The sequence below is a fragment of the Streptomyces flavusporus genome, assembly GCF_046267975.1.
Taxonomy (GTDB): Bacteria; Actinomycetota; Actinomycetes; order Streptomycetales; family Streptomycetaceae; genus Streptomyces; species Streptomyces flavusporus.
In genome coordinates this window covers 6,185,001-7,096,848 of record NZ_CP176503.1, presented here as the reverse complement: position 1 = coordinate 7,096,848, position 911,848 = coordinate 6,185,001, and the positions used below count along the sequence as shown (strand labels likewise).

820 protein-coding genes, 14 tRNA genes, 1 other RNA gene, 30 pseudogenes and 1 riboswitch (2 of these 866 only partly in view) are annotated in these 911,848 nt (G+C 70.3%); of the genes and pseudogenes, 420 read left to right on the top strand and 445 right to left on the bottom strand.

Features of this window, described 5'->3' with window-relative positions:
* Positions 1–119, top strand: the final stretch of a protein-coding gene (locus tag ACKTSN_RS33545) for a MarP family serine protease (RefSeq protein WP_409472546.1). It extends 1,066 nt beyond the left edge of the window; the window shows 119 of its 1,185 coding nt (coding positions 1,067–1,185); its start codon lies off the left edge, out of view; the stop codon is at positions 117–119.
* A 12-nt stretch (positions 120–131) separates the two neighbouring features.
* Here the strand turns inward: ACKTSN_RS33545 and ACKTSN_RS33540 are convergent, their stop codons facing one another.
* The gene (locus tag ACKTSN_RS33540; RefSeq protein WP_409474985.1) at positions 132–644 is read right to left on the bottom strand and encodes a GNAT family N-acetyltransferase; all 513 of its coding nucleotides are present in this window, start codon (positions 642–644) and stop codon (positions 132–134) included.
* Between the two features lie 62 nt (positions 645–706).
* Here ACKTSN_RS33540 and ACKTSN_RS33535 point away from each other — a divergent pair, with 62 nt between their 5' ends.
* Positions 707–1,609, top strand: coding sequence for a TIGR01777 family oxidoreductase (locus ACKTSN_RS33535; RefSeq protein WP_409472545.1), 903 nt, complete (start codon positions 707–709; stop codon positions 1,607–1,609).
* A 172-nt stretch (positions 1,610–1,781) separates the two neighbouring features.
* Complete coding sequence (locus tag ACKTSN_RS33530) at positions 1,782–3,212, top strand: NAD(P)/FAD-dependent oxidoreductase (protein WP_409472544.1); 1,431 nt, start codon at positions 1,782–1,784, stop codon at positions 3,210–3,212.
* A gap of 36 nt (positions 3,213–3,248) precedes the next feature.
* On the opposite strand, the gene ACKTSN_RS33525 is transcribed toward ACKTSN_RS33530, so the two are convergent.
* Positions 3,249–4,685 (bottom strand): regulator, encoded by a 1,437-nt coding sequence (locus ACKTSN_RS33525; protein WP_409472543.1) that lies wholly within the window; start codon positions 4,683–4,685, stop codon positions 3,249–3,251.
* Positions 4,686–4,929: 244 nt separating this feature from the next.
* Between ACKTSN_RS33525 and lipB the strand changes: the two genes are divergently transcribed.
* From lipB to ACKTSN_RS33505, 4 genes are all read left to right on the top strand, one after another.
* The gene (gene lipB / locus ACKTSN_RS33520) at positions 4,930–5,727 is read left to right on the top strand and encodes a lipoyl(octanoyl) transferase LipB (RefSeq protein WP_409472542.1); all 798 of its coding nucleotides are present in this window, start codon (positions 4,930–4,932) and stop codon (positions 5,725–5,727) included.
* A 182-nt stretch (positions 5,728–5,909) separates the two neighbouring features.
* On the top strand, positions 5,910–6,875 hold the full coding sequence (gene lipA, locus ACKTSN_RS33515) for a lipoyl synthase (RefSeq protein ID WP_385780355.1): 966 nt from the start codon (positions 5,910–5,912) through the stop codon (positions 6,873–6,875).
* A gap of 274 nt (positions 6,876–7,149) precedes the next feature.
* On the top strand, positions 7,150–7,350 hold the full coding sequence (locus ACKTSN_RS33510; protein WP_224733085.1) for an SCO2195 family GlnR-regulated protein: 201 nt from the start codon (positions 7,150–7,152) through the stop codon (positions 7,348–7,350).
* Between the two features lie 57 nt (positions 7,351–7,407).
* The gene (locus ACKTSN_RS33505) at positions 7,408–8,112 is read left to right on the top strand and encodes a DUF4191 domain-containing protein (protein ID WP_409472541.1); all 705 of its coding nucleotides are present in this window, start codon (positions 7,408–7,410) and stop codon (positions 8,110–8,112) included.
* A gap of 96 nt (positions 8,113–8,208) precedes the next feature.
* On the opposite strand, the gene ACKTSN_RS33500 is transcribed toward ACKTSN_RS33505, so the two are convergent.
* On the bottom strand, positions 8,209–8,676 hold the full coding sequence (locus ACKTSN_RS33500) for an RDD family protein (protein WP_224733087.1): 468 nt from the start codon (positions 8,674–8,676) through the stop codon (positions 8,209–8,211).
* 208 nt (positions 8,677–8,884) lie between these two features.
* On the opposite strand from ACKTSN_RS33500, the gene glnA (ACKTSN_RS33495) reads away from it, so the two are divergent.
* On the top strand, positions 8,885–10,294 hold the full coding sequence (gene glnA / locus ACKTSN_RS33495; RefSeq protein WP_385511800.1) for a type I glutamate--ammonia ligase: 1,410 nt from the start codon (positions 8,885–8,887) through the stop codon (positions 10,292–10,294).
* Positions 10,295–10,402: 108 nt separating this feature from the next.
* On the opposite strand, the gene ACKTSN_RS33490 is transcribed toward glnA (ACKTSN_RS33495), so the two are convergent.
* Positions 10,403–10,690, bottom strand: coding sequence for a hypothetical protein (locus ACKTSN_RS33490; RefSeq protein ID WP_409472540.1), 288 nt, complete (start codon positions 10,688–10,690; stop codon positions 10,403–10,405).
* 263 nt (positions 10,691–10,953) lie between these two features.
* Between ACKTSN_RS33490 and ACKTSN_RS33485 the strand changes: the two genes are divergently transcribed.
* Positions 10,954–11,211 carry a hypothetical protein gene (locus ACKTSN_RS33485; RefSeq protein ID WP_129800720.1) on the top strand — a complete coding sequence of 86 codons (258 nt, stop codon included), beginning with the start codon at positions 10,954–10,956 and terminating at the stop codon, positions 11,209–11,211.
* Positions 11,212–11,280: 69 nt separating this feature from the next.
* Here the strand turns inward: ACKTSN_RS33485 and ACKTSN_RS33480 are convergent, their stop codons facing one another.
* From ACKTSN_RS33480 to ACKTSN_RS33470, 3 genes are all read right to left on the bottom strand, one after another.
* Positions 11,281–12,174 (bottom strand): recombinase family protein, encoded by an 894-nt coding sequence (locus tag ACKTSN_RS33480; RefSeq protein WP_409472539.1) that lies wholly within the window; start codon positions 12,172–12,174, stop codon positions 11,281–11,283.
* 321 nt (positions 12,175–12,495) lie between these two features.
* The gene (locus ACKTSN_RS33475) at positions 12,496–13,608 is read right to left on the bottom strand and encodes a sensor histidine kinase (protein ID WP_409472538.1); all 1,113 of its coding nucleotides are present in this window, start codon (positions 13,606–13,608) and stop codon (positions 12,496–12,498) included.
* Positions 13,601–14,296, bottom strand: a complete 696-nt coding sequence (locus ACKTSN_RS33470; protein ID WP_409472537.1) for a response regulator transcription factor — start codon at positions 14,294–14,296, stop codon at positions 13,601–13,603. Before ACKTSN_RS33470 ends, ACKTSN_RS33475 begins: the two co-directional genes overlap by 8 nt.
* Before the next feature lie 378 nt (positions 14,297–14,674).
* Here ACKTSN_RS33470 and ACKTSN_RS33465 point away from each other — a divergent pair, with 378 nt between their 5' ends.
* The 5 genes from ACKTSN_RS33465 to pspAB all read left to right on the top strand — a co-directional run bounded on the left by ACKTSN_RS33465 (position 14,675) and on the right by pspAB (position 18,234).
* Positions 14,675–14,953 carry a D-alanyl-D-alanine carboxypeptidase family protein gene (locus tag ACKTSN_RS33465; protein ID WP_409472536.1) on the top strand — a complete coding sequence of 93 codons (279 nt, stop codon included), beginning with the start codon at positions 14,675–14,677 and terminating at the stop codon, positions 14,951–14,953.
* A gap of 167 nt (positions 14,954–15,120) precedes the next feature.
* Positions 15,121–16,200 (top strand): endonuclease/exonuclease/phosphatase family protein, encoded by a 1,080-nt coding sequence (locus ACKTSN_RS33460; protein ID WP_409472535.1) that lies wholly within the window; start codon positions 15,121–15,123, stop codon positions 16,198–16,200.
* Positions 16,201–16,469: 269 nt separating this feature from the next.
* Complete coding sequence (locus ACKTSN_RS33455) at positions 16,470–16,712, top strand: hypothetical protein (RefSeq protein ID WP_409472534.1); 243 nt, start codon at positions 16,470–16,472, stop codon at positions 16,710–16,712.
* Positions 16,713–16,729: 17 nt separating this feature from the next.
* Entirely contained in the window at positions 16,730–17,647 is a 918-nt protein-coding gene (gene htpX, locus ACKTSN_RS33450; protein WP_129800721.1) for a zinc metalloprotease HtpX, read from the top strand.
* A gap of 2 nt (positions 17,648–17,649) precedes the next feature.
* Positions 17,650–18,234, top strand: a complete 585-nt coding sequence (gene pspAB, locus ACKTSN_RS33445) for a PspA-associated protein PspAB (protein WP_409472533.1) — start codon at positions 17,650–17,652, stop codon at positions 18,232–18,234.
* Positions 18,235–18,265: 31 nt separating this feature from the next.
* Here the strand turns inward: pspAB and ACKTSN_RS33440 are convergent, their stop codons facing one another.
* Positions 18,266–18,547 (bottom strand): hypothetical protein, encoded by a 282-nt coding sequence (locus ACKTSN_RS33440; protein WP_409472532.1) that lies wholly within the window; start codon positions 18,545–18,547, stop codon positions 18,266–18,268.
* 148 nt (positions 18,548–18,695) lie between these two features.
* On the opposite strand from ACKTSN_RS33440, the gene ACKTSN_RS33435 reads away from it, so the two are divergent.
* Both ACKTSN_RS33435 and ACKTSN_RS33430 read left to right on the top strand, forming a co-directional pair.
* Positions 18,696–19,217 (top strand): DUF1269 domain-containing protein, encoded by a 522-nt coding sequence (locus ACKTSN_RS33435; RefSeq protein WP_409472531.1) that lies wholly within the window; start codon positions 18,696–18,698, stop codon positions 19,215–19,217.
* 22 nt (positions 19,218–19,239) lie between these two features.
* Positions 19,240–20,529 carry a winged helix DNA-binding domain-containing protein gene (locus ACKTSN_RS33430; protein WP_409472530.1) on the top strand — a complete coding sequence of 430 codons (1,290 nt, stop codon included), beginning with the start codon at positions 19,240–19,242 and terminating at the stop codon, positions 20,527–20,529.
* Between the two features lie 87 nt (positions 20,530–20,616).
* Here ACKTSN_RS33430 and ACKTSN_RS33425 read toward each other — a convergent pair whose 3' ends face one another.
* Positions 20,617–20,925: a hypothetical protein gene (locus ACKTSN_RS33425; RefSeq protein ID WP_409472529.1), complete on the bottom strand. Its 309-nt coding sequence runs from the start codon at positions 20,923–20,925 to the stop codon at positions 20,617–20,619.
* Positions 20,926–21,187: 262 nt separating this feature from the next.
* Between ACKTSN_RS33425 and ACKTSN_RS33420 the strand changes: the two genes are divergently transcribed.
* From ACKTSN_RS33420 to ACKTSN_RS33395, 6 genes are all read left to right on the top strand, one after another.
* Entirely contained in the window at positions 21,188–21,547 is a 360-nt protein-coding gene (locus ACKTSN_RS33420) for an arsenate reductase family protein (RefSeq protein ID WP_409472528.1), read from the top strand.
* Positions 21,548–21,681: 134 nt separating this feature from the next.
* Positions 21,682–22,380 carry a hypothetical protein gene (locus ACKTSN_RS33415; protein ID WP_409472527.1) on the top strand — a complete coding sequence of 233 codons (699 nt, stop codon included), beginning with the start codon at positions 21,682–21,684 and terminating at the stop codon, positions 22,378–22,380.
* 422 nt (positions 22,381–22,802) lie between these two features.
* The gene (gene glnII / locus ACKTSN_RS33410) at positions 22,803–23,831 is read left to right on the top strand and encodes a glutamine synthetase (protein WP_409472526.1); all 1,029 of its coding nucleotides are present in this window, start codon (positions 22,803–22,805) and stop codon (positions 23,829–23,831) included.
* 328 nt (positions 23,832–24,159) lie between these two features.
* Entirely contained in the window at positions 24,160–24,753 is a 594-nt protein-coding gene (locus tag ACKTSN_RS33405; protein WP_409472525.1) for a winged helix-turn-helix domain-containing protein, read from the top strand.
* Positions 24,754–24,868: 115 nt separating this feature from the next.
* Positions 24,869–25,882, top strand: a complete 1,014-nt coding sequence (locus ACKTSN_RS33400) for an SDR family oxidoreductase (RefSeq protein ID WP_409472524.1) — start codon at positions 24,869–24,871, stop codon at positions 25,880–25,882.
* Between the two features lie 215 nt (positions 25,883–26,097).
* Positions 26,098–27,636 (top strand): DUF1996 domain-containing protein, encoded by a 1,539-nt coding sequence (locus tag ACKTSN_RS33395; protein WP_409472523.1) that lies wholly within the window; start codon positions 26,098–26,100, stop codon positions 27,634–27,636.
* Positions 27,637–27,707: 71 nt separating this feature from the next.
* On the opposite strand, the gene ACKTSN_RS33390 is transcribed toward ACKTSN_RS33395, so the two are convergent.
* Positions 27,708–28,151, bottom strand: coding sequence for a hypothetical protein (locus ACKTSN_RS33390; RefSeq protein ID WP_224738722.1), 444 nt, complete (start codon positions 28,149–28,151; stop codon positions 27,708–27,710).
* A 117-nt stretch (positions 28,152–28,268) separates the two neighbouring features.
* Here ACKTSN_RS33390 and ACKTSN_RS33385 point away from each other — a divergent pair, with 117 nt between their 5' ends.
* The 3 genes from ACKTSN_RS33385 (at position 28,269) to ACKTSN_RS33375 (ending at position 31,515) form a co-directional block, all read left to right on the top strand.
* The gene (locus ACKTSN_RS33385) at positions 28,269–28,769 is read left to right on the top strand and encodes a tetratricopeptide repeat protein (RefSeq protein WP_409472522.1); all 501 of its coding nucleotides are present in this window, start codon (positions 28,269–28,271) and stop codon (positions 28,767–28,769) included.
* Between the two features lie 48 nt (positions 28,770–28,817).
* Positions 28,818–30,752, top strand: coding sequence for a hypothetical protein (locus ACKTSN_RS33380; protein WP_409472521.1), 1,935 nt, complete (start codon positions 28,818–28,820; stop codon positions 30,750–30,752).
* A 70-nt stretch (positions 30,753–30,822) separates the two neighbouring features.
* Positions 30,823–31,515 carry a TetR/AcrR family transcriptional regulator gene (locus tag ACKTSN_RS33375; RefSeq protein ID WP_409472520.1) on the top strand — a complete coding sequence of 231 codons (693 nt, stop codon included), beginning with the start codon at positions 30,823–30,825 and terminating at the stop codon, positions 31,513–31,515.
* Here the strand turns inward: ACKTSN_RS33375 and ACKTSN_RS33370 are convergent.
* From ACKTSN_RS33370 to ACKTSN_RS33335, 8 genes are all read right to left on the bottom strand, one after another.
* Positions 31,512–31,868, bottom strand: coding sequence for a 5-carboxymethyl-2-hydroxymuconate Delta-isomerase (locus ACKTSN_RS33370; protein ID WP_409472519.1), 357 nt, complete (start codon positions 31,866–31,868; stop codon positions 31,512–31,514). The genes ACKTSN_RS33375 and ACKTSN_RS33370 overlap by 4 nt on opposite strands.
* A gap of 48 nt (positions 31,869–31,916) precedes the next feature.
* Positions 31,917–37,316, bottom strand: a complete 5,400-nt coding sequence (gene pulA / locus ACKTSN_RS33365; protein WP_409472518.1) for a pullulanase-type alpha-1,6-glucosidase — start codon at positions 37,314–37,316, stop codon at positions 31,917–31,919.
* 223 nt (positions 37,317–37,539) lie between these two features.
* The gene (locus ACKTSN_RS33360) at positions 37,540–38,835 is read right to left on the bottom strand and encodes an RNA-guided endonuclease InsQ/TnpB family protein (RefSeq protein WP_409472517.1); all 1,296 of its coding nucleotides are present in this window, start codon (positions 38,833–38,835) and stop codon (positions 37,540–37,542) included.
* A gap of 257 nt (positions 38,836–39,092) precedes the next feature.
* Entirely contained in the window at positions 39,093–40,475 is a 1,383-nt protein-coding gene (locus ACKTSN_RS33355; protein ID WP_409472516.1) for an alpha-amylase, read from the bottom strand.
* Between the two features lie 160 nt (positions 40,476–40,635).
* On the bottom strand, positions 40,636–42,300 hold the full coding sequence (locus ACKTSN_RS33350; RefSeq protein WP_409472515.1) for a glycoside hydrolase family 13 protein: 1,665 nt from the start codon (positions 42,298–42,300) through the stop codon (positions 40,636–40,638).
* Positions 42,301–42,440: 140 nt separating this feature from the next.
* Positions 42,441–43,349, bottom strand: a complete 909-nt coding sequence (locus ACKTSN_RS33345; RefSeq protein WP_409472514.1) for a sugar ABC transporter permease — start codon at positions 43,347–43,349, stop codon at positions 42,441–42,443.
* 13 nt (positions 43,350–43,362) lie between these two features.
* Complete coding sequence (locus ACKTSN_RS33340) at positions 43,363–44,367, bottom strand: carbohydrate ABC transporter permease (RefSeq protein WP_409472513.1); 1,005 nt, start codon at positions 44,365–44,367, stop codon at positions 43,363–43,365.
* A 112-nt stretch (positions 44,368–44,479) separates the two neighbouring features.
* Entirely contained in the window at positions 44,480–45,748 is a 1,269-nt protein-coding gene (locus tag ACKTSN_RS33335) for an extracellular solute-binding protein (protein WP_409472512.1), read from the bottom strand.
* Between the two features lie 410 nt (positions 45,749–46,158).
* Between ACKTSN_RS33335 and ACKTSN_RS33330 the strand changes: the two genes are divergently transcribed.
* On the top strand, positions 46,159–47,193 hold the full coding sequence (locus ACKTSN_RS33330) for a LacI family DNA-binding transcriptional regulator (protein ID WP_409472511.1): 1,035 nt from the start codon (positions 46,159–46,161) through the stop codon (positions 47,191–47,193).
* 131 nt (positions 47,194–47,324) lie between these two features.
* The gene (locus tag ACKTSN_RS33325; RefSeq protein WP_409472510.1) at positions 47,325–48,248 is read left to right on the top strand and encodes a phosphatase PAP2 family protein; all 924 of its coding nucleotides are present in this window, start codon (positions 47,325–47,327) and stop codon (positions 48,246–48,248) included.
* Here the strand turns inward: ACKTSN_RS33325 and ACKTSN_RS33320 are convergent.
* Positions 48,236–51,229, bottom strand: a complete 2,994-nt coding sequence (locus ACKTSN_RS33320) for a bifunctional [glutamine synthetase] adenylyltransferase/[glutamine synthetase]-adenylyl-L-tyrosine phosphorylase (protein WP_409472509.1) — start codon at positions 51,227–51,229, stop codon at positions 48,236–48,238. The genes ACKTSN_RS33325 and ACKTSN_RS33320 overlap by 13 nt on opposite strands.
* A gap of 124 nt (positions 51,230–51,353) precedes the next feature.
* Between ACKTSN_RS33320 and ACKTSN_RS33315 the strand changes: the two genes are divergently transcribed.
* The 3 genes from ACKTSN_RS33315 (at position 51,354) to ACKTSN_RS33305 (ending at position 54,679) form a co-directional block, all read left to right on the top strand.
* Entirely contained in the window at positions 51,354–51,875 is a 522-nt protein-coding gene (locus ACKTSN_RS33315) for a pyridoxamine 5'-phosphate oxidase family protein (protein WP_409472508.1), read from the top strand.
* Positions 51,876–51,881: 6 nt separating this feature from the next.
* Positions 51,882–52,325 (top strand): VOC family protein, encoded by a 444-nt coding sequence (locus tag ACKTSN_RS33310; protein ID WP_409472507.1) that lies wholly within the window; start codon positions 51,882–51,884, stop codon positions 52,323–52,325.
* A 218-nt stretch (positions 52,326–52,543) separates the two neighbouring features.
* Positions 52,544–54,679, top strand: a complete 2,136-nt coding sequence (locus ACKTSN_RS33305; protein ID WP_409472506.1) for a SpoIIE family protein phosphatase — start codon at positions 52,544–52,546, stop codon at positions 54,677–54,679.
* Positions 54,680–54,779: 100 nt separating this feature from the next.
* Here ACKTSN_RS33305 and glnA (ACKTSN_RS33300) read toward each other — a convergent pair whose 3' ends face one another.
* Entirely contained in the window at positions 54,780–56,141 is a 1,362-nt protein-coding gene (gene glnA / locus ACKTSN_RS33300; RefSeq protein WP_409472505.1) for a type I glutamate--ammonia ligase, read from the bottom strand.
* 333 nt (positions 56,142–56,474) lie between these two features.
* Here glnA (ACKTSN_RS33300) and ACKTSN_RS33295 point away from each other — a divergent pair, with 333 nt between their 5' ends.
* The 3 genes from ACKTSN_RS33295 to ACKTSN_RS33285 are packed head-to-tail and all read left to right on the top strand — an operon-like array spanning position 56,475 to position 59,577.
* Entirely contained in the window at positions 56,475–57,140 is a 666-nt protein-coding gene (locus ACKTSN_RS33295) for a DUF3105 domain-containing protein (protein WP_409472504.1), read from the top strand.
* The gene (locus tag ACKTSN_RS33290; protein WP_409472503.1) at positions 57,137–57,763 is read left to right on the top strand and encodes a DUF305 domain-containing protein; all 627 of its coding nucleotides are present in this window, start codon (positions 57,137–57,139) and stop codon (positions 57,761–57,763) included. The genes ACKTSN_RS33295 and ACKTSN_RS33290 overlap by 4 nt, the downstream gene beginning before the upstream one ends.
* Before the next feature lie 59 nt (positions 57,764–57,822).
* The gene (locus tag ACKTSN_RS33285) at positions 57,823–59,577 is read left to right on the top strand and encodes an NAD+ synthase (protein ID WP_409472502.1); all 1,755 of its coding nucleotides are present in this window, start codon (positions 57,823–57,825) and stop codon (positions 59,575–59,577) included.
* A 147-nt stretch (positions 59,578–59,724) separates the two neighbouring features.
* Here the strand turns inward: ACKTSN_RS33285 and ACKTSN_RS33280 are convergent, their stop codons facing one another.
* From ACKTSN_RS33280 to ACKTSN_RS33265, 4 genes are all read right to left on the bottom strand, one after another.
* A complete protein-coding gene (locus tag ACKTSN_RS33280) occupies positions 59,725–60,945 on the bottom strand; it encodes an MFS transporter (RefSeq protein ID WP_409472501.1) in 1,221 nt (406 codons plus the stop codon).
* A gap of 88 nt (positions 60,946–61,033) precedes the next feature.
* Complete coding sequence (locus ACKTSN_RS33275) at positions 61,034–62,086, bottom strand: endonuclease/exonuclease/phosphatase family protein (protein ID WP_409472500.1); 1,053 nt, start codon at positions 62,084–62,086, stop codon at positions 61,034–61,036.
* 186 nt (positions 62,087–62,272) lie between these two features.
* A complete protein-coding gene (locus tag ACKTSN_RS33270; protein WP_409472499.1) occupies positions 62,273–62,902 on the bottom strand; it encodes a TetR/AcrR family transcriptional regulator in 630 nt (209 codons plus the stop codon).
* Positions 62,899–64,545, bottom strand: a complete 1,647-nt coding sequence (locus tag ACKTSN_RS33265; RefSeq protein WP_409472498.1) for an MFS transporter — start codon at positions 64,543–64,545, stop codon at positions 62,899–62,901. The genes ACKTSN_RS33270 and ACKTSN_RS33265 overlap by 4 nt, the downstream gene beginning before the upstream one ends.
* A gap of 168 nt (positions 64,546–64,713) precedes the next feature.
* Here ACKTSN_RS33265 and panB point away from each other — a divergent pair, with 168 nt between their 5' ends.
* The 3 genes from panB (at position 64,714) to ACKTSN_RS33250 (ending at position 67,625) form a co-directional block, all read left to right on the top strand.
* A complete protein-coding gene (gene panB / locus ACKTSN_RS33260; protein WP_409472497.1) occupies positions 64,714–65,589 on the top strand; it encodes a 3-methyl-2-oxobutanoate hydroxymethyltransferase in 876 nt (291 codons plus the stop codon).
* A 204-nt stretch (positions 65,590–65,793) separates the two neighbouring features.
* On the top strand, positions 65,794–66,819 hold the full coding sequence (locus ACKTSN_RS33255; protein ID WP_409472496.1) for an ATP-binding cassette domain-containing protein: 1,026 nt from the start codon (positions 65,794–65,796) through the stop codon (positions 66,817–66,819).
* On the top strand, positions 66,816–67,625 hold the full coding sequence (locus ACKTSN_RS33250) for an ABC transporter permease (RefSeq protein WP_409472495.1): 810 nt from the start codon (positions 66,816–66,818) through the stop codon (positions 67,623–67,625). The genes ACKTSN_RS33255 and ACKTSN_RS33250 overlap by 4 nt, the downstream gene beginning before the upstream one ends.
* Before the next feature lie 5 nt (positions 67,626–67,630).
* Here ACKTSN_RS33250 and ACKTSN_RS33245 read toward each other — a convergent pair whose 3' ends face one another.
* Complete coding sequence (locus ACKTSN_RS33245) at positions 67,631–70,879, bottom strand: BTAD domain-containing putative transcriptional regulator (RefSeq protein WP_409474984.1); 3,249 nt, start codon at positions 70,877–70,879, stop codon at positions 67,631–67,633.
* A 134-nt stretch (positions 70,880–71,013) separates the two neighbouring features.
* Here ACKTSN_RS33245 and ACKTSN_RS33240 point away from each other — a divergent pair, with 134 nt between their 5' ends.
* Entirely contained in the window at positions 71,014–71,814 is an 801-nt protein-coding gene (locus ACKTSN_RS33240) for a site-2 protease family protein (RefSeq protein WP_409472494.1), read from the top strand.
* Here the strand turns inward: ACKTSN_RS33240 and ACKTSN_RS33235 are convergent.
* From ACKTSN_RS33235 to ACKTSN_RS33225, 3 genes are read right to left on the bottom strand one after another with little or no spacing between them, the layout of a single operon-like run.
* Entirely contained in the window at positions 71,804–72,061 is a 258-nt protein-coding gene (locus tag ACKTSN_RS33235) for a hypothetical protein (protein WP_409472493.1), read from the bottom strand. The genes ACKTSN_RS33240 and ACKTSN_RS33235 overlap by 11 nt on opposite strands.
* Positions 72,058–72,774 carry an NADPH-dependent F420 reductase gene (npdG, locus tag ACKTSN_RS33230; RefSeq protein WP_409472492.1) on the bottom strand — a complete coding sequence of 239 codons (717 nt, stop codon included), beginning with the start codon at positions 72,772–72,774 and terminating at the stop codon, positions 72,058–72,060. The genes ACKTSN_RS33235 and npdG overlap by 4 nt, the downstream gene beginning before the upstream one ends.
* Positions 72,775–72,811: 37 nt before the next feature.
* Entirely contained in the window at positions 72,812–73,882 is a 1,071-nt protein-coding gene (locus tag ACKTSN_RS33225) for a sialidase family protein (protein WP_409472491.1), read from the bottom strand.
* Positions 73,883–73,993: 111 nt separating this feature from the next.
* Here ACKTSN_RS33225 and ACKTSN_RS33220 point away from each other — a divergent pair, with 111 nt between their 5' ends.
* Positions 73,994–74,593 (top strand): hypothetical protein, encoded by a 600-nt coding sequence (locus tag ACKTSN_RS33220; RefSeq protein ID WP_409472490.1) that lies wholly within the window; start codon positions 73,994–73,996, stop codon positions 74,591–74,593.
* 313 nt (positions 74,594–74,906) lie between these two features.
* Positions 74,907–75,943: pseudogene (locus tag ACKTSN_RS33215) on the top strand (MFS transporter); the annotation flags it as partial.
* On the opposite strand, the gene ACKTSN_RS33210 reads toward ACKTSN_RS33215, so the two are convergent.
* Positions 75,944–76,174, bottom strand: a complete 231-nt coding sequence (locus ACKTSN_RS33210) for a hypothetical protein (RefSeq protein WP_224735137.1) — start codon at positions 76,172–76,174, stop codon at positions 75,944–75,946.
* Between the two features lie 58 nt (positions 76,175–76,232).
* Here ACKTSN_RS33210 and map point away from each other — a divergent pair, with 58 nt between their 5' ends.
* Both map and ACKTSN_RS33200 read left to right on the top strand, forming a co-directional pair.
* On the top strand, positions 76,233–77,090 hold the full coding sequence (map, locus tag ACKTSN_RS33205) for a type I methionyl aminopeptidase (protein WP_409472489.1): 858 nt from the start codon (positions 76,233–76,235) through the stop codon (positions 77,088–77,090).
* Positions 77,091–77,230: 140 nt separating this feature from the next.
* Positions 77,231–77,878 carry a heme oxygenase (biliverdin-producing) gene (locus ACKTSN_RS33200; RefSeq protein ID WP_409472488.1) on the top strand — a complete coding sequence of 216 codons (648 nt, stop codon included), beginning with the start codon at positions 77,231–77,233 and terminating at the stop codon, positions 77,876–77,878.
* Here ACKTSN_RS33200 and ACKTSN_RS33195 read toward each other — a convergent pair.
* Positions 77,875–78,519, bottom strand: coding sequence for a PhzF family phenazine biosynthesis protein (locus ACKTSN_RS33195; protein WP_409472487.1), 645 nt, complete (start codon positions 78,517–78,519; stop codon positions 77,875–77,877). The two genes, ACKTSN_RS33200 and ACKTSN_RS33195, sit on opposite strands and share 4 nt — an antisense overlap.
* A gap of 50 nt (positions 78,520–78,569) precedes the next feature.
* On the opposite strand from ACKTSN_RS33195, the gene ACKTSN_RS33190 reads away from it, so the two are divergent.
* The 4 genes and pseudogenes from ACKTSN_RS33190 (at position 78,570) to ACKTSN_RS33175 (ending at position 81,144) form a co-directional block, all read left to right on the top strand.
* Entirely contained in the window at positions 78,570–79,664 is a 1,095-nt protein-coding gene (locus ACKTSN_RS33190) for a FecCD family ABC transporter permease (protein WP_409472486.1), read from the top strand.
* Between the two features lie 53 nt (positions 79,665–79,717).
* Positions 79,718–80,041: pseudogene (locus tag ACKTSN_RS33185) on the top strand (hemin ABC transporter ATP-binding protein); the annotation flags it as partial.
* Between the two features lie 4 nt (positions 80,042–80,045).
* Positions 80,046–80,180 (top strand): annotated as a pseudogene (locus tag ACKTSN_RS33180) (iron transporter); the annotation flags it as partial.
* Entirely contained in the window at positions 80,143–81,144 is a 1,002-nt protein-coding gene (locus ACKTSN_RS33175) for a hypothetical protein (protein WP_409472485.1), read from the top strand. The pseudogene ACKTSN_RS33180 and the gene ACKTSN_RS33175, both read left to right, overlap by 38 nt.
* A 13-nt stretch (positions 81,145–81,157) precedes the next feature.
* On the opposite strand, the gene ACKTSN_RS33170 is transcribed toward ACKTSN_RS33175, so the two are convergent.
* The 6 genes from ACKTSN_RS33170 to ACKTSN_RS33145 form a co-directional block, all read right to left on the bottom strand.
* Positions 81,158–81,895 (bottom strand): bifunctional DNA primase/polymerase, encoded by a 738-nt coding sequence (locus tag ACKTSN_RS33170; RefSeq protein WP_385262921.1) that lies wholly within the window; start codon positions 81,893–81,895, stop codon positions 81,158–81,160.
* A 189-nt stretch (positions 81,896–82,084) separates the two neighbouring features.
* Positions 82,085–82,702, bottom strand: a complete 618-nt coding sequence (locus ACKTSN_RS33165; protein WP_409472484.1) for a TetR/AcrR family transcriptional regulator — start codon at positions 82,700–82,702, stop codon at positions 82,085–82,087.
* Positions 82,703–82,777: 75 nt separating this feature from the next.
* Positions 82,778–83,251: a carboxymuconolactone decarboxylase family protein gene (locus tag ACKTSN_RS33160; protein ID WP_409472483.1), complete on the bottom strand. Its 474-nt coding sequence runs from the start codon at positions 83,249–83,251 to the stop codon at positions 82,778–82,780.
* A gap of 112 nt (positions 83,252–83,363) precedes the next feature.
* Complete coding sequence (locus ACKTSN_RS33155; RefSeq protein WP_409472482.1) at positions 83,364–84,356, bottom strand: small ribosomal subunit Rsm22 family protein; 993 nt, start codon at positions 84,354–84,356, stop codon at positions 83,364–83,366.
* A gap of 226 nt (positions 84,357–84,582) precedes the next feature.
* Positions 84,583–85,758, bottom strand: coding sequence for a serine hydrolase domain-containing protein (locus tag ACKTSN_RS33150; protein ID WP_409472481.1), 1,176 nt, complete (start codon positions 85,756–85,758; stop codon positions 84,583–84,585).
* Entirely contained in the window at positions 85,710–87,005 is a 1,296-nt protein-coding gene (locus ACKTSN_RS33145) for a multidrug effflux MFS transporter (protein ID WP_409472480.1), read from the bottom strand. Before ACKTSN_RS33145 ends, ACKTSN_RS33150 begins: the two co-directional genes overlap by 49 nt.
* 115 nt (positions 87,006–87,120) lie before the next feature.
* Between ACKTSN_RS33145 and ACKTSN_RS33140 the strand changes: the two genes are divergently transcribed.
* The gene (locus tag ACKTSN_RS33140; RefSeq protein ID WP_409472479.1) at positions 87,121–88,155 is read left to right on the top strand and encodes a Gfo/Idh/MocA family protein; all 1,035 of its coding nucleotides are present in this window, start codon (positions 87,121–87,123) and stop codon (positions 88,153–88,155) included.
* Here the strand turns inward: ACKTSN_RS33140 and ACKTSN_RS33135 are convergent.
* Positions 88,142–89,782 carry an alkaline phosphatase D family protein gene (locus tag ACKTSN_RS33135; protein WP_409472478.1) on the bottom strand — a complete coding sequence of 547 codons (1,641 nt, stop codon included), beginning with the start codon at positions 89,780–89,782 and terminating at the stop codon, positions 88,142–88,144. The genes ACKTSN_RS33140 and ACKTSN_RS33135 overlap by 14 nt on opposite strands.
* Positions 89,783–89,925: 143 nt before the next feature.
* Between ACKTSN_RS33135 and ACKTSN_RS33130 the strand changes: the two genes are divergently transcribed.
* Positions 89,926–90,696, top strand: coding sequence for an SDR family oxidoreductase (locus tag ACKTSN_RS33130; protein ID WP_409472477.1), 771 nt, complete (start codon positions 89,926–89,928; stop codon positions 90,694–90,696).
* Positions 90,697–90,961: 265 nt separating this feature from the next.
* Here ACKTSN_RS33130 and ACKTSN_RS33125 read toward each other — a convergent pair whose 3' ends face one another.
* Together ACKTSN_RS33125 and ACKTSN_RS33120 are read right to left on the bottom strand one after the other, a co-directional pair.
* Positions 90,962–91,948, bottom strand: a complete 987-nt coding sequence (locus ACKTSN_RS33125; protein ID WP_409472476.1) for an aldo/keto reductase — start codon at positions 91,946–91,948, stop codon at positions 90,962–90,964.
* A gap of 78 nt (positions 91,949–92,026) precedes the next feature.
* A complete protein-coding gene (locus ACKTSN_RS33120; protein ID WP_409472475.1) occupies positions 92,027–92,353 on the bottom strand; it encodes a nuclear transport factor 2 family protein in 327 nt (108 codons plus the stop codon).
* Positions 92,354–92,511: 158 nt separating this feature from the next.
* On the opposite strand from ACKTSN_RS33120, the gene ACKTSN_RS33115 reads away from it, so the two are divergent.
* Both ACKTSN_RS33115 and ACKTSN_RS33110 read left to right on the top strand, forming a co-directional pair.
* Positions 92,512–93,078: a DoxX family protein gene (locus tag ACKTSN_RS33115; protein ID WP_409472474.1), complete on the top strand. Its 567-nt coding sequence runs from the start codon at positions 92,512–92,514 to the stop codon at positions 93,076–93,078.
* A gap of 80 nt (positions 93,079–93,158) precedes the next feature.
* Positions 93,159–93,515 (top strand): MazG-like family protein, encoded by a 357-nt coding sequence (locus ACKTSN_RS33110; protein ID WP_409472473.1) that lies wholly within the window; start codon positions 93,159–93,161, stop codon positions 93,513–93,515.
* A 43-nt stretch (positions 93,516–93,558) separates the two neighbouring features.
* Here ACKTSN_RS33110 and ACKTSN_RS33105 read toward each other — a convergent pair whose 3' ends face one another.
* The 5 genes from ACKTSN_RS33105 to ACKTSN_RS33085 form a co-directional block, all read right to left on the bottom strand.
* Positions 93,559–94,716: an LLM class flavin-dependent oxidoreductase gene (locus ACKTSN_RS33105; RefSeq protein ID WP_409472472.1), complete on the bottom strand. Its 1,158-nt coding sequence runs from the start codon at positions 94,714–94,716 to the stop codon at positions 93,559–93,561.
* 168 nt (positions 94,717–94,884) lie between these two features.
* Entirely contained in the window at positions 94,885–95,442 is a 558-nt protein-coding gene (gene ssuE / locus ACKTSN_RS33100; RefSeq protein WP_409472471.1) for an NADPH-dependent FMN reductase, read from the bottom strand.
* A 276-nt stretch (positions 95,443–95,718) separates the two neighbouring features.
* Positions 95,719–95,799 (bottom strand): putative leader peptide, encoded by an 81-nt coding sequence (locus tag ACKTSN_RS33095; protein ID WP_409474983.1) that lies wholly within the window; start codon positions 95,797–95,799, stop codon positions 95,719–95,721.
* Between the two features lie 178 nt (positions 95,800–95,977).
* Positions 95,978–96,172: a DUF397 domain-containing protein gene (locus tag ACKTSN_RS33090; RefSeq protein WP_409472470.1), complete on the bottom strand. Its 195-nt coding sequence runs from the start codon at positions 96,170–96,172 to the stop codon at positions 95,978–95,980.
* On the bottom strand, positions 96,169–96,768 hold the full coding sequence (locus tag ACKTSN_RS33085; protein ID WP_409472469.1) for a DUF5753 domain-containing protein: 600 nt from the start codon (positions 96,766–96,768) through the stop codon (positions 96,169–96,171). Before ACKTSN_RS33085 ends, ACKTSN_RS33090 begins: the two co-directional genes overlap by 4 nt.
* A 499-nt stretch (positions 96,769–97,267) precedes the next feature.
* Here ACKTSN_RS33085 and ACKTSN_RS33080 point away from each other — a divergent pair, with 499 nt between their 5' ends.
* Both ACKTSN_RS33080 and ACKTSN_RS33075 read left to right on the top strand, forming a co-directional pair.
* Positions 97,268–97,723 (top strand): ATP-binding protein, encoded by a 456-nt coding sequence (locus ACKTSN_RS33080; protein ID WP_409472468.1) that lies wholly within the window; start codon positions 97,268–97,270, stop codon positions 97,721–97,723.
* A 147-nt stretch (positions 97,724–97,870) separates the two neighbouring features.
* Positions 97,871–99,094, top strand: coding sequence for an IS110 family transposase (locus ACKTSN_RS33075; protein ID WP_409467819.1), 1,224 nt, complete (start codon positions 97,871–97,873; stop codon positions 99,092–99,094).
* A 645-nt stretch (positions 99,095–99,739) separates the two neighbouring features.
* Here ACKTSN_RS33075 and ACKTSN_RS33070 read toward each other — a convergent pair.
* The 3 genes from ACKTSN_RS33070 to ACKTSN_RS33060 form a co-directional block, all read right to left on the bottom strand.
* Positions 99,740–100,966, bottom strand: coding sequence for an McrC family protein (locus ACKTSN_RS33070; protein ID WP_409472467.1), 1,227 nt, complete (start codon positions 100,964–100,966; stop codon positions 99,740–99,742).
* On the bottom strand, positions 100,963–102,792 hold the full coding sequence (locus ACKTSN_RS33065) for a DUF4357 domain-containing protein (protein ID WP_409472466.1): 1,830 nt from the start codon (positions 102,790–102,792) through the stop codon (positions 100,963–100,965). Before ACKTSN_RS33065 ends, ACKTSN_RS33070 begins: the two co-directional genes overlap by 4 nt.
* A 70-nt stretch (positions 102,793–102,862) precedes the next feature.
* Positions 102,863–103,822 carry a GIY-YIG nuclease family protein gene (locus tag ACKTSN_RS33060; RefSeq protein WP_409472465.1) on the bottom strand — a complete coding sequence of 320 codons (960 nt, stop codon included), beginning with the start codon at positions 103,820–103,822 and terminating at the stop codon, positions 102,863–102,865.
* Between the two features lie 96 nt (positions 103,823–103,918).
* On the opposite strand from ACKTSN_RS33060, the gene ACKTSN_RS33055 reads away from it, so the two are divergent.
* Entirely contained in the window at positions 103,919–104,608 is a 690-nt protein-coding gene (locus ACKTSN_RS33055) for a hypothetical protein (protein ID WP_409472464.1), read from the top strand.
* Between the two features lie 118 nt (positions 104,609–104,726).
* On the opposite strand, the gene ACKTSN_RS33050 is transcribed toward ACKTSN_RS33055, so the two are convergent.
* Genes ACKTSN_RS33050 through ACKTSN_RS33035 form a run of 4 tightly spaced genes read right to left on the bottom strand, consistent with a single transcriptional unit; the run spans position 104,727 to position 114,875 of the window.
* Positions 104,727–106,859, bottom strand: coding sequence for a DEAD/DEAH box helicase (locus ACKTSN_RS33050; RefSeq protein WP_409472463.1), 2,133 nt, complete (start codon positions 106,857–106,859; stop codon positions 104,727–104,729).
* Complete coding sequence (gene brxD / locus ACKTSN_RS33045) at positions 106,856–108,187, bottom strand: BREX system ATP-binding protein BrxD (RefSeq protein ID WP_409472462.1); 1,332 nt, start codon at positions 108,185–108,187, stop codon at positions 106,856–106,858. The genes ACKTSN_RS33050 and brxD overlap by 4 nt, the downstream gene beginning before the upstream one ends.
* Entirely contained in the window at positions 108,184–110,949 is a 2,766-nt protein-coding gene (pglZ, locus tag ACKTSN_RS33040) for a BREX-2 system phosphatase PglZ (protein WP_409472461.1), read from the bottom strand. The genes brxD and pglZ overlap by 4 nt, the downstream gene beginning before the upstream one ends.
* On the bottom strand, positions 110,949–114,875 hold the full coding sequence (locus ACKTSN_RS33035) for a PglY protein (protein WP_409472460.1): 3,927 nt from the start codon (positions 114,873–114,875) through the stop codon (positions 110,949–110,951). The genes pglZ and ACKTSN_RS33035 overlap by 1 nt, the downstream gene beginning before the upstream one ends.
* 335 nt (positions 114,876–115,210) lie before the next feature.
* Between ACKTSN_RS33035 and ACKTSN_RS33030 the strand changes: the two genes are divergently transcribed.
* Positions 115,211–116,317 (top strand): hypothetical protein, encoded by a 1,107-nt coding sequence (locus tag ACKTSN_RS33030; protein WP_409472459.1) that lies wholly within the window; start codon positions 115,211–115,213, stop codon positions 116,315–116,317.
* Between the two features lie 20 nt (positions 116,318–116,337).
* Here the strand turns inward: ACKTSN_RS33030 and ACKTSN_RS33025 are convergent, their stop codons facing one another.
* Positions 116,338–116,733 (bottom strand): ATP-binding protein, encoded by a 396-nt coding sequence (locus ACKTSN_RS33025; RefSeq protein WP_409474982.1) that lies wholly within the window; start codon positions 116,731–116,733, stop codon positions 116,338–116,340.
* 165 nt (positions 116,734–116,898) lie between these two features.
* Here ACKTSN_RS33025 and ACKTSN_RS33020 point away from each other — a divergent pair, with 165 nt between their 5' ends.
* Together ACKTSN_RS33020 and ACKTSN_RS33015 are read left to right on the top strand one after the other, a co-directional pair.
* The gene (locus ACKTSN_RS33020) at positions 116,899–117,756 is read left to right on the top strand and encodes a helix-turn-helix domain-containing protein (RefSeq protein ID WP_409472458.1); all 858 of its coding nucleotides are present in this window, start codon (positions 116,899–116,901) and stop codon (positions 117,754–117,756) included.
* Entirely contained in the window at positions 117,753–117,944 is a 192-nt protein-coding gene (locus ACKTSN_RS33015; protein ID WP_409472457.1) for a DUF397 domain-containing protein, read from the top strand. The genes ACKTSN_RS33020 and ACKTSN_RS33015 overlap by 4 nt, the downstream gene beginning before the upstream one ends.
* 65 nt (positions 117,945–118,009) lie before the next feature.
* Here the strand turns inward: ACKTSN_RS33015 and pglX are convergent, their stop codons facing one another.
* Positions 118,010–121,771, bottom strand: coding sequence for a BREX-2 system adenine-specific DNA-methyltransferase PglX (gene pglX, locus ACKTSN_RS33010; RefSeq protein WP_409472456.1), 3,762 nt, complete (start codon positions 121,769–121,771; stop codon positions 118,010–118,012).
* 322 nt (positions 121,772–122,093) lie between these two features.
* Positions 122,094–122,996, bottom strand: coding sequence for a transposase family protein (locus tag ACKTSN_RS33005; RefSeq protein WP_409472455.1), 903 nt, complete (start codon positions 122,994–122,996; stop codon positions 122,094–122,096).
* A gap of 153 nt (positions 122,997–123,149) precedes the next feature.
* On the opposite strand from ACKTSN_RS33005, the gene ACKTSN_RS33000 reads away from it, so the two are divergent.
* The 3 genes from ACKTSN_RS33000 to ACKTSN_RS32990 all read left to right on the top strand — a co-directional run bounded on the left by ACKTSN_RS33000 (position 123,150) and on the right by ACKTSN_RS32990 (position 126,504).
* Positions 123,150–123,608, top strand: a complete 459-nt coding sequence (locus ACKTSN_RS33000; RefSeq protein WP_409472454.1) for a hypothetical protein — start codon at positions 123,150–123,152, stop codon at positions 123,606–123,608.
* 74 nt (positions 123,609–123,682) lie between these two features.
* A complete protein-coding gene (locus ACKTSN_RS32995; protein ID WP_409472453.1) occupies positions 123,683–125,035 on the top strand; it encodes a ParA family protein in 1,353 nt (450 codons plus the stop codon).
* Entirely contained in the window at positions 125,032–126,504 is a 1,473-nt protein-coding gene (locus ACKTSN_RS32990) for a hypothetical protein (RefSeq protein ID WP_409472452.1), read from the top strand. Before ACKTSN_RS32995 ends, ACKTSN_RS32990 begins: the two co-directional genes overlap by 4 nt.
* A gap of 184 nt (positions 126,505–126,688) precedes the next feature.
* Here ACKTSN_RS32990 and pglW read toward each other — a convergent pair whose 3' ends face one another.
* On the bottom strand, positions 126,689–131,074 hold the full coding sequence (pglW, locus tag ACKTSN_RS32985; RefSeq protein ID WP_409472451.1) for a BREX system serine/threonine kinase PglW: 4,386 nt from the start codon (positions 131,072–131,074) through the stop codon (positions 126,689–126,691).
* 261 nt (positions 131,075–131,335) lie between these two features.
* On the opposite strand from pglW, the gene ACKTSN_RS32980 reads away from it, so the two are divergent.
* The gene (locus tag ACKTSN_RS32980) at positions 131,336–131,599 is read left to right on the top strand and encodes a DUF6408 family protein (RefSeq protein ID WP_409472450.1); all 264 of its coding nucleotides are present in this window, start codon (positions 131,336–131,338) and stop codon (positions 131,597–131,599) included.
* 33 nt (positions 131,600–131,632) lie between these two features.
* On the opposite strand, the gene rnpB is transcribed toward ACKTSN_RS32980, so the two are convergent.
* The 4 genes and pseudogenes from rnpB to ACKTSN_RS32960 all read right to left on the bottom strand — a co-directional run bounded on the left by rnpB (position 131,633) and on the right by ACKTSN_RS32960 (position 134,407).
* Positions 131,633–132,036: RNase P RNA component class A (gene rnpB / locus ACKTSN_RS32975), an RNA gene on the bottom strand.
* Positions 132,037–132,157: 121 nt separating this feature from the next.
* Positions 132,158–132,904, bottom strand: a pseudogene (locus ACKTSN_RS32970) (DMT family transporter); the annotation flags it as partial.
* A 52-nt stretch (positions 132,905–132,956) separates the two neighbouring features.
* Positions 132,957–133,784 (bottom strand): AraC family transcriptional regulator, encoded by an 828-nt coding sequence (locus tag ACKTSN_RS32965; RefSeq protein ID WP_409472449.1) that lies wholly within the window; start codon positions 133,782–133,784, stop codon positions 132,957–132,959.
* A 44-nt stretch (positions 133,785–133,828) separates the two neighbouring features.
* Positions 133,829–134,407, bottom strand: coding sequence for a Uma2 family endonuclease (locus ACKTSN_RS32960; protein WP_409472448.1), 579 nt, complete (start codon positions 134,405–134,407; stop codon positions 133,829–133,831).
* Positions 134,408–134,567: 160 nt separating this feature from the next.
* Here ACKTSN_RS32960 and ACKTSN_RS32955 point away from each other — a divergent pair.
* Both ACKTSN_RS32955 and ACKTSN_RS32950 read left to right on the top strand, forming a co-directional pair.
* A pseudogene (locus tag ACKTSN_RS32955) lies at positions 134,568–135,313 on the top strand (MerR family transcriptional regulator).
* Positions 135,310–135,864 (top strand): hypothetical protein, encoded by a 555-nt coding sequence (locus ACKTSN_RS32950; RefSeq protein WP_409472447.1) that lies wholly within the window; start codon positions 135,310–135,312, stop codon positions 135,862–135,864. Before ACKTSN_RS32955 ends, ACKTSN_RS32950 begins: the two are co-directional and overlap by 4 nt.
* A gap of 6 nt (positions 135,865–135,870) precedes the next feature.
* Here the strand turns inward: ACKTSN_RS32950 and ACKTSN_RS32945 are convergent.
* Positions 135,871–135,990: pseudogene (locus ACKTSN_RS32945) on the bottom strand (hypothetical protein); the annotation flags it as partial.
* A gap of 133 nt (positions 135,991–136,123) precedes the next feature.
* On the opposite strand from ACKTSN_RS32945, the gene yaaA reads away from it, so the two are divergent.
* Both yaaA and eda read left to right on the top strand, forming a co-directional pair.
* Positions 136,124–136,906, top strand: a complete 783-nt coding sequence (yaaA, locus tag ACKTSN_RS32940) for a peroxide stress protein YaaA (protein ID WP_409472446.1) — start codon at positions 136,124–136,126, stop codon at positions 136,904–136,906.
* 71 nt (positions 136,907–136,977) lie between these two features.
* The gene (eda, locus tag ACKTSN_RS32935) at positions 136,978–137,613 is read left to right on the top strand and encodes a bifunctional 4-hydroxy-2-oxoglutarate aldolase/2-dehydro-3-deoxy-phosphogluconate aldolase (RefSeq protein ID WP_240797693.1); all 636 of its coding nucleotides are present in this window, start codon (positions 136,978–136,980) and stop codon (positions 137,611–137,613) included.
* Here eda and ACKTSN_RS32930 read toward each other — a convergent pair.
* From ACKTSN_RS32930 to ACKTSN_RS32920, 3 genes are read right to left on the bottom strand one after another with little or no spacing between them, the layout of a single operon-like run.
* A complete protein-coding gene (locus ACKTSN_RS32930; protein WP_409472445.1) occupies positions 137,588–138,886 on the bottom strand; it encodes a bifunctional RNase H/acid phosphatase in 1,299 nt (432 codons plus the stop codon). The genes eda and ACKTSN_RS32930 overlap by 26 nt on opposite strands.
* 12 nt (positions 138,887–138,898) lie before the next feature.
* Positions 138,899–139,642, bottom strand: coding sequence for a zinc ribbon domain-containing protein (locus ACKTSN_RS32925; RefSeq protein WP_409474981.1), 744 nt, complete (start codon positions 139,640–139,642; stop codon positions 138,899–138,901).
* Positions 139,639–140,490: a Nif3-like dinuclear metal center hexameric protein gene (locus tag ACKTSN_RS32920; protein WP_409472444.1), complete on the bottom strand. Its 852-nt coding sequence runs from the start codon at positions 140,488–140,490 to the stop codon at positions 139,639–139,641. Before ACKTSN_RS32920 ends, ACKTSN_RS32925 begins: the two co-directional genes overlap by 4 nt.
* A 184-nt stretch (positions 140,491–140,674) precedes the next feature.
* Between ACKTSN_RS32920 and ACKTSN_RS32915 the strand changes: the two genes are divergently transcribed.
* Both ACKTSN_RS32915 and ACKTSN_RS32910 read left to right on the top strand, forming a co-directional pair.
* Positions 140,675–141,874 carry a hypothetical protein gene (locus ACKTSN_RS32915; protein WP_409472443.1) on the top strand — a complete coding sequence of 400 codons (1,200 nt, stop codon included), beginning with the start codon at positions 140,675–140,677 and terminating at the stop codon, positions 141,872–141,874.
* Between the two features lie 104 nt (positions 141,875–141,978).
* The gene (locus ACKTSN_RS32910; RefSeq protein ID WP_409472442.1) at positions 141,979–142,137 is read left to right on the top strand and encodes a hypothetical protein; all 159 of its coding nucleotides are present in this window, start codon (positions 141,979–141,981) and stop codon (positions 142,135–142,137) included.
* 56 nt (positions 142,138–142,193) lie between these two features.
* Here ACKTSN_RS32910 and ACKTSN_RS32905 read toward each other — a convergent pair whose 3' ends face one another.
* The 4 genes from ACKTSN_RS32905 to ACKTSN_RS32890 form a co-directional block, all read right to left on the bottom strand.
* Positions 142,194–143,144 carry a 3-oxoacyl-ACP reductase gene (locus tag ACKTSN_RS32905; protein ID WP_409472441.1) on the bottom strand — a complete coding sequence of 317 codons (951 nt, stop codon included), beginning with the start codon at positions 143,142–143,144 and terminating at the stop codon, positions 142,194–142,196.
* A gap of 58 nt (positions 143,145–143,202) precedes the next feature.
* The gene (locus tag ACKTSN_RS32900; RefSeq protein ID WP_409472440.1) at positions 143,203–144,279 is read right to left on the bottom strand and encodes a Zn-dependent alcohol dehydrogenase; all 1,077 of its coding nucleotides are present in this window, start codon (positions 144,277–144,279) and stop codon (positions 143,203–143,205) included.
* Positions 144,280–144,486: 207 nt separating this feature from the next.
* Positions 144,487–145,344 carry a MaoC/PaaZ C-terminal domain-containing protein gene (locus ACKTSN_RS32895; protein WP_409472439.1) on the bottom strand — a complete coding sequence of 286 codons (858 nt, stop codon included), beginning with the start codon at positions 145,342–145,344 and terminating at the stop codon, positions 144,487–144,489.
* Between the two features lie 148 nt (positions 145,345–145,492).
* Positions 145,493–146,926, bottom strand: coding sequence for an MFS transporter (locus tag ACKTSN_RS32890; protein WP_409472438.1), 1,434 nt, complete (start codon positions 146,924–146,926; stop codon positions 145,493–145,495).
* A 153-nt stretch (positions 146,927–147,079) separates the two neighbouring features.
* Here ACKTSN_RS32890 and ACKTSN_RS32885 point away from each other — a divergent pair, with 153 nt between their 5' ends.
* The 5 genes from ACKTSN_RS32885 to ACKTSN_RS32865 all read left to right on the top strand — a co-directional run bounded on the left by ACKTSN_RS32885 (position 147,080) and on the right by ACKTSN_RS32865 (position 152,707).
* On the top strand, positions 147,080–148,819 hold the full coding sequence (locus ACKTSN_RS32885; protein ID WP_409472437.1) for an MFS transporter: 1,740 nt from the start codon (positions 147,080–147,082) through the stop codon (positions 148,817–148,819).
* 90 nt (positions 148,820–148,909) lie between these two features.
* Positions 148,910–149,560 carry a class I SAM-dependent methyltransferase gene (locus ACKTSN_RS32880; RefSeq protein WP_409472436.1) on the top strand — a complete coding sequence of 217 codons (651 nt, stop codon included), beginning with the start codon at positions 148,910–148,912 and terminating at the stop codon, positions 149,558–149,560.
* 101 nt (positions 149,561–149,661) lie between these two features.
* Positions 149,662–150,606 carry an N-acetylmuramoyl-L-alanine amidase gene (locus ACKTSN_RS32875; protein WP_409472435.1) on the top strand — a complete coding sequence of 315 codons (945 nt, stop codon included), beginning with the start codon at positions 149,662–149,664 and terminating at the stop codon, positions 150,604–150,606.
* Positions 150,607–150,767: 161 nt separating this feature from the next.
* A complete protein-coding gene (locus tag ACKTSN_RS32870; RefSeq protein WP_409472434.1) occupies positions 150,768–151,598 on the top strand; it encodes a hypothetical protein in 831 nt (276 codons plus the stop codon).
* Between the two features lie 98 nt (positions 151,599–151,696).
* Positions 151,697–152,707, top strand: a complete 1,011-nt coding sequence (locus tag ACKTSN_RS32865; protein WP_409472433.1) for an LLM class F420-dependent oxidoreductase — start codon at positions 151,697–151,699, stop codon at positions 152,705–152,707.
* A 4-nt stretch (positions 152,708–152,711) separates the two neighbouring features.
* On the opposite strand, the gene ACKTSN_RS32860 is transcribed toward ACKTSN_RS32865, so the two are convergent.
* Positions 152,712–153,119, bottom strand: coding sequence for a hypothetical protein (locus ACKTSN_RS32860; RefSeq protein ID WP_409472432.1), 408 nt, complete (start codon positions 153,117–153,119; stop codon positions 152,712–152,714).
* A gap of 1,100 nt (positions 153,120–154,219) precedes the next feature.
* Between ACKTSN_RS32860 and ACKTSN_RS32855 the strand changes: the two genes are divergently transcribed.
* A complete protein-coding gene (locus ACKTSN_RS32855; protein ID WP_409472431.1) occupies positions 154,220–154,513 on the top strand; it encodes a hypothetical protein in 294 nt (97 codons plus the stop codon).
* 51 nt (positions 154,514–154,564) lie between these two features.
* Here the strand turns inward: ACKTSN_RS32855 and ACKTSN_RS32850 are convergent, their stop codons facing one another.
* From ACKTSN_RS32850 to ACKTSN_RS32840, 3 genes are read right to left on the bottom strand one after another with little or no spacing between them, the layout of a single operon-like run.
* Positions 154,565–155,635 carry a prenyltransferase/squalene oxidase repeat-containing protein gene (locus ACKTSN_RS32850; RefSeq protein ID WP_409472430.1) on the bottom strand — a complete coding sequence of 357 codons (1,071 nt, stop codon included), beginning with the start codon at positions 155,633–155,635 and terminating at the stop codon, positions 154,565–154,567.
* Positions 155,632–156,366 (bottom strand): class I SAM-dependent methyltransferase, encoded by a 735-nt coding sequence (locus ACKTSN_RS32845; protein WP_126391870.1) that lies wholly within the window; start codon positions 156,364–156,366, stop codon positions 155,632–155,634. The genes ACKTSN_RS32850 and ACKTSN_RS32845 overlap by 4 nt, the downstream gene beginning before the upstream one ends.
* Entirely contained in the window at positions 156,360–157,787 is a 1,428-nt protein-coding gene (locus ACKTSN_RS32840) for a glycosyltransferase family 4 protein (RefSeq protein ID WP_409472429.1), read from the bottom strand. Before ACKTSN_RS32840 ends, ACKTSN_RS32845 begins: the two co-directional genes overlap by 7 nt.
* A 221-nt stretch (positions 157,788–158,008) precedes the next feature.
* Here ACKTSN_RS32840 and ACKTSN_RS32835 point away from each other — a divergent pair, with 221 nt between their 5' ends.
* Entirely contained in the window at positions 158,009–158,650 is a 642-nt protein-coding gene (locus tag ACKTSN_RS32835) for a TetR family transcriptional regulator (protein ID WP_409472428.1), read from the top strand.
* 262 nt (positions 158,651–158,912) lie between these two features.
* Here the strand turns inward: ACKTSN_RS32835 and ACKTSN_RS32830 are convergent, their stop codons facing one another.
* Positions 158,913–159,146 carry a ferredoxin gene (locus tag ACKTSN_RS32830; RefSeq protein ID WP_129800813.1) on the bottom strand — a complete coding sequence of 78 codons (234 nt, stop codon included), beginning with the start codon at positions 159,144–159,146 and terminating at the stop codon, positions 158,913–158,915.
* Positions 159,147–159,149: 3 nt separating this feature from the next.
* Positions 159,150–160,607 (bottom strand): aldehyde dehydrogenase, encoded by a 1,458-nt coding sequence (locus tag ACKTSN_RS32825; protein WP_409472427.1) that lies wholly within the window; start codon positions 160,605–160,607, stop codon positions 159,150–159,152.
* 189 nt (positions 160,608–160,796) lie between these two features.
* On the opposite strand from ACKTSN_RS32825, the gene ACKTSN_RS32820 reads away from it, so the two are divergent.
* The 9 genes and pseudogenes from ACKTSN_RS32820 to ACKTSN_RS32780 all read left to right on the top strand — a co-directional run bounded on the left by ACKTSN_RS32820 (position 160,797) and on the right by ACKTSN_RS32780 (position 169,286).
* Entirely contained in the window at positions 160,797–161,858 is a 1,062-nt protein-coding gene (locus ACKTSN_RS32820) for an MBL fold metallo-hydrolase (protein WP_409472426.1), read from the top strand.
* A 326-nt stretch (positions 161,859–162,184) separates the two neighbouring features.
* Positions 162,185–163,435 (top strand): prenyltransferase/squalene oxidase repeat-containing protein, encoded by a 1,251-nt coding sequence (locus tag ACKTSN_RS32815; RefSeq protein WP_409472425.1) that lies wholly within the window; start codon positions 162,185–162,187, stop codon positions 163,433–163,435.
* The gene (locus ACKTSN_RS32810) at positions 163,432–164,079 is read left to right on the top strand and encodes an SCO2322 family protein (protein ID WP_409472424.1); all 648 of its coding nucleotides are present in this window, start codon (positions 163,432–163,434) and stop codon (positions 164,077–164,079) included. Before ACKTSN_RS32815 ends, ACKTSN_RS32810 begins: the two co-directional genes overlap by 4 nt.
* 145 nt (positions 164,080–164,224) lie before the next feature.
* Positions 164,225–165,304: a CbiQ family ECF transporter T component gene (locus tag ACKTSN_RS32805; RefSeq protein ID WP_409472423.1), complete on the top strand. Its 1,080-nt coding sequence runs from the start codon at positions 164,225–164,227 to the stop codon at positions 165,302–165,304.
* A complete protein-coding gene (locus ACKTSN_RS32800) occupies positions 165,301–167,028 on the top strand; it encodes an ABC transporter ATP-binding protein (protein ID WP_409472422.1) in 1,728 nt (575 codons plus the stop codon). Before ACKTSN_RS32805 ends, ACKTSN_RS32800 begins: the two co-directional genes overlap by 4 nt.
* Positions 167,025–167,864, top strand: a complete 840-nt coding sequence (locus ACKTSN_RS32795) for an ECF transporter S component (RefSeq protein WP_409472421.1) — start codon at positions 167,025–167,027, stop codon at positions 167,862–167,864. The genes ACKTSN_RS32800 and ACKTSN_RS32795 overlap by 4 nt, the downstream gene beginning before the upstream one ends.
* Positions 167,865–168,201: 337 nt before the next feature.
* Positions 168,202–168,615, top strand: coding sequence for a transglycosylase SLT domain-containing protein (locus ACKTSN_RS32790; protein ID WP_409472420.1), 414 nt, complete (start codon positions 168,202–168,204; stop codon positions 168,613–168,615).
* Positions 168,591–168,966: pseudogene (locus tag ACKTSN_RS32785) on the top strand (type II toxin-antitoxin system RelE/ParE family toxin). The gene ACKTSN_RS32790 and the pseudogene ACKTSN_RS32785 overlap by 25 nt, the downstream one beginning before the upstream one ends.
* Positions 168,967–169,058: 92 nt before the next feature.
* Positions 169,059–169,286: a helix-turn-helix domain-containing protein gene (locus tag ACKTSN_RS32780; protein WP_409472419.1), complete on the top strand. Its 228-nt coding sequence runs from the start codon at positions 169,059–169,061 to the stop codon at positions 169,284–169,286.
* Positions 169,287–169,480: 194 nt separating this feature from the next.
* On the opposite strand, the gene ACKTSN_RS32775 is transcribed toward ACKTSN_RS32780, so the two are convergent.
* Positions 169,481–170,716, bottom strand: a complete 1,236-nt coding sequence (locus ACKTSN_RS32775) for a cytochrome P450 (RefSeq protein ID WP_409472418.1) — start codon at positions 170,714–170,716, stop codon at positions 169,481–169,483.
* A gap of 247 nt (positions 170,717–170,963) precedes the next feature.
* Here ACKTSN_RS32775 and ACKTSN_RS32770 point away from each other — a divergent pair, with 247 nt between their 5' ends.
* A complete protein-coding gene (locus ACKTSN_RS32770) occupies positions 170,964–172,133 on the top strand; it encodes a steroid 3-ketoacyl-CoA thiolase (protein ID WP_409472417.1) in 1,170 nt (389 codons plus the stop codon).
* On the opposite strand, the gene ACKTSN_RS32765 is transcribed toward ACKTSN_RS32770, so the two are convergent.
* Together ACKTSN_RS32765 and ACKTSN_RS32760 are read right to left on the bottom strand one after the other, a co-directional pair.
* Complete coding sequence (locus tag ACKTSN_RS32765) at positions 172,117–172,398, bottom strand: DUF397 domain-containing protein (protein ID WP_409472416.1); 282 nt, start codon at positions 172,396–172,398, stop codon at positions 172,117–172,119. The two genes, ACKTSN_RS32770 and ACKTSN_RS32765, sit on opposite strands and share 17 nt — an antisense overlap.
* Positions 172,358–173,206 carry a helix-turn-helix domain-containing protein gene (locus ACKTSN_RS32760; protein ID WP_409472415.1) on the bottom strand — a complete coding sequence of 283 codons (849 nt, stop codon included), beginning with the start codon at positions 173,204–173,206 and terminating at the stop codon, positions 172,358–172,360. Before ACKTSN_RS32760 ends, ACKTSN_RS32765 begins: the two co-directional genes overlap by 41 nt.
* 92 nt (positions 173,207–173,298) lie before the next feature.
* Between ACKTSN_RS32760 and ACKTSN_RS32755 the strand changes: the two genes are divergently transcribed.
* The 3 genes from ACKTSN_RS32755 (at position 173,299) to ACKTSN_RS32745 (ending at position 178,708) form a co-directional block, all read left to right on the top strand.
* Positions 173,299–173,715, top strand: coding sequence for an ATP-binding protein (locus ACKTSN_RS32755; RefSeq protein WP_409472414.1), 417 nt, complete (start codon positions 173,299–173,301; stop codon positions 173,713–173,715).
* Positions 173,716–173,801: 86 nt separating this feature from the next.
* Positions 173,802–174,167 (top strand): effector-associated constant component EACC1, encoded by a 366-nt coding sequence (locus ACKTSN_RS32750; protein ID WP_129800824.1) that lies wholly within the window; start codon positions 173,802–173,804, stop codon positions 174,165–174,167.
* Positions 174,164–178,708 carry a caspase, EACC1-associated type gene (locus ACKTSN_RS32745; protein ID WP_409472413.1) on the top strand — a complete coding sequence of 1,515 codons (4,545 nt, stop codon included), beginning with the start codon at positions 174,164–174,166 and terminating at the stop codon, positions 178,706–178,708. The genes ACKTSN_RS32750 and ACKTSN_RS32745 overlap by 4 nt, the downstream gene beginning before the upstream one ends.
* Before the next feature lie 5 nt (positions 178,709–178,713).
* Here ACKTSN_RS32745 and ACKTSN_RS32740 read toward each other — a convergent pair whose 3' ends face one another.
* Positions 178,714–180,762, bottom strand: a complete 2,049-nt coding sequence (locus ACKTSN_RS32740) for a bifunctional glycosyltransferase 87/phosphatase PAP2 family protein (RefSeq protein ID WP_409472412.1) — start codon at positions 180,760–180,762, stop codon at positions 178,714–178,716.
* A 386-nt stretch (positions 180,763–181,148) separates the two neighbouring features.
* On the opposite strand from ACKTSN_RS32740, the gene proP reads away from it, so the two are divergent.
* Together proP and ACKTSN_RS32730 are read left to right on the top strand one after the other, a co-directional pair.
* Complete coding sequence (gene proP / locus ACKTSN_RS32735) at positions 181,149–182,534, top strand: glycine betaine/L-proline transporter ProP (protein ID WP_409472411.1); 1,386 nt, start codon at positions 181,149–181,151, stop codon at positions 182,532–182,534.
* 301 nt (positions 182,535–182,835) lie between these two features.
* Positions 182,836–183,507: an O-methyltransferase gene (locus ACKTSN_RS32730; RefSeq protein WP_409472410.1), complete on the top strand. Its 672-nt coding sequence runs from the start codon at positions 182,836–182,838 to the stop codon at positions 183,505–183,507.
* A 21-nt stretch (positions 183,508–183,528) separates the two neighbouring features.
* Here ACKTSN_RS32730 and ACKTSN_RS32725 read toward each other — a convergent pair whose 3' ends face one another.
* The gene (locus ACKTSN_RS32725; RefSeq protein WP_409472409.1) at positions 183,529–183,921 is read right to left on the bottom strand and encodes a hypothetical protein; all 393 of its coding nucleotides are present in this window, start codon (positions 183,919–183,921) and stop codon (positions 183,529–183,531) included.
* A 119-nt stretch (positions 183,922–184,040) separates the two neighbouring features.
* Here ACKTSN_RS32725 and ACKTSN_RS32720 point away from each other — a divergent pair, with 119 nt between their 5' ends.
* Positions 184,041–184,451, top strand: a complete 411-nt coding sequence (locus ACKTSN_RS32720; RefSeq protein ID WP_409472408.1) for a DUF1992 domain-containing protein — start codon at positions 184,041–184,043, stop codon at positions 184,449–184,451.
* 25 nt (positions 184,452–184,476) lie between these two features.
* On the opposite strand, the gene ACKTSN_RS32715 is transcribed toward ACKTSN_RS32720, so the two are convergent.
* Both ACKTSN_RS32715 and ACKTSN_RS32710 read right to left on the bottom strand, forming a co-directional pair.
* Complete coding sequence (locus ACKTSN_RS32715) at positions 184,477–184,965, bottom strand: hypothetical protein (RefSeq protein ID WP_409472407.1); 489 nt, start codon at positions 184,963–184,965, stop codon at positions 184,477–184,479.
* 3 nt (positions 184,966–184,968) lie between these two features.
* Positions 184,969–185,658: a hypothetical protein gene (locus ACKTSN_RS32710; protein WP_409472406.1), complete on the bottom strand. Its 690-nt coding sequence runs from the start codon at positions 185,656–185,658 to the stop codon at positions 184,969–184,971.
* Positions 185,659–185,821: 163 nt separating this feature from the next.
* Between ACKTSN_RS32710 and ACKTSN_RS32705 the strand changes: the two genes are divergently transcribed.
* Positions 185,822–186,325, top strand: a complete 504-nt coding sequence (locus ACKTSN_RS32705; RefSeq protein ID WP_409472405.1) for a GNAT family N-acetyltransferase — start codon at positions 185,822–185,824, stop codon at positions 186,323–186,325.
* Here ACKTSN_RS32705 and ACKTSN_RS32700 read toward each other — a convergent pair.
* Positions 186,309–188,360 (bottom strand): MDR family MFS transporter, encoded by a 2,052-nt coding sequence (locus tag ACKTSN_RS32700; protein ID WP_409472404.1) that lies wholly within the window; start codon positions 188,358–188,360, stop codon positions 186,309–186,311. The genes ACKTSN_RS32705 and ACKTSN_RS32700 overlap by 17 nt on opposite strands.
* Positions 188,361–188,545: 185 nt before the next feature.
* Here ACKTSN_RS32700 and ACKTSN_RS32695 point away from each other — a divergent pair, with 185 nt between their 5' ends.
* Complete coding sequence (locus ACKTSN_RS32695; RefSeq protein WP_409472403.1) at positions 188,546–189,487, top strand: peptidoglycan-binding domain-containing protein; 942 nt, start codon at positions 188,546–188,548, stop codon at positions 189,485–189,487.
* A gap of 243 nt (positions 189,488–189,730) precedes the next feature.
* Here the strand turns inward: ACKTSN_RS32695 and ACKTSN_RS32690 are convergent, their stop codons facing one another.
* Together ACKTSN_RS32690 and ACKTSN_RS32685 are read right to left on the bottom strand one after the other, a co-directional pair.
* The gene (locus ACKTSN_RS32690; protein WP_409472402.1) at positions 189,731–190,390 is read right to left on the bottom strand and encodes an HAD-IA family hydrolase; all 660 of its coding nucleotides are present in this window, start codon (positions 190,388–190,390) and stop codon (positions 189,731–189,733) included.
* Between the two features lie 183 nt (positions 190,391–190,573).
* Positions 190,574–191,155 carry a TMEM165/GDT1 family protein gene (locus ACKTSN_RS32685; protein ID WP_409472401.1) on the bottom strand — a complete coding sequence of 194 codons (582 nt, stop codon included), beginning with the start codon at positions 191,153–191,155 and terminating at the stop codon, positions 190,574–190,576.
* 388 nt (positions 191,156–191,543) lie between these two features.
* On the opposite strand from ACKTSN_RS32685, the gene ACKTSN_RS32680 reads away from it, so the two are divergent.
* The 5 genes from ACKTSN_RS32680 to ACKTSN_RS32660 all read left to right on the top strand — a co-directional run bounded on the left by ACKTSN_RS32680 (position 191,544) and on the right by ACKTSN_RS32660 (position 197,312).
* The gene (locus ACKTSN_RS32680) at positions 191,544–192,188 is read left to right on the top strand and encodes an HNH endonuclease family protein (protein ID WP_409472400.1); all 645 of its coding nucleotides are present in this window, start codon (positions 191,544–191,546) and stop codon (positions 192,186–192,188) included.
* A 78-nt stretch (positions 192,189–192,266) separates the two neighbouring features.
* Positions 192,267–193,961: an alkaline phosphatase D family protein gene (locus ACKTSN_RS32675; protein WP_409472399.1), complete on the top strand. Its 1,695-nt coding sequence runs from the start codon at positions 192,267–192,269 to the stop codon at positions 193,959–193,961.
* A 164-nt stretch (positions 193,962–194,125) separates the two neighbouring features.
* Entirely contained in the window at positions 194,126–196,009 is a 1,884-nt protein-coding gene (locus tag ACKTSN_RS32670) for an FAD/NAD(P)-binding protein (protein WP_409474980.1), read from the top strand.
* A gap of 78 nt (positions 196,010–196,087) precedes the next feature.
* A complete protein-coding gene (locus ACKTSN_RS32665; RefSeq protein ID WP_409472398.1) occupies positions 196,088–196,540 on the top strand; it encodes a DoxX family protein in 453 nt (150 codons plus the stop codon).
* 151 nt (positions 196,541–196,691) lie between these two features.
* A complete protein-coding gene (locus ACKTSN_RS32660; protein ID WP_409472397.1) occupies positions 196,692–197,312 on the top strand; it encodes a DedA family protein in 621 nt (206 codons plus the stop codon).
* Positions 197,313–197,335: 23 nt separating this feature from the next.
* Here the strand turns inward: ACKTSN_RS32660 and ACKTSN_RS32655 are convergent, their stop codons facing one another.
* Complete coding sequence (locus ACKTSN_RS32655) at positions 197,336–197,566, bottom strand: DUF2277 domain-containing protein (RefSeq protein ID WP_409472396.1); 231 nt, start codon at positions 197,564–197,566, stop codon at positions 197,336–197,338.
* 228 nt (positions 197,567–197,794) lie between these two features.
* On the opposite strand from ACKTSN_RS32655, the gene ACKTSN_RS32650 reads away from it, so the two are divergent.
* On the top strand, positions 197,795–198,697 hold the full coding sequence (locus ACKTSN_RS32650) for a ketopantoate reductase family protein (protein WP_409472395.1): 903 nt from the start codon (positions 197,795–197,797) through the stop codon (positions 198,695–198,697).
* 21 nt (positions 198,698–198,718) lie between these two features.
* Here ACKTSN_RS32650 and ACKTSN_RS32645 read toward each other — a convergent pair whose 3' ends face one another.
* The gene (locus ACKTSN_RS32645; protein ID WP_409472394.1) at positions 198,719–199,816 is read right to left on the bottom strand and encodes a PP2C family protein-serine/threonine phosphatase; all 1,098 of its coding nucleotides are present in this window, start codon (positions 199,814–199,816) and stop codon (positions 198,719–198,721) included.
* A 633-nt stretch (positions 199,817–200,449) separates the two neighbouring features.
* Here ACKTSN_RS32645 and ACKTSN_RS32635 point away from each other — a divergent pair.
* Positions 200,450–201,133 carry a DUF899 family protein gene (locus ACKTSN_RS32635; RefSeq protein ID WP_409472393.1) on the top strand — a complete coding sequence of 228 codons (684 nt, stop codon included), beginning with the start codon at positions 200,450–200,452 and terminating at the stop codon, positions 201,131–201,133.
* 205 nt (positions 201,134–201,338) lie between these two features.
* Here the strand turns inward: ACKTSN_RS32635 and ACKTSN_RS32630 are convergent, their stop codons facing one another.
* Positions 201,339–201,542 (bottom strand): hypothetical protein, encoded by a 204-nt coding sequence (locus ACKTSN_RS32630; protein WP_409472392.1) that lies wholly within the window; start codon positions 201,540–201,542, stop codon positions 201,339–201,341.
* Between the two features lie 127 nt (positions 201,543–201,669).
* Positions 201,670–202,206: a hypothetical protein gene (locus tag ACKTSN_RS32625; protein WP_409472391.1), complete on the bottom strand. Its 537-nt coding sequence runs from the start codon at positions 202,204–202,206 to the stop codon at positions 201,670–201,672.
* 236 nt (positions 202,207–202,442) lie between these two features.
* On the opposite strand from ACKTSN_RS32625, the gene ACKTSN_RS32620 reads away from it, so the two are divergent.
* The gene (locus ACKTSN_RS32620; protein ID WP_409472390.1) at positions 202,443–202,796 is read left to right on the top strand and encodes a hypothetical protein; all 354 of its coding nucleotides are present in this window, start codon (positions 202,443–202,445) and stop codon (positions 202,794–202,796) included.
* Between the two features lie 66 nt (positions 202,797–202,862).
* Here ACKTSN_RS32620 and ACKTSN_RS32615 read toward each other — a convergent pair.
* Positions 202,863–202,937, bottom strand: a tRNA-Val gene (locus ACKTSN_RS32615).
* A complete protein-coding gene (locus tag ACKTSN_RS32610; RefSeq protein WP_409472389.1) occupies positions 202,917–204,662 on the bottom strand; it encodes a hypothetical protein in 1,746 nt (581 codons plus the stop codon). Before ACKTSN_RS32610 ends, ACKTSN_RS32615 begins: the two co-directional genes overlap by 21 nt.
* A 366-nt stretch (positions 204,663–205,028) precedes the next feature.
* Here ACKTSN_RS32610 and ACKTSN_RS32605 point away from each other — a divergent pair, with 366 nt between their 5' ends.
* The 4 genes from ACKTSN_RS32605 to ACKTSN_RS32590 all read left to right on the top strand — a co-directional run bounded on the left by ACKTSN_RS32605 (position 205,029) and on the right by ACKTSN_RS32590 (position 208,281).
* Positions 205,029–205,859 carry a DUF4097 family beta strand repeat-containing protein gene (locus tag ACKTSN_RS32605; RefSeq protein WP_409472388.1) on the top strand — a complete coding sequence of 277 codons (831 nt, stop codon included), beginning with the start codon at positions 205,029–205,031 and terminating at the stop codon, positions 205,857–205,859.
* Between the two features lie 74 nt (positions 205,860–205,933).
* Positions 205,934–207,328, top strand: coding sequence for a hypothetical protein (locus tag ACKTSN_RS32600; RefSeq protein WP_409472387.1), 1,395 nt, complete (start codon positions 205,934–205,936; stop codon positions 207,326–207,328).
* 140 nt (positions 207,329–207,468) lie between these two features.
* The gene (locus tag ACKTSN_RS32595) at positions 207,469–208,053 is read left to right on the top strand and encodes a DUF4383 domain-containing protein (RefSeq protein ID WP_409472386.1); all 585 of its coding nucleotides are present in this window, start codon (positions 207,469–207,471) and stop codon (positions 208,051–208,053) included.
* Between the two features lie 9 nt (positions 208,054–208,062).
* Positions 208,063–208,281, top strand: coding sequence for an FmdB family zinc ribbon protein (locus ACKTSN_RS32590; protein WP_129800854.1), 219 nt, complete (start codon positions 208,063–208,065; stop codon positions 208,279–208,281).
* A 30-nt stretch (positions 208,282–208,311) separates the two neighbouring features.
* On the opposite strand, the gene ACKTSN_RS32585 is transcribed toward ACKTSN_RS32590, so the two are convergent.
* From ACKTSN_RS32585 to ACKTSN_RS32575, 3 genes are all read right to left on the bottom strand, one after another.
* A complete protein-coding gene (locus tag ACKTSN_RS32585) occupies positions 208,312–209,124 on the bottom strand; it encodes an HAD family hydrolase (RefSeq protein WP_409472385.1) in 813 nt (270 codons plus the stop codon).
* Positions 209,124–211,688, bottom strand: coding sequence for a phosphoribosyltransferase (locus ACKTSN_RS32580; protein WP_409472384.1), 2,565 nt, complete (start codon positions 211,686–211,688; stop codon positions 209,124–209,126). Before ACKTSN_RS32580 ends, ACKTSN_RS32585 begins: the two co-directional genes overlap by 1 nt.
* A 92-nt stretch (positions 211,689–211,780) precedes the next feature.
* Complete coding sequence (locus ACKTSN_RS32575) at positions 211,781–212,950, bottom strand: HpcH/HpaI aldolase/citrate lyase family protein (RefSeq protein ID WP_409472383.1); 1,170 nt, start codon at positions 212,948–212,950, stop codon at positions 211,781–211,783.
* 206 nt (positions 212,951–213,156) lie between these two features.
* Between ACKTSN_RS32575 and ACKTSN_RS32570 the strand changes: the two genes are divergently transcribed.
* Positions 213,157–214,050, top strand: a complete 894-nt coding sequence (locus tag ACKTSN_RS32570; protein ID WP_409472382.1) for a TerD family protein — start codon at positions 213,157–213,159, stop codon at positions 214,048–214,050.
* A 163-nt stretch (positions 214,051–214,213) separates the two neighbouring features.
* Here ACKTSN_RS32570 and ACKTSN_RS32565 read toward each other — a convergent pair whose 3' ends face one another.
* From ACKTSN_RS32565 to ACKTSN_RS32540, 6 genes are all read right to left on the bottom strand, one after another.
* Entirely contained in the window at positions 214,214–214,951 is a 738-nt protein-coding gene (locus ACKTSN_RS32565; protein WP_409472381.1) for a TerD family protein, read from the bottom strand.
* A gap of 121 nt (positions 214,952–215,072) precedes the next feature.
* Complete coding sequence (locus ACKTSN_RS32560) at positions 215,073–216,215, bottom strand: DUF475 domain-containing protein (protein WP_409472380.1); 1,143 nt, start codon at positions 216,213–216,215, stop codon at positions 215,073–215,075.
* A 57-nt stretch (positions 216,216–216,272) separates the two neighbouring features.
* Entirely contained in the window at positions 216,273–216,848 is a 576-nt protein-coding gene (locus ACKTSN_RS32555) for a TerD family protein (protein WP_409472379.1), read from the bottom strand.
* Positions 216,849–216,955: 107 nt separating this feature from the next.
* Positions 216,956–217,531 carry a calcium homeostasis/redox stress adaptation protein gene (locus ACKTSN_RS32550; RefSeq protein ID WP_409472378.1) on the bottom strand — a complete coding sequence of 192 codons (576 nt, stop codon included), beginning with the start codon at positions 217,529–217,531 and terminating at the stop codon, positions 216,956–216,958.
* A 114-nt stretch (positions 217,532–217,645) separates the two neighbouring features.
* On the bottom strand, positions 217,646–218,104 hold the full coding sequence (locus ACKTSN_RS32545) for a peroxiredoxin (RefSeq protein ID WP_224733500.1): 459 nt from the start codon (positions 218,102–218,104) through the stop codon (positions 217,646–217,648).
* Between the two features lie 141 nt (positions 218,105–218,245).
* Positions 218,246–218,683 carry a DUF3052 domain-containing protein gene (locus ACKTSN_RS32540; protein ID WP_165396382.1) on the bottom strand — a complete coding sequence of 146 codons (438 nt, stop codon included), beginning with the start codon at positions 218,681–218,683 and terminating at the stop codon, positions 218,246–218,248.
* A 390-nt stretch (positions 218,684–219,073) separates the two neighbouring features.
* Here ACKTSN_RS32540 and aceE point away from each other — a divergent pair, with 390 nt between their 5' ends.
* Positions 219,074–221,821, top strand: coding sequence for a pyruvate dehydrogenase (acetyl-transferring), homodimeric type (gene aceE / locus ACKTSN_RS32535; RefSeq protein WP_409472377.1), 2,748 nt, complete (start codon positions 219,074–219,076; stop codon positions 221,819–221,821).
* Positions 221,822–221,919: 98 nt separating this feature from the next.
* Positions 221,920–222,681 carry a potassium channel family protein gene (locus ACKTSN_RS32530; protein ID WP_409472376.1) on the top strand — a complete coding sequence of 254 codons (762 nt, stop codon included), beginning with the start codon at positions 221,920–221,922 and terminating at the stop codon, positions 222,679–222,681.
* Positions 222,682–222,825: 144 nt separating this feature from the next.
* Here ACKTSN_RS32530 and ACKTSN_RS32525 read toward each other — a convergent pair whose 3' ends face one another.
* Both ACKTSN_RS32525 and ACKTSN_RS32520 read right to left on the bottom strand, forming a co-directional pair.
* Positions 222,826–223,134 carry a small hydrophobic protein gene (locus tag ACKTSN_RS32525; protein WP_409472375.1) on the bottom strand — a complete coding sequence of 103 codons (309 nt, stop codon included), beginning with the start codon at positions 223,132–223,134 and terminating at the stop codon, positions 222,826–222,828.
* A gap of 279 nt (positions 223,135–223,413) precedes the next feature.
* Positions 223,414–225,033 carry an MFS transporter gene (locus tag ACKTSN_RS32520; RefSeq protein ID WP_409472374.1) on the bottom strand — a complete coding sequence of 540 codons (1,620 nt, stop codon included), beginning with the start codon at positions 225,031–225,033 and terminating at the stop codon, positions 223,414–223,416.
* 122 nt (positions 225,034–225,155) lie between these two features.
* Between ACKTSN_RS32520 and ACKTSN_RS32515 the strand changes: the two genes are divergently transcribed.
* The 3 genes from ACKTSN_RS32515 to ACKTSN_RS32505 all read left to right on the top strand — a co-directional run bounded on the left by ACKTSN_RS32515 (position 225,156) and on the right by ACKTSN_RS32505 (position 228,022).
* A complete protein-coding gene (locus ACKTSN_RS32515; protein ID WP_409474979.1) occupies positions 225,156–225,821 on the top strand; it encodes a TetR family transcriptional regulator in 666 nt (221 codons plus the stop codon).
* Positions 225,822–225,891: 70 nt separating this feature from the next.
* Entirely contained in the window at positions 225,892–227,109 is a 1,218-nt protein-coding gene (locus ACKTSN_RS32510; protein WP_409472373.1) for an alpha/beta hydrolase, read from the top strand.
* 67 nt (positions 227,110–227,176) lie between these two features.
* On the top strand, positions 227,177–228,022 hold the full coding sequence (locus ACKTSN_RS32505; protein WP_409472372.1) for a DUF4429 domain-containing protein: 846 nt from the start codon (positions 227,177–227,179) through the stop codon (positions 228,020–228,022).
* Between the two features lie 16 nt (positions 228,023–228,038).
* On the opposite strand, the gene ACKTSN_RS32500 is transcribed toward ACKTSN_RS32505, so the two are convergent.
* A complete protein-coding gene (locus tag ACKTSN_RS32500) occupies positions 228,039–229,055 on the bottom strand; it encodes an aldo/keto reductase (RefSeq protein WP_409472371.1) in 1,017 nt (338 codons plus the stop codon).
* A complete protein-coding gene (locus tag ACKTSN_RS32495; protein WP_409472370.1) occupies positions 229,052–229,549 on the bottom strand; it encodes a MerR family transcriptional regulator in 498 nt (165 codons plus the stop codon). The genes ACKTSN_RS32500 and ACKTSN_RS32495 overlap by 4 nt, the downstream gene beginning before the upstream one ends.
* Positions 229,550–229,646: 97 nt before the next feature.
* Between ACKTSN_RS32495 and ACKTSN_RS32490 the strand changes: the two genes are divergently transcribed.
* Both ACKTSN_RS32490 and ACKTSN_RS32485 read left to right on the top strand, forming a co-directional pair.
* Positions 229,647–230,117 carry a GNAT family N-acetyltransferase gene (locus tag ACKTSN_RS32490; RefSeq protein WP_409472369.1) on the top strand — a complete coding sequence of 157 codons (471 nt, stop codon included), beginning with the start codon at positions 229,647–229,649 and terminating at the stop codon, positions 230,115–230,117.
* A 203-nt stretch (positions 230,118–230,320) separates the two neighbouring features.
* The gene (locus tag ACKTSN_RS32485; RefSeq protein ID WP_409472368.1) at positions 230,321–231,142 is read left to right on the top strand and encodes a serine hydrolase domain-containing protein; all 822 of its coding nucleotides are present in this window, start codon (positions 230,321–230,323) and stop codon (positions 231,140–231,142) included.
* Between the two features lie 24 nt (positions 231,143–231,166).
* On the opposite strand, the gene ACKTSN_RS32480 is transcribed toward ACKTSN_RS32485, so the two are convergent.
* A complete protein-coding gene (locus ACKTSN_RS32480; RefSeq protein ID WP_409472367.1) occupies positions 231,167–231,598 on the bottom strand; it encodes an ATP-binding protein in 432 nt (143 codons plus the stop codon).
* An 83-nt stretch (positions 231,599–231,681) separates the two neighbouring features.
* Between ACKTSN_RS32480 and ACKTSN_RS32475 the strand changes: the two genes are divergently transcribed.
* Both ACKTSN_RS32475 and ACKTSN_RS32470 read left to right on the top strand, forming a co-directional pair.
* Positions 231,682–232,530: a helix-turn-helix domain-containing protein gene (locus ACKTSN_RS32475; RefSeq protein WP_409472366.1), complete on the top strand. Its 849-nt coding sequence runs from the start codon at positions 231,682–231,684 to the stop codon at positions 232,528–232,530.
* Complete coding sequence (locus ACKTSN_RS32470; RefSeq protein ID WP_409472365.1) at positions 232,490–232,759, top strand: DUF397 domain-containing protein; 270 nt, start codon at positions 232,490–232,492, stop codon at positions 232,757–232,759. The genes ACKTSN_RS32475 and ACKTSN_RS32470 overlap by 41 nt, the downstream gene beginning before the upstream one ends.
* A gap of 100 nt (positions 232,760–232,859) precedes the next feature.
* On the opposite strand, the gene ACKTSN_RS32465 is transcribed toward ACKTSN_RS32470, so the two are convergent.
* Positions 232,860–233,549, bottom strand: coding sequence for an SMI1/KNR4 family protein (locus ACKTSN_RS32465; protein WP_409472364.1), 690 nt, complete (start codon positions 233,547–233,549; stop codon positions 232,860–232,862).
* Between the two features lie 350 nt (positions 233,550–233,899).
* Positions 233,900–234,556: a pirin family protein gene (locus ACKTSN_RS32460; RefSeq protein ID WP_409474978.1), complete on the bottom strand. Its 657-nt coding sequence runs from the start codon at positions 234,554–234,556 to the stop codon at positions 233,900–233,902.
* Between the two features lie 74 nt (positions 234,557–234,630).
* Between ACKTSN_RS32460 and fasR the strand changes: the two genes are divergently transcribed.
* The 5 genes from fasR (at position 234,631) to ACKTSN_RS32435 (ending at position 239,594) form a co-directional block, all read left to right on the top strand.
* The gene (fasR, locus tag ACKTSN_RS32455) at positions 234,631–235,836 is read left to right on the top strand and encodes a fatty acid biosynthesis transcriptional regulator FasR (RefSeq protein ID WP_409472363.1); all 1,206 of its coding nucleotides are present in this window, start codon (positions 234,631–234,633) and stop codon (positions 235,834–235,836) included.
* An 89-nt stretch (positions 235,837–235,925) separates the two neighbouring features.
* Positions 235,926–236,858 (top strand): ACP S-malonyltransferase, encoded by a 933-nt coding sequence (locus tag ACKTSN_RS32450; protein WP_409472362.1) that lies wholly within the window; start codon positions 235,926–235,928, stop codon positions 236,856–236,858.
* Between the two features lie 23 nt (positions 236,859–236,881).
* Entirely contained in the window at positions 236,882–237,883 is a 1,002-nt protein-coding gene (locus tag ACKTSN_RS32445; protein ID WP_409472361.1) for a ketoacyl-ACP synthase III, read from the top strand.
* Positions 237,884–237,988: 105 nt separating this feature from the next.
* Entirely contained in the window at positions 237,989–238,237 is a 249-nt protein-coding gene (locus ACKTSN_RS32440; protein ID WP_409472360.1) for an acyl carrier protein, read from the top strand.
* An 85-nt stretch (positions 238,238–238,322) separates the two neighbouring features.
* Complete coding sequence (locus ACKTSN_RS32435) at positions 238,323–239,594, top strand: beta-ketoacyl-[acyl-carrier-protein] synthase family protein (protein ID WP_409472359.1); 1,272 nt, start codon at positions 238,323–238,325, stop codon at positions 239,592–239,594.
* 70 nt (positions 239,595–239,664) lie between these two features.
* On the opposite strand, the gene ACKTSN_RS32430 is transcribed toward ACKTSN_RS32435, so the two are convergent.
* Positions 239,665–240,159, bottom strand: a complete 495-nt coding sequence (locus ACKTSN_RS32430; protein ID WP_361476472.1) for a DUF3145 domain-containing protein — start codon at positions 240,157–240,159, stop codon at positions 239,665–239,667.
* Positions 240,160–240,445: 286 nt separating this feature from the next.
* On the opposite strand from ACKTSN_RS32430, the gene ACKTSN_RS32425 reads away from it, so the two are divergent.
* Together ACKTSN_RS32425 and ACKTSN_RS32420 are read left to right on the top strand one after the other, a co-directional pair.
* Positions 240,446–241,339 carry an SGNH/GDSL hydrolase family protein gene (locus tag ACKTSN_RS32425; protein ID WP_409472358.1) on the top strand — a complete coding sequence of 298 codons (894 nt, stop codon included), beginning with the start codon at positions 240,446–240,448 and terminating at the stop codon, positions 241,337–241,339.
* A gap of 25 nt (positions 241,340–241,364) precedes the next feature.
* Entirely contained in the window at positions 241,365–242,333 is a 969-nt protein-coding gene (locus ACKTSN_RS32420; RefSeq protein WP_409472357.1) for an aldose epimerase family protein, read from the top strand.
* Between the two features lie 69 nt (positions 242,334–242,402).
* Here the strand turns inward: ACKTSN_RS32420 and ACKTSN_RS32415 are convergent.
* Positions 242,403–242,759, bottom strand: a pseudogene (locus tag ACKTSN_RS32415) (fibronectin type III-like domain-contianing protein); the annotation flags it as partial.
* A gap of 192 nt (positions 242,760–242,951) precedes the next feature.
* Between ACKTSN_RS32415 and ACKTSN_RS32410 the strand changes: the two are divergent.
* Positions 242,952–243,410, top strand: a complete 459-nt coding sequence (locus tag ACKTSN_RS32410) for a hypothetical protein (protein ID WP_409472356.1) — start codon at positions 242,952–242,954, stop codon at positions 243,408–243,410.
* Between the two features lie 102 nt (positions 243,411–243,512).
* The gene (locus tag ACKTSN_RS32405) at positions 243,513–244,805 is read left to right on the top strand and encodes a pyroglutamyl peptidase (RefSeq protein ID WP_409472355.1); all 1,293 of its coding nucleotides are present in this window, start codon (positions 243,513–243,515) and stop codon (positions 244,803–244,805) included.
* A 16-nt stretch (positions 244,806–244,821) separates the two neighbouring features.
* Here ACKTSN_RS32405 and ACKTSN_RS32400 read toward each other — a convergent pair whose 3' ends face one another.
* Both ACKTSN_RS32400 and ACKTSN_RS32395 read right to left on the bottom strand, forming a co-directional pair.
* A complete protein-coding gene (locus ACKTSN_RS32400; protein ID WP_409472354.1) occupies positions 244,822–245,619 on the bottom strand; it encodes an EI24 domain-containing protein in 798 nt (265 codons plus the stop codon).
* A gap of 51 nt (positions 245,620–245,670) precedes the next feature.
* Positions 245,671–246,297 (bottom strand): hypothetical protein, encoded by a 627-nt coding sequence (locus ACKTSN_RS32395; protein WP_409472353.1) that lies wholly within the window; start codon positions 246,295–246,297, stop codon positions 245,671–245,673.
* 183 nt (positions 246,298–246,480) lie between these two features.
* Between ACKTSN_RS32395 and ACKTSN_RS32390 the strand changes: the two genes are divergently transcribed.
* Both ACKTSN_RS32390 and ACKTSN_RS32385 read left to right on the top strand, forming a co-directional pair.
* Positions 246,481–249,030, top strand: coding sequence for a M14 family zinc carboxypeptidase (locus ACKTSN_RS32390; RefSeq protein ID WP_409472352.1), 2,550 nt, complete (start codon positions 246,481–246,483; stop codon positions 249,028–249,030).
* A gap of 50 nt (positions 249,031–249,080) precedes the next feature.
* Positions 249,081–250,229 carry a serine hydrolase domain-containing protein gene (locus tag ACKTSN_RS32385; RefSeq protein ID WP_409472351.1) on the top strand — a complete coding sequence of 383 codons (1,149 nt, stop codon included), beginning with the start codon at positions 249,081–249,083 and terminating at the stop codon, positions 250,227–250,229.
* 108 nt (positions 250,230–250,337) lie between these two features.
* Here ACKTSN_RS32385 and ACKTSN_RS32380 read toward each other — a convergent pair whose 3' ends face one another.
* The gene (locus tag ACKTSN_RS32380; protein WP_409472350.1) at positions 250,338–251,360 is read right to left on the bottom strand and encodes an NADP-dependent oxidoreductase; all 1,023 of its coding nucleotides are present in this window, start codon (positions 251,358–251,360) and stop codon (positions 250,338–250,340) included.
* A gap of 129 nt (positions 251,361–251,489) precedes the next feature.
* On the opposite strand from ACKTSN_RS32380, the gene ACKTSN_RS32375 reads away from it, so the two are divergent.
* The gene (locus tag ACKTSN_RS32375) at positions 251,490–251,939 is read left to right on the top strand and encodes a MarR family winged helix-turn-helix transcriptional regulator (protein ID WP_409472349.1); all 450 of its coding nucleotides are present in this window, start codon (positions 251,490–251,492) and stop codon (positions 251,937–251,939) included.
* Between the two features lie 4 nt (positions 251,940–251,943).
* Here ACKTSN_RS32375 and ACKTSN_RS32370 read toward each other — a convergent pair whose 3' ends face one another.
* Both ACKTSN_RS32370 and ACKTSN_RS32365 read right to left on the bottom strand, forming a co-directional pair.
* Entirely contained in the window at positions 251,944–252,324 is a 381-nt protein-coding gene (locus tag ACKTSN_RS32370) for a winged helix-turn-helix transcriptional regulator (RefSeq protein ID WP_409472348.1), read from the bottom strand.
* Positions 252,325–252,412: 88 nt separating this feature from the next.
* On the bottom strand, positions 252,413–253,198 hold the full coding sequence (locus ACKTSN_RS32365) for an SCO2400 family protein (protein ID WP_431197154.1): 786 nt from the start codon (positions 253,196–253,198) through the stop codon (positions 252,413–252,415).
* A gap of 256 nt (positions 253,199–253,454) precedes the next feature.
* Between ACKTSN_RS32365 and ACKTSN_RS32360 the strand changes: the two genes are divergently transcribed.
* From ACKTSN_RS32360 to ACKTSN_RS32325, 8 genes are all read left to right on the top strand, one after another.
* A complete protein-coding gene (locus ACKTSN_RS32360) occupies positions 253,455–254,612 on the top strand; it encodes a mandelate racemase/muconate lactonizing enzyme family protein (protein ID WP_409472346.1) in 1,158 nt (385 codons plus the stop codon).
* Positions 254,603–255,616, top strand: a complete 1,014-nt coding sequence (locus ACKTSN_RS32355) for a zinc-dependent alcohol dehydrogenase (protein WP_409474977.1) — start codon at positions 254,603–254,605, stop codon at positions 255,614–255,616. The genes ACKTSN_RS32360 and ACKTSN_RS32355 overlap by 10 nt, the downstream gene beginning before the upstream one ends.
* A gap of 112 nt (positions 255,617–255,728) precedes the next feature.
* Positions 255,729–256,697, top strand: coding sequence for a hypothetical protein (locus tag ACKTSN_RS32350; RefSeq protein WP_409472345.1), 969 nt, complete (start codon positions 255,729–255,731; stop codon positions 256,695–256,697).
* A gap of 139 nt (positions 256,698–256,836) precedes the next feature.
* Positions 256,837–257,946, top strand: a complete 1,110-nt coding sequence (gene chvE / locus ACKTSN_RS32345) for a multiple monosaccharide ABC transporter substrate-binding protein (protein ID WP_409472344.1) — start codon at positions 256,837–256,839, stop codon at positions 257,944–257,946.
* 36 nt (positions 257,947–257,982) lie between these two features.
* The gene (gene mmsA, locus ACKTSN_RS32340; protein WP_409472343.1) at positions 257,983–259,533 is read left to right on the top strand and encodes a multiple monosaccharide ABC transporter ATP-binding protein; all 1,551 of its coding nucleotides are present in this window, start codon (positions 257,983–257,985) and stop codon (positions 259,531–259,533) included.
* Positions 259,530–260,774 carry a multiple monosaccharide ABC transporter permease gene (mmsB, locus tag ACKTSN_RS32335; RefSeq protein ID WP_409472342.1) on the top strand — a complete coding sequence of 415 codons (1,245 nt, stop codon included), beginning with the start codon at positions 259,530–259,532 and terminating at the stop codon, positions 260,772–260,774. The genes mmsA (ACKTSN_RS32340) and mmsB overlap by 4 nt, the downstream gene beginning before the upstream one ends.
* Before the next feature lie 54 nt (positions 260,775–260,828).
* Positions 260,829–261,977 (top strand): aldose epimerase family protein, encoded by a 1,149-nt coding sequence (locus tag ACKTSN_RS32330; RefSeq protein ID WP_409472341.1) that lies wholly within the window; start codon positions 260,829–260,831, stop codon positions 261,975–261,977.
* 306 nt (positions 261,978–262,283) lie between these two features.
* Entirely contained in the window at positions 262,284–263,987 is a 1,704-nt protein-coding gene (locus ACKTSN_RS32325) for a pyridoxal phosphate-dependent aminotransferase (protein ID WP_409472340.1), read from the top strand.
* A 13-nt stretch (positions 263,988–264,000) separates the two neighbouring features.
* On the opposite strand, the pseudogene ACKTSN_RS32320 reads toward ACKTSN_RS32325, so the two are convergent.
* Both ACKTSN_RS32320 and ACKTSN_RS32315 read right to left on the bottom strand, forming a co-directional pair.
* Positions 264,001–264,113: pseudogene (locus ACKTSN_RS32320) on the bottom strand (RICIN domain-containing protein); the annotation flags it as partial.
* Positions 264,113–264,316 (bottom strand): annotated as a pseudogene (locus ACKTSN_RS32315) (arabinan endo-1,5-alpha-L-arabinosidase); the annotation flags it as partial. The pseudogenes ACKTSN_RS32315 and ACKTSN_RS32320, both read right to left, overlap by 1 nt.
* Before the next feature lie 193 nt (positions 264,317–264,509).
* Between ACKTSN_RS32315 and ACKTSN_RS32310 the strand changes: the two are divergent.
* Entirely contained in the window at positions 264,510–265,775 is a 1,266-nt protein-coding gene (locus ACKTSN_RS32310) for a glycosyltransferase family 4 protein (RefSeq protein ID WP_409472339.1), read from the top strand.
* A gap of 8 nt (positions 265,776–265,783) precedes the next feature.
* A complete protein-coding gene (locus tag ACKTSN_RS32305; RefSeq protein WP_409472338.1) occupies positions 265,784–266,602 on the top strand; it encodes a transferase in 819 nt (272 codons plus the stop codon).
* Here the strand turns inward: ACKTSN_RS32305 and ACKTSN_RS32300 are convergent.
* Together ACKTSN_RS32300 and ACKTSN_RS32295 are read right to left on the bottom strand one after the other, a co-directional pair.
* A complete protein-coding gene (locus ACKTSN_RS32300; RefSeq protein ID WP_409474976.1) occupies positions 266,554–266,991 on the bottom strand; it encodes an ATP-binding protein in 438 nt (145 codons plus the stop codon). The two genes, ACKTSN_RS32305 and ACKTSN_RS32300, sit on opposite strands and share 49 nt — an antisense overlap.
* Complete coding sequence (locus ACKTSN_RS32295) at positions 266,982–267,122, bottom strand: hypothetical protein (RefSeq protein WP_409475134.1); 141 nt, start codon at positions 267,120–267,122, stop codon at positions 266,982–266,984. Before ACKTSN_RS32295 ends, ACKTSN_RS32300 begins: the two co-directional genes overlap by 10 nt.
* On the opposite strand from ACKTSN_RS32295, the gene ACKTSN_RS32290 reads away from it, so the two are divergent.
* Positions 267,100–267,390 (top strand): hypothetical protein, encoded by a 291-nt coding sequence (locus ACKTSN_RS32290; RefSeq protein WP_409472337.1) that lies wholly within the window; start codon positions 267,100–267,102, stop codon positions 267,388–267,390. The genes ACKTSN_RS32295 and ACKTSN_RS32290 overlap by 23 nt on opposite strands.
* Here ACKTSN_RS32290 and ACKTSN_RS32285 read toward each other — a convergent pair.
* On the bottom strand, positions 267,341–268,000 hold the full coding sequence (locus ACKTSN_RS32285) for a hypothetical protein (RefSeq protein ID WP_409472336.1): 660 nt from the start codon (positions 267,998–268,000) through the stop codon (positions 267,341–267,343). The two genes, ACKTSN_RS32290 and ACKTSN_RS32285, sit on opposite strands and share 50 nt — an antisense overlap.
* Positions 268,001–268,203: 203 nt before the next feature.
* On the bottom strand, positions 268,204–268,632 hold the full coding sequence (locus ACKTSN_RS32280) for a hypothetical protein (protein WP_409472335.1): 429 nt from the start codon (positions 268,630–268,632) through the stop codon (positions 268,204–268,206).
* Positions 268,633–268,947: 315 nt separating this feature from the next.
* Here ACKTSN_RS32280 and ACKTSN_RS32275 point away from each other — a divergent pair, with 315 nt between their 5' ends.
* Entirely contained in the window at positions 268,948–269,469 is a 522-nt protein-coding gene (locus ACKTSN_RS32275; protein WP_409472334.1) for a DUF2690 domain-containing protein, read from the top strand.
* A gap of 124 nt (positions 269,470–269,593) precedes the next feature.
* On the opposite strand, the gene ACKTSN_RS32270 is transcribed toward ACKTSN_RS32275, so the two are convergent.
* The gene (locus tag ACKTSN_RS32270) at positions 269,594–269,920 is read right to left on the bottom strand and encodes a hypothetical protein (protein ID WP_409472333.1); all 327 of its coding nucleotides are present in this window, start codon (positions 269,918–269,920) and stop codon (positions 269,594–269,596) included.
* A gap of 156 nt (positions 269,921–270,076) precedes the next feature.
* Here ACKTSN_RS32270 and ACKTSN_RS32265 point away from each other — a divergent pair, with 156 nt between their 5' ends.
* Entirely contained in the window at positions 270,077–271,201 is a 1,125-nt protein-coding gene (locus ACKTSN_RS32265; RefSeq protein ID WP_409472332.1) for a hypothetical protein, read from the top strand.
* A gap of 563 nt (positions 271,202–271,764) precedes the next feature.
* On the opposite strand, the gene ACKTSN_RS32260 is transcribed toward ACKTSN_RS32265, so the two are convergent.
* A complete protein-coding gene (locus ACKTSN_RS32260; RefSeq protein WP_409472331.1) occupies positions 271,765–272,310 on the bottom strand; it encodes a 2'-5' RNA ligase family protein in 546 nt (181 codons plus the stop codon).
* Positions 272,311–272,716: 406 nt separating this feature from the next.
* A complete protein-coding gene (locus ACKTSN_RS32255; protein ID WP_409472330.1) occupies positions 272,717–273,205 on the bottom strand; it encodes an ATP-binding protein in 489 nt (162 codons plus the stop codon).
* Between the two features lie 130 nt (positions 273,206–273,335).
* Between ACKTSN_RS32255 and ACKTSN_RS32250 the strand changes: the two genes are divergently transcribed.
* Genes ACKTSN_RS32250 through ACKTSN_RS32240 form a run of 3 tightly spaced genes read left to right on the top strand, consistent with a single transcriptional unit; the run spans position 273,336 to position 274,652 of the window.
* Complete coding sequence (locus tag ACKTSN_RS32250) at positions 273,336–274,169, top strand: helix-turn-helix domain-containing protein (protein WP_409472329.1); 834 nt, start codon at positions 273,336–273,338, stop codon at positions 274,167–274,169.
* Positions 274,166–274,354, top strand: a complete 189-nt coding sequence (locus tag ACKTSN_RS32245) for a DUF397 domain-containing protein (RefSeq protein WP_409472328.1) — start codon at positions 274,166–274,168, stop codon at positions 274,352–274,354. The genes ACKTSN_RS32250 and ACKTSN_RS32245 overlap by 4 nt, the downstream gene beginning before the upstream one ends.
* A 52-nt stretch (positions 274,355–274,406) precedes the next feature.
* Positions 274,407–274,652 (top strand): hypothetical protein, encoded by a 246-nt coding sequence (locus ACKTSN_RS32240; RefSeq protein ID WP_409472327.1) that lies wholly within the window; start codon positions 274,407–274,409, stop codon positions 274,650–274,652.
* On the opposite strand, the gene ACKTSN_RS32235 is transcribed toward ACKTSN_RS32240, so the two are convergent.
* From ACKTSN_RS32235 to ACKTSN_RS32220, 4 genes and pseudogenes are all read right to left on the bottom strand, one after another.
* Positions 274,639–275,535 (bottom strand): RNA polymerase sigma-70 factor, encoded by an 897-nt coding sequence (locus ACKTSN_RS32235; protein WP_409472326.1) that lies wholly within the window; start codon positions 275,533–275,535, stop codon positions 274,639–274,641. The genes ACKTSN_RS32240 and ACKTSN_RS32235 overlap by 14 nt on opposite strands.
* Before the next feature lie 267 nt (positions 275,536–275,802).
* On the bottom strand, positions 275,803–276,507 hold the full coding sequence (locus ACKTSN_RS32230; RefSeq protein ID WP_409472325.1) for an FAD-dependent oxidoreductase: 705 nt from the start codon (positions 276,505–276,507) through the stop codon (positions 275,803–275,805).
* A gap of 995 nt (positions 276,508–277,502) precedes the next feature.
* A complete protein-coding gene (locus ACKTSN_RS32225; protein ID WP_409472324.1) occupies positions 277,503–279,020 on the bottom strand; it encodes an alpha-N-arabinofuranosidase in 1,518 nt (505 codons plus the stop codon).
* An 80-nt stretch (positions 279,021–279,100) separates the two neighbouring features.
* A pseudogene (locus tag ACKTSN_RS32220) lies at positions 279,101–279,718 on the bottom strand (arabinan endo-1,5-alpha-L-arabinosidase); the annotation flags it as partial.
* Positions 279,719–280,011: 293 nt separating this feature from the next.
* On the opposite strand from ACKTSN_RS32220, the gene ACKTSN_RS32215 reads away from it, so the two are divergent.
* Genes ACKTSN_RS32215 through ACKTSN_RS32205 form a run of 3 tightly spaced genes read left to right on the top strand, consistent with a single transcriptional unit; the run spans position 280,012 to position 283,236 of the window.
* Positions 280,012–280,596: a toxin-antitoxin system, toxin component family protein gene (locus tag ACKTSN_RS32215; RefSeq protein ID WP_409472323.1), complete on the top strand. Its 585-nt coding sequence runs from the start codon at positions 280,012–280,014 to the stop codon at positions 280,594–280,596.
* Positions 280,593–281,840, top strand: coding sequence for an MAB_1171c family putative transporter (locus ACKTSN_RS32210; protein ID WP_409472322.1), 1,248 nt, complete (start codon positions 280,593–280,595; stop codon positions 281,838–281,840). Before ACKTSN_RS32215 ends, ACKTSN_RS32210 begins: the two co-directional genes overlap by 4 nt.
* Before the next feature lie 52 nt (positions 281,841–281,892).
* Positions 281,893–283,236, top strand: coding sequence for a pyridine nucleotide-disulfide oxidoreductase (locus ACKTSN_RS32205; RefSeq protein ID WP_409472321.1), 1,344 nt, complete (start codon positions 281,893–281,895; stop codon positions 283,234–283,236).
* On the opposite strand, the gene ACKTSN_RS32200 is transcribed toward ACKTSN_RS32205, so the two are convergent.
* From ACKTSN_RS32200 to ACKTSN_RS32190, 3 genes are all read right to left on the bottom strand, one after another.
* Positions 283,237–284,079 (bottom strand): SMP-30/gluconolactonase/LRE family protein, encoded by an 843-nt coding sequence (locus ACKTSN_RS32200; RefSeq protein WP_409472320.1) that lies wholly within the window; start codon positions 284,077–284,079, stop codon positions 283,237–283,239.
* On the bottom strand, positions 284,076–284,849 hold the full coding sequence (locus ACKTSN_RS32195) for an IclR family transcriptional regulator (protein WP_409472319.1): 774 nt from the start codon (positions 284,847–284,849) through the stop codon (positions 284,076–284,078). Before ACKTSN_RS32195 ends, ACKTSN_RS32200 begins: the two co-directional genes overlap by 4 nt.
* A 149-nt stretch (positions 284,850–284,998) precedes the next feature.
* On the bottom strand, positions 284,999–285,619 hold the full coding sequence (locus tag ACKTSN_RS32190; RefSeq protein WP_409472318.1) for a TetR/AcrR family transcriptional regulator: 621 nt from the start codon (positions 285,617–285,619) through the stop codon (positions 284,999–285,001).
* Positions 285,620–285,693: 74 nt separating this feature from the next.
* Between ACKTSN_RS32190 and ACKTSN_RS32185 the strand changes: the two genes are divergently transcribed.
* The 12 genes from ACKTSN_RS32185 (at position 285,694) to ACKTSN_RS32130 (ending at position 298,625) form a co-directional block, all read left to right on the top strand.
* Positions 285,694–286,419: an LmeA family phospholipid-binding protein gene (locus tag ACKTSN_RS32185; RefSeq protein ID WP_409472317.1), complete on the top strand. Its 726-nt coding sequence runs from the start codon at positions 285,694–285,696 to the stop codon at positions 286,417–286,419.
* Positions 286,420–286,510: 91 nt separating this feature from the next.
* Positions 286,511–288,808 carry an MMPL family transporter gene (locus ACKTSN_RS32180; RefSeq protein WP_409472316.1) on the top strand — a complete coding sequence of 766 codons (2,298 nt, stop codon included), beginning with the start codon at positions 286,511–286,513 and terminating at the stop codon, positions 288,806–288,808.
* A gap of 378 nt (positions 288,809–289,186) precedes the next feature.
* Positions 289,187–290,272, top strand: a complete 1,086-nt coding sequence (locus ACKTSN_RS32175; protein ID WP_409472315.1) for a type III polyketide synthase — start codon at positions 289,187–289,189, stop codon at positions 290,270–290,272.
* 110 nt (positions 290,273–290,382) lie between these two features.
* Positions 290,383–291,504, top strand: coding sequence for a sulfotransferase (locus ACKTSN_RS32170; RefSeq protein WP_409472314.1), 1,122 nt, complete (start codon positions 290,383–290,385; stop codon positions 291,502–291,504).
* Positions 291,501–292,049 (top strand): adenylyl-sulfate kinase, encoded by a 549-nt coding sequence (gene cysC / locus ACKTSN_RS32165; protein ID WP_129800935.1) that lies wholly within the window; start codon positions 291,501–291,503, stop codon positions 292,047–292,049. The genes ACKTSN_RS32170 and cysC overlap by 4 nt, the downstream gene beginning before the upstream one ends.
* Positions 292,046–292,954 carry a sulfate adenylyltransferase subunit CysD gene (gene cysD / locus ACKTSN_RS32160; protein WP_409472313.1) on the top strand — a complete coding sequence of 303 codons (909 nt, stop codon included), beginning with the start codon at positions 292,046–292,048 and terminating at the stop codon, positions 292,952–292,954. The genes cysC and cysD overlap by 4 nt, the downstream gene beginning before the upstream one ends.
* A 1-nt stretch (position 292,955) precedes the next feature.
* Positions 292,956–294,341, top strand: a complete 1,386-nt coding sequence (locus tag ACKTSN_RS32155) for a sulfate adenylyltransferase subunit 1 (protein WP_409472312.1) — start codon at positions 292,956–292,958, stop codon at positions 294,339–294,341.
* Entirely contained in the window at positions 294,328–295,494 is a 1,167-nt protein-coding gene (locus ACKTSN_RS32150; RefSeq protein ID WP_409472311.1) for an ABC transporter substrate-binding protein, read from the top strand. Before ACKTSN_RS32155 ends, ACKTSN_RS32150 begins: the two co-directional genes overlap by 14 nt.
* A 73-nt stretch (positions 295,495–295,567) precedes the next feature.
* The gene (locus ACKTSN_RS32145; protein WP_409474975.1) at positions 295,568–296,341 is read left to right on the top strand and encodes an ABC transporter ATP-binding protein; all 774 of its coding nucleotides are present in this window, start codon (positions 295,568–295,570) and stop codon (positions 296,339–296,341) included.
* Complete coding sequence (locus ACKTSN_RS32140; protein WP_409472310.1) at positions 296,328–297,239, top strand: ABC transporter permease; 912 nt, start codon at positions 296,328–296,330, stop codon at positions 297,237–297,239. The genes ACKTSN_RS32145 and ACKTSN_RS32140 overlap by 14 nt, the downstream gene beginning before the upstream one ends.
* Before the next feature lie 277 nt (positions 297,240–297,516).
* Positions 297,517–298,191, top strand: coding sequence for a DUF6000 family protein (locus tag ACKTSN_RS32135; RefSeq protein ID WP_409474974.1), 675 nt, complete (start codon positions 297,517–297,519; stop codon positions 298,189–298,191).
* Positions 298,188–298,625: an ankyrin repeat domain-containing protein gene (locus ACKTSN_RS32130; RefSeq protein ID WP_409472309.1), complete on the top strand. Its 438-nt coding sequence runs from the start codon at positions 298,188–298,190 to the stop codon at positions 298,623–298,625. Before ACKTSN_RS32135 ends, ACKTSN_RS32130 begins: the two co-directional genes overlap by 4 nt.
* 10 nt (positions 298,626–298,635) lie before the next feature.
* Here the strand turns inward: ACKTSN_RS32130 and ACKTSN_RS32125 are convergent, their stop codons facing one another.
* Positions 298,636–300,612 carry a zinc ribbon domain-containing protein gene (locus ACKTSN_RS32125; RefSeq protein ID WP_409472308.1) on the bottom strand — a complete coding sequence of 659 codons (1,977 nt, stop codon included), beginning with the start codon at positions 300,610–300,612 and terminating at the stop codon, positions 298,636–298,638.
* A 131-nt stretch (positions 300,613–300,743) separates the two neighbouring features.
* Between ACKTSN_RS32125 and ACKTSN_RS32120 the strand changes: the two genes are divergently transcribed.
* Together ACKTSN_RS32120 and ACKTSN_RS32115 are read left to right on the top strand one after the other, a co-directional pair.
* Positions 300,744–302,033 (top strand): PucR family transcriptional regulator, encoded by a 1,290-nt coding sequence (locus ACKTSN_RS32120; RefSeq protein WP_409472307.1) that lies wholly within the window; start codon positions 300,744–300,746, stop codon positions 302,031–302,033.
* A 174-nt stretch (positions 302,034–302,207) separates the two neighbouring features.
* Complete coding sequence (locus tag ACKTSN_RS32115; RefSeq protein WP_409472306.1) at positions 302,208–303,323, top strand: MBL fold metallo-hydrolase; 1,116 nt, start codon at positions 302,208–302,210, stop codon at positions 303,321–303,323.
* Here the strand turns inward: ACKTSN_RS32115 and ACKTSN_RS32110 are convergent.
* Complete coding sequence (locus tag ACKTSN_RS32110) at positions 303,257–304,564, bottom strand: PucR family transcriptional regulator (RefSeq protein WP_409472305.1); 1,308 nt, start codon at positions 304,562–304,564, stop codon at positions 303,257–303,259. The two genes, ACKTSN_RS32115 and ACKTSN_RS32110, sit on opposite strands and share 67 nt — an antisense overlap.
* A gap of 2 nt (positions 304,565–304,566) precedes the next feature.
* Positions 304,567–304,719 (bottom strand): hypothetical protein, encoded by a 153-nt coding sequence (locus ACKTSN_RS32105; RefSeq protein ID WP_385513101.1) that lies wholly within the window; start codon positions 304,717–304,719, stop codon positions 304,567–304,569.
* A 317-nt stretch (positions 304,720–305,036) separates the two neighbouring features.
* On the opposite strand from ACKTSN_RS32105, the gene ACKTSN_RS32100 reads away from it, so the two are divergent.
* From ACKTSN_RS32100 to ACKTSN_RS32045, 12 genes and pseudogenes are all read left to right on the top strand, one after another.
* Complete coding sequence (locus tag ACKTSN_RS32100) at positions 305,037–306,188, top strand: glycosyltransferase family 4 protein (RefSeq protein ID WP_409472304.1); 1,152 nt, start codon at positions 305,037–305,039, stop codon at positions 306,186–306,188.
* The gene (locus ACKTSN_RS32095; RefSeq protein WP_409472303.1) at positions 306,185–306,919 is read left to right on the top strand and encodes a class I SAM-dependent methyltransferase; all 735 of its coding nucleotides are present in this window, start codon (positions 306,185–306,187) and stop codon (positions 306,917–306,919) included. The genes ACKTSN_RS32100 and ACKTSN_RS32095 overlap by 4 nt, the downstream gene beginning before the upstream one ends.
* Positions 306,916–311,193 carry an alpha-(1->3)-arabinofuranosyltransferase gene (locus ACKTSN_RS32090; RefSeq protein ID WP_409472302.1) on the top strand — a complete coding sequence of 1,426 codons (4,278 nt, stop codon included), beginning with the start codon at positions 306,916–306,918 and terminating at the stop codon, positions 311,191–311,193. The genes ACKTSN_RS32095 and ACKTSN_RS32090 overlap by 4 nt, the downstream gene beginning before the upstream one ends.
* Complete coding sequence (locus tag ACKTSN_RS32085) at positions 311,190–312,656, top strand: condensation protein (protein ID WP_409472301.1); 1,467 nt, start codon at positions 311,190–311,192, stop codon at positions 312,654–312,656. The genes ACKTSN_RS32090 and ACKTSN_RS32085 overlap by 4 nt, the downstream gene beginning before the upstream one ends.
* The gene (locus ACKTSN_RS32080; RefSeq protein ID WP_409472300.1) at positions 312,653–313,372 is read left to right on the top strand and encodes a class I SAM-dependent methyltransferase; all 720 of its coding nucleotides are present in this window, start codon (positions 312,653–312,655) and stop codon (positions 313,370–313,372) included. The genes ACKTSN_RS32085 and ACKTSN_RS32080 overlap by 4 nt, the downstream gene beginning before the upstream one ends.
* Positions 313,373–313,387: 15 nt before the next feature.
* Positions 313,388–314,293 (top strand): hypothetical protein, encoded by a 906-nt coding sequence (locus ACKTSN_RS32075; protein ID WP_409474973.1) that lies wholly within the window; start codon positions 313,388–313,390, stop codon positions 314,291–314,293.
* Positions 314,290–314,499, top strand: coding sequence for a Trm112 family protein (locus tag ACKTSN_RS32070; protein WP_409472299.1), 210 nt, complete (start codon positions 314,290–314,292; stop codon positions 314,497–314,499). Before ACKTSN_RS32075 ends, ACKTSN_RS32070 begins: the two co-directional genes overlap by 4 nt.
* Complete coding sequence (locus ACKTSN_RS32065) at positions 314,496–315,323, top strand: FkbM family methyltransferase (protein ID WP_409472298.1); 828 nt, start codon at positions 314,496–314,498, stop codon at positions 315,321–315,323. Before ACKTSN_RS32070 ends, ACKTSN_RS32065 begins: the two co-directional genes overlap by 4 nt.
* Entirely contained in the window at positions 315,283–315,906 is a 624-nt protein-coding gene (locus ACKTSN_RS32060) for a hypothetical protein (RefSeq protein ID WP_409472297.1), read from the top strand. Before ACKTSN_RS32065 ends, ACKTSN_RS32060 begins: the two co-directional genes overlap by 41 nt.
* Positions 315,907–316,203: 297 nt before the next feature.
* Entirely contained in the window at positions 316,204–317,181 is a 978-nt protein-coding gene (locus tag ACKTSN_RS32055; RefSeq protein WP_409472296.1) for a hypothetical protein, read from the top strand.
* A gap of 219 nt (positions 317,182–317,400) precedes the next feature.
* Positions 317,401–318,456 carry a hypothetical protein gene (locus ACKTSN_RS32050; protein WP_409472295.1) on the top strand — a complete coding sequence of 352 codons (1,056 nt, stop codon included), beginning with the start codon at positions 317,401–317,403 and terminating at the stop codon, positions 318,454–318,456.
* Positions 318,457–318,677: 221 nt separating this feature from the next.
* Positions 318,678–319,318, top strand: a pseudogene (locus tag ACKTSN_RS32045) (HAD family hydrolase).
* A gap of 72 nt (positions 319,319–319,390) precedes the next feature.
* Here ACKTSN_RS32045 and ACKTSN_RS32040 read toward each other — a convergent pair.
* The gene (locus tag ACKTSN_RS32040) at positions 319,391–319,903 is read right to left on the bottom strand and encodes a hypothetical protein (protein WP_409472294.1); all 513 of its coding nucleotides are present in this window, start codon (positions 319,901–319,903) and stop codon (positions 319,391–319,393) included.
* 130 nt (positions 319,904–320,033) lie between these two features.
* On the opposite strand from ACKTSN_RS32040, the gene ACKTSN_RS32035 reads away from it, so the two are divergent.
* The 3 genes from ACKTSN_RS32035 to ACKTSN_RS32025 are packed head-to-tail and all read left to right on the top strand — an operon-like array spanning position 320,034 to position 321,651.
* A complete protein-coding gene (locus tag ACKTSN_RS32035; RefSeq protein ID WP_409472293.1) occupies positions 320,034–320,615 on the top strand; it encodes an RNA polymerase sigma factor in 582 nt (193 codons plus the stop codon).
* The gene (locus ACKTSN_RS32030) at positions 320,612–320,842 is read left to right on the top strand and encodes an anti-sigma factor family protein (protein WP_409472292.1); all 231 of its coding nucleotides are present in this window, start codon (positions 320,612–320,614) and stop codon (positions 320,840–320,842) included. Before ACKTSN_RS32035 ends, ACKTSN_RS32030 begins: the two co-directional genes overlap by 4 nt.
* Positions 320,839–321,651: a methyltransferase domain-containing protein gene (locus ACKTSN_RS32025; RefSeq protein WP_409472291.1), complete on the top strand. Its 813-nt coding sequence runs from the start codon at positions 320,839–320,841 to the stop codon at positions 321,649–321,651. The genes ACKTSN_RS32030 and ACKTSN_RS32025 overlap by 4 nt, the downstream gene beginning before the upstream one ends.
* 105 nt (positions 321,652–321,756) lie before the next feature.
* Here ACKTSN_RS32025 and ACKTSN_RS32020 read toward each other — a convergent pair whose 3' ends face one another.
* From ACKTSN_RS32020 to ACKTSN_RS31990, 7 genes are all read right to left on the bottom strand, one after another.
* Positions 321,757–321,897: a hypothetical protein gene (locus ACKTSN_RS32020; RefSeq protein WP_409472290.1), complete on the bottom strand. Its 141-nt coding sequence runs from the start codon at positions 321,895–321,897 to the stop codon at positions 321,757–321,759.
* A 134-nt stretch (positions 321,898–322,031) separates the two neighbouring features.
* Positions 322,032–322,514: an NUDIX hydrolase gene (locus ACKTSN_RS32015; RefSeq protein ID WP_409472289.1), complete on the bottom strand. Its 483-nt coding sequence runs from the start codon at positions 322,512–322,514 to the stop codon at positions 322,032–322,034.
* A 21-nt stretch (positions 322,515–322,535) separates the two neighbouring features.
* Positions 322,536–323,327, bottom strand: a complete 792-nt coding sequence (locus ACKTSN_RS32010) for an STM4013/SEN3800 family hydrolase (RefSeq protein WP_409472288.1) — start codon at positions 323,325–323,327, stop codon at positions 322,536–322,538.
* Entirely contained in the window at positions 323,324–323,830 is a 507-nt protein-coding gene (locus tag ACKTSN_RS32005) for a hypothetical protein (protein ID WP_409472287.1), read from the bottom strand. The genes ACKTSN_RS32010 and ACKTSN_RS32005 overlap by 4 nt, the downstream gene beginning before the upstream one ends.
* On the bottom strand, positions 323,808–324,461 hold the full coding sequence (locus ACKTSN_RS32000; protein ID WP_409472286.1) for a dTMP kinase: 654 nt from the start codon (positions 324,459–324,461) through the stop codon (positions 323,808–323,810). Before ACKTSN_RS32000 ends, ACKTSN_RS32005 begins: the two co-directional genes overlap by 23 nt.
* 64 nt (positions 324,462–324,525) lie before the next feature.
* Complete coding sequence (locus ACKTSN_RS31995) at positions 324,526–325,371, bottom strand: radical SAM protein (RefSeq protein WP_409474972.1); 846 nt, start codon at positions 325,369–325,371, stop codon at positions 324,526–324,528.
* A gap of 166 nt (positions 325,372–325,537) precedes the next feature.
* Positions 325,538–325,753, bottom strand: coding sequence for an ATP-binding protein (locus ACKTSN_RS31990; RefSeq protein WP_409472285.1), 216 nt, complete (start codon positions 325,751–325,753; stop codon positions 325,538–325,540).
* A 15-nt stretch (positions 325,754–325,768) separates the two neighbouring features.
* Between ACKTSN_RS31990 and ACKTSN_RS31985 the strand changes: the two genes are divergently transcribed.
* A complete protein-coding gene (locus ACKTSN_RS31985) occupies positions 325,769–326,068 on the top strand; it encodes a hypothetical protein (RefSeq protein ID WP_409472284.1) in 300 nt (99 codons plus the stop codon).
* A gap of 48 nt (positions 326,069–326,116) precedes the next feature.
* On the opposite strand, the gene ACKTSN_RS31980 is transcribed toward ACKTSN_RS31985, so the two are convergent.
* Together ACKTSN_RS31980 and ACKTSN_RS31975 are read right to left on the bottom strand one after the other, a co-directional pair.
* A complete protein-coding gene (locus tag ACKTSN_RS31980; protein ID WP_409472283.1) occupies positions 326,117–327,208 on the bottom strand; it encodes a S1 RNA-binding domain-containing protein in 1,092 nt (363 codons plus the stop codon).
* Positions 327,209–327,247: 39 nt separating this feature from the next.
* Positions 327,248–328,012 (bottom strand): hypothetical protein, encoded by a 765-nt coding sequence (locus ACKTSN_RS31975; RefSeq protein WP_409472282.1) that lies wholly within the window; start codon positions 328,010–328,012, stop codon positions 327,248–327,250.
* 164 nt (positions 328,013–328,176) lie between these two features.
* Here ACKTSN_RS31975 and ACKTSN_RS31970 point away from each other — a divergent pair, with 164 nt between their 5' ends.
* Positions 328,177–328,794, top strand: coding sequence for a GNAT family N-acetyltransferase (locus ACKTSN_RS31970; RefSeq protein WP_409472281.1), 618 nt, complete (start codon positions 328,177–328,179; stop codon positions 328,792–328,794).
* A gap of 10 nt (positions 328,795–328,804) precedes the next feature.
* On the opposite strand, the pseudogene ACKTSN_RS31965 reads toward ACKTSN_RS31970, so the two are convergent.
* Positions 328,805–329,694 (bottom strand): annotated as a pseudogene (locus tag ACKTSN_RS31965) (ATP-grasp domain-containing protein).
* 255 nt (positions 329,695–329,949) lie between these two features.
* Between ACKTSN_RS31965 and ACKTSN_RS31960 the strand changes: the two are divergent.
* Both ACKTSN_RS31960 and ACKTSN_RS31955 read left to right on the top strand, forming a co-directional pair.
* A complete protein-coding gene (locus ACKTSN_RS31960; protein WP_409472280.1) occupies positions 329,950–331,383 on the top strand; it encodes a transposase in 1,434 nt (477 codons plus the stop codon).
* Positions 331,384–331,992: 609 nt separating this feature from the next.
* Positions 331,993–332,864 (top strand): annotated as a pseudogene (locus tag ACKTSN_RS31955) (MerR family transcriptional regulator).
* A 14-nt stretch (positions 332,865–332,878) separates the two neighbouring features.
* On the opposite strand, the gene ACKTSN_RS31950 reads toward ACKTSN_RS31955, so the two are convergent.
* Positions 332,879–333,586: a FadR/GntR family transcriptional regulator gene (locus ACKTSN_RS31950; protein WP_409472279.1), complete on the bottom strand. Its 708-nt coding sequence runs from the start codon at positions 333,584–333,586 to the stop codon at positions 332,879–332,881.
* Between the two features lie 214 nt (positions 333,587–333,800).
* Here ACKTSN_RS31950 and ACKTSN_RS31945 point away from each other — a divergent pair, with 214 nt between their 5' ends.
* From ACKTSN_RS31945 to ACKTSN_RS31935, 3 genes are read left to right on the top strand one after another with little or no spacing between them, the layout of a single operon-like run.
* Positions 333,801–335,081: an SLC13 family permease gene (locus ACKTSN_RS31945; RefSeq protein ID WP_409472278.1), complete on the top strand. Its 1,281-nt coding sequence runs from the start codon at positions 333,801–333,803 to the stop codon at positions 335,079–335,081.
* A 50-nt stretch (positions 335,082–335,131) separates the two neighbouring features.
* Positions 335,132–336,580, top strand: coding sequence for an acyl-CoA synthetase (locus tag ACKTSN_RS31940; protein WP_409472277.1), 1,449 nt, complete (start codon positions 335,132–335,134; stop codon positions 336,578–336,580).
* Positions 336,573–337,895: a carboxyl transferase domain-containing protein gene (locus tag ACKTSN_RS31935; RefSeq protein ID WP_409472276.1), complete on the top strand. Its 1,323-nt coding sequence runs from the start codon at positions 336,573–336,575 to the stop codon at positions 337,893–337,895. The genes ACKTSN_RS31940 and ACKTSN_RS31935 overlap by 8 nt, the downstream gene beginning before the upstream one ends.
* Positions 337,896–337,956: 61 nt before the next feature.
* On the opposite strand, the pseudogene ACKTSN_RS31930 reads toward ACKTSN_RS31935, so the two are convergent.
* Positions 337,957–338,157 (bottom strand): annotated as a pseudogene (locus ACKTSN_RS31930) (hypothetical protein); the annotation flags it as partial.
* Here ACKTSN_RS31930 and ACKTSN_RS31925 point away from each other — a divergent pair.
* From ACKTSN_RS31925 to ACKTSN_RS31915, 3 genes are all read left to right on the top strand, one after another.
* Positions 338,127–338,444, top strand: coding sequence for a hypothetical protein (locus ACKTSN_RS31925; protein ID WP_409475133.1), 318 nt, complete (start codon positions 338,127–338,129; stop codon positions 338,442–338,444). The pseudogene ACKTSN_RS31930 and the gene ACKTSN_RS31925 overlap by 31 nt on opposite strands.
* A gap of 167 nt (positions 338,445–338,611) precedes the next feature.
* The gene (locus tag ACKTSN_RS31920; RefSeq protein ID WP_409472275.1) at positions 338,612–339,649 is read left to right on the top strand and encodes a rod shape-determining protein; all 1,038 of its coding nucleotides are present in this window, start codon (positions 338,612–338,614) and stop codon (positions 339,647–339,649) included.
* Positions 339,650–339,806: 157 nt separating this feature from the next.
* Positions 339,807–340,499, top strand: coding sequence for an ANTAR domain-containing protein (locus ACKTSN_RS31915; protein WP_409472274.1), 693 nt, complete (start codon positions 339,807–339,809; stop codon positions 340,497–340,499).
* A 16-nt stretch (positions 340,500–340,515) separates the two neighbouring features.
* On the opposite strand, the gene ACKTSN_RS31910 is transcribed toward ACKTSN_RS31915, so the two are convergent.
* Positions 340,516–341,880, bottom strand: a complete 1,365-nt coding sequence (locus ACKTSN_RS31910; protein WP_409472273.1) for an NAD(P)-binding domain-containing protein — start codon at positions 341,878–341,880, stop codon at positions 340,516–340,518.
* 123 nt (positions 341,881–342,003) lie between these two features.
* On the opposite strand from ACKTSN_RS31910, the gene ACKTSN_RS31905 reads away from it, so the two are divergent.
* Positions 342,004–342,381, top strand: coding sequence for an ArsR/SmtB family transcription factor (locus ACKTSN_RS31905; protein WP_409472272.1), 378 nt, complete (start codon positions 342,004–342,006; stop codon positions 342,379–342,381).
* A 27-nt stretch (positions 342,382–342,408) separates the two neighbouring features.
* Here the strand turns inward: ACKTSN_RS31905 and ACKTSN_RS31900 are convergent.
* The 8 genes and pseudogenes from ACKTSN_RS31900 to ACKTSN_RS31865 all read right to left on the bottom strand — a co-directional run.
* A pseudogene (locus ACKTSN_RS31900) lies at positions 342,409–342,879 on the bottom strand (aquaporin family protein); the annotation flags it as partial.
* 74 nt (positions 342,880–342,953) lie between these two features.
* On the bottom strand, positions 342,954–343,802 hold the full coding sequence (gene pstB, locus ACKTSN_RS31895; RefSeq protein ID WP_409472271.1) for a phosphate ABC transporter ATP-binding protein PstB: 849 nt from the start codon (positions 343,800–343,802) through the stop codon (positions 342,954–342,956).
* Between the two features lie 45 nt (positions 343,803–343,847).
* Positions 343,848–344,759 (bottom strand): phosphate ABC transporter permease PstA, encoded by a 912-nt coding sequence (gene pstA / locus ACKTSN_RS31890; RefSeq protein ID WP_409472270.1) that lies wholly within the window; start codon positions 344,757–344,759, stop codon positions 343,848–343,850.
* Positions 344,759–345,679, bottom strand: a complete 921-nt coding sequence (gene pstC, locus ACKTSN_RS31885) for a phosphate ABC transporter permease subunit PstC (RefSeq protein ID WP_409472269.1) — start codon at positions 345,677–345,679, stop codon at positions 344,759–344,761. Before pstC ends, pstA begins: the two co-directional genes overlap by 1 nt.
* Positions 345,676–346,647 (bottom strand): PstS family phosphate ABC transporter substrate-binding protein, encoded by a 972-nt coding sequence (locus tag ACKTSN_RS31880; protein WP_409472268.1) that lies wholly within the window; start codon positions 346,645–346,647, stop codon positions 345,676–345,678. The genes pstC and ACKTSN_RS31880 overlap by 4 nt, the downstream gene beginning before the upstream one ends.
* A gap of 371 nt (positions 346,648–347,018) precedes the next feature.
* A tRNA-Ile gene (locus tag ACKTSN_RS31875) sits at positions 347,019–347,092 on the bottom strand.
* 168 nt (positions 347,093–347,260) lie between these two features.
* A tRNA-Asn gene (locus ACKTSN_RS31870) sits at positions 347,261–347,333 on the bottom strand.
* Between the two features lie 5 nt (positions 347,334–347,338).
* Positions 347,339–347,411: transfer RNA gene (locus tag ACKTSN_RS31865), tRNA-Asn, on the bottom strand.
* A gap of 157 nt (positions 347,412–347,568) precedes the next feature.
* On the opposite strand from ACKTSN_RS31865, the gene ACKTSN_RS31860 reads away from it, so the two are divergent.
* From ACKTSN_RS31860 to ACKTSN_RS31845, 4 genes are all read left to right on the top strand, one after another.
* Entirely contained in the window at positions 347,569–347,874 is a 306-nt protein-coding gene (locus ACKTSN_RS31860; protein WP_409472267.1) for a YtxH domain-containing protein, read from the top strand.
* A 177-nt stretch (positions 347,875–348,051) separates the two neighbouring features.
* Entirely contained in the window at positions 348,052–349,506 is a 1,455-nt protein-coding gene (locus ACKTSN_RS31855) for an FGGY family carbohydrate kinase (RefSeq protein WP_409472266.1), read from the top strand.
* 105 nt (positions 349,507–349,611) lie between these two features.
* Entirely contained in the window at positions 349,612–351,345 is a 1,734-nt protein-coding gene (locus tag ACKTSN_RS31850) for an ABC transporter ATP-binding protein (RefSeq protein ID WP_409472265.1), read from the top strand.
* Positions 351,345–353,273 (top strand): ABC transporter ATP-binding protein, encoded by a 1,929-nt coding sequence (locus tag ACKTSN_RS31845; protein ID WP_409472264.1) that lies wholly within the window; start codon positions 351,345–351,347, stop codon positions 353,271–353,273. The genes ACKTSN_RS31850 and ACKTSN_RS31845 overlap by 1 nt, the downstream gene beginning before the upstream one ends.
* A gap of 54 nt (positions 353,274–353,327) precedes the next feature.
* On the opposite strand, the gene ACKTSN_RS31840 is transcribed toward ACKTSN_RS31845, so the two are convergent.
* The 5 genes from ACKTSN_RS31840 to ACKTSN_RS31820 all read right to left on the bottom strand — a co-directional run bounded on the left by ACKTSN_RS31840 (position 353,328) and on the right by ACKTSN_RS31820 (position 360,519).
* Positions 353,328–354,638 carry an RNA polymerase sigma factor gene (locus tag ACKTSN_RS31840; protein ID WP_409472263.1) on the bottom strand — a complete coding sequence of 437 codons (1,311 nt, stop codon included), beginning with the start codon at positions 354,636–354,638 and terminating at the stop codon, positions 353,328–353,330.
* Positions 354,639–354,743: 105 nt separating this feature from the next.
* Positions 354,744–356,642 (bottom strand): DNA primase, encoded by a 1,899-nt coding sequence (gene dnaG / locus ACKTSN_RS31835; RefSeq protein ID WP_409472262.1) that lies wholly within the window; start codon positions 356,640–356,642, stop codon positions 354,744–354,746.
* A gap of 138 nt (positions 356,643–356,780) precedes the next feature.
* Positions 356,781–358,046 (bottom strand): NAD(P)/FAD-dependent oxidoreductase, encoded by a 1,266-nt coding sequence (locus tag ACKTSN_RS31830; protein ID WP_409472261.1) that lies wholly within the window; start codon positions 358,044–358,046, stop codon positions 356,781–356,783.
* Positions 358,047–358,180: 134 nt separating this feature from the next.
* Positions 358,181–359,479, bottom strand: coding sequence for a deoxyguanosinetriphosphate triphosphohydrolase (locus ACKTSN_RS31825; RefSeq protein ID WP_409472260.1), 1,299 nt, complete (start codon positions 359,477–359,479; stop codon positions 358,181–358,183).
* A gap of 143 nt (positions 359,480–359,622) precedes the next feature.
* Positions 359,623–360,519: a sirohydrochlorin chelatase gene (locus ACKTSN_RS31820; protein WP_409472259.1), complete on the bottom strand. Its 897-nt coding sequence runs from the start codon at positions 360,517–360,519 to the stop codon at positions 359,623–359,625.
* Positions 360,520–360,720: 201 nt separating this feature from the next.
* Between ACKTSN_RS31820 and ACKTSN_RS31815 the strand changes: the two genes are divergently transcribed.
* The gene (locus ACKTSN_RS31815) at positions 360,721–361,398 is read left to right on the top strand and encodes a SanA/YdcF family protein (protein ID WP_409472258.1); all 678 of its coding nucleotides are present in this window, start codon (positions 360,721–360,723) and stop codon (positions 361,396–361,398) included.
* 103 nt (positions 361,399–361,501) lie between these two features.
* A complete protein-coding gene (locus ACKTSN_RS31810; protein ID WP_409472257.1) occupies positions 361,502–363,754 on the top strand; it encodes a molybdopterin oxidoreductase family protein in 2,253 nt (750 codons plus the stop codon).
* A 98-nt stretch (positions 363,755–363,852) separates the two neighbouring features.
* Here ACKTSN_RS31810 and ACKTSN_RS31805 read toward each other — a convergent pair whose 3' ends face one another.
* Positions 363,853–364,269, bottom strand: coding sequence for a gamma-glutamylcyclotransferase family protein (locus tag ACKTSN_RS31805; RefSeq protein WP_409472256.1), 417 nt, complete (start codon positions 364,267–364,269; stop codon positions 363,853–363,855).
* A gap of 160 nt (positions 364,270–364,429) precedes the next feature.
* Here ACKTSN_RS31805 and ACKTSN_RS31800 point away from each other — a divergent pair, with 160 nt between their 5' ends.
* The gene (locus ACKTSN_RS31800) at positions 364,430–366,076 is read left to right on the top strand and encodes a M4 family metallopeptidase (RefSeq protein WP_409472255.1); all 1,647 of its coding nucleotides are present in this window, start codon (positions 364,430–364,432) and stop codon (positions 366,074–366,076) included.
* A gap of 68 nt (positions 366,077–366,144) precedes the next feature.
* Here ACKTSN_RS31800 and ACKTSN_RS31795 read toward each other — a convergent pair whose 3' ends face one another.
* From ACKTSN_RS31795 to ACKTSN_RS31785, 3 genes and pseudogenes are all read right to left on the bottom strand, one after another.
* Complete coding sequence (locus ACKTSN_RS31795) at positions 366,145–366,387, bottom strand: hypothetical protein (protein ID WP_409472254.1); 243 nt, start codon at positions 366,385–366,387, stop codon at positions 366,145–366,147.
* Positions 366,384–366,632: a hypothetical protein gene (locus ACKTSN_RS31790; protein ID WP_409474971.1), complete on the bottom strand. Its 249-nt coding sequence runs from the start codon at positions 366,630–366,632 to the stop codon at positions 366,384–366,386. The genes ACKTSN_RS31795 and ACKTSN_RS31790 overlap by 4 nt, the downstream gene beginning before the upstream one ends.
* Before the next feature lie 117 nt (positions 366,633–366,749).
* A pseudogene (locus ACKTSN_RS31785) lies at positions 366,750–367,112 on the bottom strand (ATP-binding protein); the annotation flags it as partial.
* A gap of 195 nt (positions 367,113–367,307) precedes the next feature.
* Between ACKTSN_RS31785 and ACKTSN_RS31780 the strand changes: the two are divergent.
* Positions 367,308–368,201: a helix-turn-helix domain-containing protein gene (locus ACKTSN_RS31780; RefSeq protein WP_409472253.1), complete on the top strand. Its 894-nt coding sequence runs from the start codon at positions 367,308–367,310 to the stop codon at positions 368,199–368,201.
* A gap of 3 nt (positions 368,202–368,204) precedes the next feature.
* Entirely contained in the window at positions 368,205–368,399 is a 195-nt protein-coding gene (locus ACKTSN_RS31775; protein ID WP_409472252.1) for a DUF397 domain-containing protein, read from the top strand.
* Here the strand turns inward: ACKTSN_RS31775 and ACKTSN_RS31770 are convergent.
* The 8 genes and pseudogenes from ACKTSN_RS31770 to ACKTSN_RS31735 form a co-directional block, all read right to left on the bottom strand.
* Positions 368,386–368,724: a hypothetical protein gene (locus ACKTSN_RS31770; protein WP_409472251.1), complete on the bottom strand. Its 339-nt coding sequence runs from the start codon at positions 368,722–368,724 to the stop codon at positions 368,386–368,388. The genes ACKTSN_RS31775 and ACKTSN_RS31770 overlap by 14 nt on opposite strands.
* Positions 368,725–368,829: 105 nt before the next feature.
* Positions 368,830–369,561 (bottom strand): ATP-binding cassette domain-containing protein, encoded by a 732-nt coding sequence (locus tag ACKTSN_RS31765; RefSeq protein ID WP_409472250.1) that lies wholly within the window; start codon positions 369,559–369,561, stop codon positions 368,830–368,832.
* Positions 369,558–370,154 (bottom strand): hypothetical protein, encoded by a 597-nt coding sequence (locus ACKTSN_RS31760; RefSeq protein ID WP_409472249.1) that lies wholly within the window; start codon positions 370,152–370,154, stop codon positions 369,558–369,560. Before ACKTSN_RS31760 ends, ACKTSN_RS31765 begins: the two co-directional genes overlap by 4 nt.
* Positions 370,154–371,437, bottom strand: a complete 1,284-nt coding sequence (locus tag ACKTSN_RS31755; protein ID WP_409472248.1) for a hypothetical protein — start codon at positions 371,435–371,437, stop codon at positions 370,154–370,156. Before ACKTSN_RS31755 ends, ACKTSN_RS31760 begins: the two co-directional genes overlap by 1 nt.
* A 78-nt stretch (positions 371,438–371,515) precedes the next feature.
* Entirely contained in the window at positions 371,516–371,923 is a 408-nt protein-coding gene (locus ACKTSN_RS31750; RefSeq protein ID WP_409472247.1) for a hypothetical protein, read from the bottom strand.
* Positions 371,924–372,271: 348 nt separating this feature from the next.
* A pseudogene (locus tag ACKTSN_RS31745) lies at positions 372,272–372,523 on the bottom strand (transposase family protein); the annotation flags it as partial.
* Between the two features lie 55 nt (positions 372,524–372,578).
* Positions 372,579–372,791: a hypothetical protein gene (locus ACKTSN_RS31740; RefSeq protein ID WP_409472246.1), complete on the bottom strand. Its 213-nt coding sequence runs from the start codon at positions 372,789–372,791 to the stop codon at positions 372,579–372,581.
* A gap of 425 nt (positions 372,792–373,216) precedes the next feature.
* Positions 373,217–373,741 (bottom strand): hypothetical protein, encoded by a 525-nt coding sequence (locus ACKTSN_RS31735; RefSeq protein WP_409472245.1) that lies wholly within the window; start codon positions 373,739–373,741, stop codon positions 373,217–373,219.
* Between the two features lie 423 nt (positions 373,742–374,164).
* Between ACKTSN_RS31735 and ACKTSN_RS31730 the strand changes: the two genes are divergently transcribed.
* Positions 374,165–376,165, top strand: coding sequence for a glycosyltransferase family 2 protein (locus ACKTSN_RS31730; RefSeq protein ID WP_409472244.1), 2,001 nt, complete (start codon positions 374,165–374,167; stop codon positions 376,163–376,165).
* Between the two features lie 81 nt (positions 376,166–376,246).
* On the opposite strand, the gene ACKTSN_RS31725 is transcribed toward ACKTSN_RS31730, so the two are convergent.
* Positions 376,247–376,651 (bottom strand): PIN domain nuclease, encoded by a 405-nt coding sequence (locus tag ACKTSN_RS31725; RefSeq protein ID WP_409472243.1) that lies wholly within the window; start codon positions 376,649–376,651, stop codon positions 376,247–376,249.
* A 128-nt stretch (positions 376,652–376,779) separates the two neighbouring features.
* Positions 376,780–376,968 (bottom strand): annotated as a pseudogene (locus tag ACKTSN_RS31720) (type II toxin-antitoxin system VapB family antitoxin); the annotation flags it as partial.
* Positions 376,969–377,302: 334 nt separating this feature from the next.
* On the opposite strand from ACKTSN_RS31720, the gene ACKTSN_RS31715 reads away from it, so the two are divergent.
* Together ACKTSN_RS31715 and ACKTSN_RS31710 are read left to right on the top strand one after the other, a co-directional pair.
* A complete protein-coding gene (locus ACKTSN_RS31715) occupies positions 377,303–377,827 on the top strand; it encodes a hypothetical protein (RefSeq protein WP_409472242.1) in 525 nt (174 codons plus the stop codon).
* Positions 377,828–377,934: 107 nt separating this feature from the next.
* The gene (locus ACKTSN_RS31710; protein ID WP_409472241.1) at positions 377,935–378,564 is read left to right on the top strand and encodes a class F sortase; all 630 of its coding nucleotides are present in this window, start codon (positions 377,935–377,937) and stop codon (positions 378,562–378,564) included.
* Between the two features lie 6 nt (positions 378,565–378,570).
* Here ACKTSN_RS31710 and ACKTSN_RS31705 read toward each other — a convergent pair whose 3' ends face one another.
* Entirely contained in the window at positions 378,571–378,903 is a 333-nt protein-coding gene (locus tag ACKTSN_RS31705) for a winged helix-turn-helix transcriptional regulator (protein ID WP_409474970.1), read from the bottom strand.
* A 158-nt stretch (positions 378,904–379,061) separates the two neighbouring features.
* On the opposite strand from ACKTSN_RS31705, the gene ACKTSN_RS31700 reads away from it, so the two are divergent.
* Complete coding sequence (locus ACKTSN_RS31700; RefSeq protein ID WP_409472240.1) at positions 379,062–379,943, top strand: NAD(P)-dependent oxidoreductase; 882 nt, start codon at positions 379,062–379,064, stop codon at positions 379,941–379,943.
* 61 nt (positions 379,944–380,004) lie between these two features.
* On the opposite strand, the gene ACKTSN_RS31695 is transcribed toward ACKTSN_RS31700, so the two are convergent.
* A complete protein-coding gene (locus ACKTSN_RS31695) occupies positions 380,005–380,787 on the bottom strand; it encodes a sulfite exporter TauE/SafE family protein (protein ID WP_409472239.1) in 783 nt (260 codons plus the stop codon).
* A 165-nt stretch (positions 380,788–380,952) separates the two neighbouring features.
* On the opposite strand from ACKTSN_RS31695, the gene ACKTSN_RS31690 reads away from it, so the two are divergent.
* The 3 genes from ACKTSN_RS31690 to nirD are packed head-to-tail and all read left to right on the top strand — an operon-like array spanning position 380,953 to position 385,120.
* A complete protein-coding gene (locus tag ACKTSN_RS31690; RefSeq protein ID WP_224738482.1) occupies positions 380,953–382,167 on the top strand; it encodes an NAD(P)/FAD-dependent oxidoreductase in 1,215 nt (404 codons plus the stop codon).
* Entirely contained in the window at positions 382,167–384,773 is a 2,607-nt protein-coding gene (gene nirB / locus ACKTSN_RS31685) for a nitrite reductase large subunit NirB (RefSeq protein ID WP_409472238.1), read from the top strand. Before ACKTSN_RS31690 ends, nirB begins: the two co-directional genes overlap by 1 nt.
* Positions 384,770–385,120, top strand: coding sequence for a nitrite reductase small subunit NirD (nirD, locus tag ACKTSN_RS31680; RefSeq protein WP_409472237.1), 351 nt, complete (start codon positions 384,770–384,772; stop codon positions 385,118–385,120). Before nirB ends, nirD begins: the two co-directional genes overlap by 4 nt.
* A 269-nt stretch (positions 385,121–385,389) precedes the next feature.
* On the opposite strand, the gene ACKTSN_RS31675 is transcribed toward nirD, so the two are convergent.
* Together ACKTSN_RS31675 and ACKTSN_RS31670 are read right to left on the bottom strand one after the other, a co-directional pair.
* Positions 385,390–387,282 (bottom strand): SulP family inorganic anion transporter, encoded by a 1,893-nt coding sequence (locus tag ACKTSN_RS31675; protein WP_409472236.1) that lies wholly within the window; start codon positions 387,280–387,282, stop codon positions 385,390–385,392.
* Positions 387,279–387,896, bottom strand: coding sequence for a carbonic anhydrase (locus ACKTSN_RS31670; protein WP_409472235.1), 618 nt, complete (start codon positions 387,894–387,896; stop codon positions 387,279–387,281). Before ACKTSN_RS31670 ends, ACKTSN_RS31675 begins: the two co-directional genes overlap by 4 nt.
* 224 nt (positions 387,897–388,120) lie before the next feature.
* Between ACKTSN_RS31670 and ACKTSN_RS31665 the strand changes: the two genes are divergently transcribed.
* From ACKTSN_RS31665 to ACKTSN_RS31645, 5 genes are all read left to right on the top strand, one after another.
* Complete coding sequence (locus tag ACKTSN_RS31665; protein WP_409474969.1) at positions 388,121–388,900, top strand: response regulator transcription factor; 780 nt, start codon at positions 388,121–388,123, stop codon at positions 388,898–388,900.
* Positions 388,897–390,420 (top strand): ATP-binding protein, encoded by a 1,524-nt coding sequence (locus ACKTSN_RS31660; protein WP_409472234.1) that lies wholly within the window; start codon positions 388,897–388,899, stop codon positions 390,418–390,420. The genes ACKTSN_RS31665 and ACKTSN_RS31660 overlap by 4 nt, the downstream gene beginning before the upstream one ends.
* A gap of 183 nt (positions 390,421–390,603) precedes the next feature.
* On the top strand, positions 390,604–391,548 hold the full coding sequence (locus ACKTSN_RS31655; protein WP_409472233.1) for an SMP-30/gluconolactonase/LRE family protein: 945 nt from the start codon (positions 390,604–390,606) through the stop codon (positions 391,546–391,548).
* 120 nt (positions 391,549–391,668) lie between these two features.
* Positions 391,669–392,103: a TIGR03668 family PPOX class F420-dependent oxidoreductase gene (locus tag ACKTSN_RS31650; protein ID WP_409472232.1), complete on the top strand. Its 435-nt coding sequence runs from the start codon at positions 391,669–391,671 to the stop codon at positions 392,101–392,103.
* A gap of 162 nt (positions 392,104–392,265) precedes the next feature.
* Entirely contained in the window at positions 392,266–392,679 is a 414-nt protein-coding gene (locus ACKTSN_RS31645; RefSeq protein ID WP_409472231.1) for an excalibur calcium-binding domain-containing protein, read from the top strand.
* 127 nt (positions 392,680–392,806) lie between these two features.
* On the opposite strand, the gene ppdK is transcribed toward ACKTSN_RS31645, so the two are convergent.
* Entirely contained in the window at positions 392,807–395,557 is a 2,751-nt protein-coding gene (gene ppdK / locus ACKTSN_RS31640; RefSeq protein WP_409472230.1) for a pyruvate, phosphate dikinase, read from the bottom strand.
* A 414-nt stretch (positions 395,558–395,971) separates the two neighbouring features.
* Positions 395,972–397,180, bottom strand: coding sequence for an ROK family protein (locus ACKTSN_RS31635; RefSeq protein WP_409472229.1), 1,209 nt, complete (start codon positions 397,178–397,180; stop codon positions 395,972–395,974).
* Positions 397,181–397,304: 124 nt separating this feature from the next.
* Here ACKTSN_RS31635 and ACKTSN_RS31630 point away from each other — a divergent pair, with 124 nt between their 5' ends.
* The 3 genes from ACKTSN_RS31630 to ACKTSN_RS31620 all read left to right on the top strand — a co-directional run bounded on the left by ACKTSN_RS31630 (position 397,305) and on the right by ACKTSN_RS31620 (position 402,544).
* A complete protein-coding gene (locus tag ACKTSN_RS31630) occupies positions 397,305–398,756 on the top strand; it encodes an MGH1-like glycoside hydrolase domain-containing protein (protein WP_409472228.1) in 1,452 nt (483 codons plus the stop codon).
* Entirely contained in the window at positions 398,753–400,690 is a 1,938-nt protein-coding gene (locus ACKTSN_RS31625; protein WP_409472227.1) for an amylo-alpha-1,6-glucosidase, read from the top strand. The genes ACKTSN_RS31630 and ACKTSN_RS31625 overlap by 4 nt, the downstream gene beginning before the upstream one ends.
* Positions 400,691–400,813: 123 nt before the next feature.
* Positions 400,814–402,544, top strand: coding sequence for a CDP-alcohol phosphatidyltransferase (locus ACKTSN_RS31620; RefSeq protein WP_409472226.1), 1,731 nt, complete (start codon positions 400,814–400,816; stop codon positions 402,542–402,544).
* Here the strand turns inward: ACKTSN_RS31620 and dusB are convergent, their stop codons facing one another.
* Complete coding sequence (dusB, locus tag ACKTSN_RS31615; protein ID WP_409472225.1) at positions 402,545–403,675, bottom strand: tRNA dihydrouridine synthase DusB; 1,131 nt, start codon at positions 403,673–403,675, stop codon at positions 402,545–402,547.
* A 77-nt stretch (positions 403,676–403,752) separates the two neighbouring features.
* Between dusB and ACKTSN_RS31610 the strand changes: the two genes are divergently transcribed.
* Positions 403,753–405,207, top strand: a complete 1,455-nt coding sequence (locus ACKTSN_RS31610; protein WP_409472224.1) for an MFS transporter — start codon at positions 403,753–403,755, stop codon at positions 405,205–405,207.
* Positions 405,208–405,381: 174 nt separating this feature from the next.
* The gene (locus ACKTSN_RS31605; protein ID WP_409472223.1) at positions 405,382–405,588 is read left to right on the top strand and encodes a hypothetical protein; all 207 of its coding nucleotides are present in this window, start codon (positions 405,382–405,384) and stop codon (positions 405,586–405,588) included.
* Here the strand turns inward: ACKTSN_RS31605 and ACKTSN_RS31600 are convergent.
* From ACKTSN_RS31600 to ACKTSN_RS31590, 3 genes are all read right to left on the bottom strand, one after another.
* On the bottom strand, positions 405,577–406,164 hold the full coding sequence (locus ACKTSN_RS31600; protein ID WP_409472222.1) for a TetR family transcriptional regulator: 588 nt from the start codon (positions 406,162–406,164) through the stop codon (positions 405,577–405,579). The two genes, ACKTSN_RS31605 and ACKTSN_RS31600, sit on opposite strands and share 12 nt — an antisense overlap.
* Before the next feature lie 26 nt (positions 406,165–406,190).
* The gene (locus ACKTSN_RS31595; RefSeq protein WP_409472221.1) at positions 406,191–407,207 is read right to left on the bottom strand and encodes an aldo/keto reductase; all 1,017 of its coding nucleotides are present in this window, start codon (positions 407,205–407,207) and stop codon (positions 406,191–406,193) included.
* 169 nt (positions 407,208–407,376) lie between these two features.
* Positions 407,377–408,759: a glycine--tRNA ligase gene (locus tag ACKTSN_RS31590; RefSeq protein WP_409472220.1), complete on the bottom strand. Its 1,383-nt coding sequence runs from the start codon at positions 408,757–408,759 to the stop codon at positions 407,377–407,379.
* A gap of 194 nt (positions 408,760–408,953) precedes the next feature.
* Here ACKTSN_RS31590 and ACKTSN_RS31585 point away from each other — a divergent pair, with 194 nt between their 5' ends.
* The 4 genes from ACKTSN_RS31585 to ACKTSN_RS31570 are packed head-to-tail and all read left to right on the top strand — an operon-like array spanning position 408,954 to position 412,105.
* A complete protein-coding gene (locus ACKTSN_RS31585) occupies positions 408,954–409,931 on the top strand; it encodes a zinc ABC transporter substrate-binding protein (protein WP_409472219.1) in 978 nt (325 codons plus the stop codon).
* A gap of 17 nt (positions 409,932–409,948) precedes the next feature.
* Complete coding sequence (locus ACKTSN_RS31580) at positions 409,949–410,725, top strand: metal ABC transporter ATP-binding protein (protein ID WP_409472218.1); 777 nt, start codon at positions 409,949–409,951, stop codon at positions 410,723–410,725.
* Complete coding sequence (locus tag ACKTSN_RS31575) at positions 410,725–411,627, top strand: metal ABC transporter permease (RefSeq protein ID WP_409472217.1); 903 nt, start codon at positions 410,725–410,727, stop codon at positions 411,625–411,627. The genes ACKTSN_RS31580 and ACKTSN_RS31575 overlap by 1 nt, the downstream gene beginning before the upstream one ends.
* Positions 411,628–411,685: 58 nt before the next feature.
* Positions 411,686–412,105, top strand: a complete 420-nt coding sequence (locus ACKTSN_RS31570) for a Fur family transcriptional regulator (RefSeq protein ID WP_409472216.1) — start codon at positions 411,686–411,688, stop codon at positions 412,103–412,105.
* 19 nt (positions 412,106–412,124) lie between these two features.
* On the opposite strand, the gene ACKTSN_RS31565 is transcribed toward ACKTSN_RS31570, so the two are convergent.
* The 6 genes from ACKTSN_RS31565 to ACKTSN_RS31540 are packed head-to-tail and all read right to left on the bottom strand — an operon-like array spanning position 412,125 to position 415,115.
* Positions 412,125–412,487: a hypothetical protein gene (locus tag ACKTSN_RS31565; RefSeq protein WP_409472215.1), complete on the bottom strand. Its 363-nt coding sequence runs from the start codon at positions 412,485–412,487 to the stop codon at positions 412,125–412,127.
* Entirely contained in the window at positions 412,484–413,014 is a 531-nt protein-coding gene (locus tag ACKTSN_RS31560) for a YcxB family protein (protein WP_409472214.1), read from the bottom strand. Before ACKTSN_RS31560 ends, ACKTSN_RS31565 begins: the two co-directional genes overlap by 4 nt.
* A gap of 30 nt (positions 413,015–413,044) precedes the next feature.
* Positions 413,045–413,884, bottom strand: a complete 840-nt coding sequence (locus tag ACKTSN_RS31555) for an isoprenyl transferase (RefSeq protein ID WP_409472213.1) — start codon at positions 413,882–413,884, stop codon at positions 413,045–413,047.
* A 22-nt stretch (positions 413,885–413,906) separates the two neighbouring features.
* Positions 413,907–414,653 carry a DNA repair protein RecO gene (gene recO / locus ACKTSN_RS31550; RefSeq protein ID WP_409472212.1) on the bottom strand — a complete coding sequence of 249 codons (747 nt, stop codon included), beginning with the start codon at positions 414,651–414,653 and terminating at the stop codon, positions 413,907–413,909.
* Positions 414,654–414,696: 43 nt separating this feature from the next.
* Entirely contained in the window at positions 414,697–414,912 is a 216-nt protein-coding gene (locus ACKTSN_RS31545; RefSeq protein WP_409472211.1) for a hypothetical protein, read from the bottom strand.
* The gene (locus ACKTSN_RS31540) at positions 414,909–415,115 is read right to left on the bottom strand and encodes a hypothetical protein (protein ID WP_129801952.1); all 207 of its coding nucleotides are present in this window, start codon (positions 415,113–415,115) and stop codon (positions 414,909–414,911) included. The genes ACKTSN_RS31545 and ACKTSN_RS31540 overlap by 4 nt, the downstream gene beginning before the upstream one ends.
* A gap of 115 nt (positions 415,116–415,230) precedes the next feature.
* On the opposite strand from ACKTSN_RS31540, the gene ACKTSN_RS31535 reads away from it, so the two are divergent.
* The 4 genes from ACKTSN_RS31535 to ACKTSN_RS31520 all read left to right on the top strand — a co-directional run bounded on the left by ACKTSN_RS31535 (position 415,231) and on the right by ACKTSN_RS31520 (position 418,129).
* Complete coding sequence (locus ACKTSN_RS31535; RefSeq protein ID WP_409472210.1) at positions 415,231–416,064, top strand: helix-turn-helix domain-containing protein; 834 nt, start codon at positions 415,231–415,233, stop codon at positions 416,062–416,064.
* Positions 416,046–416,345 (top strand): DUF397 domain-containing protein, encoded by a 300-nt coding sequence (locus ACKTSN_RS31530; protein ID WP_409472209.1) that lies wholly within the window; start codon positions 416,046–416,048, stop codon positions 416,343–416,345. The genes ACKTSN_RS31535 and ACKTSN_RS31530 overlap by 19 nt, the downstream gene beginning before the upstream one ends.
* A gap of 632 nt (positions 416,346–416,977) precedes the next feature.
* Positions 416,978–417,970, top strand: a complete 993-nt coding sequence (locus tag ACKTSN_RS31525) for an ABC transporter substrate-binding protein (protein WP_409472208.1) — start codon at positions 416,978–416,980, stop codon at positions 417,968–417,970.
* Between the two features lie 36 nt (positions 417,971–418,006).
* On the top strand, positions 418,007–418,129 hold the full coding sequence (locus tag ACKTSN_RS31520) for a hypothetical protein (RefSeq protein ID WP_409472207.1): 123 nt from the start codon (positions 418,007–418,009) through the stop codon (positions 418,127–418,129).
* Here the strand turns inward: ACKTSN_RS31520 and ACKTSN_RS31515 are convergent.
* Positions 418,119–418,563: pseudogene (locus tag ACKTSN_RS31515) on the bottom strand (protein phosphatase). The gene ACKTSN_RS31520 and the pseudogene ACKTSN_RS31515 sit on opposite strands and share 11 nt — an antisense overlap.
* Positions 418,564–418,819: 256 nt before the next feature.
* On the opposite strand from ACKTSN_RS31515, the gene ACKTSN_RS31510 reads away from it, so the two are divergent.
* The 6 genes from ACKTSN_RS31510 (at position 418,820) to ACKTSN_RS31485 (ending at position 426,968) form a co-directional block, all read left to right on the top strand.
* On the top strand, positions 418,820–420,451 hold the full coding sequence (locus tag ACKTSN_RS31510) for an ABC transporter substrate-binding protein (RefSeq protein WP_409472206.1): 1,632 nt from the start codon (positions 418,820–418,822) through the stop codon (positions 420,449–420,451).
* An 18-nt stretch (positions 420,452–420,469) separates the two neighbouring features.
* The gene (locus ACKTSN_RS31505) at positions 420,470–421,429 is read left to right on the top strand and encodes an ABC transporter permease (RefSeq protein WP_129801852.1); all 960 of its coding nucleotides are present in this window, start codon (positions 420,470–420,472) and stop codon (positions 421,427–421,429) included.
* Positions 421,429–423,411, top strand: coding sequence for a dipeptide/oligopeptide/nickel ABC transporter permease/ATP-binding protein (locus tag ACKTSN_RS31500; RefSeq protein WP_409472205.1), 1,983 nt, complete (start codon positions 421,429–421,431; stop codon positions 423,409–423,411). The genes ACKTSN_RS31505 and ACKTSN_RS31500 overlap by 1 nt, the downstream gene beginning before the upstream one ends.
* The gene (locus ACKTSN_RS31495) at positions 423,408–424,430 is read left to right on the top strand and encodes an oligopeptide/dipeptide ABC transporter ATP-binding protein (RefSeq protein ID WP_409472204.1); all 1,023 of its coding nucleotides are present in this window, start codon (positions 423,408–423,410) and stop codon (positions 424,428–424,430) included. Before ACKTSN_RS31500 ends, ACKTSN_RS31495 begins: the two co-directional genes overlap by 4 nt.
* Complete coding sequence (locus ACKTSN_RS31490; RefSeq protein WP_409472203.1) at positions 424,427–425,362, top strand: dihydrodipicolinate synthase family protein; 936 nt, start codon at positions 424,427–424,429, stop codon at positions 425,360–425,362. The genes ACKTSN_RS31495 and ACKTSN_RS31490 overlap by 4 nt, the downstream gene beginning before the upstream one ends.
* A 115-nt stretch (positions 425,363–425,477) precedes the next feature.
* Positions 425,478–426,968 carry an FG-GAP and VCBS repeat-containing protein gene (locus ACKTSN_RS31485; protein WP_409472202.1) on the top strand — a complete coding sequence of 497 codons (1,491 nt, stop codon included), beginning with the start codon at positions 425,478–425,480 and terminating at the stop codon, positions 426,966–426,968.
* Positions 426,969–427,002: 34 nt separating this feature from the next.
* On the opposite strand, the gene ACKTSN_RS31480 is transcribed toward ACKTSN_RS31485, so the two are convergent.
* The 3 genes from ACKTSN_RS31480 to leuA form a co-directional block, all read right to left on the bottom strand.
* Positions 427,003–428,199, bottom strand: coding sequence for a sialidase family protein (locus ACKTSN_RS31480; RefSeq protein ID WP_409472201.1), 1,197 nt, complete (start codon positions 428,197–428,199; stop codon positions 427,003–427,005).
* 112 nt (positions 428,200–428,311) lie between these two features.
* A complete protein-coding gene (locus ACKTSN_RS31475; protein ID WP_409472200.1) occupies positions 428,312–429,007 on the bottom strand; it encodes a TerB family tellurite resistance protein in 696 nt (231 codons plus the stop codon).
* 173 nt (positions 429,008–429,180) lie between these two features.
* On the bottom strand, positions 429,181–430,902 hold the full coding sequence (gene leuA / locus ACKTSN_RS31470; RefSeq protein ID WP_409472199.1) for a 2-isopropylmalate synthase: 1,722 nt from the start codon (positions 430,900–430,902) through the stop codon (positions 429,181–429,183).
* A gap of 319 nt (positions 430,903–431,221) precedes the next feature.
* Here leuA and ACKTSN_RS31465 point away from each other — a divergent pair, with 319 nt between their 5' ends.
* The 3 genes and pseudogenes from ACKTSN_RS31465 to ACKTSN_RS31455 all read left to right on the top strand — a co-directional run bounded on the left by ACKTSN_RS31465 (position 431,222) and on the right by ACKTSN_RS31455 (position 434,008).
* On the top strand, positions 431,222–432,298 hold the full coding sequence (locus ACKTSN_RS31465) for a M4 family metallopeptidase (protein WP_409472198.1): 1,077 nt from the start codon (positions 431,222–431,224) through the stop codon (positions 432,296–432,298).
* Between the two features lie 20 nt (positions 432,299–432,318).
* The gene (locus tag ACKTSN_RS31460; RefSeq protein ID WP_224738732.1) at positions 432,319–432,585 is read left to right on the top strand and encodes a protealysin inhibitor emfourin; all 267 of its coding nucleotides are present in this window, start codon (positions 432,319–432,321) and stop codon (positions 432,583–432,585) included.
* Positions 432,586–432,660: 75 nt separating this feature from the next.
* Positions 432,661–434,008: pseudogene (locus ACKTSN_RS31455) on the top strand (GH1 family beta-glucosidase).
* Between the two features lie 3 nt (positions 434,009–434,011).
* On the opposite strand, the gene era reads toward ACKTSN_RS31455, so the two are convergent.
* From era to ACKTSN_RS31410, 9 genes are all read right to left on the bottom strand, one after another.
* A complete protein-coding gene (gene era / locus ACKTSN_RS31450; protein WP_409472197.1) occupies positions 434,012–434,965 on the bottom strand; it encodes a GTPase Era in 954 nt (317 codons plus the stop codon).
* 142 nt (positions 434,966–435,107) lie between these two features.
* Complete coding sequence (locus tag ACKTSN_RS31445) at positions 435,108–435,584, bottom strand: hypothetical protein (protein WP_409472196.1); 477 nt, start codon at positions 435,582–435,584, stop codon at positions 435,108–435,110.
* A 224-nt stretch (positions 435,585–435,808) separates the two neighbouring features.
* On the bottom strand, positions 435,809–436,162 hold the full coding sequence (locus ACKTSN_RS31440; protein WP_409472195.1) for a cytidine deaminase: 354 nt from the start codon (positions 436,160–436,162) through the stop codon (positions 435,809–435,811).
* Between the two features lie 45 nt (positions 436,163–436,207).
* Entirely contained in the window at positions 436,208–436,567 is a 360-nt protein-coding gene (locus tag ACKTSN_RS31435) for an MmcQ/YjbR family DNA-binding protein (RefSeq protein ID WP_409472194.1), read from the bottom strand.
* Complete coding sequence (locus tag ACKTSN_RS31430) at positions 436,564–437,871, bottom strand: hemolysin family protein (protein WP_409472193.1); 1,308 nt, start codon at positions 437,869–437,871, stop codon at positions 436,564–436,566. The genes ACKTSN_RS31435 and ACKTSN_RS31430 overlap by 4 nt, the downstream gene beginning before the upstream one ends.
* Complete coding sequence (gene ybeY / locus ACKTSN_RS31425) at positions 437,868–438,365, bottom strand: rRNA maturation RNase YbeY (RefSeq protein ID WP_224738738.1); 498 nt, start codon at positions 438,363–438,365, stop codon at positions 437,868–437,870. The genes ACKTSN_RS31430 and ybeY overlap by 4 nt, the downstream gene beginning before the upstream one ends.
* A gap of 12 nt (positions 438,366–438,377) precedes the next feature.
* Entirely contained in the window at positions 438,378–439,451 is a 1,074-nt protein-coding gene (locus tag ACKTSN_RS31420; RefSeq protein WP_409472192.1) for a PhoH family protein, read from the bottom strand.
* 149 nt (positions 439,452–439,600) lie between these two features.
* Positions 439,601–440,782, bottom strand: a complete 1,182-nt coding sequence (locus tag ACKTSN_RS31415; protein WP_409472191.1) for a carbohydrate kinase family protein — start codon at positions 440,780–440,782, stop codon at positions 439,601–439,603.
* A gap of 102 nt (positions 440,783–440,884) precedes the next feature.
* On the bottom strand, positions 440,885–442,252 hold the full coding sequence (locus ACKTSN_RS31410) for a glucarate dehydratase family protein (protein ID WP_409472190.1): 1,368 nt from the start codon (positions 442,250–442,252) through the stop codon (positions 440,885–440,887).
* Positions 442,253–442,515: 263 nt separating this feature from the next.
* Here ACKTSN_RS31410 and ACKTSN_RS31405 point away from each other — a divergent pair, with 263 nt between their 5' ends.
* The gene (locus ACKTSN_RS31405; protein ID WP_409472189.1) at positions 442,516–443,772 is read left to right on the top strand and encodes an MFS transporter; all 1,257 of its coding nucleotides are present in this window, start codon (positions 442,516–442,518) and stop codon (positions 443,770–443,772) included.
* 3 nt (positions 443,773–443,775) lie between these two features.
* Here ACKTSN_RS31405 and ACKTSN_RS31400 read toward each other — a convergent pair whose 3' ends face one another.
* The 10 genes from ACKTSN_RS31400 to hrcA all read right to left on the bottom strand — a co-directional run bounded on the left by ACKTSN_RS31400 (position 443,776) and on the right by hrcA (position 454,575).
* Positions 443,776–444,768 (bottom strand): adenosine deaminase, encoded by a 993-nt coding sequence (locus ACKTSN_RS31400; protein WP_409472188.1) that lies wholly within the window; start codon positions 444,766–444,768, stop codon positions 443,776–443,778.
* 20 nt (positions 444,769–444,788) lie between these two features.
* The gene (locus tag ACKTSN_RS31395) at positions 444,789–445,694 is read right to left on the bottom strand and encodes a ribonuclease Z (protein ID WP_409472187.1); all 906 of its coding nucleotides are present in this window, start codon (positions 445,692–445,694) and stop codon (positions 444,789–444,791) included.
* 5 nt (positions 445,695–445,699) lie between these two features.
* Positions 445,700–446,053 (bottom strand): histidine triad nucleotide-binding protein, encoded by a 354-nt coding sequence (locus tag ACKTSN_RS31390; RefSeq protein WP_409472186.1) that lies wholly within the window; start codon positions 446,051–446,053, stop codon positions 445,700–445,702.
* A gap of 153 nt (positions 446,054–446,206) precedes the next feature.
* Positions 446,207–449,350, bottom strand: coding sequence for a S41 family peptidase (locus tag ACKTSN_RS31385; protein WP_409474968.1), 3,144 nt, complete (start codon positions 449,348–449,350; stop codon positions 446,207–446,209).
* A gap of 322 nt (positions 449,351–449,672) precedes the next feature.
* Entirely contained in the window at positions 449,673–450,086 is a 414-nt protein-coding gene (locus tag ACKTSN_RS31380; RefSeq protein WP_409472185.1) for a hypothetical protein, read from the bottom strand.
* Positions 450,065–450,457, bottom strand: a complete 393-nt coding sequence (locus ACKTSN_RS31375) for a VOC family protein (protein ID WP_409472184.1) — start codon at positions 450,455–450,457, stop codon at positions 450,065–450,067. The genes ACKTSN_RS31380 and ACKTSN_RS31375 overlap by 22 nt, the downstream gene beginning before the upstream one ends.
* Positions 450,458–450,477: 20 nt before the next feature.
* Complete coding sequence (locus ACKTSN_RS31370; protein ID WP_385513775.1) at positions 450,478–451,215, bottom strand: 16S rRNA (uracil(1498)-N(3))-methyltransferase; 738 nt, start codon at positions 451,213–451,215, stop codon at positions 450,478–450,480.
* Complete coding sequence (locus ACKTSN_RS31365; protein ID WP_409472183.1) at positions 451,212–452,333, bottom strand: nitronate monooxygenase; 1,122 nt, start codon at positions 452,331–452,333, stop codon at positions 451,212–451,214. Before ACKTSN_RS31365 ends, ACKTSN_RS31370 begins: the two co-directional genes overlap by 4 nt.
* Before the next feature lie 88 nt (positions 452,334–452,421).
* Positions 452,422–453,558, bottom strand: coding sequence for a molecular chaperone DnaJ (gene dnaJ / locus ACKTSN_RS31360; protein WP_365758892.1), 1,137 nt, complete (start codon positions 453,556–453,558; stop codon positions 452,422–452,424).
* Positions 453,559–454,575 (bottom strand): heat-inducible transcriptional repressor HrcA, encoded by a 1,017-nt coding sequence (hrcA, locus tag ACKTSN_RS31355; protein ID WP_409472182.1) that lies wholly within the window; start codon positions 454,573–454,575, stop codon positions 453,559–453,561.
* Positions 454,576–454,737: 162 nt separating this feature from the next.
* Between hrcA and ACKTSN_RS31350 the strand changes: the two genes are divergently transcribed.
* A complete protein-coding gene (locus tag ACKTSN_RS31350) occupies positions 454,738–455,466 on the top strand; it encodes an MBL fold metallo-hydrolase (RefSeq protein WP_409472181.1) in 729 nt (242 codons plus the stop codon).
* 34 nt (positions 455,467–455,500) lie between these two features.
* Positions 455,501–456,319 carry a DUF3097 domain-containing protein gene (locus tag ACKTSN_RS31345; protein ID WP_409472180.1) on the top strand — a complete coding sequence of 273 codons (819 nt, stop codon included), beginning with the start codon at positions 455,501–455,503 and terminating at the stop codon, positions 456,317–456,319.
* Here ACKTSN_RS31345 and ACKTSN_RS31340 read toward each other — a convergent pair.
* The 5 genes from ACKTSN_RS31340 to lepA all read right to left on the bottom strand — a co-directional run bounded on the left by ACKTSN_RS31340 (position 456,288) and on the right by lepA (position 464,595).
* Entirely contained in the window at positions 456,288–456,866 is a 579-nt protein-coding gene (locus ACKTSN_RS31340) for a Uma2 family endonuclease (protein WP_409472179.1), read from the bottom strand. The two genes, ACKTSN_RS31345 and ACKTSN_RS31340, sit on opposite strands and share 32 nt — an antisense overlap.
* Positions 456,867–456,966: 100 nt before the next feature.
* Complete coding sequence (hemW, locus tag ACKTSN_RS31335; RefSeq protein WP_409472178.1) at positions 456,967–458,199, bottom strand: radical SAM family heme chaperone HemW; 1,233 nt, start codon at positions 458,197–458,199, stop codon at positions 456,967–456,969.
* 31 nt (positions 458,200–458,230) lie between these two features.
* On the bottom strand, positions 458,231–460,333 hold the full coding sequence (locus ACKTSN_RS31330; RefSeq protein WP_409472177.1) for a SpoIIE family protein phosphatase: 2,103 nt from the start codon (positions 460,331–460,333) through the stop codon (positions 458,231–458,233).
* Positions 460,334–460,585: 252 nt separating this feature from the next.
* Complete coding sequence (locus ACKTSN_RS31325; protein WP_409472176.1) at positions 460,586–462,460, bottom strand: AMP-dependent synthetase/ligase; 1,875 nt, start codon at positions 462,458–462,460, stop codon at positions 460,586–460,588.
* A gap of 266 nt (positions 462,461–462,726) precedes the next feature.
* A complete protein-coding gene (gene lepA / locus ACKTSN_RS31320; RefSeq protein WP_409472175.1) occupies positions 462,727–464,595 on the bottom strand; it encodes a translation elongation factor 4 in 1,869 nt (622 codons plus the stop codon).
* A 228-nt stretch (positions 464,596–464,823) separates the two neighbouring features.
* Between lepA and rpsT the strand changes: the two genes are divergently transcribed.
* Positions 464,824–465,090: a 30S ribosomal protein S20 gene (gene rpsT / locus ACKTSN_RS31315; RefSeq protein WP_009188551.1), complete on the top strand. Its 267-nt coding sequence runs from the start codon at positions 464,824–464,826 to the stop codon at positions 465,088–465,090.
* 198 nt (positions 465,091–465,288) lie between these two features.
* Here the strand turns inward: rpsT and ACKTSN_RS31310 are convergent, their stop codons facing one another.
* The 9 genes from ACKTSN_RS31310 to leuS all read right to left on the bottom strand — a co-directional run bounded on the left by ACKTSN_RS31310 (position 465,289) and on the right by leuS (position 476,464).
* Entirely contained in the window at positions 465,289–465,684 is a 396-nt protein-coding gene (locus ACKTSN_RS31310) for a nuclear transport factor 2 family protein (RefSeq protein WP_385513782.1), read from the bottom strand.
* 129 nt (positions 465,685–465,813) lie between these two features.
* Positions 465,814–466,803 (bottom strand): DNA polymerase III subunit delta, encoded by a 990-nt coding sequence (gene holA, locus ACKTSN_RS31305; protein ID WP_409472174.1) that lies wholly within the window; start codon positions 466,801–466,803, stop codon positions 465,814–465,816.
* 88 nt (positions 466,804–466,891) lie between these two features.
* Complete coding sequence (locus ACKTSN_RS31300; RefSeq protein ID WP_224740161.1) at positions 466,892–467,137, bottom strand: hypothetical protein; 246 nt, start codon at positions 467,135–467,137, stop codon at positions 466,892–466,894.
* Positions 467,138–467,180: 43 nt separating this feature from the next.
* Complete coding sequence (locus ACKTSN_RS31295; protein ID WP_409472173.1) at positions 467,181–468,029, bottom strand: arylamine N-acetyltransferase family protein; 849 nt, start codon at positions 468,027–468,029, stop codon at positions 467,181–467,183.
* Positions 468,030–468,033: 4 nt separating this feature from the next.
* Complete coding sequence (locus tag ACKTSN_RS31290) at positions 468,034–470,574, bottom strand: ComEC/Rec2 family competence protein (RefSeq protein ID WP_409472172.1); 2,541 nt, start codon at positions 470,572–470,574, stop codon at positions 468,034–468,036.
* Positions 470,571–471,608: a helix-hairpin-helix domain-containing protein gene (locus ACKTSN_RS31285; RefSeq protein WP_409472171.1), complete on the bottom strand. Its 1,038-nt coding sequence runs from the start codon at positions 471,606–471,608 to the stop codon at positions 470,571–470,573. Before ACKTSN_RS31285 ends, ACKTSN_RS31290 begins: the two co-directional genes overlap by 4 nt.
* A 119-nt stretch (positions 471,609–471,727) precedes the next feature.
* Positions 471,728–472,573: a DegV family protein gene (locus ACKTSN_RS31280; RefSeq protein WP_409472170.1), complete on the bottom strand. Its 846-nt coding sequence runs from the start codon at positions 472,571–472,573 to the stop codon at positions 471,728–471,730.
* A gap of 103 nt (positions 472,574–472,676) precedes the next feature.
* A complete protein-coding gene (locus tag ACKTSN_RS31275) occupies positions 472,677–473,411 on the bottom strand; it encodes a hypothetical protein (protein ID WP_409472169.1) in 735 nt (244 codons plus the stop codon).
* Positions 473,412–473,584: 173 nt separating this feature from the next.
* Positions 473,585–476,464, bottom strand: a complete 2,880-nt coding sequence (gene leuS / locus ACKTSN_RS31270) for a leucine--tRNA ligase (RefSeq protein ID WP_409472168.1) — start codon at positions 476,462–476,464, stop codon at positions 473,585–473,587.
* 529 nt (positions 476,465–476,993) lie between these two features.
* On the opposite strand from leuS, the gene ACKTSN_RS31265 reads away from it, so the two are divergent.
* Both ACKTSN_RS31265 and ACKTSN_RS31260 read left to right on the top strand, forming a co-directional pair.
* A complete protein-coding gene (locus tag ACKTSN_RS31265; protein WP_409472167.1) occupies positions 476,994–478,217 on the top strand; it encodes a cytochrome b/b6 domain-containing protein in 1,224 nt (407 codons plus the stop codon).
* A complete protein-coding gene (locus ACKTSN_RS31260; RefSeq protein ID WP_409472166.1) occupies positions 478,214–479,827 on the top strand; it encodes an NADH-ubiquinone oxidoreductase-F iron-sulfur binding region domain-containing protein in 1,614 nt (537 codons plus the stop codon). The genes ACKTSN_RS31265 and ACKTSN_RS31260 overlap by 4 nt, the downstream gene beginning before the upstream one ends.
* A 141-nt stretch (positions 479,828–479,968) precedes the next feature.
* Here the strand turns inward: ACKTSN_RS31260 and ACKTSN_RS31255 are convergent.
* A tRNA-Ala gene (locus ACKTSN_RS31255) sits at positions 479,969–480,041 on the bottom strand.
* 113 nt (positions 480,042–480,154) lie between these two features.
* Between ACKTSN_RS31255 and ACKTSN_RS31250 the strand changes: the two genes are divergently transcribed.
* Positions 480,155–481,354 carry a glycosyltransferase 87 family protein gene (locus ACKTSN_RS31250; RefSeq protein WP_409472165.1) on the top strand — a complete coding sequence of 400 codons (1,200 nt, stop codon included), beginning with the start codon at positions 480,155–480,157 and terminating at the stop codon, positions 481,352–481,354.
* On the opposite strand, the gene ACKTSN_RS31245 is transcribed toward ACKTSN_RS31250, so the two are convergent.
* The 9 genes from ACKTSN_RS31245 to ACKTSN_RS31205 all read right to left on the bottom strand — a co-directional run bounded on the left by ACKTSN_RS31245 (position 481,333) and on the right by ACKTSN_RS31205 (position 486,161).
* The gene (locus tag ACKTSN_RS31245) at positions 481,333–481,566 is read right to left on the bottom strand and encodes a hypothetical protein (RefSeq protein ID WP_003976229.1); all 234 of its coding nucleotides are present in this window, start codon (positions 481,564–481,566) and stop codon (positions 481,333–481,335) included. The genes ACKTSN_RS31250 and ACKTSN_RS31245 overlap by 22 nt on opposite strands.
* A gap of 3 nt (positions 481,567–481,569) precedes the next feature.
* The gene (locus tag ACKTSN_RS31240) at positions 481,570–481,746 is read right to left on the bottom strand and encodes a hypothetical protein (protein WP_129802364.1); all 177 of its coding nucleotides are present in this window, start codon (positions 481,744–481,746) and stop codon (positions 481,570–481,572) included.
* Between the two features lie 206 nt (positions 481,747–481,952).
* Positions 481,953–482,025, bottom strand: a tRNA-Ala gene (locus ACKTSN_RS31235).
* Positions 482,026–482,142: 117 nt separating this feature from the next.
* A complete protein-coding gene (locus ACKTSN_RS31230; protein WP_409472164.1) occupies positions 482,143–482,820 on the bottom strand; it encodes a histidine phosphatase family protein in 678 nt (225 codons plus the stop codon).
* Complete coding sequence (gene rsfS / locus ACKTSN_RS31225) at positions 482,811–483,257, bottom strand: ribosome silencing factor (RefSeq protein ID WP_409472163.1); 447 nt, start codon at positions 483,255–483,257, stop codon at positions 482,811–482,813. Before rsfS ends, ACKTSN_RS31230 begins: the two co-directional genes overlap by 10 nt.
* 69 nt (positions 483,258–483,326) lie before the next feature.
* Positions 483,327–485,042 (bottom strand): LCP family protein, encoded by a 1,716-nt coding sequence (locus tag ACKTSN_RS31220; protein WP_409472162.1) that lies wholly within the window; start codon positions 485,040–485,042, stop codon positions 483,327–483,329.
* 16 nt (positions 485,043–485,058) lie between these two features.
* On the bottom strand, positions 485,059–485,694 hold the full coding sequence (nadD, locus tag ACKTSN_RS31215; RefSeq protein ID WP_409472161.1) for a nicotinate-nucleotide adenylyltransferase: 636 nt from the start codon (positions 485,692–485,694) through the stop codon (positions 485,059–485,061).
* A 32-nt stretch (positions 485,695–485,726) separates the two neighbouring features.
* Entirely contained in the window at positions 485,727–485,891 is a 165-nt protein-coding gene (locus ACKTSN_RS31210; protein WP_409472160.1) for a hypothetical protein, read from the bottom strand.
* A gap of 108 nt (positions 485,892–485,999) precedes the next feature.
* Positions 486,000–486,161 (bottom strand): hypothetical protein, encoded by a 162-nt coding sequence (locus tag ACKTSN_RS31205; protein ID WP_409472159.1) that lies wholly within the window; start codon positions 486,159–486,161, stop codon positions 486,000–486,002.
* Between the two features lie 140 nt (positions 486,162–486,301).
* On the opposite strand from ACKTSN_RS31205, the pseudogene ACKTSN_RS31200 reads away from it, so the two are divergent.
* Positions 486,302–487,396, top strand: a pseudogene (locus ACKTSN_RS31200) (M48 family metallopeptidase); the annotation flags it as partial.
* Here ACKTSN_RS31200 and ACKTSN_RS31195 read toward each other — a convergent pair.
* From ACKTSN_RS31195 to proB, 5 genes are all read right to left on the bottom strand, one after another.
* On the bottom strand, positions 487,396–488,481 hold the full coding sequence (locus tag ACKTSN_RS31195; RefSeq protein ID WP_409472158.1) for a hypothetical protein: 1,086 nt from the start codon (positions 488,479–488,481) through the stop codon (positions 487,396–487,398). The pseudogene ACKTSN_RS31200 and the gene ACKTSN_RS31195 overlap by 1 nt on opposite strands.
* Positions 488,482–488,581: 100 nt before the next feature.
* Entirely contained in the window at positions 488,582–489,181 is a 600-nt protein-coding gene (locus tag ACKTSN_RS31190; RefSeq protein WP_409472157.1) for a hypothetical protein, read from the bottom strand.
* Between the two features lie 106 nt (positions 489,182–489,287).
* Positions 489,288–490,574 (bottom strand): glutamate-5-semialdehyde dehydrogenase, encoded by a 1,287-nt coding sequence (locus ACKTSN_RS31185; protein ID WP_224736810.1) that lies wholly within the window; start codon positions 490,572–490,574, stop codon positions 489,288–489,290.
* Between the two features lie 71 nt (positions 490,575–490,645).
* A complete protein-coding gene (locus tag ACKTSN_RS31180; RefSeq protein WP_409472156.1) occupies positions 490,646–491,128 on the bottom strand; it encodes a hypothetical protein in 483 nt (160 codons plus the stop codon).
* A gap of 206 nt (positions 491,129–491,334) precedes the next feature.
* On the bottom strand, positions 491,335–492,462 hold the full coding sequence (gene proB, locus ACKTSN_RS31175) for a glutamate 5-kinase (protein ID WP_409472155.1): 1,128 nt from the start codon (positions 492,460–492,462) through the stop codon (positions 491,335–491,337).
* 211 nt (positions 492,463–492,673) lie between these two features.
* Between proB and ACKTSN_RS31170 the strand changes: the two genes are divergently transcribed.
* The gene (locus ACKTSN_RS31170; protein WP_409472154.1) at positions 492,674–494,074 is read left to right on the top strand and encodes a polysaccharide pyruvyl transferase family protein; all 1,401 of its coding nucleotides are present in this window, start codon (positions 492,674–492,676) and stop codon (positions 494,072–494,074) included.
* A gap of 58 nt (positions 494,075–494,132) precedes the next feature.
* On the opposite strand, the gene ACKTSN_RS31165 is transcribed toward ACKTSN_RS31170, so the two are convergent.
* The 14 genes and pseudogenes from ACKTSN_RS31165 to ACKTSN_RS31100 form a co-directional block, all read right to left on the bottom strand.
* Positions 494,133–495,356, bottom strand: a complete 1,224-nt coding sequence (locus ACKTSN_RS31165) for a glycosyltransferase family 2 protein (protein ID WP_409472153.1) — start codon at positions 495,354–495,356, stop codon at positions 494,133–494,135.
* A 194-nt stretch (positions 495,357–495,550) separates the two neighbouring features.
* Entirely contained in the window at positions 495,551–497,647 is a 2,097-nt protein-coding gene (locus tag ACKTSN_RS31160) for a hypothetical protein (protein ID WP_409472152.1), read from the bottom strand.
* 123 nt (positions 497,648–497,770) lie between these two features.
* Positions 497,771–499,267: a D-ribitol-5-phosphate cytidylyltransferase gene (locus tag ACKTSN_RS31155; RefSeq protein ID WP_409472151.1), complete on the bottom strand. Its 1,497-nt coding sequence runs from the start codon at positions 499,265–499,267 to the stop codon at positions 497,771–497,773.
* Positions 499,268–499,448: 181 nt separating this feature from the next.
* Entirely contained in the window at positions 499,449–500,642 is a 1,194-nt protein-coding gene (locus ACKTSN_RS31150; RefSeq protein ID WP_409472150.1) for a hypothetical protein, read from the bottom strand.
* A 93-nt stretch (positions 500,643–500,735) separates the two neighbouring features.
* Complete coding sequence (locus tag ACKTSN_RS31145; RefSeq protein ID WP_409472149.1) at positions 500,736–502,295, bottom strand: alkaline phosphatase D family protein; 1,560 nt, start codon at positions 502,293–502,295, stop codon at positions 500,736–500,738.
* Between the two features lie 189 nt (positions 502,296–502,484).
* Positions 502,485–503,969 (bottom strand): FG-GAP-like repeat-containing protein, encoded by a 1,485-nt coding sequence (locus ACKTSN_RS31140; RefSeq protein WP_409472148.1) that lies wholly within the window; start codon positions 503,967–503,969, stop codon positions 502,485–502,487.
* A gap of 68 nt (positions 503,970–504,037) precedes the next feature.
* A complete protein-coding gene (locus tag ACKTSN_RS31135) occupies positions 504,038–505,555 on the bottom strand; it encodes an FG-GAP-like repeat-containing protein (RefSeq protein ID WP_409472147.1) in 1,518 nt (505 codons plus the stop codon).
* 74 nt (positions 505,556–505,629) lie between these two features.
* Positions 505,630–507,045, bottom strand: coding sequence for a VCBS repeat-containing protein (locus ACKTSN_RS31130; protein WP_409472146.1), 1,416 nt, complete (start codon positions 507,043–507,045; stop codon positions 505,630–505,632).
* Positions 507,046–507,292: 247 nt separating this feature from the next.
* The gene (gene obgE, locus ACKTSN_RS31125; RefSeq protein ID WP_409472145.1) at positions 507,293–508,738 is read right to left on the bottom strand and encodes a GTPase ObgE; all 1,446 of its coding nucleotides are present in this window, start codon (positions 508,736–508,738) and stop codon (positions 507,293–507,295) included.
* Between the two features lie 131 nt (positions 508,739–508,869).
* Positions 508,870–509,124, bottom strand: a complete 255-nt coding sequence (rpmA, locus tag ACKTSN_RS31120) for a 50S ribosomal protein L27 (RefSeq protein WP_004988181.1) — start codon at positions 509,122–509,124, stop codon at positions 508,870–508,872.
* A 14-nt stretch (positions 509,125–509,138) separates the two neighbouring features.
* Positions 509,139–509,459: a 50S ribosomal protein L21 gene (rplU, locus tag ACKTSN_RS31115; protein ID WP_004931419.1), complete on the bottom strand. Its 321-nt coding sequence runs from the start codon at positions 509,457–509,459 to the stop codon at positions 509,139–509,141.
* Between the two features lie 231 nt (positions 509,460–509,690).
* Entirely contained in the window at positions 509,691–513,836 is a 4,146-nt protein-coding gene (locus ACKTSN_RS31110; protein WP_409472144.1) for an Rne/Rng family ribonuclease, read from the bottom strand.
* A gap of 265 nt (positions 513,837–514,101) precedes the next feature.
* Positions 514,102–514,896, bottom strand: coding sequence for a TIGR03936 family radical SAM-associated protein (locus ACKTSN_RS31105; protein ID WP_409472143.1), 795 nt, complete (start codon positions 514,894–514,896; stop codon positions 514,102–514,104).
* A 48-nt stretch (positions 514,897–514,944) separates the two neighbouring features.
* Positions 514,945–515,212, bottom strand: a pseudogene (locus tag ACKTSN_RS31100) (hypothetical protein); the annotation flags it as partial.
* Between the two features lie 204 nt (positions 515,213–515,416).
* On the opposite strand from ACKTSN_RS31100, the gene ACKTSN_RS31095 reads away from it, so the two are divergent.
* From ACKTSN_RS31095 to ACKTSN_RS31035, 13 genes are all read left to right on the top strand, one after another.
* Positions 515,417–515,704, top strand: a complete 288-nt coding sequence (locus tag ACKTSN_RS31095; protein ID WP_224736800.1) for a gas vesicle protein — start codon at positions 515,417–515,419, stop codon at positions 515,702–515,704.
* 5 nt (positions 515,705–515,709) lie between these two features.
* Positions 515,710–516,174 carry a gas vesicle structural protein GvpA gene (locus tag ACKTSN_RS31090; RefSeq protein WP_224736821.1) on the top strand — a complete coding sequence of 155 codons (465 nt, stop codon included), beginning with the start codon at positions 515,710–515,712 and terminating at the stop codon, positions 516,172–516,174.
* Positions 516,175–516,177: 3 nt separating this feature from the next.
* The gene (locus ACKTSN_RS31085; protein ID WP_409472142.1) at positions 516,178–516,888 is read left to right on the top strand and encodes a GvpL/GvpF family gas vesicle protein; all 711 of its coding nucleotides are present in this window, start codon (positions 516,178–516,180) and stop codon (positions 516,886–516,888) included.
* Between the two features lie 44 nt (positions 516,889–516,932).
* On the top strand, positions 516,933–517,187 hold the full coding sequence (locus ACKTSN_RS31080) for a gas vesicle protein GvpG (RefSeq protein WP_409472141.1): 255 nt from the start codon (positions 516,933–516,935) through the stop codon (positions 517,185–517,187).
* Positions 517,184–517,714, top strand: coding sequence for an ABC transporter substrate-binding protein (locus ACKTSN_RS31075; RefSeq protein WP_409472140.1), 531 nt, complete (start codon positions 517,184–517,186; stop codon positions 517,712–517,714). Before ACKTSN_RS31080 ends, ACKTSN_RS31075 begins: the two co-directional genes overlap by 4 nt.
* Positions 517,707–518,822, top strand: coding sequence for an SRPBCC family protein (locus tag ACKTSN_RS31070; protein ID WP_409472139.1), 1,116 nt, complete (start codon positions 517,707–517,709; stop codon positions 518,820–518,822). The genes ACKTSN_RS31075 and ACKTSN_RS31070 overlap by 8 nt, the downstream gene beginning before the upstream one ends.
* Before the next feature lie 43 nt (positions 518,823–518,865).
* Positions 518,866–519,342: a gas vesicle protein gene (gene gvpJ, locus ACKTSN_RS31065; protein ID WP_409472138.1), complete on the top strand. Its 477-nt coding sequence runs from the start codon at positions 518,866–518,868 to the stop codon at positions 519,340–519,342.
* Positions 519,343–519,346: 4 nt separating this feature from the next.
* The gene (locus ACKTSN_RS31060; RefSeq protein WP_409472137.1) at positions 519,347–520,165 is read left to right on the top strand and encodes a GvpL/GvpF family gas vesicle protein; all 819 of its coding nucleotides are present in this window, start codon (positions 519,347–519,349) and stop codon (positions 520,163–520,165) included.
* Positions 520,162–520,419 carry a gas vesicle protein gene (locus ACKTSN_RS31055; protein ID WP_409472136.1) on the top strand — a complete coding sequence of 86 codons (258 nt, stop codon included), beginning with the start codon at positions 520,162–520,164 and terminating at the stop codon, positions 520,417–520,419. The genes ACKTSN_RS31060 and ACKTSN_RS31055 overlap by 4 nt, the downstream gene beginning before the upstream one ends.
* Positions 520,403–520,810, top strand: a complete 408-nt coding sequence (locus ACKTSN_RS31050; protein ID WP_409472135.1) for a gas vesicle protein K — start codon at positions 520,403–520,405, stop codon at positions 520,808–520,810. The genes ACKTSN_RS31055 and ACKTSN_RS31050 overlap by 17 nt, the downstream gene beginning before the upstream one ends.
* Positions 520,811–520,950: 140 nt before the next feature.
* Positions 520,951–522,510 (top strand): recombinase family protein, encoded by a 1,560-nt coding sequence (locus ACKTSN_RS31045; RefSeq protein WP_409474967.1) that lies wholly within the window; start codon positions 520,951–520,953, stop codon positions 522,508–522,510.
* Between the two features lie 604 nt (positions 522,511–523,114).
* Positions 523,115–523,408, top strand: a complete 294-nt coding sequence (locus ACKTSN_RS31040; RefSeq protein ID WP_409472134.1) for a hypothetical protein — start codon at positions 523,115–523,117, stop codon at positions 523,406–523,408.
* A 526-nt stretch (positions 523,409–523,934) separates the two neighbouring features.
* A complete protein-coding gene (locus ACKTSN_RS31035) occupies positions 523,935–524,348 on the top strand; it encodes a hypothetical protein (protein WP_409472133.1) in 414 nt (137 codons plus the stop codon).
* 678 nt (positions 524,349–525,026) lie between these two features.
* Here ACKTSN_RS31035 and ACKTSN_RS31030 read toward each other — a convergent pair.
* The gene (locus tag ACKTSN_RS31030; protein ID WP_409467819.1) at positions 525,027–526,250 is read right to left on the bottom strand and encodes an IS110 family transposase; all 1,224 of its coding nucleotides are present in this window, start codon (positions 526,248–526,250) and stop codon (positions 525,027–525,029) included.
* Between the two features lie 402 nt (positions 526,251–526,652).
* Here ACKTSN_RS31030 and ACKTSN_RS31025 point away from each other — a divergent pair, with 402 nt between their 5' ends.
* A complete protein-coding gene (locus ACKTSN_RS31025) occupies positions 526,653–527,486 on the top strand; it encodes a recombinase family protein (protein WP_409472132.1) in 834 nt (277 codons plus the stop codon).
* 35 nt (positions 527,487–527,521) lie between these two features.
* Here the strand turns inward: ACKTSN_RS31025 and ACKTSN_RS31020 are convergent, their stop codons facing one another.
* The 17 genes from ACKTSN_RS31020 to ACKTSN_RS30940 all read right to left on the bottom strand — a co-directional run bounded on the left by ACKTSN_RS31020 (position 527,522) and on the right by ACKTSN_RS30940 (position 546,218).
* The gene (locus tag ACKTSN_RS31020) at positions 527,522–528,022 is read right to left on the bottom strand and encodes an NUDIX domain-containing protein (protein WP_409472131.1); all 501 of its coding nucleotides are present in this window, start codon (positions 528,020–528,022) and stop codon (positions 527,522–527,524) included.
* Between the two features lie 274 nt (positions 528,023–528,296).
* A complete protein-coding gene (locus ACKTSN_RS31015) occupies positions 528,297–528,521 on the bottom strand; it encodes a hypothetical protein (RefSeq protein ID WP_409472130.1) in 225 nt (74 codons plus the stop codon).
* Positions 528,514–528,657: a hypothetical protein gene (locus ACKTSN_RS31010; RefSeq protein WP_409472129.1), complete on the bottom strand. Its 144-nt coding sequence runs from the start codon at positions 528,655–528,657 to the stop codon at positions 528,514–528,516. The genes ACKTSN_RS31015 and ACKTSN_RS31010 overlap by 8 nt, the downstream gene beginning before the upstream one ends.
* Positions 528,658–528,805: 148 nt before the next feature.
* The gene (locus ACKTSN_RS31005; protein WP_409472128.1) at positions 528,806–529,639 is read right to left on the bottom strand and encodes a helix-turn-helix domain-containing protein; all 834 of its coding nucleotides are present in this window, start codon (positions 529,637–529,639) and stop codon (positions 528,806–528,808) included.
* Positions 529,629–530,150, bottom strand: a complete 522-nt coding sequence (locus ACKTSN_RS31000) for a DUF6879 family protein (protein WP_409472127.1) — start codon at positions 530,148–530,150, stop codon at positions 529,629–529,631. Before ACKTSN_RS31000 ends, ACKTSN_RS31005 begins: the two co-directional genes overlap by 11 nt.
* Positions 530,134–530,340, bottom strand: coding sequence for a hypothetical protein (locus ACKTSN_RS30995; protein WP_409472126.1), 207 nt, complete (start codon positions 530,338–530,340; stop codon positions 530,134–530,136). The genes ACKTSN_RS31000 and ACKTSN_RS30995 overlap by 17 nt, the downstream gene beginning before the upstream one ends.
* A gap of 410 nt (positions 530,341–530,750) precedes the next feature.
* On the bottom strand, positions 530,751–532,682 hold the full coding sequence (locus tag ACKTSN_RS30990; protein WP_409472125.1) for a TIGR03960 family B12-binding radical SAM protein: 1,932 nt from the start codon (positions 532,680–532,682) through the stop codon (positions 530,751–530,753).
* A gap of 69 nt (positions 532,683–532,751) precedes the next feature.
* Complete coding sequence (locus ACKTSN_RS30985; RefSeq protein ID WP_409472124.1) at positions 532,752–534,254, bottom strand: CHAD domain-containing protein; 1,503 nt, start codon at positions 534,252–534,254, stop codon at positions 532,752–532,754.
* Positions 534,255–534,321: 67 nt separating this feature from the next.
* A complete protein-coding gene (gene rodA / locus ACKTSN_RS30980) occupies positions 534,322–535,521 on the bottom strand; it encodes a rod shape-determining protein RodA (RefSeq protein WP_409472123.1) in 1,200 nt (399 codons plus the stop codon).
* Positions 535,518–537,773, bottom strand: a complete 2,256-nt coding sequence (gene mrdA, locus ACKTSN_RS30975; RefSeq protein WP_409472122.1) for a penicillin-binding protein 2 — start codon at positions 537,771–537,773, stop codon at positions 535,518–535,520. The genes rodA and mrdA overlap by 4 nt, the downstream gene beginning before the upstream one ends.
* A gap of 82 nt (positions 537,774–537,855) precedes the next feature.
* Positions 537,856–538,533 (bottom strand): rod shape-determining protein MreD, encoded by a 678-nt coding sequence (gene mreD / locus ACKTSN_RS30970; RefSeq protein ID WP_409472121.1) that lies wholly within the window; start codon positions 538,531–538,533, stop codon positions 537,856–537,858.
* A gap of 14 nt (positions 538,534–538,547) precedes the next feature.
* Entirely contained in the window at positions 538,548–539,525 is a 978-nt protein-coding gene (mreC, locus tag ACKTSN_RS30965; protein WP_409472120.1) for a rod shape-determining protein MreC, read from the bottom strand.
* A gap of 164 nt (positions 539,526–539,689) precedes the next feature.
* Entirely contained in the window at positions 539,690–540,709 is a 1,020-nt protein-coding gene (locus tag ACKTSN_RS30960) for a rod shape-determining protein (protein ID WP_046734341.1), read from the bottom strand.
* 324 nt (positions 540,710–541,033) lie between these two features.
* Entirely contained in the window at positions 541,034–541,447 is a 414-nt protein-coding gene (ndk, locus tag ACKTSN_RS30955) for a nucleoside-diphosphate kinase (protein WP_409472119.1), read from the bottom strand.
* A gap of 68 nt (positions 541,448–541,515) precedes the next feature.
* Complete coding sequence (locus ACKTSN_RS30950; RefSeq protein ID WP_409472118.1) at positions 541,516–541,869, bottom strand: DUF4233 domain-containing protein; 354 nt, start codon at positions 541,867–541,869, stop codon at positions 541,516–541,518.
* 5 nt (positions 541,870–541,874) lie between these two features.
* Complete coding sequence (folC, locus tag ACKTSN_RS30945) at positions 541,875–543,395, bottom strand: bifunctional tetrahydrofolate synthase/dihydrofolate synthase (RefSeq protein ID WP_409472117.1); 1,521 nt, start codon at positions 543,393–543,395, stop codon at positions 541,875–541,877.
* A gap of 198 nt (positions 543,396–543,593) precedes the next feature.
* On the bottom strand, positions 543,594–546,218 hold the full coding sequence (locus ACKTSN_RS30940) for a valine--tRNA ligase (protein ID WP_409472116.1): 2,625 nt from the start codon (positions 546,216–546,218) through the stop codon (positions 543,594–543,596).
* Positions 546,219–546,354: 136 nt separating this feature from the next.
* Here ACKTSN_RS30940 and ACKTSN_RS30935 point away from each other — a divergent pair, with 136 nt between their 5' ends.
* Entirely contained in the window at positions 546,355–547,320 is a 966-nt protein-coding gene (locus ACKTSN_RS30935; RefSeq protein ID WP_409472115.1) for a hypothetical protein, read from the top strand.
* 527 nt (positions 547,321–547,847) lie between these two features.
* Here the strand turns inward: ACKTSN_RS30935 and ACKTSN_RS30930 are convergent.
* The 7 genes from ACKTSN_RS30930 to ACKTSN_RS30900 form a co-directional block, all read right to left on the bottom strand.
* A complete protein-coding gene (locus ACKTSN_RS30930; RefSeq protein WP_409472114.1) occupies positions 547,848–548,159 on the bottom strand; it encodes a helix-turn-helix domain-containing protein in 312 nt (103 codons plus the stop codon).
* Positions 548,156–548,542, bottom strand: a complete 387-nt coding sequence (locus tag ACKTSN_RS30925) for a type II toxin-antitoxin system RelE/ParE family toxin (protein ID WP_409472113.1) — start codon at positions 548,540–548,542, stop codon at positions 548,156–548,158. Before ACKTSN_RS30925 ends, ACKTSN_RS30930 begins: the two co-directional genes overlap by 4 nt.
* An 89-nt stretch (positions 548,543–548,631) precedes the next feature.
* Complete coding sequence (clpX, locus tag ACKTSN_RS30920) at positions 548,632–549,918, bottom strand: ATP-dependent Clp protease ATP-binding subunit ClpX (RefSeq protein WP_385510373.1); 1,287 nt, start codon at positions 549,916–549,918, stop codon at positions 548,632–548,634.
* 192 nt (positions 549,919–550,110) lie between these two features.
* Complete coding sequence (locus ACKTSN_RS30915) at positions 550,111–550,791, bottom strand: ATP-dependent Clp protease proteolytic subunit (RefSeq protein ID WP_129802326.1); 681 nt, start codon at positions 550,789–550,791, stop codon at positions 550,111–550,113.
* A gap of 77 nt (positions 550,792–550,868) precedes the next feature.
* Positions 550,869–551,480 (bottom strand): ATP-dependent Clp protease proteolytic subunit, encoded by a 612-nt coding sequence (locus ACKTSN_RS30910; RefSeq protein ID WP_165396475.1) that lies wholly within the window; start codon positions 551,478–551,480, stop codon positions 550,869–550,871.
* 331 nt (positions 551,481–551,811) lie between these two features.
* Positions 551,812–553,206 (bottom strand): trigger factor, encoded by a 1,395-nt coding sequence (tig, locus tag ACKTSN_RS30905; protein WP_409472112.1) that lies wholly within the window; start codon positions 553,204–553,206, stop codon positions 551,812–551,814.
* Positions 553,207–553,376: 170 nt separating this feature from the next.
* A tRNA-Pro gene (locus tag ACKTSN_RS30900) sits at positions 553,377–553,453 on the bottom strand.
* Between the two features lie 164 nt (positions 553,454–553,617).
* Here ACKTSN_RS30900 and ACKTSN_RS30895 point away from each other — a divergent pair.
* Positions 553,618–553,688, top strand: a tRNA-Gly gene (locus tag ACKTSN_RS30895).
* A 93-nt stretch (positions 553,689–553,781) separates the two neighbouring features.
* Here the strand turns inward: ACKTSN_RS30895 and ACKTSN_RS30890 are convergent.
* Positions 553,782–553,976, bottom strand: a complete 195-nt coding sequence (locus ACKTSN_RS30890) for a hypothetical protein (RefSeq protein ID WP_129802323.1) — start codon at positions 553,974–553,976, stop codon at positions 553,782–553,784.
* Between the two features lie 390 nt (positions 553,977–554,366).
* On the opposite strand from ACKTSN_RS30890, the gene ACKTSN_RS30885 reads away from it, so the two are divergent.
* Complete coding sequence (locus ACKTSN_RS30885; RefSeq protein ID WP_409472111.1) at positions 554,367–555,482, top strand: acyltransferase family protein; 1,116 nt, start codon at positions 554,367–554,369, stop codon at positions 555,480–555,482.
* Here the strand turns inward: ACKTSN_RS30885 and ACKTSN_RS30880 are convergent.
* Both ACKTSN_RS30880 and ACKTSN_RS30875 read right to left on the bottom strand, forming a co-directional pair.
* Complete coding sequence (locus ACKTSN_RS30880; protein WP_409472110.1) at positions 555,479–555,949, bottom strand: HD domain-containing protein; 471 nt, start codon at positions 555,947–555,949, stop codon at positions 555,479–555,481. The two genes, ACKTSN_RS30885 and ACKTSN_RS30880, sit on opposite strands and share 4 nt — an antisense overlap.
* A gap of 12 nt (positions 555,950–555,961) precedes the next feature.
* Complete coding sequence (locus ACKTSN_RS30875) at positions 555,962–557,146, bottom strand: PP2C family protein-serine/threonine phosphatase (RefSeq protein ID WP_409472109.1); 1,185 nt, start codon at positions 557,144–557,146, stop codon at positions 555,962–555,964.
* Between the two features lie 162 nt (positions 557,147–557,308).
* Between ACKTSN_RS30875 and ACKTSN_RS30870 the strand changes: the two genes are divergently transcribed.
* Positions 557,309–558,562 carry a GNAT family N-acetyltransferase gene (locus ACKTSN_RS30870; RefSeq protein ID WP_409472108.1) on the top strand — a complete coding sequence of 418 codons (1,254 nt, stop codon included), beginning with the start codon at positions 557,309–557,311 and terminating at the stop codon, positions 558,560–558,562.
* Between the two features lie 16 nt (positions 558,563–558,578).
* Here ACKTSN_RS30870 and ACKTSN_RS30865 read toward each other — a convergent pair whose 3' ends face one another.
* Positions 558,579–559,403 carry an Fpg/Nei family DNA glycosylase gene (locus ACKTSN_RS30865; protein WP_409472107.1) on the bottom strand — a complete coding sequence of 275 codons (825 nt, stop codon included), beginning with the start codon at positions 559,401–559,403 and terminating at the stop codon, positions 558,579–558,581.
* 259 nt (positions 559,404–559,662) lie between these two features.
* Entirely contained in the window at positions 559,663–560,148 is a 486-nt protein-coding gene (locus tag ACKTSN_RS30860) for a ribose-5-phosphate isomerase (RefSeq protein ID WP_409472106.1), read from the bottom strand.
* A gap of 229 nt (positions 560,149–560,377) precedes the next feature.
* On the opposite strand from ACKTSN_RS30860, the gene ACKTSN_RS30855 reads away from it, so the two are divergent.
* From ACKTSN_RS30855 to ACKTSN_RS30845, 3 genes and pseudogenes are all read left to right on the top strand, one after another.
* Positions 560,378–561,832 (top strand): amino acid permease, encoded by a 1,455-nt coding sequence (locus tag ACKTSN_RS30855; protein ID WP_409472105.1) that lies wholly within the window; start codon positions 560,378–560,380, stop codon positions 561,830–561,832.
* Positions 561,833–562,186: 354 nt separating this feature from the next.
* On the top strand, positions 562,187–563,407 hold the full coding sequence (locus tag ACKTSN_RS30850) for an RNA-guided endonuclease InsQ/TnpB family protein (RefSeq protein ID WP_409472104.1): 1,221 nt from the start codon (positions 562,187–562,189) through the stop codon (positions 563,405–563,407).
* Positions 563,408–563,526: 119 nt separating this feature from the next.
* A pseudogene (locus tag ACKTSN_RS30845) lies at positions 563,527–564,134 on the top strand (hypothetical protein); the annotation flags it as partial.
* A 64-nt stretch (positions 564,135–564,198) separates the two neighbouring features.
* Here ACKTSN_RS30845 and ACKTSN_RS30840 read toward each other — a convergent pair.
* Positions 564,199–564,783 carry a biotin transporter BioY gene (locus ACKTSN_RS30840; RefSeq protein ID WP_409472103.1) on the bottom strand — a complete coding sequence of 195 codons (585 nt, stop codon included), beginning with the start codon at positions 564,781–564,783 and terminating at the stop codon, positions 564,199–564,201.
* A gap of 385 nt (positions 564,784–565,168) precedes the next feature.
* Between ACKTSN_RS30840 and ACKTSN_RS30835 the strand changes: the two genes are divergently transcribed.
* Together ACKTSN_RS30835 and ACKTSN_RS30830 are read left to right on the top strand one after the other, a co-directional pair.
* A complete protein-coding gene (locus ACKTSN_RS30835; protein ID WP_409472102.1) occupies positions 565,169–566,554 on the top strand; it encodes an amino acid permease in 1,386 nt (461 codons plus the stop codon).
* Positions 566,555–566,662: 108 nt separating this feature from the next.
* Positions 566,663–567,304 carry a superoxide dismutase gene (locus ACKTSN_RS30830; RefSeq protein ID WP_409472101.1) on the top strand — a complete coding sequence of 214 codons (642 nt, stop codon included), beginning with the start codon at positions 566,663–566,665 and terminating at the stop codon, positions 567,302–567,304.
* Positions 567,305–567,418: 114 nt separating this feature from the next.
* Here the strand turns inward: ACKTSN_RS30830 and ACKTSN_RS30825 are convergent.
* Positions 567,419–568,083, bottom strand: a pseudogene (locus ACKTSN_RS30825) (DsbA family protein).
* Between the two features lie 139 nt (positions 568,084–568,222).
* Here ACKTSN_RS30825 and pepN (ACKTSN_RS30820) point away from each other — a divergent pair.
* Positions 568,223–570,802 carry an aminopeptidase N gene (pepN, locus tag ACKTSN_RS30820; RefSeq protein WP_409472100.1) on the top strand — a complete coding sequence of 860 codons (2,580 nt, stop codon included), beginning with the start codon at positions 568,223–568,225 and terminating at the stop codon, positions 570,800–570,802.
* A gap of 299 nt (positions 570,803–571,101) precedes the next feature.
* On the top strand, positions 571,102–572,151 hold the full coding sequence (locus tag ACKTSN_RS30815; RefSeq protein ID WP_409472099.1) for a hypothetical protein: 1,050 nt from the start codon (positions 571,102–571,104) through the stop codon (positions 572,149–572,151).
* Between the two features lie 99 nt (positions 572,152–572,250).
* Here the strand turns inward: ACKTSN_RS30815 and ACKTSN_RS30810 are convergent, their stop codons facing one another.
* From ACKTSN_RS30810 to ACKTSN_RS30795, 4 genes are all read right to left on the bottom strand, one after another.
* A complete protein-coding gene (locus ACKTSN_RS30810; RefSeq protein WP_409472098.1) occupies positions 572,251–574,020 on the bottom strand; it encodes a TIGR03767 family metallophosphoesterase in 1,770 nt (589 codons plus the stop codon).
* A gap of 237 nt (positions 574,021–574,257) precedes the next feature.
* Positions 574,258–574,713 carry an NUDIX hydrolase gene (locus ACKTSN_RS30805; protein WP_409472097.1) on the bottom strand — a complete coding sequence of 152 codons (456 nt, stop codon included), beginning with the start codon at positions 574,711–574,713 and terminating at the stop codon, positions 574,258–574,260.
* 9 nt (positions 574,714–574,722) lie between these two features.
* Positions 574,723–575,610 (bottom strand): pyridoxamine 5'-phosphate oxidase family protein, encoded by an 888-nt coding sequence (locus tag ACKTSN_RS30800; RefSeq protein WP_409472096.1) that lies wholly within the window; start codon positions 575,608–575,610, stop codon positions 574,723–574,725.
* 2 nt (positions 575,611–575,612) lie between these two features.
* A complete protein-coding gene (locus ACKTSN_RS30795) occupies positions 575,613–576,056 on the bottom strand; it encodes a VOC family protein (RefSeq protein ID WP_409472095.1) in 444 nt (147 codons plus the stop codon).
* A gap of 127 nt (positions 576,057–576,183) precedes the next feature.
* Between ACKTSN_RS30795 and ACKTSN_RS30790 the strand changes: the two genes are divergently transcribed.
* A complete protein-coding gene (locus ACKTSN_RS30790; RefSeq protein WP_409472094.1) occupies positions 576,184–576,726 on the top strand; it encodes a CGNR zinc finger domain-containing protein in 543 nt (180 codons plus the stop codon).
* 75 nt (positions 576,727–576,801) lie between these two features.
* On the opposite strand, the gene ACKTSN_RS30785 is transcribed toward ACKTSN_RS30790, so the two are convergent.
* From ACKTSN_RS30785 to ACKTSN_RS30775, 3 genes are read right to left on the bottom strand one after another with little or no spacing between them, the layout of a single operon-like run.
* Positions 576,802–577,185 (bottom strand): hypothetical protein, encoded by a 384-nt coding sequence (locus ACKTSN_RS30785; protein WP_409472093.1) that lies wholly within the window; start codon positions 577,183–577,185, stop codon positions 576,802–576,804.
* Entirely contained in the window at positions 577,185–577,700 is a 516-nt protein-coding gene (locus ACKTSN_RS30780; protein ID WP_224739468.1) for a hypothetical protein, read from the bottom strand. Before ACKTSN_RS30780 ends, ACKTSN_RS30785 begins: the two co-directional genes overlap by 1 nt.
* A gap of 26 nt (positions 577,701–577,726) precedes the next feature.
* On the bottom strand, positions 577,727–578,521 hold the full coding sequence (locus ACKTSN_RS30775; protein ID WP_409472092.1) for a hypothetical protein: 795 nt from the start codon (positions 578,519–578,521) through the stop codon (positions 577,727–577,729).
* Between the two features lie 378 nt (positions 578,522–578,899).
* Between ACKTSN_RS30775 and ACKTSN_RS30770 the strand changes: the two genes are divergently transcribed.
* Positions 578,900–582,190 (top strand): S8 family serine peptidase, encoded by a 3,291-nt coding sequence (locus tag ACKTSN_RS30770; protein ID WP_409472091.1) that lies wholly within the window; start codon positions 578,900–578,902, stop codon positions 582,188–582,190.
* Between the two features lie 84 nt (positions 582,191–582,274).
* Here the strand turns inward: ACKTSN_RS30770 and ACKTSN_RS30765 are convergent, their stop codons facing one another.
* From ACKTSN_RS30765 to ACKTSN_RS30750, 4 genes are read right to left on the bottom strand one after another with little or no spacing between them, the layout of a single operon-like run.
* Positions 582,275–582,979 carry a hypothetical protein gene (locus tag ACKTSN_RS30765; protein ID WP_409472090.1) on the bottom strand — a complete coding sequence of 235 codons (705 nt, stop codon included), beginning with the start codon at positions 582,977–582,979 and terminating at the stop codon, positions 582,275–582,277.
* On the bottom strand, positions 582,976–583,503 hold the full coding sequence (locus ACKTSN_RS30760) for an RNA polymerase sigma factor (RefSeq protein WP_409472089.1): 528 nt from the start codon (positions 583,501–583,503) through the stop codon (positions 582,976–582,978). Before ACKTSN_RS30760 ends, ACKTSN_RS30765 begins: the two co-directional genes overlap by 4 nt.
* A 58-nt stretch (positions 583,504–583,561) precedes the next feature.
* Positions 583,562–584,281, bottom strand: a complete 720-nt coding sequence (locus ACKTSN_RS30755) for a hypothetical protein (protein WP_409472088.1) — start codon at positions 584,279–584,281, stop codon at positions 583,562–583,564.
* 1 nt (position 584,282) lies between these two features.
* Positions 584,283–584,819 carry an RNA polymerase sigma factor gene (locus tag ACKTSN_RS30750; protein ID WP_409472087.1) on the bottom strand — a complete coding sequence of 179 codons (537 nt, stop codon included), beginning with the start codon at positions 584,817–584,819 and terminating at the stop codon, positions 584,283–584,285.
* 249 nt (positions 584,820–585,068) lie between these two features.
* On the opposite strand from ACKTSN_RS30750, the gene ACKTSN_RS30745 reads away from it, so the two are divergent.
* Complete coding sequence (locus ACKTSN_RS30745; RefSeq protein WP_409472086.1) at positions 585,069–586,085, top strand: aspartate-semialdehyde dehydrogenase; 1,017 nt, start codon at positions 585,069–585,071, stop codon at positions 586,083–586,085.
* A 148-nt stretch (positions 586,086–586,233) separates the two neighbouring features.
* The gene (gene pepN / locus ACKTSN_RS30740) at positions 586,234–588,816 is read left to right on the top strand and encodes an aminopeptidase N (RefSeq protein WP_409472085.1); all 2,583 of its coding nucleotides are present in this window, start codon (positions 586,234–586,236) and stop codon (positions 588,814–588,816) included.
* Between the two features lie 59 nt (positions 588,817–588,875).
* Here the strand turns inward: pepN (ACKTSN_RS30740) and ACKTSN_RS30735 are convergent, their stop codons facing one another.
* Complete coding sequence (locus ACKTSN_RS30735) at positions 588,876–590,330, bottom strand: FAD-dependent monooxygenase (RefSeq protein ID WP_409472084.1); 1,455 nt, start codon at positions 590,328–590,330, stop codon at positions 588,876–588,878.
* Between the two features lie 129 nt (positions 590,331–590,459).
* Here ACKTSN_RS30735 and ACKTSN_RS30730 point away from each other — a divergent pair, with 129 nt between their 5' ends.
* Positions 590,460–591,038, top strand: coding sequence for a TetR family transcriptional regulator (locus tag ACKTSN_RS30730; protein ID WP_409472083.1), 579 nt, complete (start codon positions 590,460–590,462; stop codon positions 591,036–591,038).
* A 121-nt stretch (positions 591,039–591,159) separates the two neighbouring features.
* Here the strand turns inward: ACKTSN_RS30730 and ACKTSN_RS30725 are convergent, their stop codons facing one another.
* The 3 genes from ACKTSN_RS30725 to ACKTSN_RS30715 form a co-directional block, all read right to left on the bottom strand.
* The gene (locus ACKTSN_RS30725; RefSeq protein ID WP_409472082.1) at positions 591,160–591,423 is read right to left on the bottom strand and encodes a hypothetical protein; all 264 of its coding nucleotides are present in this window, start codon (positions 591,421–591,423) and stop codon (positions 591,160–591,162) included.
* 84 nt (positions 591,424–591,507) lie between these two features.
* Positions 591,508–593,592 carry a 4-alpha-glucanotransferase gene (malQ, locus tag ACKTSN_RS30720; protein WP_409472081.1) on the bottom strand — a complete coding sequence of 695 codons (2,085 nt, stop codon included), beginning with the start codon at positions 593,590–593,592 and terminating at the stop codon, positions 591,508–591,510.
* Positions 593,593–593,814 (bottom strand): hypothetical protein, encoded by a 222-nt coding sequence (locus ACKTSN_RS30715; protein WP_385510340.1) that lies wholly within the window; start codon positions 593,812–593,814, stop codon positions 593,593–593,595.
* A 199-nt stretch (positions 593,815–594,013) separates the two neighbouring features.
* Here ACKTSN_RS30715 and ACKTSN_RS30710 point away from each other — a divergent pair, with 199 nt between their 5' ends.
* The 3 genes from ACKTSN_RS30710 to ACKTSN_RS30700 are packed head-to-tail and all read left to right on the top strand — an operon-like array spanning position 594,014 to position 596,573.
* Positions 594,014–594,547, top strand: a complete 534-nt coding sequence (locus ACKTSN_RS30710; RefSeq protein ID WP_409472080.1) for a PadR family transcriptional regulator — start codon at positions 594,014–594,016, stop codon at positions 594,545–594,547.
* A complete protein-coding gene (locus tag ACKTSN_RS30705) occupies positions 594,544–595,230 on the top strand; it encodes an ABC transporter ATP-binding protein (protein ID WP_409472079.1) in 687 nt (228 codons plus the stop codon). The genes ACKTSN_RS30710 and ACKTSN_RS30705 overlap by 4 nt, the downstream gene beginning before the upstream one ends.
* A complete protein-coding gene (locus ACKTSN_RS30700) occupies positions 595,227–596,573 on the top strand; it encodes an FtsX-like permease family protein (RefSeq protein WP_409472078.1) in 1,347 nt (448 codons plus the stop codon). The genes ACKTSN_RS30705 and ACKTSN_RS30700 overlap by 4 nt, the downstream gene beginning before the upstream one ends.
* Before the next feature lie 90 nt (positions 596,574–596,663).
* On the opposite strand, the gene ACKTSN_RS30695 is transcribed toward ACKTSN_RS30700, so the two are convergent.
* On the bottom strand, positions 596,664–597,200 hold the full coding sequence (locus tag ACKTSN_RS30695; RefSeq protein WP_224738406.1) for an HNH endonuclease: 537 nt from the start codon (positions 597,198–597,200) through the stop codon (positions 596,664–596,666).
* 367 nt (positions 597,201–597,567) lie between these two features.
* On the opposite strand from ACKTSN_RS30695, the gene ACKTSN_RS30690 reads away from it, so the two are divergent.
* The 7 genes from ACKTSN_RS30690 to ACKTSN_RS30660 all read left to right on the top strand — a co-directional run bounded on the left by ACKTSN_RS30690 (position 597,568) and on the right by ACKTSN_RS30660 (position 605,882).
* Positions 597,568–598,674, top strand: a complete 1,107-nt coding sequence (locus ACKTSN_RS30690; protein WP_409474966.1) for a mechanosensitive ion channel family protein — start codon at positions 597,568–597,570, stop codon at positions 598,672–598,674.
* Between the two features lie 135 nt (positions 598,675–598,809).
* On the top strand, positions 598,810–599,433 hold the full coding sequence (locus ACKTSN_RS30685; protein ID WP_409472077.1) for a Uma2 family endonuclease: 624 nt from the start codon (positions 598,810–598,812) through the stop codon (positions 599,431–599,433).
* A 100-nt stretch (positions 599,434–599,533) separates the two neighbouring features.
* Positions 599,534–600,793, top strand: coding sequence for a 6-phospho-beta-glucosidase (locus tag ACKTSN_RS30680; RefSeq protein WP_409472076.1), 1,260 nt, complete (start codon positions 599,534–599,536; stop codon positions 600,791–600,793).
* Positions 600,784–601,755 carry an N-acetylglucosamine kinase gene (locus ACKTSN_RS30675; protein ID WP_409472075.1) on the top strand — a complete coding sequence of 324 codons (972 nt, stop codon included), beginning with the start codon at positions 600,784–600,786 and terminating at the stop codon, positions 601,753–601,755. The genes ACKTSN_RS30680 and ACKTSN_RS30675 overlap by 10 nt, the downstream gene beginning before the upstream one ends.
* 191 nt (positions 601,756–601,946) lie before the next feature.
* Positions 601,947–603,413 (top strand): hypothetical protein, encoded by a 1,467-nt coding sequence (locus ACKTSN_RS30670; RefSeq protein WP_409472074.1) that lies wholly within the window; start codon positions 601,947–601,949, stop codon positions 603,411–603,413.
* A gap of 14 nt (positions 603,414–603,427) precedes the next feature.
* Complete coding sequence (locus ACKTSN_RS30665; protein ID WP_409472073.1) at positions 603,428–604,444, top strand: glutamate ABC transporter substrate-binding protein; 1,017 nt, start codon at positions 603,428–603,430, stop codon at positions 604,442–604,444.
* 79 nt (positions 604,445–604,523) lie between these two features.
* On the top strand, positions 604,524–605,882 hold the full coding sequence (locus ACKTSN_RS30660; RefSeq protein WP_409472072.1) for a hypothetical protein: 1,359 nt from the start codon (positions 604,524–604,526) through the stop codon (positions 605,880–605,882).
* Positions 605,883–605,952: 70 nt separating this feature from the next.
* Here ACKTSN_RS30660 and ACKTSN_RS47565 read toward each other — a convergent pair whose 3' ends face one another.
* Positions 605,953–606,210, bottom strand: a complete 258-nt coding sequence (locus tag ACKTSN_RS47565) for a hypothetical protein (protein ID WP_431197153.1) — start codon at positions 606,208–606,210, stop codon at positions 605,953–605,955.
* Here ACKTSN_RS47565 and ACKTSN_RS30655 point away from each other — a divergent pair.
* The 4 genes from ACKTSN_RS30655 to ACKTSN_RS30640 all read left to right on the top strand — a co-directional run bounded on the left by ACKTSN_RS30655 (position 606,182) and on the right by ACKTSN_RS30640 (position 612,548).
* Entirely contained in the window at positions 606,182–608,422 is a 2,241-nt protein-coding gene (locus ACKTSN_RS30655) for a tetratricopeptide repeat protein (protein ID WP_431197152.1), read from the top strand. The genes ACKTSN_RS47565 and ACKTSN_RS30655 overlap by 29 nt on opposite strands.
* Positions 608,423–609,754 carry a PP2C family serine/threonine-protein phosphatase gene (locus ACKTSN_RS30650; RefSeq protein ID WP_409472070.1) on the top strand — a complete coding sequence of 444 codons (1,332 nt, stop codon included), beginning with the start codon at positions 608,423–608,425 and terminating at the stop codon, positions 609,752–609,754. It begins immediately after the preceding gene.
* Positions 609,755–609,852: 98 nt separating this feature from the next.
* Positions 609,853–611,235 carry a vWA domain-containing protein gene (locus ACKTSN_RS30645; protein WP_409472069.1) on the top strand — a complete coding sequence of 461 codons (1,383 nt, stop codon included), beginning with the start codon at positions 609,853–609,855 and terminating at the stop codon, positions 611,233–611,235.
* Between the two features lie 92 nt (positions 611,236–611,327).
* Positions 611,328–612,548 carry an FHA domain-containing protein gene (locus ACKTSN_RS30640; protein ID WP_409472068.1) on the top strand — a complete coding sequence of 407 codons (1,221 nt, stop codon included), beginning with the start codon at positions 611,328–611,330 and terminating at the stop codon, positions 612,546–612,548.
* A 9-nt stretch (positions 612,549–612,557) separates the two neighbouring features.
* Here the strand turns inward: ACKTSN_RS30640 and ACKTSN_RS30635 are convergent, their stop codons facing one another.
* Positions 612,558–613,541, bottom strand: coding sequence for a methyltransferase domain-containing protein (locus ACKTSN_RS30635; RefSeq protein ID WP_409472067.1), 984 nt, complete (start codon positions 613,539–613,541; stop codon positions 612,558–612,560).
* Between the two features lie 101 nt (positions 613,542–613,642).
* Between ACKTSN_RS30635 and ACKTSN_RS30630 the strand changes: the two genes are divergently transcribed.
* The 4 genes from ACKTSN_RS30630 (at position 613,643) to ACKTSN_RS30615 (ending at position 621,563) form a co-directional block, all read left to right on the top strand.
* Positions 613,643–614,056 carry a globin gene (locus tag ACKTSN_RS30630; RefSeq protein WP_409472066.1) on the top strand — a complete coding sequence of 138 codons (414 nt, stop codon included), beginning with the start codon at positions 613,643–613,645 and terminating at the stop codon, positions 614,054–614,056.
* A gap of 142 nt (positions 614,057–614,198) precedes the next feature.
* On the top strand, positions 614,199–617,639 hold the full coding sequence (locus tag ACKTSN_RS30625) for an ABC transporter permease (RefSeq protein WP_409472065.1): 3,441 nt from the start codon (positions 614,199–614,201) through the stop codon (positions 617,637–617,639).
* A 1-nt stretch (position 617,640) separates the two neighbouring features.
* Positions 617,641–620,367 (top strand): FtsX-like permease family protein, encoded by a 2,727-nt coding sequence (locus ACKTSN_RS30620; protein WP_409472064.1) that lies wholly within the window; start codon positions 617,641–617,643, stop codon positions 620,365–620,367.
* Positions 620,368–620,603: 236 nt separating this feature from the next.
* Positions 620,604–621,563 carry an ABC transporter ATP-binding protein gene (locus ACKTSN_RS30615; RefSeq protein WP_409472063.1) on the top strand — a complete coding sequence of 320 codons (960 nt, stop codon included), beginning with the start codon at positions 620,604–620,606 and terminating at the stop codon, positions 621,561–621,563.
* A 304-nt stretch (positions 621,564–621,867) separates the two neighbouring features.
* Here ACKTSN_RS30615 and ACKTSN_RS30610 read toward each other — a convergent pair whose 3' ends face one another.
* Genes ACKTSN_RS30610 through ettA form a run of 3 tightly spaced genes read right to left on the bottom strand, consistent with a single transcriptional unit; the run spans position 621,868 to position 624,637 of the window.
* Positions 621,868–622,545, bottom strand: coding sequence for a hypothetical protein (locus tag ACKTSN_RS30610; RefSeq protein WP_409472062.1), 678 nt, complete (start codon positions 622,543–622,545; stop codon positions 621,868–621,870).
* Positions 622,542–622,970: an acyl-CoA thioesterase gene (locus ACKTSN_RS30605; protein ID WP_409472061.1), complete on the bottom strand. Its 429-nt coding sequence runs from the start codon at positions 622,968–622,970 to the stop codon at positions 622,542–622,544. Before ACKTSN_RS30605 ends, ACKTSN_RS30610 begins: the two co-directional genes overlap by 4 nt.
* A 2-nt stretch (positions 622,971–622,972) precedes the next feature.
* On the bottom strand, positions 622,973–624,637 hold the full coding sequence (gene ettA, locus ACKTSN_RS30600; RefSeq protein WP_409472060.1) for an energy-dependent translational throttle protein EttA: 1,665 nt from the start codon (positions 624,635–624,637) through the stop codon (positions 622,973–622,975).
* A 227-nt stretch (positions 624,638–624,864) separates the two neighbouring features.
* Between ettA and ACKTSN_RS30595 the strand changes: the two genes are divergently transcribed.
* The gene (locus tag ACKTSN_RS30595) at positions 624,865–625,005 is read left to right on the top strand and encodes a hypothetical protein (protein ID WP_409472059.1); all 141 of its coding nucleotides are present in this window, start codon (positions 624,865–624,867) and stop codon (positions 625,003–625,005) included.
* 178 nt (positions 625,006–625,183) lie between these two features.
* Entirely contained in the window at positions 625,184–626,746 is a 1,563-nt protein-coding gene (locus ACKTSN_RS30590) for an alpha/beta hydrolase (RefSeq protein WP_409472058.1), read from the top strand.
* 187 nt (positions 626,747–626,933) lie between these two features.
* Here the strand turns inward: ACKTSN_RS30590 and ACKTSN_RS30585 are convergent, their stop codons facing one another.
* From ACKTSN_RS30585 to ACKTSN_RS30570, 4 genes are all read right to left on the bottom strand, one after another.
* The gene (locus ACKTSN_RS30585) at positions 626,934–628,343 is read right to left on the bottom strand and encodes a TQXA domain-containing protein (protein WP_409472057.1); all 1,410 of its coding nucleotides are present in this window, start codon (positions 628,341–628,343) and stop codon (positions 626,934–626,936) included.
* Positions 628,344–628,624: 281 nt separating this feature from the next.
* A complete protein-coding gene (locus ACKTSN_RS30580) occupies positions 628,625–629,101 on the bottom strand; it encodes a single-stranded DNA-binding protein (protein ID WP_409472056.1) in 477 nt (158 codons plus the stop codon).
* Positions 629,102–629,377: 276 nt separating this feature from the next.
* The gene (locus ACKTSN_RS30575) at positions 629,378–631,045 is read right to left on the bottom strand and encodes a GTPase (RefSeq protein ID WP_409472055.1); all 1,668 of its coding nucleotides are present in this window, start codon (positions 631,043–631,045) and stop codon (positions 629,378–629,380) included.
* 618 nt (positions 631,046–631,663) lie between these two features.
* Positions 631,664–633,271 carry a dynamin family protein gene (locus ACKTSN_RS30570; protein WP_409472054.1) on the bottom strand — a complete coding sequence of 536 codons (1,608 nt, stop codon included), beginning with the start codon at positions 633,269–633,271 and terminating at the stop codon, positions 631,664–631,666.
* A gap of 321 nt (positions 633,272–633,592) precedes the next feature.
* Between ACKTSN_RS30570 and ACKTSN_RS30565 the strand changes: the two genes are divergently transcribed.
* The 4 genes from ACKTSN_RS30565 to ACKTSN_RS30550 all read left to right on the top strand — a co-directional run bounded on the left by ACKTSN_RS30565 (position 633,593) and on the right by ACKTSN_RS30550 (position 635,109).
* Positions 633,593–633,665 (top strand) — tRNA-Arg (locus tag ACKTSN_RS30565).
* 143 nt (positions 633,666–633,808) lie between these two features.
* A complete protein-coding gene (locus tag ACKTSN_RS30560) occupies positions 633,809–634,078 on the top strand; it encodes a type II toxin-antitoxin system Phd/YefM family antitoxin (protein ID WP_062145112.1) in 270 nt (89 codons plus the stop codon).
* Positions 634,068–634,523, top strand: a complete 456-nt coding sequence (locus ACKTSN_RS30555; RefSeq protein ID WP_409472053.1) for a type II toxin-antitoxin system VapC family toxin — start codon at positions 634,068–634,070, stop codon at positions 634,521–634,523. Before ACKTSN_RS30560 ends, ACKTSN_RS30555 begins: the two co-directional genes overlap by 11 nt.
* A 157-nt stretch (positions 634,524–634,680) precedes the next feature.
* A complete protein-coding gene (locus tag ACKTSN_RS30550; RefSeq protein WP_402608995.1) occupies positions 634,681–635,109 on the top strand; it encodes a VOC family protein in 429 nt (142 codons plus the stop codon).
* A gap of 364 nt (positions 635,110–635,473) precedes the next feature.
* Here the strand turns inward: ACKTSN_RS30550 and ACKTSN_RS30545 are convergent, their stop codons facing one another.
* Positions 635,474–636,193, bottom strand: coding sequence for an IS6 family transposase (locus ACKTSN_RS30545; RefSeq protein WP_409472052.1), 720 nt, complete (start codon positions 636,191–636,193; stop codon positions 635,474–635,476).
* A 302-nt stretch (positions 636,194–636,495) separates the two neighbouring features.
* Here ACKTSN_RS30545 and ACKTSN_RS30540 point away from each other — a divergent pair, with 302 nt between their 5' ends.
* From ACKTSN_RS30540 to ACKTSN_RS30530, 3 genes are all read left to right on the top strand, one after another.
* Entirely contained in the window at positions 636,496–636,777 is a 282-nt protein-coding gene (locus ACKTSN_RS30540; RefSeq protein ID WP_409472051.1) for a hypothetical protein, read from the top strand.
* 111 nt (positions 636,778–636,888) lie between these two features.
* The gene (locus tag ACKTSN_RS30535) at positions 636,889–637,083 is read left to right on the top strand and encodes a hypothetical protein (RefSeq protein WP_409472050.1); all 195 of its coding nucleotides are present in this window, start codon (positions 636,889–636,891) and stop codon (positions 637,081–637,083) included.
* Between the two features lie 120 nt (positions 637,084–637,203).
* A complete protein-coding gene (locus ACKTSN_RS30530; RefSeq protein ID WP_409472049.1) occupies positions 637,204–637,923 on the top strand; it encodes an IS6 family transposase in 720 nt (239 codons plus the stop codon).
* A gap of 78 nt (positions 637,924–638,001) precedes the next feature.
* Here the strand turns inward: ACKTSN_RS30530 and ACKTSN_RS30525 are convergent.
* From ACKTSN_RS30525 to ACKTSN_RS30515, 3 genes and pseudogenes are all read right to left on the bottom strand, one after another.
* Positions 638,002–639,152: pseudogene (locus tag ACKTSN_RS30525) on the bottom strand (transposase); the annotation flags it as partial.
* Between the two features lie 631 nt (positions 639,153–639,783).
* Positions 639,784–640,827 (bottom strand): DUF6745 domain-containing protein, encoded by a 1,044-nt coding sequence (locus ACKTSN_RS30520; protein ID WP_409472048.1) that lies wholly within the window; start codon positions 640,825–640,827, stop codon positions 639,784–639,786.
* A gap of 20 nt (positions 640,828–640,847) precedes the next feature.
* Positions 640,848–641,174 (bottom strand): hypothetical protein, encoded by a 327-nt coding sequence (locus ACKTSN_RS30515; RefSeq protein ID WP_409472047.1) that lies wholly within the window; start codon positions 641,172–641,174, stop codon positions 640,848–640,850.
* 173 nt (positions 641,175–641,347) lie between these two features.
* Between ACKTSN_RS30515 and ACKTSN_RS30510 the strand changes: the two genes are divergently transcribed.
* From ACKTSN_RS30510 to ACKTSN_RS30485, 6 genes are read left to right on the top strand one after another with little or no spacing between them, the layout of a single operon-like run.
* Positions 641,348–642,304: an STM4015 family protein gene (locus ACKTSN_RS30510; RefSeq protein ID WP_409472046.1), complete on the top strand. Its 957-nt coding sequence runs from the start codon at positions 641,348–641,350 to the stop codon at positions 642,302–642,304.
* A gap of 7 nt (positions 642,305–642,311) precedes the next feature.
* Complete coding sequence (locus ACKTSN_RS30505; RefSeq protein WP_409472045.1) at positions 642,312–643,274, top strand: STM4015 family protein; 963 nt, start codon at positions 642,312–642,314, stop codon at positions 643,272–643,274.
* Positions 643,255–644,427, top strand: a complete 1,173-nt coding sequence (locus tag ACKTSN_RS30500; RefSeq protein ID WP_409472044.1) for an STM4014 family protein — start codon at positions 643,255–643,257, stop codon at positions 644,425–644,427. Before ACKTSN_RS30505 ends, ACKTSN_RS30500 begins: the two co-directional genes overlap by 20 nt.
* Position 644,428: 1 nt before the next feature.
* Positions 644,429–645,247 carry an STM4013/SEN3800 family hydrolase gene (locus ACKTSN_RS30495; protein WP_409474965.1) on the top strand — a complete coding sequence of 273 codons (819 nt, stop codon included), beginning with the start codon at positions 644,429–644,431 and terminating at the stop codon, positions 645,245–645,247.
* Entirely contained in the window at positions 645,244–646,602 is a 1,359-nt protein-coding gene (locus ACKTSN_RS30490; RefSeq protein ID WP_409472043.1) for an STM4012 family radical SAM protein, read from the top strand. The genes ACKTSN_RS30495 and ACKTSN_RS30490 overlap by 4 nt, the downstream gene beginning before the upstream one ends.
* Before the next feature lie 9 nt (positions 646,603–646,611).
* Positions 646,612–647,514 carry an STM4011 family radical SAM protein gene (locus ACKTSN_RS30485; protein ID WP_409472042.1) on the top strand — a complete coding sequence of 301 codons (903 nt, stop codon included), beginning with the start codon at positions 646,612–646,614 and terminating at the stop codon, positions 647,512–647,514.
* Between the two features lie 391 nt (positions 647,515–647,905).
* Here ACKTSN_RS30485 and ACKTSN_RS30480 read toward each other — a convergent pair whose 3' ends face one another.
* The 5 genes from ACKTSN_RS30480 to ACKTSN_RS30460 all read right to left on the bottom strand — a co-directional run bounded on the left by ACKTSN_RS30480 (position 647,906) and on the right by ACKTSN_RS30460 (position 649,959).
* On the bottom strand, positions 647,906–648,184 hold the full coding sequence (locus ACKTSN_RS30480) for a hypothetical protein (RefSeq protein ID WP_409472041.1): 279 nt from the start codon (positions 648,182–648,184) through the stop codon (positions 647,906–647,908).
* Between the two features lie 149 nt (positions 648,185–648,333).
* Positions 648,334–648,612 carry a hypothetical protein gene (locus ACKTSN_RS30475; RefSeq protein WP_409472040.1) on the bottom strand — a complete coding sequence of 93 codons (279 nt, stop codon included), beginning with the start codon at positions 648,610–648,612 and terminating at the stop codon, positions 648,334–648,336.
* Between the two features lie 153 nt (positions 648,613–648,765).
* Entirely contained in the window at positions 648,766–649,035 is a 270-nt protein-coding gene (locus ACKTSN_RS30470; RefSeq protein ID WP_409472039.1) for a hypothetical protein, read from the bottom strand.
* Between the two features lie 149 nt (positions 649,036–649,184).
* On the bottom strand, positions 649,185–649,466 hold the full coding sequence (locus ACKTSN_RS30465) for a hypothetical protein (protein ID WP_409472038.1): 282 nt from the start codon (positions 649,464–649,466) through the stop codon (positions 649,185–649,187).
* 223 nt (positions 649,467–649,689) lie between these two features.
* Complete coding sequence (locus ACKTSN_RS30460; RefSeq protein ID WP_409472037.1) at positions 649,690–649,959, bottom strand: hypothetical protein; 270 nt, start codon at positions 649,957–649,959, stop codon at positions 649,690–649,692.
* Between the two features lie 406 nt (positions 649,960–650,365).
* Between ACKTSN_RS30460 and ACKTSN_RS30455 the strand changes: the two genes are divergently transcribed.
* Positions 650,366–650,623, top strand: coding sequence for a chaplin (locus ACKTSN_RS30455; protein WP_409472036.1), 258 nt, complete (start codon positions 650,366–650,368; stop codon positions 650,621–650,623).
* 132 nt (positions 650,624–650,755) lie between these two features.
* Here ACKTSN_RS30455 and ACKTSN_RS30450 read toward each other — a convergent pair whose 3' ends face one another.
* From ACKTSN_RS30450 to ACKTSN_RS30435, 4 genes are all read right to left on the bottom strand, one after another.
* Complete coding sequence (locus ACKTSN_RS30450) at positions 650,756–651,622, bottom strand: tyrosinase family protein (protein WP_409472035.1); 867 nt, start codon at positions 651,620–651,622, stop codon at positions 650,756–650,758.
* Positions 651,606–652,115 (bottom strand): tyrosinase family oxidase copper chaperone, encoded by a 510-nt coding sequence (locus ACKTSN_RS30445; RefSeq protein ID WP_409472034.1) that lies wholly within the window; start codon positions 652,113–652,115, stop codon positions 651,606–651,608. The genes ACKTSN_RS30450 and ACKTSN_RS30445 overlap by 17 nt, the downstream gene beginning before the upstream one ends.
* A 181-nt stretch (positions 652,116–652,296) precedes the next feature.
* A complete protein-coding gene (locus tag ACKTSN_RS30440; RefSeq protein WP_409472033.1) occupies positions 652,297–652,887 on the bottom strand; it encodes a hypothetical protein in 591 nt (196 codons plus the stop codon).
* A gap of 147 nt (positions 652,888–653,034) precedes the next feature.
* Entirely contained in the window at positions 653,035–653,679 is a 645-nt protein-coding gene (locus ACKTSN_RS30435) for a hypothetical protein (protein ID WP_409472032.1), read from the bottom strand.
* 353 nt (positions 653,680–654,032) lie between these two features.
* Between ACKTSN_RS30435 and ACKTSN_RS30430 the strand changes: the two genes are divergently transcribed.
* The 8 genes from ACKTSN_RS30430 to ACKTSN_RS30395 are packed head-to-tail and all read left to right on the top strand — an operon-like array spanning position 654,033 to position 663,455.
* On the top strand, positions 654,033–655,109 hold the full coding sequence (locus tag ACKTSN_RS30430) for a DUF3344 domain-containing protein (RefSeq protein ID WP_409472031.1): 1,077 nt from the start codon (positions 654,033–654,035) through the stop codon (positions 655,107–655,109).
* A 50-nt stretch (positions 655,110–655,159) separates the two neighbouring features.
* Complete coding sequence (locus ACKTSN_RS30425) at positions 655,160–656,449, top strand: glycosyltransferase family 4 protein (protein WP_409472030.1); 1,290 nt, start codon at positions 655,160–655,162, stop codon at positions 656,447–656,449.
* Complete coding sequence (locus tag ACKTSN_RS30420; RefSeq protein WP_409472029.1) at positions 656,446–657,873, top strand: exopolysaccharide biosynthesis polyprenyl glycosylphosphotransferase; 1,428 nt, start codon at positions 656,446–656,448, stop codon at positions 657,871–657,873. The genes ACKTSN_RS30425 and ACKTSN_RS30420 overlap by 4 nt, the downstream gene beginning before the upstream one ends.
* Positions 657,874–657,878: 5 nt before the next feature.
* Positions 657,879–659,222: an O-antigen ligase family protein gene (locus ACKTSN_RS30415; protein ID WP_409472028.1), complete on the top strand. Its 1,344-nt coding sequence runs from the start codon at positions 657,879–657,881 to the stop codon at positions 659,220–659,222.
* On the top strand, positions 659,219–660,901 hold the full coding sequence (locus ACKTSN_RS30410; protein WP_409472027.1) for a lipid II flippase MurJ: 1,683 nt from the start codon (positions 659,219–659,221) through the stop codon (positions 660,899–660,901). The genes ACKTSN_RS30415 and ACKTSN_RS30410 overlap by 4 nt, the downstream gene beginning before the upstream one ends.
* On the top strand, positions 660,885–661,649 hold the full coding sequence (locus ACKTSN_RS30405; RefSeq protein WP_409472026.1) for a polysaccharide deacetylase family protein: 765 nt from the start codon (positions 660,885–660,887) through the stop codon (positions 661,647–661,649). Before ACKTSN_RS30410 ends, ACKTSN_RS30405 begins: the two co-directional genes overlap by 17 nt.
* Before the next feature lies 1 nt (position 661,650).
* A complete protein-coding gene (locus tag ACKTSN_RS30400; protein WP_409472025.1) occupies positions 661,651–662,805 on the top strand; it encodes a glycosyltransferase in 1,155 nt (384 codons plus the stop codon).
* Entirely contained in the window at positions 662,802–663,455 is a 654-nt protein-coding gene (locus tag ACKTSN_RS30395; protein WP_409472024.1) for a lipopolysaccharide biosynthesis protein, read from the top strand. The genes ACKTSN_RS30400 and ACKTSN_RS30395 overlap by 4 nt, the downstream gene beginning before the upstream one ends.
* Positions 663,456–663,490: 35 nt before the next feature.
* Here the strand turns inward: ACKTSN_RS30395 and ACKTSN_RS30390 are convergent, their stop codons facing one another.
* Positions 663,491–664,699: a glycoside hydrolase family 26 protein gene (locus ACKTSN_RS30390; RefSeq protein WP_409472023.1), complete on the bottom strand. Its 1,209-nt coding sequence runs from the start codon at positions 664,697–664,699 to the stop codon at positions 663,491–663,493.
* Between the two features lie 167 nt (positions 664,700–664,866).
* On the opposite strand from ACKTSN_RS30390, the gene ACKTSN_RS30385 reads away from it, so the two are divergent.
* A complete protein-coding gene (locus tag ACKTSN_RS30385; protein WP_409472022.1) occupies positions 664,867–666,120 on the top strand; it encodes an ATP-grasp domain-containing protein in 1,254 nt (417 codons plus the stop codon).
* 2 nt (positions 666,121–666,122) lie between these two features.
* Positions 666,123–667,388, top strand: coding sequence for an NAD(P)-binding domain-containing protein (locus tag ACKTSN_RS30380; protein WP_409474964.1), 1,266 nt, complete (start codon positions 666,123–666,125; stop codon positions 667,386–667,388).
* Between the two features lie 169 nt (positions 667,389–667,557).
* On the opposite strand, the gene ACKTSN_RS30375 is transcribed toward ACKTSN_RS30380, so the two are convergent.
* The 3 genes from ACKTSN_RS30375 to ACKTSN_RS30365 form a co-directional block, all read right to left on the bottom strand.
* On the bottom strand, positions 667,558–668,295 hold the full coding sequence (locus ACKTSN_RS30375; RefSeq protein WP_409472021.1) for a chaplin: 738 nt from the start codon (positions 668,293–668,295) through the stop codon (positions 667,558–667,560).
* Positions 668,296–668,608: 313 nt separating this feature from the next.
* On the bottom strand, positions 668,609–669,472 hold the full coding sequence (locus ACKTSN_RS30370; RefSeq protein WP_409472020.1) for an ABC transporter permease: 864 nt from the start codon (positions 669,470–669,472) through the stop codon (positions 668,609–668,611).
* Positions 669,469–672,117, bottom strand: a complete 2,649-nt coding sequence (locus tag ACKTSN_RS30365) for a CocE/NonD family hydrolase (RefSeq protein ID WP_409472019.1) — start codon at positions 672,115–672,117, stop codon at positions 669,469–669,471. The genes ACKTSN_RS30370 and ACKTSN_RS30365 overlap by 4 nt, the downstream gene beginning before the upstream one ends.
* 250 nt (positions 672,118–672,367) lie before the next feature.
* Between ACKTSN_RS30365 and ACKTSN_RS30360 the strand changes: the two genes are divergently transcribed.
* Positions 672,368–673,801 carry a condensation domain-containing protein gene (locus ACKTSN_RS30360; protein ID WP_409472018.1) on the top strand — a complete coding sequence of 478 codons (1,434 nt, stop codon included), beginning with the start codon at positions 672,368–672,370 and terminating at the stop codon, positions 673,799–673,801.
* Between the two features lie 70 nt (positions 673,802–673,871).
* Here the strand turns inward: ACKTSN_RS30360 and mmsA (ACKTSN_RS30355) are convergent, their stop codons facing one another.
* From mmsA (ACKTSN_RS30355) to iolC, 5 genes are read right to left on the bottom strand one after another with little or no spacing between them, the layout of a single operon-like run.
* On the bottom strand, positions 673,872–675,374 hold the full coding sequence (gene mmsA, locus ACKTSN_RS30355) for a CoA-acylating methylmalonate-semialdehyde dehydrogenase (RefSeq protein ID WP_409472017.1): 1,503 nt from the start codon (positions 675,372–675,374) through the stop codon (positions 673,872–673,874).
* A gap of 14 nt (positions 675,375–675,388) precedes the next feature.
* Entirely contained in the window at positions 675,389–677,266 is a 1,878-nt protein-coding gene (iolD, locus tag ACKTSN_RS30350) for a 3D-(3,5/4)-trihydroxycyclohexane-1,2-dione acylhydrolase (decyclizing) (protein WP_409472016.1), read from the bottom strand.
* On the bottom strand, positions 677,263–678,084 hold the full coding sequence (gene iolB, locus ACKTSN_RS30345; RefSeq protein ID WP_409472015.1) for a 5-deoxy-glucuronate isomerase: 822 nt from the start codon (positions 678,082–678,084) through the stop codon (positions 677,263–677,265). The genes iolD and iolB overlap by 4 nt, the downstream gene beginning before the upstream one ends.
* Before the next feature lie 7 nt (positions 678,085–678,091).
* Complete coding sequence (locus ACKTSN_RS30340) at positions 678,092–678,973, bottom strand: Cgl0159 family (beta/alpha)8-fold protein (protein ID WP_409472014.1); 882 nt, start codon at positions 678,971–678,973, stop codon at positions 678,092–678,094.
* Positions 678,970–679,938, bottom strand: a complete 969-nt coding sequence (gene iolC / locus ACKTSN_RS30335) for a 5-dehydro-2-deoxygluconokinase (RefSeq protein ID WP_409472013.1) — start codon at positions 679,936–679,938, stop codon at positions 678,970–678,972. Before iolC ends, ACKTSN_RS30340 begins: the two co-directional genes overlap by 4 nt.
* Before the next feature lie 331 nt (positions 679,939–680,269).
* Between iolC and ACKTSN_RS30330 the strand changes: the two genes are divergently transcribed.
* Positions 680,270–680,470 carry a helix-turn-helix transcriptional regulator gene (locus ACKTSN_RS30330; RefSeq protein ID WP_053763086.1) on the top strand — a complete coding sequence of 67 codons (201 nt, stop codon included), beginning with the start codon at positions 680,270–680,272 and terminating at the stop codon, positions 680,468–680,470.
* A 19-nt stretch (positions 680,471–680,489) separates the two neighbouring features.
* Here ACKTSN_RS30330 and ACKTSN_RS30325 read toward each other — a convergent pair whose 3' ends face one another.
* Positions 680,490–681,434, bottom strand: coding sequence for a zinc-binding dehydrogenase (locus ACKTSN_RS30325; RefSeq protein ID WP_409474963.1), 945 nt, complete (start codon positions 681,432–681,434; stop codon positions 680,490–680,492).
* Positions 681,435–681,691: 257 nt separating this feature from the next.
* Here ACKTSN_RS30325 and ACKTSN_RS30320 point away from each other — a divergent pair, with 257 nt between their 5' ends.
* Both ACKTSN_RS30320 and ACKTSN_RS30315 read left to right on the top strand, forming a co-directional pair.
* Positions 681,692–681,931 carry a heavy-metal-associated domain-containing protein gene (locus ACKTSN_RS30320; RefSeq protein ID WP_409472012.1) on the top strand — a complete coding sequence of 80 codons (240 nt, stop codon included), beginning with the start codon at positions 681,692–681,694 and terminating at the stop codon, positions 681,929–681,931.
* Between the two features lie 107 nt (positions 681,932–682,038).
* Positions 682,039–684,339: a heavy metal translocating P-type ATPase gene (locus ACKTSN_RS30315; RefSeq protein WP_409472011.1), complete on the top strand. Its 2,301-nt coding sequence runs from the start codon at positions 682,039–682,041 to the stop codon at positions 684,337–684,339.
* 618 nt (positions 684,340–684,957) lie between these two features.
* Here ACKTSN_RS30315 and ACKTSN_RS30310 read toward each other — a convergent pair.
* Positions 684,958–686,247 carry a citrate synthase gene (locus ACKTSN_RS30310; protein WP_224736656.1) on the bottom strand — a complete coding sequence of 430 codons (1,290 nt, stop codon included), beginning with the start codon at positions 686,245–686,247 and terminating at the stop codon, positions 684,958–684,960.
* 197 nt (positions 686,248–686,444) lie between these two features.
* Entirely contained in the window at positions 686,445–688,703 is a 2,259-nt protein-coding gene (gene recD2 / locus ACKTSN_RS30305; protein WP_409472010.1) for an SF1B family DNA helicase RecD2, read from the bottom strand.
* A 322-nt stretch (positions 688,704–689,025) separates the two neighbouring features.
* Here recD2 and ACKTSN_RS30300 point away from each other — a divergent pair, with 322 nt between their 5' ends.
* The 6 genes from ACKTSN_RS30300 (at position 689,026) to ACKTSN_RS30275 (ending at position 695,942) form a co-directional block, all read left to right on the top strand.
* Positions 689,026–690,060 (top strand): LacI family DNA-binding transcriptional regulator, encoded by a 1,035-nt coding sequence (locus ACKTSN_RS30300; protein ID WP_409472009.1) that lies wholly within the window; start codon positions 689,026–689,028, stop codon positions 690,058–690,060.
* Positions 690,057–691,577, top strand: a complete 1,521-nt coding sequence (locus tag ACKTSN_RS30295) for a sugar ABC transporter ATP-binding protein (RefSeq protein WP_409472008.1) — start codon at positions 690,057–690,059, stop codon at positions 691,575–691,577. Before ACKTSN_RS30300 ends, ACKTSN_RS30295 begins: the two co-directional genes overlap by 4 nt.
* A complete protein-coding gene (locus tag ACKTSN_RS30290) occupies positions 691,567–693,516 on the top strand; it encodes an ABC transporter permease/substrate-binding protein (protein WP_409472007.1) in 1,950 nt (649 codons plus the stop codon). Before ACKTSN_RS30295 ends, ACKTSN_RS30290 begins: the two co-directional genes overlap by 11 nt.
* 69 nt (positions 693,517–693,585) lie before the next feature.
* Positions 693,586–694,488, top strand: a complete 903-nt coding sequence (locus ACKTSN_RS30285) for a ribokinase (RefSeq protein WP_409472006.1) — start codon at positions 693,586–693,588, stop codon at positions 694,486–694,488.
* Positions 694,485–694,874 (top strand): D-ribose pyranase, encoded by a 390-nt coding sequence (gene rbsD, locus ACKTSN_RS30280; RefSeq protein ID WP_224738040.1) that lies wholly within the window; start codon positions 694,485–694,487, stop codon positions 694,872–694,874. The genes ACKTSN_RS30285 and rbsD overlap by 4 nt, the downstream gene beginning before the upstream one ends.
* A 90-nt stretch (positions 694,875–694,964) precedes the next feature.
* On the top strand, positions 694,965–695,942 hold the full coding sequence (locus ACKTSN_RS30275) for a helix-turn-helix domain-containing protein (RefSeq protein WP_409472005.1): 978 nt from the start codon (positions 694,965–694,967) through the stop codon (positions 695,940–695,942).
* Between the two features lie 197 nt (positions 695,943–696,139).
* Here ACKTSN_RS30275 and ACKTSN_RS30270 read toward each other — a convergent pair whose 3' ends face one another.
* Complete coding sequence (locus ACKTSN_RS30270; protein ID WP_409472004.1) at positions 696,140–696,580, bottom strand: GNAT family N-acetyltransferase; 441 nt, start codon at positions 696,578–696,580, stop codon at positions 696,140–696,142.
* 65 nt (positions 696,581–696,645) lie between these two features.
* Here ACKTSN_RS30270 and ACKTSN_RS30265 point away from each other — a divergent pair, with 65 nt between their 5' ends.
* Positions 696,646–697,239 carry a DinB family protein gene (locus ACKTSN_RS30265; RefSeq protein WP_409472003.1) on the top strand — a complete coding sequence of 198 codons (594 nt, stop codon included), beginning with the start codon at positions 696,646–696,648 and terminating at the stop codon, positions 697,237–697,239.
* 60 nt (positions 697,240–697,299) lie between these two features.
* On the opposite strand, the gene ACKTSN_RS30260 is transcribed toward ACKTSN_RS30265, so the two are convergent.
* Genes ACKTSN_RS30260 through ACKTSN_RS30250 form a run of 3 tightly spaced genes read right to left on the bottom strand, consistent with a single transcriptional unit; the run spans position 697,300 to position 700,432 of the window.
* Positions 697,300–698,097 carry a sugar phosphate isomerase/epimerase family protein gene (locus tag ACKTSN_RS30260; protein ID WP_409474962.1) on the bottom strand — a complete coding sequence of 266 codons (798 nt, stop codon included), beginning with the start codon at positions 698,095–698,097 and terminating at the stop codon, positions 697,300–697,302.
* 32 nt (positions 698,098–698,129) lie between these two features.
* A complete protein-coding gene (locus tag ACKTSN_RS30255; protein WP_409472002.1) occupies positions 698,130–699,284 on the bottom strand; it encodes a dihydrodipicolinate synthase family protein in 1,155 nt (384 codons plus the stop codon).
* Positions 699,281–700,432, bottom strand: coding sequence for a Gfo/Idh/MocA family protein (locus ACKTSN_RS30250; protein ID WP_409472001.1), 1,152 nt, complete (start codon positions 700,430–700,432; stop codon positions 699,281–699,283). Before ACKTSN_RS30250 ends, ACKTSN_RS30255 begins: the two co-directional genes overlap by 4 nt.
* A gap of 307 nt (positions 700,433–700,739) precedes the next feature.
* Here ACKTSN_RS30250 and ACKTSN_RS30245 point away from each other — a divergent pair, with 307 nt between their 5' ends.
* Positions 700,740–701,786 carry a LacI family DNA-binding transcriptional regulator gene (locus ACKTSN_RS30245; protein ID WP_409474961.1) on the top strand — a complete coding sequence of 349 codons (1,047 nt, stop codon included), beginning with the start codon at positions 700,740–700,742 and terminating at the stop codon, positions 701,784–701,786.
* A 161-nt stretch (positions 701,787–701,947) separates the two neighbouring features.
* On the opposite strand, the pseudogene ACKTSN_RS30240 reads toward ACKTSN_RS30245, so the two are convergent.
* A pseudogene (locus tag ACKTSN_RS30240) lies at positions 701,948–702,570 on the bottom strand (SDR family oxidoreductase); the annotation flags it as partial.
* Positions 702,571–702,702: 132 nt separating this feature from the next.
* Between ACKTSN_RS30240 and ACKTSN_RS30235 the strand changes: the two are divergent.
* Positions 702,703–703,107 (top strand): winged helix-turn-helix transcriptional regulator, encoded by a 405-nt coding sequence (locus ACKTSN_RS30235; protein WP_409472000.1) that lies wholly within the window; start codon positions 702,703–702,705, stop codon positions 703,105–703,107.
* Between the two features lie 42 nt (positions 703,108–703,149).
* On the opposite strand, the gene ACKTSN_RS30230 is transcribed toward ACKTSN_RS30235, so the two are convergent.
* Positions 703,150–704,814, bottom strand: a complete 1,665-nt coding sequence (locus ACKTSN_RS30230; protein ID WP_409471999.1) for an IS200/IS605 family accessory protein TnpB-related protein — start codon at positions 704,812–704,814, stop codon at positions 703,150–703,152.
* A gap of 215 nt (positions 704,815–705,029) precedes the next feature.
* On the opposite strand from ACKTSN_RS30230, the gene ACKTSN_RS30225 reads away from it, so the two are divergent.
* The 3 genes from ACKTSN_RS30225 to ACKTSN_RS30215 all read left to right on the top strand — a co-directional run bounded on the left by ACKTSN_RS30225 (position 705,030) and on the right by ACKTSN_RS30215 (position 707,252).
* Positions 705,030–705,476 (top strand): nuclear transport factor 2 family protein, encoded by a 447-nt coding sequence (locus ACKTSN_RS30225; RefSeq protein ID WP_409471998.1) that lies wholly within the window; start codon positions 705,030–705,032, stop codon positions 705,474–705,476.
* A gap of 158 nt (positions 705,477–705,634) precedes the next feature.
* Positions 705,635–706,234, top strand: a complete 600-nt coding sequence (locus ACKTSN_RS30220) for a dihydrofolate reductase family protein (protein ID WP_409471997.1) — start codon at positions 705,635–705,637, stop codon at positions 706,232–706,234.
* Positions 706,235–706,310: 76 nt separating this feature from the next.
* A complete protein-coding gene (locus tag ACKTSN_RS30215; protein ID WP_409471996.1) occupies positions 706,311–707,252 on the top strand; it encodes a bifunctional helix-turn-helix transcriptional regulator/GNAT family N-acetyltransferase in 942 nt (313 codons plus the stop codon).
* A 33-nt stretch (positions 707,253–707,285) separates the two neighbouring features.
* Here the strand turns inward: ACKTSN_RS30215 and ACKTSN_RS30210 are convergent, their stop codons facing one another.
* Complete coding sequence (locus tag ACKTSN_RS30210; protein WP_409471995.1) at positions 707,286–708,359, bottom strand: RNA-guided endonuclease InsQ/TnpB family protein; 1,074 nt, start codon at positions 708,357–708,359, stop codon at positions 707,286–707,288.
* A 212-nt stretch (positions 708,360–708,571) separates the two neighbouring features.
* On the opposite strand from ACKTSN_RS30210, the gene ACKTSN_RS30205 reads away from it, so the two are divergent.
* The 3 genes from ACKTSN_RS30205 to ACKTSN_RS30195 all read left to right on the top strand — a co-directional run bounded on the left by ACKTSN_RS30205 (position 708,572) and on the right by ACKTSN_RS30195 (position 712,309).
* Complete coding sequence (locus ACKTSN_RS30205; protein ID WP_409471994.1) at positions 708,572–709,372, top strand: sugar phosphate isomerase/epimerase family protein; 801 nt, start codon at positions 708,572–708,574, stop codon at positions 709,370–709,372.
* A 337-nt stretch (positions 709,373–709,709) separates the two neighbouring features.
* Positions 709,710–711,542: a glycoside hydrolase family 3 protein gene (locus tag ACKTSN_RS30200; RefSeq protein ID WP_409471993.1), complete on the top strand. Its 1,833-nt coding sequence runs from the start codon at positions 709,710–709,712 to the stop codon at positions 711,540–711,542.
* 131 nt (positions 711,543–711,673) lie between these two features.
* Positions 711,674–712,309 (top strand): hypothetical protein, encoded by a 636-nt coding sequence (locus ACKTSN_RS30195; protein WP_409471992.1) that lies wholly within the window; start codon positions 711,674–711,676, stop codon positions 712,307–712,309.
* Between the two features lie 26 nt (positions 712,310–712,335).
* Here the strand turns inward: ACKTSN_RS30195 and ACKTSN_RS30190 are convergent, their stop codons facing one another.
* The 7 genes from ACKTSN_RS30190 to ACKTSN_RS30160 all read right to left on the bottom strand — a co-directional run bounded on the left by ACKTSN_RS30190 (position 712,336) and on the right by ACKTSN_RS30160 (position 724,573).
* Entirely contained in the window at positions 712,336–713,763 is a 1,428-nt protein-coding gene (locus ACKTSN_RS30190; RefSeq protein ID WP_409471991.1) for a S28 family serine protease, read from the bottom strand.
* A 95-nt stretch (positions 713,764–713,858) separates the two neighbouring features.
* Positions 713,859–714,206, bottom strand: a complete 348-nt coding sequence (locus ACKTSN_RS30185) for a hypothetical protein (protein ID WP_263494093.1) — start codon at positions 714,204–714,206, stop codon at positions 713,859–713,861.
* A gap of 125 nt (positions 714,207–714,331) precedes the next feature.
* Positions 714,332–718,060: an ABC transporter ATP-binding protein gene (locus ACKTSN_RS30180; RefSeq protein ID WP_409471990.1), complete on the bottom strand. Its 3,729-nt coding sequence runs from the start codon at positions 718,058–718,060 to the stop codon at positions 714,332–714,334.
* Positions 718,061–718,138: 78 nt separating this feature from the next.
* A complete protein-coding gene (locus ACKTSN_RS30175) occupies positions 718,139–719,191 on the bottom strand; it encodes an esterase-like activity of phytase family protein (protein ID WP_409471989.1) in 1,053 nt (350 codons plus the stop codon).
* A gap of 102 nt (positions 719,192–719,293) precedes the next feature.
* A complete protein-coding gene (locus tag ACKTSN_RS30170) occupies positions 719,294–722,629 on the bottom strand; it encodes an N-6 DNA methylase (protein WP_409471988.1) in 3,336 nt (1,111 codons plus the stop codon).
* 28 nt (positions 722,630–722,657) lie between these two features.
* Positions 722,658–723,320 carry an RloB family protein gene (locus tag ACKTSN_RS30165; protein WP_409471987.1) on the bottom strand — a complete coding sequence of 221 codons (663 nt, stop codon included), beginning with the start codon at positions 723,318–723,320 and terminating at the stop codon, positions 722,658–722,660.
* Positions 723,320–724,573 carry an AAA family ATPase gene (locus ACKTSN_RS30160; RefSeq protein ID WP_409471986.1) on the bottom strand — a complete coding sequence of 418 codons (1,254 nt, stop codon included), beginning with the start codon at positions 724,571–724,573 and terminating at the stop codon, positions 723,320–723,322. Before ACKTSN_RS30160 ends, ACKTSN_RS30165 begins: the two co-directional genes overlap by 1 nt.
* A 247-nt stretch (positions 724,574–724,820) precedes the next feature.
* Here ACKTSN_RS30160 and ACKTSN_RS30155 point away from each other — a divergent pair.
* Both ACKTSN_RS30155 and ACKTSN_RS30150 read left to right on the top strand, forming a co-directional pair.
* Positions 724,821–727,015: pseudogene (locus ACKTSN_RS30155) on the top strand (ArnT family glycosyltransferase).
* Positions 727,016–727,204: 189 nt separating this feature from the next.
* The gene (locus ACKTSN_RS30150) at positions 727,205–728,008 is read left to right on the top strand and encodes an endonuclease I family protein (RefSeq protein ID WP_409471985.1); all 804 of its coding nucleotides are present in this window, start codon (positions 727,205–727,207) and stop codon (positions 728,006–728,008) included.
* Positions 728,009–728,266: 258 nt separating this feature from the next.
* Here the strand turns inward: ACKTSN_RS30150 and ACKTSN_RS30145 are convergent, their stop codons facing one another.
* The 4 genes from ACKTSN_RS30145 to ACKTSN_RS30130 form a co-directional block, all read right to left on the bottom strand.
* The gene (locus ACKTSN_RS30145) at positions 728,267–728,731 is read right to left on the bottom strand and encodes a hypothetical protein (RefSeq protein WP_409471984.1); all 465 of its coding nucleotides are present in this window, start codon (positions 728,729–728,731) and stop codon (positions 728,267–728,269) included.
* A gap of 87 nt (positions 728,732–728,818) precedes the next feature.
* A complete protein-coding gene (locus tag ACKTSN_RS30140; protein ID WP_409471983.1) occupies positions 728,819–729,676 on the bottom strand; it encodes a helix-turn-helix domain-containing protein in 858 nt (285 codons plus the stop codon).
* Positions 729,673–730,413, bottom strand: coding sequence for a DUF6879 family protein (locus ACKTSN_RS30135; RefSeq protein ID WP_409471982.1), 741 nt, complete (start codon positions 730,411–730,413; stop codon positions 729,673–729,675). The genes ACKTSN_RS30140 and ACKTSN_RS30135 overlap by 4 nt, the downstream gene beginning before the upstream one ends.
* A gap of 130 nt (positions 730,414–730,543) precedes the next feature.
* A complete protein-coding gene (locus tag ACKTSN_RS30130; protein WP_409471981.1) occupies positions 730,544–731,302 on the bottom strand; it encodes a GntR family transcriptional regulator in 759 nt (252 codons plus the stop codon).
* A 183-nt stretch (positions 731,303–731,485) separates the two neighbouring features.
* Between ACKTSN_RS30130 and ACKTSN_RS30125 the strand changes: the two genes are divergently transcribed.
* Together ACKTSN_RS30125 and ACKTSN_RS30120 are read left to right on the top strand one after the other, a co-directional pair.
* Complete coding sequence (locus tag ACKTSN_RS30125; RefSeq protein WP_409471980.1) at positions 731,486–731,923, top strand: ATP-binding protein; 438 nt, start codon at positions 731,486–731,488, stop codon at positions 731,921–731,923.
* A gap of 312 nt (positions 731,924–732,235) precedes the next feature.
* Positions 732,236–732,595, top strand: coding sequence for a peptidase inhibitor family I36 protein (locus ACKTSN_RS30120; protein ID WP_409471979.1), 360 nt, complete (start codon positions 732,236–732,238; stop codon positions 732,593–732,595).
* 1 nt (position 732,596) lies between these two features.
* Here the strand turns inward: ACKTSN_RS30120 and ACKTSN_RS30115 are convergent, their stop codons facing one another.
* From ACKTSN_RS30115 to ACKTSN_RS30105, 3 genes are read right to left on the bottom strand one after another with little or no spacing between them, the layout of a single operon-like run.
* The gene (locus ACKTSN_RS30115; RefSeq protein WP_409471978.1) at positions 732,597–734,282 is read right to left on the bottom strand and encodes a thiamine pyrophosphate-binding protein; all 1,686 of its coding nucleotides are present in this window, start codon (positions 734,280–734,282) and stop codon (positions 732,597–732,599) included.
* Positions 734,279–735,247, bottom strand: a complete 969-nt coding sequence (speB, locus tag ACKTSN_RS30110) for an agmatinase (RefSeq protein ID WP_409471977.1) — start codon at positions 735,245–735,247, stop codon at positions 734,279–734,281. The genes ACKTSN_RS30115 and speB overlap by 4 nt, the downstream gene beginning before the upstream one ends.
* 56 nt (positions 735,248–735,303) lie before the next feature.
* Positions 735,304–736,761 carry a sodium:solute symporter gene (locus tag ACKTSN_RS30105; protein ID WP_409471976.1) on the bottom strand — a complete coding sequence of 486 codons (1,458 nt, stop codon included), beginning with the start codon at positions 736,759–736,761 and terminating at the stop codon, positions 735,304–735,306.
* 182 nt (positions 736,762–736,943) lie between these two features.
* Here ACKTSN_RS30105 and ACKTSN_RS30100 point away from each other — a divergent pair, with 182 nt between their 5' ends.
* Together ACKTSN_RS30100 and ACKTSN_RS30095 are read left to right on the top strand one after the other, a co-directional pair.
* On the top strand, positions 736,944–738,602 hold the full coding sequence (locus ACKTSN_RS30100; RefSeq protein ID WP_409471975.1) for a PucR family transcriptional regulator: 1,659 nt from the start codon (positions 736,944–736,946) through the stop codon (positions 738,600–738,602).
* A gap of 76 nt (positions 738,603–738,678) precedes the next feature.
* Entirely contained in the window at positions 738,679–739,467 is a 789-nt protein-coding gene (locus tag ACKTSN_RS30095; RefSeq protein WP_409471974.1) for a phosphatase, read from the top strand.
* On the opposite strand, the gene ACKTSN_RS30090 is transcribed toward ACKTSN_RS30095, so the two are convergent.
* The 3 genes from ACKTSN_RS30090 to ACKTSN_RS30080 form a co-directional block, all read right to left on the bottom strand.
* Complete coding sequence (locus ACKTSN_RS30090) at positions 739,460–740,332, bottom strand: acyl-CoA thioesterase (protein ID WP_409471973.1); 873 nt, start codon at positions 740,330–740,332, stop codon at positions 739,460–739,462. The genes ACKTSN_RS30095 and ACKTSN_RS30090 overlap by 8 nt on opposite strands.
* Positions 740,333–740,367: 35 nt before the next feature.
* Positions 740,368–741,525 (bottom strand): acyl-CoA dehydrogenase family protein, encoded by a 1,158-nt coding sequence (locus ACKTSN_RS30085; protein ID WP_385510193.1) that lies wholly within the window; start codon positions 741,523–741,525, stop codon positions 740,368–740,370.
* A gap of 110 nt (positions 741,526–741,635) precedes the next feature.
* A complete protein-coding gene (locus tag ACKTSN_RS30080; protein WP_409471972.1) occupies positions 741,636–742,226 on the bottom strand; it encodes an SACE_7040 family transcriptional regulator in 591 nt (196 codons plus the stop codon).
* 86 nt (positions 742,227–742,312) lie between these two features.
* Here ACKTSN_RS30080 and ACKTSN_RS30075 point away from each other — a divergent pair, with 86 nt between their 5' ends.
* The 13 genes from ACKTSN_RS30075 (at position 742,313) to glmS (ending at position 758,681) form a co-directional block, all read left to right on the top strand.
* On the top strand, positions 742,313–743,929 hold the full coding sequence (locus ACKTSN_RS30075) for a carboxyl transferase domain-containing protein (protein WP_409471971.1): 1,617 nt from the start codon (positions 742,313–742,315) through the stop codon (positions 743,927–743,929).
* 8 nt (positions 743,930–743,937) lie between these two features.
* Positions 743,938–745,938: an acetyl/propionyl/methylcrotonyl-CoA carboxylase subunit alpha gene (locus ACKTSN_RS30070; protein ID WP_409471970.1), complete on the top strand. Its 2,001-nt coding sequence runs from the start codon at positions 743,938–743,940 to the stop codon at positions 745,936–745,938.
* Positions 745,935–746,882: a hydroxymethylglutaryl-CoA lyase gene (locus ACKTSN_RS30065; RefSeq protein WP_409471969.1), complete on the top strand. Its 948-nt coding sequence runs from the start codon at positions 745,935–745,937 to the stop codon at positions 746,880–746,882. Before ACKTSN_RS30070 ends, ACKTSN_RS30065 begins: the two co-directional genes overlap by 4 nt.
* 6 nt (positions 746,883–746,888) lie before the next feature.
* Positions 746,889–748,049 (top strand): acyl-CoA dehydrogenase family protein, encoded by a 1,161-nt coding sequence (locus ACKTSN_RS30060; protein ID WP_409471968.1) that lies wholly within the window; start codon positions 746,889–746,891, stop codon positions 748,047–748,049.
* A gap of 192 nt (positions 748,050–748,241) precedes the next feature.
* On the top strand, positions 748,242–749,288 hold the full coding sequence (locus ACKTSN_RS30055; RefSeq protein ID WP_409471967.1) for an ABC transporter substrate-binding protein: 1,047 nt from the start codon (positions 748,242–748,244) through the stop codon (positions 749,286–749,288).
* A gap of 185 nt (positions 749,289–749,473) precedes the next feature.
* On the top strand, positions 749,474–750,331 hold the full coding sequence (locus tag ACKTSN_RS30050; RefSeq protein WP_409471966.1) for a siderophore-interacting protein: 858 nt from the start codon (positions 749,474–749,476) through the stop codon (positions 750,329–750,331).
* Positions 750,332–750,485: 154 nt separating this feature from the next.
* Complete coding sequence (gene desA / locus ACKTSN_RS30045) at positions 750,486–751,952, top strand: lysine decarboxylase DesA (protein WP_409471965.1); 1,467 nt, start codon at positions 750,486–750,488, stop codon at positions 751,950–751,952.
* Positions 751,936–753,213: a lysine N(6)-hydroxylase/L-ornithine N(5)-oxygenase family protein gene (locus ACKTSN_RS30040; RefSeq protein WP_409471964.1), complete on the top strand. Its 1,278-nt coding sequence runs from the start codon at positions 751,936–751,938 to the stop codon at positions 753,211–753,213. Before desA ends, ACKTSN_RS30040 begins: the two co-directional genes overlap by 17 nt.
* Entirely contained in the window at positions 753,210–753,755 is a 546-nt protein-coding gene (locus ACKTSN_RS30035; RefSeq protein ID WP_409471963.1) for a GNAT family N-acetyltransferase, read from the top strand. The genes ACKTSN_RS30040 and ACKTSN_RS30035 overlap by 4 nt, the downstream gene beginning before the upstream one ends.
* Positions 753,752–755,521 (top strand): IucA/IucC family protein, encoded by a 1,770-nt coding sequence (locus ACKTSN_RS30030; protein WP_409471962.1) that lies wholly within the window; start codon positions 753,752–753,754, stop codon positions 755,519–755,521. Before ACKTSN_RS30035 ends, ACKTSN_RS30030 begins: the two co-directional genes overlap by 4 nt.
* Positions 755,522–755,637: 116 nt before the next feature.
* Positions 755,638–756,519, top strand: coding sequence for a DUF4429 domain-containing protein (locus ACKTSN_RS30025; RefSeq protein ID WP_409471961.1), 882 nt, complete (start codon positions 755,638–755,640; stop codon positions 756,517–756,519).
* Positions 756,520–756,594: 75 nt separating this feature from the next.
* On the top strand, positions 756,595–756,852 hold the full coding sequence (locus ACKTSN_RS30020) for a hypothetical protein (protein ID WP_224737308.1): 258 nt from the start codon (positions 756,595–756,597) through the stop codon (positions 756,850–756,852).
* A gap of 11 nt (positions 756,853–756,863) precedes the next feature.
* Positions 756,864–758,681, top strand: coding sequence for a glutamine--fructose-6-phosphate transaminase (isomerizing) (glmS, locus tag ACKTSN_RS30015; RefSeq protein WP_409471960.1), 1,818 nt, complete (start codon positions 756,864–756,866; stop codon positions 758,679–758,681).
* Positions 758,682–758,829: 148 nt separating this feature from the next.
* On the opposite strand, the gene ACKTSN_RS30010 is transcribed toward glmS, so the two are convergent.
* Both ACKTSN_RS30010 and ACKTSN_RS30005 read right to left on the bottom strand, forming a co-directional pair.
* On the bottom strand, positions 758,830–759,396 hold the full coding sequence (locus ACKTSN_RS30010; RefSeq protein ID WP_409471959.1) for a GPR1/FUN34/YaaH family transporter: 567 nt from the start codon (positions 759,394–759,396) through the stop codon (positions 758,830–758,832).
* 150 nt (positions 759,397–759,546) lie between these two features.
* Positions 759,547–760,074, bottom strand: coding sequence for a universal stress protein (locus ACKTSN_RS30005; RefSeq protein WP_409471958.1), 528 nt, complete (start codon positions 760,072–760,074; stop codon positions 759,547–759,549).
* A 339-nt stretch (positions 760,075–760,413) separates the two neighbouring features.
* On the opposite strand from ACKTSN_RS30005, the gene ACKTSN_RS30000 reads away from it, so the two are divergent.
* The 4 genes from ACKTSN_RS30000 to ACKTSN_RS29985 all read left to right on the top strand — a co-directional run bounded on the left by ACKTSN_RS30000 (position 760,414) and on the right by ACKTSN_RS29985 (position 763,365).
* Positions 760,414–760,743 carry a hypothetical protein gene (locus ACKTSN_RS30000; RefSeq protein ID WP_409471957.1) on the top strand — a complete coding sequence of 110 codons (330 nt, stop codon included), beginning with the start codon at positions 760,414–760,416 and terminating at the stop codon, positions 760,741–760,743.
* 377 nt (positions 760,744–761,120) lie between these two features.
* Positions 761,121–762,371 carry a helix-turn-helix domain-containing protein gene (locus ACKTSN_RS29995; RefSeq protein WP_409471956.1) on the top strand — a complete coding sequence of 417 codons (1,251 nt, stop codon included), beginning with the start codon at positions 761,121–761,123 and terminating at the stop codon, positions 762,369–762,371.
* A gap of 202 nt (positions 762,372–762,573) precedes the next feature.
* On the top strand, positions 762,574–763,176 hold the full coding sequence (gene orn / locus ACKTSN_RS29990; protein ID WP_409471955.1) for an oligoribonuclease: 603 nt from the start codon (positions 762,574–762,576) through the stop codon (positions 763,174–763,176).
* A 116-nt stretch (positions 763,177–763,292) separates the two neighbouring features.
* Positions 763,293–763,365, top strand: a tRNA-His gene (locus ACKTSN_RS29985).
* Positions 763,366–763,398: 33 nt separating this feature from the next.
* Here ACKTSN_RS29985 and ACKTSN_RS29980 read toward each other — a convergent pair.
* A complete protein-coding gene (locus ACKTSN_RS29980) occupies positions 763,399–763,695 on the bottom strand; it encodes a hypothetical protein (RefSeq protein ID WP_409471954.1) in 297 nt (98 codons plus the stop codon).
* Positions 763,696–763,785: 90 nt separating this feature from the next.
* Positions 763,786–764,829 carry a LacI family DNA-binding transcriptional regulator gene (locus ACKTSN_RS29975; protein ID WP_409471953.1) on the bottom strand — a complete coding sequence of 348 codons (1,044 nt, stop codon included), beginning with the start codon at positions 764,827–764,829 and terminating at the stop codon, positions 763,786–763,788.
* A 406-nt stretch (positions 764,830–765,235) separates the two neighbouring features.
* Between ACKTSN_RS29975 and ACKTSN_RS29970 the strand changes: the two genes are divergently transcribed.
* The 4 genes from ACKTSN_RS29970 to ACKTSN_RS29955 all read left to right on the top strand — a co-directional run bounded on the left by ACKTSN_RS29970 (position 765,236) and on the right by ACKTSN_RS29955 (position 770,035).
* Positions 765,236–766,549, top strand: a complete 1,314-nt coding sequence (locus tag ACKTSN_RS29970) for an extracellular solute-binding protein (protein WP_409471952.1) — start codon at positions 765,236–765,238, stop codon at positions 766,547–766,549.
* Between the two features lie 5 nt (positions 766,550–766,554).
* Positions 766,555–767,574 carry a carbohydrate ABC transporter permease gene (locus tag ACKTSN_RS29965; RefSeq protein ID WP_409471951.1) on the top strand — a complete coding sequence of 340 codons (1,020 nt, stop codon included), beginning with the start codon at positions 766,555–766,557 and terminating at the stop codon, positions 767,572–767,574.
* A gap of 10 nt (positions 767,575–767,584) precedes the next feature.
* Complete coding sequence (locus tag ACKTSN_RS29960) at positions 767,585–768,490, top strand: carbohydrate ABC transporter permease (RefSeq protein ID WP_409471950.1); 906 nt, start codon at positions 767,585–767,587, stop codon at positions 768,488–768,490.
* A gap of 105 nt (positions 768,491–768,595) precedes the next feature.
* Positions 768,596–770,035: a GH1 family beta-glucosidase gene (locus ACKTSN_RS29955; protein ID WP_409471949.1), complete on the top strand. Its 1,440-nt coding sequence runs from the start codon at positions 768,596–768,598 to the stop codon at positions 770,033–770,035.
* Positions 770,036–770,110: 75 nt separating this feature from the next.
* Here ACKTSN_RS29955 and ACKTSN_RS29950 read toward each other — a convergent pair whose 3' ends face one another.
* Both ACKTSN_RS29950 and ACKTSN_RS29945 read right to left on the bottom strand, forming a co-directional pair.
* Positions 770,111–770,977, bottom strand: coding sequence for a hypothetical protein (locus tag ACKTSN_RS29950; protein ID WP_409471948.1), 867 nt, complete (start codon positions 770,975–770,977; stop codon positions 770,111–770,113).
* Between the two features lie 80 nt (positions 770,978–771,057).
* Complete coding sequence (locus ACKTSN_RS29945) at positions 771,058–771,492, bottom strand: ATP-binding protein (RefSeq protein ID WP_409471947.1); 435 nt, start codon at positions 771,490–771,492, stop codon at positions 771,058–771,060.
* Between the two features lie 241 nt (positions 771,493–771,733).
* Between ACKTSN_RS29945 and ACKTSN_RS29940 the strand changes: the two genes are divergently transcribed.
* Positions 771,734–772,615: a helix-turn-helix domain-containing protein gene (locus tag ACKTSN_RS29940; protein ID WP_409471946.1), complete on the top strand. Its 882-nt coding sequence runs from the start codon at positions 771,734–771,736 to the stop codon at positions 772,613–772,615.
* Positions 772,616–772,627: 12 nt separating this feature from the next.
* Positions 772,628–772,822 (top strand): DUF397 domain-containing protein, encoded by a 195-nt coding sequence (locus ACKTSN_RS29935; RefSeq protein WP_409471945.1) that lies wholly within the window; start codon positions 772,628–772,630, stop codon positions 772,820–772,822.
* An 815-nt stretch (positions 772,823–773,637) separates the two neighbouring features.
* On the opposite strand, the pseudogene ACKTSN_RS29930 reads toward ACKTSN_RS29935, so the two are convergent.
* Positions 773,638–774,078 (bottom strand): annotated as a pseudogene (locus tag ACKTSN_RS29930) (two-component sensor histidine kinase); the annotation flags it as partial.
* Positions 774,075–774,779 (bottom strand): response regulator transcription factor, encoded by a 705-nt coding sequence (locus ACKTSN_RS29925; protein ID WP_409471944.1) that lies wholly within the window; start codon positions 774,777–774,779, stop codon positions 774,075–774,077. The gene ACKTSN_RS29925 and the pseudogene ACKTSN_RS29930, both read right to left, overlap by 4 nt.
* Before the next feature lie 128 nt (positions 774,780–774,907).
* Here ACKTSN_RS29925 and ACKTSN_RS29920 point away from each other — a divergent pair, with 128 nt between their 5' ends.
* Positions 774,908–775,432 carry a hypothetical protein gene (locus ACKTSN_RS29920; protein WP_409471943.1) on the top strand — a complete coding sequence of 175 codons (525 nt, stop codon included), beginning with the start codon at positions 774,908–774,910 and terminating at the stop codon, positions 775,430–775,432.
* Positions 775,433–775,442: 10 nt separating this feature from the next.
* Here ACKTSN_RS29920 and ACKTSN_RS29915 read toward each other — a convergent pair whose 3' ends face one another.
* Positions 775,443–776,312, bottom strand: coding sequence for a spermidine synthase (locus tag ACKTSN_RS29915; RefSeq protein WP_409471942.1), 870 nt, complete (start codon positions 776,310–776,312; stop codon positions 775,443–775,445).
* Positions 776,313–776,367: 55 nt separating this feature from the next.
* Positions 776,368–776,766 (bottom strand): hypothetical protein, encoded by a 399-nt coding sequence (locus ACKTSN_RS29910; protein WP_409471941.1) that lies wholly within the window; start codon positions 776,764–776,766, stop codon positions 776,368–776,370.
* Between the two features lie 298 nt (positions 776,767–777,064).
* On the opposite strand from ACKTSN_RS29910, the gene ACKTSN_RS29905 reads away from it, so the two are divergent.
* Positions 777,065–778,507 (top strand): hypothetical protein, encoded by a 1,443-nt coding sequence (locus ACKTSN_RS29905; protein WP_409471940.1) that lies wholly within the window; start codon positions 777,065–777,067, stop codon positions 778,505–778,507.
* Between the two features lie 171 nt (positions 778,508–778,678).
* On the opposite strand, the gene ACKTSN_RS29900 is transcribed toward ACKTSN_RS29905, so the two are convergent.
* Positions 778,679–779,272 carry a histidine phosphatase family protein gene (locus tag ACKTSN_RS29900; protein ID WP_409471939.1) on the bottom strand — a complete coding sequence of 198 codons (594 nt, stop codon included), beginning with the start codon at positions 779,270–779,272 and terminating at the stop codon, positions 778,679–778,681.
* A gap of 211 nt (positions 779,273–779,483) precedes the next feature.
* Here ACKTSN_RS29900 and ACKTSN_RS29895 point away from each other — a divergent pair, with 211 nt between their 5' ends.
* From ACKTSN_RS29895 to ACKTSN_RS29865, 7 genes are all read left to right on the top strand, one after another.
* Positions 779,484–780,473, top strand: a complete 990-nt coding sequence (locus ACKTSN_RS29895; RefSeq protein ID WP_409471938.1) for a phosphatase PAP2 family protein — start codon at positions 779,484–779,486, stop codon at positions 780,471–780,473.
* Positions 780,424–781,629 (top strand): hypothetical protein, encoded by a 1,206-nt coding sequence (locus tag ACKTSN_RS29890; protein ID WP_409474960.1) that lies wholly within the window; start codon positions 780,424–780,426, stop codon positions 781,627–781,629. Before ACKTSN_RS29895 ends, ACKTSN_RS29890 begins: the two co-directional genes overlap by 50 nt.
* Positions 781,620–783,215, top strand: a complete 1,596-nt coding sequence (locus ACKTSN_RS29885) for a hypothetical protein (protein ID WP_409471937.1) — start codon at positions 781,620–781,622, stop codon at positions 783,213–783,215. Before ACKTSN_RS29890 ends, ACKTSN_RS29885 begins: the two co-directional genes overlap by 10 nt.
* Entirely contained in the window at positions 783,212–784,552 is a 1,341-nt protein-coding gene (locus tag ACKTSN_RS29880) for an AAA domain-containing protein (RefSeq protein ID WP_409471936.1), read from the top strand. Before ACKTSN_RS29885 ends, ACKTSN_RS29880 begins: the two co-directional genes overlap by 4 nt.
* Positions 784,553–784,994: 442 nt before the next feature.
* On the top strand, positions 784,995–785,357 hold the full coding sequence (locus ACKTSN_RS29875; protein ID WP_385510146.1) for a hypothetical protein: 363 nt from the start codon (positions 784,995–784,997) through the stop codon (positions 785,355–785,357).
* A gap of 108 nt (positions 785,358–785,465) precedes the next feature.
* Positions 785,466–786,143, top strand: a complete 678-nt coding sequence (locus ACKTSN_RS29870) for a bifunctional DNA primase/polymerase (RefSeq protein ID WP_409471935.1) — start codon at positions 785,466–785,468, stop codon at positions 786,141–786,143.
* Positions 786,134–786,207 (top strand) — tRNA-Lys (locus ACKTSN_RS29865). Before ACKTSN_RS29870 ends, ACKTSN_RS29865 begins: the two co-directional genes overlap by 10 nt.
* Before the next feature lie 141 nt (positions 786,208–786,348).
* On the opposite strand, the gene ACKTSN_RS29860 is transcribed toward ACKTSN_RS29865, so the two are convergent.
* Complete coding sequence (locus tag ACKTSN_RS29860) at positions 786,349–787,611, bottom strand: M6 family metalloprotease domain-containing protein (protein ID WP_409471934.1); 1,263 nt, start codon at positions 787,609–787,611, stop codon at positions 786,349–786,351.
* Between the two features lie 352 nt (positions 787,612–787,963).
* Between ACKTSN_RS29860 and ACKTSN_RS29855 the strand changes: the two genes are divergently transcribed.
* Positions 787,964–789,817 (top strand): putative bifunctional diguanylate cyclase/phosphodiesterase, encoded by a 1,854-nt coding sequence (locus ACKTSN_RS29855; RefSeq protein ID WP_409471933.1) that lies wholly within the window; start codon positions 787,964–787,966, stop codon positions 789,815–789,817.
* Here ACKTSN_RS29855 and ACKTSN_RS29850 read toward each other — a convergent pair.
* The 3 genes from ACKTSN_RS29850 to ACKTSN_RS29840 all read right to left on the bottom strand — a co-directional run bounded on the left by ACKTSN_RS29850 (position 789,796) and on the right by ACKTSN_RS29840 (position 792,546).
* Entirely contained in the window at positions 789,796–790,884 is a 1,089-nt protein-coding gene (locus ACKTSN_RS29850) for an LLM class flavin-dependent oxidoreductase (RefSeq protein WP_409471932.1), read from the bottom strand. The two genes, ACKTSN_RS29855 and ACKTSN_RS29850, sit on opposite strands and share 22 nt — an antisense overlap.
* Positions 790,885–790,969: 85 nt before the next feature.
* Positions 790,970–791,701 (bottom strand): maleate cis-trans isomerase family protein, encoded by a 732-nt coding sequence (locus ACKTSN_RS29845; protein ID WP_409471931.1) that lies wholly within the window; start codon positions 791,699–791,701, stop codon positions 790,970–790,972.
* Positions 791,698–792,546, bottom strand: coding sequence for a maleate cis-trans isomerase family protein (locus tag ACKTSN_RS29840; protein ID WP_409471930.1), 849 nt, complete (start codon positions 792,544–792,546; stop codon positions 791,698–791,700). Before ACKTSN_RS29840 ends, ACKTSN_RS29845 begins: the two co-directional genes overlap by 4 nt.
* Positions 792,547–792,699: 153 nt before the next feature.
* On the opposite strand from ACKTSN_RS29840, the gene ACKTSN_RS29835 reads away from it, so the two are divergent.
* From ACKTSN_RS29835 to ACKTSN_RS29825, 3 genes are all read left to right on the top strand, one after another.
* A complete protein-coding gene (locus tag ACKTSN_RS29835; protein ID WP_409471929.1) occupies positions 792,700–793,668 on the top strand; it encodes a D-2-hydroxyacid dehydrogenase in 969 nt (322 codons plus the stop codon).
* A gap of 17 nt (positions 793,669–793,685) precedes the next feature.
* Positions 793,686–795,137, top strand: coding sequence for an amidase (locus tag ACKTSN_RS29830; protein ID WP_409471928.1), 1,452 nt, complete (start codon positions 793,686–793,688; stop codon positions 795,135–795,137).
* A 140-nt stretch (positions 795,138–795,277) separates the two neighbouring features.
* On the top strand, positions 795,278–796,285 hold the full coding sequence (locus tag ACKTSN_RS29825; protein WP_409467772.1) for an IS110 family transposase: 1,008 nt from the start codon (positions 795,278–795,280) through the stop codon (positions 796,283–796,285).
* Between the two features lie 654 nt (positions 796,286–796,939).
* Here ACKTSN_RS29825 and ACKTSN_RS29820 read toward each other — a convergent pair.
* The 8 genes from ACKTSN_RS29820 to ACKTSN_RS29785 form a co-directional block, all read right to left on the bottom strand.
* A complete protein-coding gene (locus tag ACKTSN_RS29820) occupies positions 796,940–797,545 on the bottom strand; it encodes a hypothetical protein (protein ID WP_409471927.1) in 606 nt (201 codons plus the stop codon).
* A 47-nt stretch (positions 797,546–797,592) separates the two neighbouring features.
* On the bottom strand, positions 797,593–798,033 hold the full coding sequence (locus tag ACKTSN_RS29815) for a hypothetical protein (protein WP_409471926.1): 441 nt from the start codon (positions 798,031–798,033) through the stop codon (positions 797,593–797,595).
* Positions 798,034–798,050: 17 nt separating this feature from the next.
* A complete protein-coding gene (locus ACKTSN_RS29810; RefSeq protein ID WP_409474959.1) occupies positions 798,051–798,851 on the bottom strand; it encodes an aminoglycoside phosphotransferase in 801 nt (266 codons plus the stop codon).
* A gap of 87 nt (positions 798,852–798,938) precedes the next feature.
* Positions 798,939–799,070 carry a hypothetical protein gene (locus ACKTSN_RS29805; protein ID WP_409471925.1) on the bottom strand — a complete coding sequence of 44 codons (132 nt, stop codon included), beginning with the start codon at positions 799,068–799,070 and terminating at the stop codon, positions 798,939–798,941.
* A gap of 8 nt (positions 799,071–799,078) precedes the next feature.
* On the bottom strand, positions 799,079–800,200 hold the full coding sequence (locus ACKTSN_RS29800; protein ID WP_409471924.1) for a radical SAM protein: 1,122 nt from the start codon (positions 800,198–800,200) through the stop codon (positions 799,079–799,081).
* Positions 800,188–800,421 carry a hypothetical protein gene (locus ACKTSN_RS29795; RefSeq protein ID WP_409471923.1) on the bottom strand — a complete coding sequence of 78 codons (234 nt, stop codon included), beginning with the start codon at positions 800,419–800,421 and terminating at the stop codon, positions 800,188–800,190. Before ACKTSN_RS29795 ends, ACKTSN_RS29800 begins: the two co-directional genes overlap by 13 nt.
* Positions 800,422–800,655: 234 nt before the next feature.
* Positions 800,656–801,180 carry a hypothetical protein gene (locus ACKTSN_RS29790; protein WP_409471922.1) on the bottom strand — a complete coding sequence of 175 codons (525 nt, stop codon included), beginning with the start codon at positions 801,178–801,180 and terminating at the stop codon, positions 800,656–800,658.
* A complete protein-coding gene (locus ACKTSN_RS29785) occupies positions 801,174–801,584 on the bottom strand; it encodes an ATP-binding protein (RefSeq protein WP_409471921.1) in 411 nt (136 codons plus the stop codon). The genes ACKTSN_RS29790 and ACKTSN_RS29785 overlap by 7 nt, the downstream gene beginning before the upstream one ends.
* A 146-nt stretch (positions 801,585–801,730) precedes the next feature.
* Here ACKTSN_RS29785 and ACKTSN_RS29780 point away from each other — a divergent pair, with 146 nt between their 5' ends.
* Entirely contained in the window at positions 801,731–803,083 is a 1,353-nt protein-coding gene (locus ACKTSN_RS29780; protein WP_409471920.1) for a transcriptional regulator, read from the top strand.
* 78 nt (positions 803,084–803,161) lie between these two features.
* Here ACKTSN_RS29780 and ACKTSN_RS29775 read toward each other — a convergent pair whose 3' ends face one another.
* Complete coding sequence (locus ACKTSN_RS29775) at positions 803,162–803,401, bottom strand: hypothetical protein (RefSeq protein ID WP_409471919.1); 240 nt, start codon at positions 803,399–803,401, stop codon at positions 803,162–803,164.
* A 139-nt stretch (positions 803,402–803,540) separates the two neighbouring features.
* The gene (gene tnpA / locus ACKTSN_RS29770; protein ID WP_409471918.1) at positions 803,541–804,014 is read right to left on the bottom strand and encodes an IS200/IS605 family transposase; all 474 of its coding nucleotides are present in this window, start codon (positions 804,012–804,014) and stop codon (positions 803,541–803,543) included.
* Positions 804,015–804,040: 26 nt separating this feature from the next.
* Here tnpA and ACKTSN_RS29765 point away from each other — a divergent pair, with 26 nt between their 5' ends.
* On the top strand, positions 804,041–805,261 hold the full coding sequence (locus tag ACKTSN_RS29765) for an RNA-guided endonuclease InsQ/TnpB family protein (RefSeq protein WP_409471917.1): 1,221 nt from the start codon (positions 804,041–804,043) through the stop codon (positions 805,259–805,261).
* Positions 805,262–805,454: 193 nt separating this feature from the next.
* Here the strand turns inward: ACKTSN_RS29765 and sbnA are convergent, their stop codons facing one another.
* From sbnA to ACKTSN_RS29735, 6 genes are all read right to left on the bottom strand, one after another.
* Entirely contained in the window at positions 805,455–806,540 is a 1,086-nt protein-coding gene (gene sbnA / locus ACKTSN_RS29760; protein WP_409471916.1) for a 2,3-diaminopropionate biosynthesis protein SbnA, read from the bottom strand.
* A 79-nt stretch (positions 806,541–806,619) separates the two neighbouring features.
* Positions 806,620–807,690: a 2,3-diaminopropionate biosynthesis protein SbnB gene (gene sbnB / locus ACKTSN_RS29755; protein ID WP_409471915.1), complete on the bottom strand. Its 1,071-nt coding sequence runs from the start codon at positions 807,688–807,690 to the stop codon at positions 806,620–806,622.
* Positions 807,687–808,694: a TauD/TfdA family dioxygenase gene (locus ACKTSN_RS29750; protein ID WP_409471914.1), complete on the bottom strand. Its 1,008-nt coding sequence runs from the start codon at positions 808,692–808,694 to the stop codon at positions 807,687–807,689. Before ACKTSN_RS29750 ends, sbnB begins: the two co-directional genes overlap by 4 nt.
* 36 nt (positions 808,695–808,730) lie before the next feature.
* Positions 808,731–812,018, bottom strand: coding sequence for a non-ribosomal peptide synthetase (locus tag ACKTSN_RS29745; protein ID WP_409471913.1), 3,288 nt, complete (start codon positions 812,016–812,018; stop codon positions 808,731–808,733).
* 138 nt (positions 812,019–812,156) lie between these two features.
* Positions 812,157–814,730: a Pls/PosA family non-ribosomal peptide synthetase gene (locus tag ACKTSN_RS29740; protein WP_409471912.1), complete on the bottom strand. Its 2,574-nt coding sequence runs from the start codon at positions 814,728–814,730 to the stop codon at positions 812,157–812,159.
* 929 nt (positions 814,731–815,659) lie between these two features.
* Positions 815,660–816,154 (bottom strand): DUF3830 family protein, encoded by a 495-nt coding sequence (locus tag ACKTSN_RS29735; protein ID WP_409471911.1) that lies wholly within the window; start codon positions 816,152–816,154, stop codon positions 815,660–815,662.
* A 181-nt stretch (positions 816,155–816,335) separates the two neighbouring features.
* On the opposite strand from ACKTSN_RS29735, the gene ehuB reads away from it, so the two are divergent.
* From ehuB to ACKTSN_RS29705, 6 genes are all read left to right on the top strand, one after another.
* Positions 816,336–817,238, top strand: coding sequence for an ectoine/hydroxyectoine ABC transporter substrate-binding protein EhuB (ehuB, locus tag ACKTSN_RS29730; RefSeq protein ID WP_409471910.1), 903 nt, complete (start codon positions 816,336–816,338; stop codon positions 817,236–817,238).
* Between the two features lie 16 nt (positions 817,239–817,254).
* Positions 817,255–818,001, top strand: a complete 747-nt coding sequence (gene ehuC / locus ACKTSN_RS29725; protein ID WP_409471909.1) for an ectoine/hydroxyectoine ABC transporter permease subunit EhuC — start codon at positions 817,255–817,257, stop codon at positions 817,999–818,001.
* Positions 817,998–818,642 carry an ectoine/hydroxyectoine ABC transporter permease subunit EhuD gene (gene ehuD / locus ACKTSN_RS29720; RefSeq protein ID WP_224735626.1) on the top strand — a complete coding sequence of 215 codons (645 nt, stop codon included), beginning with the start codon at positions 817,998–818,000 and terminating at the stop codon, positions 818,640–818,642. Before ehuC ends, ehuD begins: the two co-directional genes overlap by 4 nt.
* Complete coding sequence (ehuA, locus tag ACKTSN_RS29715) at positions 818,632–819,459, top strand: ectoine/hydroxyectoine ABC transporter ATP-binding protein EhuA (protein WP_409471908.1); 828 nt, start codon at positions 818,632–818,634, stop codon at positions 819,457–819,459. Before ehuD ends, ehuA begins: the two co-directional genes overlap by 11 nt.
* Before the next feature lie 156 nt (positions 819,460–819,615).
* Positions 819,616–820,374 carry an IclR family transcriptional regulator gene (locus ACKTSN_RS29710; RefSeq protein ID WP_409471907.1) on the top strand — a complete coding sequence of 253 codons (759 nt, stop codon included), beginning with the start codon at positions 819,616–819,618 and terminating at the stop codon, positions 820,372–820,374.
* Between the two features lie 88 nt (positions 820,375–820,462).
* Positions 820,463–820,536 (top strand) — tRNA-Lys (locus ACKTSN_RS29705).
* Positions 820,537–820,590: 54 nt separating this feature from the next.
* Here the strand turns inward: ACKTSN_RS29705 and ACKTSN_RS29700 are convergent.
* The 3 genes from ACKTSN_RS29700 to ACKTSN_RS29690 form a co-directional block, all read right to left on the bottom strand.
* Positions 820,591–821,196 carry a lytic polysaccharide monooxygenase auxiliary activity family 9 protein gene (locus ACKTSN_RS29700; protein WP_385261317.1) on the bottom strand — a complete coding sequence of 202 codons (606 nt, stop codon included), beginning with the start codon at positions 821,194–821,196 and terminating at the stop codon, positions 820,591–820,593.
* Between the two features lie 113 nt (positions 821,197–821,309).
* Entirely contained in the window at positions 821,310–822,401 is a 1,092-nt protein-coding gene (locus ACKTSN_RS29695; protein WP_409471906.1) for an SPFH domain-containing protein, read from the bottom strand.
* A 63-nt stretch (positions 822,402–822,464) separates the two neighbouring features.
* Positions 822,465–823,556, bottom strand: a complete 1,092-nt coding sequence (locus ACKTSN_RS29690) for a peptidoglycan-binding protein (RefSeq protein WP_409471905.1) — start codon at positions 823,554–823,556, stop codon at positions 822,465–822,467.
* Between the two features lie 186 nt (positions 823,557–823,742).
* On the opposite strand from ACKTSN_RS29690, the gene ACKTSN_RS29685 reads away from it, so the two are divergent.
* The 4 genes from ACKTSN_RS29685 (at position 823,743) to ACKTSN_RS29670 (ending at position 828,872) form a co-directional block, all read left to right on the top strand.
* A tRNA-Lys gene (locus ACKTSN_RS29685) sits at positions 823,743–823,816 on the top strand.
* Positions 823,817–823,904: 88 nt separating this feature from the next.
* Positions 823,905–824,618, top strand: a complete 714-nt coding sequence (locus ACKTSN_RS29680; protein WP_409471904.1) for a FadR/GntR family transcriptional regulator — start codon at positions 823,905–823,907, stop codon at positions 824,616–824,618.
* A gap of 313 nt (positions 824,619–824,931) precedes the next feature.
* The gene (locus ACKTSN_RS29675; protein ID WP_409471903.1) at positions 824,932–826,938 is read left to right on the top strand and encodes a glycosyltransferase family 2 protein; all 2,007 of its coding nucleotides are present in this window, start codon (positions 824,932–824,934) and stop codon (positions 826,936–826,938) included.
* Complete coding sequence (locus tag ACKTSN_RS29670) at positions 826,935–828,872, top strand: galactose oxidase-like domain-containing protein (protein WP_409471902.1); 1,938 nt, start codon at positions 826,935–826,937, stop codon at positions 828,870–828,872. Before ACKTSN_RS29675 ends, ACKTSN_RS29670 begins: the two co-directional genes overlap by 4 nt.
* 63 nt (positions 828,873–828,935) lie before the next feature.
* On the opposite strand, the gene ACKTSN_RS29665 is transcribed toward ACKTSN_RS29670, so the two are convergent.
* From ACKTSN_RS29665 to ACKTSN_RS29640, 6 genes are all read right to left on the bottom strand, one after another.
* Positions 828,936–829,964 (bottom strand): glycoside hydrolase family 6 protein, encoded by a 1,029-nt coding sequence (locus ACKTSN_RS29665; protein WP_409471901.1) that lies wholly within the window; start codon positions 829,962–829,964, stop codon positions 828,936–828,938.
* Positions 829,965–830,104: 140 nt separating this feature from the next.
* Positions 830,105–830,770 (bottom strand): class F sortase, encoded by a 666-nt coding sequence (locus ACKTSN_RS29660; protein ID WP_409471900.1) that lies wholly within the window; start codon positions 830,768–830,770, stop codon positions 830,105–830,107.
* A 6-nt stretch (positions 830,771–830,776) separates the two neighbouring features.
* Complete coding sequence (locus ACKTSN_RS29655) at positions 830,777–831,313, bottom strand: hypothetical protein (protein WP_409471899.1); 537 nt, start codon at positions 831,311–831,313, stop codon at positions 830,777–830,779.
* A gap of 105 nt (positions 831,314–831,418) precedes the next feature.
* Positions 831,419–832,198 carry an HAD-IIA family hydrolase gene (locus ACKTSN_RS29650; protein WP_409471898.1) on the bottom strand — a complete coding sequence of 260 codons (780 nt, stop codon included), beginning with the start codon at positions 832,196–832,198 and terminating at the stop codon, positions 831,419–831,421.
* A gap of 139 nt (positions 832,199–832,337) precedes the next feature.
* Positions 832,338–833,123, bottom strand: a complete 786-nt coding sequence (locus ACKTSN_RS29645; protein WP_409471897.1) for a hypothetical protein — start codon at positions 833,121–833,123, stop codon at positions 832,338–832,340.
* Between the two features lie 267 nt (positions 833,124–833,390).
* Positions 833,391–834,509 carry an ROK family transcriptional regulator gene (locus ACKTSN_RS29640; RefSeq protein WP_409471896.1) on the bottom strand — a complete coding sequence of 373 codons (1,119 nt, stop codon included), beginning with the start codon at positions 834,507–834,509 and terminating at the stop codon, positions 833,391–833,393.
* Between the two features lie 47 nt (positions 834,510–834,556).
* On the opposite strand from ACKTSN_RS29640, the gene ACKTSN_RS29635 reads away from it, so the two are divergent.
* From ACKTSN_RS29635 to ACKTSN_RS29625, 3 genes are all read left to right on the top strand, one after another.
* Positions 834,557–835,645, top strand: coding sequence for a Gfo/Idh/MocA family protein (locus ACKTSN_RS29635; protein ID WP_409471895.1), 1,089 nt, complete (start codon positions 834,557–834,559; stop codon positions 835,643–835,645).
* Between the two features lie 20 nt (positions 835,646–835,665).
* The gene (locus ACKTSN_RS29630) at positions 835,666–836,157 is read left to right on the top strand and encodes a heme-degrading domain-containing protein (protein WP_224735702.1); all 492 of its coding nucleotides are present in this window, start codon (positions 835,666–835,668) and stop codon (positions 836,155–836,157) included.
* An 89-nt stretch (positions 836,158–836,246) separates the two neighbouring features.
* Positions 836,247–837,122 carry an LLM class F420-dependent oxidoreductase gene (locus ACKTSN_RS29625; protein WP_409471894.1) on the top strand — a complete coding sequence of 292 codons (876 nt, stop codon included), beginning with the start codon at positions 836,247–836,249 and terminating at the stop codon, positions 837,120–837,122.
* Positions 837,123–837,214: 92 nt separating this feature from the next.
* On the opposite strand, the gene ACKTSN_RS29620 is transcribed toward ACKTSN_RS29625, so the two are convergent.
* Positions 837,215–837,781 carry a hypothetical protein gene (locus ACKTSN_RS29620; protein ID WP_409471893.1) on the bottom strand — a complete coding sequence of 189 codons (567 nt, stop codon included), beginning with the start codon at positions 837,779–837,781 and terminating at the stop codon, positions 837,215–837,217.
* 220 nt (positions 837,782–838,001) lie between these two features.
* Positions 838,002–838,133, bottom strand: a pseudogene (locus tag ACKTSN_RS29615) (DUF5925 domain-containing protein); the annotation flags it as partial.
* 591 nt (positions 838,134–838,724) lie between these two features.
* Between ACKTSN_RS29615 and ACKTSN_RS29610 the strand changes: the two are divergent.
* Positions 838,725–839,132, top strand: coding sequence for a hypothetical protein (locus ACKTSN_RS29610; protein WP_409471892.1), 408 nt, complete (start codon positions 838,725–838,727; stop codon positions 839,130–839,132).
* Between the two features lie 189 nt (positions 839,133–839,321).
* On the opposite strand, the gene ACKTSN_RS29605 is transcribed toward ACKTSN_RS29610, so the two are convergent.
* Both ACKTSN_RS29605 and ACKTSN_RS29600 read right to left on the bottom strand, forming a co-directional pair.
* A complete protein-coding gene (locus ACKTSN_RS29605; RefSeq protein ID WP_409471891.1) occupies positions 839,322–840,179 on the bottom strand; it encodes a fumarylacetoacetate hydrolase family protein in 858 nt (285 codons plus the stop codon).
* Between the two features lie 151 nt (positions 840,180–840,330).
* Positions 840,331–841,116 (bottom strand): class E sortase, encoded by a 786-nt coding sequence (locus tag ACKTSN_RS29600; RefSeq protein ID WP_409474958.1) that lies wholly within the window; start codon positions 841,114–841,116, stop codon positions 840,331–840,333.
* Positions 841,117–841,378: 262 nt separating this feature from the next.
* Here ACKTSN_RS29600 and ACKTSN_RS29595 point away from each other — a divergent pair, with 262 nt between their 5' ends.
* Positions 841,379–842,851, top strand: a complete 1,473-nt coding sequence (locus tag ACKTSN_RS29595) for a glycoside hydrolase (protein WP_409471890.1) — start codon at positions 841,379–841,381, stop codon at positions 842,849–842,851.
* A 776-nt stretch (positions 842,852–843,627) separates the two neighbouring features.
* Here the strand turns inward: ACKTSN_RS29595 and ACKTSN_RS29590 are convergent.
* Entirely contained in the window at positions 843,628–845,643 is a 2,016-nt protein-coding gene (locus tag ACKTSN_RS29590; protein ID WP_409471889.1) for an NACHT domain-containing protein, read from the bottom strand.
* 286 nt (positions 845,644–845,929) lie between these two features.
* Here ACKTSN_RS29590 and ACKTSN_RS29585 point away from each other — a divergent pair, with 286 nt between their 5' ends.
* Positions 845,930–846,943 carry an SEC-C domain-containing protein gene (locus ACKTSN_RS29585; RefSeq protein WP_409471888.1) on the top strand — a complete coding sequence of 338 codons (1,014 nt, stop codon included), beginning with the start codon at positions 845,930–845,932 and terminating at the stop codon, positions 846,941–846,943.
* Between the two features lie 136 nt (positions 846,944–847,079).
* Positions 847,080–850,226, top strand: coding sequence for a DUF3427 domain-containing protein (locus tag ACKTSN_RS29580; protein WP_409471887.1), 3,147 nt, complete (start codon positions 847,080–847,082; stop codon positions 850,224–850,226).
* A 76-nt stretch (positions 850,227–850,302) separates the two neighbouring features.
* On the opposite strand, the gene ACKTSN_RS29575 is transcribed toward ACKTSN_RS29580, so the two are convergent.
* Positions 850,303–850,938, bottom strand: a complete 636-nt coding sequence (locus ACKTSN_RS29575; protein ID WP_409471886.1) for an ATP-binding protein — start codon at positions 850,936–850,938, stop codon at positions 850,303–850,305.
* 219 nt (positions 850,939–851,157) lie between these two features.
* Here ACKTSN_RS29575 and ACKTSN_RS29570 point away from each other — a divergent pair, with 219 nt between their 5' ends.
* The 3 genes from ACKTSN_RS29570 to ACKTSN_RS29560 all read left to right on the top strand — a co-directional run bounded on the left by ACKTSN_RS29570 (position 851,158) and on the right by ACKTSN_RS29560 (position 853,175).
* Positions 851,158–852,003: a helix-turn-helix domain-containing protein gene (locus ACKTSN_RS29570; RefSeq protein ID WP_409471885.1), complete on the top strand. Its 846-nt coding sequence runs from the start codon at positions 851,158–851,160 to the stop codon at positions 852,001–852,003.
* Positions 852,003–852,221, top strand: a complete 219-nt coding sequence (locus ACKTSN_RS29565; protein ID WP_409471884.1) for a DUF397 domain-containing protein — start codon at positions 852,003–852,005, stop codon at positions 852,219–852,221. Before ACKTSN_RS29570 ends, ACKTSN_RS29565 begins: the two co-directional genes overlap by 1 nt.
* 291 nt (positions 852,222–852,512) lie before the next feature.
* Positions 852,513–853,175: an HAD family hydrolase gene (locus tag ACKTSN_RS29560; protein WP_409471883.1), complete on the top strand. Its 663-nt coding sequence runs from the start codon at positions 852,513–852,515 to the stop codon at positions 853,173–853,175.
* Positions 853,176–853,531: 356 nt separating this feature from the next.
* On the opposite strand, the gene ACKTSN_RS29555 is transcribed toward ACKTSN_RS29560, so the two are convergent.
* The 4 genes from ACKTSN_RS29555 to ACKTSN_RS29540 all read right to left on the bottom strand — a co-directional run bounded on the left by ACKTSN_RS29555 (position 853,532) and on the right by ACKTSN_RS29540 (position 855,821).
* On the bottom strand, positions 853,532–854,044 hold the full coding sequence (locus tag ACKTSN_RS29555) for a hypothetical protein (protein WP_409471882.1): 513 nt from the start codon (positions 854,042–854,044) through the stop codon (positions 853,532–853,534).
* 64 nt (positions 854,045–854,108) lie between these two features.
* A complete protein-coding gene (locus tag ACKTSN_RS29550; RefSeq protein WP_409471881.1) occupies positions 854,109–854,645 on the bottom strand; it encodes a hypothetical protein in 537 nt (178 codons plus the stop codon).
* Positions 854,646–854,787: 142 nt separating this feature from the next.
* The gene (locus ACKTSN_RS29545) at positions 854,788–855,324 is read right to left on the bottom strand and encodes a hypothetical protein (protein ID WP_409471880.1); all 537 of its coding nucleotides are present in this window, start codon (positions 855,322–855,324) and stop codon (positions 854,788–854,790) included.
* 206 nt (positions 855,325–855,530) lie between these two features.
* Positions 855,531–855,821: a hypothetical protein gene (locus ACKTSN_RS29540; protein WP_431197151.1), complete on the bottom strand. Its 291-nt coding sequence runs from the start codon at positions 855,819–855,821 to the stop codon at positions 855,531–855,533.
* A gap of 95 nt (positions 855,822–855,916) precedes the next feature.
* Here ACKTSN_RS29540 and ACKTSN_RS29535 point away from each other — a divergent pair, with 95 nt between their 5' ends.
* Positions 855,917–856,609: a NucA/NucB deoxyribonuclease domain-containing protein gene (locus tag ACKTSN_RS29535; RefSeq protein ID WP_409471879.1), complete on the top strand. Its 693-nt coding sequence runs from the start codon at positions 855,917–855,919 to the stop codon at positions 856,607–856,609.
* Between the two features lie 66 nt (positions 856,610–856,675).
* Here ACKTSN_RS29535 and ACKTSN_RS29530 read toward each other — a convergent pair whose 3' ends face one another.
* Complete coding sequence (locus tag ACKTSN_RS29530; protein ID WP_409471878.1) at positions 856,676–857,185, bottom strand: hypothetical protein; 510 nt, start codon at positions 857,183–857,185, stop codon at positions 856,676–856,678.
* Positions 857,186–857,338: 153 nt separating this feature from the next.
* Here ACKTSN_RS29530 and ACKTSN_RS29525 point away from each other — a divergent pair, with 153 nt between their 5' ends.
* The gene (locus ACKTSN_RS29525) at positions 857,339–857,551 is read left to right on the top strand and encodes a hypothetical protein (protein ID WP_409471877.1); all 213 of its coding nucleotides are present in this window, start codon (positions 857,339–857,341) and stop codon (positions 857,549–857,551) included.
* A gap of 62 nt (positions 857,552–857,613) precedes the next feature.
* The gene (locus ACKTSN_RS29520) at positions 857,614–858,024 is read left to right on the top strand and encodes a cupin domain-containing protein (protein ID WP_409471876.1); all 411 of its coding nucleotides are present in this window, start codon (positions 857,614–857,616) and stop codon (positions 858,022–858,024) included.
* On the opposite strand, the gene ACKTSN_RS29515 is transcribed toward ACKTSN_RS29520, so the two are convergent.
* Together ACKTSN_RS29515 and ACKTSN_RS29510 are read right to left on the bottom strand one after the other, a co-directional pair.
* Complete coding sequence (locus ACKTSN_RS29515; RefSeq protein WP_409471875.1) at positions 858,004–858,297, bottom strand: hypothetical protein; 294 nt, start codon at positions 858,295–858,297, stop codon at positions 858,004–858,006. The genes ACKTSN_RS29520 and ACKTSN_RS29515 overlap by 21 nt on opposite strands.
* A gap of 276 nt (positions 858,298–858,573) precedes the next feature.
* Entirely contained in the window at positions 858,574–859,131 is a 558-nt protein-coding gene (locus tag ACKTSN_RS29510) for a CGNR zinc finger domain-containing protein (protein WP_409471874.1), read from the bottom strand.
* A gap of 83 nt (positions 859,132–859,214) precedes the next feature.
* Here ACKTSN_RS29510 and ACKTSN_RS29505 point away from each other — a divergent pair, with 83 nt between their 5' ends.
* The gene (locus ACKTSN_RS29505; RefSeq protein ID WP_409471873.1) at positions 859,215–860,087 is read left to right on the top strand and encodes an alpha/beta fold hydrolase; all 873 of its coding nucleotides are present in this window, start codon (positions 859,215–859,217) and stop codon (positions 860,085–860,087) included.
* A 41-nt stretch (positions 860,088–860,128) separates the two neighbouring features.
* Here the strand turns inward: ACKTSN_RS29505 and ACKTSN_RS29500 are convergent, their stop codons facing one another.
* Positions 860,129–860,830, bottom strand: coding sequence for a CPBP family intramembrane glutamic endopeptidase (locus ACKTSN_RS29500; RefSeq protein ID WP_409471872.1), 702 nt, complete (start codon positions 860,828–860,830; stop codon positions 860,129–860,131).
* Between the two features lie 40 nt (positions 860,831–860,870).
* The gene (locus ACKTSN_RS29495) at positions 860,871–861,842 is read right to left on the bottom strand and encodes a zinc-binding dehydrogenase (protein WP_409471871.1); all 972 of its coding nucleotides are present in this window, start codon (positions 861,840–861,842) and stop codon (positions 860,871–860,873) included.
* A gap of 133 nt (positions 861,843–861,975) precedes the next feature.
* On the opposite strand from ACKTSN_RS29495, the gene ACKTSN_RS29490 reads away from it, so the two are divergent.
* Positions 861,976–862,557, top strand: coding sequence for a class I SAM-dependent methyltransferase (locus ACKTSN_RS29490; protein WP_409471870.1), 582 nt, complete (start codon positions 861,976–861,978; stop codon positions 862,555–862,557).
* 145 nt (positions 862,558–862,702) lie between these two features.
* Entirely contained in the window at positions 862,703–863,488 is a 786-nt protein-coding gene (locus ACKTSN_RS29485; RefSeq protein WP_409471869.1) for an SDR family NAD(P)-dependent oxidoreductase, read from the top strand.
* A gap of 105 nt (positions 863,489–863,593) precedes the next feature.
* Here ACKTSN_RS29485 and ACKTSN_RS29480 read toward each other — a convergent pair whose 3' ends face one another.
* Together ACKTSN_RS29480 and ACKTSN_RS29475 are read right to left on the bottom strand one after the other, a co-directional pair.
* Complete coding sequence (locus ACKTSN_RS29480) at positions 863,594–864,085, bottom strand: DUF2267 domain-containing protein (protein WP_409471868.1); 492 nt, start codon at positions 864,083–864,085, stop codon at positions 863,594–863,596.
* A gap of 151 nt (positions 864,086–864,236) precedes the next feature.
* Complete coding sequence (locus tag ACKTSN_RS29475) at positions 864,237–864,656, bottom strand: Hsp20/alpha crystallin family protein (protein ID WP_409471867.1); 420 nt, start codon at positions 864,654–864,656, stop codon at positions 864,237–864,239.
* A gap of 158 nt (positions 864,657–864,814) precedes the next feature.
* Between ACKTSN_RS29475 and ACKTSN_RS29470 the strand changes: the two genes are divergently transcribed.
* Positions 864,815–865,117, top strand: a complete 303-nt coding sequence (locus ACKTSN_RS29470; protein WP_409471866.1) for a hypothetical protein — start codon at positions 864,815–864,817, stop codon at positions 865,115–865,117.
* A 135-nt stretch (positions 865,118–865,252) separates the two neighbouring features.
* Positions 865,253–866,713 (top strand): alginate lyase family protein, encoded by a 1,461-nt coding sequence (locus tag ACKTSN_RS29465; RefSeq protein ID WP_409474957.1) that lies wholly within the window; start codon positions 865,253–865,255, stop codon positions 866,711–866,713.
* A 141-nt stretch (positions 866,714–866,854) separates the two neighbouring features.
* On the opposite strand, the gene ACKTSN_RS29460 is transcribed toward ACKTSN_RS29465, so the two are convergent.
* Positions 866,855–868,336 carry an MFS transporter gene (locus tag ACKTSN_RS29460; RefSeq protein ID WP_409471865.1) on the bottom strand — a complete coding sequence of 494 codons (1,482 nt, stop codon included), beginning with the start codon at positions 868,334–868,336 and terminating at the stop codon, positions 866,855–866,857.
* Positions 868,337–868,421: 85 nt separating this feature from the next.
* Positions 868,422–869,813, bottom strand: coding sequence for a DUF445 domain-containing protein (locus tag ACKTSN_RS29455; RefSeq protein ID WP_409474956.1), 1,392 nt, complete (start codon positions 869,811–869,813; stop codon positions 868,422–868,424).
* A 223-nt stretch (positions 869,814–870,036) separates the two neighbouring features.
* Here ACKTSN_RS29455 and ACKTSN_RS29450 point away from each other — a divergent pair, with 223 nt between their 5' ends.
* Entirely contained in the window at positions 870,037–871,368 is a 1,332-nt protein-coding gene (locus ACKTSN_RS29450) for an SGNH/GDSL hydrolase family protein (RefSeq protein ID WP_409471864.1), read from the top strand.
* A gap of 167 nt (positions 871,369–871,535) precedes the next feature.
* Here ACKTSN_RS29450 and ACKTSN_RS29445 read toward each other — a convergent pair whose 3' ends face one another.
* The 4 genes from ACKTSN_RS29445 to ACKTSN_RS29430 form a co-directional block, all read right to left on the bottom strand.
* A complete protein-coding gene (locus ACKTSN_RS29445; RefSeq protein ID WP_409471863.1) occupies positions 871,536–872,345 on the bottom strand; it encodes a DUF1707 SHOCT-like domain-containing protein in 810 nt (269 codons plus the stop codon).
* Positions 872,346–872,416: 71 nt separating this feature from the next.
* Positions 872,417–873,337, bottom strand: a complete 921-nt coding sequence (locus ACKTSN_RS29440; RefSeq protein ID WP_409474955.1) for an ABC transporter ATP-binding protein — start codon at positions 873,335–873,337, stop codon at positions 872,417–872,419.
* Between the two features lie 52 nt (positions 873,338–873,389).
* Positions 873,390–874,154, bottom strand: a complete 765-nt coding sequence (locus ACKTSN_RS29435; protein WP_409474954.1) for an ABC transporter permease — start codon at positions 874,152–874,154, stop codon at positions 873,390–873,392.
* Positions 874,155–874,203: 49 nt separating this feature from the next.
* Positions 874,204–875,016, bottom strand: a complete 813-nt coding sequence (locus ACKTSN_RS29430; protein ID WP_409474953.1) for an ABC transporter permease — start codon at positions 875,014–875,016, stop codon at positions 874,204–874,206.
* Between the two features lie 228 nt (positions 875,017–875,244).
* Between ACKTSN_RS29430 and ACKTSN_RS29425 the strand changes: the two genes are divergently transcribed.
* The gene (locus ACKTSN_RS29425) at positions 875,245–877,635 is read left to right on the top strand and encodes a transglycosylase domain-containing protein (protein WP_409471862.1); all 2,391 of its coding nucleotides are present in this window, start codon (positions 875,245–875,247) and stop codon (positions 877,633–877,635) included.
* Positions 877,636–877,645: 10 nt separating this feature from the next.
* Here the strand turns inward: ACKTSN_RS29425 and ACKTSN_RS29420 are convergent, their stop codons facing one another.
* The 3 genes from ACKTSN_RS29420 to ACKTSN_RS29410 form a co-directional block, all read right to left on the bottom strand.
* Positions 877,646–877,966 (bottom strand): DMT family transporter, encoded by a 321-nt coding sequence (locus tag ACKTSN_RS29420; RefSeq protein ID WP_129799717.1) that lies wholly within the window; start codon positions 877,964–877,966, stop codon positions 877,646–877,648.
* A 36-nt stretch (positions 877,967–878,002) separates the two neighbouring features.
* Positions 878,003–878,069, bottom strand: a riboswitch (guanidine-III (ykkC-III) riboswitch).
* Between the two features lie 72 nt (positions 878,070–878,141).
* Positions 878,142–878,498 carry a GroES family chaperonin gene (locus tag ACKTSN_RS29415; protein WP_129799718.1) on the bottom strand — a complete coding sequence of 119 codons (357 nt, stop codon included), beginning with the start codon at positions 878,496–878,498 and terminating at the stop codon, positions 878,142–878,144.
* Positions 878,499–878,542: 44 nt separating this feature from the next.
* The gene (locus ACKTSN_RS29410) at positions 878,543–878,872 is read right to left on the bottom strand and encodes a DUF3618 domain-containing protein (protein WP_409471861.1); all 330 of its coding nucleotides are present in this window, start codon (positions 878,870–878,872) and stop codon (positions 878,543–878,545) included.
* 94 nt (positions 878,873–878,966) lie between these two features.
* Between ACKTSN_RS29410 and bcp the strand changes: the two genes are divergently transcribed.
* The 4 genes from bcp to ACKTSN_RS29390 all read left to right on the top strand — a co-directional run bounded on the left by bcp (position 878,967) and on the right by ACKTSN_RS29390 (position 880,997).
* Positions 878,967–879,434, top strand: coding sequence for a thioredoxin-dependent thiol peroxidase (bcp, locus tag ACKTSN_RS29405; protein WP_409471860.1), 468 nt, complete (start codon positions 878,967–878,969; stop codon positions 879,432–879,434).
* Between the two features lie 140 nt (positions 879,435–879,574).
* Positions 879,575–880,228, top strand: coding sequence for an HNH endonuclease (locus ACKTSN_RS29400; RefSeq protein ID WP_409471859.1), 654 nt, complete (start codon positions 879,575–879,577; stop codon positions 880,226–880,228).
* Positions 880,225–880,899, top strand: a complete 675-nt coding sequence (locus ACKTSN_RS29395; RefSeq protein ID WP_409471858.1) for an HNH endonuclease — start codon at positions 880,225–880,227, stop codon at positions 880,897–880,899. The genes ACKTSN_RS29400 and ACKTSN_RS29395 overlap by 4 nt, the downstream gene beginning before the upstream one ends.
* 12 nt (positions 880,900–880,911) lie before the next feature.
* Positions 880,912–880,997, top strand: a tRNA-Leu gene (locus tag ACKTSN_RS29390).
* A 45-nt stretch (positions 880,998–881,042) separates the two neighbouring features.
* Here ACKTSN_RS29390 and rdgB read toward each other — a convergent pair.
* The 4 genes from rdgB to ACKTSN_RS29370 all read right to left on the bottom strand — a co-directional run bounded on the left by rdgB (position 881,043) and on the right by ACKTSN_RS29370 (position 883,266).
* A complete protein-coding gene (gene rdgB / locus ACKTSN_RS29385; protein WP_409471857.1) occupies positions 881,043–881,645 on the bottom strand; it encodes an RdgB/HAM1 family non-canonical purine NTP pyrophosphatase in 603 nt (200 codons plus the stop codon).
* Positions 881,646–881,679: 34 nt separating this feature from the next.
* Positions 881,680–882,078, bottom strand: coding sequence for a hypothetical protein (locus ACKTSN_RS29380; protein ID WP_409471856.1), 399 nt, complete (start codon positions 882,076–882,078; stop codon positions 881,680–881,682).
* 142 nt (positions 882,079–882,220) lie between these two features.
* The gene (gene rph, locus ACKTSN_RS29375; protein WP_409471855.1) at positions 882,221–882,958 is read right to left on the bottom strand and encodes a ribonuclease PH; all 738 of its coding nucleotides are present in this window, start codon (positions 882,956–882,958) and stop codon (positions 882,221–882,223) included.
* Positions 882,959–883,032: 74 nt separating this feature from the next.
* Entirely contained in the window at positions 883,033–883,266 is a 234-nt protein-coding gene (locus ACKTSN_RS29370; protein WP_129799725.1) for a glucose PTS transporter subunit EIIB, read from the bottom strand.
* 184 nt (positions 883,267–883,450) lie between these two features.
* On the opposite strand from ACKTSN_RS29370, the gene ACKTSN_RS29365 reads away from it, so the two are divergent.
* Both ACKTSN_RS29365 and ACKTSN_RS29360 read left to right on the top strand, forming a co-directional pair.
* Positions 883,451–884,737, top strand: coding sequence for a PTS transporter subunit EIIC (locus tag ACKTSN_RS29365; RefSeq protein WP_409471854.1), 1,287 nt, complete (start codon positions 883,451–883,453; stop codon positions 884,735–884,737).
* A 172-nt stretch (positions 884,738–884,909) separates the two neighbouring features.
* A complete protein-coding gene (locus ACKTSN_RS29360) occupies positions 884,910–886,175 on the top strand; it encodes a PTS transporter subunit EIIC (RefSeq protein WP_409471853.1) in 1,266 nt (421 codons plus the stop codon).
* A gap of 109 nt (positions 886,176–886,284) precedes the next feature.
* On the opposite strand, the gene ACKTSN_RS29355 is transcribed toward ACKTSN_RS29360, so the two are convergent.
* Complete coding sequence (locus ACKTSN_RS29355) at positions 886,285–887,037, bottom strand: MBL fold metallo-hydrolase (RefSeq protein WP_409471852.1); 753 nt, start codon at positions 887,035–887,037, stop codon at positions 886,285–886,287.
* A gap of 205 nt (positions 887,038–887,242) precedes the next feature.
* On the opposite strand from ACKTSN_RS29355, the gene ACKTSN_RS29350 reads away from it, so the two are divergent.
* The gene (locus ACKTSN_RS29350; protein WP_409471851.1) at positions 887,243–887,695 is read left to right on the top strand and encodes a type II toxin-antitoxin system PemK/MazF family toxin; all 453 of its coding nucleotides are present in this window, start codon (positions 887,243–887,245) and stop codon (positions 887,693–887,695) included.
* A 4-nt stretch (positions 887,696–887,699) separates the two neighbouring features.
* On the opposite strand, the gene ACKTSN_RS29345 is transcribed toward ACKTSN_RS29350, so the two are convergent.
* The 5 genes from ACKTSN_RS29345 to ACKTSN_RS29325 all read right to left on the bottom strand — a co-directional run bounded on the left by ACKTSN_RS29345 (position 887,700) and on the right by ACKTSN_RS29325 (position 891,257).
* Positions 887,700–888,650, bottom strand: coding sequence for a PLP-dependent cysteine synthase family protein (locus ACKTSN_RS29345; protein WP_409471850.1), 951 nt, complete (start codon positions 888,648–888,650; stop codon positions 887,700–887,702).
* A 15-nt stretch (positions 888,651–888,665) separates the two neighbouring features.
* Complete coding sequence (locus tag ACKTSN_RS29340; RefSeq protein ID WP_224737453.1) at positions 888,666–888,944, bottom strand: MoaD/ThiS family protein; 279 nt, start codon at positions 888,942–888,944, stop codon at positions 888,666–888,668.
* A 150-nt stretch (positions 888,945–889,094) separates the two neighbouring features.
* A complete protein-coding gene (locus ACKTSN_RS29335) occupies positions 889,095–889,202 on the bottom strand; it encodes a putative leader peptide (RefSeq protein ID WP_409471849.1) in 108 nt (35 codons plus the stop codon).
* Between the two features lie 79 nt (positions 889,203–889,281).
* The gene (locus ACKTSN_RS29330; protein WP_129799732.1) at positions 889,282–889,704 is read right to left on the bottom strand and encodes a Mov34/MPN/PAD-1 family protein; all 423 of its coding nucleotides are present in this window, start codon (positions 889,702–889,704) and stop codon (positions 889,282–889,284) included.
* A 134-nt stretch (positions 889,705–889,838) separates the two neighbouring features.
* A complete protein-coding gene (locus ACKTSN_RS29325; RefSeq protein WP_409471848.1) occupies positions 889,839–891,257 on the bottom strand; it encodes an amino acid permease in 1,419 nt (472 codons plus the stop codon).
* 75 nt (positions 891,258–891,332) lie between these two features.
* On the opposite strand from ACKTSN_RS29325, the gene ACKTSN_RS29320 reads away from it, so the two are divergent.
* Entirely contained in the window at positions 891,333–891,611 is a 279-nt protein-coding gene (locus ACKTSN_RS29320) for a hypothetical protein (protein ID WP_409471847.1), read from the top strand.
* Here the strand turns inward: ACKTSN_RS29320 and ACKTSN_RS29315 are convergent.
* Together ACKTSN_RS29315 and clpS are read right to left on the bottom strand one after the other, a co-directional pair.
* The gene (locus tag ACKTSN_RS29315; protein ID WP_409471846.1) at positions 891,601–892,203 is read right to left on the bottom strand and encodes a DUF2017 domain-containing protein; all 603 of its coding nucleotides are present in this window, start codon (positions 892,201–892,203) and stop codon (positions 891,601–891,603) included. The two genes, ACKTSN_RS29320 and ACKTSN_RS29315, sit on opposite strands and share 11 nt — an antisense overlap.
* 11 nt (positions 892,204–892,214) lie before the next feature.
* Entirely contained in the window at positions 892,215–892,532 is a 318-nt protein-coding gene (gene clpS, locus ACKTSN_RS29310) for an ATP-dependent Clp protease adapter ClpS (protein ID WP_409471845.1), read from the bottom strand.
* 57 nt (positions 892,533–892,589) lie between these two features.
* Between clpS and ACKTSN_RS29305 the strand changes: the two genes are divergently transcribed.
* Positions 892,590–893,936 carry a nicotinate phosphoribosyltransferase gene (locus tag ACKTSN_RS29305; RefSeq protein ID WP_409471844.1) on the top strand — a complete coding sequence of 449 codons (1,347 nt, stop codon included), beginning with the start codon at positions 892,590–892,592 and terminating at the stop codon, positions 893,934–893,936.
* A gap of 158 nt (positions 893,937–894,094) precedes the next feature.
* On the top strand, positions 894,095–894,682 hold the full coding sequence (locus ACKTSN_RS29300; RefSeq protein ID WP_385512784.1) for an isochorismatase family protein: 588 nt from the start codon (positions 894,095–894,097) through the stop codon (positions 894,680–894,682).
* A gap of 34 nt (positions 894,683–894,716) precedes the next feature.
* Here ACKTSN_RS29300 and ACKTSN_RS29295 read toward each other — a convergent pair whose 3' ends face one another.
* Entirely contained in the window at positions 894,717–895,046 is a 330-nt protein-coding gene (locus ACKTSN_RS29295; RefSeq protein WP_409471843.1) for a hypothetical protein, read from the bottom strand.
* Positions 895,047–895,167: 121 nt separating this feature from the next.
* Entirely contained in the window at positions 895,168–897,513 is a 2,346-nt protein-coding gene (locus ACKTSN_RS29290; protein WP_409471842.1) for an immune inhibitor A domain-containing protein, read from the bottom strand.
* Positions 897,514–898,089: 576 nt separating this feature from the next.
* Between ACKTSN_RS29290 and ACKTSN_RS29285 the strand changes: the two genes are divergently transcribed.
* On the top strand, positions 898,090–898,371 hold the full coding sequence (locus tag ACKTSN_RS29285; protein WP_409471841.1) for a hypothetical protein: 282 nt from the start codon (positions 898,090–898,092) through the stop codon (positions 898,369–898,371).
* Here the strand turns inward: ACKTSN_RS29285 and ACKTSN_RS29280 are convergent.
* Positions 898,358–899,032 (bottom strand): RDD family protein, encoded by a 675-nt coding sequence (locus ACKTSN_RS29280; RefSeq protein WP_409471840.1) that lies wholly within the window; start codon positions 899,030–899,032, stop codon positions 898,358–898,360. The genes ACKTSN_RS29285 and ACKTSN_RS29280 overlap by 14 nt on opposite strands.
* A 262-nt stretch (positions 899,033–899,294) precedes the next feature.
* On the opposite strand from ACKTSN_RS29280, the gene ACKTSN_RS29275 reads away from it, so the two are divergent.
* On the top strand, positions 899,295–900,959 hold the full coding sequence (locus tag ACKTSN_RS29275) for an IS200/IS605 family accessory protein TnpB-related protein (protein WP_409471839.1): 1,665 nt from the start codon (positions 899,295–899,297) through the stop codon (positions 900,957–900,959).
* Positions 900,960–901,079: 120 nt separating this feature from the next.
* Here ACKTSN_RS29275 and ACKTSN_RS29270 read toward each other — a convergent pair whose 3' ends face one another.
* Together ACKTSN_RS29270 and ACKTSN_RS29265 are read right to left on the bottom strand one after the other, a co-directional pair.
* On the bottom strand, positions 901,080–902,342 hold the full coding sequence (locus tag ACKTSN_RS29270) for an IS701 family transposase (RefSeq protein ID WP_409467247.1): 1,263 nt from the start codon (positions 902,340–902,342) through the stop codon (positions 901,080–901,082).
* 99 nt (positions 902,343–902,441) lie between these two features.
* Positions 902,442–904,190 (bottom strand): RDD family protein, encoded by a 1,749-nt coding sequence (locus ACKTSN_RS29265; RefSeq protein ID WP_409471838.1) that lies wholly within the window; start codon positions 904,188–904,190, stop codon positions 902,442–902,444.
* A gap of 211 nt (positions 904,191–904,401) precedes the next feature.
* Between ACKTSN_RS29265 and ACKTSN_RS29260 the strand changes: the two genes are divergently transcribed.
* Positions 904,402–904,812 carry an SsgA family sporulation/cell division regulator gene (locus tag ACKTSN_RS29260; RefSeq protein ID WP_409471837.1) on the top strand — a complete coding sequence of 137 codons (411 nt, stop codon included), beginning with the start codon at positions 904,402–904,404 and terminating at the stop codon, positions 904,810–904,812.
* Between the two features lie 10 nt (positions 904,813–904,822).
* Here the strand turns inward: ACKTSN_RS29260 and ACKTSN_RS29255 are convergent, their stop codons facing one another.
* On the bottom strand, positions 904,823–906,229 hold the full coding sequence (locus tag ACKTSN_RS29255) for an FAD-binding oxidoreductase (RefSeq protein WP_409471836.1): 1,407 nt from the start codon (positions 906,227–906,229) through the stop codon (positions 904,823–904,825).
* Between the two features lie 92 nt (positions 906,230–906,321).
* On the opposite strand from ACKTSN_RS29255, the gene ACKTSN_RS29250 reads away from it, so the two are divergent.
* Positions 906,322–907,773 carry a tetratricopeptide repeat protein gene (locus ACKTSN_RS29250; RefSeq protein WP_409471835.1) on the top strand — a complete coding sequence of 484 codons (1,452 nt, stop codon included), beginning with the start codon at positions 906,322–906,324 and terminating at the stop codon, positions 907,771–907,773.
* A gap of 60 nt (positions 907,774–907,833) precedes the next feature.
* Here the strand turns inward: ACKTSN_RS29250 and hppD are convergent, their stop codons facing one another.
* Entirely contained in the window at positions 907,834–909,006 is a 1,173-nt protein-coding gene (gene hppD, locus ACKTSN_RS29245) for a 4-hydroxyphenylpyruvate dioxygenase (RefSeq protein ID WP_409471834.1), read from the bottom strand.
* Positions 909,007–909,130: 124 nt separating this feature from the next.
* Here hppD and ACKTSN_RS29240 point away from each other — a divergent pair, with 124 nt between their 5' ends.
* The 4 genes in view from ACKTSN_RS29240 to ACKTSN_RS29225 are tightly spaced (at most 46 nt apart) and all read left to right on the top strand, a layout consistent with a single transcriptional unit that may run on beyond the window.
* Entirely contained in the window at positions 909,131–909,601 is a 471-nt protein-coding gene (locus tag ACKTSN_RS29240) for an Lrp/AsnC family transcriptional regulator (protein WP_224733542.1), read from the top strand.
* 46 nt (positions 909,602–909,647) lie between these two features.
* Positions 909,648–910,295: an ABC transporter permease gene (locus ACKTSN_RS29235; protein ID WP_409471833.1), complete on the top strand. Its 648-nt coding sequence runs from the start codon at positions 909,648–909,650 to the stop codon at positions 910,293–910,295.
* Complete coding sequence (locus ACKTSN_RS29230) at positions 910,288–911,526, top strand: betaine/proline/choline family ABC transporter ATP-binding protein (RefSeq protein WP_409471832.1); 1,239 nt, start codon at positions 910,288–910,290, stop codon at positions 911,524–911,526. Before ACKTSN_RS29235 ends, ACKTSN_RS29230 begins: the two co-directional genes overlap by 8 nt.
* Positions 911,523–911,848: the 5' end (the start) of an ABC transporter permease gene (locus tag ACKTSN_RS29225; RefSeq protein WP_409471831.1), read on the top strand. Its footprint extends 535 nt past the window's final position; only the first 326 of its 861 coding nucleotides appear in the window; the start codon lies at positions 911,523–911,525; the stop codon falls past the right edge of the window. Before ACKTSN_RS29230 ends, ACKTSN_RS29225 begins: the two co-directional genes overlap by 4 nt.

Sequence of the window (911,848 nt, the reverse complement as noted above, 5' to 3'; positions counted from 1 at the left end):
GCTCCACCTCCGACGCGGAAACCGGCTACGTCCTGACGGCCGACGAGGTCGCCGGCGACGCCGCGCGGGCGGCGGACGCGACGACACCGGTGGGCACGGGCGAGCTGGTCACGTCGTAGGCGCTGCCCGTACTAGAGCGAACGCCCCATCAGGACGTCGTCGACGTACGCGCCGTCGATGAAGAACTCCTCGGGCAGGACCCCCTCCACCACGAACCCCTCGGACTCGTACAGCTTGCGGGCCGGGGTGTTGTGCCCGAGGACGCGCAGGGTGATGCGGCGGGCGCCCTGGCGTCGTGCCTCGTCCTGCGCGGCACGCAGCAGCGCACGGGCGACGCCGGCGCCGCGCGCCTCCTCGGCGACGGCCAGGCCCTGGATCTGGCGGACGTGGGCGTTGCACTCCAGCGATGTGGGAAAGCCCAGCCGGGCGTAGCCGACCACCGCGTCGCCGCGTCCGGCGAGCTCGGCGACGAGATGGTCCAGCGGCCCGAACCGGTCGTTGAAGAAGGGCTCGTACGGCGGCCGGGGGCGGGGCTGGACGGCGTGCAGCGGAGACCAGGTGGTGCGGTCGAGCCGGGCCAGCGCCTCCTCGTCCTCGTACAGGGCATGACGTATGTGTATCTGCGGATCCGGCATGACGGTCAGCGTACGTCGCACGGGCGAGGCGCCCTCGGGGATTTCGGCGGCGCCGGCGGCATGATGGCCGTATGGAACGTTCCCGAATCGCGGTGGCCGGTGCGTCCGGTCTGATCGGCAGTGCCCTGGTGCGGTCCCTGACCGCGGACGGGCACGAGGTGGTGCGGCTGGTGCGCCGGGCGGCCCGGACCGCGGACGAGGTCTGCTGGGACCCCGAGGGCGGGTATGTGGACGCGGCCGGGCTCGCGGGGTGCGACGCCGTGGTGAACCTGGCGGGCGCCGGGGTCGGCGACCGCCGGTGGACCGAGGCGTACAAGTCGCGGATCCGGGACAGCCGGGTGCTCGGCACGCGGGCGCTGGCCGAGGCCGTCGCCGCACTGCCGGCGCAGGAGCGGCCGCAGGTGTTCGTCAACGGCAGTGCGATCGGCTACTACGGGCAGACCGGGGAGCGGCCGGTCGACGAGAGCGCGCCCGCGGGGGCGGGGTTCCTGCCCGAGCTGTGCGTTCAGTGGGAGGCGGCCGCGGTGCCCGCGCAGGAGGCGGGTGTGCGCACGGTGTTCACGCGGACCGGGCTGGTGGTGGCCCGCGGGGGCGGCGCCTGGGGGCGGCTGTTCCCGCTGTTCCGGGCCGGGCTGGGCGGACGGCTGGGTGACGGGCGGCAGTACTGGTCGTTCATCGCGCTGCACGACGAGGTCGCCGCGATCCGGCATCTCCTCGACCGCGACGACCTGTCGGGACCGTTCAACCTGACGGCTCCGCAGCCGCTGACGAACCGTGAGATCACCGCGGCGATGGGCCGGGTGCTGCACCGGCCGACGCTCTTCGCGGTGCCCGCGCCGGTGCTGCGGGTCGTGCTGGGCGAGATGGCCGGCGACGTGCTGGGCAGTCAACGGGTGCTGCCGATGCGGCTGTTGGAGTCCGGGTTCTCGTTCGCGTTCCCCGGGATCGAGGAGGCGATCCGGGCTGCGGAGTGACCGGCGTGACAGTCGGGTTCCGACCGTATGCGACCGCTGTGCGACCGTGCCCTGTCCATGCGCGACTGCCGACGGCCGATCACCGCCCTAACCTCGATCCGAACTCGGGTATCCCCGGCGCCGGTTGGGGGCATGAGGTCTCCACCGGCCGCGCAACCTCGAGGAGGGGCACGTGCTAGAGCCCGCATTTCAGGCGGACGTCGTCGTCGTGGGAGCCGGGGTCGCCGGACTCTCGGCCGCACATCGGCTGACCCGTGCAGGAGTCACCACCACGGTTCTGGAGGCCGCCCCTTGTGCGGGCGGCCGTATGGCGACCGAGAAGGTCGACGGTTTCCGGCTCGACCGCATCGGACAGCTCCTGTTCACGTCGTATCCCGAACTGCGCCTGGCGCCGGGGCTCGACGCGCTCGCCCTGCGGCTGTTCGCCCCGGGCGTCCTGCTGCACAGCGACGGCCGCCGGCAGCGCGCGGGCGCTCCGGCGGGCGGAGGGAGCGCAAGGGGCGCATTGCACGCCGTGCGCGCCCTGGCGAACGCCCCCAGGGTGGTGCCGCCGGCCCGGGGCCGGGTGGCCGTCCCCCGGCCCGCATCGGGGTCGCCCAGGGGCCTGGCGGCCGTTCCCCGGCAGGCCGCCGTGCCTCGGGGGCGGGCGGGCGCCCCGCTGGGGGGCGCCGTCGACCAGGCGCGGCTCAGGGCCGCGCTCGCCCGGATCGGGAGCATGCCCGTCGAACGGCTGCTCGCCCGCCCGGAGTCGCCCGCCGCACAGGCCATCGCGGAGCGCGGACTGCCCGCCCGCACGATCGACGGCTTTGTGCGCCCGCTGCTCGCCGCCCTGCTGTGCGACCCGGACCTGACCACCTCCAGCCGGTGCGCGGACCTCGCGCTGCGGGCGTTCGCCGGGGGGCGGATGGGCCTTCCGGAGGGCGGGGCCGAGGCGCTGCCCGAGTTGCTCGCACGGGCGCTGCCGCCGGGCACGGTGCGCACCGGCGTGCAGGTCACCTCGGTCGCCACGACGTCGGTGACCACGGCCGAGCACGGCGAGTTCCGCTGCCGGGCCGTCCTGCTGGCCACGGACGCGCGCACCGCCGCTGAACTGCTGCCCGGCCTGCGGGTGCCGGACTTCCATCCGGTGACGGTGGTGCACCACACGACTGACGATCCGCCGCAGACCGGGGCGTCGCTGCTGCTCGACGCCGACCGGGGCGGGCCGGTGGCGCACACGGCGGTGGTCAGCGCCGTGGACCCGACCCGGGCGCCGCAGGGCCGGGCGCTGATCTCTTCGACGGTGCTCGGCGTCCCGCCGACCGACGTCGACACGGCCGTACGAATGCACCTGGCACGCCTCTACGGCACCTCCACGGCACGTTGGGAGACCCTCGCCGTGCACCACACCGCCGAGGCCGTGCCCGCGATGCGGCCGCCGCACGATCTGCGGCGGCCGGTGCGGCTGATGACGGGCCTGTACGTGTGCGGCGACCACCGGGACACCAGCAGCGTCCAGGGTGCGCTGCACTCCGGGCGACGGGCTTCGGCGGCGATTCTGGCGGACCTGGGGGCGGGGTCGATGCAGGTGGCGGAGCCGACGCCGACGCCTCGGGCGGCGTGAGCCCCGGTCCACGGTGGTGACCGCGCCCACGTGGGCTCAGCTCAGGGCCGCCACCTTGTCCCGGTACGTCCGTACCGGAGCCGCGTCCTTGTACGGCTCCAGCCGTCGTTCGAAGTCCCTGACGTACTCCACCGCCCGCACCGAGCGCATCTCGGCGGCCTGGCCCGCCGCCTCGGCGGCCAGCGCGCAGGCCTGGTCGAGTTCGCCGAGGCCGAGGCGGGCGGTGGCGAGGACGACCCGGCAGAAGAGGCGGCTGCGGGCGAAGCCGGGGGCGCGCAGCTGCAGGGAGCGCTCGGCGTGCTGCGCGGCGGCGCGGAACTGCTGCAGGTCCCGGTGGCAGTGCCCGAACTCGTCGGCGAGCTGGGCCTCGTCGAAGAACCGCGCCCAGTGCGGCACCTCGTCCCCGGTCGAGGCGGCCTCCAGAGTGCGCTCGGCCCGGACGAGCGCGGCGGTACAGGCCCGGACCTCCCCCAGCACCCCGTGCCCGCGCGCCTCGGCGGCGTGCAGCAGAGCCTGGACGACGGGCGGGGCGGAATCGCCCACCCCCTGCTGCGCCACGCGTGCCAGCTGCACCGCCTCGCGCCCGTGGCCGAGGTACACGGCCTGCCGGCTCATGGTGGCGAGGACGTAACTGCCGTACGCCCGGTCCCCGGCCGCCTGCGCGAGCCGCAGCGCCTGCACGAAGTAGCGCTGGGCGAGGCCGTGCGCGGCGATGTCGTGCGACGTCCAGCCGGCGAGCCGGGTGAGGTCGGCGGCGGCGGCGAACAGGCGGCGGCCGGTCTGCTCGCCGTAGGTGCCGCGCAGCATCGGCTCGCACTCGTGCTCCAGGTAGCGCACGAGGGCCTGGCGGGCGTGGCCGCCGCCGTAGGCGTTGTCGAGGGTGCGGAACAGCTCGCCGACCGAGCGCAGCGCGGCGATGTCACCGGCGGTGACCCGATGACCGGAGGCGCGTTCGGACTGGCCGCGCTGCCGGGGCACCGCAGGGCGGCCTTGCGGGGGCACCCGGGTGAGCAGCTCGCCGCGGGCCACCTTCTCGTCGGCCCGCCCGATCAGCCAGTCCCGGCTGGGCACGACGAGACCGGCCGCGGTGAACGCGATCTTGCGCAGCTCGGCATGGCTGCCGGAATCCTTGCGCCACAGTCCGCTGACGATGTCGACGGCCTCCTCGGGCCCGGCCGCGAACTCCAGGCCGGCGTAGACCGGGGCGCAGGCGTCCAGGCCCAGGTCCTGCGCGGTGAGCCGGCGCCCCAGCCGCCGCGTGAACACCTCGGCGATGAGCGCCGGGGTGGCCCCTCTGGGCTGCTGTCCGCGCAGCCAGCGGGTGACGGAGGTCTTGTCGTATCTCAGGTCGAGGCCGTGTTCGAGACCGAGCTGGTCCACACGACGGGCCAGACCTGCGTTGGAGAATCCCGCTTCTGCGATGAGCGCGGCGAGCTGGCGGTTGGGAGTGCGCTGCGCGGGTCGTTCCGTCATCTGCGGTGCGGTCTCCTGCCTTTCGGGCCTCGCAGAGGCCCTGCGGTGCCCGGATTGCCTGTGAGCAGCCCTTATGGCCTCGTGAACGGCGCGAATGTAGCGGAGAGTGAGCAGCCGATCGCACACTTCGACGTTCATTCATCCGATCGTGTGAGGATTGCCCTCGGGGCTGACGCGCTCGGAGCAGTCGTACAGTGGCGTAGGCGCGTTTCATGCCTTACGACCTTCTAGGGAGGCGCTTGCCGTGAGTGAGTTGCGGTTCGTCCGGATGGGATTCGGTGCGGACGCCGTCGAGTACCAGGAGGCGTGGGACGAACAGCGCCGGGTGCACGCGGCACGGTTCGCCGACGAGATCCCCGACACCGTGCTGCTGCTGGAACACCCGCCGGTCTACACCGCGGGCCGGCGCACGGCGGACAACGAGCGCCCCCTGGACGGCACGCCGGTCATCGACGTGGACCGCGGCGGCAAGATCACCTGGCACGGCCCAGGCCAGCTGGTGGGCTACCCGATCCAGAAGCTGCCGCGCCCGGTGGACGTGGTGGCCCACGTACGGCGCCTGGAGGAGGCGCTGATCCGCACCTGCACGGAGTTCGGCCTGGAGACCACCCGGATCGAGGGCCGCAGCGGGGTGTGGGTGCTGGGCGACCCGGTGGAGCAGCGCCCCGCCTTGGGCGGGCTCTCCCTCGACTTCGACCCGCGCCTGCAGGACGAGGAGTTCGACCCCCGTCTGAACGGCCCGGAGTACGCCCCCTCCAACGCGGGCCAGCGCCGCGAGGACCGCAAGATCGCGGCGATCGGCATCCGCGTCGCCAAGGGCGTCACCATGCACGGCTTCTCGTTCAACGTGAACCCCGACAACGTCTGGTTCGACCGGATCATCCCGTGCGGCATCCGCGACGCCGGCGTCACCTCACTGGCCGCCGAGCTCGGCCGGGACATCACGGTCGAGGACGTACTGCCGGTCGTCGAACGACACCTGCGGGACGTACTGGAGAACGCGGAACTGAAGCCGCGGGAGATCGAGCGGGCGTCGGCATAGAAGCGGCGCCGCAGCTGCCGTAGCTGCGGGCAGTCGTGCCGCTGGGGCGGCACGGGTGGGCGCAGCGGCACCCGTCACGCCGGGAATGCACCCCGCTTCCGCCAGGTTGGCCACCCCGGGGACCGAAAACGTACGGGCGTACCCTGGTGTACGCCGAAGAATCGAAGCTACAGGGAGCCGACGTGTCCGCAGTCGCACCCGACGGACGCAAGATGCTGCGCCTGGAGGTCCGCAACAGCCAGACCCCCATCGAGCGCAAGCCCGAGTGGATCAAGACCCGGGCGAAAATGGGTCCCGAGTACACGAAGATGCAGAACCTCGTGAAGAGCGAGGGCCTGCACACGGTCTGCCAGGAAGCCGGCTGCCCCAACATCTACGAGTGCTGGGAGGACCGCGAGGCCACCTTCCTCATCGGCGGCGACCAGTGCACCCGGCGCTGCGACTTCTGCCAGATCGACACCGGCAAACCCGAGGCCCTCGACCGCGACGAGCCCCGCCGCGTCGGCGAGTCCGTGGTCACCATGGACCTGAACTACGCCACCATCACCGGCGTCGCCCGCGACGACCTGGCGGACGGCGGCGCCTGGCTGTACGCCGAGACCGTGCGCCAGATCCACCAGCAGACCGCGCACCGCGAGGCCGGCCGGACCAAGGTCGAGCTGCTCGCCCCCGACTTCAACGCGGTCCCGGAGCAGCTCGAGGAGGTCTTCTCCTCGCGCCCCGAGGTCTTCGCGCACAACGTCGAGACGGTGCCCCGGATCTTCAAGCGGATCCGTCCCGGCTTCCGCTACGACCGCTCCCTGAAGGTCATCACTGCGGCCCGCGACTACGGCCTGGTCACCAAGTCCAACCTGATCCTCGGCATGGGCGAGACCCGCGAGGAGGTCAGCGACGCGCTGCAGCAACTGCACGACGCCGGCTGCGAGCTGGTCACCATCACGCAGTACCTGCGCCCGTCCGTTCGCCACCACCCCGTGGAGCGCTGGGTCAAGCCGCAGGAGTTCGTGGAGCTGAAGGAGGAGGCCGAGCAGATCGGCTTCTCCGGTGTCATGTCCGGCCCGCTGGTCCGCTCCTCGTACCGCGCCGGTCGCCTCTACCAGATGGCGATCGAGAAGCGCGGCACGTACATCGCCGCCCAGGCCGTCTGATTCACCGTCACACGGGCGCCCCCCGCGGCTGTTACGACAATCGTGTGAATTCGCGCACAAGCAGCTACCCGTGAGTAGTGACCGATTCGACGCGGTCCTGACCGTCCTCGCAGATAGGGGCGTACGTCAGGGCCGCGTCAGCGTTTCAACCCCCCGCATCAAGGCTTCATTGGCGTTTGACCGGTCGGTCACGCCCTGGTAACACCAATCAGTGACCCTGGACTCACGCCACGCAAACCCGGCCCCGAAGCCGTACCGAGGGGGGACCTTCACCATGCAGGCCGCGCCCGTTCGTGCCACAGCGATCCCGTCCTTCACCACCGCCCTGCGCGCCGTCGAGTCGCTGCTGATGAGCAGCGGCCAGCGCACCGCCCGCCGCAACGCCTGGACCTCCGTTCTGGAGGACCGCCGCCGGGCCAAGGACCGGGTCGAGGCACAGCGGGTGGTGGAGCAGGTCCTCGCCGGCCGTTCCTGAACCCGTACCGCCCGTACTGCCGTCGAAGGCACTCCGGGAGCCACGTAGACTCGTGGCATGGCGAGGAAGGAAACCGCAGCGGACGCTGCGAACCCCGGGCGACTGAAGCAGATCGCTCTGACCTACAAGATGACCCGCAGGGCCGACAAGACGATCGGTCTTGTACTCGCAGCAGTAGGAATCGTCACCTTCGGTGTCTTCCTCGCGATCGGTTTCCTGATCGGTCACCCCATCTATCTCGGCATCCTGGGCCTCCTGCTCGCCTTCCTCGCGACGGCGATCGTCTTCGGACGCCGGGCCGAGCGGGCCGCCTTCGGGCAGATGGAGGGCCAGCCGGGCGCCGCCGCGGCCGTGCTGGACAACATCGGCCGGGGGTGGACGACGACCCCCGCGGTGGCGATGAACCGCAGCCAGGACGTGGTGCACCGGGCCGTCGGCAAGGCCGGCATCGTGCTGGTCGCCGAGGGCAACCCGAACCGGGTGAAGAGCCTGCTGGCCGCCGAGAAGAAGAAGATGAACCGGGTCGTCGCGGACGTGCCGGTGCACGACCTGATCGTCGGCACGGGCGAGGACACGGTCGAGCTGAAGAAGCTGCGCACGACCATGATGAAGCTGCCGCGCGTGCTGACCGGGCCACAGGTCACCGCGACCAACGACCGGCTGCGGGCGATGGGCGACCTGATGAGCAACATGCCGCTGCCGAAGGGTCCGATGCCCAAGGGCATGCGGATGCCGAAGGGCGGCGGGCCGAAGGCCCGGTAAGGCCGTCGGCTCACGTCATGAATGGGCCGGGCCCCGGAACCCTCGCGGTTCCGGGGCCCGGCCCATGAATATGTGTGGCTCTGAATATCCGGGAGGTCAGATCCTGACCTCGACCGTGCGCGCCAGCCGGTCGTGCAGGCCTCGGCCGTCGCGGTCCCAGATCAGCGCGGGGAGGGCCACGCACAGCAGGGCCGTGCGCAGCAGGGCGCGGCCGGGGTGGACGGTGCCCGTGTCGAGGGCGACCACGCGCAGGCCGAAGAGGCGCTTGCCGGGGGTGGAGCCGACCGTGCCGACGGTCAGGACACCCAGCACGAAGAAGATCAGCAGGGCCCAGTTGCCGGTCGCCTGCTCGTAGCCGTCCGTGATCAAGCTGTATGCGATCAAGAGGCACAGGGCCCAGTCGACGGCCAGTGCGCCGAGCCGCCGGCCGGGGCGGGCGATCGAGCCCGGCCCTTCCTCCGGCAGTCCGAGCTGCTCGCCCCGGTAACCGAAGTCGGCACCCGCGTCCTCCATGGCCGCGCGCGGGCCGGAGAGCCATGATCCGATTGCTTGCCTCTTGTCCACCCGACCACGGTACTGCGCCCGGATTTGACCGGGGTACGGCGGGGTCGTTCCGCGCTACCGTGGAACGGAACCGGTTAACTTCTGCGAAACAAATGGGTCACGCCCGAGAAATGACGCGTCCCTAGGGTCGAGGTCAGCGTGTGCCACCGCACTGGCCGCACGAACGAACTACCACCCCGGCGGGACGGTCGGGAGTAGGAGGAGCTGGATGTTCCAGAACGCCGACGAGGCCAAGAAGTTCATCGCGGACGAGGACGTCAAGTTCATCGACGTCCGTTTCTGCGACCTGCCGGGCGTCATGCAGCACTTCACGGTGCCCGTCGAGGCGTTCGACCCGGACGACGAGCTCGCCTTCGACGGATCCTCGATCCGCGGCTTCCAGGCCATTCACGAGTCCGACATGGCGCTGCGCGCCGACCTGTCGACCGCCCGCGTCGACCCGTTCCGCCGCGACAAGACGCTCAACATCAACTTCTTCATCCACGACCCGATCACCGGCGAGCAGTACAGCCGTGACCCGCGCAACGTGGCGAAGAAGGCCGAGGCGTACCTGGCCTCCACCGGGATCGCCGACACCGCGTACTTCGGCCCGGAGGCGGAGTTCTACGTCTTCGACAGCGTGCGCTTCAAGACGTCCGAGAACGAGTCCTTCTACCACATCGACTCCGAGGCGGGCGCCTGGAACACCGGTGCGCTGGAGGACAACCGCGGCTACAAGGTCCGCTACAAGGGCGGTTACTTCCCGGTCCCGCCGGTCGACCACTTCGCCGATCTGCGCGCCGAGATCTCCCTGGAGCTGAACCGCGCCGGCCTGCAGGTCGAGCGCCAGCACCACGAGGTGGGCACCGCCGGCCAGGCCGAGATCAACTACAAGTTCAACACGCTGCTCGCCGCCGCCGACGACCTCCAGCTCTTCAAGTACATCGTGAAGAACGTCGCCTGGCGCAACGGCAAGACCGCGACCTTCATGCCGAAGCCGATCTTCGGCGACAACGGCTCGGGCATGCACGTCCACCAGTCGCTGTGGAGCAACGGCGACCCGCTGTTCTACGACGAGCAGGGCTACGCCGGCCTGTCGGACACCGCCCGCTACTACATCGGCGGCATCCTCAAGCACGCCCCGTCGCTGCTCGCCTTCACCAACCCGACGGTGAACTCCTACCACCGGCTGGTGCCGGGCTTCGAGGCGCCGGTGAACCTGGTGTACTCGCAGCGCAACCGCTCCGCCGCGATGCGTATCCCGATCACCGGCTCCAACCCGAAGGCCAAGCGCGTCGAGTTCCGCGCGCCCGACTCCTCCGGCAACCCGTACCTGGCGTTCTCCGCACTGCTCCTCGCGGGCCTGGACGGCATCAAGAACAAGATCGAGCCGGCCGAGCCGATCGACAAGGACCTGTACGAGCTGGCTCCCGAGGAGCACGCGGGCGTTCCGCAGGTCCCGACCTCGCTCCCGGCCGTCCTCGACTCCCTCGAGGCCGACCACGAGTTCCTCCTCCAGGGCGACGTCTTCACCGCCGACCTGATCGAGACGTGGATCGACTTCAAGCGCACGAACGAGATCGCTCCGCTGCAGCTGCGTCCGCACCCGCACGAGTTCGAGCTGTACTTCGACGTCTGAGAAAGCCGACGCTTTCGACGTCCGAAATGCGGTGAGGGCCGCCACCTGAAGTACTTCAGGTGGCGGCCCTCGCCGTGTGCCTCCGGTCCGGCAGAATCACTACCGCCCTCAGCCCACCACGATCACCACGGGGCCGCCGCCGAAGCGGTCGAAGCGGTCGAAGTGGTCGTAGCCGTTGAAGTACCCGAACCGGTCATCGAACCGGTTGCCGAAGCGGTCGCCGAAGCGGTCGCAGTCGCCCCACCAGTCACAGTGGCCCCAGTTCGTGGGAGCGCCGGCCGTGGTGGCCGGGGTGGCCGCCGAGGCCGTACCTGCTGTGCCGATCGCGGCGCCACCAGCCATCAGTACGCCGATGGCGGACAGCGCGAGGAGACGCCTAGCACGTGGTGCGTTCATGGAGATACCTTCCTTCCATCCCATCGTGCGGTCATTGCACGAGCCGGACGGATGGCCGCGGCCGCAGCGGTAGAAGTACGGCGCGGTCGTCGGTGTTGCCGCCTGAGTGCGAGGAGTACGTTTTCAGCCGTCGGCGTCTCCACGGGAATCCCGCCGACGGAAGGCAATCCCAGGTGCGGCCTTCCCCTAAAGGCTAGTCTTTCCTCGATCACTCAGCATCTTGAATGACAAGATGCATGGGGCGAAGAGGTATGGAGCGGGGGATGTCGGAAAAGGATCACTGGGAGCACGAGTTCGACCACAAGTGGGCGAACGACGCCGAGCACAAGGAGCCCTCCGCCCGGGCCCGGATGCTCGCCGCCCGCTGGAAGCACAATCCGCCGGAGCCGGTGCCCTTCCGGGGCGACCCCGACCCGGTGCGGCCCCGCCGGTCGGGATGGATATCGACGGCCGTGGTCCTGGGGTGCGTCGTCGCGGTGATCGTTCTGCTGGGGTACATCAACTTCCGCGCGCCGTACTAGGGGTGCTGTTAACGAACAGCCGACGAAGTGCCAAGTAGATCAGCGTGACGGTTTGACCCGGAATGTCCCTCACTGGGCCGGCTGGTGCGGTCCGCCCGCTCGCCGGCTGGGGAGGTCGCCGGACTGCAGGGCGGCGAAGTCGGTGTGGGCGGCCTCGACGGCTTCGGGATACGCGTCGCGCTTGGCGTGCTCGGCGAGCGCCCGGTAGGTGCTCGCCACCGAGGGGTTCTGCCCCTTGCGCTTGCCGGTGGGGATGATCAGGTCGGGCTGGATCTGCTCGACGGACTCGCCGTTCGCGCGGCGCCGCAGCACGGTGTGCAGCATGTCGTCGGTGATGACCGGCGGCCGGCCGCCGCGCTTGCCCTTGCGGGCGGCCGTGTCGAGCCCCTCCAGCGTGGACTCTCGGATGTTCTCCCGCGCGGTCTCCGCCATCGCGGCGAAGAACGCGAACATTCGGCGGCGTCGCGGCCGAGCCGTTTCATCTCGTACACAGTGAAGATCACCCGGCAGTGCGGGGCGTGCGCCTTGATCTCCCGCGCCGCCTCGAACTGGGGGCGGACCCGCATCCCGGGTGCTGATCTTCTCGCTGAAGATCTTGTCCCTCGGGATGCCGTGCTTGCTGAGCGCATCCAGCTGCGAGCCGAGCTCCTGCCCGAGCGTCGAGCAGCGGGCGTAGCCGATGCGGATGTCCGCGCTCGGCAGGTGCGGGTCGATCGGCGCCGGGGGCGGGGTGCCCGGCCGCCACGGTCGGCCCGGGCCGCGGTCCGCCGGGGTGGGCACCCGCAGCGCCTTCTTCAGCCGGGCCACCATGGTGAAGCGGCGGGCGTGGTGGGCGGAGGCGACCGCGCCGCCGCGCGAGCGGCACGGCGAGCCGGGCTGGGCGTCACACTTCGGACAGGCGTGCCGCTCGACGTCGTCCGCGTCCGACCGGTCGGACGCGGACGGCTTCCGAGGGTCCGTCATGGACCCGGATTTTCGCACAATGAAAGTCTCAGAAAGGGGTCCGTTCTACTTTTGAGTGAGAACGATTTCTGAGAACCGATCGGAGATCAACAAAGGTCCGGCGACCTAATGCTGATCAGGCTTGCGCAAAGGACCGTTTGCGAGAACCTGCGCTCGCCGCGGCAAGTGCACGGGCTGTGGTCCTGCTGAGCCCGAATGTCCGCCGCCTCATGCCCAGGCGCCGGGGCTTTCGTGAAGGTGAGTCTGTGGGGATTTCAGGCCCCTGCCCTCCGTGCTCTTGTCGCAGATTTGCTGTAGTGGCGGCGCATATTCCCTGATTCGTCACCTGCCGGTGTGCGGGGCTGTCGCGGGCAGTTCCACAGTGATGCGGAGCCCGCCGGCAGAGCGCGGGGTGAGGGTGAGGGTTCCGTCGTGTGCGTGGGTGATGGTTGTGACGATTGCCAGGCCGAGGCCGACGCCTGCGTGATCAGTGTGTATGCGTTCGGTGCCGCGCTGGAAGGGTTCGGTGAGTGTCGCGGCCAGTTCTGGGGTGAGCTTCTCGCCGGTGTTTTCGACGGTGAGTACCACGGTCTTGGGGCGGACGCTGGTATTGACCCACACGGTGCCCTGTTCCGGCAGGTTGTGGACGATCGCGTTGTGCAGGAGGTTCGTGGTCAGCTGCAGCAGAAGCGCTTGCGATCCGGTCGTGGGGGTGATGTCGCCGTTGGTCTCGATGGTGACGCCATGCTTTTCGGCGAGGGGGAGGAGTGTTTCGGTGGCTTCTTCCGCCATGAGGGACAGATCGACGTGTTCTCGGGTGAAGGACCGCCGCTCAGCGCGGCTGACCAGGAGCAGTGCCTCAGTAAGGTCGATCGCTCGGGTGTTGACGGCGTGGAGGCGGTCGATGAGTTCGCCGGTGTCGCGGTTCGGATCGGTGCGGGCCACGTCGAGAAGTGTCTTCGAGATCGCGAGCGGGGTGCGCAACTCATGAGAGGCGTTGGCTGCGAATCTCTGCTGTTCGGCGATGTGTGCTTCGAGCCGTGCGAGCATCGTGTCGAAGGCGTCGGCGAGTTCGCGGAACTCGTCTTTGCGGCCCGGTAGCCGGATTCGGTGGGAGAGTGATCCGTTCGTGGCCATGCGTGTGGCGTCCGTGATGCGGGTCAGGGGGGCGAGCATGCGGCCGGCGAGAATCCACCCTCCCACGAGACCGAACACCAGCAGGAACGCCAGTACTGCGGCTGCCCTCGGAGCGAAAACGTCCAGGAGGGCGGACCGGACGGGAAAGACACCATTCGTGGGGTTGTCATCGGGGTTGATGAGCATCGCACGCTCGGGGACGTAACGCAGCAGGAACACCCACACCGCAGCGAGCAGCAAGCCACCTGCAACCATGAGGAAGCCGGCGTAGCTGAGGGTGAGTTTGAGGCGAACGCTCACCCCGGGCGCTCTATCCACGGTCTCCTCCCTCGTGTCCGGCCTCTGGCTGCGTGTCGATGCGGTAGCCGACGCCTGGCACGGTGGCGATGATCCAGGGTTCGCCGAGCCGTTTGCGCAGGGCCGAGACGGTGATGCGCACGGCGTTGGTGAACGGGTCGGCGTTCTCGTCCCACGCGCGTTCCAGGAGTTCTTCGGCGCTGACGACACCGCCTTCGGCGGCCACGAGGACTTCGAGCACGGCGAACTGCTTCCTGGTCAGCGCGACGAAGCGGCCGTCCCGGTAGACCTCTCTGCGGAAGGGGTCGAGCCGTAGACCTGCGATCTCGCGCACGGGAGGCCTGCTGTGGGCACGTCTGCGGCCGAGTGCTCTGAGCCGGAGCGCGAGTTCGCGGAGTTCGAAAGGTTTCGTGAGGTAGTCGTCGGCGCCGAGTTCGAACCCGGTGGCCTTGTCGTCGAGGCGGTCGGCTGCGGTGAGCATGAGGATCGGCATGCCGCTGCCGGAGGCGACGATGCGTTTGGCGATCTCGTCGCCGGAAGGTCCGGGGACGTCGCGGTCGAGAACGGCGATGTCGTAGGTGTTGACGCTCAGCAGTTCCAGAGCGGTGTCGCCGTCACCTGCGATGTCGGCCGCGATCGCTTCCAGGCGTAGGCCGTCGCGGATGGCTTCCGCCATATAGGGTTCGTCCTCGACGATCAACACACGCATGCATTTGATGCTACGAGTCGGCGCATATCGTCGGCGTATCGAAAACCACATACGCGTCGGCAACACCACGCTGCCTTGACTGGCGGCATGCACCGAACCGCACCATCAGCACGAACAACGACCCACCGGATTCGTCGGCTCCTTGCCGTCGGCCTGACAGCCGTCGTGGCAGCGATCACCACAGCCTGCGTCTCCCAGGGGCCGAAGCCCTCGGCCTCCCGGTCCTCCGCCGCGCCCTCCCCGCCCTCCGCATCCTCCTCGCCCTCCCCGTCGTCCTCGGCCGCATCGCCCTCACATACGCTTCGCCGTGACCATCGTGGTGCGCTCCGCGAGGCCAGTGGTGGACTCGGCGAGGCCGACGGTGCCGTCCCCGACGGCGTGACGGTCTTCGACGACGAGATTCCGGCTGTGGCCAACCTCGATCCCGATCTGCTCAAGGCCCTCCGTCAGGCTGCAACGGCTGCCGCGGACGACAACGTCGTGTTCCACGTCACCAGCGGCTGGCGCTCCGCGGACTACCAGAATCAGCTTCTTCGCGAGGCGGTCTCCACGTACGGGTCCGAAGACGAGGCCGCCCGCTGGGTGGCCACCTCGGCGATGTCTCCTCACGTGTCGGGGGACGCGGTCGACCTCGGGCAGTCCGATGCGACGGCGTAGCCGGCCAAGCACGGCACCGAGTACGGCCTTTGCCAGATCTACCGCAACGAACCCTGGCACTACGAACTGCGCCCCGAAGCGACCGATCACCGCTGCCCCCGTATGTATGCCGACCCCACCCAGGACCCGAGGATGCAGCAGTGACCGGCAGTGAGCGAGGACAGACGATGACGCAGACGGACACGGCGGAGGAGACCGGACAGGGCGGCGCCGGCCACCGGGACACCGGCTCCGGGATCTGGCGCGCGCGCATCCGCCGGGCGATCCGCGTCGGCTCCCGGCCGGGCCCCTGGAAGCGCGGCCTGGTGCTCGCGGCGCTGGCGCTGCTGCTCGGCCTGCTCATGCTGCTGCACGCACAGATCACGGACCGCGGGGGCCTCGGCAGCCTGGCGGAGACCTTCCTGCCGTGGTTCGGCCTGTTCGTCCCGGTGCTGCTCGCCGGGGCGCTGTGGCGTCGCTCCGCCTCCGCGGTGGTCGCGCTGCTGCTGCCGGTCGTGGTGTGGCTGAACCTCTTCGGCGGGCTGCTCGGCGACAAGTCCCACCCGGGCGGCGACCTCACCGTGGCCGAGCACAACGTCGGCGACGCCAATCCCGACCCGGCCGGCACCGCCCGCGACCTGGCCGCCTCCGGGGCGGACGTGCTGGCCCTGGTGGAGCTGACCCCGCAGGCCCGGGGCACGTACGAGAAGGAGCTGGCGAAGGCGTACCCGTACCACACGGTGCAGGGCACGGTCGGGCTGTGGAGCAAGTTGCCGCTGTCGGACACCCAGCCGGTCGACATCAAGATGGACTACGGGCCGCTGGCGGACACCAAGCCGGTCGACATCAAGATGGCCTACACCCGGGCGCTGCGCACCACGGTGGCCACGGACCAGGGGCCGCTGGCGGTGTATGTGGCCCACCTGGGGTCTGTACGCGTGTTTCCCAGGAACGGCTTCTGGACGGACAGCCGGGACCGCGGCGCGAAGGCGCTCGCCGAGGCCGTCGCCGCCGAGCAAAACGAGCGGGTGGTGCTGCTCGGCGACCTGAACGGCACCATGGACGACCGTGCGTTCGAAGGCATCACCTCGCAGATGCGCTCGGCCCAGGGCGAGGCCGGGAACGGCTTCGGCTTCACGTGGCCGGCGACGTTCCCGGTGGCGCGGATCGACCAGATCCTGGTCCGCGGCGTGAAGCCGGAGAGCTCCTGGGTGCTGCCGGCCACCGGCAGCGACCACCTGCCGGTGGCGGCCGGCATCAGCTGGTGAACACGCGTAAAGGCTCCGATTCCGTGCTGGGATCCGGGAGTACGCACCTCAGGCGCGATTGTTCCGCGTAGGAACTTACATCTGGAAAGGTTCCTGCCCCATGCCCTGGCGCCTCCCGGCCCCCCGGCGGGAGGCACCAGTGCCGAGCGTTCCCAGACCCGGCCCGCACGCGGGCCGCCTTCACCGATGTCCAGCGGGCCGCTGCCGTCGGCTCTCTACAGTCCGGCCTCGGCTGTCGAGACGAACCGGGTGGCGTGGGGAGCAGACGGGTGGGGCGCGAGCTCGGGCTGGACGCGGTGGTCGAGCACTTCACGCTGGTGGGTGACGAGGTGACGTGGCTGCGCAACAAGACGGGAGCGACCCGGCTCGGGTTGGGCAGCCGGCTCAAGCTCGCCGAACCGGAACCGGAGCCCGCCCCGGGCTCACCGGAAGCCTTTGCCGGTCCCAGGGCTGATCACGACCGCTTCATGGGGCGACGCGGGTGCACACTGGGCAGTGGGACGAGTGCCTGAACGCAGGGTGGTGTTCCATGCACAGCCGCTTCCGGAGCGACCCGCGGTTGACCGTGCGGATGACGGTCACGCTGTTTCTGCTCGGCTTGTTGTACGTGGCGTTCGTCGCCGCGTTGATCGCACTGCTGAAGTCCTGGGTGCTGGTCGTGGTGGTCGCGGCGGCGCTGCTGGGTGCGCAGTACTGGTTCTCCGACCGGATCGCGCTGTACGCGATGCGCGGCCGGATCGTGGAGCGGGACGAGTATCCCGAACTGCACGGCGTGGTCGACCGGCTGTGCGCGGTCGCCGACATGCCCAAGCCGGTGGTCGCCGTGTCCGACATGGATATGCCGAACGCGTTCGCGACCGGGCGCAACGCCGATCACGCAGTGGTCTGTGTGACCACCGGGCTGCTGCGCCGGCTGGAGCCGGCCGAGCTGGAGGGCGTGCTCGCGCACGAGCTCTCGCACGTGGCGCACAAGGACGTCGCGGTGATCACGGTCGCGTCTTTCCTGGGCGTGATCGCGGGGTTGATCGTGCGGTTCGCCTTCTACTCGCAGGTGTTCGGAGGGCGCCGGGACCAGAACACGGCGGTGGTCTTCATGACGGTGATGGCCGTCTCCGCGGCCGTGTACGCGATCAGCTTCCTGCTGATCCGGGCCCTGTCCCGGTACCGGGAACTGGCGGCGGACCGGGCGGCGGCGCTGCTGACCGGACGGCCCTCGGCGCTGGCGTCCGCGCTCACCAAGGTCTCCGGCGACATCGCCAGGATCCCGACGAAGGACCTGCGGACGGCGCAGGCCTTCAACGCCTTCTACTTCACGCCGGCCCTGGGCGCCGGGCCCAGCATCGGACGGCTGTTCTCCACCCACCCCACCCTGGAGCAGCGGCTGGAGCAACTGGGGCGGATCTCCGGAGAGTTGGGTGAGGCGGCGGCGCCCGGGAAGGGCGGCTGAGGATGGGGCTGCTGGACATCCTGCTCGGTCGTACGAAGCCGGTCGCGCCCGACCTCGACCAGCTGTTCGCGCTGCCCTCGGCGGCCGTCACCCTGCAGGCCGCGACCTCCTTCACGCCGACCGGGCACGGCGCGGTGTGTTTCGCCACGGTCGAGGGCAGCGCCTTCGAGCAGACGCACCGCGAGGTGCAGGCCCTGCTGGACGCGGACGCCGACCGCACCGGGCCCCCGGTGGAGCTGGAACGGGACGCCTACGGCTACTCCTGGCTGGTCTCCCGCCGCGGCCCCGACGAGCTGCCGCTGCTCGTCAACGATCTGCACGCGGTGAACAGCTCGATGGAGGTCAACGGCTTCGGCCCGCAGCTGCTGTGCTCCCTGGCCGGCTTTCAGGACGACTCGGGCCGCCGGCTCGCGCTGGTCTATCTCTACAAGCGCGGCACCTTCTACCCGTTCGCGCCGCTGCCCGGCGCGGGGCAGCGGCGCGACAACGCGCTCGAGCTCCAGGTGAAGGCGGCCCTCGCCGACGATCTGCGGATCGAACAGGACCTGGGGCGCTGGTTCCCGGTGTGGGGCGCCCCGGGAATGTGACCCGGGGCCGCCGTCACCACAGGTCCCGCTCTCACCTGCTCTTCTCGCGCGCCTGACGGCGGGCCTCCAGGGGGCGCTCGCGGCGGTAGCGGCGCTCCCACTTGGCCTGCCTGTCACGGCGGTCGCGGTACGCCTTGTACGTCGCGGGCGCCGACCCGGACGGGGCCGCGCCGCCCGACGAGGATGCCGAGGACGCGCCTCGCCCGTACTGCACGTACACGAAGAGCAGGGCGGCGGCGGCGAGCCAGTAGAGGTGGTTTCCGAATCCCAGGACGACCAGGACGACCGTCCCGGAGATGACGATGGTGCCCATGACGGGCCTCCCTGGGCGGTGGATTGGGGTGACTCGAGAGTGCACCGGGACGTGGGGGTGGCGCATCTCCTTTTCTTCCGACTGCGTGCCCCTCAGCACGGCCATAAAGCCGAAAAAAGGGGTGAAGCGTTAACAAGGGGTGTCCGGGATGAGCAATCTCTTCGTCGTCGCGTACAACGACCTCGCCACCGCCGAGCAGGTGCGGCAGAAGCTGTTCGACCTGTCCAAGCAGCATCTGGTCGAGCTGGAGGACGCGGTGGTCGTCGAGCGGCGGGAGGACGGAAAGATCAAGCTGCACCAGGCCGTCAGCCACACGGCGGCGGGCGCGGCCGGTGGCGCCCTGTGGGGTGGTGTGATCGGACTGCTCTTCCTGGCGCCGCTGCTCGGCGCGGCAGTAGGCGCGGCGGCCGGAGCGGCCGGCGGTGCGGTCACCGACACGGGCATCAACGACAACTTCATGAAGGAGCTCAGCCAGAATCTGCGCCCGGGCGCGGCCGCGCTGTTCGCGCTGATCAAGCAGGCGGCCGGGGACAAGGTGATTCCGGAAATCGCGCCCTACGGCGGCCAGTTGGTGCAGACGTCGCTGAGCCAGGTCGAGGAGGACCAGCTGCGCGAGGCGCTGGCGGCGGCGCGGGCGCCGAAGACGGAGAGTACGCCTCCCCCGGCCTGACCGGCGTGAGCGAATGGGGGCCATGAGCGAGCTCTCCCCTTTCACGCATATCCACGACGGTGAACGGCTGAAAGCGGTGTACGGCGGTGGTGCGGGAGCGGCCACCGCCGTTGTGCTGCACGGCGCGGGCAACGGCAGCAAGGAGCGGCTGCTGCCGCTGTTGGGCGAGTTCGTCACGCGCGGCTGCGGCGGGCTGGCCCCGGCGGCGCGGGTCGCCGGTCCGGAGGACGTCGCCGACGCGCTTGTCGCGCTGCACGGCACGGACCCCGCGTCGGTGTATCTGGCGGTGGGCGCACGGCTCGCGGAGCCGGCGAAGACGGTGGCGGAGACGGAGCGTGCGCTGTACACGGACCGGGCCCTGGTACGGATGCACGGCATGCGGCACACCGTGTTCGTGTTCCCGACGGAGCTGACCGCCGTCGTGCACGCCTCGACCGGCCTCGCGGTCGCCGCCCGTGAGCGGGCCTCGCTGGTCAAGGACATGGCGAAGGCCGGGGCTCCGGACGCTGCCTGGCTGAAGGAGGTCGAGGAGTCGACGCTGGCCGCGCTGGGCCGGCGTGGGGAGGCGACGGCGGCAGAGCTTGCGCAGGAGGAGCCGCGACTGCGGGAGCGGTTCGTGTACGCGGCCGGGAAGAGCTACGAGGGCCTGCACACCGTCTCGACCCGATTGCTGAAGGTGCTGGGCGCCGAAGGGAAGGTCGTCCGGGGCCGACCGCTCGGCTCCTGGACATCGAGCCAGTTCCGCTGGGCCCCGGCGCCCGAGCATCCGGAACTGGACGCCGCCGAGGCCCAGGCGTCTCTCCTGCGCCGCTGGCTGACGGCGTGCGGCCCGGCGACGGAGTCCGACCTGAAGTGGTGGACGGGGTGGCGGATGACGGAGGTACGCCGGGCGCTGGCCGCGATCGGGGCGCAGGAGGTCCGGCTGGACGAGGGCACGGGGTACGTCGTCGACGGCGACACCGAGCCGGTGACGGCGCCCGTGGAGCCGTGCGCCGCCTTGCTGCCCGCCCTCGACCCCACGGCGATGGGCTGGCAGCTCCGCGACTGGTTCCTCGCCCCCGACCTGCGCCCCGCCCTCTTCGACCGCAGCGGCAACGTGGGGCCGACGGTGTGGTGGGACGGGCGTGTGGTGGGCGGCTGGGCCCAGCGGCCCGACGGGGAGATCGTCTGGCGGGTACTGGACGGGGCGGGCGTGGGCCGGGAGGCGCAGGCGGCGATCGAGTCGGAGGCGGCGCGACTTCGGGAGTGGGTGGGGACGACGCGCGTCACCCCACGCTTCCGGACGCCGTTGGAGCGGGAGTTGGCGGGGTGAGGGGCGGGACACTGGAGTACCGGTCGGCGAATTCCGGCAACGCCGGCGCCGGGCACCGCACAACAGCACGGCACCCGGCGCCACCACTCAGCGCGTGTACCGCAGCAACGCCCGCACCATGTGGCACGTCGTGTCCGACGGCGGGTGGACGCCGATGAGTTCCGCGGTGCTTCGTATCGTCTCGTTCCGGGCCTGGTTCGGCACGTACACGCCCGAGTCGAGCAGGGCGATCGCAAGGCGCATGGCCTTGAGCCGACGGTTGTGCGTGATGTACCACTCGCGCGGACGCCCCGGCGGCAGCGGCCGCTTCTCCACGGGCGCGTACGGCCGGTCGAGCGGCACGGGACGGTTGGCGGTGGACTGGGTCGGCTTCGGCTTCAGTGCGGCAGCGGGCACAGGCATCCTCCTGTCGCGGTCAGGGCGCCGCCCGGACACTCCGGCGACCCCCTCGAACACTGCTTCCAGTCTACCGGCCGCCACTGACATCCGGGGAGTCAGCAAATCCGCCAAAAGCCCAGGTGAGAAGGGGAATGCCGCCGTGTCACACACGATCTGCCAGGTGTCTGTGAGGCGACGGCACATTCGAACAGAGCCCGTCGTTGCGACCCTGATCTCAGGGAGGTCGTGCGAGGCGATCTCGGCGGCGTACCGTGCCCGCATGGAAATCTGGATCAACCCGGCCTGCTCCAAGTGCCGCAGCGCCGTCAAACTGCTCGACGCCGAGGGCGCCGACTACACCGTCCGCCGCTATCTGGAGGACGTACCGACCGAGGACGAGATCCGCGACGTACTGAGCCGGCTCGGTCTCGAACCGTGGGACATCACCCGCACCCAGGAGGCCGCGGCCAAGGAACTCGGCCTCAAGGACTGGCCACGGGACGCCGCCTCGCGCGACCGGTGGGTCACGGCGCTCGCCGAACACCCCAAGCTGATCCAACGGCCCATCATCACCGCGGACGACGGCACGGCGGTGGTCGCCCGCACCGACGAGGCCGTACGCGAGGCCCTGTCCCGTTAGCACGGTTGGCGCGGTCCCGCCGACAACTCCCGTGTGACGTACGTTACTTCAACGTACTCCTGTAACCACTGAGTAACCTCGTTCGGGATCTCGTACATAGCGGCGTACGCCCCCCTACCTCCCAGGAGGCACGCATGTCGCGTAGGAGAACTCTCAGTACGAGGAAGAAGCTGGCGCTGCTGGTGAGCGCGGCGACGGTGGCGGGCGGTGGTGCCTTCGTCATGGCGAGCACCTCGAACGCCGCGCAGTCCGCGTCCGAGTCGAGTGTCTGCCAGGGCCTCGCCACCGCCCTCGGGAACAACCAGCGGTTCATCGCGGACCAGCAGGCCAATCCCGACGCGCAGTCCGCGGCCCGGATCGCCAACCGTGAGGCGGTCATCGCGGAGATCGAGCGCAAGCAGGAGGCGTCCGGGTGTGTGGTTGGGGAGTCGGCTCAGGGCTCCCAGGCCGCGCAACCGGGCGGGAACGGTCAGGACGCCGGCCAGGACAACGGTCAGCAGGCGGGTGAGGCCGGCGGCGGGCAGGCCGCGCAGCCGGCCGAGCCGTCCGAGCCCGCCGCCCCGGGCGACGGCGCCGCCGCCTCCGGCGAGCAGGTCTGCAACGGCTCCACCGTCACGCTGTCCGGCGAGGGCGGCGCCCCGGCCGCGTCCAGCAACCAGTTCCCGGCGGGTACGAAGCTGAAGGTCACCAACCTGGACAACAACAAGTCCACGACCGTGGAGGTCACTTCGGTCTCCGGCAGCTGTGTCCTGCTGAACAACGCGGCCTTCGAACAGGTCCGGGAGCCCGGCAAGTTCCTGATCCGCCGGGCCGTGATCGAGAAGGTGGGGTGAGGCTCGACCGCCGAGGAAAACGCTGATGCGGCGGTCAGGCCCGCCCCGGCCGCCGCGTCGTACGTGTCATCGGTCCTGCTGCTCCCGGCCAGGAGCAGCAGGACCGGCACGTCCGGGGCACGCAGCGCGTCCGGCGCCGGCCAGGGCATCACGCGTCCGCCGCGCCCCCATCGCATACGAGCCGCCCGACCGGCCCCCACCGCATCCGCGCACCGCGCGTTTCTGCAGGTCCTGCGCGCCCGGCCCGCCCTCACAGCGTGAATCACGCCACAGCACCACCAGGTAACACGGGGTTCACAAACGGGCAATGATCGGGAAATCGCCCGTTGACAGGCTGCCGGGCAAACAAGCGCGGCGCCCCAGTGCCGCAGCGCCGCAGCACCCGCAAACGCGCCCAGACCCACCCCCGAAGGATGTGGCCCGTGACCTTCAAGGCTGAGTACATCTGGATCGACGGCACCGAGCCGACGGCCAAGCTTCGTTCCAAGACGAAGATCATGTCCGACGACGCCAAGGGTGCCGAGCTGCCGATCTGGGGCTTCGACGGGTCCTCCACCAACCAGGCCGAGGGCCACGCCTCGGACTGTGTACTGAAGCCGGTCTTCTCCTGCCCCGACCCGATCCGCGGCGGCGACGACATCCTGGTGCTGTGCGAGGTCCTCAACACGGACATGACCCCGCACTCCTCCAACACGCGTGCCGCGCTGGTCGAGGTCGCGGAGAAGTTCGCCGCGCAGGAGCCGATCTTCGGCATCGAGCAGGAGTACACCTTCTTCGACGGCTCCCGCCCGCTCGGCTTCCCCGAGGGCGGCTTCCCGGCCCCGCAGGGCGGCTACTACTGCGGTGTCGGCGCCGACGAGATCTTCGGCCGTGACATCGTCGAAGCCCACCTGGAGAACTGCCTGAAGGCGGGCCTGGGCCTGTCCGGCATCAACGCCGAGGTCATGCCCGGCCAGTGGGAGTTCCAGGTCGGCCCGCTGTCCCCGCTGGAGGTCTCCGACCAGCTGTGGGTGGCCCGCTGGCTGCTCTACCGCACCGCCGAGGACTTCGGCGTCTCCGCCACGCTCGACCCCAAGCCGGTCAAGGGCGACTGGAACGGCGCCGGCGCGCACACCAACTTCTCCACCAAGGCGATGCGTGAGGGCTACGACGCGATCATCACCGCGTGCGAGTCGCTCGGTGAGGGCTCCAAGCCGCTCGACCACGTCAAGAACTACGGCGCCGGCATCGACGACCGTCTGACCGGTCTGCACGAGACCGCCCCGTGGAACGAGTACTCCTACGGTGTCTCCAACCGTGGCGCCTCGGTCCGTATCCCGTGGCAGGTCGAGAAGGACGGCAAGGGCTACATCGAGGACCGCCGCCCGAACGCCAACGTCGACCCGTACGTGGTGACCCGCCTGCTGGTGGACACCTGCTGCTCCGCCCTGGAGAAGGCCGGCCAGGTCTGATCCGTCCCGCTCGTCGGAAGGGGCGTCCACCCTCGTGGTGGGCGCCCCTTCCCGTTGCGAACGGCCCCTGTCCACGCAGTGAGAGGAGGGGTCCGGTCCAGGGCGGTGTCTGCTTCAATGGGAGCATGGCCAGTTTCCAGAAGCACTCCGCGACGGGTCGCCATGACCTCGAGCCCTTCTGGCCTTCCCGTCAGCACCACGACTTCGACCGGCTGTGTTGCCGCGCGCTGACCGCGCCGGCCCGCTGACGCCGTACACACCGGCCTTCGGCCAGCGCGACACGACGTACGTCCCCGTCGGACTTCTCGCGCGAAAGAGCTGACCTCGCATGGCGACCACCCCTGCTTCCCTGTCCCGTTCCCCGCACACCGCCCCTGCTCCCGGCAGCCCGCGGCACCGACTGCGTGCCGTCGACCGGGACGAGGTGCTCGATGTCGTGGAGTTCCTGCCGCCGGGTGCCACCTGGCTGCCCGCTCCGCAGCACACCCTGCCCAACCTGCCGGGCCGCCCGCCCATGGTCGGCTACCTGGTGCTCGTGCCGGCCGATCAGCAGCCGCCGTTCCTGCCGGTGGCGGTACCCGACGAGCCGCAGCCGGACGCCCTCGACACCGGCACCGACACCGACACCGAGCCGCTCATCCGTATCGACGCCCTGCAGCGCACCATCGAGGTGGCCGGGCGGGAGCTCGACCTCACGTACCTGGAGTTCGAGCTGCTCGCTCACCTGGTGGCACACCCGCACCGGGTGCACACCCGCGACCAGCTGGTCACCACGGTGTGGGGCTACGGCCATGTGGGCGACGGCCGCACCGTCGACGTCCACATCGCCCGACTGCGCCGCAAGCTGGGCCCCGAGCACCGGCAGGCGATCCTGACGATCCGCCGGGTCGGCTACAAGTACGCCCCACCGACCGGGAGTTGACCGCCGGCCGACTGCCGATCGCGGACATCTGATGGCCGCTGCCGACATCACCTGACCGTCTGCTGTCGGCAGAACCCGGTTCCGTCCCGCCGCTCCCCCGGGCACAGTCACCGGCATGAGACTGCTGATGCTGGGTGGTACGGAGTTCGCGGGACGGGCTGTCGTGGAGGCGGCGCTCGGGCGTGGCTGGGACGTGACCGTGTTCCACCGGGGGCGGCACACGGCCCCGGCCGGGGTGCGGTCGCTGCACGGTGATCGCACCGCGCCCGACGGGCTCGCCGCCCTCGCGGACGGCGCGTGGGACGCCGTGGTCGACACCTGGTCGGCGGCGCCGTTCGCGGTGCGGGACGCGGCACGGCTGCTGCGGGGCCGCGTCGGGCGGTACGTGTACGTGTCGAGTTGCTCGGTGTACGCCTGGGCCCCGCCCGCCGGCTACACCGAGGACGCGCCCCTGGTCGAGGGCGCCGAGCCCGACGCCGACCACACGGACTACGCCCGCGACAAGCGCGGCGCCGAGCTGGCCGCCGTCGAGGCCTTCGGTGCGGAGCGCTCGCTGCTGGTGCGGGCCGGGCTGCTGCTCGGGCCGTACGAGAACGTCGGCCGGCTCCCCTGGTGGCTGACCCGGATCGCCAGGGGCGGCCCCGTACTGGCGCCGGGCCCCCGGGAGCTGCCCCTCCAGTACATCGACGTCCGCGATCTCGCCGAGTGGATCCTGGACGGGGTGGAGCAGGAGCTCAGCGGGCCGTACAACCTGATCGGCCCTCGGGGCCTCACCACGACGGGCGAGCTGCTCGAGTCCTGCGTGCAGGTGACCGGCGCGGCGGCCGAGCTGCGCTGGACCGACCCCGAGGTGGTGCTGGAGGCGGGTGTCGAGCCGTGGAGCCAGTTGCCGGCGTGGGTGCCGCCGGGGAGCGAGCTGCACGACGCCCTGCACGGCGCGGACGTGTCCCGGGCGCTGGCGACGGGGCTGCGCTGCCGGCCGGTCACGGAGACCGTGGCCGACACATGGAGCTGGCTGCAGAACCTCGGCGGCGGCGCCCCGCAGCGCCCGGACCGGCCGCCGGTGGGCCTCGATCCGGAGGTGGAGACGAAGGTCCTCGCAACCGGCCGTCCGGACCAGGGGCGCTGAAACTCCACGAAATCCACCACCCGGCTCGAACACTTCACGTGAGATCACCACAACTCCCGGTGTTCCTGGGGTAGTTGGGGCTGAATTGTCTCGCGAATCTCTCATCAATTTCTGATCCGTCTGAACACCGGTGGGACGACCTCCGTATGGAAGGGAGCCGCTTCACTCCTGTCGGGCGCCTCGATGCTGCCCCGCAAGGAAGTCAGAGGAGTTCCATGGGACGCAACACAAGAAAACGCCGTACGCCGCTGGCCACCAAGGCCATTGCCGCATCGGCGGCCCTAGCGCTCGGTGGGGGCGGGCTGGTATGGGCCAACTTCTATGCCTCGGCACATGAGGACGAGGATGGGTGGAACCAGACGAAGTCCACTGCCGCCCAGGTCGCAACGATCAACTGCCCGGACGTCGGCCAGAAGCTGACGGACGTGCCGGAGGGCGCGCGTCAGGGCGTCGCCAAGGAGCTGGCGCTGCTCGACAGGCAGATCACGGATGCCTACACGCGTCTCGCGGAGACGCGTCAGGCCCAGGCGGGGGACGCCAGTTACGTCGACAACGCCATCCTCGGCCCGCTGAAGTCCAAGCGGGTGGCCACCCTCGACCGGATCGGCATCAACATCAACCGGGCGGGCGGTGAGGCTCCGCAGGGTCTCGACCAGCTCGCCCAGTGCCAGGGCGTCCCGGCCGAGCAGCCGGAGCCCAACGACGGTGACGGCCAGGACCAGAACAACGACGGTCAGGATCAGGGCGACGGCCAGGACGGCGGTCAGGACCAGGGGGACGGTCAGGACCAGGGGGACGGTCAGGACCAGGGCAACGGCGGTCAGGCCGGCAACGGCCCGGTGGCCGACGACTTCATCAACATCGAGGACGTCCAGCCGAACTCCCGCAACCTGCCGAACGGTCTGGCCGCGAACGGTGACTCCGGTTCGACGGGCAGCTTCACCACGAACTGCGGCACCAACGAGAACGAGAACCGCAACTCGGACAACGTGATCGTGGCGCCCGGTGTCTCCAACGGTGCGCAGCACCAGCACGACTACGTCGGCAACCAGGCCAACAACGCCTTCGCGAGCGACGAGGACCTGGCGAACGGCGACACCAGCTGCCAGAACCAGGGCGACAAGTCGTCGTACTTCTGGCCGGTGGTCCGTCTGCAGGACGGTACGCAGGACATCGACCAGGACCAGCCCGGTGGCGGTCAGGACGGCAATGTCGGCAAGATCGTCGAGCCCAGCGAGGCCGAGCTGAAGTTCGTCGGCAACCGGACGAGCGATGTCGTCGCGATGCCGACGGCCCTGCGCATCATCACCGGTGACGCCAAGTCCTTCACCAACGGCCTGGGCAACGCCAACACCTCCTGGAGCTGCACCGGCTTCGAGGACCGGCAGGTGACGGACAAGTACCCGATCTGCCCCGAGGGCAGCAGCGTGGTGCGGACGTCCAACTTCCAGAGCTGCTGGGACGGCCAGAACATCGACAGCGCCAACCACCGCACCCACGTGGACTTCGTGGAGGCGGACGGCACCTGCTCGAACGGTTTCCAGGCCATCCCCCAGCTGCAGGTCCGGCTGGTCTACGACATCCCGGCCCCGCAGATCGAGAACGGACAGGTGGCGAACGCGTTCGCGGTCGACTCCTTCCCGGAGCAGCTGCACAAGCCGATCACCGACCACAACGACTTCATCAACTTCTTCGACGAGGACCTGATGAACGAGATGGTCGACTGCATCAACAACGGCGAGGACTGCCAGTAGTCCTGCCCCAGTAGGAAGCCGGCGGTGGGATTTCCCACCGCCGGCTTTCGTTTGCCTCCGGACTTTCGCGGTCAGCCGTTGTGGCTGCCACTGTTGTGACCGCCGCTGTTGTGACTGCCACCGGGATTCATGTGCGCGGACCCCTCCTCCATGGTCCCGCCGAGCCTGCCCTGCAGCGCCGTGACCGTCTTCTCCTCGCCGACGGCGACCCACTTGCGGCCGACGAGGTAGTAGCCGCCGTAGTCCTTCGCCCCGTTCAGCCACTCGCGCTGGCCGCGGTCGGTGGCGAAGGTCGCGAGGACGAACCTGCCGTCGGTGTTCTTGCAGACGGCCTGGCGGATCTCGTCGGCGTCCGTCGTCATGTTCGGCTCGCACTTCACCTCGGCGGCCAGGTGCTCCAGGCTGCCGGTCGCCGTCTCCGGTACGGCCGCCTGGTCGCCGTCGGAGCCGCAGCCCGCCAGCGCCAGCACCGCCACGGCGCCGCTCAGGGCGAGCATCGGTCGGGTCAACCTCATCTGTTCCTCCGGTCCGGTCTTGGAGCAGGCACACATGCGCCTCAGTTCGATACGGCTGCGGCCCGCTCAGCACTCAAACCGATACCTCCGCGCGTACGGCTGTGCGAAGGTGGGCCGGTGAACCAGGACTGGGAAGACCGAGTGGCCGCCGCCTGGGCCACCTTCGACGACTACACCGACGACCGAGCGGCCGACTTCCGCGCCGTGATCGACACGCTCGTCACCGAACTGCCCGAGGGCAGCCCCCTCGGCCCGTTCGAGCAGGCCTGCGCCTGGGACTCGACGGGCCACTCGGACAAGGCGGTCCCCCTGTACCGGGAGGCGCTGGCGCGCGGGCTCGACGGCTACCGTGGCCGACGGGCGAAGATCCAGCTGTCCAGCTCGCTCAGGAACATCGGGCAGCCGGGGGAGGGCGTCAAGCTGCTGACGCCCGAACTTGACGCACCCTCCGACGAGTTGGACGATGCGGTACGGGCCACGCTCGCCCTGTGCCTGTCGAGTCTCGGGCGTGATCGCGAGGGCCTGTCCCTCGTCCTGGGCGCCCTCGCGCCCCATCTGCCGCGCTACCAGCGGTCGATGGCGAACTACGCCCGCGCCCTGGTCGAGCCCCAGGACTGACGCACCGGGTGGCGGTGACCAACCGTCGATTCGCTCGTTCTGCTGAACGTGCAGTCACAGGATGTCGCTCAGCGCCAGAGCTCCGCACCAGCCGGCCCCACCGACCCGGTGGTCGACGTCGAGCAGGCCGAGGCCGCGCTCGTCGAGCACTATCCGCGACTCGTCCGCCTCGCCTATCTGGTACTGCCACCGAGCCTGGGCCGCAACCGGCGCGTCCTGACCGCGCACTCCCTCACCCAGCGCGCCCTGCCACGCGGCCGGACCTCGACCTCCGTGATCCCGGCCCAGTCCACGGGCCAGGGCCGGGACGGCGACCCGGGCTACGCCTTCCTCCGCCTCCAGGTCCTGCGGACGGCGCTGGAGGCCGCCCTGCCGCTGCGGCGCAAGGCGTGGCCCAAGCGCTCCCAGCTGCCGCCACTGCTCCCCCAGGTGTGGGGTCTCAAGCTCTTCCCGCGCTCCGGCGGCGCCGACGAACTGGCCCTGGACCAGCGGCTGTCCGCCCTGTCCGCCCCTGCCCGCGCCGCCTACGTCCTGCGCGGCCTGGAGCAGCTGGCCGACCCCGATGTGCACCGGGTACTGACGGCCGCCGGCGTCGACGACACGGAGGCGGCGCTGGGCGAGGCCGACGCCGTACCCGCGCAGTACGCGCTGCTCGACTCCCCCGAGTTCGACCCCTGCTCGCTCCAGGCCCGGCCCACCGACCTGATGCGGCGCCGCCAGCGCACGAAGGCCGCGCTCGCCGCGGCGGCGGCCCTCGCCGTGAGCGGGGCGCTGCTCGGCCTGCCCGGCGACGGCTGGGGCCCCGACGGCGCCGCGGCACCGTCGTACGCGCAGAACCCGGCGGCCGAGGCGGCCCTCGACCCCAGCAGACTGACGAAGGTCTCCCCCACCACCTGGCGATCCTCCGCCCGCACGGACTTCTCCGTCTGGCCCGCGCGCGGCGACCTCACCGGCGACCGGGCGCTGCTGCGTCGCGCACTCGCCGTCTGGGCACGCCCCGGCGAGACCGTCCAGGTCTCGACCACCCCCGGCACCCCGTCCGGCGGCCCGGCCGGCCCGCCCCAGCTGCTGTACGCGGGGAACGTCGACAACGCGCGCGTGGTGATCCTCCACGACGGTCTGCGCCTCGCCCGCTACGCCGAGCCGAAGGACGGCACTGCGGGCGCCGCCCTCGACTTCGCCCGCACCGACGGCGCCACCGGGGCCGAGGCGAACGCCGTGGTCCTGGACCGCACCGACGGCAACGTCCGCTATCTGACAGCACCCTGGGTGACGAAGGTGGCCGAACGCGACCTGCTGAAGCCGAGCTCCGGCGCGATGGACCTCACGATCACCGACGGGGTCACCACGCCGCTGGCCAGCCCCGCGATCAAGACCGGCTCCTGCGCGTCGTGGAACGTCCTGCAGATCACCGACGACTCCGGTACGCGGCTGATGACGGACCTGGGCGAGCTGGTGCCGGCCCGCCTCACCACCGGGCGGCCGGGCAAGACGCACGACGCGGCCGGGGCGGAGTCGCTGCGCACCTGGGCGCCGTTCGCCTGTTCGCTGTTCGCGGTGCGCGGGCAGGGGGTGCGGTCGGTGAACGCCTGGCAGTACGCCGAGCAGCCGCTGCCCGACGCGAGCGGCACGGCGGCGTGGGTGTGTACGCGCGCGGAGACCTGGCGGGGCGGCGGCGAGCGGGCGCTGGCGCAGTTCCACACGCCGGGCGGGACGTACGGGGCGGTCGCCGCGAAGGCCGAGAACGTACCGGCGTGCGGGACGCGCGATCCCCATGTGCTGGCGGGCGTGCTGTGGAAGTCCGAGGCGGGTACCTGGTATCTCCTGGCGGCGGGCAGCCGCGACACCGCGTCGATCAGCACGACCGGCGGGGTGGAACAGACCGCGCAGGGCAACCTGTTGGCCGTACCCGCCAAGAAGGGCACTCAGGCCGGCCTGAAGGCGATCCTGACGGACGGGCGGTCGATCAGCGGCCTGCGCTAGCTGAACGCATATGAACACCCCTGGTCGGTCCTGTCCGTTCGAGGCTGGATCCGATCGGTAAGGTGTTCGTATGTCTACCGGGGTAGTTCGCCGCAGGATGGGTGTCGAGGAGCGGCGGCAGCAGCTGATCGGCGTCGCCCTCGAACTGTTCAGCCACCGCTCTCCGGATGAGGTCTCCATCGACGAGATAGCGTCGGCCGCGGGCATCTCGCGCCCGCTGGTCTACCACTACTTTCCCGGCAAACTCAGCCTGTACGAGGCCGCGTTGAGGCGTGCGGCGGACGATCTGGCGGGCCGGTTCGTGGAGCCGCACGAGGGTCCGCTGGGGGCTCGGCTGCTGCGCGTGATGCGCCGGTTCTTCGACTTCGTCGACCAGCACGGCCCCGGTTTCTCGGCGTTGATGCGCGGCGGCCCGGCGGTGGGCTCTTCGACTACGAACGCGCTCATCGATGCCGTACGGCAGGCCGCGTACGACCAGATCGTTTCGCACCTCGGCGTCGAGGAGCCGCCCGCGCGACTGGAACTGGTCGTCCGCTCCTGGATCTCCCTCGCCGAGTCGACGGCGCTGATCTGGCTGGACGGCCGGCACGTCCCACGCGCCGAGCTGGAGGTACAGCTCGTGCACAACTTCGCCGCACTGGCCGCCGTCGGCGCCGCCCACGACGAGGAGATGGCCATGGTGATGCGCCGCGTCCTCAAGGACGAGCCGGGCGACGGGCCGTTCGGCGACCTGGTGGTCCGGCTGATCAGCCTGGCCTCCTAGGCCTCGAACTTCCGGTACGACGGGTCGAGGTCGCGTACCTCGGCCGACGCGTGCAGGGCGAGGCCCTCGGCGGGCTTGATGTGCTGCCGCAGCAGGTCGAGTACGGCCTCGGTGAGCCGGACCTTGGTCTCGTCCGTGCGGCCGGCCAGCAGCCCCAGCGTCACATGGACGACCGCGTGCCCCTGGGTGTCCTCCCCGACCGTGGTGTCCTCGGTCCGCCGGAACTGCGTCTTGCACGCCGGCGGCTTCGCGGCCGCGATCTCGACCACCGTGGTGTGCAGGGCCCGCGCGAAGGCGGGCCGGTCGAAGTCGTCCGCGAGCTGTGCGGAGTAGTCGACGGTGATCTGCGGCATGGGTGCTCCTGTTCTACGTCGGACAGGAGCACCCTAACCGCATGACCGTCAGCCGGCCCGGGAGAAGACGGCGACCGTGCGGGCCGGGACCGTGAAGGTGCCCGATTCCGCCGTGTGGGCCGCGTCCTTCACGACCGGGTCCTCGCCCGTCGCCTGTACCGGGTGCAGCCGGTACTTCACCCCTTCCGTCGCCTCGATGCGCTGCTCCTGCCGCTCCGGCGTGGCGTTGAACACGACGACCAGGTCACCGAGCCGCATGGTGATCACGCCCGGCGTCTCGTCCTTGCCGGACAGCGGGAAGGAGAGCCCTGACTGGACCTGATCGGCGGTGTCGAGGGAGAAGGCGCTCTCCGTCGTACGGATCCTCAGCAGGTCCCGGTACGCCGCCGAAGCACCCTCGATCTGCGTGCAGCCGACGCCGACCGTCCTCAACAGGGGCTTGGCGTAGGGCCACTTGGGCTCGTTGTCGGCCGCCATCGGCAGTCCGCGGCCGAAGCCGTTGCCGTCGGCGCAGTTCCAGTGGATGGCGTTGAACCAGTCGCCGCTGTCGTAGGAGTTGCGGTCCAGGGACTTGGAGCGCAGCAGGTCGGTGCCGGCCTGGGAGAGGGACGGACCCTGCGAGAGGGTGGCCGTGGCCATCGCCAGGACCTGCATCCGGGCCCGGTCGTCCGCGCTCGCCGATGCCGGGAGCTTGTAGGCCAGGGCGTCGAACAGTGTCTCGTTGTCGTGGGCGTCGGCGTAGGCGAGGGCGTCGCCGGGGGCGGCCGCGTAGCCGGCGGGGGCGCCGTTGTAGTCGACCTCGGAGCCCTTGACCTCCTTGCCGCTGGTGTCGGTGAAGGTGAAGTCGGCGAGGTTGCCGGACAGGCCCACCTTGATCAGGTCCTGGTAGTGCAGAAGGCGGGCCTTCTGTTCGGCCGGACCGCCGTTGTTCGTCGAGGAGTTGGGCTCGTTGTACAGCCCGGACGCAAAGCCCTGGACGCCGGGGTCCTCGTCGAACGGGCCGCCGCCGCGGACGGCGTCGCGGGCGCGGTCGGAGAAGGTCGCGACACCGGTTCCCGCCATGTTGCTCTGCGTGGCCTGCTCGAAGCGGGCGTCGTCGGCGATCTCGCCGAAGTTCCAGCCCTCGCCGTAGAGGATGATCTTCTTGCCGTCGACGCCGTCCTTTTCCAGGGTCAGCGCGTCGAGGGCCTTGCGTACGGCGAGGATGTTGGCCTTCGGGTGGTGGCCCATGAGGTCGAAGCGGAAGCCGTCGACCTTGTACTCCTTGGCCCAGGTGACCACCGAGTCGACGACCAGCTTGCCCATCATGGCGTTCTCGGTGGCGGTGTTGGCGCAGCAGGTGCTGGTGGCGACCGTGCCGTCCGCGAGGAGCCGGTGGTAGTAGCCGGGCACGATCCGGTCCAGGACGGACGTCCGCTCCTGCCCGCTCGCCGCCGTGTGGTTGTAGACGACGTCCATGACGACCCGCAGGCCGTCCTCGTTCAGTGCCTTGACCATCTTGCGGAACTCGACCGTACGGGCCGTACCGTCCGGGTCGGTGGCGTACGAGCCTTCGGGGACCGTGTAGTGGTACGGGTCGTAGCCCCAGTTGTAGGCATCCTTCGCGGCGATCTTCGACACGCACTCCTGCTGCTTGTCGGCGTCGGCCGGGAGGGAGGCGAGGTCGCAGTCGACGGTCGCCTGCTCGGACCTCTTCTCCGGGATGGTGGCGATGTCGAAGGCGGGCAGGAGATGGACGTACGACGTGCCCGCCTCGGCCAGCTCACGCAGGTGCCGGGAACCGTCGCTCGCCTTGTCGGTGAAGGCAAGGTAGGTGCCCGGGTCCTTGGCCGTCTTGTCCTCGACCGAGAAGTCCCGGATGTGCAGCTCCTGGATCTGGGCGTCCTTCAGCGGTACGGCCTTGGGCTTGGCGTACGAGGACCAGCCGCTCGGCGCCAGGGACTTGTCGTCGAGGTCGACGACCAGGCTGCGCTCGGAGTTCGCGGCGAGGGCGACCGAGTAGGGGTCGGTGACCTTGTTGGTGACGACCTTGCGGACGCTGGGCGTCCAGACCTCGACGACATACCGATACGGCTTGTTCTTCCAGGACTTGGGGCCGGTGACGGACCAGACGCCGGTGGTGTCGTTCCGCTTCATGGCGACGGTGGAGTCACCGATTTCGAGCTTGACCGACTGTGCGGTCGGTGCCCAGACGGACAGCGTGGGCCGCCCCTTGTCGAAGGTCGGGCCGAGGTCCGCCTTCGTCGCGTCGTACAGGTCGTCCAGTACGCCCGCGATCTGCACGCCCGTCGCCGCGAGCACCGCGCCGTTCGCCGCGCGCTGGGAGGCGACGACCTGACCGCGCAGGGCCTCGCGGACCCGGTCGCGGTCACGGGGGTCGACGGACCAGGCGGTGTACGACTTCAGGTGCGGGTACTTCGCCTTCTGGGCGTCGGTGAGGGTGGTCCTGGACAGCCGGAGCCACTGTTGGTCGTCGCCGGTCAGCGCGCCGTCCTTGACGGCGATCGAGCCGGTGCGCGAGTACAGCAGCTGCGTGGAGGCGGCCGCGTCGGAGCCGTTCCAGGCGACCGTGTTCCGGTCGATCCAGACCGCCTTGGAGGTGGTCAGGTCGAGGGCGGCCGCACTGCCCGCGGGCTGCGGGAGCAGGTACTTCTCCTGGCCGTTCAACAGCCACACCTCGTGGCCGTTCGCCGTGAGGTCCAGCGACTGGTCGGCGGAGAGATCCTTCTCGGCGCCCTTGTGGATGATGTAGCTGAGGCTGGTGGCACCCTCGGTGAGCGGCACCTCGAAGACAGCGCCATAGGCATCAGTCTTCACCGGCTTGATGGGGTTCGACCACTCGGTGGGGTTCGCGGCACCCGTCCAGACGTGCAGACCCCAGCCGTCGTAGTTCCCGTCCGCGCGGTGGTAGTGCAGGACGGCCTTGGTCTTGTCCTGGGCCGGATAGTCGGGCCGCTCGGTCTGTACGGCCTCCTTGCCCTGCTCGATCCAGATCTCGCCGGTCTTGGTGACATCGATCGTGCGGTCGGCGGAGACGTCCTTGTTGCCGTCCTTGTCGATGACCAGGAAGCCGATGGTGGAGGCGCCGGGCTTCAGCTTGACGTAGGCGAAGGCGCCGTAGGCGTCCCGGCCGATGAAGGGGTGGCTGTCCGGCCAGGTGGTGGACTCACCGTCGGCGAGGTCGCCCCAGGCGTACAGGCCCCAGTTCGCGTAGTCGCCGTCCGCGCGCTTGTAGTGGACGATCGCGTAGTCCCGGGAGGAGGCGGTGGGCGTCTCCTCGGCGGGTGGGGTACCGGTAGTGGACGCGGCGGTCGCGCTCGCCGTACGGCCCGCGGAGTCGATCACGACCGCCTTGTAGCGCAGGGCGGTTCCGGCCGGTACGTCCTTGCCGATGATCTGCGTGACCTTGTACGGCGCGTGGTCGGCGGAGCCGAGCGTCTGCCACTTGCCGTTGCCGACCTGGGCGGCGAAGACGACACGGTTGAGCTGACCGCCGTCGACATCGGCACCGATCTCGACCGTGCCGGTGGCGCCGGCCGCCGGGGCCTTCAGGGTGATCGTCGGCTTGGCGGCGGGGGCGGGGGGCCTGCCGGTGGCCTTGAGGACGATCGCGGAACCGGCCGGGACCGTGACGGTGATCTTCTTGTCGGCGCCGGAGCTTACGGCGGTTTCGGTGCCGTAGATCCCCCTGAAGCCTGTGCCTGCCGAACCGGTCGCGAAGGTCACCGTCTTCGCCTCGCCGGCGTTGTTGAAGGCGACCACGTACTCCGTCTTGTCGGTGGCGAAGCGGGAGAAGGCGTAGACACCGGCGCCGTCGGCCGCGTAGCGCTCGGTCTGGACGCCGTCGGTCAGAGCGGGATTGGCCTTGCGGAGCTCGGCGAGAGCACTGATCTGGTGGTAGAGCGGTGCACTCGTGTCGTAGGCGTCGCTCGCGTGGGTGCGGTCGGTGCCGATCTGGTCGTCGTCCAGGTAGTCGGCGGTCTGAGAGGCGAACAGGGTCTGGCGGGCGTCCTTGTCGCCGCCGGAGCCGGTGAAGCCCTGCTCGTCGCCGTAGTAGACGACGGGGTTGCCGCGGCTGAGGAACATCAGCTCATTGGCGAGCTTCGCCTTCTTCAGCAGCTCGGCGTCGGTCGCGTCCTTGTCGTCCTGGTTCAGGAAGTACCCGATGCGGCCCATGTCGTGGTTGCCGAGGAAGGTGACCTGTTCGTACGCGTTGGCCTTGCCGGTCGTGTACTTGTAGTCGTCCGCGAAGACCGAGGCCAGCTTCTGCGCGCTGCCGCCCTGGGAGGCGTACTGCCGTGCCGCCTCCTGGAAGGGGAAGTCGAGCGTGGCGTCGAGGCGGCCCTGGGTGACGTACGGGGCCGTGATGTTCGTGTCGGCGGAGTACACCTCGCCGAACATGAAGAAGTCGTCCCGGCCCTGCTTGGCCGCGTAGGAGTCGAGGGCCGTGGCCCACTGGATCCAGAACTCCATGTTGACGTGCTTCACGGTGTCGATGCGGAAGCCGTCGATGTCGAAGTCCCTGACCCAGCGCTGGTAGATCTTCTCCATACCGCTGACGACCTCCGGACGCTCGGTCCACAGGTCGTCGAGGCCGGAGAAGTCACCGTGGGTGGAGCTCTCGCCGGCGAAGGTGGAGTCGCCCCGGTTGTGGTACATCGTCGGGTCGTTGAGCCAGGACGGGACCTTGACGTCCTGCTTGGCGTCGGCGACGACGGGGGTGCGCGGGAAGGAGTCGGCGTCGGTCTTCGGGAAGTCGCGCTCGCCGTCGGCGTAGTCGGCGTCGTCGAAGGGCTCGCCGTCCTTCGTCAGGTACGGGAAGGCACCCTTGGAGAGGTAGTCGTAGGACTTCTCCTTGTAGTCGACGACATCGGCGGTGTGGTTGGTGATGACGTCGAAGAAGACCTTCATGCCCTTGGCGTGCGCCTTGGCGATGAGGGTCTCGAGGTCCTTGTTGGTGCCGAAGTGCGGGTCGACCTGGGTGAAGTCCGTGATCCAGTAGCCGTGGTAGCCGGCGGAGGCGTTGCTCCCCGTGCCCTGCACGGCCTGGTTCTTGAAGATCGGCGCCATCCAGATGGCGGTGGTGCCCAGGCCCTTGATGTAGTCGAGCTTTTGGGTCAGGCCCTTGAGGTCGCCGCCCTGGTAGAAGCCCTTGTCGGTGGGGTCGTAGCCGGTGGCGAAGCGCGAACCGGTGAGGCCACCCTCGTCGTTGGACGTGTCCCCGTTGGCGAAACGGTCCGGCAGAACGAAGTAGAACTGCTCGCGCGTGGAGTCGTGCCGGGCGGGCTCGGCGGCGAGCTTCGCGTCGGACGGGGGCGCGGGCGGAGTCTCCGCCTGCGCCGCGAGGGGCTGGACGAGTGCTGCGGCCAGCGCGGTCACGGTGACCGCAGCGACCCGTCCGGTACGGGCGGTTCGACGCCTCGACGGCGACGGCCATCTCGATATCACAGATGGGCTCCTAGCGATTACGGCTCATTGGGTCCGACCCCGCGCGACCGTATCGCCGAGGAAAGGCTTACAGCAAGGGTCCTGAAAAGCTTGGAAAGAACTTTCAGAGGCCGGACTTGCCGACATGGATGGCCAGGGCGGTGTTGGCGCCCAGAGTCGCGGTGAACTGGCCGCTGGAGTTCGCCGTCACGGTCGTGTTGTTCTGCACGTTGCATTGACGTCCTCACCCACGCGAACGTGGGCGATTCCCGCCTGCCCCGCCGCGTGCAGCGACTGGGCTTCGGGTGGGTTCCTGCTTCACCGAGCGCTGCCCCGGCTTGCGAGGTCTGACGTGCTCTCCACAGGCGTTTTGACGCTCCGCCTCGTGCCGCATCTCAGCGACACGTTTCCGTCCAGCGGCGCGTAGGTTGGCCTCGGCGTTCTCGTCTCGGTCGTGCCGGGTTCCGCACTCCGTGCACGTCCACACGCGGACGTTCAGCTGCTCGCGGCCCTTGGGACCGGTAAGTCGCCCGCACCCGGTGCGGGAGCACAGCTGGGTAGAGGGGAACCACCGGTCGATCCTGACGAAGGTCCGCCCGTACCGGGCGCACTTGGCCTCCAGGGTGCGGGCAAATCTGCCGAGGGATTGGTCATGGACGCTCTTGCCGAGCCTGCCGCCGCGGGTGGCCATGCCCTTCACGTTCAGGTCCTCCGCATAGACCGCTTGGCTCTCGCGGACGATGCGGGTGGTCTCCTGCTCGATGAAGTCGCGTCGCCGGTCGGCGATGCGGGCGTGGATCTTCGCGACGGCCTGCTTGGCCTTGCGTCGATTGTTTGATCCTTTCTGCTTACGGGACACAGCGCGCTGAGCTCTTCTGAGCTTGCGCTCCTGACGGCGGAAGAACTTCGGGGAGGCGATCTTCCGGCCGCGCAGCACGGCATAGCAGGACAGGCCCAGGTCGATCCCGGTGTCGGTCTCCTCCACGTCCAGCTCGGGGAGCGGCTTGTCGTCTGCCTCGACCACGAAGGAGGCGAAGTACCGGCCGGACGGATCCTTGATGATCGTCACCGACGACGGTCGTGCGGGCAGCTCGCGTGACCAGCGCACCTCGATGTCGCCGATCTTCGGAAGCCGCAGTTTCCCGCCCTTCGTGATGGACCAGCAGGCGTTCGCGGTGAACCGGACCGCCTGCCGGGCGACCTTCTTCTTCGCCTTCGGCGGGCCCATCTTCGGCCCCTTGCGGGTGCCGTTCTTCGAGGCGAAGAAGTTGCTGTACGCGGTCTCCAGGTCGCGCAGCGACTGCTGGAGCACCACGGCGGACACCTCGCCGAGCCAGGCCCGTTCCGGAGTCTTCTTGGCCTCGGTGATGACCCGCTTCGACAACTCGGCCGCCGTCGGGCGCGGCAGACCCTGCGCATAGGCGTCACGACGGAGTCGCAGGGCGTCGTTCCACACGACGCGGGCGCACCCGAACGCCCTCGCCAGACTGCCGCGCTGAGAAGCGCTCGGGTACACACGAACGTTGTACCGGAGCTTCATGTCGATCACCGTATGAGCACGCGATCCATCCCCCGCCCCAAAGATCACATCCAACCGAAACTGCGCACGCCATGAGCAAGTGCGTTCGCAAACCCTACGATCACACGATGGTTCGAATCCTCACTGGCCGCTTGGTTCCTCATCAGAGGCCGGTCCTGCTCGCCGCCCCCCGAACCGGCCACAGGCGTACCGGTGCGGCGCGGCCGTGCTGTCGCCCCTCGGGGAAACCGACCGAGGGGCGTTAGCTGACTTGCAACTCAGCAGCTCGACTTGCCGACGTATATCGCGAGGGCGGTGTTGGAACCGAGGGTGGCCGTGAACTGACCGCTGGAGTTCACCGTCACGGTCGTGTTGTTCTGCACGTCGCAGTACGTCCCCGCAGGCAGCGACGTCTGGTACGTACGGCTCAGGGAGCCCGACTCGTGGTTGATGGCCACGAACCCCTTGCTGCCCCGCCCGAAAGCGATCGCATCGCCCCCGTTGTCCCACCAGTTGGTGACCGACTCACCGCGGGTGGCGTTGCGGAAGGCGACCATGCGCTGGATCTCCGGCCAGGCATGCTGGCACTTCCAGCCGCCCTGCCAACAGGCGTTGACCGAACCGCCGTTGGGCGGACCGGCATCCGTGTCGGAGAACTCGTACCCGGAGTTGATGTCGGGGGCGCCGTAGGGCCAGGCGAGCATGAAGACGTTGGCCAGGGTGTAATTGGCACCGTCCCTGTAGTTCAGGGTGGAACCGTTGCGCTCGGTGTCGTGGTTGTCGACGAAGACACCGGAGACCGAGCTGTTCATGTAGCCCCAGCCCTCACCGTAGTTCTTCAGGTAGGCGAGGTTCTCGCTGTTGAAGACGCGCTTGAGGTCGTACGCGTACCGGAACTCCTGCACGTCGCCGTTGCCGGTGTACTCCGTCGGCTGGACGGCCTCTCCGCTGCCGTAGATGACCTCCTGCTTCCAGTACACGGAGGGGTTCCTGAGCCGTGACTTGATGTTGGCGAGATCAGCGGCGTCCATGTGCTTGGCCGCGTCGATGCGGAAGCCGTCGACGCCGAGGGAGAGCAGGTCGTTCATGTACCCGGCGATGGCGCCGCGGACGTACGACTCGTTCGTGTCCAGGTCGGCGAGGCCGACCAGTTCGCAGTGCTGGACGTTCCAGCGGTCCTGGTAGTTGCTGATCTGGCTCGTGCAGTCGTCGAAGTCGGGCGACGAGTACAGGCCGGGGTAGTTGTACTTCGTGTACGACGAGCCGCCGGTACCGGTGCCGCTGCCCGCCGACATGTGGTTGATGACCGTGTCGACGACGACCTTCACACCGGCCGCGTGGCAGGTGTTCACCATGTTCTGGAAGGCGGTGCGGTCGCCCAGCCGACCGGCGATCTTGTAGCTTACCGGCTGGTACGAGGTCCACCACTGCGCGCCCTGTATGTGCTCGGCGGGCGGGGAGACCTGCACGTAGCCGTAGCCGGCGGGGCCGAGGGTGTTGGTGCACTCGCGGGCGATGGAGGCGAAGTTCCACTCGAAGAGGACGGCCGTGACGTCCTTGGTGCCGGGCGGGGCGGCCTGGGCGGTGGGTGCGGTGGTTGGGTTCATGACAAGGGCGGCGGCCGCGAGGGCGGCGGCCCCGGAGAGAGTTCTGCGCGCCATGTGGGGGTTTCCTTCACCGTTGAAGGTTCTTGCTGAAAACTTTCAGCAAGCTTGCAGTGACGCAGATGTTAAAGGCCCGCCGCCCGAAAGGGCAGCGGGCCGTACGAACTTCAATGAAAAATCTTGCGACGGGCCGTCAGGACCGGCCCAGCCGCGGCCGTCAGGCGGTCGTGCACCACACCGTCGTGTCGGCGGGCACCTTCACCTCGCCGTCCGCCTCGGACACCTCACCGCTGGCCAGCAGCAGCCGGCCGTGCGCCGGAGCGGTCACCGACTCGCCGGTGGTGTTCGCGACGCACACGAACTCACCGCGCCGGAAGGCGAGGACGCCCTCGGGCGCCTTCAGCCACTCGACCGAGTCGCCCGCGCCGAGGTCGGACTGGGCACGGCGCACGGCGAGCGCGGTGCGGTACAGCTCCAGCGTCGAACCCGGCACCCCCTGCTGGGCCTCGACGCTCAGCTCGCCCCACCCGTCCGGCTGGGGCAGCCAGCTGCCGCCGTTGCCGAAGCCGTACGACGATCCCGTGCGCGTCCAGGGGATCGGCACCCGGCAGCCGTCGCGGAAGCCGTCCTGGCCCGCCCCGCGGAAGTACGCGGGGTCCTGGCGCACCTCGTCGGGCAGGTCGACGACGTCCGGCAGGCCCAGTTCCTCGCCCTGGTAGATGTACGCCGAGCCGGGCAGCGCCAGCATCAGCAGGGTGGCGGCCCTGGCCCGCTTCAGGCCCAGCTCGCGGTCGCCGGCCGTACGGATCTGGGTGCCGAGGCCGGGCGGGTTGGCGAAGCGGGTGGCGTGCCGGGTGACGTCGTGGTTGGACAGGACCCAGGTGGCGGGGGCGCCGACGGGGCGCATCGCCTCCAGGGTGCGGTCGATGACGGTGCGCAGTTCCTTCGCGTCCCAGTCGGTGCTCAGGTACTGGAAGTTGAAGGCCTGGTGCAGTTCGTCGGGGCGGACGTAGTTGGCGGTGCGCTCGACGGTCGGGGTCCACGCCTCCGCGACGAAGATGCGCTCCCCCGCGTACTCGTCGAGGATCGTGCGCCACTGGCGGTAGATGGCGTGCACGCCGTCCTGGTCGAAGAACGGCATGACATCGTTGCCCAGCAGCTTCACCTGGTCGTGGGAGCCCAGGTCCGGCAGGCCCTCGGCCTTGACCAGGCCGTGGGCGACGTCGATACGGAAGCCGTCCACGCCCATGTCGAGCCAGAACCGCAGGATGGAGCGGAACTCGTCCCCGACCGCCGGGTGCTCCCAGTTGAAGTCGGGCTGCTCCGGTGCGAAGAGGTGCAGGTACCACTCGCCGTCCGGGACGCGGGTCCACGCCGGGCCGCCGAAGATGGACTCCCAGTCGTTGGGCGGGAGTTCGCCGTTCTTCCCCTTGCCGGGGCGGAAGTGGTAGCGGTCGCGCAGCGGGGAGCCGGGGCCTTCCCGGAGCGCCCGCTTGAACCATTCGTGCTGGTCGGAGGAGTGGTTCGGGACGAGGTCGACGATGATCCGCAGGCCCAGCTCATGGGCGTCGCGGATCAGCGCGTCCGCGTCGAGCAGCGAGCCGAACATGGGGTCGACGGCCCGGTAGTCGGCGACGTCGTAGCCGGCGTCGGCCTGCGGTGAGGCGTAGAAGGGGCTGAGCCACACGGCGTCCACGCCGAGGTCGCGCAGGTACGGGAGTCGGGAGCGTACGCCGTCCAGGTCGCCCATGCCGTCGCCGTTGCTGTCGGCGAAGCTGCGCGGATAGACCTGGTAGATCACCGCGTCGCGCCACCAGTCGCGGCGCTTGGTGACGGTGGCGACAGCGGAGGTTTCGGCCGGGTCGGCGGAGTGCTGGCTCATGGCGTCCTATACGTAACGAAGGTCGGGTCATCTGGCGTGCGGGGTGGGCGGCGGGTGACGAGGCGGCCGCGGTGCCGGCGGGGTCGGAAGGACACCGCGGCCGCCACCCGCGCGGACAGGGCGCGGGAGTCGGAGAGGGCTCAGCCCTTGGTGCCGCCGGCGGTGAGGCCGGTCACCAGGTTCTTCTGTACGAGGTAGAAGAACGCGGACACCGGTATCGCGATCAGCACCGCGGTCGCGGCCATCAGGTTGCGCTGGGCGTCGTGCTCGCTGACGAAGCTCTGCAGACCGACGGCGAAGGTGTACTTCTCGTCGTCCAGCAGGAACGTCGTGGCGAAGGCGACCTCGCCGAAGGCGGTGATGAAGCTGTAGAAGGCGGCCACCGCGAGGCCCGGCCGGGAGAGCGGCAGGATCAGCCGCAGGAAGGTGCCGAAGGGGGACAGTCCGTCGACGCGGCCGGCCTCGTCTATCTCCAAGGGGATGGTGTCGAAGTAGCCCTTCATCAGCCAGGCGCAGTACGGCACGGCGGTCGAGCAGTAGACCAGGATCAGGCCGAGGTAGGTGTCGATGAGCTGGAGCTCCGACAGGATCTGGTACATCGGCACCATCAGGACGGCCACCGGGAACATCTGGGTGACCAGGAGCGCCCACATGAACTTCTTGTAGCCGGGGAAGCGCATGCGGGAGACCGCGTAGCCGGTGGTGGCGGCGATGAGGACGCCGATGACCGTCGTGCCGAGGGAGACGACCAGCGAGCTCTTCAGCCAGTCGAAGAAGTTCGTCTCCTGGAGCACGAAGGAGTAGTTGTCGAAGGTCATCTTCGACCAGATGCGCCCGGGGTGGAGGTAGTCGTCCTTGTCCGGGCCGAGGGACAGGAAGACCAGCCAGGCGACCGGGAACAGCGCGATCAGGCTCGCGACGGTCAGGAGGCCGTGCGAGGCGAGGGTCCCGAGAAGGCTGCGCTCTCCGCGCCGGCGCGTCCTGCCGGGCGCGGCGGTGGCGGGGGCCTGGTCCGCGGTGGCGGACTTCTGAACGGTCGTGGTGCTCATGGGGACTCCTGCCTCAGATCGCGAGCTGCTGCTCATTGCGGTTCAGCCAGCGGCGGTAGAAGGAGGTGAAGACGATCAGGATGGCCAGCAGCAGGATGCCGTAGGCGGCGGACTGTGCGAAGTCACGCGGCTGCTGTCCGAAGCCGAGGTAATACGCCCAGGTGACAAGAATCTGAGCGTCCGGCGCAGTGCTGCCGAAGAGCAGGAAGATCACGGCGAACTGGTTGAAGGTCCAGATCACGCCGAGCAGGACGACGGTGGAGCTGACCGACCTCAGGCCCGGCAGGGTGACGTAGCGGAACCGCTGCCAGGCGTTCGCGCCGTCCATCTCGGCGGCCTCGTACAGCGTGGAGTCGATCGACTGAAGCCCGCCGAGCAGCGAGACCATCATGAACGGCACACCGCACCAGGTGTTGACCATGATCGCGGCGAACCGCTGCCAGAAGGTGTCCTCCAGCCACTGCGGCGTCGGCAGGTGCAGGGCCTCCAGGCCGGCGTTGAGGATGCCGCCGTCGGCGAGCATGAAGCGCCAGCCGAAGATGGTGACGAAGGTGGGCACGGCCCAGGGCAGGACCATGATCAGCCGGTAGAGGGTGCGGCCGCGCAGCTTCTGGTTGAGCAGCAGGGCGAGGCCGAGACCGATGGTGTAGTGCAGGCCGACACAGGCGGCCGTCCACACGATCGTCCAGATGAAGTGCGACCAGAAACGGTCGTAGGCGGTCTCGCCCCACAGGATGTCGGCGTAGTTGTCGAAGCCGATGAACTTGTAGGTGGCCTCGATCTCGTTGACGCCGATCGTGCGGGCCGTGTTGAGGCTGTTGGCGTCGGTGAGGGTCAGATAGAAGCCGTACGCCAGCGGATACAGCACGAGGACGCCCAGTACGAGGACCACGGGGGCGATCATCGCGTAGGCGTACCAGTACTTCTGGTAGCTGCGCCTCAGGCGCTGGACCGGGCCGGGCCGGGGCCCGCGGTCACCGAGGCGCTTTCCGGTCGCTCGATCGATGGCGACTGTCATGGTTCGACAACCTTTGTGAGGGTCTGCAGATCAGGGGGTACGGCGCACAGGCCGACGGCCGCCGGATCCTTCCCCCCCCCGTGAGTCAGGAGGATCCGACGGCCGGTCGGGGTCACTTGCTGAAGTCCGGAACCAGCTTGGCGATCGAGGTCTCGGCGCTGGCGAGCCCCTCGTCCAGGGACTTCTTGCCACCGGCGACGGCGAGCAGCTCGTCGTCGAGCGGGCCCCACAGCGAGCCGTACTCGGGCAGCGCGGGGCGCGGCTGGGCGGCGGCCAGGACGCCCTGGTAGCCGGCGATGCCCGGGTCGGCCTTGACCTCGGCGGTGTAGGCATCGTCACGCGTGGGGAGCGTGTTGTTCTTCAGGGCGATGGTCTCCTGGGCCTTCGCCGAGGTCATGAAGTTCACGAACTTCAGCGCGGCCTGCTGGTGCGCCTCGTCGGAGCCGGCGTAGACGGAGAGGTTGTGGCCGCCGGTCGGGGCGCCCGCCTTGCCGGTGGAGCCGGCCGGGACGGTGGCGATCCCGAGGTTCTCCTTGTCCTTGAACGCGGAGCCCTTGTAGAAGTTGGTGATCTCCCAGGGGCCCTGGATGATCGAGGCGACCTTGCCGTTGACGAACGCGTCCTGGATGTGGGCGTAGGCGTCGGCGGTGGTGTCGGCCTTGTGCAGGCCCTTGCCGTCGAAGAGGTCCAGCCAGGTGCCGTACGCCTTCTTGGCCTCGGGCGAGTTCACGGTGATCTTCTTGGCGTCGGCGTCGACGGTGTCGGTGCCCTCGCCGTAGAGGAAGGACTGGGCGTAGTAGGACTGGGTGGTACCCCAGTAGCCGTCGACGCCGGTCTTGTCCTTGATGGTGGCGGCGGCCTTCTTCAGGTCGTCCCAGGTCTTCGGGGCCTCGACGCCGGCCTTCTCGAAGAGGTCCTTGTTGTAGACCAGCGCGAGGGTGTCCGTGGTGAAGGGGACGCCGTAGGTCTTGCCCTCGTACTGGGCCTGCTCGATCAGGTTGGGCTGGAACTTGCTCTCCTCGGCGAGGGCCTCGGTGCCGTCCAGCGGCAGGAAGAAGCCCTTCTTGGCGAAGGCGGGGGTCCAGCCGACCTCGGAGCGCAGCACGTCCGGGGCGCCCTTGGAGCCGGCGGCCGTGTCGAACTTGTTCTGCGCCTGGTCGAAGGGCACGTTGACGTACTTGACCTTGATGTCCTTGTTGGCGGCCTCGAACTCCTTGACCAAGGCCTGGTACGTCGGCGCCTCATTCGTGGCGTTGGAGGTGTCCCACCAGGTGATGGTGACCGGACCGTCGGCCGAGTCGCCGCTGTCGCCTCCGCCGCAGGCCGTCGCCGCGAGGGCGAGGGACGCCACCAGCGCGGTGGCCGCTATGCCACGCCGCATGAGTTCTCCTTGAGGGTGAAAGCCCGTGTGCTCAGGGCGCGGTCCCGTCTACCCGCCCTGTCGACTCCGACTGCGCCGGTGGGGGTACCCCCACGCCATTAAGGCAGTGGGGGAGGCCGCCGGGCGACGTGAACGTAACAGCGATGTAAGTGTTGCGAAAGTCCTTGCAGAAAAAAAGTGCAAGGCATCACCGAAGTTATCCGGACGTGACCTCTCGTCGATCGCTGTGAGACCGTTCTTCTGCGGGGTTGAGCGGGCACGGACGGTGTTGTGCAAGACTCTGCAAGCTCTTGCCGTTCGTTTCACGAGGGGACGCCATGTCGCAGCAACCCGCAGCGCGCCGGTCAACCGCACGCACCCGGCGTCCGATTGGTGTGCAAGGCGACATACGGCCGGTACAGTCCAGTGCCGTGACCACACGGCTTGCCGACATCGCTGCTCAGGCGGGGGTGAGCGAAGCGACCGTCAGCCGCGTCCTCAACGGGAAGCCGGGCGTCGCCGCCACCACCCGCCAGTCCGTGCTGGCCGCGCTGGACGTCCTCGGCTACGAGCGTCCGGTACGGCTGCGGCAGCGCAGCGCCGGTCTGGTGGGCCTGATCACCCCGGAGCTGGAGAACCCGATATTCCCTGCCCTGGCGCAGGTCATCGGCCAGGCGCTGACCCGGCAGGGCTACACCCCCGTCCTCGCCACCCAGACTCCCGGCGGGTCGACCGAGGACGAGCTCACGGAGATGCTGGTCGATCGCGGCGTCGCCGGCATCATCTACGTCTCCGGCCTCCATGCGGACACCACCGCCGACATGCAGCGCTACGAGCAGCTGCGCGCCCAGGGCGTGCCGTTCGTGCTCGTCGACGGCTTCTCCCCCAAGGTGCAGGCGCCGTTCATCTCGCCCGACGACCGGGCGGCGATGGCCCTGGCCGTCACGCATCTGGCGTCGCTGGGCCACACCCGGATCGGCCTGGCGCTCGGCCCGAAGCGTTTCGTTCCGGTGCAGCGCAAGATCGAGGGGTTTGTCCGGGCGATGCAGGACCAGCTGGGCCTGAGCCCGCAGACCGTCGAGTCGGACCTCATCCAGCACTCGCTGTACACCCTCGAGGGCGGTCAGGCGGCCGCCACGGCCCTGATCGCCCGGGACTGCACGGCGGTGGTGTGCGCCAGCGACATGATGGCGCTCGGTGCCATACGGGCGGCCCGGCAGCACGGCCTGGACGTCCCGAAGGACATCTCGGTCGTGGGCTTCGACGACTCCCCCCTGATCGCCTTCACCGACCCGCCCCTGACCACGGTCCGCAAGCCGGTCCCGGCGATGGGTCAGGCGGCGGTGCGCACGCTGCTGGAGGAGATCGGCGGGACGCCGGCGCCGCACAGTGAGTTCGTGTTCATGCCGGAGCTGGTGGTGCGTGGTTCCACCGCTTCGGCCCCTGGGGACCGGAATCGTCCGTAAGGCGGAGAACCGGTGACCACCGCTAGTGCACGGGTACGAGTCGCCTGCCTCTTCCCGTCGTAGAACGTGCGTCCTGAACCCGACCAGGGGATGATCGGAGCCGGAAGTCTTTTCTGGCAGACTCTGTGCCCATGGGTGACACGACCGTGACGACACCGGAAGGCCGGGAAAGAGTCCTTCCGCATCCCGTCGCGGACGAAACCGGGCGGGGAATCCTGCACCGGCTGCGCGCACCGCGCCGACCCCGCCTGTGGTTCGAGATCCTGCTGATCGCGGTGAGTTACTGGACGTACTCGCTGATCCGCAACGCGGTCCCGGAGCAGAAGGCCGAAGCGCTGCGCAACGCCGACTGGATCTGGAAGGCCGAGCAACAGCTCGGTATCGCCGTGGAACAGTCCGTCAATCACGCCGTCAACTCGGTGACCTGGCTCGTCGTCAGCATGAACTACTACTACGCGACGCTGCACTTCGTGGTGACGCTGGGCGTGCTGGTGTGGCTGTACCGCAGCCATCCCGGGCGTTATGCGGCGACGCGGCTGGTCCTCTTCGCGACGACGGGCGTGGCCCTGGTCGGTTACTACCTGTATCCGCTGGCGCCGCCACGGTTGATGAACAGCGCCGACTTCATCGACACCGTCATGGTCCATCAGACCTGGGGTTCGATGGCCTCCGGCGACCTGAAGAACATGTCCAACCAGTACGCCGCGATGCCGTCCATGCACATCGGCTGGTCCGTGTGGAGCGGGCTGACGATCTTCGCGCTGGCGACGGTTCCGTGGGTGCGGGTGCTGGGGCTGCTGTACCCGGCGGCCACCCTGGTGGTGATCGTCGCCACCGCCAACCACTTCTGGCTCGACGCCGTCGGCGGCATCCTGTGCCTCGGCTTCGGCTACGCGCTGGCGTGGGTGTGGTACGGATCATGGCCGTACGCGCTGCCGCGCCGGGTCGCGAGCGGGTCGGAGGACTCCCGGCGGGCGGATACGGACGACTCCCGGCGGGGTACCTCCCGGCCGCAGGAGGTGCCCGGCCCCCGTACCCGGGCTCACGCCCCGTAGAACAGCTCCTCCACGACGCCCCGCGCCCTGCGTGCCGTACGCCGGTACGCGTCCAGCATGTCGCCCACGTGGCCCGGCCCGTACCCGAGGTAGCGGCCGACCGCGGCCCGTTCACGGGGGTCCGAGGGGAAGGTGTCCCCGGCGCGTCCGCGGACCAGCATCACAGCGTTGCGCACCCTGGTGGCCAGCACCCACGCCTCGTCGAGGATCGCCGCGTCCTCGGCGGACACCAGGTCGGCCTCGCGTGCGGCCGCAAGGGCCTGGCGGGTGCGGGTCGTGCGCAGCCCCGGTTCCTGCCATCCGTGCCGCATCTGCAGCAACTGCACGGTCCACTCCACGTCGGACAGCCCGCCCGGCCCGATCTTGGTGTGCAGCTTGGGGTCGGCGCCCCGGGGCAGCCGTTCCGACTCCATCCGCGCCTTGAGCCGCCGGATCTCTCGTACGGCCTCCTCTCCCAGCCCCTGCTCCGGGTACCGCAGCGGATCGATCAGCTCGATGAACCGGCGCCCCAGGTCCTCGTCGCCGGCCACCGGTTCGGCCCGCAGCAGCGCCTGCGACTCCCAGACCAGGGACCAGCGGCGGTAGTACGCCTCGTACGACTTCAGTGTCCGCACCAGCGGTCCCGACTTGCCCTCCGGCCGCAGGTCCGCGTCGATCAGCAGCGGCGGGTCGGAGCTCGGGATCTGCAGCAGGCGCCGCATCTCGGCGACGACCCGGCCCGCGGCCTCGGCTGCCTCCCGTTCGTCGACCCCGTCCTGCGGCTCGTGCACGAACAGCACGTCCGCGTCGGAGCCGTAGCCCAGCTCGTGCCCGCCGAACCGGCCCATGCCGATCACCGCGAACCGGGTCGGCAGGGCGTCGCCCCACCCCTCCCGGACCACGGCCCGCAGCGTCCCGGCCAGCGTCGCCGCCGTCAGATCGGACACCGCTCCGCCGACCCGGTCCACCAGCGCCCCCTGGTCGGCCTCGACCGGCTGGGCCTCGGTGCCGTAGGAGCCGACGATGTCGGCGGCGGCGATACGGAACAGCTCCCGGCGCCGTACCCCACGGGCCGCCGTGACCGCCTGCTCACCGCCATCGGCCCGGCCGACGGCCGCGAGGATCTCCTGCTCCAGGTGGGCCCGCGACCGGGGCTGAAGTCCCCCGCCGTCGCCGCCGCCCAGCAGCGCCACGGCCTCCGGGGCCCGCATCAGCAGGTCGGGGGCGAGCCGGCCGGCGGACAGCACCCGAGCCAGGTTCTCCGCCGCCGCGCCCTCGTCCCGCAGCAGCCGCAGATACCAGGGCGTCTTGCCCAAAGCGTCGGACACCTTGCGGAAGTTGAGCAGACCGGCGTCCGGGTCGGCGGAGTCCGCGAACCAGCCGAGCAGCACGGGCAGCAGGGTGCGCTGGATCGCGGCCTTGCGGGAGACGCCGGAGGCCAGCGCCTCCAGGTGGCGCAGGGCCGCGGCCGGGTCGGCGTACCCCAGCGCGACCAGCCGCGCGCGGGCCGCCTCGGGGCTCAACCGTGCCTCGCCGGGGGCGAGTTGGGCGACCGCGTCGAGCAGCGGCCGGTAGAAGATCTTCTCGTGCAGGCGCCGCACGACGGCGGCGTGCCGCTTCCACTCCCGGTTCAGCTCGCCGACCGGGTCCGTGCGCAGGCCGAGGGAGCGGCCGAGGCGCCGCTGGTCGGCCTCGTCCTCGGGGACGAGGTGGGTGCGGCGCAGCCGGTAGAGCTGGATGCGGTGCTCCATGGAGCGCAGGAAGCGGTACGCGTCCTCCAGTTGCGCGGCGTCCGCCCGCCCCACGTACCCGCCCGCGGCCAGCGCCTGCAACGCGGCCAGCGTCGTCCCGCTCCGGAGCGAGGCGTCCGTCCGCCCGTGCACCAACTGCAGCAGCTGTACGGCGAATTCGACGTCCCGCAGGCCGCCCGGGCCCAGCTTCAGTTCGCGCTCGACCTCGGCGACGGGGATGTTCTCGACGACCCTCCGACGCATCTTCTGCACGTCGGCGACGAAGTTCTCACGCTCGGCGGCCTGCCACACCAGCGGCTCGAGGGCGGCGACGTACTCCTCGCCGAGTTCGATGTCACCGGCGACCGGGCGGGCCTTGAGCAGGGCCTGGAACTCCCAGGTCTTGGCCCAGCGTTGGTAGTAGGCGAGGTGGCTGCTGAGGGTGCGCACCAGCGGACCGTTGCGGCCCTCGGGGCGAAGATTGGCGTCGACGGGCCAGATGGAACCCGCGACGTTGGTCTCGGAGCAGATCCGCATCATGTGCGAGGCGAGCCGGGTCGCGGCGCGCAGCGCCTTGCCCTCGTCGGCTCCCTCGACGGCCTCGCCGACGAAGATGACATCGACGTCGGAGACGTAGTTCAGCTCGTGGCCGCCGCACTTGCCCATCGCGATGACGGCGAGCCGGCACAGCGCGGCGTCGTCGGGCGCGGCGGCGCGCGCGATGCCGAGGGCGGCACGCAGGGTGGCGGTGGCCAGGTCGGCGAGCTCGGCCGCGGTCTGGGCGACGTCGATCGTGCCGCACACGTCCCGTGCGGCGATGGACAGCAGGCAGCGCCGGTAGGCGACGCGCAGTGTGACGGGGTCGGTGGCCTCGGCCAGGCCCTGCTCGAACTCCGTCACTCCGGGGTGCAGGTCCCGCGGCTCGTAGGTGACGAGGGCCTGCCAGTCGCCGGCGTGCCGGGCGAGGTGGTCGGCGAGGGCGGCCGAGGCGCCGAGCACACCGAGGAGACGGTCGCGCAGCGGCTTGGACGCGGTCAGGGTGTCGAGCAGTTCACGGCGTGCGGTGGGGGCGGGCTGGGCCTCCAGCAGGCGTACCAGACCGTGCAGGGCCAGGTCCGGGTCGGCGGTGGCGCCCAGTGCGTCCAGCAGCACCGGGTCGTCGCGCAGGCCCGCGAGCTCCACGCCGGACAGGAGCCGCTCGGCGGCGGCGGGATCGGTGAAGCCGTGCCGCAGCAGCCGCGTGAAGGTACTGCTTCTGCGCCCCGGCGTCATCCTCGCCCTCCCGTCCGGATCAACGTGCCACGAGCCGAGCCTAACCGGACTGCCCGCGTCAGGCGCCGATGAGTTTCGTGGGCGTACGGGGTCTGCCCTGTCGAGGACCTTCAGGAGGCAGCTCATGATCGCCAAGCAACCACAGACCCGTCTCGACCAGCGCTACAGCGACGAGACGGCCACCGCGACCCCCTGGTCGGACGCCGAGGCGCTGCTCGCCGGGTCCGAGCTGTTCTGGATCTCGACGGTACGCCCCGACGGGCGGCCGCATGTGACCCCCCTGCTCGCCGTCTGGTCGGACGGCCGGCTGCACTTCTGCACCGGCCCCGAGGAGCGCAAGGCCCAGAACCTCGCCGCGAACCCGCACGTCGTGCTCACCACCGGCACCAACACCTGGAACAAGGGATACGACCTGGTGGTCGAGGGCGAGGCGGTGCGGATCACCGACGATGCCCGGCTGCGCGAACTGGCCGCCGCGTGGGAGGCGAAGTACGGCAGCGTCTGGCACTTCGACGTGGCGGACGGCTGCTTCCGGCACAGTGCGGGACACGCCTACGTCTACTCGGTGGCGCCGCGGACGGTTTTCGGCTTCGGTAAGGGTGAGCCGTTCAGCCAGACCCGTTGGCGATTCCCCTTGGAGGACTGACCAGCAATGGACTTCACGCTCGAAGTGATCCCGCTGCCCGTGACCGACATCGACCGGGCCCGCGACTTCTACCGGGACAAGGTCGGCTTCCACGTCGACATCGACCAGGAGGTCATGCCGGGTATGCGCATCGTCCAGCTGACGCCTCCGGGCTCGGGCTGTTCGATCGCGCTCGGCGACAGCATCTGGGACCTGACCAAGGGCGAGACCAAACCCGAGCCCGGCTCCTACCAAGGCCTCCAGCTCTGTGTCGCCGACATCAAGGCGGCCCGCGCGGAGCTGGTCGAACGGGGCCTCGAGATCTCCGAGCCGGTCCAGTACTCCCCCGACGACGGCGCGACGTTCATGTACTTCAAGGACCCCGACGGCAACGGCTGGTCGATCCAGGAGTACCGCCGCAGGGCCACGGAGCCGCTGCACCAGGTGCCGGCGGAGTTGAAGCGGCAGTAGGGAGACGCGTGGTGCAGGGGGTGCCGTGTCCGGGCACCCCCTGCACGAGGGGCAGCAGGCCTCGCGGTCGCGTGACATGTCGGCTGTCGGGGCTGCCTTCTCCCCGGGGTGTCGCTCCCACACGGCGGGCATATTGTCCGTATATGGGTGGTAATCGGTGTGGTCGGTGCGGTGCGCCATCGCAGGAGCGGTCGGTACGGCCCGGAGAAGGTGAGAGCGTGCAGGATCCTGCCGGCTTCGTCGCTGCCGCGAGCTTCGGCCCGGAGCTGGTGGATCTCGCTCTGGCCCGGGTCGTGTCGGAGACCGGCGCGTCCGCGGGCTTTGTGTATCTGCTGCCGCCGGGCGAGTGGGTACTGCGGCTGGCAGTGCTCAGCGGGGACTCGCCGGAGCTCATCGCGCCGTGGGCGCAGGTGCGGCTCACCGCCCCGGTCCCGGTGGCCGACGCCGTGCGCGAGCGGCGCCTGGTGTGGCTCGGCAGCCAGGAAGAGCTGGCGCGCCGCTACCCGCAGTCCGCGCTCGTGCTGCCCTACCACTTGGCGGTGGCCGCCGCACCGATCACCACCGACACCACCGTCTGGGGCGGTTTGGTGCTGCGGTGGCCCGGCTCGCACCCGCCGCAGCTGCCCCCGCAGAAGCGCGATGCGCTCCTTGCCTGCTGCCACCGCCTGGGCCTGTTCCTGCAGCAGGCCGCCGACGGTGACCACCCGGTGCTGCCCGAGCCCGAGCCGCGAGTGGTCCCCCCGCTCCGCTCCCGCACCCCCGAGCCGGTCCGGGAGACGGCCGCGGCCGACTTCGCCGAGCGCCTGCCCGGAGGCTGCTGCGCGCTGAACCCGGAGGGCCGGATCACCTTTCTCACCTCCGCCGCTGCCGACCTCCTCGGAGCCGACGTCCCCGGCCTGTTGGGCGCCCGGCCCTGGGAGGCCCTGCCGTGGCTGGACGACCCGGTCGTCGAAGACCGCTACCGGGCCGCAGTCTTCAGCCGCCAGCCCACCTCCTTCACCGCCCTGCGCCCACCGGACCACTGGCTGTCCTTCCACCTCCACCCGGACCCATCCGGCATCAGCGTCCGCATCACCCCCACCGCCACGGCCCATGGCCCGGACGCTTCAGAGGTGCTGCACCCCCCTCCCCCCGCCACGCCGGGCCGGGCGACCGCGCTCTACCACCTGCTGCACCTGGCCGCCACGCTCACCGAGGCCGTCGGGGTGCGGGACGTGGTCGACCGGGTCGCCGACCAGCTCCTGCCCGCCTTCGGCGCCCAGGCCCTCGCCCTGATGACGACGCAGGAGGGCCGGCTGCGGATCATCGGCTACCGCGGCTACGCCGCCGAGCTCATGGACCGCTTCGACGCCCTCCCCCTGACCTCGGACACCCCCGCCGTGCACGTCCTGACCACCGGCGTCCCCAGCTTCTTCGCCACCTTCGAGGACCTCAAACGCGCCTATCCCCCCGCCGTCCGGCAGGACGAGATGGGCGCCTGGGCCTTTCTGCCCCTGATCACCTCCGGCCACCCCGTCGGCTCGCTGGTCCTCGCCTACGCCCGGCCCCGCCCCTTCGCCCCGGAGGAACGGGCCATCCTCACCTCCACCGCCGGACTGGTCGCCCAGGCCCTGGACCGGGCCCACCTCTACGACGCCAAACACCAGCTCGCCCACAGCCTGCAGACCGCCCTGCTGCCCCAGGCCCTTCCCCACATCCCCGGCCTGGACGTGGCCGCCCGCTACCTCCCCTCCGCCCGCGGCATCGACATCGGCGGCGACTTCTACGACCTCATCCGCCTCGACGAGGCGACCGCCGCCGCAGCCATCGGCGACGTCCAGGGCCACAACGTGAACGCCGCCGCCCTCATGGGGCAGGTCCGCACCGCCGTCCACGCCACCGCCGGCGCACCCCCCGGCGAGGTCCTGGCCCGCACCAACCGCCTGCTCACCGACCTGGACCCCGGCCTGTTCACCAGCTGCCTCTACGCCCACCTCGACCTGGCGCGCCACCGCGCCCACCTGGCCACCGCCGGCCATCCCCCGCCGCTGCTGCGCCACCCCGACGGGCACACCGAGGTCCTCGACCTGCCGCCCGGACTCCTGCTGGGCATCGATCCGGCCGCCGACTACCCGACGACCGGGATCCCCCTGCCACCCGGCGCCGTGCTCGCCCTGTACACCGACGGCCTCGTCGAAACCCCCGGCATCGACCTCGGCGAGGCCATCGCCGGCCTCGCCGACCAGCTCGCCCGGGCCCAGGGGCAGAGCATGGACGCCCTCGCCGAGACCCTCGTCCACCACGCCCAGGGGTCGGCATCCCACGGCGACGACATCGCCCTGCTCCTCATCCATCCGCACCAGGACGGCGGCTGACACGAGACGGCCCAGGGCCAGTGAGACGGCTCAGGGCCGACGGTTCGAGACCGTCGGACCCTGGATGCCGCGCACGCGGGATACCCGCGCTGACCTGCTCTTACAGCACCGGCAGGTTCTTCCGCAGCTCGAACGCCGTCACCTCGGAGCGGTACTCCTCCCACTCCTGCCGCTTGTTGCGCAGGAAGAAGTCGAACACGTGCTCACCCAGCGTCTCGGCGACCAGGTCACTGCGCTCCATGAGGCCGAGCGCCTCCCCCAGGTTCTGCGGCAGCGGCTCGATCCCCATCGCCCGCCGCTCCGCATCGGACAGCGCCCACACGTCGTCCTCGGCGCCCGGCGGCAGTTCGTAGCCCTCCTCGATGCCCTTGAGACCGGCGGCGAGGAGCACGGCGTACGCCAGATACGGATTCGCACCGGAGTCCAGCGACCGCACCTCGACCCGCGCGGACCCGGTCTTCCCCGGCTTGTACATCGGCACCCGCACCAGCGCCGACCGGTTGTTGTGCCCCCAGCAGATGTACGACGGCGCCTCACCACCCGCGCCGGCCGTGCGCTCGGAGCCGCCCCAGATGCGCTTGTAGGAGTTCACCCACTGGTTGGTGACCGCCGAGATCTCCGCCGCGTGCCGCAGCAGGCCCGCGATGAAGGAGCGGCCGACCTTGGACAGCTGGTACTCGGCGCCGGACTCGTAGAACGCGTTCCGGTCGCCCTCGAACAGCGACAGGTGGGTGTGCATACCGGAGCCGGGGTGCTCCGAGAACGGCTTCGGCATAAAGGTCGCCTGCAGGTTCTGCTCGAGCGCCACCTGCTTCATGACCAGCCGGAACGTCATGACGTTGTCCGCGGTGGACAGCGCGTCCGCGTACCGGAGGTCGATCTCCTGCTGGCCCGGCGCGCCCTCGTGGTGGGAGAACTCGACGGAGATGCCCATCGACTCCAGCATGGTGATCGCCTGGCGGCGGAAGTCCATGCCGACGTTGGTCGGGGTGTGGTCGAAGTAGCCGGAGTTGTCGGCGGGGGTGGGCACCGAGCCGTCGACCGGCTTGTTCTTCAGCAGGAAGAACTCGATCTCCGGGTGGGTGTAGAAGGTGAAGCCGAGGTCGGAGGCGCGGGCGAGGGCGCGCTTGAGGACGTAGCGCGGGTCGGCGAAGGAGGGGGAGCCGTCCGGCATGAGGATGTCGCAGAACATCCGGGCCGTGCCGGGGGTCTCCGCGCGCCACGGCAGGATCTGGAACGTCGACGGATCGGGCTTGGCGATCATGTCGGACTCGTACACCCGGGCGAAGCCCTCGATGGCGGAGCCGTCGAAGCCGATGCCCTCGTCGAAGGCCTGCTCCAGTTCGGCCGGGGCCACGGCCACGGACTTGAGGAAACCCAGCACGTCCGTGAACCACAGGCGTACGAACCGGATGTCGCGCTCCTCCAACGTCCGGAGCACGAACTCCTGCTGCTTGTCCATCTTCCGCTTCCCCATCCTTGCTGGTCAGGCCGCCTGTCTCCCGCACCACGGGAGGCGGTCGGGCACCTGAGCATCCCACCACAACACCATTTCATGCGCGTTGCGGACCTTGATCGCCCGGCCGACCCCGGCCTGAACGCCTCGCGTACGGCAGGTGTACGGCTGTGCTGCCCATCTTGCCTGCTCGCACCGACATCCGTAATGCCCGTCCGGAGGCCACCGGGATCGGGCCGTTCGCGGTCCGTTCCGGTGCCCTCCCCTACGACCCGGCCCACCTCCCCCATTACGATCAGCCCACCCGACTTCCTCCCGTTCCCCAGAAGGGCCGGCCCCATGGGTTCCGCCAAGAACAAGAGCAGTTCGGCGCGCGCGGCGCGCATAGAGGAGATGCGGCGCGCGGAGCGTGCCCGTGAGCGGCGCAACCGGATCCTCACGATCGCGGCCAGTGTGGTGGTCGTCGCCGGTCTCGTCGTCGGTGGCGTGGTCCTCGTCCAGTCGCAGTCCGACGACTCCGACACGGCGGCGAGCGACGCGAAGTCCACCGGCAAGTTCGTCACGGGCGCGGACGGCGTCAAGACGTGGGAGGGCGACCTGGCCCGCAACCACGTCACCAAGGCCGTGTCGTACCCGGTGGAGCCCCCGGTCGGCGGCGACCACCACCAGGTGTGGATGAACTGCAACGGCGACGTCTACACCGAGGAGATCCCCAACGTGAACGCCGTGCACTCGCTGGAGCACGGCGCGGTCTGGGTGACGTACACGAGCAAGGCCGCCGAGGACGACGTGGACGCGCTGGCGGCGAAGGTGAGGAAGACGCCGTACACGCTGATGAGCCCGGACGAGAAGCAGAAGGACCCGATCGTGCTGACGGCGTGGGGCCACCAGCGCACGGTGACCGGCGCGGACGACCCGAACGTCGACAAGTTCTTCGAGAAGTACGTGCAGGGCGAGCAGACTCCCGAGCCGGGGGCCGCCTGCACGGGCGGGCTGTCGAAGTGAGGCGTGCGCGGGCCGGCTGGATCGCGGGGGCCGCGACGGCGCTGCTCGTCGCGGTCGGCGGGATCACGTACGCGGTCGCCGGGGACGGCGGCTCGGACGCCGCCGCGCCGGCCGCCGACTCCGCGGACGCCGGCTTTGCGCGCGACATGGCGGTGCACCACCAGCAGGCCGTGGAGATGTCGTACATCGTGCGCGACCGCACCGACGACGAGGAGGTGCGGCTGCTGGCGTACGACATCGCGCAGACGCAGGCCAACCAGCGCGGCATGATGTTGGGCTGGCTGGACCTGTGGGGGCTGCCGAAGGTGTCGGCGCGGCCGATGGCCTGGATGGGCATGGGCGGCATGGCGTCCGGCGAGGACGGGGCGCTGATGCCGGGGATGGCCACCAACACCGAGATGAAGCGGCTGGGGCAGCTCGACGGACGGCGGGCCGAGATCTTCTTCCTGCAGCTCATGACGGACCATCACCAGGGTGGCATCCACATGGCGGAGAGCTGTGTCGACAAGTGCACGGTCGGCGCGGAGAAGCGGCTGGCGCAGGGGATGGTCGACGCCCAGGAGTCGGAGATCCGGCTCATGGCGGACCTGCTGAAGGAGCGGGGCGCGAAGCCGCGGCCATAGTGCCGGGGGCCACATCGGCCGCCACCCCATCGCGTCGGTCTGACGATTACACTGGGCCCGTGCCTCAACTACGTCTCGCCCTGAACCAGATCGACTCGCGCGTCGGCGACCTCGCCAGGAACACGGAGACGATCCTTCGCTGGACCCGGCACTCCGCCGAGCAGGGAGCGCATCTCGTGGCGTTCCCGGAGATGGCGCTGACCGGGTATCCCGTCGAGGACCTGGCCCTGCGTTCCTCCTTCGTCGAGGCGTCCCGCGCGGCCCTGCGCTCGCTCGCCGCCCGGCTCGCCGAGGAGGGCCTCGGGGAGCTGCCGGTGATCGTCGGCTATCTCGACCGCAGCGAGACCGCCCAGCCGAAGTACGGCCAGCCGGCCGGCGCCCCGCAGAACGCGGGGGCGGTGCTGTACGGCGGCGAGGTGGCGCTCACCTACGCCAAGCACCACCTGCCGAACTACGGCGTCTTCGACGAGTTCCGGTACTTCGTCCCCGGCGACACCATGCCGGTCGTGCGGGTGCACGGCGTCGACGTGGCGCTGGCCATCTGCGAGGACCTGTGGCAGGACGGCGGCCGGGTGCCGGCGGCACGGTCCGCCCAGGCCGGGCTGCTGCTGTCCATCAACGCCTCGCCGTACGAGCGTGACAAGGACGACACTCGCCTCGAGCTGGTGCGCAAGCGCGCCCAGGAGGCCGGCTGCACCACCGCCTACCTCGCCATGATCGGCGGGCAGGACGAGCTGGTCTTCGACGGCGACTCGATCGTCGTGGACCGGGACGGGGCGGTCGTGGCCCGGGCGCCGCAGTTCGCCGAGGGCTGCGTGGTGCTCGACCTGGACCTGCCCGCGGCCTCCCCCGACGCCCCGACCGGCGTGGTGGACGACGGTCTGCGCATCGACCGGCTGGTGCTGTCCGAGGAGCCCCTGCCGGCGTACGAGCCGACGCAGACGGGCGGATACGCCGAGCGCCTCGACGACGACGAGGAGGTGTACTCGGCGCTGGTGGTGGGCCTGCGGGCGTATGTCGCGAAGAACGGCTTCACGTCGGTCCTGATCGGCCTGTCCGGCGGCATCGACTCGGCGCTGGTCGCGGCGATCGCGTGCGATGCGGTCGGCGCGCAGAACGTGTACGGCGTGTCCATGCCGTCGAAGTACTCCTCCGACCACTCCAAGGGCGACGCGGCGGAGCTGGCCCGGCGTACGGGTCTGAACTTCCGAACCGTCCCGATCGAGCCGATGTTCGACGCGTACATGGGGTCGCTGGGCCTGACCGGGCTGGCGGAGGAGAACCTCCAGGCGCGGTTGCGCGGCACGACGCTGATGGCGATCTCGAACCAGGAGGGCCACATCGTCCTGGCCCCCGGCAACAAGTCGGAGCTTGCGGTCGGCTACTCGACCCTGTACGGCGACGCGGTGGGCGCGTACGGCCCTATCAAGGACGTCTACAAGACGTCGGTCTTCCGCCTGGCCAAGTGGCGCAACAAGGCGGCCGAGGAGCGGGGCCAGACCCCGCCCGTCCCGGAGAGCTCCATCACCAAGCCGCCGAGCGCGGAGCTGCGGCCGGGCCAGGTCGACACCGACTCCCTGCCGGACTATCCCGTCCTGGACGCGATTCTCGAGCGGTATGTCGACCGGGACGAGGGCGCCGACACGATCGTCGCCGCCGGCTTCGACCCCGCACTGGTCACCAAGACCCTGCGCATGGTCGACACCGCCGAGTACAAGCGCCGCCAGTACCCGCCGGGCACGAAGATCTCTCCCAAGGGCTTCGGCAAGGACCGACGGCTGCCGATCACGAACGGGTGGCGGGAGACGGCGTAACCGCGCAGCTACCCAGCTGCGGGCAGTCGTGCTGCCGCAACCGCCGTAGCTGCGGGCAGTCGTGCCGCTGGGGCGGCACGGGTGGGCGCAGCGGCACCCCGTAACGCCGGGCTACGCGACCCCCGCCCAGCCCGGCGCCGGCGCCAGTCAGAGATGCACCGCCGACGAGGCTTCCGGCACGTGCGACGCGACCAGCCGTTCCCGACCCCCCTGCGGAGCGACCCTCCGACGATCCACGACGTACGCCGTCCCGGCCACGGCAAGACCCAGCACCGCAAGCACCGCCCCCGCCGTAGCCGGCGACGTCACACCGAACCCCGCCGCCAGGGCAAGCCCACCGATCCACGCACCACCCGCGTTGGCCAGATTGAACGCAGCCTGGTTGGCCGAGGACGCCAGCGACGGCGCCGCAGCAGCCTTCTCCATGACCATCAGCTGAAGCGGGGACCCGGTGACGAACGCCGCCGTCCCGAGCAGCGCCACACCGAGCGCGGCGCTCCACCGCGCCTCCATGAGCAGCGGGAAGAGGGCGAGGACCACCACGAGGGAGGCCAGGCCGCCGAACAGCGTGCCCCGCATCGCGTGATCGGCGAGCCGGCCGCCCAGCAGGTTGCCGATCGTCGCGCCGACGCCGAACAGTGCCAGCAGCAGCGTCACGCTGGTCTCGGCGTACCCGGCGGAGTCGGTGAGCATCGGCGTGATGTAGCTGTACGCGGCGAAGAGCGCACCGAATCCGGCGACCGTCGTGCCGAGCGCCAACCACACCGGCAGCGAGCGCAGGGCGGCCAGTTCGCCGCGCAGGCCGGTGGTGGAGGCGTGGGCGTGGTCGTGCGGGATCAGCAGGGCCAGCGAGGCTATCGCCGCCACGCCGATCGCGCTGACGCCGAGGAAGGTCGCCCGCCAGCCGAGGTGCTGGCCCATGAGGGTGGCGGCCGGGACGCCCGCGATGTTGGCGACGGTGAGGCCGAGGAACATCAGCGAGACGGAGCGGGCCTTGCGCTCGGGCGCGACCATGGTGGTGGCGACGACGGCGCCCACGCCGAAGAAGGCGCCGTGCGGCAGACCGCTCAGGAAGCGGGCGGCCAGCAGCCAGTGGTGGTCGGGGGCGAAGGCCGAGAGGGCGTTGCCCACCACGAAGAGGACCATCAGGCCGATGAGCACGGTGCGCCGGGACATGCGCGCGGTGACCGCGGCCAGCAGCGGGGCGCCGATGACGACTCCCAGCGCGTACGCGGAGACCAGGTGTCCTGCGCTGGGGATCGAGATGTGCAGGTCGTCCGCGACGTCGGGCAGCAGGCCCATCATCACGAATTCGGTCGTGCCGATGCCGAAGGCGCCGACGGCCAGAGCGAGCAGGGCCAGGGGCATGAAGGGGCCTTTGCCTTTCAGAGCGGGGTTCCGTCCATCATATGTTCAAGTACGGAACAAAGCGTGGCAGGCCCAGTATTCCAGCGGGTTAAGACCCGGTTGCCAGATCCACACGCGCCGCCACCGGCAGATGGTCGCTGCCCGTCTGCGGCAGCGTCCAGGAGGTGACCGGCTCCACACCCTTGACCATGATCTGGTCGATGCGCGCCATCGGGAACGACGCCGGCCAGCTGAAGCCGAAGCCGCTGCCCGCCGCGCCCTGGGTGGAGCGCATCTGGGCGGTCACGGCGTTGAGCGCGCGGTCGTTCATGGTGCCGTTGAGGTCGCCGAGCAGGACGACCCGGGTCAGCTGCTCGTCGGCGATGGCCTCGCCGAGCGCGTCGGCGCTGGTGTCGCGCTGCCGGGCGGTGAACCCGGCCTCCAGCTTCACCCGGACCGAGGGCAGGTGGGCGACGTAGACGGCGAGCTGTCCGCCCGGCGCGGTCACCGTGGCGCGCATGGCCCGGGTCCAGCCCAGCTTGATGTCGACCGGCCGGATGTCACTGAGCGGGTACTTGCTCCACAGCCCGACCGTGCCCTGCACCGAGTGGTACTTGTACGTCGACGCCAGCGCCGACTCGTACGTCGGCACCGCGGCCGCCGTCAGCTCCTCCAGCGCCACCACGTCCGCGCCGGACGCGGCCACGTCCCGGGCCGTGCCGGACGGGTCGGTGTTGTCGGCGTTGACGTTGTGCGTGGCGACGGTCAGGTCGCCGCCGGCCGCGGCCGCCTTGTCGGTGAGCAGTCCGCCGAAGAGGTTCAGCCACACGATCGCCGGGAGCAGCACGGCGATGAGCGCGGTGGCGGACCTGCGGACGAGGGCCAGCAGGAGCAGCAGCGGAACGAAGACGCCGAGCCAGGGCAGGAACGTCTCGGTGAGGCTGCCGAGGTTGCCCACGCTGTTCGGGATGTACGCGTGGACCAGCATGACCAGGGACAGCAGCACCGCGACGGCGGCCAGGACGATGCCGCGCCGCCAGATCCGGGGGTCGCCGCGCCAGCCGTGCGTCGCGCGGGCCGTCAGGCGCCGAAGCCGAGATGCCGGCCGCTCGGGACCCGAGTCGCCGTTGTCCGTCTCCGTCACGTACGCCTGTTGCGCCATACCGTCGCCTCGCTACCTGCCGTGCACACCGTCGTCCCTCGTGCCCTACGACCCTAGGGGATGATCGGCTCCGTTCAACGCCGCCCCATGACGGCCGTACGGGCACTTAGGACGAACAAGTCGGCGCCGCGGGTTCCGGTTTCCGCCGGTGCGCGAGTGCTCTGTGACGAAACGCGAACATTCGGGCTATGTGGCGGGTGAGCTGACAGGTCGTAGCCCTTCGAGCGTCGTGTCGACGATCTGCTCCGCGAGACCTTCGGGCAGGTCGGCGTCCGGGCGCAGGAGGGAACGGACCAGCATGGGGCCGACGATGATGTCGTGCATCACCTCGACGTCGACGTCCGCCCGGAGTTCGCCGTTCTCCTGGCCTCGGCGCAGCACGTCCAGGCCGAGTCTGCGGCGGGGCGCTATGACGGCGTTGTGGTAGGCGGCCCAGATGCGGGGGCTGCTCTTCATCTGCGCGTGGACGTTGTGCAGGATCGCCGAGGAGCGGCTCGCCAGGCCACGCCGGCGCAGGGTTTCGAGCAGCACGACGAGGTCGTCGCGCAGCGAGGTGCCCGGGAGTTCGGGGTCGGCGGGCTCGGTGGTGCGGATGACGTCGACGAAGAGTTCCTCCTTGCCGCTCCAGCGGCGGTAGATGGTGGCCTTGCCGACGCCGGCGGTGCGGGCGATGCGCTCGATGGAGAGTTCGGCGAGAGGGACGCCGTCCTCCAGGAGTTTCATCGTGCCCTCGATGATGGCGCGTTCCACGGCCTCGCTGCGGGGGCGTCCACGGGCGGGCCCCTCCTGGCGGGGGCGGCTTTCGGCGAGGCTCACTGTCCTGTGTCCCTTCGTTGTCCTGGGACATTGTTGCTGGCGTGCCCGGCGTTCCCGGCATACGACGGCTCCGCCTCGTCGGCGCGACCGCTCTCGCCCGGTTCCCCGGCCCTGCCCGGCAGGAACAGCGCCACCACCACCGCCCCGACCAGGGCGACGCCCGCCCCGCACAGCGCGGTGACGTGCATGGCGTGCAGGAAGGCGTCGTTGGCGGGGATCACCAGGGCCCGCCCCTCGGGGCCGAGCCGTGCCGCGGCGGCGAGGGTGGCCTCGATGGATTCGCCGGCGGTGTGGCGCGCGGCACTGGGGAGTCGGGCCAACTCGTCCTCGATCGAGGTGCGGTAGGCGGTGGACAGGACCGAGCCCAGGACCGCGATGCCGAGGGCGCCGCCGACCTGGCGGAAGGTGTTGCTGAGGGCGGAGGCGGAACCGGCCTTCTCGCGGGGCAGGGCCTGCATGATGACGACGCTGACCGGCGTCATGATGTGCGCCATACCCGTGCCCATGAGGAAGAAGACGACCTCCAGGATCCAGATGGGCGTGTCCGCGTCCAGCGTGGCGAACGCGGCCAGCATCGCGGCGATGAGCAGCATGGCGCCGGTGGTGGTGGCCCGGTGGCCGAAGCGGTCGACGACCAGCCGGGCCCGCGGCGCGAAGATCATCTGGGCGGCGGCCAGCGGGAGCATCAGCAGACCGGTCTCCAGCGGCGAGTAGCCGCGTACGCTCTGGGTGTAGAAGACGGCGAAGAAGGTCACGCCCATCAGCGCGAAGAAGACCAGCGCGATGACGGAGATCGCGGCCGAGAACACCTTGCTCTTGAAGTAGGTGACGTCGATGGACGGGTGGTCGCTGCGCTTCTCGAAGACGACGAAGGCGGCGAGGACGGCGAGTCCGGCGCCGATGGTCGCCAGTACCGCCGGGTCCGCGAAGTCGGCGAGCTGGCCGCCCTTGATGATGCCGTAGACGAGCAGGACGAGCCCGACGACGGACAGCAGCACGCCGATGGGGTCGATCCGGCCGGGATTCGGATCGCGGGAGTCGGGCACCAGCCACAGCATCAGACCGATCGCGAGGATCACGATCGGCACGTTGATGAGGAACACCGAACCCCACCAGAAGTGGTCGAGCAGCACACCACCGGTGATCGGGCCGATGGCGATGGCGAGGCCGACGCCGCCGGCCCAGATGCCGATGGCCTTGGGCTGCTCGTCGCGCTCGAAGACGTTCATGAGGACGGCGAGTGTGGCCGGCATCACGAAGGCGGCACCGAGGCCCATCACCGCGCGGAAGGCGATGAGTTCGGTCGGCGATCCGGACGAGGCGGCGAGGGCGGAGCCGATGCCGAACACGACGAGCCCGCCGAGCAGGACCCTCTTGCGGCCGAGCCGGTCCCCGAGCAGTCCCGCACTGAACAGCAGGCCCGCGAAGACGAGGGTGTAGGCGTTGATCGCCCACTCCAGCTCGCTCTGGGTGGCGCCCAGACCGGTCGGGGCGGGCGTGGAGATCGTCTTGACGGCGACGTTCAGGATCGAGTTGTCCAGCACCACGATCAGCAGGCTCAGCATGAGGACGCCGAGTATGAGCCAGCGGCGCCGGTGCACCGCTTCCGGTATGCGGGGGCCGGGGACAGCCGGTGTAGTCATGCCGTCGAGCCTAGGCACTTTACGATACGAGACGGTGCCGTATCGTAAAGTTTTACTCAGCTCTTACGTGACCGGGTCCCCCTAGCCGTCGATGGCACGAGGTGCCACCATGGGAGTGATCCGGGGACGCCGTCAGGGCGCCTCGAGATGACGTAAGGAGCCGTTGCAATGACGCAGCTTTCGGCTGCCCGGACTGCACAGCAGAAGCCCTCCGACGGCAGCAAGGCGCTGTACGGGGGCAAGGGCACCCGCCGTATCACGGTTCGTGACATCACCGCCGCCAAGGAGCGCGGCGAGAAGTGGCCCATGCTCACCGCCTACGACGCGATGACCGCGTCCGTCTTCGACGAGGCCGGCATCCCGGTCATGCTCGTCGGCGACTCGGCGGGCAACTGCCACCTGGGGTACGACACCACCGTGCCCGTCACCCTCGACGAGATGACCATGCTGTCCGCCGCGGTCGTACGGGGCACGAAGCGTGCCCTGATCGTCGGCGACCTGCCGTTCGGCTCGTACCAGGAGGGCCCGGTGCAGGCGCTGCGCTCGGCGACCCGGCTGGTGAAGGAGGCGGGCGTGCAGGCCGTGAAGCTGGAGGGCGGCGAGCGGTCCCACGAGCAGATTCGGCTGCTGGTCGAGTCCGGGATTCCGGTGATGGCGCACATCGGACTGACGCCGCAGTCCGTGAACGCGATGGGGTACCGCGTCCAGGGGCGTGGCGAGGAGGCGGCGGCGCAGCTGCTGCGGGACGCCAAGGCCGTGCAGGACGCGGGGGCGTTCGCGGTGGTGCTGGAGCTGGTGCCGGCGGAGCTGGCCGCCGAGGTGACGCGGACGCTGCACATCCCGACGGTCGGCATCGGCGCCGGGCCGGAGACGGACGCGCAGGTGCTCGTGTGGACGGACATGCTGGGGCTGACGGGTGGTCGGGTCCCGAAGTTCGTCAAGCAGTACGCGAATCTGCGGGAGGTCATGGGCGACGCGGCGAAGGCGTTCGCGGAGGACGTCGTCGGCGGAACGTTCCCGCAGGAGGAGCACTCGGTCCACTGAGCCATCTCCGCACAGGGCAGCCCGCCGATCTTCCCCCGTCGGCGGGCTGCCCCCTTTTTGCGCCTAAGCCGGCGCCGCTCTCGCGGACGTGGTTGCTCGCCGTCGTGGTTCCTCAATTGATGGTTGCGGTGCTCGTCGGGGAATTGTCGGTGGTGTCGGCAGGATGTCGGTCGTTTGTCGGTGGCGTCTGGAACCGTCGCCCCCATGACACGAATCGACAAGAACCCCGGCGGCAGTGAAGTGGCCGTCACCGTGCGGGGGCTGGTCAAGCACTACGGCGAGACCAAGGCGCTGGACGGCGTCGACCTGGATGTGCGTGAGGGCACCGTGATGGGAGTGCTCGGGCCGAACGGGGCCGGGAAGACCACCCTCGTACGGATTCTGTCCACCCTGCTGGCCCCGGACGCCGGGCAGGCGACCGTCGCCGGCTATGACGTCGTACGACAGCCGCGGCAGCTGCGCCGGGTGATCGGGCTCACCGGGCAGTACGCCTCCGTCGACGAGAAGCTCCCGGGCTGGGAGAACCTGTACCTGATCGGGCGTCTGCTGGACCTGTCCCGCAAGGAGGCCCGCACCCGGGCCGACGAGCTGCTGGAGCGGTTCTCGCTCACCGATGCGGCCAAGCGGCCGACGGCGACGTACTCCGGCGGTATGCGGCGGCGGCTCGACCTGGCGGCCTCGATGATCGGGCGCCCGGCCGTGCTGTTCCTCGACGAGCCCACCACCGGCCTCGACCCGCGCACCCGCAACGAGGTGTGGGACGAGGTGAAGGCCATGGTCGGGGACGGGGTCACCGTGCTGCTGACCACGCAGTACATGGAGGAGGCCGAGCAGCTCGCCTCCGAGCTGACCGTCGTCGACCGGGGGAAGGTCATCGCGAACGGCGGGATCGAGGAGCTGAAGGCCAAGGTCGGCGGGCGGACGCTGCGGGTGCGGCCGGCCGATCCGGTGCAGCTGCGGCCGCTGGCCAGCGCGCTCGACGAGCTGGGCATCACCGGGCTGGCCACGACCACCGTGGACACCGAGGGCGGCACCGTGCTGGTGCCGATCCTGAGCGACGAGCAGCTGACCGCCGTGGTCGGCGCCGTCACGGCGCGCGGTATCACGCTCGCCTCGATCAGCACCGAACTGCCCAGCCTGGACGAGGTGTTCCTGTCCCTCACCGGCCACCGCGCCAGTGCCCCGCAGGACGCCGCGCCCGCCGACACCCGCGAGGAGGTCGCCGTATGAGCGCCACCACCGCCACAGCCGCCGACGCCCGTATCCCGCTGCGCGGCCACCTTCGTCACACCGGGGCCCTGATCCGCCGCAACCTGCTGTGGATCCGGCAGGACCCCGAGTCGATGTTCGACGCGCTGCTGATGCCGGTCGTCTTCACCCTGCTGTTCGTGTACGTCTTCGGCGGCTCGATCGGGCAGGCCCTGGGCGGCGGGCAGGACGGGTACGTGCAGTACGTGATCCCGGGCATGATCGCGATGATGAGCATGACGCTGTCCCAGGGCGTCGGCACCGGCTTCAGCCAGGACTTCAACTCCGGCGTCATGGACCGTTTCCGGTCGCTGCCGATCGGGCGCGGCTCGGTGCTGTTCGCGAAGATCTCGGTCGAGCTGGTCCGGATGCTGTTCGCGACGACCGTGCTGATGATCGTCGCCGTCCTGGTCGGCTTCGACATCACCAACTGGCTCGGCGTGTTCGCGGCCGTGGGCCTGTCGACGGCGTTCGCCTCGTCCATCATGTGGGTGTTCCTCACCCTGGGCGTGGTCCTGAAGAACGCGCAGTCCGTGCAGGCGATGGGCTTTCTGGTGCTGTTCCCGCTGCAGTTCGGCTCGTCGATCTTCGCGCCGACGGAGTCGATGCCGGGCTGGCTGCAGGCGTTCACCGACTACAACCCCCTGTCCACGCTCGCGGACGCGGCCCGCGGCCTGATGGTGGGCGGCCCGGTCGCGCACGACCTGTGGGTGACGCTGGGCTGGTCGGCTGCGATCACGGTGGTGATGGCGCCGGTCGCGATCCACAAGTTCAAGACGAAGAGCTGAGCCGGTCACACCAGGGCGGCGGCCTCCTGCGGGGAGAGGCCGCCGCCTTCGGCGTACGCCGCCGTGTACTCCTCGGCGGGCAGCGCGGCCCGTACGGCGGCCGTGGCGCGGTCGCGGGCCATGCGTTCCAGGGACGAGTGCACATGGCCGGAGGGCAGCAGCGCGTCGGCCGCCCCCAGGCAGCGGGCGGCGTCGCGTCCGCCGTCGCTGCCGGCCATCGCCAGGGCGGCGATGACGAGGTACGAGGAGAACAGTTGCGGGGCCATCGCCTTCGACAGCGGATCGTCGGCCTGCGCGAGGCCGAGCCGGATCTTCTCCCTGGCCTGCTCGTAGCGGCCGTCGACGGCGTCCACCCACGCCTCCTGACCGAGGATGAACGCATCGAAGACGACGAAGTGGGCGATGGTGAACTCCTCGCGCAGCGCCCGCAGATGCTCGCGCGCCTCGGCGGTCCGGCCGGTGCAGCTGAGCCATCCGGCGAGGACGACCCGGGCGAACGGCATCGCCTCGTTGTGCGCGCCCTCCCCGCCGTCGAGCACCTCCCGCAGCAGGCGCTCGCCCTGCTCGGCCTCGCCCGACTCCAGCACCGCGCTGGCCAGCCGGGCGGTGAGGACCGCGTGCTGGGCGCGGGCGCCGAGCCGCCGGGCGTGTTCCATGGCCGCCTCGTAGTCGGCGGCGGCCGCGAGGTACCGCCCCTTGCGCTCGTGGGCCTCGGCACGCGCGGAGAGTGACTCGGCGCTGCCCCAGGCGTCACCGAGGCGCTGGTATATCTCCAGCGACTCGTCGGCGTCCCGCTCCGCCTCGTCCGCCCGGTCGGACCGGTTGGCGAGGATGTTGGCGCGGATCTGGAGGCTGGCGGCCAGTTCCCAGTCGTAGCCGGGAGTCGCGCGGCAGGTGGCGACGGCGGCGTCGAGGAGCGTGGCCAGCCGGTCCATGTCACCGGTCAGCATCACGGCGTAGTAGGACAGCATGCCAGGGGTGCGGCAGGTCTGCGGGAGCCCCGGTTCGTAGGCCTCGGCGATCGTCCGCAGCTTGCGCTGGGCCTCGGGGGTCTGCCAGGCGTCCAGCTCGGTGTCCATGCAGGCCAGATGGGCGAGGTGGACACCGCGCCGGGCCTCTTCGAGGACCTCCCCGGTCATGGGTGGCGGCTCGGCGGTGCAGCGCTGCCACACCGGGGCGGCCGGGCGGACCGGCTCGGTGAAGGGGTCGGGGCCGAGGGCCATGATCTCGCGGCACCAGTTGCGGGCCTCGATGCGCAGATCGCGCATCTGCCAGTACCAGGTCAGCGACAGCGCCAGGCACAGCGCCTCCTGCTCGTCGCGTTCGGCGACGGCGTGCCGCAGGGCGGTGCGCAGGTTCTCGTACTCCTGCTGGAGCCGTTCGACTGCGGCCAGTTGGCTGGGGCCGCGCAGCAACGGGTCGGTGGTGCGGGCGAGTTCACGGTAGTACGTCAGGTGCGCGCGTTCGGTGTCGCGGCGTCGGCCGGCCTCGTCGAGCCGTTCGCCGGCGTACTCGGCGACGGTCTCCAGGAGCCGGTAGCGCATCTCGCCGTCGCCGGCGGGGGCGGCCACGACGAGCGACTTGTCGACGAGGGAGCCGAGCGCGTCCAGGGCGGCGGGCCCGCACACGGCCTCGGCGGCGGCGAGGTCGCAGCCGCCGGCGAACACCGACAGGCGGCTCAGGACGTCCCGTTCGTCCTCGTCGAGCAGGTCCCAGGACCAGTCGACGACGGCACGGAGTGTCTGCTGGCGGGGCAGCACGGTCCGGCTGCCGGAGGTAAGGAGGCGGAAGCGGTCGTCGAGCCGGTCGGCGATCTGGCGGGGCGTGAGCATCCGCAGCCGGGCGGCGGCGAGCTCGATGGCGAGCGGCAGGCCGTCGAGGCGGCGGCATATCTCGGCGCAGGCCTCGGGGTCGTCGTCGATGCGGAACCCGGGCCGGGCAGCGGCCCCGCGGTCGGCGAACAGCCGCAGGGCGTACGGCTCCGGCAGCGGCTCCACGGGCCGCAGCACCTCCCCCGGTACGCCGAGCGGTTCCCGGCTGGTGGCGAGGACCGTGAGGTGCGGGCAGCGCGCCAGCAGTTCCTCGGTCAGGCGGGCGGCGGCGTCGACGACGTGCTCGCAGTTGTCGAGGACGATCAGCATGCGGCGGCGGGCGCAGTGCTCGACGAGGCGTTCGACGGGGTCGTCGTGGCGGTCGCCCGTGGCGGCCCGGAACTCCTCGGCGCCGGCGCCGTGCAGCACCGTCTCGCGGGCGCCGATCGCGGTGAGCACGGCCTCGGGGACGGCGGCGGGGTCGTCGACCGGCGCGAGCTCGGCGAGCCAGACGCCGTCGCGTGCCGCGTGGACGGTCTCGGCGGCCTCCTGCGAAAGCCGGGTCTTCCCGGCACCGCCGGGCCCGAGCAGTGTGACCAGCCGGGTAGTGGCGAGGTCGCTGCGAATGGCCTCGATGTCGTCGTCGCGGCCGACGAAGGAGGTGAGGCGGGCGCGCAGGTTGCCGAGAGGCCGGCTCGGGGCCTGCGGAACGTCCTCCGGGCTCAGCAACTCCCCGTGCAATGCCCGCAGTTCGGCCCCGGGATCGGCCCCGAGCCGGTCCGCGAGCAGCTGTCGTACGTCTTCATAGGCGGCCAGCGCTTCAGCGGCCCGCCCGGCGTCGCGCAGAGCGCGCAGGCGCAGGGCCTGCAGGGGTTCGTCCAGGGGGTGACTGTCGCACAGGGCGGTCAGCTCGGGCAGGGACTGTTCGGCGTGGCCCAGGGCGAGGCCGGCGGTGTGGCGGGCGCGGAGGGCGTCCATGCGCCGGGTCTCGCAGCGGGCCGCCTCGGCGGTGCGGTCGGGGAGGTCGGCGAGGGCGGGGCCGCTCCACAGGGCGAGGGCGTCATCGAGGACGACGGCCGCCTTCGCGTGGTCGCCGTCAGCGAGGGCACGCATGCCGTCGCCGACGAGCCGCTCGAACCGGTGCAGGTCGATGTCGTCGGCGGGGGCGACGAGCCGGTACCCGCCCTCCACGGACTCGACGGCATCCGTCCCGAGCGCCCTGCGCAGCCGCCCCACCAGCGCCTGCAGCGCGCCGGTGGCGTCGGCGGGCGGGTCCCCGTCCCACACCTCGCCCACGAGCAGGCCCACAGGCACGACCCGCCCGGCCCGCAGGGCCAGCACGGTCAACAGGGCACGCAACCGCGCCCCGCCGACCGGAACGGCCGTGCCGTCGGGGCGGAGCGCCTGGGTGGTGCCGAGGACGCGATAGCGCACGGGGTCCATTGTCACCGGGGACGCAGCGGCGCCGCCTCCGGGTTTACACGGGCATGAACTATGAAGAGGCGTATCCGTTTGGGCATCTGGTGGATACCGTCTACCGGACCAGCCCTTCGTCCGCCGCCTCAGGAGCCCTCCCCATGACCACGACCGCCACCCGCTCCAGCGACCGGCGGATCAGCCCCGTCTTCCTCGGGATCCTGGCCGTGACGGCGGTGACCGGATGGGCCACCTGGACCGGATTCGCGGAGCAGCCCGGGGTGGCCGTCTTCCTGTTCGTCACGGGCGCCTGGATCGTCTCCCTCTGCCTGCACGAGTACGCGCACGCGCGTACCGCGCTGCACAGCGGGGACATCTCGGTCGGGGCGAAGGGCTACCTGAGCCTGAATCCTCTCGCTTATACGCACGCCCTGCTCAGCATCGTGCTGCCCGTGCTGTTCGTGATCCTGGGCGGGATCGGGCTGCCGGGCGGTGCCGTCTTCATCGAGCGGGGCCGGATCCGGGGGCGGTGGCGGCACAGTCTGATCTCGGCGGCGGGTCCGCTGACGAACGTGCTGTTCGCGGCCGTGTGCACGGCGCCGTTCTGGCTGGACGCGCTGGACGGCGTACCGCGCGACTTCCAGTACGCCCTCGCCTTCCTGGCGCTGCTCCAGGTGACGGCCGCGATCCTGAACTTCCTGCCGGTGCCGGGCCTGGACGGCTACGGCGTCATCGAGCCCTGGCTGTCGTACAACATCCGCCGCCAGGTCGAGCCCCTCGCGCCCTTCGGGCTGCTGCTGGTGTTCGCGCTGCTGTGGATCCCGGCGCTGAACGGCGCGTTCTTCGACCTGGTCGACGCCGTGCTGCGGGGCCTCGGGATCAACGACGTCGACACGTACTGCGGCTACGAGCTGTACCGCTTCTGGCTCGGCACCAACGAGTACTGCTCGGTCAGCCCGTGACCGACGAGTCGCGCTGCGCGCTCCGGCCGCGCTTCAGGTAGTACCAGGCCATGTTCGACGACAGTCCCGCGAGCAGCACCCACACGATGCCCAGCCAGCTGCCCTGCGCGAAGGAGATGACGGCCGCGACGACGGCGAGGACGCAGACGGCGAGGGCATAGAGGGCGAGACGGGGCATGGCGTTCGGCTCCTGTCGGGGGACACTGCTGGCATTGCCGGAGACCACCAGTGTCCCCCATGGGGTCATACGTCCGTGACGCGCAGTCCCGCGTGCGCCTTGTAGCGGCGGTTGACGGAGATCAGGTTGGCGACCAGCGACTCCACCTGGTGGGCATTGCGCAGCCGGCCGGCGAAGATACCGCGCATACCGGGGATGCGGCCGGCCAGCGCCTGCACCATCTCGACGTCGGCCCGCTCCTCGCCGAGGACCATGACGTCGGTGTCGATCTCCTCGATCTCCGGGTCCTGGAGCAGCACGGCGGACAGATGGTGGAAGGCGGCGGTGACCCGCGCGTCCGGCAGCAGCGCGGCGGCCTGCTCGGCGGCGCTGCCCTCCTCCGGCTTCAGCGCGTAGGCGCCCTTCTTGTCGAAGCCGAGCGGGTTGACGCAGTCGACGACCAGCTTGCCGGCCAGCTCGGCGCGCAGGGACTCCAGGGTCTTGCCGTGCCCCTCCCACGGCACGGCGACGATCACGATGTCGCTGCGCCGCGCGCACTCGGCGTTGTCGGCGCCCTCGACGCCGTGCCCCAGCTCCTGAGCGGCGGCCTGCGCCCGCTCGGCCGCCCGGGAACCGATGATCACCTTCTGGCCGGCCCGGGCGAGCCGGTAGGCGAGGCCCTTGCCCTGCGGCCCGGTCCCGCCGAGCACGCCGACCACCAGCCCGGAGACGTCGGGCAGGTCCCAGGGGTCCTTGGCGGGGGCCTTCGCGGGCTTCTGTGCAGCACTGTCGGTAGAGGTCATGGGCCGACTTTACGTCCGGCCCCGCGGGCCCACAGGATCAGGTGAGCTCCGTCACGGGGACCCGCAGGAAGCTGATCGTCTCGTACGCGCCGAAGTCGCCCGTCTCGTAGAGGAGTCCGACGGTGGACGCGTCGACGCGCACGAGGTCGCTGTACGCGGCCGGCAGGCCGTCGACCGTGAACACCGGGCGCCAGGTCCTGCCGCCGTCGGCGGAGGCGCGGAGGGTCATCAGGGCGCGGCCTCGGGCGGCGGGTCCGGAGAAGAGCAGGATGTCGGGGTCTCGGAGTGGGAGGACGCTCGCCTGGCAGACGGGGGCGGTCAGCCCGGCCTGCGGACGGAACGGCTTCACGAGGGTCCTGCCGCCGTCCTCGGAGTGGGCGTCGGCCCGGTTGCCGGGCGAGCGGGAGTCGGTGCGGGTGTTGAAGTAGACGCGGCCGTCGGGGAGTTCGGCGGCGGTGGTCTCGTTGACGTTGACGTAGTCGTCGTCGCTCTCGTCGATGTAGCCGAGATACCAGGTCTCGCCGCGGTCGTCACTGAGCAGGCAGTGCCCGCCGTTGTACCGGGGCTCGTTGCCGAGGTCGGTGCCGGCCGGCGGCAGCGTGTGGTTGCCGGGGACGACGACCCGGCCGGTGCTCAGCTGGATGCCGTGGCCGGGAGTCGTGGCGTACCAGCGCCAGCCGGGCTGCTTCACCTGCTCGGTGATCTCCCTGGGCTGCGACCAGGTCCGGCCGTCGTCGTCGCTGTGCTGCACCCACACCCGGCGCCCGTCGGCCTCCTTCACCTCGCCGCGCAGGATGAGCTCCTCGGCGGCCGCCGCCGCGGAGCGGACGTGGACGAGCAGGATGCGGCCGGTGTCGAGGACGACCGGGGCCGGGTTCCCCGCGAGGTCGGTGCCGTTGTCCGCGACCACCTGCAACGGGCCCCAGGTGCGGCCGCCGTCCGTGGAGCGCTTCAGCACGATGTCGATGTTTCCCCAGTCGTGCGCGGACTCGACCCGGCCCTCGCAGAAGGCGAGGACGGTGCCGGAGTCCGTCCGCACGACCGCCGGGATCCGGTAACTGGCATAACCCTCGCGGCCGGCGCGGAAGGGAACGGTTGCTGCTGGCATGGGCGACTCCTCGGGGTGACCGTTCGCGGGATTGCGGCCCTGTGCCCATCTTGGGCGAATTCGCGGTGAACTCCGGGTCACGAGTGCCCTGTTACGGCAGGATACGGCCGTATGGATGCCGTACGGGTCGCATTGCTGCGTGAAGTGCTCGCCGGGACCGAGTGGTTGGGGGCCACCCGGCGGTTCGCGGGGGTGCTGCGCGGGTCGGTGGTGTCGCACGGGGGCGGGCTGCTGCTCGTCGGCACACCGGAGTACGAGCCGTGGCATCTGGCGGCCCACCTGGTCGACGAGGCGGCCTGGTCGGGTACGCCCGAGCTGGCCCCCACCCTCGTCCGGCACGATGCGCGCCCCTCCGATCCGGCGCATCTGGCGGTCGGGCTGGGGCGCATCGAGGCGGCCCGGCGTGGTGAGACGCTGCTGCTGGTGTCGCCCGAGGGCCCGGGTGCGCCGCTGCTGGAGCGGGTGCACGACGCGCGGCGGGCCGGAGCGACGGTGCTGGCCCTCGGTTCGGCCGACGGGGACCTCACCGCGATGGCGCACGAGACGCTGGCCGTGCGGGAGGAGTCCGAGCTGGACCTGGACACCGTGCAGCACCTGGTGAGCGCGGCGGCCGGGGAGAACGCGCTGCCCGCGGCGCGGGGGCGGCGGCTGAGGGACCGGCTGGCGAGGCTGGCGGACGAACTGACGGCGCCGCCGCCTGCCCGCTGGTGACCTTGCCCACCGCTGCGCGGCCACCTTCACGACACGCCTGAGGCGCCGAGGGCTGAAAGCGGTTGCCCCCGGCTCCCCGACCCGACCCGCGGAGCATGACGGTTCTTGAACCCTCCCCCGGCTGAAGCAGGGGGATTCCTGGCTCAGGTCGCCTCACCGCTCAGCAAACAGCGAGGTCTTACACCCTCAACACCAGCCGGGTTGGAACCAGCCCGGGATCTTGAAGCAAGTGCATGAAGGTAGCACGTGCTTGGTTCTCGCAACGCGCTGCGAGCAGCTTACCCGATCATGCGGGCGCCGATCCGCCCTGGCGGCGAATCACCATTTTCTGAGCGGGGCGCTGCTGGTGAACGCACTGCTGCCGCAGCCCGCCGTATGGCCCCTGTATGCCGTGGCCGCCCTGTCCTCGGCTCTCGTCTCCGTACAGCGCCCCGCGCTCGACTCGCTCTGGCCGCGGATCGTCGCCCATGAGCACCTGCCGGCCGCGACCTCCCTCAACTCCCTGCGCTGGACGGTCGGCGGGGTCGCGGGCCCGGCCGTGGCGGGTGTGGTGGTGGCGTACGCGGGGCTCGGCTGGGCCTACGCGGCCGACCTGGTCACCTTCGTCGTCTCGGTCGCGCTGATCATCCCCCTCGCCTCCTCCCCCGCCTCGCACGAGGCGGCGAAACCCTCGCTGCGGGCCATCGCCGAGGGCGCCCGGTACGCCTGGAGCCGCAAGGAGCTCCTCGGCACCTACGCCGTGGACCTCGCCGCAATGTTCTTGGCGATGCCGCTGGCCCTGCTGCCGTTCCTGGCGGACGAACTGGACGCCGAGTGGTCGCTGGGGCATGGGGGTCCCCCCAGGCCCTTAAGGCACTGGGGGAGTACGCGACGGTGCCGCTCGGTTCGCTGCTGGTGAGCGTGACCAGCGGCTGGACCGCGAGGATCCACCGGCACGGCCGGATGGTCGTCCTCTCGGCCGCTCTGTGGGGCGTGTCGATCGCGGCCGCCGGAGTCGTCGGCAACGTATGGCTGGCGCTGCTGTGCCTGACCGTGGCAGGCGGCTGCGACATGGTCAGCGGGATCTTCCGCGGGGTCATGTGGAACCAGACGATCCCGGACGAGCTGCGGGGCCGGCTCGCCGGGATCGAGCTGCTGTCGTACTCGGTCGGACCGACCCTCGGCCAGGTCAGGTCGGGCGGTTTCGCCGCGTGGTGGGGCGTGCGGGCGTCGGTGTGGTCGGGCGGGCTGCTGTGCGTGGGCGCGGTGGGGCTGCTCGCGCTGTGCCTGCCGAAGCTGATGACGTACGACGCCCGGACGAGCGAGCACGCGGTGCGGGTGCGCGCCCAGCGGGCGGCGACCCGGGCTTGATCAGTCGTCGTCCGTGCCGCCCGTGGGGGCGTCGTGCCACTTGGGGTCGGTCTCCCACTCGAGGTTGCGCTCGCGGGCGGTCTCCATCGCGTGCTCGGCCTCCGCACGGGTGGCGTACGGCCCGAAGCGGTCCTTGGCCGGGCACTCCGGCCCCTCCTCGACCTTCTTGTGCAGCAGGCAGTAGTACCACTCGCCCGGCTTACCGACCGTGCGCTTCTTGAACAGGGCCATGACCGGCTCCTTTCGCCAGGGACATGGTCTCGTATGCCCGCTGGTTAGACTCCCTGATATGTCTGGCCAGTCGCTGCTCGTCCCAGGGGAGTTGTCTCCCACCCGTTCCGTGCCCGGAAACATCCGGCGCCCCGAGTACGTCGGCAAGCCCGCGCCGACCCCGTACACGGGTCCGGAGGTGCAGACCCCGGAGACGATCGAGGCGATGCGCGTCGCCGGCCGGATCGCCGCGCAGGCGATGGCGGAGGCCGCGAAGCTGATCGCGCCGGGTATGACCACCGACGAGCTGGACAAGGTGGCGCACGAGTACATGTGCGACCACGGCGCCTATCCCTCGACGCTCGGCTACCGCGGCTTCCCGAAGTCCCTGTGCACCTCGGTCAACGAGGTCATCTGCCACGGCATCCCGGACTCCACGGTCCTGCGGGACGGCGACATCATCAACCTCGACGTGACGGCGTACATCGGCGGGGTGCACGGCGACAACAACGCCACGTACCTGGTCGGCGACGTCGACGAGGAGAGCCGTCTGCTGGTGGAGCGCACGCGCGAGTCCCTCAACCGCGCGATCAAGGCGGTCAGGCCGGGCCGCCAGATCAACGTCATCGGCCGCGTGATCGAGTCGTACGCCAAGCGTTTCGGCTACGGCGTGGTCCGCGACTTCACCGGCCACGGCATCAACTCCTCCTTCCACTCGGGCCTGATCATCCCGCACTACGACAGCCCGCACGCGACGACGGTCATGCAGCCCGGGATGACCTTCACGATCGAGCCGATGCTGACGCTCGGCACGCACGAGTACGACATGTGGGACGACGGCTGGACGGTCGTGACGAAGGACCGCAGGCGGACGGCGCAGTTCGAGCACACGCTGGTGGTGACGGACACGGGAGCGGAGATTCTGACGCTGCCCTGACCGGCCCCGCTGTGAAGGCCCGCTCTCTTCGGAGGGCGGGCCTTTTTGGGTGGCATCCGGGACGATTCGGGTACACATTTACCGACAGCCAGTCGGCAACAGCATTGACTTAGGTAAGCCTAACCATAGAATCTGGGCTCATGGACTCCTTCTCGACGCTCCTGCGCACCACCACCCACGAGTTGCACGAAGAGGCGAACTCGTCGACATTCATGAGCGATCTGCTGGGCGGCCGGCTGGGGGTGGACGCCTACGCGCGCTACACCGAGCAGCTGTGGTTCGTGTACGCCGCCCTGGAGTCCGGCGCCGAGCGGCTGGCGTCCGACCCGGTGGCCGGTCCCTTCGTCCGCCCGGAGCTGATGCGGATGGCGTCGCTCGAACGGGACCTGGCGCATCTGCGGGGCCCCGGCTGGCGGTCCACCCTCTCCGCGCTGCCCGCCACGCGGGCATACGCCGACCGGATCGAGGAGTGCGCCCGCACCTGGCCGGCCGGGTACGTCGCCCACCACTACACCCGCTACCTCGGCGACCTCGCCGGCGGCCAGGTCGTCCGCGACCGGGCGGAGAAGACGTGGGGCTTCGACAAGAAGGGCGACGGGGTCCGCTTCTACGTCTTCGACCAGATCTCCAACCCGGCGGCTTTCAAGCGCGGCTACCGCCAACTGCTGGACGACGTCCGGGCGGACGACCTGGAGAAGCAGCGGATCATCGCCGAGTGCCAGCGGGCGTTCCGACTGAACATGGCGGTCTTCCAGGCACTGAGCGAGGAGTTCCCGCTGAGCGCCTAACGCTCGAGGAACACCCGTCCGCCGATCTCCACCCAGCCCTCCGGCTGAGGAGCCGTCAGGATCTGCGAGCCCGTTCCCTGGGTGATGTTGAGGGCCCGGCCCAGTTGGTCCGTGAGGAGAAGGGCGGCCGCGCCGGTCGCCTCGTCCTCGTCGATGCCGTCGCCGCGGCCGGGGAAGGCGCGGGCGCGGATGCGTCCCGCTGCCCCGTCCTCCCAGGCCCAGGCGTAGATCCACTCCCCCGGCGGAGGCACGGGCAGCTCGTCGACCTCGGCCGCAGTGCCGTACTGGCGCAGCGTGCGCGGCGGAGCCCACTCCGCCCGGGCCTCGATCCAGCTGAACTCCCCGTCCTGCCGGGCGCCCACCACCCCGGCGGGCGTGACGAGTTCGGGCACGTCGAGCAGCCAGGCCGCGCCGACGCAGGGGTACCCGGCGAAGGGCAGCCGGGTGCTGGGGGTGTAGATGTCGATGATCCCGCGCTCGGGATCGTCCACGAACACGGTCTCGCTGAAGCCGAGCTTCGCGGCGAACGCCTGCCGGTCGCTCCGCTCGGGCATGACCGAGCCGTCGCGGACGACGCCGAGTTCGTTGCCGTATCCCCCGCCGGCGCTGCAGAAGACACGTAGGACGTCGTAGTCAGTCACCCCGGCATTGAAACACTGACCGAGAGGAACCGGACGATGGGTGGTGCCGCATGACGGTGCTGGAGAAGAGGGCCGCCGAGGAAGCGGCCCCACCGCCCGACACCCCGCCCCGCAGACCCCGGGGCACCGCCTGGCTGCTGACCGCGGGGATGGTGCTCGCCCTGCTCGTCCTCGTCCCGGTGGCCGCGGGTATCGGCGCCTACCCCGTCCCGGTCGGTGACGTCCTCGGCTCGGTGTCGCACAAAATCGGGCTGGGCGGCGCCGAGTCGGACCGGGTCGCCGAGTCCGTGCTGTGGAACGTCCGCTTCCCGCGGATCGTGCTCGCCCTGCTCGTCGGGGCCTCGCTGGGCTGCGCGGGCGCGCTGATGCAGGGCGTGTTCGGCAACCCGCTCGCCGAGCCGGGTACCATCGGCGTCTCCTCCGGCGCGGCGGTCGGCGCGGTCGCCGGGATCTCGCTGGGCCTGAACTTCCTCGGCAACTGGACCGTCCCCGCACTGGCCTTCGCCGGCGGCCTCGGCACCGTCCTGCTGGTGTACGCGATGTCCCGATCGGGTGGCCGTACCGAGGTCGTCACGCTGATCCTCACCGGTATCGCCGTGAACGCGTTCACCGGCGCCCTGATCGGCCTGTTCATCTTCTTCGCCGACACCGCCGCCGTGAACCAGATCACCTTCTGGCAGCTCGGCTCCCTCGCCCAGGCCACCTGGCCCAAGGTGCTCGCGGTACTGCCGTGCGCGGCCGCCGGCCTGGTGCTGGCCCCGCTGTACGCGCGCCGGCTGGACCTGCTCTCGCTCGGCGAACGGCCCGCCCGGCACCTGGGTGTGGACGTGGAGCGGCTGCGGATCGTGCTGGTCCTCGTCATCGCGCTGCTGACGGCCGCCGCGGTCAGTGTCTCCGGCATCATCGGCTTCGTCGGTCTGGTCGTACCGCATCTGCTGCGGATGGCGGCCGGACCCGGGCACCGCTTCCTCGTGCCGGGCAGCGCGCTCGGCGGTGCGGCGGTGCTGCTCGCCGCCGACCTCGCGGCCCGTACGCTGGCCGCTCCCGCCGAACTGCCGCTCGGCGTCCTGACCGCCCTGGTGGGCAGCCCGTTCTTCTTCTGGCTGCTGCGCCGCACCCGACGCAGGCAAGGAGGCTGGGCCTGATGCGTCTTCGTCCCCGGCGGCCCGTGGTGCCGCCCGCCCCGACGCCCGGCGACGTCCTCGCCCAGCGTGCGTCCCTGCTGCTGCTCGACGAGCCGACCGCCGCCCTCGACCTCAAGCACCAGGAGCTGGTGCTGCGCCTATGCCGGGAGCGGGCCCGCGCCGGGGACGCCGTGGTCGTCGTCCTGCACGATCTGGGGCTCGCCGCCGCCCACGCGCACCGTGTCGCGGTCCTGCACGCCGGCCGGATCGCCGCCGACGGGCCCCCGGCGGAGGTGTTCTCCGACCGCCTCCTCACGGACGTGTACGACCAGCCGGTCGAGGTGCTCCCGCACCCGCGCACCGGAGCGGTCCTGGTGACCCCCCGACGGGACGTGTGAAGGCCAGGTCACGGTGTGGCCGCTGAAGTCGATCCCGGCGCCCGCGCGTTCCCCCGCCCCGGTAGGGTTCGCCTCCGGGAAGGGGAAGGTGAAAGGACCCGATGAGCAGGGATCGCGGCCCTCGCAGGCTTCGCAGGCTGGACCGGAGCGTGCTCATGGCAGCTTCGATGACCGCTTTGTCGGTGACGGCGAGCGGGTGCGTGGTGGTGCACGGCGAGCGTGAGGTGCTCCCCGCGACGACCGAGGACGAGGCTGCCAGGGCGCTGGCCGAGTTCACGGCCGCGTACAACAGGGCCGACAAGGCCTACGACAGTTCCCTCGACGCCGACCACGTCACCGGCCCTCTGGCCGCCATCGACGAGGCGCGGCTGAAGGCCGGCCGCGCCAACAACCCGGACGGCAACCCCGCGCACTCACCGCTGAAGTTCAGCGACGTCGAGTACACGATCCCGAAGAAGGCCGGCTGGCCGCGCTGGTTCCTCGCCGACGCCGCGGCCAACAAGGGCTCCGCCGCGCGCTGGCTGATGGTGTTCACCCGCAACGGGCTCACCGAGCAGTGGCAGGTGTCGTATCTCACACTGGTGGCGCCCGGCAAGGTACCGGAGTTCAAGAAGGACAAGGACGGCTGGGCCGAGGCGATCCCCGCGAACTCCCCCGAACTCGCCGTGGCACCGGACGACTTGAGCCAGAACTACGCGACGTACCTCCAGGACGGCGGGGACGCCTTCGCGCCCGGCACGCACACCACCACGTGGCGCGAACTGCGTGACAAGAACAAGAGCAAGCCGGGCCTGGCCACCCAGTACATCGACGAGCCGCTGACGAACGGCGACTACGCCCCCGTGGCGCTGCGCACCGCCGACGGCGGGGCGCTGGTGTTCTTCAGCACCCGCCACTTCGAGAAGCAGACGGCCGCGGCCGGTACGTCGGTACCGACGCCGAGCAAGGACGTCGAGGCCCTGACGACCGGCGAGATCAAGCAGTCACTGACGCTGGAGGTCGTCTCCAACGAGGTGGCTCTGGACCCGGAGAAGGGCTCCGGGGACCAGCAGGTGACGGTGCTGGGCCGGATCCAGGGACTGACGGCGGCGAAGGGCGAGTAGGGCGCTCGGCCGCTCAGTGGCGCAGGGGCCAGGCCGCGCTCGCGTGGTCCGGCTCCGTGCCCGCGTACCGGGCGCAGGCGTCGGTGAGGACTTCCAACAGGCTCAGCGGATCGGGCAGCGCATGCTCGGGGCCGCGTACCCAGTGCACGGTCTGGTCGTCGCCGGGGAGCCGGGCCGGGGGGACGAGGACGTAGGAGCCGCGGCAGTGCCAGCGCAGGCCCGGATGCTCGTCCATCGTCTCGGGGTGACAGTCCAGCTCGCACGGCCACCACTCGTCCTCGTCCTCGGGGGTGCCGCGGGTGAGGGTGAAGAACAGCATGCGGCCGTCGTCGCTCGCGGCGACCGGGCCGACCTCCACGCCGGCGGCGAGGAGACGCTGCAACGCCTCGCGACCGGCCTCCAGGGGCACGTCGAGGACGTCGTGCACCATGCCGGTCGCGGTGATGAAGTTGGCCTGCGGCTGGTGGCGGGCCCAGCGCTCGATCTGCGCGCGGTCGGTCGTGGACTGCGTCTGCCAGGCGAACGACACCGGGTGCCGGGCGGGCGTCGGACAGCCGACGCGGTCGCAGGAACAGCGATAACCGGGGGCCGGGTACGCGGCGGGCGCCAGCGGCAGCCCCGCGGCGGCGACGGCGAGCAGCAGGTCCTCACGGCCGCCGTCGTCGGCAGCGGCCTCCTTCGGGCGGCGTCCCCGCAGCCACTGGGAGAGTTTGCCCTGCCGGCCGGTGCGACCGCCGAACTCCGCGCTCATCTATCCCCTCGCCTCGCTGTTGAACCTCGCTGTTGAACCTCGCTGCCGAAACGGACAGCTTGCTCCATGGTCCCACCATCCTGCGCCCTGGGGGGCCGCAGTTCCCAACCGGGGTGGGTGGGACGAGACGTACTCCACACAGGGATCAGGGGTCATCGGGCGCTTTGCCACGATTTATCAGGGCGCGAGTTATCGGGGCGCGAGTCCGTACAGGGCGTAGTCGACGAGGGTGTCGGTGTACTCGTACGAGATGGGTCCGGTGTGCTGCAGCCAGCGCTGGGCGAGCGGGGAGACGAAGAGTTCCAGGGCGATACGGGGGTCCACCTCGGGGCGTACGTCGCCGGTCTTCTGCGCGGAGCGCAGGCGCTGGACGTACAGCTGGAGCGAGGGTTCGAGGAGCTTGGCCACGAGCTCCCGGCCGAGCTCCTCGTTGACCAGGCCCTCGGCGGCCAGGGCGCGGGACGGGACCTCGAACCGGGGGTCGAGCAGCTCGTCGACCGTGGCGCGCAGGACGGCCTTGAGGTCGGCGGCGAGGTCGCCGGTGTCCGGGATGGTGGCGTACGGCTCCTGCCCGGCGTCCTGCGCCGTCTGCTCGGCCAGGTCGAGGAAGGCCTCCAGCAGGACGTCGGCCTTCGACGACCACCAGCGGTAGATGGTCTGCTTGCCGACGCCTGCGCGGGCGGCGATGCCCTCGACGGTGGTCTTGGCGTAACCGACCTCGCCGACGAGTTCGAGGGCGGCGGCGTAGATCGCGCGACGGGACTTCTCGCTGCGGCGGGTGGTGTCGGGGGCGGACTTCTTGGCCATGGGGCGAATTTACCAGGCTGACAAGACGTTGCGTCTCGCCAGGCCCGGACTGAGCCGCCCCCGACGCACTCCCGGCTATCCGAACTGGCCGGGCTGGTAGTCGCCGGCGGGTTGCCGGGTGATGACGTTCAGCCGGTTGAAGGTGTTGATGAGGGCGATCTGGGACACCAGGGCGGCGAGCTGCTCCTCGTCGTAGTGCTTGGCGGCGTTCGCCCAGGCCTCGTCCGTGACACCTCCGGCCGCGCCCGCGATGCGGGTGCCCTGTTCCGTCAGCTCCAGCGCGGCGCGCTCGGCCTCGGTGAACACCGTGGCCTCACGCCAGGCCGCGACCAGGTTGAGGCGCACCGAGGTCTCACCGGCGGCGAGGGCGTCCTTGGTGTGCATGTCGGTGCAGAAACCGCAGCCGTTGATCTGGCTCGCACGGAGGTTCACCAGTTCCTGCGTCGCTGCGGGCAGCGGCGAGTCCGCGAGCACCTTGCCCGCAGAGACGATGTGCTTCAGGAACTTGCCTGCGATCGGGCTGCCGAAGACGTTCAAACGGGCTTCCATGGTGGACTCCTCTGCCGTGGTCGGTGGCTACACCCCCATGACGGAACGGCTCGGCGGGATGTGACACGGCCGGAGGTGACGGGCGTCACAGATCACAGGGGAAGCGACCCGCCTACGACGACTCCGCCGGAGGCCACGCGTCGCCCCAGTCGGCGTCGCGGGCCGCCTTGTACCGGTCGCCGTGGCGTTTGGTGACGGTCGTCCTGCGGAGCTGTTCGTCGGTCTCGCACAGGTCGAGAAGGACCTGCCCCTTGCGGATCTGGGGTTTGCGGACGACCCGGGAGGGGGCCGGCGTGGGCGGGAAGCGGGTGGCGGCGACGTAGCTGAACTTCTCGTCCTCGTAGGCGAGGGAGCCGCCCTTGACCTGGCGGTGCAGCGAGGAACGGCTGACCCGTGCCGAGAAGTGGCACCAGTCGGTGCCGGGGGCGATGGGGCAGGCGGCGCTGTGCGGGCAGGGGGCGGCGATGTGGAAGCCGGCGGCGATCAGACGGTCGCGGGCGTCGATGATGCGGGCGTAGCCGTCGGGGGTGCCGGGTTCGACGAGGACGACGGCCTGGGCGGCGGCCGCGGTGGCGTCGACTAGGGCGGCGCGGTCGGGGGCGGTGAGCTCGTTGAGGACGTAGGAGACGGTGACGAGATCAGTGCTCTCGAGGGTGAGCGCCGCTCCGATACGAGAGCGCTGCCAGCGGGCGTCGCGCAGCGCCGGGTTGGCGGCGGCGACCTCGCGCCCGAGCGCGAGCGCGGGCTCGGCCCAGTCCAGCACGGTCACCGGCCGGACCCCGCCCCAGGTGGCGGTGACGGCCCAGCTCGCGGCACCGGTACCGCCCCCGACGTCCACCTGCCCGCCGGGCACCCACCCGGGCACGGCCGCCGCGAACGCCCTCAGCGCCGAGCGCACCGCCTCGAAGGTGGCCGGCATCCGGTACGCGGCATACGCGGCCACGTCGGCACGGTCCCGGAGGATCGGGGCGTCGGTCGGGGTGGCGCCCCGGTAATGACCGATCAGCCGCTCCACGGCCTGCGCGGCCTGCCTGGGCGGAAGTCCGTCGAGCAGCCCGGCGAGGGCGGCACGGAGGGTTTCGGCCGGGGACTGGGGGGCGTTCACCTGACGATTCTATGGGGCGGCGAGGCGGAGCGGCGCACCGCTTTGCGAGCACCGCTCACATTCGAGCGCGCCGCACGTCATTGGGGGCAGCGCTCGCCTTCGAGAGCACCGCTCACCGCCGAGGGCGCCGATCACCACCGAGAGCACCGCTCACCACTGAGGGCACCGCTCACCGCCAAGAGCAGCACTCACCACCGAGAGCAGCGCTCATCACTGAAGGCGCCGCTCACATCCCCCGCACCGCCCGAGCCACCCGCGTCCCCGCCACCGCCCGCGGGCGGCTGTCCGGGGCGCGGCGGCACGGGTGGACCGTGTTCGCGAGCAGGATCAGGAACGTGTCCGTCGCCCGGTCCAGCACCAGCGACGTCCCCGTGAAACCGGTGTGCCCGGCCGCTCCCCGCCCCGCCAGCTCCCCCATGAACCACGGCTGGTCCAGCACGAACCCCAGCCCGGGCGGCGTCAGCAGCAGCTCCACGAAATCCGGGCCCAGGATGCGCGCCGGCCCGTACGAGCCCCCCGCCAGCAGCGCCCGGCAGAACACCGCCAGGTCCCGCCCCGTGGCGAACAGTCCCGCGTGACCGGCCACCCCGCCCAGCGCCCACGCGTTCTCGTCGTGGACGACCCCCCGCAGCATCCCCCGGTCGGCCTTCGCCCACGGCCGGCGCTGGTCCTCGGTCGCCGCCGCGCCCGGGCACGGGCCGAAGCGTGTCGACGACATGCCCAGCGGGCGGGTGATCCCGTCGCGTACGAGGACGTCCAGAGGGTGGCCGGTGATGCGTTCCAGCACGTACTGGAGCAGCAGCATGTTCAGGTCGGAGTAGCGGTACACGCCGGGTTTCCCCGTCGGCGGCTCCGCGCGCAGCAACGCCAGCCGCTCCGTGTCGTCCGGGCAGTCGTACAGCGGGAGTTCGGGCCGCAGCCCGGAGGTGTGGGTGAGCAACTGCCGTACGGTGACGCCGTGCCGGGCGGCGGCGCGGAAGTCCGGCAGGTAGTCGCCCACGCGCGCGTCGATGCCGAGCGTGCCGCGTTCGATCTGCTGGACCGCGGCGACGGCGGTGAACAGCTTGGTGAGCGAGGCCAGGTCGAAGGGCGTGTCCACGGTCATCGGCACCCGGTCCGCGGCCGGCAGTTCGACCCCCGCGTCGGCCTCGGGGTCGTACGCCGCGTACCGCACGGCGTGACCCGCCGCCTCCTCCACCGCGAGCACCGGCCCGCGCCCGGCGACGACGACGGCACCCGCCGCCCACGGGCGCTCACCGGTCGTCAGACCCTGGACGTCGCGGACGAGGAGACGGAGTTCGCCGGGGTCGAGTCCGGCCCGTTCCGGTGTACCGCTCCGCAGCCTCGGCGCACTCAGCTCCCCGCTCCTTCCACGCCCGTACCCGCGTTCCAAGGTCGGCACAATCCCACGAAGCAGGCCGCCGCCACCAGGGCTGCGGCCAGTTGGACGACGGCCATGGGGACGGCGGTGTGCTCGCCCCCGATCCCGGCGAGCGGTGAGGCGATGGCGCCGATGAGGAAGGAGGACGTACCGAGCAGGGCGGACGCCGAGCCGGCGGAGTGCCTGGTGCGCAGGAGGGCGAGCGTCTGCGCGTTGGGCAGGGTGAAACCCATCGCGGTCATCAGGACGAACAGCGCGCCGGAGACCGGGACGAGCCCCACCTCGCCGAAGACACCCAGCGACATCAGCAGCAGCGAGGTCGCGGCCAGGACGACGACCGTCAGGCCGAGGGCGAGGACCCGGTCGAGGCGGACCCGGCCGACCAGCACCTTGCCGTTGATCTGCCCGGCGGCGACAAGGCCGATGGAGTTCAGGCCGAACAGCAGGCTGAAGGCCTGCGGGGAGGCGCCGTAGATCTCCTGGATCACGAACGGCGACGCGGAGACATAGGCGAACAGCGCGGCGAAAGCGAAGCCGCCGGCGAGCATGTAGCCGGTGAAGGGCAGGTCGACGAGGAGCCGGCGCATCGAGTGCAGGGCCTCGCCGACGCCGCCGCGGTGGCGTTCGGCGGGCGGGAGGGTCTCCGGGAGCCGGAACCAGACGACCCCGGCGAGCAGCACCCCGACGGCAGTGAGGACCACGAACACGCCCCGCCAGTCCGTCACCCGCAGAATCTGCCCGCCGATGAGCGGCGCGACGATCGGGGCGACCCCGGAGATCAGCATGAGGGTGGAGAAGAAGCGGGCCATGGCCACGCCGTCGTACAGGTCGCGTACGACCGCCCGCGCGATCACGATCCCGGCCGCGCCGGCGAGGCCCTGCGCCAGCCGGAAGGCGACCAGGGACTCGACGGTGGGCGCCACCGCGCACAGGACGGTGGCGACGATGTACACGGCGAGTCCGGTCAGCAGCGGCCGCCGGCGGCCCCACCGGTCGCTCATCGGACCGACGACGAGCTGTCCGAACGCCATGCCGGCCAGGCAGGCGGTGAGCGTGAGCTGCACGGTCGCGGCGGGCGCGTGCAGGGACTCGGTGACCTCCGGCATGGCGGGGAGGTACATGTCCATGGACAGCGGCGGGACGGCGGTGAGCCCGCCGAGGATGAGCGTGACGAGCAGTCCGGTGCGGCGCAGTGCACGAACGGGCGGCCGCATCGTCGGTGCGGCCGCCTCTGAAAGATCCGGTATCGGTCCCCCGCCTTCGGACATGTGCCCCTCCCTCTTACCTGAATCAGTCCGCTCCCTATGCTCTCAGTTCGAACACAGTGCCTGGTGACATCAAACGAGAACGAACAAGATCGAACGGGAACGAGGGCGGGCGGGCATGACGGCGGACAGCGTGCGGTGGGGGATCCTGGCGACGGGCGGGATCGCGGCGGCGTTCACGGCGGATCTGGTGGATCTGCCGGACGCACAGGTGGTGGCGGTGGCCTCGCGGACCGAGGCCTCGGCGAAGGCGTTCGCGGAGCGGTTCGGGATCCCCCGGGCGTACGGCGACTGGGAGTCCCTGGCGCAGGACGACGGCGTCGATGTCGTGTACGTCGCCACTCCGCACGCGGCACACCGGGAGGCCGCCGGTCTGTGTCTGGCGGCGGGGCGGAACGTGCTGTGCGAGAAGGCGTTCACGCTGAACGTGCGCGAGGCGGAGGAACTGGTCGCGCTGGCGCGGGAACACGGGAGCTTCCTGATGGAGGCCATGTGGATGTACTGCAATCCGCTGGTGCGGCGACTGAAGACGCTGGTGGACGACGGGGCGATCGGCGAAGTGCGCAGCATTCAGGCGGACTTCGGACTGTCGGGCCCCTTCCCGCCGGCGCACCGGCTGCGGGATCCGCAGCAGGGCGGGGGCGCGCTGCTGGACCTCGGCGTCTACCCGGTCTCCTTCGCGCATCTGCTGCTCGGCGAGCCGTCGGACATCACGGCGAGAGCGGTGCTCTCCGACGAGGGCGTTGATCTCCAGACGGGAGCACTGCTCTCATGGGAGAGCGGGGCTCTCGCTTCGGTGCACTGCTCCATCGTCGGCGGTACGCCTGTCGCCGCCTCGGTCACCGGCTCGCACGGCCGGATCGACATCCCGTACGGCTTCTTCCACCCCGACCGTTTCGTCCTGCACCGCACCGGCCGCGACCCCGAGGAGTTCGGCCACGACCCGGCCGCCGACCCGCACAACAGTCTCAAGCACGAGGCCCGCGAGGTGATGCGGGCCCTGCGCGCCGGCGAGACCGAGTCCCCCCTCGTCCCGCTCGACGGCACGCTCGCCGTGATGCGGACGCTCGACGCGATCCGTGACCGCATCGGCGTCCGCTACCCCGGCGAGCATCCCGACCAGGCGGACGAGCCGCAGCTCACACCTGCCTGAGCCCCGGCTCCCCCACCTGAGTCACGAAGGACGCGGCCGTCGTGACCGGCGCCCCGGGCGTGGTCACGTACGGCACCGTCCTGAAGTCGGCCCGGGCCTGCTCCCGCCCGAGCGCGACGGTCACATAACCCCGCCGCCCGTTGTAGAACTTCAGGTGCGGATTGGCCGTCATGTACGTGTTCCAGTTGGCCGGCTTCTCGGCGCCGTCCCGCCCGCTGGCGATCGACGTGGCGACGATCTCGGTGCCCACCGTCGGTGAGGCCGGGTCGTCGAAGTCGTCCTTGATGTCGAAGGCGTAGCCGACGTGCACGTCACCGGCGAGCACCATCAGGTTCTCGATGCCGGCCGCCTTGGCACCGTCCAGCACCCGGCGGCGCGAGGGCCGGTAGCCGTCCCAGGCGTCCATCGACACCCGCGACGGCTCCGTCAGGTCGAACTTGCGCTGGGAGAAGACGACCTGCTGCGGTACGACGTTCCACAGCGCCCGCGACTGCTGCCAGCCGTCGAGCAGCCACCGCTCCTGTGTCTCGCCGGTCATCGTGCGGGTCGGGTCGTCGATCTCGGGCCCGGGGACGTCGGATCCGTCGCCGTAGGCCTGGTTGGAGCGGTACTGGCGGGTGTCGAGGACGTCGAACTGGGCGAGCCGGCCCCAGTGCAGGCGGCGGTAGAGCTGCATGTCGGGGCCGTCGGGGAGCTGCGGGCGGCGCAGCGGCTGGTTCTCCCAGTAGGCGCGGTAGGCGGAGGCGCGGCGCAGCAGGAACTCCTCCGGCGGGACGTCGTTCTCGGGGATGTCGTCCGCGTAGTTGTTCTCGGTCTCGTGGTCGTCCCAGGTGACGACGAAAGGGTGCGCGGCGTGGGCGGCGCGCAGGTCGGGGTCGGTCTTGTAGAGGGCGTACCGGAGTCGGTAGTCCTCCAGGGTCACCGTCTCGCGGTTGAAGTGGGCCGGGAGGGTCCGGTCGGTGTAGTTCCGTTGGCCACCGACCGCGTTGACCGCGTACTCGTACAGGTAGTCGCCGAGGTGGAACACCACGTCCACGTCGTCCTGGGCGAGATGGCCGTACGGGGTGAAGTAGCCGTCGTGGTACGCCTGGCAGGAGACGGCGGCGAGCTTCAGGGCGGCGACCTGGTCGCGGGTGGACGGCGCGGCGCGGGTGCGGCCGGTCGGGCTCACCCAACTGCCTGCCCGGAAGCGGTAGTAGTAGACGCGGCCGGGTTCGAGGTGGCCGACCTCGACGTGCACGGTGTGGTGGAACTCGGGGTGGGCGGTGGTGGTGCCGCGTCTCACGGGGCGGCGGAAGTTCTCGTCGCGGGCCAGTTCCCAGTGCACGGTGACGCGTTCGGCCGGCAGGCCGCCGTCGGGCTGGTACGGAGCGGGCGCGAGGCGGGTCCACAGCAGGACGGATTCGGGCAGGGGGTCACCGGAGGCGACGCCGAGAGTGAACGGGTCGTCGGTGATCCGCGCGGCGTCGAGTTCGGCGGCGCCGGCGACGCCCGCGGTGGGCAGGTTCACCGCGAACGCGAGCGCGGCGGCCGCCCCGGTGACGGTCAGAAAGCGACGGCGGCCGATGTGCCGGGCGGCCGTGCGGAATTCGGGCGCGTGCTGTGACGGGCGTGCTGCGGATGTCATCCGGTCCTCCCCTGACGAACCTGTCGATTCGATGCAGGAGGCATTGGACTGGCCGGGAACGACCCGCGTTTGGCACGTACACAACACTCGGATGGCGGTCGGATGAGTTCCGCATGGCGGACCCTCGCCTACGCTGCGGGCCCATGAATGCCAAGCAAACTTCCCCGCAGTCGAAGATCGCCGTCGTGACCGGCGCCGGCTCCGGCATCGGCCGCGCGGTCGCCGTGGAACTGCTGCGCGCGGGCTGGTCGGTGGCGCTCGCGGGACGCCGCCCGGAGACACTGGAGGAGACGGCGACGCTCGTGCCCGAGGGCGTCTCCCTCGCCGTACGCACGGACGTGTCACAACCGGGGGACGTGACGGGACTCTTCGCCGCCACCATCGAGCGGTTCGGGCGGGTGGACCTGCTGTTCAACAACGCGGGGACGTTCGGGCCGGGCGGGGTCCCGGTCGAGGAACTGCCGTACGAGGCCTGGCGGCACGTGGTGGACACCAACCTCAACGGGGCGTTCCTGTGCGCGCAGGCGGCGTACCGGCAGATGAAGGAGCAGGACCCGCAGGGCGGCCGGATCATCAACAACGGGTCCATTTCCGCCCATACGCCCCGCCCGCACTCGGTCGCCTACACGGCCACCAAGCACGCACTGACCGGCCTGACCAAGTCCCTGTCGCTGGACGGGCGACCGTACCGCATCGCGGTCGGACAGATCGACATCGGCAACGCGGCGACCGACATGACACAGCGGATGCAGACGGGAGCGCTGCAGGCCGACGGAGAGGTCAGGCCCGAGCCCGTGATGGACGTCGCCGATGTGGCGCGCACGGTACGGCACATGGCCGAGCTGCCGCTGGAGGCGAACGTGCAGTTCGCGACGGTGCTGGCGACGACGATGCCGTACGTGGGACGCGGCTGAACCGTCGCCCCGCACCCGTGTGAACGCTCAACCTGCACAACCGGAGTTTCACCGTCCGCCCCATTGCCGCCGGTAGAGGACTTATGCTCAACTCTCCTCCACAGGAACTTCACACTTGGAGTGTCGAGCTTCCGCGGGCCACACCGAGGGGGGAAGGCGGCGGCTGTTCCACGGCACCGGTTGGGGGTGGACCTCGCGTGGGACCGCGAGGTGCGCACCGGGGCCGTGGAACAGCCGCCGTATACATCGAGGACCGGCGTGTGGTTCACCGCCCGAGGATGCGGTCCACCTCCGTCAACTGCTCGGCAGTGAGCGCTCCGTGGGCCATGGCACCGGCGTTCTCCTCGGCCTGGGCGACGGACCGGAAGCCCGGGATCGGCACGGTGCGCGGGCTACGCGCCCACAGCCAGGCAAGGGCGCCCTGCGCGAGCGTACGACCGCCACTGGTGAGAACGTCCCGCAGCGCGTCGACGCGGGCCAGCCACGCCGGATCAGCTCCCGATCCCGCCGCGAAGCCCTGCAGCCAGGCCGGCGGCCTGCTGCGGATGTCCCCGGTCTCCAGGCGCGGCCGCCCGGCGTGCCGGCCGGTGAGCAGGCCCATGGCGAGCGGGCTCCGGATGATGCCGGCCAGGCCGGCCTCCTCGCACAGGGCGAACATCTCCGGCGCGTCCTGGAGCACATTGGCGGCGTGCTGTACGGCCGCACAGTGCGTCCCCTCGGCGAAGACAGCGGCGCGGGCGGGGTCGTCGGTGCTCCACGCGTACGCCCGGATCAGCCCCTCCTGCACGAACTCCTCGCATGTATCGCGGAGTTCGGCGGCCCTTTCGGGGTCGGCGTCGGACAGGTGGAACTGGTAGAGGTCGATGTGGTCGGTGTCGAGACGGCGCAGGGAGGCAGTCAGCGCACGGCGGGCGTACGCCGGGGAGTCGTCGCCGCCGGTGCGGGTGCGGGTGTCCTCGTCGAAGACGTTGCCCCATTTGGTGGCGACGACGACGTCGTCCCGGCGTTTGCCGAGGGCGCGTCCGAGGATGCGTTCGCTGTGGCCGGTGCCGTAGGTGTCGGCGGTGTCGAAGAAGGTGACGCCGAGGTCGAGGGCGCGGTGGACGGCCCGTACGGACTCCTCGTCGTCGACCCTGCCCCAGCCGAGCGGCTGCCCGTCGGCGTCCTGCCACTCACCGCCGATCGCCCAGCAGCCGAAGCCGAGGGCGCTGACCTGGATGCCGCTGCGTCCGAGTGTCCTGGTGATCTCCATGCCTCGGGAGGCTAGAGCTTGGAGTGCACGTCAACACAAGGGATGTGTACGGCTTTCAGGCCTGCCGGCTCCGTCTGCTCACGCCTGCCCGGTCTCGAAGCGGGAGATCCTCCCGTCGTCCTCGACGACGAAGCTCCACCGGGTGCGCATCTCACCCCAGGTGTCGTTGCTGTAGCGGGCGATGAGGGAGCGGCCGCCGTTCGACTCGTTGTCGACCTCCATGTGGCCGTGGGAGGAGAAGATCTCCCGGTCGATCCAGTCGGCGAGGTCGCGGTCCGCACCGTCGTCCGACATGGTCGCGCCGGGTGCGAGGAGGGTCAGGAAGCCCTCCCGGTCATGGGCGTTGACAGCGGTGACGAAGGCGCGAACGGCCGGGTCACTCAGCTTGGCTGGCTGAATCGTCATGCCAGCAGACTCACACCGCGCCGCACGGCCCGCCACCCGAACGGCCGCCCGGGAGGGCCGGGCGGGTGGCAGGGATGCGACGGTGGAATCGGGGAGATCGGGGAAATTCGGGAAACCGGGGTGGGGAACTGTTCCTGCTGTCTGCTCCGGGAGTCATCGTGACCTGCTACGACCGACGTGATCTGGGACTGCTGCTGCTCCGGCTGGGCACCGGCGGGGTACTGGCGGCGCACGGCGCGCAGAAGCTGTTCGGCTGGTTCGGCGGGGGCGGGATCGAGGGGACGGGCCAGTGGTTCGAGTCCGTCGGCTACAAGCCCGGCAAGGCGAGCGCCATGGTGGCGGGACTGGCGGAGTTCGGCGGCGGCACACTGCTGGCGCTGGGCCTGGCCACCCCGGCGGCGGGCGCGGCGGCGGCCGGCGATATGGCGGGCGCGGCCACGGTGCACGCCCCGAGCGGCTTCTTCAACACGGAGGGTGGCTACGAGTACGCCGCCTCCCTCGGCCTGGCCGCGACCGGCATCGCCATCGCGGGCCCCGGCCGCCTCTCCCTCGACCACGCCCTCGGGCACGTCCTCGACCGCGGCTGGATGGTTCCGGCGGCGCTCGGTGCGGCGGCGGCGGGCACGGCCGTGGTGGTGGGCATGCGCAACCAGCGGGTGCGGCAGGCGCAGCGGGAGGCGGAGGGCGGCCAGGACCCGCTGTTCGAGGAGCCGTTCGACGAGTAGCCCACCGCAAGGGCGCTGCTCGAGAAGCGACCGCCATGGCAGGCTGCGGGCATGGCAGGCTGCGGGCCATGAGTGATGCCATGAGTGACCAGGTCACGCCCACGACACCCCCCACCGACCTGTGGACCTCCATCGACGACCTGTGGCGGTGGCTGGACGCGAACCAGGCGCACGGTGACCGGGAAGGCCTGCTCCTGCGCATCCTGAAGCTGTCGGAGGAGGTCGGCGAGGTCGCCCAGGCGGTGATCGGCGCGACCGGCCAGAACCCGCGCAAGGGCACCACCCACACCTGGGAGGACGTCCAGTCCGAACTGTGTGACGTGGTCATCACGGCCCTGGTGGCCCTGCGCACGCTCACTCCGGATGCGCGGGAGGTGTTCGCGGAGCGCTTGGGGCGGGTGTGGGAGCGGTCGGTGGGGGATGCGCAAGTCTCCTGAGCACGGGCGGCGTCAGGATTCCGCAAGACGGTCCCCGCAGCGTTTATCGCGGGCTCCCGCCGCCCCCGAAGGAGACCTGGGCGACGGGTTGCGCGTCCGCCCGGAACGGGTGGGTCCACAGGCCCTGCGCCGCCAGCCGCGGCAGGACTCCTTCGCCGAACCAGTACGCCTCCTCCAGGTGCGGATAGCCGGAGAGGACGAACTCGTCGATGCCGAGCCGGTGGTACTCGGCGATCCGCTCGGCGACCTCGTCGTGGCTGCCGACCAGCGCCGTGCCCGCGCCGCCGCGGACGAGGCCGATGCCGGCCCACAGGTTCGGGTGAATCTCCAGGTCGTCCCGGCTGCCGCCGTGCAGGGCCAGCATGCGTCGCTGCCCCTCGGACTCGCTGCGGGCCAGCCCCGCCTGGACGGACCGCACGGTCTCCGTGTCGAAGCCGTCCAGCAGCCGCCGGGCCTCGGCCCACGCCTGCTCCGCGGTGTCGCGGGTGATGACGTGCAGGCGGATGCCGAAGCGGATGGTGCGGCCCTCCTTGTCGGCCAGCGCCCGGATCCAGGCGATCTTCTCGGCGACGGCAGCAGGTGGCTCGCCCCAGGTGAGGTAGACGTCCGCATGGCGCGCGGCGACCTCGCCGGCGAGGGGTGAGGAGCCGCCGAAGTACACCTCGGGGACCGGGTCGGGCAGCCGGGCCAGCGTGGCGTCCTCGACCCGGAGGTGCTCGCCCTGCAGGTCGACCGTCCTGCCCTGCCACAACTCCCTCACGACCTGCAGGAATTCGCCGGTACGCCGGTAACGTGCGTCCTTGTCGAGGAAGTCGCCGTAGGCCCGCTGCTCACGGCTCTCGCCACCGGTGACGACGTTGAGCAGCAGCCGCCCGCCGGTCTGCCGCTGGAAGGTGGAGGCCATCTGCGCGGCGAGCGTCGGGGAGAGGAGGCCGGGCCGGAAGGCGACCAGGAACTTCAGACGTTCGGTGTTCTGGCTGACCATCGCCGTGGTCAGCCATGCATCCTCGCACCAGGCGCCGGTGGGGGTGAGTGCGCCGACGAAGCCGAGGTCCTCGGCGGCGCGGGCGATCTGGGTCAGGTAGGCGACGGTCGGCGGCCGGTCCCGTCCGGACTCCGTGGCGGGGGTACCGTGGCCGCCGCCGACGACGTGGCGGCTGTCGCCGTTGGTGGGCAGGAACCAGTGGAAGGTGAGGGACACCTGGGGTCTCCGATCTTGATGGACTGTCAGGACAGGCAGCACCGGGGCTGCTTGGTGCCGTTCAGGACCTGGCGGCCGGTGTGCCGGCCCTTCCTTGCGGAAGTCCGCGGCCGGTTCGGCGGCGACGGCGAGGGCTCGGCGCCGCCGGCGATCACGGTCGCGGCGCGCTCATCCGGTGGCCGCCAGCAGCGTCGGCCGACCGCCGAGGGCGAGCGAGAACTGGTCGGTGACCTGGGCCAGGGCCTCGGCCGAACCCGGTGCGACGGTCAGCGTGCCGTCGTCGCCCACGGTGATGTCCTTGTCGAGCGTGAACCAGCCCGGGACGATGTGCGCGGCGCCCATGGAGCTCAGCACCGGGCGCAGGGCGTAGTCGATGGCCAGCACATGGGCGGTGGTGCCGCCGGTCGCCAGCGGCAGGACCGTCTTGCCCGCGAACGCGTACTGCGGAAGCAGGTCGAGCAGCGACTTCAACAGCCCGGAGTAGGCGGCCTTGTAGACCGGGGTACCGATCACAACGCCCTCCGCCCGCTCGAACAGGGCGGTGGCCCGGGCGATCGTCGGGTGCCGGAAGTCGGCCCCGAGCAGTGCCTCGGCGGGGAGAGTACGGACGTCCAGAGCGATCACGTCGTGCCCCTGCGCGGTGAGCCGGTCGTCCAGGTGACGCAGCAGCCGTGCGGTGCGGGAGGTGGCGGAGGGGCTTCCGGAGACGGACAGGACGAGGGCCATGCGGGGTCCTTTCAGGAGGACGGCGGCGGCTGGGCGTGGACGGCGACGGGAAAGCCGAGGAGGAAGAGGCCGACGCCGAGCCGCTTGCAGTCGACGATCCGTTCGGCGATCTGTTCGGGGCGCGGGGCAGGAAAGGTGCCCGTCGATCGGAATTCAGACGCGTTGAAGCGACGTTCCCGGGAAGGCCGCCGTCACGACGGAGAACAACCGGAACAGGAATTCACGAACAGAGCGGGAGAGGGAGCGAGTTCGAGGGTCTGTGTCCCTCGGGTGCGCTCAGACCCGACAGCGACAGAAGGAGCTGGAGACACGCGCGAGGTCGACGTGGCGTCGCCGCGTGAGGTCCTGTCGCTTCATGTCATCGATCGAACCAGTGGGGAGCCCTGCCGGTCAAGAACGCCCGGCTGTGATTCCACATGGTGAGAGTCGGTATCCGCTGTGACAGACAGTCACGGTGGGCCCATCTGGGCACTCGGCTGACCTGCGGGCATCCGGACGGGCTAGGAACTGCTTGCTCCTAGCCCCTCGTTGTACGTCAGTGTCCGACCGCGAAGTCCACGAACGCGGCCCATTCCGAGCGGCGGGAAGCGAGTTGGGCGCGGGCGGGGGCCTTGGAGTCGCGGACGTGGACCGTGCCGGGCGCGACGGCGACTTCGAGGCAGGCGCCGCCTTCATTGCCGCTGTAGCTGCTCTTGAACCAGGACAGGCACTCGGGTTCCGCGGTGCTCACAGCTCTCCCAGCATCTTTTCGATCAAGGCGAGGGACTCCTGCATGGTAAGCGCCTGCGTCCTGATGCTGCCGTACTGTGCGGCCAGGATACGGACGTCTTCGGGGTCCGTAACCAGTCGGCTGGAGTTCTGCGCCTCGGTGTATCCCAGCCGCGGTTTCCCCTTGGGTGTCAGCAGGATGAAGGAACCGCCCATCCCGGCATGCTCGGTACGGTCGATCGGCGTCACCTGCAGTTCCACATTGCGCAACTTGCCGAGCTGGAGCAGACGGTCCAACTGCTCCTTGTGGACGTCTCGCCCTCCAAGAGGGCGACGCAGCACTGACTCCTCGATGACCGCAGTGATCATCGGAGGAGGCCAATGCGTAAGGATCTCCTGCCGCGCCAGTCGAGAGGTCACCCGTTGCTCGATGGTCTCCTCGTCCAGCAGGGGTTTCCGCATCTCGTACAGAGCCCTGATCCGGCGTTCGGGCTGGAACAGCCCCGGGATGTCATGGCAGTTGTAGTCGTTGATCTCAACCGCCTGCCGCTCCCACCGCGCGTAGTCCCTGAACCAGGCCGGATGCCGAACCCTCGCTTTCGCCTTGGCCTTCTCCACATCCTCGATCGTGGCCTTGAACAGCCCACCGGCATCCAGCAGTTCATCGGCCGCCTCCAGGAACTCCCGCTGTGGCGTCCGTCTCCCCGCTCCAGCGATGAGATCAGGTCCTCGCTGTATCCGAGCCGGTCCCCCAACTCCTTCTGCGTGAGCCCCGCTCGCTCCCTGAGTACCTTGACCTGCTTGCCGATCGCCCGGTTCAGGCGCTGGCCTGCTCACCCTCGTCATACGTCTCCTGCGGCCCCGTCACAGTCATCCCGACACCCGCCCTGCTGTCGCACACACCTCACCAAGTCACGGCCGACACCCGTACAGGAAACCGTCCGTACCGGTACGCACACCCTGCGTACCGAATGACTCCCTGGTCAGGGTAGAGCGCGCCAGCCACACTCAGTGACACGAAGTCAGGAATCTCCACCCGGCACTTCACCCAGCTCCTCAGCGCCACGCGTCGTGACGCCCGCCTTGCCCGGCTGATGACTGTGCATCAGCTCGACGAGTGGGGCTGGCGCCGAGCTGCGCGGTGAGCGAGTCCGCGGCGCTGGTTGTCGCCGAGTTGGCGGCGAACGCGGTTGCCCACGGCCGCGTGAAGGGCCGTGGGTTCCGAGTCTCGCTCGCCGTCGAGGCCCCGGACACACTCCGTATCGAAGTGGCCGACCCGCGAGGCGACCGTCGGCCCGTGAGCTGTCATACCGCCAGTGCCATCGACGAGACAGGCCGCGGGCTACTCCTCGTCGACGCGCTCACTGCCCGGTGGGGCAGCCAGCCATGGCCACCATCCGGCAAGGTCGTGTGGGCGGAGATCGCACTTCCCTGCCCAGTGATCGCCCCCCCCGTTACCTTTTTCGTGGCCCCGCAATGGGGCGCCTGGCCCCCGGGTCCGGTATGGCTGTGTGCCCCCTGTCGTACGGATGACCTGGGGGGTGTTGCCGCCGGGCTTCGGGGCACCGCTTGACCGCTGATGAGGGGCCTGACGACCGCCTGGTCCGGCGCAATGCCGGGCCGCTTCACGGGCGGCATGTCTGCGTAACGTGGTTGCCGGCGTGTGGTGCCGCAGGGACGGCCGGGAGCTGAGGAGACGAGTGGCGAGGGGCACGCGCACATGGTCGACACGACCGCGATAGATCTCTTCCTCGGCCTGGACCTGGGCAAGGAGTTCCACCACGCCCACGGCCGGACCGCGGACGGCAGAACCGTGCACGACAAGCGGCTGCCCAACACCGAGCCGAGACTGCTGGAGCTGTTCACCAAGCTGGTGGCGAAGTTCGGCACCGTTCTGGTGATCGTGGACCAGGTCGCCAACATCGGCGCGCTGCCGTTGACGGTGGCCCGCGCGGCCGGCTGCCGGGTGGCCTACCTGCCCGGGCTGTCGATGCGGCGGGCCGCCGATCTGCACCCGGGCGAGGCCAAGACCGACGCCCGCGACGCGTTCGTGATCGCCGAGACCGCCCGCACCATGCCGCACACACTGCGCGCGGTGGACCGCGACGACGAGGTGCTGGCCGAGCTGACCATGCTCACCGGCTACGACAACGACCTGGCCGGCGAGGTCAACCGCGCCACCAACCGGCTGCGCGGCCTGCTCTCCCAGATCCACCCCTCTCTCGAGCGTGTGCTCGGCCCGCGCCTGGCCTACCCCTATGTCCAGGCCCTCCTTCAGCGCCACGGCTCCCCGGCGAGACTGAGGAAACTGGGCCGGGCCCGCTGCGAGGCCCTGCTCAAGGTGCACGGTTCGCGCAAGGCCCACCACCTGACCGCAGAGATCTTCGACGCGCTCGCCGAGCAGACCCTGGTCGTTCCGGGCACCGAGGCCAGCGCGCTGATCGTGCCAGGACTTGCCGCCCAGCTCGCCGCCGCCCACACCCAGCGCCGCCAGGCCGAGCAGGAGATCGCCGCCCTGCTGGAGGCCCTCCCTCTTTTCCACCTCTTGACGTCCCTGCCCGGCCTGGGCGTCAGGACCACGGCGGCCGTGATCGTCGCGATCGGTGACGGCACCGGCTTCCCCACCGCCGGGCACCTCGCCTCCTATGCCGGACTCGCGCCCGCCACGAAGTCCTCGGGCACCTCCATCCGCGGCGAGCACGCACCCCACCGCGGCAACCGGCTCCTCAAACGCGCCCTGTTCCAGGCCGCGTTCGCCGCGATCGGCTGCAAAGCCGACCTGTCCTCCCGGATCTACTACGACCGGCAACGCGCACGCGGCAAGACCCACACCCAGGCGATCCTCCGCCTGGCCCGCCAGCGCGTGAACGTCATCCACGCGATGATCCGCACCGGGGCCCTCTACGAAGCACGCACCCCGGGCGACGTCGACCTCGCCGCCTGACGACTCCACCGCCCTACCCTCCAGGCCCCATCACGCCCGCGTACCGGCACGGCCAATCCGGCCCTGCCGGCCACCGGGCTGCCCATCAGCCACCCGATCCGCCGGGAACACCCCGATCCGCGGGACGTTCCCGAAAACCACGATCAACCCCTACAAGCCGACCCCACCGGGGTTGACGAAACAGATAGGGGCACCCCCCCCCGCATCCACCGCCGCTCGAGAAGGTGGAGCGGCTGCACAGGCAACGTGAGGCCATGCACCATGCGATTGAGGTCCGGCAATCGTCACCGTGAAACCGGGTCGGAGCCCCGATGGCAGACGAGTCGGGCTGTACGCCGGGGAGAATCATCACAGCGCTATGACCTGCGCAGACGGGCGTAACGCCTACCAACGTGGCTACTTTGGTGGCTACGCAAGCGGATGCGTCCCGTCTCGCCCCGTAAGCACAAAGTCCCTGCCCCGGCGCCAAACCGTCCAGCATGGATTTGTTCGCTTCTGGGTCAGTCGGTCCGCGGCATCCAAACCATCATTGCGTAAGTGCACGCCCTGGTCGGCGTACGGTTCGGCACCGTCAGCTGCTGGAACCTGGGCATCGCCGGGTGTTGCGCAATCTTCACGTTGGTCACAGACAGTGGTCGCCCGCGATCAACATCCATGTGCGGTCGCGGCCATCTCCCTGGCCAATTCCTTCACTTCGGTAAGGAGGCTCTCCGGCGACTGGTCGAGGTCGAGGGCGTGCTGGTGCAGGACGATCCCCGCCTCGCGCACGCGATGGCCGGCGTGCGGGGCGTTGCCCTTCGCGTACACAAGATGACCTGCGGGGAGTCCCAGCGCGGTGCAGTACGCCAGCATCTGGTACAGGTCGGCGCCCGGATAGCCGTACTTGTTCTCCACCTTGTACTTGGCGTCGACGACAGCGAGAGGACGGCCCGGGTTCCCGTCGCCGTACCAAACGAAGTCCGGTTGCATACGGACGCGTTCCTCCTCGTCGAGGTGCACGCCCTTGGCCTGGAGCACACCGCGCCCGCCATACGGATACAGCGCTTCGCGCAGGGCGACGCAGACAAAGTCCTCGAATACCTTGTTCATGTCGAAGAGGAACCCGTCGATCCGCAGACCGCCTGGACGGTGCTCGGCCGAAGCGCCGTCGAGGATCGCCCCCGCCAGATGAAGCGCGTGCTGGTAGCGCGCGTTGAGCCGAGAGGGACGCCACTCGGGGAGCCTCTGCCCGCGTACGAGCGGGGAGACGTCCGCGAGCCGGGTCCGCTGATGCAGCAGCCGGGCCCGTACGGGACGCGGAACGCCGGGCAGACGCAGCAGCCGTTCAGTGGCGGCGCGCAGCAGCCGGTTCTCGGGGATGTCGGTGGTGAACTCGTCGTACGCGATCTCGACGGGCAGCGCTGCGCCAAACCGCTTGCGGACCTGCTCGGCCTCGCGAATGCGGCCCCGAACGACGAGAGCGGTGTCCTCGTTCGTCCGGTATCCCTGGATCAACCCTGCTCGGATCGCGCCCTCCACCTGACGCTCGAACGCGTGCGCCAGCGCGGGCAGCACCTCCCGGTGTTCGGCCACATCCACCTGGCCGTCCCGCCAGCCGCGGGGATCGAGGCTGTAGCCCAGCAGGAAAAACAGCCGGGCCATCGGCACTTTGGGGGTGATCCGTACCGTGACCGGCCCCGCGCCGGGCACAGTCACGGACACGGCGCCCACCTTGCTGCCGGCCTTCAGGCACCAGTGGCCGGCCACGTACAGGTCGGGCGCGGCCTCGACGATGCGCGAGGCGGCGAGGGCCCGGCCCACCGCCTCGGGAAGGGGACGACGCACCGCCCGGGCATGCTCGATGAGGTCGACGGGCCCGGCGACGACACTCACGTGACGGGCTCGTCTCCGCGGGCCGCCAGCGCTGCACGCAGGGACGCTAGCCCGTACCGCTTCTCGATCTTCACGCCCTCTCCGTAGTGGTGTTCCTCCAGCAGCGGAAGAATCTTGGTGCGCCAGGTGCGTTCCAGACCGCCCTCCCTGTCCACCCCGGGCTTCATCAGGTACGCCGGCCCGATCTGGAAGTCCACATCTTCGATACGGGAGTTGAGCTCGTCCAGCAGATCGGCCCGCTCCGCGTCCCTCTCCGTCCCCGCCAGCCAGCGACGCAGCAGGCCTCTCGTCGGTTCGGTGCGCGGGGAGAGTTCGACGAACGCGAAACGGCGCCGCATGGCCGCGTCCACAAGCGCGATGGAGCGGTCCGCAGTGTTCATGGTGCCGATGACGAAGAGGTTGTCCGGCAGGGAGAAGTCGTCACCGGAGTAGGTGAGTCGCAGTGTCTGGCGCCGGTATTCCAGCAGGAAGTACAGCTCTCCGAAGACCTTCGCCAGGTTGGCCCGGTTGATCTCGTCGATGATCAGGAAGTGGGGAATGTGCCGGTTGCCCTCCTTATCTGCGCGGTCCGCGAGTTCGCGCAGCGGCCCGGCAGTGAGACGGAAGGCGACCTCCTTGGTCTTCGGGTCCTCCTTGGGACGGTAGCCCTCGAAGAAGTCCTCGTAGGAATAGGAGGGATGGAACTGCACCAGTTTGACCTGCTCGGGGCCACCGCCAAGGAACTCGGCAAGTCCCAGGGCGAGATGGGTCTTGCCCGTTCCAGGCGGCCCGTAGAACACAAGCTGTTTCTCATCCCACAGCAGGTCGCGCACTTCGCGCAGCCACGAGACACTATGCACGTTTAGACGGTCCGTCATCGCCTGGTCCGGTGCGGGAAGTTCCAGCTTCCGACGGGCGGTTTGGGCCGGCAGTTCTGCGCTCGGGTCGCTCACGGTGGCCTCGGCCTCGTCGGCCAGTTGCTCATCGGTCAGCCCCAGCCCGTCTATGAGGGCCTGTACAGCAGTGAGGTCGACGACGTCGTGCTGGACCGACAGCTTCTGCTGGAGTTCCTCGGGCAGTTCCTCCCACTCATAACTGGTGTCCTGCCAGTCGACGGGCCGCCGCAGATTGGACCGCCCGTCCTCAGAGGCAATCTGCTCGGCCGCCCCAGTGACCTTGCCGACGTACAGCCGCCCGTCGGTGCGCGCGCACACCGTGTCGTCGGGCTTCATCCGGGTGAGGAAGACGTGCAGCGCCTCGACGAGTTCCTGCTTCTGGTTGTACGTGGCCGCCGACTCGTAGTCCTCCTCCACGAGGGTGCGCAGCAGGTTCCAGTCCGGGTTCGCTTCGACGCCCTGCCGCAACCTGGTGGCGGCGACGGTGACCAATCCCTCGGCGAGCCACAACCGCTGGACAAGATTGACGCCGGTGACGTTGGAGCCGCGGATGAGCCAGGCGCGGTTCGGCGCAGTCGACAGGTGGTCGAGGTGGGCGAGTGGTTGCCCATCGGCCGATTTCCACTCGCCCCAGCCATTGACACTGCAGCCCCGCAGGATTTCGGCGGCAGCCGAGGGCGAGGTGCACTCGATATCCCAGGCCGCCTCCAGGTATCCCGGCCACCTCTCTGAATGCCGCAGCAGTCCCTGCGAGATGAGTTGCTGTCGTGTGCGGTACGACGTCGGCTTGCGCGCCGCAAACGAGGGAACCACCTTGGTCTGGGCTGGAGACCCCGCCGCGATGACGAACCTCTGGCTCCCGCTGGCGCCCTTCTCCCCCAGCAGCCGGCCCCGAGCCTCCGGCCCGCCTCTCGGCAGTCTCAGGTAGAGCTCCGGGTATGCGTCGGTCATCGGTCTCCTCGTATGTCCTGCAGCTCACGTCGTGCAGCAGCCTATGTGGGGGCAGTGACAGCCACGCTGGTTAGGCTGAACCCTTGCCCCGGCGGGGAGGGCGGTCCTTCTTCGGCCTGAGCTGGGGGAGCCAGCGTTCGGGGCCGGGTAGGGGGAGGGACAGCTCTTCGCGGGCCGTTGGGCGCGGCGCCCAAGTGCGCGGGCCGGGAAGGCGGAGGGCCAGTTGGGAGACAGCAACCATGGCGGGCGAAGGGTCGCGCTCAAGGTAGTTGAGGATGAGAGGCATCCCGACCGAGTTCACCTGTGGGTTCCAAGTGCGGCACGCGATCTGGCAGTACTCACGGGCCTCGAAGAGCACGCCTCTGCACGCCGCCGGCTGCTCCCCGTCCCTCATCCACAGGATGCGGTCCCCCGGCGCGAGGCGCTCACGGCCGATGAGTACTCCATTGGCGACGTTCCCCGCGGCGTCGAGATGCGGCACGGGGTCGTCATCACCGCCGACGTCACCATCGCTGAACCCGGCTATCTCATCCGGACCGTCCGCAGCATAGATCTCCAACTGGTCGCCGTCGGCGTGCGCCTGCCAGAGGTCGAGCGGCTCCCACCCGCCACCGCCGAACAACGACGGCTGGGCCAGCAGGACGAAGACCTCGCCCGCCTCCAGGGCGAGCGTGATGCGGTCCTCACCGCCGATGGGATGGATCTCCCCGACCTCCCAGGCGTCGTTGCCGTTGACCTCCAGCACGCACTCACGGACGGTCGCCACGGCGATGTCGGCGGACACGGAGAAGTACTCCCGGCGCGGGTTGACCCGCTGTCTGCTCAGGCGCTGATGAACGAGCTTCTCAACCTTGGACCAACGCACGGTCAGCGCCCGGAAGAGGACCTCGAACGGCAGTGGTACGCCCTCGTGGCTGGATATCTTCGCCGCGCGTTCCTCCGGTAGCAGGGTGGTGAGGCCGATCTTCACCATGTCGGGCATCGCAGGATTCCGCATGACGTAGACGAAGCCGGTGTCGTGTGTGATCACACGCATATTCTGAGGTGTGCGTGACACGCGATGTTCACGGTTCGCACATATCCGGTCGCGTCTCATGGGTGGCCGCAGAACGAGGGGAAACAAAACATGGACAGCAGGCTGCCCGTCGGCGGGCCTCGCATCGAGGACTTGTTGGAGGCGGTGCCCATCACGGTGGCCGAACTGCGGGGTGCGGTGGGCCTCTTCGACAAGGATACGGCGGGCATGCTGAGAGCCTCGATCGCCACGGCGGAGCGGGCGTTCGCCGAGCTGAACGCCTGCGACCGCGTGATCGATGAGGCAGGTGCCCGCGGCGAGGATGCCGCGGACCACCTGCGGCAGCTGCTCACCCGGGAGGCCCGGGAAGAGGTCGCAGCGGAACTGACGGCTCTCGACGTGATCGCCAGGGAGGTACGAAAGTCGGTGTCGACGCTGCGTCTGCTGAATCGGATTCTGGGCCGGGAGGCGGCCGTCGAGGACGACACGCCGCCGGCGGACGTGTCCCGGCTCCGCGAGATCGATCTTCGCGCGTTGCCATCCACGTACGGCGACGATGCGGAGTACGACGATCTTCTGGCGATGGCCAATCGCGGCGCTGAGCTTGCACCACAGCTGGAAAGGGCGCACAGGGAACGCCTCTCGGCTGTGGCCGAACATCTGGTCACCGTCGTGCAGCGGGCCGCGAAGACCGGCTTCGCGGACGAGCGGTTTGCACAGGAGTCGCTGCGGGAGGCACGGGAGGCTCATGAGCTGTGGCTGAGGTGCCTGGAGCAGCGGCAGCACGACCTCGGGAGGTAAGCGGCAGTTGGCAGCGGCGCTCGACCGAATACGGTATCGGCCGACTCGTGTGAGGCTCGCTAAAAGCCTGTTCGGCCCCAAGACTGACGCCCTGACACAGGTCCTGGGTCCCAGGCACTCATCGTGGACGCACAACGAAGCGCACAGGTTCGGAGAGCACTCGCGTTGCCGACTCCAGATCCGCCAGCCGCCTCGCCAGCGTCGATTCGGCGAGCCTGGGCGGCAGCGCGTCCGCGAACTTCAATCCCTTGACCGCCCGTTCGTCGACCTCCGGCAGGCACAGATGGTCGGGTGCGGCAGCCGAAGCCTGCTTCCAGACATCGGGGTCGAGGTCCTCACGCAGACGGATCCAGCAGTCGTTGATCTGTTGAGCAGGTACGGCAACCTCGGCGAGCGTCGCCGCGAGTGTGGCGTTCGCCCGATGACCGGCCCAGGTCCACCACCTCACGTATCCACCCGATCCGCGGGTGATCACCGTGCCTCCGGGATGCACCTCTTCCACGAAGTGCTCCCGCGCTTCGGCCAGGTACTTCTCCGCTCGCGCCGTGAGGTCCACGGGCGGGTTCGCGCCAAGGAGCACTTCCCGGACCGCGCGCGTCAGTTCGAAGGAGATACCGAAGTCGAGACCGGTACCGCTCCACTTCGCTCTGCCACCGCCGTCGACGGGTTCGACGAAGCACCGCTTGCGCTTCCAGTCGATGTACGTGACCTGCCAGCTCCGCCCGGCCAGGAGCAACCGCCTTGGCCCGTCGATCCGTTCGGTGAGCAGGCTCGGATCCGTCCTGCCGATCTCCCTGCGGCCCTGCAGCACGGTGAACTGCGGAGGTGCGGTGAACACCGCCGTCAGGTTCATGAAGTGCCGGTGCCCGAAGCGCCGTTCGGCCTCGGGACCGATGAACAGGAGTCCACCGTCCTGGTCCAGGTAGCCGTTGTCGACCAGGTGCCGGACGATCGGCTCCGCGGACTGACCGAACGGGCCGAGGCCGTTCCACCACTCCTGCCAGAGACGGTCACCGACCTGCGGTTCCTGCAGGCACAGCGCGAGAAGCTGCTGGGCCACGATGTGCCGCGGCTCCGGCGGGGCGATGACGGGCTCCACCCAGCCGCGCGACCACTGCAGGAGAAGGGCCGCGGCGCCGAGCAGTCCATCGCGGTCCAGCGTGAGGAACAGGCAGTTGCGTGACGTTCCGGGCCTGCGTCCGGTGCGGCCGAGCCGTTGCAGGAATGAGGCGACGGTGAGCGGGGCGTCGATCTGGATGACCCGGTCCAGGTCCCCGACGTCGATGCCGAGTTCGAGGGTGCTCGTGGAGACGATGACGCAGTCGCGGGCCTCGGCGAACGCCTGTTCCGCGCGACGGCGTTCGTCGACGGAGAGGGAGGCGTGGGAGAGGAAGGTGGTCACGCCCTTGGCGCGCAGCTTCTCGCCCAGTTCCTCGACGAGCCTGCGGGACTCGCAGAAGACGAGCCGTTTCTCGCCGCGGTGCAGGGCCGCGATCATGGTGGCGGCGTTGTCGACGGAGCCCACGTAGTCGAGCTGGATGTCCGCCGGGGCCGGGGAGGCCGCTGCCGATGTCTCGGGCTTCGGATCTGCCAGGTGCGGTGCGACCACAGTGGACGGCTGCTTCCCCGCTCCGGACCCCTGCAGCCACAGCAGCAACTCGTCCGGGTTTCCCACCGTCGCCGACAGCCCGACTCGCTGGACGGGACGTCCGACGACACGCTGCAGCCGCTCCAGGACGGCCAGCAGATGCCAGCCCCGGTCGTCCCCGGCGAAGGCGTGCACCTCGTCGACGACCACAGCGCGCAATCCGGAGAAGAAGGACGTGTGATCGACGTTCGCGCTCACCAACATCGCTTCCAGCGACTCCGGCGTCGTGAGCAGGATGTCGGGCCGCGCGGCCAGAATCCGCTTCCGCGCACCGGAGGTGACGTCCCCGTGCCACAGGGCAGCCGTGCGTCCGAGCCACGAGGCGTACGTCTCCAGCCGGGGCAGCAGGTTGTTCAGCAGCGCCTTGAGCGGACACACGTAGAGGACGGACGTCCCCGACCACTTCCCCTGCGTCATCTTCGACAGCAGCGGAAACGACGCGGCCTCCGTCTTGCCTCCGGCGGTGGGCGCCAGAAGGATCGCGTCGTCGCCCGCGAGCAGCGGCCCGATGGCCTCCTCCTGCAGGGGGCGCAGTCCGGGCCAGCCGAGCGTGTTGACGATGTGGTGGACGAGCGCGGGTTCGAGATCGTCGATACCGCTCACGGCATCTCCAGGTCGATGTCTTCCGCGCGTGCGGCAGCCGCGTTGCGTTCCACTTCGGTCAGCTCGCCGTCCGCGATGGTGAGCGCGTAGTGCTTGCGTGGATCGAAGTCCTGGAACTCGTCCACCCGGTCGAGCACATCGGCGACGAGTTTACGCAGGAAGACGCGGGGCGCGACCCCGACCTTGCCCCCGAGTCCGCCGGTCACGGCGGTGGCGAGTTCCATGAGATACGCGTCGTCCACCTGCTGCTCGACTCGTTCCGGATGCCGGGCGGCGCCCGCGTACAGGTCGCGCACGCGCCTGCCCAACTCGCCGAGCCGTTCCAGGTCGAAGCCGGCGAGCCGCAGTTGGACCGCCCGCGGCGAGTCGAAGCGCGGGTCGGTGGTGAAGTCGGTCGCCAGCCGCTGCGCGAGCGGCGGAAGCCGTTGCGCGCCCTGCTGACCGTCGTAGAAGGCCGGCGTCCCCGTGATGACGAGGAACAGCCCTGGGAAGCGTCCCGCGTCGATCTCGTCGAGAAGCTGCCGCAGCGCGTTGAGTCCCTTCTCCCGTACGTCACCGCGCACCCGCTGAAGGGTCTCGATCTCGTCGAGGACGACCAGCAGACCGGGGTGGCCGCAGTCCCGCAGCACGGTGAGCAGGCCCTGCAGGAAGCCGAGCGCCGCGAAGTGGTCGAGGTCGCCCCGTACCCCGGCGGCCCGGCGTGCTGACGCGGCGACGGACTTCTGACCGCCGAGCCAGGCGATGAGGGCTTCCGCGGTCGCCGCGTCGTCGGCCGCGACCGCGCGCCGGTAGCCACGCAGGGCCGCGGCGAACGCCGGTGTGGTGCGGGCCACTTCGGCGAGCCGGCGCTCCATCAGTACGTCGACGGCTTCGCCCAGCGCCGCCTCGTCCTCCTCGTCCACGTCGCCGTTGTCGAGGACCTCCTCCTCCAGCGTGTAGAACCAGGAGTCGACGATCGCGCGCAGCGCACTGGGCTGGTGGGTCGCCGTGGACAGCCGCTCGGTGAGCCGGCGGTACACCGTCTCCAGCCGGTGCAGAGGTGTCTCCGTCTCGGAGATCTGCACCTCGGCCGTGGCGAGCCCCGCACGCTTGGCCCGCTCGGCGAGCCAGCGTGCGAAGAAGGTCTTGCCGGATCCGTACTCTCCCCGGATGGCGTGGAAGGCGGCTCCGCCCCGCGCCACCGTGGCCACATCCTCGTCGAGGGCACCGGTGAACCGGTCGAGACCGACCGCGAAGAGGTCGAGCCCGGAGTGCGGCACGGTGCCCCGGCGCAGTGCGTCGACGACTTCCCGCCGCCGGACCGCGCTCACGTCGGGCGACGACGTCACGTTTTCTCCTTCGGGAAGAACTGGTCGCGCAGCAGGGTCAGATCGAGTTTCACCGTGTGCCCGGCGTCGATGAAGCCCAGGACGGCGTAGCCCTCGATGTTGAGCAGCCGCTGCAGGGTGGCGATGAACCCGTCGATGTTGCGCCGCACCCGCCCGGTCGCCGAGATGGCGCCGGACAGCGCGGCCGGTGATATGGTGCCGCCCGCCCCGACCAGCGCGTCGATGACGGCCGCCACGACCTTGCTCTCGGGAGCCTTGCGTACGTACTCCTTCTGCGCCTCGTACACCTCACTGGCGACCACACGCTCGCCCAGAGTGGCGGGGGCGGCTCCGTCCGCGGCCGGTGCCACGAGCTCGGCAGCGGCGAACAGCCCTTCGCCCGCGGGCTGCTCCTTCGGCTTCCCCCGCTTCGGCTTGCGCGGCGCCTCCCGCACGGCGACGACCTCGGGCCCCCCACCCTTGTGGGGAGCCCACCACGACGGGACGGCCTGCTCCCGAGGCAGGGCCTCCCACTCCTTGGGCACCAGGTCGCGGTCGGGCATGAGGACGAGCAGCGGCACGGTGACCTCCGCGAGCGAGGCTCCGCCGTGATACCCGGCCCGGCGGCCGGTGTAGCGGATGTCCTCCCGCCAGGGCGCGACGATGGTGCCGCCGCCCTCCAGTACGCGGGGCCCGGACAGCTGGACCTCGCCGTCCTTCGCCGCGCCCGTACGCCACCGGGCCGAGCCGTGCCCCGCGTCCTCGTCACCCACAGGTCCTTCGCTCGCGCCCCGCTCCAGCACATGCCCGTGGTCCGCGACGAGCACGACCGGGCGCCCGTACCCCTTGGCCGCCGACAGCAGTTCCCGCAGGTAGGTGACGTCACCCAGGCTCCATTGGGTACGCCGCCCCTGCTGTCCCTTGTCGAGGGCGTCGTCGATGGTGTTCAGCACGACGCCGACCACCGCCTCCGAGGCGAGCGCGGCCATGATCTCCTCGGAGAGGAACCTTCCCGCCCCTCCCTCTATCCCGGCCTTGTGGAAGAGCACGGCGTCCAGTCGCCGCTGCCTCCAGAAGGCGGCGAAGCCGGAACTCTCCTTCGTCTGCCCGCCCTTGACGGCCGTACCGGTGAGCAGGGACGCCCGGCTGACCTCCGTGACCGAGGGGAGCATGGACACGGCGGCCATCCGCCGCGGCCCTTCCTCCGAGCCCACCTCCCTGGGCACGACCTCGGTCCAGCCCTCGCGCTCGACCTCCTCGCCGAGCTGGGCCGCGACCGCACAGCTCATGCCGTCCAGCACCAGAACGAGCGGAGCCGTGTCGCCGGCCAGCGGCCTGACGGCTTCGGCCAGTACGTTCTCGACGACCAGGCAGCCGCCGGGGTGGAGCGCGGTGGCATTCGGCGTCCAGGAGGCGAGCCGCCGGGCGAACTCCTCGTCCAGCCACTCGCGCCGCCCCCTGGCCGCCTCGTACAGCGCACGAAGGTCCTCGCCCGCGGCGGCGTCACCCTCGGGGTCGCCGGCCCACAGAACGCCGAGCGCCCGGTCCGCCCAGCCCCAGTCCCCTGCCTGGTCCCGTACTCCGGCCGCCACCGACGCCACCGAGGGCCGCGGAAGGGACAGCCAGCGGGCGATCCGAACGGCCATCTCGGCCACGCCGACGCGGTCCGTGTTCAGGCGGGCCAGCATGTGCGCGTTCAGCTCGGACAGGGCCGCTTCCCCCGCTTCCGGGGAAGTACGGGCCGCTGCCGTCACGTGCCGCAGCTGGGCCGTGAAGCTGGACGGCAGGAAGCGGTTGGATTCGAGGGCCGTGGTGAGTCCGGCGTCCTCGGCGAGCTTGTCGGCGCGCTTGAGGACGGCGGAGACCCGCTCCAGTGCGTCGGCGTTGTGCCGGGCCTCCCCGATCCAGCGGATGAGGGCGCCCTCGACGGCCTCGGTGAAGGACTGCAGTTCGGTCCGGCGCGGCATCACCTGGCCGAACAGCCCGCCCACGGCGAGCACCACGTCCGGGCTCGCGGCCTGGTCGCGCAGGACGGCTCCCAGCAGACCGAGCGGCATCGCGTCCTGTCCGCGTCCGGTCTCCGCCAGGGACATCAGGACGGGTGCGGCCGGGCCGGCGGTCTCCCCGAGCCACTTCTTCAGCTCGTCCCGTTCGGTCTGGTCCAGCTCCGCGAAGCGCAGGGGCCCCGCAGGGGTACGGGACCACGTGAGCAGGGCGTCCAGATCGACGACCGCGCCCGACGCCGGTCCCGCCTCGTCGTCACCGTCGCCCAGCCCGAGCCGGGCCATGACCAGCGCGCGCAGAGCCGCGTCCCGCGTCAGGACGGAGCCCGAGCGCTTCCAGCCCTGAGCGGGCTCGGCGTCGAGCAGCGCCTCCAGCAGCCACCCCTCGTCGTACATGCGCGGGTCGAGTCCGGCGGCTCCGAAGCGCTGCATGACGATCTCGGCGTTCTCCACCGTGAGCGTCTGCCGCCGCACCGCCTGCCCGCGCAGGTCCCAGCCGATCTGGCCGTCGTCGACGCCGGTGGTGACGACGAGGAGGTCCACGCCGGCGGCCTTGTCCCGGTGCTTCGTCCACTCGTCGAGGATGCCCAGGACGGACGCCTGGTGGCTGACGCGGACGCGCCGCGTCTCCTCCCCCGTCCGCACGGTGAACTCCTCGGGCGCGCCGGCCGTGTAGCGCCCGTGCACCAGCAGGAGTCGCCGGTCTCCGAGCCCGGAGGCGTGTGTGGCGAGCAGCGCCTCGATGGTGCGGCGGCCCACCTGGGGCAGAGCGGCGGCCATCAGTGTCCGGCCTCCTGGCCGTCGGTGGGCATGGGACGCCAGGTGACCTGGATGCGCGTGCCCGGATGGGCGGCGAGGTACGACCTGATCTCCTCTTCCACATCGGCGACGGTGGCGGCGAGGGACGCTTCGAGCCGGGTGGGCTCGACGACATGCGGAGCCGCGGGGCGTACGTCCGGAGCGGGTACGTCCTGGGCGGGTACGTCGACGACAGCACGCTCGCCGCCGTCGAACCGCTGGGGCGCGTCCTCCGTCACGACCGGCCCCGACTCGACCACCGGCTGACCGTGCTCGGTGAAGCTGACGTCGTCCGCGGTCGGCTGTGGTCGCGGTGTCACGGGCTGGGCCACCTGCGCCAGGCGTGCCACTTCGTTGACGAGGGCCAGCGCCCGGTCCTGGAGCTGGTCGAGTACGGGGACGAGCGAGCGGGCCTGCTCGTGGTCGTTCGCCGCCTCCTCGATGACGCGGATCAGCCGTGCCGCCCGGTCCCCTACGCTGTCGTCCCGCCCGGCAAAGCCGCGCACGCTGTCGAGGAGCTTCCAGTTGGTGTCGTCGAGCGCGGCCAGCACTTCGGGCGCCTGCTTGAGGGCTGCCCCGATCTCCGGGTCGGTCACGTCGTACGCCACCGCCGCGAGCTCGCGCACCACCACGGCCGCGTCGTCACTGCGGGCGAGCCGAGCCACCAGGTCCGCCGCGGCCTTCATGGACTTCATACGCGGAGCGTCCGCTCCCTGCGGGCCCCGCAGCCCTAGCTCCTCGGCCCGCTTCTGCAACACGGACCGGACCCCGCTCACGGCGTCCCGATGCCTCTCGGTCACCTCCTTCACGCCGGTGGCGAGTTTGGTGACGTTCAGCGCGATGAGCGCGGGCGGTACATGAACCCCGAAGATCCTGCCGGCCCGTTCACGCGCGGTCGCGAACTCCTCGTCGGTCGGCTTCTCGACGGCGCGCAGTCCGTAGCCGGGGCCGATCCTCTCCAGCTCCGGCGCCTGCTGCAGAGGTGAGGTCTGGTACACCCACGTCCGGTCGTCGAGCAGCGCGTACGTCGCGATGATCAGGTTGCTGACGTTCTTCTCCAGGCCGGTGAACCCGAGCTGGCCGATCCACTTGCGGATGTCCTCGACAGACAGGTCCGTCCCGGAGGGGGCGTCGGAGGCCTTCTGATTGATCCGCAGCCGCCAGTCGCGGGAGACGTTCAGCGGACCGTCGTACACCTCGCCCAGTCCCAGCGGGTGCACGATCTTCTTCACCATGGCCAGCTGGTGGCTGTCGACGACGACCCGGCGTTCGCCGCTCTCCATGGCCCTGCCGATCCATTCGAGCGCCGTCTTCAACTCGCGCAGGGTGACCGGCTTGCGGGTGAGAGCGGGGTCGAAGTCGGGGTGCTTCGGGTAGAGCACAGCGAACATCTCGTCGGCGAGGGCGTAGAGGTTCTTCTCGAAGCCGACGCCGGGCTCGGGCTTCTTCCGCGTGAAGCCGGGCCGCAGCGACCACAGGTGCTGGTCTGCCGGGACCTCGGCTCCGACGTTCGCGGCCTCCGCCTTGCTGATCCCGTACAACTGCTCAAGAACAGCTGAGAGTTGGGTGGTGAGGTTGTCGCTCTGTGCCTTGAGCTGGTGGCGGATCTGGATCCGTTCCTCGGTCGAGCGGGTGGCGGTGACGTCGTCGAGCCGGTCCCGCTCCAGCAGATAGTTGATCTTCAGGAGCCGTCCGAGCTGCCGGGCCCGCTGCTCGGAGAAGAAGTCGGGCAGCCAGACGACGGTGCTCCCAGTCCGCCCCGAACGCTTGAGGTTCTCGATCCGTTGGACGTCCTCGATGGGCGAGCGCTGAGGCTCGTCGAAGGGGTAGTCCAGTACGAAGCGGATGTTGCCGTCCATCTGCGGTTCGAACTGCTCGTCGGGCAGATGCGGATCGCGTACGTTCCCGAAGACGAACTCTGCGGTCCGCTTGGTGCCCCGCCAGACGATCTCGCGCTCGCACACGAACGCCTGGGTGTCCCGGATACCGAAGGCCGCCCACAGCTGGTCCTTGACCCACTGCCGCCGCTGCCCGGCGTTGTCCGCGACCCCCTGGACCTCTTCGAGCAGCGGCTCGACGTCCAGGTCGGACAGGTGCAGATGGAACACCGGGTCGGCGTCGCCCTCACTCCTCAGCTCCCCGAACCCCTGGGCCTGGAGGTCTCGCAGCGCCTTCACCGCGATCGATCCGGCCGACCCCACCCGGGCCCTGATCGTGCCGTGGTTGAGCGCGGCGAGCCGTCCACCGGTCAGCCGTGCCAGAGCCGGCACATTGGGGGCGAGCGCGCCGAGCAGAAGGGTTTTGACGAGCCGGTCGTCACGCCGGTGGCGCGCATCGTCGACGGACCCGTACTTCTCCAGCAGATGGGACCGCACGCGCGCGTGGAAGCGGTGCGCGATCTCGGACTCCCGGCGCAGCTTGGCGGTGAACGCCTCGCCCGTGCCCGACGCTATGACGTCCCACAGGTCGCCGAGCGGGATCAGCTCCCCCATCTTCAGGTCGTCGCGACGGCGCCGCAGCAGTTCCTGGACGAGCTTCAGACCGGTGCGTTCGCGCTGGAGTGCTCCGGAGAGGTCCACGAGGACGTTGAGCAGCGCGGGCGAGAGCGGGTACAGGGTGCGGAAGTCGTCCCAGCTGGCCTCGGTCCGCCCGTGGGCGTCGAGCAGCACCTGCCGGACCTCGTCCTTGGACGACTCGACGAGCGTGAAGGCCTCGTCACGGGCCGCTTCCATGCCTGGTTTCGGTTCCAGCACGCGGCGCTTGATGATCTCGACGAGATTGCTGTCCTCCAGGTTGACGACGTCGACGCGCCCGGCCAGGTACTCGATCTGCTGCTCCAGGTTCTGCACCTCGGCGCCGGCCACGTCGGAGCCGATGAGCTGCGACAGGTCGCGCTGACGCGAGATGAAGGACACGATCGGCACGGGCCGGTCGGTGTCCCCGGACTCGATCAGCTTGACCAGCCGCTGCACCTGGTCGCGTACGAAGTCCTGCTCGCCCATGTGCGCCTGGAGCCAGAGGATCAGCTCGTCGAGGAACAGCACGATGCCGTCGTAGCCGAGGGACTTGGCGTGCCGGGAGATGACGGACAGCCCGTTCTCCAGCGGCACGAAGGCGTCCTTGTCGCCGCGGGCTCCCTGCGCATACGCCGCCATGGGCCCGGAGAGCAGCGCGGACACGAGTGCCTCGCGGTACGGGTCTCCGGCGGGCGCGTCGAAGGCACGGTTCAGGTCGGCGGAGGTCCAGCTGGCCGCGGCCGGGGCCGCGTCGTCCGCGTCCAGCAGGTCGAGGTCGTCGTCATCGCCGTCCGCGCCGACGGCACCGCCGCCGCCCGGGGTCACCGCAGCCGCCCCGTCCCCGAGCCACTGCACGAACTTCGCGTCGTCCGCGAGGAACTCCCGCTGCCTGCGCGCGTCCGCGAGCGCGGAGTCGGCCCGGTAGACGGCGGGGGTCGGCTTGTTCGAGTCCAGAGAGCGCACCGCGTGCACGTACCCGCCGAGGATGGCCGAGTCCAGGTCCGTGGAGCCGACGAGGTGGTAGGGCACCATGAGGAACCGGCTGTCGCGCAGCCAGTCGTCGTGCTCGGCGATGACCTCCTGCAGCCGGGGCTTGGAGCGGGCCGCCGCGTTGTTGTTCAGGACGGCGTGCAGCACGGTCAGGAAGTGGCTCTTACCGGCACCGAACGAACCGTGCAGGTAGGCGGCGTGCGAGTTCCCCGACCTGACCGCCGCCCCGACCAGCCCGAGCGCACTACGGAACGCCCCTTGCAGCTGCTCGGTGACCACGTACTCGGCGACGCGGGCATCGGTTTCGGTGAACCCGCCGGACAGCTCGACCTTGAAATCGCCGGCATGGACGTCTTCCTTGATGTCGATGACATCCTTCAGGAAGAGCTCGCTGGTGGGCATCCGGCTCTCGTTCCCTCACTCGGCAGCAGTCGGGGCGCGCTGATCGCACGCGCGACATCCAATCTTGCCAGTCTTGCCATGCCTTGTGCCCAGGCCAGACGCAAGTTCCGTGACGTGGGTGTCACGTTGAGCGACGCAAGCGGACGAATTCATCGCGGGATGTGACAAAGCTGCACCTCTCCGTGACATTCGCCTGGGTGTGGCCCTGGCGGCGGCCTGGCCGAGAACCGCTTACGCCCGCATACGACCGTCTTGCGCTCCTTTTCGACCGGCTCCGACACTCGTGAGCAGCGGGACGACGTGCCGACGTGCTTCATCACCGCGAGGGGGACCCCATGGGGGGCGACGGGATCGAGGGCTTACTGCGCGACCGGTTACTGATCATGGTGAACGACAGGTCGGCGATCGGCCTGCTGCCGTACATAGACGGAAACGCCGGAGGGCTGCTCCTCACGGGTGCCGATGCGGCGGTGAGGTGCCGGAACATACGCAACAGCTACCCGGACACGGTCGTGGCCGTGGACTACGGCGGCCACGAGCACCGGGTCGCGACCGTCGACCGCCCTTTCGGCTATCAGGCGGCCGACGGCTGGCACGCGCTCGACTTCTCCGGCCTGGAGGAGGTCCTGAACGGCCAGCTCGCCAACAAGGCGGCGTTCGCGGTGACCCCGACCTGCTTCATACCGCCGGACGAGGACGGCGACGCCCGCGTCCTGCGCGCGGTGATCGCCCAGGCCAACCGGCTGGAGCGGACGGACACAGTCGTCCTGCTGCCGTGCAGCTACCGCTGGCTGCGGGACGAGTCGCTGCTGCACCTGATGGCGGCGGTACGGGCCAGCCGGCATCCGGTGGCGCTGATCATGCAGCACTACAAGGACCCCTTGGAGCGGGTGGGCGTGGCCGAGGGGCTGCGCGTGCTGTGCCGGTCGTGCCCGCGTCTGCTGCTGTGGCGTACGGACCTGGCGGCGTTCGACGCGCTGGCACACGGGGCGCTGGGCACGGCGGTGGGGGTGACCGCCATGCTCCGCCACGGCATGGACCCGCGCAGCAAGGGGCGGGGCTGGCGGCCGTATCCGGTGGTGCTCGTCCGCGACCTGCTGAAGTATCACCGGGTGGAGGTGCTCCAGAACTGGTTCGCGCGCGTGGAACCGTGGACGTGCGGGTGCACGATGTGCGAGGGCGCCGAGTTGTCGCGGTTCAGCGAGAGCAACGCCGATGTGCGCGAGTCGCAGTGGCACAACACGTGTGAGCTGTACGCGCTGCACGACGAGTTGATCTCGGCCGATGCGGGCCCGGACCGGCTGGAGTGGTGGCGGCAGATCGTCGACGACGCGGTCGCGCGGCATCACCTGCTGACCTCCGACCTCGGGGAGGAGGTCGCGCATCCTCCGGTGCTGCACTACTGGCAGCGGGCCAGCCCGCCGGCGGTTCCCCTGCCATGACGGTTGCTTGTGCCGGGGCCTCAGCGGAGGTCGATCTCGGCCCATACGACCTTTCCGGGTCCTGGGCGGTCGGTGATGCCCCAACGGGACGCGAGAGCTTCGACGATGACGAGGCCACGGCCGTGCTCGGTCGTCGCGTCTCCCGCCATCGGCGACGCGGTGACACAGCGGTCGCCTCGGGCATCGGCGACCTCGACGCGGAGCGCGTCCGTACGGCGCTCAAGGCGGAGGGCGAAGTCGCGGCCCGGTACGTGGGCGTGGAGTACGGCGTTGGAGGCCAGCTCGGCGACGACGAGAGCCACGGCGTCGGAGACGGCGGACCCGAACGGGAGTCCCCAGACGTCGAGTTGGTGCGTGGCAAGGCGGCGGGCGAGGCGGGCGCCGCGCCGGGTCGCGCTGAACTGCTGGTAGAACATACGTACAGTGACGGCTGGTTGGGCCTGAGGTGCGGTCATGCGGTCCAGCGTCGCGGGAGGTCGGGCGGCACAACAGCCACGACACTGGTACAGCCGCGACTGGGTGGGTTCACCGAGTGGACAGGGTGAGTGACGCCCCGTAACCATGGCTGGGTTGATGTCCCGGTGGCGTACGTGGGAGGTGGGCCGGGCGTGTTGGACGGCGTCGCGAGCAGTGAACCGGAAGTGTCGGACGGCCTCAAGAGCTTCGGCGCGGTCCTGAAGGCGTTGCGTGAGGAAGCGGGGCTGACGCAGGAGGAGTTCGCGCCGCAGGTGCGGTACTCGGTGCATGCGGTAGCCAAGCTGGAGCAGGGGAAGCGGTTCCCGTCGGTGAGGTTCATCGAGCGGGCCGGGACGGTCCTTGAGGCGCCGAGGGTCCTCAAGGCGGCGGCACGGCATCTGACGCGGAGGCAGGGGCTGGCGTCGTGGTTCGTGCAGTGGGCGGGGATCGAGGAGGAGGCGATCTCGCTTTATGCGTATGAGTGCCGGGCGATTCCTGGGTTGTTGCAGCCGGAGGCGTACATCAGGGCGATCTTCGAGCGGAGGCTGCCGCCCGTCACAGAGGAGCAACTGGAACGTGAGACTGCGGCGCGGCTTGAGCGACAGCAGCTCCTGACGCAGAAGCCGAACACGGCCTTCAGCTTCGTCATCGAACAGGCGCTGCTGGAGCGGCGAGTGGGTGGAGTGGGAGTCACGAGGGCCCTCATCGACCACCTCCTGGAGGTTGGGAAGCTACGCAACGTGGAGATCCAGCTCATGCCGCTACAGCAGGAGGACCACGCGGGCGTTGACGGCCAGATGTACCTGGCAGAGACTCCTGACAACCAGTGGATCGGCTACACCGAGGGTCAGCGTTCGAGCACTCTGATCACGGCACCGAAGGACGTGAGCGTCCTGCTCCAGCGCTATGGCAAGCTGCGTGCGCAGGCCCTCGATTGCAGGGCCACGGTGAGCCTGCTGGAACACATGCGAGGAGCGCTATGAGCACCACCGAACCGGCGTGGTTCAAGAGCAGCTACAGCGGTAGCGAGGGGGACAACTGCGTCGAGGTCGCTGACTGCCCTGAGGCCGTCCGCGTGCGGGACTCCAAGGACAAGGACGGCGACCAGCTCGCCCTCTCCCGCACCACGTGGTCCGCCTTCGTCGCGTACGCGGCAGACGCCGAAGTCTGACACTCACCCAGCACCCGTGGGCTGCCGGAGTTCTGGACTCCGGCAGCCCCACTGGCACGCCGTACCTACTCGACGTCGAGGGCGGGCTGCTCTGGGGCGCTCGCCTTCTTCGAGGCCGCAGCCTTACGCCCCCGCGCCCGCTTCACCGGCCGCCAGGCCTTGAGATCCGTCGCGCTGAGCCGATGCTTGCCCAGCTGCTCATCGAGGAACGCATCGCAGTCCTCCGCCGGCACTGACTCCCACTCGGCGTCGTACTCACCGTGCCACTGCCGCACCCAGGGCATGACCTCGTGCAGCCCGGCGAGCAAGGGGGTGAGCCGCTCGGTGCCCCAACCGCTCTGGTCAGTACGGTCCTCAATGAGGTTGATGAGCGCCTGAGCCTGATCCTTGTGATCCCACCCGGCCCACCCAAGCAGCACGGTCGGATCGGCGTCGGGCCCGGCATCCAGATAGGAGATGAACCGCTCCTTGGGCACGTCCAGCTTGCCGCGGTGGGACCAGTAGGAGTGCTTGAGGAAGTCGGCGGACGAGTACTTAGGCGGCACGGGGATATCGAGCCGCTGCCCGGTCCGATCCTCCTCCCTCTGCTGATCCCAAACCTCTTCCCACTGCTCCCGCTTGCGCAGGCCGGGGTCCTTGTAGCGCATGGCGGCGAGGTACGGCACGTGCTCGTCAGCGATGACATCGGCGAGCACCTGCCCGAGGGGGAGGTCCGGCTTGTTGAGGTGGTCAGAGGCGTATAGAGCAGCGACGGAGTTGAAGTCAGCGTCGGAACTCAGGGCATCCGCAAGCTGGTTGACGGTGAGCGTACGAGGCTGCTTCACACCCTCACGCAAGCTGAACCAGAGCGCAGGGTCCTCGCACCGGTCCAGCAACCAGGTGCGCAGAGCGGCCTTCTCCTTTTTCTCCCAGGGCTCGACGGACCACCGCCGCTTGCACTCGGGCCGTTCAATGAGCGCGATGTCTTTGCGGCGCTCGATGATGTCGATTCGGGCCTGCACGATGTCTCGGTACCAGTCGGGCCAGCGCTCTGGAACTTCGGTAACAGGCGTCGACCCATGCCGCTCGAACCACGCGGTGTCAATCTCGTCGGCCATCCGCTTCCGAGCCAGCACAATCTCGAAAGCCCGCTCTCCAAGCCGCACTTCCGGGATGGTATCCGGGTCGAGTGACGGGATGGTGCTACGCGCTAGATCGGCTTCAGACAACAGGCCGTACAGGCTGTACACCTGCCAGTCCAGCTCTTCCTGGAGGGCAATCATGCACTGCCTGATGCGCGAGTACTCGGCGCTAGCGCGATCAAGGGCGTCACGAGTCGGAGCGCCCCTCTCACTGAGAGCGGAGGGGTCCACTCTGGCCGACTCTTGGGCCAAGGAGTCCAACACGCGCCCAACGGCCAGGGGCAGCCGCTCGGGCAAGGGGAAGTCTTGCAGCTTGGTCCCAGTGAACTCGTACCGCTCCTCCCAATCCTCGTCCTGAAGCCCACGACCGAGACCGCTGCCACCCTTGCCTTGACTCACCTGTTTCAACCAGAAGCAGGCCGTGGAAGAGTTCAGGAGTCCAAGCAATTCCACGTGCCTGTCCTCTTCCGCCCCCTCCGGCAGCTTGATAACGGGGGCGTGCCGATTGAAGACTTTCCCACCCCGATCCAGAACGAAGTGGTTGTGCGTGGCCACACATGCGAAGGCGAGCGTCAATCCCCCGTAGCGGTGTGCGAAGAACATCGAGTACTCAAACCATTCGAGCCCGCGCTCCAGCTGCGTTTTTCCATAGGCAACGCGGTCACGGAGAATCACACGGTTCGACCATGTCAGCCGATGGACGGCCGCATCGCCCAGCGCCCTCATTGGATCAGCCTCGTCATAGGGCCATAGCACCGCGAGTGGATCCACGATTCGCCAGTCCCGAGTGGACTCACCATCTACCATGGGGCGGCTGAGCTGGCTCGGGATGTGTGCACGTCGGAGGGCACCCTCACCTAGCGTGTAGACATCATCCGCGCGCGTCACGGCGCCGAAGCCGATCGACGACACCTGACTGTCGAGCACTCCAACTGCAGCCGATTCCAAGCGCTGCTGAAGTCCTCCCGCCCCGCCACCACTTACCGACCAAGGGTGCGATACAAATACCGCCGCCCCCGCGTCCTCAACAGTCACCCACTCGGACTCACTTCCGGGCCTGCCCACCTGTTCAACAATCGCCCGCCAGACATGGGCCTCCTCCGCATGAGCTGGTTGTGACGGCTCCCCCCGAACCCCCAGTACCGCCCGAACCGCGCGTTCAGGATTCGGCACCCGGTTCCGCCCCACAAGAATCACCGTCGGCGTACCGTGCCCCGGAATGAACGCTCCTGACGTATCGATCACATGTGAAAGTTCGACCCGGTTCCGGAAGATCAGCTCGATCAGCTTCCTACCGAACTCCCTCTTCATGAAGGAGTTTGCAGTGATCTGCCCGACAAAACCACCCCCGCCCGTCGAACCACCGGCACCCTTCACCGCCAGTTCGAATAGGCGCTGCGCGAACGGAACCGACAAGGCATAAGCTCCCGCACAAGCGTCATAAGCTGCCCGATAGTTCTCGTTCTCCTGCTTGTCCTTCACCGTAATATACGGCGGATTCCCCACCACCACGTGATACGATCCGCGCCCCAGAAGATCAACCCTCCGGGCGAACTCCCCCACATCCTCCGTAGAGTAAACAAAGGCACCCCCACCCCCAGAGCCGCCCTCCTCCACCTCCGCAAACAACGTACCCAAATCCGTCTGAATGCCCGCCGCATCCCGCCCATGAAGCAACGAGTCCCCCACCGCCACATTGATGGGGAATACCGGCGCATCCGCCAACCGCTCAGCCCCCGCTGCCCGCATAGCCGCGACCAGCAACCGGAACCGAGCGATGCTCACCGCGAACGGATTCTTGTCGCACCCGTGGACGGACTCCAGAGCCCTCCGCACCACCGACCACTCGTCCGCGCCCGGCTCCGCCTCCCGCCACTTCTCCACGAGCCGCTCGAAGATGCCCAGCAGGAAGTGCCCGGACCCACACGCGGGGTCGATCGTCCGCAGCCCTCGCCGCTCGACACCCCCCGGCCCCTCCACCACCGGATCCAGCCCGAACTCCTCGACGGCCGGCTCCAGCGTCAGATCGAGGATGAACTCCTCGACGAACTCCGGGGTCTGCAACAGCGCGTACGTCTTCCGCGCATGGTCACTCAGGTCCTGGTACAGGTCACCGAGGAACCGCGTGTCCCACTCCAGATGCGAGAAGTCGTAAACGATCCGCCCGTCCGCGTCCCACCGCCGCCAGAACCGCAACAACTCCGTCGCGGCCTCATAGCTCGGCATCAACTCCCACAGCGGATTGTGCGACCGGTCGAAGAGACCGGCCACCGTCTCATGGGCCCCCGCAAGATGCTCGAACGCCGCAATCAGCCAGTCCCGGTCATTATGATCCGGATGCTTACGGAAGTACGCCTCATGCCGCTCCTCCGCCTCGACCAAACGCTCCCCGGGCCCGGCGACGAACGGCGCCTCAATCAGCCCGTGATCCTCACAGAACCGCACGAACACACAGGCCAGCACCCACGCAACGGCCGCTTGAGTCACCCGCTCGTCCCGCCACGCGCCGTACGTCGCCGCCGTACGCTGTGCCTCCCGGGCCCGCCGGTACTCGGACTCCAGCCGCACGCGGTACTCGTCCTCGGACTCACTCCGCGCACGCAGATCGTCCTCAAGGACAACGACCTGCCGCCGCAGATCCTTCAGCAGCGCCGCCTGATCCAGCCCCGCCCGCGCATCCTGGCCCGTGACCGTCACTCTTCGCATCCCTCTCGCAGCACCACGTCACCCACCGCATATCGCCATGCGGTATCGCATGCCAATCCTGCCAGCACCGTCGACCGAAACAGATCCCGCAGGAGTCATGGCAAAGTACTCTCATCTGCCATGATCACGCCGCTAAGGTGATCACCGTGACGGCTCAGACACCTCCCCCGGTCCCGGCGGCCCCGACCACACCCGCAACCCCGGCACCCGCGGCCTCCACGCCGACAGCCGTGCCCGCACCCGCCCACCAACACTCTTTCTTACGGCCTCGGGGGAAATTGAGATCCGGGCGTGCTGGCCTGGCGGTTCGGCTGGTGGGTGATCAGCAGGCTGTGTCGCGGACGAGGACCAGTTCGGTGCTCGTCTGTCGGCGGGTGGTGCGCTGGGCGGATCGGTCGGAGACGAGACCGGCGATCGCAAGGTGGGTCTCGGCGTAGGTGTCGCGCCGTCCGGTGAACCTGCGCAGGGGCGCCCACTGGCGGAGCTCGGCGTTGGTGTGCTCGACGCAGATCCGGGCCGAGGACTGGCGGCGCCTGGCCTCCTGCCAGGCGTTCTTGTCGCCGTCGCACGCCTCGTCCGCGGGTTTCTTCGGCGGTGCGCTGACCTGGTCGGGGAACTCCTTGGCCAGCCCCTGGTACCCGGAGTCGACCCGGGCCTTGACCGTGGGACGAGTCCGGAACTGCTCAGCGATGCCCTCGGTGCGTAGGGCGGTCTGATCGTGCATGCGGCCCGGCCGGACCACGCCGGACAGCAGCATGCGGCCCTGGCCGTCGCTGAACGTGGTGGTCTTGATGGTGTTCTGCCTGCGCTTGCCGGAGACGAACGCCCGGCGCCCCGGACGGCCCGCCTGAGGGCGGCGGACCTGGGTCTCGGCCCCGTCCATCCGCAGCTCTACGCCCTCGGCCTCGGCATAGGCAAAGACGTCCTCCAGGGTCTTCAGTCGCAGTCCCGCCCGGTCGGGTACGGCGAAGCCGCGGGCCGCAAGGAGCGGACGGGCCTGACGGATGGCCTCGGAGACGGTGGAGCGGTCCACGGCGAAGAGCTCGGCGAGGACCGCGTGCGGCAACTGGTGGCGCAGATGGACCAGGGCGACCAGCAGCCGGTCGAAAAAGACCAGCTTCGGCTTGCGCCCCGCCCCTTCCGCCCGTCGGCGCGGGCCACCTCGTGCCGCACGCAGCACGGACTGACGGGCCGCTTCCCACGGTCCGGCAAGTTCGGCGAACAACTCGCCGAAATGTGCGCGGGAGACACCAGACAGGGCAGGATGGGAACAGACCGCACGGGCCCAGGTCAGCTTCACAACTCACCCAACCCGTGCGGTCCTTCTCATGTCACGGCCCGACCTGGGCGATCACTATTTCCCCCGAGGTCGTTAGAGGTGGGCCGCTGCCACTACGACGCGGCAACGCAACTCGCCAAGTCACCGCCGCTCTTCGGCTCCGCCGACCATCTCGCCGGGATCGCCGCCGAGTGCGTCATCAAGGCGATGCTCCTCGACTTCTTCGGTTCCACACAGGACACCCCGCTCGGCATTCCGTACAGCCCGGCGATCAGGAACAGGCCGGCGCCGAGCAAAACCCAGGCCGAAAAAGCGCGGAAGGCCTCCGAACACGGTCACCTGCCCCACGTATGGGACCAACTCCTCCTCCTCGCGAACGGCCACCGCGGCGCCACCGTCCTCGCGCAGATCCCCCAGCAGAACCCCTTCCGGGAAGCCACCGACGAGTGGGACGTGGCCCACCGCTACCGTGACAGCGGCCAGATATCCGCGCAGCGCGTGAAACGTCACCTCGCCGCGGCCCGTACCGTGATCGCCGCCTACCAGCAGGCGAAGTAGCCCAGGCAGAAGACCCACAGCAGAAGACGAACAGCGGAAGACGCAGCCGAAGTGGAAAAGCAGGCGCCCACCCCATGAACCCCACCCGATTCGACGCCGCGTGGAACGCCGCCCTGGGCCATGCCCACCGAGCCGCCGAGACAGGCCGGGACACCGTCCTCGTGCGCGACCTGTTCGGGCGTGCGTCGCTCCTCGTCGACGACGAGGCCGAGCCGCTGGCCGCCGAGGAACTGGAAGCGCTCGCGGAGGAGTTCCGACGCGACACCCAGGCCTTCGCGGGCGCCCAGCCCGTCCAGGCCGCGTCCACGATGTTCGCGCCGGAGATGTTCTTCGACTCCCCCGAACTCGTCGTACAGGACGAGGGGGAGCCGGGGCACCGCGGCCGGGTCGCCGTACTCGAACGGACCGTCGTGGGCGCCGACTGGGCCCGGGAGGCCGCACCGGGCGCCGCGCCGCATCCCGACGTGCGCGAGCGTCGCGTCGCGCTCTACGGGTTCAAAGGCGGGGTCGGCCGCTCCACCGCCACCGCCGTCCTCGCCCGGTACTTCGCCGACAAGGGCCACTGCGTCCTCGTCGTCGACCTCGACCTGGAGTCCCCAGGAGTCTCCACGCTCCTGCACGGCCTCGACGAGTTGCCCGAGCACGGCATCGTCGACCATCTGGTCGAAGCCGGCGTCGGCAACGCCGAAGGGCTGGAGCTGGTCACGCAGAGTTCGTTCTTCACCCCCACCCAGGGCAACGGCGAGATCTGGCTGGCGCCCGCCGGGGGAACCCCCCGCGACGACTACGACTACCTCGCGAAGCTGAACCGCATCTACAGCGACCTCCCCGCCGCCGAACCGGGCGGCGCGCCCAAGCCGTTCTGCGTACGGCTGGAGGAAGCCATCGCCGCCTGCGAGGCGCAGGTGGCTGGGATCTCACGGCAGCCGGACGTGGTCCTGCTCGACAGCCGGGCCGGCATCCACGACGTCGCCGCCGTCACCCTCACGCAGCTCAGCGGGCTCTCCCTGCTCTTCGCCGTCGACAACCCGTCCACCTGGTACGGCTACGGCATGCTGCTTGCCCAGTGGAAACAGCGTCCAGACCGCGCCGTCGACCTGCGTGAGCGGCTCCGGATCGTTGCCGCCATGTTCCGGTCCGCCGGTGACATACAGCGCATGCACAAGCTCCGCGACAACGCCCAGAAGATGTTTGCCGACACGCTCTACGACGACGCGGAGGGCGCCGACCTGGAGGCGTACCACCCGGCCCTGGAGGACGACCAGGCCCCGCACGCGCCCATCCCGATCCTCTTCAGCCACGACCTGATCGGCCTCGACCCGCTCCAGGACCGTGACTGGCCCGAACTGCCCTTCGTGGAGGCCGCGTACAAGAGGTTCCTCAAAGAGGTCTACGAACTCGTCTTCCCGAGCGAGGAGCTGTCATGACGGACGCACTGTCCACCGACGAGTACCGGACGCTGCTCGCCACCGCCCCCGGCAGCGCCTTCGACGCCGACACGGTGAGCCCCGACGTCACACGGCTGTTCACCCCGTCGAGCCACCGGCGCGCGTTGGACCCCGATGTGACGGTGGTGCGCGGCGCACGCGGCTCCGGCAAGACCGTGTGGACCAAGGTCCTCGGCGACGACCGAATGCGCGAGATCGCGGCGGCCTCGTACATGATGCCCCGGCTGGACCGGATGACGGTCGCCACGGGCCACTCGAGGGGCGGCGAGCCGAACCTGCACCACCCCAGCAAGAACGTCATCAGCAAGCTCGTGGCGGATCCCCGGGTCACACCCCAGCACCTGTGGTCCGCTGTCGTCCTCACCGGACTCCAGGCCCCGGAGATCCTGCGCATCGAAGGCTGGGACAAGCGGGTCCGCTGGGTCGCCGACCACATGGAGTCCTACGAACGCGCCCTGTGGACGATCGATCAGGAGGCCCGCAAGAGTGGCCGCACGCACCTGTTGATCTTCGATGCCCTGGAGCACCTCCACAACGACCGGCCGGTCGTCGACCGGCTGGTGTCCGGCCTCTTCGAGGTGGCGCTGGACCTGCGGATGAGCACCAGCGCGATCCGGGCGAAGATCTTCGTCCGCCCGGACATGTACGAGAGTGCCCCCAAGCACTTCCCCGACGCCTCGAAACTCGGCGCCAACGCCACCGACCTGACCTGGACGACAGAGAACCTGTACGGCCTGCTCTACCACCAGCTCGGCAACCACCCGAGCCTGGAGGCGGAGAAGTTCCGGGCGTGGACCGGCAGTTGGCGCAGGGAGGGCGAGGGCAGGTTCATCGCCCCCGTCGACGTCATCGCCACTCCGAAACGCCAGCACGACCTGTTCGTCACCATGGCCGGCCCGTACATGGGTCCGAGCCACCGCCGCGGCCACACCTACACCTGGCTTCCCAACCACCTTCAGGACGGGAGGGGCCAGGTGAGTCCGCGCACCCTACTTCAGGCCGTCTCCACCGCGGCGACCATCAGCCGGGACCGGCACCCCACACACGAGCATGCCCTCCACTACGACGCCATCCGAGCGTCCGTGAGCACCGCCTCCCAGATTCGCGTGGACGAGATCACCGAGGACATCCGCTGGGCTGCCGTCGCCGTCGAGCAACTGCGGGGCGGCCAGGTACCGATGCAGCCGTCCGTGGTCCTCGCCTACTGGCGCGACGCCTCCCTCTCCACGAAGCTGCGCGAGGTCCTGGCGAACGGCTCGCAGGGCAGCGGCCCGGAGGATGTCGACAACCACCGCGAGCTGATCGACGAGTTGGAGAGGCTGGGCGTGATGACCCGGCGCGCGGCGGGCGCCACCGATCTCCGCGACTACGCGGTCGACATCCCCGACGTCTACCGCCTGGCCTTCGGCATCGGCCGCAAGGGCGGCGTTTCCCGGCGCCCGCACTGACGACCGGCAGGACGGGGCACCCGTCGCCGCCGACGGTGGCGTGGCTCTGAGCGACGTGGGGAAGGTCCGGTGTGGAACCGCGCCCCGCAAGGGGCGCGGGGCCGCATCGATCTGCGGCTTCGCCGGGGGGCGCGACCAGCCCCCACCGGCCCGCGGCAGGCGAACCGCACATCCAGCGAAGCGCCTACGCAGCCGCGGCCACCGCCGTCAGGAAGTCGCCGTCGAGGTAGGCCCGTTCCCCGTCCCCGCCGATCACCTCGACCGTCCGCCCGTCCAGGTGCGGGACCTGCGTCCGTGTGTCCACGGGGCAGAGCAGCCACAGCCCGTGCGGGTCGTCGGCCGGTCGGCGGGCCGCCGTCTGGAGCCGGACCAGGAGGTCGTGGCCGCCTTCGTCCCAGTACCGGGCGAGCAGCCCCGCATCATGCAGGAAGAGGACCGTACGCGGTGCCGCGGCCCGCTCCAGCAGGACGGCTTCCAGGCGCACCCACACCGCACGGACGAACGAAGCCAGACCCCGCTTGATCTGCCCCGGCGCGGAGCCCGCGTCGGCGCGCAAAACTTTCTCCCAGTCCTGCCCCTTCTCCGCCGCCAGCGCGCGGAACTCGGCGAGGAACTCCCGCCCCACATCGACGCGTTCGACGGGAAACGCCTCGGCCACCGCCTCGGCCGCACCCGGCAACCGGCTGCCCTTCACGGTCAGCGCGAGGAACCCACCGCGCTGCACGCGGGACGCGAGCCTGGCACGGGTGGCGGCATGCGGATCCCCGTCCACCTCCGCGACCGCCGGGACACCGTGGCCGGGTGACAGATAGCTGGTGCCCGTCCCGGTGGACGTCCACTGGCCGACCGTCTCCAGGGCCGGCGGGAAGAACCGCTCCAGCTTGGTGTCGTACCGGAGCTCGAAGCGCGCCTCCCTGAGCGGGTCCTCCAGCTCGACGTACGTCGGCTCCCGCTCTCCGGAGAGCGCGTCGAGCACGGGAAAGCGCGCGCGCAGCCGCGACACCAGCTCGGCGACGGTGATGCCTCGGTCCCGTCGTACGCCCGCCCCTGCCTGCGAGATGCGCAGGGCGCGGTCCAGGCTGAGGTCACGGGGATACAGCTCAAGGCGCGGAGTGACCTCGGTCCCCACGGCGACGGCGGCCGCGAGGGCGACCAGCCGGGTGTCCGCGAGCGGCGCGAAGCCCTCCGGGGCGGGCACCGCACGCAGGTCACGGACCACCGCGGCCCGGCCCGGCAGCGGCTCCTGACACGCCAGACGCTCCGCCTCCGTCCCCAACTCGGCCGCGTAGTCGGCCAGTTCACGGGGGCTGGGGTCGTCGGTCCCGGGCAGCGACTCCCCCGCGATCAGTACGGTGTCGCCTCGCCGGTGCACGGCCAGGCGCGGCTCGTGCTGCTCCGCGCCCTCGCCGTCCCACAGCTCGGCCTCGGTGGCGGCCCGTACGACGGCCAGCGCCCTCGCGAGCGTACGCTCGGGCGTGTCGTCACCCGCGCCGTGCCGGACGCGTAGTTCGGCGGCGGCCTCCTGCGCGGTCATGACCCGCCCGGCCGCCGTCACGATCTCGACCAGCTCTTCGCGCACCCGCCCCAGCCAGTCCGCCTCGGCCCACTGCTTGATCTCGATGCGGTGGTGGCGGGAGACCGGCGGTTGCTTGATCTTGAGGTGGTCGGCGATGCGGGCCTGGACCGGCCAGGGGCCCAACGGCGACAGGCCGCCCTCCTCGGGCGGCAGGCCGAGCGTGAGCCGGACCACGGGCGCACGATGGGAACCCTTGCGACCGGGCTCGGGGGTGAGCCGGGCGGCCATGTCGTCTATCGACAGGACCAGCGGTCCGTCCGGGACAGAGTCGCCGTCCGTTCGCGCTGCCGGCACGGCCGGTCGGCCGTCGGCCCCGGCGGGCTGCCGCAGCGCGACCGCCCACTGCTTGCGACGCCGGTTGAGTTCCTTGCGTACGAGCGCACCGGCACCCCGCGCCTTCGAGATCGCGTACGGCTGGACGCTGAGCAGCTCCCCCACCTTGGTGGCACCCAGACCGTGCGCCACGGACACGGCCCGGGGCGACAGCCCCGCCGCCTCCAGCAGCGTCTCCGCGTCCGCGGCCTCCGCGGCGGCGTCGCGAGCCTCCTCGGCGTCCTCGGCCTGGGTGCCGACCGTGGCCGGGGTGGTGGCCGGCTTGGTCGCGTCGGCCGCCCGGAAGACTTCGCGCCACTCGTCGTGCATCTGCCGCAACGTGTCGAAGCGGTGCTCGGTGTCGCGGTGCAGCGCTCGCCGGAAGAAGGCCGTGAGGCCGTCGCTGAGGGCTGGCTCGAACAGCTCCGTCGCGACGTACAGCTCGGCGGACTCGTTGGTGAGCGGATCCACCTGTCCGTCACCCCACATGGGGCGCTCACCGCCGGCCATCTCGTGCAGGGTGACGGCCGCCGCGTACCGCTCGGCGTGGTCGTCGTAGTACGGCCGCCGCAGGGAGCCGAGGAACGGGTCGAGGTAGCCGCGCGTGCCCGCCTTGATGTCACGCTCGGAGGCGTCGGCGAGGGAGAAGTCGAACAGCTTCAGACGCCAGATCCGGTCCTTGCTGTGGTGGATGCCGAAATTGTCGGGCTTCAGGTCGCGGTGCAGGACGCCGTTGGCGGCCAGCTGGTCCAGTGCCCTGAACAGGTCGTCGCCGAAGCGCTCCAGCTCGTGGTAGGTCAGCTTGCCCTTGCCGCGCAGCCGGGCACCCAGGGACTGCTCACCGGCGTACTCCAGCTGCAGGACGGTGCGTCCGCCGATCTCGCGCAGCCCCTCGCCCCGCAGCTGTACGACCGCGCCACCGCCCACCTCCTTGAGGACGCCCGCCTCGGCACGCAGCCGTTCCGCCTTCTGCTCGTCCAGGGCGACCTTGAAGACCCGCTCGTCGATCTGTACATGACCGTCCTCGTCCTCGACCACGCGCTCCACGAGAAGAGCGCGGGCCGTGGCACCGGTGCCGAGGACGCGGCGTACGGACCATTCCGCGTCGAGCGACTGACCGGGCAGTGCCTCCAGCGGGTCGACTCCGACGGCAGTGGGTGCCTCGGGCAGCACGCTGGCCCGCTCTGCCCTGTCCAGCAGGTCCAGGAACTCCTCGGCGGAGCCGAGGCGTTCGGTGACGTCGGAACGGGTCGCCTTGAAGACGAGTTCGTCGAGCGCGTCCGAGAAGCCGTCGGCGACCGAGTACAGATGCAGGCCCGAGTCGGTGCGCAGGCGCTCACTCAGGGCACTTCGCTGGGTGGCGGGAGGCTGGCCGGTGAGGATCAGGTAGGCGACGGCACCGAGTCCGAACATGTCCAGGTCGGCCGGATCGGCGTACGGCTGGTCGGTCTCGGGCGCCAGATAGAGGCGGGCCGCGTCCTCGATCAGAGCGGCGTCGAGCGCCGAGCCGCCGATGGAGCGGAAGAAGGTGGCGTTACTGTCGAAGTCGCGGGCCGCTGTCTGCCAGTCGGTGATGCGCAGTTCGGGACGCGTCCCGTCGGACCGGAAGGAGACGTAGACGGAACAGGCAGCCAGGGCCCGGTGGTAGAGGGAGCGGTTGTGCGCGTAGCGGACGGCCTCGGCGAGCTGTCGTACGAGATCGAGGCGGATCTCGGGGGTGAGCTTGCCACCGTAGGTGGCCAGGTACTGGTCGAGGCGCAGGTCCGTGTGCCGGTGGCGGAAGAGGATCGCGGGTCCGCCCTGATGCTCGCGGATCTCGACGGCCTCGACGATGCCGCGGTGCGTGATGCCCTGCAGGACCTGGTACTCGCGGCGGGCCGCGCGATCGGTCGACTTCTTCGCCGCCTCGGTCGCCATGTGACCGACCAGGTAGATGCGGACGCGGCCTTCCTGCTGGACGAGTCCGTCGTCGCGCGTGGCCAGGCGGTCCTCCCAGGACTGCCCGCGGTCCAGGGGGTGCGGCTGCAGCTTCCAGGCGTCGCCGAACCTGAGATGGGCCGTGGACTGCTGGACACCGATGGTCTTCAGTAGAAGCGGCAGCGTGTTCCGGGAGAAGTCGGGCGTGATGCGGCGGTCAGGGCGGTCGGGCGGCAGGCCGAGGAAGTCCTGCCAGATGCGCTTCAGGCCCGTGGGGCGGTCGTCACGGCCGTAGACCTTGACCTTCTGGACGTCGTCGAGATGGCTCTTCAGGTCCGGAGCCGAGAGGAAGATCGCCGGTTCCACGCGCGGCACGGAACGCTCGGGGATGCCCAACTTGCGCGCGGCCCAAAGGAGCCTGCTCTTGAGGTCCTTCGACTTGGCATCGTTGAAGTGGAGCGGGTTGTTGATCGTCCGGGTGCGGTCGGAACCGTGGAAGTTCCAGGTGGATCCGTTGTTCTCCAGCCGCCCTGGATGGCTCTTGATCTCGACCAGGTAGAGGCCGGCGGGCACCGCGATCAGCAGGTCGCACTCGTTGATACGGCCCGACTGCGCGGTGAAGGAGAACGTGGCCCAGGCACGATACGGCTCGGCGGCAGGCATCAGGCGGCGTACATGATCGAGAGCGTCCTGCTCCCAGGGGTACGGGGAGGGCCGATCCTGGAACCACTGCTGCGCCGGACGCGGCGGTCCAGGCTTGGGCACCGGACGCGATTCTCCTGCCGTCACCGTCCGACCTCCGCTGTCTCCTCACGCCCTTTCGGGCCAAAATCCGTGGTCGACCTTACCGCGCCGCACTGACAGGCAGTATCCGTTTGCCTTGCCCCCAGAGTGGAACGGGCAGGCGATCGTCAGGGCATCGCTGACCCGTGATGACAGTGGTCCCGCCTCTTCGGTGAGGACGGACGCCCGGTGGGGTTCCCCACCAAATCCGGGATCCCGACTCCTCCAAGGGAGAGGCTCAGCATGACTCCTGTCGAGTACAAGCCCTCGCGCCGCACCTGGTTCCGTGAAGTCCTCATCGAGGTCGCCGCCGGAGTGGTGTCCGAACCTGTGCTGAGGGCTTTGGTGGCGACGGCGCATCTACCGCAGGTCAGACCCTGCAGCCAATCTCCGCGCCTGTGGTACATGGCTGCTCTCATGGCTACGTACGTAGCCATGCGCCCCTGTTTGAACCGGTGCGGAACGGCGTCTACTCAAGCCTCTGAACAAGCAGAAAAGGGCCCTTGACCAGCATATTCACTGGTCAGGGAAGCCAGCTGGCAGACGAGTCGGGCTGTACGCCGGGTTCTGTTCCTCCGAGCCCTCACGGGCCCGAAGGCGACGGCCATCCATCTAGGGCCGACGTTGCCGCCGGCCTCGTGCGGTCTACCCGCGGACTCGGGCGGGCAGCCCTCGAACGTCCGCGCAGGAGCACCGAGGCGCTCCCTCTTGACCTTGCTCCGGGTGGGGTTTACCTAGCTGCCCAGGTCACCCTGGGCACTGGTGGTCTCTTACACCACCGTTTCACCCTTACCGAGGGCCGAAGCCCCCGGCGGTTTGCTTTCTGTGGCACTGTCCCGCGGGTCACCCCGGGTGGCCGTTAGCCACCACCCTGCCCTGTGGAGCCCGGACGTTCCTCGGGAAGCCCCGTCAAGGGGACTCCACGCGGCCGTCCGCCCGGCTCGTCTGCCGTGTCGACCATGGTACCGGGCGTGTGGGGCGGGCCGGTCCGGTGGCTCTGGCCGTGGCCAGTACCGAGCCCGTCAGGATCAGGGCGAAGGCGACCGCGATCGAGGCCGTCAGGGGCTCGTTCAGGAGGACGGCTCCCGCCGTCACCGCCACCGCCGGGTTCACGTACGTGATCACCGTGGCCCTCGTCGGGCCCGCCTCCTTGATCAGTTCCAGGAACGCGACGAAGGCTATCGCCGTGCAGATCACGCCCAGGGCCACCAGGGCGGCCAGGGCCTGCGTGGACGGCATCTCGGCGGGCCAGGTGGCCGCCGCCGCGGGGGCGTAGACCAGCGCCGACAGGGTCAGACAGGGGGCTATGAGGTGGAGCGACGGGACGTCCTTCAGGTGGCGGGCGGCTATCAGGGGAGCCGTTGCGTAGCCCAGCACCGTCAGCAGCACCTCCGCCAGGGAGCGCGCGTCGCCGCCCGTCAGGTGAGGGGCGGTCAGAACCGCCACTCCTGCCAGGCCCAGGGACAAGCCCGTGATGCGGCGGGCGCCCAGCCGTTCCGCCGCGCCGAAGAAGCGGGCCAGGACCACGCCGACGATCGGCACGCCTGCGATCAGCAGGCCCGCCGTGGAGCTGGACAGATGGCGCTCGGCGTCGGTCAGGGTCCACCAGGGGCCGATGATCTCGATGCACGCGAAGGCCAGCATGGGCTTCCAGTGCGCCCGTACCGTGCGGGTCAGGCCTCCTTGGCGGAGGGCGAACGGGAGCAGAAGCGCCGCGCCCAACGCGCACCGCGTGAAGACCACCATCGACGGGGACATCTCGTCCACCGCCACCTTGATCAAGAGGTAGGGGATGCCCCAGACCACTCCCATGAGGGAGAACAGGAACCAGCCGCGTGCAGTCATGCGGTGAGTGTCGGCGCCCTCAGGTCCCGGTGTCTTGAACGCTGTTGCGGTACGCCGTCGGCGTCACCGCCAGTACGCGGCGGAACCACCTGGTCAGGTGCGCCTGGTCCGCGAAGCCGACCAGGCCCGCGACCTCCGCCGGGCGCAGCCCGGACTCCAGCAGGCGGCGGGCCCGGTGCACCCGGTACTGGGCCAGCCAGGCGTACGGCGGTATCCCCATCGTCGTGCGGAAGGCCCGTAGGAGCTGGTAGCGGGACAGGCCCAGTTCGGCGGCGAGGTCGGCCAGGGAGGGGGGTGCGAGGAGTTCGCCGGCGAGGCGGTCGCGTACCGCGTGGGCGATGCGGTCGGCGCCGGGGACGGTGTCGTCGCTCGCGCGGGCCGTGGAGTGGCGGCGGGCCAGGGCCGTAAGCAGCCAGGGCAGGCGGGACTCGGCCTCCAGCGGATCGGGGCAGCGGGCGATGTCCGTGTGCGCGGCACGCAGGGCGCGGGCGAGTTCCGGGTCGTCGAGGACGGGCTCGCGGAAGTGCGGGCGGCCGCCGACGGTGCCGTCGCCCAGCAGGGACGGATCCGCGTACAGGGCGCGGTAGGCGTAGCCGTCGGGGGCGGCTGGGCCGCCCGTGTGCATCTCGCCGGGTTCGAGGACGACGATGGAGCCCGGGCCGGAGTGGATACGGCCGCCGCGGTAGGCAATCACCTCAAGGCCGCCGATGGTGACACCGACGGTGAGCTCCTCATGGGCGTGCGGGGCGTAGACGTGCCGGGCGAAGCGGGCGGTGAGCAGGTCGAGGGGCGGGCCGCTGCGGCCCAGTCGTGCCCTGGTCCAGCTGGCCTGTTCTCGTGCGTTCATGTGTTACACCCCCTGGGATCCCAGGGGGTGTAACACCGCGGGGCTCAGAGAAAGTCCGACGTGTCCAGGCTGAAGGCGAAAGGATCGGGCAGCGACAACGGATCGCCGAAGGCCCGCTTGAGCAGCCGCCGGTAATCGTCCCTGTCCGGGTCGCTGAACAACATCACCATGGCGGCTTCACGGTCCACGAGCAGGTAGAGAGGGACACCTCCGCGGGCGTAGCAGCGGCGCTTGGCCTCACGGTCGGTCTGGGGCTTGGTGGACGTCACTTCGATCACCATGGCGACGCCTTCACAGGGCATCCAGGAATCGGCGGTCCGAAAGAGCCCCAGCTCCAAGGGAGCCAAAGTGACGTCCGGGATCGCATGGTCCTTCGGACAGGCCTCCCCGCTCTTCAGCTTCAGGCCCTTGTTCCCGGAGAAGTCCATGTCAACCTTGGACCGCCTGATCACCTGCCTCACGATCCGGCTGATGTAATGCTCATGCTCCCCGTCCGGCGGCGGCGTCACAACGATCTCCCCCTCGATCAGCTCGGCCCGGAAACCCTCCGGGGTGTCCAGGGCGAGAAAGCCCTCCAGCAGGACCTCTTCCTGCGTGAGCGGCTCATGGGCCATGGCAGTCATGTCACGCCCCTCCTTCGGTCGCTCGCCAGACTGGGACATCGGCAGATCACCTGGCCGTGAGATCGGGAACCGTTCCCTCGATCGTGGCACACGATCACAGTCGCCGTCAGAACACGGCTCGCTTGACCCTGCCGCAACGTCAACGTCTCTACTGAAGGGCATGCGGACCGGAGAACTCGCCGCGGCTGTCGGCGTCACCACGCGGACCGTGCGGCACCACCACCAGGGCCTGCTGCCCGAGCCGGAGCGGCTGTCCAACGGGTACCGGGACTACACGCTGCGGCACGCCGTCGTGCTTGCCCGGATCCGGCGGCTAACGGAACTGGGGCTCGGCTCGCCGAGGTGCGGGACGCGCTCGCGGACGACGCGGGGCGGGACCTGAGCGAGGTGCTGGAGGAGCTCGACGCCGATCTTGCCCGGCAGGAGGCGGCGATCCGGGAGCGTCGTGCGCGGCTGCGGGCGCTGCTCGACGCGGAGCTGCTGCCGGACGAGGGGCCCGTGTCGCCGGAGCTGGCCGAGCTGTTCTCCGGTATGGGTCAGGCCTCCGACTCCCCCATGGCCGCCAAGGACCGCGAGATCTTCGCGCTGCTGGACACCGCCGCCTCTCCGGAGGGCCGGGAGCGGCTGCTGGGCGCGTTGCGCGGGACCCTGGACAGCCCGGCGGCGGTGGCGCGGGCGCACGAGGCGTACGCACTGCTCGACGCGCTCGCGGACGCCGCCCCGGACGACCCGCGCGTCGAGGAAGCGGCGCAGGCCCTCGCCGATCTGCTGCCCCGCGAGATGCTCCCCGCCGAACCCGTCGATCACGGCCACAGCTTCCTGCGCGCCTTCCCCGCGGACCTGGCCCCGGCCCAGGCGGAGGCGATCCGCCAGGCGCTGCGCATCGTGTCGGAGGAGCGGCGATGAGGACGGCGTACCGGCTGTTCCGGCATGAGCTGCGGTTGTTCGTGAGCCTGGTGTTGTGGGTGGCCCGGCGGAGCCACGGCACCGACCGTGGACGCGCCTTCGGGTATGCGCGCGGGCAGCGCGCCGTTCTGTTCGGGTTCGCGTACGTGTGTGTGGTGGAGACGGTCGTGATGTCCGTGCTGCTGCACCGCTGGCCGGCCATGCACCGGGTGGTGCTGTTCCTGGACGTGTACACCGTACTGATCGTCGTCGGCCTGCACGCGGCGTCCGTGGTCCGTCCGCACGTGCTGGAGCCCGGAGCGCTGCGCATCCGCAAGGCCGCCCATCTCGACCTGCGGATACCGCTGGACCGGATCGCGGCCGTACGGCGGGAGCTGCGCACGACCCACAGGAAGGCCGACGGCGAACTCGACGTCGAGGTCGGCGGGCAGACCACGGTCACGCTGGAGCTGGCCGGACCCGTCACGCACACCACCTTCCTGGGCCGGCGGCGCGAGGTGCGCGTGTGCGCGTCGTGCGCGTGTGCGCGGAGGACGCCGGCACCCTCGTAGCGGAGATCACGCAGGCGCGAAGCGCACCTTTGCCGCTGCCGGATCTGCCTGGGTGAGGCGGACCCGCAGGCGTTCGCCCAGCGGGAGGGGGCGGTCGCTCTCGATCCGGCCGATGACGGCCGCATCGAGGGCGGCCCGGAGGGGGTGTCGGGGGCGCGGTCACGCGGATGTGGCGGCAGGGCATACAGCGAGCGCAGGGCGGGGGTGGCGAGGTGGCACGCCGTAACCTCTGCTGCAGAGTTCTATGTAAGGAGTACGCGTGCTTGTCCTGCTGCCGCCCTCGGAAGGCAAGGCCCCTTCCGGCCGTGGCGCCCCGCTGAAGCCGGAGTCACTGTCGCTGCCGGGGCTCAACCCGGCCCGCGAGGCCGTGCTCGACGAGCTGGTCGAGCTCTGCGCCGGCGACGAGGACAAGGCGCGCGAGGTGCTCGGGCTGAGCGAGGGACTGCGCGGGGAGGCCGCCAAGAACGCGGAGCTGCGCACCGCCGGGGCGCGGCCCGCCGGGGAGATCTACACCGGTGTGCTGTACGACGCCCTGGACCTGGCCTCCCTCGACCCGGCCGCCAAGCGGCGTGCCGCACGCTCCCTGCTGGTCTTCTCCGGTCTGTGGGGCGCCGTCCGGGTGACGGATCGCATCCCCTCCTACCGCTGCTCGATGGGCGTGAAGCTGCCGGGGCTCGGTGCGCTGGGCGCGCACTGGCGTGCACCGATGGCCGCCGCGCTGCCCGAAGCGGCCGGGAGCGGGCTGGTGCTGGACCTGCGGTCCTCGGCGTATGCGGCGGCGTGGCGGCCGAAGGGCGAACTCGCCGGGCGCACGGCGACCGTGCGGGTGCTGCACGCGCCGACCCGGAAAGTGGTCAGCCACTTCAACAAGGCGACGAAGGGGCGGATCGTCCGCAGCCTGCTGTCGGCGGGGGCGGCGCCGAAGGATCCTGCCGAGCTGGTGGAGGCGCTGCGGGACCTCGGGTACGAGGTGGAGGCGCAGCCTCCGGTGAAGGCGGGGACGGCGTGGGGGCTGGATGTGCTGGTGGACGAGGTCCACTGAGCGCACGTAGGCGTTGCAGTATATGCAACGCCCTTTGCGCACACTGCACACCCCCGGGCACGATGACCTGCATGACCGTCTCTGTTCTTGACCTTGCTCCCGTCGTCCCCGTGGTCGTCGTCCGGGACGCCGCCGACGCCGTGCCGCTGGCGCGTGCGCTGGTCGCCGGAGGGCTGCCCGCGATCGAGGTGACGCTGCGGACGCCGGCCGCGCCGGACGCGATCCGGGCGATCGCCGGCGCGGTGCCGGACGCGGTGGTCGGGGCGGGCACGGTGATCACGCCCGCCCAGGTGACGGAGTCGGTGGCGGCGGGGGCGCGCTTTCTGGTGAGCCCGGGCTGGACGGACGTACTGCTGGAGGCGATGACGGCGTCCGGGGTGCCGTTTCTGCCGGGGGTGTCGACGACGTCGGAGGTCGTCGCGCTGCTTGAGCGCGGGGTGCGGGAGATGAAGTTCTTCCCGGCGCAGGCCGCGGGCGGTACGGCGTATCTGAAGTCGCTCGCCGGGCCGCTGCCGCAGGCGCGGTTCTGCCCGACGGGTGGGATCGGGCTCGCGTCCGCTCCGGAGTATCTGGCGCTGCCCAACGTCGGCTGTGTGGGCGGGAGCTGGATGGTTCCCGAGGACGCGGTGGCGGCGCGGGACTGGGGGCGGATCGAGGAGCTGGCCCGGGAGGCGGCCGGGCTCAGCGCAGGTGGGACGTGTCGTTGAGGAGGCGGACGCTGGCGTTGCCGTCGGCGTAGTACGCCACCACCGACAGGGAGGCGGCCGACAGTTCCATGCGGAACAGGGACTCGGGCGGGGCGCCCAGGGCGAGCCGTACGAACGTCTTGATCGGCGTGACGTGCGTGACCAGCAGGACCGTGCGGCCCGCGTGCGCCGCGACCAGCTTGTCGCGGGTGGCGGCGATCCGGGTGGCGGTCGCCGCGAAGCTCTCGCCGCCGCCGGTCGGTTCGGCGTCCGGGGAGGCGAGCCAGGCACTCAGGTCGTCCGGGTAGCGCTCGTGGACCTCGGCGAAGGTGAGCCCCTCCCACGCACCGAAGTCGGTCTCGCGCAGGCCGTCGTCGAAGCTGACGTCGAGGCCGAGGCGGGCGGCGACGACACCGGCGGTCTCGCGGGTACGGGCGAGGGGAGAGGCGACGATCTCCTGGATCGTCCCGCGCCTCGCCAGCGCCGCGGCCACCCGCTCGGCCTGCTCCCGGCCGGCGTCGGAGAGGGAGGGGTCGGTTCCGCCGCTGCCCGAGAAACGCTTCTGCGGCGTGAGCGGCGTCTCGCCGTGCCGCAGCAGCACGAAGGTGGCGGGGGCGCCGAGATCGGGGGCACCCCAGCCGACGGTCGGCGTGGCCACGGTACGCGCGGCACGCACGTCGGCGTCGGCCTTCGTATGACCGCGGTCCGGCGTCTCCGCTGCGGGGGAAGCCGTTGAACGGTCCGGCGTCCCCTCGGCCGGAGAAGGCGTAGAACGCTCCGCCAGCGCCGCACGCACTCTCGCCGCGCCCGCCACCGCGTCCCCCGGCGGGCCCGACGGCTCGGGAACAGCGGGCTGCGCGGTCGCCGACGGCGTCCACTGTTCGCCGCGTGCGCCCGCGTCCATCGCCTCGTTCGCCAACCGGTCCGCTTGCTTGTTCTGCTCCCGCGGAATCCACTCGTACGTCACCCGCCCGGGCGGAAACACCCGCCCCGCCTCCATGGCCAGCGGCTTCATGTCGGGGTGCTTGATCTTCCAGCGGCCCGACATCTGCTCGACGACGAGCTTGGAGTCCATCCGGACGTGCACCCCGGCCGTCGGGTCGAGGGCGTGGGCGGCGCGCAGGCCGGCCAGCAGACCGCGGTACTCGGCGACGTTGTTCGTCGTGGTGCCCAGGTACTCCGCGGCCTCCGCCAGCGTCCGGCCGGTCGCCGCGTCGATCACCACGGCGCCGTAGCCCGCGGGCCCCGGGTTGCCCCGGGAACCGCCGTCGGCCTCGACGATGAACTCCTGCACCCCGTACGCCCCTTACAGCCCCGACTCGGAGGTGCGCACCAGGATGCGGCGGCAGTTCTCGCAGCGGATCACCGTGTCGGGCGCGGCCGAGCGGATCTCGTTCAGCTCGGTGATGGCCAGCTCCTGGCGGCAGCCCTGGCAGGTGCGCTGGTACAGCTTGGCCGCGCCGATGCCGCCCTGCTGCCCGCGCAGCTTGTCGTAGAGCTTCAGCAGGTCGGCGGGGATGGAGCCCGCGATGACCTCGCGCTCCTTGGTGACCGAGGCCGCCTCGCCGTCCAGCGACTCGAACGCGGCGTCCCGACGTGCGGTGGCGTCGTCGATCTTCGACTGGACGGAGGCGACCCGCTCGGTCAGCTCGCTCACCCGCTCCTGCGCGGACTCGCGGCGCTCCATGACCTCCAGGACGACGTCCTCCAGGTCGCCCTGCCGCTTGGCGAGGGAGGCGATCTCGTGCTGGAGGTTCTCCAGATCCTTCGGGGAGGTGATGGCGCCCGAGTCGAGGCGCTGCTGGTCGCGGGCGGCGCGCTGGCGCACCTGGTCGACGTCCTGCTCCGCCTTGGTCTGCTCGCGGGCGCAGTCGCTCTCCTCGGTCTGCGCGGCCACGAGGAGGTCACGCAGCTGGGTGAGGTCCTTGGTCAGCGACTCGATCTCGGCGTGCTCGGGGAGCGACCTCCGCTTGTGCGCCAGCTGCTGGAGGCGGACGTCGAGGTCCTGGACGTCGAGGAGTCGGATCTGGTCGGCGGGCGCGGCGTTCAGTTGGGGGCTCCTGCTGTCGAATCGGGTGAGGCCGCGTGGGCGGTCCAGGGGTCGGTGACCGTCTTGGAGACATGGACGCGCAGGTCCCAGCCGTGGCGGTCGGAGATCTCGTCGAGCTGGGCGGCGGCCAGCTCGCACCAGGGCCATTCGGTGGCCCAGTGCGCCGCGTCGAGCAGCGCGAGGGGGCTGTGGGCCCGAGCCTCGGACGCGGGGTGGTGGCGCAGGTCCGCGGTGAGGAAGGCGTCGACGCCGGCCGCTCGTACGTCGTCGAAGAGGCCGTCGCCGGATCCGCCGCTCACGGCGACCGTACGGACGGTCGCCTCGGGGTCGCCGGCGACGCGGATGCCCTGCGCGGTGGCGGGCAGGCGCTGGGCGGCGCGGGCGGCGAGCTCGCGGACGGTCAGCGGGTGGTCGAGTTCGCAGACCCGGCCCAGGCCCCGGCGGCCGTCGGGGTCGCTCGGGTCCGGCACCAGGGGGCGTACAACACGAAGGTCCAGCGCGCCGGCCAGCGCGTCGCTGACGCCCGGGTCCGCCGTGTCGGCGTTGGTGTGGGCGACGTGCAGCGCGATGTCGTTCTTGATGAGGGTGTGCACGACGCGGCCCTTGAAGTGGCTCGCCGCGACCGTCGTCGTACCGCGCAGGTAGAGCGGGTGGTGGGTGACCATCAGGTCGGCGCCCAGCTTCACCGCCTCGTCGACGATCTCCTGCACCGGGTCCACGGCGAACAGGACGCGGGAGACCTCCTGGTCCGGGTCACCCACCACGGTGCCGACCGCGTCCCAGGACTCGGCCCGCTCGGCGGGCCACAGTGTCTCCAGCGCGGCGATGACTTCAGACAGACGGGGCACGGGACACAGGCTACCTGGCTGTTCTGCACGGCTGAACCGATACCGCCGCCATCCCGCCCAGCACACCCGCCCTCGTCACCTCAGGCAAACCGGCGCGTGGCCACCCTTATGTGTGAAACGGCCGCCGGGTGGTCCCCCGTCTGTGCGTACGAAAACTAGCGTCGTCGCCGGAGGTGACCGAACGATGACGGTCTGTGCGACGGAGCCTGCCACCGACCAGCACGACGACTGGTCCCGGCCGGCGGGCTGCGTGATCACGGTGGACGGCTCGTACGCCGCACGCCTCGCCCGCAGCGGCGACTCCTGGTTCCCCGAGCGCTGGACGCTGGACGGACCCGAGCCGTACGCCGTGCCGCTGCCCGGCAACCAGCCCGAGGAGTCCGGCACGGAGGTGCAGCCGATGGGCGACGGACGGGTGCTGATCCGCCGCCTCACCGACGGGCGGCACACCTTCTCCCTGCTGTACCCGACCGGCCCCGGCACCGGCGAACTCCCGCTCGGTGCGGTCGAGTGCCCCGACGACGGCACCCGACTGCGGCTGCTGCCGCCCGCGCCGGGCGGCGACCGGGCCTACGCCCTCGCCGTCGGGCGGCGGTCCAGTGCCGTGTGGCTGGTGGCGGGCGGCGCCTTCGGGCCGGAGCACCTCGCCGAGATCCCGGGGCGCTGCTCCGGCGGGGTATGGCTGGACCGGACGGGGCGGATGCTGGCCCTGGACCGGGAGGCGGGCGGCCGGACCAAGGCGGTCGTGGTGGATCTGGGGCGGGACGGCGAGGTGTCGCCGCTGCTGCAGATCGCCGCCGACAGCGACGACCGACTGCTGCTCGCCGACCCCGACAGCGGGCTGCTGCTCATCCGCTCCGACGCGCCCTGTCCGGGCGACGGCGACAGGCTGGGCTGGGGGGTGCTGGGCAGCACGCTGCCGGTGCGGTTCCCGGAGTGCCTGCGGGTGGCCGCCGACTGTGCGGTGACGCCGTTCGCGATCGAGCCGGGGCAGGTGCTGACCCCGGAGAGCTGCGGGGTGGGGCTGCGCATCGACGGTCCGGCGGGCAGTTGGGTCGGGGTGTGGCGGCCCGCCGACCGGCACGTACGGCATCTCGCCGCGCCCGAGGGGTGGTTGGCGGGCGCCGGGCTGTGGACGAGGGACGGGGTGCTGCGGCTTCCGTACGCCACGGAGACGGTGCCGTGCGGTGTGGCGGCGTGGGCGATGCCCCGGGAGGCGCCGGCGTCCGCGGAAACGGGGGACACGAGCCCGGGGGATCCGGTCCCGGACGGCGCGGCTCGCGCCTTCGCGGAGCCGTCGGAACCGGATCCTCCGGAACCTGTCGCCTCGCGTCCGGTGCCGTTGCAGGAGGCGCCGTTGGCGGGGCGTATGGCGAGTAGGTAACGAAGTAGTGGCGGTCGGCGTGTGCGCCTGGATCCGGCCCGAGGTGTCCCGGTTAAACTCGCCCGGCTGTTTGAAAGATCATGTTGACGGGGTGAATTCTTCCGATGAGCGACGCCAGCACGTCCCAGCCGCTGCCCGCCGACCGCCAGGAGCCCTCCGGCCACGGCCGGCACCGGGGTCCGGTCTCGACGCACGACAACGAGACGGCTCCTCGCGGACGGCACCGCAAGCCGGTGGAGCAGCAGACCGAGACGGCGGCCTGACGGCACGTCAATCTGCGTGGACGACGGCTCCGTTCACCCTCGGGTGAGCGGGGCCGTCACACGTCCTGGGCTTCCTTTCCTCGGCGCAGCCCCAGCACCTCCACCGCCGCGAACGTCTCCCCCGGCGGGCGGTCCGCGTAGTGCGGAGTGAGCAGCGCATCGAGTTCGTCGTATGTGAAGGTGTCCTGCTTGCTGTCGAACTGCGTCTGCACCCGCGGCCGTTCGACGACGGCCACCATGCCGCCGTGCACGACGAGCAACTGCCCGTTGATCCGCGCTGCGGCCGGCGAGGCCAGATAGCCGACGAGAGGGGCGACATGCTCGGGGGCGAGTGGGTCGAGGCCGTCGGCACCCGCCGGCCGGAACACGTCCTCGGTCATCCGGGTGCGGGCGCGCGGGCAGATGGCGTTGGCCGTGACGCCGTACTTGGCCAGCGCCTGTGCGGTGGACGTGGTCAGGCCGACGATGCCGCCCTTGGCGGCCGCGTAGTTGGGCTGCCCGGCGGAGCCCGCGAGGAACGCCTCCGACGAGGTGTTCACGATCCGCCCGTAGACCGGCCCGCCCGCCGCCTTGGAGCGCTCCCGCCAGTGCGCGGCGGCGAAACGGGTGGTGTTGAAGTGGCCCTTGAGGTGCACCCGGATGACCGAGTCCCACTCGTCCTCCGCCATGGAGAAGACCATGCGGTCGCGCAGGATGCCCGCGTTGTTGACCAGCACGTCCAGCTTCCCGAACGTGTCGATCGCCAACTCGACCAGCTGACCGGCCTGTGGGAAGTCGGCGACGTCCCCGGTGTGCGCGACGGCCGTGCCGCCCGCCGCACGGATCTCGGCGACGACCTCCTCGGCGGGTCCGGCGGACGCTTCCCCGGTGCCGTCCCGCCCTGGCTGTCCGTAGTCGTTGACGACGACGGCGGCGCCGAGCCGGGCGAGTTCCAGCGCCTCTGCCCGGCCGAGCCCGCGTCCGGCGCCGGTGACGATCGCGGACAGTCCCTCGAGTGGCAGTGACATGAGGCCCCTTCGACTCAGATTGGGCTCAGATTGGGCTCAGATTCGGCTCAGATTCGGCTCAGATCTCGATGCAGGTCCGCAGTGCGGTGCCGGTGCGCATCTGGTCGAGGGCCTCGTTGATCTCGGTGAGCGGCACCCGGTGGGTGATCAGCCCGGCCAGGTCGATACGGCCCGCGCGCCACAGGGCGATGGTCCGCTCGTAGGAGCGCAGGACGTCTCCGCCGCCGTACATCGAGGGCAGGATCCGCTTCTCGTCGAAGAACAGCTCGAACATGTTGAGCTGGAGGAAGTCGTCCATGGCTCCGGCGCCGACGACGACGAGGGTGCCGCCGCGCCGGGTGTTCTCGTACGCCGTGCGAGCGGTGGCGGACTTTCCGACGACCTCGAAGACGTAGTCGAATCCCTCGCCACCGGTGACCTGCTGCTTGGCGTCAGACAGCTCGTCCGGCGAAACGGCCCTACTGGCACCGAACTTCAGCGCGGCCTCGCGGCGGGCCGGCACCGGGTCCACGGCGACGATCTCGGCGGCGCCCCGCAGCCGCGCACCCTGGATCGCGGAGATACCGACGCCGCCGCAGCCGATGACGGCGACCGACGAACCCGCCTCGACGTCCGCGGTGTTGAGGGCGGCGCCGAGCCCCGTGGTGACCCCGCAGCCGATGAGAGCGGCGATGTCGAAGGGCACGTCGTCGGGGATCGGCACCGCGCAGCCGGCGTCGACCACGACCTCCTCGGCGAAGGTGCCGGTGCCCGCGAAGCCGAAGAGGTCTCCGCCGGGGCGTTTGTAGTTGGGGGTGCCCGCGTTCATGAACCCGGCCAGGCACAGTTCGGTCTGTCCGCGCTTGCAGGCAGGGCAGGCGCCGCAGGCGGGCAGCCAGCAGACGACGACCCGGTCGCCGACGCTCAGGCCGTGCACACCTTCACCGGCTTCGAGGATCTCGCCCGCCCCTTCGTGCCCCGGAACGAACGGCGCCGGCTGCGGCAGTACGCCGTTCATCGCCGACAGGTCCGAGTGGCACAGCCCGGTCGCCCGCACCCGGATCCGCACCTTGCCGGGGCCGAATCCCACCGCCTCGACGTCGTCGAGGACCTCCAGCTTGTCCTGACCTGTCTCGTGCAGTACGGCTGCGCGCATGGTGCGGCTCCCCTCAAGAGTCCTTCACCGACTGATACGGTCTCCGACGTGCTGAGCGAGAACCAAGCCAGCACAGCAAGTCCTTTGCTTGCAGTACCAAACCGGGCTGGTTCCAACCCGGCTGGTGTTGATCGTGTAAGGCCTGCCGGTCCGCAGGGCCGCAGGCGACGTGAGCCAGGAATCCCCCTGCTTCAGCTGGGGGAGGGTTCAAGAGTGCTCGACGATGGTGTCGGCAAGGACGGGCGCGTCGTCCCGCTCGACCGAGGTCACGGCCACCCGGACGGCCGCCTCCTGCCGCCACATGCGGATGCGCAGCGTCTCGCCGGGATACACGACCCCGGCGAACCGCGTGGCGTACGAGCGCACCCGGGTCACATCACCGCCGAGCAGCGTGTCGACGACCGCCTTGAGCGTCATGCCGTACGTGCACAGCCCGTGCAGGATGGGCCGCTCGAACCCGGCGACCTTGGCGAACTCGGGGTCGGCGTGCAGGGGGTTGTAGTCGCCGGAGAGGCGGTAGAGGAGGGCCTGGTCCTCGCGGACGTGCCGCTCGACGGTGCGGTCCGGCGCGCCGGTCGGGGGGTCGAGGCGCGCGGACGGCCCGCGGTCGCCACCCCACCCGCCCTCCCCTCGTACGAAGATCTGCGCGTCGTTGGTCCACAACGGCCCGTCGACGTCGGCGACTTCGGTGCGCATGACGAGGACGGCGGCCTTGCCCTTGTCGTACACGGCGGCGATACGGCCGGTGGCGGTGGCGGTTCCCCGCACCGGGATCGGCCGGTGGATCCGCAGTGTCTGACCGCCGTGCAGGACGCGGGCGAGGTCGACGTCGACACCCGGCATGGACAGGCTGCTGATCACGCCGGGCGAGCCCGAGCCCGCGACGGTGGCGAAGCTGGGCAGCACATGCAGCCGGGACTCCAGGGTGTAGCGCAGCTCGTCGGGGTCGGTGGCGGGGACGCCGGCGCCGATGCCGAGGTGGTAGAGCTGGACGTCCTTCTGGTCCCAGGTGATCTCGCCGGTCCGGGGTTCGGCGGCGAGCGCCTTGGCTGCGTCGATGGGCATGGGGCTCCTGTCGTCTCCAAGACCCCGGTACGGCCGTCCGCACCGTCGGCCGCACCGAGGTCGTCACGGGCCGTTCTAGAACGCGTTCCAGTCCGGCGCCCTCTGTATAGCCGAGCGCACCACACTTGTGAAGACTCCTGACACTGCGTCAGCTCGGTGCGCCGACGGAGCCACCCCGTCGCGGCAACCACACCGCCATCATCACGGCTCCCACCCCCAGCACCACCGCGCTCACCCTGAACGCCAGCGCATACCCCTCCGTCAGCGCCACAGGTGCTCCGCTGCCCTCCGTCCGTGCCGCCGCGATCGTCGACATCACCGCGAGCCCCAGCGAGCCGCCCATCACGCGAGACGTGTTGATCAGACCGGATACCAGTCCGGCCTCCCCCGTCGGCACCCCCGACGTCGCCAGCGCGGCCAGCGGTGTGGCCGCGAGCCCGGCGCCGAGCATCATCAGGATCCCGGGGATCATGATCGCGGTCAGATACGTACCGTCCGCACTGATCGTCGACTGCCACCCGAACCCGACGGCGGCCACCACCGTCCCCAGGACGGCCACCTTCCGCGCTCCCGCGTACCGCATCAGGCGCGGCGCGACTTTGGAGCCGACGACCACGGCCAGCGAGCTCGGCACCAGGGCCAGCCCGGCCTCGAGCGGCGTGTAGCCGAGCACGTTCTGTGCGTACAGGGTCATGAAGTACCACATGCAGAACATGGCGGAACCGCTGAGGAACATCGCCGCGTTCGCCGACGACACCGCCCGCCGGCCGAGCAGTCCGAGCGGCATGAGCGGGGCGGCCGTACGCGCCTCGACCAGCAGGAACAGCCCGACCAGAGCGAGCCCCGCAACCAGCGGCACCAGTGTCGCCGCTGCCGTCCACCCCGAGGCCTCGGTCTGCGAGATCCCGTACGCCAGCGTGCCGAGCCCCGCGGTCACCAGCAGCGCGCCCGGCAGATCCAGCCGCCGCCCGTCCCCGGCGCGACTCTCCGGCAGCCACCACAGGGCCCCGAGCAGGACGACCGCGCCGATCGGCACGTTGATCAACAGCACCCACCGCCACGACAGCCCGTCGACCAGCAGCCCGCCGACGAGCCCGCCCGCCGCTCCGCCGCCCGCGCCGACCGCTGTCCAGGTCGCGATGGCCCGCGCCCGGGCGGCGCCCTCCGGGACGGCGGCCGTGAGGATCGTCAGCGTCGACGGCGCCAGGACCGCAGCGCCGAGCCCCTGCGCCGCCCGGGCGGCCAGCAGTTCCCAGCCCTCCCGGGCCAGCCCGCCGGCCAGCGAGGCCAGCGTGAACAGGGCGAGCCCGACCAGGAACATCCGCTTGCGCCCGTACAGGTCCCCGGCTCGCCCGCCGAGCAGCATGAACCCGGCGAAGGCGATCGCGTACGCGTTCACCACCCACTGCAGTCCGGAGCCGCCCAGCCCCAGATCGGCCCGCATCGACGGCAGTGCGACGTTCACGACGGACACGTCGAGCACGACCAGGAACTGGCCGGCGCACGCCAGCGCCACCACCAGCCAGGTGGGCGGCGCGGTGCGGCGGGATGTGCGGGTGGGGACGTCAGCGGCTCCAAGCATGGGTTTCATGCTCTCAACCGCCGACGCTCCTGGCATCGGGATTTCGACCTAGGCCAGGCCCGTGCGGGGACGTTCCCCAAGAGAAGGTCAAGAATTCGTTAGCTGACCAAAGCATCGGAATAGTTGCCCAGGCACACCGGGTTGATCACCGACATGACACAAACGACGAACGACCAGCCCACCGGCAGAGCGACCGACGCCGTCGTCCCGGTCCTCGCCTTCGCGGGCATCGTTGTCGCGGTGATGCAGACCCTGCTCGTCCCGGTGATCAAGGATCTGCCGCAGTTGCTGGACACCGAGCCCAGCAACGCCACCTGGGTCCTGACCTCGACCCTCCTCTCCGGCGCCGTGGCCACGCCGATCATGGGTCGCCTCGGTGACCTGTTCGGCAAGCGGCGGATGCTGATCCTCAGCCTCGCCGTGATGGTGGTCGGCGCGCTGGTCAGCGCCGTCACCAGCGCACTGCTCCCCATGATCGTCGGCCGTACGCTCCAGGGTTTCGCGATGGGCGCCATCCCGCTCGGCATCGGCCTGATGCGCGACATGCTGCCCCGCGAGAAGCTCGGCTCGGCGATGGCCCTGATGAGCTCCTCGATCGGCGTCGGCGGCGGCCTCGCGCTGCCCGCAGCGGCCCTGGTCGCCCAGCACGCCGACTGGCACGCCCTCTTCTACGGCGCCGCCGGCCTCGGTGTCCTCTCGATCGTCCTGACCCTCCTCCTCGCACCCGAGTCCCCGCTGCGCGCCGAGGGGTCCTTCGACCTGCCGGGCGCGCTCGGTCTCTCCCTGGGTCTTGTTCTCCTCCTGCTGCCGATCACCAAGGGCAGCGACTGGGGCTGGACGTCCGGCACCACGCTGGGCCTGTTCGCCGCGTCCGTCGTCGTGCTGGTCCTGTGGGGCCTCTACGAGCTGCGCACCGCGGCCCCGCTCGTGGACCTGCGCACCACGGTCCGCCCCGCGGTGCTGTTCACCAACCTCGCGTCGATCATGGTCGGCGTCTCCTTCTACGTCGTCTCCCTAGTCCTGCCCCAGCTGCTCCAGCTGCCCACCGCCACCGGCTACGGCCTCGGCCAGTCGATGGTCGTGGCGGGTCTGCTCGTCGCTCCGCTGGGCCTGACGATGATGTTCACGGCCCCCGTCTACGCCCGCCTGTCGGCGCAGTACGGCCCCAAGGTCACGCTGATCACCGGCATGCTGATCATCGGGATCGGCTACGGTGCCGGGCTCGGCCTGATGAACGCCGCCTGGCAGGCCCTGGTCATCTCGGTCGTCCTGGGCGCCGGCATCGGCCTCGCCTACTCCTCCCTGCCCGCGCTGATCGTCGGCGCGGTCCCGGCCTCGGAGACGGGCGCGGCCAACGGCCTCAACACGCTGATGCGTTCCATCGGTACGTCGACGTCGAGCGCCGTGATCGGCATGGTGCTCGCCAACACCGCGAACAACGTGAACGGCGTCGCGATCCCGACCATGCACGGCTTCCGCGTCTCCTTCCTGATCGCGACCGCCGCCGTGGCCGTCGGCCTGCTGTTCGCCCTCTTCCTGCCGAAGCAGCGCCCGGCCGCGGGGCCGCAGTTGCGCGCGAGCAGCGAGGAGGACGCCAACCTGGCCCGCGCGGAAGAGGTCCTGCGCGGCTTCCACGGCCGCGTCCTCGACGCCGAGGGCACTCCGGTCGCCCGCGCGAAGGTGACGCTGATCGACCGCCGGGGCCGGCAGGCGGGCGCGACGCTCTCCGCCGAGGACGGCAGTTACGCGCTCGCCGTGCCGTCCGAGGGCGCGTACGTCCTCGCCGCACAGGCGACCGGCCACGCCCCGCTCGCCTCCGCGGCGACCCACGCGGGCGACGAGCGGGCGGTCGAGCTGGACCTCGCCCTGCCGGGCGAGACGGTCACCGTCTGACCCGCACCCATCCACGCCCCCCGTCGCCGGCCCGACGGGGCGTGGTGCACGATGGGGCGCCCAGCCACCCGTACGACCGGAAGGAACCCCATGCCCGCGGCACCCAAGCCGGAGATCCTGGCCACGTTCGAGGCCGCGAAGGGGTTCATGCCCGTGCACGAGGGCCTGGCCCTGTACGCGGCGGCCGTCGAGGCCGGGCGGCTTGGGCTCCCCCTCCTGGAGGTCGGCACGTACTGCGGCCGCTCCACCATCCTCCTCGCCGACGCCGCCCGCGCGGCCGGCGTGACGGCCCTCACGGTCGACCACCACCGCGGCAGCGAGGAACAGCAGCCCGGCTGGGACTACCACGACCCGGAGACGGTCGACCCCGAGCTCGGCCTGATGGACACGCTGCCCACCTTCCGCCGCACCCTGCACCGGGCGGGTCTGGAGGAGCACGTGGTCGCGCTGGTCGGCCGCTCCCCGCAGGTGGCGAGGGTGTGGGGCACCCCCCTCGGCCTGGTCTTCATCGACGGCGGCCACACCGACGAACACGCGACCGCCGACTACGAGGGCTGGGCGCCGCATGTCGCCGAGGGCGGTCTGCTGGTCATCCACGACGTGTTCCCGGACCCGGCGGACGAGTTCACCGGCCAGGCCCCGTACCGCATCTACCTCCGCGCCCTCGCCTCCGGCGCCTTCACGGAGGTATCGGCGACCGACTCGCTGCGGGTGCTGCGGCGCACGGAGGCGGGGACCTGAGCGGTCCCGCAGGGGCTTCGGCAGCCGAACGGCGCAGGCCACCACCCATTGGGCCGCACACGGGCCGAGGGGTGGCGTGACCGGCAGCTAGGGTGGCAGACGTGTCGTACCGAGGCCCCGAATTCGATGACCTCCAGCCCCGCCGCCCCCGCCGCGGGGCACTGACCGTCGCCGTCGCGGCGCTGGTGCCGGGCGCGCTGCTCGGGTGGCTGGTGTACGAGGCGGTGGGCGACTCCGGGGGCTCCGGCGGTACGCCGGGACAGGCGTCCGGGGCCTCGGCGAGCGCACATCCCTCCTCGTCCGCCTCCCCGACCGATGCGCCGGCCTCCGACGCCAAGGAGCCGAGCGCCTCCCCGACGCCCTCGGCCGCCGCTCCCCTCAAGGGCAGGGTCGTTGTCATCGACCCCGGTCACAACCCGGGCAACTTCCAGCACACAGCCGATATCAACCGCAAGGTGCACATCGGTACGAACTGGAAGGAGTGCGACACGACAGGCACGTCCACCCACGACGGTTACACGGAGGCCAGGTTCACCCTGGACGTCGCCCACCGGCTGCGCACGCTGCTGCGCGAGCGGGGCGCCACGGTGAAGCTGACCCAGGACGGCGACCGGCCGTACGGACCCTGCATCGACGAGCGGGCAAAGATCGGGAACGCCGCGAAAGCCGACGCCGTCGTATCCATCCACGCGGACGGGTCCGGCGCCGGGAACCGCGGGTTCCACGTCATCCTCCCGGCGTCCGTCCACAAGGGCACCGCCGACACCCGGCCGATCGTCGGGCCGTCCCGCGACCTCGGCGAGCGCATCGCGGGAAGTTTCGTACGCCTCACCGGCAGCGCGCCCTCCAACTACGTCGGCAACGGCACCGGTCTCGTCACGCGTCAGGACCTGGGCGGTCTCAATCTGTCAACGGTTCCCAAGGTCTTCATCGAGTGCGGCAACATGCGCGATAGCAAGGACGCGGCACTGCTGACCAGCGGCGCGTGGAGGCAGAAGGCGGCGCAAGGGATCTCTGAGGGAATCGTGAGTTTCCTGCGCGGGTAGTCATCGGCGGGCTGATCCCGGCGGACAGCGCGATCGAACGGACGATAGTGTCATCCGTACGATGAGGGGCCACCCCCGCGCTTCACACCGCGGCCTGACGGCGACATGGTGACAGCGACGCCTCCACCGATGACGAGACGACTGAACCGAAGGACCCTGAAGTGAATATCCGCTCCCTCACTCGAGGCGACGGCGTGGTGATCGGAGCAGCGGTGTTGCTGTTCATCGCGTCGTTCCTCGACCTCTACTCGATCGACGGTGCCGACGGCATCGAACTCCCCAGCCTGTGGGGAAGCGGCCCGGTCGTACTTGGTGTCGTCCTGGCGGGGATCATCGGCGCCGCGCTCGTTGTCGTCGCCCGGGGGCTGCCGCGGACCCCCAAGGTCGCGGGGCTCGACCTCGGCCAGTTCGGCATCGCCTTCACGGTGTTCGCCGCCTGGTGCGCGCTCGGCAACGTCTTCGACATGACCGGCGGCCTCGACAACATCGGCAGCGGCTCGGACGAAGGCGCCCCCACCGCCGGCACGGGCCTGATCCTCGCCCTCGTCGCCACCCTGCTCATGGCCGCCGCCGCCGTAGCCACCCCCCTGGTCCCCGCCCTCAAGGGCCCCCTCATCCCGGCCCCGCGCCCCGCCGCTCCGCAGCCCTACGGCGGTCAGCCGCAGGGTGGTTACGGCTACCCCGGTGCCCCGCAGCAGGCCTCCTTCGGTGGCGGTCAGCCGCAGCCGGGTCAGCCCGGTCAGCCCTACGGCGCTCAGCCCCAGCAGCCCCAGCAGCCGCAGCCGCCGGCCGGGGACTTCTCCCCGTTCTGGTTCGCGGTGCCGGTGCCGCGGCCACTGTTCGCGGAGGACGGTTCGCCGACGCCGATCGCCGAACTCGCCCCGGGCACCTGGTACCTGGCCGTCGAGCAGCGCGGTCCGGCGCTGGTCGCGCAGACGCAGGACGGCCGCCGGGGTGTCCTGCAGGACACGACCGGTATCCAGCGCGGCTGACGTCGAGCCCGTAGCCGCACGGCCCCTCGCCCTTCCGGGCGGGGGGCCGTTGTCGTACAGTCGCCCCTCGGAAAACTGACATCTCGTCAGGAGGCGGTATGCGGCTCGGTCTCGCGCTCGGCTACTGGGGCCGCGGCCCCTCCCCCGACCATGTGGCGCTGGCGCGGGAGGCAGAGCGGCTCGGGTACGACTCGGTGTGGACGGCGGAGTCCTGGGGGTCGGACGCGTTCACGCCGCTCACCTGGATCGCCACCCACACCTCAACCATCAAGCTGGGAACGGCGGTTGCCCAGATGGCCGCCCGCTCGCCCACGACCACCGCCATGCACGCCCTCACCCTCGATCACCTCTCCGGCGGCCGGATGCTGCTGGGGCTCGGGCTGTCGGGGCCGCAGGTGGTGGAGGGCTGGTACGGACGGCCGTTCCCGTCCTCGCCGCTGACCGCGACCCGGGAGTACGTCGATGTCGTACGGCAGGTCCTCGAGCGACAGGCCCCTGTTGAACTCGACGGGCGGTTCCACTCCCACCCGTACCGGGGTGCGGACGGCACCGGGCTGGGCAAGCCGCTGAAGTCCATCACGCATCCGCACCGCCCCGATCTGCCCGTCCTGCTGGGCGCGGAGGGCCCGAAGAACATCGCGCAGACCGCCCGGATCGCTGACGGCTGGCTGCCGTTGTACTGGTCCCCGCTGCGGACCGAGGTGTACGAGGCCTCCCTCGCCGGCGCTCCCGAGGGCTTCCTCGTCGCGCCGATGGCGCAGGCGCGGGTGTGCGTCGACGTCGCGGAGGGGCTGCTGCCGGTCAAGGCGATGCTCGGTTTCTACATCGGCGGGATGGGCCACGCCAAGCGCAACTTCCACGCCGATCTGATGGCCCGCATGGGGTACGAGGAGGAGGCCCGGCGGATCCAGGAGCTGTTCCTCGCCGGTCGTCGGGAGGAGGCCGTGCGGGCGGTACCCGACGCGTTCGCGGACGAGATCTCCCTCGTCGGCCCGCGCGAACGCATCGCGCAGCGGCTGGAGTTGTGGCGCAAGGGCCCGGTGACCGACCTGCTGGTCCTGGCTCCCGACCCGCACACGCTTCGGGTGCTCGCGGAGCTCAACTCCTAGCGGTTCAGCGGAAGATGGCCACCGGGTCCAGCGACAGCTCCCCCGTCTGTGCGTCCCAGCCCCGTGCCTTGCCCAGGCAGCGGGCCGTGAACTGCCCGCGGTGGTAGCGCTCCTTGCGGAAGTCGCCGCGGCCCGCGGACTCGTCGCAGATGATCTCCACGTGCGCGGGCGGCTCACCGCTGCCGTACCGGGCGCGCAGCTGTACGTCTCCGTTCTCCGGTCGGCGGGCGGTGAAGTCGCCGGTGACGGAGACGTACGCCAGCCGTAGGGCACTCAGGGCCATCCCGAACCGTACGGTGCCGTCGGCGGCGGCGTCCGCCACGTCCGCCCAGGAGATCCGGCCCTCGGGGGCGGCCTTGCGCAGCTTCTCGGCGATGTCGGGTTCGAGGCCGACGACGACCGGTGACCGCATGATCGGGGTGGACTCGTCCTGGGTGCAGGAGGTGCTCGTAGATCAGGGAGATGGGCGCCAGGGACTCACCGAGATCGGAGAAGTAGCTGTCGGCCTGCTCGTCTGCCCACCTGCCCTGCAGACTGACGAGGGGCTTGATCTCCGCGGCGATCCGGTCGACTTCCTCCTTGGCGCGCTCGGGGTCGTTGGGGTGGTTCGAGCCCGGGATCTTGTCGTCGTTGGCGACGAAGGCGAGCATGCTGAGACAGGTGCCCGCGGCGTTGGACTCGCAGACATTGGACGTACGCACCAGGACGCTGCCGCTGTTGCTGCGGTTGTGCCGGGCCACGTCCTCGTAGCCGATGCCGTTCCAGGTGTCCGCCTTCTTGCCCTTGCCGTCCTTGGGGTCGTCCGGGTCGTCCACGCCGTCGAGCAGGGTCATGAACTTTGGCATGTCGAGGTCGTCATAGATCGTCGGATCCCCACCCGTCGGCTGCTGCGCCGTCGCCATCCCCGCCTGCACCAGGGTTTCGGCGTAGTCGCGGAAGGTGCCGAGGGCCAGCGGGCTGACGAAGGGGCGCACCGACTGACCCGTGTCGTCCGGCCGGTCCAGGATCAGCTTCCGCTGCGGGCTGGCCGGACGGGAAGACCACGTCCAGGCCCTTCAGGGACCGGGTGGCGATGCCCCGGGAGCCGAGGCGGCGGATGTCCACGCGGATGCCGTGCTTGAGTAACAGCCGTTCCACTTCGGGGTCTTTGAAGTAGTCGGACTTGGAGGCCATCCGCGACTCGATGACCGTGATGCGTTCGAACGGCCGGAGCGTGTTGCCCGAGATCGTCAGGGACAGCAGTCCGGCGAGGGCGAGCGGCAGCGCGCGACAACGAGACGCGGGACGCGGCGGGGTGTGGTTCGGCGGGTGGTGGGTCTCGGTTCCTCGATCGTGGATGTTCTGTCGTCGGACAACGCCCCTCCTGCCGCTCGAGGGGCAGGATCATCAGAGACCCCAGAGAACACCATCCCCCGGAGGAACCAACTCCACTCGAACGGCGGACGAATGACAGCTGACCGCGGTGAGGCGGCAGCGGGGTTTCAGTCAGGTGTGAGCGGCAACCCGGAGGGCATGTCCCCTCGATATCGCAACGGTGCCAACCAGGCCGGCACGGTCATCGCGATCGTCGCCGACATCATGGCCCTCATCCTGGGCCTGTGGATCCTGATGTACCTGCTGGACGCCAACCGCGCCAACGACTTCGTCCAGTTCATCCACGACGCGGCACGCTGGCTGGCGGGCTGGTCGCACGACCTGTTCACCTTCGACGAGGCGTGGGCGCGCGTCGTCGCCGGGTACGGTCTGGCCGCGGTCGTGTACCTGTTCGTGGGGCACGCGATCGCGGGCCGCATCCACCGGCACTGACCACTCCGACGCCGGTGAGCGGAGCGTCCTGAACACGATCCGCCCGAGCTCTCAGGCGCAGCAGTCCGGGTCCAACCCCGTCGGCAGGCGGTCGCCGCCGAAGACCGCGCACGTGGCCTCGTGGCCGCCGAGCGCGGCCACGGCGAGCAGCAGGGCGCCGGCAGTCCAGGTGGTGAGTTCGCGCGGCCAGATCGCGTCGTCGTCGAAGACGTAGCCCGTCCAGTACAGGCCGGTCCGCGGATCGCGCAGGTGCTGGATGGACTGCAGGATGTCCAGCGCACGGTCGGACTCGCCCATCGCCCACAGGGCCAGGGCGAGTTCGGCCGATTCCCCACCGGTCACCCACGGGTTGGGGACCACGCAGCGCACCCCGAGGCCGGGGACGACGAAGCGGTCCCAGCCCTCCTCCATACGGGACTTGGCCTCCGAGCCGGTCAGGGCGCCGCCCAGCACCGGGTAGTACCAGTCCATCGAGTAGCGGTCCTTGTCCAGGAACCGCTCCGGGTGCCGGCGTATCGCGTGCCGCAGCATGCCCACCGCCAACTCCCAGTCGGGCTGCGGCTCTTCACGCTGCTCGGCGATGGCGAGTGCGCAGCGCAGCGCGTGGTGGATCGAGGAGCTGCCGGTGAGCAGCGCGTCCGCGGTGGACGTGCCGTCGTCCTCGCGCTTCCAGCCGATCTGCCCGCCCGCCTGCTGGAGGTCCAGCACGAACTCGACCGCCGCGTACACGACCGGCCACATGCGGTCCAGGAAGGTGTCGTCGCCGGTCGACAGGTAGTGGTGCCAGACGCCCACGGCGACGTAGGCGACGAAGTTGGTCTCGCGGCCGCGGTCGGTGACGTCGTGCGGGTCGCCGTCGGCGTATGCCGCGTACCAGGAGCCGTCCTCGTTCTGGTGCGTCGCCAGCCAGAGGTACGCCCGCTCGGCGGCCTCGTGCTCGCCCGCCGCGTCCAGCGCCATCGCGGCCTCGACGTGGTCCCACGGGTCGAGGTGGTGCCCGCGGAACCACGGGATCGCCCCGTCCTCGCGCTGCACGGCGAGGATGCCGGCGACGGTCGCGGCGGCCTGCTCGGAGGTGAGGACCCCGGGCAGGACGAGGTGTTCTGTCCGGGGAGTGGTCACTTGGCGTCCACCCGAGGCAGGTGCGGCTTGGTCGCGTACGCCACGAAGCTCTTGCCGATCAGCGGGTTGAGCGCCTGCTCGGCGACTCTGGTCGCGAGCGGCTTTTTCATGATGTCCCAGACCAGCAGCTTGTGGTACGCCCGCACCGGCAGCGCCTTGTCGTTGTCGACGCCGAACGCGCACTTCAGCCACCAGTAGGGGCTGTGCAGGGCGTGCGCGTGGTGTGTGCCGTACGGCTTGAGACCGGCCTCGCGGATCTTCGCGAGCAGCTCGTCCGCCTTGTAGATGCGGATGTGGCCGCCCTCGACCTCGTGGTAGGCGTCGGACAGGGCCCAGCAGACCTTCTCGGGGCCGTAGCGGGGGACGGTGATCGCGATCCGCCCGCCGGGCTTGAGCACGCGGACCATCTCGGCGAGGACGCCCTTGTCGTCGGGGATGTGCTCCATCACCTCGGAGATGATCACGACGTCGAAGGACTCGTCGGGGAAGGGCAGCGCGAGGGCGTCGCCCTCCATCGCGGTCGCGGTGGCGCCCTCCGGGGCCTCCCCCGCCTCCTTCATCGCCGCGAACCACTTGGCGACCTCGCGGATCTCCTCACCGTTCTGGTCCAGGGCCACGACCTGGGCACCCCGTCGATAGCACTCGAACGCGTGCCGTCCGGCACCGCAGCCGAGGTCCAGGACGCGGTCGCCCGGGGCGAGCGGGAACCGGGAGAAGTCGACGGTCAGCACGTGGCCCTGCTTTCGCGGTCGGATACAACGTCAACAACTTCTGCGGCCGCGGAGCGGCCGGGAACCGGGGTCGCGGAGCGGCTCGGGGCGGGGGCCGCGGGGCGGCTGGGCTCCTGGTCGGCGGAGCCGGCGATGGCCTCGCGGTAGCGGGCCACCGTGCCCTGAGCGGCTCGGGCCCAGGTGAAGTGCCGTAGCACCCGCTCACGCCCCGCCGCGCCGAGGCGTGCCCGCAGGTCCGGGTCGCCCAGCAGCCGGCTCAGCCCGGCGGCCAGCGCCCCCGCGTCGCCGGGCGGCACCGCCAGGCAGGTCTCCCCGTCCCGTCCGGCGACCTCGGGAATCGCCCCGCCGGTCGTGGCGAGCAGCGGCGTCCCGGTGGCCATCGCCTCGGCGGCCGGCAGGGAGAAGCCCTCGTACAGCGATGGCACGCACGCCACCTGCGCCGAGCGGACCAGGTCGACGAGTTCGGCGTCGGAGATGCCCTTGACGAACTCGACGGCGCCCTCGAGGCCGTACCGCTGGACGGCCTGTGCGACCGGCCCCTCCTCGGGCCGCTTGCCGACGACGACGAGGTGGGCGTCGGGATGCTCGGTGCGTACCTTCGCCAGCGCCTCGACGAGGAAGACCAGGCCCTTCAGCGGGACATCGGCGCTGGACGTGGTGACGATCCGGCCCGGGATCTGCCGTACCGACGGATCCGGCGAGAACAGGTCCGTGTCCGCGCCGATGTGGACCACGTGGATGCGGTCCTGCCGTACGCCGAGGTGGTCGACGATCTCCTGGCGGGACGTGCCGGAGACGGTGAGAACCGACGGCAGTCGGCGCGCCACGCGCTTCTGCATGCGGGTGAAGGCGTACCAGCGGCGCACGGACAGCCGCCGCTGCCGGCCCTGAGCCGCGTCGAGCTCCAACTGGCGGTCCACGGTGATGGGGTGGTGGATCGTGGTGACGAGCGGGGCGCCCACATCACCCAGCAGCCCGTACCCGAGCGTCTGGTTGTCGTGCACGACGTCGAACTCGCCGCGCCGGGCGCGCAGATGACGGCGGGCGCGGAGCGAGAATGTCAGCGGCTCGGGGAAACCGCCGGTCCACATGGTCGCCACTTCCAGCGCGTCGATCCAGTCCCGGTACTCGTCGCGCTTCGGCGTGCGGAAGGGGTCGGGCTGGCGGTAGAGATCGAGGCTGGGCAGCTCGGTGAGGCGCAGTCCGTCGTAACCCTCGTCGAGGACGGGGTAGGGCTGGGCGCCGACGACCTCGACGCGGTGGCCGAGGCGGGCGAGTTCGCGGGAGAGGTGCCGGACGTAGACGCCCTGGCCGCCGCAGAACGGGTTTCCCTTGTAGGTGAGGAGTGCGATACGGAGCGGTCGCTCGCCGTCGGCGGCCAGGCCCCCGGGGGACCCCGCCTGACTGGCCTCAGCGGTCACTCTGGGCCCCCTTCTCACTGCACTGTCCCGCGAGATTACGCCGGGACGCTAATCTAGAACAAGTTTCAGACTTGATCGTTCAAGAGGCTCTGAATCTACCGGCAGGTAGGGCCGCTGTGAGTGGTGGATCAGGTGATTCACGCCACGACGGGCGCGATCCGGCCGAGCCTGCCATGCTGACTGATTGCACGCCCTCACGGACTGTCACGGAAACGGGATCCATGCCTGCGGAAGCCAAGGTGGAAGCCAGGAGCGCGCGGTCCGCCGCACCGGCGACCCCGCCCCTCACCGAGCGGCAGGAGGCGCGTCGGCGCCGCATCCTGCGGGCGAGCGCACAGCTGGCCAGCCGGGGCGGTTTCGATGCGGTGCAGATGCGCGAGGTCGCGGAGTCCTCGCAGGTGGCGCTTGGCACGCTGTACCGCTACTTCCCGTCGAAGGTGCATCTGCTGGTCGCCACGATGCAGGATCAGCTGGAGCACATGCACGGCACGCTGCGCAAGAAGCCGCCGTCGGGCGAGACGGCGGCCGAGCGGGTCGCGGAGACACTGATGCGGGCCTTTCGCGCCCTGCAGCGCGAGCCGCATCTGGCGGATGCGATGGTCCGTGCGCTGACCTTCGCGGACCGCAGCGTGAGCCCCGAGGTGGACCAGGTCTCCCGCCAGACGACGGCGATCATCCTGGACGCCATGGGCCTGGCCGACCCGACCCCGGCGCAGCTCTCCGCCGTTCGCGTCATCGAGCACACCTGGCACTCGGCGCTGATCACCTGGCTCTCGGGCCGCGCCTCGATCGCCCAGGTGAAGATCGACATCGAGACGGTGTGCCGCCTGATCGACCTGACGGACCCGGACTCCAGGGCGTAGGCACACGAAGGACCGCAGACACACGAAGGACCTACGAGACGGGTTCCCTTCGCCGGTATTACCCGGATCAGGTAATAGGGGTCGCCTTCCAGCCCAACTACTGCCTTCCGGCCTCTCAGCCCGACCGTCGACGTCGGCCACGGCGGATGCCGAAGCATCTCGCCACAGTCGGCTACTCCGGTCGAACTCCCTCACTCGTCCCGTAGGCCAATACCAGAATACAACGCCCAGAGCCAGACGGAACCCCCCGAAGGGAACTTTTTCATCCCTCCGGTGGAAACACCGGCTCCCCGCTCCCCAGCAGCGTGATCATGATCGCTTCCACCGGGCAGCCCTCCGCCGCTGCCAGGACCTTCTCGTTGGCGTCGGTCTCCGGTTCGACGGGGTGGGACTGGCGGCCCGCGTCGAGGCGGAAGGAGCCGGGGGCGTGGTGGAGGCACTGGGCGGAGCCGATGCACAGGGCGCGGTCCACCTCGACCTGCCAGCGGTCGCCCATGATCTACGCCTCCCAGCCGGCCGGCAGATGGATCATCTTGTGCTCCAGATACTCGCCGTACCCCTCCGGACCGAACTCCCGGCCCAGGCCCGAGTTCTTGTAGCCGCCGAACGGGCCGAGCATGTCGAGGCTGAAGGTGTTGACCGAATAGGTGCCGGTACGGACCCGGCGCGCGATGTCGATGCCGTGCTCGACGTCGGCCGTCCAGACGCTGCCGGACAGTCCGTAGTCGGAGTCGTTCGCGATCTTCACGGCGTCGGCCTCGTCGTCGTACGGGAGCAGGCAGATCACCGGGCCGAAGATCTCCTCACGGGCGATCCGCATCGAGTTGTCGACGTCGCCGAAGAGGGTGGGTTCCACGTACCAGCCGCGCTCGAGGCCCGCCGGCCGGCCGCCGCCGGTGAGGATCTTCGCGCCCTCCTCCTGGCCGATGCGGATGTAGTCGAGGTTGCGCCGCTGCTGCCGCCGGGCGACCAGCGGGCCCACCTGTGTGGCCGGGTCCAGCGGGTCGCCGACGACCAGTGCGCTCGCGGCGCTCGCGAAGGCGTCCGCGAACTCGTCGTAGCGCGAGCGGGGCAGCAGGATGCGCGTCTGGGCGACGCAGGCCTGCCCGTTGTTCATCCAGGCCGCCGGGACGATGCCCGCGACGGCCGTCCCGACGTCCGCGTCCGGCAGCACGACGGCCGCCGACTTTCCGCCGAGCTCCAGTGTCACGCGGGTGAGGTTGCGGGCGGCCACCTCCATCACCCGCTTCCCCGCGGCCACCGAGCCGGTGAAGGAGACCTTGTCGACGCCCGGGTGCCCGACGAGGTACTCGCTGACCTCGCGGTCCGCCGGCAGTATCGACAGCACGCCATCGGGCAGCCCGGCCTCCTTCGCGATCTCGCCGAGGAGGTAGGCGTCGAGGGGTGACTCGGGGGACGGCTTCAGCACCACCGTGCAGCCGGTGAGCAGCGCGGGCGCGAGCTTGGCGGCGGCGACGAACTGCGGGACGTTCCAGGGGACGACGGCCGCGACGACCCCGACGGGCTCGCGCCGCACGAGGATCCGCCCGAGGACGCCGTCGCGCGTCTCCTCGTACGTGTAGTCCCGGGCGACCATGATCGCCGCATCCCAGACCATCATCGCGCCGAGCGCCTGCGCGAGGACGCTCCAGGAGTACGGCGATCCGTTCTCGGAGGAGATCACGCGGGCGATCTCCTCGTGGCGGGCGGCGATCCCGTCCTTGATCCGCCCGACGACCTCGATCCGCTCCTCCAGCGACAGCCGGGGCCAGGGCCCCTCGTCGAACGCCCGGCGGGCCGCGGCGACCGCCCGGTCGACATCGGCGGGCGACGCGTGCGGCACCCGCCCGATGACCTCTTCCGTGTGCGGCGAGATCACCTCGATGACGTCCTTGCCCAGGGGGTCGGTCAACTCCCCGCCGATGAACAGCTGTCCGTGTTCCACGAGCTCGGTCATGGCCGACTGCCTCCCCGGAGCGTGACTCTGACGATCCATCAGATATCGGAACTGATACCAGTTCCACCCGGAGGAGTCCACAGGCCGGTCAGGCCCGCAGGCCGGAAGGGTCCACACAGGAAGGTGACTTGGGCTCCCATCGAAACCCGTTCTAGTTATAGTGGCGAGAACGCGGCGACAGGGGAGCCCATGACACAGGTCAGCGACCACGGCGGAGGCGTCCGGTCCATCCGGGTCCCCATCCCGGACAATCCCCTGGGCCACACGCTCGTGTACGTCGTCGACACCGACCGCGGTCCGGTACTGATCGACACGGGCTGGGACGACCCGGCGTCCTGGGACACCCTCACCGAGGGGCTGACCATGTGCGGCACCTCGCCGGACGAGATCCACGGGGTGGTCATCACCCACCACCACCCCGACCACCACGGTCTGTCGGGCCGGGTCCGGGAGACGTCCGGCGCCTGGATCGCGATGCACGCGGCAGACACCGCGATCGTCCGCCGCACCCGCGAGACCCAGCCAGGCCACTGGTTCGCCTACATGACAGCCAAACTCACCGCGGCCGGTGCGCCCGAGGAGCACGTGGCCCCCCTGCGCAGCGCACGCCCGCGCACCCTGCCCGGCCTCTGCCCCTCCCTCCCCGACCGGGAGATCGTCCCCGGCGAACTCCTCGACCTCCCCGGCCGCCGCCTGCGCGCGATCTGGACGCCCGGCCACACACCGGGCCACGTCTGCCTGCACTTGGAGGAGCAGCACCCCGCCCACCTTCCGGGCCACGGCCGCCTGTTCTCCGGCGACCACCTGCTGCCCGGGATCACCCCGCACATCGGCCTGTACGAGGACCCGGACGACGATGGGGGTGCCCCCACGCGAGCGAAGCCGAGCGTGGGGGAGGTGACCGACCCCCTCGGCGACTACCTCGACTCGCTCGAACGCGTCGGCCGCCTCGCCCCCGCGGAGGTCCTCCCGGCCCACCAGCACGCGTTCGCCGACGCACCGTCCCGCGTACGGGAGCTGCTCACCCACCACGAGGAGCGACTCACCGGCCTGCTGAACCTCCTGACCGCCCCGCTCACTCCCTGGCAGCTCGCCGAGCGCATGGAGTGGAACCGCGCATGGGAGCAGATCCCGTACGGGTCGAGAAACATCGCGGTCTCGGAGGCGGAGGCCCATCTGCGCCGCCTGGTGAAGCTGGGGCGGGCGGAGGCGGTGCCGGGGAGTGAGCCGGTGGCGTACGTGGCCGTGTGAGCCCCGGGCCGTCGTACTCATCGTCGGTTGCCCCGCGCGTCGAGGGCACAGGCGCCCCTCAGCCCCTTCCCCGCCGCCCGGTAGAGTGACTCGGTCGTCATCACACCCGTACGGGGGGAAGCCGGTGAAAATCCGGCGCTGACCCGCAACCGTGAGCCGGGCCCGGCAGGGCTTCGGTGAGCCGGACTGCCCCGGACAGAACGTGACCGGCTCACGTGCACCGGCAACCGGCCGGTGTGCGGCACCGTCGAGGTATACGGAGCCGAGCCGCCCGGGATGTCCCGTGCTGCCTCCCGGCTCCCCGCAGGGAGAGGCACCCGCCGATCATGAACGTCCGCCGCAGCGCAGCGGTCCTGGCCGCCACCGCCGTGATCGGCGTCGCCGCGACCCCGGTCGCCCAGGCCGCCGACCCGTCCCCGTCCGCCTCGCCGTCCGTGGCGATCCCGTCCGGTCTGTACGGCAGTACGGACCCGAGCTTCGACGGCGTCTGGCGCCAGTCGCTCGCCCTGCTCGCCCAGGACACCGTGGGGGTCGAGCCCGCGGCCAAGGCCGTGGAGTGGCTCGCCGGACAGCAGTGTGCGAACGGCGCCTTCGCACCCTTCCGCGCCGACCCCGCCAAGCCCTGCGACGCCAAGACCCCGGTCGACACCAACATGACGGCCGCCGCCGTACAGGCCCTCGCCGCGCTCGGCGGGCACGACGCCGCCACCGGCAAGGCCATCACCTGGCTGAAGTCCGCGCAGAACAAGGACGGCGGCTGGGGCTACACCGCGGGCGGACCCAGCGACACGAACTCCACGTCCCTCGTCATCGGCGCCCTCACCGCGGCCGGCGAGCAGCCGAAGGACGTCGTCAAGAGCGGCAAGTCCCCCTACGACGCCCTGCTCGAACTGACCGTCCCCTGCGACGAGGACGGCGGCGGTGCCTTCGCCTACCAGCCCGGCAAGAAGGGCCAGCTCGCAGCCAACGCCGATGCGACGGCGGCCGGAGTGCTCGGCGCCCTCGGCAAGGGCATGGCCACCCGGGCCGCCGACCAGGCGCCCACCGGCTCCTCCTGCGCCGACGGCGACCTCACCCCGCCGCAGGCCGCCGCGGGCGGTGCCGCCCATCTCGCCCAGGCCACCGAGAAGGACGGCCACCTGAAGTCCGCCCTCGCCGGCTCCGAGGACCAGCCCGACTACGGCAACACCGCCGACGCCGTCGTCGCCCTCGCCGCGCAGGGCGGCGCCGAACAGGCCGCGAAGCCCCTGAAGTGGCTGGAGAAGAACGGCCCCGCCTGGGCCGAGCAGAGCGGCCCCTCCGCCTACGCCCAGCTGATCTTCGCCGCCCACGCCACGGGCAGCGACCCGTACGACTTCGGCGGCACCGACCTCGTCCAGCGCCTGGGCGCGACGGGCCCCGCGCCGCAGTCGGCCGAGAAGACCGCCGACGCCGCCGAAAAGGCCGACTCGGAGTCCGACTCCGACTCCGCCTCCGACGACGGGGTCAGCGTCTGGTGGATCATCGGCGTCGGTCTCGTGGCCGGTATCGGCATCGGCTTCCTGATCAGCGGCCGCAACAAGGGGCAGCAGCCGTGATACGCCGTACCGCACTCCTCCTGGCCACGTGCCTGTTCGCCCTGGCGGGCAGCGCGGGTCAGGCCCAGGCGGTCGGGTACCGCTACTGGTCCTTCTGGGACCGCGCCGGCGACCAGTGGACGTACGCCACCCAGGGCCCGTCCACCGCCCGCCCCGCCGACGGCGACGTCCAGGGCTTCCGCTTCTCCGTCAGCGAGGACTCCAAGGACTCCGCCCGGCCCCGCGACACGGCCGACTTCGCGACCATCTGCGCGAAGACGCCCGCGCAGGAGGGCAGGAAGCGCGTTGCTCTCGTCATCGACTTCGGTACGCCCACGGACGCCCCGTCCGGCGAAACCCCACCGCCCACCCGCACGGCCTGCGCGGCTGTCGCCTCCGACGCGACAACAGCCGAGGCCCTGGCCACCATCGCCAAGCCCCTGCGCTACGACACCAACGCCCTGCTGTGCGCGATCGCGGGCTATCCGGAGACGGGGTGCGGGGAGCAGGTGAAGACGGAGGAGAAGCAGACGGCATCAGAGAAGAAGGACAAGGGCACGGACGAGTCGGAGGGCCCGTCGGTCGGCGTACTGGCAGCAATCGCCGCGATAGCAGCACTGGGCGCAGCGACGGGCTGGCAGGCACGGCGGCGCCGGAATGGCTGACCGCCGCAGCTGCGGGCAGTCGTGCCACCGCGGCTGCGGGCAGTCGTGCCGCTGGGGCGGCACGGGTGGGCGCAGCGGCACCCCGCAACGCCGGGCTGCGCAACCCACCCGCCCGCACCACCCCCGGGCAACGCACCAAGCAACGGTGCACCCCGGCGCCTGGTGGCTCTGGTCCCTAGCCCTAGGCACCGCAGCCACCCGAACCACCAACCCCCTCCTCCTCACCCTCCTCATCACGGTCTCCGCCCACGTCGTGATCACCCGCCGCCCGAACACCCCCTGGTCCCGCTCCTACGGCGCGTTCCTCAAACTAGCCCTGGCCGTCCTCCTCATCCGCCTGGTCTTCGCCGTAGCCCTCGGCTCCCCCATCCCCGGCACGCACACCCTCCTCACCCTCCCCGAAGTCCCCCTCCCCCACTGGGCACAAGGCATCCGCCTGGGCGGCAGGGTGACCGCCGAGACCCTGGTCTTCGCCCTGTACGACGGCCTGAGGCTGGCCACACTCCTCATCTGTGTCGGCGCAGCGAACGCCCTCGCCAGTCCCTCCCGCCTGCTCAAGTCCCTCCCCGGCGCCCTGTACGAGACCGGCGTCGCGGTGGTCGTCGCCCTGACCTTCGCACCGAACCTCATCGCCGACGCCCAGCGCCTGCGCGCCGCCCGCCGGCTGCGCGGCCGCCCGGACCGAGGCGTACGCGGCCTGCTGCAGGTGGGACTGCCCGTCCTGGAGGGCGCCCTCGAACGCTCCGTCGCTCTCGCCGCCGCGATGGACGCCCGCGGCTACGGCCGTACCGCCCAGGTCCCGGTCGCCGTCCGCCGTACGACGGCCGCGCTCACCCTGACCGGCCTGGTCGGCGTGTGCGCGGGAACGTACGGACTGCTGACGGCGGAGGGCGGCACGTACGGTCTGCCCGTGCTGCTCGCCGGACTCGCCGCCGCACTGGCCGGGTTGTGGCTCGGCGGCCGTCGTTCCCTGCGCACCCGCTACCGCCCCGACAGGTGGGACCTGCGCGCCGGCCTGGTCGCCGCGTCCGGCGCCGCCGTCGCCGTACTGCTCGCGTTCGCCGCCGCCTCGGACCCGGCGGCGATGCACCCGGGCGTGGTCCCCCTGGTCTCCCCGACGCTGCCCGTGTGGCCGGCGGCGGCCGTACTCCTCGGTCTGCTCCCGGCGTTCATCACGCCTCCTCCCGCCGACCCCGCCGCTCCCGTCCCCAAGGAGCCCTCATGATCCGCTTCGAGGATGTCTCCGTGACGTACGACGGGGCGGCCGAACCCACCGTCCGGGGCGTCGACTTCGAGGTCCCGGAGGGCGAACTCGTCCTGCTCGTCGGCCCGTCGGGGGTCGGTAAGTCCACCGTTCTCGGCGCGGTGAGCGGGCTCGTCCCGCACTTCACCGGCGGCACCCTGCGGGGCAGGGTCACCGTGGCCGGCCGGGACACCCGTACGCACAAGCCGCGTGAACTCGCCGACGTCGTCGGCACCGTCGGCCAGGATCCGCTGTCCCACTTCGTGACGGACACCGTCGAGGACGAACTCGCCTACGGCATGGAGTCGTTGGGCCTCGCCCCGGACGTCATGCGCCGCCGCGTCGAGGAGACCCTGGACCTGCTGGGCCTCGCCGACCTGCGGGACCGCCCGATCGCCACCCTCTCCGGCGGCCAGCAGCAGCGTGTCGCGATCGGCTCGGTCCTCACCCCGCACCCCAAGGTGCTGGTCCTCGACGAACCGACGTCGGCTCTCGACCCGGCCGCGGCCGAAGAAGTCCTCGCGGTCCTCCAACGCCTCGTCCACGACCTCGGCACGACCGTCCTCATGGCCGAACACCGCTTGGAACGCGTCATCCACTACGCCGACCAGGTCGTCCTGCTCCCGTCCCCGGGCGCGGCCCCGATCCTCGGTACCCCGGCAGAGGTGATGGCCGTGTCCCCGGTGTACCCCCCGGTCGTGGCCCTGGGCCGCCTGGCGGGCTGGACCCCGCTTCCCCTGACGGTGAGGGACGCGCGCCGGAGGGCGGCGGACCTACGGCAACGGCTTGAGGAACGGGACGGCATCGCCCCTGAAGGGCGCGGGGAACTGCGCGACCAACCACAACGAACCCGCAGCCGCCAACGATCCACGCCCCCCGAGCTATTGGGCGCCATCCCCCACCGCTGGTTCCGACGCAAACGCACCCCCACCACCCGAGCAACCCCAACTTCCCCCTACGCGGCCGAAGTACAAGCCCTCGCCGTAACCCGCGCCCGGATCCAGGCCCTCCACCACATCAACCTCACCGTCTCCCCCGGCGAGACCATCGCCCTCATGGGCCGCAACGGCGCCGGCAAGTCCACGCTGCTCAACACCCTGGTCGGCCTCGTCAAACCCTCCGCCGGTTCGGTCACCGTCGGCGGAGCCGCCCCGCACCGCACCGCGCCCCCCGATCTCGTACGCCGCGTCGGCCTCGTACCGCAGGAACCACGGGACCTCCTCTACGCCGACACCGTCGCCGCCGAGTGCACGGCAGCCGACGCCGACGCGGGCGCCGCGCCCGGCACCTGCCGGGCCCTGGTCTCGGACCTCCTTCCCGGCATCACGGACGACACCCACCCCCGCGACCTCTCCGAGGGGCAGCGCCTGACCCTCGCCCTGGCCGTCGTACTGACCGCCCGCCCTCCGCTGCTCCTCCTGGACGAGCCGACCCGTGGCCTGGACTACGCGGCGAAGGCCCGCCTGGTCGCCGTGCTGCGCGAGCTGGCTGCCGACGGGCACGCCATCGTGCTGGCCACGCACGACGTCGAACTGGCCGCCGAGCTCGCCCACCGGGTGGTCCTGCTGGCCGAGGGCGAGGTGATCGCCGACGGCCCGACGGCCGACGTCGTCGTCTCCTCCCCCTCCTTCGCACCACAGGTCACCAAGATCCTGGCGCCGCAGAAATGGCTCACGGTCACCCAGGTCCGCGAGGCACTGATATGACCACACCCTCCGCCCCCCACATCCGCCAGGCGCGGGCCGTCCGTCTCGGCCCCCGCTCCCTCGCCGCCCTCGCCCTGGTCAGCGCGGTGGGCGGGGCCGCCTTCTTCTGGCCCTTCCTCGCCCCGCCGACCTCGCAGGTCGCGGCGCACGCACAGGACGCTCCCTGGCTCTTCGCGGCCCTGTTGGTGCTGCTGGTCGCGGTGGTGGCGGCGACGATCTCCGAGTCGGGGCTCGGCCCGAAGGCCGTGGCCATGCTCGGTGTGCTGGCCGCGACGGGTGCGGCGCTGCGGCCGATCGGTGCGGGGACGGCGGGCATCGAGCCGATGTTCTTCCTGATGGTGCTGAGCGGCCGGGTCCTCGGCCCGGGCTTCGGTTTTGTGCTCGGCGCGGTGACGATGTTCGCGTCCGCGCTGCTCACGGGTGGGGTGGGCCCGTGGATGCCGTTCCAGATGCTGGCGATGGGCTGGTTCACGATGGGCGCGGGCCTGCTGCCGGGCCCGGACCGCCTGCGCGGCCGACCCGAACTGCTCCTGCTGGCCGCCTACGGCTTTCTCGCCGCCTTCGCCTACGGCACGATCATGAACCTCGCGGGCTGGCCCTTCATGAGCGCCCTCGCCTCGAACGTGGCCTTCGACCCGGACGCGACGGTCCCCGCCAACCTGGCCCGCTTCCTGGCCTACTGCCTGGCCACCTCGCTCGGCTGGGACCTGGGCCGAGCAGTCGTCACCGTCGCCCTGACCGTGTTCCTCGGTCCGGCGGTCCTCAAGGCACTGCGCCGCGCCACGCGCCGGGCCGCGTTCGAGACGCCGGTCACGTTCGACGCACCCCCTGCGTGAGCGGCCACGAACCCACCGTCACTCAGCGGGTGAAGCACCCCACATGACCCAGATCACCTACTAACCCACCCAGTCAGACAAATCGGATGCCATGCCCACGCCATAATCCTCTCTGACCTGCACATTGAGAGCCACGTCACACAAAAGACCTTCACCCCAAATGCGACCACAACTAGTAAAAGGGGTCATTGCGGACCCCTCCCCGGCCTGCTTCTCTGGATGACGTCGCACGGCGCCGACGAGCCCACAGGGCCGCGGCGCCAATGCATGCCCCCGCCGCGCACCGCGTGGTTCCGGCATGCCGCGACCACCCCGTCCCCGACGAAAAAGGTTCAACGTGTCCGTCTCCTTCCTCCGCCGCATCGCCGCCCCCAAGAAGGCCCTCACCGGCGTCGCCGTCGCCGCCGCCACCGCTGGAATGGCTCTGTCCGCCACCCCGGTCCAGGCTGCGACCACTGCTTCTCCCACCCAGGCCAAGGCGATCGCCAAGCAGATGGTCCCTGCCGAGCACTTCAACGCGTTCAGCAAGATCGTCGAGCACGAGAGCGGCTGGGACGTCGACGCCACGAACCCGTCCTCCGGCGCCTACGGCCTGGTCCAGGCCCTGCCGGGCTCGAAGATGGCCGCCGCCGGCGCGGACTGGAAGACCAACGCCAAGACCCAGATCAAGTGGGGTCTGGACTACATGAACTCCCGCTACGGCAGCCCGACCGGCGCCTGGAGCTTCTGGCAGGCCAACGGCTGGTACTGATCAGCCCCAGCAGCACCCAAGAACGAGGCGGCGGCCCCCGATCCCCGGGGCCGCCGCCTTCGTCGTGTCCTCACCGGTGCGTTCTCGTTCTTAGGGGCCCCGCCGAGGGGCGTCCGCTGGTCGACCGGATCAAGGGCTCAGCCCTGCACAATCTCAAAGAGCTGCGCCCCGGATCTTCCGGCCGGAGCGAGGTGCGCATCCTTTTCATGTTCGATCCGTGGCGCTCTGCGATCCTGCTCGTTGCCGGACAAGGCGGGCAACTGGAACGCCTGGTACGACGAGGCGATCCCGTTGGCCGAGCATCGGTACGCCGAGTACATGGCTGATCGGAAGAGGGAGTCGGGGCAGTGAACGGACACGTCAGGTGGTCAGCCAGCGGGCATCGGGAGCGGGCAGAGGAACTGTCCGGCGGCCGAGATGCATGCGTCGAAGGCACTCAGCGCATGCTCGCCCAAGCCCGGGCCTGGCGACTGGTCGACATGCGCCAGGAGCGCGGTTTCACCCAGGCTCAGGTGGCGGAACGCATGGGCGTGACCAAGGGCCGGGTCTCCCAGATCGAGTGCGGACAGGTCTCCGGGACGGATGTCGTGGCGCGGTATGTCGAGGCGCTGGGCGGCAGCCTCATCATGGTGGCGGTCTTCGACGACGGGGAACTGCGCAAGGTCGGCTGAGCGCACCCGCACGGCGCAGCGTCCCGCAGCTCTGGATGCTTCCAGCACCGCTCGGCGCTCGCTTCCCCCCAGCCTCAGGTGGCTCCAGTGTCAGGCGCCCGGGACAGAACTGATTCCGGCCTCAGGTACGGAAGTCGGGGGAGGCAGAGGCGGGGGCGTGAGGGATGGGGTTGCTTCTGCCTCCCTCGAGCACATCAGCCTGCGGTGACCCGGAGCTCCTTCACCCCGTTGATCCACGCCGAGCGCAGTCGGCGCGGGTCGCCCGCGAGGCGCAGGTCGGGCATCGCGTCGGCGATCGCGTTGAAGATGAGCTCGATCTCCAGGACGGCCAGCGACTTGCCCAGGCAGTAGTGGGGGCCGCCCCCGCCGAAGCCGAGGTGGGGGTTCGGGTCGCGGGTGATGTCGAAGGTGTCGGGGTCGGTGAAGGCCTCGGGGTCGTGGTTGGCGGAGGAGTAGAAGATGCCGACCCGGTCGCCCTTGCGGATCAGCTTGCCGCCGAGTTCGGTGTCCTGCGTGGCCGTCCGCTGGAAGGAGACGACGGGGGTCGCCCAGCGCACGATCTCCTCGGCCGCCGTCTCCGGCCGCTCCCTCTTGTACAGCTCCCACTGGTCGGGATGGGTGAGGAAGGCGTGCATGCCGTGCGTGATGGCGTTGCGGGTCGTCTCGTTGCCCGCCACGGCCAGCATCAGTACGAAGAAGCCGAACTCGTCCGAGCCCAGGTTGCCCTCGTCCTCCGCCGCGACCAGCGTGGTGACGATGTCCTTCGCCGGGCACTGCTTGCGGTCGGCGGCCATGTTCATGGCGTACGCGATGAGTTCGGTGGCCGACTCGGCGCCGACCTCCTCGGTGATGGCGTACTCCGGGTCGTCGTACGCGATCATCTTGTTCGACCACTCGAAGATCTTCGACCGGTCGTCCTGCGGGATGCCGATCAGCTCGGCTATCGCCTGCAGGGGCAGTTCGCAGGCCACCTCGGTGACGAAGTCGAAGGGGCCCGAGTGCCCCCGGGCGTTCTGGACGATGGAGTGCGCCCGTGCCCGCAGCCGCTCCTCCAGCGCCCGGATGGCCCGCGGTGTGAACCCGCGCTGCACGATCTGACGGACCCGGGTGTGTTCCGGCGGGTCCATGTTCAGCAGAATCAGCCGCTGGGCGTCGATCGCATCGCGCTCGATGTGCTCGTTGAAGCGGATGATCGCGGTGTTGAGGTACGAGGAGAAGAGCTCGGGGTGGGTGGAGACGTACTTGACGTCGGCGTGCCGGGTGACGGCCCAGTAACCCTCGTCCTGGAAGCCGGCGAGCCCCGCGGGCTGAGCGATCCAGCGGACCGGTTCGACGCGGCGCAGTTCGGCGAACTCCGGGAGGGGCACACGGTGGTGCAGCAGATCGGGGTCGGTGAAGTCGAACCCTTCGGGAAGCGCTGGACAGGGCATCGGCGGCTCCAGCCATCTGACGATGCGAGCTGATCTGACAGTGCATCAGAACACGGAATCGCCGTGAAGGTAGTAACGGGTTCTACAACTCGCAAGGGGTACGGCACCCCGAATTGGAGCCCAATCGCGTGCAAGACCCTTGCGGTGATGTACATCACGTCAGCAGACTGCACTCAGAACTAGAACACGTACTAGTTACTGGTTCTGGATCGGTTCTGCCTGGTTCTGGACGAGAGGACCCGCCCCCATGGCCGCCGAACCCGTGATCGTCGAAGCCGTACGCACCCCCATCGGCAAGCGCGGCGGCGCGCTCGCCAACCTCCACCCCGCCTACCTCCTGGGCGAGACCTACCGCGAACTCCTCGGCCGCACCGGCATCCCCGCCGACTGCGTCGAACAGATCGTCGGCGGCACGGTGACCCACGCCGGCGAGCAGTCCATGAATCCCGCGCGCACGGCCTGGCTCACTGTGGGGCTGCCGTACGAGACGGCGGCGACGACGGTCGACTGTCAGTGCGGGTCCTCGCAGCAGGCCTCGCACATGGTGGCCAACATGGTCGCGGCGGGCGTCATCGACGTGGGGATCAGCTGTGGCGTCGAGGCGATGTCGCGGGTGCCGCTGGGGTCGGGGTCCAAGCACGGGCCCGGGAAGCCGTTCCCCGACGAGTGGAACGTGGACCTGCCCAATCAGTTCGAGGCGGCGGAGCGCATCGCCCGCCACCGGGGGCTGACCCGGGAGAACGTCGACTCCCTCGGCCTGGTCTCGCAGGAACGGGCCGCCACCGCCTGGGCCGAGGAGCGGTTCAAGAGGGAGACGTTCGCCGTCCAGGTCCCGACGACCGAGGAGGAACAGCGCGCCGGGCAGGGCATGTGGCGGCTCGTCGACAAGGACGAGGGGCTGCGCGACACGTCCATGGAGGCACTGGCGGGCCTCAAGCCCATCATGCCGACGGCCGTCCATACGGCGGGCAACTCGTCGCAGATCAGCGACGGCGCGGCGGCGATCATGTGGGCGTCGAAGCGGATGGCGCGTGCGCTGAAGCTGAGGCCGAGGGCGCGGATCGCGGCACAGGCGTTGGTGGGGGCCGACCCCCACTTCCACCTCGACGGGCCGATCGACGCGACGAAGGCGGTGCTGGGGAAGGCCGGGATGTCCCTGAAGGACATTGATCTGGTGGAGATCAACGAGGCCTTCGCGTCCGTGGTGTTGAGCTGGGCGCAGGTCTTCGAGCAGGACCTGGAGAAGGTCAACGTCAACGGCGGTGCGATCGCGCTCGGGCACCCGGTGGGGGCCACCGGGGCCCGGCTGATCACGACCGCACTTCATGAACTGGAGCGGGCGGACAAGGAGTTCGCGCTGGTGACGATGTGTGCGGGGGGCGGGCTGGCCACCGGCACGATCATTCAGCGGCTGTAGTCGCCGTCCAGTCGACGAACGTGGTGAACGCGGCGGGGTCGAGGGTGAGGATCGGTCCCGCCGGATTCTTGGAGTCGCGGATGGCGAGGGTGGTGTGGGGGGTTTCGGCGATCTCGACGCAGTCGCCGCCCTGGTCGCTGCTGCGAGAAGACTTACGCCAGGCCAGGGACCCGAGCGGCGCGCATTCGACGCAGGATCCACCTTGGTCGCCACTGTAGCTGGACTTACGCCACTCGATCCCCGCCGGAATCGCGTTGCTCGCCATAGCGTTCCTCCATTACGCGCCGGATCAACTCCGCCGAGTCCTTGAGGGAGAGCGCGGCGGCTTGAAGATGATCGTAACGGAGCGAGCAGTCCTTGACGGTGTCCGGGTTGGCGGTCGGATGCCCGCTGCCGTAGCCCTCGGTGTAGACGATGGTCGGGTCGCTTGGGAAGCGGAAGAGGTCGAATGAGCCTTGCAGTCCCGCGTGCGCCCCGGCCGAGTAGGGCAACACCTGGATATTGATCGCGGGATTGTCTTCGAAAGACAACAGGTGCGCGAGTTGCTCGTGCATCGTCTCCGGACCGCCAATCTCCTGGTACAGCGCGCCCTCACCGGGGATCATCCAGAAGACCGGTGGCTTCTCCTTCTCGAAGATGCGCTGACGAGCCAGCCGTACAGCGGTGCGGTCATCGAGGTCGTTCTGGTTCAGCGCACCGAGTACGGCACGCGCGTACGCCTTGGTCTGGAGGAGACCGTGCACCAGGCTCGTGTGAAACGCGCAGATCTCAACCGTCCGCCCCTCCAACTCCGCCACCTGCCTAAACCAGGCCGGAAGTTGACTACGCATCACCAGCTCAAGCAACCGGGACAGTAACCCACCCGTCCCCAGCGCAATATCCGCCCGCTCGCTGAACTGCAACGTCGGCAGTTTCCGGGCCGTCTCGATCTGGCCGACCAGCGAACCGGTGCAGTAGACGATGCTCCCGAGCTGCTTCTGGGTCAGGCCGGCGGCCTCGCGGTACCGCCGTAGCTCGAAGCCGTAGTAGTCGAGTGGCGAGGCGCCCGGGTCGAGGGTGTTGATGTGGGTCACGCAGCGGCCCCTCTCACGCAACTCGGTCCACTTCGGGACCTGTTGTATCCGTTCCGTAGCCCAGCGTAGTGACGGCAGGTCAGTCTCGTCGCGTGAACGAACACATTCCCCCCGCCTACTTGGCCCCCCGCCCCGTCCAGTACCGCATGAGCCTCACGGTCAGCGAGCACTCGGCGCGCCACATCCGCCGCATCGTCCGCTCGCTCCTGGCGGAGTGGGACCTGCCGGAGCTGGCCGACGCCGTGGAACTCGCCGTGACGGAGCTGGTCGCCAACGTCGTACGCCACGTCCGGAACCGCCGCTGCACGCTGCTGGTTCTGCGGCAGACGGAGGGCGTGAGGGTGGAGGTGACGGACAGCTCACCACAAGTCCCGCTACTGCCTGGCGAGTTGTCACCGGACGCCGAGTGCGGTCGGGGTCTCGTCCTGCTGGACGCGATGGTCGACAAGTGGGGGGTGGATCGCCGGGCGAGAGGCGGCAAGACCGTGTGGTTCGAATGTGGTCGGTGATCTGGAACGCAGTCCCTGGGATGGGTAGCCTCTCATCGCCAAGAACCGCGGATCGCGGTGGGGAGACAACGAGCGCACGGGGGCACATGCGTACCGTCATCACGGTGTGGCCGGACGGGGCCGAGGAACTGCGGGGCTGGTTGCTGGACGCGCCGGAGCTGCGCGGCCGGATCCATCGGGACGAGCCCGCGACACCGCGGTCCGGCGCCATGGGACCGGCGACCGACGCGCTGATCGCCCTGCTGGAGCCGGGTGGAGTTGCCGCGGTCTTCGCCGGGGCCACCGTCGCCTGGGTGCAGAGCCGCCGCAGCAATCACACCATCACCGTCACCCGCTCTGACGGAAGCACGATCGAGATCACGACTCGACAGACCCGCAACCTCAGTCCGCAGGAACTCGCCGAGTTGGCGGAACGGCTCGCGCGGCCGCCGGAGGAAGACCCACCGGCGTGACCGGCCACCTGGCGACTTCCGGTGCCTGCGCGGTGCTGATCGGCACGGGCAGGCACGTCCCCGGATCGAAGCTCTCCGACCTGCCCGCCGTGGACGCCACGCTGGACGATCTGCAGAAGGCGCTGCACGAGGTCTGCGGCATGGCGCCCGAACGCGTGACGCGGGTCCCGGCCGGTGCGGACCCCGCCGAGGTGGTGGCCGCAGTCGAGGAAGCCGCCGCGCAGGCGGCAGGGCCGCTGCTGCTCTACTACGTCGGACACGGCCTGCTCGGCCCCGGCGACGAGCTGTACCTGGCCACTCGCTCCAGCAGCTCCGCCCGGAACATCGCGCACGCCGTCCCGTACCGGACCCTGCGCGATCTGCTGGGAGAGGTGGGAGGGGGCAGCCTGGTCGTCCTCGACTGCTGCTTCTCCGGGCGGGGCAAGGTGCCACGGTCGGACGGCGGCATGCGGCAGCCGTTCGTATCCGCCCTGCCGCGGGGCAGCTTCCTGCTCAGCTCGGCCTCGAACTTTGAGCTGTCCTTCGCCCCCGAGGGCGAGCGGCACACCCTGTTCAGCGGGCGACTGCTGCGCCTGCTCACCGAAGGTGACCCCGCAGGGCCGCCGTGGCTGACCGCGGACCGCCTTCACACGGCGCTGGACCGGGAGTTCGCCGACGACACGCGCGTCCGCCCCGCCCGGCAGAGCGAGGGGACACTGGGCGGACTGGTCATCGCCCGCAACCGCGCCTACCGAGTCCCGGACGGCGACGCCGTCGAGCCGCCCGCCGACGTGCCCTGCCCCTACCCGGGCCTGGCACCGTTCCGGGCAGAGGACAGCGGCCACTTCTTCGGCCGTGACGACCTGGTGGAACAGCTGCTGACGGCTGTCGCGCGGCCCGGGAGCGAACCGGGTGAACCGGTCGTGGTGGTCGGTGCCTCGGGAGCGGGCAAGTCCTCCTTGCTGCGGGCGGGGCTGCTCGCAAGCCTCGAACGCCGCCACGCGGCCGACGGCAGCGAGGACCTCTGGCCCGCGCTGCTGCTCCCGACACCCGGAGCCCACCCGATGGACGCGCTGTCCGAAGCATGGGCCGAGGCCACGGGGCGCGAGACGCACGAGGTACGCACGGCACTGGAGGCAGGCCGCTTCCCGCCGCCGCGGGCCGGCCGCGAGCCGTGCCGATTACTGGTCGTCGACCAGTTCGAGGAACTGTTCACCCACTGCCAGGACACCGGGGAACGCGACGCGTTCGTCGCGGTGCTGACGGCCGACGCCGGCGCCGCCCGCCCCCGGGTCGTGCTCGGACTGCGCGCCGACCACTACGGCAGTTGCCTGGCCCACCCGGAACTGGAGAGCGCCCTCGAACACGGCCAGGTGAACGTACCGCCGATGCGGGAGCGGGACCTGCGCGCCGCCGTCGAGGAACCCGCCGCCGCGGTCGGGCTCGGCCTGGAACGCGGACTGACCGACCGGCTTCTGCACGACCTGAACGAGGGCCGCCTCGGCGACGACGAAACGGGCGCGCTGCCCTTCCTGGCCCACGCCCTGCGCGAAACCTGGCGGGAGCGCAGCGGTACTCGGCTCACCCTCACCGGATACCAGGTCACGGGGGGCATCTGGCAGTCGGTGGCCAAGACCGGCGAAGCCCTGCACGAGTCGCTGGACGACGATGGCCGAGGGGCCCTGCGGGACCTGCTGCTGCGGATGGTGCACCTGCCTCCGGACGGCACCGGGGCCCGGGCGGGGATCCGGCGTCCGGTCCCGCTCGGCTCTCTGCTGGACGGCCTTCCTCCCGGCGCGCGGAAGATCCGCGACCGGCTGGCCGAGGACAGGCTGATCACCGTGGGCCAGGACACCGCGCAGATCGCCCACGAGGCACTGCTGCGCGCCTGGCCCCGGCTGCACGACTGGATCGAGGAGGACGCCGTCACGCTGCTGCGGCGGCAACAGCTGCGCACCGCCGCCGACGACTGGCGCGCCGCCGACCGGGACGCCGCGTTCCTGCTCACGGGCAGCCGGCTGCACGCCGCGCTGGAGCTACGGGATCCCGGCGGCCACGGTCCGCTGCCGGAGCGGGAGTCGGAGTTCCTGGCCGCGAGCGAGGAGGCCGCCGAGAGTGCGCGCCGACGCGAGCGGCGGCGGGTCACGGTGCTGAAGACGGCGGTCGTGGCGCTGGTGATCGGCCTGGTGGTGGCGATCGGGTCGGCCGTGGTGGCGATACGCCAGGAGGAGAAGGCGCAGGAGCAGCGCAGGAGCGCCCAGAAACAACGGGAGTTGGCCACGTACCGGGCGCTGCTGGCCGAGGCGCAGAACCTGCGCGGGACCGATCCGCGCACGTCGCTGGACCTGGGACTGGCCGCGCATGCGCTGCGTCCGACCGGTGAGTCCCGGCGGGTGATCTCCGAGACGCTGAGGGAGAGCCCGTTCCGGAGCAGCACGGTGCTGAAGACGCACGTCTCCACAACGGTGCTCGGCCCCGACGGACGGACGCTGGCCGCGGTGGATTCCGAGGACGGTATGACGCTGTGGGACGTGGGCCGCGGGTCCGCACGCCGCACCCCGCTGGCCCGGCTGAACTGCCGGCCTTCCTCCGCCGCCGACGTGTCCTTCGGCGGCCCGGGCGGCAGGATCCTGGCCGCCCGCTGCACGGAGGACACCCTGTCGCTCTGGGACCTCACCGGCCTGCACACCGGCACCGAGCCACGACGCCTGAACACGCTGCACGTCGACGGTCTACCGGGCTCACCGGATGCTCTGGCCCTGAACGCCGACGGCACGAGGCTCGCCGCGACCGGCTGGTGGAGCGAGGACGAGGACGTGGCGGCGGAGGAGGGCGCCGCACTCGTCCTGTGGGACGTCTCCGAACCGCGGCGGCCGCGACGTCTCTCGGTTACCAAGGGCGTGTACGAGGTGGATCGGGTGGCGTTCTCCCCCGACGGCCGTACGCTCGCGACCTCGGCGGACATGGTCCGGACCCGCGGACCCCTCGACGTGGGGAACGCCTACGTGACGAGCGGCGTGCGCACCTGGGATGTCTCGGACCCGCGCCGGCCCCGGCGCGGCGACAAGGTGATCGGGTCCGAGGGTGACGTGGCGTTCAGCCCGGACGGCAAGTCCCTGGTCACGATCGATGACCGATCCGCCAGGCTGATCGATGTCACCGAGCCGACGGACCCGGAGGAGCTGGCCGAATGGCCCGTCCACTCCGCCGAAGTGCAGGGGTTCACCTTCTCGCGGGACAGCCGACGACTGGCCACCGCCGGCGAGGATGGTGTCGTCGCCGTGTGGGACCTGACCGACCCACGTGCCCCTGAACGGCGGGACAGCCTGATAGGGCACAGGAGTGTGAGCGGGAAGCTCGACCGGGGCGTGGACATCAACGCCTTGGGGTTCGGGGCTGACGACCGCACCCTGGTCTCGGTCAGTACCTACGGGGACGAGTCCGAGGTCATCCACTGGAGCTTGGGGAGCGCTCAAAAGGCCCATGTCGTAGGAAAGGTGGACGGCGGCGGAGGCTCGACGCGGATGGCGCTGACGCCTGACGGCAAGACGCTGGCCGTCAGCGGAGCGACCGAGACCAGCCTTTGGGACGTGAGCGAACGCACCCGCCCCAAGGCGAAGGCCACGCTCCGAGACACCTACAGCGTCATCAACGACATAGCCCTCAATGCCGACGGCACGTTGCTGGCGAGCGCCCACATCAACGGGACGGTTGTGCTGTGGGATGTGTCCGACCGGACCCGTCCGCGCATCGCCGGCAGGTTCACCACGGAAAAGTGGAACGGGATAGCCCTGGCCTTCTCGCCCGACGCGCCGCTCCTCGCGGTCCACGGCGAGGATCTCGGCCTCTGGAACATCGCGGACCCTGCCCGACCGACCAGGACCGCTCACTTCCCCGAGCCCCACCCCTACGCCGACGTCTCGTTCAGCCCCGACGGCAGCCGTCTGCTGACATCGCCGGGCGACGTCTCCCGAGGCGTCAGCCTGTGGGACCTCTCGGCCGGAGACAAGGGCTTCGTCATGCTGCCCGATCCGCGTCATCCGCGGGTCGGCCTCAACGGCGATACGGCGTTCAGCCCGAACGGCACCCTCGTGGCGATCGCGGACCCGACCATGTACGGCTTCGAAGAGGCAGCCCTGGTCCTCTTCGACGTCAGCGACCCCCGCCACCCTCGACACATGAGCAGCGTGGGCCGTGAGGACGAGAAGAAGGTCGGGTTCAATCGCGTGGCCTTCAACCCCGACGGAAACCTGGTCGCAGCCGCCGGCGAGGACGGAATCACCTGGTTGTGGAGCGTCGCCGACCCCACGAAAGCGCACTTGGCGGGCCGTCTCGGCGAGCACCCGGACACGGTGGACGACGTGCTCTTCGGCCCGGACGGACAGACCCTGGTCACCTCCAGCGACGGCATCGCGTACCTGTGGGACCTGGGCGACTACCCGGAGATCGCCGCGGACACGATCGGCATGGCCTGCCGTGTCGCGAGTGGCGGCCTGCTGGACTGGGAGTGGCAGGTGTACGCGCCCGACGTCCCGTTCCACACGTCATGCCCTTCCGGGTGAGGACGTCAGCCCGGAGTCCGGTCCTTCACCGGCTTCGGCGAGCTGCTGGCCTCGGCCACCCTGATCGTCGTACGCGCCCGCGGTCCCTGGAACACATAAGCCAGCCCGAACCCGCCGCCGACCACCATCGCCCCGCCCACCGCGTCGAGGACCCAGTGGTTGCCGGTCGCGACGATCGCCGAGAGGGTGAAGAAGGGGTGCAGCAGACCCAGGGCCTTCATCCACCCCTTCGGCGCGACGATCGCGATCACCACCCCGCACCACAGCGACCACCCGAAGTGCAGTGACGGCATCGCGGCGTACTGGTTGGTGAGCGCTGTCAGCGTGCCGTAGTCCGGCTGGGAGAAGTCCTGGACGCCGTGGACCGTGTCGATGATGCCGTGGTCCGGCATCAGGCGGGGCGGGGCGAGGGGGTAGGCCCAGAAGCCGACGAGTGCGAGGAGGGTCGTCAGGCCCAGGGTCGAACGGCCCCAGCGGTAGTCGACCGGGCGGCGCCAGTAGAGGACGCCGAGGACGGTCAGCGGGACGACGAAGTGGAAGGACGTGTAGTAGAAGTCGAAGAACTGCCGCAGCCAGTCGATCTTGACGACCGCGTGGTTGGCCCAGCGTTCGATGTCGAGGTGCAGGATCCGCTCCAGCGAGAGGATCTGCTCGCCGTGGTGCTCGGCGCGCTCCCTGCCCCCGGAGATCGTGCCGCCCGTCGCCGCCAGCCGGACCTGGGAGTACGCGGCGTAGGTGACGCGTATGAGGAGCAGTTCCAGCAGGAGGTTCGGGCGGCCGAGCACCCGGCGCAGGAACGGCAGCAGCGGGATGCGCTGCCAGCGGGCCGGGACCGGCGGCGCGTACTGCGTGGGGATCGGGGAGCGGTAGTACGGCGACGTACGCGACAGGAACGGTACGACCGTGGCGGCGGCGATCGCCGCGAGCAGGACGACGTTGTCGCGCAGCGAGTGGAGGGCGGCCATGTTCGGCAGGATCATCTTCGCCGGGAGCGTCATGACCACGACCACGGTCACCGGCCACACCAGCCGGTCGGAGGCCCGTTTGCCGACCCGGCCGACGACCGCGAGGAGGACCCAGAGGAGCTGGTGCTGCCAGGCGGTGGGAGAGACGACTATCGCCGCGCAGCCCGTGATCGCGACGGCGAGCAGGAGCTGCCCGTCGCGGGCGTGGCGGACGGCGCGGCGCAGGCCGAGGGCGGCGATCCCGGCGCCCAGCACCAGGAAGACGGCTATCTCCAGCGGGCCGGACAGGCCCAGGCGGAGCAGGGCGCCGTGCAGGGACTGGTTGGCGAGATCGTCGGCCCGGCCGCCGAGACCGACGCCGGCCATGTGGTGCACCCAGTAGGTGTACGAGTCGTGCGGCATCGCCGCCCAGGCGAGCGCGGTGCAGGCGACGAAGGTCGCGCCGAGGGAGGCGGCGGCGTGCCGGCGGCCGGTGAACCACAGCAGCGGGACGAACAGCAGCACGGTCGGCTGGAAGGCGGCGGCGACACCGATCAGGGCGCCGCCGGCCCGTTCCCCGCGTACGGCGAAGCAGCCGAGCAGGACGAGCAGGACGGGGATGATGCTGGTCTGGCCGAGCCAGAAGGCGTTGCGCACCGGCAGCGACAGCATCAGCAGACAGATCGCGACGGGCGCGGCGAACAGCGAGCTGCGGCGGCTCACCGGCTGCGGCAGGGCGCGCGCGGCGAACAGTCCGAGCACGACGACGAGCAGCAGCGTGCCGAAGGTCCAGCCCCAGCCGAGCGCCTGCTCGGCGGAGCGGGTGAGGGGCTTGAGGACGAGGCCGCCGAAGGGGGTGCCGGTGAAGCGCGTGGAGTCGTACAGCGAGCCCTCCACGTGCAGCACGCCGTCCGGGCCGACCCAGGTCTCCAGGTCCGTCAGCCGCTCGCCCCTGGGTGTGCTGAGGATGACGGCCATCTGTCGTACGGCGAGGATCGCGACGACCAGCCACAGCCCCAGCCGCGCCGCGCGCTGCCGTGCCCCGGCCGTGTCGGCGGCCGCCGCCCCGAAGGCTCCCCCCGGTCTCCCGGTGTGCTCCGCATTCGCCACGCCTCGCGGCCCTCCCGCCCCGTTCGTCCCACGTGTCCCGCACATGGGTCCCTTTGCGATCCTCATGAGGCTCGCAACCACCCCCGGAGGGGGACGCAGGCAACCCCCGCTTCACCTGACGTCCGCTCTCCTTTTGTCGGAAGACGATAGTGGGAGGGGGGCCGGGTTGCCTCCACCGGGCGCGAGATGGATCACAGTCGGCGCCGGAATGACGGGTTCCGGAGCGGGCCGACGCTCCTGGACATACGGCATTTACCTGCCCCATGCAACGAAACAGCCACGGTGCGTAATCGGGACAAGTGCCCCTATGGTCGCTTTTTGGCCTGCCGCCGCCGACGCCGGACGGGCCCGCCCCTGTCCCCGTCGAAAGGTAGGCGAGCGAAGTTTTGACGACTGCCACAGTCGCCGCCCCGCATCCGTCCCCGACCACCACCCCCACCGCGGACGTCACCGTCACCGACCCGGCCCTCGTGAAGCGCGCCGTGAAGGCGGCCGCGCTCGGCAACGCCATGGAGTGGTTCGACTTCGGCGTCTACAGCTACATCGCCGTGACCCTGGGCAAGGTCTTCTTCCCCACGGGGAACGCGACGGCTCAGCTGCTGTCCACGTTCGGCGCCTTCGCCGCGGCCTTCCTGGTCCGCCCGCTGGGCGGCATGGTCTTCGGCCCGCTGGGCGACCGTATCGGCCGCCAGAAGGTCCTGGCCCTCACCATGATCATGATGGCGATCGGCACGTTCGCCATCGGCCTGATCCCGTCGTACGCCGCGATCGGCGTCGGCGCGCCGATCCTGCTGCTGGCCGCCCGCCTCGTGCAGGGCTTCTCCACCGGCGGCGAGTACGCGGGCGCGTCCACCTTCATCGCCGAGTACGCACCCGACCGGCGGCGCGGCTTCCTCGGCAGCTGGCTGGAGTTCGGCACGCTCGCCGGCTACATCGGCGGTGCGGGCCTGGTCACCCTCATGACCGCCCTCCTGTCCTCCGAGGACCTGCTGTCCTGGGGCTGGCGGATCCCGTTCCTGATCGCGGGCCCGATGGGCCTCATCGGCCTGTACCTGCGGATGCGTCTGGAGGAGACCCCGGCCTTCGCGGCGGAGGTCGAGAAGGCGGAGTCGGCCCGGCCGAAGGTGCCGATGCGCGAGATGATCTCCGGCCAGTGGAGGGCCCTGCTCCTCTGCATGGGCCTGGTGCTGGTCTTCAACGTCACCGACTACATGCTGCTGTCGTACATGCCGAGCTACCTCACGAGCGAGCTCCACTACGACGAGACACACGGCCTGCTGGTCGTCCTGGGCGTGATGGCGCTGATGATGATCGCCCAGCCCTTCACCGGCGCCCTGACCGACCGCATCGGCCGCCGCCCGGTGATCGCGGCGGGCTGCGCGGGCTTCCTGGCCCTGTCCATCCCCGCGCTGCTGCTGATCCGCCAGGGCAGCCTCGGCGCTGTCGCTCTGGGCATGGGCGCCCTGGGTCTGCTGCTGGTCTGCTTCACGGCGGCGATGCCCTCCGCCCTCCCCGCCCTGTTCCCGACCCGGGTCCGCTACGGCTCCCTCTCCATCGGCTTCAACATCTCGGTCTCCCTCTTCGGCGGTACGACGCCGCTGGTGGTCACGGCGCTGATCGGGGCGACGGGCAACATGATGATGCCCGCGTACTACATGATGGCGGCGGCTGTGATCGGCGGTGTCGCGGTCTGGTTCATGACGGAATCAGCGGGCCGCCCGCTGCCGGGCTCGGCGCCAGCTCTGGAGCCGGCGGAGGCTGTTGAGCGCTGACGCGGGGCTGTGGTGCCCGCGGGCTCGCCCCCACAGTCCGCGGGCAGTCGTGCCGCTGGGGCGGCACGGGTGGGCGCGGGCGGCACCCCCTCGGCGCCGGGCTGCGCAACCCGCCCCTCCGCCAGCCCCGACGCCGGGCACCTGCAAAGCGGCGGCTCGTCACCGGACGCACGGGCAGGCGCGGCCAGCATCCCGTCGGCGTGCCGCTCTCGCCGCGGAACCCCGTGACGACTACCTTCATTAGGGCAACTAGTTAGAGGCCCTAATTATGGAACCGCTTCGCACACGAGAGGCAATGCGCATGAGCGAGTCGCAGACCTGGGACGCAGTGGACGACTACTTCCGCACCCATCTCTCCCCCGACGACGAGCCCCTCCAGGCCGCCCTGCGCGACAGCGAGGCCGCCGAACTGCCGCGCGCCAACGTCACGGCCTCTCAGGGCAAGCTGCTCCAACTCCTCGCCCAGATCCAGGGTGCCCGGACGATCCTGGAGATCGGCACGCTCGGCGGCTACAGCACCATCTGGCTCGGCCGCGCCCTCCCCGCCGACGGCCGCCTCATCTCGCTGGAGTACAGCGCCAAGCACGCCGAGGTCGCCACCCGCAACATCGCCCGCGCGGGCCTCGACAAGCTCGTCGAGGTGCGGGTCGGCCCGGCGCTGGATTCGCTGCCCCAGCTCGCCGACGAGAACCCGCCGCCCTTCGACCTGGTCTTCATCGACGCCGACAAGGCCAACAACGCCCACTACGTGGAGTGGGCCCTCAGGCTCACCCGCGCCGGCAGCCTGATCATCGTCGACAACGTCGTACGCGGCGGCCGCGTCACCGACGCGGCCAGCACCGAGCCGGACGTCCAGGGCACCCGCGCCGCCATCGAGCTGATCGGCTCCCATCCCAGGCTGAGCGGCACGGCGATCCAGACGGTGGGCAGCAAGGGCTACGACGGCTTCGCGCTGGCACGGGTCCTGGCGTAGCCAGGAATGTCCGGCCGCCGCTCAGAGCTCGTGGTAGAAGCCGACGTTGACGCTGCGCGGCGCGGTGCGGTCCTGGATGACGATCTCTCCGTTGCCGCCCCGCGGCAGCGGTACGGTGCCGCCGTAGGCGATGGGCTGGGCGTACCCGCCGGCCATCAGCCGGACCTCGGAGGACGGGTCCGGCTGCGAGCCGCGCAGCCAGGTCACCTGCCAGCTGCCGTCCGGGCCGCACAGGAACTCCAGGTGGACCCGCGAGACGAACAGCCAGTCGTCGGGCGTGGCGAGCCGGCACACGGACTTGTCCCGGCCCACCCGCAGCACGGCGCCCGGCTCGCTGGGCGCGTCGGCCATGAGCATGCCGGCCGTGGCGCCCGCCTCCGCCCCGGAGACGGTGGCCATGGTGAGTTCGAGCACGTGCGCTCCTTTTGTCACGTCCCTGCGCGGGGCTCAACGTCCTTGCCCGGCGGACTGGTTGGCCCACCGCCGCCGAATGATAAATCGCCCGGCGTGACGGCGTCCGGCACAATGGCCCCATGACCGAGCGAAAGCCACCGGGCGTGAGCTTCGAGTCCTGGACCGACAAACAGATCCGCGACGCGGAGGCGCGCGGCGACTTCGCGCATCTGCCGGGCGCGGGCAAGCCCCTGCCGAAAGACGTCGAGGCGACGTACGACGAACAGTGGTGGATCAAGCGCAAGTTGGCCCGCGAGGGCCTGTCGGTCCTGCCGCCGACGCTCGCCCTGCGCAAGGAGGCGGAGGACGCCCTCGTGGCCGCCGCGAAGGCACCGTCCGAGCGGGCCGTGCGCAAGATCGTCGAGGACATCAACGTCAGGATCCGCGACATGATGTTCAAGCCGCCGCCCGGCCCACCGCTGGGTCTGAAGCCGTACGACGTCGAGGATGTCGTACGACAGTGGCGGGAGCGCCGGACGGCGGCTTCTTAGCAGGTCACGGCGGCCTCTTGGAAGGTCAGGGGCGCAGCAACCGCTCCGCCAGCTCGCGGTAGTCCTGCAGGGCCAGACGGAGTTGCTCGGTGTCGGTGGTCGCGGGCGTGCCCTCGTCCGTCGACTGCCAGGACCTGCGCAGGGTACGGCGCCGCTGGGTCACCGCGTCCGTGAAGCGGGCGGCGATCTCCTCCAGCACGTGGTCCGCCTCTTCGACGGCGGCCCGCGGGCCGTCCACGAACCCGGAGACCGCCTGCTGCATCCGCAGTCCCAGTTTGTCGGTCTCGTCGTGCGGGAGCAGCGGGGCCATACGGGCCGCGGGGGCGGCCGGGTCCGCGGGTCCCGAGGGACCGGGGCTCGGGACGGGCGCCTCGTCGCGCGCGGTGCCGCCGGTGCCGCCGGCCTCGCGGGCCGTCGCGGGGGCCGCCTCGTGGCCGGTGAGGTTCTCGCGGCGCCCGGTGCGGTCGGGCTCGCCCTCCGCGCCGCCGCCCGTGGGTCGTGTCACGTCGGTCATGCCTCAACTCCCCTTCGCGTGCCGCCCGAAGCCCCACAGCAGGTGCGAGCGGCCACCGGCGTGGGCAGGGCGCCTGGTCTTCTCCTCGGCGACGGGGCGCCGGTCGTCCTCGCGGGCCGGGCGTACCAGGTCGTCGAACAGGGCGCGGGCCTCGACCATCGCCTCACGCATCTCCTCGGTGGCGGCGGGCCCGTCCTGCGCGGCGTCCGTCCGCCCTTCCTGGGCGCCGCCGACCTGTGCGCGTGCGATGCGGTGGACGCGCCGGTAGCCGTGCACGTGGTCCGCGTGGTGCACGGACAGCGCGGCGAGCTGTTCCTCGTACTGCCCGCCGCCCGGGAAGCCGCGCGCCCCGGCCAGCTCCGCGAGCAGCCGGTCCGCCTCACTCACCGCGTCCTGCGGCGAGTCGACGAACCGCTCCTGGGCGGCCGTCCAGCGGGCCTCGAACTGCTCGCGCTGCACGGGCTCGAGGGGCCGTTCCCGCAGGTTGCCGTGGCGCTCCAGGCGTTCGGTGAGTTCGCGCTCGGCGGCCTTGGTGTCGCCGTCGTGCCGGGCCACGGCCCGGTCGTACTCGGGCCCGAAGCGTCGCCGCAGGTCCCGTCCGCCGGTCGCACCACGGCCGCGCAGGGCCAGGGCGGCCGCGATGAGGACGACCACCGCCGCAATCACGATCAGAGCAATGATCCAGCCAGACATGAATGCCTTCCGGGTTCTCGACCCGACCGGCCCTTCACCGGGCCGGTCCGCTGACCGGGTTGCCCGCCCACCCCCGCCCAAACGACCCCCGTCCGCGGCCGGAGCCCGAGGTGACGCATATTCGGTTGCGGGCCCCGCACACCGTCTCCCGACAATGAGCGGCATGGCCTGGACCGTCGCTCCCGAACCCGTCGACTCCGCGGACGCCGCCGCGCTCTGGCGGGCGTACTACACGGAGGTCAGCGACCGCTGGTACCTGCTGCACCAGGGCCGCCGGGCCGACCCGGCCGAACTGGAGCGGGAGATCGCGGCGAACGCGGGCGACCACCTCACCCCGCCCGCCGGGCTTCTGCTGGTGGCGCGGTACGACGGCACGGCCGCCGGCACCGCGGGCGTACGGCTGACGGGCGATCCGTCGACCGCCGAGCTCACGCGGGTGTTCCTGCTGCCGGAGCTGCGCGGGAAGGGCGGGGCGGCGTTGCTCGTCGCCGCCGCCGAGGACGCCGCGCGAACGCTGGGCGCCGAGCGGATGATCCTCGACACGCGGAGCGACCTGGTGGAGGCGCGGGCGCTGTACGCGCGGCTCGGCTACGAGGAGACCGCGGCACACAACTCCGACCCGTACGCCGAGCACTGGTTCGGCAAGCGGCTCATCCCGAGCGGGTGACCGGGCGCTCTGCGTGCGGCTCCTCCCGGTCCGAGCCGCACAGCTCCTCGTTCAGCTGCCTGACCAGCTGCACCAGGTCGGTGGGCCGGTCCGGGCCCCACCAGTCGCCGAGCAGCCCGGCCAGGGACTCCTCACGGGCGTGCGCGAGCCGTTCGGCGATCACGCGGCCCTGCTCGGTGAGGACGAGGTCGAGGCCCTCCCGGACGGCCAACCGCCGTTCCTCGATCTGCCGGGCGGCCTCCAGGACGGCACCCAGCGGGACAGTGGCACGCTCGGCGAGCACGCCCGGCTCCACGGAGCCGTACCGCTTGATCCGCAGCAACAGCCAGCTCGCCGCCGGCAGCAGGTCGTAGCCCGCGCGTGCGGTGATCTTCCGGTAGACCTCGCGCCGGCCCTCGCGGGTGCCGAGCACCGACAGGGCGCGGCACACCTCGTCGTACGACGACCGCTGTACGGGGTTGCTGGCCAGCGTCTCGGTGACGTCGGGTGCCGTGACCGAGCCGCGCAGCCGGTCCTCCTTCAGGAACCACGCCAGCACGAAGCCGAGGAGAGCGACGGGAGCGGCGTACAGGAAGACGTCCGTGATGGACGAGGAGTACGCGTGCAGGGCCGGTGGGCGCAGCCCCGGTGGCAGGTCGGCGATGCCGCGCGGGTCGGCTTCCAGGGAGTCGATCGACACGCCGGGCGGGAGCTGTACGCCGCGGAAGGCGGACGCCAGAGCGTCGTCGAGGCGGCCGGCGAAGAGCGTGCCGAAGATGGCGACTCCGAAGGCGGCCCCGATGGAGCGGAAGAACGTCGCGCCGGAGGTGGCGACGCCCAGGTCCTGGTACGAGACGGCGTTCTGCACGATGAGCACCAGCACCTGCATGACCAGGCCGAGTCCCAGGCCGAAGACGAAGAGGGAGCCGCTGATCACGGCGTCGGAGCTGTGTTCGTCGAGTTCCTTGAGCAGGAGCAGGCCGAGGGTCGTGACGCCGGTACCGAGGATGGGGAAGACCTTCCAGCGGCCGGTGCGGCTGACGATCTGGCCGGAGGTGGTGGAGGCCAGCAGGAGGCCCAGCACCATCGGCAGCATGTGCACGCCCGACCAGGTCGGCGTGATGCCGTGGACGACCTGCAGGAAGGTCGGCAGGTAGGTCAACGCGCCGAACATGGCGAAACCGATGATGAAGCTGATGGCGGCGGTGAGGGTGAAGGTGCGGATACGGAACAGCTTCAGCGGCAGGACGGGTTCCGCCGCCCTCCGCTCGACCAGCACGAACGCCACGGCGAGCAGGACGGCGAGCACCGCGAGCCCGACGATCTGCGGCGAGCCCCAGGCCCAGGTGGTGCCGCCGAGGGAGGCGACCAGCACCAGGCAGGTGGCGACGGCCGCGATGAGGAAGGTGCCCAGGTAGTCGATGACGTGCCGGGTGGCCGTGCGCGGCAGGTGCAGCACGGTCGCGATCACGACGAGCGCGACGACACCGACCGGCAGGTTGATGTAGAAGACCCAGCGCCAGCTCAGGTGCTCGGTGAACAGCCCGCCGAGCAGCGGCCCCAGGACGCTCGACGTGCCGAAGACCGCACCGAACAGCCCCTGGTAGCGGCCGCGGTCGCGGGGCGGCACGAGATCGCCGACCATCGCCATCGACAGCACCAGCAGCCCGCCGCCGCCCAGGCCCTGGAGGCCGCGGAAGGCGATGAGCTGCGGCATGTTCTGCGCCATACCGCACAGCGCGGAGCCGACCAGGAAGATCACGATCGCGGTCTGGAACAGCCGCTTGCGCCCGTACTGGTCGCCGAGCTTGCCCCACAGCGGGGTCGCGGCGGTCGACGCCAGCAGATACGCGGTGACCACCCAGGACAGGTGCTCCAGACCGCCGAGGTCGCTGACGATGGTCGGCAGCGCGGTCGACACGATCGTCTGGTCGAGGGCGGCGAGCAGCATGCCGAGGAGCAGTGCGCCCAGCGACACGAGGACACCGCCGGGCACGCCTTCCTGGGCGCCGGCGCCCGGGACGTCCCTCGTCCTGCCGCGCGTATCCCCCGCCATGGAGACCTCCCGATGGCTGCCGTGGTTACGCCATCCATCGTGGGCGGTCTGCCCGGTTATGGCCTGTCGAGTCCGCTTGGAAGGTGTGGTTCCGCCGTGACTCCGGGGGCTTCGGGAACAGGACCTCCACGAGATCTGCATAATCTCTGGGGTCGCGAGGAGTCGCGAGGGGAGGGGACGGACGCGTGGTGGAGCCGAAGGGGCACCAGTGCCCGGAGTGCGGGGCGCCCAGGGGGGCGGACAACACCCCGTCCTGTGCCTGCGGCCGGCGTGCGTCCGACGCGCTGCGTGACGCCCGTACGGCGGAACAGGCGGCGGCGGAGGACTTTGATCCGCTGCGCATCCGGCCGTACGTGGACCTCGACGGGGAGGAGGCGACGCAGGCTCCCCCGGACGCCGAGGTCACGATGCCCCTGCGCGCCGCCGAACCCGACCCGCTCCCCACGCCCAGCGCCACCGGCCTACGGCCGTCCGAGGCCCCGGATCCGGACGCGCCGACCCCGGACGCCGACCCGGAGCGGCCCCGCAACCATCGCCGTACGGCACTGCTCGCGGCGGCCGGCGCCGTCGTCGCCGTCATCGCGGCGGCCGGGTTCGCGAGCGGGCTGTTCTCCTACGAGACGCCGTCGCGCGACGACGCCCTGCCGCAGGACGTACGGGAGGCCGTACCCGACGCACGCACCAGCGAGGCACCCCGGACACCGTCCACGACCGCCCCCTCGGCGACACCGACACCCACGACGCCGTCACCGACGACGAGCCCGACGTCCCCGTCCCCCACCCCGACCCGCTCGGCGCCCACCGCATCCCCGACCCCGCCCGGGTCGGCCACCTCCACCCCCACGGCGACAACGACCGGCGCCACCGCCCCCGAGGCCCCCGACAACGACCGCGACGAGGACACCCCCGTCCTACGCCCCGGCGACGACGGCCCCGAGGTCGTCGAACTCCAACTCCGCCTGCGCCAGCTGTACCTGTACAACGAAGAACCCCACGGCCACTACAACCACCGCGTAGAGGAAGCCGTACGCAACTACCAGTGGGCACGCGGCGTACAGCCGGACGAACTGGGGGTCTACGACGAGAAGACCCGGGAACGCCTGGAGTCGGAAACGTCGGAACCTTAAGGCAAGCCGAGCGCCGGCCCACGGGTACACGCCTCAGTCCGCGGGCAGTCGTGCCTCCCCCAGAGGGGGACCCCCAGGGCGATGGGGGTCCCCCCGCTCGAGCGAAGCCGAGAGTGGGGGAGGGTGGGCGCGGGCGGCACCCCGTAAGCGCCGGGCTGCGCCACCCACCCCGCGCCAGCCGCAACGCCCCGCACCATCCGACGTCAGTCACAACCCGACGTAAGCCACAACCGGACGTCGCCCCTACCCGACGTACACCCGCATCACCCCACCAGCCCCCGCCTCCACCCGCACACCCCTCAAATCCGGCACCAGCACATCCGGCCGACAACCCCCCGCCCGCACCCCGACCCCCACAACCCGCATCCCAGCCGCCCGCCCGGCCGCAATCCCGGCCCCCGAATCCTCGAAGACGAGACAGTCCGCAGGCGCCACCCCCAATTCCGCGGCCCCCTTCAAGAACCCCTCGGGATCGGGCTTACTCGCCCCCACCGACTCAGCGGTCACACGAACATCAGGCATCCCCAGCCCCGCCGCAGCCATCCGCGCCGTCGACAACGCAACATCCGCCGAGGTCACCAGCGCATGCGGAAGCCCCCGCAGGGACGCCAGAAACTCCGCCGCCCCCGGCACCGGCACGACGCCGTCCATGTCCGCCGTCTCCTCCGCGAGCATCCGCGCGTTGTCCGCAAGGTTCTGCCCCATCGGCCGGTCCGGCAACAGCACGGCCATCGACGCGTACCCCTGCCGCCCGTGGACGACCTTCATGACCTCGTCCCCGTCGAGCCCGTGCCGCTCGGCCCAGCGCCGCCAGATGCGCTCCACCACGGCGTCGGAGTTGACCAGGGTGCCGTCCATGTCGAGCAGGAGGGCGCGGGCGGTGAGCACGGTGGTGGCCGGCATCGGCAGCTCCAGGAGGCGGGGTGCGGGGCGGCAGCCCCGAAGGCACAAGGTGACCCTCGAAGGGACAAGGTGGCCCCGCCCGCCGGTCAGGGAAAACGGACGGGAACCACTTTGTTTCTCCACGGTACAAAATAACCCTGCGTGCCGCCACCGCCTTGAGGAACCGTTCACCGGGCGTTCAGCTCACCCGGCGACGGCCTCCCACAGACTCCACACCCCGAGCCCCAGCATCAGCAACGCCGCGATCTTCGTGATGAGCCCCAGCGGCACCCTCTTCATCAGCGCCCGTCCACCGACGATGCCCAGTCCCGCCACCGCCCACAGCGCCAGCACCGCCCCCAGCCCGACGGACAGCGGATCGTCGTAACGCGCCGCGAGGTTCGCCGTCATGATCTGCGTCAGATCCCCGAACTCGGCGACGAGGATGAGCATGAACCCGGCCCCGGCGACCTTCCAGAAAGACTGGTCCTCCGGTTTGCGGATCTCCTCCTCGTCCTCGCTCTTCTGCCTGAGCAGCATCGCCGCGCCCCCCAGGAAGAGCACACCGGTCACCGCGTGGACGACCTGCTGCGGCAGCAGCGTCAGCACGCTGCCCGCCGCGACGGCGAGCGCGACATGCAGCGCGAACGCGGCGGCGACACCGGCGAAGACGTAGGAAGCGCGGTAGCGGGTGCCGAGGACGAGGCCGGCGAGTGCGGTCTTGTCCGGCAGTTCGGCAAGGAAGACGACGCCGAAGACGAGCGCCGTGACGGTGATGCTGATCAAGGTTCCTCAATCGGTCGGGGCCGCCCCACCGAGAGTCGTACGTCGTCAGCGACACCTCGGCACGGCAGCACACGTGGCACCCGTGCCGTACGGCTCGGGCGTGCACTGCTTGCCGAAGGTCTCGCTGGCCGGCCTCACCTTCGAGGCCCGCCTCCGGGCGCCGGCTCAGACGAGCTGAGCAGTATGTCGACGGTCCGGCGAAGAGCTACTCCCCTTCTGCGCCGTCCATCGTACGCGACACCTCTGGAGCGAAAAGTTCCGCCTTGAACCTTGTCGTGTCATGCACACGTCATTAACTTCTCACCAAACGCACACCCGTGCGCAACACGGCACCGCGAGCATTCCCTCGCTCGCACGCCAACACCCCCACATCCCCAAGGGAGTTCGCATGCCCAGGTTCTACGCGCGTCGACGGCTGAGCACAGTCGCGGCGTTCAGCGCCCTCATAGCCTCCGTGGCCCTCTTCAACGCCCCCACCGCCTCCGCCGCCCTCCCCACCCCGGTCAGCGGCGCCACCGCCCGCAGCTACCTCGCCCAGCTCACTGTGGCGACCGAGGACCGCACCGGCTACAACCGGGACCTCTTCCCGCACTGGATCACCATCAGCGGCTCCTGCAACACCCGTGAGACCGTCCTCAAGCGCGACGGCTCGGGCGTCGTCACCGACTCCGCCTGCGCCGCCACCAGCGGCAGCTGGTACTCCCCGTACGACGGCGCCACCTGGAGCGCCGCCTCCGACGTCGACATCGACCACCTCGTGCCGCTGGCCGAGGCCTGGGACTCCGGCGCCGACAGCTGGACCACCTCCCGCCGCCAGTCCTTCGCCAACGACCTGACCCGCCCGCAGCTCCTCGCGGTCACCGACAACGTCAACCAGTCCAAGGGCGACCAGGACCCGGCCACCTGGATGCCGTCCCGCACCACCTACCGCTGCACCTACGTGCGCGCGTGGGTCCAGGTGAAGTACTACTACGGCCTCTCGGTCGACTCGGCCGAGAAGAGCGCGCTGCAGAACTACCTGGCCCCCTGCTGATCGAACCGTGACCCGCGGAACCTCCCCGCTCACCTCCGTCGTTCCGTACCGTACGGGGCGACGGAGGAGGGTGATCACGTGGCGGGACTGCGCCTGGGGCCACTGCTGAGGTACGCCGACGGCTCGTCCGCGACCGTCTGGGTCGAGGCGAGCCGTCCGTGCACCGCCGAGGTGCGCTGCGCCGACGGCGCCCGCGGTACGGCCCGCACCTTCCAGGTCGCGGGCCATCACTACGCCCTCGTGCCGGTCAGCGGCCTCACTGCGGGCACGGCGACGGAGTACGAGGTGTTCCTCGACGGCACGCCCGTGTGGCCGCTGCCGGACTCCCCGTACCCGCCCTCGGTCATCCGCGCGGGGACGACCGGCGACGCCGTCCGCGTCGCCTTCGGCTCCTGCCGCTGGGCCGCTCCCCCGGCCGACGAGAAGGACCCCGTCGGCCCCGACGCCCTGGACACCCTGGCCGCCCGCATCGCGGCCGACCCCACGGCCGAACGACCCGACGTGCTCCTGCTGTTGGGCGACCAGGTCTACGCCGACGAGATCTCCCGGGCGACCCAGCGCTGGCTCGCCGCCCGCCGCGACCTCAGCGAGCCGCCGGGCCGGGAGGTGGCCGACTACGAGGAGTACACCCGGCTCTACTACGAATCGTGGCTCGACCCGGAGGTGCGGTGGCTGCTGTCCACCGTCCCCAGTTGCATGATCTTCGACGACCACGACGTCATCGACGACTGGAACACCTCCGCCGCCTGGCTCGCCGACATGCGGGCCACCGACTGGTGGCGCGAGCGGCTGCTGAGCGGCCTGATGTCGTACTGGGTGCACCAGCACCTGGGGAACCTGTCCCCGGCCGAACTGGCCACCGACGCCCTGTACGCGGCCGTACGCGACACACCCGACGCCACCGACCTCCTGCGCGCCTTCGCCGCCGAGGCCGACGCCGACCCGCCCGCCCGTCACCCGACCACCACCCCTCACGGACGGCGCTCCGCGCCGGCCCCTGCTCAACCGCGGTGGAGCTACCGGCGCGACTTCGGCCGCGTACGGCTGCTGATGGTGGACACCCGTGCCGCCCGCGTCCTCGACGAAAAGGCGCGCTCGATGCTCGCCCCGGGCGAGGCGGAGTGGCTGCGCACCCAGGCGCTGGACGAGCCGGGCTCGTACGACCATCTCCTGATCGGCACCTCCCTGCCGTGGCTGCTGCCGCACCTGGTGCACGACGCGGAGGGGTGGAACGCAGCGCTGTGCCGGGGCGAGAAGGGCGAGCGCTGGGCGCGGTTCGGGGAGAAGGTGCGGCGGGCGGCGGACCTGGAGCACTGGGCTGCCTTCCCCGGCTCCTTCGACGCACTGGCCGCGCTGATCGCCGAGGCGGGTTCGGGGGACGGGGCACCGGCGACGGTGTGCGTGCTGTCGGGGGACGTGCACCACGCCTACGTGGCCGAGCCCGTCTGGCCCTCGGCCGGCCCCGACGCCCGGGTCGTCCAGCTCACCTGCTCCCCCGTGCACAACTCCATCCCGCTGTCGATCCGGCTCGGCTTCCGCTTCGGCTGGAGCGGCTTCGCCCGCTTCCTCGGCCGCCGGATCGCCGGGCACGGCCGTGTCCCGCGCCCGCCGATCGACTGGCGGCGCACGGGCGGCCCGTGGTTCGGCAACCAGCTCATGACGCTGACGCTGCACGGCCGTTCGGCGCGGCTGCGGCTGGACCAGGCCAAGGCGGACGGGCGGGGCGGAGCGCGGCTGACGACGGTGGAGGAGTCGGTCCTCACCACCGCATGAGGTACATCCGGGACCTCTGGGGCGCGCGTTGGCTTCTGTGGCCCCCGAAGGCATGATGAGGCCGAGCGTCCGCTTCCGTCGGACGGTTCGCCGCTCTGCGCCCCACACGCCCGGGAGTCACCGCTTTGTCTGCACCGACCGCGGAGTCCGCATCGGAGTCCTCCATACCGGGGGCCCGGTCGGGGTCCGCACCCGACCCGGTCTCCGTCGCTCTGGTCGGTGCCGGGCCGCGCGGCACCAGCGTCCTCGAACGCCTCTGCGCCTCCGCCCGTGAACTCCTCCCGCCCGGCAGCCGGCTGACGGTCCATGTGATCGACCCGGCGCCGCCCGGCCCCGGCCGCGTCTGGCGCACCGCGCAGTCGGCCGAGCTGCTGATGAACACCGTGGCCTCGCAGGTGACCCTGTTCACCGACGACAGCGTGGACTGCTCGGGGCCGATCCGGCCGGGGCCGAGCCTGCACGAGTGGGCGGGCGGCGAGCTGGGGCCGGACGAGTATCCGACCCGGGCGCAGTACGGCCGTTACCTGGAGTGGGTGTTCGCCGAGGTGGTGCGGCAGGCCCCACCCGAGGTGCGCGTCGAGATCCACGCCGCCCGCGCGATACGGCTCGACGACGGCCCCGACGGCCGTCAGCTGCTCGCCCTGGACGACGGTCGTACGCTGACCGGCCTCGCGGCCGTCGTCCTCGCGCAGGGCCATCTGCCGGCCGCCCCGGACGCGGAGCAGCGGCGCCAGGCGGCCTACGCCGACCGCCACGGCCTGCGGCACATCCCGCCCGCCAACCCGGCGGACGTGGACCTGTCCGCCCTCTCCCCCGGCGAACCGGTGCTGCTGCGCGGCCTGGGTCTCAACTTCTTCGACCACATGGCCCTGTTGACCACCGGCCGCGGCGGCCGCTTCGTCCCCTCCGACGCGGGGCTGCGCTATGCCCCCTCCGGCCGCGAGCCACGCCTGTACGCCGGTTCCCGGCGCGGCATCCCGTACCAGGCGCGCGGCGACAACGCGAAGGGCCCGTACGGCCGTCACACCCCGCTCGTGCTGACCCCGGAGGTGATTGCGGGCTTCCGCAAACGTGCGGACTCGGGCGACGCACCCGACTTCCTGACGGAGATATGGCCGTTGGTGGCGAAGGAGGTGGAGACGGTCTACTACACCACGCTGCTACGACGCCCCGAGTTCGCCGAGCACTATCTCGCCGTCCCCCACCGCGACCCCCAAGAGGCCCGCCTGCTCGACGAGTTCGGCGTCCCGGCGGCCGAACGCTGGTGCTGGGAACGGATCTCCCGCCCGTACGCGGGCCGCGCTTTCGACGGCCCCGGTCAGTGGCGGGACTGGCTCCTGTCCCATCTGCGCGAGGACGCCGCGCAGGCCGCCCTCGGCAATGTGCACGGCCCGCTCAAGGCCGCCTTGGACGTGCTGCGCGACCTGCGCAACGAGATCCGGCTGATCGTCGACCACGGCGGACTGTCCGGCGTCTCCCGCCGGGACCATCTGGACCGCTGGTACACCCCGCTCAACGCCTTCCTGTCCATCGGCCCGCCCCGGCGCCGCATCGAGGAACTGGCCGCGCTGGTGGAGGCGGGTGTGGTGGAGGTGCTCGGGCCGCGCCTGGAGGTGCGGTGCGCGGACGGGGCGTGGGTGGCGCACTCGCCCGACATACCGGGCTCGGCAGTCCGCGTGACGACGCTCATCGAGGCCCGGCTGCCGGAGCCCGAGCTGCGCCGCACCGCTGACGACCTGCTCGCCGGGCTGCTGAAGACCGGACAGTGCCGCCCGCACACGGTCGACGGTTACGAAACGGGAGGGCTGGACGTCACACCCCGGCCCTATCGACTGGTGGACCGTCGAGGTGAGCCACACGCCCGGCGGTTCGCCTTCGGGGTGCCCACGGAGGGCGTGCACTGGGTGACGGCGGCGGGGGCCCGGCCCGGGGTGGATTCGGTCACGCTGTCGGACGCGGACGGGGTGGCTCGGGCCGTGCTGCGTACGGCGGCGGAGCCGCGAGCGACAGCAAACCGACAGGTTGTTGAACTTGCAAGCATTGATTAGGACTGCCTACGCTGAACTCCCTTCGATTACGTCACCGGCAGGTCACCCTGGCTTGCCTGACCGTAGGAGCCCCCCACAATGACCGCACGCCTCAACAGCGCGCAACCGTACGTCCTCGCCCTGTTCCGGATCGTGATCGGCCTGCTCTTCTTCTGCCACGGTGCCTCCAAGCTCTTCGGAGTCCTCGGTGGCGCCGACGGCCAGGGCGGGACGGTGTCCGCGGGCACCTGGCCCGGCTGGTACGCCGCCGTCATCGAGCTCGTCGGCGGCGCCCTGGTCATGCTCGGCCTCGGCACCCGCGTCGCGGCGTTCATCGCGTCCGGCGCCATGGCGTACGCGTACTTCAAGGTGCACCAGCCGGGCGCCCTGTGGCCGATCCAGAACGGCGGCGAGGCCGCGGCCCTGTACTGCTGGGCCATGTTCCTGCTGATATTCACCGGCTCCGGCGCTCTGGGCCTGGACCGGCTGTTCGCCAAGCGCTCGACGACGGCGGAGAAGCCGGCGGGCGAGCGGTCGCCGGTGACGACCTGATCCTGCCGGAACCTGGACATACGGCGCCCTCCTCACCCGGGTGAGGGAGGGCGCCGTCGCGTTGGCATCGAACACACGAGCCCCCTGTGACCCTTCTGTCACACCCCAGGCGTACGCTCTATGGCTCACGGGGGAGCAACGGGGAGTCGCGGTGCTGGAGAGTGTGGGGTCACTGACAGGCAGTCCATGGATCTACGCCATGGTCGCTGTGTCGGTTCTCCTCGATGTGTTCGTTCCGGTACTGCCGAGCGGCCTGCTTGTCATCATGGCCGCGACGGCCGCGGGCTCCGGCGCGGCGACCGGCCAGGTCCCGGACAACGTCCCCGACATCCTGGCCCTGACGCTGTGCGCGACCACCGCATCCGTGCTGGGCGACCTGGTGGCATACCGCCTGGCCTGGAGCGGCGGCGCCCGACTGGACCGCGCGCTCGCCCGCTCACCCCGCCTGAGCACCGCGCAGGAACGTCTCGGCACGGCTCTGGCCCGGGGCGGCGGCGCCCTGGTCGTCCTCGCCCGCTTCGCGCCCGCCGGCCGCTCGGTCGTCTCCCTCACCGCCGGCGCCGCACACCGCCGCGCCCGCGACTTCGTCCCCTGGTCCGCCCTCGCCGGCCTCGCCTGGGCCACGTACAGCGTCGCCCTCGGCTACTTCGGCGCCCACTGGCTGGGCACGACCTGGCTCGCCACGGGCGTGTCCGTCCTGGCGCTGTTCGCGGCCGGCGCGGCGGCGACGTACCTGATGCGCCGGCGGCCGGAGCCCGGGGAGACGGCGTAGCCCTCTGCTCCGCCGGACAGGCCCTAACCCGCCTGCCGAGCCGTCTGCCCCCGCACCTCCAACCCGGCCAACAACTCCGCTGTCGCCTCGGCGATCACATCGACGGCGCGGTCGAAGACCTCCCGGTTGTGCACGGCCGGCGCCCGGAACCCGGAGACCTTCCGCACGTACTGCAGGGCGGCAGCCCGAATCTCGGCCCCGGTGGCCTCCTCGGGCAACGCCGGCGGACGAAGCGTCTTGATACTGCGGCACATGGGTCCAGTGCATCACAACTGCCGCCGCAGCTGCGGGCAGTCGTGCCTCCCCCAGTGCCTTAAGGGCCTGGGGGCCCCAGGGCGGACCGCCGTCTCCGCCGACACCCCACCCCACGTCTCCCGTCTCACACTCCGAACCCGCCGTACCCCTCCTCCACCCCCGCCTGCAATGATCCACTCCGAGGCGGCCACCTCCCCGGGGCCGACCACCGAGAGGAGCCATACTCCATGGCGCACGACAAGCTCACCGTTGCGGTGCTGGGCCCCGGAGGAGTGGGAGGCCTGCTCGCCGCCCTCCTCGCCCGCACCGGGCACCGTGTGATCTGCCTGGCCGGCGAGACCACCGCCGACACCCTGCGCACCACCGGCATCCGGGTCCGCAGCGCCCGGTTCGGCGACTTCACCGCCGACGTCGAAGCGGCCACCGAGCTGCGCGAACCGGTCGACGCCTGCCTGATCACCGTCAAGCACACGGCCCTGGACGCCGCGCTCGCCCGCGTCCCTGCCAGCGTCCTGGGCGACGGCCTGCTCGTCCCCTTCCTGAACAGCGTCGAACACCCCTCCCTCCTCCGCTCCCGCTACCGCCTCGACCAGGTCGCCCCGGCCGTCATCCGCGTGGAGTCGACCCGGGTCGCCCCCGGCGTGATCGAGCACACCAGCCCCTTCGCCGAGGTCGACCTGACCGGCGACCCCGTATCCCGCGAGCGTCTCGACACGCTGGCGGCGGCGTTCGCGGACGCCGGCCCCACCACCCGCGTCCTGGACGACGAGGCGGCGGCCCTGTGGGCGAAGATGTCGTTCCTCGCGCCCTTCGCGCTGCTCACCACCCGTTACGCCCTCCCCCTGGGCGACGTACGCTCCCGGCACCGCGACGAGTTGACGGCCTTGGTGGCGGAGACGGCCGCGGTGAGCCGTGCCTGCGGCGGCCCGGCCGACCCCGCCCAGGCCCTCGCCCGCTACGACGCCTTCCCGCCGGGCACCAAGTCCTCCATGCAACGCGACGCCGAAGCGGGCCGCCCACTGGAACTGGACGCCATCGGCGGCGCGTTGCTCCGCGCGGCCGAACGCCACGGCGTATCCACCCCCGTGACGGCAAGGCTGGTCCGCGAGCTGAAGGACGCCGGACACTGACAGGACCTCCGGCGGAGGTCGTCATCCACGCGCGGCGGCAGCAGCTCCACCACCCTGCTTGTCGGCTTCGTCGTCGAGCCGGTCGACGAGGATCATCGCCACATCGTCCGTCAGGCGGCCCCCGGTGTGGCGGATCAACGCCTTGTGCAGTTTGTGCAGGAACTCCGCCGGGGTGGTGCTTGCGCCTATGCCCTCCATGGCCTGCGGCAGGTCGAAGAAGTCGTTGTCGCGATTGCGGGCCTCGATCACGCCGTCGGTGTACAGCAGCAGACGGTCGCCGGGAACGAACGGATGGCTCTCCGGCTTCTCGGGAGGGCCGGTGACGAGGTCTTCCAGGCCGAGAGGCGGCAGTGGCGAGGAGGGCATCAGAGCCTGGACCCTGCCCTGGCGCAGCAGCAGCGGGGGCGGATGACCGCGGTTGACCAGTTGCACCACGGCGTCGTCCGGCACCTGGGCCATGAGCGCGGTGGTGAATCCCTCCATCAGAACTTCCTCGCCGTACGCACCGGGCACGGCTGTCTCCCGCCGCAGCGCGTCCGCGCAGTGGTCCATGACCTCCATCAGCTCGTCCTCGCAGTGCGCGACCACCCGGAACGCGCCCAGCGCCACCGCGACCGCGCGCATGGCGTTCAGTCCCTTGCCCCGGACGTCCCCCACGATCATCCGGACGCCGTAGCGCGTCTGCACGGCCTCGTACAGATCACCGCCGACCTGTGCCCCGGTCCCGGCGGCGAGGCACAGACTGGCCGCCCGAACCGGGCCCAGGCGCTCGGGGACGGGCCGCAGTATGACCTCCTGTGCTGCCACGGCGATCCGGCGAACCTGGTCGAGCTCGCTCCGCCTGTACGCACGCACGGCGCTACTCGTGATGAAGCTGGCCAGGGAGACCAGGGCAAGAGCCAGGAAATTGGTATAGACCTGCAGCGTGCCCCAGGCCTGGTTATAGGTAGCGGTGGTCACGCTGATCACCAGAGCCAGAGCCGCCGCCGAGACGGTGCCCTCGGGGCCGGTCGTCACTGCGGCCAGCGCCGGCGTCGCGACGAGCAGGGGGCCGGTGTAGATGAAGTGGGCGGGGGTGAACTCGACAACCAGCACGCCCAGCGCGACGACGAAGGGCATCCACCTCACGAGTGTGGGGAGGACCCGGCTGTGGCTGCACGCTCCCGGTCGAGGAGCTGGGCGGAGTACCGACCGCATGGGTAAAGCCTGCCTCGCCGAAGTTGAACTCTCCACTTCAACGCCCTTGTACCAGGTCAGGCGCTCAGTCCCACCCGTCGTGACTGAGCACTGCATTGAACATGCAGCCCAGGAACGTCCCCGCGTCGCGGGCGCAACGACTGTCCCGATCCCCGCGATCAACAGCCCGATCCCACCGAAGATCAGTGACAGCAGCCACAGCGAGGCGAGCCCCTTGATCCGCGCGTCCTCGGGGGAATCTGCGTGGTAGAGCACCTCGACCCGCTCGCCCTCCTCGTACGCCGGTGGATCGGAACCCGTGGAGTCCTGGAACGTCCTCTGCGTACCGTCCGCCGACGTGAAACTGATACCACGCCCGGGCTGTCAGCCGGTTGCAGCATCCGGGCCCCCTGCGTACGGTGCCGATTTCCTCGGTCCACTCGCGGATCAGCGCAGAGCCGGACTTCCGCTCAACTGTCGGCGGACCGTGGAGCCGCCATAGACTCAAAGGGCCGGTTCGGGACGGGGAGCTCGTGATCCGGACCGGGGACCGGGGGGGCACCCCAGGAGGACGCGATGTTGCGGCACACCAGACTGGCCGGCGAATCGGCGGACTACCTCGACGCCCGCGAGGAGCTGCGCCTGGCCGAGATCGACCTCATGCGCCACCGCGAGAAGGTCGCGGCCCAGCGACGGGCGCTCCCTCAAGGGCCACCCGTCGACGACTACGTCTTCATCGAGGGCCCCGCCGACCTCGACGCCGGTGACACACCGGTCCGTGAGGTCACTTTGAGCGAGTTGTTCACCGCCACGGACCGCCCGCTGATCGTCTACCACTTCATGTACGGCAAGCTGCAGACCGACCCCTGCCCGATGTGCACTCTTTGGATCGACGGCTTCAACGGCATCGCCCACCACATCGCCCGCAACGCCGACTTCGCCGTCGCCGCGGCCGCCGACGTGCCCGCCCTCCGGCAGCACGCCCGCAACCGCGGCTGGCACCGGCTACGGCTCCTGAGCTGCGGCGACAGCACCTTCAAGTACGACCTGGGCAGCGAGGACAAGGACGGCGAACAGGACTCCACCATCTCCGTCTTCACCCGCGACGGCGACGACACGGTCCGCCATTTCTACTCCACCCACCCACGCATGGCCGACGACATCGACGAGCGCGGCATCGACCTCCTGGCCCCCGTCTGGCACCTCCTCGATCTGACCCCGCAGGGCCGCGACGACTGGTACCCGAGCCTCGGCTACTGACCACCGACGACCGGCGGTGCCGGCTCAAGGCATGAGTCTCGTCAGATATCACGGCGCGTGCTCTGGACGGCCGAGCGGATTCACAGGAATGCCGTACACCCGAGAAGAACGCCGTGGACCGCCGGCCGGCGGCGACCGACGCCGCTTCGTGCCACTGAACATTGACCGCGCAGGTCGGCGGCTCGCTCCGGCTGAGTTCGCTGGATCAGGAGTAGAAGCCTCGGCCATATTCGTCCCGGCTCAGATCGAAGTCGTCCGGACGATCGCGGCGGAGCTCCTCGTACCGCTGCGAGAAGACATCGAGCGCCTGGTGAAGGGTGCACCCCAACGTTTCGCGGATCGTCCTGAGCGCATGGATGATCCGGTGCTCCAGGATGTCGCGGTCCACGCTCTCGGGCAGCTGTTCCATAGCGCCGTGAGCCTACCCGGCCGCGAGTGATCAGCCTTCAGTGGCGAACCGTCAAGGTTCGCTATCGCAGGACAGACAGCCCTGTCCGATGACACCGCCTGAGGGGCTCTCGCGAAGATGCTGCACGTCAGTCCTGGTCCGCGCTGGACATCGCTTTGGTGATCAGGCGGGTAGCGAAGTCGCGGTCGTCGGTGAGCCGGTTGATGTGCTCCGCGAGCAGGAAGGCGGTGACTTCCAGGGGATTCATCTCGTCCTTGGTCCAGTCTCCGTATTGCTTGCGCCACAGGCTGGGGCTCAGGCCGGTGCCTGCGGCGACGAGCAGGCCGGCCATGGTGGGGATGGCCTCGGGACGGACGCTCCTGGGCATCATGCGCATCGTGGCCACGAGGTTGGGCACCACGTACTCGATGACGTCCTTGCCGTGCTCCTCATATGCCATCTGCAGCCACTTCATGAACATGAAGATGAGCGTGCACGCGCCGTCCAGCAGGTCATGGACTCCCCTGGGGCCCAAGGACGCGGTGAACTGGTCGATCAACTGCTGCTGTTCGGGGTCGGTCTCGGTCCTGCCGTCGTAGATGGCTTTGAGCCGAGAGTCGATCATCATGAGCGCTGCACCCACATCGCCGGCGGGGGCGTACTGGGGGTCGCAGGGCGATGACACAGGATCCCTCCTTATGTGACCGCGGCAGGCGGCGCGGCATATCCGTACGGTAGACCGCCGACCAGACGGGGGTCTGGCGAATCCCGATGGAGGGCCTTCTGGTTGCTGCGTCCAGACCGGCCCAAGGCGCCCTGCACCACTCGGACTTCGATGGCACAGGACATCAGGCACACCCGTTCGCATGAACCACGAGAAGAAGCTCGCCACCCAAAATCGAACAGGCGTAGCATTGCGGCGTGGCTACGACCTATGACTTCCCTAGCGACCTCCGCGCCGGTCAGGAGGAGCTGCATCAGGTCCGGGCCGAGCTGTCGGCCCTGCTGAAGCGGCTCCCCTGGTCGGTCGAGCCCCTGGACGGCTTCAGCGACACCGGCGGCTGGCGCAAGATCGAACGCCCCGCCTCCCCCGGCTGGACGGCCGACGAACAGGCCGAGGTCGAAAAGCTCCGCCAACGCGAACACGAACTCGCGATCTTCGTCACCACCCACCGCTACTGGTCTGAACTCACCGGCCCGGACCGCGTCGACGCCCGCGCGAAGCTAAAGCACACGCACGAGACACCACCAGCACCCGAGCGGGAGGAACCCTGAAAACGATCAAGGCCCAGGCCTCCGGCTACTTACCGGCGGACCTGGGCCTTCGTCGTGTCCTGCAACTGGTGGGCGCGGACGGTTTCGAACCGCCGACATCCGCCTTGTAAGGGCGGCGCTCTACCGCTGAGCTACGCGCCCAGGACGAGTCGACAGCCTACCTTGCCCGGGGCACTGTCCTGCAAACCGTTCCTGGCGTTGGTGGCCAGCGTTGGCCGAATCAACACATTCCGGGCCACATGTGAGGCGTCTGGCGCCGGGTGCACCCCGAACGGTCCTGGGTGCGGGGAACAGCACGAGCTGGTCACTTCGGCACTGCCGGGTCTTACCGCCCTCGTAGGGCACGCCCGTTCTCCTGGGTGGGCTCGCACTCCCACGCGCCCTCGGGACGGACACGGTCTGGCCGGTAGCTCTCCGCTGTCCGATCCTCCGGTCGGGAGCGGTCACACCTGGCCGACGCCGGATCCGATGCCCGAGAGCGCGTCTGCCGATCGCCACCGCGGCCGCATGATGCCGGGTGACGGAAGTATTCGATTGATCGTCGAGGGGCCCTCGCCGGTGCGCGTCTCCCCAGCGAGAGGTGCAGGCCGGGTCCACGGCGACCACGACCAGCCCCTGGTGGTAGGCCATGCCGCGGAGCCGTTCCCTGAACCTCGCGGTCGGGATAGCGGCCACCGTGCGGCGGAAGGCCTTGCCGCGCCGGCCGCGGCCCATCGTCTCCCGGCCCGTCTGCCGGGCGTCGGTGAAGCCCAGGTTCTCGACCGCGATCCCGGTACAGCCGTGTGTCCGGGCCATCCCGATCAGCGAAGTGACCGCGGCCCGCAGTCTGCCGTCACGCCGGGACGCGTCACCGGTCAACTCCAGTGGCACGGTGATGGGTTCGCCGACCGCGTTGCCGTGCGGGTCGAGCACGTACGCTGCGAGACGGTCGGCGTTCAGGTCGACCGCGAGCAGACGCTGTGCGCACGCCCGGATCTCCTGCGGCGACGGCACCATGGTTTTGGGCGCTGACCACGAGGCGTCGAGGTACCAGCGGCCGCGTACGGGGTCGCGCACGATGTCGTAGCGGACGGCCTGGTTCGCGGTGAGACGGTCCAGCCACTCCTCCCCCCGGTGGTGGAAGGCGACGGTGCAGGCCAGCCGGTAGCGGCCGCATGGTGCGTTCGCGAGATGCCTGAGCGGTTCGGGCAGCACGATCGTCACGCTGCCGTCCGCCGGATCCACCGTGATGGTGTAGTTCCCGTGCGGGGCACCGGACTCGCCGTCCGCAGTGAGGAACAGCCGGGCCGCATCCCACCGCTTGCGCCAGTCCTCGGCCGTGAGCTGGGTATCCGCCAGGTTGTGCCGGGCCTTCGCCAGACGGCGCCCGCCCACGACGACGGACGGCCGTCCCTTGGCGATGTGCTGCTCGACCACGGCAAGACGGGCTTGGAGTGCTTGCAGGCGGCGCTGCTTCTGGAAGCGTTCGCACTGGTCCTGGTAGCCGCGTACCCGGCCCGTGCGCTGCCCGCACGGCACCGCGAGGCGACGGGCGATCTTCCCGATGGCGCGGCGCAGTCCGGCACGCTCGTCGTACAGGCAGCGCATGCTGAGCTGGTACTGGTCCTCGCTGGCGCGGGTCATTGCCCCTGCCCAGCGCGACGACGACACCGCCGTCAGCCTCTTCTTCCGCTCGGCGCGCCGGTTGTCCTTCACCGGCACCAGGCCGATCGCAACGCGCTCAGCGAGATCCGCCCGCTGATGACGGCCCAGGTGCTGCCCGACCAGGGTGAGGACCTTCTCCTCCGCGACATCGACACGCAGCCGGTCCCGGATCCGGGCACCCGAGGGCGCGGCCACGGTGAACGGGGGCACGATCGTACGCACCGCACGCTTCCTGCCCCGCCGACGTGCCATTGACCTCCCCCTCCCCGGGCCACCACGAACTCAGTCACCGCCACCGATCATGCGTTCCCGACACACGCAGGATCCCGGAAACCGGCCCCCGTTCACCCTGACGAGGGGTACGCCGGCCAGCCACGGCCAACAAACCGAATCAGCGCTCGCCAACCCGTATCGCGGAGCGGGCGGCGGATACGGGGTGCCCTGAGCGGGGGGATAACCCCACCCCGGATTCGGGAGCGGTCCGGATCCCTCCGTGCAGGCCCGGTGCCTACGGTCGAGGAGTCGCCTTCCCGGCACCCACAGGCCGGGACCGGGGCACCTCGCAGTCCGTCTCAGGGGGAGATCCTCATGGCCCGTATCGTTTCCGTTTCCGCTCGTGCGGCCGCTGTCGCCGGTGCCGTTGTGGTCGTCGTCGCGGGGGTCGCCGGCTGCGGGGCGTCCGCCGGGGAGGACAAGGATCCCGAGCAGCGGTCCTTCTCGCTGCAGGGGTCCACCCTTACCGTCGACTCCGACGACTCCGCCCTGGAGATCGTCGCCGCGGACGACAACCCGGCGGGCCGTATCGAGGTCACCCGGTGGTTCGAGGGCTCGGTCGTTGCGGGCAGCGATCCCAAGGTGACCTGGTCCATGGAGGACGACCGGCTGGTGCTGCGGCTGAAGTGCTCCGGGTTCATCGCCGACTGCTCGGCCAGGCACCGCATCGAGGTGCCACGCGGCGTCGACGTCAAGGTCGAGAACGGGGACGGCAGCGTACGGGCCCGGGGCTTCGAGGACGCCCTGAACATTCGTACGGGCGACGGCTCGGTTCGTGTCGAGAAGACGACCGCGGCGCTGAAGGTGCGCAGTGGCGACGGCTCCGTGCATGTCAGCGGCGCCAGCGGGCCGGTGGAGCTGCGTACCGCCGACGGCTCCGTCCGCGCCGACGTCAGCTCCCGCGAGGTCCGCACCCACACCGGCGACGGCTCGGCCCGGCTCGAACTGGGCGTCGTACCGGACCTGGTGGAGTCCAGCAGCGGCGACGGCTCCGTCACCGTCTCGCTGCCCCGGGCCACGTACCGCGTGAGCACCGAGACCGGCGACGGCGCGGTCGACGTGTCCGTGCCCCGCGACGACTCCAGCGACCACGTGGTGTCCGCCCGCACCGGCGACGGCAAAATCACGGTCCGGACCGCGAACTAACAGGCCCGTGTGTTCGTCCTTAACCGGTGGGAGAATGACACCGGGCAGGGCGGATGACAACACGGGAGAGGGATGTGACGGCGACACCACCTCAGCCGGAATCGCCGTCGATGCCGCGCGCGCACCGCCCTCCGCAGGTGTCCGCCGCGGTCCGTGACGCCCTCACCCTCATGAGCCTGCCCCTGGTCGCCGTCCTCGCGCTGCCGGCCGCGTTCGCCGGTGGCGGCACCCGGCGGTGGTTCGGCGGGCGTGCCGAGAGTCAGCGTGCCGAGGCACAGGCCGCCAAGGACGCCGCCGCAGCTGCCTTCTACGAGCTCGACACCGCCCAGCGTGATCTACGGATCTCGATCGAGACGATCGCCGCCGTCGACGACTCCCCCGCCGCCCGCCGCGCCGCCGCCGACTTCGAGGCCCTCGGCCACCGCATCGACGAGGCCAGCCACCGCTACATCAATGCCGTCGACGCTCACGACCTCGACCGCGACGACCTGGAGGCCTCGGCCGCCAGCCATGCCCGCACCGAGCTGACCCGGGCCAAGGACGAGCTCGGCCGGGTCAAGCAGGACCTGGACCGGTTCGCGGACGGGCTCGGTCCGCTGCTCGGCAAGGCCGAGACCCAGCTCGCCCGGCTGGCCCCCGCCGTCGAACGCGCCCGGCAGTCGCTGCTCGCCGCCTCCAACGCCCTTGACACGGTACGAGGATCAGGGCTGCGGGCGGACGATCTCGCCGCCCGTCTCGCCGCCCTCGCCCCGGAGCTGACCAAGCTGAACCAGGGCGCCGGACAGCATGGCGTACCCCAGACCCTCGAACGGGCCGAGCGCGTCGCCCGGGAGGCCGAGGCGATCCGCGCGGAGGCCGAACGGCTGCCGGAGCGGGCCGCCGAGATCGACCACCGGCTGGTCTCCCTGCGCACCCGCGCGCAGGCCCTCACCACCCGGGCCGGTCAGGTGGAGCCGGTGCTGAGCGAACTGCGGCGGCGGTTCACCCTCGCCTGCTGGCAGGACCTCCAGCACGTGCCCGGGCAGGCCGCCGAGACCGTACGGCAGGCCGAGCTGAAGCTGACCGAGGCGCAGGCCGCGCGCGACGCCCAGCGCTGGCCGGACGCGACGGCCCTGCTGTCGACGGCACGGGCACTGCTGAACTCCACCGACGAGGCCGTCTCGGCCGCCGGTGACCGGCTGCAGCGGCTGAACGCCGTGCAGAAGGACCCGCAGCAGGAGATCGACCGGACCCGGTTCGCGATCCGGGATGCACAGCGGCTGGCCATGGCCGGCCGCCACACCCCGGACCCGCGTCACGCCCGCCCGCTGGACGACTCCGTCGGCCGGCTGGAACGGGCGATCGCCACGCTGGACGGCCGCCACCCGGACTACTGGCACTTCCTGACCGAGACGGAGGCGGTGCGGCAGACGGTGGCCAGGGTGGTCGCGCAGATCCGGGAGGAACGCGGGGGCGCCGCCGGTCACTGAGCGCAGTCCGGTCACTGACCTGCTGTGGAGCCCGGACGCGGCCCGGATACGACCTGAACGTGTTGCCCGGCGGGGCAGAGCGGGCAGATATTGAAGGGAAAGGGAAGTATGGCCTCCGCTCACGCCCAAGGGAGGCGGACATGGCCGCACACGCAGCGCACGGGGGAACACGGCGGCGGATCCGGTTCGACGATCATCTTCCCGTCGACCACCGCCTGAACCAGGTCTACCGCGTCGGCGCGGGTCTGATGGGGCTGGTGCTGATCGCCTTCGGCATCCTCGGCCTGATCGACAAGGTCGGCTTCTTCGACACCCGCGGGGACCAGGTCGCGGGCCTGAACACGAACGGCGCGCTGAGCGTCCTGTCGATCTGCGTGGGGCTGCTGCTCTTCGTCGGCATGGTGATCGGCGGGAACTTCGCCTCGACGCTCAACATGATCGTCGGCGTCGCCTTCATCCTCAGCGGCTTTCTGAACCTGGGGCTGCTGGACACGGACTACAACTTCCTCGCCTTCCGCATCCAGAACGTGCTGTTCAGCTTCGTGTTCGGTGTGGTGCTGATGTTCTTCGGGATGTACGGGAGGGTCGGCTCGGCCCTGCCGCACGACAACCCGTACTGGCGGGCCCGCCATCCCGACCTGGTCGAGCCGGAGCCGCGGGAGCGGGCGCGCGGAGCGGCCGTGGCGCGCGACGAATCCCGGCGGCCGCCGGAGAGCGCCCGTTAACCTGTGTGTATGCCTCGCTACGAGTACCGCTGCCGGACCTGCGGCGACACCTTCGAACTGAGCCGCCCCATGGCCGAGTCCTCCGCCCCGGCCACCTGCCCGACGGGCCACGACGACACGGTGAAGCTGCTGTCGACCGTGGCGGTGGGCGGCTCGGCCACCGCCCCTGCGCCGGCTCCGCGAGCGGGCGGCGGGGGCGGGTGCTGTGGCGGAGGCTGCTGCGGCTGACGGCGTTGCCCTGACGCGGGCCGCCACCGCCTACGGCCGCTCCCGGGACGCCCGCAGGAACTCGCGCAGGATGCGCTCCCCGGCCAGTACACCCCGCTCGGGAAGAGAGGTGATGTCGGGCGCGCTCCACCCGCTGTCGGCCAGCTCGCCGTGCCCCGGACGCCAGCCCTTGTCCACCGCGAGCAGCAGGTCGGCGTCGAGGAGGGAGTCGCCCGCGGCGAGCGTGAGGTCGGCGCCGGTGCGGAGGGCTATCTCCTGCACGGCCGCGCTCTTGGTGAGCGGCTTCGGCACGGCGTAGATCTTGCGGCCCTGCAGGGAGACCGTCCAGCCGCGGTTCTCCGCCCACACCGCGAGTTCCTTCACCCAGTCCTCGGGGAGCAGCTCGCGCTCGACGACGAGGTAGGCGAAGAGGTCGTCGGCGACCCGGTGCTTGCGCACCCAGACCGGATCCGCGGCCCTCAGCAGATGTTCCTGCACCTCGGCCAGCGACGCGCACTCGTCGGCCAGGCGGGCCGTCACGCGCGCGTACCAGTCGGGGTCCGACACCCCGTCCACCAGCAGGTGCCCGCCGTTCGCGCAGATCGCGTACTTCGGCGTGGGGCCAGGGAGGTTGATGCGGTGGTACTGCTTGCGGGTGCGGGTCGTGGTCGGCACGAAGACCGCGGAGTCGGCGAGGTCCGCGAGCAGCGTCGCCGACGTCTCGGTCATGTACGAGAGCGGCTTGCTCTCATGCACCTCGACACACAGCAGCCGTGGCGCCCGCGCGTCCGGCATGGTCAGCGACAGGGCCGCCGCGGAGTAGATGAGCGTACGGTCGAGGTCGCTCGCCACCAGCACCGGCATCAGACAGCCACCGCCCTTCCGTCGGCGCCCGTCGCGCCGCGCGTGTACTTGGGATGGATCAGCCCCACGCAGGTGTAGGGGAGCTCGGCGACCTCCTCGACCGGTACCCCTCGCTGCTCGGCGAGCAGCCGGACGTGGTCCAGGTCGGGGCCGGCGTCGGCGCGGGCCAGGATCTTCCACGGCACGCGGCGCAGCAGGACCCGCGTGGTCTCGCCCACGCCGGGCTTGACGAGGTTGACGTCGTGGATGCCGTACTCCTCGCTGATGCGCTCGACGGCCGCCCAGCCTTCCCAGGTCGGGGTGCGGTCGGCGGCCAGCAGTTCCTTGACGGCGGCGTCGACCGCGGCCGCGGCCTCGTCGAAGCAGGCGGAGACGGCGTCGAGGAAGGCCGTGGAGACGTCGGCGCCGGCGAGTTCGCGGTAGAACTTGGCGCCGTGGAAGTCGTTCGGGCCCACCAGGTCGGCTCGCAGCACGGTGCGCGATATCAGGCCGGACACCGTGGAGTTGAGGCAGGCGGACGGGATGAGGTAGTCCTCGCGGGTGCCGTAGGTCCGGACGCAGGAGCCGGGGTCGGCGAGCACGGCGATCTCCGGGTCGAAGCCGGTGACGCCTTCCGATTCCTCGAACTCGCGCAGTGCCGCGGCCAGTTCGCGGGTGATGGCGCCCTTGCCCGTCCAGCCGTCGACGAAGACGACGTCGCGCGGGTCGTGCCGGGCGGCCAGCCAGCGCAGCGCGTTGGCGTCGATGCCGCGGCCACGCACGATGGACACGGCGTAGTGGGGCAGGTCGAGGCCGTGCCGGTGCTGCGCCCAGCGGCGCATCAGGATGCCGACGGGTGTGCCCGCGCGGGCCAGCGAGACCAGGACCGGGCGCGGGATGGGGGTCCCCCCGCTCATGGGGGTCCCCCCGCTCGAGCGAAGCCGAGAGTGGGGGAGAAGCCGAGACTGGGGGAGTTCGGCGAGGACGGTCTCGGTGACCACGCCCACGGCGTGGGCGATGCGCGCCGCGGAAGTCTCCAGGGCGGCGTGGAAGAGCTCCTGGTACTGCTCGCTGGGCTGGTACTCCACCGGCAGGGACTCCGCGTAGTGCGCACCGCCGCTCTGGATGGCCTCTTCGCGTTCCTCGGTGGGTGCTTCCAGCGTGACGTCCGACAGGTCCTGCAGCAGCCAGCCGACCTCTTCGGGCGCGTACGAGGAGAAGGCGGGGCCACGAAGGGGCTCGGGTAGCATGGCGGGCCTTTCGGAGGCATGCGCGGCCTCGGGAACGTACGACGGTACGACCGCGAGCAGGACGTGCGGGGTGTGGGCGGCAAGCTGGGTGAGGAGCCCGTCGGGTGCGTGCAGGGCGGGGGTGTCGGCGGTCGAGTCGACGACGGCGACGACGGCGTCGAAACCGCCGCCCGCGACGTTGTAGGCGTAGCGCTCGCCAGGACCGTCGGCCGGGTCGTCGTGCGCCGGGAAGACCAGGCGGGTGCGTATGGCATAGCCGGGGTCGTCGACGGCGAGGACGGGCGAGCGGGTCGTGGTGGAGAACCGTATGTCGGCGAGCGGGACGAGGTGTTCCAGCTCGCGGGCGAGGCGCAGCGGCGCGTACATCAGCTCCTCGCAGCCGAGGACCAGCACGCGCCGGGCGCCCGGCGGCAGGGCCTCCGCGAGGCGGGCGCCCATGGCGGGGAGAGCGGCCTCCAGGCGCCTGCGGTGGGCGGCGGTGAAGCCGTGCCGGCCACCGTCGGGCACCCCGGCGGGCCAGCGCAGATCGACCCGAGTGACGGCGCCGCCCGTCCGCTGGTCAGCACCGGCGCCTGTCGGCCCCGCGTCCGTCTGTTCGTGTTCGGCGACCAGGGCCTGGCCCTTTTCCAGTACGCCGTCCGGCAGGCGTACGGTCCCCTGGGCCGTGGCGACGAGGTCCACGCGGGCGCCTATTTCGTCCGCGAGCTCCGCGAGGCGGTCCTGGTCGATGGGCGAGCGCATGTCGACCAGGGCGACGACGACGTACCGGTCGCGGGGATAGCGCTCGTGCAGGGCGCGCACGGTGTTGAGGACGGTGTTGCCGGTGGAGAACTCGTCGTCGACCAGGACCAGTGGCCCGTCCCCGGCGAGCAGTTCCGGGTCCTCGGGGAGCAGCAGATGGGAGGTGGCGTGCGAGTGGGACTCCTCGAAGCCGCCGGCCTGCGCGACGCCGGGCACGGGGCGCCGGGTGGAGTGCAGGTACGGGGCGAAGCCGAGGCCGTCGGCGACCGCGTGGCCGAGCCCGGTGGCCGTCTCCGCGTACCCGACGACGACCGCGGCGCTCGCCCCGGCGTCCCCCAGTAGCTCCCGGACCCTCCGCCCGAGGGCGAACCCGGAGCCGTAGACGACCGACGGGGACTGCGGTACGTGCTTGCCGAGCACGTTCGACACGAGCAGGTGCGCCCGCTTGGGGTTGCGTCGCAGGGCGAGCCCCAGCAGGTCGGCCAGCGTGTCGTCGCCGGCGAGTTCGACGCCGAGCCGCTCGGCGACCCAGGTCCCGGACCAGGTCCCGTTCCCGTCGGCTCGGTTGTCCCCGTTGTTCACTGCCTTGTCCATGCGTTCCTTGTGTTCACCGGTGTTCGGCACCTTGCGTTCGACGGTATCGGCGGTTTCGGGGATTTCAGATGTTTCGGCGGGTTCCGGCGGCATCAGCCGGGGATTCCCGCGGCCAGCAGTTCCACGAAACCGATGTCCTCGTTGGCCACGCCGAACGCCTCGGCGCGCAGCAGCGTCCGCTCGGCCCAGGCGCGGTGCGGCTTCACCTCGTTCATTTTGTTCGTGTACGCCGACCTCAGCACGCCACCGCCCAGCCGCTCCGGCCGCAGGATGTCCTGGGCGTCGCTGAACTCCTCGTGACTGACCACCGACAGAGCGTGCACCGGCAGCACGTGCGAGGGATGGATGCAGGTCTTGCCGAGCAGACCGTTGGCCTGATCCAGCGTAATCTCCCGCAGCAGCCCGTCCATGGCGTGCTCGATCAGCGCCTCGCGCAGTTCCTCGGCCTGTCCCTCCAGGAAGGGGCTGCGCCGCAGCTGGGGCTTGAACATGCGTTCCTGCACCCGGAAGTACTCCCACACCGGCCCGGTCACCGTGAATCCGGTGCCGTCGGCCCGTCCCAGCATGTTCACCACGTCGGCGATCACGGAGGCGACGATCTGGACGTCGTAGGCGGTCATGTCGGGGGGTCTGCGCAGCCCGTACGAGGAGCAGAAGTCCGTCACACCGAGGCGCAGCGCGAGCACGCGGTCGCGGTACTTGTCGACGGCCCGGGAGATGCCCTCCAGGGTCTCGACCCGCGACTCCCGGTACAGCAGCTCGGGCGACTCCAGCACCGGCATGGCGAAAAGCCGCTGCCCGCTCGCCGCCTCTGCGGTGGCCACGGCCTCCAGGAAGGGGATGCCGCGTTCCTCCGTGAACTTCGGCAGTACGAATCCGGACAGCAGCCGGACGGCGGGGCCGAGGCGGCGGACCAGGTCGGGGATCTGCCCGGGGGTGCGGACGCGGATGAACAGCAGGGGCAGATCGTTGTCGTCGGCGCGGCCGGCGAGCTCGGTGAACTGGCGGACGAGGTTCTCCTCGCCCGCGCCGACGTCCGCGTCGTCGATCGAGTCCTCCAGGCACAGCACCATCGAGACCACGCCGCGTCCGGTCTGCTTGACGATGTCGTCGGCGAGCCGAGGGCGGGTCGCCGGGCTGTACAGCGTGGCGCCCAGGGCCGCGGAGAGCAGCCGGGCCGGGGAGCCGGCGGTGAAGTCGCACGGCTCCTGATGGAAGAGGCGCTGCCGCACCTCAGGGGCGATGTGCCCGAAATGACGCATAAAGCTCCCCTGTGGTGACTGAGCGGCCGATGTGCCGAGTAAAGGTGGCCGGTAATAGTACGTAGAAGGCCATGTCAGGGGTTCCCGCTGGGCATGAATTTCAGGTAACGCAGGGCAAGCAGGGCCATGTCGACGGCACTGCGGGGCGGTCCCGGAACCCCGACCCCGCGTTGTCGTGCCCAGGACGGAGAGGGCAGGATGACCGCATGACGCACGCGATGCTGAAGGGGTCGAACGTCCCGCTCGAAGCCACGACGGTGCGCGCCGTGCTGCGCTGGACGCCCGGGCAGGGGGTCCCGGATGTCGACGCCTCGGCGCTGCTCCTCGGCCCCGACGGTCGTGTGCGCTCCGACGAGGACTTCGTCTTCTACAACCAGCCCCGGCACCCCTCCGGGAAGGTCTGGCGGCTCGGCAAGAAACGGGTCACCGAAGGCCTGACCGACACGATCCAGACAGACCTCTCCGGTGTCGAGTCCGACGTCAGCCAGATTCTGCTGGTCGCTTCGGCGGACGGCGTCGCGTTCGACTGCGTACAGACACTGCGCATTCTGCTGTACGACGCGGCTGCGCCCGACGGTGAGCCGCTGGCCTACTTCGACGTCAAGCCGGAGACCGGTGAGGAGACCGCGCTGATCTGCGGTGAGCTGTACCGGCGGGGCGAGGGGTGGAAGTTCCGCGCGCTCGGCGAGGGGTATTCGAACGGGCTCAAGGGGCTGGCGACGGACTTCGGGATCTCGGTGGACGAGTCGGAGGCCGCGCAGGAGCCTGCCCCGGCCGCCGACACCACGTCCGCTCCGGCGCACCGGCCGGCACCCGAGGTGTCGCGTCCCCTGCCCCCGGAGCAGCCGACGACGGTCGTACCGCCGCAGACCGCGCAGCCTGCGTACGGGTATCCGCAGCAGCAGCCCGCGGCGGCGGCGAGTCAGCCGGCGTACGGGTATCCGCAGCCGACCAGTCAGCCTGCCTACGGGTATCCGCAGCCCGCTCCGGCGACCGCGCAGTCCGGGTACGGATATCCGCCACCGGTACCGGTGCCGGCCGCCGCACCGGACCCCGACTTCCGGCTGCCGCCGCAGGGGCCGCAGTTCATCGGGCGCTGAGCGCTCCGCTGGGTGCCGCGATGTGCCGTCCATCGCCTGCCGCGCCGTCGTGGCTGGTCGCTCCCCCACTCTCGGCTTCGCTCGAGCGGGGGGACCCCCATCGCGGCGGTAGCCGCATATCGAAACAGCCCCGCGCCCCTTCGGGGCGCTGCCCAACCGTCCCTCAGCGCTGTGGCTTCGTCTTGTGGCCCCGTCCCCACTGCAAGCCCCACCCGTACAGCCGGTCCAGCTCCGCCTGGAAGCCGTACACGAACTTCACCTCGCGGCGGACCCACACCTCGTTCTTGACGTTCTCGATCATCACGACGGCGCAGGAGCGGGCCTGGGGGTGGCGTTCGTCGAGGCCGATCTCGATGCGGGGGCCGTTGCTGGGGTAGAGGGTCACGATGGCGTGGGTGCGGTCGAACGCGGGGGTCTGGTCGTAGATGTAGACGAAGACCAGGAGGCGTTTGATCGCCTCGCGGTGGTCCAGGTTGACGTAGATCGTCTCGCCCGACGCCGAGCCGAAGCGGTCGTCGCCGCTGAGCTTGACGTAGGGCGGGGCGTTGACGTCACCGAAGTAGCCGCCGAGGGGCTGGACCACGCCCCTTGTGCCGTCCTGGAGCTCGTACAGACACCCCAGGTCGAGGTCGACGTTGACCATGCTCTGGCTGTGGCCCACGACCTCCGGCGGTTTGAGCGCCTTGAACGGGTGCCGCAGCAGACTCTCCCGCTGCGGCCCGCCTATGTCGGAGCTGCGCATCCGCCACGCCAGGTTGATCCGCAGATGCCCGGTCGCCGCCCCCTGTTTGGTGAGGGACACCTGGCTGTGCCGTTTGGTCAGTTCGATCGCGTTGGTGGCCGCGTTGCCCGAGTCGAACTCGGCTGCGCGTCCGCGCCAGAGCCCGTCCAACAAGCCCATTTCCGCCCCCACATTCGCTTGCCCCACACATGCGCCTGACAGACCGGCGGGGCGGCCGTCGAGGACATCCATCCGTCCTCGATGACCGCCCCGCACAGAGCGTTCCTCACCCGGAGGGGTGTCACACCCTGGACGAGACCTCAGTCTTCTCGTCCGAGCCCGCTTCTCCCTCGGCCGCCGCCAGCGCGCGGTTGCGGCGCACCGAGGACCAGAAGGAGGCGGCGATCAGCACGACACCGACCAGGCCGGTGATGATCTCGGAGATCTCGTACTGGATGGTGATCAGCAGGATCACCGCGAGCGCACCGATCGCGTAGTGGGCGCCGTGCTCCAGGTAGACGTACTCGTCGAGGGTGCCCTGGCGGACCAGGTAGACGGTCAGCGACCGGACGTACATGGCGCCGATGCCGAGGCCGAGCGCCATCAGCACGATGTCGTTGGTGATGGCGAAGGCGCCGATCACGCCGTCGAAGGAGAAGGACGCGTCCAGCACCTCGAGGTAGAGGAACATGAAGAAGGCGGCCTGGCCGGCCAGCAGCACTGCGGGCTTCTGCTTGCCCGTGCGCTTGGCCTCTTCCTCCTCCTCGTGCTCGCGCTCCTCCTCTTCCTCGAGCTTGTCCTCGAAGTAGCCGGAGAGACCGCCGACGATCATGTACGTGATGAGGCCGGCGACGCCGGACAGCAGTACCGTCTCCGCCTTGTTGGCGGGCCCGGCGTGCAGATGGGCGTGGGTCGCGAAGGTCATCGAGGTGATCAGCAGGACGATCAGCGCGATGCAGACCGACAGCATGTCGACCTTGCCCAGCTTGGCCAGCGGCCGCTCCAGCCAGCCCAGCCACTTGATCTCCCGGTCCTCGAAGATGAAGTCCAGGAAGATCATCAGCAGGAACATGCCACCGAAGGCCGCGATCGCCGGGTGGGCGTCGGTGACGAGCTCCTGGTAACGGTCCTTGTCGGTCAGCGCGAGGTCGACGGCCTCGATCGGACCGAGCTGTGCGCTGACGGCGACGATGACGACGGGGAAGATCAGCCGCATACCGAAGACGGCGATCAGGATGCCGATGGTGAGGAAGATGCGCTGCCAGAAGGCGTTCATCTTCTTCAGGATTCCGGCGTTGACCACTGCGTTGTCGAAGGACAGCGAGATCTCGAGGATGGAGAGGATCGCCACGATGCCGAAGGCGGTCCACCCCCCGTACAAGACCGCCGCGACTAGGCCGAGCGCGGTGACCGCGAACGACCAGCCGAAGGTTTTCAGAACCACTGGCTACCCAATCCCTTGTGTACGGGTATACGGGTCTCCCCCGCGCCGTACCCGGCTTTACGAAACGTTGACCCCAAAGTCTAGAGCGATCCCCCGCAGCCCCGACGCGTACCCCTGTCCTACCGCACGGAACTTCCATTCTCCCTGGTAGCGGTAGACCTCGCCAAAGATCATGGCGGTCTCCGTGGAGGCGTCCTCACTGAGGTCGTAGCGGGCGAGCTCCTGGCCGTCGGCCTGGTTGACGACCCGGATGAAGGCGTTGCTGACCTGGCCGAAGGTCTGGCCGCGCTCGTCGGCCAGGTGGATCGAGACCGGGAAGACGATCTTGTCGCACTGGGCGGGCACCTTGGAGAGGTCGATGAGGATCGACTCGTCGTCGCCGTCGCCCTCACCGGTGAGGTTGTCGCCGGTGTGCTCCACCGAGCCGTCCGGGCTCTTGAGCTGGTTGTAGAAGATGAACCACTCGTCGCCCAGCACCCGTCCGCTGCTGCACACCAGGGCGCTGGCGTCGAGGTCGAACGGGGCTCCGGTGGTGGAACGCGCGTCCCAGCCGAGCCCGACCATCACCTGTGCGAGGTTCGGCGCGGCCTTGGACAGGGAGACGTTGCCCCCCTTGGCGAGCGTGACGCCCATGATGCTGGTCCTCCCCTGGGTGCTGCTGCCTGATGTGGTTGTCCTGCACGTCCGGCGCCGCACGCAAACGCGCGGCGCCGGACAGGACCTTGCGGTGGGGGCGTGGCTCAGACGTTCACGCCGAAGTCCTGCGCGATGCCGCGCAGGCCGGAGGCGTAACCCTGGCCGATGGCGCGGAACTTCCACTCCGCGCCGTGGCGGTACAGCTCGCCGAAGACCATGGCGGTCTCGGTCGAGGCGTCCTCACTGAGGTCGTACCGCGCGATCTCCGCACCGCCGGCCTGGTTCACGACGCGGATGAACGCGTTGCGGACCTGGCCGAAGGACTGCTGGCGGTTCTCGGCGTCGTAGATGGACACCGGGAAGACGATCTTCTCGATGTCGGCGGGGACGCCGGCGAGGTTGACCTTGATCTGCTCGTCGTCGCCCTCGCCCTCACCGGTGATGTTGTCGCCGGTGTGCTCCACCGAGCCGTCCGGGCTCTTCAGGTTGTTGAAGAAGATGAAGTGCTGGTCACTGCTGACCTTGCCCGAATTGTTCAGCAGCAGCGCGCTCGCGTCGAGGTCGAAGTCCGTGCCGGTCGTGGTGCGCACGTCCCACCCCAGACCGACGATGACCGCGGTCAGGCCCGGGGCCTCCTTGGTCAGCGATACGTTGCCGCCCTTGCTGAGGCTGACTCCCACGAGTCCCTCCATTGGTGTCCGGGGGCGGGAAGCCCCGTCGTGCGTTGCTATCGGGTCAAACGAGTCGATCCTAGTGACGGGTTCCCGGCCCTCGTAGGGCCTTGAACCGAAGAATCACAGGGTGTCGAGCGCCTTGACGTACTCGTTCAGATCGCGGGCGTCCGGGAGCCCGTTGCGGACGGTCCAGCGGACGACGCCGTCCTTGTCGATGACGAAGGTGCCGCGTACCGCGCAGCCCTTGTCCTCGTCGAACACGCCGTACGCGCGCGAGGTGGCGCCGTGCGGCCAGAAGTCCGACAGCAGGGGGTACTCCAGGCCCTCCTGCTCGGCGAAGACGCGCAGGGTGTGGATGGAGTCGTTGGAGACGGCGAGCACCTGGGTGTCGCGGTCCTCGAACTTGGGGAGGTTGTCCCGGACCTCGCACAGCTCGCCGGTGCACACGCCGGTGAAGGCGAAGGGGTAGAAGAGCAGGACCACGTTCTTCTCACCGCGGAAGTCCGAGAGCTTCACGTCCCGGCCGTGGTTGTCCTTCAGCTCGAAGTCGGGCGCCTTGTCGCCGACCTGGATGGCCATCGTGCATCCCTTCGGTGGGGCTGTTCGGGTGGGCCCACCCTACGCAGAGGTCACCGAAGAAGCGCCGGACGGGCTGACCGACCAGCCCGTCCGGCGTTCGAGGACGAGGCCGTTCAGCCCGTCCTGACGTTCAACGAACGGTCACCGCTTGGACTTCGCGGCCTTGGGCGTCGCCAGGCGGCTGCCGCTCCAGTCCTTGCCGACGCTGACGCTCTTGGACGCCGTCAGTCCCGCCGTGGTCGCGGCTTCCGAGATGTCGCTCGGCTCCACGTATCCCGTACGGCCGGTCTTCGGCGTGAGGAGCAGGATCGCGCCGCCTTCCTCGATGTACGTGGTGGCATCCACCAGCGCATCCGTCAGGTCGCCGTCGTCGTCACGGAACCACAGCACGACGGCGTCGGCCACGTCCTCGTAGTCCTCGTCCACCAGATCGCCCTCGATGGCTTCCTCGATGGCCTCGCGGAGCTCCTGGTCGACGTCGTCGTCGTAGCCGATCTCCTGGACCACCTGCCCGGGCTGGAACCCCAGCCTGGCGGCAGGGTTCGTCCGCTCCTCCGCGTGGTCCGCGGTCGCGCTCACGGGTTGCCTCCTGATCATGTCTTGATGAATATCTCAGCCACGCGCGTGCGCGAAGCATTGGCCGTAGTCCACACGGGCGGGGCGGATCGCGCAAGTACCCGGCGGTTCGGGCCGCCTAAACGGTGACGATCCCGGCCGTGTCGCCGCAACTCCAGGCATGGCACTGTGATCGAGGGTGACACACACCACACCTATCTGCCCCCTTTTGTACGTTTGGGAACCGTCCATGGGTACGAAATTCACATGGCTTTGCGCCGAGAGCAGACGAACGTCTCGATTACCTCTCGGTAGAGATGACGTTTGCGGTCCCGAGGTACACGATGGGGATCGGTGCAGGCACACAGACGAAAACCGGCCCTCAGACAGCCCCTCTGACAGGTAAGGAACAGCGTGGCTTCCGGATCCGATCGCAATCCGATCATCATTGGCGGCCTTCCGAGTCAGGTTCCTGACTTCGACCCCGCGGAGACCCAGGAGTGGCTCGACTCCCTCGACGCCGCCATCGACGAGCGCGGCCGTGAGCGGGCCCGCTATCTGATGCTGCGGCTGATCGAGCGGGCCCGCGAGAAGCGCGTGGCCGTGCCCGAGATGCGCAGCACGGACTACGTCAACACCATCGCCACCAAGGACGAGCCGTTCTTCCCGGGCAACGAGGAGATCGAGCGCAAGATCCTCAACGCGACCCGCTGGAACGCGGCCGTCATGGTCTCCCGGGCCCAGCGGCCCGGCATCGGAGTCGGCGGCCACATCGCGACGTTCGCGTCCTCCGCCTCCCTCTACGACGTCGGCTTCAACCATTTCTTCCGCGGCAAGGACGAGGGCGACGGCGGCGACCAGGTCTTCTTCCAGGGGCATGCCTCCCCGGGCATCTACGCGCGCGCGTACCTGCTCGACCGCCTCAGCGAGCAGCACCTGGACGGGTTCCGGCAGGAGAAGTCCAAGGCGCCGTACGGGCTGTCCAGCTATCCGCACCCGCGCTCGATGCCGGGCTTCTGGGAGTTCCCGACGGTCTCCATGGGCCTCGGCCCGATCGGCGCGATCTACCAGGCGCGGATGAACCGCTACATGCACGCGCGCGGGATCGCGGACACCTCCAACTCGCATGTGTGGGCCTTCCTCGGTGACGGCGAGATGGACGAGCCGGAATCACTCGGCCAGCTGTCCATCGCCGCCCGCGAGGGCCTGGACAACCTCACCTTCGTCGTCAACTGCAACCTGCAGCGCCTGGACGGCCCGGTGCGGGGCAACGGCAAGATCATCCAGGAGCTCGAGTCGGTCTTCCGCGGCGCCGGCTGGAATGTGGTCAAGCTGATCTGGGACCGCACCTGGGACCCGCTGCTCGCGCAGGACCGCGACGGTGTGCTGGTCAACAAGATGAACACCACGCCGGACGGTCAGTTCCAGACGTACGCGACCGAGACCGGCGCCTACATCCGCGACCACTTCTTCGGCGACGACCACCGGCTGCGCGCGATGGTCGAGGGCATGACCGACCACCAGATCCTGATGCTGGGCCGCGGCGGCCACGACCACCGGAAGATCTACGCGGCGTTCTCGGCGGCCAAGGCGCACAAGGGGCAGCCGACGGTCATCCTGGCCAAGACGATCAAGGGCTGGACGCTGGGCCCGAACTTCGAGGGCCGCAACGCCACGCACCAGATGAAGAAGCTGACGGTCGACGACCTCAAGCGCTTCCGGGACCGCCTCCACCTGCCGATCGCCGACAAGGACCTGGAGTCCGGCCTGCCGCCGTACTACCACCCGGGCCGGGACTCGGAGGACATCCAGTACATGCACGACCGGCGCAAGGGGCTCGGCGGGTACGTCCCGACGCGGGTCGTGCGGTCGAAGCCGCTGGCGCTGCCGGACGACAAGACGTACGCGACCGTGAAGAAGGGCTCGGGCCAGCAGTCCATCGCGACGACCATGGCCTTTGTCCGGCTCCTCAAAGACCTCATGCGGGACAAGGAGATCGGCAAGCGGTTCGTGCTGATCGCGCCGGACGAGTACCGCACCTTCGGAATGGACTCCTTCTTCCCGAGCGCGAAGATCTACAACCCGCTGGGCCAGCAGTACGAGGCTGTGGACCGGGACCTGCTGCTCGCGTACAAGGAGTCGCCGACCGGGCAGATGCTGCACGACGGCATCTCCGAGGCCGGCTGCACGGCGTCGCTGGTCGCGGCGGGTTCGGCGTACGCCACGCACGGCGAGCCGCTCATCCCGGTGTACGTCTTCTACTCGATGTTCGGTTTCCAGCGCACCGGCGACCAGTTCTGGCAGATGGCCGACCAGCTGGCGCGCGGTTTCGTCCTGGGCGCGACCGCCGGACGTACGACGCTGACCGGTGAGGGTCTCCAGCACGCGGACGGCCACTCCCAGCTGCTCGCCTCGACGAACCCGGGCTGTGTGGCGTACGACCCGGCGTACTCGTACGAGATCGCGCACATCGTCAAGGACGGTCTGCGCCGGATGTACGGCGGCGACGAGGAGCACCCGCAGGGCGAGGACGTCTTCTACTACCTCACCGTCTACAACGAGCCGATCCAGCACCCGGCCGAACCGGAGAACGTGGACGTCGAGGGCATCCTCAAGGGCGTCCACCGGCTCAGCGAGGGCACGTCGGGGTCGATCCCGGCGCAGATCATGGCCTCGGGTGTCGCGGTGCCGTGGGCGGTCGAGGCGCAGCAGATCCTCGCCGAGGAGTGGAACGTGAAGGCCGGCGTCTGGTCGGCGACCTCCTGGAACGAGCTGCGGCGCGAGGCCGTGGCCTGCGAGGAGCACAACCTGCTGCACCCCGAGGAGGAGCAGCGGGTGCCGTACGTGACGCGGAAGCTGAGCGATGCGGAGGGGCCGTTCGTGGCCGTGTCCGACTGGATGCGGTCGGTTCCGGACCAGATCGCGCGGTGGGTGCCGGGGACGTACCAGTCGCTGGGTGCGGACGGCTTCGGCTTCGCCGACACGCGCGGGGCGGCGCGGCGGTTCTTCCACATCGACGCGCAGTCGATCGTGGTGGCGGTGCTGGCCGAGCTGGCGAAGGAGGGGAAGGTCGACCGGTCGGTGCTGAAGCAGGCGATCGACCGGTACCAGCTCCTCGACGTCGCGGCGGCCGATCCGGGGGTCGCGGGCGGCGACGCGTAGGCCCTCGACAGGTCTGCTTCGAGGGCGGTGGGGCTGTGGTTTCCGGCTCCGCCGCCCTCGCGCGTTCACCGGCCCGGCGGGTTCTTTACGATGCGGACATGAAGGAGCAATCGGCGCAGGAGCGGTGGGAGCGGCGAACCCAGAGACCGCTGCTGGCGCTGGCCGTCGTGTTCGCCGTCGCCTATGCCGTGCCGATCGTGGACGGCTCGCCGAGCCGTTCGACGGAGGTCGCCTGTCTGGCGATCGAGTGGGTGGTCTGGGGCGCGTTCGCGGCGGACTACGGGGTGCGGGTGGTGCTGGCGCACGATCGCCGGGCGTTCGTACGACGGCACTGGCTGGACCTGTGTGCGGTGATCCTGCCGTTGCTTCAGCCGTTGCGGCTGCTGCGGCTGGTGTCCACGTTGCTGCTGGTGGGGCGGCGGGCGCGGATGGCCACGCAGATACGGCTGACGACGTATGTGGCCGGCACGGTGATCGGGCTGCTGATGTTCGGGTCGCTGGCCGTGCTGTCGGTGGAGCGGGACGCTCCCGGCGGGAACATCCGGACGCTGGGTGACGCGGTGTGGTGGTCGTTCACGACGATGACGACCGTGGGGTACGGGGATCATGCGCCGACCACCGGGGTGGGGCGGTTGCTCGCGGTGGGGCTGATGCTGTCCGGGATCGCGCTGCTGGGTGTGGTGACGGCGAACATCGCCGCATGGTTCATCTCCCGGTTCGAGAGGGACGATGTGGAGGAGCGGCGGCAGACGGAGGCGATCGCGGCGTTGACGGAGGAGGTCCGGGCGTTGCGGGCGGAGGTTGCGATGTTGTCCGGGTCGGCGGTTCCGCAACCGGTTGGGGAGGACCAGCGGCGTTGACCGGCTGACCGGCGTTGGTGCCGGAGGTGGGGCGCGCAGCCCGGCGCTGACGGGGTGCCTCCCCCAGAGGGGGACGCACGAATGCCCGCGGACCGACGGGGCCTCCGGCGGCGACGCCGGAGGCCCCTCCTCACCCCCCCCGGCTCAGAACATGCCGGTGCCCGGGGTGGTCGCTCCGGACAGCCAGATGATCGCCAGGAGCGTGTCGATGGTGCCCAGGACGACGGCGATCAGGGCCGGGACCGAGCGGGAGCCGGTCCATGTGCGGCCCATGGAAAGCCAGCCGCAGACGATCGCCACCGGGCCGAGGAAGATTCCCAGCACGAAGAAACCGGCGATCGCACAGATGGCACCGATGATTCCGAGCGTCGCGCGATCCGGCCCGGTCCGTGACCACGTCCGGCCACGTGAGCGGGGGTACCTGCGCGTTCCCTGTCCGAAGCCCGCCATCATCAACTCCCTGGATCATCCGGGCTGTTCGGGTTCGGTAGGCGAGTACCCGCCATGCGCGCCTCAATCAGGTCTGCCGGCGCGCCACCCCCCTCCAGCAGCGCGCCGCAGCCCCAGGCCGCCCTCCTCGTCGTACGAAGTCGCACGAACTTGCCACGGGAACATGCCGTCCGAAGGGCTCGAGCCACTGTGAACTGCGGCGTGTGCCAGGTGGGCGGAATCTTTAGAGTTGTCACTCTGATAGGGGAAACAGGGGCCAGGGAGACCCCTGTTGATCCCGCGTCAGATGTGGGCGGCTCCCGCGCCCGCCTCCGCGTTCTCGCCGCGCTTGGTCAGGAAGGCGACCAGAACCGCCACCGCGGCAACTCCGGCGGCGACCAGGGATGCCAGGCTCATGCCGGAGATGAAGGTGTCGTGGGCGACGTCCGTGATCTTCGCGGCGATGGCGTCCGGCGTGCCCGGCGCGACCGGAGCGGCGCCCTGCTGGACGGCCTCGGCGGCCTGCGCCTCCTGGGCCGGGGTGAGTTCCGGAAGGCCCGCGTCCGCCCAGTTGCCGGGGAGGTCGCTGTCGACCTTGGAGGCCATGACGGCGCCCAGGACGGCCGTACCGAGGCTGCCGCCGATCTGCATCGCCGCCTGCTGGAGACCGCCGGCCACACCGGAGAGCTCCATCGGGGCGTTGCCGACGATGACCTCGGTGGCGCCGACCATGACCGGCGCGAGACCCAGGCCGAGCAGGGCGAACCAGAGCGACATGATGCCGCTGCCGGTGTCCGTCTCCAGGGTGGACATGCCGTACATGGCGATCGCGGTGAGCGCCATGCCGCCGGCCAGCGGGACACGCGGGCCGACCTTGGTGATCATCGCGCCGGCGAGCGGCGAGCCGACGATCATCATGCCGGTGAGCGGCAGCAGGTGCAGACCGGCATCGATGGGGCTCATGCCGTGCACGTTCTGGAGGTAGAACGTCACGAAGAACAGACCGCCCATGAACGCGATGGCCATCAGGACCATCAGGACGACACCGGCGGACAGCGCGACCGAGCGGAACAGGCCCAGCGGGATCAGCGGCTCCCGCACCTTCTTCTCCCAGAGGGCGAAGAAGGCGAAGCCCAGCGCGGACACACCGATGAAGGTCCACGTCTGTCCGTCGCCCCAGCCCCACTCGGGGGCCTTGATGAGCGCCCAGACCAGGCAGAACATCGCGCCGGAGAGCAGGCCGATGCCGAGCAGGTCGAAGGAGCGCGGGGCGTTCTCCGCGCGGTGGTCGTTCAGGATGAGCAGGCCCAGGACGAGGGCGAGGATGCCGACCGGCACGTTGATGTAGAACACCGACTGCCAGCTGACGTGCTCGACCAGGACACCGCCGAGGATCGGGCCGCCGGCCGTGGAGGCACCGATGACCATGCCCCAGATGCCGATGGCCATGTTGAGCTTCTCGGCCGGGAAGGTGGCGCGCAGCAGGCCGAGCGCGGCCGGCATCAGCAGGGCGCCGAACAGACCCTGGAACACGCGGAAGGTGATGACCGCGGCGATGGAGTCGGACAGGCCGATGGCTCCCGAGGCGGCGGCGAAGCCGACCACGCCGATGAGGAAGGTCTGCCGGTGGCCGAAGCGGTCACCGAGCTTGCCCGCGGTGATCAGGGAGACCGCGAGGGCGAGGAAGTAGGCGTTGGTGATCCACTGGACCTCGGCCCAGCTGGCCTTGAGGTCGGTGGCGATGGCCGGGTTGGCGATGGCCACGATGGTGCCGTCGAGGGCCACCATCATCACGCCCACGGCGACGGTTATCAGGGTGAGCCAGGGATGGCCGCGCAGGCCCTTGGCCGGCGCCGGATCCGACGGGGCTGATGGTGCCTTGTCCCCCGGCCCCGTCTTGTCGATGGTGGCCTGACTAGTCATGTGTTCGAGGTTAGTGTCAGCCTCTGACAGTTGACAAACCAGTTCACAAGTCAGTGACTGCCACGTCACTCCCATATAGCCTGAACCGGGAAAACAGTTCGAGGAAAGGCCTGGTGGACACGGTGAACAGTGCGGGCACGGCATCGGCGACCCGGCCGGGACTGCGCGAACTGAAGAAGCGGCGAACCCGGGACGCACTGCTGCGCACCGCGGTCGAGATGTTCACCACGCGCGGGTACGACCACACGACCGTCGACGACATCGCCGCGGCCGTCGACGTCTCGCCCCGCACCTTCTTCCGCTACTTCTCGGGCAAGGAGGACGCCGCCCTCGCCCTGGAGGCGATGACGGTGGCGCACTTCCTCGACGCGGTGCGCGCCCGCCCCGCGCACGAGCCGCCGATGGAGGCGATGCGCCGGGCCGTCATGGAGGGGTGGGACACGCTCAGCGCGGTCGTCGAGTCCGTCGCTCCGATCGAGCAGTATCTGCGGATGTACCAGGTGATCGAGTCGACGCCCGTGCTGCTCGCCGCGCATCTGCGCCACTTCGCGGAGACGGAGGAGCAGATGGCGCTGCTGATCGCGGAGCGCGAGGGCCTCGACGTGGACGCCGATCCACGACCGCGGGTGGCGGTGGCCGTCTTCAGCGGGGTGATGCGGGTGACGGAACGTCAGTGGAGCACGGGCGCGGACTTCAGCCTGGACGCGATGCGCGCGCTGACGGCCACGTACCTCGATCAGGTGGGGCCGGCGCTGGTCGGCAACTGGCGTGCGCCTCAAGGAGCGTGACTTTACCCAAACGTGATCCGCGTCACTCGGTTCACGCGAGACCCTCTCGTTCTCCTAGTGTGTCCTCCCAGTGACTTCCTTCGACACCTCTCCCTCACTCAGCGTCTGGCGCGCACTGCTCGCCCTGGCCGTGGTGTTCGTGATGCTGGCGACCACCGGCTGGACCGCCCTGCGCAGCGGGCGGTCCCAGTCGCCGTTGCAGGCCTCGCTCTCCGCCTGGGAGCACGGCAGCCTCGACGGACACCGGCTGCCGGACCCGGACGCCGCACCCGCCCGGCTGGCCCGCTTCTTCGCCTCGCTCACCGACCGGCAGCGCGCCCACCTCGCCCACCGCTATCCACTGGCGGTCGGCAACATGAACGGCGCCCCTGTCCGGCTGCGTTACCGCGCCAACCGCATCGCGCTCGACCAGGCCCGCAAGGTCGAACTCAAGCGCATGCACGACAACCGGCTCAGTCTCACCGGGCAGCAGGAGGCGGGCCGGCGTATGCACCGCTTCGCGTCGCTCATGAGGGCCGACCGGCACATCCTCGCCTTCGACCCGGCCGGCTCGGGCCGGATCGCCGAGGTCTTCGGCAATCTGACGAAGGCCCGGCGGGTCTCCGTCGTCGTCCCCGGCGTCGACACCGACCTGCTCACCTTCCAGCGCACCCACCGCAGATACTCGGCGCCGGTCGGCATGGCGAAGTCCCTGTACGCGGCCGAACGCGCGGCGAGCCCCTCGACCCGCACGGCCGTGATCGCCTGGGCCGACTACACCGCGCCCAGCGGCATCGGCATGGACGCGGCCACCGCGATGCGCGCCGAGGACGGCGCGGTCCGGCTGAACGAGATGGTGCGCGCGCTGCCCGGCCGGTCGCCGGTTTCGCTGTTCTGCCACAGCTACGGCTCCGTGGTGTGCGGGGTCGCCGCGCACACGCTGCCGCGCCGGGTCGCCGACATAGCGGTGGCCGGCAGTCCCGGCATGCGAGCGGCGACGGCCTCGCACCTGCGCACCTCGGCGCAGGTGTGGGCGATGCGGGACGCCGACGACTGGATCCAGGACGTGCCGTACATGGAGTTCGGCGGTCTCGGGCACGGCGCCGACCCGGTGTCCACCGCGTTCGGGGCGCGGGTGCTGTCGGCGCGCGGCGCCGAGGGGCACGCCGGCTACTTCGAACCGGGCACGCAGAGCCTCGCCAACTTCGCCGAGATCGGGGTTGGCGCGTACCGCGCGGTGGACTGCGCCGACGATGCCGGCACGTGCCGGGCGGGTTTGTCCGGCACCACAGCGGTCGGACGCGCGTAGAGGCGCAAGAAACTGCGGTCTGCGCAGGGAGGGGACGAAAGAGCGCGTGCCGCATACGATGAGCCGCATGGGTGACGTACTGGCCGGATTTCATGCCGCCTGGGAGTTCGAGTCCGACTCCGTGCTCATCCGTTACGAACGGGGGATTCGAACACCCAAGCTGTTCCAGGCGCTCGGGGAGCGCCGTGTGCCGTTGGAGGCTCTGCAGGGGGTGACGCTCTCCCCCGGTCGGCGCGGGACCGTGGTGCTGCGCGCCGAGCCACGGGCGGGCGCCGATCCGCTGATCGAGGCGGCCGCGGGCCAACTGAAGGAAGGCAGCGATCCTTACCGTCTGGTGCTGCCTGCTGAACGGGAGACGCTCGCGGAGTACTACGCCGACGAGCTACGGGGCCTGTTGACCGAGTCCGGTCCGGCGGAACGCCATCTCGTGGCGGCGCCGGAGCCGCCGTTGCAGTTCAAGGCGTACGACGGGAAGGCGTCCTTCGACGGTACGTCCGTGTCCTTCCGGTGGTTCTGGACGGGGGCGTCGTCGGCGAAGTGGAAGGCCGGCGACCAGAAGTTCGTGGTCGCCGACCTCAGCGGGGTCGAGTGGCGGTCACCCGAGGTCTTCGAGGGGCATCTGCGGCTGCTGCGGCGCGACGCGCACGATCAGCCTGCGCAGGCTGATCAGGATCCGGCGGCCGTGATGTTCGGGCTGGGGTACGGGCCTGTGCATGAGTCGTTGCCGTTCGCTGCGGCCGTGTTGGCGGGGGTTCGCTCCGCGGGCCCGGCGGCGGCGGTGATGGCCGCTCCGCGGCGGGATCCCGCGGATATTGCGGAGCGGATTCGGCATCTTGGGGAGTTGCATCAGGCCGGATTGGTGACGGATGAGGAGTTCTCCGTCAAGAAGGCGGAGTTGTTGGCCGAGCTTTAGCGTGTGTCAGGTATCTCTACTCGCGTCCGGCGGAAGTGAACGTCATGTCTGCGTAGCGGTTGCCTGACACCCTCTCGGCGATCGGGTCCAGGAGCGCCATGTCCTCCTCGCCGAGCACGATCCGCGTCGCCGTCGTGTTCTCCTCCACTCGGGTCGGCTTGCGGGTGCCCGGGATGGGGATGACCGGGAGGTTGTGGACCGTCGACTGTTGCTGGGCCCAGGCCAGGGCGATCTGGCCGAGGGTGGCGCCGTGGGATGCGGCCACCTTGCGGATCGGTTCCAGGAGCGCTGCGTTGGCCGTCGCGTTGTCGCCGGTGAAGCGGGGCATCTGGCGGCGGAAGTCGTCGGCCGTCAGGTCCTTCTCGGCACTGGTGAAGGAGCCCGTGAGGAAACCCCGGCCCAGCGGCGAGTACGGCACGAGGGCCACGCCCAGTTCGCGGGCCGTCGGCACCACGCCCGCCTCGATGTCCCGGCTGAACAGCGACCACTCCGACTGCACGGCGGCGATCGGATGCACGGCCTGCGCAGCCCGTAGTTCGGCGCCGGTGACCTCGCTCAGCCCGAGGTGCTTGACCTTGCCCTCGCGGACCAGCTCGGCCATCACGCCGACGGTCTCCTCGATCGGCACGTTCACATCGCGGCGGTGCATGTAGTAGAGGTCGATCACGTCGACGTCCAGGCGCTCGAGGCTCGCCTCGACGGCCTGGCGGATGTACGGCGGGTCGTTGCGGATGATCCGCCGGGTCGGGTCGTCCGGCGGGATCGCCAGGGCGAACTTGGTCGCGATGACCACGTCGTCCCGGTGCGCCTTGAAGAACGGCGACAGGAACCGCTCGTTCTCTCCCTGGCCGTACGCGTCCGCCGTGTCGTACAGCGTGACGCCCAGCTCCAGCGCCCGCTCCAGGGTGGCCCGGGACTCCTGCGCGTCGGAGGGGCCGTAGGCGAAGCTCATGCCCATGCAGCCGAGGCCCTGCACACCGACCTCGGGGCCGCCGTCGCCGAGTCGTACCGTCGGGATCCTGCTGTCGGTCATCGGGTCGTCTCCGCTTCGCGGACGCGGGAGGCGTCCGTGTAGAAACTGATCTTCCGGTCGAGCACGGCCAGAGTGTCCTGGAGTTCGGCGATCCGGGCCTCTACGTCCCGGCGGGTCTCCTCCAGCAACGCGCACCGCTCGCCGTAGGTGCTGTTGCCCGCACGCACCAGCTCCGCGTACCGCACCATGTCGGCGACCGGCATGCCGGTCAGCCGCAGCTTGCCGACGAGGTCGAGCCAGTCCAGGTCGCGGTTGGTGTAGCGGCGCTGGCCGGTGTGGGAACGGTCGATGTGGGACATCAGGCCGATCCGCTCGTACCAGCGCAGGGTGTGGGCCGACAGGCCGGTGAAGGCGACGACCTCACTGATCGTGTACCGGTCCTGGCCGTCGGGGCGCGGATGCCGACGGGGTGGGGCGGAACAGATGTCCGTGCGGGTGAGGGCTTCTTCCGTGCGTTCTTCGGTGGCTGCTGCCGTGGTCTGCATCACCGTCATGCGCTCCACGCTATGACCTTGGAGTGCACTCCAGGCAAGCGCAGGCGGTAAGAAATCGGCAGGACGCGCCTCGGGTCGGGTGGCTAGCGTGCGGGCCATGAGTCTTGTACGCCGTGCCGTGCCCGAAGATGCTCCGGAAGTGCTGCGACTGCGCCAGGTGATGATCGATTCGGTGTTTGCTGCGGACGGGTCCAGAGACTGGCATACGGAGTCCCTGCCGACGCTGCGGGCGCGACTGGGCGAGCCGGACGGGGACTTCGCGGCGTTCGTGGTCGACCATCCGGAGCGGCCGGGGGCGCTGGCGGCGCTGGTGGCCGGGACCCTGGAGTACCGGATCGGGAAGGCCGGCAATCCGCACGGGAGGATCGGCTTCGTCTTCAGCGTCGCCACCGACCGGGATGCGCGGCGGCGGGGGTACGCGCGCGCGTGCATGGAGGAACTGCTCCAGTGGTTCCGGGAGCGCGGCGCCGGCCAGGTCGACCTCACAGCCTCCGCCGAGGCCGAGCCGCTCTACGCCTCGCTGGGCTTTGCGCGGCAGAAGGACCCCTTGATGCGCCTGAAACTCTGATGAAGCTCTGAGGCGCCCAGGACCTACCCAGCGGATCATGCCGCAGGCGTGGGGGCCGGCACGCCCGTCTGCCGCGTTGTCCGACTCCCCCCAGCTCGACTGCGCTCACGCGGGGACCCCGTCGGCCCCGCTCACCTGCGTCGATCAGTCAGCGCGGCTCCCCCGGTGACCTGATCCGCCGGACAGGCCCTAGGCTCGACGGCATGTCCTTGAAGAGCTTGGCGTTGATCGACAGCTGGCCGGTTTCCACCGCTGCGGCAGGTGTCGTGGGGGCGGATGGTGCGGTGCTGGGTGGGCACGGGGCGGTCGGGCAGCGGTTCCCGCTGGCCTCGGTCACCAAGCCGCTCGCGGCGTACGCCGTGCTCGTCGCGTACGAGGAGGGGGCGATCGAGCTCGACGAACCGGCCGGGCCGCCCGGCTCGACGGTCCGTCATCTGCTCGCGCACACGTCCGGGCTGGCCTTCGACGAGCACCGGGTGACGGCCGCGCCCGGGCAGCGGCGGCTTTACTCCAACGCCGGATTCGAGCAGCTCGGGGACCATGTCGCCAAGGCGACGGACATTCCCTTCGCGGAGTATCTGCGGCAGGCGGTGCTGGAGCCGCTGGAGATGGCATCGACGACCCTGGAGGGCTCGCCCGCCAAGGACGGGGTGTCGACCGTGGACGACCTGCTGCGGTTCGCCGCCGAGGTGCTGGCGCCACGGCTGCTGGATCCGCGGACGGTCGCGGAGGCGATGTCCGTGCAGTATCCGGGGACCAAGGGGGTCCTGCCCGGGTACGGCCACCAGAGCCCCAATGACTGGGGCCTCGGCTTCGAGATCCGCGACTCCAAGTCGCCACACTGGACGGGGTCTTTGTCCTCACCGCGTACGTTCGGGCACTTCGGGCAGTCGGGTACGTTCCTGTGGATCGACCCCGATGCCCAGGTGGCGTGCGTCGCGCTGACGGACCGGGCGTTCGGGCCCTGGGCAATCGAGGTGTGGCCGCCGTTCACGGACGCGGTGCTGGCGGAGGTACGGGGCTGAGGGCACCCCCGTCGAGGCGCCGGATCACCGTGCGTCCGGCGCCTTGGCCAGGCACTCGGACCACACCGTCTTGCGGCTTCCGTCGTGGCCTCGCATCACGCCCCACCGGTCGGTGACCGCCTCGACGAGGCGCAGGCCACGCCCGGCGTCGTCGAGTACGTCGCCAGTCACCGGGACAGGCAGCCTGGGGCAGCTGTCGGCTACCTCCACCCGTACCGCGCCAGGCAGGAGCAGAAAGCAGATGCCGCAGCGGCGGCCGGGCACGTGCCGGACGACGTTGGCGAGGAGTTCCGTCAACGCCAGTTCGGCCGCGTAGGCCAGTTCAAGCAGGCCCGAGCCCCTGAGGTAGAGCCGCAGTATGCGGCGCAGGTGGCGGGCCGAGTGCTCGCCCAGCGTGAACTCGGCGCGGTATTGCGGCTGAAAGTCCGTTGCCTGCGGACCAGTTGCGTGATTCACGTCACCAGATTGCGACGCACCGAATACGCTCGGCTACGCAACGAAACGAACGCTGTGAGGCGTTGCAGGCCGGAGGTGCCGCTGTGGCCAACATCCAGAACCTCGACCCGACCGCTTCCCCGCTCGACTACTACGGCTGGGAACTGCGCCGCCACCGCGAGGCCCACGGCCTGAAACAGGGCCAGCTCGGCGACATCATCTTCTGCACGGGCTCGCTGATCGGCCAGATCGAGACTACAAAGAAGGTCCCCACCCGCGACTTCTCCGAACGCGTCGACGCCGCCCTCGGCACGGACGGCCTCTTCTCCCGGCTGGTCGGCCTGGTGCTGCGCAGCCAACTGCCCACCTGGTTCCAGCCGTACGCGGACATGGAGGCGAAGGCGACGTACGTCTCCACCTACCAGGCGCAGTTGGTGTACGGGCTGCTGCAGACGGAGGAGTACGCGCGAGCGGTGCTCGCCACCGGCATGCCGGGCGACCTGGACGGCCTGGTGGCGGCCCGCATGGAGCGCCAGCGCATCCTGGAGCGGGAACAGCCGCCGCTCGCCTGGGCGGTTCTGGACGAGGCCGTCCTACTCCGGCCGATCGGCGGCCGTGAGGTCATGCGACGCCAACTCGCCCGCTTGTTGGAGTTCACCGATCACCGCTGGATGCACATTCAGGTGCTGCCGAACTCGGCGGGTGAACACGCCAGTCTTGACGGGTCGTTCAATCTGCTCCGCTTCGACGACGACCCGGACATCATCTACACGGAGGACCTGATCTCGGGTCACATGACCGCCAACCCCGAGACCGTCAGGGAGGCGGCACTCCGTTACGCTCGCTTGCAGGCCGCGGCCCTCTCCGTGGAGGATTCCGCGGCACTGATCGCCCGCGTGATGGAGGAACGCTATGGAGACCGGTCCCAGCCTGAGGAACGCACAGTGGCGTAAGTCCAGCTACAGCGGCAGCACCGGCGGCGACTGCGTCGAGTGCACCGTCACCGACGGCGCGACCTGGCGCACGTCCTCGTACAGCGGCAACACCGGCGGCGAGTGCGTCGAGGTGGCCGACGGCTGCCCGACCGGCGCCGTCCCGGTCCGCGACAGCAAGAACCCGTCCGGCCCCGTCGTAACCGTCGGCGCGCCCGCCTGGCAGGCGTTCGTCGACGGTCTGCGGTAGTCCACAGGCCCGCCCGGCTGTCAGTGGCACCCCCTAGGCTCGTCTTCCGTAGCCGCTCGTATGGCAAAAGTGCGTCAGCCAGGAAGGGGCCACATGCGTGTCACCGGGGGCCGCGATGGATCGTCCGGTCCTCCTCTTCCATGTCCTCCGGGTCCCCCCAGGCCAGTGCGCCCTCCTCCTCATCCAGATGCGGCCACACGTCGGGCATGTCCACACCGTCTGCGCCGCGCAAGCACCGGCCTGCCTCCAGGGCGGAGGCGATCTCCTCCAGCCATTGCGGGAGGGTGAAGTCCGACTCGCTGGCGTAGTCCAGGCTTCCGATGCTCCACGCGGCAACCCGGCCGAACGTGGCCCGCTCGGGGTCGGCGTCCATGAACAGCCCCGACCAGGCGTCGCCTGCCGTCACGGTCAGCGGGAGGTGAGCACGGTCGGGGCTGCCGCCTTCGGGCGTTGTCCGAGCCTGCCACTTGGAGACCATCCGGTCGAGCTGGTACCAGGCGTAGCAAGGGGGCAACCAACCGGTCTTGCGCCACTCAGGATTGGTGACGAGGGAGCCGTCGGTGGCGTCCTGGAAGTCGTTCGTACGAGTGCCAACAGATCCGTCGTGCAACAGGTACCAGGCACGCAACGCCGGCGGCAGCCGCACCCCGAGAATGGTCTCAGCCGCGGTGATCTGCTTCTCGGTCGCCGCTGGCCGCAACATCGCCAGCGAGCCGGGCGCATGCGCGGCCATCCACTTCTCGATGCGGGCCCAAGCCGCCCGAACCTGCGCAGCCACTTCATCCCCCATGAGGTGATCGTTCATTCCGCCAACCTACAAACGGACGTGGCCAGTCGACGAGGGTCTGCACAACCTGTGAAGACCGCAGCCCGCCCTCTTGCCCACCGGCCTCCTCGCGAGCGGCGACAAGGGCCTGATCCAGCTCGGCGACATCCTGGAGGCCGAATACGGCAGCGTCACCGCCAAGTTCTTCCTCATCGGCTTCTTCGGAGGTTAGCCGTACCCAGATCGTGGGCCTGAGGGCGGTGGCGTGGGAGACCACCGCCCTCCCCCCTCTTGTGACGTCGGCGAGTCGGCACCAGACGGACGTTGTTGATCCGGTTGCCAGAGTGGGCTTGTCACCACACCACCACGTCCGCTCAGCTTGCGGACATCTCCCACACCAGCAGCTCCGCCCCCGTCACTCCCACCGCCTCCACATCCTTCGCGTCTGTGATGCGGGCCGCGTCGCCGGGGCCCAACTCCTCGCTGTCCAAGCGCACTTCACCGCGGACGACATGGACGTAGGCGTACCGGGCGTCCGGGACCGCCGCCCGCTCCCCCACCCCCAGCCGCCGTACGTGCAGCATCGCCCCCGCCTCCGGGACCGCGTACGGCGTCGCGTCCGCGATGCCGTGGACGATCTCGTACGACGGGTCGCCGCCCGGCGTCAGCGGCGCCAGCCACATCTGAACGAAGGTGAGGGGCGCCGGGCCGTCGTTGCGTTCGACGTGGCGGACGCCGGACGCCGAGCTGAGCCGCTGGACGTCTCCGGCGCGGACGACCGTCTCGTGGCCCTTGGAGTCGCGGTGGGTCAGCTCGCCCTCGGCGACCCAGGTGACGATCTCGGTGTGGCTGTGCGGGTGCTCGTCGAAGCCGGCGCCGGGGGCGAGCCGCTCCTCGTTGCAGGCGATCAGCGCGCCGAAGCGGAGGTTGTCGGGGTCGTAGTGGGGGCCGAAGGAGAAGGCGTGCCGGGACACGATGCCGGTCTGCGGGTCGCCGCCGGGGTAGCGCTCTTCGGCGCGCCGTACGTCCATCACGCAGACCACCGTAGACCTCACCTGAGACCCGGCGGAGCGCACTCGCGTCCTGATAAGGCAGTCTTGTCCCCGTGCCCGAACCCGAAGCCCGTCACAGCGACGCCCCTGTACCCGGCGTGCATACGCACGCCGCGACCCTGAAGCGGCTGGAGAAGTCCTCCGGAAGTCTCGCCGCCCAGGCCATCGCGCGGATGGACGAGACGCTGCCGTGGTACCGGGCCATGCCCCCGGAGAACCGTTCCTGGATCGGGCTGGTCGCGCAGGCCGGTATCGCCGCGTTCACCGAGTGGTTCCGGCACCCGGATGCCCCGCAGGCCATCTCCACCGACGTCTTCGGGACCGCGCCACGCGAACTGACCAGGGCCATCACGCTGCGGCAGACCGTCGAGATGGTGCGCACCACGATCGAGGTGATGGAGAGCGCGATCGACGAGGTCGCCGCCCCCGGCGACGAGAACGTCCTGCGTGAGGCGCTGCTGGTGTACGCGCGTGAGATCGCGTTCGCGACCGCGCAGGTGTACGCCCAGGCCGCCGAGGCACGCGGTGCCTGGGACGCCCGGCTGGAGTCACTGGTCGTGAACGCCGTGCTGAGCGGCGAGGCCGACGAGGGCGCCGTGTCGCGGGCGGCCGCGCTCGGCTGGAACGCACCCGAGCATGTGTGCGTGGTGCTGGGAACCGCGCCCGACGGTGACTCCGAGCTGACGGTGGAGGCGATCCGGCGGGCGGCACGGCACGCCAAGCTCCAGGTGCTGACGGGCGTGCTCGGGGACCGGCTGGTCGTGATCGCGGGCGGCAGTGACAATCCGCTCGCTGTCGCGAAGTCGCTCATCGGGCCCTTCGCCGCAGGTCCCGTCGTCGCGGGGCCGATCGTGCCCGACCTGCTGGCCGCGACCCGCTCCGCGCAGGCCGCCGCCGCGGGGCTCAAGGCGTGTTCTGCCTGGCAGGACGCGCCACGGCCGGTTCTGGCGGACGACCTGCTTCCGGAACGTGCGATCGCCGGTGACCCGAGCGCGCGCGAGCAGCTGGTGGAGGAGATCTACAGACCGCTGGAGGAAGCCGGCTCGGCGCTCCTGGAGACCCTCAGCGTCTATCTGGAACAGGCGAGCAGCCTCGAAGGAGCGGCCCGGATGCTGTTCGTGCATCCCAACACCGTGCGCTACCGGCTTCGACGTGTGACTGACGTCACCGGTTGGTCGCCATCCGATGTACGTTCCGCGTTCACGTTGCGCATCGCACTGATCCTGGGGCGTCTGGCGGATGGAGATCTCCAGCCCTAGCCTTTTGTCGGGGGCCCACAAAACCCCTTCGTGTTCTTCGTCCTTGTCCCCACGGGCGGCCATGGCCGTCCCCAAGAGAGAGTGTGAGAGTGCTCGTACTCGTCGCTCCCGGCCAGGGCGCCCAGACGCCCGGCTTCCTGACTCCCTGGCTCGAACTGCCCGGTGCCGCCGACCGCGTCGCCGCCTGGTCGGACACCATCGGACTGGACCTCGCCCACTACGGCACGAAGGCCGACGCGGACGAGATCCGCGACACCGCCGTGGCGCAGCCGCTGCTCGTCGCCGCCGGGCTCCTCTCGGCCGCGGCACTGGGTGCCTACCCGTCCGCTGACGCGGCGGTCGCCCCGGGCGCGGTCGCCGGCCACAGCGTCGGTGAGATCACCGCCGCCGCGTTCGCGGGCGTCCTCAGCGACACGGCCGCACTGACTCTCGTACGCAAGCGGGGCCTGGCCATGGCCGACGCGGCCGCGATCACCGAGACCGGGATGTCGGCGCTGCTCGGCGGCGACCCCGAGGTGTCCGTCGCGCACCTGGAGAAGCTGGGCCTGACCCCGGCGAACGTCAACGGCGCCGGGCAGATCGTGGCCGCGGGCACCCTGGAGCAGCTCGCCGCGCTGAACGAGGACAAGCCCGAGGGCGTCCGCAAGGTCGTCCCGCTGAAGGTGGCCGGCGCGTTCCACACCCACCACATGGCGCCCGCGGTCGACACGCTGGCCGAGGCCGCCAAGGCGCTCACGCCCGCCGACCCGAAGGTCACGTACGTCTCGAACAAGGACGGCCGGACGGTCGCGTCCGGCACCGAGGTCGTCGAGCGGCTGGTCGGCCAGGTCGCCAACCCGGTCCGCTGGGACCGGTGCATGGAGACCTTCCAGGAGCTCGGCGTCACCGCACTGCTCGAGGTGTGCCCCGGCGGCACGCTGACCGGTCTCGCCAAGCGGGCCCTCCCCGGCGTCAAGACGCTGGCCCTGAAGACCCCCGACGACCTCGACGCGGCCCGCGAGCTCGTCGCAGAGCACTCCTGAGCCCCCTGAAGGAGCCCGACCGAATGCCGAAGATCAAGCCCAGCAAGGGCGTCCCGTACGCGCGCATCCTCGGTGTGGGCGGGTACCGGCCCACCCGAGTCGTGTCGAACGAGGTGATCCTCGAGAAGATCGACTCGTCGGACGAGTGGATCCGTTCGCGCTCCGGCATCGAGACGAGGCACTGGGCGAACGCCGAGGAGACCGTCGCCGCGATGTCGGTCGAGGCGTCCGGCAAGGCGATCGCCGACGCCGGTATCGCCGCCGAGCAGATCGGCGCGGTGATCGTCTCGACCGTCACCCACTTCAAGCAGACCCCGGCCGTGGCCACCGAGATCGCCGACAAGCTCGGCACGGCCAAGGCCGCCGCGTTCGACATCTCGGCCGGCTGCGCGGGCTTCGGCTACGGCCTGACCCTCGCCAAGGGCATGATCGCCGAGGGCTCCGCGGAGTACGTCCTCGTCATCGGCGTGGAGCGGCTGAGCGACCTGACCGACCTGGAGGACCGGGCAACGGCCTTCCTGTTCGGCGACGGTGCGGGCGCGGTCGTCGTGGGCCCGTCCACCGAGCCCGGGATCGGCCCGACCGTCTGGGGCTCGGAGGGCGACAAGTCCGAGACCATCAAGCAGACCGTGCCCTGGACCGACTACCGCGAGGGCGAGGTCGAGCGGTTTCCTGCGATCACGCAGGAGGGCCAGGCGGTGTTCCGCTGGGCCGTGTTCGAGATGGCGAAGGTCGCCAAGGAGGCCCTGGACGCCGCCGGACTTTCACCGGACGAACTGGATGTCTTCATTCCGCACCAGGCCAACGAGCGGATCATCGACTCGATGGTGAAGACACTCAAGCTGCCGGAGAGTGTCACGGTCGCCCGTGACGTGCGCACCACCGGCAACACCTCGGCCGCCTCGATTCCGCTCGCGATGGAGCGGCTCCTGGCGACCGGCGAGGCGAAGAGCGGCGACACCGCGCTCGTCATCGGATTCGGGGCGGGTCTCGTTTACGCCGCCACTGTCGTTACCCTCCCCTAGGCACTCCGTGCCGGATCGTGCTGATCCGGTGCGGGCACTGCAAGCACCTGCCGCTCACGCGGTGGGCGCCACACCCTCTGGAACATCTACGAAGGAGCGCCTGACATGGCCGCCACTCAGGAAGAGATCGTCGCCGGTCTCGCGGAGATCGTGAACGAGATCGCCGGCATCCCGGTTGAGGACGTCCAGCTGGACAAGTCCTTCACCGACGACCTGGACGTCGACTCGCTGTCCATGGTCGAGGTCGTCGTCGCCGCCGAAGAGCGCTTCGACGTCAAGATCCCGGACGACGACGTCAAGGACCTCAAGACCGTGGGCGACGCGACCAACTACATCCTCAAGCACCAGGCCTGAGACATCCCTTAGGCCGGGAGCTGCCGGCCCCGCCACCCGGCGGTGGCGCCGCTGAATCCTCGTATCCGTTGGAGAAAGAATTCCCGTGAGCCCGACCAATCGCACTGTGGTCGTCACCGGTATCGGCGCAACCACACCGCTGGGTGGCGACGCAGCCTCTACTTGGGAGGGCCTGGTCGCCGGACGTTCCGGCGTCAAGCCCCTGGAGCAGGACTGGGCCGCCGACCAGGCGGTCCGTATCGCCGCGCCGGTCGCGGTGGAACCGACCGAGACCATCCCCCGGCCGCAGGCCCGCCGCCTGGACCGCTCGGCGCAGTTCGCGCTGATCGCCGCTCAGGAAGCCTGGGCCGACGCCGGTTTCACCGCAAAGGCCGGTGAGGACGCAGCTGTCGACCCGGACCGGCTCGGTGCGGTCATCGCGTCCGGCATCGGCGGTGTCACGACCCTGCTCGACCAGTACGACGTGCTCAAGGAGAAGGGCGTCCGCCGCGTCTCCCCGCACACCGTCCCCATGCTGATGCCGAACAGCCCGTCCGCGAACGTGGGTCTGGCCGTGGGCGCCCGGGCGGGCGTGCACACGCCGGTCTCCGCGTGCGCGTCGGGCGCCGAGGCCATCGGCTACGCCATCGAGATGATCCGCTCCGGCCGCGCCGACATCGTCGTCGCGGGTGGCACGGAGGCGGCGATCCATCCGCTGCCCATCGCCGCGTTCGGCAACATGATGGCGATGTCCAAGAACAACGAGAACCCGCAGGGCGCCTCCCGTCCGTACGACGTGGCCCGTGACGGCTTCGTCCTCGGTGAGGGCGCCGGCGTGGTCGTCCTGGAGTCCGCCGAGCACGCCGCGAAGCGCGGTGCGCGCGTCTATGCGGAGGCGGTCGGGCAGGGTATCTCCGCCGACAGTCACGACATCGTGCAGCCCGAGCCGGAGGGGCGCGGTATCGCGTACGCCCTGCAGAACCTGCTCGACCGGACCGACCTCGACCCGGCCGAGATCATGCACGTCAACGCGCACGCGACGTCGACGCCGGCCGGTGACATCGCCGAGCTGAAGGCGCTGCGGAAGGTGTTCGGTGACGACGCCGACCACATCGCGGTGTCCGCGACGAAGTCGATGACCGGGCATCTGCTGGGTGGTGCGGGTGGGGTCGAGACCGTTGCGACCGTGCTCGCCCTGTACCACCGGGTCGCTCCGCCGACCATCAACGTGGAGAACATCGACCCGGAGGCCGAGGCCAACGCCGACGTGGTCCGCGGCGAGGCGCGCAAGCTGCCCGTCGAGGGCCGTATCGCCGCGCTGAACGACTCGTTCGGGTTCGGCGGGCACAACGTGGTACTGGCGTTCCGGACGGTCTGACGGCCTGTCCTACGAGCGTGAAGGGCCCCCACCAGCCGGTGGGGGCCCTTCGTACGTGTTGAACGGGGAATCAGACCACCTGATGCAGCCAGCGGACCGGCGCTCCCTCGCCCGCGTACCTGAACGGCTCCAGCTCGTCGTCCCACGGCTTCCCGAGGAGCTTGGACAGCTCGGCCTCCAGATCCGTCTCCCCTCGCTGACTGCGGAGCAGCGCCGCGCGCAGGCGGTCCTCGGGGATCAGGATGTCGCCGTGGATGCCGGTGACGGCGTGGAAGATGCCGAGGTCGGGGGTGCAGCTGTAGCGCTCGCCCTCGGCGGTCGGGCAGGGCTCGGCGGTGACCTCGAAGCGGAGGAGATGCCAGCCCCGTAGCGCGGAGGCGAGTTTGGAGGCCGTGCCGGCCTCGCCCTGCCAGGAGAACTCCGAGCGCCAGGTGCCGGGCGCGGCGGGCTGCCGGATCCAGTCGAGGTTGACGCGTGTGCCGAGCACCCCGGCGACGGCCCACTCGACATGCGGGCACAGCGCGCGCGGCGCGGAGTGCACGTACAGAACTCCACGTGTCGTCACCGGGACCTCCGGGCAGAGCGGGCATGGTGCGTTCGGGCGGGGCGGTGGTGGCTGTCAGCCACGCTGATGGCGAGGCTACCGTGCGGCGGCGCAAGGAGTGTGACGTACCGTCGGTCCAGGTGCCGGGAAACTCCCGCCATTCACCCGGCAGGACGCTTGTACGGCCGTGCGCCGTTGCACGCCGCGCGGCCGGGAACTCTTGCGCGTTGTTATGGAGGGAGACCGTCGCGCGGTCTTGGACGACCGTCGTACACCGGCGCACGAGGACCGAGGGGATCAGCAGCGGATGCGGAAGACCGGAGAACGCTCGCGGGCCTGGCTCGCCGTGCTCACGGCGGCCCTTCTCTGTGTCACCGGATGCGATGCGGTGGGGGGCGACTCGTCGGGCCCGGCGGGTACCGGTGCGCAGCGGGCGAAGCCGAGTCCGACGCCGGCCTGGGACCGCAGCCCGCGTTCGATCGCCGCGGTCGGCGACTCGATCACCCGCGGTTTCGATGCCTGCGAGGTGCTGTCGGACTGTCCGGAGGCCTCCTGGGCGACGGGCAGCAGCCCCGACGTCGACAGTCTCGCCGTACGGCTGCTGGGGGGTGCGCGGGCCGCCACGCACAGCTGGAACTACGCCGTGACCGGGGCGCGGATGGCGGACCTGCCCGGGCAGATGGCGCGGGCGGTGACCCGTGAGCCTGAGTTGGTGACGGTGATGGCCGGCGCGAACGACGCCTGTCGGGCCTCGACGGCGGAGATGACGCCCGTGGCCGACTTCCGCGCCGACTTCGAGGACGCGCTGCACACCCTGCGCGAAGCCCTGCCCAAGGCCCAGGTGTATGTGGCGAGCGTGCCGAACCTGAAGCGGCTGTGGTCCGAGGGGCGTACCGATCCGCTGGGCAAGCAGGTGTGGAAGCTGGGCATCTGCCCGTCGATGCTGGGCGACGCGGACGTGCTGGACGCGGCGGCGAACCAGCGGCGCGAGACGGTGCAGCAGCGGGTGGAGGACTACAACGGCGTGCTGGAGGAGGTGTGCGCGCAGGACGAGCGGTGCCGTTTCGACGGCGGCGCGGTGTACGAGTACCGCTTCGGTACGGCGCAGTTGAGCCACTGGGACTGGTTCCATCCGAGCAAGAACGGGCAGGCGCGGCTGGCGGAGATCGCGTACCGGAAGGTCACCGGGAAGACGGCGTGACCAGGGTTGTCCTAGGGTTTCGCTCATGAGCGAACACTTCGGCACACTTTCCGACGGCACCCCCATCGAGCGCTGGACCCTGGAACGGGCGGGCGTGCGGGTGCGGATCCTGTCGTACGGCGGAATCGTGCAGTCGGTGCAGGTGCCGGACCGGCAGGGGCAGGCCGCGGACGTGGTGCTGGGCTTCGCGGACCTGGACGGGTACGTCGAACGTCCGGGGCCCTACTTCGGCGCCCTGGTGGGCCGGTACGCCAACCGGATCGCGGGCGGCCGCTTCCCGCTGGACGGGCGGGCGTACGAGCTCGCGCGGAACAACGGGCCGAACTCGCTGCACGGCGGCGAGCGAGGCTTCGACAAGCGTGTGTGGGAGGTGACGCCGGTCGAGCACGGCGTACGGCTCAGCCGGGTCAGCCCGCACGGCGAGGAGGGCTTCCCGGGCCGGCTGGAGGTGTCGGCGACGTACCGCCTCGACGCGACGGGCGCGCTGCGGATCTCCTACGAGGCGGTCACGGATGCGCCGACCGTGGTGAACCTGACGAACCACTCGTACTGGAACCTGAGCGGTACCGGCACCGCGGGCGGCCATGCGCTGCGGATCGCCGCAGAGCGGTACACGCCGGTCGACGCGGACCTGATCCCGACCGGCATCGCCTCCGTCGAGGGCACCCGCTTCGACTTCCGCACGGAGCGCAAGGCCGGCGCCGGCTACGACCACAACTTCGTGCTCGACAAGGGGGTGACCGGGACGCCGGAGGAGGTCGCCGAGCTGTACGACCCGGCGTCCGGGCGGGTCCTGACCGTGTCGACCACGGAGCCCGGCCTCCAGCTGTACACCGCCGACCACCTGGGCGAGCCCTTCGCCCCCGGCGACGGCATCGCACTGGAGACGCAGGCCTTCCCGGACTCCCCGAACCGGCCGGAGTTCCCGAGCACGGTGCTGCGGCCGGGCGAGGTGTACCGGTCGGAGACCGTGTACGGCTTCTCGAACCGTTAGGTCCCGGCACCACGAGCCCCGGCCCGGGTGTCAGGTCCCGGACCGGGGCTGCTCGTGGGGTGCCCCGCCTCAGACGTTAATCGCCGCGGTGAGGCGGCGGTCCGTGATCGAGTGGCCGATCTGGATTTCGTGCGAACCCTTCACAAACGACCATGACGCGCTCATCTCGTCCCAGATCTCGAACGCGCGGCGCGGCAGGTCCACGGTGACCTCGACGCGCTCGCCGGGCGCGGCCTCCACCCCGGCGAAGCCGGCCAGCCGGCGCGCGGGGCGCTCGGGGTCGGGCTCGCTCGGCGCCAGATACACCTGGACGATCTCGCGGCCCGGGCGCTCGCCGGAGTTGCGCAGGCGGACCCGGACACTGGTGCCCTCGACCTCGACGGACTCGTAGGTCCAGTCGGTGTAGCCGAGGCCGTGGCCGAAGGGGTTGTGAGCTGCGGTCGATTAACTGCGTACGGGCGCCTTCTGAGGTGCACGTGTGAGTGTCCGGGGTACGGCAGGTGCGGATGTCCGGGGTGGGAACGGCAGTTTGTACGTCGAATGCGTGACCTTTGCGGGTGGTGGGTCGTTGAGCGGGGCAGTGGGTTCTTCGGCTCGTGTTGTGCAGGGGGTGAAGGGGTGGGTGGGCTGCGGGAGTTGGCGGCGCCGTTCGTGCTGCCCGGCCCCTCGGGAGTCGCCGTCCGTGCCCGGCTCAAGCACCTGACGGCCGAGGATGAGAAGGTGCTTCGTCTGGTCGGCGATTTGCTCGGTTCGCTCGCCTCCCGTGACCTGAAGGCGCGGTGTGCGGCCGGGCTGGACCACGGCGCCGAGCAGTGGGCCGAGCGCAAGCGCACCCTCACACCCCAGGCGCCATTGCCGAGGAACACGCTTTCTGTGTACGCAAGTCCGCCGTCAGTCAGGACGACTTGGGTGACCGGGGCGTCCGTCAGGGAGCCCCATGTGGTCGGGAGGCGCCCGCCGGGCTCGTACGCGCCGGTCAGCACGTCCGCGAGTGCCGCGCCGCCCAAGCTGGACCCGGAGTCGGTGGACATGCCGGGCGCGTTCCGGGACTTCCTCACGTTGCTGGGCGAGCGCTGACCGCCCAACGCCCCACACACACCATGGCGTAGACCACTTCCGTCGCGCGATACTTCCGCCGTCCGGCACCGCACCCCACTGCGACGGAAGGCCAGAAACCCCTTGAATTCCATACGTGTTCGCATCGGCGTACTCGGCTTTGCCCTGCTCGCCGGGCTCGCGGCGCCCGCCCCAGCCTCTGCCTCTGCCGACTCAGGGACGGCCACGGCGACGGTCGAGGAGCAGCGGCTGGACCGGGCCGTGCCGCAGGAGATCCTCCGCCGGTCCGGATTCGACGGCATGGCACCGGAGTTGGCCGAGGCGCTGAGCCGGGCGCGCTCGTACGCGCAGGCCCGCGGGATCGTCGTACGCGAGGGAGCGGAGCTGTGGCGGCGGGCCGTCGACCGGGCGCAGGGACGAGGGCCGACCGACGGAGACCTGAGCCGGGACGACGACCGGCCGCTGTACTGGGCGCGGCTGGGGATGACACGTGAAGTGCGGGGCTGGCAGCCGCAGTTCGGGATGAGTGACCGCCAGCGGGCGGCACTGCTCGATGCGTTGGAGCGGACCTCGCGCGGACAGACCGACATCCTCCCCCACTCTCGGCTTCGCTCGAGCGGGGGGACCCCCATCCCGCACGGCAAGGGTGTGCGGCGCATCGTGGTCACCGGGTTCGATCCGTTCACTCTGGACCGGGACGTGCGGATCTCCAATCCGTCCGGGGCGACCGCGCTGGCGCTCGACGGCACGGTGATCGAGACGGCGGACGGTCCGGCCCGGGTGGAGACCGCCGTGTTCCCGGTGCGCTGGCAGGACTTCGCGGCCGGGACGGTGGAGCGGACGCTGCGGCCGTATCTGCCGAAGGCCGACCTCTTCGCGACCGTGAGCCAGGGACGTGTCGGACGGTTCGACATCGAGCGCACCAACGGGGCCTGGCGAGGCGGATTCCCGGACAACGAGAACATCGGCCGAACGGAGACCGTCCCCGTCACCGACCCGGCCACGCAGCCGCAGTGGACGTCGACGACGCTGCCGTACGAGGAGATCGTGGCCGCGGACACCGGCCGCTTCCCGGTGTACGACAACACGAGCGTCACCGAGATCCCGGCGGGCGGCACCGAGCCGGTCGTACGGCCGGACGGGCCGACGGCGGGGTCGGTGGCGCGGGCCGGCGGCGGCGGGAACTACCTCTCCAACGAGATCGCCTACCGTGCGACGCTGCTACGGGACCGGCTGGGGCTGCACGACATGCTGCCGGGCGGGCATGTGCACACGCCGGTGCTGCAGTTCGGGGCGGGCAACACCGACCCGGCGACGGGCGCGGTGACCGACCCGGAGTTCGTACGGAACCGGCTGGACATCATCGCGCAGGTACGGGCGATCGTGACGGCGGCGGCGAACGCGACGTCCGCTTGAGGTTCGCGGCCGAGTGTCACTGACCGGCGTCGGCTTGCGACGCCGGTTGGTCCTCGGTCTCCTCCACGATCTCCTCGCCCCGCAGCTCCCGTGCCAGCAGCGTCGCGCCCGCAACCGCCCCCGGCATCAGGAAGACGGCGACGACCGGGACCAGGAAGGCGAGGCCGAGCGGGGTGCCGAAGCCCCAGATCAGGGTCTTGCGGGAGCGGAGGAGGGCGAGGCGGTCGCGCAGGACGACGCCGCGGCGTTGGAGGGCGACGGAGGTGAGTTCCTCGGTGAGGAAGAAGCCGGTGACGAAGAAGCCGATCACCGGGACGACCGTCTGGCCGAACACCGGGATGAAGCCGAGGGCGAACAGCAGCACGCCCCACAGGGCGGCCCGGAGCACGATGCGGAGGCTGTCCCGGGCCGAGATCCACAGTTCCTTGTACAGGGGCAGGCCGGACTGGGGGGCGGTGCCGTCCGGGGAGACGTCACGGTCGACCGACTCGGAGAGGCTCTCGTAGAAGGGCTGCCCGACGAGCAGCGTGACCGCGGTGAAGGTGAGGACCGCGAGCAGCAGGGCCAGGGCGAACAGGACGGCCGTGAGGAAGCCGCGGAAGAGGCCCGCCCAGGGGCTCGACCAGTCGTCGGCGAACGGGGTCGCCCAGGCGACGAAGTCCTCGCCCCACAGCGCCAGCGCCACCAGCGCCGCCGCGTACAGAACGAGTGTGATCAGGCCGGGGAGCAGCCCGAAGCCGTACTGCTTGCCGTGCCGGGCCACCCATCGCTGGCCCTTCAGGAGATAGCGGAAGCCCACCCCAAGATCGCGCATGTGGGAACTCTAGCCGGTGGCCCACGGCCGTCCGAGCCACGGCTGCCGTCGTTACACAGGCGCCACACTCACCACAACGCCCGGCTCCGCCGCGGGCGACACGGCCGCCGACACGCGTACCGCCACCGCCCGCGCGATCCGACCCGCGCGGGCCGCCCCGGCCAGCAGCAGCGGCTGTAACTGCTCCAGCCCGGCGACCAGCAGTTCCTCCCCGGCCACGACAACCGGCCGTACCGTCCTGGCCGTCGCCGCGGCCCCCTCCGTCAGGTCGGCGAGGGGCGGCACCGCGGCCCGTACGACGCCCGCCCCCGCCATGGCCGCGCGTTCCGCCAACGCCACCTGGAGCGGCATCACGGGAGCCACGGCCGCCGTCAACGCGTCGGCGGCGCGGCGGAGTTCGGGTGAGGAGTCGCGCAGGACCTCCGCGGCCGCCCGGATCACCGGCGTCAGCACGAGCAGGACCCCGGCCGCGACGCCGGCCGTGGCGGGCAGCTCCGCGGTGGTCTCGCGCAGCACCCGCAGCATTTCGACGCCCGAACCGTCCTGTGGATCCAGCGTGTTGACGGCGATCCGGGTGATGTTCTGGGCGGCGTCCAGGAGTTGGCCGGTGATGTCGGTGGTGCTGCGGGCCATCCGCAGGACGTCCTCCCTGCTGGGGAGCGACGGGATCGTTGCCACGGGTCCTCCTCGTCTCGATGCGCGCACCCACTGCCGAGCCCACTCAGCATGCCCCTTGTGAGCCGACCGTCATGCGCCATCCGGGGCAACGCCGGGCGTCCGCGACACCAAGACCCTCTTGTTGCAGTTGAGTCGAACAGGTACACCTCGCCGTACCGATCTCAGGAAGCCGAGGAGGTACGCGTGCGCACCACGAGAACCGCCCCAGCGAGACCCGTCCTGACCGCCGCCCTCATCGCAGGATCACTCCTGCTCATCACCCCGGCCCCGGCCGGCGCGGACACCGACCCCGTCACCCGGGAAGGCCCCGCCCTCGACCACCGCCCCGCCAAGTCCCCGGCGAGCGCAGCCCGTCAGGCCCTCACCGCACCCGTCCCCGACCTCTCCGACGACTCCGCGGACGACGCCCACCGCGGTTACCCGCGCGAACAGATCCTCACCCCGGACCCGGTGAACCCGGCCGACAAGTCGACAAAGCTGGGTCTCACTCCGTACCACGCCATCGCGCCGAAGCTGAACGCCCTGCAACGCCTCGGGGATCGCGTCAGCGTCGAGATCGCGGGCCGCTCGGCCGGCGGCCACCGGCTCTACCTCGTCACCGTGACCGCTCCGGAGACGGCCCGTCAGGCCCGTGAGCAGAGCCGACTGCGCGAACTCATCGAGAACGCACCGGCGGTCGCCGCCAAGGACCCGGCGGTCAAGGCGGCCTACAAGACGCCCGTCTTCCTCAACAACAACATCCACGGCAACGAGTGGGAGGGCACGGACGCCTCCCTGGACCTCATCGAGCGGCTGGCGACCGCGAACGACGCGAGGACAGCGGACCTCCTCGCGCACAGCCGCCTGTACTTCAACATCACCGCCAACCCGGACGGGCGGATCGCCGGCACCCGGGCGAATGCGGGCGGCTTCGACCTCAACCGCGACTTCGTCACCGCCTCCCAGCCCGAGGCGCGCGCGATGCGGCAGATCATGGTCGACAAGCAGCCGGCCGTCATGCTCGACGTGCACGGCTACGTCAACGGCACCCTCATCGAGCCCACCACCCCGCCGCACGGCGAGAACTACGAGTACGACCTCTTCCTGAAGAACACCTACGCCAACGCCCTCGGCATGGAAGCCGCCGTCAACGGCCTCGGCTACACGCCCGAGAAGGACGGCGTCGAGCCGGCCCAGATCCCGTTCCGCGACCAGGACGAGGGCTGGGACGACTGGCCGCCCATCTTCACCCCGCAGTACGCGGCCTTCCACGGCACCGTCGCCGCGCACACCGTCGAGATCCCGCTGCGGGTGAACAACACCGACTACAACACGCTGCCGGTGAGCGAGCTGCGCCGCCGTTCCGCGATCAACGTCGACGTGGCGGGCGCCGCGCTCGACGCCACCCTCGACTTCGTACAGCGGCAGCGCACCTCCCTGGTCGCGGACCAGATCGAGGTCTTCCGGCGGGGAGCCGCGGGCGCCGCGCAGGTGCCGGTCTCCGAGGAGACGGTGCCCGGCGTTCCCGGTATCGGACCCGAGGACGTCTACACCACCGCGTTCCCCCGCGCCTACGTCATCCCGGCCGGCGACGCCCAGCGCTCCCCCACCGCAGCCGCCCGGCTCGTCGACCACCTGATCGCCAACGACGTCCGCGTCAGCCGCGCCGCCCACCCGTTCCGGCTGGACGGGCGGTGGTACGCCAAGGGCTCGTACGTCGTCGACATGCGCCAGCCCAAGCGAGGGCTCGCGAACGCGCTGTTGGCGGACGGGCGGGACATCAGTGACAAGGTGTCGGTGATGTACGACATCTCGGGCTGGAGTCTCGGCCGGCTGTGGGGCGCCACGGTCGAGCCGGCGCAGGGCCTGTCCCACGTCACCCTGCACCCGGTGCGCGCGGCCGCACCCGTCGGGTACGTCGCCCCGCGCGGCGACCTGCGGCTGCGCCTCGACGATCCGCGCGAGGTCGCCGCCCTCAACTCCCTTCTGCAGCAGGGCGTCCGGGTGCGGCAGGCGGCGGACGGCAGTGTCGTCGTGCCGGGCTCGGCGCGTCGCCAGGCAGCCACGGCGGCACGGGCGTACGACGTCGCCTTCGACGCCACCCGCATCACCGGAGGCACCCCGCTGACCCGCGTCCGGGTGGCCGCCGCGGTCACGCCGGGTGAGCTGTTCGCGCTGCGGGAGATGAACTTCGAGGTCACGCCGGTGTCGACGGCCGTGCTCAACGCGGGGTTCGACTGGTCGACGGTGGATGTGCTGTTCGTGTCGGCGGGGCTGGAGCACGACGACCTGAACGCCGCGGCCCGTACCGCCCTCGACGCCTTCCTCGACGACCACGGTCTCGTCGGGCGCGGCACGGACGGGGCCGCCCTCAACGCCGCCGTCGGGCTGCTGCCGGTCAAGGCCGTCGAGGGCAACGGGGACGCCAACGGTGTGGTGCGCGTGGTGAATTCCGGCGGGAAGATCACCGCGGGCGCACCGGACCACGGCTTCGTCTACGCGCCGGTCTGGTTCACCGACCTCGGACCCGGCGTGCGGGTGGAGCAGTCGTATGCGACCGGGAACCCGCTCGTGTCCGGACACTGGCGGCCACTGGCGGACGGAAGCGGCGGTTCCGCCGCGGCAGCGGGGCAACCCTCGGTGGTGAGCGGCCCGCATGCGGTGCTCTTCGGCACCGAACCGCTCTTCCGGGCACACCCCAGGGGAGAATTCACTCAGGTCGGACGGGCATTGTTCACCATGGCGACCATGTAGACCACGGCACACGCGAGCAGCGCTACGGCCGAGGAGGCAGAGGAGATCGGATGACGCAGCAGATCCACGGGACCGTCGCCGACGGCTTCGAGGAGGTGCGCGAGGAGTTCGCCGCGTTCGTGGCGGCGGAACGGCCGGACTACGAGGGGCAGTTGTGCGCCTACGTCCACGGGCGGCGGGTCGTCGACCTGTGGGCGGGGCCGGACGGCGTCTCGCCCGACTCGCTCTACGGCGTCTTCTCCTCCACCAAGGGCGCCGCCCACCTCGTCGTCGCGCTCCTCGTCCAGGACGGCACACTCGAGCTGGACCGCAAGGTGACGTACTACTGGCCGGAGTTCGCCGCCGAGGGCAAGGGCGCGCTGACCCTGCGCGAGCTGGTCACGCACCGGGCGGGCCTGATCGGACTGGACGCCGGGTTCACCGAGGAGGAGCTGGCGGACGACCGGCTGATCTCCGAACGGCTCGCGGACCAGCGGCCGTTCTGGCGGCCCGGCACGGCCTTCGGCTATCACGCGCTGGTCATCGGGGCGCTCGCCGGTGAGGTGGTACGGCGCGCGACCGGCCGTACGCTCCAGGAGGTGTACGAGGAGCGGGTGCGGGCCCCCTACGGGCTGGCCTTCCACCTGGGCCTGCCCGCCGCCGAGGAGCCCCGTTTCCGGTCCGTGCAGCCGATGGCCCCGACGGTAGAGCAGCAGGCCGTACTGGACGCACAGCCGACCGGGCCGCACACGCTCACCTCCATCGCGTTCAACACGCACGTGCCCGGCACGGGTGCGCTGGAGGACCACGCCAACTCCCGCACCGTACGCGCCAAGGGCCCGGCGTCGGCGGGCGGCGTGGCGTCCGCGCGCGGGCTCGCCGGGATGTACGCGGCGGCGATCAGCGAGGTGGACGGCCGGCCGCCGCTGCTGAAGCCGGACACCGTCGCCGAGGTCGGGCAGCTCCACTCGGTCGGCTACGACCTGGTGGCCCGCGCCCACAAGGCGTACGGGCTGGGCTTCCAGGCGACGGCGGAGAACTGGTACCCGTTCCTGGGCGCCGGGGCCTTCGGGCACAGCGGCGCGGGCGGCTCGCAGGCCTTCGCCGACCCGCGCAGCGGGCTGGCGTACGGCTACACGCGACGCCGGTGTGCTTTCCCGGGCGGGGCGGCGCCGGAGAACGTGGGGTTCGTGCGGGCGGTGCACAGCGCTGCTCTGTGAGTGGGCGACATGAGTGGGCGAAGGCCGCACCCCACGTCCAAGGGTGCGGCCTTCGCCGTACGCAACGAGCGCCGTCGGACGAGCGTCACGGTGACCGATGGCCTGTGGTCAGAGCTTGACGACCATTTTGCCGGTGTTGTCGCCGCGCAGGACGCCGAGGAAGGCCTCCAGGTTGTTCTCGATGCCCTCGACGACGGTCTCGCGGTACTTCAGGGCACCCGAGGCGACCCAGGGGCCGACCTCCTGGAAGAACTGCGGCTGGAGGTCGTAGTGGTCGCCGACCAGGAAGCCCTCGATGCGGCCGCGGGTCTGGATGAGGCGGGTGAGGTTGCGCGGGCCGGGGGCCGGCTCGGTGTTGTTGTAGACGGAGATCATGCCGCAGACGGCGATCCGGCCACCCTGGTTCAGGGACCCGATGGCGGCCTCCAGGTGATCACCACCGACGTTGTCGAAGTAGACGTCGATGCCGTCGGGCGCGGCGGCGCGGAGCTGCTCGCTCACCGACCCGTTCTTGTAGTTGAAGGCGGCGTCGAACCCGTACTCCTCCACGAGGAGCTTGACCTTCTCGTCGGACCCGGCCGACCCGATGACCCGCGAGGCACCCTTCAGCTTGGCGATCTGGCCGACCTGGCTGCCCACGGCACCGGCCGCGCCGGAGACGAACACGACGTCGCCCTCCTTGAAGGCGGCGGTGCGCAGCAGACCGGCGTAGGCGGTCAGGCCGGTCATGCCGAGGACACCGAGGTACGTCGACAGCGGGGCGGCCTCGGGGTCGACCTTGACGGCGTTCTTGGCGTCCACGGCGGCGTACTCGCGCCAGCCGAAGAAGTGCAGCACATGGTCGCCGACGGCGATGCCCTCGGCGTTCGAGGCGACGACCTCGCCGACCGCACCGCCCTGCATGACCTTGCCGAGCTCGAAGGGGGCGACGTACGACTTGGCGGCACTCATACGACCGCGCATGTACGGGTCCACGGAGAGGTACCGGTTCCTGACCAGCACCTGCCCCTCACCCGGCGTGGGCATCGGGGCCTCGACCAGGGCGAAGTCCTCGGGCTTGGGCCAGCCGACCGGGCGGCTGAGCAGGTGCCATTCGCGGTTGACGGCGGGGAGTGCGGGGGTGTCGGCCATGAGGGCGCCTTTCCTGCGGGCCGCGTGCGGGTGCGGCGGATGGGACTGCCGAGGCAAATACTTCAGAACCTGAAACAACAATGCTCTGGAATATTTCAGGATGTCAAGTAACCGGGTACCCTGGAGAGCATGGCCGCACCACAGACCACCCGTCCCGATGAACTGACCCTGGAGGTCGTCGACCTGATCGGCTCGGTCGTGGCCCTCTACCACGAGGAGTACGAGGAGGCCGCCGGCGAACAGGCCCTGACCGGCGCGCAGGCCAAACTGCTGAGCCTGCTGTCGCTCGAGCCGCTGCCCATGCGGAAGCTGGCCCACAAACTGAAGTGCGAGCCCTCCAACGTGACGGGCATCGTGGACCGCCTGGAGGCCCGGGGCCTGGTGGAACGCCGCCCGGACCCGGCCGACCGCCGTGTGAAGCTGGCGGCAGCGACGGACGAGGGGCGGCGGGTGGCGCGAAGCCTGCGGGAGTCACTGCGGTTTGCGCGGGAGCCGTTGGCGGGGTTGAGCGAGGAGGAGCGGCTGACTCTGCGGGATTTGCTGCAGCAGATGTTGCGCGCGGGATCCTACGAAGGTTGACCCGTCAGCCGTCGAAGCGGCGGCGGGCGGCCTCGATGTGGCCGAGGTACTGGTGGGTCCAGCCGCACATTCCGTCGACCGTGGCGCGCAGGGCCTGGCCCGGCTCGGTGAGGGTGTACTCGACGCGCGGCGGCACGGTGGGGTGCACCTGCCGCTCGACCAGGCCGTAGCGCTCCAGCATGCGCAGGTTCTGGGTGAGCATCTTGTGGCTGATGCCCTCGACCTCGTTCCGCAACTCGCTGAAGCGCAGGGTGCGCTCACCGAGCGCCTCGATGATCAGGAACGCCCACTTGTTGGCGACGTCCGAGAAGATCTCCCGCGCCAGGGAGTCCGCGCGCCTCAGGTCCGCTTCCCCGGGCGAGCCCGTGAACTGCTTGGTCCCCATGAGGTTCCCCAGTCGCCGAAAAAGTGCGTTCTTCCAGGCCGATGGCCAGTCTCCTACGGTTTCCGAGTAACCACAAGAGAGTGACTGGCTACGTGCACCACCACAAGAACTGCTCGCACGTCTCCGTCGGCGAGGGATCCGGGGTCGGGACCGAGGTCGTCGGCTGCGAGGTCGGTGTCGGGGTCGGGTCCGGGTCGGCGGGTGGGGGCGCGGGGTTGGGGTTCGACGGGTCGTCGGGGGCCGGGTCCGTCGGGGACGACTGGTCGCCCTGCGTCGGGGTTGCCGACTTCTTGTCGTCCTTCCCGTCTTTGTCCTTGCCGGACTTCGACGAGGAAGGGGACTTGGAGGCGTCCGCGGAGGCCGTGCCCGTGCCCGGGGTGGCGCCCGTGGAGCCGTCGGTCAGGGGGTCCGGTGATTCGTCGGACCCGTCCGACACACCGCCGTCCGCCGAAGGGTCCCCGGCCGCCGCCGGTTTCGGGGACGAACCCGGGGCGTCCAGGCCGAGTTCGGCGAGGCTCAGGGCGCCGGCGGCCAGGAGGAAGCCCGCCGCGATGAGCAGGGCGCGGCGGCGTCGGCGGCGGTGGGCCGCGGCCTTGCGGTCGCGTCGGCTCACGGTCGGCTGACGGCGTCGCCCGGAGCCGCGTCCGGGGCGGTCGTCGTCGGCGTCGTCGTCCTCGTCGTATCCGTCGCCGTACGGCTCGTCGGGCTCCGCCGGCCGTACCACCGTGACGACGTCCGTCCGCACGTCCGTCCGTACGACGGTGTGCACGACCGTCTCCTCCGCGTACGCGCGAAGCTGTTCCGCTGGCGTGCCGCACCCCGGACAGGCGAGGGCGCCATTCAGGTGCCGTCGGCACGGGTGGCAGTAGTCCATGACGCGGGAAGATTAAGTTCCGCATCGGTAACGTTCATAGGCTCCGCTGTGAATGTTCTGTGGTGAACGATCCGTTCCGGCGTGGCGAGTTGAGGGCAACCCGCCCGCATCACCCCGAAACGACTTTCGAAAGTGCCGAAACTGTTATGCGTTCGACCCATTGACACCCCGACCACCCCGTCCTTACTGTCACGCCAGCATTTCGAACGTGTGACGAAATACCGAACAGAGCCGACGTTCACGAGGGGCAACTGCCGTGCGCATCACCGGAATCAGCACACACGTGGTCGGGACGCCGTGGCGCAACCTGACCTACGTACAGGTGCACACCGACGAGGGGGTCACCGGAGTCGGCGAGACCCGGATGCTGGGCCACACCGACGCGTTGATCGGCTATCTGCGGGAGGCCGAGGCCAACCACATTCTCGGTTCCGACCCGTTCGCTGTCGAGGACCTCGTCCGCAGGATGAAGTACGGCGACTACGGGCGGGCCGGCGAGATCGTCATGTCCGGTATCGCCGTCATCGAGATGGCCTGCTGGGACATCAAGGGCAAGGCCCTCGGGGTGCCCGTCTGGCAGCTCCTGGGCGGCAAGGTCACCGACAAGGTCAAGGCGTACGCCAACGGCTGGTACACCACCGAGCGGACCCCGGAGGCGTACCACAAGGCCGCCCAGGGGGTCATGGAGCGCGGGTACAAGGCGCTCAAGATCGACCCCTTCGGCACCGGGCACTTCGAGCTCGACCACGAGCAGACCCTGTACGCCGTGTCGCTGATCGAGGCCGTGCGGGACGCCATCGGCCCGGAGGCCGAGCTGATGCTCGAGATGCACGGCCGGTTCTCGCCCGCCACCGCCGTCCGGCTGGCCAAGGAGCTCGCTCCCTTCAAGCCCGCCTGGCTGGAGGAGCCCTGCCCGCCGGAGAACCTGAAGGCGCTGGAGAAGGTCGCCGCCAAGGTGGACATCCCGGTCGCGACCGGTGAGCGCATCCACGACCGCATCGAGTTCCGCGAGCTCTTCGAGAGCCAGGCCGTCGACATCATCCAGCCCGACGTCGGTCACATCGGCGGCATCTGGGAGACACGGAAGCTGGCCGCCACCGCCGAGACCCACTACATGCTCGTCGCCCCGCACAACGTCGGCGGCTCCGTCCTCACCGCCGCGTCCCTCCAGGTCGGCTTCACCTCCCCGAACTTCAAGATCCTGGAGCACTTCAACGACTTCGCCGACGCGGAGATCAAGAAGGTCGTCAAGGGCGCGCCCCAGGTGATCGACGGGTACTTCCACCTCTCCGACGCCCCCGGCCTCGGCGTCGAGCTCGACACCGACGCCGCCGCCGAGTTCCCGCAGCAGCAGGCCCGGTTCGACCTGTGGGCCGAGGGCTGGGAGCAGCGCAAGCCGAAGGAATCCAAGTGACCGCCACCGCCGTCGTCATCGAAGCGCCGGGCGTGCACCGGCTCGTCGAGCACGAGCCGCGCGACCCCGGCCCCGGCGAGGCCCTCGTCCGCGTCCACGCCGTCGGCATCTGCGGCAGCGACCGCGAGGTCTACCAGGGCAACCGGCCCGAGGGATACGTCCGGTACCCGCTCACCCCCGGCCACGAGTGGTCCGGCACGGTGGAGGCCGTGGGCGCCGGAGTCCCCGGGTCACTCGTGGGCCGCAAAGTCGTCGGTGAGGGCTTCCGCAACTGCCAGGTGTGCGATCGCTGCCACGCCGGTGAGACCACGCTGTGCACGGACGGCTACGAGGAGACCGGGTTCACCCAGCCGGGGGCGATGGCCACCACCCTCACCCTTCCGGCCCGCCTCCTGCACATCCTGCCGGACGACGCCGACCTGACGGCGGCGGCCCTGCTGGAGCCGGCCGCCTGTATCGCGGCGGCGGCCCTGAAGGCCAATGCCCTGCCGGGCGAGAAGGTGGCCGTCGTCGGCACCGGCACGCTCGGGATGTTCGCGGTGCAGTTCCTGCGCGCCGCCTCCCCGGCCGAGCTGCTGGTCGTCGGCACCCGTCCGGACCGTGCGGCCCTGTCCAGGGAGTTCGGCGCGACCGAGTTCCGCACGAAGGACGAGGAACTCCCCGGCGACTTCGACGTGGTGATCGAGACGGCCGGCTCCGCCGACGCCGCCCGCACCGCGGCCGCCCTGCTGCGGCGCGGCGGCCGGCTGGTCCTGACGGGGATCCCGGCGCCGGGCGCCGACGGTCTGGACCCGACGGATCTGGTCGTACGGCAGCTGGAGGTGCACACCGTCTTCGGCGCGCCGCCGGACGCCTGGGCGCACACGGTGCGGGTGTTCGGCGCCGGGTTGCTCGACCCGGTGCCGCTGGTCACCCACGAGCTGCCGCTCACCGAGTTCCCGCAGGCCATCGAGCTGGTGGGAGCCGGCGATCCGAAGGTCGGCAAGGTGCTGCTCCGCCCCTAGCCGTACGCCGGTACGGGGGCGACCTGACGGCCGCCGTACCGGCGTACTCCCAGAGCTTCCCCTACCCAGAGCCCCGGACTCCGTCCGATATTTCGAACACGAAGGACAGCTTGTGACCGACGCTTCCGCCACGGCAGCCCGCAGGCCCGGTGAGCAGGCGCTCACCCAGCTCGGCCTGGGCGTGCCCGCCCTCGACCCCGCCGACGCCTCGCCGCACAGCTTCCCGGGCGGTGGCCGCTGGCGCACCGAGATCCCCTCCTGCGAGGGGCCCGAGGCGCTGGCGGTCGTACTCAAGGAGTCCTCGCGGCTCGACGTACCGATCCACCGGATCAGCCAGGGCAGCGGCGTGTGGATGCTGACCGACGCCGAGATCACCGAGATGGTCGAGGCCACCGGCGAACGGGACATCGAGCTCTGCCTGTTCACCGGCCCGCGCGGCACCTGGGACATCGGCGGCTCGACCCGCACCGACTCCCGCGGCGGCGGCCTCAGGGCCCGCGGGCACGACGCCGTCGCCGGCTGCGTCGAGGACGCCGTACGGGCCACGGAGCTGGGCGTGAAGTGCCTGCTCGTCGCCGACGAGGGTGTGCTGTGGACGCTGCACCGGGCGCGCGAGGCCGGGATCATCCCGGCCGACACCACGCTGAAGGTGTCCGCGCTGGTCGGGCCGGTCAACCCGGCCTCGTTCGCGGTGTACGAGCGCCTCGGCGCCGACTCCATCAACGTGCCCAGTGATCTGACGCTGGATCACCTCACCGAGATCCGCCGGGTGTCCGGCGCCCCCATGGACATGTACATCGAGGCCCCCGACGACCTCGGCGGCTATGTGCGGATGTACGAGGTCGCCGAGCTGATCCGGCGCGGTGCACCGCTCTACCTGAAGTTCGGCCTGTCCAAGGCCCCCGCGATCTACCCGTACGGCCACCACCTGCGGGAGGTCACCCTGGCCACCGCCAAGGAGCGCGTGCGCCGTGGCCGGCTGGCCCTGGACCTGCTCGCCCGGCACGGGGCCGACGGGGACATGGCCCCGCTGGGCTCGCGCCTGCCCGGCGATCTCAAGCGGTTCGAAACATATTCATAAAGGTTTCGGCGTCCCCTCTTCACAGAAGACGACGCAGCCAAACAGAATCCCACACACTGTTCACACGGTCCCCGCGGACCAATCCCAGCGTTGCCGCACACCCATTCCCAGCCGGGCTGAGACATCAAGGAAGATGACCATGCGCAACCGCCGAGCCGCACTTTCCGCCATAGCCGCAGCGGCCTCCCTCGCCCTCACCCTGACCGCCTGCGGCCAGAGCAGCGAGGGCGGCAGCGAGGAGGACAAGGGCAGCGCCGAGGGCGCCACCATCGGCATCTCGATGCCGACCAAGTCCTCCGAGCGCTGGATCGCCGACGGCAACAACGTCAAGAAGGACCTGGAGTCCAAGGGCTACAAGACCAAGCTGGTCTACGGCGAGGACGACCCCGACCAGCAGGTCTCGCAGATCGAGAACCTGATCACGCAGGGCGTGCGCGCCCTGATCGTCGCGGCCATCGACAACAAGTCGATGAACAACGTCCTCCAGCAGGCCAAGGACGCCAACATCCCGGTGATCTCCTACGACCGCCTCATCCTCGGCACGGAGAACGTCGACTACTACGCCTCCTTCGACAACGAGAAGGTCGGCGAGCTCCAGGGCAACTACATCGTCGAGAAGCTCGGCCTGAAGGACGGCTCCGAGAAGGGCCCGTTCAACATCGAGCTGTTCGCCGGCTCCAACGACGACAACAACACCCGCTACTTCTTCCAGGGCGCGATGAACGTCCTGCAGCCGTACATCGACAAGAAGCAGCTCGTCGTCAAGTCCGGCCAGACCAAGCTCAACCAGGTCACCACCCTGCGCTGGGACGGCGGCAAGGCCCAGAACCGCATGGACGAAATCCTGACGTCGGCATACAAGTCCGACAAGGTCGACGCGGTGCTCTCGCCGTACGACGGCATCTCCATCGGCATCCTCTCGTCGCTGAGGTCGGACGACTACGGCTCCAAGAGCAAGCCGTGGCCGATCGTCACCGGTCAGGACGCCGAGGTCGCCTCGGTGAAGTCGATCATCGCCGACGAGCAGTCGATGACCGTGTACAAGGACACCCGCGAACTCGCCAAGGTGGCCTCGAGCATGGTCGACGCGGCGCTCAACGACAAGAAGCCCGAGGTCAACGACGAGAAGACCTACGACAACGGCTCCAAGGTCGTCCCGGCCTACCTGCTCGAGCCGGTCAGCGTCGACAAGACCAACTACAAGGAGACGGTCGTCGACTCCGGCTACATCAAGGAAAGCGACCTCTAACCAACCGCCGGCACACTCTGATTGGAAGGCACGACCATGGCGGGACCCGTCCTGGAAATGCGCTCGATCGTCAAGACCTTTCCCGGCGTCAAGGCGCTGTCGGACGTCACGCTGACCGTCCAGCAGGGCGAGGTCCACGCCATCTGCGGGGAGAACGGCGCCGGTAAGTCGACCCTGATGAAGGTCCTCTCCGGCGTCCACCCGCACGGCACCTACGAAGGGGACATCTTCTTCGAGGGTGAGGTCTGCGAGTTCAAGGACATCCGGGCGAGCGAGCAGCGCGGCATCGTCATCATCCACCAGGAGCTGGCGCTGTCGCCGTACCTCTCCCTCGCGGAGAACATCTTCCTCGGCAACGAGCACGCCAAGGGCGGGTTCATCGACTGGCGGGAGACCCTGCGGCACGCCACCGACCTGCTGCGGCGGGTCGGTCTCGACGACCACCCCGACACCCGCGTCGCCGACATCGGCGTGGGCAAGCAGCAGCTCGTGGAGATCGCGAAGGCGCTGTCGAAGAAGGTGAAGCTGCTCATCCTGGATGAGCCGACCGCGGCCCTGAACGACGAGGACAGCGGCAAACTCCTGGATCTGATCCTGGAGTTGAAGAAGCAGGGCATCACCTCGATCATCATCTCCCACAAGCTCAACGAGATCCGCAAGGTCGCCGACTCGGTGACGATCATCCGCGACGGCCAGACCATCGAGACGCTCGATGTGAAGGCCCCGGAGACCACCGAGGACCGGATCATCAGCGGCATGGTCGGCCGCGACCTGGAGCACCGCTTCCCGGAGCGCACCCCGCACGAGCCGGAGGAGGGCGCCGCGCCCGCCCTGGAGATCCGCAACTGGACCGTGCACCACCCGATCGACCAGCAGCGCAAGGTCGTCGACGACGTGTCGCTCCAGGTGAGGCGCGGCGAGATCGTCGGCATCGCGGGCCTCATGGGCGCCGGGCGCACCGAGCTCGCAATGAGCGTCTTCGGGCGTACCTACGGCCGTTACGCGGACGGCACGGTCCTCAAGGACGGCAGGGAGATCCGTACGAAGACCGTCCCCGAGGCGGTCAAGCACGGCATCGCGTACGTCACCGAGGACCGCAAGCACTACGGCCTGAACCTCATCGACACCATCAACCGCAACATCTCGCTCAGCGCGCTGGGCAAGGTCGCCAAGCGGGGCGTGGTCGACGAGCACGAGGAGCGGAAGGTCGCCGAGGGCTTCCGCAAGTCCATGAACATCAAGGCGCCGACCGTCTTCGAGCCGGTGGGCAAGCTGTCCGGCGGCAATCAGCAGAAGGTCGTCCTCAGCAAGTGGATCTTCGCGGGTCCGGACGTGCTGATCCTGGACGAGCCGACGCGCGGCATCGACGTCGGCGCCAAGTACGAGATCTACACGGTCATCGACCAGCTGGCCGCCCAGGGCAAGGCGGTCGTCTTCATCTCCTCCGAGCTGCCGGAGCTGCTCGGCATGTGTGACCGCATCTACACGATGGCCGCGGGGCGGCTGACCGGTGAGTTCTCGCGGGCCGAGGCCTCGCAGGAATCGCTGATGCGTCAGATGACTAAGGACAAAGAGGTAACCCGATGAGCACGGATGTGACCGCCAAGACCCCGGCCCCCGCGCCGCCGGGCAAGAGCGGAGGGACCGCGGGCGACGGCCTGCTCCAGCTGGTGCTGGACGGCATGCGCCGCAACATGCGGCAGTACGGCATGCTGATCGCCCTCGGCCTGATCGTGGCGCTGTTCGCCGTGTGGACCGACGGCGACCTGCTGCTGCCGCGCAACGTCTCCAACCTGGTGCTGCAGAACAGCTACATCCTGATCCTCGCGATCGGCATGATGCTGGTCATCATCGCGGGCCACATCGACCTGTCGGTCGGATCACTGACAGCGTTCATCGGCTCGATGGCCGCCGTCTTCATGGTCAAGAACGACCTGCCATGGCCGGTCGCCGTCATCCTCTGCCTCGCCATGGGCGCGGTCGCGGGCGCGGCACAAGGATTCTTCATCGCCTACGGCGGCATACCGTCGTTCATCGTGACCCTCGCGGGCATGCTGATCTTCCGCGGTCTGACCGAGATCTTCCTCGAGGGCCAGACCCTCGGCCCGCTCCCGGAGGGTCTGCAGAAGGTCGCCAACGGCTTCCTGCCCGAGGTCGGTCCGAACACGAACTACCACAACCTCACCCTGCTGCTGGGCTTCGGGATGATCGCGTTCGTGGTCTTCCAGGAGTTCCGCGACCGCCGCCGGCAGCAGGAGTTCTCCCTGGACGTCCCGCCCTTCAACCTGTTCCTGCTGAAGCTGGTCGCGATCGGCGCCGCCATCCTCACGCTGACGCTGCTGCTGGCCAGCTACAAGGGCGCACCGATCGTGCTGCTCATCCTGGGCGTGCTGCTCGTCGGCTTCGGCTACGTCATGCGCAACGCGATCATCGGTCGCCACATCTACGCGATCGGCGGCAACCTGCCCGCGGCCAAGCTGTCGGGTGTGAAGGACAAGAAGGTCACCTTCCTGATCTTCGTGAACATGGGCATGCTCGCGGCCCTGGCGGGTCTGGTCTTCGCCGCCCGCTTCAACGCGGCCTCGCCCAAGGCCGGCCTGAACTTCGAGCTGGAGGCGATCGCGGCCTCGTTCATCGGTGGCGCGTCGATGAGCGGCGGTGTCGGCACCGTGCTCGGCGCGATCATCGGCGGTCTGGTCCTGGGCGTGCTGAACAACGGCATGAACCTCGTCGGCATCGGCACGGACTGGCAGCAGGTCATCAAGGGCCTGGTACTGCTCGCGGCGGTCGGGTTCGACGTGTGGAACAAGCGCAAGGTCGGTTCGTAAGTCACCTGGGGCCCCGCCGGAAAGCGGGGCCCCCTCCTTATGCAGGAGCCGCACATGGAACTGAACAGACGCACGGTCATCGCGGGAGCCGCGGCGGCGGGCATAGCCGCCACCACGCTCGGCGGCACGGCACACGCCACGGGAGGCAGGACGCCGGTGAAGTCGCTCTTCGGCAAGCTCGCCGACGGAACCAAGGTCTACAGCTGGTCGCTGGAGAACGGCGGCACCCGCCTGAAGGTCCTGTCCTACGGCGGCATCGTCCAGTCCCTGGAGATCCCCGACCGGCGTGGCCGCTACACCAACGTGTCGCTGGGCTTCGACAACATCGAGGACTACGTCTCCTCCAGCCCGTACTTCGGCGCGCTGATCGGCCGCTACGGCAACCGCATCGCCAAGGGCAAGTTCACCCTGGACGGCAAGGCCTACCAGCTGTCCGTCAACGACGGCGACAACAGCCTGCACGGCGGAGCGCAGGGCTTCGACAAGCGGGTGTGGGACATCGAGCCGTTCACCAAGGGCTCCGACGTCGGCCTGTACCTGTACCACACGAGCGTCGACGGCGAGATGGGCTACCCGGGCACGCTCAAGTCGAAGGTCACGTACACGCTCACCCGGCACGGCGACTGGCGCATCGACTACGAGGCCACCACCGACAAGGCCACGGTCGTCAACCTCACCAGCCACGTCTACTGGAACCTGGCCGGCGAGTCGAGCGGCACGATCTACGACCACGAGCTGTCCATCGCCGCCGCCCGCTACACGCCGGTCGACTCGGGGCTGATCCCCACGGGCGAACTGGCCAAGGTCGCGGGCACCCCCTTCGACTTCCGCCGCACCAAGACCGTCGGCGAGGACATCCGCGTCGCGCACCAGCAGCTGCTGTACGGCAAGGGCCTGGACCACAACTGGGTCCTCGACAAGGGCATCACGGCCCGCCCCGAGCACATCGCCACCCTCCGGGACCCGTCCTCCGGCCGCACCCTGAAGATCGCGACCACCGAGCCGGGCCTGCAGTTCTACTCCGGCAACTTCCTGGACGGCTCCCTCGTCGGCACCGGCGGGACCGTCTACCGGCAGGGCGACGGGCTGTGCCTGGAGACCCAGCACTACCCGGACTCGCCGAACCACCCGTCGTTCCCGTCGACGGTGCTGCGGCCGGGGCAGACCTACCGGTCGACAACCATCCATTCGTTCGGCGCGTGATACTGTGTGACCAAATGACTCCGGTGTGTAGCGAGAACCAAGCATATGTCGGTGTCAGTGCACGATGACAGCTGCTGTTTCCGGGCTGGTTTCAACCCGGCTGGTGCTGATCGCGGAAGACCTGACGGGTCGTTGGCCTGCCAGGCGGCGTGAGCCAGGAATCTCCCTCGCGAGGGAGAGGATTCAAACCAGTTGAACGGCGTCACAGCCGCATCCGTATGAATGGGTGGCCCGCGCTCCCCCGCGCGGGCCACCCAGACGACGGACCCGATCGTCCCCACCGGGCCCGCCTCATACGGAGGTTCCATGGCTGACAACGTCACCTCGCTGTTCCGCAGCACTGCGGCGCACAGCCCCTCCATGGCGGCGCTGACGCGGGAGGGCGGCGACGAGGCCGGCCCGGCGGACTTCTGCATCCCCTGCAACCCCTACTTCCCCACCCCGGCCATGTTCGACGAGATGGCGAGCAGGCTGCGGGACATCATCACGTACTACCCGAGCAGCGCCGACACCATCACCGCCGAACTGTGCAGCCTGCTCCAGCTTCCGCCGCAGTGCGTGGCGATGGGCAACGGCTCGACCGAGCTGATCACCTGGATCGACCACCTCCTCGTCCGCGAGTCCCTCGCCATCCCCGTCCCCACCTTCGGCCGCTGGACCGACCAGCCGATGGAGACCGGCAAGCGGGTCGACATGTTCCCGCTCCAGGAGTCCAGCGGCTTCGCCCTGGACCTGGCGCAGTACGCCGAGTTCATCCGGGCCCGCGGCACCCGGGTCGCCGTCCTGTGCAACCCCAACAACCCCGACGGCGGCTACCTGCACAAGCACGCGGTCGTGCAGTTCATGGACGCGATGGCGGACCGGGACCTGGTCGTGATCGACGAGTCGTTCCTGGAGTTCGCCGACGCCGAGGCCGAACCCAGCGTCGTGCAGGAGGCGATGATCCGGCCCAACGTCATCGTGCTGCGCAGCCTCGGCAAGAACTTCGGCCTGCACGGCATCCGCTTCGGCTACCTGGCCGCCAACCCGGCTCTCGCGGGTCGCGTCCGCTCCATGCTGCCCAAGTGGAACCTCAACTCCTTCGCCGAGCATGTGGTGTTCATGCTGAAGGAACACGGCCAGGAGTACGCGCAGAGCCTCCAGCAGGTGCGACGGGACCGGCTGGACATGGCCGGCCAGCTGGCCGCGCTGCCCGGCCTGACGGTTTACCCGTCCCAGGGCAATTTCCTCTTCGTGCGCCTCCCCGTGGGCGCCGAAGGCACCGTGGTCCGGGACCGGATGCTGACCGAGCACCGGATCCTGGTCCGTGAGTGCGGCAACAAGATCGGATCCTCCAGCCGCTTCCTGCGGCTCGTGGTGCGCCCCCAGGTGGATGTGCGTCGCCTGGTGTCCGGCCTGGAACAGGTGCTCTACGGGACCAGGAGGGGAGCCGCCGTGCCCGAGCTGGGCACCGGGACCAGCTACAGCTCGGGTACGGCGGCGGTGGACCGGCTCGTCAGTGCCACCAATGGCGCCGGTATGCAAGGCCTTGCCGCTCAGGCCGTCGGCGCCGTCGGTGCGGTCGGTGCCGGTGGGCCGGGCCTGGCAGCCGCCCCGCCCGCCGGCACCGGCATGCCGATGCCGGCCGCGGCACAGACCGGCGGGGCGGGGATGCCGATGCCGGCCGCGGCACAGACGTTCCCGCAACCGGCAGCGGCACAGACGTTCCCGCAGCCGACGGCGCCGCAGGCGGTCCCGCAGCCGGCGGCGCCACAGCCCGTCCCTCAGCCCGCGATTCCGCAGCCTGGGCCACCGCAGGCGATCCCGCAGCCCGCGGTGGCCCAGGCGGTACCCCAGCAGCCGTCGGGCCTCACCCCGCCCGGCGTCCCGGCCCGTGGTGGCCTCACCGCCGCCCAGGTGCGGGGCACCACGGGCACCGGCGCCCCCGCCGGTCTGGCGACGGCCCCGGCGACCGGCTGGCCGGGCGCGACCAGCTGGCCGAACCCGGCCGGGATGGGCCAGGCGGGGTAGGCGGCCCGCCAGGTCAGGCCGGAGTCAGCCGCCACTGCTGGCAGGCGTTGTTCAGCCACGTCCACTGGCGTACGTCGGCCCGTCCGCCGTCGAGCAGTTGGCGACGTCGGCGACCTTGCCGGTGGCTTGGTGGCGATGCCTCCGCCGGTGGCGTAGAACAGGTACTGCCCGGACGAGGTGCGGATCATCGTCGGGTCGTGGGTGACGACGGAGCCGGTGACCCGTCCGGGGTTCGGGTACGCCGATGCCGTGGACGGCAGCAGGGCGAGCAGGACGGCGGCAGGGAGGGCGAGGAGTGCGGTTCTGGTCGTTCGGGAGGTGCGGCTCACGCGGATCCTCCTTGCGGGTGGGGGCGTTGGAACAGAGCGTCCGTACGTCCGTGATTTCGAACAGCGATCGCAAGTACGGACGGGCCGTAGAATCGAACCACTTGCGCGTCAACGGTCCGCGCAGTCACAGCGGGCGCACTACGAAGTGGTAACGGGCGGCAACCGTCGGTGAGTTGTCATGGTCTAGCCCGCCATGAAGATCTCTTTCCTGCTCCACAACGCCTACGGAATCGGAGGCACGATCACCACCACCTTCAACCTGGCCCACGCACTGGCCGAGCGGCACGAGGTGGAGATCGTCTCCGTGCTACGGCACCGGGAGCACCCGAACTTCACCCTGGACCCGAGGGTGTCGCTCAGGCCGCTCGTGGACCTGCGGCAGGAGAAGAACCATCCGCTGCATCTGAGACCGGCGGGGGTGTTCCCCCGCGCCGAGTACCGGTACGGGCAGTACAGCGAGCTGACCGACCAGCGGATCGCCGAGTGCCTCGCCACGATCGACGCCGACGTGGTGATCGGCACCCGGCCGGGGCTGAACGTCCACCTCGCCCTCCAGGCTCCGGAGCATGTCGTCCGTATCGGACAGGAGCACCTCACCCTGGACAACCATCCGCCCCGGCTGCGCACCACGCTGCGCCGGGCCTACCGCCGACTCGACGCGCTGACCACGGTGACCGAGGCGGACGCCGCCGCCTACCGGCGCAAGATGTGGCTGCCCGGGGTCCGGGTGGAGGCCCTCCCGAACAGCGTGCCGGATCCCGTGCTGCCGGCCGTCGACGGCTCGGCGAAGGTGGTCGTCGCGGCCGGCCGACTGGTCCCGGTGAAACGTTACGACCTGCTCATCGAGGCCTTCGCCATGGTCGCCGCCGAACACCCGGACTGGCAGCTGCGCATCTACGGCAAGGGTGAGGAGCACGATCGGCTGCGGCAGCTCATCATGGACCTCCGCCTGTGGAACAACGTCTTCCTGATGGGTGCGGCGGCCCCCATGGAGGGAGAGTGGGTCAAGGGCTCGATCGGTGCGGCCGCCTCCAACTTCGAGCCGTTCGGCATGACGATCGTCGAGGCGATGCGCTGCGGACTGCCGGTGGTGAGCACCGACTGCCCCTACGGACCCGGCGAAATCATCGAAGACGGGGTCGACGGCCGACTGGTGCCGGTCGGGGACCGTGACGCGCTGGGCGCGGCCCTGCTGGACCTTGTCCGTGACGACGAGGGGCGCCGCCGCATGGGCCGTGCGGCGTTGGAGAACGCGCGGCGGTTCGCTCCCGGCCCCGTGGTCGAGCAGGCCGAGCGGCTGTTCACGGAGGCGGTCTCGGCGAGAAGGGCGGGGCGACCCGTCGTACAGGAACGCGCCCGCATGCACCGCGCCCTGGTCAGCCAGGGCTTTGCCGCCCGCGACGCCGCGTTCGCCTCGGCCGGCAGGGCGCTGCGCATGGTACGGAAGGGACAGCGATGAACACGGAGATGAGCACGGAACAGAGTGTGGATCCACGCGTCGGCTGCGTGGTCGAGGCGGACGGCCGGATCACGTTCGACCTGCCGCCACTGCCGACCGCAGGGCCGCAGGTGCTGCTCCGGCTGCGCCCGAAGAAGGGCCGGCCCGAGAAGACCGTGCACGTCCTCGACCTGGCACCCGGCGACGACGGTCGCCTGCGCGCCGTCCTGGACCCACACCCCCTTCTCGAGGATGGCCGGTGGGACGTGTACCTGCTCCGGGAACCGGGATCCGAGCGGCAGCGTCTGCGCCCGGGACTGCGTGACCTGCGGGCCCTGGTCGACGGACACCTCCGCGACCGGCAGTCACCGCTGGCCGTCCGGATTCCCTACGTCACCAAGGACGGGTACCTCGCACTACGGGCCTGGCTGCGCCCCGCTCACGCGGAGGTCGACGGCATCGACGTCACGGACCGGTCGATGACGGTCGGCGCCCGTCTGCACGGCGCCTCGTTCCAGGAGGGAGCCGCCGTGCACCTGCGCCTGCGGGGCGGCAGCGACACCGTGCGCTCCCTGGAGCCACGGCCCGCACACGACGGCCGAAGCTTCTCCTTCACGGTCGACTACGGGGAGTTGACCGCCGGGACGGACGCCGGGAACGGCGTCTGGGACGTCTTCGTGCGGCCTGCGGCGCAGGCGCCTCTCATCCGGGTCGCCCGTCTTCTCGACGACCTGGCAGACCGCAAGGAGGTCTTCGTCCACCCGGCGGTCACGCTCGGCGGTGCCGTCCTGCGCCCCTACTACACCGTCGACAACGACCTCTCCGTGGAGGTGACGAAGGCCGGTTGAGGTGCCGCCGACTGCGCCCACCGGACCAGGGAGAGCCACCCGGGCACGTCCACCTCGGCGCGCACCGTCTTTCCTGGCGGTGGTTCGCGGTCCGGTACCTCCCAACGGGCGGCCAGCGCGGCGACGAGTGCGAGACCGCGCCCGGATTCCTCGAGCGGCTCCGGTGTCCGTACGGCATCCGGATCCGGCGGACGTGGCTCCGTGCGGGTGTCGGTGACCTCTATGCGTACGCTTCCCGCGACCAGGGACAGCCGCAGTTCGAAGTCCCGGCCGGGAACGCGGCCGTGGATCACGGCGTTCGCAGCCAGTTCGGCGACGATCACGGCGATGGCGTCGGAGGCGTCACAGCCGTGCGGGACGCCCCAGACGTGCAGCTGGTTCAGGACCAGGTGCCGGGCGAGACGGCCTCCACGGCTGCCACGGCCGTCTGCAACTCACGAAGGAGATGGCCGAAGGCCCCTACTACCTGGACGGAGCGTACGTCCGCTCCGACATCAGTGAGGACAGGCGTCCCGCTCACGCTGACGCTCACTGCCGTGGACGACGGCACCGGCGGTCCGATCCCCAACGCGCTGGTCGAGCTGTGGCACGCCGACACGCTCGGCGAGTACTCCGGCACGCTGACGAACGCCGTCACCCGTACCACGCTCGCCCAAGACACGATCTACGACGACGCAGGCGCCGCAACGCGCCGGGATCCTAGGGACGATGGGTCCGACGTCGAACGCCTGCTCTCGTTCAGGGGTACCGGATGCCGTACTGGATCCCCTTCGTCTCAGGGTTGCTGATCTTGGGGGGTGTAGCGTCCTCCTCGGTCACGTAGACGCACACTTGGTACCTCTCACCGTGTACCAGGCCTTGGCTGACCTCCACCTCCCGCCACTGCGGTGTCTGCTGCGGCTCAGGCCAAGCCGGCATTGAGTGGAAACCCATGCCGTTCGGGTACTGCGGACCGGGGTAGACCACCACCTGGCCGGCGGCGTCCTCCAGCCAGAGGTAGACATTCACAAGCTCCGAGCCCGACGTGGTGCGCCACTCACCGATGATGTACAGGCGGTCGCCGACAAAACGAGCGCACGAGCGCACCTCCACACCTGGGGCGGTTGACGTCGTTGCCCAAGGACGACAGTTGGCTGCCGCTGGATTGGCCGGTGGGCCCGGCTCGGCGGTACTCAAAGGCTCGTCCGGCGCGCCGGACGCCACTTCGGACACTGAGGGCACCACGCTGGGCGAAGGGCTCGGCGAGGAGACGGTGGGCGACGCGCTGGTCGACGCCGTTGCGGACAGGCCTGCGTCGACGGTGGGATCGGCCTCCGACTTTCTCTGTCGGTCCCACATCTCCACGCCAACGACGGCGCCCAGGGCGAGGATCACGGCGGCCACCAGCAACCAGGTCACGCCGGACTTGACGGGCCCCTGACTCCGGGCCGGACCAGTTGCCGCCGGAGGCGGGTAATGGTGGTGCTCATGGATGGTCTGGTCGCGGCCGGTCTGGTAGGTGCGGGCCCTGTCCGCGGGGGTCGCCGTGAAGGACGTGGACGATGTTCGGGAGGGATCCTGAGGACCGGCCGACCGGTCCGGCGGAGGCGGTGACTGTCCGGTCATCGCTCGTTGATGCTCATGTTCCCGGCCGCCTGGTACACGCGTCCGTGACCGGTGGGTGCCGCATTGAAGACAGTGGTGTTGCCCCGCGGCTGCGGCGCCGACGCCGGAGCCAGATCTTCGGCCAGCATGCGGCGCAGTTCCTCCGCCAGCTCCGGGCGCACAGCCAGCAACCGGCGGAAGCGCAGGCGCCATTCTTCCGCGGATGTTTCCTCGGTGTCGGTGTCGCTCCCTTCTCGTTCGCGGGTGGCGAGCAGGAGCGTCCGGGTGTCCATCAGGTCCGCCTCCACAGTGGCGGCCCGTTCGGGAAATGCGCGCCGCCACAAAGCTCCGACCGACGTCTGAGCGCGCTCCCATAAGTCGGTGGTAAGGGCGGTCACCACCGCTGTCCCCGCAGCCGACGCGAGGGCCAACAACTCGGCATCCACAGCCGCTCCTTCTGACTTGAACGATCCGGCAGGGGCGCCATCCTAGGGCAACAACTGGCTGCCTGCGTAAGCCACTTGGAGCGAATGAGGAGATGTTGGGATGACACGCGTGGCCGAGGGGAGCCACGGGAAAACTCGCTGCCCACGCCAACGGGAGAAGGAGGGTAACCCATGGCAGACAACAGTGGTGCCGCGTTACCGGACGGCGACAGAGGCGACGTACGTTCAGACCGCCGCACGGCTGGCTCCTGGTTCGGGCGCGCGGCCGCCTGGGCACGCGACCACGGACCCCAGACACTCATCGGGTCTGTGTTGGTGACCGCGGTGGGCGCGGTGTTGTCGGTGCTGCTGACCGCCGTGATCGACGGCGGCGGTACGAATAACGGCTCACCGCCGGTCGCGGACTCCGCGCGCCCGTCGAGCGAGGCGACCTTCAAGACCGCGGCAGCGCCGACCTGTTCGGGTGAGGGTTGCGACGGGCTCGACCCCAAGGTCACGGGGTGCGGGGACGGGGCAGTCACCGTGGCCGAGGACTGGGCCGGCACCATGCACGTGGAGATCCGCTTCAGTCCTCGCTGCGGGACGGTATGGGGAAAGCTGACCGGCGCGGAGGTCGGAGACACAGTCGAGATCCGGACGTCGCCGAACCGGCGCCAGCAAGCAAAGGTACTGACCGGCCACACCAAGTACACGCACATGCTCTCGGTACCGGAAAAGTTCACTGCGCAGGCGACAGCGCTCGCGGTCAACGCGACCGCCGCCCGTGACGTGCCGACGGGCCATGTACTCACTGTCGGTGCCGACGAAGCTGATCTGCCTACGTCCGGTGTCGGCTGATTTCCTGGTCAAGGCTGGTCTGGACGTAGTGCGTGGCGGCAAGGTTGTCGGGCTGATGGGTGAGGGACGACATCTCCTCGCGGAGGACGTCGCGCAGGGGAGTCCGAATCCACCGGATGTTGCCCTACGGGTCGCGGACCCGGCCCCCGAGGTCACCGAAGTACAGTTCCGTCGTTTCTGTCACGCCGAGCGCCCCGGTCGTCGGCGCCTTCCGGTGGTTGACGTCGGCGTCCTCGACGTAGAGCCGCAGGAGCGCGGGCGTATCTGGCCATCCGTCCTTCGCGTCGAACAGCATCACCACCGAGTCCGACCTCAGCGTGCCCCTCGGTGGCAGCAGGCGGACCAGCCATGCCGCGATCGGGGCAGCGACGAGGCCGCCGAGGAGAAAGGCGGCCACCCACACGAAGTCGATGCCCTGCGAGCCGTGCGAGAACAGGAAGCCGGCGAACAAGCCGAGGGGGGACAGGAAACGGCGGCGCAGCGGCTTGCCCCAGGTTGCCCTTCGGCAGGCCCCGGAAGGAGAGGCACGTCCCCCTGCATTGCCTTCTTGAGCGGGCTGGTTCACGGTGTTAGCCCGTGAGGAACGCTGAGGATGAGGGGGAAGGTCATGCGAAGACGGAGCTTTCTGAGCGGATTAGGGGGCGTGCTCGGTGCCGGGGCGGTCGGGCTCGGGCTCGCCTCCACAAGCAGCGGTACGGCGAGTGCGGCGGACCTGGACGCCGCGGAGCCCCATGACTGGCAGGCGGTCACCGCACCCGACTGCACTCCCGCCGCCCAACTGATCGACGTGGCCGCCGCCGGGCCCGACCTCGCCTGGGCCGTGGGCGAGGAGGGGCGCAACGGCAGTACCCGAGGCACGCCGCTGGCCCTCGCGTGGGACGGCGGGACATGGACCCGCGTCGGCCTCGCCCACCTCGGCTTCGGCGGCTCCCTGCACTCCGTCGCCGGCACCTGCGCCCGCTCCGCCTGGGCGGTCGGCACCGACGCCTCCGGTGCCGCGCACCTGCTCGCCTGGGACGGGCGCACCTGGCAGGAGGCCGACTTCCCGGGGCGGGGGCAGGCCGGAACTGTCCTCACCGGAGTCGCGGTGGACCCCGACGGGCAGGCCTGGTGCTCCGGCCGTAACAGCGACGGCTCGGTGCTGCTGCGCGGCGGGCGAGGCGGCTGGTGGTGGGTGGCGGCACCACCGAGCGGGGCCGCGGCCACGCCGTCGGGCGTCCGGGTGACCCCCGACGGCAACGTCTGGGTCTACGGCACCGGAATCGTCGCCCGCTGGAACGGCACCGCGTGGACCGAGCTCCCCGCCTACCAGGGCATTCGCGCCACCGTCACCGGACTGCTCCCGGTCGCCGACGACGACATCTGGCTCACCGGCTACGACTACGGAGTCGGCGGCCCGCCCGGCAAACCCCCCGGCGTCACCCTCCTCCACGGGGACGGCAGCACCTGGCGGAGCGTCACCGCGCCCTTCACCGTCGGCATGCTCACCGGGATCGTGGGCGACGAGCGGGGACTGCCCGACCGTGTTTCCGGCTGGGATTTCTGGGACCAGAACCGGGCGCATCACCTGCGGTGGGACGGGGCGGCCTGGGTGAGTGAGCGCGGTGCCGCCTCGTCGGCTCCTGTAGTGATCAACTCCCTGGTGTCCGTGCCTGGTGCGGGCGGCTATTGGGGAGTCGGTACGACGTCCTCCTCCCCCTATCCGCCCGCCCAGGTCCGGATCGAGCGCTGAACCACACCAGCCGGATCACGTTCCAGGACAGCGGCTCCAGGACGGCGGTCAGCCGGCCGTCCTGGAGGGCTGTGCCCTCGACCAGGTGCGGGGTGACCCGCTCGGGGTCGTCGAGCGTATTGCTCAACTGCCTGCGACGGATGGCGGATGGATGGCGCCGCCCGACCGGCCAGGCGGCTGCGCGGCCCCAGGAGGCCGCGTCCGCTGACGCGGTGTACGGCGGTCGCCCACCGGTAGGGGGATCCGCAGGTGCAACACATCTGGCGGATGTGTTGCATTCTCAGCCGCTACACCACTCCTGTGGACACGGCAGGGCGCCGTCAGCACGGCCCGGGCACCGCTGAGTCTGCTCGGCGGCCTTGCGCCGGTGGGCGCATTCATCGACGCGGGATGCGGGATGGAAGGGGCTGATTGGCGGATGTGTGCCACCTGCCCGGACGAGCACCCAGGAACGGAGGGCCGCAGGATGGCACACATCCGCCAATCACTGCGTGAGTCACCCAGTGACTCCCCGCGAGGCCCGAACCACCGAGCTCACACCGCGTTCGTCGCGGCTGACCCGTTCAAGCTGGCCTATCGCAGCGGGAAAGAGGCCCCCTGCCGCCACCACGTTCCGTCGTGGACCAGCAAGTCGACCGACGAGACCTGCGCGACGACGGGAAGACTGCTGAGCAACTCGGCCTCGGCCTCGTCCACGACAGCCTCGCCTGGCCCTGGGCGACGGTCAGATGCGGGACAACACCATCGAACTGCCCGCCGGACGGCGGGCTTTCCGGCCACCGCTCGACGATCGCCTCGGTGAGGCACCGGAACGGGCCGTCCGGTTCTGGGGCGAGATACAGCACCCCGGGGAACCGCCCGCAGTGCTCGAACCGTGCCTCGAAGGACTGATGCCGGCCGAGCACCTCACCGATCGCAGCGCAGACACCCGGGTCGATCCGGCTGGCGTCGAGAAACGGGAAGAGCACGGTGACATGGGCCGGGACACCGGCACGGGCCGAGGGGTCAAGCCGGTCACGCCACGCACGCACAGCAGGCTCCGCCTCCGGGACCCTCACGACCAGCCCCGACTGCCCTGCCTGGAACCCATGGGAGTCGTCATCCGCCATCGCATCTGTCTATCAGCGGGCATGATCGGCAGCGACCCGGTTATCACCACCATGCCAAGCGCCATGGGGCCCGAGCAGTGTCGAAGCCACCACCCACCGGCCCGCAAGCCGCTGAGCAGACCCGGCGTGCCGGCGAGACGCGGATGCGCCCACTCCGCCGACCCACATCCCAAGCGGCGCAAGGGGATGTCGGCCTGGGCCACCCGCCTTTCCGGGCCGCTCGCTCGCTTCTCACTCGTGCTGGAGCGAGCCGAGTCAAGGGTGGCCCGGAGGGCCATCGCCGAAGGCGACGCGGAGCCGGAGGCGTAGCGCCCTTTACTCGGGTCGTGGAAGCACGACACTGGCCAGGAAGCGGGCGGCCCCCACGGCCACTCGTCGGCAGTACGGCATCTGCCACCCCGTCACGTCACCTCCTCCGGCGGTCGCCGGCGCCGAGGAGGGACAGCCATCCCGGCACGTCGATCTCGGCACGTACGGTCTTTCCTGGCGGTGGTTCGCGGTCCATCACCTCCCACCGGTCGGCGAGCGCGTCGACGAGAAGGAGCCCGCGGCCGGAGTCGTCGAGCGGCGCGGACGACCGTACGTCACGCGGTCCAGGCGGAAGTGCCCCGGTGTGGGTGTCGGTGACTTCGATACGGACGCTGCCCGTCACGAGGACGAGGCGCAGCTCGAAGTCCCGGCCGGGGACACGACCGTGGGTCACGGCATTGGCGGCGAGTTCCGCGACGATCAGCGCCGCTCTGTCGGACGCGTCCGTGCCATGCGGGAGGCCCCACGCGCGGAGCTGCTCCAGCGCCAGATACCGGGCGAGTCTGGCGCCGCGCGGCGTTGAGCTGAGCCGCTGGCTGAACACACGTACGGTAACCGGGTTCTGGGAGGCGGGAAGTGCTGTCATGCGCTCAATCTGGCGCCCGAGCACCGCACTTCTCCAGGTCGGCGCCGCGTACGCTGCGGGAGCGTACGCGGTTACGGGGTGGACAGTACTCATCACCAGCCGTGACCATGGGCACGGGAGGTGACCGTCAGTGGTCGATGCGCTGGGTACGAGTGGCGAACCGGAGTCGTCGGACAGTCTGCGGACGTTCGGGGCGGTCGTACAGGCATTGCGGGAGCATGCCGGGTTGAGCCGGGAGGAGTTCGGTGACCGGGTGGGCCTCTCCAAACACACGGTGGCTTCAGTGGAGTTGGGGCGGCGGATGCCGGATCCGACGTTCGCGGAGCGATCGGAGGCAGTGCTCGGGAATACGGGGGCGTTGCAACGGGCGGCACAGCATCTGGCTCGGCAACCGGGGCTGGCGGCGTGGTTTCGGCGGTGGGCGCGGTTGGAGGCGACCGCGATCACGCTGTACACGTACGAATGCCGGTTGATTCCAGGGCTGTTGCAGACGGAGGCTTATGCCCGGACGCTGTTCACCAACCAGCTGCCGCCTCTCGACGACGAGCAGATCGAGGCGCAGTGGATCGCTCGGGCGGAGCGGCAACGGTTACTTCGGGAGCGACCCAACACCGCCTTCGGCTTCATCCTGGAGGAGGGGCTGTTCCTGCGGCGCACGGGTGGGGTGGAGGTCACGCGCGAGCTGATCGACCATGTGCTGGAGATCGCGGAGTTGCGGAACGTCGAGATTCAGGTCATGCCACAGGTGCAAGAGACCCACGCGGGGCTGCACGGCCCCATGCGGTTGCTGGAGACGCCGGAGAACAAGTGGTTCGCCTACTGCGAGGGGCAGGAAAGCGGCCAGCTCATCGCTGACCCAAAGGTGGTCAGCGTGCTCCAGATGCGATATGCCAGGATGCGCTCACAGGCTCTCACCATCAAAGACTCCGTGAGCCTGTTGCAGCGCATGCGAGGAGACTTATGAGCATCACTGAACTGGCCTGGTTCAAGAGCAGCTACAGCAGCGGCTCCGGCGACGACTGCGTCGAGGTCGCCCCCTCCCCCACCACCATCCACATCCGCGACTCCAAGAACAAACAGGGTCCCCACCTCACAGTCACCCCTGACGCTTGGATGAACTTCATCTCCCTTGCGACACACGCAACTTGAAGGAACCTGAGCGTCAAACCAGCCAACAGCCGTCGCGCTGGCCGAGGCGGCGGTGGTCGCAGACGTGTTCGGCGCGGTCCAGGGAGACTCGGACAACAACGTGCAGGAGACGGTCCTGCTCGCCGAACACCCGCTGCTGGCCGAGGTGGGCCACCACGCCACGTCCTGGCTCCTGGTCGCGGATGCGTTCGCCGGCCATGCGGACGACGTACTCACCGGCAGCGTGAGACTGCTCGACGCCTGCGCTACCGCGCACCTCGGTCGGCCGTGTCGCGGGGAGACGGTCAGCGGGAGGTGAGGGGGGTTTCGGACTCAACGCGGGTGAGCTTTTCGGGGTTGCGGACGTAGTAGAGACCCGTGACGCGGGCGTTCTCCACGCGGAAGGCCAGCACGCCGTCGATCACGCCGTCCACGCGCAGGATGAGTCCGGGGTTGCCGTTGACCGTCGTGGGCTCACTGGTGAAGGTGCCGCCGGCCTTTTCGACACTGCCGGCCATGTAACGGAGCACCTTGTCGGCGCCGACGACCGGCCGCAGGGCCGCCAGCTTGAGGCCGCCGCCGTCGCTGACGAAAACAACGTCCGGGGCGAGTACGTCGAGCAGCCCGTGCAGGTCCCCGGTTTCGAGCGCGGACTGGAACGAATTCAACGCTGCCCGGGTTTCTTCCGGGGAAACCGATGTGCGCGGCCGGCGGGCGTCGACGCGTTGGCGGGCGCGGTAGGCGATCTGGCGTGTGGCGGCGGGGCTCTTGTCGATTGCGGCCGCGATGTCCTCGTAGCCGATGTCGAAGACCTCGCGCAGCACGAAGACGGCGCGTTCGGTCGGTGAGAGGGTTTCGAGGATGAACATGAGTGCCAGCGACAGGTTCTCGGACAGTTCGACGTCCTCGGCCACGTCCGGCGCGGTGAGCAGGGGCTCAGGCAGCCAGGGGCCTACGTAGGCCTCCTTGCGCCGTTTGAGGGTGCGTAGCCGGTTGAGTGCTTGCCGGGTCGTGATCCGTACCAGGTAGGCGCGCTGGTCCCGCACCTGCGCCAGGTCGACATTGACCCACCGCAGCCAGGCCTCCTGGAGAACGTCCTCGGTGTCCGCCGCCGATCCGAGCATCTCGTAGGCGACGGTGAACAACAGGTCGCGGTGGGCGACGAAGGCCTCGGTCGCGGGGTCGGTGACGTGGTCGTTCATGTCGTGCGCTTCACTCTCTCGTGGTTGGCCCCATGTGCCGGAAGCAGGCCGTAAAGAACATGTACCCGGTCCGATGACGGGGTTGTCGGCAGCAGCCTCCCCACTGATCAGGCCACGTGGGATGGGCGGGCTGTGGGACTGGCGCCCCGGAGCCCGGCCACGGCCTACGAGGCCGCGGCGTTGTGTGCTTGTCACTCCGGCTCGGTCCTTCTCGGGCCGGACCGGTCGGTCCGGCCGAAGGAAGGGTCTTGGCGGCTGGCCCGCGCGTCAGGTGTTGGACGGCGTCGTGGGGTGTTCCGGCTGAGGCGTTACCACGCGGTCGGTGCTGTCGCCGTGGGATCCGCGGGAACTGGCCTTGCGTGCCCCGGACACCAACTTGTTGAGGGTGAACACGCAGGCGATCTCCTTGACGCCGGCACCGGTCCGCCCGCTGATGCTGAGCGCGTTCACCTTGTCGTTCGGGTAGGAGAACTGGGTCACGCCCCCCTTCCGGCCGAGGCTGAGGCACTGCCCGGCGAAGAACATCCGGACGGGAGAGGCTTTCTTCCCCGCGATCCGGCGCAGGATCGTGGCGGCGGCCGCCGGGCCCAGCTGCGTGGCGGCCTGGCAGCTCAGCCGGAACGGGTGGTCCGGCATCACTCCCGCGTCCCCAGCGGCAATGATGCGCTCGTCGTCCACACTGGTCAGCGTCGTGTCGATGACCAGACGGCCTTCGGCGTTGGTGCGCAGCCCGCTGCGGGCGGCCAGGTCCGGGATACGGAATCCCGCGGTCCAGATCGTCACCGCGCTGGGCAGCTCGCGGCCGTCGTCGAGCCGTACGCCGTCGCGTGTCACTTCCGCCACCTTGGTACCGGGTCCTTCGAGGAAGGTCACACCCAGCTTGGCGAGCCGGCGGGCGACCGGGCGGCGGACTCGGGCGTGCAGGGAGGGGCCGAGCACCTTGCCGCAGACCAGGGTGACCTTGCGGCCCACCTCCGCCAGCTCGGCGGCGGTCTCCAGGCCGGTCGGGCCGGCCCCGAACCACGGTCACCGGCACACCATCGCGCCGAGCCAGGCTGCCGGCCCGCCGTCACGCCCCCGTCCCCGCCGCCAGCAACCACCGCGCTCGGCGTTCCCGCTCATCATCTCTCCCCATGTCGTGGACTCGGCATCAAGACACCAGCCACCCCTCTGCCGTAACAGCCCGCGGATGAGACGTAGCGCACACCGGACACAACGGAACGCCGTCCCTTTCCTCGGGCGGCAGTCGGGCATGAGTGCTCAGACGGTCATCAGAGGCCACCGCCGACAGGCCGCAGGGCGGCCTGCTTGAGGCCACCGCCGTAGCCGGCGGAGCTGAACGAGCTGGATGAAGGCCGACGGCTCGCCCGGCACGCGAGCCTGCTCACGGATACTCCGGCACCGCAGCTCGACTCGCCTTCCGTCTATGGCTGTCGGCCTGCGCCCGGTCTCATGTCACTCGGAAAGGTTTGCCGACGTCGCGTCAGTGTGAGAAGCCGTTGTCGTACCGATCAAGGGACTTACTGACCGAACGGATGTCTCGATCGGGTGATCGCTGAGGGTCTCGTGCATAGAGTCAGGGCCTCTCGGTAGCTCGGAGGTTGTCGAAGCCACGAGCACCAGGAGGCCCTGCTGCCGCAGTTGTACGCCCTCGCGTCGGCAGAGTCCAACGCGGCCCACCGGACGCGTGACTGTCTGACTCACGCGTACGGGAATGCGTCCGACCGAGCGGAGCGCGATCGCCGGTATCCGTCGGACATGACCCACGCGGAGTGGGCCGAGGTGCATGCGTTGTTGCCCGTGCCGGGATGGCTGGAGGGAAGGGGCGGGCAGCATCGATGGCGTCGACATCGGCGTCACGTTCGACCGGGAGCGCAATCGCTACGAGTTCTCCTGGGATGAGCACGGTGGAGCCGCCGGAGGGTGAGATGTCCTCCGGCGGCTCCGTCGGCTTTGTCCGGTCCGGATCAGGCGAGGCGGATCACGTTCCAGGACAGCGGCTCCAGTACGGCGTTCAGGCGGCCGTCCCGGAGGGTCGTGCCGTCGACCGAGTGCGGGGTGACGCGCTCCGGCTCGGTGAGGGTGTTGCGGGCGTCCGGGTCGGCGTCGGCGAGGGCACTGTGCTCGACGACGGACGTCAAGTCCAGCCTGTTCAGGGCGACTTCGAGCGGCAGCGCTTCGGTCCGGCTGCGGTTGACCGCGAAGACGGTGACCGTGCCGTCCTCGGCGCGCACGGCGGTGGCGTGCAGCAGGTCGGCCTCGCCGTACTTCTTCGTCTCGTACGTCGGGGAGTCCACGCGGACGTCCAGGACCTGACCGCGGCCGTACTTCGAGGCCTGGGCGAACGGGAAGAACGTCGTCTGCCGCCAGGCCGGGCCGCCGGGCTCGGTCATGATCGGCGCGATGACGTTGACGAGTTGCGCGAGGCAGGCGACGGTGACGCGGTCGGCGTGCCGCAGCAGCGCGATGAGGAGCGAGCCGAAGACGACCGCGTCCATGACGCTGTAGTTGTCCTCAAGGAGGCGCGGAGCCTCGGGCCAGTCGTTCTGCTCGATCGCCTGCGCGTGCTCCTCCCACTCGCGCAGGTACCAGACGTTCCACTCGTCGAAGGAGAGGTTGATCTTCTTCTTGGACTTGAGGCGAGCGCCGATGTGGTCGCAGGTCGCGACAACGTTCTCGATGAAGGACTCCATGTCGACGGCGGAGGCGAGGAAGGAGTCGACGTCGCCGTCCTCCGGCCAGTAGTAGGCGTGCAGCGAGATGTAGTCGACGAGGTCGTACGTCTCCTTGAGGACCGTCGCCTCCCACTCGGCGAAGGTGGGCATGCTCTGGCCGGAGGAGCCGCAGGCGACGAGTTCGACCTTCGGGTCCTGCTGGCGCATCGCGCGGGCCGTCTCGGCGGCGATACGGCCGTACTCCTCGGCCGTCTTGTGACCGGTCTGCCAGGGGCCGTCCATCTCGTTGCCGAGGCACCAGAGGCGGATGCCGAAGGGGTCCTTGTCGCCGTGGGTGACACGGAGGTCGGACAGGGCGGTGCCCTCGGGATGGTTGGCGTACTCCTGGAGTTCGAGGGCTTCGGCGACGCCGCGTGTGCCGAGGTTGACCGCCATCATGGGCTCGGCCTGGGGGCCGACCTTGCGGAGGAAGTCGATGTACTCGGAGAGGCCGAAGCGGTTGGACTCCGTCGAGTGCCAAGCGAGGTCGAGGCGGCGAGGTCGGTCTTCGGCTGGGCCTACCGAGTCCTCCCACTTGTAGCCCGAGACGAAGTTGCCGCCGGGGTAGCGGATGGCTGTGACGCCGAGTTCGCGGACCAGGTCCAGGACGTCCTGGCGCAGGCCCTTGTCGTCGGCCGTGGGGTGGTCCGGTTCGAAGATGCCGGTGTAGACGCAGCGGCCGAGGTGTTCGACGAAGGACCCGAATAGACGGGGGTTGACCTCGCCGGTGGTGAAGGCGGGGTCGAGGGTGAAGCGGGCCGTCTTTTGCATGTTCGCCTTTCCAAAGGGGTGATTCTTGTTCGTTGGCGGCTGCGGGTGCGTGGGGGCTTGTCGCGCAGTTCCCCGCGCCCCTAAACGGCGGTTGGCCAGCCGTTCTTTTTCCAGTGCAGTTGGTTCAGGCCCGGCTTGGGGGTGCCTTCGTCCTCTGCGTCGTAGTAGTGGTACGCCAGCCAGTCGTGGCCCTTGGCTCGGAAGATCGACTCGCCGCCCGTTCCGAGATAGCGGCCGTGGCCCTCCAGCAGCAGGTTGCCACCGCCCTCCAGCATCGGTTTACCCGTGCTGTCGACGTACGGGCCGGTCACCGAAGTCGACCTTCCAACTCTGACCTTGTACGTCGAGTTCACGCCCGCGCAGCACTGGTCGTAGGACGCGAACAGGTAGTAGTAGCGGCCGTGCTTCACGATGTACGGCCCCTCGACGGCGTACGGCGCGTCCGGCCTCGTCGCCAGGTGGTGGACCGTGGCTCCCTCCAGCGCCTTGCCGGTCTCCGGGTCCAGCTGGACCATCCGGATGCCCGTCCAGTACGAGCCGAACGCCATCCACAGCTTGCCGTCGGCCCTGATGATCGCCGGGTCGATGGCGTTCCAGGAGTCGGTCTTCTCGGAGGTGAACACCTTGCCGTGGTCCGTCCAGGTGCCCGGCAGGCCCGAGCGGGACGTCGCCACGCCGATCGCGGAGTGGTTGCTGCGCCGCGAAGCCGAAGCTGCCCGCGACCGCCAATCCGCCTGCCGCGGCCAGAAGTTGCCTGCGGTTCAGGCCAGGTTGTCCCATGCCCTGCCCTTGCTGTTCGATATTTCGAAATGCGCTCGTAACTTCGAACGGGACCGTAAAATCGAAGCGCTTGCGCGTCAATGGGTTGGACAGGACTTTCGAAAGCCTGTGATCGTTCCCGGTTGAACAACGGTCGCCGGATCGCATGACGCGGACAGTTCCGGCCGCGTAGGCTCGAACGGCCCGCCGTACGGCGGCGGAAGGGGGTGTGATGGACTTCGGGGTGCTACGGCGGTGGCGGCGCGGCCCCGTCATGCGCCGCCTCGCGGCCGAGCTCGGCACCGCTCTGCGGTCCCGCCCCCGTCCCCCCGCCGACGTACGCGAACTGTGCCGGGCGCTGTGCGGGGCGATGAGCGCGCGGCGCGGCGGACGGCCCGTCGAGCTGCGCTTCGAACGGTTCCCCGACGAGATCGAAGTGACCGGCCTGTGGGTGGAGTTCCACGACTTCGACCTCGTCATCGTCGAGGAGCGGGCCGAGGCCGTGCAGCAACTGGTCATCCTCGGCCACGAGTTGTGGCACATGCACGTCGGACACGGCCATCGGCACGCCCCCGGTAGGGCCGCGGAGAACGCCGTCGCGGACCATCCGGCCGGGGCCGGCTGGAAGGGCATCGCCCTCGCCGTCGCGGCCCGCAACGGCTCGCGCCGGCGTGACGAGGCCGAGGCCGACGAGTTCGGGCACCGGCTCGCCGCGCTGTTCCGGCCCGTCGTGTCCGGCGACCGGGGCGCCGACGCCTCGCTCGACCCCGTACAGCGGTCACTGGGCTACCGCGGACGCAGAGGGGCGACGCCGTGACCCACGTCCTCGCGCTGGAACCGTCCCGGCTCCTCAGCGAGCTGAACATCTCCTTCTGGCTGCCGACCGTGGTGCTGACCGCCGCCCTGGCGATCAAGCTGCCCAGCATCGTCAAGATGTGGCGGGACCCGCTGCTGCGTGCCGTCGGCGGCCTGCTCCTCTTCGCCTGCGCGGTGTTCGTGTTCGCGGCCCCGGGCACCATCGCCTGGACCAACCGGGTCACCGGTGTCCCGAACATCTCGTCGCCCTGGGTGTACTCCCTGCTCACCACGCTGTGCGCGTCCTGGCTGCTGCTGATCATCGCCTGGCGCAACGGCCTCACCGACAGCGCGGACCGCACGCGCCGCGCCACCCGCTGGGTCGTCACCGTCTACGCTGCGGTGATCGTCGCCCTGTGGGTGCTCTTCGCCCTCGCGGACACGCCCGTGGAGCGGCTGCGGGACCTGGACACGTACTACGCCAACACGCCGTTCATGCGCGAGCAGATCCTGCTCTACCTGGTCGCGCACACGGTCGCCTCCACGGTCACGGCCCGGCTCGTGTGGAACTGGATCCGCACCGACGGCCTCGACGCCTGGCTGCGCTGGGGGCTCAGGCTCCTGGGGATCGGCTTCACGACGAACCTGTTCTTCGCCGTGTTCAAGCTCACCGCCGTCGTCGCCCGCTGGACCGGCCACGACCTGGACTGGCTGTCGACCAACCTGGCGCCGTCGGTCGCCTGTGTGGCCGCCACCCTGGTCGCGATCGGCTTCATCGTCCCGCACGCCGGCCAGTACCTGCAGGAACGCTGGCGCGTCCGGGGTCGGCTGCGCCGACTGCGGCCCCTCTACGCGCTGATGCGGACGGCGACGGGCAGCCGTGAGCCCTTCACGCTGCGCGCCCCCGCCGAACTGCGTCTGCTGCGCCGCGAGACGTTCATCCGCGACGGCCTCCTGCACCTGTCCCGGCATCTCGACGAGGGCCTGCGCGCGCGGTCCTACGACGCCGCCCTCGCCCTCGGCTTCGAGCACGGCCGGGCTCGGGCCCTCGCCGCCGCCGTGACGATCCTGGACGCCGCCGACGGACCACGGCCCGCGGAGGGTGCCGCGGACTCCCCCTCCGCGGAGCGGTCCCCCGAGCCGGACACCACGTATCTGCTGAGGGAGATCGAGGCCCTCTCCGAAGCCCTTCGCCGCCCCGACGACATCAAGGCGGTGCGCGCTCGCGCCGCCGCCCCGGCAGAGAGCGTGTCCGCGCATGACTGAACCGTCCCGTCCCGCCAGAACCGCCGTAGTGCTGGGGGGATCCCATACCGGCATGCTCGCGGCGCGCGCGCTGGCCGCCTTCGCCGACCGGGTCGTCGTGGTCGAGCGCGACGTCCTGCCCGAGGGCCCCGAGCCCCGCAAGGGCCTGCCGCAGGCCCGGCACGCCCACATGCTGTGGTCGGGCGGTGTGCGGGCCCTGGAGGAGCTGCTGCCGGGTGTCGTCGGCGTGCTCCACGCCGCGGGGGCGCGGCGGGCGCCGGTGACGACGGACATGGTCGTCATGGCGGCGCACGGCTGGTTCCGGCGCTGGCCCGAGTCCCACCATGTGATCCTGGCCGGCCGGGATCTGCTGGACGCGACGATCCGGGCGCGGGTGCTCGCGGACGAACGGATCGAACTGGTCGACGGCGCCGAGGCGGTGGAGCTCGAGGGCACGGCGGAGGCGGTCACCGGCGTGCGCATCCGGGCGCACGACGGCGCCGAGCGCTCCCTTTCCGCCGGCCTGGTCGTCGACGCCACCGGCCGCGGCTCCCGAGCCTCCCGGTGGCTGACGGCCCTGGGGCTGCCCGCGGCGGAGCGGCGCGAGGTCGACTCCGGGCTGGTGTACGCGAGCCGGCTCTACCTCGCCCCCGAACAGGCGCGGGACGGATTCCCCGTCGTCAATGTGCAGCCCGACCTGCGGGACACAGGCCCGGGCCGGGCGGGCTTCCTGCTGCCCATCGAGCACGGCCGCTGGATCGTCACCCTGAACGGCACACGCGGCGGCGAACCCTCCGCCGCGAACGACGACTTCGTCCGGTTCGCCCGCGAGGAGCTGCGGCACCCGCTGATCGGCGAACTGCTGGAACAGGCCGAGCCGTTGAACGACGTGTCGCTCACCCGCACGACTCTCAACCGCCGTTACTTCTACGAGCGAATGCCGGCCTGGCCCGAGAACTTCACCGTCCTCGGCGACGCCCTCGCCGCGTTCAACCCGCTCTACGGTCATGGCCTGGCCGTCGGCGCCCAGAGCGCCCTGATCCTGCGGAACGTGATACGGCGTCAGGGCTGGGGCGCCCCGGGACTGTCCCGGCGTGTCCAGAAGGCGGTGGCCCGGCCGGCCGCGGTGGCCTGGGACCTCGCCACAGGGCAGGACGTGTTCTATCCCGGCGCCACGGAGAACGGTCCCACCCTCAAGGACCGCCTCCTCGCGGCATACGTCGACCGCCTCATGCACACCGCCACGGGCAACGGGCGCATCGCGCGCCGGGTCACTGACGTGACGTCGCTGGAGCGGGGGGCGCAGGTGTTGTTGGCGCCGTCGGTACTGCTGGCGACGGTTGTGGGGCCGTTGAAGCCGGCGTTGAGTGGGCCTCCTTTGTCTGCGGAGGAGTTGAAGAAGGCGGGGTTGCAGTAGTCACCCGGCGAAAAGCGGTTGCTGCAATCCCTTTCCCGCTCCCGGTATCACCAGCAGCGATCCGGCCACCGGGTGCGGGGCGTCCAGCCCCACTCGGGCGGTCGTGATGTAGAGGTCGGACAGGTCGGGTCCGCCGAAGGCACACGCAGTGACCCGCGGGGTGGGAAGGGTGATCACCCGGTCCAGCTCTCCCCTCGGCGTGTAGCGGCGTACCGCCCCGCCGTCCCACAGCGCCACCCACACGCAGCCGTCGGCGTCGACGGTGAGGCCGTCGGGGAAACCGGCACCCTCCTCGATCTCGACGAAGGGGCGCCGGCCGGAGACGCGTCCGCCCTCGAAGTCGAAGACGTCGACGCGGCGGGTCGGCGAGTCGACGTAGTACATCAACCGTCCGTCGGGGCTCCACCCCGTGCCGTTGCTCACGGCCACGTCGTCGAGGACGACGTCGGCCGAGCCGTCACCGGTGATCCGGGACAGCGTGCCGCCGCCCGGGGCCTCGTCGTAGCGCATCGTGCCCGCCCACAGCGAGCCGTCGGCGGCGACGGCGGCGTCGTTGGCGCGGCGGCCGGGGACGGGGTCGTGGTGGAGCCAGCGGAAGGAGCCGTCCGGGTCGAGGAGGCCGACTCCGTCGCGGAGGTTGAGGACCAGGCCGCCGTTCGTGCGGGGCTTGGCCGCGCCGATGTGCTGCGGGGTCGAACGGGACGTCCGCACGCCCGTCGACGGGTCGTAGGTGTTCAGCCGGGATCCGAGGATGTCGATCCAGATCAGGCGTCCCGCCGCCGGGTCCCACGTCGGACCCTCGCCGAGCGTCGCCTCGGCGCGTACCGCCACCTCGTACGTCATGCCACGCTCCGGTGGCCGAGGCGTTCGGAGAGCTCCGCGGCGCCCTTGGCGGCGAGCTGCTCCAGTTCGGCGCGGCGCTCGTCGCTCCAGCGGATCATGGGCACGGAGATGGACAGCGCGGCCACCACCTTGCCCGTGCGGTCGCGCACCGGCGCGGCCACGCAGCTGACGTCCGGGTTGGACTCGCGGCTCTCCACCGCGATCTGCCGCTGTCGGATCTCGGCCAGGGCCTCGCGCAGGGCCGTCGGGTCGGTGATGCTGTTCGGCGTCATCGCGACCAGCTCGGCGCCGTCCGGGATGCGTGCGGTCAGCTCCGGCTCGGGCAGCGAGGCGAGCAGCATCTTGCCGACGGACGTGCAGTGGGCGGGGAGGCGACGGCCCGCCGCCGACACCATGCGCACCGCGTGCGTGGAGTCGACCTTGGCGATGTAGATGACGTCGGTGCCTTCGAGGATGGCCACGTGCACGGTCTCGTCGCACGTCTCGGCGACGGACCGGGCGACCTGCTGGCCCTCGGCGGCGAGGTCGAGCTGCTCGGCGTAGCGGCTGCCGAGCTGGTACGGGCGTACGCCCAGGCGGTAGCGTCCCGGCTGGCCGGGCACCTGGACGATGTACGACCTGGCGGCGAGCGTGGTGACCAGTTCGTGGACGGTGGTGCGCGGAAGCTGTAGCTTGCGCACGATGTCGGGGGCGGAGAGTGTGCCGTCCCCGTCGAGGAAGAGCTCCAGGATGTCGAGAGCCCGGGTCACGGCAGGTACGAGGCGTCCCACGACCGGCCCCCTCCCTTGTTTCTGAGACTTGCGTCTGCGGCTGCGTTCGAAATTTCAACTGTCGATCGGAATGGCGAACACAGGCTACTCATGGAGTGTTTGCCTGGGCAATGGGCCTGCAGCGGCCGGATGTGCAGGTGGCCGCGCGCTCAGGGCTCGCGCAGATGCCCGAACGCCGTGCGCAGCAGCTGGTGCGCCAGGGCCGGTGTGCGTTCCCCCTCAGGCAGGGCGGTGTACGCGAAGAGGGCGGAGCGCATCGCGCCGACGGCGGCCCGGGCCAGTACGGCCGCCCGCAGCGGCGTGGCCGCGTCGGGGTCGTGCTCGGCGAGCCGCTCCCGCAGGGCCTCGGCGAGGCCGTCCTCGAACTGGCTGAGCACCGGCAGGAACTGGCGCACCGGCTGGCCGGGGAAGCGCTGCGGCGGCCCGCTGAACATCAGGCCGGGGCCGCCGTCGGCGATGAGGTCGAAAGCGGCGCCCAGGACGGCGGCGTACGGGTCCTCGTCGGCGGGGCGGGCGGCCACCTGGGTCTGCATGACCGGGATGAGGTCCAGGACCTCGTCGAGGACCAGGTCCTCCTTGGAGGGGAAGTAGCGGAAGAAGGTCCGCTCGGTGACCCCGGCGGCCGCCGCGATGTCCCGCACGGTGGTCTGCGCATAGCCGCGTTCCTCGAACATGCGGTGGGCGGCCTCCTGGAGGGCCTTGCGCGTCGCCGCCTTGTGCGCCTCGCGACGTCCACGTGGCGCCGCGGGGGGAGTGTCGAGGGTTGCCATGTGAGGAGTATCGCAGGCGGAAAACCGACGGTACAGAATCTGTCAGTCATGACAGATTCGCTATGCTGTCAGTCATGACACTTTTTCGGAGAGGGCATGTGTTCCGCGGGCGGGTGTCCCGCAGAGCCCGCCTGATCACCCTGGGTGTGGTCGGCGCGGTGCTGGCCGCCGGGGGTGTCGCGGAGGCGGTGGCACGTCACCAGGCGGCCGACCGGCTCGCGGACCGCATGGAGCGCCGACTGCACACCGGGCTGGACGTGGGCTTCGGACCGACGCCGGTGATGCTGCAACTGGCCCGCGGGTCCTTCTCCCACGTGGAGGTCTCCGGTGAGGGCGCGACGTTCCGCCGGTTCTCCGGAGTCGACCTGCACGCCGAACTGGCCGATGTGGTCCGCACCGGCGACGGACTGTCGGTGGCCGACACCCGGGTGAGCGCCGAGCTGACGGACGCCGCGCTCGCCGACGCCGTCGCCACGATGACCGGGGGCGCACTGGGCGCCGCGGCGGTGACCACCGATCCGGAAAGCGGCGAACTGGTCGTGCAGGCCGGGCCGGCCGGACGGATCTCCATCGGTTTCCGGCCGGTCCTCGAGAAGGAGGGCATCCGGTTCGAACGCACCACGGTGCGCATCGGCGAACGCATCGTTCCCGACGCCCTCGCCGGCCAGCTGCTCGGGGACACCCCGCAGGAGCTGGACCTGTCCGGACTGCCCCTCGACCTGGAGCCGGAGCGGCTCGCCGTCACCGCCGACGGACTGCGCCTGGAACTGACGGGAGGCAGCACGACCGTGAAGGCCTGACCCGCTCCGCCCGACCGACGCCCCGGCCCACCGACACCCGTCCGTCTTCGGACCCCATCGCACAAGCCACTACTGCACGAGGAGCATCTCCGTGGCGACATGGCTCTATCGGCTCGGTCTCGGCGCCTACCGCCGACGGCGGCTCGTCCTGGCGGCCTGGCTGGCCGTACTGGCGGGCGCCGTCTGCGCGCTGGTCGTCGTGGGCGGCAAGCTCGACAACGAGTTCACCATTCCCGGCTCCGAATCCCAGCAGGCGCAGGACACGATGGCCGAGGACTTCCCGGCGGCCGCGGGCACCAGTGCCCAGATCGTGTTCACCGCGCCCGACGGCGCGAAGGTCACCGATCCGCAGGCCGCCCGGGGCATCCAGCGGACGCTGACCGCCGCGCAGGACGCCCCGCAGGTCGCCGCCGTGATCCCGCCCGACAAGGCCGGCACCGTGACCCCTGACGGGCGCACCGCGCTCGCCCAGGTCAACTACGACGTCAGCCGCTCCGACCTGGACGACGGCGCGCTCGACTCACTCGAGGAGACCACCAGGGCCGCCGAGGAGGCGGGGCTGGAGGTCTCCGTCGGCGGTCAGGCATACGGCAACGGCGTGCTCACCCCGAGCGTCCTCGAACTGCTCGGCGTGGTGGTCGCGTTGGCCGTGCTCGCCATCACCTTCGGCTCGCTGCTCGCCGCCGGGATGCCGCTGCTGACCGCCTTCGTCGGCGTCGGCACCGGGCTCGCCGGACTGCTGGCGGTGTCCTCGGGGGTGACGGTGTCGTCGACCGCGCTGAGCCTGGCGCTGATGCTCGGGCTGGCGGTGGGCATCGACTACGCGCTCTTCGTGCTGTCCCGGCACCGGACGCAGCTCGCCCAGGGGATGGAACCGCGCGAGTCGGCGGGGCGGGCCGTCGGGACGGCGGGCAGCGCGGTGGTCTTCGCCGGGACGACGGTCGTCATCGCGCTGGTCGGGCTGATCGTGGTGCGTATCCCGTTCCTGACGGTCATGGGTCTGAGCGCGGCGGCGACGGTGCTCATCGCCGTGCTGGTCGCGGTGACGCTGCTGCCGGCGCTGTTCGGCCTCGCAGGGGCACGGCTCGCGCCCCGGCCGGGGTCACGGGCCGCGCGGCGGGCGGCTGTTGCCGCGGGGGAGGTTCCTGCGGGGGGTACAGAAAAAGCCACGGAGAAGGCCACGGAAGAAGCCGCGGAGAAGGACTCGGAGAAGGCCGCGGAAAAGGCTTCCGTCATGGGGCAACGCTGGGCCCGGCTCGTCACCCGGCGCCCCCTGCTCGTCGTCATCGGCACCGTCGCCGCCCTGGTGACCCTGGCGCTGCCCGCCGCCGATCTGCGACTGGCGCTGCCCGACAACGGCACGGCGGCGCACGGAACGTCGCAGCGCGAGACGTACGACACCGTCGAGGACGCGTTCGGGCCCGGCTTCAACGGGCCGCTGCTGGTGCTCGCCGAGGCGGACACCCAGGGGCAGGCCGGGCAGCAGCAGGCGGCCGCGGTGGCCGGACGGCTGCAGGAGCTGCCGGGCGTGGTCAAGGTCGGTCAGCCGCAGTACGCGCCGGAGTCCGGGCGGGCGGTGATCCAGGTCGTGCCGGAGGGCGGGCCGCAGGACGAGTCCACGCAGGACCTGGTCGACGCCATCCGCGGCGACGCGGCCGTCATCGAGCGGGAGACCGGCGCCGCCGTGTCCGTCACCGGCACCACGGCGATCGGCATCGACGTCTCCGACCGGCTGACCGCATCGCTGCTGCCGTTCGCGGCCGTCGTCGTCGGGCTCTGTCTGATTCTTCTGCTGCTGGTCTTCCGCTCGCTGGTCGTGCCGGTCAAGGCGACCGTCGGGTTCCTGCTGTCGGTGGCGGCGTCCTTCGGCGCGGTCGTGGCGGTGTTCCAGTGGGGCTGGCTCGCCGACGCGCTGGGGGTGGCCCGGACCGGACCCGTCGTCAGCTTCCTGCCGATCGTGCTGATGGCCGTGCTCTTCGGACTGGCGATGGACTACGAGGTCTTCCTGGTGTCCAGCATGCGCGAGGAGTGGGTGCGCACCGGACGGGCCAGGGACGCGGTGATCGACGGGGCCGGGCATGCCTCGCGGGTGGTGACGGCGGCGGCGCTCATCATGTTCTTCGTCTTCGCCAGCTTCGTGACGACGGAGGACGCCATCGTGAAACCCATCGCGTTCTCGCTGGCGTTCGGTGTGCTGGTGGACGCCTTCGTCGTACGGATGACCCTGGTGCCGGCGGTCCTGGCGATGGTGGGACGCGGCGCCTGGTGGCTGCCGCGCGGGCTGGACCGATTGCTGCCCGACCTGGACATCGAGGGCGCCCGGCTGCACGAGCCGGCCCGGGCGGAAACCGCACGGCCACTGACCGAAATCAACGCAAGCTCTGGCTGAATTACCCCCAGCTCGATTCCGGACACCGACACCGAACAGAAAAACACGATGCCAGCCTGCCTCTCGGGTTCACCGAGAGGCAGGCTGGCGTTTTTCAGCCGCTAATTGTTACCGCCGAGGAAATTAACCGCGGAATATTTGATTCCGCCGGAAGCCCTGTGTTTGACTGAGGGCACCGAATCGACATCCGGTTCGAACGGGGGAGAGCAGACCACTCTTTCTTTCACCTTCCGTGCGCCGTTTCGGCGTATCTCCATTTGGACGCTCTGGCCTGCGCAAAGGCGCCCGGGCCGGCTCCCATCGGCACGCACGATTCCCTCTCTCCCGTCGTCGGCCCGAGCGGCCGTTTTCCGCTGCCCGAAAGCAAAGGGATCACGCATGCACCTCGAAGAGAAAATCGCCCCTGCCCGCCGGGGCCTGCGCGCCGCCGCACGCCCCGTCATCACCGGATCCTCCCATTCCTTTCCGGGTACCCGGAGCAGCCAGGACGACCTGTGGCAGGAATTTTTCCTGGACCACTACGACGGTTTTCCGCTGGCCCGCCGGATATTCGAGAATTCCGGAATCAGCTCCCGCTCCACGGCCGTGGACCCGCGCGCCGAGAAGGAAGTGTCCGGCTGGAGCACCGGACAGCGCATGGAGCGCTACATCGAGGAGGCCGTGCCCCTCGGCAAGCGCACCGTCGCCGACGCCCTGGAGTCCGCGGGCCTGGCCCCGTCGGACGTGGGCCTGCTGGCCGTGGCCTCCTGTACCGGCTACACCACGCCCGGCCTCGACTTGAGGCTCGCGGACGAGCTGGGCATGTCCAGCAAGGTCCAGCGGCTGTTCATCGGCCACATGGGCTGCTACGCGGCCGTCCCGTCGCTGGGCGCCGTCTCCGACTTCGTCGCCTCGCGGGGCCGGCCGGCGGTGCTGCTGTGTCTGGAGCTGACCTCGCTGCACGTCCAGCCGCCCACCCGGGACATCGAACAGATCGTGGCGCACGCGCTGTTCGCCGACGCCGCCGCGGCCGTCGTCCTGGAGCCCGACGCCGACAGCGGCTACGAGGTCATCGACGTGGTCGCGGTCACCGACCACAGCACCGCCGACCACATGAGCTGGCAGATCACCGACCTCGGCTTCAAGATGGGCCTCTCGCCGAAGGTCCCCGACGTGCTCGCCCAGCACGTCGGCGAGGTGGTCCGCGACCAGCTGCTCGCCCCGCACGGGCTCACGCCCGAGGAGGTCACCGGCTGGGCCGTGCACCCGGGCGGCAAGCGCATCCTCGAGGTCGTCGGTGAGCGGCTCGAGCTGCCCGCCGGCGCGCTGGACGCCTCGTACGGCGTCCTCGACGAGTGCGGCAACTGCTCCTCGCCCACCGTCCTCATGGTCCTCCAGCGCCTGCCCCGTACCGACGGCCCGGTGGTCGCCATGGCCTTCGGCCCCGGCCTCACCCTGTACGCGGCCCTGCTGCGCCGGTCCTGACGCCGGCCGGGCCCGCCGTACGGCCCCACACCGTCGGCCCGCCCGGAGCCCCCTTCCAGCACGACCCTACGGACACCACCCCAAGGACGCACGGAAGGAACAGCTGCGCCATGCCCATCCCGACCTCACCGGGCCAGGTCTTCGTCACCGGCACCGGTCGCTGCGGCTCGACTCTGGTCTCCGAGCTGCTGCGCGAGCACCCGCAGGTCCTCAGCCTGTCGGAGCTCTTCAACCACCTCACGGACATGTACCGGATCACTGCCCGGGTCTTCCCCGAAGGCCCCCTCACGGCCGCGGAGTTCTGGGACGTCCTGTCCTCCCGCAACACCGTCAACCGACTCCTGACCGCCCACGGACTGGCCCCCAGGGAAGTCCTCTACCGCCCCTCGGCGACCACCCGCTTCCAGGCCGACACCGGCATCCCGGCCGTCCTGCTGACCACCCTCCCCCACCTCACCGACACCCCCGACGAGCTCTACGACGAACTCGAAGCGGCCGTCGCCGAGTTCCCGGACGCCGGTGTGGGCGAGCACTACCACCGTCTCTTCGGCTGGCTGTGCGCCCGCTTCGGCAAGACCCTGTGGGCCGAGCGCAGCGGCGGCTCGCTGATCCTCGCCGGGCAGTTCCGCGATCACTTCCCCGACGCCCGCCATCTGCACATCGTGCGCGACGGCCGGGACACCGCGCTGTCCATGAGCCGCCACACCGGCTTCCGCATGGCCGCGGTGGTGATGGCGCTGCACCTCACCCTCGGCCACGACCCGTACGCCGAGGAGCAGTCCGCCGACACCGAACGCGACCTCGGGTTCGTACCGGACGAGCTGCTGCCGTTCCTGCCGGATCGTTTCGACGCCCATGCCGTCCGCGACTACCGGCTCCCGGTGTCGCTGTTCGGCACGTACTGGGCGGACGAGATGAAGCGCGGCATGGAGGCGATGTCCGCGCTGCCGCAGGAGAACGTGCTGCACATCTGGTACGAGGACCTGCTGGCCGCGCCCGAGGAGTCCCTGCACCGCATCGGTGAGTTCCTCGGCGCGGACTTCGTGGACACCGACTGGGAGCGCCGGTGCGCGGCCAAGGTGGGCGCGCCCTCGTCGTCCTGGCGGGACCTGCCCGACGCCGAGCGCGAGGAGCTGGAGCAGGCGTGCGCCGCCGGGTTCTCCGTACTCGCCGCGCACGGTGTCGTCCCCATGGCCGCTGCGGCGGCTTCGGCGACAAGGAGCGGCGTATGAGGACCCCGCTGACCAAGGGCGCCACGGTGTGGCTGACCGGGCTGCCCAGCTCCGGCAAGACGACGCTGGCGCAGGCGCTGGCCAGCCGCCTCACCCGGGAGGGGCACCGGGTCGAGGTGCTCGACGGCGACGAGATACGTACGTTCCTCAGCGCCGGCCTCGGCTTCACCCGCGAGGACCGGGACACCAACGTGCAGCGCATCGGCCTGGTCGCCGAGGTGCTGGCACGCAACGGCATCCTGGTGCTGGTCCCGGTCATCGCGCCGTACGCCGACAGCCGCGAGGCGGTCCGCAAACGGCACGAGGCGAGCGGCACGCCGTATCTGGAGGTGCATGTCGCCACACCGCTGCAGGTGTGCGCCGTACGCGATGTGAAGGGCCTGTACGCGCAGGCCCGCGCCGGGCGGCTGTCCGGGCTGACCGGCATCGACGACCCGTACGAGCCGCCGCAGTCACCGGACGCGAAGGTGGAGACCCAACTGCAGTCCGTCGGCGAGTCGGTGGACACCCTGCACACGCTGATGGCGGAACGGGGGCTGCTGTGACGGCCGTGGCCGCCCGCCTCGGGCACACCGACGTCCTGGAGTCGGAGGCGGCGTACATCTTCCGCGAGGTGGCCGGCGAGTTCGAGAAGCCGGTGCTGCTGTTCTCCGGCGGCAAGGACTCGGTCGTCATGCTGCATCTGGCGCTGAAGGCGTTCGCGCCGGCGCCGCTGCCGTTCGCGCTGCTGCACGTGGACACCGGGCACAACTTCCCGGAGGTGCTCGCCTACCGGGACCGTGTGGTGGCCGCACATGGGCTCACCCTCCATGTGGCGTCCGTACAGGACTACATCGACCGGGGCGTGCTGCGCGAACGTCCCGACGGCACCCGGAATCCGCTGCAGACGCTGCCGCTGCTGGAGGCGATCAGCGGCGGCGGGTTCGACGCGGTGTTCGGCGGCGGGCGGCGAGACGAGGAGAAGGCCCGCGCCAAGGAGCGGGTGTTCTCGCTGCGCGACGAGTTCGGCACGTGGGACCCGCGCCGGCAGCGGCCCGAGCTGTGGCAGCTGTACAACGGCCGCCATCTGCCCGGGGAGCACGTGCGGGTCTTCCCGTTGTCCAACTGGACCGAGCTGGACGTGTGGCAGTACATCGCCCGCGAGGGCATCGAGCTGCCGTCCATCTACTTCGCGCACGAACGGGAGGTGTTCCTGCGCTCCGGCATGTGGCTGGCGCCGGGCGACTGGGGCGGCCCGAAGGACGGCGAGCCGGTGGAGAAGCGCAGGGTGCGCTACCGCACCGTCGGCGACATGTCCTGCACCGGCGCCGTGCTGTCGGAGGCGTCCGACGTCGACGAGGTGATCGTCGAGATCACCGCCTCCCGGCTCACCGAGCGCGGCGCCACCCGTGCCGACGACCGGCTGTCGGAGGCGGCGATGGAGGACCGCAAACGCGAGGGGTACTTCTGACATGACCGCCGACGTGACAGCTCTCGGCCACCCCCCGCATTTCACCGCCGCCCTGATGATGCGCGGCATCTTCCAGGAAGCCAGGTCCCGGCTGACCGCCGGGACCGGCGCACAGGAGGGACACGTGAATCCCAAGCCCACCACCCAGCCCCTCGAGGCGCCCGCGGCCGAGGCGGACCTGCTCCGCTGGGCCACCGCCGGCTCGGTGGACGACGGCAAGTCCACCCTCGTAGGACGACTGCTGCACGACTCGAAGTCCGTCCTCGCCGACCAGCTGGAGGCCGTCGCCCGCGCGTCCTCCGGCGAGGGCCCCGACCTGGCTCTGCTCACCGACGGGCTGCGCGCCGAGCGCGAGCAGGGCATCACCATCGACGTCGCCTACCGCTACTTCGCCACCCCCAGGCGCCGGTTCATCCTCGCCGACACGCCGGGGCATGTGCAGTACACCCGCAACATGGTCACCGGCGCGTCCACGGCCACGCTGACGGTGATCCTCGTCGACGCCCGCAAGGGCGTGGTCGAGCAGACCCGGCGGCACGCGGCCGTGGCGGCGCTGCTGCGGGTGCCGCACGTGGTCCTCGCCGTCAACAAGATGGACCTCGTCGGCTACGAGCAGTCCGTGTTCGCGGACATCGCAGGGGAGTTCACCCGGCTCGCGACCGACCTCGGCATTCCCGAGGTCACCGCGATCCCGATCTCCGCGCTCGCCGGGGACAACGTCGTCGAGCCGTCCACGCGCATGGACTGGTACGGCGGGCCGACCGTCCTCGCGCACCTGGAGAACGTGCCCGTCGCGGAGGAGGTGACCGACGGACCCGCCCGGTTCCCGGTCCAGTACGTCATCCGCTCCGGTGACGTCCGCCTCTACGCGGGTCAGGTCGCCGCCGGTGCGCTGCGGGTCGGCGACCGGGTCACCGTGCTGCCGTCGGGGCGCACCACCACCGTCACCGGCATCGACGTGCTGGGCGCGCCGGCCGAGCTGGTCCGCTCTCCGCAGTCCGGCGCGCTGCGGCTCGCCGACGACCTGGACGTCTCCAGAGGCGACCTGATCGTCCCGGCGGCGGCCCTGCCGACGGTGTCCCGGGACGTCGAGGCGGCCGTGTGCCATCTGCACGAACGCCCGCTCAGGCCCGGGGACCACGTGCTGCTGAAGCACACCACGCGCACCGTGCGCGCGGTGGTCCGCCGGATCCCGGGCCCGGGGCGGCTCGACCTCAACGAGATCGGCCAGGTCGCGCTGCGCACCGCCGAGCGGCTGGCGTTCGACCAGTACGAGGACAGCCGGCGCACCGGCTCCTTCGTGCTGATCGACCCGGCCGACGGCGCCACGCTGACCGCGGGCATGGTCGGCGCGACCGCTCCGGGGACCCCCGATGCGCCTGTCTGAGCGCAGCCCGGCGCCCAGCCGCTCCCGGCGTCCGCTCCGCGCGGCCCTCGCGCTGCTCCTGCTGCTGTTCCTGGCGGCGGGCTGCGGCTACGGGTCCCGGGCGTCGGGGGCGGCGGCCGCGCCGGCCGTCGGCACGGGCCCGCCGCTGTCGGCGGACGAGGTCTCCATCGGCTACTTCGCCAACGTCACGCACGCCACCCCGCTGGCCGGTGTGCAGAAGGGCTACTTCACCCGAGAGCTGGGCGGCACCCGGCTGCGCACCCAGGTCTTCAACGGCGGCCCGTCGGCGCTGGAGGCGCTCAACGCGGGCGCTGTGGACATCGCGTGGATGGGACCGTCGCCGGCCGTCAACGGCTTCCTGCGGTCCGAGGGCCGCGGCCTGAGGATCGTCTCGGGTGCCGCCTCCGGCGGGGTCGCGCTGGTCGTCGACGGCGACGCGAAGGTACGCGGCACCGACATCCGAGGGCTCAGGATCGCGACGCCGGAGGCGGGCAACACCCAGGACGTCGCATTGCTGCACTGGATCCGCGAGCAGGGCTGGGAGGTCGACCCGCGCACCGGGCGCGGTGACGTCACGGTGGTGCGGCAGTCGTCCAAGGAGATCCCCACCAGTTTCCGGCGGGGCGCGATCGACGGGGCGTGGGTGCCGGAGCCGGTGGCCGCGCAGCTGGTCGCCGCCGGCGGGCGGGTGCTCGTCGACGAGTCGGACCTGTGGGACGGCGGCGCGTTCGTCACCGCCCTGGTGGTGGTGTCCCCGTCGTTCCTCGCGGACCATCCGGACGTCGTCGAGGCCGTGCTGCGCGGCTCGGTACGCACCAACGCCTGGCTGAAGAGCCGACCAGCCGAGGGCAAGACGGCCGTCAACAGCGCCATCGAGGCGCTGACCGGCCGGCCACTGGAGCGCGGGGTCCTCGACGCGGCCTGGCGGCATGTGAGCCTCACCGACGATCCGCTCGCCACGACCCTCGCCGAGGAGGCGGACCGGGCCGACCGGCTCGGGCTCCTGCACGGCGCGGACGGCACGCCGGGCGGCGGAGCGGAGGCGGCCCTGCGCGGGATCTTCGACCTGCGCCCGCTCAACCGGGTCCTCGCCCGGCAGGGCGAGCCGGCCGTGGACGACGCCGGCCTCGGCGTCGCCGGGCGCGGCACCTGACCCCCGGGACAGACCTTACTTCCGGGCACCATGCCCATACAGCAAAGGATTTGATCACGTGTCAGAAACAGTGCTGCGGGCCGGCGCACCGGCCCGCCCGGTCGCCCTGGCCGAGGTGGAGCAACCGGCCGTACGACTCACCCACGTCTCCAAGTGGTTCGACACCGCCGGGCGGCGCCAGGCCGTCCTGGACGACATCAGTCTGACCGTCGGCCGCGGCGAGTTCGTGTGCGTGCTCGGCGCCTCCGGCTGCGGCAAGTCCACGCTGCTCAACCTGGTGGCGGGCCTGGACCGGCCGTCCACGGGCGCCATCGAGGTCAGCGGCGGCCGGCGGCCCGCCCTGATGTTCCAGGACCACGCCCTGTTCCCCTGGCTCACCGCCGGCCGGAACGTCGAACTCGCGCTGCGGCTGCGGGGAGTGCCCCGGCGGGACCGCCCCGATCAGGCGCGCCGGCTGCTGGAGCTGGTGCGGCTGAAGGACGCGTACGGCAAGCGGATCCACGAACTGTCCGGCGGCATGCGCCAGCGTGTCGCCCTGGCCCGTGCCCTCGCCCAGGAGGGCGACGTCCTGCTGATGGACGAGCCGTTCGCCGCGCTCGACGCCATCACCCGGGACGTGCTCCACGAGGAGCTCACCCGTATCTGGTCCGAGAACAGGCTCTCCGTCGTCTTCGTCACCCACAACGTCCGCGAGGCGGTCCGGCTCGGCGAGCGGGTCGTGCTGCTGTCCTCCCGCCCCGGCCGGATCGCCCGCGAGTGGACCGACTCCGACCTCCCGGAGGCCGCGCTGACGGCCCGGGTCACCGACGCGCTGCGGGAGGAGATACGTCGCCATGGCCGCCGGTGAGACGGTCGCGACCAGGAAGGGCGTACGGGAGGTCCGCGACAGCGCGGACGTCGAGGCCGGGCTCGACGCGTTGGACAGCGCGCCTGTAGGGCCCGGGCGGATGCCTGTACGGCAGATTCTGCGGGAGCGGGTGCTGCCGCCCGTGGTCGCGGCGGTGCTGGTGCTGCTCGCCTGGCAGGCCGCGTACGAGGCCGAGATCAAACCGGACTACCTGCTGCCGTCGCCGGGCGACGTGTGGCGGGCGCTGTCCGACCAGTGGTACGAGGGCACGCTGTTCTCCACGGTGTGGACGAGCATGCAGCGCGGCGCCCTCGGGTTCGCCGCGGCCGTGGTCATCGGTACCGGGCTGGGGCTGCTGCTCGGCGCGGTGCGGTCGCTGCGGGTCGGGATCGGGCCGGTGCTGTCGGGGCTTCAGTCGCTGCCGTCTGTGGCGTGGGTGCCGGCGGCGGTCGTGTGGTTCGGGCTCACCGACGCCACCATCTACGCGGTGATCCTGCTGGGTGCCGTACCGTCCATCGCGAACGGGCTGCTGGCGGGCGTCGACCAGGTGCCGCCGCTGTATCTGCGGGCGGGACGGGTGCTGGGCGCCACCGGGGCCGCCCGGGTCCGGCACGTGCTGCTGCCGGCCGCGCTGCCCGGCTATCTGGCTGGGCTCAAGCAGGGCTGGGCGTTCTCGTGGCGGTCTCTGATGGCGGCCGAACTCATTGCGAGTTCTCCCGAGTTGGGGCTGGGGTTGGGCCAGCTGCTGGAGAACGCGCGCTCCTACCAGGACATGGCGCTGGTCCTCGCCACCATCGGGGAGATCCTGGTGGTCGGCATCGCCGTGGATCTGCTGTTGTTCGCGCCGCTGGAGCGGCGGGTGTTGCGGGCGCGGGGGTTGGCGGGGGTGCGGGGCTGATGCCTGTGGCGGCCTGCGCGGGTTCGGTGGGGGCTTGCGTAGCGCCTGCGGGTGGGGGGGTGGGTCGGGGCCGCGCCGGGGGTGTCCGTCCTCGGTCTGCCGAACCCGTTTCTTACGGGGGTTGCTGGTCGTTCACGGCAGCCGCTGCGGGCGGACACCCCCCGGCACGTCCCCTTCCCGCCGTACGCGGCTGCGGCTCCGCGGTGGCGCCGCCCGGTCGCGGGCAGTCGCGGCAGTCCGCATGGAAAGCGCGGGTTCTCTGCGTCAGGATGCAGGGGTGCATCCTCCCTACAGCTCAGAGCAGTTGAGGCTCATCCGTCGTTATGTGAACCCGGGCAGGGGTGCGTCTCGGCGGTATCTGGAACTCCTGCACGGCAACTTCATGCGTCTCAAGGATGCGGAAGGTGAGCGTAGGCGTCTGGTGCCGCTTTTCAAGGACAGGGGCGGGCCGCGTGGGCGTTTCCTTCGCCAGCTCGCTGATGCGGCTCGCACGATTACCGACGAGGAGCTGACCGCCTTGTTGGAGGTCGGCTGGCGGCCTCGCCTTACGGCTGCCTGGCTGATCGGCTTCGACCCTCGGGAGCAGTTTCGTGACCGGCTCGGAGCGCTGCTGTTGGACAGCGAGGTGTGCTTTGCGGGTCAGGGCTACTGCTTCGCGCTCGCCCGGTTCGGCACTCGATCGGACGCTGAGATCCTTGCTGCCTACCTCGACCACTACCTGCGTCTGCCCGACTGCCGGTACGACCAGGAATGGGCGATGGGCGCCCTGCTCCATGTCGACGCTCGTACCGGGGCTGACGCTGACCGGGCAGATGGATTTCTTGTGCCCGGCGGACTGTGGCAACGGTGGTCCGACGATGCCTCCGCCGCCGTGGAGTACCGGCAGGCCATCGACACGTTCTGCGGGCTGGCCGGCCTGTACATGGCTTCGGGAACAGGGAGGGTGACGTGAAGCGGAGGCGGGCCAAGAAGCTGGGGGAGCGGCTGGTGGGGGCGGCGGTGATGGGGGACGTTGACCTTGTCCGGGCTCTGCTGCGGGCCGGGGCCAGTCCGGGGGTGGCTGATGCTGACGGCACCACGCCTCTCTACGCGGCGGCGGTTCAAGGGGCCGGTGATGTTGTCGGGTGCCTTCTGGAAGCCGGTGCCGACCCCGATGTCGAGAGTGGTCACGGGGCCGAGGGCACGCCCTTGTGTGCCGCTGCTTGCTGGGGGCACACCGACGTCGTGCGTGCGCTCATCGCCGCGGGGGCGGATCCCAACCTCCGGGAGGATCAGGGGACGGGGCGTTCGCCTCTTGAGTGGGCTGTGTCCGGTCCATGTCCGGAGACGGTTGCGATGCTGGTGTCCGTCGGAGCTCAGCCCGACGGTGCTGTACTGAGTACGTGAGCGTCTCTGATCAGCTAAGCGATCCTGTGCAAGACGTAGTGTCTGGCGCGGGTTGTGCCCATCGTGGAGGGGTGGCGTGAGCGTGCAGGTGGAAGCCTGCGCCCAGGGCCGCTCCTCGTGGCCGGTGCCGACGGGTGGGGGGTGTGCTGATCGTCGTCACGCCCTGGTGCCGGTGGGCTGCGCGGGGCAGCCTCGTCCGGCCCGTGTGAGCATGTCCCTCCGGACGCTTGCCCGCCGGACCAAGAGGCCTGGTGGGGGAGGGTGCCCTGCGTCGCCTGGGCGCGGGGCGTGTGGTTCTGCGCCGGGTGGGTCCGGTCTTGGACCGGTCCCGGCGAGGTTCGGTGGTGGCCGGTTCGACCACTGCGGTGGCTTCAAGCTTGTCGACCACGCTGCGGATGGCCATGGTCCCGCCGGCGCGGTCGGTGACGGTCCTGGTCTGGTGGGCCAGGCCGCGGGCGGCGATGCGCTGCCATGCCCCGGTGTCGCGGTCGCCCTGCCAGTTGCAGTCCGGGTTGGGGCAGGTGGCCCATTTCCAGCCGGGCGTCGTGGGCCGGTCGGGGGCCTTGCGGTGGCGCAGCGGGGTGAGGCAATGGGGGCAGTGCCGGGAGGTGTTACGGGCCGGGACGGTGACCACGGCGATGCCCACCTCGGCGGCCAGGTGCCGCATCCGCTCCACGATCTGCCCGCGGATCTGCTGGGACAGGCGGGTGTTGAGGGTGCGGCCCATGCCCCGAGCCTCCAGCGAGCGCAGGTCCTCGACGTAGATCACGCCCGCACCAGCGGTGATGGCCTGGTCGACCGTCCACCGTGCGGCGGCCCAGGCCAGGGCGTCGTTGAGGTTCGAGCGCCGGTCCGACACGTGCCGGATCTCCTCGGCCAGCACGGCGTGCCTGCCGGTCAGACGATGCCCGTCGGTGTTGTTGATGAGCCGCTGGTAGTGGTCGGCCTTGGCGTGCAGGTACTCGCACACGCGGCGCAGCCGGTGCTGTTTGGCCAGCACACCGGCCGCGCGGAACTGGGCACCGGCCCCGACAGCGGTGATCGTCCCGTCGTCGTGCAGCCGGACGGCGCCCGCGCTGAGCAGGGTGTTCAACCCCCAGTCCACGCCGAGCGCGATGGTGTGCCCGGTGCGCCGGGCCTTCGGCACGGCGTGGGTGTAGGCGAGGTCGGCGTGGACCCGGCCGGAGCGGGTGCGCAGGGTGGGCAGGTGCAGTACCGCGCCGGGCGGGACGGTCGGCGGGAGTGTGATCGGGCAGGCCACCCACGTCCAGTCCCGGTAGGAGCGCGGGTCGGGGCAGGTGGGCAGCTGCAGCCGCAGCAGCGCCCGGCCCGGATCGTCGGCGCGGGCGAGGGTGGCCTGCTGCCCGTCACAGGCCGACAGCAGCAGCATCCGCGCCGCGTCGGGTGCGGCCTCCAGCTCGAACACGTCAGCCGGCATGCGGCCGCGCCTGTGCTGGAAGGCGGCGATCTGCCGGGTCCGGGACCTGATGATGCTGGAGGGCAGGTGCCGGCCGTCGGGGACGGCCTCACGCACGGCATCCCACTCGCCCGGGGTCCGCTTCGCGGGATCGGCGGGCCACGTCGCGAGGACTCCCGTGGTCACGTCAGCCCGCCATTCGGCCGACCGCAGTGTGCGCCCGGCCTGTTCCTGGGCCATGCGCACGATCCGGTCGTTGACACAGACGCCCTCGGGCGGGCTGATCGTCCAGCCCAGGCGCCGCAGCGCCATCCAGGCGTTCGACGGCAGCCCGCGGCCTGCGGCATCTTCACCCGAGGCCAGCAGGTCCACATCGGTGGCGTTCCAGTGCGCGGCCAGCAGGGCAGCGGCCATGCCGGACACCAGATCAGCGGCCCAGCCCACCTGTTCCGCCAGCACAGCGGCCGACAGCACCTCGCCCGTCTGCTCCACCACGCCCGTCCGCAGCAGACCACGGGCACAGGCCGTGCGGGCCGTCTCACCCTCACCGAGCGACAGTCTCCGGCTCACCGGCCCCCCTTCCCGTCTGTGGTGCTGTCATCCGATCAACGACACGTCTGCGGAAAGGTCACGCATTCGGTCTACGCACTCACATACGGCTCCGGCAGACGACACATCACTACAGATCCCAAAGGAAAAGCGTGAGCCTGACCGAAGGGTCGTTACCGTCCTGGCTGTTGCGGCTGGCGGCGTCCTCTGCGCCGTGGCCGGAGCCGGTGTGTTCGGCCGAGACGTTGGCTGTCGCCGAGCGGCTGCTCGGGGTGAGGCCCGTGGGGTGGGCCGTCGAGGTGGCGCAGGGTATGGCCGCGCACATCGTCAGTCATGTGCCCGAGCATGGTGCGCCCGGTGCGGCGGTTCCCTTTCAGCGTGCTGTGGAGGCCACCGTCCTGACCGCGCTGACCGGCCTGCTCACCGAGCCGGAGCCGACCGCCGCCCTGGTTCCACCGGAGGCCGTCGCGAGCAACGCCGAACTGGCCCGCCGTAATGTGCCGTTGGACCGTGTACTGCGCGGCGTCCGGCTCGGGCACGCGTATCTGCACGGGCGTCTGATGGAGGCGCTGGGCAAGGAGCCGGAAGAGATCCGGGCCCAGGAGACGCATCGGGTCAGCGAGCTGCTTTTTGTGTACGCCGACGTCCAGGCCAGCCGTCTTGCCGAGGAGTATGTCGCCGAGCGGGACCGCTGGCGGCGGGGGCGGGATGCGGCCCGTCGCCGGATCGTGGACGAGTTGCTCGCCGGTCGTCTGGTCGGTGGCGCGGTCGCGGCCCGTACGCTCGGGTATGAACTCGCCCGGCATCATGTGGCGTTGATCGTCACGTCCGGCTCCCCGGACACGGCGAGTGAGGAGCTGCGGTTGCTGGCCGCCGAGCTGTGCCGGGCGGCAGGTGCTGAGCAGTTGCTCACCGTGGTGGCGGGCAGCGCCGAGCTGTGGGGGTGGATGTGCTGGCCGGCCGAGCCGCCGCGCGGCGCGCTCGCCCGGCTGCCACGGCTGGTCCCCGAGCGTCGGCCGCTACGGGCCGCGCTCGGCCCCGTGGGCTACGGCTCCGAGGGCTTCCGGCGCAGCCACCGCGGCGCCCGGGAGGCGGAACGGATGGCCCGGCTGGGACGTACGGGCTGGCTGTGCGACTACGCCGATGTGAGTACGGCGGCGCTGCTCACGGCCGACGTGGAGCATGCGCGGTGGTTTGCGGCGCGGGTTCTCGGGGCGTTGGGGGGTGATGATCCGCGGGTGCGGGAGTTGCGGGAGACGCTGCGGGTGTATCTCGCGGAGGGGCGGAGTCCGCAGGGGGCGGCGGAGCGGTTGTTCGTTGCGCGCAACACGGTGACGTACCGGGTGCGGCGGGCGGTGGAGCTGCTGGGCCGTCCGCTGGACGCCGACGCCCTGGAGCTGCGGCTGGCGCTGGAGATCGCCCGGCTGCTCGGGCCCTTCTAACACATCCGGGTGGGGATGGGACGCGGGTCACAAAGACCGCTCGGATTTTGGGCCGTCGGCCCAAAGCCCAAGCCGTCCGGCCGCCGTTGACTGCTGAAGAGAACGCACCGTCGTCACGCGCCCCCACCGCGTACCTGCCGCCCGTACGACCTCTTCACCCCCTTGGGATCCGCCATGCCCTCATCCCCGGACGCCCCCACCCGCCGGACGGTCCTGCGCACCGCCGCTGCCGCCTCCACGCTCACCGCCGCTGCCGCCGTCCCCCTGCGGCCCGCCCCCGCGAACGCCGCTCCCCAGCCGAGCCGCGGTACCGAGCTGATCCTGCTCGGCACCAGCGGCGGCCCCGTCCCCATGCACGGTCGCGCCGGTATCGGGTCCGCGCTGGTCGTCGACGGCCGGGCCTACCTCGTGGACTGCGGCCCCGGCATCTTCGGCCGGTACGCGCAGGCCTGGCTGACGGCCGAGCAGCTCGCGGCGATCTTCGTCACCCACCTCCACTCCGACCATCTGTCGGACCTGTACGCCCTGCTGTGGCTGCGGTTCGGCGGGTACCAGCCGCTGGGTGGCCCGGTGCACGTCTACGGGCCCGGTTCCGCGGGGAACCTCCCCGCCACCTGGCCGAAGGGCCGCTCGGTGCGGACTGTCTGCCCGTCGGAGCCCGCACCCGGCACCGAGGACCTGATCGCCGGGCACATCGCCGCCACCGCGTACGACATCAACGTACGGATGCGCAGCGAGGGCTGGCCCGACATCCGCACCCTGATCCGGCCGCACGACGTGCGCTTCCCGCTGCCGAAGGGGGCGGGGCCGCGCAAGCTGATGGCGCCGCCGATGGAGCCGTTCGAGGTGATGCGGGACGACCGGGTGCGGGTGACGGCGGTGCTCGTCGAGCATCCGCCGGTCTTTCCGTCGTTCGCTTTCCGCTTCGACACCGCGGACGGCTCGGTGGTGTTCAGTGGCGACACCGCGCCCTGCGGGAACGTGGCGCGGCTGGCCCGGGGCGCGGACGTGCTGGTGCACGAGGTGATGGACCTGGAGACACTGGCCCTGGGCGGGCTGAAGCCGGCGCAGCTGCGGCACATGGAGATCAGCCACACGGACGCGACCCGGGTGGGCCCGCTCGCCGAACGCGCCGGTGTGGGCACGCTGGTGCTGAGCCATCTGGTCCCGGGCGCCACGAACATCGTCGACGACTCGACCTGGCACACCAAGGCGAGCAAGGGCTACTCCGGCCGCGTGGTGGTGGGCCGTGACCTGGCCCGCCTGCCGGTGGGCGCCCGGCGGGGCTGAGTGCGGCCCCGGCCGAGCTCACCGCGCAGGCGCTGGGCCCGCAGGACCAGTTCCAGTTCGAAGCGCCGGTCGGGGTCGTCGATCTCGTCGCCCCAGAGTTCGCGTATCTGCCGCAGCCGGTAGCGGACGGTCTGGGGATGGACGCCGAGCCGTGCCGCCACCTCCGGTGCGCCGCCCCTCGTCTCCAGCCACGCCAGTAACGTCTCCGCAAGTCTCCGCCCATGAGTGGGGCCGCAATGAGCCAACGGCGCCAGACAGCGCAGCGCCAGGTCGTCGATCAGTTCCTCCGGCTGGAGCAGGACGAGGGCCTCGGTGTGCTCGGTGCAGAACAGCACCTCACCGGCGGGCAGCAGCCGCCGTTCCATCAGGCGTACGGCGGCCTCGGCCCAGCGCAGCGACTTGGCGGCGTCGGCGAGCGGCACGGGCGGTCCGATCGCGCCCGCCCAGCCGCCGAGCGCCCGGTGCAGCAGTTCGCCCCGGCCGGCGGCGTCCGGTTCGGGCACGACCATGCGGGGCTGCTCGTACTCCAGGTCGAGCAGCACGCCCTGCCCGACCGCCGGTGCCACCGCCTCACGGGCCGGGCGCAGCAGGACCCCGACGGCGACCTTCTCGGGCAGCTGCCAGCCGATCCGGGCGGCGCGTTCGGCGAGGGCGTCGGCCGGGTCGCCGCGGTGGCGTTCGGCGAGCAGCAGCTCCATGAGGCGGCGTTGCAGGCGCAGGCGTTCCCCGGCCTGGCGGGCGGCGGCCTCGGCGTAGCCGCGCACGGACTGGTCGACGAGGCCGTCGAGGTACTCGTAGCCGGCGTCGACGAGTTCGTACATCGCGGGCGGCGGGATCTCCACACGCTGCCCGATGTCGGCGAAACGGCGCCAGGCCAGGCGTACGCCCATCCGGTAGATCGCCTGGAGGGAGTCGAGGGTGCGGCCGCCCCGGCCCTCGCCGCGGCCGAAGTCCTGGAAGACGCCGGGCGGGACGGTGGGGCGGCCCGTGGAGTAGTCGGCGTGCTCCAGGTGCTGCACGAACACCTCGATGGCGCGGCGGATGCCGACGAGGGCCATCGGCTCGCCGTTCTCGTCCAGGACGACGGGCAGGTGCGGGTACTCGCGGCGGATCTCGCCGAGGATCTCCTCGGCGAGCGCGGGCGCCTCGGCCATGGCGATGGCCGCGAACCGGCGCACCTGGAGCCGGGGTACGTCGTGCCAGGCGGAACGGGCGGTGACCGCTGCCGGACGGGCCGCCACCGTCAGCTCCCCTGGCCCGCTTGCTCGTATGTGATCAAAGGCGTGTTGGGCTGCTCGGGTGTGGACTCGAGCAGTGCGACGATGCCGAACGCGGCGCCCACCGCGAGGGCGGCGGCGATCACGACGGTCACGGTGGCGGCGAGCAGTCTGGGCATGCGGGGTCAGCCTCTCTCGTTCAGAGTCCGGAGGTCGTCCCACCCCGGTGCCCCGCCCCTCCCGTGCGGAGCCCAGTGTCGACAGGTCGCTCACACGGCGTCAAGGGTGGGTATCGGCCGAGGCTCACTTTGTGACGTGACGTCAGCTACAACAAGCGCCGAAATTGTCATGCCGGTGAGTAGCCCTGACGAACGCCTGGGCGAAAACTGTCCACCCACCCCGAGCACAACCCGTCCACAGCCCCCACGCAGGAACAGCACAGAGACTATTTCTTCCCCACGCTGAGTTCCGCACCCTGAGACGAGTTGGAGCACCCATGCCCCAGCACGTACCGCCGCCGCTGCGCACCGAGCTCCCCCGGCCGCAGCAGCGCCCTTCGGCGCTCCCCCCACCCCCGCGCCGAATCGTTTTCCTCGCCCATCGGGACCTCGGCAATCCGGCTGCCGGCGGCTCCGAGCTGCTCGTCGACCGGCTGGCCGAGGGCCTGACCCGGCTGGGCCACCAGGTCACGCTGCTGTGCGGCGGCCCCGCGGCCTATCGGGACTACCGAGTCGTCTCGGCGGGCGGCGCCTACGGCCACTATCTGCGCGCCCGCTCCGCCTTCGCCCGTCAGGTCGGTGACTGCGACCTGCTGGTCGAGGTGTGCAACGGCATGCCCTACCTCGCGCCCATGTGGCATCGCGGCCCGACGCTGTGCCTGGTCAACCACGTACACACCGATCTGTGGCAGATGCGCTTCGGTGGTCCGCTCGCCCCCGCCGCCCGCATCGGCCGAAGACTCGAGCACTGGGCGCTGACCGGCGCACAGGCCCGCAGCCTGATGGTGGCCGTGTCCCCGTCCACGGCCCACGCTCTGCGTGCGATCGGCGTGGAACGCGAACGCATCCGGGTCGTGCACAACGGCGTGGAGGAACCGGGTCCGCGGGCGGACCGCTCACCCGAGCCGCTGTTCCTGGCGGTGGGCCGGCTCGTCGAGTACAAGCGTATCGACCTGCTGCTACGGCTGTGGGAGCGGGTCCGGCCGGTCACCGGCGGCCGGCTGCTGATCGTCGGCGACGGCCCGGAACGCGAGCGGCTGGAGCGGCTCGCGGGCCCGGACGTGGAGTTCACCGGCCATGTCTCCGACGCCGAGAAGCACCGACTGCTGTGCGCGGCCTGGCTGCTGGTCCATCCCTCGGCGGTGGAGGGCTGGGGCCTGGTCGTGACCGAGGCGGCCACCCGTGAAACGCCGACGATCGCCTTCGACGTGCCCGGCCTCCGGGACTCGGTGATCGACGGCGAGACCGGCGTCCTTGCACACGGCGAGTCGTCCTTCGCCGCCGCCTGGTGCACGCTTGCGCTGTCCGCGCATCGCCGGGAGCTGATGGGCAAGGCGGCCCGTGAACACGCGGCGCGCTACCGCTGGGATCGGACGGTCCGGCAGTTCCGCGCGGTAGCCGCCGAGGCGGTGAGGGGCTGGGAGCCGTGACCGGCCTCAAGGACCCGTCGATACGCCGGTCCCTCGCCCTCTTCCGCGCCTTCCTCCACGAGCAGGACGATCCCGAGGCCTGCTACTCGCTGCTCGCCCGGGACGCCGCCGACCAGGTCGAGGCCTACGACGGGCCGCTCGCCGGCCGCACCGTCGTGGACGTCGGCGGCGGCAGCGGCCACTTCACCGAGGAGTTCCGGCGCCGCGGCGCCGAGGCCTACCTGTTCGAGCCGGACGTACGCGAGCTGGGCGAGAAGCCGCCCGACGGGTCGGTCATCGCGGACGGCTATCTGCTGCCGCTGTACGACGGGGTCGCCGACGTCACCTTCTCCTCCAACGTCCTGGAGCACGTGGCCGATCCGCAGACGTTCCTCAGCGAGCTGGCGCGGGTGACCCGGCCCGGCGGGCTGATCTACGTGTCGTTCACCAACTGGCTGTCCCCGTGGGGCGGGCACGAGTGGGCGCCCTGGCACTACCTCGGCGCCGAACGGGCCCGCGCCCGCCACCGCCGCCGTACCGGCAAGGACGCCAAGCACACCCTCGGCGAGAACCTGTTCGCCGTGCACATCGGCCCCACCCTGCGGCAGGTGCGCGCCCGCGACGACGTCACGGTCGTCACGGCGCGCTCCCGCTACTGGCCGTTCCTCACGGAGGCCGTCGTCAAGGTCCCCGGCATCCGTGAGCTGGCCACCTGGAACCTCCTCCTCATCCTCCGGCGGTGTCCCCCATGACGACCACGGTCCAGGCCCCTCCTCCGGCAGCCGTCCCCACCACCGCGACCACCGCGGGCCCCCCGGAGGGCCCGCGGTCGCGGCGCTGGCTGCTGGGGTTCTGGGCCGTGGTCCTCGTGCTGTTCCTGGCCGTGCAGCCGGGCCGGCAGACCTTCGACACCAAGCTCGGGGTGACCGTCGACCCCGGGCAGTTCCTCGCCGATCTCGGCCAGTTGTGGCACGACCGGGGCGGCTTCGGCGGCATCCAGGACCAGTACGTCGGCTATCTGTGGCCGATGCTGCCGTTCCACTGGCTGTGCCGCACGGCCGGCCTGCCGGTGTGGCTGGCGGAACGCCTGTGGATGTCGATCGTCGTCGCCGTCGCCTTCTGGGGCGCCCTGCGGCTGGCGGAGCGGCTGCGCATCGGCAACGGCACGTCCCGGCTGCTCGCGGCGGTCGCGTACGCGCTGTGGCCGGTGTTCACCACCGTCGTCGGCTCGACGTCGGCGGCGGCGCTGCCCGGCGCGTTCCTGCCGTGGGTGCTGCTGCCGCTGACGAACGAGCGGTACAGCGCACGGGTCGCGGCGATCCGATCGGCGCTGATCGTCCCGTTCATGGGGGGTGTGAACGCGGCCTCGACGCTGGCGTCGCTGCTCCCGGTGGGCCTGTACCTGCTGTCCCGCCCGCCCGGGCCACGGCAGCGCAAGCTGATCGCCTGGTGGGTGCCGGGCGTGCTGGTGGCGACCGCCTGGTGGTGGATCCCGCTGCTGCTGCTCGGCGTGTACGGCGAGAACTTCCTTCCCTACGTGGAGAGTTCGCAGACCACGACGGCCACGATGTCGGCGCCGGAGGCGTTGCGCGGCGCGGGCAACTGGGTGGCGTATCTCCACTTCGGTGAGGCGTGGCTGCCGGCCGGGTGGGCGGTGGCGTCCTCGGTGGTCGTGATCGTCTGCTCGGCGTGCGCGGCCGGGCTGGGGCTGGCCGGGCTGGCGCGCCGGGATCTGCCGGAGCGGCGGTGGCTGGTGCTGACCGTGCTGACGGCGGCGCTGATCCTGCTCGCGGGGTACGGCGGCGCGTTCGGCGCGCCCTTCCACGACACCGTGCAGGACTGGCTGAACGGCTGGCTGGCACCCTTCCGGAACATCTACAAGTTCCAGACGGGTCTGGCCCTGGCGCTGGTGCTGGGCCTGGCCCACCTGATCGCCGTCGCCGCCGAACCGCGGGGCGCCCGCCGCGTTCCCGGCCGCCGCTTCGCGCCGCTGGTCGCGGCGGTGCTGATCCTGCCGGGCCTGTTGTGGCCGTACCTCAACGGATCGATCCTCAACCCGGGCTCCTTCCAGGAGCTCCCCAAGTACTGGCAGGCCACGGCCGACTGGCTGGAGAAGTACTCCCCCGACTCGCGCGCCCTGGTCGTCCCGGCCACCGCGCACGGCATCCACACCTGGGGCTCGACCATCGACCAGCCCCTCGACGTCCTCGCCGACTCCCGCTGGGCCCAACGCGACTACGTCCCCTTCGGCACCCCCGGCAACCGGCGCGCGATGGACGCCGTCGAGCAGGCGCTGCTGACCGGCGGCGAAGTGCCGGGCCTGGCGGACTACCTGAGCCGCGCCGGGATCCACTACGTCGTCGTACGCAACGACCTCGACCCCGACCAGATCGGCGCCGTCCCGACCACGACCGTCAAGCGCACCCTGGAGCAGTCCGGCTACCAGCGGGTGACCGGCCTCGGCCCGGTCATGACCGGCGGGCGGATCGCCGACGACACCCCACTCCAGGTCGAGGGCCTCTACCCCCGGCAGCGCGCGGTGGAGATCTACCAGCCGCGCGGCGAGGACGTCCCCCGGCCCGGCCAGGCCATGCTGTACCCGGTCGCCGACACGGCCGTCGTCTCCGGTGGCCCCGAGTCCCTGCTGCCGCTCGCCGCCGAACTGCGCGGCCGGGCCTCCGTCCTGACCGGCGACAACCACCCCGGGCTGGGCTCCCCGCAGCTCCAGGTCGTCGGCGACGGGCTGCGCCGCGCGGACACCCGGTTCGGCCTGGTCAACGCCAACACCTCGTACACGTACACCCGGGACGAGCGCAACGCCCCGGACGCCTACCAGGACGCGGGCGAGCCTCCGCACCAGATCCTGCCGGTGACCGGCACCGGCCACCAGACGGTGGCCGAGCTGCGCGGCGCCCGCTCGGTGACGGCGTCCTCGTACGGCAGCTGGTTCTTCCATCTCCCGCAGTTCGACCCGGTGAACGCCTTCGACGGCAACCCGGACACCGCCTGGACGGAGGGCTCGGACGGCACACCGAACGGGCAGTGGCTGCGCATCGGCTTCACGGAGGACTACGACATGCCGTCGTCGTTCCGGGTCACGCCGCTGCCGCAGGAGAGCGTGCGGGCGGCGCCGACCCGGGTGCGGGTGGAGACCGAGCGGGGCTCCGTCACCAGCTTCCTCCAGCCGAACGGCATGACGCAGCGCGTCAAGGCACCGGCGGGTGCGACGAGTTGGATGAAGCTGACGATCGTCGACTCGGTGGAGCGCCGGGCCGGTCTGCTGGGGGCGGGCTTCGCCGAGATCGCCCTGCCGGACGTACAGGTGACCCGGATGCTGCGGCTGCCGACGGACGCGTCGGAGACGGCGCCTGGTGAGCTCATCTCCCTGCACCGCACCGCCGACCCCACCGGCACGTCCCCGACCGGCACCGAGGCGGGCCTGCACCGCCGCTTCTCGACGGGCACGGCGGGAACGTACGAGGTGAAGGCGAGCGCGGTACCGATCCCCGGCGAGGAACTCGACCGGCTGCTCTACGAGATCGCGCCCGACCAGCAGAACCGCATCACCGCGACCGCCGACTCCACGGCACGGCTCGGCACGGGCCTGTCCGCGCGCAACCTCACCGACGGCGACCTGACGACGGCATGGATCGCAGGCGACCGCCCCACGCTCCACCTGCGCTGGCCGGCCAAGCAGCCGGTGAGCGAACTGGTGCTGGCCCCCGCGGGCGGCCTGTCCACCCGCCCCACGGAGGTGCACATCAGCTCCCCCGACGGCGCGGCGACCGCCGGCGTCGACGAGAACGGCTGGGTCCGCTTCCCGCCGATCACGACGGACCGCCTCGACATCACCATCACCGAAACCGCCCCCCTGACCCTCCACAACCCGGTCGTCGACGAGGACCTGCAACTCCCCGTCGGCCTCACCGAGGCCTACCTCCCGGCCCTCGACCGCTACCGCACCCCCCAGCCGAAGCCCGAGCGCACCTTCTCACTGCCGTGCGGAGAGGGACCGGTGCTGGCCGTGGACGGGAAGCTGTACCGCACGAGCGTGCAGGGAACCGTACGCGACCTGGCGGAACACCGGCCGGTCGAGGTGTCGGTGTGCCCGTCGGACGAGCTGGAACTGACCCGGGGCACGCACCGCGTCGAGGCGGGCGACGCCGGGCCGCTGGTCCTCACCGACGTCACCCTCACCCGCGGCACCGTGACCGAGCCCGTGACCTCCGACCGCGACCTGGAGATACGGGACTGGCTGGGCGACCTGCGCGAGGTGAGCGTCGGCTCGGGCGCGGCCTCGTACCTGACGACGTACGAGAACTTCAACGACGGCTGGCGGGCCACGCTGAACGGCGAGGAACTCACCCCGGTCCGGCTGGACGGCTGGCAGCAGGGCTGGCGCATCCCGGCCGGGGCGAGCGGCACGGTCAAGCTGACGTACGAGCCGTCGACGACCTACGAGGCCGCCCTCATCGGCAGCGGCGTGGGCATGGCGGCGCTGCTGGCCCTGGTCCTGTGGCGCCGCCGCGCTCCCAACCCCGACCCGCCGCAGCCGGTGCCCGGGTCGCCGGGCCTGTGGCTGGGCACGGCGGTGCTGACGGTGGTCGGCATCGTGATCGCCGGATGGTTCGCGCTGCTGGTGCCGGCACTGGCGCTGCTGGCGTACCGGCGGCACGCCCTGCTCGTCCCGATCGCCTTCGTGGCACTCGCCGGGGCCGGCATCGCGGCGGCGACGGGCGCCGGGCAGCCGGTGGGGGACGGCACGGGAGCATTCGGTCCGGCAGCCCAACTGCTGGCGCTCATCGGACTGTTCGCGGGCCTGGTGAGCGTACGGGAGCGGGGAGCGCCGGGGACGACGGCGGTGCTGCCACCGGTGCCGGGGACCTCCGAGCCACCGACGCAACCGCTGCCCCGACGCCGACGGGGCGAGCACGGGCCGATCCCGCCGCCCGACGCCGGGCCGACGGTCTCCGCGCGCGGTCCGGGCAACCCGCAGTTCGGCCAGGGAAGAGGGGAACGCCCATGACCGCACTCGAGCATCCGGCACAACCGGGCCACCCGGCGCACCCGACCCGTCCGCCGGTCCGCATCCCGTTCCCGGTCGTGGACGAGGTCGCCCGGCACTGCCTCCAGGACGAGGAACCGGAGACCGTCCACATCGAGGTCCACCTCCCCGGCCACCTCGACCCACCCCGCCTCCGCAAGGCCTTCACGGAGGCCCTCCGACGCCACCCACGCATCCTGATGCGGGAGGCCCCGGGACGGTGGCACCGACGCCGCTACGAATGGGAACTGACCACAGAACCGGACGTGGAGGTGGTGAGCTTTCCACCGCCGACCCGGGACGCCCTACGAGACGCCAGAACCCGCGCGCTGACGGAGGCCCCGCCACTGTCGCTGTCGCCCCCGATACGCCTGGAGGTCGTCACGGACGTAGCTGCGGGCAGTCGTGCCGCTGGGGCGATGGGGGTCCCCCCGCTCGAGCGAAGCCGAGAGTGGGGGAGGGTGGGCGCAGCGGCACCTCGCGACGCCGGGCCGCGCACCCACCCTGCCGGCACCACCCCCGACCCGCACCACACCCCCTCCGGCACGGTCCTCTTCCTCACCATCAACCACACCGCCCTGGACGGCCCCGCCTGCCTCCGCGTCCTGGCCACCGCAGCGGAGCTCTACAGCGGCGTGGACAACTCCCCCACCCCACCCCCCGTACGCACCCCCTCACAAGCGCCACAAACCACCCCCCAAGACACCCCCTCCAACTGGTCCCCACCAGCAAGAATCGCCCCCGGCACCCCCTCCCCCTCCCCCGGCAACGGCATGCTCGTCACCGACCTCCCCCTCCCCCACCGCCCCAAGGGCTCCCCCTACACGGTGAACGACCAGCTCATGGTCACCACCGCCCTGACGATCGCCCACTGGAACCGGGAACACGGCGCCCGCCCCCGCCCCCTCCGCATCACCATGCCCGTGGACGACCGCCCCCGCGACACAACGATGCCCATCGGCAACGGCACCCGCCTGGTCGAAGTCCCCTTCCCTCCAGATGAGTTGACCCCGAACCACGACCGCATGGACGTCCTGCTCCGCCGGACGGCAACCCGCACACGCGCCCTCAAATCCCTCCCCCGCCCCCAACTCGGCCACGGAGCCGCCCTGTTGACCGCACCCGTTCTCCCGGTCCCCTGGCGCGCCGCCCTCACCCGCGGCCTCCGCCGCGCCGCCGCACCCTGGACGTCCACGACACTCCTCAGCAACATCGGCCGCATCCCGTACCCCCTGGACTTCGGCGAGGAGGCCGGCCGCGCCCACGCGGTCTGGTTCTCGGCCCCCGCCCGTATGCCGCGCGGCCTCACGGTCACCACCGCGTCCACGGCCGACCGCCTCCACCTGGCTCTGCGCTGGTCCCGCACCCTGCTCGGCCACGGCGACGGCGCCCACCTGCGGGACCTGTTCGAGCACTACCTGCACACGACGGAGGTCACCCGATGACCACCACCGCACCCCCCGGCAACCTGCGGGACTTCTACGAGAACCCCGCCGTCCCCGTCGCCTCCGGCACTCCCCGCAGCCTCCGCCAGGCCCGCATGCTGGCCGCAGCCCTCGGCACGGACACGGCACAGACCGTCCTCGACATCGGCTGCGGCGACGGCACCGCTGCCGCCACCGCCGCCCCCCTCCTGCCCGGCCACCGCATCGTCGGCGTCGACTGGTCCCACGACGCCCTGACCCGCGCCCGCACCAGGCTGCCGTACGCAGTGCGCGGCGAACTGACCGGACTGCCCTTCGGAACGGGCTCGGCCGACGCCGTCCTCTTCAGCGAGGTGATCGAGCACCTGGTCGACCCGGACGCCGCCCTGGACGAGATCCGACGCGTCCTGCGCCCGGGCGGCCATCTGATGCTGTCCACTCCGAACCTGGCCGCCTGGTACAACCGCGTCCTGCTGGCCGTCGGCGTCCAGCCGGTCTTCTCCGAGGTGAGCCTGCGCGCGATCCACGGCCGCCCCGGCCGGGAGGTCGTCGGACACCTGCGGCTGTACACCGCCCGCGCACTGCGGGAGTTCGTCGCCGCGGCGGGCTTCGAAGTCGTACGACTGGACGGGGCGCCCTTCCACGGCGTACCACGCCCGCTACGACCGCTGGACCGCCTGGCCTGCGCCAGACCACCCCTCGCCTCGATCCTCCTCCTGCACGCACGAAGGACATAGGCCGTGTGGTGGGGAGTGGCCGCGGCCCTGATGGCGAACGTCCTGTACAGCAGCGGGTTCGTGCTGGAGAAACGGGCGCTGGCCGCCCTGCCGGAGGTCACGGTCCGCCGCCCCGGCCGCCTGCTGCGCCTGGTGCTCGGCAGTCCGCTGTGGATCGGCGGCTCGCTCGCCCTCGCCGCCGGGTTCGCCGCCCAGCTCATCGTCTACCGCACCCTGCCGATCGCCGCCGCACAGGGCATCTTCGTCTCCGGCCTGGTCCTGCTCGTGCTGCTCTCCGCCCGGCTGCTGGGCGAGGAGACCAGCGGCCGTGAGCGGTACGCGCTGGCCGCGATCCTCGCCGCGCTCCTGATGGTCGTACTGTCGCTGGACGAGGCCACGGACACGGTCAGCCGGCAAGCCCCCTACGCCCTGGTCCTGCTGCTGTGCGTACCGTCGCTGGCGTCCGGCGTGTGGCTGTACCGCGCGGCCGAACGCCGCGCCCTGCGCCGCCACCGGCTGCCGACGACCGGCGTCGAGTACGGGGTGGCGGTGGGCCTGCTCTACGGGGTCAGCTCGCTCGCGATCAAGGGAGTCTCCGGCTACTGGACGACGAGCGATCCCGCCGGAGCGCTCCTGGACGTCCTACGCTCCCCGTATCCGTACCTCCTGCTCTTCACCGGCGCGTTCGGCCTGGTCATGTCGCAGGCCGCGCTGCAGCGCTGCCGGGCCTCGCTGATCGTGCCGGTGTGCACGACGGTGACCTGCCTGTACACGGCGGTGCTCGGGACGCTGTCGTTCGGCGAGGCACTGCCGGACGACCCGCTGCGGATGGCGCTGCGGCTGGCGGGCACGGCACTGGCGGTCACCGTGCTGCTGAGCATGCCGAAGCACGACACGGCACCCCAACCACCCCTCACAGCCCAGGAGTTGACACCCCCATGACCCCCGACGACCCGCTGCTGAAGATCCTGGCGTGCCCGCTCGACAAGGGCCCCCTGCACCTGCTGCCACCGGCCGAGGCCCTGTACAACCCGCGGCTGCACCGCCGCTACCCGATCGTCGACGGGATCCCACAGCTGCTGCCGTCCTCCGGGGAGCAGGTCACGGAGGACGAACACGAGGAACTCCTCAAACGGATGGCCCCATGACCACCCTCGCAGCCCGCCTGGCCTCCTTCCTCCCGGCCCGCCTGGTCGCCGCGACCGCCCGCGCGGTGTACCCCCGCTTCGAACCGGAGTTGGCCAGGATCGCCGACTTCTGCCCGCCCGGCTGCGGCACCGCGGTCGACGTCGGCGGCTGGTACGGCCCGTGGACCCGCCGGCTGAGCGCCCGCTCCCGCCGGGTGGTGACCGTGGAACCCGTCCCGCACCTGGCACGCCTCCTTTCCTCGACGACGTCGGCGAACGTCCACGTGATCCAGGCGGCCGCCACGGACCGCCCCGGCACCGCCCGCCTCTGGCTCCCCCAGGACGACACCGGCGACCGAGGCGTCTCGTCCCTCGTCCGGCGGGACATCCACGCCCACGCGGTGGAGGTCCGCTGCGTCGCCCTGGACGATCTGGGCCTGAGGGACGTCGACTTCATCAAGGTCGACGTGGACGGCAGCGAACTGTCGGTCCTGCGCGGCGCAACAGCCCTGCTGGCCCGCGACCGCCCGACCCTGCTGGTGGAACTGGAGACCCGCATCCAACCGATCACCCCGGTCCTGACGTACCTGTCCCTCCTCGGCTACGACGGCTGGGTCCTCCCCGGCACCGACTGGATCCCCCTGTCCGACTTCCCCCTGGAGTCCCACCAGGCGCTCACCTCCCACGTCGCCTCCCACGGCCTGCTCCGCCGAGTCCTCCCCCTGCGCACCCGCCCCCGCTACGTCAACTCCGTCCTCTTCCTCCCGGACGGCCGGCGTCCGGCCGGACCCCACGTGGGCGACGATGGTCCCCATGCCGCCACGCTCAGAAAAGCCCCCCGCTAGCGGAAAACCCGCCACCGGCCCCTTCACGCCGCTCGACTTCCAGCTCGTCCTGCTGCGCCGCATGGCCGATCACAACCCCGGCCTGGTGGAGGACGCCCGCCGCGAACTCGGCGTCTCGCTCGCACAGATGCGGGAGGCGAACAAACGCTGGCAGGCCATGCTCCGCTCGCCCCGGTCCCGCAGCGCGGCATCCCGCTACCGCTCGGTCCTCGGCCCACCCGAGTCGACGGCCCCCCGCCGCATCGGCGACCTCGACTGCGAGGCCTGGCAGTGGCCGCTCCCCCTCTGGCCGGACCTGCGCTTCGAGGTCCTCGTAGCGCCGAACAGGGTGGTGTGGAACGAGTGGCTGGTCCGCGCACCGGACGCGGAATCCCCCGCCCTGCACACGATCGACGACCTCACCCCGTGGTCCTGCACGGTCGACGAAGCAGCCCGCTCCTTCGCCCCCGCCCGGCCTCTGGAGGGGACGGCACCGACGCGGTGGGGGCTGGCTTTTGTGGCGCCGGACGCGCGAGGTGTGCGGCACGAGGTCGTCGCGGAGTTTACGTGGGGGTTGCTTCAGCGGACGGCCGTCGGCGACTAGTGCGCCGGAGCGCGGCAAAGGGCGGGAGAGTGGTGGGCAGGCCGTCCACATAGGCGTGCGCTTCGACGAGGCGTTGCTCAAGGACCGCGACGGACATCACCTCACGAACGTCCGACGGTCAAGTCCTGCCGCAATTGGCCGATTTGGCCCATCCCCCCACGCCCGCACCCCCACCGACACCGGGCACCGCGATCGACCAGCTGAGCCAAATCGGCCAATTGCAACGTCGGCCAGCAGGGCCGACGGGTTATCCACAGGGCTGTGCGGCTGTCCCGGCTTCTCCGGCACCCTGGGGCCGTGGCAGACGGGGACCGTAGAACGCTGGGCGAGCTGGGCGAGGGCGGAGTGCTGCTCGTCTCCCGTGCCCTGGAGGCCGGGTGGCCCCGAAGTTCACTCACGCGTGCCCTGCGTGCCGAGGGCTGGACCCAGCTCCGGCACGGTGCCTGGGCCGAACCTGGGCGGACTCCGGACCTCGTCACACGGCTCCGGGCGATGCAGCTGCTCGAGCCCCGGCTCGTCGTGAGCCACCGGTCGGCGGCCGCACTCTGGCTGATCGAGACACTCGCCCCGGCCACCTCCGTCCGGCCGCTCGATTTCATTCTCCCCGAGCTCAACCACCGCCCGAAGGGAAAGGGCATACGGGTCCACCGCCTCCCCCTCGCCCCGGACGAGGTGACGGAACGGCAAGGCCTGCGGGTCACCGGCGCGATCCGTACGGTCGCCGACCTGCTTCGGGCCGGACCACAGGACGAGGCCCTGGTCGCCGTGGACTCGGCGCTCTCGCGGCGGACGGTCGGCGGAGTACGGCGTGCGCCGCTCACGGTGCACGCCACACTCGCCGCCGCGCTCGACAGCCCGATCCGGGGGTCGGCCAGGGCACGCCGGTGGCTGGAGCTGGCCGACCCGGGCGCAGGTTCGCCGGCGGAGACGATGGCACGCCTGCGGATGCATGACGCCGGCCTCCACCCCGAGTCCCAGGCCGAGCTGCGCACCCCCGACGGACGCCGATGCTTCCTCGACTTCCTCTTCCGGGCCGAGGGCCTGGGCGTGGAGATCGAGGGATACGCCTACCACGGCACCCGCGAGTCCCACCGCCGGGACGTGGACCGCTTCAACCGCATCGCACAGTGCCCCGAGGTACGCCTGGTCCTCCGCTTCACCGCCGAGGACGTCATTCACCGCCTGGCGTGGGTGATCCAGCAGATCCGCGCCGCCCTTGCAACGTGCGCGAGTTGGGCGCCTGCGACGGGGGGCGCTGTGCGAGCGTGGGCTTGAGAGTGCGGTGCGTCTTCCAAGGCGGGGCAGGATGGCCACCTGGCCGTCAGCGTCACCGGCCACCACTACGGAGGCGTCACGGAGCGGCACCGCGTGACCTGGCTGAGCCCGGAGCGCGGCGCTGTCGGTCGTGTGTCGTACTGTTCGCCGAGCTTCGTCACTCCATCGGAGAACCGCATGTCCTCGCTTGCTCGGCTTGTCGCAACGCTTGCCGCACCTTTGCCCGCCTCACAGACATTCGCCCCGTCCCTGATCGGGCTGCCGGGACGCAGGGCACTCCTGCAACGCTGCGACAGCGAGCTGGTCGTACAGGACGTGGACGGCTCGTTCGGGACGGCAGGCGAGGCCACGATCCGGTTCCGCACCCCTTGGCCGCGGCGGTTCGGCACCTCCACGGTGGCACCGGACGGGAGTCTGGCCGTCTTCGCGGGAGTGCACGCGCTGCGGGCCATCGACCGTACGGGAACGGTCCGGTGGGAGGTCCGCCACGGTTGCTGGTACGGCGCCTGCAGAGAGATGCACCGCTCGTTCGAGGAGTACGCCGACGACCGCGACCACCGGTACCCGGACGGCGGCTCCGCTGGCTTCTCCGCCGACGGACGCCTGGTGTGGGCGCACGTACGAGGTCCTTTGCCCGGCGGCGAGTTGGACGCGGAGACAGTGGACGAGTGGCTGGTCCTCGACGCCGTCGACGGACGGCTGCTCGCGCGGGCGAACGCCCGGTCAGCGGCCGCCGGCAGTGTGCACGTGCCCCATCCGGATCCGCAGCGGATGGGGCTGACCATCGGGGAGGGCCAGGACGGATCGCCCCTGCGCTGGGGGCGTTGGGACGGCGAGACCCTGACCGTGGAGTACTTCGAGGACCAGGACTTGGTACTGCTCGACGTGAGTCCGTCGGGCGACCGGTTCCTGACCGTGAACCATGATCAGGACACCCTGGCCGTACATGACATCGAGGACGGCTCCGTCCTGGCTGAGTGGGACGCCGAGTCGGTCATCCCCCGACACCCCGACGCGGAGCCCGACAACGACGAGGTGTGGCCCTTGTGGGACTGGGCGGGGGGCTTCATCGACGAGGCCACCGTGATCACCGGAACCGTCGAGAGCGACGAAGAGTGGGGCGAAGGCCGGCACTGGCTGATCGGCACCTCCCCGACGCGCTCGCCTGAACCGGTCACCTACCCCCTCCCCGTGTCCGGCACTCCCACCGGGCTCGGTGACGGGACCTGGTACACGGTCGCAGGATCCGAAGTGCACGTGTGGGCGCTGCGCTGACCGCCTTCCGCCGAGAGCAGACCCGGTCGCCTTCGCGCCGGCCCAGCCGCTGGAGGGGACGGCGCCGACGCGGTGGGGCTGGCTTTTGAGGTGCCGCACGCGCGAGGGGTGCGGCACGAGGTCGTTGCGGAGTTCACGTGAGGGATGCTTCAGCGGCTGAGCTCGCCTGTCCGCACGTTGGTGCAGGATGTGATCCCGCGACCACACCATAGGCTCGCAGCGTGATTGAGACCATCGTGTTCGACGTCGGCGAGACGATCACCCGGGACGACCGCTACTGGGGGTCCTGGGCTGACTGGCTGGGCGTCCCCCGTCACACCCTCTCTGCGCTCGTTGGGGCTGTCGTGGCCCAGGGGCACGACAATGCCGAGGCCCTGCGGCTCGCGCGGCCCGGCCTCGACGTCGCAGCCGAGTACCACGCCCGCGAAGCCGCCGGCCGCGGTGAGCGCCTCGACGAGAGTGACCTCTACACCGATGTCCGCCCGGCCTTGTCCGAGCTGCGCAAGCGGGGCGTACGCGTGATCATCGCGGGCAACCAGACGGCACGCGCAGGTGAGTTGCTCCGGGAGCTGGATCTTCCGGCGAATCTCGTTGTCACGTCGGGTGAGTGGGGTGTGGCGAAGCCGCAGCCGGTTTTCTTCCGGCGGGTGCTGGAGGTTGCGCAAGCTGCTCCGAGCGCGACGTTGTACGTCGGGGACCACCCGGCCGACGACTCTTCCCCGCGAAGGCGGCCGGGCTGCGCACGGCGCACATCCGCCGGGGCCCGTGGGGACACCTGTGGGCGGACGACCCCGAGGTCGTCGCGGCGTCGGACTGGCGGATCGACAACCTCACCCAGCTCACGACGGTCATCGAAGGCTGACTGAGTAGGGCCGGGGCTGGCGCGGTGGCTGACGCTCCGTTTCCAGTCCCCGGACCTACTAAGACCAAGCGGTCAGCCGCACTCCCTCCGTGCCGACAGTAGAGGCCGCAGGGCGATCAGCGCCCCGACGACGAACACGGCGGTGGCCAGGTAGATGAGGCCGAGATGGCCGAGGGTGTCCAGGTCGTACGGGTAGTGGGCGGGCAGTGCGACGGCCAGACCGAGCACGGGGACGGCGACCGCGGTGACATAGGCCCACAGGAGTCCGCGGCGGACTCCGAACCAGGCAAGCGCCGCAGTGGCGAGTCCGGCTGCCGCGATGAAGCCGGACACCGCGATGTGCAGGTGCGCGATGTAGTCGTACAGCTCGGGACTGAACGCCTGGATGTCGGATCGGCCCACATCCACCTCGCCGGGGCCGATGCCCAGTTCCAGGAACGCGCCGGTGAAGTTGCGGACGAAGAAGATCACCGCGTATCCGACGAATGCCAGACCGGCGAGCGCCATGAGCGCGGATCCCAGTCGGAGCGTTCCCGGGCTCCCGGCGGTGCCGACCGTGCTCCTCCGATGCGTGACGGTGGTCATGGCGCCTCCTTGGTCGACCGGACGTACCGGTGTTCTCGCCTATGAAGACGGCGCGGGCAAATGAAGTTATTGCAACGTGGCAAAACGCAATAAAATCGGCGTCAGGAATCGTCTCTATGGTGTGGTAGGCGTGCAGGTCACCGAGGCCGACCAGAGGGAAGACTTCCGCCAAATGGTGCGGGCAGAGCTTCCCCGGCTCTACATGATCGCCCGGTCCCTGCTCGGTACTGACGCCGAGGACGCGGTGCAGGACTGCATGGTGAAGGCGTTCGAACGCCTCGACCAGCTCCGTGATCCGGCGGCGGGTGCCGCGTGGCTGCGGAGCATTCTCGTCAACTGCTGTCGCGACCGCAGTCGGGCCCGGGCCAGGCAACCGGTCGCGGTGGACTTCGAGGAGGTGGAGGACTTCTCTCTCTACCGGAAGATCGCCTACGAAGATCCCTTCCCCTACTCGGACAGCCTCCACCTGGACTTCCTTCAGGGATTTGGGCAGGAGGACGTGCGCGCCGTGCTGCTGCGGCTCCCCGAGATCTACCGGGTTGCGCTCGTCCTGGTCTACATGCACGGCTTCCTGGCCAAGGAAGCAGCGGCGATCCTCCGGGTGCCGCTGGGCACCGTGCTCGCCCGCCTGCACCGGGGCCGCAAGCTCTTCGAGAAGCAGATGTGGGACTACGCGGAAGAGAACGGACTGCTGAAGGAGGGCGTGCGTTGATCACTTGTTCCGAGGCGGTGCGGGAGCTGTGGGAGTACCTCGACGCCACGGTCGATCAGACGGACCGCGAGGCGGTGGAAGAGCACCTGTCCCGGTGCCGGCGCTGCTGCGGCGAGCTCGAATTCGCCGTCGAGCTCCGCAGACTCCTGCTCGGCACGGGCCGTGAGGACATCCCCGCAGACGTCCTGCGGCGCCTGAACGAGACCCTGGAGGAGCTGGGCCGATGAGCCGCGATCTGATGCACAGCGGCGAGGTGAAGCAGCTGGTCCGCGACGCCTACCGCAACGTCCCGGCGTCCACGGCCGCCGTGGCCCACAAGCTCTACACCCCCGAGGAACTGGCCGAGGTCCCCCAGGCCGCCATCGACCGAGCCCTCGGTGTCGCCGACCACCTCCGCTGCACCGTCATCCACCCCGGTGAAACCATCCTCGACATCGGCTGCGGAGGCGGTATCGACACCATCCTCGCCGCCCGCCGCACCGGCCCGACCGGCCGCGTCATCGCCCTCGACTTCCTCCCCGAGATGCTCCAGCGCACCGCCGACGCCGCGGCCGACGCCGCTCTGACGAACGTCGAACCCCTGGAAGGCGAGATGGAGGCCATCCCGCTCCCGGACGACACGGTGAATCTGATCATCTCCAACGGCGTCATCAACCTTTCCCCCCGCAAAGCCCGCGTGATGGCCGAATGCGCACGCGTCCTGCATCCTGGCGGCAGGCTCTGCGTCGCCGACCTCACCGTCGGCCAGGACGAGCTTCCGCCGCAGATCCTCACCCAGCCCGCTGCCTGGGCCGGCTGCGTGGCCGGGGCGCTGTCCGAAGACGACTTCGTACGCAAGCTGGAGCGGGCTGGATTCCGGGACGTCCACGTGCCGTACCGCCGCCCCATGAGCGTTGACGACTGCGCGCTGTACCCCCTGTTCAGCGCAGAGGTGATCCAGCTCATGAAGAAACTGATCCCAGCGGACCAGCAGCAGGCCGTGGCAGTCTCGGTGGTTGTCCGAGCACAGCTTCCGCGGACACAGACCGACTGGTGAAGCCATGGGTGACGACCGCCTCTGCGTCCGCCCCCATGAGGACTGCCCGCCCGACTCGCTCACGACCAGGCGGCTTTGATGGTCGAGGGCGATGCGACGACAAGGTCATCTCGTGTCCTGCTGCCGACCCAGATCCCGCAGGAACGTGGCGACGTGTGGGAGTTCCTCAACCCGGGCACGGGCCACGGTCTCCCGCACCTCCAGCTCCTCGATCAACGACCCCAGCGACGCCCCCTTCACCACCACGGTGGGAGGACGCCGTCTGGCCTATGCCCCCCAATCAGCGTTCTGCCGGCTCAGCACTTCCCTGAAGAAGAGCTACACCCATCCGAGGATGCCGGTAACGACAGCATCAACACTGCCCGCCAACCGCTCGGCCCTCATGCCCGGACGGTACCCGCCGGGCTGGAACGTTGAGGGGCCGCGCCGCCCCTCTCCGCGAGGAGCAAGGCAAGCGGTCCGGCCGGGAGAAGGAATCGGCCCTGCGCCACGGCGTCGAGCGCATCCGCCGCCGCCATCCACATCAGCTTGAAGCCCTCCTCGCTCGGCGTGAGTTCCTGCGGCCCGCAGGTCAACGAGGTCGCCTCGTAGAGGTGGACGCGGGCCGCCGAGTCGAGTGTGATGGCATACGAGCCGAGTGAACGCCAGACATCGGCCGTGACGCCGGCTTCTTCCCTCAGTTCCCGCCGAGCGCACTGCTCCGGCGTCTCGCCGTCTTCTCTCCGCCCGCCAGGAAGGAAGAGGTGCTCGCCGCCATGCCGCGGGAAGTCCGCACTCAGGATGGCCACCCGGTCGTCAGAATCACGGGCCACCACTACGGAGGCGTCACGGAGCGGCCCACGGCTCTGATTGTCGTCGCTCATGCCACGCGAGCGTAGCGAGCATCAGCGCACCCAAGCAGCGAACGGCACGTTCATGACGACGGGATGCGCGATCCCTCGACCGTGAAACCCGTCTTCGCCGAACGCGTCACCGTGATCTGCGCACATGATGATCAGCCACCGCTTCTTGGCTGTCAGCGTGGTGATCAGGCGGCCGAGGTGGCTGTCGGCATAGGAGAGGGCCGCCCTCTGAGACGCCACGGTGTCGCGGCTGTCCCCGATGTAGTGACCGTGAGGGACGTGCGTGGCCGAGACGTTGAGGAACAGGTACAACGGCCGGCTGTCGTAGCGATCAGCGAGTTCGAGACAGTAATCGACCTGATGACGGGTCGAGTCCATCTCGGGCGAGCAAAACTCGGGCCTCCAGTGGTCATCGTCGAAGAGGTCGGGCAGCACCGAGCCGAGCGGCGTCTCGCGGGAGAAGTACGTCACGCCTCCGACGCATACGCTTTGGTAACCGTGCCTTCCCAGCCCTTTGAGGAGATTCGGTGCATCGAATACGAACGTCTCCTCGGCCATCGTCTTGAAGGCGGGCGGTCGGCACTCCCACAGCCGTGGGGACTGCTCGGGTCGCGGAACCTTGGGGAGAAAACCACTGAAGAACGTCATGTGGGCGGGAAGCGTGAAGCTGCCCGGCGTGTGCCGCTGCTCCCATCCGCCCTCGGGAAGCAGTCTCTCCAGGCTGGGCGTGAGCCCGTCTTCAAGGGCGGTGCGGGCAACGTCGTAGCGGAGGGAGTCGAGGGCGACGAAGAGGATGCTCGTACCGGACTCGATGATCTCGGCGGCGTCGATCATGCTTGGCCTCCCGCAGTGAGCTCGTCGTGCCACGGCTCGATCGTCCCCTTGGCCTGTGCGTTCACCGGGATGGGAACGCGGTCCTCGGCAATGAGGCGGCGGATCTCGACGAGGCCGTTGGTGTCGTCCATGAGCGCGCCGTGGCTGTTGAAGAGCCTGATGCGCACCGTTGGGGACTCGTGGACCCCGTCGGACCCGAGCATGACGCCGGGCACCCCTTCGGAGCGAGCGAGGGTCTTCAACAGCACTTCCTCAGTCTGATGGCCGATGAAACGCACATTGCAGGCGTAGTGCTGGGCGTTGACGGCACCCCTGCAGAACCTGTGCGCCATGTCGGCGCTGACCGGGTGTCCGTCGTGCGCCACGGCGATCCTGCGGGCTCGCTGTGTGACGACGAAGCAGGCGCCGAGCCACCACGCCACGCCGTCGTGGATCTCGCCGGGGTACTTGCCCACGGCGCCGCCGTCGCGGATGACGGCGTCAGTGTCGATGGGATTGAGCACGTAGGGCCTCCGCGAGATGGTCAAGGATCCGGTCGGCCAGGTCATCCGGGGTCCTGCCGTCGGTGTCCAGCAGGACGGCCGTGGGATCGGAGTCGGCGACGGCTTCGAAGTGGTCGACGAGTTGTGCGAGCCGACCGGGTGTACGCAGGAGGGCGATGTCGTCGTCCTTCACGTCCTGCTTGTGCGCGAGTCGCTCACGCAGGGACGCCTCCGAGCAGCAGAGGTAGAAGGTGTACATCGGCACCTCCAGGTAGGAACGGAAGGGAGCGAGTAGCTCAGTGACCATGTCGACGTCCAACCCGTGCACGGCGGCGTGGCAGGCGATCACCGACGACACGTAACGGTCGGCTATCACCGGGCTGAGCTGCCGCGTCCGGCGGATCGAGTCGGAGCCGTGCAGGACGCCGGAGAGGTAGAAGGCGAACTGGGGCAGCGGGCGCAGCTTGGTGCTCACCGCCCGGGACCAGTCGGAGTGCGGCAGGGGGAGCGTGTGGATACCCGCGCCTTTCAGCCGCTCGGCGAGGATGCCGGCCAGTGTCGACTTGCCGACGGCCGAGACACCTTCGAGCACGATCAGGGGAAAAGCGGGTTCTCCGATGTACACGGGCCGGTAGGGGAACGGCAGGCTCATAGGGTTCCTTGGGTGAACGAGGTGACGTGTCCAGCCGCGGCCTCGGCCAGCCGACGGCGATCGGTCAGGAAGTCCTTGAGGTCCAGGCGCAGGTCTTCGCGCAGCAGGCACGGCTGAAGTCGCCGTCGTGATCGAAGCGCAGGGCCCAGAAGCCCTCGACACACTGGGTGCGCAGGGCGCAGGTTCCGCACTGTCCGACGTGGTGGCGGCCGAGGTGGCGGTGGATGACGTCGATCTCTACGCCGTCGACCCGGAACACACGCCGCCCCTGGCCGACACCTGCCACCTCGGTGTGCTCGTCGGTGGTGAGGGTGCGGAGGTAGCTCACGATCTCGTCGGCCGGAACGGCGGAGGAGACGCGATCCGCGTTGAAGTCCGTCCCGACGAGTTCGATGAACTGGACGGGCATCCTGCGGTCCAGGGCGAAGTGGAGGATGTCCCGTACCTCGTGGGCATTCTCCTTCTGAAGCAGGGTGTTCAACTCGACGCGCTCGAAGATCTCTCGTGCCGCCTCGATGCCGTCAAGAATCGCGTCGATTCCGACACGCGATTGGGCGATGGCCCGGAGGGACTCGTCGGAGAAGTAGTGGAGGCTGACCTTCACCTTGTCCAGCGGGGAGCGGGCGAGCCACTCCTGATTCGCCCGCACGAGCAGGCCGTTGGTGATCAGTGTGTACGAGGCGGCGGGGCCGGGCTCGGGAAGGTTGCCCAGTACGGGGCGAGCGAAGCGGGAGAGGAGCGGTTCTCCCCCCGTGAAGTAGACGCGGCGCAGTCCGGCTTCCATGAGCGCGGTGATGACGGTGACGTAGTGCTCGGAGCACAGCGACCGCCTGCGCGGCCGCTGGCTCCGGTCTTCTCGGGTCCGTGGGGGGGGCGGAACATCCCCCTCGTTGTGACAGAACCAGCACACGAGGTTGCAGGCGGGTCCGAAGGAGACCCGTAACTGCCCTCGAAGGGCGGCGAAGTTGCGCAGAGCGGTCCAGTCAACCGCAGAGGCGGGGAGTGGGGTCCGGGCAGTGTGCACTGCTACCTCCAAGAGGGAGGGGGCTGATGATGTGGTGAGGGTTGTACGGGGGTCAGGATTCGCTCGGCGCTCGAAGCTCAGCCCAGACGACCTTGCCCCAGCGGTGTCGGTCGTAGCCCCACCGCAGGCTCAGCGCATCGACCAGCATCAAGCCGCGGCCTCCCGCAGCGTCGCAGCCGGGGTTGCCCACCTGCGGCAGGTCAGGGGACTTGTCGGCAACCCCGATGCGCACGACGCCGCCCGGTCGGCATCTGATCAGGACACGCACCGACCGACACCGAGTGTGGTCGAGCCGAAGCCCAGCTATGTCACGCCTTGGGACGACACGCCCCAATGGGAGCGCGAGGCCGCCGGTGCCGTGTGCGAGCAGCTGCGCCAGTTCCTCGACCTGAGTGGCGGGCACGCGGCGCGGCTCACACGTGAGCAGAAGGGGCGCTTCGTGTCGATCTGCTGGATCGCCCAGATGTACCGCCACTTCGAGGAGCCGAAGCCGGGCTATGTCGCCGACTGGGCCGAGCTGCCGGACTGGCAGAAGGAGACCAACTCGGACATCTTCGAGGTGATCGAGGACTCGTTGAAGTGATCAGCCGCCGACGGCACTTGTGGCGTGCCATCGGCGGCCGACCTTCCGTCAGGTTGACGTCGGCTTCAAGGCGACCCGCCTCCGTACGAGGTTGATGCCGACGACCTCGACGGACAGCTCGTCGCCCGCCTCGGGCAGGGACAGGCCGGTGAGCGTGTCCCGGTGCACGAGTCCCTCCACGCCGTCGGCCACCCGTACGAACACGCCGAACGGGACCGCCTTGGTGACCGTGCCGCGTACCACCCGGCCGAGCCCGTTCCGTGCGAACTCCGTCAGGGGGTCCGGAGCAAGGGCGGCCAGGGACAGCCGGACCTGCTGCCGGGGCAGTTCGAAGGCGAGGATCTCGGCGGTGACCTCCTGGCCGACGTGGACGACTTCGTCGAGCGAGTCGAACCGGTGCCGGGAAAGTTCGGGGACGGTGACGAAGCCCTCGACGCCGTCGAGGTCCACGAACACGCCGAAGGGCGCGATGCGGGTGACGACTCCCCGTACGATCTGCCCGCGCTCCAGCCCTCGCCACGTGGTCTCGGCCCCGGCGAGCCGGCGCCGGGTCCCCACGAGCGTGGCCAGATCATCGGCGAGCGCGATCTCGACCGTCTGCAGCGCGGGATGCTCCAGCCAGTACCGGCGGGGCAGGTCCACGGCCCCCTCGTGCAGCGGCGGCCAGTCGGCGGCCGGGGTGAAGTCGTCGATCACGATCGTGCCGTCCGGGGTGAGAAGCCGGGCCGGGTCGGCCGGGGTGTCGTCCGCGGACTTGGCCGTGCCGCCGCCGTCGAGGACCAGCAGGTCGTAGGGCCCGTACTCCTCGATGCGCCGCCAGTCCCCCGTGACCACCTCCACCTCGGGCCGGTCCGCGAACACCTCCGCCGCGACCCGGGCCCGCTCCGGATCACGCTCCACGCTCACCAGCCGTACGCCCTCACCCGCCCCCGAGGCGAGCCAGGACAGACCGACGCCGCAGCCCGTGCCCGTCTCACCGATCAGATGGCGGGCGCCGCCCGCCAACGCGTGCAGCAGGCGGCCCTGTTCGGGGCGGCAGGAGTGAGGGAAGCCGTGGGCGCGGGCGGCGGTGAGGGCGCGTTCGACGAGTGGGGGGAGGAGGTCGGTGGAGTCGTACGCGTCCGTTCCGGAGATCGACATGACGGCGATCCTGCCGCACCGTCCGACTGCCCGTAAAGGTCACGTGCCCCGCCGTACCTGCCACCTTCGCGCCGCCACGAAGAACACGGCCACATAGCCGAGCCGCACCGTGATCACCACACCCAGGCCCGCCCATGCGAGAGGCCACGGCTCCCCCTGGCTGCCCACCAACGACGTCGGCACGGCGCCGACCCGGCCCCGGGGGTCGTATGTGACCTCCAGACGGCTTCCCGGACTTGCCCACCGAACTCCCATGATGAACTTGTCCGGTCGTCCGGCCGCGCAGTTCAGACGGTGCACGTAGTCGGTCCGGGTGCTGGTGTGCGTCACGTTTCCCGCGCTGTCGTAGTGCGTGGTCGTGTGCCGCTGTTCGTCGACCTCGATGACCGTGCACAGGGTGTGCCTGCCGCGGGTCTGCAGCACCTCGTCCTCCACGGAGCCGCTCACCGCTGCCGCCACCCCGCACAGCAGCAGACTGCTCAGTCCCATCACGAGGAACTGGGCGATGAACCACCTCTCACTGCGGAGGTAGAGCAGGAAGGAGAAGAACCCGCCGAAGAAGCCGGCCACGATCATCACCACACCCAGGGCCGCGCTCGGCCAGCCGGGGCCGTGAGCGTTCAGCATGGCTCCTGCGTACGTGACTCCCACCACGGACACCGGGATCGCCACGGCGATGAACGCATCAACGGCCGCCCACGCCCAGCCGCGTTCGTGGGTCATGAGACGGTCGAGCAAGGCCGAACCCTTCTCGACGACCGCATCGACAGCGCGGTCCACGAGCCCCTGCCCCGGCTTGCGCATAGCCCTCCCGCAGTCGCACTCACGCTCACGCTCACGCTCACAGGGGACATGCCCCCGTGATTCCGTTCGTCACCCCATGTCCCAACTCCCGTCATAAACCTGCTCCGTTGGTCCCAACAGCGGACCGGACCCCACCGCGTCGCCGAAGATCACCGGGGTGCAGAATGACCCGTATGTCGATAACGAGTACCCCGAAGACGGCCACGATCGACGACGCTCCGCTGATCAGTCGCACCTTGGCCCGCGCCTTCGACGACGACCCGATGATGCGCTGGTTCTTCCCCGGCGACGCCTCGCGCGAGGCAGGGCTGGGCCGCTACTTCACCACCATCTTCACCCGGCAGTACGTCCACCACAGCGTGTGTGAGCGCACCGAGGCGGCGGCCGCCTTCTGGGTACCGCCGGAGGCGCAGGCCAAGGCCGTTCCCGACGCGGAGACCATCCAGGAGCTCCAGAACATCCTCGGCGACCGAGCTCCCCAGTTCAGGGACACCGTCGAGACGGCCGCCCAGCACACGCCCCAGGAACCGCACTGGTACCTGGCGGTGATCGGCGCCGACCCGGCCGCCCAGGGCCAGGGACACGGGGCCGCTCTGCTGCGCTCGGGGCTGGCCAAGGCCGACGCGGCGGGTCTGCCCGCCTGTCTGGAGTCCTCCAAGCCGTCCAACCTGCCCTTCTACGAGCACTTCGGCTTCACCGTGCGCGAGGAGCTGCGGCTGCCGGGGAACGGACCGGTGCTGTGGGCGATGTGGCGCGAACCGCGCCGCCCGGCCGGTGCCTAGAAGGCGCTGATCACAGAGCCGGAGCCTTGCCCGCGTTCCCCGCTGCCACCATCGCCTCGGCCACCCGCGCCACCGACCCCGTGTGCAGCGACAGGAAGAGGTTCGGCTCGACCAGCTCCAGCTCCATCACCCCCGGCTCCCCGTCCTCCCCGTCCACCAGATCGACGCGCGCATACAGCAGGTCGGGCGCGTCCGGTACGGCAGCCAGGGCGCGCTCGGCGACGGCGAGTTCGGCGTCCGTCGGTTCCCACACCTCCAGCCCCGGATGGGCGACCTTGCGCTCGTCGTACGGCGTCCCCGGCGCGAGCACGGCCCCCTTGCGGCTGGCGTGCAGCAGCCGCCCGCCGAAGAACTGCAGCGCCCGCTCCCCGGCGGTGTCGATGCTCCGCACAAACGGCTGCACCATCGCCGTGAGCCCCTCCTCATGCAGGCGCGCGAGGTGTCGTGCCGCCGTCTCCCGCTCCTCGGGCAGATAGCGCGCGGCGTACCGGGCACCGGCGCCGGAGGTGGGCTTGACGACGTACTCGTGGTCGTCGGGGAGGTCGGCGGGCTCGCCGGGGTCTATGTAGCGGGTGGGGACGGTCGGCACTCCGGCCGCCGCCAGCTCCCCGAGGTACCGCTTGTCGGTGTTCCACCGCACCACGTCCGCCGGATTCGCCAGCCGCGTGACCTTGCCGCACACCTCTGCCCAGGCTACGAACTCGGCGGCCCGCCAGCTGTAGTCCCAGGTCGAGCGGATCACGGCGAGATCGAACTCGGCCCAGTCGACCGCCGGGTCGTCCCACTCGACGGCCACCGCCTCGGCACCGCTCGCAGCCAACGCCTCGATCAGCAGCGGCAGATCACGGTCGACGCTGACCTCGGGGCCGGGCGGCAAGTAACGAGGGCGATTCGGGGCACGGCGGGCTCCTCGGGGACGACGGCGGAACGCTGCGCAGGGTGTTTAACAGTTGGCCGATTGGCCTGGTCATCCTGGATTCTCCTGGGTTCCTGGAGTATGCCGCACAGAGATGCGTAACCCGTACGGAGGTTTGGTCGTTGAGGTGATCGTCGGTCGGTGCGGGGTGTGTGAGGGGGCGGGGTGCGGCGCAGGGTCGTGGTGGGTGAGGGGGAGGTGCAACAGGTCGCGGCGGCCTGTGCCGCGCGCTGCGGGGCGTGGATGCGGTCAGTGGCGAGCGGCTCGGCGAGGCGGCTTTGGTGGAGCGGGCCGGCTGGCTGAGCGCTCTGGTCGGGTCGCTGGCCCAGGGCGTGGTCCAGGAGCACTGGAACGGGGCCGATCTGGCCCAACTCGCCTCCGGTGTCGACCGTTCGGGCGCATCGCTGCCGTCGCAGGGGTGGATGGCGTTGCGGCGTCTGGGCTGGACGGTGACCGTTGCGCAGGGGGTGTACGTCCCAGACCGGGTGGTGCGCATCGCGCAGGAGCAGGCCGGGCGGGTGCTGCGCTCGGCCTGGTGGCGCGCCGAGGTCACCGCCGCGCTGCTGGCGACCTGGCCCGCCGACCCCGCCCGGCGCACCGAGGCGGAGTGGCAGGCGCTGCGCGCCGCGCTGCCCGACGGCGGGGCGGTGACGAGCGGCGTACTGCTGGCCCGCACCCGGCAGATCGCCGCGTTCCAGGCCCGCCACGGGCGGCTGCCGGCGGACGTGACCGAGTGCGAGTCGGCGCCGGGGACGGACGGGCAGGTGGTGCTCGCGGCGGCCGACCGGCAGCTGGCCACCCTTCAGCGCTGCCCGGAAGACCCGTCTCGCTACGCGGTGCTGACCCTGCGCCTGCCGGTGCGGCCCGATCCCGCCTGCCGGGCCGACTGGCATCCGGTGCGTATCCGGTTCCGGCTGCCGCCGCAGGTGCCCGCCGCCGCGGTGCTGTGCCCGCCGACCCTGCGCGTCCGCGAGGGGCGGCTGCTGCTCGATGTGCCCTACGCCCAGGCGGTCCCGAAACCGGAGCGAGCCGGGCACCGCAGGGCGGTGGCGTTCGACTGGGGGCTGAACACCCTGCTCACCGGCGGCGCCCTACGCCTGACCGACGAGGCCCAGCCGCGGGTGGTGACCGATGCCCGCCCGGTGTCCTTCCGCGCGGCCGGGGTGCTGGCCAAGGCCGACCGGCTGCGCATCCACGCAGAGCGGATCGGCGCCCGCATCGACCGGCTGCGCATCCTGATCACCTCCCGGCAGGAACGCGGGATGCGCCCGGACCCCTGGCTGATGGCCAAGCTCGCCGTCCTGGAAGCCGAGCGGGAGCGCCTCGCCCGGCGGCGTGCCCGGCTGAACGCGGCGCTCGCCAAGGCCGCCGCCCGCTTCATGACCGGCCACGCGATCGCCGCCGGAGCCTCGGCCATCTACCTCGAGGACCTCCGCGACATGCAGGCGCGCGGCAAGGGCCGCACGCTCAACACCCGCCTGTCCCAGACGGTACGCGGCGCCATCGTCACCCACGTCCGCCACCGGGCCGCCGCCCACGGCATCGCGGTGGTCATCGTCCCGCCCCGGGGCACGTCGAAGCACTGCCCGTGCTGCCTGGCCGCCTTCCGCCACCACAAGGCCCCCCAACCATCAGGCGGCGGGCTGGGCGTGGGCGTCGTGCCCCAACACTGAGACCTGCGGGTACAGCACCGGCCGGGACAACGCCGCCTGGCAGCGGATCGGCGCCCGCGGCCTGACCCACCAGCATCAGACCCGCCTCGACCGCGCCACCGGCACCTTCGTGATCCGCGCCGTGGTCGAGGCCCTGGACCGCACCAGCGCGGTCCGGCACCAGTCCCGGGACCGCACCAAGAGCGGCCCCACAGCAAAACGCCCTGTGCCCGGGAAGCGGCGCAGGGTCCCCGCCCCACCCGGCAACCGTGCCCCCACGGCACGGCCGGGTGGCAAGCGTCCGGCGGGGCGGACCCCCACGCACCCGACACGCCCCAGCCAGGAGCGGAGAAGGCAGCAGGGACCGAACACGATCGGCACCCCCGCACGGCCGCACCGGCCGGACGGGGCCAGACTCGGGGCAGGCTTCCACCGCCATGCCCACACCACCCCCGCCCGGGGACGGCCGAGTCACCCTCCCGAGCGGTCCCGGACACCCGGGATCACCCAGGAAACCCAAGCCGATCAGAGACGCTAACAATCGCCTCCGCGACCGAAGAAGACCGCTTGACCTTCCCCTTCGGTGAAGACCCAGCATCGGTGGCGGAACCGGAGGAGTGCGAGGTGCACATGAACATGCTGACGATCGGGGCGTTCGCCAAGGCGACCCGGCTGTCGCCGAAGGCGCTGCGGCTGTACGACGAGCTGGACCTGCTGCGCCCCGCCCGGGTCGATCCGCACACCGGCTACCGCTACTACGCGGTCGAGCAGTTGGAGCGGGCCCGACTGGTGGCGTGGCTGCGCCGGCTGGGCATGCCACTGGCCAGGATCCGCACGGTGTGCGCCCTCCCGCCCACGGCCGCCGCCCAGGACATCCGCGCGTACTGGGCGCGGGTGGAGGCGGAGACGGCCGAGCGGCGGGACCTCGCCGCATTCCTCGTCGACCACCTGACGACACCGTCCCGAAAGGACCCCGCCATGAGCACCCTGGAACTGCGCTATGCCGCCCACTCCGACCCGGGCCTGGTCCGCCCGGCCAACCAGGACACGGCCTACGCGGGCACCCGCCTCCTCGCCGTCGCCGACGGCTACGGCCCCGCGGGCGGCCCGGCCAGCACCGCCGTGGTGGAGGCACTGAAGGTGCTGGAGGAGGCGAGGAGGTGCCGGCGGGAAGCGTGCTGAACCTCCTGGAGTCCGCGGTGCGGGACGCGTCCCTCGCGGTGCACGACGTCTCCGCTGCCCAGGAGGCGGGGACCACCCTCACCGCCATGCTGTGGACCGGCTCCCGGCTCGCGCTCGTGCATATCGGCGACTCCCGGGCGTATCTGCTGTGCTCCGACGGCCTGTCCACCGTGGTCCCCGAGGCCCGGATACGACAGCTGCTGACCATCGCGCCGACTCCCGACGAGGCGGTTCGCGCGCTGGTCGGCGCGGCGAACGAGGCGGGCGGCCCGGACAACGTCAGTTGTGTGGTGGCGGACGTGGTGGAGGCGGTCGCCTGACGGACGGGGGCCGGTCAGCGCTCCCCCTCCGGATCCCAGTCCAGCAACCGCACCTTCGCCACCGTCCGGACATGCCGGCGCATGGCCGTGGCCGCCCGGCCGGGCTGCTGGGTCTCGATGGCGTCGAGGATGGCCTGGTGCTGGGCGAGGGAGCGGCTGGGGCGGCCGGGTTGGCGGAGGGATTCCGTGCGGCTCTCGGCGATCTGGTCGGCGATGGAGCGCATGAACTCCGCGAGGATGCTGCTGTGCGCGGCCGCCGTGACCGCGCCGTGGAAGAGGCGGTCCCCCTCGACGCCGTGACCGCCCCGCTCGATCTCCGCCGTCATGTGGGCGAGCGCCGACCGCATCGCGGCCAGGTCCTCCTCCGTGCGGCGCTCGGCGGCCAGTTCGGCGAGTTTGGTCTCCAGGGCCTCGCGGGCCTCCAGGACGTCGGGGAGGCGCCGGCGACGTTCGACCAGTTTCTCGACCGGTTCCACTTCGAGACTGTCGCGGACGAGGTACGTGCCGCCGCCGTGCCGCGCCTCCACCAGGCCCTGCACTTCCAGGACCACGATCGCCTGCTTCACCGAGGCCCGGCTGACGCCCAGCCGCTGGGCCAGGTCACGCTCGGGTGGCAGCCGGTCGCCGGCCCGCAGGCCGCCCTCCGCGACGTACTGGCGCAGCCGGTCCAGCACCTGCTCGTACAGGCGCTGCTTCGTCATGGGGCGCAGGGCGTCGGTCACGGGGTCCCCCTCTCGTCGGGAGCCTAGCACCGGCGGGTTCAGTGGTTGAGTGGCTGAGCCAATTCGTGCGCGACCCCTTGACGTCTCCGGCCGGTGCGCGCACGCTGACCAGCCAGCCGGTCAAGTGGTTCAGCCACTCAACCACTCGTTGTTCGTCCTCTCGCCCGCTCCTCCCTTCCCCTCACCGCTCCGGGACCCAAAGACGGGAGCCCGTATGTCCCCCGAACTCATCTCGATCCTCGTCCTCGCCGTGGTGTTCGTCATCGCCACCACCCGCTCCATCAACATGGGCGCGCTCGCCTTCGCCGCCGCCTTCGCCGTCGGCACCCTCGTCGCCGACCTCGACGCGGACGGCATCTTCGCCGGCTTCCCCGGCGACCTGTTCGTCGTCCTCGTCGGGGTCACGTACCTGTTCGCGATCGCCCGCGCCAACGGCACCACCGACTGGCTGGTGCACGCCTCGATCCGGCTGGTGCGCGGCCGGGTCGCGCTGATCCCCTGGGTGATGTTCGCCCTGACCGGCGCGCTCACGGCGATCGGTGCGGTCAGTCCGGCCGCCGTCGCGATCGTCGCGCCGATCGCCCTGAGCTTCGCCGTCCGCTACGGGATCAGCCCGCTGCTGATGGGCGCGATGGTGGTGCACGGCGCGCAGGCCGGCGGTTTCTCGCCGATCAGCATCTACGGTTCGATCGTCAACGGCATCGTGGAGCGGGAGAAGCTCCCGGGCAACGAGGTCGCCCTCTTCCTGGCCTCCCTGGTCGCCAACCTCGTGATCGCGGGTGTGGTGTTCGTCCTCTTCGGGGGGCTCAAGCTGTGGAGGCAGGGGGCGGTGACGCCCACGGACGGGACCACGTCGACCGGGAAGCAGCCTCCAGCAGGGAGCAGCACCGGCACCGGCACCAGCCCCGCCCGCACCGCCACCCTCGTCTCCCTGGTCGCCCTCGTCGTCGCCGTCCTCGCCTTCGACCTGGACGCGGGTCTGACCGCGATCACCCTGGCCGTCGTCCTGAGCACCGCCTGGCCCGAGGACAGCCGCGCGGCGGTCGGCCAGATCGCCTGGCCGACCGTCCTGCTGATCTGCGGCGTGCTCACCTACGTCGGTGTCCTGGACGAGATGGGCACCATCACCTGGGCCGGCGAAGGCGTCGGCGGCATCGGCGTTCCGCTGCTGGCCGCGCTCCTGCTGTGCTACATCGGCGCGATCGTCTCGGCGTTCGCCTCGTCCGTCGGCATCATGGGCGCGCTGATTCCGCTGGCGGTGCCGTTCCTCGCGCAGGGCGAGATCGGGGCGGTCGGCATGGTGGCGGCGCTGGCGGTGTCGGCGACGGTGGTGGACGTGAGCCCGTTCTCGACGAACGGCGCGCTGGTCCTGGCCGCGGCACCCGACGTCGACCGTGAGCGTTTCTTCCGGCAGCTGATGGTGTACGGAGGGATTGTGGTGGCGGCGGTGCCCGCGGTGGTGTGGCTGGTGCTGGTCGTGCCCGGTTTCGGATAGCCCGCACGCGCGAGGTGGCAACAGGTGACGACGACTAAGGAGTACGACGCGTGTCCTCTCTCTTTCCGGCCCTGACGAACAGCCCGGGTGAGCACATCGCCCTGCGGTTCGGCGACCGGTCCCTGTCCTACGCCCGGCTCGCCGCGGCGGCCGGTGCCGTCGCCGAGCGGGTACGCGGTGAGGGCCGCGTCGCCGTGTGGGCGACGCCCGCGCTGGAGACGGCCGTCGCGGTGGTGGGAACACTGCTCGCGGGGGTCGCCGCCGTTCCCCTCAACCCGAAGTCCGGAGAGAAGGAGCTCGGTCACATCCTGACCGACAGTGCGCCGACGCTCGTTCTCGCGGCGCCCGGCGATGAATTGCCGGATTCTCTGCGGGACTTGGAGCGGGTCGACGTCGATGTGCCGGCGACAGGTGCGCTCCCCGAGGAGCAGACCGACGCCGCCGCCCCCGCCCTGATCGTCTACACCTCCGGCACCACCGGCCCGCCCAAGGGCGCCGTCATCCCCCGTCGGGCGATCGCCGCGACCCTGGACGCGCTCGCCGACGCCTGGCAGTGGACCGGTGAGGACGTGCTGGTGCATGGGCTGCCGTTGTTCCATGTGCACGGGCTGGTGCTCGGCATCCTGGGCCCGCTCCGGCGCGGCGGTTCGGTGCGGCATCTGGGCCGGTTCAGCACCGAGGGCGTGGCGCGGGAGCTGAACGGCGGGGCGACGATGCTGTTCGGGGTGCCGACGATGTACCACCGGATCGCCGAGGATCTCGCGGACAACCCGTCGCTCGCCAAGGGGCTCACCGGCGCGCGGCTGCTGGTCTCCGGTTCCGCTGCGCTGCCCGTGCACGACCACGAGCGGATCGCCTCCGCCACCGGCCGCCGGGTCATCGAGCGGTACGGCATGACCGAGACGCTGATGAACACCAGCATCCGCGCGGACGGTGAGGCGCGACCGGGGACGGTCGGTGTGCCGTTGCCGGGAGTTGAGGTGCGGCTCGTGGAGGACGACGGGACGCCCATCGCGTCGTACGACGGTGAGAGCGTCGGCGAGATCCAGGTACGTGGGCCGAACCTGTTCACCGAGTACCTCAACCGGACCGACGCCACCGCCGCCGCCTTCACCACCGACGGCTGGTTCCGCACCGGCGACATGGCGGTCCGCGACCCCGACGGCTATGTCCGTATCGTCGGCCGCAAGGCCACCGACCTGATCAAGAGCGGCGGTTACAAGATCGGCGCCGGTGAGATCGAGAACGCCCTCCTGGAGCATCCGGGGGTGCGGGAGGCCGCCGTCACCGGGGAGCCCGACCCGGATCTCGGTGAGCGGATCGTCGCCTGGATCGTGCCCACCGACCCGCAGACCCCGCCCGGCGTCGAGGAGTTGGCCGACCACGTGGCCCGCCGGCTCGCCCCGCACAAGCGGCCACGTGTCGTGCACCATCTGGACTCCCTGCCCCGCAACGACATGGGGAAGATCATGAAGCGGGCGCTGGGCGGCCATGCCTGAGCGCCTCTCCGCCCGCCGGGCCATCGCCCTCGTCGCCGACGAGTTCGCCGAACTCACCTGTACAACCAGGGAGTTCGGGCCCGACGGGCCCCTCTCCTGGCCGGGCTACGACGCCTCCCGTGCCCGCGCCGCCGCACGCACCGGTGAGGACGAGTCCGTGCTCTGCGGCACCGCCCGCATCGAGGGCACGGACGCCGTGCTGATCGCCTTCGAGTTCGGCTTCCTCGGCGGCTCGCTGGGCGGGCGCACCGGCGACCGGCTGGAGGCGGCGTACCTGCACGCCCGCGAGCACCGGCTGCCGGTCGTGTCGCTGATCGCGACGGGTGGCAGCCGGATGCAGGAGGGCATGGTCGCGCTCACCCAGCTCCAGCGTGTGGCCCGGCAGTCGGTGCTCACCCGGGAGGCCGGTCTGCCGCAGGTCGCCGTACTGCGGGATCCGACGACGGGTGGCGGCTGGGCCACCCTCGGCGCGGGCGCCGACGTGATCCTCGCGCTGCCCGGCGCCCAGGTCGGCTTCGCCGGCTCCCGGGTGCGGCCGGCGGACGCGGACCCGGCGGCGTACACGGCCGAGGCGCAGGTGGCGGCCGGCGCGGCCGACGCGGTCGTACCCGAGGAGGAGCTGCGGGCGACGCTGGGGCGGTGGCTGCGGCTGCTGACCGCGCCCTCGGCCGAGCCCGCGCCGCCGCCGGGTCCGCTCGGCGCGACCGACCTCCCTGCGACCGGGTGGGACGCCGTCTGGCGCGCCCGCTCACCCCAACGCCCGCGTGCCCAGCGCTACTTGGACACCTACTTCACCGACCGTGTCGCGATCAGCGGCGATCGCTGCGGCGGCACCGACGACGGCATGCTGTGCGGCTTCGGGGCGCACCAGGGGCGTACCGTCGCGTACGCCGCCCAGACCGGGACCGCGACCCGTCCCGCCGGCTACCGCACCGCCGCCCGTCTGATCCGGCTCGCGGACCGGCTCGGTATCCCCGTGCTGACCCTGGTGGACACCCCGGGCGCGGCCAATGACGCGGAGGCGGAACGGCTGGGGGTGGGCGCCGCGATCGCGGAGGTGTTCGGCGCTGTGGCGGCCGCGCGCACGCCGGTCACGACGCTGGTGATCGGCGAGGGCGGCTCGGGCGGCGCGCTCGCGCTCGCGGCGCCGGGCAACACGTGGGTCACCCCGGACAGCTACTTCTCGGTGATCTCCCCCGAGCTGGCGGCCGCCATACTGAAGCGGCCCTCGGAAGAGGTGGAGGCGACCGCTGGTCAACTCCACATCCGGCCGCAGGATCTGGAGGATCTGGGGATCGCCCGGACCAGGAAGTGACACACGGCGGTGCCGCCTCCCCCACCGTGAAGAGGGAGACGGCACCGCCCACGTCCGGCTGACGAACCCTCACCGCCCGGATGATCTCCTGCGTCACCGAGCCGCCCCGGTCGTCGCTCGCCGACGCCCGCAGGGAGACGTACTCCGCGTCCCGCGGCACGGTCAGGGTGCCGCGCCAGGAGTCCGCGTCGCCGGTGAGCCGGACCGGATGCCCTGACGTGCCGTCGTCGTATGACACTTCGAGCGTTCCGCCGCCGATGCGTGCCCGACATGTCGACCGTTCCGGCGTCGCGCAGGCGCTCGGCGTCGGCCGTGTCCTCGCAGGTTGTCGCGGACTGCTTGGAGAGCCGCCCGCTCGTCCTGGGCGGCGGCATCCACGGCCGTGGCGACGACCCACGCCACCTGCTGCCGGACCCCGAGGTCCTCCGGCGCGCCGCCACACCGCACGGCGTACTGATCGGCTCGTCACACGTCGAGCCGGCCGTCGGCGCCCAGTACACCGTACGGAGCATGCACGAGCTGGTGGACATCGCCCGGAGCCACCTCTGAGCACCTCGCGTCAAGCCCGCCGGGCACGACGGCCCGAAAGACCACCCGTACAGCCGCACCCCGCCCGGCCCCCTCCAGAAGGCGCCGCCCTCCCCGCCCCCCACACGATGCAAAGAGGCCCGCCGCCCGGCGGCCGCCACGGTCTGTGCCCCTCGGGAGGATCCGCGATGACCGCCAGCCTGGAGCAGCTACGCCGGTGCCACTTCGCCGTCGATCTGGGGGCGGCGCGGACGCGGGTCTACGTCAAGGGCGCCGGGCTTGTCGTGGACCAGCCGTCCGCCGCGGCCGTGAACACCAACACCGGCGCACTGATCGCGGTCGGCGAGCTGGCGGAGAAGATGACCGGCCGCACCCCCCAACACATCCGTGTCGTACGGCCGGTGTCCGGCGGCACGGTCGTCGACATCGAGATGGCCCAGCGGATGCTGCGGCATCTGCTCGGCGACAAGATCCGCCGCACGCTGCGCCGCAAGCCCGGACTCCGGGCCGCCGCCTGCACCCCGCACGACGCCGGCCCGCTCGCCCGGCGGGCGACGACCGAGACGCTCGTCGGTCTCGGGGCCCGCCGTGTCGAACTCGTCGACACCCTCATCGCCGCCGCCGTCGGCTGCGGACTGCCCGTCGAGCAGCCCGAGGCCACCATGGTCCTGGTGTGCGGCGCGGCCGCGACGCAGGTCGCCGTGCTGTCCCTCGGCTCCATCGTCACCGCCGAACGCATCCCGGTCGGCGGCGAGGCAGTCGACAACGCGATCGTGCTGCATCTGCGGCACGAGCACGAACTCGTGCTGCCGAGTCAGTCGGTACGCCCGCTGCAGCTGGCCCTGTCCGGCAACGGCCTCACCCCGCACGGGCCGATGTCGACGGAGATCCACGGCCGGGATGTGGCCACCGGCCTGCCCCGTTCCGTCCAGATCGACACCGCCGCCGTACGCGACGCCATCCAGACCCCGCTCACCGCCGTGCTCGACGGCATCGGCAAGGTGCTGCGGGAGTGCCCGCCCGACCTGGTGGCCGACCTCGCCGACCGGGGGATCATGATGGTCGGCGGCAGCGCCCTGCTCCCCGGGTTCGACCAGATGCTGCGGCAGGCCACCGGGATGCCGGTGCACATCGCCGAACGGCCCGACGTGTGCGCCGTGCGGGGCCTCGGCACCATGCTGGAGGGCAGGGTCGAGCCGCTGGAGCTGAATTCGCTGGACGGGTGAGCCCGCCGACGCCCTGAGCGGACCGGGACAGGGCGCAGCCCCCGCCACGGGGTGTAAGGCGCGGTGTGCCGGGAAGGCGCACTTTCAGCATCGTCGGGTCGGCGTCCGCCGCTCGGCGGTGAGACGGGAGCGCCACACGGACCTGGAAGGCGGTGACATGAACTCAGTGGCCCCACTCTCCCTCGCGAAGCGGTTACGCCCACTCGCCATCGACGGCCGCACCGACGGCACGGGCCGGTCGGTGCTCAGCGCACGAGGAGAACTCGTCCATGGGTGCGCGGACACCCTGGCCGGGGTGCTGGCCGAACTGCCCGTCCACACCTGCCGGATAGAGCTGGACATGGCCGGGGTGATCTTCATGGACACGGCGGGAGGGCAGTTCCTGGACGTCCTGCACAATCACGGCCGACGGCACCTGATCCCGGTCTCGGCCACGAACTGGCGGGGCCAGCCGCGCCGGGTCCTGGAACTGTTCGGCCTGGACACCACGGACCCGCTGCGCTCCACGGCACCGGACCCCGCCCCGACACCCGGCCCCGCCCCGACACCCTCTGCGGTGGCCCTCGAGCGCGCGGAGCAACTGCACGAACTGCGCGAGGAGATAACCCAGTTGCGGAAGGCGATCGCCTCCCGCCCGGTGATCGACCAGGCCCGCGGCATCCTCATGGCCACCCACGCCTGCACGTCCGACGAGGCCTGGCACATCCTCCGTGCGGCCTCCCAGCTCTCCAACACCAAGCTCCACAAGGTGGCCGCGGCCGTCACGGCCGGTGCCGAATCCGACGGCCCATCACTTCCGGAGGAGCTGCGCACGGCCCTACGCAGGGCAGTCGCCCGGTGCCGGGTCTGACGCCTGAGGATGCCGGTCAGCAGCCGCCCGCGGAGGCCGGGGCGCCGATGCCGATCCGGAGAGTGGTGGGCGCGGCGCAGCAGCCGCCGCCCTCGCCGCTCTGGGCCGCGTCGGGGTCGTCGAACAGCCCGGCGCCGCCGCACACGCCGGTCTCCGGCAGGGTCAGTTCGACGCGTTCGGCGGCCTCCCGGTCTCCGGCGATCGCGGCGGCGACCGAACGCACCTGCTCGTAGCCGGTCATCGCGAGGAACGTCGGGGCGCGGCCGTAGGACTTCATGCCGACCAGGTAGACGTCCTTCTCCGGGTGGGACAACTCGTTGACGCCGTGCGGGTAGACGGTGCCGCAGGAGTGCGCGTTGGGATCGATGAGCGGGGCGAGGGCGGTCGGTGCCTGCAGGCGTTCGTCGAGGCCGAGGCGGACCTCGGAGAGGAAGGACAGGTCGGGGCGGAAGCCGGTCAGCACGATGACCTCGTCGACCGGGTCCAGGCGACGGCCGTCCTCGGCGACGAGGACGAGCCTGTCACCGGCGCGCTCCACCGACTCCGTACGGAATCCGGTGGCCGCGCTCGCGTGGCCGTCCTCGACCGCGGCCTTGGCGCGCAGACCGAGGGCTCCGCGGGCGGGAAGCTGGTCGGCCTCGCCGCCTCCGTACGTGGAACCGGTGATCCCACGGCGCAGGATCCACACCGCGTGCGTGCCGGTTTCCTCCTTCGCCAGGTCGGCCAGCTGGGCGAGGGCCGTGAAGGCGGACGCCCCGGAACCCACGACCGCGGTGCGCTTACCCGCGTAACGGGCCCGCACAGCCGGGTCCTTCAGGTTCGGCACGCGGTACGAGATGTGCTCGGCGGCCACCCTCTCGCCGAGTGCGGGCAGGCCGTCGGCTCCCATGGGGCCGGGTACGGCCCAGGTGCCGGAGGCGTCCACGACGGCACGGGCCGTGAGGCGCTCCTCGCGGCCGTCGGCCGGCTCGATGTGCACGGTGAAGGGCTGCTCGTCGCGGCCGGAGTCGACGATACGGTCCCGGCCCGCCCGCGCCACGCCGGTCACACGCGCGCCGTAGCGGATCCGGTCGCCCAGGACGTCGGCGAGCGGCTGCAGGTACAGCTCGGCCCAGTCCCCGCCGGTGGGATACGCCGCCCCGTCGGGGCGGACCCAGCCGGTCGGCGCGAGCAGCTTCTCGGCGGCCGGGTCGACGAGCTCGGTCCAGGGGGAGAACAGCCGGACGTGCGACCAGTCGCGCACGGCGGTGCCCGCGGACGGGCCGGCCTCCAGGACCAGCGGTTCGATGCCACGCCCGACGAGGTGGGCGGCGGCGGCCAGGCCGACCGGGCCGGCTCCGACGATCACGACGGGCAACTGGTCGGTGGTGTGCGTACTCACGAGGCTCCCCTTTGCTTCGACATTCGTCGATATCTTGCAGCGGTAAGCATGACAGCTGATTCGACACCCGTCAACATAGACATTCATCGAATAAACTGCTTCGACATGTGTCAACATTGATGCATGTCGAACACCAAGGTGCTGCCGCTGCTCGAACCGGACGCGCCCGCGGCCGGAGCCCCGTGCTGCCCACCGCTGGCCGAGCGCCCCTTCACCGCCGAGGAGGCCGCGCGGACGGCGAAGATGTTCAAGGCGCTCGGCGATCCGGTGCGCCTGCGGCTGTTCTCGCTGGTCGCCTCGCACGAGGGCGGCGAGGCGTGCGTGTGCGACATCTCCGACGTGGGCGTCTCCCAGCCGACCGTCTCCCACCACCTGAAGAAGCTCAGGGAAGCCGGCCTGCTCACCTCCGAGCGGCGCGGCACCTGGGTCTACTACAAGGTCGCACCGTCCGTCGTGGCAGCAATGGGCCAGATGCTCGCCCTGCCGCGTGAAGGTGCGTAAAGATGACCACCACCTGGGTGGTCCGCCTCATCCGTCGGAGGCAGTCCGGCCGGTCATGAAGACGACCGCCACGAGCGCCAGCCCGACCACGGCACCGACCAGCTGCATCCCGACGAACGCCGGCACGGAACCCGGCGCTATCCCCGCGAAGATGTCGCTGAAGGCGCGGCCGATCGTCACCGCCGGATCGGCGAAGGACGTGGACGAGGTGAACCAGTACGCGGCGCCGATGTACGAGGCCACGGCGACCGGTGCGAAACGCAGCCGGTCCGTGCGCGCCAGGCCGAAGATCACCAGGACCAGACCCGCGGTGGCGACCACCTCGCCCAGCAGCAGGTTCCCGGCCGAGCGGTCGCGCGTGGACCACTCCACCAGCGGCTCGCCGAACATGGCGTTCGCCAGCACGGCGCCTGCGATCGCGCCGACGATCTGAGCCGGGCCGTAGACGGCCGCCTCGCGCAGAGTGACCCCTGTTCCGCCACGCCGCGAGGTCCACCACAGGACCCGCATCGAGGCCCTGATCGCCGAGATCGACGCCCAGCAGAAGGCGTGACCTCAGGCGATTGTGGCGGTCAGCCGAAGCGGCCGGAGATGTAGTCCTCGGTGCGCTGGTCGGAGGGGTTGGAGAAGATCCGCTCGGTCTCGTCGTACTCGACGAGCCGGCCGTGGCGTTCGCCCTTGTCGTCGACGTCCGCGGTGAAGAAGGCGGTGCGGTCGGAGACACGTGCGGCCTGCTGCATGTTGTGGGTGACGACGATGATCGTGAACTCCTGGGCGAGCTGCTCCATGAGGTCCTCGATCTTCATCGTGGCGATCGGGTCCAGGGCGGAACACGGCTCGTCCATCAGGATCACCTCCGGCTTGACCGCGATGGTGCGGGCGATGCACAGCCGCTGCTGCTGACCGCCGGACAGCGCCAGGGCCGACGTCTTGAGCTTGTCCTTGACCTCGTCCCACAGCGCCGCGTGGGTCAACGTCTCCTCGACCAGGTCGTCGAGGTTGCCCTTGAAACCGCCCACCCTCGGCCCGTACGCGATGTTGTCGTAGATCGACTTGGGGAACGGGTTGGGCTTCTGGAAGACCATGCCGATCCGGCGGCGCACCTCGATGGGGTCGACGTCGCGGCCGTACAGGTCCTCGTTGTGGTAGCGGATCTTGCCGACGACACGGGCACCGGGAATGAGGTCGTTCATCCGGTTGAAGCAGCGGATCATCGTGGACTTGCCGCACCCCGACGGGCCGATCATGGCGGTGATCTGACGCCGCCCGATCGTCATGTTGACGTCGCGGACGGCCTCGTGGGCGCCGTAGAAGACCGACAGGCCGCCGACTTCGAAGACCGGTTCGGCCAGGGACGGGGCGTCGTGGTAGGTGACCTGCGGAATCCTGGTGCCGCCGGAGGAGTCGGGCGGAGGGGTCATGGCGGTCTCCTGCGGGAGGGGCGGTGGGGGCAGGGAGGGTGTCCGTCACCAGCGACGGACGTAGTGGTTGCGGAGCCAGATCGCCAGCGAGTTCATGGCCAGCAGGATGACCAGGAGTACGACGATGGCGGCCGAGGCGAGCGCGGTGAACTCGGCGCGGGACTGGCTGATCCAGTTGAAGATCTGGATCGGCAGCACCGTGAAGGGGCTCTGCACACCAGTGGGGTTGAAGGTGATGAAGGTCAGCCCGCCGAGCAGCAGCAGCGGCGCGGCCTCGCCGATCGCCCGGGACAGGGCGAGGATCGAGCCGGTCGCCATGCCGGGCACGGCCGCCGGGAGGACCTGGCGCCAGATGGTCTGCCACTGGGTGGCGCCCAGCGCGAGGGACGCCTCACGGATGGACTGCGGTACGGCGCGGATCGCCTCCCGGGAGGCGATGATCACGGTCGGCAGGACCAGCAGCGACAGGGTGAGGGAGGCGGTCAGCACGGTCTGGCCGAAGCCGAGCCCGCGGGAGATGATGCCGAGCCCGAGGATGCCGTAGACGATCGACGGTACGGCCGCCAGGTTCTGGATGTTGATCTCGATGACACGGTTCCACCAGCGGTTCGGGTCCGCGTACTCCTCGAGGTAGATGGAGGCGAGGACCCCGGTCGGCAGGCAGTACAGCGCGGTGAAGGCGATCACCCAGATCGTGCCCATGATCGCCGACTGGGCGCCGGCATTGGTGGGGTCGATGATGTCGGGGAAGTTCGACCAGATCCGCGAGTCCAGCCGCGGCCAGCCCTCGACCACCATGTACACCAGCAGCCAGACGAGGAAGACCACCCCGACGGCCAGCGACGCCCACAGGCTGAGCTGGAAGAACCGCTCGCGCCACGGGGTGCCGCGCCCCTTGAGCCGGGGTACCTCCGGCATACCGGTGGCGGCGCCCTTGTCCAGGACATCGGAGCCCATTACTCGTACACCTCCCGGTACTTGCGAACCAGGCGAATGCTGACCAGGTTCATCACCAGGGTCATCACGAACAGCAGCAGGCCCACCGCGAAGATCGTCCGATAGCCGATGGACCCGGTCGGCAGGTCGCCGATCCCGGCCGCGGCGATGAACGCGGTCATCGTCTGCATGCCCTCCAGCGGATTGAAGGACAGGTTCGGACGGCCACCGGCCGCGATGGCCACGATCATCGTCTCGCCGATCGCCCGGGAGATACCGAGCACGATGGCGGCGACGATGCCGGACAGCGCGGCCGGGAAGACCACCCGCGTCGCCACCTGCATCCGTGAGGAGCCGAGTGCGTAGGCGCCGTCGCGCAGGTCGTTGGGCACCGCGTTCATCGAGTCCTCGGCGAGCGAGGCGACCGTCGGGATGATCATGACGCCCATGACGAAGCCCGCCGACAGAGCGTTGAAGACCTGCGGCGGGTCCCCGACGGGCCAGATGTCCTGCAGCAGCGGCGTGATCGCGGTCAGTGCGAAGAAGCCGTAGACGACGGTGGGGATGCCCGCGAGCACCTCCAGCATCGGCTTGAAGAACGCACGGACCCTGCGGTGGGCGTACTCGCTCAGATACACCGCAGCGCCGAGCCCCAGCGGCACGGCGACCACCAGCGCGATGAGGGTGACCATCAAGGTGCCCGTGACCAGCGGCAGGACGCCGAAGTGCGGCGGGCTGAACAGCGGCGACCAGTCGGTGCCGGTGATGAACTCACCGAAGCCGACCTCGCGGAAGAAGTCGACGGCCGGCGGGATCAGTGCGATGACGATACCGACGGTGGTCAGCATCGACACCAGCGCGGCGGCCACCAGGAGCACCTTGATCGCCCCCTCGCCGTAGCGCGGCCGGGACCGCTTCAGGAAACCGGGGCCGGGACTCATGAGCCCTGCTGCGCCTTGAGTGCGTCGAGGTCTCTCCGCAGCTCCGCCTCCTGCTCGGAGTTGAGCGGGACGAAGAGGGCGCTCTCGGCGATCTCGGCGTGGTGCTCGACGTAGAACTCGACGAAGGCCAGGACCTCCGGCTTCTGCAGCGAGGACGCCTTGGGGTAGATGAACAGCGGCCGCGACAGCGGCGTGTACGTGCCGTTCTGCACCGTCTGCCTGGTCGGCTCGACACAGCCGCCACCGCCGTCGATCTTCAGGACCTTCAGCTCGTCCTTGTTCTCCTCGTAGTACGACAGCCCGAAGTACCCCATGCCGCCCTGGGAGCCGGCGACGCCCTGCACGGTGACGTTGTCGTCCTCGCTCGGCGAGTAGTCGGTGCGGGAGGCGCCCTCCTCGCCGTTGACGGCCTCGGTGAAGTAGTCGAAGGTGCCCGAGTCGGTGCCCGCGCCGAACAGTTCGAGCTTCTGGTCGGGGAACTTCGGGTCGACCTGGTTCCAGTTGTTCACCTTGGAGCCGGGCTCCCAGATCTTCCTCAACTGCTCGACGGTCAGGCATTCCGCCCAGTCGTTGTCCTTGTTGACCACGACGGACAGGCCGTCGTTGGCGACCTGGAACTCCTCGAACCTGACACCCTTCTTCTCGCAGGCCGCCTTCTCGTCGTCCTCGATGGCACGCGAGGCGTCGGAGATGTCGGTCTCGCCGGCGCAGAACTTCTCGAATCCGCCACCGGTACCGGACGTGCCGACCGTGACCCCGACTCCGGGGTTCTCCACCTGGAAGAGCTGGGCCGCCGCCGTGGACAGCGGGGCCACCGTGCTGGATCCATCCACCCTGATGGTGCCGGACAGCCGCGTGCCGCCGCTGCCGGAGCCCGCGTCGGCACCCCCGCACGCACCGGCAGCCACCACCACGGCCGCCGCCAGAGCCGGCGGAGCCGCGGCACGGCGCAACGAACGAATGCTCACGTGACTCTCGATCCTCGTGTCCGCCCGGTTTCCCGGCCCGTGTGGACGAGGCGCACAATATGCTCCATTTTGGAGATTTAGATCAAATATCGCCTATATGAACTTTCAGCGCACGCGAGGCCCGTCGCCCGGGTCGTACCGGTAAGCGAGACCGACGTCCCCCCGTATCCGACCGACCCCATGGGAGACCTCGGCCTGCCCGACCTCGACCTGCCCGACCTGCAGGTTCGCGTCGCTGCGGGGAAGCGGGGGCCGACGCCATGGAACAGGCGGCTTGATCTGAGCGAGTGAACGAGGGCCGCCGCCGCGGTGCGGCGCCCCCGCTCCTACGGGCCCGCAGGTAGAAACGGTTCTGCCGAAGGAACCGCGAGTGGGGCGGGTGGGACTCGAACCCACGGCCGACGGATTATGAGTCCGCTGCTCTAACCGGCTGAGCTACCGCCCCATAGCGGCGTGTCGCGTACACGTGTGCGCGCCGTCTGCCGCAGCATAGCCGCTCATACGATCTCCTGCTCCGGATGGTCGGCTTCGCATGACCTTGAGGACTCCGCCCTGACCGTGGCGGTTCCACCGGACATGAAAAAGGACCCCTGCGGGGTCCTCGTTCAGGCTGCTCCCCCGACTGGACTCGAACCAGTAACCTGCCGGTTAACAGCCGGCTGCTCTGCCAATTGAGCTACGGAGGACCGAGCTCCCCCGACTGGACTCGAACCAGTAACCTGCCGGTTAACAGCCGGCTGCTCTGCCAATTGAGCTACGGAGGAATGCCTCGTTGCATCGAACGTACCTACCTGGGTATTCGCCAGGGGGCGCGCGCTCGCTGCGACACATACATTAGCGCAAGCAGGGGGGTGCTCCGCCAATCGGTTCCCCCCGGCCCGGCGCCGTACCAGGGACCTACGCAAGGGAAGGGTGGCCGCCATGCGTTACCGGCTCACGTTCGTCGTCGGACTCGCTGTGGGTTACGTACTGGGCACACGCGCGGGGCGTGAGCGCTACGAGCAGCTGAAGAAGTCCGCGCGTCAGGTCGCGCAGAACCCCGCCGTCCGCAACACCGCGGAGACGGCAGCACAACAGGGCCGCCACTTGGCGGGCAAGGCCTACCACGCGGTGAGCGCGAAGGTAGGCGACCGCATGCCCGACTCCGTCGCCCAGCGCGTGCGCAGCCTCCGCGAACGCAACACCGACGGCTTCCCCGAGGACGACTGGGGCACCAGCAACACCTAGCGGCACCGCTTGGGCGCCGGGGCACTGCAACGCCCTAAGGGGGCGCGGGGCTGTGTCGACATGCGGCTCCGCCGCGTGGGCGCGACCAGCCACAACGCACCCGCACACGCAGAACCACACGCACCCCCACGGCGCCCACGGCCCAAGCAAGCGCAGCGCTACGGCAGAATTTGCGCCATGGGGATAGTCGCCGGGCTGGACAGTTCGCCCGATTTCACTCGTATCGTCGTCTGCGATGCGGACACGGGAGCCGTGCTGCGGCAGGGCTATGCGCCGCATCCGGTGGAGGGCCCTGAAGGCAGTGGGCGGCCCAGCGATGTGGATCCGCAGGCCTGGCTGCTGTCCCTGGGCGAGGCGGCCGGTGGTGGGCTGCTCGAAGGGGTGCAGGCCATCGGCGTCTCCGCGCAGCAGAACGCGGTCGTGCCGCTGGACGCGCAGGGCGGCACCGTACGGCCGGCGATGGTCGGCGGGGGCAAGCGGGCGCAGGTCGCGGCGGCCGATCTGATCGACGCGCTGGGCGGGCGCGAGGCGTGGGCGCAGGCGGTGGGGTGTGTTCCGCAGGCCGCGCAGCCCGTCACCAAGCTGCGGTGGCTCGCCAAGAACGAGCCCGATGCGGCGCTGCGCACTGCCGTGCTGATGCAGGCGCACGACTGGCTGGTGTGGCAGTTGCTGGGGCGGCCGGTGCGCCGGACCACCGACCGTGGCGGGGCTTCCGGGACGGGGTACTGGTCCGCGGCCACCGGCGCCTACCGGCCCGACCTGGTCGAGCTGGCGCTCGGTCACCAGGTCATGCTGCCCGAGGTGATCGGGCCGTCCGACGCGGCCGGTACGACGCCGGAGGGGCTGTTGATCTCCGCCGGGACCGGCGAGACCATGGCCGCCGCCTTCGGGCTGGGGCTGGGGCTGGGCGACGCGGTGGTGTCGCTGGGTGCGTCCGGGTCCGTGATGGCGGTGCATCCCGAGGCCCTGTACGACCAGACCGGGATGATCACGTCCCTGGCCGACGCGACCGGCATGCACCTGCCGGTCGTGACCACCCTGAACGCCGTACGGACCCTGCGCGGCACCGCCGAACTGCTCGGTCTTGCCGACCTGGAGAGCCTGTCCGACCTGGCGATGAAGTCGACGCCGGGCGCCCATGGGCTCGTACTCCTGCCGTATCTGGAGGGTGAGCGCACGCCGGCGCTGCCGCACACCGCCGGGACGCTGGCCGGGCTGCGGCGGGAGTCGATGAAGGCGGAGCACCTGGCGCGGGCGGCGTTCGAGGGCATGCTGTGCGGGCTCGCGGACGCGCTGGACGTGCTGCGCGGCCGGGGTGTGGAGGTGCGGCGGATCTTTCTGCTCGGGCCGGCCGCGGAGCTGCCCGCCGTGCAGGCCGCGGCGCCCTCGCTGTTCGGGGCGCAGGTCGTCGTGCCGCAGCCCGCGGACTACGCGGCGATCGGTGCCGCGCGGCAGGCGGCCTGGGCGCTGGGTGTGTCGCAGGGCACTCTCGACCCGCGCACCCCGCCGGCCTGGCAGGGCGCGGTGGCGCAGGTGCTCGAGCCCGGTGAGGAGCTGGCCGTGGGGCAGGCGGTCCGGCAGCAGTTCGTGTCGGTGCGCGAGCAGACACATCCGGGCGCGTTCCGCCCGTAGCACACGCCTGTCGGGTTAATCAGTTGAGGTAACGCGGGTGGAGTGTTCGACGATAGGGGCCAGGGGCAACCATCCGGCCCCGACCGCCGACTCCGAGAGACCAGTGTGCTCATACGACTTCTGCGGACCTATCTCAGGCCCTACAAGAGACCGATCACCGTCCTGGTGCTGCTGCAGTTCCTGCAGACCTGCGCCACCCTCTACCTGCCCACCCTGAACGCGGACATCATCGACAACGGTGTCGTGAACGGTGACACCGGTTACATCCTGTCCTTCGGCGCCCTGATGATCGGCATCTCGCTGGCGCAGGTCGTGTGCAACATCGGGGCCGTGTACTACGGGGCCCGCACCGCTTCGGCGCTCGGCCGGGACGTGCGGGCCGGCGTCTTCGACCGGGTGCAGTCGTTCTCCGCGCGTGAGGTGGGCCACTTCGGCGCCCCTTCGCTGATCACCCGGACCACGAACGACGTCCAGCAGGTCCAGATGCTGGCGCTGATGACGTTCACGCTGATGGTGTCGGCGCCGATCATGTGCGTGGGCGGTATCGTCCTGGCGCTCGGCCTGGACGTGCCGCTGTCCGGGGTGCTGGTGGCCGTCGTGCCGGTGCTGGGCATCTGCGTGATGCTGATCGTGCGGCGGCTGCGGCCGCTGTTCCGGTCCATGCAGGAGCGGCTGGACACGGTGAACCGGGTGCTGCGCGAACAGATCACCGGCAACCGGGTGATCCGGGCCTTCGTGCGGGACGAGTACGAGCAGCACCGCTTCCGGAAGGCGAACGCCGAGCTGACGGAGGTGTCGCTGGGCGCCGGCAACCTGCTGGCGCTGATGTTCCCGATCGTCATGACGGTGGTCAACGTGTCGTCGATCGCGGTGGTGTGGTTCGGGGCCCATCGGATCGACAGCGGCGGCATGCAGATCGGTGACCTGACCGCGTATCTCGCCTACCTCATGCAGATCGTGATGTCCGTGATGATGGCCACGTTCATGTTCATGATGGTGCCGCGCGCGGAGGTGTGCGCGGAGCGCATCCAGGACGTGCTCGACACGTCGTCGAGTGTGGTCCCGCCGAGCAGCCCGGTCCGGGAGCTGCGCCGCCACGGCCATCTGGAGATCCGCGGGGCCGGGTTCCGCTACCCGGGTGCCGAGGAGCCGGTGCTGAAGGCCGTCGACCTTCTCGCGCGGCCGGGTGAGACGACCGCCGTGATCGGCTCGACCGGCAGCGGCAAGTCGACGCTGCTGGGGCTGGTGCCGCGGCTGTTCGACGCGACGGACGGCGAGGTGCTCGTCGACGGGGTGGACGTACGGACCGTCGACCCGCAGCTGCTGGCCAGGACGGTCGGGCTGGTGCCGCAGAAGCCGTATCTCTTCGCGGGGACCGTGGCGACGAACCTGCGCTACGGCAATCCGGACGCCACGGACGAGGAGCTGTGGCACGCGCTGGAGGTGGCGCAGGCGAAACCCTTCGTGGAGCGGCTGGAGGGCGGCCTTGACGCGCCCATCGCGCAGGGCGGCACCAATGTCTCCGGCGGTCAGCGGCAGCGGCTGGCGATCGCGCGGACCCTGGTGCAGCGCCCGGAGATCTACCTCTTCGACGACTCCTTCTCCTCCCTCGACTACGCCACCGACGCGGCGCTGCGCGCGGCGCTCGGCCGGGAGACCGCGGAGGCGACCGTGGTGATCGTCGCCCAGCGAGTGGCGACCATCCGGGACGCCGACCGGATCGTCGTGCTCGACGAGGGCCGGGTGGTCGGCACCGGCCGGCACCACGAGCTGATGGCGGACAACGAGACCTACCGGGAGATCGTGCTCTCCCAGCTGACGGAAGCGGAGGCTGCCTGATGGCCGGGCCCATGGGGCGGATGATGGCCGGGACCGGCCCCGAGAACCGCACGATCGACTTCAAGGTGTCGGGCCGGCGACTGGTCGGCCGGTTCCGGCCCGAGCGGCTGACGATCTACGCGCTGCTGGTGTGCGTGGTCGTCAGCGTGGGTCTGTCGGTGGTCGGACCGAAGATCCTCGGCGAGGCCACCGACCTGGTCTTCGCGGGCATCATCGGCCGGGAGATGCCGGTCGGGGAGACCAAGGAGCAGGTGCTGGCCGCGATGCGGGAGCGCGGCGACGGTGACATCGCCGACATGCTCCGCAGTACGGACTTCACCCCGGGTGAGGGCATCGACTTCGCCGCGGTCGGGAATGTCCTGCTGCTCGCGCTCACCGTGTTCATGGTCGCCGGTCTGCTGATGGCGGTGGCGACCCGGCTGGTGAACCGGGCGGTCAACCGGACGATGTACCGGATGCGCGAGGACGTGCAGACGAAGCTGTCGCGGCTGCCGCTGTCGTACTTCGACAAGCGTCAGCGCGGCGAGGTCCTCTCCCGGGCCACCAACGACATCGACAACATCGGCCAGACGCTCCAGCAGTCGATGGGCCAGCTCATCAACTCGCTGCTGACCATCATCGGTGTGCTGGTGATGATGTTCTGGGTGTCGTGGATCCTGGCGCTGGTCGCGCTGGTGACCGTGCCGCTGTCCCTGTACGTCGCGACGTTCGTCGGCAAGCGGTCGCAGCCGCACTTCGTGCAGCAGTGGCGCACCACCGGCAAGCTCAACGCGCACATCGAGGAGATGTACACCGGGCACACCCTGGTGAAGGTGTTCGGGCGGCAGGAGGAGTCGGCGCAGCAGTTCGCCGAGCAGAACGAGGCGCTGTACGAGGCCGGGTTCAAGGCGCAGTTCAACAGCGGGATCATGCAGCCGCTGATGATGTTCGTGTCGAACCTGAACTACGTGCTGGTCGCGGTGGTCGGTGGGTTGAGGGTCGCCTCGGGTTCCCTGTCCATCGGTGACGTGCAGGCCTTCATCCAGTACTCGCGGCAGTTCTCGATGCCACTGACACAGCTCGCGTCGATGGCGAACCTGGTGCAGTCCGGGGTCGCCTCCGCCGAGCGCGTCTTCGAACTCCTCGACGCCGAGGAGCAGTCGGAGGATCCGGTGCCGGGGGTACGGCCGGAGCAGCTGCGCGGGCGGGTGGCGCTGGAAGGCGTGTCCTTCCGGTACGACCCGGAGAAGCCGCTCATCGAGGACCTGTCGCTGACGGTGGAACCCGGGCACACCGTCGCCATCGTCGGGCCGACGGGAGCGGGCAAGACGACGCTGGTCAATCTGCTCATGCGGTTCTACGAGGTGTCCGGCGGGCGCATCACCCTCGACGGGATCGACATCGCGAAGATGTCACGGGACGAACTGCGGTCCGGGATCGGCATGGTGCTCCAGGACACCTGGCTGTTCGGCGGCACCATCGCCGAGAACATCGCGTACGGCGCCTCGCGGAAGGTCACCCGCGGGGAGATCGAGGAGGCGGCGCGGGCGGCCCATGCGGACCGGTTCATCCGTACGCTGCCGGACGGGTACGACACCGTGATCGACGACGAGGGGACGGGGGTCAGTGCGGGTGAGAAGCAGCTGATCACCATTGCGCGGGCGTTTCTGTCCGATCCGGTGATTCTGGTGTTGGACGAGGCGACGTCGTCGGTCGACACCCGGACTGAAGTGCTGATTCAGAAGGCGATGGCGAAGCTGGCGCACGGGCGGACGTCGTTCGTCATCGCGCACCGTCTGTCGACGATTCGGGACGCGGACACGATTCTGGTGATGGAGAACGGGTCGATCGTCGAGCAGGGCGCGCATGCGGATCTGCTGGCGGCCGACGGGGCGTATGCGCGTTTGTACAAGGCGCAGTTCGCGCAGGCGGTGGCCGAGGTGGACTAAGCGGGTTGCCCGGCGTCGGGGTGCCGCTGCGTGTGCGGCAGCGGCACCCCGGGCTCAGTCCAAGTAGCCCCTGAGCTGGTCCGCGAAGGCGTGGTCCCTCAGCTTGTTGAGCGTCTTCGACTCGATCTGCCGTATCCGCTCCCGGGTCACGCCGAAGATGCGGCCGATCTCCTCCAAGGTGCGCGGGCGGCCGTCCGCCAGGCCGTAGCGGAGTTGGACGACCTTGCGCTCGCGCTCGCCCAGTGTCGAAAGGACCGCCTCCAGGTGCTCCCTGAGGAGGAGGAACGCCGCCGACTCGACCGGGCTGGCCGCGTCGCCGTCCTCGATGAGGTCGCCGAGGGCCACGTCCTCCTCCTCGCCCACCGGGGCATGCAGGGAGACCGGTTCCTGGGCGAGCCGCAGGACCTCGCCGACCCGCTCGGGCGGAAGGTCGAGGTGGGCGGCGACCTCTTCCGGTGTCGGCTCGTAACCGCGTTCCTGCAGCATGCGGCGCTGGACGCGTACGACGCGGTTGATGAGCTCGACGACGTGCACCGGGACGCGGATGGTGCGGGCCTGGTCGGCGAGGGCGCGGGACATGGCCTGGCGGATCCACCAGGTGGCGTACGTGGAGAACTTGTAGCCGCGGGCGTAGTCGAACTTCTCGACCGCGCGGATGAGGCCCAGGTTTCCCTCCTGGACGAGGTCGAGCATGGTCAGGCCGCGGCCGACGTACCGCTTGGCGACCGAGACGACGAGCCGCAGGTTGGCCTCTATCAGGCGGCGCTTGGCCATGCGGCCCATGACGACCAGGCGGTCGAGGTCCAGGGCCAGCTGGGAGTCCAGGTCGGGGGCGCTGCCCAGCTTCTCCTCGGCGAACAGTCCGGCCTCGACGCGGCGGGCGAGTTCGACCTCCTCGGCCGCGGTGAGCAGCGGGATACGGCCGATCTCGCGCAGGTACTGGCGGAACAGGTCCGAGGCGGGGCCGCCGGTGTCGACACGACCGGGGGCGGGCGGCTCGGCGGGTTCGGGATCGGGGACTTCGACGGCTTCGGCGGGGGGATCTGCGGGGGTGACCGTGGCCTCCGCCTCCGTCGCCTTGTCCGTTTCCGGGTGGTGCGCGACACGGCTCTGCGGCGGTACGGCCACGAGCATGTCGGCCTCCGCGTCCGGCTCCGCACCGTCCGTGGTGATGTCGGTCTGGATGAGGGTCTGGGTCTGCACGGGGGCGACCTCCAGGGTGATCGCTGCTGAGGCGTGCGGCAGCGCTGCTCGGGGGGCGGAGTCGGCGGCCTCGCCGCTGTCCGTCCCGTACGCGATGAGGGGAACCGCGGGGGTAAGGGACCCGTGGGGGACGGATCGGCCGCGCTCCGGGGACTCAGGCACCGGGATCCAGTGTGGGGTAAGACACATCTCCGCCACGAGGGTCGTGCGGTGACTTTTTGCGTCCGCGCAGTGACCCGACGGTGAGCAGCATCCGCGCGGTGGGCCTCAGAGAGCGGCGGCGCCCCGCTCCCGCAACGCCTGGCCGTACTGCTGGAGCACCCACAACTCGTTCTGTACAGCGGCCAGTTGGGCCGGGTCACCGTTCGTACCGAGGCGGGTCAGGGTGGACTGGATGTCCTGGATGCGGCGGTCGACGGCGCGGCGGCGGACCATGACGAGCTGGTCTCCGGCGTACACCTCGTCGACCGTGCGGCGCATGATCGCCTCGACCGCCAGTTCCGTGACCATGGCACGGACCCGGTCGTCGGGCGCCGCCTCCCGGACGCGGACCAGGTACTCCTGCGGGTCCTGTACGCCGTACTCGGCGCCGCCCGCGTCCAGGATGGCCTGGCGTACCGCGGCGTACGGCGGGGCGGTGAACTCGTCGACGCCGTACGCGTCGAAGGCCGGGGAGACCAACTCAGGGCGCTGGAGGGCGAGTTTGAGGAGTTCGCGTTCGGTGGCGTAGACCGGGTTGCGCAGGTTCAGGGCCGGCCCGGCGGGCATCGGGCGGGCCGCCGCAGCCTCGTACTGCCGGGGGGCGCTGGGCGCCGGGCCCTTGCCGCCCCGGTCGCGCGCCCAACGCGCCAGCTGGGCCACCCGCTTGACCACGAACTGTGTGTCGAGGATGCCGAGCATGCCGGCGAGCTGGACGGCGACCTCGTGCTGGGCGCCGCTGTTCTTGATGCGGGCGACGATGGGGGCCGCCTCGTCGAGCGCGGCGGCCCGGCCCGCGGGGGTGTCGAGGTCGTAGCGGCCGACGATCTGGCGGAGGGCGAACTCGAAGAGCGGGGTGCGGGGTTCGGCCAGGTCGGCGACCGCGTCGTCGCCCTTCGCCAGGCGCAGGTCGCAGGGGTCCATGCCGTCGGGGGCGATCGCGATGTACGTCTCGGCTGCGAACTTCTGGTCGTCCTCGAAGGCCCGCAGCGCCGCCTTCTGGCCGGCCGCGTCGCCGTCGAAGGTGAAGATCACCCGGGCCGATCCGTTGTCCATCAGCAGCCGGCGGAGGATCTTGATGTGGTCGCCGCCGAAGGCCGTACCGCAGGTCGCGATGGCGGTCGTGACGCCGGCCAGGTGGCAGGCCATGACGTCCGTGTAGCCCTCGACCACGACCGCGCGGGAGGTCTTGGCGATGTCCTTCTTCGCGAGGTCGATGCCGTAGAGGACCTGGGACTTCTTGTAGATCGCGGTTTCAGGGGTGTTGAGGTACTTCGGCCCGTTGTCCGCCTCGTACAGCTTGCGCGCGCCGAAGCCGACCACCTCGCCGCCGATGTCGCGGATCGGCCACATCAGGCGGCCGCGGAAGCGGTCGATGGGGCCGCGGCGGCCCTCCTGGGCCAGGCCGGAGAGGAGCAGTTCCTTGTCGGTGAAGCCCTTGCCGCGCAGATAGCGGATGAGGTGGTCCCAGCCCTGGGGGCTGTAGCCGACGCCGAAGTGGACGGCGGCGGCCTGGTCGAAGCCGCGGTCGGCGAGGAAGACCCGGCCGGTCTCCGCCTCGGAGCTGGTGGCGAGCTGCTCCGCGTACCACTCCGCGGCGATCTTGTGGGCCTCGACCAGACGGATGCGCTCGCCGCGCTGGTGGGCGGGGTTGTAGCCGCCCTCCTCGTAGCGCAGGGTGATGCCGGCCTGGGCGGCGAGGCGCTCGACCGCCTCCGAGAAGGAGAGGTGGTCGACCTTCATCACGAACGTGATGGTGTCGCCGCCTTCCTGGCAGCCGAAGCAGTGGAAGAGTCCCTTGCTCGGGCTGACCTGGAAGGACGGCGACTTCTCGTCGTGGAACGGGCACAGGCCCTTGAGGTTGCCGCCGCCCGCGTTACGCAGCTGGAGGTACTCGGACACCACGGCGTCGATCGGGACCGCGTCCCGTACCGCCTTCACGTCCTCGTCGTTGATCCGTCCTGCCACGCGGTGATTCTACGGGGCGGAACTGACAAACCTGGCGTGAGCTGACCGACCCCCGGCCGGGGGTCCGGGGTTGCCCCCCCGGGAATTGCAGCACGGTGGTGGGCTGACAGTCCTGACGCTCCTGAGGGCTCCTGTCGGCTACGGGATGAGGCTGTCCAGCGCTACGCGCGGGTCTGCCAGCGCCTCCGTGTCCACCTGGGCCCTGGAGCGGATCAGCTGCTGGATCGGGTCTGTGACGTCCCACACGTTCATGTTCATCCCGGCCAGCACACGCCCCTCCTTCACCCAGAACGCGATGAACTCACGCTTCCCGGCGTCCCCCCGGATCACCACTTGGTCGTACGAGCCCGGGGGCGCCCAGCCCGAGTACTCCATGCCCATGTCGTACTGGTCGGAGAAGAAATAGGGCACGCGGTCGTACGTGACGTCCTGGCCGAGCATCGCCCGCGCCGCCGCCGGTCCGCCGTTGAGGGCGTTGGCCCAGTGCTCCACGCGCAGCCGGCGGCCGAAGAGGGCGTGCGGGAAGGCGGCGGCGTCACCGGCGGCGTAGATGTCGGGGTCGGAGGTGCGCAGGCGCTCGTCGACCGCGATGCCCCCGCCCTGTGCACGGTCGGCGAGCTCCAGCCCCGCCGCCTCCGCGAGCGCGACCCGCGGGGCCGCGCCGATCGCGGCGAGGACGTCGTGGGCCGGGTGCTCGTCCCCGTCGTCCGTACGGGCCGCCAGCACCATGCCGTCCTGGCCGACGATCTCCGTCAGCCGGACGCCGAACCGGAAGCGGACGCCGTGCTCACGGTGCAGCTCGGCGAAGAGGGCACCGAGCTCGGGGCCGAGGACGCCGTGCAGCGGGGTCTGCTCCTGTTCGACGACGGTGACCTCGGCGCCGTACTCGCGGGCCGCCGCGGCGACCTCCAGGCCGATCCATCCGGCGCCGGCGATCACGATGTGGCCGTTGTCCCGGCCGAGGGCGGCGAGGACGCCCTTGAGCCGCTCGGCGTGGGCGAGGCGGCGCAGGTGGTGGACGCCGGCGAGGTCGGTGCCGGGGATGTCCAGGCGGCGCGGCTCGGCTCCCGTGGCCAGCAGCAGCTTGTCGTAGCGGACGACGGTGCCGTCCTCGCCGAAGCGGACCGTCTTCGCCGTACGGTCGACGGCGTCGACGGTCTGGCCGAGGTGCAGCTCGATGTCGTTGCGCGCGTACCAGGCTGGTTCGTGCACGAAGACGCTGTCGCGCTCCTCCTTGCCGAGCAGATAGCCCTTGGACAGCGGCGGACGTTCGTACGGGTGGTCGCGCTCGTCGCAGATCAGTATCACGCGGCCGCTGAAGCCCTCCGCGCGGAGTGTCTCGGCCGCCTTCGCGCCGGCGAGTCCCCCTCCGACGATGACGAATGTCTGATCCGCGTCGACCACTTGATGCCTCCTCTTAAACGTGCCGCCACATGCGAGCGTCCCGCACGGAGCCAGGCGCGGGAAGAGGGGGTGACCCGATCAGGCCACGGAGGGTCACCTTCGAGTCCCTCCCGGTCGCCCTCGTCACATCAGTCTCACAGGTGACCTGTCAGCCTTACGTGAAGCGACCGGGCCGAGGCGTCCGTCAGGGACGCGATCTGGTCGACGATCACCCGCTTGCGGGCGCGGTCGTCGGGGGCCTGGTCGAACAGGGTGCGGAACTGTGGGTCCAGTCCGTCGGGGGCGCGGGCGGTGAGCGCCTCGGCCAGTTCGGCGACGACGACCCGCTGGTCGGCGCGGAGCCGGGTCTGCTCGGCGCGCTGCATGACGTACCGGTCGGCGACGGCCTTCAGCACGGCGCATTCCATGCGGGTCTCGCGCGGGACGACCAGTTCGGCGGCGTACCGGGTGAGCCGGCCGCCGCCGTACGCCGCGCGGGTGGCAGCCTCGGCGGCCAGGCAGAAGCGGCCGATGAGCTGGCTGGTGGCGTCCTTCAGACGGGCCTGGGCGACGGCCGAACCGTCGTAGCCGTGCGGCCACCACTCCTCGTCCAGGAGCCGGTCGAGGGCCGCGGCCAGTTCGGCGGGGTCGGTGTCGGCGGGGACGTACCGGCCGATGGCGACCTCGAACACCGCCTGCCGTTCCGGCTCGGCGTACAGGCAGTTGGGGTCGAGGTGACCGGCGTGCAGGCCGTCCTCGACGTCGTGCACCGAGTACGCCACATCGTCCGACCAGTCCATGACCTGGGCCTCGAAGCAGATACGGGTGCCGGGGGCCTCCTTGCGGGCCCAGTCGAACACCGGGCGGTCGTCCTCGTACACACCGAACTTCCGGGACGCCGGGTCGGTGGGGTGGGCACCGCGCGGCCAGGGGTACTTGGTGGCGGCGTCGAGGGCGGCGCGGGTGAGGTTCAGGCCGACGGAGCCCTCCGGGGTGAACCGTTTGGGTTCGATGCGGGTGAGGAGCCTCAGGGACTGGGCGTTGCCCTCGAAGCCGCCGCAGTCGTGGGCGAATTCGTTGAGTGCCTCTTCGCCGTTGTGGCCGAACGGGGGGTGGCCGAGGTCGTGGGAGAGGCAGGCGGCCTCCACCAGGTCGGGGTCGCAGCCGAGGGCAGCGCCGAGTTCGCGGCCGACCTGGGCGCATTCGAGGGAATGGGTGAGGCGGGTGCGGGGGCTGGGGTCCCAGGCCGAGGCGCTGCGCTCGCCTGGCGTGACGACCTGGGTCTTGCCGGCGAGCCTTCTGAGCGCGGCGGAGTGGAGGATGCGGGCGCGGTCGCGTTGGAAGGCGGTGCGGCCGGGGCGTTTGTCTTTTTCGGCGGCCCATCGTTCGACTGAGGTCGGGTCGTAGCCGGGGGGTGGGATGTGGTTCTCGTGTTGCTGGAGTGCGCCTGCCATGTCTCGACAGTAAGTGGAGGAGGGGGTGTGTGCGCCTACTCGTCTGCCGGGATTCGTCGTCTTGCGGGTGCAGGTTCGTTGTGCTTGTTCGCGCCCACGCGGCGGAGCCGCATATCGATACAGCCCCGCGCCCCTGAGGCCTGTCAAGCGGACGCCAGTGCCCGGTGCGCCGGCGTTGTTGCCAGCGTCTGGTCGTAGCGGTGCAGGATCAGGTGGGCCATCAGTGGGTGGGCGCCCAGGGGGGCTGCGGTGATTCCCGGGATCGCGTCGGCGCACTCCTGGGCGAAGCGGCCCGGGGCTGTGAAGTAGGACGCCAGGGCTATGCGGGTGCGGCCACGGGACGTGAGGGTGCGTACGGCCTCCGGGACCGTCGGGGTGGCGGCCGAGGCGTAGGCCGGGAGGACCGGGACTCCCAGGCGGTCGGCGAGGAGGTGGGCCGTGTGGCCGGTGTCGAGGGCCGCGTCGGGGTCGCGGGAGCCTGCGGCGGCCAGGACGACGGCGCTCTCCCTGCGCTCCGCCTCGGTCATGGTCGTGGGCCAGCCCGCCTCGACCAGGCGTGTGTACAGGGTCTCCACCAGGAGGGGGTGCGGGCCCAGTGGGGCGGCCACCCGTGTGCGGGCGTCGGCTGCGGCGGCCATGTCGGGGATGTCCTGTTTGATGTGGTAGCCGCGGCTGAGGAGGAGGGGGACGAGGATCGCCTCGCTGTCGCCGAGGGCGGCCAGCGTGTCGGGCAGCAGGGGCTCGTTCAGCTCGATGTGGCCGAGGTGGACGGGCAGGCCGGGGCGCAGCTCGCGGACACGTTCGATGAGCGTGTGCACCGTGGCGAGGGTGCGCGGGTCGCGGCTGCCGTGCGCCACGAGGACGAGCGCGGGCCGCGCGGGGCGAGGCGTGCCGTCGCGCGAGACGAGGCTGAGCCGGCTGGCGAGCCGGGTGGTGATCCGGTTCATGATCTGCGCCGTACTGTCGAGGTGGACGCCACCGGACAGCGGGCTGCCGGGGCGGTGGTCGGACTCGTCGTGAAGCGGAAGCGACGCCGTCATGAACCGATCGTGGCGCTACGACGTTGCCGTGCCGTTGCGTGAGCGTCACGGGTCTTTTCCGCAGGTTCACCGTACGGTCCCCCAGGTGTGTGAGGCGGCCCGACCTGCGGCTTCATCGGGTTGGCGTGAGACTGGTCACGCAACCTGAGCACCCGCGGCGGCGTCTTTTCCTGTCGCAACCGACCGAGAGGGCGTCCCGACATGCGCATCCGCCGACCGCGTCTGCCGCGCACCCGTACCGGGCAGCGCCGGCTGGTGCAGGCGCTGATGGCCCTGTGCGTGCTCGCGCTGCTGCCGTCGGCCTGGATGCACGTCGCGACCGGCGACCGGCTGCGCAGCACGGCCGACGCGCCCCGCACCGACGTGGCCGTGGTCTTCGGTGCGGGCCTGTGGAACGGCGAGCCGTCCCCGTACCTCGCCCACCGCCTGGACGCGGCGGCCGAGCTGTACCGTGCGGGCCGGGTCGAGGTCGTTCTGGTGACCGGCGACAACAGCCGCGAGGACTACGACGAGCCGGACGCCATGCGCTCGTATCTGATCCGGCACGGCGTCCCGGACGCCCGGATCGTCAGCGACTACGCGGGCTTCGACACCTGGGACTCCTGCGTGCGCGCCAGGAAGATCTTCGGCGTCGACGAGGCCGTGCTGATCAGCCAGGGCTTCCACATCCGGCGGACGGTCGCGCTGTGCGAGGCGGCGGGGGTGACGTCGTACGGCGTCGGGGTGGACGAGCGGCACGACGGGACCTGGTACTACGGGGGCGTGCGGGAGATCGTCGCGGCGGGCAAGGCGGCCCTGGACGCCGTGTTCCGGCCGGATCCCCGGTTCCTCGGGCCGACCGAACCGGGGGTGGAGCGGGCGCTCGCCGACGCCCGGTGACCTGCCCCTCACGGCGGGCGGACTGCGGCGGGGAGGTCGGCTTCCCGGCCATGTAACAAAGGGCCGTCACGGCACGTAACACGGCCGAAGCACGCTGAACGGCATGAACAGCACCTCGACGCCCACCCACTGCCCGTACTGTGCCCTGCAGTGCGGGATGAACCTGACGCCCTCGCCTGACGGGGGCGTCGAGGTGTTGGAGCGCGCCGACTTCCCGGTGAACCGGGGCGCGCTGTGCGGCAAGGGCCGTACGGCGCCGGCGGTGCTGTCATCGAGCGTCCGCCTCACTTCGCCGCTGGTGCGCGAGGGGGGCTCCCTGGTGCCCGCGACCTGGGCTCAGGCGCTGGACCGGATCGCCGACGGGCTGTCCTCGATCCGTTCCGCGCACGGGCCGGACGCGCTCGGCGTGTTCGGCGGGGGCGGGCTGACGAACGAGAAGGCGTACACGCTCGGCAAGTTCGCGCGGATCGTGCTCGGCACCTCGCAGATCGACTACAACGGGCGCTTCTGCATGTCGTCGGCCGCCGCGGCCGGCATGAAGGCGTTCGGGCTGGATCGCGGGCTGCCGTTCCCGCTGGAGGACATCCCGAAGACGGGATGCGTGATCCTCGTCGGGTCCAACCCCGCGGAGACCATGCCGCCCGCGCTGCGCTACTTCACCGAGCTGAAGGAGAACGGCGGCACACTGATCGTCGTCGACCCGCGCCGGACGAGGACCGCCGAGCAGGCCGACCTGCACCTCGCGCCGCGGCCGGGCACGGATCTCGCGCTGGCGCTGGGGCTGCTGCACCTGGTCGTCGCCGAGGGCCGCACGGACGAGGAGTACATCCGGGAGCGCACGACCGGCTGGGAGGACGCGCGGGCCGCCGCGATGGCGCACTGGCCGGAGCAGGTGGAGCGGATCACCGGCGTGTCCGTTCCCGAACTGCGGGAAGCCGTACGGCTGTTCTGCACGCCGGAGAACGCGATGGTGCTCACCGCGCGCGGGCCGGAGCAGCAGTCCAAGGGCACGGACACGGTGGGCGCGTGGATCAACCTGTGCCTGGCGACCGGCCGCGCGGGCCGGCCCCTGTCCGGCTACGGCTGTCTGACCGGGCAGGGCAACGGGCAGGGCGGGCGCGAGCACGGCCAGAAGGCCGACCAGCTGCCCGGCTACCGCAAGCTGACCGACCCGGCGGCCCGACGGCACGTGGCCGAGGTGTGGGGCGTCGACCCGGACTCGCTTCCGGGGCCGGGGCGCAGCGCGTACGAGCTGCTGGACGCGCTGGGTACGGACATCAGGGCGCTGCTGCTGATGGGCTCCAACCCGGTGGTGTCGGCGCCGCGCGCCGCCCACGTGGAGGAGCGGATCAAGTCCCTTGATTTCCTTGCCGTGTGCGATGTCGTGCTGTCGGAGACGGCCGCCCTCGCGGACGTCGTACTGCCGGTGACGCAGTGGGCGGAGGAGACCGGCACGACGACCAACCTCGAGGGCCGGGTGCTGCTGCGGCGCCGGGCGATCACCCCGCCTCAGGGCGTCCGCAGCGACCTGGAGGTCATGCACGAACTGGCCGCCCGGCTCGGGGTGGAGAAGGGCTTCCCGACCGACCCCGAGGAGGTCTTCGAGGAGCTGCGCCGGGCCAGCGCGGGCGGGCCCGCGGACTACTCCGGGATCACCTATCGCAGGCTGGCGGAGGAGAACGGGGTGTTCTGGCCGTGTCCGGCGGTTCCCGACGGGGCGGAGGACCGCGCGGGCGCGGCGCCGGCCTCCGGCGGGGACGGTACTCCCGCCGTGGCGCCGGGCGACGGCGAGGACGCGGCGCCCGCTGTGGCGCCGGACGACGGCGAGGACGCAGGCCTGGACGTGCTGCCCGACGATCCGGCCGCACAGGACGGCACCGACGCCGAGGTCCATCCCGGCACCCCCCGCCTCTTCCTCGACCGGTTCGCCACGGAGGACGGGCGGGCCCGGTTCGCGCCCGTCTCGCACCGGGCGGTCGCGGAGGAACCCGACGCCGAGTACCCCGTGCTGCTGACGACCGGGCGGGTCGTGGCGCAGTACCAGTCCGGCGCCCAGACCCGGCGGGTCGACGAGCTGAACGCCGCCGCGCCCGGGCCGTTCGTGGAGCTGCATCCGCGGCTGGCGGAGCGGCTGGGCGCGGCCGAGGGCGACCCCGTGGCGGTCGTGTCCCGGCGGGGCCGGGCGGTGGCGCCGGCGCGGATCACCGCGTCCATCCGGCCAGACACCGTTTTCATGCCGTTCCACTGGCCGGGCGAGGGCCGCGCCAACACGCTCACCAACCCTGCGCTGGACCCGACCTCGCGGATGCCGGAGTTCAAGGCGTGCGCGGTGCGGGTGGAGGCCGTGAAGGCGTAGCGGCGTACGCTCACCGTCTGTTCAACGGGCCCCACCGCGCACTGCGGGGGCCCGTCAGCCGATCGCCGGGACCGTCCCGCCAGTTCACCGGGCAGCCGTCACCGGCGCCGTGCCCGCCAGTCGCCGCCCTCGATGAGCTTGCCGCGGGCCCGTAGCCGGGCGGCGACGGCGGGTGCGGCGACGTACACCCAGGCGCGGACGGCCGCCCCGTCGGTATCCCGGACGACCTCGCGTTCGACCCGCTCGTAGAGGCTGCGCGGGTCGCCCGGCACGTACTCCTCCAACCGGTCGAGGGCGGCGAGGAGTTCGTCGTAGGCGTGAGGCAGCGCGGTGACCAGTTCACCGCTCACCGCTCCTCCCCGCTCCTCCACGGCGTACGGATAGCCCGGGCCGTCGTACAGCACCGCGCCGCTGAGGCGGCCGGGTTCCTCGGCGCTCGTACGGCCGCGCAGGAAGAGGTCGTGGTTGGGCTCGCCGGGGCGGAGGGTGCCGTAGACGAAGAACGGGAGTCTCACTCTTTCCCACCTGCACGAGAGCACTACCGAAGTCTTGCAGGAACGATTCTCACCCCTCACACGGCCTCCTGTAATTGCTCTGGACACGCCATGTCATGACCCCTTAAATCTCGGTCAAGATCAGCGCCACCCCCACTCAGGCGCCTTTTCAAGGAGACCGATGAGCCGGATACGGCATGTCCGACGTTCCCGTTCTGCCACCGCCGGTGTGGCCGCAACCGCCGCCATCCTGCTCGCCGCGGCACTCTCCCCCGGCGCCGGCGCAGCCGACCGGCCGACCCGCGCGGCGGCGATCGAGAACGGGGCGCGGGCCCTCGCCGACCACGCGGCGAGCCTGGGCCTCACCGCCGCCCAGGACACCGAGGTCCGGGACGTCGTCATCGACCAGGACGGCACCCAGCATGTGCGCTACGACCGCACGTACCGTCAACTCCCGGCCCTCGGCGGCGACTTCGTCATCCACCTGGCACCTGACGGCACCTACCGCGGCGCGAACCGCGCGACCCGCGCCCCCCTCTCCCTGACCGGCATCACCCCCGCCCTGTCCGCCCCGAAGGCGGCCGACCGCGCGGCGAACGCCCTGCGCGCAACGCACCTCGGCGAGACGCTGAAGCGGCTGACGGCCAAGCCGGAGCTGGTCGTCGACGCCCTGCACGGCTCGCCGAAGCTGGCGTGGCGGACGAACGCGGTGGCACTGGACTCGCAGGGCAACCCGGTCGCCCGCACGGTACTGACGGACGCCCGCACCGGTGCGCAGATCGACGCCTGGGACACGCTGGAGTCGGCCACCGGCGACGGGCGTTCGCTGTACGGCGGGACGGTGCCGCTGTCGACGACGTCGACGGGATCGGCGTACGAACTGAAGGACCCGACGCGCGGGAACACGTACACCGGTGATGCGGCCAACAACGTGGACCTGTGCCTGCTCGGCACCCTCTGTCTGACCCGCGCCCCCGCCACGGTCTTCACGGACGCGGACAACCACTGGGGCGACGGCACGACGACGGACCGCGCCTCGGCCGCCGTGGACGCGCAGTACGGCACGGACGTGACCTGGGACTACTTCAGGGACGTGCACGGCCGCAACGGCATCGCGGGCGACGGCAAGGGCTCGTACAACCGCGTGCACTACGGCACCCGTTACAACAACGCCTTCTGGGACGACACCTGCTTCTGCATGACGTACGGCGACGGTGACGGAACCCAGATGGGGCCGCTGGTCTCCCTGGACGTCGCCGGCCACGAGATGTCCCACGGCGTGACGTCGAAGACGGCCGCGCTGACGTACTCGGGCGAGTCCGGCGGGCTGAACGAGGCGACGTCCGACATCTTCGGCACGCTGGTGGAGTTCCACGCGAACAACGCGAAGGACGCGGGCGACTGGCTGATCGGCGAGAAGATCGTCCGGTCCGGCTTCGGCCGGTCGGCGCTGCGGTACATGGACAAGCCGTCCAAGGACGGTGTCTCCGTGGACTGTTGGAGCAGCTCGGCTGCCGACCTGGACGTCCACTACAACTCCGGCATCGGCAACCACTTCGCGTACCTCCTGGCAGAGGGCAGCGGCCCCAAGACCATCAACGGCGTCGCCCACAACTCCCCCACCTGCGACGGCTCGACGGTCACCGGGATCGGGCGGGCTGCGCTGGGGGCGATCTGGTACCGGGCGCTGACGGTCTACATGACGTCGTCGACGGACTACGCGGGCGCGCGGACGGCGACGTTGAACGCGGCGCGGGATCTTTACGGTGCGGGGAGTGCGGAGCACGACGCGGTGGCGGCGGCTTGGAGTGCGGTGAACGTGGGCTGATCCGAGCACGCGTTTGGCCGGCCGCCTCGGAGGGCTCCGGGGCGGCTGGCTTCATCCGGGCACGGTGTTCACACCACGGAGATCAGTCTGACCACGGTCACAGTCAGTACGGACTCCGAGACGTAGTAGAGGACGATGGCACCGAGGACGGTGGCCTCACACCGGTCGCGGTCGCCGCGGACGGCTGTCGAGCCGTGCCCGTACGGGTCCCGGCCGATCGTCCGCGCCATCGCGGCCTTGAAGCCCTCGGCGTTCCGCATCTTGGCCAACGTGCCGTCGGCGGGCGGTGCGTAGGTGATGCGGTAGCTCAAGCCGCGCCCCGCCTCTCGGCCTCGTCCGCCGCGAGCCGCTCCAGCAGGACCTCGGCCTCCGGGTCGGGCACGGCCTCGAGCATCCAGTGCCGCATGACGGCGTGAATGTCGTGCACGCCGGCTTCGTTGACGGCCCGGTCGAACTCCTCGCGCAGCTCCTCCGGAAGAGCCGCACGAATGTCGGGGATGCTGTTGGGGACCTCGACCTCGACGCCGTTGACGAAGGTCTTGAGCGGTTCGGCCATGGTCATCCTCCTCGGGGGCGGAAGTTCGCAGGCGCCACGGTAGTCGGCGGAGGCCGTCCACCGTACGACGTCCAGCTCGCACCACACGGACTTGCCGACGGTCAGTTTCTCGACGCCCCATCGGTCAGCCACCTCGCGCACGATGAGCAGTCCACGCCCGAACGACTCCCCAACCGCCGCCTGGCGGGGGCTGGGCAGTAACTCGCCCTTCGGGTCGGACACGGCGATGCGTACGGCGCGCTCGGTCAGCGTGAGCTCCACCCGGAAGAGCCGGTCACGCAGACAGCCGTGCAGGACGGCGTTTCCGCCGAGCTCGGAGACCAACAATGCGGCGTCCGAGGCGAGTTCGGGGTGCCCCCATGTCGTGAGTAGGCGGTGGGCCCGGCGGCGGGCGAGGGTGACGCTCTTGGGGAGCGGCGTGTAATCGAGGCGGTCGTGGTGGAGGACCTGGGGTTCGTCGGGGTCTTTGGGGGTGGCCATGGAGCACGCCTCCGGGCAGGGGTGGGCAGCGCCGTGAACTCAACTGGCGCCGCACTGCGAGCGGTTCGTCACCGACGGTATTGGGGGCAATCAATCTGAAGCAAGCTACTCCTGGATAATTTCCTCCGATCAGGTTTGCTTCACCGACTCACGCTGGGCCAGACTGGCGGCGCACCAACGCCTGGAGGAGCACGAGTGACCGCGAAGCAGCCGACGCAGGGCAACAGCACCTCCACCGTTCTGGGGCGTCGCCTTGGTGGCGAGCTCGTCAAGTTGCGCACCGCCGCCGGCATGACACAGACCCACGCGGCCAACGCCCTCACCGCGTCCACGACAAAGGTCGCGAAGATGGAAGGCGGCTGGGTCCCCATACGCGACCCAGACATCCGCGCCCTATGCGAGTTGTACGAGGTCCACGACCCCGGGACGGTCGGCCGGCTCCTGGAACTGGCAAGGATCGACCGGGACCGACGCAAGGCGAGGGGCTGGTGGGACGACTACACGACGCTCGGCGTCATGCAGGAGTACGTAACGCTGGAGAACGCGGCAACAGCTATCCGCGTTTGGCAACCCGCCTTCATTCCCGGCCTGTTGCAGACGCCGGAGTACGTACGAGCGTTGCGACGCACCCCTGCAGACGATGCGACGATCGCCCATCGCCGCGAGCCCGACGAGCAGTTCGTCGCCTCACGCGTCGCACGCCAGCGACGGCTCACCGACACTCCGCCCCTCGCCCTGCGGGCGGTGCTCTACGAGGCCGTACTTCGGAACTTTCCCGGCGGAGCCGAGACGGCTCAAGGACAGCTCGAACACCTGATGAAGATGGCCGAACTGCCCAACGTCAGCCTCCAGGTCTTCCCATTCACCAACGGCACGCACCAAGGTCTGAACGGCTCGTTCAACATCATCTCCTTCGCCGAACCGGGGGCCATGGACGTGGTCTACTCCGAGGCCGCTTTCCGGCAGACATGGGTCGAGGGCGGCGAGGGAGCCGCCGCCTACGATGAGTTGTTCGAGTTGATCGCCAGACGCTCCCTCGACGAGCGAGAGTCCGTGTCGTTCATCCACAAACTCTGCAAGGAACTGTGAGCCGTGCCTGCCTTTGACTACCGCAAGTCCAGCTACAGCGACGACAAGGACGAGTGCGTCGAGGTCGCCACCAACATCCCCACGACCATCGCGATACGCGACTCCAAGGACCCCAGCGGCCCATCCCTGCACGTCACCCCCACCACATGGGCGGCCTTCCAGGTCTCCCTGCTGAAGAGCAGGTTCACCAGCTTCTGAACTTGAGCTGGTGAGGTCGGACATCGTGGTCAAACAACTCCTCGGCCACGCCCACACCGGCGTCTAACCCCACGTCCGACTCCGCCTCCAACGCCAAGCCATCGACACCTTCGGCAACGTCCTCGGCCAGGACGAAGACGCACCTGACACCCCACGCGCCGCAACCGTCGTCCGCGGACGAGGCTGGTACGCGGGCCTGCCCGCCGGACGTCTGGTCTTCGCTTCCGGAAGAACTGTCCACAGGCATCAAACCGGTGGATCCGGGTTCAGTGGTCGAGCGGGGCCCGAAACGACCGATGCGGGCCGAGATGATCTCGGTCCGCATCAGAGGGAGGTGAGTGTCCGAGGGGTGAGTTGCCCGCCAACGATACGCTCGTGGTCGCTCAAGGGCGTATCGACCTTGATCTATGACCGGGCTCGCCCGAACGGGTCAGGCCGACTCGAGCAGGGTCGTGTAAGCCCCTTCGGCAGCCCGGCCTTGCGCCGTACCGGGCGGAGTGTGGGCGAGGAACTCGCTGGTTGACCCGCTCTGCACGAGACGTCCGCCGACCAGAACAGACACGTGATCGGCCTCTTCGGCGAGGTCGGTCACGTCGTGCGTGGACAGCAGGATGCGGACCTCGTCCTTGACCGCGGCAAGGAGATCGCGGAAAACCCGTCGCTGACGTGGGTCCATGCCGGCCGTGGGTTCATCCAGGAGGAGCACCTGTGCATCGTGGACCAGGGCACAGGCCACACCCACACGCCTCAGCTGGCCGCCCGAGAGCTGGCTGGTGCGGGTGTCGGCGTGCTCCGACATCTCGACGCGGGACAGCGCTCGAGGAGCGTTGTCCCAGGCATCGTCCCTGCTCATTCCCTTCAGCCAGCCCACATAAGCGACGTATTCCCGTGCCGTGAGTGAGGGCAGAGGGGTGATGTTCTGCGGCATCCAGGCCACCGTCCGCCGGTAGTCCTTGCTCTTCGCGTCAAGTCCATCCCACGTCACGGTTCCCCGCTGGGGCGCGGTGACGGCAGCAGCCAGCTGCAACATCGTGGACTTGCCGGCCCCGTTCGGTCCGAGAAGGATGGTCAGTCCGTCCGGAAGACGGTAGCTGAAGTCCTTCAGCACGGGAGCCCGCCGTCGGCCGTAGGCGAAGGTGCAGGAATTGAGAACAAGGGTCATGCGGCTCTCCGTGCGAAGCGGTTCGGTGAAAGGAGGTGGGCGCCAACGCCGACGGTGAGCATCAAGAGGGCTCCCACGGAGGCGTACCAGGTGCCAGGCGGTTCGAGGAGTACGGTCCACGGGTAGGGATCGCCGGCCCCCCTCATGCCGAAAAGTACGCCGATCAGCGGCCACAGTGCGGGAACGAGGACTGCGGATCTCCCGAAGAGAGCCCCGCACAACAGGGTGAGGCCGGCGAGGAAGGCTGTGTTGCGGCCCAGTGTCTCGGCCGATGCGGCCCCGGTGGCCATGGCGATCACCTCGCCCATGGCAACTGCGAGTACCACCACGCCGAGTGTGAGCAGGACGTCGAAGAACCTGACAGGTCGGATTCCGGTGTTCTCGGCGGCGTCCAGCCGAGTGTGCAGACAGTCGAAGAGGACCGAGGTCAGGACGAGCGGAACAAGTGTGACAGCCTGCACGAGCTCAGAGCCGCCGGCCCAGATGGACGGCAGGAAGAGGGGGGTGTCCTGAACGATCGCCGCCAGAAGCGTGAACATCAGGAAGCCCAGGGGCAGTCGAGTGTGGGCGCGGCGGGCACGCAGCCACCACATCACGTTGTATTCCCGTCTTCCTCGCAGGCCTCCGCCACGGTCGTCTCGTACCAGTCCATTTGCTGTGCCCGGCTCAACTGCAGAACCTCTCCTACTCGGTCCTGGATACGGCTACGTTCCTGGGCCGTGAAATCGGGTTCGGAGCTGAGCCGTTTCAAGTAGGTGTCCGCCTCCCCGACTTTGGAGGAAACCCAGTAGTACACCAGGCGTGCGGGACCGGTGGCAGGAGGGAAGCATGTGAAACGCACCGCTTCGCGGGCGATCTGATAGCGAGCGGTGCCGGTCGCCTCGCCGACAACGAGTGGGACGGTCCAGTCATCCTCCGTGGACGGTTCGGGATACCGGAGGCTGAGAGAAGTGTCTGTGAGGGAAGTCGGCTCGGCAGGCAGACCGGCTCGGCGCAGGGTTTCCAGCGTCGCCTCCGCTTCCTCGGCGAGAGCAGAGATGTGCTCAGCGCGCGCCTCGGGCAGACAGATGCGGGGGGACTGCCCGGCACAGGCGAGTGTGCCATGACCGGTGCTCCGTGGGCCTATGTAGCTCCAGTTGCTGATCAAGGAGAACGATCCGAACGCGCAGGCGAAGACGAGCGCTCCCGCGATGACTCCTCGTAGCCAGCGGGAAACAGGTGCCCAGAGCAGAGCCATGGCGCAGGCGGCGCCGACGGCGAGCAGGAGGGGAGCTGCGAGGGCTGCGGGGGTGGGCAGTTCGCCGAACATCATCTTTCCGGCGAAGAGGCCGGTGAGGTGCCGGGGCCACGGTGTCTCCAGTCCGGTGGACCAGCCGACGGCCAGGAAGTCGGTGACCGCGATGATGGGCACTACGGCGATGTGCCGAATGGCGGCTCCGACGGCGAATCCGACGATGCCGTGAGCGACGCAGAGCACCAGCGCGAAGGCCAGCAGCGTGAGGCCGGGCAGGTCGGGCGCAACGCGCTCCTGGACAAGGGCGCACAGCGTGGGAAGGATCAGGACCAACCAGGCCAGTGCGACAACGGGAGACAGATGCTGTGCGGCGATGGTATAGCGGGATCGCACCGCCCCCAGCCTCCAGATTTCGGAGACTCCCAGCTTCCGCGCCTCCCACGCGGCGAGACTCGAGGCAACCGCGAAGGCCACGGGCAGCAGGTTGCGCAGCACCGCGTCGACCACAGTGGCGGAGTAGCCCAACGGATCGATGCGGAGGTCGTCACCGAGATCGGTGGCGTAGTAGGCGAACACGAGAAGCAGGGCGACGGGCGCGACCCGCAGCGCACTGCTGGACCTGATGAGTGTGAGGGGCTTCACTTCCTGGCTTCCTGGAGCGGTCCGAACAGGGGGCGTGGTGCCTCGCCGTCGGCGAGGCACCACGCTGCAGAACACTGATCAGGAGTCGGCGAGAGTGGTGTCAACTCCCGCGTAGGTCGCCCACAGCAGGCAGCACGCGTTACTCCCGCCGCCTACGTTGTCGAGCTGGAAGAAGTAGTCCGACTCCTGAGGCAGACCGTTGTATTCGCCCCGGCTCGCATAGGTCGTGCCGTTGAAGCAGTTGGTGAAGGTCTTCTCGCCGTAGAAGTCGTTCTCCGACAGCGCGTCGTAGTCCCACAACTCGACACCGGTGGTCTCACTGCCGCCCTGCACGGTGCAACCCTTGAAGATGATCTCCGTGTAGCTCTCGTCCGCCCAGTAGCGGGACTGCCCGTTGGCCCCGCCACCGTCCGTCCACGAACTGATGCTGCCCGACCAGTTGGCCCAGGCACCAGAGGACAACGCAAAGACGAAGGCTGACGCCATCGCGACCACGGCGGACACGCGCTTGGAAGATCTACCCCGACATGCGGGAACTCCGAATCTCCCACCCGATGCAGCCCCCCCACGAGGCCTGTCCACATCAGGCGAGGCGCTGAAGCTATCGAACAGTTGATCTTGCAGTCAACGAAAACCAGCCAGCCGCTTCGCACCTGCCGCACGCCGCCGAACAGCTCCACGACGAAGCACTGTCCGCCGCGTTCGACCACGCGGCCCGCAGCTACGACCGCCTGGTGGCAACGAACCCGGGCTACCACGCCCACCTGCGGCGCTCCGCCCGCAGACTTCGCCTGCCCGAATCCGGGGCGGGAAGTAGACATTGAGTGTGTTTCATCACCGGTCTGAGCTGGCCAGGTGCAGGGTAAGGACGGCCTGAACGAGGGCGGTGATCCGGGTGGTCGAGCACCGCAGTGTGCGAAGGAGCCGCCAGGCCTTGAGGGTCGCAACGGCCTGCTCGACGAACGCGCGAATCTTCGCGTGAGAGCGGTTCACTGCCTTCTGGCCTGCGGAAAGAGTTTCCCAGCGGGCCCAGCACGGGATGCGGACCGTGCCGCCGGCGCCTCGATAGCCCTTGTCGGTCCAGCACTGTCCTCGCCATCGGCCAGCCGCACGATGATCCGGCTCAGGCAGTGATGGAGAGTCAGGCGGGCCCAGTCTCCTGCCGCACCAGCTCCGGCGACAACACCGACCGCAACACCTCGGCCTTTCCCCGCTGCTTCAGCTGCCGGTGGGCGGATTCGACCTCCCAGCGCTCGTGATACAGGGCTGCCAGCTCCTCGTGCCAGGCTCCGGGATCGAGCAGGTCGGTCAGCAGCCTGATTGTCTCGCCGCCGTCGACCTGGTAGTCGATCACCCTCACTGTCACCCCGCCCGGATGGGAGCGCCGCTGCCCGGCGAGCTGCGTCGCGGGCGACGTCCACGCCGACTTCCATCGCCGTGCCGATCACGGCGACTGACCCTGATGTGCGGCCGTTCCCCTGCGGATAGAGGACGGAGATTTCTCCCCCTCTCAGAAGTGGGGCAACCCGGTGCTGCATGGGTTGAAACGGGCCCCTTTGTCGAGCGTTGTCGGCCCGACCATGACCCCGACCGACGGAATTCGCTGACGGCGGTGAAGAACACTGTCGCCCTGCTCGGCGACGAGAAGGCAGCCACGAAAGTCGCCGAGATCCCTCTGACCCTGATCACCAAGGACAACCTGGACGAGGCCCCCAGTACTGCCCCGAGTAGCGGGAGCGGCCGCCTTGGCCTTCGGGTCGGGGCGGCCGCTTCATCCGGTCAGGCGGTTCGGCAGAGCACCGCTGGGCCGACGGGTGCCGCGGCGCGGGTCATGGTCGCGTGCACGGGACGGGCGGTGGGGGCGGTGGCCGCGACCTGCGAGTGGTTCCGCGCGAAGACGACGAGGCGCAGCATCGCGAACCGCGCGACACCGGCGAGTGCGGAAGCGGACAGGTAGACGACCTGCTCAAGCAACGAACCGGGTGCCGCCACCAGTTGCTGCAGGACAAGCATTGCCACGCTGGTCACCGCATACGCAGCCGCCGCGGACCCGGCCGACTGCGCATGCTGACGCCAGGTCGCGCGCCCGCCTGCGCCGAAGGTGAAGCGGGCATGCAACTCGGCGGCGAGGAGCGTGGAAACCGCGGTAACCAGGGCGCTGGCCAGGCCCCAGTACATCCACGAGGCGAGGGCCGCCACGGCGAAGCTGGAGGCGAGCCCCACTCCGCCGCCGCAGAGCACGAAGCGGGCGAAGGCAGTGAGGGCACCGGGTGCCGCCTGCTGTCGACTCTGCGCTGCCTCCATGATCCGCCCCCTTTGATCGCTCACTCCGTGAAACGCGCACCTCTCGACCTGTGAGGCCTTCGGCCCGTTGTTTCTCATGACGGAAACGCTACGTTGCGTTCATGAGTATGGCAACGAAGTTGTTGCACACCACGCCTATTGCCACAGGTAGATGCCGAGAAATCGTTGCAATGATTTGGAGGTAATGCAACAGGCTGAACCCGGCTCGTTGCAATGAATTGTGAGTGAACGCTATACCGCCGACATCGGGATCCATGGAGTCGGCCCCAGCGGACGCGATGAACCGGCCTTCACCCGGGGATCACTGGGCAGTTGCCAATGGTTCATGCTATCTCCACAGCTCCTCCGGCACCTTTCCTCAGGCATTTGGATTTCTCCCCCTGGCCATATGAAACGTGCCCCACATTTCTGGAGAGCGTGACGATGGCCGGCCCCATCGTTTCGGTGATTATCGCCGCGTACAATGCGATGCCCTATCTGACGCGTTGCATTTCCTCTGCCGCCGAGCAAAGCATCGGCCGGGACGCGTTGGAAATCATCGTCGTGAACGATGGCTCGACCGACGGTACGGCGGCCGAACTCGAGCGGCTGGCCGGTGAGTACCCGGGGCTGCTGCACGTCATCCACCAGGCCAATTCGGGCGGCCCGTCGGTGCCCCGTAACGTGGGGCTCGAGCACGCCCGAGGTCGCTTCGTTTTCTTCCTGGACGCCGACGACCACCTCGGTCCGGAAGCCCTGGAACGCATGGTCGCCATGGCCGAGAAGAACGGTACCGACATCGTGCTCGGCAAAATGGTCGGCGTCGGCGGACGGCGACCGCCCACCTCGATGTTCCGCCGCAACCAGCCGAAGACCGACGTCTTCTCGTCCCGCGTGTACTGGACGCTCAACCCGATGAAGCTGTTCCGCCGGGAACTGCTGGAGCGGCACAACCTGCGCTTCCCCGCCGACCTCTCCATCGGCGAGGACCAGCTGTTCGTGGGCGCTGCCTACCTCCACGCCAGGGGTGTGTCCGTACTGGCCGACTACGACTGCGTGTTCTGGGTGCAGCGCGAGGACGAGAGCAACATCACCATGCAGACCAGGGGCTCCGAACCCCGCCTGCGGTTCCTGCCGCACGTGGTCGACATGATCCTCGAGAACGTGCCGCCCGGCCCTGCCCGCGACCACCTGGCCCACCGGCATCTGACCATCGAGGTTCAGCAGATCCTGCGCGGTCACTTCATCCATGACAACCGTGCGGGCCGGCACAAGACGCTGCAGCGGCTCGCCGAGATCATCGAACCGCTGTGGCACGACGGGATGAACGAGCGCCTCTCGGCGATGGCCCGGCTGCGGCTGCACCTGGTGCGCCACCGCATGCTCGACGAACTCCTCGAACTCATCGCCTTCGAGGAAACGCTGGCGGAGAGCAGTGTGGCCACGCCCGTCCTCGTCGAGGGCGGGCGGGCACTGGCTCGCTACCCGTTCCTGCGCGACCCGGCGCGCGCCGTCCCCGACATCTGCTACGACATCACCGCGCAGCTCGGCACCCGCCACCAGGTGACCCGGGCCGAGTTGGACGGCACAACGCTGCACCTGGCCGGCCATGCCTACCTTCACCGGGTGGAGACTCGCGAGGTGACCACCGAACTCGTCCTGCGCGAACGCGACCGGGGGACGGAATACCGGCTGCCCGTGGTCCACACGGCGACTCCCGGGCTCGGCGCCGACGAGGACGAGGGCCACTACACGTACGAGCGCGCCGGATTCGAAGCGAGTGTCGACATCACCACCGCCGCCGACGGCAGGCCGCTGGACGACGGCCTGTGGGACATCTCCGTCGCGATCGGTGCCCAGGGCCTGTCCCGCGAGGTCCGCATCGGCAGCAAGCGGGCCGCCGCCGTCTCCGGAAAGCCGAGCACACACGTCGCCGCCGTGGCCGGAAGTCTCCGGGCGATCACGCTCTACACGACCAAGCCGCACGGCAACTTCACCCTCGACCTCGGTGAGAACAAGCACGAGGTGCTGCCGCACCTGAGCCTGAACGGCGCCCGTTGGGCCGAGGACGTACCGACCGAGCTGGAATTCACCGGACGGTGCACGCTCTCCGCGTATCCGGACTCCGCCCTGACCATCGCCCTCGACGACGGGCAGGGCGGCACCGGCCCCGCGTACCCCGTCCGTCGCGTCTCCGGCGACGGGACGTTCGCGGTACGGATTCCGGTCACCGCTCTCCCCGCCGGCCTGTGGGGTGGCGAGCTCCGTCTCGGTCGATGGGTACTGCCTCTCCCCGCGCCGGCCGAGGACATGGCCCCCGCCAAGTGGCGCCGACGCGGCCTGCCCTGGTACGCAAAGCCCTCCCCCACCGCCGACGAGCACTTCGCACTGCACGTCGCGAAGACCGACCTCGTGCGAGCCGTGGCCCAACGCATCAAGCGCTGAGCATCAGGCTGCATACGGCCGCCGCTCCCGTGCCTCCGCAGCGCCCGCCCCCACCACGGCAGAACGGCTCGGCCGAACGGCTCAGTCGACAATCCGGCGCACCGGCTGCCCCGTGGCACGAGCGATGGTGTCGAAGTCGGAATCCTGGTGCAGCACAGTCAACTTGTGGTGCTGAGCGGTCACGGCCACCAGCAGGTCGACGGGGCTCGCGCACTGGTGCCAACCGCGGTCGGCCAGGTCCTGCTGGAGCGCCGCAGTGTCCTCCCAGACGCTGTCACGCATCGGGTAATAGGGGAACGTCTCCCGAAGCAGCCCGTCCGCCTCGTAGTACGCCGGTCGGCCCCCGACCGCGCGGAGAAACTCCTGCCGCACGGGCTCACACAGTCCGACGAGGCCGGAACAGACGAGTTGGTCCCACTGCGACCCGGTCTGACCGCGGTAGAAGCGGATCAATGCGCTGGTGTCGATGAGAAAGGCCTCGCTCATGCCGCGTGATGCTCCGCGTCGGAGGCCGGCTCGGATCCGGCGGGGGCTGTCTCGGATCCGGCGGTGGCTGTCTCGGATCCGGCGGTGGCTGTCTCGGATCCGGAGGCGGAGGTGTCCGCGGGCTTCTCAATGACCGAGAAGTCGATCTCTCCCTCGGCGACCATCCGGCGCATCCGCTCCACGGCCGCCGCGCGCCGCCGCCTGTCCGCGATCTCCCGGAGTGCCGCGTTGACGGTTTCCTTCTTCGTCGTTGTGCCCAGGTGACGAGCTGCTTCGGCCAGCGCCTCGTCATCGAGGTCGATCACAGTGCGGGACATGGGCAACACCCTTCGAAGCGTATATACGATCTCAAAAAAAGATATCACGGGGCGGGGATCGTAGACGCCGGTTGTGGACCTCCTCGCGCCCGGGTGTCACGCCTTGCAGGGACTCGTCACCCATTCACACCTCCACCGGACGCCCTTCGGGTTCTTTCCGCCGAGCGCCCGTCGCACGCCTGTGACCTGCTGAAACGGCACCCACCACCCCTCGCAGACACGTCCGGCGACACCCATTCATCGTATTTTCTGACAGGCGCTCAGGAAGCGGGCTCGCCCCGGTGCGGATTTCCTCGGAAGTGCAGGGGCCCGATGAGCTCGAAGGAGCATGCCGATGCGACGTACCGCCCGTCTGCTGACCGGTACCGCGCTCGCCGTCGCCACCGCGGGCGCGCCGTCCGCCCCGGCGTACGGCGCGGAAGGCGGCCGGCTCGAGGTGTATCCCTCCACCGTGGTGCCGGGCCACGACGTCACCGTGAACACCTCGGCCTGCGGCGACGACGGTATGGCGGAGGGGGACGCCACCGCGGTGGGCGCCGGGACCTTCACGCTTGCCCCCGGCACCGACGGGGACGAGGGCGACGACATCGGACGCTTCCGGGTGCCGCCGAGCGCGCAGCCGGGGACGTACGAGATCGTCGTGAAATGCACCCAGGGCGCCTCCGAGGCCCGCGCCGACCTGGTGGTCATCCTCTCCGCCGCCGGTCAGGCGTACCCCCGGGGAAGTGTGAAGACGGGGGTCGGCGGCGCCCTGGGCCCCGACCCCGTACAGACCGCGGCCGGCGTTGCGGCTCTCGCTGTCGCCGCTGCGGGCGGTACCTGGCTCCTGCATCGCCGGGCGAGAGGCGACGGGATCTGACGGACACCCTCCGCCGTCCGTCCGCCGGTACCGCAAGTCCCCGCCCCCCTCCGGGTCCGATGCCCCTCGCGGCCCGGAGGGGGACCGGGTCAGGCCAGGAGGCTCGTGTGCGCATAGTCGAGAACCCGGGGAACGCCGCGATAGCGGCCGTCACCACCGTCGCCCTCTTCACCGGTGTGTGGCTGCTGAGCAGCGGCGCCCGGACGAACGCCCCGCCGCAGCCGTCGGCCGCCCAGGCGCACACCGGACAGACCGTACGGCAGTCCGCGGCGCCCGCGCTGCCGCCGTCGCCGCCGGACCGCATCCGCATCCCCGCGATCCGGGTGGACGCGCCCCTGACGGGTCTGGGGCTGAACAGGACCGGCAACCTGGAGGCGCCGCCCACCGCGCCCAGGAACCTCGCCGGCTGGTACGAGGCCGGTACCACGCCCGGCGAGCGGGGCACCGCCGTCGTCGCCGGCCATGTCGACAACGCCGACGGCCCCGCCGTCTTCTACCGGCTCGGCACCCTGAAACGGGGCAGCACCATCGAGGTGGACCGGCGGGACGGCAGCGTGGCGCGGTTCAGCGTGGACGCGGTCGAGGTGTACGACGCGAAGGACTTCCCCGACAAGAAGGTGTACGGCGCGGCGTCCCGGCCCGAGCTGCGGGTGATCACCTGCGGCGGAACCTACTCCCGCAGCACCGGCTACCAGGGCAACGTCGTCGTCTTCGCGCATCTGACCGGGAGCGGCTGAGCCCGCTCAGGGTATGGGCTCCGGCGTCACGGTCTCCGGTGTCACGCCGCCCAGGACGTTCGCCTTGCCCCACGCGCTCGCCTTGCCCCACGCGCCGAGCGGTTCGAGCGCCGTGTTGAGGGAAACGCCGCGGGGCGTCAGCGAGTACTCCACCCGGGGCGGCACCTCCTCGTACTCCTCCCGATGGACGATGCCGTCCGCCTCCAGCTCCCGCAGCTGCGCGGCGAGCACCTTCTCCGTCACCCCGGGAAGCTCGCGGCGCAGCTCACCGAAGCGGTGCCGCCGCACGGACAGCGCCCACAGGATGAGCACCTTCCACTTCCCGCCGATCACGTCCATCGCCGCGTCGATCCCGCACTCGTACGAGCCCGGCCGTCGCCCGTTCGCCCTCACCCGACACCCCGTCCTCCCGCTGCCTGCATGCTTCCCTTGGGGTAACCACCCACTCGGAAGTACGTACTTGAGCAGGCCGGTCCCCTTCGATGAGTCTGAACGCCATGACCGACAACGCCTCTTCCCGCACCCCCCTCACCCTCCTCGGCACCGGCACCATGGGCACCGCACTGGCCCGCGCCTGGCTCGCCGCCGGGCATCCCGTGACCGTCTGGAACCGGACCCCCGCCCGCGCCGAGGCGCTCGCCGCCGAGGGAGCCACGGTCGCTGCGAGCGTCGCGCAGGCCGTGGCCGCCAACCGGCTGGTCGTGGCCTGCCTGCTCGACGACACATCGGTCGGGGAGGCCCTGTCCGACGCCGACCTGTCCGGGCGCGACCTGGTCGACCTCACCACCGGAACGCCCGCCCAGGGCCGCGCCCGCGCCGCCTGGGCGAAGGCGCGCGGCGCCCGTTTCCTGGACGCCGGGATCATGGCCGTACCGCCGATGATCGGCAGCCCGGACAGCGGGGCGTTCGTCTTCTACAGCGGTTCCGCGGCCCTCTTCGAGGAGTGCCGGGACGTCCTCGCGGTTCCCGCCGGCACCCGCTACGTCGGCACGGACCCGGGGTTCGCCGCGCTGCACGACGTGGCCCTGCTCAGCGCCATGTACGGGATGTTCGGCGGGGTGACGCACGCCTTCGCGCTGATCCGCCGGGAGGACATCGCGCCCAGGGACTTCGCCCCGCTGCTGGTGTCGTGGCTCACCGCGATGGCGCCCGCCGCGCTGGAGACCGCCGACAGGCTGGAGAGCGGCGACTACACCAAGAACGTCGTCTCCAACCTCGCCATGCAGGTCGCGGGAAACGCGACGTTCCTGCGCACGGCCGATGAGCAGGGCGTGAGCCAGGAGCTGCTGAGGCCGTACTTCGACCTGATGGAGCGCCGCCTCGCGGACGGCCACGGCGACGAGGACACCACGGGAGTGGTCGATCTCCTCGGTCGTTGATCACGTGGCAGGGCAGCATGATCCGCCGCTGCATCATCCGGCGCGCGGTGCCTGATCTGCCCTAGGCCGCCCACTGCTCGTACGCCAGGTTCGCCACCAGCGCGAACACCACCGTGAGCAGCACGATCCGGACGAAACCGCTGCCCCTCTTCAGTGCGGTGTGCGCGCCGAGCGTCCCGCCGGCGAGGTTGAACACGGCCATCAGCCCCGCCAGCTGCCACAGCACCGCGCCCTGCCAGGCGAACATCGCCAGCGCACCCGCATTGGTGCAGCAGTTGACGATCTTGGCGGTGGCCGAGGCGGTGACCAGGTCGAGGTGCAGGACGGCGGTGAGGGCCAGCACCAGGAACGTACCGGTGCCGGGGCCGATGAGCCCGTCGTAGAAACCGATGCCGAGGCCCGCGAGGCCGATCGCCGCGAGGACGCGGCGGCGGCTGACCGGGCCCGGTTTCGGGGCCGTGCCGAACGCGGGCTTGAGGATCACGAAGGCGGCGACGCCGAGCAGCACCACCATGATCACCGGCTTGAGCACGTCCGTGCTCATCCCGGCCGCGAGGAACGCCCCGCCCGATGATCCCGCCAGCGCCGCGAGCCCGATGCGTACGGCCGTGCGCACGTCGACGGGTGCCTTGCGGGCGTACGTCACGGCCGCGCCCGTCGTGCCGACGATGGCGACCGCCTTGTTGGTGCCGAGCGCGGACGCCGCCGGGGTGCCGGCCGGGAGCCCGAGCAGCAGCACGGGGAGCAGCAGCAGGCCGCCCCCGCCGACCACGGCATCGATCCAGCCGGCCGCGAGGGCGGCGAGGCACAGGAGGACAACCATGGTCAGGGATATGTCGGGCATGATCGGGACCCTATCCCCCCGGCCCCACCCGCCCGGCCTCACAGCCCACCCCGGCCGCTCCCCCGCAACCCTCACATCCACCCCCCGCCCCCGCTGAGGGCAGAGTTCCCCGCGTGAAACAGACGTGATGCGGCCGGGTAACACCCGCCCCGCACGCTCATGAGCATGACCTCGAATACGCGTGTGGTGGTGATCGGCGCCGGCCTCGCGGGCGTACGGCTCGCCCGGCGGCTCGGTGAGCTCGGCACGCCCGCGCTGCTCGTCGGCGAGGAGGAGCACCGGCCGTACAACCGGGTCCTGCTCGCCGAGGTGCTGGCCGGACGGTACAGCCCGGAGGTGATCTCCCTCCCGGCGCCCGCGGAGCTGACCCGTGCCCGGGTGACCGATATCGACCGTGACGGGCGGACCGTGCGCTGTGCGGACGGCTCGGAGATCGCATACGACACGCTGGTCCTGGCCACCGGCTCCAACCCGGTCCTGCCGCCCCTGCGCGGCCTGTTCACCCCGGACCACGTCCTGCCCGAGGGCGTCCACGCGTTCCGCACCATGGACGACTGCCTGGGCCTGTCCAAGGCGGTACGGCCGGGTGTGCGGGCGGTCGTCATCGGCGGCGGGCTCCTCGGGGTCTCCGCGGCCCGCGCGCTCGCCGTACGCGGGGCGCAGGTCGTTCTCGCCCAGCAGTCCGAGCGGCTCATGGAGCGCCAGCTCGACCCTGCCGCGTCCAAGCTCGTCAAGCGGCACCTGACCGACCTGGGCGTCGAGGTGCACACCGAGTGCCGGGTGCGGGACGTACGCGTCGTCGGCGGCGCGGTCCGGTCGGTCGAGATGGCCGACGGGTATGCCCTGGACGCCGACCTCGTGGTTCTGGCCTGCGGCGTCCGCCCCCGCGCGGGCCTCGCCAAGGCCGCCGGGCTCGCCGTGCACAAGGGCGTCCTCGTCGACGACGAACTGCGTACGTCCGACCCGCACATCCGGGCCATCGGCGACTGCGCCCAGCACGACGGCACCGTGTACGGGCTCGCCACCCCCGCCCTCGAACAGGCCGACGCGCTCGCCCTGTCGCTGGCCGGCGACGCGGCCGCCCGCTACACCGGCACCCGTTCCCTCACCCGCCTCACCCTCGCCGGTCAGGCACCCTTCGACCTCGCCGCGTTCGGCGAGACGGAACCCCGCCCCGGCGACGACGTCGTGCAGCTCGCCGACGCCACCCGCGGCACCTACCGCAAGGTCGTCGTCCGCGACGACCGCCTGGTCGGCGGGGTCCTCGTCGGCGAACTCGGCACCGTCGGCGCGCTCGCCCGCGCCTGGGAGGGAGCAGAGCCGCTCCCGTCCGACGGCGGCCCCCTGCTCCACCTGCTCACCAACGATGGAGGCTCCTGATGTCCACGACCCCCACGATCGTGCTCGTCGGCCATGGCATGGTCGGCCAGCGCTTCCTCGAAGCGCTCGCCGAGCGCGGCCTGACCGCCACGCACCGCGTGGTCGTGCTGTGCGAGGAGCCGCGTCCCGCCTATGACCGCGTCCAGCTGACCTCGTACTTCTCGGGCAGGACCCCGGACGACCTGTCCATGACGGACATGGAGTTCATCGAGAAGCACTCGATCGAGCTGTACGTCGGCGACGCCGCCGAGACCATCGACCGCGAGGCCCGCAAGGTCACTGCCCGGTCGGGGAACGTCTTCGAGTACGACACCCTGGTCCTGGCCACCGGCTCGTACCCGTTCGTCCCGCCGGTCCCCGGCAAGGACGCCGAGGGCTGCTTCGTCTACCGCACGATCGAGGACCTCCTCGCCATCGAGGAGTACGCCAAGTCCAAGGCGGCGACCGGTGCGGTGGTCGGCGGCGGGCTGCTCGGCCTGGAGGCCGCGGGCGCGCTCAAGGGGCTCGGGCTGTCCACCCACATCGTGGAGTTCGCGCCGCGTCTGATGCCGGTGCAGGTGGACGACGGCGGTGGCGCGGCCCTGCTGCGCACCATCGAGGACATGGGCCTGACCGTCCACACCGGCACGGGCACCCAGGAGATCGTCGCCGACGCATCGGGCGCCGTGTCCGGCATGAAGCTGTCCGACGGCTCCGAACTCGCCGTCGACATGGTGGTGTTCAGCGCCGGCGTCCGCCCCCGCGACCAGCTGGCCCGCGACTGCGGCCTCACGGTCGGCGAACGAGGCGGCATCACCGTCGACGAGCAGTGCCGCACGGTCAACGACCCGCATGTGTTCGCGATCGGCGAGTGCGCGCAGGCGGCGGACGGCCGGGTGTACGGCCTGGTGGCCCCCGGTTACGAGCAGGCCGAGACCGTGGCCGCGACCATCGCCGCCGACGAGGCCTCCTTCACCGGCGCCGACCTGTCCACCAAGCTGAAGCTGCTCGGCGTCGACGTGGCGTCCTTCGGCGACGCGCACGGCACGGCCGACGACTGCCTGGACGTCGTCTACTCCGACTCCCGCTCGGGCCTGTACAAGAAGCTGGTCATCGGCCGCGACGGCACGCTGCTCGGCGGCATCCTGGTCGGCGACGCGGAGGCGTACGGCACGCTGCGCGCCCTCACCGGCTCGGTCCCGCCGATCTCGCCGGAGTCCCTGGTCCTGCCCGCCGGTGCCGGGGCCCCCGCCCAGCTCGGCCCGTCCGCGCTGCCGGACGACGCGATCATCTGCTCCTGCAACAACGTCACCAAGGGCACGATCCGCGGCGCGGTCACCGACCACCAGTGCACGACCGTGCCCGAGGTGAAGAAGTGCACCAAGGCCGGTACGACCTGCGGCAGTTGCGTCAAGGTCCTCGGCCAGCTCATCAACGCCGAGCTGGAGGCTGGCGGCGTCGAGGTCGACAAGGGCCTGTGCGGCTGCTTCTCGCAGACCCGCGAGGAGCTGTACGAGATCGTCCTGGCCCTGCGCATCACCTCGTACCAGGACCTCCTCGACCGCCACGGCCGCGAGGGCGCCCGGGGCGGTGACGGCTGCGAGACCTGCAAGCCCGCCGTCGCCTCGATCATCGCCTCCCTCGCACCGACGATCGGCGCGAACGGCTACGTCCTGGAGGGCGAGCAGGCATCCCTGCAGGACACCAACGACCACTTTCTGGCCAACCTCCAGAAGAACGGCTCGTACTCCGTCGTCCCTCGTATCCCCGGCGGTGAGATCGCCCCGGAGAAACTGATCGTGATCGGCGAGATCGCCCGCGACTTCGGCCTCTACACGAAGATCACCGGCGGTCAGCGCATCGACATGTTCGGCGCCCGGGTCGAGCAACTACCATTGATCTGGGCTCGGTTGGTGGACGCCGGCTTCGAGTCCGGGCACGCGTACGGCAAGTCGCTGCGCACGGTGAAGTCCTGCGTGGGCCAGACCTGGTGCCGCTACGGCGTCCAGGACTCCGTCCGTATGGCGATCGACCTGGAGCTGCGCTACCGGGGCCTGCGCTCCCCGCACAAGCTGAAGTCGGCGGTGTCGGGCTGCGCCCGTGAGTGCGCCGAGGCCCAGTCGAAGGACTTCGGCGTGATCGCCACCTCGGGCGGCTGGAACCTGTACGTCGGCGGCAACGGCGGCGCCACCCCGCGCCACGCGGACCTTCTCGCCCAGGACCTGTCCGACGCCGAGCTGATCCGCCTGATCGACCGGTTCCTGATGTTCTACATCCGCACCGCCGACCGCCTGGAGCGCACGTCGACCTGGCTGGAGCGGATCCCGGGCGGCCTGGACCACGTACGGGATGTGGTCGTCCACGACTCCCTCGGCATCTGCGACGAGCTGGAGAAGCTGATGGCGGCGCACGTCTCGCACTACCGCGACGAGTGGTCCGAGACCATCAACGACCCCGAGAAGCTGGCCCGGTTCGTCTCCTTCGTGAACGCGCCCGACACCCCCGACCCGGTCGTCGGCTTCGTCCCCGAACGCGACCAGATGAAGCCGGACCTGCCGCTGCTGTCGATCGGCATGCGGCCCACCGAATCCAAGGAAGCCGCCCTGGAAGGAAGCGCCCAGCGATGACCCTGGCACCCGAGACGACCGACCTCAAGGTCCAGCTTCAGCTGGCCGACGGCTGGTTCACGGTCTGCGACCTGAACCGGCTGCTGCCCGGCCGTGGAGTGGCGGCCCTGCTGCCGGACGGCCGCCAGGTGGCCCTGTTCCGCGACCGCAAGGGCGAGCTCTACGCCATCGACAACCGTGACCCGTTCAGCGGCGCGGCGGTCCTCTCCCGCGGCCTCATCGGCACGCACCAGGGCCGCCCGTTCGTCGCCTCCCCGCTGCTGAAGCAGCGCTTCGACCTGGTCTCCGGGCAGTGCCTGGACGACGAGTCGGTGCGGGTGAGGACGTACGAGGTGCGGGCGGCCTGACTCTGAACGAGGGCGTGTCCGGCGGATCAGGCCGGCTCCGATGGACGGTGACCGATCAGCGCAGGTGAGCGGGGCCTGGCGCGTCCAGTTGCAAGGCGGAGGAGGGAGTCGACGCGGAGCGTCGGCGACCGACGACAACGCCGCAGATGGGCGTGCCAGGCCCCGCGATTCCGGCATGATCCGTCGGACACGCCCTGGGGCTCCGGGGGCCGGTTTGTCACCGGCCGCCGCGGAGCCCTCGGTTGGTTCGGCCCACGTTCAGCCCAGGTTCAGCCCACGCGGTCGCTCGCTTCCGGGAGGGGGCGCGTGTCCAGGTAGAACCACTCGGCCGTGGCGCTCGGGGCGGGTGAGGACTCCGCGCCGGGATAGGCAGCGGGCAGGCTTACCGCGTCGGGATAGCCCACCGGCCCGGTTGCCGTATCGGGATAGCCGACCGGCCCGGTTGCCGCGTCCGGATACCCCGTCGGCACACCTGCCGCGCCAGGATGCCCCGTCGGCACACCTGCCGCGCCAGGATGCCCCGTGGGGACGCCCGCTGCGCCGGGATACTCCACCGCCTCGGCCCCCGCGCCGACCGAGCCCGCCACCCTCTCCCCCGCGTCCTTCGCCTCCGGCACCCGCACCCCCGTGTCCGTCAGCTCCGGCATCAGCAGCTCCACCCGAAGCCCCGCCCCCCGCTGCTGGCTCACGAACTCGTCGATCTGCGTGCGGCAGGCATGGTCCAGGTGGGTCACGCCGAGCAGGTCGAGCCGGATGCGCGGCTTGCCCGAGGCGGCGGCCTGTTCCAGGGCCTCGATCAGCCGCGGCAGCCGCAGGAACGTCGCATTGCCGGCCATGACGACCTTGGCGGTGTCCTCCTCGATGTGCTGCCGTACGACCGCCTGGGACATCCGCAGCGCGGCGAGCACGACCCCGGCCGCGAGGCCGACGAGGACGCCCTCCAGCAGGGCGGTCGCCGTGATGACGAGGGTGGTCAGCGTCATGACGGCGAACTCGCCCCGGTCCTGGCGCCACATCCGGGGGAACTCGTCCGGCGCGAACAGCTTCCAGCCGCTGTGCACCAGCACCCCCGCGAGCACCGAGATCGGGATCAGCGCGAGGACCTGCGGCAGCAGCAGTGCGAAGGCGAGCAGCCACAGCCCGTGCAGGGTGCGGGAGATCCGGGTCTTCGCCCCGGCCTGGACGTTCGCCGAGCTACGGGCGACGACCGCCGTGATGGGCAGCGCGCCGAGCACGCCGGCGACGGTGTTGCCGGCGCCCTGGGCGATGAGCTCGGTGTTGTACTTGGTGCGCGGCCCGGTGTGCATACGGTCCACGGCCGCCGCGGTGAACAGGCTCTCCGCCGACGCGATCACCGTGAAGGTGAGGATCGCGGTGATGATCCCGGCGTCGGCGAGCCCCGCGAACTGCTCCGGCCCCGGCATGTCGACCGCGTCCGCGAGGTTGCCGACCTGGAGCGTCTTCACGTTCACGCCCGGCAGTGCGGCGACCGCGATGCCGATGCCGACGGCGACGAGCGCGGCCGGGATCTTCCTGACCGGGCCCGGCACCTTCTTCCAGACGAAACTGAGCACGATCGTGACGACGCCGAGCCCGGCCGCGGTCATCGCCTGCGGATCGGCGGCGACGTCGGCGACCAGCCCGGGGACGCCGGCGATGTTCTCGAACGGCGTGCCCGGGGCCTTCGCGTCGGACATCGGATACAGCTGACTGAACATCAGCGGCAGCCCGATGCCGGCGAGCATGCCCTGGACGACGGCGAGGGAGATCGCCTGGAACATCCGGCCGAGCTTCACCAGCCCCAGCACGATCTGGAGGATGCCGGTGAACAGGACGATCACTCCGAGCATGGCCACGCCGTGTTCGAGCACGGTTTCCGCGACGAGGGCGGCGAGCCCTGCCGCCGGACCGCTGACCTGGAGGGTGCTTCCCCGGATCGCACCGACCACCAGCCCGCCGATGACCCCGGAGATGATCCCCAGCTCGGCCGGCACCCCGGAGGCGACCGCGACGCCGATGCACAGCGGCAGCGCCACCAGGAACACCACGAGCGAGGCGGTGATCTCGGTGCCGAGGTCGACGCCGGAGCCGGAGCCGCCCTTCCGGGGGCCGGAGCCGCCCTTCCGTGGCCCGGCGGCCCGCCGGGCATGCGCCCCACTCATGACCCGTGCACCCGGAACCGGCCGTCCTCGTCCAACTCGTGGACCGTGCCGGTGTCGATCTCGTAGTACCAGCCGTGCAGCCGCAGCCGCCCGCTGTCGATCAGCCGCCGGGCGACCGGATACCCGCGCAGCACGGCAAGCTGATTGCGGACGTTGAGCTGCACGACCTCGCGCAGCGTCGGATCCCCCGACCGCCGTCCCACCTCGCCGAGTACGGGTTCCAGCCCCGGCCGCGCATGCTCGAGCCACGCGTCGACGCGCGGCAGCCCGGACAGATCGGTGCCGTGTGTGAGCGCGCTCATGGCCCCGCAGTGGGAATGGCCACACACCACGACGTCCTGAACGCCCAGCACTTCGAGCGCGTACTCGATGGTGGCGGCCTCGCCGGAGGCCGCGCCCTGCTCGTCGTACGGCGGCACAATATTGCCCGCATTGCGCAGCTCGAATATCTCCCCGGGCCGCGCTCCGGTGATCAACGCGGGAATCACCCGCGAGTCCGAGCAGGTAATGAACAAGGCCTCGGGAAATTGCCCGACGGCCAGTTTCCGGTATTCGTCGCCCTCGAAGTCGACCCGTCGCCTGAACGAGCGGGCGCGGTCCAGCAACGCCTTCACCATGCCTCCCTGACACTGATTCCGACCAGGAGTCACGAAGGTAGGGGGGCGTACCCCAGAGGAAGGTTAAGCGAACCCCAAGGAAAAGAAGCACAAGCGGTTTCTGAGGGCCATTTCACAAAGGCCGGGATCAGGACACCCGCGTGTGCATTTCCTTGTAGCGTGTCGACTCCCACAGCAAGGGATTCGTGTTGTCCGGATTTTTTATGGAGAGACAGGACGCCATGGGCGTACGAGTGCTGCTCATCGAGGACGACGAGTCGATCGCCGAACCGCTCGCCGACGGACTGCGGCACTTCGGCCTGACGGTCCACCACGTCGCCACCGGTGCGGAGGGACTGGCAGGACCGTACGGCGATGTCGTGCTGCTCGACCTCGGCCTGCCGGACATGGACGGCATCGACGTCTGCCGCGGCATCCGCCGGTCCTCCGACGTCCCCGTCATCATCCTCAGCGCGCGGGGTGAGGAGGCCGACCGGGTGCTGGGTCTGGAGCTGGGCGCCGACGACTATCTGGCGAAGCCGTTCAGCGTACGGGAGCTGGTGGCCCGGATCCGCGCCGCGCACCGCCGCCACCGACTGCCGCCCGCCGCCAACCCGTACGCGCAGCAGTCGTCGTACGAGGGCGAGTCGGCCGGCCACGAGACGCCGTACACCGATCCGGCGGACGACACCCCACCCGCATCAGCCGGCCCCCTTGTGGTGGACCGGCGGACCCGGCAGGTGTGGGTCGGGGACGTGCCCGTCACGCTGACGCCGAAGGAGTTCGAACTGCTGGCGCTGCTGTCCGAGGACGCCGGAGCGGTGTACTCGCGACAGGAGATCCTCAACCGGGTATGGGACGACCACTACGAGGGCCCCACCAAGACCCTGGACGTGCACGTCGCCACCCTGCGCCGCAAGCTGGGCCACCCGGCGTGGATCCAGACCCTGCGGGGCGTCGGCTTCCGGCTCGCCGTGCGCAGCCCCGCACCGGACCCCCCGCACGGTCCCACCGCCTCATGACCCGCCGACTGCTGCTGAGCCACCTCAGCCTGGCCGCGCTCGTCCTGCTCGGCCTGGAGATTCCCCTGGGGTTCGTCTACACGCGGGCCGAGCGCGAACGGATCGTCAACTCCGCCAACAGCGAGGCCGATTCGGTGGCCGCGTACGCCGAGTTGTCGGTCGCCGCCCGGCGCCGCGACCAGCTCGCCGAGCGGGCCGAGCACTGTGCCGAACGCATCGGCGGACAGGTGGTCGTCCTCGCCGCGGACGGCACCCTGCTGGCCGCCGCACCCCGGCTGTCCGACGCGGAGGAACGCGACCTCGCCACCCGCCCCGAGGTCACGGCGGCGCTGCAGGGCAGGCCCTCCACGGACGTACACGCCTCCACGATCGACGGCGTGCACTACCTGTCGGTCGCGGCCCCGGTCGGACACCGCGCGCCCGACGGCTCGGCGCAGGGCGCGGTACGGATCACCCTGCCGACGGACGCGGTACACGCCCGAGTACACCGGGTGTGGCTGCTGCTGGCCCTGGTGGGCCTCGCCGTCCTCACCGGCGTCGGGGCGGTGGCGTTCGCGTTCGCACGCTGGGCGGGCCGCCCCCTCCGGCGGCTGGAGGAGGCCGCGCACCGACTCGCCGACGGCGGCCCGGCCGCCCCGGTGCCGGTCACGTCGGGCCCACCGGAGGTACGCAGCCTGGCAGCCGCTTTCAACCGCACCGCGGCCCGCCTCGAACACCTCCTCGCCTCCCAGCGCGCCTTCGCCGGCGAGGCCTCCCACCAGCTGAAGACCCCCCTGGCTGCCCTCCGACTGCGCCTGGAGAACCTGGAACCGGCCGTCGCCCGGCGCGCCCGGCCCCGCCTCGCCGCCGCCATCACCGAGACCGACCGGCTGGCCCGGATGGTCGAGGGCCTGCTGGCGATGGCCCGCCTGGAGGAGGACGCGGCCACACCCGACCCGGTCGACGTGGGCGAGGTGTGCGCAGAACGGCACAGCGCCTGGCTGCCGCTGTTCGAACGCGAGGGCGTCTCCCTCGTCCTGTTCGCCGGCAGCGTGGGCCCGGTACTCGCCGTCCCCGGCGCCGTCGAGCAGATCCTCGACAACCTCCTTTCCAACGCACTGCGGGCCTCCCCCGCCGACAGCACGGTCACCGTGGAGCTGCGGCTGCACACCCCGGCCCGCCGCCCACTGCGCGACAGCCGCCCCTGCTGGGTCGACCTGCACGTCACCGACGAGGGCCCCGGCATGACGGCCGAACAGCGCGCCCGCGCCTTCGACCGCTTCTGGCGCGCGCCCGGCGCCCCGAAGGGCGGCACCGGCCTGGGCCTGTCCCTGGTCCAGCGCCTCGCCCACGCCAGCGGCGGCGAGGTGAGCCTGCGCCCGGCGGCCACCGGCGGCCTGGACGCAGTGGTCCGCCTGCCGTCCGCGGAGCCCCCGCCCGTACGCCCACGCCGCCCCACCCCCGTATACGCCGACGCGGCACGACCCGGCCACGACCTGTCCACCTCGCTCCCCGAGGTGACGGGGCCGTTCCGCTCGTAGCACCCTGGGGGTGTGAAGGGGCCGGTGGGACACATGGCAACTCCTGGCCACCGACTGTCGAATTCCTGTCGAGTTCGCCAGGGCGGTCGTGCTCCCCGAATCCATCGAGTTACATCGAGTTTCAACGAGTTTGAACGAGTCCCACCGACCCTTCTCACCCCACGCTTCACGGAGGCTCGAACCATGACGCGGAACGACCCCCGCCCCTCCCGGCGCACCGTACTCGGCGGTGCCGCGCTGGCCGCCTTCTCGATGGCGGCCGGAACCGGCACGGCTGAGGCCGGCACGAAGACCACCTGGCCGACGGAGTTCCCGCTCCCCGACGGCTGGCTCCCCGAAGGCATCACCATCGGCAGCAGGCCGTACGCCTACATGGGCTCCCGCGCCAACGGCGCCGTCTACCGCACCGACCTGCGCACCGGCGAGGGCAGGGTCCTCTACCCCGGCGCCACGGGCACAGCGACGATCGGCCTGAAGCTGGACCGCGACGGCCTGCTCTACATGGCCGGTGGAGGAGGCGGTACGGCGAGGATCGTCGACTCCCGCACAGGCGAACTGCTGAGGACGTATCAACTCACCACGTCCACACCGACGTTCATCAACGATGTGATCCTGCAGGGCGACCGCGCATGGTTCACCGACTCCCGCAACCCGATCCTCTACGGCGTACGGCGCGGCCACTCCGGCGAGGTCCGCGTCCTGCCGCTGACCGGCGACTGGGTCCAGCTGCCCGACGTCAACAACGCCAACGGCATCGTCGGCACGCCGGACGGCCGGGGCCTGATCGTCGTCAAGAGCGCGCCGGGCACGCTCTACCACGTCTCGCTGAAGACCGGCGAGGCGAAGCAGATCACTCTCTCCGGCGCGGACTCGGTGGTGAACGGCGACGGCCTGGTCCGCATCGGCCACACGCTGTATGTGGTCCAGAACCGCCTCAACCTGATCAGCGTCTGGGACCTCGACCGCACGCTCCGCACCGCGACCCTCCGCCGCACCATCACGGACCCCCGCTTCGACGTCCCCAGCACGGCCGCCCGCTACGGCAACCGCCTGTACCTGGTCAACGCACGCTTCACGAGCCCGCAGACACCGGAGACGACGTTCAACGGGGTGGCGGTCTCCCTCTGACCCCAGACCGGCGGAGACGGGGGGAGCCGCCACCCAGGCCCGGGGGCGCGCTGCCCCACGCGCATATCACCGCGCACGCGGCGCCCCGAGGCACCCCTTGATCCTCGTACCGTGGGACGCATGAAGCTTTCGCCGCTCGTCGCCCGGGAGCGATTTGTCGGGGCGCCCGTTGCCCGGCTTGCGACAGCCGATGTCAGGGGAGTCCCCCATGTGGTGCCCGTGACCTTCGCTGTCCTGGAGGACGTCGTCTACTTCGCGGTCGACCACAAACCCAAGAGCACGTGGGACCTGCGCCGCCTGCGCAACATCCGGGAAAACCCTTCGGTGGCGGTGCTGGTCGACCACTACGACGAGGACTGGTCGAGCCTGTGGTGGGCCCGTGCGGACGGGCGCGGGGAGGTACTGGAGGACGGGCGGGAACGGCTTTCGGCGGTGGAGTTGCTGTGCGGCAAGTACGGGCAGTACCAGGACTCCCCTCCGCAGGGCCCTGTGGTCGCCGTTCGGGTGGAGCGGTGGAGCGGCTGGGCGGCTCGTTCACAGAATGCCGTTTCGTGAGCGGAGAGCTACCGTCCGGTCACGTCACGTTCGCATCACGGGTCCGTCATTTCGCCGCAGTATCAACCAGGCCCTCCCATACCTTCATCACCTCGCTGTCCACGCCGATCGCCTCTCCGTGATCGTGCGCATGGGCATCCGCATGAAGCTGGGGGGCTCCCTGTGTACTCGTTCCGCAAACCTGCCGCCGTGGCCGTCGCCGCGCTGGCGTTGGCCGCTCTGCCGGCCACCGCCGAGGCCCATGACAGCAGTCATCCGTTCAAGAACTGCACCGAGGCGTACGAGAACGGGTACGCCAACATCCTCGAGGGCGACGAGCACTACGGCGACCACCTGGACCGCGACGGGGACGGCGTCGGCTGCGACCGGCCGCCCGCGGACTTCGCGCCCGCCGAGGACGACGGCACCGACGACGGTCAGGGCGCATCCTCCGACGCCGGGGGGCAGGAGGACACCGACCTGGCCGAGACCGGCGGCAGCAGCGCCACCCCGTACATCGCGGGCGGCGGCGCGGCCGTCCTGTTCGCCGGGGGCGGCGTGCTCTTCGTGGCACGCAGGCGCCGCGACGCCCGCTGACCACTCCCTAGGCACGGCAAAGGGGGCGGCACCCTCCGCACAGGGTGTCGCCCCCTCTTCCTGCGTGCCGGAGCCGCCGCCGGATCGGTGAGGGTCGGGGATCAGCGGCGGCTCCGGGGTCGGTGGGTCAGCGGTGGTCGCTGCCCTGGGACTGGGACGCCGCCCGGCCCGCCTCCAGGCGCGCCACCGGAATCCGGAACGGTGAGCAGGAGACGTAGTCCAGTCCCACCTCGTGGAAGAAGTGGACCGACTCGGGGTCGCCGCCGTGTTCGCCGCAGACGCCGAGCTTGAGGTCGGGGCGGGTTTCGCGGCCGGCCTTCGCGGCGGCGGCGACCAGCGAACCCACGCCGTCCTTGTCGATGGTCTCGAAGGGGCTGACGCCGAAGATGCCCTTCTCCAGGTATGCGGTGAAGAAGCTGGCCTCCACGTCGTCGCGGCTGAAGCCCCACACGGTCTGCGTCAGGTCGTTCGTGCCGAAGCTGAAGAACTCCGCCGCCTCGGCGATCTGAGCGGCGGTCAGCGCTGCGCGCGGCAGTTCGATCATCGTGCCGATCGCCAGCTTCAGTTCCGTACCGCTCGCCGCCTGGACCTCCGCGATGACCCGGTCGGCCTCCTCGCGGACGATCTCCAGTTCCTGGACCGTGCCGACGAGCGGGATCATGATCTCGGCGCGCGGGTCGCCCTTGGCGTTCTTGCGCTCGGCCGCGGCCTCGGCGATCGCCCGGACCTGCATCGTGAACAGCCCCGGGATGACCAGGCCGAGGCGTACGCCGCGCAGACCCAGCATCGGGTTCTGCTCGTGCAGACGGTGCACCGCCTGGAGCAGGCGCAGCTCGTTCTCGTGCGGCTCCTGGCGGGACTCCGCCAGGGCGACGCGGACCGAGAGCTCGGTGATGTCGGGCAGGAACTCGTGCAGCGGCGGGTCGAGGAGACGGATCGTCACCGGCAGGCCGTCCATCGCCGAGAACAGCTCCACGAAATCCTGCTTCTGGAGCGGGAGCAGCTCCTTCAGGGACTCCTCGCGCTCGGCCTCCGTGTCGGCCAGGATGAGGCGCTCGACCAGCTCACGGCGGTCGCCGAGGAACATGTGCTCCGTACGGCACAGACCGATGCCCTGGGCGCCGAAGCGACGGGCGCGCAGCGCGTCCTCGGCGTTGTCCGCGTTGGCGCGCACCCGCAGGCGCCGCTTGCGGTCGGCGAACGCCATGATCCGGTGCACGGCCTCGACCAGTTCGTCGGCGTCCTGGGCACCCGCGTGCATCCGGCCCTCGAAGTACTCCACGACCGGAGACGGAACCACCGGCACCTCACCGAGGTACACCTTGCCGCTGGAGCCGTCGATGGAGATGAGGTCGCCCTCCTCCACCACATGCCCGCCCGGCACCGTCATCCGGCGCCGCTTGGTGTCGACCTCCAGCTCCTCCGCGCCGCAGACACAGGTCTTGCCCATGCCGCGGGCCACCACGGCCGCGTGGGAGGTCTTGCCGCCGCGGGACGTCAGGATGCCTTCGGCCGCGATCATGCCGTCCAGGTCGTCCGGGTTCGTCTCACGGCGGATCAGGATGACCTTCTCGCCGGAACGCGACCACTTCACCGCGGTGTACGAGTCGAAGACCGCCTTGCCGACCGCCGCACCCGGCGACGCCGCGATGCCCCGGCCGACCTGCTCGACCTTCGCGTTCTCGTCGAAGCGCGGGAACATCAGCTGCGCGAGCTGGGCGCCGTTCACCCGCTGGAGCGCCTCCGCCTCGTCGATCAGGCCCTGGTCGACCAGCTGCGTCGCGATCCGGAAGGCGGCGCCCGCGGTGCGCTTGCCGACGCGGGTCTGGAGCATCCACAGCCGGCCGCGCTCGATGGTGAACTCGATGTCGCAGAGGTCCTTGTAGTGGTTCTCCAGCGTCTCCATGATCTGCATCAGCTGGTCGTACGACTGCTTGTCGATCTGTTCCAGCTCCGCGAGCGGGACCGTGTTGCGGATGCCGGCCACCACGTCCTCGCCCTGGGCGTTCTGGAGGTAGTCGCCGTAGACGCCCTGGTGGCCGGAGGCGGGGTCGCGGGTGAAGGCGACGCCCGTGCCGGAGTCCGGGCCCAGGTTGCCGAAGACCATGGAGCAGACGTTGACCGCGGTGCCCAGGTCGTGCGGGATGCGCTCCTGGCGGCGGTAGAGCTTGGCGCGGTCGCCGTTCCAGGAGTCGAAGACCGCCTTGATGGCGAGGTCCATCTGCTCGCGGGGGTCCTGCGGGAAGTCCCGGCCGGCCTCGGTCTTGACGATCTTCTTGAAGCGGGTGACCAGCTTCTTCAGGTCCGCGGCCTCCAGCTCGGTGTCGACCGTGACCTTCTTGGCCTCCTTGGCCTTCTCCAGCGCCTCCTCGAAGAGGTCGCCGTCGACGCCGAGGACGGTCTTGCCGAACATCTGGATGAGGCGGCGGTAGGAGTCCCAGGCGAAGCGTTCGTCGCCGGCCTGCTTGGCGAGGCCCTGCACCGACTTGTCGGACAGGCCGATGTTGAGGACCGTGTCCATCATGCCGGGCATGGAGAACTTCGCGCCGGAGCGGACGGAGACGAGCAGAGGGTTGTCCGCCTGGCCCAGCTTCTTGCCCATGCGCTGCTCCAGCGCGTCGAGGTGCGCACTCACCTCGTCACGCAGTGCCGCCGGCTCCTCGCCGCTGTCGAGGTAGACCTTGCAGGCCTCGGTGGTGATGGTGAAGCCGGGCGGGACGGGGAGGCCCAGGTTGGTCATCTCGGCGAGGTTCGCGCCCTTGCCGCCGAGGAGGTCCTTGAGGTCCTTGTTGCCCTCGGTGAAGTCGTAAACGAACTTCACGCCCTCAACGCTCGAACCAGCCTGAGCTGCTACGTGGGGATCTTTGTTTTCCGACACGGGTCCCAACTCCTTGAGGACGCGGTGGCTGCCCTGACGGCGAGGAACATACCCAGATCGAAGGCGCCTGGGTACGTCCACTTGCCCGTCATGCGCCTGTAACCAGGCGTCCGCCACCGGATCGAAAGTCAAAGCTTGGTAAGCGGTGGCGGGCAGATGTTTTCACTTCTTGAACGCACGCCTCCCCAGAGGCCGGGATTCTCGCTCGCATGAGCGGTCTACAGCACGTCTGATTTCGATCGATGAACGATCAAGGGGTGGCACTCAGTGCCACCCCTTGGAGAAGTGCAGTCGCGCATGATCCGCTCATCTGAGCGCGACCCTTATCAAGGGTGGCGAGAATCACGCTGCCACAGGGGGCGAGATTTCACCATGCGGACGCCCGCGAGAGACCGCAACCGGAGCGTCACACAGTCACACCCCGAGCGCCCGCAGCCGCTCCTCCACCCGCTCCGGCGCGTACAGGTGTTCCACGACCAGCGCCCCCGCCCCCACCAGCCCCGCCCGCTCCCCCAGCCGAGAGGTCACGACGTCCAGCCGGGCCGTGGAGCGCGGCAGCGCCCGCTGGTACAGCAGCTCCCGTACGCCGGTGACGAAGGGAGTTCCGGCCAAGTCGCCCGCGATCATCAGCACCCCGGGGTTCAGCAGGGTCACGACCGTCGCCAGTACGTCCCCGACCCGGCGCCCGGCCTCCCGCGCCAGCCCCGTCGCCTCCGGATGCCCGGCCGCCAGCAGGTCCCGCACATCTGCGCCGGAGGCGGCCGGCACCCCGGCCTCGGCCAGCCGCCGGGCCACGGCACCCCCGCTGGCGACGGCGGCCAGACAGCCGTAGGAGCCGCAGCGGCACAGCGCATCCGCACCCTCCGGCACCCTGATGTGGCCGATGTCCCCGGCGCCGCCGTCGATGCCCCGGTACAGCGAGCCGTCCACCACGACGCCCGCGCCGATGCCCGTCGACACCTTGACCAGCACGAACGCCGAGCAGTCCGGGTAGCCGGTGCGCTGTTCGCCGTACGCCATGAGGTTGGCGTCGTTGTCGACCAGGACCGGCACCTCACCGGCGCCGGTGTGCTCGGTGAACGCCCTGGCCAGGCGGCCGCGTATGTCGTAGCCGTCCCAGCCGGGCATGATCGGGGGCTGGATCACCCGGCCGCTCTCGCTGTCGACCGGGCCCGGCACGGCGAGACCGATGCCGCAGACCTCCTGCGCACCGCGCCCGGTCTTCTCCAGCAGCTCCGCGAACCAGCGGCCCAGCTCACCGAGGACCGGCTCCGGGCCGTCCTCGATGACCAGGGTGCCGCCGTGCTCGGCGAGGATCTCGCCGCCCAGCGTCAGGACGGCGGCACGCGCGTGCCGGGTGTCGAGGTCGGCGGCGAGGACGATCGCGTGGGCGTCGTCGAACTCCAGGGTGATGGATGGCCGGCCGCCGAGCGGGGAGTCGACCGGGCCGCCGGCGCCCTCGCGCAGCCAGCCCGCGCGGAAGAGCCGCTCCAGGCGCTGGCCGACCGTGGCGCGGGAGAGGCCGGTGACCTGTTGGAGCGCACCACGGGTGGTGGCGCGGCCGCTGCGCACCAGCTCGAGCAGTTCCCCGGCGCTCGCCTGGCTCGCGCTCCGTCCAGCCATACCTGCGCACCCCCTTGCGTTTCTCAACCCTGCATTACATATTGGGTTTTGCGTGTTAAATGGACGTAACTCTATGGTAGCGATGGTCAAACCGGTCGCCTGGACGTCTTTCGGGGAGCCCCGAGTGGATCGCACTGCCCAGCTCACATTCCGTCCCGCCACGCGGGAGGTTGTATACGATCCGGGCCCGGCACCGGATTCGCCGCATCTCAGGGCCGCGCGCGTCCTGGAGGGCAACTGGACCGGAACGTCGACGGTGCCCTCGCGCGGCCTGTATCCGCACCAGTGGTCCTGGGACTCGGGGTTCATCGCGATCGGGCTCCGGCATCTGTCGCCGTTACGGGCCCAGACGGAGCTGGAGACGCTGCTGGCCGCGCAGTGGGGCGACGGGCGGATCCCGCACATCGTCTTCAACCCCTCCGTGCCGCTGGACGCGTACTTCCCGAGCCCCGACTTCTGGCGCTCCTCGACCGCGGGACGCGCTGCGGGTGCCCCGCGCACCGTACAGACCTCCGGCATCGTGCAGCCACCGGTGCACGCGCTGGCGGCCTGGCTGGTGCACTGCGCCGACCCGGGGCTGTCGCGGGCGCGCGGCTTCCTCGCCGGGGTGTATCCGCGACTGGCGGCCTGGCACCGCTATCTGCTGCACCGGCGTGACCTGGGCGGGGGCGGGCTCGCGTCGGTCGTGCACCCGTGGGAGCAGGGGATGGACAACAGCCCCTGCTGGGACGCCCCGCTCGCCCGTGTCACCCCGGCCCCCGCCCGCTCCTTCCGCCGCGCCGACCTCGCCCACGGCGCGCCCGAGGACCGGCCGACGGACCTCGACTACGGGCGGTATGTGCGGCTGGCGACGGACTACCGGGACCGGGGTTACGCCGACGGGGGCAGCGCGTTCGCCGTGGAGGACCCGGCGTTCAACGCACTGCTGATCGCCTCCGAGCACTCGCTGGCCCGCATCGCCCGCGAGCTGGGCGCGACAGGCACGGCCCGGCAGGCCCGCGCGGAGCGCCTGACGGGCGTCCTCATCGACCGGCTGTGGGACCCGGCCGAGGGGATGTTCTTCTGCCGGGACATCCGAAACGGCCGGGACATCCGAAACGGCCAGGACACCCGCAGCAGCCAGGACGCCCGCAGCGGCGACCTGATCCCCGAACGCAGCGTCTCCGGCCTCGTCCCCCTCCTCCTGCCCACCCTCCCCCGCGCCGTCGTCGCCGCCCTCGTGCGCACGCTCGCCGGCCCGCACTTCGGCGCCGGCACCCGGCTCGTGCCGAGCTACGACCTGCTCGGCGAGGCCTTCGATCCGCACCGGTACTGGCGCGGCCCGGCCTGGTTCAACACGAGCTGGCTGCTGGAGCGGGGCCTGAGGGTGCACGGCGAGACGGAGCGGGCCGGCGCGCTGCGCGAGGCGATGCTCGACACCGCCGACACGTCCGGGTTCGCGGAGTACGTGGACCCGTACACCGGCGCGGCCTGCGGGGCCACCGGCTTCAGCTGGACCGCCGCGCTCACACTCGACCTGCTGGAAGCCAAGGCGGCCGACGCAACCAACGGAGCCAAGGGAGGGGACCTGGGATGACGAACCGGCATCATCTGCTCGTGCACGGCGGGACGTTCGCCGCCGTGGGCGACAGCGGGGACATCAGCGGTGTGCGGAGCGGCAGCTCCCCGGACGGGCTGTTCGTGCGCGACGGCCGACACCTCAGCCGCTGGCAGCTCACGGTCGACGGCGCCGTGCCGGAGGCCCTGAGCCCCGTGACCGGCGGGGACACCACGCGCTGTGTGCTGGTCCCGCGGGGCGGCCGCCAGGAGCCGGCCGCGTACGCGCTCTTCCGTGAACAGGCCGTCGGGGACAGCTCGTTCGTCGAGTCGCTGCGCGTCACCAGCAACCGCCCGGTGCCGACCACGATCCGCCTCGCCATCACCGCCGACGCCGACTTCACCGACCAGTTCGAACTGCGCTCGGACCACCGCACCTACACCAAGCCCGGCGCCCTGCGCTCCCGCCAGGTCCTCGACGACGGCGTGGAGTTCACCTACCAGCGCGGCGAGTGGCGTTCCCGTACGACGGTGACGACCGAACCCCCGCCGGACGCCGTCGAGGAGACCGGCACCGGCGCGCGCCGCCTCGTCTGGACCCTCGACCTAAAACCGCACGGCACGGCGGAGCTGACCCTGCGGGTCGTGGCGCGCCCGCACGGCGAGAAGCGGGCGCTGCGCGTACCGCGCTCCCCCGCCGCCGTCACCGAGCAACTCCTCGACAAGGAGGGCAGGTTCGTCGAGGGCATCGCCTTCCCGACCGGCTGGCCGGAACTGGCGGCGGCCTGTGCGCGCGGCCTCGCCGACCTGGCCGCGTTGCAGGTACCGGCCATCGGACCGGACGGCGAGGAGCTGCGCGTCCCGGCCGCCGGAGCGCCCTGGTTCCTGACCCTGCTCGGCCGCGACGCCCTCCTCACCTCCCTGTTCGCCCTCCCGTACCGGCCCCAGCTCGCCGCCGCCACGCTCCCGGCGCTGGCCGCGACCCAGGCGACCGGGACGAACGCCGAGTCGGTCGCCCAGCCCGGCAAGATCGTGCACGAGGTGCGGGGCGGCGAGCTGGCCCACTTCGGGCAGGTGCCGTACGGGCGTTACTACGGCTCGGTGGACGCGACCCCGCTGTTCCTCGTCCTGCTCGGGGCGTACGTCGAACAGACCGGGGACACCGGGCCGGCCCGCCGGCTGGAGCAGCACGCCCGCGCGGCGGTCGGCTGGATGCTGGACCACGGCGGGCTGACCTCGCGCGGCTATCTCGTCTACCGCGCCGACCAGGGCGGCCTGGCCAACCAGAACTGGAAGGACTCCCCCGGCGCGATCTGCTGCGCCGACGGCACCCGGCCGACCGGGCCGGTGATGGCGGCGGGCGCGCAGGGCTACGCGTACGACGCGCTGCGCCGCACGGCGTGGCTGGCCCGTGCGGTGTGGCGCGACGAGACGTACGCGGCGCTGCTGGAGCAGGCGGCCGGTGATCTGCGGGACCGTTTCCAGCGGGACTTCTGGATGCCGGACCGCTCCTTCCCGGCGCTCGCGCTCGACGGCGACGGGCGCCAGGTGGACGCGCTGGCGTCGGACGCCGGGCATCTGCTCTGGTCGGGGCTGCTGGACAAGGAGTACGGCGAGCTCGTCGGCCGGCGGCTCCTCGAACCCGACTTCTTCTCGGGCTGGGGGGTGCGCACGCTGGCGGCCGGGCAGCCGGCGTACCACCCGCTGTCGTACCACCGCGGTTCGGTCTGGCCGCACGACAACGCGCTGATCACGCTGGGACTGGCCCGCTACGGCCTGCACGACGAGGCCCGCACCGTCGCCCACGCCCTGGTCGACGCGGCGACCGTGACCGGGCACCGGCTGCCGGAGGTGCTCGCCGGGTACGGCCGGGACACGCATGCCGAGCCGGTGCCGTATCCGCACGCGTGCGAACGGGAGTCCCGGTCGGCGGCGGCACCGCTGGCGCTGCTCACGGCGGTCGGAGGCGCGTAACCGCAGGTTCCCGACGGAACCGGTGAACGGAGTCCGGTGTCCAGCCGTACGACAGTGCGGCGGGCCCGTTCCCCCACGCCGGGTCCGCCGCTTCACAGTGCTTTCGTACGGAGGGACCCCCGGGTGGCTGTCTTCACGCGTCAACCGCAGCACACGACCGACGACGCCCCCAACACCTCGGAACTCCCCGCCCCCGAAGGCCGCCTGGCCCGCTGGCGCGCCGGCCACCCCGCCGCCGCCCGCGCCCTGCGCTGGACCGCGACCGCCCTCTCCGTCGCCCTGGTCCTGTTCGCGCTGCTCGTGCCGAACACCCTCGCCGCCCTCGCGTGGGGCAAGTTCGTGCGGATCCCGGTGGAGGCGATCATCGGTGCCGCGGTGCTGCTCGTGCTGCCCCGCCGTCCGCGGCTGGTGGCGGCGACCGTCGCCGGGGTCGGGCTCGCCGCGCTGACCGTGCTCAACCTGCTCGACATGGGCTTCAACGAATACCTCGGCCGCGGCTTCAACCTCGTCCTCGACTGGGGTCTGCTCGACGACGCCCAGTCCTACATGAAGGACACCATGGGCGGGGCGGGCGCAACCGGGCTGGCCATCGGCGCGATCGTGCTCGTCGTGCTGCTGTTCGCGGTCATGACGCTGGCGACGGTCCGGCTGAGCAACCTGCTCGTCCGGCATCGCACCGTCGCCGTCCGCTCGACGCTCGCCGCCGCCGTCGTATGGACGCTGGCGTATGCGCTGGGCGTGCAGTTCGCCGGGCTGCCGATCGCCTCCGACCATGCGGCGGCGCTGCTGGAGATCCAGGCGCGGCGGGTGCAGACCACGCTGCGCGACGAGGCGGCGTTCGAGCGGGAGGCGAAGGAGGACGTCTTCGGCAGCACGCCCGGCGACCAGCTGGTGCCGGGCCTGCGCGGCAAGGACGTCCTCTTCACGTTCATCGAGAGCTACGGCCGCAGCGCGCTCGAGGACCCGCTGATCTCGCCCGGCGTGCTGAAGTCCCTGGACACCAGCGACAAGGCGCTGACCGAGGCGGGGTACGCCGCGAAGAGCGGCTGGCTGACCTCGGCGACCTACGGGGGCAGCAGCTGGCTGGGGCACTCCACGTTCCTGTCGGGCCTGTGGATCAGCAGCCAGCAGCGCTTCCGCACCGTCACCTCCGGCGACCACCTCACCCTCACCAAGGCCTTCCAGAAGACCGGCGACTGGCGGACCGTCGGTGTGGTGCCGGGTGTGCAGAAGGGCTGGCCGGAGGCGAAGTTCTACGGGCTGGACAACGTCTACGACGCCTTCCATCTCGGCTACAAGGGGCCGAAGTTCAGCTGGTCGACGATGCCGGACCAGTACGCGTTGGAGGCGTTCCAGCGACTGGAGCACGGCAAGAAGCGCGACCAGCCGCTGATGGCGGAGATCATCCTGACGTCCAGTCACCAGCCGTGGGCGCCGATTCCGAAGATGGTCGGCTGGGACGAGCTGGGCGACGGCTCGGTCTTCGACGGCATCGAGAAGGCGGGCACCGACCCCTCCGAGGTGATCGCCGACTCGAACCGGTCCAAGGAGGAGTACGGCAAGTCCGTCGCGTACTCGCTCACCAGCCTCACCCAGTGGCTGGAGCGCTACGGCACCGAGGACACCGTCCTGGTCTTCCTCGGCGACCACCAGCCCATCGCCCGGGTCAGCGGACAGCGCGCCAGCCGGGACGTGCCGATCACGATCGTCGCCAAGGACCCGAAGGTGCTCGACAAGATCTCCGGCTGGGGCTGGACGGACGGCCTGAAGCCGGACCAGGACGCGCCGGTGTGGAAGATGAGCGACTTCCGGGACCGGTTCCTGACGGCGTACGGCTCCAAGCCCAGCGGGTGATCAGCCGCCGGAGGTGTCCAGCTCCGCGTCCTCGCTGATCCCCGCACAGTCGTACGGGTCCTTCAGCCAGCCGTCCGGGAGCACCACCCGGTTGTTGCCGGACGTACGGCCGCGAGGGCCGTCGGCGCCGGTGGGCCAGGGCTGGTCGAGGTCCAACTCGTCCAGCCCGGAGCGGAGTTCCTCCAGGGAAGAGGTGATCGCGAGTCGCTTGCGCATCTCCGAGCCGACCGCGAAGCCCTTGAGGTACCAGGCGACGTGCTTACGGAAGTCGATGACGCCACGCGCCTCGTCGCCGATCCACTCACCCAGGAGGGTGGCGTGCCGGACCATGACGTCGGCGACCTCGCGCAAGGTGGGCTCACGGAAGTCGGCCCGTCCTTCGAAGGCGGCGACCAGGTCGGCGAAGAGCCACGGCCGCCCGAGGCACCCGCGCCCCACCACGACCCCGTCGCAGCCGGTCTCCCGCACCATCCGCAGTGCGTCCTCGGCCGACCAGATGTCGCCGTTGCCGAGCACGGGGATCTCCGGCACATGCTCCTTCAGCCGGGCGATGGCGTCCCAGTCGGCGGTGCCGCCGTAGTGCTGGGAAGCGGTACGGCCGTGCAGGGCGATGGCGGTGACGCCCTCCTCGACGGCGATACGGCCGGCGTCCAGGTAGGTGATGTGGTCGTCGTCGATGCCCTTGCGCATCTTCATCGTCACCGGCAGATCGCCGGCCCCGCTGACGGCCTCGCGCAGGATGGCGCGGAGCAGGTTGCGCTTGTACGGGAGGGCGGAACCGCCGCCCTTGCGCGTCACCTTGGGGACCGGGCAGCCGAAGTTCAGATCGATGTGGTCGGCGAGGTCCTCCTCCGCGATCATGCGGACGGCCTTGCCGACGGTCGCCGGGTCCACGCCGTACAGCTGGATCGAACGCGGCCGCTCGGTCGCGTCGAAGTGGATCAGCTGCATGGTCTTCTCGTTGCGCTCGACCAGCGCCCGAGTGGTGATCATCTCGCTCACGAACAGGCCCTTGCCGCCACTGAACTCCCGGCACAGGGTGCGGAAGGGCGCGTTGGTGATCCCGGCCATGGGGGCCAGGACGACGGGCGGCTGGACGGTGTGCGGGCCGATCTGCAGGGGCGTGGACATCCCTCCATTGTGCCGTGCGATGAGTGTGTAAAACTCATTAGTTAGCCGCACTATCGACATCGGCGTACGATGGCGCCATGCCCGAGCTCAGCCAACGCCGCCGCCTGCTGGTCCTCGCGATCTGCTGTATGAGCCTGCTGATCGTGAGTCTCGACAACACGGTGCTGAACGTCGCCCTGCCCTCGATGCAGCAGGACCTGCACGCCGACACGTCGGGCCTCCAGTGGACGATCGACGCCTACACGCTCGTCCTCGCCTCGCTGCTGATGCTCGCGGGCTCCACCGCCGACCGGATCGGCCGCAAGCGGGTCTTCGTCGCGGGCCTGATCGTCTTCACGATCGGCTCGGCACTGTGCTCCGTCGCCCCCAACCTGGACGCACTGGTGATCTTCCGCATGGTCCAGGCGGTGGGCGGCTCCATGCTCAACCCGGTCGCCATGTCGATCATCACCAACACCTTCACCGACCCGCGCGAGCGCGCCCGCGCGATCGGGGCGTGGGGTGGGGTCGTCGGAATCTCGATGGCGGCGGGACCGCTGGTGGGCGGACTGCTGGTGGAGGCGGTGGACTGGCGGGCGATCTTCTGGATCAACCTGCCGGTGGGCCTCGCTGCGCTGCTGCTGACGCTGCGCTACGTCCCCGAATCCCGCGCCCCGAAGGCCCGGCGGCCCGATCCGGTCGGCCAGCTCCTCGTGATCGCGCTGTTCGGCTCCCTGACGTACGCGATCATCGAGGCGCCGAACGCGGGGCTCGCGACAGTACTGCCGTTCGCGGCGGTCGCGGTCATCGCACTGATCGGCCTGCTCTCGTACGAGCCACGCCGGGCGGAGCCGCTGGTCGACCTGCGTTTCTTCCGGTCGGCGCCCTTCAGCGGGGCCACAGTGATCGCCATTGGTGCGTTCGCGTCGCTGGGCGGGTTCCTGTTCCTGTCGACGTTGTATCTGCAGAACGTGCGCGGCCTGGACGCGCTGCACGCCGGACTGTGGATGCTGCCGATGGCGGCGCCGACGCTGGTGTGCGCGCCGCTGGGCGGGCGGCTGGTGGGGAGCGTGGGACCGCGACTGCCGCTGCTGATCGCGGGGGTCGCGATGACCGCGAGTCCGCTGCTGTTCGCGGCGTTCGAGGGGGAGACGTCGAACGTCACGCTCTTCCTCGGCTACCTGCTGTTCGGCATCGGCTTCGGCTTCGTCAACGCACCGATCACCAACACGGCGGTGTCCGGGATGCCGCGGGCGCAGGCGGGGGTTGCAGCGGCCGTCGCCTCCACCAGTCGGCAGCTCGGGCAGACGCTGGGCGTCGCTGTGGTGGGCGCGGTCCTGGCGTCGGGGATCGGGGCGTCGTCGTACCGGGATGCGTTCGTGTCGGCCGCCCGGCCGGGGTGGTGGATTCTCGTGGGGTGCGGGGTGGCCGTGCTGGTGTTCGGTGCGCTGAGCAGCGGGCGGTGGGCTCGGAGGACGGCTGAGCGGACGGCTGAGCGGCTGGAGTCGGAGGAGGTGCGGCAGGTGGTAGGAGCGGGGGACCGCGCCCCGTAAGGGGGCGCGGGGAACTGCGCGACCAGCCACAAACGACCCGCGGTTACAGAACCGCATATCCGGCGGAGCCAACTGCTTGGACAACTCGCCGTGAAGTGACCCCTGTTGATGTTGATCCTGCTGCACACTCCTTGCTGCCCGAAGAGACAGCCGGACGGGGACGCTGGAGGCGTCATGCCGCAGATCGACACGAGCAAGGTCAGCCGCTGGGATCAGCACGGACGCGAGCATGTCGTACGGGTCCAGCGCACCGGCGTGCAACGCACGATCAGGTGCGACACCTGCGGCTGGCGGCGGGGCGCGCAGTTTCTGCCCTGGCTGAAGGCGGAGGAGCATCTCGCCGAGGCCCACCAGGCGACGGTGGACCCGTCAGCGGCGTAGCCCCCGCACCAGCAGATCCACCACCGCTTCGAAATCCTCCTCGATCCCCGGCTGCGCCCACTCCGGCGCGTAGCAGGGGTCGTGGAAGCGCCCGCTGGCCTGGAACACCCCGCGGGCCGTCCTCGCCGGGTCGGCGGTGACGAACACGCCCGCCTCGGCGCCGGCCTCGATGATCCTGGTCAGCTGGGCGGTGAGGTCGGCGATGTGGTCGGGGACCGCCTCGCCGCTCTCGCCCGTCAGCACCATGTACGTGGCGAACAGCTCCGGGTCGTCGCCCGCCTTGCGGCGCTTGGCGTCGAAGAGCGCCCGGAGCCAGTCGCGCAGCCGATCCTCCGGGTCGCGCTCCTCGGCGACGATGCCGGCCAACGCCTCGGACGTACGGTCCAGCCACCGCTTCGTCACCGCCTCCCGCAGCGCCGCCTTGGTGCGGAAGTGCCGGTAGACGCTGCCGTGGCTGACGCCGAGCGCGCGGGCCACGTCCACCATGGTGGCCTTGGCCGGTCCGTGGCGGCGCAGCACCTCCTCGGTCGCCTCGAGGATGCGCTCGGCTGTCAGGGTCTGGCTGGTCGCAGGCATGAGGTCGACCGTACCTGTCTCCCGGATCAGCGTTCGCTGTCGAGGTGTGCCATCTGCGGCGTCGGGTAGCGCTCGCCGGCCGCCGCGTCGGCGGGGACGGCTTCCTCGATCGCCCGCAGGTCGGCTTCGTCCAGGGACACGTCCAGCGCGCCCAGTGCCTCGGTCAGCCGGTCGCGGCGGCGGGCGCCGACCAGGGGCACGATGTCCGTGTTGTGCCGCGTGCCCCGCGACAGCACCCAGGCGATGGCGATCTGCGCGACGCTCACGCCCTTCTGCTCGGCGATCTTGCGCAGCGCCTCGACGAGGTTCAGGTTGTGCTGGAGGTTCTCGCCCTGGAAGCGCGGCGAGAGCGCCCGGAAGTCGTTCGCCGCGAGCTGCCGGTCACGGGTGAAGTGGCCGGAGATCAGCCCGCGGGAGAGGACTCCGTACGCCGTGATGCCGATGCCCAGTTCACGCGCGGCCGGCAGGATCTCGTCCTCGATGCCGCGCGAGATCAGCGAGTACTCGATCTGGAGGTCCGTGATCGGGGCCGTGGCGGCGGCCCGGCGGATCGTCTCGGCGCCGACCTCGCTGAGGCCGATGTGCCGGACGTACCCCTTCTCGACGAGCTCCGCGATCGCGCCGACCGTCTCCTCGATCGGTACGCCGGGGTCGAGCCGGGCGATCCGGTAGACGTCGATGTGGTCGACGCCGAGGCGCTGGAGCGAGTACGCGGCGAAGTTCTTCACGGCGGCCGGGCGCCCGTCGTAGCCGCTCCATCCGCCGTCCGGGTCGCGCAGCGCGCCGAACTTCACGCTGATCTGCGCCTGTTCGCGGTGTGCTGCGGGGGCGGTGCGCAGGGCCTCGCCGATCAGCAGCTCGTTGTGGCCCATGCCGTAGAAGTCGCCGGTGTCGAGCAGGGTGATGCCCGCTTCCAGGGCGGCGTGGATGGTGGCGATGGACTCGGCCCGGTCCGCGTCGCCGTACAGGGCGGACATGCCCATGCAGCCGAGGCCGAGGGCGGATACCTGGGGGCCGGTGGTTCCGAGGAGGCGGGTTCGCATGAGGACTCCTTGGGCTTGTTCTGGGATGCCTCCACTCTTGCATGACAGCTGACAGATTTCAATATCTGTCAGCTGTCATTTGTCATCGCCGGGTCGCGGCGGCCCACGCAAAAACGCCGGACGGGCTGAGAAAACTCAGCCCGTCCGGCGTTTGCGGACTTCGGAGAGGTCAGGCGCCGATCAGGCGGCCGGCCAGGTAACCCTCGATCTGGTCCAGCGACACACGCTCCTGCTTCATCGTGTCGCGCTCACGCACCGTCACCGCGTTGTCCTCCAGGGTGTCGAAGTCGACCGTCACGCAGTACGGCGTGCCGATCTCGTCCTGGCGGCGGTAGCGGCGGCCGATCGCGCCGGCGTCGTCGAACTCGATGTTCCAGTGCTGGCGCAGCGCCTGGGCGAGGCCCTTGGCCTTCGGGGACAGCTCCGGGTTCCGGGACAGCGGGAGCACCGCGACCTTCACCGGGGCGAGACGGTGGTCGAGGCGCAGCACCGTGCGCTTCTCCATCTTGCCCTTGGCGTTGGGGGCCTCGTCCTCGATGTAGGCGTCGAGGAGGAAGGCCAGCATCGCGCGGCCGACACCGGCCGCGGGCTCGATGACGAACGGCGTCCAGCGCTCGCCGGCCTCCTGGTCGAAGTAGGACAGGTCCTGGCCGGAGGCCTTGGAGTGGGCGCCGAGGTCGTAGTCGGTGCGGTTGGCGACACCCTCGAGCTCGCCCCACTCGTTGCCGCCGAAGTTGAAGCGGTACTCGATGTCGGCGGTGCGCTTGGAGTAGTGGGAGAGCTTCTCCTTGGGATGCTCGTACCAGCGCATGTTCTCCTCACGGAGACCCAGGCCCGTGTACCAGTTCCAGCGCTGCTCCATCCAGTACTCCTGCCACTTCTCGTCCTCGCCGGGCTTGACGAAGAACTCCATCTCCATCTGCTCGAACTCGCGGGTGCGGAAGATGAAGTTGCCCGGCGTGATCTCGTTGCGGAACGACTTGCCCATCTGGGCGATGCCGAACGGCGGCTTGCGGCGCGAGGTGGTCTGCACCTGGGCGAAGTTGGTGAAGATGCCCTGCGCGGTCTCGGGGCGCAGGTACGCGATGGAGCCGCTGTCCTGGGTCGGGCCGAGGTGGGTGGACAGCAGACCCGAGAACTGCTTGGGCTCGGTGAACTGGCCCTTGTTGCCACAGTTGGGGCAGTTGATGTCGGCGAGGCCGTTCTCCGGGAGGTGACCCTTCTTGGCCTCGTAGGCCTCCTCCAGGTGGTCCGCGCGGAACCGCTTGTGGCAGGAGGTGCACTCGGTCAGCGGATCGGTGAAGGTGGCGACGTGACCGGAGGCGACCCAGACCTCGGGGGCGAGGATCACGGACGAGTCGATACCGACGACGTCCTCGCGCGACGTCACCATGTAGCGCCACCACTGACGCTTGAGGTTCTCCTTGAGCTCGACACCCAGCGGCCCGTAGTCCCAGGCGGCGCGCTGACCGCCGTAGATCTCACTGCACGGGAAAACGAAGCCACGGCGCTTGCTCAGGCTGACGATGGTGTCGATCTTGTCGGCGGCCACGGTGCTCTCTTCATTACGACGACGGGCGACGAAGCGAGATGCTTCAGAGCGAATGCTTCAGGTTACCGGCGGGGGCTCCCCCTCAATCAAATCGGTCCGGCCTCCGGGCGTACATCACCCCTTACCAGTGGCTTACCCGGGCCTCACCAGGCGCTTGTTGACAATCGTTTCCATATTTGCTGAAAATGACTGTCATGAACGTACGACGACCTCACATATCCGGGATCGCGATCGCGGCAGCCACCGCGCTCGGCCTCGGAACCCTCTCCGCATGCTCTGACGACAGCTCCGCGGCGGGCAACTCGGACAAGTTCGACGTCGTCGCCTCGTTCTACCCGATGCAGTTCCTCGCCGAGCAGATCGGCGGGGACCATGTGAACGTCACCACCCTCACCGAGCCCGGCCAGGAGCCCCACGACCTGGAGCTCAGCACCAAGCAGACCGCCGAGCTCGGCGAGACGGACGCGGTGCTCTACCTCAAGACCCTGCAGCCGGCCGTCGACGAGGCCGTCGCCCAGTCCGGCGTCAAGACCAAGATCGACGCGGCCACGCTGACCAAGCTCGAGGACCACGGCGACGTGGAGCACAGCCACGAGGGTGAGGAAGGCCACGCCGAGGAGGAGCAGCACTCCGAGGAGGAGGAGGAGCACGCCCTCGACCCGCACGTCTGGCTGGACCCGGTGAAGTACGCCGAGATCGCCGAGGGCGTCGGCACGGCCTTCGAGAAGGCCGACCCGGACAACGCGGCCGACTACCGGAAGAACACCGAGGACCTGGTCAAGAAGCTGGACGCCCTCAACACGGACTTCGCGGACGGCCTGAAGAACACGAAGACGAAGGTCTTCTTCACCAACCACGCGGCCTTCGGCTACCTCGCCGAGCGCTACGGCCTGACCCAGGAGGCAATCTCCGGCCTCGACCCGGAGAGCGAGCCCAGCCCGGCCCGGATCAAGGAGCTCCAGGAGGAGGCCAAGGCCGACGGCGTGACCACGGTCTTCTACGAGACACTGGTCAGCGACAAGACCGCGAAGACCCTCGCCCAGGACGCGGGCCTCAAGACGGACGTCCTCGACCCGCTCGAGGGCATCACCGACAAGTCCAAGGGCGACGACTACTTCCAGGTCATGGAAGCCAACCTCCAGGCGCTGCAGAAGGCCCTGGGAACCACATGATCGTTACGGAGGACGCCATGGGCGCCACGGGAGAGCCCGTCATATCGATGCGCGGCATACGCGCCGAACTCGGCTCGCGCCCCGTCCTACGCGGCATCGACCTCACCGTGCGCCACGGTGAGGTCGTCGCGCTGCTCGGCGCGAACGGCTCCGGCAAGTCGACGGCGGTACGCAGCCTCATCGGGCAGGTGCCGGTGAGCGCCGGCCGGATCGAGCTGTTCGGGACCCCGCAGCGCCGGTTCCGCGACTGGGCGCGGGTGGGCTACGTCCCGCAGCGCACCACGGCCGCGGGCGGCGTGCCCGCCACGGTGACGGAGGTGGTGTCCTCCGGGCGGCTGTCCCGGGCCCGCTTCGGTGTGCTGCGCAAGGCGGACCACGCGGCCGTACACCGCGCCCTGGAGCTGGTCGGCATGGCGGACCGGGCGAAGGACTCCGTGGGCGCCCTCTCCGGCGGCCAGCACCAGCGCGTCCTGATCGCCCGCGCCCTCGCCTCCGAACCCGAGCTGCTGATCATGGACGAGCCGATGGCGGGCGTCGACCTGGACAGCCAGGAGGTGCTCGCGCGGACGCTGCGGGCGCAGGTCGCGGGCGGTACGACGGTCCTGGTGGTCATGCATGAACTCGGCCCCCTGGAGCCCCTGATCCAACGGGCGGTCGTCCTGCGCGACGGCTGCGTCCTGCACGACGGACCGCCCCCGAAGGCGGTCGGCCAGCACGCGCTGCCCGGCCACGACCACGTCCACCCGCACGCGGCGCACGACGCCGAACCGATGCGCACGGGACTGCTGAGCTGATGGAATTCCTGAACTACGCCTTCATGCAGCGGGCCCTGCTCGCCGCCGTCCTCGTCGGCATCACCGCCCCCGCGATCGGCATCTACCTCGTACAGCGCCGCCAGGCCCTGATGGGCGACGGCATCGGCCACGTGGCGATGACCGGCGTCGGCCTCGGCTTCCTGCTCTCCTGGTCGCCGGTGTGGATGGCGACCCTGGTGTCCATCCTCGGCGCCGTCCTGATGGAGCTGATCCGCTGGTACGGCAAGACCCGCGGCGACATCGCCCTCGCGATGCTCTTCTACGGCGGTATGGCCGGCGGCGTGATGTTCATCAACCTCGCGCCGACCGGCTCCAACGCCAACCTCACGTCGTACCTCTTCGGGTCCCTGTCGACGGTGAGCGAGTCGGACGTCACGGCGATCTGCATCCTCGCCGCGTTCGTCGTGCTGGTCACCCTGGGGCTGCGCCGGCAGCTCTTCGCGGTCAGCCAGGACGAGGAGTTCGCCCGGGTGACGGGCCTGCCGGTGCGGGCGCTGAACCTGCTCACGGCCATCACCGCGGCGGTGACGGTCACCGTGGCGATGCGGGTGGTCGGTCTGCTGCTCGTCTCGGCGCTGATGGTGGTCCCGGTGGCCGCCGCCCAGCAGCTCAGCCGCAGCTTCGCGGCCACGTTCGCGATCGCGGTCGCCATCGGGATCGGGGTGACCACCGGCGGCACGATCACCTCGTACTACCAGGACGTTCCGCCCGGCGCGACCATCGTGCTGCTGACGATCGGCGCGTTCATCGTGCTGACCGCCCTGGCCACTCCGCTCGCCCGGCGCCGCGCGCGGGCGCTGGCCGCCGCGCACCCCTCCGGGGACCCGGCGGAGTGTGCAATTCCGGCCAGCAGGGGTGCGCAGGACGAGATCGGCGTCTGACCGCGCACAGGCCGGGCTGGCACAATGGCCCGGCAGACGCAACGCAAGGAGGCAACCGGTGACGACCGCTGGACCGCCCGTGAAGGGCCGCGCCACTCGGCAGCGCGCCGCCGTGGCGGCAGCCTTGGAAGAGGTCGAGGAGTTCCGCAGCGCGCAGGAACTGCACGACATGCTCAAGCACAAGGGCGACGCCGTCGGCCTGACCACGGTCTACCGCACCCTGCAGTCCCTCGCCGAGGCCGGCGAGGTCGACGTCCTGCGCACCTCCGACGGCGAGTCCGTCTACCGCCGCTGCTCCACCGGCGACCACCACCACCACCTCGTCTGCCGCACCTGCGGCAAGGCCGTCGAGGTCGAGGGCCCGGCGGTCGAGACATGGGCAGAGGCCATCGCCGCGGAACACGGCTACGTCAATGTGGCGCACACCGTGGAAATCTTCGGCACCTGCGCGGACTGCGCGGCTGCCTGCGGCGCCTGAGGCCATCGCGACAGGCGCTTCAGGGCAGCATGTTGCCGCGGTTCACGCAGGAGTAGGAGCCGTCGTCGTTCCGCCCCACGCTGTCGTAGGACCAGCAGTGCAGCATCGGCGCGAGTGTCCAGCTCCGCACCGCCATGAGGACACCGATGACGGCGACGGCCCCCCACCCCGCGCGCGACCGTCGCCCGGCCAGCGCCAGTCCGCAGACGGCGAGCAGCGCCGCGAACACCAGCAGGTACACAACGGCCGGCGCCAGGTTCTCCCGCAGCCCCGGGAACGACTCCATCTCCACCGTGCTGCCGAAGCCGAGGAGCACGACGAGCCCCGCGCAGGCGAACACGGCGGCCGCCGCGCAGCCACGGGCGGCACGGGCGGCCGTCATACGCGGGAGAGGTGACGGTCGAGCAGGGCCCGCAGGCGCTGCACGTCCTCCTCGGTGCGCAGACCGCGTTTGGGCGCGACCTCCAGGATCAGGATGTTCGGGTCGCGGCTGAGCAGCACCAGATGATCATGAGTCTCGCGGTAACCACGGAACAGCGACCAGCGCTGCGTCAGCGTGGTGTGCTCGGTCTCGACCGTGATCCCGGCATCGGACACCGTGGCCCGATACTCGCCCTGCCACGAGACGGTCCGGAACACATGGTTGGCCTGAATGCGGGGCGTGCCCCAGATCAGGACCGCGGTCAGCAGCGAAAGCGCGACCCCCGGCGCCGCATCCGCCCCACCGAAGGCGAGGAACACGCCGAATGCAGCGAACAGCACCGCGACCGCCCACCGCACCGGCGCCAGCCGCCGAATGCGGTCACGGACCTGGATGCCTCGGAGAATGTCGGCCCGTGTCGGCCGGAAGGCCAGTTCGACGGTGTCAGTGCCACTGTCCTGAATGATGTCCCGCCCCTGGTGAACCATGGGCGGAACTCTATCGACCAGCGGCCGGACTCAGCCGCGCGGCTGCTTGCCCTCCATGGCCAGCAGTTCCTCGTTCGGGACCGCCCCGCCGAACCGCCGGTCCCGCGAGGCGAACTCCACGCAGGCCCGCCACAGGTCGCGCCGGTCGAAGTCCGGCCACAGGACGTCCTGGAAGACCATCTCGGCGTAGGCGCTCTGCCAGAGCAGGTAGTTGGAGGTGCGCTGCTCGCCACTGGGGCGCAGGAACAGGTCGACGTCCGGCATGTCGGGGTAGTACAGGTACCTCGCGAAGGTCTTCTCCGTGACCTTCGACGGGTCGAGCCGCCCGGCCCGTACGTCCTCCGCCAACGCCTGCGCCGCGTCCGCGATCTCCGCCCGTCCGCCGTAGTTCATGCAGAAGTACAGGGTCAGCCGGTCGTTGTCCTTCGTCTGCTCCTGCGCGATCTGGAGCTCCTTGGCCACCGACTTCCACAGCTTGGGCATCCGGCCGACCCACCGCACCCGCACGCCCAGCTCGTCGAGCTGGTCGCGGGTCTTGCGGATGAAGTCCCGGTTGAAGTTCATCAGGAAGCGCACCTCGTCCGGCGACCGCTTCCAGTTCTCGGTGGAGAAGGCGTACAGCGAGATCGCCCCGACGCCCATCTCGATCGCGCCCTGCAGCACGTCCAGCACGCGCTCGGCGCCCACCTTGTGGCCCTCGGTGCGCGGCAGCCCCCGCTCCTTCGCCCAGCGGCCGTTCCCGTCCATGACGATCGCCACATGGTTGGGGATCAGCTCACCCGGGAGCTTCGGCGCGCGGGCGCCGGACGGATGCGGCTCCGGCGTCTTGTACTCGCGGCGCTGGCGGCCCAGGAACCCGCGTACGACCATGTGCCTCTCGTCTCCCTTGCTTCTACTTCTCGACGTACCGAAGTGAGCGCAGCCCGCGCTCCAGGTGCCAGTGCAGATAGGCGGACACCAGCCCGCTCCCCTCGCGCACGTACCGCGGCTCGCAGGCGTCCGCGGTCTCCCAGTCTCCCGTAAGCAGCGCGCCGAGCAGTTCCAGGGTCTGCGGCGAGGGTACGACGCTGCCGGGCACCCGGCAGTCGACGCAGACGGTTCCGCCGGACGCCACCGAGAAGAACCGGTTCGGCCCCGGCAGGCCGCAGCGCGCGCAGTCACTGAAACTCGGCGCGTAGCCGTTCACGGCAAGGGAGCGCAGCAGGAAGGCGTCGAGGACGAGGTGCGGTGCGTGCTCGCCTCGGGCGAGCGTGCGCAGGGCGCCGACGAGCAGCAGGTACTGCTGCACGGCCGGCTCGCCCTCGTGATCGGTGAACCGCTCGGCGGTCTCCAGCATCGCCGTCCCGGCGGTGTACCGGGCGTAGTCGGTGACGATGCCGCCGCCGTACGGGGCGATGGTCTCGCTCTGCGTGCACAGCGGCAGCCCGCGCCCGATCAGCTCGCTCCCCCGCGCGAAGAACTGCACGTCCACGTGCGAGAAGGGCTCGAGCCGGGCACCGAACTTCGACTTCGTGCGCCGCACCCCGCGCGCTACGGCGCGTACCCGCCCGTGACTGCGGGTGAGCAGCGTGATGATCCGGTCCGCCTCACCCAGCTTCTGGGTGCGCAGCACGATGCCGTCGTCGCGGAACAGGCTCATGCGCCCATTCTCTCCTACGCGGGTGACCCCTCCCCCGCCTCCTTCAAGGAACCTCACCGCGACTGCGGGCGTTCGCGTACGCGGTGGCCGCGCTGAGCCTCTCGGCCGCGGTGGCGTGGCGCACGGCACCCGGATCGGCGTCCCACTCCCGCCCGCCGCCGTACGGTCTCAACTGCACGTACGGCCCCTCGTGTCCCATGACGACGCCCAGCCGCCCGGTCCGGGTGTCCATGACGTAGGAACCGACCGGGGGCTTCACCGGATCACCGCCGCGAGCCGTCGGGCGGTCTCCATCGAACACCGGCCCAGTTCCACCAGCGGACAGGGCGCCTCTCGGGCAAGGCTCGCCGGATCGAGTCGCAGTGACGGCAGGGTAATTCCGGCCTTTTCGAGTGCCGTCCGCAATTCGTTCAAGGTGTCCTCCGCCTCTTCGACGCACAGCGCCGAGTGTCGTGCTTCCACCTGATTCCCCTTCGCCGTCGAGTTTCACTCTTTCCGACTCCAGAATGACCTGGTCGCCCTACACTCGGCAGGAGCTTGTGCGCTACAAAGCCGGGGCAGGGCAAGGGGGTTGGCCATGGCCAACGGTTCACGTCAGGCGGCGTGGGAGTTCTTCGGGGCAGAACTGAAGCGACGCCGCGAGGATGCGGGGTTCACCCAGGTGGAGCTGGGGGCGCGGGTATTCGTGTCCGGGGCTTATATCGGGCAGTTCGAGCAGGCTATTCGAAAGCCTCAGCTGGATATCGCTCGGCGGATCGACGAGACGCTACAAACCGACGGTATTTTCGAGCGGCTTTGGCGCAAGCTCATCAAGGAGCAGCCGTATACGGAGTACTTCGCGCATGTTGTGGAGCTGGAGCGGTTGGCGACCGAGATCTGCGAGTACGCGCCGACGGTGGTTCCGGGGCTCCTCCAGACCCGGGAGTACGCGCAAGCGATGTTCCTGGCGGGCAATCCGCTCGCTGCCGACGAGTACATCGAGGAACTGGTCAAGGGGCGCATGGACCGCACGCTGCTCCTCAACGACGCTACACGGCCCGTGTATTGGGTGGTCCTCCACGAAACGGCCCTGCGCGTCCCTGTCGGCGGCCCGACGGTCATGGCGCACCAGTTGGACCACATCGCGGCGCTGATGCGGGAGCGCAAGGTGCTGCTTCAGATGCTGCCGTTCGCGGCCGGGGCGCACCCGGCCATGGGCAAGATGATGAAGCTCATGGAGTTCGAGGACGCCCCGCCAACCGTCTATACAGAAGGGGTGTTTTCAGGGAGTCTGCTGGACGAACCGGCGGTGGTGAAGCGATCCCGGGCGTCTTACGATCTCATCAGGGCCGCCGCGCTATCGCCGGAGGTGTCCCTCACCTTGGTCGAGTCGGCGGCGGAGGACCACAGACGATGCGCGAGTACGACCTGAGCAACGCCCGGTGGCGCAAGAGCAGCTACAGCGGCGGTGACGGCGGGGAGGACTGCATCGAGGTCGCCGACGGAGTCCCCGGCGTTGTCCCCGTCCGGGACAGCAAGGTGCCGCACGGTCCGGTGGTCGTGATCGGGTCGGCCGCGTGGACGGCGTTCGTCGGGGCCGTCGGGGCCGTCGGGGCCGTCGGGGCCGTCGGGGCCGTCGGGGCCGTCGGGGCCGTCGGGGCCGTCGGGGCCGCCCGCTTCTTGGCCAGTGTCGTGCTTCCACGAGGCGAGTAAAGGGCGCTTCACTCCGCTGCGCTGCGTTCCGCGTCGGCTGCGCCGATCGGCCTGCGGCCGACCCTTGACTCGCCTCGCTCCAGCACGGGTGAGAAGCGAGCGAGCGGCCCGGAAAGGCGGGTGCTCCAGGTCAGCCGACCATTGCTGTGGGCTGAGGGGCGGCCGGAGTTGGGGCGCGACAGCGCCTCGGCGGCACGCCGGGTGGGCTCAGCGGCTGCGGGTGGTGGGTGGCTGGGGCGGGCGCGTCGGCGGGGTGAGGGGACGCCTGCCCGGCTCAGCGGGTGGCGGGAACAGACGCCCCCACGGCCGGTGGGCCAGGCCCCAAATCCCATCACGCCACACGAGCCTCACCAACCCCACTCCTGCAGGTGATTGGAGGATTTGTGCCACAAGCCGGCACCCACGACCCAGGCCTTTTCGCCCGCTGGGTGGCACAAATCCTCCAATCACTGCTCCTTGCCCGCGACCGGAGCGATCCGAGGGCGGGCCACTGCCGCCCCGCGCTGCGGCCGCCGAACCGGCCCGGCCTGCCGCCACCCAGCTGTCGCGCCCGCCCTCGCCCCCCACCGGCCGCAAGTCGCTGAGCCCACCCGGCGTGCATGCGAGGCGCGGACGCGCCCGCCAACCCTCGTATGCGCAAGCCAGTTGCTGCCGTGCTCTCCGTCGCCGCTCTCGTCACCGCCGGCTGCGGCGCGCAGGTCGACACGTCGTCCGACGCGAAGGCCACTACGTCCGTCACCCTCACCAACTGCGGCAAGAAGGTCACCTACGACAAGGTCCCGAGCCGGATGGTCACCAACGACGTCGGGATCACCGAGCTGATGTTCGCGCTCGGCCTGGAGGACCGGATGGCCGGGTTCGTGATGCCCGACGACAAGGGCGACCTGGGCGGGGTGCCGTGGAAGGACGGCTACGACAAGGTGCCGTGGCTGTCGAAGGACCAGGTGACGAAGGAGAACGTCCTGGACGCCCGCGCGGACATGGTCTTCGCCGGGTGGAACTACGGGTTCCGTGAGGACGCGGGCTTCACCCCGGACGCGTTGCGCAAGCTCGGCGTCTCCTCCTACGTCCTGACCGAGTCCTGCCGAAACGGCCGCACGGACACCTCCCGCGGCATCATGCCGTCGCTCGAGGCCCTGTACACGGACCTGACGAATCTGGGCAGGCTCTTCGGCGTCGAGGACCGGGCCGCCGAGCTGATCGCCGGCTTCCAGAAGCAGGTGGCCGACGTCGAGGCGAAAGCCCCCAAGCGCGCCGACCGTCCCAAGGTGTTCCTCTACGACAGCGGCGAGGACCAGCCCTTCACCTCCGGCCGCTACGCCGCGCCCGACCAGATCATCGGCAAGGCGGGCGGCGTCAACGTCATGCACGACCTCGAGGACTCGTGGACGACGGTCGGCTGGGAAACGGTCGTCGAACGCAACCCCGACGTGATCGTCATCTGCGACTACGGGGACGTCGGCGCCGAGCAGAAGAAGCGATTCCCGCTGTCGTACGCCCCGTTGCGGAACGTGTCGGCCGTCAAGCGCCAGCGGATCTTCACGCTGGACTACGTCGACCTCGTGGAGAGCCCGCGGAACCCGTCGGCGATCGCCCGCCTCGGGGCGTACCTGCGGACGAGGTAGCGCGGGTCAGGGGTGGGTCCAGCTCATGCCCGCGTCATGGTCACCGTCGCCCCGCTGGTCCTGGCTGTCCTGACCACGAGGCCGGACCCGGACGCCCCACGCATCGACGCCCTGATCGCCGAGACGGCGGAGGTGCTGGCGAAGACCCTCACCCGGTAGCGAAGCCCCGCACATACCGCCGCTGCCACCACGTCTCCACCGCCCGCCGGTCGTAGTGCGCGCGGACGTACGCCACCGCCTCCTCGGCCGGTACGCCGTCCAGCACGGCCAGGCAGGCCAGGGCCGTGCCGGTCCGTCCGCGGCCACCGCCGCAGGCGATCTCGACCCGCTCGCGGGCGGCGCGTTCCCAGGCCTCGGTGAGGGCCGCGCGGGCGTCGGCGCGGTCCGCCGGGAGGCGGAAGTCGGGCCAGCGGACCCAGCGGGAGTCCCAGGGGACGGCGGGGGGGCCGCCTGCCGAGAAGGTAGAGGGCGTACGACGGGCTGGGCGCCCCTGGTGCGAGGGGACGCCGCAGACCGCGTCCCCGCACCAGTCGCCCCGACGGCAGCCGGAGCACGCCCGCCGCCTGTTCGTCCCACAGCTTCTGCGTCTCCACCGGATCGGTCTCCAAGGGATCAGTGTTCACAGGGTCGGTCTCCAGGGGATCAGTCTGGCCGCCCGTGCGCTCACCTGCGTCAACTCCCGCTATTTCATACCGCCATTGGCGTGACCTCTGGCAGATACGCCATTCGTGTGTGATCCCTTGACCGCCCTCACGGCCGCTCCTATGGTCGCGCTGACCGGACGTAGAACGTCGTATCTCCTGATTGCCTGAATCATCCCACCGCCTCCCCCACCACTCCGGAGGACCCGTGCGCGACGTGACCAACGACGTTCCGACGCTGCACCGCCGCTCTTTCCTGAAGTACACCGGCGCCCTCGGCGCCGCCGCCGCGGTCTCCGCGTCGCTGTCCGCCTGTTCGGCCGGCCCGGAGTCCACCAACGACACCGGCGACGGGGGCGAGGGCGCGAACCGGACGCTCACGGCGGTCATCGGCTACGGGAACGACGGCAGCTGGGATCCGACACAGACCGCGTCCGCGTTCTGCATGGCCGGCAACAACCACATCTACGAGGGGCTGCTCGACACCGACCCGATCTCGCGTGAGCCGTATCCGGCCCTGGCGACCCAGGTGCCGACGGACCTGACCAGCACCTCGTGGAAGTTCACGCTGCGGGCGGGCGCGAAGTTCCACGACGGCAAGCCGGTCACCGCCGACGACGTGGTCTTCGTCTTCGACCGGATCCTCGACCCGGACACCCAGACCCTCGCCAAGGGGTTCTTCGAGCCCTGGCTGAAGGGCGTGCGGAAGATCGACGCGCAGAACGTCGAGCTGGTCCTGAAGTTCCCCTTCCCGGAGGGCGCGTCCCGGCTCACCCTCGCGAAGATCATGCCGAAGCACGTCTTCTCCCGGCCCGGCGCCTGGGACGAGGCGATCAAGGGGCTGGCGGTGGGTTCGGGGCCGTACCGGCAGAGCGCGCACCACCCGAAGTCCAACACCACCTTCGAGGCGTTCGCCGACTACAACGGCCCGCGCCCGCCCGCCTTCAGAAAGATGAACTGGCTGACGATCGTCGACGCCGCTCCGCGCGTCGCGAAGATCTCCGGCTCGAGCGCGGGCGCGCAGATCGCGGACAACATCCCGTACGCCAACATCGGACGGCTGGAGAGCGGCGGGCTGACGGTGGCCGGCGGGGCCGGGATGAACAACCTGTTCCTGATGTTCGACACGCGGCGCAAGCCGTTCGACGACGTACGGGTGCGGCAGGCGCTGCACTACGCCATCGACACCGAGACGATGGTGGAGGTGGCCCTCAAGGGGCACGGGAAGCCGTCGTCGTCGTTCCTCGACGAGAGCAACCCGGCCTACCGGCGCGCGAAGACCGTCTACGACCACGACCCCGACAAGGCCAGGGCCCTGCTGAAGGAGGCCGGGGTCAGCGGGCTGAAGGTCGAGATTCTGGCGGTGAACGTCAGCTGGATCGTCGACTGTCTGCCGACCATCAAGTCGTCCTGGGACGCGATCGGCGTGCGGACCACGCTGTCGCCGCAGGAGACCACGGCCGTCTTCACCAAGATGGACCAGAAGCAGGACTACCAGGTCGTCGCCGCCGCCTCGAACCCCAACCAGTTCGGCCTCGACGCCGACCTGATCATGCACTACAACTACGGGCCCGAGAACCTGTGGATGCAGTACGCCCGCTGGGCCGACGACCCGGTCGCCAAGCAGTTGTTCAGGGACATGGACCGGGCGACCCGGGAGGCGGATCCGGACCGCAAGAAGGCGATGATCCAGGACTACATCGACGTCGTCGCCGAACAGGCCGTGCTCTACCCGGTCGTCCACAACGAACTCATGACGGCCTGGGACCCGAGCGAACTCGCCGGCATAAGGGCCCAGCCGTACCCCGGAATCAACGTCCTCCAGGCCAAGTGGGCTTAAATCTCCGGGAGTTGGTCCGTGGTCGCCATCGTCAGGATTCTGGCCCGCCGTATCGCCCTGCTCGTGCCGCTGATGCTCGGCATCGTGCTGTTCGTGTTCCTGGTGATGCGGTTCTCGGACGTCGACCCGGCGTCCGCGTTCTTCCAGGGCGCCAACCCGACGCCCGAGCAGCTGCACGACTTCCGCGAGGAGCACGGCCTGCTCGACCCGCTCCCCGTGCGCTATGTCGCCTTCGTCGGCGACCTGCTGCACGGTGACATGGGCACCAGCGCGCTGACCCGCGGCGAGGTGATCGACCAGGTCATGACCGCGCTGCCGCTCACCATGCAGCTGACCTTCCTCGGCCTCGGCATCGCGGTGGTGCTGTCGCTGATCGGCGGGGTGACCGCGGCGATCTACCGGGACCGGCTGCCCGACCAGATCATCCGGGTCGTGTCCCTGACCGGCGTGGCCGCGCCCGGGTTCTGGCTGGCGCTGCTGATGATCCAGTACCTGGCGGTCGACCTGGGCTGGTTCCCGACCGGCGGCTACATCAATCCGGCGGACTCCTTCACCGGCTGGCTGAAGACCATGACGCTGCCCGCCCTCGCCCTGTCGCTGCCCGTCGCCGCGCAGCTGACCCGGATCGTGCGGACGGCCGTCGTGGAGGAGCTGGACAAGGACTACGTCCGCACGGCGATCGGCAGCGGGCTGCCGCCGCGGGTGGTGGTCGGGCGGAACGTGCTCAGAAACGCCCTGATCAATCCACTGACCGTGCTCGGGTTGCGGGTCGGCTATCTGCTCGGCGGCGCGGTCGTCATCGAGACGATCTTCTCGCTGCCCGGCATGGGCAAGCTGATGATCGACGCCGTGAAGAACGGCGACCCGGCCGTCGTCCAGGGCGTCGTGCTGACGACCGCGACCGGCTTCGTCGTCGTCAACCTCGTCATCGACATCCTCTACCTGCTGGTCAACCCGCGACTGAGGGAAGCGGCCTGATGTTCACGCGCAAGCGCCTCACCGAGGCCCTGGCCCGACCCGGCGTCCGGCTGCGCGGCTGGCGCCGACTGCCGCTGCTGTCGAAGGTCGCCGTCTGCTTCCTGGCGCTGGTGGTGCTGGTCGCGGTGTTCGCGCCGCTGCTCGCGCCGTACGACCCGCTGGAGCAGCTGCCGCCGGTCGACGGCACCGGGCATCCGTCCGCCGTGCACTGGATGGGCCAGGACAGCCTCGGCCGGGACATCCTCAGCCGGCTGATGTACGGCGCCCGCTGGTCCCTGGCGATCGGGCTCGGCGCCACCGCGCTGGCCCTGCTCGCGGGTTCGCTGATCGGCGCGGTGGCGGCCACCTCCCGCAAGGCGGTGGACGAGACGCTGATGCGCTGTCTGGACGTCGTGATGGCGTTCCCGGGGATCGCGCTCGCCGCCGTCCTGGTCGCCGTGTTCGGCGGCGGGATCACGGTGCTGATCTGCGCGATCGCGTTCCTGTTCACGCCGCCGGTCGCCAGGGTCGTACGGGCGAACGTGCTGGATCAGTACGGCGAGGACTATGTGACCGCCGAACGGGTCATCGGCGCCCGCACCCCGCATATCGTCCTCAAGCACGTGGCCATCAACTGCGCGGCCCCGGTGCTGGTGTTCTGCACCGTGCAGGTCGCCGAGGCGATCGTCTTCGAGGCGTCGCTGTCCTTCATCGGGGCGGGCGTCCGGCCGCCGGACCCGTCGTGGGGCAGCGTCATCGCGGACGGCAAGAACATGGTGCTGACCGGCGGCTGGTGGGCGACCGTCTTCCCCGGGCTGCTGATGCTGGTCACCGTGCTGTCGCTGAACATCCTGTCGGAGGGCGTGTCGGACGCATGGGCGGCTCCGGCGGCGCGGGAGGTGGAGGTACGCAAGGAGGCCGACCGCGTGGAGGCCCCCGAGCCCGGCAGCGGCAAGGTCATCCAGCTCCCCGGCCTGACCGAGGCCGCCCGCCGGCTCCGCTCCCGCGCCCGCCCCCTCCCCGACGGGCGGCCGGTGCTCTCGGTCGAGAACCTCGCGATCGGCTTCGACCACCGGCACCACGGGGTGGACATCGTCGACGGCATCAGCTTCGAGGTGCACGCCGGTGAAGTGCTCGGCCTGGTCGGCGAGTCGGGCTGCGGCAAGTCACTGACGGCGCTGACCGTCATGGGCCTGCAACCGGGGGGTGCCCGGGTGCGCGGCCAGGTCCGCTTCAACCAGCGCGACCTGCTCGCCGAGCCGATGCGGGTACGCCGCAGGCTCCTCGGCCACGAGATGGCGATGATCTACCAGGACGCCCTGTCGTCCCTGAACCCCGCGATGACCATCCGCGCCCAGCTCAAGCAGGTCGTACGCCGCGGAGGGCACCGCACCCCCGCCGACCTGCTCACCATGGTCGGCCTCGACCCCGACCGCACCCTGCGCAGCTACCCGCACGAACTCTCCGGCGGCCAGCGCCAGCGCGTCCTGATCGCCATGGCCCTGTCCCGCGACCCGAAGCTGATCGTCGCCGACGAGCCGACGACCGCGCTGGACGTGACCGTACAGGCACAGATCATGGAACTGCTGCTCAGGCTGCGCGAGGAACTGGGCTTCGCGCTGATCCTGGTCTCGCACGACCTCGCCCTGGTCGCGGACATCACCGACCGGGTGGTGGTGATGTACGGCGGGCAGATCGTGGAAACGGGCGTGACCGCGGACCTGGTGGAGGTGCCGGCCCACCACTACACGCGCGGACTGCTCGGCAGCGTGCTGTCGCTGGAGTCGTCCCAGGAGCGGATGACGCAGATCAAGGGCGTCGTCCCCTCCCCCGCGGACTTCCCGGCGGGCTGCCGGTTCGCGGACCGCTGCCCGATGGCGAGCGAGACCTGCCGGACGACGGCCCCGGACCTGCTGGGCACACGCACCCACACGGCGGCCTGCCACCATCCGGCGGTGCTGCTGGTGACCGAGGGCGAGGCGGAGAGCGAGGTCGTCACGTGAGCGCACTGCTGGAACTCGCCGACGTGCATGTCGTGCACAAGGCCCGCACGGGGGGTGTCTTCAAGCGGGACAAGGTGTACGCCCTCACCGGCGCCGACCTCACCATCGCGCCCGGCGAGACGGTCGGCGTGGTCGGGGAGTCCGGCTGCGGCAAGTCGACGCTGGCGAAGGTGCTGGTGGGCGTGCAGCGGCCGACGTCCGGGACGGTGTCCTTCCGCGGCCGTGACCTGTGGACCATGTCGGCCGACGAGCGCCGGGCGGCGATCGGCAGCCACACCGGCATGATCTTCCAGGACCCGTCGACCGCCCTGAACCGCCGGCTGACCGTCCGGCAGATCCTGCGCGACCCGCTGGACGTGCACAAGCGCGGCACGGCAGCCCAACGGGAGGAGCGAGTACGGGAGCTGATGGCGCTGGTGGGACTACCGCGGGCGCTCGCCGACGGGCTGCCCGGCCAGCTCTCCGGCGGTCAGCGGCAACGCGTCGCCATCGCCCGCGCCCTGGCCCTCGACCCCGGCCTGGTGGTGGCGGACGAGCCGACCAGCGCCCTGGACGTGTCGGTACGCGCACAGATCCTCAACCTGCTGCTGGACCTCAAGGAGAGGCTGGGTCTGGCACTGGTGTTCGTCTCGCACGACATCCAGACGGTACGGCGGATGAGCGACCGGGTGATCACCATGTACCTCGGCCGGATCGTGGAGGAGGCCCCGGCCGACCGGGTGACGGACCGGGCCAGGCACCCGTACACCCGCGCCCTGTTCTCCGCGACCCCCGGCCTCCTCGACCCCATCGACCCGATCCCGCTCGTCGGGCCGGTGCCGTCGGCGACCCGCCCGCCGAGCGGATGCCCGTTCCGTACCCGATGCTGGAAGGCGGACGAGGAGTGCGCCGAGTCGATGCCCGGGATTTCCGTCTCGTCCACCCTCGGGCATCGCTTCCGCTGCCACCATCCGGTGGCGGAGGACCAGCCGACCCGTGAACTCGTCGGCCAGGCGCACGTGTCGAAGGAGCCCAGATGACCCTTCCCACCCCGCTCACCGGTGTCGTACCGCCCGTCTGCACGCCCCTGACACCGGACCGCGAGGTGGATGTGCCCTCGCTGCTCAGGCTGGTCGACCATCTGATGGCCGGCGGGGTGCACGGGCTGTTCGTGCTGGGTTCGACCTCGGAGGCGGCGTATCTGACGGACGGGCAGCGCGAGCGGGTCGTGCGGGCGGTGGTGGGCCATGTGGGCGGGCAGCTGCCGGTCCTGGCGGGCGCCATCGACATGACCACGCCGCGCGTACTGGACCACGTGGGGCGGGTCACGGCGGCGGGCGCGGACGCGGTCGTCGCGACCGCCCCCTTCTACACCCGCACCCACCCCGCGGAGATCGCCCGCCACTACCGGATGCTCGCCGCCGCCTCCCCGGTCCCCGTCCTCGCCTACGACATCCCGCCCGCCGTGCACACCAAGCTCGCCCCCGAGCTGGTGCTGGAGCTGGCCGCGGACGGTGTGCTGGCCGGGCTGAAGGACTCCAGCGGCGACCTCGGCGGCTTCCGCAGGGTCGTCACCGCCGCCCGCACCCACCCCGGCCTCACCGGATTCACCGCGCTGACCGGCTCCGAGCTCGTCGTCGACGCCGCGCTCGCACTGGGCGCCGACGGTGCGGTGCCCGGCCTCGCCAATGTCGACCCGCACGGCTACGTCCACCTCTACCGGCTGTGCCGGGCCGGCGACCGGGAGCGCGCCCGCGCCGAACAGGAGCGGCTGTGCGCCCTGTTCGGCCTGGTCGGTGTCGGGGACCCGGCGCGGATGGGCGGGAGTTCGTCGGCGCTGGGGGCATTCAAGGCGGCCCTGCATCTGCGGGGGGTCATCACCTGTCCCGCGACCGCTGAGCCGCAGATCCCCTTGTCGGCGGACGAGGTGGAGCGGGTGGGGAAGTTCCTGGCGGCCGGGGGACTCCTGTGAAGTGAACGCAGGGTGGACTGCGTACAACCATTCGTTTGCGCCACGGGTCTTGCGGGTGTGCACGAGCCGATCTGACGGCTCGTCACTTCGAAGCACGCCCTGAGCAGGAGGCCTTGTGCGCAGACGCACTCTTCGTATGACGGTGGCCACCGCCGTCGCCATGGCGGCGACCGCCGCGATCGCACCCGGGGCACAGGCCGCCCCGGCCGCCGGAACCGCCGCCGGCCCGGCGAAGGTCGATTTCAACGGCGACGGTGTCACCGACACGGCCGTGACCGCGTACAGCGCGACGGTGGCCGGCAAGGAGGCGGCCGGCTACGTGGCCGTGACGTACGGCGTCCGGTCGACGGGGGTGAAGGCGGCGCACCGGAAGGTCTACCACCAGAACTCACCCGGGGTACCGGGCGGCGTCGACCAGGGCGACCTGTTCGGCACGGCCCTGACGACCGGGGACCTCGACGGCGACGGCTACACCGACCTCGTCGTCGGCTCGGCGTACGAGGAGAACGGGTCCCTGTCGGGGGCCGGCCGTCTGACGGTGCTGTGGGGCGGCCCGAGCGGCCTGTCCGGCGGCACCGTCATCAAGGGCACGCGGGCCGACCAGAATCTCGGCGAAGCGCTCACCGCGGGCGACTTCGACGGGGACGGCCACGTGGACCTGGCCACCGGGACCACGGTCGCATACGGCCCGGTGGACCGGGCGGCCGGGCCGGCCCGAACCGAGGCGATGAACGTCGAGGTCGGCGGCCCGGCGGAGGAGTTGTGGAGCCGCCCCGCTCTCGCCGCGGGCGATGTGAACGGTGACGGCATCGACGACGTGGTGGCCGTCGTCTCGCACGGCTCCGGGGAGCTGCCGTACCACGGCCCCCGCCTCGTGCAGTACTTCGCGGGCAGCCGGGCCGGACTGACGCCCGCCCGGACACTGAAGGACGCGAACACCGGCAGGACCCTGGACGGCGGCCGGGCCGTCGCGCTGGGCGACCTCGACAGAGACGGGTACGCCGACATCGTCCTCGGCCGCACCAGCGAGTACGACATGGACGGCACCGAGGACGTCAACGCGCTGGGCGGCGCGGTCGAGATCGTCCGCGGCGGCACCGCCGGTCCGGACACCGCGAGCCCGCGCACGCTGCTCCATCAGGACAGCCCCGGAATCCCGGGCACCGCGGAGGACGAGGACCACTTCGGCGCGAGCCTGTCCCTCGGGGACGTGAACGGCGACGGCCGCCTCGACCTCGCGGTCGGCGTCAGCCGCGAGGGCGTGGGCACCCGGGACGAGGCGGGTTCGGTGACCGTCCTGCGGGGTACCGCGACGGGGCTCACCGGGCAGGGAGCGAAGACCTTCACCCAGAACACGCCGTCGGTGCCGGGCAGTGCCGAGGCGGGGGACGTCTTCGGCACCGCCGTACGGCTGGCCGACACCAACGGCGACGGCCGGGCGGAGTTGTACGCGGGCGCTCCGGGGGAGAACTCCGACGCGGGCGGGGTCTGGGTGCTCCCCGGCGGCTCCACCCAGGTGACCGGCACCGGCTCGGTCTCGTTCGGCGCGGGGTCGCTGGGCACCGTCGCGACGCGGGCCCAGCTCGGCAGTCGTTTCAACAGCTGACGGCACCCGGGGCGGGGGTCCGGCTGCCGGTCGGTCAGGTCAGTGAGCCGACCGGCAGCCGGCGGAACTCGATCGTCTCGTAGGTGCCCGTCACTCCCGTCTCGTACAGGATGCCGAGCGTGTTCCGGTCGAGGCGTACGAGGTCGGAGTAGGCGGCCCGCTGCTGGGACAGGGTGAGAGCTTTGGTGAAGGTCGTGCCGCCGTCCGTGCTGCGCCAGACCGCCATCGCCTGGCGGGCGGTGGGCACGGACGGGCCGGAGAACAGCAGCCCGGCGCCCGGGTGGTGCAGGACGCTGCCCTGCACGATCGGCACGTCGTCGAGGGTGGGCTGGACGGTGTACGGCCGTTCCAGGGAGGCCGCCCCGTCGGCGGAGTGGCTGTCGAGGCGGTTGCCGGTGCTGGTGCCGTGCTGGTCGCGGGCGGAGAAGTAGATCCTGCCGTCGGGGAGTTGGGCGGTCGCGGACTCGTTGGCGTTGTTGTGGCCGTCGTAGGAGTCGTCGACGAAGCCCAGCCGCCAGGTGCGGCCGCCGTTGTCGCTGTAGAGGGCGTGGGCGCCGTAGTACCTGGGCTCCTCGCCGGTGTCGGGCGAGCCGGCGGGCGGGGCGGCGGAGTGGTTGGCCGGGACCACCAGCCGGCCCTTGTGCGGGCCGCGGGTGAGGGCGATCGCATGGCCGGGGCCGGTGGCGTACCAGCGCCAGTTCGGCCGTTTCACCGCCGCCGTGATCTCCTGCGGGCGGGTGAAGCGGCGCCCGTCGTCCAGGCTGCGCTGCACGAACACGCGTCGGCTCTGAGCGGGCGTCACCTCGCCGCGCATGATCTGCGCCTCCGTCACAGCACCGCTGTTGTGGGACGTCAGCAGCACGACCGCGCCGGTGCCGGGGTCGACGACCGGCGCCGGGTTGCCCCGCGTGTCGCCGTCTCCGGCGGCGACGACCGTCAGCGGGCCCCAGGTGCGGCCGCCGTCGGTGGAGCGGCGGACGACCACGTCGATGTCGCCGGAGTCACCGGCACCGCCGCGCCGGCCCTCCGCGAAGGCGAGGACGGTGCCGCGCGGGGTGCTGACGGCGGCGGGGATGCGGTACGTGTCGTAGCCGCCCTCCCCGGAGACGTACGGGACGGAGGACGTGCACCGGCCGGCGGCGGAGGCCGGCGTGGGCGCGGTGAGCGAGCTGAAGGCGACGGGGGTGAGGAGTGCTACGGCGGTCAGGAAGGCGCGTCTCGGACGTGGCATCTCAGGGACCCCCAAGGACAGTGACCGGTTGTCGGTCACATCGTCCCAGGCGTCACCTGCCCCGACTCGTAGGCCACGACGACCAGTTGGGCCCTGCGCCTCGCGTTCGCGCTCAGGACGGCGTCCGCGCCGCCGCCAGCAGACGGCTCACCTCGTCCGACGTGATGGTGAGGGCGGCGCCCACGGTGGTGAGGACCTCGCGTTCGGCGGGGGTGTAGGGGCCGTCGGCCAGGGCGATGCGGGCGCCCTGGAGGAGGATCGACTCGCGGCCGGCCGGGGCGAGGTGCGGGGCGAGCGGGTCGAGGGCCTCGTGCAGCTCTATGGCCAGCCCCGGTCCGCAGGGCGCCCCGAAGACCCGTCCGGTGTCCGCGGCCAGCGCCTCGACGAGGGCGTCCAGCTGTTCCTCGGTGCAGTCCTCGAATCCGGCCGCACGCACCGTTCCCGCTGCGGCCGACAAAGACGTACGGGTGCGGGTGCCGCCCGCGGCCAGCACCGCGAGGGCGACGGTGTGCACGGCGTCGCGGAGCATCGCCGAGAAACGGCTGGTGGTCGGATGGTCGAGGACGTCGGCACCGAAGTGGCGTCGGCAGGCCGCGCACTCCACGACCGGCCCGGTGTTGCCGCGCGGCAGCACGGGCAGGCCGAGCAGGATGAAGCGGCGGCGGCCGGTCAGCCGCTGGTAGTTGCGGTCGCCCCCGCAGCCGGGGCAGAAGAACTCGCCGTCGCCGACGGCCGTCCATGCGGTACGGGTGCCCAGCATGCGCGAACGCCTGGTGGCACGGCCGTTTCGTCCCCGTCCTGGCAGCACGTCGCACCTCCGTAACCCCACGGCAACATCGCCGCGCTTGCGTGATGTTAGCCACATCGGTGAGGCGGAGTCAGCACCCGTGACGAGACCTCTCCGTGACCTGGCCGGTAAGTGATGGGCCCCGCCCGCCATGGATCTGGCGTGCGGGGCCCTCGAACCGCCCGTGGGAATGGTTAGCGAGCCGCCCGGTTGACGGCCGACACGACCGCCTTCAGCGACGCACGTGTCGTGTTCGCATCGATGCCGATGCCCCACAGAACCTTGTCGTCGATGGCGCATTCGATGTAGGAGGCGGCCTGCGCGGAGGCGCCCTCGCTCATCGTGTGCTCCTGGTAGTCCAGCAGCCGGACGTCGACGCCGATGCCCTGCAGCGCGTGGAAGAACGCGGAGATCGGGCCGTTGCCGGTGCCGACCAGCGTCGTCTCGACGCCGTCGACCTCGGCCTCCACGGTCAGCGTGTCCACGCCGTCCCGGTCGGTCGTGGACTGGCCGTTCTTGACCTGGATACGGCCCCAGGGGTTGTCCGAGTTCGGCAGGTACTCGTCCTGGAAGGTCGCCCAGATGTCCTTCGGCGTGACCTCGCCGCCCTCGGCGTCCGTCTTCGCCTGGATGATCTTCGAGAACTCGATCTGCATCCGGCGCGGCAGGTCCAGCTTGTGGTCGTTCTTCAGGACGTACGCGATGCCGCCCTTGCCGGACTGCGAGTTGACGCGGATGACGGCCTCGTAGGAGCGGCCGACGTCCTTGGGGTCGATCGGCAGGTACGGCACCGCCCACTCGATGTCGTCGACCGTGACGCCCTTGGCCTTCGCATCGGCCTCCATGGCGTCGAAGCCCTTCTTGATGGCGTCCTGGTGGGAGCCGGAGAAGGACGTGTAGACCAGGTCGCCCACGTACGGGTGGCGCGGGTGGACCTCCATCTGGTTGCAGTACTCCCACGTACGACGGATCTCGTCGATGTCGGAGAAGTCGATCTGCGGGTCGACGCCCTGCGAGAACAGGTTCATGCCCAGGGTGACCAGGTCGACGTTGCCGGTGCGCTCGCCCTGGCCGAACAGGCAGCCCTCGACGCGGTCGGCGCCGGCCATCAGCGCCAGCTCGGCCGCCGCGACGGCCGTACCGCGGTCGTTGTGCGGGTGGACCGACAGGCAGACGTACTCGCGGCGGGAGAGGTTGCGGCCCATCCACTCGAAGCGGTCCGCGTGCGTGGAGGGCGTGGAGCGCTCGACGGTGGCCGGCAGGTTGAGGATGATCTCGCGGCCCGGGCCGGGCTGCCAGACGTCCATGACCGCCTCGCAGACCTCCAGGGCGAAGTCCAGCTCGGTGTCCGTGAAGATCTCCGGCGAGTACTGGTAGCCGAACTCGGTCTCCGGACCCAGCAGCTTCTCGGCGTACTCCATGACCAGCCGGGTGCCGTCGACGGCGATCTGCTTGATGTCGTCCTTGGAGCCACGGAAGACGACCCGGCGGAACACCGGGGCGGTGGCGTTGTACAGGTGGACGGTGGCGCGGCGTGCGCCCTTCAGGGACTCCACGGTCCGCTCGATCAGGTCCTCGCGGGCCTGGGTGAGTACGGAGATCGTGACGTCCTCGGGGATGGCGCCGGGATCCTCGATGATCGACCGTACGAAATCGAAGTCGGTCTGGCCCGAGGCCGGGAAGCCGACCTCGATCTCCTTGTAGCCCATCTTGACCAGCAGGTCGAACATCGCGCGCTTGCGCACCGGCGACATGGGGTCGATCAGGGCCTGGTTGCCGTCGCGCAGGTCGGTGGAGAGCCAGCGGGGGGCGGCGGTGATCCGGTTCTCGGGCCAGGTGCGGTCGGGGATGTCGACCTGCTCGTAGCGGCCGTACTTGTGGATCGGCATGGAACTGGGCTGCTGGCGGTTCGCCATGATGCGTGGGCTCCTCAAGGTGTCCGGAAGGACGGCCGACGACGCAACGCCAAGCTCCGCGGGGAGGGAGTCGGCCTCGACTACAGGCCCTCGCCGCGGCAGCTAAGAAGAAGCAGCCCGAAACGCATGATGCGCAGCATGCTAGCCGAGCTCCTCCGGATGCGGGGGTCCGTATCAGTATGCGGGACCAGGAGGACAAGCTGGACAAAAAGTGCGCTATACCACTTGGAGCCGATTGCCGGGGCACCTTGTCAGCACATTTCACCAATCATGGTTGCAGCTAGTGACAGGGGCATAACTCAGTGCAAGGGTGCCGGGCATGACGACGACCAACGGGGGCCACGAGCCCGTCTTCTGCACCATCGTTCCACCGCACGTCCTCGACAAGCTCGCCCAGGCCGAGGACCCCGCGCTCTCCGGTCCCGCCCGCCAGACCCTGCAGCGCGACGCCTACGAGCGCACCCACCGCCGGCTGACCACTGTCCTCGGCGCGCCCGCCGTCGCCCCACCCGCCGAGGCGGCGCCCGACAAGCCGCACCGCACCATCTACGACGCCCGGCACAAGACGGACCTGCCTGGCAAGAAGGTCCGCGGCGAGGGCGACGAGGCCGGCAAGGACGCCACGGTCAACCGCGCCTACGCCGGCCTCGGTGCCACCTTCGAGCTGTTCCTGAAGGCCTTCGAACGCAACTCGATCGACGGCAACGGTCTGCCGCTCGACGCGACCGTCCACTACGACGAGCAGTACAACAACGCCTTCTGGAACGGCGAGCAGATGGTGTTCGGCGACGGGGACGGCGAGATCTTCCTGGACTTCACCATCCCCATCGACGTCATCGGCCATGAACTCGCCCACGGCGTCACCCAGTACACGGCCAACCTCACCTACTTCGGCCAGCCCGGCGCCCTCAACGAGTCCGTGTCGGACGTCTTCGGCTCCCTCATCAAGCAGTACACGCTCGGCCAGACCGCCGCCGAGGCCGACTGGCTGATCGGCGCCGGACTGCTCGCCCCGCGCGTGTCGGGCGTGGCCCTGCGCTCGATGAAGGCGCCGGGCACGGCGTACGACGACGACGTCCTCGGCAAGGACCCGCAGCCCGGCACGATGGACGACTACGTCAGCACCGGCCGCGACAACGGCGGCGTCCACATCAACTCCGGCATCCCCAACCACGCCTTCTACCTCGCCGCCACCGCACTCGGCGGGCACGCCTGGGAGCGGGCGGGACAGATCTGGTACGACGTGCTGACCGGGGGCGAGCTGAAGGAGAAGGCGAACTTCACGGAGTTCGCCACGCTGACCGTCGCTGCCGCGAAGGCACGGTACGGCGACGGCGGCGAGGAGTTCCAGGCGGTGCTCAAGGCCTGGGAACAGGTGGGGGTGCGCACCCTGTAGTTCCGTACTAGACAGATCCCATGCGTATTCAGGTGAGGCGCACGGGCGGATTCGCGGGCATCGAGCGGCACGCCGAGGTGGACACCTCGGGGCGGCCCGACGCCCAGGAGTGGCACGCCCTGGCCGAGCGCGCGGTCGCTTCCGGCCGGGGCGCACCCCCCGTCGGGGCGCCCGACGGCTTCAGTTACCAGATCACCGTGGACGGGAACACCGTGTACTGCGCGGATCCACGGCTGACGGAGGAGCAGCGCAGGCTGATCAGCCGGGTGCTGAAGGAAGGGGCGTGACTGCTTGTGGGGCAGGGGTGGGCGCGTAACTGCTTGTTCACGCCTGCCCGTTGACTTCCGTTACCGGCGGTACGGATGATCCGGCGCATGGCGACTGATGCGCGCACCGCGACGAACCCGACACCTGAGTTCCCGGCGTTCCCCGACACCTTCCTGTGGGGCGTGTCGACCTCGGCGCACCAGATCGAGGGGGCGGTGGACGAACGCGAGCCGTCCGTGTGGGACGTCTTCACGGCCGAGCCGGGACGGGTGAAGGACGGCTCCACCGCGGCGGTGGCCTGCGACCACTACCACCGCTACCGCGAGGACGTGGCCCTCCTGGCCGACCTGGGCGTGGACGCGTACCGCTTCTCGATCTCCTGGCCGAGGGCGGTCTTCGCGGGCGGGCGGGGCCTCGACTTCTACGACCGTCTGGTGGACGAGCTGTGCGCGGCGGGCGTACAGCCGGTTCCGACCCTCTTCCACTGGGACCTGCCGGTCACACTCGACTGGCTGGACCGGGACACGGCGGCGCGGTTCGCGGAGTACGTGTCGGTGGTCGCGGAGCGGCTCGGCGACCGGGTGACAAAGTGGATCACCCTCAACGAGCCCGCCGAACACACTCTGTTGGGCCACGCCCTGGGCGCCCACGCACCCGGCAGGCGGCTCCTCTTCGACGCCCCCGGTCGCCCACCACCTGCTCCTGGCGCACGGTCTGGCGGTGCGCGCCCTGCGCGCGGCCGGCGCCTCGGACATCGGGATCGCCCACTCGCACGGACCGACCTGGCCGGCGTCGCAGGACAGCGCCGATGTTCAGGCGGCGGACTTCTACGACGTACTCCTCAACCGGCTGTTCGCGGACCCGATCCTGCTCGGTGAATACCCGGCGGGCATCGGCGAGTTGATGCCCGGGGACGTCGAGGCCGACCTGAAGGTGATCGCCGAGCCGGTCGACTGGTACGGCATCAACTACTACGCGCCGACCAGGGTGGGCGCACCCCAGGGCGCGGAGATCGAGTTCGGCGGACTGACGATGCCGGCCGACCTCCCCTTCTCCGTACGGCAGATCGAGGGCGTCCCGGTGACGGACTTCGGCTGGCCGGTCGTCCCGGAGGCCCTGACCGAGCTGCTCACCGGCTTCCGCGAGCGCTACGGCGACCGGCTCCCGCCCGTCGTGATCACCGAGAACGGCTGCTCCTACGAGGGGATCGACGACCAGGACCGGATCGCCTACCTGGACGGGCACGTCCGAGCCCTGCACAAGGCGCTGGCGGCGGGCGTGGACGTGCGTGGCTACTTCGTGTGGTCGCTGCTGGACAACTTCGAGTGGGCGGAGGGTTACGCCCGCCGCTTCGGCCTGGTCCATGTCGACCGGGAGACGCTGGAGCGGACACCGAAGGCGTCGTACGCCTGGTTCAGGGGCATGCTGCGGGCGCAGAGGTGACGGTCAGAAGCCCAGTTTGCGCAGCTGCTTCGGATCCCGCTGCCAGTCCTTGGCGACCTTGACGTGGAGGTCCAGGAACACCGGCGTCCCCAGCAGGGCCTCGATCTGCTTGCGGGACTTGATGCCGACGTCCTTCAGGCGCTTGCCCTTGGGGCCGATGATGATGCCCTTCTGGCTGGGGCGTTCGATGTAGACATTGGCGTGGATGTCCAGCAGGGGCTTGTCGGCGGGACGGTCCTCCCGCGGGAGCATCTCCTCGACCACGACCGCGATGGAGTGCGGCAGCTCGTCGCGGACGCCCTCCAGCGCGGCCTCGCGGATCAGCTCCGCGATCATGACCTGCTCGGGCTCGTCGGTCAGATCACCCTCGGGGTAGAGGGCCGGGCCCTCGGGCAGCAGCGGAACGATCAGGTCGGCGAGCAGGCTCACCTGCTTGTTCCCGACCGCCGACACCGGCACGATCTCCGCCCACTCGAACCCGAGCTCCTTGCCGAGCTGGTCGATCGCGATGAGCTGCTCGGCGAGCGTCTTGCTGTCGACCAGGTCGGTCTTCGTGACGACCGCGATCTTCGGCGTCTTCCTGATCGACGCCAGCTCCTTCGCGATGTACCGGTCACCGGGACCGATCTTCTCGTTCGCGGGCAGACAGAAGCCGATCACGTCCACCTCGGCCCATGTCGTGCGGACGACGTCGTTGAGCCGCTCGCCGAGCAGCGTGCGCGGCTTGTGCAGGCCCGGGGTGTCCACCAGGACCAGCTGGGCGTCGGGCCGGTGCACGATGCCGCGCACGGTGTGCCGGGTGGTCTGCGGCTGGTTCGCCGTGATCGCCACCTTCTGGCCGACCAGAGCGTTCGTGAGGGTGGACTTGCCCGCGTTGGGGCGGCCCACGAAGCAGGCGAAGCCGGCCCGATGGACAGTGTCGGCCGGCTGCTCGGATGACGGGGTGCGAACGCTCATGCCGCCCATTCTCCCTGATTGTCGACGCCCCGCCGCACACCTGCCCGCACGACCTCACGGGCGCGGCCCCGACGCCTTCCGGGCGAGGGGGCCGCGCAGCGCACTGTTCCGGTCTCAGCCGATCGTTCTCAGTCGATCCTTCTCAGTCGAACACGAACGGGCCCGGGGACTGCGGTCCGGTCGCCGTGCAGGTGATGGTGATGCCGAAGACCCTCATCCGCAGCGAACCGCCGAAGGCCTCCAGGCTGTCGCCGGAGGCCACGGTGCCGCTCAGCGGGCCGACGGTGACGCTGTCGCCGGCGGCCATCGCAGGGTTCTCGGTGCCGGTGAAGGCGGTCGTGCCGCCGCTGCCCTTCACCAGGGTGAGCGTGGACGCGATCGAGTCCTCGCCGAGTGCGATCGGCGCGGTGATCGCGGAGGACGTGAGGGTCATCGTGGCGGCGGTGCCGTTCTGGGTGGCCGTGAGCGTGGCCTCGCCGCCGCCGAAGGTGCCGCAGTCGGCGGTGATCGTCGCCGACTCCGGGGCGACGGCCACGGCGGCGGGCGCGAGGACGACGCCGGTGACCGCGAGGGCCCCGACGGCCAGTGCCGCACCTGTTGCTGTGCGCTTGCCTCTCATGGGGATCCGGCTCCCTTCCCGTGTCTGGGAATGCCATGTGGGGATGGACGGGAGATACGCCGACGGACCACCCGGCAGCGGGGTGCGGGCACGCTGCGCGAGCCTGAATCTGACGGTCCGTCGGAACTTACGGGTCCATTGATGCGCGAGATTCAGCGGAGGGCAAGGTTGAAATCCGGCCTAACTCTCCAGCCGGGGTCTGGGGGCGGAGCCCCCAGGGAGACTCAGCCCGCGGAGACGGTCAGCCGCACAACCCCATCAGGCCCGGCCACCAGCACCGGCGTCTCCGGCCCCCCAAGATCCCGTACCGCCGCCCGGTCCTCCGCGGACGCGGCATCCGCTTCGGTGACGACCGCCGCCGCCTCCAGCGACTTCGCCCCCGACGCCACCGCCATCGCCACCGCCGTCTGCAGAGCACTGAGCTTCAGCGAGTCCAGGGCGACGGTCCCGGCGACATACGTACGCCCCGTCTCGTCCCGTACGGCAGCCCCCTCGGGGACACCGTTGCGGGCCCGGGCCGAGCGGGCCAGAGTGACGATCTTGCGGTCCTCGGGGTCGAGCGCGTTGCTGTCGGTCATGCCCTGAGCATACGAAGAAACGTGTCCTCGATGGTCAGGGGGCGGTCAGGGCCGGTCGAGGCGGAGCCGCTCGGCGCGCGGCAGACCGGCCACGACCAGGTCGTAGGAGTCCTCGATGAGCTCCCGGACCAGACGGTCCGGGAGTTCGCCGTCGACGGTGACGGTGTTCCAGTGGCGCTTGTTCATGTGGTAGCCGGGGATGATCAGCCCCGGGTGATCGCCACGCAGCCGGACCGCGTCCTCGGGGTCGCACTTGAGGTTGACCGTCAGGGGGCGGTTGTCCATCCAGCTCAGGGCGAACATCTTGCCCAGCACCTTGAAGACCGAGATCTCCGGGCTGAACGGGAAGTCCTCCACCGCCGCGTTGAAGGACAGGCAGAATGCGCGCAGCTCCTGGGGCGTCACTCCGGTCTCGTCTCCTCCTCCGGCGGATCCACCGGGATCACCGGCTCCACCAGCACGGTCACGATCTTGTTCCGGCGGCCGGCCGCGGCCTCCGCGGTCAGCCGCAGCTCCCGGCTGTCGGGCAGTTCGACGACAGAGGAGGCGCCGGCGATGGGCACCCGACCGAGGGCCTTGGCGAGCAGCCCGCCGACGGTCTCCACGTCCTCGTCGTCGTAGGCCTCCAGCCCGTAGAGCTCGCCGAGGTCGCCGATGTCGAGGCGGGCGGTGACCCGGTAGCGGTCCTTACCGAGGGGTTCCACGGGCGGGAGTTCACGGTCGTACTCGTCGGTGATCTCGCCGACGATCTCCTCGAGGATGTCCTCGATGGTGACGATGCCGGCCGTGCCGCCGTACTCGTCGATGACGACGGCGACGTGGTTGCGCTCCTTCTGCATCTCGCGCAGCAGGTCGCCGGCGTTCTTGGTGTCCGGCACGAAGAACGCGGGCCGCATCGCCGTCGACACCAGCTCGGACTCGGCGTCCCGGCTGATGTGCGTCTTACGGACCAGGTCCTTCAGGTACACGATCCCGACGATGTCGTCCTCGCTCTCGCCGGTGACCGGGATGCGCGAGAAACCGGACCTGAGCGCCAGGGTGAGGGCCTGGCGGATGGTCTTGTAGCGCTCGATGACGATCAGGTCGGTGCGCGGCACCATGACCTCGCGGACCAGGGTGTCGCCCAGTTCGAAGACCGAGTGCACCATGCGGCGCTCCTCGTCCTCGATCAGGGACTCCGCCTCGGCGAGGTCGACCAGGGCGCGCAGCTCCGCCTCGGAGGCGAAGGGGCCGCGGCGGAAGCCCTTGCCGGGAGTGAGCGCGTTGCCGATGAGGATGAGCAGGGACGGGATCGGACCCATGATCCTGGCCAGCGGCACCAGGACGTACGACGCCACGGTCGCCGTGTTCAGCGGGTGCTGGCGGCCGATGGTGCGCGGGGAGACACCGACGGCGACGTACGACACCAGGACCATGACCCCGATCGCGACGACCAGGGCCTCCCATGTGGCGTCGAACTCCGTCAGACAGGCGTAGGTGACGAGCGAGCCGGCGGCCACCTCGCAGGCGACGCGGACCAGCAGCGCCACGTTGAGGTAGCGGGTCGGGTCGGCGGCGACCTGGGCGAGCTTGGTGCTGCCGCGCTGCCCGGACCGTACGGCCTCCTCGGCGCGGAAGCTGGACACACGCGCGAGGCCGGTCTCCGCGCAGGCGGCGAGCCAGGCGACGACGACCAGGGCGACGGCGCCGGTGACGAGCGGGAGGCTCATGACACGGTCGGGGCCGGGGACGGGCCCGTCAGGCCCTTCTCCCCGCGCCAGCCGTCCACGATGGCGGCCTGGAGGCCGAACATCTCGGCCTTCTCGTCGGGTTCCTCATGGTCGTACCCGAGCAGGTGCAGCACACCGTGGACGGTGAGCAGCTGGAGCTCCTCGTCCATGGTGTGCTGCGTCGGTGCCTCGGCGCCCTGCTTCGCGGCGACCTCGGGGCAGAGCACGATGTCGCCGAGGAGGCCCTGCGGGGGCTCGTCGTCGTCCTTGGACGGCGGGCGCAGCTCGTCCATCGGGAAGGACATGACGTCGGTGGGTCCCGGCAGGTCCATCCACTGGATGTGCAGCTGCTCCATGGCGTCGGCGTCCACGACGATCACCGAGAGCTCGGAGAGCGGGTGGATGCGCATCCGTGCGAGCGCGTAGCGGGCGATGTCGAGGATCGCCTGCTCGTCGACCTCGGTTCCGGACTCGTTGTTGACGTCGATCGACATGGTCGTGCTGGTCTACTTCCCCTTGGAGCCCTTGGCGCCGGTCTTGCCGCGTCCCTTGTGCGTGCCGTTCTCGGTGCCGTGCTTGTCGTCGTACTTCTCGTACGCGTCGACGATACGGCCCACCAGCTTGTGCCGTACGACATCGTGGGACGACAGCAGGGAGAAGTGGACGTCCTCGACGCCCTCCAGGATCTCCCGCACCTGCCGCAGACCGGACTTGGTGCCGTTCGGCAGGTCGACCTGCGTCACGTCACCCGTGATCACGATCTTCGAGTCGAAGCCGAGGCGGGTGAGGAACATCTTCATCTGCTCGGGGCTCGTGTTCTGGGCCTCGTCCAGGATGATGAAGGCGTCGTTGAGCGTACGGCCGCGCATGTAGGCGAGGGGGGCCACCTCGATCGTCCCGGCCGCCATCAACCGCGGAATCGAGTCCGGGTCGATCATGTCGTGCAGCGCGTCGTACAGCGGGCGCAGGTAAGGGTCGATCTTCTCGTACAGCGTGCCCGGCAGGAAGCCCAGCCGCTCGCCCGCCTCGACCGCAGGTCGGGTCAGGATGATGCGGTTGACCTGCTTGGACTGCAGGGCCTGCACCGCCTTGGCCATGGCGAGATACGTCTTGCCGGTGCCGGCGGGGCCGATGCCGAAGACGATCGTGTGCTTGTCGATCGCGTCGACGTACCGCTTCTGGTTGAGGGTCTTGGGGCGGATCGTGCGGCCGCGTGAGGACAGGATGTTCTGGGTGAGCACCTGGGCCGGGGTCTCCTCCGGTCCCTCCCCGTTCTCACTGGCCCGGAGCATGGCGATCGAGCGTTCCACTGCGTCCTCCGTCATCGGCTGCCCGGTGCGGAGCACCAGCATCATCTCGTCGAACAGGCGCTGGATGAGTGCGACTTCCGCCGCGGGTCCGACCGCGCTGATCTCATTGCCCCGGACGTGGATGTCGGCCGCCGGGAAGGCCTTCTCGATCACGCGCAGTAGGGAGTCGCCGGACCCCAGCACCGTCACCATGGGGTGCTGGGCGGGGACGGTGAACTGTGCTCTCGCCTGCCCCTGCGCGGGGGTGTGAGCTGTGGGTGTCTGAGTCATGGGCCGGCGCTTAAGGCCTGCACGTCCTCCTCGATACGACTCGCCTGCCACAAGGGCGGCCTGGCGATTTCCAGGGTACGCCGGACGACTGACATCGCCGTAGGACTTTTCCGTGCGCTGTGCGGCACACCGGGTCCGGGACACCGGCGTCAGACCGACCGGCCGAAGCCGATCGTCGGGACCGCGCGGCGCAGCGGCCACGGTCGGGCGGTGGCGGGGATCAGGTCCTCCAGGAACGCGTACCGGCGCAGCGCCGCCGGGTCCTGGTCGTCGAACGACTGCACCCGGCGCCACCAGGCGGCGATCTCGGACCAGCCGGGGGCGGACAGGGACCCCCCGAACTCCTGCACGGAGAGGGCTGCCGTGAGGCCGGCGAAGGCGAGGCGGTCGGCGAGCGGCCAGCCGGCGAGGGTGCCGGTGACGAAGCCGGCCACGAAGACGTCACCGGCGCCGGTGGGGTCCAGCGCCTCCACGTCGATCGCCGGGACCTCGGCGCTCTCTCCGGTGCGCCGGTCCACCGCGTACGCGCCCTCGGCGCCGAGGGTGACCACGGCGACCGGTACGTGCTCGGTGAGGGCCTGCGCGGCGGCGCGCGGGCAGGCGGTGCAGGTGTAGCGCATCGCCTCCTCGGCGTTCGGCAGGAACGCCTCGCAGTGTTCGAGGTCGGCGAGGCCGGCCAGGTCCCAGGCGCCGGTTTCGTCCCACCCGACGTCGGCGAAGATGCGGCTGCCCTGGCTCGCGGCCTGGGCGATCCAGGGGGCACGCTTGCCGGGGGTGAGCGAGGCGACGGCGGCACGCGCGCGTGGGGGGCACGGAGGCAGGTCTGCGCCCGAAGGGCGCCGTTTGAGGGTGGTGGTGGCCGACGGGTGGGAGGGCTCCTCGGGGGGCGGTTCGTGGCCGTGGGAGACCATCGTGCGTTCGCCCTCGTACGCCATCGAGACGGTGACCGGTGAGTGCCAGCCGCGCACCGTGCGAGACGGGGTGAGGTCGATGCCCTCGCCCTGGGCCAGGGCGTCCCAGCAGTAGTCGCCGTAGTGGTCGTCGCCGAAGGCCGCCGCGAGGGACGTCCTCAGGCCCAGCCGGGCCAGCGCTGTCGCCATGTTGGCGACGCCGCCGGGGCTCGAGCCCATCCCGCGCGCCCAGGTCTCGGTCCCGCGCACCGGGGCGGAGTCGAGCCCCGTGAAGACGATGTCGAGGAAGACCGTGCCCGTGAGATAGACGTCCCAGGGCGGGTCGTCCGGCGCGCGCACGGCGGCCAGGGGGTCGACGTGGGCGTGGCAGTTCGATCCGAGTGCGACGGGCGTCGGCCCCTCTCCGGTGGACGCGGTCACGGTGCGCTCCCTGACGTGGTGCTGATCTGGCCAGTGTGCACCACACCACTGACAAGGGGCCCATGGTCCGGCGGAGGGGGCGAATCAGGTCGTCGCAGGCGTCTACCAGCGAGGGACGGACGGCGTACGCCACTGCGGGTCGGCGACCCGCATCGCCGCCGCGTCGTCGCGGTCCCGCAGCGTGCCGTCGTCGTCGAGCCACCGCCGGTGCAGGAGGGCCAGTCGGTCACGGTCGAGTTCGACGCCGAGGCCGGGGGCGTCGGAGACGGTGACCTTGCCGCCGTCGAAGACCAGTCGCTCGGTGAGCACGTCCTCCGACTGCCAGGGGTAGTGGGAGTCGCAGGCGTGGTGGAGGTCGGGGACGGTGGATGCCACCTGGGTCATCGCGGCGAGGCTGATCCCGAGGTGGGTGTTGGAGTGCATCGACACCCCCACCCCGAAGGTGCGGCAGATGGCGGCGAGTTGCTGGGTGTTGCGCAGCCCGCCCCAGTAGTGGTGGTCGGAGAGGACGACCTGGACGGCGTCCTTCGTGAACGCCTCCCTGATCTCGGCGAACGTCGTCACGCACATGTTGGTGGCGAGCGGCACGCCCGCCCGTCGCCCACCACCACCCTTGTCCGAGGCGCTTCGCGCCGCCCCCTTCAATCCGGCGGCGACCTCGGCCATCGCGGGCGTGCCCAGCGCCGGGTCCTCCAGGTACTCGAGGACATCCGCCAGCTCCTTCGCCACCTTCAGCGAGGTCGCAACGGACCAGGCGCCGTTGGGATCCAGCCGCAGCGGATGCCCGGGGAAGGCCTCGGCGAGCGCGCGTACGGCGGCGATCTCCTCGTCCGGCGGGAAGACACCCCCCTTGAGCTTGAACGACGTGAACCCGTACCGCTCCTTGAACTTCCGCGCCTGTTCGACGACTCCGGCCGGATCGAGCGCGGCACCCCAGTCGTCCTTCTCGGCGGGGACGCCCTCGGGGTGGCCGGCCCACTTGTAGAAGAGGTACGCGCTGTACTCGACGGCGTCCCGCACCTTGCCGCCGAGCAGCGCGTGCACGGGCAGGCCGAGCGCCTTGCCCAGCGCGTCCAGACACGCCACCTCGAACGCCGAGACGACGGACAGCCGCAGCTTGTCGGCGGTCTGGACGCCGCGCAGCCCGCCGACGTCGACCTGGCCGGAGACCCGGGACTGATCGACGGCCACCTCGTCCGCGATGGCGAACAGAGCGTTCACATTCGTGACTTGGTGGCCGATCAGCTCAGCAGCGAAGGGCCGGGCCAGCTCGAGGTACTTGGTGTCGCCGTACGTCTCGCCGAGTCCGGTGACCCCGTCGGCCGTCACGACCTCCACGATCAGCCGGGGCGTGTACGGCTGGTGGACGCCCTGGGTGTTGAGCAGGGGCGGGTCGGCGACCAGGATCGGGGTCAGCCGTACATCCGTAATGGCGAGGTTCACAGGACGGCTCCCCCATGCAGATGTCATACACGTATGAGAATGGAGATTAGGTAGGCGAACAGCAGGCGTCAATGGCGGCAGCGGGCCGTGAACCGGCACGAGTCGGTGGGAGTGCGCACGTTTACCCGCCCTCCTCCACCCCAAACAGAACGTGCCCCAGATCACACCCCCCGCCCTCCCTCGCCCCACCCCCCGCTTGATACAAATTGCCCGCGCGTTCCTGTCCGTCGACGGTCGTCGCCCAATCCCCCCTTTTTGTGCCGCTCCTTTCGCATGCCCTGGGAACGCCCGTGCTCGCCCCCCGCACCACCGCCCACTGGCCCCTCGTCGCCCTTTTCACGGCCGGGTACCTCGCCCCCTATCTGCTGCCGACGATCGTCGGCCGGCTCGACTCCGGACTGTCCGTCTCCGCCACCCAGGCGGGTGCGATCGGCAGTGCACTGCTGCTGAGTTCGGCGTCGGCGGGCTTCCTGCTCGCATCCCGGGTCGACCGGCTCGGCCCCCGCACCCTCGCCCGAGCCGGCCTCGCTCTCGCCGTCCTCGGCTACGGCGGCGCCGCCCTCACCAGCACCGTCTGGGCCGTCGTCACCGGCGCGGTGATCGGCGGATTCGGCTCGGGTACGGCCACCGCGGTCGCCGCCACCGGCATCGCCGGCCGACGCGAGCCGCACCGCACCACCACCCTCGGACTGCTCAACGTCTCCGCGCTGGCGGGCGCGGTCTATCTGACGGTCCCCCACCTCGGCCCCGGGCATGGCCTGCCCCTGGCCGCGATCGCCCTGACGGCGCTGGCGGTCTGGCCACTCACCGGCCGCCTCGCGGTCCGTGGGACGCCGCCCCCGCAGCACGGCAGCGGCCACGACCGGCCCCGCCTCCCCCACCTTCGCTCCGGTCTCGTGCTGGCCGCCGCGATGCCCTGCTGGTCGATGGCCCAGAACTCCCTCTGGGGCGTCAGCGGGCGGATCGGTCTGACCCAGGCGCATCTGACGGAGGCGACCGTCGGTGTCGTCTTCGCGGTCGGGCTGGGCGCCGGGCTGCTGGGCGTGATCGGCGCCGGGACGCTGGGGCCGCGGCTCGGACATGCGCTGCCCATCGGCGCGGGGACCGGCCTCATCGCGGGCTGCATCGCCGTCAGCGCCTCGGCGACCGGTCTGACGACGTTCGCGGCGGGCGAGATCGCCTGGAACGCCATCTACCCGATCGTCCTCTCCTACGTCATCGGCCTCGCCGCCTCGCTCGACCCGCGCGGCCGCTGGGCGGTACTCGTCGGCTCGGCGTCGTCGCTCGGCACGGCGGCGGGCCCGCTGACCGGCAGCGTCCTCTCAGCACAGGCGGGTTTCCCGGCGATGGGCCTGATCCTGGCCGCCGGGCTGCTGGTGATCGCCGTCCCGATGACGGCCGTGGCGCTGCACGCGACGCGCCCCGCACCGGTCGTGGACGTCCTGGAGATCCCGGTGGACGCCCCGTCCCTCCCCGCCGACCGCTCGGCCTACGACACGGCAGGCCCCCGGCAGGCATTCGCCGCACCGGGGTCCGCAACCGACTAGCGATCAGCGGAACTCGTAGGCCTCGACCTCCGCGAGATACCGCGCCCGCCGCTCCTCGTCGTGCTCCAGGAAGGAGGCGACGAAGGAGTTGCGGGCCAGCTCGCGCAACTGTTCCTCGTCCAGCCCGAGGGCCTGGCGCACCGCGTCGAAGTTGTCGCCGGCGTAGCCGCCGAAGTAGGCGGGGTCGTCGGAGTTGACCGTGCACAGCAGCCCGGCGTCGAGCATGGCGGGCAGCGGGTGCTGCTCCAGGACGTCCACGGCACGCAGCCGCACGTTGGACAGCGGACACAGCGTCAGCGGGACGCGGTCGCGCACGAGCCGTTCGACCAGGGCCGGGTCCTCCAGGCAGCGCAGGCCGTGGTCGATCCGCTCGACGCCGAGCACGTCCAGGGCCTCGGTGATGTACTCCGGCGGCCCTTCCTCACCGGCGTGCGCCACCCGCCGCAGCCCGAGGGCGGCGGCCGCCTCGTACACCTCGCGGAACTTCACCGGCGGGTGCCCGACCTCGGCGGAGTCCAGCCCGACACCGGTGATCCGGTCCAGGTAGGGCCCCGCGGCGTCCAGCGTCTCCATCGCCGACTCGGCGGACTCGTCCCGCAGGAAGCACATGATCAGCCGGGTGGAGATCCCGTGCGTCTCCTGGCTGCGGTCGAGTGCCCGCCAGAGCCCTTCGACCACGGTCCCCATCGCCACCCCGCGCACGATGTGCGCCTGCGGGTCGAAGAAGATCTCCGCGTGCCGCACACCCTGCGCGGCGGCGCGGGCGAGGTAGGCGTCCGCGAGGTCCTCGAAGTCCCGCTCGGTGCGCAGGACGGCCATGAGCTCGTAGTACAGGTTCAGAAAGGACTGGAGGTCCTCGAACCGGTACGCCTCGCGGAGCTCTTCTGTGTCCGCGTACGGCAGGGTCACACCGTTGCGTGCGGCGAGCTCGAAGGCGAGCTCGGGCTCCAGGGTGCCTTCGATATGGAGGTGCAGTTCGGCTTTCGGGAGGGGCATCAAAGCATCGTACGGGCGTTTCACCGACGCTTCGGAACCGGCACTCTCTGTAGGTCGTGCGCCACGCTCAGCTCCCCCTCGAACCCGGCGGCCCGCGCCTGCCGCTCGAACTCGTCCGGTTCTGAGTAGCGCTGGCTGAAGTGGGTGAGGACGAGGTGCCGTACGCCGCACTCCTTGGCCACCCGCGCCGCCTGACCTACCGTCAGGTGCCCGTGCTCCACGGCGAGTTCGATGTCCTCGTCGAGGAACGTCGACTCGATGACGAGCATGTCGCAGCCCTCGGCGAGCGCGTACACCCCGTCGCACAGCCGGGTGTCCATGACGAACGCGAACCGCTGTCCGCGGCGCACCTCGCTCACGTCTTCCAGGCGGACGTCCGCGAGCACTCCCTCCCGCTGGATCCGCCCCACGTCCGGCCCCTTGATGCCGTGCGCGGCGAGCCGGTCGGGCAGCATGCGGCGGCCGTCGGGCTCGATCAGCCGGTAGCCGTAGGACTCGACGGGGTGGGAGAGCTTGCGGGCCTGAAGCGTGTACGACGACGTCACCGCGAGATCGCCGTCCCGGTGTACCGGCGCCTCGGTGAGGTCGACCGTCTCCCGGTAGGCGGTGGCGTACCGGAGGCGGGTGAAGAAGCGCTGTCCGGAGCGGGGGTAGTGCGCGGTGACCGGGTGCGGCACCTGGTCGAGGTTGATGCGCTGGATCACTCCGGCGAGGCCGAGGGAGTGGTCGCCGTGGAAGTGCGTGACGCAGATCCGGTTCAAGTCGTGGGCGGCGACCCCGGCGCGCAGCATCTGACGCTGGGTGCCCTCGCCGGGGTCGAACAGGATGCCCTCGCCGTCCCAGCGCAGCAGGTAGCCGTTGTGGTTGCGGTGCCGGGTGGGGACCTGACTGGCGGTGCCGAGGACCACCAGTTCTCGTACGGACAACGTGCTTACCCCGGGGGCCACTCGAGGCCGCGGCCGCCCAGGACGTGGGCGTGGGCGTGCCAGACGGTCTGGCCGGCGCCGGTGCCGGTGTTGAAGACGACGCGGTAGCTCTCCAGCTTGTCCTCGTCCGCGACCGCCTGCGTCTCGCGCAGAACGTCCGCGGCGAGCTCCGGCGCGGCGGCGGCGAGTGTGGCGGCGTCCCGGTAGTGCGCCTTGGGGATCACCAGGACGTGTGTGGGCGCCTGGGGGTTGATGTCCCGGAACGCAACGGTGGTCTCCGTCTCACGGACGATCGTCGCCGGGATGTGCCCCTCGACAATCTTGCAGAACAGACAGTCGTCCTGCGCTTCCCCTGCCATGTTCCCTCCGGGGGTTGGGCGGTGTACGGGGGGCATCGTATCGCCGCCGCCGCTGCGGGCAGTCGTGCCGCAGGGCGGCACGGGTGGGCGCGGCGGCACCCCGTTCGCACCGGGCTGCGCTACCCGCCCCTCCCCGCCCAGCCCAGCGCACGGTCACGGCAGGCTCGGCGGTACCTTCGCGGGCGCCTCCTCCAACGCCGCCAGCGCTATCCGCACCGCCTCGTCCAGCTGAGCGTCGCGCCCCGCCGCATAGTCCTGCGGTCGCTGCACGACCTCCACGTCCGGATCCACGCCGTGGTTCTCCACGCCCCACTCGTAACCCTCCAGCCAGAACGCGTACTTCGGCTGAGTGATCAGCGTGTCGTCGACGAGCCGGTAGCGGCTGTCGATGCCGATGACACCGCCCCAGGTGCGGGTGCCGACCACCGGCCCGAGCCCGAGCGCCTTGATCGCCGCGTTCACGATGTCGCCGTCGGAGCCGGAGAACTCGTTGGCGACGGCGACCACCGGCCCGCGCGGCGCGTCCTGCGGATAGCTGTACGGCCGCATCCCGCGCGGCACGGCCCAGCCGACGATCCGCCGGGCCAGCTTCTCGACGACCAGTTGGGAGGTGTGCCCGCCCCGGTTCTCCCGTACGTCCACCACGAGCCCTTCCCGGGCCACCTCCACCCGCAGGTCCCGGTGGATCTGCGCCCAGCCCGGCGCCTGCATGTCGGGCACGTGGAGGTAGCCGAGCCGGCCGCCGGACCGCTCGTGGACGTAGGCCCGCCGGTCGGCGACCCAGGCGTGGTAGCGCAGCGGCTCCTCGTCGGCGATCGGCACGACCACCGCGTGCCGTACCTCGCCGCCGCCGGACGGCGAGACGGTCAGCTCGACGGGCCTGCCGGCGGTACCGACGAGCAGCGGCGCCGGCCCGGTCACCGGATCCACCGCCCGCCCGGCCACAGCCACGATGGCGTCCCCGGCGCGCACCGCGACGCCGGGCGCGGCGAGCGGGGAGCGGGCGTCGGGGTCGGAGGTCTCCGAGGGGAGGATCCGGTCGATACGCCAACTGCCGTCGGCGTGCCGGGAGATGTCCGCGCCGAGCAGTCCCTGGCGGGGCCCGTTGCCGTAGCCGCCGTTCGGCATGACGTAGGCGTGGGAGGTGCCGAGCTCGCCCTGTACCTCCCACAGCAGGTCCACGAGGTCGTCGTGGGTGGCGATCCGCTCAAGGACCGGCCGGTAGCGGTCGAGGACGCCGCCCCAGTCGACGCCGTTCATGTCCGGCCGCCAGAAGTGGTCCCGCATGATGCGGCCGGTCTCCTCGTACATCTGCCGCCACTCGGCCGCCGGGTCGATGATCTGCCGTACCCGGCCGAGGTCGACGGTGACGTTGGTGTCGCTGTCGTCGTCGTTCGAGGCGCGCCGGTCGCTGGGGACGACCTTCAGCCGGCCGTCGGTCCACAGCAGCACGCGTTTCCCGTCGCCACTGACCTCGAAGTGGTCGGCGTCGGCGGCGAGATGCTCCAGACGGTGCTGGGCGAGGTCGTAGCGCTCCAGCTCGGTCTTGGGGTCGGGGTCGTCCGGGGTGGCCCGGGAGGAGCCGAGGACGCCCTGCACGGGGTGCCGCAGCCACAGCACACCGTCCTTCGCGGCGCGCAGGTTGGAGTAGCGGCCGGCCTCGACCGGGAACGGCACGATCCGGTCGGCGAGCCCCTCGAGGTCGATCCGGGTCGTCGGGGTGCCCTCGCTGTCGGGCGTCTCGTCCTTGTCCGGCGTCTCGAAGGGGCGGCCGTGCCGCTGCGGGCCGAACGGCGAGGGCGTGGTCGCGGCGAGGGTGATCAGGTGGGGGCGGTCGCCGACGACGAACGCCAGGTCGAAGACGTGCTCGTCGTAGACGGGGTCGAAGGAGCGGTTGGAGAGGAAGGCGAGGTGCTTGCCGTCGGCGGTGAAGGCGGGCGCGTAGTCCTGGAAGCGCAGCGGGGTCGCCTCGGTGACCGACAGATCGGTGGTGTTGGCGAGCCTCAGCTGGCAGAGCGGGCGGGGGCCGGGGTGGGACCAGGCGAGCCACGCCGAGTCCGGCGAGAAGACCAGCCCGGAGACGTCTCCGTTGTCGCTGCGGTCGACCTCCCGCACCTCGCCGGTCTCCCGTTCGACGAGCAGCAGCCGCCCGTCGTGCGCGGCGACGGCGGCACGGCTGCCGTCGGGGGCCATGGCGAGCTCCAGGACCCGGCCGAGCTGCCCGGCGGCGAGCCGGCGCGGGACGGAGCCCGGGGTCAGTCCGGTGGCGGGCGCGAACTCCAGGGCGTCCTCGCCCTCGGCGTCCGTCACCCACACCACCCACTCCTCGCCCTCCGCACGGAAGGTGCGCGGCAGCCGGGCCCGTACGCCGGGTTCGGCGGCCAGCGCGCGGGCCGGGCCGGAGCGATGCGTCACCCAGTGCACCCCGCCGCGCACGGAGACCGCGCTGCCGCGCGCGGTGTGGTCGGGGGATGCGGACCCGAACCAGCGGGAGGCGTTCACCGGGTACGGCTGCCGGTCGGTGTGCTGCCCGCCGAGCCGCAGCTCGAGCCGACGGGGCTCAGCCCCGTCGAGGTCGTCCAGCAGCCAGAGTTCACCGGCGCAGGAGTAGACGACACGGGTGCCGTCGCTCGCGGCGTGCCGGGCGTAGAACCCGTCGAGGGGAGTGTGCCGGCGCAGGTCGGAGCCGTCGGCGAGGGAGGAGTAGAGCGCGCCGGTGCCCTCGTGGTCGGACAGGAAGGCGATCCGGTCCGCCACCCATACCGGGTACTCGATGTTCCCGTCCAGCTCCTCATGAAGCCGTACGAACTCCCCGTCCCCCTCCCGGTCGATCCACAACTTGCCCGCCGTACCGCCCCGGTACCGCTTCCACTTGGCGGCCTCGCGTCCCATCGGCGCGGACAGCAGCACGGTGTGCGGCCCGTACGCGACCTCACCGACCGGCCCGTACGGCAGCCGGGTCGCCGGTCCGCCGTCCAGCGGGACGGCGTGCGCCCAGGTGCGGCGCAGGCTGGCCTGGCCGTGCGTGGTGAGGGCGAGGACCTGGCCGTCCGGGGTCCAGCCGCGGACCTCGGTCTTCACGCTGCCCCAGTGGGTGAGCCGCCTCGCCGGGCCGCCGTCGACGGGGGCGATGTGCACCTCGGGGGCGCCGTCGCGGGTCGAGGTCCAGGCGACGGTGGTGCCGTCGGGCGAGATGCGCGGCATGGTGACCGGGACGTTGTCGGCGCTCACCCGCCAGGCCCGGCCGCCGTCGAGGGGGGCGATCCAGACGTCGTCCTCGGCGGTGAAGGCGACCACATCGCCGTGCAGGTGCGGAAACCGGAGATACGCCGACGTGGCGGGCGCTGCGGACTCTGTCACCCGATCACCCTATGCAGCGGCGGGGCCCGCGCGCAGAGGTTTCGATCACCGGTTTCCTCCAGGGCGAAGGACCGCCCACACGGCCAGGTACCATGAGCAGTGCGCGTCGCGAGAGCCAAGCACGTGCAACTTCCTTGTCTTTCGGGGCAACCGGGCTGGTTCCAACCCGGCTGGTGTTGATCGGGTAAGACTCGGACCTTCGCTGAGGGACTGAGCGCCGTGAGTCAGGAATCCCCCTGCCTTTGGGCTGGGGGAGGGTTCAATTGCCCTCCGGCCAGCAGTTTGGATCGCCGACGGTGATGTCCTTGCCGTCGGTGGTCCGGCCCTGGCAGTCGACGCTCGCGGACGGGGTCGAGCCGGTCCTGTTGCCGAAGTCGGCGGTGCAGCTGAGCCATTGGACGTCGGCCTTCTGCCGCTCCAGCTCCCGCGTCACGAGCTCGTCGGTCGTGTAGGCCACCGTCACCGAGCTCATGGCACCCGGTTCGCAGGCCACGATCCCGCCCACGCCGACCACCACGGCCCCCGCCACAGCCATCACCCGCGTCCCGCGCGGCCGCCCCCGAATCCACCGCAATGCCCCCATGGACGGCAGCCTGCCACTGCCCCGGCCGTCGCGGTAGAGCACATACGGCCACTTGGTGCCCTCGGTGGTCAGCCGCGCAGCAGCAGCCACTCCTGCAGTTCCACCAGGTTCCCCTCCGGGTCCTTGAGGTGGGCGGCCCGCATGCGGTCCGTCATGGGCGCCGGGCCGTGCAGGAGGGTCGCGCCGCGTGCGGTGATGCGCTCGCAGTAGCCGTCCAGGTCGTCGACGCGCAGCACGACCAGCGAGCGGTGCCCGGTCGCCGTGTCGCCCAGCTCCCCCAGGACGCCGGCCATCATGGCGCGGTCCTGGAGGGCGATGCCCGCCGATCCGGTGGCGGGACTGAACTTCTCGTACGGCCCCTCGGTGGCGCCCGACTGCGGCTTGAGGCCGAGGACGTCGGCGTAGAAGTGGTAGCAGGCGGCGAAGTCGCCGACCAGCAGCCTCACTTGGGCGAGTTCCATGACGTCCTCCCTCACCTGGGTCAGGACCAGCGTCCGGTGCGGCCGAGGAGCAGCGCGGCCGCGGCCGTACCGGCGGTCGAGGTGCGCAGCACGGTCGGCCCGAGGCGGTAGGCCTTCGCGCCCGCCTCCTCGAACAGCGCCAACTCCTCGGGGGAGACGCCGCCTTCGGGCCCGACGACCAGCACGATCTCTCCGTCGGCGGGCAGTTCGGCGGCGGCGAGCGGCTCGTCGCCGCTCTCGTGCAGTACGGCGGCGAAGTCGGCCCCGGCCAGCAGCGCGGCGACCTGCTTGCTCGTCGCCGCCTCCCCGACCTCCGGGAAGCGCACCCTCCGGGACTGCTTGCCGGCCTCGCGAGCCGTGGCCCGCCACTTCGACAGCGCCTTGGCTCCGCGCTCGCCCTTCCACTGGGTGATGCAGCGGGCGGCCGCCCACGGCACGATCGCGTCGACGCCGACCTCGGTCATCGTCTCCACGGCCAGCTCGCCACGGTCGCCCTTGGGGAGGGCCTGGACGACGGTGATACGGGGGGACTCCTCCGGTTCCTCGCGCACCGCGTGCAGCTGCACGACCAGCCGGTCCTTGCCCTCGGCGGCCTTGACGACCCCTTCCGCCCAGTGGCCGCGTCCGTCGGTGAGGACGACGTCCTCACCGGGCCGCAGCCTCTTGACGGAGACGGCGTGCCGCCCCTCGGGGCCGTCGAGCACGAACTCGGGCCCGTTGTCGTCGAGCCGGTCCACCACGAAGACGGGCGCGGTCATCCGGCACCGCCCCAGGAGGACAACGCTGTCCTGGCGGCGTCGAGTTCGGCGGCCAGCACCTCCACCAGCTGCCCGGCCGGCAGCTCGCGCGCCATCCGGTGGCCCTGCCCCGCCCACAGCGCCATGCCCTGCGCGTCGCCCGCCTTGGCGGCCGCCTTGCGCAGCGGGGAGGTGAGGTGGTGGATCTCCGGGTAGGCGGCGGGGGCGTACGGGCCGTGTTCCCGCATGAAGCGGTTGACGAGCCCGCGGGCGGGCCGCCCGGAGAAGGCGCGGGTGAGTGCCGTACGGACGAAGAGGGGGTTGGTCAGCGCCTGCTTGTGCACGGCGCTGGCGCCGGACTCGGGCGTGGCGAGGAAGGCGGTGCCCAGCTGGGCGGCGCTCGCGCCCGCAGCGAGGGCGGCGGCGATCTGGCTGCCGCGCATGATGCCGCCGGCGGCGACGAGGGGAAGTCCGACGGCCTCGCGGACCTGGACGATCAGGGAGAGCAGGCCGAGAGCTGAGCCGTCGTTCTCGGGGATGTCCCGATGAGTGCCCTGGTGGCCGCCGGCCTCGACGCCCTGGACGATCACGGCGTCGGCGCCGGCCCGCTCGACGGCGCGGGCCTCGTCGGGCGTGGTGGCGGTGACCAGGGTGAGGGTTCCGGCGCGGCGCAGGGCGTCCAGGACCTCGCGGCTGGGGCAGCCGAAGTGGAAGGAGACCACCGGCACGGGGTTGTCGAGCAGCACCGCGAGCTTGGCGTCGTAGCCGTCGTCCCGCCCGCTGTCCGGGTCGCCGAGCTCGGCCTCGTACCAGGCGGCCTCGCCGGCCAGCTGGTGGGCGTAGACGTCCACGGCGGCGGCAGAAGGGGGCGCGGCGCCAGCCGCTCCGGTGGAGCCGGTGCTTGCACCGGGGTACTCGGGCTGCGGCATGAACAGGTTCACGCCGAAGGGACGGCCGGTGAGTCCCCGCAGCTGCTTGATCTCCTGGTACATGCCGTCGGCCGTCTTGTACCCGGCGGCCAGAAACCCGAGCCCGCCCGCCTCGGACACGGCAGCCGCAAGCTGCGGCACGGAGACGCCGCCCGCCATGGGGGCCTGCACGATCGGAAGCGGGAAGAGATCGGTCAGTGCGGAGGACATGACGGCATGTTGTCACGTCCTCCGAACAAGTCCGAATCCGGCCGTCCGTCTGGCATATACCGGGGGCACGCCGAGGGGATCCCGGCGGTCACCGCCCGTTGAAGGCATCCTTCAACCGCGAGAACAGCCCCTGCTGCCCCGGCTGGAACTGCCCCTGAGGCCGCTCCTCGCCGCGCAGTTTGGCCAGCTCCCGCAGGAGCCGCTCCTGCTCGGGGTCGAGCTTCGTCGGGGTCTGGACCTCGACGTGGACGACCAGGTCGCCGCGCCCGCCGCCGCGCAGGTGCGTGACGCCCCGCCCGTGCAGGGGGATCGACTGGCCGGACTGGGTGCCGGGGCGGATGTCGACCTCCTCCATGCCGTCGAGGGTCTCCAGCGGCACCTTCGTACCGAGGGCCGCCGCCGTCATCGGGATCGTGACCGTGCAGTGCAGGTCGTCGCCGCGACGCTGGAAGGTCGGGTGCGGCAGCTCGTGGATCTCGACGTACAGGTCACCGGCCGGACCGCCACCGGGGCCGACCTCGCCCTCGCCGGCGAGCTGGATCCGCGTGCCGTTGTCGACACCGGCCGGGATCTTCACCGTCAGCGTCCGACGCGACCGCACCCGGCCGTCACCCGCGCACTCCGGGCACGGGTTGGGCACCACGGTGCCGAAGCCCTGGCACTGCGGACATGGCCGGGAGGTCATGACCTGCCCCAGGAACGATCGCGTGACCTGCGACACCTCACCGCGACCGCGGCACATGTCACACGTCTGGGCGGAGGTCCCCGGTGCCGCGCCCTCACCACTGCACGTGGCGCACACGATGGCCGTGTCGACCTGGATGTCCTTCGTCGTACCGAAGGCCGCCTCGTCCAGCTCGACCTCGATACGGATCATCGCGTCCTGGCCCCGGCGCGTACGCGAGCGCGGCCCGCGCTGCGACGCCGTACCGAAGAACGCGTCCATGATGTCCGAGAAGTTCCCGAAGCCGCCCGCGCCGAAGCCGCCGGCGCCCGCGCCGCCGCTCTGCGAGAGCGGGTCGCCGCCGAGGTCGTAGACCTGCTTCTTCTGCGGGTCCGACAGCACCTCGTAAGCGGCGTTGATCTCCTTGAACCGCTCCTGGGTCTTCGGATCGGGGTTGACGTCCGGGTGCAGCTCGCGAGCGAGCCGCCGGAAGGCCTTCTTGATCTCTTCCTGCGACGCGTCGCGGCGCACGCCGAGAACGGCGTAGTAATCCGTGGCCACTTACGACTCCGCCAGGATCTGTCCGACGTACCGTGCCACTGCGCGTACCGCTCCCATCGTTCCCGGGTAATCCATGCGGGTCGGTCCGACCACGCCGAGCTTGGCAACTGCCTCGCCGCCCGAACCGTAGCCGACCGACACCACCGACGTGGAGTTGAGTCCCTCATGGGCGTTCTCGTGCCCGATGCGCACGGTCATGCCCGAATCCTTCGCCTCACCAAGCAGCTTGAGGAGCACGACCTGCTCCTCCAGCGCCTCCAGCACCGGCCGGATGGTGAGGGGGAAGTCATGTCCGAAGCGGGTCAGATTGGCGGTGCCGCCGATCATCAGCCGCTCCTCGGTCTGTTCGACGAGCGTTTCCAGGAGGGTGGAGAGTACCGTCTGGACCGTGCCGCGGTCCTCGACTTCGAAGGCCTCCGGCAGATCCTGCACCAACTGCGGCACGTCCGTGAAACGCCGGCCCGCGACCCTGCTGTTGAGCCGGGCCCGCAGATCCGCCAGGGACGACTCGCCGAACGGTGCCGGGCAGTCGACCATACGCTGCTCCACCCGGCCCGTGTCCGTGATCAGGACCAGCATCACGCGCGCGGGCGCCAGCGACAGCAGCTCCACGTGCCGCACCGTGGACCGGGTCAGCGACGGATACTGCACCACCGCGACCTGCCGCGTGAGCTGCGCGAGCAGCCGCACGGTCCGGGCCACCACATCGTCGAGATCGACGGCGCCGTCGAGGAAGTTCTGGATCGCGCGCCGCTCCGGCGCGGTCAGCGGCTTGACCTCGGCCAGCTTGTCGACGAAGAGCCGGTAGCCCTTGTCCGTCGGGATGCGCCCGGCGCTGGTGTGCGGCTGGGCGATGTACCCCTCGTCCTCCAGGGCCGCCATGTCGTTGCGGACGGTCGCCGGGGAGACGCCGAGGCTGTGCCGCTCCGTGAGGGCCTTGGAGCCGACCGGCTCCTCGGTGCCGACGTAGTCCTGGACGATGGCGCGCAGCACCTGAAGCCGTCGTTCACTGAGCATGGCGCACACCTCCAGCACGTCGTCCCCTTGGCGCTCCCCTTGGCACTCGTCGCATGCGAGTGCCAGCCTTACCCGGCCCAGTGTACGGCCGTCGGGTACGGCCCGGGCAAGGCCGGTCCTGCGAGGTCGTGGCATGCGGGCGCCTACAGCTAGCGTCGCCGTATGACGGTGACTTGGGAAGAGCTCGGGTGGGAGCGGCTGGCGGCCGGTGTCGGCCGGTGCCGCCTGCCCGGCTGGGACTGCACGGTGGGGCTGGTGGTCGGCCGGGGCGCGGCGCTGCTGATCGACGCCGGGTCGAGCCTTGCGGAGGGGGCCCGGCTGCGGGTGGAGGCGGAGGAGCTCGCCGGGCACCGTGTGACCCATCTCGCGCTCACCCATCCCCACTTCGACCATGTCTTCGGCGCGGCCGCGTTCGCGGGTGCGGAGGTGTTCGGTGCGGTCGGTGTGGACGCCGTGCTCGGCGGGCGGCGCGGCCGCGAGGAACTGCGCGCGGACGCCGTCCACAACGGCCTCGACGCGGATACGGCGCAGGAGGCGGCCGACACCCTGGTGCCGCCCCGGCATCATGTCAGCGGCGAGTGGACCCTCGACCTGGGCCCTGACCGCCAGGTCCTGCTGGCCAACGTGGGCCCGGCCCACACGGCCCACGATCTGGTGGTGCTGGTCCCGGGGGACCCGGAGGTGGTCTTCTGCGGTGACCTGGTCGAGGAGTCCGGCGAACCGCAGGCGGGCCCCGACGCCGTACCGTCCCACTGGCCCGCCGCCCTGGACCACCTGCTCGACCTCGGCGGCGCGGACGCGCTGTACGTGCCCGGACACGGAGCGGTGGTGGACGCGGCGTTCGTACGGCGGCAGCGCGACGCCCTGGCGACGCGTTTCGGCGTGTCATAGGCACCGCCCGCCGGCTTCTCCTATCGTCATCCGAATGCGCCAGTACTCTCCGGACCTGACCCCGCCGTGGAAGAAGCCCAAGCCCGTCCCGGAGGTCCTTGCCGAACCCGGCCTGGTGGTCGAGGAGCCCGGCACCGGATTCTGCGGCGCGGTGATCCGCTGCGAGGCGGGCACGGTCACCCTCGAGGACCGCTTCGGCAAGCACCGGGTGTTTCCGCTGGAGCCACGCGGGTTCCTGCTGGAGGGGCGGGTGGTGACGCTGGTGAGGCCTGCTTCCGGTCCGGTGCGCCCCACCCGTACGGCATCCGGTTCGGTCGCCGTCCCCGGCGCACGCGCGCGTGTCGCCCGAGCCGGGCGTATCTACGTGGAGGGCCGGCACGACGCCGAGCTGGTCGAGAAGGTCTGGGGCGACGACCTGCGCATCGAGGGCGTCGTCGTGGAGTACCTGGAGGGCATCGACGACCTGCCGTCGATCGTCGGCGCCTTCGCCCCCGGCCCCGACGCCCGGCTCGGCGTCCTGGTGGACCACCTGGTGCTGGGCACGAAGGAGTGGCGTATCGCGGAGGCGGTGACAAGCGATCATGCGCTCGTCGTCGGCCACCCGTACATCGACATCTGGCAGGCGGTGAAGCCGTCGTCGCTGGGGATCGCCGAGTGGCCGCGCGTCCCGCACGGGCAGAACTGGAAGACGGGGGTGTGCCGGGCACTGGGGTGGCCCGAAAACACCGGGGCGGCCTGGCAGGGGATTCTGGGGCGGGTGCGGTCTTACAAGGATCTGGAGCCGGAGCTGTTGGGGCGGGTGGAGGAGTTGATCGACTTCGTTACGGCAGGCGGTGACGTCGGACTCCGGTGAGGGTTCCGAATTCGCTCGTGTCCAGTTCCACCCCGAGCGATTCGAGCAGCACCGGGTCGCCGAATTTCGTGATCCACTGCCCGCGGTAGTCGGCTTGGTCCCCTTCACCGATGGGGTCGGTGAGCAGAACGCAGTGCGCCACGATCGGGTCGATGATCAGGTAGGCAGGGATTTTGCCTGCCGCGTAGATGGAGCGCTTGATCCCGTAGTCCCGGTCTACGCTCGTTTTGGAGACCACCTCAACCACCAACGTGATCAACTGGGACGGCAGCAGACGACCTGAGCGCGGAGCCACACCGCGTTCCAGCACCAACAGGTCCGGCACAGACTCGCTGGCCTCGTCGATGATGTCCACATCGGTTGTCTGGAGCCGTTCCCAGCGCTTCCGCGGGATCTGGTCCTGCACGTCCGCCACGATCCGGTTGTGTACCAGATCGGGAGTGGCCATCATCACGATTTCCCCCCGGAGAAGCTCAACCTTGATGCCCTCGGGAGGCTCGAACTCCTCGAAGAACCGGGTCATCCCACGCTCGTCCACAGCGGTCATCTCCGTGGCCCTCCACATCCGCCGCGTACTTTTGGCGGCAGCCTACGAACCAGGTTAGGGACCGAACCGGCGTTCCGCACCGATTCACCCGCCGGAGTGATCAGTCCACGAGGTCCCTGACCACCGCATCCGCCAGCAACCGCCCCCGCAGCGTCAGCACCGCGCGTCCCTCCTCGTACGGCCCCGCCTCCAGCAGCCCGTCCGCCAGCGCGCGCCGCGAAGCCGCAAGCCCCTCCTCCCGCAGGAGCTCCAGCGGCGCCCCCTCCCGCAACCGCAGCTCCAGCAGGATCCGCTCCACCCGTCGGTCCTCGTCCGACAGCAGCTCGCGCCCGGCCCCCGGTGACCGCGCCGCCGCCAGCGCCGCCGCGTACGCACCCGGATGCTTCACGTTCCACCAGCGCACCCCGCCGACGTGCGAATGCGCTCCCGGTCCCGCGCCCCACCAGTCGGCACCCCGCCAGTACAGCTCGTTGTGCAGGCAGCGTGCGGATTCCGAGGTGGCCCAGTTGGACACCTCGTACCAGTCGAAACCGGCTGCCGACAGCCGCTCCTCCGCGATCAGGTACCGGTCGGCGTGGACGTCGTCGTCCGTCATCGGGATCTCCCCGCGGCGGATGCGACGCGCCAGCTGCGTGCCCTCCTCGACGATCAGGGCGTACGCGCTGATGTGATCCGGCCCCGCACCCAGCGCCGCATCCAACGACGCCCGCCAGTCGTCGTCCGACTCGCCCGGCGTGCCGTAGATCAGATCCAGGTTGACGTGCTCGAAGCCCGCCACGCGGGCCTCCGCGACGCAGGCTTCCGGGCGGCCCGGGGTGTGCGTGCGGTCCAGGACCTTCAGCACGTGCTGCCTGGCGCTCTGCATGCCGAAGGAGACCCGGTTGAAGCCGCCGTCCCGGAGCTTGGCGAGATACGCCGGGTCGACCGACTCCGGATTCGCCTCCGTCGTGACCTCCGCGTCCGCCGCCAGCCCGAACTCGTCCCGGATCGCCCCCAGCATCCGTACGAGATCGTCCGCGGCCAGCAGCGTGGGCGTACCGCCTCCGACGAAGACCGTACGGACCTCGCGCGGATCGTCGCCGAGGACCTTGCGGGCGAGCCGGATCTCGTCGATCAACGTGTCCGCGTAGTTGTCGCGGGACGCCAGCACCCCGCCCGTGCCGCGCAGCTCGGTCGCCGTGTAGGTGTTGAAGTCGCAGTAGCCGCAGCGGGTCGCGCAGTACGGGACGTGCAGGTAGAACCCGAGGGGGCGGTTCGCGGCCCCGGCGAGCGCGGGCGCGGGCAGCGCGCCGTCGTCGGGGACGGGCTCGCCGTCGGGGAGTGCGGAAGGCATGTCCTCCATTGTCCAGCACCCGAATGACGTACTACTCCGCCTGCAGGACCAGCAGGGCCAGGTCGTCCTCCGGCGGGCGCCCGCCGAACTCCTGCACCAGCCGATTGATCCGCTCCGCGATCAGCTCGGCGCTCAGCCCCGCGCAGCCGGCCAGCGCCGTCGCCAGCCCGTCCCCGTCGTCGAACTGGCGGGAGCCGCAGCGCCGCTCGGTCACGCCGTCCGTGACGCACAGCAGGGTGTCACCGGGCCGCAGCTCGAACGTCTCACTCGTGTACGTCTCGTCCTCGACGACCCCGAGGAGGGTCTGCGGCTGCGCGGCCGTACGGACGTCGCCGTCGGACCCGAGGAGCAGCGGCAGGGGGTGTCCGGCGGAGGCGAGGGTGCAGCGGACGCCGCCGTCGAAGGGGGCCAGCTCACCGTAGAGGAGGGACAGGAAGCGGGTCTGCGGGCCGTCGCCGGGGCCGACCGGGCCCACCAGGGCGCGGGCGGCCGCGTCCGCAGCTTCCGTGGCGTCGTCGAGGAGAAGCTGGTTGAGGCGGTCGAGGACATCGGCGACGCGGTAGCCCTCGCGGGCCAGCAGCCGCAGCCAGGGGCGGGCCAGGCCGATGACGACGGCGGCCTCGGGGCCCTTGCCCTGGACGTCGCCGACGGCGAAGCACCAGCGGCCGTCGCCGGCCGGGAACAGGTCGTAGAAATCGCCGCTCGGTCCGCCCTTGTCGCAGGGCTCGTAGACGAGGGCACTGCGCACGCCGGGGATCTCGGCGACGGCGCCGGGCAGCAGTCCGCGCTGGAGCACGGCACTGATGGTGGCCTGCCGGGCGTACTGCCGGGCCGCGCCGATGGCGAGCGCCACGCGGCGGCTGAGGTCCTCGACGAGCCCGGTGATCTCGTCCGGGAACCGCGCGACGCCGACCCGCCCGATGACGAGCGTGCCGAGCGGCCGCCCACCGGCGACCAGCCGATACGCCAGGGCGGCCCCCTCGGCTCCGCGGCCTTCCTCGCCGGCCTGCGCACCTCCTGCGCCGGACGCCGCGGCACCAGAGGCGACGTCCCGCCCGCCGGGCGCACGGCTGTCGGCCTGCGTGCCGCGCACGCCATCGATGTCGATCGCCTCACCAGCGGCAGCCGCCCCGCGGACGCCCTCGACGCCGGGCGCCTCACCAGCGGCAGCCGCCCCGCGGACCCCGAAGCCCTCTCCAGGCCACGGATAAGCCACCGGCCCCGCCGATAACCCGTCCGACGGACGCGGCGGTTCCTGCTCCAGGCACCGGCGGAGTTCCTCGATGCGTTCCTCGCTGCTGTGCCAGACCCGGGCCAGCCGCGGCCCGGGTGCCCCGGTGCCGTCGCTCCAACCACCCCGGCCGCCCAGCGCCTCGTCCTCCAGCCACACCGCGCACCAGTCGGCCAGCCGCGGCACGATCAGCTGGCCGGTGAGCGCGGCGACGAGGTCCTCGTCGAGCTGTCCGGCGAGCAGGTCGGAGGCCTCGGCGAGGAAGGACAGCGCGCCCCGGCCCAGCCAGTCCCGGTCCCGCTCGGACCGATGGGGCTCGGGTGCGAGGAGCTCGGCGCCCAGGAAGCCGGCGCGCTCGGCGGCATACGCCTCGGCGTCCGCGCTCCCTTCGGCCGGCACCCGCGCCCACACCGTCTTGGCGCCCCGGCGATAGGTGACGCCCCAGGCATCGGACAGCGCGGAGACGAGACGCAGTCCACGGCCGTACTCCGCCGCCTCGTACGCCGCTTCGCTCTCCCCGTCGCGCGGCGCACGCGAGGGGTGGTGGTCGCAGACCTCCACGACGACGGCGCCCGACTCGGGCTGCAGGCAGCAGGCCAGCTCGACGTCGGTGCCGGCGTGCACGACGGCGTTCGTGACGAGCTCGCTGACGACGACCATGGCGTCATGGGCCAGCCGGTCGGTCAGCCGGTCCGCGCCGGGCAGGCCGAGGCCCGCCCACTGCTGGAACGCCACCCGCAGCAGACCGCGCGCGGCACCCGGCGCGAGCGGGCCACCGTGGAGGGTCGCGCGCATCCGTGCGGCGTCCTGCGGCCCACCCGCGTACGCCGACGGGTCAAAGGCGTGCGCAGGCACATCAGAGGCAAGGGAAACGGTCTCCCGCTGCGCCGGAATGGCCCCCATCTACAGCTCCCCGAGCAGTTCGGACGAATACGCCTCGATCGTTGCCGACAGGGTGACAGATGGGGCACGCCCATAAGCGTGGAGTTATCGAAGTGGGCCGCCATGGGCGAGAACCGTGCTACGGGCGTGTTCGAAGCCGGACAGTTTCGAGCACTGTCCGGACCCGAAGCGACTTCTCGGAGGTCCCGGACATCAGGGGCGCGGGGAACTGCGCGACCAGCCCCCCACGCGCCCGCAGCCGCAAGCGGCCCTCTATGCCTCCCGCGTCCCCGCGTACATCTCATCGAGCAGATGCTGGTACTCCCGCTCGACAACCGGCCGCTTCAGCTTCAGGCTCGGCGTGATCTCGCCGTGCTCCACGTCCAGGTCCCGCGGCAGCAGCCGGAACTTCTTGACCGTCTGCCACCGCTGAAGCCCGGCGTTGAGCTGCCGCACGTACCCGTCGATCATCTCGACCGTGGCCGGCGCGGCCACGACCTCGGCGTACGACTTGCCCTCCAGCCCGTTCTCCTTGGCCCACTGCAGGATCGACGGCTCGTCGAGCGCGATCAGCGCAGTGCAGAAGTTCCGGTCCGCACCGTGCACGAGGATGTTGGAGACGTACGGACACACCGACTTGAACGAGCCCTCGATCTCGGTCGGCGCGACGTACTTGCCGCCCGAGGTCTTGAACAGGTCCTTCTTCCGGTCGGTGATCCGCAGATACCCGTCGGGCGACAGCTCGCCGATGTCACCGGTGTGGAACCAGCCGTCGGCCTCCAGCACCTCGGCGGTCTTCTCGGGCAGCCCGTGGTAGCCCTCCATGATTCCGGGCCCGCGCAGCAGGATCTCGCCGTCCTCCGCGATGCGGACCTCCGTGCCGGGCAGCGGCTTGCCGACCGTGCCCGTCCGGTAGGCCTCGCCGGGGTTGCAGAAGGACGCCGCGGAGGACTCCGTCAGCCCGTAGCCCTCCAGGATGTGGATGCCGGCGCCGGAGAAGAAGAAGCCGATCTCCGGGGCCAGCGCGACCGACCCCGACACACACGCCCGCAGCTGCCCGCCGAAGGCCTCCCGCAGCTTGGAGTAGACGAGCGCGTCGGCGACCTTGTGCTTGGCGCCGAGCCCGAAGGGGACGGACGCGGTGCCGGTGCGGCGGAAGTTGTCCTGGGCGACCTTGGCGTACTCGCGGGCGACACCGGCCGCCCACTGGAAGATCTTGTACTTGGCGGGGCCGCCGGCCCGGGCCTTCGCGGCGACACCGTTGTAGACCTTCTCGAAGATGCGGGGCACGGCCGCCATGTACGTCGGCTGCACCACCGGCAGATTCTCGATGATCTTGTCGACCCGCCCGTCGACCGCGGTGACGTGCCCGACCTCGATCTGCCCGGAGGTGAGCACCTTGCCGAAGACATGCGCGAGCGGCAGCCACAGGTACTGCACGTCCTCCGCGCTGATCAGCCCGGTCGCGGCGATCGCCTTCGCCATGTACGACCAGTTGTCGTGCGGGAGGCGGACACCCTTGGGCCGGCCGGTGGTGCCGGAGGTGTAGATCAGGGTGGCCAGCTGGTCCTTGGTGATCGCGCCGACCCGCTCCTTGATCAGGTCGGGGTCCTTCTCCAGCCGGGCCGCGCCCCGGGCCTCCAGGTCGGCGAGGCTGAGCACCCAGTCGCCGGTCTGAACGCCGTCGGCGTCGATGACGACGACATGCGTGAGCTCGGGCAGCTCGGCGCGCTTCTCCTGCGCCTTGGCCAGCTGCTCGGCGTTCTCCGCGACGAGGACCCGGCTGCCGGAGTCGGCGAGGATGAACGCCGACTCGTCGGCGTTGGTCTGCGGGTAGATCGTGGTGGTGGCCGCGCCCGCGCACATGATGCCGAGGTCGGCGAGGATCCACTCGAGCCGGGTGGCGGAGGCCAGGGCGACCCGCTGCTCCGGCTGGACGCCCAGCTCGATCAGCCCGGCGGCGATCGCGTAGACCCGCTCGGCGGTCTGTCCCCAGCTCAGCGACTTCCAGTCGTCCGGCCCCTGGCCGGAGGCCGGCGGGACCGGGTAGCGGTATGCCTCGGCATCCGGTGTGGCCGCCACGCGCTCCAGGAAGAGGCCCGCGACGGACGGCGGACGGTTCTCGATCAAAGTCTGTGTGTCGCTCACGACATCCTCCGGGGCCCGCGACAGTGCGGCTGGCTCAGGGCGGCATGCGCCTTCGGTGCGGCAGTTTTCACTCGCGCGCTGTTGTTTAACTCGCGAGTAACTATCGAGCAGGGATCAGGGTAGAGGCCGACCGGCCACTGCGTAAGACTCCGCGCTTTGTCACTTCCTCCAGAAGGACGGCCGTATGCATGCCACAGGGGCCCGCCGTCGCGTACGGCAGGCCCCTGTTGCGCACGATTTGCGAAGTATCCGTTTGTTACCCGCGGTTACTTCTTGCCCTTGGCCGATCCCGCGCTGTCATCGCTGGACAGCACCGCGATGAAGGCCTCCTGCGGAACCTCCACGGAACCCACCATCTTCATCCGCTTCTTGCCTTCCTTCTGCTTCTCCAGCAGCTTCCGCTTACGGGAGATGTCACCGCCGTAGCACTTGGCGAGGACGTCCTTGCGGATGGCGCGGATGGTTTCGCGGGCGATCACCCGGGAACCGATGGCGGCCTGGATCGGCACCTCGAACGCCTGCCGGGGGATCAGCTCACGCAGCTTGGCGACGAGGCGCACACCGTACGCGTATGCCGCGTCCTTGTGGGTGATCGCGGAGAAGGCGTCGACCTTGTCGCCGTGCAGCAGGATGTCAACCTTGACCAGGCTGGAGGTCTGCTCGCCGGTGGGCTCGTAGTCGAGCGAGGCGTAGCCGCGGGTCTTGGACTTCAGCTGGTCGAAGAAGTCGAAGACGATCTCGGCGAGGGGGAGGGTGTACCGGATCTCGACCCGGTCCTCCGACAGGTAGTCCATGCCGAGCAGGACACCGCGCCGGGTCTGGCACAGCTCCATGATCGATCCGATGAACTCGCTCGGCGCCAGGATCGTCGCCCGTACGACCGGCTCGTACACCTCCCCGATCTTCCCTTCGGGGAACTCGCTCGGGTTGGTGACCGTGTGCTCGCTGCCGTCCTCCATGACGACGCGATAGACCACGTTCGGCGCGGTGGCGATGAGGTCGAGCCCGAACTCACGCTCGAGCCGCTCGCGGATGACGTCGAGGTGCAGCAGCCCGAGGAAGCCGACACGGAAGCCGAAGCCCAGCGCGGCGGAGGTCTCCGGCTCGTAGACGAGCGCCGCGTCGTTGAGCTGGAGCTTGTCGAGGGCGTCACGCAACTCGGGGTAGTCGGACCCGTCGAGCGGATAGAGCCCCGAGAAGACCATGGGCTTGGGGTCCTTGTACCCACCCAGTGCCTCGGTGGCGCCCTTGACCTGGCTGGTGATCGTGTCACCGACCTTGGACTGCCGGACGTCCTTCACACCGGTGATGAGGTAGCCCACCTCACCCACGCCCAACCCGTCCGCGGGGAGCATCTCGGGCGAGTTGGTCCCGATCTCCAGCAGCTCGTGCGTGGCGCCGGTGGACATCATCCGGATCCGCTCGCGCTTGTTGAGCTGCCCGTCGATGACACGGACGTAGGTGACGACACCCCGGTAGGAGTCGTAGACCGAGTCGAAGATCATGGCGCGGGCGGGCGCGTCCTTGACGCCGACCGGCGCCGGAACCTCGGCGACGACCTTGTCGAGCAGCGCGTCCACGCCGACACCGGTCTTCGCGGAGACCCGCAGCACGTCGTCCGGGTCGCACCCGACAAGGTTGGCCAGCTCTTCCGCGAACTTCTCGGGCTGAGCGGCGGGCAGATCGATCTTGTTCAGCACAGGAATGATCGCGAGGTCGTTCTCCATCGCCAGGTACAGGTTGGCGAGGGTCTGCGCCTCGATGCCCTGGGCGGCGTCGACGAGGAGGATGGTCCCCTCGCAGGCGGCGAGCGACCGCGAGACCTCGTACGTGAAGTCGACGTGCCCCGGGGTGTCGATCATGTTGAGGATGTGCGTGTTGCCGGGGTCGTGGGTGGGAGCCCACGGCAGCCGCACCGCCTGGGACTTGATCGTGATGCCGCGCTCGCGCTCGATGTCCATCCGGTCGAGGTACTGAGCACGCATCTGCCGCTGCTCGACCACACCGGTCAGCTGAAGCATCCGGTCGGCGAGCGTGGACTTGCCGTGGTCGATGTGCGCGATGATGCAGAAATTGCGGATCAGAGCCGGGGCGGTACGGCTCGGCTCGGGCACATTGTTAGGGGTCGCGGGCACGCAGGGTCCTGATTCTTGAGGTATCCGCAGGTAACGGTCTCGGGTCGGATCGATACGTAGTCTCCATGGTCCCACGGGCCGGGACCGGCGACCGGTTTGGGCCACCAAGAGGGCCGCTGGTAGCCTGGGTGGCTGTGCCTCATGCCCTCTCAGCGCGAGGCGCACCCCAAGAAAATCACCGGTGCGGGTCCCGTGCGGCCTCGTGCCAGAACCTGAAAAGGCTCATTCGTGGCGAACATCAAGTCCCAGATCAAGCGGATCAAGACCAACGAGAAGGCTCGGCTGCGCAACAAGGCCGTCAAGTCCTCCCTGAAGACCGCGATCCGCAAGGCCCGTGAGGCTGCTGCCGCGGGTGACGTCGAGAAGGCCACCGAGTACCAGCGCGCTGCCGCGCGTCAGCTCGACAAGGCCGTCTCCAAGGGCGTCATCCACAAGAACCAGGCCGCCAACAAGAAGTCGGCGCTGGCTTCCAAGGTCGCTGCCCTCAAGGGCTGAACCTCTCATCTGGTCTGATCGCCGGCAGGACCCAGAGCGGGCCCTCTCTCATCCGCTCCCGACCGGCACCCCGAGTCCGTACGCGGCCTGCGTTCGCCACGCGGGTACGGGCTCACCAGCTTGAACCGAAGGCCCCGGCACCTCGCTCTTCCCCAGAGCGGACGCCGGGGCCTTCGGTGTGAGCGGGCCGATGCGCGGTCACGACCAGAAGTCGTTGCCCTTGTCGATGTCCGCGACGCACTCGTCGAGATCGCTCATCTTGTCTCCGACGATCCGGAAGACGATCGCTCCGTCCTCGTCGAGGCGCTTGCCCTGGCGCTCCGCCGTGATGTGGTGCACGGCGACCGCGTGGCCCCGGCCGTCGACGAGTACGGTGCGCAGCTCGACCTGCATCGTCCCCGCCGTCTCCTGGAAGAGCCGGCCGTACATGTCGATGACCGCGTCCTGCCCCTTGAAGTCACCCGACAGGGGGTGACTGCCGGGCACATGGTGCGTGCAGTCCGACGTCATCAGCCCTCGCAGGGCGTCCATGTCACCACGCGTGAAGGCCTCGTAGCCCTTGCGGACAAGAGTTGCGTGCGGGTGCTCGGCCATACCTGATCGCCACCTTTCCTCATGTCCGGCGATGTACGGCTGATACGCCCGATTCTCCTCCGTTCACCCCGTCACTGCCGCCGGGGAACGCTGGGAACGCGGGGGAGTGCCTGGGAAAACGTCGGGGAGCTACGCCCGCCCTCTCGACCGAGCCGCCCGCGCGATCGTCACGACCGCCTTCTCCAGGGCGTACTCGGGATCGTCCCCGCCGCCCTTCACCCCGGCATCGGCCTCGGCAACCGCCCGCAGGGCGGCTGCGACCCCGTCCGGCGTCCACCCCCGCATCTGCTGCCGCACCCGGTCGATCTTCCACGGCGGCATACCCAGTTCCCGCGCGAGATCGGCCGGCCGCCCGCCGCGCGCCGAGGACAGCTTCCCGATCGCCCGCACCCCCTGCGCGAGCGCACTCGTGATCAGCACCGGCGCCACTCCGGTCGCCAGCGACCAGCGCAGTGCCTCCAGGGCCTCCGCCGCCCGCCCCTCGACCGCCCGGTCGGCGACCGTGAAGCTCGATGCCTCGGCCCGCCCGGTGTAGTACCGCCCGACCACCGCCTCGTCGATGGTCCCCTCGACGTCCGCGGTCAGCTGGGACACCGCGGACGCCAACTCCCGCAGATCGCTCCCGACGGCGTCGACGAGCGCCTGGCAGGCCTCGGGCGTGGCCGACCGCCCGAGCGCACGGAACTCACCTCTGACGAAGGCCAGCCGGTCCGCCGGCTTCGTCATCCTGGGGCAGGCCACCTCCCGCGCGCCCGCCTTGCGCGCGGCGTCCAGCAGCCCCTTGCCCTTGGCTCCGCCCGCGTGCAGCAGCACGAGGGTGATCTCCTCGGCGGGCGCCCCCAGATACGCCTTCACGTCCTTGATCGTGTCGGCGGACAGGTCCTGCGCATTGCGTACGACGACGACCTTGCGCTCCGCGAAGAGCGACGGGCTGGTCAGCTCCGCGAGCGTGCCGGGCTGCAGCTGGTCCGGTGTCAGGTCACGTACGTCCGTGTCGGCGTCGGCGGCCCTGGCGGCGGCCACCACCTCCTGCACGGCACGGTCGAGCAGGAGGTCCTCCTGGCCCACGGCAAGCGTCACCGGGGCGAGAGGATCGTCATTCGCAGTCTTCCTGGCCATCGCGACAAGCATCCCACGGGCCACTGACAACGGGGTCCACGTCAAGGGGGGCCGGCCACGCCAACCGGGTCCGCGTGGCCCGGCAGGGCTACGGTTCCTCCCGCCACCCGTCCCACTCCCCCGCGAACTCGTCCAGCTCGCCGGGATCCAGCCGCCCCTCCTCGTCCCGCAGCACGACCAGCCACTGCGCGTCCTCGGCGTCATCCTCACCGGCCAGCGCATCCCGCAGCAGCCGCGGCTCCTCGTCCAGCCCGAACCGCTCCCCGAGCGCCTGGGCCACCTCTTCCGCGGCATCGCGGTCCGGCAGCACCAGCACATGTCTAGCATCACTCACGGCAGCCATTTTCCGGCACCGCTCCCGGAATCGAACAAGCAGGTCAGCCCGCCCGGCCGGGGTGCCGCACGGCAGGCACCCGGTCCAGCTCGATCCCGAACCGCTCCCGGTACACCGCGAGCACCTCCTCGTCCCCGGCGAGCTCCCGCTCGTCGCGCTTCCCGTCGGCTGCCGTCACCTTGAGCCGCCGCCCGCTCAGCGTGATCCGCCCACCGTCCTCCGTGACCCGCGAGCAGACCAGCGACTTCCCGAAATGCGACTCCGGCGATGTGCTGTGCCACCAGGCCCCGGTCACGAAGTCCCCGAGCACCCGCGGCCGCAGATCCAGCCGGTACACGGGGCTGCCGTCCCTGACAACGTCCAGGTCGGCCGCCCCGGCCGCACCCGCCGCGCCCGGGCCGCCCCGTACGCCCGCCGCGTCCGGCCCCGCCTCGACGATCCGGAAGATCCCACCGGGATCCGTCTGTTCACGGGTCTCCTCGAAGGCCAGCGGATAGTGGAAGTGCGCACCGAACCCGACGTCGGCGAGCCACTCGCCCGCGTCGACCGTCCGCACCCGCAGCGCGAGGTGGTCGTACGGGATCCCGAGCCGCCTCCCCTCCCCGTACACGCGTCCCGCCAGCAGCGTCACGTCGTACCCCAGCGCGCCGAGCAGCGCGCCGAACGCCCCGTTCAGTTCGTAGCAGAACCCGCCGCGCCGCGCCCCCACCACCTTGTCCAACAGCCGCTTCTCCTCCAGCACGATCTCCTCGCCGAGGTGGATCGACAGGTTCTCGAAGGGCACAGTCTGCAGATGGCGCAGATGCAGCTCGCGCAGAACGTCGACGGTGGGCCAGGCCGGGTTTGCGACCCCCAGGCGGCGGAGGTAGGCATCAACCTGTGCGGAGTTCATGCCTTCAGTCTCGCGCCACGCGCAACTCCGCGCCCGCACCGACGACCGCCATCGCCCCGTCCAGATCCGTCCGCAGCACCGCCGCGCCCCCGTCCCGCAGCGCAGCGACCGTGCTGGGAGCGGGATGTCCGTAGGCGTTGTCCGCACCGCAGGAGATCAGCGCCAGTCGCGGGGCCGCCCGGCGTATCAGGTCAGGGTCCTGGTAGGCGGAGCCATGGTGGGCCACCTTGAGCACGTCCACGCCGCCCAGCACCGCGGCCGCCGGTGACCGCAACAAGGCCTGCTGGGCCGGGGGTTCGAGGTCCCCGAGCAGCAGCATCCGCAGCCCTCCCGACCGTACGAGCAGGGCGACACTGGCATCGTTCGGACCCTCCGGGGCCGGTGCCGGACGCGGCGGCGGCCACAGCACCTGCCAGGACAGGTCGCCGGTGCGCCGCTGCTCCCCCGCGAGGGCATGCCGGACCGGAATCCCCCGGGCAGCCGCCTGTCTTCTGACGAACTCCGCCTGATCCGAGGGTTCTTCGAACCCTGTCGTCTCGACCGCCCCCACCGCACGCCCCCGCAGAACGCCGGGCAGCCCGGCCACATGGTCGGCGTGGAAGTGGGTGAGGACCACGAGGGGGATCCTGGTGATGCCGAGGTCGCGCAGGCACCGGTCGACCAGCCTCGGGTCCGGGCCCGCATCCACGACGACCCCGGTTCCCTCGCCCGCCGCGAGCACCGTCGCGTCGCCCTGCCCCACGTCGCACATCGCCAGCCGCCAGCCCGGCGGCGGCCAGCCCGTGATCACCCTGGTCAGCGGCGGCGGCTGTACCACGGCCAGCGCCAGCAGCACCCCGCAGGCCGCGCACAGCCACGGGTGCCTCAGCAGCCGCCGGCCGGCGACCACGACGCCCACCGTGACCAGGGCGAGCAGTGCCGCCCCGGACCAGCTGCCCGGCCAGTCCACTCCGGCGCCGGGCAGCGCCGCCCCGGTCCGGGCGACGTCCGCGATCCACCCGGCAGGCCAACTCGCGCCCCACGCCAGCGCCTTGGCCACCGGCATCGCCACCGGCGCTGCCGCGAGTGCCGCGAAGCCCAGTACCGTGGCCGGCGCGATCGCGAACTCCGCGAGCAGGTTGCAGGGCACCGCCACCAGGCTCACCCGGGCCGACAGCACCGCGACGACCGGCGCGCAGAGCGCCTGCGCCGCGCCCGCCGCGGCCAGCGCCTCGGCGAGCCTGGGCGGCACCCGGCGCCGTTGCAGCGCGGCGCTCCAGCGAGGCGCGAGGGTGAGCAGGGCGCCGGTGGCCAGGACCGACAGCAGGAAGCCGTAACTGCGGGCCAGCCAAGGGTCGTACAGCACCAGCAGAAGCACTGCCGTGGCCAGTGCCGGGATCAGCGATCTGCGGCGACCGGTCGCCAGGGCGAGCAGTGCGACGGCTCCGCAGGCCGCGGCCCGCAGCACGCTCGGGTCGGGTCTGCACACGACCACGAAGCCCAGCGTGAGCGCTCCGCCGAGCACCGCGGTCGCCCGGAGCGGGATGCCGAGCCGGGGTGCGAGGCCACGGCGCTCACTGCGCTGCGCCAGACCGGGCGGCCCCAGGAGCAGGGCGAGAATGATCGTGAGGTTGCTCCCGGAAACGGCGAGTGTGTGCGCGAGGTCGGTCTCCTTGAAGGCCTCGTCCAGCTCCGGTGTGATCCGCGAGGTGTCCCCGACGACCAGCCCCGGCAGCAGCGCACGCGCGTCCGCCGGCAGCCCGTCGGTGGCCTCCCGCAGCCCCTGACGCAACCGCCCCGCGAACCGTTGTGCCCCCGACGGCTCCCCCACCACCTCGGGCACCGGCTGATCCCGGATCCGCAGCACCGCCGCGATCCGGTCGCCGCCCACCGCAGCGGGCGCCAGCCGCCCGGTCACCCTGACCCGCGTGGAGGGCAGCAGCTTGAGCCACTCACGCCCGGCACCCCACTCGGCGTCGACGATCACCAGTACCGGTGTCCGCGTCACCGTCCTCGCCCCTGGCGTCACCTCCACGCCTCGCACCTGCGCGTTCAGCAGCACGGAGGCCGGAGCCAGGCGATTTCCCGTGACGCGGGGCCGGGTCAGCCGGGGATCGGAGGTGACCTCCACCTCGGCGGACACCCAGGCGGACTGCCGCGCCAGCCCCGGCACCGGCCCTCGGCGCAGGTCCGCCCCGTGCAGCCCGGCCGACGCTGCAGCCGCGGCGACACAGAGCAGCACGGCGGCGACCGGGACACGCGGCCGCGGCCGCTCGACCGCCGGACCTCGGTCTCTGCCGCCCCATCGGCCTCTTTCACCCCTTCCGACCCGCCGCCGGAGCAGCAGCCCACCGGCCACGACCAGGCAGGTGACCACGACCCCGGTGAGCAGTCCGGGCGCGGCATGCAGCGCCAACGCCGCGGTCGCCCACGCCGCGAGGGCGGGCGGTACGAGGCGGAGGTCCGTCGGGCCCTCCTGCCGCGGGTGGGCGGCTCCCAGCCGCTTGCCGGAGGCAGCGTGCACGGCTCGGCGGGCGACGGGAGGAAGCTCCTGCTCCTGCCTCATGGCCGTACCAGATCCCGCAGGTCGGCGAACCGTCGCTCGCCGATGCCGTTGACCTCCCGCAGCTCGTCCACCGAGCGGAAGCCGCCGGCTTGCGTGCGGTAGTCGATGATGTGCTGCGCGAGCACGGGGCCGACGCCGGGCAGCGTGTCGAGCTGTTCCACCGTGGCGGTGTTCAGGGAGACGGGTCCCGCTGGGGCCCCGGGTGCTGCTCCGGCGGGTGCTCCGGCGGGGGCACCCGGTGCCGACACGGGTGGGGGTCCGCCGACGACCACTTGCTCACCGTCCATGAGGAGGCGTGCGCGGTTGAGGCCGTCGATGTCCGTGCCGGGACGCACCCCACCGGCCGCGCGCAGTGCGTCGGCGACCCGCGAACCGGCCGGCAGCCGGTGAATCCCGGGTTCGCGCACCTTTCCGCTGACGTCCACCACGATCTCGGCAACGGGCGTGCCGGTGGCGCCGGCCACGTCTGGCGGCGAGCCCGACGCGGCAGGCCCGGCCTCCTGAACTCCGTACGGAGCCGCCGCCTTGACCACCTCGGGCGCCTGCACGGACTGTGTCCGCCCGGTCCAGAAGTGCTGCACGGCGAAGCCGGCGGCGACGACGAACACCACGGTGAGCGCGAGCACGCTCCGCCGCTCCAGGCCACACCTCGCCTGCAACCACAGCGGCATCCGCTCCCGCACGGCAAGCCCGGCCCGCTCCCGCCAGGACCCGGCCCCCGCCCCGACAGGTGCAGTTGACGTCTCCTCGCCACCGGGGTTCGCCTCCGGCCCACTGGCCTCCCCAGAACTTAACCGCCCCTCAGCCGGAGGCCCCGCCCCCGACTCCCGCCATTCCCCGGCCCGTTCGGCGAAGAGCACCTCGGCTCGTCGACGGAGTTCCTCTGCAGACGCATGCCGACTGCGGCTCCGGCCCCGCGCCGGTGGACGGCGATGGTGATGGCGATGACGATGGAGGGTACGGCCGTCGGAGGCGGGACCTCGGCCCGGTCCGCTGGTGACGGATGCTGCGCGAGTGCGTGATCGAAGTGCCATGCGACGAGGATCCGGCACTGCCGCACCCTCGCGGTGATCTTGCTCAATTCCCGGGGACTACCGCCCAGTTGTGGAAAACCTCGCCACCCACACGAGTGAACACAGCGTGCCGACGCCCCTCACCGCGGCGACACCACAACGCCCAGCAACCCGGGCCCCGTATGCGCCCCGATCACCGCCCCCACCTCACTCACATGCAGGTCGGCCAGCCCCGGAACCCGCGCCCGCAAGCGGTCCGCCAGGGCCGACGCGCGGTCGGCCGCGGCGAGATGGTGGACGGCGATGTCGACCTGTGCACCACCCGCCCGCTCGGCGGCGATCTCCTCCAGCCGGGCGATCGCCTTCGACGCCGTGCGGACCTTTTCCAGGAGTTCGATACGGCCGCCGTTCAGCTGGAGCAGCGGCTTCACGGCGAGCGCGGAGCCGAAGAGCGCCTGCGCGGTGCCGATCCGGCCGCCACGGCGCAGATAGTCGAGGGTGTCGACATAGAAGTAGGCGGACGTTCCGGCGGCCCGTTTCTCCGCGGCCGTGACCGCCTCGTCCACCGTGCCGCCCGCGTCCGCCGCCTCGGCCGCGGCCAGCGCGCAGAAGCCGAGCGCCATCGCGATCATTCCGGTGTCCACCACGCGCACCGGCACCGGAGCCTCACGCGCCGCCAGGACCGCCGCGTCGTAGGTGCCGGACAGTTCGGCGGACAGGTGCAGGGAGACGATGCCGGTGGCGCCGGCCTCGGCGACCTTGCGGTAGGTCTCGGCGAAGAGTTGGGGGCTGGGGCGTGAGGTGGTGACAGGGCGTCGCTTCTGCAACGCCTGGGCCAGGGAGCGGGTCGAGATCTCGGTGCCCTCCTCGAGGGCCCGGTCACCGAGGACCACGGTCAGCGGCACCGCGGTGATGCCATGGCGCTCCATCGTCCGTGGCGGCAGGTAGGCCGTTGAATCGGTGACGATCGCGACATGGCGGGACATGAGCTGGAGGTTACCTGGCGTAGCGCCCGGGCGGCAGCCCGGCCCTCTCACCTGTGCCGGGGCCGGACTCGGCTCGCCACGGAAACGCGGGCAAGCGGGAGGTTCAGGTCGTGCTCTCGGGGCGGGGCTTCTTCTGCCAGGGGTAGGTGGGGCGCGGGCCCGGCGGGGTGATGGCGGGGCGCGTCGGTTCCTCGGCGGTGTTCGGCTGCGGGGTTTCCTGCCGGGTCTGCTGGGGCGCCGCCGCGTCGGCCGCCGGTGCCTCCGGCCACGGGGGCGGCGTCGCCGAGGTGTCGGAGGTGGTCCAGTGCCGCAGGGCGCCGGCCTCGACGTCGATCTGTGTGCTCAGGGAGTCCAGGTCGTCGTCCGCGAAGCGGTGGGCCCGGTCGCGGGCGGCCCAGCGCAGTGAGTCGGCCGACCGTGTGATGCGCTCGGTGCGCTCGCGCAGCGTGGGCAGCCGCTCGGTGAGCGTCGCCCGGTCCGGTTCTGACTCCAGGCGCCTGAGTTCGTCGTCCAGTTCGTGTCCGTGCGCGCTGAGCCGCTGGAAGAGACCGAGGGCCTCCTTCAGGGATTCGTCCTCGGCCGCACCCGCGTGCAGCGCGTCCTGGGTGGCCCGCATCGACGTCCGCAGCGACAGCCGCAGCTGGGCGATCTCGCCCGCCGGGCCGGGCTGGGCGAAGGACTTGGCTCGCAGCGTGTGGTCCTCGACGGTGCGGCGGGCCTGCGTGATGGTGCGGTCCACACCGCGCTTGGCGGCGCCGACGACCTTCACGGTGGCGTAGGCGCCGAGCACCACAAAGAGCACGAAGAGAAGGGCGAACACTGCGAACACTGCTTCCACGATGCTCCTCCTCCGACCCCGCCGCGGCAGGCACCGCGTCGCTCTTCAACGGTAAACGAGGCGGGCAGGCCCGGAGTTCCAGAAGAACCCCGAACCTGCCCGAACAGAACCCCGAACCTCCCCGCACGGACCAGCGAACCAGCCCTTAGGGGACGACCGTCAGCCGCAGGTGCCTACGCCGGAACGATGTTCACCAGCTTCGGCGCCCGCACGATCACCTTGCGGATCCCGGCCCCGCCCAGCGCGGCGACGACCTTCTCGTCGGCCAGTGCCGCCTTCTCCAGCTCCTCCTCGGAGATGGCCGGCGACACCTCCAGCCGCGCCTTGACCTTGCCCTTGACCTGCACGACACAGGTCACGGTCTCGTCGACCACGTACGCCGGGTCGGCGACCGGGAAGTCCTGGTGCACCACCGAATCGGTGTGCCCCAGCTTCCGCCACAGCTCCTCGGCGATGTGCGGCGCCAGCGGCGCGACCATCAGCACCAGCGGTGCGGCGACGGAGCGCGGCACCGCGCCTCCCGCCTTCGTCAGATGGTTGTTCAGCTCGGTGACCTTGGCGATGGCGGTGTTGAACCGCATGCCTTCCAGGTCCCCGCGCACACCGTCGATCGCCTTGTGCAGCGCCCGCAGCGTCTCCTCGTCGGGCTCCCCGTCGACGACCGTCACCTCACCGGTGGCCTCGTCGACGATGTTGCGCCACAGCCGCTGCAGCAGCCGGAACTGGCCCACCACCGCGCGGGTGTCCCACGGCCGGGAGACGTCCAGCGGGCCCATCGCCATCTCGTACAGCCGCAGCGTGTCGGCACCGTACTCGGCGCAGATCTCGTCCGGAGTGACCGCGTTCTTCAGGGACTTGCCCATCTTGCCCAGCAGCCGGCTGACCTTCTCGCCCTGGTGGTAGTACGCGCCGTCGCGCTCCTCCACCTCGGCGGCCGGCACCGCGATACCGCGGCTGTCGCGGTAGACGTAGGCCTGGATCATGCCCTGGTTGAACAGCTTGTGGAACGGCTCCGCCGAGGAGACGTGCCCCAGGTCGTACAGCACCTTGGACCAGAAGCGCGCGTACAGCAGATGCAGCACGGCGTGCTCGGCGCCGCCCACGTACAGGTCGACGCCGCCGTGCGGCTGCCCCTCGCGCGGACCCATCCAGTACCGCTCGATCTCCGGGTCGACCAGCTTCTGGTCGTTGTGCGGGTCCAGGTAGCGCAGCTCGTACCAGCAGGAACCGGCCCAGTTGGGCATGGTGTTGGTCTCGCGCCGGTACTTCTTCGGCCCGTCACCCAGGTCCAGGGTGACGTTGACCCACTCCTCGTTGCGCGACAGCGGCGTCTCGGGCTGGGTGTCGGCGTCGTCCGGGTCGAAGGTGCGCGGCGAGTAGTCCTCGACCTCCGGCAGCTCCAGCGGCAGCATCGACTCGGGCAGCGCGTGGGCGACGCCCTCCTCGTCGTAGACGATCGGGAAGGGCTCGCCCCAGTAGCGCTGGCGGCTGAACAGCCAGTCGCGCAGACGGAAGTTGACGGTGCCCTCGCCGATGCCCTTGCGCTCCAGCCACTCGGTGATGCGCGCCTTGGCGTCGACGACGCCCAGGCCGTCCAGGGAGATCTCGTCGTTGGCGGAGTTGACGATCTTCGCGTCGTACGACGAGAAGGCGTCCTCCCATGTCGAGGTGTCCGTACCACGACCGTCGGTCGGCTCGACGATGCAGTGGATCGGCAGCTCGAAGGCGCGCGCGAACTCGAAGTCGCGCTGGTCGCCCGCCGGGACGGCCATGATCGCGCCGGTGCCGTAGCCCATCAGGACGTAGTCGGCGATGAAGACGGGGACCTGCTCGCCGTTGACCGGGTTGGTCGCGTACGCGCCGATGAAGACGCCGGTCTTGTCCTTGGCCTCGGCCTGCCGCTCGACGTCGGACTTCGAGGCGGCCTGCGCGCGGTACGCGGCGACGGCCTCGGCCGGGGTCGCATGGCCGCCGGTCCACACCTGATGCGTGCCCTCGGGCCATTCCTGGGGCGTGAACTTCTCGACCAGCGGGTGCTCGGGCGCCAGCACCATGTAGGTCGCGCCGAACAGGGTGTCCGGGCGCGTGGTGAAGACCGTGATGCGCTCGCCGTCGATCGGGAAGTCGACGCGGGCGCCCTCGGAGCGGCCGATCCAGTTGCGCTGCTGCAGCTTGATGGCCTCGGGCCAGTCCAGCTGCTCCAGGTCGTCCAGCAGCCGGTCGGCGTACGCCGTGATGCGCATGTTCCACTGGCGCAGCTTGGCCTTGAACACGGGGAAGTTGCCGCGCTCGGAGCGGCCGTCGGCGGTGACCTCCTCGTTGGCCAGCACGGTTCCCAGGCCGGGGCACCAGTTGACCGGCGCGTCGGAGGCGTACGCCAGGCGGTACTCACTCAGGACGTCGGCGCGCTCGGCGGCGCTCAGCTCGTTCCAGGAGCGCCCACCGGGCAGCGCGCGCTCGCCGCTGACGAACTGGGCGATCAGCTCGGAGATCGGGCGGGCCTTGTTCGCCTCGTCGTCGTACCAGGAGTTGAAGATCTGCAGGAAGATCCACTGGGTCCACTTGTAGTAGTCCGGGTCGATCGTCGCGAACGACCGGCGCTTGTCGTGGCCCAGGCCCAGCCGGCGCAGCTGGGACTTCATGTTCTCGATGTTGGTCTCGGTGGACACGCGCGGGTGCGTGCCGGTCTGCACGGCGTACTGCTCGGCGGGCAGGCCGAAGGCGTCGAAGCCCAGGGTGTGCAGGACGTTGTGGCCGGTCATCCGCTGGAACCGGGCGAACACATCGGTGGCGATGTAGCCCAGGGGGTGGCCGACGTGCAGGCCCGCACCGGAGGGGTACGGGAACATGTCCATGATGAACTTCTTGGGCTTGGCGACCGTCTCGGAGTCACCCGCCAGGTCACCCTCCGGGTTCGGTGCCGCGTAGACGCCCTCGGCGTCCCAGAAGTCCTGCCAGCGTGCCTCGATCTCGGCCGCCATGGTGGCCGTGTAGCGGTGCGGTGCGGCCTCCGCCGGCACGGCTGCGGCGGCAGCGGGGTTCGTCTCGCTCATGATCCTCAAAGCTCCATCGATCGTCTCTGCCAGCGGCTGTCACGTCAGGAAACGAAAAATCCCCTCGCACAGGAGGGGACGCCGCGCCGATTCCGGCCCACTCGGTTGACCCGGTGGCCGGGACTGATCAGCGCGGCCCGCTAAGCAGAAGGCGTACGGCACGCATGGCGCCAGGGTACCGCAGCCGTCGAGCGGCCCGCGACGGCCTTTCGGGCGCACCCCGGCACCGGGTGCCACCCCGGAAAGCTGAACCATGGTCAAAGATTACTTCGCGTAACCGCCACTAAGGGACATCACAACAAGCACATTGCCCTTTGATAACAGCGCAATAACTCAAACCCCGTACTCATCGGTATGGCTGCGCCTAGAGTGCGGCAACGGGACCGCATTCCCATACCGCTCGGAGTCACCCCATGGACCCTTGTCCTCACAGCAGCCCGCTTCCCCGGCCGGGCCGGCCGGCCCTCGAGGTGGCGGCCGCTGCCGTTCTGTTGTTCCCGCCCTTCGTCGTGATGTCGGGAGGAATGTCGTGACCACGGACGACAGCACGGCGGACGACTCGTTCGCGTATTTCCTCGACTTCGGCGCGGGCGTCCTGTCACTGGTCTGCCTCAGTTGCTCGGTGATCTGGGGACTCGTCGCCCAGGACCGGATCCTCCTCGACGCCCGCCGTCGGATCCTGGCGCAGGCGGTGCACCGGACCACCGCCGTCGCCTCGATCGTCTTCCTGCTGGTCCACATCGTGACCAAGCTGGCATTGGACCACACCACGTGGATCGCCGCGGTGATCCCCTTCGGGCTCCTCCTCGCCAACGACGACGAGGTCATGGGCAGGGGCTTCCTCATCGGACTCGGCACCCTGGCCGGTCTGTTCATGATCTTCGTGGCCATCACCGGCATCCTGCGCAACCGCTTCGCGTCCCCGGCGCCCGTCGCGGCACGTTGGCGGGCCATGCACATGCTCGCCTACCCGGCGTGGTGTGCGGCGCTGGTCCACGGGCTCTACGCGGGTCGCTCGGCAAAACCGTTCTTCGTGTTCCTGTACGTACTGTCCCTGATCGGCGTCGGGGCGGCCCTCGCGCTGCGCGCGGCGCCCCGCCCTGTCAAGCGCCGGGTCGCCGACCGGATCACCGCGCTCCTGGGAACCGAGCGGGCGCCCGGCCGGGAACAACTGGAGGAGAGCCGGGCCCGGGCGGGCGAGTCCGCGCTACCGGGCTACGAGAACCAGCGAGACTCCCAGCCGCGTACGGCGGCGCCTTCAGGACCGCTGTACGAGACCGCCGAGCGCCCTGCCCGCCCGGAACCAGCGAACGGTTTCTCGGCGGCGTACCGCGCCGTCTCGGCACCTCCACGCCCCCAGCAGTCCTTCGCAGCCGACCAGACCGCACGCATGGAGTTGCCGTTCGACGCACAGCCCACGGAGGCGCTCCCGCGCATGGACTCCGGCGGCAGCACGTCCGGATCCTGGCCGATCCCGTCCCCGCCCCCGGTCGGCGAGGCGCCCCCGTCGGCCTACGACCCTCTCCAGGACACGGGATACAACATCCCGGCCTATGGCAATCCGGACGCCGGCGGGTACGGCGGGAGTGATGTGTACGACACCGGTGAGTCGAACGCCCTCTATGACACGTACAACCCGAGTGACACGTACAACAGCGGTCCCGCCACTGAAACACTGCCCGGTGCGTCCTACGACTTCGACGCACCGGGTTCGGGCGAAGCTTGGAACACGCCTTCCGGAGGCTATAAGTGAACGAGGCCCTGCCCGACGTCCCAGAAGTCCGCGTGGTCGGTCTTCCCCAGCTCACGTCGGGCTTCGACCTTGTCGAAAGACTCGATCTGCCCATGCACCTGAAGGTGCACGGGCCGCTCGAACCCCTGGGCGGCGAGCAGCTCGCACAGCTCGCCGAACGCATCAACCTCAAGGGCCGCGGCGGCGCGGGCTTCCCCTTCCACAAGAAGCTGCGCTCGGTCGCCGAGTCGGCGATCAAGCGCGGCGTCCGGCCGGTGGTCGTCGTCAACGGCAGCGAGGACGAACCGGCCTGCCGCAAGGACACGGTGCTGATCAACCGTGCCCCCCATCTGATCCTCGACGGCGCCCTGCTGTGCGCCGAGGCACTGGGCGCCCGCACGCTCGTGGTGGGGGTCACCCGTGAGTCCACGCAACGCTCCATGGAGGCCGCGCTCGCCGAACGCGGCCTGAGCAACGGACGCCGATCGGCACTCCGCGCGCGCGTGCAGCGGAATCCGGTCCGTATGGTCACGGGAGCCGCCGCCTCCCTGATCCGCTCCATCGACGGCGGCCCGGCGATCCCGCCCGGCCGCAAGATCAGCGCCTCGCAGAGCGGCGTCGGCGGCGCGCCCACACTGCTGTCCAACGCCGAGACGTTCGCCCAACTGGCGATCGCCGCCCGCATCGGCCCGGAGCGCTACGGCAACACCGGACTGTATGACGAGCCGGGCACCGTCATGCTCACGGTCTCCGGCGCGGTCGCCCGCCCCATGGTGATCGAGGTCCCCACGGGCGTGCCGCTGCGCTACGTTCTCCAGCTGGCCGGCGCCCCGCCCGTCCCGCAGGGTGTGCTCACCGGCGGCTACCACGGCAAGTGGATCGACGCGGCGACGGTGAACGAAGCGATCGTCTCGCGCAATTCACTCGACGCGGTGGGCGGTTCGCTCGGTGCCGGCGCGATCCTGCCGATCAGTCAGGACACCTGCCCGCTCGGCGAGTCGCTGCGGGTGGCGCAGTGGCTGGCGGAGGAGAGCGCGGGCCAGTGCGGTCCCTGCTACCTCGGCCTGCCGGCCGCCGCGCGCGGCATGGAGGACATCCTCAACGGCGGCGGCCCGGCCGCCCTGGAGGCGCTCAAGCAGGTCGCCAAGAACGTGAAGCGGCGCGGCGCATGCTCGCACCCGGACGGCTCGGCGATGTTCCTGGAGTCGACCGTCAAGGCCTTCACCGACGACCTGGCGGCCCATGTCCTCGGAAACGGCTGCGGACGGCCCGTGCAGGGCGTTCTGCCGCTCTTCGAGGGGGGCAGGGCCCCGACGGGCATCCCGGGCGGCGGCGAGTCCGAGGAGAACGGTCCCAGCCGTCAGAAGATCTACGTCGACTGGACGCTGTGCCGGGGCCACGGGTTGTGCGCCGACATCCTCCCGGAGGTCTTCGAACTCGGCGCCGACGGCTTCCCGACGGTCGCGCAGGCCCAGGTCCCGCGCTACGCCGAGGCGAAGGCGCTGCGCGCGGTCCGCCGCTGCCCGGCCCTCGCCCTGCGCATCGAGGTGGGCACCCGCTCCCAGGCGCCCACCCGCAACAACCTCCCGGTCCTCTCCCAGGGCCGCGGCCGCCGCGCCCTCGGCCGCTGAGCACGCAGGAAGGGGCCGTCCCGTCAGGAACGGCCCCTTCAACTCCGGTCGCCCGTGCCGCGCTTGCCGCGCTTGCCGCGCAGAAAACGACGAGGGCGACCCGGTCCGCTTTCCAGCGGACGCAGGTCGCCCTCGCACTTGTGGAGCTAAGGAGAATTGAACTCCTGACCTCCTGCATGCCATGCAGGCGCTCTACCAACTGAGCTATAGCCCCTTGTATTGTTCCGCCCGGTTTCCCCGGCGGCGACGCCAACTTTACACGGTCCCCCCGGGGCATCACCAAATCGTTTCCGTTCTGCGCCGATACGACCGCTATGGTCGACCCCCGTGACCGTGATCGCGTTCTCCGCCGTCCACCGTCGGGTGCCGGTAGCCCTTACGGCGTGCCTCGTTTCCTTCGCGGCGTTCTGGATCGCCCAGCGGGCCGCGCACGTCTCGATGCTCGACCTGATGGTGTACCGGGCCGAGGGCGCGACCGTACGGGCGGGCGGCGATCTGTACGCGCTGCGGGCGACCTGGGCGCAACTGCCCGCCACCTACCCACCGTTCGCGGCCCTGCTGTTCACCCCGCTGACACTCCCCGACACGGAGAGTCTGCGCACGCTGGCGACGGCCGGGAACCTCGCCCTCCTTGTGGTGCTGGTGCGGCTGTCGCTGCGGCTCGTGGGGCACACGCGTGTGGCGACGGTCTGGTGGGTCTCGGCGGTAGCCGTGTGGTGCGAGCCGGTGTGGACGACGCTGCGGTACGGGCAGGTCAATCTGCTGCTCGCGGTACTGGTGCTGTGGGATCTGGCACGGCGTCCCGATCGCTGGGCGGGCCTGGGCATCGGGCTCGCGGCGGCCGTCAAGCTGACGCCCGCTCTGTTCGTCGTCTTCCTGCTCGCCACCGGTGTCGTGGCGCACCGGGGGCGGCGCAGCGGCCCTTGGCTGCGGCACGCGCGCGGGGCGGCGGTCACGTTCGCCGGCGCGACCGCCCTCGCGGCGGCCGTCCTGCCGTACGACTCCTGGCGGTTCTGGACCCACATGGTCTTCCGGACCGGCCGGGTCGGGTATGCCGAGGAGACGGCGAACCAGGCCCTGCGCGGCGTCCTCGCCCGGCTGCTGCACACGCCGGATCCCGGCGCCGTCTGGACTGCCGTCGCGGCCGTCGTGGCCGGGGCGGGGCTGGCGGTGGCGGTGGTGGCGGAGTTGCGGGGCGAGCGGGCGTGGGCGGTGACCTGCTGTGCGGTGACGGCGCTGCTCGTCTGCCCGGTGTCGTGGTCGCACCACTGGGTGTGGTGCGTGCCCGCGGTGCTCGTTCTGGCAGCGCGCGGACACCGTGCGGTTGCCGTCGGCACGCTGCTGGTGTTCTGCTCGTACGCCCTGTGGTGGGTGCCACATGGCCCGGGGCGGCCCGAACTCGACCAGGACGGCATCGAGTTCACTCTGTCGGGGCTCTACGCAGCCATGGGCTGCCTCTTCCTCGGGCTCGCCGCGGCCTCAGGAAGCAGGGGTCGCAGCAGAGGTCAGGCCGTCACGAACGAGTAGAACCGTTTGAGCGTGCAGTGCTCCTCCAGGAGGCGGCCGTAGATCGGCTCGCCCTCCAGTTCGCGGTACGTCTCGATCGGGTCGCCCTTTATGATCAGCGCCCGCGCGCATTCCTCGCACCAGTACTGGTAGTCGGGGTTCACCGGTTCCATGTCGCGGACGATCGGCGTGCCGCTGCCGCACCAGTCGCACTTCCGCCTGTGTGCACCCATCGATCAGCTCCAGCTGTGGCCGCAGGCCGTGCACACGTACGAGATGCCACCGTTGTCCCCGAGGACCTGGGCGACATGCGCGGAACCGCAGGAAGGGCAGCTGAGGCGGGTGATCGTGTCCCGTATCAACGCCGCTCCGCCGAGGAGGTGGCCGACCTCCTCGAGGATGCTCGCAGGCATCGCTACTCCCTCCCGTCGGGCCGCGCCCCCTTCCGGCCGTTTGATTCTGCCACGACCGGACCAATACGGTCAGCGACGCCTTGGTACCAGTCCGGACACGGCAGCCCGGGCGCGCCGCCCTAAGAGGTATACGCCTCCCGGGCCCGGACTGCTCAAGCGGGCGACAACGAAAAATCCCGCCCCCTGAGGGGGACGGGATTCGTCCGTGGAGCTAAGGAGAATTGAACTCCTGACCTCCTGCATGCCATGCAGGCGCTCTACCAACTGAGCTATAGCCCCTGGTGCCACGCGGCGGAGCCGCATGGTGTTCTGCCCCGCTCGGCGGGGCGAACAAGAAGAACTTTAGCCTGCGACCTGCCGGAAAGTGAAATCCGGGCCCCTGGTGGACTCCGCCGCTCAGTCGTCGTCGCCGAGCACCGGTTCCGGCAGTGTGCCGGCATTGTGCTCGAGCAGCCGCCAGCCGCGGGCGCCCTCGCCGAGGACGGACCAGCAGCAGTTGGAGAGCCCGCCGAGGCTCTCCCAGTAGCGGGACTCCAGGCCGAGGAGACGGCCGATGGTGGTGCGGATGGTGCCGCCGTGGCTGACCACGACCAGCGTGCCGTCGTCGGGCAGCTTCTCGGCGTGCCGGAGCACGACCGGGGCGGCACGGTCGGCGACCTCGGTCTCCAGTTCGCCGCCGCCGCGGCGCACCGGCTCACCGCGCTTCCACGCGGCGTACTCCTCGCCGTGCCGGGCGATGATCTCCTCGTGGGTCAGGCCCTGCCAGACGCCCGCGTAGGTCTCGCGCAGGGCCTCGGTGTGGTTGACCTCCAGGCCGGTGAGCGCGGCCAGCTCGGCGGCCGTGTTCGCGGCCCGCCTCAGGTCCGAGGAGACGATCGCGTCGGGCTTGAGGGAGGCCAGCAGCCGGGCGGCGCGGCGGGCCTGGGCCAGGCCGGCCTCGGTCAGCTCGACGTCGGTGGCGCCCTGGAAGCGGCGCTCCACGTTCCAGGAGGTCTGGCCGTGCCGCCAGAGGATGACGCGGCGGCCGCGGCCCGGCTTCGCGCCGGTCACCTCCCCGGTGGCGCTCACCGCCACTCACCACCCGTCTCGGCGGCCTCCTCGGCGGCCTGCAGTTTGGCGTGCTCCTCGGCCTTGCCGCGGGTGGCCCGGGCGTCGGCGGGCAGCTCGAGCTCGGGGCAGTCCTTCCACAGCCGCTCCAGGGCGTAGAAGACCCGCTCCTCGCTGTGCTGGACGTGGACGACGATGTCGACATAGTCCAGCAGCACCCAGCGGGCCTCGCGGTCGCCCTCGCGGCGCACCGGCTTGGCGCCGAGTTCCTTCTGGAGCCGTTCCTCGATCTCGTCGACGATCGACTTGACCTGGCGGTCGTTGGGCGCGGACGCCAGCAGGAAGGCATCCGTGATCGACAGCACATCGCTCACGTCGTAGGCGATGACGTCGTGCGCGAGCTTGTCGGCGGCCGCCTGGGCGGCGGTGTTGATGAGCTCGAGAGATCGGTCTGTTGCGGTCACTACATGGCTTTCCGTCGGCGGTCACTTGTCCTCAAGGGTCTCACGGACCGCCGACGGCACCCCACGCGATTAACCGGCCGAGGCCGGCTCGTAGTCCTGCCCGAGCACCACCGACACGTTCGCGTTCGCGGAGACCTTGCCCTTGACCACCGCGTCCTCCGGCAGCCCCAGGGTCTTGGCGACCTCGGTGGCGTTCTCCTTGTCGGCGGCGTCCGCGTAGGTGATCTCGGAGGTGGTCTGGGCGCTGCCTGCCGTACCGGCCTCCAGGAAGGTGAAGCCGCCGTTGAGGAGGACCACGCGGGCCTTCTCCGTGTTGTCCTTCACACCGCTGGCGTTCCGCACGGAGACCCGGACGGCCGCGTCCTGGTCGGGGCTCTTCGCGGTGCCGCCGAGGACGTCCTTGACCACGCTGTCACTGGCCTGCGCGCTCAGTGTGCCGTCGGTCTGGACGGGCAGCATGGCCGTCTTGTGGTCGCCGCCCTTGGCGAGGTCGGAGAGGCCCGCGAGGAAGGTCCCGAGGTCCTTGTCGGTGAGCGACGGGTCGAGGATCTGCGCGAGGGTCTGCACGGTGGTCGTCGCGGCCTGGGCGTCGGAGGACATCTTGCGCAGCACGCCCTGCATGACCTGCCCGAACCGCTCCAGCTGGGCGTTCTGGGCCTCGCCGGAGGCGCGGTAGGTGGCGTAGGCGACGGCCATCTTGCCGCTGAGGGTCTGGCTCTCGCCCTTGCTGACGAGGGGCGCCTCGCCCTTCTTCTTGGCCTCGGGGTCGGGCACGTCGGCGTTGGTGTCGATCTCGATGTTGCCGACGAGGTCGACAAGGTTCTGCAGGTAGGGGGTGTCGAGGCGCCAGGTGCCCTGGATCGAGGTGCCGAGGACGGTGTCCAGGGCCTCGCGGGTGCCGGAGGAGCCGTCGTCCTCGACCGACTTGGCCAGGGTCGTCGTGCCGTCGTCGCCGGTCAGGGCGAGGGCATTGGGCAGCAGGACGGTGGTGCCCTGCTTGGTGGTGGTGTTGTCGACGAGCAGCGCCGTGGAGGTGCCACCCTTCTTGGTGTCGTGCAGGTGGACGACGATCACGTCGCGTTTCTGCGCGGTCGCGGTCGTCGTACCGCCGGTCTTGTCGTCGGACGACGACAGTCCGGGGAGCTTTCCGGCGTACCAGAGGTAGCCGACGCCGCCGGTCGCGGCCAGCGCCAGGACGACGACCAGGGCGATGAGGCGGCTACGGGCGCGGCGCCGGGCCTCCTCGCGGCGCTCGGTGCGGTTCTCGGTGAACTTCAGCCAGTCGATGACGTCCTCGGAGTCCCCGTCGGGGTCCTCGACGAAGGCGAACTGCTCGGTGCGGTAGTCCCGGTCGTCCCGGTCGTCCTGGTACTCCCGGTCGTCCTGGTACGCCGGGTCGCCCCGGTGATCCCGGTCGTCCCGTACGGGTTCCTCGACCGGGCCCGCCTGCTGCGGGATGTAGGCGGTCTGCTCGGCGACGCGGGGCTGCCGGCCGGTCCCGTACGGGTCGTACGACGGCACCGGCTGCTGCTGCCCCGTCCCGTAGGGGTCGTACGGGGGTACCGGCTGCTGCTGGCCCGTCCCGTAGGGGTCGTACGGGGGTACCGGCTGCTGCTGGCCCGTCGCGTACGGGTCGTAGCCGTGACCCTGCTGTGTGTAAGGGTCGTACGGCTGCTGTGGGGACGGCTGCTGCGGCGCCTGCCGGTACACAGGCCGGCCGTACTCGTCGTAGCCGACGAGCTCGTACTGGTCGCCCCCGTAACCAGCGTCGTATCGGTCGTTCACCGGTGCCCCTCTCGGCTCACTCGCCGCGGTACAGCTCTCGTTTGGCGATGTAGCGCACGACTCCGTCCGGCACCAGATACCAGATGGGGTCGCCCTTGGCGACTCTCGCACGGCAGTCCGTGGAGGAGATGGCGAGGGCGGGCACCTCGATCAGGGAGACGCCGCCCTCGGGGAGCCCGGGGTCGTTGAGGTGGTGGCCGGGCCGGGTCACGCCGATGAAGTGGGCGAGGGAGAACAGCTCCTCGCTGTCCCGCCAGGTCAGGATCTGGGCGAGGGCGTCGGCGCCGGTGATGAAGAACAGGTCCGTGTCGGGGTTGAGCGCGCGCAGATCGCGCAGCGTGTCCACGGTGTAGGTGGGACCACCGCGGTCGATGTCGATACGGCTCACCGAGAACTGGGGGTTCTCGGCGGTCGCGATGACCGTCATCAGGTAGCGGTCCTCGGCCAGGGAGACCTTGCGGTGGGTCTTCTGCCACGGCTGCCCGGTGGGCACGAACACCACCTCGTCGAGGTGGAACTGCGCGGCGACCTCGCTCGCCGCGACCAGGTGCCCGTGGTGGATCGGGTCGAACGTTCCGCCCATGACGCCGAGGCGGCGTTTGCCGCTCGTGGTGTCATATGCCGGACCGGTAGGCATGTCCTGCTCTCCCATGCGTGCAGACCCTACCGGCCCGGTCTGTGGACTCAGCGGTCGCGGTTGAAGCGGGTGGTGATCCACAGCAGCAGCATCAGGGCGAGGAACGCGCCGCCACCGGTGACCAGGGGGTTGATGCTCTCGTGGTTGCCGCTGTGCTCCTCGCCCTCGGCGGCGAGGGTGACCAACTGGGCTGCGGCGCTGTGGAAGCTCATCTTCGGCAGGACCTATCGCGTGTGGGCGGAAGAGACGTCGGCTCATCGTATGCGGGCGCCTCGGTCGCGATCACCCCGACTCCGCCGTCGGGCAACCTTCCGGGGCACTCAGTCGTCCTCCCGCTTGTAACCCCGAAGCAGGAACCAGGCGGTCAGCACACAGCCGACCACCATCACGATCAGTACGACCCGGAGAAGATTCCCCGCCCCCTGCTGCTGGGCGGCGCTCGCGGCCTCGGTGAGCCAGACGGCTGCGGGGTGGTGCTCCATGGTGCGGGACTCCTTCGCTGTACTGCCCGTCCACGGTATCTCCGCCTAGGCTGGGCCTTGCTTCGGGGGCGTACAAGAAAGCGCAAAGACAACAGCGCGCGGACAACAGCGCGCAGAACACACAGGGCACACCGACGCACATGGGGGAAGACATGTCCGACGACGGCCACCAGCAGCACGGGCACGAGCACGTGCCGAGCCGGCAGCGCAGGCGCTTCCCGGGAATCTCCTCGCGTGCGTACGAGCATCCGGCGGACCGCTCCGCCCTGGTCGCGCTGCGCAAGCTGAGCGGCTTCGACACGGCCTTCAAGGCACTCAGCGGCCTGCTGCCCGAGCGGAGCCTGAGGCTGCTGTTCCTGTCCGACTCGGTGCGCGTCTCGGACCGGCAGTTCACCCACCTCAACGACATGCTGCGGGACGCCTGCTACATCCTGGACCTGGAGAAGGTCCCGCCGATGTACGTCAACCAGGATCCGCAGCCCAACGCGATGTGCATCGGCATGGACGAGCCGATCATCGTCGTCACGACCGGGCTCGTCGAGCTGCTCGACGAGGAGGAGATGCGGGCGGTCATCGGCCACGAGGTCGGCCACGCCCTGTCCGGGCACTCCGTCTACCGCACCATCCTGCTGTTCCTGACCAACCTCGCCCTGCGGGTGGCCTGGATTCCGCTGGGCGGCGTGGCGATCATGGCGATCGTGACCGCGCTGCGCGAGTGGTTCCGCAAGTCGGAGCTGTCCGCCGACCGCGCGGGACTGCTGGTCGGCCAGGACCTCCAGGCCTCGATGCGCGGCCTGATGAAGCTCGCGGGCGGCAACCACCTGCACGAGATGAACGTGGACGCGTTCCTGGAGCAGGCCGAGGAGTACGAGGCCGGCGGCGACCTGCGCGACTCCGTGCTGAAGATCCTCAACACGCTGCCCCGCAGCCACCCCTTCACCACCGTGCGCGCGGCCGAGCTGAAGAAGTGGGCGGCCTCCCGCGACTACCAGCGGATCATGGACGGCCACTATCCGCGGCGCGACGAGGACAAGGAGACCTCGGTCTCGGACTCCTTCCGCGAGTCGGCCTCGCACTATGCGGGCCATGTGCGCGCCTCGAAGGACCCGCTGATGAAGCTGGTCACCGACATCGCGGGCGGCGCCGGCGACCTGGGCAGCCGGGTGCGGCGCGGCTTCGGCGGCTTCACGGGCGGCTCCGCCGACACCCCGCCCAAGGACCAGCCGCCGCGCGACTAGGACGGTCCGGCGTTCACCTTGGGCTGGGCGCTGTCCGCCAGTGTCCCGCACAGGGCCGTCGCGCCGTGCGGGGCGTACGGGTCCGTGCCGGCCGGGCCGCCGGCCTTCGGGGTCTGGCCGGCGAGCAGCGGGCGCAGCCGGCCGGCGGCGTCCTCGGCGCAGGACAGCGGGCCTGCCTGGACGTGCGAGCCGACCAGTTGGGCCTGGTGCAGACGCAGGTCGTCGCGGTCGAAGCGGAAGTGCAGCTCGCGGCGGACCGTGAACAGCGACGCCTCGGCCTTTGCACCGGCGTCGGCCGGTCGCAGCGCGTACACGAAGGTGTGGTCCGCGGTGACCTCGAGGCTGGCCGAGTCGGCCTCGGTGACCTGCAGGGTGCCCTGCACCCGGATCTCGCGGTCGGTCAGTTCGGCGTGGGCGGGGTCGAAGCGCACCAGCCAGCCGGTGGGAGCGTGCCGGCCGTCGGCGGAGGGCACCTCGAAACTGCGGTCGAACTGGTCGAGTTGGCCGGGGTCGAGCAGGACCCGCACGGGCCGGACCTGCTCGCCGGTGAGTACCTCGGGGTAGAGCGAGGAGCGGACGATGTAGTCCTTGGCAGTGGTCAGGGCGGTGACGACCTGGCCGTCCGAGAAGTTCGCGGTGCGCCGGGCGGCGGGCAGCGGTATGCCCTCGGCGCCGGTGCGGAACTGCGCGGCGGGACTGTTGACGTACAGCTGTTCGGGGTCGGTGGCGCCGGGCACGCTGCCCTGCGGGGCGAGCGGGATGACGGTCATCCGCAGGGGCTCTACGGGCTGGCGGGCCTGCGGGGTCTGGTAGGGGTGCCGTACGCCCATGTAGATCGCGGTGCCGAAGGCGAGGGCGATCAGCACGACCAGGACGAGCGCCTGCCGGGACAGTCCCCGGCGCAGGGGCGGCCGGCGGCGTACGGCGGGCGCGTGGTCGGTCAGGCGCTCCTGCGCGGAGAACTCCTGGAGGCGGGCAGCGCGGACGAACGACTCGTCGAAGACGACGGATCGGTATTCGTCCTCCGCACCGTTGGAGGCGCCGTCGGGTGTCCCCTCGGGTGGTTCTCCAGGCCCGCCCATAACTTCAGAGTAGGTCTCCCGAAGCTCCGGTAAACGCCCTGCTACGCCACAACTTCTGACAGGTACTCACCAGAATGGCGCATGCCTGCGCAGGGCGCGTTCAGGGCGTGCGCGGAACCGCGGAGACGGCCGGCTGGGAGTAGTCGGCGGAGGCGGAGGGGGCGGCCGAGGTGCCCTGCTCCAGGCCGGTGGAAGCGGGCGGCGGGACCTGGTCCTGGCGGCCCGAGGAGGCGCCCCGGTAGACCGCGGCGAAGGCCAGCGCGACCATGCCGATGCCCATCACCAGGGCGAGCAGCCAGGCGACCGGGCGGTGCCAGCGGACCTGCTTTGCGTACGGTCCCGGCATGCCGTCGCGGCTGTCGAGGAGCTCGGGGTCGTCCAGGTCGTCGAAGTCCGGGTCGCGGCCGAAACCGGGGTCGTCGGCGCCGTATCCGTCGTCGTACCGCTCGCCTCTGCCGTGTGTCCGGCGGGCCTCCGCCTCGGAGGCCTCGGCTCTGGCCTGCGCGGCGGCCAGGAGGCGTTCGACGGCGGTCGGCTCGTGCACCACGGCCGCCTGTACGAAGGCCTCGTCGAATACCACGGAGGCGAACTCTTCGTCCGACACCCCGCGGTCGTGGTCGTCGTCGGGCTCCCAGCCGTCAGGGAACGGCGTGCCCCCCACGTCCTCCGGCACGGATCCAGAGTAGACCTGGGGGGTCAATTTGGGCAGACAGTATGGAAATTCATCCGCCTGCTGAGACGTCTCCGCCGGGGCACGGACGCGACCCGGGGGCGCGTGTCCGCCGCATATGCCGGTGCCGCGCTCCTCAGCGCCTTACGTGTCCGTCCCCGGTGACGATGTACTTCGTGCTGGTCAGTTCGGGCAGTCCCATCGGGCCGCGTGCGTGCAGCTTCTGCGTCGAGATGCCGATCTCCGCGCCGAAGCCGAACTGGCCGCCGTCCGTGAAGCGGGTGGAGGCGTTCACGGCGACCGTGGTGGAGTCGACCAGCTGGGTGAAGCGGCGGGCGGCCTGCTGGGAGGTCGTCACGATGGCCTCGGTGTGACCGGAGGTCCACAGCCGGATGTGCTCCACGGCCTTGTCGAGGGAGTCGACGACGGCTGCGGCGATGTCGTACGACAGGTACTCGGCCTCCCAGTCCTCCGGGGTGGCCTCGACGACGGTCGCCTTGGTGTCCTTGGCGTACGCCAGCACCCGCTCGTCGGCGTGCACGGTGACCCCGGCCTCGGCGAGGGCGTCCAGCGCGCGCGGCAGGAACTCGGCGGCGATGGCCCGGTGGACCAGCAGCGTCTCGGCGGCGTTGCACACGCTGACCCGCTGTGCCTTGGAGTTGATCAGGATCTCGAGGGCCATGTCGAGGTCGGCGTGGGCGTCGACGTAGACGTGGCAGTTGCCGGTGCCGGTCTCGATGACCGGGACCGTCGACTCCTGGACGACCGTCTGGATCAGCGAGGCGCCGCCGCGCGGAATCAGCACGTCGACCAGTCCGCGGGCCCGCATCAGCTCGCGCACGCTCTCGCGGCTCTCGCCGGGCACCAGCTGTACGGCGTCGGCGGGCAGCCCGGACCCGCCCACGGCGTCGCGGATGACCCGGACGAGGGCGGTGTTCGACTCGTACGCGGAGGCCGAACCGCGCAGCAGCACCGCGTTGCCGGACTTCAGGCACAGAGCGGCGGCGTCCACGGTGACGTTCGGCCGGGCCTCGTAGATGATCCCGACGACGCCGAGCGGGACACGGACCTGGCGCAGGTCGATGCCGTTGGGAAGGGTGGAGCCGCGGACGACCTCGCCGACCGGGTCGGGCAGCGCGACGACGTCCCGCACGTCGGAGGCGATGGCCCGTACGCGCTCCGGGGTCAGGGTCAGCCGGTCGACGATGGCCTCGCTGGTGCCGGCCTCGCGGGCCTTGGCGACGTCCTTGGCGTTGGCCTCGACGATTTCGCTCGTACGGACCTCGAGCGCGTCCGCGATGGCGAGCAGCGCGTCGTCCTTCACGGCCCGGGGCAGCGGCGCGAGGTCGGCGGCGGCGGCCTTGGCACGGTAGGCGGCCCGGGTGACCGGGGTCATGGAGTCGTACGGCGAGAGCGTGGTCATGAGGGAAGGGTAGTGCGCCGGACGGGACCGTTCATCGAGCGTTCCACACCCCGAGACAGGCCCGAATGCCCTCAAAAGGGGTGGACGCCGACCGGGCTGGCCGGTGGCGGGCCGTAACCCTCGGAGATGCGCTGGTGGTAGGTGGCGCGGTCGATGACCTCCAGGCCGACGATCTCCCAGGGCGGGAGCCCCGCGGTCTGCCGGTGCTCGCCCCACAGGCGCAGCGCGACGGCGGCCGCGTCGTGCAGATCGCGGGCCTCCTCCCAGTATCGGATCTCCGCGTGGTCGTCGGCGTACCGGCTGGTCAGCAGGAAGGGGTGGTCGTGGGCGAGCTGTTCCAGGGCGCGCCGCAGCTCTTCGACGGGGGCGGCCTCGCCGGAGACACTGAGGGTGATGTGCCACAGGCGGGGGATGTCCTCGGGCTCCTCGCCCGCGTACCGCTCCCCGGCTGCGACGCTGGTGAGGGCGCGCTCCTCGCCGGCGGTGCGGCGGCCGGTGTCGCGGGAGGGGGAACCGCCGCGGGACGCCGCTGCCCCAGGGCGTACTCGTCTCACGACGGCCTCCTTTGCGCGGTGTCGAGCCGGGGTCGAGCCGTGCTCGTGCGGGATGTGCCTGAGACAAAGTTGAGCAGGCCGCCAGGGTTTGCGGGGCCGTTTTGCGCAACGTCCACCTCAGGACGGGCGCTTTTTGCGGGGCGTTCCCCCCGTTTTCGGCCTGCGCCCCGCGCTTCACCGGCTGAGGATCACCCCGTCGTCGTTCCTCACCGGTGGAGGAGCACCAGATCGTCCCGGTGGACGACCTCCCGCTCGTAGGCCGGTCCCAGATCCCGGGCCAGTTCCCGGGTCGAGCGGCCTATCAACTGGGGGATTTCCTTGGCGTCGAAGTTGACGAGCCCGCGGGCCACCGCGCGCCCGGCGCCGTCACGCAGTTCGACGGGGTCGCCCGCGCTGAACTCGCCCTCGACGGCGGCGATTCCGGCCGGCAGCAGTGACTTGCGGCGTTCCACGACCGCGCGCACGGCGCCGTCGTCGAGGGTGAGCGAGCCCTGCGGGGCGGAGGCGTGCTGGAGCCACAGGAGCCGGTCCGCGGAGCGCTTGCCGGTGGGGTGGAAGTAGGTGCCGGTGTCCTGGCCGGTCAGCGCGTCGGCCGCGTGGATCGCGCTGGTGAGCACCACGGGGATGCCGGCGGCGGCGGCGATCCGGGCCGCCTCGACCTTGGTGACCATGCCGCCGGTGCCGACGCCAGCCTTGCCGGCGCTGCCGATCTCGACCTGTGCGAGGTCGGCCGGCCCCGCCACCTCCGCTATCCGCGAGGTGCCGGGCTTGGCGGGGTCGCCGTCGTAGACGCCGTCCACGTCGGAGAGCAGCACCAGCAGATCGGCCCGTACGAGGTGGGCGACGAGCGCGGCGAGCCGGTCGTTGTCGCCGAAGCGGATCTCGTCGGTGGCGACCGTGTCGTTCTCGTTGACGATCGGCAGGGCGCCCATGGCGAGGAGCTTGTCGAGGGTGCGGGAGGCGTTGCGGTGGTGGGCGCGGCGGCTCATGTCGTCGGAGGTGAGCAGGACCTGGCCGACGCGGGTGCCGTAGCGGGCGAAGGATGCGGTGTAGCGGGCGACCAGGAGCCCCTGGCCGACGCTGGCGGCGGCCTGCTGGCGGGCGAGGTCCCTGGGGCGGCGGCGCAGGCCCAGCGGGGCGAGTCCGGCGGCGATGGCGCCGGAGGAGACCAGCACGATCTCCTTCTCCCCTTGGCTGCGCACCTTGGCGAGGACGTCGACGAGTGCGTCGACCCGGTCGGCGTCCAGACCTCCGGACGCAGTGGTCAGCGAGGAGGAACCCACCTTGACGACGATCCTGCGGGCCTCGTGCACATCCTGCCTTGCCGCTGCCACCTTGCTGTCTGTCCCCTCGCGTAGGTTCGGCTGCCCCGCACGCAATCTACGCGCAGGGGAACGGGAGCCCCGCATCGGTCCAGCCTCCGGACAGGCGGGCGTAGCCGTTTGCTCACGGTTCGCATACGGCAAAAAGGTTGTACAGGTTGTCTATGGCAATAGAAGACAGAGCAAACTTATTCTGAACGCTGTGTCATCTCAAGATCGCCGCGTGCAGCGCATTCTCCTCAGATCGGGGAAGAGCCCCTTCGACGTCGTACCCGTCGAAGAAGCCCTCCACCGGGACGTGATCGGTACCAACTCCGGCAACCTGATCTTCAGCGACGCCGCACACAAGATCCTCCAGACGCCGCGCACCGAGGTGGTCTCGAACGGGATTCAGACCAACGTCGCCGCGGCCGGACGGATCAACGAGCAGTACGACGTCTTCGTCGTCCCCCTGGCGAACGCCTTCCGCCCCTCCTTCGAGCCCATGCTGAAGCGGCTGACCCGGCTCATCACCCAGCTCCGCATCCCCGTGGTCGTCGTGGGCGTCGGCGCACAGGCGGGGCTGGACTACGACCCGTCCCGGCTGAAGGCCATGGAGCCGAGCGTGCGGGAGTTCGTGTCGGCGGTGCTGGACCGCAGCGCGTCCATCGGGGTGCGGGGCGAGTTCACCGAGAAGTACCTCAAGGACCTGGGGTTCCGGGACGTCGAGGTCATCGGCTGCCCGTCGCTGTTCATGTACGGCAAGGACCTCGCCGTCCACAAGGACGCACCCGCCCTGACCGCAGCCTCCCGCGTCGCGGTCAACGGCTCGCACAGCGCGGTGAAGTCGCAGGGCCTGGACCGGGTCATCGCCCGCGCCCACCAGCGCTATCCGCATCTGCGTTTCATCGGCCAGAACCTCTCCGACGCACGGCAGCTGCACTGGCGGGAGGTGGCGGGACCAGACGGTCTGGTCACCGCGATGCCTACGCACCCGGACCACCCGATGTACCGGGAGGACAAGGTCCGCGTCTACATCGACCCCGTCACCTGGATCGACGACCTGCGCGACTTCGACTTCTCCTTCGGCTCACGCATCCACGGCAACATCGCCGCGCTGCTCGCGGGCACCCCCGCGACCGTGCTGTGCGGTGACTCACGGACGCTGGAGCTGTGCCGCTACTTCGACATCCCGCACCGCACGATCGACGACCTGCCCGAGGACCTGGATCCGGCGCAGTTGTACGAAACGGCCGACTTCGGTGCGTTCATGAGCGGTCACCAGGAGCGGTTCGAGCGGTTCACGGGATTCCTGAGCCGGAACGGGCTGGACAACACGTTCACGCACAGCGACGGGGGCGCGGCCTTCGAGGAGCAGCTGCGTGCGCTGCCCTTCCCGGCAGGCGTCCGCCCCTGGATAGACACGGACATCGCCTCGCTCGCCTCCCGGTTCGGCTGGCTGCAGAGCCGGATGAGTGAACTGGCCGCGGACAACGCCAAGCTGAAGAAGGAGCTGGCGCAGTCCCGGGCAACCGAGAAGCCGGCCGCCCAGAAGCCCGCGCCGAGCACCACCTCCGTCTACCGCAAGGCCCGCAAGGTGGTGGGACGCCCACTGCGACGCGCGTTGCAGTCCGGACGGCAGTAGACCGTCACCGGGATCTGCGGGACGAGGCGGAGGGACTTCCCCCGCCTCGTCCCGCTTTTCATGCCGCAGCCGCCCGTCCACCGGGCGTGGACGAGCGTGACGTCAGCATCCGCCGCGCCTTGCGCACCGCCCTGCGCAGCAGGGACTCGGCGCCCCCCTCGCGGTACCCCGGGAAGGGGCGGGCCTCGTGCGGCTCGGCGAGGTAGACGGAGTCGGGGACACCGGCCGCGCGGTCGCGGAAGTGGGGGTAGGCCAGGTACAGGCGGCGGCCCTTCTTCTCCAGGAGAGCCGTCGGCTGTTTCTTGGCCTTGAGGAACTGCAGGACGTCCACGAGGAGTTCGGGCCGCTGCTCGGCGACCAGATGCAGCCGCAGCCGCTCCTGGACCTTGATACGGCGCCCGATCCCGTCCCGCCAGTACGCCTCCATCAGCGGCTTCGCCAGCTCCATCTTGTGCCGCCGCACCTCCTCGCTGTCCGTGAGGAACTTCGGCCCGAACTGCGGCAGCAGCGTGACCAGGAAGGGGCGGACCATCAGCGCGTCGCGCCGCTCACCCGCCGGGACGAGGTCGGCGATCAGCTGCATCAGGGCGCACGCGGAGTCGAAGCGCAGGGTGTAACTGCCGCTCTTCGTCACGTGCTTGCCGTCCTCGCGGCCCACCAGGTAGTAGCAGGTGTAGTCGGCGAGCACGGAGACGCCGTTCGCCCGCAGATACGCCTCCATCGTGAACAGCGCGTCCTCGCCGGTCCACAGGGACTCGTCGAACCGCATCCCGTGCCGCTCCAGCAGCTCACGGCGGAACAGCTTCTGCGCGCTGAGCGTGAACTTGATCTTGGACGAGAAGACGTCCGTACGCTCCAGCGTCCTGCCCCACATCGACTTGGGCGCCGAGCGGTTGACGCCCACGACCCGGCCGAGGACCACATCGGTGCCGTTGCGGTCGGCCATGGCGACCATCCGCTCCAGTGCCTCGGCGCCCAGTCGGTCGTCGGCGTCGAGAAAGAACACGTACCGCCCGGCCGCCTTGCCCAGGCCGACATTGCGCGGGCCGCTGGGCCCGCCGGAGTTCTCCTGCCGGATCACCGTGACCGACATGGGCGCGCGGGCCGCGAACTCCTCCAGGTACTCCCCCGTACCGTCGGTCGACCCGTCGTCGACCGCGATGACCTCGATGCGCTCCGGATCGATGGTCTGTGCCTCGACCGACGCCAGGCACTCGACCAGATACGGCATCGCTTCGTACGCCCCGATGATCACACTGACATCAGGCTGCGTCACGGTCACATTTCCCCCCAGTTAACGGAAGATTCCTCCCGTATCTCCTCTATCGCTTCTTAATAGACGGTGCACTGGGGCAAGCGGTTGCCCTGGTCAGCCATGTTGGTGACTCAAGTCACAGTACGAGCGGAGGGGCCAAAACGTTCGGCCCCCGAGAAGCATGTGCTTCTCGGGGGCCGACAGGGGGTACGGGTGGCCGGTCAGCGCGCCGGTTGTTCGGCGTCCTCCGGCTCGACCTCCTCCACGGCACCGGCCGCGGCCCGGGACTCCTGGCCGAGGTTGCGGGTCTCGGCCTTCAGCGTGAGGTTCGCCACGGCGGTGTTGAACTGGTCGATGGACTTCGGCTCGTCCGGTCCGAGCAGGTACCGCTTCAGCTCCCCCCGGTCCTCGGCCAGCGGGTCGGCCGCAGGCTCGCGCACCGCCGCCAGCAACTCGCCCAGTTCGGCGGCACTGTTGGACAGGATCGTGGCGGCGCGCACCGCGGTGTTCTGCCGCTTGAACTCCTCCACGCCCAGCTCCGCGGAGTCCGTCACCGCGTACGGCTTGCCGCTCGCGATGAAGTCGGAGACCACGCTGGAGATGTCGGAGACCATCGCGTCGGAGACGTTGAAGCAGTCGTACAGACGCGGCTCGGCGCCCGTGATGACCCGGTGCTCGTACGCCGGGAAGGAGCGCCAGTAGGCGTTGTCCCACTCGGCGCGCAGCCGGGCGATCTCCTCGTGCTTGCGTACGTCGATCAGGCCGTCGCGGGTCGCCTCGGCCTCGTCGCCCTTCTCGCCGCCGGCGCCGGACAGTTCGGCGAGCCGGGCCTCGATCCGGGCCAGCTCGGCCCTGGCGGCGGCCTGCGCGGCTGCGTCGGTGGGGAAGCGCGGGTCGGCGGCGCGCTCGGCGGCGGCCTGCTCGACCAGCGCCGTGATGCGCCGGTGGGCGGCGCCGGCCTCCTTGCTGACGGTGCCGGTGAAGGGGTGCGGCTTGTACAGGACGCGGACCGGCGGGTCGGCCTTCACCAGCTTCTTCACGATGTTCTCGCCGGCGAGCACGAGCGAGGTGTTGCCCGGGTTGCCGTCCCAGCCCTCCCAGGTGGGCGCATAGAGCACCGTGGGGCAGCGTCCATCAGCGGCTCCGCCGCGGGGGCCCTCCGGCACGCCCTGCCAGGTCTCGATCGGCGCCAGCTGCGGGCGGCCGACCTCCACGATGTCGTCGTCGCGGACGCCGACGTCGGCGATGGCGTACCGGTCGCGGCCCGCCCGGCCGGCCGTCCACACCTCGTCGTACACCTTGCTGAACGGGTTGACGCTGGCCAGCTTGTCGCTGTCGCCGTGGCCGATGAAGACGTGCTTCATGGTCGGGACGCGCAGCATGTGGATGTTCTTGCCGACGTTCGCCGCGTACAGCGCGACCCGCACCGTGGACAGGTCCATGTTCATCAGGTGCACCCCTCCGGGCACGCAGATGACGGGGACCGTGGTGGGCGCCATGCGCTCCAGGATGGCCCGCTCACGCAGGATGATCAGCGGCCTGGAGTCCAGCTGCTCCATGGTCTCCAGCCACATGTTGACCTGGTACGCCGAGTCCTTGGAGCCGGAGAAGTACAGCACCGTCTCGGGCCGGTACTCGCGCAGCCAGTCGTCGACGGCGGCCAGGACGACCTCGGCGCGCGGCGGGATCCGGCGGCCGCGGACGTACGGCATCAGGGCGAGGACGTACCCGCAGCCCAGGGCCAGCGTCACGCCGATGCCGACGAAGCCGGCCACGGCCGAGTCGACGGCGGCCGAGACCAGCACGCCGACGACCGCGGCGAGGTCGATGTGGAGCATCTTCTCGGCCGAGCGGTGCAGCAGCCGGCGCGGCGGGGCGTCCGGGATGCGGACGCGGGAGGCCAGGTCGACATTGCGGGTGGCGACCGGCATCCGGCGGCGGTTGCGGATCAGGGTGACCAGGGCGCCGTGCGGGGCCTGGAGGCCGTAGAAGGCGATGAAGCAGGCGATCGCGCCGTAGAAGATCAGGTCGTCCGAGAGGGACAGCCGGGCCAGCAGCAGCACCAGAAGCAGCTGCCGGATCAGGAAGCGGATCGACAGACCGGCCCGGACCTTGCTGAGCCGGTTGATCAGGTAGCTGCCCTTGCGGTGCAGATAGTGGTCCGCCAGATACGTCGCGGCGGCCGCGGCCGCGAAGGCGGGAACGCTCGGGACGAGCGCGGCCAGCATGAGCACCGGGAAGCCCAGCATCATGAGGGCCGCCGCGGCCAGCTCGGCCGCGCTGCCCACCCGGGCGACGCGTATAGCGGTGGAAATCACTTGGGAAACCTGCTCTTGAGGGGGATGCCGGTTTTGTTCGCCTACGGTTCAGGCCTCTGCGAACAACCCGTGAACGGGCGCACACAGAGGCCTGAATTACCGAAATCTAATGGGCGTCAATTATTACACGCCGTCCTGACGGTCCAGGACGGCGGCCAACGCCGCCTCGAAGCCGGAGGCCCTGCTCGCGTCGGCCGTCGGGTCCTGCTGGCGGACGTCGATGACATGGCCGGTCAGCTCGGACAGCAGCACGTCGAGCGAGGTGCGGGCCACGGCCTCGGAGGACAGCAGCGTGCCCGCCGGCTCCTGGCCGAACGCCTTGGTGCGCATCGGGGTGGCGGTGCGCTCCGGGTTGATGCAGTTGACGCGGATGCCGTCGCCGGCCCACTCGTCGGACAGGGCCTGGGTGAGGTTCACCATGGCGGCCTTGGTCGAGGAGTAGAGGCTGTACTCGGCACGGCCGCGGGTGTAGCTGCTGGAGGTGTACAGCAGCAACTGGCCCTTGGTCTCGGCGAGGTACTTGTACGCGGAACGGGCGATCTGCACCGGCGCCAGGTAGTTGACCTTCAGCGCCTCCTCGATGGTGGCGTTGTCGGTCTCGGCGAGCTTGCCGATGCGCAGCACGCCGGCGGTGTTGACGACGTAGTCGATGCGCCCGGTCTCGGCGTACGCCTTGGACAGCGCGTCGTCGACCTCCTCCGGGTTCTCGACGTGCGTGCCGGTGGTGGAGCGGCCCAGCGCGTAGACGTTCGCGCCGTAGGACTCGGCGAGTTCGCAGATGTCCTTGCCGATGCCGTACGAACCGCCGAAGACGACCACGGTCTTGCCGGTGAGCAGCTCGCGGTAGGCCTCCTCGCCGTTCTGCTCCGGCGCGGCCGTGGAGGCGAGCTGGAACAGCTTGTCGGCGATGAAGACGTCGACGGGCTGGGTGACCTTCATGTTGTACTCGTCGCCCGCGACGACGTGGATCGGCACGTCCGGCAGGTACTTGAGCACGACCGTGCAGTCGTCCGTGGCCTGGAAGTTGGGGTCGCCGGCCGCGACCTCGTAGGCCCGCTTGATCGTGGACAGCTTGAAGGCCTGCGGGGTCTGGCCGCGGCGCAGCCGGGAGCGGTCCGGGATCTCGGTGATGAACTCGCCGTCCTCGCCGTGCGTGCGGGTCACGATGATGGTGTCCGCGGACGGGATGGCGACGTCGACCGCCTGGTAGCGCTCGAGTGCGGCCACGCAGTCGTCGATGACGCGCTGCGACAGCAGCGGGCGGACGGCGTCGTGGAAGAGGACGTTGAGGTCCTCGCCCTCGGCCAGGCCCTCGCCGAGGGCGGAGATGGCGCGCTCGGTCGTCTCGTTCCGCGTCGAGCCGCCCTCGATGATCCTGGAGACCTTCGTGAACCCGGCCTTGGCGACGATCTTCTCCACGTCGGGCACATAACCCGGCGCCATCAGCACGATGATGTCGTCGATCGAGTCGGCCTTCTCGAAGGTGGTCAGAGTGTGCTCGATGACTGCCTTGCCGGCGATCTTCAGCAGCTGCTTGGGGATCGACAGACCCACGCGCTGACCGGTGCCGCCGGCCAGGATCACTGCGGTGGTACGGGGCTTGGCTATGTGCTGTGACACAGGTGACCTACCTTGTGGCGACTGGGAACTTGGAAATGGTCCCACTTGGGGTTACCGCAGTGCAAGGTGAGCGTCCCCGGCTGCATATGTGCGCGCAACCTGTCATTCACCTTGCACGCATGGTCATTGCCGGGGGGTCCTCCGAAGGTTCCGGGTAATTGCTGTGAGTAACGGCACAGGTTCAGCGAAGCCGTGGCCGCTTGAGGCAACGATGGCCGAGTGCCCGCACGAGTTCCTTGGACGACGTCTGGTGAACCGTACGCGACTTGGCGGGTGCGGTGTGCCGTACGGGCGCTGCAGCTGCCGCCGCGAGCGCCCCGTACAGCGCCTGAGCCGCAGCCTCGGGGGCTATGCGGGGTTCGGCATGGGTCCGGGTCTCAGGTTTGGGCACAGCGGACAAAAGACTCATGTCGCCCAGAATGCGCACCCCTGTCCCGCCGATACGCTCCGCCATCTCCGCACCGATCTCGGCGGCGGCCTCGACGGCCCACTGCGGAGTGCCGATCTTCACGTCGCCGGGACCGGGAGTGCACGTGTTCTTCATATGCATCACGGCACCGTTCCGGACGAGTTGCGAATAGAGCTCCTCGGGGAGTTCATTGGCGCGGAATTCCTTATTAAGATTCCGTAGCATTTCGGTCTCGGCGAGGGTGAGCGAGCGATTCGCCGCGTCCGGAACGGGACGCAGAAGACGCGCCGGCAGTCCGAGCAGCGCCTCGAAGGTACGCATCAGCCCCTCCCGGTCCCGGTCGTCGACCACGACGACGGTGACCCGCTCCGGGCCGACCACCCGGGCCCAGCGCTCGACCAGCCGGTCGTGCCGGTGCCGGCGCCAGAAGCTGGGGTTGGGCCTGTCGTACGGCGGCTTTTTGAGCATGTGCTCCAGCCAGTCCTCGTAGCCCATGCGCAGGCCGTTCTGCACGTACTGCTGCCACTGCGAGGGCATGATCCGCGCCAGCGGACGCAGGGTGACCAGGACGTGCACCCGGTCACCGCCGAGCTGCTCGACGATCCGCCGGGCGGTGTCGTCGTCGGGGGCGTCGGCGAAGAACTCGCTGCTGATCACCGACGTGCGCCGGCCCGTGGCCCGCACCTGGGCCAGCAGCCGCTCCCAGTGCCGCTCGGTCGGCCGGATGTCGCCCATCATGCCGAGGCAGGCGCAGGCGGCCAGGACCGCCTCCATGGGATGCCGGGTGGTGGCCGGCCACGCGACGCCGTGCCGGGCCATCTCGTCCTTCGCCGCGAACAGCGCGCCCTGGATCGAGGTCGTGTCCGTCTTGTGCGGGCCGATGTGCAGCAGGCGGGTCCCGGGCGGCAGCGGGGTGACCACGCCGCCGTTGTCCGGGAGTTCAGCTCTCGTACAGTCCGTCTCCATGGCAAGAGGACGGTAAGAGGGCTTGCTGAGAGTGCGCTGAGAGAGGCCTGGGACGGGGATGAGTCCCAGGCCTCTCATCAGAGGTGACGCGAGTTACACGACCTCGACGCCGGGCCGTCCTGCCTCGACCCGCAGCCGTGCCAGCGTGCTCGGCGTGGCCGTCTGCTGGCGGACCGTGTCCACAATCCGCACCTGCGCGTCGATGCCGTCGCGGCGGATGTCGAAGAGGTGGTAGCCGCGGTGGGCGTCGAGCAGCTTCCAGTGCGGGTTGTCCGGCAGGCGCGGGTCCCACTCCCGGTGGAAGGCGGCCTGGTCCTGGTCGCCGTTGCTGGAGATGGACGTACCGACGAACTCGGCGCCGACGACGGCGGAGTCAGGGTCGGCGTAGTCCTCCTTCAGGTCGCTGATCATTGTGAGGTGGCGGTCGCCGGTGAACACGACCGGGTTGCGGACCTGCTTCAACTCCGCCATCAAAGCGTTGCGTTCGACCTGGTAGCCGTCCCAGGCGTCGTAGTACCAGAGCTTGCCCTCGCCGACCTTGAGGTCGGTCTCGGCCATCATGATCTGCGAGCCGATCATGTTCCAGCGGGCCGGCGAGTGGCGCAGCCCGTCGAGCAGCCACTGCTTCTGCTCGGCGCCGAGCATGGTGAGCGCGGGGTCCTGGGCGCCTTCCTGGCTGGTGGCCTGGTCGCTGCGGTACTGCCGGGTGTCCAGCACGCTCAGCCGGGCCAGGCGGCCGAACTCCAGGCGGCGGTACATCTGAATGTGCGGGCCGTTCGGGATGGCGCTCGCGCGGACCGGCATGTGCTCGTAGAAGACCTGGTAGCCCGCGGTGAGGCGGGCCACGAACGCGTCGTGCGGCTGCTTGTCCGGGTCCTGCGGTATCTCGCCGGCGAAGTCGTTGTCGACCTCGTGGTCGTCGAAGGTGACCACCCAGGGCGCGTTCGCGTGCATCGCGGCGAGGTCGGGGTCGGTGCGGTACTGGGCGTACCGGTTGCGGTACTGGACCAGGGTGTACGGCTCGTCGCTGCCCTCGTGTTTGCGCAGGGCCGTGGCCGACGGCCGGGACTCGTAGATGTAGTCGCCGACGAAGAGGACGAAGTCGGGGTCCTGGGCCAGCATGTCGGCATACGGCGTGAAGTAGCCGTGCTGCCAGTTCTGGCAGGAGGCAAGCGCCATGCGCAGCCGGCCGCCGGAGCTGTGCGGGTGGGGCGCGGTGCGGGTGCGGCCGACGGGCGAGAGCTGGCCGCCGGCGCGGAAGCGGTACCAGTAGGTACGGCCCGGGCGCAGCCGCCGTACGTCCACGTGCACGCTGTGCCCCAGCTCGGGCCGGGCCTGGGCGACGCCGCGGCGCACCGGCTTTCTGAACCGCTCGTCCTCGGCGAGCTCCCACTCGACCGAGACGACACTGTCCGGCATCCCGCCGCCGTTGAGTGGATCAGGGGCGAGTCGCGTCCACAGCACGATGCCGTCGGGCAGTGGGTCCCCGGAGGCGACGCCGAGGCTGAACACACCGTCGGGCAGCGGGGTTTCGGCGGCCCGGGCGGCGGTCGGCAGCCACAGCTGGGCGGAGGCCGCGGCGCCGAGCACGGCGGCTCCGGCAGTCAGAAAGCGGCGTCGGTCGGGCGATACGGATCCGGACACACCGGTCATCGGCGAACTCCCCTGCCTCGCTGGCCTCTTGGACACTTCGGATGCTCATGCTTCTGGGCGGACCGCCCGTTGAACGGCATACTTCGTGTACATGACAAACAGGGAGACAACAGAAAACCCGTCGCGGCGCAGCAAGGTGCCTTTGCCGCAACGGGTCTGTCGATCGATCAGGTGATGAACACGCTGGGATCAGTAATTGAATCCGGAGCCCAGCTTCGCGTTCGCGGCGACCGTGCCGAGGGTCCCGGCGCCGAAGGTGAACGAGCCGGTCGCGGTGATCCCGGCCGACGTGGACCGGAACACCCACACCGACCCGGCGTTCGTGTTCTCCCCCGGTGCGCCGACGACGAGTTCGGCGCGGCCGTCGCCGTTGCCGTCCACGAGGTGGGTGGCGCGGCCGAAGGCGTCGTTGGTCTCCGCGGTGCCCGGGACGCCGGTGGTGTTCTGGTTGAAGCCCTGAGCACCGGTCCCGGTCAGGCCACCGGCGCTGCCGCGCAGCACGATGACGCCGCCGGCGTTGCTCAGCCCGTCGAAGTCCTCGCCGGGCACGCCGGTCGAGACGTCGGCGTAGCCGTCGGCGTTGACGTCGGCGACCGAGACGTCGGTGCCGAAGCCGTCCATCCGCTCGGCGGCGCCCGGGACTCCGGTGCTGTCCTGGTTGACGTACATCGCCTTGGTGCCGTCGGGCCCGTTCGTGCCGCCGGGTATGAACGTGACCCGGCCGCCCAGCGGGATCGGGGTGTCGGCGTCGCTGTCGTAGCCGTCGACGGGCCTGCCCACGACGATGTCCTCGTAGCCGTCCCCGTTCACGTCGCCGAGGTCCAGGGACTCGCCGCCCTGCACACGCCAGCCCCTGCTGTCCTCGAGCACGACCTTCTCCGCGAGGCCGTCCGGCGTGCCCCGCCAGTACGTGATGCGGCGGTGGTCGTACTCGTCGCCGTCGTTCATGGTGCCGACGACGTCGTCGATGCCGTCCCCGTTCACGTCACCGGTGGCCAGATCCAGGAAGCGCGGGTCGGAGTCGTCCAGGATCGTCTGCTCCCCGCCCTTCGCCGCACCGTTGCGCCCGAAGGGGCCCTTGATGACGCGCAGCTTGACCAGACTCTCGACGACCACCAGGTCCGACGCCCCGTCACCGTTCACGTCGCCGACAGTGAGCTGGTTCCTGGCGCTGAGCCGGTCGTAGGTGTTCTTCCCGTACGCCAGCGTCGACCCGCCGGACAGACCGCCCGCGCCGCCCCAGACGACCCCCACCTGCCCGGTCTCGGCACCGCCCTCGACGCTGTCCTCACCGGTCACGCCGACGATCAGGTCGTCGTAGCCGTCCCGGTCGAGGTCGGCGGTGCTGAGCGCGCTGCCGAACAGGTCGTCCGTCTCCGCGGAGTCCGGAATGCCGGTGGTGTTCTGGCTGATCACCTGCTTCGAAGCGGTGTTGAGCCCGCTCGCCGAGCCGTACAGCACGGCGACGTATCCGGCTCGCGTCTTGCCGTCGACGGTCGCCTCGGGCGCCGCGATCGCGACGTCCGCGTAGCCGTCGCCGTTGAAGTCGTCCCGGAGCTCGGTGGCGGCCGACGCGGTGTCGCCCGCCGCCTGGGCGACGGTCACGGTGACGGCGCCGGTCACAGCCAGGACGACGGCGAGTCCCGTACGCCACGCTCTCTTGCGCCTGTTCATGGTGGTCTCCTGTCGTTTCCGTGGGGGGATGTCCGTGGGGGGATGTCCGTGGGGGTGCGTCGGGGATGTCAGTCCGCCAGCGAGGCCGCGAACCGGGCCCCGGTCGCGGGCAGGCCCATGGTGGTGGGACCGAAGGAGGAGGAACCGGAAGCGGTGATGCCGCCGGCCGTGGCGGAGAAGACCCACACGGAACCGTTGCCCGCGTTCTCCGCAGGGTCGCCCACGATCAGGCCGTCCTTCTTGTCGGCGTTGGCATCGACGAGGGCGGTCTCCGCGCCGAAGCGGTCGCCCTTCTCGGCGGTTCCGGGGACGTCGCTGGTGTTCTGGCTGAACGACTTGTAGCCGGTGGCGGTCAGGCCGTTCGCACTGCCGCGCAGCACGAGCACGGTGCCCGCGTCGGTGATGCCGTCCAGGTCCTCGCCGGGCAGCCCGGTCGCCACGTCGAGGTAGCCGTCGCCGTTGGTGTCGCCGATCGACAGGGCCGATCCCATGCCGTCCCCGTGCTCCGCCGCGCCCGGCACACCGGCCGTGTCCTGGTTGAACCACACCGGCTTGCGGGTGGTGGAGAAGCCGCCCGGGCCGCCGTACACGACGGCCAACCCGCCGCCCCGGTAGGGCGGTTCCGCGCTGTCGTACATGTCGTTGGAGCGGCCGACGACGATATCGCCGTATCCGTCCTTGTTCAGGTCGCCGATCGCGGCGTCCTCACCGCCGATGATGTGGCCCTGGGCGTCCCTGAGCCAGCCCTTGAGGGTGAGCCCGCCGCTGCCGCCCGTGAGGAGGGCGGCCGCACGCGAGTCGGGCGAGCCGTTGCTGCCGAGGCGCACGACGACGTCGGCGACTCCGTCACCGTTGACGTCACCGGCCGTCAGCGAGTGGAAGTTCGTCCCCCGATCGGGAAGGAGGCGGAAGTAGTCCTTCTTCGCGGCCTGTCCGCTGCGGGTGAAGGGACCGTGCCGCACCGTGCCGTCCCCGTTGTCCGCGTCGGGTGTGTCGCTGTACCAGTCGTCGGAGCTCGCCGTCACCACGTCCGGGTGCTTGTCGCCGTCCACGTCCGCGACGGTGAATCCCCCTTGCCACTCGAACTGCGGGGCCCAGGTCAGGGTCGTCGGGGTGGCCGAAAGCCCCTGGGGGCCGCCCCAGTTGACGAGGAGGGCGTATCCGTGGTCGACATCCATCATGTACTGCCCGACGGTCGACAGCAGGTCCGCGTACCCGTCTCCGTCCAGGTCGGCGCTCTGCAGTTGGGTGCCGTACCCGCCGTTGTACTCGTCGGCCGCCTGCTTCAGCACCTGCTTGCGCGAGGTCGACAGCCCACCGGAGGAACCGTACAGCACACTGACCGCACCCACCCGTGTCTCACCGTCCGCCGCGGTGCCCGGCGCGCCGATCGCCAGGTCGGGATACCCGTCCCCATTGAAGTCGTCGTGCAGCCGCTTGGTGCTCGGCGTCGTCGCCGTGGCCTCGCTGCCGGCGGCGTTGACGGCGGGGACCGCCAGAGCGCCGGCGACGAGCGTGACGCCGGTGGCGAGGACGAGCCGTCCGCGGCGGGAGAGAAGCGTGCGGCGGTGAGAACGTGAGGCCATGAGCCTTTCCTGATGTACGTGGTGGGTGGGAGGAGACCGGTCAGCGGGCGAAGGACGAACCGGGGGTCCTGCTGTCAGCGCGGGAACTCGGCACCCAGTCGGGCACCGTCCGGGTGCGTGCCGAGCGCCTTGGCACCGAAGGCCAGCGATCCCGTCGTGGTGACCCCGGAGGCGGTGGAGCGGAACGCCCACACCGAGCCGGCGTTCGTGTTCTCGCCGGGGGCACCCACGACGAGGTCGGCCCGCCCGTCGCCGTCACCGTCGAGCAGGGTGACGGCCTCGCTGAAGTAGTCACGGCGCTCGGCGGTGCCGGGGACACCCGCCGTGTTCTGGCTGAACACCTTCGAGCCTGCGCCGGTCGGGCCGGACACCCCGCCCGGGATCACGGCGACCGTGCCCGCGTCCGCCACTCCGGCGAAGTCCTCGTAGGGGTTGCCGGCCACGATGTCGGCGTAGCCGTCGCCGTTCACATCGCCCACCTTGACGGACGCGCCGAACAGATCGCCCGCCTCGTCGACGCCCGGTACGCCGGGAGTGTCCTGGTGGATCATGCGCGGATCCCCGGACGGCAGCCCCTGTGCGGTGCCCAGGACGACGCCGACGCGTGAGCCGTACTGGCTCGGGTCGCTCGGTTCCTCGTTGCCGTTGGCCGGGCGGGGCCGGCCGAAGACGAGGTCGTCACGGCCGTCGCCGTTCACGTCGCCGAGCTCGATGTCCTCGCCGCCCTCGATCTTCTCGCCCCGGCCGTCCCGCAGCACGGTGAGCGGTTCGATGCCGTCCGGGGTGGCGTGGAGATAGTTGAGCGTGTGGTTCGAGCTCTGGTCGCCCGGCTCCCAGTCGGCCGGCATGGTCAACGAGACGAGATCGGTGCGGCCGTCACCGTCGACGTCCCCGGCCGCCATCTCCAGCAGCGAGTCGTCGGCTTCGGAGACGGAGATCTGCTGGGTCCGGGCGGGCAGGCCCTCCCGGGTGAAGGGGCCGAACCGCACACCCCCGGGCAGGGCCAGGTCGGTGTGGCCGTCGCCGTCGAAGTCGCCGGGGATGCTGAAGTGGGTGGCGAAGGTGCGGCCCGGCTGCAGGAGCGTTCCGCCGGACAGGCCCGCGACGGAACCCCACAGCACGGTCTGGCTGCTCGTGCGCGCCTCGCCGCCCCAGGTCCAGTCCTCGCCGGTCGCGGGCACCACCAGGTCGGTGTAGCCGTCGCCGTCCAGGTCGGCGGTGATGAGGTGGGCGCCGAAACGGTCGTCCGCCTCGGGGGTGCCGGGAATCCCCGGCGAGGCCTGCGTGACGACCTTCTTGCCGGCGAGGTCCAGCCCGTGCGCCGAGCCGTACACGAGGGCGACGTAACCGGCCGCCTTCTTCCCGCCGACCGTGGCGTACGGGGCGCCCACGGCGAGATCCTCGTACCCGTCCCCGTTGAAGTCCTGCCGTGCACCCGCCGCGGCGGCCGACTGCGGTCGCTCCTGTGCCTGTACTTCTGCCTGTGCCACAGGCAGGGCACCACAGACAGCGGAGAGCAGGACGACCGCGACGACGACAGCACGCCGCGGTCGGTGCGAGGCGGGCAAAGACACGTCCACTCCGGTTGTCGCAAGGGCAGTTGACGGCGGATGAGGATCAAGATCCTCATCCGCATCGCCCAGTACGACTCACCGGACCGACGGTTGGTTGCCCTGCCGTACGCCCCGACTTTCCCAGTCGTTAACCCACCCCGGGGAAGACGCTCCCAGGGTGTTCCTAAAACGGCTCGAAGTCGTCGAACTCCCGCGCCGCCTCATCCCGCTCGGTCTGCTTGTCCCGCCGACGCTGCGCAGCAGGCCGAGGCGCCTCGAAGCGGTGGTCCTCGCCGCGCCGCCCGAGCATCTCCGCACCGGCCATCAGCGTCGGCTCCCAGTCGAAGACAACGGCGTTCTCCTCGGGCCCGATGGCGACGCCGTCACCGGAGCGGGCCCCCGCCTTCATCAACTCCTCTTCCACGCCAAGCCGGTTGAGCCGGTCGGCGAGATACCCCACGGCCTCGTCGTTGTTGAAGTCGGTCTGCCGCACCCACCGCTCGGGCTTCTCGCCGCGCACCCGGAACAGCGGCTCGCCACCGGCCTCCTCGCGCGTCACGGTGAAGCCCGCGTCGTCGACGGCCTTCGGCCGGATCACGATCCGCGTCGCCTCTTCCTTCGGCTTCGCGGCCCGCGCCTTCGCGACCAGGTCGGCCAGCGCGAACGACAGCTCCCTCAGCCCGGTGTGCGCGACGGCGGACACCTCGAAGACCCGGTATCCACGGGCCTCCAGATCCGGCCGCACCATCTCGGCGAGGTCCTTGCCGTCCGGTACGTCGATCTTGTTCAGGACGACGATCCGCGGCCGGTTGTCGAGGCCGCCGTACTCCCGCAGCTCCGCCTCGATGATGTCCAGGTCGGAGACGGGGTCCCGGTCGGACTCCAGCGTCGCGGTGTCCAGGACGTGCACGAGCACGCTGCACCGCTCGACGTGCCGCAGGAACTCAAGGCCCAGGCCCTTGCCCTGGCTTGCGCCCGGGATGAGCCCGGGGACGTCGGCGACGGTGTACACGGTCGAACCGGCGGTCACCACACCGAGGTTGGGCACGAGGGTCGTGAAGGGATAGTCCGCGATCTTCGGCTTGGCAGCGCTCAGCACGGAGATCAGCGAGGACTTGCCGGCGCTCGGGTATCCGACGAGTGCCACGTCGGCGACCGTCTTCAGTTCGAGGACGATGTCCTGCAGGTCACCCGGCTCCCCCAGCAGCGCGAACCCGGGCGCCTTGCGCCGCGCCGAGGCCAGCGCCGCGTTGCCGAGCCCGCCCCGGCCGCCCTGCGCGGCGACGAACGACGTCCCCTGCCCGACCAGGTCGGCGAGGACATTGCCCGCCTTGTCGAGCACGACGGTTCCGTCCGGCACCGGCAGGATCAGGTCCTGGCCGTCCTTGCCGGAGCGGTTGCCGCCCTCGCCGGGTTTGCCGTTGGTGGCCTTGCGGTGCGGGGAGTGGTGGTAGTCGAGCAGGGTGGTGACCGACTGGTCGACGGTGAGGATGACGTCACCGCCACGCCCGCCGTTGCCACCGTCGGGCCCGCCCAGCGGCTTGAACTTCTCACGGTGGACGGAGGCACAGCCGTGGCCTCCGTTACCCGCGGCGACATGCAGTTCGACGCGGTCCACGAAGGTGGTCATGGGATGTGCCTCCTGGGGGTCCCCCCGGCCGAAGGCTGGGGGAGTACGAAAAAGTCTTATCGAATGAAACACGCGAAAGGCGGACCCTCTTCCCCCTAGGGAAGTGAGGTCCGCCTCGCGAAAGTTTCCGATCAGGCGACCGGAACGATGTTCACGACCTTACGGCCACGGCTGGTGCCGAACTCCACCGCACCGGCCTGCAGCGCGAACAGCGTGTCGTCGCCGCCACGGCCGACGCCCGCACCGGGGTGGAAGTGGGTACCGCGCTGGCGGACCAGGATCTCGCCCGCGCTCACGACCTGACCGCCGAAGCGCTTCACGCCGAGGCGCTGAGCGTTGGAGTCACGACCGTTACGGGTGGACGATGCGCCCTTCTTGTGTGCCATCTCTCCTCAGTCCCTTACTTCGCAGCCGCGGGGATCTCAGTGACCTTGATCGCCGTGTACTGCTGGCGGTGGCCCTGACGACGGCGGTAGCCGGTCTTGTTCTTGTAGCGCAGAATGTCGATCTTCTGCCCCTTGTGGTGGTCCACGACCTCGGCCTGGACCTTGATGCCGGCCAGCACCCACGGGTCGCTGGTCACAGCGTCGCCGTCGACAACGAGCAGGGTCGAGAGCTCGACCGTGTCGCCAACCTTGGCAGTGGAAATCTTGTCAACCTCAACGATGTCGCCGACAGCAACCTTGTGCTGGCGACCACCGCTGCGCACGATGGCGTACACGCGGATCTCACTCTCTCGCTCGGGAACGGCACCCCCGCAGTCCAGCCGCCCGCAGCAGGCGGGCAGCCTCTCCCGGTCACGCCGTGCCCGGGAGGAAGAGGTTTACGGGGATGTGGCGCGTCTGTGGACACGCCGACGGTCAAGGTTACGGGGCCGTGGCCGAAGGGGTCAAACCGGGCCGGGCCCGTGCGGTGTGCGGCCGGTCACCCGGCAGCACACCGCACACGGACGTCAGCTCTCGTCGGTGGAGGCCGTGACGGAGGACAGCGTCTGCTGGGCCGCCGCGGTCTTCTTCGACGCCGACTTCGCGGCCGTCTTGGCGGTGGTCTTCGCCGCCTTCTTGGCCGTCGCCTTCTTCGCGGCGGTCTTCTTGGCCGCGGTCTTCTTGGTGGCGGCCTTCTTCGCGGTCGCCTTCTTGGCCGTCTTACGGGCCGTCTTCTTGGCCGGGGCCGTCTCCTCGCCCTCGGCCTCGACGGGCGCCTCCTCCGCCGCCGGTGCCGCGGGGACGACCACGACGGCCGCCTCCTCGGACGCGGTCGGCGCGGTGGCCTTGCGCACCGCACGGCGCCGCGGACGGGCCGGGGCGGCGGGCTCGACGGGCGCCTCGGCCTGCGGCACCTCGGCCTGCGCCGGCTCCGGCGTCACCGGGGCTTCCGGCACCTCCGGCGCGGTCTCGGGGACCGTCACCACGGCCGACTCCGCCGACGCCGACGCGGGCGAACCGGCCGGCGCGGACACCTTGCGGGTGGCCCGACGACGCGTACGGCCCTTGGGCGCGGCCTCCTCAGCGGCCTCGGCGGCCGACGGCGCCTCGACGACCGGGTCCTCGACGGCCACGGGCTCGGCGTGCGCCTCGGCGGCCGGCTCCGGCTGCACCGGACGCGCGATCTCCTCCTCGGTCGTCACGTCCTGAGCCGTGGGCACCCGGACCGGGGCTCCGTCCGCCTCACTCCTCGGCGCACCGGCGGGAGCCGAAGCCCGTCGGCTCGCCCGGCGCCGCGAACGACCGCGGGTGGCCGCGGCCTCCGCCTCTGCGACGCTGCTGTACAGCTCCTCGTCGGGTGCGAACTCGGGAGCGGGCAGGGCAAGCGGCTCGGCGGCCTCGGCCGCGACCTCGGCCTCGGTCTCCGCCTCCTGCTCGGCAGTCTCGCCGACCTTGACCATCCCGCCGACGATGACCTCGTGCGGCTGCTCCGGCTGCTCGGCACCGGCCCGCGCACGCTTCTTGCGCTTGCCGCCGCCACCCGTGGTGGCCGCCTGGTCCAGGTGCACGATGACACCGCGGCCGTTGCAGTGGACGCAGGTCTCGGAGAACGACTCCAGCAGCCCCTGCCCGACCCGCTTACGGGTCATCTGCACCAGCCCCAGCGAGGTCACCTCGGCCACCTGGTGCTTGGTCCGGTCCCGGCCCAGGCACTCCAGCAGGCGGCGCAGCACCAGATCGCGGTTGGACTCCAGCACCATGTCGATGAAGTCGATGACGATGATGCCGCCGAGGTCGCGCAGCCGCAGCTGACGGACGATCTCCTCGGCCGCCTCCAGGTTGTTCCTGGTGACGGTCTCCTCGAGGTTGCCGCCCTGGCCGGTGAACTTGCCGGTGTTGACGTCGATGACGACCATCGCCTCGGTCCGGTCGATCACCAGCGAACCGCCACTGGGCAGCCAGACCTTGCGGTCCAGCGCCTTGGCGAGCTGCTCGTCGATCCGGTACGTGGCGAAGACGTCGACCTCACTGGTCCACTTCTGCAGCCGCTCGGCCAGATCCGGCGCGACGTGCGAGACGTAGCCGTGGATGGTCTGCCAGGCGTCGCCTCCGCTGACGATGACCTTGGAGAAGTCCTCGTTGAAGATGTCGCGCACGACGCGGACGGTCATGTCCGGCTCGCCGTACAGCAGCGTCGGCGCGTTGCCGTTCTTCGCCTTCTTCTGGATGTCCTCCCACTGCGCCTGCAGCCGCTCGACGTCCCGGCGCAGCTCGTCCTCGCTCGCGCCCTCGGCGGCGGTGCGCACGATGACGCCCGCGTCCTCGGGGACGATCTTCTTGAGGATGGTCTTCAGCCGGGCCCGCTCGGTGTCGGGCAGCTTGCGGCTGATGCCGGTCATCGAGCCCTCGGGCACGTACACGAGGTAGCGGCCGGGGAGGGAGACCTGGCTGGTGAGGCGGGCGCCCTTGTGGCCGATCGGGTCCTTCGTCACCTGGACGAGGACCGACTGGCCCGACTTCAGGGCGGACTCGATGCGCCGCGGCCCGTTGGCCATGCCCAGCGCCTCGAAGTTCACCTCACCCGCGTAGAGAACCGCGTTGCGGCCCTTGCCGATGTCGATGAAGGCGGCCTCCATCGACGGCAGCACGTTCTGCACCTTGCCGAGGTAGACGTTGCCGACGTACGAGGTCGACTGCTCCTTGTTGACGTAGTGCTCGACGAGCACGCCGTCCTCCAGGACGCCGATCTGCGTACGGTCGCCGTTCTGCCGGACGACCATGACGCGCTCGACGGCCTCGCGGCGGGCCAGGAACTCGGCCTCGGTGATGATCGGAACGCGGCGGCGGCCCTGCTCACGCCCCTCGCGGCGGCGCTGCTTCTTGGCCTCCAGACGCGTCGAGCCCTTGATGGACTGCACCTCGTCGGACGGCTCGGCCTTCGGGCGGGGCTCGCGGACCTTGACGACGGTGCGCTCGGGGTCGTCGGCGGACGGCTCGGTGTCGGGGGCGGAGTCGCCGGCGCGACGACGACGGCGACGGCGACGCCGACTGCTGGTGGACGAGCCACCGGACTCAGCGCCCCGGTCCTCCTCCTCGACGTCCTCCTCGACCTGCTCGGCGGTGTCCTCGGCGTCCTGCGCGGCCTGCTCGGCGGCGAGCTCCTCGGCCTCGTCACCCTCGCCGGACTCGCCCTCGGCGGACTCGCCCCGGCGACGGCGCCGGCCACCGCGACGACGTCGGCGACGCGCCCCGGTCTCCTCGCCCTCGTCACCCTCGTCACCCTCGACGGCCTCCTCGGCCTCCTCGGCCTCCTCCTCCGCCTCGTCCTCGACGGCGGTCTCGGCGGCCTGTGCCTCGGGCTCTTCGGCACCCCGACGACGGCGGCGACGCCGCGGCCCGGGCTGCTCCTCGGGGAGTTCCTCGGCCTCGGGGGCCTCCTCCGCCGCCTCGGCGGCCGCTTCGGCGGCGGCCCGCTCGGGCGTCTGGAACTGCGGCTCGGTGAACACGGGCGCCTGGAACACGGCGACCGCGGGCCGCGCGGGCCGGCGCGGCGACTCGGCCTCGCCCTCGGCGACGTCCTGCTGCGCGGGGGCGGCGAACCCGGTGGCGGCCTTGCGCACGACCCGGCGCCGGGCACGGCGCGACGTACCGCCCTCGCCGCCCTGGTCGGCGACGGCTTCGGGGGCGGCGACGGCGGGGGCCGCGGTCACCGGCACCTCGACGGCGGCGGGCGTCTCGGGCCCGGCGGGAACCTCGGCGGCGGCGGGTGCCTCGGCTCCCTCGGCACCGGACGGCGTCCGCTCGCTCGTGGGCTCCCCGGCCGGTGCGGCGGCCTTGCGGGTGGCACGCCGACGGGTGCGGCGCGGAGCCGCCTCCTCGGCGGTCTCCGGTGCGGGCGCGGCGGCCTCGGTCTGCGGCGCGACAGCGGGCTCCTCGACGGCTTCTGCCGCAGCGGGGGACGCGACGGGCGCGGACACGCGACGGGTCGCACGCCGACGGGTACGGCCGGCCGGCGCAGCCTCCTCAGCGGGCTCGGCCTCGGCGGCAGGCGCCTCGACGGCCTCGCTCACCGGCGTGGCGGACGGAGCGGTCGCGGGCACCACCGTCTCGGTGGCCTCGGCGCCTTCCGGGGACGCGACCGGCGCCGACACACGACGTGTGGCCCGGCGCCGGGCCCGCGGCGGAGCGGGCTCCTCGGTGACTTCGGTGACTTCGGCAGCCGCGCTCTCCTCGGGAACCTCGGCAGGGGCCGGAGCCGCGGCCGTCACCGGCACCACGGTCTCGGCGGCCTCCGCGGCGGCGGGGGACGCGGCAGGCGCGGAGACCCGGCGAGTCGCACGCCGGCGCGTACGACCCGCAGGCGCGGTGGCCTCATCACCGGCGGCAGCAGCCGCCTCGGCGGCCTCAGCGGTCTCGACACTCTCAGCGGCGGCCTCAGTCTCCTGGGCCTCAATGACCTCGACCGCCTCCTCGGCCTCCGCCGAAGCAATCTCGGTGGACTCAGCAGCCGGTATGGCCGGCGTGACGGTCTCGGCCGGGGTGTCGGAGGTGGCGGCCGGCGGTCCCGCCGGGCGGGAAGCGGCACGGCGCCGCCGGCGCGGCGGCAGGGTGTCGCTAGGGGTGTTCAGTTCGGGGCCCGTGGTGGGCTCAGTGGGTTCGATCGGCTCGAGCATGCGGGCGTTTCTCCCGTCAGGCTCCCGGGCGCCGCACCTGGTCCGGCGGGTATGCCGGTGACGTCCGCGGCTCGCGCGATGCGCGACTGCCGCCGTCCGGGGCGCGGGCGCCGCACGGGAGCTCTCTGTAGTCCTGTCTCGCCGGTTCCGTATGCCGTGTTGCGTACGGCCTGGCGAAAGTCTTGTGGTCGGTGCGCTGCCCGACCCAGGTGGCTCCCGAGTACGAGGGCGGCGCTACGACGTGCGTCCCTGCGCGGGACCTTCCTTACGCCGACGCCTTCGCGGCGGCAGGATCGGCGGCTCCCGGAGTGGTGGCCGGGGCGGCCGTGACTGCCTCGCGGTCGGGCGCGAGCGGGTCGGTCACCGTGCCGGTCTCTTCATCGAACAGCCCCTGCGCCAGCCTGGTCACCGCTGCGGGGACCGGCGGCGCCAGGTCGGCCACGGCGCGGAGACCGGACAGGACGTCGTCGGGTCGTACGGCAGGCGTCACGTGCCGAACAACCAGCCGCAGTATCGCACAGGGCTGGTCCGTCGGCCTATCAGCCTGCGAACTGTGCATTTCAGAACTTGCCGCGCTGTCCAGGCTCGCGACGGCCGGGCGGGCGTCGAAGGTGCGGACGCCGTTCTTGGTCAGCCGCTGTACCTCGACGGTCTCGGCCGCGTTGAAGACGGCCACCGCGCGGGCGGCGTCGGCCGGGTCCACGCCGTCCAGCCGCAGCTCCCAGACGGAGGCCGTCAGCCGGTCGGCGAGCCCCGAGGTGCGGGCCTCGACCGCCTCGACGATGTCGAGCCCGTCGGGCAGCGACTCGTCGAGGAGCGCGCGCAGGGTCTCCGGATCACGCGGTTCGGTGAGGGCGATCTCCAGGTACTCCGCCTCACTGCCCGTGCCGGTGGGTGCGGCATTGGCGTACGACACCTTCGGGTGCGGGGTGAACCCCGCCGAGTACGCCATGGGCACCCCGGCGCGGCGCAGCGCACGCTCGAAGGCGCGCTGGAAGTCACGGTGGCTGGTGAACCGGAGGCGGCCGCGCTTGGTGTAGCGCAGTCGGACGCGCTGCACCGCGGGTGCCGGCGGCGGGCCTTCGGGCTGTCGCTTGCCCAGTGTCGTTCAGTCCTTAGTGAGTGCGGTCGTACTGCTACCAAGAGTACGTGTGCCGGCGGCCGCAGGTTCCCGTCGGGCCCTCGCCGGCGGCTGCCGCGGCTCGCCGAGGAGCATGCCCCGGACGTCGGCCCGCGCCTGCCGCACGGTCTCCCGCGCCGACGCCAGCGCCTGCCGCGTGGCCCGCCCACGGCCCGCAGCGCCTCACCCACCGGCCGCAGGACGGCGTCGCGTGTCCGGCCGGCGTCAGGGCGTACCGGTACAGCCAGACGCAGGGACGACGATCCGCACGGGGAGGCGGATCGCGACCACCAAGCACCCTTCAGGTGGCTGCTGAGCAGGCGGTTTTCCCAGGTCCATACCGTCGTGGACGCCGCCGCTTCCGTTCTGGATGCGCCTTCTCACTCGAAAACCTGCTCGCCGAAGAGATAGATGTGCGGGTTTTGGGAGACATGGAGCATTGAGGATAGTTGGTGATGATATGCCCGGAAACGAGAGAGTCTCGGCAGCCCAGGCGATGCGACAGGCGACCGAGCAGCTCGCGGAGCTGCTGGGCCGGCCTCCGGAGTCCGTGTCCTCCTTGAAACCGACCGAGGACGGCTGGGAGGCCGCGGTCGAGGTCGTGGAGCTGGAGCGCATCCCCGAGACCGCGAGCGTGATGGCCAGCTACGAGGTCGCCCTGGACCCGGCCGGCCAACTGCTGGCCTACAAACGCGGGCGGCGCTACACGCGGGCCCAGATAGACCGGAACGAAGGGAGCAGGTCGTGACCGTGATGCCGGGCGGTGGCGGGGTGCCCGCCCCGAGCGGAGGTGGCTCCGGCAACCTCTACGACGTCCTGGAACTGGTCCTGGACCGCGGTCTGGTGATCGACGCCTTCGTGCGAGTGTCCCTCGTCGGCATCGAGATCGCCAAGATCGACGCTCGCATCGTCGTGGCCAGTGTGGACACTTATCTGCGCTTCGCCGAGGCGTGCAACAGGCTGGACCTCGAAGCGGGCCGCAAGGCCCCGGCCCAGCTGCCCGACGTGATGGAACGCGTCACCGAGGGCGGCGCCAAGGGCAAGAGCAAAGGCGCGCTGAGTGGCGCCGTCGAAGCCTTCACCGAGTCCCTCCAGAAGGGCCGCCACGACGAGATCGAAAGCGGCGAACGACCTCGGCGCGGCAAGGAGGAACGGCGCGAGCGCGAACCCGTCGAACGTGGTTCGGAACGCCGTTCCTCAAGAGAACGCGAGGAGTGAGCGATGTCGCTGTACGTCTACGCCATCACCGAGGCCTCGCACCCCCTGCGTCTCGACGACCTCAAGGGCGTCGGCGAATCGTCCGAGTTGCGTGTGGTGCGCGGCGACTCGCTGTGCGCCGTCGTCAGCGAGGCACCGGAGGATTTGTCGGTGGCCCGCCGTAACCTCGAGGCCCATCACACGGTGCAGGAGCGGCTGTGGTCCGACGGCGTGACGCTGCCGCTGGGCTTCGGCTTCATCGCCCAGGACGAGGAGGCCGTCCGCGCCGTTCTGGAGCAGAGCGCCGAGCAGTACAGCCAGCGACTGGCCGAACTCACCGGCCGGGTGGAGTTCAACGTCAAGGGTGTGCAGGACGAGGACACGCTGCTGCGGCAGATCGTCGAAGAGTCCGACCGGATACGTGAGTTGAACGAGGCGACCCGCGAGGGCCGTGGAAGTCCCGAGCAGCGGGTGGAACTCGGCCAGCTCGTGGCCCAGGAGGTGCAGGCCCGCCAGGAGGCGCTGGCCGAGCGGGTCGTCGCCGCGCTGCGACCGCTCGGGTACGCCGAGAACCTGTCGGCGCCCTCCCAGCAGTACTTCGTCAACGCCTCGTTCCTCGTGGACGGCGAGAAGTCCGAAGAGTTCACCAACGCCTGCGCGGAGCTCTCCGAGCAACTGCCCGAGGGAGCCGAGCTACGTCTCGGCGGACCACTGCCGCCCTACAGCTTCGCCTGACGACCGTCGACGGGCGCGGGCACCGAACGACACAAGGAGACACCGTGGGACTGGTCTACGAGGTGCTGGCCCTGCCCTTCGCCCCGGTGCGCGGCATCGGCTGGGTGCTGGAGAAGGTCGTACAGGTCGCGGAGAACGAGTACTACGACCCCACCCCCGTGCAGGCGGCGCTCGCCGACCTGGAACGGGCGCGGGTCGAGGGCCGTATCGACGAGGAGGAATTCACGGCACGCGAGAAGGAGCTGCTGCGGCGGCTGGAGGAAATCAGGCTGTATCAGCTCGGAAAGACGGCATCATGAACAGCGCCAAGATCGGAGCTGCCCTCATCAGCGGCTATGTGCTGGGCCGCAGGAAGAAGGGCGGGGCCGCCCTGGGCCTCGCCCTGGCGATGGCCGCCAGGCGGGCGAAGGCCGGCGACCTCGCCGAGGCCCTGGCCCCCGTGCTCGGCAACCTCAACCGGCAGGCCCGCACCGAACTGGCGGGCGCGACCAAGGCCGCGGTGGGTTCCGTGCTGAACGCCCAGGCCGACCACCTGGCCGACGCCCTGCACCAGCGCACCCTCGGCCTGCAGGGGCAACGGGAGGACGAGGGCCGCGCGGCGGAGGAGCCCCGCGAAGAAGAACCACGCGAAGAGGAAGAGCCGCGCGGGGAGGAAGAGCCGCGCGGGGAGGAGGAGCCGCGCGGGGAGGAGGAGCCGCGCGGGGAGGAGGAGCCGCGCAAGGCCAAGAAGACGGAACGTTCCTCGTCGGAGCCGAAGTCCGGCGGCGACCGGGCGTCCTCCAAGCCGGGCGGTACCTCGCGAGCGAGGGAGTCGGACGATGACTGACGGCAAGTCGCCGGGCGCTACCAGCGTCTTGAAGGGCCCGGGCGCGAACAAGCTGGTCGAGGAACTGGGCCACTACGCAGAGGCCCGCCTGGAACACACGCTGACCGGCGTGGGACACAAGATGGGCGACGCGGCGAACCGGCTCGGCTCCGCCCACTTGGGGCCCGGCCCCCTCGTCCGCGTCCTCGGCAAGGGCGGCAAGCTGCTCGGCGGCAAGGGCGGCAAGCTGCTCGGCGGCAAGGGCGGCAAGCTGCTCGGCGGGCAGATCGCCGCCCGGGCCAAGGAGACCGCCGCGCACGCCAAGGACGCGGTGACCGACAAGGTCAAGGAAGCCGTCGGCCTGAAGCGGGGGTCGAAGAGCGGCGGAGCCAAGAGCATGACCATCATCGAGGACGTCGACGTCGGCGTGCCGGTCCACGAGGCGTACAACCAATGGACGCAGTTCGCGGAGTTCGGCCGGTTCGCCAAAGGCGTGGTGGGTGTCGAACAGAAGGACGACACCACCACCCAGTGGCAGGCCAAGATCGCCAAGTCGAGCCGCGCGTGGACCGGCACGATCGTCGAACAGGTGCCCGACGAGCGGATCGCCTGGACGGCGGAAGGCGCCAAGGGCACTCCCAACGGAGTGGTCACCTTCCACCCGCTGGCCGACAACCTGACCAAAGTCCTGCTGGTCCTCGACTACTACCCCAAGGGACTCGTCGAGAAGACCGGGAACCTCTGGCGGGCCCAGGGCCGCCGCGCCCGCCTCGATCTGAAGCTCTACCGCAAATTCGTCATGCTGCGCGGCGAGGCCACGGGTGCCTGGCGCGGAGAGATCCGCGACGGCCGGGTGGTTCGCGGCCCGGACGAGGAGGCCGAGGAGAAGGACCGCGAGGCCCGCGGCGAGGAGACCGAGGAGGGCCGCGAGGGCGGCGGCGAGGACAAGGCGAAGCCCCGCGACGACGAGGACGAGTACGAGGACGAAGAGGACGAGGACGAAGAGGCGCAGCCCGAGGACCGCTACGACAAGAGGGACGAGGCCGAATACGAGGACGAGGAGGACGAAGAGGACGAGGACCGCGACGACGAGGAACCCGCGGCCGAGAGCCGTCGGCGCTCCAGGTAGCCGACGGCGCCGAGCCGCTCCCAGGAACGAGGTCGAGGACGACGTGACCGAGCCCCCATCCGCCGGTCCCTCTCCGGCGCGGACGCTTCAGCCGTACGGCCAGGGAACCGGTGCGAACCTCGCCGACATACTCGAGCGCGTGCTCGACAAGGGCATCGTCATCGTCGGCGACATCAAGATCGACCTGCTCGACATCGAGCTGCTCACCATCCGGCTCCGCCTGCTGGTCGCCTCCGTGGACAAAGCCAAGGAGATCGGCATCGACTGGTGGGAGCGCGACCCGGCCCTGTCGTCCCGCGCCGACGGCGCGCGCGACCTCGAGGAGCAGAACGCCCGGCTGCGCGACGAGATCAAGGAGCTGCGCAAGCAGGTGGCCGAGTCGCAGGCGGAGCTGCCCGAAGGCGGTTCGGGCAGCCGCCGCCGTTCACACGACCGCGAGCGGGAGCGGGAGCGCGAGACCACGGCGGAGCCGCGGCGCAGGAGCCGCAGAACCGCAGAGGACGACGACCGCCGGAGTTGACGCCATGGACGACCAGGACGACCAGCTCAGCTACGCGTACGCCGTCGTACGGCCCGTCGCTGCCCTGGAGCGGGACGCACTTCCCGGCGTGCGCGGGGTCGCGGACGCGCCCGTCACGCTGGTCCACCACGGCAACGTGGCGGCAGCGGTCAGCCCGGTCCCACGGGCCGACTTCTCCGAGGCCGCCCTCAAGACTCACCTGGAGGACCTGGACTGGCTGGAGACCGTGGCCCGGGCCCACCACCACGTCGTCGAAACCCTTGGCGCTCACACCACGGTGCTCCCGCTCCGCCTGGCGACGGTGTACCTCGACGACGCCCGGGTCCGCGAGATGCTCGGCGAACAGGAGAAGGCCTTCACCGCGCTGCTGGACCGGCTCGCCGACCATGTCGAGTGGGGCGTGAAGGTCTACGCCGAGCAGTCCCGTACAACCGCTCGGCCGCAGGCGGCCACCCCGGCCGACGAACCCGACTCCGGCCGCGCCTACCTGCGGCAACGCCGACGCCAGCAGCACGCACGCGAGGACGCCTGGTCGTCCGCCGTCCAGGCCGTCCGCCGTATCGAGGACCAGGTCTGGAACCTCGCCGTGGCACACGCCCGGCACCGGCCCCAGCAGGGCAGACTGGCCGGCGGAACCGGGGAGAACGTCGCCAATGACGCCTATCTCGTCCCTCGCCGCCTCGCCGAGGAGTTCCGCGACCGGGTCCTGCACGCCGCCGAGGAATTCCCGGGCGTACGGGTGGAGGTCACCGGCCCGTGGGTGCCGTACTCGTTCGCCCAGGCGCCGGAACCCCAGCCCCCGGAGGGAGCGCGACAGCGGTGACCACGTACGAGGATCCCCCGCTCGCCCAGCGCCAGGTCGCCCTGATCGACCTGCTCGACCGGCTGCTGAGCAGCGGCGCGGTGCTCACCGGCGACATCGTCCTGTCGATCGCGGACATCGACCTGGTCAGGATCTCGCTGCGCGCGGTGATCGTCGGCGTGCACGAGCAGCAGTGGGAGGCCCTCGCTCCAGAAGCGCTCCTCCCCGGAACGACCCTCGTCGGAGGCGACGACCGGCATGACGAACCCCGCTGACCGCCCGCACGCCGACCGCCTGGAGGAAGTCGCCGACGCCGCGCGGCGCGCCTTCGCACTCCTCCCCGCCCGACCGGACGAGGTGCCGCCCCTCGGCAACCAGGACCACCGATCGTCGGTCGCCCGCCGCCTCCGCACCAATCCGGAGACGGTGGAACGCGACCTGGTCAAGCTCGTCCTCACCATCGTCGAACTGCTCCGCCAGCTCATGGAACGCCAGGCCCTGCACCGCGTCGACCAGGGCGGCCTCAGCGAGGAGCAGGAGGAACGACTGGGCCTGACCCTGATGATCCTCCACGACCGCATGACGGAACTCTGCCGCCGCTACGACCTCACGATGGACGACCTCAACCTCGACCTGGGCCCACTCGGTCCGCTCCTACCGCCCTGACACGGTCGGCCCGTTGACCACACTCAACGGCAGCAGCTTCTTGCCCGTCGGACCGATTTGGATACTCGTGTCCATCTGCGGCCAGAAGGAAACGGGTCCAAATCCATCATGTACTGTCCGGCCCCGTGAAGACGTACGACATTGAGACCGAGTGGACCGCCGCTGACCTGGCCCTACTTGAGGACCTGAAGAGAGCGGAGGCGCTGCTCCCCGAGGATGCACCCCGAGCCCTGCTCTCCATCCGCCTGTCCGTACTTACGGACGACACTACGTCGCCGGTGCGGCAGGAGCTGGACCTCCGCCTGCTCGCCAGGGAGAAGGGGTACCGCGTCGTCGGTGTCGCCTCGGATCTCAACGTGTCGGCGACGAAGGTTCCGCCGTGGAAGCGGAAGGCGCTCGGCGAGTGGCTCAACAACCGGGCCCCCGAGTTCGATGCTCTGCTGTTCTGGAAGCTCGACCGGTTCATCCGCCGCATGACGGACCTCTCAACCATGATCGAGTGGTGCGAGAAGTACGGGAAGAACCTCGTGTCGAAGAACGACGCGATCGACCTCAGCACGACTGTCGGCCGGATCATGGTCACCCTCATCGGCGGTATCGCCGAGATCGAGGCAGCAAACACGTCCACCCGCGTCGCGTCGCTGTGGGACTACACGCGAACTCAGGACGCGTGGCTTGTCGGTAAGCCTGCGTACGGCTACGTCACGACGAGGATCAACGGAAAGCCCGCCCTCGCTATCGACTCGAGTGCGCACAAGGGGCTGCACTGGGCTCGCCGCATGGCGCTGCGAGGAGTGTCCGCCCGGCGCATGGTTCTGTGCATCCTCCGCGCTGGGCTCATGTCCGCCGGGCTCACCCCGTCGACTCTCCTCCGGCGCCTTCGGAACCCGGCGCTCATGGGGTACCGGGTCGAGGAGAACAAGCAGGGCGGGAAGCGGCGGAGCAGGATCGTCCTCGGCAACGACGGCAAGCCGATACTGGTCGCTCCCCCGATCTTCACCGAGGAGGAGTTCGAGACCCTTCAAGCGGCACTCGACCGCCGAAGCAAGAACCAGCCTGCCCGGCAGACAGGCGGCGCTACACAGTTCCTCGGCGTGCTGACCTGCGTCGACTGCTCAACCAACATGACCGTGCAGAAGACGAGCCACAAGGGGCGGGACTACGCCTACCTGCGCTGCGGCGATTGCAAGAGCGGAGGACTCGGCGCACCCAACCCGCAAAGCGTGTACGACGTGCTTGTGAGCGACGTCCTCCGGGTCCTCGGGGACTTCCCCGTACAGGTCCGGGAGTACGCGCGAGGGGCTGAGGCTCGCGCCGAAGTGAAGCGGCTCGAAGAGGCGATCGCGTACTACATGACCGAGCTCGAACCGGGAGGCCGGTACACGAAGACGCGGTTCACTCGGGAGCAGGCGGAGAAGGCGCTCGACAAGCTCACGGACGAACTGAATGCCATCGACCCCGAGACCACACAGGACCGGTGGACGCTCGTCCACAACGGGAAGACGTTCCGCGAAGTGTGGGAAGCGGGAGGCATGGAAGCTATGGCGGAGGATCTGCGCCGAGTCGGCATCACGTGCGAGGTGACTCGGACGAAGGTCAAGGGCGTACGCGCCCCGTCCGTACACCTGCGATTGAAGATCCCTCGCGACGTGCGCGAGCGCCTTGTCATCAAGAGCGACGACTTCGCCGCCAAGCTCTGACGGAGTGATGCCCCTGCCCTGGCTCGCCCTTGCGACGCGAAGGGCAGGGGCTCGGCCAGCCAGCTTGACGGCCGAGCGGCCTGCCATGTAGGAAGATCCCTCCCGCTCCTTCGAGAAGCGGACACCGTAGCTCCCGCCGTGCGGCGGCGGTAGAGCTGGCCACTCCGTGAAGGGGCCGCCATCCAGAGGGCTGGCAGGGGAGGCAGGAGCCCCCCGAGCGCGAACGGTACGCGCGACTTCCACTCACTCGCCGAGGTGCAGCTACGCGCTGCCCTTGGCTACCGACCGGAGGTTGCCGACCTTTGAACATCACGATCGAAATCGTCTGGACCTGCGAGGTCTGTGCGTCCCCCCTCATCGACGGAGAGACTCACGCCTGCGGCACCACTGAGGCCACTACCTGAACCCACCCCCTGTTGACCGTCGCACAGAAAGAAGGGAGACACATGTCCCGCCATCCGGCGGGGGCACATGTCCCGCCGTCCGGCGGGGGTCACTGGCGCGCACCCGTGCGCCACACAGGGAAGGGACCACACCGGGTGGCCATCAGCTTCGGCATGAACAATCCATGGGGTGCCCCGTGTCTCAGCGCGAGTTCCGGCGCATGGCACGCGACACACGGCACGTCCTTCACTACCGCGTCCACTTCGCCGCCATCGGATGGGCCGATCGCCACGGGCACGCCAGCTTCCAGGCGGGCGAGCTTGCCGCCGTCCTCGCCGATGAAGACGGCAAGCCGCTGAGTAAGCAGAGCGCGACCGGCGCAGTGAACCGCGCCAAGAGGCTGGACCTTGTGTCTTCGCAGTCCACGGCTGCTTGCCTGGTCCTGACGCGTCGCCTGTTCCAGAAGGAGAAGGGGGCGCCTGTCCCCTGCCGGGCGCACAAGGACCGCCGTTAGCCGGAGCAGTACACGCCCGGCACTTACCCAGTACACGCGTGACGCGTACCGATGCATGGCCTGACCTGCGTAAACGTCCGCTTCTTCTCTATCTAGTTAGCCCCCTTCGGGGGAGCAGCGGCGAAGAGGAGGAAGGGAAGCAGGAGCCAGCCCAAGACGTGAGCCACAAGCAGATGGGGCGGCCTACGGCCGCCGCCTTGAAGGAGACGATTCGTTCTTGAGTAAGCCTGAGACGACAGCAGACCCGCGCCGCTGCGCTCACTGCGGCGAAGCGCTGACGGGCAAGCGCCCGCAAGCCCGGTACTGCGGCGCTCGATGCCGAGACCGGGCACGTCGGCAGAGAGACCGTGAGGCAGGGCGTTCCTCGTACGTCCGCAAGGGATACCCGAAGACGCGCCCGAACCGTCAGGTCTACAAGCTGGGGCATCGGTTCGGCAGTCTGGTCATCGTCGAGCGTCGCGGCACGGCCAACGGTTCTCAGCGCGTCCTCTGCGAGTGCGACTGCGGCACCGTCCGGGAGTACAACTTGAGCAACCTCATCAGCGGGGTGACAGCGCGCTGCACGGATCGCATTCAGCACGTCGACCCCCGGTACAAGGGGGACGACGTCACGTACGCCGGTGCACACAACCGCACCAAGGCGAAGCGGGGCAGCGCCAGCCTGTACCGGTGCTGGAAATGCGGAGGGCAGGCGCGGGACTGGGCGTACTCGCACACGGACCCAGATGAGAAGCGCATGACTCAGGGCAAGGAAGCGGGCATGCCGTACACCACGGACCTGATGCGCAACCTGCCCCTGTGCCGCGCCTGCCACCGCCTGTTCGACTCGACGACCGCGCCGCGCATGGTCGCCAGTGGCATAGCGACTTCCTCACCGGCACTCGCGCTGACGTGGGCCTACGTGGCGGACCGCCCCGGCATGAGGCAGGACACTGCGTAAGCCGCAGAGACGCTGCCCTCCCTGGTCGTGCGTCGGGGAGGGCGCCACCTTTGCGTTCTCATGCACCGCGCCTCCGCCGGCTCAAGCGCCTATAAAGGTCATGACCTGCGCTTTCTTCGTCGCTGACTAGGCTCGCCGTCGCCTGATCGACCTTGGAACCGGGGCAGTTTCCGAGCTGCCAAACGCGGCGGCCACCCTTGCCAGGCTCAAGGGGTCATACCCCACCCCCTTCGCCGTCGCCTCATACGTCTCCGCTGTCCGCTCGCCGTTGCCCTTGGGTAGGCGTGAGTCTTGCCGTTCCCTCCGCCGTTGGGCTCGCCGGTAGCAGGTGGCAGGCGAACGGCTGTGCGCCCCTATGAGAGGCGACAGGCCACACGACTCACGGCGCGACCAGAGCGAAGCGGCAGGCGCTCAGACAGGCACACAGCCTCACGTCTGGCAGGCCGGGCAAGGGCGCGACAGGTCGTCGCTTAATCGGGGGGGGGTGCCCCTATCTGTTTCGTCAACCCCGGTGGGGTCGGCTTGTAGGGGTTGATCGTGGTTTTCGGGAACGTCCCGCGGATCGGGGTGTTCCCGGCGGATCGGGTGGCTGATGGGCAGCCCGGTGGCCGGCAGGGCCGGATTGGCCGTGCCGGTACGCGGGCGTGATGGGGCCTGGAGGGTAGGGCGGTGGAGTCGTCAGGCGGCGAGGTCGACGTCGCCCGGGGTGCGTGCTTCGTAGAGGGCCCCGGTGCGGATCATCGCGTGGATGACGTTCACGCGCTGGCGGGCCAGGCGGAGGATCGCCTGGGTGTGGGTCTTGCCGCGTGCGCGTTGCCGGTCGTAGTAGATCCGGGAGGACAGGTCGGCTTTGCAGCCGATCGCGGCGAACGCGGCCTGGAACAGGGCGCGTTTGAGGAGCCGGTTGCCGCGGTGGGGTGCGTGCTCGCCGCGGATGGAGGTGCCCGAGGACTTCGTGGCGGGCGCGAGTCCGGCATAGGAGGCGAGGTGCCCGGCGGTGGGGAAGCCGGTGCCGTCACCGATCGCGACGATCACGGCCGCCGTGGTCCTGACGCCCAGGCCGGGCAGGGACGTCAAGAGGTGGAAAAGAGGGAGGGCCTCCAGCAGGGCGGCGATCTCCTGCTCGGCCTGGCGGCGCTGGGTGTGGGCGGCGGCGAGCTGGGCGGCAAGTCCTGGCACGATCAGCGCGCTGGCCTCGGTGCCCGGAACGACCAGGGTCTGCTCGGCGAGCGCGTCGAAGATCTCTGCGGTCAGGTGGTGGGCCTTGCGCGAACCGTGCACCTTGAGCAGGGCCTCGCAGCGGGCCCGGCCCAGTTTCCTCAGTCTCGCCGGGGAGCCGTGGCGCTGAAGGAGGGCCTGGACATAGGGGTAGGCCAGGCGCGGGCCGAGCACACGCTCGAGAGAGGGGTGGATCTGGGAGAGCAGGCCGCGCAGCCGGTTGGTGGCGCGGTTGACCTCGCCGGCCAGGTCGTTGTCGTAGCCGGTGAGCATGGTCAGCTCGGCCAGCACCTCGTCGTCGCGGTCCACCGCGCGCAGTGTGTGCGGCATGGTGCGGGCGGTCTCGGCGATCACGAACGCGTCGCGGGCGTCGGTCTTGGCCTCGCCCGGGTGCAGATCGGCGGCCCGCCGCATCGACAGCCCGGGCAGGTAGGCCACCCGGCAGCCGGCCGCGCGGGCCACCGTCAACGGCAGCGCGCCGATGTTGGCGACCTGGTCCACGATCACCAGAACGGTGCCGAACTTCGCCACCAGCTTGGTGAACAGCTCCAGCAGTCTCGGCTCGGTGTTGGGCAGCCGCTTGTCGTGCACGGTTCTGCCGTCCGCGGTCCGGCCGTGGGCGTGGTGGAACTCCTTGCCCAGGTCCAGGCCGAGGAAGAGATCTATCGCGGTCGTGTCGACCATGTGCGCGTGCCCCTCGCCACTCGTCTCCTCAGCTCCCGGCCGTCCCTGCGGCACCACACGCCGGCAACCACGTTACGCAGACATGCCGCCCGTGAAGCGGCCCGGCATTGCGCCGGACCAGGCGGTCGTCAGGCCCCTCATCAGCGGTCAAGCGGTGCCCCGAAGCCCGGCGGCAACACCCCCCAGGTCATCCGTACGACAGGGGGCACACAGCCATACCGGACCCGGGGGCCAGGCGCCCCATTGCGGGGCCACGAAAAAGGTAACGGGGGTCGGATACGCGACTGTGCGACACCCTCCGGGCCGTGTCCGTTTCGCTCCCCCTTGGCTGTCGCGCAACCTGTCGCGAAACATCACCTTGGGAGTTGCGTTGCGCGACACGTTTATGCGACAGTCCCGATCATGACCACGAACATCCCGGCCGATCAGGTCGAGCGTCACTCCTGCCCGAAGTGCGAAGCCCCCGCCGGTAGCCCCTGCCGGACGGGAGCGGGCAAGGTGGCAGCCAACTACCACACGGGCCGCTTCGCCCTCGTGCCCGCGCTGAAAGCAGAACTCACCGTGAAGACTCCGGCCGACCGCAACCCTGGTAAGCGGTGGGTGCAGGGTGAGCCCATGCCCGTGGTAGCCGAAGCCGTACCGGGCGCAGCGATTCGACTGGGCTATGCCAGGTGTTCTACGGCAGGGCAGGAACTCCAGTCGCAACTGGACATGCTGGCCCGCGCACAGTGCACCCGCGTCTTCTCCGAGAAGATCAGTAGCCGGGTGAAGGAGCGGCCGGAGCTTGAGAAGGCGCTCACCCTCGCGCGGGAGTTCAAGGCTGCTGCCCCGAACCAACCGGTCATCCTCACGGTGGCGGAGATGAAGCGCCTTGCCCGCAGTGCGGCAGAGCTCATGACGTTGTCGTCCACTCTCCAGGCGGACGGCATCCAACTGGAATTGCTCTCCGGGCCACTCACGGGCGTGTACGACCCGAACGGCGCGGGCGCCATCGTGTTCGCCGTGTTGGCCGTGGCTGCCGAAGTGGAGCGGGAAGGCATCCGGGAAAAGACGTTGGAAGGGCTGGACACCGCCGCCCGGCAGGGCCGCCACGGTGGGCGGCCGTCCGTGGTCGATGACGACAAGCTGGCCATAGCCCTCGCCAGACGTGAGAAGGGGGAGAGCGTCACGTCCATCGCGAAGGCGCTGGGTATCCATCGCGCCACCCTCTACCGCCATCTTGCAGAGACCGCCTGAGACAGGCGCACAGCCACTTCTGACAGGCCCCTGGTTCACGCCGGGGGCCGCTGCGCTTTCTGCTCCATCCGTTCCATGTCACTCTCCCCGTTCACCAGTACAGGCACAGCCAGACCACCCCGCGCGGCGAACACGACAGCGTGTTGCAGGTGGGGCGGAAGCGACTCGCTGAGCGGCGCCCACTTCACGGGTGGCATCGTGCCCACCTGATCCGGCAGCGCTGCCAGCGTGCGGGCGCGTTCCTTGCCGACATGGCCAGCGTCCAGTACGACCGTGAGCGTCTCGCCCGTACCGGAGAACGTCCCGCCCCACGTCTGATCGAACGTCAAGGCACGCGCCAGCGGGAGCGCCAAGCCTGTCTGCTGCTCCAGCAACCGGGCCGCCGCATCGGGCAACGCCTCACCCTCTGGGACCTCACCACCGGGCAGGTCCCATGAAGCTGTCACTAGGTCCTTCACCAGCAGGACCAGCGGCACTCGCTTGCCGTCCTGCCTGCCGTCGGTGGCCACCAGGAGCCGCACGATCAGCCGTCGCATCACAAGCCTCTCTGCGCCTCTGCGGGCGCGTACAGGGGTTCCGGGCGATGCGGCCCCTGTCGACCACGGGGGAGGCCGACAGGGGCCAGCGTCCCTCACCGCGCGCAGGCGCGGCACCCCGCGTACGAGGGCGGACCGGGGCGAGAGCCTGAGCACGTCAGCTCAGACGGAGACACGGCCTGTCTCCTGCTCAGGGCTTGTCCGGTCGGGGGACAGCCGACCTGCCCCCACCGCGTCGCACCGCCGCGATCACGGGAGGGACAGGAGCTTGGGACTACTCGGTACGCACCACCATCGCGAACGACGTGCAGATCCGCCGGAAGCCCTTGTGCCCGCTCCGGCCGGTGTGGCTCATGCACTCCAGGTCGACCGCTGCACCGTCCGTCGAAGGCGTTGCCGTCCACTCGCACCACAGGCACTCGGCCTCGAAGGTCACGTCAGTGTCCGGGTGTTGGGTGATCCGGTGCTTCACGTACCGCAGGACCGACCGGCTAGGCACCCTGCGACTCCTCGTGCTCCGCTTCCAGGTGCCGCCGCAGGTACACGTTCGCGTCCGTTGCTGCGCTGTAGTCGGACGCGGAGCGGGCGTTCTGCCGACGATTCGCGAACCCAAGGCACTCGGAGCAGCCGGGCACGGGTGAAGGCTCCCTCTCGGCAGGCGAGAGTGTGGAGCCCTTGTGTCTGCGTGCCGCCATTCGCAACCTCCCCGACTCTGTCCGTGGGAAACAATGATCCACCCAGGATTGACGGGAGATCGCGATTATTTGCGTTGTCGGGTAAAGATCACGAGCGGAATTGGCTGGCCCACTCGGACAGTCGTTCCCTGGCTTGGTCCCCGAACAAGGCGTAGCCGTCATATACGGCGAACTCGTCCAGGTATGCCGACACGTCCCGGCGATCCCGAAACACCATTGCCCCCGTCGATGTCTCCACCGTTGCTATCCGAGTGTCGTAGACAGTGAAGGTGTTCAGCGGGCACACCGGCATGTGGCTTCCGAGAGGGATGATCCCGAGTCGCACATTCGGCAGGAGACTTACGGATGTCAGCCGGTCAATCTGCATGGCCATGGCCACAGCAGGGAGGTACGGCCACCTGACAGCTTGCTCGGTAAGAATGAACGTGAACCGTTTCGACGTGTCGTAAAGGACTGCCTGCCGCTCCAGCTTCTTTGCGATGGCCTTGCTGTGGTCGCCCGGGATACCCGCAAGGCTCGCCCTTACGTACTCGGGGGTTGCAAGTAGGCCGGTCACCATGGAGAGCAGGAAGTAGCGGAATTCTGAAGAGGATTTCTCGAACCCGGCCAGCTCGTTCTGCTTCTTCTCCAGACCCGTACGGCGCTGCGACCACACGTCTTGCCACTCGGTATTGGCGATTCGGGTAAGGGCCGCAACCTGCGAGACAAGCTCTGGCGGGGCGTCCAGCGCCCGGAGGATCAGCTCCACGTCGACAAGGCTCGGCGTCAGTTTCGCACTCTCGATGTTGCTGATCTTTGTTTGGGACATGTTGCAACGCTTCGCGAGCCAGACCTGAGTGCGTCCGGCTCGCTTGCGAAGCGTCTTGAGCGTTTCGGCCAGATCAGTCTTCGACTGGCCCAACGCTTCCGGGTCAAACGTCAAGGCCCTTCACGTACTCCTCAAAGGGCACTGACTCGGCCAAGGCAATGCGCTGATACTCGATGAAGGGACTCACGTCTCCCTCGTGCACTTCCCGATTGATCTGTGTTCCGTCTGCCTCATAGTTCATGAGGACGACTTCCGTTTTGTCGAACATCCAGAAGTCCTGGACACCAGCCAGTGGGTTAGGCCGGTCAGTTACGTCCATGATCCGGACGTCTTCACCCGCCCACACGTGAGGCCGGTAATACATGAACTCATAGCGGAGGTATTCGGAGAGCGGCCGAGTGACGATGTGCACGCGCCCCTTGTTTTTACCCTCGCGACGTACCCGCTTCAGATCCTCGGTGTACTCATTCGAGTGCGTGTGAGGGTCGATGCGCTCGCCGGCCAGAAAGGCTCGGATCTCGTCCGCTTCCTGTGGAACGTTATAGGCGGGCAGGGTCTCAAGCCGCCACGCCTCCGATTGGAAGTCCCGGAACTTGGCCTGCCAAGCCTCACCATCCAAGAGCACGGATGGCCTCCCTCAGCACCACTTCGGGGATCTCGACGAGCCCCTCACCGGACGGCGGCGTGAAGGCGTTGGACACGTCGCCCTGGATAACGAAGGAGCCGGACGAGGTCCGGTAGACATTCGGGCAGTCGTTCTGGTTGCACTCGCCGTTCCCGGTACCGGTAAGCCGAGTCAGTTCCTCACGAGCCACGGTAACCCCCTGTCTCGCGCCCCCTCGTGGGGCGACGTCACGACGGTACGGAGGCATGGTGTCGGCCGTCCATGCGGTGACGCCAATATTTGCGTTGTCGCATAAACCCGGGCCGAGCCGGGGGCGCAGCGTGGGCATACGGCCGCTCACGCGGCCTGCCTATGGGCGGCACCCTAAGCGCAAGCGAACGGCGGCCGGACTCGCTGTCCGACCGCCTGTCACTGGCTACACCCACTCGACCGCAGAGACGATGTCCGGGTCTCGCCGAGGAGCAGGGAGCGGCGTACGCCGCGCAGGGCGGGAGGCCTGCTCACGCCCCCTCGCACCGAGACCCCGGAGGATCTCGCCACGCTCCGCCTCAGTCATTCCAGCGAGCGCCTCAGCCATCCTCCGGACGGCATCGCCGCTGGTCACGAACCCTTCTTGACCGTAAGCGGGAGCAGCTTCTTACCGCTGTCGCTCAGTTGTGGCCATGTATCAAATTGGGGACACACCCCACAGTCGAAGCAGGGCGTCCACCGGCAGTCCTCGACCTCTGTCTCGTCGAGGGCGTCCTGCCAGTCCTCCCACAGCCAGTCCTTGTCCAGCCCCGAATCCAGGTGGTCCCAGGGCAGGACCTCCTCGTAGGTGCGCTCGCGCGTGGTGTACCAGTCGACGTCGACGCCGAAGGGGGCCAGCGCCTTCTCCGCGCAGTTCATCCAGCGGTCGTAGGAGAAGTGCTCGCGCCAGCCGTCGAAGCGGCCGCCGTCCTCGTAGACGGCGCGGATGATCGCGCCCACCCGCCGGTCACCCCGCGACAGCAGGCCCTCGACGATGCCCGGCTTGCCGTCGTGGTAGCGGAAGCCGATGGAGCGGCCGTACTTCTTGTCGCCGCGGATCTTGTCGCGGAGCTTCTCCAGGCGGGCGTCGGTCTCCTCCGCGGACAGCTGCGGCGCCCACTGGAACGGCGTGTGCGGCTTCGGCACGAAGCCGCCGATCGACACCGTGCAGCGGATGTCGTTCGAGCGGGAGACCTCGCGGCCCTTCGCGATCACCTTCGTCGCCATGTCGGCGATCTGCAGCACGTCCTCGTCGGTCTCCGTCGGCAGACCGCACATGAAGTACAGCTTCACCTGGCGCCAGCCGTTGCCGTACGCCGTGGCGACGGTCCGGATGAGGTCCTCTTCCGAGACCATCTTGTTGATGACCTTGCGGATGCGTTCCGAGCCGCCCTCCGGCGCGAAGGTCAGACCGGAGCGGCGGCCGTTGCGCGTCAGTTCGTTCGCCAGGTCGATGTTGAAGGCGTCCACGCGGGTCGACGGGAGGGACAGGCCGATCTTGTCCTGCTCGTAGCGGTCGGCGAGGCCCTTGGCGATGTCGCCGATCTCGCTGTGGTCCGCGGAGGACAGCGACAGCAGGCCGACCTCCTCGAAGCCGGTTGCCTTCAGGCCCTTGTCGACCATCTCGCCGATGCCCGTGATGGAGCGCTCGCGCACCGGGCGGGTGATCATGCCGGCCTGGCAGAAGCGGCAGCCACGCGTGCAGCCGCGGAAGATCTCCACCGACATCCGCTCGTGGACCGTCTCGGCCAGCGGGACGAGGGGCTGCTTGGGGTACGGCCACTCGTCGAGGTCCATCACCGTGTGCTTGGACACGCGCCACGGGACGCCCGACCTGTTCGGTACGACGCGGGCGATGCGGCCGTCGGGCAGGTACTCGACGTCGTAGAAGCCGGGGACGTACACCCCGCCGGTCTTCGCCAGCCGGAACAGCAGTTCCTCGCGGCCGCCGGGGCGGCCCTCGGCCTTCCAGGCGCGGACGAGCTCGGTGACCTCCAGGACGGCCTGCTCGCCGTCGCCGATCACCGCGCAGTCGATGAAGTCGGCGATCGGCTCGGGGTTGAAGGCCGCGTGGCCGCCGGCCATGACGATCGGGTCGTCGACGGTGCGGTCCTTCGCCTCCAGCGGGATGCCGGCGAGGTCCAGGGCGGTGAGCATGTTCGTGTAGCCCAGCTCCGTGGAGAAGCTGATGCCGAACACGTCGAAGGCCTTCACCGGCCGGTGGCTGTCCACGGTGAACTGCGGGACGCCGTGCTCACGCATCAGCGCCTCGAGGTCCGGCCACACGCTGTAGGTCCGCTCGGCGAGGACGCCCTCGCGCTCGTTGAGGACCTCGTAAAGGATCATGACGCCCTGGTTGGGCAGGCCGACCTCGTACGCGTCCGGGTACATGAGCGCCCAGCGGACATCACAGGCGTCCCAGTCCTTGACGGTGGAGTTGAGCTCTCCACCGACGTACTGGATCGGCTTCTGCACATGCGGGAGCAGGGCTTCGAGCTGCGGGAAAACCGACTCGACAGACATCGTGGGACTTTCGTGAGCTGACAGGGGTGACCATCAAGCGTAACGCGGCCGGGCCCCTCGCCCGTACGCTCAGACCCCCGCCCCACCCTTCATCCGCTCCCACGCTCCCGGCAGCTCCTCCTCCACCGCCGTGGCCCGCTGCTCCTCCCTGCCGTACAGCACGCCGTACGTGAACGAGCTCTCCCCGGCGGCGTGCGCCTGCTCGGCCAGCTCCTTCAGGGATCCCCGGCTCATCACGCTGTCCTGGTGCTCGCCCAGCAGGTTCTGCAGCTCCTTCATCGACGAGACCAGTTCGGACGCCGGCCGGCCGAGTGCGGGGGCTGCCGCCTCCGCCGCGTACCGGGCCCGCTTGGCCTTCTTGCGGGCCTCGTGCAGCGCCAGGTCGCGATCGTGCCCGGCAGATGTGGCGAGGCCCTGCTCGACCAGCCCGGACACCACGTCGAAGGCCTCGTGCACGGCGTCGGCGACCACCTTCGACGGCTTTCCGGCCGCCCCCTTGCGCAGCGGCGGGTCGGTGATCAGGGCGTCCAGCGCGGCCAGCAGCGCCAGGTACCGGGGGCCGTCGAGGACGTCGATGATCCGCCGCCGGGAGTCTCCGCTCCGGGACTGCGACCAGCTGTGCAGCCGCTCGCGCACCGGCGCGGTGACCAGGGCGGGTGGCAGTTCACCGAGGATGGCGGTGAGCCGCTCGGCGAGCACCTCCTGGTCACGGCCGGCGCCCAGCTCGCCCGCGAGCCACTTCAGTTCCTCGCCCACGGGGTCGGTGACGGCACGGTCGAGGACTTTCCGGTACGTCCTGAAGGTGCTGCGCATCCGCCGGGTGGCGACCCGCATGCGGTGCACCGAGTCCTCCACGTCCCGGCGTACGGCCGGATCGAGCTCGACGACGGCGTCCCGCTGGGCCCGCAGGTACGCCAGAACATGGTCACCGGCGGTGACGGGCTCGGTGCGGTCCGGCGTCCGGTGCTTCTTCTTCCCACCGGTCTCCTCCAAGGCCCGGGCCAGCTTCGACGCCGACCGGGAGGGTCGCACGCCGGCCTTGCGGAGCCGTTTGTCGACCTTGTCGAGGAACGCCGGGTCGCGGCCGTCGGCTAGCTCGACCTCGATCTCGGTCCACTCCGCTGCGCCGCCGCGCGCGGTGAGCCGTTCGGCTCGTACGGCGTCCACGCTGACCTCGGCGAGCAGTCCTCCGTCGGCGTCCACGAGATGGCGTACGTCCCGGGCCGACCGCAACCGCACCAGCGGCTCCAGCTCTGCGTCGCGTACCCGGGAGCGGACGAGCCCGGCCAGGGCGGAGGGCACCTGGTCGGAGAGCGGCGCCCGGATCTCGTCCCGTACATCGGCCGCGACGGGGAACTTCAGATGCCAGCCGGCGTCCGAGCCGCCGGTGCGGCGGCGCAGGGTGATCGAGGACGCGGCCAGGCGCTGGTCGGCGGTGTCGTAGTAGGTGGCGTCCAGTTCGGCGAGGCCCTTGTCGATGACGGCCGCCACCCCGGCGACACCGGTCAGGTCGGGCAGCCCGCTGTCGTCGGACTCGTACTTGCGCTCGATCTCACGCTTCGTATCCGCCATGACCTGAATCTAGTGGGAGTCAGGGTCCGACGGCAGGGGCAAGCCCCGGGTTGATACGGGAGAAACGTCACGCGGACAGCGGGCGTTGCACCCGGATCGACTGCAGCAGTCCCACCGCCACCCACACCGCGAACATCGACGAACCGCCGTACGACACGAACGGCAGGGGCAGACCGGTCACCGGCATGATGCCGAGTGTCATACCGATGTTCTCGAAGGACTGGAAGGCGAACCAGGCCACGATCCCGGCGGCGACGGTGGTGCCGTACAACTCGGTGGAGTCGAAGGCGATCCGGCAGGCTCGCCACAGCACCACGCCGAGCAGCAGGATGATGAGCCCGCCGCCGAGGAAGCCCAGTTCCTCGCCCGCGACGGTGAAGACGAAGTCGGTCTGCTGTTCCGGCACGAACTGTCCGGTCGTCTGCGAGCCCTGGAACAGGCCCGACCCGGTCAGCCCGCCCGAACCGATCGCGATGCGCGCCTGGTTGGTGTTGTAGCCGACGCCCGCGGGGTCGAGGTCCGGGTTGGCGAAGGCCGCGAAGCGGTTGATCTGGTAGTCGTCGAGGATGTGCAGCTGCCAGACGGCGATCGCACCGATCGTGCCCGCGCCCAGCAGCCCGAACACCCACCGGTTGGATGCGCCGGACGCGAGCAGGACACCCAGCACGATCACGGCCATGACCATGACCGATCCGAGGTCGGGCATCAGCATCACGATCAGCATGGGCACGGTGGCCAGGCCCAGTGCCTGGACGACCGTGCGGTGGTCGGGGTGCTGCCGGTCGCCCGCGTCCACCCGGGTCGCCAGCAGCATCGCCATGCCGAGGATGATCGTGACCTTCACGAACTCCGACGGCTGGAGCGAGAAGCCGCCGCCGATCTGGATCCACGAGTGGGCGCCGTTGACCGTGGTGCCCAGCGGCGTGAGCACCAGCAGCACCAGGAAGACCGACGCCCCGTACAGGATCGGCACGGCGGTGCGCAGCGTCCGGTGGCCGAGCCAGACCGTGCCGATCATCAGCGCGAAGCCGATGCCGGTGTTCAGCAGGTGCCGGATCAGGAAGTAGTACGGGTCGCCCTGGTTGATCTCGGTGCGGTTGCGGGTCGCCGAGTACACCAGGACCGAGCCGATCAGCGACAGCGCGATCGCGGCCAGCAGTATCGGCCAGTCGAGCCGCCGGGCCAGCGAGTCACGGGCGAACAGCCGTGTCCAGCCGGCCCGTTCGGGCCCGTATCCGGAGACGTGGAAGCTGTTCGCACCCGTCATGTGAGCATCCTCCGGCGTCCCCTGCGGCCTTGCCGCCTGCGCGTGTCGCGATTGCCCGTGGTCGGCGTCTGCACGGTCGCCGCGGTCTGCGCCTCACCGTCCGCGTCCTCGGGCGCCTTCTGGCTGGCCTGCTGTTCCTTCGCCGGGTCCTCGGAGATCTTCGGCGCGGTGATCGAGCCGTCCGTGTGGATCTTCGGCAGGGCCTTCTGCGGGGTGGGCAGCAGGGCGTTCTTCTTGTTGATGGTGCCGTCGTCGGAGACGCCGTACAGCGCGTCGTAGATGTTGCGCACGGCCGGGCCCGAGGCGCCGGAACCCGTACCGCCCTGGGAGATCGTCATGACGACCGCGTAGTCCTTGGTGTACGTGGCGAACCACGAGGTCGTCTGCTTGCCGTAGACCTCCGCGGTACCGGTCTTGGCGTGCATCGGGATCTTGTCCTGCGGCCAGCCGACATCGGCGAACCGCCAGGCGGCGGTACCGCGGGTGGCGACGCCCTCGAGGGCCTTGTCCATCTGCGTCAGCGTCTGCCGGGTGACCGGCAGCCTGCCGTGCGACTCGGGCTCGATCTCCGAGACCTGCTTGCCGTCGGCGCTGACGACGGCCTTGCCGACGGTCGGGTCGTACAGGGTGCCGCCGTTGGCGATGGCCGCGTAGATCGTGGCCATCTGAATCGGCGTCACCAGGGTGTCGCCCTGGCCGATCGAGTAGTTGATCTCGTCACCGGCGCGCATCTTGTTGCCCTCGAGGCAGTTCTCGTAGGCGATCTTCTCGACGTAGTCGCCGTCCTTCTTGCCCGTCTTGCACCAGGCGTCCTTGTTGGCCTCCCAGTACTGCTGCTTCCACTGGCGGTCGGGGATCCGGCCGGTGACCTCGTTGGGCAGGTCGATACCGGTCTCCTTGCCGAGGCCGAACTGGTGGGCGGCCTTGTAGAACCAGTCCTTCGGCTTGCCCTTGGGGTTGATGCCGCCGTCCTTCTTCCACTCGTTGTGCGCGAGCTGGTAGTAGACGGTGTCGCAGGAGACCTCGAGGGCGCGGCCGAGGTCGATCGGGCCGTGGTTCTGGGACTCGAAGTTCTTGAAGACCTGGCCGCCGACCGAGTACGCGCTGGAGCAGTTGTAGCGGCCGTCGAAGGCGTAGCCGGCCTGGACGGCGGCCGCGGTGGAGACCACCTTGAAGATCGAGCCGGGTGCGGCCTGACCCTGTATGGCCCGGTTGAGCAGCGGGTAGTTGGACTTCTTCCCGGTGAGGCTCGCATAGTCCTTGGCGGAGATGCCGCCGACCCAGGCGTTGGGGTCGTACGTCGGGTTGGAGGCCATGGCGACGATCCGGCCGGTCTTCGCCTCCATCACCACGACGGCGCCGGAGTCGGCCTTGTACCGCTCGTTGGTGTTGCGGTCCCACTCCTTGCGGGCGGTCTTCATCGCCTCGTTCAGCTCGTACTCGGCGACCCGCTGCACGCGTGCGTCGATGCTGGTGACCAGGTTGGAGCCGGGCTCGGCGGCGTCGGACTCGGCCTGCCCGATGACCCGGCCGAGGTTGTCGACCTCGTAGCGGGTGACGCCGGCCTTGCCGCGCAACTCCTTGTCGTACTGCCGCTCCAGGCCGGACCGGCCGACCTGGTCGGACCGCAGATACGGCGAGTCGGTGTCCTCGGACTGCTGGAGCTCGTCGTCGGTGACCGGGGAGAGGTAGCCGAGGACCTGGGCGGTGTTGGCCTCGCCGGGGCTCGGGTAGCGGCGTACGGCCTGCGGTTCGGCGGTGATGCCGGGGAAGTCCTCGGCGCGTTCACGGATCTGCAGGGCCTGGCGCGGGGTGGCCTCGTCGGTGATGGGGATCGGCTGGTACGGCGAGCCGTTCCAGCACGGCTGCGGCGTCTGCGCGTCGCACAGCCGCACCTTCTCCATGACCTCCTTGGGCTGCATGCCCAGCACTCCGGCCAGTTTGGTGAGGACGCCCTGGCCGTCGTCCTTCATCTTCAGCAGTTCGGTGCGGGAGGCGGAGACCACGAGCCGGGTCTCGTTGTCGGCGAGCGGCACGCCGCGCGCGTCCAGGATCGAGCCGCGTACAGCGGGCTGGACGACCTGCTGGACGTGGTTGCCGGACGCTTCCTTGGCGTAGGCCTCGCCCTCGCGGATCTGGAGGTACCACAGGCGGCCGCCGAGCGTGGCGAGGAGGGAGAGGACGAGAACCTGGATGACGATGAGCCGGGTCTGGACCCGGGGGGTCCGACCGGTCTCGGGGATGTTGGTCACTGCGGCTGTTCCCCCTCTCCGTGTGTGTACGAGTGATATACGACGAAGCTGTGAGCCCCGGCGGTCGCCGACTCCCCTGCGTTCACAGCCGCTTGACCCCCTTGATGCGCCCGGCCCGGGCCACCCGCGACCGTGCCGCCTTCACCTTCAGCCCGCCGAGTCCGCCGCGTTGGCTGCCGATGCGCAGGCCGGTGCCGGAGGAGAGCCAGCCGGAGGAGATGTCGGTCGCCTTGGACGCCGAGCCGGACTCCAGCGGGTCGTTCTCGGCGCGCCGGGCCAGCGCCATGATGCCGGGGACGACGAAGGGGGCGAGCAGCAGGTCGTACAGGGTGGCCGTGAACAGCAGGCTCGGCAGGCCGACATGGCGGGCTGCGGTGTCGCCGACGAGGGCGCCCACCCCGGCGTACAGCAGCGTGCTGCCGATCGCGGCGGCGACCACGACCGCCATCGGTGCGGTGGCCGACTTCACCTGGCCGTTCTCCGGCTTCACCAGGCCGGCCAGATAGCCGATGACGCACAGCACCAGCGCGTAGCGGCCGGCGGCGTGGTCGGCGGGCGGGGCCAGATCGGCGAGGAGCCCGGCGCCGAAGCCGATGAGGGCGCCGCCGACATGGCCGTAGACCAGGGCGAGGCCCAGCACGGTGAGCAGCATCAGGTCGGGGACGGCGCCCGGCAGATGGAGGCGGGCGAGGACGCTCACCTGGATCACCAGGGCGACTACGACCAGGGTGGAGGAGAGCAGGATCCTGTTGAAGCGCATGAGTTCAGCTCCCCCTACTGGTCTTGCTCTTGCTGGGACTGCCCGTCGGTGGGCTCCTCGGTGTTCTCCGCGCCCGCGTCTTCCGCGCCCGGGGTCACCGTCACTGTCACGGTGGGCGTCGGCGTGGGCCTGGGCTTGGCCGGGAGTACCGTGTCGCGCGGGTCCTTCTCGGGGGCCTGGACGACGACACCGACGACGTCGAGCTTGGTGAAGCTGACGTACGGCGTGACGTACAGGGTGCGGGTCAGGTCGCCGCCGGAGGGGTCGACGCGGGAGACGACGCCCACGGGCACCCCGGGCACGAACGGCCTGTCGGCCTGCGAGCCGAAGGTGACCAGGCGGTCACCCTTCTTGATCCGGGCCTTGCCGTTGAGGAGTTCGACGCGCAGCGGGCGGTCGCCCTGCCCGGAGGCGAAGCCGAGCTCGTCGCTGCCCTCCATCCGCGTGCCGACGGTGAAGTCGGGGTCGCTGGCGAGCAGGACGGTCGCGGTGTTCGGGCCGACGGTGGTGACCCGGCCGACCAGGCCGTCGCCGTTGAGGACGGTCATGTCGCGCTGGATGCCGTCGTTCGCACCGATGTCGATGGTGATGGTCCAGGAGAAGCCCTGCGCGGCTCCTATGGCGATGACTTCGGCGCCCTTGATGCCGTACTGGCCGGCGCCCGCGACCTTCAGCATCTTGTCGAGTTGCTGCAGCCGACTGCGATTGCGGTCGTCGCTGCCGAGTCTGGCCTTGAGGGCCGCGTTCTCCCGCTCCAACTCGGCGAGCCGGTCGTGCCGCTCGCCGGAGTCACGGATCGCGGCGATCGCGTTGCCCACCGGGTCGACCGCGGAGGACACCCCGTTCTCGATCGGGCCGAAGACCGTGGCCGCGGCCTGTCGGGCACCGTCGACCGGTGAGTCCTCCCCGCCGCGGATGTCCACCGTGATCAGTGCGAACGCAATGGCGATCAGCAGCACCAGGAGCAGCCGGCTCTCTCGTGTGTCCCTCACGTGCGGCGGCCGTGCCCTTCCTCATAGGAATCCGGGAAATCGGGTGAGCCCGAAGGGAATCCCCAGGGAAACCCGCGGGCTGTTTTGTGGCAGCTTATGCCTCTATATCAACGATCCGCCGTACGAGAGGGAATCATCTCGTACGGCGGAGTCGAAGAGTTACGTCATCTGCGCGGCTGGGCGTCCAGGACCTGCTGGAGCGCCTCGAACTCCTCGACGCACTTGCCGGAACCGAGCGCCACGCTGTCCAGCGGGTCCTCGGCGATATGGATCGGCATACCGGTCTCGCGACGCAACCGCTCGTCCAGGCCGCGCAGCAGGGCACCCCCGCCGGTCAGCACGATTCCGCGGTCCATGATGTCGCCGGACAGCTCCGGCGGACACTTGTCGAGCGTCGTCTTCACCGCGTCCACGATCGCGTTGACGGGCTCCTCGATCGCCTTGCGTACTTCGGCGGCCGAGATGACGACGGTCTTGGGCAGTCCGGAAACGAGGTCCCGGCCGCGGATTTCGGTGTGCTCGTCGGAGTCGAGTTCGTACGCCGAACCGATCGTGATCTTGATCTGCTCGGCCGTGCGCTCACCCAGCAGGAGCGAGTACTCCTTCTTGATGTGCTGGATGATCGCGTTGTCCAGTTCGTCGCCCGCGACGCGGATGGACTGGGCGGTGACGATGCCTCCGAGGGAGATGACCGCGACCTCCGTGGTGCCGCCGCCGATGTCCACCACCATGTTGCCCGTGGCCTCGTGGACCGGCAGGCCGGAGCCGATGGCGGCGGCCATGGGCTCCTCGATGATGTGCACCTGGCGGGCGCCGGCCTGGGACGACGCCTCGATGACGGCACGGCGCTCGACGCCCGTGATGCCCGAGGGCACACAGACGACGACCCGCGGACGAGCCAGATACCGCCGCTTGTGGATCTTCAGGATGAAGTAGCGGAGCATCCGCTCGGTGATCTCGAAGTCGGCGATCACGCCGTCCTTCAGTGGACGTACGGCAACGATGTTGCCCGGCGTACGCCCGATCATCTTCTTGGCTTCGGCACCGACCGCGAGGATGCCACCGGTGTTGGTGTTGATCGCGACGACGGACGGCTCGTTGAGTACGATCCCGCGACCCCTGACGTACACCAGCGTGTTGGCGGTCCCGAGGTCGACAGCCATGTCACGGCCGATGAACGACATTGAGTTCCCCATCAGGATTCGTCTGGCCTTCCCACGGAGCTTTTGAGGGCTTTTCAGGTCGGCGAAGTGGGTTGCTGTGACGTGAAGGCTTCCATCGTAGACGCGCCTCCCCGCACACTGCGCGAGGGTCTTCGCCATTGTCGGCGGATGGCGTGTCGCCTCGCTTGTGGAGACGGGCCATCGGGGGCACTCGTTCCCCCGATCGGCACGGATATGCCGGGGGACGACCGGAAGTGCGCGGCCGTCCCAGGTCAGGCGATTGGGAAAAGTGACGGTCCCTCAGAAGGACCCTCGGTGAATTCGTTCCGCTTCTGCGGCGACCGGTCAGGCGCGACCGGGGAAGAAGATCTTCACCTCGCGTTCGGCGGACTCCTCGGAGTCGGAGGCGTGGATGAGGTTCTCACGGACGATCACGCCGTAGTCACCGCGGATGGAACCGGGCGCCGCGGCGATCGGGTCGGTCGGACCGGCCAGCGCGCGCAGGCCCTCGATGACCCGCTCGCCCTCGACGATCATCGCCACGACCGGGCCCGAGGCCATGAACTCCACCAGCGGCTCGTAGAAGGGCTTGCCCTTGTGCTCGCCGTAGTGCTGCTCCAGCGTCTCCTGGTCCAGGGTGCGCAGCTCCAGCGCGGTGATCCGCCAGCCGGCCTTGCGCTCGATACGGCTGATGATCTCGCCGGTCAGGCCGCGACGGACGGCGTCGGGCTTGAGCAGGACGAGGGTCCGCTGGGTCACGACGGGGCTCCTTCGAAGGAAAAGGTGTGCGGGGTGGAGATGAGGCTACAGGGCTGTCCCGGCGCCTGTTACGCAGCGTCAGCCGAAGAGCCGGCCTGGGCCGCGAATCGTGCCTTGGCCTCGTCGATCTTCCTGCCGTAGTGCACCGACGCCCACCACAGCGCGGCGAACATCGCACCCATGAAGAACATCGTCGGGACGACGAAACCGGAGGCGATCAGACCGATCTGCAGGGCCCAGCCGAGGGCCACGCCGCCCGGCCGGGTGATCAGACCGCACAGCAGCAGACACAGGAACATCGCGATGCCGCTGACCGTCCAGACCGTCGACATCGACAGGTCGGGGTCCTTCATCGCGACCAACCCGGCGAAGCCGATGACGAAGAACTCGCCGATCAGGGTCGAAGCACAGAGCGTACGCACGAGAGTCAGCCCCTCCCCAGGAGCAGTCGGGCCTCGCCGACGGTGATGACGGAGCCGGTCACGAGCACGCCGCCGCCCGCGAACTCGCCCTCCTCCTCAGCCAGGGTGATCGCGGCCTCCAGCGCGTCCGGCAGCCGCGGCTCGACCTGTACGCGCTCCTCGCCGAACACCTCGACGGCGATCGCGGCCAGCTCGTCGGCGTCCATCGCGCGATGGCTGGAGTTCTGTGTGACGACGACCTCGGCGAAGACCGGCTCGAAGGCCTCCAGCAGCCCGCGTGCGTTCTTGTCGCCGCTCGCGCCCACGACCCCGATGAGCCGGCTGAACTGGAAGGCCTCCCCGATCGCCGTGGCGGCCGCGCGGGCCCCCGCCGGATTGTGCGCGGCGTCCAGCACGACGGTCGGCGACCGCCGTACGACCTCCAGCCGCCCCGGCGAGGCGACGGCCGCGAACGCCTTGCGCACCGTGTCGATGTCGAGGGGCTCGGCCCGCTGGGCGCCCACCCCGAAGAAGGCCTCGACGGCGGCGAGCGCGACGGCGGCGTTGTGCGCCTGGTGGGCACCGTGCAGCGGCAGATACACCTCGGTGTACTCACCGCCGAGCCCGCGCAGGGTGACGAGCTGCCCGCCGACGGCGACCTGCCGGTCCACCACCCCGAACTCGAGCCCCTCCCGCGCCACGGTCGCATCGACCTCGACGGCCTTCTTCAGCAGCACCTGCGCCGCGTCCACCGGCTGCTGCGCCATGATCACGGTCGAGCCGGGCTTCACGATCCCGGCCTTCTCGGCGGCGATCTCACCGGGCGTGGCACCGAGCCGGTCGGTGTGGTCGAGGTCGATGGGGGTGACGACGGCGACGTCCCCGTCGATCACGTTGGTGGCATCCCAGGAGCCGCCCATGCCCACTTCGACGACAGCGACATCGACGGGCGCGTCGGCGAAGGCGGCGTACGCCATGCCGGTCAGCACCTCGAAGAAGGACAGCCGGAACTCCTGCTGGGCGTCGACCATCTCGATGTACGGCTTGATGTCGTGGTACGTCTCGATGAACCGCTCGGCGGAGACCGGCGCCCCGTCGAGGCTGATCCGCTCGGTGACGGACTGCACGTGCGGGGACGTGTACCGCCCGGTACGCAGCTCGAAGGCGCCCAGCAGGGCCTCGATCATGCGGGCGGTGGAGGTCTTGCCGTTGGTGCCGGTGATGTGAATGGAGGGGTACGACCGCTGCGGCTCGCCCAGGACGTCCATCAGCGCGGAGATCCGGCTGACGGAGGGCTCCAGCTTGGTCTCGCCCCAGCGGGTGGCGAGCTCCGCCTCGACCTCCCGCAGCGCCTTGTCGACCTCGGGATCCTCCGGCCGCCCCGGCACATCGGCCTGCGGCGGACCGCCCTGCGTCCGCAGGGTACGACTGCCGGCCTCGATCACCGCGAGATCGGGGTCGCGCTCGGTCTCGGCGTCGATGATCTCGTCGAAGGAGTCGAGGGGGTCGGGCTGGTCGTGACTGTCGTTCGGGGGGAGCTCGCTCACGAAGCCAGTCTACGGAGGGCCGGGGGCCGACGTGGCTGCGCCCACCCGTGCCGCCCCAGCTGCGGGCAGTCGTGCCGCTGTGGCGGCACGGGTGGGCGCAGCGGCACCCAGTCAGCGCGGGCGAGCGAACCGCCCCGACGGCAACCGAAGACCCCGGAACCCCAAAGGGCTCCGGGGCCTTCATCGCCGTACGAACCCTTACGCCGCCGGCAGACGTTCAAGCTGCGCCTGAATCCGCGCGATGTCTTCCTCCGCCTTGGCAAGCCGCCCCCGGATCTTGTCCACGACATGATCCGGAGCCTTGGCCAGGAACGCCTCGTTCCCCAGCTTCGCCGTAGCCTGCGCCTTCTCCTTCTCCGCAGCGGCCAGATCCTTGGCCAGCCGCTTCCGCTCCGCCGCGACGTCGATCACGCCGGACAGATCCAGCGCGACCTCGACCCCCGCCACCGGCAGCGTCGCGGTCGCCGCGAAGCCCTCACCCTCCGGCTGGAGACGCAGCAGCTGACGGATGGCGGCCTCGTGCGCGGCGAGGACCGAGCCGTCGAGGGCGAGCCGGGCCGGAACCCGCTGACCGGGCTGCAGCCCCTGATCCGCCCGGAAGCGCCGCACCTCGGTGATGACGGACTGCAGCGTCTCGACCTCCCGCTCGGCCCCCGCATCCCGGAAGCCACTGTCCTTCGGCCACTCGGCGATGACCACCGACTCACCACCGGTCAGCGTCGTCCACAGCGTCTCCGTCACGAACGGAACGACCGGGTGCAGCAGCCGCAGCGTGACGTCCAGGACCTCACCCAGGACCCGCTTGCTGACCTCGGCCGCCTCACCGCCGGCGGCGAACGTCGTCTTGGACAGCTCGACGTACCAGTCGAACACCTCGTCCCACGCGAAGTGGAACAGCGCGTCGGACAGCTTCGCGAACTGGTAGTCCTCGTAGTACGCGTCGACCTCGGCGACCACCGAGTTCAGCCGGGACAGAATCCACCGATCCGTCGACGACATCTTCGACGCGTCCGGCAGCGGACCCTCCACCGTCGCGCCGTTCATCAGCGCGAAGCGCGTGGCGTTCCAGATCTTGTTGGCGAAGTTCCGGGACCCCTGGACCCAGTCCTCACCGATCGGGACGTCGACGCCGGGGTTGGCACCGCGCGCGAGGGTGAACCGGAGCGCATCGCTGCCGTACTTGTCCATCCAGTCCAGCGGATTGACGACGTTCCCGAAGGACTTCGACATCTTCTTGCCGTTCTGGTCACGGACCATGCCGTGCAGGGCGATGGTGTGGAACGGCGGGGTGCCGTCCATCGCGTACAGCCCGAACATCATCATGCGGGCGACCCAGAAGAAGAGGATGTCGTAGCCGGTGACCAGGACGGAGTTCGGGTAGAACTTCGCGAGGCTCTCGGTCTGCTCCGGCCAGCCGAGCGTGGAGAACGGCCACAGGCCGGACGAGAACCAGGTGTCGAGGACGTCGGAGTCCTGACGCCAGCCCTCACCGCTCGGCGGCTCCTCGTCGGGACCGACGCAGACGACCTCACCATCAGGCCCGTACCAGACCGGAATCCGGTGCCCCCACCACAACTGCCGCGAGATGCACCAGTCGTGGAGGTTGTCGACCCAGTCGAAGTACCGCTTCTCCATCTCCTGCGGGTGGATGGCGACCTTGCCCTCGCGGACCGCGTCACCGGCGGCCTTGGCGAGCGGCCCGACCTTGACCCACCACTGCATGGAGAGCCTGGGCTCGATCGTGGTCTTGCAGCGCGAGCAGTGGCCGACGGAGTGGACGTACGGCCGCTTCTCGGCGACGATCCGGCCCTCGGCGCGCAGCGCGGCGACGATCGCTGAGCGGGCCTCGAGCCGGTCCAGGCCCTGGAAGGGGCCGTGGGCGGTGATGACGGCGTGGTCGTCCATGATCGTGATGGCCGGCAGGTCGTGCCGCTGGCCGATCTCGAAGTCGTTCGGGTCGTGTGCCGGGGTGACCTTGACGGCACCCGTGCCGAACTCGGGGTCGACGTGCTCGTCCGCGACGACCGGGATGGAGCGGTCGGTCAGCGGCAGCTTGATGAGCTTGCCGACCAGGTGCCTGTACCGCTCGTCGTCGGGGTGGACGGCGACCGCCGTGTCACCGAGCATCGTCTCGGCACGGGTGGTGGCGACGACGATGGTGTCGTCCCCGTCCCCGTACTTCATGGAGACCAGCTCACCGTCGTCGTCCTGGTACTCGACCTCGATGTCGGAAATGGCGGTGAGGCACCGGGGACACCAGTTGATGATGCGCTCGGCGCGGTAGATCAGCTCGTCGTCGTAGAGCCGCTTGAAGATGGTCTGAACGGCCTTGGACAAGCCCTCGTCCATGGTGAACCGCTCACGCGACCACGCGACACCGTCGCCGAGGCGCCGCATCTGCCCGGAGATCTGCCCACCGGACTCGGCCTTCCACTGCCAGACCCGCTCGACGAAGGCCTCGCGTCCCAGGTCGTGCCGGGACTTGCCCTCCTTCGCGAGCTCCCGCTCGACGACGTTCTGCGTGGCGATACCGGCGTGGTCCATGCCGGGCTGCCACAGCGTCTCGTACCCCTGCATCCGCTTGCGGCGGGTGATGACGTCGATGAGGGTGTGCTCGAAGGCGTGCCCCAGGTGCAGGCTGCCCGTGACGTTCGGCGGCGGGATGACAACGGTGAACGGCGGCTTGTCGCTCTTCGCGTCCGCCTCGAAGTAACCCCGCTCTACCCAACGCTCGTACAGCGTCCCCTCTACCTCGGCCGGCGCGTACTGGGTCGGCAGTTCGGTGGTGGGCGCTGGTGGCTGCTGCTGAGCGTTCTCGGTCACGGGGTCAGTTTAGGGGTGTCGCGGGCGTGTCCCGAAACAGGATTCTTCTGTAACGGTGCGCCCCCCGATGCCGTGCGTGCGCTGCCTTTGCGCCAGGATGTCGTGAACACATAAGCATCTGGAGGGGAACCCAGAAATGAGCTACAACCAGCCGGGCCCGTACGGCGGGCAGCCCCAGCAGCCCGGACCGTACGGCCAGCCGGGTCCGTACGGCCAGCAGCCGCAGGCTCCGCAGCCCGGCTACGGCTACCCTCAGCAGCCCGCCCCGCCGCAGCCCGGCTACGGCTACCCCCAGCAGCCCCCGCAGGGCGTCCCGCCCCAGCAGCCCCCGTACGGCCAGCAGCCTCCCTACGGCCAGGCCCCGTACGGCGCCCCGATGCCCCCGCCCCCGAGCGGCGGCAAGAAGAAGACGGGCCTCATCATCATCGGCGCGGTGGCGGTCGTGGCGGCGATCGGCGTCGGGGCGTACTTCGTGATCGGCGGGGGCAGCGGTGCGGGCGGCATCGAGGACGACGGCCCGCACAAGCTGACGACGCCGAAGACGGTGCTCAGCGAGTACAAGCTGTTCACCAAGGACTCCGAGGGCTCCGGCACGGACACGGCGGAGGACCTGGAGAAGAGCGGCGTCAAGAACGGCACCGCGGTGTCCGGGATCTACTCGACGGCGGACCTGAGCGACTACGACCCCAGCAATCCCTCCACCGCACCCGACCCCAGTGAGGTCGCGACAGCCAAGGGCATCACCTACATCGGCGCCTACGGCGAGATCGCCGATCCCGAGACGGCCCTGGACAAGTTCTTCACGCTGCTCAAGGAGGAGTCCGAGGACGGCTCCTCGTCCTCGGACAGCACCGCCGCCCCGAAGACCGAGATGGTCGGTGAGCCCGAAGAAGTCGAGCTCGACGGTGCGGTGATGAAGTGCCAGGCGGCCAAGGGCACCGACGTGGCCACTCAGAAGCAGAAGACCGACTGGTTCTGTGCCTGGGCCGACTACAGCACCATGGCCATGGTGTCCCCCGGTGACGCCACCAAGGACATGGCGAAGGACGTCGCCGCCGACATCACCACGAAGCTGCGCGACGAGATTCGCGTCGCGAAGTAACACCGGTCTCAAGTGGGAGCCCCGCAAACCCTGTGGGGCTCCCTGGCTTTGTCAGCTTCCACGAACATCACCGGACTCCCTCCCGATCATGGGATTAATTCTGTCATGACCACGACCTTCCGAGGTCGAAGAACGAACGGGAGGGTTCTGCATGTTCAAGCGAGCATTCACCATTGCCGGGCTACTGATTGCGGCGGGGGTCGCCCCCCTCGCAACTGCAGCGCCCGCATCCGCCACCGCAGCGCAATGCACGGGCATCTTGAACAGCTATGGCTACAAGGTGGGCGCCAAGGCGACTGAGGCCTGCGGCTGGCCTCACAAGACGCAGTTTGGCATAGCCCTGCCCCACCCGAACTGCCTCAACGGTCTCCTTGCCCTTAACGTGAAGTACAGCCACGCGGAATCAGCTTGTGAGTGGGCGTAAGAAGCCGCGCCCACAACTGTAGATAAGGAGGCCGCCCGTGGGCACAGCCAGCCCGGGCGGCCTCCCGCTCCCATGAACCGTCAGACGGATACCCTCGGACGACTCAGAGCCTCACCGACAGATTTCCCACCGTGGCCAGTATCGTCAACTCCCCTCCGATCGCCTGCAAATAGGCCGCCATTGTCGACGTGTCCAGACGAACGCCCCCGCGCTCGATCTGGCTGATGCGCCCCTGCGTGACACCCATCGCCTCCGCGACCTGAACCTGCGTCATCCCCTGAGCCTTGCGCAGAGCGGCGAGTTCGTGGCCGCGCTCAGCGTCGACCATCCCCCGCTTGATCTCATCGATGCGGGCGCGCTTCTCCGGAGTGATGTCGGCGGTCAGGTCCGCCATGGTGCCGAGTTCGGGCTTCATGCTTCGTTCTCCTCCTCCAGAGCTTCAAGGTACGCGGTGTACTTGGCGTCAGCCTCTTTGATCGCCTTCCGGTACCAAGCGTCCCATTGCCGCCCGCTCGCCTTGTTTCCCGCCACCAGGAACACCGCGCGCCTGACAGGGTCGAAGACGAACAACATCCGGATACTGACCAAGCCTCCGCTCCGCGGCCGCAGTTCTCTCATGTTGCGGAAACGGCTGCCGTCAATGGCTCCCACGGTCGGACGCCGCAGGGCGGGACCCGATTCTTGTAACCGCTCCAGCGCGGCGATCACGTGATCGTGACTGTCCGGGTCCTCCTTGGCGAGCAGCTTGATCCATTCCAGGACATCGGCGAAGAACCTCAGCTCGTACGGTCCATCCACACTGGAATATTAGCACTGACTAATATTGATGGGCAAAGAAAGGGCGCTCGGCGAATCGCACCGAGCGCCCTCCGGTGTACCGGGACTGGCTACGCCGTCTTCTGCTCCCCCGTCCCCCGCCCCCGCGCATCCCGCGGAATCAGCGTCGGGTTGACGTTGGAGTGGACGACATCCGCGGTGATGACGACTCGGGCGACGTCCTTGCGGGACGGGACCTCGTACATCACGGACATGAGGACCTCCTCCATGATGGCGCGCAGGCCTCGCGCGCCGGTCTGGCGGAGGATGGCCTGGTCGGCGATGGCCTCCAGGGCCTCGCGTTCGAAGTCCAGTTCCACGCCGTCGAGTTCGAAGAGGCGCTGGTACTGCTTCACCAGCGCGTTGCGCGGCTCGACCAGGATCTTGAGCAGGGCCTCGCGGTCGAGGTTGTGGACGGAGGTGATGACGGGGAGGCGGCCGATGAACTCGGGGATCATGCCGAACTTGACCAGGTCCTCCGGCATGACGTCCTCGAACTGGTCCTTGGCCTCCAGCTCCCGCTTCGAGCGGATCGTCGCGCCGAAACCGATGCCCTTCGCGCCGGCCCGGGACTCGATGATCTTCTCCAGACCGGCGAAGGCGCCGCCCACGATGAACAGGACGTTCGTCGTGTCGATCTGGATGAACTCCTGGTGGGGGTGCTTGCGGCCGCCCTGGGGCGGGACCGAGGCCGTGGTGCCCTCGAGGATCTTCAGGAGCGCCTGCTGGACTCCCTCGCCGCTCACATCCCTGGTGATCGACGGGTTTTCGCTCTTTCGGGCCACCTTGTCGATCTCGTCGATGTAGATGATGCCCGTCTCGGCCTTCTTGACGTCGTAGTCCGCCGCCTGGATCAGCTTCAGCAGGATGTTCTCGACGTCCTCGCCGACATAGCCGGCCTCCGTCAGCGCCGTGGCGTCGGCGATCGCGAACGGGACGTTCAGCATGCGGGCCAGGGTCTGGGCGAGGAGGGTCTTGCCGGAGCCCGTGGGGCCCAGCAGCAGGATGTTGGACTTCGCCAGCTCGATGGCGTCGTCGCGGCCCTGGGCGCCGCCGTTCTCACCGGCCTGGACACGCTTGTAGTGGTTGTACACCGCGACGGAGAGGGCCTTCTTGGCGGGCTCCTGGCCGACGACGTACCCCTCGAGGAACTCGTAGATCTCGCGCGGCTTGGGCAGCTCCTCCCAGCGCACCTCGCTGGTCTCCGCGAGCTCTTCCTCGATGATCTCGTTGCAGAGATCGATGCACTCGTCGCAGATGTACACACCGGGGCCTGCGATGAGCTTCTTGACCTGCTTCTGGCTCTTGCCGCAGAACGAGCACTTGAGCAGATCGCCGCCGTCACCGATGCGTGCCACGGTGTGCTTCCCCTTCGCCTGGGAGACGCCTGGACGCGATGAGTCCAGCGGCTCCTGGTGCTGCCTTATGTCCGACGGTACCTTGCCGAGCCCCCCGTTCGGGCCCCCCTTGGCACGGTTCACTTTGACGTGCACCTTGCGATGCATGGTGACACAGCGCGCCAAGGGGCGGCAGACGATACAGGATCCGCGTCAGCGGACCGACTCGTTGTTCATCTTGCGCGTGGAGATGATCTGGTCGATCAGACCGTACGCCAGCGCGTCCTCGGCGGTGAGGATCTTGTCGCGCTCGATGTCCTCACGGATCTTGTCGATCGACTGGGTGGAGTGCTTGGCCAGCATCTCCTCCAGCTGCGAGCGCATCCGCAGGATCTCGTTCGCGGCGATCTCCAGGTCGGACACCTGGCCGCGGCCTGTCTCGCTGTACGGCTGGTGGATCAGCACACGCGCGTTCGGCAGCGCCATGCGCTTGCCGGGCGTGCCGGCGGCCAGCAGGACGGCGGCGGCGGAGGCCGCCTGGCCCATGCAGACCGTCTGGATGTCCGGCTTCACGAACTGCATCGTGTCGTAGATCGCCGTCAGCGCGGTGAAGGAGCCGCCGGGGCTGTTGATGTAGACCGAGATGTCCCGGTCGGGGTCCATCGACTCAAGGCACAGCAGCTGCGCCATGACGTCGTTGGCGGAGGCGTCGTCGATCTGGACGCCCAGGAAGATCACGCGCTCCTCGAAGAGCTTCGCGTACGGGTCGTACTCGCGAATGCCCTGGGAGGTGCGCTCGACAAAGCGCGGGATGACATAGCGGGACTCGGCCGCGGGGCCGGTGTACTCGGCACGCGTACGGTCGTAGAGGCCGCTGCCGGGGAAGTCGTTCACGGTGTCTCCTGAAGGGGGCTGGAGCGGTGGCTGGGGGCTGAAGGGGACCGCGGGGGCCTTGCTGGCCCGAGCGGCCCTCAGGAGCCGCCTCCGGTGCCGCCGCCGCCCGGCATGTGGGCCGCCGTTGCGATCACGTCGTCGATGAGGCCGTACTCCTTGGCCTCATGGGCGTCGAACCAGCGGTCGCGGTCCGAGTCGCGGGTGATCTGCTCGACCGACTGGCCGGTGTGCAGGGCCGTGAGCTCGGCCATGCGCTTCTTGGTGTGCAGCAGCCGCTCGGCGTGGATCTTGATGTCCGAGGCCGAGCCGGCCAGGCCGGCGGACGGCTGGTGGATCAGGATCTCGGCATTGGGCAGGGCGAAGCGCTTGCCGGGGGTGCCCGCACTGAGCAGGAACTGCCCCATCGAGGCCGCGAGGCCCATGGCGATCGTCACCACGTCGTTCTTGATGAACTGCATCGTGTCGTAGATCGCCATACCGGCCGTGATCGATCCGCCGGGGCTGTTGATGTAGAGGTTGATGTCCTTGTCCGGGTCCGCGGCAAGGAGCAGCAGCTGTGCGGTGATCTTGTTCGCGATGTCGTCGTCGACCGGCTGGCCGAGGAAGATGATTCGCTCGTTGAGCAGCCGGTTGTAGACCTGGTCGCCGAGGCCACCACCGATGGAAGGCTCGCCGGCGGCGGAGGGCATCAGATTCGTCACGTATCCACCTGCTCGTCTTACGACGGCGCCGGGCCGTCTCACGTTTCCCTGCGGGGGGCCTTCGGCGGTTTCGCCGAGTTCCCTGACCCCGTATTCATGGACCCTAACGCGCGGGTCCGTTCGGGGAATCCCGCGGAGGGGAGTGTTCGCCGGGGGCGTAGCGCCATGGTCACTCCGGTTCGCGGGCGACTGCGGGTTGTGGAGGGCTGATCGCGCAGTTCCCCGCGCCCCTTAGGGCACTGTCCCACCGTACGTCGAAGGACCCCGGGGCGTGACGCTTCCCCAGGGCCCTTCCTACGACTTTCCAGGCGCCGTGGGCTCAGCCCTCGGTCTTCTCCTCGTCGCCGGCGTCGGCCGCGCCCTCGGCGGCCTCGACCGTCTCCGTGGCGGTCTCGTCCTCGTCCTCGTCCTCCAGGTCCACGATCTCGCCGTTCGTGTCCTTGACGGTCGCGGCCTCGACGACGACGGCCAGGGCCTTGCCGCGGGCGACCTCGCCGACCAGGAGCGGGACCTGGCCCTGCTCGACGACGGCCTGCGCGAACTGGTCGGGGGACATGCCGGAGGAGGCCGCACGCCGCATGAGGTGCTCGGTGAGCTCCTCCTGGTTGACGTTGAGCTTCTCCTGCTTGACGAGCTCGTCGAGCACGAACTGGGTCTTGATGCCCTTGACCGCGGCCTCGCGGGTCTCGGTCTCGAACTCCTCGGCGGTCTTGCCCTGGATCTCCAGGTACTTGTCGAGGGTGAGGCCCATCTGGCCGAGCTGGTGGTGCTCCAGGTTGTGCTTACGGGTGTTGATCTCGTCCTCGAGCAGCTTCTCGGGGACGGGGACCTCGACCAGCTCGAGCAGCTTCTCCAGGACGCGCTCCTGGGCCTGCGTGGCCTGGTCGAACTGCTTCATGTTCTCCAGGCGCTTGCGGCTGTCGGCCTTCAGCTCCTCGAGGGTGTCGAACTCGGAGGCGAGCTGAGCGAAGTCGTCGTCCAGCTCGGGCAGCTCGCGCGCGGCGACCTGGCTGACCTTGACGGTGACCTCGGCCTCCTGGCCGGCCGCGGAGCCGCCCTTGAGCTCGGAGGTGAAGGTGGCCTCGCCACCGGCCTCAAGGCCCTTCACGGCGTCGTCGATGCCGTCGAGCAGCTCGCCGGAGCCGATGGTGTACGAGACACCCTCGGCCACGCCGTCCTCCAGGACCTCGCCGCCGACCTTGGCCTCCAGGTCGATCGTGACGACGTCGCCGTCCTCGGCGGCGCGCTCGACCGGGGAGGTGGACGCGAAGCGCTCACGCAGCCCCTCGACCGCCTTGTCGACGTCCTCCTCGGTGACCTCGACGGCGTCGACCTCGACCTCGATGCCGGAGTAGTCCGGGATCTCGATGGCCGGGCGGATGTCGACCTCGGCGGTGAAGTTCAGCGTCTCGCCGTCCTTCAGCTCGGTGATGTCGACCTCGGGCTGGCCCAGGACGTCGATCTCGGCCTCGTTGACCGCCTCCGTGTAGAACTTCGGAAGCGCGTCGTTGACGGCCTCCTCCAGCACGGCGCCACGGCCGAACCGCTGGTCGATGACCCGGGCGGGGATCTTGCCCTTGCGGAAGCCCTTCACCGTGACCTGCTGGTTGATCTTCTTGTACGCCGCGTCGAGGCTGTCCTTGAGCTCCTCGAAGGGCACCTCGACAGTGAGCCGAACCCGGGTCGGGTTCAGGTTCTCCACGGCGCTCTTCACGGTTCGGTCTCCTTGTGGCTGACTTCTCGGGTTCTGCCGGGACCCGACGGGTCCGGCGGATGTGGCCGCCCGGAGGACTATCAGTGATGAGACACACGGGCGTGCAGCTTGCATAGTAACGGCAGCGGCTACACGACCCAAAAGGCGATCACGCAAAGTGATCGGACAGGTGGTCGGGGTGGCGGGATTTGAACCCACGGCCTTCCGCTCCCAAAGCGGACGCGCTACCAAGCTGCGCCACACCCCGTCTGGTGCGACACGTAGGGTACATGCCCGCAGGCAGCGCGGCTGCCGCATTTCCCGAGCACCGGTGCGGTGTCGGCGTCCGTACGGATGGGGTGTGCGGTGAGGGGGGCCGACCCGCTACGATGCCTGCAGTGCCGCGGTCGGCTGACCTGCGGCGCGTTGTGTGCGGGCGTAGCTCAATGGTAGAGCCCCAGTCTTCCAAACTGGCTACGCGGGTTCGATTCCCGTCGCCCGCTCCGTATGGCGAAGGGCCCGGTTCCTCGGAACCGGGCCCTTCGTGTTCCACAGGGCGCGCACGTCCGCTCTTGATCAGCGCCGAGGCCGGCCGGTCAGAACTGGATCTCGTTGATGGTCTGGGCTATCGAGTCCAGGAAGCGCTGAATGTCGTCGGCCATGCCGGTCGAGGCGAGGAAGAAGCCGAAGAGGACCGCAACGATCGCGGGGCCCGCCTTGATGTTCCCTGCCCTGATCATCACCACCAGGATGATCGCCAATAGCAGCACCACTGACAGCGAAATGGCCACAACTGATCACACCCTCGGTCGGTCCGCTCTCCCGGCCCGGGATGCAGCCCGCACACCCCCGGCAGAACCATCGTGCCACCAACACGGCCCTGGTATGCGGGCCGTGACGCATCGTCCGCCACACCCGTGTCCGACAAGTCCGGACCCGTCCGGGCGCGCACACACCCCTGTCGCAGCCGGCGACGCAATTCGACAGTCAACTGCGCAAGAATTCGGCTGGTTCGTTTCCGTCTCCGCACAACGCGTTCGCAGGGAATTCGATTTGTTGCACATAAAGAGAGAGGAAGCGGACATTCCGTCATCCGCCGCGTTGACTCACTGTGTTGACCGTCACGTCGTCCGCCATGCCAACTCTGCGGAAACACGGGTAGGCGCGACGGAAAAGCAGGAATGACGCCGAGGGTTTTACGGGAACCCGCAGACGACGCTAGGGTGCCTCAGATGTTTCGACAGCGCGACGCCTTCTTCGACAACGCCAAGTATCTGGCGATCGTCCTGGTGGCCGTGGCCCACGCGTGGGAGCCGTTGAAGGGGGACAGTCGGACCCTGGAGGCCGCGTACATGGTCGTGTACGCGTTCCACATGCCGGCGTTCATCGTCATCTCGGGCTTCTTCTCCCGCAGTTTCGACATGCGCGCGGACCGGCTCCAGCGGCTCCTCACCGGTGTCGTGGTGCCGTACATCGTCTTCGAAACCGCCTATTCGCTCGGCGAGCGCTACTTCGGCGACGACCCGGAACAGAAGATCAGTCTGCTCGACCCCTGGTATCTGACCTGGTTCCTGATCGCGCTGTTCATCTGGCGGCTGACCACCCCCATCTGGAAGCTGGTGCGGTGGCCGCTCCCTCTCGCGCTCGGTATCGCCATGCTGGCGTCCGCCACCCCGGGAATCGGCAACGACCTGGATCTGCAGCGGGTGTTGCAGTTCCTGCCGTTCTTCGTGCTGGGCCTGTGCATGAAGCCCGAGCACTTCCAGATGGTGCGCCGGCGTTCGGTGCGGATCCTGTCGGTGCCGGTGTTCGCGGCCGCGGGTGTCGTCGGCTGGTGGGCAGTGCCGCGGATGAACACCGGGTGGTTCTACCACCGGGACGCCGCGCAGGAGCTGGGCGCGCCCTGGTGGACCGGGCCGGTCATGGTGCTCGCGCTGTTCGGCTGCTCGCTGTTGCTGACGGCCTGCTTCTTCGCCTGGGTGCCAGGCCGGCAGATGTGGTTCACGGCGCTCGGCGCGGGCACGCTGTACGGCTATCTGCTGCACGGCTTCCTGGTCAAGGCCGGTGGGTACGGCGGCTGGTACGAGCACGCCTGGCTGCACCGGCCGTCCGGCGAGATCCTCGTGAGCGTCCTCGCGGCCGTCGCCGTCACGCTGCTGTGCACCAAGCCCGTCCAGCGGGTCTTCCGGTTCGCGATGGAGCCGAAGATGGAATGGGCGTTCAAGCGGGACGCCGCGGACCTTGCGCGGGAGCGCGAGCGGGCGCGGGAGAAGGAGCTCGCGAAAGCCGACGCCTAGTCGTACGGCCGGTCGTCCGGCAGGCCGAGGAGTGTGCGCATGCGGGCGTACTTCTCGGTCAGTCGGGTGCGGGTGGGCTCGTCGAGGCGTGCGAGGCGGGCCGGGTCCGCGTTGTGGGCCAGGTCCGCCTCCTTGACGAGGAGTGCGCCCGGCGTGGCGAGGATGCGGGCGGCGTACGCCTCCGGTGGTTCCCCCGCGCGTTTGGTGACCGCGCGCACCATGTCCTTCGTACGGCGGCTCAGCGTGGCCTCGTGCAGCCACTGCTCGGACAGGGCATCGTCCTCGACGGCGTCGTGCAGCCAGGCCGCCGCGATCTGCTCCTCGTCACCGCCACGGGCACGGACGCCGTCGGCGACGGCGGCGAGGTGTTCGGCGTAGGGGCGGCCGGCCTTGTCCGTCTGCCCCTGGTGAGCGGCGCGGGCGACGGCCTCCACTTCGGCCAGGGTGAGGTGCGGGTTCTCGGTCACTCGTCGAGTGTCTCAGCGGGCGGCCGCCGCCAGGGCCGTCGGGCCCTCACGGCAGATCAGCAGGAGGGCGCGGTCGTCGTTGACGTCCTTCGCCACCGCCTCGATGAGGTGCCAGGCAGCGCCGTGGAAGCCGCCGGCGACATAGCGGTCGGCCTCGCCGGTGAGGCGGTCGAGGCCCTCGACGATGTCGCGGTCGGACGTTTCCACCAGACCGTCCGTGAACAGCATCAGCACGTCGCCGGGCCGCAGTGAGCCCTTCACCGAGTCGAACTGGGCGCCTTCGTACACACCCAGCAGCGGCCCCTCCGCCGCCTTCTCCTCCCAGCGTCCGCTGCCCGCGTTGAGCTGGAGGCCCGGCGGATGGCCCGCGGAGTACAGCTCGTAGTCGCCGGAGTCCAGGTCGAGGACCAGGTGGATCGAGGTCGCGAAGCCCTCGTCCCAGTCCTGGCGGAGGAGGTAGCCGTTCGCCGCCGGGAGGAAGGCGTGCGGCGGCAGCGAGCCGAGCAGACCGCCGAAGGCACCCGACAGCAGCAGGGCGCGCGAGCCGGCGTCCATGCCCTTGCCGGAGACGTCCGTGAGGACGACCTCCAGGGTGCGGCCGCCGTTCGTGCGGGCTGCGACCACGAAGTCGCCCGAGAAGGACTGGCCGCCCGCCGGCCGCAGCGCCATCTCCCGGTGCCAGCCCTGCGGCAGCTTCGGCAGCTTGCTCTGCACCCGGATCCGCTCGCGCAGGTCGAACAGCATGGTGCCGCCGCGCCGCCAGGGCACGCCGACCCGGCTGCGGAACTGCGCGATCAGCAGCCCGAAGAAACCGCACGCGGCCACCACCAGGACCACGCCCGGGGTCACGCGCGAGGGCCCCTCCGTGTACGGGCCCAGCTGTATCGACTCCACGATCAGCGCCGTGGCCGCCGCCGCGTACAGGCCGAGCAGGCTCGCCGGGCGCAGCAGCAGACCGCCCGCGACGATCGGCAGGACCAGCGCGGCCGGGGAGCACCACACCGAGTTGGCGAGCGTGATGATCGTGATCAGCGGGACGGTGAGCAGCAGTCCGGCCAGCGCGATCCAGTCCGAACCGTCGCCGCGGAAGTAGTCGACGGCGCTTCTGCGCACGCCGACGCGGGCCCGGTGCCACCTCATCCTCAACCGGGCCGGGAACGTATCGGCCGCCGCGCGCCGCTCTCGTCCTGCTGCCATTAGTTCGGGACCCTATCCATCGGACCAGCTGCTTGGCACGGGAGGTCCCACTTGTCCCCCGTCCGACGCTCGACTTCACAGTGAACTCCACGGAAAGCCGCCGCGCCGCCGTCCGGGAAAATTCCCTCGCTCGCCCCGCAGTGCCCTGGTAGGCATGGGCTCATGGCGACAGACTTCGCGACAGGCCCGGCGGCAGAGCTACGGGTGCTGCGGCAGGACGAATGGGGCCCGTGGTACGACACCCTGATCCGCGCCTTCGGTGGCATGCCGGAATCGGCCGAGGAGCGGGAACTGTGGGACGCGCTCACCGAGTACGACCGGTCCCTCGGCACCTGGGAGGGCGACGCCTGCGTGGGGACGGCCGGGGCGTTCACGTTCCGGCTGAGCGTGCCCGGCGGGGCGTCGGTGCCGGCGGCGGGCGTCACGATGGTCAGTGTCGCCGCCACGCACCGGCGGCGCGGGGTGCTGACGTCCATGATGCGGCGGCAGTTGGACGACGTCCGCTCCTGGGGCGAGCCGCTGGCGGTGCTCACCGCCTCCGAGCCGGCGATCTACGGCCGGTTCGGGTACGCCGCCGCGGCGTTCGGACTCAGCGCCGAGATCGACACGAGTCGGGTACGGCTGTCGGTGCCGGTCGGCACCGATGACGTACGACTGCGGTACGCGGCGCCCGCGGACGTGCTCGACGCGTGCGAGGCGGTCTACGCGCGGCTGGTGCCCCGGCGTCCCGGGATGCTCGCGCGGCAGCCGGGCTGGGAGCGGATGGGGCTGCTCGACCCGGAGAGCGAGCGGGACGGGGCGTCGCCGCTGCAGTGCGTCGTCGCCGAACGGGACGGGGAGGTCACCGGGTACGCGCGCTTCCGCGTCAGGCTGGGATGGGGCGTGACCGGGCACAACGGCACGGTGGCGCTGGCGGATTCGGCCGCCCTCGACCCGGTGACGGAGGCGGCGCTGTGGCGGTTCCTGTTCGGGATCGACCTGACGACGACGCTGACCATGCGCGGGCGGCCGGTCGACGACGCGTGGCAGTACCTGGTGTCCGACATCCGGCGGTGCCAGCCACGGCTGCGGGACTCGCTCTACGTACGGCTGGTGGATGTCGGGGCCGCGCTGGAGGCGCGTACCTATCAGGCGCCGGTGGACGTGGCGTTCGAGGTGGCGGACGACTTCTGCCCCTGGAACGCCGGGCGTTGGCGGCTGACGGGGGATGCGAAGGGGGCGTCGTGTGTGCGTACCTCGGATGCGGCTGATCTAGCCTTGTCCGTACGGGAGTTGGGGGCTGCCTATCTCGGCGGGGTGAGCCTGGCCGCGCTGGGCGCCGCCGGGCGGGTGCGGGAGCTGCGGCAGGGCGCGCTGGCGGAGACGTCGGTGGGGTTCGCGTCCACGGTGGCGCCCTGGCTGCCGCACGGGTTCTGACGCGGGGTCAGCCGCGTCACGGCGTCTGGCACTCCGGGCACCAGAAGAGGTTGCGGGCGGCGAGATCGGCGGTGCGGATCTCGCCGCCACAGATGTGGCAGGGCAGGTCGGCCCTGCGGTAGACGTAGACCTCGCCGCCGTGGTCGTCGACGCGCGGCGGGCGGCCCATCGCCTCCGGGGTGTGCTCGGGGCGGACGGTGTCGATGCGGTTGTTGCGGACACCCTCGCGCATGAGCTCGACGAGGTCCGCCCAGATGGCGTCCCACTGCGCGGGGGTGATGTCCTTGCCCGCGCGGTACGGGTCGATGCGATGCCGGAAGAGGACCTCGGCACGGTAGACATTGCCGACGCCCGCGATGACCTTCTGGTCCATGAGCAGGGCGGCGATGGTCGTACGGCTGCGGGAGATCCGCCGGTAGGCGAGGTGCGGGTCGGCGTCCTCACGTAGGGGATCGGGGCCGAGGCGGTCGTGTATCGCACGCTTGTCGCCGTCCGTGATCAACGCACAGGTCGTGGGGCCGCGGAGATCGACGTACGACGCGCTGTTCGCGAGGCGGAGGCGGACGGTGTCCGTGGGCGGGGGTGCGGGGGCGCTGGCGCTGGCCTCGCCGAGGGTCACCTTGCCGAAGAGGCCGAGGTGGATGTGGATCCAGTCGGCGTCCCGGAAACCGAGGAAGAGGTGTTTGCCGTGGGCGTCGGCGGTGTGGAGGGTTGAGCCGTCGAGGAGGGCTGCAGCGTCGGAGAACTTACCCTGGGGGCTGGTGACGTGGACGGGGCCGCGGTTCTTGAAGCGGGCGGCGTAGTCCTGGGCCAGGCGGTGGATGGTGTGGCCCTCGGGCACCGTGCGGGTCCTTTCTTACGCCGTTGCGATCACCTGCGGTGGGCGGGACGCGTGCGTTGTGCTTCCGCGAGGCTCGCCCACCCGCCCACCCGTCTCGGTCAGTTCAGGGGTGAACGCCCCTGGGGCTCCGCCCCAGACCCCGGCGGGGACTGCGTCCCCTGCACCCCTCGCGGGGCTTCGCCCCTGCACCCCGGCGGGAGCTGCGTATCCCGCACTTCGACGCCGGGCCCCGCCCTCCCCCGGCCACGCCGAGAGTCCGTTACCGCTGAGGGTGATGCGGCGGGATCGGCGGGAGGTCGCCCGTCGTCTCGTACGTGGTCAGCATCTCGATGCGGCGTGCGTGGCGTTCGTCGCCTGAGAACGGGGTGTTCAGGAACGTCTCCACGAACTTCGTCGCCTCGTCGAGGGTGTGCATGCGCGCGCCCACCGCGACCACGTTGGCGTTGTTGTGCTGGCGGCCCAGCGACGCCGTCTCCTCGCTCCAGGCGAGCGCCGCGCGCACGCCCTTCACCTTGTTCGCGGCGATCTGCTCGCCGTTGCCGGAGCCGCCGATCACGATGCCGAGGGCTTCGGGGTCTGCGGCCGTGCGCTCGGCGGCGCGGAGGCAGAAGGGCGGGTAGTCGTCCTGGGCGTCGTAGATGTGGGGGCCGCAGTCGACGGGGTCGTGGCCGGCCGCCTTGAGCCACTCGACGAGATGGTTCTTGAGTTCAAAACCGGCATGGTCGGAGCCGAGGTACACGCGCATGGAAACGAGTGTGTCATGCCGGTTTCGGGGCGGGCGCGCCGGGTCGGCGAGGCGGAAAGTGTGAGTAACACTACAGAATCTCAAGAAAACCTCAAGTAACGATCCGGAATCAAAGGTTCCCGAATTCGTTCACCTCCGATTCACTGGACCGATTCGTACCCCCCCCGCACACCGCTCGGGCGGGCTCGTACGGGGAAACTGCTCGACCGGCGCAAAGGAAACCCGTCCCATGACTTCGCAGCCGACCCTGACGAAGGCCGGAACCGGCCCCGGAGGCACCGGTGACCCCGGCCACGGCCTCCAGGCCGGGCTCAAGAACCGTCATCTGTCGATGATCGCCATTGGTGGTGTCATCGGCGCAGGCCTGTTCGTCGGGTCCAGCTCCGGTATCGCCACCGCCGGCCCCGGCATCCTCCTGTCGTATGCCCTCGTCGGCACGCTCGTCGTGCTCGTGATGCGGATGCTCGGTGAGATGTCCGCGGCGAATCCGACGTCCGGTTCGTTCTCGGCGCACGCCGACCGCGCGCTCGGGCCCTGGGCCGGGTTCTCCATCGGCTGGCTGTACTGGTTCTTCTGGGTCGTCGTGCTGGCGGTGGAGGCGACCGCTGGGGCCGCGATTCTGGAGGGGTGGATTCCCGCCGTGCCCCAGTGGGGGTGGGCGCTGATCGTGATGGTGGTGCTGACCGCCACCAACCTCGTCTCCGTCGGTTCCTACGGCGAGTTCGAGTTCTGGTTCGCCGGGATCAAGGTCGTCGCGATCGGAGCGTTCATCGTCGTCGGCGGGCTCGCCGTCTTCGGTGTGCTGCCCGGGGTCGACAGTGAGCAGGCCGGGCTCTCCAACCTCACGGAGCACGGCGGCTTCCTGCCCAACGGGCCCGGCGCCATCCTCACCGGTGTGCTGCTCGTCGTCTTCTCCTTCATGGGCAGCGAGATCGCGACCCTCGCGGCCGGCGAGTCCGAGGACCCGCAGCGGGCCGTGACCAAGTCGACCAACAGCATCATCTGGCGTATCGCCGTGTTCTATCTGGGGTCGATCTTCGTCGTCGTCTCCCTGCTGCCCTGGAACTCCCCCGCCATCGCCGAGAAGGGCTCCTACGTCGCCGCCCTGGACTCCCTCGGCATCGCGCACGCCGGTCAGATCATGAACTTCATCGTGCTAACGTCGGTGCTGTCCTGCCTCAACTCCGGCCTCTACACCGCTTCCCGGATGGCGTTCTCGCTGGGCGAGCGCGGGGATGCGCCGAAGGCCTTCGCACGGACGACGGGTCGCGGTGTGCCGCGGACGGCGATTCTCGTCTCCGTCGTGTTCGGGTTCGTGGCCGTGTTCTTCAACTACAAGTTCCCGGACTCCGTCTTCCTGTTCCTCGTCAACTCCTCCGGGGCCGTGGCCCTGTTCGTCTGGCTCGTCATCTGCTTCTCGCAGCTGCGGATGCGGAAGATCATCCAGCGGGAGGCGCCGGAGAAGCTGGTCGTGCGGATGTGGCTGTACCCGTATCTGACCTGGGCGACGGCCGCGCTGATCGTGTTCGTGCTCGGCTACATGCTGACCGACACCGAGCACGACGGACGCAAGACCGTGCTGCTGTCGCTGCTGGTCGCGGCCGTGGTGCTGGTGATCGCCGTGGTCCGGCAGAAGCGCCGGGGTGCCGTCGGTGCTCCCGGCAAGGTGTCGGTGGGCGACTGACGCGCCGCTTCGTGAGTGGTCGAGGGCCCCGTGGCTTCGCGCCGCGGGGCCCTCGGTGTCGTAGGCCGTCAGGGGTCGTTCGTCACCTGTTTCTTGCGATTCCTCCCCGGCGTTCCCGCGGGGGAGGAATCGCATACGGGTGTTGCGGCGCGGAGCGTCGCCGCATCCGGTTCAGGGCGCGGAGTGCCCGTACGGCTGCCCGGCACCCGAGGAGATGTGAACATGTGTGCCCGGAGTCGCTGACTGGGGTGGCGACTGTGGGATCTGGGTACGTGTGTGCGGCGGTCGTCCGTATGGTCCTTCGGAGGGTTCGGGATGTCATGGCATCCCGGCCGGGGACCGTGAGGGGGCGAGATGGCGCAGGTGGGGGCGGTTGCGGAGGCCGGGCACGCCCGATACTCCTACCGGCTGCGTGTGTCGTCTGCCGCCCGTACTGTCCTGGTGGCGGAGTGGGACCGTTGCCGGTGGGTGTGGAACGAATGTGTGGCCAAGTCCAAGGCCGTACACCTGCACAACAAGGCGACCGGGGAGAAGCAGACGTGCGGTCCGGCTCAGCTCGACAGGATGCTGACCGAGGCCCGTACCCGTATGCCGTGGCTGCGTGAGGGCTCATCGGTCCTGCAGCAGCAGATCATCCGCGACTTCGGCCGCTCCCGCGCCAAGGCGCTCAAGGACATCAAAGAGCACCTGCCCATGGCACGCCGGGCCGGGATGCCGAAGTGGAAGACCAAGCACGAGGCACTGCCGAGCCTCAACTACACCCAGCGCGGGTTCCGCCTGAAGGGCGGCCAGTTGCACCTGGCCGGGGGCATCGTGGTGACGGTGGTGTGGTCGCGGGAACTGCCGGCTGAGCCGTCCTCGGTGCGCGTGTACCAGGACAGCATCGGGCACTGGTACTGCTCGTTCGTCGTGCCCGCCCAGGTGCAGCTGCTGCCGGAGACCGGCCGCGTGATCGGTATCGACTGGGGCGTGAAGGAGACCGCCACCACCACCTCCGACGCCCACGATCTCCCCCACGCCGAGCACGGCAGGAAGGCCGCCGCGAAGCTGTCGCGGTACGACCGGATGATGGCCCGCCGCAAACCCGCCAAGGGACAGGCGGCATCCAAGGGCTACCGCGCGGCGAAGAAGCTGCGGGCGAAGGCGTACAAGAAGGTCGCCAGGCAGCGCGAGGACACCGGTCGCAAGTGGGCCAAGAAGGTTGTCCGCGACCACGACGCCATCGCGGTGGAGGACTTCCGTCCGAGGTTCCTCGCCAAGACCACGATGGCCCGCAAGGGTGCCGACGCCGCCATCGGCGCCACCAAGGCCGCTCTGGTCGAGATGGGCCGCAAGCACGGGCGGGACATCCGCCTCGTACACCCCGCGCACACCACGATGGACTGCGCGCACTGCGATGCGAGAGCCAAGCATCGCCTGCCGCTGGGTGAGCGCACCTACACCTGCACCGCATGCGGAACCGTGTCCCCGAGGGACAAGAACTCCGCACGCGTGATGCTCGTCCGGGCTGGTCTCAACCCGGCTGGTGCCGATGGCGGAAGACCTCCTGGAGCGCTGCTCCAGGAGGCGGCCTGAGCCAGGAATCCCCTCCTTTCAGGGAGGGGAGGATTCAAGTCCCGGCGCCAGCCCTCGGGGGTCTTCCACGCGAACCCTCCGGCCTCCTCTCGCGCGCCCGGCGGGAGGCTCGGCGGCCCGGGAGGAAGGACGTCGACGAGGCACCGGCAGGGTGGAACTGACCACGCTGCTGCCCGAGAAGATCTCGGTCGACAACGGTTCGGAGGAAACGGCGATCACCGCCACGGTGAAGAATGAGGGGACAGCGGACAGGAGGCCGATCAGGCTCTGGGTCGTCGGTTTCGGCGGGCTGACGGTCAGGAATGTCCCCGGCTGCTCCCCGATCGCCGAAAAGGATCTGCCCGAGGGTTCGAACAGCGGATTCAGCTGTTCGCTCGACAGTCTCGCCGCCGGCGCGTCGAAGTCGTACGACGTCGACGCGACCTACGACCTGGGCAGGACCGGGAAGATCTGCCTGCCCGTCCAGAACGGTGACGGAAGCAAGACGTTCTGGCAGCAGGGCCCGGTTCCGTTCGGTACGACGAACCCGTCACCGAACGCCCCGGCCACGCCGCTGCTGCTCGGCACCGACAACAAGCCGGTCGCGCCGGGCGGCGACGAGCTGCCCAGGACCGGCGTCGGACGGGACGTCCTGCCGCCGGCCGCGGCCGGCGGGGCGCTGGTCATGGCCGGAGCGGCGGGCCTGTGGTGGTCGCAGCGGCGGCCGAGGCGGCCACAGGAGGGATGAGCACCGAAAGACACCGACCGGGGCGCGGGAAACCGCGCCCCGGTCGGTGTCTGGCGGCACTCGGTCAGCGCTTGTCGACGAGCTTCCAGGCGGTGGGCAGCACGCCCATCGCCAGGGCGGCCTTCAGGGCGTCGCCGATCAGGAACGGGGTGAGGCCGGCCGCGATCGCGGCAGAGGCGGACATGCCGGTGGCGAGGGCCAGGTAGGGGACGCCGACGGCGTAGATGATCGCCTCGCCGAGCAGCATCGCGCCCGCCATGCGCCACGGGGAGCGGTCGGCGCCGCGACGGGCCAGGGCCCCGACGGCGGTGGCGGCGAGCAGCAGGCCGATGACGTAGCCGAAGGACGGGGCGGCCGCACCGGAGCCGCCCTCCGCGAACCACGGCACACCGGCGATGCCGGCCAGCGCGTACAGCGCGAGCGACAGGAAACCGCGACCGGCGCCGAGGGCCGTGCCGACGAGCAGCGCGGCGAAGGTCTGGCCGGTCACCGGCACCGGGGAGCCCGGTACGGGCACGGCGAGCTGGGCCGCGAGGCCGGTGAGCACGGCACCGCCGGCCACCAGGGCGACGTCCCGGACACGGGAGGAGGGAAGCAGGTCGGCGAGGACCCGTCCCTGGAGGGCGGGGGTGGCGGCAGCGGTGCTCATGGGGACTCCGCGAGTGAGGGCGGTTCGGGACACCGTGACGCTAACCCAGTGCGCCTGAGCCCGACACCGTCACCGCTCGACAAAGGCGGGAGCCGCGGTGTGGTGGGCTCTGTACAAAGAGTGGTGGCTACACGTGAGTGGGCGTGATGCTGGTCACTGAGGTGGGGATGCGTGCGTCACGAGGGGCGGACGGGGAGCGGACTGTAGGGTTCCACCAATCCGCATGTCCCACCCACATTCACTCGGGCCACCCCGTGAGCGTAGCCGTACACTCCGTGTCTCCGGTGTCCGGATAGTGAACACCGCGCCCCGCGAGTGGGACCGCCGCCCAGACTGTGGGCGTTTTACCCCTCTCCCGTACGAACGTAATGGACGAGCCGCGCCCATGCCCAGCACCCCTGTCGAGACGCCGCCGAAGTCGGACGCGTCCCTTTCCCATGGCCTGAAGCAGCGCCACCTGTCGATGATCGCCCTCGGTGGCGTGATCGGCGCCGGGCTGTTCGTCGGCTCCGGCGCCGGTATCGCCGCTGCCGGGCCCTCGATCGTCGTCGCCTACATCCTCTCCGGCCTCCTGGTGATGCTGGTGATGCGGATGCTGGGCGAGATGTCCGCCGCGTATCCCTCCTCGGGGTCCTTCTCCGCGCATGCCGAGCGGGCGATCGGGCCGTGGGCCGGGTTCACCGCGGGCTGGTCGTTCTGGGTGCTGCTGTGCACGGCCGTCGGCCTGGAGGGCATCGGCGCCGCGAAGATCGTCACCGGCTGGCTGCCGGGCACGCCGGAGTGGGCGTGGGTGGCGCTGTTCATGGTGGTGTTCTGCGGGGCCAACCTTGCCGCGGTGAAGAACTTCGGCGAGTTCGAGTTCTGGTTCGCGGCGCTGAAGGTCGGCGCGATCTCGCTGTTCCTGGTGCTCGGCGTGCTGGCAATCGCGGGCGTCCTGCCGGGCACGGACGTGCCGGGGACGGCGAACCTCACCGGTGAGGGCGGTTTCCTCCCGAACGGCAGCGAGGGCCTGATCATCGGTCTGCTGGCCTCGGTGTTCGCCTACGGCGGCATGGAGACGGTCACCATCGCGGCGGCCGAGTCGGAGAACCCGATCAGTGGCGTGGCGAGCGCGGTCCGTACGGCCATGTGGCGCATCGCCCTCTTCTACATCGGCTCGATGGCGGTCGTCGTCACCCTCGTCCCCTGGGACTCCGAGGAGATCGTCGAGAAGGGCCCGTACGTCGCCGCCCTCGACCACCTCGGCATCCCCGGTGCCGGCCAGCTGATGAACGTCGTGGTCCTGGTGGCGCTGCTGAGCGCCATGAACGCCAACATCTACGGCTCCTCGCGCATCGCGTACTCACTCGTCGAGCGCGGGCAGGGACCGAAGACTCTCGGCCGAGTGTCGGCCGGGGTTCCGCGGATCGCCGTCCTCGCGTCGTCCGTGTTCGGCTTCGTGTGCGTGGTGCTGAGCTACTGGCGGCCGGACGACGTCTTCCCCTGGCTGCTGAACATGATCGGCACGGTGATCCTGGTCGTCTGGATCTTCATCGCGGTCTCCCAGCTGCGGCTGCGGAGGCGGCTGGAGCGTGAAGCGCCGGACAAGCTGGTCGTGCGGATGTGGGCGTTCCCGGCGCTGACCTGGGTCGCGCTGGCGGGCATGGTGGCGATCTTCGTCCTGATGGCGCGGGAGCCGGACACCCGGGTGCAGCTGTACTCGACGGGCGGTATGACGCTGTTTCTGGCGGTCGTCGGGTACGCGTGGCAGAAGGCGCGCGCCAGGAGCTGACCCGGCGTCCCGACGGCTCGAAGGCCCCCGTGTGGATCACACGGGGGCTTTTCTGCTGTTAGCTTGTTGTTGCAAGCTACTTGCAATAAGCCTCTGAGGGGACCCTCCATGCCCGTCTACACACTCCCGGAACTGCCCTACGACTACTCCGCGCTCGCCCCCGTGATCAGCCCCGAGATCATCGAGCTGCATCACGACAAGCACCACGCGGCGTATGTGAAGGGCGCCAACGACACGCTGGAGCAGCTCGCCGAGGCGCGGGACAAGGAGCAGTGGGGCTCGATCAACGGCCTGGAGAAGAACCTGGCCTTCCATCTGTCCGGGCACATCCTGCACAGCATCTACTGGGGCAATATGACCGAGGACGGTGGCGGGGAGCCCCTCGCCGTGGACGGGGTGGGCGACCTCGCGGACGCCATCACCGAATCGTTCGGCTCCTTCGCCGGGTTCAAGGCGCAGATGACCAAGGCGTCGGCCACCACCCAGGGCTCCGGCTGGGGTGTGCTGGCGTACGAGCCGCTGAGCGGTCGGCTGATCGTCGAGCAGGTCTACGACCACCAGGGCAACGTCGGCCAGGGCGCGACGCCGATCCTCGTCTTCGACGCCTGGGAGCACGCCTTCTACCTGCAGTACAGGAACCAGAAGGTGGACTTCATCGAGGCCATGTGGCAGGTCGTCAACTGGCAGGACGTGGCCCGGCGTTACGAGGCCGCGAAGTCCCGGGCGGATGTGCTGCTGCTGGCGCCGTAACGGCCCGTCGAGTCGTCCTGTCTCGTGATCGTCTTCTCACCTTTCACGCGGCAGGCGGAGAAAAGGGGCGGCCCCGCGAGGACGTGACTCGCGGGGCCGCCTCCGTTGTGGAGCTCACAGGTTGCTGAAGTCCGGCCCCTTGGTGCGGGTGCGCTTGATCTCGTAGAAGCCGGGGACCGATGCCACCGCGAGGGTGCCGTCCCACAGGCGGGCGGCCTCCTCGCCCTTGGGGGCGGGCGTGACGACCGGACCGAAGAAGGCGATCTCCTCGCCGTCGGGGCCGGGGACGGAGATGACCGGGTGCCCACCTCCTGGCCGACCTTGTCGATGCCCTCCTTGTGCGAGGCGCGCAGCTGGGCGTCGAACTCGAAGTCCTCCTGGTCGAAGTAGTCGATCAGGTCCGCGGGCAGGTCCGCCTCGGCCAGGGCGGCGGCGACGGACTCCCGGGTCGGGCCCTCGCCACGGTTGTGGAAGCGGGTGCCCAGAGCGGTGTAGAGCGGGCCCAGGACCTCGGCACCGTGCTTCTGCCAGGCCGCGGTCACCACCCGGGCCGGCTGCCAGGCCGTCTTCGCGAGCATCTCCCGGTATTCCTCGGGCAGCTCGTCCAGCTTGTCCTCGTTCAGCACCGCCAGGCTCATGATGTGCCAGTGCACCTCGATGTCACGGACCTTCTCCACCTCCAGCACCCAGCGGGAGGTCATCCACGCCCACGGGCACAGGGGGTCGAACCAGAAGTCGACGCGGGTCTTCTTGCCGGAGGTCGTCGCGGTCTCGGACATGGCTCTCCTCGGTAAGCGGTCTTTTAACGCGCAACATCGACCGTCCCCCCGAGCATTCCCTGCTGCCTGGCGTCAGGGGCACATGGCAGGATCGGTCCTGATCAGCCGTAGCCGAGACCAGCCTGAGGGAGCGCCGCCCGTGCCCGGTGAGAATCTGTCCCGCGACGAGGCCCGGGAGCGGGCCGCCCTGCTGTCCGTCGACGGGTACGAGGTGTCCCTCGACGTGCGCTCCGCGGTGGGTGCCGACGCCGGGGACGGCGGGCCGCGGACCTTCCGGTCCGTGACCACGATCCGGTTCCGCTGCGCCGAGCCGGGCGCGGCCGGCTTCGCGGACCTGATCGCGCCGAGCGTCACCGCGGTCTCGCTCAACGGCAGGGACCTCGACCCCAGCGAGGTCTTCGACGGCACCCGCATCCTGCTGGAGGACCTCGCCGCCGACAACGAACTGATCGTCGACGCCCAGTGCGCCTACTCGCGCACCGGCGAGGGCCTGCACCGCTTCGTCGACCCCGAGGACGGCGAGGTGTACCTGTACACCCAGTACGAGCCGGCCGACTCCCGCCGGGTCTTCGCCACCTTCGAGCAGCCGGATCTGAAGGCGCCCTTCCGTTTCGAGGTGCAGGCGCCGGAAGGCTGGACGGTGTGGAGCAACGGTGTCGGCCAACTCGCCGACGGGGTATGGCGGTTCGCGGAGACCAAGCCGATCTCCACGTACATCACCTGCGTGGTGGCGGGTCCGTACCACTATGTGACGGACACGTACTCCCGCACCTTCGGCGACGGTACGACGCTGGAGATCCCCCTCGGCGCCATGTGCCGCAAGGGCCTCGCGCCCTACTTCGACTCCGACGACGTCTTCCTGGTCACCAAGCAGGGCCTGGACTTCTTCCACGACCACTTCGACTACCCGTACCCCTTCGGGAAGTACGACCAGGCGTTCGTGCCCGAGTACAACCTCGGCGCGATGGAGAACCCGGGGATGGTGACCTTCCGGGAGGAGTTCATCTTCCGCGGCAAGGTGACGCGGGCGTCGTACGAGGGCCGGGCGAACGTGATCCTGCACGAGATGGCGCACATGTGGTTCGGCGACCTGGTCACCATGGAGTGGTGGGACGACCTGTGGCTGAAGGAGTCCTTCGCCGACTTCATGGGCGCCTTCTCACTGGTCGGCGCGACCCGTTTCAAGGACGGCTGGATCACCTTCGCCAACCGGCGCAAGGCGTGGGCGTACCGCGCCGACCAGCTGCCCTCCACGCACCCGATCACGGCGGACATCCGTGACCTGCAGGACGCGAAGCTCAACTTCGACGGCATCACGTACGCCAAGGGGGCTTCGGTTCTGAAGCAGCTGGTGGCGTACGTCGGCCAGGACGCGTTCCTGGAGGGCGCGCGGCGCTACTTCAAGCGGCACGCGTACGGCAACACGCGGCTCGGCGATCTGCTGTCGGTGCTGGAGGAGACCAGCGGCCGGGACATGGGGGCGTGGGCGCGGGCGTGGCTGCAGACGGCGGGCGTCAACTCGCTGACCCCGCAGGTGCTGCTGGACGCCGAGGGCCGGATCGACGAGCTGGCGGTGGTGCAGGAAGCCGCGGAGTCGCACCCGGAGCTGCGTCCGCACCGGGTGGCGGTGGGTCTGTACCGGCGGGGCGCGGACGGGGCGCTGGAGCGGTACGCGCAGACCGAGGCGGACGTCGACGGGCCGCGGACGGTCGTGACGGAGCTGGCGGGCGCCGAGGCGCCGGAGCTGGTGCTGGTCAACGACGACGACCTGACGTACTGCAAGACCCGCTTCGACGAGACGTCCCTGGCGACGTTGCGTGCCGCTCTCGGCGGCATGACCGACCCGCTGGCGCGCGCCCTGTGCTGGTCGGCGCTGTGGAACATGACGCGGGACGCCCTGCTGCCGGCGCGGGAGTTCATCGGCCTGGTGCTGAAGTTCGCGGACCGGGAGTCCGACATCGGTGTGCTGCAGATGCTGCACGCGTGGGCCGAGTCGGCGCTGACGCACTACGCGGCGCCGGAGTGGCGGGAACAGGGCTCCCGGCTGCTCACTCAGGGCGCGGTGGTCCAGCTGTACGCCGCCGAGCACGGCAGCGAACACCAGCTGGCGTGGGCACGGTTCTTCGCCCGGGTGACCGACGAGCCGGGCTTTCAGCTGCTGACGGGCCTGCTCGACGGCTCGGCGACGGTCGACGGTCTGGAGGTCGACCAGGAGCTGCGCTGGGCGCTCCTGGACACCCTGGCCACGCACGGCGTCGTCGGCGAGAAGGAGCTGGCCGCCGAACTGGCCCGGGACGACACCGCGTCCGGCAAGCGCCACCAGGTGCGCTGCCTGGCCGCGCGGCCGTCGGCGGCGGTGAAGGCGCAGGCGTGGGCGCAGGTGGTCGAGTCGGACGCGCTGTCCAACGCCCTGGTCGAGGCGACCATCGCGGGCTTCACCCAGCCGTCGCAGCGGGAGTTGCTCGCACCGTACGCCGAGAAGTACTTCGCGGCGATCGAGCGGGTGTGGGCCGAGCGGTCCATCCAGATCGGCATGGACGTGGTCCGGGGCCTGTTCCCGGCGCTCCAGCAGTCGCAGGCCACGCTGGACGCGACGGACGCCTGGCTCGCGGCCCACGAGGACGCGGCGCCGGCGCTGCGGCGACTGGTGCTGGAGGCACGGGACGACCTGGCGCGGGCGCTGCGGGGGCAGGCGTGCGATGTGGCTGCCGCCGGCTAGGCGTGTGATGCGGGCCAGCTGTCGCCGGGGCGGGTTTGCCGGGGCCCGGCGCTGAGGGCTGTGCCCGCCCTCCCCCATCGCCCTGCGGAACGACTGCCCACAGCCAGGCGGCGGTCGCGGGGCGGTCGTAAGTCGTTACTGAATCCGGGTAATCGGAACCGTAACCCTTCTGGCCCACCTGAACGGACCAGGGGGTTTCGGCATCCGAACATCCGTCCTTTAGGGCGAGCTTGTCCGGAATTGTCGACGGGCGTGTAACAGCGGTTAGGGAGCCGTTCGGGTACGGGAACTTCGGGGTCATGAACCACAACACCCCGCTCTCCCCCCGCCCCCTGCGTCACCTCTCCGAGGTGCACCGCCGTGTCATGACGGCCGCCCAGCTCCGCTCGCACGGTGTCCCCGCCGCGGAGATGAACGAGCAGTGCCGCTCCGGCGGCCCCTGGCAGCAGATCCTGCCGGGCGTGTTCCTCCTCCACCCCGGCCCGCCGACCAGCGAGGAGCGGCTGCACGCGGTGCTGATGTACGCGGCCCGCGAGTCGTCGCCGGGCGTGCCCTCCCAACCGGGCGCGGACGAACCGCACCGTCCCGTGTACGCCGAGGCGATGATCACCGGTCTCGCGGCGCTGAACCTGCACGGTTTCTCGGCCGCTCCCCCGCTGCTCTCCCTGGACCGTATCGACGTCCTGGTCCCCCGGCTGCGCCGGCTCCGCTCGACGGGCTGTGTGCGCATCGTCCGCACCTCGGCCCTGCCCACCCCCCAGCAGGTCATCGGCGTACCGGTGGCTCCGGTGCCGCGCGCGCTGGCCGACGCGGTGGCGGATCTGGCGGACGCGGGTGCCGTGCGCCGGCTGCTGACCGAGGCGGTGCGCGGCCGACACTGCGAACCGGCGGTGGTGGTACGGGAGTTGACCAACGCGAAGCTGCTGAGCCGACCGCATGTGGTGGACGCGGTGGACTCGCTGCTGGCCGAGGGCCGGGCGATCGCGGAGGACCGGCTGTACCGGATGGTGCGGGAGTACGGTCTGCCGGACCCGGTCTGGAACGTCGATCTGCGGCTGCCGGGCGGCCCCCACCTCGGCGGTCTGGACGCCTACTGGCCGGAGCAGGCGGTCGCGCTCGAGCTGGACACCCGGGCGCCGCGTCAGGGCCATCGGCAGGACGACGACGGGCTGTGGTCGGAGTACGCCCGCAAGCGTGAGCACCTGGAGCGGCTGGGCATCACGGTCGTCCACGTCACGCCGAAGAAGCTGCGGGACTCGATGGAGCAGCAGGCGACCGTCGTCCGTACGGCGCTGATGGCGTCGGCGGACCGGGACCCGGCGGCGTATGTCGTGGTGCTGCCCCGGTAGTGACGGACCGGGACAGTCGCCAGGAGGGGAGAGGAGGGGCCACCGAACCCGGCGGCCCCTCCTCGTGCATGGCCCGGCCGCGCCCCGGTCGGTCGGGTTTCAGCCCTTCTTCAGCAGGAGCTCGGTGTTGCGGTCGCGTGAGGTGCCGGCCAGGTCGGTGCGGGCGCCGGGGGCGTTGAAGGAGAGTTCGCGGTAGAGGGCGGCGAGGCCGGTCTGGGAGAGGTCGGTGAAGTCCGTGCGGTGCGGGGCCGCCGACTCCACCAGCGTGGTGAAGACCGACAGGGTGCCGTCCTTGTTGTCGACCAGTTCGATGACCCGGGCGAGCTGCGGGAAGTCGACGTGCGAGGCGGTGGAGATCTCCCAGAAGGAGTGGCCGGCGGAGCCGGTGTGCGGGGTGATGTCGTTGCGGTGGATATGGCCGTTCACCCAGGCGAGGACGTTGCGGTGGCGACCGAGCACGGCGAGGACGTCGTCGCCGTTGTGTCGGCGCTCGTTCGGACGGGCCGGGTCGGGGCGCGGGTTGTCCATCGTCTTGCTGGTGTGATGGCTGAAGACGATCGCGTACGAGTCCCTGTTCTCGCGCAGCGTGCGGTCCAGCCAGCGCAGCTGCGCCGAGCCGATGGAGCCCGCGTAGTGGCCGCCGGGATCGGTGGTGTCGAGGCTGATGCCGATGACGTCGTCGGCGATGCGGAAGCTGTAGTACTGGGTGCCCGCCTCCACGTTGGCCGTGGAGTAGCCGTGGCCGACCGGGCCCGGGCCGGTGTACGCGGGGTCGAGGTGGGCCTTGACGTACTCGGCCGGGGTGTAGGGGGCGCGGCGCTCGTCCGGGGTGATGGGGCGCAGGTCGCGGGTGTGGGCCTTGAGCAGGTCGCGGAACTGGGTGCCGATCGGGTCCGTGGCCTGCTTGATGGTGTCCTGGAGCTTCTTCGCCTCGGCCGGGGCGAGGCTCATCAGCTTCCTGCCGCCGACGGCGAAGTCGGCGAGGTAGGGGTCGCCGTGGCCGTAGCAGCCGAGCGGGAGGGAGTCGTGGTTGCCGACGGTGGAGTACCAGGGCAGGTTGAGGCCGGGGCTCTGCAGTTCGCGGACGGCGGCGGCGAGGAAGCCGTCGAGGTGCGGGAAGCCGCGCTCCTTGTCGGCGTCGCGGACGCTGGAGTCGGGCTGCCAGAACTGCTTCAGGCCGCTGTTCTGGACGCCCTCGTAACGGCGCGGGTCACCGGAGTTGGGGGTGATGCGGCCGCCGCTCATGACGGTCAGGAACCACTCCAGTTCGGTGCGGGCGTTGTTGTCGGTGTTGTCGCCGGTCGTCATGGCGAAGTGCAGCGGGGCGCCGGTGACGGGGGCGCCCCGCAGCGCGTTGACCCGCTCGACCAGTGAGACAGCACCCTGCACGGTCAGCAGTTCCTGCGGCCGCCAGGCGTGCACGTCGGTGGAGCGCAGGAACTCCAGGCGCAGCGGGTGCTGGGCGTCGATGAGGTGCAGGTCGGTGAGCTGCACGAACGCGGCCAGTGCGGTACGGCGTTCGCCGCGGCCGGATTTGGGGGCGGCGAGCTCGTTGCGTACGACGCGCCGCCAGCCGGGGCCGTCGCCGAGCCGGCGGTAACCGGAGCTGGTGCGGGGCGCGGCGACGGTGGCGAGGGTGGTGCCGCGGGTGTACGGGGCGAGCGGCCCGACGGGCGCCTTGCGGGAGGACGCGATCGGCGCCTCGCCCTCCGGGGCCGCGGCGGCGGGCGCGGCCTCGCTGTCGGTGGGGCGCAGGGCGTAGCCGACACCGGCGGACAGGGACACCGCTCCGGCGGCGGCGAGGACCGTACGGCGGTTGACCGCCAGTGCGGAGGCGGCGGAGCTGGCGACAGAGCGTGTGCGCGACATGGCGCTTCTCTCCCCGAGTGCGAACGCGTCGGCAGTGGTCGCGGACGGCCGCGTCGCGAACCCCCCGCTCGCTCTGGATCGTTGGCACCGGGAATGACCTGCGCGTTAATGAGACGCCAACGGGCAGCGCCGATCACCGTACGTCGATCTTGAGCTACCCTGCGCGCCCACGGCCGCTCGTCGAACGGCCCGTGGGCGGTCACTCGGCGTTCATCTGACGGGGTAACACCCCTGTTTCTAGGGCAGGTCGACGCGCCCCGCGGCCGGGCGTTCGCGCCACAGTTTCAGGCCCAGGTCGACCAGCCCGATGCGGCGCAGCGCGGGCACGGCGTCCAGCTCGTGCCAGGCGGCCATGTCGGTGGAGCCCCCGATCTCGTGCCGCAGTTCGCCGCCGACGACCGTCCCCTCGTACACGAGGCGTACGCCGTGGTGGTCGGTCGCCGGGCGGAAACGGCGGCCGGGAAAGGTGCGGTGGAGGGAGTGGACGCCGAGGATGCCGGTGACCTCGATGCGGTAGCCGGTCTCCTCGCGCACCTCACGGCGGACGGTGTCGTAGGGGTCCTCCCCGTGTTCCATGCCGCCGCCGGGCAGCACCCACTCGGGGGTGCCGTCGGGTGCCGGGGAGCGGGCGAGCAGGACCTGGCCGTCGCGGACGCATATGGCGTAGGCCGCCACCCTCAGCTTCTTGCGCACGCAGGGACGTTAACGCGCCGGCTCCGGGTTGGCAGGCGAGTATTCGGGCGCGGACCAGCGCAGCGGGACGGCCGACGGGCTCTCGACGGCCTCCTGGACGGTGAAGTGGACCGTGCGCCGGCCGTCGGGGGCGAACTCGGTGCGGGCCTCACCCGTCAGCTGGAGCGTGGTGCCGGTCGTCCAGTCGAGGAGGAGCAGGCCCGCGCGCGGGTCGGCGACGAGGTTGCCGAGGGTCAGGAACATGGCGTTGCCGGGGTAGTCGAGCCAGGTCAGTTCGGTTGGTGACGCGACACGTACGAAGCCGGGGTTGCCGCCCCGGTGACTGGTGTCGGCGCCGTCCGGGTGCACGGTGGCGAGGAAGAAAGTGTCGGCCGCCTCGATGAACTCGGCCTGCGTGGGGGTGAGTTCCGTGGCGTGCCGGGGCGCTTGCGGCATGCGGTCGGGCAGCAGCTCGTACGCCTCCCTCTTCTGGAGGTATTTGGGGCAGTTGGAGAAGACCCGGTCGGCCTCGATCGCGAAACCCCGCGCCGTGGGCTCGGCACGTCCGTTGAGGCGCATACGGCGGCGGGTGCGGGGGTCCAGGGTGAGGGTACCGACGGGGGTGCCCAGGGTGGCCAGGGCCGTCGCGAGCGGGTCGGTCAGGGGTGGCCGAGACGCCACGGAGACGCGGTGCGGGCCGGTGGCGCGGACGAAGCCGGGGGTGCCGGTGAGCGGCGAGGCCCACACCCTGCCGGTCGCCGGGTCGGCGGCGCCCAACACCAGCAGCGGTTGCAGTTCCAGGAAGGCTGCGGCGACCGGTCGGATGCCCGGACCGACGGACCGGCCGACGTGGTCGGCGAGGTCACGGACGCCGACGCGGTCCTGCACGGCGCGCGAGCCTTCGTGATAGACGCCCATGGCTAGAAGAAACCGCAGGTCGGAGCAGACTCGGTGGGTGCCGGGGCGCCCTCGACGCCGCTCGGGACGGAGATCTCCAGGCGGGTGCCGTCGGGGTCGTGGAAGAAGATGCCGCCCGAGGCCGCGCCCTCACTGTGGGCCACCACTCCCTCGTACGCGAACTCCGCCCCGTACGCCCGCAGCGCCGCCTCGTACTTCCTGACCTGCTCGATCGAGTCCGCCTCCAGCGCGAGGTGGTGCAGGCCGGCGCGGCCGCCCTCGTACGGCTGCTGCGCCTGCTGCCAGAGAGTGAGGACCAGGTGTCCCTCCTCGCCCAGGAACGCGTACCGCCGGTCGTCCTCCTTGCCCTCCGCCAGCAGGGCGAAGCCGAGAACGTCGCGGTAGAAGGCGAGCGAGCGGTCGAGGTCGGTGACGTTCAGGCCGATGTGGCCGGTGCGCAGGGTCATGGCTGTGCCCTTCCGTAGATCACTGACTGCACTGATATAACCTCTCTACTTGAGATTAGCGGTTAGAATCGGTGAGCGTCAACCGGTCACGTACTCTTGAACGGTTAGCGGTGAAGGGAGTCCACACATGTCCGCCGTCCGCGATCCGCGCCCGCTCACCGGTGAGCCGCTCTCGCTCGACCTGCTCAACACACGGTGGATCGCGGACGGGACCGCGCGAGACCTGCTCGCCGACACCGACGGGCTCGCGGTCTGGCTTGCCACGAACGGGCTCGATGACCGTTTCGCCGCCGACGCGGCGACCCTGCGGCACCTACTGCAGGGGCGCGACGCCCTGACGGCCGCGGTCGACGGGTCGTTGGAGAAGGGTGCGGACCTCGTCGACGCCGTCCTCTCCCACGGGCGGATCCGGGCCGTCCTCACCGCCGAGGGGCCGGGCGAGCGGGCCGAGTTCCGGGACGCGGCGTGGGGGCCGGCCTGGCTCGCCGCGCGCGACTACCTGGAGTTGCTCACCACCGCGCCGGACCGGATCCGCCACTGCGCCCACGAGGCATGCGTGCTGCACTTCTTCGACACCTCGCGCAACGGCACGCGCCGCTGGTGCTCGATGGCGGCGTGCGGCAACCGCGCGAAGGCGTCCCGGCACTACGCGCGGTCGCGGGAGGCCTGACGCGAGCACACGGAAGGGCGGGCCCCCGACTGCGGGGACCCGCCCTTTCCTGACCTGCCGCGGTGTGCGAGCCGTTCAGTCGCCCTTGGCCCGGATACCTCCGATATTGATCTCGCTGCAACTGCGTTCGATGAACTCCCCCACGGCGAAGCTCGCCTCGCGGGCGTCCTTCTCGTCCTCGGGGTCGAAGTGCTCGTACCAGTCGAGCAGGGCGTCGAAGTCGCCGCGGACGCCGTCCGGCGCGAACTCCCGCACCTCCTCAAGAATGTGGTGCTTCTTGTGGAGTGTCAGGTCATGCGCGCTCTGCAGGTCCAGGGGGCTCGCCGCCCGGCAGAAGGAGTCCTGGGCCTTGCGGTCTGCGAAGTTGTTCGCTGTCGCCCACTGGTAGCCCGTGATTCCCACGCCGAGGGCGACGACGACCGACGCGACTCCCACGCGCAGGCCCGTGCGCCGCGCCATCACGTGCCCGCCTGGATCGCGTTCAGGTCGTGGGTGTCGAACTTGTAGTAGGCGGACTGGACAGTGCTGCGCATGCAGGAATTGTTGTCCGTGTCATTGCTCTTCGAGCGGTGGCCCAGGTCGCCGGTGTGACCGAATTCGTGGCACCCCATGACGAGCCATTCCCAATCGCTGTGGTACATGGCGGTGTTGAACTGGATGGTGATGACGTCACAGGACGTCCACAGCGCGTTCCAGTCCTTGCACCGGGTCTGGGCCGCCCAGTCCACTCCGGTGGTCTTGTAGTCGTGGACCTCGATGTCCCCGCCGCCCCATGAGGTGCTGATCACGCTGCGTTCGAGCTGCTGCTTCCCCCATTCCATGGCCCCCTGACCCTTCACGGTCAGATTGAATCCCTTGACGGCCTGGCTTCTGTTGTCCGGGTCGAACCCGTCGTCGTCGTGGCTCGCATGGGCCGGCGAGGACAGGGAGGCCAGCAGCACTCCCGCCACCGCGATCCAGGGCGCGCGTGTCACACGTGGCATTTTCTCTCCCGTTTTCGTCAGCTGGAGGACGGGTACGGAGTGGGCTCCGAACCGTCGTTGGTGCCCAGGTCGGTGGGTTCCGCGGTCGGCGTCGCGATCGGCGCGCTCTCGTATCCGGTGGGCCCGGCCGCCGGCATATCGGCCGGGGTCGGCATGTCCTCGGGCGGGTTCTTCGTGTCGTAGATCTGCCGGAGGTAGATCGGCAGGGAGAACACGTCATAGCTCTCGATGCTCCCCGCCAGGGCCGAGCCCGGCTCCGCGGAGGAGTGGTAAAACCCCCACTCGTCGATCTCCGCCCGGCCCTCCGTGGAAATCACGTTCCAGCGGAGCGGATCGCTCGTCTTCAGCAGGAAGAACAGGTACTCCTTGCCGACCTCGCTCCAGGAATAGTTGTTGACCTGATATCCGTCGCCGCTGGCGTCCCAGCCCCATTCCTCGACGGTGATCGGGTCCGGGAATTTGTACCAGTTGTTCCGCGAGTACGCCTCGGTGACCTGGAGCGTGACATCGCGGGCCTGGGCGGCCGCGCTCTCCTCGCCCGGCTCGGCGGTCTCGTCGGCGCCCACGATGCGTCCCGGATTCACCGCGGTCACCTTCGCCCGGACCACTGCGACCGACGTCACCGCCATTTGCCCGACGCTTTCGAATTCCACGGATTCAACGGCGTGGGCGACCACTTCCGGCTCTTTGTCCAGGGCCCTGGCCTCGGCCGCCGGCTGCATGGCCACCCCGCCCGCCACACCACCCGCGACGACCACCACGGCCAGTGCGGCCGCCCAGATTCTCCATTTCGGGACGCGCGATTCCGGCATACGTATTCACCCTTCCGACCCCAACCCAATACACCAAGATCAACTGCGCGGCGATCGTAAAGGTTTGACGCAGGCATGGCAAGACACACTTCAACTTCCCTTTTCCGGAATGTCACGCTCCGCTCACTCACAACCGAGGGCCCTACGCGCGTAACGCCGCACACCTCCCCAGGGGAATGTCACAGCCCGCCCTCATACGTCCCCCATGACGCATGGCGGAATTACGCCATACCCCATAACGCCTCGGTCAACTCTCCCCAAACATCCGCCCCTTGCGTAAGGCTGAGCGGTCGTCCGGGATCACATTCCGGACTGCCGCGGCCAGGGCCGATCGGCCCGGTCGCTCCACGCTCGTTCCTTTACCTACAAGGGATGCCGATGACCCTCACCCCCCAGCGCGATCCGATATCGGGCGCGAGACGCGTGGCCCGCATTGCCGTGGCCGCCGGTCTGGTCGCCGCGCTCTCGGCGGCCGGCCCGATTCCGATAGCCGTCGCCGCCGACGCCCCCGCGGCGGCCGACCCCGGCGTCAAGTCGGCCCACGACAAGCTCGGTTCCGACGACGCGGACCTGCTCGCCGAGGCGAAGGCCGACGGCGACAAGACGGTCACGATGATGGTCGCCACCGCGCCGGGCAAGACCGAGCAGGTCGCCGAGCAGCTCGACTCGGTCGAGGGCGGCCTGGTGGGCCGTACCCACGACAAGCTCGGCTACGTCCGTGCCACCGTCCCGACCGGCAAGGCGGACGCGGCCATCGCCGCCGCCGTGAAGCTGTCCTCCGTGCACGGCATCGACCTGCGCGAGGAGATCCCGCTGGACGACCCGAGGCCGAACGGCTCACAAGAGGCCGGCGCCACGGGGACGTACCCCGCCCCCGGCAAGAAGACCCCCGCCGAGAACCCGTACAACCCCTCCTTCGAGACGGGCGCCGTCGAGTTCGTCGAGGACCACCCGAAGGCGGACGGCCGCGGCATCACCATCGGCATCCTCGACTCGGGCGTGGACCTGGGTCACCCGGCGCTGCAGAAGACGACGACCGGTGAGCGCAAGATCGTCGACTGGGTGACCGCCACCGACCCGGTCGCCGACGCGGACGGCACCTGGCGGCGGATGACCACCTCGGTCTCCGGCCCGATGTTCTCGATCACCACCGAGTCACTGGGCACCGAGACGTTCAAGGCGCCCGAGGGCACCTACAAGTTCAACTACTTCTCCGAGTCCGCCACCACCGGCGGCGACATGGCCGGCGACCTCAACCGCGACGGCGACAAGACGGACGTCTGGGGCGTGCTGTACGACGCCGCCTCGGGCACGGCCCGCGTCGACCTCGACGACGACCTCGACTTCACCGACGACCAGGCCATGAAGCCGTACAAGGACGGCTTGCAGGTCGGCTACTTCGGCACCGACGACCCGGCCACCGACGTCGTCGAGCGCATCCCGTTCGTCGTCGAGATCCGCAAGGACGTCGTCTACAACGCGGCGGGCGCCAAGGCTGACTACGTCAGCATCGGCGTCATCGAAGGCTCGCACGGCACCCACGTCGCCGGCATCACCGCCGCCAACGGCCTGTTCGGCGGCGAGATGAACGGCGCCGCGCCCGGCGCGAAGCTGGTCTCCTCCCGCGCCTGCACCTGGTCCGGCGGCTGCACCAACGTCGCGCTCACCGAGGGCATGATCGACCTCGTGGTCAACCGGGGCGTCGACATCGTCAACATGTCGATCGGCGGTCTGCCCGCGCTGAACGACGGCAACAACGCGCGCGCCGAGCTCTACACCCGCCTGATCGACGAGTACGGCGTCCAGCTGGTGATCTCCGCGGGCAACTCCGGCCCCGGCGCCAACACCATCGGTGACCCGTCCCTCGCCGACAAGGTGATCTCGGTCGGCGCGACCATCTCCAGGGAGACCTGGGCGGCCAACTACGGCTCGAAGGTGGAGAAGCGGTACGCGATGATGCCGTTCTCCTCGCGCGGCCCGCGTGAGGACGGCGGCTTCACTCCGACGCTGTCCGCGCCCGGCGCCGCGATCAACACCACGCAGACCTGGTCGCCCGGCGGCCCGGTCGCCGAGGCCGGCTACAGCCTCCCGGCCGGCTACTCGATGCTCCAGGGCACCTCGATGGCCTCCCCGCAGGCAGCCGGCGCCTCCGCGCTGCTGCTGTCCGCCGCCAAGCAGAAGGGCATCGACCTCACCCCGGCGACCCTGCGCACGGCGCTCACCTCGACCGCCGACCACATCAGCGGCGTCCAGGCCTACGAGGAGGGCGCGGGCCTGATCGACATCGTGGACGCCTGGGACGCCATCCGCGACGGCGCCACCGCCCACACGTACACGGTCAAGGCGCCGGTCGACACCGCGATCGACTGGGCGCTGAAGACGCCGGGTCACGGCACGGGCCTCTACGACCGTGAGGGCGGTCTGAAGGCCGGTCAGAAGAAGACGTACGAGATCACCCTCACCCGTACGTCCGGCGCCGACCGCGCGATCCGGCACGAGCTGGACTTCGAGAACAACGCCGGCGACACGTTCCGGATCGTCGGCTCCGACGAGGTGCGGCTGCCGCTGAACCAGCCGGTGACCGTCAAGGTGCAGGCCGCGCCACGGTCCGCGGGCCTGAAGAGCGCGATCCTCGAGGTCGACGACCCGCGCACCGAGGGCGTCGACAAGCAGGTCCTCAACACGGTCGTGGTCTCGGCGCCGCTGAAGTACACCTACTCCGCGTCGGGTTCGGTGCAGCGCAACAGCACGAAGTCGTACTTCGTGACCGTGCCCGAGGGCGCCAAGTCGCTCGAGGTGGCGATCGGCGGGCTGAAGGACAAGAGCCAGACCCGGTTCATCGCCATCCACCCGTACGGCGTCCCGGTCGACAACACCGGCACCCCGTACTGCTACAACAACTACCTCGACGGCAACGGCTGCAGGCCCGACGTGCGCTCGTACGCCGACCCGCAGCCCGGCGTCTGGGAGATCGAGGTCGAGTCGCGCCGTACGTCGCCGCTGCTCGACAACCCCTACAAGCTGGACGTCACCGTGCTCGGCACGGCCTTCGACCCGGAGACCGTGACCGTGCCCGAGGCCAAGGTCGGCACCCCGGCCGCCACCTCCTGGAAGGTGACGAACAACTACGCCGCGATCGACGGCAAGCTGGCCGGCGGACCCCTCGGCTCCTCCAAGACCACCCGCCCCACGATCAAGCAGGGCGAGGCCCAGACCACCACGGTCGAGGTGCCCGCGGGCGCCACGTCACTGGACGTCGTGATCGGCAACGTCTCCGACGCGGCCGCCGACCTGGACCTGACGGTCTACGACAAGAACGGTGACGTCGTCGGCCAGGACGCCGACGGCGACTCGGAGGAGCAGGTCTCCGTCGCCTCCCCGGCCGCCGGCACGTACACCATCGAGGTGTACGGCTACGCCATCCCGTCCGGCTCCACGGCCTACGACTACCGGGACGTCTTCTTCTCCGCCGCCCTGGGCACCGTGACCGTCGACGAGTCAACGCCGGTGAAGCTCGGCACGGGCGCCTCGGCGTCGGTCTCCGGCAGCGTCACCGCCGCCGCGGCCGCGCCCGAGGGACGTGAGTTCTTCGGGCAGGTCCAGCTCGTGAACGCGCGCGGCACGGTCGCGGGCGTCGGCAATGTGAAGATCGAGAAGGTCACGCCGTAACACCGTAGGTGGTACGGCTGGGGGGCGGGCGTCCGTGCGGGCGCCCGCCCCTTTCTCGTGTGCAGGAACCGGTGGGCGCAGGAATCAGCCGGCGCCGGAGCAGGCGAGGTCCTGCGCTCCCGGCAGCGCCTGCTCGACCAACTGCCGCCCCACGTCGAGGGCGTCACGGGCCGGCCCAGACTCGCCCTCAGGGTGGGAATCGCCTGCGCGGAAGGTCTGCGGGGGCTCGCCGGGCAGGCTGGACACCAGGACCAGCATGCGCGCCCCGGTCTTGTAGTACTCCGGGACGTTGGGCCCCTGGTCGGTGAAGATCAGCCGCCGCTCCCCGATCTCCGGCTTGTAGGAGCGGTCCACGTCAAGGACGATCCTGAACCGGTCGTCCCCGCCCAGCTGTTCGACCCGTGCCACCGTGCCCTCGGCGATGTCGCGGGAGCAGGCGACGAGCCCCTCCTCGGTGAGCAGGGCGTCGGAACCGCCGTGCACGGCGCCGTTGTGGGCCACGAGATATGCCGCACCCGTACCCAGCAGCGCGACGGCCACGGACGCGGCGAGGACGAACAGCCCCAGCCGCCGTCTCCGGGGCGCGGGAACGGGCACGGGCGCGGGGTCCGGCCGCTGCCCCGCGACGGCCTTGCGGGCCAACCCGTCCCCGATCCACCGCAGCTGCTCCCGTACCACGGTCATGTCCCGTTCCGCGGCCGCATGCCGCTCGGCGGCGTCCCCGCGCTCCTCGCGGGCCGGCTCACCCAGCAGGACCGCCATCAGCTCGTCGTCCTTCTCCACCCTCACACCGCCTCTTCCACGCGCAGCCGCTCCCGCAGGAGCTTCGCCGCCGCGTACAGCCTGCTCTTGACCGTGCCCAGCGGAATGCCCAGCTGCTCGGCGATCTGCGGCACCGACAGATCCGCGTAGTGGCGCAGGATCAGCACCTGCCGCTGGGCCGCGGGCAGGGCGTCGAGCCCCTCGGCGACGGCGAGGGCCAGCAGGCCGCTCTCCGGTCCGTCGTGGATCTGCGCGTCGGGCGCGCTCAGCAGGGTGAGCCGTTCGCTGACCCGTTCCTGCCGGTGCTTGCTGCGGTGCCAGTCCACGGCGAGGTTCGACGCCACCACCGTGGCCCAGGCCCCGACGTCACGCGGCGGGTCCTCCCCCCGCGCCCGGCGTTCCAGCAGGCGCAGCCGCACCTGCTGGAGCCCGTCCTGGAGATCGTCCTGCGGAACGCCGCCGAGGGCCAGAACGGCGCGGACCCGGTCGGCCTGCGCCGCGTCCAGCGGGTCCGCGTCCGCCTCCGCGTCGCGAGGTCTCCTGATCGGCACCGGTGTTCTCCCTCAGTCGTGTTTCTCCTATGACGTGCGAGCAGCACAGATCGTTCGATCATCCCTGACAGCCGAGGTCGCGCGACTCGGGCAACGCAGCGACGATCCAGGCCCGTTCGCGGGCGATGTTCTTCTCGCCGACGGTCCACAGGTCGGGCGAGGCGTCGTGCCGCGGGATGCCGATCAGGACGTGGTCGTTCTCGCGGAGGCGGGGGTCGGCGTCCTCGGCCATGACGAAGGTGACCTCGTCCTCGCCCTCGGCGGGCTTGTAGGAGCGGGTGACGTCCAGGGTGACGCGGTCCTGCTCGGTGCCGGGGACCGGGTCGACGGCGGTGACCGTGCCCTCGACGACGAGGCGCGCGCAGGCGAGGTAGCCGACGCGGCTCTGGGACGCGCTCCCCTCTTGCGCCGATTTGTCCGAGGTGGCGCTGCCGGCGCCGCTGTCGGTCGCGCTCATCCCGGCCCCGGACTGCACGACAAGCCACCCCATCCCTGCGACCACCGCGGCCGCACACGCCACAGCGAGCCCGCCGAGCGCGACCTTGAACCCCCGGCGCCTGGACTGCCGTACCGGAGCGGACTTCTCGGCCTTCCTCTCCGCAGGGGCGGCGGACAGCGCGTCCCCGATGATCCCCAACTGCTCGCGCAGCAACGCCACATCGGCGGCCGCCGACTGATGCTCCGCCATGAAGGCGGCGTCCGCGCGGGCCTCGTCCTTGAGCGGATCGTCGGTGATCGCGGCCATCAGCGCGTCGGCACCGTTGTGCTCGGCGGTCACGTCACACCACCTCGTCCTCGTGCAGGCGGGCGCGCAGAGCCCGTACCGCCGCGTGCAGCCTGCTCTTGACCGTGCCCTCCGGGATGCCGAGCTCCTCGGCGATCCCGCGCACCGGCAGATCGGCGAAGAAGCGCAGGACGAGGACCTGCCGCTGGGCGTCGGGCAGCTCGTCCAGGCCCTGGGCGACGGCGACCGAGAGCACGCTGGTGTCCTCGCCGGAGGGGTGCGCCGGCTGGCGCAGGGCGGCCAGCCGCTCGCCGAGCCGCTCCTGGCGGCGTTTGGCCCGGTGCCAGTCCATGGCGAGGTTCGAGGCGACGACCGCCGCCCACGCGGACACGTCCCGCGGCGCCTCCCGGCCGCTCGCCGCCCGCTCCAGCAGCCGCAGGCGTACCTGCTGTACCCCGTCCAGCAGGTCCGCCTGCGGCACCCCGCCCAGCGCGAGCACCGCCCGCACCCGGCGCTCCTGCGCCGCGTCCAGCGGGTCGTCCTGCACGTCGTCCCGCCGGCCGCGGCGGGCCTTTCTGCGCAGCACAGCCACCCCTCCCCTCGCCGCGTTTCCTCTATGACGTGGGTGCGGGCCGGAACGTTCGACTCCGTTTGTGGCGTACGTCACACAGGTTCGGAAACTGAGAGGAGGTTCACGCAGGAAAGCCGGGGCCGACGGGGTCGGTGTCCCATTCCTCGGGCACAAGGGCAAAGAATTGGACACAGGGGCCCGGGTGCCCCGCATGATGGAAAGGCCCCGGTCAGGGACGGGGCGCCCCGCAAGCCAGGTAAAGGAGTCGCCGTGAGGGTCGGAATCGTCGGAGCCACCGGTCAGGTCGGCACGGTCATGCGCAGGATCCTCGCCGAGCGGAACTTCCCGGTCACCGAGCTGCGCCTGTTCGCCTCGGCCCGTTCGGCGGGGACGGTCCTCGACGGTGTGACGGTGGAGGACGCGTCGACGGCCGACTACACCGGCCTGGACATCGTGCTGTTCTCCGCGGGCGGCGCCACTTCCAAGGCGCTGGCCGAGAAGGTCGCCTCGCAGGGCGCGGTCGTGATCGACAACTCCTCCGCCTGGCGGCGGGACCCCGAGGTGCCGCTCGTGGTGTCCGAGGTGAACCCGCACGCGATCGCGAGCCGCCCCAAGGGCATCATCGCCAACCCGAACTGCACGACGATGGCCGCGATGCCGGTCCTGAAGCCGCTGCATGCGGAGGCGGGGCTCGAGGCGCTGGTCGTCGCCACCTACCAGGCGGTGTCCGGCTCCGGCCTGGCCGGCGTCGACGAGCTGTTCGAGCAGGTCAAGAAGGTCGGCGAGGACGCGCCCAAGCTCACCCACGACGGCTCGGCGGCCGAGTTCCCGGCGCCGGACAAGTACGTGGCGCCGATCGCGTACAACGTCCTCCCGCTCGCCGGCTCGATCGTGGACGACGGCCTCAACGAGACCGACGAGGAGCAGAAGCTCCGCAACGAGTCCCGCAAGATCCTGGAGATCCCCGAGCTGAAGGTCTCCGGCACCTGTGTCCGCGTCCCGGTCTTCACCGGCCACTCGCTCCAGGTCAACGCCCGTTTCGCCCGTCCGATCAGCGTCGAGCGGGCCAAGGAGCTGCTGGCCGGCGCCCCCGGCGTCGCCCTCACCGAGGTCCCGACCCCGCTCCAGGCCGCCGGCCAGGACCCGTCCTACGTCGGCCGCATCCGCCGCGACGAGACGGTGGACAACGGCCTCGCCCTGTTCGTCTCCAACGACAACCTCCGCAAGGGGGCGGCGCTGAACGCCGTGCAGATCGCGGAGCTGGTGGCGGCAGAGCTGAGCGCGTAGGCGCCGCCGACACGCCAGAGGGGCGCCCACCGTTCGATCGGTGGGCGCCCCTCTGTCCGCTCCGCCCACCGGCGGTAAACGGACATCGCGTTCCGTGCAGGTCCCGTGGAAGGATGGCACAACCGACACATAACGAGGAGATGACCGCGTGCCTGGCACAAACCTGACTCGCGAAGAGGCGCAGCAGCGGGCGAAGCTGCTCACCGTTGACTCGTACGAGATCGATCTCGACCTCTCCGGCGCGCAGGAGGGCGGCACCTACCGGTCCGTGACGACGGTGCGCTTCGATGTCGCAGAGAACGGCGCCGACTCCTTCATCGATCTCGTGGCCCCGACCGTCCACGAGATCACCCTGAACGGCGACCCGCTCGTCCCCGACGAGGTGTTCAAGGACTCGCGGATCGCCCTGCCGGGACTGCTGGAGGGGCGCAACATCCTCCGGGTCGTCACCGACTGCGCGTACACGAACACCGGCGAGGGCCTGCACAAGTTCATCGACCCGGTCGACGACCAGGCCTACCTCTACACCCAGTTCGAGGTCCCCGACGCCCGCCGTGTCTTCGCGTCCTTCGAGCAGCCGGACCTGAAGGCGACCTTCCAGTTCACCGTGCGCGCGCCGGAGGGCTGGACCGTCATCTCCAACTCGCCCACCCCCGAACCCAAGGACAACGTCTGGGTCTTCGAGCCGACCCCCCGGATCTCGACGTACATCACCGCGCTGATCGTCGGCCCGTACCACTCCGTGCACAGCGTGTACGAGCGGGACGGCCAGAGCGTGCCGTTGGGCATCTACTGCCGGCCCTCCCTCGCCGAGTACCTCGACTCGGACGCGATCTTCGAGGTCACCCGGCAGGGCTTCGCCTGGTTCCAGGAGAAGTTCGACTACGCCTACCCGTTCAAGAAGTACGACCAGCTGTTCGTGCCGGAGTTCAACGCGGGCGCGATGGAGAACGCGGGCGCGGTGACCATCCGCGACCAGTACGTCTTCCGGTCGAAGGTGACGGACGCGGCGTACGAGACGCGCGCCGAGACCATCCTGCACGAGCTGGCCCACATGTGGTTCGGCGACCTGGTCACCATGGAGTGGTGGAACGACCTGTGGCTGAACGAGTCGTTCGCCACGTACACCTCGATCGCCTGCCAGGCGGCCGCCCCCGAGTCGCGCTGGCCGCACGCGTGGACGACCTTCGCCAACTCCATGAAGACCTGGGCGTACCGGCAGGACCAGCTGCCGTCCACGCACCCGATCATGGCCGAGATCCGCGACCTGGACGACGTGCTCGTCAACTTCGACGGCATCACGTACGCCAAGGGCGCGAGCGTGCTGAAGCAGCTCGTCGCCTACGTCGGTGAGGACGAGTTCTTCCGCGGCGTGCAGGCCTACTTCAAGCGGCACGAGTACGGCAACACCCGTCTGTCCGATCTGCTGGGAGCCCTGGAGGAGACCTCCGGCCGGGACCTGAAGACCTGGTCGAAGAAGTGGCTGGAGACCGCCGGCATCAACATCCTGCGCCCGGAGATCGAGACGGACGCCGATGGTGTCATCACGTCCTTCGCGATCCGCCAGGAGGCCCCCGCCCTGCCCGCCGGCGCCAAGGGCGAGCCGACGCTGCGCCCGCACCGCATCGCGGTCGGCCTGTACGACCTCGACGAGGACAGCGGCAAGCTGGTGCGGGACGACGACGGCGGACGGATCGAGCTGGACGTCGACGGTGAGCTGACCGCCGTACCGCAGCTGGTCGGCCGGCGCCGCCCGGCGGTGGTCCTGCTCAACGACGACGACCTGTCGTACGCCAAGGTCCGCCTGGACGAGCAGTCGCTGGCGTTCGTGACCGAGCACCTGGGCGACTTCACGGCGTCGCTGCCGCGGGCGCTGTGCTGGGCGTCGGCGTGGGACATGACGCGCGACGCCGAGCTCGCCACGCGCGACTACCTCTCCCTGGTGCTGTCGGGCATCGCCAAGGAGTCCGACATCGGTGTCGTGCAGTCGCTGCAGCGGCAGGTGAAGCTGGCGATCGAGCTGTACGCCGACCCGGCCGCCCGCGAGACGCTGCTCACCCGCTGGACCGACGCCACGCTGGCGCACCTGCGGGCGGCCCAGCCGGGCGGCGACCACCAGCTGGCGTGGGCGCGGGCGTTCGCGGCGACCGCGCGGACGCCGGAGCAGCTGGACCTGCTGGAGGCGCTGCTGGACGGTTCGCAGACGATCGAGGGCCTGGTCGTGGACACGGAGCTGCGCTGGGCGTTCGTAGAGCGGCTGGCCGCGGTGGGCCGCTTCGACGAGGCGGAGATCGCGGGCGAGTACGAGCGGGACAAGACGGCAGCGGGTGAGCGGCATGCGGCGACCTCGCGGGCCGCGCGTCCGACGCCGGAGGCCAAGGCGGAGGCCTGGGCCTCGGTCGTGGAGTCCGACAAGCTGCCGAACGCCGTCCAGGAGGCCGTCATCAGCGGTTTCGTCCAGACCGACCAGCGTGAACTGCTCGCCCCGTACACCGACAAGTACTTCGAGTCGGTCAAGGGCGTGTGGGAGTCCCGCTCGCACGAGATCGCCCAGCAGATCGCGGTCGGCCTGTACCCGGCGATCCAGGTGTCGGAGGAGACCCTGCGCAAGACGGATGCCTGGCTGTCCTCCGCCGAGCCGAACGCGGCCCTGCGCCGGCTGGTCTCGGAGTCGCGCGCGGGCATCGAGCGTGCGCTGAAGGCCCAGGCGGCGGACGCCGCGGCCGCGTAGCCGATGCGAGGGGCGGGTGACCGGTCCGGTCACCCGCCCCTTCGGCCTTGGAAGGGCACTCAGTGTCCGAGCGCGGCGGTCAGGGCCGTCTCCACGGCCGTGGCGTCCGCGTTCTCCGCCGCCCAGGCCACATAGCCGTCGGGGCGGACCAGGACGGTCGTTCGCCGGTCGCCTGCCCACCTCTCCACGGTCAGGCGGTTCGTGCGGTCGCCGGACTCCTCGTAGGACCCGGCGGGAGCGATGAGGACGAAACGGCCGCCGCGGAGGGCCTCGTGGAGGCGGCCGCTCTTGAGGGCGACGTCCGGGATGCGGGTGCCGGTCAGGCCGTGGGAGCCGCGGGGAGCCGCGTACTTGTAGCCGAGGCCGGAGATCTGGGCCAGGGCCTTGCGCTGGGCGGGCTCGGCCATGTTGACGAACGCGGAGACGAGGGCGCGGACGGCGCGCAGTACGGGGCTGTGCGCCCGCGCGAGCCGGACCAGCCCGCCGCTGCTGCGCAGCACCGCCTTGCCGACCGGGTGGCGCTCGGCCTCGTACGTGTCCAGGAGGCCCTCCGGCGCCCAGCCCTGGACGGCCGCGGCGAGCTTCCAGCCGAGGTTGGCCGCGTCCTGCAGGCCGGTGTTCATGCCCTGACCGCCGGCCGGGGAGTGGATGTGTGCGGCGTCGCCGGCGAGGAAGACCCGGCCGACCCGGTACTTCGGCGCCTGGCGCTCGTCGCTGTGGAAGCGGGACAGCCAGCGGGCGTCGTGCATGCCGTAGTCGGTGCCCAGGGCGCGGCGGGTGATCTCCTTGACCTCGTCGAGGTCGAGCGGGGCGTCGTCGGACACCTCGTGACGACGGTTCCAGCCCATGACGCGGTACCAGCCGTCACCGAAGGAGGCGATCATCGCGAAGGCGTCGCCCGCGCCGTTGACGGTGAGCACGCCCTCGGGCTGCTGCGCCAGCCGGACGTCCGCCAGGATCAGGGACCTGATGACGGAGACGCCGGGGAACGGCAGGCCGATCGCCTCCCGTACGGCGCTGCGATGGCCGTCCGTGCCGACGACGTACGCCGCGCGGTGGGTCACGACCGTCCCGTCCGAGCCGCGTACGGCGAGGTCGACGCCGGTGTCGTCCTGCCGCAGCCCCACGACCTCGCTCTCGTGGGCGAAGTCGACCCCGAGCTCGCGCGCCCGCCGCTCCAGCAGCCGCTCGACCTCGTACTGCGGGGTGATGAGCAGGAACGGGAAGCGGGACGGCAGCGTGCCCAGGTCGAGGGTGAGGCGGCGGAAGAGACGCAGTCCGGTGATGGTGTCGCCGGTGGCGATCAGCGGGTCGGCGAGGCCGCGGGCGTCGAGCTGCTCCAGGGTGCGGGCGTGCACGCCGAAGGCGCGGGAGAGGTTGCTGATCTTGCGGGGGCGCTTTTCGAGGAGGGTGACGGGGACGCCGGCGGCGGCGAGGTCGCCGGCCAGGAGCAGGCCGGTGGGGCCGGCGCCGACGACGATGACGGAGCGGGGGGTGCCGAGGTTGCCGTTCATCTTGGCCTCCGGGGTGCCAACGCTTGTTGGTCAACAGTTGTTGGTCAACGATTGTTGGCAACAGTAAGGTGCGACACCGAGACATGTCAACGCTTGTTGGCCTACAGATGTTGGCCTACGTTTGTTGGCATGAACGACAGTGACTCCAAGCCCGCCCCCCGCCGCTCCGAAGCAACCCGCACCGCCATCCTCGACGCCGCTCGCGAGCGCTTCGCCGCCGACGGATACGAGCGGGCCACCATCCGGGCCATCGCCAGGGACGCGAACATCGACCCGTCGATGGTGATGCGCTACTACGGCAACAAGGAGGGCCTCTTCGCCGCGACCGTCGCCATCGATCTCCAGATGCCCGACCTCCGTGCGTTCCCCCGCCACGACGTCGGCCGCGCTCTCGTGACGCACTTCCTCGGCACGTGGGAGGAGAACGAGGTGCTGACGGCCCTGCTGCGGGTCGGGATGACCAATCAGGCCGGGGCCGAGCGGATGCAGGGCATCTTCCGGGACCAGTTGCTGCCGGCCGCGTTGCACGTCTGCCCCGACCCGGAACAGGCACCGACCCGGGCCGCACTCTGCTCGACACAGTTGCTCGGCCTGGCGCTCACCCGCTACGTCCTGCGGCTCCCGCCGGCCGTGGCGCTGCACCGCGAGGAGATCGTGGCCTGGCTGGCGCCCACGCTCCAGCGCTACCTGACCGCACCGAGCCCCTGAGCCTGGCTCACGCAAACACGCCGAGGGCGCCGTTCGGCGTCGGCGTACGGCGACATGCGCGTGCGTACGACGACGGGAACGGCGCCCTCGGAAGGTGCGCGGCGGGCTGCGGAGCCCTGCGTCAGGCCTTGGTCGTGATGTTGGTGCTGGTCGTGTCCCTCTGCTTCTGCGACTTGTCCAGGACCATCACCAGTCCGGCGATGACCGCGAACAGCGCGATCGGGGCAACGACGAACAGCCCCAGCGTCTCGATGACGCTCAGGCCCGTGCCGGGGTCGTCACCGTCGTCCGGGGTGAGCGCGAGCGCGGGGGACGACATCAGCAGCATCATCAGCGTCGTACCGGCGGCCAGGGCGCCGGCGCGCAGGGCGTTCTTCTTGTCCACGGTGCCAAAGTATCCAACGCCTGGCGGGGGCGCGCGGCCGGGGTGCCGTAGGAGGTGCCGGGGGCGGTGACGCAGCCCGGCGTCTCAGGAGTCACCGGCCCGCAGCACCTCGACCAGCGCATGCAGCCTCGCCGACCCCGCCAGCCCCTCCAGCGTCACCGGCCGCCCCTCCGCGTCCGCCATCGGCAGCCGCCAGTTCGGGTACTCGTCCCACGTTCCGGGAAGGTTCTGCGGACGCCGGTCACCGACCCCGTCCGGCAGCCATACGCCGATCATCCGGGCGGGGGTACGCAGCAGGAAACGGTGGACGGCCTGGACCTCGGCCTCCTCCTCCGACGTAACCAGACCGCCGCCCGTACCCCGCAGCAGGCCGAGCCGGGTGAGCAGGGCCAGCCATTCGCCGGTGTCGGCGGCGGCTTCGGCGCGCTCCACGTCGAGGGGGCGGGTGAGCAGGCCGAGGCGGTCGCGGAGTTCGACGTGTTCGCCGGTGAGACGGGCCGCGGTGGGCGGCAGGTCGTGGGTGGTGGCGGTGGCGAGGCAGTCGGCGCGCCAGCGTTCGGGGGGCAGTGGCCGGCCGTCGCCGTCCCAGTCGCGTTCGAACCAGAGCACCGACGTGCCGAGCACCCCGCGGTCGCGCAGTGTCTCCCGTACGCCGGGCTCGACGGTCCCCAGGTCCTCGCCGATGACCAGCGCCCCGGCCCGTGAGGCCTCCAGCACCAGTACGGCGAGCATGGCCTCGGCGTCGTAGCGGACGTACGTCCCTTCCGTGGGCGGCAGTCCGCGCGGCACCCACCACAGCCGGAACAGTCCCATCACGTGGTCGATGCGCAGCGCGCCGGCGTACCGGAACAGGCCTCGGAGCAGGCCCCGGAAGGGGGCGTAGCCCGCGGCGGCGAGCCGGTCCGGGCGCCAGGGCGGCAGGCCCCAGTCCTGGCCGCGGGCGTTGAAGGCGTCCGGCGGGGCGCCCACGGACATCCCGGCGGCGAAGTACTGCTGCTGCGCCCAGGCGTCGGCGCCCCCGGGGTGCACGCCGACCGCGAGGTCGTGCACGATCCCGACCGGCATGCCCGCCTCGCGCGCGGAGTGCTGAGCGGCGGTCAGCTGGATGTCGGTGAGCCAGGCGAGGCGCGAGTAGAAGTCGACGCGGTCCATCAACTCGCCGCGGGCGCGGGCGGTTTCCGTCGAGCGCGGGTCGCGCAGGCCGACGGGCCACCGGTGCCAGTCCGGGCCGTGCACCTCGGCCAGGGCACACCAGGTGGCGTGGTCCTCCAGGGCCTGGCCCTGCTCGGCGAGGTAGTCGCAGTAGGCGGCGCGCCTGCCGGGCCCGAGGGGCACGTCGTGAAGGAGCTCCAGCGCCTCCCGTTTCAGCTCCCACACCGCGTCACGGTCGATCAACGCGCCTTTCTCCAGCACCGTTTCCCGCAGCCGTTCGGCCCGCTCGGTCAGGGCCCGCACGCGCTCGCGGTCCCCGATGTACGCGAACTGGGGGACGGCCTCGATGCGCAGGTGCACGGGGTCGGGGAAGCGGCGGGAGGAGGGGCGGTAGGGGGAGGGATCGGTGGGGGCGCCGGGGACGGCCGCGTGCAGCGGGTTGACCTGGACGAATCCGGCGCCGAGGGCGCGGCCGGCCCAGGCGGTGAGTTCCGCGAGATCACCGGCGTCACCCATCCCCCAGGAGCGGTGCGACAGGAGGGAGTAGAGCTGGACGAGGAGTCCGTACGAGCGTCCGCTGGGCGTGGGCAGGCGGGCCGGGGCGGCCACGAGGTGGGCGTGGGCGGTGCGGCCGTCGGGGGCGGTGGCGGTCAGTCGGTGGACGCCGGGCGGGAGTTGCTCGGCGGCGGCGCGGGTCTCGCCCTGCTCGGTCTCGATCCGCAGCCGGGTTCCCGCGGGCAACGTCGCGAGGGCGTCCGGCGCGGCGGTGCCCCAGCACACCACCGTCGGCGGCAGCAGCCGCTCGTCCAGTTCCCGGCGCCGGGCGGCGAGCGCGCTGCGCACGGCCTCGGGAGCGTCGGCGTCGACGCCGAGCGCGGCCAGGGTGCGGACGATCGCGGCAGCCGAGGCGGTGACCGTACGGTCCGGGGAGGGACTGTAGGAGGTGGCGACGCCGTGCAGCTCGGCGAGCCGGCACAGGTCTTCGCCGGGGGGTTCGGCCGGGCGGGATGCGGTCATCTACGGCCTCGTGGAGTCGGCGTCCAGGGCGGCGAGTGGCGGCTCGCTGGTGAGGGGCTCGGCGTCGGGCAGCGGGGGCTCGCTGGTCAGCGGGGCCTGGGCGCAGGCTCCTTCCGCGCTGAACATGCACAGATGGAGGTCTTCGGGGTGGGCGGAGAGGTCCGCCGGGCGTTTGGAGCGTTCGGACAGGGCCGAGAGCAGCAGGTGTGCGGATGCGGCCACGGTGGCCTCCTTGTTCGGCAACGGGTTCATCGCAGCCCTACCCAGCGAACGCGAAGCCAGACGCCCCACGACCAATAACGCGCTTCTCGTCACATTCCGCGTCTGCCCCGGTGGAGGACTGCGCCTGCTCAATCTGTCCCCGGATATTTTCCGCTCCCACTATTCACTCAGTACATGTACTCAGTGCATAATGATCTCCATGAGCACGCGCCACATCCTGCTCGGACTGCTCGCCAGGGGTCCCAGCCACGGCTACGACCTGAAACGACGGCACGACGAACGCTTCCCACAGGCCCGTCCACTGGCCTACGGGCAGGTGTACACGACCCTGCAACGTCTGGTCCGCGACGGTCTCGCGGAGATCGACAGCACCGACTCGGACGGCGGCCCCGAGCGCACCATGTACCGCTCGACGGCCGACGGAGAGCACGAACTGGCCCACTGGGCAGGGGAGGTCACCCCGCCCGCGCCGTTCGTCACGAACGAGATCTTCGCCAAGGTCGTCGTCTCGATCCTGTCCGGCGGCGACCCGGCGGCCTATCTGCACGCCCAGCGCACCGCCCACATGGAGCGCATGCGGCAGCTCACGGCGGTCAAGACCGGCCCGGGCGCCGACCTCACGACCGTTCTCTCGGCGGACTACGCCCTCAACCACCTCGACGCCGACCTCCGTTGGATGACCACCACGGCGGCCCGGCTCACCACCCTGACCGCGGAGGTCGACTCAGCATGAGCAACCCAGTGCCGCTGCTCGCGGCCCGTGACCTGACCAAGGCACACGGCAGGACCGAGGCCCTGCGCGGTGTCTCGGTCGAACTGCAGGCCGGCGAGATACTCGCCGTCACCGGCGCCAGCGGCAGCGGGAAGTCGACGCTGCTGCACTGCCTCGCCGGGATCGTCCGGCCCGACGGGGGCTCGGTGTCCTACGGCGAGGAGCGCATCGACCGACTTCCGGAGCGGCGGCTCAGCGAACTCAGGCGCACCGAGTTCGGTGTGGTGTTCCAGTTCGGGCAGCTGATCCCCGAGCTCACGGCCCTGGACAACGTGGCGCTGCCGCTGATGCTGGGCGGCGCCGGGCGCAGACAGGCGCAGGAGCGGGCGGGCGAGTGGCTGGAGCGGTTCGGGGTGCGCGGGCAGGGCGCGCTGCGGCCGGGCGAGATGAGCGGCGGGCAGGCACAGCGGGCCTCGCTGGCCCGCGCCCTGGTCACCGGGCCGAAGGTCGTCTTCGCGGACGAGCCGACGGGCGCGCTGGACTCACTGGCGAGCGAGCAGGTGATGACGGCCCTGGTGCACACCGCCCGCGAGTCCGGCACGTCGGTGCTGCTGATCACGCACGATGCGCAGGTGGCGGCGTACGCGGACCGCGAGGTGACGCTGAGCGACGGGACCGTGGCTCGCGCGGAGGTGACCGCATGAGGGCCGAGATCCGGCTGGCCGGGCTGCTGACCCGTGGCTCCGACCGGCGCGAGTGGTGGCGGATCACGCTGACGGCGTTCGGCGCGCTGCTCGCGACCGGGTTCGCGCTGGCCGCGGTGACGCTGGCCGCGCTGCGCGGCCACCACCGGGTGCCGTTCGCGAACGGGCTGCTGGACAACCAGGGCGAGCGTGGGGGTGTGGTCGTCGCGCTGCTGCTTCTGCTGATCCCGGTGTTCGGGTTCCTCGGCCAGTGCGCCCGGATCGGCGCGGTCCACCGGGACCGGCGGCTGGCCGGGCTGCGGCTGGCCGGCGCCTCGCCGTGGCAGGTGCGGCGGATCGCGGCCACCGAGGCGGGGCTGGCCTGCCTGGTGGGCTCGGCGATCGGGACGGTGTTCTCGGTGCTGCTTCTGCTGGTGGCGTGGGAGGTGCCGAGCGGCTACGCGTGGGCCGGGATCGCGGTGGTGACGGTGGCCGTGCCGGTGATCGGTGCCGTGGTGAGCGTGCTGGCGCTGCGCCGGGTGGTGGCCTCGCCGCTGGGCCGGGTGCGCCGGGTGCGACCGCAGTCCCGTCCGGGGGTGATGTTCCTGCTGGCGGTACTGCTGTTCGCGGGAGTGGCGCTCGGGTCGTACGTCGTCGTGTCCGACTCGGGCAACCGGTCCACCCCCTCCGCGCCCCTGCTGGTCTTCGCCCTGCTGATCGTGACGGGGACGGCCGCACTGTGGCTGGTCGGCGCCACCGCCCGGCTGACCGGACGGCTGCTCGCGTCGCGCACCGACCGCCCGGCGGTGCTGATCGCGGCGGAACGGCTGCGCGACGACCCGTGGGCGGCCGCCCGTACGCATGCGGCGGTGCTGCTGGTGACGATGGTGGGGACGGCCTTCGTGGGGATCCGGCAGGTGCTGCTGGAGGTACTGCACTCGGACAAGCGACTGTCCGAGGACGCCTCCTTCTACACCACCGGCCTCGACCTGACGGCCGCCGCCATCGCCGTGGCCCTCGCGATCACGCTCTCCTCGCTCGCCGTCGGCACGGCCGAGTCCCTGGCCACCCGCCGTCGGGGGCTGGCCGCGCAGGCCGCCGCCGGGGTGCCGCAGGCGGTGCTCGGCCGGGCGCTGCTGCTGGAGACCGCGCTGCCGCTGGCACCGGCAGTGCTCCTCGCGGGCGCCGGAGGCATGGCGATCGGCACCGGGTACGCCGGCTTCGTCGAGGGCGGCGGCTGGTCGACGCCGTGGGCCGCGCTGCTGGTGCCGGCCGGCGTGTACGCCGCCTGCCTGCTGGCGGCGGTCACCTCCCTGCCGCTGCTGCGGCGGTCGGTGCGGCCGGGGGAGCTTCGGTACGCGTAGGACAGGACACGCCTACGGGACCGGGGTGCACAGGGGTCTCCCCGGTCCCGTAGGCAAACCCGCTGCCGGGACATGCAAAAGCCCGGATCGTCAGGCGGAAATGCCGTCGATCCGGGCCAAGGCGTCGTCCGCGCCGTACGGCTGCAAGTACGGCAGCCAGCGCGGATCCCTATGGCCGGTCCCGATGATGCGCCAGGCCAGGCCGGTGGGCGGGGCGGGTTTGTGCCGCAGCCGCCAGCCGATCTCGCCGAGATGACGGTCGGCCTTCACGTGGTTGCAGCGACGGCAGGACGCAACCACGTTGTCCCAGACGTGCTTGCCCCCGCGCGAGCGCGGGATGACGTGGTCGACGCTGGTTGCGACGCCACCGCAGTACATGCACCGGCCCCCGTCGCGCGCGAACAGCGCTCGACGGGTCAATGGAACGGGTCCCCGATAGGGAACCCGGACGAATCGCTTGAGCCGGACCACGCTGGGTGCGGGGACTGTGACGGTTGCGCTGTGCATAAAGGCGCCGGACTCCTCGAGGCATACGGCCTTGTTCTCGAGGACGAGGACGAGCGCGCGGCGGAGCGGTACGACGCCGAGCGGCTCGTACGACGCGTTGAGGACCAGGACGTGCGGCACGGATGCCTCCTTGTACGCCGGCGGCGCGTGGCTCGCGCCGGGACGATCTGCAGTCAGTCTCCCCTCATGCCTGGTGGAAGCGCCACCATGTCCCGGTAACGGGCTGAGAGTGTTTTCGACCACATCCGATTCCTCCCCCGGATCACGACCACTTCATTCCCCCCTTGGTGTCACTGCTCGTCCCACCTGGTGTTCGTCTGGTCTGTTCATCCCCACGGGGACGCCGCGTCTCCCTCGAACACCGCAACAATCCCCACACGATGCCCCGATAGTGTGGTGAATCCGCCCGCCCGGTGACCTTTCCGTGACCTTGACCACCTTCACGACCTTGAACTGTGACCGCCGTACCGGGGGCGGACCGCTGCACCTGGAGGTACCTGCTGTGTCGCCCATCTCGGACCTACTCGCCGCCGGTTCGTCGCCGTCGCCGTCCCCGTCGAAGACGGCCCCGTCGGTCCCCTCCCTCCAGGACGCCCAGGAGAGCGCCACGAACGCCGCCGGCTGGGTGGAGGAGAACTGGTCGACCTGGCTCGCGATCGGCCTCAGGGTGCTGCTGATCGTGGTGATCGCGACGGTGCTGCGGGTGGCGGTGCGGCGGGCGATCACCAAGCTGATAGACCGCATGAACCGCACCGCGCAGGCGGTCGACGGCACGGCGATCGGCGGTCTGCTGGTGAACGTGGAACGCCGCCGACAGCGATCCCAGGCGATCGGCTCGGTGCTGCGCTCGGTGGCGAGCTTCCTGATCCTCGGCACCGCGGGCCTGATGATCCTGTCCACCTTCGAGATCAATCTGGCGCCGCTGCTGGCGTCCGCGGGTGTCGCGGGTGTGGCGATCGGTTTCGGCGCGCGCAACCTCGTCACGGACTTCCTGTCCGGCGTGTTCATGATCCTGGAGGACCAGTACGGCGTCGGCGACTCCATCGACGTGGGCGTCGCCTCCGGAGAGGTCATCGAGGTGGGCCTGCGCGTGACCAAGCTGCGCGGCGACAACGGGGAGATCTGGTACGTCCGCAACGGCGAGGTCAAGCGCGTCGGCAACCTCTCCCAGGGCTGGGCCACGGCCGGCGTCGACGTCACGGTCCGCCCCTCGGAGGACCTCGACCACGTCAAGGCCGTGCTCACCGAGGTCGGCGAGGCGATGAGCAAGGAGGACCCCTGGAACGAGATGCTGTGGGGCCCGGTCGAGATCCTTGGCCTGGACAGCGTCCTGCTCGACTCGATGGTCGTCCGCGTCTCCGCCAGGACCATGCCGGGCAAGTCCCTCACCGTCGAACGCGAGCTGCGCTGGCGCATCAAGCGCCGCTTCGACCGCGAGGGCATCCGCATCGTCGGCGGCCTGCCGCTGCAGCAGGAGACGGAGGCGGACACCGACCCGACGTCGGGCATGGCCGCTCCGTCGGCCTACGCCAACACGACGTCCCCGCAGGCCCAGGCGGCCACGCCGCTGACGCCGCCGAGCGTGACGAAGTAGCGGAACGGTTCAGCACACTCGTTCGAGTGAACGGTCGGGCATTCCGGGATCGCACGTGAGCCGCGTACTCCATGGTTCTGCCGGGGCACCCAGCACGGGCGTAGCCTGGCAGCGACGCGACGAGGAGATTCAGCGATGACCGCCGACCCCATCCCGGAGCAGGCCGTGAAGCCGAAGCAGGACCCCATCGATCTGTTGATCGCGATCGAGGAGGCGTCCGTGGCGCCGACTCGGCCCGAGTACGTCGAGGGGATGGCCATCGTGCCGCCGCAACCGAACGACCACCACAATGACGGAGCCGGGGAGCTGTACTACCAGTTCCGAGCTGCCGGGGTCCGTCTGGCCGGCTTCAACAACGGCTACCGCGCCGCCCACAAGGACGGCAGCACCATGGCCTTGATGGTCCCCGACTTCTATGTCCGCCGCCGTCGACCGTCCGAGCTCGACGAGGCTTACTCCAAGGCCAACAAGGGTTGGTACCCCATCGACATGCTCGCTCTGGTCGGCGAGATCACCTCCACCAACCATGAAACGGACACAGGCCCCAAACTCCGCGCCTACGCCGCTGCGGGCGTTCCGGTCTACGTCCTCATCGACCGTCACTCCAAGACGGCTCACTGCTACACAGACCCCGTCCTCCCCGGCGACGACCCCACCGAGGCCTACTACGCAACCGACGACAAGGTCAACTTCGGCGAGCCGCTCCCCCTGCCGACGCCCTACCCCACCCTGGATACCAAGCCCTTCGTCGACAACTGACCGCCAGTTCCCTCCCGCCCCTGGGTAACGACTACGTTGCCCGGGGGCGTTCGCTGTTGACGCTCCATCGGCGCCTCGCCCAAAGGGGTTGACAGACCGTATGAAACTCACCGTCGTAGGCGGCGGCTCGACCTACACACCCGAACTCGTCGACGGCTTCGCCCGCCTCAGGGACACCCTGCCCGTCGAGGAACTGGTCCTCGTCGACCCGGCGGCGGACCGCCTGGACCTGGTGGGCGGCCTGGCCCGCCGTATCTTCGCCCGCCAGGGGCACGAGGGGCGGGTCGTCACCACCTCCGACCTGGACGCGGGCGTCGAGGGCGCTGACGCGGTCCTGCTCCAGCTCCGCGTCGGCGGCCAGGCGGCCCGCGAGCAGGACGAGACCTGGCCCCTTCAGTGCGGCTGCGTCGGCCAGGAGACGACCGGCGCGGGCGGCCTGGCCAAGGCCCTGCGCACGGTTCCGGTCGTCCTCGACATCGCCGAACGGGTGCGTCGTACCAACCCCGACGCCTGGATCATCGACTTCACCAACCCCGTCGGCATTGTCACCCGTGCACTGCTCCAGGCCGGTCACAAGGCGGTGGGATTGTGCAATGTGGCGATCGGGCTCCAGCGGAAGTTCGCCGCACTGCTGGGCGTCGACCCGGCCGACGTCCACCTCGACCACGTGGGCCTCAACCACCTCACCTGGGAGACGGGCGTACGCGTGGACGGCGAGGACGTCCTGCCCGGGCTGCTCCGCGAGCACGGCGACGCGATCGCCGCGGACCTCCGGCTGCCGCGCGCCCTGCTGGACCGCCTGGGCGTGGTCCCCTCGTACTACCTGCGCTACTACTACGCACACGACGAGGTCGTACGGGAGCTGCGCACCAAGCCGTCGCGTGCCGCCGAAGTGGCCGCGATGGAACGGGAGTTGATGACGATGTACGGCGATCCCGCGCTCGACGAGAAGCCGGCGCTGCTGGCCAGGCGGGGCGGCGCCCACTACTCCGAGGCGGCGGTGGACCTGGCGGCGGCGCTGCTGAGCGGCGCGGGAAGCCCGTACCAGGTGGTGAACACCCTCAACCGGGGCACTCTGCCCTTCCTGCCGGACGACGCGGTGATCGAGGTGCAGGCGGCGGTGGGTGCCGAGGGCGGCCCGGCGCCGCTGCCCGTGGCCACCGTGGACCCCCTGTACGCGGGCCTGATGGCCAATGTGACGACGTACGAGGACCTGGCGCTGGAGGCAGCCCTGCGCGGCGGCCGCGACCGGGTCTTCCGAGCGCTGCTCGCCCATCCCCTCATCGGTCAGTACGAGTACGCCGACACCCTCACCGACCAGCTGATCGCACACAACCGGGAGCACCTCGCGTGGGCCTGACCGCAGCCGTCCTCGCCGTCGACGCGGGCAACAGCAAGACGGACGTCGCGGTCGTGGCGGCCGACGGAACCGTGCTCGCCGAGGCCCGCGGCGGCGGTTTCCGGCCGCCGGCCGTGGGCGTCGAGTCGGCGACGGACGTCCTCGCCGAGGCGGTGGAACGTGCCTGCGCCACGGCCGGAGTCACCTCCGTCACGCACGTCTCCGCCTGTCTCGCCAATGCCGACTTCCCCGTCGAGGAGGAGCGGTTGACGGCCGCGCTGCACGCGCGCGCGTGGGGCACGACCGTCGAGGTGCGCAACGACACGTTCGCGATCCTGCGGGCCGGTGTCACCGAGCCGCGCGGGGTGGCCGTCGTGTGCGGCGCCGGCATCAACTGCGTCGGTATGCGCCCCGACGGCCGCACCGCCCGATTCCCGGCCGTCGGGCGTATCTCCGGGGACTGGGGCGGAGGTTGGGGACTTGCCGAGGAGGCGCTCTTCCACGCGGCCCGCGCGGAGGACGGGCGCGGCGGCCCCACCGAGCTGGCCCGGACCCTGCCCGCGCACTTCGGGCTGGACTCCATGTACGCCCTGATCGAGGCACTGCACCTGGAGCGGCTGGAACCCGCGCGGCGCCACGAACTGACGCCGGTTCTGTTCGCCACGGCGGCCGACGGGGACCCGGTCGCCCGTGCCATCGTCGACCGGCTCGCCGACGAGGTCGTGACCATGGCAACGGTGGCGCTGACCCGGCTGAACCTGCTGGCCGAGGAAACCCCGGTGCTGCTCGGCGGCAGCGTCCTCGCCGCACGGCACGCCCGACTCGACGACCGCATCCGGGACTTGCTGGGTGCCCGGGCGCCGAAGGCCGTCCCCCGAGTGGTGACGGAGAGCCCGGTGCTGGGGGCGGCGCTGCTGGGGCTGGACCGGATCGGCGCGGGAGCGCGGGTGCAGGCGCGGCTACGGGCGCACTTCGAGGGCTGACCGCCGGATCAGTGGAACCGAACCGATTCCACCGGCGTATTCATGGGCAAGGGGTGGTGCGGGGTGCTCCGCGGTGCGCCGAAATGCGTTTCACCGCACTGCGATCCGATCAAGATCGGAGCAAGGCCGGTGCGGATGTCAGTCCCGGCAGCGATACTGGCGGCGACGGATGACCATGGGGGAGGTCAAGAGTGACACAACCGCCGAAAAGCAGCACGGCACCACCGGGCCCGGACCCGGCGTCGGGCTCCGGCCTGCCCACGATGCCGGGCATCCCGCCCCAGCCCACCTCCATGGGCTCCCCCGCGTCCCCGGCACCCGCCGGGGAGCCGCCCCGCCGTACCGCGTTCGCCGAGGGCGTGGACCGGGTGCGCGCCGCCGCGACCACCGAGCCGGGCCGGCTGCGCATCATCGGCGCCGTCCTCGCCCTGCTGGTCGTCTCCTTCGGCGCGGTGACGGCCTGGCAGGCCGCCGACCGGGCGTCCGCCGCCGACGACGTCCTGAACAAGAGCCAGCCCCTCAGCTCGGCCGCGGCCGACATCTACCGCTCCCTCGCCGACGCCAACACCGCCGCGTCCAGCGGCTTCCTGGCTGGCGGTCAGGAGACGAAGACCTCCCGCGACCGCTACGAGAGGGGCATCCGCACGGCGGCGGCCAAGCTCGTCACGGCCGCCAACAACTCCGACCCCGGCTCCCCGTCCGCCGCGACGATCGCCGAACTCAACCGGCTCCTGCCACAGTACAAGGGCCTCATCGAACGCGCCCGCGCCAACAACCGCCAGGGCTACCCGCTCGGCGGCGCCTACCTGCGCTACGCGAACGACACGATGCAGACCGAGATGCTCCCGGCGGCCGAGGACCTCTACAAGTCGGAGAACGAGCGGCTGCGCGGCGACTACGCGGACGCCACGCCCTACCCGTGGGCGGCCATCGCCCTCGGCATCGTCGCCCTGGCGGCTCTCGCCTGGGCGCAGCACCGCAACTACCGGCGCACGAACCGGGTCCTGAACCACGGCCTGGTCGCCGCCGGCGCCGCCACCACCGTGGTCCTGCTCTGGCTCGTCGTCGGCCACAGCGTCGCCCGCGCCGGCCTCAACGACTCCTACGACCACGGCGTCCGCTCGCTGAACGTCCTGCACGACGCCCGCATCGCCTCCCTCAAGGCGCGGGGCAACGAGAACCTCACCCTGGTCAGCCGGGGCGCGGAGACGGTCGAGGTCAAGCCGGGCGAGTTCCAGGACAAGTTCGACGTCGCCTACAAGGAGTCGATGCAGGACCTGGCCGACGGCCTCACCGCGGCGCAGTCCCTCGCCGACGACCGGGCCGGCGAACAGCCCGTGCGGTCCGCCGGGGGCAACATGGACGAATGGCAGGACCGCCACCAGCAGGCCCGTGCCGCCGACGACGCGGGCGACTACCAGGCGGCACTGAACAAGGTCATCGGCGCGAAGAGCGACAAACCCACGGGCGAGTGCTTCGACAACGTCGACAAGAACCTCGACACCGCCCTGAAGCACGAACAGCGCGAGTTCCAGCAGGCCGCGGGCGACGGCCTGGACGCGATGACCGGCCTGTCGGTCGGCGCGGCCGTCCTTGCGGTGCTGGGCGCGGCCGGCGCGGTGCTCGGTATCGGCCGCAGGCTTTCGGAGTACCGGTGAAAGGGGGCGTGACGATGCATGCACGACGTTTGCGGGCCAGCCTGAAGGGATGGGGCGGCGTGGGCGCGATGGCCGTCGTCTGTGCCCTCGCCGTGGCCTTCGCGCTGCTGCTGCCGCACACCCGGCCGGCCGGCGACGGCAGCACGGGCGTCGGTGGCCAGGGCGTGGCCGACGGGTCGCACGCGAAGGCCGAGGAGTGCGAGAACCCCGAGGACCAGAGCCTGTCCCCGTCGACGGCCGAGGGCGCGTCGATCGCGACGATCAAGAAGCGCGGCTATGTCTCGGTGGGCGTCGACCAGAACAGCTACCGCTGGGGCTACCGCAACCCGAACAGCACGGCGAAGGACGTCGAGCTGGAGGGCTTCGACATCGACCTCGCCCGCCGGATCGCCGAGGACCTGCTGGGTGATGCGGACAAGATCCGGTTCAAGGCCATCCCCACCAACCAGCGCATCCCCGCGATCCAGAGCGGGCAGGTCGACATGGTGGTGCGCACGATGACCATCAACTGCGACCGGCTGGAGCAAGTGGCCTTCTCCGCCCCGTACTTCCTGACCGGCCAGCAGGTCCTCGCGCCCACCTCCTCGACGATCGAGGGCTACGACGAGACCCTCGCCGACAAGAAGATCTGCTCGGCGGCCGGCTCCACGGCGTACGACAAACTGGACGCGGACAAGAAGGCCGGCCGGCTGCCCGCCTCCACCGACATCTCCACCACGGTTCCCAACCAGCTCGACTGCCTGGTCCGGCTCCAACTCGGCCAGGTCGACGCGGTGGTGACGGACGGCGCGCTCGCCGCGAGCCAGGCCGCGCAGGACCCCACGGTGGAACTGAAGGGCGACCGCTTCACCACGGAGTACTACGGCGTGGCGATGAAGAAGGACGCCGACGATCTGGTACGCCGGGTCAACCGAATACTGGAGGACTACCGCGAGGACGGCGGCTGGAAGGAGTCGTACGGCACATGGCTGTCGGCGGCGCTGGGCAGTGACTCGGAGTCGGCGACTCCGCCGCGGCCCACATACGCATGACCGGCCGTCGGCAGACGGACGGATGAAGGACGGCCGACGACACACCGGCACGGAACACACCAGCAACGAGAGGTGATCGATGGGCGTCGCGGGAGCCTCCGGTCCGGTAATGGACCGGGACGAGGTGGACCGTGCGCTGGCGCGGCTCGGCGCGGAACACGAGGCCATCGAGACCTCGCTCCTCGCCCTGCAGGACCACGCGGGCCGCCGACTCCTCGAGGGCGCCGAGCTCACCGGCACGACCAAGGAGCGCTGGTCGGCCGCGGAGGCGTCGATCACGCTGCTGTGGGCGTACTTCGACGCGTATACGAGCGCGTTGCGCTCCGCCCGCGAGATCCGCGCCCGCCGCCGCTGGTCCAGCCGCGAGGACCTGCTGGAGCTGACCGAGCTGCTGCGCGGCGAGTCCGTCACGGTCGCCGGCAGCGCCGCGGCGACGGCGAACGCGCCCACACTGCACGGCGCGGGCAAGCTCAGCCAGCAGTTCTCGCTGGCCGGGCTGGTGGACCGGATGAACGAGCTGTACGCGACGTCGCTGGACATGGTCGTCGCCGCCGACGCGGTGTGGTCCGCGCTGCCCGCGCGGATCGATTTACTGGCCGCCGAACTCCAGCGCACCCGCAGGCTCGCGCACTCCGTCGGCGTACGCCCCGGCGAGCACCCGGCGGGCGACGACCTGGAGCGCATCACGCGCACGCTGACGAAGCTGCGCGAAGAGGTGGTCTCCGACCCGCTGGCGTTCTGGCTGCCCGCCGAGGGCAGTTCGGCACCGGGCGGCGGCAGACCGGACACCACGGTGTACGACCGTGAGGCGCGCGCCCTGGAGGAGGTTCGCCGGGAGATCGACGCCGTACTGACGGTCCGTCAGGATGCCGAGCAGCGGCTGATCAGGCTGCGGGACGTGCTGTCCCGGGCCGACCGCACGCTCGCCGAGGCCCGCACCGCGCGCGGCGAGGTCCTCGCGAAGATCGCCGCCACGGAGGTGCCGGTCGTCAGCGGACCGCCGACCGCACTCCAGGAGCAGCTGGCGGCGGCCGCCGAGTACCGCAGACAGGCCCAGTGGCACCGGCTGTCCCCGCTCCTGGAGTCCCTGGAGCAGAAGGCCGAGGACGAACTGCTGCGCGCCCGCGAGTCGTTGACCGCCGTCACCGCACCTCTGGCGGTCCGTGCGGAGCTGCGCGGCCGTCTGGACGCGTACAAGGCGAAGGTCGCCCGGCACGGACTGGCCGAGGACCCGCTGCTGATCGAGCGGTACGACGCGGCGCGCCGCATGCTGTGGAGCGCACCCTGCGACCTGCGGGTCGCCGAACAGGCCGTGCAGCGCTACCAGCAGACGGCGGCCGATCTGCTCGGCACCGCCCCGCGGGTGCCGGGGCAGGCGGGGCCGCAGGACCGGAGGGGGCCGGGCGCGGTGAGCGACAAGGGGGATGCAGCGAGATGAGTCAGGCACAGCAGTCCTGCCAGCGCCCCGGCTGCGAGGGGTCGTACGAGGACGTCGGCGGCGGCGAGCTCTACTGCGACACCTGCGGCCTGGCGCCGGTGGTGTCCGCCAGCGGCATGGTCGCATCGCCGCCCACCGGGATCACGGGCGGCGGCCGGGGCTCGCGCGGTTCGGCGGGCAGCGGCAGCTCACGCTCCAGTGCGCGCAGTTCGCGTACGTCGTCGCAGTCGTCGAAGTCCCGCCGCTCGGTGTCGGGGCGGTTGTCGCGCTCGCTGTCGGGCCGTTCGACGGGCCGCTCGGTGTCGGTGCGCAGCTCCGGCTCCACCACCGGTTCGACGGGCCGTGGCCGGCTGGGCGCCGGGCTGGTGCAGGTGCCGCAGGTCCCGCGCCCCGACCCGCACTCGATGGTGCTGGAGAACCCCGAGGTTCCGGAGCGCAAGCGGTTCTGCTCGCGCTCCGACTGCGGGGCGCCGGTGGGGCGCGCCCGCGGGGACCGTCCCGGGCGCACCGAGGGCTTCTGCACCAAGTGCGGCCACCCGTACTCGTTCGTCCCGAAGCTGAAGGCCGGCGACGTCGTGCACGGCCAGTACCAGGTCATGGGATGCCTCGCGCACGGCGGCCTGGGCTGGATCTACCTCGCCGTCGACCGGGCGGTGTCGGACCGCTGGGTCGTGCTGAAGGGCCTGCTCGACACCGGCGACCAGGACGCGATGGCCGCCGCGATCTCCGAGCGGCGCTTCCTCGCCGAGATCGAGCACGCCAACATCGTGCGGATCTACAACTTCGTCGAGCACCTCGACCAGCGCACCGGCTCCCTCGACGGCTACATCGTCATGGAGTACGTCGGCGGCAAGTCCCTCAAGGAGATCGCGAACGCCCGCCGCACCCCGGAGGGCCGACGCGACCCGCTGCCGGTGGAGCAGGCCTGCGCGTACGGCATCGAGGCGCTGGAGGCCCTCGACCACCTGCACAGCCGCAACCTCCTGTACTGCGACTTCAAGGTCGACAACGCCATCCAGACCGAGGACCAGCTCAAGCTGATCGACATGGGCGCGGTGCGCCGTATGGACGACGACGAGTCGGCGATCTACGGCACGGTCGGCTACCAGGCGCCGGAGGTCGCGGAGACCGGCCCGTCGGTGGCGTCCGACCTGTACACGGTGGCCCGCACCCTGGCCGTCCTCACCTTCGACTTCCAGGGCTACACCAACGTCTACGTCGACTCCCTGCCCGACCCCGACAACATCGAGGTCTTCCGCCGGTACGAGTCCTTCTACCGGCTCCTGGTCCGCGCCACCGACCCCGACCCGGCCCGCCGGTTCGCCTCCGCGCAGGAGATGTCGGAGCAGCTGACGGGGGTACTGCGCGAGGTGATCTCGCTGCAGACGGGTCGGGCACGGCCGTCGCTGTCGACGCTGTTCGGGCCGGAACTGCGGGTGACGGACACGGAGTTGTTCCCGCCGCTGGAGGGTGAGGTGTCGCGGCTCGGGGCGCGGGTCGTACGGGCGCGGAAGCAGCAGCCTCAGCTCACCGGCGCCGCCCCGAGCACCACGGCCGGCCTCGTCAAACCCGTCGGTACCGCTGCTGCCGCCCTCGCGCTGCCCGTCCCCCGCGTCGACCCGAGCGACCCCAACGCCGGTTTCCTCGCGGGCCTGATGGCGACCGCCCCGGCCGAGCTGCTCAGTGCGCTGGCCGCGGCGCCGGCCCCGTCGGTCGAGACGCGGCTGCGGCAGATCCGGGCGTGGCTGGAGAACGACGACTCCGCCGCCGCGCCGGCCGCCCTGCGCACGCTGGAGGAGGAGCGGCCCGACGACTGGCGGGTGGTCTGGTACCGGGGCGTGACCGCACTGGTCACCGGCGACCACGAGGGCGCCGCCCTCGCCTTCGACGCGGTCTACGACGCCTTCCCCGGCGAGACGGCACCCAAGCTCGCGCTCGGCCTGTGCGCGGAGGTGCTCGGTCAGCTCGACAACGCCGCCGAGTACTACCGCCTGGTGTGGTCGACCGACCCGAGCTATGTCAGTGCCGCCTTCGGCCTGGCCCGCGTCCAGCTCGCGACCGGCGACCGGCGCAGCGCCGTGACGACGCTGGAGTCGGTACCGGAGTCCTCCATCCACTACACGGCGGCCCGTGTGGCGGCCGTCCGCGCCCGGCTCCGGCAACGCACGGCGGTCGGCTCCGACGTACCCTTCCTGGAGGATCTGAGCGCCGCCGCCGGGCAGGTGGAGGCGCTGGATGAGTACCGCCTGGATCCGACGCGCCGCGAGCAGTTGGTCACGGAGGTGCTCGGCTGTGCCCTGGACTGGATACTCTCCGGTGGCCAGGGATCCGTCCCTCCCCCGCACCCGGCTCCGGCCGGACGGGGGGACCCCCATGCCGCCGGGGGACGGACGCTGCTCGGCAGCGGCCTGGACGAACGAGGCCTGCGCTTCGGCCTGGAGCGTTCGTACCGCACGCTGGCCCGGCTGGCGCGGGGCGGCGAGGAGAGGATCGACCTGGTGGAACGTGCCAACCGTTACCGCCCCCGGACATGGGTGTAGTTGATGTCGCAGATGCCCCAGCAGGCCGCCTTGTCGAGGTGTCCGAGCTGCGAGGAGCCGCTCGAGTCGGGTGACCGTTTCTGCGGTGCGTGCGGATACGACCTGTCCGCCGTACCGCCGCGGCCGGACGACGGCCCGACGCTCACCCTGAACGGCTCGGGAAGCCCGGGTGCCGCGCCGCCGGCCGGCTGGCCCGTCGCCGCCGTTCCGGGCAGCTCCGACACGCCCCCCGCGGTGCATCTGCCGGCGGACGTGCCGGGCACGGACTCGGGCGGTTCGCCCCTGCCCACCGCACCGCAGTCGCCGCCCCAGGTCGCCGCCGGTGTGCGGTTCGACCGGCCCAGGGAACCCGAGGAGTACCCCCTCCAGGCCCCGGACCCGCGCGTCGCCGCCGATGTCGCGGCGCCCGCCGACCCGGCCAAGCTGTGCGTGGCGTGCCGAGCGGGCCGCGTCGACGACGACGGCTACTGCGAGAACTGCGGACACGCCCAGCCGCGCGAACGCGACCACATGGAGCAGGAGTACGGCCCGATCGCGGCCGTCAGCGACCGCGGTCTGCGCCACCACCGCAACGAGGACGCGTTCGGCATCGGCCGCACCGCGCTGCCCGACGGCTCGGGCGCCCTGGTGGCGATCGTCTGCGACGGCGTGTCCTCGGCGACCCGCCCCGACGACGCCTCGCTCGCCGCATCCCGCGCCGCGAGCGAGTCGCTGCTGGCCGCCCTGCCGCTCGGCACGCACCCGCAGCAGGCCATGCATGACGCGATCGTCGCCGCCGCCCACGCGGTCAACGCGCTCGCGCAGGAACCCGCCACGGCCCGCGAGCACGCCCCGCACCAGAACGCCCCGGCCTGCACGCTGGTCGGCGCGGTGGTCACCGCGGGCCTGCTGGTGGTCGGCTGGGTCGGTGACAGCCGCGCCTACTGGGTGCCGGTGGACCGCACCTCACCGCCGGCCCGGCTCACCGAGGACGACTCCTGGGCCGCGCAGATGGTAGCCGCCGGCCTGATGAACGAGGCGGAGGCGTACGCCGACGAGCGCGCCCACGCGATCACGGGCTGGCTGGGTGCGGACGCGTACGAACTGGAGCCGCACACCGCTTCCTTCAAGCCGGACCGGCCGGGTGTAGTGGTGGTGTGCACGGACGGCCTGTGGAACTACGCGGAAGCGGCCGAGGAGATGGCCGACGTCCTCCCGGCCGACGCCGCCGTCCGTCCGCTGCACGGCGCCCGGGTTCTGGTCGGTCACGCGCTGGACGGTGGGGGCCACGACAACGTAACAGTGGCCCTCGTGCCGTTCCCGGCCCCGCCGCAGGGGGCAGGATCGGCCTGAGGCTGCGTACGGGGACGCCTCGACGGACCGGAGGGGACCGGTCCGTATTCCGTCATCGCCCCGCATCCTGCGGGGCGTTCAAGGGGGAGCCGATAGGCATGGCCAATTTCTCGAAGTCGAACGTGCCGCAGTTCTCGATGGACGTGTACCAGAACGAGTACCTGCCGGAGGGCGGCCGGGAGGTCAACGCGATCGTGACGGTGACCGCGACCGGCGGCGGCACGATCGGAAGCGCGGTGGCGGCACCCCACCTCTACGCGCCGGGCGAGGGCCCGTCCGCGGCCGTGGCGATCATGGTCGACTGCTCGGGGTCGATGGACTACCCGCCGACCAAGATGCGCAACGCCCGGGACGCGACGTCCGCCGCCATCGACACCCTGCGCGACGGCGTGCACTTCGCGGTGATCGGCGGTACGCACGTCGCCAAGGAGGTCTACCCGGGCGGCGGCCGTCTCGCCGTCGCCGACGCCACCACCCGCGAGCAGGCCAAGCAGGCCCTGCGCAAGCTCAGCGCCGGCGGCGGTACGGCCATCGGGACCTGGCTGCGTCTCGCCGACCGACTGCTGTCCTCGGCCGACGTCGCCATCCGGCACGGCATCCTGCTCACCGACGGCCGCAACGAGCACGAGTCCGCGGAGGACCTCAAGGCTTCGCTGGACGCCTGCGCCGGACGGTTCACCTGTGACGCCCGCGGCGTGGGCACCGACTGGGAAGTGAAAGAAGTCACAGGGATCGCCTCCGCCCTGCTCGGCACGGCCGACATCGTCGCCGACCCGGCCGGACTCGCCGCCGACTTCACGCAGATGATGGAGACGGCCATGGGCAAGGAGGTCGCGGACGTCGCCCTCCGGCTGTGGACGCCGGTCGGCACCACCATCAAGTTCGTCAAGCAAGTCGCGCCCACCGTGGAGGAGTTGACCGACCGGCGCACCGAGGCGGGCCCGCGCGCCGGGGACTACCCCACCGGTTCCTGGGGAGACGAGTCCCGTGACTACCACGTGTGCGTCGAGGTCCCGCCCGCCAACATCGGCCAGGAGATGCTGGCCGCCCGCGTCTCACTGGTGATCCCGCAACCTGGGGGCACCTCCCGCTCGAGCGGAGCCGAGAGTGGGGGAGGCACGGCGCAGAACTTGGGCGCGCAGGGCCTGGTCCGGGCCGTGTGGACCGACGACATGGTCGCCTCGACGTCGATCAACCCGCAGGTGGCCCACTACACCGGCCAGGCCGAACTGGCACAAGTCATCCAACAGGGGCTCGATCTGCGCAAATCGGGAGATATCGATGGAGCAACGGCCAAACTGGGCCGGGCCGTTCAGCTCGCCAGCGCCTCCGGGAATGCGGATACTGCGAAACTCCTTGCAAAGGTGGTGGACGTGGTCGATGCCGCGACAGGTACTGTGCGACTGAAGGCGAAGGTCGAGGAGGCCGACGAGATGACTCTCGAGACCCGGTCGACAAAGACTGTTCGTGTAAAGAAGTGACGTAGCAGGACCCTGACAAACAGCGAGCCTGACCCCTTGGGGTTGGAGAAAATCCGGCCGGACGGCCGGAAAGGAGAGGGGGAAGCGCCGACATGCCGACCTGCCCGAACGGACACCAGTCGGGTTCCGACGACTGGTGCGAGGTCTGCGGTCACCGCATGGCCGGTGCCGTACCACCACCCCCTCCGCCACCGCCCCCCGCAGGCGGCGGCTACGGCTTCCCGCCGCCGCCCGGCCCGAACGGCCAGCCCGGCGGACGCCCGCACCCGTCCGCCGTACCGGACGCCGCTCCGGAGCTCTGCCCGCAGTGCCGTACGCCCCGTGAGGGCGGCGCGCCGTTCTGCGAGGAGTGCCGGTGGAACTTCCTGACGAACACCGCGACCTCGTACACCCCGGCCGCCCCGCGCCCGTCGGCGTCCGGCCCGGGTGACCCGCGCTTCCAACGGCCGCCCGCCCCGCCGTCCTTCGGGGGCGGTGAGTCGTACGAGTACCAGGGCTCGCGGCCCTCGCAGATGAACCGGCCCGCCGAGCCGATCCCGCCGGGCCCGCCCTTCGGCGGCGACCCGAGCGGTCACCCCGGCCGGCCCGGTCCCGGCGGTCAGCCCGGCTTCGGCGCGGACCCGTCGCGGCCGGTTCCGCCGCCGCCCGGTCCCGGTCCCGCGGGAGGCCCCGGTACGCGCCCGGGTGCTCCGCAGGCGTTCCAGCAGCCCGGCCCGCCCGCCCCGCCCGCGTTCCCGCAGGAGGGGAACCGTCCGCAGCCGGGCGGCCCGTCCTTCGGCGGTGACGACGACTGGGTGATCTCCCCGCCGTCCTCCGCGGGCCCCGGTCAGCCCGGCGGCTACGGCTATCCCCAGCCCGGCTCGCAGACCGCGCCCCCGCCGCCCGGCCCCGGCGCCCCGCAGCGGCCGGCGACCTGGACGGCGACCATCGGCCCGGACCGCGAGTACTTCATGGCGATGATGCAGCGCTCCGGCCCCGAGGCCGCGGGCCTGAACCTGCCCGCGTACTCCCCGGAGCAGCAGCGCACGCTCTCCGGCAACCAGGTCACGATCGGCCGCCGCCGGCACTCCACCGGTGACACCCCCGACATCGACCTGTCGGTGCCGCCGGAGGACCCGGGCGTCTCGCACCAGCACGCGGTGCTGGTGCAGCAGCCGGACGGCACCTGGGCGGTCGTCGACCAGAACTCGACGAACGGCACCACGGTCAACGGCTCGGAGGACCCGATCCAGCCCTTCGTGCCGGTACCACTCCAGGACGGCGACCGGGTGCACGTGGGCGCCTGGACGACGATCACCATCCGCCGGGGCTGACACGCCGGTTCAGCGGAGGGACCAGGTGTACGGTCCCTCCGGCTCGTCCAGCCACGCCCACTGGTGTTCGCCTGCGACGGTGACGCCGTACCGCTCGCGACGGGGGTGCCCCTCGCCCTCCCACAGCGCGTACGCCTCCAGCGGGTCCAGGCTGCCCCGGGTCAGGGCGAGCAGGAACCGGAACAGCTCGTGTTGCCGGCCCCGGAGCGGCACCGCGCCCAGGGACGCCCGCTCCGGCTCGGGCCGGACGCCGCCGCGCAGCGGCACGAAATAGGCGGGCGTGTGCAGGAAGCGCCCCTCGGCATGCGCGGCGTCCTGCACCGTCAGCGCGACCAGACCGGTCGCCAGCGGGGTCAGGATCCGGCCGCCGGGGCGGCACTGGGCGAGCCAGGCGTGCGGGACGGACGACATGGTGCAGGTCGCAATGATCCGGTCGAAGGGGGCGCGTTCGGGCACCCCGCGCGCCCCGTCCCTGGTGACGACGACCGGGTGGTACCCGGCGGCGGCCAGGTGCCGGCGGGCCGACTCCGTGATCTCCGGCTCCAGGTCGACGGTGGTGACGAGGTCGTCGTCGCCGAGGCGGTGCGCGAGCAGCGCCGCGTTGTAACCGCTGCCCGCGCCGATCTCCAGGACCCGGTTGCCGTCCGCCACCTGCAGCTCGGCCAGCATCAGCGCCATGAGGGACGGCTGACTGCTGGAGGAGACCAGCTCACCGTCGCGCAGTCGGGTGGCGAGCGGGGTGTCGGCGTAGGCGCCGCGCACCCAGCGCTCGCGGGCGCGCGGGTCGGGATCCTCGCCCCAGAGCCGTTCGTAGCCGTCCACGGTCCCGATGTAGTAGTAGGGCACGAAGACATGGCGCGGGACCGCCGCGAACACCTCCCGCCACACCGGGTCCGCGGCCCAGGCCCCGCTCGCGTCGATCTCCTGCACCAGCGCCGCCCGCGCCGAGGCGGCGACGGCCTCCAGGTCCTTGTCGAGTGCATGCGCGCCCATATGTCCACTGTGCTGCGGTTCACGACGCCAGGCGAGTACCTCGGGGCGTGGTGGCGGAGGTGGTCCTAAGTCTCGAGTCCTCGGTCACCCGGTCTGAGAGCATGGACAGCGTGAAAGAGATTCGGCGCGGCACGCTTCAGGAGCAGACCTTCTACGAGCAGGTCGGCGGGGAGGAGACCTTCCGCCGCCTGGTCCACCGTTTCTACGAGGGAGTCGCCGAGGACCCGGTCCTGCGACCGATGTACCCCGAGGAGGACCTGGGCCCCGCAGAAGAGCGCCTCACCCTCTTCCTGGTCCAGTACTGGGGCGGCCCGACGACGTACAGCGAGAACCGTGGCCACCCCCGCCTGCGGATGCGCCACGCCCCCTTCACCGTCGACCGGGCCGCGCACGACGCCTGGCTGAAGCACATGCGGGTGGCCGTCGACGAGCTGGGCCTGTCCGAGGAGCACGAGCGCACGCTGTGGAACTACCTGACCTACGCGGCGGCCTCGATGGTGAACACCCCGGGCTGACGCCCGGACGATGAGTCCCGGATTCCGGTCGTACGACGTCGGATTCCGGTCACAATCCGGTCAAGCCCGATCCACAAGCGCCTACCCGAGGCCGGCCCCTCTGCCAACATCGCCCGGAGGTCTGGACAACAGCGGGGGTCATGTGACGGGGTTCGCGGCATTCGTGGTGTTACGGGCGCGGGCGCACCGCCTGCTCCTGACCGCGGCCCTGCTCACCGTCCTGCTCACCACGGCCGTCCTGGCCACGCTCACCGCCTACTCGGGTGCGATCGGCGATGCGGCGCTGCGCCACTCTCTGCACGACCCCCGCAACGCCGCCGACACCGCGCTGATCGTCAAGGCCGACGTCCCGGCCGATGGTCGCGCGGACGCCGACGAGGCCGTACGGGAAGGGGCGCGGCGGACCTTCGACGGGTCGCCGGTGACGGTGCGGAGCTACCTGCGGTCGGGGCCGTACGCCCTGCCCCGCGCCCTGCGCCCCAGCGACGAGCGGTCGGCGCAGGACTCGGACCCGGACCTGACGTACTTCGCCGCCCTGGACAGCACCCAGGTGCGGATCACCGACGGCCGCCTCCCCCGCGCGTCCGCCGACGCCGTCGAGGCGGCCGTACCCAGCACCGTCGCCCGGCGCCTCGGCCTGGAGCCCGGCGCCCGCCTCACCGTCGTCGACCGCCTCGGCGGCCCGGACGCCCGCGCCCTGATCACCGGCGTCTACCGTCCCGCCGAGCCGACCGCGCCGTACTGGCAGCTGGACGACCTCCACGGCCGCGGCATCACCAAGGGCGGCTTCACCACCTACGGCCCGCTGCTCGCCGCCCCCGAGACCCTGACCGGCAAGGCGGTGAGCACCGGGCAGTCCGGCTGGCTGGCGTCGGCGGACTTCTCCACGCTGTCCACCGGCCGGGTCGACGCATTGCGCGAGGCGGCCCGCGCCGGGAGCGCGGCACTGCGCGAGCAGCCGGTGCTCAGCGGCACGACCGCCGCGTCCACCCAGCTGCCCGCCGTCCTCGACCGGCTCGACCGTTCCCTGCTCGTCTCCCGCTCCACCCTGCTGATCGTCGCCCTGCAGCTGGTGCTGCTCGCGGGCTGTGCGCTGCTGCTGGTGGCCCGGCTGCTGAGCGCCGAACGCGCGGGTGAGACCCGGCTGCTGCGGGCGCGGGGCGCCTCGGGCACGCGGATCGCGGGCCATGCCGCGCTGGAGGCGCTGCTGCTCGCCGCGCCCGCGGTGATCTGCGCGCCGCTGCTGTCCGGTCCGCTGACCCGGCTCCTGGCCGGGCAGGGGCCGCTGGACCGGATCGGCCTGCACCTGGACGTGCCGGCCGGGGGCCGCGGTGGGGTGTGGCTGGTGGCGGTGGGCGTGGCCCTGGGGTGCGCGCTGGCGGTGACGGGGCCGGCGCTTTGGGCGGCGGGGGTTGGGGGCGGGGGCGGAATGCGCGTAGCTGCGGGCAGTCGTGCCGCTGGGGCGAGGGGGGTCCCCCCGCTCGAGCGAAGCCGAGAGTGGGGGAGGGTGGGCGGTGGGGGTCCCCCCGCTCGAGCGAAGTCGAGAGTGGGGGAGGCACCCCGCCGGCGCGGGCAAGCGCAACGCGGGCGCACCGTCGCCGGGTCCGGGACACGCGCCCTCCTCCCCACCCCCGTCCGCGCCGGCGCCGACATCGGCCTCCTGGCCGTGGCCGGCGTCGCGTACTGGCAGCTCGACCGACACACCTCCGGCGCCGTCAGCGGCACCAGCGCCGGCACCCTCGGCATCGACCCCCTGCTGGTGTCGGCGCCCGCGCTCGCGCTGCTCGCCGGGACGGTGCTGACGCTGCGGCTGCTGCCGCCGGTGGCGCGGCTCGCCGAACGCCGGGCGGCCGGCGGGCGCGGGCTGACCGCCGCGCTCGCGGGCTGGCAGCTCAGCCGCCGCCCGATGCGCGGGGCCGGACCGGTGCTGCTGCTGGTGCTCGCGGTCGCGCTGGGCATGCTGGCGATCGGTCAGGGCGCCTCCTGGAACCGCTCGCAGGACGACCAGGCGGACTTCCGCGCCGGTGCGCCCGTGCGCGTACTCGCCGCCGGGGAGGCCGGCCCCGGCCGCACCGAGGAGTACGCGTCCGTCCCGCACGTCGCCGAGGCAGCCCCCGCCGTCCGTACGGAACTGCCGCTGTCCGGCAACCGGACGGCGACCGTGCTCGCGCTGGACACCGCCCACGCGGCGGACGCCGTGCTGATGCGTCCGGACCTGACGGCCCAGCCGGTGCGGCCGCTGCTGACCGGCCTGGGCCCCGAGGGATCGGCGGCCGGCGCCCGCATACCCGCGCACACCGCCCGGCTCCAGCTGACGGCAGGCCTGCGCGCCTCCGCCCCCGGCATGACGGCGGACGTGACCCTCGTCCTGGAGGACCGCTACGGCACGCCGTACCGCATCCCGGCCGGCGAACTCCCCGCCGACGGCCGCCGCCACACCCTCACCCCCGACCTCGGCGGCACGCTCGGCCCGGCCACCCTGACCGGCCTGCACCTGACCATGGGCCAGCCGTCCGGCCGCGCCCAGCAACACCGGTTAAGCGTCGACGCGTTGACAGCCACCGCCACCGACGGGACGGTTCGGCGGCTGCCGCTGCCCACCGGCTGGAAGGCCGTCTCCGAGAGCGACGGCACGGCCGCGTCTCCCGACGCCGACACCAGGCCTACCCGCCCCCGCGTCAGCTCCTCCGAGCCGCTCACGGTCACCTACGGCACCGGCTACGTCCCCCGCGAATACACCTGGATCATCTCGTCGTTGACCATCCGACTGCAGGCCGGCCGGCCCGCGCCGCCGCAGATCACGGCCGTCGCGACCGACCGCTTCCTCGAGTCGGCGGGCGCTCACCCCGGGGAGCGCGTGGACGTCGCGTTCGGCGGCCACACCCTGCCGGTGCGGATCGTCCGGGCTGTACGGGCGCTGCCGACCACTCCCGACGACCACGACGGAGGGGCTCTGCTCGTCGATCTGCGGTCCGTGAACCGGGTGTTGCAGGCCCGGTACGGCACCGGCGTCACGCCCACCGAGTGGTGGCTGGGGACCACGCCGGGCGAGGCCGGCGAGGTGGCCGCCGTACTGCGGGCCCGGCCCGATCTGGAACCCGAGCAGGTGATCGTCCGGGACGAGATCGCCGAGGAGCTGCGCGACGATCCGTTCGGCGCCGGCCCCGAGGCCGCGTTCGCCGCCGCGGCCGGGGTGGCGGCGGCGCTGGCCGCGGTCGGTTTCGCGGTGAGCGCGGCGGGGTCGCTGCGGGAGCGGGACGCCGAGTTCGCCGTGCTGCGCGCCCTGGGCACCCCGCGTCGCCGGCTGGCCCGGATGGTCGCCGTCGAGCAGGGCGTCCTGGTGGGGCTGGCGCTGCTGGTGGGCGCCGCGCTGGGGACCGTACTGACCCGGGCGGTGATCCCGTTGATCGTCCTGACCGCGCAGGCCACCCGGCCGGTGCCTCAGGTGCTGGTGGAGCTTCCGGTTCCCCGCGTGGCCGCCCTGCTGACGGCCGTTGCGCTCGTCCCGCTGCTCGTCACCGCGGCACTCGCGCTGCGCCGCACGGACCCGGCGCGGGCGCTCAGGGAAACAGGAGGTGAATGAGATGCCGAAGCCGGCCCGCCCTGCCGCGCCCTGGATCCGCACCCGGCTGCGCGCCGCCCCGGGCGCCGCCTGGGCGCTGGCGCTGCTGGTGGCGGTGACCGCCTGCCTGGCCGCCGCGTTCCCGCGCACGGTCGACCGGTACGCGGACGCCGGACTGCGCCGGGCCGTCGAGCAGGCCCTCCCCGACCGCACCACCGTCCAGCTGTACGCCCCACAGCCCGACTTGGGCCTGGAGCAGGGCCAACGGGAGCGGGCGCTGCGCCCGGGCCCTCTGGCCGAGCAGTACACGCACGTGCTGCGAGCCGCCCGTCCACCGCTGGTCGCCGACCCCAACCAGTCGACGTACGGCGTGCGCACCACCGTCAACCAGGAGGTCCCCGAACGCTGGCTGGCCCGGCCCAGCGGACTGCCCGCGCAGGTGTCGCTCGCCGCCCAGCACGGACTCGCCGGCCACTCCCGGCTGACCGAGGGCCGGCTGCCGCGCGTGTCCTCCCCGCCGGTGACCGCCGCGACCGCCGAGGTGGAGGCCGCGGTCACCGCCGAGACCGCCAGGAGCCTGCACATCAGGGTCGGTTCGGTCATCCACGTACCGGGCGTGGAACGCGCCCCGCTCGCCGTGCGCGTCACCGGCATCGTCACCCCCCGCGACCCGGCCGGCGCGTACTGGTCGGCCCAGCCGCTGCTGCGCACCCCCGCCCTGGTCCGCGTACCGAACGACCCGAGCGGCAGCCGGTACTGGCTCGGCGCCCTGCTGCTCGCCCCCGAAGCGGCCCCCGCCCTGCTCGGCACCGCCGGAGCCCCCGGGCGCTACTGGCAGGTGGCCCCCGACGTCGACGCCCTGCACGGCCACGACCTGGGGGCCCTGAAGTCCGCGGTCGCCGCACTCGAATCGGGGCCGGGACTGCGCGAGGTCCGCACGGCCACCGACCCGCGCACGGAGGCGGCGACCGACCTCGACGACGTGCTCACCTCCTACGACGAGCAGCGCGCCGGCATCGGCCCGCTCGTCGCCGTGGCCGCGTTCGGTACCGGAACGGTGGCCGTCGTCGTCCTTGTGATGGCGGGCGGTCTGGCCGCCGACCGCCGCCGCAGCGAACTCGCCCTGCTGCGCGCCCGCGGCGCCTGGCTGCCCGGCCTTGCGGCCCGCCTGCTCGGCGAGACCGCGGTCGTGGCCGTGCCCGCGGCTGCCCTCGGCCTCGTCGCCGCGCTGCTCGCGGTCCCTGAGGGCCGCCGCACACCCGCGCTCGTCGCCGCCCTCGCGGTCACGGCGGTGGCCTGCCTGGCGCTCCCCCTGCGTGCCGCGGTCACGCACCGGGTCGTGCGCGTCCACGGCGACCGCGAGGACGTGGCGTCCGTACGTCCTTCCCGGCGCCGTACGGTCGCGGAACTCACGCTGGTCGTACTGGCGGCCGGCGCGGTCGAGACGCTGCGCAGACGGGGCACGACGGGCGATCAACTGGCGTCGTCGGCACCGGTGTTGGTGGCGGTGATCGCGGCCCTGGTCCTGATCCGGCTCTACCCGCTCCCGCTGCGCGGCCTCGCCCGCCCGGCCGCCCGGCTGCGCGGCGCGGTGGGCCCGCTGTCGCTGGCCCGCGCGGCCCGTACGTCCGTCTCCGCGGTGCTCCCGCTGCTGGCCCTGTCCACCGCCCTCACCACGGCCGCCTTCGGCGGCTCGGTGCTTGCGGGTGTCCAGGAGACCCGCGACCGCGCGGCGGTCCTCGCCATCGGCGCCGACGCCCGCGTCGAGGCGACCGCCCCACTGCCGTCCGCCCTGCCCGACCGGATCCGCCAGGCGCCCGGCGTGCGTGGACTGGCCGAGACGAGCATCGCGTACCAGGCGAAACCGCACGGCGGCCCGCAGTCGGTACCGCTGGCGGGCGTCGACCCCGACGACTACGCGGCGCTGGCCCGGCGGACGTCCCTCGGGGCCTTCGACGAGGGCGAGTTGAAGCGCTCGGGTCACGCGCGGACGCCCCTGCCCGCCCTTGCCTCCCCCGCCGTCGCCGAGACCTACGGCACCCGGCCCTTCCCGGTTCGCCTGGAGGACGGCAGCACGGTCACCGTCCGGATCGCCCTCGTCCGGGACCGCACCCCGGCCATGACCGGCACCGAGTTCCTGGTCGTGGACCGCGCCGGGCTGGGCGCGGAGGCCGCCCGGCCGACCGCGCTGCTGGTGACCGGCGAGCACCTGGACGGGGGCGCGCTGCGTCGGGCGGCGGGCGACTCGGCGCACGTACAGCTGCGGGCCGAGAAGCGAGGACGGTTCGTCGACTCGCCGCTGCAGTCCGGCGCCGAACGCCTCTACACGACGGCGGTGGCGGCCGGTGCCGGGTACGCCGTCCTGGCCCTGCTCCTGTCCCTCCTGCGCGCAGCCCCCGAACGCACCGCCCTCCTCGCCCGTCTGCGCACCATGGGCCTCACCCGCGCCCAGGGCCGCCGCCTCCTCGTCCTGGAGTCGCTCCCCCACTCCGCCCTGGCCGCCCTCGGCGGCACCCTCGCCGCCTGGGCCACCATCCGCCTCCTCTCCCCCGGCATCGACCTCATGACCATCGCCCTGCCCTCGTCCCAGCCCCAGGCGGGCCCGGCGCAGCTGAGCACGGACCCGCTGTCGCTGGCCGTACCGGCGGCGGCGGTCCTGCTGCTGACCATGGGCGTGGCGGTGGGGCAGGCGTGGTGGTCGGGACGGCGGGGGTCGGTGAGAGAACTGAGGGCGGGCGACACCCGATGAGCCATGAGCAGCCACTCGACTCCGCGAACTCGAATCCGGCGAACTTGAATCCGGCGAACTCGAATCCGGCGAACTCGAATCCGGCGAACTCGAATCCGGCGAACTCGAATCCGGCGAACTTGAATCCGGCGAACTCGAATCCGGCGAACTCGAATCCGGCGAACTTGAATCCGGCCAACTCGAATCCGGCGAACTCGACCTCCGGCGAACTCGACCTCCGGCGAAGGAGCCCTGCGATGACGACGAACCCCACCCTCGCCGACCTGGCCCACCGTGCGAACGCCCACCGCGAGCGCCCCGCCTACGGCCACGACGCCCTGATCACCTGCGACCGTCTGGTCCGCATCTTCAGCACGGACGGCGTGGAGGTCCAGGCGCTTCAGGGCCTCGATCTCCTCGTCCGCGAGGGCGAACTCATGGCCCTGGTGGGCGCCTCCGGCAGCGGCAAGTCGACGCTGATGAACATCCTCGCCGGTCTGGACACCCCCACCGCCGGCGCCGCCCGGGTCGCCGGCCGCGACCTGCTGTCGATGACTGCCGGGGACCGCCTCGCCTATCGTCGCGAGGTCGTCGGCTTCGTCTGGCAGCAGACCTCCCGCAATCTCCTCCCCTACCTCACCGCCGCCCAGAACGTCGCCCTGCCCATGCAGCTCGCGGGCTCCCGCCGGGCCCGCCGCCGCGCTCAGTCCGAACGCCCTCTGGAACTCCTGGAGTTGCTGGAGGTCGCCGACTGCCGCGACCGCCGCCCGCACCAGATGTCCGGCGGCCAGCAGCAACGCGTGGCCATCGCGGTGGCCCTCGCCAACAACCCCGCGGTCCTGCTCGCCGACGAACCCACCGGCGAACTCGACTCCCACACCGCGGAACAGGTCTTCGCCGCCTTCCGCACGGCGAACGAACACCTGGGCACCACCATCGTCATCGTCACCCACGACCAGGCGGTCGCCGGCGAGGTCCGCCGCACGGTCGCCATCCGCGACGGCCGCACCTCCACCGAGGTCCTGCGCCGCAGCGAACGGGACGCGACGACCGGTCACGAGACGGTGGTGGCCCGCGAGTACGCCATGCTCGACCGCGCGGGCCGTCTGCAACTCCCCGCCGAGTACACCCGCACCCTGGGCATGCGCGACCGCGTCGCCCTGGAACTGGAACCGGACCACATCGGTGTCTGGCCGGACGACAGCGAGCGGGACTGACCGGAAAGGGTCCCGCGACGGCATGACCGGACGGGACGGACGACGAGACCGGCCGGAAGAGGCCGGACGACGAGACCGGCCGGAAGAGGCCGGACGACGAGACCGGCCGGAAGGGGCCGGGCGCCGGGACCGACAGGACGGGCGGGCGCCGAGCTGCCCGGAACGGCTCCCGCGACGAGCTGCCCGAAAAGGGCCAGGCACCGGGAATGACAGGACAGGCCGCGCAGCGAGCCGACCTGATACGGACCTGGCGACTGACTGCCCGGACCCACTCACCCGGCCCGCCCGACCGCCCGTGAGTGAGTCAGCGGACGCTGACGTCCAGCGGTCCGAGTCCTGCCCGTCGGACGGCGATCGAGCCGTACGGGGTCCGCAGCCGCAGCCAGGCGCCCGACGCGAAGAAGCCCAGGCCCTCCGCACTCGTGACCGGCCGAAGGAACCCCAGGGACTGCGCCGCGTGCACGGCCCGTACCGGAAGCGCCGTCTCCCCGACCGTCCGGGACCAGATCTCCCGCCCGATCCGGTCGAGTTCGGCCCGCGTACGCCCCTCGGGTGCCAACTCCTGCGTACGGGAGCGGAATTCGGCCACCGCGGCGGCGACCATCGCCCGTAGCGCATCCGCGTCCGGCAGCCCCGGCTCCGGCCGCCAGCCACCGCGCGGCGGCATGACGCCGGCCCACGGCGGTCCGGTCACCGCGGCCGGGACGGCAGCCGTGGCCGCCGCCTCGTCCACGGACTCCAGCAGTTCACCGGCGGACACGGTCACGTCCAGCGTGACGTCCAGCCCGTTCTCGTACGGCTTGGCCAGCCGCACCGCCCGGATCGCCAGCACCTCGAAGGACGGCGGCCGCCCGAAGACGGCGAGTGCGGTGCCCGCCGCCTGCAGACGCACCGCTGCTCCACGGTCGTAGTGGAGCAGCCGGGAGAGGAAGGCCGCGAGGTCCGCCGCCTCCCCCTCGTCGGCGAGGTGGAGCACCGTCATGCGGCGACGGCCTCCCCCTCGTTCTCATCCGCGTCCACGTCGTCCATGTACTCCTGGAGGAACTCCCGCTCCTCCGCGGCGATCCGGCGCGGCCGCTGCGCCTCGAAGTCGAACGGCACTATCACCGTCGAGGCCCGGACGTAGACCTCGTCGCCGTCCTTGACCTCGTAGGAGAGGGTGAAGGACGCCGCCCTGATCTCCGTGACCCACAGCTCGATGTCCACGGGCGCGTGCCGGTGGACGAGCTGCCGCTTGTAGTCGATCTCATGGCGCGCCACCACGGACCCCTGCTTGAACTCCTTGTCCGGGCGGAACAGGAAGTCGATACGGGCTTCCTCCAGGTAGCGCAGGAAGACCACGTTGTTGACATGGCCGTACGCGTCCATGTCCGCCCAGCGCAGCGGGCAGCGGTAGATATGCCGCAAGATCAGCCCCGGGTCAGCTTCTTGTAGGTGGCGCGGTGCGGACGCGCGGCGTCCGCACCGAGGCGCTCGATCTTGTTCTTCTCGTACGACTCGAAGTTGCCCTCGAACCAGAACCACTTGGAGTCACCCTCGTAGGCGAGGATGTGCGTGGCCACGCGGTCGAGGAACCACCGGTCGTGGGAGACGACCACGGCGCAGCCCGGGAACTCCAGCAGCGCGTTCTCCAGCGACGACAGCGTCTCGACGTCGAGGTCGTTGGTCGGCTCGTCGAGGAGCAGCAGGTTGCCGCCCTGCTTGAGGGTGAGCGCGAGGTTCAGCCGGTTGCGCTCACCGCCGGACAGGACGCCGGCCGGCTTCTGCTGGTCCGGCCCCTTGAAGCCGAAGGCGGAGACGTACGCCCGCGAGGGCATCTCCACCTGCCCGACGTTGATGTAGTCCAGCTCGTCCGAGACGACGGCCCACAGCGTCTTCTTCGGGTCGATGTGCTCGCGGCTCTGGTCGACGTAGGAGATCTTGACGGTGTCGCCGACCTTGATCGAACCGGCGTCGGGCTCCTCCAGACCCTGGATCATCTTGAACAGGGTCGTCTTGCCGGCACCGTTCGGACCGATGACACCCACGATCCCGTTACGCGGCAGCGTGAACGAGAGGTCGTCGATCAGGACCTTCTCGCCGAAAGCCTTGCTGAGGTTGTTGATCTCGACGACCACGCTGCCGAGCCGCGGCCCCGGCGGGATCTGGATCTCCTCGAAGTCCAGCTTCCGCATCTTGTCGGCCTCGGCGGCCATCTCCTCGTAGCGGGCCAGACGCGCCTTGGACTTGGCCTGCCGCCCCTTGGCGTTGGACCGCACCCACTCGAGCTCTTCCTTCAGACGCTTCTGCCGCTTGGCGTCCTTCTGGCCCTCGACCTTGAGGCGGGCGGCCTTGGTCTCCAGGTACTTGGAGTAGTTGCCCTCGTAGCCGTGCAGACGGCCACGGTCGACCTCGCAGATCCACCCGGCGACATTGTCGAGGAAGTACCGGTCGTGGGTGACGGCCACGACGGTGCCCGGGTACTTGGCGAGGTGCTGCTCCAGCCAGTTCACGGACTCGGCGTCGAGGTGGTTGGTGGGCTCGTCGAGGAGCAGCAGGTCGGGCTGCTCCAGCAGCAGCTTGCACAGCGCGACGCGGCGCTTCTCACCACCGGAGAGGTTGGTGACGGGCCAGTCGCTGGGCGGGCAGCCCAGGGCGTCCATCGCCTGCTCGAGCTGGGCGTCGAGGTCCCAGGCCTCCGCGTGGTCGAGCTCCTCCTGGAGCTTGCCCATCTCCTCGAGGAGCGCGTCCGAGTAGTCGGTCGCCATCAGCTCGGCGATCTCGTTGAACCGGTCGAGCTTGCCCTTGATCTCGGCGACACCCTCCTGGACGTTCTCCAGGACGGTCTTCTCCTCGTTCAGCGGGGGCTCCTGGAGCAGGATGCCGACGCTGTAGCCGGGCGTCAGGAACGCGTCACCGTTGGAGGGCTGCTCCAGCCCCGCCATGATCTTCAGCACGGTCGACTTACCGGCACCGTTCGGGCCGACGACGCCGATCTTGGCACCCGGAAGGAAGTTCAGGGTGACGTCGTCGAGGATCACCTTGTCGCCGTGCGCCTTGCGCGCCTTGCGCATGGTGTAAATGAACTCAGCCAAGAGAAACCGTCCGGCAGCTTGAAACTGGCAGTGGGCAGATACACCCCATCTTGCCTGACGGCCAGGCCCGGGGGGAAACGCGTATGGTCAAGGGGACCTGACCTGGGGTTTCGTTCCGAGGACCCCAGGCTCATCTGTCACTGCCGGTCGTCATCGATCGGCCTCGGGCGCCCTCGCACGGCCAGAGACGGCCCAGCGCGGCCTGTGGGCTGACGATCGCCATGGCGATGGAGGTCTACACCGAGGCGAGTGACTACGAGGTGCGCACGGCGCTCGGCAAGCTGTCCGCAGGGCATGACCCGGCCGTATCGCTCGGCGCGGTTCACGCATTCGGCCTACTCGGACCGCCCCGCGAACACAGCGCGTGATGGACTGATGACACAGCGGAGCGCAAGGTGTGGAGCCGCTCCGGGACAGGACCCGGACCACGGCTCGGCAGACGGGAGGCGCCGGGGGACCGATCCGGGCGCCGGGTGTCCCGGGCCCGTTGTGAGGCCGCATCCGACAGGCCCTTGCATCGCACGGGCGCACAAGGAAGGCGTGGCGATGATCGCTGTCCGAGACACGGGTCGAATACCCAGGCGGAGGCTGCGCGGCAGGGTGGCGGCGCTGGGTGCCTGGGGGCTGCTGTTGACCGCCCTGTACGCCGGCCCGCCCGCAACAGCCCCCGCGACGCGGCCGGCTGGGGCGGACGGCAACGCCGCCGAAGCGGCCGTCCCGCCGGAACTGCGGCGCTACTACCAGCAAGAGCTCCACTGGAAGTCCTGCCCCGACTCCCCCTCGTTCCAGTGCACCACCGTGAAGGTGCCTTTGGACTACGCCCACCCCAACGCGGGCGAGATCCTCCTGAAGGCCGCCCGGAAGAAGGCCACCGGGAACGGCGCACGGATCGGCTCGCTGCTGGTCAACCCCGGCGGCCCCGGCGCATCCGCGACCGACTTCCTGGTGGGCACCGCCGACAGCTTCTCCCCGTCCGTGCGTGCCTCCTACGACCTGGTCGCGGTGGACCCGCGCGGTGTGGGGGACAGCACCCCGGTGGACTGCAAGACCGACATACCCGCGACCACCATGGGGTTCGGCCTGGACCTATCGGCCGACCCGGCGAAGATCGGCACCTATGACGAGGCGTTCAAGCAGGTTGCCGCCGCGTGCGCACGGCACGCCGGGCGGCTGCTGCCCCATGTCGGCACCCTGGATGCGGCCCGGGACATGGACGTGCTTCGTGCGCTCCTGGGCGATGACCGGCTGCACTACGTCGGCCTCTCCTACGGCACCTACCTGGGCGCGACCTACGCCGATCTCTTCCCGTCCCGGGTGGGCCGGCTGGTGCTGGACGGTGCCATGGACCCCGCTCTCGACGGATACCAACGCATCCTGCAGATCGCAGCCGGCCACCAGACGGCCTGGGAGTCCTTCGCCGCCGACTGCGCCGCCCGCACCGACTGCCCGCTGGGCCACTCCGTCGAGGAGATCGGCCGCGGATTGGACACGCTGCGGCGCTCCCTGGACCGCGCCCCTCTCCAGCAGGGCAAGGACATCTCCGTCACCGGGGAAGATCTCTTCCTTGCGGTCACGACGGCGCTGAGGGCCTACCTGTGGGAGGAGCTGCGCGCCGCGCTCCGCGGAGTGCTGGCCGGTGACACCACTGCGCTGCAGCAGCTCCTCGACGCCGACGAGGACGATTCCGGCAATGCCATCGAGGCGCTCTACGCGGTCAACTGCCTGAGTTCCCTCTCCGGCCCGCGGTTCACCCCCGCGCAGGCCCAGGCGGCGCTGCCGCAGTTCCTGCGCGCCTCGCCCCAGTTCGGCGAGTCGATGGGGGTATTGCTCATGATGTGCGCCCACTGGCCGGTCCCGCCGACCCAGCCCGCGCACCCCCTCACCGCGCCAGGTGCCGCTCCGATCCTGGTCGTCGGCACCACTCGCGATCCCGCCACCCCGTACCCCTGGGCCAAGGCGCTCGCCCGCCAGCTCTCCTCCGGTCGCCTGCTCACCTACGACGCCGACGGGCACACCGCGTACTTCCGCGGCAGCACCTGCATCGGCACCGCCGTCGACCGCTACCTGACACGCGGCCAGCTCCCGCCCACCGGCAAGGTCTGCACCTGACAGAGCCCCACAGGGACGTGACCCAGATACGCGTCAAAGAGGCAATGAGATGATCTTGAGGGTCGGATCGGGGCCGGAGCGCGGTTCTGTCACGTGTCGCCGGTGAGGCCCGCTGATCGAGGCTCACCCCATGGTGGCTGCGTAAAGCCGTGGAGCCGACCGGCCCCGGCGCGCCGCGCTCGCCGGGTTACGACTTCTTCCTGCGGACCACGACCAGGGCCGCGCCGCCGATCACGACCAGGCCGATGGCCGCGCCCGCGATCACCGGCGTCGCGTCGGAACTGCCGGTGGCGGCGAGGTTCACGTCGGAGGCGGTGCCGCCTGCCGTGGCCGGGCTCGGCTCGCTGAGGATCTGCGTCGACTCACCGGCCTCACCGGCCTCGCCGGCCTGGGTGCGGCAGTCGAGCACTCCGGCGAAGCGCTTCTCGTAGCCGCCGGGTCCGGGGATCGTGAAGTCGTAGGCCTGGTCCTCCTGAAGCGGGATGGTCACGGTGCGCGACTCACCGGCGCCGATGGTGTGCTCGGCACCCATCAGCTCGAAGGTGAAGGCCTCGTCGCCCTGGTTGACGGCCGTGATGTCCACGCCGCCCTCGGCGCAGTTCTCCTGCGCGGACAGCGCGGGTATCGCGCCCTTCTCCGCCCAGGCCGCGCTCACCGTCGCCGAGACCGTGGACTCGCTGGAGCCGGCCAGGATCTGCGTCTGGCTTCTGCTCTCGGAGGCGAAGGCCCGGCCCACGGGCACGGTCGTCGAGGCCTGGACGGTCAGCTCGGCCGAACCGGCCGCCGCGTCCGCCGGCACCTTGAAGAACAACTGGCTGCCGTCCGTCGCGGTGGTGACGTCCTTGCCGTCCTTGCCGACGATCCGCACTCCGTCGACGGCGGCGTCCGGCGGCGGGGTCGCCGTCACACTGTCCGCGTCGGTGTGCACCGTCACCGGGCCGAGCAGCTCACCGGGGTGACCGGAGAGCGCGGGCGGGCCGAGAGTCAGTGACGCCTCGGGTTCCGCCGTGTCACGGGCGCTCTTCTCCAGGTGGTCCGCGAGCTTCTCGGCCTCCGGATCGACGGCGTCGACGTCCACCCCGTCCGAGTAGCGCCAGATGGCCACCTGGGTGCCGGCCGCCGCGTCCTGCTCGGTGAGGCCGCCGCGGATGCCCGCCTTCTTCGCGAGCGCCGCGAGGTCGTTCACCTGCGGGTAGGAGTTCTGCAGAATCCAGCGGATCCGGCCCGCGTCGTCGTTGGCGCCCAGCGAGGTGCCGCTCCACGGCGTCTCGTGATACTTGGCGTCCTTCTGGGTGGGGTTGTGCAGGTCGACGCAGTACGTCTGCAGCGTGCCGCCGCCCTCGACGGACATCTCGAACAGGCCCGCGGATATCTCCAGGTCGCCCTCAGCGTCGTGGACCACCGCCGCGCCGTAGGTCTTCAGGCCGCTCATGGTGGCCGCCGCCCCGCCGTGGGTCTGCGCCGCCCCTGAGTCGGACGCGGCAGGCACCGCCATGGCCGGCCCGGCAGCGACGGTCAGTCCCGACACCAGCGTCACGGCGGCGAGACGGGCCGCCCGTCGCCCGCACACGGACAGTGCGGAGAACGAAGAAAACACAGAATTCCCCTTCGAGCAGGACCCGTTGACGTGGGGGTACGGTCCCACCAGCAGAATCTCAGGCCCCGAGAGCCATGCCCGGCATCCTAGGGATGCGGGCGCACCACCTTTCCCAGTGATCCCGCCGGGCCGACAATCCGACTCGGAATCGTTATCGCCAGGAGGCCCACAAACCGGGCTTATCGACAAATCACCGTGGCCGTCCGGGAACGCACTCGCCGATAAGCCGCAGTTCGGTCACTCTCGTACGGCTCCGGGTCGGACCCGGCCCGTAGCCGACATCACGTCACCGCCATGGGTTCCGGCCGTTGTTGGAGCTCCTTGCCTGCCGTGTCGGCGACGGGCGTCTCCCAGGCGGGCTCGGGCTGTGTCGACGAACTGGTCGTCTCCGTCTCGTTCTTGGGGTTCGCACGCCGGAAGGCCGAGGTGCCGCGCGCCAGATCGTGGCCGATCGCCACGGCGTCGATGTCGGCCGAGGTCCAGCTCTGCCCCTCGCGCACGTCCGTCCGTACCTTCAGCCTGCCCTGCACGATGACGGGATCGCCCACCGACAGGGACGCCGCCGCGTTGGTGGCCAGCTGCCGATTGGCCCACACCGTGAAGAAGTTGGTGTGCCCGTCCGTCCATGTGCTCTTCTCGCGGTCCCAGTACCGGGCGGTCACCGCCAGCCGGAACCGCGCCGACGGTCCCGCCGCCAGCTCCCGGTAGACCGGCTGCGTCGCCACGTTGCCCACCGCACAGACCATCGTCTCGTTCATCTTCTGGCTCCCCTCCCCGCCCAGCCGCTCGCGCCGGGCAGGCATGCGTACGGGCCCGTCCCGTACGGCTGCGTCTGCCGCGGCGGCCGCCAACCCTGCGCACACCGCCGCTCTCGTGGCGACCGCGTCCGTCGCGATCGCCGCGAAGCCAGACTGCCTCCGCCGAGCCGAGCCCGCAGAGGGCTGTGGATCATCCCCAGCCTGTGGATAACTCCACCACTCGTTCGAGGGGTCCCATCCCGCACGCCCAACCGGTGTGGCCGGCCTTCCGAGCGGCTACCTCACCCCGGCCCTCGCCCCGATGACCCGCCCGTACTGGTCACGAATCTCCTGGTATCGCAGCAGCTCCGACGCCACCGGATCGAGTACCCGGGCCCGGCCGCACCCGGCCGCGGCCTCCCGCAGCCGCCGTTCCGCCTCCAGTCCGTACCGCCGGGCCGGTCCCCGGGCCGCCATCTTGCAGCTCCACTCGACGAGCGGGCCGCCGATGATTCCGGCCACCATCAGCAGCACCGGCACCCCGAGATTCGGCGACATGACCCCGACGATCTGCCCCACCAGCCACAGCCCGCCGACGACTTGCAAGAGCGTCATGGACGCCTGCGCCAGTACGGCCACCGGCCACCAGCCCGGTGTCGGCGGCCGTCCCGTCGGCAGCCCGGCCCGCGCGGCCAGCTCGTCCAGCGCCTCGGGCAGCCCCTGGGAGCCGCGTACGGCCGCCTCGCGCACGGCCTGCGCCCAGGGCGCCGGCAGCCCCGCCGACGCCCGGTCGGACACCGTCCGCACCGCCTGCTCGACGCGCTGCCGCGCCGTGGCCTGCTCGTCCGCCTGCGTGCGCACCGGCAGCTGGCCCGTGGTGGGTTCGCTCCGCTCCAGGAACCAGCGCCACAACCGCAGCCAGGGCGTCCCGCACGCACGGTTGGCGTTGCGCAGCCAGGCCCGCTCGGAGGCCTCGCCGGCGGCGGTGGCGCCCACGGCGTCGGCCAGCCGCCCGGAGAACTCGTCCCGCGCCCGCTCGCTGAGCCCGGTACGTCGCCCGGTGGTGTACACCGGCCACAGCCGCACCGCCGCGGCGTCCAGGTCGGCCAGGATGCGGCGGGCTGCGGCACCGCGCTCCGCCACGAACTGGCCGAGCGCCTCACGCAGTTCCCCGATGCCGTCACCGGTGAGCGCGGACAGCGCGAGCACGGTCGCGCCCGGTTCGCCGAACTCCCCCAGGGCGATCCCGTCCTCGTCCAGCAGCCGCCGCAGATCGTCGAGCACCTGGTGGGCCGCCTCCCCGGGGAGCCGGTCGATCTGGTTGAGGACGACGAACATGACCTCCGCGTGCCCGGCCATGGGCCGCAGATAGCGCTCATGCAGCACGGCGTCGGCGTATTTCTCGGGATCCACGACCCAGATGACCGCGTCGACGAGCGCCAGCAGCCGCTCGGCCTGCTCGCGGTGCTGTACGGCCGCCGAGTCGAGGTCGGGCAGATCGACCAGGACGAGCCCGCGCAGCTGCGCCTCCGCCTCGGGGCTCTGCAGCGGGCGGCGACGCAGGCGTCCGGGGATGCCGAGTCGGTCGATGAGGCTCGCCGCGCCGTCGCTCCAGCTGCACGCGATGGGCGCGGCTGTCGTCGGCCGCCGTACGCCCGTCTCCGAAATGGCCACCCCGGCCAGCGCGTTGAACAACTGCGACTTGCCGCTGCCGGTCGCGCCCGCGATGGCGACGACGGTGTGCTGCCCGGACAGCTTGCGCCGGGCCGCCGCCTCGTCGAGGACCCGGCTCGCCTCGGCCAGCGTCCTGCTGTCGAGCCGGGTACGGGACAGGCCCACCAGTTCGCGCAGCGCGTCGAGCCGGGACCGCGTCGGACCGTCGTACGCGAGCGGGGCCACGGTCTGCGGCCCCGACGGCTTGCTCTCCGCCACCGCGAGCTGCTCGGCGGCGGTCTTCTCGTTCACCCGCCGCGCGATCAGACCATCGTCCCAGGTGTCTTCGGCGGCCGTGACAGAGTCCGTATGGGGCTCCGTAGGAGAGTCCGTACGGGATTCCGCCAGAGAGTCGCTACGGGACTCCGCGAGGGAGCGGGGACGGGAGTCCGCAGGAGATCCGGTACGGACGTCCATACGGCCATCGCTCACACGGTCACGGTAGGTGTCATGGTCGGCCTGCACGCGCGCGTGGTCCTCGTTCCCTTGCGCACCGGACTCCCCTGACTTGCGCCGTCCCCACCAAAAACGCCGCTCGACGGATTCGCCCTCTTCGGGGAGGGGGTTTCCGCGATCGCCGTCGCCCTCCGTGGAGGAGGACCCCTTTCCCGAATCGCTCTCCTTGGAGGCGTCCCCTTCGGCAGCGCCCTCCCTGGAGACGCTCTTTCCGGAATCGCCCCCCTTGGTCATTCCGGAAACGGCCTGCTCAGGGGCTCTGTGTCCGGAAGCGCCTTCCCTGGAGGAACGGTTTTCGGAATCGCCCGTCACAGGGGCACGGTTGTCTGCGCGCTCGTTCTCGGAGGCCGCGTCCTCCTGGTGGTCGGGATCGGCGTGCTCCGTGTGGTCTTGGTCAGTGACGGCAGTCACCGGTCACCTCTCCTTCTGCAGTACGGACAGCGCGGCGATGAGTTCGGCCTGGGGTTCGGGATGGACTTCGAGGGCGTCGAGCGGGGCGAGCCGGCGTTCACGTTCGGCGTGCATCACCCGGTCCACGTACTCGCCGAGCAGCCGTCCACCCCGTTCCCGCAGCCGCAGCGCACCGTGGGCGCCGATCCGCTCGGCGATCCCCTCACCCGCGGACCGGGACCGGTGGCCGCCCAGCAGCACGGTGGCGACCAGCGCGGAGACCACCTCGGGGTCCGGAGCGACGCTGCGGTCGAGGTGGCGCACCTCGTCCTCGGCGTGCTCCTCGAGCTCGCGCCGCCACCGCCGTACCGCCATCCCGACCCGGTGCTCGGCGGTCTCCAGGGACGCGTCGCGGTCCGCAAGCTCCGGGGCGTCCGCCGCCGGCTCGCGCCGCCAGGCCTCGTCGATGCGCTCGTCAGCGGCGGTGACGGCGCACAGCAGCAGCTCGCTCAGGCTCTCCACGAGGGCGTCCAGGAGCTCACCGGCGGTGCAGTCGAGCGGGAAGGCCCGCCAGCGCTTCAACGCGTCACCGGCGAGCACGGCACCCCCCTGCAACCGCCCCCGCACGCGCGCGTGCTCACTGTCGTAGGCGGAGTCGACGGCGGAGGTGAGCCGCAGGGCGGCCGCGTACTGGGCGGCGGCGGCACTGGCCAGCTCGGGCATCCGGGACTTGAGCGAGGCGATGAGGCCGTACGCCGTACGGGCCATGGCGTGCTGCCGGGCCGCGGGGTCCTGGGCCTGGTGCACGAGCCAGGTGCGCAGCGGCGCCACGGCGGTGGTCGGCAGCAGCCCGCTGCCCCAGGCCGACTCGGGCAGCTCGGGCACGGTGAACCGCGGTACGTCGCCGAGCCCGGCCTTGGTGAGCAGGGCACCGTACTGCCGGGAGACCTCGGACACCACCTGGTGGGGCACCCGGTCGAGCACGGTGATCAGGGTGGCGTCGTACTCCTTGGCGGTCCGCAGCAGATGCCACGGCACGGCGTCGGCGTACCGGGCGGCCGTGGTGACCATGATCCAGATGTCGGCGGCACAGATGAGCTCGGCCGCGAGGGTGCGGTTGTCGGCGACCAGGGAGTCGATGTCGGGCGCGTCGAGGAGGGCGAGGCCGGGCGGCACGGTATCGGCGGTCTCGACGCGCAGCACGCGCGCGGGGTTCTCGCCCGGGAGCAGCAGATCGTCGTCGGGCTCCTGGTGCGGCACCCACACGCGCGTGAGGTCGGGCAGCACGCGCATGCCGCTGAACCAGTGATGGTCCTCCGGGTGGCACACCAGCACCGGCGTCCGTGTCGTCGGCCGCAGTACGCCCGCCTCGCTGACCCGTCGGCCCACCAGGGAATTGACGAGCGTCGACTTGCCGGCGCCGGTGGAACCTCCCACGACGGCCAGCAACGGCGCTTGGGGCTCTCTCAACCGGGGCACCAGGTAGTCGTCGAGCTGAGCGAGCAGTTCGTCGCGGTTGGCACGCGCGCGTGGCGCCCCGGGGAGGGGCAGCGGGAAGCGTGCGGCGGCGACACGGTCGCGCAGCGCGGAAAGTGCGTCGAGCAGCTGAGGCCGTACGTCCAAGGTCACCACATGCGAAGAATGCCCAATTTTAGGGCATATCTGAAGCATATGAGCATGTCTGCGCGCCGATAGAACACAAGGGACGGAAGGGGCGACTGGGGCAGGGACACAGTCCAGGCATAACGAGTGCACAACACCCGCTGCGTGTGGCGTGAAAAGCGATGCACGATTCGTACCCGCCTGCGATTATCAGGACCGCTTCACCGAACCTCCACATCGAGCCACGGAGGCGAAGCAACAGGGGCAGGGATCCGGGAGCTCTATCCTTGTCCCCGGCAACGTCACGGATCAGCCCACACCCGGGCACCACGACAGAGGCCACCACACCCGGCCCCCGTAGCTCAGTGGATAGAGCAGGCGCCTTCTAAGCGCTTGGCCGCAGGTTCGAGTCCTGCCGGGGGCGCATACAGCCTCTCACCCGCGGAAACGCGTGAGGGGCTTTTTCGCGTCCGGATGCACATCGCTCTAGAGCAGGCGCCTTCGCCTATCCGTGATCGCAGGTAACGGTGTAGCACCGGGTAGCACGCCTTCGCTATTGTGGACAGCATGACAGCGCAGCCGGAGATCACTCAGCGCGATCTGCGCACCCGCTCCAAAGAGATCATGGACGCCGTCCAGGGAGGACAGGCGTTCACCGTCACCCGCGACGGGCATCGTGTCGGCGAGCTGATCCCGCTCCGCCGCCGTCGCCGCTTCGTTCCCCGCGCCGAGTTCGCGGCCATGTCACGTACCGCCCCTGACATCTCGCTGGACGCCTTCCGCGACGACCAGGACGCCGTCGTCGAGCAGGAGTTGGACGACCCGTATGCCCGTTGAACACGAGCAAGGCCTGCTCGACACCAACATCATGATCCTGCGCAAGTGGATCGACGCCGACGAGCTACCTGCCGAGATGGCCATCAGCGCCATCACCCTCGCGGAACTCTCCGCAGGCCCCCACCAGGTGCGCGGCGGCGAGCAGAGCGACTACGACGAACACGCCGAGCGGGCCCGCCGCATGGACGTCCTGCAGCGCGCCGAAAACGAATTCGACCCCATCCCCTTCGACGTGGAGGCGGCCCGCATCTACGGCAGAATCTGTGCCGCCGTGGTCTCCACAGGCCGCAAGCCCCGTCGCCGTGTGGCCGACCTGATGATCGCCGCCGTCGCGGCCGCCGAGGGGCTCCCCCTGTTCACCACCAACCCCGACGACTTCAAGGGCCTCGACGACTTGATCACCATCGTGCCCGTCACCCGACCCGGGATCCTGCACGACCGGTAGCACCCCGTCCGCCCCGCCCTGCGCCGGAAGCCAAGGTGGTTCCACTCCCGGTCGCCGACACCACCGCCCGTCACCAACTCACGTCACGCGAGACCTCGATCTGCACGGAGATGGCGCCCGGAGCCTCGGTGCCGGCACGCGCCCATACAGTTATCCGATGACGCCGATCAAGAAGTTCCAAGTCACCTTCGACTGTGCAGAACCCGAGCGGCTCGCTCGTTTCTGGTGCGAGGTGCTGGGGTACGTCATACCGCCGCCACCGGCAGGGTTTGCCACTTGGGACGATTTCAAGCGCTCGCAGCCACCTGAGCAGCGGGATTCCTGGTTCGCCTGCGTCGATCCCTCAGGTGTGGGCCCGCGGCTGTACTTCCAGCGTGTCCCCGAGGGGAAGGCCGCCAAGAACCGGGTGCATCTTGATGTGCGGGTCGGCACCGGACTCGTAGGGGAAGAGCGCCTCGCCGCACTAGAGGCGGAATGCGCACGACTGGTCCCGCTCGGTGCGGTGCACGTGCGCACGCTGTACGACGGCAATGATTCATGCATCCCGATGCTGGACATCGAGGGCAACGAGTTCTGCATCGACTGAGAGGCCGCGAACGTGCCTTCGCCCTGTCCCCATGAGCCAGGGCGAAGGCACGAGGGGCGGTCATCGGCCGAAGGTCCCCCGGAAATGACAGCAAGCGCTTTGACGGTATTCGTTCGCGAGCGTCCAGCGAAGACGCAGGTGAGCACATCGCTCAACCCCTGACACCTTCTAAGCGCTTGGCCGCAGGTTCGAGTCCTGCCGGGGGCGCCCACTCCTACCAGCAAAAACGCCCCAGAGGGCTCCTCCCCTCCAGGGCGTTTCGCGTCTCTGACGGCAATGCTGACGGCGGCGTTGTCACGTTGTTGGGTGTGGGGGTGTCTGACGGTGTGCCGGGGCGTGGTGGAGTCGGGTTCCGGCTGTGTGCTCACGGCGGGGTGGGCAGGCCGGCGACGCCGGTGATCTGCTCCCAGATCGCAAAGCGGATGCTCATCTCGGCTCGGTGGGCGGCAGCGGGCATCAGGTGGCGGCGGGGCCGGAAGTGGGGCGAGATGCCGCTGAACGCGGACAGAAACCGCTGGGCCCCGCCCACGGAGCGGAAGCCCTTCATCGCCCGTTCGCGCTGCCTCGTTGGCTGGTGGCTGTTCTCCGCCCGGTTGTTCAGGTACTTCGACGGCCGGTGCTCGGCGGAGGGCATGACCTCGCGGTGGGCCGCGCCGTAGGAGCGGAGCTTGTCGGTGACGATCACCCGCGGCACCGTGCGGGTCTTCTTCAGCAGGCGGCGGAAGAAGCGCCTGGCCGCGGCCTTGTCCCGGCGGTCCTGCACGAGGATGTCCAGGACGTTGCCGTCCTGGTCGACGGCCCGCCACAGGTACTTCTGTTCCCCGTTGATCTTGATGAAGACCTCGTCCGGATGCCATTTGCCACCAGGCCGTGGCAGCCGGCGGCGCAGCGCGCTCGCGTACTGCTGCCCGAACCTGGCGCACCAGCGGCGCACCGTCTCGTAGGAGACGACGATCCCACGCTCGAGCATCAGCTCCTCGACCTCGCGGAACGACAGCGGGAAGCGGAAGTACAGCCACACGCAGTGGGAGATGACCTCGACCGGGTACCGGTGCCCCTTGTACGACGGTGACGCGGCCCCCACGAACAGCCCCCTCAAGCACGATCAACCAAAAGATCATCCCACCCGGTCAACCAACGTGACAGCGCCGTCGGTAGACCTCAAGTTGTTTGAGACGGGACAGAAACGGTCGAAGGTCCGGTGGGCTGACAGCGAGGCGGTCACCTGCGAGTGCGCTGGCGAGGCCTGGTAAGCGCCCGGCGCTACCATCTGGGTATCCTGCGGTAGTCGTTCCCTGGAGCAGGGTCTTGACGACGGCGCTTCCAGCCGGGAGCGGGCGGCAGAGGGGCGTTGGGTGCGCACGCGAACTGATTATGATCTTGGTCATGTCCGTGCAGAACTCTGACAAAACCGTTTCCCGTAAACAGAGGCTTCAGGAGAAGCAGCGCCGCCAGTTGGCGGTGGTCGACACCGTGGACAAGGCTGAGGCCAAGGTTCGCAAGGCAGAGGTTGAACTGGCTGTGGCTGTCACCGAGGCTGTGCAGGTGTTCGGCGACGAGCAGTCCGCGTCTGAGGGGCTCGATATGCCGGTCGAAGCGATCCGGCGCTTCCTCGGCATGGCGCAGGACGAAGCGGCCAGCGCCAGCGACGTCGCTGGCGCATCCTGAGCCTGGCGTTTGTGCGAGCCGTGGTTCGAGATCGGTGTCGACAGTCGCCGCAGGGAGCGCGCCCCGGAGCGGGGGCAGCCGCTGACCTGGCAAGCCGTCTCCGGTAGAGGTGTGTTCATCCAAAACCCGACCGCCGGCACCTGGACGATTCAGGTCATCGCCAGCCAGGTCAACGCGGACGGACACGTGGAGATCCCCGCGACCGACGCTGACTTCGGCGCCGTGAACACGGCGAAGGGGCAGCCGGGCGGTTGCCCGCTCGGCTGCCCCCTTTGGGTGCGCGTCAGTTGCTGGTGGGCCGGTTGACCAGGTCGGCGGGGTCGGTGTTGGCCCCGCACAGGATGACGCAGGCCTTCTCGCGGCGCTGTCACGTTGGTTGACCGGGTGGGATGATCTTTTGGTTGATCGTGCTTGAGGGGGCTGTTCGTGGGGGCCGCGTCACCGTCGTACAAGGGGCACCGGTACCCGGTCGAGGTCATCTCCCACTGCGTGTGGCTGTACTTCCGCTTCCCGCTGTCGTTCCGCGAGGTCGAGGAGCTGATGCTCGAGCGTGGGATCGTCGTCTCCTACGAGACGGTGCGCCGCTGGTGCGCCAGGTTCGGGCAGCAGTACGCGAGCGCGCTGCGCCGCCGGCTGCCACGGCCTGGTGGCAAATGGCATCCGGACGAGGTCTTCATCAAGATCAACGGGGAACGGAAGTACCTGTGGCGGGCCGTCGACCAGGACGGCAACGTCCTGGACATCCTCGTGCAGGACCGCCGGGACAAGGCCGCGGCCAGGCGCTTCTTCCGCCGCCTGCTGAAGAAGACCCGCACGGTGCCGCGGGTGATCGTCACCGACAAGCTCCGCTCCTACGGCGCGGCCCACCGCGAGGTCATGCCCTCCGCCGAGCACCGGCCGTCGAAGTACCTGAACAACCGGGCGGAGAACAGCCACCAGCCAACGAGGCAGCGCGAACGGGCGATGAAGGGCTTCCGCTCCGTGGGCGGGGCCCAGCGGTTTCTGTCCGCGTTCAGCGGCATCTCGCCCCACTTCCGGCCCCGCCGCCACCTGATGCCCGCTGCCGCCCACCGAGCCGAGATGAGCATCCGCTTTGCGATCTGGGAGCAGATCACCGGCGTCGCCGGCCTGCCCACCCCGCCGTGAGCACACAGCCGGAACCCGACTCCACCACGCCCCGGCACACCGTCAGACACCCCCACACCCAACAACGTGACAACGCCGCCAGGTCCACAGGTCGGCGGTGTCCGCATGACGGACCTTCGGGGCCGTCCAGCCGAGGGTCTGTTTCATGAGCCTGAAGGTGTGCTCGAGATCGAATCTGCGGAGGAAGGACTGCCACCAGCGGTTCACGTCCGCCGGTGTGGCGGCGGTGGCCGAGCACCACAGCCAGACCGGCTTCGGGTCGCGGTCGCCCGGCAGGCGCTCGGCCTTCAGGCGGATCAGCGTGCCGTGCAGGATGGGAAGTTCCTCTTCCGCGTGGTCCAGCCAGGGACCGCGGTGGGTGAGTCGGGGGTGCATCCGGTCCCAGGCTCTGGCCTCGGCCTTGCCGTAGCGGGTGGTGTCCGTGACCGTGGTGACCTCGGGTTCGTGCCAGCTGTCGGGCTTGGCGAAGGTCAGGATGCCGCCGTGCCGACGCGATCGTCCGCCCTTCGGCCCGGGGCGGGCGGGGCCGGGGTCGCGGAGCATGACGCGGTCCGAGCGCAGGCGTCAGACCAGGACGACGGGCAGGTCGGCCAGGGCGTGGGAGAGGTAGGCGACGTCGTAGCCGGAGTCCATGACGATCCAGATCTCCGGATCACCGGCCTGCCACTGCCGGGCCTGGATCAACTACTCGACGACGTCCCGTAGTTGGGCAGCGGTGACGGCGGTCGCGTCGTCCGCCGGCCCGAGGCGCACGGCGTCCAGCAAGGCGACCCAGGAGGTCCGGCCGGTCTCCACGGCGGCGACGAAGGAGTACGGCCAGCCCGGCACGAACTGGTCCGTCTTGCGGTCGCCGCGCCCGTAGGCGTGGCAGAACAGCCGGTCGTCGCTGGTCGGGGCGTCCGGGCGGAGCCAGTTGCTGACATCCACGGCCAGCACGATCCGCCCGTCGGCCGCCCTCGGCAGCGGCAGGCCGGCCGGCGTGCGGCGCAACCGCGTCGGCCCCAGCCAGCCCCGGTCCAGCGCGGCATACAGGGCCCCGTGCCCCGCCGGTGCTCCACCGCCAGGCAGAGCTCGACCAGGGTCTTCACCGGCCCGTCCGCGCACAAGACCGCGTCGGTGAGCTCGAAGAGCGCATCGGCACGGCTGTACAGGCAGTCGTAGAAGTCGACCCGAAAGCGGGACAACACGCTCAATGCCTCGCCTGCGGGCGCGTCGACGGGGAGACTCATAGGCAGCGGCCGTTCTTTCGTGCTTCGTTACTCGACATCTCGAAGCGTGAAGAACGGCCGCGCCACGTGCCGCCGGTTCCCGGGGATCTCAGCAGGTTGAGTGACCTGCGACGTTAAACGCCAAGCTAAGCGCATACGCGGCGCTGGGCCGTCTCTGGGCCGCGCGAGGGCGCCCGACAGCACCCAACGGCGACAACGAGTGACAGATCAACTACGCGTGCCATCCGGGAAAGCCCAGGTCACAGGCTCTCCGCCATACGGGTTTCCCCAGACCTGGCCGTCAGGCAAGATGGGGCGCTTCTTGCGTCAGCGCCAAAGAGGGAGGGGCTCATGGCCGACTACGCCGCGCATGCTCACAAAGCTCAGGAACTGCTCGACCAAGCGGACAAGCAGACGAAGCGCCGCTATTCCGAGAGTCAGCTCATCGCCATGGCGCAGGTCGAGGCTCTTCTCGCCACGACACGTCCCGGTCAACGCTCCGTCCGCTCCAGTGATCGACCCCAACGGTGCGGCGACGCCCCTGCACGTCTCGGACTCGCCGACTGCGCCTGCCTCGGCGCCGCCCCGGTGCCCGCGCCTGCACAGCGGAGGGCGGTCTCGCTCTCATCGGGGCGGACACGCTGGAGTCGGCTCAGGTCTCCTTTTCCGGTACGTAGTCGGCCTCCTCCAGTCCGAAGGTCCAGGCGACGCCCTCCCGGGCGGTCCGGGTCCGCGGCGGCACCCGCAGCCAGTAAGTGCGGTGGGTGCCGTCGGGCTCCGGGGTGGAGTTGACCACCTCGACCATCACCAGCGGCTCGTCCCCCTCCAGTTCGATACGCCACAGCACACCTGCGTCGTCCCGCTGCACGGGCTCGGCCCCGGACTCCTCCAGATAGCGCTCGTAGCCGTAGTGCTCCAGCATCACGCGGCGCAGCTCGGCATTCTCCTCCTCGCGTATCCGCCGCGGGGTCAGCCCGCCCAGTAGGCCGAGGAATTCGGCGGGGACCGGCATGCCGCGCCAGGCGTGCAGCGCGAATCCGTCGGGGAAGGCGAGCGCCGGTCCGTCCCCGCGGTCGAGCCGACCCGCCTCGTCCCGGTGCAGCTCCACGGGGCGTTCGCAGACGACCGCGGTCTTCTCGTACGGCCACCACCAGCCTGCGGCGCGGGCGACCGCGGCGATCCCGTCGAGCTCCTCCCCGCCGTCCTGGCCGTCGAAAGCTGCCAGCCACGCCGCGTCGTGCTGCCCCAGAACCGCGTCGAGCAGCACCAGCCGGACAGCCTGCTCACCTCCCGGCACACCGGCCAAGGCCTCGACCATGCCGGTCCGTATGCGCTCGGTCAGCATGACCGTGATGTCCCACAGCTGAGCGCCCGTCAGGGCCCAGCGCTCGGCCCAGCCGCTCGGCCCCAGCCGGTCGAGGACGCGCTCCCGCGCGGCGGCCCACGGCCGGGTGCGCACCGCGTCGCGGACGCTTCGGCCGGCCGTGCCCTCCGCCGTGAGCCGTGCGGCCAGTGCCGCGCCCTCGCGGGGCGAGCCCGCCCAGACGATGCGCTCCGGCTCGGGCAGGCCCGCCAGCCGGTAGGCCAGGCGCACGCCGCCCTCGGCAGCCGCGCGGTCCGCCGGGCCGGTCGCCGCAACCACCTCGCGCCACAGCACCATCGTGTCCACCTGCGCCGTCTCCATCAGCGTCGTCATCGTGCCGCTCCCCCGTTTCCTCAGTCCGCCACGACGCGCACCGCGCCAGGCACGTACTCACGCTGCCGCACCACCCGGTACCAGCCCTTGGGCAGCGGTATCGCCGCGTGCTCCTCGTGCACCACCCGCCCACCGTCCGGGAGATGGAGGTAAGAGGCACCGAACGGCCCGGGCTCCCGGACCAGAGTCCCCGGCCCGACCACCGCGTGGGCGTGTCCGGTGACCTCGCCGAGAGCCAGCACGAGCCTCCCCCGCACGTCCCGCGGCTGTCGCGGCAGCCTGTCCGTGCCTGGCGGCACGGATGTCTCCGCCATGGGCACGATCAGGACATCCCCCTGCCGGTACATGCATGTCTCCCTTCGCCGTCGGCGCCTCGCCGACCGATGTCCACGACGCTACGCCGGGGGTCTGACAACGCCCCTCGGACCGGGCCCGCACGGCCCGTCGACGGTGTTGTCAGAGCGACTTGGTAGAACTCTCCGCACGAGCAGCGCCCGTCCACCTCAGGAGACCCGCGACCATGTCCCACGTCGAGCATCTGCAGGAACTGCACGGCCTCCCGGCCTTCGACTTCCCCGAGCCCGGCGCGGGTCGGCAGCTGCCAGAAGCGGGCGCCGTGGCCTGGCGGCTGGCCGTCGATCCCTACGGGGACTCCTCGGAGGAGGGGTTCGGTGACCTGTGGGACCGCTTCCTCGACTCCGTGGACCCCACGGGTGTCCGCGCGATCGTCGTGGGTCAGTGGGGTGAGCCGTACGACAACGACTCCAGCGGCATCGTGCAGCGCCTCGTGGACGCCCGGGACCGACTGACTGCGCTTCAGGCCGTGTTCATCGGGGATCTGGAGATGGAGGAGGCGGAGATCTCCTGGATCGAGCAGTCCGATGTCACGCCGGTCCTCGAGGCCTATCCGCTGCTGGAGGAGTTCGGGATCCGTGGCGGCACCGGACTGCGCTTCCCGGCGGTCCGGCACAAGCACCTGCGCACGCTCTGCTTCGAGGCCGGCGGTCTGCCCGGCGAAGTCGTGCGCGGTGTCGCCGCCAGCGAGCTCCCCGCGCTGGAGTACCTCGAAATGTGGCTCGGTGTCGAGGAGTACGGCGGCGACACGACGGTCGCCGACCTCGCGCCGCTCCTGGCCGGCGGACGCTTCCCGGCACTGCGCCATCTCGGCCTGCGCAACAGCGAGATCCAGGACGAGATAGCCGCCGCCGTCGCCGGGGCCCCGGTCGTCGCCCAGCTGAAGTCGCTCGACCTGTCCCTCGGCGTGCTCACCGACGAGGGCGTGACGGCGCTGCTCGACGGCCAGCCACTCACCCACCTGACCTGGCTGGACCTCCACCACAACTTCGTCACCGAGCCGATGACCCAGCGGATTCGGGCGGCACTGGAGCCGTCCGGTGTCGAGGTCGACCTGTCCGAGCCCGGCGAGACGTGGGAGGACGACGGCGTCGTCCACCGCTTCACCGCCGTCGCGGAATGAGGCCGTCATGACCTTCGCCGATCATTTCGAGACCTTCCACGGGCTGCCCGTCCTCACCCTCCCCGAGCCAGGTGAGGAGAAGCTTCCGGACGCGGATGGCGTGGCCTGGCGACTGGACTGCTACGCGGCCGGGGAAATGCCGTTCGCCGAGCTGTGGCGGAGCTTCACGGACCGGGTGCCGAGCACGGACGTGCGAGCCCTGGTCATCGGGCCCTGGTGGGACGACGAGTACAGCGACCTGCGTCCGGCACTGGAGCTGATGGTGGCCGACGCGGGGCGCTTCCCCGCGCTGCGCGCGCTGTTCCTCGCCGACGTCACCGGCGAGGAGTGCGAGATCTCCTGGCTGCAGCTCACCGATGTCACCCCCGTCCTGGAGGCCTTCCCTCTGCTGGAGGAGTTCGGCGTCCGCGGCGGCGACTCACAGGGGCTCGGCGAGGAGCCCCTGTCGCTGCGCCCGGTGCGCCACGACACACTGCGTGCGCTGCGGTTCGAGTCGGGTGGCCTGCCCGGGCAGGTGGTGCGGGCGGTCGGCGCGTGCGAACTGCCCGCGCTGGAGCGGCTGGAGCTGTGGCTCGGAGTGTCGCGGTACGGCGGCGACACGACGATCGCCGACCTCGCGCCGCTCCTGGCCGGCGGACGCTTCCCGGCGCTGCGCCATCTCGGCCTGCAGGACAGCGAGTTGCAGGACGAGATCGCGGCGGCGGTCGCCTCGGCACCGGTCGTGGCACAGCTGGAGTCGCTGAGTCTGTCCATGGGCACCCTCACCGACACCGGCGCCGAGGCCCTGCTCCAGGGCCAGCCCTTGACCCATCTCAAGCGGCTGGACCTGCACCATCACTTCCTGAGCGAGGCCGTGGCCGACCGGGTCCGTACGGCCCTCGGCTCCGCCGGGACCGAGGTGGACCTGTCGGAACATCAGGCGAACCGCTGGGGTGACGAGGAGTGGCGCTATGTCGCTGTCTCCGAGTAGTTCCCGGGTGCGGCGCCCCGTTCCCGGTACCGGCCTTCGGTTCGCCGTCGTCGGCAATCCCGAGAACCGGCGGACGACGATGTTCGCCGACGCCGTCCGCGCGGCGGGCCACCCGGCACCACGCGTGCTCGCGTGGCGGGACGTGCTGCGCGGGCGGTACGCCTTCACGCCGGGCGAGTTCGTACGGATCGACTCCCCCGGCGAGAACGCCGAGGTCGACCGGCTGCTGCGGGGCACCGACGATCCCGCCCGGGTCGAAGGAACGGCTCTGTGGCACCGACGGTTCACCGCTGCGGTCCGGGACGTGACGGGCGCGGCGCACCGTGCGGGCGCGGTACCTTCCGCCGACCCGGAGGATGTCGCGGTGATGTTCGACAAGCGGCGCTGCCATGCCCGGCTCGCCGCCGCGGGCGTCCCGGTGCCCCCGGCCCTGACGGGTCCGGTCGGCGGCTGGGAGGAGCTCAGGGAGCAGCTGAAGGCCGCTCGTGTCTCGCGGGCGTTCGTGAAGCCGGCACACGGTTCGTCGGCCTCCGGTGTCGTGGCACTCGCGATGGCGGGTCCCGGCCGGGTGAAGGCGACGACCTCCGTGGAGACCGCTCCCGACGGCCGCCTGTACAACTCCCTCCGGGTGCGCCACTACACCTCGGAGCCCGAGGTCGCCGCCCTCGTCGACGCGCTGGCCCCCGACGGGATCCACGTCGAGCGGTGGCTGCCCAAGGCATCGCAGGGCGGCCGGGCCGCCGATCTGCGGGTGGTCGTGGTCGCCGGACGCGCCACGCATGCCGTCGTACGGACCAGTCGGCACCCCATGACGAATCTGCACCTCGGCGGCGTCCGCGGCGACCTCGGCACGGCACGCGCGGCGATCCGGGCCGCGGGCGGCAGCTTCGACGACGCGCTGGATACGGCCGAGCGGGCGGCCGCGTGCTTTCCGGGCACGCTGTGCGTCGGCGTGGACATCCTGCCGGCCACGGGGTGGCGCCGCTTCACCGTCGGCGAGGTGAACGCCTTCGGGGATCTGCTGCCCCGCCTGACCGGCCTGCCCGGCAGCGGCGCCGAGGGCCTGGACACCTACGCCGCGCAGGTCGCCGCCGCACCGGCCGCCGTACGGCGCACAGAACGCGAGGAGCACCACCATGACGCCATCGCCTGACATGAACGAGGTCGTGGGCAGCCACGACCTCCTGCTGGTCACCCTCGACACGCTCCGCTACGACGTGGCTCAGGAGCTGGCGGCAGCCGGCCGCATCCCGAACCTGGTCCGGCATCTGCCCGGCGGCGTCTGGGAGCGCCGGCACGCCCCCGGCAGCTTCACCTACGCCTCCCACCAGGCGATGTTCGCGGGCTTCCTGCCGACACCGGCCACACCGGGTCCGCATCCGCGGCTCTTCGCCGCCGAGTTCGCGGGGAGCGAGACCACCGCGAACGGCACCTTCGTCTACGACACTCCCGATCTGGTGTCGGGTCTGGCCGCCGTCGGCTACCGCACCGTCTGTATCGGCGGCGTGGGCTTCTTCAACCAGCGGGGGCCGCTGGGCTCCGTCCTGCCCGGCATGTTCCAGGAGAGCCACTGGGACCCGGAGTTCGGGGTGACCTCCCCCACGTCCTTCGAGGCACAGGTGGCCTGCGCCGAGAAGGTGATCGCCGGGCTCCCCCAGGAGCAGCGTCTGTTCCTCTTCGTGAACGTGTCGGCCCTGCACCAGCCCAACTGGTTCCATCTGCCCGGTGCCACCCGCGAGGCGGGCGATACCCGGGCTACCCACGCCGCAGCCCTTGAGTACGTGGACCGGCAGATGGGACGGCTCTTCGCGGCCGCATGCAGCCGACGTCCGTGCTTCGCCGTCGTCTGCTCCGACCACGGCACCGCCTACGGCGAGGACGGCTACACCGGCCACCGCATCGGCCATGACGTCGTCTGGACCGTGCCCTACGCCCACTTCTTCCTGGACTTCCCCGACAAGGCTGCCCGATGACCCTCACCGAATCGGCGGCCCCGCCCGCCGTCCGCCCGTACCAGCACTACGTCTACGCGTATCCGCACAAGACCGCGTACCGCCCGCTGAGCCGGGAGCAGGCGTCCTTGCGTGAGCTGTGGGCGGACGAGCCGAAGGACGCCCTCTCGCTCTACTTCCACATCCCCTTCTGCGAGGTGCGCTGCGGCTTCTGCAATCTCTTCACCCGGATCGGGGCGCCCGACGGCCTGACCACCGCCTATCTGGACGCGCTGGAACGTCAGGCGGCCGCGGTGCGCGAGGCGCTGGGCGACGGGGCGCGGTTCGCCGGCGCGGCCTTCGGCGGCGGCACTCCGACGTTCCTCACGGCCGCGGAGCTGGACCGGCTGTGCGATCTCGCCGAGCGTGGCCTCGGCGCCGATCTGACCGCGATCCCGCTGTCCGTGGAGGCCTCGCCCGCCACGGCGACCGCCGACCGGCTGGCCGTGCTGGCCGAGCGCGGCACCACACGGCTGAGCCTGGGCGTGCAGAGCTTCGTCGACGCCGAGGCGCGAACCGCCGTACGCCCGCAGCGCCGGGCGGACGTCGAGGCGGCCCTCGCCCGGATCCGCGACGCCGGCATCCCCGTCCTCAACATCGACCTGATCTACGGCATCGAAGGCCAGACCGAGGAGTCGTGGCGCCATTCCCTCGACGCCGCCCTCGCCTGGCAGCCGGAGGAGCTGTATCTCTACCCTCTCTACGTGCGCCCGCTCACCGGTCTTGGCCGGCACCGCGACGCGGCGCTCGGCGACGCCGAGTGGGACGAGCAGCGGCTGCGGCTGTACCGCCACGGCCGCGACCATCTGTTCGCGCGGGGCTACGAGCAGGTGTCGATGCGCATGTTCCGCCGCGTGGGCGCCCCCACCACCGGCGGGGAGGACTACGCGTGCCAGACCGACGGCATGGTCGGCCTCGGCTGCGGCGCCCGTTCGTACACCTCCACGCTGCACTACTCCTTCGACTACGCCGTGGACATGCACCGCATTCGCGGGATCATCGACGACTACACCGGCCGCGCGACCGACGACTTCCGCCACGCCGACTTCGGCTGGCAGATGAGCGCAGAGGAAGCCCGGCGCCGCCATCTGCTGCAGTCACTGCTGCAGACCGAGGGCATGCCCGTCGCGGACTACCGGACCCGCTTCGGCACTGCGCCCGGCGACGACTTCGCCGCCGAGCTGGCCCGCTTCCGCGACCGGGGCTGGCTGGACGACTCCGCCGCTCCGGACCTCCTGCGGCTCTCCCCCGAGGGCCTGGCCCACTCCGACGCGCTGGGCCCCGAGTTGTTCTCCGCCGCCGTGCGGGAGCGCATGGCCGCGTACGAACCGAAGTGACGGAGCCGCATGGACCTCACGATCCTCTACCGTGGCCCGCTGGCGTCGTGCGACTACGACTGCCCGTACTGCCCCTTCGCCAAGCGCCGGGACACCCGCGCCCAACTGGCCGCCGACCGCGCCGCGCTGGAACGCTTCGCCACCTGGGCGGCCGCACAGCGGGAGGACCGGCTCTCCCTGCTGTTCACGCCGTGGGGCGAGGGCCTGGTGCGCTCCTGGTACCGGCGCACGCTCGCGGAACTGAGCCGGCTGCCGCACATCCACCGGGTGGCGATCCAGACCAATCTCAGCTGCCGCACGGACTGGCTGGACACCGCCGACCTGGACACCCTCGCCCTGTGGTGCACCTTCCACCCCGGCCAGACGCCGTACGACCGCTTCCTGGCCAAATGCCACGACCTGGCCACCCGCGGCGTCCGCCACAGCGTCGGCGTCGTCGGCCTTCCCGAGCACCTGGAGCACGCACGTCGCCTCCGCGCCGACCTCCCCGCCCACGTATACCTCTGGGTCAACGCCGCCGAGGGTCACACGTACACGGACGCCGAGGCCAAGCAGTGGTCCGCCCTCGACCCGCTCTTCCCGTACAGCCGCCACCCGCACCGCAGCGCGGGCCTGCCCTGCCGGACGGGTGAGTCCGTCATATCGGTGAACGGCGAGGGCACGGTGCGCCGCTGCCACTTCGTGCGATCGGAGCTGGGCAACCTGTACGACGGCTCCTACCGGAGTGCACTGCGTCCCCGCGCCTGCCCACTGGCCGTCTGCGACTGCCACATCGGCTACGTCCACCTGGAAACCCTGCCGCTGTACGACGTGTTCGCGGGCGGCGTCCTGGAGCGAATCCCGGCAACGCTCCCGGTGGTTCAGCACTTGACAGCGGGAACCAACGCGATACGCCGAGCAGGAGCGGGGTGACCAGCGGATCGCCAGTGGCATCGCACCGCCCCACCAGCACCCAGGCCCTTGCCCGTGCCGGCACCCGAGTACGCCGCACAGCGGCAGGAGTGGCTGGAACGCAGCGAGCGGCCAAGAACACCGAATACGCCCGCGACCCACCGCCTCCAGCACCGCCCGCGAATGCGACGCCTCCCGTTTGGCGTACCCCGAGATGCGGAGTGAGCTGACAGGAGGTCAGATGGTTCTCATGAGAGGAACTGTGGCCATGGCTGCTCCACGCTGCGGGGACGGGAGAACACGGGGATGGCCGGGACCCGGTATCGGGTCCCGGCCATCCTCCGCCGTCCAGGGAGACTTGCGCGACAGGTGCCGAGGTGAACAAGGGCGCCTCGGCTGCCTCGGTTCGAGGTCAGGACTTCTTGTCAGGGACGACGACGTTGCTGGTGCAGGTGACCTGGTTCTCCGAAGTGGAGCAAGTCTGCGTCGACTCGTTGACGAGTTCGACGTTTCCGAGCTTGTCGGTGGTGAACCGGTGCTTGGTCGTCTGCACGCAGCGAATGTGACCCTTGCCGTCGTTGACGCACCTGCCGGGGCCTTCAACCGGGGAGGCCTGAACGGCTCCCACACTGATCACAGCGAAGCCGCCCAGCAGTCCCGCCACCGCTGCGATCTTCTTCGAATTGAACATCTACCTTTTCCTTTTACGGTCGCCTCCCCGCCACTGGACGGCGGAGGCGTTCCGGACGCTTGGGCCAGCAGAAAAGCCAGACGGCAGACCCCGGGGCTCGAACACCTGAGCGCGAGCCCCGAGACCTGCCTGGATCAGCTGATCAGCGATCAGCCCTTGCCGCCGCCAAGAACGAAGGCCTGGCTGCACTCCTGAGACTTCTTCTCGCTGTTGTCCTGCTGCGAGAAGCCGAGGAGGCCGACCGAGACGTTGACGTCGTCAATGTTGATGAGCCCGTAGGCCGATTCGTTCGCCTCGCACGACTGGGTCTGCTTGTTCTCGAGCTTGACCTTCTCGTCCCCGTCCGAAGCCTGGCCGATGCCAGCGCCCATGAAGCTGACGCTGCCGAGCATGGCCACGACGACTGCGGCCTTCTGGTACTTGCGCATTACCTCTCCGTTTCTCGAGAGACACAGCTCGCAACGAGCTGGTCACTGACAGTCGCCAACTGTAGGCGACTTTTTCTGCCTTTTGCGTGCGAAACGCCCCAATTGCATTGGCTTCTTGACGAAAGGCTTGGGCCGCCGGAGGCGTCAGGACCACTAGCCGGGGATCACGGTGCTGTCGATGCAGGTGACCTGGCTGCTCGAAGCGGAGCAAGCCTGCGTTGACTTGTTGACGAGTTCGACGTTTCCGAGCTTGTCGGTGGTGAACCGGTGCTTGGTCGTCTGCACGCAGCGAATGTGACCCTTGCCGTCGTTGACGCACCTGCCGGGGCCTTCAACCGGGGAGGCCTGAACGGCTCCCACACTGATCACAGCGAAGCCGCCCAGCAGTCCCGCCACCGCTGCGATCTTCTTCGAATTGAACATCTACCTTTTCCTTTTACGGTCGCCTCCCCGCCACTGGACGGCGGAGGCGTTCCGGACGCTTGGGCCAGCAGAAAAGCCAGACGGCAGACCCCGGGGCTCGAACACCTGAGCGCGAGCCCCGAGACCTGCCTGGATCAGCTGATCAGCGATCAGCCCTTGCCGCCGCCAAGAACGAGGGCCTGGCTGCACTCCTGAGACTTCTTCTCGCTGTTGTCCTGCTGCGAGAAGCCGAGGAGGGCACCGACCCCAACGTTGACGTCGTCAATGTTGATGAGTCCGTAGGCCGATTCGTTCGCCTCGCACGACTGCTTCTGGTCGTTGGTGAGCTTGAACTTGTCGTCCCCGCCGTTAGCGTGGCCGACGCCGGCGCCCAGGAAGCTGACGCTGCCGAGCATGGCCACGACGACTGCGGCCTTCTGGTACTTGCGCATTACCTCTCCGTTTCTCGAGAGACACAGCCCGCAACGAGCTGGTCACTGACAGTCGCCAACTGTAGGCGTTATTTGTCGCTTTTGGCAGACAAAACGCCCAATCGCGCAAGTTTCTTGAAATGGCATGTTGGCCACCGCGCCGCCACACCTCTGCGTCAGGCGGCAGACCCCGGGGCCCGGACACATGATCCGAGCCCCGCCGCCTGCCTGGATCACCCAGCGATCACTTACCGAAGGAGTTGCCGCAGTGCTGGAACTCCTTGTCGCTGTTGTCCTGGTGGCTGAAGCCGATGAGGGCACCAGCGCTGATGGGGAGGACTTCATCGGCCTCAACGAGCCCCTGATACCAGTCGTTCTGCTCGCACGACACGAACTGCTTGTTGTCGAACTTGCCCTTGCCGTGCCCGTCGTCGGCGTGGCCGACGCCGACACCCAGGAAGCTGACGCTGCCGAGCATGGCCAGGACGACTGCGGCCTTCTGGTACTTGCGCATTGCCTCTCCGTTCTCGAGTAGACGCAGTCCGTGATGGACCGATCACCAACAGTTGCCAACTGTAGGCGACAGTTATGAGGATTTACACATGAAACGCCCAATGACATTACTTTCGTATGAAAAGCATGTTGTGACACCGGCGTGCGCGGTCGTACCGGGGTCACATCCAGCCAACTGCCTGTCGTGAAGGGAGTTCTGACAGCGAGCCAGGGACTTGCTCGACCGGACCACGTCCCGGGAAGCGTGGGCCGCCACGAGCGGAAACCGCAGCCCGTCCGGCGAAGCCCCTCTACAAACTGGGTGATCCCGTGAAGATCGCCGTGACCGCTCCGGGGCCGTCGCGTTGTAAGGGCAGCGCGGCCGCGTCTTCTGCCGCCGCGCTTGCCGATTCACTAAGGAGAACGTGATGTCTCGCATCGCGAAGGTTGGCGCTGTCGCTCTCGGCACGAGCGCCGTGGTGCTCAGCGGGGCCGGTCTCGCCGCGGCGGACGCCGGCGCAAAGGCCGCGGCGGTAGGCTCGCCCGGCATCCTGTCCGGCAACGTGGTCCAGGTTCCGATCCACGCGCCAATCAACGTGTGCGGAAACACCGTCACGGTGATCGGCGGGCTCAACGAGTCGGTCGGCAACTTCTGCAAGAACGAGAGCCACAAGAACAAGAAGTAACGACAGGACCCCGGCACGGCCACTGACGTCTTGTGACGTCTGTCGTCCTGACCTGAAAGCCCCGGCACCCTCCGGCGCCGGGGCTTTTCCCATGAACACGCATGACCCTGAGGCTGCTGACTTCGCGTCACCTCACGCGTACCGGTAGATCCGGCTGACGTCCTCCAGCTCGTGCGGCGTCACGTCCCAGGGCGGCAGCTTCTGGTGGCGTGCCACGATCCGGTTGTGCTGCTCGTCGCGAAGGCCCGGCGGGGTCGCGGGGAGGTAGCGGGCCCCGCGGTGCCGGCGCTGCCAGCGGTACCACTGCAGGTCGACGAAGGCGTGGTGCAGCCAGAAGACGGGGTCGTTGGCGGAGGCGCCGCCGAGCATGGACCCGCCGACCCAGCGGTGCACCCGGTTGTGGTTGCGCCAGGAGGCGCTGCCCCGGCCGGTGCCCCAGCCCTCCAGCTTGTTGCGGAAACCTCGGGTGACCGTCGAGTCCCAGGGCGCCACGTCGTAGGCGGGGTCCTTCAGTGCCCACTCCAGATCGCTCTTCGTGGGCAGGTCGATCGGGTTGCGGGAGCGGCCGAGGTCCCGGGTGAGGAACGCGCCCTCGGTCACACCGTGCTTGATGGTCCAGTTGCCCTCCCGATGGGCGAACGGGCCCGTCATCACCTGATGGTCGGAGCGGCGCCCGTTGCCGCCGAGGAGGTCCGCCGTCCAGGGTGCGGAGGTGGTCGTGCGGTCGCGTGTCCAGTCCCAGTACGGCACCGTCACCGACGAGTCGACCCGGCGCAGTGCGCCCTCCAGATCGAGCAGCAGCCGGCGGTGCCAGGGCAGGAAGGAGGGCGTCATGTGCGCGGCGCGCAGTGCGTGCTCGCCGTCGGCGGAGAAGTACGCGATATGCATCCGTACGAACTCGTCGTACTCGCCGCGCCGTTTGACCTCGAGCAGCGCATTGACGAACCGGCGCTTCTCGGCCCGGGTGAGCGTGCCGGCGTCTTTACGCACGTACGCCATGCCGGTCCCCCTTGTGCCGGTGTCCCGCATCGACCGGTCCCGGAGCCAGGTCACGCAGCTGTTGACCGGGGCCGAGTTCGTCGACGGCGGCGCGGGCGGCCTCGAGCGGTGTCCGGTACGAGCAGTAGTGGTCGACCATCGTCAGCCAGGTACCGTCGGCACGGCGCATCAGATGCAGCGGGCGGTCGTCCACGGTGACGTGCCACCGGTCGCCTTCCGCCGCGCCGCGCGCCGGGATCCGCACACCGCGGATGCGGCGGCCGCGGTACGTCTCGTCGAAGGTGGTGTCGTCGCCTGCGGCGTTCCCGGGGCCGGACAGGGGGCGCTGCGGGCGCAGGACGGCGACCACCGGGGCCGCCAGGGCGGCGGCGAGCGCGCAGGCGCGTAGACCACGCGCCACCGCCCGCCGTGTTCTGCCCGCCGGTGCCGACCGCGCCGGGTCCGGTGCTCCGTCCTCGGCGCCCACCGGTGCTCCGCCACTGCTGACGACCATGGTTCACTCCTCGTCCGGTTCGGTTGTCCGTAGCCGTAACCGAGGAACGTCCTGCGCCGTCACCGCCACACGGCCAGGACAGTGATCACCGGTGGCCGTCCCGGTGACCACGGGTGTGTGCACACGGAGAAACGGCCCTCGAACTCCACCGAGGGCCGGCTCCGCACGGCGGGTCTCCGCCCTACAGCCACAGGTTGCCGTGCACCGGCTTGGCCTCGTTCACTGCGGCCGCGGCCTCCCTCGCCGTGGGGATCAGCGAGTTGTGGCCCGACACGTCGAGGGGGACCCTGGTGGTCAGGCCGCCGCTGAGGTCGGTGCTCGCCAGGTCGCGGCTCGGGGCAGCAGGCGCCGGGGAGGGAGCACTCTGGGCAGCCGGCGCCTGGTACGAAACGGTCGGGCCGGCCAGCGCCGGGGCCGGAGCACTCTGGGCAGCCGGCGCCTGGGCCGGGGCACTCTGGGCAGCCGGCGCCTGGTACGAAACGGTCGGGCCAGTCGGCGCCGGGGCCGGGGCACTCTGGGCAGCCGGCGCCTGGTACGGAGCACTCTGCGTAGCAGGCGCCTGGTACGAAACGGTCGGGCCGGCCGGCGCCGGGGCCGGAGCACTCTGAGCGGCCGGCGCCTGGTACGGAGCGCTGGGGGCAGCCGGCGCCATGTCGGGGGAGCTGTGGCCGGTGGGCGCCTGGTACGGGGTGTTGTGGGCGTACGCAGGAGTGGCGGCACCGGCGGCGATCAAGGACCCGGCAACGACGGCGGCAGCCTTCAGGGACTTCATCGTGTTCCTTTCTTCGGCAACGCAGGTTGCCGGAGGGGATCTCTGTCGCCGTGCCTAACGAGCTGTGGCCTGGGCGGAAACCGGAGGTGCCGAAGATTGCAAGTCCTCATATGAGATCTCTGAAAGGCTGAGATCTCGCACGTGCGCTCACGGAACCGTCAACAGCACCGTCTGGGTCTGCGTCGAGGTGATGTCGGGGAGCGTGACGGCCGACGCCTCAGGCGCCGTCGTCGATGTCGACGTGCTGGGCAGCGGCGTCAGAATGGACAGGCCGGTGCCGAGCAGTCCGTCGACGAGGCGCCCCACCTCGTCCAGTAGGTCGTCGACCGACAGAAGCACCTCGCTTTCGTCATCGGAGGTGGTCGCCGCCTCCACAAGACTGTCGATGGCTTCCTCTAGGGCGTCCAGCTCGTCGCTCGTGAGGTCGGTGTCACTCGGCAGCACGCCCGTCGTCGGAGTCGAGGTCGCCGGAGCCTTGGCGGCCGCCTTGGCCAGGGCAGCCTTCGCGGCATCGCCCAGTTTCCTGGCCTTGGCGGCGGACAGTTGGCGGTCGTCCGCCTTGAGCGCGGCGTCCAGCAGGTCGGTGACCGGCGCGAACTCGCTGCCGAGGGCGTTGAGTTGCCTGACCTGCGCGTGCAGCGTGTCCGCGCCGGGGAGCCGCATATCGGGCGACGCCGTACGGTTGCGCTCGCGGGTCGAGTCGGCCGCCATGGCGACGGGGCCGGTGATCCCGACCAGGAGGGCGGCGCACAGTGTGCTGGACGCCATGCGCCGTGCGGGCAGAGCACGCATGGGGGGGTTCCTTTCGACGGGCGTTGGATCCTGAGCCCACCGTCAGATCACCCATGGCCTCCCGCAACCGATCATAGGCTTTTCACACTCCCGCGTTTCCCCCGGTTGCCACGTTCTGCCTGATCAGACGGTATGTCAGGCCGACTGCGCCCCGGCCCTCGTTCGGCGGAACGGCACCGGCCGTGCTCCTGGGAGTTGCGCCGCCAATGGCGTGATCCCGAGTGTCGCCTTTCACCATATTTGTCCGGTTAGCGACTAGAGTGACGCACCTCCCCGATACACCCTCTGGGCGGACACATCGCACTCGTGTCGCTGCTGCCACCGCCACCTGTTCCGAAAGGGCACCGACGGTCATGCGTCATTCCCTGGGTCCGCTGCTTCGCCATGCGACGGTCGGCGTTCTCGCCCTCGCCGCGATGTGGACACCCGGCAGCTCCCTGGCTGCCGCCCCCGCACCTGAGGCGGAGAGCCTCGCGTTCGCCCAGCGGTACCGCGCACACCAGCACGGCGGCATCGTGCGCGCGGCCAACTCCTCCATCACCTGCAGGCAGAGCACGGCACCTTCGTGCCCGGACGTGCAGGGGGGCAGGCAGGGGGCGAACGGCGACTTCGACATGTTCTACATCGACGTGGACCGCGACCCGAACACCTACAACTCCTCCCGCGCGGAGGTCCGCCTGCCCTCCGGCTCCCGAGTGACATACGCGCGCCTGTACTGGGGCGGAAACCTGCGCGTCGGCGAACAGAAGCCGCCGGAGGACAACGGACGCGTGCTGATCGCCGAACCCGGTGGTGAGTACCGGGAGCTCCTCGCGGACACGGTCGTCGGACACCGTGTGGCAGACGGCGCGGACGCCTTCCAGGCATCGGCGGACGTCACGGGGCTGGTGCGGGAGGGCGGGTCGGGCCTGTACACCGTGGCGCAGGTGAACGTGGCCATGGGCGGGTCGGCGGCCGGGGCGTGGGGCGGCTGGACGCTGGTGGTGGTGTACGAGAACGCGGCGGAGCCGCTGCGGCACCTCGCGGTCTGGGACGGCTTCGTGCCGCTGAAGTCCAGCTCGGGACAGGAGATCCAGCTGCGCGATCTGCGCTTCGCCGCAGGCGCCGGGGGCCGCTCGGGCCTGGTGGCGTACAACGGCGACCGCGGCACCACCGGCGACTCGCTCACCGTGACGAACGGGTCCGCCTCCATCGCCCTCGGCAACGACGCCAACCCCCAGGACGACGTCCTGAACTCCACCATCAGTGAACCCGGAGAGGGTGCGGCGCGGGTGCCCGCGCACGCCAACACCCTCGGCTACGACTCCGATGTGTTCGACCTCGGCAGAGTCCTGCAGAACGCCGGTGACCAGCTGACCTTCCGGCTCCAGTCCCAGCAGGACGCCGCGTGGGCCGGTGCGCTCTTCGTCGCTGTCGAGGCCCAGCAGTGACCCCGTTGCCGCCCGCCCCGAGCGCCGTCGTGAGCGAGGAAGCCGCGCATATGCACCTGTCACCCATCAGCCCTCGGCTGCGGGTTCTGCACCTCACCCAACCGGTCGACGGCGGGGTCGCGCGCGTGGTGACGGACCTGGTCCGGGCTCAGCTGGCGGACGGCCTGGACGTCACCGTGGCCTGCCCCGACAGCCCGCTCACCGGGCAACTGCGGGCGCTCGGCGCGCACGTACGGCACTGGCCCGCGACGCGGTCGCCGGGTCCGTCGCTCGTGCGGGAGGTACGGCACCTCGCACGGGTCATCCACGACGTACGCCCCCATCTCGTGCACGCACACAGCGCGAAGGCCGGGCTCGCCGGGCGGCTCGCGGTGCGCGGGCGGATTCCGACGGTCTTCCAGCCGCATGCCTGGTCGTTCGAGGCGGTCGGCGGGGGCACCGCGGCCCTGGCGCTCAAGTGGGAGCGATGGGGGGCGCGTTGGGCCGCGCGGTTGGTGTGTGTGAGCGAGGCGGAGCGCGCCACCGGCGTGCGCGCGGGGATCACCGGCCGGTGGACCGTCATCCCCAACGGCATCGATCCCGAGCGCTTCCACCCGGCCGACGCCGGCGCCGTGCGGGCCGGGCTCGCACCGCTCGCCGACGTCCCCCCGGCGGTACCGCTCGCGGTCTGCGTGGGGCGGCTGTGCCGGCAGAAGGGGCAGGACGTCCTGCTCCGGGCCTGGGACGCCGTCGTGCACCGGGTGCCCGACGCCCGCCTCGTCCTGGTCGGCGACGGGCCGGACCGCGAGCTGCTGCGTGAACGCGCCCCGGAGTCCGTGCTCTTCGCGGGAGCCGTCACCGACGCCTCCCCCTGGTACCAGGCCGCCGACCTCGTCGTCCTGCCGTCCCGCTGGGAGGGCATGGCGCTGGCCCCGCTGGAGGCGATGGCCTGTGGGCGGCCCGTGGTGGTCACAGATGTCGACGGCGCCCGCGAGAGCCTGCCACCCTCCTTCGCCGCCCGGTGCCTGGTCCCGCCGGAGAAACCGGCGGCACTGGCCGGGGCCGTCACTGAGCTGCTGCTCGACCCGCTGCTGCGCGCGTCGCTCGGCGAGGCCGGCCGCCGGCATGTGCTGTCCACCCACGGCGTGCGGCACACCGCCGAGGCGCTCGCGAACGTCTACCGCGACCTGCTCGGCACCTGGCCCGCCGCCCGAAGCACGCGCCCCTCCCATGCAGTCGAGCCCGCCGAAGCCCGCGGCGCTGAACACGGTCAGCCGCCCGGCACGGGCCGTAGCGCCGCGGCGAACCAGACAACACAGTGCGTCGAGCCCACCAAGCACAGGGAGTCCAGTCACTCGTGACCGCCGAACGTACCGTGCCCTCCCCCGGCCTGCCGCCACGGGACCACGGATTCTCACCAGTTTCGGTCCTGCCGCCGCGCGGCACCGCCACCGGTTTCCGGTTCCCCGTCCCGCGCCGTCCGGCCCGGTCGGCCTCACCGGTCCCGCTGCTCGTCGCGGACGGCGTCGCCGCCCTGTCGGGCACGCTGGCGCTCACCGAGGCCCAGCGCCATCCGCTGCTCGTCACCCTGCTGGTCGTCGCGTCGCTGCTGCTGCGTCCGCGCGACGGCCGGCCGCCGGTGCCGGTACTGCTGGAGGAACTGCCCGCCGTGTGCGGCCGCATCGCGGTGGCCTGGCTGGCGCTCTCGGCGCTCTGGGCGGCGTACCGGCCGGAGCACGCGTTGTCGGTCGGCACTGTACTGACGGGCCTGGCCCTGCAGGCGGCGGTCGGCTGTGCGCTGCGAGGGGCCGTGCACGGGCGGCGGCGCGCCGCACTGCTGCGCCACCCGCACACCGCGCTGGTGATCGGCCCGGTGGCGACCGCACAGCGCGTGGCCGCCGCCGTGCTGCGCCACCCACGGTGCGGTGTGCGGCCGGTGGGGATCGTCGCCGAGCAGCCGGACGGCACCGAGGGCCTGCCCGTGCTGACGACCGGCGAGGAGGTCGAGCGTGCGGTCATCCAGAACGGGGTGCGGGCGGTGCTGACCGTTCACCCCTCCGTACGCACCGAACAGGGGCCGCTGCTGCGGGCGCTGGCCGAGTCGGGCTGCGTGGTCTGGGAGGTCGACGCCGACTGCCCGTCGTACGCGTCGAAGGAGCGGCTGGCCGGGTTCTCCTGCAGGCGTCTGGACATGTCCCCGGTGCGCCGCGGCAGTGTGGGCAAGCGGGCGCTCGACATTCTTGTGTCGGGAACGCTGTTGCTGCTGGTCAGCCCGCTGCTCCTGGCGTGTGCGGTGGCGCTGCGGATCAGCGACGGGCCGGGCGTGGTGTTCCGGCAGGAACGTATCGGGAAGAACGGAAAGCCGTTCACGCTGCTGAAGTTCCGTACCCACCGACCGGTCGACGAGCACGAGTCGGCGACCCGGTGGAGCGTGGCGAACGAGATCGAGATGCGCTGGTTCTGCCGAACGCTGCGGCGCACCTCGCTCGACGAGCTGCTCCAGCTGTGGAACGTGCTCCGGGGCGACATGAGCCTGGTCGGGCCGCGGCCCGAACGCCCCTTCTTCGTCGCCCAGTTCAGCCAGACCTACCCCGGTTACGCGGTCCGCCACCGCATGCGGACCGGCGTCACCGGCCTCGCCCAGGTCCACGGGCTGCGCGGTGACACCTCGATCGAGGACCGCTGCCGGTTCGACAACGCCTACATCGACGACTGGTCGCTGTGGCAGGACATCTGCATCCTGCTGCGCACCGCGGCCACCCTGGTGCGCCCGACGGGGGGCTGAGAGACGTGAGCCACGCCCTGACATCGCTCCCCGGCCGAGCCGCCGCGCTGACGCCGGTCCTCCCCGTGGTGGCCGTGCCCGCGCTGCTGGCCCTGCCGCTGACGCCGGACGGCGCGGGGCCCGCCGACGTGGTCTCCGGGCTGGCGGTGGTGTACTGCGTGCTCCGTCTCCTGCGCGAGCGGCGGCGTCCGCTGTCGCCCGTCGCGGCCGTGGTGCTGGGCCTGCCGGTCGTGGGGCTCGCGCTCGCCGCGATGGGAGCGTCCTCGCCCCAGGCCGGGCTCACCGGCCTGGGGCGTTATCTGCAGATCTTCGTGCTCGTCCCGGCAGCCGTGCTGCTGCTGATCCGCGACCGGGCCGGGTGCCGGCTGGTGGCCTGGTCGTTCGTGGGGCTCGCGCTGTGGCAGGGGGCCGTGGGCGTGCACCAGTACGTCACCCGGACCGGCGCCTCCTACCAGGGCGAGAACATCCGGGCGGTCGGCACGTTCGGGCCGCATGACGTGATGAGCATGGCGATGGTCGTCTCGCTCGGCCTGGTGTGCGCGGCCGGGATCGCGCTGGGCCCGGCGTCCGTACGGCAGCGGGCAGCCGCCGCCGGGTGCGCGCTGGCCCTGCTGGCGCCGCTCGCGCTCTCCTTCAGCCGGGGCGCCTGGATCGCGACCGCCCTGGCGTGCGCCGTGCAGCTGGCGCTGACCGGACTGCGGCGCGCGCTGAAGGTGGCGGCGGCCGCGGTCGCCGCGGGCGTGATCCTGGTGGGCGGGTTCGGCGTCGGCACGGCGCTGCTGCAGCAGCGGATCGACAGCATCGCGCAGGTCACCGACGCCCCGGACCAGTCGGTCGTCGACCGGTACACCCTGTGGGGGTCCGCCACCGGTATGTGGCGCCAGCAGCCGCTGACCGGCGTCGGGATGAAGGGCTTTGCCGAGTACCGGGACCGGCACGCCACCCTGGCGCTGTCGGCGGGCAGCGAGATCGCGGGCGCGGGGACGGCGTACCAGCGGCAGCCGTTGCTGTCGCCGCACAATATGTACCTGCTGCTGCTGAGCGAGCAGGGCCTGGTCGGGCTGCTCGCGCTCGCCGGGAGCTGGCTGGCGCTGTTGGTGTGCGGGCTGCGGCGGCTTCGGCGCGCCCGCCGCCGGGGACCGGTACCCGACTGCGCGCTGGTCGCCTGCGGGCTGCTGGTCTGGCTGCTGACCGACTTCGTGTACGGGGACATCGGCGGCCCTTCGACCGTCCTGACCGCCGTGGCCCTGGGGCTCGTGGCGTGGTGGGCGCTGGCCGGGGACCAGCGGGTGGACGGCGTGCCACGGGGCGGGGTGCGCGAGCGCGTCGAGGAGGCCGTGGCGCGATGACGGTGACGCCCTCGCAGAGCCCCGGATCCGCAGCCGACGGCGCGGCGGCCGTACCCGCGGCGCGTGCCGCCGCCCTGTCCGGGGACGGCGCCGACCGTGCCTCGTCCTCCCGGAGGTTTCTCGCCCGGGCCGCGCTCGTCACGGCGTCGCTGTCCATCGCCGGCTCACTGCTCGGCCTGGTGCGCGACCAGGCGCTGGCGCGGCTGTTCGGTGCCGGGAGCGACACGGACGCCTTCCTGGTCGCGTGGACTGTGCCGGAGTTCGCCGCCACACTGCTCATCGAGGACGGGCTGGCGTTGGTGCTGATCCCGGCGTTCAGCATGGCTCTGGCCCGCCGCGCCCGGGGCGCCCCGGACGACCCCGTCCGCGCTCTGGTGGTCGCCACCCTTCCCCGCCTGTGCCTCGCACTCGCCGCCGTGGCCGCGTTGGTCGCAGGCGTTGCTCCCTACCTGGTCCAGGCCCTGGCGCCGGGCCTGCCCGACCCCCGCCTCGCCGCCGACTGCACCCGGCTCACGGCGACCTGCGTGCTGGCCTTCGGGCTCGCCGGGTACTGCAGCGCCGCCCTGCGGGCACACCGCCGCTTCCTCGCGCCCGCGGCGATCTACGTCGCCTACAACACCGGCATCATCGCCGCGATGTTCCTGCTCGGCGAACGCTGGGGGGTGCGCTCGGCGGCGATCGGGGTTGCGGCGGGCGGCTTTCTGATGGTTGCGGTGCAACTTCCGTCGCTGTGGCGGCAGTTGGCGTCGCGTATGTCGACCCCTGGCGGGGGCGGCGCCGGCGTCGAGGAGCGGCCGATGCAACTCGCCCTGATCGGCGCCGTACTCCTCTTCGCGCTGTGCCGCCAGTCGCAGGTACTCGTCGAACGCTTCCTCGCCTCCTCCCTGCCCGCCGGGGCCATCTCGCACCTGAACTACGCGCAGAAGGTCGCCCAGCTCCCGATGACGCTGTCGCTGATGCTGTGCACGGTGACCTTCCCGGTGGTGGCGCGGGCGCTCGCGGACGGCGACACCGCACGGGCCCGCAGCCGCGTGGAGCGGGATCTGGTGCTGGCCTCCTGTGTGGTGCTGCTGGGCATGTGCGCGGTGATCGCCTGTGCCCCGCAGATGATCGAACTGCTCTTCCAGCGCGGCGCGTTCACGGCGAGCGACACCGCGGCGACGGCGGCGGTCATGCGCGTGTACGCCCTCGGGCTGCTGGGCCAGACCCTGGTGGGCGCCCTGGTCCGCTCGTACTTCTCTGCGGGCCGGCCCAGCTGGTACCCCGTCGCCGTGATGACCGTGGGCATCGCCGTGACGTCCTCGATCGGCGCCGCGACCGTGCGTCCCTGGGGCGTGGAGGGGATCGCCGCCGCCAACGCCGTCGGCATCACCGTCACGGCCGCCCTGCTCCTCGCCGGCCTGCGCGCGGCCCGGCGCAGCAGCCCCCACACCGTCTCGATCCGCCTCCCGAAGGTCCTGGCCGAGCTGAGCAGGCCGGTGCTCGCCGCGGTCGCCGCCACCGCAGCCGGCGCGTTCGTCGCGAGCCGGTTCCAGTCCCCGGTGGCGGGCCTCGCGGCGGGCTGTCTGACCGTGACCGCCGTCTTCGTCCCGCTCATCTCGGCCCTAGGCCCTGTCGCATCCGCACTGCACTCCGTACGCACCGTCACACGAAGGCTCACACATGGCCGCTTCCACTGAATCCCTAGACACCGGCAGACTCCCCGCCCCGCGCCCCGGCCCGGTCCCGTGGGTGGCGATGTACCACTCGGTGGGCGACTGCACGGACGACCCCTACCGCATCACGGTCACGCCCGAGCGGCTCGACAGGCAGCTGGCCTGGCTGCACCGGCGCGGACTGCGCGGTGTGTCCGTGGCCGAGCTGCTCGCCGCCCGCGCCCGGGGCGGGCGGCGGGGACTGGTCGGGCTCACCTTCGACGACGGGTACGCCGACTTCGTCACCCACGCGCTGCCGCTGCTGCGCCGTTGGAACTTCGGGGCCACCCTCTTCGTACTGCCCGGACGACTCGGCGGCGACAACGCCTGGGACCCGCTCGGCCCGCGCAAGCCGCTGCTGACCGCGGACGGCATCCGGCGCGCGGCCGCCGAGGGCGTGGAGATCGGCTCGCACGGGCTGACCCACGTCGACCTCACCAAGGCGGACGACCTCACCCTGAAGACCGAGGTCGTCGAAAGTCGCGCGCTGATCACGGAGTTGACCGGCGCCCGGGTCGACGGCTTCTGCTACCCGTACGGCACGGTCGACGCCCGCGCCGTCGCGGCCGTACGGGAAGCGGGATACGCCTACGCCTGCGCCATCGACCCCGGCCCGCTGACCGGTCCGCACGCCCTGCCACGCGTGCACGTCGGCCAGAACGACACGGCCTGGCGTCTGCACCTCAAGCACCGGCTGCACCGGCTGCGCCGGCGTCCCGTGGAGGGCTTGTGAGATGAAGGCTCTGCACATCATCACCGGCCTCGGCGTCGGCGGCGCCGAGCAGCAGCTGCGCCTCCTGCTGCGCCACCTGCCCGTCGACTGCGACGTCGTGACACTCACCAACCCCGGTACGGTCGCCGAGGGCCTCACCGCCGACGGCGTCCGCGTCATGCACATCGGCATGGACGGCAACCGCGACCTGAGCGCACTCCCGCGCCTGGCCCGGGTGATCCGCGCAGGCCGCTACGACCTGGTGCACACGCACCTGTACCGGGCCTGCGTCTACGGCCGGCCCGCCGCACGCCTCGCCGGGGTCCGCGCAGTCGTCGCCACCGAACACTCCCTGGGCGACTCGCAGATGGAGGGCCGCAGACTGACGCCAGGCGTACGCGCGCTGTACCTCGCCAGCGAGCGGCTCGGCTCGTCGACGGTCGCCGTCTCCGCGACGGTGGCCGACCGCCTGAAGCGCTGGGGCGTGCCCGCGCCCCGCATCGAGGTCGTCCCGAACGGCATCGACGTGGACCGCTTCCGCTTCGACCCGGAGCGGCGCGAGCGCACCCGCCGGCGCCTCGGCCTGCCGGAGGGCGCGTACGTCATCGGCGGCGTCGGCCGGCTCACCCGGGGGAAGCGGTTCGACGTCCTCGTCCACGCACTCACCCGGCTCCCGGACGACCACTGGCTGCTGCTGGTGGGCGGCGGTCCCGACGAGCCCATCCTGCGCCGCACGGCCCACGAGGCCGGCGTGGCCCACCGCGTCCTGTTCACCGGCGAACGCCCCTACGTCCCCGACGGCTCCCCCGGCCCCGACCTGCCCTCGCTCACCTCCGCGATGGACCTGCTCGCGTCCCCGTCCATGGAGGAGTCCTTCGGCCTCGCGGCCGTGGAGGCGCTGGCGTCCGGCCTGCCCGTGCTCTACGCCTCCTGCCCGGCGATCGAGGACCTGCCGCCGTCGGCCGCCGCCGACGCCCGGCGGGTGCGCGGCGGCTCCGAGGCGTACGCCCGCGCGATCGCCGAGGTCCGCGCGGCGGGACCCCGGCCGCGCACGGCACCGGAGGTCACGCACCACTACAGCATCACCCGCAGCGCAGCCCGCCTCATGGACGTGTATGCGGCCGCGCTCTCCAGTTCGTCGTCGTCCCTCTCACCTCTGGGAGCCAGCCCGTCATGACCACCACCCCGATCCGTCAGCGCCTGTCCCCGGCCCGTCTCAGGAAGCTGCCGTCCTGGTCCGTGCTCGCGGCCGGCACCCTCCTCGGGGGCCTACTCGGCGGCGCGTACGGCCTGGTCACTCCCCCCGAGTACACGGCCACCAGCTACGTCATCGCCGTACCGACCGACAAGTCCGGCCCGGACTCCGCCCTCGGTTTCGCGCAGGCGTACGGCCGAGCCGCCACGCAGCTCGCGGTGCTCGGGGACGCACAGGTGTGGGCGCGCGTGCCGGTGCGGACGCTGCAGCACGACGTGCGCACGGCGACCTCGCCGGACGCGCCGATGGTGGCCGTCTCGGCCACCTCCTCGCGCCCCGGCCTCGCCGTCGACATGGCCAACGCGGTCTCCCGGGCGCTGACCCGGCACGCGGACGACACCAGCGACAACACCCAGGTCCGGCTCGTGCAGTTCTCGCGCGCGGTGAAGCCGACCGAGCCGACGTCCACGTCGACGGCGGTGACCGCTCTGGTGGGCGCGAGCGCGGGCGGGCTGCTGTGCGGCCTGACCCTGCTGGCGCGGCCGAGGCAGACCCGCCCGGACGACGACCCCCTCCCCGCCGCCTCGGTGCCGGGCCCGGCCGCCGCCGCCGATGTGCGCGGACAGCGGTGACGGCGGTGGACCCGATCGAACTCCCGGCGGATGCTCTACCACCAGTCGAAGCGCAGGCAGAGCTTCCCGCCGAGCCAGTGCTCCAGCCAGCTGCCCAGGTCGACCGGCGTGCACTCCTCCTGGGCCGGCGGTTCGGTGGGCGGGACCGGCTCCTGCGTGGGTGGGGTGGGGGGCGGCGTCGCCTCGTCGGTGTCGCCGAAGAAGGACCGGTAGAGGTCGGACGACCTCGGGTTGTCCTCGCAACTCCACACACCGTGCGGGCAGTAGTCGGCCAGCGTGTTGTAGAGCGGCCTGTGCTCGGCGATCCACGCGAGCATGCGCCGCATGTACTCGGCATTGTCGCCGTTGCGGAAGAGTCCCCATTCGGGATACGAGATGGGTTTTCCGTGGGCCTTCGCGAAATCCACATGGTCCTGAAGCCCGTACGGCTCGTTCACCTGCTGGTCGAACGACTTCCCGGCCGGCTGGTCGTAGGCGTCCATGCCGATGATGTCGACGGTGTCGTCCCCCGGATAGCACTGCGTCCAGGGAATGGCGTCCCGGCCACGGCTCGGCGTGAATTCGAACCGGAAGTTCTGGCCCGGCACCGAACGCATGGTGGTGACGATCCGGTGCCAGTACTTCTTCCACGCCCTCGGGTCCGGACCGCAGCGATGGGTGTACGTGGTGCCGTTCATCTCCCAGCCGAGCACCAGGACCGTGTCCGGCACCTCCAGCTGGACCAGCCGCTCGGCGAGGGCACGGAAGTGGTGATCGAACTCCCCGGCCGCGCCCCGCCGCAACAGCCGGCGGACCTCGGCGTCGGAGACGCCCCCCTCGTTGCGCTCCTGAAGGGGGACGTTGAGGACGAGCATCCGGTCGTCGTCCTGGTTGCGCCAGTTCGCCCACACGTCGAGGAAGCCGGGGGCACCCTCGATGTCGCGCCAGCGGTTGCCGGGCAGGTAGGTGTGGCCGACGCGGAGCTCGGCACCGTCCAGCCAGTGACTGAACTGCGTCATGCGGGCCACGCCACGGGCGTCGGAGCCGAGGAAGGCACCGAAGGTCAGAGCCCTGCTGCCCGACGAGGGCCCTGGGACCTCGGGCGCGGGAGCCGCCGGGACCGGCGCCGGAGGGCGGGCATCGTCGCTCGGCACCACCCTCACCTCCACCGGGAGTCCGGACGCCAGGACGGCCGACGCGGCTGCGACCGCCACCGCGCCCGCAGTCAGCCAGCGGACCCGGATCCGCTTGTGGTGAGGAGCCATGCTGTTCCTTTCCTCGTTCTCGTCCGGCCTTCCGCCGCAGTCCTCCTTATTGACCAACCGTCACATGAAGTCAGGCACAGGAACACCAATGGCGCCACTGCCATTGCGGCTTTCGAGTGCTGCGCCCGCCCGTGCGGGTGATCCGATCCGTTAGAAAGTGAGAATTCGTGCCGCTACTCGACACCCGCGTCCCCGCCGTACTGCTACGAATCGACCGTAATCCTTTTCACCACGGAACCTTGGGCGCCGTGCGTTCGCTCGGCAGGGCGGGAGTGGAGGTGCATGTCGTCGCCGATTCAGCGAAAAGTCCCGTCCACGTGTCGCGTTACGTGCGTCAGATGCATCCCCCGCCGCTCCCGGGAGCCTCCCCGGACGACATCCTCGGCGTGCTGCGCCGCGTGGCCGACCGGATCGCGCGTCCGGCCGTGCTGGTCCCGATGGACGACGCGTGCGCGATCGCCGTGGCACGGATGCGGGAGGAACTCGCGCCCTCCTACCTGCTGCCGACGATGCCGGGCGCGCTGCCCGAACGCGTGGCCGACAAGGCGGAACTGGCCGCCGTGTGCGCGTCCGCGGACGTTCCGCACCCGGTGACGCTGATCCCGGACAGTGCGGCGCGGGCCGCCGCCGACGCGCGGCGGCTCAGGCTGCCGCTGGTGGCGAAGTGGAGCAGGCCCTGGCTGTTGCCGTCAGGCAGCGGGCTGCGCAGCACGGTGCTGGTGCGCTCCGTGCAGCAGGCCCGGGAGCTGTATCTGCGCACCGAGGAGGCGGGCAGTCGGCTGCTGCTGCAGTCGTACCTGCCGCCGGGACCGAACCGGGACTGGTTCTTCCACGGTTACGCCGACCACTCGGGCACCGTGCGTGCGGGCGGACCGGGCCGCAAACGCCTGGACCGGCCGCGGGGAGCGGGGCTGACCGCGGTGGGCTGCTGGACACCCAACCCGCAGGTGCAGGCGCTGGCCGAGCGGCTCACCGGCGAGCTGGGCTACCGAGGGATCTTCGACCTCGACTTCCGCCGCTGCGGCACGACGGGCAGCTATCACCTGCTCGACTTCAACCCGCGCCCCGGCGCCCAGTTCCGGCTCTTCGCGGACAGCGCGGGACTGGACGTCGTACGCGCCCTGCACCTGGACCTGACGGGCCGTCCGCTGCCGGACGGGGACCCCCTGGTCGGGCGCGCGTTCGTGGTGGAGAACTACGCGCCCCTCGCGGCGCTGCGTGCGGCGCCGGGCGGGCGCGAACTGGCCTGGTACGCCCGGGACGACCGCGCGCCCGGATGGGCGATGTGGGCCCTGTGGAGCCGTCATGTGTCCCGCCGGCTGCGTGAGCGGCTGGGCGCGACGGCGGCGGCACCGGCACCGCGGCCCATCCCCCGGGCGTCCTCGCCCTCCCTGACCGATAACGAGAAAGCGAGCAGTTGATGATGTACGACCTTCTGGTGGTGGGCGCAGGCCCGTACGGCCTGTCGATCGCGTCCCACGCCGCGGCCGCCGGGCTGAACCTGCGCGTGTTCGGCCGGCCCATGGCGTCCTGGCGGGACCACATGCCCCGCGGCATGTTCCTGAAGTCGGAGCCCTGGGCGTCCAACCTCTCCGACCCGGCCGGCCGTTGGCGCCTGGACGCCTACTGCGCGGAGCACGGCCTGACAGCACGTCATGCGCAGCCGATCCCGGTCGAGGCGTTCGCGTCGTACGGCCTGTGGTTCGCGCGCCATGCCGTGCCGGAGGTGGACGAGCGCACGATCACCCGGGTGGCGTCCGGCCCCGGCGGCTTCACGGCGGTCACCGAGGACGGACAGGCGCTGTACGCGCGGGCGGTGGCGCTGGCGGTCGGTGTCATGCCGTTCGTCGAGGTCCCGCAGGCGTTGCGCGGACTGCACCCCTCGCTGGTGACGCACAGCAGCCACCACAGCAACCTCGACCACCTCCGCGGCAAGGACGTCACAGTCATCGGCGGCGGCCAGGCGGCCCTGGAGACCGCGGCACTGCTCGCCGAACAGGGCACGTCCGTACGTGTGCTGGCGCGGGCCGACGGACTGCGGTGGAACGACGTGCCGCCGCCCTGGGAGCGCCCCTGGTGGCAGTCGGTCCGCTCCCCGCACAGCGGCCTCGGCCCCGGCTGGCGGAACTGGTTCTACGCCGAGCGCCCCGGCCTCTTCCGGCGCCTGCCGGAGTCGACCCGGGCCCGCATCGCGACCACGGCGCTGGGGCCGGCGGGCGCGTGGTGGGTGCGGGACCGGGTGGAAGGCGTGGTGGAGCTGCTGCCGGGTCATGAGGTCACCGCGGCCTGTGCGGTACCGGGCGGCCTACGGCTGGACTTGGTGAGCCGCGCGGGCGTCCGGAGCGCCCTGGAGACCGAACATGTCATCGCCGCCACGGGGTTCCGGGCGCGCTGCGACCGGCTCGGACTGCTCTCGCCCGAGCTGCGCGGAACGCTGGCGGCCCTGCCCGACGGCTCCCCGGTGGTCGGGCGCGACTTCGAGTCCTCCCAGCCCGGACTGTTCCTCGCGGGCCTGGTTACCGCCTCCGGCTTCGGCCCGGCCATGCGCTTCGTCCAGGGCGCGTCCTTCACGGCGGAGACCCTCGTCCGAGGGGTACGCCGCCGGCTCAGGACGACCCCGACCGGCGGGACGGTCCCCGTACCGGGAGGCGGCCGTCTGACCGAGTCGCCGTCGCCGGTGCGCCGCTGACGAAAGACCGCGAAGCCGCTCGGGGCCGCTGACGGCGAGAGAGTCGTCAGCGGCCCCGAGCGGCGTTTCGTCCCCGGACCGGCTCGGGCTGCCTCGCGCGGTGACCCGCGTCGGTCCTTGTGGAGTGGGTGCGGGTGCCGGACGGGACGCGTCCGGCACCCGGGAGCACCTACCGGTGGGAGGTGGCGCGGGCGCGGCGGTACACCAGGACCCCGCCCGCGAGCAGTGCGGCACTGGCGGCCGAGGCCGCCATCAGCGCCCCACCGCCGGTCTCGGCCAACTGGCCCGACTCGCCGAGCTCCACCTCGGCCGGAGGCATCTGACGGGCACGCGGCGTCTCCTCGGCCCGCGGGGCACGCGGGGTGGGAGTGCTGAGCGTGGGCGGCTCACTCGGCTTCGGAGTGGTGACCTCGTCGGTGTCGTAGCCGCCGTCGCCGTACGAGCAGGGGTTACCGGCCACCTGGTCGAGCGCCGCGAGGACATCGCCGCTGATGCCGCACGCCTTCACCGGCACCTCGACCGGCACCTCCAGGTCGTTCCCGGTCAGCACGCCGGAAGCGTCCTTGGCGACTTGAGTCGCGTATACGTCGGTGGAGTCGTCGCCGGAGGCGTCGTACGCGGACTCGGACGACATGGTGGCCTTCTTCTTGACCGCCTTCTTGTCCGAGGTGTTGCCGCAGACGTTGCCGAACGCGTCGTTGAGTGCCGCGACCGCATCGACGGTTTTGCCGCAGAGGTCCAGCGGCACCTTGACCGGGACCTTCAAGCTGTTCCCGGTCAGCACGCCGGAAGCCTCCTCGGCGGCTCCTGCCGCGTTGGTGCCGGCGAGAGCGGAGCTGCCGTACAGGGACAGAATGCCCGTGGCGGCGGCCGCCGCGAACACTCCCCTGCTCAGGGTCTGTCGCAATGTGGTTGTCTTTCCTGCTCGAAGAATTGGGAAAGCCGGCCCTGGAACGGAGATCGACGTCCAAGGCCGGCCTGCTGCCGATCGCCGGGTTCAGCGCAGTGATGAAGTTGGCAGAAAAAGCGGCGGCCTCTGCGGCGACGATTGCCTCAACTGAGCACTGCGCTTTCCCCTCTCATGGCGTCGCATGCCCTACGGCTTCATCAACCCGGCGCCCGAGAATTGGTTGCGCAGGTTCACCCGGTTGGACCGCGCCGCATTCGGAAAGGCCCGGACATCAGTGGGGCCGCGCCCTGTGAAATCGCCGCCTGACCGGCTACGACACCACGTCCTTGCGAGCGAAACCCCGGAAGGCCAGGGCGAAAAGCACGAGTGCGTATGTAATGGAAATCGCGGTGCCCTGGATCATGCCGGACCACTCGGGGCTGGGCTGGACGGCGTCCGCCCAGGCGAACTGCCAGTGCGCGGGCAGGAAGTGGCGCCAGTCGCCGAGGGCGGTCACCGCGTCGAGGACGTTGCCGACGATGGTCAGGCCGACCGCGCCGCCGACCGCGCCCAGGGGGGCGTCGGTCTTGGTCGACAGCCAGAACGCCAGCCCTGCGGTGACCAGTTGCGACACGAAGATGAACGCCACGACCACCACGAGCCGCTGGGCCGCGGTGCCCGCGTCGAGCGCACCGCCGGTGGGGATCTGCAGCGGGCCCCAGCCATAGGCGGCGATGCCGACGGCCAGCGCGACGACGGGCAGCAGCACCATCGCGGCCAGGCTCAGGCCGAGCCCGACGACCAGCTTGGACCACAGCAGCCGGGCTCGCGGCACGGGCGCCGCCAGCAGATAGCGCAGGGACGACCAGCTGGCCTCCGAGGCGACCGTGTCCCCGCAGAACAGGGCCACCGGGACCACCAGCAGGAAGCCCGCGGAGACGAAGAGGTTGACCGCGGCGAAGTTGGCGGCGGACGCGGTCGCCGAGTCCATCAGCGTGATCCGGTCGCCGCCGGCGTCCGGCTCGCCGCCGATCGCGAACGCGACGACCAGCACGAACGGCAGGACGGCGAGGATGCCGAACATGACCAGCGTGCGGCGCCGTTTCAACTGGCGGACCAGCTCGACCCGGAGGGGCAGCGTACGGCCCGCCCGGTAACCGGAGGCGACCTCGGTGCGCTCGGCGAGCGTGCTCATGCGGAACCTCCGATCAGGGTGAGGAAGGCGTCTTCCAGGCGGCGGTGCGGGCCGACCGACGCGACGGGCACTTCGAGCCGTACGAGTTCGGCGACCAGGCGGGCCGGGCTGCCGTCGGGGTCGAGGCGGACGAGGAGCCCGTCGTCGGTGAGGACGGCGGAGGCGACGCCCGGCAGGGCGGCGACCTTCTCGGCGACCGGCTCCTCCACGGGCACGGCGGTGCCGACGAGGAGGGTGTCGCCGGAGCCGACGATCTCGCCGACCGGGCCCGCCTGCACGAGCCTGCCCCGGTCCATCACCACGAGATGCGTACAGGACTGCTCGACCTCCGCCAGGAGGTGGCTGGAGACGATCACCGTACGGCCGGCCGCCGCGTACCGGATCATCACCTCGCGCATCTCGCGGATCTGGGGCGGGTCGAGGCCGTTGGTGGGTTCGTCGAGGATGAGCAGGTCAGGCAGGCCGAGCATGGCCTGGGCGATGGCCAGGCGCTGGCGCATGCCCTGGGAGTACGTACGCACCGCGCGGGCCAGTGCGTCGCCGAGACCGGCGATCTCCAGGGCCTCGTCCAGGTGGGCGTCCTCGGCCGGGCGGCCGGTGGCCCGCCAGTACAGCTCCAGGTTCTCGCGGCCGGACAGATGCGGCAGGAAGCCCGCGCCCTCGACGAAGGCGCCCACCCGGGACAGCACCGGCGCGCCGGGGCGGATCGCGTGGCCGAAGACGCGGATCTCGCCGCCGTCCGGCTTGATCAGGCCCATCAGCATGCGCAGGGTCGTCGTCTTGCCCGCGCCGTTGGGGCCGAGCAGGCCGAGCACCTGGCCCTTCTCCACGCGGAAGGACAGGTCCTTGACCGCGTACCGGTCCGCCGACTTCGCGTACCGCTTGCTCAGGTCGGTGATCTGGAGCGGGACGTCGGACAAGGCAGGGTCCGGGGCCGGCGTGGCGGTGCGGCGGCGGGCCGAGAGCAGCAGCGCCAGGGCGATCACGGCGCCGGTCAGCGGCAGCCACCACACCCACGCCGGCAGCGGGGCGGCGGCGGTCGTGACGCCGGGGGCCGTCGGGATCGTCAGGTCGCTCTTCAGGGAGACGGTGTACGTCGCCGGGGCGGCCGGGGAGGCGTACGCGAGGTCGGTCGAGGCGAGGACCAGGCGCAGCCGGTGGCCCTTGTCGACCTCGTGGTCGATCGCCGGGAGCGTGATCGTCACGTCCTTGCCGGACCTGGCGCCCTCGATCCTGAGGGGGGTCACCAGCTGGGAGGGCAGCACCTGCTGGGTGCCGTCGGCGCCGACGTCGTACACCTTGGCGAACAGGACCGCGTCGTCGCTGCTGGACTGCACGTGGACGGTCACCGTCGGCGATCCGGTGATGCGCAGGTCGTCGCCGGCCGGCGCCGACTCGAAGCGCGCGTACTGGCCCGGGAAGTCGAGGGACACCCCTACACCCAGCGAGGACAGCTGGGCGAGGCCGCCGGCGCCGCCGAGGCCGGGGAGCGCGGAGACGGCGGGCGGGCCGGCGCCGGGCGGATTGTCGAAGGTCTGCTCGCGTCCGGTCAGTTCCACCGAGCGCTGTCCGCTCTCCAGGCCCGGATACGCGTCCGCGCTCGCGCCCCGCAGCAGGGCCTCGCCGTCGGTGGAGTCGACACCTCCGGTGCGCGTGACCCGGAAGGCAGGACCGGTATCGGCGCCCTTGTCGTCCTTGAGGTACCGGTCGAACCAGGACTGCACGCGCGCCTGGACGCGGCTCACCTCCATGTCGCCGCCGTCATGGCCGCCGGCGATCCAGTCGACGTCCACGGAGGCGCCGTTCGCCTTGATGGCCCTGGCCGCCGCGTCGGCCTGGCCGAGCGGGAAGAGGGAGTCGGTCTGGCCCTGCACCAGGAGCGTCGGCACCTTGATGCGGTCGCCGACCGCCGACGGCGAGCGGGCCTGAAGCAGTTCCCGCGCCTCGGTGTCCGGGGTGCCGGACTCGGCGACCCGCTCGTACATCTCGCACAGCCGCGGCTCGAACTCGGCGCAGCCGCCGCCGGAGTTGACGAAGATCCCGGCCCACAGCTCCTTGAACACACCGTTCGGGAAGAGGGCGTCCGCGAGGTTCCAGTACGTGACCGCCGGGGCGATGGCGTCCACCCGGTCGTCGTTCCCGGCGCCGAGCAGGGAGATCGCGCCGCCGTACGACGCTCCTGCCATGCCCACGCGCGGGTCGCCGCTCCTGTCGAGCTGTACCTGGGGCTGCTCGGCCAGCCAGTCGATCAGCCGGGAGACGTCGGCGACCTCGGCGTCGGGACCGTTCAGCCCGATCTTCCCGGTCGAGTCGCCGAACCCGCGCGCCGACCAGGTCAGCACCGCGTACCCGTCTCTCGCCAGGTCCTCCGCCTGCTGCCGTACGTCGTCCTTGCTGCCGCCGAAGCCGTGCGCCAGCAGGACGGCGGGCCGACGGCCGTCCGAGCCCGAGGTGAAGTACGAGGTGTCGAGGCGCACCCCGTCGCCCATGGCCATCACCCGGTCGGCGCGGCGCACCGCGGGCGCGTCGTCGTCGGCGACGGCCGTCCACGTACCGGCACCGGCGAGCACCACGACCGCGGCCGCGGCCGCGACGATCCGCCGCGGCCGCTGTAGCCCACGCCATGCGGGCAGTCGAAGATCCATGCGTCAACGGTACGGGGCGAACCTGTCGGCATGTTGTCGACCGGAGACCGAACCCCCACACCTCCCATGGGCGTACACGCCCCTTTCCGCGTACTGCGGCCGTGGTACGACCTCACCGACCGCCCACCAGGTGGGGCACTGGCGTTCGAGGCACCACTCGATCCGCTGAAAGGGCGCAAATCAACACGTTTCCGGCGTATGTGCATCAGATCCTTGAAGATCCGCCCCCCCCTGCGAACGGAGACGCCCTGTGCGCATCACAGACATCCAGCGGTGCGAGGTCCGGCCCGGACGGCTCATCGAGTGGACGCTCAGTCCGGCGACCGTTCAGGCGGCGGCGGGCCTGCCGGACGACTCCCGACCACCGGCGTACATCCAGGAGTCGCACATCCGCACCGCCCGGTCCGTGCGTGAGGACGGCCTGTTCGTGCCGACCTGGCTCGGCACAGCGTTCGACATCCCGGGCCGGATCGACCTGGGCGCGCTGGAGGACGCACTGCGCAGCTGGACCCTCCGCCACGAGACGCTGCGCAGCGGCTTCCGTCTGCGGGACGGCGAGATGCGCCGGTTCACGCTCGACACCGGGGCGGTGTCGCTGCAGCGCGAGGTCGTCGGCGACTTCCCCGAACCGGCGAAGCTGGTCCGGCACCTGCAGGACCGCTTCGACGTCGCGGCGGACGCGCTCGGCTGGCCGAACCTCATCTACACGGCGGTCGTCCGGGACGACTGCACCAGCGTGTACATGGCCTTCGACCACAGCAACGTCGACTCCTACTCGATCCAGCGCATCCCCGCCGAGGTCCATGAGCTCTACGCGGCGAACGTGGCGGGCCGTACCGTGGAGCGGACACCGGCGAGCAGTTACATCGACTTCTGCGAAATCGAGCGGGCGGATGCGGACCGGATCGACGAGACCCATGAGATCGTCGCCCGCTGGCGGGAGTTCATCCAGCGGTGCGACGGCAGGCTGCCGAGCTTCCCCGTCGATCTCGGTGTGGTTCCCGGCGGCCCGCTGCCCACCCAGAAGCTCATGTCCGAGATGCTCGTGAGCCCGGACGACGCCGCCGCCTTCGAGGCGTACTGCCGGCCCTACGGCGGAAGCCTGGTCGGCGCCCTGGCCGCCACGAGCATCATCGTCCGGGAGATCGGCGGGCAGTCCGTGTATCGCACGGTCGTGCCGTTCCACACCAGGGTGAAGTCCCAGTGGTCGGACTCGGTCGGCTGGTATGTCGGCGGCGCGCCGATCGAGGTTCCCCTGGTGCCGGCCGCCGACTTCCCGACCCTCCTGAAGACCGTGCGCAGCCAGCTGCAGACCAGCAGGCCGCTGGCCCGGATGCCCCTCGCCCGGGTGCTCCGCCTGCTCGGCTCGGACTTCCGTCCGACGTCGCCCGACCTGTACTCGATCGTCTCGTTCGTCGATGCCCGGGGCATCCCCGGTTCCGGGCGCTGGTCCGAGCTGGCGGCGTACGGACTGATCAGGGTGTCGTACGGCGACCAGGTGTGCGTGTGGCTCAACAGGCTCCACGAGGGCCTGTGGTTCGCGTGCCGCTACCCGGACACCGACATCGCGTACAAGAACATGCGGCTGTACGCCGAGCGGTTGCGCGACCTCATCGTCCTCGTTGCCCGCGGTTCGGCACCGCCGGCCTCGGGCGTGAAGGCTGGTCGCCTCTCCGGCGGGTGAAGAGGGCCGCCGAGCAGCAGGGCTGATCCCCGGCTCGGCGGCCGTACGGCCTCAGGTGGCCGCTGCTTCCTCAGTGGTTGCGCGGGAAGCCCAGGTCGACGCCCGCCGGGGCGTCCGCCGGGTCCGGCCAGCGGGTGGTGACGACCTTGCCGCGCGTGTAGAAGTGCGTGCCGTCGTTGCCGTAGATGTGGTGGTCGCCGAAGAGGGAGTCCTTCCAGCCGCCGAAGGAGTGGTAGCCGACGGGAACCGGGATCGGGACGTTCACGCCGACCATGCCGGCCTCGATCTCCAGCTGGAAGCGGCGGGCGGCGCCGCCGTCCCGGGTGAAGATCGCGGTGCCGTTGCCGAACGGCGAGTTGTTGATGAGCGCCACGCCGTCCTCGTAGGTGTCCACGCGCAGCACGCACAGCACCGGGCCGAAGATCTCGTCCTGGTAGGCCTTCGCGCTGGTCGGCACCTTGTCGAGCAGCGAGATGCCGATCCAGTGGCCGTCCTCGAAGCCGTCGACCGTGTAGCCGGTGCCGTCCAGGACGACCTCGGCGCCTTCCGCCGCCGCGCCCTCGACGTACGACGCCACCTTGTCGCGGTGGGCCGCGGTGATCAGCGGGCCCATCTCGGAGGCCGGGTCGTTGCCCGGGCCGATCTTGATCTTCTCGGCGCGCTCGCGGATCTTCTCCACCAGCTCGTCGCCGATCGCGCCGACCGCGACGACCGCGGAGATCGCCATACAGCGCTCGCCCGCGGAGCCGTAGGCGGCGGACACGGCCGCGTCGGCCGCCGCGTCCAGGTCGGCGTCCGGCAGGACCAGCATGTGGTTCTTGGCGCCGCCGAGGGCCTGGACGCGCTTGCCGCCCGCGGAGGCGGTGGTGTGGATGTAGCGGGCGATCGGGGTGGAGCCGACGAAGGAGACGGCCTTGACGTCGGGGTGCTCCAAGAGGCGGTCGACGGCCACCTTGTCACCGTGCACGACGTTGAAGACACCGTCCGGCAGCCCGGCCTCGGCCAGCAGCTCGGCGAGGCGGATCGACGCCGACGGGTCCTTCTCGCTGGGCTTCAGCACGAACGTGTTGCCGCACGCGATGGCCAGCGGGAACATCCACATCGGCACCATCGCCGGGAAGTTGAACGGCGTGATGCCGGCGACCACACCCAGCGGCTGCCGGATCGCGGCCACGTCCACCCGGTTCGCCACCTGCGTGGACAGCTCGCCCTTGAGCTGCACGTTGATACCGCAGGCGAGGTCGACGATCTCCAGGCCGCGCGCCACCTCACCGAGGGCGTCGGAGTGCACCTTGCCGTGCTCGGCGGTGATCAGCTCGGCGATCTCGTCGCGGTGCTCGTCCAGCAGTGCCCGGAACCTGAACAGGATGGACGTGCGCTGGGCCAGCGAGGACTGGCCCCAGGTGGCGTAGGCCTCCTTGGCGGCGGCCACCGCGGCGTCGACCTCGTCGACGGACGCGAACGCGACCTTCGTGGTGACCGCGCCGGTCGCCGGGTCCGTGACCGGACCGTACGTGCCCGACGCGCCTTCGACGGACTTGCCGCCGATCCAGTGGTTGACGATCTTCGTCATGCCCAGTTGCTCCTTCACAGATGGCGGCGTCGGGTCGAGACGTGCCGTTCGTACAGCTCACGGGCCTTGACCGCGGACGCTCGGGTCGCGGTCTCGGCCACGGGTACATCCCACCAGGCCTGCGCCGGAGGCGCGCCCGACACTGTGTCTGCCGTTTCGGTCTCCACGTAGACACATGTGGGAGTGTCGGCGGCCCGCGCCTCGGCGAGCGCCGCCCGCAGGTCGCGTACGGTCTTCGCCCGCAGCACCCGCATGCCCAGGCTGGCCGCGTTGGCGGCCAGGTCGACCGGGAGCGGGGCTCCGGAGAACGTCCCGTCGCCCACGCGATAGCGGTAGGCGGTGCCGAAGCGCTCGCCGCCCGTTTCCTCCGACAGGCCTCCGATCGACGCGTACCCGTGGTTCTGCACCAGCAGTACCTTGATCGCGATGCCCTCCTGCACGGCGGTCACGATCTCCGTCGGCATCATCAGGTAGGTGCCGTCGCCGACCAGCGCCCACACCGGCCGGTCCGGGGCGGCGAGCTTCACACCGATCGCGGCCGGGATCTCGTAGCCCATGCAGGAGTAGCCGTACTCCAGGTGGTACTGGTCGTACGACCGCGCCCGCCACAGCTTGTGCAGGTCGCCGGGGAGCGAACCGGCCGCGTTGATGATCACGTCCGACTCGTCGACGATCGCGTCCAGCGCGCCGAGCACCTGCGGCTGCGTCGGCCGTACGTCCGGCTCCTCGGCCTCGTAGCAGGCGTCGACGCGCTGCTCCCAGCGCTCCTTGTCCTCCGTGTACTCGGTGACGTACGCGTCCGTGACCCGGTACTCGTGCATTCCCAGGGACTGGGTCAGTTCCTGGAGGCCGCTGCGGGCGTCCGCGATCAGGGGCATTCCGGCGAGCTTGTGACCGTCGTACGGGGCGACGTTGAGGTTGAGGAAGCGGACACCGTCACCCGTGAACAGCGTGCCGGAGGCCGTGGTGAAGTCGGTGTAGCGGGTGCCGACGCCGATCACCAGGTCGGCGGTGCGGGCGAGTTCGTCCGCGGTGGCCGTGCCGGTGTGGCCGATGCCGCCGACGTCCTGGGGGTGGTCGTACGGCAACGAGCCCTTGCCGGCCTGGGTGGAGGCGACCGGGATGCCGGTGGCCTCCGCGAACTCGGCGAGGGCCTCCTCGGCGTGGCTGTGGTGGACGCCACCGCCCGCGATCAGCAGCGGGCGACGGGCCGCGCGGATCGCGTTCACGGCCTCGGCGAGTTCGGTCGGATCGGCGCCCGGACGGCGTACGACCCAGGTGCGCTCGGCGAAGAAGTCCTCCGGCCAGTCGTACGCCTCGGCCTGCACGTCCTGGGGCAGCGCGAGCGTGACCGCGCCCGTCTCGATCGGGTCGGTGAGCACGCGTATGGCCTGCAGCGCGGCCGGGATCAGGGCTTCCGGCCGGGTGATCCGGTCGAAGTACTTCGACACCGGGCGCAGGGAGTCGTTGACCGACACGTCGCCCGCGTACGGCACTTCGAGCTGCTGGAGGACCGGGTCGGCGGGGCGGGTGGCGAAGATGTCGCCGGGGAGGAGCAGGACCGGGAGGTGGTTGATGGTCGCGAGGGCGGCGCCGGTGACCAGGTTGGTGGCGCCCGGGCCGATCGACGTCGTCACCGCGTGCGTGGACAGGCGATTGGACTGGCGGGCGTAGCCGACCGCCGCGTGCACCATCGCCTGTTCGTTGCGGCCCTGGTGGTACGGCATGACGTCCGCGTACTCGACGAGCGCCTGGCCGATCCCGGCGACGTTGCCGTGGCCGAAGATGCCCCAGGTGGCGCCGATGAGCCGCTGCCGTACGCCGTCCCGCTCCGTGTACTGGGCGGCGAGGAAGCGTACGAGCGCCTGTGCGACCGTGAGCCTGGTGGTCATCGGTAACCCCCTGTGCTTTCGACGTGGTCCGGGTGGAAGCAGATCCGCCACTCCCGGGTCTCGCCCGGTCCCGCCATGACGTTCAGGTAGTACATGTCGTGGCCGGGCTGGGCGATGGACGGGCCGTGCCAGCCGTCGGGGACGAGGACGGCGTCGCCGGAGCGGACCTCGGCGAGGACGTCGGATCCGCCGTCGCGCGAGGGGAACACGCGCTGATAGCCGAACCCGTTCGGGCCGTCGATCTCGAAGTAGTAGATCTCCTCCAGTTGCGACTCCTCGCCCGGCCGGTGCTCGTCGTGCTTGTGCGGCGGGTACGAGGACCAGTTGCCGCCGGGCGTGATCACCTCGACGGCGATGAGCTTGTCGCACTGGAAGGCGTCGGCGGAGGCGAAGTTGCGCACATGGCGGGTGCAGGTACCGCTGCCGCGCTGCTCGACGGGGACCTCCGGCGCGGGGCCGTAGCGGGCGGGGAGTCGTCGCTCGCACTTCGCTCCTGCCAGGGCGAAGCGGCCTCCCGCGCCGGAGGAGATCTGTGCCTGGGCGTCGCGAGGCACGTAGGCGAAGTCGGTGACCGAGGCGAACACGCTGTCCCGCCCCAGGAGGCGGAACACCTCGTCCATGACCTGCACCGTACAACCGCCCTGCAGGGGCAGCACGATCCACTCGCTGTCCCCGGTGGTGAAGGTATGGGTGCCACCCGGCTCCAACTCGACGATCCGCAGGCTGCTGTGCGTCCAGCCGGCCAACTTCGGGTCGATGTCGAGCGTGTGGTACGCGTCGGCGGTGGTGCCCTTCGGGACGTACAACTCGTTGCTCATGCGGCCCTCACAGCAGTCCTACGGCGGTGTCCACGGCGGCGGCCACATCGCCGTCCGCCGGGTACAGCAGCGAACGGCCGACCACCAGGCCCCGCACGGTGGGCAGTTGCAGCGCGCCGCGCCACTTCTCGTACGCGCCGTCCTGATCGTCCCCGACCTCACCGCCCAGGAGCACGGCGGGCAGCGTCGTCGTCTCCATGACCCGCGCCATGTCGTCGGGGTTGTCGGTGACCGGCACCTTCAGCCAGGTGTACGCCGAACTGCCGCCGAGGCCGGAGGCGATGGCGATGGACCGGGTGACGGCGTCGGCGGACAGGTCGTTGCGCAGCCGCCCGTCGGCGTCGCGGCGGGAGATGAACGGCTCGACGAAGACGGGGAGTCTGCGGGCCGCCATCTCGTCGATGGCGCGGGCGGTGGCCTCCAGGGTGTTCAGGGAGCCCGGGTCGTCGTAGTCGATCCGCAGCAGCAGCTTGCCGGCGTCGAAGCCGAGGCGTTGCAGATCCTCGGGGCGGTGGCCGGTGAAGCGGTCGTCGAGTTCGAAGCGGGCGCCCTGGAGTCCGCCGCGGTTCATCGAGCCCATGACGACCTTGTGGTCGAGGGCGCCGAGCAGCAGCAGGTCGTCGAGTATGTCGGCGGTGGCGAGGACGCCGTCGACGCCGGGTCTGCCGAGCGCGAGGCAGAGGCGCTCGAGGAGGTCGGCGCGGTTGGCCATGGCCAGTTTGCGGTCGCCGACCCCGAGGGCGCCGCGGGCGGGGTGGTCGGCGGCGACGATCATCAGCCGGCCGCTCTCGCCGAGCAGCGGGCGTCGGACGCGGCGGGCGGCGGCCTCGGCGATCGCCTCGGGGTGGTGGGTGCGGGTGCGGACGAGATCCGCGACGTCGACGCTCACTGTCCGGCCCCCGTGGTGCCTACGGCTCCTGCCGCGAGGACCGCTGCCACCTCGTCCGGGGTCGGCATCGCGGAGGAGCACTCCAGGTGGGATGCGACGATGGCGCCGGCCGCGTTGGCGTGGCGCATGATCTTCTCCAGCTCCCAGCCGGCGAGGAGGCCGTGGCAGAGGGAGCCGCCGAAGGCGTCGCCGGCGCCGAGACCGTTGAGGACGGTGACCGGGAGCGGTGGGACCTCGGCCGACTCGCCGCTGCGATGCACGGCGAGGACTCCCTTGGGCCCCTGCTTCACGACCGCGAGCTCGACACCGGCGTCGAGGAGGGCGCGGGCGGCGGCGTGCGGTTCGCGGATGCCGGTGGCGACCTCCACCTCGTCGAGGTTGCCGACCGCGACGGTGGTGTGGCGCAGGGCTTCGGCGTAGAAGGGGCGGGCTTCAGCCTCGTCCTTCCAGAACATCGGGCGCCAGTCCAGGTCGAAGACCGTCGTGCCCGCCTTCGCCCGGTGGGCGAGGGCCGCGAGGGTCGCCGTACGGCTGGGCTCCTCGCTCAGGCCGGTACCGGTGACCCAGAAGATGCCCGCCTCGCGGATGGCGTCGAGATCGAGGTCATGGGCGTCGATCTCCAGGTCGGGGGCCTTGGGCTGCCGGTAGAAGTACAGCGGGAAGTCGTCCGGCGGGAACACCTCGCAGAAGGTGACCGGGGTGGGCAGTCCGGGCACGGGGGTGACCCAGCGGTCGTCGACGCCGAAGTCGCGCAGTGCTTCGTGCAGGTAGGTGCCGAAGGGGTCGTCGCCGGTGCGGGTGATCACCGCCGTACGGCGGCCCAGGCGGGCGGCGGCGACCGCGACGTTGGTCGCCGATCCGCCGAGAAACTTGCCGAAGGACGACACCTGCGGGAGCGGGACACCGGTCTGCAGCGGATAGAGGTCCACGCCGATCCGCCCCATGGTGATCAGGTCGTACGCCATCGAGATCCCTTCGCGTTCCCGTCGCGCCGTCGTCGGCGGTTCTCTCCGGTTTCTAGTCTCCGCACGGGAGCCTGTCAATAGTTTGTCCAGACATTCGGACCAGTGAGGGATCTCGCATATGTCTTTTGCTGCACCCGCGTCACAAAAGCCACTCCCTTGTCACAGATGTCGCGAGTCCGCGGGTCCTGGGTCACACCCCGCCCACAGGCGCTTCCCCGCGCTCACTCTGCGTCGTTGACCGGACACAGGCTTGGTGATCGCCAGTGCACTGCCCGGCTCCCCCGACGGCCGCTCCCGGCCGACGCCGCGGCAGTGCAGGGAGGTACAGCTCATGACCGACCGAAGGCTCTGGTCGTACAAGGAGATCGCGGCGCACATCCGGGTGCAGCCGGACACCGTGCGGTCGTACCGCAAGCACGGACTGCTGCCTCCGCCCGACCACGTCGAGGGCGGCAAGCCCTACTGGTACGCGGACACCGTCCGCGCCTGGGTCGCCTCCCGGCCGGGCAACCGCGGCCGCAGAACGGAGTGACCGCGCGAGCCTTTCGAGGTCAGCTCCACGGTTCGATGACCGTCACGCCCGAGCCGGGTGCGGTACCCAGGGCCGCCAGCGCCTGCGGGGTCGCGTCCAGGGAGATGGTGGAGGTCACGAGGAGGTCGGGGCGGAGGGCGCCCGCGCCCACCAGTTCCAGCATCGGCGGGTAGGTGCGGGCGGCCATGCCATGGCTGCCGAGGAGTTCGAGCTCCAGGGCGATGACGCGGGCCATGGGGACGGGAGTCGTGCCCGTGGGTGAGGGGAGCAGGCCGACCTGGACGTGGCGGCCGCGGCGGCGCAGGCCGCCCACGGAGGCGGCGCAGGTGGCGGGGGAGCCGAGGGCGTCCAGCGAGAGATGGGCGCCGCCGCCCGTCAGCTCACGGATCGCCGCCACCGTGTCCTGCGTCCGGCCCGCGTCGACGCACTCCTTCGCCCCGAACTTCCGCGCCAGCTCCAGGGCCTGCGGCGACACGTCCACGGCGATGACCCGCGCGCCCGACGCCGCCGCGATCATCACCGCCGACAGGCCCACGCCCCCGCAGCCGTGCACCGCCACCCACTCCCCCGCCGCCACCCGGCCCTGCTGCACGACCGCGCGGAACGCCGTGGCGAAGCGGCAGCCGAGCGAGGCGGCCGTCGCGAAGGCCATGCCGTCCGGGACAGCGACGAGGTTCACGTCCGCATGGTCCAGCGCCACGTACTGGGCGAACGAACCGTTCCTGGGGACCGAACGGGAATGAGCCCGCTCAGCCGCACGCCCCGAACGGTCTTGGGCGCACTGGTCCCCGGCGTACTCGACCCCGGGGCGGCGACACGCATCGTGTGCGTGGTCCGAGCCCGGGAGGCCAGTTCCCTGTGCGACCTGGCCATATGGGCACGGCCAGAGGCGCCGGGGAGGCCCCGAACCATCACTCTGGTGGAGCGGGGGCCCCGCACGCTGGCGCCGCACCCTGCGTCCCAGATCGCATAGCAACGCTAACCCGGTCGGCCCAGCGCGTCGCAAGCCTGCGAGCGGACCATCACACGATCGAGTCAAAGCGGCCTTGTGTGCACTCTTCGGGGAACAGGTTGCAGCCCACTACCCGGGCCGATCGCGCTCCGCCACTCCACGATCAACACCCCGGCCTTGGATTCATACCCCCCAGGGGTATAGTCTGAGGTGTACGGGCACCATCGTGGGCCCCGCCGACCCCATACGCCTCGACGAGGAGTAACGACATGACCGCCCAGACCGACACCCCGGGTTCCGTCACCGCCGTCTACAAGGTGAGCGGGATGAGCTGCGGACACTGTGAGGGCGCCGTCTCCGGCGAGATCTCCGCGATCCCCGGCGTCAGCTCGGTGCAGGCCGTCGCCGCCACCGGCGAGGTCACCGTCGTCTCCGAGTCACCGCTGGACGAGGAAGCCGTGCGCGCCGCCGTCGACGAGGCCGGCTTCGAGCTGGCCGGGCACGCCTGAAACCCACTTTCCCGGCACCGGGCCGTACCGGCCGGCGGTCGTGCACCGAACCCGACCCCGGCCCGTACGGTCCGGTCCGCGGTCTGGACGTCGTCTGGAGTCCGCACATGACCAGCACCGCAGAGATCCCCGCCCAGCCCGCCATATCCGCCCCCGCACCGGACGTCTCCCAAGTGGAGCTGCTCATCGGGGGGATGACCTGCGCCTCCTGCGCGGCCCGCGTGGAGAAGAAACTCAACCGGATGGACGGCGTCACCGCCACGGTGAACTACGCGACGGAGAAGGCGCGGATCAGCTACCCCGCCGGAACCGAGGTCGCCGATCTGATAGCCACCGTGGTGCAGACGGGCTACACCGCCGAGGAGCCCCCGCCCCCACAGCCCGTACGCGAGCAGGAGACCCCGCCCGCCCCTGACGCGGACCCCGAACTGGCGGTCCTGCGGCACCGTCTGATCGTCTCCGCGCTGCTCGCCCTCCCCGTCGTCCTTCTCGCGATGGTCCCGTCCCTGCAGTTCGACAACTGGCAGTGGTTGTCCCTCACCCTCGCCGCCCCCGTCGTGGTCTGGGGCGGTGCGCCGTTCCACCGGGCCGCATGGACGAACGCCCGGCATGCCGCGGCCACCATGGACACACTGGTGTCGATCGGCACGCTGGCCGCGTTCGGCTGGTCCCTGTGGGCGCTGTTCTTCGGCGACGCGGGCATGCCGGGCATGCGGCACGGCTTCGGCCTCACCGTCTCGCGCGCCGACGGCGCCTCGACGATCTACCTCGAAGTCGCCGCCGGAGTCACCGCGTTCATCCTCCTCGGCCGCTATCTGGAAGTCCGCTCCAAGCGCCGCGCGGGTGCCGCCCTGCGGGCGCTGATGGAGCTCGGCGCGAAGGACGTGGCGGTGCTCCGCCACGGGCGCGAGATCCGCATCCCCGTCACCGACCTGGCCGTCGGCGACCGGTTCGTCGTACGCCCCGGAGAGAAGATCGCCACCGACGGAACCGTCGTCGAGGGCGCCTCCGCCGTCGACGCGTCGATGCTGACCGGCGAGTCCGTGCCGGTGGACGTGACCGCCGGAGACGCGGTGACCGGCGCGACCGTGAACGCCGGGGGCCGCATCGTCGTCGAGGCCACCCGGGTCGGCGCCGACACCCAGCTCGCGCGGATGGCGCGGCTCGTCGAGGAGGCGCAGACCGGCAAGGCGGAGGTGCAGCGGCTCGCCGACCGGATCTCCGGCGTCTTCGTACCCGTCGTCCTGGTGATCGCCACGGCCACCTTCGGGGCGTGGCTCGGCGCGACCGGCGACGCCGTCGCCGCCTTCACCGCGGCCGTCGCGGTGCTGATCATCGCCTGCCCCTGCGCGCTGGGCCTGGCCACCCCGACCGCGCTCATGGTGGGCACCGGGCGCGGGGCGCAGCTCGGCATCCTCATCAAGGGACCCGAGGTGCTGGAGTCCACACGCCGCGTCGACACCGTCGTCCTGGACAAGACCGGCACGGTGACCACCGGCCGCATGACCCTTCAGGAGGTGCACGTCGCCGAGGGCACCGACGAGCGGCAGGTGCTGCGGCTCGCGGGCGCCCTGGAGCACGCCTCCGAGCATCCCGTCGCCCGGGCGGTGGCCGCGGGTGCCGAGATGGGGGTCCCCCCGCTCGAGCGAAGCCGAGAGTGGGGGAGGGTCGGGGAGCTGCCGGGGGTGGAGCGGTTCGAGAACGTGCCCGGGCGGGGCGTACGCGGGTACGTGGCCGGCCACGAGGTGGCCGTGGGGCGCCTGTTCGGCGAGCTTCCGCAGGAGTTGGCCCGTGCCAAGGAAGGAGCCGAGAGAAGCGGCCGTACGGCCGTCGTCGTCGGCTGGGACGGGGTGGCGCGCGGGGTGCTCGCCGTCGCGGACGCCGTGAAGGGGAGCAGCGCCGAGGCGGTGCGGGAACTGCGCGCGCTGGGGCTCACGCCCGTGCTGCTGACCGGGGACAACCGGGCCGTCGCGGAGGCGGTGGCGGACGCCGTCGGGGTCGACGAGGTGATCGCCGAGGTGCTACCCGAGGACAAGGTGGACGTGGTCAGGCGGCTGCAGGCCGAGGGGCGCACCGTCGCCATGGTCGGCGACGGCGTCAACGACGCGGCCGCGCTCGCCACCGCCGACCTCGGGCTCGCGATGGGCACCGGCACCGATGCGGCGATCGAGGCGGGCGACCTGACCCTGGTGCGCGGGGATCTGCGGGTGGCGGCGGACGCGATCCGGCTGTCCCGCCGGACCCTGGCCACGATCAAGGGCAACCTCGTCTGGGCCTTCGGCTACAACGTGGCCGCGCTGCCGCTGGCCGCGGCCGGTCTGCTCAACCCGATGATCGCCGGAGCGACGATGGCCTTCTCGTCGGTCTTCGTGGTGACGAACAGCCTCCGGCTGCGGACCTTCCGCTGAAGCCGGAGGGAACGAAACCGAAGCAGGGCCCCCTGGAGTCCGAGACGAGCCTCACATAAGCTCTTCACAAGGCTCGCGCATCTTCCTTACGCTTGAGACCCGATCGCCATATCGGGCCTCTTGCGTATCTAACAGGACATATGCAAGAGACGCAGATCACAGTGATGTGAACGTAACCATCGAAGGGGTTCGAAGGTCTAAGTTGGCGATGTCAGAGGGCGTCTTGGGGGGCGCCACCTGGCATCTGGGGATGTCTTGGGGGACTTCCTCAGAGATGCGTTGCCGGGACACGTACACCGGGGAGCTTTGAGCGGCCCTCCCAGCGTGCGATGTCCCGGCAGACCGCAGCAGCCGTACAGTTCGCACCACCGAGCACGAAGAGTTCTGCTCATTGTGCTCACAGCGATTCAGGCGCTGGTCTCACAGGCGCCCGGCCGGATCCCGTGGGGGGAATCCGCACCGGGACACGGGAAGGCGCCCTGGTCGTCGGCCCGTGGGGGGACCGATGCCAGGGCGCCTTCTGTATTTTTTTGAGGTTTGTTCGCCTCCGGGGTGCCCCTTCGGCTCACTCGCCGGGCCAGTTGCAGTGAACGGCCAGCGGGCCCGGCGAGTGGAAGCTCAGCGCTCCTCGACCGGAACGAAGTCGCGCTCGACCACGCCCGTGTAGATCTGGCGCGGGCGCCCGATGCGGGAACCCGGCTCCTTGATCATCTCGTGCCACTGGGCGATCCAGCCCGGCAGCCGGCCGAGGGCGAACAGGACCGTGAACATCTCGGTCGGGAAGCCCATGGCCCGGTAGATCAGGCCGGTGTAGAAGTCGACGTTCGGGTACAGCTTGCGCTCGGTGAAGTAGTCGTCGGAGAGCGCGTGCTCCTCCAGCTTCAGCGCGATGTCCAGCAGTTCGTCGGACTTGCCGAGGGCCGACAGGACATCGTGTGCGGCAGCCTTGATGATCTTGGCGCGCGGGTCGAAGTTCTTGTAGACCCGGTGGCCGAAGCCCATCAGGCGAACGCCGTCCTCCTTGTTCTTCACCTTGCGGATGAAGGAGTCGACATCGCCGCCGGAGGCCTGGATGCCCTCGAGCATCTCCAGCACCGACTGGTTGGCGCCACCGTGCAGCGGGCCCCACAGGGCGGAGATGCCCGCGGAGATCGAGGCGAACATGTTCGCCTGCGAGGAACCGACCAGACGCACGGTCGAGGTCGAACAGTTCTGCTCGTGGTCCGCGTGCAGGATCAGCAGCTTGTCGAGCGCGGCCACGACAACCGGGTCCAGCTCGTACTCCTGAGCCGGCACCGAGAAGGTCATACGCAGGAAGTTCTCGACGTAACCGAGGTCGTTGCGCGGGTAGACGAACGGGTGGCCGATCGACTTCTTGTACGCGTACGCCGCGATCGTCGGGAGCTTGGCGAGCAGACGGATCGTGGAGAGGTTGCGCTGCGTCTCGTCGAACGGGTTGTGGCTGTCCTGGTAGAAGGTGGACAGCGCCGAGACGACCGACGACAGCATGGCCATCGGGTGGGCGTCGCGCGGGAAGCCCTTGTAGAAGTTCTTGACGTCCTCGTGCAGCAGGGTGTGCCGCGTGATCTCGTCCCGGAACCGGGTGAGCTCGTCGACCGTCGGCAGCTCACCGTTGATCAGCAGGTAGGCCACCTCCAGGAAGGTGGAGCGTTCGGCCAGCTGCTCGATCGGGTAGCCGCGGTACCGGAGGATGCCCTGCTCGCCGTCGAGGTAGGTGATGGCGGATTTATAGGCGGCCGTGTTCCCGTAACCGCTGTCCAGGGTCACGAGACCGGTCTGGGCCCGGAGCTTGCCGATGTCGAAGCCCTTGTCCCCGACGGTGCTGTCGATCACCGGGTAGGTGTACTCGCTGCCGTCGTACCGCAGTACTACAGAGTTGTCGCTCACGTCTTCCCTCACCGACGTAGTGCCTCATCTTCGAGGTGCCCTGACTGTCTCTACCATCCCCCATTTGGCTCAGGAGAGTGCACTCGGGGTCGACCATTGGGCTTATCGGCGGCACTCAGTGCCGCCAGCCTGCTCATCCTGCCCCCTCGATTTCCCATCCGGAAGTACTGTGTGACGTTTGCGACTCGCTTGATCGATCATTTTTTGCGGAGGGGATCCGCGAGCCTGAAGTCGAGGGCTGTGCAACGCCGTCCCGCCGACACCGTGCGCACCGCCTGGCCGATCGCCTTGCGCGAACCGACCAGGACGACCAGCTTCTTGGCGCGGGTGACCGCCGTGTAGAGCAGGTTGCGCTGAAGCATCATCCAGGCGCCCGTGGTCACCGGGATGACGACCACCGGGTACTCACTTCCCTGCGAGCGGTGGATGGTCACCGCGTAGGCATGTGCCAGTTCGTCCAGTTCGTCGAATTCATACGGAACCTCCTCGTCCTCGTCCGTCAGCACCGTGAGGCGCTGGTCGACCGGGTCGAGCGAGGTGACCACGCCCACGGTGCCGTTGAAGACACCGTTGTTCCCTTTCTCGTAATTGTTGCGAATCTGGGTGACCTTGTCGCCGACGCGGAACACCCGGCCGCCGAACCGCTTCTCGGGCAGGTCCGGGCGGCCCGGCGTGATGGCCTGCTGGAGCAGTCCGTTGAGGGTGCCGGCGCCCGCCGGGCCTCGGTGCATGGGCGCCAGGACCTGCACCTCCCGGCGCGGGTCCAGGCCGAATCTGGCCGGGATACGACGGGCGGCCACATCCACCGTGAGCCGGCCGGCCTCCTCCGTGTCGTCCTCGACGAAGAGGAAGAAGTCCTTCATGCCGTCGGTGAGGGGGTGCTGCCCCGCGTTGATCCGGTGGGCGTTCGTCACCACCCCCGACTGCTGGGCCTGGCGGAAGACGCGGGTGAGGCGGACGGCGGGGACGGGACTGCCGTCGGCCAGGAGGTCTCTGAGAACCTCCCCCGCGCCGACGCTGGGGAGCTGGTCGACGTCGCCGACGAAGAGAAGATGCGCGCCGGGCGGTACGGCCTTGACGAGCTTGTTGGCAAGGAGGAGGTCGAGCATGGAGGCCTCGTCCACGACCACGAGGTCGGCGTCCAGGGGGCGGTCCTTGTCGTACGCCGCGTCACCGCCGGGCTTGAGTTCCAGCAGGCGGTGGACGGTGGAGGCCTCGGCGCCGGTCAGTTCTGCCAGGCGCTTGGCGGCCCGGCCGGTGGGGGCGGCGAGGACGACCTTCGCCTTCTTGGCGCGGGCCAGCTCCACGATCGAGCGCACCGTGAACGACTTGCCACAGCCCGGGCCGCCGGTGAGGACGGCGACCTTCTTCGTCAACGCCAGCTTGACGGCGGCCTCCTGCTCGGGGGCGAGGTCGGCGCCCGTGCGGCCCTTCAGCCAGGTCAGCGCCTTGTCCCAGGCGACCTCCCGGAAGGACGGCATCCGGTCGTCCTCGGTGCGCAGGAGGCGCAGCAGCTGGGCGGAGAGGGAGAGTTCGGCGCGGTGGAAGGGGACGAGGTAGACGGCGGTGACGGGCTCTCCTCCGTCCGGCCCCGGCACCTTCTCCCGTACGACACCGGGCTCGTCGCCGTCGTCAGGGGGCGCCGCCAGCTCGGCGAGGCACTCGATGACGAGGCCGGTGTCCACCTGGAGGAGCTTGACCGCGTCGACGATCAGGCGCTCCTCGGGGAGGTAGCAGTGTCCCTGGTCGGCGGACTGCGAAAGGGCGTACTGCAGGCCCGCCTTGACCCTTTCCGGACTGTCGTGCGGGATGCCGACGGACTGGGCGATCTTGTCGGCGGTCAGGAAGCCGATGCCCCAGACGTCGGCGGCGAGGCGGTAGGGCTGGTTCTTCACGACGGAGATGGAGGCGTCGCCGTACTTCTTGTAGATGCGCACGGCGATGGAGGTGGACACCTCGACGGTCTGGAGGAAGAGCATGACCTCCTTGATCGCCTTCTGCTCCTCCCAGGCGTCGGCGATCTTCTTCGTCCGCTTGGGGCCGAGGCCGGGCACCTCGATGAGCCGCTTCGGCTCCTCCTCGATGATCTTCAGGGTGTCCAGGCCGAAGTGCTGGGTGATGCGGTCGGCGAAGACGGGTCCGATACCCTTGACCAGCCCCGAACCGAGGTAGCGGCGGATGCCCTGGACGGTGGCGGGGAGGACGGTCGTGTAGTTCTCGACGGTGAACTGCTTGCCGTACTGGGGGTGGCTGCCCCAGCGGCCCTCCATGCGCAGGGATTCCCCGACCTGGGCGCCGAGCAGCGCGCCGACGACGGTCAGCAGATCGCCGCCGCCACGGCCGGTGTCGACCCGGGCGACCGTGTAGCCGTTCTCCTCGTTGGCGTACGTGATGCGCTCGAGCACGCCTTCCAACGTTGCCAATCGGCGGTCCGCTTCTGCCTCTTGCCTGGACATGATCCGACGGTACCGGCCGGGTCTGACAGCGGGAGCAGCTCCCGCCCTCCAGCCCGATCACCGACTTGTCAAAACCATGTGATCCGCTCCAGCACGCCTTCGAGCACGGCCAGTCGTCGCTCGTCCGTGGAAGTCCCCGCCTGATTGGACATGATCCGAAGGTACAGCGGGGGTCTGACACGACGCCGGGACAAGGCCGACGACCCTTGCTGGCGCTCATCCGAGCGGGACCATCACGATCCGGTCACGGACTCTTGCCAACGCGGGTGTAATCGTTTCCAATCCTTCGTGTAATCGATTCCACGAGGAGGTGGAAGCGGCGATGGCGAGTATCAAGGACGTTGCCGCCGAGGCGGGGGTATCCGTCGCCACGGTGTCGCGCGTCCTGAACGATCATCCGTCGGTGAGCACGGACGCACGCGCGCGTGTGCTGGCCGCCGTCGAGACACTGGGGTATCGGCCGAACGCCGTCGCCCGTTCGCTGCGCACCGATCAGACCCGGACCCTCGGGTTGGTCATCAGCGACGTACTGAACCCGTACTTCACGGAACTGGCCCGCTCCGTCGAGGAGGAGGCCCGCGCCCTCGGGTACAGCGTCATCATCGGGAACGCCGATGAGCGGCCCGAGTTGCAGGACCATCACGTACGGACCCTGCTCGATCGCCGGATCGACGGACTGCTCGTCTCCCCCACCGACGGCGGCTCCCCGCTCATGCTGGACGCCGCGCGCGCCGGGACGCCCATGGTGTTCGTGGACCGGTGGATCCCGGGGGTCGACGTGCCCGTCGTCAGGGCGGACGGCCGGGCCGCCGTACGGGATCTCGTCGCGCATCTGCACGGGCTGGGGCACCGGCGGCTCGCCATCATCGCCGGGCCCGCCGCCACCACCACCGGCAGCGAGCGCGTCGAGGCCTTCCGGGACGCCATGGCCGAGTACGGGCTTCCCCTCCCCGACGCCTATATAGGCCAGGGCGACTTCCAGGCCGACAGCGGGCGTCGGGTCACCGAGGGGTTTCTGGAGCTGGCCGAGCCGCCCGAGGTCGTCTTCGCCGCCGACAACCTGATGGCGCTCGGCGCGCTGGACGCCGTACGCGCGCGCGGGCTGCGGATTCCCGACGACATCGCGCTCGCCGCGTTCGACGACATCCGCTGGTTCGTGCACACGGATCCGCCGATCACCGCGATCGCCCAGCCGACCGGTGAGCTGGGGCGGGCCGCCGTCCGTGCGCTGGTCGACCGGATCGAGGGCCGGCCCCCGCAGTCCGTCACCCTCCCCGCCCGTCTCGTCGTACGCCGCTCGTGCGGCGAGTCCGCTCCCCAAGAGCCGTCCCCCGCAACGAACAGGAGGCAGCCGTGAGCAACCCGGACGAGCTGCTGCGCATCGAAGGCATACGCAAGACATTCCCCGGTGTGGTCGCCCTCGACGGCGTCGACTTCGATCTGCGCCGGGGCGAGGTGCATGTGCTGCTCGGCGAGAACGGCGCCGGCAAGAGCACGCTCATCAAGATGCTGTCCGGTGCCTACACGCCCGACTCCGGGCGGATCCTGGTCGGTGGTGAGCAGGTGCGCATCCACGGCGCGCAGGACTCCGAGCGACTCGGGATCGCCACCATCTACCAGGAATTCAATCTTGTTCCCGACCTGACCGTCGCCGAGAACATCTTCCTCGGGCGGCAGCCGCGCCGGCTCGGGATGATCGACCGCAAGCGGATGGAGGCCGAGGCCGCCGAACTGCTGAAGCGGGTCGGCGTCAACGTGTCCCCGCGCGCGCGGGTGCGTGAACTCGGCATCGCACGCCTGCAGATGGTCGAGATCGCCAAGGCGCTCAGTCTGAACGCCCGTGTGCTGATCATGGACGAGCCGACCGCCGTCCTCACCTCCGAGGAGGTCGAGAAGCTCTTCTCCATCGTGCGCGCCCTGCGTGCGGACGGGGTCGGGATCGTCTTCATCACCCATCACCTGGAGGAGATCGCCGCCCTCGGCGACCGGGTCACCGTCATCCGCGACGGCAGGAGCGTCGGGCAGGTCCCCGCCGCCACGCCCGAGGACGAGCTCGTACGCCTCATGGTGGGACGGTCGATCGAGCAGCAGTACCCACGGGAGCGCACCGACACCGGGGAGGCCCTCCTCAAGGTGGAGGGCCTGACGAGGGACGGCGTCTTCCACGACGTGAGCTTCGAGGTGCGCGCCGGTGAGGTCGTCGGCATCGCAGGCCTCGTGGGCGCCGGCCGTACGGAGGTCGTACGGGCCGTGTTCGGGGCCGACCCCTACGACGAGGGGGCCGTGAAGGTCGCGGGCGCGCAGCTCAGGCGCCATGACGTGGGCGCCGCCATGTCCGCCGGGATCGGGCTCGTCCCCGAGGACCGCAAGGGGCAGGGGCTGGTACTGGACGCCTCCGTCGAGGAGAACCTCGGCCTGGTGACGCTCCGTTCGGCCACCCGCGGCGGGCTCGTCGACCTCAAGGGCCAGCGTGCGGCCGCCGCCCGGATCGCCGGGCAGCTCGGGGTGCGCATGGCGGGCCTCGGCCAGCATGTGCGCACCCTCTCCGGCGGCAACCAGCAGAAGGTCGTCATCGGCAAGTGGCTGCTCGCGGACACGAAGGTGCTCATTCTCGACGAGCCGACGCGCGGTATCGACGTCGGCGCCAAGGTCGAGATCTACCAACTCATCAACGAACTGACGGCCGCCGGCGCCGCCGTCCTGATGATCTCCAGCGATCTGCCCGAGGTGCTCGGTATGAGCGACCGGGTGCTGGTGATGGCGCAGGGCCGGATCGCGGGCGAACTCCCCGCCGACCGGGCGACCCAGGACGCCGTGATGGCGCTCGCCGTCAGCACTCCTACGACTGAAACGGAGGCCTCCCGTGGCCACTGACACGCTCAAGAGCACGGCGGGCGCGGGTGGCGCCTCCGGCGGACTGCGCCGGCTGCTGCTCGACAACGGCGCGCTCACCGCTCTCATCGTCCTCGTCATCGCGCTGTCGGCGCTGTCCGGCGACTTCCTGACGACGGACAACCTGCTCAACATCGGCGTCCAGGCCGCCGTCACCGCGATCCTCGCCTTCGGCGTCACCTTCGTGATCGTCTCGGCGGGCATCGATCTGTCGGTCGGTTCGGTGGCCGCCCTCTCCGCCACCGTGCTCGCCTGGAGCGCCACCAACGAGGGCGTCCCGGTCGTGCTGGCGGTACTGCTGGCGATCGGGACCGGCATCGCGGCCGGCCTGGTCAACGGCTTCCTGATCTCGTACGGGAAGCTGCCACCGTTCATCGCGACGCTGGCCATGCTGTCGGTGGCCCGCGGTCTGTCGCTGGTCATCTCGCAGGGCTCGCCGATCGCCTTCCCGGACTCGGTGTCGCACCTCGGTGACACGCTCGGCGGCTGGCTGCCGGTGCCGGTGCTCGTGATGATCGTCATGGGGCTGATCACGGCGTTCGTGCTCGGCCGGACGTACATCGGGCGCTCCATGTACGCGATCGGCGGCAACGAGGAGGCGGCCCGGCTGTCGGGGCTGCGGGTGAAGAAGCAGAAGCTCGCGATCTACGCCTTCTCCGGGCTGTTCGCCGCGGCCGCGGGTATCGTGCTCGCCTCCCGGCTGTCCTCCGCGCAGCCGCAGGCCGCGCAGGGCTACGAGCTGGACGCGATCGCCGCGGTCGTCATCGGCGGTGCCTCGCTCGCGGGCGGTACCGGCAAGGCGTCCGGCACGCTGATCGGTGCGCTGATCCTGGCGGTGCTGAGGAACGGCCTCAACCTCCTGTCCGTGTCCGCCTTCTGGCAGCAGGTCGTCATCGGTGTCGTGATCGCGCTGGCGGTGCTGCTCGACACGGTGCGGCGCAAGGCGGGGGCGACTGCGGCACCGGCCGGGGCCGGTGGCGGCAACAAGGGCAAGCAGGCGCTGACGTACGTACTCGCCGCCGTGGTCGCCGCGGCGATCGTGGGCGCGACCTCGCTGCTGCACAGCGGCTCCTCGTCGACGACGCAGAAGGTCGGGCTGTCGCTGTCCACGCTCAACAACCCGTTCTTCGTGCAGATCCGGGCGGGTGCGGAGGCGGAGGCGAAGAAGCTCGGCGTGGACCTCACCGTCACCGACGCGCAGAACGACGCCTCGCAGCAGGCCAACCAGCTGCAGAACTTCACCAGCGAGGGCCTGTCCTCGATCATCGTGAACCCGGTGGACTCGGACGCGGCCGGTCCGGCCGTACGGGCCGCCAACAAGGCGGACATCCCCGTCGTCGGCGTCGACCGAGGCGTCAACAAGGCGGACACGGCGGCCCTGGTGGCCTCCGACAACGTCGAGGGCGGCGAACTGGGCGCCAAGGCACTCGCCGAGAAGCTCGGCGGCCGGGGCACGATCGTGATCCTGCAGGGCCAGGCCGGAACCTCCGCCAGCCGGGAGCGCGGCGCCGGCTTCGCCGAGGGCCTGAAGGCCTACCCGGGCATCAAGGTCGTCGCCAAGCAGCCCGCCGACTTCGACCGCACCAAGGGCCTCGACGTGATGACGAACCTGCTCCAGGCCCACCCGGACATCGACGGCGTCTTCGCGGAGAACGACGAGATGGCGCTCGGCGCGATCAAGGCGCTGGGATCGAAGGCCGGGAAGTCGGTCCAGGTCGTCGGTTTCGACGGCACGCCGGACGGGCTGAAGGCGGTCGAGGCGGGCACGCTGTACGCGTCGGTGGCGCAGCAGCCCAGGGAACTGGGCAGGATTGCGGTGGACAACGCGCTGCGGGCCGCCGACGGCGAGAAGGTCAGCGAGACGGTGAAGGTGCCGGTGAAGGTGGTCACGAAGGAGAACGTGGCCGGCTTCGGCGGCTGACACCGGGCAACAGGCGGGCGCCCCTCGGTTCGGGCGCCCGCCTCAAGTCACCTACCAGGGGAGACATTGATGTACGACTACGACCTGCTGGTCGTAGGGTCGGCCAACGCCGACCTGGTGATCGGGGTCGAGCGGCGGCCGGCGGCCGGTGAGACGGTGCTCGGCTCCGACCTGGCCGTCCATCCGGGCGGCAAGGGCGCGAACCAGGCGGTCGCGGCCGCCCGGCTCGGTGCCCGTACGGCCCTGCTGGCCCGGGTCGGCGACGACGCGCACGGCAGGCTGCTGCTCGACTCGCAGCGGGCGGCCGGCGTCGACACGGTGGGCGTCCTGGTGGGCGGCGCGCCGACCGGCGTCGCGCTGATCACCGTGGACCCGTCCGGCGACAACAGCATCGTGGTGTCGCCGGGGGCGAACGGGAAGCTCACGCCCGAGGACGTGCGGGCGGCGGGCAGCCTCTTCCACGCCTCGCGGGTGGTGTCGGCGCAGCTGGAGATCCCGCTGGAGACAGTCGTGGAGGCGGTACGGAGCCTGGGGCCCGACAGCCGGTTCGTGCTGAACCCGTCCCCGCCGCGGCCGCTGCCGCAGGAGGTGCTGGCGGCCTGCGATCCGCTGATCCTGAACGAGCACGAGGCGAAGGTGATCCTGGGCGACGCCCTGGTCGGCGACGACCCCGCGGACTGGGCGCGGATCCTGCTGGCGCGCGGCCCGCGTTCGGTGGTCGTGACACTGGGAGCCGAGGGCTCGCTGGTGGCCTCCGCGGAGGGCGTGACGCGGGTGCCGTCCGTGAAGGTGGACGCCGTGGACACCACCGGCGCGGGCGATTCCTTCACCGCGGCGCTGGCCTGGAAGCTGGGCGCGGGCGCGTCCCTCGCCGAGGCGGCGGCGTACGCGGCCCGCGTCGGGGCGGCGGCCGTCACGAAGCAGGGCGCGCAGGAGTCCTTCCCGACCGCGGAAGAGGTCGCGGCGCTGTGAAGAAGGCCGGAATCCTGAACCGTCATCTCTCCGGTGCGCTGGCCGAACTGGGCCACGGCGACGGGGTACTGGTGTGCGACGCCGGTATGCCGATACCCGGCGGGCCGCGCGTCGTCGACCTGGCCTTCCGGGCCGGAGTCCCGTCCTTCGCCGAGGTCCTCGACGGCCTGCTGGCCGAGCTGGTGATCGAGGGCGCGACGGCCGCGACCGAGGTGCGGGAAGCCAACCCGGCGGCATCAGCGCTGCTGGACGGCCACTTCCCCGAGCTGACGCTGGTCTCCCACGAGCGGCTCAAGGAGCTGTCGGCGGGCGCCCGGCTGGTCGTGCGGACCGGGGAGGCCCGGCCGTACGCGAATGTGCTGCTGCGGTGCGGGGTGTTCTTCTGACGCCCACGGCTGCTTGGGTCCGGGAAGGGCTGCACTGTCCCTTCGAATTCTCTCCGGGTTTTTCCGGCCCCGCCTCCCTACCCTGTTCTCATGCTGGTGCAGGAGTTCCGGACCGAGGTCGTGCCGGCCGGCGAGCGGTGGGACCTGTGGCAGGACATCGCCGGGCGGACCCACCTGCCCAACCTGCTGCGCAGCGAGCGGGAGGACGACTTCCTCGCGACGATGCGGGTACTGCCGCTCGGCGACGTACAGATCGCCGAACTGCGCTTCCCGCAGCTGGAGACGGTGCGCACGGCCCGGGGCATCCGGCGGTCCGACCCGGAGGTCTTCCAGGTCAACTGTCAGTTCAGGGGCGAGGGGTGCGCCGCGCAGGACGGACGCGAGAGCACGTTCCGCAGAGGTGACCTCGTCCTCGTCGACAGCAGTCTGCCGTACGAGGCACGGCTCACCGAGGTGTCCGCGCCCCTGTCGTGCGTGGTCGTCACGCTCCCCCACGCTCTGCTGCCGCTGCCGCCGAGGACGATCCGCCGGGTGCTGGCCGCACCGGTCCCGCTCGGCCACGGCATGGGCGGGGCCTTGTACCGCTGGCTGGCCGATGTCGCCGCCCGCGCCGACGAGTTCACGCCGGCCGACGCCCCCGCGCTGGCGTCGGTGACGACGGACCTGCTCGTCACCGTGCTCGGCCGCTGCCTGGACGTCGAGGACGCGATGACCCCGGAGTCACGCCGACGTGCCCTGCACGTACGCATCCGGGACTTCATCGACCGGAACCTCGGCGATCCGTCCCTGTCCCCCGCCACCGTCGCGGCCGCCCACGGCATCTCGGTGCGCCACCTCCACCAGCTGTTCGCGGAGGAGGGCGCGACACCGGCGGCCTGGATCCGGCACCGCCGCCTGGAACGCTGCCGCCGCGACCTGGCCGATCCGCGCCTGCACGGCCGTTCCATCCAGGCCGTGGCCGCCCGCTGGGGCTTCGGCGACCCCGCGACCTTCAGCCGGCTCTTCCGCCGCGCCTACGGGACGACGCCGAGGGACTACCGGCACCACGACCAGCGCCGGAACGCATGACGATATGCAGGAATTATCAAGATCCGTGCACGCGCGGCCAAGGAATCAAGGGCCCGTCCTTGTCATCCTTGCGCGTGTGCACAGCTGAAGGGCGTGCACGGCGGGGAAGCACCGGGGGGACCGGCGTGCGGTACCGATGTCGTCGTATCGGCGTCGACGACCGGCACCGCACGCCGGGCTGCTGCCGGACATGACCATCAGTCCAGGTGGCGCACCATGAACACGTCCACCGGATCCTCGGACTCGACCGTGAACCCGTGCCGCTCGTACAGCTGTTGGGCCCGACTGCCCTGCAGCACGTTCAACCGGACGAGGACACCGCGGCGGTCACACCGCTCCAGCAGCTCGCGCAGCACGCCCGAACCGATACCGCTGCCCTGAAGGTGCGGGGCCAGGTAGAAGTGCTCCAGCCAGTGGGCGTCCTCGGCCGGTCGCAGCGCCACGCAGCCGGCGAACACACCGCCCACCTCGATCACCCAGGTGTGGGCCGGGTCGAATCCGTTCCGCAGCCGCTGCCGCACCCGCTGCTCGTCGTACCGCCCGAGCCGTTCCAGATCCGCCCGCAGCACCACGGCACGCAACTCGGCCACCGCCTCGACGTCCGACGCCGACGCCTGCCGAACATCCCAGTCCGCCATGATCGCCACGCTACCGGGCAGGCAAAGGCAGTGGACACAGATCGCGCGAGCGGCAGACTGGCCCCATGACCGCATCGGATCCCAAGGCAGACCTCCACTTCTACCTGCAGTCCGCCCGCGATGCCGTGCTCTGGAAGCTCGAAGGACTCTCGGAGTACGACATCCGCCGCCCGCGGACGCCGACCGGCACGAACCTGCTGGGCCTGGTGAAACACGTGGCCACCGTGGAACTGGGCTACCTCGGCGACACCTTCGGACGGCCGTCCGGCGAGCCGCTGCCCTGGCTCGAAGACGCGGCTCGGACCAACGGGGACATGTGGGCCACCGCCGACGAGTCACGCGAGTACATCGTGCAGCTCTACCGCCGGGCGTGGGCGCACGCGGACGCGACGATCGACGCGCTGCCGCTGGACACGGTCGGCAAGGTGCCGTGGTGGCCGGCCGACAGAAACGAAGTGACGCTGCATCATGCCGTGGTGCGCGTGATCGCCGACACGCACCGGCACGCCGGGCAGGCCGACATCGTCCGGGAACTCACGGACGGTGCCGTCGGGATGAACAAGGGCAACGACAGCATGCCGCCGGGCGACGCGGCGTGGTGGGAGAACTATCGAGACCAGCTGGAACGCGCAGCTCAGGAAGCCGACCGGCACGAGTGACGTCGGCGGCCGACCCCCGGGTGACCCGCATTCCGCTACGGGCGGGCCACCCGGTAATCCCTACGCGGTGTGCTCCACGAACCGCCGGGCGGTCTCCGCCAACACCTCCCGTCCGTCCCGGGCCCACAGCTCCTCGTTGAACAGCTCGACCTCGATGGGGCCGGTGTACCCGGCCGCCTCGACGTAGCCCTTCCACTCCCGCATGTCGATCGCACCGTCGCCGATCTGACCGCGGCCGTTGAGGACACCCTCCGGCAACGGGGTGGTCCAGTCGGCGAGTTGGAAGGTGTGGATACGGCCGCCGGCGCCCGCGCGGGCGATCTGCGCGGGAGCGGTGTCGTCCCACCAGATGTGGTACGTGTCCACCGTGACCCCGACCTGGTGCGCGGGGAAGCGTTCCGCGAGGTCCAGGGCCTGGGCGAGGGTGGAGACCACGCAGCGGTCGGCTGCGTACATCGGGTGCAGCGGCTCGATGGCCAGGCGTACGCCGTGGGACTCGGCGTACGGGCCCAGCTCCGCCAGCGCGTCCGCGATGCGCTCCCGGGCGCCGTGCAGGTCCTTGGAGCCGGGCGGCAGGCCGCCGGAGACCAGGACGAGGGTGTCGGTGCCGAGGGTGGCGGCCTCGTCGACGGCGCGGCGGTTGTCGGCCAGGGCGTGGGCACGCTCGTCCGGGTCGATCGCGGTGAAAAAGCCGCCACGGCACAGCGTCGTCACCGTCAGGCCCGCGTCCCGGACCAGTTTCGCCGTCGCCTCCAGGCCGTACGACCGGACCGGCTCGCGCCACAGGCCCACCCCGGGGACCTCCAGCTCGACGCACGCCTCGACCAGTTCCGGCATCGACAGCTGCTTCACCGTCATCTGGTTGATGGAGAAGCGGGAGAGGTCACCGGTCACTGGGTCACTCCGTACAGTGCGAGCAGGTTCTTCATCCGGTCCTTCGCCAGCCTCGGGTCCGGGAACAGGCCCAGGCCGTCGGCGAGTTCGTAGGCGCGGGCGAAGTGCGGGAGGGAGCGGGCCGACTGCAGGCCGCCGACCATCGTGAAGTGGGACTGGTGGCCGGCCAGCCAGGCCAGGAAGACCACGCCGGTCTTGTAGAAGCGGGTCGGGGCCTGGAAGAGGTGGCGGGACAACTCGACGGTCGGGTCGAGGAGTTCACGGAAGCCCTTGACATCACCCGTGTCCAGGACCCGTACCGCCTCGGCCGCCAGCGGCCCCAGCGGGTCGAAGATGCCGAGCAGGGCGTGGCTGAAGCCCTGCTCGTCGCCCGCGATCAGCTCGGGGTAGTTGAAGTCGTCGCCCGTGTAGCAGCGGACGCCGTCCGGGAGGCGGCGGCGCAGGTCGATCTCCCGCTGGGCGTCCAGAAGGGAGACCTTGATGCCGTCCACCTTGTCGGGGTGGGCGGCGATGACCTCCAGAAACGTCTCGGTCGCCGCGTCGAGGTCGCCCGACCCCCAGTAGCCCTCCAGCGCCGGGTCGAACATCGGGCCCAGCCAGTGCAGGATCACCGGCTCGGCGCACTGGCGCAGGAGGTGGCCGTAGACCTCCAGGTAGTCCTCGGGGCCCCGGGCCGCCGCCGCGAGTGCCCGGGACGCCATGAGGATGGCCTGCGCGCCCGACTCCTCGACGAGCGCGAGCTGCTCCTCGTAGGCCGCCCGGACCTCGGTGAGGGATGCCGGGCCGGTGATCTGGTCGGTGCCGACGCCGCAGGCGATACGTCCGCCCACGCCACGGGCCTCCGCCGCCGACCGGCGGATCAGCTCCGCCGCGCCCGCCCAGTCCAGGCCCAACCCCCGCTGGGCGGTGTCCATCGCCTCGGCGACGCCGAGCCCGTGGGACCACAGGTGGCGGCGGAAGGCGAGGGTGGCGTCCCAGTCGACGGCGGCCGGTGAGTCGGGGGTGACGTCGGCGAACGGATCGGCGACCACGTGGGCCGCGGAGAAGACCGTGCGGGAGGAGAAACCCGCGCCGGGAGTGAGCGCGAGAGGTTCGGTGCGGGGCTCGTAGGTCCGCAACTCGCCGGAGGTGTCAGGGAGTCGGATGGTCACAGCGCGATCTCCGGTACGTCGATACGGCGGCCCTCGGCCGTGGACTTGAGGCCCAGCTCGGCGAGCTGGACGCCACGGGCGCCGGCGAGCAGGTCCCAGTGGTAGGGGGCGTCGGCGTAGACGTGCTTGAGGAACAGCTCCCACTGGGCCTTGAAGCCGTTGTCGAACTCGGCGTTGTCCGGCACCTCCTGCCACTGGTCGCGGAAGGAGTACGTGGCCGGGATGTCCGGATTCCAGACCGGCTTGGGGGTGGCGCTGCGGTGCTGGACGCGGCAGTTGCGCAGGCCGGCGACCGCCGAGCCCTCCGTGCCGTCCACCTGGAACTCGACCAGCTCGTCGCGGTTGACGCGCACGGCCCACGACGAGTTGATCTGGGCGATCGCGCCGCCCTCCAGCTCGAAGATGCCGTACGCGGCGTCGTCGGCGGTGGCGTCGTAGGGCTTGCCGTTCTCGTCCCAGCGCTGCGGGATGTGGGTGGCGGTCAGGGCCTGGACGGACCGCACCCGGCCGAACAGTTCGTGCAGGACGTACTCCCAGTGCGGGAACATGTCGACGACGATGCCGCCGCCGTCCTCGGCGCGGTAGTTCCAGGAGGGGCGCTGGGCGGGCTGCCAGTCGCCCTCGAAGACCCAGTAGCCGAACTCGCCGCGCACGGACAGGATCCGGCCGAAGAAGCCGCCGTCGATGAGCCGCTTGAGCTTCAGCAGGCCCGGGAGGAAGAGCTTGTCCTGGACGACGCCGTGCTTGATGCCCTTCCCGGCCGCCAGGCGGGCCAGCTCCAGGGCACCCTCGAGTCCGGTGGCCGTGGGCTTCTCCGTGTAGATGTGCTTTCCGGCCGCGATCGCCTTCTTGATGGCCTCCTCGCGGGCCGAGGTGACCTGGGCGTCGAAGTAGATGTCCACGGTGTCGTCGGCGAGGACAGCGTCCACGTCCGTGGAGAGGTGTTCCAGGCCGTGCCTCTCGGCGAGTGCCTTCAGGGCGTGCTCGCGGCGGCCGAGGAGGATCGGTTCCGGCCACAGCACGGTGCCGTCGCCGAGGTCGAGGCCGCCCTGTTCGCGGATGGCCAGGATGGAGCGGACGAGGTGCTGGCGGTAGCCCATGCGCCCGGTCACACCGTTCATGGCGATACGCACCGTCTTGCGTGTCACGTCGTTCCCTTCGTGGGCGTCTGGTCCGCCCCGTTGAGCGTCTGGATTCCCTGGATTCACTGAGGTCACCGGTGCTACTGGTAAGCCGCACAGCAAGCGCTTTCTATCTAGTGAGAAGCTAGCCTCTGACCAGTGGTCGAGACAAGGCCGTGACCGTCCCGAGTTGTTCGAGGGGGCGAACAAGCGGGGTGCTGGGCCTTATGGTCTGGACGAAACCGTGGCCAGTGCACTGCACGTGTATGACGACGTACGAGCACCGCACGTGTATGACGACGTACGACAAGACGCGCGACCGGAGGACGACGAGATGACGGTGACCCTGGCGGACGTGGCGGCCCGCGCGCAGGTCTCGCCCGCGACGGTGTCGCGCGTGCTGAACGGGAACTACCCGGTGGCCGCCTCCACCCGGGAGCGGGTGCTCAAGGCGGTCGACGAGCTGGACTACGTGCTCAACGGCCCTGCCAGCGCGCTCGCCGCCGCGACCTCCGACCTGGTCGGGATCCTGGTCAACGACATCGCCGACCCCTTCTTCGGGATCATGGCGAGCGCGATCCAGTCCGAGATCGGCGGGCCGGGCGGGCGCGCGGGCGGTGAGCGGCTGGCCGTCGTCTGCAACACGGGCGGCTCCCCGGAGCGCGAGCTGACCTACCTCACCCTGCTCCAGCGGCAGCGGGCCGCGGCGGTCGTCCTGACCGGCGGCGCGATCGAGGACGCCTCGCATGTGGCGGCGGTGTCCGCGAAGCTGCGGAAACTGGCGGACGCCGGGACGCGGGTGGTGCTGTGCGGCCGGCCGCCGGCGCCGGACACCCAGGCGGTCGCGCTGACCTTCGACAACCGGGGAGGGGGCCGGCAGCTGACCGAGCACCTGATCGGCCTCGGCCACCGGCGGCTCGGCTACATCGCGGGCCCGGAGGAGCGCACCACCACCCGCCACCGCCTGGAGGGGCATCGGGCGGCGCTGGAGGCGGCGGGAATCCAGGAGGACCCGCGCTGGACGGTCCACGGCCACTACGACCGCCGGTCCGGCTACGAGGCCACCCTGGAGCTGCTGCGCCGGGACCCGTCCCTGACGGCCGTCGTCGCCGCGAACGACTCCGTCGCGCTGGGGGCGTGCGCGGCGCTGCGGGAGTCGGGGCTGCGGATCCCGGCGGACGTCTCGGTGGCCGGCTTCGACGACCTGCCGTTCAGCATCGACGCGGTGCCTTCGCTGACGACGGTGCGGCTGCCGCTCGCGCAGGCGGGGGCGCGGGCCGGGCGGATCGCCATGGGGCGGGAGGAGCCGCCGCCCGGGGGGATTGCGACGGTGCGGGGGGAGTTGATGGTGCGGGGGTCTTCGGGGGTGCCGCGGGGGTGAGGCGTGCCGCCCCGGGGAAGGGGCGGCTTTCCAGCCAGGTCACCTCGATGGCGCAGGAGGACGGCGAGGGGGATGGGCCTGCGACTTTCCCCGTGCCTTCTATGACAGAAGCCGGCGACGGGCGGACTTGGCCGACTGAAAGGCAGCGCCTAGCGGAAGGCCGCGACAGCCTCGGCCTGCTGCCGGGGCGTGACGAGGGCGGGACCGGTCAACTCGTAGGCCTGCCCCGCATGTCGGCCTCCATCGCGCAGCGCCGCCGCGGCGACCTCGGCGATGTCGTCCGGGTCGATGACGGGCAGCCCGACATCACCGAACGGCGCGGCGACGGTCCGCCGGATACGGATCGACTCGGCCCAGGCGTAGGTGTTGGAGGCGAAGCCGCCGGGCCGCAGGACGGTCCACTCCAGCCCGGACTGCCATACCGCGTCCTCGATGGCCCGGGCGACCTCCCCGTGCGAGGCCGATCCGGGCCGGGTCGCGACCCCTTGGGAGGACAGCAGCACGATCCGCCGCACACCGCCCGCCTTGGCGACGTCCACGAGGTCCCGGGGGCTGAGCAGGTGCGCACTGGGCCCCCGTTCTGCAGGAACAGCGCGTCGGCGCCGTCGAGGACCGGCCGCAGGCTCTCCGCGTCGACGAGATCCGCCGGTCGCCGCAGCACCGTCTGAGGCAGATCCGCGTCGGCGATCCTGCGCGAGGTCGCGGTCACCGGCTCGCCGGCCGCGGCCAGGATCCGTACGAGCGAACGTCCCACATTGCCGGTCGCACCCGTCACTACGATCATGTCCAACTCCCGTGTTTGGCAGCGCATTTGAATCTGCTGAAAGGGCCCCGGAGGCCGGCTCTCCGGGCGATGGAAGGACGCTAACACCGTCGGTATAGTAGGTACCTATAGGAAAGTGGCTACCCCAGGGGGATGCGCATGGCGCCCGACACGACGACCCGGACGCCGACCGGGGCCACCGAACCGGAACTCGCCTGCCCGATCAGTCCGGTCGTGGACATCGTCTTCAGCCGCTGGACCACACCGATCCTGTGGACGCTCCACACCCACGGCCGGCAGCGCTTCGTCGAACTGGAGCGGCGCATCGCGAAGATCACGCCCAAGGTGCTGACGCAGCGGTTGCGGCAACTGGAGCGCGACGGCCTGATCGTGCGCACGTACCACCCGGAGGTCCCCCCTCGGGTCGAGTACGAGATCAGCGAACTCGGCCGCAGCCTCGCCCCGCTCTTCGCGCACCTGGCCGAATGGGCCGCCGAGAACCTGGACAGGGTCGAACAGGCCCGGCACGACTACGACACAGAACCGGCTGCCCGCTAGCGCGTCTGCGTGGGGTTCGATTCGGGAGTCGCGTCCTTGACCTCAAGTCCACTTGACGTACGACCGTTCCTGATCAGTGAGCAGGAGTGAGTCTTGGACCCACTGCCCGACACTGCGCGCATCCCGAACGGTTTTGGGTGCGCTGGTCGCCCGCGTTCCTTGGTGTCTTCCTGTCCGGGCGCGTGGCTCCTGGCCACGGTCCGTGACGAGGCGGCGGGTTCCCTCACGCCCAGGGGCACACCGGTCGGCCTGGATGGTCCGATGCCCCTGTTCATCACTCCGGTGAGCAGGGGGCGGTGCCGTCCGTCGCCGGATCGGGTGCCCTTGGGCGCGCCTGCCGATCGCGATGCTCGCGGCATCGTGACGGGTGGTCTTCCTGTTCTTCGAAGCGAGGGGTTTCTGCCAGTGCTGGGCGCCCCACTTCGAGGTGTAGGCCGGGTCGACCGCGATGATGCTGATGCCGGTCTGGTCGGCCATCGAGGTGAGCCGGGCGCGGAGCCTGCCGGTGGGCATGCCGGAGATCAACTGGCGGAACCGCTTCTTGCGGCCGTGCTTCTCGCGGGTCTTCTCCGCCGCGAAGTCGAGGTCCTCGATGGCGATCGCGGCCACACCGCAGGCTGTCGCCCAGTGCAGCAGCCGGGACAGGGCATGCCGTACTTGTGCGTCACGGTGCTGCGTGGTGCCGGACAGCTCGTAGGAGAAGCGGCGGGGCTGGCCGGTCGGGTTGCCGTGGGTGTCCAGGCGCCAGGCGGCCAGGTGATCGGCGTTGGTGTCCACCCCGATCACCCCGTGGGCGAGCGCGGCTTGGAGCGGAATCGTCTTGGCGGGCGGGATCTGCCAGGCGGCGGTCAGGTACCAGCGCCCGCGCACCGTGTCGTAGTGGATGCGGTAGGCGACGGCCCGGTTGGCCTCGACGCGGTCGGCCCACTCGGTGCCCCGGTGGGCGAAGCGGACCGTGCCGGTGAGGACGTACCGGCCGTGCGGGGCGTTCGCCAGGTTCTTCAGCGGAGCGGGCAGCTTGATGCTCAGCCGACCGTCGGGGGCGATGCGGAGGGTCTCGTTGCCGTACCGCTTGCCGGACTCGCCGTCGGCCTGCAGGAACCAGCGCCCGCACTCCCACCGCCGACGCCACTCGGCTTCGGTCAGCTGCCCGGCTGCTTCCAGGTGGTGGCGGGCGCGGGCCAGGCGCTTGCCGCCGCGCACCACGTGCACAATCCCGGCCTTGTGGTCGGCCCGTTCCCGCTCCAGCCGGTCCTCCAGGACGCGAAGGCGGCGGGACTTGGCGAACCACTCCTGACGGGAGCGGTAGCCGCCCGGAGCGTTCTTGGATCCCTTCTGCCCGACTGGTTGCGCCAGCCGGTGCGCGATCGTGGCGACACCGGCCTCCAGGCTGTGGATGTGGGCGAGCTGGCAGCGGCGGGCCAGCGCCCACTGGTCGTGCGACGCCTTGGTGATCGCCCCGCCCCAGCGCGAAGACGCAGCTGGCGTCAGCGCGCGCTTCCTGGCCGCCCAGGTCTCGGTGGAGTGCTCCAGACCGTCCGCGCAGCGCGTCTTGAGGTCCCGCGACGCCAGCGAACCCAGATGCGCGCCGACCATCGCAAGAACCTTCTCGTCCTGCGCGGTGAGGTGCTTGATCCGGGTACGGATCGCCACTCCGGACGGGCCGGACGCAACGAACGGCTCGGCGACCTTCCGCAGCCCGCTCATCCCTCACCCCCGGCCCGGCTCCGCCCCGACGATCTCCTCCTCCATCCAACGAAGCCCGACCGCAGAGGTCACGCATTCGACGTCAGGATTTCCGTTCGCATCCCGAGCCGCTCTGGCGGACACGCGGGTCACGGCAACGACTGCTCGCACTCACTCTCGCTCACCAGAACACGCTTGAGCACACTTCAGCGGCCGCAGTTCCACACCCTCTCCCCATGACTGATCACAACAGCACCATGGACGTCCACACCCTCGTCCATCGCCTCTTCCGCGCCCTGGACGCCCGTGACTTCACCCCCGGCTGGATGGACGCCCTCCTCACCGCCGACGCCCGCATGGAGACGCCCCTCGGGACCACCGAGGGGGCGGAGGCCGAGCGGGCCGCGAAGGAGGCGCTCGGGCGGTACGCGCGGACGCAGCACGTCGCCTCGGGGATCCTCGCCGACATGGACGCCGGGGCGGGCCGGGGCAGCGTCTCCTGGAACGCGCTGATGTTCCATGTGCACGAGGACGACTCGGTGTTCACGGTCGGCGGGATCTACGGGGGCGACCTGCGCCGCACCTCGGACGGCTGGCGCTTCAGCCGGATCTCGGTGCGGGCCGTGTGGACGCAGGGACGGCCGCCGGTGTTGCCGGACGCCGAAGCTCGAGCTGTTTCTTGATCACTACTGAATGAGGGATTCCGCAGCGAGGCTGGTGCCCGGCATCGCGGTGGACGCGGTGTCGCGCGATCTTTTCGCGGGGCGGCGATGAGTTTCCGGCGGGGCGTCGGTCTTCATCGGCGTCAGCTCAGGAACCGACGCAGGAGTGAGTGAGCCCTATGCGCATCGTGGTCACCGAGTTCATCAGCATCGACGGAGTCGTGCAGGCGCCCGGCGGGCCCGAGGAGGACACCGACGGCGGGTTCGCGCACGGCGGCTGGTCGCACCCGTACTTCGACCCGGAGGTGCTCGGCCCGGTCTTCGACGGGGGGCTGAGCAGGGCCGAGGCGCTGCTGTTCGGGCGGCGTACGTGGCAGACGATGGCCGCGGCGTGGCCCGAGCGGGCGGGCGACGACCCGTTCGCCGACCAGATGAACTCCCTCAAGAAGTACGTCGTTTCGAGCACCCTCACCGACGCCGACCTGACCTGGAACAACTCCACCCTCATCCCCGGCTGCGAGGCCGTGGCCCGGATCCGGGAGCTGCGCGCGGCCGAGGGCGGCGACCTGGCGATGATGGGCAGCCCCACGCTGGTCCGGACGCTGCTGAGCGAGGGTCTGGTGGACGAGCTCCAGCTGATCGTGATGCCGGTGCTGCTCGGCGGCGGCAAGTCGATCTTCCCGGAGGACGGCGGGAAGTGGCCGTTCGAGCTGGTCTCCACGGTCACCGGGAAGACGGGCGTGAACGTGTGCGTCTACCGGCCGGCCGCCGAGGGGTAGCCGCGGGGGCGCGGGAGTCCTACGCTCGACCCAACGGTATCTCTGACTGAGTCAACGATCCGGAGGGTCGACGATCATGATCGTCCAGGACATCCGCGCCTTCAACCGCTTCTACACCAACGTCATCGGCGCCCTCGACTACGGCCGCCACCTCTACGCCCCGTACACCCTCACCGAGGCCCGCGTCCTGTACGAGCTCGCGCACTCGGCGCGCACGGACGCCGCCGATCTGCGTGCCGAACTCCATCTGGACGCGGGGTACCTGAGCCGCATCCTGAACAGGTTCGAGAAGGACGGGCTGATCGAGCGCGGACCGTCGGAGAGGGATCCGCGCCGCCGCCGTATCACCCTCACCGCGCCCGGCCGGGAGGCGGCCGGTCTGCTCGACGAGCGGGCGCGGGAGACGGTCGGGGCGCTGCTGGCCACGGTGCCGCCGGACGACCGGCCGCGGCTCGTGGAGGCGATGCGGACGGTCCGTACGATCCTGGGCGGCGGCCGGACAGCGCGCCCCGAGGCCCCCGAGGACGTCGTGCTGCGTGATCCCGGCCCCGGCGACCTCGGCTGGATCGTGCAGCGCAACGGCGCACTGTATGCCGCCGAGTTCGGCTGGAACACCGACTACGAGGGGCTGGTGGCGAGGATCGTCGCCGACTTCGCTGAGGACCACGATCCGCACCTGGAGCGAGCGTGGATCGCCGAGCTGGCCGGGCGGCCGGTGGGGTGTGTGATGTGCGTACGGGACGAGGCGCCCGGCACGGCCCGGCTGCGGCTTCTGCTCGTCGAGCCGGACGCGCGCGGTCTCGGCATCGGGGACCGGCTCGTCACGGCGGTCGTGGACTTCGCGCGCGGTGTCGGCTACCGCGACCTGGTGCTGTGGACGAACGACGTCCTGACCGCCGCCCGGGGCATCTACCAGCGCCACGGCTTCGCCCTGGTCGCCGAGAAACCGCACCGTTCCTTCGGCAGGGACCTGGTCGGCCAGGACTGGCGGCTGGATCTGCGCGCGACACCGGATTGACTGCTCCCCTCCCTGAAGGAGGAAATTCCTGGCTCAGGCCGCCTCCTGGAGCAGCACTCCAGGAGGTCTCACGCCCTCGACACCAGCCGGGGCCAGACCAGCCCGGACGAGCATCACGCGGGCGGAGTTCTTGTCCCTGGGGGATGTGGCTCCGCACGCGGTGCAGGTGTAGGTACGTTCGGACAGCGGAAGTGCGTGCTTGGTTCTCGCTCCGCACGATGCGCAGTCCATGGTGGTATGCGCAGGGTGCACCAGGCGGACATCCCGCCCGTGCTTGCGGCCCATCTCGATCAGGGCCTGCTTGGTGGCGCCGATGGCAGCATCGGCGGCCTTGCGGGCCATGGTGGTCTTGGCAAGGAACTTCGGCCGGAAGTCCTCGACCGCGATGGCGTCGTGGTCGGTCACGACCTTCTTCGCCCACTTGCGGCCGGTGTCCTGCCGCTGCCGGGCAACCTTCTGGTACGCCTTCGCCCGCAGCTTCTTCGCCTCGCGATAGCCCCTGGAGGCTGCCTGCCCCTTGGCGGGCTTGCGGCGGGCCATCATGCGGTCGTACCGAGTCAGCTTCTCCATCGCCCGCTTGCCGTGTTCGGCGTGCGGGAGGTCGTGGGCATCGCTGGTAGTGGTCGCGGTCTCCTTCACACCCCAGTCCACGCCGAGCAGGCGGCCGGTCTCCGGGAGCGGCTGGACTTCGGCGGGAACGACGAACGAGGCGTACCAGTGCCCGACGCTGTCGCGGTACACGCGCACCGAGGAGGGCTCGGCGGGCAGGTCCCGCGACCAGACCACTGGCAGCACGATGTTCCCCGCCAGGTGCAGACGCCCATCCTTCAGCCGGAACCCGCGCTTGGTGTAGTTCAGCGTGGGCAGCGCCTCGCGCTTCTTCTTATGCTTCGGCATCCCGGCCCGCTGCCTCTGAGGCAGGCGTTCCTTGATGTCCTTCAGCGCTTTCGCGCGGGACTTGCCGAAGTCCCGGATGATCTGCTGTTGCGGCACCGACGAGCCCTCGGCCAGCCACGGCGTCATCGCGCGGGCCTCGGTCAGCATCTTGTCCAGCCGGGCCGGGCCACATTTCTCGTTCTCGGTGTGGGCCTTCTTCGATCGGGCCACGCCAAGTCCGCCCGCAGGTCCCTCAACTCCGAGATCGTCTACCGCCTGGAGGGCGAGCGCGCCGCCACCGAGGCAGACGGCGAATCGCCCTGACGGCGATTCGCATTCCCTGCCCTGCTCCGCAGGAGTCCGATTCCTCCCCGACCTGATGGCCAGGGCATCCTCGGAGGTTCCCGGTGACGGGAAGGGCCGGTGTGTATGAAGCTGGGTACATGAAACTGGCGTTCTCCACCCTCGGTGTCCCCGGCCTCCCCGTACCGGAAGTGGCCCGGCTCGCGGCCGCGCACGGCTACCACGGCGTCGAGCTGCGCGCACACCCGGAGGAACCGGTCCACCCCGGCCTCGACCTCACCGCACGGGCCGACACGGTCGCCGAGTTCAAGGCGGCCGGCGTCGAGATCCTCGGCCTCGCCGGGTACGCGCGCGTGGCCGCGCCGGGCGACGACGAGCCCGTGCTCGCCGAGATCCGCGACCTCCTCGACCTGGCCCGCGACCTGGGTGCCCCGTACATCCGGGTCTTCCCCGGAGGCGGCCCGGACCAGGAGCCCGCCGAAGCGGACGCGACCGCCGCCCGCCGTCTGGGCACGGCCGCCGAGTACGCCGCCGACGCAGGCGTCCGCATCCTCCTCGAGACCCACGACTCGCACCGCACCGCCGCCGACGCGATCCGCGTCCTCGGCCAGGTCGGCCACCGCCAGGTCGGCGCTCTGTGGGACGTGATGCACACCTGGCTGGGCGGCGAGCAGCCCTCGGAGAGCTACGCGGCCCTGTCCCCCTACCTCGGCTACGTCCAGGTCAAGGACATCGCCTCCGCCACCGACACCACCCCGCTCCCCCTCGGCGCGGGCGTCCTCCCGCTCGCCGAGTGCGTCGAGATCCTCTCCCGGCACGGCTGGGACGGCTGGCTGTGCTGGGAGTACGAGAAGCGCTGGTACGAGGCGGCCGAGCCGCTTCCCGGCCTGCTGGACAAAGGCCGGGACCACCTCGGACGCCTCCTCAACGACTCGGCGTGACCGACCGCTGCTCCGGAGGGCCTCTGCGGCGGAGTGCCCGACTTCCCCTGAAACCGTGCGGAATGGGAACCCACCCCGCCCCGCCGTCGTCCAAGGGCCAGGCTGCCGGATGAGTCTCCTCGGTGCGGTGTCGGCCTCGCTGCTGGCTGCGAACGCTGACCACCCTCTCCGCCGCACCGCGGCCGGCGCCCCGCCGCCATCGGCGCGCCCCCCTCCCATGCGCCGATGGCGGCCCCTCGCCCCTTCCCTGTGCGTCCCCTTGACCGGCAGAAACTTCCCGGATATTGGTGACACTTTGGAAGTTTCCTTCAGCGGACCTCCTCCGGAAGGAGCGCACGTGCACCACACCAGCACGGGAAGCACGGGAAACACCGCGATCCCCTCCAGACGCACCGTCCTCGCCGCCACGGCGGGCGTGACCGCGGCCCTCACGGTCGGCCCCAGCGCCCACGCCCACACCCACGACGACCGCCACCTGCGCCGCCTCATCTCCCGTATGACATTGGAGGAGAAGGTCGGCCAGCTCTTCGTCTCCCGGATCTACGGCCACTCGGCGACCACCCCCGACCAGGCCGACATCGACGCCAACCTCAGGGAGTTCGGCGTGCGGACGGCCGCCGAGCTGATCGCCAAGTACCGGCTGGGCGGCGTCATCTACTTCGTCTGGGCGCACAACACCCGCGACCCGCACCAGATCGCCGACCTCTCCAACGGCATCCAGCGGGCGTCCCTCGCACTGCCGCGCGGGCTGCCCGCCCTCGTCTCCACCGACCAGGAGCACGGCATCGTCGCCCGCGTGGGCAAGCCGGCCACTCTGTTCCCCGGCGCGATGGCGATGGGCGCCGGCGGCTCGCGCTCCGACGCCCGTACGCTCGGCCGGATCGCGGGCGCGGAACTGCGCGCGATGGGCATCCAGCAGGACTACACGCCGGTCGCCGACGTGAACGTCAATCCTGCCAACCCGGTCATCGGTGTGCGCTCCTTCGGTGCGGACCCGGCCGCGGTGGCCGGCCTTGTCGCCGCCGAGGTCGCCGGATACCAGCGCTCGAAGGTCGCGGCGACCGCCAAGCACTTCCCCGGGCACGGCGACACCGAGGTCGACAGCCACTACGGCTTCCCCACCATCAAGCACACCCGGGAACAATGGGAGGCGCTGGACGCACCCCCCTTCCGCGCCGCGATCGAGGCCGGCATCGACTCCATCATGACCGCGCACATCCTGGTCCCCGCGCTGGACGACTCCGGTGACCCGGCCACCCTCTCCCGCCCCATCCTCACCGGCATCCTGCGCGAGCAGCTCGGCTACGACGGGGTCGTGGTCACCGACGCCCTCGACATGGCGGGCGTGCGGACGAAGTACGGCGACGACCGGGTGCCGGTGCTGGCGCTGAAGGCGGGCGTGGACCTGCTGCTCAACGCGCCCAAGCTGGACGTCGCCTGGAACGCGGTCCTGGGGGCGGTGCAGGACGGCGAACTGACCGAGGAGCGGCTCGACGAGTCGATCCTGCGGGTGCTGCGGTTGAAGGCGAAGCTGGGGCTGTTCGACGATCCGTACGTCGGCGCGCGCGGCGTCGACCGCACGGTGGGGACGAAGGCGCACCTGGCGGCGGCCGACCGGATCGCCGAGCGCACGACGACCCTGCTCGTCAACGGGGGGCGGCTGCTGCCGCTGTCCCGGCGCGAGCATCCCCGGCTGCTCGTCGTCGGCGCCGACCCGGCCTCGCCGTCGGGCACCACGGGCCCGCCCACCGGTGTGCTCGCGAGCGCCCTGACCGAGCTGGGCTTTGCGGCGACCGCCCTGTCGACCGGCATCAATCCGTCGGCGACGGCCATCGACCGGGCCGTGACGGCGGCCGGGGACGCGGACGCCGTGGTGGTCGGGACGTACAACGTCACGGCGAGCAGCGCGCAGAAGACGCTGGTCGAGCGGCTGCTGGCGACCGGGAAGCCGGTGGTCGCGGTGGCGGTCCGCAATCCGTACGACGTGGCCCAACTCCCCGGTGTGCGCGCCTACCTGGCCTCGTACTCGTGGACGGACGTCGAGCTGCGAGCGGCCGCCCGGGTGATCGCCGGGCGGGTGGAGCCGCGCGGGAAGCTGCCGGTGCCGGTGCAGCGGGCCGACGATCCGACGCGGGTGCTGTATCCCATCGGACACGGGCTGACGTACTAGCCGTCAATTGGACGTAGGACGCCGTACGCCGCACACCCGACGCACCACCCCCAACGTACGCAAAGCGCTCTGCTTGTCTGGCGTGGGCCCGCCGCGGCGGGTCACGCTGGACGGGGGTGGGGGGAATGACCATGCGTGGGAGAAGTGCGGTGGGGGTGGCTCTGCCGGTCCTGCTGGCGGTCGCACTGATGGGCTGTCAGGCGTCCGCGAACGGGGGGTCCGAGGACGATCCGCCGGGCGGTGAGGGTTCGACGTCGGCCTCGGCGATGCGGCCCTCCGGGTTCGGGGCGGTGTTCCTCACGGTCGACGAGTGCAGTTCCTTCGGTACGAGCAGCTTCACCGAGGTCTCCTGCACCAGTGAACGGGCGGCGGCGCGGGTCGTGGCGCGGCACGACGGCAGGGTGAGCGAGGGTCCCGCCTGCCCGGCGACCACCGACTTCGTGCTGCACATCAGCGAACAGCGCCCCTCGCACGACGAGGACGGTGACGGCGCGATCCCGCAGGGCTACGCCTGCATGCGCAAACTCCAGCCGCCGCACCCCGGCGACCCCGGCGGCGGGGGCGGCCCCCGCACCATCGTCGGCGACTGCGTCTACGACTCCGGCGACGGCCAGGTCCGGGAGACCGCGTGCAACGGCAGGGGCAAGCAGCAGCCGGAGTACGAGGTGACCGAGGCCGTCACCACACGCGGCGACTGCCCGGCGTCGACGGCCCTTTACGTCGAACTGGGCGGCGAGAACCCGGTGGGCTGCGCCCGCCCCTGGTGAGCCAGGAGGCGGGCGCAGCACCGACGTTACGGACGCAGCGTCCGCTCCGCGCCGCGCTTGTCCAGCTTCGCGTCGTACTTGGCCAGCGGCTTGGCCGCCGCCGGGTCCGACTGGACGGTGGCGGACGCGACGCCCGCCCACTTCAGGATCTTTGCCGTGGCGAGCGCCTTCTCGTCCGCGACGAGGCCGGCCACGTTGGCGCCGTGGTTGGCGCCGGGGGCGGTGAACACGTACGAGTCACGCGCGCCCTTGCCGAGGCGGAACGGCTCGGCACCCCACGGGTCGTTCTCGCCGTAGACGAAGAGCATCTGGTGCGCGTTGTGGCGGACCCAGCTGTCCACGTCCCGCATCACACCCGGCTGGAACCGCATCTCGATGTCCCGCGGCACGAAGTAGCGCGGCGGCAGGTAGCCGTAGCGGATGTACTTCTTCTCGATGTGCGGGAACCCGATCGTCGGCGCGCCCAGCTGGGTACCCGCCTGGTAGTAGTACGGCGTGTACGGCTCCAGGCCCTGGTCCGTGTAGAAGGAGAACCCGGCGATCGTGTCGATCGAGTTCCAGATCTCCTCGTCGGTGGCGTTCTTGGCGTCCGCGGGGATCGTGTCGCAGTCGGACAGCAGGCTGTACTGCCAGAAGCCCCACACGTAGTCGAGCACCGTGGCCTCGTAGGCCTTGTCGAGGCTGCCGACGGTGTTGAAGGTGTAGCCGTTCTCGGCCGCGTACGCCGCGTACTTCTTCTCCATCGGCTCCCGGCGCACGAGCGCCTCGCGCTGGACGCCGTTCAGACGGTCGCGGCACTCCTCGGTGCCGACGTGTCCGAAGAACTCGTCGTACGCCGAGTCCTCCTTGTTCACGACGTCGTTGGGGGCGACGTAGGCGACGACGCCGTCCATGTCGCGCGGGTAGAAGCGCTCGTAGTACGTGGCGGTCATGCCGCCCTTCGAACCGCCCGTGGAAATCCACTTCTTGTCGTAGATGGGCTTGAGCGCCTTGAAGATGCGGTGCTGGTCGCTGGCGGCCTGCCAGATGTCCAGCTTCGTCCAGTCGGCCGGGCTGGGCCGGGACGGGGTGAAGAAGCGGTACTCCATGGAGACCTGGTTGCCGTCCACGATCTGCGTCGGCTCGCGGCGGCTGGGGTTCGTGGAGACGTTGTAGCCGCCGGTGTAGAAGACCGTCGGGCGGGAGACGTCCTTGTGCAGCACGGTGATCCGCTGCTCGAACGTGCCCTTGGAGGGCCTGCGGTGGTCGATCGGCTGGGTGTAGTTGAGGACGAAGAAGCGGTAGCCGGTGTACGGCTTCTCCTCGACCAGCCGCATCCCCGGTATGGAGAGCAGCCTCTCCTTGATGTCGGTGGAGCCGTCGGCCTCCGGCTGAGCGGCGGTGGCCGCCCCCGCCGTGCTCAACGTGCCTATGAGCACGGTGAGCGCGAGCAGCCATCTGAGCGCCTTGCGCATGCACCCTCCCTGTGAGAACAGATGTGCGCCGGAAGCTATCGGAGCAACTCCGTTCACACCAGGGGGGTTTCAGGCACCCACGCCTGACCAGGGATTCAGCAGAGGATCCAGCCCGAACTCACCGAGCCCCCACTCACCGAGCCCTTGACCCACACGCACCGGTTCCCCACGTACACGAGCGGCGTGCTGATGCGGCGGGTGCGCTTGTCCTTGCGGACCACCGGGCGGTGGCCGCGCGCCTGCACGCTGACCGACATCGTCCGCTCGCGGCCGGGGTTCTTGGCCAGCGTGACGGCGCAGACGTAGCGGCCCTGTTTGTAGACGTGCACGGTGCCGGTGGAGAACGGGAGCGTCCTGACCTTGCGGCCGGTGCAGGAGGCGGCCGCCTGTGCCTCGGCCGGTGCCGCGAGTGCGAGCAGTCCGGACGCGGTCAGTACGGCCATGCCGAGCGCGAGTCCCCGCCGTATCCCTGTCGCTCCCCTGTCCACTTCGCCCGCCCCTCCCGTACCGCGACACATGGCGTACGGGTGTACGGACGCGCGACGTATGTCGGATGGTTGCACGACCGTCAATGGGACGCGCCGACCGGCTCCTCCGGCTCCGGTGCACCGACGAACGTCCGCCACAGTTCGGCGTACCGTCCACCGCGCGCCAGCAGTTCCTCGTGCGTGCCGTCCTCCACGACGCGGCCGTGGTCCATGACGACGACCCGGTCCGCGCGGGCGGCGGTGGTCAGCCGGTGCGCGACCACGAGGGTCGTACGGCGTCCTGCCAGCCGGTCCGTCGCCTGGTTGACCTGTGCCTCCGTCGCCAGGTCGAGTGCGGCCGTCGCCTCGTCGAGGAGCAGCACGTCCGGGTCGACCAGCTCGGCGCGGGCCAGCGCGATCAACTGCCGCTGCCCGGCGGAGAGGTTGCGGCCTCGCTCGGCGACCTCGTGCAGGTAGCCGCCCGTGAGCTGAGCGATCATCTCGTGTGCGCCGACCGCGCGGGCGGCCGCCTCGACCTCGGCGTCGGTGGCGTCCGGGCGGCCGTAGGCGATGGCGTCGCGGACGGTGCCCGGGAAGAGGTACGCCTCCTGCGGGACGACGCCGAGACGGTGCCGGTACGAGGTGAGGTCGAGGGCACGCAGGTCCTGGCCGTCGACGGTGACCCGGCCGCTGGTGGGGTCGTAGAACCGCGCCACCAGCTTGACGAGGGTCGACTTGCCCGCGCCGGTCTCGCCGACGAACGCGACGGTCTGCCCGGCGGGGACGGTGAGGTCGATGCCGCTGAGGGCCGCTTCGTGCTCGTCGGCGGACCCGTAGGCGAAGTGCACGTCCTCGAAGGCGATGTCGCCGCGCAGGGAGCGGACGTCGCGGGGCTCACCGGCCGGCTTCGTGGACGTCGGCTCCTGCAGCAGCTCCTGGATGCGGCCGAGCGAGACGGACGCCTGCTGGTAGCCGTCGAAGACCTGGGAGAGCTGCTGGACGGGGGCGAAGAACAGGTCGATGTACAGCAGGTACGCGACCAGCGCGCCCGCGGTCAGCGTGGCCGCCTCGACCCGCCCGGCACCCGCGATCAGCACCGCCGCCGCGGCGACCGACGACAGGAACTGCACGAACGGGAAGTACACGGAGATCAGCCACTGGCCGTGGATACGGGCCTGCCGGTAGCTGTCGCTGCGCTCCGCGAACCGCCGCCCGCCGTCCCGCTCACGCCGGAAGGCCTGCACGATCCGCAGCCCGGACACCGTCTCCTGAAGGTCGGCGTTGACCGACGACACGCGCTCACGGGCGAGTTCGTACGCCTTCACGCTCGCGCGGCGGAAGAAGTAGGTGGCGATGATCAGCGGGGGCAGCGTGGCGAACACGACCAGCGCGAGCTGCACGTCGATCACCAGCAGGGCGACCATGATGCCGAAGAAGGTGACGACCGAGACGAACGCCGTGACCAGGCCCGTCTGCAGGAACGTCGACAGGGCGTCGACGTCGGTCGTCATCCGGGTCATGATCCGGCCGGTCAGCTCCCGCTCGTAGTAGTCGAGTCCGAGCCGCTGGAGCTGGGCGAAGATCTTCAGCCGGAGCGAGTACAGCACGCGTTCGCCGGTCCGGCCGGTCATCCGTGTCTCGCCGATCTGCGCGCACCACTGCGCGAGCACCGCGAGCAGCGCCAGCAGCGAGGCCGCCCACACGGCACCGAGGGCCATCTGGGTCACGCCGCTGTCGATGCCGTGCCGGATCAGCACGGGCAGCAGCAGTCCCATGCCGGCGTCGACGGCGACGAGGCCGAGGCTGATCAGCAGGGGCAGTCCGAAGCCTCGCAGCAGCCGCTTCAGCCCGTACGACTCCTCCGGCCGGACCGCGCGCGCCTCGTCGACCTCGGGGGTGTCGGTGGCCGGGGGCAGGGCGTCGACCTGGGCGAGGAGTTCGGGGGTGGCGGGGGTCCCGGCGAGCGCGGTGTCCTTCGGCTCGCGGTCGCCGGTCCACAGGCGGGGGGTGACCCCGCGCTCGGCGTCGAACTCGGCGTCCAGTTCGTCCCGTACGGAGGTGTCCTCCGGCGGGACGGCGGGCTGGGCGTGGCCCGGGGAGACGCCGCCGAGTCCGTCGGGGTCGGTGAGCAGGCGGCGGTAGAGGGCCGAGCGCCGCTGGAGCTCCTCGTGGGTGCCGAGGTCGGCGAGGCGGCCGGCGTCGAGGACGGCGATGCGGTCGGCGAGGTTGAGGGTGGAGCGCCGGTGCGCGATGAGGAGCGTGGTCCGGCCCCGCATGACGTGCCCCAGCGCCTCGTGGATCTCGTGCTCGACGCGGGCGTCCACGGCGGAGGTGGCGTCGTCGAGGACGAGCAGGCGCGGGTCGGTGAGGATCGCGCGGGCGAGCGCGATGCGCTGGCGCTGGCCGCCGGAGAGGGTCAGGCCGTGCTCGCCGACCTTGGTGTCGTAGCCGTCGGGGAGCTCGGCGATGAAACGGTCCGCCTGGGCGGCGCGGGCGGCGTTCTCGATCTCCTCCTGGGTGGCGTCCGGGCGGCCGTACGCGATGTTGTTGCAGACGGTGTCGGAGAACAGGAACGAGTCCTCGGGGACCAGCCCGATCGCGGACCGGAGCGAGTCGAGGGTCAGCTCACGGACGTCGTGGCCGCCGACGAGGACGGCGCCGCGGGTGACGTCGTAGAAGCGCGAGAGGAGGAGGGAGACGGTCGACTTTCCGGAGCCGGAGGAGCCGACGACGGCGAGGGTCTCGCCGGGGCGGATCTCGAAGCTGAGCCCCTCGAGGACCGGCTTGGAGTCGTCGTAGGCGAAGGAGACGTCGTCGAACTCGACGGTCGCGGGGGCGTCGGCGGGGAGTTCCTTGGTGCCGTCGGCCAGCGAGGGCTCGGTGTCGATCAGCTCCAGGACGCGTTCGGTGCCGGCGCGGGCCTGCTGGGCGACGGTGAGAACCAGGGCCAGCATGCGGACCGGGCCGACGAGCTGGGCGAGATAGGTGGAGAAGGCGACGAACGTGCCGAGCGTGATGTGGCCACGCACGGCCAGCCAGCCGCCGAGCGCGAGCATCGCGACCTGGCCGAGCGCCGGGACGGCCTGCAGGGCCGGGGTGTACTTGCTGTTCAGACGGATGGTGCGCAGCCGCCCGGCGTACAGCTTCCGGCCGACCTCGCGCAGCTTGCCGGTCTCCTGGTCCTCCTGCCCGAATCCCTTCACCACGCGGACGCCGCTGACGGCACCGTCGACCACGCCCGCGACGGCGGCGGCCTGGGCCTGCGCGTACCAGGTGGCGGGGTGGAGCTTGGAGCGGGAGCGCTTCGCGATGAACCAGAGAGCGGGGGCCACGGCCAGGGCGACCAGCGTGAGCGGGAGCGACAGCCACGCCATGATCACGAGGGAGATCAGGAAGAGCAGGACGTTCCCGATGGTCATCGGGAGCATGAAGAGCAGGCCCTGGATCAGCTGAAGGTCGCTGGTGGCCCGGCCGACGACCTGGCCGGTGGACAGCTCGTCCTGACGGCGGCCGTCGAGCCGGGTGATCGTCCCGAACATGTCCGTCCGCAGGTCGTGCTGGACGTCGAGGGCGAGGCGGCCGCCGTAGAAGCGACGGATGTAGGTGAGGACGTAGACGAGCAGTGCGGCGCCGACGAGGGCGCCGGCCCAGGGGGCCATGCCCCGGGTCCGGTCGCCGATCACATCGTCGATGATCACCTTGGTGATCAGGGGGACCAGGGCCATGACGGCCATGCCGGCGAGCGAGGAGCCCAGGGCCAGGACGACGTCCTTGGGATATCGCCAGGCGTAACCCCACAGTCTCCGTGCCCATCCCCGTTGCGGTGCCACGCCGGTGCCCTCCTGCAGATCTGATCTTCCGGAAGGCACCAACGTCGACGGAAGCGGATTTCATCCCTCCGCAACAGTTCACATACGAACGCGCAGCGAGTAGAACCGTGTCGTCTGGACCGCGTTCTGATTGTCGTCGCTGGCCAGGAGGACGTTCAGGCGGCCCTTGGTGCGGCCGGTGATCGTCATGGACTCGATGTTGTCGAGGAGCGGGTTCGGCTGGGGCTGCTTGGCGGTGGCGCCGAGGTCGGGACAGTCGGCGATGTCAGCCAGCAACGTCTTCTTGATCAGTCGTACGCCGTCCTGTCCCGTCAGGTTGTCGATCCCGCTGGTGTCCGTGGCGTGGCGCGGGTCGGCGAGGTACAGGCGGACGGTGTTGCCCACGCCGACGGTGAAGCCGCGCTCCAGGACGAGCAGACGGCCGTCAGGGGTCGCGGTGACCTCGGGGACGCCGAGGCCGCTGTCGGCGCGGTAGGCGTACTGGGCGCCGAGCGCAAAGCTGCCGTGGTGACGCTTCCAGGTCTGGAGGCGGACGATGCCCGCACTGTCACCGGAGAGCGCGTACTCCATGGAGGCGATGAGCGTACGGCCGCCGGGCAGCATCGTCAGCCCCTCGAAGGTGCCGTTGCCGACGGCCCGCCCGGCCGGGGCGACCCGGAGCGCGTCCGGGACGGGGAGCCGGTCGAGGATCCGGCCGTCGCGGGAGTGGCGGCGTATGGACGGCTCGGTCTCGGAGGAGACGAGGTACGTACCGATGGGGGTCCCCCCGCTCGAGCGAAGCCGAGAGTGGGGGAGGTCGACGACCAGCCCCTCGGCGTCGAGCGCGGCACCGCTCTCGTCGGCGAGCTGGACGACGCCCTCCGGCTGGAGGGTCCTGCCGTTCAGGGCGAACAGCGAGGAGCGGTCGGAGAGGGCGGCGAGGTCGCCGTTCCGGTCCACGGCGAGCGCGGAGAAGTTGCCGACGAAGGTGCCCTCGTACGTCGTCTTGTCGAGGGCGTCGGAGAAGCCGGCGATGGAGACGGAGGGTGAACAGGCGTGACTTTCCTGCGCGTTGGCCGGTCCGACGGCGGTCGGGCAGGTGGCCGCCGCCAGGCCGGCGGTGACGGTGGCGAGTACGGTTCGCAGGCGCATGGCGGCCACCGTAGGGCGGATTGGTGACGGGGTGGGGACCGTCTCATGAAGAGAAAGGTCGCCGCTGTGGCCGCACGCCTTCCAGGAGGCGGGCCGCAGCCCTCAGGCCCGGGCCGATCCGGTGAGGTTGCCCAGCAGAATGCCCTTCACCAGGCGGAGCTTCGCCAGCTGAGCGTGCCGTACCTGCCGTTCCCGGGCCAGCGAGGTGAGACGTTCGGTGAAGGCCTTCTGCGCCTCCCTGCCGGGCACGTCCACTTCCACGTCCAGCAGGCGGGCCGGACTCACGAGACTCAGGCCGCCGGTGGACCGCGCCACCGTGTGAATGCGTTCCTGGGCCTCAGGCAGCATCAGCCACGCGGCAAGGTAGTCGGCGGCCAGCCGACCGGCGTCGGGCCTGATGCGGAGGACGCTCTGGCTGTACGTCGCCTGCCCTCGCTCTCCCCGCCATACGGCGGCGCGGAACGTCCGCCCCGTCGCGTCCGCCGCGGCGAACAGGACGTCCCCGGGGAGCAGGGCCGCTTCCTGACGTCCCTGGAGCCGTGCGGGTTCGGCCGCGGCAGACCCGCTCCCGGGCGTCCCGAGTGCGCCTCCGGCCAGATCGGCGGGCCGGAGAACCGGCACGCCGGAGCGGCCCTCCCGGCCGACGGCGGCTCCGGGCCGTACCGATGCGACCACCTCACGCAGCGGACACCGCCGGGCCCGGTCCGCTCCCCCGGGCTCGATCGCCGTGAGCAGTGCGAGCAGCTCGTCGAGGTCCAGCTTGGCGAGCTCGCCCTCGACCTCCTTCTCGGCGTCGATCAGCGAGCGGACGACGTCGACGACCGTGTCCCGGTCGGGCTCCGCGCCCGTGCTGTCCGCCATCACCTCCCACGCACTTCGCCGGGACCAGGGATAGCTGGGGACCGCGCCGCCTTCCGCCGTCCCCTTCAGCTGCTGCTCGATCTCCCGGAAGGAGAGCCCGTACTTCTGCCACCAGTTCTCGTAGGCGCGCATGAGTTCCTGGCGCCGGTTCCGTACTAGGTCGTCGAGCTTGCTCCGCAGAGCCTGCCGGAGGATGTCCAGAACCGCCCGGCGCTCTTCGTGACCTGCGGCCAGTGCGGTACGGGCCTGTACGAGGCGAGCCGGCGCGCTCGCCTCAAGGCGCTTGACCGCAGCGCCGGCCACCGTACGCTCGCGCCTCACCCGAGCCAGTTCCGTCAGCCGCTCCGCGTGCGCGGCGGCCACCTCGTCGGCGGGAGAATCGCCGCTCCCCTGCTCGTCTCCCCGCGTGCCGAGGTCCTCGTCGTCATCGGCCAGCCGGGCCCTGAGGTCCTGCCAGCGCGCGTCCGCCGCGGCCTTCCGCGCGTCCGCCACCGCCAGTTCCTCCAGGAAGTCCGGGACGAGGGCGGCGACCAGTCTGTTCCGGTACGCCTCGCGTCGCTCCACGGCGGTCGGCCGGCGCTCCTTGCCGGTGCCCGGGTCGAGCACCGGCGCGAGCCGCGTCTCGATGTCCGCGACCCAGCCGTCGAGCACGCCCGCGAACCCTCTCTCGGACAGCGCCAGCAGGTCGTATCTGGCCTCGTGCCACCACTCGGCCACCGCGCCCGCGAGCACGGGCCGGTCGAGGAGCCCGACCCCGCCAAGGCGTTGCGCGAAGGACTCGACCAACCACTCCCGAGCCGCCCACAGCGCGGTCCTCGCCTGTGACGGCGGCACGCCTGTCGGCTCCTCGGCGGCCGTGGCGACCGCCTCCAGGTGCTGTGCCTCCGTGTCCCACCACTCGGTGAAGGCCGCCCCCAGCTGCTCCTCGCGGGGGCGGGCCAGATCCGCGAACCGGGCCGCGTCCGGCCGCCGCGCCTGTGGCGGGAAGTCCAGGTACCGCGGATCCGCGGGCAGACGCTCTTCGAAGAGATCGGTCGGCGCCACGCCGTACGCGTCGAGCAGTTCCTTCCTCGCCTCGATCTCGGCGCGCGGCACACCGCCCACCAGATGCGCCCGCACGTCCTGCGGCTCCGACGGCGGTGTGTTGTCCACATAGCGGCGGACGTTGAGGTTGTCGTCGTTGCGCCGCAGTTCGTCACGGCCGACCACGCGCGAGAAGCCGGATATCTCCGCGAACGCATGGAAGACGGACGTGATCTTCTCGGCGTGCTCGGGCCGCAGCACGTTCTGGGCGCGCTCCGCGTGGAATTCGCGGTCGGCGTTGATGAAGAGGACCTTGCCCGCCCGCGCCGGATCCTTCTTGCCAGGCGGGCGCAGCACCAGGACGCAGGCGGGGATCCCGGTGCCGTAGAAGAGGTTCGGCGCGAGGCCGATGACCGCCTCGATGGTGTCGTCGTCCAGCAGCCTGGTACGGATCGCCTGTTCCCGGCCCCCGCGGAACAGCACACCGTGCGGCATGACCGTGACGACCGTGCCGCCCCGGCCCTCCCGCTTGGTCTCCCACAGCATGTGCTGGAGGAACATCAGGTCGGCCTTGCCGCGCTCGCCCGCCACCCCGTAGGCCGCGCGCTCCTCGGGGTACGCGAGATCGGCCAACGCGTAGTCCATGGCGAACGGCGGGTTGCTGAGCACTCCGTCGAACCGGTCCGCGTCCGATGCCGGCACATGCGCCGGTGCGCTGAGCGTGTCCCCGGCGCGCAGGTCGAAGCGGCGTGCCCCGTGCAGGACCAGGTTCACCGTCGCCGTCGCCAGGGAGCCGCTGTTGGCGTCCTGGCCCGCGAGGAACAGCTCCGAGGTGTCGCCGCCGTGCTCCTCCACGTACTCCTTGGCGGCGATGAGCATGCCGCCCGAGCCGACGCACGGGTCGTAGATCCGCATGCCCGGCTGGGGGCCGAGCAGGTCCACCATCATGCGGACCACCGCGCGCGGGGTGTAGAACTCACCGCCCGCGCGGCCCTGCGAGTCCGCGAACCCCTTGACCAGGTACTCGTAGGCGGCGCCGATCAGGTCGGGGAACTCGAAGTCCTGGGTGGTCAGCCGGACCCGGCCGAAGTGCGCGATGAGCGCCTTCAGCCGCTGGTCGGCACGTTCGGTCAAGGACAGGCCGTATCCGCCGCCGATTCGGAGAAAGTTGAGGTGGCTGAAAAGCCCCTGGAGCTGGGGATGCCGGCCTTCCAGCGCCCGGAGTGCCGGATGCAGCCGACTCTCGGCGATGTCGTGCGTGGCCGAGGCCAGCTCCGGCCAGCGGGCCTGCTCCGGTACGAAGAGCACGCCTCTTTCGCGGTACGCGGATTCCTGTTCGAGGAAGTCGGTGAGCTTCTCGCCGGTCGGGCCCAGCTCCCGGGCCTCGTGCTCCTTGATCGCCTCACGCGCCGCCTCGAACTCGTCGTTGGCCCCTTTCAGGAACAGCAGGGCGACGATGTAGTCCTTGTACTCCGAGGCGTCCATCGCCCCCCGGACGATGTCCGCGGCTGCGAAGAGATGCCGCTGCAACTGCGCGAGAGTGAGCTTGGCCACGAACCGCCCCCTATGACCTGCAGTGGTGTCAGTACTCGGTGATGCCGAGCCCGCGTTCCACGAACTCGTGGACATCGGTGTACGGGTCCCGTTTGACTAGGGCCACGTGGTCGCCATGCTGCGCGTTCATCTGCAGGACGCGCTTCCTGGCGTCGGCATAGCGTCCGGTGACCTGGTGCGGCAGCACCAGCTTGGGGTTGGCCCCGTCCTTCGGATCCCTGGCGAAAGGCAGTCTCGCCGCGACCTGCCCGCACACCCCGCCGAACGTGCCGGTGACCGGCTTGTGGTGCAGCAGACGCCAGACCTCGAAACAGGGATGGGAGAAGGCGACCTTCACATCCCCCTCGCGGGCCTGCTTGAGCGCGGTTTCGATGCCCTCGTGCTCGTCCCGGTCGAAGAGGCACCAGACCTGCGGCAGGTACTCCGCCCCCAGACCGCTGCGTTTGGCCTGCCGCCGTTCATCGTCCATCAGCTTGACCGCCGCCTCGACCAGCTTGAGCGGTTTGCGCTGGGAACCAGGGGCGGAGGCGTTGGCGATCCGCACCTCGACGGTGGTCGCGTACTCCTTGATGATCTCGATGTAGGAGGGTTCCGTGACCAGGCCCTCGGTGAAGACATGAACGACCCTCTTGCGCCGTCCATGCTGCTTCGCGGGGCCCAGCGAGTCCTTCCCCTTCTTCGGCTTCCCCATCAGCTCCGCCCCGCCTCGGGCCCGTCCTGCTCCCGGCCGACGAGCAGCCGTCGGGCGATCTGGCCCTCGAGAAGAGACGGGACCGCACCGAAGGCCCCCGCCAGATACGACTTCATCAGGTCCTCTTCCCTCCCCGGGGACGCGGCGGTCAGGGGATAGAGCTCACTCGCCCCGTCCGCGTCCTTCTCCGTGAGCCATACCTGGCCAGGTTCGAGCAGCCGGCCGCCGCTGGGGGTGGTGAGCACGGTCGGGTCGTGCGAGGTGAAGACCAGCTGGGCGCCGTTCGGATTGGCGTGCGGGTCGTGGAAGAGCCGGACGACCTCGGCGGCGAAGCGGGGGTGCAGACTGGCGTCCAGTTCGTCGACGAGCAGCACGGCACCCTCGTCGAGCGCCAGGAGCAGCGGGCCCAGGAGGGCGAACCAGGAGCGGGTGCCGAGCGACTCGGCCTGCCAGTCGAGCGCGGTCTCGCCCGCGGCCGAACGGTGCACGAGCTTGACGGTCGAACGGCCTCTGCCGTCCTCGACCACCTCGCTTCCGGTGATGCCGAGGTCTGCCACGCGCAGGAGTTCCTCGATGCGGCGGGCGCGGGCTCCGGAGAGTTCCTGCCGGGTGAACGCCTCGCGTTGGTCCCGATCGACCTCCGGATCGATCAGCCACAGGTTGCGGCGAAACCACTGGAAGAGAGGCGACAGCTGCGGGTGATTGTCCGTACCCGCGGTGGAGAGCAACAGGGCATTGGGGCGGGTGCGCCGTTCGAGCTGTGTGCGGTCCTTGACCCGGTTCCCCGGCCAGTCGTACACCTTCGCACGGGAGGCATCCCGGTCCAGCCAGACCTGCCGGTGACCGCGCGGGTAACTGTGCAGCCATTCGGCTTCGACGCGGCTGCTGCCCAGCTCGAATCCGTACGTCCAGCGGACCTCTTCCAGGACGAGGTCCACTTCGAAGAAGCTCGGCTCCTCACTCCCCTTGGGGTCGAGCGCGAAGAAGGAGCGCGGAATGCCGTCGTACGAAGCCCAGCGGGCATAGGAGTCGAGCACCGCGCTCCGCATGTCGACGAGCGCCGCGAGCACGTTCGACTTGCCTGAGGCGTTCGCGCCGAAGATCCCGATCAGCGGGAAGACACCCAGCGACCGGCCACCCGCAAGATGCACGGGGCGGGTGGGAAACGGCTCCTCATCCTCGGGCGCCACGAAGGACAGCTCCTGCTCGTCACGCAGGGACCGCACATTCGCGACACGGAACCTCAGCAGCACGCTGTCCTCCTCTCCTGCCTCAGCGTAGTCGCCGGGACTGACACCGCCCCTCGGCGGCGGTCCTGACCTCGGCGAACATACCCGCTGTCGCCGGTCCCGCGTGGCCGAACGAGTGATCCTGATGCGCCTGGCCGACCGCCGCCTTGCACAAGCCGTTGCCCGCTCCTTGCACACCCCTTGGCTTTTTCACAGCCGACCGCCAGGTACGGCACAGCGCGCACCCACCCCCGGTTTGCACGATGCGCGGGTGACATCAGCCACCGATCCACACCCCCACACCGAGAACGTGTCCGCCGAGTCCGCCGGCTGGCCGCCTCCGGCCCCGCCCGCGGCGCCCCGGACAAGGCACCCCGCTGGTCGCTCCCCGCGCTGATCGCGATCCTGGTCCTGGCGGCCGTCCTCTACTCCTGGAACCTCTCCGGCTCCAGCCTCAACAGCTTCTACAGTGCGGCCGTGCTGAGCGGTACGCAGAGCTGGAAGGCGTGGTTCTTCGGCTCGCTGGACGCCGGCAACTTCCTCACCGTCGACAAGCCGCCGCTCGCGCTGATGGTCATGGGCCTGTCGTGCCGAGTCTTCGGCTACGGCACCTGGCAGATGATGGCGCCGATGATCGCGGCGGCCCTCGGCACGATCTGGATCCTGCACTCCTCCGTGAAGCGGGTCTGGGGCCATGCAGCGGCGGCCGTCGCCGCGCTGGTCCTGGCCCTGACCCCGATCACGGTCGCCATCAACCGGGACAACAACCCCGACACGTTGCTCGTGCTGCTGATGGTCGCCGGGGCCGCACTGGCCCTGCGGGCCACGCGGGACGGCAGGCTGCTGCCGCTGCTCGGCTCCGCGGCCTGCTTCGGACTCGCCTTCAACACGAAGATGCTCCAGGGCTACATCGCCCTGCCGGCCGTCTTCGCCGTCTACCTGTACGCGGCCAGGCCGAAGCTGATGAAGCGGATCGTCAACTTGGCTGTCGCGGCCGTGGTGTTGGCGATCTCCAGCTTCTGGTGGGCGGCCGCGGTGTCGCTGGTGCCCGCGTCCGAGAGGCCGTACATCGGCGGCTCCACGGACGGCACCGCCTGGGACCTGATCATGGGCTACAACGGCCTCGGCCGGATCTTCGGCGGCGAGGGCAACGGCGGAGGCGGTGGTGGCGGAGGCTTCTCCGGTACGGCGGGAATCGGCCGTCTCTTCAACGACATCCTCGGCGGCCAGATCTCCTGGCTGATCCCCTTCGCCGCGATCGCCTGCATCGGCGGCCTGGTGCTGTGCTGCCGCGCCCCGCGCACCGACATGACGCGCGCCGCGCTGGTGATGTGGGGCGGCTGGACCGCGCTGCACTATCTGACCTTCGCGATGGCCGAGGGCACCATGCACCCGTACTACACGACCGCGCTCGCGCCCGGCATCGCGGCGCTGTGCGGAGGCGGCGGACTCATGCTGCTGCGCGCCTTCCGCACGGACAAGCGGTGGGTGTGGGTGCTGCCGGCCGGTCTGGCGGTCACCGGTATCTAGACCGTCGTACTGCTGCGCCGGGCCTCCGACTGGAACACCTGACTGTGGCCCGCCATCGCGGTGGTCATGGCGCTGGCGATCGTCGGCCTGTTCGTCTTCCGGTCCGGCAACCGTGTGCGGCTGCTGGCCGCGTCCGTGGCGGCGGCGATCGTCGCGGCGGTGGCCGGCCCGGCGGCATACGCCTGGTCGGTGCCGTCCGGTTCGGGCGGCGGCATGGGCGGTACGAATCCGACGGCCGGTCCGTCGACGGGCAGCGGCTTCGGCGGCGGGGAGATGCCGGGCGGGGCTCAGCAGAGCGGGCAGAACGGTCAAGCGGCCGGGGGCTTCCCCGACGGGGGCATGCCCAGCGGGGCGCCGAGTAGCGGTACGTCCGGCGGTGGGCAGCAGGACGGCGCCCAGGGCAGCGGCTTCCCGGGCGGCGGCCAGAACGGCGAGTTGCCCGGCGGCAACGCCGATGCGGGCGGCACCCCTCCGAGCGGCACCTCCCGGAACGGCGGCCCCGGTGGCGGCGGCATGGGCGGCGGCGTAAGCACGGAGCTCATCTCGTACCTCAAGAAGCACCAGGACGGCGCCACTTGGCTGCTCGCCGTCTCCAGCTCGCAGAGCGCGGCCGAGCTCATCGTCAGCAGCGGTGAGCCCGTGATCTCCATGTGGGGCTGGTCCGGCTCCGACAAGGCGATGCCCCTCGCCAAGCTCAAGGAGCTGGTGCAGAAGGGCGAGTTGCACTACATCCAGATCGGCAGCGGAGGCATGGGCGGCGGCCCCGGCGGCAGCTCCAGCCTCTCCACCGAGGTCACGGAGTGGGTGCAGAAGAACGGCACGGCGGTGAAGGAGAGCGAGTACAGCAAGAGCTCGACTTCCGACTCCGCGTCGGGCACCGGCAGTACACCCACCGAGTCGTCGATCTACCGCCTGGATCCGTCGGACGTCGGCTGACGATCCGGCTCCAACGGCCCCTGCCTTTCCGGTCAGGGGCCGTTTTCGCGTGTCAACTCGCGCAGACAAGGGGCGATTTGCCGACCCCGGTCACCGAATGGACACACAGAGTCCATTTACACCGCCGCATGTCCATGCCACTCTCGCGATTGCCGCCTCCATTCAACCCGCGTAGATGGGACCCCCCTTATGCTGGCGACACGCATGCGCCGCTGGAAGTCGGTGGCGCTGGCCACGGCCGCCGTCCTGGCCGGCCTCAGCGTCCCCGCTCTCACCGCGCCCCCCGCCGCGGCCGCGACCACGGCATACGACGACACGTACTACCAGGACGCGATCGGCAAGACGGGCACGGCGCTGAAGGACTCGCTCCACACGATCATCAGCAACCAGACGAAGCTCTCGTACTCGGCGGTCTGGAACGCCCTGAAGGTCACCGACCAGGACCCGAACAACAGCAGCAACGTGATCCTGCTGTACTCGGGCATCTCCCGCAGCAAGTCGCTGAACGGCGGCAGCACCGGCAACTGGAACCGCGAGCACGTGTGGGCCCAGTCCCACGGCGACTTCGGCACCTCCGCCGGCCCCGGCACCGACCTACACCATCTGCGCCCCGAGGACGTGCAGCTCAACAGCATCCGCGGCAACAAGGACTTCGACAACGGCGGCAGCGCGGTGAGCAACGGCGGCGGCAGCCTGACCGACTCCAACTCCTTCGAGCCCCGCGACGCCGTCAAGGGCGACGTGGCCCGCATGATCCTCTACATGGCCGTCCGCTACGAGGGCACCGACAGCTGGCCCGACCTGGAGCCCAACGACTCCGTCAGCAACGGCAGCGTCCCCTACCACGGCCGCCTCTCGGTCCTGAAGCAGTGGAACGACGAGGACCCGCCGAGCGCGTTCGAGGAGCGCCGCAACGAGGTCATTTACGACTCGTACCAAGGCAACCGCAACCCGTTCATCGACCACCCGGAGTGGGTCGAGGCGATCTGGTAGTTCCGGCCCTTTTCGGCAGACGGACTGAACTCCCGGCGCCGCCCCTTGGTTCCGGGAGTTCACGTCATGGCCTGCTCCTCCCATGGGGAGACGTGTGATTCCGGATCTCGACGTTGTAGTCCGACACGCGCGAGTAGTCGCCGATCGCAGCAGCCTCCGCGCGTTGCCGGGCCAGCGCCGCGCACACTCCGCAGCCGGGGCTCGGCTTCGGCCACGGCGTCGGCACCGGAAGGTTGACGGGTGGGCTCATTGCCGTCGTCATGCCATCCCCGCCGCAGAAAGTCGGTGCCCACCCGGTCCGAACGCCGCAGCGAGTACGGCAGGATCGGTGAGCCGACCAGTCCCATCAGGCCGCCAGAGCCACCACCGGCCGGCCACCTGCTGCCCGGTCGGCGGACAGTGCAGTGACCAGCCCGCGGGTTGCACCGTCACCTGCCGCACACCAGCCAGCTCCCCGGCGCCACCCGTCGGCACCAGCCACCACGCCCGGTCGAGCTCCGGGTCGGCGAGCACGGGCCCGCGCTGCTCCTCGCGAATGCGTACAGCGGCGGCCATGCCCGTGACGAGACGCGACTCGGCGACGAGCCAGCTCTCACCAGAAGCCAGCGTTGCGAGGTCGTCGGTTTGCCAAGCCTGTCGGACGAGGTCCGGGTGCGCGGAGCACTGGGCGAGCCACGCGTCCCCGGCCACGTACCGCTGCGCGAGCTGCATGGGGTGGTCCATGACCAGCACGGTATGCAGAGGGATTGCGCGCCTGCGCGCCGATTGCGCGCGATTGCTCGCGTGGTCGGCCGCCTTGCGACGGATTGCCTACATGGGGTCCAGAGCGGTCAGGGACGCCATGGCCCTGCCGATCAGCAGGCGGGCCCTCGATCCGTACTCCGCGGACTCGGCGAGCCAGTCCCAGGCCCGCTCGTACAGCTCAATGTCCTCGTTGCCGGTGAGCCACAGTTCTTCGCTGATCGTCTCGACGATCACCAACCTGCGGTCGTAGATCCAGAAGGCGTGTGGTGCTGTACGGCGCAGTTGCGCGCCGAAGGGCAGGATGCCGAGCTCGATGCGCCGCCGGCCGACGAGGTTGTACAGCCGGTCGAGCTGCTCGGTCATGACGTCCGCAGGACAGGGGCGGTGGTACAGGGCAGCCTCGCAGACGAGGAACCGGAACGTCTTCTCCGGGTCGTACAGCGCCTCTTGCCGCCGCATGCGAGCCTCGACAGCGGCCTCGGTCGTCGGTGGGATGCCGCGGAAGTCGGCGTTGGCGTCGAAGATGACGCGCGCGTACTCCGGCGTCTGGAACAACCCTGGGACACGGGAGACCTTGAGGCCGCGGATCACCTTGGTGGCCTCGGTCTGCCGGACGGCGATCTCCTGACGGCCGCGGTGCCCGCAGGCCAGTTGGCGCCGCCACGAGCGGTGCCGCTGCTTCATGTCCAGCCCGGCGAGCAGTCCATGCAGTTCCGGCTCTACGTCCGGCCGACCGATCGCCCGCGCCCACGCGGTGAGGTCGTCGCGGGTCGGGGTCTGCTTGCCGTTCTGCAGACGGGAGACCTTCGAGGTCTGCCAGCCCAGAATGGCGGCCAGGTCTTTGCCGTCCAGACCGGCCTCGGCGCGCAGTTCACGCAGACGCGCGCCCAGGGCTTCCCGGGCCGTCTGGAAATCCGTCGTCACACGATGGAACGTACCCGCCTGGCGAACTCCTCGGTACGGACAGCATGGTGCCAAGCCGCATCGCGGACCTGGCAGGCGGCGAGAACCTCCGCGGGATCCTCGGTGACGTACACGCCGAGCGTGGTGTCGTCCTCGTCGAACGCGAACCGAGCGACGGTCTTGGAGTCGAACAGCCAGAAGTCGTAGTCGGGCAACCGCAGCCGCTCGGCGTCCGCGCGGGTGAGGTTGCGGATGTCCTCGCCGGCGGCGACGTTGCTCGGTGCGCTCGCGAGAAGGAACGCCTGCCCCTGGGTGGGTGGTTCGTCAACGATGCGAACCCGCTCGAACCGCTTGCCCTGCGCGGTTTGGGTGCGGACGTTCTCCCGCCACGGGTTGTCGGGGGCCTGGGCGATGCCCTCCCCGGCGAGGAACCGCGTCCACTTCACGCTCTTGCGGTCGGAGGCGTATCCGCGGCGGGTCTCCAATCGCCAGGCGGTATGGCGGAACTCGCGGAACAGGTGCGAGATCGAGGCGAACGGCTGCAGTGCCGGTGACTCGGTCCTCGGCGCACAGCGCGTGAGCAGGCTGCGCGGGACGCGTACGAACGTCTCGGTCGGCTTGACGTCTCGCAGGTGCACGAGGTGCTCGGGGTCAGTCTCCCGTTCGCCCTGCACGAGGATCTCGTCGGTGCCCTCGATCTCGCACAAGGTCGGGCAGTCTCCATCGTCGCTGGTCGTGCCGAGGAACCTGAGCGCCATGTCGCCTCCGATGTCCGGTGGTTGGAGATCCAGGATGTGCGCGGAGGCGCGGATACGCCTCGGGATTGCGGCAGATTGCGCATCTGGGGGCGGGCCTGGTGATTGCGCGCAAGGCGCCCCATAGGGGGCGTCAGGCCTCGAAGTCGTACTCCAGGATGTACGCGGACGAGTCCAGCGCCATCTCGTTGACCTCGACGGCGACCCCTTCCTCATCGAAGGCGGTCCGTACGACGAGCATCACCGGCACCCCGGCGGGAAGAGCCAACCGGTCCGCCTCCTCGGCGCTGGGCATACGTGACCGGATTTCCTCACGAAAACGAACCGGCTTGCGCCCCAGGTCCTCAAGCCTCGCGTACGTACCACCGGGTCCCGTGTCCGGCTGCGTGATCGGCGTACCGGCTACGAGTTCGGCCGCCAGGTAGGACGTGGAAAGAAGCACCGGTTTGCCGTCGAGCACGAACCGACGGCGGCGTACACAGACCCGGGCCCCGTCCGGCAGATCCAGCATCCCCGCGACCACGGCCGGGGCCTCCTCCTCGGCCACCTCGACCGAGTCGACGACGAGATCGCGGCCTTCGGCGTCGGCCTCCCAAATGGACCGGCCCGAGCCCCACTGTGAGTGGGAAAGACGCTCGATTCCCCGTCGGCGGATCGGCTTGAAGTCCCGCACGAAGACCCCGGCGCCCTTGCGCGCCTCGACAATGCCCTGCGCCTGCAGGACGCCCAGAGCCTGCCGTGCCGTCATACGGGCCACGCCGTGCGCGGCCATGAGGTCGTTCTCGCCGGGCAGCCGCTCACCCGGGCCATACTCTCCGGCTTCGATGGCTGCCCGCAGCTCCGCCGCGATGCGCTGGTACTTGGGCTGACGCTCTGTGTTGCGGCCGCTCATCAGGTCTCTCCTCTGATCATCTCTAGACATCCTAGGTACCGCGGGTCACACCCACCCAGCCATTCGGCGGCTCCGTTCGGGCAACTTCGTACACATCTCTAGAGATGTGTTGCGAAGGGGTGACGACGGGCGCTTCACTGGAGCCTCGTCTCTAGAGATGTCACCCACTCCGTCGGAGGTCTCATGTCGGCACACGCCGCCCCGGAACAACCGGCCACGCCGGACGTCTCAGAAGTCGCCTGGCAGTTGCCCCACGGTCCCCGCAGCGCCCGACGCGCCCGCGAACTGCTCCGCACCCAGCTGGTCGAGTGGAAGATCGGCGGCGAAGTCGCCCACACCGCCGAGCTGTTGCTCTCGGAGTTGGTCACCAACTCCGTCCTGCATGCACGGCGGCCGACGGGCCGCGAGATCGGCTTACGCCTCGCCCGCTACGAAGGGCGCCTGCGTGTGGAGGTCGCCGACGCGAACCCCGCCCAGCCCGTGCCACGGCAGGCCGCCACCGAAGACGAACACGGCCGCGGTCTGGCCCTCGTCCAGGCCCTGGCCGGCCGCTGGGGCTGCTGCCCACGCGCGTACGGCATCGGGAAGGCGACGTGGGCAGAGCTGTCATTGCCGAAGTGAGCCTGGCACATCGACGGTCCCGCCGACCTGCCGTCCATTGAGTGAGGTGCCCTCAGCCGAGATCGGCGTGAGGCGATCCGGTGGACGCAGGGCTGCGTACGGCTCGCCCGGAGCCGCGTCTGGCGCCGGTGCGCGGCCCGTGCGCCCCGCGCACCGGCGCCTGCCCCACCGGGAAGATCACCTCGCCGGGCTTCGGGTTCGCTCCAAGAGGTGGTGTGGGCGACAAACCCGGGCAAGCCGACCCGTCTCGCCAGGAGCATGGCAGTGCCTCGGCAACTCCGCCGGGGCGCACCGGAGTTCTCGAGGAGTGCCATGAAGCTTCGTTCCTGGTCCGTCGCCGCCGCCCTCGCCCTGACCGCCCTCGTCCTGCCGGCCCACGGTGCCGGCGCAGCCGAAGCCGCCGCCCCGCCCGCCTGCCCGGACGGGTCGGTGTGCTTCTGGAGCGGCGAGGGCTTCCGCGGCAGCTACTGGGAGTGGACCGCGCGCAGCGGCTATCGCGACATGCCGCCCAGCCTGCACGACCACGTCGGCTCGGCCGTCGCGAGCACCCGCGCCTGCTTCGTCAACTGGAGCCCGGTCGAGAAGCGCGACGTCTTCAACGGCGACTGGCGCTCGCGCTACCTCGGCGACTTCGGCGGACGTATCGACGGGGTCGGTCCGGGCGCCTGTTAGTTCAGCCCAGGTGCGTCGGTGCGAACATCCGCAGCACCGCCGGGAGGACGACCACCGACGGTCCGGGTGACGCCAGCGCCTTCGCCAGGTCCTGCTCCAGCGTCTCGGGGGTCGTCCGTACCCCCGGGACGCCGAAGGACTCCGCGAGGGCCACGTAGTCCGGTCGGGTCAGTTCCGTCGCCGTGGCCTGGCCGAAGGCGTCCGTCATGTACTCGCGCAGGATGCCGTAGCCGCCGTCGTCGACGATCAGCCAGGTGACGTTCAGGTCGTACTGGCGGGCCGTCGCCAGCTCGGCGATCGAGTAGAGCGCGCCGCCGTCGCCCGACACCGCCAGCACCGGGCGGGTGGAGTCGGCGGCGGCCGCGCCCAGGGCCGCCGGGAAGCCGTAGCCGAGGCCGCCCGCGCCTTGGGCGGAGTGCATCGTGTTGGGGGCCTTGGGGTCGAAGGCCGACCAGGCCCAGTACGCCAATATCGTCATGTCCCAGAAGGACGGCGACTGCGGCGGGAGCGCCCGGCGGACCGACGCCAACACGTCCTGTTCCAGGGTGAGTTCCTGGGCGGCGATGCGCTCACCCACACGGGACAGCAGGTCCCGTACCCGCTCCGGGGCCGTCTCGTCCTCCCGCACCGAGACCGTCTCCAGCAGCGCCTGCAGAGCGAGGCGCGCGTCCGCGTGGATGCCGAGTGCCGGGTGGTTGGACTCCAGCTTCCCTAGGTCCGCCTCGATCTGGATGACCCGGCCGCGGGGCTTGAACGTGTGGTAGTTGGAGGACAGTTCACCGAGGCCCGAGCCGACCACCAGGAGTACGTCCGCGTCCTCCAGGAAGTCCGTGGTGTACCGGTCCTCGATCCAGGACTGGAGCGACAGCGGGTGCGTCCAGGGGAACGCGCCCTTACCGCCGGGGGTCGTGACGACCGGTGCCTGGAGCCTCTCCGCCAGCTCCTTCAGCTTGCCCGAGGCGTCCGCCCGTACCACTCCCCCACCCGCGATGATCGCCGGACGTTGCGCACGGGACAGCAGGTCGGCGGCCACAGCGGTCAGTTCGGGGCGCGGGGACAGCTCCTCGGGGAAGGCGTCGCCGCCCGTCACCACCGGGATCGCCGTCTCGGCCAGCAGTACGTCCTGCGGGATCTCCACCCACACCGGCCCGTGCGGGACCGTCAGCGCCGACTTCCAGGCCGCCTCGATGGCGGACGGGATCTGCGACTGGGTGCGAACGGTGTGGACGGACTTCACCACGCCCCGGAACGAGGCCGCCTGGTCGGGCAGTTCGTGCAGATAGCCATGCCGGCCGCCGCCCAGCCCCGCCGTCGGGATCTGGCTGCTGATCGCCAGCACGGGGGCCGAGGCAGCCGCCGCCTCCTGGAGCGCGGCCAGCGAGGTCAGCGCCCCCGGACCCGTCGACAGCAGCAGCGGTGCCGCCTCACCCGTGATGCGGCCGTACGCGTCCGCCGCGAACCCGGCGTTGTTCTCCACCCGCAGACCGATGTACCGCAGATCCGAGCGGCGCAGCGCGTCGAACATGCCCAGCGCGTGCTGGCCGGGCAGGCCGAAGACGGTCGTCGCGCCGAGCCCGGCAAGCGTCTCCACGACCAGGTCTCCGCCGTTGCGGCCGGAAGGAGGGTTGAGGGCCGCCTCCGTCTGTGCGGCGGTCGGGCGGAGCACCAGGTCGTGGTCGTGAGTCACTTCTCGCGAGCCTCAGCAATCTGACGGGACATGATCGTGGTCAGTTCGTACGCCGTGTGGGAGGCGGCCACCGACGTGATTTCCGCGTGGTCGTAGGCGGGGGCCACCTCGACGACATCCGCCGAGACCAGGTTGCAGGATGCCAGCCCGCGCAGGATCTCGAGGAGTTCGCGGGAGGTCATGCCGCCGGCCTCGGGGGTGCCGGTACCGGGCGCGTGCGCCGGGTCGAGGCAGTCGATGTCGATGGAGATGTACAGCGGGCGGTCACCGATGCGCTGGCGCAGCTGGTCGGCGATCTCGTCGACGCCGCGCCGCATCACATCCGCCGACGTGACGATGCCGAAGCCCATCTTGGCGTCGTCGTTCAGGTCCTGCTTGCCGTACAGCGGGCCGCGCGTACCGACGTGCGACAGCGCCGACGTGTCGAGGATGCCCTCCTCCACGGCACGCCGGAAGGGAGTCCCGTGCGTGTACTCGGCGCCGAAGTACGTGTCCCAGGTGTCGAGGTGGGCGTCGAAGTGCAGCAGGGCGACGGGGCCGTGCTTCTTCGCCACCGAGCGCAGCAGCGGCAGCGCGATGGTGTGGTCTCCGCCGAGGGTCATCAGACGCGCCCCCGTCCCCAGCAACTCGTCCGCCGCCGCCTCGACGGTCTCCACGGCCTCGTTGATGTTGAACGGGTTGACGGCGATGTCGCCGCCGTCGGCGACCTGCGCGAGGGCGAACGGGGAGGCGTCCTGCGCCGGGTTGTAGGGGCGCAGCAGCCGGGACGCCTCGCGGATCGCGTTGCCGCCGAAGCGGGCGCCCGGCCGGTAGGAGACGCCCGAGTCGAACGGCACGCCGACCACGGCGACGTCGGCGCGGCCGACCTCGTCGAGGCGCGGCAGCCGGGCGAAGGTCGCGGGACCGGCGTACCGCGGGATGCGGGACGAGTCGACGGGGCCGCGGGGCGTCTCGTTGCTGCTCATCGGGAACTGCCTTCTTTCTTACGCTTCGTCGCGTATGTACTGCTTGCCATACGACTCTACTGGTGGGCCGGGAGCGGCTCGGCCACGGGTTCGGGTGCCCGCCCGGCCAGTCGCTCGCGCCAGGCGGCGAGGACGGCCTCGTCGGTGGCGGGAGTTGCCAGGGAGACGATCAGGTATGCGGCCAGCGAGGACAGCAGGCCGTAGTAGACGGGCTCGTTGGCGAGGATGCCGTACGTCGCCATCAGCACGATCACCGCGAGGCCGCCGACCGCGACCGAGGCGAGGGCGCCCTGGGCGGTGCCGCGCTTCCACAGCAGCCCGCCGAGGATCGGCACGAGCAGCCCGCCGACGAGCAGGTTGTACGCCACCGTCAGCGCCTCGACGACGTCATTGAGCACGATCGCCGTGCCGATCACGGCGAGGCCCATGAGGAGGATGAAGGCGCGGTTGCCCTTGACCTCGTCGTGCTCGCCGTTCGGCCGGACGATGCCCCGCAGCCGCGACCAGATGTCGTTGTTGGCGACGGTGGCGCAGGCGATGAGGGCGCCGGAGGACGTCGACATCACGGCGGCGAGCGCGGCGGCCAGCACCAGCCCGCGCACGCCGACGGGGAGTTCGTCCTTGACGATGGTGGCGAAGGCGTCGTCGGCGCTGGCCAGGTTGGGGTAGAGGACCTTGGCCGCGGTGCCGATGACGGCGCCGGCCAGGGCGTACACCAGGCAGTACGTGCCGGCCACCGTGCCGCCCCACTTGGCCGTCGTGTCGCTGCGCGCGGTGAAGACGCGCTGCCAGATGTCCTGCCCGATGAGCATGCCGAACGTGTAGATCAGCACGTAGGTGAAGATCGTCTCGCCGCCGATGCCCAGCGGGTCGAAGTACTCCGTGGGCAGCTGCGCCTTCATCTCGCTGAAGCCGCCGGCCTTGACGACCGCGATGGGCAGCAGGAGCAGCAGGACGCCGATCGTCTTGACCACGAACTGCACCATGTCGGTCAGCGTGATCGACCACATGCCGCCGAGCGTGGAGTACGCGACGACGATCGAGCCGCCCAGGATGATCGCGAGGGTGCGGTTGATGTCGAAGAGGACGTCGAAGATCGTGGCGTACGCGATGGTCGACGTCACCGCGAGCATGAGGGTGTACGCCCACATGACCACGCCCGAGATCACACCGGCCCGGCCGCCGTATCTGAGATCCAGCATCTCGGAGACGGTGTAGACCTTCAGGCGGGCGATACGGGCGGAGAAGAAGATGCTCAGCGCGAGCAGGCCGAGGCCGATGGTGAACACCATCCACGCGCCGGACAGCCCGTACTGGTAGCCGAGCCCGACGCCGCCGATGGTGGACGCGCCGCCGAGGACGATCGCCGCCATGGTGCCGGAGTACATGGACGGGCCGAGGCGGCGGCCCGCGACCAGGAACTCGCTCTTCGACTTGGCGCGGCGCATGCCCCACCAGCCCATGGCCAGCATGCCGGCCAGATAGACGACGATCACGATGTAGTCGACGGCCATGGGGGCCTCCTTCACGCGCTCTCGGTGGCGTGTCGTGCAGATGGGATGTGCGGTGGCTCCTCGCGGGGACATCCGCCCGTACCCGCGGCCACTGGTCCGGACCGACACTAGGTGGCCGGAAAGCGACTGCGAAGTGTACGTTTCATCCATCCGGACCGAACGGAATGGAGGGAACGCACATCATGCCGGACCCAGCGGTTCCCCCCACGCCACCCGTGCCCCTCGCTTCACTCCTGGCCCGCGAGGACCTGGCTCTGCGCCAGATCGCCGGCCCGTCCGGTCCCGGCATCGTCATCCACTGGGCGCACACCTCGGAGATGTCGGACCCGTATCCCTACCTCCTGGGCGGCGAGCTCCTGCTCACGGCCGGCGTGCACATCCCGGAGGCGGCGGGCTCGGATGGGGGTGCCCCCGGTCGAGCGAATTCGAGACTGGGGGAGTACTTCGACGACTACGTCTCCCGGATCGTCGCGGCGGGCGGCGCGGCGCTCGGCTTCGGTGTGGCGCCCGTGCACGACACGGTGCCGCGGGCGCTGGTCGCGGCCTGCGAGGCATACGAGCTGCCGCTGCTTGAGGTCCCGCCGCAGACCACCTTCTCCGGCGTGGCCCGCGCGGTCTGGCAGCTGATGGCCCAGGCCCGGCTCGCCGAACTGCGCCGCGTCACGGAGGCCCAGCAGAGCCTGGCCGCGGCGGCGTCCCGCCCGGACCCGGTGTCGTCGGTACTGCGACAGCTGGCCCAGCGGATCGGCGGGTGGGCGGTGCTGTACGGGCCGGAGGGGTCCCGGATCGCCGAGGCGGGCCGGGCTCCGGAGGTCGGGGTGAGCGGGGCGCTGGCGGAGCTGGCGGCGGTGGTACGTCCGGACGGCATGCGCGCGACGCCGGGCGAGGCGCCGGGAAGCCCGCAGGCAACGGCAGCCGGCCGCCCGGCCCCGGCCCGCACCACGTCCCCGGCCACCACGACCAGCCGCACCACCACCCCGGCCACCACAACCAGCCGCACCACCACCCCAGCCACCACAACCAGCCGCGCCACCCCCACCTCGGCCACCGACACCGTCGCCGGCACCCACCTCGCCGCCTACGCCCTCGGTGCCGGCGAGGGTTTCGTCCTCGGCGTCGCCGCACCGCACCGCGAACCCGGCGCTCACGCCATCGCCTCGGTCGCCGCCGTGCTGCTCTCCCTCCTCACCGGCGAGCAGCAGAGCGGTATGGGAGCGGCCAGGTCGTCGGCGCTCGTACGGCTGCTGCTGGGCGCCGAGCCGGAGGCGGTCGCGCCGCTGCTCGGCGGGGAGCGGTGGCTGGTCGTGCACGCCCGGCCGGACGCGCACGCCCCCGACCAGGTGGCCGCCTCCGCGCTGGGCGCGGCGCTGGGTTCGCCGCTGGTCGACCTGGCCAGGGACGTCGTACGGATCCTGCTGCCGACGGACCGTGAACCCGCCCCGCACCCCGGCTGGACCCTCGGCGTCAGCGCCCCCGTCGCCCCGCACGACTGGCCCGCCGCCGACGCCCAGGCCGCCCGCGCCCTGGCCCGCGCCCACGCCACCCGCGCTGCCCTCGCCCGCCACGACACCCGCCCCGGCCTGACGGGCCTGGTCCCCCCGGCCGAGGCAGAAGCCCACGCCCGTACCCTTCTCGCCCCCATCACCGCCGCTCCAGCCCTGACCGAGACGCTGCGCAGCTGGCTGTCCCTGCACGGCAGTTGGGACCGCACGGCGGTGGCCCTGTCGGTGCACCGCAACACCGTGCGGCAGCGCATCGCCCGGTGCGCGGCGCTGTTGGAGGCAGACCTGGACGATCCGGACGTACGGATGGAGCTGTGGTTCGCGCTGCGGCAGGTGTGAACTGCGGTAAGTGACCCACGTCCCAGCGTGCGGGACGTCGGGGACTGGCACAGGGACGTGCCTCACAATGGGAGCCATGCCGATACCCGGGACACCCAGCCGCGCCGAGCTCGTCGAGCACCTTGTGAAGACCCGTATCGCGGGCGACGTCGCCACCCCGCGTGAGAACAACCTCTCCCACTACCGCCAACTGTCGAACGGCGTCCGCAACTTCTGGCTCGGCCTGGAGCTCGGCGACCGCTGGACCGACGAGCAGGACGTGCTCGCGGTGATGGCCGAGCGGGTCGGCGTGAACGACGACCCCGAGTACCGGTACGGCCAGGACACCATCGACCCCGAGCTCACCGTGGCCGCCCTGGAACGGCTCGCGGCGCGGCTGCGCAAGGCGGCGGACAGCAAGCAGCGGGTGCTGTTCGCCACCGGCCACCCCGGCGGCCTGCTCGACGTGCACCGCGCCACGGCCGCCGCACTGCGCACCGCCGGCTGCGAGATCGTGGTGATCCCGGACGGGCTGCAGACGGACGAGGGCTACGTCATGCAGTTCGCGGACGTGGCGATGCTGGAGCACGGCGCGACCCTGTGGCACACCCACTCGGGTGAGCCGATGAAGGCCATCCTCACCGCCATGGAACGCGACGGCCGCGCCCTGCCCGACCTGGTCGTCGCCGACCACGGCTGGGCGGGCTACGCGGGCCAACACGGCATCGACTCGGTCGGCTACGCCGACAGCAACGATCCGGCGCTGTTCCTCGCGGAGGCGGAGGGGGCCGTCCAGGTGACGGTCCCCCTCGACGACCATGTGGTCAGCCCCCGGTACTACGACCCGATGACGGCGTATCTGCTGTCGGAGGCGGGGCTTACCTAGCCCTCGGTGCCCGCACGACCCCTTCCTGGATCACCGTGATGGCGAGGCGGCCGTCCTGGGTGTAGATGCGGGCCTGGCCGAGGCCCCGGCCGCCGTACGCCGACGGGGACTCCTGGTCGTACAGGAGCCACTCGTCGGCGCGGAACGGGCGGTGGAACCACATCGCGTGGTCCAGTGAGGCCCCGACCACATCACCGACGGCCCAGCCGCCGCGGCCGTGCGCGAGCAACACGGAGTCGAGGAGCGTCATGTCGGAGACGTACGTGGCGAGCACGATGTGCAGGAGGGGGTCGTCGGCGAGCTTGCCGTTGGTGCGGAACCAGACCTGGGAGTGCGGCTCGCGCGGCTCGCCGAACTGCCCGTACGGCGGCTCGTCGACATAGCGCAGGTCGACGGCGGCGCGCGCCTCGAGGAACTTCTCGACCACCTGCGGGTCGATGTGGCCGTACCCGCTCAGCCGGTCCTCGGAGGTGGGGAGCGTGACGGGGTCGGGGGCCGGGGGCATCGGGGCCTGGTGCTCGAAGCCTTCCTCGTACTTCTGGAAGGACGCGGACAGGGCGAAGATCGGCTGCCCGTGCTGGATCGCGACGACCCGGCGGGTGGTGAAGGAGCGACCGTCGTTCATGCGGTCGACGGTGTAGACGATGGGCGCGCCGGGGTCGCCGGTGCGCAGGAAGTACGCGTGCAGGGAGTGCGGGGGCCGGTCCTCGGGGACCGTACGTCCGGCGGCGACGAGCGCCTGGGCCGCGACCTGTCCGCCGAAGACGCGCGGGACGACGGCGGACCGGGACTGGCCGCGAAAGATGTTCTCCTCGATCTGCTCCAGGTCGAGCAGATCGAGGAGAGACTGAAGTGCCTGGTTCATGGCCACATTTTTACTGGCCGGTAATTTCCGGAACCTTACAGGCCCATGTCCTTCGCGATGATCGTCTTCATGATCTCGCTGGTGCCTCCGTAGATGCGGTTGACGCGGTTGTCCGCGTACAGGCGGGCGATCGGGTACTCGTTCATGAAGCCGTAGCCACCGTGGAGCTGGAGGCAGCGGTCGATGACGCGGTGCGCGACCTCGGTGCAGAACAGCTTGGCGCTGGCGGCCTCGGCGGGGGTCAGCTCGCCGGCGTCCAGGGCCTCCGTGGCGCGGTCGGCGACGGCCTCGGCCGCGTCCACCTCGGCCTGGCAGGCGGCCAGCTCGAACTTGGTGTTCTGGAAGTGCGCGACCGGCTTGCCGAAGACCGTCCGCTCCTGCACGTACTGCTTGGCGAACCGGACGGCGGCCTTGGCCTGCGCGTACGCGCCGTAGGCGATGCCCCAGCGCTCGGAGGCGAGGTTGTGGCCGAGGTAGTAGAAGCCCTTGTTCTCCTCGCCGAGCAGGTCCTCGACGGGCACCTTGACGTCGACGAACGCCAGCTCGGCGGTGTCGGAGGTCCTGAGTCCGAGCTTGTCCAGCTTGCGGCCGACGGAGTAGCCCTCGGCCTTGGTGTCCACGACGAAGAGGGATATGCCGTGGCGGCGGTCCTCGGCGGTGGGCGCGGCGGTGCGCGCGCAGACGATCATGCGGTCGGCGTGGACGCCACCGGTGATGAAGGTCTTGGCACCGTTGAGGACGTAGTGCGTGCCGTCCTCGCTCAGCTTGGCGGTGGTCTTCATGCCCGCGAGGTCGGAGCCGGTGCCCGGCTCGGTCATCGCGATCGCCCACATCTCCTCACCGGAGACGAACTTCGGCAGGAAGCGCTTCTTCTGCTCGTCGGTGGCCAGCATCTTGATGTACGGCAGGCCGAGCAGCACGTGCACGCCGGAGCCCCCGAAGGTCACGCCCGCGCGGGCGGTCTCCTCGTACAGCACGGCCTCGAACTTGTACGAGTCGATGCCTGCGCCGCCGTACTCCTCGTCGACCCGGATACCGAAGACGCCGAGCTCGGCGAGCTTGTAGTAGAACTCGCGCGGCGCCTGCCCCGCGGCGAACCACTCGTCGTACACCGGTACGACCTCGGCCTCGATGAAGGCGCGCAAGGTCTCCCGGAACGCCTCGTGATCCTCGTTGAACACCGTACGGCGCACGGCCGCCCACCTCCACGGGTACATGTCTAAGCGCTTGCTCACTCAACCGTACCGGCGAGTACGAACCCGCGTCCAGAGTGAGCCCTCCGTAACGCTCGTCACGCCCGGCGCTACTCCCCCACCGCCGCGAACGCCCCCCGCGCCATCCGGTGCAGCAGTTCCGCCGTGGCCCCCCGCCCCGGAAGCGAACCCGGCCTGCCCAGGTGTGGCGTCGAGTTCAACAGACCGAAGACCGAGTGGACGGCCGAGCGGGCCGTCGGTTCGGACAGGCCCGGGTAGAGATCTCGGACCACCTCCACCCAGAGCTCGACGTACTGCCGCTGGAGCTGGCGGACCAGCTTGCGGTCGCTGTCCCGGAGGCGGTCCAGCTCGCGGTCGTGCAGGGTGATGAGCGGGCGGTCGTCGAGCGCGAAGTCGATATGACCCTCGATGAGCGAGTCGAGAACCGCCTCGGGGTTCCCGTCCGCCTCGGCGACCCTGCGCTTCCCGCCGGTCAGCAGCTGACCGCTGATGCCGACGAGCAGCTCGGCGAGCATCGCGTCCTTGCCCGCGAAGTGCCGGTAGAGACCGGGGCCGCTGATCCCGACCGCGGCGCCTATCTCGTCGACTCCGACCCCGTGGAAGCCGCGCTCGGCGAAGAGCCGGGCGGCCTCCTTGAGGATCTGCTCGCGGCGGGTGGGGGCGTCGGTTCTGGTGGCCATGGACTCAATTCTAGACAGGGAGGTTAGCGCTCGTTAACCTGAAGGAAATGCGTTAACGCTCATTAACAAGGTGAGGGGACCGCAGGATGCTTCAGGCACCGGAGCTGCACAGCGCGGCAGATCCCGCGTCGGAGGCCTGGCGCGCCAACGAGGAGGCGCACCGCGCCCTCGTCGCCGAGCTGCGCGCCAAGCTGGCCGCCGCCCGGCTCGGCGGCGGGGAGAAGGCCCGCGCCCGGCACACGGCGCGCGGCAAGCTGCTGCCGCGCGACCGCGTCGACACCCTCCTGGACGCGGGTTCGCCGTTCCTGGAGCTGGCTCCGCTGGCGGCCGACGGGATGTACGACGACCAGGCCCCCGCGGCCGGTGTGATCGCCGGGATCGGGCGGGTGAGCGGCCGGGAGTGTGTGATCGTCGCCAATGACGCCACCGTCAAGGGCGGGACGTACTACCCGATGACGGTGAAGAAGCACCTGCGGGCACAGGAGGTGGCGTACGAGAACCGCCTGCCGTGTGTGTATCTGGTCGACTCCGGCGGCGCCTTCCTGCCCATGCAGGACGAGGTCTTCCCGGACCGTGAGCACTTCGGGCGGATCTTCTACAACCAGGCGCGGATGTCCGGCGCCGGCATCCCGCAGATCGCCGCGGTGCTGGGGTCGTGCACGGCCGGTGGGGCGTACGTTCCCGCGATGAGCGACGAGGCCGTGATCGTCCGGAACCAGGGGACCATCTTCCTGGGCGGCCCCCCACTGGTGAAGGCGGCCACCGGTGAGGTCGTGACCGCCGAGGAGCTCGGCGGCGGCGAGGTGCACGCGCGCGTGTCCGGTGTCACCGACCACCTCGCGGAGGACGACGCGCACGCCCTGCGGATCGTGCGCACGATCGTCTCCACCCTCCCCGCGCGCGGGCAGCTGCCCTGGGAGGTGCAGCCGGCCGTCGAACCGAAGGTGGACCCGTACGGGCTGTACGGCGCGGTGCCGGTCGACCCCCGCACCCCCTACGACGTGCGGGAGATCATCGCGCGCGTGGTGGACGGCTCCCGTTTCGCCGAGTTCAAGGCCGAGTTCGGGCAGACCCTCGTCACCGGTTTCGCCCGGATCCACGGCCACCCGGTCGGCGTCGTCGCCAACAACGGCATCCTCTTCTCCGAGTCCGCGCAGAAGGGCGCCCACTTCATCGAGCTGTGCGACCAGCGCGGGATCCCGCTGCTGTTCCTGCAGAACGTCTCCGGGTTCATGGTGGGCAGGGACTACGAGGCCGGGGGCATCGCCAAGCACGGCGCCAAGATGGTCACGGCCGTCGCCTGTACGCGCGTACCGAAGCTGACGGTGGTGGTCGGCGGCTCGTACGGCGCGGGCAACTACTCCATGTGCGGCCGGGCCTACTCCCCCCGCTTCCTGTGGATGTGGCCGAACGCCAAGATCTCCGTGATGGGCGGCGAGCAGGCCGCCTCCGTACTGGCCACGGTCAAGCGGGACCAGATCGAGGGGCGCGGGGAGTCCTGGCCCGCCGAGGAGGAAGAGGCCTTCAAGGCCCCGATCCGTGCGCAGTACGAGCGTCAGGGGAATGCCTACTACGCGACGGCCCGCCTCTGGGACGACGGGGTGATCGACCCCCTGGAGACCCGGCAGGTGGTCGGCCTGGCCCTGACCGCGTGCGCCAACGCGCCCCTGGGTGACCCCCAGTTCGGCGTCTTCCGGATGTGAGGGGACCGATGTTCGACACCGTTCTTGTGGCCAACCGCGGCGAGATCGCCGTCCGTGTCATCCGTACGCTGCGGTCGCTCGGCGTGCGCTCCGTCGCCGTCTTCTCCGACGCCGACGCCGACGCCCGGCATGTGCGCGAGGCCGACACGGCGGTACGGATCGGTCCGGCACCGGCGGCCGAGAGCTATCTGTCGGTGGAGCGGATCCTCGAGGCCGCCGCGCGCACCGGCGCCCAGGCCGTCCACCCCGGCTACGGCTTCCTCGCCGAGAACGCCGGATTCGCGCGCGCCTGCGCGGACGCCGGGCTGATGTTCATCGGACCGCCCGCCGACGCCATCGCCCTGATGGGCGACAAGATCCGCGCCAAGGAGACGGTGAAGGCGGCCGGCGTGCCGGTCGTGCCCGGCGGCCGGGACCCCGAACTGTCCGAGGCCGCCCGGGAGCTGGGTGCGCCCGTGCTGCTCAAGCCGAGCGCGGGCGGCGGCGGCAAGGGCATGCGCCTGGTGCGGGACCTGAACCGGCTGGACGAGGAGATCGCGGCGGCCCGGCGCGAGGCGGCGGCTTCCTTCGGCGACGACACTCTCCTCGTGGAGCGCTGGATCGACCGGCCCCGGCACATCGAGATCCAGGTCCTGGCCGACGGCCACGGGGGCGTCGTCCACCTGGGCGAGCGCGAGTGCTCCCTCCAGCGGCGCCACCAGAAGATCGTCGAGGAGGCGCCGAGCGTGCTTCTGGACGAGGCCACGCGTGCGGCGATGGGCGAGGCCGCGGTCCAGGCGGCGCGCTCGTGCGGGTACGTGGGGGCGGGCACGGTCGAGTTCATCGTCCCCGGCGGCGACCCCTCGTCGTACTACTTCATGGAGATGAACACCCGCCTCCAGGTGGAGCACCCGGTCACCGAGCTGGTCACGGGCCTGGACCTGGTGGAGTGGCAGCTGCGGGTGGCGGCCGGCGAGCAGCTCGCCCTCACCCAGCAGGACATCACCCTCACCGGGCACGCGATCGAGGCCCGCATCTGCGCCGAAGACCCCGCCCGCGGGTTCCTCCCCTCCGGCGGCACGGTGCTGAGGCTGCGTGAACCGCAGGGCGACGGTGTCCGTACGGACTCCGGGCTGAGCGAGGGCACGGAGGTCGGCAGCCGGTACGACCCGATGCTGTCCAAGGTGATCGCGTACGGGCCGGACCGCGCGACCGCCCTGCGGAAACTGCGCGCCGCCCTCGCTGAGACGGTCACGCTGGGTGTGCAGACCAACGCGGGGTTCCTGCGGCGACTGCTGGCCCATCCGACGGTGGTGGCAGGCGAGTTGGACACCGGGCTGGTGGAGCGGGAGGTGGCGGGCCTCGTGCCGGACGAGGTTCCGCGGGAGGTATACGCGGCGGCGGCACTGCTGCGCCGGCAGGCGCTGAGCCCTGTGCGGGGCTCCGCCTGGGTGGACCCGTTCTCCGTCCCGGAGGGGTGGCGCCTGGGCGGCGAGCGGGCCTGGACGGCGCACCACCTGCAGGTGCCGGGGCACGACCCGGTCACCGTACGCCTGCGCGGCACGGCGGACGGCGGGTTCGAGCTGCTGCTCGACGCCGCCGAGGCCCCGGTCCCGGGGGCCGGGGGCCCGGCCGCGGCGGGTGCGGAGTCCCGGTTCACCTTCCGGCTCGACGGCACCGCCCACACGTTCGCGGCCCTGCCGGGAGGCACCTGGCTCGGCCGCGACGGCGACGCCTGGCATGTGCGCGACCACGACCCGGTCGCCGCCTCCCTCTCCCGCGCCGCCCACTCCGGCGCCGACTCGCTCACCGCCCCCATGCCGGGGACGGTGACGGTGGTGAAGGTCGCCGTCGGTGACGAGGTGAGCGCCGGTCAGAGCCTGCTGGTGGTGGAGGCGATGAAGATGGAGCACGTCATCTCCGCCCCGCACGCCGGCACCGTCACCGAACTCGACGTCACGCCCGGCACGACGGTCGCCATGGACCAGGTGCTGGCGGTCATCGCCCCCGCAGCGGAGGAGACGCCATGAGCACCCCGGAACTGGGCCTCCCCATGGTCGTACCGGCCCCCGACCTGCCCGCCCGGGTGCGGATCCACGAGGTCGGCGCCCGCGACGGACTGCAGAACGAGAAGGGCGCCGTCCCGACGGAGGTGAAGGCGGAGTTCATCCGCCGCCTGGCCGACGCGGGCCTGACCACCATCGAGGCCACAAGCTTCGTCCATCCCAAGTGGGTGCCCCAACTGGCGGACGCGGAGCAGCTGTTCCCGCTCGTCCGGGATGTGCCGGTCGAGCTCCCGGTCCTCGTGCCGAACGCCCGCGGACTCGACCGGGCACTGGCGCTGAACGCGACCCGCGTCGCCGTCTTCGCCAGCGCCACCGAGTCCTTCGCGAAGGCCAACCTCAACCGCACGGTCGACGAGGCGCTGGCCATGTTCGCGCCGGTGGTCGCACGGGCGAAGGCCGAGCAGGTGCACGTCCGCGGCTATCTGTCCATGTGCTTCGGCGACCCGTGGGAGGGCCCGGTCCCCGTCCACCAGGTCGTGCGCGTCAGCAAGGCCCTGATGGACATGGGCTGCGACGAGCTGAGCCTGGGCGACACGATCGGCGTGGCGACGGCGGCCCATGTGCAGGACCTGCTGTCCCGGCTGAACGAGGAGGGTGTGCCGACCTCGGCGATCGGCGTGCACTTCCACGACACCTACGGCCAGGCCCTGGCCAACACCCTGGCCGCTCTCCAGCACGGCGTCACCACCGTCGACGCCTCCGCGGGCGGCCTCGGCGGCTGCCCGTACGCCAAGTCCGCCACCGGCAACCTCGCCACGGAAGACCTCGTGTGGATGCTGCAGGGCCTCGGCATCGACACCGGCGTCGACCTCGGCCGCCTCACCGCCACCAGCGTGTGGATGGCCGACCACCTGGGCCGACCCAGCCCGTCCCGCACCGTACGAGCCCTCTCCCACCAGGAGCAGTGACGCACCATGGACCACCGACTCTCCCCCGAGCTGGAAGAACTCCGCCGTACCGTCGAGGAGTTCGCACACGATGTGGTCGCCCCCAAGATCGGCGACTACTACGAGCGGCACGAGTTCCCGTACGGGATCGTCCGCGAGATGGCCCGCATGGGCCTGTTCGGGCTGCCGTTCCCGGAGGAGTACGGCGGCATGGGCGGCGACTACCTCGCCCTGGGCGTCGCGCTGGAGGAACTGGCCCGCGTCGACTCGTCGGTGGCCATCACCCTGGAGGCAGGCGTCTCGCTGGGCGCGATGCCGATCTTCCGTTACGGCACCGAGGAGCAGAAGCGGCAGTGGCTCCCCCGCCTGTGCACGGGCGAGATCCTGGGCGCCTTCGGCCTGACGGAACCCGACGGCGGCTCGGATGCGGGCGCGACCCGTACGACGGCCCGGCTGGACGAGTCGACGAACGAGTGGGTGATCAACGGCACCAAGTGCTTCATCACCAACTCGGGTACGGACATCACGGGTCTGGTGACGGTGACGGCCGTGACGGGCCGGGGCGCCGACGGCAGGCCACAGATCTCGGCGATCATCGTCCCGTCCGGCACCCCTGGCTTCACGGTCGCGGCCCCGTACTCGAAGGTCGGCTGGAACGCCTCGGACACCCGGGAGCTCTCCTTCTCCGACGTCCGGGTGCCCGCGGCGAACCTGCTGGGCGAACCGGGCCGCGGCTACGCCCAGTTCCTGCGCATCCTCGACGAGGGCCGGATCGCCATCGCGGCCCTCGCCACCGGCCTGGCGCAGGGTTGTGTGGACGAGTCGGTGACCTACGCGAAGGAACGTCATGCCTTCGGCCGCCCGATCGGCGCCAACCAGGCCATCCAGTTCAAGATCGCCGACATGGAGATGAAGGCCCACACGGCCCGCCTGGCCTGGCGCGACGCGGCGTCCCGCCTGGTGTCCGGCGAACCCTTCAAGAAGGAGGCGGCCCTGGCGAAGCTCTACTCCTCCACGATCGCCGTCGACAACGCCCGCGACGCCACCCAGATCCACGGCGGCTACGGCTTCATGAACGAGTACCCGGTGGCCCGTATGTGGCGCGACTCCAAGATCCTGGAGATCGGGGAGGGGACGAGCGAGGTACAGCGGATGCTGATCGCGCGGGAACTGGGGCTGGCGGGCTGAACACGCGGGCCTGAGGCCCAACGACCGTTGATTGCAATGGAGTTGGGCCTCGCCCCGTGAGGCTGTGGAGCCTGTGAGGGACTCACAGGCTTCGAATGCCAGGGCCCACCCCTGGACAAGATCTGAGGTTAGGCTAACCTTCCTTTCGAATTGTCCGGCGGGTGATCCGCCCCGTTCGAAAGCAGCACACCCATGCCCAACGCCCGTGCCACCCACCTCACCCGCCGCGGCATACTCGCCGCCGGCGGCGCCCTCGGCCTCGGCGCCGTGCTCGCAGCCTGCGGCGACGAAGACACGAACAGCGGCGGCTCGGACTCGACGGCGTCCGCGAAGGCCTCCGGCCCCTGGTCCTTCAAGGACGACCGCGGCGAGACGGTGAAGCTCGGCCAGGTGCCCGCGAACATCGTCGCGTTCACCGGTGTCGCCGCCGCGCTCTACGACTACGGCATCCAGGTCAAGGGCGTCTTCGGCCCGACCACGACCACGGACGGCAAGCCCGACGTCCAGGCCGGTGATCTGGACGTCAGCAAGGTCACGGTCCTCGGCAACGCCTGGGGCAAGCTCAACGTGGAGAAGTACGCTGCCCTTTCGCCGGACGTGCTCATCACCACGACGTTCGACGACGCGGGCACGCTCTGGTCCGTGCCCGAGGAGTCCAAGGACCAGATCGCCAAGCTCGCCCCGAGCGTCGCCATCTCCGCCTACGACCGCCAGATGCCGAAGCCTCTGGAGCGCATGTGGGAGCTGGCCGAGTCGCTCGGCGCGGACATGAAGGCCGACAAGGTCGTCCAGGCGAAGAAGAAGTTCGAGGAGGCCGCCGCCCGGCTGCGTGCCGCCGCCAAGGCCAAGCCCGACATCAAGGTGCTGGCCGGCTCCGCAAGCGATCAGCTCTTCTACGTCTCCGGCACCAACTTCTCCATCGACTTGGAGTACTTCAAGGCCCTCGGCGTGAACTTCGTCGAGCCCTCGGAGAAGGCCAAGGAGGCGACCGGCGGCTGGTTCGAGTCCCTGAGCTGGGAGAACGTCGACAAGTACCCGGCCGACATCATCATCATGGACGACCGCTCCTCCACCATCCAGCCCGCCGACATCACCGAGAGCACCTGGAAGAAGCTGCCCGCGGTCAAGGCCGGCCAGGTCATCGCGCGTTCGCCCGAGCCGATTCTGTCGTACGACAAGTGCACGCCGTTGCTGACGAGTCTCGCCGAGGCGATCGAGAAGGCGAAGAAGGTCAGCTGAGCGGGGCTTGCGGTTGCGGGGGAAGTGCGGGCCGGTTGTGGCTGGTCGCGCCCACGGTGGGGGTCCCCCCGCTCGAGCGAAGCCGAGAGGGGGGAGGAGCCGCATATTGACACAGCCCCGCGCCCCTGAGGGCGTTGCCCAACCGCCCCTCGGAAAAATTCCCTGACGGCAACTCAGGAGCCTTGATGTCGACCGGCGTAGCCGCCCCGTTCCGTTTCTTCTCTCTTCACGTCGTACGGACGAGGCGACTCGGGCCGTCTCTCGTCCGGGTCACCTTTGCCGGGACCGACCTGAGGGACTTCCACTCCGACGGGCGTGATCAGTCCCTGTCGCTGTTCCTGCCCCACCCGGGGCAGAGCGAGCCGCAGGTGCCCATCGAGCTCGGTGATCACTGGTGGCAGGGCTGGCGCGCGCTGCCCGATGACGTACGGGCGGTGATGCGTTCGTACACGCTTCGGGCGCTGCGCCGCGACCCCGATGAGATCGACATCGATTTCGTGCTCCACGGTGTCGAAGCCGACGCCGCCGTGCCCGCCGGTCCCGCCTCCCGATGGGCCGCGTGGGCCGCCGCCGGTGACCGGGTCCTGCTGCTCGGCCCGGCGATCGCGGACAACCGGGCGATCCGGTTCCGGCCGCCGGAGGACACCGACCTGGTGGTGATCTGGGGTGACGAGACCGCCGTACCGGCCGCCGCCGCCATCCTCGAGTCGCTGCCGGCCGGCACCCGCGCCCGGGTCTGGCTGGAGGTGCACCATGCCGAGGACATCCAGGACCTGGTGACCGAGGCCGACGCCGAGGTCACCTGGCTCGTCCAGGACGAGTCGCGCGGCGAGGGGTCCCCCATGGCCCTCGCCGCGCTCAGGGATGCCCAACTCCCGCCCGCCGAGCACCCGTACGTGTGGATCGCGGGCGAGTCGTCCTGCGTGAAGCAGCTGCGCCGGCACTTCGTCGGCGAACGCGGCATCGACCGCCGTCGGGTCACGTTCGTGGGCTACTGGCGGCAGGGGCTGACCGAGGAGCAGCTGCGCGAGCGGGGCGAGTAACCCCGTTCGACGTGACGGAAGTTACGGTCGGGCCCGCGTTTCGCCAGAGTTACTTAGCTTAGGCTAACCTAAGTTGAAGCCGCGGTTCCGACTGGTACCGGCCGGGTTCCACCCCTTCCGTCCGCACGGACCGTCCCCACCGGAGGACCCCCACATGCGCTCGCACCTGCTCAATGACACGACCGCGGAGCAGTACCGCCGCTCCGTGACCGAGGGAGTCGAGCGGGTGGCGGCCAAACTCGCCACCACCACCCGTCCGTTCACCGGCGTCACGGTCGACGCACTCTCTCCCCGCATCGAGCAGATCGACCTCGACAAGCCGCTGCACGACACCGCCGCGGTCCTGGACGAACTGGAGGACGTCTACCTCCGGGACGCGATCTACTTCCACCACCCCCGCTACCTGGCCCATCTCAACTGCCCGGTCGTCATCCCGGCCGTGCTCGGCGAGGCGATCCTCTCCGCCGTCAACTCCTCCCTCGACACCTGGGACCAGTCGGCCGGCGGCACCCTCATCGAGCGCAAGCTCATCGACTGGACCGCCGAGCGCATCGGCCTCGGCCCGGCCGCCGACGGTGTGTTCACCTCCGGCGGCACCCAGTCCAACCTCCAGGCGCTGCTGCTGGCCCGTGAGGAGGCCAAGCCAGGGCGGGCAGGGTGGGAAGAAGGGGCCTCCTTCGCCAAACTGCGCATCTTCGCCTCCGAGGTGAGCCACTTCAGCGTCAAGAAGTCGGCGAAACTGCTCGGCCTGAGCCAGGACTCCGTGGTCTCCGTCCCCGTCGACCACGACAAGCGCATGCAGACGGTCGCGCTCGCCCATGAGCTGGAGCGCTGCAAGAGGGACGGTCTCGTCCCCATGGCAGTAGTCGCCACCGCCGGCACCACCGACTTCGGCTCCATCGACCCGCTGCCGGAGATCGCCGAACTGTGCGCCCAGTACGGCGCCTGGATGCACGTCGACGCCGCCTACGGCTGCGGACTGCTCACCTCGCTCACCCGCCGCGCCCTCCTCGACGGCATCGAGCGCGCCGACTCGGTCACCGTGGACTACCACAAGTCCTTCTTCCAGCCGGTGAGTTCGTCGGCGGTCCTGGTCCGCGACGCGGCCACGCTGCGCCACGCCACCTACCACGCGGAGTACCTCAACCCGCGCCGCATGGTGCAGGAACGTATCCCCAACCAGGTCGACAAGTCTCTCCAGACCACCCGCCGCTTCGACGCCCTCAAGCTGTGGATGACGCTGCGCGTGATGGGCGCCGACGGCATCGGGCAGCTCTTCGACGAGGTCTGCGACCTGGCGGAGGAGGGCTGGAAACTGCTCGCCGCCGACCCGCGCTACGACGTCGTCGTCGAGCCGACCCTGTCCACCCTGGTCTTCCGCTACATCCCGGCGGCCGTCACCGACCCCGCCGAGATCGACCGCGCCAACCTCTACGCCCGCAAGGCCCTGTTCGCCTCCGGCGAGGCCATCGTCGCGGGCACCAAGGTGAACGGCCGTCACTACCTGAAGTTCACCCTGCTCAACCCCGAGACGAAGGCGTCCGACATCGCCGCCGTCCTCGATCTGATCGCCGGCCACGCCGAGCAGTACCTGGGAGAATCCCTTGACCGCGCTTCCTGACACCACGAACAAGACCTACGACTTCGTGGGGATCGGGCTCGGCCCGTTCAACCTCGGCCTCGCCTGCCTCACCGAGCCCATAGCCGAACTCGACGGGGTCTTCCTGGAGTCGAAGCCCGACTTCGAGTGGCACGCCGGCATGTTCCTCGACGGCGCCCATCTCCAGACGCCGTTCATGTCGGACCTGGTCACCCTGGCAGACCCGACATCCCCGTACTCCTTCCTCAACTACCTGAAGGAGCAGGGTCGGCTGTACTCGTTCTACATCCGCGAGAACTTCTACCCGCTGCGCGTCGAGTACGACGACTACTGCCGCTGGGCCGCGAACAAACTGACCAGCGTCCGCTTCAACACGACGGTCACCGAGGTGACGTACGAGGACGACCTGTACGTCGTCCGCACGGCGAAGGGCGAGACGTACCGCGCCCGCCACCTGGTCCTCGGCACGGGCACCTCGCCGTACATCCCCGAGGCCTGCCGTGACCTGGGCGGCGACTTCCTCCACAACTCCCGCTACATGCAGCACAAGGCGGAGTTGCAGCAGAAGGAGTCGATCACGCTGGTCGGCAGCGGCCAGTCCGCCGCCGAGATCTACTACGACCTGCTCAGCGAGATCGACGTCCACGGCTACCAGCTGAACTGGGTGACGCGCTCCCCGCGCTTCTTCCCCCTCGAGTACACCAAGCTCACGCTGGAGATGACCTCCCCGGAGTACATCGACTACTACCACGTGCTGCCGGAGAAGACGCGCTACCGCCTCACGGCCGAGCAGAAGGGCCTGTTCAAGGGCATCGACGGCGACCTGATCAACGAGATCTTCGACCTGCTCTATCAGAAGAACCTCGGCGGCCCGGTCCCGACGCGGCTGCTCACCAACTCGTCCCTGAACAGCGCGTCGTACGACAACGGCACGTACACCCTGGGCTTCCGTCAGGAGGAGCAGGAGCGGGACTTCGAGATCAACTCGCAGGGCCTGGTCCTCGCCACCGGCTACAAGTACATCGAGCCGGAGTTCCTGGCACCGATCCGCGACCGGCTCGTCTACGACTCCCAGGGCAACTTCGACGTCGCCCGCAACTACGCCGTCGATGTCACCGGCAGAGGCGTCTTCCTCCAGAACGCCGGCGTCCACACCCACAGCATCACGTCCCCCGACCTGGGCATGGGCGCGTACCGCAACAGCTACATCATCCGCGAGCTGCTCGGCTCGGAGTACTACCCGGTCGAGAAGACCATCGCGTTCCAGGAGTTCGCCGTATGACCTTCACTTTCCGCCCCCTCGACCCGCTGAAGGACGCGGAGCTCCTGCACGCCTGGGTCACGCACCCCAAGGCGGCCTTCTGGATGATGCAGGACGCCGAACTCCAGGACGTCGAGCGCGAGTACATGCGGATCGCCGCGCACGAACACCACCACGCGTACCTCGGCCTGCACGACGGCGAGCCCGCCTTCCTGATGGAGAAGTACGACCCCCGGTACGTCGAACTGGTGGGCCTGTACGACCCCGAGCCCGGCGACGTCGGCATGCACTTCCTGGTCGCCCCCACCGACCGGCCGATCCACGGCTTCACGAAGGCCGTCATCACCGCCGTGATGAAGGAGCTGTTCGCCGACCCGAGCACCCGCCGGGTCGTCGTCGAGCCCGACGTGAGCAACAAGGCCGTGCACGCGCTGAACGAGGCCGTCGGCTTCGTGCCCGTACGTGAGATCGACAAGCCGGAGAAGCGCGCGCTGCTGAGCTTCTGCACGCGCGACCGCTTCTTTAATAGGCACAGCCTGGCTGCCCGAGGAGTAGCTGTATGACCCTGTCCGACGCCGTAGCGCATCTGTCCCCCCACCGCTGGGCGCGGGCCAACCGCCTCCTGATCCGCAAGGCGCTCGCCGAGTTCGCGCACGAGCGGCTGATCACTCCGGAGCAGGACGGGGAGGAGTACGTCGTCCGCAGCGACGACGGCCTGACCCGCTACCGCTTCACCGCCACCCGCCGTGCCCTCGACCACTGGCAGGTCGACGCCGACTCGATCACCCGCACCCGCGACGGCGCCGAACTCCCGCTCGCTGCCCTCGACTTCTTCATCGAGCTGCAGAAGTCCCTGGGCCTGAGCGACGAGATCCTCCCCGTCTACCTGGAGGAGATCTCCTCCACCCTCTCCGGCACCTGCTACAAGCTGACCAAGCCGCAGATCCCGGTCGCCGAGCTGGCGAAGAGCGGCTTCCAGGCCATCGAGACCGGCATGACCGAGGGCCATCCCTGCTTCGTCGCCAACAACGGGCGGCTCGGCTTCGGCATCCACGAGTACCTGTCGTACGCCCCCGAGACCGCGAACCCGGTCCGCCTGGTGTGGCTGGCCGCGCACAAGTCGCGCGCCGCGTTCACGGCGGGCGTCGGCATCGAGTACGAGTCCTTCGTACGGCAGGAACTGGGCGAGGAGACCGTCGAGCGCTTCCACGGCGTCCTGCGCGACCAGGACCTCGACCCCACCGACTACCTCCTCATCCCCGTCCACCCCTGGCAGTGGTGGAACAAGCTCACCGTCACCTTCGCCGCCGAGGTGGCGCGCGGATACCTGGTGTGCCTCGGTGAGGGCGACGACGAGTACCTGGCCCAGCAGTCCATCCGCACCTTCTTCAACCGGTCCCACCCCGAGAAGCACTACGTGAAGACGGCCCTGTCCGTCCTCAACATGGGCTTCATGCGCGGACTCTCGGCCGCCTACATGGAGGCCACCCCGGCGATCAACGACTGGCTCGCCCAGCTCATCGACAACGACCCGGTGCTCAAGTCCACCGGCTTGTCGATCATCCGCGAGCGCGCGGCCGTCGGCTACCGGCATCTGGAGTACGAGAAGGCGACCGACCGCTACTCGCCGTACCGCAAGATGCTGGCGGCCCTGTGGCGCGAGAGCCCGGTCGCCTCCCTCCAGGAGGGCGAGTCGCTGGCCACCATGGCCTCCCTCGTCCACGTCGACCACGAGGGCGCCTCCTTCGCGGGCGCGCTGATCGAGCAGTCGGGGCTGGCGCCGAAGGAGTGGCTGCGCCGCTACCTGCGGGCGTACTTCACCCCGCTGCTGCACAGCTTCTACGCCTACGACCTGGTCTTCATGCCGCACGGCGAGAACGTCATCCTCGTCCTGAAGGACGGCGCCGTCGAGCGCGCGATCTACAAGGACATCGCCGAGGAGATCGCGGTCATGGACCCGGACGCGGTGCTGCCGCCGACGGTGGAGCGGCTGCGCGTGGACGTCCCCGAGGACAAGAAACTCCTGTCCATCTTCACGGACGTCTTCGACTGCTTCTTCCGCTTCCTCGCCGCGAACCTCGCCACCGAGGGGATCCTCGAGGAGGACGACTTCTGGGGCACGGTCGCCGACGTCACCCGTGAGTACCAGGCGTCGATGCCCGAACTCGCCGACAAGTTCCGGCAGTACGACATGTTCGCCCCCGAGTTCGCGCTGTCCTGCCTCAACCGGCTCCAGCTGCGCAACAACAAGCAGATGGTGGACCTGGCGGACCCGGCCGGCGCGCTCCAGCTCGTCGGCAACCTGAAGAACCCCATCGCGGGGCTCTGACACACAAGGACGGACGGGCACCCCGGAGTACGGTCCTCCGGGGTGCCCGTCAGCGTTCCCTGAGCTCCGACAGGTGTGGACCACTCTCTCGCGAGCCGGGTGGAACAATCCCCCTCATGGTGGAAATCATCCAGAAGGACGGCACATGGGTCTTCGACGGCGACGCCCTGCGGCTGACCCCGGGTCGGGACAAGAACGTCAGTCTGCTGCGCAAGGCGCTGGGTGAACTCGTCGTACCCCTGGGGGCGTTGGCAGGCATATCCTTCGAACACGGCCGTAAGACGGGACGGCTCCGGCTGCGGCTGCGGGACGGCGCCGACCCGCTGCTGCACGCGGCCGGCGGCCGGCTGACCGAACCCCACGACCCGTACCAGCTGATCGTCGACTCCGACCGCTACGGCGTCGCCGAGTACGTCGTGGACGAGGTGCGCAACGCCCTTCTACTGGACCAGGTGCCCTCCGACCCGGTCTCCCAGTACCTGCTGCCGGGCCCGGCGGTCCCGCTGTCGGCTGCCGCCGGCGACGGCACCGCGAGCTTCGACGGCGAGCAGGTGCGCCTGGAGTGGAACTGGAAGACGGAGGACGCCAAGTCGGCCGCCGGCACCCGCGTCCTGGCGGTCACCGACATCGCGGCCGTGGAGTGGCATCCGGCGGCCGGCCTGGAGAACGGCCACCTCCGCTTCACCGTGAAGAACGCCCCCACCAAGGCCCCGCCGAAGTACGACCCCAACTCCGTGGAGCTGTGGGGCTTCAAGAAGGACCCGCTGATGGCCCTGGTCGCGGCGGCCGTACAGGCCCGGCTCCCGCACCCCGCCGCGGCCACGGACGTACGACAGCCGGAGCCCGAGGACGCCCGCCCCCTGCCGTCCGCCGCCGAGGACGACCACGACGCGCTGCTGCGCCGCCTGCGCGAGCTGGGCGAGCTGCACCGTTCGGGCGTGCTCACCGACGAGGAGTTCACGCTGGCCAAGCAGGCGGTCCTGAAACGGATGCAGTGAGGGTCACACACAGCTCCTGCCCGGAAACGGGCAGGATTCTTGCGGAACCGTCTCCCGTACTCCAGGATCTACCGGGTGCACGACGAACTCGTTGATCATCTGACGCGGTCCACGCCCCTCAGCCGGGGCGAGGCGCTGCGCGTGATCCAGGACGTGCTCGCCTACTTCGACGAGACGACCGAGGAATACGTCCGTCGCCGCCACCGCGAGCTCCAGACGCAGGGCCTGGTGAACGCGACGATCTTCGAACGGATCGAGGCGGACCTGAAATATCGCGCGGTGGCGCCGCCCGAGCTCACGCTCAGGCAGCTCCGGCGCATCGTCTACGGCTGAGGAATACGTATATGTGTGGAATCGTCGGATACATCGGGAAGCGTGACGTCGCCCCCCTGCTCCTGGAAGGTCTGCAACGCCTGGAGTACCGCGGCTACGACTCGGCGGGCATCGTCGTCACGTCCCCGAAGGCGGCCGGCCTGAAGATGGTCAAGGCCAAGGGCCGGGTCCGGGACCTGGAGGCCAAGGTGCCGGCCCGCTTCAAGGGCACCACCGGCATCGCCCACACCCGCTGGGCCACCCACGGCGCCCCCTCCGACGTCAACGCCCACCCGCACCTCGACGCCGAGAACAAGGTCGCCGTCGTCCACAACGGCATCATCGACAACGCCTCCGACCTGCGCCGCAAGCTGGAGGCGGACGGCGTCGAGTTCCTCTCCGAGACCGACACCGAGGTCCTCGTCCACCTCATCGCCCGCTCGCAGGCGGAGAAGCTGGAGGACAAGGTCCGCGAGACCCTCCGGCTCATCGAGGGCACGTACGGCATCGCCGTCCTGCACGCCGACTTCCCCGACCGGATCGTCGTCGCCCGCAACGGCTCCCCGGTCGTCCTCGGCATCGGCGAGAAGGAGATGTTCGTCGCCTCGGACATCGCCGCCCTGGTCACCCACACCCGCCAGATAGTGACCCTCGACGACGGCGAGATGGCCACCCTCAAGGCCGACGACTTCCGCACGTACACCACCGAGGGCACCCGCACCACCGCCGAGCCGACCACCGTCGAGTGGGAGGCGGCCTCGTACGACATGGGCGGCCACGACACGTACATGCACAAGGAGATCCACGAGCAGGCCGACGCCGTGGACCGCGTGCTGCGCGGCCGCATCGACGACCGCTTCTCCACCGTGCACCTCGGCGGCCTGAACCTGGACGCCCGCGAGGCACGCCGGATCCGCCGCGTGAAGATCCTCGGCTGCGGCACCTCGTACCACGCGGGCATGATCGGCGCCCAGATGATCGAGGAGCTGGCCCGCATCCCCGCCGACGCCGAGCCGGCCTCGGAGTTCCGCTACCGCAACGCGGTCGTCGACCCCGACACCCTCTACATCGCCGTCTCGCAGTCCGGCGAGACATACGACGTCCTGGCGGCCGTCCAGGAGCTGAAGCGCAAGGGCGCGCGGGTGCTGGGCATCGTGAACGTGGTCGGCTCCGCGATCGCCCGCGAGGCCGACGGCGGCATCTATGTGCACGCGGGCCCGGAGGTCTGCGTGGTGTCGACCAAGTGCTTCACGAACACCACGGTCGCCTTCGCCCTCCTCGCCCTCCACCTCGGCCGCACCCGCGACCTGTCCGTCCGGGACGGCAAGCGGATCATCGAGGGCCTGCGCAAGCTGCCGGAGCAGATCGCCGAGATCATGAAGCAGGAGGAGGAGATCGAGAAGCTGGCCAAGCACTACGCCGACGCCCGCTCGATGCTCTTCATCGGCCGCGTGCGTGGCTACCCCGTGGCCCGCGAGGCCTCCCTGAAGCTCAAGGAGGTCTCCTACATCCACGCCGAGGCCTACCCCGCCTCGGAGCTGAAGCACGGCCCGCTCGCCCTCATCGAGCCCGCCCTCCCGACGGTCGCGATCGTCCCCGACGACGACCTGCTGGAGAAGAACCGCGCCGCGATGGAGGAGATCAAGGCCCGCAGCGGCAAGATCCTCGCGGTGGCCCACCAGGAACAGGAGAAGGCCGACCAGACGATCGTCGTCCCGAAGAACGAGGACGAACTGGACCCGATCCTGATGGGCATCCCCCTCCAACTCCTCGCCTACCACACGGCATTGGCCCTGGGCAGGGACATAGACAAGCCCAGGAACCTCGCAAAGTCGGTAACGGTCGAGTAGTTGGCCTAAGGGGCGCGGGGAACTGCGCGACAAGCCCCCACGCACCCCCAGAGGCCATACAAAGAGGACGGACCCCCAGGTGTTGCCACCGAACACGGGGGTCCGTCCCTGTTCGCCGGGGAGCCGCCCAACTCCCCAGCCTGCGCAGCTAACCGGTGGCCGTCACCCCCCGGCCCGCCGCGCGCCGCGGAAGAGCCGTCGGCCAGTGCGCCAACGCCGCAGTCGCCGCATACCAGGCCACCGCCCCCGCCGCGACGGCGAACCAACCGCCGGCCTTGGCAAGACCGTCGCTGTCGGCGAAGTTGGCGATCGCCATGAGCAGCAGGGCGACGAAGAACAGACCGTACGCCCCCTGTCCGAGCTGGTCGCCACCGGCAAGCGCCAGGGACAGCGCCACAAGGGCGAACAGCAGCAGGAACAGCCCGGCCGCGTTGGCGGATACCTGGTTGTCGGCGGATACGGCCCACGTGAACCACAGCGCACCGAGCGCCGAGAACGCCGTACCACCGACGGAGTCCCGCTCACGGAAGGCCATCAGCCCGGCGACGAAGAGGGCAATGCCGCCCACATACTGGGCGATTGATACGGCGTCGGCAGCCGACACACCGTCGATCACGCCGGTGTGGCCAAGCCCGAAGGCCAACAGGGTGATACCCAGGGCGAGTCGGCCGACCACGGTAGTGATTCCGCTTCCCGCAGAGACGTCATTGTCCACGGCGGGCTCCCTTCATGCATGTGCAGTTGTGCGGTGACCGGTATATGCCCTTCACAAAGGCACAAACACATCTACGCGCGAGTAGATTTGTCCAGCGCACAAAGGGAGTTCGCCGTGCCCACCGGGCATCTCACCTGGGCCAACGGCGAGTTACGGAATCACAACGACGGGCCGCTTGGCCCGCTTGGCGAGCCGCCCGGCGACCGAGCCGAAGATGCGCCCGACGATGCCGTGCGTGGAGCCGACGACGATCGCGTCCGCCTCGTACTCCCGCCCGACCTCCTCGAGTTCGTGGCAGATGTCACCGCCGCGCTCGACCAGGATCCAGGGCACCTCGGCGAGGTAGTCCGCGCAGGCGAGTTCCAACCCCAGGACCTCGGTCCGGTGGTCGGGAACGTCCACGAACACGGGTGGCTCGCAGCCGGCCCACACGGTGGTGGGCAGCCGGTTGGCCACATGGACGATGATCAGGCCCGCACGGGAGCGCTGGACCATGCCGATCGCGTACGCGAGGGCGCGCTCACTGGAGGTCGAGCCGTCGAAGCCGACGACGACGCCGTGCTTGAAGGCGGGGTCGCACGAATGGCGCGACTCTTCCGCCGCCAGGGGATCGGCCGCCGTCGGGTCGGCGACCGGCCGCTTGCGGTCCGCGGGTTCGAAGAATTCGTGACCGGCCATGGCTGTCTCGGCGTTGTGATCCTTTATGGGAGGGACGACAGTGTGCGGCGGAGCTGTGTCCGGGAATCATCTTCCCAACCCCATACCCTCAAGGGTACGGCGGCACGCCTCCTTAGCCCAGATCCCGCGCACGTCCGCAGCGGGTTCCCCGGAGCATGCACGAGGGGGCGCCCGTAACGCAATGGTTGCTGCCCCGTACAGGCGGTTTGCACAGCATTCAATTACATGAGGGTGCGACTTCCGCCCGGCGACGACCCGGATCAGGCCCCGCCCGGAGCCGGGAGTGACCGACCGGTCGAACAGGCGTTGAACCTCGTGACCATCGCCACAGGGAGCCCGATGTCCGCACCCCCCACGCCCCCCGAGGCGCACCCCGGGACCCCGCCCGGCCCGGACCCGGTGACCGACCTGATCCGCTGGGCCGCCTTCAGCTGCGTCCTCGTCCCGGTGGTCCTGCTCTGGTGCGGAACCTCCCTGGCCGGCGCCGCCGGCACCGCCCTCGGTCTCGCGGCCGTCACCGCCGCCTGCCGGCTCCTGCTGCGCCGCTCGGAGCGCGGCGCCCGGCTGCTCGCCGAGGAGGGCGCGCCCCAGCGGGGCCGGCATCACCGGACCGGCCCGGGGGCGCACCGGGGCGGACGCCGGTCAGGCGGAAATACTCCGGCCGGTTGACCGGTTTCCGCGCACGCGCCCGTATCTTTTCAGCCAACTTCTCAAGGGTGTGCATCACCAGCCCCAAGCACCCCCCACCCCTCGTTTGACCTGCACGGAAAGGGTCTTGGAGGGCTCGCGCACCCTACGTGGATTGGCCACTGCTACAAGGCGCACTTCCCTGCACGGCCCGGGAGTGCAACGCTTCGTGATCGAATGCTTTACGCCAAGTTGCCAAGTCGACAATGTGCCGGGTGATGAACTGGCCACGCCGGCACGGCGGAACACAGTAGATTCGATCTTGACTGTCTACGGCGGGGGACTCGTGCAGGACCAAGGGGAAACGTGCAGGAGCGACACAACCGAGGAGCCGCGACCACCAAGGGGGGCTTAGCAGTATGAGCCACGACTCCACCGCCGCGCCCGATGCCGCAGCCCGGAAACTCTCCGGGCGACGCCGCAAGGAGATCGTCGCGGTGCTGCTGTTCAGCGGCGGCCCCATCTTCGAGAGTTCCATACCGCTGTCGGTGTTCGGGATCGACCGCCAGGACGCCGGCGTGCCGCGCTACCGACTGCTGGTGTGCGGCGGCGAGGAAGGCCCACTACGGACCACAGGGGGCCTGGAACTCAGCGCACCGCATGGCCTGGAGGCGATCGCCCGGGCGGGCACGGTGGTCGTGCCGGCCTGGCGTTCGATCACTTCACCGCCACCGGAGGAGGCGCTCGACGCGCTGCGCCGGGCGCACGAGGAGGGCGCCCGCATCGTGGGCCTGTGCACCGGCGCGTTCGTGCTGGCCGCCGCCGGCCTGCTGGACGGCCGCCCGGCCACGACCCACTGGATGTACGCACCGACCCTGGCCAAGCGCTACCCGTCGGTGCACGTCGACCCGCGTGAGCTGTTCGTCGACGACGGAGACGTACTGACCTCCGCGGGCACCGCGGCCGGGATCGACCTCTGTCTGCACATCGTGCGGACGGACCACGGCAACGAGGCGGCCGGCGCGCTGGCCCGGCGTCTGGTGGTCCCGCCGCGCCGGAGCGGCGGTCAGGAGCGCTACCTCGATCGGTCTTTACCAGAGGAAATCGGCGCCGACCCGCTCGCCGAGGTCGTCGCCTGGGCACTGGAACACCTTCACGAGCAGTTCGACGTGGAGACGCTGGCCGCGCGTGCGTACATGAGCCGGCGCACCTTCGACCGCCGGTTCCGCTCACTGACGGGCAGCGCGCCGCTGCAGTGGCTGATCACCCAGCGAGTGCTGCAGGCGCAGCGCCTGCTGGAGACGTCGGACTACTCGGTGGACGAGGTGGCGGGCCGCTGCGGCTTCCGCTCGCCGGTCGCCCTGCGCGGCCACTTCCGCCGCCAGCTGGGCTCGTCCCCGGCCGCGTACCGGGCGGCGTACCGTGCCCGCCGCCCGCAGTCCGACCGCCCGTCGGACACCGAAGGCCCGACCAGCCCGCCTCCACCAATGACCGGACCGTCGGCTCAGGCGGGCCCTCCGGCCGCGCCCCTGCACCCGGAGGCCCCGGTCCCGCTCCAGACCCGCCGCACGGCCGCGAGCGCGGTCGGCTCATCGGCGCCCCTGTCGCCCGACCACGCCCGGGACGCCTACGCCCGGGCGAGCCTGCCGGGGCAGCGCAGCGGGACGTGATCACGTGAAGCGGGGTCCACGGGCAGCAACGCCCTGTGGACCCCGCCACACTTTTCGGCGCAGGCCGACAGAAATCAACCGGTGCCGCCCTCGAGGACGAGGCCGTCCAGGCCGAAAGCGGGGGCCTGGCGGCCGCAGCCCCCGGTGAGACCGGCACCGACGCGGGGACCTCACAAGCGGACGTCGGCTTTAGGGTGGTCGCATGAACGATCGCATGGTGTGGATCGACTGCGAGATGACCGGCCTCTCGCTGTCCGACGACGCGCTCATCGAGGTGGCCGCCCTCGTCACCGACTCCGAGCTGAACGTACTCGGCGACGGTGTCGACATCGTCATCCGTCCGCCGGACTCCGCGCTGGAGACGATGCCGGAAGTGGTACGTCAGATGCACACCGCGTCCGGACTGCTCGCCGAGCTGCCGAACGGCACGACGCTGGCGGACGCCGAGGAGCAGGTCCTGGCGTATGTACGCGAACACGTCAAGGAACCCGGCAAGGCCCCGCTGTGCGGCAACTCCGTCGGCACGGACCGCGGCTTCCTGCTGCGCGACATGCCGACCCTGGAGAACTACCTCCACTACCGGATCGTCGACGTGTCCAGCATCAAGGAGCTGGCCCGGCGCTGGTACCCGAGGGCGTACTTCAACAGCCCGGAGAAGAACGGCAACCACCGCGCCCTCGCCGACATCCGCGAATCCATCGCGGAACTGCGCTACTACCGCGAGGCCGTCTTCGTCCCGCAGCCAGGCCCGGACTCGGACACCGCCAGGGCGATCGCCGCGAAGCACGTCGTGCCCGCGCAGTAGGCGCCGACGGGGCCCACCGGAGGGGCCCCGGAAAAGCCGGGCGCGAGCACCCCTGCGGACCCTGTACACTTTTTCTCGGCCGGTCGGGGAAACCACTGCGAGAACCGCCGGTCATGGTGGGTGTAGCTCAGCTGGTAGAGCACCTGGTTGTGGTCCAGGATGCCGCGGGTTCGAGTCCCGTCACTCACCCTTGAGGACCGAGGGCTGATCCCTGAAAAGGGATCAGCCCTCGGTCGTTCCCCGGCCCGATTCCGGATCCGGCAGGATCTTCCTCAGTTCCGCCTCGATCTCCGGCCGCGTCCGCCCCACTTCCTTCGCATACTCGGAGACGGTGGCCCCGAGGTCGCGGTCGAGATCGCGCCAGGCGCGCCACGCCGTCTCGTACGTCTCCGTCTGGTTCTCGGTCCAGCCGCCCTTCTGGGTCGGCGGACCGTAGGCGTCCCGAAGCTCCAGGACCTTCGTGTGCGCCTCGTCCGCGGCGCGCTGCATCTCCACAAGTTCTTCGAAGGTGTGTGCCACGCACGGATCTTAAGCACGACCCCCGGGGGCGCGCGCTCCGACCGGCCGTCCGCGCGCCCGGGCCTGACTCACCCGGCGCACACCCGGCTGCTACGACGACGTCCGCTCCACCAGCTCCGTGGCCAGCACCACCTGCCGCCGCTCCAGCCCCCGGGACACCGCGGGCCGCCGGTCGGCGATCTCGGCCAGCAACAGGTCGATCATCCTGCGGCCCATCTCCTCTATGGGCTGGCGGACGCTGGTCAGCGGCGGTTCCATGTGGCGGGCGATGGCGGAGTCGTCGTAGCCGACGAGGGCGACGTCCTCGGGGATACGGCGGCCCGCCTCGCGCAGGACCTGGCGGGCGCCGGCCGCCGTGACGTCCGAGGCGGCGAAGACCGCGTCCAGGTCGGGGCAGCGGGCCAGCAGCTCGGTCATCGCGCGCCGGCCACCCTCCTCGGTGAAGTCACCCGGCTCGATCAGGTCCTCGTCCACCGCGTGGCCCGCGTCACGCAGCGCCTCGCGATAGCCGTCGATACGCCGCTGGGCGCCGTACACGTCCAGGCGGCCGGTGATGTGGGCTATGCGGCGTCGGCCCCGGGCCAGCAGGTGCTCGACGGCCGAGCGGGCGCCGCCGTAGTTGTCCGAGTCGACGGAGGTCAGCGTCTCCTGCGCCGATCTCGGGCCGCTGATCACCGCCGGGATCTCCAGCTGGGCCAGCAGATCCGGCAGGGGGTCGTCGGCGTGCACCGAGACCAGCAGGACGCCGTCCACCCGGTGCGCCGCCAGGTACTGGGCGAGCCGCTGCCGCTCCCGGTCGCTGCCGGCGAAGATCAGCAGCAGCTGCATCTCCGTGTCGGACAGCTGGGCGCCGACACCCTTCAGCATGTCCGAGAAGTACGGTTCCGCGAAGAACCGGGTCTCCGACTCGGGGACGACGAGGGCGATCGCGTCCGTGCGGTTGGCGGCCAGGGCGCGGGCGGCCGTGTTCGGGACGTAACCGAGCTCGGCGACCGCCGCCTCCACAGCGGCGCGGGTCGCGTCACTGACCCGGGGCGAGCCGTTGATCACCCGGGAGACCGTGCCGCGGCCCACACCGGCGCGCGCGGCGACCTCCTCCAGGGTCGGCCGGCCACCGCTCCGGCTCCGCACCATGGGCTCCGCCTTTCGCCGCCGTTTGTCAAGCTGACCTGGAATGTAACAGCTCCGTCTGTTGCGGTGACCGCCCCTGGGGGCTGCCGCCCCCAGACCCCCGCTTCGGCCTTGACGGCCTCGTCCTCAAACGCCGGACGGGCTGATTGGTGCCGACCCGCGCTGAACAAGCTCGGGACCTCTGCATCCAGTTAACAGCCCGATAACTGAACGCATCTCGCCCTGTCCGCTCCCTTGACACCCCCGCTGGAACCGACGACCCTTCAACACATCACTTGTGGGAGCGCTCCCACAGCACCTGACACATACACATCCCGCACGTTCCCCGCCCGAGCCGCAGCGAGCAACTTACGGGTCCAACCATGCAGTTGGCCGGGGGGTCGGCACGTCAGGGCAACAGGAGGACGCAATGCGAGCACGTACCCGAATCCGCCGCAAGGCGGTTGTCCTCGCGGCGCTGGCGTCGCTGGGCGCCGGGCTGCTGGCCGGCTGTGCCGACGACGGCGACGACGGCAGCTCGTCGTCGGACGGCGGTAGCGGCAAGATCAAGATCACCCTCGGTCTGTTCGGCACCGCCGGATTCGAGGAGTCCGGTCTGTACAAGGAGTACGAGAAGCTCCACCCGAACATCGACATCCAGCAGACCGTCGTGGAGCGCAACGAGAACTACTACCCGGCGCTGCTCAACCACCTCACCACCAACAGCGGCCTCCAGGACATCCAGATGGTCGAAGTCGGCAATATCGCCGAGATCGTCCAGACCCAGTCGGACAAGCTGCTCGACCTGTCGAAGTACGGCAAGGAGGGCGACTACCTGGACTGGAAGTGGCAGCAGGCCACCACCGAGGACGGCCAGACGATCGGTCTCGGCACCGACGTCGGCCCGATGGCCATCTGCTACCGCAAGGACCTCTTCGAGAAGGCCGGGCTGCCCACCGACCGCGAGGAGGTCGGCAAGCTGTGGACCGGCAGCTGGGACAAGTTCGTCGAGGTCGGCCAGGACTACAAGGCGAAGGGCCCCAAGGGCACCACCTTCCTGGACTCCCCCGGCGGTCTGATCCAGGCGATCCTCAGCAGTGAGAAGGACCGGTTCTACGACTCCTCCGGCGAGGTCATCTACAAGACGAACCCGGCCGTGAAGGCCGCCTTCGACCTCACCGCGCAGGCCGCCGAGGACGGGCTGATCGGCAACCAGACGCAGTTCCAGCCCGCCTGGGACACGACGATCGCCAACAGCAAGTTCGCCGCGATGTCCTGCCCGCCGTGGATGCTCGGCTACATCAAGGGCAAGTCGAAGCCCGACGCGGCCGGCAAGTGGGACATCGCCCAGGCGCCCAAGTCCGGCAACTGGGGTGGTTCCTTCCTGGCCGTGCCCAAGTCCGGCAAGAACGCGGAGGAAGCGGCGAAGCTGGCCGCCTGGCTGACCGCTCCCGAGCAGCAGGCCAAGCTCTTCGGCGTGCAGGGCAGCTTCCCGAGCACCCCGGCGGCGTACGAGTCCTCCGAGGTGACCGGCGCCAAGAACGACATGACCGGTGACGCGCCGATCGGCCCGATCTTCGCCCAGGCCGCCGAGAACATCCCGGTCCAGACGATCGGCCCGAAGGACCAGATCATCCAGCAGGGTCTGACCGACAACGGCGTGGTCCTCGTGACCCAGGGCAAGTCGCCCGAGGAAGCCTGGAACAACGCCGTCAAGACCATCGACAACGCACTGGACCAGTGACCCGTATGACCACTGGGCACGACACCGCCGCCGCGTCCCCCGCCAAGGAGGGGGGCGCGGCCCCGGCCCGCCCGTCCGGCGGCGGTCCGGTCACCGAGCAGGAGCGGCGGCGCCGGTCCCGGCTGTCCCGCCGCTGGCAGCGGGACGTGCGCTGGAGTCCGTACGCCTTCGTCTCCCCGTTCTTCCTGCTGTTCCTGGCCTTCGGTCTGTTCCCACTGCTCTACACGGGTTGGGCCTCGCTGCACCAGGTGGAGCTGACCGCGCCGACCGACATGGAGTGGGTCGGCCTGCGCAACTACACCCGGATCTTCGACGACGACTTCTTCTGGAACGCGGCCGAGAACACGCTGACCATCGGCATCATCTCGACCGTTCCGCAGCTGCTGATGGCGATGGGCATCGCCCATATCCTCAACTACAAGCTGCGCGCGTCGACGTTCTACCGGGTCGCCATGCTCGCGCCGTACGCGACCTCGATCGCCGCCGCCTCGCTGGTCTTCGTGCTGCTCTTCGGCCGCGACTACGGCATGATCAACTGGGCGCTGGGCGCGGTCGGTATCGACAACATCGACTGGCAGAACGACAAATGGGCCTCCCAGATCGCCGTCTCCACGATCGTGATCTGGCGCTGGACCGGGTACAACGCGCTGATCTACCTGGCCGCGATGCAGGCGATCCCGCAGGATCTGTACGAGTCGGCCGCGCTGGACGGGGCCAGCCGCTGGCAGCAGTTCTTCCATGTCACGCTGCCCTCGCTGCGTCCGACGATCCTGTTCACCTGCGTGGTGTCGACCATCGGCGCCTCCCAACTGTTCGGTGAGCCACTGCTGTTCGACGCGAACAAGGGCGCGTCCGGTGGATCCCAGCACCAGTTCCAGACGCTCGGTCTGTATCTCTACGAGCAGGGCTGGGTCAACCAGCACCTGGGCCGTGCCTCCGCCATCGCCTGGACGATGTTCCTGATCCTCATCGTGATCGGGATCGTCAACTACGTCATCTCGCGCCGGCTGCGCGCCAGTAGTTAGGAGACCGGCCGTGACGACGACACTGACTCCCCCCTCCGACACACCTCCGAAGCAGCCGCGCCGCGTACGTCGGCCCAAGTCGGCGCGGGCCGGCGGGCAGATGCACGCGGGACCGGTCGCGTACGTCATCCTCGGGCTGTTCACCATCGGCTCGCTGTTCCCGCTGGTGTGGACGGCGATCGCCGCCTCCCGCGACAACCAGCGGCTGGCCGAGACGCCACCGCCGTTCTGGTTCGGCTCGAACCTCTTCGACAACCTCGATCTCGCCTGGAACGACGCCAATCTGGGCGAGGCGTTCCTCAACACCACGTTCGTGGCCGGGGTGTCGGCGGCGACCATCGTGTTCCTGTCGACGATCGCCGGGTTCGCCTTCGCCAAGCTGAAGTTCAAGGGCCGTAACGCGCTGATGCTGATCGTGATCGGCACGATGATGGTGCCGCCGCAGCTCAGTGTGATCCCGCTGTACATGATGGTCGCCGAGCTCGACTGGTCCGACCAGCTCCAGGCGGTGATCCTGCCCTCGCTGGTGAGCGCGTTCGGTGTGTTCTTCATGCGGCAGTACCTGCTCCAGGCGCTGCCGGACGAGATCATCGAGGCGGCCCGGGTGGACGGCGCGAGCAGCTGGCGCGTGGTGTGGCACGTGGTGTTCCCGGCGGCCCGGCCCGCGATGGCCGTGCTGGGCATGCTGATGTTCGTGCAGACCTGGAACGACTTCCTGTGGCCGTTCCTGGTGCTGACGCAGAACGGCAATCCGACCGTGCAGGTGGCGGTCGCTGGCCTGGGCCGCGGCTATACGCCCGACCAGTCCCTGATCATGGCGGGCGCGCTGCTCGGCACACTGCCGCTGCTGATCGTCTTCGCGATCTTCGGCAAGCAGATCGTGGGCGGCATCATGCAGGGCGCGGTCAAGGGCTGACGCCCGCTGGTCTTCCAGAGGGCCGGGTCACCGCCGCCTCGGCCCCTCTCTTCTCCCCCTTCCCCCTACATCCTGGTCTCGACGACCTCCAATGGGAGCGCTTCCATGCCTGAGTCCGCACAGCCGGCGACCCCGGTGACCTTTCCTCCCGCCTTCCTCTGGGGCGCCGCGACCTCCGCCTACCAGATCGAGGGGGCGGTACGGGAGGACGGCCGCACCCCCTCGATCTGGGACACCTTCAGCCATACGCCCGGAAAGACGGCCGACGGCGACACCGGTGACATCGCTGTCGACCACTACCACCGCTTCCGCGACGACGTGGCACTGATGGCCGAGCTCGGCCTGACCGCATACCGGTTCTCGATCTCCTGGTCACGGGTGCAGCCGACGGGCCGGGGCCCGGCGGTGCAGGTGGGCCTGGACTTCTACCGCCGTCTGGTGGACGAGCTGCTGGCCCATGGCATCAAGCCTGCGGTCACCCTCTACCACTGGGACCTGCCGCAGGAACTGGAGGACGCGGGCGGCTGGCCGGAGCGCGACACCGCGTACCGGTTCGCCGAGTACGCGCAGATCGTCGGCGAGGCGCTGGGCGACCGGGTGGAGCAGTGGATCACGTTGAACGAGCCCTGGTGCAGCGCCTTCCTGGGCTACGGCTCCGGGGTGCACGCGCCGGGCCGTACGGAACCGGCGGCCTCGCTGCGCGCCGCCCACCATCTGAACCTGGCGCACGGACTGGGCGCTTCGGCCCTGCGCTCGGTGATGCCGGCCCGCAACTCGGTGGCGATCAGCCTCAACTCCTCGGTGGTACGGCCGCTTTCGCAGGACCCGGCGGACCTGGCGGCGGTCCGGCGGATCGACGACCTGGCCAACGGTGTCTTCCACGGCCCGATCCTGCACGGCGCGTACCCGGAGACACTGTTCGCGGCGACGGAGCTGGTGACCGACTGGTCGCACGTACAGGACGGCGACCTGGCCGCGATCAACCAGCCGCTCGACGCGCTGGGCCTCAACTACTACACGCCGACGCTTGTCTCGGCGGGGGAAACGGAGGTGACCGGCCCGCGCGCGGACGGCCACGGGGCGAGCGAGCACTCGCCGTGGCCGGGCGCGGGCGACGTGATGTTCCATCAGTCGCCGGGTGAGCGCACGGAGATGGGCTGGTCCATCGACCCGACCGGCCTGCACGAGCTGATCATGCGCTACACGCGGGAGGCACCGGGCCTGCCCTTGTACATCACCGAGAACGGCGCGGCATACGACGACAAGCCCGACCCCGAGGGTCGCGTCCACGACCCGGAGCGCATCGCGTATCTGCACGGCCACCTCTCCGAGGTCCGTCGCGCGATCGCCGACGGCGCCGATGTCCGGGGCTACTACCTGTGGTCCCTGATGGACAACTTCGAGTGGGCGTACGGGTACGAGAAGCGGTTCGGGGCGGTGCACGTGGACTACTCGACGCTCGCCCGGACGCCGAAGTCGAGCGCGTACTGGTACGGCGAAGCGGCGCGGACGGGAGTGTTGCCGGAGCTGGAGCGGGAGGTCTAGCGGAGGGGCCTGACCGGGGCGGGGCGCGGCACGCACAGACGGAGGGGGGCTTGCCGCGCCCCGCTGCTCACCGCGTCACTCCTCCTCGAACAGCTCTTCGGCGTTCGCGGCGGTCAGAGACCGGTCGAGCCAGGTGCCCAGGACCTCCAGGTCGGCGCAGGACGTGACCCGCTCACGGGCTGCCTCGGGGACTTCGATGCCACGCCGGTCAAGGATGCGGAGGATGTCCTCGGCACGGCCCGCGATGAGGGTTTCCTCGATGAGGGTGCCGCTGCCGGGGAAACGGGGGGTGTACGTGGCCATCAGTTGCCTCCACAGTGCACGGGCCGGGGTGTTGTCCAGGCCCACTTCGGTGAATTCCGCCCAGCGCTTCGCGGTCTCGCCGCCGGTGTTGGTCACTGCCGCCGCCAGCGCATCCAGTATCGCAGGCAGGCCCGGATCCTTGGCATGGGTGAGCGCGGAGAAGACGGCGAGGGCGAGGTCCTCGGTCGCCTCGTCCGGGTCGGTGACCGCGGGAACGTTGCCCGGGCCCAGAACGAGCGGGAAGACCGCCATGCTGGTGTGGACCGGCAGGCCGACGCGGACGGGCTCCGCCGCCCAGGACGCGGTGGCCTTGTCCTGGCAGACCACCAGCAGGATCGGGGGCAGCCGGTACCTGGCGTACAAGTGCGCCAGGTAGTACGTCCAGCTGTTCGGCTTGTCCGGGGCCGGCTTGCCCTGGGCCTCGACGGCGAGCAGGAAGCCGCCGTCCTCGGCCGTGTCGACCCGGAACAGGGTGTCCACACGGCGGGCCAGGGGCCGGATCTCGGTGAGATCAGTGTCCAGGGGCTGGAACGCCGTGGGCTCGGGGAAGGGGATGCCCGCCCGGGGGAGAGCCCGGGCCAAGAGCCCCGGATCCTCCCGGAAGATCTGGTGCATCGCCTCGTGCGCTGAACTGATCATGCGACGGAACGTAGGGGGCGTCGGTGCGGCGTCGGCCGTTTCGGGGTGGATTCAGCCGTTTGGGTGAATGCGTCGGTGGCCTATGCCAACCCTGCCAAGCCTCGCTGCCCGAGCTCGAACCAGGTGGCCTTGCCCCGCCCAGGGCCATGCGTGCACACGCCCCAGGCGTCGGCGCCGTAGGAGATGAGCTGCATGCCGCGGCCGTCCTCCTCGTCGGGGGTGGGGGTGCGGCAGGTGGGCAGGCCGGGGGCTTCGTCGTGGATCAGGACGCGGAGGCGGGCGGGGTCGGTCCAGCCGGCGTAGAGGGTGACGGGGGTGGTGCAGCCCTTGTCCGCGCAGGCGTTGATGGCGTTGGTGACGGCTTCCGAGGTCAACAGAACTGCGATGTCGGTGAGTTCGGGGCGGTGGGATGCGGTGAGCAGGGTGCGGACTGTTTCTCGGGCGGTGCGGACCCAGGCGGGGTGGGGCGGGAAGACGAGGGAGACGTCGGCGGTGGGGCGTGGGGGATCGTCCACGGGGGGGCTCCTTTGCGAGGGTGGGTGCGCACGAGGTGACCAGGTCCGGGCCTCAGCAACTGGCTTGAGGGCGGGGGTACTTCCTCGTGGCGCGGGGTGGTTGGGTTGCCGCTGACAGTAGGGAAATGTTTTCCTTCAGTGCAACAATCTCCCGTCGATGTAACCCGAGTGAGTGACGTACCAACAGCTGGGCGACTCAAGGTCGTTGGCATCGGCAGACTGCTCGATCAGGAGGTCGAACATGGCACCCAGGAGCAACCCCAGCGAGCGTCAGCGCAGGCTCGGAGCGGAACTGCGTAAACTGCGCGTACGCGCCGGACTCTCCGGCGAGCAGGCCGCGGCCTTCCTGGACGCAGACCGCGCCCGGATCAGCAACATCGAGACCGGACGCATCGACGTGTCCCGCAACCGCCTGTACAAGGTTCTCCGAGAGTACGGCTGCCCACCGGGGCCGTACTTCGACGGGCTGATGGCGATGGCCCAGGAGAACGGCAAGGGCTGGTGGAACGAGTTCGCCGACGTCATCGGCCCCGCGGCCCGGGACCTGGCCGAACTCGAATCCCGGTCGGCGGTGCTGCGCACCCACGGCCCCATGGTGATCCCCGGCATGCTCCAGACTGCAGAGTACGCCCGCGCGGTGCTCAGCATCACGGAGGACGAGCCTCAACGTGCCGGTCGATACGCCGAGTTCCGCCTGGCGCGGCAGCGCGTGCTGACGGGCGACTCACCGGTCACATACCGCGCCGTCATCCATGAGTCGGCGCTCCACACCCGAGTGGGCGGCCCGGCGGTGATGCGCAGGCAACTGCGGCGGCTGATAGAGGTCTCCCGACTGCCCAACGTGACCGTGCAGGTGTACCCGTTCGAAGCCGGCGTCTACGCTGCCCACAGCCGCTCGTTCGTCATCTTCGGCGGCGGGATCCCCGAGTTGGACACCGTCTACCTGGAACACCCGACGAAGTCGCTCTTCCTGTGGGATGGAGCCCAACTCGACGAGTACGCCAAAATGTTCGAGCGGCTCTCCGAGTTGGCGCTGGCGCCGGTCGACCCGGAATCGGCACCGGAGTCGCACGAGTCCCGCGACTCACTGAGCTTGATCCAGCACGTCATGTACACCCTGTGAAAGGACTCCGGCATGCCCCAACTCGTCTGGCAGAAGTCGTCGTTCAGCACGGGCGGCGAAGGCGAGTGCGTCGAGCTGGCGGCAGCGGCCCCCGGGCAGGTCCACCTCCGCGAGAGCGACCGCCCGAACGAGATCACGACGACCACGACCGGCGCGCTCTCCGCGCTCCTGGCCACCCTGAAAGCGGGCGGTGCCGACGCGCGTTGAGGTACGGCGTCCGTCCGCCGCCCTCCCAGCCAGTTTCGCCGACGGTGCGCAGGCGACGGCTGCCACCGTCGGTGCAACATGCGAGAAACGAGGGTCTCCGGGGAGTTGTCCCCCGAGACCACGAGTGGCCGGTTTGGGCCAGCTCCAACAACTGTGACCAGACCTTCCCGATGTCGCGAGTACTCCAGACTGGCCAACCGTCCAGTGGCTCCCCACTCGACTTCAAAACCCGAGAAATGAGCCAGGGCCACGTCCACGAGGACATCGGGCGGGATAGCAGGAGCAGGTCAAGGCCGATACGTGTAATTTTCCAGTCCCGTTGGACACACCAAGAACTCTGATTCCCCAGCGCGCCTTCGCGGCAGAGGCGTTGCCTGGGAGATTAATAGGCGAGGTCGCAAAGAAAGCCTGCGACACGTTTTACACCCTCTCGGCGGGCGTTGTTGGAAAAGATCTGGGACTCCGCAGCACTCTCGACCTCTACGCATTTCTATGCCCTTTGAGCGGGCGTTGTTCGGAAACACATCGACCTCTACACGTCTTCCGTCCCAGAGTGGTTGGTTTCTATTCCCTTTGGGCGGGCGTTGTTGGGAAACGGGTGCTCAGTGCGCTGATGGAGAAGGAGGTCGTTCCGTTTCTATGCCCTTCGGGCGGGCGTTGCTGGGAAACCCTTGGCCGATCCTACCCCCGCTGGCCTGCGGGGATGGTGTCCGTTGCGCAGAAACGCACCAGCGGGCCACTCGCCGGGGTGACGTAGGCCACACTTCACTACCTCGCATGGTGTGACCGGGGAAAACGCGTCGCGCAGAAAGCAGGGTTCTGGCCCCCTTGGCGACCGCGGCGTCGGGGATGAACACCTCGACGACGGCGATCTGACCGGAGCTCAACGCGACCGGCTGGAGCAGGGCCGAGCCGTCGGGCACCTCGGCGGTGGAGGCGCGCCCCGTCTTCCGGGTGGCAGCCACGTCCGCGTCGGCGGCGCGCTGCCGCCCGATCTCCACGGCGTCCGTGCCGTCGCCGCCCGGTATGTGCACGGCCATCCCGGCGTCGGAGCCCGCGGAGGCGACGACCCGTTCGAGCTGGGCGCGGTCGGTGGTGATGGACAGCGCGGGGGCGATCTCCGCGGCGTCCCGCTCGGCGTTGGAGAAGGCGCGGTCACGGGCCATTTCCTTGATGACCAGCCCGAGCGGCACCGCGAAGGCGACCACGACCATGGCGGTGACGGCGAGCGAGACCTTGACCAGGGCCCACCTCATGGCTGCGCCTCCGCTCCCGGCGGCTCCAGCTTCACACCGACGCCCCGCAAGGTGTGCAGATAACGCGGCCGCGCCGCCGTCTCGCCCAACTTGCGGCGCAGCCACGACAGATGGACGTCGATGGTCTGGTCGTCGCCGTACGACTGCTGCCACACCTCGGCGAGCAGCTCCCGGCGCGGGACGACGACACCGGGCCGCCCGGCCAGGAAGGCCAGCAGGTCGAACTCGCGCCGGGTGAGATCCAGTCGTACGCCGTCCAGCTCGGCCTGGCGGCGCAGCGGATCCACCGTCAGTCCGCCGACCCGCAGCACCGGTGAGGGCGGGGCCTCGCCCGCGGCGGCGCGGGAGCGGCGCAGCACGGCGGCGATCCGGGCGGACAGGTGCTCGACGGAGAACGGCTTGGTCAGATAGTCGTCCGCGCCGGCGTTCAGCAGCCGGACTATCTCCGTCTCGCCGTCCCGTGCGGTGGCGATGATCACCGGTACGTCCGTGATGCCGCGCAGCATCTTCAACGCCTCGGACCCGTCCAGGTCGGGCAGACCGAGGTCCAGGATGACCAGGTCGAAACGGAAATGGGCGACCTCGCGCAGCGCCTCCAGTGCCGTACCGACGCTGCGCACGGTGTGCGAGGCGTCGGTCAGATGCCGGATGAGCGCCGAGCGTACGAACTGGTCGTCCTCGACCACGAGCACACTTGCCATGCGCCGCACCGTACGCCATGCGGGAGAGAGCGGTCCGGCGCCTGTGGACAACTCTCGCTTGTGGAAAACTCCACACCGTTCGTGACCCGTGGGACGCCCGTGACCGGTGTGAGGCAGTATGGCCCGCGATGCTCAGAGGAGTCGTACACGTACTGGCCTGGTCGCTCGCCACGGGCGCGGCGACCACGCTGTCGTGGTGGGGTGTCCACACGGTGATGGCGGACACGGCGTACGACCCACCGCGCGCCCTCCCGGTCACCGCGGCCGACCCGACCGCACCCGAGCCGCGGTCCACGTCGGCGAGCACCCGCCGGCCGAAGCCGTCGCCGAGCGCGACCCCGTCGGCCACCCGCAAGCCGACCCCGGCTCCCTCCGCCGCCCCGACCACCGGGGACGCGCCCCCCACCCCCACGGCCGCCACCTCCACCTCGGGAGAGGTCAAGAGCTACGCCACCGAAGGCGGCCGGGTCGTCTTCGATCTCGGCGAGCGCTCCGCGACGCTGGTGTCGGCCACCCCGGACGCCGGCTGGTCGATGCAGGTGTGGAAGACGGAGACGTGGATCCGGGTGGAGTTCAGCGCGGGCGCCGAGCGGGTGTCGGTGTTCTGCACCTGGCACGACGGTCCGCCTCGGGTGGACATCGGCACCTACTAGCGCTGTTGGCTCAGCGGAACACCGACGCCGGTGGTGCGGGTGACGCGACTGCTGCCGCGTCCGTGACCGGGGCGGCGCCACCCGTGAAGTCGGTGAGTGTGCGGCCGTGCTCGACCCGGCCGGGGTGCGGGTCGGAGGCGGCGCGGCGGGTCAGTTCGGCGAGCGGGAGCGGGTGGTCGGAAGCGACGAGGACCGCGTTGCCGAAACGCTTGCCGCGCAGTACGGCCGGGTCGGCGACCAGCGCGAGTTCGGCGAAACGGGCGGCCGCGGTGGCTATCTGGCCGCGCAGGTGGGCGAGTGGCGGCCCGTCGGCGAGATTGGCGGCGTACAGCCCGCCGGGCCTGAGCGCCCTGCGCACCTCGTCGAGGAACTCCGTCGAGGTCAGATGGGCGGGCGTACGGGCCCCGCTGAACACATCGGCGACCACGAGGTCGGCCCAGCTGTCCGGCACCTTGCCGAGGCCTTCGCGCGCGTCCGTGGACCGCACCCGGATGCGGGCGTTCGGCGCCAACGGCAGCTCACGGCGGACCAGTTGGACAAGGGGCGCGTCCCGCTCGACGACCTGCTGGGTGGAGCGGGGGCGGGTGGCGGCCACGTAGCGGGCGAGGGTGAGGGCGCCGCCTCCGAGGTGCACGGCCTGAAGGGGTTTGCCGGGCGGGGCGGCGAGGTCGACGACATGGCCGAGGCGCCGCTGGTACTCGAAGGACAGATACGCCGGATCGTCGAGATCGACGTGCGACTGCGGCGCCCCGTCGATCAGCAGCGTCCAGGCCCGCGCCCGGTCCCGGTCGGGGATCAGCTGAGCAAGTCCACCGTCGACGGCCTCGGCGACGGCTTCGATGGCGGCCTGCGCTCGGCGGGCTTTCCCGGACTTTCCCATTCGGCCATTTTCGCAAGCCGCGAGCGGCCGCGCCCGCCCGGCCGGCCGGCGCACGTCAGCGGCAGCTGTCCGCCGCCTCGATCATCCGGGCCGCCTCTCCCAGCGCCCGCCTCAGCACCGCCGGATCCGTCGCCAGTTCCGCCTCGTCCGGGGGCAGCAGCCACTCCGAACCGGCGGCCTCCGCCTCCCCGGCCGACGGCTCGGGGGCCAGACTCAGACCGCGCCCGTTGGTCTGCGTACACGTACTGCCCGGGACGTCCCACGCCGCCGCCGTCCCCGCCGGCACCACGAAGCCGAGGGTGTCGCCGCCGTCGTCGTGCAGAACGGGCCCGACCGCCTCGGCCTCGCCGCGCCGGAGGATGTCGACCGCTTCCAGCCCCTGCCGGGCGGGTACCGTCACGAGATCGCATGCGGGCAGCGGCGTACGAGGATCGATGCTCCGACTGGTCTCCATCCCGGCCTCCACTACGGAACCCCTCCTTGGGCGAGCAGGTCGGGAGTCGGGCGGCTCCCGGTCCACAGGATTCAACGCCGTGGCGGCGTCAACGGCTACGGCGGAAGTGCGCCGCAAAGGATGGCAGTTCATGGCAGATCACGTATGAGATATCCGGTTTGTAGCTGAACACTGCGTGCCGGACCCGTCACAGCAGGTACGTTCTTGCCCGCCGGAAATCAGGGCACCACAGTGACCACTCAAGTCAACTCGACCCGGATCCGGCATGGTTCGACGGTTCGCACGAGAGGACCCGGCCATGACGTCGTCAACGGTGACCTCGTCCCAGCCCAACCGGCCACCGCGGCCGAACCTCGCCTTCCGGCGTCTGCGCGGCAAGCGCTCGGCCGCCGAGTTCGCCGCGGCGGTCCGTCGGGCTGCCCGGGAGATCGGCGAGCAGGTCAGCTGTGACGCGCGCTACATCGGCCGGGTGGAGGCGGGCGAGATCCGCTGCCCCAACTACGCCTACGAGCGGGTGTTCCTGCACATGTTCCCCGGACGCACGCTCACCGACCTGGGGTTCGCGCCCCGCGCATCCGTACGCGGACGCGGGGCGCGCAGCGCCGCCGACCCGCCCCCCATGCCCACCCCGAGCTCCGCGCCCACCACCACTGAGGAGGGCGGGACCCATGAGCCGTATGACACGCAGGACCCGTACGACACGCACATCAACTACGAGGAGAGCGACGTGCTGCGTCGCGCATTCATGACCGGCGGCGGCGCCACGGTTGCCGCCGCCTCGCTGGGCCCCTTGGGGCTCGCCTTCGACGCGTCGGCCGCCGAGCGCCCCGTGCGCCGCGTCGGGACGAGCGAGGTGGGCGCCCTCGAAGAAGCCGTCCGCAGGATCCGGCTGCTCGACGACCGGCACGGCGCCGACGGCCTCTACCGGCGCGCGGCGGCACCGCTGCGCGCCGCGTACGCGCTGCTGGACGCCGGCGCCACGCGGCAGGCGACCGCCGACCGCTTGCACTCGGGCGCCGGTGAACTGGCGATCTCCGTGGGCTGGCTGGCGCACGACTCGGGACGGTTCGAGGACGCGCGTTCGCACTACGCGGAGGCGCTCGCGACCGCCCGGATGACCGGAGACCCGGGACTGGAGGCGCACGCCTTCTGCAACACGGCGTTCCTCGCGCGGGACGCCGGGCGCCCCCGTGAAGCGGTGCGCGCCGCGCAGGCTGCGCAGCGCATCGCGCGCCCCCTGGGCTCCGACCGGCTGATGTCGCTGCTCGCGCTGCGCGAGGCGGGGGGCTGGGCCGGGCTCGCCGACCGGACCGGCTGCGCACAGGCGCTCACCCGCGCGCATGCCCTCTACGAGCGGGGCGCCTCGGACGCCGACCCCGAGTGGATGAGCTTCTACGGCGAGGCCGAACTGGAGGCGCTGGAGGCGCAGTGCTGGTCGACGCTGGGCGACTGGCCGCGGGCGGCGCGGCATGCGCGGCGGGCGGCGCATCTGCAGGATCCGCACTTCAGCCGGAACATCGCGTTGTACACGGCGGAGCTTGCGGATGATCTCGCGCGCGGGGGGCGGCCGGATGAGGCGGCTGTTGCGGGGATGCGAGTGCTGGATCTGCTGGACGAGGTGCAGTCGTCGCGGATTCAGGCGATGTTGGCGGGGACGGCGCGGGTGTTGCTGCCGCATCGGCGGGCTTCGGGGGTGGGGGATTTCTTGGAGCGGCATGCTTCGTTGCCGCGGTCGGTTTGAGCGGGGGGGGTCTTGGCGGGGGTTTTCCGGGCGGGGTTTCGGGGGTGCCCGGCGTTGTCGCTGGGGCGGGGGTGGGTCGCGCGGCCCGGCGCTGACGAGGTGCCGCTGCGCCCACCCGTGCCGCCCCAACGGCACGACTGCCCGCAGCTGAGTCGGCGCTGCTGCCCGCAGCTACGCCAGATGTCCGATGTCGTTCCAGCTCTCGATCGCCGGCTCGCCGTATGCCCAGCCCAGGATCGACAGTGACGTCGGGTTCAGACGTATGCGAGCCGCGAAGTCGATCGGGAGGCCCAGCCAGCGGGCGCCGATCGAGCGGAGGATGTGGCCGTGGGCGAAGAGGAGGACGTCACGGTCCTGTGAGCGCGCCCAGGTGACGACCTCGTCCGCGCGGGCGGTCACCTCGGCCAGGGTCTCGCCCTCGGGCACACCGTCGCGCCAGATCAGCCAGCCGGGGCGGACGGCCTGGATGTCGGCCGGGGTCATGCCCTCGTAGGCGCCGTAGTCCCACTCCATGAGCGTGTCCCAGGTACGCGCGCGTGCGCCGAAACCGGCGAGTTCACAGGTCTCACGCGCGCGTGCCAGCGGACTGGTGCGGACCTCGACCCCGGGGAGCCCGTCGTGCGGCGCCTGGTGCAGTCGCTCGCCCAGCAGCTTCGCGCCGCGCCGCCCCTCGTCGAGCAGGGGCACGTCGGTCCTGCCGGTGTGCTTGCCGGACAGCGACCACTGAGTCTGTCCGTGCCGGGCCAGCAGGATGCGCGGTGCCATGAGAGGACGAGACCTTCCCGGGAGAACGGAGAAATCGGAGGCGGAACCCCTCCATCATCGCGCACGCTGTCCGGGGGCAACCCGGGGGGCGATCTCCGCGTCTATCAGGGCCGGGAGGCGCGCCCCTCGAGGCGCCCACCCGTACGCCCTATGGTGTACGGCCGGTCCGACGGCCGGGGCGCCGCGCGACGAGAAGGGGGAGGGCGATCGGATGCAGGCCGTGACACCGGGCATCGAGGCAGCCCCGCGACCCCGGCTCCGCTGGTTGACCGAACTGCCGCTGATCCTCCTGGTGTACGCCTGCTACTCGGCGGGCCGACTCCTCGCCCGGGGCGATGTCTCCACCGCCGTCGACCACGGCCTGGCGATCCTGCGCATCGAGAAGGTCCTCCACATCAACGCCGAGCACCCCCTCAACCGCCTCTTCACGCGCGAGGCCTGGCTCGGCATACCGGCCGACTTCTGGTACGCGTCACTGCACTACCTGGTCACCCCCGCCCTGCTGATCTGGCTGTTCAGATCCCGCACCAAGCACTACCGCGCGGCCCGCACCTGGCTGATGACCTCGACGTTCATCGGCCTGATCGGCTTCACGCTGATGCCGACCTGCCCGCCCCGGCTGCTCTCGGCCGGGTACGGCTTCGTGGACACGATGGCCCAGTACAGCTCGTACGGCTGGTGGGCCGGCGAGGCGAGCGCGCCGCGGGGGCTCGGCAGCATGACCAACCAGTACGCCGCCATGCCGAGCCTGCACGTCGGCTGGGCACTGTGGTGCGGGGTGATCCTGTGGCGGTACGGCGGGACGCGCCTCACCAAGCTGGCGGGCGTGCTGTATCCGCTGGTGACGACGATCGTGGTGATGGGCACCGCGAACCACTACTTCCTCGACGCGGTCGCGGGTGCGGCCGTCATGGGTGCCGGGCTGCTGCTGGCGCCGTATGTGATGCGATGCGCGAACCGGGTCCGGATGCGGCTGGTGGCGCGCGTCTCCACTTCGGGGGGTACCGCTTCGCCGGTCGCGGGTTCCGCCTCCTCCACACCGGGCTCTCATGCCGCAGGTGCCTCAATTGTCAGTGGCGGATGCCAGACTTCGGCGGGTGAGCGAATTCCACGGCAGCGCGAGTCACGGCTCGGACCGGGAGCCGAGCCGAGTGCCTCCCCCGCGGACACGGGGGGCGGCGCTCCGGCAGCAGCTCGCTGAGCTGCGCGGTCCCGACGTACCGGCCAAGGCACTCGACGCGCGCGCCCTCGCGGCCCTGGCCGCCAATCCCGGCTGCAAGCGGCGCGCCATCCTCGACGGCGCCGGGGTGAACAAGGCGGCGCTGGCCGGTGCGCTGGGCTCGCCGTCCGTGTTCGGGCAGTCCCAGTTCGCCTTCACGCGCGGCAACGCGTTCGAGAGCCGGGTCAAGGCGGACGGCGGCGCGGAGCTGCTGCGGCTGGCGCACGAGAAGCTGGACCCGGGCGCCGAACCGCCCGCACGCGCGCGTGTGCCGGAGCTGTCCGCGATCGGCCCGGAGGGCCGCGCCGCCCGCACCGCGCTGGCGCTGCGCGAGGCCGTCGAGGCGGGCGGCTGGACGCTGCTCGACCATCCGATGGTCGCGCTCGACGTCGCCGGTTCCCCCGCGTTCCTGGAGCCGGACGCGGTGGTCGTGCACCCGGACGGCAGCTGGACGGTCGTGGAGATCAAGTCGTTCCCGATGCTGGACGGTTCGGCGGACCCGGCGAAGGTGGGTGCGGCGGCCCGGCAGGCGGCGGTGTACGTGCTGGCACTGGAGGTGGTCGCCGCGAAGCTCCAGCCGGCCCCGCCGGTGCGGCACCGGATCCTGCTCGTCTGCCCGAAGGACTTCTCCAACCTCCCCACCGCCTCCGCCGTCGACGTGCGCAAGCAGCGCGCGGTCACCCGCCGCCAGCTGGCCCGCCTCACCCGCCTCCAGGACATCGCCGAAGCGCTCCCCGAGGGCACGTGCTTCTCCCCCGAGCTGCCGCCCGCCGAGCTGACCGCCGCGGTCGAGTCGGTGCCGGCGACGTACGCGCCGGAGTGCCTGTCGGCGTGCGAGCTGGCCTTCCACTGCCGGGACCGCTCCCGCGCGGCCGGCGCGGTGACCTCCCTCGGCCGCTCGGTCCGCGCCGAGCTGGGCGGCCTGTCGACGGTCGGGGACGTCCTCGCGGCGGCCCGCGGGGAGGCCGGGGATCCCCAGGACCCGGCGGTGGCGGCCCTACGCCGGGCGGCACACCTGCGGGCCGAGGCAACGGGCGACGCCCCCGAACCCAGGGCACGCTCCGAGGCACGGCAGCCCACCGAGGCACCGGGCCGGCGGCAGCACCCCGAGTCCGTGGAGGCAGCCCCGTGTCGCTGATCTCCACGCTCGCCCGTCTCGAGGCCGTCGACACCGGACGAGCGCAGCCCACCGCCACGGTCCGGCACCGGCATCTGTCCGAGCGTCTGCTGGTCCTCGTGCCGTTGACCACCGCCGGTGAGGCCGGCGCACCGCTCGGCGCGCTCGTCGGCACCGACCCGGACGCGCCGCGTCTGCTGGTCGTCCCGCAGCCCCGCGACCGCGACCTGAGGTTCACGTTTTTGGCCGAACTGGCCGACGTGGTCCTGCCGTACATCGACGCGCACGCGGAGAGCGTCGAGGCGGCCGAGCGCACCGAGACCGACCCGGAGACCGGCAAGCGGGTCAAGGTCGAGGTCGAACTGTGCGCGGACGCCCCGCAGTTGATCGTGCCGAGCCGTGCGGGCATCGACTTCGTACGGCTGCTCGGGCGCTCCATGCGCTTTCGCCGCACGGCGGAACAGGACCCGGAGACCCCGCACCCGGCGCCCCCCAGGGTGCCGTTGCTCGGCCGGTGGCTGACCCACTTCGGGGAGCGGGCCCGGGTGCCCGGCTCGTCCCTGCTGCTGGCCCTGACGGACGTGCTCGCCCGGCACTGGGCGACCGGCCAGTCCAGCCTGGAGGACCAGCACCTCGGTGCCCTGCTCGCCTGGATCGACCCACCGGAGAGCACCACCGGCGCCGAGGCGGCCCTGCGGGCCGAGCTGCACAGGGACGCGCAGGGCCAGCTCACCTGCCCGCCCGCGGGTCCCGCCACCGACCCGGCGTTCGACAACAAGCTCCTCGCCCCGGCCATCGAGCGCTACGACCGCGCCCGCACCGCCCTGGCCGCCGCCGAGGACGGCATGGCGGCGGACGACCGGCTCGGTGACCTCACCGCCGCCGAGCGGGAGATCCGCGCCCTCGTCGAGCGGGTCACCCGGCCCACCTGGGACGCGGTGTGGCGCGGGCTCGGCCTGCTGCGGGAGCTGCCCGAGGGGGCGCACGTCGAGGAGCGGTGGACCCGCGACCGCTGGTCGTTCACCGGCCACCGGGACCGCGTCCTGGCCGGTGAGCCCCCGCAGCCGCGCCGCGACGACGCGGTGACCGCGGCGAACAAGCTCGCCGCCCGCGAGCGCGAACAGGCCCGCCTGGAGGCCCAGGAGGCGCTCGACGACCCGCTGGTGATGGCCGGGCGACGGCTGGCCGGGGAGGCGTTCGCGGGAGAGGTCACGGATGTCGTCATGGCGTACAGCGAGGGCAAGCGCCCGAGCCCGCGCCCCCTCGTCACGGTCCGCACGGACGACCGGTCCCACCTGGGCGAGCGGGCGAAGGTGTACCGGTCGTACAACGGAAAACCGCAGGCGGCGGAGTTCGTGGGATACGAGGAGGACGGCACGCTGGTCGTCCTGCGCATCCTCGACAAGATGGGCCGCGGCAAGGAGCCCGAGGCCGGGTCCGTGCCGGAGAAGGGCGACGCGGTGTGCTTCACGCTGTTCGAGCACGAGCAGCGGGGCGGCGCGAAGCTGCCCGACCCGGAGGACACGCCGTGGACGCACGGCGGGCCGCCCGGCGCGGACACCGCCCCCGAGCCCGCCGACCCCGTCACCGAGGAAGATGTCCTGTGACCACGCAGACCGCCTTCGACCCCGGTGCCGCGGCGGCGCGGGCCACCGACGCGATCCTCCACGACACGCTGCACGGCCCGCACCGCGGCGTCGTCGTCGACTCCCCACCCGGCGCCGGCAAGTCCACGCTCGTGGTCCGCGCCGCGCTCGAACTCGCCGACACCGGGCGCCCACTGATGGTGATCGCGCAGACCAACGCCCAGGTCGACGACCTGGTGCTGAGGCTCGCCGAGAAGAACCCCGAGCTGCCGGTGGGCCGCCTGCACAGCAGCGACGCCGACCCGTACGACAAGGCGCTCGACAACCTGCCGCACGTACGGAAGTCGGCGAAGGCGGCCGACCTGACGGGACTGCCCGTCGTGATCTCGACCGCCGCCAAATGGGGCCACGTCAAGGTCGATGAACCGTGGCGGCACGCGATCGTCGACGAGGCGTACCAGATGCGCTCCGACTCGCTGCTCGCCGTGGCCGGTCTCTTCGAGCGGGCGCTGTTCGTGGGCGACCCGGGCCAGCTGGATCCGTTCGCGATCGTGGGCAGCGAGCAGTGGGCGGGCCTGTCGTACGACCCCTCGGCCTCCGCGGTGAGCACCCTGCTCGCGCACAACCCCGATCTGCCGCAGCACCGCCTGCCGGTCTCCTGGCGGCTGCCCGCCTCGGCGGCTCCCCTGGTCTCGGACGCGTTCTATCCGTACACGCCGTTCCGCAGCGGGACCGACCACGGTGACCGACGGCTCACCTTCGGCGTCCCGTCGGACGGCTCCGGCACCGACCGGGTGATCGACGAGGCGGCGGAGTCGGGCTGGGGCCTGCTGGAGCTGCCCGCCCGGCACACGCCGCGTACCGACCCGGAGGCGGTGCGGGCGGTGGCGACGGTCGTACGACGCCTGCTGGACCGGGGCGGGGCGGCCACGTCGGAGCGCTCACCCGAAGCCGCGCCGCTGACCGCCGACCGGATCGCCGTCGGCACGGCCCACCGGGACCAGGCGGCGGCGGTCCGGGCGGCCCTGGCCGAACTGGGCGTCCCGGACGTCACCGTCGACACGGCGAACCGCCTCCAGGGCCGGGAGTACGACGTCACCGTGGTCCTGCACCCCCTGTCCGGCCGCCCCGACGCCACCGCCTTCCACCTGGAAACCGGCCGCCTGTGCGTCCTGGCCTCCCGCCACCGGCACGCGTGCATCGTCGTGTGCCGGGCGGGGGTGAGCGACCTGCTGGACGACTACCCGTCGACAGAGCCGGTCCAGCTGGGCACGGTCGTGAAGTTTCCTGACGGTTGGGAGGCGAACCATGCGGTGCTCGCGCATCTGGCGGAACACCGGGCGGCCTGGACGCCCTGACCGGCGCGCCGGTGGCTGCCCGGCGGACATCGAGTGCCACGCCCCATCCCGCCGGACGGAGTCCGGCACGCCGCCGGAGGCGGCCAATGGTTACAGCCCTGACGGTTGGGAGGCGAACCATGCGGTGCTCGCGCATCTGGCGGAACACCGGGCGGCCTGGACGCCCTGACCGGCGCGCCGGTGGCTGCCCGGCGGACATCGAGTGCCACGCCCCATCCCGCCGGACGGAGTCCGGCACGCCGCCGGAGGCGGCCAATGGTTACAGCCCTGACGGTTGGGAGGCGAACCATGCGGTGCTCGCGCATCTGGCGGAACACCGGGCGGCCTGGCGACGCTGAACGCCAGAGGTGACCGAGGGCCCTCTTGCGCAGGCGCGAGACAATTGAGGGTGGCCCACCCCCACAGGCGGCGCCATCGGAACCGTACGAGGAGGAGACAAGACATGGCGGAGCCCACGCCGCGTCGGAACGAACCGCGGCTACGCCCCGCGCCCCTGCTCTTCGAGCCCGCGGAAGCGGCCGGCGACCCGGAGCACTTCTTCGACCTGGAGTCGATGGACGACCCGCGCGCGCTGCTGGCGCGGGCGACGGAGCTGACGCAGGCCTTCCGGGCGGCGGCCGACCGGGCGGTGGAGTTCCAGGCGATCGCAGCGGCACAGCTCGCCGATCCGCGGCGGTTCGACCGGCTGACGCCCGCGGACATCGCCGAGCGGGCCGAGTGGACCGAGGACTACGCCAAGAAGATGGTGGAGTTCGGGCGGGACCTGATGCGGGGGGCCGACGGGCGGGGACCCGATCCCGTGTGAGCGGCCGGGGCTGCCGGGGCGGCCACACCTGCTTGGCATATGCCGGGCGCGCAAGATACTCCCCTTCACCCTCCCGCGTCCCGATTTCCGGCAACCTACAGGAGGGGAATGCTCACACCCCGTAGATGTGGGTGTATGAGCAGCAGCACACTGACCTCGGACGGCGCCGCCTGGCTCGCTTCGGCCGGAGCGTATCCGCGCAGCACGCTCGCCCTCTGGGAGGAGCGTCCGGACGCCCCGGTCGTCCTGCCCTGCGGTTCCGCCTTCGATGTGGTGAGCACGCCCGCGATCTTCGGGCGCCGGATGCTGGACCGGTTGTGGGACGAAGGGCCGGGGTCGGGGCCGGTGGCCGCGTTCCGGGGGCGGATGCTGCTGTTCGCCGCGCCGGGCACCGCCCAGCGGCTCCCCTCGCTACTGGAGTGGGAGGAGTGGGGCTCCCCCGGCCGCACCGCCGCCATCCCACCGCTGCTGTGCCACGGCACCGGCGACACGATCACCGTCCCCGCACCCGCCCCGACCGTCCCGACGCCCGCCTCCACGGGCCGATCCACCGGCCCCGGCCGATCCGCCCCCATCGACCCATCCGCCCCCACCGGCCGCCCCACCCCCACCGACCCGTCCGACTCCCGCTGGCTGGTCGCCCCCGACACCCGGCACCCCTGGCTGCCGGGCCCGGAAATCCTGCTGTGGGCAGCGGTACGGGTCGCCCGTTCGGCCGTGCGGATATCGATTTTTCCTCCCCCGGACCAGGGTGCTAATGTCTACGACGTCAGCAGGCGCCGCTAGCTCAGTTGGTTAGAGCAGCTGACTCTTAATCAGCGGGTCCGGGGTTCGAGTCCCTGGCGGCGCACGATGTCGATGGCGAGGCATGTTCGCAGAAAGCGCGAACCGCCTCGCCATCGTCGTTTCTGCGCGGCTGCGCCGCGCGCAGTGGGGGCTCCGCCACCCACACCCCCGTCGAAGCCTGCCGCAGCGACCGTCGGCCGACCGCTCACCCCATTGTGATCTTCACCGTCCATGCCCCCGTCGCCGTACGCCCCTCCACCTCGACGCGGACGGCCTCGCCGGGCACCGTGAAGGTCTCGCCGAGATCGACCGGGGCGTCCGCAAGGGGCGGGTAGACCGAGTTCTCCCAGCAGGCCTCCGTGTGCGGGTGGGCGTCGATCACCTGGACCGGGCCGCCGCCGGACTCGGCGCCGCTGTGCACGCGGTAGACGAGGACGCCCTGCCGGCAGGCGCCGTGATCGTTGCCGGCCGAGCCGCGCGCCTCGAAGGCGAGGACGCTGTCGGCTCCGATGCGCACGACCGCCAGCTTGGTCCCCCGCCCCAGCCCGAAGGCCGGGGCGCCCGCCGCGGCCGTCATGGGCGTTCCCGGCCCGGCGCCCAGCGGCTCCAGCGTCAGCCGAACCGGCCCCGCGCCCTGCACGCACGTCACCTGGCGTCGCTCCAGCCAGCCCAGCTTCCACTTGTGCCAGCCGAAGAGATCGGGGGCGAGTCCGAACTGGCTGCCCATCAGGTCCCAGTCGCCGACGTGGGTGTCCCAGTCGCCCTTGCCGTCCGCCGGGCGGTGGTAGAGGTCCGGCAGGTCGAAGACATGGCCGGTCTCGTGGGCGAGGACGAGCCGGTCCGGCGGATGGTTCTCGAACACCGTGACGACCCGGCGGATGTCGGTGCCGTCCACCCGTAGAGGGCCGTCCAGGTTGACCACCTTCGTGGCGTCCGAGTCCACGCCGGGCGCGTCCGGATCGGCGATGAGGTAGACGATGTCGTAGCGCGAGAAGTCGACCCGGCCGTCGGCGGCGGCGAGCGCGTCGCGCAGGTAGGCGGCCCGGTGCGGGGCGGACCAGTCGCGCTGTATGCCGTACGCCGTGGACGGCCGCGGCATACGGATCCAGTGCCGCAGCGGGTGCGGGCGGAGCCGGAACCTGCCGTAGGAGGCGCGGGTGAAGTAGCGGCTGGTGGCCGGGAAGTGGTCGGCGGTCAGCTCTGCGGGGGTGACCGTCGGGGCCGAGTCCGGGAAGGAGAGGAAGACCATCACCGCGTCCAGCGTGCGGGCCGGCCGGGGATAGTCGGCGTTCCAGGTGTCCAGGCCCTCCGAGTGGTGGGCCTCGGTGCGGGTGAGGGCGCAGGGCGCCGCCCAGAGGGGCTCGGCGACCGAGGGGCCGGTGATGAGGGAGGTCGCGGCGAGCGCCGAGAGGGTGGTGAACACGGCCGCGGTGCTGCGCAGTCGGGGACGCGGGAGCAGACGCGGCACGGGGACCTCCGGGTGCGGTTATGGGACACCGCACCCAGACTGTGTTCATTACATGTTGTATGCCCTGTTTGTCTGCATCGGACGAGTGACGGCCGTTCGAGGGAACGGCGGCAGCATCCCGGAAGTGCTCACGGACCGTCACAACCGGTCTGTCGCCGATGGAACCGGTGCTCGGGCGGGCAGAAACGATCTGTCAGGACGACGGGTGGTTCCGCGTCGATTCCGGAACACTGGACAGTGGCTGCAAGGGTCCGGGGCGAACCTCTATGATCGGCACACTTTCCTGACCTTTCCTGCCCGGACAGAGATCGAGCAGAGATCGAGCAGATCGAGTGCACTGCGGGAGCGAGCGGTGAGCGGAACGTCCGAAGGGCCGACGCCCGCGGCAGACCTCATCCGGCCGGCCGTCACAGACAGTAATCAGCAAGCGTCTCGTCGTACGAATGGCGAGGTCTCCGACCCGTTGCGGTCGGCCTTCGTCTCCGCCCCACTGGCGATGGCGGTCGTCGACCGCGAGGGCCTGGTCGTCACCGCCAATGACGCGCTGGCCGACCTGTTGGGCGCCGGCCCCGGGGAACTGGAGGGACGGGTCGCCGCCGATCTGGTGGACCTGGCGTCCGACGCCCGCACCTGGCACGCGTACCGCGAGCTGCTGCGCGGCCGTGAGGCCCGGCTGCGCTGCACCCGTCGCCTGAAGCAGCCCGAGGGGCACAGCGTCTGGGTGCAGGTCACCGTCTCCCCGCTCCCCGAGGGCACGGACGGTGTGCTGCTGGCCGCCGCCGACATCAGCGCCCGGCGTGAACTCCAGGCCCGGCTGCGGCACTTGCAGATGCACGACCCGGTGACCCGGCTGGCCAACCGCACCCTGTTCTTCGAGCGCCTGTCGGCCGCGCTGGACGTGGAGGCGTACGAGCACGGCGGCACCGGCCGGATCGGCCTGTGCTACCTGGACCTGGACGGCTTCAAGGCGGTCAACGACACCCTCGGCCACCGTGTCGGCGACCGGCTGCTGGCGGCCGTGGCCGACCGTCTGACGCGCTGCGCGGGCGAGGCCGGGTACGGCAGGGCGAGCGCGCCGCTCGTGGCCAGGCTCGGCGGCGACGAATTCGCCCTGCTGGTCGAGGACTCGACGGGCACCGAGCAGCTCGCCGATCTCGCCGAGTCGGTGCTGACAGCCCTTCAGGCCCCGTTCGACCTGGCCGGCCAGCGGCTGTCGCTGTCGGCGTCGATCGGGGTCGTGGAGCGGCAGGCGGCCGGGACGACCGCCACCGGTCTGATGCAGGCCGCCGACACGACACTGTACTGGGCGAAGACGGACGGCAAGTCCCGCTGGACGCTGTTCGACCCCGAGCGCAACGCGCACCGCATGACCCGTCAGGCGCTCGCCTCCACGCTCCGGCAGGCCATCGACCGCGGCGAGTTCACCCTCGAGTACCAGCCCCTGGTCGGCATGGCGAACGGGCGGCTGAGCGGGGTGGAGGCGCTGGTGCGCTGGAATCACCCACAGTTCGGGATGCTGACGCCGAATCGGTTCATCGGATTGGCGGAAGAGGACGGCGCGATCGTCCCCCTCGGCCGCTGGGTGCTCGCCACCGCCTGCCGTCAGGCCCGCCGCTGGCAGCTGGAACACCCCGACGAGCCGCCCATCTTCGTGTCGGTCAACGTGGCCGTGCGCCAGGTCTGGGACTCCGACCTGGTCGAGGACGTGGCGGAGATCCTCGCCGAGACCGGCCTGGAACCGCACCTGCTCCAGCTCGAACTCACGGAGTCCGCGGTGATGGGCTCGGCAGGCCGCCCGCTGCAGGCCCTGCAGGCGCTCAGCGAGATGGGTGTGCGCATCGCCATCGACGACTTCGGCACCGGTTACTCGAACCTGGCGTATCTGAGCCGGCTGCCGGTGTCCGTGCTGAAGCTGGACGGGTCCTTCGTACGGGGATTCCAGTACGAGGACTCCGGTGCCCATCCCAACCCGGCCGACGAGGTCATCGTCGAGGCGATGATCGAGCTGGCCCATCGGCTGGGGCTGACCGTCACCGCGGAGTGCGTGGAGACCTCCGCGCAGGCCGGGCGGCTGCGCCGGATCGGGTGCGACACCGGGCAGGGGTGGCTGTACTCCCGGCCGGTGTCGCCGGATCGCATCTCCGAGCTGCTGGAGTGTCCGTCGGACCAGGCGGGTCAGGCGGGTCAGGTGGTCGGCAACGCGTAGGCGTCGGCGATGAGTTCGTAGGAGCGCAGCCGTACCTCGCCGGTGTGCGCGTTGGCCGTGATCATCAGCTCGTCGGCTCCGGTGCGCTTCTGGAGGTCGTCCAGGCCCGCGCGGACCTCGTCGGGGGTGCCGTGGATGACGTTGGCGTTCCAGGAGTCGGCGAACTCCCGCTCCGACGGGCTGAATTCGTACGCCTCGGCCTCCTCGGGGGTGGGGACGAGACCGGGGCGGCCGCTGCGCAGCCGGATCATGTTGAGCGCGGCGGCGCGGACCTGCCGGCGGGCCTCCCGCTCGTCCTCGGTCGCGAGCGCGGAGACGCCGATGAGGGCGTACGGCTCGGCGAGCACCTCGGACGGTTTGAAGGTCTCCCGGTACAGGTCGAGGGCGGGGATCGTGTTCTGCGCCGAGAAGTGGTGCGCGAAGGCGAAGGGCAGGCCGAGCAGGCCGGCCAGACGGGCGCTGAAGCCGGAGGAGCCCAGCAGCCAGACCGGCGGGCGGTGCGGGGACTGGACGCCGCCCGGAGAGGTGGCCTGGACCGGGCCGGGGACGGCGTGGATCGGGCGGTAGGGGTGGCCGTCGGGAAAGTCGTCGTCGAGGAAGCGGGTCAGCTCCGCGAGCTGCTCGGGGAAGGCGTCGGCGACCTCGTGCGGGTTGTCGGTGCGGCGCAGGGCGGCCGCGGTGGCGCCGTCCGTGCCCGGAGCGCGGCCGAGGCCGAGGTCGATACGGCCGGGGGCCATGGCCTCCAGCGTGCCGAACTGCTCCGCGATCACCAGGGGGGCGTGGTTGGGCAGCATCACGCCGCCCGAGCCGAGCCGGATGCGGTCGGTGTGGGCGGCGAGGTGGGCGAGGATCACGGCGGGGGAGGACGAGGCGACACCGGGCATGGAGTGGTGCTCGGCGACCCAGTACCGGTGGAAGCCGCGGGACTCCGCGAGACGGGAGATCGCGACGCTGGTGCGCAGTGCGTCGGTGGCGGTCCCGCCGGCACCCACGGTGACCAGGTCCAGTACGGAGAGGGGCACGGGGGCGGTGCCCTGGCTGGTACCGCGGATGTCGTCTGCCGTCACGGGGTCCTCCTGCGTGTTGCGCTGTCCTCAGGTCTTCCTGGCGTCAACGGACGGATGACCCCATCTATTCCTGTGCATATATTCGTCACACCTGGATGATCGGCTCCTTGGTGAACAGAGACCCCAGCTCCGGCGCGTTCACCCGTCGGTCGGTCAGGCGCAGGGCCTCCCAGACGGTGACCTGGTTGGCCGTGAGGACGGGTTTGGCGAGCTCTTTCTCCAGGGCCGGGATGTGGGCGGCGGTGTGCAGGGCCGTGTCGGGGAGCAGTACCGCCTCCGCGTCGGTGTGGTCGGCCGCGCGGGCCAGGGCGAGCAGCTCCGCCTCCCCCCAGGTGCCGACCTCGGCGGCGGTGATGATGCCGGAACTGCGGACCGCGACCACCTCCGCACCGCCCGCCCGCAGGAAGTCCGCGAACAGCGACGCCACATCGTCCGGGTAGGTCGCCCCGACCGCGACCCGGCGCACGCCGAGCTCCTGCACGGCGTGCACGAAGGCGAAGGCGGTCGAGGAGGCCGGCATGCCGGCGCGGCGGGCCAGGGTGCGTACCTGCTCGTGGGCGCCCTCCCAGCCGTACACGAAGCTGCCGCTGGTGCAGGCCCACACCACCGCCTCGGTGCCCGCGAGGCGCAGCTCCTCGACGCCCGCCGCGAGCCGCTCGGCCGAGCCCATCTCGCGCAGCGCATCCACCCGGTGGGCGTCCTCACCGATGTCGGTGTGGACGAGGTCGACCCGGATGTCGCTCCCCAGCAGCTGCTCGATGCGTGGATAGTCGTCCTCGGCGGAGTGGCCCGGGTAGAGGAATCCGAGTGCGGTCATGTCGAGCCTTCCTGCTGTTGTTCTTCTTCGGGCAGGGGTTCGGGCAGTACAGGGTCGGGCTGTACGGCACCAGCACCTGCCTCCGGCAGTACGGGGCCGGTGCGTGCCGCCGGATCGATCAGCGCCTGATACGGCCCCACCGCCCAGGTACCCAGCCGGCGCAGTGCCGCCCACACGGTCACCTGGTTGGCCGAAAGGACCGGCATCCGCAGTTCGGCCTCCAGTTGGGGAATCACGTCGTACGTCGGGAGATTGGTGCACGCGATGAACAGGGCGTCCGCGCCGGCCCGCCGGCGCACCGCCTGACGCGCCATGTCGGCCACGTCGCGGTAGGGGACCTTCCAGATGTCCCGCGTCAGCCCCATGAACGCGCATCCGGTGACCTTGACGCCCGCCTCGGCCACGTACTTCTCCAGCGACCGGGTCACCGACACGGTGTACGGCGTCACCAGGGCCACCCGGCGCACGCCCAGCTCCCCGAGCGCCTCCAGCAGTGCGCCCGAGGTGGTGACGGAGGGCACCGCGCCCGCCCGGGTCATCGCCTCGCACATCGCCCGCTCGCCGACGATCCCGCCGACGAAGCTGCCCGAGGTGCAGGCGTAGGCGACGACCTCGGGCGCGATCGCGTTCAGCGTGCGCACCGCGTCGCCCAGCGTCTCGTGCTCGCTCACCAGGCGCGCCAGGTCGAGACTGACCTCGACCGGCACGAACGGCGTCCGGGTCAGGTGCAGCGACACCTCGTCCGGCACCCAGCGCCACAGCTCCCGGTCCAGCGCGAAGTCGAACGGGGCGACGACCCCGACACCGCGCTGTGGACCTGGTCCGCCGAGAAAGGAGACGTCCATGGCAGGCACCGCCCTCACACGGGGAAAAGGGGTGAGCAACGGACCGCACACACGCCCGTGTTGACGAAGGTAGGTTCGGGTGCGAGCGTGGTCAAACCTCGCATGTCAGACGGCCGCCAACCCCTCCATTTCGCCCCGAGAAACGGCTTCCGCATGACCGTCGCTCCCCCGCCCACCGGCACTCCCACCCTGCTCGTCCTGGACGCCGATCCGCTCCCCCGCCTCGGGCGTCTCACGGGCCGCGCCAAGATCGAGCACACCGACGAGCCGGGGCTCGCTAAGCGGCTGCCGCACGCCGATGTGCTGCTGGTGTGGGACTTCACCTCGCACGCGGTCCGCGAGGCCTGGCCGGGCGGCGGGCCGCGGCCGCGCTGGGTGCACACGGCGAGCGCGGGAATGGACCATCTGCTGTGCCCCGAGCTCGTCGCCTCGGACACGGTGGTCACGAACGCGCGCGGCATCTTCGACCAGCCGATCGCCGAGTACGTCGCCGCGCTCGTCCTGGCGATGGCCAAGGACCTGCCCCGCACCTGGGAGCTGCAACGGGAGCGGGCCTGGCGGCACCGCGAGTCCCGGAAGGTCGCCGGGACCCGGGCCTGTGTCGTCGGCTCCGGCCCGATCGGCCGCGCGATCGCCCGTACGCTCAAGGTGCTGGACATCACGACCGCGCTGGTCGGCCGCACTCCGCGCACCGGCGTCCACGGCCCCGACGACCTGGACCGGCTGCTCTCCCGCGCCGACTGGGTGATCGCGGCCGCGCCGCTGACGGAGCAGACGCAGGGCATGTTCGACGCGCGCCGGTTCGGGGTGATGCAGCCCTCTGCCCGGTTCGTCAACGTCGGGCGCGGGCAGCTGGTCGTCGAGGACGCGCTGGCCGAGGCGCTGGCCAAGCGCTGGATCGCGGGCGCCGCGCTGGATGTCTTCACGGACGAACCCCTTCCGGCGGACAGCCCGCTGTGGCAGGCGCCGGGCCTGATCGTGTCCCCGCACATGAGCGGTGACACGGTCGGCTGGCGGGACGAGCTGGGCGCCCAGTTCGTGGAGCTGTACGAGCGATGGGAGGCGGGCAGGCCACTGCCGAACGTGGTCGACAAAAAGCGCGGATACGTACCCGGACACTGACGCCCCCGGGAGGGTGGATGACCCAGCCGACCGAGCTCACCGAACTGACCGCCGTACAACTCGTCGACGGCTACCGCAAGGGCGAGTTCAGCCCCGTGGAGGCGACCCGCGCGGCACTGGAGCGGGCCGAGCGGATCCAGCCGGAGGTGAACGCCTTCGTCCGCCTCACCGCCGAGGACGCCCTCGCCCGGGCAGCGGAGTCGGCGCAGCGCTGGCGGCGCGGGGAACCGGCCGGAGCGGTGGACGGGGTCCCGGTCACGGTCAAGGACCTGCTGCTGCTGCGCGGCACCCCGACCCTGCGCGGCTCGCGGACCATCGACCCGGAGGGCCGCTGGGACGAGGACGCGCCCTCCGTCGCCCGGCTGCGCGAGGCCGGCGCGGTGTTTCTCGGCAAGACCACGACACCCGAGCACGGCTGGAAGGGCGTCACGGACTCCCCGCTGACCGGGGTGACCCGCAACCCGCACGACCTCTCCCGCACCGCCGGCGGATCGAGCGGGGGCGCGGCGGCGGCCGTGGCGCTCGGCGCGGGGCCGCTGGCGCTGGGCACGGACGGCGGGGGCAGTGTGCGTATCCCGGCGGCGTTCTGCGGGATCTTCGCGCTGAAGCCGACGTACGGCCGGGTCCCGCTCTACCCGGCGAGCGCCTTCGGCACGCTGGCGCACGTGGGGCCGATGACGAGGGACGCAGCGGACGCGGCCCTGCTCCTCGACGTCATTGGCGCCCCCGACTCCCGCGACTGGTCGGCACTCCCGCCGGCTCCCGGCTCCTTCGTGCAGGCCCTGTCCGACGGCATTCACGGTCTACGCGTCGCCTACTCCCCGTCCCTCGGCGGCCAGGTCGCGGTCCGCCCGGACGTCACGACGGCGGTACGGCATGCGGTGGAGCAGCTGGCGGAACTCGGCGCGTACGTCACCGAAACCGACCCCGACATCACTGAGCCGATGGACGCCTTCCACACCCTGTGGTTCAGCGGGGCGGCCCGGGTGATCCAGCACTTCGGCCCCCACCAACGGGAGTTGCTGGACCCGGGCCTGAGGGAGATCTGCGACCTGGGCGCCCGCCTCACCGCCCTCGACTACCTCGCTGCGGTGGACGTCCGCATGGACCTGGGCCGCCGTATGGGTCACTTCCACGACACCTACGACCTCCTCGTCACCCCGACCCTCCCGATCACGGCCTTCGAGGCAGGCGCCGAGGTCCCCAAGGGCTCGGGCCACCGCCGCTGGACGGGGTGGACCCCGTTCACGTACCCGTTCAACATGACGCAGCAGCCGGCGGCGACGGTCCCGGTGGGGGCGGACGGGGACGGGCTGCCGGTGGGGATGCAGATCGTGGCGGCCCGGCACAGGGACGACCTGGTGCTACGGACGGCGCATGCGCTGTACGAGGCGGGGGTGGCCGGGGTCGCAACTCCGTCTCCGCAGACCACCAGGTACGACGAGCGGTCCGAGCCTTCCCCCTCTTAGCTCGGACCAGGGGTCGGTGGCCTTGGGGTTGGCGCCCTGGAACGCTTTGACCTGACCCTATGAGGGCCGGGCCCCCTTCCCTGCTCAGCCCGGCGATACCTATCGTCCGGGTATGTACGGGCTCAGGAAGGAGGCCCTCGATGTCTGTCTACGTCGGTATCGACGTGCACCGCAAGCGGTCACAGATCGCGGTGGTCGAGGACGACGGTGCGGTGCGGGCCAACCGCAACGTGCCCAACGGGGTCGAACCGGTCCTGTCGGTGATCGGGGATCTGCCGATCGGCGCCCCGGTCGCCTTCGAGGCCGCCTACGGCTGGGGCTGGCTGGTTCAGCTGCTGGAGGACTACGGCTTCGAGCCGCATCTGGTCCACCCGCTGCGCTGCAAGGCGATCGCCTCCGCGCGGCTGAAGAACGACAAGGTCGACGCGGCCACCCTGGCCCAGCTGCTGCGCGCCGATCTGCTGCCGGAGGCGTGGATCGCCCCGCTGGATGTGCGGCAGCAGCGCGCGTTGGTGCGGCACCGCTGCCAGCTGGTGCGGTTGCGCACCCTGCTGCGCAACCGGGTCCACGCCGTCCTGGCGGACTACGGCTGCGACCGTCCCGGCAGCTGTTTCACCGCTCCGGGCCGCATCTGGCTCGACAGCCTTGATCTGCCCGACGCCTCGCGCCGCGTGGTCGACGACCTCCTGGTCCTGATGGACGCCCTCAAGGAGCCGATCGACACGGTGGACCGGCAGCTGCTCGCCACCGCACGGGGCGACCCCCGCATCAAAGCGCTCACCCGGCTGCCGGGGGTGGGCGTACTCACCGCGCAGGTCATGGTCACCGAGATCGGTGACGTCACCCGCTTCCCCTCCGCCCGCAAGCTCGCCGCCTGGGCCGGACTGACCCCCACCGTCCGCGCCTCGGACCTGACCGTGCGGCACGGACACATCTCCAAGCAGGGCTCCAACTGGCTGCGATGGATCCTGTGCGAGGCCGCACAGAGCGCCAAGCGGTCCCCGCAGTTCGCCCCCGCCTACCAGCGCCTGGCCCGCCGCCGCGGCAAGAAGATCGCCACCACCGCGATCGCCCGAAAACTGCTCACCCACGCCTACCACCTGCTGCGCGCCGTCCCGGCCCGGCAGGACCACCGGGGGGCGCGATGACAGCAGCACACGACAACCGCCACAGGCGGTCGCAAACCCCGGGCGAGCTCGCAAAACACCATGAGACGGCCCTGTGGCCGCGCTCGATGACCTGACTGAGCAACCCGGATCCCCGCACCATGGTCATGGCGCCGGCCTGCGGCCGGACGCCGAATGGGTGTGTGTGAGACCACTCCGCCGACCAGCCGGTACCGGGGATGACAACGACCGTTTCTGCCAACATCCGTGACGCTTCCTCGGCCTCCATTCTCGGCCGCCGCTCGTCGGCGTCCAGCTCGTTCGTCCTCGCCCCGCTCGTCCCTCGCGGGGCTCCGGGCGCTCCAACTGGACCCCTCCCACGCGGCGGCCCCCCACAAAGACCGCGAGGAAGGTCCGCAAGGAAAAACGCCCCGGCATCCCACCGAAAAGCCGCAGGCGGGGGCCGTCTACGCCCCCTTGACAGGCCCGGCCCTCATGGGTGGTGTTTCATGCGTTTCAGGGCGTTGCCGGGGGTGCGGGTTTTTGCGGGCTCGCGCTCCCCCGGGGCTCCCCAGACTCCCCAGGGACTCCCCGGGAAACGCAGTGAAACCGCCGCCGTCCGACCCCTTTGACCTGGGGCGGGACGGCGGCCGAAGCACAGACAGGCAGCGCGTGCCCCTGCACCGAGAAGCTGCGCTATCGCCTCAGCAGGCGTCGGCGCTGGGGAGGTGTCTCCATGACCACCCTCACGCCGGCGCGGAACGCCTCCTCGGACTGCTCCCACTTGGTCATGATCCCTGCGATGCGCGTCTCGTCGCTGAGGGGCCGTCCGCGCCGCTCAGCCAACCGCAGCTCGAAAGCAGCATCCCGTACGGCCTGCACCACGTTGTTGGACAGTTTGGCGAGCCGACCAGGACCAAACTGATCAACGCCCGCCCGTGCCTGCGTCAGTAGTTCTGCCTGCTCCTCGAAGAGACGCGCCGCGGTCCGCAGCGCCTCCCGTTGCGACGCCGTGAGCGGACCATCCCCGTGATGATCTATGTCAGGAACATCGAGGTCTGAGTGCGAGTCGATGGTCCGTTGGACCTGCGTCAGGGCTTCCAGAAAGGCACTGCAGGCCACCAATCGCTTCTCCCGTAGCCAGTGCCCGTGTTCAACCATCCCAGCGTCACGTGTCTGCGCACGGGTTGCCGCATAGGTAAAGACGGCTGTTCCCAACGTGCCAACGACACCAACTGCGGCCCCGAGAACGGCTGCTACCCCCTGATCCATGGTCCACATCCTGTCGCGGATCACGATCAAGCGACACTGTCCGTGCCCGCGCCGACGTAGCAGCGGCAGGGCCCGCCTCAACGCCGCAATGCGTCGATGAGTTCGGCAATCTGGGTGCACGGGAAGTGTAGAAGCGCCTCTGCGGCCAGCCCCTCAGGTTCGAGGGGGACATTCATTCGCCAGGAGCCGACGCTCCAGGGCCTGCGTATGCGGTCGCCAAAGGCCACGGTCTCAGCGAGCAGCGCAGCCAGCCGCTGGGCGTCGGGGACCGGCATCTTCACCAGGGCATAGCCGCGGTGGTAGGCAATGAAGCCGTCACCGCCGTAGCCGAGTGGGGTGTCGCGCTGGGCACGGACGCCAGCGGTGGCTTCGCCGACGTCTTGGCAGCAGGCCGTGGTCGTGAAGCCGAGGCGCCAGAGTTCTCGGATGACGGGGACCATCTCGGTGTCGATGTCCACCTGGTCCCCAGTAGGGGTGGTGAGCATCTCGGTGGGGTGGATAGGCGGGTCGGTTGCCATCGGAGTTCCCCTCGTCGTCAGGCGCGGCGGTAGGCCGACCAGCGGGCTGCCGCGTCGGCGAGGCCGCGCTTCCAGGGCACGTCGGGGGCATCCGCGGCGATGCCCTCCCACAGGCGCTGCTGGGCGGTGGCGAACACGTCGAGGGCGCGGGTCGGTGCCGTGGCCCAGGCCGGGGTCTTGGCGGCCCACTGTTCGGCGGCCTCCAGCGTGTGGCCGGCGGAGATCAGCCAGACGACCCAGCACGCGGCGTCGATCCAGGCGGCGCCTCGGGTGGGCCAGGCCCAGTCGACGACGCGGGCGGCGTGATCGACGATGAGGACGTTGTCCGGGGTCCAGTCGGTGTGCAGCAAGGTGTCGCCGCTCAGGAGTTTGGCGTCATCGGGGGTGTCGACGTAGTCGGCGAAGCGCTGCTCGATCTGCTTGAGCTCGATTTCCGACGGGGCCGGGACAGAAGCGAGCGTGATGATCGCCTCGGCAACGAGGGGCAGGTCGGAAGACGAGGGGCCGTAGTCGGCAGGGCGGCCGTCGAGGTGCTCGAAACCGAGGAGGTTCCACTCGCCGTCGTCGATTCGCCAGAGGAGGCGTGGGGCGAGCGGGGCGACGTGGGGGTTAATGGCGGCTTCGCGTTGCTGGGTCCAGGCGCGGGGGTGGTCGCAGCGCAGGCCCTTGACGAAGACGCGGCCGGCGCTGGTGTCGAGAGTGGCGGCGATCTCGCTGTTGAGGCCCTTGTCGGCGGTCGTCGCCGCGTAGATAGGGCCGGTGCAGGCGGCGACGGCGTCGCGGGTGGCGGTGGGGAGGTCGTTCCAGTGCAGTCTCATAGTCACCACGGCGGAAGTGTAGGGGCGGGAGAGACACGAGTAGCGGGGCCGCCCGCACGTGGCGGGCGACCCCAGTGCGGGCGCGGTTTAGTACGGGTTGTCGTTCCCGCAGCCGAGCATGATCTCGGTGCTGGAGGCGGCGTCGAGGTCGTCGACGAACTCGATCTCGTCCTCTTCGACCTTCGCCCTGGGGGCGATCTTCACTGCGACGGGCGCCATGGTGGGTGTCACCTCCTTCCCGTGGTCTCGGTGTGCTGGCAATAGCGGTTCAGGGGCGCGCCCGCCTTGCGGTACAAGGCGGCGAGCGGCATACACGTGCTGCACGACTTGCTGAGGGTGCAGCCGGCGCAGCCGCCTTGGCGCCCCAGCGCCCGGTCGGCGATGTCGCCGAGCCGGGCCAGGCCCGCGACCCCCTCGGACATCAGGGAGATCAGGCGGTCGCGGGAGACTTTGCAGACGCTGGCCATGCCGTAAGGGTCGACGTGCAGGGAGGTGTGGCCGGCGTCGCAGCCGGTGAACGGCTTCCGATTGCGCAGGTACGCCATCGCTTGGGATGACAGGGACTCCGCCCCGCCGTAGATCGTCGGCGACATGTGGGAGTACTCACGCGTCACGGCGCCGTACCGCTCGCCGAGCGCGTGCATCGCTTCAACCTCATGCACGTTGTCCCCGGTGACGATGACCGTCAGCTCCAGCGGCAGCCCCGCCTCGTGCGCCGCGTTCAGCCCGCGCATGAAGTGGGCCCAAGATCCGCGGCGCTGGGTCAGGCCGTCGTACGTCTCCTCCGTGGCTCCGTAGACGCTGAGCGTCAGCCGGTACGGGCGCTGGGCCGTGAAGAGGCCGAGGAGCAGCGGGTTGTGGAGGCGGGAGCCGTTGGTGAGGACCTCGATCATCATCCCAAGCTCGTACGCCAGGGAGTAGACCGCGGCGAAATGTCGGTCGATTGTCGGCTCGCCGCCAGTCAGCTGAAGCCAGACCACTCCCGCGTCCCGGAGGACGTGCAGGAGTTTCTCCCGCTCATTCCATTCGAGTCCGGCGAATTCCTTCAAGCCCAGGTAGCAGTGCTTGCAGGCGTAGTTGCAGCCAAGGTTGAGCTCGTACGAGGCGCGGCCGTGGCCGTACGGGGACAGATCTCGTACCAGCAGCGCGGTCTCGGCGCGCGTGTTCGTCAGGTCCAGGGCCCACTGCCGGAGTACGGGGCCGCATAGCCAAGCGGGGACTTCGCCGCCGGCTGTGACAATCTGCTGGAGCTCAAGGTACCGGTGCGCCGGGATTCTCATCCCCTTCGCGCTCCCCGGGCGTAAGACGTAGTAGTCGCCCAGGAACGGGGCGACGATCAGTTCGTGCACGGGACCCTCCCGTTGTTGAGGGGGAACTCGTAGTCGATGCCCATCGCGCCCAGCGTGAGCGCGGTACGGCGCTCTCTCTGGCCCCACTGCTCCACGCGGCGCTCATGCGCGAGGACGTAGGGGCGTACGAGGGCAACTGCGTGCCCGTCGAGGGGACGGAGCCGCTCGCGTACGTGATCGGGCAGCGGACGCCGCGTGTACGCCGCGGGTTCCGGAAGCACAGGCTTCGGAAGTTCGGGGGCGGTGGGTAAGAGACAGGCCGCAGCCCGACGCGCCGCCGAGTGCAGCAGGCGCCGGAGAGAGGGCCCTAACCAGATGGAGAGGCAACCGATAAGGTCGCGCATTGCGTCATCAGCTCCTACTTAGCTGTTGGCGTCTGCCCGGCGGTCGTTGCCTCGGCCGCCGGGCGCTGTGGAGGGAAAGCTCCAGGGATCAGGTGTTGCTACCGGGTCGCTTCAGACGGGCGTCACCCCCGGGCGGTTGGCGTTCCGTGGATGCTCGGCGCGGGTCTTGCCCAGCAACAGCCGCCCCTCGGTGACCCGCTGGGTGATGTACGCGTCGACGGCTTCGATCGGAGATCCGGGGGCGAGCGGGTCAAGGCCGACCACGACGGTGACCGTTCCGCCGTCGCAGACGAACCGCGCCCACTGGCCGCCGATCGGTACGTGGAGGAGGTAGTCGCAGTCGTCGAGGCTGAGCAGCGCGTCCGCGGATCGGTACATGAAGAGGCGGGGCCCGATGTCGGGGAGGGGCTTGTGCGGTTCAGCGAGGGTGAGGGCGTGGGCCAGTCCGCGCATGCGCGCCTCGATCACCTGGGGCGACTCATCGGGGCGCCGCTCGGGTGGGTGCGCGATCAGGAGAAAGGCGACGTGGCCGGCCTGCGTGACGTCGATCCAGAACCACGCGGCCACCGAGGCGAGGAGTCCGGCGCTCGGGGCGATGGTGACGGGCGCGGTCCGCTCCGCGGTTTGGATCAGCACGAGGTCACCCCCGCTGGTAACCCCAACCGCTCCTCGATCTTGAATTCGGTCCATACGGTCTTGCCGTACGGGACGCACGGCTCCACCCCCCATCCGTCCGCCAATGCGTCGACGAGCAGCAGACCGCGTCCAGAGGTGTCCTCTGGTGTCGGGGACTGCACATGCGGTTTCCGCCGTGTCAGGTCCCGCACCTCGATACGTAAGCGGCCCTCGGCAAGGGAGATCTCGACGTCAAAGTGCTCGCCTTCCGGCCCCGCGTGGAGGATCGCGTTCGTTGCGAGTTCGGACAGGCAGTACAGGGCGTCATCGGAACGGTCGGTGATGTTCCACTCGCGCAGTACGCGGCGTAAGAAGGTACGGGCTTCGGGTACTGCCGCATCGGCTCGGGGGAACCGGTGCGCCACCGGTCTTGGCATGTGCAACTCCCTCGCCTTCACGGTCGGTTCGCTCATCCAGGCAACCGCTGCACCGTGTCCGGGGGTACCGTCGAAGGGGGTGGCACAGGGTGGCAGTTGAACTACGCGCCGCAGCGAAGGGGTAAGGGCTGAACATGACGTCACCGAACACGGATCTCGCACGGTGGCTTGAGCGGTCCGGCATGAGTAACAAGGAATTGGCCCGACGCGTCAAAGCCGCAGCTCAGACATGGGGGCAGCCGCACATCCAGCCGGACGCCACGGCCGTACGACGCTGGCTCGGCGGACTCCAGCCACGTCAGCCCGTCCCGGAGATCATCGCCGACGTGATCTCGGCCGGCGTCGGATTCCGGGTCACGACGTACGACCTTGGTTTCGCCGAGGGCGGCAGTACGGACCGCTCGCTCCTCTACAACGCCGACTTCGCCGTTACGGTGGAAGCCGTTGCCGACTTGGGGAGGGCCGACGTGGATCGTCGCAAGTTCCTGGCAGCGGCGCCCTTTGCCGCAGTCGCAGCCGTCGGGCCATCGCGCGACTGGCTGCTCAGCACCCTTGACCAGCACCCCGAGCCCGGACCGCGTGTACGCCTCGAAGACGTCACCGCGGTGAAGAACATGTTCGGCGAGTTCCAGAAGATGGACGTGCTCCAGGGCGGCGGCTCAGGGCGTCTCATCCTCGCCGAGTACATGAACCAGCACGTTTACCCGCTGCTCCGCCGTACGCACTCCGACGACGTACGGCGCGCGCTGTGCGAGGCCGCCGCCGAACAGACGTACCTGCTCGGGTGGATGGCATACGACAACGGCGAACACGGCACCGCGCAGCGCTACTTGATTCAGTCCCTGCGCTTGGCCGAGGAATCGAAGAACGCCGCCCTCGGGGCGCATGTCCTGGCGGGCATGGCCGACCAGGCCACGCTGCTGGGCAACCCCGAGGAAGGACGGAGGCTCGCGCAGGCCGGCCGCGCCGGGCTCGGTAAGAGCACCTCCCCCGCGTGCCTCGCGGACCTGTGGGCGCTGGAGGCCCGCGCGCTGGCGAAGCTCGGCGACAAGAGCGAGGCGGCGCGTGCCGTCGCCCAGTCGGAGACGGCGTACGGCCGCGTTCGGATGGAAGACGAGCAGGAGTGGGCGGCGTTCATCGACCCTGCATACCTGCATGGCGAGCACGCGAACACCTTCCGGGACCTGGGGGAGGCGGACACCGCCGAGCAGCACGCGCGTCAGTCCATCGACCACGCCCGCAAGCAGCGGCGTGCCCGACGGGGCGCCATGTCGCAGGCGGCCCTCGCCGTCTCGCACCTTCAGCGGCGCGACCTTGAAGCGGCGCACGCGGCGGGGCTGCGGACGCTCTCGCTGTCGCAGCAGGTTAAGAGCTCCCGGTGCGTCGAGGCGGTGCAGGACCTGCAACGCCGTATGGAGCCGTTCGGGACGCATCGACTCGTCGCCGACTTCAACGAGCGGGCACGGGAGCTGGTCGCCGCGGCGTAGCGAGTCCGCACAACGACAGAGGCGCCCCCCGTCTCCGGCACTTGGCCGGAGGCGGGGGCGCTGTGTGTCTGGGGTGGGCTAGAGGATGGCGACGAGGACCGCGGCGACGGCTGCGAGTGCGGCGATAGTGAGCCAGGGCCATTGTCGGGATTCGAGGCGGCGGAGGCGCTCCTCGTGGTCGTCGAGCTGCTCGTTGATGCCAGCGAGGCCGTCGAGCTTGCCCTCGATGCGGCTGACGCTTTCGCGGGTAGCGCGGAGCTCGCCGTACATCTCGGCGGCGGTGATGGTGACGACCGGAGCGGGCTGCTCGTCGGTCACGGGTTGCCGCCCGTGGCTGTGGTCGGGCGCGTGTCGTAGGGGGTCTCGGTGACGCCGGGGCCGTCGCTGCCCACGAGGGAGGTGGCCACCAGGATCTAGCGAGGGGGTACCGGGCTTCAGCCCGGTAGGGAATCGCTTCTCAATCCTGCTCTGACCCGCGTCGTGGGCACGGGTCCGCACTGTTGACCCCGGCCGGCTGCGGCGGGCGGTTCTGGTTCTCGATGTACCGGCGCATTGTCGCCAGGGGTGCCCCGCCGACGGACCCGGCGAAGTAGGAGCCGGACCACAGCTTGTTGGCTCGGTAGTAGTGCTGGACGAGGTCGGGGAACTCCTGGCGCATCCGGCGCGATGAGACGCCCTTGAGTGAGTTGACCAGCTTGGAGACGGCGACCTTGGGCGGGAAGTTCACCAGCAGGTGGACGTGGTTGGACTCGCCGTTGAACTCGGTCAGCTCGGTCTCGAAGTCGGTGCACACGGCCCGCATGATCTCCTCCATGCGGGTCAGATGCCAGTCGGTGAAGACGTGGTGCCGGTACTTCGTCACGAAAACCAAGTGGGCATGCATGAGGAAAACACAGTGCCGACCAGTCCTGATTTTCTGACGCTCAGCCATAACCCAACCGTAGTACGGTGATCGCTGTGCAGCTTCGCTTCCAGTACCGCGCCTACCTGACGCCGGGCCAGCGCATCAGCGCCAACCGGGTGTTCGGGTGCAAACGCGTGGTCTGGAACGACGCACTCACTCTCCACAAGCCGCGCAAGGCAGCGAACAAGCGGCTCGGCAACCCGAAGGCGCGCACGGCCGAAGGGCCGTACTGGACGATTCCGAAGGCCACCGAGCTGGGCAAGCTGCTGATCACCACCGCGAAGAAGACCCCCGAGCGGGCGTTCCTCGCCGACGCTCCGGTCGGCGTCCTCCAGCAGACCCTCCGCGACCTGGACAAGGCGTGGAAGGCGCATGAGGACTCCAAGACCGGCAAGCGCAAGGGGCCGAAGGCCGGACCGCCGCGCCACAAGTCCCGCAAGGACAACCGGCAGACCGCACGATTCACCATCTCCGACCGGTTCAAGGTGCTGGCCGATGGCAGGCTGAGGCTGCCGAAGATCGGGGACGTGCGGATCAAGTGGTCCCGCGATCTTCCGTCGGTCCCGTCGTCCGTGACCCTGATCAAGGACCGCTCCGGCCGGTACTGGGTGTCCTTCGTCGTGGATACCGATCCGGCCGGCGACGTGCTCCCGCCCGTCGATGGTGACCAGGGCATCGACCTGGGACTGACCCGCTTCGCGGTGCTGGCGGACGGGACGCACATCGCCAGCCCGAAGTACCTGCGGCGGGCGGAGAAGAAGCTGAAGAAGCGGCAGCGTGAGCTGTCGCGGAAGAAGAAGGGATCCAGCAACCGGGACAAGGCCCGGATCAAGGTCGCCCGCGCTCACGCCGCAGTGGCGGATGCGCGCCGCAACTTCCACCACCAGTGGTCGAACAAGCTGACGTGCGAGAACCAAGCCGTCTTCGTGGAGACCCTGAACGTGCGTGGCATGGCGCGTGGCCGCCTCGCGAAGAGTGTGCATGACGCCGGATGGGCACAGTTCGTGTCCTTCTGCGCGTACAAGGCGATCCGCCGGGGGCGCACCTTCGTCAAGGTCGCCCGCGACTTCCCGTCGTCTCAGATATGTTCCGCTTGCGGGCACCGCGACGGCCCCAAGCCGTTGCACGTCCGCACCTGGACGTGTTCCCAGCCGACCTGCCGCACCCGGCATGACCGGGACTGGAACGCGGGCAAGAACGTCCGCCATGAAGGCCGCCGCATCCTCGCGGCGACAGCACCACCCACCCCCGGACCGGGGGCCTCACGCCGGTAACGGCGGCGAGTAAACGCCTGCGGAGCGCACGTAAGACCAGGCAGCAGCCCGGCAGCGCGCACAACCCCCACGATCGTGGGGAAGAACCAGGAACCCACCCGGAGCGGGCCGACCTCACCAAGAGGACCACCCGCAGACGGAGAATCCCCGCCCTTCAGGGCGATCGGAGGAGGTCAATGCGTGGACAGAACACCTACGCTTTACGGTCCTGGTGCCGACGGTGCTGGTTACCGCCGCCGTGGCCGGTCTGCGGGTGGTGCGGTGGGCGGCTCCCTTGGCGCGTTGGCACGGGGCCGGCTGCCCAGGAACCGTCGGCCGTTTCGTCGGAGTCGAGCACCTCCTCGCCGTAGAGATCCCGCAGCCAGTTGGATTGGTAAATGGTGTCGAGGTAGCGCTCGCCGAGGTCTGGGGCGATGGCCACCGCGGTGAGTTCACGCGTGTCATGGTCGGCCAGCCAACGCATCGCGCCGCTGACGACCGTGCCGGTGGAGCCGCCGAACAGGAATCCGCGTCTGGCCAGACGATGGCAGGCACGGATGGTGTCCGTCTCCTCGACACGTATCACCTCGTCCACGTAGGACTCGTCGAGCAGCGGCGGACGCATGCTCATGCCGAGACCGGGAATCATGCGGCGGCCCGGCGCACCACCGAAGATCACCGAGCCGACGCTGTCCACTGCGACGATCCGCACCGGCCGGTGCCACTGGCGGAAGTAGCGTGCGCAGCCCATCAGAGTCCCGGTGGTGCCGACGCCGACGAACAGTACGTCCAGGCGCGGGAAGCGCTGGATGATCTCCGGCGCCGTCTTGTGGTAATGCGCCTTCCAGTTGCCCGGATTGGTGTACTGACTGAGCCACACGTACCGGTCATCGGAATCGCACAGCGCGCGGACGTAGTCGATCCGCGCGCACAGGAAGCCGCCGCCGACGTCCAAGTCGGCGATGGTGTGCACCCGGCTGCCCAATGCCTCCATCAGCAATCTGGTCGACAAGTTGCAGCGGGAGTCCGTCACGCACAGGAACCGGTAGCCCTTGCTCGCCGCGATCATGCTCAGCGCCACGCCCAGGTTGCCCGACGAGGACTCGACCAGGATCGACTCCGGCTTGATGACTCCGTCCCGCTCGGCGGTCTCCACCATCTCGGTCGCGGCCTTCAGCTTGATCGAGCCGGCGAAGTTGAAGCCCTCACACTTCAGGAACAGGGAGCGCCCGAAGATGGGCCGAAGGTCGACATAGAGCTGTGCTTCGTTGAAGGCATGGGGAGCGGATATGACGGGCACGACGGCCTCCTCCTCATCTGCAGCAGGACTTTCGGAACGTCCCTCCGGCCGTGGCCAGAGCTGAAGGCCTCTCGGACGGTCATCCGTACCTGCTCAGTTCGTGGAAGAAGTCGTCGATGACGTGCAGCTCTCCGGAGCGGACCACCTCGTCGTATACGTACTTGCCGACCGCGAGGTCGAGCACCCCGAGGCCGAAAGGCGAGAACACCACCGGCCGGTCCGCCGGCACCGTCACCCGCCCGGCCATCACGTCGTCCAAGGTGCCCTGCAGGAAGTCCCGGTTGCCCGTGAGCTGCTCGGTCAGATGCGGCGAGGTGTCGGCCTTCAGACAGTGCTCGACGTCATCGACGATGTTGGTCGAGGCGAGAACGATCTCCGGCGCGAGGTCGCGCAGCGACACGTGCAGAACCACAGGATTGTGCGAGAACCACGTAGGGTCGCTGACGTGCGGCTCACCGGCGACGGTGGCGAAGACCACCAGGTCGCTGAAGCAGATCAGCCCCTCGGCGCTGTCGTGCACCGTGATCCGGCCTGTGGTGCCCGACTGCTCGAGATAGCAGCGGAACCCGGCCGCGCTGTCGGCGGACAGGTCGTGTACGCCGATCTCGTCGAACGACCAGCCGCTGCCGGCCAGGAACGCGTGGATGTAGCGGGCGATCAGGCCCGTCCCGAAGAACCCGACGCGCGTGGGCCGTGGCCGGTCCCGACTGAGCCGGTCCGCGGCCAACGCCGCCGACGCGGCCGTCCTGGTGGCGCTGATGATGGAACTCTCCAGGCAGGCGAACGGGTAGCCGGTGTTCTGGTCGTTGAGGATCAGCACGGCGGACGCCCTCGGGATGCCGGCCTGTACGTTCTCCGGGAAGCTGGAGATCCACTTCACGCCGTCCACCCGTACGTGCCCGCCGATCGAGGCCGGCAGCGCGATGATCCGGGAGGACGGGCGGTCGGGGAAACGCAGGAAGTACGACGGCGGGTTCACCGAGTCACCGGCGCCGTGCAGCCGGTAGGCGGCCTCGACCAACTCGAGGATCTGCTTCTCGCGCCCCTCCAGCACCTGCTGGACCTGGGCACCGGAGATCACCGCGAAGGGTGGCACGGTGTGCGGCTCGGTTGTCGCGGACGCCGTCACGGCGGTGGGGATGGTGGTCATCGGACGGTCACCTCGACGGTCGGCGAGCAGTCGGACAGTCGCACCGAGTCGGCCATCGCGACGAGCACGTCGCGCGATCCCTCGAAGGGCTCCCGGCTGTGCGCGGTGCGTATGTTGTCGACGAGCATCAGGTCGCCGGCCTGCCACGGCTCGCGTGCGGTGTTGGCCTCGTAGACCTCGTTGAGCAGCTGCACCACGTCCTCGCCGATCGGGTCGCCGCCTCCGAAACGGGTGTTGAACGGCAGCCCGTCGGCGCCGTAGACCTCGACGAGGTACTCGCGGACCTCGGGGGCCAACGTCCACTCGTTGAGGAACGCGATCTGGTTGAACCAGCAGCGCCGGCCGGTGACCGGATGGCGCACCACGGCGCTGCGGCGCTGCCTGGTGCGCAAGGCCCCGTCGGGTTGCCAATCGAACTCGATCGCGTTGGCACGGCAGTAACTCTCGACGGCGCCCCGGTCGTCGGTGCCGAACGCCTCGGTCACGGACGCCCCGATCTCGTCGTTGTAGCTGCGGGTGAGCAGCCAGCCCTCCCGCTCGAACCGCTCGGTCAACTCGGTGGGCAGCTCCTCGAGCACGGTCGCCGCGTCGGCCACTCCGGTCGCCCCGCCCTCGGTGGGCGCAGTGAGGCAGGCGAACAGCATCAGACCGGGGAACTCCAGCGTGTAGCTCAGTTCGTGGTGCATGCACATCGGCTGGTTCGGCGGCCACTGCGCCGAGGAGTACACGCCGTCGGCGTAGATCCGCCGGAGCGCGAAGGCCTCCCTCTCCGTCATCAGCCCGGTGCTCAGCCGCTCGAAGACGGCACCGGTCCCGGCCACGTCGCGCAGCCCGAGGCCGCGGACCAGGACACAGCCATGCTCGGCGACGACGGCGCGCAGCGCGTCCCGGTGCTCGGCTGCCCAGCTCGGCGCGTCGCCGGGGGTCTCGGCCCGCAGTATCGGAGGACGGCCGGGTTGCAACTCGACGTCGTCGAGCAGCGACGTCGGGGATATGGAGGACATCCTGATTTCCTTTCAGTGTGCAGCTGTGTGTGCCGCTCAGGAAGAAGGCAGTAGTTCGGCGGTGCGCAGCACGGCCTGTGCTGCCTCGGTCGGACGGGTGCGCAGGAAGTAGTGGCCGCCCTCGGCGAGTTCGTGCAGGTCGACGCGGACCGCGAGGAGTTCCCAGTCGCGGTGGCGGCGCCGGTGATCAGCCGTGATCGGGTCGTCGGTGGCGACCACCACGGTGACCGGCGCGGACAGCTTCACCGCCGGGGGAGTGTCGAGGACGTGGGCGAAATAGCGGTGTGCGGACACGCAGTCGTGCCGGTAGGCGGCACCGACATGCTCGGCGCGCTGCGCATCCAGCTCATGGAGCTCGGTGTAGCCGCTGCCCGTGCTCAGCTTCGCGGCGATCTCGGCGTTGCTCTGCCCGGTCAGCTCGGTGACGGCGTCGCGCCGGTCAGCGGCGTTGCCGAGCAACTGCGCGCCGAGAAAGACCCGTTGGACATCCACCCCGCGCTCCTCCAGCTGCCTGGCGGTCTCCACGGCGAAGGCCGAGCCCGAGGAGTGACCCCACAGCAGTACTCCGGGCAGGCCACGTTCGGTGATCTCGGCGACGACCTGCGCAACCACGTCCGCCATCGGCGCGAAAGGCTCGCTCTCGGCGGCCACGTCGTGACCGGGCAGCTCAACGGCGTAGACCGCGATCCCACTGTCCAGCAGCGCCTTGGCCATCGGCTGGAAGTTCACCGCGTTGCCGCCGGCGTAGGGGAAGCACACCAGGGCACCGGCTGGCGCACCCTCCGGTTCGGACAGCGACTGAAGCAGCCCGGAACGCCGATCGGACCTGCCGTCGACCAGCGCGGCCAGATCGGCGAGGACCGGATGACGGGTCACGTCCTTGAGCGATACCGCGCGGTCCAGGGTGATCACCAGCTTCACGGCCGACAGCGATGTGCCACCCCGGCCGAAGAAATGGTCCCGTCGATCGATCTGAGCCTGCGGGATGCCGAGCACCTCCGCCCAGGCGGCCGCCAGCCGCTGCTCGGTCGCTGTACCCGGCGCGTGGTGACCTTCCTCGTAGTCCTCGACGACGTCGAGTTCTTCCGCGAGCGCCGCCAGCGCCCTCTTGTCGGTCTTGCCGTTGGCGGTCAGCGGCAGACTCTCCCGCCAGTGGAAGGCCGACGGCACCATGTACTCCGGCAGCGACTCACCCAGCCGGTCCCGCAGGTCCTCGGCCGGGAGTGATCCCGGGCCGGAGTAGAAGGCCACAAGGTGCTTGCTCCGGTCGGGCCGCTCGGCGACCACCACCGCGCCGTCGCGGACACCGGGCACCTGCAGCAGGGTGTTCTCGATCTCGCCGATCTCGATCCTGAAGCCACGGATCTTGACCTGGGTGTCGCGGCGTCCGAGGAACTCCAGCTTGCCCTCGGGCAGCCAGCGACCGTGGTCGCCACTGCGGTAGAGCCGGGCGCCCTCGCGGTGCGGGTCGGGCATGAAGGCCTGCTTGGTGCGGTCGGGGTCGTTGACGTATCCGCGGCCGACGCAGACGCCGGAGAAGACGATCTCGCCGGGGGCGCCGAGCGGCACCGGTGACAGTTGCTCGTCGACGACGTAGACGTGCACGTTGCTGACGGGGGGACCGAGCGGGACCCGTTCGCGGTCCGGCACCCGGTCCATGACCTCGTGGTTGGTGTCGTCGGAGGTCTCGGTCAAGCCGTACGCGTTGACCAGCTTGATGTCGGGCTCGGCCGCGAACCAGCGCTGTGTGAGCTCCTTCTTCAGCGCCTCACCGGTGACAGACACGTACCGCAGGCCGGGCAGCTCGCGCGGGTGCTGCTCCAGATACGTCAGTACGACCTCGAGGTACGACGGCACGACCTGGAGCACGGCGACCCGGCCGCGGGCGATCTTGTCCACGAACCGCTGGACGTCCAGGATCACCTCCTGCTCGACCAGCAGGGTCCGCCCACCGACCAGGAGCGCGGACACCAGTTGCCACAGCGAGATGTCGAAGCACTGGGGGGCGGTCTGGGCGACCACCTGCCCCTCGCCGATCTTCAGGTCGTCGATCTTGGAATAGAGGTGGTTGACCATGCCCGCGTGCTCGCACATCGCGCCCTTGGGCTCTCCCGTGGAGCCGGAGGTGAAGTAGATGTAGGCGAGTTGGTCCGGCGCGACGGCGATGCCCAGGTCGTCGTCGGCATGGCCCTCGTCGTACGCCGTGCCGACGAGGAGCTTCCGGACCCCCGGTAGCGAGTCCAGGGCCTGGTCGAGCGAGTCGGTGCTGCCGGGTTCGGTGAGCACGAGCCCGCACTCGGCGCGGGAGAGCATGGCCGCGATGCGGTCGGCCGGGAAGTGCGGTTCGACGGGCAGGTACGCGCCTCCGGCCTTGAAGACCGCGAGGACGGCGGCCATCCAGTCCAGGTTTCTCTCGGTCACCACCGCGACGACACCTTCGCGCCGCAGCCCCCGCGCCAACAGGGCTCGTCCCAGCTGGTTGGCACGTGCGTTGAGCTCGTGGTACGTCCACTGCCGGTCGCCGTGCACGGCGGCGACGGCATCCGGGTGCAGCCTCACCCGCTGCTCGAACAGCTCGTGCATCCGGGCGTCCGGCAGGGTACGGCACGGTCCGGACAGCCCTTCGAGCTGGAACCGGAGCTCATCGGTGGAAAGCAGGCTCTGCCGCGCGTGCTCGGCATCCGGATCCGTAGCGATGAGCGCGAGCGCGTTGACGTGGTAACTGGCGATCCTGGCGGCGTAGTCCGCGTCGAGTACGTCGGTCCGGTACCGCAGTCGCAGCACGGATCGGCCACCGTGGTCCGAGAAGCCCACCCACAACACGGTGTCTCCGGCGAGATCGCCGCCGACGCCCGTCGGACGGGGATCGAAGGTCGGATTCGGATCGAAGACGGTCTCGATCGACGGTTCGGTCAGGCCTAGCTCGCGCCTGAGTGAGTCGACCGGAAAGTCCTTGTGCGACAGCAGTTCCGACGCGACGCGATGGGTGTCCACCAGCAGCGCCCGCCACGATGGGGGTGCGGTCGTCAGCCGGCAGGGCAACGGTCGGCCGCCCTCCTCGGCGACGTAGCCGGTGGTGACGTCGTGCTCGCCGGACAGCGCGGCGAGTACCTTGGCGTGCGTGGCCAGCATCACGGAGTCCAGCGGCATCGTGAGGTCCTCCGCCAACCGGCGCAAGGCGCCCATGACGTCGTCCGGGATCGTGGCCTCGTGCTCGTCGACGCCCGTCATCGGATGGAGCGTCCACCGCGGGATCGTGGTGGATCCGCCGGCGGCGAGCACACCGCGCCAGAACTCCTGGTCCGCTTCCACTCGCCTTGCCATCGATCTGTCCCTCTCCGCTCACCGTGGCCACCATGTCTGTCGCCGCCGGCCAGGGCGGCTCCACTGTCGTCGTTGCTCTCGGCAGACCGGCAGACCGGCGTGTCCAGCCAGGTGAGCCCGCTGACCGAGATGGTCCTGCTACCCCTTCCGCACCAGTGCTGTCGGCTGACGGGGGGCATCTCTCATCTCCGTGGCCGGGTTTCCACCCCACCGCGCGTGCTGCGGGACTTCCTCGCCCTTCATGAGAAAGGAGTCGGGCGCCAGCACTGAACCGTCACCCATCGTCACGCCGTAGTGGACGTGGGAGCCGACACCGAGGGTGCATCCGTCGCCGATCGTGCTGCGGTCGGACTTGAAGGTGCCGTCCTCCTGCGAGTGGCACTGGATCTTGCTCCCCGCATTGAGGGTGCAGTCGTTCCCGATGGTGGTGAGCATCCGCTCCGTCAGATAGCAGCCGTCATCGAAGACCCTGCTGCCGAGCCGAACACCCAGGAACCGCCAGATCACGTTCTTGAAGGGGGTGCCGTTGAAGAAGTTGAGGTACTCGTCAGGCACCTTCCACAGACGCTCGTGCCACCAGAAATACGGGTCGTAGATGGAGCACAACCGCGGTCGCAGCGCGCGGAAAGCCACGATGGCACGCTCCACCAGTACGAAGTAGAGGGGGGTGAACGCCAGGGTGAACACCATGAATACCGCGATCGATACATGTCCAAAGGAGTCATACAGTTCGACGTCCGCGAGGGCGAGCACCGTGAGCACGAAGAAGTACAGCCACCGCACGAGCAGAAAGAGGACCATCGAGCGGATGTTGTAGCGGTTCTTGGCAGCGAGGTTGCGGTGCAACTCGTCCCCGGTCCGCATGTGGTCGAACCGGGAGTCGCGTTCCACCGACCGGGGAATCTCGAAGCACGGTGAGCCGAGCAGACCCACCCCCTCGCGCATCTCGCCGTCGAGCGGAATCATCACTTTCGTCGCGAGGAGGCAGTTGTCGCCTGTCTTGGCCCCAGACGGATAGGCGATGTTGTTCCCGAGGAAGTTGTTCGACCCGATCGAAGCCCGGGACACCCGGAAAGACGTGCTCGAGAAGTCGGCATTGACGATCGACAGGCCGTCAGCGACCATCGTGCCGCTGCCCACAGAGCACAGGTACGGGGTCTCGTGCTGCACTTCCGTACCGAAGTTCGACCCGGTTTGCTCCACCCGGGACAGGTCGTATCCAAGACCGCGCAGATAGTGGACGATGTAGGAGCTGTCACCGAAAAGCCATGTGAAGAACTTCACGTTGGTGATGCGTGCGATCGCCCGGTGCGTCGAGTAATGAAAACCGTACAGCGGATATACCTTGTCCGGCTTGACGACCAGATTCAGCAGGCGCGGAACGGTGAACAGAACGGCGACGCCCACGACGACGAAGCTGAAGAACAGAACGCAGGAAACGATCAGCGCATCGACGTAGAGCTCCGGCGACCCGAGCCCTCCCGCGCCCGGGCCCAGCCGGTCACTCAGCCCCGGTACCTGTGTCAACAGCATGTACAGGCCCCCGACGGCCAGCGGCACGGAGAGGAAGAACAGCTGACCCACGGTGGCGAGGCCGAAGCCGAGCCGGCGCAGGGTGCCACACCTGGCGGGCGGGACCCTCACGTAGTCGAGCTCCGTGCGCTGCGCCGGAGATCCGTGCCACCGCTGGCCGCCCGGGACCGCCTGGCCGCTGTGGAGCGAGGACGTATGACCGAGCTGCGCCCCGTCGCCCATAGACGTGTCGATGTCGAGCACGGTCTTCTCGCCGATGAACACATCCCGGCCAAGGGTGACCGGGCCCGTCTGAATACGGCCGGCGTGCGCCCGGTAGCAGAGGAAGAACGAGTCCTTGCGGATCACCGTGTCGGCGCCGATCGTGAGCAGGTCGGTGCAGACCGGAACGTTGCGGGAGAGGATCGTGACACCCTTGCCGATTCGTGCGCCGAGTGCACGCAGATACAGCACGTACAGGGGATTACCGACGAAGAAGACCATCGGGTTGGCGTGGAGCAGCACCTTGACGGTCCAGAAGCGTAGATAGGTCAGACTCCAGACCGGGAATTCGCGTGCTTTCCACCGGCCAATAAGGATCCATTTGGCCACGACCGGTAAAGTGCACATGCCGACGAAGGCGGCGCCACCGAAGACGGTCGAGCGCAGGTAGATTTCCGTCAAACTCGAGCCGGCGGATACCCATGCATAGCCGCGGGCGGTGAAAATTGCAGCGAGGAAGGAATATCCCAGGAAAAGAAGGAACTGCAGTGTTCCGCAGAGGGTGTACTGCAGTGTGCTGAGCGGAGTCACCGCCTCCGACGATTCCGGGACCGGCGAACCGACGGGGGCGGGTGCGGCAACGGCACCGGTTCCGGCGTCGGCACCGGTTCCGGCGTCGGCACCGGTTCCGGCGTCGGTACCGGTATCGGCGAGCGCCGTCGCCAGGCTGCGGATCGTCGGGTAACGGTAGATATCTTTCATCGACACGGACGGCAAATCCGCCCGCTTTCTGACGCGTGCACAGAATTGAGCCATCACCAATGAATTACCGCCGAGGTCATCGAAGAAATGGCTGTCGACCGACACCTGCTTGACGCACACGACGCCAGCGAGTACCTCGGCGAGATTCATCTCGGTTTCCGTCGACGGGGTGTTGTCCGGCACCGCCGTCAGGGACTTGGCAGACTTCTCCACCATGCAAGCTCCTTGCTGAGCGTCGAGCGCTGGGCAGATAAAGCAACTCGGACGCCGCGAGTTCGCGAATTCATGCCTTCACGAAACCATTACCTCTAGTTTCCGTCGTCCACCGCCGGGGTGCCACTCGACTCGATCGCGGTGGTGCGACACGAGGGCTCGCCGGTGTCGGGGAACTCGGCTCCAAGGGCCTCAGCGCCGGGCATTCAGACCAGGTTCGCATTACTGCATACGGGTGGCGCGGGCCTGGTCCGTAGGTGAGCTGAGCCGGCACTGAGCCGGGGATGCGCAACGGGTCACCCGGCGGTGATTTCCGCAGGTGGAGAAACATCTGGAATTCCGTACCGCTGCCTGATATCCGAAACAGAAAAAGGGTCCACGGCGGTCCGGTCGCAGACTCGCCACGAGCCCTCTGCGTACACTTCGATGCGTTCCTTCTGCATGCCGCTCAGTTTCAAACGCGGAGTTCGTCGGAAGGGTTTCCGGGCTTGTTCGAGGATCTGCCGGTCGGTGGCGCCGAGCCGGGCGACGTACGTGGATACCCCTCCTTCGAGTCGCCTGACCGGTCGGCCGGGCTGGTGTGGGAGCACTTGGACGGGGCCCAAGATCGCGTCCATTCCGGTGCTCGCGACTCGGGCTCCGGCGAACGGTCACTGAGACGCCGGGGACAGCGTCGCGATCGCGTGTAAAGAGTCGTTTGGACAAGCGCACATGTTCCGGCCGACGCGTGCCGGGCAACTCCGAAAGTCGACAGGTTCCGTCTGCAGTCGGACTGCAGTCGGTTCACGAGGGCACGGCGGCGTGCTTCGCGGCTCGATGCCCGTCGAGGCACCTCGGTTTCACCGGCATTGATCTGTGCCACCAACGTCATGTCCCGCAACAGCTGGTCGGCAATCGTATTTTCCGGGCGCACCAGGCGTCTGCGGTACTGGTCACACCCTCCGGAAGCCGAGCGTCTCCCCCGCCGCCCCCGACCGCCACAGGTCGTTGCACGCCTCCGCCATGGTCTCGAGGCCCTCGACGACCTGGCCCCACACGATGCCCGGCACCCATCCCACGTCCCCGTTGAGGAGGATGTTGTTGCGCTCGTAGAACAGGGCGAGGTCCACCAGCGTGGTGCCCGCGCGCACCTCGCGGTCGTAGCCGTATGCCCGGGTCCCCAACTCCGTTCCCGCGAAGGAGAAGTAGCACAGGTCGCCCGGGATCGGGGTCACCGTCGGGTTCTCCAGCGGCGGTTCGGCGGCGGCGAAGGGCGGGAAGAGCGCGTAGATCTCGTTGCGGGCGTACTTCGCGTGGTAGACGTCACCGGCGAGCGGCAGGGCGTCCCAGACGGCGGCGCAGGTGACCGGGGCGCGGTCGTCGAGGAGCTTCGCGGTACAGCGGACGTCGCGCTCGGCGAGGGAGAGTTCCACATAACGGTCGGCCATGCCCTGTCCCCTCCCCGGCCGCACGGGTCTCACACCCACCCACCCTCGGAAACGGGCCGGTCACGCTCCGGTCACCGTTGCGTCACATCGCACGGCGGTCCTGCATACCCCCCGCGGATCGGGCAGGCGCCTCCACTGGCCGCGGCCGCATGTCAGGCACGACTCTGGAGGTTGCACGTCCATGACCGAGTTCCCGAACCTGTCCCGCAGGGGCTTCCTCACCAGAACCGCGGCCGTCGGCGGTCTGTTGACCGTCCCCGGACTCCTCGCCGCGTGCAGCAAGACGGACACCGGCAGCTCCGGCGAGGGCTCGACCGTGGACAAGCTCAAGGAGCAGGGCTACGTACGGGTGGCCTACGCCAACGAGGCCCCCTACGGCTACGAGGAGGACGGGAAGCTCAAGGGCGAGGCGCCCACCCTGCACCGGGAGATCTTCAAGGCCCTCGGCGTGGACGAACTGCGGCCTACCTTCTCCGAGTGGGACGGTCTGATCCCGGGGCTGCAGGCCGGCAAGTACGACGTGATCAGCGCCGGCATGGCGATCATCCCGGAGCGCTGTGAGCGGGCGCTGTTCTCGGAGCCGGAGTTCATCTCGCCCACCGCGCTGATGGTGAAGAAGGGCAACCCCGAGAACCTGACCGACCTGGCGTCGGTGAAGGAGGCCGGGGTCACCGTCGGCGTGATGTCGGGTGCGGTCGAGAAGAACTACGCCACCGCCGCCGGCATCTCCGACGGCAACATCAAGGCGCTGCAGAAGCCGCAGGACGGCGCGGACGCGGTCAAGGGCGGCCGGATCGACGCGTTCCTGCTCACCGGCATCTCCCTGAACTGGCTCGCCAAGAACAACTCGGGCCTGGAGGTCACCGACTCGTTCATCCCGGAGCTCGACGGCGTCAAGCAGTACAGCCCGGGCGGTGCCGTCTTCCGCCAGGGCAGCGAGGACCTGCGGGACGCCTTCAACAGGGAGCTGAAGAAGATCACTTCGGATCCGGACCGCTATGTGCAGCTGATCGGCGAGTACGGCTTCGGCAAGGACACCATCCCGCCGGCGGACCTGAAGACCGCCGACCTGTGCAAGGGCTGACGGGACCCGGCTGCCCATGGGTGACTTCTTCACATACTTCTTCGACCATCTGCCGGACGTCTGGTCCGGGCTGGGCACGACACTGGCGGCGACGGTCCTCGGCTCGGCCGTGGCGCTCGCCCTGGCGTTCGTGTTCGGCTTCATGGCGCGCAGCGGGTCCGTGCTCGTGCGGGGGGTGTCACGGGTCGTCGTGGAGTTCTTCCGCGGCACCTCGCTGTATGTCCAGCTGTTCTGGCTGTACTACGCGTTTCCGCTCCTCTTCGGATACGAACTGACCCCGCTGTTCTGCGGCGTCGTGGCGTTCGGCATGAACTACGGGGCCTACGGCTCCGAGGTCGTGCGCGGTGCGCTGAACGCCGTACCGAAGGCGCAGTGGGAGGCGGCCGTCGCGCTGAACATGACACCGGCGCAGCGGATGCGCCGGGTGATCCTGCCGCAGGCGTGGGTGCAGATGATCCCGTCGTTCACCAACCTGCTGATCCAGCTGCTGAAGTGCACGCCGCTGCTCTGGCTGATCTCGGCCGCCGACCTGACGACCGTGGTCCAGCAGATGCGGGACCGCACGGGCGAGACGACCTGGGCGTATCTGACGCTGCTGGTGATGTACTTCGTCCTCGCCTACGCGCTGACCCTGCTGATGAACGCCCTCGAGCGGCACGCCAAGGCCCGGCTGGGACAGCGCACCGGCGTGCGCGGGCTGCTGCGCAGCCGTAGTGCGCAGCCCGCCGAGACGGCCGGGACGACCGCGGGAGGCTCCCTGTGAACTACAACTGGGACTGGGCCTCCGTAGGCGACTCGCTGCCGCTGCTGTGGGAGGGCTTCAAGACCACGCTGCTGGCCACGGTGCTCGGCACCCTGGTGGCCGCCGTGCTCGGGCTGATCGTCGCGATGGCCGGGCGGGCGCCCAGCCGGCTGGTGACGGTACCGGTGCGGGCGGTCACCGAGTTCGTCCGGTCCACCCCGCTGCTGGTGCAGCTGGCCGGCGCGTACGCGGTGTTCAACACGGTCGAGCCGCTGACCATCGGTATCACGGTGCTCGGCATCCACTACGCCTCGTACCTGTCGGAGGTGTACCGGGCGGGCATCGACGCCGTGCCGAAGGGCCAGTGGGAGGCCTGCCGGGCGCTGTCGATGTCGCCGCGCCGCACCTGGCAGGCCGTGATCCTGCCGCAGGCGGTGCGCAACGTCCTGCCCGCGCTGGGCAACTACGCGATCGCCATGTTCAAGGAGACCCCCTTCCTGGCCGTCATCACGGTCTCGGAGATGGTCGCCGAGGCCCGGGAGTACGGCGCGACCCACTTCGTCTACGCCGAGACCTTCACGCTCGCGGGCCTGATCTTCCTGGCGGCGAGCTACCCGACCTCGCTGCTGATGAGAAAGCTGGAGAAGCGCCTTGGCCACTGACCCCCTGCAGAAAACCAGTCCCGAGCCGTCCGTGGCCGACACCGCCGCACCGGGCCACCTGGTGGTGTTCGACCAGGTGGTCAAGCGGTACGGCGACCATGTGGTCCTCGACCACCTGGACTTCACCGTCGACCGCGGACAGCACGTCACCCTGATCGGCCCCAGCGGCTCCGGCAAGACCACCATCCTGCGGCTGCTGATGACGCTGGAGCAGGTCAGCGATGGCGTGATCATGGTGGACGGGCAGTCCCTGACCCATATGCCGGGACCGAACGGCTCCCTCAGGCCCGCCAACGAGAAGCACCAGCGGGAGATCCGCAAGAAGATCGGGATGGTCTTCCAGCAGTTCAATCTGTTCCCGAACATGAACGTGCTGCAGAACATCACCGAGGCCCCGGTCAACGTGCTCGGCCTCGACCGCGCCGAGGCCGAGGAACGCGCCCGGGACCTGCTGCAGCTGGTGGGCCTGGAGGAGAAGGCCACCGCGCATCCGACGCAGCTGTCCGGCGGGCAGCAGCAGCGGGTGGCGATCGCCCGCGCGCTGGCCATGCGGCCGGAGATCCTGCTGCTGGACGAGGTGACCTCGGCGCTGGACCCGGAGCTGGTGCACGGCGTTCTCGATGTGCTCAGGGACATCGCGCACACCACGGACATCACCATGCTCTGTGTGACCCACGAGATGAACTTCGCCCGGGACATCTCGGACCGGGTCATGATGTTCGACAAGGGCAAGGTCATCGAGTCCGGCACCCCGGAGAAGATCTTCGGCGATCCGGACCATGAGCGGACCAGGGAGTTCCTCGGAGCGGTGCTCTGAGGAGAGTGCCGCTGGCATATGCCAACCGCCTACGCCCCTGCTGAGAGGGCCCCAATCTGGTCAACTACCGCTCCCTACCAGCCCCTTGACGGCTATCGTGGAGGGGACCCGCCGTCCGGACTTACGGCCAGCCAGTAAGCGCAGGGGGGATACACCGTGGCGCTGACGCACGAGCCGACCGCCCCGTACCACTCGGCTCAGGACGCCCTGCGCGTCCTGGAGACGGTGGCACGGCACACCTCCGGTGTCACCGACACCGAGATAGCCCGCCACACCGGCCTCGGCGCGGAGCGGCTCACCGGCCTCCTGCGGATGCTGCGCCGCGAGGGCTACGTCGAGCAGGTCACCGACGGCGCGTACGTGACGGGCCCCGCCCTCGCCCGCCTCGGCTCCGCCCAGAACCGGGAGGAAGCCCTGCGCGAGCAGCTCCAGCGGACCCTCGACCGACTGCGCGACTCCGTCGGCGCCGCCGTCTACATCAGCCGGTACGTCGACGGAGAGGTCAAGGTCACCCAGTACGCGGACGGCCCCGCCACGCCGGCGGTCAACGAGTGGGTCGACTTCCGCTACTCCGCCCACGCCACGGCGGTCGGCAAGAGCCTGCTCGGCCAGCTCGACCACACCAGCCGTCGCGAGCACCTCTCCCGCCACAAGATGGCCCGCCTCACCTCGCGCACCATCACCAGCGACAAGCTGCTGCTGTCCCGGCTGGAGGCCCAGCCGCCCACGGTGCCCGTGCTGGACCTCCAGGAATACGCGGTCGGCACGGTCTGCGCGGCCGTCCCGATCACGGCCGGCTCCTCGGTGGGCTGCCTGGCCCTGTCCCTGCCCGTCGAGCGCGCCCACCGCCTGCGCGAGGCCGCGGACGCCCTGAACCGCAACGCGGCGCCGGTACTGCTGTCGCTGGCGATCTAGGTGCTCCGGGCCACTGGTCCGGAGTACCCTTCTGGACCAGGTAGTATTTTCTGTGTCGCCGACCGCGAGAGCGGACGGCGGGAGTCATGCGCCGCTAGCTCAGTTGGTTAGAGCAGCTGACTCTTAATCAGCGGGTCCGGGGTTCGAGTCCCTGGCGGCGCACAGATGAGGAGCCCTCCGCAGTGAGCGGGGGGCTCCTTCGCGCGTCCGGCGGGCTCAGAAGGTGACGTCCGAGCAGGCGTAGAACGCGTTGGCCGTGTCAGCGATCGTCCACACCGCGACGATCACATGCCGACCGCTGAGCCCGGACGGCAGCGTGCCGCTGTGCGAGAGGGTCTGCGGCGGGCGCTGGCCGCCGTAGGGGACCGTGAGGAACGGGGTCAGGTTGAGGTCGGAGCGGGCCAGGTTGTGGTTCTGGTTCCAGCCCGGCTTGGTGACGTAGTACTTGAAGTCGGTCGTGGCGTGCATGGCGGTGAACTGCCAGCGGAAGGTGTAGCTCTGGCCGCCGTTCACCTTGGTGGCGGGCCAGGCGGCGCCGGACGGTGTCCTCGGTGCGCTGAGCTGGGCGAACTGGCTCAGGCCGGCGTTGCATATCTGCCCGTCGGCCGGGCCGGCGGCCGGGAAGCCCTTCGGGCCCTCGACGCTCTGCGGCTCCCACTGGATGGGGCCGCAGTTGGTCACCGTGCCGTTCTGGCAGAGCTTCTGCCGGCTGATGGGCAGGTCGGTGTAGCCGTGGCCGCTGGCGCCGCCGGAGGAGAGCACTAGGGCGCCGGTGGTCGCCAGACCTACCATCGCGGCGGACAACTTGGTCTTTTTGCGCATACTGCCGCTCCTGGAGAACGTGGGGGAAGTTCAGCGAGCTTGCAGGTCTAGACCAAGTCTGAGCGTATTGCCGTTAGTTGGCTGTGTCCATATCAAAGACGTGTCCATACCAATCACGGACCTGCTTCTCCCCGCCCCGCGCAGAACGCCACCGTCAAGTCCTTGACCAGCACCTTGCGTTCGTAGTCGTCCAGCTCCACCAGCCCGCGCATGGTCAGCCGCGTCACCGTGTCCTCCACCGAGTCGACCACCGACGTCAGCACGCTCGCCCGGTGCTGCGCGTCCAGCGCGGCGATCCGGCGGCGGTGCATCGCGGCGGCGACCTCAGGGGCGTACTCGATCCGCACCGGCTGCACCGAGAAGATCTCCAGCCCGACCGGCGCCACGTCCGCCGCCACCAGCCGGGTCAGTGCGTCCGTGGCCGCCTCCACGTCGGCCCGCGCACCGGCCGGCATCTCCACCGGCACCCGCAGGAGCCCCGCCTCCACGCACTCGCGCAGATACGTCTCGTGGTCCTCCACGCCCAGTACGGCCCGCGCGGTGTCCCGCACCCGCCACACCACCAGCACCACCACCCGCACCGCCACCCCGCTCCGGTCGGCCGCGGGCATCGGCTCGCTGCGCCAGTGCCGCAGCCGCACATCGGCCCGGCGGCGCAGCAGCAGCGGGTTGACCCACATCAGGCCGGTGCGCCGCACGGTCCCCCGGTAGCGGCCGAACAGATCGAGCACCCAGGCCCGCCCGGTGCGGCCCCGGGACAGTCCCCCGAAGCCGAACAGGCCGAGCGCCCCACCCCCGGCGTACGCCGCCCACTGCGCCGGCCCGAGCCCGGCCCCCGCGAACGGCGGCAGCGTGCCCGCCCACCAGGAGGTGACCGCGCACCCGGCCAGACCGGCGGCACCGGCGAGCACCCCGACCGCCCCCGGCAGCGCCCGCGCGGGCCGTTCCACCAGGTCGGGGTCGACCTGTGCCACCGAGCGGTCCTTCGCGGACGCCGGGCGGCGCAGCCGCGGCTGCTCGCCGGTGCCCTGGCGGCGGTTCACCACGGTCGGTCTGAGCGGCACGGACACCGGGTCGGGGTCGTCGCGGAACAGCAGATGGACGGGGATCTCGGTGGTCGTCTCGTTCTGGATCACCCGGGCGGACCGGGCCGGGGCCCCGTCGGCGCCGCCGGACCCGGGCGGCTGGGGAGTGGTCGTGGTCATGTGTGCCTCCAGCCTCCGCGCCAGATGCGTCAGAACAGGTGGTGCAGCAGGTGGTACAGGTGGTCAGGAAAAGAGCCGCCGCCAGGTCTCCGGCCCCGGATAGCCGTCCGCCGCCCCGCCCCGCCACCCCTGGGAGCGCTGGAAGGCCTCGACGTTCCGCCGGTCCGCCTCGCCCCAACGCGGTCCCGGCCCGGTGCCGGCGTAGTGCTTGCCGAACCCTTTCCTCACGAGCTGTTTCCCGAGCAGCGTGACGTGCGCGTTGTCCGCCCCTGGCCGGAACATGCCCCGGCCGGGGTAGGCCGGGACCCGCGAAGCGGGCGCGAGCGGACCGGCCGCTCCGGCGTGAACGGCCTTGCCCTCCTCCTTGGTGTCCTGCGGCACGGCGGTGTCCTGCGGCGCGGCGCTCTCCTCCACACCGGTCACGTCCGCCTTGACGCCCTTGTAGCGATAGGGGACATAACGGTCGGAGTTGTTCCAGTAGGCGTACGGCGTGGTCTGCCTGCGGGCGTGCGGGCGGGTCGACTCGTAGGCGATGTAGTACGTGTGGGTGTAGTCCGTCCAGCCGCCGAAAAGGACCACGTGCGAGCCGTTCTGCGGGTTGTCCGGGTTGTGGAACAGCAGCATGTCGCCGGGCTGGAGTTCCTCCTTGGTGATCCGCACCCCGAACTCATGGAGGGAGCCGGTCCACTCGTTTCCCGGCAGCTTCCAGGCCATCGAGACAAAGCCCGAGCAGTCCTGCCGGTAACCGTCGGTCCAGTAGTCGGTCATGCTGTACGGCACTTTCTCCGCGACCCATTTCTTGGCGCGGTTGATGATCTCCGCGCGGGTGATCTCGGGCAGTGGGGCGGCTCCCGCCGGCTTGGCCGGTGCCCCGCCCGGGCCGTACAGCGGGGCCCTGCCGCCCTGGGGGGTGCCGGGCGTGTCACCTGCGGGAACGCCGGGTCGATGGGGGGCGTGGGGGATGGCCAGGGCGGGGGCGGTATGGCTCACGCCGAGTGCCGCCGAGGCCATGGCGGCGACGGCCAGCGCGCGGGTCGCGGCCGGGCGGCCGACGGTGGAATGCGGCGATACATGGGGCACGCGGCGCCAGTGGGCGCAGCCGGGGCAGTCGCAGTCGCTCGTGGGATCGAATTCCTCGAATACCGGAGGCTCCATGCGATTCCCCTCACACTCCAGATGGAAATGTCCAGACCTGTGCACGTTGATCAGTTTCACAACTGTGTTCCCGGTGCGCATGTTGACGGTCCGAACGATGTACAGGGCCCCTGGAGGAGAGGATCGGCCCAGCTCCCGTGGTCCGGAGCACCCCGAGAGGTCATGTAGAGTTAACGACGTCAGCACGCGCCGCTAGCTCAGTTGGTTAGAGCAGCTGACTCTTAATCAGCGGGTCCGGGGTTCGAGTCCCTGGCGGCGCACCGACCGGAAGGCCTCTCGCAGCAGCGAGGGGCCTTTTGCGTGACCGGAAGCGGGGCCTCCCCTCATTTGGCCGGTTACCCTCTGGCCATGGCAGCGCGTGACCTCCAGGAGAGGATCAAGAAGCTCATCGTCGACCGCCGGCTGACCTCCGGGTCCCCGCTGCCGACCGAGCCCGAGCTGATGGAGTTCCTCGGCGCGAGCCGGAACTCGGTGCGGGAGGCCCTGAAGGGGCTCCAGGCGATGGGGATCGTGGAGATACGGCACGGCTTCGGCACCTACGTCGGCCGGATGTCGTTCGCCCCGATGATCGAGGGCCTCGCGTTTCGCACGGTCGCCGGGCACTGTCGCGGGGAGGACTCCCTGCTTCAGCTGCTCGAACTGCGCGAGGCGGTGGAGACGGGACTGGTCTCCCGGCTCACGGGCCGGCTCCCGCAGGCGGACCTCGCTGAACTGGACGCCCTCGTGGACCGTATGGATGAGCAGGCCGCGCAAGGCGCCGGCCTCGCCGAGACCGACCGGGCCTTTCACGCCACCCTCTACCGAGGGCTGGACAACGTGCTGCTGAGCGAGGTGCTCGAGGCGTTCTGGGACGCCTTCCACCGCGTGAGCAGGGATCTCGTGGAGGTGCCGCAGGACCCGAGGGTCACCTGCCGGCAGCACCGGGAGATCCTGGAAGCGGTGCGGTCCGGTGACTCGATCCGAGCGGAGGAGGCCATAAGGGACCACTTCGGCAACATTCGTGCACGACTGGCCTCAAGCGCACCAGCGAACGCCAACTTGCGTCCCAATGAGCGCGTATAGCCGGTAAATACCGTGTATCGCATCTTGCGATCATGCTGAACGGCGTAGAACCCTGGTTTGCAAGAGGCTGCGGATACGCGCCAATTGGGGGGCACGAAACCGGTTGCCGGTGCTGCGGGGAGAGGGGCCCCGTTCGTGAAGCGATGCCGAGGGGGGCATCATGCAACCGGAACGTCGTAGTTCCATGTCTATAGAGTGTGGATGACGTGGTGACTGCGGCACACCACTGACACGTCTGTGACGGCCGAGGGGGCCCTGAACAGGCGAAAGGAACCGACAGACACGCGCTGAACCGCGTGTGGGGGGATGACTCATGACGTCGACGCCGACGGGCGCCCGGCAGAACTTCGACCCGTCACAAACCACCCAGCTCAGGGTGCCTTCGCACCGGACCGGCAACACGGGGACCTTCCGCCGGATCAAGAAGACGCTGCCGAGGTACGACTACGAGCACTACAGCCGGTTGGCGGGCCCCCTCACCCAGCCCGATCCGAACAAGCCGTACAGGGTGCAGTACCGCTCCCTGATCTCGCAGGAGCCGCACCGGATACGCGTGGCCCTGATGCTCGCCGCGGCACCGCTGCTCTCGCTGGTGCTGCTGGCCTGGCTGCTGCAGCCCGAGCACTGGACCGAACGCGACTACCCGGCCTACGACTTCCTGCCCGCGCTGGACATCGTGATGCTGGTCTCGATCGGTCTGATCGAGTTCTTCCGCTGCATGAACGTGCTGTCCAACGCGCACGCCACGCTGGTCGCCCGCGACCCGATCCCGGTGGTTCCGGAAACCGGCACGAGAGTGGCCTTCCTCACCTCCTTCGTGCCCGGCAAGGAGCCGCTGGAGATGGTGACGAAGACCCTGGAGGCGGCCGTGAAGCTGCGCCACCGGGGCCTGTTGCACGTGTGGCTGCTCGACGAGGGCGACGACCCGGAGGTCAAGGAGGTCTGCGCCCGGCTCGGCGTGCATCACTTCTCCCGCAAGGGGATCGCGAAGTGGAACCAGGCCAAGGGCCCGCACCGCGCCAAGACCAAGCACGGCAACTACAACGCCTGGCTCGACGCACACGGCGACGACTACGACTTCTTCGCGTCCGTCGACACCGACCACGTACCGCTGCCGAACTACCTGGAGCGGATGCTGGGCTTCTTCCGCGACCCGGACGTCGGCTTCGTGATCGGCCCGCAGGTCTACGGCAACTACGACACGTTCGTCACCAAGGCCGCCGAGTCCCAGCAGTTCCTCTTCCACGCGCTGATCCAGCGCGCCGGCAACCGCTACGGCGCCCCGATGTTCGTCGGCACCTCCAACGCGGTGCGGATCAAGGCACTGAAGCAGATCGGCGGTCTGTACGACTCGATCACCGAGGACATGGCGACCGGTTTCGAGATCCACCGCCACAAGAACCCGGCCACAGGCAAGAAATGGCGTTCGGTCTACACCCCGGACGTGCTCGCGGTCGGCGAGGGCCCCAGCGCCTGGACGGACTTCTTCACCCAGCAGATGCGCTGGTCGCGAGGGACGTACGAGACGATCCTCAAGCAGTACTGGAAGGGCTGGTACTCGCTGCCGCCGAGCAAGCTCTTCAACTACACGATGATGATTATTTTCTACCCGATGTCGGCCCTCAACTGGATCCTCGCGGCGCTGAGTTGTGCGCTGTTCCTGGGTCTGGGTGCCTCGGGTGTGAACATCGACCCGACGATCTGGCTGATGCTCTACGGCAACGCCTCCGCCCTGCAGATCGGTCTGTACGTCTGGAACCGCCGCCACAACGTCTCGCCGCACGAGCCGGAGGGCTCCGGCGGTGTGGCCGGCATGGTGATGTCCGCGCTGTCGGCGCCGCTCTACGCCAAGGCGCTGATCGACTCGGTGCTGCGCCGCAAGAGCAAGTTCGTGGTCACGCCCAAGGGCGACTCGGCGAGCCCGGACCGGTGGTTCGGGACCTTCCGGTACCACTGGTACTTCATCCTGATCTTCGGTGCCTCGATCGCCGCCGGCTTCTACTACGGCCACTCCCACCCCGCGATGATCATCTGGGCGTCGTTCGCGATGCTGATCACCGCCACGCCGATCTTCGCCTGGCGCTGGCAGCTGCGGCAGGAGAGGAAGAACCCCGCCGACCCGGCCGGGCCGGAGCCGCAGGACGCGGTGCCCACTGCGACGCCCGCGCAGGGGGTGCCCACACCGACCCCGGCGCACGGAGTGCCCGCTCCGTACGCGCCGCACGCCCCGCAGCAGCGGCCCAGTTGGGCGGCCTCGAACGAGGGCAACGACCAGACCATGCAGATCGCCCTTGGTGGACTTGGGGGACGTAAGGAATGAACGACCGTGCCGGCCGCCGCCGCGCCCGTCGACTCGCGATAGGCACGGCGGTGGTAATCGCGCTGGCCGGGATGAACGGGCCATGGCTCTACCGGGTCGGGTCCGAGAAGTACCACCAGTACCAAATCAACAGACCCGAGTACAAAGCGGACAACGGCCACTGGAAGACCGTCGAGTTCCCCGAGGAGTACCGCCTCAACACCATCCACGCGGCGCTGCTGCGCACCGGCAAGATCCTGCTGGTGGCCGGGTCGGGCAACAACCAGGACAACTTCGACGCGAAGAAGTTCGACACCCGGATCTGGGACCCGGTCAAGAACACCATCAAGAAGGTGCCGACGCCCAACGACCTGTTCTGCACCGGCCACACCCAGCTCGCCAACGGCAACCTGCTGATCGCGGGCGGCACCAAGCGGTACGAGAAACTCCAGGGTGACGTGAAGAAGGCCGGCGGCCTGATGATCGTCTACAACGAGAACCCGGACAAGCCGATCACCCTGCCCGCGGGCACCCGGTTCACCGGCAAGGAGAACGGCAAGACCTTCGTCTCCAAGGACCCGGTCCTCGTCCCGCGCGCCAAGAAGCAGTTCGACAAGGAGACCGGAAAGTTCCTGGGCAACGACCCGGGCGTCGGCCGGATCTATGTCGAGGCCGCCAAGGAAGGCGCCAAGTACGAGACCGGCACCCAGGACAACTACACCGTCCAGGGCCTGACCGGCGCCGACGCGCGCAACACGTACGGCATCGCGCAGAAGCTCGCCCTGGACAAGAAGGACTTCCAGGGGATCCGGGACGCCTACGAGTTCGACCCGGTCGCCGAGAAGTACATCAAGGTCGACCCGATGAAGGAGGCCCGCTGGTACCCGACGCTCACCACCCTGAGCGACGGGAAGATCCTCAGCGTCTCCGGCCTCGACGACATCGGCCAGCTGGTGCCGGGCAAGAACGAGATCTACGACCCCGAGACCAAGAAGTGGACCTACACCGACAAGGTCCGGCAGTTCCCGACGTACCCGGCGCTGTTCCTGATGCAGAACGGCAAGGTCTTCTACTCGGGAGCGAACGCGGGATACGGGCCGGACGACGTGGGGCGTGATCCCGGCGTCTGGGACGTGGACACCAACAAGTTCACCAAGGTGCCCGGCATGAGCGACGCGAACATGCTGGAGACCGCGAACACCGTGCTGTTGCCGCCGGCGCAGGACGAGAAGTACATGGTGATCGGCGGTGGTGGCGTCGGTGAGTCCAAGCTGTCGAGTGAGAAGACCCGGATCGTCGATCTGAAGGCCGACAACCCGCGGTTCGTGGACGGGCCGTCGCTGGGCAAGGGCACCCGCTATCCGCAGGCCTCGGTCCTCCCGGACGACAGCGTGCTGGTCTCCGGCGGTTCGGAGGACTACCGCGGGCGCAGTGACTCCAACATCCTCGAGGCGCGGCTGTACGATCCGGAGACCAACGAACTCGACCGGGTCGCCGATCCCTTGGTGGGCCGTAACTACCACTCGGGCTCGCTGCTCCTGCCCGACGGCCGGGTGATGTTCTTCGGTTCGGACTCCCTCTTCAGCGACAAGGCGAACACCAAGCCGGGAAAGTTCGAGCAGCGGATCGAGATCTACAGCCCGCCGTATCTCTTCCGCGACGCGCGTCCCTCGCTGTCCGGCGGGCCGCAGACCATCGAACGCGGTGAGACGGGCACGTTCACCTCGCAGCATGCGTCGTCGATCAAGAAGGTGCGGCTGATCCGGCCCAGCGCTTCGACGCACGTGACGGATGTCGACCAGCGGTCGATCGCGCTGGACTTCAAGACGTCCGGCAACAAGGTCACCGTGACGGTGCCGGAGAACCGGAATCTGGTGCAGGCGGGGTGGTACATGCTGTTCGTGGCCGATGACGAGGGGACGCCGTCCGAGGCGCAGTGGGTGCGGATTCCGTAGCTCATACGTCAGTGGGGGCGCCCTCCGTGACGGAGGGCGCCCCCAACTGCGTACCGGGCGACGCTACTCGCTCGCCTGCGCCAGCTTCAGTGCGTACTCGGGCCACCACTCGCCCGCCTTGGGACCGCCCTTGCACTCGCCGTCCGACTCTCCCGGGCGCTTGACCCACAGATACGCGTCGACCAGGGGGTCGGCGGTCTTGGTGCTCGGGGTTTCGCCGAGGGCGCGGCCCGGCGGGTTGCACCAGCGTTCGCCCGGGTCGCCCTCGGTGTAGGGGCCGTTGCCGTTGCGGCTGGTGTCGATCACGAACGGCTTGTTGCCCACCTTGGCGGAGAGCTCCTTGCCGTACGCGATGGAGTCCTCGGTCGTGTAGAAGTTGGAGACGTTGACCGAGAAACCGTCGGCCTGGTCGATGCCCGCCCACTTCAGGGGCTCGAAGATCTGGTCGGGCTTGCCCCAGCCGGCGTTGCCCGCGTCCAGGTAGACCTTGGTGTTCTTCAGGGACTTGAGCTTGCTGATGGCGCCGTTGAGCAGGTCGTAGCGCTCCTCGTGGTACTCACCGGGTGTGCAGTTGTCCACCATGTGCAGCACCGCGTCCGGCTCCAGGATCACCGTCGCACCGCGGTCACCGATGCCCTTGGCGACGCTGTCGATGAACGCCCGGTATGCGTTGCCGTCGGCGGCGCCGCCGCCCGAGAACTGCCCGCAGTCGCGGTGCGGGATGTTGTAGAGGACGAGCAGCGCCGTGCGGTCGGCCTCGGCCGCCGCCTCGGTGAAGCCGCGGGCCTGCTCCTCCGCGTTCTCCGGGCTGAGCCACTCGCCGGTCGGCTGCTGGGCGATCTTGCGGATCGTGTCCGCCTCGGACTCCTTGCCGCTCTTCTCGTAGTCGGCCACCTGCTGGGCCGCGGTGCCGTCCGGGTTGACCCAGAACGGCGCGGCGTCCTTGGGCTGTTGGGTGATCCCGGCGCCCGAGCCGCCGGTGTCGCCACCGTCGCCGTCTCCGTCGCCGGAAGAGCATCCCGCGATCAGCAGCGCCGCCCCCAGCGCCACCGCGGTCGCCCGCACTCCGGTCACCCCCCTGCTGCGGTACATCCAACTCCCCCTTGGGTGCACTGTTCCAAGTCTCAATCCTGACATACGTCGCGCTGCCCTCACGAGGTCGCCCGCGCCTTGTCCGTGAGCTGTTACAGGCGGCCGACGGGGCCGGGTGAGTGGGCGCCGGGAAGGCAGGCTCAGGGACCGGTGCCCGTGAGGTAGGCCGACACGACCACGTTGGCGGTGTAGCTGCGGCTGACCCGGTCGTAGGTGCCGCCGCAGGTGATCAGCCGGAGCTCGGCCCGCCCCGACTTGCGTACGCCGTAGGCCTGTTGGGCGTCGAAGTGGTCGCGGCTGAGGACCTGGACGTCGTCGACGGTGAACTCGGCGACCCGGCCGTCGGCGCGGACGACCCGGATGGTCTCGCCGGGCTGCAGCGCGCTGATCCGGTAGAAGACGGCAGGGCGGGTCTCGGTGTCGACGTGGCCCACCATGAGCGCGGTGCCGACCGCGCCCGGTTTCACCCCGTTCGCGTACCAGCCGACGACGCCCGGCTGGTCGTACGGCGGTGGATCGATCGCCCCCTGCGCATCGAGGCCGCGGGCCACGACGGGCGCCTGCACGCCCAGGCCGGGGATGTCGAGGCGCTGCGGCAGGGCGGCGGCCAGGGGCTTGGCGGCGGGCGGCAGGTCCGCCGTGGGCGGCCGTCCGACGGCTGCCATGTCGCCGGTGATGGGCGCGGATATGCCGTGCCGTACGTCGGTCACCTCACGGCCCCACAGCCACAGCCCGAGCAGCAGCACCGCCCAGGCCACGCCCATGAGCATCCGCCCGGTGCCGGAGAAGTGTTCCCGGTCGGACATGGTCGCTCAGCCCGTCCTACGGCTCCGGCGGGTGCCGCGCAGGACGACGGCCACCGCCGCGGCGCCCGCGAGGACCAGGCCGGTCACCGTGTGTGCGGTGTTCGGGCCGGTCGTGCGGGTGTCCACGGACGCGAGGTGGGCGGTCCCGCCGCCGCCCGCCTTGACGGGGGCGATCGGCGAGGCGGGCGCACTCGGCGCGGCCGAGGCGTTGCCGATGGTGACGTGCGACTTCATCGACTTGGACTTGTCGCCACCGCAGATGACGTGAACCTCGTAGCGGCCGGGCCCCACCATGGAGCGGACGCGGGTCTCGCCGGCCAGCGTGCCGTCCCCGCCGGTGAGCTCGGCGTCGGAGACGAAGGCCTTCGAGGCCGCGGTGCCGGTGGTGCCGGTGCAGCCGGTGGCCCGCAGCGCGAGGTCGCTGCCGGGCCCCGGGGTCGAGGGGCTGACCGAGACACCGCCGTCCGCCGCGCTTGCCGGCGGGCCGACCGCGGCGACGGCGGCCAGGACGCCGGTACAAAGAGTGAGTCGCAGTGAACCCATCGTGAACCTCCAGACACTCTGGAGACTCCCCCGCGCGGCCCGGCCCCGCATCCTCGGCGGGGTCCGGACTACGCCGTACGGGTGGGTTTTACCTCCGGGGCGGTTTCAGACGCGGTCCACAAGATCGGCGATGGAGTCCACGACCTTCGACGGCCGGTACGGGTACACGTCGACCTCACTCGGCTGGGTCACTCCGGTCATGACGAGGAAGGTCCGCATACCGGCCTCAAGCCCCGCCAGTACGTCCGTGTCCATGCGGTCGCCGATCATGGCCGAGGTCTCCGAGTGGGCCCCGATCGCGTTGAGCCCGGCGCGCATCATCAGCGGGTTCGGCTTGCCGACGAAATACGGCTTCTTGCCGGTCGCTGCGGTGATCAAAGCTGCGACGGCGCCCGTGGCGGGAAGCGCACCCTCGGTCGAGGGTCCCGTCTCGTCAGGGTTCGTAGCGATGAACCGGGCGCCGTTGTTGATCAGGCGGACCGCCTTCGTCATGGCCTCGAAGGAGTAAGTCCGGGTCTCGCCCAAGATCACGAAGTCAGGCTCGTGGTCCGTCAGGATGTATCCGATCTCGTGCAGGGCGGTTGTCAGGCCCGCCTCGCCGATGACGTACGCGGTGCCGTTCGGCCGCTGATCGTCGAGGAACTGCGCCGTCGCCAGCGCCGATGTCCAGATGTTCTCGATCGGCACCTCCAGGCCCATGCGGTTCAGCCGGGCATGCAGGTCGCGCGGGGTGTAGATCGAGTTGTTGGTGAGGACGAGGAACGGCTTTCCGGACTCGCGCAGCTTCTTGAGGAAGGCGTCGGCGCCGGGGATGGGTACGCCCTCGTGGATGAGCACACCATCCATGTCGGTGAGCCATGACTCGATGGGCTTGCGGTCTGGCATGTGCGTCGATCACTCCTGGCGTGCGTACGAGAACGAGCGGGGCGCCGGAACCACGGCGTACCGACGCCCCCAGGGTAGTCAGGAGTGGCTGATCCTGACCCCGTCGATCACGACTCGGGCCACGGGACGACGCAGGTGCTCAGCGGCGCCTCCGCACAACCACCAGGGCGCAGCCTGCGGCGACCAGCAGTACGGCGGTGGCGGCGAGCGCGCCCCGCGGAGTGCCGAGGCCGGTGCGGGCGAGCTCGTCGGCGAACGACAGCTGTCCGTCCGGGGCGGGGGTGGTGGGCGTGGCGTCGGGGGCGGTGTGTGTGCCGGAGTCGCTACTGGGTTTGAGTTTGGGTTTGGGCTCGGTGCTGGATTCGGTGTCGGGCTTGGCCTCGACGCGGAAACGGTAGTCGTTCGACTGACCGACCCAGTCGCCGTCGTTGTCGCGCCGTTGCACGACCGCGGCGTTCGCGGTGATCTCGTTCGGTACGGCGTCGGGGGTCAGCGCCAGCCGCACCCGCACGGTCAGGGTCCGGCCGGGCGCCACGGTGAACCCCGCGAAACCGTCGAAGGCGCCGACCAGCTCGTCTTCGTCGGTCCTCTCGAACCGGACCGGGTGCAGGCGGGCACGCTCGTAGAACTCCAGCTTCGGCTGCGTCGGCGTCAGCGTCCGCCCCTTGTCGACGAGGACGACGACCGGGTGGATGCCGGTACAGGGGCGGGCGGTGCTGTTGGTGAGGTCGATGGACCACGTGCTGTAGCCGCCGCCGGCGGCATAGGAATCGGGGCCGCCGTGGATACGGGTGGTGATCGGAAAGTCGCGGCCACCGGACCCGGCGGCACAGCCAGGAGCCGACCCGGAATACGCCGGACCGGCAACGAACAGCAGGGCGGCTGAGGCCGCCGTACAGAGGGACACGGGCGTGCACAGTCGCATGAACACATGACCATGCCGGAGGGCGCCCACCCCGGGCCGACGCCACCCCGCAGGAACCGCAAACTCCGCCCAATCAGCGGAGCACAGCTGCGGGCGGGCGCACGCCATAGCTGCGGGCGGTCGCACCGCCGTAGCTGCGGGCAGTCGCACCGCCGTAGCTGCGGGCGGTCGCACCGCCGTAGCTGCGGGCAGTCGTGCCGCTGGGGCGGCACGGGTGGGCGCAGCGGCACCCCGCAACGCGGGCAACCAAACCGCCCCCGACGCCCCCTACGCGTCCCCCCGCCCGAACAACGGCCCCAGCAGCAACTGCGCAGCCCCCTCCGCGACCCCCCGCGCACCCCCAGCCGCAAGCCGAACCGGCACAGCCTCCTCCCCCGTACGCCGAGCCCGCTCCTCCAACACCCCCGCAACCCCCCGCACAAACCGCTCCGGCTCCCCGGCAACAACCCGCCCACCCAACAAAATGAAGTCGATATCGAGCAGCGCCACCAAATTCCCCGTCCCCACCCCCAGCACCCGCGCCGCCTCCTCCACATCCCCCCGCCCCACAGCCTCCAGACACAACGCCTCGACACACCCCCGGTTCCCGCAACTGCACAACGGCCCGTCCAACTGCACGACCTGATGCCCGAACTCCCCCGCACCAGTCCGGGCCCCCCGATGCACCGCGCCCCCGATCACCAGCCCCCCACCAAGCCCCGCCCCGAAGTGCAGATACGCGAACGACCCACCCTCACCCCCGACCGCAAGCCCCAGCGCCGCCGCATTGGTGTCCTTGTCGACGACAACCGGCACCCCGAGCTGCAACGCCAGCACGTCCCGCAGCGGAAACCCGTCCCACTCCGGGAACCCGGTGACCCGATGCAGCACACCACGGACGTGATCGAGCGGGCCGGGCAGCGCGACGCCGACCCCGAGGACCGTGTCCGACGACCGTTCCGCCAGCAGCGACGTCACCTCCCGCACCACCCTCGCGAGCACGGCCTCCGCCCCCGCCCCCAGGTCCAGCGGAGCGCTCCGCTCCGCGACCACCGCCCCCGCCAGATCCACGAGCACCGCCCGCAGCTCATCCCGGTCGAGATGCACCCCCACCGCATGCCCGGCCCCCGGCACGAGCCGCAGCACCGTACGCGGCTTGCCCCCGGTCGACACCAGCCGCCCGGCCTCCGTCGCCAGCCCGTCGGCCCGCAGCCGGGCGGTGATCTTGCTGACGGCCTGCGGGGTCAGCCCGGTCCGCTCGGCCAGCTCGAGCCGGCTGATGCCGTCCTGCCCGGCACGCCGCAGCAGGCCGAGCACGAGCGCCGCGTTGTGGCTGCGCAGCACCAGCAGATTCGCGCCCGCCGCCCGCACCGAACCCCCCGTGGTCGTCCTGTTCACGCCACCCATTCTCCTCACCGCTTGCACTTTGGCAACAGCGTTGCGAAAGTGGACCCATGACCGGACGCATCACTGGAACGACGGGTACCCCCCTCCGAGTCGGCCTCATCGGCTACGGCCTCGCGGGCTCCGTCTTCCACGCCCCCCTGATCGGCGCCACCGACGGCCTCGCCCTTGACACGGTGGTCACCTCGAACCCCGAGCGGCAGGAGCAGGCCCGCGCCGATTTCCCGGACGTACGGGTCGCCGCCACGGCGGAGGAGCTGTTCGACCGGGCCGACGAGCTGGACCTGATCGTCATCGCCTCCCCGAACCGGACGCACGTCCCGCTCGCCACCGCCGCCCTGAAGGCCGGTCTCCCGGTCGTCGTCGACAAGCCGATCGCGGGCACGGCGGCCGAGGCACGCGAACTGGCCGCCCTGGCCGAGGAACGCGGCCTGCTGCTCTCCGTCTTCCAGAACCGCCGCTGGGACAACGACTTCCGCACTCTGCGCAAGCTGCTCGCCGAGGGCGCGCTGGGTGACGTATGGCGCTTCGAGTCCCGCTTCGAGCGGTGGCGGCCGCAGCCGAAGGGCGGCTGGCGGGAGTCCGGTGACCCGGCGGAGATCGGAGGTCTCCTCTACGACCTCGGCAGCCATGTCGTCGACCAGGCACTGGTCCTGTTCGGCCCCGCGGCCTCGGTGTACACCGAGTCGGACATCCGCCGCCCGGGCGCGGAGACGGACGACGACACGTTCATCGCGATCACGCACACCAACGGCGTCCGTTCCCACCTCTACGTCTCCGCGACGACCGCCCAACTCGGCCCGCGTTTCCGGGTGCTGGGCTCGCAGGCCGGCTACGTGAAGTACGGCCTGGACCCGCAGGAGGCGGCCCTCAAGGATGGGCAGCGCCCCGGTCCCGGCTGGGGCGAGGAGCCCGAGTCGCTGTGGGGCCGTATCGGATCCGGCGAGTCCCCGCTGACCGGCGGCGGCCGCCCCGAGCCCACCCTGCCCGGCGACTACCCCGCCTACTACGCCGCGGTGGCCGCCGCCCTGCGCGACGGCGCCGCCAACCCGGTGACCGCCCTGGAGGCGGCCGCCGCCCTCGACGTACTGGAAGCGGCCCGCCGTTCGGCCCGCGACGGAGTGACGGTGACGCTGTGACGAACTCGCACAAGCCCGCGATGACCCCGAAGATCACTCCTGAACTGACGCCCTCGATCGAGGAGTTGGAGGCGCAGGAACGCCGTCTGGTGTTTCGCGGGTTCACCCACGACGACGCCTGGGCGCTCGGCTCGCTGCTGGTGGAGCTGGCCCGGGAACGGCAGGCCCCGGTCGCCATCGACATCCGCCGTGCCGGCCAGCAGCTCTTCCACGCGGCCCTGCCCGGCTCCACCCCCGACAACGACGCCTGGATCGACCGCAAGCGCCGGGTCGTGGAACGCTACGGCTCCGCCTCCTACCTCGTCGGCGCCCGCTTCCGCGCCAAGGGCACGACGTTCGAGGAGTCCTCCCGCCTGGACCCGGACACGTACGCCGCCCACGGGGGCTCCTTCCCCATCACCGTGGAGGGCGCCGGCGTGATCGGCACGGTGACGGTGTCCGGCCTGCCGCAGCTGCAGGACCACCGGTTCGTGGTGGAGGCGCTGGAGCACTACCTGGGCGACCAGGTCTGACACCCGTCCGGCGGGATTAACGCGAGCGGCCCTCCGGTTGGCACTACCGTCACCAGCACCAGCCGTCACAGCCGGAGGGACCGCAACCGATGAACGACGTCGCAGCCACCGTGAAACAGAAGGTGGGCCGGTACGGCATCTGGAGCATCGGCCTGCGCTCGGAGGACCCGGACCGGCGCGGCGAGCTCGCCGAGGCCGCCGCCGAACTGGAGGAACTCGGTTACGGCGCCCTGTGGCTGGGCGGCAACAGCACCGCCCGCAACGCCGCTCCGCTCATCGGGGCGACGTCGAGGATCGTCGTGGGAACCAGCATCCAGAGCATCTGGCAGCAGGAGGCCCGCGACAGCGCGGCGGCCTACGCCGACCTCGAGTCGACCCACCCCGGCCGCTTCGTGCTGGGCCTCGGCGTCAGCCACGCCAAGCTCGCCGAGCAGTACCGCCGCCCGTACTCGTCGCTGGTCGCCTACCTCGACGCCCTGGACACCGCCGGAGTGCCGGCGGGCCGCCGCGTCCTGGCAGCGCTGGGCCCCAAAACGCTGGAGCTGGCCCGCGACCGGGCGGCCGGCGCAATCCCGTACCTCGTCACGGCGGAGCACACGGCCCGGGCCCGCGAGACCCTGGGCGAAGGCCCACTGCTGGCCCCCGAGCTGAAGGTCGTCCTGGAAACGGACCCGTCCCGCGCCCGCACCCTGGCCCGCGGCGCCCTCGCCATGTACCTCGCCCTGCCGAACTACACCAACAACTTCCTCCGCCACGGCTTCACCGAGGCCGACTTCACGGACGGCGGCAGCGACCGCCTCATCGACGCGGTGTTCGCATGGGGAGACGAGGACCGCATCCGGGACCGCATCAAGACCTTCCAGCAGGCGGGCGCGGACCATATCGCGCTCCAGGTGGTCACCGGCGGGCCCAGTGACGTCCTGCCGCGGGAGGAGTGGCGCAGGCTGGCCGGCCTGCTGGGCTAGCGCATACCGAACGACCTCGGCCCGCCGACTGCGAGGGTCGGCGGGCCGAGGTATGGGACGAGCTAACTACACGACCGGCGGCCGGCTAGTCGCTAGCAGAACCTGTCGATCGCCGAGTTGAAGGCGGTGCTGTATGCGTTCTTGTAGGCCTCCTGCGCCGCCTTCTGGGCCTCAGTACTGGGAGCCAGCCGCTGTCGCTCCTGCGGCTTCGGCTCCGCGTCACAGGCGCCGGACTGGGCCAGCTCCCTCCCGTCCGCAAAACCCTCCCTGGCGCCGCGCTTCCGTTCGGAGTCGATCAGCTTCTTGTCGACCGCTTCCTGGGCCGCTTGGCCGCCCAGGCAGTTTGCACTGGCACCGCCCTCTTGGAAGGCCCTGTAGTTGCCGGCCGGCAGTTCACCGGACGCGAACTTGCCGTCATCCCCCACAGTGGCGGATCCCCCGCCTTGACCATCGGTCTGGTCGAGGAACGCCTTGCCCTTCTTGAATCCCTCGCCTGTGACCGTCACCTTGGTGGCATCGCCCGCCTTGGCTTCGACGAAGCACGTCTGAGTAGGCGCGGCCTCCGGAGCGTGGCCCCATGCCGAGGCGGCGGCCGGTCCGAGGGCGAGAGAACCGACCATGAGAGGGGTGAACAGAGTGATACGGGTTCGCTGGTTCATCGTCATTTCCTCACCTGGGGTGGGGGAGTGTGACAGGGATCGCGAGGCCGTTACCCGAACGGGCACACGGTCTCACCCCACGACGCATTCGCAGTGCCGGAATGGTGCGCGCTCCACGCGCACGTACTGATCGGCCCGGAACTAGTCCGTCACTGTCATCGTCCCCCGCCCGTCCGGACATGTCTACCGGGGACCGGTGGCGCCCGTTGCCGCCGCCCTGGAGATACAACTGCGAGTCCGCGCCCTGCGACTGCGCCGGGAGCACCGCCACCGGGCCCGAGTCGCGGCGCAGGGCGAAGAGCTCCGCCGGCGTTGCCCCGTCCCGGCCCACGCCCTCGTCGGTGCCGAGCCACTCCGAAGGCCCGCTGCCCGCAGCCGAAATCCACGGAGAATGACGGCATTTCAACGGAGCATGCGTATCGCAGCAGCAATCTCCTGCTGCCTGGCGATTGGCGCATGAGGTGCCTCAGCAAGCGAGGCCCCCTTGCCGCGGCATTCCCAGGCAGCACCCCCGAAGGTTCTCAACTGTCGATGAAGGTAAGTAGCCCGCCACCGTGCCCATTGAGCGCTCCAAGTCGCCATCTACTCGCCCACGCTGTGACAGTTGAGGAATCAATCGCATCGATTAGCCCAAAAGTGGACACCTAGCCGCACGATCGGTACGGTCGAATCAGAGGCGCCACGGCTGCAGTAGTCGTTGTCGGCAAGCAGCGTGATCGGCCTCAAGCCGGAATGCACCGGCCAAAATTGGCACTCAGCGCCATCCAGTGCGCAGCACGACCGGCCCCATGAACGAGCCGTGTGAGGTCGGGCACGGCCCTCATTGGCAGGCGCATCAACCCACGCGACGGCACACGCATGTGGCGATTCGACACCGTGAAACATGTCCACGCAGCTCGGTGTCCTCGTCAAAGTGGTCCGAAGCAGATGAGTGGAGAATGAAATGCGGGATTCCAGCAGCAAGCCAAAGAGGTTGCTCGGCTCCGCTGTGGCCGTGGCCTCGCTCGCAGTCGCCGTTCCCATGGCAGCGACCGACGCGGCACACGCCAACCCGGATTCAGGAAGGGTCAAGGTTTCGGGAACCGCGAGCTGCGAACGATTCGAAAATGCGGCACCGTCTGCCGTGACGATCACCCCCAGGGGTAAGCTGGCCAAGGTGGACCAGCTCGCCGGGGAGGACGCGGCGGAGCCATTCTCACTGACCTTCACGCAGGTTCCGAAGACGGGCTTGTCAGCCAACGCCAAGGTCACCTGCGTTGACGAAGACGGCGACGAGCTTCCATACGGCAAGAGCTTCAGGATCACGAGGCCGCCGGGGACCACCGAAATACAGAACCTCACCCTCAAGTGACGGTCGTCGCCCAGTGGCGCCAGGGCCTCTTGGTAGCTCGGGGTTGCAATCCCAACCGAGCCGTACCAGGAGGCCCTGTTGTCGCGGTCCTGCGTGCCCGCGTCCGCGGAGTCCGACCCGCCGTCTTCGGCGTGCGACTGTCTGGCGCACAGGTTCGACAACGCGGCGGACGGGCCGACCACGAGCACTCTAGGCGTCTTTGAACTCCTGCCGCTGCCGCCCCAACCCCTCGATTTCCAGCTCCACCACGTCCCCAGCCCGCAGATACGGTTTCGGCTCCGGCTGCCCCAACGCAACCCCCGCCGGCGTCCCCGTATTGATGACATCACCGGGATACAGCGTCATGAACTGGCTGACGTAGCGCACGACTTCCCCCACGGAGAAGATCTGCTCGCCCGTCGTCCCGTCCTGCTTCAACTCCCCGTTGACCCACAACTTCAGCGCCAGCTTCTGCGGATCCGGCACCTCGTCCGCCGTCACCAGCCACGGCCCCAGCGGATTGAACGTCTCGCAGTTCTTCCCCTTGTCCCAGGTACCGCCCCGCTCGATCTGGAACTCCCGCTCGGAGACGTCATGCGCCACGGCGTACCCGGCGACATGCGCGAGCCCGTCCTCCACCGACTCCAGATAGCGAGCCGTACGTCCGATGACGACCGCCAGCTCCACCTCCCAGTCGGTCTTGCTGGACCCGCGCGGCACGAGCACGGTGTCGTTCGGTCCGACCACCGTGTCCGCGGCCTTGAAGAAGATCACCGGCTCGGCGGGCGGCTCGGCCCCGGTCTCGCGGGCGTGGTCGTGGTAGTTCAGCCCGATGCACACGATCTTGCCGATCCGCCCCAGCGGCGGCCCGATCCGCAGCCCCGCCGCGTCCAGCGCCGGCAGCTCCCCGGCGTCGGCGGCGGCCCGGATCCGGCCGAGCGACGCGTCGTCGGCGAGCAGCGCCCCGTCGATGTCCGGCACGAGGCCCGACAGGTCCCGCAGAACCCCCTCGGCGTCGAGCAGCGCGGGCCGCTCGGCCCCGGCCGTACCGACTCGCAGCAGCTTCATGAGCACAATCTCCCTCGATCGTGGGCGGTCCTCCGATCGGCCGCGGCCCGGGTGCGGCGGGAACGCAGCCATCGGAGGACTGGTTGATCCTCCAAGGTCGGGTTCCAGTCCGCAAGACCCGGTTCACGTACTGGACCGTAAGGTGCCGTGCTCAGCGTTCCGGGGCCGGCCGCATGGAGGTGAGCGTCCCCCACACCACCAGGCGGTACGTGGAGGTGTATTCCGGGGTGCAGGTGGTGAGGGTGAGGTAGTAGCCGGGGTCGCGGTAGCCGCGGGCGGGGTGGACGAGGCTGCGGGGCACGGGCCGTAGGACACCGGTGTCGCGTGCGGAGGTCTGCGGCACGGTCTGGTCGACGGCGTACGTGTACACGGCGTCCTGCGTCTCTACGAGGATCCGGTCGCCGTCGTCGAGCCGGTTGAGGTACCGGAAGGGCTCGCCGTGGGTGTTCCGGTGCCCGGCGAGGGCGAAGTTGCCGGCGCGGCCGGGCTGCTGGGTGCCGGGGTAGTGGCCGACGTACCCCTTGTTGAGGACGTCCGGCTTGCTGATGCCCTCGGCGACGGGGACGCGGAGGTCGAGACGCGGGATGGTGAGGATGGCGTAGGCGGGGTCGGGGGCAGAGGGCTGCGGCTGGTCGGCACGCTGCCGACGGGCGGGCTCCTCGCGCGCGGGTTCCTCGGAAGGCCCCGCGGGGGCCGCCGCCCCCTGCCCGCCTCCCTCCTCAACTCCTCGCCCTCCACTGCCCCACTCCCGCTCCAGCGCCTCCACCTTCCGCTCGGCGCCCTCCCTGGCCTGACGGTTGGTCCACCACAGCTGGTGGACGACGAGGAGCAGAAGTACGACGCCGACGGTGACAAGAGCTTCGCCTCCAGCCCACAGGGCACGCCGGCGCAGCGCACGCCGGCGCCGGGTGCCGTGCTGCACGACGGGAACGCGCATGGCGGACGCCTCCTCCACGTGGGCCGCCCGCACGATAAGCGCCACGCCACGAGGTCACCAGACCCATACGCGTCCGTACCCTCGAACGCTCCCGCCCATCCTTCTTCCACCGGTTTGAGAAAGGGGTTCGAGAAACCCGCAGAAAGCGCTGTCACACCTCTCGACAACCCCAACCGCCACACCCGATGCTTCCTGACGGCATGAGCGGGACGGGCCCCGACGCCGGTTCGACCACCCGGCAGTTGATGGAGGCGGAGAAGCCATGATCCGACGCAGAACCCTGCTGGCCGCGGCAGGCGGTACGTTCCTCGGCAGCGCCCTGGCGACCGGCACCGCACACGCGGACGCGACGATCGCCGTCAACCCGTCGACGACGTACGGCACATGGGAGGGCTGGGGCACATCCCTCGCCTGGTGGGCCAACGTCTTCGGCAACCGGAACGACTTCGCCGACCTCTTCTTCACCACCAACTCGGTGACGTACAACGGCACGGCACTCCCCGGCCTGGGACTCAACATCGCCCGCTACAACCTGGGCGCGTGCAGCTGGAACAGCGTGAACGGCGAGACGATGGCGGAGTCCCCCAACATCCCCGCCTTCAAGCAGATCGAGGGCTTCTGGCAGGACTGGAACAACGAGGACCCGGCCTCCTCGGCCTGGGACTGGACGGCGGACGCGGCCCAGCGCGCGATGCTGCAGAAGGCCGTACAGCGCGGAGCGATCACCGAGCTCTTCGCCAACTCACCGATGTGGTGGATGTGTTACAACCACAACCCTTCGGGCGCGGCAGACGGCGGCAACAACCTCCAGACCTGGAACTACCGCCAGCACGCCTCCCACCTGGCCGCGGTCGCGGCGTACGCCCGTACGAACTGGGGCGTGAACTTCGCGACAGTGGACCCGTTCAACGAGCCGGCGTCCAGTTGGTGGACCGCCACCGGCACGCAGGAGGGCTGCCACATGGACCCGGCGGTCCAGGCCGCCGTACTCCCGTACATGCGCAGCGAGTTGGACAAGCGAGGCCTGACGGGCGTCCGCATCTCGGCCTCCGACGAGACGAACTACGACACGGCCCGCTCGACATGGGCCTCCTTCGGCTCCTCCACCAGGGCCCTGGTGTCCCAGGTGAACGTGCACGGCTACCAGGGCTCGGGCGGCCGCCGGGACCTGCTGTACACGGACGTGGTGACGACGTCCGGCAAGAAGCTCTGGAACTCCGAAACGGGCGACGGCGACGCCTCGGGCCTGACCCTGGCGTCGAACCTCTGCTACGACTTCCGCTGGCTGCACCCGACGGCCTGGTGCTACTGGCAGGTGATGGACCCGACCACGGGCTGGGCGATGATCGCGTACGACGCGAACACGTTGCAGCCGACGACGGTCCAGCCCAAGTACTACGTCATGGCCCAGTTCAGCCGCCACATCCGCCCCGGGATGACGATCCTCGACACAGGCGTGAGCTACGCGGCAGCCGCGTACTCGGCCTCGGCGAGGCGCCTGGTGATAGTCGCCGTGAACACCTCGACCTCGGCCCAGACCCTGACCTTCGACCTCTCCCGTTTCTCGACGGTGACCGGCGGGTCGGGCGGCCTGGTCCCCCGCTGGAACACGGCAACGTCCGGCTCGGACCGCTACCGCGCGTACTCGGACACGTACCTCTCCGGCAAGTCGGTGAGCGTGCCGTTCGCGGCGGGGACGGTGCAGACGTTGCAGGTGGACGGAGTGATGCTCTAACAGGACTCCGTCAGGTCTTGACGATTATTCGATCAACTGGAGTCACGGGTCAGGTCGACGACGGAGCCGTCTTGCTGAACGTGCAGAGTGGGAGACAAAACCGGCGCTGAGAAAGCACCTGTCTTGGGTCCGGCCCACACCTTCGCCTGCACAGCGGCGGGAGTTCTCGCCACAGAGCAGCCCGGCACCGTGACCCAGCGGGTGTCAGCGCCCGGCTCGACGGAGAACATCGAACCTGCATCGCCCGTGCACGACGTGAACCCTTGTGGCACTGCGGTCAGATACCCGAAGCGCAGACGAACGGTCTGCCCTTCTCCCGTGTTACGGAGCATGACCCCGAAGGTGATCCGGTCCTTCTCGACACGTGCGCAGGGCCACCACTGGACGGGCCCCACAGCCTGGAGGCTCGCTCTGCAGTGCAGGTCCGCCCCTCCAGGAGTGGCGGTGGCTTCGGTTCGACCGTCGGGCGTGCCCTGCGGCTTCGTCCCCGGTACTGGTGAGCTCTCCGGAGCCCCGAGGGTTGTCCCTTCCTGGAGCTTGTGCTCTGCCCAGGCCCCAACCACAGCCGTGAGGATCGCCAGCGTCAGGGCACCCAAAACGCCCAGGACCTTCCTACGCCACGGCTGCGACCATCCGCCGCTGGGCGGAGGAGGGCTCGGCGAGCCCGGGGAGATCGAGTTCACAACGACTCCGGCAGAGTGAAGCCGACGCAGGGTGCGTCGGGAGGGGCCACATCATCGGACAGTGCTGCGGGTGAACGGACCGGATTCAGCCGTCTACGGGCTCGCGAGGCTCTCCTGGAGGTGCTGATGGCGGAACTGATAGACAGGCCCGTATTGACGCAGGATGCCGCGCCGGTAGGCATCCTCCAGGAAGGTCATCAGCCGGAACGGGAGTCGGCCGGTGAGGGCCAGCCAGCAGCGGGTGAGGAGAAAGAACCCCCAGGCGGAGTCGCCGTATCCGGACAGGGCGGCCACCAGTCCGAAACCGATGGCGGAGACGATTCCAGCGTCGCTTCTGGTCAACGTCACGATACCGAGTGCCACTCCGATGCTGAGGCCGATGGCCCGCAGCGTTGCGGTCGTCCGGTCGCTGGAGAGTATGGATCTCGGGGTCAGCTCGGTCAGGCTGACGGGGCCGCGTAGTACGTCGGCGAGGCCCGTTACCATCACCAGGCACGCGACGAGTGCGCAGAGAATAACGACCGGGCCCCATGCGGGGCCCAGCCGGTGCCAGGCCAGGAGAGCGAGTGCGAACCCAAGGCCGCCGACGCCGCCCGCCACAAAGGTCCCGGCGAAAAGCCGAATGCGCCCGCCTTGGTGGATGACCGCATGGACGGGAACGGGGGCGGAGCGGTCGATGTGCTGGCCGAAGAGGCGGAAGACGGCTTCGACCAGTTCGCCGCCGAAGCCGAAGAAGGCCCCACCGATGATCCCGACCGCGATACCGACGCCGGTGCCGAAGAGTGCCGCGGCTGCGAAGCCCAGGAGAGATCCGCCCCCGATCAGGAAGAACGCGCCAAGTACTGCACGAGGAACCAGCTGTGCCAGCTTCCACCAAGCGATATCGCGTGTGGCCGTGCGCTGCAGGTTCCGTGCCAGGTAGCCGAGCCAACGCTCGGCTTGGTCGGCGCTGTAGGTGCGGCGTGGCTGGGCGTGCGTGGGGTCGGGATAGGCCGTATAACGGGCTGGGACCAGAGCTTTGACGAGATGGCGCTCGACGTCCTGACGGGAGCTCATGTTCTGGATCGTGTTGATGAGGGTTGCGGGCGCCTGTCGGCTTCCGTAGGCGGTCTGAGCCAGGAACACCATGAGCGGTGTGGACAGCGCCTCGGCCAGGGGGCTACTGGGATTGGCTCTCAGATAGCGAATGACGGGGTCCCAGCGGGCGTCTCCGACGGGTACGGACCGGTCCAGGCATGTGACCACGTCGTTGATGTCGAGGGGGGCCAGTTCGACAACGGCGGCGGCGACGAGAACTCCGGACTCGTCGACCATCGCCTGGTAGGGAGCGACTCGGCTGGTGACGACGACCGGCTGGCGGCCGCCGGTCGCGCGGTCGATGGCGGCGAGGGCGTGTCGTCGGGAGGCTTCTGCTATCTCGTCGAGGCCGTCGAGTATGGGGATGAGAGCACCATCGAGCAGGAGCTGACGCGGCACTTCCTCGCTCCGACCGTAGTAGAGCGTGGCCAGTTCGCGGACGATCCAGTCGTTGAGGTGCTCGTTGCTGGGGTCCCAGGTTCTTACGGGGAGGAGCACCGGTACTGGTCCGGTGTCCTGCCGCTCGCCGAGGAGGTCGAGAAGTAGCCGGGCCACGAGTGCGGACTTGCCGGAGCCGGGCTCGCCAAGGACAACGAGGCGCTGCTTAGGGAGTGAGAGGTACTGCTGTGCCGCGTCGGCGACCGTGCCATGGAAGTCGACCTCATCCTGGGCGGTGGCGCCGGCGCCGAACACAGCCTCGGGGTGGTCGCGTAGACCGCTACGGTCGGTGACGGCCCAGCGTACGGCAAGGGATTCGAACCGGTGCAGAGCTTGGTTCGCCACCTCCCGCTGCCATTGGTCCTGGACAGCGGTCGCCAGAGTTTTGGCGAGCATGGTGGTGTCGGGATCCTCGCCTTGCGAACCACGCGCCGGACGGAGGGAGAGAACCATGCCGAGGACACCTGTGAGGAAACCGCCCACGCTGCTCATCTGGTCCGCCCGTTGCAGGCCTTGGTGGCGAAAGAACCAAATCACCCCTCCGAGGGCGATGAGAACCGAAACAGCGAAGAAGAGCCACCGACGACGCGACATGATCTGGATAGTGCCAGGTCGGAGGAGTACGCGTGGCCTTCTTCACGAGGCAAGCACGGCATGTGCGGAGACGGACACCGGGCGGCCGACGATCTCGCTGAGGTCACTCACAGTGCGCCGGGGAGGACATACCAGCATGGCGCCTGCGGCACCGCACACCCACCACCCGACCGTCCTCCAGCCGAACCAAAGCGATCACTGCCTCCGGCCAGGCTGACCCGTGCCGGGATGTCAGTGACCTGCCAATACCTCTCCTCCGACACCCGTCGGCAGTACGGTGTCCCCCATGCGCCCCGACACGCCCGCCGAGAACGTCGACCACCACGCCGAAGCGGCCCGCCTGGAGCGAACCGTCGGCCTGTACCCCGAGGACGCCGAAGCCCTCCTCCTGAGGGCCGCCGCCCACCTGGAACTGGCCGGCGACCGCCCCGCCGCGTCCGCGCTCTACGACCGCCTGCTGTCTGCCGACGCCCTGGAGAACCCTTCCCTGGTCCGAGCCCTGAAGGCCTCGAACCTGTGGGAGTACGGCCACGAGGCCGAGGCCCGGGCGATCATCGAGGGCATCCGCACAGCCTCGCCCCGGGACCCGGCCCCCTGGGTGATCATCGCCGAGGCCCTGGAATCCCACGACGAGCTGGAGGCGGCGCAGGAGACGTTCACGGAGGGCGCACGGCTGCTCCTCACGGACGTGACGGAGCCCCCGTACTCCACGCACCCGCTGCTGTTCGGCCGCCACCGCGTCCGCCGCATGCTGGGCGTCGCCCATGACGAGTGGGACCTGCTCGCGGACACACTCCACTCGATGCCGGTCTCCCTGGACGAGCTGCACGACCCGAAGCGGGTGTGGTCCCTGGGCTCGAACAATCCGGCGGAACTGGAGGCGGAGATCTCCCGCCTACGTGCGGAACTGGGCGCCTACCGGGAGGCACTGTCCCGCCCGTTCCCGGTGGCGGTGCTGCACTGGCCGGCGGGGGAACTGGCGGAGCTGGTGGCTGTGTATCCGTCGCTGGCCGCGGAGTATCCCTCGCATGAGGAGCACCTGGCGACGATAGAGGCGTCGCTTCGGGAACTGGCGTCGTCTGGGACGCCGAATCTGGGGATCGTGACGGGGACGGTGCCGTCGTATGAGGCGTTCGCGGCGTCGGAGGGTTCGTCGCCCTCGGACGCGGACCTGCTGCCGCAGTATGCGACGACGCTGGCGGCGAGGGGGCGGGCTGTGGCTTGGCCGCCGCAGAGGGGAGCGGGATGTTGGTGTGGGTCGGGGCGGGTTTATGGGGAGTGCCACGGTACGGAAGCCTGAGCCAAGCTCGACAGCTGTCCAAAAACGATCACCTTTCGGCACAAGACCTTCGATTGTCAGTGACTGCTGTTAGAACTGATCCCTATCGGCACCAAAGGTCGTGCGGAAGAACGCATGGGGGATCGAAGGAGCGGTCGTGGGGGAATCAGGGGACCTGACGCAGCCGGTCGCGGGCGTCTACGAGCAGCTCGTCACGCAGAACCTGCACGAACAGCTGGAGGGACTCGAAGCCGCGGGTTGGAAGGCCATCGATGCGGAGGTCAGTGAAGAGTCCACGCCGCACGTGCTGGCCCGCCACATCGGGGAGGTCGTAGGACGCCGGTTGGCCCAACTACCGCACAAGAAGCAGGTGGCCGTCGCCAACGACCTCATGCGGTCGCTGGCCGCTAGCGCACCCGACCCGGATGAGGACCATGCCGGCGGCACCATCGCTGACGGCCCCCGTCAGCTCCTGGCCCTTGCCGAGCAGGAGGCACCCGGTGTCTACGCGATTCGCCCCCTGACGCCTCTCTCTGAAACGGCGTTGATCACCAACGCTCCAGACGACCCCAACCTCGGCGCCGAACTGCGTGCGGAGCTTGCCACGGCCGACCGCATCGACCTGTTGTGCGCGTTCGTCAAGTGGCATGGAATACGGGTGCTCGAAGACTCGCTCCGCGCGGCGAAGGAGCGGGGAGTCCCCATCCGGGTCATCACCACCACCTACATCGGGGCCACCGACAGGTACGCGTTGGACCGCCTGGTCCGCGAGTTCGGCGCCGAGGTGAAGGTCAACTACGAGATCCGGTCGACGCGTCTGCACGCGAAGGCTTGGCTGTTCCGCCGTGACACCGGCTTCGATACGGCCTATGTGGGCAGCTCCAATCTGTCCAAGGCAGCACTGCTCGATGGTCTGGAGTGGAACGTACGACTGTCATCGGTCGCCACGCCCCGGGTGCTCGACAAGTTCGAGGCGACCTTCGACGCGTACTGGGACGACGTCGCCTTCGAGTCGTACGACCCCGATGACGACGGCGAGCGACTCGACGAAGCGCTGGCCCGAGCGGGAGGCAGGGGGGCGGGTGACGACCTCAAGATCAATCTCTCCGGGCTCGAAGTGCAGCCCTTCTCGCACCAGCGGGACATGCTGGAACGTCTCCGCGTCGAGCGAGAGATCCGCGGCCACCACGAGAACCTCCTGGTCGCGGCTACCGGTACCGGCAAGACGGTTATGGCGGCCCTGGACTACCGCAGTCTGCGAGACCAGCGCGGTGGACGGCTTCCTCGGCTGCTCTTCGTCGCGCACCGCAAGGAGATCCTGAGGCAGTCCTTGCGCACCTATCAAGAGGTGCTCGCCGACGCCTCGTTCGGTGAGCTGCTCTACAACGGTCAGGAACCTCGCGACTGGAACCATGTCTTCGCCAGCGTCCAGTCGCTCAACGTCCAGCGACTGGAGCAACTCGATCCCGGCCATTTCGACGTCATCGTCATCGACGAGTTCCACCACGCCACTGCGAACACATACCGCCGCGTCCTCGACCACTTCAGACCGTCCGAACTGCTCGGCCTCACCGCGACGCCGGAGCGAATGGACGGGCTCAATGTGCAGGACGAGTTCTTCGACGGCCGGATCGCTGCCGAGATGCGGCTTTGGGAAGCCCTTGAAGCCGATCTGCTGTGTCCCTTCCACTACTTCGGGATCCCAGACGGCACGGACCTGACCCAGCTCAACTGGCGAGCGGGCTCCTACGACCGAGACGAGCTCGGCAACCTCTTCACGGCCAGCCACGTGCGGGCTCTCATCGTCGTCAAGCAGGTCAAGGACAAGATCTCCAACCCCGCGGCAATGCGCGCCCTGGGATTCTGCGTGACCAAGGCACACGCGCACTTCATGGCCGAGGAATTCCGGAAGGCGGGGTTCCAGGCCGCGGCACTCGACAGCGACTCGACTCCCGCGGAGCGAGAACGGAAGCTGACCGACCTCAAGACCGGAAAGATCCAAGTGATCTTCTCCGTCGACCTGTTCAACGAGGGTCTGGACATCCCTGAAGTCGACACACTGCTGCTCCTGCGCCCCACGAACAGCGCGACTGTCTTCCTGCAGCAGCTGGGGCGCGGCCTGCGCCGTACGACGGCCAAGCCCGTACTGACCGTCCTCGACTTCATCGGCCAGCACCGAGCGGAGTTCCGCTTCGAAGAACAGTTCCGCGCGCTGACGAACCTATCCCGCAACCGACTGGTCGACAGCATCGAGCGCGACTTTCCGCAGCTTCCCTCCGGCTGTCAGATCATCCTGGAGGGCAAGTCCAAGGACCTCGTCCTCGACAACATCCGCACCCAGCTCAACGCCACCATCACCACGCTGGCGAAAGAGGTCAGGGACTACAGCACACCCAGGCTCGACGCCTACCTGCGCGAGAGCCGGCGGGACATCAAGGAGCTCTACAAGAGCGACAATTCATGGACCAAGGTCCTACGCAAAGCCGGGATCATCAAGGAGCCTCCGCTGCCGGGCGAGGAGGAGCTCCTCAAGCGTGTCCACGCCTTCCTGCATGTGGACGATCCTGAGCGAGCCCAGGCCTATCTGCGACTTCTGGCAGATGAAGCCCCTGACTACGACGCCCTGTCCCCGACCGAGCAGGCGTACGCCCGCATGCTCTTCTTCAACCTGTGGGACAAGGCGGGCGGCTTCACCAGCTACCGGGAGGGGCTGGAGTCGCTGCGCACACAACACCTGCTCCGCAACGAACTCCAGCAAGTCCTGTCGTACGTCCTCGACCGCTACGACCACTTCCCCCTCCCTCTGGACGGACCACTCAGCCATCTTCCTCTGAAAATCCACAGTGCCTACAACCGCTCCGAAGTCCTCGCAGCCCTCGGAGTGGCGCGCCTGGGCGGGCAGATGCCCGGAGTCTTCAGCCAAGGAGTGAGCTGGGTCGAGGAGATCAAGACAGACGCTCTGCTGATCACCCTGGAGAAGAACGAGCGGGATTTCTCCCCCAGCGTCCGCTACAAGGACTACGCGATCAGCCCCACCCGATTCCACTGGGAGTCGCAGGGCAACACCCCCGAGAACTCTCCGACCGGCCTGCGCTACCAGCGGCACGCCCAGCAAGGCAGCCACGTCCTGCTGTTCCTGCGCCGCTACAAGCGCAACGCCATCGGCAAGTCCGAACCCTGGATGTTCCTGGGCCCTGCCACCTACGTGAAGCACACGGGCAGCAAGCCGATGGCGATCACCTGGGACCTCCAGCACGAACTCCCGGCCGACGTCTGGACGTACTCGGCCATCGCGGCCGGGTAGCCCGCTCCAGAAGCAGAGATTGGCAGTCCCGATACCCATCGGGGCTGCCTCACCGCCGGGTTCGGCAAGGATGTCCTTATGTCGTCCCCGCGACCTCCGCCTCAAAGCGCGTTTGAGCACGGTCCAGGGCCTCGTCCGGATCGGACCCATGGGCTCGGAGCCAGTGGAGGAAGTCCGTGATGACGTCGATCGCGGTCTCCTCAGAGATCGCCACACTCAGCTTGCTCGAGCTCCGCTCACGAGGCGGCCTTGCTGTCGTGTAGACGTCGAGCACAGCTTCGGCGCGTGTGACACTGGCGCCTCCTACATGCCCGTTCGGCGAGGTGAGTCCCGTTGCCAGCTCGCACCAGGTGACTTTCCGATCATCGTGGATCTGGACACCCCAGCGGTCGGCGACGGCGTCGATGAGAGCCATGCCTCGTCCGGCCTCAGAGTCGGAGGCTGCGACAACAAGTGTGGGGAGGGCGCGTGTGTCGGGGTCATTGACCGCGATGCGCAGGTGTGTGCCCTGCATGGAGACCTCGAGAGTGGCCGGAGTCCCATGACCGACGTGCTTGATGACATTGGCGACCAACTCGCTCACGCAGAGTTGGGCTGCGTCCGTGATGTCATGCAGGCCCCAGATCCCAAGATGGACCCGTAGCACGCGACGCAAGGCGGCCACTTCCTCGGGCGCTGCCAGAAACGCCAAGTCCCACTGCTTCCTCTGCATGCATGCAGTGCAGCTCATACTCAACCCCTCCATCCGCACGTTGAGTCGCGGTGTGCAACCGGCAACACACCGAGAGTTGCATTGGAACTCTCAAAATGGAACTCTCATATCGCACAGAAAGGAGCGCGCGGCCACGTCACGCGCTCCCGGCGTACGCCGTCTTGCTGTCCCCCGGCGCAGCCAGGACGATCTGATGGCTCGACATGAAGGGTCGCAAAAATGGCAATTGGACCGACGACACGCCGTCGCCAACTGGGCGCCGGCCTGCGCCGACTGCGTGAACTCAAAGGGCTCACTCTGGAGGAGGCCGGAGCACGCGTCGGCATCTCGAAGGCGACGCTGAGTCGTTACGAGACCAAGGAGGGCCCGGTCAAGTGGCCTGCTGTCGATGCCCTGTGCCGCGAGTACGGCGCTCCGGACGAGGAGCGTCAAGCGCTAGTTGAACTAGCCAAAGGGGCCAGGATTCGGGGCTGGTGGCAGTCACTGGCCGACCCCATCCCCGAGTCCCTGAACCTCATGCTGACGCTTGAAGACGAGGTGATCCGCGAGGATCACTACGCGTGCATGTACGTCCCAGGGCTCCTACAAACACGCGACTACGCCGAGGCGGTCCACCGCGCCTCGGAAGTGCAGTGCGGAGAGCGGGAAGTGCACCACATGGTCGACGTTCGCATGAAGCGACAGGAGCTGCTCCAGCGTCCCGAACCGCCACACATCTGGTGTGTGATCGACGAAGCTGCGCTCCGACGAAGGGTAGGGGGCGGCAGCGTCATGCAGGACCAGCTCCGGCACCTTCTCACCATGTCGGACCTGCCGCACATCACCCTCCAGGTGCTGCCCTTCTCAACAGGCGCACACGCAGCAGCCGTCGGCAGCTTCGCCATCCTCCGCGGTCCGACCTCGGAGCTCGACGTGGTCTACGTAGATCTCATCGGAGGTGGGCTGTTCATGGAACAGCCCAAGGAGTTGGAGCGTTATAGGTTGGCGTTCGAGTACCTCAGTGCGCAGGCACTCGATCTGGAGTCCTCGGCGGAGATCGTCCACCGCATAAGCAAGGAGTTGTGATGACGGCGCCCTCGACGCCCCACTGGTTCAAGTCCTCCTACAGCGGCGGCAGCGGGACCGAATGTGTGGAGTGCGCGGGGCAGGAGCAGGGCACGCTCATACGCGACTCCAAGCAAGCCGATGGGCCCGTTGTCGCTGTAGGTCACGTGGCCTGGCGTGTCTTCACAGCAGCCTTGGAACAAGGTGAGTTGAGGGGTAGTGCCGACCACAGACGCTAATGCCGGTCTCCACGTCTTCTCGACGGGCCTCAACCAACCATCGTTGCCGAAGCACGATCCAAAAGGTCGCGAAGTTCTGGAAGGACATCCCTGACAGCTATCCACCTCACTCACGTGTTCGGTCTTCTTTCTTATGCCGAGCCAAGGATTTGGTCGCTTGCTGCTAGGCCTCACCGAGAAGCTGGTGCGCGCCGACACGACGCCCGCGCGGCTGGGCCACGAGTGCCTCACGCCCGCCAGCCACTTCTGCGCACCGGCGCCTCGGCTCACACCGCCGATACCCTGCCCCCCATGATTCGCGCAGTAGTCTTCGATGTCGGCGAGTGCCTAGTGGACGAGACCGGGGAGTACGGGACTTGGGCGGACTGGCTGGGGGTGCCGCGGCACACCTTTCATGCGATGTTCGGGGCCGTCATCGCGCAAGGGCGTGACTACCGCGAGACTTTCCAGGAGTTCCGGCCCGGGTTCGATCTCTCCAAGGAGCGGGAGAAGCGGGTCGCTGCCGGACAGGCGGAGGGTTTCGGGGAAGAGGATCTGTACGCGGACGTCCGTCCGGCGCTGGCTCGGCTCCGGGCTGAAGGGCTGTGGCTCGGCATCGCGGGCAACCAGACCGTGCGGGCCGGGCGAATCCTGAGGGAGCTCTTTTCCCGTGACGTGGATCTGATCGGCACGTCGGACGACTGGGGGGCCAGTAAGCCCGATCCCGAGTTCTTCAAGCGGGTCGCGGATGCCGTGCCGTACGACGCTGACGAGATCCTCTACGTCGGGGATCGATGCGACAACGACATCCGGCCCGCCGGCCAGGCCGGCATGTACACCGCGTTGGTGCATCGAGGGCCGTGGGCCACGATTCAGTGGAACAGCGCCGAAGCCCGCGAGCTGCCGACCTTCCGCATCGGGAGCCTGCTGGAACTTGCGGGTCACGTTCGCCAGTTCAACGACTCCATGCTCTGACTGTCGGCGACCGGACGTGCAGCCGGACGTCGAGGTGGCATACGCAGCTCCCGTGCTGGTGCGAGGTGAGCGCGCGGCGGACATCGCGTACGAGATCCATGGCGGTGGCGTACCAGCGTCCCCGGCATCGACAGCTGCGGCAAGGAGGTCGAGGGCCCGGCGCTGGAAAGCGGGGTTCGCGCCCTTCGCAAACCACGAAGTCTTGATGACCGGCCGGATCACCCTGCGGGGTAACTGAGTTGGGGGGACACTTGCCTCGATCTTGCCCCACAGGCCCTTCGATAGCAGGGCATTGGGGCGTAACGCTGCCTGCAGTCGGTATTCGGGGCACTCTGAGGCGCGTCAGCTCCAGCCGGTCATCGGCTCTTCGGGCAGAATTCGTTCAGCGCGTTGTTGAAGCCCGCGATGAAGGCGTCCCGTGCGGCCGAATTGGGGGTGAGGAACTTGGGCGGAGTCCTGGTCTTGCAAGCCCCCGGGACCCGCGCCTTCCCGGCCTGGAAGCCGGCGGTGGATGCCCTTGCAACATCGGACCCCCTCCCGGAAGGCTCCCCCGGCTTGGTTCCCTTAGGGCAGAAGGTGGCCAGTGCATTGTTGAAGCCCGCGATGAAGCCGTCCCGTTCGGCCTTGCTGGGTGTGAGGATCTTGAGTGGAACCTTGGTCGTACAGGCCTTCGGGATCTGCGCCTTCCCAGCCTCGAAACCCGCGCGGAATCCCCTTTCGAAATCGCCGCCGCCCTGCGTGACGGCGGCCGACGCGGAGGCATGAGCCGCCGGGCTAGGTGCAGCGAAAGCCTGCGGGAGCGCCAGGGAGACGAACAGCGCCGACGCGATCAGCGCGACGCTTCGCCTGGCCGTGCATTTTCTGTTCATGGTTTCTCCTGAAGCGGCGAGGATGCAGCTCTGCGCTGGCTGCGGTGTTTCGATAGTCCGCGTCTTAGTTGCAGAATTGGTCGATTGCACTCTTCTTCCCGGACTCGAAGCCGCGTTCGTAGTTCGGGTCGAGGGCGGCGACGCCCTTCTTCGGTGCGGCGGCTTCGCACAACTCCCGGCCGAGGGCGAACCCGTCCTTTTGCCCCTGCCGGAATTCCGCCCGGGCCTGCTCCTGCTCGGACTGGCCCGGCTTTTCGGGCTTCGTCTCACCGGGTTTGGTGGCCGCCGGGGAGCAATCAGCACGCTTAACTGTAGTGGCGAGGTCAAACACAACTGAATAATCGCCGGGCGGGAGGCTTGCGTGGTCGATACTCCCGTCAGCCGCGAAACGGGAAGACGCTTCCGTGGCGCCGTTGCGGTTCACCACTTCGTATGGCCCGCTACCTGGAAACCCCGAACCCACAACTGAGACGGTGCCGTTCCCCGCCGGTATTACCGAGCACGTCGCGCCCGGGGCAGCAGAAGCCGACGCAGCCGGGATAATGGAAACACCTCCGGTCAGCGCAATGGCAGAAGCGACAGTCGCTGCGATCTTCTTCATCGGTCTCTCGATTCTTCGAGGGCGGCCGCCTCGACCGAAGCACCGCGTGGGGTGTCCGTCATTCGCCCGCGGCGTGTTGCCGGCTCAGCGGCGGCTTCGACACGGGCGGGAAGCCATGCCCGAGCGGCGGAAGTCCGCGCCTTTAGTCGCATAAGAGGTCGAGCGCGCTCTCCTTCCCGGACTCGAAGCCACGTTCGCAGTTCGGGTCCAGGGCGGCGACGCCCTTCTTCGGCGCGGCGGCCTCGCACAGCTCCCGGCCGAGGGCGAACCCGTCCTTTTGCCCCTGCCGGAATTCCGCCCGGGCCTGCTCCTGCTCGGACTGGCCCGGCTCTCCGGGCACCTGCTCCGGGAGCTCGGGGAGCTCCTGCATCTCCGGGGGCAGGTTGAGCGTGGAGCAACGCACATCCTGCTTCACCTCGTTGTTCACCGATTCTCTGAGGAAGTAGCTCGCCGGCGGAGTCGGCGGGGTGAGCCCCGGTACCGTCGCATTCCCCGCGGCGTCCGCGATCACCGTGGTCCCCGGGGTCCCATCCGGCTTTCGGACCTGGAGCTGCGCGCCGCCGGTGAATCCCGTCCCGTTTGCCGTGACCGATCCGCCTCCTGCCGCCGGCTCCAGCGTGCACTTGGCCGTCGGCGGGATGGCGGGAGCCGGCGCAGCAGCGGCAGCGGGCTGGGTCATGCCCGCGAACGAGATGGGGCCAGCAGAACTGCAGCCGTTATGACATGTGCAAGCTTCATCTTCGAACCTCGCGGAAATCAGAGCCCACCTCGATGGGCGGGCACCGCGTCGCTGGTGAGGGCGTCGAGGTGAACCCCGTACCGTCAGAATCCCACTGCGGCAATTCCGGCGCATCTCGTGGAGGCGGTCCGGCATCAAACAGAATTTCACCCGTAGTTGAATGGCGCACGGACCAGGGCTTCGGCAAAGTCTTGTGATGTCCAGTTCGTGATCATGTGAGTCCGAGCAGGGCAACCGGTCGGGGCGTCGGGGGCGTTGGGCCGCAGTGCGGGGGCGATGTTCGTCTTGCCGGCCAGGCGGAGGGCGCCGATGGCGAGATGACGCCAGGTGGCCATGGCGCGCGGTGCGGTGCCCGTCCGCAGCTGGGAAGCATCCTCGGCGAACGTCACATCCCTGACATGGTGCAGGGCCTCGACTTTCCAGTGGCCGCGGATCAAGCTCGCGAGCTCGGCGGGTGTGGCCTGCTCGGCAATGAGGCTGCTGACCGCGTAGACGGTCTTGATGCTGATCTTGCCGGTCTTGCGGCAGCCGCGTGAACATCACCGAACTCCTCAAAGGCCTCCAGGCCCGGCAGGACGGGGCCAACGCCCAGGTCGGCGAACTACGCGGCCGGATCGAGCACCTCACCGTCGCCCTCACCGAGACCGAAGCACGCCTCGCCGACCTGGCCACCACCCGGAAGGTCATCGCCGAACTCGCGCCTACCGGAGACGAACCCAATCCGCCCGAGACGACCACCGCCTACCAGGCCATCCTGAACGCCTTCAACCAGCACCCCAACCAGGCATTCCGGGTTCGCGAACTACACGAACTCCTCGGCATGCCAACCGACGACCCGGGCAGCACTTACCCGACGAAGAGCGACAAGAAGCTGCCCGGCGGGAGTGCCTTGAACCCGATGCACCGCCTCGCACCGGGCTTCGGGCCGAGCGAGCAGGCACGCTACGACGCCAACCGCTCCGTCGTCTCCTCCACGTGCAACAACGCCGCCGTCCCCGGTCGACCCACGGCGGGAGAGCAGCGCGACTGCGACGAATTCCCCTTCGCCTCCAGTTACCAGGGGGCCGCGCGCTACCAGTACGAGGACGATCCGTACCGCGACGACTTCTCCGTCCGCTACATCGACTCGGACGAGAATCAAGAAGCCGGGCGGCGTCTCGGCGCCTGGTACGACAATGACCGGATCCTGAGCCATGACCCGTTCATAGTCGTCATCGGCGACTGACCGGGACATCTGGCCCGAGATGGTCATCATGCGGGGCCGGCCCACCAGACCGGCCCCGCATTTCTTTCACTCAGTCTCTTCACTGGCGGCTGTGCGCCAGATCTGGACCAGGCAGTATTGATCTGCGCCATTCAGTTTCTCTTCGTGCCCCGGCGGCATGGGCAAGGGTTCCCGGCGCCCCGCCAACGGAGAGGTGAAAGGCCCGCCTGCACGATTGAATATCCACTGCCATTGCATCCGGTACATGCCGGACGAGGGCAGAATCAAGGGGACTTCTTTCTGCCCCCCGTCGATGGTTTCCAGCGCGAGGTCACCGCCGGGAAGCTCCACCTCCACGTCCTCCGCACCGGACCACTGAGCATCGCTTGCCGGAGGGACGGTTGACCAACTCTCCAACCGCACGAACGCCCGGGTTACTTGGGGCGGCACCTGTAGATAGACCATGCCAGGGGCGGAAAGGAGCCAATTCGTGCGATCCGCATGTGGTGCATACGTATCGACACTCGTGTCAACCAGCCCAAAGATGCGATAACTTGGGGAAATCACGGTCTCGGAAACGTCCAGCAGCCTGCTCAAGGGCACCTCGTACGTCATCAGTTGAGTCGCGAGCAGCATAATGTCCTCGGATTGGTCGACGGCCTTGTGCTTGGCGAGTTGATGTAGGCGGCCGACGAGGTGGGCGGTCGCGTCGGGGCCCCGATGATGTTGTTCATCGCGTAGCCGAAGGCGATGCCGTGGTCCGGATCGGCGACACCCTCGCAGGACAAGCTGGTCATCAGCGGTTCCCCGGCGGATCGGGAGTGCGTCGCGTTCTCGCCGCGGGAAGGCTGGGTCCAGGCCAGGATGGCGGTGAACACCTGGGACCGGATGGGCGAGCTGAGCGCCCTCATCCGCTCGGGCGATCGGATCTCCGGCGCGGCCCTGGGGAGGTTCGCCGCGTAGGGATGTCACAAGCGGGGAGGCCGTCTTGTCCTTCCTGTGGACAGTCCCTGTTGGAGGAAGACATGAGTGCTGAGCACGCACACCTGCCCCCAGGCGTTGAGGTGATCACGACCCTGCCGGAGGCGGCGGCCCGGATCCCCGATGGCGCCGAGGCCAGGACCATCCGGGTCACCCTGCCGCCCGGTGACCCCGGCGCGCCGCCGCACCGGCACCCCGGGCCGCTCTTCGGCTACGTGACCCAGGGCGAGATCCTTTTCGAGCTGGAGGGGCAGCCGCCCCGGGTGCTCAAGGCCGGTGACGCCCTGTTCGAGCCCGGGGGCGACGTGATCCACTACCAGGGCGCCAACAACCTTCCGGACGCGCAGTCGCAGCTGGTGGTGACCATGTTCGCGCCGGCGGGTACCCCGGTTCTGACCGTGGTCAGCGCGGAGGAGCTGGCCGAACGACGACACCTACGGATTACCCAGCCATGATGACCACCAGTATTCCGGATCTCTCTTTCCGCCCTGGCCGAGCAGCAGCTGGCCGCCGTCAGGGCGGCTAGCACCGGCCGCAGCGCCGTCACCGTACACGGCGGGGAGGAGTACCGCCTGCGGCAGACGGCGCTGCTGCTCGCCCAGGGCGAGCAGCAGCACGAGCGAGCTGGGCGTCGACGCCCTGGTCGCCGTACCGCCGCAGTCTGCGGCACTCCGGGCCGCGAGCAGCGAGGAGACGACGGCTGCCGCGGAGGCGATGGATACGGGCACAGCGTGCCTATGCTTCCGAACACTGTCGACAACGCCGAGGCGAAGGATCCGACGCCGGATCAGGAGAAGCGGACCTTCGCCGCTCAGACGGAGGTCGGCCCGAAGGCGACGGACGACAGGACTCCGATGTGGCTGTCCGACCGCGGCGCCCTCGCGGCCGACTACAACCCCTGCCTGGCGGGCGGCAAGGACATAGCGACTGCCGCAACAGCGCGGTCCGACGGGCGACTCCGGGGCCGGCGTGGTGAACAGTGCCAACGTGCGGGACCGTTCGGGCTATCTGGCCTTGTGGCGCTGATAGTGGCGGGCGACGCGCATCCGGTTGCCGCAGCGGGCGGCCGAGCACCAGCGGCGGCGCGGATGGGCGGCCAGGAAGAGCATCACGCAGTCGTCCGCCTCGCACTCCCTGATTTTGGTGACCGCCGGATCGACCAGCAGTTCGGCGGCGGCTTCCGCGAGGTGGGCGGCCAGCCGTCGGCCCGGTGAGCCGTCGCGTCGGCGCGTGGCGGCGACTGCCGACCCGTTCCACGCCAGCTCGTTGATCGCCGGCGCGGCACGTTGCGCCTGGTTGAGCGCCTCCAAGTCGGCAGCCAGGGGCTCGTCGCCTCGGCGGACGTGGTCGAGGGCGCGGGCCGTGTGCTCCCGCACGGCGTGCACGGCGGCCAGGTCCGCGGCGGTGACCTCCTGTGGCGCCTCGTCCGGGAGACGGTCGGCCTGGAGGCCCCACCAGGACCGCAGGTCGCCCGGGGTCGCGAGCAGGTCGCCGGCAGTGGGACGGGTGTTGACCAGGTCCAGCGCCAGTGGTTCTCCGGTCAGCGGCACGGCTTCACTCATATGGCTAATGGTACATGAGCGCGTTGATGCGTTAGCCTGATCGCAGTAGACCTAACGCATAAAACCGCAATTAAGGGGTTAATATGTCTGCTCCAATCGCCCGCACCGTCCACCGCCACCTCGAGGTCGACGGCGTCCGCGTCTTCTACCGGGAGTCCCTCCCCGACCGGGCCGACGCGCCCGTACTGCTGCTCCTGCACGGCTTTCCGTCCGGTTCTCACCAGTTCCGGAGCCTCATCGACGTGCTCGGCTCGCACTACCGGCTGATCGCCCTGGACTACCCCGGCTTCGGCCACACCGAGGCCCCGGACGACTTCACCTACTCGTTCGACCGGCTCGCCGACATCACCGAAAGCTTCGTCCGGCGCCTCGGCCTCGACCGGTTCGTGATGTACGTCTTCGACTTCGGCGCGCCCATCGGCTTCCGCATCGCCGAACGTCATCCCGAGTGGATCGCGGGACTGGTCGTGCAGAACGGCAACGCTTACGAGGAAGGGCTCTCGGACGCGGCCCGCGGCCTCATCGGCCTGACCCCCGAGAGCCCTGGCGCCCAGGACGCCATCCAGGGCATCCTCACCCTCGTCGGCACCCGCAGCCAGTACGAGACCGGCGTCACCAGCCCCGAGCTGATCGCCCCGGACGGCTGGACCCTCGACCAGCACTTCCTCGACCTGCCGGGCCGCAAGGAAGCCCAGCAGGCACTGATCTTCGACTACCACTCCAACGTCGAGCGCTACGACGACTGGCAGGCGTGGCTACGCCGGCACACCCCGCCCACCCTCATCACCTGGGGAAGCAACGACCCGTTCTTCCCTGAGCCTGGCGCCCGCGCCTACGTCCGCGACCTGCCCGACGCCGAACTCCACCTCTTCGACACCGGCCACTTCGCCCTCGAGACCCATCTGCCGGAGATCGCCCCACTGATCGCCGACTTCCTCGACCGTGCCTGGACGTGATCGGCCTCGCGTCTGAGACACCAGAGCGGCCGGCTCGTGGTTCAGGTGGACGGCCACCAGCGGGGTGCTGCCCAGGCAAGCGCGTAGCCGAAGCCGTTGATCGCCCAGTGCAGGGCCGCGGGTGCCAGCAGGCTGCCGGAGCGGCGGCGCAGCTCGCACAGGACCGCCCCCGCGGCGACCGTGGCGACGACGGCCGCCGCCACGGTCGGTGCCACGCTTGCCGAGCCGGTTCCGAAGGCCGTTCCCACGGCGGAGTTGGAGCGGTTGAGGCCGCGGGAGGGCAGCAGGTGCCACAGGCCGAAGAGCAGGGACGAGGCGGCGGTGGCCCATGCCGTGCCGCGTCGGCGCCGGATCATGGCCCAGAGCACTCCGCGGAAGGCGGTCTCCTCCAGCAGTACGGTGCCGATCGGTACGCGTACCAGCACGCGCGACAGCAGCTGCCCGGCGGACAGGTCGGCACCCCTGGAGTCCCGGAACGCCTCCCGGCCGGCCGGAACGGCGAGGAGGAGGAGAAGGACGACCAGGACGGCAGCGGCCAGGACGGGCGCCCACCGCAGTCCCTGGCGCAGCCCCGCCGCGTCGAGCCCGAGATCGGCCAGGGTGAGACCGTCCCAGCGGGCGATCAGCAGGAGGACGGCCGTCGCGGCCACACAGGTGAGGACGTACGCGACGGGGCCGCGGGCGAGCCAGTTGTTGATCAGGTTCGCGGCGGCCAGGACGAGCACGACACAGACGATCCGCATCCTGATTCCAGGATCCCGCAGTTGGTCGCGGCAAGCGTGGTCAAGTCAACAGGAGTGATTTGCCGAGGGTGGTGCGTTGTTCCAGGGACGTGTGGGCGTCGCCGGCCCGTTCCAGCGGATAGGTCGCGCCGATGACGGGGTGGATGCGGTCCTGCGCGGTCAGCGTGAGCGCCTGCGTGAGCATGTCCCGTACGGTGGCCAGGTCGGGCGGGCCGGCCTCCAGTGCGTTGGTCACCTGCACCTGCCGTTGTTCGGCTGCCTTGGGGTCGATGTCGGCGAACGCGCCGCTGGACGTGCCGTAGGTGATGAATCGGCCGCCCGGGGCCACTGCTTCGAAGGCCGCCTTGCCGAGTTCTCCTCCCGCGCCGTCGAAGGCCAGGCCGACACCGGAGCCGCCGGCCGCCTCGCGGACCTGGTGCTGCCATCCCTGCTGCGAGTAGTCGATCGCGATCTCCGCGCCCAGCTCTCGGGCCAGCGCGAGCTTGCGCTCGCCCCGGGCCGCCGCGACGACCCGGGCTCCGGCGGTGCGCGCCAGTTGCACCAGCAGCGAGCCCGCCCCACCGGTGGCCGCGGCCACCAGGACCCACTCGCCCGGTGCGATCTTCGCCTTGTCGGTGAGAATCATGGCGGTGGCCCCGTCGTGGAGTACGGCCGCCGCATCGAGGGAGCTCACTCCATCGGGAACCTCCACGATCTCCTCCATGGCGGCGACGAGCTGCTCGGCATAGCCGCCGGTGGACGCCCGGGCGACGACGTGGCGCCCGATCCAACCGGAGTCCACCCCCTCCCCCACGGACAGCACCCGCCCCGCGCCGCCGCCACCGGGTACGTAGGGAGGCTTGACCGGGAAGTACTCCCCTCCCCAGCCGGCGCGCAGCAGCGTGTCGAGGTAGATGACGTCGGCGGCGGCCAGCCCCACCACGACCTGTCCCGGACCGGCCACCGGATCGGGAACCTCCTCGGGCACCAACACTTCGGGGCCGCCGAACTCCCGCACCTGAATCGCACGCATCACGAACACATCCCTGTTCTGGTGGACATCGCAGAGGCAGCCTCAACCTAGAACCTCAAGCAAAGTCGAGGTCAAGTCGTTCCTCGGCGGGAGATCGCCTTTGGGATGGCGGTCCCAGGGGCAGGTTTTTGGGATGGGCCTCAATTTCAACGATCACTACCACCCGCTGCTGCTGAAGCAGGTACCGGACGGGGCGCGGACCGCGCTGGACGTCGGGTGCGGGACGGGGCGGTTCGCGCGGCTGCTCGCGGGGCGGGGCCTGGACGTCGAAGGGGTCGACGCGAATGCGGAGGTCATTGAGGCGGCGCGCGCGGCTGGGGGTGGACCTCAGTACCGTCAGGCCGATGTGCGCGAGGGGCAACTGCCCGACGGTCGGTACGAGTTCATCTCGTGCATCGCCAGTCTCCACCACATGCCGTTCGAGACCGTGCTGACGTTGCGGCAGGCCCTCGCACCGGGCGGTGTTCTGGCGGTGCTGGGGCTCTATCCGGTCAGAACGGCGACCGACTTCGCGTGGGCACTGCCGACGTTGTGCCTGCTCAGGGCGGACCGTGTACTGAGCAGGCGCGACCGCGCCCCGTCCGTGCAGATCCCGATGGTCTGGCCGCCGCCACTGTCGTACGGCGAAACCCGCGCCGAGTCCGCCCGTCTACTGCCCGGCTCGACTCTGCGCCGCCTGCTGTTCTGGCGGTATCTGCTGGTGTACCGGGCTTGAGAGTCGTCATCAGGGGTCTCGGTGACGGTCTCGACGGAGCGCCGGGCATTCCTCGACCAGCGGCGACGAGGGGCCGAGATGCGATCTCGTCAGCTCGCACGGACGATTGATCGAGAGAACTGCTCCATCCGTACGACCACCCCTGATGCCCATGTTGCTCGCAGACAAGAACGCCGTGATCTACGGAGCCGGTGGGGCGATCGGCGGCGCGGTCGCTCGCGCCTTTGCCCGAGAGGGAGCCAAGGTCTTCCTCGCCGGTCGTACCGAGGCCAAGCTTCAGGCCGTGGCCGGGGAGATCGCCGGCTCGGGAGGAACGGCAGAGACCGCTCAGGTCGATGCGCTCGACGAGCAGTCCGTCAACGAGTGCGTCGCCGGCATCGTCAAGGCAGCCGGGAGAGTCGACGTTTCGTTCAACGCCATCGGGCTGGATGAAGTTCAGGGGATACCGCTCATCGAGATGTCCTACGACGACTTCGCCCGCCCGATCACCATCGCGACCAGAACGCAGTTCCTGACCGCGAAGGCGGTCGCGCCGCACATGATCGGGGCGGGATCGGGTGTGATCATGATGATCACGGCGTCGCCGTCCCGGATTCCCTTCCCCCTCGTCGGCGGCTTCGGCGTCACCTGCGCCGCGCTGGAGGGCTTCTCCCGCACTCTGGCGGCGGAGCTCGGACCCAAGGGCGTGCGCGTCATCTGTCTGCGCTCGGCCGGATCGGTGGAGTCGATCGAGGACGTGCTGGACAAGCACGCCGGCACCATCGGGATGACGCGTGACGAGTTCATCGCCGATCTCACGGACATGACGCTGCTGAAGCGGTTGCCCTCGCTCGCCGACGTCGGCAATGTCGCGGCGCTCATGGCATCGGACTACGCCGGCGCCATGACCGGAGCGGTGCCCAATGTGACCTGCGGTCAGGTGGTCGACTGACGGGCGCCGTCGGGGCGCAGCAGATAAGGGGGGCCATGTGCGGGGGTCAGGCATGTCGGTGGGGCCACCGCCGATCAGCTCGGCGGTGGCCCCGCGCTTGTGCCGTCAGTCGTCCTTCGCGCCCAGGTCCGCCCGGCCGAACAACAGGGCGTAGCCCGGAGGGAGTTGCCTCAGGACGCGGTTGGTCAGGGCGTCGCCGATCAGAGGTGGCAGGACGCTCAGGACCGAGCTCACGTCCCAGCGGGCCGTGGCCGGGGTGGCGCCCTCGATGCGGGCTGCCACCGAGTCGACGAACTCCGCTGCTGTCAGGGGGCGGGTCGCCGCGAGCTGGGAAGCGATGACAGCAGCCGCCTCCTCCGGGAGGGCTCGGGCCAGGGCCAGTCGTTCGTCGCCCGTGACGTGGCCGCCCAGGGCGGAGAGGACGATGCGGGTGATGCGTTCGGCTTCCGCGCTCGTCGGGTACTGGCCCGCGTCCCGTACCGCCTCGACCAGGGCCCTCCAGTCGTCGCTCGCCGGGCGGCGCCGCGGTGCCGGTGCGGGGTGGGGGGTGGTGACGGGGGCGGGCGTCGTCGGGGTCGGCACCGTCGTCGTGGTCATCGTGCGGCTCCTCCTCCGGGTCCGATGTGGCCGATGGGTCCGATGGGTCCGATGGGTCCGATGGGTCCGATGGGCACAGGGGACGCGTCCCGCGGACCCGTACGGCGTACGGCGTACGGCTCCGCGGGACGCTCTGCGTCGGCTGCTGCGGTCAGCTGCTGATCTGCTTGCGGCTGTCACCGCCGGTGATCTGGATGCGGCGCGGCTTCGCCTGCTCCGCCACGGGGATGCGCAGGGTCAGGACGCCGGCTTCGTACGAGGCGTCGATGCGGTCCGTGTCGAGCGTGTCGCCGAGGAAGAGCTGGCGGGCGAAGCTGCCCGTGGGGCGCTCGGCGACGATCAGTTCCGTGCCCTCGGGGGCGGGGGAACGGCGCTCGGCGCGGATGTTCAGGACGTTGCGTTCGACGTCCAGCTCGATCGTCTCGGGGTTGATGCCGGGCAGGTCGAAGTGGACGATGAAGTCGTCCCCGGCCCGGTAGGCGTCCATCGGCATCGCGGCCGGGCGGGTGGGGCCGAAGACCTGCTGCGCGAGTCGGTCGAACTCGCGGAAGGGGTCGGTGCGCATGAGCATCACGGGTCACTCCCTTCCTGAAAGGGCTGGGTGCGTGCCCTACGGCTTCCTATATAGCTCCGGGGAGGAAACTTGACAAGCCCCGACTCAGGTTCAGGGCTGCGGCGCAGGTGAGCGTTAGCCTCGGTGCATCAGACCCTCGTACGCAGGAGGCACGGATGGACAGGGTTCCCAGCGCACTCGTCGCCGCGAGCGGGCTCGTCGGTGGGTACGGCGTCGCCCGCTGGACGAAGAAGCGGCAGCTCGGCGGGGCCGTACTGGCCGTCGCGGGAGCCGCTGCCGCCCAGCAGTGGCGGGAGCGGGCCGGCGGGAAGGCCGCGGGGGCGCTGACCGCCGCGTACGTCACCGCCTTCGGCGCGTCCCATCCGCTGGCCAAGAAGGTGGGCGCCTGGCCCGCCGTGTTCGGGGTGGCGGGGGCCGTTGCCCTCGCGTCCTGGGCCGTCGCCGACCGGCGGGCGTGAGCCCTGATTCCGTAGGCCTACGACAGTTTTTGTTATCGCCCCCGCCCCCGCCCGTCTCCTCACCGTCCCCGCGCAAGCACGCCACCGACGACGCTGAGGTACGACGACGTGACACGACAGATCAGCCGACGGACCATGCTCAAGGCAACCGGTGCCGCAGCCGGCGCCGTCGGCATGAGTACGGTCCTCGCGCCGGCCCCCGCGACCGCCGCCCCCGCCGCCTTCGCCCACCCGGGCCTCCTGCACACCCGCGCCGACCTGGACCGTATGGCCGCGAAGGTCAAGGCGGGCGCCGCGCCCTACACCGCCGGGTTCGCCAAGCTGACCGCCAACCGGCATGCGCAGAGCGGATGGACGGCCAATCCGCAGGCCACCGTCTACCGAGGAGCGGGCAGCCCGCAGAACTACCGGACCCTCTACAACGACATCCACGCCGCCTACCAGAACGCCCTGCGCGCACATGTCTCCGGCGACACCGCGCACGCCGACACCGCGGTCGCCATCCTCAACGCCTGGTCGGCGAAACTGACGTCGATAGAAGGCTCCGCCGACCGGTTCCTCGCCGCCGGCATCTACGGCTACCAGTTCGCCAACGCCGCCGAACTCGTCCGCGACCACGACGGGTTCGACCTGGCCCGGTTCCAGAAGATGATGCGGGAGGTCTTCCTCCCGCTCAGTGACGACTTCCTCGTCAACCACAACGGCGCGTACGTCACCAACTACTGGACCAACTGGGACCTCACCGCGATGGCCTGCGTCCTGGCCACCGGCATCCTCTGTGACGACCGCGCCGCGGTCGACCGGGCCGTCGAGTACTTCAAGAACGGCACCGGCCTGGGGTCCATCAAGAACGCCATCCCTGTCGTACACGATGACGGGCTCGCCGAGTGGGTCGAGGCCGGGCGGGATCAGGGGCATGCGCTGCTCGGCATCGGGCTGATGGGCACGTTCTGCGAGATGGCGTGGAATCAGGGGATCGATCTGTACGGGTACGACGACAACCGGTTCCTCAAGGGTGCGCAGTACGTGGCCAAGTGGAGTCTCGGCGGGGATGTGCCGTACACCGCGAACACCCGTAAGAAGGGTGCGATCAACGGGTGGTCCGGGTCCGAGACGGCGAGCGAGGCCGCGGGCGTCGATCCGGCGATGACGCGTCCGATCTGGGCGATGATTGCGAACCACTACACCAAGCGGCGGGGGCTGGATGCCTCCTACGTCACGCAGATCGCCGCCAAGGCCGCGCCTGAGGGGGGTGGCGGGGACTACGGGCCCAACAGCGGGGGGTATGACCAGCTGGGCTTCGGGACGCTCGCGTTCACTCGGGATCGGGGGGAGGTTGCGTCGTCCTCCTCGCCGGTGCCGACCGTTACGGCATCCGAGGCGCCGTCGCCATCTCCCGCCGGGCAGTCGGCGGTTCCGAATGCGGGCGGTACGGCGTCCTCGTCCACGTCCGCCTCGCCCGCCGCGGACGGTGACCTCGCCGCGACCGGTACGGGGGACGTTGCGGGGTGGGTTGCCGCCACCGGTATCACCGCGGTGGCCGGCGGGCTGCTGCTCCTGCGCCGTCGGGGGCGTGCGGGCGGCGGGGCTCGATAAGTGCCCGTCGGTGCGGGCGGGTGGCGTTCGCTCCCCCGCGCCGACGGGGTGCCGCTGTGCCCGCCCTCCCCCACTCTCGGCTTCGCTCGAGCGGGGGGACCCCCATCGCCCCAGCGGCACGACTGCCCGCGCCTACGGCGGCTACGCCGTAGCCGTCCGCGAAGGCGCCCCCGTCGCCGTCAGCGGTGCAGCGATGTCCTCCAGCGACCGCCGCTCCGCCCGTACCGCCAGGAACGCCGCCACCAAGCCCGCCGCGCACATCAGGGACGCGCCGACCTGGAAGGCGAGGACCGTGTCGCCGACCTGCCCCGTTCCCGTCAGGTCCGCGAACAGCAGTGGCCCGCTGATGCCGCCGGCGGCGGTGCCGAGGGCGTAGAAAAAGGCGATGGACATCGCCCGCGTCTCCATCGGGAAGATCTCGGAGACGGTGAGGTACGCGCTGGAGGCGCCCGCAGAGGCGAAGAAGAGCACCGCGCACCAGCACGCCGTCAGTGTCGTCGCGTTCACTGCGCCGCGGTCGAAGAGCCAGGCCGTACCGAACAGGAGCAGGCCGGACAGCAGGTAGGTCGAGGAGATCATCACCCGGCGGCCCACCGTGTCGAAGAGCTTGCCGAGCAGCAGCGGGCCAAGGAAGTTGCCCGCGGCCAACACCGCGAAGTAGTAGCCGGTGTTGCCCGACGGCACGTCGAAGAATGTCGTGAGGATGGCGCCGAAGCCGAAGGTGATCGCGTTGTAGAGGAACGCCTGGCCTATGAAGAGGGAGAAGCCGAGGACCGTGCGTTTGCGGTAGGTCGTAAAGACCGTGCGGGCGATCTCGCCGAAGCCGATACTGCGGCGCTGGTTGATGATGATCTCGCCCTGGGGCGGTGGGAGCGCGCGCCCCGTCTCCGCCTCCACCTCCCGCTCGACCCTCGCCACGATCCGTTCCGCGTCCTCCTCCCGGCCGTGGATCAGCAGCCAGCGAGGACTCTCCGGGACGGTGCGGCGTACGAGGAGGATGACCAGGCCGAGGACGACGCCGAGCGCGAAGGTCAGCCGCCAGCCGACGTCGGCGGGGAAGAGGTCCGTGTTCAGCGCGACGATCGACAGCAGCGAGCCGCCGATCGCGCCCAGCCAGAAGCTGCCGTTGATGATCAGGTCGACGCGGCCCCGGTAGTAGGACGGGATCAGCTCGTCGATCGCGGAGTTGATCGCTGCGTACTCGCCGCCTATGCCGAAGCCGGTGAGGAAGCGGAAGAGGAAGAACCACCAGGTGTCGAAGGAGATCGCCGTCAGGGCGGTGGCCGCGAGGTAGACGGCGAGGGTCAGCATGAACAGTTTCTTGCGGCCGAAGAGGTCGGTCAGGCGGCCCCAGAAGAGGGCGCCGGAGCAGGCGCCCGCCACATACAGCGCGGCCGCGATGCCGGTGACCTGCTCGGAGGTGATCGGCAGTCCGCTGCCGGGCTCGGACAGGCGGCTCGCGATGTTGCCGACGACCGTGACCTCCAGGCCGTCGAGGATCCAGACGGTGCCGAGACCGATCACGATCGTCCAGTGCCAGCGTGACCAGGGGAGACGGTCGAGGCGGGCGGGCAGAGCGGTGGTGACGGTACGGCCGGACGGGGCGGTCCTGGTGCTGGGCACGGGCGGCTCCTCCACGTCGCGAGAAGTCGAGAGGATGCGGGAGAACCTCGAACGACGCCCGGCCGAGTGCCCACAGACGGGTGGTTCACGCCCCCAGCGCGTGCGTCACCGTGTAGATCAGCAGGCCCGCCAGCGAGCCCACCACCGTGCCGTTGATGCGGATGAACTGCAGGTCACGGCCGATGTTGGCCTCGATCTTCTTCGTGGTGTGCTCGGCGTCCCAGCTCGCCACGGTGTCCGTGATCAGGGAGGTGATCTCCTTGCGGTACGTCGTCACGACGTGCACCGCGGCGCCCTCGACCCAGCTGTCGACCTTGCCCTGGATCTTGGGCTCGGTGGCCATGCGGGCGCCCAGGGACAGCAGGGACGCCCGCACCCGCAGGCGTAGCTCGCTGCGCTCGTCCTCGGCCGCGGCCACGATCATGGAGCGTACGGCCGTCCAGGCGGAGGCGATCAGGTCCTGGACCTCGCCGCGGCCCAACACCTCGCCCTTCAGCCGCTCCACGCGCGCGCGGGTGTCGGTGTCGGACTGCAGGTCGGAGGCGAAGTCGGTGAGGAAGCGGTCGAGGGTGCCGCGCGCCGGGTGGGAGGGCATGTCGCGCATCTCGGTGACGAAGCGCAGCAGCTCCTTGTAGACCCGCTCGCCGACCTTCTTGTCGACGAACCGCGGGGTCCAGCCGGGCGCGCCGCCCTGCACGGCGTCCATGACCTGCTCGTCGTGCAGCACCAGCCAGTCGTGCGCACGCGAGACGACGAGGTCGACGACCCGTTTGTGGCCGCCGTCGAGGACGATCTTCTCCAGCATCTTGCCTATGCCGGGCGCGATCTCCTGGATGTTGGCCCGCCGGGTGATCGCCTCGCCGACCACGGCCTGGACGTCGGAGTCGCGCAGCACGGTCAGGGCGCCCCTGAGGGCCGTCGCCAGCTCGGCGGTGACCCGGTCGGCGTTCTGCGGCTCGGCGAGCCAGGCACCGAGGCGGCTGCCGATGCCGACGGCGCGCAGCCGCTGGCGTACGACGGCCTCGGAGAGGAAGTTCTCGCCGACGAAGTCGCCCAGCGTGACGCCCAGCTGGTCCTTCTTGGTGGGGATGATCGCGGTGTGCGGGATGGGGATGCCGAGCGGGTGGCGGAAGAGGGCGGTGACCGCGAACCAGTCGGCGAGCGCGCCGACCATGCCGGCCTCGGCGGCCGCCGCGACATAGGCGGCCCAGGGGCCTGCGCCCGCGTTCGAGGCCCACTTGGCGAGGACGTACACCACGGCCACGAACAGCAGCAGGCCGGTCGCGGTGAGTTTCATCCGCCGCACCCCGCGCTGCTTCTCCTCGTCGGCGGCGCTGAAGGTCGTCATGGCGCGGACCGCCGAGGCGGGAACACTGCCGCGAGCGCCGGCACGGTTACCGGCGGTGTCGGGCCGGGCATGCTGCTCTACGGCAGCTGCTCCGGTTTCACCTTGTTCTTCCGGTTTCGTACGGTCCATCCGCTCCACCCGTTCATGATCTCCCACAGCAACATTGTCCCTTCCTGACCGACTCCTGGAACGGAAGAAGAGTTCCCGGCGTCCTTCCGGGCGGGGAAGTCCGCAGGTGAACTCTCGTGGCCCGAGGGGGGGCCCGGTCAACTTCCCGCAGCTCCATGCCGCATCATGGGGTGATCAACATCGGAGCCCCGGGCTCCATTTCGCCCGAGGAGAAACGCACCGCATGACCAGGCGTCATCACGGTTATGCCTTGCTCAGCGCGATCATCGCTCTGATCGCGGGACTGTCGGTCGCCCTCTACGTCGGAGTGGCCTCCGACAACGGCACCGCCCAGCGCACGGTCGCAGGCCCCCGCCCCCACAACTCCGCCGCCCCTGCCTCCACCGGCATCTGGGTCGGCTCCTGGGCGACGTCCCCGGCCGCCGCCGAACCCGGCACCGAGACGGCCGGACTGACCGACCGCTCGGTGCGCAACGTCGTACACGCGAGTGTCGGCGGTACGAGTGCCCGGATCACGCTGTCCAACCTGTACGGCCGGCAGCCGCTGACCATCACCCACGCGACGATCGCGCTGGCCGCCGCCGACGACAGCGCGGCCGCCGCGGCCGACACGATGCGGCGGCTGACGTTCAACGGCACCACCACGGTCGTCATCCCGGCCGGACGGCAAGTGGTGAGCGACGCCGCGCGCCTGACCATCCCGCCCGACAGCGACGTCCTGGTCACCACCTACTCCCCCGCCGAGCCGGGGCCGGTCACCGTCCACGCGCATGCGCGCCAGATCTCCTACGCCGCACAGGGCGACTACGCCGAGGACGTCACCGGCGCCCCCTACACCGAACAGGTCGAGTCCTGGCGGTACCTGACCGCGCTGGACGTCCTCAGCAGGGAGTCCGACGGCACCCTGGTCGCCTTCGGTGACTCCCTCACCGAGGGCCACTCCTCGACCGTGGGCGCCAACCGGCGCTGGACCGACGTCCTCGCCCAGCGGCTGCGCGAGGCGGCCGACGCCGGCCAGGACGTGCCGCGCTACGGCATCGTCAACCAGGGCATCGGCGGCAACCGCATCCTGACCAGCGGCAACGGCCGGCCCGCCGACAACCCCAGCGGGCTCAACCGTTTCTCCCGTGACGTCCTGGGCCGTACGAACGTCAAGGTCGTCGTCATCGACCTCGGCGTCAACGACATCCTGCGCAATCCTCCGGTGACCGACCCCGACCAGATCCTCGAGGGCCTGCGCACCCTGGTCAGCCAGGCGCACGCCAACGGCATCAAGGTCATCGGCGCGACCCTGATGCCGTTCCAGGGCCACCGCGGCTACACCGACGCCCGCGAAGCGATACGGCAGGAGATCAACGCCGAGATCCGCTCGGGGCGGGTCTTCGACGCGGTCGTCGACTTCGACGAAGCGCTGCGGGACCCGTACAACCCGCGCAAGTTCCGCTCCGACTACGACTCGGGCGACCATCTGCACCCCAATGACAAGGGCTATGCGCGGATAGCGGAGGAGTTCGACCTCAAGGACCTGAAGGGCTCGGCCCCGGCGCAGCTGTAGCGCCCCCGTCAGGCCGCAGGCAGTCGTGCCGCTGGGGCGATGGGGGTCCCCCCCGCTCGAGCGAAGCCGAGAGTGGGGGAGGGCGGGCGCTGGGGGTCCCCCCTCTGGGGGAGGCACCCCGTCAGCGCCGGGCTGCGCACCCTACCCCCGCCCAGCCCCCACGCCGGTCACTCCTCCCGGCGCCGCTCCCGCTTCTCCCGCCGCTCCTCATGCAGGTCGCGCACGAAATCCCGATGCCCCTCGACCATCTTGCGATGTGCCTCCGCGACATCCTCGTGGAACGACGCGTGCAGATTCCGCACCGCAGCCTTGCGCTCCAGCTTCTCCCGCCGCCGCTCCTCCTTCAGCCGCCGCCGCTCGGCCCGGGTCAGCTTCCGTTCCACGCCGACCCCGCCCCAGAAGGCGAACCCGGAGACGATCACCCGCGGGGCGCCGGGGTCGCCCGGCACGCCCTCCTCGCGGTGATCGAAGCCGCCCATGATCCCGATGCCGCGCACCACGACCTCGACGCCGGGCGGCACGGTGACGTTCAACCCGCCCATGATCGCGATGCAGTTGATCTCGACCTCGCGGTCGGCGAAGTTCGCCTCGCGCAGATCGATCTCGCCGCCGCCCCAGAAGGCGAAGCAGGTGAACCGCTTCGGCGCGGTCCAGCGCCCCTTGCGCTGAAATCCCGACATCACGGCGACACCCCACGTCGACGTGCCCTCGCCGCCGACGATCCGCTCCGCCCAACTCCCGCTCTCGGCCGGTTCCTTCACCAGCGAGACCGAGGGGGCCGGGGCGCCGCCGGCGACCGGCAGGTCGCGGGTGATCGGCGCCAGCTCGCCGTACGTCCGTGCCTGGTACGTCGCCTCCAGCCGTTCCTCGAACTCCGCCATGTCCAGTCGGCCCTCCGCGAGGGCGTCCCGCAGGACCTCGGCAACCCGCTCACGATCGGCGTCGGAGGCACGCAACTCCGGGGCATCGTCGGTCATGCACAGCAGCGTACGTTTTCCCCGCCCCGGAGACTACGCGCTCAGCGCATCCCCGCCGCCTGCACGGTGCCCTACGCGGTCGCCCGGTCCGCGTACATGCGCGCGATCACCGCCTCGATGTCCGGCTCCCGCACCGACAGGTCCACCAGCGGATACTCCGCGGCGATCCGCGCCACCAGCGGCGCCGCGGACTGTGCCGCCGGGAAGGCCAGCCACTGCCGCGGCCCCTCCACCCGTACCACCCGGGCCGGTGCCGGCGCGTCGATCGGCGGCAGCTCGCACTCCAGGTCCACGACCAGGGTCCGCTCGCTCTCCCCCGCCTCGTGCAGGCCGGCCAGCGGGCCGTCGTACATCAGGCGGCCGTGGTCGATGACCATCACCCGGGAGCAGAGCTGTTCGATGTCCTGGAGGTCGTGCGTGGTCAGCAGCACCGTCGTCCCGCGCTCGGTGTTCAGTTCGCGCAGGAACTCCCGCACCCTGGCCTTGGAGATGACGTCCAGGCCGATCGTCGGCTCGTCGAGGTAGAGCACCTCGGGGTCGTGCAGCAGGGCGGCCGCGATGTCGCCGCGCATCCGCTGGCCGAGGGAGAGTTGCCGTACCGGCACGTCCAACAGGGCGTCCAGCTGCAGCAGTTCCACGCACTGTTCGAGGTTCGCCCGGTAACGGGCTTCCGGGATCCGGTACATGCGGTGCATCAGCTTGTACGAGTCGATCAGCGGCAGGTCCCACCACAGCGTCGTCCGCTGCCCGAACACCACCCCGATGCGGTGCGCGAGCCGCGTCCGCTCACGGGAGGGGTCGATGCCGGCCACCCGCAGCCGCCCGCCGCTCGGGGTCAGGATGCCGGTCAGCATCTTGATCGTGGTCGACTTGCCGGCGCCGTTCGGCCCGATGTAGCCGACCATCTCACCGCGCGCCACCGAGAACGACAGCGAGTCGACGGCCCGCACCTGACGCCGCTCCCACCTGAGGAAACCGGTCTTCTTCCGCATGTCGAAGACCTTCTCGACCCGGTCGAGTTCGATGAAGCCACCAGTCAACGGTCTAACTCCCTGTGCTTCGATACGACTTCAGCCCCGCCCGCCACGCCACCCCCGCGAGCGCACAGCACCCCACCGCCACCAGCGGCGGCGAGAACGCCACCCATGTCGGCAGGTCCAGCGGATACGGCCGCCCCAGCACATAACTCGCGGGCAGCCAGTTGACGAAGGCCAGCGGCAGCACGAACGTCACCCCGCGCACCAGTTCCTTGCCGAACACGGTCGGCGGATACTGGAGCAGCGTCGTACCGCCGTAGGTGAACGCGTTCTGCACCTCGGAGGCGTCCTGCGCCACGAACTGGAAGGCCGCGCCCCCGACGAACACCGCACAGAAGATCACCGCCCCGCTGAGCAGCATCACCGGCATCAGCAGCACCTTCAGCGGCGTCCAGTCGATGTCCACCGTCGCCAGCGCGTAGCCGAGCACCAGCGCCCCCTGGGTGACCCGGCCCAGGCGGCGCAGCCCGAAGCGGTCCGCGGCGACCTGCGCGAGCACCGGCGCCGGCCGCACCAGCAGCGTGTCCAGCGTGCCGTCGCGCACCCGGCGCCCCAGCCGGTCCATCGACCCGATCGCCAGATCGGCCAGCCCGAAAGCGACGCTGGACAGGCCGTACAGGAAAGCGATCTCGGGCAGCGCATAACCGCCGAGCGCCTCCACGCGGGAGAACATCAGCAGGATCGCGACGAAGTCCAGCGACGTCGCCGCGAAGTTGCCGACCGTGGTCATGACGAAGGAGGCCCGGTACGCCATCGTCGAGCGAATCCACATCGCGACGATCAGGCCGTACCCCCGCAGTCCCTCCGCCACCCGACCGCGCTCACCCACCCTGCACCACCACCCGCCGCGTCGCCGCCGACTGCACCAGCCGCCCCGCCGCCAGCAACGCAACCGCCCACACACCCTGGAACGCGAACGTGCCCAGCGGATCTGCCCGCCCCAGCAGCACATCCGCCGGCGCCTGCAGCAGCGACGACCACGGCAGCACCCGTACGATCTCGCCCAGCAGGCCCGGGAAGACGTTCAGTGGCAGCAGCATGCCCGAACAGAAGAACCCCAGCAGCCACGCCATTTGCACCACCCCGGTGCCGTCCATCAGCCAGAACGCGCTCAGCGCCACCAGGTACCGGATCCCGAAACTGACCACCATCCCGAGCAGCACCGCCAGCAGAAAACCCGCCCACGTCACCGGATCCGACGGCAGCGCGACATCGAAGACCAGCGCCCCGAACGCGAACGGCACCACCCCACGCCCCAGCAGCTGGAACAACGCCCGGCCCAGGTCGCCCGCCAGCCACCACAGTTGGAGGTCGGCCGGCCGGTAGAGGTCGATCGCCACATCACCCGTACGGATACGCTCGATCAACTCGTCCTCGAAGCCGCCACCCCCGATCGCGAGCGTCGACAACAGCGCCTGCCCCAGCCACACATAGGTGACGGCCTGCGCCTGGTCGTATCCGCCGAGCTGCGGCCTCTCCTCCCACAGCGCCAGGTACGTGTAGACGAGAATCAGCCCGAAGACGGTGTTGGTGAACACCCCGGCGACCGTGGCCGTCCGGTACGTCGCGTATCGTCGGAAACCTCCCACCGCGACGGCCACGTACAACCGTCCCGCGCCCACACCCACCACCATCCCGACCGCGTCCGGCACCGAAGCGCAGGAGCCTAGTACGCGGCCGATCCCGGCGGCCACGCAATTTCCGGGCAAGACGCGTGCCGGGAACCGGGAACGGAACGCTTGGTGCGAGAGTCTTCAACAGGGGGCGCAGAAGACGTACGAGGGCGTACGGGATCGTACGAGGAGAAATTCGTACCGGAACGTACGAGGAAAATACGAGGAAAACAGGAGTCCGTGCACGACATGAGTCACGAGCCGCAGCCGCAGCAGCCGACCCAGGGCGCGACGGGGGGCGGCAAGCCCAAGCGGCCCAAGCGCACCGGCTGGCGCCGGATCATCCCCACCTGGCGCATGGTGCTCGGCACCTTCGTCCTCGGCGTCCTGCTGGTGATCGGCCTGTTCTTCCTCGGCTACTCACTGGTCAAGATCCCGCCGGCGAACGCCCTCGCCACCAAGCAGAGCAACGTCTACCTCTACGCGGACGGCTCCCAACTCGCCCGGGACGGCGAGGTCAACCGGGAGAACGTCACCCTCGCCCAGATCTCCAAGAACGCCCAGCACGCCGTACTGGCCGCCGAGGACCGCGACTTCTACAGCGAGTCCGCCATCGACCCGAAGGCGATGCTCCGCGCGGCCTGGAACACCGCCACCGGCAAGGGCAAGCAGTCCGGCTCCACGATCACCCAGCAGTACGTCAAGAACTACTACCTCGCCCAGGAACAGACCGTCACCCGCAAGGTGAAGGAGTTCTTCATCTCGATCAAGCTCGATCAGGAGAAGAGCAAGGACGACATCCTGGAGGGCTACCTCAACACCAGCTACTTCGGCCGCAACGCCTACGGCATCCAGGCCGCCGCCCACGCCTACTACGGCATGGACGCCACCGACCTCGACCCCGCCCGCGGCGCCTACCTCGCCGCGCTGCTCAACGCGCCCAGCGAGTACGACGTCGTCGCCCACCCGGAGAACAAGCCCGCCGCCGAGGCCCGTTGGAACTACGTCCTCGACGGCATGGTCAAGGAAGGCCGGCTCAGCCGCTCCGAGCGGGCCGGCCTGAAGTTCCCGATGCCGAAGGAAGCCACCGTCTCCACCGGCATGTCCGGGCAGCGCGGCTACGTCGTCGACGCGATCAAGCAGTACCTCGCCGAGAACAAGATCGTCGACCCGGACGAGCTCGAGAGAGGCGGCTACCGCATCACCACCACCCTCGAGAAGCCCCGGCAGGACGCCTTCGTCGACGCCGTGAACGACCAGCTGGTGTCCAAGCTCGACCCGAAGAACCGCAAGGTCGACACCTACGTCCGCGCGGGCGGCGCCGCCGTCGACCCCAAGACCGGCAAGGTCGTCGCCATGTACGGCGGCATCGACTTCGTCAAGCAGTACACCAACGGCGCCACCCGCCGGGACTTCCAGGTCGGCTCCACCTTCAAGCCGTTCGTGTTCACCTCGGCCGTCGAGAACGACTCCACCACCCAGGGCGGCACACCGATCACCCCCAACACCCACTACGACGGCACCAACAAGCGCCCCGTCCAGGGCTGGAACAGCGCCTACGCCCCCGAGAACGAGGACCAGAAGTCGTACGGCGACATCACCGTCCGCGAGGCCACCGACAAGTCCGTCAACGCGGTGTACGCACAGATGGCCGTCGACGTCGGCCCCGACAAGGTCGAACAGACCGCGATCGACCTCGGCCTGCCGACCGCCACCCCGGACATGGACCCGTACCCGTCGATCGCCCTCGGCGTGGCCACCGCCAGCGTCCTCGACATGGCCGAGGCCTACGCCACCCTCGCCAACCACGGCGAGCACGGCACGTACACCATGATCGAGAAGATCACCAAGGACGGCACCGAGGTGATCGAACTGCCCGCACGACAGACCCACCAGGCCGTCAGCCGCGAAGCCGCCGACACCACGACATCGGTCCTGCAGAGCGTCGTCGAGAACGGCACCGCCACCGCCGCCCAGGCCGCCGGCCGCCCCGCCGCGGGCAAGACCGGCACCGCCGAGGAGGACACCGCCGCCTGGTTCGCCGGCTACACCCCCGACCTCGCCACCGTCGTCGCCGTCATGGGCCAGGACCCCGTCACGGCCGACCACATGCCGCTCTACGGCGCCATGGGCCTGGACCGCGTCAACGGCGGCGGCGCACCCGCCGACATCTGGGCCCAGTTCACCAAGGACGCCCTCGAAGGCACCCCGCCCACCGACTTCAACCTCCAGCTCCAGGACGGCGCCGAGGAATGGGACCTGCCCGAGATCCCGCCCTCCCAGAACCCCGGCACCAACGCCCCCACCGACGGCGCCACACCGAGCGACGACGCCGACCAGGAGAGCCCGGACGAGACGCCGGGCGACACGACCACCGACGGCGGCACCACCGGCGACGGCGGCACGACGACCGGCGGCACCCCCACGGACGGGACGACCGGCGGCACCACGACGGGCGGCACACCCACGGACGGGGGCACGACAACCGACGGCGGGACCACCACAGGCGGCGGGACCACAACCGGCGGTGACCCGACCACAAGCGGCGGCACCACCGGAGGCGGCACCGGAGGCACCACCGGCGGCGGAACGACCACGGGCACCACGAACTCGGCTCCGCAGTACACGCTCAGACTGTGAACCGCACGGCTCAGTGCCCCGAGGTCGCCTTCAGCCCCACCACGGCCACCAGCAACAGACAGACGAAGAAGATCCGGGCGGCGGTCGCCGGCTCCCCCAGCACCACCATGCCGACCACCGCCGACCCGGCGGCCCCGATCCCCACCCAGACGCCATAGGCCGTACCGATGGGCAGGGACCTCGCCGCGTACGACAGCAGCAGCATGCTGGCGACGATGCCGGCACCGGTGAACAGGCTCGGAACGAGCCGCGTGAAACCGTCGGTGTACTTCATCCCGACCGACCAGCCGACTTCGAGCACGCCGGCGACGATCAGCAGAACCCAGGCCATGACAGGCACCTCCGAGAGACAGACAGGACGGACGGGGGTGCGTCGTCTTTGCCTTCGTCCCGGTACGGCGCGTCTCGTCGGGCTCCTACGAATGTAGCAAGGAGGGCGACAAAAAGGGCCGGTGACGATGGTCACCAGCCCCTTCTCGTCCCTGATCTACAGGCACAGCCCTGATCTACAGGTACAGCCCGGTCGAATCCTCCGACCCCTCGAACCGGTCCGCCGCCACGGCATGCAGGTCCCGCTCGCGCATCAGCACATACGCGATACCCCGCACCTCCACCTCGGCGCGGTCCTCCGGGTCGTACAGCACCCGGTCACCCGGCTCGACGGTCCGTACGTTCTGCCCCACCGCGACAACCTCCGCCCACGCCAGCCGACGGCCCACGGCCGCCGTGGCGGGAATCAGGATGCCGCCACCGGAACGCCGCTCGCCCTCGCTGGTGTCCTGCCGCACGAGCACACGGTCGTGCAGCATCCGGATGGGCAGTTTGTCGGGATGGGTGCTGTGGTCGTTTCTGTTGGAGCTCACGCCTTTGAACCTACCCGCCATCGAAGCGTTCGTCCGCAGGAGGGTCAGCGGTTCCGCCGCCGGGTACCCAGCACGAGCAGCCCCACGACCCCGACGGCCACGAGCGCGACAGGCAGCACACGCTTCATCCGAGGCGCGCCCTCCTCATCGACGAACTGCCCCTTCACATCACTCACCACCCGATTGACCTGCACGTATGCCCGCCCGAGGGTGTGATCGACATTCGACACGACCTTGGCCTTGGCGTCCCCGACGATCGTCTTCGGATGCACCCGCACCCCGATCTCGTCGAGCGTCTCGGCCAGCACTTCGCGGCGGCGCCTGATGTCCGCCTCGATCTGCGCCGGGGTTCTGGTGTCCGACGTGTCCGCCACCGTACGGCCTCCGAAGTCAGCTGATGCTTGTTCCGGACAGTCTGTCAGTTCTTCGGGCGACCGCACCGTCAGGACCCCCGGTTACGCTAGCCCGATGAGTGAGCGACTCCAGCCCGGGGACGTGGCCCCCGCCTTCACCCTCCCCGACGCCGACGGCAACGAGGTCTCCCTGTCGGACCACAAGGGCCGCAAGGTCATCGTCTACTTCTACCCGGCCGCCCTGACCCCCGGCTGCACGAAGCAGGCCTGCGACTTCACCGACAACCTCGACGTCCTGGCCACCGCCGGCTACGACGTCATCGGCATCTCGCCGGACAAGCCCGAGAAGCTGGCGAAGTTCCGCGAGAAGGAATCCCTGAAGGTCACCCTGGCCGGCGACCCGGACAAGACCGTCATCGAGGCCTACGGCGCCTACGGCGAGAAGAAGAACTACGGCAAGACGTACATGGGCGTCATCCGCTCCACGATCGTCGTCGACGAGGAGGGCAAGGTCGAGCGGGCGCTGTACAACGTGCGGGCGACGGGGCACGTGGCCAAGATCATCAAGGACCTGGGCATCTGAGCGCAGGCTCCGCCCGACGCGAGCGGCCCGTACCGGGGTGACCCGGCACGGGCCGCTTTGCATGTCGGGCGTGACTGTCCGATAAGCGGTTCGTTACTCCGTGTGGACCACGAACGTGCGGTCGGAACGGAGGGGGCTCGATGGGGGCCAGTGCGTACACCAAGGAGCGGCTGGAGGAGGCGGCTCGGGGGGCGCGGACGTTGTCGGAGGCGTTGGGGAGGTTGGGGGTGGATCCGGGGAGTTCTACGCGGCGGTACGTCCTTGAGCGAATGAAGAAGCTGGGGGTGGATGTCTCGCACTTCGAGCGGGAGGGCGTGAAGTGGGCGAGGGAGATCCTTGAGGGTGCGGTAGCGGCCTCCACCAACATGTGCGAGGTACTGCGCTACCTCGGGCTCGAGGTCGTCGGTGGGCACCACACCCACATCAGCCGCCGGATCAAGGCGTACGGCATCGACACCTCGCACTTCCAGATGCCGACCCGGCGCGGCAAACCCTGGCGGCCACGAACGCCGGAGGGCCTGCTCGTCGAGCAGCCAACTGCGCACGCCCGGCGCATCCCGAGTGACCGCCTCAAGTGGGCGATGACGTCCATGGGGGTGCCGGAACGGTGCGCCCTCTGCGGAAACGAGGCGGTATGGCTGGGGCAACCATTGTCGCTCGAGGTCGACCATGTCGACGGGAGCTGGTGGGACAACCGCATCACGAACCTTCGCTTCCTCTGCCCCAACTGCCATTCCACGACCGACAATTACCGAGGGCGCGGCAAAGGGCGGACCAGGGGCGGCACCGCATGAGCAGTGGCGTTCAGTACACCCGCGAACAGCTGACACAAGCGGCCACGCAGTGCTCCAGCCTCGAAGAAGTCATCGCCTTCTTCGGGACGCGTCCCTACGCGAAGCTCGACCGCTACCTGGTGAAGCGCTTCGCTCACTTCGGCATCGACATCTCACACTTCAGCCGCCCGGGCAGAGTCCCCCGGCCTACGCCCGAGGAACTGCGTGCGGCGGTCGCCGAGTCGGTCTCCATCGCAGGTACGCTGCGCCGTCTGAGACGTCCGGACAGCGGCACACAGCGCGCGCTGTTGCGTCAGTGGATCGCTGAAGAACGCCTGTCGACGGCGCACTTCCTGGGACAGGCGCATCAGCGGGGTAAGTCGGGCTTCGTCCCTGCCAAGCGACCAGAGGAGATTCTGGTCCAGCACGACGGCAAGCGCCGGACAAAGACCTACCTGCGACGTCGCGCTCTCTGCGAAATCGGCGTACCCGAGGAGTGCGCCCAGTGCGGCGTCGGTCCCGAGTGGCTCGGCAAGCCGATGACGTTGGAGGTCGATCACATAAACGGGCACTGGAGCGACGACCGGCGGGAGAACCTCCGGTTGCTGTGCCCGAACTGCCACGCGATCACCAACACCTGGTGTCGAGGCGGTGGCCGAGGCCGACGTAGTCAAGCGCCACACGACCGGTAGCATGGCGGCAACGCGGCCGTGGCGAAATCAGGTAGCACGCGAGGGTTTTAGGTGCCCTTGGGCGAAAGCCCGTGTGGGTTCGAATCCCACCGGCCGCACGCCAAAAGAGGGGCCGTCCAGCCGGACGGCCCCTCCTCCGTTCCTCAGCCCAACAACTCCCGAACCACCGGCACCAACGCCCGGAACGCCTTCCCCCGATGGCTGATCGCGTTCTTCTCCTCGGGGGACAGCTCCGCGCACGTCCGCGTCTCGCCCTCCGGCTGGAGGATCGGGTCGTAGCCGAAGCCGCCGGTGCCCGCGGGCGCATGCCGCAGTACGCCCCTCAGCTGGCCCTCAACCACCCGCTCCCGCCCGTCCGGCAACGCCAGCGCCGCCGCGCACGCAAAGTGGGCCCCCCGATGCTCGTCGGCGATGTCCGCGAGCTGGGCCAGCAGCAGCTCCAGGTTGGCCTTGTCGTCGCCATGCTTGCCCGCCCAGCGGGCCGAGAAGATGCCCGGCGCGCCGTTGAGGACGTCGACGCAGAGGCCGGAGTCGTCGGCGACGGCGGGGAGGCCGGTGGCCTGGGCCAGGGCGTGGGCCTTGAGGAGGGCGTTTTCGGCGAAGGTGACGCCTGTTTCCTTGACGTCGGGGATGTCGGGGTAGGCGTCCGCGCCGACGAGGTCGTGTGGGAGACCTGCGTCGGCGAGGATCGCCTTCAGCTCGGTGATCTTTCCGGCGTTGCGGGTGGCGAGGATCAGGCGGGTCATGCCGTCCAGTATCCCGGCTCCCCCGCCGCGCCCGTTACGGCGTGCAGACCTTGGTCAGTTCGCCGGCCGCGTCCGTGACCGGGCTGATGTCGGGGGTCTCGTCGCCGTTCTCGATGGCGGTGCGGACGTTGGTGACAGCCTTCTCGAGGTCGTCGACCGCCTTGTTGACGTCGGCGTTGTCGGTCTTGTCGCCGATCTCGCCGAGGTTCTGCTCGATGGAGTCGAGGGATTCGTCGAGCTGGGTCGGGTCGTTCGCCGCGTTGTCCACGGCCTGCTGGAGGTCGGTGACGCTGTCGGCGATCGCATCGGCGGTGTTGACGCAATCGAGCGCCTTGTTCACGGCGTCGCAGCCGGTGGTCAGTCCGGCGGTCAGCGCCACCGCCGCCAGGGTGGCGGCGACGGCGGTACGGCGTCGGCGGCGGCTCGCGGCCATGGAACGGTCCCTCCCTTGGTTGGGCCCGACGGGCCCGGTCAGTTGGCCGGGCGCACAGGGATGAGCCGTGCGCCCGTATCTCTTCAGACGCGGTGGTGGTCGGCGCGGTTGCCCGCTCCGACCACGTGTCTTGGTCCGCCCTTTACTTTTCGACGGGGGTTTCGAGCGCGGCACGCTGCAGTGCTGCCAGTTCGGTGCAGCCGGCGACGGCGAGGTCGAGCAGGGCGCCCAGTTCGTCGCGGGCGAAGGGTTCGGCTTCGGCGGTGCCCTGGACTTCGACGAAGCGTCCGTCTCCGGTGCAGACGACGTTCATGTCGGTCTCGGCGCGGACGTCTTCCTCATAGCAGAGGTCGAGCAGCGGGATGCCGCCGACGATGCCGACGGAGACGGCGGAGACGGTGCCGGTGAGCGGGTTGCGGCCGGGCTTGACGAGCTTCTTCTTCTGCGCCCAGGACACGGCGTCGGCGAGGGCGACGTAGGCGCCGGTGATGGCGGCGGTGCGGGTGCCGCCGTCGGCCTGGAGTACGTCGCAGTCGAGGACGATGGTGTTCTCGCCGAGGGCCTTGTAGTCGATGACGGCGCGCAGGGAGCGGCCGATGAGGCGGGAGATCTCGTGTGTACGGCCGCCGATCTTGCCCTTGACGGATTCGCGGTCGCCGCGGGTGTTGGTGGAGCGGGGCAGCATGGCGTATTCGGCGGTGACCCAGCCTTCGCCGCTGCCCTTGCGCCAGCGCGGGACGCCTTCGGTGACGGAGGCGGTGCAGAAGACCTTGGTGTCGCCGAAGGAGACGAGGACGGAGCCTTCGGCGTGCTTGCTCCAGCCGCGTTCGATGGTGATCGGGCGGAGTTGTTCGGGGGTGCGGCCGTCGATTCGAGACATGAGGTGAGCCTAGCTCGCTACGGCCGAGGGGCCCCTTCCGGTGTGGAAAGGGGCCCCTGAGGGTGAGCGGGTGCTCACATCATGTCTTCGATGTCCGCGGCGACGGGGTCGGCGTCGGTGCCGATGACGACCTGGATGGCGGTGCCCATCTTGACGACGCCGTGGGCGCCGGCGCCCTTGAGCGCGGCGTCGTCGACCAGCGAGGCGTCGGCCACCTCGACGCGCAGCCGTGTGATGCAGCCCTCGACCTCTTCGATGTTGTCGATGCCGCCGAGCCCGGCAACGATCTTCTCAGCCTTGCTGGCCATGTGTTTCTCCCTGATCCGGCCTGGTCCGAAGCGCTATGTCGCAGTAATCCACAGTCGGCCCAGCTTCGCGAGCGGTCATGGCGTGCGTACCGAATGATGGCGTCACGACAGCGGAACCTTCCGCCAACTGGTCTACACCAGCTGGGGGGTGGTCGCCAAACCCGGCCCTTCCGGGAGGAGCCCGATGAGTGCCGACAGCGCTGCCAGTCCCGCCCGTGCGCGCTGGAACAGCCTGTTCCAGGGCTTGCAGAAGATGGGCCGCAGTCTTCAGCTCCCGATCGCGGTGCTGCCGGCCGCGGGCATCCTGAACCGGCTGGGGCAGCCGGATGTGTTCGGCGACGAGGGGCTGGGCCGGACCGATGTCTCGAGGGTGATGGCGGGCGCGGGCGGTGCGCTCCTGGACGGTTCGCTGGGGTTGCCGCTGCTGTTCTGTGTGGGTGTGGCCATCGGCATGGCGAAGAAGGCGGACGGGTCGACGGCGCTCGCGGCGGTTGCCGGGTTTCTCGTCTACTTCAATGTGCTGCGCCAGTTTCCGGAGGACTGTCCGGAGGGTTCGCGGGCGGTGGACACCGGCTGCCAGGTGGCGGACGGGACGGTGACCGAGTTCACCTACCCGAATCCGGGGGTGTTCGGCGGCATTGTCATGGGGCTGCTGGCGGCTTTCTTCTGGGCGCGTTTCCACCGTACGAAGCTGGTGGACTGGCTCGGCTTCTTCAACGGGCGTCGGCTGGTGCCGATCATCATGGCGTTCGTGGCGATCGCGTTCGCGGTGCTGTGCCTGTGGATCTGGCCGCCCATCGGTGACGCGCTGGAGAGCTTCAGCGACTGGATGAGCGATCTGGGCGCCCGGGGCGCGGGTGTCTTCGGCGTCGCCAACCGCGCGCTGCTGGTGATCGGCCTGCACCAGTTCCTGAACGTGCCCATCTGGTTCCAGTTCGGCACGTACACCAAGCCCGACGGCACGGTGGTGCACGGCGACATCAACATGTTCCTGAACGGCGACCCGGACGCGGGTCAGTTCACGTCGGGGTTCTTCCCGATCATGATGTTCGCGCTGCCGGCCGCCGCGCTGGCGATGACGCACTGCGCGCGGCCGAGCCGCCGCAAGGAGGTCGGCGGGCTGATGCTGTCCACCGCCCTGACGTCGTTCGTCACGGGCATCACCGAGCCGATCGAGTACTCGTTCCTCTTCATCGCACCGGCGCTCTATGCGGTCCACGCGCTGCTGACGGGTGTGTCGATGGCGGTGACGTGGGGGCTCGGGGTGCATGACGGGTTCAGCTTCTCGGCCGGTCTGATCGACTACGTCATCAACTGGAATCTGGCGACGAGACCTTGGGCGATCATCCCGATCGGGTTGTGTTTCGCCGCCGTCTATTACGTCGTCTTCCGCTTCGCGATCACCAGGTTCGATCTGAAGACGCCGGGGCGGGAGGCGGAGGAGGAAGTGGAGGACGTCACGAAGGGGTAAGCAACCGAACGGGCGCGGGAATCGCGGGTTCCTTATCTCGCCTTCATCGTGCTACAACAGGTCTACACCACTGAGTGGTGTAGACCCTTGCGGTGCTGCCGCGTGGCATCGCCGGACGCCGCCGTCCCCTTCTCATTGTCCCTGGGCGGCGCCATGCCCACTGGAGGAAGTTGTGACCACGGCCAGCGCCGCTCCCGCGGCCGACAAGAGGAAGGGCTCCGGCGTGATGGCTGTCATGCAGCGCATCGGCCGCAGCCTGATGCTGCCGGTGGCGGTTCTGCCCGCGGCCGCTCTCCTGGTCCGCCTCGGCAACACCGACATGCTGGGGCGCGAGTCGTTCCCGGCGTTCATCACCAAGATCGCCGGTTTTATGGCGGCCGGTGGCAACGCGATCCTCGACAACATGGCGCTGCTGTTCGCCGTGGGCATCGCGATCGGCTTCGCCAAGAAGTCGGACGGCTCGACCGCGCTCGCGGCCGTCGTCGGCTACCTGGTTTTCAAGAACGTCCTCGCCACGTTCACCGACAAGAACCTGCCGCAGGTCGCGGAGGTCGTCGACGGCAAGGTCGTGATGGTCGACGCGCCGGTGGACGCCAAGGTCCTCGGCGGTGTGGTGATGGGCATCGTCGTGGCCCTGCTCTACCAGCGCTTCTACCGCACCAAGCTGCCGGACTGGGCGGGCTTCTTCGGCGGCCGTCGTCTCGTGCCGATCCTGGCGGCGTTCGCGGGCCTGGTCATCGGCATCGTCTTCGGCTACATCTGGCCGGTCCTCGGCACAGGTCTGCACAACTTCGGTGAGTGGCTGGTCGGTTCGGGCGCCGCGGGGGCCGGCATCTTCGGCGTCGCCAACCGTGCGCTGATCCCGATCGGCATGCACCACCTGCTGAACTCGTTCCCGTGGTTCCAGGCGGGCGACTACGAGGGCAAGAGCGGTGACATCGCCCGCTTCCTGGCCGGTGACCCGACGGCGGGCCAGTTCATGACCGGCTTCTTCCCGATCATGATGTTCGCGCTGCCGGCCGCCTGCCTGGCGATCGTGCACTGCGCCCGCCCGGAGCGCCGCAAGGTCGTCGGCGGCATGATGCTGTCCCTCGCGCTCACGTCGTTCGTCACGGGCGTCACCGAGCCGATCGAGTTCACGTTCATGTTCATCGCGCCGGTCCTGTACGCGATCCACGCGGTCCTCACGGGTGTGTCGATGGCGCTGACCTGGGCGCTCGGCATGAAGGACGGCTTCGGCTTCTCGGCCGGCGCGGTCGACTTCTTCCTGAACCTGGGCATCGCGACCAACCCGTGGGGCCTGGCTCTGGTCGGCCTGTGCTTCGCGGCGGTCTACTACGTCGTCTTCCGCTTCGCGATCACCAAGTTCAACCTGCCGACGCCGGGCCGCGAGTCCGACGAGGAACTGGCGGAACTGCAGAAGGCGGAGGCCAAGTAGCCGCTTCCACAACCTCCCCAGCACACGCGAAGGCTCCCGGAACGCGGCGTTCCGGGAGCCTTCGCGTGTGCGTGCGGGCCCGGGTCGGTGCGTTCGGGCTCGTGCGGGCTCAGATCTCGTACGACCTCCTGGGCACCGCCAGCTCCGCCGGCCCGTCGTAGACCGCGCGGGCGTCGGCCAGGTTGATCTGCGGGTCGGTCCACGGGGGGATGTGGGTGAGGAGCAGCCGGCGGGCACCTGCCCGGGCGGCCGTCTCGCCCGCCTCGCGGCCGTTGAGGTGCAGGTCGGGGATCTTTTCCTTGCCGTGGGTGAAGGCGGCCTCGCAGAGGAACAGGTCGACGTCCCGGGCGAGTTCGTCCAGTGCCGTGCTGACGCCCGTGTCGCCGGAGTACGTCAGGGTCCGTCCGCCGTGCTCGATGCGGATGCCGTAGGCCTCGACGGGGTGGGCCACCCGCTCGGTGTGGACGGTGAAGGGGCCGATCTCGAAGGTGGACGGCTTGACCGTGTGGAAGTCGAAGACCTCGCTCATCGAGGAGGCCGAGGGGGTGTCGGCGTACGCGGTGGTCAGGCGGTGTTCGGTGCCCTCGGGGCCGTAGACCGGGAGGGGGGCGCAGCGGCCGCCGTCGTGCCGGTAGTAGCGCGCCACGAAGTAGGCGCACATGTCGATGCAGTGGTCGGCGTGCAGATGGCTGAGGAAGATCGCGTCGAGGTCGTAGAGACCGCAGTGGCGCTGCAGCTCGCCCAGGGCGCCGTTGCCCATGTCGAGGAGCAGCCGGAAGCCGTCGGCCTCGACGAGGTAGCTCGAGCAGGCCGATTCCGCGGACGGGAACGACCCCGAGCAGCCGACGACGGTGAGCTTCATGAAGCAGAAACCTCCGCTGGCGGATGTGGAGAAAACGGGGGTCGTGCGGTCCGTCGAGCGTAAGGCGCAAAACCGTTGGTCGCTCCTCCACCAAGGGCCGTTGTGGGCGAACTCACCTGTGCTGTCACCGGTTCGGCTGGACGTGGGGCGCATGGGGTGTGGAACAGGGCGCGCGGCCTGATGCGTGCGCCGGTAACGTCATCGTATGGACACGTCCTGGTGGTTGGCACTCGCGGCGGTGATACTGCTCGCGATCGTTGCCGCACTCGTCGACGGCTGGGGGCGGCGGCGTCCCGAGGGCCGGCGCACACGGCCGCCGGGGCGGGCGGAGCGGTCGCGGGCGGCGCAGCGGCCGCGGGCCGCGGAGATCTGGTGGGCGAACGTGCCCTACGAGGACGGCCCCGGCACGAAGGACCGGCCGTGTCTGGTGCTGGCGGTGCACGGGCGGCGGGCGACGGTCGCGAAGATCACCAGCAGGTTCCACGACGAGCGGGCCGGGGTGATACCGCTGCCGCCGGGCTCGGTCGGGGACACCCAGGGCCGGGCGAGTTTCCTGGAGACGGACGAGCTGCGGGAGGTCGCGGTGTGGGACTTCCGGCGGCGGGTGGGGGTGGTGGACCCGGTCCTGTGGGACCAGGTCCGTCACCTCGCAACATAGGGGGTCAGGCCCAGAGCTGGCCCTGCAGCCTCTCGATGGCCTCCTCTGTCGTGGCCGCGGTGTAGACGCCGGTGGAGAGGTACTTCCAGCCGCCGTCGGCCACGATGAACACGATGTCGGCGCTCTCGCCGGCCTTGATCGCCTTCTTGCCGACGCCGATCGCCGCGTGCAGGGCGGCGCCGGTGGAGACGCCCGCGAAGATGCCCTCCTGCTGGAGGAGTTCCCGGGTGCGGGTGACCGCGTCGGCGGAGCCGACCGAGAAGCGGGTGGTGAGGACGGAGGCGTCGTACAGCTCGGGGACGAAGCCCTCGTCGAGGTTGCGCAGGCCGTACACCAGGTCGTCGTAGCGGGGCTCCGCGGCGACGATCTTCACGTCCGGCTTGTGCTCACGCAGATAGCGGCCGACGCCCATCAGCGTGCCCGTCGTCCCCAGTCCGGCCACGAAGTGGGTGATGGAGGGGAGGTCGGCGAGGATCTCGGGGCCGGTGGTGGCGTAGTGGGCGCCGGCGTTGTCCGGGTTGCCGTACTGGTAGAGCATCACCCAGTCGGGGTGCTCGGCGGACAGCTCCTTGGCGACGCGTACGGCGGTGTTGGAGCCGCCCGCGGCCGGGGAGGAGATGATCTCGGCGCCCCACATGCCGAGCAGGTCCCGGCGTTCCTGCGAGGTGTTCTCGGGCATCACGCACACCATGCGGTAGCCCTTGAGCTTGGCCGCCATGGCGAGGGAAATGCCGGTGTTGCCGGAGGTGGGCTCCAGGATGGTGCAGCCCGGGGTCAGCCGGCCGTCCTTCTCCGCCTGCTCGATCATGTGCAGGGCGGGGCGGTCCTTGACCGAGCCGGTGGGGTTGCGGTCCTCCAGCTTGGCCCAGATCCGGACGTCGGCGGACGGCGAGAGCCGCGGCAGGCGCACCAACGGGGTGTTGCCCACCGCGGCCAGCGGGGAGTCGTAACGCATCGGTGGTCAGAGACCTCAGGCCATGCCGCCGGCCACGGCCGGCAGGATCGTGACGCTGTCGCCGTCGGACAGCTTGGTGTTGATGCCGTCGAGGAAGCGGACATCCTCGTCGTTCAGGTAGACGTTGACGAAGCGGCGCAGCTGGTCGCCGTCCACGATGCGGGCCTGGATTCCCGTGTGCCGGGCGTCGAGGTCGGCGAACAGCTCGGCGAGGGTGTCCCCACTGCCTTCGACGGCCTTCTGACCGTCGGTGTACTGGCGGAGGATGGTGGGGATGCGGACCTCGATGGCCATGGCTCAGGGCTCCTGTCGGGAGTGGTCAGGTCGGTGGGCGCGCGGCAGCGCAGCTACAGCAGGTCGTGCGTGTGAGGCTCCCCCACGCTCGGCTTCGCTCGCGCGGGAGGTACCTCCACCGGCTCACGGCCGTACGGCGGCAGGGCAGCGTCAACAGATGGCGCTGGCGAGCCTGCACAGGTCGACGTGCAGCCGCGCCACGAGCAGCAACGCCCAAAAGGGCTCCGCCGTCTTTTCGCTCACGTCGTGGAAAACCATGGGCTCATCGTATCGATTCCCGGTCCGGGTCCTGGAATGTGATCTCGGATAGTGGATGAATTCTGACCGAATCCCGGGATCAGTAGGCCTCCACCACCTTGACCTCCTCCTCCGTCACCTCGCCGTCGATGATCCGGAACGACCGGAACTGGAACTCTCCGGCTCCGTCGGTGTCCGCGGTGGAGACCAGGACGTAGTGCGCGCCGGGCTCGTTGGCGTAGGAGATGTCGGTGCGGGAGGGGTAGGCCTCGGTGGCCGTGTGGGAGTGGTAGATGATCACCGGCTCCTCGTCGCGGTCGTCCATCTCGCGGTAGAGCTTGAGGAGGTCGCCGGAGTCGAACTCGTAGAACGTGGGCGAGCGGGCCGCGTTCAGCATCGGGATGAAGCGCTCCGGGCGGCCCGAGCCCACCGGGCCCGCGACCACGCCGCACGCCTCGTCGGGGTGGTCCTCGCGCGCGTGGGCGACGATCTGGTCGAAGAGGGCCTGGGTGAGGGTCAGCATGCTGGCCAGGATAAGCAGAAGGGCCGCCCCGTACCGAGGGGTGGTACGGGGCGGCCCACATGCCGGACGTCCTGAGCGGCAGCGGCAGGGAGTGCCACGAGCACTCCCTGCCGCTAGGAACCGTCCGGTGGTCGTCAGCCGACCTTTTCGAACTCCGGCGTGCGGCGCTCGGCGACCTCCGGGTTGCGGGCCTTGAGGACCGCCCAGCCGATGGCCAGGGCGGCGGCCCAGCCGGCCATCACGTAGAGGCAGACGCGGGCGTCGGCGTCGTAGGCGATGATGCCGGTCACGAAGAGCAGGAACGCGATGGCGATGTAGGAGCACACCGCGCCGCCCGGCGCCGGGAAGGACGAGGCGGGCAGCCGGCCCGCGACCACCGCGCGGCGGTACAGGACGTGGCTGATCAGGATCATCAGCCAGGTCCAGATGCCGGCCGCGGTGGCGATGGAGGTGACGTAGCCGAAGGCCTTCTCAGGGACGACGTAGTTCAGGACCACGCCGATGCCCATGAAGAGCACCGAGACGAAGATGCCGAGGGCGGGCGTCTTGGTCGACGACAGCTTGGTGAAGGCCTTGGGGGCCTCGCCGCTCTCGGCCAGGTTCCGCAGCATGCGGCCCGTCGAGTACATGCCGGAGTTGCAGGACGACAGCGCCGCGGTGAGCACGACGAAGTTGACGATGGCCGCGCCCGCCGGGATGCCGATCTGCGCGAAGGCCTCGACGAACGGGCTGACGCCCGGCGCGAACTCCGTCCACTTCACGACACACAGGATGACGGTGAGGGCACCGACGTAGAACAGGGCGATGCGCCACGGCAGGGTGTTGATCGCCTTGGGGAGGGTCTTCTCGGGGTTCTCGGATTCGCCGGCCGTGACACCGACCAGCTCGACGGCGAGGTAGGCGAACATGACGCCCTGGAGGGTCATCAGGGACGAGCCGATGCCCTTGGGGAAGAAGCCGTCGAAGGCCCAGAGGTTGGAGACGGCCGCCGTGTCACCGGCGCTGCTGAAGCCGAAGGTGAGCACGCCCAGGCCGATCACGATCATGCCGATCAGGGCGGTGACCTTGACCATCGAGAACCAGAACTCCAGCTCGCCGAAGAGCTTCACGGAGATCAGGTTGACCCCGAACAGGATCACCAGGAACACCAGCGCCGTGACCCACTGCGGGATGGACGGGAACCAGTAGTTGACGTAGATCGCGGCGGCGGTGAGTTCCGCCATGCCGGTGACCACCCACATCAGCCAGTACGTCCAGCCGGTGAAGTAGCCGAAGAACGGGCCGAGGAACTCGCGGGAGTACTCCGCGAAGGAGCCCGAGACAGGGCGGTAGAGCAGGAGCTCACCGAGCGCCCGCATGATGAAGAAGACGATGACGCCGGCGAGGGCGTACATCAGGATGAGGCTGGGACCGGCCTTGGCGATGTTCGCGCCGGCACCCAGGAACAGGCCGACGCCGATGGCGCCGCCGATCGCGATCATCTGGACCTGACGGCTGCCGAGTCCCCGCTCGTACCCCTCTTCAGGGGCTTCGGTGACCTTCGCAGAGGTCATGTGTAGTGCGCCTTTCTCCATGCCGACCCCCGGCCTCTCGTCGACCTCGGATCGGGTTTCGATCCCCCCGGATTGATGGAGCTGAGCGACCTTTCCCCGGGCCGCTCGTGCCTGGCCGGCGATCGCCGGCTGGTGGCGCACCCGGCGGACATTAAGGGTGGTGTTCGCCGGGCGGTCGTGAAGATTTATCACGGCCGCAACTCTGATCACCTGGCGACCCTGTGGCGCATCACACAGGAAGAAGTGGACAGACCGCACCTTAAGCGCACATACGGAGCAGGCGCGGTGACGGGATTGTTATCCGGATTTGAGCGTCCACTGAGCGAACGCAAGATCCGCACATTTACGGCATAAGTGTGCCGATCAACGTCTCCTGAAGCCCGCCCAGCCACAGATACGCCATCACCATCGGCTTGCGCGGGTCCTCGTCCGGCAGCCGGTAGAGGAGGTCGGTGTCGTCCTCGTCGGTGATCTCCAGCCGGGAACCGATGGCCAGGCGCAGGTCGTTGAGGGCGCCGAGCCACTGCTGGGACTGCTCCACCGTCAGCTCCAGAACCGCCCCGCCGTCCCCTGCGGACGTCAGCGTGTCCAGTGAGCGGATCACGGCGAGGGCGTTCTCGCGCTTGCCGGCGCGCAGGTCGTTCTCGGTGTAGCGGCGGAACTCGGCGGAGTGCGCCTTCTCCTCCTCGGCCGCCTCGGGCCCCGGCGTCCCCTCGGGGTCGCGGTAGGCGTCCGGGAACAGTCGCCGGAGCACCGGGTCGGAGGGCGGTTCGCTGGGCCCCTCGGCGAACAGCTCGGCGAGCGGGTCGGCGGAGGCGTCCTCGCCGGGGCCGGGACCGATGAGTTCCAGGAGCTGGACGGCCAGCGACCGGATGATGGAGATCTCGACGTCGTCGAGGGCGACGGCCGCGCCGCCGCCGGGGAGCGGTTCGAAGGTTCCTGGCATGGCGGCGATCGCTACTTCCGGTCCTGCTGGAGGGTGGCCCACAGACCGTAGCCGTGCATGGCCTGCACGTCGCGTTCCATCTCCTCGCGTGTACCGCTGGAGACGACCGCCCGGCCCTTGTGGTGGACGTCGAGCATGAGCTTGGTGGCCTTGTCCTTGGAGTAGCCGAAGTACGACTGGAAGACGTACGTCACATAGCTCATGAGGTTGACCGGGTCGTTGTGGACGATCGTGACCCAGGGGACGTCGGGCTCTGGTACGGCAGAGACCTCCTCCGCCGACTCGGTGCGTTCGATCTCGATGGGAGCGGCTGACGTCACATGTCCCATGCTGCCATGCGCCCGCTAAATCGTCACACTGACGAAATGGGGGTACCATCGGTTGCCATGAGCACAGCGGACATTGGGCTGCCGGTGGAAGTTCCGTCTACGGCGCTCTTCACGGACCAGTACGAGCTGACGATGCTCCAGGCCGCTCTGAAGGCGGGCACCGCCGAGCGGCGCAGCGTCTTCGAGGTCTTCACCCGGCGGCTGCCGGAAGGGCGCCGCTACGGCGTGGTGGCGGGCACCGGCCGTGTCCTGGATGCCGTCGAGAACTTCCGCTTCGACGCGGGCGTCCTCGGTTTCCTGCGCGAGCGCGGGATCGTCGGCGAGGAGACCCTGGACTGGCTCGCGAACTACCGTTTCAGCGGCGACATATGGGGCTACCCCGAGGGCGAGGTGTACTTCCCGGGCTCGCCGGTCATGCGGGTCGAGGGGTCGTTCGCCGAGTGCGTGCTGCTGGAGACGGTGATCCTCTCCGTCCTCAACCACGACTCCGCGATAGCCGCGGCCGCCTCGCGCATGGCGTCGGCGGCAGGGGAGCGCCCGCTGATCGAGATGGGCGCCCGTCGTACCCACGAGCTGGCCGCCGTCGCCGCCGCGCGTGCCGCGTACGTCGGCGGTTTCGCCTCCACCTCCGACCTGGCGGCCGGCTTCCGCTACGGCATCCCCACGGTCGGCACGTCCGCGCACGCGTTCACCCTGCTGCACGACCGCGAGCGGGACGCCTTCCAGGCCCAGGTCAACACCATGGGCCGCGGGACCACCCTGCTGGTGGACACCTACGACGTCGCCGAGGCGGTCCGTACGGCCGTGGAGATCGCCGGTCCCGAGCTGGGCGCCGTCCGGATCGACTCCGGCGACCTGCTGCTGGTCGCGCACCGGGTGCGGCAGCAGCTGGACGAGCTGGGGGCCACGAACACGAAGATCATCGTGACCTCGGATCTCGATGAGTACGCCATCGCGTCGCTCGCCGCGGCGCCCGTGGACGCGTACGGCGTCGGTACGCGGCTGGTCACCGGCTCCGGGCACCCCACCTGCTCCATGGTGTACAAGCTGGTCGCCCGCACCGAGTCCGCCGACCCGAAGGCGCCACTGGTGCCGGTGGCGAAGAAGGCCACCGGCGGCAAGACCTCCATCGGCGGCCGCAAGTGGGCCGCGCGCCGGCGGGACGAGCAGGGCGTCGCGGAGGCGGAGGTGGTCGGTACCGGGCCGGTACCGGACGGGCTCGTCGACCGGCAGCTCCTGGTCGAGCTGGTCAAGGCCGGCAAGGTGGTCGCCCGCGAGCCGCTCGACGCCCCGCGCGACCGGCACATCGCCGCCCTCGCCGCTCTGCCGCTCTCGGCTACGCAGCTGTCGCAGGGGGAACCCGTCATTCCGACGGAGTACGTCCACGAGGGTTCCGCCGGTTAGGCAGGGAGCAGGGGTGCGCGCCCCGTGGTGCCCCCTCCCGCACCGTCCCCGAAGTCTCTAGGCTCGGAGGTTCAGGTTCATCACCGGCCGGGCCCGCACCTCTCGGCACCGTGACCGAAGAGACCCCATAGCCGCCCCATAGCCGAAGGACACCGACCATGCGCCGCGCCTTGATCGTCGTAGACGTGCAGAACGATTTCTGCGAAGGGGGCAGCCTCCCGGTGGCCGGAGGTGCCGATGTGGCCGCCGCGATCACCGAGCTGATCGGGCAGGCCCCCGCCGGGTACCGCCATGTCGTGGCGACCCGCGACCACCACATCGCCCCCGGGGGCCACTTCGCGGACAACCCCGACTTCGTCCACTCCTGGCCCGCGCACTGCGTCGCGGGCACGGAGGGGGTCGGCTTCCATCCGAACTTCGCCCCGGCCGTCACGTCCGGCTCGATCGACGCCGTGTTCGACAAGGGGGCGTACTCGGCGGCGTACAGCGGGTTCGAGGGGGTCGACGAGAACGGCGTGTCCCTGGCCGACTGGCTGAAGGCCCGGTCGATCGACGAGGTGGACGTGGTCGGCATCGCCACCGACCACTGCGTACGGGCCACCGCCCTGGACGCCGTACGGGAGGGTTTCCGTACGCATGTGCTGCTGGACCTCACCGCCGGGGTGGCCCAGGAGAGCACCGAGCGGGCGCTGGAGGAGCTGCGGGAGGCGGGCGTGGAGCTGTCGGGGAAGCCGGTCGTTCAGTAGGGGCGGGCCTTAGGGCCTGTCCGGCGGACAGGCCCTACGCCTGTGCCGTCGGCTGTCTGAGCAGGGCCCTGATCGGGTGCCACAGCTCCATGGGGCCGACTCCCCTGTCGGGGGCCGTGCGCCATATCAGGCCGTCGGGGTGGTGCAGGACCGCGGTGATCTCGTCCGGCGTCGGCGGGGCCGTGTTGCCGCGCAGGTAGACCGCGCGCAGGCCGAGGTTGCGCAGCCGGGTGAGGGCGCGGGCCCGGTTCTGGGCGTGCACCAGGACGCGCACTCCGGCCGGGTCGTCGGCGGCGGGGCTGGGCAGGTTCAGCGCCACGACCACCGTGCCGTTCGGCAGCTTGCAGAAACCTCCTGCGGCCATGCCGTCACATCCCCGTTCGATCAGGTGTCAATAAGAGAGCCATCAGGACGCACCTAAACACGATCGGCGGCAACCCGCCAGGGGTTGCCGCCGATACGCTTCTGACCTGCGGAAATGCTGGTTACTTCACCGCGGGACCGACTTCGAGCAAGATCGTCGAGCCGTTCTTGGCCTCCTTGACGATCCTGATCTTGGTGTTGGTGTCAGTGATCTTGACGCCGCCGGGCTTGTTGCTCTCGTCGTAGTAGGTGCTGGTGTGGTCGTTGAAGACCGGCACGCCCTTCGACGACGGGATCCGCGTCGCGACGTCCGCCTTGTGCAGCGTGATGCCGTCCGTGCGGTACAGGCTGAACGGCGAGTCATAGGACTGGATGCGGTTGCGCATCAGCGTGCCGTCGGACCACTTCAGCGCGGTCGGGTGGGAGTCGACGGGCAGGAGCAGGCCGACGCCCGGGTGCTTGCTGGTGTTGTTGTCCGTCTGGGAGGTGTCCCACTTCCAGATCAACAGGCCGTTCTGGTACGGGAAGTGCTCGACCCAGGACGGACGGGTGGTGGCGAAGCCGAAGTTGTACGGGCCGGCCTTCAGGGTCTTGTCGTACGACACGTACTGGCGGTTCTCGGCGATGTAGTACTGCGGGTACTCCTTGGTGAACGACGCGCCGATGCGGGAGAACCCGCTCGCCGTCCAAGCCGCGTCCGCGCTCTCGGCGTTGTCCGTGAACAGCGCGGTGCCGTCGGCGGTGACGGAGATCCGGTCGGCCGCGAAGCCCAGCTGCGCCACACCGCCGTCGGTGGCGTAGCGGAAGCGCAGGTCGATCTTCTGCCCTGCGTAGGCGTCCAGGGAGTACGACAGCTTCTTGTAGCCGTCGGCCGTGCCGGTCAGGGCCGGCTTGTCGCTGCCGTCGCGCGGGATCGGCTGACCGTCGACCGTGCCGTCGACCGGCGTCCAGGTGGCGCCGCCGTCGGTGGAGACCTCGGTGTAGAGGTAGTCGTAGTCGGCCTCGATGTCGTACCAGCCGTCCAGGGTGAGGGCGGCCGACGACTTGCCGGTGAGGTCGACGGAACGGGCCAGCGTGTTGCGGAGGTTGTCGCCGCTGCCGCTCCACCACTGGGTGGCGCCCTCGGCGGGGGTGACGACCTCGGTGGTGACCGCCTTGTCGGGCAGCTCGACCACCAGGGCCTGCTTGTTCTTGGTGTTGTACTCGGCGACGCCCAGCTTGTGCGTCGACTTCGTGGCCGCCTTGGCGACGTCGTAGTCGAGCCAGCCCAGCTGGAGCTTGTCCCAGGCGGTCATGTCGCCGGGCAGGTCGCCGATGGTGTCCTTGCCGGTGCCGAGCCAGGAGCCGGAGGACATCAGGGTCCAGAAGCCGGTGGAGTTCTCGCCGCCGTTGGTGTCGTAGTGGTCCGGCAGACCGAGGTCGTGGCCGTACTCGTGGGCGAAGACGCCGAGTCCGCCGTTCTCCGGCTGGATGGTGTAGTCGCCGACCCAGATGCCGCTGTCGCCGATCTGCGTGCCGCCGAGCCTGTTGCCGTCGGGGCCGGTGGCGCCGGCGTCGGTGCCGAACGCGTACCAGCGGTGGGCCCAGATCGCGTCCTCGCCCTGCGCGCCGCCGCCCGCGGACTCGTCCTCGCCGGCGTGCACGATCTGGAAGTGGTCGATGTAGCCGTCGCGTTCGTTGAAGTCGCCGTCGCCGTCGAAGTCGTAGCGGTCCCACTGGTCGTACTCGGCGAGCTTGGCCTTGATCTCCGCGTCGGTCTTACCAGCTGCCTTCTGCTGGTCGACCCACGCGTTGACGCCGTCCTGCACCGCGTACCAGGCACAGTTGTCGGGGTCGCACTTGTTGGAGCCGTAACGGGCCTCGTTGTAGGGGACCTTGACCCAGTCCGTGACCTCGCCCTCGATGGAGTAGCGGCCCGAGGACTGCTTCTCGTAGTAGGTCTTCATCGAGGCGGTGCCCTCGCCGAAGTACAGGTCCTGGAAGTGCTCCTGGTTGTAGTCCGCCTGCCAGGCCGTGCTGTTGTCCTGGGTGCGGTCCGGCTCGGCGATCTGGTTGTGCAGCGGGCCGGGCGTGCCGCCGTAGCGGCTGTCGATCTGGTCGCCGAACTCGACCAGAACGGTGAAGACCTTGTCGGTCTTCTCCCGGCCGAGTTCCACGTACTTGCTGTCGCCCTTGCGGCTCTTGAGCTCGACGACTTTGGAGCCTTCGCGCTCCTTGACCTTCGCCTGGCCGGATATGACCTGGTTCAGGGCCTCTTCGCGCTGGGCTTCGACGGTCTTGGTGAGCGGGCCGTCGAGGTCGTGCTCGTGCTCGTCGTGCGCCTCGGGCGTCGCCGGGTCCCTCCGCTCTACGGCGGCGGAGTCGGCGGGATCGCCCTGCGCCACCGCGTAGGTGGAGAACATGGCGGTCGCCGCCGCGAATGCGACCGCGGTCGCGGTCGCTCTGAACGTCCAGGGTCTGCTGGTCACTTGAGATCCTCCCCCGCGTCCGGGCGCGCGGAAGGAGAGGGCCCGGTTGCGGAGCGCTCCGCGCGCGCGTGATCAACGCGTGTAGTCAAGTGACGACATTTGACTAGAGGTTGAGGAGAAAAGACAGACCTTGACTTGAGCAGGACAACTGCATTATGCGGAGACGACGTTTCGCTTACCGAACAGTGTGCTTCGCTCAACGGGCGCGCAGGACCGTCCACTTGCCGGACTGCATGAATCAGTGCGCCCCTTATGCATCGGCACTGTTGGTCATCTCACGCTTACGGTTCGTTCCACTCGGGCATGCACGCGAATAGATTCTGTCCGCACCCTCCCCCAAGCTAGGGCCTGTCCGGCGGATCAGGTCGCGGAGAAGCAACGGTGACTGATCAGCGCAGGTGAGCGGGGTCTGGTGCGTCCAGCTGCAAGGCGGAGGAGGGCGTCGACGCGGAGCGTCGGCAACCGACGACAACGCCGCAGATGGGCGTGCCAGACCCCGCGTCCGCGGCATGATCCGCCGGACAGGCCCTAGAGGCACGGGGGGAGACCACCCCCACTTTCTAGGACTCGATTGCCATGCCTCGTCCGACTGCCGCACAGCTCGCCTACGGTTCGTTGACCGTCATCGCCTCGACGCTCGCCATGCTGCTGCTGTCACAGACGAGTTCGGGTGCGGGGATCGCGGTCATCGCCGTAGCGGCGCTCGTCCTCGGGCTGCTGGTCGCCCTGACGGTACCCATGCCGAAGCGCACACCGACCGTCGTTCGGCGCTCCGCCCCGGCCTCCCGCGTGGCGGCTCCGGTCCCGGCGGCACCCGAGCCGGTACGGGAGCCGACGTCCGGCGTCACGTCGCGCTGACCACCACCGTCTTGGCCGCCTTGTCGTGCAGGCCCTGCTTGTAGGGCTTGTCGAAGAAGCTCCAGCCGCCGCAGATCACCGTCCAGATGCAGGCACAGCAGAACGCGAACGGAATCCAGAGCACCGCGGAGCGGATCAGCGCGGTCTGCACCGAGGGCGTGGCGCCGTTGTCGAGGTTGGCCACCCGCATGCCGAGCCACTTCTTGCCCAGCGTCTGCCCCCACTTGCTGATCATGAAGGTGTCGTACGCCATGAAGAGCACGGCGGCGATGGCGGACTGCGCGAGGGAGCTGCCGGTGTCGACCTCGCCGGCGCCCACGCCGTACTCGTCGACGTTGAAACCCCAGGCGAGCAGCCAGACGACGACGCCGACGAGGATCATGTCGATGATGCGGGCGAGCGTGCGCTTGCCGCTGTCGGCGAGCGGGGGCATGCCGGCGAGCGGATCCTCGGGGGCGCCGCCGTAGGGGCCGCCGCCGTACGGGGGTGGCTGGCCACCGCCGTAGGGAGGTGGCTGGTCACCACCGTACGGCGGGGGTTCCTGGCCGCCCGGGGGCGAGTCGTACGGTGAGCCGGCCCCCTCACCGGGCGGGGGCTGCTTCTTGAACGGATCGTCCTCCGGCGGCTGTCCGCCGGATCCGGGGGGCGGTTCGGTGCTCATGGCCCGAGTGGACCCCGAACCCTCCGGCCGCGCATCCGGCGAGCGGCCGTCCGGGGGGTGTGGAACTGCTGTCGCTGAAGTGTGCTCAAGCGTGTTCTGGTGAGCGGGAGTGAGTGCAAGCGGTCTTTGGCATAACGCCCTGTCCGCCAGAGCGCCTCGGGATGCGAACAGACATCCTGATGCCGAATGCGTGACCTCTGCGGTCGGGCTTCGTTGGGTGGGGGAGGAGATCGTCGGGGCGGAGCCGGGCCGGGGGTGAGGGATGAGCGGGCTGCGCAAGGTCGCCGAGCCGTTCGTTGCGTCCGGCCCGTCCGGGGTGGCGATCCGTACCCGGATCAAGCACCTCACCGCGCAGGACGAGACGGTTCTTGCGCTGGTCGGCGCGCATCTGGGTTCGCTCGCCTCGCGGGACCTCAAGGCGCGGTGCGCGGACGGTCTGGAGCACTCCACCGACCGGTGGGCAACGCGTAAGCGTGAGCTGACCCCGCTCTCGTCGGCGCGCTGGGCCGGGGCGATCACCAAGGCGTCGCACGACCAGTGGGCGCTCGCCCGCCGCTGCCAGTCGGCTCACATCCGCACTCTGGAGGCCGGGATTGCCACGATCGAGCACCGGCTGGCGCAGCCGGTCGGGCAGAAGGGATCGAAGAGCGCGCCGGGCGGCTACCGCTCCCGGCGGGAGTGGTTCGCCAAGTCCCGCCGTCTCCACGTGCTCCAGGACCGCCTGGAACGCGAGCGGGCCGACCACCAGGCCGGGACCGTGCACGTGGCGCGCGGCGGCAAGCGCCTGGCCCGCACCCGCCACCATCTGGAGGCCGCGCAGCTGACCGAGGCCGCATGGCGTCGGCGGTGGGAGGCCGAGCGCTGGTTCCTGCAGGCGGACGGCGAGTCCGGCAAGCGCTACGGCAACGAGACGCTGCGCATCACCCCCGAGGGCCGGCTGAGCATCAAGCTGCCCGCCCCGCTGACGGACCTGGCGAACGCCCCGCACGGCCGGTACGTCCTCACCGGCACGGTCCGCTTCCCGCACCGGGGCACCGAGTGGGCCGACCGCGTCGAAGCCAACCGCGCCGTGGCCTACCGCATCCACTACGACACCGGCCGGAACCGCTGGTACGTGACCGCCGCCTGGCAGATCCCGCCGACCAAGACGATCCCCCTGGACGCGGCCCTCGCCCACGGGGTGGTCGCGGTGGACACCAACGCCGACCACCTGGCCGCCTGGCGCCTCGACGCACACGGCAACCCGATCGGCAGCCCCCGGCGGTTCTCCTACGACCTGTCTGGCACTGCCGGCCACCGCGACGCCCAGGTCCGGCACGCCCTGACCCGGCTGCTGCACTGGGCCCGCACCTGCGGCGTGGCCGCGATCGCCATCGAGGACCTGGACTTCACCGCGGAGAAGACCCGCGAGAAGCACGGCCGCAAGAAGCGGTTCCGGCAGCTCATCTCCGGCATGCCCACCGGCAGGCTGCGTGCCCGGCTGTCCTCGATGGCCGACGCCGCCGGCATCGCGATCATCGCGGTCGATCCCGCGTACACCTCGAAGTGGGGCGCCCAGCACTGGCAGCAGCCCCTCACCAGCAAGAACCGCACCACCACCCGCCACGACGCGGCCGCCGTGGCGATCGGCAGGCGCGCCCAGGGACACCCGATCCGGCTGGGGGTACCTCCCAGGCCCTTAAGACACTGGGGGAGGACGGCACCGCCCCCACACGACCGGAGCGATCGTGCGGGGCATCGGACCGTCCAGGCCCGACCGGAGGCCCTGGGGCGTGAGGAACCCCGCCCCCGCATCCCCGGACCACGGACACGATCCGTGCGCGCCAGGTGCGGAGCGAACGCGGGGAACCAGAACGCCCAACACCGTTCGGGGCGTTCGGCTGAGCATGAGTCCTGGCACCAGGACCCACTCCCGCTCAGCCTCTAGTAGGGCTTTGTTAGGTCCTGTGGTGGGGTTCGGGTGCTGGTGCGGGTTGGCCGCATATCGAGCAGGCGCCGGTCCAGGTGGCCAGGAGGGCCTGGAGTTCGCGGAGGACCGCGTAGAGGGTCAGGCCGGCGCAGGGGCTTTTGGGTCGAGCCTGAGCATGGTGCAGAAGGCCTGGGCGAGGGACGCGAGGGTGACGTGGCGGTGCCAGCCGAGGTAGTTGCGGCCCTCGAAGTGGTCCAGGCCCAGACCGTCCTTGAGCTCGCGGTAGTCGTGCTCAACTCGCCATCGGATCTTGGCGATTCGTACCAGTTCGCGCAGTGGGGTGTCGGCGGGAAGCGTCGAGAGCCAGTAGTCGGTTGGCTCGGCGGAGTCGGGTGGCCACTCGACGAGCAGCCAGCAGTCGGGCAGGGAGCCGTCGGCGGCGCGGCGGATGGTGCGGTTGGCCGGTCGGACCCGCAGGGCCAGGAACTGCGAGCGCATCTCGGCGTTCGGGTTGCGTCTGGTGGCCTTGCTGCCCTGGCGCCAGGTGACGGTGCGGGTGGCCGCTCGGCCGACGGCCAGGGCCAGGGCGCGCAGGGTGGTGTGCGGTTGGGGGTAGGCGGACACGGGAGGGCGGCCCTGCCCGGAGTACGGCGGGCGTTGGGGTGTGGCATTGCCGGGGTGCGCGGTCGTGGTGGCTTTGACCGCGACCGCGTAGGTCAGGCCGCGCTCGGTCAGGCCCTCGCGAAAGCCGGTGGCGTCGCCGTATCCGGCGTCGGCGGCGACCGGAAGGTCGGGCAACTCCCAGTTGTCGCGCACCTCGTCGAGCATGTCCAGCGCCAGGCGCCACTTCTCCCGGTGCCGCTCGGTGTCCGGGATTCCCGCCTTGGCGCGGCGGCGCCGGATCGCCTCGGCCATCAGCGCGTCCTCGCCGTACTTGGTGTCGTCCCAGCTCTCGGGCAGGAACAGGCGCCAGTCGACAGCCGATGACGCACGGTCACTGACCAGGTTCACACTGACGCCGACCTGGCAGTTGCCGCGCTTACCCAGGGCGCCGCAGTACATCCGCGCCACCCCCGGTGAGTCGTAGCCGTCCTTGGGGAAGCCGACATCATCGATCGCGTACGCCTCGGGAGAAATGTGCGCGGCAGCCCAACGGGCCAGCCGCTCACGGACCTTGGAGTAGTCCCAGGTGGACGATGAGACGAACTGCTGCAGCTGCTGGTGGTCCACGCCCAGGCGCTCGGCCATCGGCTGCATGGACTTGCGCTTGCCGTCCAGCATCAGCCCGCGCAGATACAGCTCGCCCTTGGCCCGCTGGTCCCGACGCGCCAGCGAACCGAGCATCTCCGCCGCGAACGCCTCCAGGCGCGGGCGGACCGTCTCCATCTCCTCAGGTGTCACACCTGACAGAACATCACAATCTACCTGACGATGATCAATCGGGGTACCTAACAAAGCCCTACTAGGAACGGTACGGAATTACCTGGTCACCCGGGCGGTTCAGCCCGCCACGAACGTGTGTGCGGCCTTGTCGTGCCAGCACTGGCGCCACGGCTTGTCGAACAGGCACCACAGGACACCGATGAGACCGACGCAGAGCAGTCCGGGGACGCTGTAGACCAGCCAGCGGCGCAGGGCCGCGCCGAAGGACGGAGCCTCGTGGGCCTCGATGTCCCGCACCTCCAGGCCGAGCAGCCGCTTGCCCAGCGTGCGGCCCCACTTGGCGGTCGGCAGCGCCTCGTAGAGGACGCCGAAGACGAGCAGGACGGCGAGGATGATGCCCAGGTAGGTGGACGTCGTGCCGTCGAGCAGCCAGACCGTGACCGTCCGGCCGGAGAGCTTGGCCTCGTCGATCTTGCCCTGGATGTGGTCGAGGGCCTGTGCGCCGAGCGGTACGGCGGCGACGGCGGTGACGGCGCCGATGACCACGGTGTCGATCAGCCGGGCGGCCAGCCGCTTGCCGAGCGCCGCGGGCCGCGCCGCCGCCTGCCGCCGCGCCGCCGCCTGGAACGGATCCTCGACCGGCGGCTTCCACGGTGCGACCGGCTGCTCGTCGGCCCCCGAGGTGCCGGCGAGATGGTGGACCTGCTGCGCCCAGGAGGACTGGCCGCCACCGGGGCCGCTGGTCACCGGGGTGGCGGTGCCCGGAGCGGCGGCCTGCTGGGGCACACCGGGGGGCGCGGACGAGGGGGTGGTGGACTGCGGGGTGGCTGGCGCCTCCTGAACGCCGGCCTGCGCTGCCGGCGCCACCTGCGCCTGCCCGGCCTGCACCGCGGCAGCGCGCGCCGCGGCCGCCTTGCCGGCACCGAAACCGGGGCCGCCCGAGCCGGAGGAGGACGCCGGGGTGGGGGCGCCGGGGCCGGAGGGGCCTGGGATTGATGCCGCCGGGGTGGAGCCCGCCTGGTCGGACTCACCCGGACCGGAACCCGCCGGACCGGACACACCCGGACCGGAACCCGCCTGGTCGGACACACCCGGACCGGAACCCGCCAGGCCGGACACACCCGGACCGGAACCCGCCAGGCCGGACACACCCGGACCGGAACCCGCGAGGCCGGCCGCCTCCGCCCCGGACCCCGCCGCGCCCGACGCTCGCGGTCCCGGCATGCCCGGGCTCCCGGGCTGCGCCCCCCGGGTCCCGTCCTGCTGATCCCTGCCGCGGGTGACGGCGCGGAAGGTCATGGTGCCCTCGTCCTCGGCGGCACCGTCCGTACCGGCGCCCGGGCCCTGGGAGTTGGCGGTCGGGCGGCGGAAGACGAACGTGTTGCCGGAGGCCGCGTCCGCGTCGGACGCGGCCGGCGGGATCGTCGCCGTGCCGTCCGTGCGGGCGGACTGGCCGTCGGGCGACGTCGGGGCGTCGGCGGGTACGCGCGGGTCGGCGCCCTGCGGTGCACCCCAGGAGACGCGGCGGTCCTGGTCGCCGCCGAAGCCGGACTGCCGGGAGCGGTCGGCGCCCCACGCGGAGGCCGGCTCGGGGCGGCTGCCGTGCTGGGCGTCGGCGGGGCCGGGCTGGGCCTGCGGTTCGGGGTCCTCGTCGAAGAAGTGCGGCCCGGTCTCCTCGACGGCGGGCTGCGCGGGGCGCGCGCCGGGCGGCGGCGCGAGCGGTTCACCGTCGGCCGGGGCCGGACGGCTGGTGCCCGGTACCCAGGCGGCACCGTTCCAGTACCGGACATATCCGGGAATGGAAGGGTCCGGGTAATAGCCCTCGCGGGGCCTGTCGTCGCCGGGTGCCGGGGTTGGGGCGCTCATGTCCGTCGTCCCGTATCTGCTCGGGGGTGTTATGGGGGCCTCCACATCTATCAGACCCGCCGGACCGGCACTGCCCGTCCCGCCGGACCCGCCCCTTTCGAGCACGCTTGTGCTACCTCCCGCGAAACAACTTCTTCGCAGAATCCGCGTAATGCTCCGGGTCTCCCCCGCTCTCCACTCGTACGGACCCGTACAGAGAGGAAAGACAGCCATGCACACCGTGGTAGAGCGGGAGCTGGAGATGCGGCTCGTCCTGTCGCCCGAGCGGAGCGTCCCGGTCGCGGCCCGGATCGGCTACCGCTCCGACGACCCGTACGCCGTCCACATCACCTTCCACATCGACTCCGACCAGCCCGTCAACTGGACGTTCGGCCGTGAACTCCTCGTGGAGGGGGTGTTCCGGCTGTGCGGACGCGGGGACGTGCGGGTATGGCCGTCGAAGGCGAACGGGCGCAGTGTCGTTCTGATGGCGCTGAGTTCACCCGACGGGGACGCCCTGCTCGAGGCCCCGGCTGCGCAGGTGTCGGCCTGGCTGGAGCGCACGCTGCGGGTGGTGCCCCCGGGGAGTGAGGGCGCGCAGCTCGACCTCGACGACGGTCTGGCCGAGCTGCTCGCCCGGTGAAGCGCACGCTTCAGAACAGTTTCCCCGGGTTGAGGATGCCCAGCGGGTCGAAGACCTGTTTGACCGCGCGCTGCATCTCCATGCCCACGGGGCCGATCTCGCGCGCCAGCCACTCCTTCTTCAGGACGCCCACGCCGTGTTCGCCGGTGATCGTGCCGCCGAGTTCCAGGCCGAGGGCCATGATCTCGTCGAAGGACTCGCGGGCGCGCCGGGACTCGTCGGGGTTCTGTGCGTCGAAGCAGACCGTCGGGTGGGTGTTGCCGTCGCCCGCGTGGGCGACGACGCCGATGGTGAGCTGGTACTTCTCGGCGATGCGCTCGACGCCGTCGAGCATCTCGCCGAGCCTGGACCGGGGCACGCACACGTCGTCGATCATCGTGGTGCCCTTGACCGCCTCGAGCGCGGTGAGCGACAACCGCCGTGCCTTGAGGAGCAGTTCGGACTCGGCCGCGTCGTCGGCCGGGACGACCTCGGTGGCGCCGGCGGCCTCGCACAGCGCGCCGACGGCAGCGAGGTCGGCGGCCGGGTCGGGGGTGTCGAAGGCGGCGAGGAGGAGGGCCTCGGTGGTCTCCGGCAGGCCCATGTGCGCCATGTCGTTGACGGCCTTGACCGTCGTACGGTCCATCAGTTCGAGAAGGGACGGCACGTGCCCGCCGGCCATGATCCGGCAGACGGCGTCGCAGGCGGCGGCTCCGGAGGCGAACTCGGCGGCCAGCACCAGCTGCTGGAGCGGCTGCGGCTTCAGCGCCAGGATCGCCCGTACGACGATGCCGAGGGAGCCCTCGGAGCCCACGAACAGGCGCGTGAGGTCGTAGCCGGCGACGCCCTTCGCGGTGCGGCGGCCGGTGGACATCAACCGTCCGTCGGCCAGGACGACGTCGAGTCCGAGGACGTATTCGGCGGTCACCCCGTACTTCACGCAACACAGGCCGCCCGAGGCGGTGCCGATGTTGCCGCCGATGGTGCACATCTCCCAACTGGAGGGATCGGGAGGGTAGTACAGGCCGTGCTCGCCCACCGCGCGGGACAGGGCGGCGTTGATGACGCCGGGTTCGACGACGGCGATGCGGTCGACCGGGTTGATCTCGATGATCCGGTCCATCTTCGTCAGGGACAGCACGATGCAGCCGTCGGAGGCGTTGGCCCCGCCGGACAGTCCGGTGCGGGCGCCCTGCGGGACGACCGGGACGCGCAGCTCGGTGGCGGTGCGCATGACGTGCTGGACCTGTTCGACGGTGCGCGGCAGCACGACCACGGCCGGGGCGCCGGCCGGGCAGAAGCTCGCCATGTCGTTGGCGTAGGAGGCGGTGACGTCGGGGTCGGTCAGGACGGCCTCGGCCGGCAGGCCCGCCAGCAGCCGGTCCGTGAGGTTGCCCTGCACTTCGTCGGAAGGGGCTTGGATACGGCTCATGATCACAGCGTGTCACCCGGGGCCATCGGTGTGAACCCCGTCGACGGCACCCTGGGCGTGCCGGGAACCGGTCGTCGTACTGGCGCACAGTGTGCGGCATGAACACCGTCATGGAGACCGAGGAGACCCGGAAGAACCAGGAGCGGGACAAGGGTCGGAAACGGGCGGGACGGCGTGGCCCGCGGCGCCGTTCCCGGCTCCTCGCGGGCGTCGTCATCGGCTCGCTCGTGGGGTGCCTCTTCGTCGTCGGGGTGCTGGTGCTGCGGCCCGAGCGGCCGGACCGCCCGCCGCGGCCCGCGCCGCGTCCGGCCGTACCGGCGATGACCGCGGTCACGAACGGGGTGCCGGCCGCACTGGACGACCTGGAGGCGCTGATCGGCGACCGCGAGGCCCGGCTGCGGGCGCGGCCCACGGACGCCCGGTCGTGGGCGGTGCTGGGCGCGGCGTACGTCCAGCAGGGGCGGCGGACCGCCGACGCCATGAACTACCCGAAGGCCGAGCAGGCGCTGCGGATGTCCCTGAAGGTGCGGCCGCGCGGCAACGTCGACGCGCTGAACGGCATGGCGGCGCTGGCCAACGCCCGCCGTGACTTCCGGACCGCGCGGAAGTGGGCGCAGGACGCGCTGAAGGCGGACCCCAAGAGATGGACGACGTATCCGCAGCTGATCGACGCCTATACGGGCCTCGGCGACTACAAGGCGAGCCGGCGGACCCTCGAACGGCTCCAGGAACTGCACTCCGGTCCGGCGGTCATGGCCCGGGCGGCCGGCGTGTACTGGGACCGCGGCTGGCGCGAGGACGCGGCGGCGACCCTGTCCGACGCGGCGGCGGCCGCCGGGTCTCCGGCCGAGCGGGCGGCGTGGCTGGAGCGGGCCGGGCAGCTCGCCTGGGAACGCGGGGACCTCAAGGCGGCGCTGCGGTACTTCGAGGAGGCGGTGCGGCTCGATCCCGACCAGCGGGCCGCGCAGGCCGGGCAGGGGCGGGTGCTGGCGGCGCTGGGGCGGACGGCTCAGGCGCTGAGCGCGTACCGGGTGGCGCTCGACAAGCAGCCGTCGCCGAGTTACGCCCTGGAGCTGGGCGAGCTGTACGAGTCGCTGGGGCTGCAGGAGGCGGCGGGGGTGCAGTTCGAGCGGCTGCGGTCGCAGGTGCTCAGCGCCGCCGAGGGCGGGGTCGACGAGGAGCTGGTGCTCGGGCGGTTCGAGGCGGACCACGGTGATCCCGAGGCGGCGGTGGAGCGGCTGCGGGCCGAGTGGCGGCGCCAGCCCGGGCTCGCGGTGGCCGACGCGCTGGGGTGGGCGCTGCACCGGGCGGGCGAGCACGAGGAGGCGCTGTGGTTCGCGGAGCGGGCGACGAACAGGGAGCACGGGGGTGAGGTGCGCAGTGCGCTGTACTCGTACCACCGGGGGATGATCGAGAGGGAGCTGGGGCTGGACGGGCCCGCGCGGCGGCATCTGCGGGAGGCGCTGCGGATCAACCCGTACTTCTCGCCGTTGCACGTGCCCGTGGCCGAGGCGGCGCTGGGGGAGTTGGGCGAGCCGGACGGCGCGTAGGGGCGGGGGTGAGCGGAGTCCGGCGGTACCGGACTCCGCCGCTGCCCTCGTCGGGAGCGCTCAGAGGTTGCCGCGCCTTGCCTGCTCCCGCTCGATCGCCTCGAACAGCGCCTTGAAGTTGCCCTTGCCGAAGCCCATCGAGCCATGGCGTTCGATGATCTCGAAGAAGACGGTCGGGCGGTCCTGGACCGGCTTGGTGAAGATCTGGAGCAGGTAGCCGTCCTCGTCACGGTCCGCGAGGATCTTCAGCTCGCGCAGGGTGTCGACGGGGACGCGGGTCTCGCCGACCCACTCCCCCAGGGTGTCGTAGTACGAGTCGGGCGTGTCCAGGAACTGCACGCCGGCCGCCCGCATCGTCCGTACCGTCTGGACGATGTCGTTGGTGTTGAGCGCGATGTGCTGGACGCCCGCGCCGCCGTAGAACTCCAGGTACTCGTCGATCTGGGACTTCTTCTTGGCGATGGCGGGCTCGTTGATCGGGAACTTGACCTTGAGTGTGCCGTCGGCCACCACCTTGGACATCAGCGCGCTGTACTCGGTCGCGATGTCGTCGCCCACGAACTCCTTCATGTTCGTGAAGCCCATGACCTTGTTGTAGAAGCCGACCCACTCGTTCATCCGGCCGAGCTCGACGTTGCCGACGCAGTGGTCGATGGCCTGGAAGGTGCTCCCCCAGCCTTCGGCCGGGAGGTGCCCCCAGGCGGGCGGTTCGACGATGGGCGCGGCGGCGGCGAAGCCGGGGAGATAGGGGCCGTCGTAGCCGGAGCGCTCGACCAGGGTGTGGCGGGTCTGGCCGTACGTGGCGATCGCGGCGAGGACCACCGTGCCGTGCTCGTCCTTCAGCTCGTACGGCTCGGCGACCGACCGGGCCCCGTGCTCGACGGCGTAGGCGTACGCGGCGCGTGCGTCGGGCACCTCGATGGCGAGGTCGATGACGCCGTCGCCGTGCTCGGCCACGTGCTCGGCGAGGAAGTGGCCCCAGGTGGTGGCGGGCTTGATCACCGAGGTGAACACGAAGCGGGCGGAGCCGTTCTCGAGTACGTAGCTCGCGGTCTCGCGGCTGCCGTTCTCCGGTCCGGAGTAGGCGACCAGGCGCATGCCGAAGGCGGTGGAGTAGTAGTGCGCCGCCTGTTTGGCGTTGCCCACGGCGAACACGACCGCGTCCATTCCCTTGACCGGGAAGGGGTCGGCCTGCCGTGCGGTGTCGGGAGTGTGGTGTGTGGTCTGCGTCATAGCCGCAGCGTCTCTCCGGCCCCGCAAGGTGCGCAATAGTTTGCGTCCTTGCTGGGCAATGTGACCAGTGAGATGCCCGTATCGGCGGGCGTTGTGTACAGGATGACCAGCTGGGAGGCCCGCTGTGGCGATCGATCATCTGGACGGCCGCATCATCGTGCTGCTGGCCCGTGAGCCGCGGATCGGCGTGCTGGAGATGTCGCGGCGGCTCGGCGTCGCGCGCGGCACGGTGCAGGCGCGGCTGGACCGGCTTCAGTCGAATGGCGTCATCCGCGGATTCGGCCCGCAGGTGGACCCGGCGGCCCTCGGCTACCCGGTCACCGCCTTCGCCACCCTGCAGATCCGGCAGGGCCAAGGGCCGGACGTACGGGCCCATTTGGCGACCGTACCGGAGGTACTGGAGCTGCACACCACCACCGGCAGCGGCGACATGCTGTGCCGGCTGGTGGCCCGCTCCAACGCCGACCTTCAACGTGTGATCGACCGGGTCGTCGGTTTTGATGGCATCGTCCGGGCCGCCACGGCGATCGTGATGGAGAACCCCGTTCCGCTGCGGATCATCCCGCTGGTGGAGCAGGCGGCGCTTCAGGAGTGAGCCACCGCGACCGGTGGGAGTGAGCAAGGCTGTGGAGTGATGGCGGGTGAACTTCTGGGAGTACCTCGGCAGCCGTCACCAGCAGCTGCTCACCGACGCCTACCAACACGCCAGCGCCGTCTTCCAGTGCATGGTCGTGGCGACTCTGCTGGGCGTGCTGATCGGCGTCGTCACCTACCGGTCGGAGTGGGCGGGCAACCTCGCCACCCTGGCCACCTCCACCATCCTGACCATTCCGTCGCTGGCGATGATCGGCCTGCTGATCCCGGTCGTGGGGCTCGGCGTACCGCCGACGGTGATCGCACTGACGTTGTACGGGCTCCTGCCGATCGTGCGGAACGCGATCGTGGGGCTGCGCGGCGTGGACCCCACGCTGGTGGACGCGGCCACGGGCATCGGGATGGCCCGGCCGATGCGCCTGGTGCGGATCGAACTGCCGCTCGCCTGGCCGCCGATCCTGACCGGCATCCGGGTCTCGACGCAGATGCTGATGGGCATCGCAGCCATCGCGGCGTACGCCTCCGGCCCCGGCCTCGGCAATCTGATCTTCCGCGGCCTCGCGTCCCTGGGCAGCAAGAACGCACTCAACCAGGTACTCGCCGGCACGCTCGCGATCATCATCCTGGCCCTGCTGTTCGACGCCGTGTACGTCCTCATCGGACGGCTGACCATCCCCAGGGGGATCCGTGCCTGAGACGTCCACCAGGGGGGCCGCGATCGAGCTGGAGAACCTCAGCAAGCGCTACCCGGGCAACCCGGCCCCCGCTGTGGACAACGTCACCATGCACATCAATGCGGGCGAGACCGTCATCCTCGTCGGTCCGTCCGGATGCGGAAAATCAACCACTCTCAAGATGATCAACAGGTTGATCGAGCCGAGCAGCGGTCGTATCCGGATCAACGAGGAAGACGTGACCCGCATGGATCCGGTCAAGCTGCGCCGCCATGTGGGGTACGCGATCCAGGCGTCCGGCCTGTTCCCGCACATGACGGTGGCGCAGAACATCGCGCTCGTCCCGAAGATGATCGGCTGGTCCAAGACGCGGATCCGGGAGCGGGTCGAGGAGATGCTCGACCTGGTCGGGCTCGACCCGCGCGAGTTCCACGGCCGCTATCCCCGCCAGCTGTCCGGCGGCCAGCAGCAGCGGGTGGGCGTGGCCCGGGCGCTGGCCGCCGATCCGCCGGTGCTGCTGATGGACGAGCCGTTCGGCGCGGTGGACCCGATCACCCGGGACCACCTCCAGGACGAGCTGATCCGGCTCCAGCGCGAGTTGCACAAGACGATCGTGTTCGTCACGCACGACTTCGACGAGGCGATCAAACTCGGCGACCGGATCGCGGTGCTGCGCGAGCGTTCGCACATCGCGCAGTTCGACACCCCGGAGGCGATCCTCACCAACCCGGCGGACGACTTCGTCTCCGGCTTCGTCGGCGCCGGGGCGGCGCTGAAACGGCTGAACCTGACCCGCGTACGGGATGTGGAGATCACCGACTACCCGACGGTGACCGTCGACGACCCGCTCCAGTCCATCTTCAACCTGCTCCGCTCCAGCGGCACCAACGAGATCCTTCTGCTGGACAAGCGGGGCCGCCCGTACAAGTGGCTCAGGCGTGGCGACCTGATGCGGGCCAAGGGCTCGCTGGCGCGCGCGGGCACGCTCGTGTACGACACGGTGACCCGGGACGCCACGCTGCGAGACGCGCTGGAGGCGGTGCTCACGGACAGCGCCGGGCGGGTGGCGGTGACCGGGCGGCGCGGCGAGTACACCGGCGTCGTCGACATGGAGACGCTCATCAACTCCGTGCACGAGCTGCTGGAGGCCGACCGGCTGGAGGCCATGGCGCACCGGCACGACCTGGAGGAGGCGAGGGCCGCCCAGACGCATGCCGAGCAGGAGGGCAACGGAGGGGAGGCGAAGGCGTGACCACCTCTTCGGACCGGAACCGGCCGGCGGGCGAACACGACGTCGAGGGCCACCCCTACCTGGAGGAGGGCGAGCTCCCGGACGAACAGGAGCCGCCTCCCCCGCCGAGTCCGACGGGCCCCCGGATCAGCTGGCAGAAGCTGACCGTGCTGCCCGCGTTCCTGGTGGCGCTGCTGCTCGCGACCTGGCTGTGGTTCGCGCAGGCCGACCTGGACACGATCTCCGAGAACGCGCTGTCCGGCGGCCGGGTGTCGAAGGCGCTGTGGCAGCACATCCAACTGACCGTGATCTCCACGTTCTTCGTGCTGATCATCGCGATCCC

Excerpts from the sequence above, each read along its gene's own strand:
- ACKTSN_RS33535 (WP_409472545.1), top strand. The coding sequence starts at position 707 with ATGGAACGTTCCCGAATCGCGGTGGCCGGTGCGTCCGGTCTGATCGGC.
- ACKTSN_RS33525 (WP_409472543.1), bottom strand. The coding sequence starts at position 4,685 with ATGACGGAACGACCCGCGCAGCGCACTCCCAACCGCCAGCTCGCCGCG.
- ACKTSN_RS33510 (WP_224733085.1), top strand. The coding sequence starts at position 7,150 with ATGCAGGCCGCGCCCGTTCGTGCCACAGCGATCCCGTCCTTCACCACC.
- ACKTSN_RS33505 (WP_409472541.1), top strand. The coding sequence starts at position 7,408 with ATGGCGAGGAAGGAAACCGCAGCGGACGCTGCGAACCCCGGGCGACTG.
- glnA (WP_385511800.1), top strand. The coding sequence starts at position 8,885 with ATGTTCCAGAACGCCGACGAGGCCAAGAAGTTCATCGCGGACGAGGAC.
- ACKTSN_RS33490 (WP_409472540.1), bottom strand. The coding sequence starts at position 10,690 with ATGAACGCACCACGTGCTAGGCGTCTCCTCGCGCTGTCCGCCATCGGC.
- ACKTSN_RS33485 (WP_129800720.1), top strand. The coding sequence starts at position 10,954 with ATGTCGGAAAAGGATCACTGGGAGCACGAGTTCGACCACAAGTGGGCG.
- ACKTSN_RS33480 (WP_409472539.1), bottom strand. The coding sequence starts at position 12,174 with ATGACGGACCCTCGGAAGCCGTCCGCGTCCGACCGGTCGGACGCGGAC.
- ACKTSN_RS33470 (WP_409472537.1), bottom strand. The coding sequence starts at position 14,296 with ATGCGTGTGTTGATCGTCGAGGACGAACCCTATATGGCGGAAGCCATC.
- ACKTSN_RS33460 (WP_409472535.1), top strand. The coding sequence starts at position 15,121 with ATGACGCAGACGGACACGGCGGAGGAGACCGGACAGGGCGGCGCCGGC.
- htpX (WP_129800721.1), top strand. The coding sequence starts at position 16,730 with ATGCACAGCCGCTTCCGGAGCGACCCGCGGTTGACCGTGCGGATGACG.
- pspAB (WP_409472533.1), top strand. The coding sequence starts at position 17,650 with ATGGGGCTGCTGGACATCCTGCTCGGTCGTACGAAGCCGGTCGCGCCC.
- ACKTSN_RS33440 (WP_409472532.1), bottom strand. The coding sequence starts at position 18,547 with ATGGGCACCATCGTCATCTCCGGGACGGTCGTCCTGGTCGTCCTGGGA.
- ACKTSN_RS33435 (WP_409472531.1), top strand. The coding sequence starts at position 18,696 with ATGAGCAATCTCTTCGTCGTCGCGTACAACGACCTCGCCACCGCCGAG.
- ACKTSN_RS33430 (WP_409472530.1), top strand. The coding sequence starts at position 19,240 with ATGAGCGAGCTCTCCCCTTTCACGCATATCCACGACGGTGAACGGCTG.
- ACKTSN_RS33420 (WP_409472528.1), top strand. The coding sequence starts at position 21,188 with ATGGAAATCTGGATCAACCCGGCCTGCTCCAAGTGCCGCAGCGCCGTC.
- ACKTSN_RS33415 (WP_409472527.1), top strand. The coding sequence starts at position 21,682 with ATGTCGCGTAGGAGAACTCTCAGTACGAGGAAGAAGCTGGCGCTGCTG.
- ACKTSN_RS33405 (WP_409472525.1), top strand. The coding sequence starts at position 24,160 with ATGGCGACCACCCCTGCTTCCCTGTCCCGTTCCCCGCACACCGCCCCT.
- ACKTSN_RS33400 (WP_409472524.1), top strand. The coding sequence starts at position 24,869 with ATGAGACTGCTGATGCTGGGTGGTACGGAGTTCGCGGGACGGGCTGTC.
- ACKTSN_RS33395 (WP_409472523.1), top strand. The coding sequence starts at position 26,098 with ATGGGACGCAACACAAGAAAACGCCGTACGCCGCTGGCCACCAAGGCC.
- ACKTSN_RS33390 (WP_224738722.1), bottom strand. The coding sequence starts at position 28,151 with ATGAGGTTGACCCGACCGATGCTCGCCCTGAGCGGCGCCGTGGCGGTG.
- ACKTSN_RS33375 (WP_409472520.1), top strand. The coding sequence starts at position 30,823 with ATGTCTACCGGGGTAGTTCGCCGCAGGATGGGTGTCGAGGAGCGGCGG.
- ACKTSN_RS33370 (WP_409472519.1), bottom strand. The coding sequence starts at position 31,868 with ATGCCGCAGATCACCGTCGACTACTCCGCACAGCTCGCGGACGACTTC.
- ACKTSN_RS33360 (WP_409472517.1), bottom strand. The coding sequence starts at position 38,835 with ATGAAGCTCCGGTACAACGTTCGTGTGTACCCGAGCGCTTCTCAGCGC.
- ACKTSN_RS33355 (WP_409472516.1), bottom strand. The coding sequence starts at position 40,475 with ATGGCGCGCAGAACTCTCTCCGGGGCCGCCGCCCTCGCGGCCGCCGCC.
- ACKTSN_RS33350 (WP_409472515.1), bottom strand. The coding sequence starts at position 42,300 with ATGAGCCAGCACTCCGCCGACCCGGCCGAAACCTCCGCTGTCGCCACC.
- ACKTSN_RS33345 (WP_409472514.1), bottom strand. The coding sequence starts at position 43,349 with ATGAGCACCACGACCGTTCAGAAGTCCGCCACCGCGGACCAGGCCCCC.
- ACKTSN_RS33340 (WP_409472513.1), bottom strand. The coding sequence starts at position 44,367 with ATGACAGTCGCCATCGATCGAGCGACCGGAAAGCGCCTCGGTGACCGC.
- ACKTSN_RS33335 (WP_409472512.1), bottom strand. The coding sequence starts at position 45,748 with ATGCGGCGTGGCATAGCGGCCACCGCGCTGGTGGCGTCCCTCGCCCTC.
- ACKTSN_RS33325 (WP_409472510.1), top strand. The coding sequence starts at position 47,325 with ATGGGTGACACGACCGTGACGACACCGGAAGGCCGGGAAAGAGTCCTT.
- ACKTSN_RS33320 (WP_409472509.1), bottom strand. The coding sequence starts at position 51,229 with ATGACGCCGGGGCGCAGAAGCAGTACCTTCACGCGGCTGCTGCGGCAC.
- ACKTSN_RS33315 (WP_409472508.1), top strand. The coding sequence starts at position 51,354 with ATGATCGCCAAGCAACCACAGACCCGTCTCGACCAGCGCTACAGCGAC.
- ACKTSN_RS33310 (WP_409472507.1), top strand. The coding sequence starts at position 51,882 with ATGGACTTCACGCTCGAAGTGATCCCGCTGCCCGTGACCGACATCGAC.
- glnA (WP_409472505.1), bottom strand. The coding sequence starts at position 56,141 with ATGGACAAGCAGCAGGAGTTCGTGCTCCGGACGTTGGAGGAGCGCGAC.
- ACKTSN_RS33295 (WP_409472504.1), top strand. The coding sequence starts at position 56,475 with ATGGGTTCCGCCAAGAACAAGAGCAGTTCGGCGCGCGCGGCGCGCATA.
- ACKTSN_RS33280 (WP_409472501.1), bottom strand. The coding sequence starts at position 60,945 with ATGCCCCTGGCCCTGCTCGCTCTGGCCGTCGGCGCCTTCGGCATCGGC.
- ACKTSN_RS33275 (WP_409472500.1), bottom strand. The coding sequence starts at position 62,086 with ATGGCGCAACAGGCGTACGTGACGGAGACGGACAACGGCGACTCGGGT.
- ACKTSN_RS33265 (WP_409472498.1), bottom strand. The coding sequence starts at position 64,545 with ATGACTACACCGGCTGTCCCCGGCCCCCGCATACCGGAAGCGGTGCAC.
- panB (WP_409472497.1), top strand. The coding sequence starts at position 64,714 with ATGACGCAGCTTTCGGCTGCCCGGACTGCACAGCAGAAGCCCTCCGAC.
- ACKTSN_RS33255 (WP_409472496.1), top strand. The coding sequence starts at position 65,794 with ATGACACGAATCGACAAGAACCCCGGCGGCAGTGAAGTGGCCGTCACC.
- ACKTSN_RS33250 (WP_409472495.1), top strand. The coding sequence starts at position 66,816 with ATGAGCGCCACCACCGCCACAGCCGCCGACGCCCGTATCCCGCTGCGC.
- ACKTSN_RS33245 (WP_409474984.1), bottom strand. The coding sequence starts at position 70,879 with ATGGACCCCGTGCGCTATCGCGTCCTCGGCACCACCCAGGCGCTCCGC.
- ACKTSN_RS33240 (WP_409472494.1), top strand. The coding sequence starts at position 71,014 with ATGACCACGACCGCCACCCGCTCCAGCGACCGGCGGATCAGCCCCGTC.
- ACKTSN_RS33235 (WP_409472493.1), bottom strand. The coding sequence starts at position 72,061 with ATGACCCCATGGGGGACACTGGTGGTCTCCGGCAATGCCAGCAGTGTC.
- npdG (WP_409472492.1), bottom strand. The coding sequence starts at position 72,774 with ATGACCTCTACCGACAGTGCTGCACAGAAGCCCGCGAAGGCCCCCGCC.
- ACKTSN_RS33225 (WP_409472491.1), bottom strand. The coding sequence starts at position 73,882 with ATGCCAGCAGCAACCGTTCCCTTCCGCGCCGGCCGCGAGGGTTATGCC.
- ACKTSN_RS33220 (WP_409472490.1), top strand. The coding sequence starts at position 73,994 with ATGGATGCCGTACGGGTCGCATTGCTGCGTGAAGTGCTCGCCGGGACC.
- ACKTSN_RS33210 (WP_224735137.1), bottom strand. The coding sequence starts at position 76,174 with ATGGCCCTGTTCAAGAAGCGCACGGTCGGTAAGCCGGGCGAGTGGTAC.
- map (WP_409472489.1), top strand. The coding sequence starts at position 76,233 with ATGTCTGGCCAGTCGCTGCTCGTCCCAGGGGAGTTGTCTCCCACCCGT.
- ACKTSN_RS33200 (WP_409472488.1), top strand. The coding sequence starts at position 77,231 with ATGGACTCCTTCTCGACGCTCCTGCGCACCACCACCCACGAGTTGCAC.
- ACKTSN_RS33190 (WP_409472486.1), top strand. The coding sequence starts at position 78,570 with ATGACGGTGCTGGAGAAGAGGGCCGCCGAGGAAGCGGCCCCACCGCCC.
- ACKTSN_RS33175 (WP_409472485.1), top strand. The coding sequence starts at position 80,143 with ATGAGCAGGGATCGCGGCCCTCGCAGGCTTCGCAGGCTGGACCGGAGC.
- ACKTSN_RS33170 (WP_385262921.1), bottom strand. The coding sequence starts at position 81,895 with ATGAGCGCGGAGTTCGGCGGTCGCACCGGCCGGCAGGGCAAACTCTCC.
- ACKTSN_RS33165 (WP_409472484.1), bottom strand. The coding sequence starts at position 82,702 with ATGGCCAAGAAGTCCGCCCCCGACACCACCCGCCGCAGCGAGAAGTCC.
- ACKTSN_RS33160 (WP_409472483.1), bottom strand. The coding sequence starts at position 83,251 with ATGGAAGCCCGTTTGAACGTCTTCGGCAGCCCGATCGCAGGCAAGTTC.
- ACKTSN_RS33145 (WP_409472480.1), bottom strand. The coding sequence starts at position 87,005 with ATGTCCGAAGGCGGGGGACCGATACCGGATCTTTCAGAGGCGGCCGCA.
- ACKTSN_RS33140 (WP_409472479.1), top strand. The coding sequence starts at position 87,121 with ATGACGGCGGACAGCGTGCGGTGGGGGATCCTGGCGACGGGCGGGATC.
- ACKTSN_RS33135 (WP_409472478.1), bottom strand. The coding sequence starts at position 89,782 with ATGACATCCGCAGCACGCCCGTCACAGCACGCGCCCGAATTCCGCACG.
- ACKTSN_RS33130 (WP_409472477.1), top strand. The coding sequence starts at position 89,926 with ATGAATGCCAAGCAAACTTCCCCGCAGTCGAAGATCGCCGTCGTGACC.
- ACKTSN_RS33125 (WP_409472476.1), bottom strand. The coding sequence starts at position 91,948 with ATGGAGATCACCAGGACACTCGGACGCAGCGGCATCCAGGTCAGCGCC.
- ACKTSN_RS33120 (WP_409472475.1), bottom strand. The coding sequence starts at position 92,353 with ATGACGATTCAGCCAGCCAAGCTGAGTGACCCGGCCGTTCGCGCCTTC.
- ACKTSN_RS33110 (WP_409472473.1), top strand. The coding sequence starts at position 93,159 with ATGAGTGACCAGGTCACGCCCACGACACCCCCCACCGACCTGTGGACC.
- ssuE (WP_409472471.1), bottom strand. The coding sequence starts at position 95,442 with ATGGCCCTCGTCCTGTCCGTCTCCGGAAGCCCCTCCGCCACCTCCCGC.
- ACKTSN_RS33095 (WP_409474983.1), bottom strand. The coding sequence starts at position 95,799 with ATGAAGCGACAGGACCTCACGCGGCGACGCCACGTCGACCTCGCGCGT.
- ACKTSN_RS33075 (WP_409467819.1), top strand. The coding sequence starts at position 97,871 with ATGGTCGACACGACCGCGATAGATCTCTTCCTCGGCCTGGACCTGGGC.
- ACKTSN_RS33065 (WP_409472466.1), bottom strand. The coding sequence starts at position 102,792 with ATGACCGACGCATACCCGGAGCTCTACCTGAGACTGCCGAGAGGCGGG.
- ACKTSN_RS33055 (WP_409472464.1), top strand. The coding sequence starts at position 103,919 with ATGGACAGCAGGCTGCCCGTCGGCGGGCCTCGCATCGAGGACTTGTTG.
- pglZ (WP_409472461.1), bottom strand. The coding sequence starts at position 110,949 with ATGGCCGCCGCTCTGCCCCAGGTGGGCCGCCGCACCATCGAGGCGCTG.
- ACKTSN_RS33035 (WP_409472460.1), bottom strand. The coding sequence starts at position 114,875 with ATGCCCACCAGCGAGCTCTTCCTGAAGGATGTCATCGACATCAAGGAA.
- ACKTSN_RS33030 (WP_409472459.1), top strand. The coding sequence starts at position 115,211 with ATGGGGGGCGACGGGATCGAGGGCTTACTGCGCGACCGGTTACTGATC.
- ACKTSN_RS33025 (WP_409474982.1), bottom strand. The coding sequence starts at position 116,733 with ATGTTCTACCAGCAGTTCAGCGCGACCCGGCGCGGCGCCCGCCTCGCC.
- ACKTSN_RS33015 (WP_409472457.1), top strand. The coding sequence starts at position 117,753 with ATGAGCACCACCGAACCGGCGTGGTTCAAGAGCAGCTACAGCGGTAGC.
- pglX (WP_409472456.1), bottom strand. The coding sequence starts at position 121,771 with ATGCGAAGAGTGACGGTCACGGGCCAGGATGCGCGGGCGGGGCTGGAT.
- ACKTSN_RS32995 (WP_409472453.1), top strand. The coding sequence starts at position 123,683 with ATGAACCCCACCCGATTCGACGCCGCGTGGAACGCCGCCCTGGGCCAT.
- ACKTSN_RS32990 (WP_409472452.1), top strand. The coding sequence starts at position 125,032 with ATGACGGACGCACTGTCCACCGACGAGTACCGGACGCTGCTCGCCACC.
- ACKTSN_RS32980 (WP_409472450.1), top strand. The coding sequence starts at position 131,336 with ATGACTCCTGTCGAGTACAAGCCCTCGCGCCGCACCTGGTTCCGTGAA.
- ACKTSN_RS32965 (WP_409472449.1), bottom strand. The coding sequence starts at position 133,784 with ATGAACGCACGAGAACAGGCCAGCTGGACCAGGGCACGACTGGGCCGC.
- ACKTSN_RS32960 (WP_409472448.1), bottom strand. The coding sequence starts at position 134,407 with ATGACTGCCATGGCCCATGAGCCGCTCACGCAGGAAGAGGTCCTGCTG.
- ACKTSN_RS32950 (WP_409472447.1), top strand. The coding sequence starts at position 135,310 with ATGAGGACGGCGTACCGGCTGTTCCGGCATGAGCTGCGGTTGTTCGTG.
- eda (WP_240797693.1), top strand. The coding sequence starts at position 136,978 with ATGACCGTCTCTGTTCTTGACCTTGCTCCCGTCGTCCCCGTGGTCGTC.
- ACKTSN_RS32915 (WP_409472443.1), top strand. The coding sequence starts at position 140,675 with ATGACGGTCTGTGCGACGGAGCCTGCCACCGACCAGCACGACGACTGG.
- ACKTSN_RS32910 (WP_409472442.1), top strand. The coding sequence starts at position 141,979 with ATGAGCGACGCCAGCACGTCCCAGCCGCTGCCCGCCGACCGCCAGGAG.
- ACKTSN_RS32905 (WP_409472441.1), bottom strand. The coding sequence starts at position 143,144 with ATGTCACTGCCACTCGAGGGACTGTCCGCGATCGTCACCGGCGCCGGA.
- ACKTSN_RS32900 (WP_409472440.1), bottom strand. The coding sequence starts at position 144,279 with ATGCGCGCAGCCGTACTGCACGAGACAGGTCAGGACAAGCTGGAGGTC.
- ACKTSN_RS32895 (WP_409472439.1), bottom strand. The coding sequence starts at position 145,344 with ATGCCCATCGACGCAGCCAAGGCGCTCGCCGCCGAACCCCGGACCGGC.
- ACKTSN_RS32890 (WP_409472438.1), bottom strand. The coding sequence starts at position 146,926 with ATGCTTGGAGCCGCTGACGTCCCCACCCGCACATCCCGCCGCACCGCG.
- ACKTSN_RS32885 (WP_409472437.1), top strand. The coding sequence starts at position 147,080 with ATGACACAAACGACGAACGACCAGCCCACCGGCAGAGCGACCGACGCC.
- ACKTSN_RS32880 (WP_409472436.1), top strand. The coding sequence starts at position 148,910 with ATGCCCGCGGCACCCAAGCCGGAGATCCTGGCCACGTTCGAGGCCGCG.
- ACKTSN_RS32865 (WP_409472433.1), top strand. The coding sequence starts at position 151,697 with ATGCGGCTCGGTCTCGCGCTCGGCTACTGGGGCCGCGGCCCCTCCCCC.
- ACKTSN_RS32860 (WP_409472432.1), bottom strand. The coding sequence starts at position 153,119 with ATGCGGTCACCGGTCGTCGTCGGCCTCGAACCCGACATCGCCGAGAAG.
- ACKTSN_RS32855 (WP_409472431.1), top strand. The coding sequence starts at position 154,220 with ATGTCCCCTCGATATCGCAACGGTGCCAACCAGGCCGGCACGGTCATC.
- ACKTSN_RS32835 (WP_409472428.1), top strand. The coding sequence starts at position 158,009 with ATGCCTGCGGAAGCCAAGGTGGAAGCCAGGAGCGCGCGGTCCGCCGCA.
- ACKTSN_RS32830 (WP_129800813.1), bottom strand. The coding sequence starts at position 159,146 with ATGGGCGACCGCTGGCAGGTCGAGGTGGACCGCGCCCTGTGCATCGGC.
- ACKTSN_RS32825 (WP_409472427.1), bottom strand. The coding sequence starts at position 160,607 with ATGACCGAGCTCGTGGAACACGGACAGCTGTTCATCGGCGGGGAGTTG.
- ACKTSN_RS32820 (WP_409472426.1), top strand. The coding sequence starts at position 160,797 with ATGACACAGGTCAGCGACCACGGCGGAGGCGTCCGGTCCATCCGGGTC.
- ACKTSN_RS32815 (WP_409472425.1), top strand. The coding sequence starts at position 162,185 with ATGAACGTCCGCCGCAGCGCAGCGGTCCTGGCCGCCACCGCCGTGATC.
- ACKTSN_RS32800 (WP_409472422.1), top strand. The coding sequence starts at position 165,301 with ATGATCCGCTTCGAGGATGTCTCCGTGACGTACGACGGGGCGGCCGAA.
- ACKTSN_RS32795 (WP_409472421.1), top strand. The coding sequence starts at position 167,025 with ATGACCACACCCTCCGCCCCCCACATCCGCCAGGCGCGGGCCGTCCGT.
- ACKTSN_RS32780 (WP_409472419.1), top strand. The coding sequence starts at position 169,059 with ATGCTCGCCCAAGCCCGGGCCTGGCGACTGGTCGACATGCGCCAGGAG.
- ACKTSN_RS32775 (WP_409472418.1), bottom strand. The coding sequence starts at position 170,716 with ATGCCCTGTCCAGCGCTTCCCGAAGGGTTCGACTTCACCGACCCCGAT.
- ACKTSN_RS32770 (WP_409472417.1), top strand. The coding sequence starts at position 170,964 with ATGGCCGCCGAACCCGTGATCGTCGAAGCCGTACGCACCCCCATCGGC.
- ACKTSN_RS32765 (WP_409472416.1), bottom strand. The coding sequence starts at position 172,398 with ATGGCGAGCAACGCGATTCCGGCGGGGATCGAGTGGCGTAAGTCCAGC.
- ACKTSN_RS32750 (WP_129800824.1), top strand. The coding sequence starts at position 173,802 with ATGCGTACCGTCATCACGGTGTGGCCGGACGGGGCCGAGGAACTGCGG.
- ACKTSN_RS32730 (WP_409472410.1), top strand. The coding sequence starts at position 182,836 with ATGAGCGAGTCGCAGACCTGGGACGCAGTGGACGACTACTTCCGCACC.
- ACKTSN_RS32720 (WP_409472408.1), top strand. The coding sequence starts at position 184,041 with ATGACCGAGCGAAAGCCACCGGGCGTGAGCTTCGAGTCCTGGACCGAC.
- ACKTSN_RS32715 (WP_409472407.1), bottom strand. The coding sequence starts at position 184,965 with ATGACCGACGTGACACGACCCACGGGCGGCGGCGCGGAGGGCGAGCCC.
- ACKTSN_RS32710 (WP_409472406.1), bottom strand. The coding sequence starts at position 185,658 with ATGTCTGGCTGGATCATTGCTCTGATCGTGATTGCGGCGGTGGTCGTC.
- ACKTSN_RS32705 (WP_409472405.1), top strand. The coding sequence starts at position 185,822 with ATGGCCTGGACCGTCGCTCCCGAACCCGTCGACTCCGCGGACGCCGCC.
- ACKTSN_RS32700 (WP_409472404.1), bottom strand. The coding sequence starts at position 188,360 with ATGGCGGGGGATACGCGCGGCAGGACGAGGGACGTCCCGGGCGCCGGC.
- ACKTSN_RS32690 (WP_409472402.1), bottom strand. The coding sequence starts at position 190,390 with ATGCCGGCCACCACCGTGCTCACCGCCCGCGCCCTCCTGCTCGACATG.
- ACKTSN_RS32680 (WP_409472400.1), top strand. The coding sequence starts at position 191,544 with ATGCCCAGGTTCTACGCGCGTCGACGGCTGAGCACAGTCGCGGCGTTC.
- ACKTSN_RS32665 (WP_409472398.1), top strand. The coding sequence starts at position 196,088 with ATGACCGCACGCCTCAACAGCGCGCAACCGTACGTCCTCGCCCTGTTC.
- ACKTSN_RS32655 (WP_409472396.1), bottom strand. The coding sequence starts at position 197,566 with ATGTGCCGCAGTATCAAGACGCTTCGTCCGCCGGCGTTGCCCGAGGAG.
- ACKTSN_RS32650 (WP_409472395.1), top strand. The coding sequence starts at position 197,795 with ATGGCGCACGACAAGCTCACCGTTGCGGTGCTGGGCCCCGGAGGAGTG.
- ACKTSN_RS32645 (WP_409472394.1), bottom strand. The coding sequence starts at position 199,816 with ATGCCCTTCGTCGTCGCGCTGGGCGTGCTGGTTGTCGAGTTCACCCCC.
- ACKTSN_RS32635 (WP_409472393.1), top strand. The coding sequence starts at position 200,450 with ATGTTGCGGCACACCAGACTGGCCGGCGAATCGGCGGACTACCTCGAC.
- ACKTSN_RS32630 (WP_409472392.1), bottom strand. The coding sequence starts at position 201,542 with ATGGAACAGCTGCCCGAGAGCGTGGACCGCGACATCCTGGAGCACCGG.
- ACKTSN_RS32605 (WP_409472388.1), top strand. The coding sequence starts at position 205,029 with ATGGCCCGTATCGTTTCCGTTTCCGCTCGTGCGGCCGCTGTCGCCGGT.
- ACKTSN_RS32595 (WP_409472386.1), top strand. The coding sequence starts at position 207,469 with ATGGCCGCACACGCAGCGCACGGGGGAACACGGCGGCGGATCCGGTTC.
- ACKTSN_RS32590 (WP_129800854.1), top strand. The coding sequence starts at position 208,063 with ATGCCTCGCTACGAGTACCGCTGCCGGACCTGCGGCGACACCTTCGAA.
- ACKTSN_RS32585 (WP_409472385.1), bottom strand. The coding sequence starts at position 209,124 with ATGCCGGTGCTGGTGGCGAGCGACCTCGACCGTACGCTCATCTACTCC.
- ACKTSN_RS32580 (WP_409472384.1), bottom strand. The coding sequence starts at position 211,688 with ATGGACAAGGCAGTGAACAACGGGGACAACCGAGCCGACGGGAACGGG.
- ACKTSN_RS32575 (WP_409472383.1), bottom strand. The coding sequence starts at position 212,950 with ATGCGTCATTTCGGGCACATCGCCCCTGAGGTGCGGCAGCGCCTCTTC.
- ACKTSN_RS32570 (WP_409472382.1), top strand. The coding sequence starts at position 213,157 with ATGACGCACGCGATGCTGAAGGGGTCGAACGTCCCGCTCGAAGCCACG.
- ACKTSN_RS32565 (WP_409472381.1), bottom strand. The coding sequence starts at position 214,951 with ATGGGCTTGTTGGACGGGCTCTGGCGCGGACGCGCAGCCGAGTTCGAC.
- ACKTSN_RS32555 (WP_409472379.1), bottom strand. The coding sequence starts at position 216,848 with ATGGGCGTCACGCTCGCCAAGGGGGGCAACGTCTCCCTGTCCAAGGCC.
- ACKTSN_RS32545 (WP_224733500.1), bottom strand. The coding sequence starts at position 218,104 with ATGGCCATCCAGGTCGGCGACAAGGCGCCCGACTTCGAGCTGAAGGAC.
- ACKTSN_RS32530 (WP_409472376.1), top strand. The coding sequence starts at position 221,920 with ATGAAGGAGCAATCGGCGCAGGAGCGGTGGGAGCGGCGAACCCAGAGA.
- ACKTSN_RS32525 (WP_409472375.1), bottom strand. The coding sequence starts at position 223,134 with ATGATGGCGGGCTTCGGACAGGGAACGCGCAGGTACCCCCGCTCACGT.
- ACKTSN_RS32520 (WP_409472374.1), bottom strand. The coding sequence starts at position 225,033 with ATGACTAGTCAGGCCACCATCGACAAGACGGGGCCGGGGGACAAGGCA.
- ACKTSN_RS32505 (WP_409472372.1), top strand. The coding sequence starts at position 227,177 with ATGGGTGACGTACTGGCCGGATTTCATGCCGCCTGGGAGTTCGAGTCC.
- ACKTSN_RS32500 (WP_409472371.1), bottom strand. The coding sequence starts at position 229,055 with ATGACCGACAGCAGGATCCCGACGGTACGACTCGGCGACGGCGGCCCC.
- ACKTSN_RS32495 (WP_409472370.1), bottom strand. The coding sequence starts at position 229,549 with ATGACGGTGATGCAGACCACGGCAGCAGCCACCGAAGAACGCACGGAA.
- ACKTSN_RS32490 (WP_409472369.1), top strand. The coding sequence starts at position 229,647 with ATGAGTCTTGTACGCCGTGCCGTGCCCGAAGATGCTCCGGAAGTGCTG.
- ACKTSN_RS32485 (WP_409472368.1), top strand. The coding sequence starts at position 230,321 with ATGTCCTTGAAGAGCTTGGCGTTGATCGACAGCTGGCCGGTTTCCACC.
- ACKTSN_RS32470 (WP_409472365.1), top strand. The coding sequence starts at position 232,490 with ATGGAGACCGGTCCCAGCCTGAGGAACGCACAGTGGCGTAAGTCCAGC.
- ACKTSN_RS32465 (WP_409472364.1), bottom strand. The coding sequence starts at position 233,549 with ATGGGGGATGAAGTGGCTGCGCAGGTTCGGGCGGCTTGGGCCCGCATC.
- ACKTSN_RS32460 (WP_409474978.1), bottom strand. The coding sequence starts at position 234,556 with ATGGACGTACGGCGCGCCGAAGAGCGCTACCCCGGCGGCGACCCGCAG.
- ACKTSN_RS32445 (WP_409472361.1), top strand. The coding sequence starts at position 236,882 with ATGCCGAAGATCAAGCCCAGCAAGGGCGTCCCGTACGCGCGCATCCTC.
- ACKTSN_RS32440 (WP_409472360.1), top strand. The coding sequence starts at position 237,989 with ATGGCCGCCACTCAGGAAGAGATCGTCGCCGGTCTCGCGGAGATCGTG.
- ACKTSN_RS32425 (WP_409472358.1), top strand. The coding sequence starts at position 240,446 with ATGCGGAAGACCGGAGAACGCTCGCGGGCCTGGCTCGCCGTGCTCACG.
- ACKTSN_RS32420 (WP_409472357.1), top strand. The coding sequence starts at position 241,365 with ATGAGCGAACACTTCGGCACACTTTCCGACGGCACCCCCATCGAGCGC.
- ACKTSN_RS32400 (WP_409472354.1), bottom strand. The coding sequence starts at position 245,619 with ATGCGCGATCTTGGGGTGGGCTTCCGCTATCTCCTGAAGGGCCAGCGA.
- ACKTSN_RS32385 (WP_409472351.1), top strand. The coding sequence starts at position 249,081 with ATGACGCAGCAGATCCACGGGACCGTCGCCGACGGCTTCGAGGAGGTG.
- ACKTSN_RS32380 (WP_409472350.1), bottom strand. The coding sequence starts at position 251,360 with ATGGCCGACACCCCCGCACTCCCCGCCGTCAACCGCGAATGGCACCTG.
- ACKTSN_RS32375 (WP_409472349.1), top strand. The coding sequence starts at position 251,490 with ATGGCCGCACCACAGACCACCCGTCCCGATGAACTGACCCTGGAGGTC.
- ACKTSN_RS32370 (WP_409472348.1), bottom strand. The coding sequence starts at position 252,324 with ATGGGGACCAAGCAGTTCACGGGCTCGCCCGGGGAAGCGGACCTGAGG.
- ACKTSN_RS32365 (WP_431197154.1), bottom strand. The coding sequence starts at position 253,198 with ATGGACTACTGCCACCCGTGCCGACGGCACCTGAATGGCGCCCTCGCC.
- chvE (WP_409472344.1), top strand. The coding sequence starts at position 256,837 with ATGCGCAACCGCCGAGCCGCACTTTCCGCCATAGCCGCAGCGGCCTCC.
- mmsA (WP_409472343.1), top strand. The coding sequence starts at position 257,983 with ATGGCGGGACCCGTCCTGGAAATGCGCTCGATCGTCAAGACCTTTCCC.
- mmsB (WP_409472342.1), top strand. The coding sequence starts at position 259,530 with ATGAGCACGGATGTGACCGCCAAGACCCCGGCCCCCGCGCCGCCGGGC.
- ACKTSN_RS32330 (WP_409472341.1), top strand. The coding sequence starts at position 260,829 with ATGGAACTGAACAGACGCACGGTCATCGCGGGAGCCGCGGCGGCGGGC.
- ACKTSN_RS32325 (WP_409472340.1), top strand. The coding sequence starts at position 262,284 with ATGGCTGACAACGTCACCTCGCTGTTCCGCAGCACTGCGGCGCACAGC.
- ACKTSN_RS32310 (WP_409472339.1), top strand. The coding sequence starts at position 264,510 with ATGAAGATCTCTTTCCTGCTCCACAACGCCTACGGAATCGGAGGCACG.
- ACKTSN_RS32305 (WP_409472338.1), top strand. The coding sequence starts at position 265,784 with ATGAGCACGGAACAGAGTGTGGATCCACGCGTCGGCTGCGTGGTCGAG.
- ACKTSN_RS32265 (WP_409472332.1), top strand. The coding sequence starts at position 270,077 with ATGCGAAGACGGAGCTTTCTGAGCGGATTAGGGGGCGTGCTCGGTGCC.
- ACKTSN_RS32260 (WP_409472331.1), bottom strand. The coding sequence starts at position 272,310 with ATGGCGGATGACGACTCCCATGGGTTCCAGGCAGGGCAGTCGGGGCTG.
- ACKTSN_RS32255 (WP_409472330.1), bottom strand. The coding sequence starts at position 273,205 with ATGACAGCACTTCCCGCCTCCCAGAACCCGGTTACCGTACGTGTGTTC.
- ACKTSN_RS32245 (WP_409472328.1), top strand. The coding sequence starts at position 274,166 with ATGAGCATCACTGAACTGGCCTGGTTCAAGAGCAGCTACAGCAGCGGC.
- ACKTSN_RS32235 (WP_409472326.1), bottom strand. The coding sequence starts at position 275,535 with ATGAACGACCACGTCACCGACCCCGCGACCGAGGCCTTCGTCGCCCAC.
- ACKTSN_RS32225 (WP_409472324.1), bottom strand. The coding sequence starts at position 279,020 with ATGCAAAAGACGGCCCGCTTCACCCTCGACCCCGCCTTCACCACCGGC.
- ACKTSN_RS32215 (WP_409472323.1), top strand. The coding sequence starts at position 280,012 with ATGGACTTCGGGGTGCTACGGCGGTGGCGGCGCGGCCCCGTCATGCGC.
- ACKTSN_RS32205 (WP_409472321.1), top strand. The coding sequence starts at position 281,893 with ATGCTCGCGGCGCGCGCGCTGGCCGCCTTCGCCGACCGGGTCGTCGTG.
- ACKTSN_RS32200 (WP_409472320.1), bottom strand. The coding sequence starts at position 284,079 with ATGACGTACGAGGTGGCGGTACGCGCCGAGGCGACGCTCGGCGAGGGT.
- ACKTSN_RS32190 (WP_409472318.1), bottom strand. The coding sequence starts at position 285,619 with ATGGCAACCCTCGACACTCCCCCCGCGGCGCCACGTGGACGTCGCGAG.
- ACKTSN_RS32185 (WP_409472317.1), top strand. The coding sequence starts at position 285,694 with ATGACACTTTTTCGGAGAGGGCATGTGTTCCGCGGGCGGGTGTCCCGC.
- ACKTSN_RS32175 (WP_409472315.1), top strand. The coding sequence starts at position 289,187 with ATGCACCTCGAAGAGAAAATCGCCCCTGCCCGCCGGGGCCTGCGCGCC.
- ACKTSN_RS32170 (WP_409472314.1), top strand. The coding sequence starts at position 290,383 with ATGCCCATCCCGACCTCACCGGGCCAGGTCTTCGTCACCGGCACCGGT.
- cysC (WP_129800935.1), top strand. The coding sequence starts at position 291,501 with ATGAGGACCCCGCTGACCAAGGGCGCCACGGTGTGGCTGACCGGGCTG.
- ACKTSN_RS32155 (WP_409472312.1), top strand. The coding sequence starts at position 292,956 with ATGACCGCCGACGTGACAGCTCTCGGCCACCCCCCGCATTTCACCGCC.
- ACKTSN_RS32150 (WP_409472311.1), top strand. The coding sequence starts at position 294,328 with ATGCGCCTGTCTGAGCGCAGCCCGGCGCCCAGCCGCTCCCGGCGTCCG.
- ACKTSN_RS32140 (WP_409472310.1), top strand. The coding sequence starts at position 296,328 with ATGGCCGCCGGTGAGACGGTCGCGACCAGGAAGGGCGTACGGGAGGTC.
- ACKTSN_RS32115 (WP_409472306.1), top strand. The coding sequence starts at position 302,208 with ATGCCCTCATCCCCGGACGCCCCCACCCGCCGGACGGTCCTGCGCACC.
- ACKTSN_RS32105 (WP_385513101.1), bottom strand. The coding sequence starts at position 304,719 with ATGCCCAGACTGCTCGCCGCCACCGTGACCGTCGTGATCGCCGCCGCC.
- ACKTSN_RS32100 (WP_409472304.1), top strand. The coding sequence starts at position 305,037 with ATGCCCCAGCACGTACCGCCGCCGCTGCGCACCGAGCTCCCCCGGCCG.
- ACKTSN_RS32090 (WP_409472302.1), top strand. The coding sequence starts at position 306,916 with ATGACGACCACGGTCCAGGCCCCTCCTCCGGCAGCCGTCCCCACCACC.
- ACKTSN_RS32085 (WP_409472301.1), top strand. The coding sequence starts at position 311,190 with ATGACCGCACTCGAGCATCCGGCACAACCGGGCCACCCGGCGCACCCG.
- ACKTSN_RS32080 (WP_409472300.1), top strand. The coding sequence starts at position 312,653 with ATGACCACCACCGCACCCCCCGGCAACCTGCGGGACTTCTACGAGAAC.
- ACKTSN_RS32070 (WP_409472299.1), top strand. The coding sequence starts at position 314,290 with ATGACCCCCGACGACCCGCTGCTGAAGATCCTGGCGTGCCCGCTCGAC.
- ACKTSN_RS32065 (WP_409472298.1), top strand. The coding sequence starts at position 314,496 with ATGACCACCCTCGCAGCCCGCCTGGCCTCCTTCCTCCCGGCCCGCCTG.
- ACKTSN_RS32060 (WP_409472297.1), top strand. The coding sequence starts at position 315,283 with ATGGTCCCCATGCCGCCACGCTCAGAAAAGCCCCCCGCTAGCGGAAAA.
- ACKTSN_RS32040 (WP_409472294.1), bottom strand. The coding sequence starts at position 319,903 with ATGACCACCGTCACGCATCGGAGGAGCACGGTCGGCACCGCCGGGAGC.
- ACKTSN_RS32025 (WP_409472291.1), top strand. The coding sequence starts at position 320,839 with ATGAGCCGCGATCTGATGCACAGCGGCGAGGTGAAGCAGCTGGTCCGC.
- ACKTSN_RS32015 (WP_409472289.1), bottom strand. The coding sequence starts at position 322,514 with ATGAGCGACGACAATCAGAGCCGTGGGCCGCTCCGTGACGCCTCCGTA.
- ACKTSN_RS32010 (WP_409472288.1), bottom strand. The coding sequence starts at position 323,327 with ATGATCGACGCCGCCGAGATCATCGAGTCCGGTACGAGCATCCTCTTC.
- ACKTSN_RS32000 (WP_409472286.1), bottom strand. The coding sequence starts at position 324,461 with ATGAGCCTGCCGTTCCCCTACCGGCCCGTGTACATCGGAGAACCCGCT.
- ACKTSN_RS31980 (WP_409472283.1), bottom strand. The coding sequence starts at position 327,208 with ATGTCGATCTCCGGAACGGACGCGTACGACTCCACCGACCTCCTCCCC.
- ACKTSN_RS31975 (WP_409472282.1), bottom strand. The coding sequence starts at position 328,012 with ATGCGCAAGCCGGGGCAGGGGCTCGTGGACCGCGCTGTCGATGCGGTC.
- ACKTSN_RS31970 (WP_409472281.1), top strand. The coding sequence starts at position 328,177 with ATGACCCGTATGTCGATAACGAGTACCCCGAAGACGGCCACGATCGAC.
- ACKTSN_RS31945 (WP_409472278.1), top strand. The coding sequence starts at position 333,801 with ATGTCCCCCGAACTCATCTCGATCCTCGTCCTCGCCGTGGTGTTCGTC.
- ACKTSN_RS31935 (WP_409472276.1), top strand. The coding sequence starts at position 336,573 with ATGCCTGAGCGCCTCTCCGCCCGCCGGGCCATCGCCCTCGTCGCCGAC.
- ACKTSN_RS31925 (WP_409475133.1), top strand. The coding sequence starts at position 338,127 with ATGACACTTCGAGCGTTCCGCCGCCGATGCGTGCCCGACATGTCGACC.
- ACKTSN_RS31920 (WP_409472275.1), top strand. The coding sequence starts at position 338,612 with ATGACCGCCAGCCTGGAGCAGCTACGCCGGTGCCACTTCGCCGTCGAT.
- ACKTSN_RS31915 (WP_409472274.1), top strand. The coding sequence starts at position 339,807 with ATGAACTCAGTGGCCCCACTCTCCCTCGCGAAGCGGTTACGCCCACTC.
- ACKTSN_RS31905 (WP_409472272.1), top strand. The coding sequence starts at position 342,004 with ATGTCGAACACCAAGGTGCTGCCGCTGCTCGAACCGGACGCGCCCGCG.
- pstB (WP_409472271.1), bottom strand. The coding sequence starts at position 343,802 with ATGACCCCTCCGCCCGACTCCTCCGGCGGCACCAGGATTCCGCAGGTC.
- pstA (WP_409472270.1), bottom strand. The coding sequence starts at position 344,759 with ATGGGCTCCGATGTCCTGGACAAGGGCGCCGCCACCGGTATGCCGGAG.
- pstC (WP_409472269.1), bottom strand. The coding sequence starts at position 345,679 with ATGAGTCCCGGCCCCGGTTTCCTGAAGCGGTCCCGGCCGCGCTACGGC.
- ACKTSN_RS31860 (WP_409472267.1), top strand. The coding sequence starts at position 347,569 with ATGCGTTACCGGCTCACGTTCGTCGTCGGACTCGCTGTGGGTTACGTA.
- ACKTSN_RS31855 (WP_409472266.1), top strand. The coding sequence starts at position 348,052 with ATGGGGATAGTCGCCGGGCTGGACAGTTCGCCCGATTTCACTCGTATC.
- ACKTSN_RS31845 (WP_409472264.1), top strand. The coding sequence starts at position 351,345 with ATGGCCGGGCCCATGGGGCGGATGATGGCCGGGACCGGCCCCGAGAAC.
- ACKTSN_RS31825 (WP_409472260.1), bottom strand. The coding sequence starts at position 359,479 with ATGGCAGGCGCACTCCAGCAACACGAGAACCACATCCCACCCCCCGGC.
- ACKTSN_RS31820 (WP_409472259.1), bottom strand. The coding sequence starts at position 360,519 with ATGACGGCGTCGCTTCCGCTTCACGACGAGTCCGACCACCGCCCCGGC.
- ACKTSN_RS31815 (WP_409472258.1), top strand. The coding sequence starts at position 360,721 with ATGCGCATCCGCCGACCGCGTCTGCCGCGCACCCGTACCGGGCAGCGC.
- ACKTSN_RS31810 (WP_409472257.1), top strand. The coding sequence starts at position 361,502 with ATGAACAGCACCTCGACGCCCACCCACTGCCCGTACTGTGCCCTGCAG.
- ACKTSN_RS31800 (WP_409472255.1), top strand. The coding sequence starts at position 364,430 with ATGAGCCGGATACGGCATGTCCGACGTTCCCGTTCTGCCACCGCCGGT.
- ACKTSN_RS31790 (WP_409474971.1), bottom strand. The coding sequence starts at position 366,632 with ATGGCCGAACCGCTCAAGACCTTCGTCAACGGCGTCGAGGTCGAGGTC.
- ACKTSN_RS31770 (WP_409472251.1), bottom strand. The coding sequence starts at position 368,724 with ATGCGGACCGAGATCATCTCGGCCCGCATCGGTCGTTTCGGGCCCCGC.
- ACKTSN_RS31765 (WP_409472250.1), bottom strand. The coding sequence starts at position 369,561 with ATGACCCTTGTTCTCAATTCCTGCACCTTCGCCTACGGCCGACGGCGG.
- ACKTSN_RS31760 (WP_409472249.1), bottom strand. The coding sequence starts at position 370,154 with ATGTGGTGGCTGCGTGCCCGCCGCGCCCACACTCGACTGCCCCTGGGC.
- ACKTSN_RS31750 (WP_409472247.1), bottom strand. The coding sequence starts at position 371,923 with ATGGCGTCAGCCTTCGTCTTTGCGTTGTCCTCTGGTGCCTGGGCCAAC.
- ACKTSN_RS31735 (WP_409472245.1), bottom strand. The coding sequence starts at position 373,741 with ATGGAGGCAGCGCAGAGTCGACAGCAGGCGGCACCCGGTGCCCTCACT.
- ACKTSN_RS31730 (WP_409472244.1), top strand. The coding sequence starts at position 374,165 with ATGGCCGGCCCCATCGTTTCGGTGATTATCGCCGCGTACAATGCGATG.
- ACKTSN_RS31725 (WP_409472243.1), bottom strand. The coding sequence starts at position 376,651 with ATGAGCGAGGCCTTTCTCATCGACACCAGCGCATTGATCCGCTTCTAC.
- ACKTSN_RS31715 (WP_409472242.1), top strand. The coding sequence starts at position 377,303 with ATGCGACGTACCGCCCGTCTGCTGACCGGTACCGCGCTCGCCGTCGCC.
- ACKTSN_RS31705 (WP_409474970.1), bottom strand. The coding sequence starts at position 378,903 with ATGGACGTGATCGGCGGGAAGTGGAAGGTGCTCATCCTGTGGGCGCTG.
- ACKTSN_RS31700 (WP_409472240.1), top strand. The coding sequence starts at position 379,062 with ATGACCGACAACGCCTCTTCCCGCACCCCCCTCACCCTCCTCGGCACC.
- ACKTSN_RS31695 (WP_409472239.1), bottom strand. The coding sequence starts at position 380,787 with ATGCCCGACATATCCCTGACCATGGTTGTCCTCCTGTGCCTCGCCGCC.
- ACKTSN_RS31690 (WP_224738482.1), top strand. The coding sequence starts at position 380,953 with ATGACCTCGAATACGCGTGTGGTGGTGATCGGCGCCGGCCTCGCGGGC.
- nirB (WP_409472238.1), top strand. The coding sequence starts at position 382,167 with ATGTCCACGACCCCCACGATCGTGCTCGTCGGCCATGGCATGGTCGGC.
- nirD (WP_409472237.1), top strand. The coding sequence starts at position 384,770 with ATGACCCTGGCACCCGAGACGACCGACCTCAAGGTCCAGCTTCAGCTG.
- ACKTSN_RS31675 (WP_409472236.1), bottom strand. The coding sequence starts at position 387,282 with ATGAGTGGGGCGCATGCCCGGCGGGCCGCCGGGCCACGGAAGGGCGGC.
- ACKTSN_RS31665 (WP_409474969.1), top strand. The coding sequence starts at position 388,121 with ATGGGCGTACGAGTGCTGCTCATCGAGGACGACGAGTCGATCGCCGAA.
- ACKTSN_RS31660 (WP_409472234.1), top strand. The coding sequence starts at position 388,897 with ATGACCCGCCGACTGCTGCTGAGCCACCTCAGCCTGGCCGCGCTCGTC.
- ACKTSN_RS31655 (WP_409472233.1), top strand. The coding sequence starts at position 390,604 with ATGACGCGGAACGACCCCCGCCCCTCCCGGCGCACCGTACTCGGCGGT.
- ACKTSN_RS31650 (WP_409472232.1), top strand. The coding sequence starts at position 391,669 with ATGAAGCTTTCGCCGCTCGTCGCCCGGGAGCGATTTGTCGGGGCGCCC.
- ACKTSN_RS31635 (WP_409472229.1), bottom strand. The coding sequence starts at position 397,180 with ATGGCTGGACGGAGCGCGAGCCAGGCGAGCGCCGGGGAACTGCTCGAG.
- ACKTSN_RS31625 (WP_409472227.1), top strand. The coding sequence starts at position 398,753 with ATGACGAACCGGCATCATCTGCTCGTGCACGGCGGGACGTTCGCCGCC.
- dusB (WP_409472225.1), bottom strand. The coding sequence starts at position 403,675 with ATGTCCACGCCCCTGCAGATCGGCCCGCACACCGTCCAGCCGCCCGTC.
- ACKTSN_RS31610 (WP_409472224.1), top strand. The coding sequence starts at position 403,753 with ATGCCCGAGCTCAGCCAACGCCGCCGCCTGCTGGTCCTCGCGATCTGC.
- ACKTSN_RS31605 (WP_409472223.1), top strand. The coding sequence starts at position 405,382 with ATGCCGCAGATCGACACGAGCAAGGTCAGCCGCTGGGATCAGCACGGA.
- ACKTSN_RS31600 (WP_409472222.1), bottom strand. The coding sequence starts at position 406,164 with ATGCCTGCGACCAGCCAGACCCTGACAGCCGAGCGCATCCTCGAGGCG.
- ACKTSN_RS31595 (WP_409472221.1), bottom strand. The coding sequence starts at position 407,207 with ATGCGAACCCGCCTCCTCGGAACCACCGGCCCCCAGGTATCCGCCCTC.
- ACKTSN_RS31585 (WP_409472219.1), top strand. The coding sequence starts at position 408,954 with ATGAACGTACGACGACCTCACATATCCGGGATCGCGATCGCGGCAGCC.
- ACKTSN_RS31580 (WP_409472218.1), top strand. The coding sequence starts at position 409,949 with ATGGGCGCCACGGGAGAGCCCGTCATATCGATGCGCGGCATACGCGCC.
- ACKTSN_RS31575 (WP_409472217.1), top strand. The coding sequence starts at position 410,725 with ATGGAATTCCTGAACTACGCCTTCATGCAGCGGGCCCTGCTCGCCGCC.
- ACKTSN_RS31565 (WP_409472215.1), bottom strand. The coding sequence starts at position 412,487 with ATGACGGCCGCCCGTGCCGCCCGTGGCTGCGCGGCGGCCGCCGTGTTC.
- ACKTSN_RS31560 (WP_409472214.1), bottom strand. The coding sequence starts at position 413,014 with ATGGTTCACCAGGGGCGGGACATCATTCAGGACAGTGGCACTGACACC.
- ACKTSN_RS31555 (WP_409472213.1), bottom strand. The coding sequence starts at position 413,884 with ATGGTCGTACGCGGGTTCCTGGGCCGCCAGCGCCGCGAGTACAAGACG.
- recO (WP_409472212.1), bottom strand. The coding sequence starts at position 414,653 with ATGAGCCTGTTCCGCGACGACGGCATCGTGCTGCGCACCCAGAAGCTG.
- ACKTSN_RS31535 (WP_409472210.1), top strand. The coding sequence starts at position 415,231 with ATGGCCAACGGTTCACGTCAGGCGGCGTGGGAGTTCTTCGGGGCAGAA.
- ACKTSN_RS31530 (WP_409472209.1), top strand. The coding sequence starts at position 416,046 with ATGCGCGAGTACGACCTGAGCAACGCCCGGTGGCGCAAGAGCAGCTAC.
- ACKTSN_RS31525 (WP_409472208.1), top strand. The coding sequence starts at position 416,978 with ATGCGCAAGCCAGTTGCTGCCGTGCTCTCCGTCGCCGCTCTCGTCACC.
- ACKTSN_RS31520 (WP_409472207.1), top strand. The coding sequence starts at position 418,007 with ATGGTCACCGTCGCCCCGCTGGTCCTGGCTGTCCTGACCACGAGGCCG.
- ACKTSN_RS31500 (WP_409472205.1), top strand. The coding sequence starts at position 421,429 with ATGTTCACGCGCAAGCGCCTCACCGAGGCCCTGGCCCGACCCGGCGTC.
- ACKTSN_RS31490 (WP_409472203.1), top strand. The coding sequence starts at position 424,427 with ATGACCCTTCCCACCCCGCTCACCGGTGTCGTACCGCCCGTCTGCACG.
- ACKTSN_RS31480 (WP_409472201.1), bottom strand. The coding sequence starts at position 428,199 with ATGCCACGTCCGAGACGCGCCTTCCTGACCGCCGTAGCACTCCTCACC.
- leuA (WP_409472199.1), bottom strand. The coding sequence starts at position 430,902 with ATGGCGAACCGCCAGCAGCCCAGTTCCATGCCGATCCACAAGTACGGC.
- ACKTSN_RS31465 (WP_409472198.1), top strand. The coding sequence starts at position 431,222 with ATGACGACGACCAACGGGGGCCACGAGCCCGTCTTCTGCACCATCGTT.
- ACKTSN_RS31460 (WP_224738732.1), top strand. The coding sequence starts at position 432,319 with ATGCGTATTCAGGTGAGGCGCACGGGCGGATTCGCGGGCATCGAGCGG.
- era (WP_409472197.1), bottom strand. The coding sequence starts at position 434,965 with ATGAGCGTTCGCACCCCGTCATCCGAGCAGCCGGCCGACACTGTCCAT.
- ACKTSN_RS31445 (WP_409472196.1), bottom strand. The coding sequence starts at position 435,584 with ATGAGAGGCAAGCGCACAGCAACAGGTGCGGCACTGGCCGTCGGGGCC.
- ACKTSN_RS31440 (WP_409472195.1), bottom strand. The coding sequence starts at position 436,162 with ATGACCGACAGCAACGCGCTCGACCCCGAGGACCGCAAGATCGTCACT.
- ACKTSN_RS31430 (WP_409472193.1), bottom strand. The coding sequence starts at position 437,871 with ATGAGCCTCCCGCTCGTCACCGGCGCCGTCGCCCTGGTCGTCGTCGCC.
- ybeY (WP_224738738.1), bottom strand. The coding sequence starts at position 438,365 with ATGTCGATCGACGTCAACAACGAGTCCGGAACCGAGGTCGACGAGCAG.
- ACKTSN_RS31420 (WP_409472192.1), bottom strand. The coding sequence starts at position 439,451 with ATGACTCAGACACCCACAGCTCACACCCCCGCGCAGGGGCAGGCGAGA.
- ACKTSN_RS31410 (WP_409472190.1), bottom strand. The coding sequence starts at position 442,252 with ATGACATCTGCATGGGGGAGCCGTCCTGTGAACCTCGCCATTACGGAT.
- ACKTSN_RS31400 (WP_409472188.1), bottom strand. The coding sequence starts at position 444,768 with ATGCCCCTCCCGAAAGCCGAACTGCACCTCCATATCGAAGGCACCCTG.
- ACKTSN_RS31390 (WP_409472186.1), bottom strand. The coding sequence starts at position 446,053 with ATGGCAGGGGAAGCGCAGGACGACTGTCTGTTCTGCAAGATTGTCGAG.
- ACKTSN_RS31375 (WP_409472184.1), bottom strand. The coding sequence starts at position 450,457 with ATGGAACTCGCCCAAGTGAGGCTGCTGGTCGGCGACTTCGCCGCCTGC.
- ACKTSN_RS31370 (WP_385513775.1), bottom strand. The coding sequence starts at position 451,215 with ATGACCGCGCCCGTCTTCGTGGTGGACCGGCTCGACGACAACGGGCCC.
- ACKTSN_RS31365 (WP_409472183.1), bottom strand. The coding sequence starts at position 452,333 with ATGTCCTCCGCACTGACCGATCTCTTCCCGCTTCCGATCGTGCAGGCC.
- hrcA (WP_409472182.1), bottom strand. The coding sequence starts at position 454,575 with ATGCTCAGTGAACGACGGCTTCAGGTGCTGCGCGCCATCGTCCAGGAC.
- ACKTSN_RS31350 (WP_409472181.1), top strand. The coding sequence starts at position 454,738 with ATGACGGTGACTTGGGAAGAGCTCGGGTGGGAGCGGCTGGCGGCCGGT.
- ACKTSN_RS31345 (WP_409472180.1), top strand. The coding sequence starts at position 455,501 with ATGCGCCAGTACTCTCCGGACCTGACCCCGCCGTGGAAGAAGCCCAAG.
- ACKTSN_RS31340 (WP_409472179.1), bottom strand. The coding sequence starts at position 456,866 with ATGACCGCTGTGGACGAGCGTGGGATGACCCGGTTCTTCGAGGAGTTC.
- hemW (WP_409472178.1), bottom strand. The coding sequence starts at position 458,199 with ATGCCTTCCGCACTCCCCGACGGCGAGCCCGTCCCCGACGACGGCGCG.
- ACKTSN_RS31330 (WP_409472177.1), bottom strand. The coding sequence starts at position 460,333 with ATGGGGGCCATTCCGGCGCAGCGGGAGACCGTTTCCCTTGCCTCTGAT.
- ACKTSN_RS31310 (WP_385513782.1), bottom strand. The coding sequence starts at position 465,684 with ATGGCCGAGCACCCGCACGCAACTCTTGTCCGCAAGGGCTACGAGGCC.
- holA (WP_409472174.1), bottom strand. The coding sequence starts at position 466,803 with ATGGCCAGGAAGACTGCGAATGACGATCCTCTCGCCCCGGTGACGCTT.
- ACKTSN_RS31295 (WP_409472173.1), bottom strand. The coding sequence starts at position 468,029 with ATGAACTCCGCACAGGTTGATGCCTACCTCCGCCGCCTGGGGGTCGCA.
- ACKTSN_RS31290 (WP_409472172.1), bottom strand. The coding sequence starts at position 470,574 with ATGAGGCAGGAGCAGGAGCTTCCTCCCGTCGCCCGCCGAGCCGTGCAC.
- ACKTSN_RS31285 (WP_409472171.1), bottom strand. The coding sequence starts at position 471,608 with ATGGCACTTCGATCACGCACTCGCGCAGCATCCGTCACCAGCGGACCG.
- ACKTSN_RS31280 (WP_409472170.1), bottom strand. The coding sequence starts at position 472,573 with ATGTCCCGCCATGTCGCGATCGTCACCGATTCAACGGCCTACCTGCCG.
- leuS (WP_409472168.1), bottom strand. The coding sequence starts at position 476,464 with ATGAGCGAGACGAACCCCGCTGCCGCCGCAGCCGTGCCGGCGGAGGCC.
- ACKTSN_RS31245 (WP_003976229.1), bottom strand. The coding sequence starts at position 481,566 with ATGGGTGCACACAGGCGGAAGTGCGACTGGTGCGGCAGCGGCACGCCG.
- ACKTSN_RS31240 (WP_129802364.1), bottom strand. The coding sequence starts at position 481,746 with ATGCCTGCGAGCATCCTCGAGGAGGTCGGCCACCTCCTCGGCGGAGCG.
- nadD (WP_409472161.1), bottom strand. The coding sequence starts at position 485,694 with ATGGGAGAGCAGGACATGCCTACCGGTCCGGCATATGACACCACGAGC.
- ACKTSN_RS31210 (WP_409472160.1), bottom strand. The coding sequence starts at position 485,891 with ATGAGCTTCCACAGCGCCGCAGCCCAGTTGGTCACCCTCGCCGCCGAG.
- ACKTSN_RS31205 (WP_409472159.1), bottom strand. The coding sequence starts at position 486,161 with ATGGAGCACCACCCCGCAGCCGTCTGGCTCACCGAGGCCGCGAGCGCC.
- ACKTSN_RS31195 (WP_409472158.1), bottom strand. The coding sequence starts at position 488,481 with ATGGGCGGGCCTGGAGAACCACCCGAGGGGACACCCGACGGCGCCTCC.
- ACKTSN_RS31185 (WP_224736810.1), bottom strand. The coding sequence starts at position 490,574 with ATGACCACGCTCTCGCCGTACGACTCCATGACCCCGGTCACCCGGGCC.
- ACKTSN_RS31150 (WP_409472150.1), bottom strand. The coding sequence starts at position 500,642 with ATGGAGACGGACTGTACGAGAGCTGAACTCCCGGACAACGGCGGCGTG.
- ACKTSN_RS31145 (WP_409472149.1), bottom strand. The coding sequence starts at position 502,295 with ATGACCGGTGTGTCCGGATCCGTATCGCCCGACCGACGCCGCTTTCTG.
- ACKTSN_RS31140 (WP_409472148.1), bottom strand. The coding sequence starts at position 503,969 with ATGAACAGGCGCAAGAGAGCGTGGCGTACGGGACTCGCCGTCGTCCTG.
- ACKTSN_RS31135 (WP_409472147.1), bottom strand. The coding sequence starts at position 505,555 with ATGGCCTCACGTTCTCACCGCCGCACGCTTCTCTCCCGCCGCGGACGG.
- obgE (WP_409472145.1), bottom strand. The coding sequence starts at position 508,738 with ATGACCACCTTCGTGGACCGCGTCGAACTGCATGTCGCCGCGGGTAAC.
- rpmA (WP_004988181.1), bottom strand. The coding sequence starts at position 509,124 with ATGGCACACAAGAAGGGCGCATCGTCCACCCGTAACGGTCGTGACTCC.
- ACKTSN_RS31110 (WP_409472144.1), bottom strand. The coding sequence starts at position 513,836 with ATGCTCGAGCCGATCGAACCCACTGAGCCCACCACGGGCCCCGAACTG.
- ACKTSN_RS31095 (WP_224736800.1), top strand. The coding sequence starts at position 515,417 with ATGCCCGGAAACGAGAGAGTCTCGGCAGCCCAGGCGATGCGACAGGCG.
- ACKTSN_RS31090 (WP_224736821.1), top strand. The coding sequence starts at position 515,710 with ATGCCGGGCGGTGGCGGGGTGCCCGCCCCGAGCGGAGGTGGCTCCGGC.
- ACKTSN_RS31085 (WP_409472142.1), top strand. The coding sequence starts at position 516,178 with ATGTCGCTGTACGTCTACGCCATCACCGAGGCCTCGCACCCCCTGCGT.
- ACKTSN_RS31075 (WP_409472140.1), top strand. The coding sequence starts at position 517,184 with ATGAACAGCGCCAAGATCGGAGCTGCCCTCATCAGCGGCTATGTGCTG.
- ACKTSN_RS31070 (WP_409472139.1), top strand. The coding sequence starts at position 517,707 with ATGACTGACGGCAAGTCGCCGGGCGCTACCAGCGTCTTGAAGGGCCCG.
- ACKTSN_RS31060 (WP_409472137.1), top strand. The coding sequence starts at position 519,347 with ATGGACGACCAGGACGACCAGCTCAGCTACGCGTACGCCGTCGTACGG.
- ACKTSN_RS31050 (WP_409472135.1), top strand. The coding sequence starts at position 520,403 with ATGACGAACCCCGCTGACCGCCCGCACGCCGACCGCCTGGAGGAAGTC.
- ACKTSN_RS31040 (WP_409472134.1), top strand. The coding sequence starts at position 523,115 with ATGGCACGCGACACACGGCACGTCCTTCACTACCGCGTCCACTTCGCC.
- ACKTSN_RS31030 (WP_409467819.1), bottom strand. The coding sequence starts at position 526,250 with ATGGTCGACACGACCGCGATAGATCTCTTCCTCGGCCTGGACCTGGGC.
- ACKTSN_RS31025 (WP_409472132.1), top strand. The coding sequence starts at position 526,653 with ATGACCACGAACATCCCGGCCGATCAGGTCGAGCGTCACTCCTGCCCG.
- ACKTSN_RS31020 (WP_409472131.1), bottom strand. The coding sequence starts at position 528,022 with ATGCGACGGCTGATCGTGCGGCTCCTGGTGGCCACCGACGGCAGGCAG.
- ACKTSN_RS30990 (WP_409472125.1), bottom strand. The coding sequence starts at position 532,682 with ATGTCTGTCGAGTCGGTTTTCCCGCAGCTCGAAGCCCTGCTCCCGCAT.
- ACKTSN_RS30985 (WP_409472124.1), bottom strand. The coding sequence starts at position 534,254 with ATGGCGGATACGAAGCGTGAGATCGAGCGCAAGTACGAGTCCGACGAC.
- rodA (WP_409472123.1), bottom strand. The coding sequence starts at position 535,521 with ATGACGGGTGCGAACAGCTTCCACGTCTCCGGATACGGGCCCGAACGG.
- mreD (WP_409472121.1), bottom strand. The coding sequence starts at position 538,533 with ATGCGCTTCAACAGGATCCTGCTCTCCTCCACCCTGGTCGTAGTCGCC.
- ACKTSN_RS30960 (WP_046734341.1), bottom strand. The coding sequence starts at position 540,709 with ATGTCGTTCATCGGCCGTGACATGGCTGTCGACCTCGGGACCGCCAAC.
- ACKTSN_RS30935 (WP_409472115.1), top strand. The coding sequence starts at position 546,355 with ATGAGCTACAACCAGCCGGGCCCGTACGGCGGGCAGCCCCAGCAGCCC.
- ACKTSN_RS30930 (WP_409472114.1), bottom strand. The coding sequence starts at position 548,159 with ATGAAGCCCGAACTCGGCACCATGGCGGACCTGACCGCCGACATCACT.
- ACKTSN_RS30910 (WP_165396475.1), bottom strand. The coding sequence starts at position 551,480 with ATGCCCTCCGCCGCCGGCGAGCCTTCCATCGGTGGTGGCCTCGGCGAC.
- ACKTSN_RS30885 (WP_409472111.1), top strand. The coding sequence starts at position 554,367 with ATGACGCCGAGGGTTTTACGGGAACCCGCAGACGACGCTAGGGTGCCT.
- ACKTSN_RS30875 (WP_409472109.1), bottom strand. The coding sequence starts at position 557,146 with ATGGCAGCAGGACGAGAGCGGCGCGCGGCGGCCGATACGTTCCCGGCC.
- ACKTSN_RS30870 (WP_409472108.1), top strand. The coding sequence starts at position 557,309 with ATGGCGACAGACTTCGCGACAGGCCCGGCGGCAGAGCTACGGGTGCTG.
- ACKTSN_RS30860 (WP_409472106.1), bottom strand. The coding sequence starts at position 560,148 with ATGCGCGTGTACCTCGGCTCCGACCATGCCGGTTTTGAACTCAAGAAC.
- ACKTSN_RS30855 (WP_409472105.1), top strand. The coding sequence starts at position 560,378 with ATGACTTCGCAGCCGACCCTGACGAAGGCCGGAACCGGCCCCGGAGGC.
- ACKTSN_RS30850 (WP_409472104.1), top strand. The coding sequence starts at position 562,187 with ATGGCGCAGGTGGGGGCGGTTGCGGAGGCCGGGCACGCCCGATACTCC.
- ACKTSN_RS30840 (WP_409472103.1), bottom strand. The coding sequence starts at position 564,783 with ATGAGCACCGCTGCCGCCACCCCCGCCCTCCAGGGACGGGTCCTCGCC.
- ACKTSN_RS30835 (WP_409472102.1), top strand. The coding sequence starts at position 565,169 with ATGCCCAGCACCCCTGTCGAGACGCCGCCGAAGTCGGACGCGTCCCTT.
- ACKTSN_RS30830 (WP_409472101.1), top strand. The coding sequence starts at position 566,663 with ATGCCCGTCTACACACTCCCGGAACTGCCCTACGACTACTCCGCGCTC.
- ACKTSN_RS30815 (WP_409472099.1), top strand. The coding sequence starts at position 571,102 with ATGAACCACAACACCCCGCTCTCCCCCCGCCCCCTGCGTCACCTCTCC.
- ACKTSN_RS30810 (WP_409472098.1), bottom strand. The coding sequence starts at position 574,020 with ATGTCGCGCACACGCTCTGTCGCCAGCTCCGCCGCCTCCGCACTGGCG.
- ACKTSN_RS30800 (WP_409472096.1), bottom strand. The coding sequence starts at position 575,610 with ATGGGCGTCTATCACGAAGGCTCGCGCGCCGTGCAGGACCGCGTCGGC.
- ACKTSN_RS30795 (WP_409472095.1), bottom strand. The coding sequence starts at position 576,056 with ATGACCCTGCGCACCGGCCACATCGGCCTGAACGTCACCGACCTCGAC.
- ACKTSN_RS30790 (WP_409472094.1), top strand. The coding sequence starts at position 576,184 with ATGTCCGCCGTCCGCGATCCGCGCCCGCTCACCGGTGAGCCGCTCTCG.
- ACKTSN_RS30785 (WP_409472093.1), bottom strand. The coding sequence starts at position 577,185 with ATGGCGCGGCGCACGGGCCTGCGCGTGGGAGTCGCGTCGGTCGTCGTC.
- ACKTSN_RS30775 (WP_409472092.1), bottom strand. The coding sequence starts at position 578,521 with ATGCCGGAATCGCGCGTCCCGAAATGGAGAATCTGGGCGGCCGCACTG.
- ACKTSN_RS30770 (WP_409472091.1), top strand. The coding sequence starts at position 578,900 with ATGACCCTCACCCCCCAGCGCGATCCGATATCGGGCGCGAGACGCGTG.
- ACKTSN_RS30735 (WP_409472084.1), bottom strand. The coding sequence starts at position 590,330 with ATGAACGGCAACCTCGGCACCCCCCGCTCCGTCATCGTCGTCGGCGCC.
- ACKTSN_RS30730 (WP_409472083.1), top strand. The coding sequence starts at position 590,460 with ATGAACGACAGTGACTCCAAGCCCGCCCCCCGCCGCTCCGAAGCAACC.
- malQ (WP_409472081.1), bottom strand. The coding sequence starts at position 593,592 with ATGACCGCATCCCGCCCGGCCGAACCCCCCGGCGAAGACCTGTGCCGG.
- ACKTSN_RS30710 (WP_409472080.1), top strand. The coding sequence starts at position 594,014 with ATGAGCACGCGCCACATCCTGCTCGGACTGCTCGCCAGGGGTCCCAGC.
- ACKTSN_RS30705 (WP_409472079.1), top strand. The coding sequence starts at position 594,544 with ATGAGCAACCCAGTGCCGCTGCTCGCGGCCCGTGACCTGACCAAGGCA.
- ACKTSN_RS30700 (WP_409472078.1), top strand. The coding sequence starts at position 595,227 with ATGAGGGCCGAGATCCGGCTGGCCGGGCTGCTGACCCGTGGCTCCGAC.
- ACKTSN_RS30685 (WP_409472077.1), top strand. The coding sequence starts at position 598,810 with ATGACCGCCGACCCCATCCCGGAGCAGGCCGTGAAGCCGAAGCAGGAC.
- ACKTSN_RS30680 (WP_409472076.1), top strand. The coding sequence starts at position 599,534 with ATGAAACTCACCGTCGTAGGCGGCGGCTCGACCTACACACCCGAACTC.
- ACKTSN_RS30665 (WP_409472073.1), top strand. The coding sequence starts at position 603,428 with ATGCATGCACGACGTTTGCGGGCCAGCCTGAAGGGATGGGGCGGCGTG.
- ACKTSN_RS30660 (WP_409472072.1), top strand. The coding sequence starts at position 604,524 with ATGGGCGTCGCGGGAGCCTCCGGTCCGGTAATGGACCGGGACGAGGTG.
- ACKTSN_RS30645 (WP_409472069.1), top strand. The coding sequence starts at position 609,853 with ATGGCCAATTTCTCGAAGTCGAACGTGCCGCAGTTCTCGATGGACGTG.
- ACKTSN_RS30640 (WP_409472068.1), top strand. The coding sequence starts at position 611,328 with ATGCCGACCTGCCCGAACGGACACCAGTCGGGTTCCGACGACTGGTGC.
- ACKTSN_RS30635 (WP_409472067.1), bottom strand. The coding sequence starts at position 613,541 with ATGGGCGCGCATGCACTCGACAAGGACCTGGAGGCCGTCGCCGCCTCG.
- ACKTSN_RS30630 (WP_409472066.1), top strand. The coding sequence starts at position 613,643 with ATGGACAGCGTGAAAGAGATTCGGCGCGGCACGCTTCAGGAGCAGACC.
- ACKTSN_RS30620 (WP_409472064.1), top strand. The coding sequence starts at position 617,641 with ATGCCGAAGCCGGCCCGCCCTGCCGCGCCCTGGATCCGCACCCGGCTG.
- ACKTSN_RS30615 (WP_409472063.1), top strand. The coding sequence starts at position 620,604 with ATGACGACGAACCCCACCCTCGCCGACCTGGCCCACCGTGCGAACGCC.
- ACKTSN_RS30610 (WP_409472062.1), bottom strand. The coding sequence starts at position 622,545 with ATGACGGTGCTCCACCTCGCCGACGAGGGGGAGGCGGCGGACCTCGCG.
- ACKTSN_RS30595 (WP_409472059.1), top strand. The coding sequence starts at position 624,865 with ATGGAGGTCTACACCGAGGCGAGTGACTACGAGGTGCGCACGGCGCTC.
- ACKTSN_RS30590 (WP_409472058.1), top strand. The coding sequence starts at position 625,184 with ATGATCGCTGTCCGAGACACGGGTCGAATACCCAGGCGGAGGCTGCGC.
- ACKTSN_RS30580 (WP_409472056.1), bottom strand. The coding sequence starts at position 629,101 with ATGAACGAGACGATGGTCTGTGCGGTGGGCAACGTGGCGACGCAGCCG.
- ACKTSN_RS30560 (WP_062145112.1), top strand. The coding sequence starts at position 633,809 with ATGACAGCGCAGCCGGAGATCACTCAGCGCGATCTGCGCACCCGCTCC.
- ACKTSN_RS30555 (WP_409472053.1), top strand. The coding sequence starts at position 634,068 with ATGCCCGTTGAACACGAGCAAGGCCTGCTCGACACCAACATCATGATC.
- ACKTSN_RS30550 (WP_402608995.1), top strand. The coding sequence starts at position 634,681 with ATGACGCCGATCAAGAAGTTCCAAGTCACCTTCGACTGTGCAGAACCC.
- ACKTSN_RS30540 (WP_409472051.1), top strand. The coding sequence starts at position 636,496 with ATGTCCGTGCAGAACTCTGACAAAACCGTTTCCCGTAAACAGAGGCTT.
- ACKTSN_RS30520 (WP_409472048.1), bottom strand. The coding sequence starts at position 640,827 with ATGACGACGCTGATGGAGACGGCGCAGGTGGACACGATGGTGCTGTGG.
- ACKTSN_RS30515 (WP_409472047.1), bottom strand. The coding sequence starts at position 641,174 with ATGTACCGGCAGGGGGATGTCCTGATCGTGCCCATGGCGGAGACATCC.
- ACKTSN_RS30510 (WP_409472046.1), top strand. The coding sequence starts at position 641,348 with ATGTCCCACGTCGAGCATCTGCAGGAACTGCACGGCCTCCCGGCCTTC.
- ACKTSN_RS30505 (WP_409472045.1), top strand. The coding sequence starts at position 642,312 with ATGACCTTCGCCGATCATTTCGAGACCTTCCACGGGCTGCCCGTCCTC.
- ACKTSN_RS30500 (WP_409472044.1), top strand. The coding sequence starts at position 643,255 with ATGTCGCTGTCTCCGAGTAGTTCCCGGGTGCGGCGCCCCGTTCCCGGT.
- ACKTSN_RS30495 (WP_409474965.1), top strand. The coding sequence starts at position 644,429 with ATGAACGAGGTCGTGGGCAGCCACGACCTCCTGCTGGTCACCCTCGAC.
- ACKTSN_RS30490 (WP_409472043.1), top strand. The coding sequence starts at position 645,244 with ATGACCCTCACCGAATCGGCGGCCCCGCCCGCCGTCCGCCCGTACCAG.
- ACKTSN_RS30485 (WP_409472042.1), top strand. The coding sequence starts at position 646,612 with ATGGACCTCACGATCCTCTACCGTGGCCCGCTGGCGTCGTGCGACTAC.
- ACKTSN_RS30480 (WP_409472041.1), bottom strand. The coding sequence starts at position 648,184 with ATGTTCAATTCGAAGAAGATCGCAGCGGTGGCGGGACTGCTGGGCGGC.
- ACKTSN_RS30475 (WP_409472040.1), bottom strand. The coding sequence starts at position 648,612 with ATGCGCAAGTACCAGAAGGCCGCAGTCGTCGTGGCCATGCTCGGCAGC.
- ACKTSN_RS30470 (WP_409472039.1), bottom strand. The coding sequence starts at position 649,035 with ATGTTCAATTCGAAGAAGATCGCAGCGGTGGCGGGACTGCTGGGCGGC.
- ACKTSN_RS30465 (WP_409472038.1), bottom strand. The coding sequence starts at position 649,466 with ATGCGCAAGTACCAGAAGGCCGCAGTCGTCGTGGCCATGCTCGGCAGC.
- ACKTSN_RS30460 (WP_409472037.1), bottom strand. The coding sequence starts at position 649,959 with ATGCGCAAGTACCAGAAGGCCGCAGTCGTCCTGGCCATGCTCGGCAGC.
- ACKTSN_RS30455 (WP_409472036.1), top strand. The coding sequence starts at position 650,366 with ATGTCTCGCATCGCGAAGGTTGGCGCTGTCGCTCTCGGCACGAGCGCC.
- ACKTSN_RS30450 (WP_409472035.1), bottom strand. The coding sequence starts at position 651,622 with ATGGCGTACGTGCGTAAAGACGCCGGCACGCTCACCCGGGCCGAGAAG.
- ACKTSN_RS30445 (WP_409472034.1), bottom strand. The coding sequence starts at position 652,115 with ATGGTCGTCAGCAGTGGCGGAGCACCGGTGGGCGCCGAGGACGGAGCA.
- ACKTSN_RS30440 (WP_409472033.1), bottom strand. The coding sequence starts at position 652,887 with ATGAAGTCCCTGAAGGCTGCCGCCGTCGTTGCCGGGTCCTTGATCGCC.
- ACKTSN_RS30435 (WP_409472032.1), bottom strand. The coding sequence starts at position 653,679 with ATGCGTGCTCTGCCCGCACGGCGCATGGCGTCCAGCACACTGTGCGCC.
- ACKTSN_RS30430 (WP_409472031.1), top strand. The coding sequence starts at position 654,033 with ATGCGTCATTCCCTGGGTCCGCTGCTTCGCCATGCGACGGTCGGCGTT.
- ACKTSN_RS30425 (WP_409472030.1), top strand. The coding sequence starts at position 655,160 with ATGCACCTGTCACCCATCAGCCCTCGGCTGCGGGTTCTGCACCTCACC.
- ACKTSN_RS30410 (WP_409472027.1), top strand. The coding sequence starts at position 659,219 with ATGACGGTGACGCCCTCGCAGAGCCCCGGATCCGCAGCCGACGGCGCG.
- ACKTSN_RS30405 (WP_409472026.1), top strand. The coding sequence starts at position 660,885 with ATGGCCGCTTCCACTGAATCCCTAGACACCGGCAGACTCCCCGCCCCG.
- ACKTSN_RS30400 (WP_409472025.1), top strand. The coding sequence starts at position 661,651 with ATGAAGGCTCTGCACATCATCACCGGCCTCGGCGTCGGCGGCGCCGAG.
- ACKTSN_RS30395 (WP_409472024.1), top strand. The coding sequence starts at position 662,802 with ATGACCACCACCCCGATCCGTCAGCGCCTGTCCCCGGCCCGTCTCAGG.
- ACKTSN_RS30390 (WP_409472023.1), bottom strand. The coding sequence starts at position 664,699 with ATGGCTCCTCACCACAAGCGGATCCGGGTCCGCTGGCTGACTGCGGGC.
- ACKTSN_RS30380 (WP_409474964.1), top strand. The coding sequence starts at position 666,123 with ATGTACGACCTTCTGGTGGTGGGCGCAGGCCCGTACGGCCTGTCGATC.
- ACKTSN_RS30370 (WP_409472020.1), bottom strand. The coding sequence starts at position 669,472 with ATGAGCACGCTCGCCGAGCGCACCGAGGTCGCCTCCGGTTACCGGGCG.
- ACKTSN_RS30365 (WP_409472019.1), bottom strand. The coding sequence starts at position 672,117 with ATGGATCTTCGACTGCCCGCATGGCGTGGGCTACAGCGGCCGCGGCGG.
- mmsA (WP_409472017.1), bottom strand. The coding sequence starts at position 675,374 with ATGACGAAGATCGTCAACCACTGGATCGGCGGCAAGTCCGTCGAAGGC.
- iolD (WP_409472016.1), bottom strand. The coding sequence starts at position 677,266 with ATGACCACCAGGCTCACGGTCGCACAGGCGCTCGTACGCTTCCTCGCC.
- iolB (WP_409472015.1), bottom strand. The coding sequence starts at position 678,084 with ATGAGCAACGAGTTGTACGTCCCGAAGGGCACCACCGCCGACGCGTAC.
- iolC (WP_409472013.1), bottom strand. The coding sequence starts at position 679,938 with ATGGCGTACGACCTGATCACCATGGGGCGGATCGGCGTGGACCTCTAT.
- ACKTSN_RS30330 (WP_053763086.1), top strand. The coding sequence starts at position 680,270 with ATGACCGACCGAAGGCTCTGGTCGTACAAGGAGATCGCGGCGCACATC.
- ACKTSN_RS30320 (WP_409472012.1), top strand. The coding sequence starts at position 681,692 with ATGACCGCCCAGACCGACACCCCGGGTTCCGTCACCGCCGTCTACAAG.
- ACKTSN_RS30315 (WP_409472011.1), top strand. The coding sequence starts at position 682,039 with ATGACCAGCACCGCAGAGATCCCCGCCCAGCCCGCCATATCCGCCCCC.
- recD2 (WP_409472010.1), bottom strand. The coding sequence starts at position 688,703 with ATGTCCAGGCAAGAGGCAGAAGCGGACCGCCGATTGGCAACGTTGGAA.
- ACKTSN_RS30300 (WP_409472009.1), top strand. The coding sequence starts at position 689,026 with ATGGCGAGTATCAAGGACGTTGCCGCCGAGGCGGGGGTATCCGTCGCC.
- ACKTSN_RS30285 (WP_409472006.1), top strand. The coding sequence starts at position 693,586 with ATGTACGACTACGACCTGCTGGTCGTAGGGTCGGCCAACGCCGACCTG.
- ACKTSN_RS30275 (WP_409472005.1), top strand. The coding sequence starts at position 694,965 with ATGCTGGTGCAGGAGTTCCGGACCGAGGTCGTGCCGGCCGGCGAGCGG.
- ACKTSN_RS30270 (WP_409472004.1), bottom strand. The coding sequence starts at position 696,580 with ATGGCGGACTGGGATGTTCGGCAGGCGTCGGCGTCGGACGTCGAGGCG.
- ACKTSN_RS30265 (WP_409472003.1), top strand. The coding sequence starts at position 696,646 with ATGACCGCATCGGATCCCAAGGCAGACCTCCACTTCTACCTGCAGTCC.
- ACKTSN_RS30260 (WP_409474962.1), bottom strand. The coding sequence starts at position 698,097 with ATGACGGTGAAGCAGCTGTCGATGCCGGAACTGGTCGAGGCGTGCGTC.
- ACKTSN_RS30245 (WP_409474961.1), top strand. The coding sequence starts at position 700,740 with ATGACGGTGACCCTGGCGGACGTGGCGGCCCGCGCGCAGGTCTCGCCC.
- ACKTSN_RS30235 (WP_409472000.1), top strand. The coding sequence starts at position 702,703 with ATGCGCATGGCGCCCGACACGACGACCCGGACGCCGACCGGGGCCACC.
- ACKTSN_RS30230 (WP_409471999.1), bottom strand. The coding sequence starts at position 704,814 with ATGAGCGGGCTGCGGAAGGTCGCCGAGCCGTTCGTTGCGTCCGGCCCG.
- ACKTSN_RS30225 (WP_409471998.1), top strand. The coding sequence starts at position 705,030 with ATGACTGATCACAACAGCACCATGGACGTCCACACCCTCGTCCATCGC.
- ACKTSN_RS30220 (WP_409471997.1), top strand. The coding sequence starts at position 705,635 with ATGCGCATCGTGGTCACCGAGTTCATCAGCATCGACGGAGTCGTGCAG.
- ACKTSN_RS30215 (WP_409471996.1), top strand. The coding sequence starts at position 706,311 with ATGATCGTCCAGGACATCCGCGCCTTCAACCGCTTCTACACCAACGTC.
- ACKTSN_RS30205 (WP_409471994.1), top strand. The coding sequence starts at position 708,572 with ATGAAACTGGCGTTCTCCACCCTCGGTGTCCCCGGCCTCCCCGTACCG.
- ACKTSN_RS30195 (WP_409471992.1), top strand. The coding sequence starts at position 711,674 with ATGCGTGGGAGAAGTGCGGTGGGGGTGGCTCTGCCGGTCCTGCTGGCG.
- ACKTSN_RS30190 (WP_409471991.1), bottom strand. The coding sequence starts at position 713,763 with ATGCGCAAGGCGCTCAGATGGCTGCTCGCGCTCACCGTGCTCATAGGC.
- ACKTSN_RS30185 (WP_263494093.1), bottom strand. The coding sequence starts at position 714,206 with ATGGCCGTACTGACCGCGTCCGGACTGCTCGCACTCGCGGCACCGGCC.
- ACKTSN_RS30175 (WP_409471989.1), bottom strand. The coding sequence starts at position 719,191 with ATGCGCCTGCGAACCGTACTCGCCACCGTCACCGCCGGCCTGGCGGCG.
- ACKTSN_RS30165 (WP_409471987.1), bottom strand. The coding sequence starts at position 723,320 with ATGGGGAAGCCGAAGAAGGGGAAGGACTCGCTGGGCCCCGCGAAGCAG.
- ACKTSN_RS30150 (WP_409471985.1), top strand. The coding sequence starts at position 727,205 with ATGCTGGCGACACGCATGCGCCGCTGGAAGTCGGTGGCGCTGGCCACG.
- ACKTSN_RS30145 (WP_409471984.1), bottom strand. The coding sequence starts at position 728,731 with ATGGACCACCCCATGCAGCTCGCGCAGCGGTACGTGGCCGGGGACGCG.
- ACKTSN_RS30135 (WP_409471982.1), bottom strand. The coding sequence starts at position 730,413 with ATGGCGCTCAGGTTCCTCGGCACGACCAGCGACGATGGAGACTGCCCG.
- ACKTSN_RS30130 (WP_409471981.1), bottom strand. The coding sequence starts at position 731,302 with ATGAGCGGCCGCAACACAGAGCGTCAGCCCAAGTACCAGCGCATCGCG.
- ACKTSN_RS30125 (WP_409471980.1), top strand. The coding sequence starts at position 731,486 with ATGTCGGCACACGCCGCCCCGGAACAACCGGCCACGCCGGACGTCTCA.
- ACKTSN_RS30120 (WP_409471979.1), top strand. The coding sequence starts at position 732,236 with ATGAAGCTTCGTTCCTGGTCCGTCGCCGCCGCCCTCGCCCTGACCGCC.
- speB (WP_409471977.1), bottom strand. The coding sequence starts at position 735,247 with ATGAGCAGCAACGAGACGCCCCGCGGCCCCGTCGACTCGTCCCGCATC.
- ACKTSN_RS30105 (WP_409471976.1), bottom strand. The coding sequence starts at position 736,761 with ATGGCCGTCGACTACATCGTGATCGTCGTCTATCTGGCCGGCATGCTG.
- ACKTSN_RS30100 (WP_409471975.1), top strand. The coding sequence starts at position 736,944 with ATGCCGGACCCAGCGGTTCCCCCCACGCCACCCGTGCCCCTCGCTTCA.
- ACKTSN_RS30095 (WP_409471974.1), top strand. The coding sequence starts at position 738,679 with ATGCCGATACCCGGGACACCCAGCCGCGCCGAGCTCGTCGAGCACCTT.
- ACKTSN_RS30090 (WP_409471973.1), bottom strand. The coding sequence starts at position 740,332 with ATGAACCAGGCACTTCAGTCTCTCCTCGATCTGCTCGACCTGGAGCAG.
- ACKTSN_RS30080 (WP_409471972.1), bottom strand. The coding sequence starts at position 742,226 with ATGGCCACCAGAACCGACGCCCCCACCCGCCGCGAGCAGATCCTCAAG.
- ACKTSN_RS30075 (WP_409471971.1), top strand. The coding sequence starts at position 742,313 with ATGCTTCAGGCACCGGAGCTGCACAGCGCGGCAGATCCCGCGTCGGAG.
- ACKTSN_RS30070 (WP_409471970.1), top strand. The coding sequence starts at position 743,938 with ATGTTCGACACCGTTCTTGTGGCCAACCGCGGCGAGATCGCCGTCCGT.
- ACKTSN_RS30065 (WP_409471969.1), top strand. The coding sequence starts at position 745,935 with ATGAGCACCCCGGAACTGGGCCTCCCCATGGTCGTACCGGCCCCCGAC.
- ACKTSN_RS30060 (WP_409471968.1), top strand. The coding sequence starts at position 746,889 with ATGGACCACCGACTCTCCCCCGAGCTGGAAGAACTCCGCCGTACCGTC.
- ACKTSN_RS30055 (WP_409471967.1), top strand. The coding sequence starts at position 748,242 with ATGCCCAACGCCCGTGCCACCCACCTCACCCGCCGCGGCATACTCGCC.
- ACKTSN_RS30050 (WP_409471966.1), top strand. The coding sequence starts at position 749,474 with ATGTCGACCGGCGTAGCCGCCCCGTTCCGTTTCTTCTCTCTTCACGTC.
- desA (WP_409471965.1), top strand. The coding sequence starts at position 750,486 with ATGCGCTCGCACCTGCTCAATGACACGACCGCGGAGCAGTACCGCCGC.
- ACKTSN_RS30035 (WP_409471963.1), top strand. The coding sequence starts at position 753,210 with ATGACCTTCACTTTCCGCCCCCTCGACCCGCTGAAGGACGCGGAGCTC.
- ACKTSN_RS30030 (WP_409471962.1), top strand. The coding sequence starts at position 753,752 with ATGACCCTGTCCGACGCCGTAGCGCATCTGTCCCCCCACCGCTGGGCG.
- ACKTSN_RS30025 (WP_409471961.1), top strand. The coding sequence starts at position 755,638 with ATGGTGGAAATCATCCAGAAGGACGGCACATGGGTCTTCGACGGCGAC.
- glmS (WP_409471960.1), top strand. The coding sequence starts at position 756,864 with ATGTGTGGAATCGTCGGATACATCGGGAAGCGTGACGTCGCCCCCCTG.
- ACKTSN_RS30005 (WP_409471958.1), bottom strand. The coding sequence starts at position 760,074 with ATGGCCGGTCACGAATTCTTCGAACCCGCGGACCGCAAGCGGCCGGTC.
- ACKTSN_RS30000 (WP_409471957.1), top strand. The coding sequence starts at position 760,414 with ATGTCCGCACCCCCCACGCCCCCCGAGGCGCACCCCGGGACCCCGCCC.
- ACKTSN_RS29995 (WP_409471956.1), top strand. The coding sequence starts at position 761,121 with ATGAGCCACGACTCCACCGCCGCGCCCGATGCCGCAGCCCGGAAACTC.
- orn (WP_409471955.1), top strand. The coding sequence starts at position 762,574 with ATGAACGATCGCATGGTGTGGATCGACTGCGAGATGACCGGCCTCTCG.
- ACKTSN_RS29975 (WP_409471953.1), bottom strand. The coding sequence starts at position 764,829 with ATGGTGCGGAGCCGGAGCGGTGGCCGGCCGACCCTGGAGGAGGTCGCC.
- ACKTSN_RS29970 (WP_409471952.1), top strand. The coding sequence starts at position 765,236 with ATGCGAGCACGTACCCGAATCCGCCGCAAGGCGGTTGTCCTCGCGGCG.
- ACKTSN_RS29965 (WP_409471951.1), top strand. The coding sequence starts at position 766,555 with ATGACCACTGGGCACGACACCGCCGCCGCGTCCCCCGCCAAGGAGGGG.
- ACKTSN_RS29955 (WP_409471949.1), top strand. The coding sequence starts at position 768,596 with ATGCCTGAGTCCGCACAGCCGGCGACCCCGGTGACCTTTCCTCCCGCC.
- ACKTSN_RS29950 (WP_409471948.1), bottom strand. The coding sequence starts at position 770,977 with ATGATCAGTTCAGCGCACGAGGCGATGCACCAGATCTTCCGGGAGGAT.
- ACKTSN_RS29940 (WP_409471946.1), top strand. The coding sequence starts at position 771,734 with ATGGCACCCAGGAGCAACCCCAGCGAGCGTCAGCGCAGGCTCGGAGCG.
- ACKTSN_RS29935 (WP_409471945.1), top strand. The coding sequence starts at position 772,628 with ATGCCCCAACTCGTCTGGCAGAAGTCGTCGTTCAGCACGGGCGGCGAA.
- ACKTSN_RS29925 (WP_409471944.1), bottom strand. The coding sequence starts at position 774,779 with ATGGCAAGTGTGCTCGTGGTCGAGGACGACCAGTTCGTACGCTCGGCG.
- ACKTSN_RS29920 (WP_409471943.1), top strand. The coding sequence starts at position 774,908 with ATGCTCAGAGGAGTCGTACACGTACTGGCCTGGTCGCTCGCCACGGGC.
- ACKTSN_RS29915 (WP_409471942.1), bottom strand. The coding sequence starts at position 776,312 with ATGGGAAAGTCCGGGAAAGCCCGCCGAGCGCAGGCCGCCATCGAAGCC.
- ACKTSN_RS29910 (WP_409471941.1), bottom strand. The coding sequence starts at position 776,766 with ATGGAGACCAGTCGGAGCATCGATCCTCGTACGCCGCTGCCCGCATGC.
- ACKTSN_RS29905 (WP_409471940.1), top strand. The coding sequence starts at position 777,065 with ATGACGTCGTCAACGGTGACCTCGTCCCAGCCCAACCGGCCACCGCGG.
- ACKTSN_RS29900 (WP_409471939.1), bottom strand. The coding sequence starts at position 779,272 with ATGGCACCGCGCATCCTGCTGGCCCGGCACGGACAGACTCAGTGGTCG.
- ACKTSN_RS29895 (WP_409471938.1), top strand. The coding sequence starts at position 779,484 with ATGCAGGCCGTGACACCGGGCATCGAGGCAGCCCCGCGACCCCGGCTC.
- ACKTSN_RS29875 (WP_385510146.1), top strand. The coding sequence starts at position 784,995 with ATGGCGGAGCCCACGCCGCGTCGGAACGAACCGCGGCTACGCCCCGCG.
- ACKTSN_RS29870 (WP_409471935.1), top strand. The coding sequence starts at position 785,466 with ATGCTCACACCCCGTAGATGTGGGTGTATGAGCAGCAGCACACTGACC.
- ACKTSN_RS29845 (WP_409471931.1), bottom strand. The coding sequence starts at position 791,701 with ATGACCGCACTCGGATTCCTCTACCCGGGCCACTCCGCCGAGGACGAC.
- ACKTSN_RS29840 (WP_409471930.1), bottom strand. The coding sequence starts at position 792,546 with ATGGACGTCTCCTTTCTCGGCGGACCAGGTCCACAGCGCGGTGTCGGG.
- ACKTSN_RS29835 (WP_409471929.1), top strand. The coding sequence starts at position 792,700 with ATGACCGTCGCTCCCCCGCCCACCGGCACTCCCACCCTGCTCGTCCTG.
- ACKTSN_RS29830 (WP_409471928.1), top strand. The coding sequence starts at position 793,686 with ATGACCCAGCCGACCGAGCTCACCGAACTGACCGCCGTACAACTCGTC.
- ACKTSN_RS29825 (WP_409467772.1), top strand. The coding sequence starts at position 795,278 with ATGTCTGTCTACGTCGGTATCGACGTGCACCGCAAGCGGTCACAGATC.
- ACKTSN_RS29815 (WP_409471926.1), bottom strand. The coding sequence starts at position 798,033 with ATGGCAACCGACCCGCCTATCCACCCCACCGAGATGCTCACCACCCCT.
- ACKTSN_RS29810 (WP_409474959.1), bottom strand. The coding sequence starts at position 798,851 with ATGAGACTGCACTGGAACGACCTCCCCACCGCCACCCGCGACGCCGTC.
- ACKTSN_RS29805 (WP_409471925.1), bottom strand. The coding sequence starts at position 799,070 with ATGGCGCCCGTCGCAGTGAAGATCGCCCCCAGGGCGAAGGTCGAAGAG.
- ACKTSN_RS29780 (WP_409471920.1), top strand. The coding sequence starts at position 801,731 with ATGACGTCACCGAACACGGATCTCGCACGGTGGCTTGAGCGGTCCGGC.
- tnpA (WP_409471918.1), bottom strand. The coding sequence starts at position 804,014 with ATGGCTGAGCGTCAGAAAATCAGGACTGGTCGGCACTGTGTTTTCCTC.
- sbnB (WP_409471915.1), bottom strand. The coding sequence starts at position 807,690 with ATGACCACCATCCCCACCGCCGTGACGGCGTCCGCGACAACCGAGCCG.
- ACKTSN_RS29750 (WP_409471914.1), bottom strand. The coding sequence starts at position 808,694 with ATGTCCTCCATATCCCCGACGTCGCTGCTCGACGACGTCGAGTTGCAA.
- ACKTSN_RS29745 (WP_409471913.1), bottom strand. The coding sequence starts at position 812,018 with ATGGCAAGGCGAGTGGAAGCGGACCAGGAGTTCTGGCGCGGTGTGCTC.
- ACKTSN_RS29740 (WP_409471912.1), bottom strand. The coding sequence starts at position 814,730 with ATGGTGGAGAAGTCTGCCAAGTCCCTGACGGCGGTGCCGGACAACACC.
- ACKTSN_RS29735 (WP_409471911.1), bottom strand. The coding sequence starts at position 816,154 with ATGGCCGACCGTTATGTGGAACTCTCCCTCGCCGAGCGCGACGTCCGC.
- ehuB (WP_409471910.1), top strand. The coding sequence starts at position 816,336 with ATGACCGAGTTCCCGAACCTGTCCCGCAGGGGCTTCCTCACCAGAACC.
- ehuC (WP_409471909.1), top strand. The coding sequence starts at position 817,255 with ATGGGTGACTTCTTCACATACTTCTTCGACCATCTGCCGGACGTCTGG.
- ACKTSN_RS29700 (WP_385261317.1), bottom strand. The coding sequence starts at position 821,196 with ATGCGCAAAAAGACCAAGTTGTCCGCCGCGATGGTAGGTCTGGCGACC.
- ACKTSN_RS29695 (WP_409471906.1), bottom strand. The coding sequence starts at position 822,401 with ATGACCACGACCACTCCCCAGCCGCCCGGGTCCGGCGGCGCCGACGGG.
- ACKTSN_RS29690 (WP_409471905.1), bottom strand. The coding sequence starts at position 823,556 with ATGGAGCCTCCGGTATTCGAGGAATTCGATCCCACGAGCGACTGCGAC.
- ACKTSN_RS29680 (WP_409471904.1), top strand. The coding sequence starts at position 823,905 with ATGGCAGCGCGTGACCTCCAGGAGAGGATCAAGAAGCTCATCGTCGAC.
- ACKTSN_RS29675 (WP_409471903.1), top strand. The coding sequence starts at position 824,932 with ATGACGTCGACGCCGACGGGCGCCCGGCAGAACTTCGACCCGTCACAA.
- ACKTSN_RS29670 (WP_409471902.1), top strand. The coding sequence starts at position 826,935 with ATGAACGACCGTGCCGGCCGCCGCCGCGCCCGTCGACTCGCGATAGGC.
- ACKTSN_RS29665 (WP_409471901.1), bottom strand. The coding sequence starts at position 829,964 with ATGTACCGCAGCAGGGGGGTGACCGGAGTGCGGGCGACCGCGGTGGCG.
- ACKTSN_RS29660 (WP_409471900.1), bottom strand. The coding sequence starts at position 830,770 with ATGTCCGACCGGGAACACTTCTCCGGCACCGGGCGGATGCTCATGGGC.
- ACKTSN_RS29655 (WP_409471899.1), bottom strand. The coding sequence starts at position 831,313 with ATGGGTTCACTGCGACTCACTCTTTGTACCGGCGTCCTGGCCGCCGTC.
- ACKTSN_RS29650 (WP_409471898.1), bottom strand. The coding sequence starts at position 832,198 with ATGCCAGACCGCAAGCCCATCGAGTCATGGCTCACCGACATGGATGGT.
- ACKTSN_RS29645 (WP_409471897.1), bottom strand. The coding sequence starts at position 833,123 with ATGCGACTGTGCACGCCCGTGTCCCTCTGTACGGCGGCCTCAGCCGCC.
- ACKTSN_RS29640 (WP_409471896.1), bottom strand. The coding sequence starts at position 834,509 with ATGGGTGGCGTGAACAGGACGACCACGGGGGGTTCGGTGCGGGCGGCG.
- ACKTSN_RS29635 (WP_409471895.1), top strand. The coding sequence starts at position 834,557 with ATGACCGGACGCATCACTGGAACGACGGGTACCCCCCTCCGAGTCGGC.
- ACKTSN_RS29630 (WP_224735702.1), top strand. The coding sequence starts at position 835,666 with ATGACCCCGAAGATCACTCCTGAACTGACGCCCTCGATCGAGGAGTTG.
- ACKTSN_RS29625 (WP_409471894.1), top strand. The coding sequence starts at position 836,247 with ATGAACGACGTCGCAGCCACCGTGAAACAGAAGGTGGGCCGGTACGGC.
- ACKTSN_RS29620 (WP_409471893.1), bottom strand. The coding sequence starts at position 837,781 with ATGAACCAGCGAACCCGTATCACTCTGTTCACCCCTCTCATGGTCGGT.
- ACKTSN_RS29610 (WP_409471892.1), top strand. The coding sequence starts at position 838,725 with ATGCGGGATTCCAGCAGCAAGCCAAAGAGGTTGCTCGGCTCCGCTGTG.
- ACKTSN_RS29605 (WP_409471891.1), bottom strand. The coding sequence starts at position 840,179 with ATGAAGCTGCTGCGAGTCGGTACGGCCGGGGCCGAGCGGCCCGCGCTG.
- ACKTSN_RS29600 (WP_409474958.1), bottom strand. The coding sequence starts at position 841,116 with ATGCGCGTTCCCGTCGTGCAGCACGGCACCCGGCGCCGGCGTGCGCTG.
- ACKTSN_RS29595 (WP_409471890.1), top strand. The coding sequence starts at position 841,379 with ATGATCCGACGCAGAACCCTGCTGGCCGCGGCAGGCGGTACGTTCCTC.
- ACKTSN_RS29590 (WP_409471889.1), bottom strand. The coding sequence starts at position 845,643 with ATGTCGCGTCGTCGGTGGCTCTTCTTCGCTGTTTCGGTTCTCATCGCC.
- ACKTSN_RS29585 (WP_409471888.1), top strand. The coding sequence starts at position 845,930 with ATGCGCCCCGACACGCCCGCCGAGAACGTCGACCACCACGCCGAAGCG.
- ACKTSN_RS29575 (WP_409471886.1), bottom strand. The coding sequence starts at position 850,938 with ATGCAGAGGAAGCAGTGGGACTTGGCGTTTCTGGCAGCGCCCGAGGAA.
- ACKTSN_RS29570 (WP_409471885.1), top strand. The coding sequence starts at position 851,158 with ATGGCAATTGGACCGACGACACGCCGTCGCCAACTGGGCGCCGGCCTG.
- ACKTSN_RS29565 (WP_409471884.1), top strand. The coding sequence starts at position 852,003 with ATGACGGCGCCCTCGACGCCCCACTGGTTCAAGTCCTCCTACAGCGGC.
- ACKTSN_RS29560 (WP_409471883.1), top strand. The coding sequence starts at position 852,513 with ATGATTCGCGCAGTAGTCTTCGATGTCGGCGAGTGCCTAGTGGACGAG.
- ACKTSN_RS29555 (WP_409471882.1), bottom strand. The coding sequence starts at position 854,044 with ATGAACAGAAAATGCACGGCCAGGCGAAGCGTCGCGCTGATCGCGTCG.
- ACKTSN_RS29550 (WP_409471881.1), bottom strand. The coding sequence starts at position 854,645 with ATGAAGAAGATCGCAGCGACTGTCGCTTCTGCCATTGCGCTGACCGGA.
- ACKTSN_RS29545 (WP_409471880.1), bottom strand. The coding sequence starts at position 855,324 with ATGACCCAGCCCGCTGCCGCTGCTGCGCCGGCTCCCGCCATCCCGCCG.
- ACKTSN_RS29525 (WP_409471877.1), top strand. The coding sequence starts at position 857,339 with ATGCCGTGGTCCGGATCGGCGACACCCTCGCAGGACAAGCTGGTCATC.
- ACKTSN_RS29520 (WP_409471876.1), top strand. The coding sequence starts at position 857,614 with ATGAGTGCTGAGCACGCACACCTGCCCCCAGGCGTTGAGGTGATCACG.
- ACKTSN_RS29510 (WP_409471874.1), bottom strand. The coding sequence starts at position 859,131 with ATGAGTGAAGCCGTGCCGCTGACCGGAGAACCACTGGCGCTGGACCTG.
- ACKTSN_RS29505 (WP_409471873.1), top strand. The coding sequence starts at position 859,215 with ATGTCTGCTCCAATCGCCCGCACCGTCCACCGCCACCTCGAGGTCGAC.
- ACKTSN_RS29500 (WP_409471872.1), bottom strand. The coding sequence starts at position 860,830 with ATGCGGATCGTCTGTGTCGTGCTCGTCCTGGCCGCCGCGAACCTGATC.
- ACKTSN_RS29495 (WP_409471871.1), bottom strand. The coding sequence starts at position 861,842 with ATGCGTGCGATTCAGGTGCGGGAGTTCGGCGGCCCCGAAGTGTTGGTG.
- ACKTSN_RS29490 (WP_409471870.1), top strand. The coding sequence starts at position 861,976 with ATGGGCCTCAATTTCAACGATCACTACCACCCGCTGCTGCTGAAGCAG.
- ACKTSN_RS29485 (WP_409471869.1), top strand. The coding sequence starts at position 862,703 with ATGCCCATGTTGCTCGCAGACAAGAACGCCGTGATCTACGGAGCCGGT.
- ACKTSN_RS29480 (WP_409471868.1), bottom strand. The coding sequence starts at position 864,085 with ATGACCACGACGACGGTGCCGACCCCGACGACGCCCGCCCCCGTCACC.
- ACKTSN_RS29475 (WP_409471867.1), bottom strand. The coding sequence starts at position 864,656 with ATGCTCATGCGCACCGACCCCTTCCGCGAGTTCGACCGACTCGCGCAG.
- ACKTSN_RS29470 (WP_409471866.1), top strand. The coding sequence starts at position 864,815 with ATGGACAGGGTTCCCAGCGCACTCGTCGCCGCGAGCGGGCTCGTCGGT.
- ACKTSN_RS29465 (WP_409474957.1), top strand. The coding sequence starts at position 865,253 with ATGCTCAAGGCAACCGGTGCCGCAGCCGGCGCCGTCGGCATGAGTACG.
- ACKTSN_RS29455 (WP_409474956.1), bottom strand. The coding sequence starts at position 869,813 with ATGGACCGTACGAAACCGGAAGAACAAGGTGAAACCGGAGCAGCTGCC.
- ACKTSN_RS29450 (WP_409471864.1), top strand. The coding sequence starts at position 870,037 with ATGACCAGGCGTCATCACGGTTATGCCTTGCTCAGCGCGATCATCGCT.
- ACKTSN_RS29445 (WP_409471863.1), bottom strand. The coding sequence starts at position 872,345 with ATGACCGACGATGCCCCGGAGTTGCGTGCCTCCGACGCCGATCGTGAG.
- ACKTSN_RS29440 (WP_409474955.1), bottom strand. The coding sequence starts at position 873,337 with ATGCGGAAGAAGACCGGTTTCCTCAGGTGGGAGCGGCGTCAGGTGCGG.
- ACKTSN_RS29435 (WP_409474954.1), bottom strand. The coding sequence starts at position 874,154 with ATGTGGATTCGCTCGACGATGGCGTACCGGGCCTCCTTCGTCATGACC.
- ACKTSN_RS29430 (WP_409474953.1), bottom strand. The coding sequence starts at position 875,016 with ATGGTGGTGGGTGTGGGCGCGGGACGGTTGTACGTGGCCGTCGCGGTG.
- ACKTSN_RS29425 (WP_409471862.1), top strand. The coding sequence starts at position 875,245 with ATGAGTCACGAGCCGCAGCCGCAGCAGCCGACCCAGGGCGCGACGGGG.
- ACKTSN_RS29420 (WP_129799717.1), bottom strand. The coding sequence starts at position 877,966 with ATGGCCTGGGTTCTGCTGATCGTCGCCGGCGTGCTCGAAGTCGGCTGG.
- bcp (WP_409471860.1), top strand. The coding sequence starts at position 878,967 with ATGAGTGAGCGACTCCAGCCCGGGGACGTGGCCCCCGCCTTCACCCTC.
- ACKTSN_RS29400 (WP_409471859.1), top strand. The coding sequence starts at position 879,575 with ATGGGGGCCAGTGCGTACACCAAGGAGCGGCTGGAGGAGGCGGCTCGG.
- ACKTSN_RS29395 (WP_409471858.1), top strand. The coding sequence starts at position 880,225 with ATGAGCAGTGGCGTTCAGTACACCCGCGAACAGCTGACACAAGCGGCC.
- rdgB (WP_409471857.1), bottom strand. The coding sequence starts at position 881,645 with ATGACCCGCCTGATCCTCGCCACCCGCAACGCCGGAAAGATCACCGAG.
- ACKTSN_RS29380 (WP_409471856.1), bottom strand. The coding sequence starts at position 882,078 with ATGGCCGCGAGCCGCCGCCGACGCCGTACCGCCGTCGCCGCCACCCTG.
- rph (WP_409471855.1), bottom strand. The coding sequence starts at position 882,958 with ATGTCTCGAATCGACGGCCGCACCCCCGAACAACTCCGCCCGATCACC.
- ACKTSN_RS29370 (WP_129799725.1), bottom strand. The coding sequence starts at position 883,266 with ATGGCCAGCAAGGCTGAGAAGATCGTTGCCGGGCTCGGCGGCATCGAC.
- ACKTSN_RS29365 (WP_409471854.1), top strand. The coding sequence starts at position 883,451 with ATGAGTGCCGACAGCGCTGCCAGTCCCGCCCGTGCGCGCTGGAACAGC.
- ACKTSN_RS29355 (WP_409471852.1), bottom strand. The coding sequence starts at position 887,037 with ATGAAGCTCACCGTCGTCGGCTGCTCGGGGTCGTTCCCGTCCGCGGAA.
- ACKTSN_RS29350 (WP_409471851.1), top strand. The coding sequence starts at position 887,243 with ATGGACACGTCCTGGTGGTTGGCACTCGCGGCGGTGATACTGCTCGCG.
- ACKTSN_RS29345 (WP_409471850.1), bottom strand. The coding sequence starts at position 888,650 with ATGCGTTACGACTCCCCGCTGGCCGCGGTGGGCAACACCCCGTTGGTG.
- ACKTSN_RS29340 (WP_224737453.1), bottom strand. The coding sequence starts at position 888,944 with ATGGCCATCGAGGTCCGCATCCCCACCATCCTCCGCCAGTACACCGAC.
- ACKTSN_RS29335 (WP_409471849.1), bottom strand. The coding sequence starts at position 889,202 with ATGGTTTTCCACGACGTGAGCGAAAAGACGGCGGAGCCCTTTTGGGCG.
- ACKTSN_RS29330 (WP_129799732.1), bottom strand. The coding sequence starts at position 889,704 with ATGCTGACCCTCACCCAGGCCCTCTTCGACCAGATCGTCGCCCACGCG.
- ACKTSN_RS29325 (WP_409471848.1), bottom strand. The coding sequence starts at position 891,257 with ATGACCTCTGCGAAGGTCACCGAAGCCCCTGAAGAGGGGTACGAGCGG.
- ACKTSN_RS29320 (WP_409471847.1), top strand. The coding sequence starts at position 891,333 with ATGGAGCTGAGCGACCTTTCCCCGGGCCGCTCGTGCCTGGCCGGCGAT.
- ACKTSN_RS29315 (WP_409471846.1), bottom strand. The coding sequence starts at position 892,203 with ATGCCAGGAACCTTCGAACCGCTCCCCGGCGGCGGCGCGGCCGTCGCC.
- clpS (WP_409471845.1), bottom strand. The coding sequence starts at position 892,532 with ATGGGACATGTGACGTCAGCCGCTCCCATCGAGATCGAACGCACCGAG.
- ACKTSN_RS29305 (WP_409471844.1), top strand. The coding sequence starts at position 892,590 with ATGAGCACAGCGGACATTGGGCTGCCGGTGGAAGTTCCGTCTACGGCG.
- ACKTSN_RS29300 (WP_385512784.1), top strand. The coding sequence starts at position 894,095 with ATGCGCCGCGCCTTGATCGTCGTAGACGTGCAGAACGATTTCTGCGAA.
- ACKTSN_RS29295 (WP_409471843.1), bottom strand. The coding sequence starts at position 895,046 with ATGGCCGCAGGAGGTTTCTGCAAGCTGCCGAACGGCACGGTGGTCGTG.
- ACKTSN_RS29285 (WP_409471841.1), top strand. The coding sequence starts at position 898,090 with ATGCCTCGTCCGACTGCCGCACAGCTCGCCTACGGTTCGTTGACCGTC.
- ACKTSN_RS29280 (WP_409471840.1), bottom strand. The coding sequence starts at position 899,032 with ATGAGCACCGAACCGCCCCCCGGATCCGGCGGACAGCCGCCGGAGGAC.
- ACKTSN_RS29275 (WP_409471839.1), top strand. The coding sequence starts at position 899,295 with ATGAGCGGGCTGCGCAAGGTCGCCGAGCCGTTCGTTGCGTCCGGCCCG.
- ACKTSN_RS29265 (WP_409471838.1), bottom strand. The coding sequence starts at position 904,190 with ATGAGCGCCCCAACCCCGGCACCCGGCGACGACAGGCCCCGCGAGGGC.
- ACKTSN_RS29260 (WP_409471837.1), top strand. The coding sequence starts at position 904,402 with ATGCACACCGTGGTAGAGCGGGAGCTGGAGATGCGGCTCGTCCTGTCG.
- ACKTSN_RS29250 (WP_409471835.1), top strand. The coding sequence starts at position 906,322 with ATGAACACCGTCATGGAGACCGAGGAGACCCGGAAGAACCAGGAGCGG.
- hppD (WP_409471834.1), bottom strand. The coding sequence starts at position 909,006 with ATGACGCAGACCACACACCACACTCCCGACACCGCACGGCAGGCCGAC.